Here is a 922,746-nt window from a genome sequence, read left to right on the forward strand (position 1 = left end):
GCTACGGCGCGCTCCGCGGAGCTGCTGCGCGGACAGCTCGACCGCTTCGAGTCGCTGCTCGCCGAGCTGCTGGAGATCAGCCGGTTCGACGCGGGCGCGGCGGCGCTGGAGGCCGAGCCGATAGACCTGCGCGATGTGGTGCATCGCGTCATCGAAGGCGCGGAGCCGCTGGCCGAGCGCAAGGGCAGTCGCATCGTGATGCGCGGCGCCGAGCAGCCGGTGATCGCCGAGGCCGATGCGCGACGAGTGGAGCGGGTGCTGCGCAATCTCGTCGTCAACGCCGTGGAGCACGGCGAGGGCCGGGATGTCGTGGTCCGGCTGGCGTCCGGGGGCGGCCGCAGCGGCGGCGCGGTGGCGGTCGCGGTGCGCGACTACGGCGTCGGCCTCAAGCCCGGCGAGGCCACCCGGGTCTTCAACCGCTTCTGGCGCGCGGACCCGGCGCGGGCCCGTACGACCGGCGGTACCGGACTCGGCCTGTCGATCGCCGTCGAGGACGCCCGGCTGCACGGCGGCTGGCTGCAGGCATGGGGCGAGCCGGGCGGCGGCTCGCAGTTCCGGCTGACGCTGCCGCGTACGTCCGGCGAGGCGCTGCGCGGCTCCCCGATACCGCTGGAACCGGAGGATTCGCGGCGCAACCGCGGGCTCGACGCGGCGGGGGCACCGGGCGGCGCGTCGAGCCGCAAGGCGTCCACGATCCCGGTCCAGCCGCGCACGTCGGAGCCGCGTCCCGAGACCAGGCCGTCGGCCGATCCGGCGGCGCTGCCCGGCAACGGCGCCCGGGTGGTGCCGCATTCCGGGGGCATACCCAGTGGGCCGGCAGTCGGCAAGGGCGCGCACGCCGAGAGGCCGGCCCCCAACGGGTCGGCCGATGGCGGTGCGGTCGTCGATGGTGCGGTCACCGACGGTGTGGTCGTCGATGGTGCGGAGCAGGAGGCCGGACGGGGTGTGGATCGGGAAGGCGGGCAGCAGCGTGGCCGCTGAGCGGGAAGAGGAGCGCGGCGTGAGGGCACCGGCCCGTGCGCATGGCCGCAGGACGGCCGACGGCGCCGCCCGAGGGCGCCGCAAGCCCCCGGGGGCGCCCCGTGCGGCGCGGAAGTCCGCACTGCTGGGCTGTGTGGCGCTGCTGCTGGCCGGATGCGCGTCGATGTCGATGCCGGACAACGGAGAAGTCAAGGACGTCGCTCAGTCGCCGCGCGCCGAGGGCGACTCGGAGGTCCGGGTCTACGGCGTGCCCCCGCAGGACGGAGCGCAGCCGACCAATATCGTCCGCAGCTTCCTCGACGCGACCACCAGTGACGAGGCGGATTTCCGGACCGCCGTCCAGTATTTGGCCAAATCGGCCAAGCGGACCTGGCGGCCGTTCCAGGTCACCCATGTGCTCCAGGAGCGCCCGAAGCCCGAGCCGGACATCCAGCCCGACCGGGAGGACGCCGACGGCTATACGGTCACGCTCTCCGGCAGCCAGGTGGCGACGGTGGACGCCAACCACGCCTACACCCCGCAGGAGAAGCCGTACCGCCAGACGATCCACCTCATCAAGGAGGACGGTCAGTGGCGGATCGACCGACTGCCCAACGGGCTGGTGCTCGGTCAGTCGGACTTCCAGCGCATCTATCACTCCGTCAACAAGTTCTACTTCGCTTCCTACAAGTCGGAGTCGCGCGAGCCCAAGGCGGGCCGCAACGTCCTCGTCGCGGATCCGGTCTATCTGCGCCAGCGGATAGAACCGATCACGGCCAGTGTGAAGGCGCTGCTGTCCGGACCCGCCAACTGGCTGAAACCGGTGACGTCTTCGGCGTTCCCGCCCGGCACCCGGCTCGCCACCCGTGATCTGTCGCTGGACGACTCCAACGCGCTGCGGGTGAGACTCAGTAGACAGGCGGTCAGTTCCGGCAAGAGTCAGTGCAAACGGATGGCGGCCCAACTGTTCCTCACCGTCCAGGACATGACCCGGGCATCGAAGATCAGCGAGGTGGAACTGCAGGACGCCGACGGGGAACCGCTGTGCGCGCTGACGCAGGATCAGGCCGATCGCGACTTCACTCCGTCCCGGCACGCCGTGCACTCCGCCAACGAGTACTTCATCGACGGCGACCACAAGGTCGTCACGATGCCCGACTCCGCCACGGAACCGACGCCGGTGCGCGGGCCGCTCGGCACCGGCAAGACCCCGCTGCGCTCGGTCGCCATCTCGCGCACCGAGGACACCGCGGCCGGTGTGTCCAGCGACGGGCGTGCGCTGTACGTCGCCGCCATGGAGGACGAGGCCGAACGCGGCGATCCGCTGCTGACCAGCACCGATTCCGCCAAGGGCGGGGAGGGCGGGCTGACCGCGCCCAGTTGGGACGGTCTGGGCGATCTGTGGATCGCGGACCGCGACGCGCACGGCTCGCGGCTGCTGCGGATGCGCGAGGGCAAGGGTGCCCCGGAAGAGGTCGCGGTGCCCGGCCTGGGCAAGCGGCGGATCAAGGCGATCCGGGTGGCCGCCGACGGTATCCGGATCGCGATGCTGGTGGAGGACAAGGGGCGTACCACGCTCCAGCTCGGCCGGGTCGAGCGCGGCGGCACGTACGGGCATCCGGTGCTGTCGGTGCAGGAACTGCGACCGATCGCACCGCAGTTGGAGGATGTGGTGGCCGCGTCCTGGGCGGGCGGCAGCCGGCTGGTGGTCGTCGGGCGGGAGTCCGGCGGGGTGCAGCAGATGCAGTTCATGGAGACCGACGGTTCGGCGTCCAACGCGCAGACACTGCCCGGCGTCAACGGCGTCAAGTCGGTGGCGGCCTCGGAGGACGAGACCAGACCGCTGATCGCGGACGCCACCGAGGGCATCGTGCGGCTGCCTCCGGACGCGAACTGGAAGACCGTGGCGAAGGAGGGATCGGCACCGGTCTATCCGGGGTGACGGCGGAGAGCCCCGCAGGGGGTGGCCATGTTGTCCACATCCGCGGGGTTGTCCACAGGGGTGGCGGCCGGACGCGGAACGACGGGACAGTTGAGCCATGCAGGGGGTGTGGCGGGAACTGGCGGGTCTGGTGCTGCCGGTCGATTGCGCCGGGTGCGGTCGGCCGCGTACGGAGTTGTGTGCGGAGTGTCGCCGGGCGCTGTCGCGGGGTGGTCGCGGTGCGCGGCGGGTGCGGCCGGAGCCGAGTCCCGCGGGGCTGCCCCGGGTGTGGGCGGGTGCGCCGTACGCGGAGGAGGTGCGGGCGGTACTGCTGGCCCACAAGGAGCGGGGTGCGCTGCGGTTGGCCCGGCCGTTGGGGGCGGTCCTGGCCGGGGCGGTGCGGGGGCTGCGGCCGGGCGGTGGGCCGTTGCTGCTGGTGCCGGTGCCGTCGGCCCGGAGAGCGGTGGCCTGCCGGGGCCATGATCCGGTACGCCGGATCGCGCTGGCGGCGGCCGCCGAGCTGCGGCGGGCGGGGGTGGGGGAGGGGGCGGGGGCCCGGGTCCTCGCCGTGCTGCGGCAGCGCCGTCCGGTGGCCGACCAGGCCGGGCTCAGCGCCCGGCAACGGCTGGCGAATGTGGCGGACGCACTGCATGTCCGGGGTGGCTCCGGGAGGCTGCTGGTGGGGGCTCCAGTGGTGCTGGTGGACGATCTGGTGACGACGGGGGCCACGCTCGCCGAGGCGGCGCGGGCTGTCGGGACGGCTGGAGGTCAGGTGACGGGCGCGGCGGTGGTGGCGGCGCGTGGTGCCGTCGAAATCAACCGGAACTGAAAAGGAAAATTCATCGCCGCAGGTAACGGAGGGAGAAATTTCATCCAAACGGAGCAGGAGGCGTCGAGGGGGTGCCGACACCCGTCCAGGAGAGCTATGTTCGGTTGTGAGGACTTGGCGGACGTTTTGCCTCGGATGTCCTGATGCATACGTTAAGGGGCTTTGCAATGGCCCGGAAAGCGTGAGCTTGGAGATCTTGTCCTTGGGGGAGGAGGAGGTGAAAGTCGCCAAGTCTGAGGCTTCGGCACCCACCGGAGCCTGGTGCAAGAAGGCATCACTCCGCCTGCTGAGCGGAGCGATCCGGGAACGGAGTTCTGCGTGGACATCGTCGTCAAGGGCCGCAAGACCGAGGTGCCCGACCGGTTCCGCAAGCACGTGGCCGAGAAGCTGAAGCTGGAGAAAGTCCAGAAGCTCGACGGCAAGGTGATCAGCCTGGACGTCGAGGTGTCCAAGGAGCCCAACCCGCGGCAGGCCGACCGTTCCGACCGAGTGGAGATCACCCTCCGCTCCCGCGGCCCGGTGGTTCGGGCCGAGGCGGCCGCAGCCGACGCGTATGCCGCGCTCGACCTGGCTACCGCAAAGCTGGAGGCGCGCCTGCGCAAGCAGCATGACAAGCGTTTCTCGCGCCGCGGCAACGGTCGCATTCCGGCGAGTGATGTCGCCGTCAGCGTCCCCGACGCCGCGCGCCTGAACACCAACGGCGAACTCGCCGCCGCGAGCCCCAGTGAGCCGGTGGTGCCGGCCACGAAGATGGGGTCGATCGACGTCCTGGGTGAAGGTCCACTCGTCGTCCGCGAGAAGACCCACTCGGCGCCGCCGATGACGCTCGACCAGGCGCTCTACGAGATGGAGTTGGTCGGACACGACTTCTATCTCTTCGTCGACGCCGAGACCAAGCAACCGAGTGTCGTCTACCGGCGGCACGCATACGACTACGGCGTCATCCACCTGAACCCCGACTCGTTCGGGGAGGAAGAGCCCGGCGGCGCAGGCGGCGCGCTCGGCGGCTGACCCCGTCCGCTCGGTGCCCCCGGCGTGCGCCGGGGGCACCATCATGCTTGAGAAGGTGACGAGTTGAAGCCGTATAGAGTTGTGCCAGCCAGGGAGTTTGTGGGCGCAAAACGGCGACATGCCGGGGAGACGGTCGTATGGCAGTGATGAGGCTGGTCGCGGGGGGCTGTCGTCAGCCAGCCTTATCTCCGGGCTCTGGCTCTTCGGCCGAGTAGTTGACGGGGAGGAACGATGGGGGACAGCTTCGGGCCCGTGCGTGACCACGCGGACGACGACGGCGGTGCGGAGGGCGGCGACGGAGCGGGCGCGCCCGCGAGCGTGCCGCGCAAGGAGCCGATCCGCGTCCTGGTCGTGGACGATCACGCACTGTTCCGACGGGGCCTGGAGATCGTTCTGGCCCAGGAGGAGGACATCCAGGTCGTCGGCGAAGCGGGGGACGGCGCGGAGGCGGTCGACAAGGCCGCGGATCTGCTGCCCGACATCGTGCTGATGGACGTCCGGATGCCCAAGCGAGGGGGCATCGAAGCCTGCACCTCCATCAAGGAGGTGGCCCCCAGCGCGAAGATCATCATGCTGACGATCAGTGACGAAGAGGCCGATCTCTACGACGCGATCAAGGCCGGGGCCACCGGCTATCTGCTCAAGGAGATCTCCACCGATGAGGTGGCGACCGCGATCCGTGCCGTCGCGGACGGCCAATCGCAGATCAGCCCGTCGATGGCGTCCAAGCTTCTGACGGAGTTCAAGTCGATGATCCAGCGCACGGACGAGCGCCGGCTGGTGCCCGCGCCCCGGCTTACCGACCGTGAGCTGGAGGTCCTCAAGCTCGTCGCCACCGGAATGAACAATCGCGATATCGCGAAAGAGCTGTTCATCTCCGAGAACACGGTGAAGAACCACGTCCGGAACATCCTGGAGAAGTTGCAGTTGCACTCTCGGATGGAGGCCGTGGTGTATGCGATGCGGGAGAAGATTCTCGAAATCCGGTGATCCGACCCGGTGCCGGAAGCTTGCAGCTGCTCCCGGCCCGGCTTCCGACTCTTCCGCGCCCCCGGCTCCCGCGCGCCCAGCCCCTACCCGCTCACCCTCACGAGCTCGGTGCGCAGCGCCGCGGCCAGCTCGGCGTCGTCACAGCGCTCCAGGCGTATGGAGCCGCAGCCGACCCAGGCGGCGGCCTCCCGGAGTGCCTCGGCCATGGGGCGGACGGCCTTGGGCCCGTTCATCGAGACCTGGCGGGCGACGAGGGTGGTGCCCTCGCGTGCCGGATCCACCCGGCCGACCAGCTTGCCGCCGGCCAGCAGGGGCATCGCGAAATAGCCGTGTATCCGCTTCGCGCGCGGGACGTACGCCTCCAGACGATGGGTGAAGCCGAAGATCCGCTCCGTGCGCGGACGGTCCCAGATGAGGGAGTCGAACGGCGAGAGCAGGGCCGTGCGGTGCCGGCCGCGCGGCGGCGTGGCCAGCGCAGCCGGATCGGCCCACGCGGGCCGTCCCCAGCCCTCGACCTCCACCGGCACCAGCCCCGAGTCCTCGATCACCGCGTCGACCTGCCCGGCCTTGAGGCGGTGGTAGTCCGCGAGGTCGGCGCGGGTGGCCACGCCCATCGCCGCCCCGGCCTGGGCGACCAGACGGCGGAGGCATTCGGTGTCGCCGAGATCGTCGTGCAGCAGGTCAGCGGGGACGGCGCGCTCGGCGAGGTCGTACACCCGTTTCCAGCCACGCCGCTCCGTGCAGACGACCTCGCCGGTGTCCAGCAGCCGCTCCACTGCGATCTTGGTCTCGGACCAGTCCCACCATTCCCCTCCCTTCCTGCCGCCGCCCAGCTCGGACGTGGTCAGCGGGCCGTCCGCCCTGAGGCGGTCCAGGACGGCGGCGCAGGAGCGCGCGGCGTCCTGCATAACGTGCCAGCGGTGGCCCCTGGCGCGGTAGGCGCGGCGGCGGAACGCGAAGTGCGGCCACTCCTCGATGGGCAGGATGCAGGCGGCGTGCGACCAGTATTCGAAGCTGTGGGGCGCGCCATGACCGTTCGCGCTCCAGTAGGCGGCCTCGATCCCTGGGCGGCCGACCGCGCCGAGGCGGGCGTACGGCACCAGCTCATGGGAGCGGGCCAGCACCGAGATGGTGTCCAGCTGCACCGCGCCCAGTCGCCGCAGCATCCCGCGCACGCCCGCCCGTCGCCCGCCATCACCCCGGGCGGAAACTCCCCCGGACTCCGTCCGGGGAGACCCCCACCGCGCTGCTGTGACATCCCGGCGGTCCGGGGCGCCCAGCAGGCCCTGCGCCCGCAGGGCGATGCGCCGCGCGTCGTCATGCGACAGCGTGGTCACGGGCTGCGGCTTCGGCTCAGGCTGCGGCTTCGGCTGAGGCGGGGGCGGCGTCAGGGCGGTCATGCGGAAAAGCGTAGGGGTGACCACTGACAATGGCCCTGACCTGGGCCGTTGCCCGGTGGGCGGACTCATCCGGGGTACGGCAGGTAGAGCGTGGCGTCCGAGACCGGCGCACCGGCGGAGCCCGACGGTTCGGGCGGCTCGGGCAGATCGGACGGGAGCAGGGCACCGGTCCAGACGTCCCGCCGGGCGCCTTCGTGGATCAGCTTGGCGCGCTGGGTCCCCTCCATCCGGAAGCCGACCTTCAGGGCAACCGCCCGGGAGCCGTGATTCCCGGCCTCCGCGTGCCACTCCATGCGCTCCACCCCGAGATCGCGGAACGCCCAGCGCACCACCGCGCGGGCCGCCTCGACGGTGTACCCCTTGCCGCGGTGCTCCTTGGCGGTCCAGTAGCCGAGCTCGGCCTGCCGCTCCGGGGTGCGCAGCTGTGCGAGGCGGACCAGGCCCATCGCGCCGACCAGCGATCCGTCCTCCTGGGAGAGCACCGCGAACGGGTAGGCGATGTCATCGCGCCAGCCCTCCGGCGCGGCCGTGCCGACGAACTGCTCGGCGTCCTGGAGGCGGTACGGCGAGGGGACGCTGGTCCACCTGGGGATGTCGGGTTCCTGACAGGCGGCGTGCACCGCGGCCGCGTCCCCCGGCTCGAAGGGGCGCAGCACGAGGCGCTCGGTGGTGAGGGTGACGTACTCCATGGGGCGAGTCTGCTGCGGGGCCGGAGAGCACCGCGACGGGTTTTCGTGGCCGTTTCCGGCACCTTCTCGAGGCCTCGCGCGTTCACGTGGAGGAAGGGGATACGAGCCGTCGCGGCGGCGGACCTCCCGGCTCGGGAGCGTCCTCCCTTACGATGGCCGTTGCGGCGGGGCCTGCCCCCTTGGAAAGATGCCGCGCCCGCGCACCCGACCGTGCCAGGCCCAACCGGCAAGGAGACCAGCCCAAGTGTCCGTCTTGACGAAGATCATGCGTGCAGGCGAAGGAAAGATCCTGCGCAAACTGCACCGCATCGCGGGCCAGGTCAACTCCATTGAGGAGGACTTCGCGGCCCTCTCCGACGCCGAGCTGCGGGCGCTGACCGATGAGTACAAAGAGCGGTACGCCGACGGCGAAAGCCTCGACGACCTGCTGCCCGAGGCGTTCGCCACGGTCCGCGAGGCGGCGAAGCGGGTGCTCGGTCAGCGTCACTACGACGTCCAGCTGATGGGCGGCGCGGCCCTGCACCTGGGGTACGTCGCCGAGATGAAGACCGGTGAGGGCAAGACCCTCGTCGGCACCCTGCCGGCGTATCTCAACGCGCTCTCCGGCAAGGGCGTCCATCTGATCACGGTCAACGACTACCTGGCCGAGCGCGACTCCGAGATGATGGGCCGGGTCCACAAGTTCCTGGGCCTCACGGTCGGTTGCATTCTGGCCGACATGACGCCGGCCCAGCGCCGTGAGCAGTACAACCGCGACATCACGTACGGTACGAACAACGAGTTCGGCTTCGACTACCTGCGTGACAACATGGCCTGGTCGAAGGACGAACTCGTCCAGCGCGGCCACAATTACGCGATCGTCGACGAGGTCGACTCGATTCTCGTCGACGAGGCCCGTACGCCGCTGATCATCTCCGGCCCGGCGGATTCCGCCACCAAGTGGTACGGCGATTTCGCCAAGTTGGTGCGCCGCCTGAAGAGGGGCGAGGCCGCCAATCCGCAGCGCGGCATCGAGGAGACCGGCGACTACGACGTCGACGAGAAGAAGCGCACCGTCGGCATCCATGAGTCCGGGGTCAGCAAGGTCGAGGACTGGCTGGGCATCGAGAACCTCTATGAGTCGGTGAACACCCCGCTCGTCGGGTACCTCAACAACGCGATCAAGGCCAAGGAGCTGTTCAAGAACGACAAGGACTATGTCGTCATCGACGGCGAAGTCATGATCGTCGACGAGCACACCGGCCGTATCCTCGCCGGCCGCCGCTACAACGAGGGCATGCACCAGGCCATCGAGGCGAAGGAAGGCGTGGAGATCAAGGACGAGAACCAGACGCTCGCCACGATCACCCTGCAGAACTTCTTCCGCCTCTACGACAAGCTCTCCGGCATGACCGGTACGGCCATGACCGAGGCCGCCGAGTTCCACCAGATCTACAAGCTCGGCGTGGTCCCGATCCCGACGAACCGCCCCATGGTCCGCATGGACCAGGCCGACCTGATCTACCGCACCGAGCCCGCGAAGTTCGACGCGGTCGTCGAGGACATCGTCGAGAAGCACGGGAAGGGCCAGCCGATCCTGGTCGGCACCACCTCGGTCGAGAAGTCCGAGTACCTCTCCCAGCAGCTCAACAAGCGCGGTGTGCCGCACGAGGTTCTCAACGCCAAGCAGCACGACCGGGAGGCGTCGATCGTCGCCCAGGCCGGCCGCAAGGGCGCCGTCACCGTCGCCACGAACATGGCCGGCCGGGGTACGGACATCAAGCTCGGCGGCAACCCCGACGACCTCGCCGAGGCTGAGCTGCGTCAGCGCGGCCTGGACCCGGTCGAGCACGCCGAGGAGTGGGCGGCCGCGCTGCCCGCCGCCCTGGAGCGCGCCGAGGCCGCGGTCAAGGCGGAGTTCGAGGAGGTCAAGTCGTTCGGCGGACTCTACGTCCTGGGGACCGAGCGGCATGAGTCGCGCCGTATCGACAACCAGCTGCGCGGTCGTTCCGGCCGTCAGGGCGACCCGGGCGAGTCGCGGTTCTACCTCTCCCTGGGTGACGATCTGATGCGGCTGTTCAAGGCCCAGATGGTCGAGCGCGTCATGGCGATGGCCAACGTTCCCGACGATGTCCCGATCGAGAACAAGATGGTGACGCGGGCGATCGCGTCCGCCCAGTCGCAGGTCGAGCAGCAGAACTTCGAGACGCGGAAGAACGTCCTCAAGTACGACGAGGTCCTCAATCGCCAGCGCGAGGTCATCTACGGCGAGCGGCGTCGCGTCCTCGAAGGCGAGGACCTGCACGACCAGGTCAAGCACTTCATGGACGACACCATCGACGCCTACATCCAGGCGGAGACGGTCGAGGGCTTCGCCGAGGAGTGGGACCTGGACCGCCTGTGGGGCGCGTTCAAGCAGCTCTACCCGGTGAGTGTGACCGTCGAGGAGCTGGAGGAGGAGGTCGGCGACCGGGCCGGTATCACCGCCGAGTTCATCGCGGACGCCATCAAGGACGACATCCACGAGCAGTACGCCGCCCGTGAGGAGCAGCTCGGCTCGGAGATCATGCGTGAGCTGGAGCGCCGGGTCGTGCTGTCCGTCCTGGACCGCAAGTGGCGTGAGCACCTCTACGAGATGGACTACCTCCAGGAGGGCATCGGCCTGCGGGCGATGGCCCAGAAGGACCCGCTGGTCGAGTACCAGCGCGAGGGCTTCGACATGTTCACCGCGATGATGGAGGGCATCAAGGAGGAGTCCGTCGGCTATCTGTTCAACCTGGAGGTCCAGGTGGAGCAGCACGTCGAGGAGGTCCCGGTGGCGGAGAAGACCACGCTGGAGAAGGACCTGCAGGAAGCGGTGCCCGCGGCCGCCGGCCGCCCGGAGATCCGTGCCAAGGGGCTGGAGGCGCCGCAGCGCCCCGACCGGCTGCACTTCACCGCGCCCAAGGTGGACGGTGAGGGCAGCGTCATCGAGGGCGACTTCGTGAGCGAGGAGGACGGGGTCCCGGCCCGCTCCGCGGCGGACGGCCTGACACGCGCGGAGCGCCGCAAGGCCCAGAAGGGCGGCGGCCGCCGCCGCAAGAAGTGAGCGTCGCCGCCAGGGAGCGGTGAGCGCCGAGTGGTGGCAGGGCGTCCCGGCCGGAGATCGGCCGGGGCGCCCTGCGGCGTTGCGGTGGGCCGCCCCGGGGGCGTGCCGGTTCAAGGGGTCGGCCCCCACACCGTCCGTGTCGGGCCGATGTCCAGGGCGGTGCAGCGCCAGCGGGAGTCGGCGCCGAGCTCCAGCCGGAACGCGAGGGCCCGGAGGCGTTCACCGGCCGCGATCCGGGCGAACGCCTCGATGACGCCGCTGCGCGGGCGGCACAGCCCGCAGTCGCGCACGGTCGGGACGGCCTGCCGGCGGTCCGGACCGAGCACCGGCCGCAGCGGGGCCTGCGGGGCGAGCTCCACCAGCCGGTCGTACGCCGGGCCCAGCGCGTGCCCCAGGAGGGCGTGCACCGGCCGCTGTCCGCTGAGGGTGAGCAGCAGCTGATGGGCGAACCAGTGGTGTGGCCGCTGCTCATGGGCCCGGCGCCGGGCGCCCACGGTCGGCAGCGGGGCGCCGGCCGCGTTGACGGGGGTGCGCGGGGCGGGCCGGGCCGGCGTCTGCCGTCCCGGAGGCGGGCTGCTGGGGAGGGGCCGCCCTGGGGTGGTGCGGGCGGTGATCGACGGTGTGGCGGGGCGGGTGCGTCCCGGACCGAGTCCCGGCCCGCGTCCAGGGCCGGTGCCGCGCCCGGGCCGGCGGCTCGTGTCGGATGCGGCGGGAGTGTCCGTCCGGCGTGCGCCGGGTGCCCGGCGCGGGCGGGGGACGGTGGGCGTGGGCTCCAGAGTCGTCTCCTCCTGGCCGCGAGGGCCTGCCGTCGCGCGGGAACCGTCTCCCGGGTCGGGCGTGCTGAGCGATGTGGTCGTGCCGGTCATGGTGATCGTCCCCGTCGTGCCGGGCCCGGTTTGATTACCCGGCGGTAGCTTCGGTGGAGATCTTCTATCGGCGGCGCGGACGCGGCGGCAAGGCGGGAAGAGGGGGACGCGCGGCCCCGGCAGAGTTCACCCGTCCGTGTCACCGGCCCGGAATCAGGCCGCGAAACGGGGTCCGGAGAAGGCTCCGACGCGGGCGGCGCGGGGGTCGTGGAGGCGCCACGATGGGGGACTCACGCCCGTATGCTGGCTGGGCATTCTTCTGAGTCGAGTGAATTGAGCGAAAGCGACTGCCATGCGCGTCTATGTCCCCCTGACCCTTCCCGCTCTCGCGGAGGCACACAAGAGCGGCGAGCTGGGCCCCGGACCCCTGGACGCGTATGCCGTCACGCCCGCGCTGCGCGAGTGGTACGTCTCGGACGACATCGAGGAGCTGGAGTACGCGGCGCTGAACCGCGCGGCCCAGGCGTCGCTGCGCCGGCTCGCCGGGGACCCGCAGGCCCCGCGGCGGCGGGTCGTGGTCGCGGTGGACGTGCCGGAGGGGGCGGCGGTCGCGGATCCGGACCGGGGGCTCTACCAGTCGGCGCTGGGTGAGGTGCGGCTCGCCGGGCCGGTGCCGCTGACGAAGGCCGCGGCGGTGCATGTGGACGCCGCCGACGCGGAGGCGGATGTCGCGGCGGCCGCGGCGGCGCTGGGTGCCGCGGACCAGGGCGACGAGGACGCGCGGTTCACGGTGGACGGTGCCGAGGACCACGATCTGATGTGGTTCGGCGTGCAGGAGATCCCCCTCCTGCTCGGCTGAGACGCGGCGCGCCGGCCGCCGCAGAAGGGGCCGGAAGCGGGATGTGCGGATGCGGGCGCGGTGCGTTGTCAGTGGCTGCGGGTATTTTTTCTTCATGGGGATTCGTACGGGGAACCGCATGGGGGAGCGCATGGAGAAGCACGCGGCACACATCGTGTGGGACTGGAACGGCACGCTGTTCCACGACATCGATGCCGTCATCGCGGCGACCAATTCCGCCTTCGCCGAGATCGGCCTGGAACCGATCACGCTGGAGCAGTATCGGGAGCTGTACTGCGTGCCCATCCCGCGGTTCTACGAACGGCTGATGGGGCGGCTGCCGACGGAGTCCGAGTGGCTGGTGATGGACGAGACGTTCCACCGGCACTACATCGAACACCGGGTGAGCTGCGGCCTGGCCGAAGGGGCGGACGTCCTGCTTGAGGGGTGGCAGGCGGCAGGGCGCAGCCAGTCGCTCCTGAGCATGTACGGGCACGACGACCTGATACCGCTCGTGCGCGGATTCGGCATCGAGTCGCGGTTCGTGCGGGTGGACGGCAGGACGGGGCCCTCCGGGGGCAGCAAGAGCGCGCACCTGGTGCGGCATCTTGAGGCGCTGCAGTGGGTGGATCCGGGGCGTACGGTCGTGATCGGCGACGCGGTGGACGACGCGATCGCCGCGCGGGACGCGGGTGCGTACGCGGTGCTCTATACCGGCGGATCGCACAGCCGTGGCAGCTTGGAAGGTGCCGGGGTGCCGGTGGTCGACAGCCTCGTCGAGGCCGTCGAGGCGGCGGGCGGGATCGCCGCCGAGTAGCCGCCGTCCCGGACACCGTCGCGGACCGACGTCGCGTTGTGTCATCGCACATCTGATCGGAAGAAGCGTTGTCCGGATGGGCTAAGTTCCATGGATCCTTTTGTACGTAGAAGGCCGATGACGCCACCCCTGCCGAGAGCGATAGCCTTGCAGCGTGATCAGCGCGATAACCCGCGGGGGCGCCGAAGCCTCCGCCGTGCGCCCGGGACACCACCGTGACCGGGCGGTCGCTGGTCTTCGCGGCCGGGACTCGATGTCGGTTTTGTCAAAAGGAGTCGAATCCGACTCGGCCCTCTCCCATCACGGCATAGCGTCGAAAGCGACGGGACACCCCGCGCCGCGGCGGCGTTGTGCAGCTTCCACCGAGTTCTTCCACAACGTCACGCAACGGCGCGCGACAGGAGCCAGAGGACATGCAGACCAAGCTGGACGAAGCCAAGAACGAGCTGCTCGCCAGGGCCGCCCGGGTCGTTGAAAGCAGCCCGGCAGGGGGGACCCCGCTCCCTGGGCTCGACTCGGAGACCCTCACGGGATACCTCCAGCGCTACTACCTGCACACCGCCCCCGAGGACCTCACCGACCGCGACCCGGTCGACATTTTCGGCGCCGCGCTCTCGCACTACCGCCTCGCGGAGACGCGCCCCCAGGGCACCGCGAATGTCCGGGTGCACACCCCGACCGTCGAGGAGAACGGCTGGACCTGCAGCCACTCCGTCGTGGAAGTCGTCACCGACGACATGCCCTTCCTGGTCGACTCGGTCACCAACGAGCTCTCCCGCCAGGGCCGCGGCATCCATCTCGTGATCCACCCGCAGGTCGTCGTCCGCCGCGACGTCACCGGCAAGCTGATCGAGATCTTCGACGCCGGCGACGCACACGGCACCGCCGCGGAGCGACCGCACGACGCGGTCACCGAGTCCTGGATCCACGTCGAGATGGACCGCGAGACCGACCGCGAGGACCTCAAGCAGATCACCGCCGATCTGCTGCGGGTGCTCTCCGACGTCCGCGAGGCCGTCGAGGACTGGGAGAAGATGCGCGGCGCCGCGCTGCACATCGCCGACGACCTGCCCACCGAGCCGACCGCCGACGACCTGCGCGATCAGGAGATCGAGGAGGCCCGGGAGCTGCTGCGCTGGCTGGCCGACGACCACTTCACCTTCCTCGGCTACCGCGAGTACCAGCTGGTCTCCGCGCCCGCCGAGGACGGCAGCGAGGAGGACGTGCTGGCCGCGGTCCCCGGCACCGGCCTCGGCATCCTGCGTGCCGACCCGTCGCACCACGCCGAGGACGGCCACCCCGTCTCCCCGTCCTTCAACCGGCTCCCCAAGGACGCCCGCAAGAAGGCCCGCGAGCACAGGCTGCTCATCCTCACCAAGGCCAACAGCCGGGCCACCGTCCACCGCCCGTCCTACCTGGACTACGTCGGCGTCAAGAAGTTCGACGCCCAGGGCAACGTCATCGGCGAGCGCCGCTTTCTGGGGCTGTTCTCCTCGGCCGCGTACACCGAGTCGGTGCGCCGGGTCCCGGTCATCCGCCGCAAGGTCGCCGAGGTCCTCGACGCGGCGGGCTTCAGCCCGAACAGCCACGACGGCCGCGACCTCCTGCAGATCCTGGAGACCTACCCGCGCGACGAGCTGTTCCAGACCCCGGTCGACCAGCTCCGTGCCATCGCCACCAGCGTCCTCTACCTCCAGGAACGCCGCCGCCTGCGGCTCTACCTCCGCCAGGACGAATACGGCCGCTACTACTCCGCGCTGGTCTACCTCCCGCGCGACCGCTACACCACCGGCGTCCGGCTGCGGCTGATCGACATCCTCAAGGAGGAACTGAACGGCACCAGCGTCGACTTCACCGCCTGGAACACCGAATCGGTCCTCTCCCGGCTGCACTTCGTCGTCCGCGTCGCCCCCGGGACATCCCTCCCGGACCTCACCGACCGGGACGTGGACCGTATCGAAGGCCGTTTGGTGGAGGCCGCCCGCTCCTGGGCCGACGGCTTCGCCGAGGCGCTGACCGCCGAGGTCGGTGAGGAGCGCGCCGCCGAGCTGCTGCGCCGTTACCACCGCGCCTTCCCCGAGGGCTACAAGGCCGACAACAACCCGCGCAGCGCCGTCGCCGACGTCCAGCACCTGGAGCAGCTCACCCCCGAGCCGGGCCGTGACTTCTCGGTCAGCCTCTACGAGCCGGTCGGCGCGGGCCCCGGTGAGCGCCGCTTCAAGATCTACCGCACGGGCGAACCGGTCTCGCTGTCCAAGGTGCTGCCGGGCCTGAACCGCCTGGGCGTCGAGGTCGTCGACGAGCGCCCGCACGAGCTGCGCCGCGCCGACGCCACCGTCGCCTGGGTCTACGACTTCGGGCTGCGGGTGCCCGAGCACGTCAAGGGCGACGACGCCCGCGAGCGTTTCCAGGAAGCGTTCGCGGCGGTGTGGACCGGCGCCGCGGAGAGCGACGACTTCAACACGCTGGTGCTGCAGGCGGGCCTCAACTGGCGCCAGGTGATGGTCCTCCGCGCGTACGCCAAGTACCTGCGGCAGGCCGGGTCGACCTTCAGCCAGACGTACATGGAGGACACCCTCGCCAACAACGTCCACACCACCCGGCTGCTGGTCTCGCTCTTCGAGGCGCGGATGTCCCCGGAGCGGCAGCGGGCCGGCACCGAGCTGACCGACGGTCTGCTGGAGGAGCTGGACGGCGCGCTCGACCAGGTCGCCTCCCTGGACGAGGACCGCATCCTGCGCTCCTTCCTCACCGTCATCAAGGCGACGCTGCGCACCAACCACTACCAGAGGGACAGCCAGGGCCGCCCGCACGCCTACCTGTCCATGAAGCTGGACCCGCAGGCCATCCCCGATCTGCCGGCGCCCCGCCCGGCGTACGAGATCTGGGTGTACTCCCCGAGGGTCGAGGGCGTCCATCTGCGGTTCGGCAAGGTCGCCCGCGGTGGTCTGCGCTGGTCGGACCGCCGGGAGGACTTCCGTACGGAGATCCTCGGCCTGGTCAAGGCGCAGATGGTCAAGAACACCGTCATCGTGCCGGTCGGCGCCAAGGGCGGCTTCGTCGGCAAGCAGCTGCCCGATCCGTCGCAGGACCGGGACGCCTGGCTGGCCGAGGGCATCGCCTGCTACAAGACCTTCATCTCCGGTCTGCTCGACATCACCGACAACCTCGTCGGCGGCGAGGCCGTCCCCCCGAAGGACGTCGTCCGCCACGACGAGGACGACACCTACCTGGTCGTCGCCGCCGACAAGGGCACCGCGACGTTCTCCGACATCGCCAACGAGGTCGCCGAGTCGTACGGCTTCTGGCTCGGTGACGCCTTCGCCTCCGGCGGCAGCGCCGGCTACGACCACAAGGGCATGGGCATCACCGCCCGCGGTGCCTGGGAGTCGGTCAAGCGGCACTTCCGCGAGCTGGGCCACGACACCCAGACCCAGGACTTCACCGCCGTCGGCGTCGGCGACATGTCCGGTGACGTCTTCGGCAACGGCATGCTGCTCAGCGAGCACATCCGGCTGGTCGCCGCCTTCGACCACCGGCATATCTTCCTCGACCCGAATCCGGACGCGGCGACCTCGTACGCCGAGCGCCGCCGGCTCTTCGAGCTGCCCCGCTCGTCCTGGGCGGACTACAACACCGAGCTGCTCTCCCCGGGCGGCGGCATCCACCCCCGCTCGGCCAAGTCCATCCCGATCAACGCGCAGGTGCGGGCCGCCCTCGGCATCGAGCCCGGCGTGAAGAAGATGACCCCGGCCGATCTGATGCGGGCCATCCTCAAGGCGCCCGTCGATCTGCTGTGGAACGGCGGCATCGGGACCTATGTGAAGTCCGCAGCGGAGTCCAACGCCGATGTCGGGGACAAGGCCAACGACCCGATCCGCGTCAACGGCGAGCATCTGCGCGTCAAGGTCGTCGGCGAGGGCGGCAACCTGGGCCTGACCCAGCTGGGGCGTATCGAGTTCGCCATGGCCGGCGGGAAGATCAACACCGATGCGATCGACAACAGCGCCGGTGTGGACACCTCCGACCACGAGGTGAACATCAAGATCCTGCTCAACGCCGTGGTCGCCGAAGGCGATATGACGACCAAGCAGCGCAACCAGCTGCTGGCTGAGATGACCGACGAGGTCGGCGCGCTGGTGCTGCGCAACAACTACGCGCAGAACACCGCGCTGGCGCTGGCGCTCGCCCAGTCGTCCAGCATGCTCCACGCCCAGCAGCGCTTCATGCGCCGTCTGGTGCGGGACGGCGACCTCGACCGGGCGCTGGAGTTCCTGCCCACCGACCGGCAGATCCGCGAGCGGCTGAACACCGGTGGCGGGCTCACCCAGCCCGAGACCGCGGTACTGCTCGCCTACACCAAGATCACGGTCTCCGAGGCGCTGATCCGGACGGGCCTGCCGGACGACCCGTACCTCCAGCGGCTGCTGCACGCCTACTTCCCGTCGGCGCTGTACGACCGCTTCCCCGGCCAGGTCGACGGGCACGCGCTGCGCCGCGAGATCATCACGACGGTGATGGTCAACGACACTGTCAACACCGGCGGTACGAGCTTCCTGCACCGGATGCGCGAGGAGACCGGCGCGTCCCTCGAAGAGGTCGTCCGGGCGCACACCGCGGCCCGCGCGATCTTCAAGCTCAACCAGGTCTGGGACGACGTCGAGGCGCTGGACAACGTCGTCGCCGCCGATGTCCAGACCCGGATCCGGCTGCACTCCCGGCGGCTGGTCGAGCGCGGCACCCGCTGGCTGCTCAACAACCGCCCGCAGCCACTGGACCTGTCCCCGACCATCGACTTCTTCTCGGAGCGGGTCGCCACGGTCTGGGGCCGGCTGCCCAACCTGCTGCAGGGCGGTGACCTGGAGTGGTACCAGGCGATCCTGCAGGAGCTGACCGGCGCGGGCGTGCCCGAGCCGCTGGCCGTCCAGGTGTCCGGCTTCTCGTCGATCTTCCCGGCGCTGGACATCGTCGCCGTCTCGGACCGCACCGGCAAGGAACCGCTGGAGGTCGCCGAGGTCTACTACGACCTGGCCGACCGGCTGCGGATCAACCAGCTCCTCGACCGTATCCTGGAGTTGCCGCGGGCCGACCGCTGGCAGTCGATGGCCCGCGCGTCGATCCGTGAGGACCTCTTCGCGGCCCATGCGGCGCTGACCGCGGATGTGCTGGCGGCCGGCAACGGCTCGGCGACGCCCGAGCAGCGGTTCAAGGCGTGGGAGGCGGCGAACGCGGCGATCCTCAACCGCGCCCGCGCGACGCTGGAGGAGATCCAAGGGTCGGAGAGCTTCGACCTGGCGAACCTGTCGGTGGCCATGCGGACCATGCGGACGCTGCTGCGGACGCACAGCTGAGAGGTGCGTGAGGGGCGCCTGGGGCTTGTGGGCTCCGGGCGCCCTCGGCGTTGCGGGAGGGGGCGGGGGACCCTTAAGGGTTGGTCGAACGGATCCCTTAGGGGGTGCGTGCGCCCCTTGCAGGCCACAACGTACGGGCCAGGGGCGGATATTCCCGCCGCGCACCAAGCGATCGGCCAGACGTGACCTCGACTCGGCGCGACGCGACCTGGACACGGCGCGACGGGACCAGCGCTCGGTGGGACGGGACCCGGGCTCCGGGCGACGTGGCCTAAGCGCGGGTGAACTTCTCGTACGCGGACAGGACTTCGTCCGTCGGGCCGTCCATCAGCAGCTCGCCCCGCTCCAGCCACAGCACCCGGTTGCAGGTGTCGCGGATCGAGTTGTTGTTGTGGCTGACGAGGAAGACCGTGCCGGCCTCCTTGCGCAGTTCGCGGATGCGTGCTTCGGAGCGTTTCTGGAAGCCGCGGTCGCCCGTGGCCAGCGCCTCGTCGATCATCAGGACGTCATGGTTCTTGGCGGCGGCGATGGAGAAGCGCAGGCGCGCGGCCATACCGGAGGAGTAGGTGCGCATCGGCAGGGAGATGCTGCTGCCTTCCACGCCGGCGCCCTGCTCGTTGATGCCGGAGAATTCCACGATGCCGTCGTAGCGTTCATGGATCTCCTCGCGGCTCATGCCCATCGCCAGGCCGCCGAGGATGACGTTCTTCGCGCCGGTCAGGTCGTTCATCATCGCGGCGTTGACACCGAGCAGCGAGGGCTGGCCGTGGGTGTAGACGCGGCCGCTCGCGGGCGGCAGCAGACCGGCGATGGCACGCAACAGGGTTGATTTCCCGGAGCCGTTGGAGCCGATCAGGCCGATCGCCTCGCCTTCGTGGGCGACGAAGGTGACGCCTCGGACGGCGTGTACCTCGCGGGTGCCGGCGGAGGTGGTGCGGCGGACAATGCGGCGCAGCGCGGAGACGGCGCTGCCCCGGCCGCCGCCCGCGCCGTGCACCTTGTAGACGATGTGCACGTTGTCGGCGATGACGGTGGGGACGCGTCCGTCGCCCTGGTCATGTCCGTCGCCTTGCGCCCATCCGTCATCCTGGTCATGTCCGTTGCCCTGGTCACGTCCGTCGCCTTGGTCACGTCCGTTCCCCGGGTTGCGTCCCGCTGCCAGGTCGTGCCGCTCCGTCAGGTCGTGCCGCTCTGCGAGGTCAGCCACGGCCGTACTCCTCCTCCGCCTTCCAGAAGTAGACATATCCGCCGACGCCGATCAGCACGGCCCAGGTCAGGGCCAGCGGCCAGACATGGGGCGGCAGCGAGCCGGCGCGCACGGTGTCGATCAGGGCGTAACGGATCAGATCGATGTAGATCAGGGTGGGGTTGCAGTCCAGGGTCACCGCGATCAGGTGTGGCGCGTCCTTGGTGAAGGCGGACAGGTTGTAGAAGACGCCCGAGGTATACATCCAGGTGCGCAGCACGAAGGGCATCAGCTGTGCGGTGTCGGTGGTCCGTGCGCCGATCCGGGCCATGATCAGGGCAAGTCCGGTGTTGAAGACGGACTGCAGCAGCAGCGCGGGGATCATCAGCAGCCAGTGCCAGGTCAGCGGTACGCCGCAGGCGAGCACGATGGCCGCCAACACCCCCATCGAGAGCAGCAGTTGCTGGAGCTGGATGAGCGTGAACGCGATGGGCAGGCAGGCGCGAGGGAAGTGCAGGGCGCGGACCAGGCCGAGGTTGCCGGATATGGCGCGGGTGCCGGCCATCACCGCGGACTGGGTGAACGTGAAGACGAAGATGCCGGTGCACAGGAACGGGATGAAGTCCGGGATGCCGCGGCTGGTGTGCAGCAGCACGCCGAAGATCAAGTAGTAGACGCCCGCGTTGAGGAGCGGGGTCGCGATCTGCCAGATCTGGCCGAGCTTGGCCGAGGCGTACTGCGCGGTCAACCGGGCGGTGGCGAACGAGGCGATGAAGTGTCGGCGGGCCCAGAGCTGCCGGGTGTACGCGGGCAGCGAGGGGCGGGCGCCGCTCACCGTCAGGCCGTGGCGCGCGGCGAGCGCGCGCAGCGTCGGATCGGGGGCGGTAACGGGTACAGGTACGGCCCTCGTGGCGGGCGCCGGGGCCGGGGCCGGGGGAGCGAGGGGCTGGGGCATGGGGCCGCTTTCGTTCGTAGCCAACGGGGCGCGAGTAGTGGTGCGACGGAACGCATCCGTATCGTCGCGACGTCGACAGTACGAGGGCCTCACGTCGAAACGCAACCGTACCGTCGCGACGGTAAGCTCAAGCCATGGCAAAGAACGGCAGCGAGACAGACCACACGGCGGCGCGCCGATCCCCGGCCGGCGCCGCCGTCCTACGGGAGGACAAGACCACCGCGATCCGCGCCGCGGTCTTCGAGGAACTGGCCGCGGTGGGCTTCGCCCGGATGTCGATCGAGGGCATCGCACGACGGGCGGGCGTCGGCAAGACCGCCGTCTACCGGCGGTGGCGCTCCAAGCTGCAGCTCGTCCTCGACGTGGTCTCCGCGGTGGCGACGGCGGGCCTGCCGACACCGGACACCGGGTCGCTGCGCGGTGATGTGCGGATGCTGCTGGAGGTCGCGGCCCGTGCGCTGCGCCACCCGATGGCGTCGCAGATCATCCCCGATCTCCTGGCCGAGGCGGCGCGCAGCCCTGAGCTGGCGGAGGCGCTCAAGACGGCCCTCCACGACAGTCAGGAGGGTGTCGCGGCCGCCGTGGTGGCGAAGGCGGTGGAGCGCGGCGAGCTGCCTCAGGACGCGGACGCGCGGCCGGCGCTCGACCTGATGGCCGGACCGTTGTACTGGCGGCTGCTGGTCGTCCGGGACGAGCTGCCGGCGGGGTACCTCGACGCGCTGGCGGGGTCGGTGGTGGCGGCGCTGGGGGCGGAGTGAGGCGGGGGCTGTTGCGGGGCCCGTAGGGGGGTGGCCCCGGAAACCCCAGGGGCGGTCGAACAGATCCCCTCGGGGGTGGACGGGCCCCTGCAGGCCACAATGTGGTGGGCTCGGACGGTATTCCCGCGGCTCACCCCGTCACCCCCGCCTATCCCGTCACCCTCGCCTACCCCGAAGCACACGCCGCCCCATCACCCCACCTATCCCGACACGCCTGCCGTTCCCGTCACCCCCGCTTCCGACACCCCGTCATCCCCTGCCGTGCGTGGAGTCGGCAGTTTCGTCAGTCCGGTCGTCGCCGCCGCGGTGCGGGGGGACGGGGCCACGGTGCGCTGGTTCTTGGGCAGGACCTCGGGGGTGGCCTCCTGGCCGAGGAAGACGCGGCGGACCACGCGTTCGGCGGCGTGTCCGTCGTCCCACTGGCAGAAGCGGTCCCGGAAGGCGGCGCGCAGCTCGGTGGCGCGCTCGTCGTCCCAGCGGCCGCTGCGGAACGCGTCGATCAGCTCGTCCTCGGTGGTGGCGATGACGCCGGGAGTGTCGCCCGGCTTGCCGGACAGGAGGTGGAAGGTGACGCCGCGGGAGCGGCGGTAGGTGTCCCAGTCGTCGGCGTAGTTGATGATCGGCCGGTCGAGGTTGGCGTAGTCGAACATGATGGAGGAGTAGTCGGTGATCAGGGCGTCGGCGGCCAGGCAGAGCTCCTCGACGACCGGGTGGCCGGAGACGTCGATCAGCGTGCCGCGCTCCTGGAGCTCCTGGAGGCGGGAGTTCTCGCCGTAGAAGTAGTGGGTGCGCACCAGCAGGACGAAGTCGTCGCCGAGCTCGCGGGAGATCTTCTCCAGGTCGAGGCGGGGGACATAGCCGACCTGGTAGTCGCGCATGGTCGGCGCGTAGAGGACCGCGGTCTTGCCGGGGGTGATGCCGAGGCGTTCGCGGATCTCCAGGATGTCCTGTGCGGTGGCCCGGTAGTAGACGTCGTTACGGGGATAACCGGCGTCCAGCGACGCGAAGTCGCAGGGGTAGACCCGCTCCCACTGCTCGGTGGCGTGCTGGTTGGAGGAGAGCGAGAAGTCCCAGCGGTCGGCGCGCGTGAGCAGCTTGCCGAAGCTCATGCCCTTGGCGGCGGCCGGGTAGCGCTTCTGGTCGGTGCCCATCGACTTGAGCGGGGTTCCGTGGTGGGTCTGGAGGTGGATCTGGCCTTCGCGCTTGACCACGGCGTCCGCGAAGTTGACGTTGTTGATGAAGTACTTGGCGCGGGCCACGACCTCCCAGTAGCGCGGCGAGTTCACCACGACGTGATCGATACCGGCCGGGACCTGGTCGGCCAGGCTCTGCTTGACGACCCATACGCCGTGCACGCCGGGGGCCAGTTCCTTGGCCTTCTCGTAGATCGCGAGGGGGTTGCAGGACGGCAGCCGGTCCCAGTACGCGGAGTAGACCGCGAGGTTCTCGTCCAGCGGCTGGCGCAGCAGGGCCTGGTAGCGCAGGTTCACGGCCTTCTTCTTGGCCTGCCTGACCCGCTTGCCGGCATGCTTGCGGACCCTGCGCTGCACCTTGCCGGCGATCTTGAGGCCGGCCAGCGCCGGGTAGGCGTCCTTGGCGAGCATCGTGTACTTGCCGCCCGTCACTCCGGTGGGGCGGACGAAGCCGGCCGGCACCCGCTCGCGGTAGTCGCGGGCGGCGCGGTGGAAGAACTCGGCCTTGGCGTTCTGCGGCAGTCGGCCGGGCTTGTCCAGGATCGTCAGATAGTGGTCGATCATCTTGCCGAACATGTGCGGGCGCCAGCGCGAGAGTTCGGGGTGCGCGTCGAGATAGTCGAAGACCCGGGCGTACTGGCCGAAGACGTCGAAGTGCTTACGGCTGGTGGTGCGCAGGATGTTGCCGCCCTGCCGGCGCTGGCGGTAGTGCAGGCAGACCCGGTCCAGGAGCGCGATCCGCTGGGCGGTGATCAGTGCGCAGAACGTCCAGGGGGCGTCCTCGTAGTAGCCGGACGGGAAGGCGAAGCCGTGCTTCTCGATGAAGTCGCGGCGGTAGGCCTTGTTGCACACGATCTGCAGCAGGTCGAGGAGCTGCGGGCGGTCGGCGAGCGGGAAGACGGGCTCGCCGGACTCGTCGAGCAGCCCGGAGAGCCGATTGCGCCGGACGGACCCGTCCCAGTAGGTGCGTGCGTAGTCGAAGATGAGGATCTCGGGGTCGGCGGTGGCGGCCAACCGCTCGGCGAGGGCGCCCAGGGCGCCGGGAACGAGGGTGTCGTCGCTGTCGAGAAAGAGGATGTACTCGCCGCGGACCTTCTCCAGGGCGGTGTTGCGGGCCCGGCCCAGACCGACGTTCTCCGGGAGGTGCAGCACTCGGACGCGGTCGTCGCGGGCTGCGTACTCGTCCAGGATGGCGCCGCTGCGGTCGGGCGAGCAGTCGTCGACGGCGATGACCTCGAAGTCCGTGTGGTCCTGCGTCAGCACCGAGTCCAGGCACTCGCGCAGGAAGCCCTGCACTTTGAACACCGGGACGATGATGCTGAAGCGGGGTACGGCGACGGCGTCGCGGCCTCTCTCTGACATGCGGTGCTTACTCCTAGTGACGATCGAGAGCGGAACGCGGGAGATGGCTCCACGGCTGTGCGTTCTTTATCCGCGTATCAGACAAGTGTTCACTCAAAATGGTTGCAGTGGTTAACTAAAATTTTGGGTGATGCTCCTCACTCATCGCTGTAAGTGGGGACTTTTCAGGCGTGTGGAAGCTTGGGTGCCGCCGCATACGGAGGGGCCGGCGGCTGCGGGCGCATGCCCCGGCGGCCCGGCAGGAGCGTCCGGCGGGAGACCGCGAAGGTCACCGGGATGGCGAGCAGCGCCGCCACCAGCGGTGCCACCGCGCTGTTCATGCCGAACCACCCGACCAGCGTCACCAGGCCCGCGCTCTGTACCACATAGTTGGTGACCTGGGTCAGCGGGAACAGCAGGAACTTCGTCCACGTCGGCCGGGTGCGGTAGGTGAAGTAGGTGTTCAGGAAGAACGAGCCGACCAGGCTCACCACGAAGCCGCCGGTGTACGCCGCGAAGTACGGCAGCAGGCGGTGCAGCGGCAGGTAGCAGAGATAGAACGTCAGGGTGTTGACTCCGCCGACGAGCGTGAAGCGGGCTATCTGGCCCCATGCGACGGCTCGCGGGCGGGCGGCCATCACGCGACCTGTGAGGAGCTGGAGGCGGGACTCGGGGTGCGGGACGGGTGGATCCGCTGCGCGGGTGTGCCGTGGGACTCCTTGACCAGGAAGTGCGGCCGCCGCTTGGACTCGTAGTAGATCCGTCCGATGTATTCGCCGATCAGTCCGAGCATCACCATCTGCAGCCCGCCCAGGCCCACGATGATGGCCACCAGCGTCACATAGCCGGGGGTGCTGATCCCCCCGGCGAGGGCGGCGCCGATGATCCAGAAGGTGTAGAGCGTGGCGAGCGAGGCCAGGCCCAGCCCGGCGTAGATCGCCAGCCGCAGCGGACGGCAGTTGAACGAGAGCATGCCGTCGATGCCGTAGTTGATCAGTGAGCCGAAGCGCCACTTCGTCTCGCCGGCCTCCCGGGCGGCGTTGCGGTAGTCGAAGGTGATGGTGTCGAAGCCGATCCAGGAGAACAGGCCCTTGGAGAAGCGGTTGTACTCCGGCAGCGAGGTCAGCGCGTCCACCGCGGTACGCGACAGCAGCCGGAAGTCGCCCACTCCGTCGGCGAGTTCCACGTCCACCCAGGAGTTGACGGCGCGGTAGTACATCCGGGTGAGGGCGGTGCGCAGCCGCCGGTCACCGTCCCGGCTACGCTTCGCGATGACCTGGTCATGGCCGAGCTGATAGAGGTCCAGTATTTTCTCGATCAGCTCGGGCGGATGCTGGAGATCGGCATCCATGATGATCACCGCGTCCCCGGTGGCCTCCTTGAGGCCGGCCAGTATCGCGGGCTCCTTGCCGAAGTTGCGGCTGAAGGAGACGTAGCGGGTGGTGTCGCGGTGCTGCTGGGCGAGGGCGCGCATCCGGGGCAGCGTGCCGTCGGTGCTGCCGTCGTCCACGTAGCACAGCTCGTACTCCATGGCGAGGGAACCGAGGACCGCGCGGATCCTTCCGTCGAAACGTCCTAAGACAGCTTCTTCGTTGTAGCAGGGGACGACGATGGAGAGCTTCATTCGCTGGCCTTTTCGCCGGGGACAGAGGACGGTTCGGACGCCGTCCGCTGATGCGCCATTCTATAAATGTAATGTTTTGTCACGGTTTGAGAGGTGCATTGAGGGGAACGGTTCCGCCGTCCGCGGACCGCCGCGACGACCGCCACCATGGCCACCGCCAGCCCCGCCCCGCCGCTCACCGCCAGCCCCGCCGCCAAACCGGGCGGGACATACGAACACGCCAGCCGTGACGCGCCGGTACCCAGCGGGACGGTCAGCAGACCGCCGTAGGAGCGCGGGGCGCGGGGCGGACCGCCGTCGACCGAACAGCTCCAGCCCGGGACGGCCGGGACCGCCAGCAGCGCGCTCCCCGAACTGCCCGCGGGCAGCGTGGCCGTCAGCCCGTGGCCGCTCGTGGTGAGCTCGTCCGGCCCTTTGGCGCGTAGCGCGGCCACCGCCGCGGCCAGTTTGCGCGGGGCGAGGCAGCCGACGGGGTGCGGGGGGAGGTGTTGCCGGCCGTCTCCGGTGAACCGCACCGACACCGTGCCGTCTGCGGGCACCTGGCCCAGCACCCGCACGGGGTTGGCGGTCATCGCGCGGCGGCCGACGGCCCGGCTGCTGCCGCCCGCCCCGCTGACCCGGCCGGAGAACCAGGGCGCGTACCAGACGACCGTACTGCCCGGGGTGCACCGGCCCGTGAAGGTCGTTCCCCCGGCCGCGTCCAGCGTCCAGCCCGCGCGGTCGGGAACCGGGGCGCGGCCCCCGAGGACGGCCGGGCCGCGGCGCCCAGGCCCCGCGGCCGGTGTCAGTGACGGCACCTCGTACACGCGGGCGCCCAGCACCCGTTCCTGACGGGCGAACACCGTGCCGCCACCGTCCCGTGGCAGCGCATCGCGCACGGTCAGCAGCGGGGCCGCGTCCGAGCGCTGGAAGGCGTACCGGCCCGGCCGCCCCGCCACCGGGACCAGCGAGCTGCTGACGCCCATGAGCGCGCGGCCCACCGGGTCCTCGAAGCTGAGTGTGTGACGGCCCTTCACGTACCAGCCGGCGCCCAGACCGTGCAGGGTGCGGGCGGTGGCCGCGGGCAGATAGCTGCTGTAGTACGAGCCGCCCTCGCCGCCCAGCAGCAGCGGATCGTTGTTGGCGAACTCGTGCGGGCCCGGATCGGTGCGCGAGCGGGGCCAGTCGGAGCGGGCGGCCAGCCCGGCGCGCACGGCCAGCGCCGGCTCGCTGAGGGTGGTCTTCGGCCGGAACCACGCGATGCTGTCCCGCCCGGCCGTCACGGAGAACGCCGCCAACGCCGAACCGGACAGGACGGTGCAGGTCAGCAGGGCCGTGACCCCGGTCCGTACGGCGGTGGAAGGACGGCGGCGGCACAGCACCAGCAGTGCCGCCAGGGTCGCCGTACCGCCGCCCACCACCAGCATCCGGGTGGCGTCGCCGACCGAGCTCTGCGCCCGGCAGAACCAGGCGAGAACGGCGACCAGCACCGCCCCGGCGGCCAGTTCACCCGCCTGCGGCCGGTGCGCCAGCGCCAGCCAGGCGATCATGGTGAGGAGCCCGCCGAGGACGAAAGCGGCCCGGTACGGACTGCCGTTGGGCAGCGCGAAACCGTGCCACAGCAGGATCGTCGGCTCCCACACGAACGACGCCGTGATCCCCGCCGCCAGACCGCACCAGCCGATGCGCGCCTTGAGCGGCACCGCGCGGACGAACGGGAAGGCGGCCACCAGCAGGAGCCCCAGCATTCCGACGTACACATGAGGAGCCTCGGGAGCGTGCACGCCCCCATGGCCGCCCGGCAGCAGCTGCGCCACCAGCTCGCCCGGCGACGGCGGGCCGTCATAGGACGCCTCGGGCGCGGGCTGGGCGGCCCGGCTGGCCCGGAGCGTCACGGTCAGGACGGGCGCCGCGAGCGCGATGCCCGCCGGCGTCATCGAGGCGACCCGCGCCAGCGCCCGCAGCCGGTCACCGCCCGGCATCCCGTCGGCCAGGGCCAGCCGCAGGCCCAGGACCAGCGTCATCGCGAGCGTGGCCATCGCCGCCGTATAGAAGTTGCCCGCCCAGGACAGGGCGATCAGCAGGGTCCCCGCCACCCAGCGCCGCCGCTGCAGACCCCAGTCGGCGGCGATACCGCACAGCGGCAGCGCGACCAGGCCCCACATCCACATCGGGTCCGCGGCACCGTCGTGCACCACCCAGCCGCACAGGCCGTAGCCCACCGAGAGCAGCGCGCGCAGCCAGGACGGCCCGGGCCGCAGCCGGCCGAGGAAGACGGTCATCAGGGCGGCGGCGAGGCCGATGCTGAACAGCGTGACCAGGAAGACCGGGAAGTCGGCCAGCGCGCGCGGGAAGAGTCCGACGAGCCAGGAGAACGGGTTCATCAGATAGCTGAAGAAGTCGGCCAGGAACGGGACGCCGTAGCCGCTGCTCCAGTTGAAGAACAGGTCGCCGGTGGTGGTGCCGTGCAGCAGGTCCCACAGCCGGGCGTGGAACGGGACGAACTGATTTCCCAGATCGTTGACGGCGCGGGAGCGGGCGCCGAACGGGTAGCTGCCGTGGACCGCCAGCGCCAGGCAGTACGCCGCCATGGACAGCAGCGCCGCACACCCCGGTGCGGCCAGGTGTCTGGTGGTCGGTCTCACTGGTGCCGCGTTCTCCCTGCTCATCACGACGGTGAACGAGTAGATGACGCTGCGGACCGGGCAACCGGGCGGCCCCGGACCGCCTCGCGCGGGGGTGGAAGTGGCGGCTCCACCGGCGCTACAACACGATCAGCGAGACCGTACTTTACGGTAATTGTCTCAATTGCCCGTTTTATTGGGTGGGCAGGCGACGTTATTTTCCCCGAAAACGAGCGGGCCCCAGGGGGCGTCGTCACGCTCCCTGGGGCCCGCCCCGGCTCTCTCAGCCCCGCCGTGCCTCCGGGTGGTGGTGCTGCCAGCCCGCCCACGCCGACGTGATCATGTCGCGGACGTCATGACGGGCCTTCCAGCCCAGTTCGGCGGCGATCCGGTCGGCGGCGGCGACCACCCGGGCCGGGTCGCCGGGACGGCGCGGCGTCACCACGGGGGTGACGCCCTGGTGGCCGGTGAGCTCGATGATCAGGTCGATCATCTCGCGCACCGAAACCCCTTCGCCACGGCCGATGTTGAGCGTCAGATCACGCACCGGACCCCGCTCGGCGAGCCTGCGGGCGGCCGCCACATGCGCGTCGGCCAGATCGGCGACGTGAATGTAGTCGCGGATGCAGGTGCCGTCGGGCGTGTCGTAGTCATCGCCGAAGATGCGCGGGGCGGCACCCTCGGTGAGCTTCTCGAAGACCATCGGGACGATATTGAAGACACCGGTGTCGGCCAGTTCGGGGGCGGCCGCGCCGGCCACGTTGAAGTAGCGCAGACAGGCGGTGCTGATGCCGTGCGCCTTGCCCGCCGCGCGCGCCATCCATTCGCCGACGAGCTTGGTCTCCCCGTACGGGTTGATCGGCACACAGGGCGTGTCCTCGGTGACCAGATCGACGTCCGGCATGCCGTAGACCGCGGCGGACGACGAGAAGACGAAGCGGCCCACCCCGCCCGCGGCCATCGCCTCCAGGAGGATCTGCAGACCGTGCACGTTCTCCCGGTAGTAGTGCAGCGGCAGGTCGACGGACTCGCCGACCTGCTTCTTGGCGGCCAGGTGCACCACATCGGTGACGCCGTGCCCGGCGATCGTCTCATCGAGCAGCGCGCGGTTGAGCGTGGAGCCGACGATCAGCGGGACGCCCTCGGGGACCCGGCCGGCCACCCCCGTCGTCAGGTCGTCCAGGACGACGACCCGCTCGCCCGCCTGCCGCAGGGCCCGTACGACATGGGAGCCGATGTATCCGGCACCACCGGTGATCAAGTAAGACATAGCGCCAATCCTAGGCTTCGGAGAACAAGGACGGTGGGAACGGTTCAGCGGCGCAGACGACGCACCGCGATGCGCCACACACTGCGCAGCCCGGACGCGATCCGCAGGGACAGCGCCCCGCCGGTCGTCGCATACGGCTGCACCAGCAGCAGGAGATACCGGGAGCTGGGCAGCATCCGGCGGCGCAGGCCCGGCCCCGTGGCACGTAGCGAGGCACGGAAACCGGCGCCGTCCGCGCAGCTCACCTGCGCCATCAGATCCCAGGGCTCGGGGTCGGCACGGCGCCGCCCGCCGCGTTCCAGCAGGGCCGGGAGATCCAGCACGACCTCGGCGGTCCAGGAGGTGACGGAGCCGTTCGCGGCGGACTGGGCCGTGAGCGCCGCGGTGTGCACCGGGCCGCGCCGGTCGTCCACCCGCCGCCACAGCTCGATGTCGATGCTCACCGGCTCGGCCGCCGCCAGCCGCCCGTACATGTCGTGCACCCGCAGCCGCAGCACACTGCGGGAGCCGATCACCGGCTCCGCGTCGACGGTCACCGGCAGCCGGCTTATCGGCTTCGTGCCGAGCGCGTCCAGCTCCACCTCCGGCAGGTCCTCGGACCACACCGCGCCGCCCCCGGCCTCCGCGTACGGCGGCAGCAGCCGGCCGGGACGCGCCGCGAGCTGCGTCAGCCGCTCCAGGTCCCGCGGCGCCGCCGACGCCAGCACCACCCGCGCCAGCCAGCGGGCCGGGGCGCGCGCCGCCCGCAGATCCGCCTCGTCGAAACCGGCCAGATAGTCACGGGTCAGCTGCCACCACTCCGCCCGGTAGTCCGCACCCCGGGTGTGCAGTTCGCGCACGTACATCCGCAGATCGTGGTCGAGGAACTTGGTGTTCGCGGCATGCGCCAGCGCCTTGCTCCCGGCGTCCTGGAAGATCCGCACGCTGGTGCGGTGCGCGTCGATCCGCGCCTGCCAGTTGGTGACGTGCTTGCGGTCGAGAGAGATGGACTGCCGGTCGGCCGTCCGGCGCACATGCCAGACATAGACGCTCTCGGGGATCGTCACGATCCGCGGGGACGCGGCCAGCACCCGCGCGGTGAACACGAAATCCTCGTACGTGAAGCGGCCCTCGGGGAAGACGATCCCGTGCTCGGCGAGGAACGCCCGCTCGTAGAGCTTGTTGACGCACAGCGTGTCGCGGACCAGCTGCGGGCTGGACTCCGGCGAGCCGTGCACCGCCGCCTCGCGGTACAGGGCCGGCTGCCACGGCACATCGCGGTGCGCGGGCAGTTCGCGGCGGATACAGGAGCCCGCCACCACGGGGGCGTCATGCCGGAGCGCGGCGGCCAGCAGCGCCTCGGCCGCGCCCGGCGGCAGGACGTCATCACTGTCCAGGAACATCACGAAGCGCCCGGTGGCGGCCCGCAGACCGTCATTGCGCGGGGTGCCGCAGCCACCGCTGTTCTCGGTGCGATGGATGACCCGCAGCCGCGGCTCGGTGCGGGCGAGGGCGTCCAGGGCGGCGCCGGTGCCGTCGGTGGAGGAGTCGTCCACCGCGATCACCTCGACGGCGGTGGACGAGCTGCCTCCGGTGTTTCCCGACGCGCCCTGGGCGAGTGCGGAACGCACCGCATCGGAGACGTGGACGGCATCGTTGAAGGCGATGACGACGATGCTGATCTGCGCGGCTGGCGTGATGGTGGGCCCAGGCCGTGGCTCAAGGGCTTCTTTCACAGTCACTACATCTACATTTCGTGTCGACAGCATCTCTTGGCGCGAGCGGGATGTGGCCCCCGTTTCCGATGGGTCAGAGGGGGATTCCCGCCAAGGGGTTGCGCCCTTCGCCACGGTTTTCCACGTCATTGCCGTTTCGTGACAGACCGGAATACCGGGTTCGGGGCAGGGCCCGTGAGGGCTCCTGTACATGCAGTAACGACGCGAACGCCGCGCGATGCCGATACCGATACGGCCGATATGCGTGCGCACGCCCGTGGCCGCTCGCCGTTAGCGCACGCATGTGCCGGTGGCCGCTTGCCGGTTATGCGCGCATGTGCCGGTGGCCGCTTGCCATCGCGCGCACGCGATCACGGGCATCTGTCGTCACGTACGCACGCGACCACGGCCGCCGGCTACGTGACCGGCATCTCCGCGTACTGTTCAGCGTCTACCCGATCTGCGTCTACCCGATCCGCGTCCACCTGATCCGCGTCTACCCGATCCATCTGTTCGGTCTCCGTCTCCTCTGCCTCCGTCTCCTCGGTCTCCGTCTGTTGGTCACCGTCTACTCGGTCAGCAGATCCGCGACCCGGGCCGCCGCACCACCGTCGTCCCGGTGGCAGAACGTCTCCCGGAAGTCGGCGTACGCGTCCGCCCCGGCTGCCGCGATCGCCTCCAAGTCGCCCAGCGCGTCGACCAGTTCACCGGTCGAGGCCAGCAGCGGACCCGGCACCCGGGCCTCGAAATCAAGGGTGAAGCCACGCAGGGTGTCGCGGTAGTGCGGCAGGTCGGGCGTCAGGAACAGCATCGGGCGGCCGGTGTTCGCGAAATCGGCAGCCAGCGACGAGTAGTCGGTGACCAGCACATCCGCCGCCAGCAGCAGCTCGGCGGCATCCGGATGGGCGGTGACATCGAGGGCGAACGGCGCGTGATGGGCCGGCAGCCGGTCGACGACCAGCGGATGGCCGCGGACCAGCAGCACATGATCGTCGGCCAGCGCCCGCCGGGCCGCATCGAGATCGAGCGGCAGATGCAGCCGGTGATGGCCCGCGTCGTAGGCCCGGTCGTCGCGCGGCGTCGGCGCGTACAGCACGATCTTCTTGCCGTACGGGATACCGAGCCGCGCCCGCAGCGCCGCCGTGGTCCGCTCGCGGTCGGCGGTGAACAGGGCGTCGGTGCGCGGTAGTCCGGTTTCCAGCAAGTCGCCGTCGTAGCCGAGCGCCGAGCGCAGCACCGGGGTGCTGTGCGCGTTGGGCGACAGCAGCACGCTCCACTGGCGGCCGAGCCGCGGCCGCGGCGCCAGATGGGCCAGCCCGGCACACAGCGTGCCCGCCAGATCGGCGCCGATCCGCTTGAGCGGCGTGCCGTGCCACGTCTGGACGACCGTCTGGCCCTCCCGCCGCGTGAACCAGTCCGGCAGATGGGTGTTGGTGACGACCCAACGGCTGTGCGCCAGGGCACCGTGCCACTCCGCGCTGCCCACCACCACGGCACGAGCCGTCCGCGGCACCGCGGCCTGCGCATCACGCACCGCCCATAGATGCTCCACATCCGGCCCCCGGCGCACCAGTTCCTCATGCACGGCCCGCGGCGAATCCCCGTACGCGCGTCCGCCGAAGCTGCTGTAGAGGACGGCGTCCCGCAACGGGCGGCCGCGGTGCAGCGGATAGTGCCGCTCCCGCAGCATCCGACGGCGATAGGGCCCACGGTCGGTGACCGGCACCGCGGGGCCGGCCGCCACGAACGCCTCGTCGTACCGGTGCCGGTCCAGGACGAGCGGCTTGCCGCGGACCGTACAGGCCGCGGGCAGCCCGTCGAAGACCGCGGGCGCGAAACGGACCGGGGCATCCAGCGGCGAGCCCGCCGCGCCACGCTCCCGCAGGTGCAACGTCCAGCGGCCCTCCCGCAACGGCACCGACCCGGCCAGCGAAGGGAGCCCACCCAGGGGCAGCGCACAGTGGAACCGGCTCCCGTCCTGCATGACGGCGAAGGCCGTTTCGGCGGCGTGCGCGGTGTGCTTCAGCACCAGCTCGGTGGCGTGCGGCGCGGCGTCCGGCAACGTCCCCACGACCAGCAGCGTGCCGTCCGCCCCCCAGATGACCCGGTCCAGAAACGGCTGCGGAGTACGGTCGTGCAGCACGACATTCCCGGCCGCCGAGGCCGCCACCACCAGCTCGCGGCCGTGCGACAGCGGATACGCGACGGGAGCGAGACCGGGCGCGCACGCGAGCACATCCGTACCGCCGTCGGGCAGGACCAGCTCCGCCGCCCAGGACTCCGTGTGCACCGGCGGAATCGCCCGCGGCGCGCCGTCACGTGTCGGCCGCGCGGCAACGAGCGCGTCGAGACGTACCCGGACGGTGACCCGGAGGTGCCCCGCATCCCGCACCACCTCCCGCCGCTCCACGGGGACCGACACCACCCCTCCTGTGCCCTGATGCGTCAGCCGTAGGGCAACGGGCGCGGGACCGGGCGCGGTGGCGGTCGGCAGCGCTTCGGGCGCTTGACCGGATGTCGTCATGGTCGGCAGCACATCGGGCACCTGTCCTGGCGCTGTGCCGGTCGGCAGCGCTTCGGGAGTCGCCGCCGGGCCGGGCGCCATGACGGTCAGCTCCAGGACACCGCCCGCCACCGAGCGATGACCGGCCAGCCTCCGCGTACGACGCCCGACCGAGAGCCGGAGACGGCCGTTGGCGTACCAGGGGGTGATGCGGACGGGGGCGTGGCCGCCGTCCGTGACCTCGTCACCGTCCCCGCGCCCGTCCGTCCCGTCGCCGTCCCCCTCCCCGTCGCCGCCCACCTCGTACGTGCTGGGAAAGGCCCCGGACCCGCTCTCCGACGCGCACAACGCCGCCGCCCGCACCACACCCGCCGACGCCAGGAGCACCCCGACCGTCCAGTCGCCCTCCACCCAGCGCCCGCCCCTGCGCAACCGGCCCGGATCGAGTGTCACCTCGAAGCCCGACCAGTCGTAACAGTGCTGCTCCTGACCGGACTCGGCGGTGGCCTCCGGCATCGCCACCGGCCGCAGCGGCAGCAGAATCCGGCGCCGCCCCTGGGCGACCACCGCCGTCCTGAGATAGCTGTGCCGGGTCGCGGCATCCAGATTGCGGATATACGCGTAGCCGCGCAGCAGCAGCGCCCCGTCCCGCCACACCGCCTCCCGGACCCGGGCCGTGACGGGGAAGTCGGAACGCTCCAGCCGGGTCACGCCCGGCGGCAGTTCGAGCGGCGGCGAGAGCGGCAGGACCGCTCGCTTGCGCAGCGGCGGCCCGGTGACCTCGAAACCGGCCGGATTGCGCGCCTCGTGCGCGAGCAGCGCGAGCAGGTCCGCGAGCCGCCCGGCGCGGACCAGATACCAGCGCATCCGCAGCTCCACAGGGAGCGCGGGGAACAGCCGCGGATCGACCTGGGCGAGGAAGCCGCGGGCGCACTCCAGGAACACGGTCCGGCACTCCGGCGTGGCCTCCGGCAACGCCTCGATGAGCTCCGGCAGCCCGTCGGTGAGCACCGACCGGTCGTAGTCGTCCAGATACGCGCTCCACGGGGGGCGGGCCGGATCGGCGAGGAAGCGGCGGACACCGGCGATCGTCGCGAACCGGTCCCGTACGCTCCGGACGTCGATCCGGCGGTGGCGGCCGGGCCCTTCCGGGAGGCGCCAGTAGCAGACGTGCTCGTGCAGGACATCGACCGCCTCGGCGAGGAAGTGCGCGGGCAGCGTCACCGCCGCGTCGCACAACCCACCCTCGGGGAAGGCGAGTTGATGCCGCTCCCAGAAGGCACGGCGGAACACCTTGTTCCGGGCGAAGTGGTCGGAGAGCAGGGTGAGGTCCTGGGTGATGTGGGTGCGCAGGGTGGTTTCGCGGTCGGCCGGGTGGTACGGGGACTGGCGCCGGCCACCCGGGCCCAGCCGGTAGACATTGCCGGTCGCGAAGTCCGCCCCGGACTTGTCCAGCAGCCCGGTCAGATCCTCGTACGCGCGCGGCAGCAGCACATCGTCGGGGTCGAGGAAGGCGAGGTAGTCGGTGCGCGGATAGGCGTGCCGGACACCGGCGTTGCGGACCGCGCCGACACCGGGAGCGGCGGCCTCGTGGGACGGGCCACCGGGATGCGAGCCGCGGCTGCGCGAGCCGCCGCTGTGTCGGCCACCGCTGTGCAGGCCGCCACTGCGTCGGCCACCGCTGTCCGAGCCGCCGGGATAGGAGCCGTCGCTGTGCGAGCCGTCTGGATACGAGTCGCCGCCGTGCCGAACGATCCGGAACCGCGGATCCCGCTCGGCGAACCGGCGCGCCAGCCCGCCGGGCACACCGTCGCCGGCCCCCGCCTCCTCCGCCTCCTCCTCGGACCCCGCCCAGGACCCGGCGTCCACCAGCACCACATCCAGCTCGGTCAGCGTCTGGGCCGCCACCGACTCCAGGCACTCCTCCGCATCCCGCTCGGACCCCTCGATGCGATGGACCGGGACGACAACCGTGAGCCGAGGCTTCATACGCGCGGGACCGAGCCTTTCCGGACAGCCGAAACACAGGACACGAGACGGGCCGTTCAACTCGCCCATCAGGGACCCGGTCACCGGATCTGCGCTGAAAGGGTGAGACCACGCGGCGGCCCGTACGACGACATGCCGAATGCCGGGGGAAAAGGGCCGCGGCCAGGGCCGGGCCAGAGGTGCGGCCGGGCGGGGATCGGCCGCGGCCGGCTCGGCGCGCCGTATGCGCGGGCCCGGCCCGATGCCGTAGACCGTGGGTCACCGTCAGTCCTCCGCAGGCAGTACCCGGTGATCGGGTTCAGACATCGTCGGCCGCCGCCGCATTGATCCGCGTCAGCGCAGCCGCATCCGTATCCGCACACCCACGTCAGCGCATCCGTATCTGCGTCTGTATCTGCACATCCGTATCTGCACGCCTGTGTCAGCACCCCCGTTCAGTAATCCGCGTCCCAGGGAAGGTGACCGCGACCCGATGCCCGGCCGTACCGAAAGCACCGCAGCCTCCCCCAACCCAGCAACGATTACGGAGAGTAGTGAGTTGCCGCAGTCGGTGAAATCCGCCGCCCTCGCGCCCCACGCCTCCTCCGCGCGGCTCCCGGACCCCGCGCGGCTCCCGGACCGGGAGCAAGCCGACATTGCCTGGCAGCCCCTGCCCGCCCCGCCCAAGCCGTCCTACCGCCGTCATCTACGACACTTCGGCCCACGGCGCGGACCCGCCCGTCTGCTGGAGATCGGCTGCGGCACCGGCGGCTCGCTCGCCGGGTGCGCACCCGGCAGCGTCGGTGTGGACCACGACCCGCGGTCGGTGGCGCTGTGCCGGGAACGTGGGCTGACCGCTTACACGGCCGACGACTTCCTCGCGAGCCCGCACGCCCGGCCCGGCACCTTCGACGCGCTGCTCACCGCGCATGTCCTCCAGCACCTGGGAGACGAGCAGGTCGAGAGCCTGCTACGGGCCTATCTCCGCTACGTTCGGCCGGGCGGCGGCGTCGTACTGATCACCCCGCAGGAGGCCGGGCACCGCGCCGACCAGGCGCCTGATGCGCTGCTGACCCCCACGGCGCCCGGACAGGCGCTCGATGCGCTCGGCACGCATACTTCGGACGTGCGCGGACAGGGGCCCGATGCGCTAGGCGCGCATACTTCGGACATGCACGAACAGGCGCCCGTCCGCTTTACCGACTTCACGCTGCTGCGCGCCTTCGCGGAGACCGCGGGCCTGGCCGTACGGCGTATCTACTCCCACCCACTGCCACGCCCGGCCGGAAAACTGCTGCGCCGTAATGTGTTTGTGCTGGTGGGGCAGGTGCCCCGCTAGGGGCTCCTGGGGCCTGTCCGATGGGGCAGGGGCGGAAAGACCCTGGGGCCTGGGCTCTGCCGGCAAGCGTGCCAGGTGCGCGGGCCGGGCGACAGGGCCGGCCCGCGCACCTGGTGGTGGATCGCTCAGCGCCGCCCCGACGTGCGGGACTTCTTACGGGCGGCCACGATCGCCTTGGTGATGATCGGCGGCAGGACGTTCAGCGCGACGGTGCGCAGCGCACCGCGGCGCGGGTGGGGCTCTGTGCGAGGCCCCGGGCGCGCCGGAGGCGCCGTCGGCGCCTGGGCCGCCGGACGCTTCGGGGCGGCCTGGTCCCGGTAGCGGGAAACCGGATGCGCGGGCTCCTTGGCACCCTTGGCGCTCAGCCGGATCAGCGGGGCGTCATGGACGTACTGGACCTCGTGCCAGATGTCCTTCCGGGGCCTCAGCCACTCCAGCAGCGCCTTCTGCAGGGGCTCCGGGTCGCCCCAGGTCCCGTAGAACTTGGTGCCGGTGATGCAGATGGGACGCAGTCCCTCGTCGGCCACCGCCTGCCAGGTCGCGGCGGCCACGCCCGGACAGTGCTCGGCGCGGTAGTCGTCCATGACGACGACGCCGGTCTCGGTGAGCAGCTCACGCACCGCCAGGATGTCGCCGTGGACATGCTCGTACAGATGTGAGGCATCGATATGGGCGAAACGCACCGTGCCGTCCTCGACATGATTGCGGACGATCGAGCTGAGACCCTGCACGATGGTGGGCAACTCCCCATGGAAAGCAAGGTAGTTGGCCTCGAAAGCGCGGCGGGTCAGTGTCGAGTAGGACCGCTTCATCTCCTTGGAGTTGGAGGCGTCCTCGGCGGGGGAGTCGAAGAGATCGCAGACCGTGAAGCGCTCGTCGGCACGCAGCCGCGCCCCGAGAAAGATCGCGCTCTTGCCCATGTACGCGCCCAGTTCGAGCAGGTCACCCGACTCCGACCGCTGCTCCTGGTGGGCCAGAAACCAGTCGAAGAGCAGCTGGTCAGCGGTGAGGAACCAGCCTTTGACGTCGGACAGCCGGGCGGGGCGCGGGAGTTGTTCGGCACTCTGGTCTGCGGTGAGGGCAGTCATGTGCGGTCCGTCTCCAGACGGTCGGGAACCTATGGCGATGTTGCGACGCGGGTCTTGTCCGCGGGGTCTTGTCCGCGGGGTGTCTGCCGATATTTCTGCAGTTGTGATGCGGCCGGCACCGTGACCGGTCGCGTACGGGCGCGGACCCCCACCGGGGTCAGGGCGCCACGGCTCGACACGCATCCGTTCGAGCGCGGTACGTCGAGTACCTCGTGCACCTCGTGCACTCGGGTACGTCGTTTACCTCGGATACCTCGTGTACGCAATTTCCACGACAAGCCTCTGCCGCACCATGCGTTTCGCGGTGTGACCGTCATCGAGCGTCATCGTAGGGGGAGGAAAATGAACGAGAGATGGCCCGGAGCCCGGGGGAACCGGATTTCACAGGTCTCTTACGCCGAGGACGCCAGCGCGACTCCTCGTCCGTTCCCGATCACGTCCTGTCGGCGTCCGCGCCAGTGGTCGCGCCACGCTCACACCACCGGTCACACCACTCACAGGCCGCTGGTCACACCACCGTGCGTGCCCCGCCTCCTGCCCCTCACTTCACCGCGCCCGCCATCACACCCGACACGAACTGCCGCTGGAAGGCGAAGAAGACGATCAGCGGCACCACCATCGACACAAACGCGCCGGGCGCCAGCACATCGATGTTGCTGCCGAACTGCCGCACCTCCTGCTGGAGGGCGACGGTGATCGGCGGATTGCCGCTGTCCGCGAAGATCAGCGCGATCAGCATGTCGTTCCACACCCACAGAAACTGGAAGATGCCCAGCGAGGCGAGGGCCGGCCCGCCCAGCGGCAGCACCACCCGCGTGAACAGCCGCAGCTCGCCCGCCCCGTCCAGCCGGGCCGCCTCAAGCAGCTCGCGCGGGATCTCCGCGAAGAAGTTCCGCAACAGGAACACCGCGAACGGCAGCCCGAAAGCCGTATGGAAGAGGACCACCCCGGCCGTCGTCTCGAAGAGCCCGACCGCACCGAACAGCTTGGCCACCGGAATCAGCGCCACCTGAACGGGCACCACCAGCAACCCGACGACGACCATGAACCAGACGTCGCGGCCGGGGAACTCCAGCCAGGCGAAGGCGTAGCCGGCCAGCGATCCGATGACGACGACCAGCACCGTTGACGGGACGGTGATCGCCGCGGTGGTCAGCAGCGAGCCCATCACCTTGTCGTTGGCGAGGAGTTGGCTGTAGTTGTCCCATGTGACCTGGGCCGGCGCGCTGAAGATCCGCCACCAGCCGGACTCGCCGATCTGCCGGGGGCTGCGGAGCGAGGACAGCAGCAGCCCGACGCTGGGCATCAGCCAGAACAGCGCGACGAGGACGAGGAAGACCCGCATCACCCCGCCGCCGGTCCGCGCCGCGATGCGGCTGACCAGCGGCCGCTTGGCCGGAACGCGGCCGGCACCGGCGAAGCGCTCTGCCGGGACGGCACCGTCCACGGTTGTCATCGGCGACGCTCCTTCCGTATGCGCCGGAGATTGACGTACATCACCGGCAGCACGAGCAGCAGCAGGAACACGGCGATAGCGCTGCCCAGGCCCTCGTCGACATCCGTACCGAACGACGACTGGAAGAGCTGGAGAGCCAGCACATTGGCGGACCTGATGCTGGAGCCGCGCGCGATGATGTAGACCAGATCGAAGATCTTCAGCACATTGATCATGAGCGTGACCAACACGACCACCAGGACCGGCGCCAGCAGCGGCACCGTGATCCGCCGGAAGACCTGCCACTCGCCCGCGCCGTCCACCCGCGCGGCCTCCAGCAGCTCACGCGGTACGCCCGCCAGACCGGCCGCGATCAGCACCATCGCGAAGCCGGTCCACATCCAGACGTAACTGCCGATGATGGCGGGGGTGACCAGGGCCGGGCCGAGCCAGTCGACGCCGTTGTAGAGCGCGGCGAAGTTCGCGGCGGGGAGCCTGAGCCGGGCGCCGTCGGCCTTGTCGGCGGGCAGCGTGTAGGTGCCGTCTTCCGCCGTCGTCGCCGAGGCGACCACCCGGCCGTCCTTGACCGCCTCGACCTTCACACCCGCAAGGGCCTTCTCGTTGGCGTCTATGACATTGGGGCGGCCGCCGCCACCACGGGTGAAATCCAGCCAGACGGTGCCGGTGATGCTGCCCGGCCGCGGCTGGGCGACGGCCGCCGACCGCGCGTCGCGTACGTCGTCCGGCTGGACGGCGACCAGGGGCAGGTCCGCGGGGGAGGCGGGAGTGACCGGCGAGGCGGGATCGGTGGGAGTAGCGGGAGAGGCAGGAAAAGCGGGATCGGTGGGAGCGACGACAGAGGCCGGGGAATCGGGAGCCGCCGGGGGCGCTGAGGGTGTGGCCGGGGGTATTGAGGGGGCGGCCCGTACGGCCGACTTCGTGGTGAACGCGCCGCCGCCGGACGGTTTGAGATCCGCGTTGGGCCGCGGTCCGGCGCCCGGGAACGGCGCCGGTTCGGCGAAGGTGTCGTGCACACTCACCCACACCGCGTTGGCGACACCGCGCTCCGGATCCTGGTCGTAGACCAGCCGGAAGATGATCCCGGCCGCCAGCATGGAGATCGCCATCGGCATGAAGACGACCAGCTTGAAGGCGGTGCCCCAGCGGATCCGCTCGGTCAGCACGGCGAAGATCAGCCCCAGGGCTGTTGACACGGTCGGTGCGACCACAACCCAGATGACGTTGTTCTTCAGAGCGGTACGGATGGCGTCGTCCGAGAACATCTCGCCGTAGTTGCCGAGCCCCACGAAGCCGTTGCCGGACACGTCGAAAAGGCTGCGGTAGACGGAGAACACGATGGGATAGCCGACCAGCGCGCCGAGCAGCACCAGGGCGGGCAGCAGGAAGGCCGCCGCGACCCAAGGGCGCGCACCCATGAGGCTCCTGGGACGCCGCCCGGCGAGGCTCTCCGCGCTGCCCGCGCCGCCTGCGTTGTCAGCGCTACCCGCACTGTGCGTACTGTCCGTGCTGTCCGGTGAGGCGCTCATCGTGACGGTCCCCCGGTCCCGGTCGAGGTGGTCGGAGTCGGTGCTGTCGACGTCGGTGCTGTCGATGTCAGCGCCGTCGGCGTGGATGCGGTGCCGCCGGCGTCCCTGCCTCGGCTCACTCCCCGGACGACGTGAACGACTTGGCGGCGTCCCGCTCCAGCCGCGCCTGGGTGCCCTCGATGTCCTTGGGGTTCTTCAGGAAGTCCTGCAGGTCCTTCCACTCACCCTGGCCCGGCTTGCCGCCGAACCCGGCGGGCGCCTGATCGGACATGTCGAAGCGGAAGTCGTCGCCCGCCGCGATCAGCGCCTTGGCGATCTTCCGCATCACATCATCGGCGTACGCGGCCTGGTCCAGCTCTTTGTTGGGCGAGATGAATCCGCCGGCCTGCGCCCAGATCTTGGCGGCGTCCGTCGACGCCAGAAACGTCAGCAGCGCCTGCGCGGCCTTGCCGTCCTTGAGCGCCACGGCCACATCACCCCCGGTCACCACGGGCGACTTGGCCCCCACCGCGGGGAACGGGAAGACCTTGGCGTCCGTACCGACCTTGGCCTTGGTCCGGGAGATGTTGGCAGCGGCGTAGTCAGCGGACGAGACCATCGCGGCCTCGGGGGTCTCGCCGCTGAACGTCCGGGTGACGGACGTCGGGAAATCCGTCTGGAGCGCGCCGGAATTGCCGCCCGCGAGCAGATCCTTACGGCCGAAGAGCTGGCCCAGGGTGGTCAGCGCCTCCTTGACGGTCGGATCGGTCCACTTGATCCTGTGCTGCGCCAGCTGGTCGTACTTCTCCGGGCCCGCCTGGGAGAGATAGACGTTCTCGAACCAGTCGGTCAGCGTCCAGCCGTCCGAGCCGCCGACCGACACCGGCTCGACGCCCGACTCGGAGATGATCTGTGCCGTCTTGAGGAAGTCCTGCCAGGTCTTCGGCTCCTGCGCACCGGCGTCGTCGAAGGCCTTGGCGTTGTACCAGACCAGCGACTTGTTGCTGGCCTTGAAGTAGACGCCGTACTGCGTGCCCTTGTGCGCGCCGAGGTCCTGCCAGCCCTTGGTGTAGTTCTTGGCAAGCTGTGCCTTCGCGGTCGCCGCGAGCGGCTTGAGCCAACCCTTCTGCGCGAACTCGCCCAGTACGCCGACCTGTTGCAGCATCGCGATGTCCGGCTGGCCGCCACCGGCGATCTTGGACCCTACAAATCCGGCCATGTCATCGCCGCTGGGTACGAAATCGACCTTGGCGCCCGTGCGCTGCTCGAACTCGTCCAGCACCTTGACGAAGTTCTCCCGCTCGGCGCCCGTCCAGACGGCGGTGACCTGGAGCTTCTGGCCGTTGAGCTGGGGGAGTCGGACGGTGGGGGCGGTGCTGCCGCCCTTGCGGCGGTCGTCGCCGTCGCCGCCCTTGGCGCCGCTGCCGCAGGCGGCCAGCGCGAGGGAGAGGGCGACGGTCGCCGCCAGGCAGGATGTGGCGCGTGCAGCCGCGCGGTGGTGTCGTGTGCGCATCCCCGTAGCCCCTTGTCGTAGCCCCTTGTCGCCGCGAGCCGTACCGGGTGCGGAGGGCGCCGTGCCGCATCGTGCCGCGACGTCCCCGCCATGCCGTTCGCGTCGTGCCGTGCCGTGGTCTGGTGGGTGGTGCCAGTGATGCGGGCGGTGCCACCGGTGCCACTGGCGCCGGTGGCGTTGTGGTGGTGTTGTGCCGCTTGTGCGTGTCGTGTCGCCCCGTGCCGTGGCCCGTTGGCGGTGCGGTGGTGCCGTGCGTGCGATAGGTCTACGCCTCGATTACCAGGGCCGCAATACCGCGTTCCGCGCCAACTGGACTTTTGTGATAGGGCTGTTACGGGCGACGGGCAGGCCGGACCCGGGCGAGCTGGCGAGGCCACGAGCCGACCCTTGGCGAGGCGAACAGCGACACATGCCGACATATGCGCCCACTTACGATATATCAGCCGATATATCCGCTAAATCAGCACGTGCGCAGCCCCGCCTTCGGCCGCCATCTCGGCCGCCGTGCCACCTCCCGCAGGGACACCAGGGACACCAAGGGCAGGACGTACGGCTCTCCTTCACACCAAGGGCGGGGCGGACGGCGCTCCCGAGGACTCGGCGGCCCGCTGTAGGGCACTGGCCAGCAGGGCCAGGTCCGTCGGGCCGTTGCCCAGCTCGCGCAGCGGGCGCCGGGCCGGCGGGTCCCCCATCCGCTGCCACTCCAGCGGTACGACCGTCGGCCGCAGGGTGGAGGTCCGGGGTATCCGGCCAGTCACCCGGCCCACCTGGAACGGGGTCGAGGAGCCGTCCTCCGCGCGGTGCAGCCGCCCGCGGCCCGGCGGTACCGGCTCCGACAGGTCGGTGGCGGGCCCCAACTGAACGCGCAGACCGGCCCGTTCGCTGGTCGCGGTGTCGGCCGTACGCTCCGGATGGCCGGTGGCGGCGATCAGATGGACGCCCAGCGTCGCGCCGTCCCGGGCGACCGCCTCCAGAGCGCGCACCACGGAACCGGCGGCGGGCCGGCCCGTGCTGCCCAGCGCCGGGGACACCAGGGCGTCGAAGTCGTCTACGAGGACGAAGAGGCGCGGCATCGGCGCCGCCGCCTCCGCGTCGTCGGCGGACGGCGCGGGGGCGGCGGTCGCCGACACGGCCCCGCCGGACGGCGCCCCGTAGGCCGGCGCTCCGCTGCGCGCCCGTAGGCGGAGCGTCCCGGTGGTCGAGGCGGACGCCGGGGAGCCGCTCGACGCCGTCCCGGGCGGGCCGGGTGACCGGTCGGATGCCGTTGACGCCGAGGGGCCGGCTGACGGCGAGGGGGGCGGCGTCGAGCTGGGTGTGGGGCCCGGGGAGAGCGGGGGCGTCGTCGCGGTGTCCGCCGATGTGCCTCCGCCGCCTCCCTTCTCCTTGTTTCGGCAACGATTACGGAGAGTGATGAGTTCCTGCTCTTCGCTGCCGCCGTCATGGTTACTGCTTTCGGATGAACGCCGCGGCGCGATGATGCGCGGGGCCGGCAGATGTTTGGTGCGCCACTCGGCGAACGGTGTCCCGGCCAGTATTTCGGCGCGCCGCTTCAGTTCGGAGGTCAGCGCCTGCGCGAACTCCCGCATCCGGACCGGGTCCGAGGCGGCGAGATACGTCGTGACATGCGGCAGGTCCGTACACACCCGCAGGCCCTCGCCGCGATCGCTGCCGCCGCCGTCCACCAGCACCATCGACAGCAGATCCGGGCGGTCCGCGGCGGCCAGCGAGGCGGCCAGCGAACGCAGCAACTCGGTCTTGCCGGTGGCCGCCGCGCCCTCCACGAGGAGATGCGAACCGTCGGCGGCGAGATCGGCGGCAAGCGGGCCGTGCGGACCCGCGCCGAGCACCGCGGCGACGCTCGGCCGGTCGCTGTCCAGGGCGGCGGCCCAACGGGCCATCAGGGACGCGGGGGTGGCGCGGGCCAGCCCCAACTCGTCCAGCAGCCGGGTGGATTCGGGCAGCGGTACGGCCGCGCGGTGCACCGTACGGCCGCCGACCATCGTCGTCGTATCGGCCTCGCGCAGGGGCGCCAGCGCACGGGCGAACCGCTCGGCCCAGGCGTCGGAGACCGCGTCCAGCGTCGCGACCGTGCCGTTCGGCCCCGAGCCGGGCTGGACGACGCGCAGCGCGGTGGCGACATCGCCGCTGAGCACCGCCACCGCGCCGCATTCCCCGAAGGCGGGCGATGCCTTCCGGGCCGCCTCGTACGTCGCCGACAGCGGGGAGGAGGGGGAGGCGGCCGGGGTCTCCGCCAGACAGATCAGGTGGATTCCGGCCGCCGCGCCGCCCGATGCCAGCCGGGCCGCCGTCTCGCGCAGCGCCGACGACCCGAGATCGCCGTCGACGATCACAAGGGTGTACGGGCCCTGGTGGCGGGCGGCGGCGGAGGCGATCCCGGCGCGGTCGGCGCTGGGCCAGCCGGGGCCCAGCGGGCCGTCGTCCAGCCGCCGCACCAGCTCGGCCGTACGGGCCGTGGCCTGCTCCTTGTCGTAGGCGAGCAGCAGCCGGCAGTCCTGGCCGTGCGCCGGGCGGACGTGTGGCAGCCAGCCGAGCCAGGACCAGTCGGCGATCCGCTCTTCGGTGCTGCGTGCGCGGTCCGTGCTGATCAGGACGATTTCGAGGGTTCCGGGGGAGTGCAGCGCGGCGAGCTGGGCGACGGCGGAGCGGGCCAGTCCGGTCAGCCGGGCGCGCGGCCCGGCGAGACCGAGCGAGCCCGCTCGGCGCAGTTCGACGGTGACCGGCACGGCGTCCCGGCCACCGGATTTGGCGGCGGTGCCGAGCCGGACGGTCAGTGCGTCGGGGTGGTCCTGGCCGCGCTCCCAGAGGCGGGGGCCGGGCCCCAGTGCCGTCAGCAGGATCGAGGCGGCATCCGGCCAGCGTTCCGGCGCGGCGGACCCGGGGGAGGGGACGGCCTCGGCCGCGGGCGACGGGGGCGGCTCGGATGCCGGGCCCGCCACCGGAGCCGGGACCGGCGCCGGGGCGGCGGCCGGCTCTGCCGCGGACCGGCCGCCGGTCAGCCGCCGGGCCCAGGCGCCGATGCCGCCACGCCGCGCGCCCTTACGGGACACCGCGTCGGCCGGGGCCAGTGCCTGCTGCCCGCCGTGTGTCAGATCCTGCGCGCCGGATGGGGGTCCCTCTTGCTCATGGGGGTCCCCCCTGTTCGAGCGGAGCCGAGAACTTGGGGGAGCAGCCGAGAGCTTGGGGGATCTGTCCTGAGTCCGCTCCCGGACGCCGGACCCGAAGTCCTGGACGCCGGGCCCGAATCCGTCCGTAGAGGCTTCGTGCTGGGGGGTGCCGTAGGGGGTGCCATGGTCGTGGCCGTAGTTGCGGTCGTGGCCGTGGCTCTGGTCGTGGTCCGGGAGTTCGGTGTGCTGAGGGGGGCCGGTGGGGGCGTCGCCCGGAGCGGTGCCGCGCAGCGGGGTGTCCCGGCGGGCCGGTCCGCTTCCCGGTGCGCAGGCGGGGGTGGGGGGCGTACCGGCGCTCCGCCCGTTTCCGGCTCCCCGCACCTCGGCGCCGTAGGGGTCGTACGGGCCATCCCAGGAGTCCGGGGCGGCCGGGTGGCCCGCAGGGGACGCGCCGTCGGCTTCACCGGTCCGCGAGTGCCGTGCGCCGCTCTCGGGGTGGCCGGATCCGTACGCCCCGGGCTCGTGGCCCTCCGGGGCGGGCCACTGCACCACGGCGCCGGAGGACTCACCGCCCCCGGACGGCACGGAGAACTGCGGCCCCGCCGGGCTACTCATCCCGGCGTCCGCCTCCTCGGAGCCGTACGACGGCTGCGCGCCCCGAGGGGCGTACGACGCCTGTGTCCTCCGGGGGCTGTGCGACGACAGCGAGCCCTCGGGGACGTGCGGCGGCTGCTTGCTCTCGGAGCCGTCGGAGAGGTATGTCGGCTGCGCGCCCTGGGGGACGTGCGATGCGTGGCCGCCCTCAGGGCCGTAAGACCACAGAGCCTCAGGGCCGTACGACGACGGGGAATCCTGTGACGACAGCGAGCCCCGCGACGCCTGCTGCCTGCCCGCCGCCCCGTGACCATCGGGCCCGTCCGTACGCCCCGCCGCGATCCGCGCTGCGGCGGCCGCATCGGAGCCTCCCCGGAAGCCGCCGGCCGCCGCACCATCCGCAGCTCCCGCCCCGAAGCCACCGGCCCCACGACCCCGGGTCGTCCCCGCCCCAGGCCCCCCGGCTCCAGAACCCCTCACCGCTCCCACGCCCGTCCCGCCCGTCGTGCCCGGAGCGATCCGCAGATGGCCCTCCCCATCGGGTGTGGCCTGCAGCGCAGGATCCGGGGAGCCGGGGGACGCCTGGAGCCGGAGCGCCGATTCGCCGACCCGGAGCAGGGCGCCGGGCCGCAGCGGGGTGGGCCGCTCGCCGAGGTCGGTGCCGTCGACGGAGGTGCCGTTCGTGGAGCGCAGATCGGCGACGAGTACGGAGCCGTCCGGCTCGACCGTCACGGCGCAGTGCAGCCGGGAGACATCCGGGTCGTCGAGGGGGACGTCCGCGTCGGCGGAGCGGCCGATGCGGATCTGGCCGCCGTGGAGCAGATGGACGCCGCCCGCGTCCGGGCCCGAGACGACGCGCAGCCGGGCCGGGCCGTGCGGCAGGCCGTGCGCCGGGCTGGGGCCGGGGCCGTGGAGGGAGAGCACCGCGCCGTCGATCAGCGGTGGCTCACCGATCACCGCGCGCTGCGGATCGAGCCGCTCGGTCCCCGCGTACAGGGCGACGGGGGAGCTGCCACCGCCGCCGGGGCCGCTGCTTCTGCTGCCGATGTCCGCGCCGGGGCCGGCCACGGACGCCGCGAGCGAGCCGGCCACCGACGCCAGCGCGGTCCCGGCAGGGGCCGTCACGAGCACGTCGCAGGCCCGTGTGGTGTGGCCGCTGCGCGGCCCGAGGACGGTCAGCCGGATCTGCATCGCCGTCAACGGTCCCTTCTGCCGGGGAATCCGGCCGGGGCCGCGCTTTCGCGCTTCCCCCCGCCGCACCCGAGCACGTCGGCACGTACAAGTCCCTGGTGCACGTCGCGACAAAGACCGCGCGCCCCCACCGCATGCGTGCTGGGTGCATCCTCGCACCTGCCACTGACAACACGCCCGTCGACCGTCACTCCGTGATCTTGATTGGTCTTCCAAGGGACAAAAAGTGCCTGCTTGCGCGAGCGGAACGGTCTGATTCCGAATCGTCGTGATCGACGGCGGGGGCGTACGCGGCCGGACGGCGCGGTAGCCGCGCTCCTCCGCCCGCCCCCGGGCAACCATCTGCCCGCCACACACGTCTTTCCGACAAGCCCCGCCCGTCCGGCAAGCCGAAAGGCTTGTTCGACGGCACTACAGTGGGGCGAACGGGCCGCGAGCTGACCCAGCGGGCCAGGCAAGAGAACCACCACGACCAGGGAGCGCATGACGTGCGGCCGGTAGGCAGCAAGTATCTGCTTGAGGAGCCGTTGGGCCGCGGCGCCACGGGCACCGTCTGGCGCGCGCGTCAGCGGGAGGCGGCCGGGTCCGAGGCCGCCGTGGCGGGGGAGCCCGGTGAGACGGTCGCGATCAAGGTCCTCAAGGAGGAGCTGGCGCACGACGCGGATGTGGTGATGCGCTTCCTCCGGGAGCGCTCCGTTCTGCTGCGGCTCACCCACTCGAACATCGTCCGTACCCGTGACCTCGTCGTCGAGGGCGATCTGCTGGCCCTGGTCATGGATCTGGTCGACGGCCCTGACCTGCACCGTTATCTGCGTGACAACGGTCCCTTCAGCCCCGTCGCCGCCTGTCTGCTCACCGCCCAGATCGCCGACGCCCTGGCGGCCAGCCACGCCGACGGTGTGGTGCACCGCGACCTCAAGCCCGCCAACGTCCTGCTCTCCGGGGCGGACGGCACCGGCGAGATGCACCCGATGCTGACCGACTTCGGCATCGCCCGGCTCGCCGACTCCCCGGGCCTGACCCGTACCCACGAATTCGTCGGCACCCCCGCCTATGTGGCGCCGGAGTCCGCCGAGGGTCGCCGGCAGACCTCCGCGGTGGACGTCTACGGTGCCGGCATTCTGCTGTACGAGCTGGTCACCGGCCGTCCGCCGTTCGCCGGGGCGACCGCCCTGGAGGTGCTGCACCGCCACCTCAGCGAGGAGCCGCAGCGCCCCAGCACGGTGCCCGAGCCGCTGTGGACGGTCATAGAGCGCTGCCTGAGCAAGCAGCCGGGGCGGCGCCCCAGTGCCGAGAACCTCGCCCGCGCGCTGCGTACCGTCGCGGCCGGCATCGGGGCGCACGCCACCCCGGACAAGGCGGAGGCCGCGCTCGGTGTCGCCGCGCTGCTCGCGCCCGACCCGGCGCCCGCGACCGTCCCCGGGACGGGCACCGACGCCGGTCAGGGCACCGGCGACGCCGACCCCACCCAGGCCCTCCCGTCCCACGCCGGCTCCTACGACCCGACCGCGGCGACCAGCGTGCTGCCGTCGTCCGGCGCCCCGGGGCGCGGCCAGGGCGACGCCGAGCCGACCCGCGCCATGCCGCCGATGCCCCCGGGGCCGCCCTCGGGCGGACCGCAGGAGCCCGAGGGGCCCCACCCGTGGGAGTCCCAGATGCGGGCCGCCCGCGACCGCAACGAGCAGACCCAGGTCCAGCAGTTCCTGAACCCCGAGGACGACCCGCTGCGCCGCGCTCCGCAGCGTCGTCCGGCCCCGCAGCAGCAGCCGCAGTACCGCCGGCAGCAGGCCCCGGCGCCGTACACCCAGCAGCCGCCGCAGGCCCCGCAGCGCCGTCAGGAGCCGCCGCCGCAGCGCTACGAACCGCAGCGCCCGCCCGCCCCGGAGCCCCGGCCCCGCCGCGAGCCCCGTCAGCGCAGCGCCAACCCGATGAAGATCCCCGGCCTGGGCTGCCTCAAGGGCTGTCTGTTCGTCGTGATCATCCTGTTCGTGGCGAGCTGGCTGATCTGGGAGCTGACCCCGCTCCAGGAGTGGGTCGGCACGACGAAGGGCTTCTTCGCCCAGATCGCGGGGATCTACAACAACGTGTCGGACTGGGTGCAGAGGCTGAATCAGTAGGCGTGTGTGCCGTCGGCCCGGTCCGTGCCCCTCGGGGTGTCCTTCGGACGTGCCCCGCAGACGTGTCCCACGGGCCGCGCCGGTCGCTCTGACGTGCAGCAACGTCGATTTATCGACTTCCAACGGGCGATTTCCCCCACAGAAGTGAAGGTTGCCGCCAACCAGGGCACCGAACCCCCCGGCACCCGCGTAGCTTTGACGCCAACCTCAGCCCCCGCGGGACGCCCGGGGGCCCGACACGTCGGAGCAGTCTTGGCACGGAAGATCGGCAGCCGGTACACCGCTCACCAGATCCTGGGGCGCGGCAGTGCCGGCACGGTATGGCTGGGCGAGGGTCCCGAAGGGGCCGTGGCCATCAAGCTGTTGCGTGAGGATCTCGCCTCCGACCAGGAGCTCGTCGGCCGCTTCGTGCAGGAGCGGGCGGCGCTGCTGAGCCTGGACCACCCGCACGTCGTCGGCGTCCGCGATCTCGTCGTCGACGGCAACGACCTGGCACTGGTCATGGACCTCGTACGGGGCACCGATCTGCGCACCCGGCTGGAGCGCGAGCGCCGGCTGGCCCCGGAGGCCGCCGTCGCCATCGCCGCCGACGTGGCCGACGCGCTCGCCGCCGCGCACGCCGCCAGGATCGTGCACCGGGACGTCAAGCCCGAGAACGTCCTCCTGGACATGCAGGGCCCCCTCGGCCCCGGTGGCGCGCACCCCGCGCTGCTCACCGACTTCGGCATCGCCCGCCTCGTCGACTCGCCCCGCACCACCCGCGCGACCAAGGTCATCGGCACCCCCGACTACCTCGCACCGGAGATCATCGAGGGCCTCCCGCCGCGCGCCTCCGTCGACGTCTACGCGCTGGCGACGGTCCTGTACGAGCTCCTCGCCGGCTTCACGCCCTTCGGGGGCGGCCACCCCGGGGCCGTACTGCGCCGCCATGTCACCGAGAGCGTCGCGCCGCTGCCCGGTATCCCCGACGAGCTCTGGCAGCTGCTGCTGCAGTGCCTGGCCAAGGCCCCCGCCTCCCGGCTGCGCGCGCCCGAGCTTGCCGCCCGGCTGCGTGAGCTGCTGCCCGGCCTGGCCGGCATCCCGCCGCTGGACATCGACGAGCCGGACGCCGAGCATCCCGGGAACGAGGCGGACGGCGCGGCGTCCCCCGGGGCGCGCGACGAAACGCTTTACCCCCCGGTGGCACCGGGCGAGGCCACCCCGCCGCGCGGCGCGGTGCCGCTCGTCCAGGGCGCCGTGCCGGACTCCAACCGGGAGACGCACACCAGCATGCGCGTCCCGGGCCCGGACGAGCTCGCGGGCGGCGCGCACGGCACCGCGCGGGCCCCGCGCGCCACCGGCGAGCGCCGGGCGGGCTCGGCCCGGCACCGCTCGGCCCCGGAGGCGGCGCGCCGCCGGCGGATCAAGCTCGGTGCGGCCGCCGCCGCGGTGGCGGTGGCCGCCGGCATCGCCGTCGTCGTCGCCTCCGGCGACGACGACCTGGGTGACGCCAAGCCGGGCGTCCACCAGCCGGGACCGGAGGTTCCCTGACCTCCGCTGCGCTGTGCCTGAGCCCCACGTTCTTGACTGTCCGGCCGTTGCACCTGCGGTGGGCTGTTGCCGCTGCGCGGGGCTGTTCGGCAGCGGCGCCGGACCTCCGGACTCCGTCCTGCGGTCCAGCACCTCCCGAGGGGGTGGAAAGAAGACTGGTGGGGTACACGTAGCCGGTCATGTGCCCCCCGTGGTCGCGATCACAGGCACCCGACAGACGACATGTGTCCCACCGGCCCCTACCACCCACCGTCGGGAGGATGGGGTACCTCCCCTGCCCTTCAGGCTATGGGGGAGGGCCGCAGGACGGAGTCCGGAGGCCCGTCACCGCACCCGAAAAACCCACGCCCGCCGCAGGCGAACCCCTCACGGCGGGAAAGCCGAAAACGGCGCACGCCCGCCGCAGGCGCAACCCCCACGGTGGGACAGCCGACGACGTGGGGCGCACGCCCGCCGCAGGCGAACCCCACGGCCGGACGGCCGACAACGGCGAGCACCAAGACGGCCCAGGCAAAGCGCAGCGGACACCCGTTAGGCTGGGTGCGTGGCAGTCGTCGATGTTTCCGAAGAGCTGAAGTCCCTCACCTCGACCATGGGGTCGATCGAGGCCGTCCTGGACCTCGACAAGATGAGGGCCGATATCGCCGTGCTTGAGGAGCAGGCCTCGGCGCCGTCCCTGTGGGACGAGCCGGAAGCGGCGCAGAAGATCACCAGCAAGCTCTCCCACCTCCAGTCCGAGGTGCGCAAGGCGGACTCCCTCCGCTCCCGGATCGAGGACCTTGAGGTGCTCTTCGAGCTGGCCGACGCGGAGGCCGACCCCGATGCCCGCGCCGAGGCGGAGGCCGAGCTGGCCGCCGTGCGCAAGGCGCTGGACGAGATGGAGGTCCGTACGCTCCTGTCCGGCGAGTACGACGAGCGTGAGGCGCTGGTCACGATCCGGGCCGAGGCGGGCGGCATCGACGCCGCCGACTTCGCCGAGCAGCTGCAGCGCATGTATCTGCGCTGGGCCGAGCGGCACGACTACAAGACCGAGATCTACGAGACGTCGTACGCGGAGGAGGCCGGCATCAAGTCGACGACCTTCGTCGTCCACGCCCCGTACGCATACGGCACGCTCTCCGTGGAGCAGGGCACCCACCGCCTGGTCCGCATCTCGCCGTTCGACAACCAGGGGCGTCGGCAGACGTCCTTCGCGGGCGTCGAGGTGCTCCCGGTCGTCGAGCAGACCGATGTGGTGGAGATCCCGGAGACCGAGATCCGGGTCGATGTCTACCGGTCGTCCGGCCCCGGCGGGCAGAGCGTCAACACCACGGACTCCGCGGTGCGCATCACGCACGTCCCCACCGGCATCGTCGTCTCGTGCCAGAACGAGAAGTCGCAGATCCAGAACCGCGCTTCCGCGATGCGCGTCCTCCAGGCCCGGTTGCTGGAGCGTCGCCGCCAGGAGGAGCAGGCCAAGATGGACGCGCTCAAGGGCGACGGCGGCAACTCCTGGGGCAACCAGATGCGTTCGTACGTCCTGCACCCCTATCAGATGGTCAAGGACCTGCGGACCGAGTTCGAGGTCGGCAACCCGACGGCCGTGCTGGACGGTGACATCGACGGCTTCCTGGAGGCCGGTATCCGCTGGCGCAAGCAGCAGGAGAAGTAGGAGAAGTAGGGGGATCAGGACCCCGGGCCCCTGCCGGGTCGCTGCCCTCCCCGGCCCTTCCGGGTGCTTCCGGTCCCTTCCGCCATTTCGGCAGGCGTAAACAGGAGACACAGGAGACAACTGCCCCTTTTGGGAGGGCGGTTGTTTTTTGTTGTGGCGGTTAGGTCACAGTCGTACGTCCATGTAACGCCCAACTCGCGTCAATTCGGACATCGAGCCTTTAATCGACCTTGACGATGTTGGGAGAACTGGGAAGGGTGGGCGCGGCATGCGTATGTCTGGGGCGCGTGCGTGAACGGGGAGATTGAGTGGCCTGCCTCCTGTGCGGCGCCGTGACTCGGGTACCCCGCGATCGGCCAGTCGCCCCGTACAACGATGCTCCATTGACGAGTTCAGCTACTGGGGGTAGCAGGCACATGACGAAGAAGACGCGGCTGCGCGTAGCGCGTATAGCGGCCGGTGCGGTGATCGCGGCCGGTGCGTCGCTCACCGCTGCTGGCGCCGCCTCGGCGGCCGGTCCGGGCGACAGCGGCCCGAGCCAGGATGGCGGTTTCATCGGCGGCATCATCGGCGGGCTCATCGGCGGCGGCGACTCCGGCGGTGACACGGGCGGTGACACCGGTGGCACGGACGGTGGCGTGACCGGTGGTGACACCGGCGGCACCGACGGTGGCGTGACCGGCGGCGACTCCGGCGGCGAGATCGGCGGCACGGACGGCGGCACCGACGGTGGCGTCATCGGCGGCACGGTCGGCGGCACCGACGGCGGTGTGACCGGTGGTGACTCCGGTGGCACCGATGGTGGCGTGACCGGTGGCGACACCGGCGGCACGGACGGTGGCGTGTCCGGCGGCGACTCCGGTGGCGACACCGGTGGTGACACGGGCGGCGACACCGGTGGCCAGAACAGCGGTGGCCAGTCCGGCGGCAACAACGGCGGCAACGTCAACGGCGGCCAGAACAGCGGCGGCCAGTCCGGCGGCAGCACCACCGGCGGCGACGACACCGCCGGCACCACCGGTGGCAGCGACACCACCGGCGGTGACAGCACCGGCACCGGCACCGACAACGAGAACACCCAGCCCGTCGAGCAGCCGGGCCAGGGCAAGGAGCAGATCTCCGACACGCCTGGCCCGGCCAAGCAGCAGGCGAAGGGCGGGGAGCTGGCCGAGACCGGTGCCTCCGGTACGACCTTCCTGCTTGTCGGCGCGGCGACGATGATCGCGGGCGGTGTGGGCTTCCGCGTCCTGCCCCGTCTGATCAACAAGAACGCCGGCGGCGCGGCTGCGGCCTGACGCCGATACGCGCACACACAAACGAAGGGCCCGGGACGCAGTGTCCCGGGCCCTTCGGGGTTCCTGGGGGCCGACCACCGGTTTCACGGGCCTCAACGGCCGCGCACCGGTCTCAGACGACTTGGTGGAGCAGCACACCGACCGCGACCAGCGCGATCAGCAGTGCCACCAGCATCACGGGGTTGAGCTGGGTGAAGAACCCGCCCACCTGGTGCTGAAGCTGTGCCCTGCTGGCCCGGCACACGGGGCAGCGGCCCTCGCTCACAGGGGCCGCGCAGTTGGCGCACACCAATCGGTCGTACGTCATGCCGACCTCCTTCTTCACTGCGCCAACGCACCGGAAGGCGCATTGGTTCCCTCTCCCACTGTGCCAGGTCCGCGGCGGAACGGCGCGTCCCCCGGAATCCCGCCCGGAATCCCGCCCGGATTCCACCCCGGATCCCCACGGAACCCGAACGGAAATGTGCTCCTTTTGTCTGGTAGATGCCATGAAGAATCGCACCAACCACCGGCCATGACTGCACCGGAACGCGAGGTTCGCGTAGGGTCACGCACACCGACGGGAGCCGCAACCCGGCAACCCGTGCCCCTACCCAGGTCGACCGTGGTGCATCAGTGATCCGATTCGACAACGTCTCCAAGACCTACCCGAAGCAGACTCGCCCCGCGCTCAGGGACGTCTCCCTGGAGATCGAGCGCGGCGAGTTCGTCTTCCTCGTGGGTTCCTCGGGCTCCGGTAAGTCCACCTTCCTGCGGCTGCTCCTGCGCGAGGAGCGGGCCAGCCATGGCGCCGTGCACGTACTGGGGAAGGACCTCGGCAAGCTGTCCAACTGGAAGGTGCCGCAGATGCGGCGCCAGGTCGGCACGGTCTTCCAGGACTTCCGGCTGCTCCCCAACAAGACGGTGGGGCAGAACGTCGCCTTCGCGCTCGAAGTCATCGGCAAGCCGCGGGGGCAGATCCGCAAGACGGTTCCCGAGGTCCTCGAACTCGTCGGCCTCGGCGGCAAGGAGGACCGTATGCCGGGTGAGCTCTCCGGTGGTGAACAGCAGCGCGTCGCCATCGCGCGGGCCTTCGTCAACCGCCCGATGCTGCTCATCGCGGACGAGCCCACCGGAAACCTCGACCCGCAGACCTCCGTCGGCATCATGAAGCTGCTGGACCGGATCAACCGGACCGGTACGACGGTGGTCATGGCCACCCACGACCAGCAGATCGTCGACCAGATGCGCAAGCGCGTCATGGAACTCGAAAAGGGCCGGCTCGTCCGCGACCAGTCGCGCGGCGTGTACGGCTACCAGCACTAAGCGTGTACGGCCCCCAGCACTGAAAGGACGCCATGCGCGCCCAGTTCGTCCTGTCGGAGATCGGCGTCGGTCTCCGCCGAAACCTCACGATGACCTTCGCCGTCATCGTCTCCGTCGCCCTGTCGCTGGGCCTGTTCGGCGCGTCGCTGCTGATGCGCGACCAGGTCAGCACGATGAAGGGCTATTGGTACGACAAGGTCAACGTCTCCATTTTCTTCTGCAACAAGAACGACGCGGCCGCGGGCACCAACTGCGACAAGGGCGCGGCCACCCAGCAGCAGAAGGACGACATCAAGGCCGAGCTGGAACGGCTGCCGATCGTGCAGAAGCCGGTGCAGTACGAGTCCAGCGACCAGGCGTACAAGCACTACAAGGAGCAGTTCGGCGATACGCCCGTCGCCGGACTGGTCACGCCCGACCAGCTTCCGGAGTCCTTCCGGGTCAAGCTCAAGGACCCGACCAAGTACGACGTGATCAAGTCGGCGTTCTCCGAACGGCCCGGTGTGCAGGAGGTGCAGGACCAACGGGACACCGTTGAGCCGCTCTTCAACCTCCTCAACGGTATGAATCTCGCCGCGCTGGTGGTGATGGCGCTGATGCTCATCGTCGCGCTGATGCTGATCGTCAACACCGTGCGGGTGTCGGCGTTCAGCCGAAGGCGGGAGACGGGAATCATGCGGCTGGTGGGGGCGTCCAGCTTCTACATCCAGATGCCGTTCATCCTGGAAGCCGCCATCGCGGGCCTGCTCGGCGCACTGTTCGCGTGTGTGCTGCTGGTCGGCGGCAAGTACATCCTCGTCAACAACTGGCTGGCCGATAAGATCCAGGTCATCAACTTCATCGGCTGGGATTCGGTGGCCGCGGTGCTGCCCCTGGTGCTGCTGATCGGCCTGCTGATGCCCGCGCTCGCCGCCTTTTTCGCGTTGCGCAAGTACCTCAAGGTGTGAGCTTTGCCAAGGGGCGCCGTACGGTCAACTCGCCGTACGGCGCCCTTTTCTCGCCTAGACTCACCGGCATGTCGGGCCCGTGTTCGTACGACCGGCCTCGCCGCATCCGCCGCGGGGCGGCCCTGACGTTGGTCTTCGCGAGCGTGCTCGCCACCGGCGCGGCGACCGGCACCTGGAGCGACAGCGCCGAGGGCGCCGCCGGGGCGCGGGGCCCCGGGCCGACCGCCGCCGGACTCGCCCCCACCGACCGGACCGCGGACCGTACGGACGTCGAGCGGGCCGCCTCCCAGGCCTTCGAGGACGGCAAATCCGGCTCGAAGGCCGCCGACGAGGTGGTCAGCCGCAGCGGCGACCGCTGGTCGGCGATCTACACACCCGGTGAGTTCGAGGACTTCCAGCGTCAGTTGGACGGCCGGTACATCGGTGTCGGCCTCTGGCTGCGGCAGGCGGCCGGTGGCCGGATAGTGGTGTCCAGGGTCCAGCCGGACAGCCCCGCCGCTCGGGCCGGGATCGCCGTCGGCGACCGGCTGCGCGCCGTCGACGGCCGGGCCTCCCAGGGGCGTCCGGTCACCGAGGTCGTCGGTCGGCTGCGCGGCGACGCGAAGGGCCCGCACGGCCCGTCCGCCGCGGCCGGCACCCCCGTCGAGCTGGACCTCCAGCGCGGCGACCGCCGCTGGCGCACCACCCTGTACCGCACCCGCCTCAGAACCCAGAACGTCACCACCGCCCGCCCGGCCGGCGCCGACGGCCCGACCCGCATCAAGATCACGGCGTTTGCGAAGGGCACCGGGGAGGAGGTGCGCAGGGCGGTACGCGGCGCCTCCCCGCACGGCGGGCTGCTCCTTGATCTGCGGGGCAACACCGGCGGGCTGGTCACCGAGGCCGTCGCCTCCGCCGCCGCCTTCCTGGACGGCGGCCTCGTCGCCACGTACGACGTCCGCGGCAGCCAGCGCGCGCTGTACGCCGAGCCTCCCGGAAATCCCCGGATCCCCCTGGTCGTGCTGGTGGACGGCGGCACGATGAGCGCGGGTGAGCTGCTGGCCGGCGCCCTCCAGGACCGCGGCCGGGCGGTCGTCGTCGGCTCGCCGACCTTCGGCAAGGGCTCGGTGCAGATGCCCCGCGAGCTGCCGGACGGCTCGGTCGCCGAGGTGACCGTCGGCCATTACCGCACCCCGTCCGGCCGGGCCGTCGACGGCCGGGGCATCACCCCCGACCTGATCGTCGGGGACGGGGCGGAGAAACGGGCCCGCACAGTATTGAGTGGCCTCGGCACCGGTGCGTAGTGCGAAAATGGCGACACGATGACTAAGCAGACCAAGGACACAGGCAAGGGCAAGGACAAGACCCCCGGGCGTCGGCTGATCGCACAGCACAAGAAGGCTCGGCACGACTACCACATTCTGGACACCTATGAGTGTGGCCTGGTACTGACCGGCACCGAAGTGAAGTCGCTGCGGCAGGGGCGGGCGTCGCTGGTCGACGGATTCATCCAGATCGACCGTGGCGAGGCATGGCTGCACAACGTGCACATCCCCGAATACGCGCAGGGCACGTGGACCAACCACAGCGCCCGACGGAAGCGGAAGCTGCTGATGCACCGCGTGGAGATCGACAAGCTGGACTCCAAGAGCCAGGAGACCGGCCACACGATCGTGCCGCTGTCGCTCTATTTCAAGGACGGACGGGCCAAGGTCGAGATCGCGCTGGCCAGGGGCAAGAAGGAGTACGACAAGCGGCAGACGCTGCGGGAGAAGCAGGACCGGCGCGAGGCGGAGCGGGCGATCTCGGCGGCGCGGCGGCGTCAGCGGGCCTGACAGGGCTTTCCGACGGGGCTTCCCGGCTACCGTCGGGGAATACGCTGGCACCGTCGTGCGTTGTTCACGTACGATGGCGGCGCACCCCAGGAGGGTGTGCGACACCTTGGGGTGAACTGGGCGACCGGCTTACCTCAGGGGTGCTTGATAAAAAAACATGGGGATGATCGGTTTCGACAGCGGATGTCGAAGCAGGGGAAGCGAGTCGAGGAAGCGGCAATGATCTCGTTAACCATATGTCGCAACCAATAATCGCCAACACCAAGCGCGATTCCTTCGCCCTCGCTGCCTAAGTAGCGACTTGCGAAGTGTCAGCCCGGGGCTGTTCCCGACCCGGATCCTGGCATCAGCTAGGGAACTAAACTTCTAGACCCGGTCACGGGGTGTAGAAGGAAATCAAACAGTGACTGAGCCCGTCGGAGACTTGTCCGCGTGATCTCCGGGGCCGAGAAAAGCGCAGCGGACTGCACTCGGAGAAGCCCTGATTCCGCACCGTTGGACGCGGGTTCGATTCCCGCCATCTCCACTTCGTCGACAGGCGACGTGTGCCCGCGAATAGCGCGGGCACACGTCGCCTTCGTCGTATCTGCACGGGCTGCGCCCGCGTGATGCGGGGTTCTGCCACCCGCATCCCCTGTACCGGGGCGGGCCGGGGGCAACTCAGCGTGCACGGGACCTGAGCCCTTTCCGCCGACTCATGGTGACGGCCAGGGCGAGGGCGGCGGCCGTCGCAGGCATGACGTACGCCGGCCCGGGGCCCGCCAGATGGTCCACCGCCCAGCCGCCCGCCGCCGAACCGGCCGCGATACCGGCCAGCAGGGCGGTGACGGCCAGGGTCATCCCCTCGTTCAACTGGGCCGCCGGGGTGCGGGATTGGAGCAGCCCCATCCCGGTGACCATGGTCGGCGCGGTGGCCATCCCCGCCAGGAGGAGAGCGACGGCCAGGGCCGGCAGACTCCCCGTTGAGGCGGCGGCGAGGGGCAGCGGCATCAGGGCGGACATGGCGGCCACACAGCCCAGGAAGCGGCTGCCCGCCGGGCCCGTCGGCCGCAGCAGCCCGTAGAGCAGGCCCGCCGCACAGGAACCGGCCGCCTGGAGCGCGAGCATCCCGCCGGCCGCGGGCCGTACGCCGTGGACGTCCGCGAAGGCGATCGTCACGACCTCCAGGGAGCCGAAGACCGCGCCGGTGGCGAGGAAGGTGAGGAGGAGGGGCGACAGGCCCGGAAGGCGGAGCGGAGAGCGCGGACGCCCCGTCGTCCTGGGGGCGACGGGCGGCTCGGTACCGCGCTGCGCCGCGAAGAGCAGTACTCCCGTCAACAGCAGGGCGGCCGCGACCGCCGTACCCGCCTCCGGCAAGAAGGCGGTGCAGAGCAGTGTCGCCAGCACCGGACCGAGCATGAAGCAGAGCTCGTCCGCCGCCTGCTCGAAGGAATTCGCGGTGTGCCGGGCGGCGGGGTCGCCCCGGAAGAGGTGGGCCCAGCGCGCGCGTGACATTCCGCCGGTGTTCGGGGTGGTGGCGGTGGCGATGTACGAAGCGAAGAGGGCCCAGGCGGGCGCGTCGTAATGGACGCACAGGAGGAGGGAGAGGGAGCCGAGGGCGGCGATGACGGTGGCCGGGACGGCGATCCGGGACTGGCCGTATCGGTCGATGAGGCGCGCGGTCAGCGGCCCGACCAGCGCCGTTGCCGTCAGCCCCGTCGCGACGACGGCACCGGCCAGCGCATACGAGCCGCGCGTCCCGGCGATCATCAGGACCGCGCTGACACTGAGCATGCCCATCGGCAGCCGGGCCAGCAGATTGGCGGCGGTGAACGCGCGGGTCCCGGGGACGGCGAAAATCCGGCGGTAGGGGGCGGTGAGGGTGACCCCTCGTCCATGGCGACGTACGCGGGGGGACGGCCGTACGGGCGGGGACGGTGGTACGGGCGGGGCGGTGACGGGACGCGGGACGACGGAACGCGGGGCGACGGGGCGCAGGACGGCGGGGCGCGGGACGACGGGACGGGCGCCGAGGAAGAGGATCATGCCTTCTACCGTCGCGGCAGCCCTCGTCGCCCGTCCAACACCTGATCAGCACCCATTCACGCACCCGTGTTGTCAATGGGGCCTGCCGCCTTCCGCCTGCCGCGAATGCCAGGATGGCCCGGTGCCGTACGACATAGCCCCCCGGCTGCTGCGCGCCTTCACCGCCGTCGCCGACGAGCTCCACTTCACCCGCGCCGCCGCCCGGCTGTACGTGGCCCAGCAGGCGTTGAGCCGCGACATCCGGCGGCTGGAGCGCGAGTTGGGCGCCGACTTGTTCGTACGGACCACGCGCCAGGTCGCCCTCACGGCGCACGGGGCACGTCTGGTCCCTTACGCACGGCGGGTGTTGGCGGCCCACGACGAGTTGGCCGCCGCGTTCCGCGCCACGCCCGAGCGCCCGCTGCTGGTCGATGTCGGGGTGCCGATCGGTACGGCCCACCGGGTGCTGGAGGAGGCCCGGCGCCGGGTGCCCGACAGCTGCGAGCTGGTCGCCCGCTTCCACAGCGGGCTCACGGGTGCGGCGGAAGAGCTGCGGGCCGTACGGCTGGACGTCTCCTTCGGCCGCTTCGCCGCACTGCCACCCGCCGTACGGGCCGGCCTCGACCATCAGCCGGTCCGTCTGGAGCCGATGGCGGTGCTGCTCCCCGAGGAACACCGGCTGGCCGCACGGCCCACCGTCCCACTCGCGGAACTGACCGGTGAGACCCTGTACGCCGCCGCCGGGAACCCGCAGGCCGTCGAGTGGACGGACCTGGCGGCGCGCCTCTTCGAGGGGCGGGGGATCGCGATGGCCGCACCGTTCCCGGAGATCGAGGGTTCGCAGGAATTCACGCGGGTGGTGCGCAAGCAGGGGTGGGCGGTGCTGGCGAGCGTGGAGTTCATCGACGTGCCGGGGATGGTGCTGCGGCCGGTGGTCGATCCCGTACCCCTGTCGCCGGTGGGGATGGTGTGGCGGCGCGGGCTGAGGCATCCGGGGCTGGACGCGCTGCGGGCGGCCGCGCGGGAACTCGGCGAACGGGACGCGTGGTTGGCGCCTCCCGGGGACGGCTGGTGGCTCCCGGAGGCGGACGCCACGGCGATGGGCCTGCGCTGATCCGTACGCGATAGCTGGGGGACGACTGCGGACGACCGCGGATGTCCGGGATGAAGGCGGGCGAATACGGGCGGTTATGGACGACTGCGGATGACTACGGACGCGGAGGCAACCCCGGGCACGCGAAATCCTTCCTTAACGGCGGGAAACTTTATGCGGAACGAACAGGGACAGGGGGAGCCGTGCGGCGGCGCTCACTTCTCGCGGCGACGGCGGCCGCGCTCATTTTGACCGTCTTCGGCCTGGGGCTGGTCGGCTGCGGCTCACCGCGGATGGCGGCCCTGCACGCCGACTGCACGACCAAAGACCTGAAGTGGAAGCTCGCCGTCCTGAAGAAGAAGCCGCACAGCACACATCGTGAGGCCCGGCTCACCGCCGTCAACGAGGGCCCGGGAGCGTGTGTCTTCCGCGGTTTCCCGGTCTTCGAGGTCCATGTCGGCAAGGGCCCGGAGTCGGACGGGAAGGGGCGCGGCCAGACCATGCCGATCGACCTGCGGCGCGGCGGCACGGTGACGACCAGCCTGCGCTACAAGGACTCCGACCGGGGTACGCCGTCCGCCGCCTGCATGGTCAGCAATGACACGGCCGTGGTCGCCGCACCGCGCGACACCACGGGCGGCCGGGCGATAGCGGCCCGGGACGAGACGGGCGGACGGGCTCGGATGACCATCTGCGAGGACACGGTCTGGATGAGCCCGCCCAAGGAAATCGCCGAGTAGCCCCGGTTGTTACGGGGCCGCCGTTGCCGCGAAGGCGGCGAACGACGCCGCGTTGATGGTCGGGGGTTTCCAGCAGCACGAACGGGCCGTCGAGCCTGGCGTGAGTCGGGCAGTTCAGAGGCAGGATCTGAATCTGGACGCCGGGGAGCTCCGCGCATGTGCGCAGGTGGGAGTTCTGGCCGCATTACCTCGGGTCCACCGAGCCCGCCCAACAGGATGGCTCTGCGATGACGAAACTGGCGCTGACAGGTTTCGGCTTGTGCACGATCTGCTGACGGTCCTGCCGGGTTGTGACGCGCTGCTCGATCTCCTCTTCGGTGAGGTGCGGGATAACGCCGCTGCGCAAGGTGGCCCGTGCGTAGTCCGAGGTCTGGAGCAGACCGGGGATGACCACGTTCTCGTACCAGCAAAGCGCGATGGCCTCCCGCTCGAAATCCATGAACTCCTCGGCCCACACCGGGAACTTCTCCCGCTTCGGCAGCTTCTCCACACCCACCTTGAGCGCGCCGCCTGTCTTCAGAATCCGGTCGATCTCCACTGCCGGGCGCGGCAACAACGCCCGCCTCCCCTGCTCGATGAAGGCGATGGTCTGCTCGGACACGCTCACGAGATTGCCGAGTTCGCGTTGGGTGAGGCCGGCGTTCGCGCGGAACAGCGCCATGATCGCGCCGAGGACTTCCATGTTCGAGGACTGCCTGTTTCTTTGGCTTCATGCCGACCCGCTCCCCTGTGACGCCCTTCGTGACCGCGCGTGCACCCGTACTCTCCGTGGGTACGGGTCGGCCTGGATCAGCGCGGGATGGACAGCAGCGGCTGGTAAAGGCGGGTGTCGTCGGGTTCGCCGATCGGGTGGCCGTCGACGGCGACCCAGGCGCGGGCGCGGAACGGCTCCGTGCGCACCCCCGTGCACCACTGGGGCCAGCGGCCGCGCGTACGGCACAACAGGGCGGTGGCGAGGGAGCGTTGGAGGCAGCCCTGGCCCGTGCAGCGGGCGTTGACCGTGACGACGGCGTGCCGGGCCCGTAGCGCGTCGGGCGCGGTGGCGGGGCGGGCGCCGCGGCGTACGCGGTCCAGGACGCGGCAGATGGTGCGCGGGGAGCGGCGCGCCAGGAGCCGCGCTGCGGCGACGCAGCAGCGGGCGGTGCAGCGTTCGGTGAGGGTGAGGTGTGCGCGCGGGTCGATGGAGAGGGGGACGCTCAAGAGGTCACCAGCTTCGCGGACTTGAGGGAGGAGAGCAGGGCCTTTGTGTCCGCTTCGACGCGGTCGGCGGCCTCGGGGTGGCGGATGCGCAGTTCGGCGACGGCTGATGTGCAACTCCCGCCGGCCAAAAGGTGTTCAAGAATCAGAGCGCCGGTTTCGTTGAGTTGCCAGTAGCGGCCCGTTCGGGTGTTGAGGAGGATCATGCCGCCGGGGGTGCGGGTGCTGGTGATGTCGGGGGCGAGGGAGACGGAGAGGGGCATCAGGCTCCTTCGGCGGGAGATGCGGGGGCATGCGGGAGATACGGGATGCGGGAGGTAAGGGGGCAGCAGTCGCAGCTACGGGGCGGCCGTGGCGGTTGCGGAGGCAGGAGTGACAGCGGCCGGGGGCGGGAGTTGGCCGTACGGGAGGGAGCGCAGCCAGTATTCGGCGGCGAGTGTGGGGTCGAGGGGGAGCAGGGTGTGGGTGTGCGGATGGAGGGAGGTGAGGACGTGACGTAGGGCGTCGGGGCGGATCAGGCCCAGGCGGGCCAGGAGTGAGTCGTCGCAGAGGGCGGAGAGTGCGCGACGGTGGCGGCGTAGGCCCGCGTAGACCTCGGCGCTGTGGTCGCCTTTGGTGCCGCGGCCGAGCACGGCGTCGGGGACGAGGCCGCGCATGGCGGTGGCGAGCAGGGGCTTGTATGCGCCGGTCTCGGTGTGGCCGGCGAGACGGACGGTGAGTGCCGCCTTGATGACGGCGTCGTCGAGAAAGGGGGCTTCGTAGGCGACACCTTGGGCCGAGGCCACCGCGTCGATGCCGCGGACGATCTCTCCGGCGCGTACGGCGGCGCGTACGGTCTCGTGCTGAGCGCGCAGCGCCGCGTACGGCTCGGGCGCTTCGGCGGCCGCTTCGCGCAGCAGGCGGCGGACGGTGGTGACCGCGTCCGGGTGTGCCCAGGGCGGCATGCTGGGGGCGATCTCCCAGGCGGCGCCGGTGGTGCCGTGCTGCTCGGTGCAGGTGGCCAGCCACTGGGGGTACGAGTCGCCGTTCCAGAGGGTGTGCAGGCTGTCCCGGAGGGGGCGCAGGGGGTCGGGGAGTGTCCAGCGGCCGAGGCGCCGGGCCCTGAGGGGCTGGCGGGCGGTGCGGAGGTCGCGGCGGGCGAGTGAGTGCAGCGCCACCGGGCGAGGGTTCAGTGCCGCCGGGCGGGGGTCAAGTGCCACCGGGCGGGGGCTGAAGAGTTCGTCGCCGCCGACACCGACCAGATGCAGCCGGGAGCCGCGTTCGGCGACGAGGCGGGCGTGGTGGGAGAGCCGGGCACTCTCCCTGATCGCGGCGAGCGGGCCGGCCGGGTCGGTGTGGCCGGGGTCGGAGGGCGGGGTGTACCAGGTGGGCACCTCGGCGTAAGGAAGGGAGAGATGTTCGCCGACGTTGCCGCCGCCGGTGTGGTCGCCGGTGCTGAGGTGGGCCGCGCTGCGGGCGCTCCAGAGGTTGTCGTCGTTGGCCGGATCGCGGCACTGCCATGCGGTGGTGATCAGGCGAGTGTGCGGGGCGCGGGCGGCCAGGAAGCACAGGCTGGTGGAGTCCATGCCTCCGGAGAGGTCGGCGCTGAGCGTCCCGTGGCGCGTACGGACCCGGACGGCCGCGCTGAGGGCGTCCCGTACGGCCTCGGCGGCGTCCGGCAGGGGCGTGTCCGGTGCGGGCGGCTGCCACCAACGCCGCACGACGTGGCGGCCGTTGGGGGCGAAGGTGAGGTAGTGGCCCGGTGGTACGGCGTGGACCGACCGCCAGGCCTGGCGCAGGGCGAGGGGGAGCGGGGCAAAGGGGGTGAGCAGACGGGCGGCCAGGGTCTCTTCGTCGACGGTTCCGAGGTGGGGTGCGCGGTCCAGGCCGGTTTTCGCGGCCTCGCACCCCAGGGCGGCCAGATTCTGGGGGCGGTTGCCGGCGACGGCGATGCCGCCGATGTCCGTGTGATGTAGCTGACGGTACGTCGAAAGACTTCCCTGGCAGCGGACTTCGGGACCGAAGGCCGCCATGAGAAAGAAGCTGCCGGGCAGGTCGCCTAGGTGTGCGCGGAGGTGGTCGCCGAGGTCGTCGAGGCTGGTCAGGCGGCGGAGCAGGCGGGTCAGCCCGTCCCGGGTGGCGGAGGTGGTACCGAGCAGTGCGATGCGGCGCGGGCCGATCCGTGCCGTGATGGTCTCGTCGCGGCTCCAGTGCCCGACGATCCAGGGGCGGCCGGAGGCGTACGGCACGATGCGGAGGGTTGGCCTCCGGTGCAGGCAGGCGATGAGCCGGTCGGCGGCGGGATGGTCGGGCAGGACGAGGAAATCCACGGCGCGGTACCGCTCCTTGGGCGCATTCCTTGGGTGCTGGGGGTGTGGGCCCGGAGGTCCTGCCGGGGCGGGGAGGCGCCTCCCGGCAGGACCGGTTCAGGACCGGTTACGGACGGCCGGTCGCTACTCCTGCCAGAAGTGCCCGCCGAAGGCATCGTGATGCCAGCCGACGAGTCCCGGTGTCAGCTCGGCGAAGTCGCCCACATCGGCCAGTTCCGGCACCTCGTACTCGACCTGCTCTACGTCCCCGCCGCACTCGGCATGCTCGACGTCCCCGCCGCACTCGGCCTGCTCGACCTGCTCGGTGTAACCGGCGTGCTCGCCGTACCCGACGTGCCCGCCGTACCCGGCGTGCTCCCGCGGCTGCTGAAGCTCCTGCAGCAGTTCCTGCATGAGATCCTGCATGAGTCGCACTTCCTTCCCTGGGGTGCTGCACAACCGCGCCGAGGACAGCGGAAAGTGTCGGCGTGACTACGTTCTGCTTCCGACGCAAAGGCTGGCAGCAGCCGCAGCCCGTTCCATTACCCCGAACGGGTGAACGCGGGGGCGCGCGAGGCGTGGCGGCGCGGAGCCTGCTCACCGCACGCCGTCGGGCCCCGTGAGAGCAAGGTTTCGCGGCGGTCACTTCCCGCCACGGGCCGGAAACGCGCCGTCCCTAGCTTCGAGGGAGATGGCTGGATCCCCCTGGGAGGCGCGATGACAACCGAGGCAGCACGTACCGGCGGCAGTAGTGGCAGGCGAGGAGGGCACTGGATCGAGCACTGGGATCCGGAGAACGAGACATTCTGGGCGGAGTCGGGCGAGCGGATCGCACGGCGGAATCTGTGGTTCTCCGTGATGTCCGAGCACATCGGGTTCTCCGTGTGGAGCCTGTGGTCGGTGATGGTGCTGTTCATGGGGCCGGAGTACGGGCTGGCCCCGGCCGACAAATTCTTCCTGGTCGCGGTGACGACACTGGTGGGCGCCGTGCTGCGGGTGCCGTACACCTTCGCCGTGGCGAAGTTCGGCGGGCGCAACTGGACCATCATCAGCGCGCTGATGCTGCTCGTGCCCACCACCGCCGCGTGGTTCGTGATGGAACCCGGCACCTCATACGGGACCTTCCTGCTGATCGCGTCGCTCACCGGTATCGGAGGCGCCAACTTCGCCTCGTCGATGACCAACATCAACTCCTTCTATCCGCTGCGGAAGAAGGGCTGGGCGCTGGGCATGAACGCCGGCGGCGGCAACATCGGCGTACCGGTCATCCAGCTGGTCGGCCTGCTGGTCATCGGTACCGCGGGCGCCGCGCATCCGCACATCGTGCTGGGTATCTACATTCCGCTGGTCGTCGTCTCGGCGGTGTGCGCCGCGCTGTTCATGGACAATCTCGCCCCGGTGAAGAACGACACCGGCGCGGCCAAGGACGCCGCCCGTGAACCGCACACGTGGATCATGTCGCTGCTGTACGTCGGCACCTTCGGGTCCTTCATCGGCTACAGCTTCGCCTTCGGCCTGGTCCTGACGACCCAGTTCGACCGCACGCCGCTGCAGGCCGCTTCCCTGACCTTCATCGGCCCGCTGCTGGGCTCCCTGGTCCGGCCGGTCGGCGGGCAGCTGGCCGACCGCTTCGGCGGGGCGCGCATCACCCTGTGGAACTTCGCCGCGATGGGCGCCGCGACCCTCGTCGTGATCTTCGCCGCTGTGCAGGAGTCGCTGCCGCTCTTCCTGGTCGGCTTTATCGCCCTCTTCGTGCTGACCGGTGTGGGCAACGGCTCGACGTACAAGATGATCCCGGGCATCTTCCAGAACAAGGCGCTGGAGCGCGGACTCACCGGCGAGGCCGCCGCGGCCTACGGCCGTCGGCTCTCCGGCGCCTCGATGGGCCTCATCGGCGCGGCCGGTGCGGTCGGCGGCCTGGGCATCAACCTCGCCTTCCGGCAGGCGTTCATGACGACGGGTTCCGGGACCCCGGCCTTCGTCTCCTTCCTGGCCTTCTACGCCCTGTGCCTGGTCGTGACCTGGGCCGTATACCTGCGGCGGCCGGCGGGCGCACGGTCCGCGGCGGAGCCGGGAACCGGCGAGGCGGACGAGGAGGCCCCGCGGCCCGTGTACGCCGAGGTCTGAGGCGCGCTTCCGTAACACGGGAGCGGGTTTCCGTAACAGTGGGGAAATGTCGAGGGACCGTGTCTGTCACGTGCTGTTGGCAGGCTCGGCTCCTTCATCAGGCCTTGTCCGGGGGCTTGGCAGTCGTGCCGGACGGGCGCGGCGGGCTCCGACCCGACGTGCTCCATGGGGCCGGACAGGGCCGCCCGTACCAGCCGGAGCCGCGGCGTTACGGGAGCACGAAATGCACCACACCACTCTGGGCGGAGCGGGACGACCATGCACCAACACCAGCAGGTTCAAAAGGAGCGGGATCACAGGGAGCAGCAGCCGGCGACGCCGGCGCCGGGCGTACGGCCGCTCGACGGGTTCACTGTCGGGGTGACCGCGGCCCGGCGGGCGGAGGAGCTGGGCACACTGCTGGAGCGGCGGGGCGCGCAGGTGCTGCACGCGCCGGCACTGCGCATCGTGCCGCTGCCGGACGATGACGGGCTGCTCGCGGTGACCAGATCGCTGATCGAGGACGCGCCGGACATCGTCGTGGCGACCACCGCCATCGGGTTCCGCGGGTGGATCGAGGCCGCCGAGGGGTGGGGGCTGGGCGAGGACCTGCTCGACCGGCTGGCCGGGGTGGAGCTGCTGGCGCGCGGCCCGAAGGTGCGGGGGGCGATCAGGGCCGCCGGGCTGACCGAGAAGTGGTCGCCGGCCTCGGAATCGATGGCGGAGGTGCTGGACCGGCTGCTGGCGGAGGGCGTCTCCGGGCGCCGGGTCGCCGTTCAGCTGCACGGGGAGCCGCTGCCCGGTTTCGTCGAGGCGCTGCGGGCGGACGGCGCGGAGGTCGTCGGCGTCCCCGTCTACCGCTGGATGCCGCCGGAGGACATCGGGCCGGTGGACCGGCTGCTGGACGCGGTGCTCGGCCGCGGGGTGGACGCGGTGACGTTCACCAGCGCCCCGGCCGCAGCGTCGCTGCTGCGGCGCGCGGAGGAGCGCGGCATACGGGACGAGGTGCTGGCGGCGCTGCGGCGGGAGGTGCTGCCGGTGTGCGTGGGGCCGGTGACCGCGCTGCCGCTGCAGGCGCACGACATCCCCACCCTCCAGCCGGAGCGCTTCCGGCTGGGGCCGCTGGTACAGCTGCTGTGCCGTGAACTCCCGGGCCGTGTACGACCGTTGCCGGTCGCCGGGCGGTGGCTGGAGGTCCGCGGGCACGCGGTCGTGGTGGGCGGAGAGCTGCGGCCGGTACCGCCGGCCGGCATGGCGCTGCTGCGCGCGCTGGCCCGCCGCCCCGGCTGGGTGGTCTCCCGCGCGGATCTGCTGCGGGCGCTGCCGGGGGCGGGGCGGGACGAGCATGCGGTGGAGACGGCGATGGCCCGGCTGCGGGTGGCGCTGGGCGCGCCGAAGCTGATCCAGACGGTCGTCAAGCGGGGGTACCGGCTGTCGCTGGACCCGCATGCGGACACCGACAAGTACGGGGGAGCGTGAGTTGTAGGGGCCCGGCCGGAGGTCCGCCGCTCTTCCGGTCGCTTCCGGGGCGCCTCGCCCCGGGGGCTGCCTCCTCTCACGCCACGTCCCCTCCTCGCCCCGGCTTGTTCCCTCCCTCACTCCGGATTGTCGACTCGGACCTCGCCCCGGCTTGGATTCGACTCGGGCCTCACTCCGGATTGTTGACGCGGATCTTGGACTGGCCGTGCGGGCGCTTCTCCCAGTCGTCCATGAAGCGGGCCTCCAGGCCGTGTTTGCGGGCCAGGTTCAGCAGCGTCTCGGTGCGGTAGTAGAAGTCCTCGCGCAGCACCTGGTGTTCGGTGCCCTCGGTGCGGTCGAAGGTGAAGTCGAAGAAGCCGCCGGGAGCCAGGACGCGGCCGACGTGTGCGAGACATTCGTCGATGACGGGGAGCGGTGAGTGCGAGAAGACGCTGTGCGCGTGGACGACGTCGAAGTGGGCGGCCGGGAGGAAGTCCAGCTTCAGATCCCTCGTGATGGTCAAGTGCGGGAGTTTGTGCTGGAGTTCGTAGGTCGTCAGGGTCTTCTTGGCGGATATCAGGATGTCCGGTGAGATGTCGACGCCGTAGTAGTTGCCCGTGTCCAGGTGGGCGATGAAGCGCCAGCCGGCCCGCAGATTGCCGCAGCCGATGTCGAGCATCCGGTGGCCGGGCTTCAGGCCGTGCTCCGCGAGATAGGCGAACTGCATCTCGCCCAGGGCCAGCCAGCGTTCATGGCTGCGGCTGCCGACCGCGGCCTCCGGGTTGCGGTCGGTGTCGGAGGCCATCACCGCGCGGTAGTAGTCGACGTGGTCGGGGTGTTTGAGGCGCAGCCAGGTGTCCCGTGCGGTGCGTTTCACGTACGGGGTGATGCGGGCCGGGTTGCGGACCGCGTAGCCGATCTTGTGGGTCAGGCTGGCGCGGTTTTTGAGCAGCGATTTGGGCGACATGGTGACCTTCGTCCTGGAGGGGGCGGAAGGGGTGGGGCGGAAGGGGCAAGGGGTGGTGGCCGCCGGGGGCGGTCCCCACGTCGGGACTATACGTTAAATGTATACGCGAGTTGTGTACTTGGGGTGTCTACCTGCGTGCCGGGATCGCGCCCGGGATTTTGACCTCCGTGTCCGGGGCTTCTGCCTCCGGTGTCCGGGGTGTCTGCCTTCCGTGCCCGGAGGCGTCCGCCTCCGGTGTCCACGCCGGGCGCGTGCCACGGAGGGTTCCGGCCGGCTTGCGCGCCGGGCACTCTGGGGGCACACGCGTTTGTTCGCTAAGGAGTGACAGGCACATGGCGGCGCCTCACGACCTGCGGTTCGACTGCGGGCGGATCTGCCTGGATCTGCTGGCCACCGGCGGCACCCCTGCCGAACGGCTCGCCGACCCGCAGCACTTGACGGCCTGGCTGGTCGGCGCGGGGGTGGTGCCGTACGGCGCCCCGCTGGACGGTGTCGACGGCGGTTGGGTCACCCGCTTCCGGGCGCTGCGCGACCTGCTGCGCCGTGTGGTGCACGACGAGCTACGGGGCCGGGCGGCCGACGCCGACCTGACGCAGCTCAACGCTACCGCCGAGGCCGGCCGGCCGCCCGCCGTGCGGGCCGTTCGGGCGGCCGACGGCACTCTGACCTGTGCTTTCGCCGGGACGCCGGACTGCGCCGGACTGCTGGCCGCGGTGGCGCGGGACGCCGTGGGACTGCTCACCGACCCGGAGGCGCGCGGCCAGCTGCGGCAGTGCGAGGGCGAGAGCTGCTCCCGGGTCTACCTGGACACCTCCCGCGGCCGGCGCCGCCGCTGGTGCTCCAGCGAAGTGTGCGGCAACCGGGAGCGGGTGGCGCGGCACCGGCGGCGGACGATGGGGCGGGACGCGGCGGAAGCGCCCCCGGCCGGCCCGGCCGCCCCGAACATCCCGGCCGCCCCGACGGTCTCCCGCGCACCCGTTTCCCCATCCACCGCCCCGCCCGCTTCCCCACCCACCTCACCTACTTCTGCCACCTCCCCACACACTTCCCAGTCCAATTCACCCACTTCCTCCCCCACCTCCCAGCGCGCCGCGAAAATTTCCGGCGGACCGTGAACGCACCGCCCGTCCCGTCCGTACTCCTCATCGCACGGACCCGCGGCGGTGCCCCCGGCTGCCGCCCCGACAGTCGCCGCCGCGGATCCGTACAAGTCCGATTCATAACAACAAGCCCGATCCGTGGCAAAGAGCACGATTCATGGCAACGAGTCCGATCCGTGGCATGATCCCGGCGCTGTTCCGGTGATCCGCGCTATCGACCCGGGAGTTGGAGTGCGCAAGGATGCCGGCGTGGCAGACAGGACGACACCTGACGAGGAGCTCATGCGAGCCCTCTACGACGACCACGCGGGCCCGCTCCTCGCCTTCGTCCTGCGGCTGGTGGCGGGCGACCGGCACCGTGCGGAGGACGTGGTGCAGGAAACGCTGGTGCGTGCCTGGCGCAACGCCGACCAGCTGAACCGCGCGACCGGCTCGATCCGGCCATGGCTGGTGACCGTCGCCCGACGGATCGTCATCGACGGCCACCGCAGCCGCCGGGCCCGGCCCCAAGAGGTCGACGCGACGCCCCTGGAGACGATGCCCGCCGCCGATGTGATCGACCGGGCGCTGCGCCTGATGACGCTTTCCGAGGCGCTGGGCGACCTGAGCCAGGCCCACCGGGAGGCCCTCGTCGAGACGTACTTCAAGGAGCGTACGGTCAGCGAGGCAGCGGCGGTGCTGCGCGTACCGGCCGGGACCGTGCGGTCCCGCGTCTTCTACGCGCTGCGCTCCCTGAGGCTCTCCCTTGAGGAACGAGGAGTGACGGAGTGATCCCGCCCACGCAGCCGGACCGGCACAGCGACGTCGGCGCCTATGCGCTGGGCGTCCTGGACGCCGCCGACACCGAACGGTTCGAGGCGCATCTCGCCGGGTGCGACCGGTGCGCCGCCGCACTCGAAGAGCTGATGGGCCTGCCGCCGCTGCTCGCCGAGTTCAAGGAGTCCGCGCCGACGCCGGAGACCGTGACCGCCGCCCCCGGGCGCGGTCTCCTGGACGGGCTGCTCGGCGAGGTCGCCGCCGCCCGCCGCGCCCGCGGCCGCCGTCGGCTGTCTCTGGTGGCCGCTGCCGCCGTACTGATCGTCGGCGGGCCGCTCGCCGCGGTCGCCCTGACGGCGGACCGGTCCGGGGACGACCGCCCGCCGCCGCTCGCGAACGCCGTCCGCGCCCAGTTCGACCAGGGGGAGAAGGCGGCGGCCGTCGACCCCGTCACCAAGGTCTCGGCGGGCGTCTCCATGGCGCCCAAGACCTGGGGCACCCAGGTCGTGCTCCAGCTCGCCAACGTCAAGGGTCCGCTCACCTGCGATCTGGTCGCCGTCGGCAAGGACGGCCGGCGGGAGACGGTCACCACCTGGGCGGTCCCCGAGGGCGGCTACGGCATCAAGGACAGCGACGTGAAGTGGAACCGGGAGCCGCTGTACGCCACGGGCGGGGCGGCCCTCAACCGCGGCGATATCGACCGCTTCGAGATCCGCACGCTGGAGGGCAAGCGGCTGGCCACCGTGGAGGTGTGAGGCGGGGGCGCCGGAGGCCGGGAGCGCCGGGCGGGTGATGTCCCCCTACGTCACCCTCGTACCGCCCCCATACCGCCCCTGATGCCACCCGTTGTCATGACCTTGGTCAGTTGTGACAGATGACCGGTCAAGGACGGAGTCACGTCCCCGTCAACATCCGACCGGACACGTCCGGTTTTGTGTATTTGGCCAGGTGCGCGCGGTGGCTGGTTCGCGTACGGTTGACGGCTGCCCTACGCACAGCAGAAGGGGGCCTGGGTGGCCGCGCAGAACGCCACGCACGCACCGGATCACGCTTCGGATTCCGTTCGCGACCGCGAGATCGAGGCCGAGCAGACGCACCTGGACCGCGTCTACCGGCGCCTTGAGGAGAAGATCCACGAGGCGGAGTTCCTGATGGACGACGCCGCCAAGCGCGGCCAGGTCGGCACACCCGGCGCGCTCGCCGAGCGCGACGCGCAGGTCTTCCAGGCCGGCGTCCATCTCCACCGCCTGAACTCCGAGTACGAGGACTTCCTCTTCGGCCGGATCGACCTGCTCCTCGGCAAGGACGGCAAGAAGGGCCCGGACGGCGCCTACACCTCCGTCGAGCCCGCCGACGGCGCGATCGAGGACAACCGCGCCGAGATCGCCGAGACGCTGCACATCGGCCGCCTCGGAGTCCTCGACGCGGACTACGCGCCGCTGGTCATCGACTGGCGCGCGCCGGCCGCCGCGCCCTTCTACCGCGCCACCCCGGTCGCCCCCGGCCGGGTCGTCCGCCGTCGCGTCATCCGCTCCAAGGGCCGCAAGGTCCTCGGCGTCGAGGACGATCTGATGCGCCCGGAGGTCACCGCCACGCTGGACGGCGCGGAGCTGCCGGCGATCGGCGACGGCGCGCTGATGGCCGCGCTGGGCCGGGCCCGCAGCCACACCATGCGCGACATCGTGGCCTCCATCCAGGCCGAGCAGGACATGGTGATCCGGGCCCCCGCCGCCTCCGTGACCGAGGTCGAGGGCGGCCCCGGCACCGGCAAGACCGCCGTCGCGCTGCACCGCGCCGCCTACCTCCTCTACCAGGACCGCCGTCGCTACGCGGGCGGCATCCTCGTGGTCTCCCCGACGCCGCTGCTGGTCGCGTACACCGAGGGCGTGCTGCCGTCGCTCGGCGAGGAGGGGCAGGTCGCCATCCGTGCCCTGGGCTCGCTGGTGGACGGCGCCGAGGCGACCGCTTACGACCCGCCCGAGGTGGCCCGGATCAAGGGCTCCAGCCGGATGCAGAAGCTGCTGCGCAAGGCGGCTCGCGGGGCGCTGGAACTGGCGGCCCCGGACGCGGCCGGGCCGGCGCGGGAAGCCGGGCCGGGCACCGGCCAGGACGCCCAGCTCTCCCTGGAGGACCTCATCACGGCGGCCGGGGACGGCACCGGCGACTGCACCGGGGGCGACGCGGCCGACAACGGTGCCAAGAACGGCGTCACGAACGGTGCCAAGAACGGCGTCACGAACAGCGCCAAGAACGGTGGCCAGGGCCGCCGGGCCCGCTCCGGGACCCCACGTCCCACGATGCCCACCCCACCCACCCCACCCACCCCACCCGCCGCGGGCCCGCCGACCCGCCTCCGCGTCGTCGCGTTCGGCGGCCGTATCGAGCTGGACGCCGACGAGCTGCACCGCGTCCGGCAGGCCGCGCTCGGCGGGACCGCGCCGGTCAACCTGCTGCGCCCGCGCGCCCGCCGGCTGCTCCTCGACGCCCTGTGGAACAAGTCGGGCGCCGGCCGCCGCTACACCGACCCCGAGCTGGCCGCCGAGGCCCGCCAGGGCTTCGACGAGGACATCACCACCGAGCCGGAGTTCCTGGAGTTCCTGGACGCCTGGTGGCCGGAGCTCACCCCGCGCGGAGTGCTGGCCGCGATGGCCGACGAGCGCCTGCTGGGCCGCTGGGCCCGGCGCATCCTCAACCCCCGCGAGGTGCGCCAACTGGCCCGCTCGCTGCGGCGGTTGGACGAGGGGGGCACCTCCCATGCCGTTAAGGCGATGGGGGACGGGCACGGCCCGCTGTCGGTGCACGATGTCGCGCTGCTGGACGAACTGCAGCTGATCCTCGGTGCCCCGATGCGGCCGGCGAAGCCGCGCGAGGTCGATCCGCTGGACCAACTCACCGGTCTGGAGGAGCTGTCGACCTTCGCGGACCGCACCTCCGCCGGCCGCGGCCGGCGCGAGCGGCTGGCCGAGGAACGCACCGACTACGCCCATGTCATCGTCGACGAGGCACAGGATCTGACGCCGATGCAGTGGCGGATGGTCGGCCGCCGCGGCCGGCACGCCACCTGGACCGTCGTCGGCGACCCGGCGCAGTCCTCGTGGTCCGACCCGGACGAGGCCGCGCTGGCCCGGGACGAGGCGCTCGGCGCCCGTCCGCGCCGCCGCTTCACGCTCACCGTGAACTACCGCAACCCCGCGGAGATCGCCGAGCTGGCGGCCAAGGTGCTGGCGCTGGCGATGCCCGGTATGGCCTCGCCGCAGGCGGTCCGCTCCACGGGCGTCGAGCCGCGGTTCACCGTCGCCGCATTGGACGGGGAGCGCGCTGCCGCCGCCGACGAGGCGCTGGCGCGGGCCACCGTCGACGAGGCCGGGCGGCTGCTGGACGAGGTCGACGGCACGGTCGGCGTCGTCGTGGCCATGAAGCGCCGCGAACAGGCCCGCCGTTGGCTGGCCGGGCTCGGGGACCGGGTGGTGGCCCTGGGCTCCCTGGAGGCCAAGGGTCTGGAGTACGACGCGACGCTGGTGGTCTCGCCGGCCGAGATCGCCGACGAGTCCCCGGCCGGGCTGCGGGTGCTCTATGTGGCACTGACCCGCGCCACCCAGCAGCTGACGGTGCTCTCCACCGGGAGCGACGAACCGGACCCGGACGGGGTGCCGGACCTGCTGCGCGACTAGGACCGGGCACGTATGGCCGCCGCATGCCGCCATTTGCCCTCGTACGCCGCCGTACGAGGGGTCTTGAAAAGCGGCCTCGAAGACGGGATTCCCTTCCGGGGATGGTTTGTTAGCCTTGGTGACGGCACCGGCTCGATCCAAGCCCCCGGGCCCAACCATCGTCGCTACGAGCGACCACTTGCCGCGAGGCGAGCATGGCGGGTCGGTGCCGCCAAACGTCAGCTGTGGGCGTCTCTCCTTCGGGAGAGACGCCCACAGCTGTTTTTTCGTGTGGCGGTGCTCACGCCGCACCCCCGGAAGAGGGGGTTCTACTTACCCGGCAATATCTCGTATGGTGGAATTTACCTTCCGAATGAGCTCCGCCGCATGACAAGAAAACGTTCGCAATACGGGGCGGCTACCACGTACTCCGCGGTAGGTGCGACGATCGGCAGGCAATCCAGCGACAGGTGAAAGCAGAGGAAGTCGGCCATGGCAACGGCGCCCAGCGTCTCGTACTCGATGACGGTTCGGCTGGAGGTCCCGGCCAGCGGGACCGCGGTCAGCCAGCTCACCACGGCCGTGGAGTCCTCCGGCGGGTCGGTCACCGGCCTCGACGTGACCGCGTCCGGCCACGAAAAACTCCGGATCGACGTCACCATCGCCGCCACCTCCACCGCGCACGCCGAGCAGATCGTCGAGCAGCTGCGCAACATCGAGGGCGTCTCGCTCGGCAAGGTCTCGGACCGTACCTTCCTGATGCACCTCGGCGGCAAGATCGAGATGGCGTCGAAGCACCCCATCCGCAACCGTGACGACCTGTCGATGCTCTACACCCCGGGTGTCGCCCGGGTCTGCCAGGCCATCGCCGACAACCCCGACGACGCCCGCAGCCTGACGATCAAGCGCAACAGCGTCGCGGTCGTCACGGACGGCTCCGCGGTGCTGGGACTGGGCAACATCGGCCCCAAGGCCGCCCTGCCCGTCATGGAGGGCAAGGCGGCCCTCTTCAAGCGCTTCGCCGGCATCGACGCCTGGCCGCTGTGCCTGGACACCCAGGACACCGACGCGATCGTGGAGATCGTCAAGGCCATCGCCCCCGGCTTCGCGGGCATCAACCTGGAGGACATCTCCGCGCCCCGCTGCTTCGAGATCGAGGCGCGGCTGCGGGAAGCCGTGGACATCCCGGTCTTCCACGACGACCAGCACGGCACCGCCATCGTGGTGCTCGCCGCCCTCACCAACGCGCTGCGCGTCGTCGGCAAGAAGACCGAGGACATCCGGGTCGTGATGTCCGGCGCCGGCGCGGCGGGCACCGCCATCCTCAAGCTGCTGATCGCGGCCGGCGTCCGGCACGCCGTCGTCGTCGACATCCTCGGTGTGGTGCACGCCGGCCGCACCGACCTGGTCGACGCCGACCCGGACTCGCCGCTGTGCTGGATCGCCGGCAACACCAACCCGGAGGGCGTCACCGGCACCCTCAAGGACGCCGTGGTCGGCGCGGACGTCTTCATCGGCGTCTCCGCGCCCAACGTCCTGGACGGCGACGACGTCGCGACGATGGCCGAAGGCGCGATCGTGTTCGCGCTCGCCAACCCCGATCCGGAGGTCGACCCGGCGATCGCCCGGCAGACCGCCGCCGTCGTGGCCACCGGCCGCTCCGACTTCCCGAACCAGATCAACAACGTCCTGGTGTTCCCCGGCGTCTTCCGCGGCCTCCTCGACGCGCAGTCCCGTACGGTGAACACCGAGATGATGCTGGCCGCGGCCGGTGCCCTCGCGGACGTCGTGCACGAGGACGAGCTCAACCCGAACTACATCATCCCCAGCGTCTTCAACGACAAGGTCGCGGGCGCGGTGGCCGGTGCGGTGCGGGACGCGGCGAAGGCGGCGGGCCCGGATGTGACGGCTGCCACGACGCTCTGATACGGCGCGTCGCGGGACACGCCGTCCTCAGGGCCCCCATAGGCTGGCGGGCAGCAATGGCCGCCGCCCTGTGGGTCCGGCCCGGAGCGGCATGGTGTGGAACGTCACCACCACGTGGCAGTGGCGCTTTTCGTGTGACCCTCCTGGGCGCCGGATTGGCTTTACCGCCGCAGGTAGGGGCAGGATGCGTATTCGGGCGCGAGGGTCTGACAGCAGACCCGGGTCCGGGGACTGTCCGAGGGCCCTGGCAGCATCGGCTTCGATCTCACGCCTCATTGGCAAGAAGAACACGGGAGTACAAACATGAACCGCAGTGAGCTGGTGGCCGCTCTGGCCGATCGCGCCGAGGTGACCCGCAAGGACGCCGACGCCGTTCTGGCCGCCTTCGCCGAGACCGTCGGCGAGATCGTCGCCAAGGGCGACGAGAAGGTGACCATCCCGGGCTTCCTGACCTTCGAGCGCACCCACCGTGCCGCTCGCACCGCGCGCAACCCGCAGACCGGCGACCCGATCCAGATCCCGGCCGGCTACAGCGTGAAGGTCTCCGCGGGCTCCAAGCTCAAGGAAGCCGCCAAGGGCAAGTAAGGCCCTCGGCGTGAGGGCCGGTGAGGCCCTCGGTAAGGCGTGATGGGGCGGCCATCCCTTTGGGGGGTGGCCGCCCTTTCGGCTGCTGGGGGATGGGGAATGGGGGATGGGGCGGATGTGGTGGCTGAGTGTGGCGGTCAATCCGCCAGGTCTACGTCCTCCAGGGAGGGCACGACGGCCGTACGGATACGGGGCACCCGAAGGGCGGGCCCCTCCCCAGTGCGAGACCCCAGGACGCCGTCCGAGGTCTCGCGTCGTCAGTGGGCTTTGAGGGATCAGACGGTTTCGGTCGCCGGCCTGCGCAGAGGGTGCTCGGTGCGCACGCGGGGCGCGGCGTGTGCCGGCATGGCCGGGCGCGGTCGAGGCCGAATGCGAGACGCGGTGCGGGCACACCCGTACCGCACTGCACCTCATCGGCCACGCCGAGGACATCCTCGCCGCGGGGTCCGAGCACCCCATCCCGTCATGGATGGACTGCTTCAGCCCGGCGCGGCTCGCCGTGTTCAAGGGCAACACCCAGTTGTGGGCCGGCCACTTGCCACAAGCGTGTACCACGCTCCTCGGCGTCCTGGAGGAGATGCCCGCCACCGAGGACGAACAACGCACCGTCGTCCACGGCGACTTGGCCGCTGTCGAAGCCGCGGTCGGCCGGCCCGAAGAAACCTGTCGGTACGCCTGCCCCGCCCCCACTCAAGCGGCTGTGGTGCGCCTTTGAAGGACACACGTCTTCTTCAAGGGCACACGCCGTCCTGGGGAGGCACGACATGGACCCGTCCATGTCGCAGCGTCCTGGACGCAGGGCCGTTCTCCGTCGCACTCACGGTGCCTGGCCGGCCGGATGGAAGCAGCGCAGAGCGGTCAGGTCCAGCGTGGTGGGGCTTTGGAATCGGCCGGGGCAGTCAGAGGATCACCTGACGTACTGCACGACGCTACGGGGTATGAGCGTTCAAGCGGTTGATCCAGGGCACGGCGCACGCGATGCGGCCGACCGACGCCGCTGCCGCCGTTTCTCCGCAAGCGGGGCCGCGCATGCGGGCGTTCCTTGCCGACGGCAGACACACACGCCGCCGCGAGCGGAATCGTCCGGCAGCAAGAGGCGGTGCGCACCCCAGAGGCGCGCACCGCTTCAGTCAAGCCAGATGCCGCTTGGCGCGGGCTCTCAGGAGCCCGCCGCCCCATTGGGCAGTTCCACTTGGGCGCCCAGGCTGACCAGCTTCTCCATGAAGTTCTCGTAGCCGCGGTTGATCAGTTCGATACCGTGGACGCGGGACGTGCCCTGGGCCGCCAGCGCCGCGATCAGGTACGAGAAGCCGCCGCGCAGGTCGGGGATGACCAGGTCGGAGCCCTGCAGCTTGGTGGGGCCGGAGACGACCGCGGAGTGCAGGAAGTTGCGCTGGCCGAAGCGGCAGGCGGAGCCGCCCAGGCACTCGCGGTAGAGCTGGATGTGGGCGCCCATCTGGTTGAGCGCGGAGGTGAAGCCGAGGCGGGACTCGTAGACCGTCTCGTGGACGATGGACAGGCCCGATGCCTGGGTCAGGGCGACCACCAGGGGCTGCTGCCAGTCGGTCTGGAAACCGGGGTGGACGTCGGTCTCCAGGGCGATGGCGTCGAGCGAGCCGCCCGGGTGCCAGAAGCGGATGCCCTCGTCGTCGATCTCGAAGGCGCCGCCGACCTTACGGAAGGTGTTGAGGAAGGTCATCATGGAGCGCTGCTGGGCGCCGCGCACGTAGATGTTGCCTTCGGTGGCCAGCGCCGCGGAGGCCCAGGAGGCGGCCTCCAGGCGGTCCGGGAGGGCGCGGTGGTTGTAGCCGTCGAGCTTGTCGACGCCGGTGATCCGGATCGTCCGGTCGGTGTCCATGGAGATGATCGCGCCCATTTTCTGCAGGACGCAGATGAGGTCCTCGATCTCCGGCTCCACGGCGGCGTTCGTCAACTCGGTGACGCCGTCCGCCAGGACGGCGGTCAGCAGCACCTGCTCGGTCGAGCCGACCGACGGGTACGGCAGTCGGATCTTGGTGCCGCGCAGCCGCTGCGGGGCCTCCAGGTACTGCCCGTCGGCGCGCTTCTCGATCGTCGCGCCGAACTGGCGCAGCACGTCGAAGTGGAAGTCCACCGGCCGGCCGCCGATGTCGCAGCCGCCCAGGCCCGGGATGAAGGCATGGCCGATGCGGTGCAGCAGCGGGCCGCAGAACAGGATGGGAATGCGGGAGGAGCCGGCGTGCGCGTCGATGTCGGCGACGTTGGCGCTCTCGACGTGCGACGGGTCGAGGATCAGCTCGCCGGGCTCGTCACCAGGACGCACCGTGACGCCGTGCAGCTGCAGCAGTCCGCGCACCACGCGCACATCGCGGATGTCGGGAACGTTGCGCAGCCGGCTCGGACCGCTGCCCAGGAGGGCGGCGACCATGGCCTTCGGCACTAGGTTCTTCGCACCGCGAACCCGGATCTCGCCGTCGAGCGGGGTGCCGCCGTGGACAAGCAGTACGTCGTCAGTAGAGACGGTCATGGATCTCGCGTTCCTGGAGACGGGCAGGGCCAAGGGGAAATGGTAAGGGCGTCGGAGGGGGTGTCCGTATGCCTGTGCAGGCTTCTTGCATGTAATGGCTTTGTCACAACACACTCGGCTACGATCCGCCTTTGATCTGTAATCGTTGTTTGGTCAAAAATTCACCAAAATGTCTTTAATGTGCGGTGAGGTCGGGGCTGATGCGGGCGTTCGGCCGTCCCGTGCGCCGGGGCTGCCGCCGTACGCCCTGAGCGCTCTCGCACCGGTCCGGCCGTTGACCCCCCGCATCGGGCCGAAGTGCGGGATCATGTGGCCATGACCGAGGTGTCCTCGCTCACAGGCCGGCTGCTCGTCGCGACGCCCGCGCTCGCCGATCCGAATTTCGACCGCGCGGTGGTGCTGCTGCTCGATCACGACGACGAGGGCTCCCTCGGCGTGGTCCTGAACCGTCCGACGCCGGTCGGGGTGGGCGACATCCTCGCGCCGTGGGCCGCGCTGGCCGGTGAGCCGGGGGTGGTCTTCCAGGGCGGGCCGGTGTCGCTGGACTCGGCACTCGGGGTGGCGGTGGTCCCCGGCAGCGCCTCCGGGGACGGTATGCCGTCCGTCGGGGGCGGGGCGCGGCCCGGTGGTGCCGACGCGGAGGTGGCGGGCGAACCGGCCGCGGACCGCGCCGGGGGCGCGCCGCCCGGGGATGAGCCGCTGGGCTGGCGCCGGGTGCACGGCGCGATCGGCCTGGTGGATCTGGAGGCCCCGCCGGAACTCCTCGCGACGGCGCTCGGCAGCCTGCGGATCTTCGCCGGTTACGCGGGCTGGGGGCCCGGCCAGCTGGAGGACGAGCTGGTCGAGGGCGCCTGGTACGTCGTGGAGTCCGAGCCGGGTGATGTCTCCTCGCCCGACCCGGAGCACCTGTGGCGGGCGGTGCTGCGGCGGCAGCGGAACGAGCTGGCGATGGTCGCGACGTATCCGGATGACCCGTCGCTGAACTGAACGCGTCGACTGAGCGTCTCGACTGAGCCTCGTTCGGCGGCGTCTCGACTGGGAGTTGTGCGGTGGTGGCTCGGCTGGGGCCTGTGCGGTGGTACCTCGACTGGCGCTTGTGCGGGGCGGTTGGACTGCTGCTCCTCCGGCTGTGTCCCCGGCCGGAATGTTGTTGATGGTTGGATTATTGTGACGGCTTCGTCATGGGGAATTGTTCAGTGGCTGTCGCTATGGTGCGAGGTGTTGGGGACGGCGCGCGGACGCGATGGCGGGTCCGCGCTGGACGAACGGGGAGAGCGCCATGCAGAGGCCCAGTGTGCCCGAGGACCTGGATCATCCGCAGCGGCTGTGGGCGCGTGCCGTGACGCTGGCGGTGGTGGCGGCAGCCGTGGACGACTGGGACGAATTCACCTGGGGTGAGCGGGGATTGGAGTGCTGGAACGGCGGCGGCTCCTACTGGTGGCGGCTGAAGCTGTTCGAGGACGGCCGCGCGCTGCTGTGCGGCCATGCGGACGGCAGCTATACGCACGACGGTGGCCGGCGGATCGACTTCCTGGCCGGCGGGCCCGAGTGGCTGCCCCGGGAGCGGCTGCGGGACGACGCCCGGGGGAACCTCCTCGGCTTCCTCTACTGGTGGCAGCAGGGCGCCTGAGCCCGCGCCCCGTATCCCGGGAAAATGCCGGACGACGGTCTGGAGATGGCGATGAGCTGGGCCGCGTCCGGTGACGCCGCGATCGGGAGGATCGTCGACGATCTCGTGGCCCGGGCGGAGAGCGAGGTGGATCTTGCGGCGGCGGTCCGCGCCTTCATCGCCGCCGCCGAGGCCCGTACGGTCGGTGCGGACGACATGGCCGCGCTGCTGGGCGCGGTCTGCGGTCAGGACGCCTGGTACGAGATCCGGCCGGCGGCCGCGCTGGCATTCGCCGGCCGGCTGGTGCTGACGAGCGGCGACCGTGGCGGGGTGCCGGTGACGTCTGCCTGAACGGCGTGGGAGGCGCCCCCACGCGCCGCTGCCGAACAGCCCCGCGCAGCGGACACAGCCCACCGCAGGCGCAACGGCGGGACAGCCAGAGACGTCGGCGCAGCACCGGCTGCTGGGGCCGTGCGCGGACCGGGGCACGGTGGCCCTCGCCCTGCACAATGCGGCCCTCTACCTGGGCAGCGCGGTCGGCTCGGCGCTCGGCGGGCCGGCGCTGGCGGCCGGACTGGCCCCGTACGCACTGCTCTGGGCGGCGGCCGTGGGACTCGCCGCGCACCTGGTGGCGGGCCGTCGCTCCCCGGTTGCGCTGCTCGTGAGTACCCTTGGCTCCTATGAGCACTCTTGAGCCCGAGCGCGGGGCAGGTACGGGGACCCTCGTAGAGCCGACGCCGCAGGTGTCGCACGGCGACGGCGACCACGAGCGCTTCGCCCACTACGTCCAGAAAGACAAGATCATGGCCAGCGCGCTGGACGGCACTCCCGTCGTCGCGCTGTGCGGCAAGGTGTGGGTCCCGGGTCGTGACCCGAAGAAGTACCCCGTCTGCCCCATGTGCAAGGAGATCTTCGAGTCCATGGGCGCCGGCGGCGACAAGGACAAGGGCGGCAAGGACGGCGGCAAGAAGTAGCCACCGGGCGTAGCCGGCGGTTTTCCGCGGTGAGCGGCGGGTCGTAGCCGCTCACCGCATGGCGGTGCTTCCGCCATGGGTGCGGGTCCGGGTCCCTCGGGGGCCTGGACCCGTCGTCGTTCTGGAAGCCGGACGCGAACGACCGGGGCGGGATCATGGCAGCATCGATCGTGATGACCATCCCCGTGCTGGTCTTCTTCGTACTCGTACAGCGCCGGCTGGTATCGGGCCTGGGCGGCGCGGTGAAGGGCTGACGGCATGCCACACACAGACCCCGGAACCGGCTCCGGAGCGGACACCGGCACGGCCGCCGGAATCGGCTCCGGAACGGACAGCGGTACGAACACCGGAGCGGAGAACGGGTCCGGCACCGGAAGTGACCTGATTCCGGCGCCGCTCCGCATCGACGGGCCGTACCGCAGCGCCGTACGGCTCGGCGAGTCCACCGCGCTCGCGGCCGCCCCGGGCACCGAGGACACCGCGTGCTGGTTGCGCGACACCCTCGGCGCGGCCTTCGGCCTGCCCCTGCCACCCGGCCCCGACGACGCCGCGGACACCCTCTCCCTCACCCTCGACGGGGACCTCCCGGCCGAGGGCTACCGGCTGGACGCCGACGCCGCCTGGGGCGTACGGATCGCCGGCGGCAGCCCGGCCGGAGTCTTCTGGGGCGCGCAGACGCTCCGTCAGCTCCTCGGCCCCCGCGCCTTCCGCCGGGCACCGATCGCACCGGACCGGCCCCTCGCCCTGCCGCAGCAGAGCATCGAAGACGCCCCCCGCTTCCCCTGGCGCGGCATGCTGCTCGACGTCGCACGGCACTTCCTGCCCAAGGACGACGTGCTGCGCTGTCTGGACCTGCTCGCGGCCCACAAGCTCAACGTCCTCCACCTCCATCTCACCGACGACCAGGGCTGGCGCATCCAGATCACGCGTTACCCGAAGCTGACCGGGACCGGCGCCTGGCGGGCGCGCACCAAGCTCGGGCACCGCGCCTCCCCCCTCTGGGACGAGCGCCCGCACGGCGGCTACTACACCCAGGACGACATCCGCGAGATCGTCGCCTACGCCGCCGCGCGGCATATCACCGTCGTCCCCGAGATCGATATTCCCGGGCACTCACAGGCCGCCATCGCCGCGTACCCGGAACTCGGCAACACCGACGTCATCGACACCACCTCCCTGCGGGTCTGGGACACCTGGGGCGTCAATCCGAACGTACTCGCACCCACTGACAACGTCCTGCGGTTCTACGAGCACGTGCTGACGGAGGTCCTGGAACTCTTCCCCTCGCCGTTCGTGCACATCGGCGGCGATGAGTGCCCCAAGGATCAGTGGCAGGCGTCGCCGACCGCCCAGGCCCGGATCGCCGAGCTGGGCCTGGCCGACGAGGACGCCCTGCAGAGCTGGTTCATCCGGCACTTCGACCGCTGGCTCGCCGACCGCGGACGGCGGCTGGTCGGCTGGGACGAGATCCTGGAGGGCGGGAGCCGGGCGCCGGAAGGTGAGACGACGGAAGGCGAGACGACGGAAGGCGAGACGACGGAGCTGGGGCTGGCGGAGGCCGCCGTCGTCTCGTCCTGGCGCGGCTACGCGGGCGGGATCGCCGCCGCCCGCACCGGTCACGACGTCGTCATGTGCCCCGAACAGCAGGTGTATCTGGACCACCGTCAGCACGCCTCCCCGGACGAGCCGGTACCGATCGGCTATGTCCGCACGCTGGAGGACGTCCACCGCTTTGAGCCGGTGCCACCGGAGCTGACGGAGGAACAGGCCGCGCACGTCCTCGGCACCCAGGCCAACGTCTGGACCGAGGTCATGGACAGCCGGCAGCGCGTCGACTACCAGGTCTTCCCCCGGCTCGCGGCGTTCGCCGAGGTCGCCTGGTCACGGCTGCCGCCGCCGGCCGACCGCGACCACCAGGACTTCACCCGCCGGATGACCGCCCACTACGCCCGGCTCGACGCCCTCGGCGTCGACTACCGCCCGCCCGGCGGCCCACACCCCTGGCAGCGACGTCCCGGCGTGCTCGGACGACCCATCGACGGGGTGCCCCCGAACGTGTGAGCGGCGCGCCGGACCGGCGCAGGTCCCCACGCCTCGGGCGCCGGGGACGAAACCGGACCAGCATCCCGTTCCCGGACGGAACATCGCTTCGCGGACCCTCTCGCCCCGGTACCGGGAAGATGTGCCAGAGTTGCCACGTCCGGGCCGTGAACACGTACCGTACGGCGGAGCGGAACAGCCGGGACGCCAGGGAAGGGGCAGCTGGCTTGACCACCCACGCACCGCACGCGTCACACAAGGTGACGTTGCCGGCCTCGCTCGACGAGGCGGTGGCGGCGCTCACCGCCATGCCCGCCGCCGTGCCCGTCGCGGGCGGCACCGACCTCATGGCGGCCGTCAACGCCGGACTCCTCAGACCCGCCGCCCTGGTGGGCCTCGGCCGGATCAGCGAGATCCGCGGCTGGCAGTACCAGGACGGTCACGCGCTGCTCGGTGCCGGCCTCACCCTCGCCCGTATGGGGCGCCCCGACTTCGCGGCCCTGATCCCCGGCCTGGCCGCCGCCGCGCGCGCGGCCGGACCCCCGCAGGTCCGCAACGCCGGGACCCTCGGCGGCAATATCGTCAGCTCCGCCCCCACCGGCGACACCCTTCCCGTGCTCGCCGCCCTCGAAGCGACGCTGATCATCGCCGGTCCCGGGGGCGCCCGCCGTGAGATCCCGGTGAGTCATCTGCTGGCCGGCCGGGAGATGCTGCGGCCCGGCGAAGTCGTCGGCTTCGTACGGGTGCCGCTGCTGCACGCCTCGCAGACGTTCCTCAAGGCCACCGGCCGCACCGGCCCCGGACGCGCCACCGCCTCGGTGTCGCTGGTCCTGGACCCGGCCCGGCGGGGTGTGCGCTGCGCCGTCGGCGCGGTCGCCGCGATGCCGCTGCGCCCGCTGGAAGCCGAGCAGTGGGTCGCCTCGCTCATCGACTGGGACGGCCAACGCGGCCTGGTACCCGAGGCGCTGACCGCCTTCGGGGATTATGTCGCCGCCGCCTGCATCCCCGATCCGGCGCCGCCCGAGGACGGTTCGGAACCGGCGACCCTGCCGCCCGCCGCGCTGCACCTGCGCCGTACGGTGGCAGCACTGGCCCGCCGCGCACTTGGGAGGGCGCTCTCGTGAGTGAAGACAACCGTCATCCGCAGCAGCCGCACCCCGAGCAGGGCTGGCAGCCGCTGCCGCAGGGCGGTGAGTACGAGTCGGAGGCCACCGCCTTCGTCCAGCTCCCGGAGGGCTTCACCACCGGGGCCTACGGAGCCGGGCTGCCCAACGGATACGGCACCTCCGATCCGCTCGCCGCGCCCGGCCACGGCTACACCCCGCCGTCGTCGTTCGGCCCTCCGGTGTCCTCGCCGCCGGTCCCCGGTGGCGAGGACACCGGCGACCCGTCGGCGACCGGCCAGTGGACGATGCCGTTCGCGGACCCGTCGGCCGGATACGCCGACCCGTCCGCCGCGTACCCCGCCCAGGCCGCCCCGGCGGGCTCTTCGGGACACCAGCACCCGTCCGCGGGCTACCAGGGCGGCAGCGCACCCGAGGCGGCGCAGCCGTGGGGCAGCGGCGACCGGGTGGACTGGCCGGTCGCGGGCAGCGCGCAGGCGGCCGGCGGCTCCGGCGCGTGGTCGGTCCCGGCGGCGGCCGACGAGGGGTTGGAGGAGTCGGGCGAGTACCTGGTCGGTGACAACGGTCTGACGGGCTATCCGGGCCAGACGGGTCAGTCGGGTCGGCCGGGGCAGTCGGGGCCTGGTGGCCACGAGGGTGGTCGTCCAGGACATCCGGAGCAGCCGGGACATCCGCAGCGCCCGGGACGTCCGGGGCATCCGGAACACCCGAGGCATCCGGGGCGCCCGGGCCATGAAGCTCACGAAGGGCACGAACGTCACCAAGGTCATGAGGGGCTTACCGGGGCGGGTGACACCGCCGGTTACCAGGGTCAGGGCGGTGACTACTCCGGCACGTACGGGGGAGCCGGGGGTGCCGCGGACCCCGAAGAGCCCGGCAGGACCGGCCAATGGAGCTTCGCCACCGGACTGAGCGCCACCACGGGCCCGAGCGGCGGCTCCACCGCTACGGACGGTGCCGCCGGCGGCGGCACGGGCGGTGTCGACGCAGCGCACGGCACCGGGGCGCGGGACGGTGCGCACGGCCGCCGCCCGGACGACGCGTACGGTCGGGACGGCGGTCTGGCGGGTCGCGGCACGGGGCAGGGCGGCGAGCTGCCCGGTGGCGGCTCGTACGGGACCGGCGCGGACGGCGCGGACGCGGCGGCGGGCGGTGCGGACGCCGGTGCCACCGGCCATTGGTCGCTGCCGGCCGACGCGCTGGCCCAGTGGCCGCCGGCCGGGGAAACGACGCCTCGGCACGAGGAGGCGGAGACGGCCGGCACCGCGGCGGATGCCCGTGCGGATTCCGGTGCGGACGCCGGTGCCGCTACGCGTGCCGGCATGGACGCGGCTTCCGGTCCCCGTGCGGGCCAGGTGGAGCAGCCGACCCGGGCGGATCGGCCCGCCGAGCCGGACCGGGTGGCGGAGGCCGAGCGGTGGACGGTCCCGGCGGCCGACGGTGAACAGCCCGAGGAGTCCGGGGGGTTCGCGGCCGGTGCCGACGCAGGTGTGGGCGTGGCTGCCGAGGCCGACGCCGTCGCCGATGCCGGAGGCGTGGCTGACGCCGCCCCGGCCACCGGGTCCGCCGAGACGAGCGGGACGGGCGAGACAGGCGGGACGGGCGAGCACGCAGACCTCCCCACCGGCCACGCCGACCCCGCGGACGCCACCAGTACCCACGCCCCCGAGGCCGACCCCGCGGCCCCCGGCTTCGACGCCTGCGACGAACACCCCACCGCCTCCTACGTCCTGCGCGTGAACGGCACCGACCGGCCGGTCACCGACGCCTGGATCGGTGAGTCGCTGCTCTATGTGCTGCGCGAGCGCCTCGGCCTCGCCGGGGCCAAGGACGGCTGCTCGCAGGGTGAGTGCGGGGCCTGCTCGGTCCAGGTGGACGGGCGGCTCGTCGCGTCCTGCCTGGTGCCCGCGGCCACCACGGCGGGCAGTGACGTCCGTACCGTCGAGGGGCTTGCGCAGGACGGCACGCCCTCCGATGTGCAGCGCGCCCTCGCCGCCTCCGGGGCGGTGCAGTGCGGCTTCTGCGTACCGGGCATGGCGATGACGGTCCACGACCTCCTGAAGGGCAACCACGCCCCCAGCCGGCTGGAGACCCGTAAGGCGCTGTGCGGCAATCTGTGCCGCTGCTCGGGCTACCGGGGGGTGCTGGACGCCGTGGAGAAGGTCGTCAAGGACCGTGCGGAAGCGGCGGAAGCCGAGGCGGAGCCGGTGGCGGACACCCCGCGCATCCCTCAGCAGGCGGGCCCCGCCGACCCCACGGCGGGCCCGGTCCCCCACGACCCGCTCTCGCACGGGCCGCACCACGAGGGGCCGGGCGCCGATCCCCGGGCGGGAGGCGCCGTATGAGCAGGCGTAGCGAGCACATCACTGACGAGGTCCTGACATGAGCGAGCGCAGCATGGGGGTCCCCCCGGTCGGAGACTGGCGGAGAGTCATTGAGAGGTGCGCGCCTCGCGAATGCGAGGCCGAGCGGAGCGAGGCTTCGGCATGAGCGAGCGCAGCGAGCGAGTCATTGAGAGGTGCGCGCCTCGCGAATGCGAGGCCGAGCGAAGCGAGGCTTCGGCATGAGCGGCACGACCGACGGCGCCGGTGCCGTCACCGCGACCCCCGCAGCGGGTGTCCCGATCCCGCCCGTCGAGCCGCCGCAGCTCGGGCTGGGCGTCTCCCTGGCGCCCGCCGATGCGGCCGCCAAGACCGAGGGCACCTTCCCGTACGCCGCCGACCTGTGGGCCGAGGGGCTGCTGTGGGCCGCGGTGCTGCGCTCACCGCATCCGCGCGCGCGGATCCTGTCCGTCGACACCAAGCACGCGACGGAGATGCCGGGCGTGCGCGTCGTCGTCACGCACGAGGACGTCCCCGGCGACGCCGGACACGGCCGGGGCACCGCCGACCGTCCGCTCTTCGCCAAGGACGAGGTCCGCCACCACGGCGAGCCGATCGCCGCGGTGGCCGCCGACCACCCGGACACGGCACGGCTGGCCGCCGCCGCCATCGCCGTCGAGTACGAGGTCCTGGACGCCGTCACCGACCCGCAGCTCGCCTTCGAGGCCGAGCCGTTGCACCCCGACGGCAACCTCATCCGGCACATCCCGCTCCGTTTCGGCGACGCCGACGCGGTCGGCGAGGTGATGGTCGAGGGGCTCTACCGGATCGGCCGCCAGGACCCGGCTCCCGTCGGGGCCGAGGCCGGACTCGCGGTGCCGCGTCCCGACGGCGGCGTGGAGATCTACACCGCCTCCACGGATCCGCACACCGACCGCGATCTGGCCGCCGCCTCCTTCGGGCTGGACCCGGAACGCGTCAAGGTCGTCGTCACCGGCGTCCCCGGGGCCACCGCGGACCGCGAGGACCCCGGCATCCAGCTCTCCCTCGGCCTGCTGGCGCTGCGTACCGGTTGCCCCGTGAAGCTCGCGGCCACCCGTGAGGAGTCCTTCCTCGCGCATGCGCACCGTCACCCCACGCTGCTGCGCTACCGCCACCACGCGGACGCCGACGGCAAGCTGGTCAAGGTGGAGGCGCAGATCCTGATGGACGCCGGTGCCTACGCGGACACCTCCGCCGACGCGCTGGCTGCCGCCGTCTCGTTCGCCTGCGGCCCGTACGTCGTCCCGCACGCCGTCATCGACGCCTGGGCGGTGCGCACCAACAACCCGCCGTCCGGCCATATGCGGGGCGAGGGGGCGCTGCAGGTCTGCGCCGCCCACGAGGGGCAGATGGACAAGCTCGCCGCCCGGCTGGGACTGGAGCCGGACGAGATCCGGATGCGCAATGTGATGGCCACCGGTGATCTGCTGCCCACGGGGCAGACGGTCACCTGCCCGGCCCCGGTGGCGGAGCTGCTGGACGCCGTCCGGGAGGCGCCGCTTCCTGAGCTGCCCAAGGACACCCCCGAAGCGGAGTGGTTGCTTCCGGGCGGCCCGGAGGGCGCGGGCGAACCGGGCGCGGTGCGCCGCGGTGTCGGCTACGCGCTGGGCATGGTGCACATGCTGGGCGCGGAGGGCTCGGACGAGGTGTCCACCGCGACGGTCAAGGTCAGCGGCTCGGTCGCCACCGTCATCTGCGCCGCCGTGGAGACCGGTTCGGGGTTCTCCACGCTGGCGCGGCAGATCGTGCAGGAGACGCTCGGCATCGAGGAGGTGCATGTCGCGGGCGTCGACACCGACCAGCCACCGGCCGGCCCGGCCTGCCACGGCCGCCACACCTGGGTCTCCGGCGGCGCCGTCGAACGGGCCGCCAAGATGGTGCGTACCCAGCTCCTGCAGCCCCTGGCGCACAAGTTCGGTATGTCCACCGAGCTGCTCCAGATCACCGACGGCAAGATCACGTCCTATGACGGGGTGCTCAGCACGACGGTCGCGGAGGCGCTGGACGGCAAGGAACTGTGGGCCACGGCCCAGTGCCGGCCGCACCCGACCGAGCCGCTGGACGAGACCGGGCAGGGGGACGCGTTCGTCGGCCTGGCCTTCTGCGCCATCCGCTGCGTCGCCGATGTCGACATCGAACTGGGCACCGTCCGGGTCGTGGAGATGTCCGTCGCGCAGGACGTGGGGCGAGTGCTCAACCCGCGCCAGCTGCGGGCCCGTATCGAGGCCGGCGTCACCCAGGGCGTCGGCGCGGCCCTGATGGAGAACCTGCGCACCACGCGCGGCCAGGTCCGCCATCCCGACTTCACCGGTTACGTGCTGCCGACGGCACTGGACGCCCCGGACATCCGGATCGTCAGACTCGTCGAGGAGCGGGACGTGGTGGCGCCGTTCGGCGCCAAGGCGGCCAGTGCCGTCCCGGTGGTCACGTCACCGGCCGCCGTCGCATCGGCGGTCCGCGCGGCGACGGGGCGGCCGATCGGGCGGCTGCCCATCCGCCCCCAAGCGGCCGTGGCGCAGGCGGTGCAGCCCTAGCGGGCGGGCCGGGCGCTGGTGGAGCCGGTCCGCCCGACGGAGACGAGTGGAGACCCGGGACACCCGGTGAACGCGTAGGAAGGCGGCCCCCACAGTGTGGGGGCCGCCTTCCTACGCGTACGCGCGGTGCGTATCGAGGCCGTGGCGGGAATCGAACCCGCGTAACTCGCTTTGCAGGCGAGCCCCTCAGCCACTCGGGCACACGGCCGGATGAGGTGATGTCCCGACTCTAGGCCGCCGGGCGGGGGCGTGGGCAAGGGTGCCGTACGGGCTGCCATGAGACTGCAATACGGGGTTCACGAACCGGCGTCGCTCGTCGGCCGGCCGCGCTGCATGACGCGGTGTGAGGCGATGTGACCTCGGTCCCACCCCCGGGTGACCCGGGGCGGTAACCCCCGAGTGCGAACGGGGGCACCGGTAGGCTGACGCGGTTGCCGATCGCCGACCCGCCCGACGGAGACCGTGACTACCACCAGCGCCACCAGTAACCACCACCTGTCCCCGGCCTTCCCGGGCCGGGCCCCCTGGGGTACCGCGAACAAGCTGCGTGCCTGGCAGCAGGCGGCCATGGACCGGTACATCCAGACCCAGCCCAGGGACTTCCTCGCCGTCGCGACGCCCGGCGCCGGTAAGACCACCTTCGCGCTCACGCTCGCCTCGTGGCTGCTGCATCACCACGTCGTGCAGCAGGTGACGGTCGTCGCACCGACCGAGCATCTGAAGAAGCAGTGGGCGGAGGCCGCGGCCCGGATCGGAATCAAGCTCGATCCGGAGTACAGCGCGGGCCCGTTGGGCCGCGAGTACCAGGGCGTGGCGGTGACGTACGCAGGCGTCGGCGTGCGCCCGATGCTGCACCGCAACCGGATCGAGCAGCGCAAGACGCTGGTCATCCTGGACGAGATCCACCACGCCGGTGACTCCAAGTCCTGGGGCGAGGCCTGCCTGGAGGCGTTCGAGCCGGCCACCCGGCGGCTGGCGCTCACCGGCACGCCGTTCCGGTCGGATACCAACCCGATCCCTTTCGTGCAGTACGAGGAGGGGAACGACGGGATCCGGCGGTCGTCCGCCGACTACACGTACGGATACGGGAACGCGCTCGCCGACGGCGTCGTCCGGCCGGTGATCTTCCTCTCCTACAGCGGCAATATGCGCTGGCGCACCAAGGCGGGCGACGAGATCGCGGCCCGGCTGGGCGAGCCGATGACCAAGGACGCGGTGTCGCAGGCGTGGCGCACCGCGCTGGATCCGCGCGGCGAGTGGATGCCGAATGTGCTGCGCGCCGCCGATCAGCGGCTGACGGAGGTCAGGAAGGCGATACCGGACGCGGGGGCGCTCGTCATCGCGTCGGACCAGGAGCAGGCCCGCGCGTACGCGAAGCTGATCCGGGAGATCACCGGGGAGGGCGCCACCCTCGTGCTCTCCGACGACAGCGGCGCCTCGCAGCGCATCGATGACTTCTCGCGGTCGCACGACCGCTGGATGGTCGCGGTGCGGATGGTGTCCGAGGGCGTGGACGTGCCGCGGCTCGCGGTCGGCGTCTACGCCACGACGATCTCGACGCCGCTGTTCTTCGCGCAGGCGGTGGGGCGGTTCGTACGGTCCCGGAAGCGCGGCGAGACGGCCTCGGTCTTCCTGCCGACCGTCCCCATGCTGCTCGGCTTCGCCAATGAAATGGAGGTCGAGCGCGATCACGTGCTCGACAAGCCGAAGAAGGAGGGGGACGAAGACCCCTACGCCGAGTCCGAGAAGGAGATGGACGAGGCCAGCAAGGCGCAGGACGAGGACACCGGGGAGCAGGAGCAGTTCTCGTTCGAGGCGCTGGAGTCGGAGGCGGTCTTCGACCGGGTGCTCTACGACGGTGCCGAATTCGGCATGCAGGCGCACGCGGGCAGCGAGGAGGAGCAGGACTACCTCGGCATTCCCGGGCTGCTGGAGCCCGACCAGGTGCAGATGCTGCTGCAGAAGCGGCAGGCCCGGCAGATCGCGCACAGCAGGAAGAAGCCGGACGCGGAGGCGGATCTGCTGGAGATTCCGGCCGAGCGGCGGCCGGTGGTCACGCACAAGGAGCTGCTGGAGTTGAGGAAGCAGCTCAATACGCTGGTGGGCGCCTACGTCCACCAGAGCGGTAAGCCGCACGGGGTGATCCATACCGAGCTGCGCCGGGTGTGCGGCGGGCCGCCGAGCGCGGAGGCCACCGCCGGGCAGCTGAACGAGCGGATCAAAAAGGTACGGGAGTGGGCCACCCGGATGCGGTGAGGGGCTGCCCCGGCCCTTTCTTGTCCGCTCCGGCGGCCCGCCTCCCCGTAACGCCCGGACAACGGTTCAGCCCTCGCTGAAGGACAAACGGCTCACCACCTAGGGATCAGTCGGGACATTCCGGGCGGGAAAGACCGGATTCTGGACGGACTCTTCCGCTGACCGGACCGGATCGCTACTGTCCCGGTCACGCATACGCCCCGTGGCAGCGCCGCCGCGGAGCGCAGCCGGTGCCAAGCGGCCGGCGGCCTCTTGCGCGCGCTGCTACGGGACTCGCAGCGCGCCATGCGAAGCCGCCACTCACCTGAGAAGGGGGCGTCGTGACCGCGGAGACCTCTCAGACGCTCGACCGAGGACTGCGTGTCCTCAAACTGCTCGCCGATACGGACCACGGACTGACCGTGACCGAGCTGTCCAACAAGCTCGGCGTCAACCGCACCGTGGTCTACCGCCTGCTCGCGACGCTGGAGCAGCACGCTCTGGTACGCCGTGACATCGGCGGCCGGGCCCGGGTCGGCCTCGGAGTGCTGCGCCTGGGCCGCCAGGTGCATCCGCTCGTCAGAGAGGCCGCGCTGCCCGCGCTGCGCTCGCTCGCCGAGGACATAGGCGCCACCGCGCATCTCACCCTGGTCGACGGCACCGAGGCGCTGGCCGTCGCCGTCGTGGAGCCGACCTGGACCGACTACCACGTCGCCTACCGTGCCGGGTTCCGTCATCCGCTGGACCGGGGGGCCGCCGGCCGGGCGATCCTCAAGGGGCGGCAGGGCCGGCCCCAGGACGGCGGACTCGCCCTGACCCACGGGGAGTTGGAGGCGGGTGCGAGCGGGGCGGCGGCGCCGCTGCTCGGGGTGAGCGGTATCGAGGGGAGTGTGGGTGTGGTGATGCTCGCGGACACCGTCTCCGAGCGGGTCGGGCCGCGGGTGATCGAGGCGGCCCGCGAGGTGTCCGAGGCGCTGCGCTGAGCCGGGGCGCCGTGCTGAGCCGGGGACGTGCCGCCGGGAGGCCGGCAGGGCGTATGCGTTCGGCACGTGGGTCGTGTGGTGAGCCTGTTGCGCTGTGGTGAGGCCGCAGCGCTGCCGGAGGCCGGTGGTGCGACGGTCGCTTATGGTGGCCGGGTGTCTGCACGCACCCGCACCCTGGCGCTCTGCACCGCCCTCGTCGTCGCCCTGCTCGCCACCGCCGCCTTCGCGCCGCTGCCGTTCTCGGTCGCCTATCCGGGCATGACGGCGAATGTCCTCGGCGACGCCAAGGGCAAGCCGGTCATCACCATCACCGGCGCCGACACCCGCCGGACCACTGGCCAGCTGCGGATGACCTCGATCGTCGCCACCGGTCCGGACGCCTCCGTCCATCTGCTGGACGTCATCAAGGGCTGGTCCCGTACGGACCAGGCGGTGATGCCGCGCGACGCCGTCTATCCCGTGGGCGACACCACCGAGGAGATCGCGAAGCACAACGCGGCGCAGATGAAGAAGTCCCAGGAGACCGCCACCGCCGCGGCGCTGGGCCGGCTGCACCGGTCCGGCAAGGACGTCGACAAGGACGTCGAGGTCAAGCTGAGCCTGCAGGACGTGGGCGGGCCCAGCGCCGGCCTGATGTTCGCCCTCGGCATCGTCAACAAGCTGGACGGCGACGGCACGGGGCACGATCTGACCGGCGGCAAGACCATCGCGGGGACCGGCACCATCACCGCGGGCGGCAAGGTCGGCGCGGTCGGCGGTGTGCCGCTCAAGACGCAGGCCGCGCACCGCGACGGCGCCACGGTCTTCCTGGTCCCCGAGAAGGAGTGCGCGGACGCCCGCGCGGAGCTTCCCCAGGGCATGCGGCTGATCCCCGTGCGCACCCTGGACGGCGCGGTGGACGCCCTCAGGGCCCTGCGGACCGGGGCCAAGGTCCCGGCCTGCTGAGCCGGCCCCGCACTCCGACGGCTGGGCCGGTCCTCAACCCCACGGCTGGGCCGGCCACCAACTCCCACGGCTGAGCGGGCCCCCAACCGCCCCGGCTGGGCCGGCCTGGTCAGCCCTTCTTCCGGCCCGGTCAGCCCTTCTTGACGAACATCAGCCTTCCCTGATGAACCCCTTCTCGATCAGCCACTCCTTGGCGACCTCGTGCGGATCCTCGCCGTCCACATCGACCTTGCGGTTGAGCTGCTGCGCGACGGTGTTGTCGAGGGCCTTGGTGACGGGCGCGAGCAGTCCGGCGATCTGCGGGTACTTCTTCATCGTCGCGGCGTTCATCTCGGGCGCCGCGTTGTAGTTCGGGAAGAAGTGCTTGTCGTCGGCCAGGACGGTCAGGCCCATCGCCTTGATGCGCCCGTCGGTGGTGTAGACCTCGCCGAAGGTGCAGGCCGTGCCCTTGACGGTCTGGGTGTAGATGACGCCGGCGGACATCTTTCTGATGTTGCCCGGCGGGATGCTCATCCCGTACGCCTTCGCCATGCCGGGCAGGCCGTCGTTGCGGGTGGCGAACTCGTTCTCCACACACAGGGTGACCGCGTCGGGGTCCTTCTTCAGCAGCGCGGCGAGGTCCGAGAGGGTCTTGACGCCGTACTTCTTCGCGTTGGCGGGGTTGAGCGCCAGCGCGTAGGTGTTGTTGAGGGTGGACTGCGGAAGCCAGACGAGGCCGTTCGCCCGGTCGGCGTCGCGGACCGCCTCCCACTGCTTCTGTTCGTCGGGGATCGGCTTCTCGTGGCCGAGGTGGGTGATCCAGCCGGTGCCGGTGTACTCGTACATCCCGTCCGCGGCGCCGGTCCGGACCGCCTCACGGGCGCCGATCGTGCCCTGGATGTTGGTCTTGTCGATGACCGTCGCGCCGGCCGCCTTGAAGATCAGGCCCATGATCTGCCCGAGGATGATGTTCTCGGTGAACTCCTTCGAGGTGACGGTGAGTTGGGCGCCCTTGAGGGGCTCGCCCCGGCCGACGGTGCCGGGCTTGACGTCGTCGGTCATCGGGCTGCCGCTGACCAGGCCGCAGCCGCTCAGGCCGACGGCGGCGAGCAGCGCGCCGGCCAGCGCGAGCACGACGGAGCGGCGTCGGACAGGGGCAGTCCCCCAGGTCCCTCCCTCAGCCACCGCTGGGAGGTTTCCCCAGGGGGCGCCCCCACCCATGCCCTTCGGGTCGTGGCGGAGGGCTCCGTAGGGCGCCATCAGGAACTCCCCTCCAGGCCGCGCGGCCGCAGCAGCAGTTCGGCGAGCGAGGCCAGCCATTCGACCAGCAGCGCCAGCGCCACCGTCAGCACCGAACCGAGGACGAGTACGGGCATCCGCTGGGTGATGATGCCCGCCGAGATCAGGTCACCGAGGCCGCCGCCACCGCCGAAGGTGGCCAGCGTCGCGGTGCCGACGTTCAGGACCAGCGCGGTGCGCACACCGGCCAGGATCAGCGGTACGGCCAGGGGGAGTTCGACCCTGGTCAGGACGCCCGTGGGGGACATGCCGATACCGCGGGCGGCCTCGGTCAGCGTCGGGTCGATTCCGCGCAGCCCGGCGATGGTGTTGGCCAGGACGGGCAGCGTGGCGTAGATGACCATGCCGATGATGGCGGACCGGGCGCCGATGCCGAGCCAGATGACCAGCAGGATCAGCAGACCCAGGGCCGGGACGGCCTGCCCGAGGTTGGCGACCGCCAGCGCGAACGGGCCGGCCGCGCGCAGCCGGCGGCGGGTGAGCGCGATGCCCAGCGGGATCGCGATGATCAGCACGAAGAAGGTGGAGTACGCGGTGAGCTGGATCTGCTGGCGTAGCGCGAGCCACACCTTGCCGTCGTCGACCGCCTGGCGGGCGATGGAGTCCAGGGTGGTGTGGGTGAACCACAGCCAGGTGACCAGCAGCGCGACGGTCAGGAAGGCCGGCATGAAGGTCCACTTCTGCCAGCTGATCCGGCGCGGGCCGCGGGAGGGCGGGGCGGGTGCCTCCCCGGCCGCGATCTCCCGTTCCTCGATCTCGGTGGTGTCCAGGAAGGCCATGTCCACCGTGCGCTCGCCCGCCGACTGCCCCTCCCCGCGCGGGCCGCTCGCGTCGTCCCCGACGTCGTCCGGGCTCATGCCGACACCTCGCTACGCTCGGCCTCGCATTCGCGAGGCGCGCACCTTCCGATGATTCGCTCGCTACGCTCGCTCATGCCTGGCCCCCCGGGAGCCGTCCTGCTCATCGGGCGCGTCCCGCTGTGCGGCGGCGTCCAGGCGGTCCGCCTCCAGCAGTTGGTGGACGTTGTTCATCAGCGTCTCCATGTCGACCACGCCGATGTACTCACCGCGCCGTCCGGTCACCGCGACCCGGCCGGCGCTGTCGGTGAGCACCGCCTCCAGGGCGTCGCGCAGCGTCGCGTCCCGGGTCACCGTGTCGTGCACGAGGGTGCCGGCCCGCGCCAGTGTCCCCTTGGCGCGCGCCAGATCGCCGCGGCGCAGCCATTTGTACGGGCGGCGGTTCGGGTCGAGCAGCAGCACCTCGTTGGTGGTGCCGGAGCGCAGCAGCGCGACGAGGGACTCCAGGGGGGCGTCCATCCGGGCGGTCGGGAAGTCGACGAAGCCGACGTCCCGTACGCGGGTGAGGTTGAGCCGCTTGAGGGCGGCGCCGGCGCCCACGAAGCCGGAGACGAAGTCGTCCGTGGGGTTGGTGAGGATGGCTTCGGGGGTGTCGAACTGGGCGATGTGGGAGCGCTCGCGGAGCACCGCGATCCGGTCGCCGAGCTTGATCGCCTCGTCGAAGTCGTGGGTGACGAAGCAGATGGTCTTGTGGAGTTCGTGCTGGAGCCGGATCAGCTCGTCCTGCAGGTGGTCGCGGGTGATCGGGTCGACGGCGCCGAACGGCTCGTCCATCAGCAGCACGGGCGGGTCGGCGGCGAGCGCGCGGGCGACGCCGACGCGCTGCTGCTGGCCGCCGGAGAGCTGGCGGGGGTAGCGGCCGTGGAACTCGCCCGGGTCCAGGCCGACGAGGTCGAGCATCTCCTCGACCCGGCTGGTGATCCTCGCCTTGGACCAGCCGGTCATCTTCGGGACCAGGGCGATGTTCTGGGCGACGGTCATATGGGGGAAGAGGCCGGACTGCTGGATGGCGTAGCCGACCTTGCGGCGCAGCTTTACCGGGTCGATGCCGGTGACGTCCTCGTCGCCGATCCGGATCCGTCCGGACGTCGGCTCGATCAGCCGGTTGATCATCTTGAGGGTGGTGGACTTGCCGCAGCCCGACGGCCCCACGAAGATCACCAGCTCACCGGCCCGGATCTCCATGGTGACGTTGTCCACCGCCGGGACCGGGCTGCCGGGATAGATCTTCGTCAGATTCTCCAGCCGGATGCCGGCGCCGGAGACGGGCGGCGTGCTGGACTGCGTGGCAGGCGTCCCGTTTCCGGTCCCGGATGTCTCAGGCACGGATCCCCCTGGGAATGGTCAGACGTCCGATGAGGACGTACGCGGCGTCGAAGAGAAGGGCGAGGACGACGATTCCGACGGTGCCGGAGAGCACCTGATTGAGCGCGTTCGCGCTGCCCAGCGAGGCGATCCCGCGGAAGATCTCATTGCCGAGGCCGGGGCCCGAGGCATACGCGGCGATGGCGGCGATACCCATCAGCATCTGGGTGGCGACGCGGATGCCGGTGAGGATCGGTGGCCAGGCCAGCGGCAGTTCGACCCGGAAGAGCCGGGCGGCGCGCGACATGCCGATGCCCTTGGCGGCGTCGACCAGGGCCGGGTCCACCCCGCGCAGTCCGACGATGGCGTTCCGGACGATCGGCAGCAGCCCGTAGAGGGTGAGCGCGATGACGGTGGGGGCCACACCGAGGCCGACGAGCGGGATCAGCAGCCCGATCAGGGCCAGTGAGGGGATGGTCAGGATGGTGGCGGTCGTGGTGGTGGCCAGGCCGCCCGCCCAGTCGCTGCGGTAGGTGAGCACACCGAGGGCGACCCCCAGGACGGTGGCGATCACCATGCACTGGAACACTGCGCTTGCATGCTGAAGCGTATCCGTCAGCAGCTGGGTGTGCCGGTTGCCGACGTACTCCCAGAAGCTCACTCGGCGCTCTCCTCGGGTCAGTCTCCCGCCGCCTGCTTCACCAGCGGGATGATGCGCAACGGAACCGCGTTTTCCATGACGATCGCCGTCGAGGCCCGCACGATGCCATCAAAACCCACAACGCGGTCGATCACACGTTGCAGATCGGCGTTGGACCTGGCGACCAGTCTGCAGAGCATGTCCCCATGTCCGGTCGTTGTATGCAGCTCCAGCACCTCCGGAACGGTCGCCAAGTGGGCGCGTACGTCGCTGCCCTGGCCCTGTTTGATCTCAAGTGTCGCGAACGCGGTCACCGGATAGCCCAGCGCGGCCGGGTCCACATCCGGCCCGAAACCCCGGATCACTCCGTTCGACTGAAGCCGGTCGAGCCGTGCCTGCACCGTCCCGCGCGCCACCCCGAGCCGCCGGGACGCCTCCAGGACACCGATCCGCGGCTCCCGGGCGAGCAGCTCCAGCAGGGCCCCGTCCAAATGATCGATCGCCATCGCCCGTGCCTCCGTTTTTGATGGTCATCCTGCACAGATAGCCCGGCAGAACCGCCGTACTGCTATGCATAATGTCCAGCGGATCCACAAACTATTGCGCATCTTGTGGAACGGAGAGACTCTGCGGCCATGGCAGACACCACGATGCACACCAATCCCAGCACCCCCGGTACGGCCCGGCAGGCGGACCCCTTCCCGGTCAAGGGGATGGACGCGGTCGTCTTCGCCGTCGGCAACGCCAAGCAGGCCGCGCACTACTACTCCACCGCCTTCGGTATGAAGCGCGTCGCCTACGCCGGACCGGAGAACGGCAGCCGTGAGACCGCGAGTTATGTACTCGAATCCGGCGGCGCCCGGTTCGTGTTCACCTCCGTCATCAAGCCCATGACGGACTGGGGCCGCTTCCTGGCCGACCATGTCGCCACGCACGGCGACGGCGTCATCGACCTCGCCATCGAGGTCCCCGACGCCCGCGCCGCGTACGCGTACGCCGTCGAGCACGGCGCGACCGGCCTCACCGAGCCCTACGACACCAAGGACGAGTACGGCACCGTCGTCCGGGCCGCCATCGCCACCTACGGCCGGACCCGGCACACGCTCGTCGAGCGCTCCGGCTACGACGGCCCGTACCTGCCCGGCTTCGCACCCGTCGCACCCGTCGTCGAGCCCCCGGAGAAGCGGTTCTTCCAGGCCGTCGACCACTGCGTCGGCAATGTCGAGCTGGGCAAGATGAACGAGTGGGTGGCCTTCTACAACAAGGTCATGGGCTTCACCAACATGAAGGAGTTCGTCGGCGACGACATCGCCACCGAGTACTCCGCCCTGATGTCCAAGGTCGTCGCGGACGGAACCAAGAAGGTGAAGTTCCCGATCAACGAACCGGCCATCGCCAAGAAGAAGTCGCAGATCGACGAATATCTGGAGTTCTACGGCGGCCCCGGCGTGCAGCACATCGCCCTCGCCACCAACGACATCGTGGCGACGGTCCGTCAGATGCGCGCTGCGGGCGTCGAGTTCCTCAACGTACCGGATACCTATTACGACACCCTCGGCGAGTGGGTCGGCGACACCCGCGTCCCCCTCGACGAACTGCGCGAACTGAAGATCCTCGCCGACCGCGACGAGGACGGCTATCTGCTGCAGATCTTCACCAAGCCGGTCCAGGACCGCCCGACCGTCTTCTTCGAGATGATCGAGCGGCATGGCTCCCTGGGCTTCGGCAAGGGCAACTTCAAGGCGCTGTTCGAGGCGATCGAGCGGGAACAGGAGCGGCGCGGGAATCTCTGACGCGGAGGACCCGTCCCACGGGCCGTACACGATCTTCCGTGTACGGCCCACGGATGTCACGCTGGGCGGCATGGACCTCATCACACGTCTGCGCGCCGGACTCCCGGGTGACGCCATACTCACCGACCCCGACATCACCGGCTCCTACGCCCACGACATGGCGAGTTTCTGCGCGGCCGGCACGCCCGCCGTCGTGGTGCTGCCGCGCACCGTCGAGCAGGTCCAGCACGTGATGCGTACCGCCACCGCACTGCGCGTCCCGGTCGTCCCACAGGGCGCGCGGACGGGGCTGTCGGGCGCCGCGAACGCCTCCGACGGCTGCCTCGTGCTCTCGCTGGTCAAGATGGACCGGATCATCGAGATCAACCCGGTCGACCGGATCGCGGTCGTCGAGCCCGGGGTCGTCAACGCCGCCCTCTCCCGGGCGGTCGGCGCACACGGCCTCTACTACCCGCCGGATCCCTCCAGCTGGGAGGAGTGCTCGATCGGCGGCAACATCGGCACCGCGTCCGGCGGCCTGTGCTGCGTCAAGTACGGCGTCACCGCCGAATACGTCCTCGGCCTGGACGTGGTCCTCGCCGACGGACGCCTGCTGACGACCGGCCGCCGCACCGCAAAAGGCGTCGCCGGCTATGACCTCACCCGCCTGTTCGTCGGCTCCGAGGGCAGCCTCGGCATCGTGGTCCGTGCCGTCCTCGCTCTCAAACCGGAGCCGCCCCAACAGCTCGCCCTGGCCGCCGAGTTCCCCTCCGTCGCGGCCGCCTGCGCAGCCGTCTGCGAGATCATGGCCCGTGGCCACGCCCCCTCGCTGCTGGAACTCATGGACCGTACGAGCATCCGCGCCGTCAACGCCATGGCGCGGATGGGCCTCCCGGACAGCACCGAGGCGCTGCTGCTCGCCGCCTTCGACCACCCGGAACCGGCCGGCGAACTCGCCGCCGTCGGCGCACTGTGCACCGCGGCCGGCGCCACCCAGGTCGTCCCGGCCGAGACCGCCGCCGAGTCGGACCTGCTGCTGCAGGCCCGGCGGCTGACGCTGACCGCCCTGGAGCAGATCAAGGGCACCACGATGATCGACGACGTCTGTGTACCGCGCTCCCGGCTGGCCGCCATGCTGGAGGGCACCGCCGCCATCGCCGAGAAGTACGGCCTCACCATCGGCGTCTGCGCGCACGCGGGCGACGGCAACACCCATCCGACCGTGTGCTTCGACGCCACCGACGCCGACGAGTCCCGCCGGGCCCGCGAGTCGTTCGACGCCATCATGGCGCTCGGCCTCGAACTGGGCGGCACGATCACCGGCGAACACGGCGTCGGCGTCCTGAAGAAGGAGTGGCTGGCACGCGAACTGGGCCCGGTGGGCATGGAGTTGCAGCGCGGCATCAAGCAGGTCTTCGATCCGCTGGGGCTGCTCAATCCGGGGAAGCTGTTCTGAACCGGTCCGGGGAGGTTGTTCTGGACCGGGGGAGCGACCGGGGGAACGTCTTCTGACTCGGCATCGTTGGGGCAAACACAGGGGGTGCAGGCCCCTGTCGTAGGGGGTGCAGGCCCCTGTCGTGCCCATGCCCCACCTCACCGTAGAGTTCCGGCCATGGATTTCCTGCTCCCCGCGCTGTTCCTCACCGTGATCGCCGTAGCCACGACCACCGACCACCGACCGCCGCGCCAAGCAGCTGGACCGCAGGATCCAGCTCCTGGAGCGCAAGGTCGATCTGCTGCTGGCGCACCTCGGCGCCGAGGAGCCCGAGGACCCGGGGATGGCCGAGATCGATGAGCTGCTGCGCCAGGGCAAGAGGATCCAGGCGATCAAGCTGCACCGTGAACTCACCGGCTCCGGCCTTTCGGAGGCCAAGGAAGCGGTGGAACGCCGGATGCGGTGAAGGCCGTGACGTCGCCGGCGTGGCGAGGCCGTGGCCACGTCACGCCGGCATGCACGGCTAACGCCCTTTCTCCGGATGCGGCCCAAGCGGCCACGCCGTTACGCCCCGGCTTCCGGGGTCTCGTCCGACGGCCAGGGGTCGGTGCGGTCGAGACCGTCGCGCGGTGTCATGGCGAGCAGTTCGCTCAGCCCTTCGTCGAGGCCCGGATGCCCCTGTTCGGACCCCGGCGGCACGATCCGCAGGGTGCGCTCCAGCCACGCCGAGACCGCCCCGGCCGGGGCCTGCAGCAGGGCGTCGCCGTCCGGCGAGCTCAGTGCCATGCAGACCAGGCTGCGGCCGTCCAGCTTCGTCGGCCAGACCCGGACGTCGCCCTGGCCGCACGGCCGGAACACGCCCTCGACGAGCAGTTCGCGGGCGAAAGTCCAGTTGACGGGGGAGTCCGAACCGATGTGAAAGGTGACATGGACGGCATACGGGTCATCCGTCCGGTAGGTCAGCCGGGCCGGCACCGGAATGCTGTGCTCCGGAGACAGCACCAGGCCCAGTTCGAGTTCTCGTTCCACCACGGTGTGCATTGCGTCCGCCTCTCTGAATCTCCCTGTGCGGGCGCCCGGAACGGGCCCGCACACGGAGAGAGGTGTCATCCGCCGGTCTCTTACACGACTTCGCACAACTTTTTTCGCGGACCTCTTCCAGGTGGTCGTCGCCGGGGGAGAACGCCGGGGCCACCGGGGGTCTGATAGATGTGGACGCCGCGTTGCGGCAGACTGCACCCCACACCCACCAGGCCGAGCACAGATACGGGACTTCGGACATGAGCGCCCCTACCTCAGGATCCGCCGGCGACAGCCCTACGCCAGGCTTCTACCCGGACCCGTCCATCCCCGGCTACATCCGGTACTGGAACGGCGCCGCGTGGGTGCCGGGCACCAGCCGGCCGGCGCCGGCCGAGGGCGAGGCGATGCCCGCCCCGCCGCCCGGCGTGGCCACCGCGGCGCCGTCGCCCGCCCCGGCCCCGTCCCCCGTCGAGGAGACCGGGCCGGTCTTCCTGGACGAGGAGGCGGGCGACGGCACCGGAGTGCCCGCCGGAGGCGAGAGCGGTGAGGACGGACCGGCCGACGACCGCGCCGCGGGGAGCTGGGACGACCCGGCCCGGCGGCCCGGCACCGGTCCGGAACCGGCCTCCTCCTGGCAGGCCGACGCCTCCCGGCAGAGCGGCTTCGGCGGTGAGGCGGACCGCCGGGTGTCCTGGGGCTCGGCCGAGCAGCCACAGTCCCAGGCGCAGTCCGGCGCGGCCTCGTGGGGCGCGGTGCCGGCGCAGCGCGACGAGCGGTCGGGCGGTCGGGCGGCCGGGCCCGGGTCCGGCGAGGCGCCCGCCACGTCGTCCACCACGACGCCCGGACCCCGTAAGCCCGAGGGTCCCGCCGACGGGACGGTCACCATCCGTGCCGTCAAGCCGGGCGGCCGCGGTGACGGCGACGCCGTGGACCAGGGCACCACGGCGATCCGGGCGGTACGGCCGAACCCCGGAGGGACGGCCGGAGCGTCGGGAGCCGACGGTGCGGCCGGCGCGGCGAAGGGCAACGAGACCATGGCGATCCGGGTCGCGCAGGGCGGCGCCACCGGGCAGTCCGCCCCGCCCGGCACCACCGACCCGCAGCCGCTGCCGTCCGTCGGCACACCGCAGGGCCGTCCCCAGCAGAACCCGGGGCAGCAGCAGGGCGGGCAGGCGCCCGCCGTGTCGTCGGCGTCGTCGGGTTTTCCGCCGCAAGGCGGTGCCGCGGCCGGGGCGCCGGGCGACGACGGCGTCATCCCCTGGAAGCCGCCGTCCGCCGATGTCTTCTTCGCGGCGGCGCAGGCCGCACAGGGCCACCCGGCGGGCCTCGGCCGCCGGTTCGCGGCCCGGCTGATCGACACGCTGGTGGTCGGCGCGGCCGCCGCCGCGGTCGCCGTACCCCTGTGGGGCACCGTCACGGACCACATCGACGCCAAGGTAGAGGCGGCCAAGCAGTCCGGCCGCGAGGTGACGGTCTATCTGCTCGACGGCACCACCCTCCCGATCCTGGGCGCCGTCCTGGCCGTCCTGCTCATCGGTGGTGGGCTCTACGAGGCGCTGCCGACCGTCAAGTGGGGCCGCACCCTGGGCAAGAAGCTGTGCAAGGTGCGGGTGCTGGACATCGAGAGCCATGACACCCCGGGATTCGGTGCGGCTATCAAGCGCTGGCTGGTGTACGGCGTGCTCGGTGTCCTGGCCGTCGGTGTGGTGAACGTCGTGTGGTGTCTGTTCGACCGCCCGTGGCGGCAGTGCTGGCACGACAAGGCCGCGCGGACGTTCGTCGCCGCCGACTGATCGCCGGGCCCCGCACAGGGGATGTCCGAGCCTGACCCATCGGACGGACCCCCGAGCCCCATCGGACGGACCCCCGCGCCTGGCCCGTCGGATAGCCCCCGGGCCGGTCCGACCCCGATCCACCGGACGGACCCCATGGCCCGGGTCCCCCGAACGGACTTCGCCGGATGCGGCGGGCCGTGACAAGCGGTCGACTCGGGCCATGAGTACCGACCAGCCGAGTCCCGGCTCCGGTGAACCGCCGGAGCACGACCCGTTCCTGAAGAAGCCGCAGGGGCCGCCCGAGGAGGGCGCGCCGTCCAGCAGTTCCCCTTCCGGGGGCGGCACGGGCGGCGGAGGCGGCGGCGCTCCTGGTGGAACGCCTGGAGGAGCTCAGCCTCCTGGCGGCGAGCCCCCTCCCGGTGGTGCACCTCCCCCGCGCTACGAGGGCGGCCCCTACGGCGGCAGCCCGTATGCCGACAATCCCTACGGCGGGGAGTACGGCGCGGCCGATCCGCTCGCCGGGATGCCGCCGCTCGCCAACCGCGGCCGTCGGCTCGTCGCGCGCATCATCGACATCATCATCATCGGTGTCCCGGTCACGCTGATCATGAACGTCATCGTGGGCGGGGCGGACTACACGAGCGGCAGCCCTACGGAGACCGGCAAACAGGCGACGGTGTCCGGCGTCACGATGCTGGTGTATCTGGTGTACGAGGGGCTGATGCTGACCAACCGCGGCCAGACCGTCGGCAAGATGGCGATGAAGATCCGGGTGGGGATGCTGGCGAACGGCGCGGTGCCGGCCGGCCAGGCGGGTTGGATCCGGGCCGCGGTCTACACACTGCCGGAGATCGTGCCGTGCTGCGGCCCCATCTTCTGGCTGGTCAACGTCCTGTGGTGCACCTGGGACAAGCCGTACCAGCAGTGCGTCCACGACAAGGCGGCCAAGACCGTGGTGGTTTCCACGGCCTGACGCGCCCGCGTCGGATCAGCGGGAGTGCTCACCGACCCGGGCCTCGACGGCGCCGGTCGGCCGGGAGATCCTGGGGCGCGGCAGCCGCCCGCCCGGCGCCGGCACGGCCGTCAACGCGGCAGGCGCGGCGGGCGACTTGGCCCGTACGGTGTGCCGGCGGACCACCCGTGAGCTCCGCGACGTCCGCCGCGCGGGGAACGTCAGGGCGGCCAGCAGGCCGAGCCCGAGCCCCGCGAGGGCGATGACCGCGACCCCGATGACGGTCTGTGTCCGCGAGAGCAGCAGCATCGCGAGGGTGGAGAGGAAGACGGTGGCCGAACCGTAGACGAGCTGGGTGGCGGTCGGACGAGGCATGGCGGGATCCGTCCTCGGGTGGTCGGCAGGGTGTGTCGGTCAACGGGTGCCGTCGAAGGCGCGCCATCGAACGACCCTACGGTCCTTACTGCCCGGGCGGAGCGACGGGTAAGCGTGACCTAACCCACGGTTCCGGGGTACAGGGGGCGCGCGGCTCCGCCCGTGTGCGAACGGGCATTGGCGGAACGCCTGTTGGGGGCAGGGGTGCATGCCTGAGGGGCATATCCGACCCGCCTGTGCGGCGGGCCTGGTCCCCCGTCGGGACGGTGCGTCCCCCTCCCGTCGGGGCGGTGCGTCCGTCTCGCCGTCGGGCCGGTGTGTCCGGCGTCCGACAGCCGTAACTCGTGAACCGGGCAACATACTTCGCTGACGTGCCCAAGTCAAGATCTGTCTTTTCTTCGACGCTTCCGGTCGAATGCCCCTCGAACAGTGACCGTGTTCGAAGGGGAGGACCGCGCCAAGTGAGAAATCAGAGAAGACTTTTCAGACCGGCCGCCCTGGCCACGGCGATCGCCGCGATCGGGGCGGCCGCTTTGTCTTCGGGAGTGGCCACGGCCGACGGGCAACCCCCGTCGCCCGTCGCGCAGCGCCAGGATCCGGCCCCCGAGCGGACCGTGGACCACGACCTCAAGGGTCCGTTCAGCGACCGGCAGGCCAGTCAGCGCAAGGAAGCGCTCCAGCAGGTCATATCGGGCGACGCCACGGCGACCGAGCGCGCGGGCTCCCAGGTCGTCAAGCTGGGCAAGGGCAAGTACGTCGAGCTGGCGCGGCAGAAGACCGACCGGATCTTCACGATCCTGGCGGACTTCGGTGACAAGGTCGACGACACCACGATGTTCGACCCGGACGGCGACGGCCCCGAGCCGCCGGTGAAGAAGTACGGCGGCAAGCCCGGCCCGGCGCACAACCAGATAGCCGAGCCGGACCGTACGACGGACAACAGCACCGCCTGGCAGAAGGACTACAACCGGCAGCACTTCCAGGACCTCTACTTCTCGCACGACAAGAAGAAGCAGTCGCTGGCCAAGTACTACGAGAAGCAGTCCTCGGGCCGCTACTCCGTCGAGGGCGAGGTCTCCGACTGGGTCAGGGTCGAGTGGAACGAGGCCCGTTACGGCTCCAACTACTGCGGTCAGACCAACTGTGCCAACGCCTGGGACCTGGTCCGCGACGGGGTCGACCAGTGGGCGGAGGACCAGAAGGCCAAGGGCCGTACCGACGAGCAGATCACGGCCGATCTCGCCAGGTACGACCAGTGGGACCGCTACGACCACGACGAGGACGGCGACTTCAACGAGCCGGACGGCTATATCGACCACTTCCAGATCGTGCACGCCGGTGAGGACGAGTCCGCGGGCGGCGGCGCCCAGAAGACCAACGCCCTCTGGGCGCACCGCTGGTACGCGTACGGCACCGACGCCGGCAAGACCGGCCCCGCCGACAACAAGGCGGGCGGCACGCAGATCGGCGACACCGGCATCTGGGTCGGCGACTACACCATGCAGCCGGAGAACGGCGGACTCGGCGTCTTCGCCCACGAATACGGCCATGACCTGGGGCTTCCGGACGAGTACGACACCAGCGGCACCGGTGAGTCGTCGGTGGACTACTGGTCGCTGATGTCGGCCGGCTCCTGGCTAGGCCGCGGCAAGGACTCCATCGGCGATCTGCCCGGCGATATGAGCGCCTGGGACAAGCTGCAGCTGGGATGGCTCAACTACGGCAAGGCGAAGGCCGCCACCAGGTCGACGCACAAGCTGGGCGTCGCTGAGTACAACACCAAGCACAAGCAGGCGGTGGTCGTCGAACTGCCCTCGAAGGAGGTGACGACGGAGATCGTCCAGCCCGCGGAAGGCTCCCGGCAGTGGTGGAGCGACATGGGCAACGACCTGAAGAACACCCTCTCCCGGCCGGTGGACCTCACCGGTAAGTCCAAGGCGTCGCTGACCCTCCAGGGCTGGTGGGACATCGAGAAGGACTACGACTACCTCTACGCCGAAATCTCCACCGACGGCGGCGAGAACTGGACGCCCGTCGACGGCACCGCGAACGGCGAGCCCATCCCGCGCGACGGCGGCGACAAGCCCGCGCTGACCGGGACGGTGGACGCCTACCAGGACCTCGTCTACCCGCTGGACGCCTACGCGGGCAAGAAGATCGACCTCCGCTTCCGCTACCACACCGACGGCGGCGCCGTCCAGAAGGGCTTCACGGCCGACGCCCTCGGCGTGGTCGCCGACGGCGAGCCGCTGTTCAGCGATGACGCGGAGGGCGGCGACAACGGCTGGACCAGCAAGGGCTTCACGCGGATCGGGGCGTCCTTCACCAAGGACTACCCGCAGTACTACCTGGCCGAGAACCGCCAGTACGTGTCATACGACAGGACCCTCAAGACCGGCCCGTACAACTTCGGTTGGGCCACCGACAAGCCCCACTGGGTCGAGCACTTCCCGTATCAGAACGGTGTGCTGATCTGGCTGTGGGACACCTCGCAGCCGGACAACAACGTCGGCCAGCACCCCGGCCGCGGGCAGATCCTGCCCGTCGACGCGCACCCGAAGGCCGAGCGGTGGGCCGACGGGAAGCTGATGCGCAACCGCTTCCAGTCCTACGACTCGACCTTCACGCGCCACCGCACCGACGCGCTGAAGCTCCACAAGGACGGCAAGCCCGTCACGATCAAGGCCAAGAAGGGCGTCACGCTCTTCGACGACCGGCACGGCGTCTACTACGACAAGGCGAACCCGACCGGCGGCGTGATCGTTCCTGACACCAACACCAGGATCAAGATTGTCAAGGAGGCCGCGAACGGCTCCACCGTGACCCTCAAGATCGGACCGGCTGGCAGGTAACTGTCAAAACCGCAGGTCAGAATCTTATCGGCCGTCGCCTCTAGCGGGCGGCGGCCGATTAGCGTTTAGATGCGCTCGACAGTTCCTTGTTGACGCTAAGTCTCACGGGGGAAGAATGACCATGACCAGTGGCGGCTTCATCAGACTTCCGGGCGGAAGCGTGGTGGTCGCCCTTTCGCTGCCCAGACCGAGCCACAGCCCGCTGACCGGACCGTACGACGGCGACCACCGCGTACGGGTCCTGGTCCACGCCGTGAACCGGCAGCGCGCCCTGACCAGGCTGCGCAACCACGGGCTGCGCTCCGTCTACCTGCGCGGCAATTCCAAGCCGCCGACGCCGGACGAGATCACGGCCGTGCTGCACCATCCCGACGGGCTGGTGTGGCGCGGGGCGCCGGATGACGACACCGAGTCCTGGCACCCGATACGGGCGCTGCTGCGGGCCCCGGCCCAGACGCCGGCCCAGGTCCCGGCCCAGGCCCCGGTCCAGGCCCAGGCCCCGGCCCCAGCCCCGGTCCAGGCCCCGGCCCCGGTCCAGGCGCCGCAGGCCGCCGGCGCCTGAGCGCGGGCAGAGCTTCCTGGTGTGGCGGGTCTCCGGACCCGCCACACCGGCTGTGGACGGGTCTCAGCCGCCGGCCAGCACCGGCTTGCCGGTCAGCTCCGCGCCGGCCTCCCGCAGCTCCTCCAGCGCCCGCTTCGTGGTGTCCGGGGAGACGGCCGCGGTGAGGTCCAGCAGTACCTGGGTGCAAAAGCCCTCGTCGACGGCGCTGAGGGCGGTGGCCCGTACGCAGTGGTCCGTGGCGATGCCGACCACGTCCACCTCCGTCACGTCACGGGCGCGCAGCCACTCCGCCAGGGGGGTGCCGTGCTCGTCCGTGCCCTCGAAGCCGCTGTACCCGTCGCTGTACTCGCCCTTGTCGAAGACCGCGTCGACCGCTCCCGAGGTGACGGCCGGCGCGAAATTGGGGTGGAAACCCACTCCCTCCGTGCCCGCGACGCAGTGCCGGGGCCAGGAGCGCACATAGTCGGGGTGCTCGGAGAAGTGGCCGCCCGGGTCGATGTGGTGATCGCGGGTGGCCACCACATGGCGGTAGCCGCTGCCGGCCGCCTGGCCCACCAGGTCGGTGATGGCCGCGGCGACATCCGCACCGCCGGCCACCGCGAGGCTGCCGCCCTCACAGAAGTCGTTCTGCACATCTACGACGATCAATGCCCGGTGCATGGCGCGTGCCTTCCGGCTGGGAATCGGTGGAGGGGCGCACAGTGGTGGTGTGACCGAGGGTAGCCACTGCGCGGGCGATGCGGGAGGGGGTGCCGTGCCGGGTCGTGCCCGTCACGCGTGCTCGGTCGGCAGGACCGGCTCGCCCCGGGAGAGCTGGGTCGCCGACAGCGGCAGTCCGGCGCGGGCGGCGATATGCCGGTCGCGGGCGTCCTCCAGCGGCTCCCGGGCCACCACCTCGCCGCCGCGCACCAGCGGCACCAGCAGCTGCCGGCCGGCCAGCTCCTCCGGCACCGGCCCGGTGCCGACGACCTCGGCCTCCGCGACCCCGTCCGCGTCGAGCCGCCGGGCCGCCCACTTACGGCCGCCCGCCGAGGACTTGGCGCCCATCGACTTCTTCGCGACCGGCCGCAGCGGGGCGCCCGGCGCATCGGAGTCGGCGCGCGCGACCAGCTTGTAGACCATCGAGCAGGTGGGGTGCCCGCTGCCGGTCACCAGCTGGGTGCCGACGCCGTACGCGTCCACCGGGGCGGCCGCGAGCGAGGCGATGGCGTACTCGTCCAGATCGCTGGTGACCACGATCTTGGTCTTCCCGGCGCCCAGATCGTCCAGCTGCTGGCGCACCCGGTGGGCGATCAGCAGCAGGTCGCCGGAGTCGATCCGCACCGCGCCCAGGCCGGGCCCGGCCACCTCCACGGCGGTCCGCACGGCGGTGGCGACGTCGAAGGTGTCCACGAGGAGGGTGGTGCCGCTGCCGAGGGTGTCGACCTGCGCGGTGAAGGCGTCCCGCTCGGTGTCGTGGAGCAGGGTGAAGGCGTGCGCGCTGGTGCCGACGGTGGGGATGTGGTAGCGGAAGCCGGCCGCCAGGTCGGAGGTGCAGTGGAAGCCGCCGACGTACGCGGCGCGGGCCGCGGCCACCGCGGAGAGCTCGTGGGTGCGCCGGGCGCCCATCTCCATCAGCGGGCGCTCGCCGGCCGCCACCGCCATCCGGGAGGCGGCCGCGGCCACCGCCGAGTCGTGGTTGAGAATCGAGAGGATCACCGTCTCCAGGAGGACCGCCTCGGCGAAGGTGCCCTCGACCCGCATCACCGGGGAACCGGGGAAGTAGACCTCGCCCTCCGGGTAGCCCCAGATGTCACCGCGGAAGCGGTAGTCGGACAGCCACTGGAGCGTCGGCTCGTCGAGGATGCCGCGCTCGCGCAGAAAGCCGAGGATCGTCTCGTCGAAGCGGAAGTTCTCCACCGCGTCCAGCACCCGGCCGGTACCGGCGACCACGCCGTAGCGGCGGCCCTCGGGCAGCCGCCGGGTGAAGACCTCGAAGACCGAGCGCCGGTCCGCGGTCCCGGACTGCAACGCGGCCTGCAGCATGGTGAGTTCGTACTGGTCGGTGAAGAGCGCAGTCGACGGCACGGCCACCGGCAGCCCCAGGTCTGCTGTGTTCATGAAAGGAGATGGTACTCCCCATACTCGTCACTCTGACGATAGTGGGTGCCGCCGCTCCCGGAGGCCCTCGCGAGGGGGCGCGCGGCTCGCCGACGCTCCCGTGCGAGGGGCGTTTGTGCACCGCCCGCCCCCGGGTGGCAGCATGGGGCGTGTGAGCGCCCATCCGTCACCCACGATCACTCTCCGGATGTACCGCGGCACCCTCAGTGTGCCGGTGGAGATCGAGCGTCCCGAGTCGAGCGAGGCACCGTTCGAGGTCCCCGAACCCGATGTCCCGTGGGTCACGATCGTCCACAACGACCCCGTCAACCTCATGAGCTATGTGTCGTATGTCTTCCAGACGTACTTCGGCTACTCCAAGGACAAGGCGCACCAGTTGATGCTCGACGTCCATCACAAAGGCCGCGCGGTCGTCTCCAGCGGCAGCCGCGAGGAAATGGAGCGCGACGTGCAGGCCATGCACGGCTACGGCCTCTGGGCCACCCTTCAGCAGGACCGCTGATGGCCGGCCACTTCGAGCCGCTGCCCGGTGGCGGCGCCGCCGTTCCCCTCGACGAGGTGGAGATCTCCATCCTGCGCAGCCTGGCCGTGCAGCTCCTGGAGCTGATCGGTCCGGGCGAGGAGCCCGCCGACAGCGGCGGCGAGGACGATCTGTTCGCCTCGGTCTTCAACGACGGGCCCAGCGAACCGCCCGCCGACCCGGTCCTGGCCCGCCTGTTCCCCGATGCGTACGGCGGCCCCGACCTTGTCCCCGACGACGGTGTACGGGCCGCGTCCGCCGAGTTCCGCCGCTACACCGAGAACGATCTGCGCGCCCGCAAGCGCGACGACGCCCTCGCGCTGATCCGCTCGCTGGACGCCCTGACGCCCGCCGGACAGGGCGGCGCGGTGCTGCGTCTGAAGCCCGACGAGTGCCGGCAGTGGCTCGGCGCCCTCAACGACCTCCGGCTCGCCATCGGCACCCGGCTGGAGGTCACCGACGAGGAGGACGGCGGCGAGCTGCTCCGACTGCCGGACACCGACCCGCGCAAGCCGATGGTGATGGCCTATCTCTGGCTGGGCGGTCTGCAGGAAACCCTCGTCGAATCAATGATGGACTGACGTCCACGGGACCGGGGGCGTCGTGCCCCCGCCACGTCACCCCCTGGCCCTCTCGCGCCCCGCCCCCGGAGCGGTCATATCGGGGCGTAACACCCGTGGTGTTCGCTCAGCGGACGCTCAAATCCGGATAACGATCGCATCACCAGGTCGGTCTGTTGCATTGCCGATTTCGCCTTTTGTCCTATTTTTTCAGTGATCCGGCTCACGGTGCCGACAGTGCGGTGTCCGTTGATCTCCGAACGATCGTGATAGATCTTCACCTCCTGCCGTGTGCGACGCCACCCTTGTCGCCGCGGGAGCGCTGAGCCGGCCGACCGTCGGCGTGCAGGAACTCCATCCGGGGGGTCGGGACCCGACCCGGGCAGGCCGGGTCGGAATGGAGAAAGGCGCACCACACATGACCTCAGTGCAGGTCGACAAGGAACACGACAGCAACGAGGCCACGGAAGAAGCTTCCGGAGAGGGCTATCAGCGGGGTCTGGGAAACCGCCAGATCCAGATGATCGCCATCGGCGGCGCCATCGGTACCGGTCTGTTCCTCGGCGCGGGCAAGGCCATCTCGATGGCCGGTCCGAGCATCGTCCTGGCCTACGCCATCGTCGGCCTGGTCATCTTCTTCATCATGCGGGCCCTGGGCGAACTGCTCATGTACCGGCCCGTGTCCGGCTCCTTCTCCGAGTACGGCCGGGAGTTCATCGGCCCCTTCATCGGCTTTGTGACCGGCTGGACGTACTGGCTGTTCTGGGTCGTCACCGGCATCACCGAAGTGACCGCCGCGGCCACCTACATCCAGTACTGGAACAAGGGCATACCGCAATGGGCCTCGGCGCTCGTCTTCACCTGCGCGCTCTTCGGCATCAACCTGATCTCCGTGAAGATCTTCGGTGAGCTGGAATTCTGGTTCTCGATGGTCAAGGTCACCGCCATCATCGGCATGATCCTCATCGGCCTCGGCGTGATCACCCTCGGCTTCTCCGACGCCGGTGACACCGCCTCCTTCACGCTCCTGTGGTCCGACGGCGGCTTCTTCCCCCAGGGCATCGGCGGAACGCTGATGACGCTGCAGATCGTGATGTTCGCCTTCCTCGCCGTCGAACTCGTCGGCGTCACCGCGGGCGAGGCGACCGACCCGAAGAAGGTCCTGCCCAAGGCCATCAACACCGTCCCGTGGCGGATCGGCCTCTTCTACATCGGCGCGCTCCTCATCATCCTCTCCGTCGTCAGCTGGACGGTCTTCGAGCCGGGCGTCAGCCCGTTCGTCGCCGCCTTCCAGCAGATCGGCCTGCCGGCCGGCGCCGGCATCGTCAACTTCGTCGTGCTGACCGCCGCGCTGTCCTCGGCCAACTCCGGTATGTACTCCACCGGCCGGATGCTGCGTGACCTCGCCCTCAACGGGCAGGGCCCGAAGTTCTTCACCAGGCTCAGCAGGAACGGCCTGCCCACCTGGGGCACCGGCGTCTCGGTCGCGATGATGCTGTTCGGCGTCTTCATCAACTACAAGTGGCCGGGCGAGGCGTTCAACTACGTCGTCTCCTTCGCGACCATCTCCGGTATGTGGGCCTGGATCGTCATCCTGCTCTCGCAGCTGCGCTACCGGTCCAAGTCGGACCGCGGGCTGCTGCCCAAGTCCGAGTTCCGCGCCCCGGGCAGCCCGTACACCTCGGTCTTCGCGCTGGCCTTCATCGGCATGGTGATCGTGATGATGGCCCTCGACCCGGCCGCCCGGATCTCGCTCTACGCCGCCCCCGTGTGGGCACTCGTCCTGGCCGCGGGCTACCTCTCCATCAAGCGGCGGGACGCCGCGGCCCTGAAGGACGTGCCCGTCGCGTCCAAGAAGGACTGAGCCGAGGCCGCCGCCGGGCGCGTCCACCGGTCCGATCCGGCCAACTGTCCAGCATCCGGGCCCGTATGTACCACTCTTCGGTACGTACGGGCCCCAGCGCCCATCCGTCGCCCGCCACCACCCCAACCGGGCGCTTCGCGCACACCTCTTATCCTTGGCCGCATGCTGACCCTCACCAAGGCCCTCCACGACCAGATCGTCGAGCACGCCCGCAAGGACCACCCCGACGAAGCCTGCGGCGTGGTCGCGGGCCCGGCCGGCAGCGGGCGTCCCGAGCGGTTCATCCCGATGCTGAACGCCGCCCGCTCGCCCACGTTCTACGAGTTCGACTCCGCCGACCTGCTCAAGCTCTACCGCGAGATGGACGACCGGGACGAGGAGCCGGTGATCATCTACCACTCGCACACCGCCACCGAGGCATACCCGTCCCGTACGGACATCTCCTACGCGAACGAGCCCGGCGCGCACTACGTCCTGGTGTCCACCGCCGACACCGACGATGCCGGACCCTTCCAGTTCCGCTCCTTCCGCATCGTCGACGGCGAGATCACCGAGGAAGAGGTCGAGATAGTCGCGGAGTACGCCTGATCACGGGCGTGACCTGCGGGATCCCTGTACGCGCAGCCCCCCGCGGAGCGGCTTCCCCGGGTCCGCGTCCCACTTGGCGTACACCAACCGTCCGCATGATGGGACAAGGTTCCAATACCCGGACCGGGAATCGATACGATGACCGCATGGTTGACCACGACGTGAGCGAGAAGAGGAGGGGCATGCCGACGCACGCTCCGCTCGCCACGCGTCGCTCCGCGTCCGCCCTGCTGGGCGCCTTCGGCTGCGGAACCGCACGGCTGCACATCGACCTGTGCCGCCTCTCCAGCGCCATCTGTCCGCGCCGCGCCGCCTGACCCGCCCCGCACGGAGCCTCCCCGGGGCCGGGGACCCGGCCGCGGCGCCCACCGGTCCGCACCTCCCGCACCACCGCGTCACCCGGCGCTCCCGCACGCCATGCCACCACGGCGACCGCTGCTTCCGCCACTTCCGCCACCGCACTCCCACAGGAGCCCTCACATGGCCATCGAGGTCCGAATCCCGACCATCCTGCGCACCTACACCGACGGCCAGAAGTCCGTCGAGGGCAGCGGCGAGACCCTCGCCGACCTCTTCACCGACCTGGAGAGCCGCCACGCCGGCATCCGCGAGCGCCTCGTCGACGGTGAGCAGCTGCGCCGCTTCGTGAACGTCTACCTCAACGACGAGGACGTGCGCTTCCTGGAAGGCATCTCCACCAAGCTCGCCGACGGCGACAACGTCACGATCCTGCCCGCCGTCGCGGGGGGTGCTGCCGGGGCGCAGCCCCGTCCTGCCGGGATGGCGGTCGGGCGACGGGCGGGCGTCTGACGTGCGGTACGACTCCCCGCTGGCGGCGGTCGGGAACACCCCTCTCGTCCGCCTCCCGCGCCTGTCACCCTCCGACGACGTCCGCATCTGGGCGAAGCTGGAGGACCGCAACCCCACGGGCTCGGTCAAGGACCGGCCCGCGCTCCACATGATCGAGCAGGCGGAGAAGGACGGCCGGCTCACCCCCGGCTGCACCATCCTCGAACCCACCAGCGGCAACACCGGCATCTCGCTCGCCATGGCGGCCAAGCTCAAGGGCTACCGCATCGTCTGCGTCATGCCGGAGAACACCTCGTCCGAACGGCGTGAACTCCTCGCGATGTGGGGCGCGGAGATCATCTCCTCACCCGCCGCCGGCGGCTCCAACACCGCCGTACGGGTCGCCAAGGACCTCGCCGCCGAACACCCCGACTGGGTGATGCTCTACCAGTACGGCAACCCGGACAACGCCGGTGCGCACTACGCCACCACCGGCCCCGAGATCCTCGCCGACATCCCCTCCGTCACCCACTTCGTGGCCGGCCTCGGCACCACGGGCACGCTGATGGGCGTCGGCCGCTATCTGCGCGAGCACGTCCCGGGCGTCCAGATCGTCGCCGCCGAACCGCGTTACGACGACGTCGTCTACGGCCTGCGCAACCTCGACGAGGGCTTCATCCCCGAGCTCTACGACGAGTCCGTGCTCACCACCCGCTTCTCGGTCGGTTCCGAGGACGCGGTCCGCCGCACCCGCGAACTCCTCGCCGAGGAAGGCATCTTCGCGGGCATCTCCACCGGCGCCGCCCTGCACGCGGCGATCGGCGTCGGCAGGAAGGCGGTCCGCGCCGGGCAGAGCGCCGACATCGTCTTCGTCGTCGCCGACGGCGGCTGGAAGTACCTCTCCACCGGCGTCTACACCGCACCGTCCACCGAAGCGGCCATCGAGACCCTGAACGGGCAGCTCTGGGCCTGAGCTGCGCAGCCGTCCCGCCGGACCGGCCGGACACCGAACCCGCCCGCCGCCGTGGTGCCACACCACGGCGGCGGGACTTTTTTCCCTTGCGCGGCGTCGCCGAAGGCACGGCGTACGGCCGTACGGCGCTTGCCCCCGGACTGGTGATTCCGCCCACAGCTCGCCCCGCTGGAGGAGCCACACGCCCCTTTGCGCCTTACGCTCGTGGGCACCGCACAGAGCGCCGAGGCCCCAACACACAGCACGAAGCAGGCAAGGACCCTTCCCCAAGCTCTCAACTGCTCCCCCACGTTCTCGGATCCTCCCCAAGTTCTCGGTTCCGCTCGAACAGCGGGACCCCCATGAACAGGGGGACCATGAGCAGGGAAGGCCCCTGTCCCGCCGCCCCCGCCCACGGAGGTTCACGCCCGCATGAAGCTCACTGTCGTCGGATGCTCCGGGTCATTCCCTTCCACGGAATCGGCCTGTTCGAGCTACCTCCTGGAGGCCGACGGCTTCAGGCTGCTCATCGATATGGGCAACGGCGCCCTCGGCGAGCTGCAGCGCCACTGCGGTCTCTACGACCTGGACGCCGTCCTCCTCTCGCATCTGCACGCCGATCACTGCATCGACCTGTGCGGCTACTTCGTGGTGCGCTACTACCCGCCGGACGGCGGCCGCCGCGGGCCGGTTCCGGTCTACGGGCCGGCCGGCACCGAGCGCCGGCTGACCTTCGCGCACGCGGATCTGCCGTACGACGGGGCGATGAGCGAGGTCTTCGACTTCCGCACGCTGACGCCCGGCACCCTCACCATCGGGCCGTTCACCATCCGTACCGAGCTGGTGAGCCACCCGGTGGAGGCGTACGGCTTCCGCATCGAGCACGGCGGCCGCTCCCTGACGTACTCCGGCGACACCGGCCCCTGTGAGGCGCTGGACAGCCTCGCCGCGGACACCGACCTCTTCCTGTGCGAGGCGTCCTTCACCCACGGCAAGGAGGACATCCCGGACCTGCACCTCAACGGCCGGGAGGCCGGCGAACACGCCCGCCGGGCCGGCGCGGGCCGCCTGGTGCTGACCCACATCCCGCCGTGGACCGACCCGGACATCAGCCTCCGGGACGCCCAGAAGGTGTACGACGGGCCGGTCGAGGTCGCCAAGGCGGGGGCGTCGTACGAGATCTGAGACCGGCGCACGAGATCTGAGACCGGCGCATGAGATCTGAGACCGGCATAACATGCGCGAAAAGGGCCCCGGAAGATGGTTTCCGGGGCCCTTTTCGCGCGGACGGGATCCGAGTGGCCTACGCCTTCGTCAGGTCCTCGACCTCTTCCTCGGGCTCACGGCCCGGGGTGGGCAGATTGAACTTGGTGATCGCGAAGCGGAAGAGCAGGTAGTAGACCACCGCGAAGGCCAGGCCGATCGGGATGATCATCCAGGGCTTGGTGGCCAGGCTCCAGTTCAGCGCGTAGTCGATGAAGCCCGCCGAGAACGTGAAGCCGTCGTGCACGCCCAGGGCCCAGGTGACGGCCATCGAGACGGCGGTCAGCACCGCATGGATCGCGTACAGCACCGGCGCGATGAACATGAACGCGAACTCGATCGGCTCGGTGATACCGCAGACGAACGAGGTCAGGGCGAGCGAGATCATCATGCCCAGGACGGCCTTGCGGCGCTCGGGGCGGGCGCAGTGCGCGATGGCGAGCGCCGCGGCCGGCAGGCCGAACATCATGATCGGGAAGAAACCGGACATGAACTGCCCGGCGGACGGGTCGCCGGCGAAGAAGCGGCCGATGTCGCCGTGCGCGACCTTGCCCGCGGCGTCGGTGAACTCACCCAGCTGGAACCAGGAGACGGTGTTGACGAACTGGTGCATACCGATCGGCAGCAGCGCGCGGTTGATCAGGCCGAAGAGGCCGGCACCGCCCGCGCCGAGACCGGTCATCCACTCGCCGAAGCTGGAGATGCCGTCACCGATGGGCTCCCAGATCAGTAGGAAGAGCACGCCGACTCCGGTGCCGACGAAGGCCATGATGATGGGGACGAGCCGGCGGCCGTTGAAGAAGCCCAGCCAGTCCACCAGCCTCTTGCGGTGGTAGCGCTGCCACAGGACCGCGGCCAGCAGGCCCATGATGATGCCGCCGAGGACACCGGGATTGTTGACGACCGGCTCGACCCACTCGCCGTCCTCGATGTGGCCTTCCTTGACGGGGAACGCCTTGAGCACATTGCTGTAGACCAGGAAGCCGACGAGGGCGGCGAGCGCCGTGGAGCCGTCGGCCTTCTTGGCGAAGCCGATGGCGACGCCGATGCAGAACAGCAGCGGCAGGTTGTCGAAGACCGCGCCACCGGCCGCGGCGAAGACCTTGCTGACATCGATCCAGCCCAGCCCGTCCTTGCCGAACACATCGGGCTGGCCGAGCCGGTTGAGGATGCCCGCGGCGGGCAGGACGGCGATCGGCAGCTGGAGGCTGCGGCCGATCTTCTGCAGGCCCTGGAACAGGCCGGAGCCCCGCTTCTTCGCGGGGGCCGCTTTGGTGGCGGCAGTGGCCGAACTCATCGGATTCCTCCTGGTGAGGCGGGCACTCGGAAGGGGGTACGGCCCGCTGCTGGTCTAAACCACTGGTGGTTTAGACCATTCTTAGCACGTGGTCAAGGCGCAAAGGAATCCATTGTTCCAAGTGGTTTGGACCACACGACGACCGGCCCCCGCGCCCGGCTCCACGACAGCCGCAGGCCAAGTGGCCAAAGCCCTGATGAGGGCCCTGCTACGCGATGTTCCCCGGCACTGCGCGATGCTCCCCCACTAGGTGATCTTCCCCCGCACTACTTGACGTTCTCCCGCTCCATCGCGTCCCCCACCTCGGCCGACTCGCGGCCCGGAGTCGCCAGATCGAACTTCGTGATCACGAAACGGAAGACGACGTAGTAGACCGCGGCGAAACACACACCGACGGGAATGATCAACCACGGTTTCGTCGCCAGCCCCCAGTTGATGACGTAATCGATCAGCCCCGCCGAGAAGCTGAAACCGTCATGCACCCCCAGCGCCCAGGTCACCGCCATCGACACACCCGTCAGCACCGCATGGATCACATAGAGCGCCGGCGCGATGAACAGAAACGAATACTCGATCGGCTCGGTCACACCCGTCACGAACGACGTCAGCCCGACCGACAGCATCATGCCCGACACCTCCTTACGGCGATGCCGCTTCGCACAGTGCGCGATCGCCAGCCCCGCCGCCGGCAGCGCGAACATCATGATCGGGAAAAACCCCGTCTCGAACTGGCCCGCCGCCGGATCACCCGCCAGGAACCGGTTGATATCACCGTGCACGACCGTGCCGTCCGGCTTGGTGTAATCACCGAACTGGAACCAGACGAAGGTGTTCAGGAACTGATGCAGCCCGACCACCAGCAGCGCACGGTTCGCGACACCGAAGATGCCCGAACCGATCCAGTCCATATCGCTCAGCCACTTGCCGAAACCCGTCAGCGCCTCACCGACCGGCGGCCAGACCCCCGTACACACCACGGCGAACGCCACCCCGACGAAGGCCATCACCATCGGCACCAGTCGACGCCCATTGAAGAAACCCAGCCAGTCGACCAGCTTCACCCGGTGCAGACGCTGCCAGAACCAGGCCGCCAGAAGACCCATCACAATGCCGCCGAAAACCCCCGGATTCTGGAACGTCGCCTGCGCCACCGTCCCGTCCCGGGCCCCGCACACCCCCGACCACGGCCCCGCCTGCGTGTACGTCTGGCCCGCGGCACAGTCCACCGGGAACTGATGCAGCACCGCGTAATACACAAGGAACCCCACCACCCCGGCCAGCGCCGTCGAACCATCCGACTTCCGCGCCATCCCGATCGCGACACCGATACAGAACAGCAGCGGCAGACCCAGCCCCGAATCCAGCAGCGCCCCGCCCGCCCCCGCGAACACCTTCGCGACGTTGTCCCACCCCAGCCCGTCCGCCCCGAACAGATCCGGCTGCCCCAGCCGGTTGAGAATGCCCGCGGCCGGCAGCACGGCGATCGGCAGCTGGAGACTGCGGCCCATCTTCTGCATGCCCTGGAAGGCGGCGGACGTCCACTTCTTCCTCGGCGCCGCCGACGCCGCATTCGCACTCATCCAAGCCCTCCAGGCGAATCCCGTCCCGCAGGCGGCCGGTCCGCCGACAACCGGCCCGTCGGCAATGCGGCCCGGCACTTACCGCATACTGGTGGTGTAGACCACTCGTGGTGCGGTTCTGGCCCCCGGCACGCACTCCGGGTGATCGCCATCCTTCGGTAGACAGCGGACCAACGCCCGCAAAGTTGGGCTGAACGTGCGTTACCGTGTGAAAACCGCACGGCGGAACCGCCGGCGGCCGAGACAAGCAGGAGTGGACATGGCCAGCAAGGCTGAGAAGATCGTCGCCGGGCTCGGCGGACTCGACAACATCGAAGAGGTCGAGGGCTGCATCACCCGCCTCCGCACCGAAGTCAACAACGCCGCCCTGGTCGACGAGGACGCCCTGAAGGCCGCCGGCGCCCACGGAGTCGTCAAGATGGGCACCGCCATCCAGGTCGTCATCGGCACCGACGCCGACCCCATCGCCGCCGAAATCGAAGACATGATGTGAGCTGACCACCCCACAGCCCCCCCAAGGGCCCCGCTCCGGACCGCACCACCCACACCGGAACGGGGCCCACACCATTGCCGATAGGGTCTACGCCATGTCTCGCATCGACGGCCGCACCCCCGACCAGCTCCGCCCCGTCACCATCGAACGCGGCTGGAGCAAGCACGCCGAAGGCTCCGTCCTCATCTCCTTCGGCGACACCAAAGTCTTCTGCACCGCTTCCGTCACCGAAGGCGTCCCCCGCTGGCGCAAGGGCAGCGGCGAAGGCTGGGTCACCGCCGAATACTCGATGCTCCCCCGCTCCACCAACACCCGCGGCGACCGCGAATCCGTACGGGGCAAAATCGGCGGCCGCACACACGAGATCTCCCGCCTCATCGGCCGCTCCCTCCGCGCCGTCATCGACTACAAAGCCCTCGGCGAAAACACCATCGTCCTCGACTGCGACGTCCTCCAGGCCGACGGCGGCACCCGCACCGCCGCCATCACCGGCGCCTACGTCGCCCTCGCCGACGCCGTCGGCTGGGCCCAGCGCAAAAAACTCATCAAGCACGGCCGCCAGCCCCTCACCGGCACCGTCAGCGCCGTCAGCGTCGGCATCGTCAACGGCGTACCGCTCCTCGACCTGTGCTACGAGGAAGACGTGAAGGCCGAAACCGACATGAACGTCGTCTGCACCGGCGACGGCCGCTTCGTCGAAGTCCAGGGCACCGCCGAAGCCGAACCCTTCACCCGCGCCGAACTCGGCTCCCTCCTCGACCTCGCCGCCGCCGGCTGCGCCGAACTCGACACCGCCCAGCGCGAGGCACTCGCCCGCACACTCTGACAGCGCGCACAGTCTGAGGGGACGGCGGTCCGACAGGGGAGGACAGGACAGGGCGCACAACACGGCACGACAGAACAGGCCGGGCCGGACCCCTGCCCCAACTGCACCCCCGCTGACTGCCGTTCACCCCCACTGACGCATCATCACCCCCGAACGCGGCGCCCTGGCAACCAATTCAGGGCGCCGCGCGTTTGTTCCTTTGCTCGTGCATGACCGAGCATGACCCGAGGAAGGAACCACTCCATGGCCCCGCGCACGCAACGTCAGCTTCCCCAGCACCGCCGCCACGCCACCACCGTCCTCGCCACACTGGCCGCCGCCGCGCTCGCCATACCGCTGCTCTCCGCCTGCGGAGCGGTCAACAAGGCCATGGACTGCGCCAACACCGCCAGCACCATCGTCGACAGCGTCGACAAACTCCAAAAGGCCGTCGGCAGCGCCATCGACGACCCCCAGGCAGCCAAAGAAGCCCTCGACACCATCGACAAGAACCTCGACAAGGTCAGCAAATCGTCCGACGACCCCGAGCTCTCCAAAGCCATCGACAAGATGAACGACGGCGTCAAGGACGCCCGCAAGGACCTCGACGCGGCCAAGGCCCCCGACCTCGCACCCATCTCCGACGCGGCCGGCGACATCACCAAGGTCTGCACCCCGGGATAATCACCCCATGCAGCCTCACACCGGCGGGCACCCCGCAACCCCGAACCGCCTCATTCTCGCCACCCGCAACACCGGCAAGATCGCCGAACTCCGGGCCATCCTGGAAGGCGCCGGCCTCGGCATCGAACTCATCGGAGCCGACACCTACCCCGACGTCCCGGACATCAAGGAAACCGGCGTCACCTTCGCCGAAAACGCCCTGCTCAAGGCCCACGCCCTCGCCAAGGCCACCGGCCACCCGGCCGTCGCCGACGACTCCGGCCTCTGCGTCGACGTCCTCGGCGGCGCCCCCGGCATCTTCTCCGCCCGCTGGGCCGGCAAGCACGGCGACGACCAGGCCAACCTGGAGCTGCTGCTGGCCCAGCTGGCCGACATCTCCGACGAACACCGCGGCGCGCATTTCGCCTGCGCCGCTGCCCTCGCCCTCCCCGACGGCACCGAACGCGTCGTCGAGGGCCGCCTGGAGGGCACCCTCCGCCACGTCCCCACGGGCACCGGCGGCTTCGGCTACGACCCGATCCTCCAGCCCGAGGGGGAGACCCGGACCTGCGCCGAGCTGACTCCTGACGAGAAGAACGCGATCAGCCATCGGGGGCGCGCTTTCCGGGCTCTGGTTCCGGTGGTGCGGGAGCTGGTGGGCTGACGACGGTGAAGGCCCGGCCCCACACGGGTGTGGGGCCGGGCCTTCGATTCCAAGGTCAGTACGGCCGGTGGGACTCGAACCCACACGCCTCAAGGGCACTGGTACCTAAAACCAGCCTGTCTTGCCAATTCCAGCACGGCCGCCAGCCACGGCCATACTACTCGTTGGTGGGCTTGCGGTGAGAGCTACCGTCGTCGGCGGCCACCTCGGCACCAAGTATCGGTCACTGCATGGCAGTTGGGGCACAGCAATCGCAGGTTCTCGACCCGGTTGTCCCGCCAATCGCCGTCGATGTGATCGACCTCAAGCGGCAGCGGCTCTCCCAGCCAGACCGCCTCAATGCCGCACAGAGCACATCGCTCCTCGATGCCGAGTTCGAGCATTGCCCTCTTGACCCGGTTGCTGGGAGTGCGCTTGGGGTGCGCTGACAGGTCCTCCACGAGGATCTCTCCGGGGGCGTGGCGACGTCGGCGGTCCCGCATGTTCTCCGCGCGGACCACGGTCGTGAAATGCGAGGTGTCGATCCCGTACGCCTTGATCCGGCGGCTGATGTGGGTGTGCTGGCCCCCGACGACCTCAAGCCCGAGATGCCGCAGCACCTCGCACATGTTCGTCGCGGCCGAGACCGCCGCCTGGAGGATCTCCCGCGTCCACTTGGCCCCCTCGCGCTCGAAGTGTGAGACGTCCACCCCCAGTTTCTTCATCCGGTCAAACACATACCGCCGCGTCGAACTCCGCGGATCCACCCCTAACTTCTCCAACGCCTCCGACAACGTCCGCGACGATCGGGCCGCCTCGGCGAGGCGCTCCCGGGTGTATGGGCTGACGGGCATGGCATCCCCCCCGTTGTGTTCGTTCGTTCCTCTCTCGAACTCCTCAACGAGTGAGTGACGCGATGGTTAGCCAAGTAGGGGAACGAACGTAAGGAAAAGGGAAGCGGGGGAGACGGAGCCGACGCGCCGGCGTCAGAAGCGGGGCTCCCTGGATTCGGAGCTGACGAGTTCGATGGCCTCCTCCTTGGTGGCTACCGAAGGAGGCGACCCTTCCAGCGGCAGCTGCGCCGTTTCCTTCATGCAGGCGACGGCGATCGCGCCCACGAGAGCGGCGCCCATTGTGTAGTAGGCGGGAACCATGATGTTGCCGCCGAATCCCTTCATCAGGGCCGTGATCACCAAAGGCGTGGTGCCGCCGAAAAGGGATACCGCGAGGTTGTAGCCGATGGAGAGGGAGCCGTAGCGGACGTCGGTGGGGAAGAGGGCGGGGAGGGCGGCGGACATGGTGCCGAGGAGGCAGACGAGGGAGAGGCCGAGGAGGGCCATGCCGGTGAGGACGGCGAGCATGCTGCCCTGCTTGACCAGGAGGAACGCGGGGATGGCCAGGAGGAAGAAGCCGAGCATGCCGGTCATGAGCAGCGGCTTGCGACCGTAGCGGTCGTTGAGTTTGCCGATGGTGGTGAGGACGCACATGAGGACGGCCATGGTGCCCAGGAGGATCAGGAGGCCGTGGGATTCCTGGTAGTCGAGGGTGTCCGTCAAATAGGTCGGCATGTAGGAGAGGAGCATGTAGTCGGTGATGTTGTAGGCGCCGACCAGGGCGACGCAGAGGATGAGGGTGGGCCACTGCTGGGCGAGGATTTCGCCGAGTTTTCTCCTGGGGGCGTTTTCGGAGAGGTGGGGGGAGTGGGGGAGGGGTGTCGTGGCGTGTGAGCCGGTGGCTTCCAGTTTTTGGAAGGCGGGGGTTTCGTCGAGTTTCACCCGGAGGTAGAGGCCGACGAGGCCGAGTGGGCCGGCGATGAGGAAGGGGATGCGCCAGCCCCAGTGGAGCATTGCTTCGTTGCCGAGGGCGGTGTCGAGGATGAGGACGATGCCGGCCGCTCCGGTGTAGCCGATGAGGGTGCCCATTTCCAGGAAGCTGCCGAAGTAGCCGCGTTTTTTGTCGGGGGCGTATTCGGCGATGAAGGTGGAGGCGCCGCCGTATTCGCCGCCGGTGGAGAAGCCCTGGACGAGGCGGAAGAGGATGAGGAGGACGGGGGACCAGAAGCCGATGGCGGCGTGGGAGGGGATCAGACCGATGGAGAGGGTGCCCAGCGCCATCATGATCATGGTGAGGGCGAGTACTTTCTTGCGGCCGATGCGGTCGCCCAGCGGGCCGAAGTAGGCGCCGCCGAGGGGGCGTACGAGGAAGGCGACGGCGAAGGTGGCGAAGGAGGACAGCAGGCTGGTGGTGTCGTTGCCGCCGGGGAAGAAGACCTTGCCGATGGTGACGGCGAGATAGCTGTAGATCCCGAAGTCGAACCATTCCATGGCGTTGCCGAGGGCGGCGGCTTTTACGGCGCGTTTGACGACTTTTTCGTCGGTGATGGTGATGTCGGTGCGTCGTAGTGGGGGATTTTTGCGGCGGGCGATGGCACGGAAGAGGGTCCGGTGGCGCTTGAGCGCTTCTTTGTCCGGGGCGTCCGGGGTGTGGGTCTGGACTGTGCGGACTGCTTCGGTGGTGCCGGTCGCCACAGGGCGTCCTCTCGGTCGGTCGGCGCGTGGTGCGCGGTGGGGGTACGACAGATGCGTCTGCGCAGTGGGGGCGTGGATCAAACCCCTTTGGCCGAATTTCGCTGTACGGGGCATGTATGGGGCAGGTGCGGGGCTTGTATGGGGCAGTGCGCGGCTTCTACGGGGCGGGGGGTGTGTTGGGGGTGCGCGGGTGGGGCGGTGGCGGGGGTGTGTCAGGGTTTTTCCCGGGTCCTGTTACAGGACTGGTACACAGCCGCGCGGTCACCGCAGTGTTCGGGCAACGAGGCTGTGTGCCGGGGAGGAGAGAGTGGCGCTGTCGAAACCTCTCTTTTCGTTCGAGTTTGCCGGTGGGGGTACTGGGGTGTGAGGGCCCCGGGAGGAGTACGTGATGACCGACCGCGCTGGGGCCCGCTGGGCTCGTGGGCGTACCGCTGTGACGGCCTTCGTCGTGGTGACGGCGCTGGCGGGCGGCGGGGTGTGGTTCAGCCAGGAGTCGAATCGCGCGTCGGCGGTGGATGTGGCGCCGAAGACCTCGGCGGCGCAGGGTGTGAAGTCGGCCGGCAAGCCCTCGGGGGGCCTGCCGGGCGTACGGGACTGCGGGTTCGGCACCCCGGAGATCAAGCCGGAGGTGATCACGTTGACCTGCGGGGACGCGGGGATGGTGGCGACGGCGATCAGGTGGGACCGGTATGGCTCTCGGGAGGCGGAAGGCAGGGGCGTGGTGCAGGTCGAGCAGACCGCCGCGGGGGCGGGGACGGGTGCCGTGTTCCCGGCGACGTTCCGGCTCTACGGCGCGAAGGACGTCGACGGTGCGCGGGCCTTCACCGGGCTTGAGGTGACGTATGAGGGGTCGACGCCGCTCGGGGACACGACGGAGATGTACAACCTCGCGTGATGGGCATTCGAGGCCGGATCGCCCTGGCCATTTCGGGAATGACGGCGCTGGCCGTGGTGGTGCTCGGGTTCTCCGTGCACCACATCGCCGATGCCGAGCGGGAGCGGTCGGCGCGGGCGTATCAGGACGACCGGCTGAGTTCGGCGCTGCAGATCTACGAGCGGGACGGGACGCTGGCGCTGGGGGCGCAGCTGAATGACGCGACGCTGCCGGTGCCGTTGCGGGAGGCGGTGTTCCGGGGCCGGTCGGGGACGTATCTCAGTGGCGGTGAGGATCCGCGGGTGTGGGCGGCGACGGGGGTCGGCGGTGGTGTGGACGGGGGCGCTCCGCAGCGGACGTTGTCGGTGTCGGCGGCGTTTCCGGATGACGATCCGGCGCGGGTGGCCCTGGACCGGGCGTTGTTGATCGCGGGGTGCGGCACGGTTGTGCTGATGGCGGTGGTGTCGTGGTTTGTGGCGCAGCGGCTGTCGCGGCGGCTGCGGTTGAGTGCGGCGGCGGCGCGGCGGATCGCGGCGGGTGCGGCGCCGGACGCGGATGCGCTGGCGAGCCATGGCCGGGACGAGGTGGCCGAGTTGGGCCGGAGTGTGCATCACATGGCGACGTCGCTGGCTGCCCGGGTGGAGGCGGAGCGGGAGTTCACCGCGGATGTGGCGCATGAGCTGCGGACGCCGGTCGCGGGGCTGGTGGCGGCGGCGGAGTTGTTGCCGCAGCCGCGTGCGGTGGAGATGGTGCGGGACCGGGCGCAGGTGATGCGGCGGCTGGTGGAGGACCTGCTGGAGGTGTCGCGGCTGGACGCGGGGGTGGAGCGGGCGGATCTGGATGCCTGTGAGCTGCCGTCGCTGGTGCGGGGGATCGTGCAGCGGGCGGCGCGTCAGCGGGGGGTGGACGAGGTGCCGGTGATGGTGGAGGGGGAGCCGCGGATCGTGGAGACGGACCGGCGCCGGGTGGAGCGGGTGCTGGTGAATCTGCTGGCGAACGCGGCGAAGCATGGGATGCCGCCGATAGAGGTGGTGGTGGCGGGTGCCCGGATCGTGGTGCGGGATCACGGTCCGGGGTATCCGGCGGAGTTGTGTGCGGAGGGGCCGCGGCGGTTCCGTACGGCGGCGCCGGAGCGGGGGACCGGGCATGGTCTGGGGCTGACGATCGCGGCGGGGCAGGCGGAGGTGCTGGGGGCGCGGCTGGATTTCGGCGCCGCCGCGGAGGGCGGCGCCGAAGCGGTGCTGGAGTTGCCGGACCGGACGGCGACAGCGCCGGGAATCGGTATGCCACTCACCGACAACGGCTCCTGCCCCGGGCCACCCTGACGCGGTGCGCCGGCCGTGCTGCAGTTGCCGGACCGGACGGTGGTGGTGGCGAGGTAGCCCCGGCTGCGTTGCCGCTCGTCGGGCCGCCCCGGTTTCGTGTCCCCGAGGCGGACCTGGTCTCCCCGCGTCGGGCCTTACAGCCCCAGATCCTTGATGATCTTGGCGACATGGCCGGTGGCCTTGACGTTGTAGAGGGCGCGCTCGACCTTGCCTTCCTCGTCGACGATGACGGTGGAGCGGATGACGCCGGTGACGGTCTTGCCGTAGAGCTTCTTCTCGCCGAACGCGCCGTATGCCGTGAGGACCTCCTTGCCGGGGTCGCCGAGCAGGGTGACCTTGAGGTCTTCCTTCTCGCGGAACGTGGCGAGCTTCTCCGGCTTGTCGGGGGAGACGCCGATGACGTCGTAGCCGTGGCCGGCCAGGAAGGCGAGGTTGTCGGTGAAGTCGCATGCCTGCTTGGTGCAACCCGGGGTCAGGGCGGCCGGGTAGAAGTAGACGATGACCTTGCGGCCCTTGTGGTCGGCCAGCGAGACCTGCTTGCCGTCGGCGTCGGGGAGGGTGAAGGCCGGGGCGGTGTCGCCGGTCTGCAGTCGCGCGGTCATGGCTCTCCTTAGGGTGGGTCCGTACGTCCCCGAGGTTAGCCAGCCGGGGCGCGCGGTGGGCCCCGGGGCGCCTCGGCGCACGAAACGGGGGTGCTGTGGGGCGCGTGGCGGGGTGAGCTGACAGACTGTCCCTCACGAGTGACGCGAGATGACGGAGGCAGCGCGGTGGCGGAGGCCAGGACCCCGGCGCAGATCGAGGCGGAGATCGCCCGCAGGCGGCAGGATCTCGCCGAGACGCTCGACGAGATCGGGGTGCGGCTGCACCCGCAGACGATCATCGGCGATGCGAAGGCGAAGGCCGCGGACGCGGTGGACCGTACGGCGGGGCGGGCGTATGTGGCTGCCAACCGTGCGGTGTCGCAGGTGCGTGGCCGGCTGGTGTCGGACGACGGGACGCCGCGGCTGGAGCGGATCATTCCGGTGGCCGTGGTCGGGGTGGCCGTGGTGGGGCTGCTGGCGCTGCGCGCCAAGCGGCGCCGTGGATAGGCCGGTCCGACGGGGCGGGGCCGGAGCCGGGGTCGGTGAGGCCCTGGGGTCTGGGGCGCCGTCGGGTGGCCGGTGAGGTGCCGTGACGGGTGACTTCGTGGTCCCGGTGGTGGCCCGCGGTGCGTAAGAGGTGTCGCCGGGCAGGTACGGTCATGCCGTGAGCCCGAATAACACCCACGACACCCATGACAAGCTGCCGATCCGGATGCTGCACGACCGTGTGCTGGTCCGGACGGACACCCCCGAAGGCGAGCGTCGCTCCAGTGGGGGCATCGTCATTCCGGCGACCGCCGCGGTCGGCCGCCGCCTGGCCTGGGCCGAGGTGGTCGCGGTCGGGCAGAACGTGCGGACCGTCGAGGTGGGCGACCGCGTGCTGTACGACCCGGAGGACCGTGGCGAGGTCGAGGTGCGCGGTGTGGCGTATGTGCTGATGCGGGAGCGCGATCTGCATGCCGTGGCCGCCGAGCGGCTGGAGGGGGCGGAGGACGCGACGGGGCTGTATCTGTAGCGGAGGACGCGACGGGGCTGCGTCTGGAGCAACATCTGGAGTGAACCCCGGATGACGGGCGGTGACCGAGGTCACCGCCCGTTTTGTCGGCGCTTTGCTAGCCTCGGAGATCCCGACGAGACGCGCCGTACCGGGTAAGGACAAGACGACGCACCCCTGGAGAAGACGTATTCCACGGAGGTGCCGTCATGGCATGGATCCTGCTCGCCGTCGCCGGTCTGCTGGAGGTCGGCTGGTCGATCGGTATGAAGTTCACGGATGGCTTCACCCGTTTGTGGCCCAGTGTGTTCACCGGTGCGGGCATCGTCGCCAGCATGCTGCTGCTGTCGTACGCGGCCAGGACCCTGCCGATCGGTACCGCCTATGGCGTGTGGGTCGGTATCGGGGCGGCCGGTGCGGCGGTGGTCGGGATGCTGGTGCTCGGTGAGCCGGCGACCGCGGCCCGGATCTTCTTCATCGTGCTGTTGCTGGTGGCGGTGGTGGGGCTGAAGGCGACGTCGGGGCACTGACCTCGGCCCCGGTACCAGCCCTGCCCATCAGCCACCCGGCCGTCCCGTCAGCCGCCCCGGCCCCGTCAGCCACCCGGCTGCCCCGCCTCGGACGCCCCGTCAGTCGTCCTCCTCCCACTCCCGCCACCGCTCCCCTCGCCCCTGGTACTCGCCCGGTCCCACGGTCGGGAAGTCCTCCGTGGGATAGGGCGGCGGCTCGTCGGTCGGGAAGGTGGGGGTGGGTGGTCCATCGGTCGGCTCGGTGGGGAAGTCGGTGGGCGGTCCGACGGTGGTGGGCGGCCCGGGGGTGGTCGGCGCGGTTTCGGTGGGCGGGGCCGGGGCGCTGGTGGTCGGCCGGGGCGAGGCCGACTCGGCGCTCGGGGCCAGCTCCAGGTCGAAGTGGCGGACCGGCTCGCCCGCCAGCGCGGCGGCGGTGTAGTCGGCCCAGATCTCGGCGGGGAAGCCGCCGCCGTTGATGCGCGGCAGGCCCGCCGCGCCGTACAGCGGCTCCTGGGCGGCGCTCTTCGGGTTCTGGCCCAGTACCGCGACCACGGTGGCGAGTTCGGGGGTGTAGCCCGCGAACCAGGCGGCCTTGTCCTCCTCCGCGGTGCCGGTCTTGCCCGCCGCGGGCCGGCCGGCGGCCTTGGCCGCGGTGGCGGTGCCGCCCTCGACGACGCTGCGCAGGATCGAGGTGGTGGTGTCGGCGGCGTCGCGCGAGATGGCGGTGCCTTCGGGGCGCTTGGGCAGTTCGAGGCGCTGGCCGCGCTTGGAGATCTTGTCGACCAGGGTGTACGGCCGTTGCTGGCCGTGGTTGGCGAAGGTCGCGTAGACCTGCGTCATGTCCAGGACGCTGGGGGTGGCGGTGCCCAGTGAGATCGCGCCCTGGGAGGTGCCCAGGCTCGGGGTGTCGGCGGGGATGCCCAGGTCGACGGCGGTGTTCTTGACCTGGGCGGGGCCGACGTCGATGCCCATCTGGGCGTAGACGGCGTTGACGGATTTGTCGGTGGCCTCGGTGACGGTGATCTGGCCGTAGGAGCGGTCGTCCTCGTTGGCGGGCGCGAAGCCGGTGGGGGAGCCGTCGCTGATGGTCATCCGCTTGTTGGTGCCGTCGTAGACGGTGTGGGGGGTGATCGGTACGCCGTCCTGGGTGGTGGAGTGGTTCTGGACGGCGGAGGCGAAGACGATCGGTTTGAAGGTGGAGCCGACCTGGTAGTCGCGGCGGGTGGCGCCGTTGACGTACTGCTTGGCGTAGTCGATGCCGCCGTAGAGGGCGACGACGCGGCCGGTGGCGGTGTCGATGGAGGCGCCGCCGGCCCGGACGTAGGTGTCGACCTTCCGTTTCTTGCTGAGCTTGTCCATCAGCCGGGTGTTGACCGCGTCGACGAGGGCGTTCTGGCGCTTCTTGCCGATGGTGGTGGTGATGCGGTAGCCGCCGGCCCGCAGGGTGTCCTCGTCGAGGATCTTGTTGGTGGTCAGATAGTCCTTGACCGCTTCGACGAGATAGCCGCGCTGGCCGGTGAGGCCGGCGGCCGCCTTGGCCGGTCCCGGTGCGGGGAACTCCATGGCGGAGCGCTTGGCCCGGGTGAGCCACTTCTTCGTCACCATGCCGTCCAGGACGTAGTTCCAACGCGCCAGCGCCCGCGGCTTGTTCTCGGGGTGGGCGGCGATGTCGTACGCGCTGGGAGCGTTGAGGAGGGTGGCGAGATAGGCGCCCTCGGCGGTGGTCAGATCCTCGCAGCTCTTGCCGTAGTACGCCTGGGCGGCGGCCTGGATGCCGTACGCGTTGCGGCCGTAGTAGCTGGAGTTGAGGTAGCCCTCCAGGATGTCGTTCTTGCTCACCTCGCGGTCCAGCTTGATCGCGATGAAGAACTCCTTGGCCTTGCGGGTGAGGGTCTGCTCCTGGCCCAGGTAGTAGTTCTTGACGTACTGCTGGGTGATGGTCGATCCGGACTGCTTGCCCTTGCCGGTGACGGTGTTCCAGGCGGCCCGGATCATCGCGGCAGGATCGACCGCGGACTCGGTGTAGAAGTCGCGGTCCTCGGCGGCCAGTACGGACTCCTGGACGGACTTGGGGATCTGGCTGAGGGTCACGTTCTCCCGGTTGACGTCGCCGTCGCGGGCCAGCTCCGACCCGTCGGAGTAGAGATAGACATTGCTCTGCGCCTTGGCCGCGACGTTGGCCGGCGGAATCTCGACCAGCAGATATCCGGCGATCATGCCGCCGACGATCAGCAGCAGGATGCCCAGCACCGTGCCGAGCACCACCCGCCAGGTGGGCACGAGCCGGCGCCAGCCGGTGCGCGGGGGCCGCGGCTTTCGGGGTTTCCCGCCGCCGTTCCCGCCCGCCGTCGACGCGTCGGGACGCGGCCCCCACTGCGGGGGGCCGGTGTGCTCCGGGCCGTTGTGCCGCGGATCCTCGCTCATGTCTGTATGGACTCCTCGGCCGCCGCCGATGGTTGTGCCGCCGGTGGTGGTGTCGCGGCGGACCGGTGTCATATCGGGAGGTCCCCTGAACGGAACACCCTGAACGGAAACTGTCGTCCAGTCAGAAACTGTCGCATCATACGGCCCGGTCAAGAAGGGTGCGCGCACCTGTGACCGCCCCGTGACCGGCCGAATGGCGCCCAGGACTCACCCGGAACGGTGAGAAAACCCGTGGTGCGGTCCACGCCCACGCGGCTAGGCTCCGGTGCTTTGCCGTCCCACGGCGGCGATCCACGAGGTGCTACGACGGCGGCTGGAGGGGCGCGGACGTGCTGTACGCGGCAGTGGCGGCCGGCAGCTTCCGGCGGTACGCGACGTATCGGACGGCCACCGTGGCGGGCGTCTTCACCAACACCGTCTTCGGCTTCATCCTCGCCTACACCTATATCGCCCTCTGGGACGAGCGGCCGCGTCTGGGCGGCTACGACCAGGCGCAGGCGGTGACGTATGTGTGGACCGGGCAGGCGCTGCTGGCGGCCGTGGCGCTGATGGTCGGCGGGGTGGACGAGCTGCAGGAGCGGATCCGGTCCGGTGACATTGCCGTGGACCTCTACCGGCCGGCCGACCTCCAGCTGTGGTGGCTGTCCGCGGATCTGGGCCGGGCGGCGCTGCAGCTGATCGGGCGCGGGGTGGTGCCGATGGCGGCGGGTGCCCTGTTCTTCCCACTGGCGCTCCCGTCGTCCACATTGACCTGGGGCTGCTTCCTCCTCTCCACGGCACTGGCGGTGGTGGTCAGCTTCGCGCTGCGCTATCTCGTCGCGCTGGCCTGCTTCTGGCTGCTCGACGGCGCGGGGCTGGCCCTGGTCAGCGGGCTGGCCTGCATGTTCTTCTCGGGGATGGTGCTGCCGCTGCGGGTGTTTCCCGGCGGCTTCGGGGAGCTGGCCCAGCTGCTGCCGTGGGCGGCGATGCTTCAGGTGCCCGCCGATGTGCTGCTCGGCGCGCGAACCGGCGGCTCGCTGCTGCGGGGGCTGGCGTTCCAGGCGGTGTGGGGTGTGGCGCTGCTGGCGCTGGGCCGGGTGGTGCAGTCGGCCGCCACGCGCAAGGTGGTGGTCCACGGTGGCTAGGGCCTTTCCGATGGGGCAGGGGCGGAGAGGCCCTCGGCGCGGGGCAGGCGGTCAGGGGCGGAAAGGCCCTGGGCGCGGAGCGGGCGGCGGTCGGTTGAGGACGGTCGCGCAGGGTGTGCGCGCGTACGGGCTGATCGTACGGATGTGGGTGCGCTCCACGCTGGCGTACCGGACGTCGTTCGTGATGATGACGGTCGGCAACTTCGCGGCCAGCGCACTGGATTTCGTCGCGATCATGCTGATGTTCTCGCAGATCGACGCCCTGGGCGGATTCTCGCTGCCCGAAGTCGCCTTCCTCTACGGCACGTCCAGCGTCTCCCTGGGCCTGGCGGACCTGCTGTTCGGCAGCATGGACCGGCTCGGCCGCCGGGTCCGCGACGGCACCCTCGACACCCTGCTGCTGCGCCCCGCACCGGTCTTCGCGCAGGTCGCCGCGGACCGCTTCGCGCTGCGCCGGCTGGGCCGGATCACCCAGGGCCTGCTGGTCCTCGGCTGGTCGGTGTCCCGGCTGGACGTGGACTGGACGGCGGGCCGGATGCTGATGGTGCCGCTGATGACGGTGTGCGGCGCGGCCATCTTCGCGGCGGTGTTCACCGCGGGCGCCGCCTTCCAGTTCTGGGCCCAGGACGCGGCCGAGGTGCAGAACTCCTTCACGTACGGCGGCAACACCATGCTCCAGTACCCGCCGACGGTGTTCGCCCAGGACCTGGTGCGCGGGGTCACCTTCCTCATCCCGCTGGCCTTTGTGAACTGGCTGCCCGCGCTGCGCCTGCTGGGCCGTCCGGACCCGCTGGGGCTGCCGGGCTGGGTGGACTTCGTGGGGCCCGCGGTGGCCGCGCTGATGTGCGCGGGCGCGGGACTGGCGTGGCGGTACGGCCTGCGGGCGTACCGCAGTACGGGGAGCTGAGGAGAGGCAGATGACCGAGCGGCTGACGACTGAGCGGCTGATCGAGGTGGACGCCGTCGAGAAGGTCTTCACCATACGGCGCAAGGCGGGCCGGCTGCGCCGCGTCAAGGACGAGGTGCGGGCCGTGGACGGCATCAGCTTCCAGGTGCCGCGCGGCGAGATGGTCGGCTATATCGGCCCGAACGGCGCCGGAAAGTCCACCACCATCAAAATGCTGACGGGCATTCTCGTTCCCAGCGGCGGCCGGCTACGGGTGGCCGGCATCGACCCGGCACGGGAGCGGACCCGGCTGGCCCGCCGGATCGGGGTGGTCTTCGGGCAGCGCACCACGCTGTGGTGGGACCTGCCGCTGAAGGACTCCTACGAGCTGGTGCGGCGGATGTACCGGGTCCCGGACGCCGCCTACCGCGCCAACCTGGACCGCTGCGTGGAACTCCTCGACCTGGCCCCGCTGCTGGACGTCCCCGTACGGCAACTCTCCCTCGGCCAACGGATGCGCGGCGATATCGCGGCGGCGCTGTTGCACGACCCGGAGGTGCTGTATCTGGACGAGCCGACCATCGGGCTGGACGTCATCAGCAAGGCGCGGGTCCGCGGGTTCCTCCGCGAAGTGAACTCCGAGCGCGGCACGACCGTCCTGCTCACCACCCACGACCTGACCGACATCGAGCAGCTGTGCCGCCGGGTGATGGTCATCGACCACGGGCGTGTGGTGTACGACGGCGGGCTGGACGGGCTGCGCGCGGCGGGGGACGGTGAGCGGACCCTCGTCGTGGACCTCGACCGGGAGCTGCCCCCGATCGAGGGGATCCCGGGCGCCCGCACGGTCCGGGTGGAGGGGCCGCGCCAGTGGCTGGCCTTCCCGGCGGCGCGGAGCGCGGCACCTGTGGTGGCGGCTGTCGCCGAGCGGTATCCGTTGGTGGATCTGTCGGTGCGGGAGCCGGACATTGAAGGGGTCATCGCTCGCATTTACGCGCAGCGCGATGAGTGAGGGGATGTGACGTTTCGCCTCGCCACGCTTTCGGCTCCCCGCCGCAGGGGGGCGTCTGCGGCGGGCGTGCGCCGACGTTTTGGCTCTCCCGCCGTGGGGGAGCAACGACAAACCCCCTGCGGCGGGAAGCCGACAACGGCGGGAACCGAGTCGGCGCCTAGGCCGTAGCCGGTTCCGACTGCTTGAGGTGCTCCAGGTTGACAGCGTCAGCCATCGCCTCGTTCCCCGCATCATTCGGATGCAGATGATCCCCGGAGTCATACGCCGGAAGCAACCGACCCGGCTCAGCCGGGTCGCGCAACGCCTTGTCGAAGTCCACGACTTCGTCGTAGACCGTGCCGGAGCGGATGATGCGGTTGACCTGCCGACGTACCGAGTCCAGCTGCGTGGAGTAGCCGCGGTGGCCGCCGAACGGGGTGAGCGTGCTGCCGGTGACGCGCAGGCCGCGGGCGTGTGCCTCGCGGACGATCTGCCGCATCCCGGCGACGAGTTTCTCCGGGTCGAGCTGGCGCGGGGACTTGAAGAGGTCGTTGAGGCCGATTTCGACTACCACGGCCTTCACGCCGGTACGGGAGAGCACGTCGCGGTCCAGCCGGGAGAGCACGCTGGGGCCGTTGTTGGGCGAGAAGCGGCTGCCGTTGACGAGCAGTCGGTTGCCGCTGATGCCCTGGTTGAGGACGCCGTAGCGGGGGGCGCCGGGTTCGTCGCGCAGCCGGGCGGCGAGGAAGTCCGTCCAGCGGTGGTTGGCGCCCGCGGTGGAGGTGATGCCGTCGGTGATCGAGTCGCCGATGACGACGACCGTGCCCTGTGCCGTGGTGCTCCACACGTCGACGCCGGTCAGATAGCGCCAGTACGGGCTCTGTTCGGTGTAGGCGGCGCCGGTGGTGTCCTCGGTGCGGTCGCCGCGCGCCAGGTAGGAGGTCTGACGGGCGTACGGGTGGTAGGTGGCGGGACCGGAGGGGGACGGGGAGTACGTGGTGACCAGGAGGTCGGCGTTGTGCGGGACGTTGAGGCGGACGGGGTCGCTGGTGACCGCGCCGCCGGCCGGGATGGTCACGGCGGGGCGGCCGCCGAAGTTCAGCCGGCGCATGGTGCCGGCCGCGGCGGTCGGGTTGCTGGGGGCGGCGGCCAGCGCCAGGGAGGCATGGCTGACGGACAGCGGGCGGGTGCCGTAGAGGTTGGAGAGCTGGATGCGGGCGGCCGAGCCACCGACGCTGGTGTGCACGACGTTCCGTATCGACATGCCCGCATAGCCGTCCAGGGTGCCCGGCTCGGCGGCCGCGGCGGCCGCGGACCAGGTGCCGACCCACTGGCCGGAGACCGCCGGGGCCGCGGGGTCGCGCGGCTTGTGCGGGGTGTTGCCCGGACCGCCGCCCGCGCCGCCGAAGCCGACGAATATCGCGGTCGAGATCAGCACCACCACGGCAGCCAGACCGGCGAGCACGGCGTAACCCACACTTTTGTTCATGCGGGAAAGGTCTCCTGGGGCAGGCGGAGCGCGACGCTCCGGACAGCGGGCAACGGCAGCGAGTGATCAGCGGCACCATTGCGGCCCGATCGGTGCTTCATGATTCCACGGGCCCTTCGGAGGCCACCCGGCGCCCTGGGCGATGCCTCCCTGACGTGGACGCGGGGAACTCGTGGTTCGTTCCGGGAGTAGGTCACAGTTGGACATACGGTCGGAACGGTCACCGGATGTGCGCCGGGACCGGGGCACGGACCGGTGGCCGGCCGTGCGGCCCCGGACCGGGCCGCACGGATGATGGGGCACGGTGGAAACGGTGGAGCGGATGGAACGCAGGAATGCGGCGGAAGCGCCGCCCGAAGGGGCCGCGGTGGCCGTGGGCCCGGCCACGCCGGTCGGCTTCGGCTACAGCGCCCTCGACGAGGCGAAGCGGCGTGCCGTACGGCGGATGAAGACGCTGGCCACCGGCCTGCTGCTGGCCGTCGCGGTGGTCTATGTGCTGGCGAAATGGGCGGCCTCCTCCGGAGCCGGCGGGTGGACGGGTTTTGTCGCGGCGGCCGCGGAGGCCGGCATGGTCGGTGCGCTGGCCGACTGGTTCGCCATCACCGCCCTGTTCAAGCGGCCGATGGGGCTGCCGATCCCGCACACTGCCATCATTCCTACCAAAAAGGATCAATTGGGACAGAGTTTGGGAGACTTCGTCGGGGAGAACTTCCTCTCCGGCGACGTCATCCGGCTCCGGCTGCGCTCCGTCGGCATCAGCGCCCGGCTCGGCGGCTGGCTCGCCGACCCGATGAACGCCGACCGGGTAACCGCCGAACTCTCCACCGCGCTGCGCGGCGCGCTGACCGTGCTGCGCGATACCGATGTGCAGGCCGTGGTCGGCGAGGCGATCACCCGGCGCGCGGACGCCCAGGAGATCGCGCCCGGCATCGGCGCACTGCTGGAGAAGGTCGTCTCCGAGGGTGGCCACAAGCGGGTGGTGGACCTGGTGTGCGGCCGCGCCCACGACTGGCTGATCGAGCACGGTGACTCCGTCACGGCGGCGGTCTCCGGCGGAGCCCCCGGATGGACCCCGCGGTTCGTCGACCGCAAGGTGGGCGACCGGGTCTACAAGGAACTGCTGCGGTTCGTCACCGAGATGCGGGACATGCCCGAGCATCCGGCGCGCGGTGCCGTCGACCGCTTCCTGAAGGACTTCGCGGGCGATATGCAGTCCGACCCGGACACCCGGGCCAAGGTCGAGCGGCTGAAGTCGGAGGTGCTGGGCCGCGGTGAGGTGCAGGATCTGATCGCCTCCGCCTGGGGCGCGGTCCGCGCGATGATCGTGGCCGCCGCCGAGGACGAGCGCAGCGAACTGCGACTGCGGGTGCGGTCCTCACTGCTGTCCCTGGGGCAGCGGATGTCCGTGGACGGGCGGCTGCAGGGCAAGGTGGACGGCTGGCTGGAGGGCGCGGCCGTCTATGTGGTGACGACCTATCAGGGGGAGATCACCGCCCTGATCACCGACACCATCGCCGGCTGGGACGCCGAGCACACCTCGAAGAAGATCGAGGCGCACATCGGCCGCGACCTGCAGTTCATCCGGATCAACGGCACGGTCGTCGGCGCGCTGGCGGGGTTGGCGATTTATACGGTGTCGCGTGCGGTCACCGGGTGACGCTGCGCTCGGCGTTCGCCGACTTGGTGCTCGCCTGCGGCGGGCTGCGCCTGCGGCGGGCGTGCGCCCCACGTTGTCGGCTGTCCCGCCGTGGGGTTCGCCTGCGGCCGGCCTGCGCCCCACGTTGTCGGTTGTCCCGCCGTGGGGTTCGCCTGCGGCGGGCCTGCGCCCGACGTTTTCGGTTTCCCGCCGTGAGGGGTTCGCCTGCGGCGGGCGTGGGTTTTCGGGTGCGGTGACGGGCCTCCGGACTCCGTCCTGCGGCCCGTCCCCTCCCGACGGTGGGTGGAGGGGGCCGGTGGGGCCCCATGTGGTCTGTCGGGTGTCTGTGTCCGGGGCCACAGGGTGCACATGACCGGCTACATGGCCCCCACCGGTCTTCTTCCCACCCCTTCGGGAGGTGCCGGTCCGCAGGACGGAGTCCGGAGGTCCGGCGCCGCTGCCGAACAGCCCCGCGCAGCGGCGACAGCTCACCGCAGGTGCAACGGCGGGACAGCCGACAACGTGGGGCGCAGGCCAAGCGCAGCGTAGGCTCTGATGGCGTGCAGAAACGTTGCGCCACGCTGCTGTGGCTCCTGGTCCCGTACGTGCTGTTCCTGGTGGCGCTGCCGCTGGCGAACCGCGTGACCCCGACCGTCCTCGGTCTCCCCTTTCTCTTTTTCTGGATGCTGCTGGCGACCTTGCTGACGCCGGTCGCGGTGTGGCTGGCCTGGCGCGGCGACAAGAAGCGGGGCCGGGTATGAACGCCACCGTCGCCACTGCCGTCTTCGGGGGCTTCATGGTGCTGACCGTGGCCCTCGGTCTGCTCGCGGTGCGCGGCCGGGGCTCCGGGGGCGGGCTTACGGAGTGGTCGGTGGGCGGCCGCAGTCTGGGCACCGCGTTCATCTGGGTGCTGATGGCCGGTGAGAGCTATACCAGCTTCAGCTATCTCGGGGCGGCCGGCTGGGGCTACAACGTCGGCGCCCCGGTGCTCTACGTCCTGGCCTACATGTCCTGCGGCTATGCGATCGGCTACGTCGTCGGCCCGATGCTGTGGGCGTACGCCCGCCGGCACGGCCTGGTCGGCATCACCGACATCGTCGCCCACCGCTACCGGCGGCCCTGGCTCGGCGCCGCCGTCGCCCTGCTCGCCACCGTCTGCCTGTTGCCGTACATCCAGCTGCAGATCACCGGCATGGGCACGGTCGTCTCCACCATCTCCTACGGTGCGATCAGCCTCAACTGGGCCTATTTCCTGGCCTTCGCGGTCGCCACCGGCTTCGTCGTGATCAGCGGGCTGCGCGGCAGCGCCTGGGTCTCGGTGCTCAAGGACGTCCTCGTCATCGTCACCCTCGCCTTCCTCGCGCTCTACGTACCGCTGCACTACTTCGGGGGCTACGGGCCCTTCCTGGACCGGATCGTCGCCGAGAAGTCGCAGTGGCTGACCTTCCCGGGGCACGCCTCGGGCGGCCTGGGCCAGGGCTGGTTCGTCACCACCACCCTCCTCAACTCCCTCACCGTGGTGATCTTTCCGACGACCGTGGCGGGCTATCTCGGCGCCCGCAATGCCGACGTACTGCGCCGTAACGCCATCTATCTCCCCTTCTACAACGTGCTGCTGTTCGTGCCGATGCTGCTGGGGCTCGCGGCGGTGTTCGTGGTGCCGGGGCTGACCGGCGCGGACTCCAATCTCGCCCTGTTCACGTTGGTGGTGGACGCTCTGCCGGCCTGGGCGGTGGGCCTGACCGGGGTGGCCGCCGCCCTCTCCTCCATCGTGCCGATGGCCGTGTTCATGCTGGTCATCGGCACGATGTGGGGGAGGAGCGTACTGGGTGCGATCCCCAAACTGGCGGACCGGCAGAAACTGTGGTCGCAGCTGGTCGTGGTGGCCGCGGGATCGCTCGCGCTGCTGTTGACCTACACCGCCCCCAACACCCTGGTCCGTCTGTCGCTGATTTCCTACGAGGGCATGGCGCAGCTCGTGCCGATGCTGCTGCTGGGGTTGGTGTGGCGGCGGCTGACGCTGCACGCCGCCGTGAGCGGCCTGGTTGTGGGCTTCGCGCTCGTCTGTGTGCTGGTGTTCAGCGGTCATGACCCGGTCTGGGGGATGAACGCGGGGATCGTCGGACTCGCGGTCAACGTGGTGGTGGCGCTGGCGGTCACCTGGCTGGGACCGCGCGCCGCGGACGACCGGCCGGACGACGAGGTGCTGGCGCTGGACGACGCGTTCCCCCAGGGGGACGCCGCACGGGAAGAGGAGCCCGCGCGGGATACGGCGCTCAGCCCTCCGGCGTCGTCGTGATCTTCTTGCCGTCCTTGGCGACCGCGAACCACAGTCCCTGCTTGCCCTGGCCGTTGATGTCACCGGGCTGCTTGTCTCCGGTGAACCAGTAGACCGGCCAGCAGTCGACGGCCAGCTGCCGGACGCCGTCCGGGCGGGTGACTGTGGTGATCAGCTTCTCGGGGATACCGCTGAGCTTGGAGCGGTCGGCGGGCTTGGCCGGCTTCCAGGTGTCCAGGCAGGCGTCGTTGCAGGCGAACTTCATCGGCCAGGCGCTGTCCTTGTTGAAGCGGTAGAGCGTCCGCCCCTTGCCGTCGACGAGCATCTCGCCGAGCTCGGGGTGGTTGAACAGCGAGACGTCGCCGGGCTTCTGGGCGCCCGCCTTCTTGCCGTCGGCGGCCAGCGCGTTCCAGGTGCCGCCGACGCCTTGGCCCTTGGTGTCGCCGGGCTGGGTGTCCTTGGCGTAGCGGTAGGCGGGCCAGCCGCCGATGGTGAGCTGCTTGATGCCGTCGGAGCGGGTGACCGAGCCGAGGTCGCTCTTGGCGATGCCCGCGGGGGCGGTGACGCCGTCGGCGGGGACCGGCGGCCAGGTGGTGGCGCAGGCGCCGGAGCAGTTGGACTTGGCCGGATCCGGGGTGTCCTTGTCGAAGCGGTACAGGGTCATCCCCTTGGCGTCCGTGACGACCGGCCCGAGCTCGGAGGACTGTGACAGCGCGAGCTTGCCCGCGGTGGGCCCGGCCTTCGCCGCCTTGCCGTCCCCGCCGCCCGCCTGGCCGCCGTATCCGCCGCCGTCGCCCCCGCCGGAGCCGGACGTCCCGTAGTCGTAGTCGCTGGTGCCCTGGCCGGCGGGCTGGACGGTGTCGGTGGTCGGGGTGCCGGCGCCCTGGTCGCCGCTGCTGCCGCAGGCGGCGGTCAGCGCCAGGGTGGCGACCGCCGCGGCCGCGAGTCCCGCACGACGTCGAGTGATCATGACTGCTCCTCTGTGGGTGGGGCTGTGGTGGCGTTGCCGAGTGGCTCGTGCTGTCGTGGGAGGAATACGCGGTGGGGGTGTGGCGCGTTCAGCCGCCGCGAAAGTTGTCATTCGGGCACGAAAAGACGGCCGCCGGACATCAGTTGGAGCCCTGAATGCGCAGCGCCAGCGCCGGGCAGCGGCGTACCGCGAGCTGTGCGCGGCGCCGCATCCGGGCCGGGAGCGCCATGTTGGCCTCCTCCGGATAGCCGTCCGGGCCGAGCCGTACGACACCGGGCACCACATCCGCACACAGGCCGTGGCCGCGGCACAGCGTCCAGTCGACCAGCAGCCGCTCCGGCTTGGGTGGCGGCGGGGGAGTGTCGGGCGGTGGTGGCGGCAGATGTCCGGGGACCGGCAGGGCCCCGGTCACCGGGCGGCCGCACCCGAACCCGCGCGCGTGGCGCTCGAACTCCTCGGGGAAGGCGGCCAGGGCCGAGGCGACGAAGCGCGCGGTGCCGTCCGGGTGGCTGCAGGCGCCGCGTCCGCGCACCGCGTCCATACGGGCGCGGACCTCGTCCAGCGCGGCGTCGCCCCCGCCCCGTACGGCCTCGTCGAGAACATCGGCCAGGGCCGGCAGGCCCAGGACACAGGGCCCGCACTGGCCGGCCGACTCGGCGGCCATCCAGCGCGCGACCCGTACGGTCTCGCCCGCGACGCAGGTGTCGTACGGCAGCGGTAGCACCGCGCCGGCGCCGAGGACCGCGCCGTAGGCGGCCAGCGCGTCACGGGACAGCCTCGCGGTCCCTGCGTCGTCCGGGGAGATGAACGTGCCGTGGTAGCCGCCGATCAGTACGCCCTGCCCGGGGTCGGTCCCGCACAGCGCGAGGATCTGGGTGAGCGGGACGCCGTACGGGGCCTCCACGACCCGGTTGCCGGCCACGGTCAGCAGCAGCGTACCGGGCTCGGCGGGCAGGCCCGCGGTGCGGTAGACGAGGGCGCCCATGCGTGCGGCGACGGAGAGTTGGGCGAAGGTCTCGGTGTTCGACAGCAGGGTCGGCACACCGTTCAGGCCGCGTTCGCTGGAGCGGACCTTGCGGCCGGAGGGGAGTCCCGGGCCGCCGCCCAGGCCGTTGGTGAGGGCGGTGCCCTCGCCGGTGACGAACCGCTCGGTCAGCAGGGTGACCCGCAACATCCGGCGCACCGGGCCGCGTTCGGCGATGGCCTCGCGCACCGAGTCCGCCACGTCCTCGCGGGTCACACCGATCGCGACCTCCTGCGCGCCGAGCGCCTCGGCGGCGAGCAGCGCGCCGTCCAGCACCAGATGCGGTACGTGCAGCAGCAGCGCGGTGTCCTTGAGGCAACTGGGCTCGCCCTCACTGCCGTTGACGACCACCGCCACCTTGCCGTCCGAGCGCTTCATGCCGTCCAGGACGGCGGACAGCTTGCGGGCGAACGGGAAGCCCGCGCCGCCGCGGCCGCGCAGATCGGTGTCCTCGGCGAGGGCGACCAGCTCCTGTGCGGTCAGCCGGGGCGGGGAGTCGTGCTGCGCCAGATGCGCGACCCGGTCCAGGCGCGGCATCGTGTCGAGACCGGCGAGCAGCCGCGGCGGACCCAGGGACGCCAGGGTCGGCACGGGGTCGGGCCCGGGGACGGCCGGCAGGGGGCGGGTGGGGGCCGGGGCGGTCACTGGTTCACTGTCCTTACTACGGGCTTCGGTTGGGTGGTGGTCGCCGCGGGCGTCGGCTCTGCGGGCGTCTGTTGGGTACTCGTCCCCACGGGGGCCGGCTCCGCGGGCGTCTGTTGGGCTCTGGTGTCCACGGTCTTCAGTTGGGCTCCCGCGTCCACGGTCTTCAGTTGGATTCTCACGTCCATGGACGTCGGTTGTGCGCTCGTCACCGCGGTCCTCGGTTGTGCGCTCGTCACCGGCGCACCCCCGGATCCCGGCGCACCCCCGAATCCCGGTGCTCCCCCGGCCCCCGGCGCACTCCCGAATCCCGGTGCTCCCCCGGATCCCGCCGTACCCCCGGATCCCGGCGCGCGCCGCGCGGCCACAGGGACTTGCCCGCCCCGCCCAGTCGCAGCGACCACCCCGGCATATGCAGCCGCAGCACCAGGCGTACGGCCACCGCGACCAGACAGATCACATATCCGGCAGTCGCCCAACCGGCCGCCTCCCGCCCGGCCTTGAGGCCGTGCACCAGGGCCATCGCCCAGGCGACGTACGCGCTCATGTGCAGCGCCCGCCACCAGCGGGAGGCGGTGTTGCCGGCGAACGCGCCGCGCACCGCGCCGGTCACCGCGACGGCGAGGAACACATACGCGGCGAGCGTGCCGAGGCCGATGAGGACCGGGCGGGCGCCGTCGGTGAACGGCACCGCGGCGGACAGGGCGCCGGTGTGCCCCTCGGCGACCTTCACCCAGATGTGCAGGCCGAGGAAGCCCAGCCCGGCGACGCCGGTGCCGCGGTGCACGGCCTGGGCGAGCAGCCGGTGGCCCGTGTGCAGCACCATCCGGTCGGTGGCGGCCAGGCCCCACAGCACCGTGACGGACAGCGAGACCAGCGCCAGCACGCCGGCGCCGAAGTCCAGGAAGACCATGGTGGTGTTCATCGCGCCGGAGTGCAGGGTGACGGCGAGGAAGAGCAGCAGCGCCGCCGGAAGCGCCGGGCGCAGCAACGGGGTTCGGGTGTAGCCGCCGCCCGGTGGTCGGTCCGGTACCCGCGGCGGCGGTCCGGGTTTCTCCCTCGGACGCCGGGGTCGGGGCCCGCTCGGCGAGGGCCGGGCGCGGTGCGCGTGCCGGCTCTGCAAACGGGGTGCGGACATCGAACCTCCCGGTGGGGGCAGCGGGATGTGAACCGAATTTCGGTGAAATCTCCCGGCGGCGGTATTTTTCGCCGCAGCTTTTGTTGGGGTGACCCCCGGTAACATTGAACATTCCGTGACCAGGCGGATACTCAGGGCCGTAATCAGGATGAGCAAAATCATCTCCGAACGCCCTCTAAATTTCCTAAGGTTTATCGCGCTGTGACAAATTCCTGCACCGGCGTCGCGGTCGCACACGGTGACTGTCGATGATGCCGACTCAGGCGCAGGGGCGGTGTCAAGCCCTGCCCCAGCCGCATCCCCGCCAGGATCGAGGTAGCGATGTGTGATCTCCTGAACCGCATCTGGTCGCGCCCCCGGGGCGAGTGGGCCCGGGAAGTGAGAAAGGAAATCCCGGGCCTCGCAGAGAAGGTGGTCGCGGAGTTGCAACGCGGATTTCCGCAATTGTCGGCACTTCTCGGAGATACCCCCGTGGAAGAGGCGCAATGGGCCCTGGAGCAGGCCCTGTTGACATGTCTGGGATACCAGAAGGCATCGGAGACCAAACGCCCGCAGGCGCCGTCCGTGGTCACTCCGATGCCCGTCGCACGTGCCCGCCAGGACCTGTTCGACGGTCTCTCCGGACGCCGGGAGGTCCCGGAGGGCGGCCTGCCCGAGCTGGCCCGCGCGGCCGGCTGGCCGGTCCCGGACACGCTCCAGGCCGTCGTCCTCGCCTCCCCTGCCGAGGCGCCCCAACTGGCCGCGGCGCTCGGCCATGCCCTGATCGGTGGCGTCGAGGGCGACACCTGTCTGTTCGTCCCCGACCCGGCCACCCAGACCAAGGGCCGCCTGGAAGCGGCGCTCAAGGGCCGGATGGCGGCCGTCGGCCATGTCGTCCCCGCCACCGAGGCCGCGTCCTCCCTCCGTTGGGCCCGCTACCTCCTCTCCCTCGGCCCCAGCAGGGTCGGCCCCGAAGCGCGCCCGGCCTTCGTCGACGACCACCTCTCCGCTCTTTTACTGCTCCAGGACGAGTCGCTGGCGGACGCGCTGACGTCGCGGTGGCTCGGCCCCCTGGAGGAGCTGACCCCGCGTCAGAGCGAGCGCCTCGAAGTGACACTCCTCGCCTGGCTGGAGGGTGGCGGCGCCCCCGAAGCCGCCAAACTCCTGCACGTCCACCCGCAGACCGTCCGCTACCGGCTGCGCCAGATCGAGAAGCTCTTCGGCCCCGCGCTTCGCGACCCCCGAACCCGCTTCGAACTGGAAATGGCACTCCGCAGCCGCCGCCTGATGGCCCACGTACGCAGTTACCGCGCCCGCGCCGGCCGCCGCGCACGGGCCGTCGCCTCCAGCATCCGACCATTGGGCATGGCGAGGGAGGCGCGGGTGAACGGGCTATGACGGACCGGAGGGAGTCCGGTGTCCTCCGGTGCCCTAGTGCCCCGTAGGGGCGGCCAATCGCCGCCGACTTCCCGACTGTGAACCGGGTTGCTGTACGTCCCGGGGTGCCGTGCTCCGCAGGGCATGGCACCCCGCCACCCGGCACGATCTCTGGAGCGAGGCCATGAAAGCACCCATGAAAGAGCCCGCGAACGGAACCACGATCGGAACCTCGAACGGCGTCGGCACCGTATCCAGGTACCCGACAGCGGGCCGGGGCCTAGGCCGCGGGTCGCAAGGACGCAAAGCCGGCGTACGTCAAGGCGCCACGCCGTATGGCGTGTGGGCCCCTGTAGGTTGACGCCGTGCGGATACCGGAATGCAGCGCCAGGCAGGTCATACGTGGCCTCGCGGCCGCGCTGTTGTTTCTGCTGCTCGGCTGTGTGAGCCATGTCTCGGCGGGTGGGCGGCTACCCGGGCCGGGGCGGCTCGCCGTCATGTTCGCGGTGCTCGCCGCGGTGGGCGTGGGGCTGACCCGCGCGCGTAGGGGCTTCGACGTCCAGGTGCTGGTCCTGGGTGTGGCCCAGCTGGTTCTGCACTTCGCGTTCCACACGGCCGGGACGGCGGCCGCCGAGGCCCCCGCCATGCCGTCCGGCCGGGCGCACCATCACGGCGGGATGGTGTCCGGCGTCGTCCCGGGCGCTGGCGGCCATCGCGAGATGTCGGTGGGCATGACGCTGGGGCACGGGGCGGCAGCCCTGGGGGTGGCGGTCTGCCTGGCTTACGGGGACCGGCTGGTACGGCGGCTGGCCGCGCTGGCAGCTCCCAGGATCCGCTTCCTCCGGCTGTCGCCGATCCCGCCCGCCCCGCCGCGGCTGCTGCCGCGCGGCCCGCGGGTTCTGGCCGCCAGGTACGGGGTGCTGCTCGCGCGCGGCCGGCACCGTCGAGGCCCTCCGCTGCCGCTGCCGGCCTGACGACAACGCACTCCCCCATGTTTCACCCTCTCCGCGTGGCCGTCGTTGCCCGTGGGGGGCGGCATGCGGCCATGCCTTGAGCGCGAAGTCAGACCGGCGTCGCGGCTTCTGCCGCGATATATGCCACATCACCCTGAAGCGGCGGTTACTTCACCCGACTTCATCCGGATTTCATCAGACTTCGCCCTGAGCGCCCGCGTCCATACCGACGGGCGCGTACCTGGAGTTCCGCATGTCCACTGTGCCCGAAGAGTCATCCAGAGCAACGTCCGCCGGACCTACCGACCAGCCGTCCGACACGGGCGCCTTTGCGGCGACGGCGACGGCACCGCACCGCCCATCCGCCGACGGCAGCTCCCGGCCGGACCGTTCCCGGCCGGACCGTTCCCGGCAGGGCGTGCGGGCGCTGCTCACACGCCTGCACTTCTACGCGGGCGTGTTCGTCGCACCGTTCCTGATCGTGGCCGCGCTGACCGGGCTCGCCTACGCCTTCGCCCCGCAGCTCGACCAACTGGTCTACGGAGACCAGCTGACCGTCGAGAAGCCCGAGGGCACCCCGCACCCGCTGGCGGACCAGGTCGCCGCCGCCCGCGCCGCTCACCCGGAGGGGACACTGGACTCGGTCATCACCCCCGCCGATCCGGAGGAGACCACCCGGGTCGTGCTGGCCGTCCCGGAGCTGGGCGAGAACCAGCGCACCGTGTTCGTCGACCCCTACACCAACGAGGTCAAGGGCGCGCTGACCACCTCGTTCAACTCCACGCCGGTCACCACCTGGCTCGGCGAGCTGCACCGCAACCTGCACCTGGGCGAGCCGGGCCGGCTGTACTCGGAGACGGCCGCCAGCTGGCTGTGGGTCATCGTCGCCGCCGGATTGGTGCTGTGGCTGGCGCGCCGTCGGTCCAGCCGGGGCCATCCGGTCCGGCGGGTGCTGATGCCCGACCGCGGCGCCCGCGGCGTGCGCCGCACCCGCGGCTGGCACGCCACCACGGGCCTCTGGCTGGCCGTGGGCCTGTTCTTCCTCAGCGCCACCGGTCTGACGTGGTCGAGCTACGCGGGAGCTCGCTTCGAGACCGTGCTGGACAAGGTCCACGCCCGCACTCCCGAGCTGAACACCTCCCTGCCGTCCGCTCCCGCCGGCTCCGGCGAGTCCGCCGGCCCGCACGGGCACCACGGCGGGTCGGCCTCGTCGAAGAAGACCGCCGACCCGATCGCCGACATCGGCCCGGTCCTGGCCACCGCGCGGGAGGCCGGGCTCACCGGAACCGTCAAGCTGACCCCGTCGGCGGACGAGCACAGTGCCTGGTCCGTCGCGCAGAACGACAAGGTGTGGCCGGTGCACCTGGACCAGGTGGCCGTCGACGCCGACAAGCGCGAGGTCACCGCCACCAACCGGTGGTCCGACTACCCGTTGCCGGCCAAGCTGACCAAGCTCGGCATCCAGGCCCACATGGGTGTGCTCTTCGGCCTGGCCAACCAGCTCCTGCTCGCCGCCACCGCCATCGGACTGCTCTTCGTCATCGCCTGGGGCTACCGGATGTGGTGGCAGCGCCGCCCCACCCGGGCCGACCGAAGCGCCCCACTGGGCAAGCCGCCCGTCCGGGGGGCCTGGCGCCGGCTGCCCCTGCCGGTGCTCCTGCTCGGCCTCCCGGTAGCGGCGACCATCGGTTGGGCCGTGCCGGTCCTCGGCGTCACTCTTCTCGGCTTCCTGGCCGTGGACATCGCCATCGGCCGCATCCGGCGCTACCGCCGGAGCCGTGACATCGCTGCCTCGACGAGCTGATCACGGGCGCGGGCCCGTGGCACCGGCACGTCCTGAGACCGTCGTGGGAGGGTGCGCTTACGGGTGCCCTCCCACGGGCGGCGCGGGGGCCACTGCGTCGTAGGGCTGTCCTGTTGTACGTCCCGGAGGTGCCTGCCCGTTGGCGCATGGCACCCCGCCACCAACGCGGGCCATGCAAGGGGCGCAGCCGCACGTTCATCCGCGTCGCGCCGCGCCCGTCGGCCACACCACATCGACCGGCAGACCGACCGCTCGCGCCTCGGAGACCACATCAGCGGTGCCCCCGCCCTTGCCCGACGGCGGCTCCCCGTTCCACACCGCAACGAGCCGGTCGGCCTGCTCCAAGAGCGCGCGGTTCGCCGCCTCGTACGCCTGTCGACTGGCGGTCGCGTGTTGCATCACCCGCACCTCGTCAGCCGCCTCGACCAGCCGGTCGAAGGTCTCGGCGTGATCGGGCTTGACCTTGGCCCGGCGATAGTCCCGGGAGGGCAGCACGACGACGAGCCGCCCGCCGACGGCGAGCACGGCCTCGGCGAACAGCGAGTCGGAGCCGGCCGCGATGCAAGAGACGCCGATCAGCTTCGTGCTGTCATAGGGCTTGAGGAGTCCGTCGAGCGCGGCACGCACAAGGGGCACGCTGTCCTGCGTCAGATCCATGTGCCCGTGACGGCGATGGTGGTCACGGTCATACCTCTCACTTTGACAGCTGGTCGCGGATTCTGGCCCGCACCTCGCCAACGGCCTGTGAGGCACTGTGCCCGACCGTGTACGGATACAGGCTGCTCAACTGAGTACGTACCCGGTTCGACCTCGTGCGGGTCGCGGCGTCCACGGCTCGGTGTGCCTGCTCCACTCCCCCTCTGATATCGCCAACGAGGAACTGACACGCTGCGAGTCCGATCATGTCCAGCGCGTGGCTGCGCCCAGCTTCCTGGCCACGCCGGGTGAGGGCGTCGCGAATCTCGTTCGCTGCGTCCTCGGCGTATGGGCGCGGGTCCTGGCGCGCAAGGTCGAGCAAGCGCCCACCTGTCACACCGGCGAGCTCAGCATCGTTGAAGTACGCGATCCAGTACGGCTCTTGTCCGCGCTCCGCTGCGCCGAGTGCGTCGGCCGCCTGCCCAGTGGCTCGACGAAAGGCTGACATACGTCCAAGGGCCGCATAGGCCCATGCCTCACGACTGTGGAGCATGGCCCGTACTCGGGGGTCGGCCACTCCGCGGGAACCATCCTGTGCGAGGCGTACCAGCTCCAGGGCGTCTTGCGGTCGGTCGCCGTAGAGCATTTGCCGAGCCATCCCCGCCAGTACATTGGCGCCGAAGGCCATGTCCTTGCCTGCGTGTGAGGAGCGCAGCGCAAGTCGGTAGTACTCCTGTGCCTGCCGTTGCAGTCCCGAATCCCAGGCCATCGTGGCTGCCGTACCGGCAAGTTGAGCCATGACCCGATGCAGGCGCTGTTCGATCTCGCGCGACTGATGTTCCTCCAGGTACCCCGCTACTTCGTTCAGTTGCCCGAGTACGGCCTTACGCCGCAGGCCGCCGCCGAATTTATGACCCGCCGTCGTGTCCGACCGGGGCGATCGGCCAGTGCCGTTCCGCCTCCGGGGGACGGCCGTCTACGCGCCTTCCACTGCGGCCGTGCCCGCATGCACGGAACCTTGCCAGCTTTGCCGCGAGAAAGGGCGCCAGTGATCGCCCGGTGCACTCACCGGTGACCTTTCCCACGGAGGGCCCACATTCCCCCGGCGGCTCCAGTCTCCGGATGGGAACGAAGACGGAGACGACAGGGGAGCACGAACCAGGGGCCGCCCGGCCCCCTCCCTGATCGGTCAGGCCCGGCCGCCCCGAACACCAAAGGCACCGTGCGCGGTACTCGGGGAGCACAGCCATTTGCGCTTCCGGGTACGACGTCGACGCGGAACTGTGGGACTCTCCCGTCGGCGGACAACGACGACCGCGACGCCCCGCCGGCTGGATCCCCCAGGTAAACGTCGGCGCTGTGCTCCGGACGTCCAAAGACCCCCAACGTCAGCAAGCCGCCGGAGTTGGGGGTCCTTGACTGCACGGCCCTGGGGAATCGCGTCTCAGGCGGCCATCAGCGGCAGTTCCGCCCGCTGTTGATGCAGGCGACCGCCCTGGCCATCAGATCCCGAGGCATCACATTGATGAAGTCGCCGTGGTCGGTCACCGGCTTGTGGAGTTGTTCGGGGAAGCTGTCCACGGCGAAGCCGACGCCGTCCGGGACGTCGTAGGTGATGCGCTGCACCAGCTGCGGTATGGCCGTGAAGCCGTTCGGGCACCGGCCGTTCTGGTCCGAGAACGCCACATGTGTACGGTGGTTGGCGCTGTCGATGTTCCGGCCGTCCCAGCAGTTCTGGAAGGCGAAGGTCCGTACGACGTCGGCGCCGTTGGGGCAGATCGGGTACTTGTCCTCCAGCTGGCGGTTCTCGAAGCCGACGCAGCTCCAGGAGGCGTTGGCGTTGGCCGTGCCGTTGGTGAACGCCTTGGCATCACCGGTGATGATTTTCAAAAAGCGCGGCATCTCCCGCACCTGCCCGGCCTGGTTGCCGCGGAACTGCAGGGTCACCGAGGACGGTCGCAGTATCGAGCCGACATTGCCGTCCTGACCGGCGCCCGGCACATTCACCGCGTTCCCGTCCAGTTTGCGCAGCACTGGCCAGTAGTGACTCGACTGGTCCCCGTTGTCGCAGGTGGTGCCGGACTGGGCGAGCTCGCGGTCGTTGGAGAAGGCGTCGGTGGCCTTGTTGCCGACGTAGTCGTGGAAGTGTTTGGCGCCGTTGTTGACGCCCGGGGTGACGATGACGTTGTCGGAGTTGAAGTGGCCGTTTTCATTGCGGCCGCACTCGGTGATGAAGGTGCCGGTGGAGGCGCCGCGCCCTTGGGGAGCGGCGAACGGCGGATCGCCGGCATTCGGCTCGACGGAGGTGATGTCGACGAAGTCGTCGGGGGAGGGGCCGCCCTGGATCTGTCCCTGCTGGCCGCCGACCTGGCCCTGTCGCCCGCCGTCCTGGTCCTGTCGCCCGCCGTTCTGGTTCCGCTCTCGTCGCTGCCAGAAGTACTGGCTCTGGCTCGTCGACTTGGTGGCGGCCTCTCCGTCCGAGCCCGTCCCCTCACCGGTGGGCTTGGTGGTGCAGGTGACCAGCTCCGTCAGGTAGTCGGGCTGCTCAGCAGCGTCCTTGGCGATCGCGTTCGCCATCGTCTCGATGGTCGACTCCCGCTGTTGCTTCAGTCGGCTGAGCACCTCCGTACCGCTGCTGCCGTCCATCATCTTCTCGTAGGCAGCGTGGACTTGATGGTCCAGGGCGACCAGCCCCTTGGAGACCTGAAGCCTGGCACCGCTCGGCACCTCCTGCAGCTTCTGGCCGACATCGGGGCAGGAGATGGTGGTCGCGGCCGCGGTGCGCTGCTCGCCGGCCGATGCGTCCGGCTCGGAGCCGCCGGCCAGGGCGGTGGTGGCCACCACCGCCAGACTGCCACCGCCCAGCAGGAGCGCGGCCGCGGCGACCAGCATTCTGTTCGTGAGGCGCGAGCGTTTGTGCGGGGAGGACGATTGCCCTCGCCCTCGCCCTCGTCCTTGCCGTTGTGGCTGTCGTTGGCTCATGAGATCACTTCGTTTCGTGAGGGTTGTGGGGGCGTGAGGGGTGTGAGGGTGTGGTGGATAGGTGTGGTTGGTGGGTTTTTTGTTGGGGGTGAGAGGGCGGGGGTGATTTCTCCTGAAACGGGAAAATCAGGAGGAGTTGAGCGTGCTGAAATCGACCATCCCGGTCTTCTCCAGCACGGTGATGTGATCCAGGACGATGTTGTTGGCACGGGTCGCCAGATTCCGCACCATCGTGTTCTCGCTCTGCGCCCGTACGAGCGCCACCAGCCCGAAGACCTTGCCGTGCGCCCGGCGCAACAACTGCGCGAACAGCGGGTCGAATTCGTCGCCCTGAGCGGCGCTGAGCTGGGCCAGCCAACCCTGCTGCTGGTCGGTCGGCTGATTGGCCAGCTGGATGCCCAGCGCGCGGCCCGCCTCGATGGCCCGCCGGTCCAACTCGGTGTGGCCCTCCACGAGATGGTCGCCCGCGGTCTTCACCGCGGGGCTTCTGCCGCGTTCCTGTGCCTGTCTGCCGGCCGGCAGCTCCCACAGGCCGGCGAGCCTGACCTTGCGTACGAAGTCCCGGTCCATCGCGGTCAGCGGGCCGTACCTGGTGTCCACCGTGCCACCGCCGTCGTCGTCCCACGACGGCGCGCTCTGGGCCACCGCCGAGCTCTCGCCGAACAGCTGCACCGGCAGCAGCAGCGCCGCGAGCGTGGCCACGAGCGCGCTGACCACCAGTCCGGTGGCGATGGTCCGTTCGGACATGGCGGAGTTGCTGACGATCGACCGCACACGGCCTCCCGGTTCGTCCCGACTGGAATGCCCCGGACGGTAGGCCGCGCGCGGGGCTTGTGGTCGCGGGTTCTCACGCCTGGACAAATAACGGCCGGGCCCGTCGTGGCACTGGTACGGTGCGCGATGCGGGGCCGGACGGAGGGGAGCGGGCCGGACGGAATCCGGCTGGACGGGTGGGATGGCGTGGTTCGGCGTGCGATCAGCCCCTCGGTGTGTGAACAGCTCCTCGGCATGCGAACCAACTCCGCGGCGTCCGAATACCCCTCAGCGCGCGAACAGACCGGCGGCCGCCGCCCGTCGGCGCTCCGCGCGCGTCTCGCGGATCTCGCGTTCCCCCTGCGCGTACATCGCGTCGATCTCCGCCGCGTACGCCCGGACGATCGCCGCCCGCCGCAGCTTCAGCGATGGCGTCATCAGCCCGGACTCCTGGCTGAGCTTCCCGGGCAGGATGCGGAACGCACGGATCGACTCGGCCCGCGACACCGCGCTGTTCGCGCGCGCCACCGCCCGCCGCACCTCCGCCCGGACCTGCTCCTCCGGCGACAGCTCCCGGTCGTTCCGGTCATCCCGGTCGTCCCGGCTGCCGGCCCGCGGCGCAGCCGACCCATCGCCCCGATGCCGCCCGGGGCCCTGAGCCGCCCCCTCACCCCGGCTCCAGCCGTACGCCCCCTCACCCCGGCCCCAACCGCCCCCGCCATGGCCCCGACTCCACCCATACGCGCCACCACCCCGGCCCCGGCCGTCCGCGCCCCGCGTGCCCTCCCAACCGTCCGCGTCCGCGCCCTCGTCCACGTCCTCCAGACCGTTCACCCACCGCCAGTGCGCCAGCGCCTCCGGATCCAGCGTGATCAGTGCGGTCACATACGGGCGATTGTCACCGATCACCACACACTGCGAGATCAGCGGATGTGCGTTCAGCCGCTGCTCCAGCGCCTGCGGTGCGACGCTCTTGCCGCTGCTGGTGATGATGATGTCCTTCTTGCGGCCGGTGATGACCAGGTAGCCCTCCTCGTCCAGATGCCCCAGATCACCGGTCGGCAGCCAGCCGCCGTACAGCCCGCTGCCCGGTCTGCCGCCCTCGTCGAGATACCCGGCGAACACCACCGCGCCTCGCACCCACACCTCACCGTCCAGCGCCAGATGCACCGCGCTGCCCGGCAGCGGACGGCCCACCGTCCCGAACCGCACCCGGCCCGGCGGCTGCACCGTGATCGCGCCGCTGGTCTCCGTCAGCCCGTAGCCGTCATAGACGGTGACCCCGGCGCCGGCGTAGAACAGCCCCAGCTCCCGGCGCAGCGGCGAACCGCCGGAGACCGCGGTATGCACCCGGCCGCCCAGCAGCGCCCGGATCCGGGAGTACACCAGCCGGTCGTAGACCGCGTGCCGGGCCCGCAGGAGCGGATCGGGGCCGCGCCCGGTGCCGTGCGCCTGTTCCGCGAGCGCCTCCGCGTACCGCACCGCCACCGTCATGGCCGCGTCGAACATCCGCCGCCGCCCGGCCTGTTCGGCCGCCCGGCGCGCGCGGTCGCAGAGCTTCTCGAAGAGATACGGCACCGCGAACACGACCGTCGGCCGGAACGACGCGAGGGCCGGCAGCAGCGCGTCCGGCGACAGATCCGGCTGATGCCCGAGCAGCACCCCGCCCCGTATGCAGGCCACTTGCAGCATCAGCCCGTAGATATGCGCCAGCGGCAGAAACGCCAGCAGCGACGGACGCTCCCCGGGAGGGGCGAGCAGATGGCCCCAGCCCGCGTGCAGGGTGTCGCACTCGGCGGCCAGATTGGCGTGCGTGATCATGCAACCGCGGGGGCGTCCGGTGGTCCCCGACGTATAGACGATCGCGGCGATCGAGCCCGGGGCGACCGCATGACGCAGCCGGTGCACATCGGCGTCGGCGAGCCGGGTGCCCTCCTCGGTCAGCCGGCGTACACAGTCCCGGTCCAGTTGCCAGATCCGCCGCAGCCCGGACCGCTCGTCGCAGGCCGCGGCGACGGTCATCGCCTGGGCCTCGCACTCGACCAGGATCGCCGCCACCCGCGCCCCGGAGAGGATGCTGCGCAGCTGCCCGGCGGAGGCGGTCGGGTAGACCGGCACCAGCTGCGCGCCGACCGCCCACAGGGCATAGCTGAACAGTGTCCACTCGTAGCGGGTACGGGACAGCAACGCGACCCGGGTGCCCGGCCGGACCCCGTCCGCCAACAGCCCTCTGGCCAGTCCCATGACCTCGTCGCGGAACTCCGCCGCGGACACCTCATGCCAGCCGGATTCGTCGGCACGACGGCGGGCGAGCTGGGCGAAGTCCGGGCGGTGTTCGGCGGTGTCGAAGACCGAGTCGGCGAGACCGCCGGTCCGCAGCGGAGCCGTCAGGGCCGGAACGCAGATGTCGCGCACAGCACCTCCTAGGTGATCCCCCTTCCCGCCGCCGTCCCAGCGGCAGGGACGGGCAAGCTACCGGCCGGTCTCGGGGCTGCCCAGGTCTCTGGCTACTCTTGAGCGGAAGCCGACAAGTCTTGGGTTATGGGTTGTGCGTGACGCACGACGCGTGACGGGTGGCATCACGCCTGAGTGACCGGTGACGCGATACGGGTTTCCGGGTACGGGGCACACGCCACCGGTTACGGGCACACGAGCCCACCGGTTACGGTTTATGTGCGTCCCACCGGCTTATGGGACGTGCGTTGTGCGGATGACACGACCGAGCATGGATGAGCGGAGCGGGAGGGAGCGCCGGATGCACCGCATCGCCGAAGCCTGGCGGCTCTACACCTCCGCGCTGTTCTTCCTCCTCGCCGGATTCCTCCTCGCCCAGACCGGTCTGACGACGGCTCTGACCGCCGCCGCGACCACCGCCGCGGTACTGCTGCTGTGCAGCGCCTTCCTCATCGCGGCCTTCGCCCGCCCGGTGCCGCCGGGCCGGATCCGTACGGCCATCCGCGACCGTGAGCGGCGTACCGCGTTCCTGCCGCAGCGCGATCCCGACGCGGCGGGCCGTCCCCGCCCCCGAGCACCGGGCCGTCCCCTCCCGACGGCCGCGTAGGCGCGAGGGCACAGCCGACTCCCTGGCCTCCTGGCACTGCCTGGACCCTGGCCCCTTCTCTCCTCCCCGAGTTGTGCTGCCCCGCGTCCGCGCGGCTCGTCACGCCGAATCCCCTGACGTCACCGTCACCCGGGGCGTCATTCCGGCACGACGAGACCCGTGGAGGGCTCACCCATGTCCGTTTTCGGCATTCTCGGCGATGCGCTGGCGCACGGCGCCGCGGCCATCGACCCGCTCTTCGGCGCCGCGGCCACGGCCGTCGCCATCGTCCTTCTCACGCTCGGCGTACGCGCCGCCCTGCACCCCTTGGCCCGCGCCGCGGCCCGCGGCGAGAAGGCCCGCGCCGCCCTCGCCCCGCAGATCGCCGAGCTGCAGCGCAAACACCAGGGCAACCCGGAACGCCTGCAGAAGGCGATGGCGGACCTGTACGCCAGGACCGGCTCCTCGCCGCTGGCCGGCTGTCTGCCGACGCTGCTCCAGCTGCCCGTCTTCTTCGTCATGTACCACCTCTTCTCCTCCGGAGGCGGCGGCGTCCTGGACCACACGCTGCTGGGCGCACCGCTCGGCGGCCACTGGACCGAGGCGCTCGCCCACGGTGGGGTCTTCGGGCCGCAGGGCCGGGTCTACCTCGGGCTGTTCGCCCTGATCGCGGTGGTGGCCACGTGGAACTTCCGGCGCGCACGGGCCGCGGTGGCCGCCGCTCCCGCACCGGCCGCGGGCGGCAATGGCGTGCTGCCCGGCACGGGCGCCATGGGGAAGCTGATGCCGCTGCTGTCGTTCGGGACGCTGATCACCGTTGCCGTGGTCCCGTTGGCGGCCGGGCTCTACGTGGTGACGTCGACGACCTGGACGGCCTGCGAACGGGCGATGCTGCACCGGGACCGGGAGGGGAAGAGCAAGAGCACGGACAGTGAGACGGGCAAGGCGGGCGAGTCGGACCTGGTGGCCAAGGCGGATGAGGCGGGCGCGGACGGCGCCAAGGTGTCGGCCGTCGACGCGTCCGCCACCGCTGCGTCCGCCACCGCCGCGTCCGACGGGACCCCCTCGCCCAACGCCTCGTCCTCGCGGCAGCGCTCACCGCGTCGCACACCGAAGAACCAGTCCCGCGCCGCGCGGCAGCGGGTCGCCAGGACAAGGGCGCGGTCAGCCTCATCCGGTACGTCCCGTTCTGCCCCTCGGTAACGGTCCCGACAACGCCGAGTCCCCTTGTCCACTCCGCGGACGGGGGTCTTGCGGACCGGACCCCGTTCTTGGAGGATCAGCCAAATCGCTCGATGGCCGTCCCCCATCGGCCGGCCCGGAAGACCCCTTCCGGGCCGACCCTTCGACCACGGGAGTGGAACCGATGAAGCTGATGCGTGTCGGAACGGTGGGGACGGAACGCCCGGCGCTGCTCGACCAGGCCGGTGTCCTCCGGGACCTGTCGGACCTCGTGCGGGACATCGACGGAACGCTGCTCGCGGACGACGAGGCGCTGGCGCGGATCCGTGCCGCCGCCGCGTCCGGCGAACTGCCGGAGCTCGACGCCGCCGGGCTGCGCACCGGCCCGCCGGTGGCCCGGATCGGCAAGGTCGTGTGCATCGGGCTGAACTACCACGACCACGCTCGGGAGACGGGGGCCGCGACCCCCCAGGAGCCGATCATCTTCATGAAGGCCCCGGACACGGTCGTCGGCCCGGACGACACGGTGCTGGTGCCGCGCGGCAGCGTGAAGACCGACTGGGAGGTGGAACTGGCGGTCGTCATCGGCCGTACGGCCCGCTACCTGGAGACCGACGAACAGGCCCTGGCCGCGGTCGCCGGCTACGCGGTGGCACACGACGTCTCCGAGCGCGCCTTCCAGATCGAGCGCGGCGGCCAATGGGACAAGGGCAAGAACTGCGAGACGTTCAACCCGCTCGGCCCCTGGCTGGTGACCGCCGACGAGGTGCCCGACCCGCAGGCCCTCGGCATCCGGCTGTGGGTCAACGGCGAGCTGAAACAGGACGGCACGACCGCCGACCAGATCTTCCCGGTGGCCGAAGTCGTCCGCTATGTCAGCCGGTTCATGACCCTGTACCCGGGCGATGTCATCAACACCGGCACCCCGGCCGGTGTCGCCATGGGCCAACCGGAGCCCAAACCGTATCTGCGGGCGGGGGATGTGGTGGAGTTGGAGGTCGACGGGCTGGGGCGTCAGCGCCAGGCGCTGCGCCCCGCTTAGGCGGGTTCGCCTGCGGCGTGCCTGCGCCCCACATTGCCGGCTGTCCCGCCGTGGGGGTTGTTCGCCGCGGCGCCTGCGGCGGGCGTGGGTTCTGTCGGGTGCGGTGCCGCTCCTCCGGACTCCGTCCTGCGGAGCGTCCCCTCCCGACGGTGGGTGGAATGAGGCCGGTGGGGGCACGTGTGGTCTGTCATGTGTCTGTGATCGCGATCACAAGGTGCACATGACCGACTACGTGTACCCCCACCGGTCTTCTTCCCACCCCCTCGGGAGGTGCCGGTCCGCAGGACGGAGTCCGGAGGTCCGGTGCCGCTGCCGAACAGCCCCGCGCAGCGGAACACAGCCCGCAGCGTGGGGGTACCTCCCACGCCCTTCAGACAGTGGGGGAGCAACGGCGGGACAGCCAGAGACGTGGGGCTCAGGCAAAGCGCAGCGAACCCCCTGTGGAGGCCGACAGTTTCGCGGCCTCCAGCACCCGCAGCGCCCCCGCGGCCTCGGTGCCAGTCACCGGGGCCGCGCCACCTTCGTGCAGGGCGTCGGCGATCGCCCTGTAGTACGCGGGGTAGTCCCCCGGCAGGGTCGGTACGGGTTCGCCGCCGCCGGTCCGTGGGCACTCCCCGGCGCCCAGCCGGCCCCAGCAGCTCTCCGGTTCCACGCCCCAGTTGGCACCCTGCGTGCCGGGCCGCAGTCCCTCGCGCAGTGCGGTCTCCTGTGGGTCGAGGCCGTACTTGACGTAACCCGCACGGCTGCCCAACACCCGGAAGCGCGGCCCCAGCTGGGCGGCGGTGGAGCTGACCCACAGATGGGAACGGACGCCGCTGGTGTGGGTGACGGCGATGAAGGTGTCATCGTCGGCCTCGGCTCCGGGGCGGCGGACATCCGACTCGGCGTAGACCGAGGCCGCCGGACCGAAGAGGGTCAGGGCCTGGTCGACGAGATGGCTGCCCAGGTCGTACAGCAGTCCGCCGATCTCGGCCGGGTCGCCGGATTCCCGCCAGCCGCCTTTGGGCTGCGGCCGCCACCGCTCGAAGCGGGACTCGAAGCGCTGGATCTCGCCCAGCGTGCCCTCGGCGACCAGTTTGTGGACGGTCAGGAAGTCGTTGTCCCAGCGGCGGTTCTGGAAGACCGAGAGCAGCAGGCCCTGTTCGTCGGCGAGCGCGGTGAGCAGCTCGGCCTCCGCGGCGGTCGCGGCGAGCGGCTTGTCGACGACCACCGGCAGCCCGGCCCGCAGTGCGGCGGTGGCGAGGGGCATATGAGTCTTGTTGGGGGACGCGAGCACGATCAGATCGAGGTCGGCGGCGCGGGACAGCAGGTCCTCGGCGGAGTCGACCGTACGGACCTGAGGGTGCTCGGCACGGGCCTGGGCCTGCCGCTCCGGGTTGGCGCTGGAGACGGTGTCCAGGACGAGGCCGTCGGTGGCGGCGATCAGCGGGGCGTGGAAGACCGATCCGGCCAGGCCGTAGCCGATGAGGCCGACCCGGAGCGGAGGGCGGGCGGAGACGGCGTCGGGGGAGCCGGAGGCGTCGCGGGGGTCGCTCATGCGCTCCACTTAAGCAACGCTGTTGCCAAAGTGCAAGCAGTGGCGACAATGGGGGAGTGAGCAGCAACATCCCCGACGATCCGATCGCCGGCCCGCCGTCTCCGGACGCCCCGGCCGACGTCCCGTCCAGCCCTCCGCTCGGCCTGCCGTCCGATGCCCCCGGTGCCAACCTCCCCGCCCTGCGCGGCCACAACGCCGCCCTGGTGCTCGGGCTGCTGCGCGCGGCGGGGGAGGAGGGCGTGAGCCGGCTGGAGCTCGCCGCGCACACGGGACTGACGCCGCAGGCCGTCAGCAAGATCACCGCACGGCTGCGGGCCGACGGGCTGGCGGCGGAGGCGGGCCGCCGCGCCTCGACGGGCGGCAAGCCCCGTACCGTACTGCGGCTGGTCCCCGGCGCCCGGCACGCCATTGGCCTCCACCTGGACCGTGATGAGCTCACCGTCGCGCTGGCCGATCTCGCGGGGGACGCGGTCGCGGTCCGCCGCGCCCCGCTCGCCTTCGAGGCGGACGCCACGCAGGTGCTGGCCACCACCGAACGGGAGGTCGCGGCGCTCCGCGCGGAGGCGGGCGGGCCCCCGGTGCTGGGCGCCGGCGTGGCCTGCCCGGGGCCGCTCGACCACTCGGCCGGCGTGCTGCACCGGGTGACCGGCGCGCCCCACTGGGACGGCTTCCCCCTGCGGGATGCGCTCGCCGAACGCCTCGGCCTGCCCGTGGTCCTCGACAAGGACACCAACGCGGCGGCGCTCGGCCTGGCGCAGGACCTACGGGACGGGGGCGGCTCCTTCGCGTATCTGCATCTGGGGACGGGGCTCGGCGCCGGACTCGTCCTCGGCGGCGGCCTCTACCGGGGGCGGCGGACCGGCGCGGGTGAATTCGGGCACCAGGTGGTGCAGTTGGACGGGCCGCGCTGTGGCTGTGGCGGGCGTGGCTGTGTGGAGGCGCTGTGCCTGGCGGCGGTGGCGCGCGACGATCTGCCGGGCGCGGCACGAGTGCTGGGCGTGGGCGCGGCCAATCTCGTGGAACTGCTGGACATCGACCGGGTGCTGCTCGGCGGGCGCACCGTACTGGAGAACCCCGACGGCTTCGTGAACGGCGTCGCGGAGGCACTCGCGGCACAGGCCCGTACGCGCGGGGCGGGGGCGGCAGTACCCGTGGAGCTGGCCGGGGGCGGGGCGCGGGTGGTGGCGGACGGGGCGGCGCAGCTGGTGCTGGCACCGCTGTTCGGGGCCGGCAATGCGGGGCTTGGGGGGTACCGGGGTGCCCCCCCATGAGGGTGCATCGGGTGCCCCGTAAGGGTGCACCGGAGTGTCCCTGAGGGCGTATCGGGGTGTCCCTTAGGGTCGTTCGAACAGATCCCCCAGGGAGTGCATGAGCCCCTTGCAGACCACAACGTGGCGGGGCGGTGTTCCCGAAGCGGCGGGGCTGCGGAGGGTGGACGGAGCGTGGCCGCACGCGGCAGGTGTCAGCCGCTCCGGCAGGCCCCGGCGGACCCCGGCCGGCCGCCGCAGGCCGCTCCTGCCGGGGTCGGCCGGCTTCGGTTGGCTTCGGCCGATCCCACTAACCAGAATTGACGGGAAGTCATCTGATAAGGCGGGATTCGGGGGCTGGTCGGGTGCATACGAAGCCGGGGCTTCCGGCGGCGCACGGCGCGCGTGGCAGGGTCCTGCACACGCCCTTCCCGCGAACCTGAGCTGCGGAGAACCGCAATGAACCCGTCCGGCGCACGCCTGCGCACCTTACGTACCGGCCGAGCCGCACACACCGGCCGGTCCGTCCGTTCGGCCCGCATGGACGACTCGGTCCGTACGGTCCGTACGGCCCGCTCGGCCCGTGCTGTGCACGCCGGGCTCGCCGTCGGGCTGCTGTCCGGCCTGCTCGGTGCGGACTTCACGTTCGGTACGGCGCACGCCTCGGCGCAGGGCCGGCTGCACGGCCCGGCCCCGGGCCGTGCTCCCGTTCCCTCCGCCGCCTGCGGCCGCCCGGACAGTCCGGACTTCCCCATCTCATCCCGGGTGCACGGCGGCCCGGCCACCTACTCCTCGGGCGGCGGCTGGCAGACCTGGCAGCTTCAGCTGCGCAACACCACTGCCGCCGCCTGCGAGGACGTGCATCCCATCGTCGTCCTCACGGACGCGCGCCGCGCCCTGCGGCCCGAACGGATCCGGCTGGAGTTCCGCGACCCGGCCGACGGGGGCTGGCGGCCGGTTCCCTTCGAGTCCACCGACCACGACGAACAGATCGGTGTGTTCGGGAAGGAGGGGAAGGACGAAGCGGAGGAGAAGGTCGAAGGGGAAGAGAAGGGCGGAGGGGCGGAGAAGGAGGGGCGTGCGCTGGGCACGGGTGGTCGTGCGGGCGGGGGGCTGACCGTTCCGGGGAAGGGGACCCTGTCCGTGCCGATGCGGATGAGGTTCGAGCAGGGCACCCCGGCGGACCGGGTCACCGCCAATGTCACCACCGTCCAGCGCCGGGGCAGCGACGGTGAATGGATCGGCCAGTCCGGCGACTACCGCTTTGACATCCGTCCGGGCGCGCCCGCTCCGGCGGCCCCGATGACGCCCGCCATGCCCGGACTGCCGTCCTTCCTCGGTACGCCCCCGGGCGAGCCGCACCCGTCGCAGGACCCCACCTCCTCGTCGGAGCTCGCGGCCACCGGGCGCGGCTCACTGTTCGGGCTCGGCGCCCTGTTCGCGGGCCTGCTGGCCGGCGGTGCCGTGCTCATCGCCACGGCCCGCCTGCTCCGCCACCGCCTCCGGCGCTGAACGCCCGGCCGGGTGCCGGGCGACGGGGCGAGCGCCGGGCGGGCGGGTGACGGGTCGAGCGCCGGTGGCCGGGTGGCGGCACCGCCGTCCTCGTCGAGGCCATGCACGACTTCGGCGGCCAGGGCCCGGCCATGGACTTCCTCGACGGCCCGCCCGCCGCCGATGCCAAGAAGTTCCTGGACTACCCGCTCCCCGAGCCGGTCCAGAGCTGACCCGGTGGGCGCCCGGAGTGCTGCGTAAACGTGACGACGAGCTGATCCGGTAGGCGCCCCCCTCGCTTAGGGTGGGCACGTCGGCCGCATGTACGAGACGTGGGTCACTTGAATGACCCACGTCCGCGCGGAGGCGGCCGCGATCCTGGTCAATACGCACGGCAGGAGTCCGGCAGTGGCAGAGCGCAAGCCGATCGAGTCATGGCTCACGGATATGGACGGCGTGCTGATGCACGAGGGCATCCCGGTCCCCGGGGCGGACGCTTTCATCAAGCGGCTGCGCGAATCGGGCAAGCCGTTCCTCGTGTTGACCAACAACTCCATCTACACCCCGCGTGACCTGCACGCCCGGCTGAACCGTATCGGGCTGGACGTGCCCTGGGAGTCCATCTGGACGTCCGCGCTGGCCACCGCCCAATTCCTGGACGACCAGCGGCCCCGCGGCACCGCCTACGTCATCGGGGAGGCGGGTCTGACCACGGCCCTGCACGACATCGGCTATGTGCTGACCGATCACGCGCCGGACTATGTAGTCCTCGGTGAGACCCGCACCTACAGCTTCGAGGCCCTGACGAAGGCCATCCGGCTGATCAATGACGGTGCCCGGTTCATCGCCACCAACCCCGACGAGACCGGACCGTCGGCGGAGGGCGCGCTGCCCGCCACCGGATCGGTGGCCGCGCTGATCACCAAGGCGACGGGCGTCGAGCCGTACTTCGTCGGCAAGCCCAACCCGCTGATGATGCGGGCCGGACTGAACGCCATCGGCGCCCACTCCGAGACCTCCGCCATGATCGGCGATCGGATGGACACCGATGTGCTGGCCGGACTGGAGGCGGGGATGGAGACCTTCCTCGTTCTGACCGGGCTGACCCGGCCCGAGGAGATCGAGCGGCATCCGTTCCGGCCGTCGCGCGTGGTCGACTCCATCGCGGATCTGGTGGACCTGGTCTGAGGCGGGCGGGGGGCCGGACGGCCGCGCTGTCTGCTGTATCCGCGCTGTCTGTGTTGTCTGTGTTGTCTGTGTGGTCTGTCGTGTGGCGGCAGGCGGTGATGTTCACCCGCAGGCCGTGACGCTCGTCGGCAGGCCGTGACGCTCCCCTGAACGGCGCACCGCCGGCCCGCAGCGGATGCGAGCGGCCCCGCGCGGGCGGAGCCTTCGAGATATTCGGAGGTTCGCCATGGAGATGAGCAGCACCTCGGCGGTCGGACTGGTGCTGGCCGGCGGCGCGGCCCTCGTCGTCACGGGGCAGTTGCTGCGGCTGCGCCTGCGGATGCGGCGCGAGCGGGAGGGCGGTGGCGATGACGGCTGAGGAGGGGAGGGCAAAGGCGCCTGGCCCAGGGGGCGGTCGTCGTCCCGGTCATGGCCACCACCGCCCCGGCCACGGGCAGCCGCTGATCGGTGTGGCCTGGGCGGTGCTGCTGCTCGGGCTGTGGCTGTGGGGGAGCGGGATGACCGGCGGGGGCGCGGCGACGGCTCCCACCACCGGTGACATTGCGGCGGCCGGACGCCCACCGGGCCAGAGACCCTCGCACCCCGGCCACCCACCGGGCCACGCGTCCCCACAGGTCCGTGCCACCCCCTCCGGCCGGGCCTCCCCGCATGCCCACCACGCCCCCCAGGCCCAGGCATCCACACGCGCCCACCACGCCGTCGTCGCCTCCAGCACCGTCAAGCCCAGCCGGCTCACCATCTCCGTACTCGGCGTACGGGCCGGCATCGTCGAGCGCGGCCGCGACGAACACCGCTCCGGCAAGATCCCGTCCGACGGGAACGCCTCCCAAGGGCGCGTCTCCGACACGAACGCCTCCGACGAGAGCACCTCCGACGGGAACGCCCCCCACGGGAACGGCCCGGTGGTCCCCTCGCCGCCCGGCGCACCCGACCTCGTCGGCTGGGACGCGGCCGGCCCGCAACCGGGTGCGGAGGGCGTGGCGGTGCTCGTCGGCCGGGCCGACGGTGGCCCCCGGAGGGCCGTCTTCCACCGGCTGTCCGCCGTCCGGCCGGGGGACCGGGTGGACGTACGGCGTACGGACGGCAGCACCGCCCGGTTCACCGTCGAGGACGTCCGCATCCACGCCCGTGAGCCCCTCGACGCCCGGCAGCTCCACGAAGCCCATGAGCCCGACCGGTCCGAACTCCGGCTGGTCGCCTGGGGCGGTGGCGTCGACCGTGCGCGGCGCGCACACCCGGCGCACGTCGTGGTCTCGGCGTATCTGACGGGCTTCCGGAGGGCGGACGCGGTAGACGCGGCGGACGGCTGAACAGCGCGGCGGGCCGGTCGGCGCCCCTGTGCGTAAGCGCCTCCCCGCGCTCCGTGCCCGCCTCTCAACAGCTTCGCTACAGGACGGCTTCGGCGCGCGGCCGTGTGCCAGGATGGGTGCGGCCGGTGGTCCCGTTCCGGCTGAATTGTGTGCTCCGAGGGGGGAGTGGATGTACGGCAGGCGCATAACGCTCGGCGTGGCATCGGCGCTGGGTGCGCTGGTGCTCGCCGGTTGCTCCTCATCCGACGCCGGGCAGGACGACGGTGACATACCGGGCAAGCCGTCCCAGCGTCCCAAGTCCGTCGCACCGTTCTGGGTCAACCCGGACGGCAAGGCGGCCCGCCAGGTCAGTACCTACGGCAAGGACGGCAAGGCCGCCGACGCCCGGCTGGTGCACAAGATCGCGGCACAGCCGGTCGCCGAGTGGATCGGCGTCGACGACCCGGAGGCGGAGGCACGCGGTTTCACCGAGGCGGCCGCCAAGGCCGACCGCGCGGCCCTGCTCGTCCTCTACAACATCCCGCACCGCGACTGCGGCAGGTACTCCCAGGGCGGCGCCGCCGACGGCAACGCCTACCGGGCGTGGCTGGACGGCGTCGTCAGGGGCATCGGCGACCGCGAGACCACCGTCGTCCTGGAGCCCGACGCGCTGCCGCACATCGTGGACACCTGCACCCCGCAGCAGTTCCACGAGGAGCGTTACGCGCTGCTGACGGAGGCGGTCGGCAAGCTCAAGGCGCTGCCGCACACCAAGGTCTACCTCGATGCCGGCAACCCGCACTGGATCAAGGACCCGGGCCGGATGGTCGAACCGCTCAAGCGCGCCGGCATCGACCAGGCCGACGGCTTCGCCCTCAACATCTCCAACTACCAGACCACCGTCGAGAACACCAAGTACGGCAAGAAGCTCTCCGCGATGGTCGGCGGCAAGCACTTCGTCATCGACACCAGCCGCAACGGCAACGGCCCGGCCCCCGGCGGCGACGACCCGGAGAACTGGTGCAACCCGCGCGGCCGGGCGCTGGGTACACCGCCCACGGTCAAGACCGGCGATCCGCAGGTGGACGCCTATCTGTGGATCAAGCGGCCCGGTGAGTCGGACGGCAGCTGCAAGGGCGGGCCCAAGGCCGGTGCCTGGTGGCCGGATTACGCCCTGGAGCTGGCCCGTAACGCGAAGCCGGAGCGGGAGCAGGAGTAGGAGCAGGAGCGGAGGGGGCGGCGTGGCCGGGCTCGGCCGCCACACCCAGCCCCTCACGCAAGAGGCGCCCCGGGTCACGCACCCGGGGCGCCCCTCTGCCGGTCAGCTTCTCAGCCCGCTTTCTTCGCCGGCGGCACCTTCACCCACACCGCCTTCGACGGCGTCCCCTTGCCGTCCACCGCGGTCAGCATGTACCAGCCGGGCGGCACCAGCGACGGATCGTCCGGCAGGGTGACCGTCACCCCGTCCTTCGTCGTCGTGAAGTTCAGCGCGATCGACCGCTGTTCGACGTTGGTGACATGGGTGAACGAGCCGGGTCGCATCAGCCGCATCTTCTTGATCGCCGAGGCGTCCGGGGAGCGGAAGGTCGCCTTGCCGCCGAGGGCGACCGTCTTCTTGGGGCCCGGGTCCGTCAGCTCGGGGCGCGAGCCGTGGAAGAGATACGGCGGCGTGTAGAGGTCGATCTGCTGCTGGAAGACACCGGGCTTGGTGTTGTCCTTGTCGGCGAAGAGGGAGTCGGAGCCGAAGGTCATCACCCGGCCGTCCGGGAGGAGCAGTGCCCCGGAGTGGTAGTTGCGGCCCACCAGCGGATCGGCCACCGGCCGGGAGGTGTTGGCCTTCGGGTCGTACAGCTCCGCCTTGAGGATGTTGGAGGCGCTGCGCCCCCGGTAGTCGCCGGACCCGTTGGTGGTCAGCACGGTGTCGTCCGGCAGGATCACACTGCTCGGGTAGCGGGCCTTGGCGTACAGCGGCGGCCCGTCCTTGAAGCGCGGGGAGGGAGCGTGCAGATCCACGAGCCGCCTCTTGTCGGTGGCGCTGGGGTCCTCGCCGACCCCGCCGCCGCCGAGCACCATGTAACGCTGTTCCTGAGCGGGCGGCAGCAGCACCGACATCGACGTTTCGAGGATCTTCGGGTCGCTCATCCCGGGTATGGCCTGGAACTTGTTGGTTTTCAGGTCCCAGAGGCCGGGGGTGCGGCCGACGTCGGCCGGGCCGTAGCCCGCGTTGGAGCCGGTGTAGAAGATCCGGCCCTGGTCGGTGAGGAAGAGCGCCGGGTAGGTCGGGAAGAAGCGCTGCTTGGGCAGGTAGGTCCACTTCTTCGTCTTCGGGTCGAAGATCTCCTGCTTGCCGGGGACGACCTGTCCGATCTCGTCCAGTCCGGAGGTGGACAGGACCTTGCCGTCCTGAAGGGCGGTCAGGGTCGGGTACCAGCGGGCCTCGTTCATCGGGTCGAGGCGGATGTAGCGTTCGGCCACCGGGTCGAACTCGAACGAGTCCTTGATCCCCTGGAAGTCCTTCTTGTCGAAGGACAGCTTCTGCGCGATGCCGTAGAAGTTACGGGCGTCCGCGCCGGTCAGGCCCTCGATGCGGTAGTTGTCCTGGGCGCCCGTGGAGTACTTGCGGCCGTCCTTGAGGGCTTCGACGTAGACCCGGGCCTCGCTGTGCGTCACGGTGACCTTGCCGGTCGCCGGATCCTTGGTCTTCTTCGCGCGCGGCACCACGATCGGGTCCTTGGACGCGAATGTCTTGCCGTTCTCCTTGCCGGTGAAGCGCGTGCCGGCCGGGAACGTCCGGGGCGCGTCCGGGTCCTCGTTGTAGACGATCATGAGGCCGCCGGCCTTCTTCACATCGCCCTTCAGCGTCTCGTACCGCTGGGTGCCGCCGGCCACCAGGAGCTTGCCGTCCGGCAGTTGGGTGTGCCCGGAGCAGAAGAGGTCCGTGGGGGTGGGGATGTTCTTGAAGGTGTTCTTCTCCGGGTCCCACAGCACCGTACGGAACGACTTGGCCTTGAAGTTGGCCGCGTCATTGCCCGAACCGGCGACCAGCAGGACTTTCCCGGTGTGCAGCAGAGCCGCGTGGATCGTGTTGATGCGGTACTTGTCGGGGACGTCGACGACATCCCAGTGCCCGTTCTCCGCCTTGTACTCGGGCTTGTTGATCTCGTAGTGGTGGTATTTCTCCGAGGCGAATTCGTAAAGCGCCGGGCCGTTCATCCCGGCGAGTGCGAGCACCACCACCGTCGCTATCGCGATTCTGCGCGCGCGACGGCTCGGACGGTATTTCATGTGCGACGTCCCCCAAGGGCGATCTGGATGGTCTGTTCGGTCGTGGCCGGGTCAGTGGCCGTGGTGGCCCGGGTGTCCGGGGCGGGCGGTCCGTCGGGCGCCTGGGCCGCCGTCGCGGCGGTCGTCGCCCGGCGCCGCTTCTCGCGGCGTAGGGACGCCCGCCAGGCCGCGATCGGCGCGGCGGTGACCAGCAGGGCCAGCGAGGCCCATGTGATCATCGCCGGATGACTGTGGCCGAGCCAGAACGAGGACGCAAGCGAACCGCCGAAGACCACGATGAAGAAGAGATGCACCCGGAACGTCCCGAAGAGCGTGTCCGGGCTGGACGAATCGCCCTTCGGCGTCACCACGAACTTGCTCTTGCGGCGCAGTACGGCATCGAACAGCGAACGGGCGTAAATCGGCGCGGAAAGCGCGGACATCACCATGCCGGCCACCCCGCCGGACCCCTCCGGCTCATGCGGCGAGACATTGTGCCGACGGTTCCAGATATACAGCCCGATCTGCAGTGCCGAGGCATTGCCGTACAGCATCATCCACACCGACGGATCGATCTGCACACCCGAGGCGCCCAGACCCAGGAACAGCGCACAGCTGAGCGCCGCCAGAATCCAGTTCAGCGCCGACATCGGGTAGAAGATCACCATCATGGTGTAGTTGAAGAGCCGGCCGGGGGGCAGCGTGAACGGCGCCTTCCAGAACTGCTTGAGGATCGTCTCGTACGTCCCGCGCGACCAGCGCAGTTGCTGGGTGAAGAAGTCCGTCCAGGCCGTCGGCCCCTCGCCGACCGCGAGTACGTCCGGGGTGTAGACCGACTTCCATTTCTTCCCGGTCGCCGGATTGCGGTGCCGGTGCATTTCGAATCCGGTCGCCATGTCCTCGGTGATCGAGTCGTACAGCCCGCCGATCTGCTTCAGTGCCGTGATGCGTACGGCATTGGACGTACCGACGAACATCGGTGCGCCATAGCGGTTTCCGGCCCGCTGGATCAGCGCGTGGAAGAGGAACTGCTGGGACTCGGCGGCCTTGGTGACGAAGGTGTCGTAATTCCCGTACACCTGCGGGCCGATGACGAATCCGACATCCGGGTCGCGGAAGAAACCCAGCATTCGCTCCAGGTAATTGGGCAGCGGAACGTGGTCGGTGTCGACGGATGCGAAGTAGTCGTAGGAGTCGCCGTGCGCCTGGAGCCAGGCGTTGTAGTTGCCGTGCTTGGTCCTGGCGCGGTGCGGGCCCTTGGGCCGGTTCCATTCCGGCACGCCCTTGCGGGTGAAGTGGTGCACACCGAGTCGCCGGCAGACCTCCTTGACCTCGGGGTCGTCGCCCTCGTCCAGCAGCCAGACGTGCAACAGCCCCCGGTGGCGCACCTTGACCGCCGCCTCCAGCGTCTTCGTCACCATCGCGAGCGGCTCCTTGCCGGGCACGAAGGAGGTGAGGAAGGCGACGCGGGTGCCGTGCTCCGGGACGACCGGGACGGGGTCGCGGGCGACGAGGGTGGCATGCGCGTTGGACAGAACGTTCATGCAGCGGAAGAACTCGATCAGACCGATCGAGACGAGCATGACGACGTCCAGCACCGGCAGGAAGTCGAAGTCGGGATAGTCGCGCCGGGTCCAGTGGGCGGGCTGCAGCAGCCAGGCGAGCAGGCCAAGCGAGACCAGCGGCGCGGCGCCGAGCAGCAGGGCCGCCCGGATGCGGTGCGGCTCGTCGGCCAGCAGGGAGCGGTAGCGGACCTTGTAGGGCCTGCTCGGGTCGGGCTGGGTGAGCGGCCCGGCGAGGCGGCTGTAGTGCTCGTAGTCGTAGCGCGGCAGCGGCTTTCGCCGGGTGTACCGCTGCCAGTGCTGGCGTGGCACGCGCAGGCGTGTCGTCGCGGACGGATCGTACGAATGCTGCTGGCGGGCGTCGTCAGGCGGCGACGTCATTGAGTCCATCCCCCCGCACGCAACACCGGCTGCGTGCCCTCGCTGATGGCCGTACCTCGGTCCCCCTCGACCGACTCGGGCTCACTGATGTCGGCCGCCCGCGGTCCAAGACGCTGACGGCCATCTTCCGGTTTCATGATGAACGCTTGGCCGGCTTTCCGGAACGCCGGGCTCCGCGCTCAGGTCATGACGGCCGGGGTGTCCACGACTCCGGATCCCCAACAACTCGGCGACCACGGCCCGTTCGGCGATCCAACGATCCGTCCATCACGATCCGTCGATCCGTCCGACGTCCGGCACGACATCCGACTCATCATCCGGTTTGCCGAGGTCCCAGGTCAGGTTCCCGGACCGCCTTCATGATCGCAAGACTGAAACGCGATGTTTACGGACAAGAGTGTGCATTGCAGGACGGTTTATGGCGCAGGCCACATCACTTCGTTCCGGAACTGTGCAACCTCTGGCGGATGTTGTCGAAATGCTGTCGCACCGCCCACTCCGCACCCACCGCGTCACCGGCCCGCACCGCCACCACGATCTCCCGGTGCTGATGCCAGGTGGCCCGCGGATCCACCGTCGCCTCCGCCACCAGGTCCATCTGCACCCGGTGAAACGCCTCCCAGAACGCATCCAGCACCTCGCTCAACAACGGAATCGCCAGCCCTCGGTAGAGCACGGCATGAAACGCCCGGTCCGTCTGCGCCGCCACCGCACCCGACGCGGCCTCCCGCGCCATCCGCGTCACCAGCCCGTCCAGCTCCGCGAGATCGGCAGCCGGCATCCGCCCGGCCAGCCGCGCGATCAACCCGGCCTCGACCGCCTCCCGCAGCGCCAGCAGCTGCCGCAGACTGTCCTCACCCCGCAGATGCCCGGCCACCGTCCGGAACGCCAGGCCCTCGCTCATCGGCGCCATCGACATCGGCCCGACATACGTCCCGAACCCGTGCCGGATCTCCACGATGCCCATCGCCTGCAGCCCCTTGAGCGCCTCCCGCACGGAATTCCGGCTCACCCCGAGCAGCGCCATCAGCTCCGGCTCCGTCGGCAGCGCGGCACCGGACGGCAGCCGCCGCTCGATGATCAGCTTCTTGATCCGGTCCCCGATGTCGCGCGCCATGCGGTGACTCTGCACCGGCGGCTCGCGTTTGACCAGAGAAATGCCGGCATTTCGTCGCGCCGTACAAAAACGCGGGGAAAGGGGGCCCGCAGGGGCTCTCCACTGCTAAAGGATTGTCCCGCCGGGGGTAAAGCCTGCCGTCGGTCGACCGTCCGTCTGCTGTCCGTCCGTTGTCTGCCTGTCGTCCGTCTGTCGTCAGTCCGGCGTCAACGACACCTGCCTCGCCGTAAGTCGTCTCCATCGCAGTAAGTGCATCTGTCTCGCCGTAAGTCGCGTCCACGGAATGAAGGACATTGGGGCGGGCGGGCGATACGCATAGCGACACATGCGCCCGATACGCATAGCGACACATGCGTCACCGGGCGCACCGATATGGCGCTCGATTTGCGCCGGGATTTGCGCGAACGCGGGGATCGATAGGGGCAGTGACGGGCGCTGGAGCGACGCGAGAGGAATGCCCGACGCGGGCGGCGCCGCCGAGGCCGCTGCGGCATCGGCGCAACGACTGAGGCCCCTCGCATGGCGAGGGGCCTCAGTACTACGTGCGCCGCCAGGGACTCGAACCCCGGACCCGCTGATTAAGAGTCAGCTGCTCTAACCAACTGAGCTAGCGGCGCGCGCTGACCTGAAGAACTTTACACGAACTTCGGACGTGCTCCGTACCCACGACCTCCCCGCCCACACAGTCAATACCTGTGACCCCCGCCACTCCGTGCCTCGTCGCTGGCGACCACTGCCGCCGCCCTTACCCCACGGGACCCGCTTTCCTCGCGGGCCGAAAGTCCCGTGATCTCGGGACCTTCGACTGGCCGGCCGCCCGAATTGGTCTGTGAAGATCGAGTTCGTGGCCGGAGATCAGCGTTCGTGACCACGGGGCGACAACCTCCGTAGCCGGAAGCGGCGACGCCCCTAGCCAGAAGCAGATCAAGACGGATCAAGACCCGCGGCCGCAAGAGCAAGAGGGCATGGCCCTGGATCACAGTTGCACCGGTGCCACCCGTTGCACCGGTGCCACCAGCTGCACCGTCAGCACGCGGTGTCCATCACCCATCGACGGGCTGACGCGAGCACCAAGGCAGTCGGGGCAGCCAACGCAGTCGAGGCGAGAGAGCCCACCGACCCCGGAAGGAGCCGGAATGCCACCGCCGGGCGCGTCGCGTACGGCCGCGGGAGCGGTGGCACCCGTCCAGCGCGGACGTAGGGCCTGTCCGGTGGGGCATCGCCGGGCCCGGGGCGCAGCCTCTCCGGCGCCGGGCGCACCACCCCACGGCACTCCCCGGACGGCCTCCGCCCCGGCTGCGCCTCAGGCCGGCCGGGACCGCCCGCGCACCCCTTCCGGCCATGGCGTCCGTCACTCCTCCGTCGCCTCGGGGCAACCCCGCCCCTCGCGACAGCGTCTGCTAGGACGCGCGCCCCGGATTCGGTCCACCGGGACTCGCCCCTCCATCGGAAAGGTTGATCGTCGTGGTGTCGACAGCCCAGCGCACCCTTGAGATGTGGCTCCTCCTCGGGCCGGACGCAGTGGTTCCGGTGGCCGGCCGGTGCAGCTACCGCAGCGACCGCCCGTACGAGGTGGAGGTCGCCTTCATCAGCCGTGGCCGCACCATCGCCACCTGGCAGTTCGCCCGCGATCTGCTGCTGGACGGACTGGACGGCGAAGCGGGGGAGGGGGACGTACGGGTGCGGCCCGTCCACGGGCCCTACGGGCAGCGCCATGTGCACATAGACCTGTCCACCGACGACACCGTCTGCGCGCTGTCCGTGCGCGCGACGGAACTCACCTCATGGCTGGAGCAGACCACGGCCATCGTGCCGCCCGGCCAGGAGTCTCGCCATGTCGACATGGACGTCCATCTGGCTCGGCTGCTCGCGGGGAAGTGCTGATGACGACGACTGCCACTACGGCTACCACCATGACCGATGCCGAACGCGGTGAGCAGAGCACGTCAGCCGCCAGAACCCGGCGTACCACGCCCCGCGCGGACGGCCGGCCGGCCCGTGAGGCGGGGGTGACCCGGCCCGACGCGGGCTTGGGCTCCCGCCGGGCCGGGAGCGCCTCGGAGGCCGGGCCTGCTTCCGTTGCCGGTTCTGCGTCTGCGGGCGGTTCTGCGCCTGTGGGCGGGTCTGTTTCCGTGGGCGGGGCGGCTCCCGAGCCGTCGCGTGCCCCGGAGGCGGGAGCCGCCTCCCAGGCTGGGCCCGCGTCCGCAGCCTGGACGGCTTCCGAGGCGGGGCCTGCAGCCGCGGCCATGCCTGGCTCCGAGGCCGGGGCGACCTGCGCAGATGGCTCCCCTTCCGTGGCCGGGGCCCACACCGCAGGGGCCGCCTCCGCGGGTGGATCCGTCCCCGCCGCTGGATCCGCTCCCGCCGCAGGACCGGTCCCCGACGCTGGATCCGTCCCCCCGGCCTGGGCCGCGCCGGCCTGTCCGGCGGCGCACGACCCGCGGGCGCACGGCTTTCTGCCGGAGCGGCCCCCCGTCCGCTCCATGATCGGAACCTGGACCCGGCTGGACGCCCTCGCCCGCGCGGCAGCGGTCGCCCCGTGCCGCGAGAACGCCATCGCCATCGTCGAACGCGCCCACCACGCCGATGAGTTGAGCGCCCTGCGGCAACGGGTCTCACGTCTGTCACCGCGCAACGCCGAGGCCGCCGCGATGCGGGTGGCGATGATCGCGGTGTCCTGCGGCTGGAGCGGACTCGACCCGCTCGCACCCGCCGCACGCCAGGTCGCCGACGAGGCGTTCCTCGACCTGTGGGCAGCCATCGCCCACCGCATCGACCACGACCAGTTCATAGCGCTGCCCACCCTGGCGCTGCACAACTGGGCACCCGAGCGCAAACCGCGACGCCACATACCCATCGACCAACTGGCCCGTACGGAACAGCTCGTACCCATCGTCCGCTGGGCCCCGGAGGACCAGCCCCTCAGCCGCCTGGACCGCTTGATGCTGGCCGCCACCCGGCTCGAAGCACACGGAATCTGGCTCTTCCGCCTCGCGGAAACCCTCGCGGGCCGTTCACCCGACGACTCGTCCACGCCGACGGCCCTGCGCCGCCTGGTCCGTGTCCAGCACGCCTTGCGCGCCCAACTCCACTCCGAGGCCGCGGAACTGGCGGCCGCCCCGGCGACTCCCCAACAGCGCGCCGTGCTGGCCGCACTTGCCGAACAGGGCGCCCTGGAACCGCCCGTACTGCAGGCCGCGGACGCGGTACTGGGCGTCGGCGGACGTCGCATGGGCGAGGGCAGGCGGCAACTCGTCCGCCGCCACCTCCCGGCACAGCACCGCGCCTGGCTCAGCGCAATGGACCGTCACTGCGCCCCGGTCCGCACCCTCGCCCACCGAGGCGGCCCCGACGCCGCCGTCTACCGGGAGGCCCAGGAATCCCTCATCGCCCTCCGCCGCTCCTACACGGCCCTGGTACAAACCGCCGGCCAGCCGACAACCACCTCCCTCACAGCAGCGGCCTGACCACTCAAGCGCTCCTCCGTCTGGCCCTGCCCAGCGTTCCGGGGGGCTCGCCCCCACCCCCTCCCCTCTCCCCGCATTGCTCCCCGCGACTGCCTCCTCCCTGCTGTGTCCGCTCCTTCACCGCCCGTGATTGACGTTGCGAGCGGCGCACGCCGCAGGCGTCAGACCACGGGTTGGTCATGAGGGGGCGGTAGTACTGGGGGTTGAGGGGAGTACTGGGGGGTTGACGGGCGCGTTTGAGGGCGGCGTCGATTCGATCACTTCCTCGCCCACCCGGGCGAGTATCTGCACACCCCGACAACGAAGTGGGCGTCCCCGGAGAACCGAGAACGCCCACTTCCTACGTGCGCCGCCAGGGACTCGAACCCCGGACCCGCTGATTAAGAGTCAGCTGCTCTAACCAACTGAGCTAGCGGCGCGCGCTGACGAAAGAAATACTACCTGGTCCGTAGGGGTGCCTGAGACCACGCCCACCGGGCGCTCACCGCGGCGCCCACCGCCCCGACGGCACAGCCCACCGGACGGCCCTGCCAAACGACCTTGGCGCCCCGCCGCAAGCCCGAGTTCGCGGACGGGGCGGCACCCCGGACCGTACGGACCGGCCGACCTGAACCCGGCCGACCCGAACGGACCGTGCGCCCCCGGAGCCGGACCAGCGTCCGCCCGTCCCTCCCGCCTCAGATCGCCAGCGACAGCAGCACCGGCGCGGCCCCGCGGTTCAGGGCATCGGCGGCCTGGCGCAGACGGTGGGCGTGCTCCAGCGGCATCGACAGGGCGAGGCAGCCGACCGTCGATCCGGCCGTGATCGGTACGGCGGCGCAGACCGTGCCGACGGCGTACTCCTGGAGATCCAGTACGGGCACCGTCGGCGGCTGGCTGTCGAGCTTGTGGAACAGCACCTTCTCGTTGGTGATCGTCCGGGACGTGAGCCGGTCCGGGACGTGAGCCGGGCGGTCTTGTGACGTGAGAGGTGGTCCATGCGGCCGTCGTGGTCCAGCTGGGCGAGCAGGCACTTGCCGACCGCGCTGGCGTGTGCCGTGCGGCGGAATTCGGCCCACTCGTTGACCTTGGGCGCGGTCGGTCCGTCGGCGTAGTGGAGGATTTTCACCTCGCCGTCGATGTACCGGCTGACGTAGACCGCCGCGCCGACCGAGTCCCGCAGGTCGTCCAGGGTGAGCTGGAGCTTGTCCCGCAGCGCGCGGTCGCGGTCGCCGCCGGAACCCAGCAGGAGCAGCGATTCACCGACGACATACGCGCCGTCGGCGAGCTGTTCCACATAGGCCTCGCGCCGCAGCATCGACAGCATGTGGGCGAGGTGGCCCGTGGGCAGTCCGGTTTCCCGGGCGATCTGCACATCGGTCACGCCGTCGGCGCGCTTGGAGATGGTTTCGAGTACGCGAAGGGCGTACTGCACCGAATGGAACGGCGCGGTCGGCTCGGGCTTCAGCGCCACGGTGTCCCCCTAGCAGGTTGTTACCGCTTGCGTCGTGACCGTTGTTGGCGGACACGGTCGATCGGCGCAGCGCGCGACCGCTCCCGCACAACGGGCTCGTATCACGATAGCGGTGAACGGCCCTCGATGGAGGGGGTCTTGACTGAAAAGAGTTGCGTGCCCCTTTGCTGTACTGCGGCTTATGGCGTTGGCATATGTCGAGGTCACGGGGTGCGGGAGACCTTGGAAGGGTGCGGAACCGGCCGTGTGCGCGGCCGGTTCCGCGAGGGGGATGTCAGGTAGTCGGACAGACGTCAGGCAGACGGCAGGCGGGGCGTCAGGTAGACCTTTGAACAAAGGATCAGACAGGGCATCAGGCAGGACATTGATGGTAGCGGGGCAGGGTGTCGGAACTCGTCTCCTCTCAAAACAGATTCCCTGAAAACAGATCGACGGACCCACCCCATTTTCTCGGCTTCTCAGGACGTCATGAGTATCTTTTCGCCGCTGGTCGCCTTGACCTTGCCGCCCTTCCACGTGCTGACGTACCACAGGAAGCCGTGATTCTCCGCCATCTGGCGGTCGAAGTCGCGGATCTGCCGGCCGCCCTTGGCGTTGCCGTAACAGCGGTAACCGTGTGGGCCGTTGGCGTTGACGACGCCGCGTACCTCGATACGCGGGCCGTCTTCGAGGGTGTCGTCGACCGTAGACGCTAGATCTGGTTTCGGCCATAGGCCATCGACTTGAGGAACAGGCGAGCAGGCATGGGGGTGACGGAACAGGGGCGCAGTGGCGCAGCAGAGCGGAATTCCGGAACCCGGACGTCGTGTTGTGGGTGCGGGGAAACGTGAAAGGGCGGTGCGCCCCGGGTGACGGGGCACACCACCCTGCGGTGGATCAGGACGGACCGCTCAGAGCACCGCGCTCAGGAATTCCCGGGTCCGCTCGTGCTCCGGCTCGGTGAAGATCTTCTCCGGGGAGCCGGACTCGATGACCCGGCCCTGGTCGAACATCAGCACATCGTCGGAGATGTCCCTCGCGAAGTTCATCTCGTGCGTCACACAGAGCATGGTGATGTCCGTCGTGTGGGCGATGTCGCGCAGCACGTCCAGCACACCGGCCACCAGCTCCGGGTCGAGCGCCGAGGTGACCTCGTCCAGCAGCAGTACCTGCGGCCGCATCGCCAGCGCCCGCGCGATGGCGACCCGCTGCTGCTGGCCGCCGGAGAGCTGGGTCGGGTACTTGTCGAGGTGCTCGGTCAGGCCGACCAGATCGAGCAGCCCGCGGGCGCGCTCCTCGGCCTCGTCCTTGCTCAGGCCCAGGACGTGCACCGGTGCCTCGGTGATGTTCCGCAGCACCTTCATGTTGGGGAACAGGTTGAACTGCTGGAACACCATGCCGATGTTCTTGCGCACCTCGCGGATGTGCTTCTCGCCGGCCGGGACGAGCTTGCCGGCCTTCTCCTCGTGGGTGAGGTAGGAGCCGCCGACCTTGATGGTCCCCTCGTCCGGCTTCAGCAGCGTCATCAGCAGCCGCAGAATCGTCGTCTTGCCGGAGCCGGACGGGCCGATCAGGGTGACGTGTTTGCCGGAGGAGACCGTGAAGTCCAGCGAATCCAGGACCGTGTTGGTCCCGAAGCGCTTGGTGACGCGGTCGAAGCGGATCAGCTCACTGCCGTCCACCGCGGGGTTCGTTTCCTTGGAAAGGTTGCTGTCAGCGGACAAGGCGACGCTCCAGGACTCGCAGGAGGAGGGAAGTGGGGTACGAGATCACGACGAAGAGGACACCGACGATCGTGATCGGTTCCATGTAGTCGAAGGTGGTGGCGCCGATGCTGTTCGCTTCGAAGAGCATGTCGGTCACCGTGATGGCCGACAGCATCGGGGTGTCCTTGAACATCGCGATCACATAATTGCCGAGCGCGGGGACCACCCGGCGGAACGCCTGCGGCAGGATCACCGCGGTCCAGGTGCGGCGGCGCGGCAGGCTCAGCGCGGTGGCCGCCTCCCACTGCCCGGCCGGCACCGCGTCGATGCCGGCGCGGTAGACCTCGGCGGTGTACGTCGAGTAGTGCAGACCCAGTCCGATGACCCCCGTGGTCAGCGGTCCGAAGGTCACGCCCCAGCTCGGCAGCACGAAGAACAGGAAGAACAGCTGCACCAGCAGCGGGGTGTTGCGGATGAACTCGACGACGACGCTCACCGGCCAGGTCACCCAGCGGTTCCCCGAACGCAGCGCGAGCGCCCAGACGAGCCCGAGGGCGAAGGACACCAGCGAACCGTAGATCGTCGCCTGCACGGTGATCCACAGCCCGTGGAGGAGCTGCGGCATGATCTCGCCGACGTAGTCCCAGGACCAGGTATTCATCGGTTACCCCCCGCTGCCGCGATCTGCGTCTCCAGTTCCTCGACCGGAAGCTTGCGGGAGAACCAGCCCGCCTTCTCCGGCTTCTGGCCGATGGACGCCTTGGCGCGGCGCTCCAGCAGGCGCATCACCCGTGTGACGACGAAGGCGATCACGAAGTACATCACCAGGATGATCCCGTAGACCTGCGCGCTCTCACCGGTGGAGAGCCGGGCGAGCTTGGCCTGGAAGGTGAGCTCGCCGATGGACAGCAGCGATGCCAGCGCGGTGCCCTTGAGCAGCTCGATCAGCAGGTTGTTGAACGGCGGCATCATCTCGGGGACGGCCTGCGGCAGGATCACCTTTCGCATCCGCTGCCACGGCGAGAAGCTCAGCGCGATGGCCGCCTCCCGCTGCGCCGGGGCCACCGACTGGATGGCCCCGCGGACGACTTCGGACCCGTACGCGCCGTAGGAGAGGCCCAGCGCGAGGGTGCCCGCCCACATGCCGGCCAGCTGCCAGCCGAGCAGCGGCAGCGCGAAGAACAGCCAGAACATCAGGACCAGGGCGGAGGTGCCGCGGAAGAACTCCACATAGACACCGGCCAGGAAACGGACGGGCTTGTGGCGGGAGGTGCGCGCCATGCCGATACCGAAGGCCACGGTGCCCGCGAGCAGGGCGCTGTAGATCATCAACTGGACGGTGACCCAGACGCCTTCGAAGAAGAGTTGCCAGAGAGGACCGGTCATTTCTTGCAGAGCTCCTCTGCTGTCAGGTCCGTCATGAACTCCTCGGTGAATCCGAACGGTTTGGCGATCCGCAGGAGTTCGCCGCTCTTCTTCATCTTGTGCAGCTCGGTGTTGAACGCGTCCCGGATTTTGGTCTCCCCCAGCCGGAATCCGTAACCGCCGCCGTCCCGCTGCGGTTCGCCGTCGACCATGGGGGTGAACGGGTCGGTCATCCCCACCTTGGGGTGCTCACCGGTCTTCAGTGCCTCGATCATCGTCAGGGCGGTCCCCGCGAAGCAGTCGATGCGCCCGGCCTCCAGGGCTTCCATACCGGCGATCTGGTCGGGGTAGAGGGAGATCTGGCTCTTCTTGACGCCGTTGGCCTTGGCGTACTCGATCTCCGCGTATCCGACGCCGGTGCCCATGCGGAGGCCCTGCGCGGCGACGTCCTTGTACCTCTTGATCTTCTTCGGGTTGCCCTTCGGGACGAGGAAGCCGTCCTTCGACTCATAGTCCGGGTCCGAGAAGAGGACCGCCGCACAGCGGGCCTTGTTGATGAACATGCCCGCGACGATCACATCGAACTGCATCGAGTGCAGCCCGGGGACCAGTCCGCCGAACTCGACCGGCACCGGTTCGAAGTTCTCGACCCCCAGTCGCTGGAAGATGGTCTTGGCGACGGCGGGCGCCTCGCCGGTGAGCTCTCCGCGGCTGTTGATCGACGCGTACGGCGGCTCGCTGGCGATGCCCATCCGTACGGTGCCCTTGTCCCGCAGATCGTCGAGCAGATGTCCCCCGTCCTTCGCTCCCGAGATGTCCACTCGTGCGCATCCGGCGGTCGCACCGATCGCGCCGGCCGCACCGAACGCCGCCGCACCGGCAAGTAGCGAGCGGCGGCTGATCCCTTTTTTGTTGATTCCTGAGGTGTTCCCCTGTGGTGGAGGCATGGGCGCGCGACTACCCGACCCGGCTGAACATATGCCGATAGTTTCCAGCCCTTGATGTAAGCGGAAGGAGCATGTGTCGAAAGTCGGTATTGCGCCTGTATGGTTCCCGTGCGTGGCCCGGAATGCGGAATGTCGACGGCCGGTTGAGGGTCTCGCACAAAGTGCCTTTCCGGCTCTTCCGGGCCGAAAGCACTGAAGGGCTCACCAGTTCCCCTTTGTTCTGTGAAGGACCGGGTAGGAGGCCACATGGCTGACCGCTTCATCGAAGTCTCCCTGGACAAGCGCGGCGTGACCTGTACCGCCAAACTCCTCGACGACCGCGCGCCCCTCACCTGCAATGCCGTATGGGACGCGCTGCCGCTCGGTGGCGATGTCTACCACGCCAAATACGCCCGCAACGAGATCTACGCGCTCATTCCGCCGTTCGCCCCGGAGGAACCGCCGCTGGAGAATCCGACGATCACCCCGATCCCCGGCGACCTGTGCTACTTCACCTTCAGCGGGACACAGTTGGCCACCAGGTCCTACGGCTACGACACCCAGGCCGCGCACCAGGGCCGCCCCACCGTCGTCGACCTCGCCCTCTTCTACGAGCGCAACAACCTGCTGATCAACGGGGACGCGGGCTGGGTGCCGGGGATCGTCTGGGGCGCCGTGGTCGACGGCCTGGACCGGATGGCCGACGCCTGCCAGGACCTGTGGCGGGCCGGCGCCCTGGGAGAGACCCTCAACTTCCGCCGCGCGTAGGCGGATCGGCCGGCGCGGGCGGGGCCGGGATCTCCGCCGCCCCCGCCTCGTAGAGCGCGTGCGCGGCGCGCAGCACCAGCGCGTCCGCGTGCCGCGCCCCCACCAGCTGCACCCCGATCGGCAGCCCGTCGCCGTCCATCCCGCAGGGCACGGTCGCGGCGGGCTGCTGGGTGAGGTTGAACGGATAGGTGAACGGCGTCCAGCCCGTCCAGCGGGTGTGCCCCGAGCCGGCCGGGACCTCGGCGCCCACCTCGAACGCGGTGATCGGCTCGGTCGGCGTCACCAGCAGGTCGTACGCGCTGTGGAAGCGGCCCATCGCCTGGCCCAGCGCCATCCGCGTGTCCACCGCCGCCAGATAGTCCAGCGCGCTGTAGCGCGCGCCCTGCTCGCAGATCTCCCGCAGCCCCGGGTCGAGCACCTCCCGCTCCGCGTCCCCCAGGTGCTGGACGACCCGGGCCGCACCGCTGAACCACAGCGTGTGGAACGCCTCCACCGGGTCCTCGATGCCCGGGTCGATCTCCTCGACGGACGCACCGAGCCCGGCGAGCGTGTCGACGGCCGCGCGGACCGCCGCGGCGACGTCGGGCGCCACCGGCACCGCCCAGCCGAGCGACGGGCTGTACGCCACCCGCAGCCCGGACACCGGACCGTCCAGCGCCTCCCGGAAGGAGCCGGCCGCCGGCCCGAGCTGCGACCAGTCCCGCCAGTCCGGACCGGTGATCACATCCATCATCAGCGCCGCGTCCGCCGCGTCCCGGGTCATCGGCCCGACATGCGCCAGCGTCCCGAACGGGCTCGCCGGATAGAGCGGCACCCGCCCGTACGTCGCCTTCAGCCCGAAGATCCCGCAGAACGACGCCGGGATACGGACCGACCCGCCGCCGTCCGTGCCCAGACTCAGCGGCCCCGCACCCAGCGCCACCGCCGCCGCGCTGCCGCCGCTGGAGCCGCCCGCGGTACGGCCCGCGTCGTACGGATTGCCCGTGATCCCGTGCCGCGGACTGTCGGTGACACCCTTCCAGCCGAACTCCGGTGTGGTCGTCTTGCCCACGAACACCGCACCGGACTCCCGCAGCCGGGCGACCGACGGCGCGTCCTCGTCCCACGCCCCGCCCTGCGCCCGGACCGTCAGCGAACCGCGCAGCGTCGGCACGCCACGGGTCAGCAGGATGTCCTTGACGGTGACCGGTACTCCGTCCACCGGCCCGGCCGGTTCCCCGGCCCGCCAGCGCTCCGCCGACTCCTTGGCGGCGGACAGCGCCTCGTCCGCGTCGATCCGGATGAAGCAGTTCGTACGGGCCTGGGCGGCCTCGGCGCGCTCCAGCACCGCCCGGGTCGCCTCAACGGGGGAGAACTCGCCGGCGGTGTATCCGGCCGTGAGCCGGGTGGCGGTGAGATCGGCGAGCGAGGTCGGTTCGGTCGTCATACGTCCTCCGGGCGTTGGCCGCCCCGGGCGGGGCGGCGGCGGGAGTGCAGGGCAGGGGCGGGAGAGGAGGCGCGGGGACAGCGGGAGAGGAGAAGAGAAGGGGAGGAGAGGGGAGGAGAAGAGAATGAGGAGAAGAGAAGGGCGGGCGGGGATCGCCCGGCGGTGTACGGGGCGGGCGCCGGCGGCCGTGCCGCCGGCCGGCGCCGTCGCCCCCGTCACCGCACCGGGACGTACCCGAGGCGCTTGTCGACGAGGTTGTTCAGCGGCTCGCCGGCCGACCACCGGTCGAAGTTGTCCTGGAACTGCTCGGCGAGGGCGTCCCGCCAGCCCAGCGTGTCGCCGCTCATATGGGGCGAGACGATCAGATGGGGGACGTCCCACAGCGGGCTGTCCGAGGTCAGCGGCTCCTGCTCGAAGACGTCCAGCGCGGCCGCGGCGATCCGCCAGCCGCGCAGCGCCGCCACCAGGTCCGCCTCGACGACCAGCGGCCCGCGCCCGATGTTGATGAACCGGGCCTGCGGCTTCATCCGGTCGAAGGCCGTCTTGTCGAAGAGGCCGCGGGTGGCGTCGGTCAGCGGCGCCGCGCAGACCACCCAATCGGCTGTCGGCAGCAGGTCGTTCAGCGCGTCACTCGCATGTACGAGGCCGAAGTCCGGATCCGGGCGCCCCCGGCGGCCGACAAGATCGACCTTGCTGCCGAGCGCCTGCAGGGTGCCGCCGATGGCCCGTCCGATCGGCCCGGAGCCCACCACGACCGCTCGGGTGCCGGCCACCCGCAGCGTCTCGCGGTGCTGCCACCGCCGCTGCCGCTGGAGCTCCCAACTTCCGTAGAAGTCCTTGGCCATGGCGATCACCAGCCCGGCGACGTACTCGGCGATCGGCTGCTCGAAGACCCCGCGCGCATTGGTCACCAGGGTCTCGTCGGCGATCAGCGCCGGGCACAGCACCCGGTCCACGCCCGCGCTGGCGGTGTGCACCCACGTCGGTCTGGGCCCGCGTTCCGGCCATGCCTCGCGGATCGCATCAGAGGTGAAATCCCAGGCCAACAGCACGTCGGCGGAGGGGAGTAGGCCGGCCAGGGAGGTGTCGTCGGCGTAGATCACCCGGGCGCGGCCGGTGAGCCGGTCCAGCTTCGGCGGCGGGTCGGATCCGAGGACGAGGACCGTGGTTCCGGTGCTTTCGGACATAGGCCAGAAACCGTTCTGAAATGTGTGCCCGTTATTACTAAGAGGGCGTCGGCGGGATGCCGGAGATGCGAGGATTGACCACGCTAAGAAGTCGTATCTACCGTGTCAACAACGGCTCTGTCCCGACGTCCCGGCAAGTACCGGCTGCACCACATCCACGGCCACTGGCCTGGCCAGTCAAGCCCTTCGTTTCTTTTAGGGGCCTCCATGGACGTCTCCTTCCTGGGGGGCCCACAGCCTCAGCTCGGCGTGGGCGTTGTCGCTCCCTTCGACTTCGCGCTCGACCGGGAACTGTGGCGCTGGGTTCCCGACGATGTGTCCCTCCACCTCACCCGGACTCCCTTCGTGCCCGTCGAGGTCAGCCTCGACCTGGCCCGTCTGGTCAGCGAGCACGAGACACTGGACGCTGCCGTCCAGGCGCTATGCGCGGTATCACCGCAGGTCATCACCTATGCATGCACCTCCGGCAGCTTCGTCGGAGGGTTGGCGGGCGAGCGGGCCATGTGCGCTGCCATGGTCCAGGCGGGGGATGTTCCCTCGCTCACCACCTCGGGCGCGCTCGTAGAGGCGCTGCGCGAGATCGGCGCACGGCGCATCGCGGTCGTGACGCCCTATACGAAGTCGGTCACCGACTCCCTGGAGGACTACCTCGGCGAGGCGGGCATCACGGTCACCGGCCGCGCCTACCTCGGACTGACCCGGCACATCTGGAAGGTCCCCTACCGCGATGTCGTCGACATGGCCCGCGCCGCCGTGGTCGGTGCCGCCGACGCGCTCTTCATCAGCTGCACCAACCTGCCTACCTACGACGTCATCCCGCAGCTGGAGGCCGAGCTGCGGATGCCCGTCCTGTCCGCCAACCAGGTCACGATGTGGTCCGCGCTGCGTGCCATCGGCGTGGCCGCGGTAGGCCCGTACCAGGCGCTGCTCGATCCGGTGGCGCGGCGCGGACCCGCCGCGATGTCCGGATCGGAGCCCGGGGTGCCGGAGGCACGGCCGCGGGCCACCCCCGAGGCCGCCTTCGCCGGTCCCCCGGCACCGCCCGAAGGGGAAGCGGTCGTCGACGGCGCCGACGCGCCGCCCCTCCCGCCCGAGGAGCCGGGTCCCTTACCCCCGATCTGACGCCGTCCCGAACTGACGGACCTCCATAACCGCCGAGGTTTCCGCACCATCGGGCCATCTCCATATCCCAGGCAGACCCTCGCGCTGCCGGCGGCGTCCCCACCGCCGGCAGCGCCCCCGCACACGGGTCCCCGCACCCGCCACAACCCGCACCCCAGCCGTACATAAGGAGAGCACATGGCATCGGTCGGCTTCCTCTACCCCGGCCACTCCGCCGAGGACGACTACCCGCGCCTCGAAGCGCTGCTGGGCGGCTCGGTCCGCCTGCCGCTCGTGCACACCGATATCGGCGAGGACGCCCACCGGGTCGACGCACTGCTGGAGATGGGCTCCGCCGCGCGGCTCGGCGCCGGCGTCGCCGAGCTCACGGCGCGCGGTGCCGAGGCGGTCGTGTGGGCCTGCACCAGCGCCAGCTTCGTCTTCGGCTGGGAGGGCGCCCACGAACAGGTCAGGGAGCTGTCCGTCGCCGCCGCGCTGCCCGCCTCCAGTACGTCCTTCGCCTTCGCGCACGCCATCCGGGCGCTCGGTGCGCGGCGGGTCGCGATCGCCGCCACCTACCCGGCCGATGTCGCCGAACACTTTCAGGCGTTCCTCAAGTCCGCCGGTACGGAGGTCGTCTCGACCCGTGGCAGCGGCATCATCACCGCCGCCGAGGTCGGCACCTGGGGCCGCGCGGAGGTGCTGGCGCTCGCGCGGGCCGGCGATCATCCGGACGCCGAGGTGGTGCTGCTGCCCGACACCGCCCTGCACACCGCCGCGCATCTGCCCGCCCTGGAAGCGGAGCTCGGCAAGCCCATGCTCACCGCCAATCAGGTCACGGTATGGGAAGGGCTGCGCCTGCTCGACCGGGAGATCGCCTGCCCCGAGCTCGGCGCCCTGTTCACCCGTACGGCGCGGGGCTGATGACGCCCCGCCGGGAAGAGGAAGCGGCCGGGAACGGGAACCCGGCGCCCGCCCGGGAATAACCGGAGAGGTTCTCCGGTTGAACCTTCTCGCAGACCAGCGACGCGAGGAGGACCCGCACCGTGAGCGGCGAAGACGAGTACAGGGACACCGGTGACGGCATCCGGGGCACGGCCAAGGGCACCGCACCGGTCCCCCTCTCCGTGCTCGACCTGGTGACGGTCGGCGCCGGCCACACCGCGTCCGGTGCCATACGCACGGCCGTTGACCTGGCCCGCACCGCCGAGCGCCGGGGCTTTCACCGCTACTGGGTGGCCGAGCACCACTCCATGCCCGGCGTCGCCTCCTCGTCCCCGGCGGTGCTGCTCGCCCACCTCGCCGCGCACACGACGTCCATCCGGCTCGGCTCCGGCGGCGTGATGCTGCCCAACCACGCGCCCCTGGTCATCGCCGAACAGTTCGGCACGCTGGAGGCGATGGCCCCCGGCCGCGTCGACCTGGGCCTGGGCCGCGCGCCGGGCACCGACGGCGCCACCGCCGCAGCGCTGCGGCGCACCAAGCTCCCCCATAGCCTCAAGGGCATGGGAGGTGCCCCCACGCACGAAGGCGCGGACGACTTCCCACAGCGGCTCGCCGAGTTGACCCGCTTCCTCGACGACTCGTTCCCCGAAGGCCACCCGTACGCCAGGATCCACGCGGTCCCCGGCCCGGTGCAGGCCACCTCGCCCGGCGGTGTGCAGTCGGCGCACCGGCCGCCCCTGTGGCTGCTGGGTTCCTCCGGCTTCAGCGCCCGGCTCGCCGGAACGCTCGGCCTGCCGTTCGCCTTCGCCCACCACTTCTCCGCGGCCAACACCCTTCCCGCGCTTGATCTCTACCGGTCGTCGTTCCGCCCCTCCGAGGGGCTGTCCGAGCCCTATGCCCTGATCGGGGTCGCGGCGCTGGCCACCGAGGACGAGGCGGAGGCCCGCCGCCAGGTCCGCACCGGCGCGCTGTCCATGATCCGGCTGCGCACCGGCCGCCCTGGTCTGATCCCCAGCCCGGAGGAGGCGGCCGCGTACGAGTTCGACGAACGGGAACGCGCCTTCGTCGACAGCTGGCTCGGCAATGTCATCCACGGCACCCCGGACGCCGTCCGCCAGGGCCTGGACGATCTCGCCAAGCGCACCGGCGCCGACGAACTGATGATCACCGCCAACGCCCATGGCGGCGCCGCCCGCCTGCGCTCTTACGAACTGATCGCGGACGCGTACGGGCTGCCGCGGGGGTAGGGGGCCGGACGGGGAGGCGGGGGCGATCGTCGCCAGGCCGTCGCGGCAATTCCGCTCCCGGCCCACCCCACGAATTCCGCTCCCGGCCCCCGCCGCGGGAAGACCGCCCCGGCCCGCCGCGTTGCGGCCTGCAAGGGGCACACGCGCCCCCAGGGGATCTGTTCGACTGTCCCCTACTAAGGGCCGACTCCCCCTCAGGACCCACCCGGCCGAACTCAGGACCCACCCAGCCGACCCAAGATCACCCCGGACCCTCAACCCCGTGTGTCGCCCCCTCAACCCCCCGTGTGCCGCCCCCCGTCAAGGAGCGCCTCCACGCGGTCGGGGGCGACCGGCCGGGAGTAGAGCCAGCCCTGGCCGGTGTCGCAGCCGATCCGGCGGAGGCGTTCGGCCTGCTCCGCGCTCTCCACGCACTCCGCGGTGACCGTGAGCCCGAGCCGGTGCGCGAGCGAGACCAGCGCCTCCACGATCATCTCGTCCGCCGGGTTGGGGTGCTCCTGGGAGCGGAAGCCGTGGACGAAGGAGCCGTCCAGCTTCAGTACGGACACCGGGAGCCGGCTGAGGTAGGCGAGGTTGGAGTAGCCGGTGCCGAAGTCGTCGATGGCGATACGGACACCCATGTCACTCAGGGCCTGCAGCGCCTGGAGCGGGCGGCCGGCCGAGCCCATCACCGCCGACTCGGTCAGCTCCAGCTGGAGCAGCCGCGGCGGCAGCCCCGTCTCGGCGAGGATGCCGGCCACATCCGCGACCAGGTCGGAGTCCCACACCTGACGTACGGCCACATTGACGCTGACGAACAGCGGATCGTCGCCGGGGTGCGCCAGCTGCCAGGCGCGCGTCTGATAGCAGGCCCGCTCCAGGACCCAGCGGCCCAGCTCGACGATCGCGCCGTTCTCCTCCGCCAGGGCGATGAACCGATTCGGCGACAGCGTGCCGAACTGCGGGTGGCGCCAGCGCACCAGCGCCTCCACGCCCTGCGCGCGGCCGTCGTCCAGCCCGACCAGCGGCTGGTACTCCAGGGTGAACTCACCGCGTTCCACGGCCGGCCGCAGTGTGCTGGACAGCGCCTGCCGGGTCATCCGGTGGGCGTTGCGCTCCGGGTCGAAGAGCGTCCAGCGGGCCTTGCCGTCCTCCTTGGCCCAGAACAGCGTGGTGTCCGCGGCCTGCATCAGACCGGTCGCGGTGGTGCCGTTGGCGGTCCGCTCGACGACGCCGATGCTGGCCGACACCGACAGCCGCTGCCCGGCCAGGTCGAACGGCCGCTGCAGCGCGTCCAGGACGCACTGGGCGAGCTCGGCCAGCTGGTCGGTGCCGGTGGAGTCCTCCACCAGGAGGGCGAACTCATCGCCGCCCAGGCGGGCCACCAGATGTCTGCCCCGGCCGGGCCCGCGGTCCGCGGCGCTCTCGGCGCAGCGCGTCAGCCGTTGTGCCACGGCGCTCAGCAGCCGGTCGCCGACGCGGTGCCCGAGGGTGTCGTTCACCGCCTTGAAGCCGTCCAGGTCGAGATAGCACAGCCCGATCCGGCCGGTGCCGGCCGGATCGAAGGCGGCGGTCTCCAGGGTCGTGGCGAGGCGCTCGAAGAACAGGGCGCGATTGGGCAGCCGGGTCACCGGATCGTGCATCTGCAGATGCCGCAGCCGGGCCAGGAGGTCATGACGGTCGCTGATGTCCGCCACCGTCAGCAGGATCCGCTCCTCGCCCGTCAGCGGTTCGACGGTCACTTCCACCCAGACGGAGTGCCCCTCGGGGTGTTTGAGGCGGCGGGTGCAGCGCAGCCGGTCGCTGCGGCCGCAGAGCACTTCCCGGTAGGCGGTCCACACCCGCGGGTCGGCGCCGAGGTCGGTGAGGTCCGCGGCGGTGGCGGCGACCAGCTCGTCCGGGGCGGTGCCGACGAGTTCGCCGAAGGCGGGGTTGGCGGCGAGGACCAGCCCGTCGCGGTTGAGGACGGCCATGGCGACGCGGCCGGCGTAGAAGGCGGCGCGGTAATCGCCCAGCGAGGCGGCGGTGCCGTCGCACGACACGGCGGTGTCACAGGGGGGCACGCCGTCGCAGGGGACCGCCGGGGCGTGGTGGCCGCAGCGGGAGTCTCTGGTCGTACTGTCACGCTCCGTCACTGAGGAAAGCGTCGCTCCGGGCGTGCGGCCCGTGCCGTCGGGTTGTCCGCTCACTGCTCGCTCCCGCATGGCGCTTGTCTCGTGTGGAGGGGGGACCTCGCGCTGGAAAGTGTGGCGATCATAGAGGCTGGCGCAACGGCCGAGCCAGCGACGCAGCCGTGATCATCGGCACGCATGACGGAACTTCAGCCATTTCTGTCCGACTGTGTTCGCGTGGATTGCCCCGATGGTCGTTTGTGACTTTCCGTTACGAACGGATGGTGGTGCGCCGGTCACTCGTCTGGGTCTTTGAAACAGGACGAACAGCATTCAATCGCCACAGGGTGGAGCAGGCGTCCCGAATCCGCCTCTGGAGGTCGATGTGCTGCGCGCTCAGACACCCGACAGAGTGGACCGCGGCCATCTGCGGCGCCTCGGAGCCGTCGCCACGTCACTGAGCGCGCTGATCGCCACCTCCGTCGTCGCCGGACCCGCCACCGCCTCCGAAGCCGCCCTCTCCTGCGCGCTCGGACGCACCGGGGCCCACCACTCCGAAGGCGTCGACACCTGGAACACCGCCTATCCGCGCCCCGACCGCCCCCTCGACGCGGTGATGGTCTTCCTGTCCTTCCCGGACTCCGCGCCGGTCACCGACCCCGACGCGCTGTCCCGGGACTACTTCCCCGCCACCGCCCGCTTCTTCGACCGCGCCTCGTACGGCAGGTTCCAGCTGCGGCCGCACATCCACCGGCGCTGGGTCCGGATGCCGCGTCCCTCCGCCGCATACGGGATACAGCGCGACTGGGACTCCGGCCGTCGTGCCGCCTATCTGCGCGACGCGGTCGCCGCCGCCGACACCTCGGTGGACTTCAGCCGCTACGACATGGTCTATTTCGTCGCCGACCCGGACGCACCCGGCGTCGATTCGGACGCCACCAAAGTCGTCAATCTCGACCATCCGATGCGCGCGGACAACGCCGACCTGCGCCGCTTCGTCACCGTCTTCGAGCAGAGCCCACCGGACCGCAATGTTCTCGCCCACGAGACCGGGCATGTCTTCGACCTGCCGGACCTGTACCACCGGCCGGACGACGGCAAGGGGGACTGGGACACCTATGTGGGGGACTGGGACCTCATGGGCAGCCAGTTCGGGCTGGCCCCGGACCCCTTCGCCTGGCACAAGTGGAAGCTCGGCTGGCTCCGCGACAACCAGGTCGACTGCGCCGGGACGACCCGCTCCTCCCTGCACACCCTGCGCCCGCTGTCCGCCCCCAGGGGGCCGGGCGACGAGCACCGCCCGCGGCTGGTGGTGGTCCGTACGGGTCCGGACAGCGCGCTCGCCATCGAGGCCCGCGGCGCCGCCGGCAACGACCGGTCGCTGTGCACGGAGGGCGTCCTGGTCTACCGCGTACACAGCGAGACGTCGTCGGGCTCCGGGCCGGTGCAGGTGCTGGACGGACACCCGCGCACCGCGGCGTGCTGGGGCAGCTCCGTCTACCCGCCGCTCGCCGACGCGCCGCTGGGCGTGGGGGAGAGCCTCACGGACCCCGAGAACCGGGTCCGTGTCGAGGTCGCGGGGCGGTCGGCGGACGGCGACTGGACGGTCAAGGTGGGGCGCGGCTGACCGGCCGGGCGCGATCGCCCGGGCGTGTACGGGCCCGCGCGCATCCGGGGCCCGCGCGCATACGACGAAGGCCCTCACCGAGGTGAAGGCCTTCGTCTGTCGGTGCGCCGCCAGGGACTCGAACCCCGGACCCGCTGATTAAGAGTCAGCTGCTCTAACCAACTGAGCTAGCGGCGCCTGCTGACGTGGAAAACATTAGCATCCTGCCCGGGGACGGCGAAAATCGATAGTTTCAGCGGGCGGCAAGGGCCGGAACGGGCTGTTCAGGGGCGGTCCCGCCGTGGTTCGCGGCCGCTGCCCCGGCCGCCGCGCGGGCGGCACGGGCGACCGCCCACAGGAGGACGTCCGGACCGGGCAGCCAGGGACTGCGGACGTCCGGCGCGACCAGCCACCGGGAGGCGGACGGGGCGTCGGCAGGGTCCGCTCCCCCCGCAGGGTCCGCTGCCCCCGGGGTCTTCGTGGTGGCGTCGGCGTCCGGGGTCCGGGAGGGGCACAGCGGCGGGACGGTCACCGCGTCGCCGCTGCCGTGGCAGAGCAGCGGCGGGACGGCGGTGGCCCACGCGCCGCCGGTGGACCTCGTCGGCGGCGCACCTATCCAGTCGAGCAGTGTGGGCAGTCGCTGGGCGGTCCCCAGGGCCGCGAACAGGAGGATCCGGCCGCGGTGCGTCGCCACCGGCCCCGAGCCCGGCCCGGCGGACCATAACCGGTCCACCACGCGGCGGCCGAAGAGCGCCGGGGCGTTGATCACGTCGAAGGCGGTGCCGCACGGCAGCACGCTCGGCGCGTCCGGCCGGGCCGCCCACAGGGTGTGCATGGCCAGCGGATCAGGGCTGGCGGAGGCGAGCCAGTCGGCTCCGGCGCGGGTGACAGACGCCGTGGTCGGGAAGGGGGAGGGGAAGGGGTGGGGTGTTCCGGGCAGCCAGCTCATGCTGAGCCCTCGCTTCGCTCGGCCTCGCATTCGCGAGGCACGCACCTCTTGATTGTTCGCTCGCTCCGCTCACTCATGGAACCGGTCTACCGAGGCGACGTTGCGCGGTTGCGCCGAATGACGGAAACCGGGACGTGGCGGGGCGGTGAGGAGTATCGTTCGCTCCTCGCATATGCCAGCGGCTCATGATCACCGATCATGAGCCGTCTGGGTGTGAGGGGCGGATGGTGCGTGCGGGGTCGGGCGGCCCCTTGCCGGCCGGTCCCTTCGCCGGCCGGTCAGTCCCCGTCGCTGATGCGCGTACCGCCGTCCCGCATCAGCCCCTGACCGAACTCGATCATCTTCTTGGCGTAATCCTCGGTCCACTCCGCCCGCTCGGCGAGCACGGCCAGCGGCAGCCGGTCGAACCGCCGGGGGTCGGTGAGCTGGGCCGCGGCCATCGCCTGGAACTCCGTCGCACGGTCGGCCGCCGCGCGGAAGGCGAGCGCCAGCTCCGTGGCGCGGCTGAGCAGCTCGCGCGGGTCGTCCAGCGACTCCAGGTCGAAGAAGTGCTCGGGATCGGAGGCTGCCTCCGGCGGCTCGAAGAGCAGCGGCGCGGGCCTTCGGGGCCGGTGTGCGGGCGGCGCACCACGGGGGTCGGGAGCCGGCTGCGGCTCGGACATGGACATACCTCCTGGTTCGTGTGCCGCAATCCATTGTCGCGCTTCGCGCAAGTAGGCCTGTCATCTCAGCCTGTCCGGCGCCTGAGGACGACGCGGCCGCAGGCCCGTGTGCCCCACCGGCGACGCGCGGCAGCGGCGCTACCGACGCCAGACGACGCGATGTTCGTTCAGGTGCGCCAACACGGAGTGATTCGCCTCCCAGCCCTGGGAAAACAAGATCACCAAAGTTGGAGGCCAGGGCAGATGTAACAGAAGGTGGGCCTATGTCCAGTGCACGACTCTTGCCCGGTATGCGAGTCCTCAAAGTGCGGCGCATCAGCCGCGACACCGAGGACAGCTCTGCCCTTGCCCGCCAAGGTGAGGAGCTGGACGCCGCGACCGAGGAAGGCCGGTACCTCGTAGCAGGCGAGGTCGAAGACTCGACCGTCTCGGGTGCCGTGAACCTCGACGAGCGCCCGAAGCTGGGCCGCTGGATGAAGGACCCGCTCTGGCACGAGTGGGATGCCCTCATGGTCACCTCCCTGGACCGCATCACCAGGGATCAGCACCACTGGGACCGGTTCGCGGAGCGGTGCCACAAGGGCGGCAAGGAGATCGTCTGCCTCGATGACCCTGCCCTGGACATCCACACTCCCACGGGCCGCATGATCGCCTACATCAAGGCGACTCAGGCTCAGGAGTACCGGGAAGCGATCGTCAAGAAGAGGAAGAACCAGACTCAGTATTACCGGGACGAGAACCTGTGGGGCGGCGGCACCTGGCCGTTCGGATACCGCCCCGTCCTGGCGGACCACAAGGGTAAGCAGCGCTACAAGCTCATCATCGACCCCGTGACGGGTCCCCTGATCAGGGAGGCGTACGAGCGAATAGCCGAACAGGGCTGGTCCATGGGTCAGGTCTGCAACGACTGGAACGCGCGTCCCCGGCACCTGCCCGAGTGCCACGCCATCGGTAAGGAAGCCACAGCCGTGTGTGTCTGCGCCCGTGGCGTCCTCACGTCCCAGGACCACCAGCGGAGCGTGAACGCCGAGGGCAACAAGCCCGGGGCGAAGACCCATATCAAGGGCACCAAGTGGACCACTTCCACACTCGGCAAGATGCTGAAGAAGCCGGTCCTCAAGGGCGTTGCCATGCACAAGGGGGAGCCCCTGCTGAAGGACGGCATGCCGGTCAGGTGGGCCGATCCGATCCTCACGGATGAAGAGTTCGCCAAACTCCAGGTGGCCGTGACGAATCTCGGGAAGTACCGCGCAGGGATCAAGCCCAACGCTTCGCCTATGACCGGGGTTCTGTACTGCCCGTGCGGACTGAAGATGTACGAGAACAGTTCCCCCGCGAAGCTGAACACGGGGGAAGTCAGGGAGCACAAGTACTTCCGCTGCTCCTCCTGGTCCAATGGGACGGCCTGCCGGTTCTCTGTGTCGTGGCCGCAGGAGGAGCTTTACGAGGCAGCCGAGGAGGCGTTTCTCTCCAAGCTGGGCGAGCAGGAAATCGTGGAGCGGACCTACGTCCCCGGCAAGGACAACCGGCAGCAGATCAAGGAACTTGAGGCTGCGATGGAGAACCTTTCGCAAGCCATCGCCCAGGCCACGTCGGCCGTCACAGTGACCGCACTCACGGGCACCATGGAGCGCCACGCGGCGAACCTGGAAGAACTGAAGGCTGAGCCGTTCGTACCCGGTCGTTGGGAAGAACGGAGCATCGGCCAGAGCTACCGGCAGAAGTGGGCGGCCATGGTCACCTGGAAGGAGCGAGGGCCGTTTCTTCGTAAAGCTGGGTTCCGCATGTTTCCGGTCGGCAGCCCCAAGGGGCCTTCCGCAGTTGGGCTCATCACGCCGAAGGACTTGCCCGAGCGTGCTGATGGGGCCTTGCAAGGACTGTGGGACCCCAGTGAGGGCGAGGAGTACGAGAGCGGAGCATTCGCAGCCTTCCAGGCGTTGCTGTCTTCCCTCCTGGAGGAAGCGGAGGAACGCCGGGAGCTGAAGGAAGAGAAGTATCGGAGCGACTTCTAGAGCTCCGGCGGCAGCACCAGACCGAGGCCCCTGGGAGTCGCCAGGGGCCTCGACGCATTCCAACCGAGAGGACACACCCATGCCCCGTACTGCGCAGCCGCGCCGCTTGCTCAAGGCGACGTACGACGTGAAAGAGGAGTGGAGCCGCGCCCTGTTCGACGCGTTCGGGCCGGGCGGGCTCCTCGCCCGTGAGGCCCCGGAGTTCGGACGTGAACACCTGCTGTGGGCGCTGGCGCAGCTCCGGGCTGTGAACGGGCGGACCGGGGCGATGTTCACTGGGGACACGGAGATAGCTCAACGGCTCGGCTACAACACCAAGGACCATCCGGGGAAGGTATGCCGGGACGTGCTGACGCGGTTCGGGTTCTTCACCCAGCAGGGGAAGAAGGGGCGGGCGGCGAATCTGCACCTGTCTGCTCCGGCGGCGCTGTTGGATGACTACGAGACGTTGGCCGGGGCTGCACAGGGCGAGGTCGTTGCCGTCACCGACACCAAACCGCCCAAGCCGCGCAGCAAGGCCGGGGTGGTCGACGCTGCGTCACGGCCGGCTCACACCACTGAGAACGGGACCGCAGAAGTCTGCCCCGCGCATCCGGAAGGGGATTGCCCAGACCCGAACAACCCATTCGGCGGGGCCATTCCGTGGGGTACGGAGGTCTGCATGCACCTCCGTGCTGCATAATCGGCCCATTTCCCCGCTGTACCGGGGACTTAGTTAGTAGTGAGTAGTTGGTAGTACGTAGCTCTTAGAGCGTAGTTGGTAGTGAGAAGAGGGCCCCCTTGCCGGGGCCCTCTCTCGTTCATGAACTCAGGTCCAGGACTTGAGGAGTCCTGAACCAGCCCAGGCCATCGAGTGAGGACCTGACGAGCGAACGACAGAAGGGCCCACGAGATACAGAAGCCCATCCGTCTCGGTTGTGATCTGCATCCCTTTTCGGGAGTTCACCGACAGCCTTAGTGAAAATCTCACCGACGCATAGGGTGTGAGAAAAGCTCTCCGGATGGTGTCCCCTCGCCTCTCGAAGGACACCGACGTTAATAGTGGAGAGAGTTCCGAGGCCCTGGCCCCTACATGGTGGCCGGGGCTTCTTCATTTTTGGCTTCCGATTCGCATGGGAGCCAGCAACCGCAAGGAGTTCCTTATGTTCGATCGTCACGCTTTCGCTGCCCGTCGTATCACCCTTGGCCTGTCCGTTGAGGAACTGGCCGACGAAATGCTGGTTGCCCCGTCCACCATCTACCGGTGGGAGAACGGGGAGACCTGCCCGAGCCTGCGGATGCTGGTGCAGGCGTCCCGGCACCTGTGCACGCCGCTGCTGTCCCTCATGAGCGACGCCGACACCGAGCAGTACCGCAAGGCCACCGCAGTGGACGCCCTGCTTCGCGAGGGCGCCTGATGCCCAACATCGAGAGTGAGGAGTTCGCGGAGGCTCAGGCCGTGGCCGCCGACTCCGAGAACGACGAAGCAATTGCCGATGGCGTGGAGAGGGCAGCGGAATCGGACCTCACTGAGAGGGAATCCGAGGATGCCATCAAGGCCAAGGAAAAGTACGTTGCCAAACTCATTGATGTGACCATGGATGACTTGATCGGGAAGCTGAAGCGTAAGCGACCCGATCCGGAGTTTCTTGGGTTCGTGGATTACGGGCAGTTTCTCGGGACGGATGGCCTTCCCGATGAGAGCCGCATCAAGGAGTTCGTGACCAACCTTGAGAAGGACCCTCAGAAGGTTGAGGAAGAGGCGCAGTACGCCCAGGGCATAGGCGTGGGCCGTCACGGGCCGCCCCAGGCCGGGTATGCCCGCAAGACGCTTTCCCTTGACGCCCGTTACCGATAGCCCGCAGGAGGACCTTTGACTACTCACGCATACCAGAACCCCGGCACCAAGACGTTCGTTCCCGAGGTGTGGGACTCCGAACTCCTCACGCAGTTTGACCCGTTGCTGGTGTGGGCGTCTCCGCTCGTCACCAACCGGAAGTACGAGGGGAACATCAGCAAGCAGGGCGACACGGTTCACGTGAACTCGCTCCTGCGGCCGACCGTGGGCGACTACACCCTTGCCGACGGCATGACCTCACAGCGTCCGGAGACGGTGGATCAGATCATCCACATCACGGAGGCGAAGTACCTTCAGGTACTCACCGAGGCCATCGAGCAGCTCCAGGCGGCCGGTTCGCTGTCGGAACCGATCAACCGGGAGATGATCCGGGGCCTTGCCCTAGAGGCCGACACGTTCATGGGCGCCATTGTGGCTGCCGGGGCCACCGCGGCCCCGAAGGTGACCACCACGGCAGGCCAGGAACCACAGGCCCTGTTCACGGCGATTCTGGACATGATGCTCGCCCTGGACGAGAACGACATTCCCAACGACGGCAGCCGCTATGTGGTCGTCTCCCCGAAGGCGAAGCGCCACCTGATCGAGCACCCGAGCATCGCCAACGCCGCCGCGTACGGGGCCGCTGGCGCCACCGCCAACGGACACGTGGCCACGCTGGCGAACTTCAAGGTCCTGTCCACCACGGCCATGCCCACCGGCGTGGACATCGTGGCCGGTCACCCGGACTTCGCCACCTTCGCCTCTCAGTTCTCCGGCTTCCGTCAAGGCCAAAGCGAGAAGTACCGGGGTGACTACCTCGACAACGTCCACTTCTACGGCGGGAAGATCGTCCGCTTCCCGGCACTGGACACCAAGAAGGCGGACAAGACCTTTGACGAGACCAAGCCCACCAAGGGCATCGTGAAGGCGGCCGTGGAGTGGGCTACTCCGGCCTGACGCCGCATCCCCTCCGGGGCCTCTGCCGAACTGGCAGGGGCCCCGCTTCCTTTGTTCCTTCGAGCTGGCCCCGGAGCGCCCTCCCGTTCGCGCTCCGGAAGGCTGGCCGTCACCCACCGCGACCATCCAGGAGGCTCCACCATGCCCAAGCCACGAAACCCCCAGTCTCCGCACTCCCGATACCGGGAGGCGCAGAGGATTACCGTCCTGCCGCTCGACCACGGATTGCCCGTCCCGGATATGCCAGAGGGGCGGGAATGGTCGGAACATGAACGGGTCTACTGGCGGGAATTGTGGGAGACGCCGCAAGCCTCACAGTGGGACGATTCCACGGCCGGAATCGTGTCTGCAGTTGTCGTTTATTGGTCCGCGATCCTGGCCGGTACAGCGTCGAACACCCAGCACATGGAGTACCGCCATCTGACGAAATCGCTCGGTCTCACTCCGGAGGGAATGCGGGCGCTCGGCTGGGTGACGGGAGATGAATAGCAAGCTCGCTCGACGGAGGGCTCAGCAGAACGTCAGCACGCCACCCGAGCCCACAGGGCAGCAGGAGCACAGGGCGGGGGTCGAGTGCCGTTACGCCTGCTCAGAATGCTGGCTGAGCTGGTGCCTGCACACGGCCTGGCTGGCCGCAGACGGGGCGGCGGAACCGTGGGGCGACGGACGCCGACATGCTCCGGAAGCGTGCTTCGAGTGCTGAAAATTGATTGGCAAACATTCGATGGAAGGAGGGCACCCCTGGTGGGTCCTACGGAGAATCAATAATCCATTACCCCCCGTATTCATGCAATTAGAGTTATGTGTTTGTGATCTTGTATTTATATGGGCGTGACCTTTGGTCGGCATTGTTGATCTCGTACCGCAGTGAATGCGGGGCCGTTGAGGAAACCTCCGGCCACTCACTGAGACTTCACCTGTCAGCCTGAATCAAAGGAATGCAGCGCCATGCGTAAGACCGTTCTTGTACCTGTGCTCAAAGCGGTGTGCGATGCCCACCTGTCGAAGGACGGCAGCGAGGAAGAGGCGACGGAGACGCTGACTCTGGGGCACCGCACGTGGGACCTGTGCCTGGAGCACCGGGCCGTGTTCGCCAGGTACCTCGTGGATGCCCTGGGAGCCGGTCTGCCGGAGGCTGACGAATCACAGGATGAGCCCGAGCCTGCACCCGTCACGATGGTTGCCGAGCCTGAGCCCGTGCCTGTGGCTGAGCCGTCGCCCGTCGTGGCGGAGTGCGATGCGGAGGACGTGAGCGAGTCAGCGTCGGAGGCTGGGCCTGTGCCGTCCGTGATGATCAGCGGAGAGATCGACGGGTACGACTGGGAGTCGGCCCGTCAGGCCGTGCGAAACCTGGGCTACGAGGTAGTTGGCCGTGCGGACGAGTCCACAGTCCTACTGATCGTGGGTGAGGGTGGCGACCGCAACGGTACGAAGCTGCGAGACGCTGCGGAACGCGGACTGCCCGTGATGGACGTACGGACCCCGGGCCGGTTCCGGGACGCGATTCGGGCCGGTGAGTTGGTGGGCGGTGATCCGCTTCCGGAGCCTGCCAAGGTCGATCGGTCGGGCATGAGTGAGCGTGAGCGCAACAAGGCCGTACGGCGATGGGCACGGGCCAACGGCTACACCGTGCCGGATCGCGGACGCATCCCGCTCCACGTCCGCCACGCATGGGAGCTGACGCACAGGGACGCGCCGGAGGGAAAAGCGGCTGCGGCCTGAACGCCGCGCCCACCGTGCCGGGCGCCGAGTGCGCCCGGCACCCCCGGCCAGAGGCCACCCAACTAACCCTTCTTGAGATAGAGGCAGCATGAGCACCCCCGTTCTGTACGGTCCCATCGGTCGCGCGGTCCGCAAGATCGCCCCGTTCCTCGAAGCGGACGCATTGGGGGTGTACGTGGCCGCCCTGTCGATGTGGTCGGCCGCCATCGGTGGAACGGTCAAGGTCTCTTCCCGTGGCAACGCCCGGCCCGTGCTTCTGTGGTCGGCTCTCGTGGCCGGAACGGGCAGGGGCAAGGGAACCGCGCTGCGGGCGGCGCTTCACGTCCTGGACAAGTCTCTGGGTCGGTTCCTGGCAACCCACACCACATCCGGGATCACGTCCGGAGCGAGTCTGGTCAACCACCTGTGGGAGCAGCAGGAAGCGACCACCGAAACTGAACGGGGCCGGGACGTCCGGGCCCTGGTGGTGGAGGAGGAATGGACGGAGGTATTGAAGCGGGTCAAGCGCGACCCATCGTTCACCACCAAACTCCGCGCTGCCTGGGACGGGGCAACTCTGCGCAACACCACCAAGGAGGAGGCGCAGGAAATCCGTGATCCCGCCATGGTCCTCCATTCCCACATCACTCCGTCCGACTGGGCCAGGTACGTAGGCGAGTCCGAAGCGGCCGGAGGCTCGTACAACCGCATCCTGCCGTTCCTGCTGGGCTCAGTGCCGATGCTGGATGACGACCGGGTGAGCCTGCCCAAGGTGGACGGGGGAGACCTGTCCGACGCCTACGCATGGGCCACCGCCCGCCCCCGCGTGCTCGCACTCGGAGAAGACGCCCGGCCGCTGTGGCGGATCGTAAGGCGCTATGCCCGCATCCTGGGCGAGACGCTGCCGGAAGCACAGGCGGTGTACGTCGAACGGACCGCAGAGCAGACGCTCAGGGTCGCGGCCTGCCTGGCCGCCTCCGAGTGCTCCGAGACCATCACGGACGAGATCCTGACGGCCGCCTTCACGCTGGTACGCCGCTCAGTCCGGGACGCGGTGAGTGTCACCAGAGGTCAGACCGCGATTCGGGAAGTCCCGCAGCGTGGGAAGCGGCAGCCGCTCAGCATCGCGGACAAGGTACGCGCTCGGATCGAACTGCACGGCGGTGCTGCCACGTCGTCTCAGGTCCTCCCGTACGTCGGGGCGACCGCAGCGGAGGTCAAGGCACTGCCCGAAATCGCGGTGACTGTGGAACGGTCAGGGATGACCGGTCGACCGAAGACGGTGTTCACACTCCGCGATGCCACTCCCGATCACGCAGAGCAGCCGAACGAGGTCCCCAAGCCGCAGCCGGCCAGCGCGGAGCGTGACGACGCGAACCGCGCCACGGTCGTGCAGATGGACGCTTACCGCCCGGCACCCAAGCAGGCCCCGGAGCCCGCGCCCAAACCGAAGCGGTCGAAACCGCTCACCGACGTGAACCCCTTCCTGGCTCTGCTCTGAACCACTCGAACAAACCCAAGAACGCCCCCGTCGAAACGGGGGCGTCTCTTTGCTTAGGGCCTACTGCTGGCCGACGACGTTATGCGGATCGTCCAGCCACACCCGCTGTCCGTCACGATCGACCGACAGGCCGAACCGGGACCGTTCCGGCTTCCCCAAGTCATGCCAACTAAGGAACGCCTTCCGCACCTCATCCCACAATGCACGGGGCCCGTACTGCTCCACCTCGTACGTCTCCGCGTCCGGGGCGTATTCCACGGTCGCCCACGACTTCCGATCGTCCGCGAAGAACCACAGAGTGGCTTCCCCACTGTCGTCGTCCGCGTCGCACCACCGGTACCACGTATCCGTGAGGCTCAGGCCGGTGAAGAACGCCGGATCGTCCTGGATGACGTTCTGCGGCGCGATGTCGGTACTGCCCTTCTCTCCCTCCTCCCCGTGGTAGATGTCCGGGATACGCCCCGCACCGCCTCGGTGGGTGCGGTCCCACATGAAAGCCGGGTGACCGGAGAACGACCCCTGAGCTTTCCCGTTCATCACGTCCAGCGTCGCGTACGAGCCGTTGAAGAAGCTGCTGCCCCATGGGGTGACGATCCGCCCGTTCGGGCACTGCTCCAACCACGCTGGCGGTACTTCGCGCATAGTGCAGGTGCAGATGATCCGGTCGTACGGCGCGCCCCAGTGATGCCCGTCACGGCCGTTCCCGAGAATCGTCGTCGGGTGGAATCCCGCCCGTTTCAGGTTCTCCGCAGCGGTGGACAACACTGCCTCGTCAACCTCCACCGAGGTCACGTTGTTCTCGCCCAAGCGGTGAGACAACCAGGCGGCGTTGTAACCGGTGCCCGTACCGACCTCCAGCACCCGTTGCCCCTCCCGTACATCGAGCAGGCCCAGCATTTCGAGCATGATCGACGGCATGGAAGAGGACGAGGTGAAGAGCCGGAACGAGCCTTCCGGTGTGCTCTCCCCGTCGTTCACCTGGGTGACCACGGGCGCATCCGAGTAGACCGCCTGCAACCAGTTCTCGGGATCGGTGGAGAAGTCCCCTTCTTCGATGACCTCGGGAATGAACAGCGCGCGATCCACAGAGGTCACGGCGTCTCGCCACTCAGGCGGCAACACGCCCTTGCTCTTGAGCGCCTCCACGAGCCGCTGTTGCGTCGTCATGCGGCCTCACTTCTTCGGCGGCTCGTACGGCTTGGTCGGGCCCGGCGGCTTGTCGCGGTGGCCGTCGCTGTCGGACGTGTCGGGCCTGCCGGAGTGGTCTCCGCCCTTCTTGCCCATCTCTGTCTCACTTCCCGTTGCTGACAATGACATGACGGATCAGAAGCCATACTGCATACGGGACTTCTCCCGCTCCCGCCGCTCCATACCAGGAAACGCACGGTGGTCGAGTGCTCGCGTGAGCTGCGCCTGAAGGACCGACGCGTCATCGACGCTCAGGAACACTTCCTCCGTCGCGATGTGCACGGGGCCACGGAAGACCATGGCCGAGACCGCGACGTGGTCGCCGACCATACGTGCACCACCAGTGAGCTTCAGTCTGCGAGGGGCTTCGTCGTCCGCCATGCCAATGACGCTACGAAGGGCGGTAGTTGCCGGTCCACGAAGTTGCACGTTGTTGCAGAGCAATCAGTCGAGAGCGTCAATCGCCCTGCTAATCAAGGTCCGGGCGCGCGGCCCGTACACGGCCATCTCGGCGAGGCGTGCAAAGGCCCGCTTGTACACGTCCACCTCCGTCGGTGTCGTCACGGTGACCTTCGCGGCCAGCAACTCAACGTGGACCCGCTTGTCATCGAACATCGTGAACGTCTCTGGCCCCCACATGACCCGGGACGCAGTGCGAGGAATGATGCCCAGTGAGACGGCGGGGTAGGCCATCGCCGTCAACAGGTAGCCGAGCTGGCCGGCCATCACGGAGTTACTGCCGATGCGGTGGGTGAGTACGTCTTCCTCGATGAGCAGAACAACGCGGTGGAGGCCGTCGCGGATGATGTGGGACCGGTCCACCCGTGCGGCTGCGGCCTCGTTAACGTCGTTGGGAAGCCCCCGAAACTCCGCAATGAGGGACAGAAGGGCTCGCGCGTAGCCCTCGGTCTGGAGGAAGCCGGGCATGACCCGAGCGGAGTAGGCGCGAAACAGCGTCGTGCGTTCGTACAGTGGGACGCTGGCCTGTTGCAGCCTACGTAGGCCGGTGCGCTGCATTCGCCGCCACTCGACATACATCGAATCGGCGGATCGGGACGAGGCGATGAGGTCTGCTGCCTGTTCCTCGGCGTCACACGCAGTGCACCAAGCCCTGATATCGGAATCTGCCGGTGCGGTCTTCGCGGCCTCGATGCGAGACGTCTTGGCTTTGTTCCAGCCGCACTGATCAGCCAGCCCTTGCATCGTCAGATTCGCATCAAGCCGTAGGTCCTTGAGCCGTGCCGAGACGGACTCACGAGCGGCCTGGGCGCCGGAGAACGGAGACGATGGCATGGGCTGGCTGACGGGATGCGAGGCGGATGATCAGACCGTGTACTCCTCGTGAGGGATACCGCGTTCCCATACGGCCTCAAATGATGCAGCGAATAGCTTGAGGACTGCCGGTTCCGTACTGAACTCGTCAGCGACCAGAGAGCCGTCCCCGGCGAAGTGGTGAATCCTGGCCAATCGATCATCAAACAACCAATAATCATTGCCAGGAAGGGCAAGATCCGACGCGAGGCGGCGGGGCAGCCATCGGACCTGTTCCCCAGCACTGACGTTGGCACGTGTGACGTAGTGCTCCCAGCGGATGTACTCCGAGACCGGCTCGCTCACGATGCGGGCTCGGCGGATCGACACGCCCCGCGCCGCTGCTTCGGCAATCTGGTCGTGGAATCCCCGCCACCACGTTGCCCGGTCGTCCCAGTTGATCCGCGCTCCGTGTCGCCACGCAGCGAACCGCTCGTTATCGCCGTAGGCGTCCCGCATCTCCAGGTGGACCGCTGAGCGGTCTGTGTCCCTGATGACCTCAGCGAAGCTCGGCTGAGTGTTCTGCGGCATCGCATGCCTTCCTAATCTGCGGCACCATTCGCGCCGGGATACGAATGACAGCCTCGGTGTCAGGGATCGAACCGACCTCCAGGCACTTCTGCTGTGTCGCGTCGTCGGCCTTCCACCCTTGCAAGACGAGATCAGCGTTCTCGTCGTCAACCCAGACCGTCGGGCAGTGGTCGTCGTCCGTGTTGGGGTCCTTGCCGAAGAACAGTAGAGACATGGCTACCTCTCCCGCGTCGAGCATGTTGCGACTTGTTGCATGACCCTCACCCTGCGGGGGCGGCTCGTCAAGGGTGAGTACGAGCCAGCGGCCCCATGAGAGAGGGGCGGTTAGGCCATGACCTTGTGGTCTATGCTGCTGTGCGATCTTGTTTTCGGAGGCATCCGAACCCATGACTCACGGGCGCCAGCTCACGCGGTGCTCTTGCCAGTGATCCCATGTGGTGAACATTGCCTCCCAGCCGTCCGGGAACTTGACCGTGACACCCAGCTGCACCGGCTCCGTCGCCGGGTGTTCGTCCAGCAGCTCCGCGACGCCCGCCCGGCACACCACGATGCAGGCGTGCCGGTGCCGGGAGGCGAGTACGCACAGGCGGCCGGTCTCCAGATGGAAGGCGGTGGCGTCGGGGCGGCCGGAGAGCGGGTGCAGGACGACCGTGACATCGAACTCGCGGCCCTGGAGACGGTTGGCGGTGTCCACCGCGACGCCCGTCACCCCCAGGGCGGCGAGCGCGGCGCGGACCGCCGCCGCCTGATCGCGATGGGCGGTGCCGACCGCGATCCGGGCAGCCGACAGCGGTGCCGGACCGTGGGTGTGCTCGCTGGTCGTGGTGCCGCCGCGGTCGAGCAGCCGGCGCACCACCAGGGCCACCGCGCGCACCGCCTCCGGATCCGTGCGCGGCGTGTGGCGGGCGGGGAGTTCCAGCAGGCCCCAGCCGGATTCGGCGGCCTCGTCCAGGACCCGGTCCACGCCCGAGCCGTCGGAGGGCACATCGAAGGCGAGGTGCCGGTCGCCGTGATCCGTGCCGCTGCGGAACGGCGTGTACGGATAGAACGCGTCGGATACGAGGGGCGCGGCGGAAGCGGGGAGGCGCCAGGAGACCGGCAGGCGGTGCTGCGGCAGGTCCGGGTTGTGGGCCAGCAGGGTGGACACCGCGCTCGACGACGGGTCGTACGCCAGCCCGGCCCACTGCTCGGCGCCGACCACGCTGAACGGATCCAGCTGCCCCGGATCGCCGACGAACAGCGCCCGCTCGAAGAGCCCGGCGACGGTCAGCAGCGCATCGGAGCGCATCTGGTACGCCTCGTCCACGATGGCGTGCCGCCACGGCTCGTCGACCTTGGTGTACGCCCACTTCGCGGCCGTCGAGACGACGATGTCCAGCCCGGTCAGATCGGCCGCCTTCGCGGACGTACGGACCGCGGGCAGCTCCGCCAGCGCCGGGTCGAACGCGCCGGGCTCGCTGCTGTGCAGCCGGCCGACCGGCAGCTCCCGGTCCTTCTCGGCCAGCCGCAGGACGAGGTCGTCGACCTGGGCGTTGGTCTGCGCCACGATCATCAACGGGCGTCCCGCGGCGGCCAGTTCGCGGGCCGCACGGACCACGAGGGTGGACTTGCCGGCGCCGGGCGGGGAGTCCACGACCACGCCGCGCCGGCCGCCGTGCAGCGTGTCGTGCAGGATCGCGGCGGTCGCGGCGGTGGCGGCGGCCGCGGGGTCGAAGGAGCCCGTGGGGTTCAAAGGAAGTCCTCCGGGGTCATGAGGTCGGGGGCCTCTGCGGGTGCCCCCGCAGCGCACGGCGGCGGGCCGCCGTGCGTCCAGGGCGTGTCCTGGGGGTCCGGCAGCTCGGGGCCGCCGCGCGGGGCGTGCTCGAAGAGCGTCCAGCACACCGTGTCGTCCGGCTCCGGCACCGAACCGGGCTCCGGCGTCCGGCCCCGCCCCATTCCGCCCGTCAGCCGCACCACCAGCGCCCCCGGCTCCTCCAGGACGTACGACACGAACTCGGCGGTCTGCGTGCGGCCGTCCGCCAACGGGCGGTACAGCTTGGCGCGTTCGGACAGCTGCGGGCGGTCGGCCGTCCGCAGGGTGACCAGGGGGCGCGGCATCGGCCGCCTGCCCTCGGAGAACGCCGTCTCGACGGCCGTGACGGTGCCCTGCAGCGCCTCGCCCGCCAGCCTGCGCCCGGCCATCACCAGCGGGTCGTCCAGGGCCTCCTGGGCGTCCAGCTGGGCCTGCGCGGTCTCCCGCGAGGCCAGCTTCTGCGCGGCGGTGACCGCGTCGTCCCGCTTGGGCTGCGGCGGCTCCCCGGCGCGCACCCGGTCGCGGTGCGCCGTGTACGACCAGCGGTCGCGTTTCCAGCGGTCGGCGACCCGCGCGCCCTCCGGGAGGGCGCGCAGCAGGTCGATGCCGCGCCAGACGGCGTCCCACGTCGGCCGCAGCTGCCCCTCGATGAGGCCGCGGACCTCCTCCTCGGCGCCCGGCAGCCCGGCGTCGAAGCGGGCCATCGCGGGAGCCAGCAGCCGGTTGTCGAACGCCGGGTCGGTGGCCGGGCCGGCAGGCGGGCACAGCAGCTGGCCGTCCGCGTCACGCGCCGACTCGGCGCGCTCGGCCGCCTCCCGGCCCGAAAGGCCCGAGGCGCCCGCCGGAGGGTCGATCCAGGCGAGGAGCGCGCCCAGGTGCTGGTCCTCCAGCGGGCTCTGGCCGGTCGCCCAATGGCGGGTGAGCAGCCCCGTCATGGACAGCAGCAGACACGCGCCCGGCACCCGGGCCCGCTCGCCGAAATGAGTGAACCAGCGGCCCAGGAGCGGGACATGCGGCGGCGCGGGATACGGCGTCTCCGGATCCTGCTCGGCCGTCCGCCGGAACCGCATCGACCGGCCCAGCAGCCGGACGAAGTCGACGCCCGCGGCGCTCGGCACGATCAACTGCGGGGCATCCGCGCACAGTTCGACCTGGACGGGGACCTTCTTGCCGGTCTCCGGGTCGGTCTCCTTGCGCTCCTGCCACTCGACGACCTCCGCGAAGCCGTCCACATACGGCAGCAGCAACTCCGCCAGCTCGGCGAGGAACGCGAACCGCAGATCGCGGTTGCGCGGCTGCGGTACGGCCAGCAGCGCCGGCTTCTCGCGGTCCGTGCCGACCAGTGCGCCCAGCGGGGCGCCGGCCTCGCCGGAGGTCGTCAACGGGACGAAGACCAGGGGCTGTTCGGACAGATGGCGGTGCCGGACCGTGGCCAGCGGCCGGGCGCGGCCGGCCGCCACCGCCTCCATCCGGGCCAGCGTCTCGATCAGCGGCATACCGGTTCCTCCCTGCGGCCGGCCGCCGCGCCGGCCAGGGCCTCGGCGCGGAGGGCGGCCGCCCGGCGGAGGGCCTCGACGGCGGGGTCGTCGGGGGTGGGGGCGTCGGGGGGAGTGGTTGCGGTGGGAGGTGTGTTGGCGGGGCCGGGGGCTGTGTCGTCGGGGGCCGGGGTGGCATCGCCGTGGAGCGTCGCTCCGCTGCCCGGTCGTTCCCGCGTCGTCCCGGTGGCCGCCGCGAGGACGTCCTCGACGGTGCGCAGGCCGCCCAACTCGCCCCGTACACCGCGGCCCAGGGGCTCCACCGCGCCGTCCTCGCGGGACCGCCTGCGGCAGTGGAACGCCAGCTCGCAGGCGGCCAGGCACTCGGGGGCGTAGGCCGCGGCGACCGCGTCGACGGCCGCGGCCAGCTCCTCGGGCGGGCGGGTCGGCACGCCGTCGTCCGTCAACCGCAGATCGAAGGTGGTCCCCGGGGGGAGCGCGGCGGTGATCTCCTCGATGCGGGTGAGACGGGCCAGCTGCCGCCGGGTCGTCGCGAGCTGCTTGCGGATGTCGAGGGCCGCGGCGGTGGGGAGGTTGGAGAAGTCCTTCGGGCAGACCAGCAGTACCCGCTCCCCGACCCGGACCGCGCGGCCGGTCCGGGCGGCGACATGCCCGGCGACCGTCTCCAGAGCCAGGACGTACACCGCCGCCTGCCGGGCCGCGGCGCCGACCTTCGCGGCGTCCGCCGCGCCGTCGATCATCGGGAAGGACTTGATCTCGACGACCGTCCAGCCGCCGTCCGGATGCACCACCACCGCGTCCGGCTCCACATAGGCCGGCGAGCCGGCCACCTCGACGGCCAGCATCGGATGGTCCAGCAGGGCCCAGCCGCCGGCCGCGGTCGCCTCGCGCAGCGCCAGCGCCGTACGCGCCGCACGGCCCTCCGGGCCGGCCGCGGACAGATCGGGCAGGGCGACCGCCGCGCTCTCGGACGCCGCGCTGCCCGGCCGCAGCCGTTCGTGGAGCAGCCGCAGCAGATCCGCGCCGCCGTCGGACTTCACCCGGGACTCGAAGGAGTTGCCGCGGATGAGCGCGAACTGGGACTGGCCGTACGTCGCGGGCGAGCCGAGCGCCTGGGCGAGCGCGCTCTTGTCGATGCCCGCGCCGTCCAGCAGCGCGCGCCGCCGGCAGCCGGGGTTGGCGGCCAGCGCGGCGAGCGCGCGGGCATCCAGCGAGCGCGGCCGTACGCCGGGGCCGCGCAGCTCGGTCAGGCTCCGCCGCACGCCGGGACTCGGCGTCGGCTGCTCCGCCGGCGGTGCGGCCGACGCGGGTCGACTGTCGCGGTAGACGTTCACCCGCGGAAGTCTCGCATCCGGCACCGACACGCGAGGCGGTCACCCGAGAAAGGGCCCGTTCGGGATGTGCGGAGGGCTGGATCGGGACGTGTCCGGCCGGTTCGTGACGGGGTGCGGCCCCCACCCGCGCTCCCGCCCCCGCCTCCGGGCAAAACCGACCGATGGGTCATGATGGGAGGTCCCGCGGTCCGCGTCGGCATCAGGCCCCGCGTGTACCGTCCGCACCGAGCAACGAGCAGCCGAGGAATCGGCGAGAGGTTACGACCATGGCAGCGCGCATATTCCTGGCCAGGCACGGGCACACGGAGTGGGCCCTTTCCGGCAGGCACACCGGGCGGACGGACATCCCGCTGCTGGACGAGGGCCGGCGGGGCGCCAAGCTGCTGGGCGAGCGGCTGCACCGCACCCCCTGGAACGGCCTGCCCGGCGTCGAGGTCCGTACCAGCCCCCTGGTCCGCGCCAAGGAGACCTGCGAACTGGCCGGTTTCGGTGACCGGGCGCAGGAGTGGGACGCGCTGATGGAGGTCGACTACGGCGCGTACGAGGGCCTGACACCGGCCGAGATCACGGCGATACGGCCGGACTGGCTCCTGTGGCGCGACGGGGTGCCGGAAGGGGAGACGCTCGCCGAGGCCGCCGCGCGGGCCGACGAGGTCGTGGCCTGGGCCCGCTCGGCCGACCGCGACGTGCTGGTCTTCGCGCACGGCCACATCCTGCGCACCCTGGGCGCCCGCTGGCTGGGCCTGGACATCTCCTTCGGGGCCCGCATCCGCCTCGACCCGACGTCGCTGTCGGTGCTGGGCTGGGCCTACGGGGAACCGGCGATCGAGCGCTGGAACGACACCGGCCACCTGGGCTGACCGCAGGACCGGGGACCGGAGGACCGGTCGTCGGGCGGCCGGGCGACGGAACCGGACGGCCACCTCGGACGACGACCGCCACGGCAACCGCATTCCCACGACACCGCCGGCCCCACGACGCCGGTCGCCTCGGCCGACCGGCCGGCCGACGACCGGATCCACGCGCGGCCCGGCCGCGCCCCCGCCCCGGCCGCCCTCCGCCTCACCCCGTCTGACGCCCCGTAGTCTCCGCCCCGTCCCGCACCCCCGTCGACGTCGCGTGCCGGTCCAGGAATTCGGCGACCGTGCCGCGGGCGCGGTGCGGCCGCAGGGCGCGGGCGGTGCCGTCGAGCATGGTGCGGATCCGTGCCGAGTGGACCTGTTCCAGCAGGGCCAGCGTCCGGACCCCGGCCGCGGCGGCCTCCTCGGGGACGCCGCTGACGGCGAGATTGGCCGCGAGTTCCGCGGTGAACAGGGCGATGTTGCGGGTGAAGTGGGGGTCTTGGAGAGCGACCGCGCGGCGTGCGTGTTCCACCGCGCGCCCCCGTTCGCCCAGGGCCGCCCAGCACTGTGCCTCCAGGCCCTCCAGCTCGGCCTCGCCGTAGAAGCTCATCCACTCCGGGTCGTTGTCGCACGGCCCGCCCGCGAACAGCCGTTGGGCCCGTGCCAGTGCCTGCTCGCAGCCCGTACGGTCGGCCAGGCCCGCCCAGCCGCCCGCCTCGCGCAGGGCCAGCAGCGACAGCAGCCGGGGCGAGGCCAGATGCTGGGCGGCCTGTTGTGCGGCCTGGGCGGCGCGTACCGCCTCGCGTGGCCGGCCGGCGTCGCGAGCGAGGAAGGCCGTGTTGCAGAAGGCGTGCGCCTCCAGGGCGGTGTCGCCGCAGACCCGGGCGGTGGCCAGCGCCTCGGCGTAGTGTGAGCGGGCGTCGCCGTGCCGGCCCGAGTCGTGCGCCAACCAGCCGACGGTGATGGCGAGTTCGCCCGCACCGGTGTGCAGCCGGTCGGCGATCGTACGGTGCTGGATGTGGGCGTCGAGCATGTCGTAGGCGGCCCGCAGCGGCTGCGTGGCACGGCGGTAGATGCCTTCGGCGCCGTGCCGGTCGTCCAGCAGCCGGATCCGCCGGACGGCTTCCTCGACGGCGGTGGCTTCGGCCGCGCCGGCCCGGCCGCCGGACGGTGTGCGGGGGGCCGGGATGCTGACGTTGGCAGCGGCGGCGGGGTCCAGCGGATGCAGGGCGGTGAGGCCGAGGGCGGCTGCCGGGCCGCCGGTGATGAACGCGCGACGCAGCACGTCGCTCTCCTCGCAGTTCTGGATACGGGTATCGCGGTGGTCGGGGTCGGTTGCCAGGGGCGCGGCGCTGACCGCAGCCGTACGCGCCCCCCGTCCGCGTACCGTCTCGCGCGGTGCGAAGCCCATGTCCGGCAGCGTCAGGCCGGGGAACATATGCCGGAACACTCGCTCGTAGGCGTAGTTCGGGCACCGGATCTCCCCGGCCTCGACGCGCCCCACATAGCGGGCGTCGCACGAGACCTGCTCGCCGATCTCACGGGCGGCCCGTCGGACCGCCGCCGCGAACTCGCCCGGGGACAGCCGGCCGCGCAGCTGTCGGAAGGCGGTGTTCGGGCGGGCGGGTACGGTGTGGGACGACGCTGATTCTGCTGGTGGCGACGCCATGGCGGACCCTCTCCGTGCCCTCTCCGTGCCATCTTCGTGGCGATGCCGCGTCCTGGCGGTGCGGCGGGACGACCGTACCGGCCGGGGCTGTTGCGCCACTCGGAGTTTGGCCTACAAACCGGATATCTCACCCGCGATCTGCCATGAAGTGCCATCCTTTGCAGCGTTACGCCGCCGTAGCTGTTGACGTGCCGGGCCGTTAAACCCGGTGTAAAGAGGTGCGACGCGTGCAGGAGGAGGGGTTTTCCGTGGGGGAGACCGGCGTGAGCAGGGGCGTCAACGGATCCGACCACGGCGTGCTGCCGGAACCGGCGCAGCCGTGTGACCTCGTCACGGTGCCCGCCCGGCAGGGCCTGGAGGCGGTCGACATCCTCCGCCTGCGGGACGGCGTCGGCCCCGTTCTGCACGACGGAGCCTGCCTCACCCTCGGTTTCCTGGTGCCCCCGGGCACGGCCGCCGGATGGGACGTCCCGGGGAGCGCGTGCACCCAGACCCACGGACGCGGGATCGCGCTGGACACGGCGTACGACGGGGCGAACACCACCGGGGGCGCCGGGGAGCAGCCCGTGACGGGCACCGGCTGGCTGGTGCCCCCGGAGGGCGCGTACGCGGCCGCCACGGATCCGGTGGTGCTGCGGGCGGCGCTCGGCGAGGCGGCCCGCACGATCGAGGCCGTGGACCGCTGTCAGTAGCCGTCAATGGCCGTCAATGGGGGCCGTGTAAGGGGAGTTGACGGGACGTGCGGTGGGAGGCGGTGCGTCCGGGGTGTGGTGGCGGGCCCGTCCGGCTGGTGCCGGCCGGGCCCTCGGTGTCCCGGTGCCCGTTTCAGCGGGCGGGTTCTCCGGACGGCGCGCTGGTGGCGGCCTGGGTGCCGGCGGTGGCCGGGCGGGGGACGGTGACGCCGCCGTGCCGGTTCTCCAGCCGGCTGCGTACGCCCAGCATCAGCCGGTGCGCGGTGAACGTCGCGCCGTAGACGAAGCGCATCGACGGGCCGAACGACGGCGCGGTCAGCAGTCCGGCGAAGAACAGGCCCGGCCAGGACGACTCGAAACCGGGGCTCAGTTCGGGTGCCCGGCTGCTGCCGACGGTCCGCAGGGTGCCGCGCAGCCGGGCGTCGAGCAGCCGCAGCCGGCCGAGATCGGGGCGGAAGCCGGTGGCGGCCACCACGTGGTGGGTGTCGAGAGCGGTGACGCGGCCATCCTTATGGGTGAGTTCGAGTCGGACCCCGTCGTCATGGGGAAGCGCGGCCCTGATGCGGTGTTCGAAGAGGACCGGTACGGCGCGCTCGAAGCGGGGCCGCAGCCACCAGGCACCGGCCGGGCCCAGCGCGGACTCGGCGATCCGCACCCGGGTGCGGGCGGGCAGTCCGTGCACCGCCCAGGGGAGCTCCGACCACACCCAGCTCGGCCAGCCGGTGCCCAGACCGCAGTGCGGGTCGCTCAGCGCGCGCAGCCGGCCACGCTCCAGCGGCTGCGGCGGGGCGTTCCAGCGCAGCCGGCCGGCGCGGGCCACGACGCGGGGCCGGGCGCCCTGTTCGGCCAGCAGTGTCGCGGTCTCCAGGGCGGCCTGCCCGGCGCCGATCACCGTGACGTCCTGGCCGGCGAAACCGGACAGATCGCGGTGGTCGCTGCTGTGCGAGGTGAGCGGGGCGGGCAGCCCGCGCAGCGGTTCGGGGCGGTGGGCGAACGGCATGACGCCGACGGCGAGGACCACGGTCCGGGCCGCGATGCTCTCACCGGCGTCCGTCTCGACCCGGAACCCGCCGTTGTCCGGGCGTACGGCGGTCACGGTGACCTGCTCGACCTGGGGGATGGTCCGCTCGCCGAACCATCTGCCGTACGCGGTGAAGACGTCCAGGGGCAGCGGGACGCCGTGGCGTGCGGTGATGCCGCGGGCGGCGCAGTAGTCCGCGAGGGTGTGGTCGCCCGCGGGGTCGGACAGGTTGGAGGACCAGGGTTCGGACTTGAGGAACATGCCGGTGGGCATGTGGTCGCGCCATGAGGCCATCGGGCGGCCCAGGACCCGCAGGCTCAGCCCGGCCGCGGACGCGTGCGCGGCGATCGAGAGTCCGTAGGGGCCGGCGCCCACCACCACGAGGTCGTACATGGAAGTTCCCTGCTCTTTCTGATCGTGCGGGTGCGGCCACCGGGGAGCGTCCACGGCCGCGCTGGTCAAGGCTGTTGGGGCGGGCCCAGGGGGTGCGCGGGCACCGGGCGGGTCAGATGCGGCGCGCCGGTGCGCATCCGGTGCGCGCCCTTGCGGACGCCGCTGCACAGCCACGAGCCGGACATGGCCAGGGACGGCAGCGGGTCGTCGACGGCGAACCTCACCCGTTCCACGCCGTGGCGCCCGCCCGGTACCGCGTCCGGGGGGATGCCCGGGGTCGCCCGGTGAAGGCCGTGGCCACCGTCGACACCAGGGCGTGGTTCTCGGCGCGGAAGAGCCGTCCGGGCGCCGCGTCGGCGGCCTGCTGCGCGCTGCCGGGGAGGGCGGTCGCCGGGTGCGGCAGCGCCGGCTCCCGGCACAACCGGGCGGGTTCGGCCTTGTCGGCGACACGTTCGCGCAGGCCGGCGGGCTGGCCGGGGAGCAGGAAGCGGCCCGGCTGTCGGCCGGTGAGGCGGGCCGCGGCGCTCGTGCCGTGGTGAAAGGGGTCGGGGTCGGGCCGGAGCAGAAGTACGGGCACATCGGTGTCGAACGATGGCATGTGCGGAGTCCTTCACGTCGATGGACCGTGCGGGCGACGGAACTCGCCAATGGGCTATCAGAAGGCTTTCCGGCAGCCCATATGGGGATCCGCTGATTACCGTCAGGGATCAGCACGCCCTATTGCGGGCGTCCCCAAAGGAGTCACTATGTCCCAGCGCAGCCGGAGGCTGGTGGGCGCCACTCTCGGGGCGGTCACCCTCTGCCTGCTTCTTTCCTGTGCTCCTGTCCCCGTGCCGGGCCGTGCCGCCGTGGCCGAGGACGGACGTCATCCCCGTGCGGGCAGCGGCCCTCCGGCATATCCGGTGTCTCCGGTGCCCGAGATGCCGCTGCTGCCCCTGGGCGCTTTTCTCGGCTCCGACGAGGAAGGCGTACGGCGGCTGTCCGCCATGGAGCGCTGGCTCGGCGGTACGGATATCCGGGTCGGCCACACGTATGTGCCGGGTGACCGCTGGTCGGACATCGAGGGACGGCCGGAATTCCTCCGGCCGTGGGCGGACTGGCGCCTCGGGGACGACGACCGGATGTTCGTGCTGAACGTGCCGATGATGGAGCGCGACGAGGCGCACCTCCCGGACTCCGAGGTGCGCGGGCTGCTGCAGCGCGCCGCGGCCGGCGCGTTCGACGGGCATTTCCGTACGCTGGCCCGGCATCTGGTGGACCTGGACGTCCCGGACACCGTGATCACCCTCGGCTGGGAAATGAACGGGACCACCTACACCCATCGCTGCGGGCCCGATCCGAGGGCCTGGAAGGCGTACTGGCGCCGTATCGTCACCGCGATGCGCTCGGTGCCGGGACAGGAATTCCGTTTTGATTTCGCACCGGCCCGCGGCGCGAATGCCATCGGCTGGACGAAGTGCTACCCGGGCGACGATGTCGTGGACATCATCGGAATGGAGACCTACGACCGGCCGGCCGGCGAGACCTTCGACGCGATGGTCCATCAGCCGTACGGGCTCCAGGCGCAGGTCGATTTCGCGGACGCGCACGGAAAGGAGATCTCGTACCCGGAATGGGGGCTGTTCGACAACGGCGACAACCCGGAATTCGTCACGCGCATGCTGGAGTGGATCGCCGAGCACAGACCGCTCTACCAGAGCATCACCGATTACTGCCCGCACGGCGTGTGGCGGTGCCAGGAGAATCCGCGGTCCACCAGAGCGTTCCGCGCCGCGCTCTACGGCCTGACGGAGGACACCCCGCCCCCGGAGCGGGACCGGTGGGACAGCTGCGGTCCGTCCGACTCCGGGAACGGCGTCATCCGCCGCGCCGGCCGCGTACCGGAGCTCCATCGTCACCTCGCGCCTCTCGCCTGCCAGGTGTTCAGCCGCGCCCGTACGCCGCGCAGCGACGTCAGCCGTTCCCGGGCCAGGCCGGCCGCCGGCGCGCGGCCGTGTGTCTGCGCCGCATACAGCCGGCACGCCGGGGCCGCGGCCCCGGTCCCGGCGCAGGAGCCGTCGAGCAGCACATCGCAGAAGTCCGGGACGCTGCCGCCGAGCGCCCTCAGTACCGGCAGCGGACGGTAGGTCGGCATCAGCGGCGCCGCCCCGACCAGCCGGTCCGCGCGGCGCCAGGACGACCCGCAGCCGTCCCGGTGTGCCGTACGACAGCCACCAGGGGCACCGAGGCCGGGGAGGAGACCTGGCAGCGGCCACCAGCGGGGCAGCCGGCGCAGCCAGGTCCGCGGCCGGCCGGCCGACGCGGTGGCCGCGGGCGCTTCCCGCACGGTCCCCTCCACGGCGCGGCTCACCTCTTCGACAGCGAGGAGTCGGCGGCGGAGCGCGACCGGGCCGGGTCCGGCAGGGACACGTGCGAGGGGGCCGCCCCCGGCGTGGGCGCGCGCGACGGGAACAGCCGGGCGCCCGTCGTGACGACGAGGGCATGCTGGTAGACGGCCATCAGGGACTCGGCGGTGTGGTCGATGTCGTAGTGCTCCACGAGGGGCGGGACCGGCAGCCGGGGCGGTCCGGTACGGCGCAGCGTGCGGATGGCGGTGGACAGTTCGTAGGGGTCCGGGGCGCAGCGGCGGGCGCCCGGGGCCTGGCTCGCGGGGAGCTCGTCGACGGCAGGGCAGCCGCCGTGCAGGACGTGCAGCCCGGAAGCGAGTGCCTCGACGACGGCCAGGCCGAACGCCTCCTCCGGGGACGGTGAGACGAAGACGTCCATCGCCGACAGCAGACCGGGGATGCCGGGCTCCGCGTCCGGCACATCGCCGGTCGCGGGGCCGACCACCCCGCCACGGGTGCCCAGCAGATGGATCCGGGAGCCCGCGCCGAACTGCCGCGCGATCCTCTCCAGCGCCGTCCGCTCCGGCCCTTCGCCCGCCAACAGCAGGTGGACGCCGGAGAGATGGGTCACCGCCCGCACCAGGACGTCGAACCGCTTGCCGGGCACCAGCCGGCCGACACCGCCGACCACGAAGGCGTCGGTCGGCAGGCCCAGCAGCTGGCGGACGGCGGCGCGGAAGGCCGAGCGGTACATGAAGCGGTGCGCCTCGATGCCGTTGGGCACCACATGGATCCGCTTCCCGGGCACGCCCCAGCGGCTCAGCCGGTCGGCGACGGTGTCCGAGACGGCGACGGTCGCGGACCCCAGCCGTTCGGTGGCCCGGTACAGTCCGCGGGCGCCCCGGCTGAGCCGCCGGCCCTCCATGACCGCTTCGCCCAGGGAGTGTTCGGTGGCGACCACCGTCCGTACGCCGGCCAGCCGGGCGGCGATCCGGCCGTAGACACAGGCCCGGTAGAGGTGGGTGTGCACCAGGTCGTAGCGGCCGCGACGGATGATCCGGGCCAGCCGGGGGATCGTGGTCAGGTCCTGGTTGCCGGCCATGCCGAGGTGGATGACGGGGGTGCCGTCGGCCTCGATGCCGTCGGCGACCGGGCCGGGGTTGGTCAGGGTGACGACCTCGCAGTCGGCCGGCAGCCGGCGCAGCAGCAGCCGCAGCTGCTGCTCGGCGCCGCCGATGCCGAGGCCGGTGATGATGTGCAGAACTCTCACAGGGTGCCTCCAGCGGCCGGGTCGGCAGTGCTCGTGGTGGGGGTGGACTCTTCGGGCAGCGGGCGGCGGCGCAGCGGATGCAGCAGCCGCTTGAGATGCAGCCGCCAGGAGGTGTCGGCGGCGCCGATGTGCACCCGGGGCAGGGCGAGCAGCCCGGTCAGCGGGCCGGGGTCGATGGCGCAGGCGTAGCCGTAACCGGCGCCGCGTACCGCCTCGACGGCCCGGGTGTCGACGGCGCCGTAGGGATAGCAGAAGCCTTCCGGGGCCCGCCCGGTCAGCTCGGTGAGCAGGGCGCGGCTGACGGCGGTCTCCCGTACCAGGGTCACGCCGTCGGCGGTGGTGAGGTCCTGGTGCAGCAGTCCGTGGGAGCCGATCTCCATGCCGGCGTCGGCGACGGCGCGGATGCCGTCCTCGGTCAGCAGCGGCTTGCGGGGCCCGAGCGGGTCCCAGGCGTTGTCGCCGCCCGCCCGGCCGGGCATCACGAACACCGTCGCGGTGCAGTCGTGGCGGCGCAGCAGCGGCAGCGCGTCGGAGAGGAAGTCGGCGTAGCCGTCGTCGAAGGTCAGCCCGACCAGCCCGGTGCCCCGGCCGGCGGCGCGGGAGCGCAGCAGCGCGTCGACGGAGACGCCGCGCAGTCCGCGGTCGCGCAGCCAGCGGAGCTGACGGTCCAGCCGGCCGGGGGAGACGGTGATGTGGTACGGGTCCTCGGCGACCGAGTGGTACAGCAGCACCCAGGGCGGGTTGCCGCGGGGGCGGCGCGCGGCGGGTACGGGCGCGGGTACCGGCGCGGCGACGGGCGGGGCGTCGACGAGCAGGTGGCCTGCGGGTTCGGGTGCGACGGACTTGGGCTCAACGGTCAGGGGTTCAACGGACATGGGCGAGCCTTCCTGTGACGGCGACGATCAGCTGACGGAACTCGGGGGTCCGCAGGGTGGGGGCGGTCGCGGCGTAGACGGCGGCACCAGCAGCGCCCCCGCGGCCGCACCGAGCAGCGGAGGCGGGGACTGCGCGGCGAGCGGGTCGCCCATGGCCGCGGCCGTGGCGGCGGCCGGTGGCGGCCGGCCGAGTCCGGCGGCGACCCGGCGCACCTCGACGGTGACGACCCGGGTGCCGAGGCCGCGCAGCATCAGCAGCGCGGTGGCGGTGATACCGGCGTCGTTGGCGGCGGCGATGCCGTGCGCGCCCCACCACCGGACCGTGCACAGCCCGGCCACGACGGTGAGCAGCAGCCCGGCCGCCATCGCGGCGGCCGGGTACCAGGTGGGCCGGGCGGCGGCGGAGAACGGCCGGATGAGGGCGCCGGCCGGACCGTGGCCGAGCAGCCAGAGCGCGTGGACCCGCATCACCGACGCGGTGGCGGCGGTCGCGGCGGTGAACACGCCCCGCCGGAAGAGGACTTCGGCCTGGGGAGCGCAGGCGATCACATACGCGGTGCCCGGCAGCACCACCAGCTCGGCCGGCGTCGGATCGCGCTCCCTCCGGCGCCGGGCCCGGTCCGCCGCACCGTCGGCAACCGCCCGCGCGACGACGGGAAAGGCGACGGTGCAGAGCATCAGCGACAGCACCATCGGCGACTGCGCCGCCTTCTGTGCGTAGTTCAGTTGCGAGATGGCACCGGCCGGCAGCGGTGAGGCGAGGAACCTGTGGACCAACGCCGTCGCGACGCCCCCGAGTGCGACCCCCGCCGCGGCGGCCCCCACCCCCCAGGCCGCGTGCGGCGCCGGCATCGTGCCGATGATGCAGAGGTTGTACGCGACATGGATCGCGGCCGGCGGGACAACGCTGCGGTGGGCGCGCAGCGCGGCGCTGAAGTAGCCGGTGACACCGAAGGCGAGGACGGTCAGCGCGGTCAGCCGGGAGCAGTGGACGGCCGGGCCCGGCCCGGCCGCCACGCACCGGCAGGCACGGCACGGTCGGGCCGAGCAGCGCCGGTACCGGCGCGGGGCCGTGCACGAGGAACGCCGTGCCGGTGGTGGCCGGACCGTTCGCGGCGATCAGCGGGACGAGGGCGGTCCGGTGCTGTACGGCGCGGCCGGGGCGGGGCGGTGCGGCGGTGTCATGTCCGGGCCGGCGCGGCCGATGGACCGTGACCGCCGCCGGCCGGGGCAGGAACGGGGCGGCATGGGGCGCGTCCGCGCTCTCCGTCGTCATCGCCTGATCCGTTCCCTGCTCTCGGGGCACGGCAGGCCGAGCAGTTCGTGGTAGAGATCCAGGACCGCCGCCGTCGTTCGCCGTACGTCGAATGTCGTCCGCACGTGCTTCCGGGCCCGGCGGCCCAGCGTCACACGCAGCTGAGGTGCGGTCAGCAGACCGCACAGGGCCCGTGCCAGGGCGGCCGGGTCGTCCGGCGGCACCAGACAGCCGGCCTCGGCACCGGGCGGCAGGCTCTCCCGGGCCCCGCCCACATCGGTGACCACCACCGGGCGGGCACACGCCATCGCCTCCAGCGGGGCCAGCGCCATCCCCTCCCAGCGCGACGGCAGGACGACCAGATCCGCCGCGCGGTACCAGGGGACGATCTCGTCGGCCGCGCCGGCGAACAGCACGCCGGGCGGCGCGGCGTCCTGGAGCAGCCGCCGGTCCGGCCCGTCACCGACCAGCACGAGACGGGCGTCCGGGACCGCCGCACGCACCTCGGGCCAGGCACGCAACAGCGTCAGCTGGCCCTTCTGCGGACACAGCCGCCCCACGCACACCACCAGGGGCGTATCGGCGGACAGCAGTTGCAGCAGGCCGAGCGAGGCGTGCAGCCACCGCCGCGCCGCGGCGTCGGCGGGCCCGGGAGAGAACCGCTCCGGGTCCACACCGTTGTGGATCACCGCCCACCGGGCCGACACCCCCGCCGCCGCGCCCCGCAGCCGCTCCGCCTCGCTCACACACAGCACCCGGTCCGACCAGCGCACCGCGAACCGCTCCCAGGCGAGCGCCAGTCGCCCGGTCGTCCCCCCGGCCGCCTCGAAGGACCAGGCGTGCGGCTGATGGACGGTGGGGATCCGGCCGCGTACGGCCAGCCGGGCGGCCAGTCCCGCCTTCGCGCTGTGCGCGTGGACGAGGTCGGGCCCCGTACGCCGGATCAGCCGGGCCAGCCGCCGGGTTTCGCCGGCCGGCCGCCGCCCGGGGGAGCGCTCCGCGAACCAGACCGCCACTTCGGCGCCCGCCATGGCGACGTCCCGGTGCAGCCCGCCACCGGGCGGCGCGGCCACCACGACCCGCAGCCCGGCCGCCACTTGGGCCCGCACCAGGTCCGCCACGACCCGGGCGACCCCGCCGTCCACGGGCTGGGATACGTGGAAAACGCAGGGAACGCCGGGAACGTGGGGAACGGTGGGCCGCTCTTCGGACGGTACCTCTTGCGGCAGCACGTGTACTGCTCCCTGATCGCCGGGCTGACAGAAATCTCCGGGGGAATTCCCGGTGCCCGCCGCTCAGCGTCCGACGTCGGCCTGGACGAAGAGCGCGCCGAGCAGATATCCCTCATTGCCGGCTCCGAACCGGAAAGTGAGACGGTCGCCGCCGGACTGGAGAGCGGGGGTGATGTCGAATACGTCGGAATCAATTCCGAGGGTGTTCCGATAGGCTGGCTGCCGGGCCGTCTCCCGGCCGAAATCGGTGATGCTCGAATTCATCACATCATTCGCCGGGTTGGCCGCATCGGTAAGGCCGCGGGGCGGGCTCTTCCCGGCCGCCACGGAGAGCGAGTCATTTCCGGTGCCACGGTCCCCGTTGTATGCCACCACGCCCGCGCTGCCGCGTGCCCCGGCCGGGATCCGCATTCTCGGCAGTTTCACCGAAAGCGCCTTGCCGTTCGCCTTGACCGGCTGGAATCCGTCCCACAACGCCAGCCTCCGCAGCGGCATCCGGGCATTCTCATAGGCGACGACCAGCGTCCAGCCGCCCCAGGCGCCCGCCGTGGAACGGCCGTTCGCCACATTGACCTGGGCCACGGTGTACGCGCCGGAACCGCCGGCGCGCACCAGCTTGGTGACATCCGCGGACGCCTGGAAGCCATCGGTCCGGGAGGTTGTGCGATGCCCGGTGACGGTGTCCGCCAGTACCTCTTTGTACTGCCCGCCGGGCCGGGCCAGCAGCACCCGGCCGTTGTCCTTGTCCGGCTTCTGCTCGCCGGCCCGCAGATTGCCGCCCCAGTACAGCCGCGCGTAGCTGACCCGGGAACCGGCCGGCAGCCGCAGATCGGCGCTGCTGGAGTTATCGGTGTCGGGGTCGGAATCGATATCGGTATACGTCATCCGGTAGTGCCCGTTGGCTCCGCCGTAGCCCTGCTGGGCGTACCCGCACGACGTGCCCGCGCCGGCCGCCGTGGCATCGCAGGTGACCGAGGAGTTGGCCGCGCGCGTGATACCGCCGCGCTGGGTCACGTGATAGCGCTCATGGAAAGGAATTCGCGAGGATTCCTTGGGCGCCGGTGCGGCCACTGCCGAAGACGGGGTGGCCGACAAAACCAAGGTCACGAGTGCGCATACGGCGCCGTGCCCGGTGCGGTCCATCGACTTCCGCATGTCTCCCTCTCCGACTTCAATCAGTCAAACAGGAGAGCACTCTGACAGAAAGCATGTTGGGAATCGCAGCAGGCACGCCGTTGTGCCGGTCGGGGATTCCGATCAGCGGAATACCGGACTTCGTGCCGGTGACATCATGTCTTCCGGTTGGACCAACTTCTTAGCGCCAGGATGAACGACCGCATCCCCATATGTTTTGGTTCGTTGAGTGCGGTGCCCCATTCGCGAACTGAAAGGAGAATGGTGATGAAGCGGTTCGTCAAGACGGTCACGGTGGCCGCGGCCAGCTGTGCCATGGTGCTCGGTGGTGCGGGCATCGCCGGCGCCAACTGCTCTGGCAGCCACCATGGCCATGGCAAGGCCCATGCCAAGTCCCACGCCAAGGCTCATGCCAAGTCCCACGGCAAGTCTCACGGCAAGTCCCACGGCAAGTCCCACGGCAAGACCCGCGCCAAGGACCACGACAAGCGCGACCACGGCAAGGCCCGCCAGCACGGCGGCGACGGCTCTGTCGGGTACGGCGACGACGGGTACGGCTACGGCCACGCAGTCGCGAAGGGCCAGGTCGCGCACTCGCCGGGCATCGTCAGCGGCAACCTCATCCAGGTTCCGGTCAGCATCCCGATCAACGCATGCGGCAACAGCATCAACTTCATCGGTCTGCTGAACCCGGCGTTCGGGAGCATCTGCATCAACAAGTGATCTGACCTCCGGTCCGGAGGGGCATCGGGCCGGCCCGGGTCGCGCTCTGCGGTGGCGGGTCACCCGTGACATCGGTCACGGGTGACCCGCCGCTCTGCCCAAGGCGCCGGGTGACCGGTCCGACCAGCGGCGGAGGCCCGGCGTACGCGCGTCATACTGACCGCATGGGGAAGAGCAGACGCGGGCGCGGCGGCCCCGAGTCCGTCGTGGAGACGGTGCACGGCGGGGTCGCCGAGCTGCGGCCCGACCGGGACCGGCCGCGCGGCTGGACGCTGCTGATCGACGGCGCCCCGCAGTCGTATGTGGACCTGGCCGACCCGACCCATCTGGACTTCGCCTACCAGCGGCGGCTCGGACATATCGCCGACCTGGCCGCACCGCCCGGCAGGCCGCTGCGGGTCCTGCACCTCGGCGGCGGCGCGTTGACCCTGGCGCGCTATATCGCCGCGACCCGGCCGCGCTCCACCCAGCAGGTGGTGGAGATCGACGGCCCGCTCGTCCAACTCGTCCGCCGCGAGCTGCCGTTGGAGAGCGGCTGGCGGATCAGGGTGCGCGGCGGGGACGCCCGCGAGGGACTCGCGAAGATCCCGGACGGCTGGGCTGACCTGATCATCGCGGATGTCTTCGCCGGTGCCCGTACGCCCGCGCACCTGACCAGCGCCGAATGCGTCGCGGACGTCCGGCGGGCGCTGCGGCCCGGCGGCTGCTATGCGGCGAATCTGACGGACGGGCCCGCGAGCGCCAGGGCGGCATGCGGGGAGGCGCCGCTGCGCTTCCTGCGCGGCCAGATCGCCACCGTCCGTACGGTCTTCCCCGAGTTGTGTCTGACCACCGACCCCGCCGTGCTTCGGGGCAAGCGGTTCGGCAACGCCGTGCTGCTGGCGGCCGACCGGGAACTGCCGATTGCCGAACTGACCCGGCGGGCGGCGACCGATCCGGAGACCGGACGGGTCGAGCACGGGCGGGCGCTGCTGGACTTCACCGGCGGCGCGACGCCGGTCACCGACGCCACCGCGGTCGCCTCACCGTCCCCGCCGCCACAGGTCTTCGCCTGACGCGGGGCGCGGAACGGGCCGCCAACGGTCACGTCCGCCCTCCCCAACACCCCCGCGACATAGGCGTCTTCCGCTACACCTGCGACATCCATGACATCCCCTAGATCCCCTGAATCTCCTAAATCCCGTGCATTTCCTACGTCGCGTGATTGTTGACATCCACCATCGGCGGATGACCGTTCCAGGCGCAGATCACGGACGTATGGCCGCTCTTGCCGGTGAAGTCGACCCGGAGCCACTTGTCCTGTGTCCAGACCTGCATCTCCCAGTCCGCGTTCGGCGTCGCGCTCACCAGCTCGGCGGAGTCGCGGCGCAGGTCCAGGACGACCCGGCCGCCCACCGTGGAGTAGCTCTTGACCTCGCCACCGGAAGCCGATCCCGTCGACGGGGCGGCGGCGGGACCGCCCGTACGTCTGCCGCCGGAGCCGGACGGCGTGGACGGTTTCTCGCTGGGAGAGGGGCTGCGACCGGCCGTGCCGGACGGCTTGGGGCGGTGCGTGGAGGAGGCGCGCGGTGCGATATCGCCGTCCGCCTGGCCCCCCGACGAGGGCACCTGCTCGGACAGCGGCAGCGCGCGCGGCGCGTCGTACGCCGTGCCGGCCAGCACGGTGTGCACACCGAACCACGACAGCGTGACCGCGGCGCCGGTCGCCAGCGTCCAGGCCGCCACATGAATCAGACCTCGTTGCATTCGGCTCATACTGCACCACTGGCCCGCCCAGTTGCAGCCCGTCCCAGGCGGCGGACAGACCTCACTGGGCCACCTCCCAGCACCGGCCGGGGATGTCAACCCCGGTAAGGAAAACCGCCCGAATGGCGTACGGTGCCGCCCATGGCACGTGTGCTCGTCGTCGAGGACGATCAGTTCGTCCGCTCGGCCCTCATCCGGCATCTGACCGAGGCTTCCCACGCGGTACGCAGCGTCGGCACCGCTCTGGAGGCGCTGCGCGAGGTGGCGCAGGTCGGCTTCGATGTGGTCATCCTGGACCTCGGCCTGCCCGACCTGGACGGCTCCGAGGCACTGAAGATGCTGCGCGGGATCACCGACGTTCCCGTGATCATCGCCACGGCCCGGGACGACGAGGCCGACATCGTACGGCTGCTGAACGACGGCGCCGACGACTACCTCACCAAGCCGTTCTCCGTCGAACACCTCTCGGCCCGGATGGCGGCCGTGCTGCGCCGCGCCCGCGCCACCGCACCCGGTGCGGAGCCACCCTCCCGACTGATCCAGGTCGGCGGCCTGTCCATCGACCCGCTGCGCCGGCAGGCGACTCTTGACGGCGCCGCACTCGACCTCACCCGCAGGGAATTCGACCTGCTGGCCTTCCTCGCCGAGCGCCCCGGCGTCGTCGTCCCCCGCAAGGAACTGCTCGCCGAGGTCTGGCAGCAGTCCTACGGCGACGACCAGACCATTGACGTCCATCTCTCCTGGCTCCGCCGCAAACTGGGCGAAACCGCGGCGAAGCCCCGGTATCTGCACACCCTGCGGGGCGTCGGCGTGAAACTGGAGCCACCACAGTGAGCTGGGGGCACGTCCTGGGTGCACCACCCGGACGAAGTCCGGGGGAGGCGGCTGGAGGAGCGCGCGAGGCCGCCGGGCCGCAGACTACGGAGAAACCCGCACCTCTGGGCCTCCTCGCGGGCGGAGCAGCGAAAGTTGAGACCCCGTGAGATGGGCCCTGGTCAAGGTGGCGCTGGCGGTGACCGCGATGGTGGTGGTCGCGTTCGCCGTGCCCCTCGGGCTCGTCGTCAAGGAGATGGCCCGCGACCGCGCGTTCTCCAACGCCGAGCGGCAGGCCGCCACCATCGGCCCGGTCCTCGCCATCACCACCGACCGCACCCAACTGGAACGGGCGGTGGCCAGCGCCGAGACCGGCCGCGGCGGGCGGATCGGCGTCCATGTCCCCGCGAGCGGCAGGGGCGGCAGCCCCACCGAGATCGGCACCCGGCGGGCCGCCCCCGAGGACGTCGCGGCCGCCGTCAAGCTCGGCCGGGCCTCCATGTCCCCGGTCCGCGGCGGCTCCTCGCTGCTCCAGCCCACCGCCGTCGCGTCCGGCATCGCGGTCGTCGAGGTCTTCGTCCCCGACGACGAGCTCACCAACGGCGTCACCACCTCATGGGTGGTGCTGGCCGTCGTCGGCCTCGCGCTCGTCGTCGGCTCGGTCGCGGTCGCCGACCGGCTCGGCACCCGCATGGTGCGCCCGGCCGAGCGGCTCGCGGGCGCCGCACACGACCTGGGCAAGGGCAAGCTCGGCGTCCGCGTCCCGGAGGACGGCCCCAAGGAACTGCGCTCCGCGGCCGCGGCCTTCAACGCCATGGCCGACCAGGTCGTCCAACTGCTCGCCAACGAACGCGAACTGGCCGCCGACCTCTCGCACCGGCTGCGTACCCCGCTGACCGTGCTGCGGCTGAACGCCGCCTCGCTCGGCGACGGGCCCGCCGCCGACCAGACCCGGTCCGCCGTCGAGCAGCTGGAGCGCGAGGTCGACCAGATCATCCGCACCGCCCGCGGGCAGAAGGCCTACACCCAGCAGGCCGTCGCCGGGGCCGGCTGCGACGCCGCCGAGGTGATCCGCGAGCGGATGGCCTTCTGGTCGGCGCTCGCCGAGGACGAGGGGCGCACCGTCCGGGTCGCCGGCGCGGACCGCCCCGTCCGTATCCCGGTCGCCCGCCCCGAACTCGCCGCCGCCCTCGACGCGATGCTCGGCAATGTCTTCCGGCACACTCCGGAGGGCACCGCCTTCGCGGTGGATGTCCACAACGCCGAAGAGGCGGTGATCGTGCTGGTCTCGGACGCCGGGCCGGGCATCGCCGACCCGGACGCGGCACTGCGCCGCGGTCACGGGGGCGGCGGGGCCGGCTCCACCGGCCTCGGCCTGGACATCGTGCGGCGCCTCGCCGAATCGACCGGCGGCGATGTACGCATCGGCCGCTCCGTACTGGGCGGCACCGAGGTACGCGTCTGGCTCGCCCTCACCGAAGGCCGCCCCCGCCCCGGCATCCGCCGCGGTCACCGCCTACGCCGCAAACTCCGCACTCGCGGCCGCCGAGCCGCACGAGCGTAGCCCCGTTCCCGGCGGGAGTTCCCCGTCCCGGCGGGACTTCCTCCGTCCCGGCGGATTTCCCCCGCCCCGCGGGACTTTCCTCCGCTCCGTCCCCGCGGGAATCCCCCCGCTCCAGCGGCACTTCCCCTACCCCGCCGGAATACCGCCCCACCCCACCGCGTTGTGGCCTGCAAGGGGCACACCCAACCCTTAAGGGTTTTGGTCGCACGCCCCCTAGGGGACAACCCTGACCCCCGTCAGGGACCCCGCCAGGCCCCTGACCACCCCTCTTAACCGCCCCCTTCCCCACCCTTAAGGCGGCCATAATTCCGCCAACTGCCTTACCGAACCGGCCTTTTGTCCTTTTCGGAGTCGCTAGCGTGCGGGACACGTCCCAGCCCCCCACGTGACGACAGGCAGGTACCAGATGACTTCCGCACACCGTCGGCGCATCAACCGTACGGCCAGGCTCACCGTGACGGCGGTGGCCGTCGCGGTCGCGGCCGGCGGCGCGTTCGCCATCGCCGGCTCGGCCATGGCCACCAAGGCGCCACAGCGGGAGACCGCCCCCACGAAGGCGGCCGCCGGCTTCGCCCCGTATGTCGACACCTCGCTCACTCCCGCCTACGACCTGGCCGATACCGCCGCCAAGACCGGCGTGAAGAACTTCAACCTCGCGTTCGTCACCTCCGGCGGCGGTTGCACGCCCAAGTGGGGCGGCTCCGTCGAGCTGGGCGACGACCCGGTGGCCCGGCAGATACCCGCGCTGCGCAAGGCCGGCGGCGACGTACGGGTCTCCTTCGGCGGCGCCAACGGCTCCGAACTCGGCCTGGCCTGCGGCTCCGCCGGCGAACTGGCCGCCGCCTACGGCAAGGTCGTCGACCAATTCGAGCTCACCAAGGTCGACTTCGACATCGAGGGCGGCGCGCTCCCCAACACCGAGGCCAACACCCGCCGCGCCCAGGCCATCGTCCAGCTCCAGAAGAAGCACCCGGACCTGGACGTCTCCTTCACCCTCCCCGTCATGCCGGAAGGGCTGACCCAGGACGGTGTGAACCTGGTCGCCGACGCCAAGAAGAACGGCGTCGAGATCTCCGCCGTCAACATCATGGCGATGGACTACGGCCCCTCCTACAACGGTGACATGGGCACCTACGCCACCCAGGCCGCCACCGCCACCCAGGGCCAACTCAAGAAGGCCCTCGGGCTGAGCGACGCGGACGCCTGGAAGACCGTCGCCGTGACGCCCATGATCGGCGTCAACGACGTCCAGAACGAGGTCTTCAAGGTCGAGGACGCCACCCAGCTGGTGAAGTTCGCCCAGGACAAGCACCTGGGCTGGCTGTCGATGTGGTCCTCGACCCGCGACAAGGCCTGCGCGGACGACGGCTCCAACTCCGCGCAGCCCACCTGCAGTTCGATCGAGCAGCGGCCGCTGGACTTCACCAAGGCGTTCGCCGCGTACACCGGCTGACCTGACCGGCGGTCCGGTCCCGTCCCCCCACCCGGACCGCCCCCGATGCGGGGCGCAGCGGCTTTCACCCCCACCCGCTGCGCCCCGCCCTACGTATCCGGACCTTCTCCGGCGACCGTCCCGCGCTGCCTTGTGTGTCCGGACCTCCCTCGGCGACCGCCCCGCCTTACGTATCCGGACCTCCCTCGGCGGCCGCCCCGCCCCGCCCCGCCTTACGTATCCGGACCTCCCTCGGCGGCCGCCCCGCCCCGTACGGCCGCGCGGAACGCGATCGGGGTGGTCCCCGCCCGCCGCTGGAAGAACTTGCTGAAATTGGTGGCGTCGGCGAAGCCCAGCCGGTCCGCGATCCGGGCCGCCGACTGGTCGCCGTGCGCCAGCAGCCGCTTGGCCTCCAGCACCACCCGGCGGTCGATGAACTCCTTCGCCCCGATCCCGGCGGCGGCCTCGGTGGCCCGGGAGAGGGTGCGGGGCGCATAGCCCAGCGACCGGGCGTAGTCCGCGACCTGCCGGCTATGGGTGAACTCCCGCTCCACCGCGTCCCGGAACCGCAGATAGGTCTCTCCGGCCTCGCAGGTGCCCTCCCTCTCGCCCCCACCGTCCGCCGCCCCGGTCTGATGCGCGGCCCGCAGCACCAGTACGGCCAGCAGATGCCGCAGTACCGCACGGTGCACCTCCAGCGGCAGCCCGCCCAGCGCGTCGAACTCGCGGTGCAGCTGCCGCAGCGCGTCGTCCACCGCCCGCGCCGCCGCCCCTTCGGGGTGCCGTACGGCCGGCCCGTACCAGTCCTCGACACGGGCGGCGGCCGCGGTGGCCGGGTCCAGGAAGCCGGACTCGAAGAGCACCAGCCGCCCCTCGGCCCCGGTCAGGTCGCCGAAGTGCTGGACCTGGCCGGGCCGTGACCACAACAGGTCGCCCGGGGTGAGGACGTGTTCCCGGAAATCGACGCTGTGCACCAGCCGGCCATGGTCCAGCCGCAGCAGATGGTGAAAGCCGGGCCGGTGCGGTGTGGACAGCCGACAGGCGGCCGCCCGGTCGCGCAGTTCGGCCAGCGTCATCACCTCCACCCCCGCGGGCCGCCCGGCGGGCGCGGAGAACGCCACCTCCCGGATCTCCGGGACCGGCTCGCTGCCAGGGCTCGCGTCCTGTCGCGTTTTCACCATGACCCGTCCCCTCGCTACCCCGAAATTCCCCGCTCATGCCCCTAGCGTAGAAGACGTCAGCGCGACTGCTGACGGAAAGCGGAAGTCCTGAAGACGTCAAGATCCTCAGGGGCACAGTCGCAGAAGTCCAGTCGCAGAAGTCCAGTCGCAGAAGTCCTCACGGACACAGAGACCAACCGGGAGACCCACCATGTCCACCATCGCTCTTTTCGGGGCCAACGGCACCATCGGCAGCCGCATCCTCAACGAGGCCCTGCAGCGCGGCCACCAGGTCACCGCGGTCGTCCGCGACCCCGCCAAGATCACCACCAGCCATCCGAACCTGACCGTGACCACCGGTGACGTGCTCGACCCGGCCTCGGTCGCGGCGGTGGCCAAGGGTCAGGACGTGCTGGTGAGCGCGGTCGGCGGCGGCGACGGACCGGGGCACATCGCCACCATCAAGCCCGCCGCCGAGTCCCTCGTCGCCGGTCTGCGCACCCTCGGCGACGCGGCCCCGCGCCTGATCACCGTCGGCGGCGCAGGCTCACTGCGCACCCCCGACGGCACGCAGGTCTGGGACGCGGACGGCCTCCCCGAGTTCCTGCTGCAGATCATGCACGCGCACGGCGACGCCCTGGACTTCTACCGCACCGTCTCCGACGTCCGCTGGACCAACCTCAGCCCGGCCGCCACCATCGCGCCCGGCGAGCGCACCGGCACCTACCGCACCGGCCTCGACGACCTGGTCACCGCGGCCGACGGCAGCAGCCGGATCTCCGCCGAGGACTACGCGGTGGCTCTTGTCGACGAGATCGAGCGGCCCGCCCACATCGGCGAGCGCTTCACCGTCGGCTACTGACGGCGGCGGATGAAAAGGCAGCCGCCGGACAGGGCGAGCGCGCCGGCCATCATCACGGCGCCGACGAGGGTCGCCGGACCGGGCGGGTCCTCGCGATAGGCGGTGCTCTCGTATGTGACGGCCACCCTCGGATGCGGTGGTTGCCACCGTTGCGGCTGATACGGGGGCGGCGTGTCGCGCCACACCAGCGTCGTCCCGACGGCCGCCAGCACCAGCGCCGCGAGCACAACAACCAGCCTGGCGCGCCAAGGACGGCGTAATCGCATCATCATGCGCCGACCCTATGCCGGGTCTACGAGAACCCTCTGCCCGGCGTACGAGGCGCACGGGCACAGGAAAAGGGCACACAAGGCAGAAAGAACGGCCCCGGACCGCTTTCACGGTCCGGGGCCGATCCCTTGGGGTGAGTAACGGGACTCGAACCCGCGACATCCTGGACCACAACCAGGTGCTCTACCAGCTGAGCTATACCCACCACGACCGGGGCTTTTGTGGTGTCTTCCGCACCGGCCGAGAAAAAGTGTACAGGGTCCGGAGGGGTGCTCGCTCCCAGGTTTTGCGGGCCCGGGAGCGAGCTGCGTCACTGCGGTGCGGACTGCGCTTCGTCAGGGAGAACGTACTTCGCCGCGATGGCCTTCGCGGTGTCCGAGTCGGGTCCGGGCTGCGGCACGAAGACCGCCTCCCGGTAGTAGCGCAATTCCGCGATGGATTCACGGATATCGGCCAGCGCCCGGTGGTTGCCGTTCTTGTCCGGACTGTTGAAGTAGGCCCGCGGGAACCAGCGCCGGGCGAGTTCCTTCACGGACGAGACATCGACGATCCGGTAGTGAAGATAGCTCTCCAGCATCGGCATGTCGCGCAGCAGGAAGCCGCGGTCCGTGCCGACGGAATTGCCGCACAGCGGTGCCCTGCCCGGCTCCGGCACATGCCGCCTGATGTACGCGAGCACCTGCGCCTCGGCGTCCTCCAGCGTCGTACCGTTGTCCAGCTCGTCGAGCAGGCCGGAAGCGGTGTGCATCTGGCGCACCACCTCCGGCATGGTGGTCAGTGCGTCGGCCGGGGGGCGGATCACCACATCCACCCCGTCGCCCAGCACATTCAGCTCGGAGTCGGTGACCAGCGCGGCCACCTCGATGAGTGCGTCATTCGCCAGCGAGAGTCCGGTCATCTCGCAGTCGATCCACACCATGCGATCGTTCATACGTCTCACCCTACGGGGCGCTCACGCTGACCGGGGAGCACGGGCCGTCCCGCACCACGGCCGACCGGGGCTTCCGGCAGCCGCGCGGCGAAGGCGTCCGCATGTGGTTTGCCCGCTTCGCCCGGATCGGCGGCCGCCAGGGCGGTCGCCGGACCATGGCCCACCACGGTCGCGGAGAACCGGTCCGGTCCGCCGGCGACCGGTGCCGGCCGGTCCCCGCGCTCCGGCCGCTCGGCCCGCTCCGGCCGCAGCGCCGGCTCGGGTGCACCGCCCTGCGGCCGGCGCGCGCGGTACGCCGCGCGGTAGGCCGCCGGCGAGGCGCCCAGCTGCCGCCGGAAGTGCCCCCGCAGCGCGACCGGCGAGCGGAATCCGCAGCGCCCCGCGACCTCGTCCACCGAATAGTCGGAAGTCTCCAGCAGCCGCTGGGCCTGCAGCACCCGCTGGGTGATCAGCCACTGCAGGGGAGCGCTCCCGGTCAGGGAACGGAACCGCCGGTCGAAGGTGCGACGGCTCATATAGGCGCGCGCCGCCAGCGTCTCCACGTCGAACTGCTCGTGGAGGTGCTCCAGCGCCCAGGCGACGACCTCGGCGAGCGGGTCGGCGCCGATCTCCTCTGGTAAAGACCTGTCCAGGTAGCGCTGGTGCCCCAGCTCGGAGGCGGTACGGCGCGGTGGTACGACCAGCCGGCGGGCCAGCGCGTTCGCGGCGTCGGCGCCGTGGTCGGTCCGCACGATGTGCAGACACAGATCGATACCGGCCGCGGTCCCCGCGGAGGTGAGCACATCGCCGTCGTCGACGAAGAGCTCGCGGGGGTCGACATGGACGGACGGATAACGCTTGGCGAGCGTCGGCGCGTACATCCAGTGGGTCGTGGCCGGCCGGCCGTCGAGCAGTCCGGCCGCGGCGAGGACGAACGCCCCCGTGCACAGCCCGACGATTCTGGCCCCTTCTTCATGCGCGCGGCGCAGCGCGTCGAGCGCGGCGGGCGGCGGGGCCTGGGTGATGGATCGCCAGGCCGGTACGACGACCGTCCCGGCGCGGGCGATCGCCTCCAGCCCGTAGGGGGCCGAAAGTTCGAGCCCCCCGGTCGTGCGCAAAGGCGCATCTTCGCCAGCGCAAACAAGTAGCCGGTACCTCGGAACGCCGGCGTCCTGTCGGTCGATGCCGAAGACCGAGAGCGGAATGGAGCTCTCGAAAATGGGGCCGCCACTGAAGAGGAGCACCGCGACTATTTCGCGGCGTCGTCGGGCGGCGAGCTTGCGTGCGGCATCTGGTACGGCAGCGGAGTCCTGGCTCATGGCACTTAAGCCCCCCTCGGTCGTCTCGCCCTCTTGGTCCTGCACAGTTCCCCCGCCATAACTACCAAGATCGAATCTACTGTGTCCCGTGAGGATGGAGTGCCAAGTTCACCACTCACTGGTATGTCGATATGGCAACGTGGCGCGAAGCATTCGATCACGAAGCGTTCCACTCGTCGGGCCTACATGGGAAGTACGCGTCTCGGCTCTGCCCGTTCGCAGTAGGACACAACCATGCCCAGCGGTCCTTTCCGCCCTGCTCACACCAGGGTTGGGGGGTGGTTCGGGCAAGGTGGGCAACCGGGCGGGAAGTTGGCTGAAAACGGTCGCGCGCAGACTTGTGGGCGCTTTATTCGCCCGGCGTACGCCCTTCGTAGTACCGACCGCCCCCATGCGCTCCGGTCCGGATACGTCCCCTTCTGTTCCGGTGCCTGCCGGGGTTCTCGGCCAGCAGCCGGGCGGCGGTCCGTTCGGATCGCCGACACAGTGCGCGGCACGCACAGGTCACCGCCGTCAGACCGGCGGCGGTGCCGGCCGCGCCGGCCAGGGAGGCACCGCTCACGAGGAGCACGACGGGCACCAGGGCGCAGCTGAACGCGCCCCAGCGCACGACATCGCTCACTGGGTCGGGTGATCTATCGGACCGTACGGGCACCGAGCGCTCCCTTCGGACGGGCAGCTACTACAACGCCGCCGGCGATCATGAGTCACCGTGATGGGTACGTACGGGGCAGGGCGGGGCATTGCCATCCGCGCCACGCTCCGGCATGCTCCGGGGAACGTTCGAGGCCCCGGCCCCCTCGCGCGGCGTCCCGCGTCCGCGGCGGGTTCTGGGCAGCGGAGGAGTGGCGCCGTACTCTGGGGGTATCGGCTTGGGAAGATGATTCCCGGTCGTATCGTTCCTCTTTGAACTATGGCTCCCGCTCCTCGTCGAGCCAGCTCAGTCAACTGCCGGATCAAGTCAATCGCCGTTCCCCGCCCGCCCCTCCGCAAGAGGATCTCCTCGCCGAGACAATCCCATGGCCGGTCACAAGAACCCCGAACCCGCGGACCGCAAGCAGGTCGCCGATCCGATGGCGGACCTGGAAGCGGCGGAAGAGACACGCCACTCCTGCGACCCGGCTTTCCGGCACGGCGTCGTGGTCGGCTTCGACGGCTCCACTTCGAGCGAACGAGCATTGGCGTATGCAATCGGTATGGCCCGGCGCTTCAGCTCCGGGTTGATCATCGTCCATGTGGCCAACCGGCTGCCGACGACCGTCTGGGCGGGTTGTGAACCCCCGGTCTTCGTGGACGTACCGGATCACCGCACCGAAGTGCTCGGCCTGGAGCTCGCCTGCGCCGATCATCTCAGCGAGGTCCCGTGGATTCTCGTCGAGCGCGGCGGGGACATCTGCCATGAGCTGGAGGAGGTCGGCCGGGAGTACGAGGCCGACGCGATCGTGGTCGGCTCCACGCAGGGCATCGTCGGCCGGATCTTCGGCACGGTCGCGGGGCGGCTGGCGCGCCGGGCGCAGCGTCCGGTGATCGTCATTCCTTGACGCGGCTCTGACGTATCCCTGACGGCGGATCGTTGTCCCGTTCACCGTGCGTGTGGTGAACGCCGACTGACGGGGCGTCATGGCGAGCCCCGCACGGAACCTCGCACAGCGCGTCGTGAAGAGTGCCGGCGGCGGTGTTTCCCTCGGTGCGCAGAGGTGCATTGTGTGCTTGTGACGGGTAGAAAACGGTCATGTGAGCGTGCCTCGCGAGGAGTCCGGCGGTCGCGCACACGGCAACCACGTGCTGCCGGCCGGGAGGTGACGGATCCTGGGGGCGGCATCCCGCCGGCGTATGGGCGACGTCGGCAACAGGGGAGGCGGGGGTTCTGCGCGATGGTGGCCGCGCAGAACCCCCGCCTCTGTTCTCGCGCCTGAGCCGGCGCCGCTCTCGCGGAGGTGGTTGCTCGCCGAGGGGGTTGCTCCATTACCGCTTCGGTGGCATGAGGGAGGCTTATTCCACCGTGACCGACTTGGCCAGGTTGCGCGGCTTGTCGATGTCGCGGCCCAGGGCCAACGCCGTGTGGTAGGCGAGGAGTTGGAGCGGGATGCCGATCAGGATCGGGTCCAGCTCCGGCTCGTTCTTCGGGACGACGATGGTGTGGTCGGCCTTCTCCTGCTCCTGGTGCGCGACCGCCAGGATGCGGCCGTTGCGGGCCTTGATCTCCTCCAGCGCGGCGCGGTTCTTCTCCAGCAGATCGTCGTCCGGGACGATCGCGACGGTCGGCATCGCGGGCTCGATGAGTGCCAGCGGGCCGTGCTTGAGCTCCGACGCCGGGTAGGCCTCGGCGTGGATGTAGGAGACCTCCTTGAGCTTCAGCGACGCCTCGCGCGCCACCGGGTAGCCCCGCACCCGGCCGATGAACATCATCGACTTGGCGTCCGCGTACTTCGCCGCCAGCTTCCTGACCTCTTCCTCGCCCTTGAGGATCTCGTCGATCTGGCCGGGCAGCCGGCGCAGGCCCTCGATGATCCGCTTGCCGTCGGCGACGGACAGATCGCGGATGCGGCCCAGGTGGAGCGCGAGCAGGGCGAAGGAGACCACCATGTTGGTGAAGCACTTGGTGGAGACGACGCAGACCTCGGGCCCGGCGTGGACGTAGATGCCGCCGTCGGTCTCGCGGGCGATCGCCGAGCCGACGACGTTCACCAGACCCAGGACCCGCGCGCCCTTGCGCTTGAGCTCCTGGACGGCCGCCAGCACGTCATAGGTCTCACCGGACTGGGAGACCGCGACGTAGAGGGTGTCGGGGTCCACCACCGGGTCGCGGTAGCGGAACTCGGAGGCCGGTTCGGCGTCCGAGGGGATGCGGGCCAGCTCCTCGATCATCTGGGCGCCGATCTGGCCCGCGTGGTACGAGGTGCCGCAGCCCAGGATCTTCACCCGGCGCACCCCGCGCGCCTCGCGGGCGTCCAGGTTCAGGCCGCCCAGGTGGACGGTGGAGAAGCGGTCGTCGATCCGGCCGCGCAGGGCGCGGTCCACCGCGTCCGCCTGCTCGGAGATCTCCTTGTGCATGTAGGTGTCGTGGCCGCCCATGTCGTACGACTCGGCCTCCCACTCCACGGTGGTCGGCTCGGCCGAGGTGCGGGAGCCCTCGGTGGTGTACGTCCGGTAGTCGTCGGCCTTGAGGGTGGCCATCTCGCCGTCGTCCAGGGTGACGACCTGGCGGGTGTGCGAGACCAGCGCGGCGACGTCGGAGGAGACGAACATCTCGTGCTCGCCGATGCCCAGCACGACGGGGGAGCCGTTGCGGGCGACGACGATGCGGTCGGTGAAGTCGGCGTGCAGTACGGCGATGCCGTAGGTGCCCTCGATGTGCCGCAGCGCCTCGCGGACCTTCTCCTCCAGCTTCTCGGCCTGGGAGCGGGCGATGAGGTGGGCCAGTACCTCGGTGTCGGTCTCGGAGGCGAACTCGACGCCGTCGGCGGTGAGCTTGGCGCGCAGCTCGGCGGCGTTGTCGATGATGCCGTTGTGCACGACCGCGACCTTGCCCCCGGCGTCGAGGTGCGGGTGGGCGTTCTCGTCGGTCGGCGCCCCGTGGGTGGCCCAGCGGGTGTGCGCGATGCCGGTGGTGCCGGCGAACCGCTTCGGCAGCCGGGACTCCAGCTCACGGACCCGGCCCTTGGCCTTGGCGGTCTTCAGACCCGCGGCCTTGCCGGTGCCGCTCGCGTGGATGGCGATACCCGCCGAGTCGTAGCCGCGGTACTCCAGGCGCTGCAGGCCCTCAAGGAGCAGCGGAGCGACATCGCGTTTGCCGATATAGCCGACGATTCCGCACATACAGACCCTCCGAGAAAAACGTTGTGGCGAATGCTCTTGCCGTGTTCGTTGTGTGCTGCGTTCGAGTGCTCGACGGCCGGTGCCGCCCGGCGCGTCAGCCGTAGACGAGGCGGCGCAGCTGGCGTATGGAGAGCGCCGGCGGGGTGACGGCGCGGTGCGGCAGCTCGTCGGAGATCCGCTCGAAGATCGCCTCGTTCCGCAGCCCCTGGGACTGCAGCTCACGGTGTCTGCGGCGGACGAACCCCTCGGTGGTCTCGTCGAAATACGCGAGCACGTCCAGGACCACCCGGGCCGCCTCGCCGCGCTGCAGCGGCGTACTGCGTACCAGGTGGTCGATGAGGTCCTCATGGGACGGACGATGATCGAGCACGCGTCGATACTGCGGGGCCGCGCCGAGTTTCGCAAGAAATCTGCCCGCTATCGGGCAGGTCCATCGGGTGGCGGCCGGAAAGTGGCCTCAACCTTGACCGGATCCGGGGCACACGGTACGCATGGTCACCGTTCGGTCGCTCCATGCCATGCAGGACATGCCAGGTAAGACGCGCCGGGTCAGCATGACGACAGACACGCGTGTCGTCAGACGTGCGCGCACGCTGCTCTCGCCGAAGGGACCGCCGATGAGACGACGCAGAATACTCTTCCCGCTGCTGCTGATCGCGGCGGCGGGGATGGGAACCGCCGCCGTACCGCCGCAGCCCGCAGCCGCCCGTGCTGCCACCCCCCTGGACCAGGTGGTCCCCGCGCCCGCGTCGGTACGCCCCGGCGGGGAGCCGTTCACTCTCGGCGACCGGACCCGGATCCGTGTCCCCGGCGGCTCCGGCGAGGCCAAGCGGGTGGCCGGCTATCTCGCGGAGCTGCTGCGGCCCGCCACGGGCTTCCGCCTCCCGGTGACCACCAAGGACGGACGGGACGGCATCGTGCTCCGGCTCGGCGGCCACGGGACCAAGGGCCTGGGGGCGGAGGGCTACCGGCTCCGCTCCGGCGCCCGCGCGGTGACCATCAGCGCCGGGAAGCCCGCCGGGCTCTTCCACGGCGTCCAGACGCTGCGGCAGCTGCTCCCGGCGGCCGTCGAGGAGCGCACCGAGCAGCCCGGACCGTGGCAGGTCGCGGGCGGTGAGATCGCCGATGCGCCGCGCTACGCCTACCGGGGCGCGATGCTCGACGTATCGCGGCACTTCTTCACCGTCGCGCAGGTCAAGCGCTATATCGACCAGCTCGCGCTCTACAAGGTCAACAAACTCCATCTGCATCTCTCGGACGACCAGGGCTGGCGGATCGCCATCACGTCCTGGCCGCGGCTGGCCACGTACGGCGGCAGCACCGAGGTCGGCGGCGGACCCGGCGGCTACTACACCAAGGACGACTACCGCGAGATCCTGCGGTACGCCGCGAGCCGGTATCTGACGGTGGTCCCGGAGATCGACATGCCGGGGCACACCAATGCCGCGCTGGCCTCGTACGCGAAGCTGAACTGCAATGGCGTGGCGCCGCCGCTCTACACCGGCACCGAAGTCGGCTTCAGCTCGCTGTGTGTGCCGAAGAAGGTGACATACGACTTCGTCGGCGATGTGATCCGGGAGATCGCCGCGCTGACCCCGGGGCCGTATCTCCACATCGGCGGCGACGAGGCACACTCCACCAGCCAGGAGGACTATGCGGCCTTCATGGACAAGGTGCAGCCGGTGGTCGCCAAGTACGGGAAGACGGTGATCGGCTGGCACCAGCTGACCGCCGCGCGCCCGGCGAACGGCGCCGTCGCCCAGTACTGGGGCTACGACAAGACGAGCGCGGAGGAACGCGCCCAGGTCGCGGCCGCCACGCAGAAGGGCACCCGGCTCGTTCTCTCGCCCGCCGACCGCGCGTACCTCGACATGAAGTACGACAAGGACACGCCGCTGGGGCTGAACTGGGCCGGCTACGTCGGCGTCGAGCGCTCCTACGACTGGGATCCGGGCCGGTACCTGGACGGCGTGCCCGCGGGGGCGGTGCTCGGTGTCGAGGCGCCGCTGTGGACCGAGACGATCAGGAATTCCGCGCATATCGAGTACATGACGTTCCCGCGGCTGCCGGGGATCGCGGAGCTGGGATGGTCGCCGGAGGACACGCACGACTGGCCGTCGTACCGGGAGCGGCTGGCGGCGCAGGGGCCCCGGTGGGATGCCCTGGGGATCGGCTACTACCGTTCTCCCGAAGTTCCTTGGCCCACGAGGTGAGTTCCAAGGCCACCGAAACGACAATTCAGCAACCTTCGAGGTGAGCCCGCGAGCCGGGGCGACTGCCGGGCGCAGACCCTCGCCTGGGTCCGTGACTGCAAGGACTACGGCAAGGGGAATTACCGGCTGGGGTTCACCGACGGCTCCTGGATGCCGGTGTTCTTCCCCTCGGTCGTCCGCGACCGCTTCGCCGCGCTCTTCCCGCATGCCCAGCACTGGAAGGCGCCGCTGCCGGACGTCCTGACCGGCCCCGGAATGACGCAGGGCCGACCGTGACGGGTACGCCTAGAACCCCAATTCCCTTGCGATCAGCATCCGCTGGACCTCGCTCGTGCCCTCGCCGATTTCCAGGATCTTGGCGTCGCGCCACATACGGGCGACCGGGTACTCGTTCATGAAGCCGTAGCCGCCGTGGATCTGGGTGGCCTCGCGGGCGTTGTCGACGGCGATCTCCGACGAGTAGAGCTTGGCGAGGGCCGCCTCCTTCTTGAACGGCTCGCCGTGCACCAGCCGGGAGGCGGCGTCGCGCCAGGCCAGCCGGGCGGTGTGGGCACGCATCTCCATGTCGGCGAGCTTGAACTGGATCGCCTGGTTGGCGCCGATCGGCCGGCCGAAGGCGTGCCGGGTCCTGGCGTAGGCCACCGACTCGTCGACGCAGCCCTGGGCGAGGCCGGTGGCCAGCGCCGCTATGGCGATCCGGCCCTCGTCGAGGATGCGCAGGAACTGGGCGTAGCCGCGGCCCTCCTCGCCCAGTAGGTTGGCGGCCGGGACCCGGACGTCGGAGAAGGACAGCTCGCGGGTGTCGGAGGCGTTCCAGCCGACCTTGGAGTACGGGGCGGCGACGGTGAAGCCGGGGGCGCCGGAGGGCACGATGATCGCGGAGATCTCCGGGGAGCCGTCCGGCTTTCTGGCGGTCACCGCCGTGACCGTCACCAGACCGGTGATGTCGGTACCGGAGTTGGTGATGAAGCACTTGCTGCCGTTGATCACCCAGAAGTCGCCGTCACGTACGGCCGTGGTCCGCGTCGCGCCCGCGTCGGAGCCGCCGTCCGGCTCGGTGAGGCCGAACGCGCCGAGCAGCTCACCGCTGCACAGCCGGGGCAGCCACGCGCGCTTCTGCTCCTCCGTGCCGAAGCGGAAGATCGGCATGGCGCCGAGGGAGACACCGGCCTCCAGGGTGATGGCCACCGAGGAGTCGACCCGCGCCAGCTCCTCCAGGGCGATGCCCAGCGCGAGATAGTCGCCGCCCATCCCGCCGTACTCCTCGGGGAACGGCAGGCCGAACAGGCCCATACGGCTCATCTCGCGGACGATCTCGTACGGGAATTCATGCCGCTCATAGAAGTCGCCGATCTTCGGGGCGACGACCTCGTGGGCGAACGCCTCGACCGTACGCCGGAGTTCTTCCAGCTCGGAGGGGAGACGGTGGTCCAGGGACATGGGAGTCACTCCTTGTGGGAGAGGGCTCGGACGGTGCGGGACGGGCTCGGCCGGCCCAGGACCTCGGCCATCCACACGCTGGTGGCGGTGAGCCGGTCCAGGTCGACGCCGGTCTCGATGCCGAGGCCGTGCAGCATCCATACGAGGTCTTCGGTGGCGAGGTTGCCGGTGGCGCTCTTGGCGTACGGGCAGCCGCCGAGGCCGCCCGCGGAGGCGTCGAGGGTGGTGACGCCGTGCTGGAGGGCCGCGAAGGTGTTGGCGAGGGCCTGCCCGTAGGTGTCGTGGAAGTGCACGCCGATACGGGAGGTGGACACGCCGGCCTCGTTGAGGGCGGCGAGCAGGTGGCGGACATGGCCGGGGGTGGCGACGCCGATGGTGTCGCCCAGGCTCAGTTCGTCACAGCCCAGGTCGATGAGGGCGCGGCAGACCCGGACGACCTGGGCGGGCGGGACCGGGCCCTCCCAGGGGTCGCCGAAGCACATGGAGAGATAGCCGCGGACGTGGCCCCCGGCGTCCTTGGCGCGGGCGACGACCGGGGCGAACATCGCCAGCGCCTCGTCGACGGTGCGGTTGAGGTTGGCCTTGGCGAACGACTCCGTGGCGCTGCCGAACACCGCGATGCGACGGGCGCCCAGCGCGAGCGCGCGGTCCAGGCCGCGTTCGTTCGGCACCAGGACCGGCAGCCGGTCCGGGCCGACATCGCTCACCATCGGGAACAGCCGCTCCGCGTCGGCGAGTTGGGGAACCCACTTGGGGTGGACGAAGCTGGTGGCCTCGACGGTCGGCAGCCCCGCGTCGGCGATCCGGTGGATGAACTCCGCCTTGACCCCGGTGGGGACGACGGTCTGTTCGTTCTGCAGGCCGTCGCGCGCGCCGACCTCATGGATCCGTACGCGGGTGGGCAGGCCCTCCGCGGGGACCTCCATGGGCAGTCCGGTGGTGGTCATGACGCACTCCCTTGCTCGCCGTCGGGTGCGGAGGCGGTGGGCCCGGCGGTGTCCCCGTCGGGTGGCGGGTCCTCGTGCGGGGTGACGGCGGCCAGGATCTGGTCCATGGCGACCGTCGCGCCCGCGGTGACGTCCAGTGCGGTGACGGTCCCGGCGTGCGGCGCGGCGACGACGTGCTCCATCTTCATCGCCTCCACCACCAACAGGCCCTGACCCGCGGCGACGTCATCGCCGACGGCCACCTTGACGACGGTGACGGTGCCCGGCATCGGGGCGGCGAGGGTGTCCACGCCGTGCGCCCCGGCTGCCCCGCGCAGCGTCGCCTCCACCGGGTCGTGGTCCTGGACGTGCCAGGAGTCGCCGTCCCGGCCGAGCCAGTCGCCGGCCCGGTGGAAGGTGTGCAGCACGCCGTCGACGGTGACCCGTACCCGGTCCGGGTCGACCTGCGCGCCCGGGGAGGCGGGTGGTACGTCGTAGGGGACCGGGTCGTGGCCGGGGACGCGCAGCCAGTGCCGGGTGGGGGCGGGCTCGCCGCCGAGCCGGAAGCCGGTCGGCGCGGCGAACGGATCGCGCCAGCCGCCGTCGGCCACGGCCGGCTCCAGGGCCGCCTGCCGGACCGCCGCGGCCGCCGCGTACACCTCGTCCGGCACCTCCGGGGAGACCAGCGCGGCCATGTCGCGCTCCACCAGCCCGGTGTCCAGCTCTCCGGAGACGACGTCCGGATGGGCCAGCAGCCGACGCAGAAAACCGGCGTTGGTGGGCACACCGAGGGTGACGGTCGAGGCCAGCGCCGCCCGCAGGGTGCGCAGCGCGGCCGCGCGGTTCTCGCCGTACGCGATGACCTTGGACAGCATCGGGTCGTACCGGCTGCCGACCTCCGTGCCCGGTGACAGGCCGGAGTCGGTGCGCACCCCGCCGCCGTGCGGTTCACGCAGCGCGAGGACGGTGCCGCCGGTCGGCAGGAAGTCGCGGGTGCCGCCGGTGACGGACACGGTCTCGGCGCAGATCCGGGCCTCGACGGCGTGCCCGGTGAGGGTGATGTCGGGCTGGCCGAACGGGAGCCGCTCGCCGGCCGCGATCCGCAGCTGCCACTCGACCAGGTCGATGCCGCGTTCTCCCGCGATGGTGGTGACCAGCTCGGTGACGGGGTGCTCGACCTGGAGCCGGGTGTTCATCTCCATGAAGAAGTACGAGGAAGGGTCTTTGCCGGGGACGATGAACTCGACGGTGCCGGCGCCCCGGTAGCCGCACGCGCGCGCCGTCTGCACGGCCGCCTCGCCCATGGCGGCACGCGTGGCGTCGTCCAGCAGGACCGAGGGCGCTTCCTCGATGAGCTTCTGATGGCGGCGCTGGAGGGAGCATTCGCGCTCGCCGAGGTGGACGACGTTGCCGTGGCCGTCGGCCAGGACCTGGATCTCGATGTGCCGGGGGCGGTCGATCCAGCGCTCCACCAGGAGGGTGTCGTCGCCGAACGCCCCGCGGGCGGCCCGGCGGGCGGCGGCGATCTCGTCGGCGAGCCGCGCCTCGTCCCGGACCAGCCGCATGCCCTTGCCGCCGCCGCCCGCGGACGGCTTGAGCAGCACCGGCATGCCGGTCTCCCGTGCGACGGCGGCCAGTTGACCGTCGTCGAGACCGCTGCCCGAAGAGCCGGGCACCACCGGGACACCGGCCGTCCGCACCGTCTCCTTGGCGCGGATCTTGTCGCCCATCAGCTCGATGGCCTCCGCGGACGGGCCGATGAAGGCGAGCCCCGCGGCCGTGCAGGCGCGGGCGAAGCGGGCGTTCTCGGCGAGGAAGCCGTAGCCGGGGTGGACCGCCTGCGCGCCGCTGCGGGCGGCGGCGTCCAGCAGCCGGTCGATCGCCAGGTAGCTCTCGGCGGCCGGGGCGGGCCCGATCCGTACGGCGGTATCGGCCTCGCGGACATGCCGCGCGTCCGCGTCCGCGTCGCTGAAGACGGCGACCGAGCGGATCCCGAGGGCGCGCAGCGTACGGATGACGCGGACGGCGATCTCGCCGCGGTTGGCGACCAGGACAGTGTCGAACATCGTCGTGGACATTCCCCTCATGAAGATCACATCCGGAAGACGCCGTAGCCGGGCGTGCCCAGGGGCGCGTTGGCACAGGCGGTCAGCGCCAGCCCCAGCACCTGCCGGGTCTCCAGCGGGTCGATCACACCGTCGTCCCACAGCCGGGCGGTCGCGTAGTAGGCGTTGCCCTGGGTCTCGTACTGCTCGCGGACCGGCGCCTTGAAGGCGTCCTCGTCCTCGGCGGTCCACTCCTGGCCGGCCGCCTCCAGCTGGTCGCGCTTGACGGTGGCGAGGACGGACGCGGCCTGTTCGCCGCCCATCACCGAGATCTTGGCGTTCGGCCACATCCACAGGAAGCGGGGGGAGTAGGCCCGGCCGCACATGGAGTAGTTGCCGGCGCCGTACGAGCCGCCGATGACGACCGTCAGCTTGGGGACGCGGGTGCAGGCCACCGCCGTCACCATCTTCGCACCGTGCTTGGCGATGCCGCCCGCTTCGTAGTCCCGTCCGACCATGAAGCCGGAGATGTTCTGCAGGAAGAGCAGCGGGATGCCGCGCTGGTCGCACAGCTCGATGAAGTGGGCGCCCTTCTGGGCGGATTCGGAGAACAGGATGCCGTTGTTGGCGACGATGCCGACCGGGTGGCCGTGCAGATGCGCGAAGCCGGTCACCAGGGTCGTGCCGTACTCGGCCTTGAACTCCGCGAAGCGGGAGCCGTCGACGATCCGGGCGATCACCTCGCGGACGTCGTAGGGCGTACGGGAGTCCGTGGGCACCACACCGTAGAGGCCGGCCGGATCGACCGCGGGCTCCGCCACGGGCCGCACCGGCCAGGGGAGCGGGGCGCGGTCGCCGAGGGTGGCGACGATGGTGCGCACGATCCGCAGAGCGTGCGCGTCGTCCTCCGCGAGGTGGTCGGTGACCCCGGAGGTCCTGGCGTGCACCTCGCCGCCGCCCAGCTCCTCGGCGGTGACGACCTCGCCGGTGGCGGCCTTCACCAGCGGCGGCCCGCCCAGGAAGATGGTGCCCTGCTCGCGGACGATCACGGCCTCGTCGCTCATCGCCGGGACATAGGCACCGCCCGCCGTGCAGGACCCGAGCACCGCCGCGATCTGCGGGATGCCGGCGCCGGACATCCGCGCCTGGTTGTAGAAGATCCGCCCGAAGTGTTCACGGTCCGGGAAGACCTCGTCCTGCATGGGCAGGAAGGCACCCCCCGAGTCCACGAGACAGAGACACGGCAGGCGGTTCTCCAGGGCGATCTCCTGTGCCCGCAGATGCTTCTTCACCGTCATCGGGTAGTACGTGCCGCCCTTGACCGTGGCGTCGTTGGCGACGATCACCGCCTCGCGGCCGGAGACCCGTCCGATGCCGGCGATCACCCCGGCCGCGGGGGCGGACCCGCCGTACATCCCCTCCGCGGCGAGCGGCGCCACCTCCAGGAACGGCGATCCGGGGTCCAGGAGGGTGTCCACCCGCTCCCGGGGCAGCAGTTTTCCGCGCGCGGTGTGCCGGGCCCTGGCCTTCTCACCGCCGCCCAGCCGCGCCGCCGCGAGCTTCTCGCGCAGCTCGGCGGCCAGCTCGCGGTGCGCGGCCTCGTTGGCCCGCCAGGAGTCGGACGCCGCGTCGGCGGTGCTCCCCAGCACCGGTGCCTGCTCCATCAGTACGCGCCCCCTCGCTCGGTCATCCAGGTTAGTGCTCGTTAACTCATTTCCTTCAGGTTAACGACCACTAACCCGGCTGTCTACAATTGGCCGCATGAGTAATGCGCACGTCCCTGCCCCGACCAGCCGCCGCGAGCAGATCCTCAAGGAAGCCGCCCGGCTGTTCGCGGAGCGCGGCTTCCACGGCGTCGGCGTGGACGAGATAGGGGCGGCCGTGGGCATCTCCGGTCCCGGCCTCTACCGCCACTTCGCCGGTAAGGACGCGATGCTCGCCGAGCTGCTGGTGGGGATCAGTGAACGGCTGCTGGCGGGCGGCCGGATGCGGATCGCCGAGAGTGGTGAGACCCCCGAGGCGGTGCTGGACGCGCTGATCGACGGCCATATCGACTTCGCGCTGGACGACCGCCCGCTGATCACCCTGCACGACCGGGAGCTGGACCGGCTCCGGGAGGCGGACCGCAAGCGGGTGCGGCAGCTGCAGCGGCAGTACGTCGAGCTGTGGGTGGAGGTCGTCCGCCGGGTCCACCCCGGGCCCTCCGAGGCGCAGGCCCGCGCCGCCGTGCATGCCGTCTTCGGCCTGCTGAACTCCACCCCGCACCTGGGCCGCCCGGGTGCGCTCCCGGGGCGTACGGAGGCGGCGGAACTGCTGCACCGGCTGGCGCTGGGGGCGTTCGGGGCGGTCGCGGACGGGCCGGTGGCGGAGCGGGGTGCGGAGTCGGAGGGGGAGCGGGGTGCGGAGCCGGTGGGAGCCGAGGCGGCGGGGGCCTGAGCGGCCGGCCGCCCGGGTGGTGCGGCTCGCAGCCGCAGCGGTAGTTCACCTCTGGACAGCTTTGATGACCGGCGGGTAGCTTTCGCTGAGCAAGCGCTTAGCCAGCGGCTTGGCCGGCGACCCGGAGGAGACGAGACACATGCGTCGCACTGTGTTCAACGAGGACCACGAGGCGTTCCGCGAGACCATCCGCGCCTTCATCGAGGGCGAGGTGGTCCCCGTATACGACGAGTGGTTCGCCGCGGGCCAGGTGCCGCGCGAGTTCTACTACAAGCTCGGTGAGCTGGGCATCTTCGGCATCGAGGTGGACGAGGAGTACGGCGGCGCCGGCATCGACTCGCACAAGTACGAGGCCGTGATGTACGAGGAGACCGCGCGCGCGGGCGTCAACTTCGGCGGCTCCGGCGTCCATGTGCTGCTCGGCCTGCCGTACATCAAGATGCTCGCCACCGACGAGCAGAAGAAGCGCTGGCTGCCGAAGTTCGTCACCGGCGAGGAGATGTGGGCCCTGGCGATGACCGAGCCGGGCACCGGCTCCGACGTCGCGGGCATGAAGACCACCGCGAAGCTCTCCGGCGACGGCACGCACTACATACTCAACGGCGCCAAGACCTTCATCACCGGCGGTGTGCACGCCGACCGCGTCATCGTCTGCGCCCGCACCTCCGGCCCGCGCGAGGACGACCGCCGCTTCGGCATCTCCCTGTTCGCCGTGGACACCGCGTCCGCGGGCTACTCCGTCGGCCGCAAGCTGGACAAGCTCGGCCTGCGGACCTCCGACACCGCCGAGCTCGCCTTCGTCGACGTCGAGGTCCCGGTCGAGGACCTGCTCGGCGAGGAGAACAAGGGCTTCTCCTACCTCGGCAAGAACCTGCCCTCCGAGCGCTGGGGCATCGCCTTCGGCGCGTACGCGCAGGCCGCCGCCGCCGTCCGGTTCGCCAAGCAGTACGTGCAGGAGCGCACCGTCTTCGGCAAGCCCGTCGCCGCCTTCCAGAACACCAAGTTCGAACTGGCCGCCTGCCAGGCCGAGGTGGACGCCGCGCAGGCCGTCGCCGACCGCGCCCTGGAGGCCCTCGACGCGGGCGAGCTGACGCCGGCCGAGGCCGCCGGCGCCAAGCTCTTCTGCACCGAGGTCGCGCACCGCGTCATCGACAAGTGCCTCCAGCTGCACGGCGGTTACGGCTATATGAACGAGTACCCCATCGCCCGCCTGTACGCCGACAACCGCGTCAACCGCATCTACGGCGGCACCAGCGAGGTCATGAAGTCGATCATCGCCAAGTCCATGGGCCTGTAGGCCCGGGGCCCGCCGAAGCGCACACACGTTGACCAGCGACACGCACATGACCAGCAATACGCACGTGACCAGCAATACCCACGTGACCGACGCACTCCAGTCGCTGCTCGATCTGCTCTCCCTGGAGCGGATCGAGCAGGACATCTTCCGCGGCCGGAGCACCGCCTCCATCGTGCCCCGGGTCTTCGGCGGCCAGGTCGCCGCCCAGGCCCTGGTCGCGGCCGGACGCACCGTCCCCGCCGACCGGCCGCCGCACTCCCTGCACGCCTACTTCCTGCGTCCGGGCGACCCCGGCGCGCCCATCGTCTACACCGTCGACCGCATCCGCGACGGCCGGTCCTTCACCACCCGCAGGGTCGTCGCCGTCCAGCACGGCCAGCCGATCTTCCACCTGTCCGCCTCCTTCCAGCTGCCCGAGGAGGGGCTGGAGCACCAGGAGCCGATGCCTCCGGCACCGGACCCGCTGGAGCTGCCCACCGCCGCCGAGATGCTGCCCCGCTACGCCGACCGGTTCACCGGCCCCGGCGTCGTCGAGCGGCTGCTGGAGTCCCGGGCGGCGATCGATCTGCGCTATGTCGACGAGCCGCCGTTCGCCACCGCGGGCGAGGCCCGCGACCCCAGGTCGCAGGTCTGGTTCCGCACCCAGGGCAAGCTCGACGACGACGGTGGGATCCCCCGCCCGCTGCTCGACATCTGCCTGGTCACCTATGTCTCCGACATGACCCTGCTGGACTCGATCCTGCTCGCGCACGGCCGGGGCGGCTGGGCCGTCGGCGACGTCGTCGGGGCATCGCTGGACCACGCCATGTGGTTCCACCGCCCGCTGCGCGCCGACGACTGGCTGCTGTACGACCAGGAGTCCCCCACCGCCCAGGGCGGCCGGGGGCTGGGCAAGGGGCGCATTTTCACGGCCGATGGGCAGCTGGCCGTGTCGGTGATCCAGGAGGGGGTCGTGCGGGTGCCGAGGGCGTAGCCGGGTGAGCGGCGCAGAGGTGCACGTCGGAGCCGCTGGTGCCATAGCCCGTGGGGCATGACACCCCCCCGCCACACCCCCCCGCTCGTCATCAGCCATCGTCCTCGTCCTCATGTCCCTCTCGGGACCAGGTGATGGTCTGGCCGTCGGGCGTGACCGTGACCTCGAAGTGATCGAGACCGGGGGCGCCATCGGACCGCCAGCGGGTGACGTACCGCTCGACGTCATCCCAGAGGCGACCCGGTCCGCCCTGCCGCACGGTCCATGTGCCGCCGGCCTCCTGGGTGAGGGCCGCCCATACGCCGGCGTCCACATCGATGAGGACATCTTCGGTCCGGCCGTCGCGCACCAGGCTGATGCGCTGGGCGCGGGGGGCGGCGAGTTGGGCGACGAAGCGCGTGTTCCAGTCGTCCAGGACATTGGCCGCGAGGCTCGCGGGGCGCTCCTCTCCGATGTCGAGGTCGGGGAGCATGCCGAGCGAGGGCGGGAGCTGGGGGCGGGCGAGCATGAAGGAGATCTGTCCGCCGAGGAAGCGGCCGCGGGCGGTCCCGTCCTCTCTGACGGTGAGCCGGGCGAGTTCGGAAGAGTAGAGCCACCCGCACAGAGTGGCCAGGATGAGGCCGCCCGGCTTGGTCTGCTCCACCCACGTGTAGGGCAGGTCGATCACGCCGCAGGTGGCGATGGTGCGGTCGCGTTTCCCGCCGTCTGCATGGCCCACGAGCCCGTCGCCGACCACCAGTTCGGGGAAGTATCCGCAGGCGCCAAGAGCCACGCTCGCGGAGGCGGACACGTCCGGGTCGACCTCCACGGAGGTCACGGCCTGGTCGCCAAGCCGGTGACAGAGCAGGCCCGTGGAATAGCCGCTGCCGATCTCCTGCACCGTGAGCCCGTCCTCGACGTGCAGCTCTTCGAGCATGCGTACCACCAGGGAGGGCATGGTGCGGGAGGAGGTCGGGGCGCGCAGGATCTCGCCCCGGATGTCGCGGGGGACGATCGTCCCGGCGATCTGCGTCACCAGGGACTCGTCGTCATAGCAGCGCTCCAGCCACTGCGGATCGTCCGGCAGTACCGGTCGCCACGCGGTCGGCCCGGGGCCATCGACCGGTTCGAAGAATCCGCCGCGCAGGAACTCATGCCGTGGGACCTCCTCTACGGCCGCCCGCCACGGCGCGGTGCGGAGGTATCCGCCGGCGGCAAGGTGTTCAGCGAGGCGGAGGCGTAGGGACTTGTCGTCGTGGGGCACGTGGGTTTCCTCTCCAGCAGATCAGCCATCGCGGCGACCATGGGCAGGCCGGTCTCCGGCTCCAGCCACGCCCACTGCCCGGACGGGTTGCACTCCAGGAACCACCATTGCCCTTCGCGGCCGATGGCGAAGTCGAAACAGCCGAAGACCAACCCGAAGCGGGCCAGGTAGCGGTAGAGGGCGGAGGTGAGGCCGGGCGGAGGCTGCACAGGGGTGTAGGTGAGCCGACCGTAGTCGGTACGCCAGTCCAACAGGTCCGAGTCGATGCGGACTGTGAACACATGGTCGCCGATGACGGTCACGCGAGCGTCCGCGACCTTGTCGACGCGCTGTTGGAACAGGTGGGCTGTGCCGGCAATCGCTTCGTCGATCTCCTTGGCGGCGACCTCGGCGACCTTCACCGTGCACGAGACACCGTCAGCGTTTCGGTACAGCGGGGCTGACAGCGGTTTGTAGATCACAGGCCCGTGAGTCTTGATGAAGGCGCGGGCCGCCTCCGGGGCGGACGTCAGGAGCGTTGGCGGGACCTGGAATCCGGCTGTGACAGCGGTGGCGAGGCCGGAGGGTTTGAACTCGGCGTCGCCAATGCGGTGGGGGTGGTTGACGTACAGGCAGCCCGGCAGGGACGCCATGACGCCGCCGAGACCATAGCGGGCCTGGGAGACGGCGAACCGGGCGGTCTGTTCGTCCAAATGCGGGAAGGTGAAGCCGGAGGGGCGCCGGTAGTACAGCGACCGCACACCGGCGAGGTCAGCCGTGCGAGTCGGCGTGGTGAGGGTGCCTGTGATGCCCTCGCTCGTGATCATGGCCGCAACCGACAAGGTGGCGGGGAAGTCCCCGGAGTCGAACCGCACGACCGGGACACCCCGGCCGTGCAGCTCATCAATCACCAGATCGGTTGTGGGGTCGTCCAAGTTGGTGACGACCAGAACCGGACCCGGATGTGTCACTGGTCGCTGTCGTTCCCGGTGTCCTGGTCCCCGCCACCGGAACCCCCGGGCCCGGCGCCGTCGGACGGGTTACCGGTGTTGGTAGGCGGGTTCGTGCCGGTGCTGGTGCCGTGCCCCGGCATCATCACAGGCTGTCCGTCCGCATCGAAGTAGCGCGCGGTCTGCGTCGCAGGGTCCAGCTCGGTACGGGCATAGCCGGGGGAGAACGCCGGGTAGGGGGCCATGCGCCGCAGGCCCCACGGTGCTGGGGTGTTGTGTCCGGATGGCAACGGTGTCCCGTTCGGGAGACGGTCGGAATGAACGAACACGGTGTTCCTCCTTCGTCGTGTACGGGCTTGTAGATCCCTGCCGGGGCTAGCTTCCTGTGAACGAGCCCGGCCTCAACAGGGGGCCTCGACGGCCCGGACGCCGACGCCGGGTGCGTCTGTGTCCGGGCCGGGCCCGCCGGCTGTCGAGGATTGGCGGGCGGCACGGGCCGGTCGGGGGAAGTTGTGCGGGCGGGGCGGCCGGAGACAGGCCACGGCGGCCCCGCCCTGGTCTACGCCAGGGGCGGCGCACCGCCCGCCGTCGGGTCGGTCGTGGACGTGTCCTCCGGACGGTCCGGGGCGTTGATGCCCGCCGCTTGCACGGCGTCGATGCACGCGGTGAGGCCGCGCAGCATCTCCGCCAGCTCCTCCTCGGTCAGCTCATCCATCCACGCGGTACGGGCCTTGAGGTCCGCACGCAAGAGATCAAGCTGCCGGTACAGCTCCCGTTGCCTGACGTGCCGGTTCCACATCTCCTCCGCCCAGTCGCGCAGCCGCGACCACGCGCCCGCGCGTGCCCTGGTCGTCATCGTCCCTCCCGCTTCGGGTGGGGGTGGTGGCGGATTTCGATGTTGCAGTCGATCGCCGTCGTCTTGTCTCCGGTGGTGTGCGCCTCTGTGCGCTGCCTGGCCAGGGCGGCGCACACGTCGCACCCGGCAACCGGCTCCGGCTCCGGCTCCGGTACCGGAGCCGGGTCCTTCAGGTGAACGGGGCGGCAGATACGGGGCATCAGCCCATCACCTCCACCCCGTGGATCCAGCGCGGCCCGGCCTCGACCCCGTGCACCGCGAGCCACAGCGCCCGTCGCCGTCGGCGTCGCAACCGCCGTTGCTTCCGTTCCTCGGGCGTGAGGACGTACGGGCGGACCAGGGCGGTGTCCTCGCCCCGCAGCAGCCCCGGCCTCCCGACGGGTACGGGGGGAACCACGAGCCTCGCCGCGTCCACGCTCCTCGTAGGGAGCGGTGAGCCGGCAGACCGGTGACGCCCTTGTGCGGGCAGTAACCGCCGCAGCAGCGTTTCGAAGATCGTGGCGATAGGCTTCGCCATTGTCATCAACCTCCCAGGGGTTGGTGGCCATGCCCCCGGACGTTCGCCGTGCCAGCAACGTCGCGGGGGTCTTTCGTGCCTTGCCCTGAACGACTTTCAGGGCTCAACCACCGTGGCCTGCTGCGTGGTTATGTGCAACAGAATCTGCTGGAGTTCAGCCTCAGCAGGAGAAGTGGCACATGCCAAGCTATGCGCATGGCTTCCGCTGCGCGCACAACGCATGCCAGCCTGCACGCAAGGCGGACGACGGCGCTCAAATGCGCCAGAATGGAGGGCACATGGCGGCGAAACCGCGGCCAACCGCCAGGCGCATCGGGCTCGGACAAGAACTGCGGCAGCTACGCAAGGAGGCCGGGCTCACCATCGCGGAGGCAGCAAGGGACATGCACTTCGACGAGACCACGCTTCAACGCGTCGAGACTGGTTGGAAGTCCTTCCGGCAGGCCGGTCATCTGCGGGAGCTGCTGGAGCGCTACGGCATCACCGACGAGGAGCAGGTGAACCGGCTCGTTGCCCTCCAGCGCGACGCATCCAGTCGTGAATGGTGGACCGGCACGGGAACCACCATGTTGTCGGGCATGCCGCGATTTCTCGGCGTTGAGTCCGCCGCCCGGGAGATCCGCGTCTTCCACCCGACCGTTATCCCTGGGCTCCTCCAAGCCAAGGGCTACGCGCGAGCCGTACACGAACTGCACAAGCCCATCGACGAGACGACAACGGAGTTCATGGAGCACAGCGTGCAGCTCCGCATGCGGCGAAAGGAGGCTCTGACACGCGATGACGAACCGATGAAGGTATGGGCGGTCCTGTATGAACCAGCGCTGCGTTACACCATCGGTGACGCAGACATCATGCAGGAACAGTACGCCGCTCTCGCCGAACTGGCCGCTCTGGAGAACGTGACCATACAGGTCCTCCCCCAGTCAGGAAGTGGCTACGTTGCCCTCCATGACGTCAACATCATGATTCTTGACGACGGCCTGCCCACAACGGTTCAGTCCGACACCCCGTGGAGCACCGTCGCGGTTACGGACAAGCCACGCGAGGTCAGGCGGTTCTCCCGCATGTTTGACGCCATGGTGGCAGACGCTCGGTCCCCCCAGGACACCCCCGAGTTCTTGCATCAACTATCGAGAGAGATCGCACGATGAACACCCAACCTGCCAAGGTGTCGGCACTCAACCTGGAGGACGCCGACTGGTTCAAGTCCTCCTACAGCAACAACGGGGGCAACTGCGTCGAGGTCGCCAACGGCCTCCCCGGCACCGTCCCGGTCCGGGACAGCAAGGACCCGCACAGCCCCGCGTTGGCCTTCTCGGCGAGCGGCTGGTCATCGTTCGTCGATGCCGTCAAGCGCGGTGAGTTCCGCGCCTGATCTACTCAGCAGGAGACCGAAGTGAACGGCCCCCGTGATCTTGGCGGGGGTCGTCGTCATGCCTGCGAACCGGGTGCGGGAGTTCGCAGCTTCGTGTACCCGGCTCGCCGGGTACAAAGGAATGCCGACGGCGTGGCCAAAACGAGGCGGTTGCGCCGTGGCCTGGGGGTGTCAGAGGCTCATCGGCGCACTCCGTTCATCTCGTGGCACGTTGTGACTGAAAGGTGGCGTGGATGTTCGCCTCCACAGACAGGCGCCCCGTGACAGACCCCGATCACCACGCGCGAGAAGCCGCCGTGTCCCTGTCCTCCTCGACAGCCGTGGTATCCCGGCAGGAGGTCCGGCACTCGTGAGCGACCGCGTCGCACAGCACTACGCCGATCTCGCCCACACCTACGACCAGACTTGGGGGCACCGCCCCGAATACCTGTCGTGGATGTGCGGACACATCGCCACCAGACTCCCGATCAGGCCCGGAACACGGATCGCCGACATCGGTGCCGGCACCGGACTGTTCCTCCAGCGTCTGATCGGCAACGCCTCAGCGCAAAGCCCGATCCTGTGCGTCGATCCCAGCGCCGCGATGCTCGCCCAACTACCGGACGACCCCCGGCTGCACCCCATCCACGCCGGCGCAGAAGAGGTGGCTATGGGACAGGCCACCCTTCCGTATGACCGGCTGCACGGCATCCTCATCAAGGAGACCATTCACCACATCAGCGAACTGGACACCACCCTCAAGGGCCTGGCCGAGCTGCTCGTGCCGGGCGGACGTATCCTCGTCGTCACGCTGCCACCGCGGCTGGAATATCCCCTGTTCCATTCCGCCCTGGACCGGTTCGCCGAACGACAACCGGATCCCCAGGACATCGCCGACCACATGCGGGAATCCGGACTCATCACCAGCTACGGGTGCGAGGAATATCAGGTACGCGTCGACCGGAACCACTGGATCGGACTGGTGGCCAACCGGTGGATGTCGGTGCTGTCGTCATTCACCGACGAGCAACTCACCGACGGCCTTGCGGAGATTCGGCGCCGGTACGCTCCCGGTGAGATCTGCTTCCCGGACCGGTTCGCCTTCGTGCTCGGCAAAAGGCCGTGACCTGTCGCGGGCTTCGGGCGAACCACCTGTTTCCGCCTAAGGGCCGGACCGGTGGGTTATAGGTGATTCACCGGACACGGCCCAGGTAGCTGGCCGGGGCATCGTGCCTGCCGGCTGGGGTGCGAGGGCGGCCCCTCCGGGAGGGACCCTTCAGACCAGCCCCGCCGCGTCCAGCAGGTAGGCGGTCAGCGGGTCGTAGTAGCGCGGGCTCAGGACGTGGTCGTCCAGCGGGATCGTCACCTGGAGTGTGCCCTCGGCCTCGCCCAGGAAGAGCGCCGGGTCGTTGCAGTCCGCGAAGCCCACCGCCTCGATGCCGCGCTGGCCCGCGCAGCCCGCCCAGCCGTGGTCGGCCATCACCAGGTCCGGCAGCGGGGCGCCCTCCCGCTCCAGCTGGTCGAGGATCGCCGCCATCGGGGCGGGGGAGTGGGTGTGCCAGAGCGTCGCGCCGCGCTCCAGCATCGCCACACCGGCGAACTGGACGACCAGGCCCTCGTCCACCGTCAGTACACCCGGTACGGTCACGATCTCGCAGCCCTTCGCCCGCAGTGCCTCGGCCGTGGCGCGGTGCACGTCCAGCAGCCCGCCCGGGTGACCGGTGGCGAACAGCACCCGCTGCCGGTCGGCCGCCGCCTTGCGCAGCACCGCGGCCGTGCGGTCCAGGGCGTCCACCGTCAGCTCGGGGTCGATGGTGTCCTGCCCGTGCCGGTGGTGCGGATCGTCGCTGACGCCGCAGCGCTCCGCCATCACCGCGAGGACGTCCTGTTCGTCCCTCCACCGGTCGCCGAGCTCCAGGCCGAGCCAGTAGTGGCGGTCGCCGTTGGCGAGTTTGCGGTAGTGGTCCAGGTTGTTCTCGCGGGGGGTGGCGACATCACCGGCGATCCGGGTCCGCACGAGATGATCGACAAGTTCGGCGCGCGTGGGGGCTGCGGCGGCAGCGGCTATCGGCATAGCGCCCATTGTGCCCGTACGGATCTGCCGGGGCGTGGGGGTTCCGCAGCGCGGACACCGGGCCGGGCACCGGGGGCGGGATACCGGAGGGTGCGCGGGGTCTGGATACCGGGTGTGCGGGGCCTTGCGCGGGGCCCGGATACTGGGGCGTGCGCGGGGTCCGGATACCGGGGTGTGCACAGGGCTTGCGCGAGGCCCGCAGTGCGCCCGGCGGCTACGATCGCCGGGGGATTTCCGGGTTTTCCCTTAGGCGTTTCCGGGCTGTGGGACCGGGTTTTCCCAGAGGTGGGCCGTACGGCGTAAAGGCACGGCGTAAGGGGGCGATCGGTGAAGGGTAAAGCAGAGAAGCCGCCGTGGCAGGTACGGGTACGCGCCGCCTCCGGCGGTGCGGTGGCCGGCGGGGGCACTCTCTGTGCCAACGGCACCGTCCTCACCTGCGCTCATGTCGTCCAGCAGGGTCGGGGACCGGACGGCCGGGGCGGCGTATGCGTCGACTTCCCGTTCCTGGAGCGGGGCAGCGGTATCCCGGCGCGGATCGTGCTCGCCGGCGAGCCGGACGTGATCGGCGGCCCGGACGATGTCGCCGTGCTGAGACCGGACCGCATCCCCTACGGGGCCGAGCCCGCCCCCATGGCGGAGAACACCGATCTGGCCGGGCACACGCTCGGCGCGTACGGATTTCCCGACGGCCATCCGGACGGCGTATGGGCGGGCTCGCGGGCCGGACCGCCGCCGGGCTGCTGCAGTTCGCCGCCGTCGGCGAACCGGGCCATCCGCCGGCCCGCGGGTTCAGCGGCTCGCCCGTATGGGACGAGGACCTTCAGGCGGTCATCGGCATGGTGACCGCCGTCGACCGGCTCGCCGCGCTGCGCACCGCCTACGCCGTCCCCGTGGAGGGCCTGCGGGCGCACTGGCCGGACCTGGCCGAGCCCAGTCCCGTACGGCTCTGGATCCACGATCCACACGGCGGGCCGCCGCGGATGGTGCCGCTGCGCACCACGGGCCCCAAGCGCCATGAGTTCTGGATCGGCCGCGGCGACGGCGGTCCGGACGAGCCGGACATCCTGCTGGCGTCCCGGCCGCCGCATGTCGTCAGCCGCTGGCACTGCCGGCTGGTCTGCACGTACGGCCAGTGGTCCGTGGAGAGCCCGATGGAGCGGGTGCGCACCTTTGTGCGGCACCCGGGGGACGGCCGTCCGCAGCCCGTACCGGAGCTGGGCCAACTGCGGCTGTACCACGGGGACACGGTGCTGATCCGTGCCGTCCTCTCCGCGTCCGATGAGCAAATGACGTCCGGCTTCTGGGAGTTGGAGTTCGTGGACGACCGCCACACCGTTCGGTAGCGTCGGATTCCCGCACCTCACCAGGCGCCAACGCCTCGTCTGTCTCAAGGTTTTGTGAAGTGAGCTCGTTCGAGTGACGGGGAACTACTCGTCATGATCGATTCGTCATCGACAGTGACGAAGGCATGGTGACGGCGACGAAGCACGACGCATGGCGAAGACGCTTGACGCATAACGAAGACGCGTAGCGCGTAGCGAAGACGCAACGGAGACGGAAGACAGGGCGAAGGACGAAGACAGCCGCCGCGTGTGGTCGCGGTACAGGGGAGGCTGGAGCATGACGAGACTGCGGACGACATTCATCTGGTGCGGGCTTCTGGGGGTCGGCTCCGCCCTGTTACTGAGCCTCACGGGAGCCACGGCGATAGTGCCGCCGCTCCACAGCCTCGTCGAACACGGCGGAGTGTCCCAGCTCCTCGCCACCTCCGTGCTCGCCCTCAATATCTGGGTGCTGTTGATGCTGCTCGCCCTGAGCGGCCGCAACAGCAGGGAGGCCGCATCGCTGGCCGCCGCGAAACCGAGGGGCCCAGGGCACGCGCGTACCGAGGTGCACGAGGCTCTGAAACAGGTCCGCCTGATGAGCGGCCGGGTCGAGCCGTCGCAGATCGAGTCCCTGGTCGGCGGCCGTTCCGCGGTCCGCGGGGCGCGCGCCGAGACGCCGTACGTCGTCATTCGCGCCCTGGTGTGGGCGCTGCCCGCGCTCGGCTTCATCGGCACCGCGGCGGAGATGTCGCGGTCGATCCGCGGGCTGAGCGGCGCCATGCGCGGCACCAGCAGCTACGCCGAGCTGAGCGGCGTGCTGGTGTCCGATGTGATCAGGCCGCTCGCCTCCGCCTTCGGCATCACGCTGTTCGCGCTCGGCAGCAGCGTCGTCTTCCATCTGCTGGTGTCGTTCGTGCACACCCGTGAGGAGCGGCTGCTGCTGGAGCTGGACGAACTGGTCCTTGAGCGGCTGTCCTCGGCTGCCGGAAGCGGGGCCGTCTCCGGCCGCGACCGGACCGCCGAGGCCGAGGCGGCGGCCGCCATGTCCCAGGCCATGCGCTCGGCCGCCGAGGAGATCCAGGGGCTGAACACCGAGGTGGGGCGGCTGGCGACGGAAGCCTCCCGAGTGCGGTTCGACGCGCGGGACGCCAAGCCCGACCGTGCCGAGGAGGTCATCCGGCAACTCGGTGCCATCGGTGCCCAACTGGCTGCCATCGGGGAGGGGCTGGACCGAGAGATGGTGCTGATGCCGGTGCGCGGTCAGGGCAGGGTTCCCGGCCAGGGCGGTTATCCCGGCGGTCATGGGCCGGCCGGCGGTCCCGGTGGGCCGGGCGGCCCGGGTGACGGAGTCCTGTGATGAGCGGCTTCGGCGGAGCCAGGGGTTTCGGCAGGCGGCGCGGCGGCGGGGACGGTGCGCCGGTGGAGCTGCGCTTCATCGACCTGCTGCTCATCATCATCGCCACCCTGATGTTCCTGGCCGTACTGCTCAGCCTGGTCAGTGCCAACACTCCGGCGGGCGAGCAGCAGGCCGTCAAACCGCCCAAGATCGAGGTCGCCACCACCAAGGCGCCGGACGCGCTGGCCGGCTCACCGTACGAACTCACCCTGGCGGCCGTCGGCGGCGTGGCCCCGTACCGCTGGGAGCGGACGGCCGGGCAGCTCCCCAAGGGGCTGCGACTCACCTCGAACGGCGTGCTCACCGGCCGCGCCGAACAGCCCGCCGATGGGCCCGGCCCGGTCCGCGCCACCGTCCGGGTGGAGGACTCCAAGGGCCAACGGGCCGAGCGCACCCTGTCGTTGACGGTGCGCCGGGCGGCCGAGGAGGGCGCCGAGCGGCCACGGCTGCGGGTCGTCTCCAAGACGGTCGCGGTGCCCGAGGGCAAGAAGGACGAGGCATATCCGGCACACCGCTTCGCAGCCGACGCGGGCAGCGGCCCCTACACCTGGGAGCCGGCCGGTGCCCTCCCCGGCGGTATGAGGCTCTCCCGCACGGGCGAACTGTCCGGCAAGCCCGCCGAGGAAGGCGTCTTCACCTTCGGCATACGCGTCAAGGACAGCACCGGCCTCCAGGCCGAGCAACAGGTGCGGCTCGTGGTCGGCGAGGTGCGCCCGGAGGAGGACGGCGATGTGTGGGACGCGCCGTGGTGGCTGCTCGCGCTGGGCGCGATCGGCGCGCTGGTGGTTCTGCAGATCCTGAAGATGATCTTCTTTGGCCGGCGGTCGATGGTGACGCCACCCGTGCAGGGGGTCTTCAGGCGCTGAACGGGGGTGCTGTGGAGGCGACGGTGGCACTGCTGACCGGTGGCGGCGGGCACCTGGAGCCGGGGTGCCGGAGGAGCGGCGGCATGTCGGCCGGTGGGCGGCGGGCCCCGGAACCGGACGGCTGGGGGGATGCGGAGAGCCTGCCGCCCGGCAACGGCGGCGGGTCGTGGGACAAACGGCCATGGGGATGCGGAGGGCCTGCCGCCCGGCAACGGCGGCGGCCGTGGAATCGATGTGCCGGCTCGCTGAAGCGCGGTGAACAATGGCCGCCGGTAAGGGTGTTGGGCAGGAAGGCCGGCGCGGTTACGGGCCGGGACGGGAGCGGACGATGGGATTCGAGTCGGATCCACGGGCGGGGCTGCGGCCCGGGGCCCGGCTGAGCACCGGCCATGAGGTGCGGGAGGTGCGCCGGGGCGGGTTCTCCGAGGTCGGTGTGGTCGAGGGCCGGCACGGCGAGCGGCTCGCGGTGAAGCGGATCCGGGGCGAGCTGCGGGCCCGCTTCGGCAGCGCGGCCGACCAGGCGTTTCTGCGCGAGTGCGAGGTCGCGGTGGCCCGGCTCGGGCAGGCGCCGTACACCGCCCGCCCGGTGCTGGCGATGCCCGCCCTGGAGCAGGTCGAGGACGGGCCGCGGGCGGGTGCCGCGGACGGCGAGGGGCGCGACACGGACGAGGGCCGGGTGGCGGAGGTCATCCGGGTGGCGCTCGGCCCGGCGCTCTTCATGGAGTACGTCGACGGGCCCGCGCTCGCCGAACTCCTGGCCGCCGGGCGGCTGTCGCTCAGCCAGTCGGCCCGGGTGTGCGGCGGAGTCGCCGGCGCGCTCGCGCACGCCCATGCCGCGGAGGTCTGCCACCGTGACCTCAAGCCCACCAACATCCTGCTGACCAGGGCGAACGAGGTGCGTCTCATCGACTGGGGGCTCAGCGGCGCCGGTGACCTCTCGGAGGTCACCACCCGGATCGAATACCTCTCCCCGCAGCGCGCCGAGCGGATGGATCTGGCGGCGCCCCCGGACGATGTCTACGCCCTCGGCATGATCTTCCACCAGTGCCTCACCGGACGTCTCACGGGCCACTGGCCGCTCGGCGACGCGGACGCGCTGCGCCGGGAGCCGGCCGCACGCTGTCCGGACGTACCGGAAGAGCTCGCGCACATCGTCGTGGCGATGCTCTCGCCACGCCCCGAGGACCGCCCCACCGCCCAGGCCATCGCGGACACTCTGCTGCACGGGGACCTGGCCGGCACCCTCGCGGAACGCGACCTCTACCGCCCGTTCTGCGGGGCCTGCGGATTCATCGGCGTGGAGGCGGCCGCGGGCTCGGGGCCGGGCAGGAGCACGGCCGGCGGGACGGTCTGCCCCATATGCGATGAGCGCCTCGTCCGGCGGGTGGACCGCGCGCCCGGCCCGGACATGGTGCGGATCCCGGCGGGCCCGTTCGTCCACGGACTCAGCGACTCCCAGGCCCGGCACGCCCTGATCACCGCGCGGATGGCGCCGGACGACGAGCAGGTCCGCCAGCTCACCGCCGACGGCCGCCCCCGCAAGGTGTTCTGCCGGAGCTTCGACATCGACCGCACCCCGGTCACCAACGCCCAGTACGCCGCCTTCGTCGACGACCTGAACTACCCGGAACCGCACGGCTTCAGGGAGGCGCTGGCCGAGGCCCCCGACCACCCGGTGACCTCCGTGAGCTGGCGCGACGCGGTCTGCTACGCCCTGTGGTGCGGTAAGCGGCTGCCCACCCCGCTCGAATGGGAGAAGGCAGCCCGTGGCGCGGAGGACGACCGGATGTACCCGTGGGGCAGCGCCTTCGACCGCGCCCGCTGCTCCGGCCCGCCCGGCGGCCCACCGCTGCGCACCACCCACACCTCCCCGGTCGGCGCCCTCCCCGCCGGACGGTCCCCTTGGGGCGTGCTCGATATGACCGGCAACGTCAACGAATGGGTCGCCGCGGGCAGCGCACGGGACTTCCGCGGGGTGCGCGGCGGCGCCGCGGGCGAGCTGCTGGAGGTGTACGGCCTGGTCTCGTACCAGTCGCAGGCCCGGGTGGACCACACCGACCCGGCCATCGGCTTCCGCTGCGCCTCCGACGTCGGCCATGAGCTGGTTCCGTACGAACCGGGGGAGTCGCCGCAGCCGTATACGCCGCCGGAGCCGCGCGGGCCTTGGGAGACGCCCGCACCCGCCCTTCGCGATATCCGTGACTTCCCCGAAAGGTTCCGATCCCCATGACCGATGGACTGCTCCGCTTCCCCCTGGACGGCGGCGGCGAGGTGACGGTGGAGGCCGGTCCCGACGCGTCGGGCATGGTGGGCGCCTCCCGTGGCGACGGTGCGATCACCACCGGCACCACCACCTTCAACCGTGCCCTGGACGGCGTACGGGACGCCGCCGACGCGGCGCTGCACAGCTTCGGCACGCTGGCGCAGCGTCCGGACGAGGTGCAGATCCAGTTCGGGGTCCGGCTGACCGCCGAGGCGGGTGCGGTGATCACCAAGACGGGGGTGGAGGGCCACCTCCAGGTCACCGTCACCTGGTCCGGCGGGGCCGGGCGGCGGCGTGAGCGGCCCGAGTGACCGCCCTGAGTGACCGGGCTGGGCACTCCGGCTGGTCGCTCGGTCGGCCCGAGTGACCAGCCCGTCAGCTGTCCCTGGCCGAACTGTCGAATCGGCCCCGCCCTCCCTCGCAGAAATGTCCATGTGCGGATTCCGAGGTCCTCCCTACCCTCCACCTCATGACCACCACATCCCCTGGGCCCGTGGGCCCCGTCGACTCCTCCCGTATCCCGCGCTACGCCGGTCCGGCGACCTTCGCCCGCCTGCCCCGCCTCGACGAGGTGTCCAGGGCCGATGTGGCCGTCGTCGGCGTCCCCTTCGACACCGGCGTCTCCTACCGCCCCGGCGCCCGCTTCGGCGGCAACGCCATCCGCGAGGCGTCCCGTCTGCTGCGCCCGTACAACCCGGCCCAGGACGCGTCGCCGTTCGCCCTCGCCCAGGTCGCGGACGCCGGCGATATCGCCGCCAACCCGTTCAACATCGACGAGGCCGTGGAGACCGTCGAGGCCGCGGCGGACGACCTCCTCGACACCGGCGCCCGCCTCATGACGCTCGGCGGGGACCACACCATCGCCCTCCCCCTCCTCCGCTCCATGGCGAAGAAGCACGGCCCGGTCGCCCTGCTCCACTTCGACGCCCACCTGGACACCTGGGACACCTACTTCGGCGCCGCCTACACCCACGGCACGCCCTTCCGCCGCGCCGTCGAGGAGGGCATCCTCGACACCTCCGCCCTCTCCCACGTCGGCACCCGGGGTCCGCTCTACGGCAAGAAGGACCTCGACGACGACGCGAAGATGGGCTTCGGCATCGTCACCTCAGCGGACGTCATGCGCCGCGGTGTCGACGAGGTCACCGACCAGCTCCGCCAGCGCATCGGCGACCGCCCCCTCTACATCTCCATCGACATCGACGTCCTGGACCCGGCCCACGCGCCCGGCACCGGCACGCCGGAGGCGGGCGGCCTCACCTCCCGCGAACTTCTGGAGATCCTCCGCGGGCTGGCGTCCTGCAATCTGATCTCCGCCGACCTGGTCGAGGTCGCGCCGGCCTACGACCACGCGGAGATCACCTCGGTGGCCGCCTCCCACGCGGCCTACGAGCTCACCACGATCATGTCCCGGCAGATCGCGGCGGCGCGGGGCTGACGGGACGGCCGAAATCGTGACGGCCCGCCACGGTTGCCGTGGGGGGCTGTCGGGATTGTGGACTTTCGGGCTGTCGGTCTGCCGGGCTGTTCGGTCGGCTTTCGGCTTCGTGTCTAGGAACGCAGCTGGTACATCCAGGCGGGCGATTCCGCGCCTCGGGCGTCGAGCGATTCAAGGCCCGTTTCGAGATGGACGCGCAGGTAAACACCCTCCATGCGGTTACGCGTCGCGGCGAGCATATGCACACCGGTGGTGAAGAAGTGAACCATCGTCAGGAATTTCTCCAGGTGCGACGCCACCACGAAGTCGTCGCTCCACGCAGGGGGTTCGTCCTCGGACGGCGTTCGGAGCACCTCACCGCTGCCACCGTCGATGACGACGGTTCCGCCCCACCACTTCCCGATACGGAAGAAGGGGCCCGTCCGGCCGGATTCCGGGGCGGCGGCCGGCCAGGCGACCTCCCTGAGCCCTGTCTCGGCAATGGGATCCAGCCCGAGCCCCACGACATCGACGGGCGGCAGGCCGATTTCGGTCAGAATGCGTTGTGCGGTTTCGTCCGTAAGCCCCGATGGCAGCGACCCGGCGGGGACGCGCTGGGTGAAATCGGATCCGAAGAGCTCGTCCAGCGCTTGGCGGGTCAGCGGCTCGGCCTCGGCCAGCACGGGGTCGTTCACCGGGCGATAGGGCCATACCAGCGCTTCATTCCGGAGCGGGGCGAGCTCGACGGGGTGAGCGGGACGGGTGGGATCATTTGAATGCGTCGGATCGGTTGGACGCGTCGGATCAGTCGAACGGGTTGGACCGGTTGAATGCGTTGCATCGGTGGAATGCGTTGAGCCGGTTGATTCCAGCGCGATGATCCCTCCGGAGCCCGCCAGGAGCCGTAGGCCGCCCAGCGTCAGGGAACACGACAGGAGATCCTCGTCGAGCCCCTGCAGCCCGGACGGAACGGCTGCCTTACGCAGCTGTTGGGCGGTGATGGGGGTGGTACGGGAACCCGGCCAGGAGAGCGACTCGGCGACTTCTTGGGGGAGTTCTTCCGCGAACGCGGGGAATTCCTGCTCACCGGTTTCCAGGTCCCAGATGCGGATGGCCCTGGTGAACTCACCGAAGCTCACGACGAGGTCCCGCTTGTCCTTGCGTACGGCGGTGAGGCTGACGATCGACCCCGGCTCGGTGAAACGGGCCTGCCAACCGCCCGGCGGCCGCCAGTGCGTCCACCGCACCTTCCACGGAAGCCGTACGCCGGAACTCTCGATTTCCCGTGCCCTGTTGGCGTCGCCGCGCGCCACGGCCATGAGGTGGAGCCAGGCCGCCCACTCGCGTTGGCTCGGGGGCGCAATGCCATTCAGGTGTGCGTAAAAGGCATCGGAGGCCCCGGAGTTTCCCGGTACGGGATCGGGCATACAGCTCAATGCGTCAAGGAGCGCATCCTGGGCGACGTTTGCTGCCAGTCGGCCATCGTTGATCAGCAGGTCCGATTCCCCGGCGTGCAGCGCATGCATCGGCAATGCCGTGGCGGCATACCCACCGATATCCCCGGACGCCTGCCACCCGTCGGCGTGGTACAGCCCGGCCGTATGGGCGCGAAGCCAGGCGCAGATACGGTGGTTGACCGCGCGGCGCAATGCGACGGGAGTACTGTCGCGCAGCCGGTCCGCGTCGTATTCATGGCAGAACCGAACCTGACCGGAATCGAGACGCAGCAGCGCGGGGTGTTCCTGTGCGAGCTGTGTGAGCCGCTCGGCCGTGGCGTGCTCGGCCCCGTGGGCCTGGGCCAACGCCTGCCATACCGGGATGGGGACGTGGCGTCCCTCCGCGAGGGCCAGGGCACGGATTTCCCGCACCACGGATTCGGATGCGATTGCCTCCGGCGTCCCGGCGTGGGGTACCAGGGTGAAGCGTCGCCGCTTCTCCCGATGGCCGTCGCGCCCGTCGCTGCCACGGATTTCATCGTTCTCGTGGCTTCCGTCGCTCACTTCGACGATGATGCCGAGCCCACCGCTCCGCGCCAGGTGATCGAGGTGAAAATCGGCGCATCGGCGCGGGTGTGACGAGTGCCTGGTGCGGCCTGCGCGCTGGGTGTTCGACAGCAGAACGAGCCGCCGCTCCTCGGCACGGTCCGACGGCGACCAGTCCGCGTCCGCCGCCCCGACCAGATCCACCTCGCAGATCTCGCAGATGGCGTCCTGGAGTTCCTCGACGGTCAGTCCCGTCGCGTCCAGCGATGCGGCGTCGGGAATCTCCTGGGACAGCCGTCGGAGAGTTTCCGTACGGCCCGACCGTGGCGGCCCGGCGATCTCGACCACTTCGGGGACCCATGCCGCGTCCTGCCACCATGAGGCGAGCTGCGGGAGGACGGCCTCTGGTGTCGTCCCTCGGTCGGACTCGTGGTGCATCAACTCTCCATGTGTCGTGCGGATGCCGGCGAGATCCCCCGAGGCAGGCTACTCCGGCTGCCACCACTACTCGGGCTGCACTCACAACTCCGGCTTCACCCACTACTCCGCCCTCGCTTACAGCAGTTGAGGAATGACCTTCACCCAGGTGTCGCCAATCCCTTTCATATATCCGTTGAATTCATTGGTGATGGACCTTTCCTTCGGAGTCCGGATCCTGTCCGTGCGCGCGTCCCGGGCGTCTCGCTGCTCCTTCAGCGCGGCTTCACGTTCTTCCGACGTCAGACTGGTGTCGTTCTTGATCCGCTGAATCTCCGGTTCGTACTCTCTCCGGAGGGCGTCGCGCTGCGCCACGCCCTCCGGGTCCGAGCGATACGTGGTGCTGTAATGCACCGGGACCCCATCCATCGCCGGATGGGTCCGCAGCCGATTCGAGCAGTTCGCGTGTCCTTCGCCCTTCCCGCAGGGCTCCCGCTCCGTATAGAGCCCCGTCACCTTGACATGCCGGCTCGGGTCGCTCGAACTCTTGCGCCGGTCAACCTCCGCGAGCAGCACCTTTTCGGAGTGCCCTGGCGCAAAGCCATGCTTACCGGCGGGGATCGAGGAGTCGACGATGTACTCGACGGAGCCATCAGGGCGTTGTACTTCCAGGACCGCGAAGTTCTTCCCGGTGAAATCAGGACGGTGATCGCCGGCCGCGTCCAGGAGCGCCTTGAGCCCCGGGCCCTTGTAATGGGTTTCCAGCCCCTTTTCCGCATTGCGCTGGTTGACCTCGTCGTAATCGATGCCCCTGGCCGCTTCCTTGATGTCGGGCATCATTCCGGGCCGGTGGGCGGGCGGCCACGCCGACCGTTCCCGAATGGCGGGGCCGGGACGATCCGTTTGGCCGGTGGGTTTTCCGTCCTCGTCCGTCCGGTCGACCGGGGCGGCGTGCTGCTCGTGGAAGGAAATGCTCATACGCGCGAGAGCCGCCACGACGGCGCCGCGTTGTCCCTGGCCCAGGTCGCTGAAATCGGGGTCCCGCAGCACCCTGTCCAGCTCGGCCTCGGTGAAGGTGGTGCGCCCCTCGGGACCGTGCTCCCTGGCCGTGCGGTCCAGCACCTGGGCCAGGGGGCTGCGACCGTGCTCATCCGTGCCGGGGTGATCGGGGCTGGCCCACGTCGAGAGGTTGTTGTGGGTCGTCTCGGTGTCGGTACGGAAGACGGGGTTCCGGCCGTCCGAACGCAGATCGTGCTGGGCCGGGTCCGGGGTGAGGCCCTGCGGGCTCTGCAGGTGCGGCCCTTCCGAACCGTCCTCGTTGGTGTTCAGCCGTACATGACGCTCCCGCTCGGTCTCCCCCTCCGGACCGTCGTTGTTGTTGTCCGTGCCGAGGTGGTTGTCCTGGTCGAGGTTGTTGTTCTGGTCGAGCCGTGGCCGTTTGCCGCCTCCCTCGTCGATGTCCATGTCGTCCGGGGGCCGGTCCCGTTTGTTCGGGTCGGAGCCTGCCGGTTCGGCGGCCGGGCGTCGATCGCTATTTGGGGTGCGGTTGTTGTCGGAGGTGCGGTCGTTGTCGGTGGGGTGGTCGTTGATGGGGCGGCGGCTGGTGTCGAGGGGGATGGCGTGGACGCCGTTGGTGCCGTCGTGGAGGGGTTTGTTGCTGCGTTGGCCGGTTTGGGCGTCGACGTAGGTGATGGTGCCGTTGTGGTTGACGACGTTCCAGGCGTGGGCGCGGCCGTTGTTGTCCTGGGTGACGATGACGGCTTGGGAGCCGTGGCCGTTGTTGCGGAGGGTGTTTTCGAGGCGGTTGAAGGCGTTGGGGCCGTTGCCGTAGTCGTTGAAGCGGGCGCCGAGGGTGTTTTCGATGCGGTTGCGGCCGTTGGTTTCGCCGTGGTCGGAGGGGGTGCCGTCGGGGTTGGTGTCGGGGGTGCGGTGGGCGGCGGCGGTGGGGTTGCCGGCGTAGGTGTCGGCGGCGGCGAGGGCGGCGTCGACGCAGTTGTTGTTGCGGCCGGGGGCGTCGGGGCCGGGGTTGTTGATGGTGTCGGCCCAGTGTGCGGGGTCCGGGGCGTGTTCGGGGGTGCCGTTGTCGTCTTTGGGGACGTTGTTTTCGACGTGTTGCTGGTGTTGGTCGGTGGGGCCTTCGAGGCCGCCGGGGCGCTCGCGGTTGCGGGTTTCGGAGGCCGGGGGATGCTCGGGCTGGTGCGCTTGGTTGTCTTGATCAGCTCGGTCGCCCTGGTCCGCTCGGTCGCCCTGATCTGTCCGGTCGGGCTGGTCGGGTTGGGTGGAGTGGTCGGGCTGGTCGGGCTGGGTGGGCTGTTCGGTACGGGAGTCGGGGCGCGGCTCTGGGCTCGACTGATCCTGGCGTGGGCCGTCGAGGCGCGGGTCGTAGGCCGGGCGGTCCGGGCGGCGCTGTTGGGTGACGTCCTGGATGGGCTGGGATCCGTCGGGGCGGCGGTGGGACGGGGCGGCAGGCGTGCCCGTCGATGGGGTGCCGGACGATGGCATGCCGGTCGTCGGGGTGCCGGTTGTTGGGGTGCCGCCGCGCGGTGGGGTGGCGTTCGGCGTCGTGGGGCCGCCCTGCGGCGGCATCACGGTGGGCGCGCCCGTCACCCCACCTGGGGCCGGCTGAGCACCCTGCGGGGACTGCTGCGGGGTGGAGGGGTTGCCCGGAGCGGACGGGGCGGACGAGGTGGAGGCACCGGGGTCTGCGGTCTGTTGGGTGGGCGGGGGCGCCGTCATGGTGTCCGCGGACTGGGTGGTGACCGTGGTGTCGTCGGGTGACGGATCGCGCTGCTGGACCGGCGGACCCGAGGACGGGGTGTGGTGCATGGGTGCGCCCTGGGAGGGAACGCCCAGGTGCGGCGTCGAGACACGGCTGCCGCCACCGCTGTTGGAGCTGTCCCCGTTGGTGGTGCTGTTGCTGCCGTCGGTGTGGCCGCTGCTGCTTCCGTAGCTGTCGCCGCTGGTGGGCGGGTTGCCGGCGATCGGGTCGGGGGACGCCGACGGCTGCGGTGACGGAGACGCCGCGTCCGGACGCGAAGGGCCGTCCGGGGAAGGTGTGGTGGGCTGACTCGGGGCGGACTGGTCCGGAGTGGGGGACGGGGACGAGGAACGGTCAGGGGCCGGTCCGGTGTCGGGTGCCGGGGACGCGTCCGGGTGCGTGGAGGAACCGGACACCGGCTGGGTGCTGGGGGAGTCCGGGGCGGGGCGGGCCGAGTCCGGGGTGTTGCCGGGCGTCGGCTGGGTGCCCGTCGTATCGGGCCCCGGGTGGGAGGCTTCCGGTGTGGGGCCCGTGTCGGGCGTCGCCCCGGAGTCAGGGGTGCTGCTGGTCTCGGGACTACGTCCGGAGTCGGTGTTGCCGCCGGAGTCGGGTGTGGTGGAAGACCCGTACGGGTTGTGGTCGTTGCCCCCGGTGTAGCCCTCGTCGAACGCGGTGCGCCGGTCCGGGGGCGGCAGGGGCTGGGCCTGCGGAACGCTGCGGTTGCCGTCCGTGCCCGGGGTGGCGCCGTCGGATCCGGAGGACGAACCGTCCGGCCCACTGGACGGCGATCCGCTGTCGGGAGTGCTGGAGGGACCGTTCCCGCCTCCGGTCCCTACGCCGGAATCGCCGGTGGAGCGAGGTGAGTTGACGACCCCACCGGCGCCGCTGGAGCTCGTATCGGTCCCGCTCCCGGAGCCCGTACCACTGCTGCTCCCGCTCCCGGAGCCTCCGGCGCTACCGCTGCCGCGGTCACCACCGCTCCCGGAACCACCGGAATTGCCCCCGGACCCGGACCCGGCACCACCATCGGACCCACTTCCCGACCCGCTGCCGGGCCCGCCCCCACCTCCCGTACTTTCACTCGCCCCGCCTCCGTCGCTCGCGTCCCCACCGCGCCCGGCAGCGTGATCCAGGCCGCCGCGGGCGTGCCCGCCCGCCCTGGAGCCCGCACCGTCACGCAGCGACTCGGCGAAGGTCTGGCCGGAGTTCTTGGCCGCCTCCACCCCCGCTTCCGTGCCGGTCTTCAGGCTGCGGCCGACATCGAAGCCCTTCTGGGCCCCGAAGTTCATGTTCACGCCCTGTGCGATGGCGTCGGAGATCATCGCCTCCAGCGCGGAGATGGCCGGCTCCTTGAGCGTCTCCATGATCGCCTCGACCAGCGCCTCGCGCGCCTCTTTCAGGATGCGGCGCACGATCATGCGGGTGGCCTGGGTGGCGCCTGCCGCGCCGATCTCGGAGAGCCCCAGCGTGAAGGGAGCGGCCGCCTGTGCCGCGATGATCTCCGCCGCGAGGATCGCCAACTGGGCGATCACCGCGACTTTCATCCCGATGATGATCCCGGCGCCCAGATCCAGTGCCACGGCGATCATCTCGGCGGCCGTACGGGCGTCATCGAAGTAGCCCGAGCCGTTGCCGGAGAACTTCTCCCAGGTCGTGCTGAAGCCGTCGATGCTGTCGCCGGAGTTCATCGACAGCACGTTGCCGGCGGCTGTGACGCCCTCCGACTGCAACTGCTCTACCGCCGCCGCGAATTCCCGCCACTGGTTGGCGGACTCCATCATCTTGTCCTCGTCACCCGTCGGCCAGTCGTAGCCGAGCATTTCGAGGACCCATTCGAGCCAGTCCGGAAGCATGAGTGACATGGCAGCAATCCCCCGTAGGACGGCGAAGCGACGATGAAGCGGGGGCGGGGCGTTGCCCCCTCGCCCCCTGGCGTGCCGGCGGGCGGTGTGCCTCAGGCGCCTACGGGGCCTCAGGCAAGGGCGCTGTTTCCTCGGGCCTGTTCGGCTGCTTCAGACGGTGCGGGGTAATGCTTCAGACGGTGCGGGGTAATGCTTCAGGCGTCTGGAGTGACGTTTCAGGCAGTGTGGGGTGACTTGAGACTGCTGATCATCTTGCTGTCGGCCTCGGCGTTGGCGACATGCCGCTTCATCAGCGAGTCATTGAAGTCCTCGCCGTCCTGGTGGTTGTCGGCCATGCTCTTCAGGGCGCCGCCGATCTCCTGGAGCCTGGCGGCCAGATGCCCCATCGATTCGTACATGCCGTCCCGCAGGCCCTCGTAGACCACACCGAACTTCTCGCCGATGTCGTCATCGCCCCACGGCGGGGTGCCGTCGCCCTCCAGGCCAATCAGCCCGTTCTGCAGCTTGTCCACCGCGGATTGATAGCGCCGGCCGACGCTGGTGAAGTCCTTGCCGCCGGCTTTCAGCGACGGGATGTCCGCTTGCAGTCCGTCCCCGGCCATAACTTCCCCCGATCGAGAGCTCGTCACGTACCGCACTGACATCACGAATTTTAGTCGCGGGCGCCCGTGGCGCCTCAAGGCCGCGACTGTCACAGGGATGTCACCGATGCCGACGGATCGGCCAGACGGCCCGTCAAGCCGTCGCAATGGAGGGGGGGTGGGGTGATGGCCGCGTGGCCGGCTCCTGGACAGGCAACTGCCTCAGGCAGCTAATGGCTTCGTCCGGACGGGATGGCTTCGTCGGGGCGCATCAGCAGCACATCATGCGTCCGTCAAGGTCCGCTCGCGCTTCCCCCGGCTCCGCCGGATTCCCGTAGCGCCGCGCGCGGTTGGCGCCCGGTGACATGCCCCGGCGTCAACCTCGTGCGTCCAGCGGGCCGCACGTCACCACCATGGCTGTCGTGACCGGCACATGCGTCGTGACGGGTGAGGAGGTGACGCGATCGCCCTCGGCCCCCGCCGACCGCCGTCAAGTCCGCTGCGCGCCCCCGCTCACCCGTCCCTGCAGCAGTCGCGACAGCGAGGCATGTACGTCCTCCACCGAGCGGTGCGGCTGGAAGGTCTGCCAGTCCAGGGCGGCCACCAGGACCATCCCGAACAGGGCCGAGGCGGTGAGCGGGATATCGAGTTCTTCGGTGAGTTCGCCGGTGGCGACGGCGTCCCGCAGGACGGATTCGACGACGGCGAGGGCCCGGCCGCGCACCAGCTTCACGGTGGCGCGCCAGGTGCGGTTGGTGCGCCAGAGTTCGGCGGCGTAGAGCTGGGTGAGGGCCGGGGAGCGGGCGCAGAAGTCCAGACCGGCCCGGATCATCGCGTCCAGGGCGTCGACCCGGCTGCCGCCCTCCGCCGCGGTGGTCTGCTCGGCCTGTCGCAGGGAGTCGGCCAGCAGGTCGATACCGTCCCGGAGGAGCTCCTCGTAGAGGACGTTCTTGCTGGTGAAGTTGTAGTAGACGGTGCCTTTCGCGACGCCCGCGCGGTCGGCGATCTCGTCCACGGTGGTGGCGGAGAAGCCCTGTTCGGCGATGAGGGCGACGGCGGCTTCGAAGAGCTTGCGCCGGGTGGCCTCGCGACGGGGGCCGGTGGCGGCGACGCGGCGAGGGGCTGCCGCGGCGCAGAGACGGGCCCCAGGGGCGGTGCCGTTGCCGGCACCGCCCCCACGGCCGGAGCGGATGCTCACAGGCTGAGTTCCGGATGCAGATCCTTCATCCGTACGACCTGCCGGCTGCGCGCCGCGAGAGCGGTGAGCGCCAGCGCGCCGAGGGTGAAGGCCGCCAGGACCACCGAGCCCTGCCAGACGATGGCGGTATCGCCGCCCGTGATGAGTCGGCGCAGACCGTCGACGACGTAACTCATCGGCAGGAACGGGTGGATGGCGGCGAAGAAACCGGGGCTGGTCTGCACCGGGTACGTACCGCCCGCCGAGGTCAGCTGGAGCATCAGAACGACCAGGGTGAGCACCCTGCCGGCCGGTCCGAAGTATGCGCTCAGCAGCTGGATGACCGCCGTGAAGCAGGCGGTGGCCAGCAGCAGGAAGCCGATCGTGCCGGCCGAGCGGGCCATCTCCAGGCCGAGGCCCCAGTGGAGTACGGCCATCAGGGCCAGCACCTGCGCCACTCCGATCGCGAACGCCGGCAGCCAGGAGCCGAGGGCTATGCGCCAGCCGGGCGCGCCGGCGGCCAGTGCGCGCTTGCCCAGCGGGGCGAAGAGCATGAACGCGACCATCGCGCCGACCCAGAGGGAGAGGGGTATGAAGTACGGCGCGAGTCCCGTGCCGTAGTTGGGCGCCTTGTGCATCGACTTGGCAGCCAGCTCGACCGGGTCGGCCATCACCTCGGTGCGGGCGTCGCGGTCCTTCTTGTCGTAGTCCGGGATCTTGTCGACGCCGCTCTCCAGCTCGTCGGCCAGCTGGTTGGTGCCGTCCTTGAGCTTGAACAGGCCACCGTTGAGCTTGTCCGCGCCGTCCTTGGCGTCGCCGACGCGGTTGTGGACCTGACCGGCTCCGTCGGCCACCTTGCCGGCACCGGTGGCGAGCGTGCCGAGGGTGTCGGCGAACCTGTCCGCGCCCTGGGCGACCTTGTGGGCACCGGCGTTGAGCTGGTTGATCTGACGGAGCGCGGTGTCCGCGTCCTCTGCGATGGTCGGGAACTGCTCGGCGACCAGCACAGCCCCGTCGTGGGCGGTGCGCAGCTCGTCGCGCAGCCGCTCGTCCAGCCCGGCCATGTCGCTGTGGACCTTCTCCGCCGAGTCGGCGGCCTCGGCGCCGTTCTCGGCTATCTCCTTCATCCTGGGGCAGCCGGGGTCGGTGGAGACAAGGCCGTCGCAGCGTTCCTGGTAGAGGGCCTTGGCGTCGTCGGCGTTCTTGCGGGCCTGCGTGGCGGCCTTGGCGACGGTGTCCGGATCCGGCAGCTTGTCGAGGATGTCGTCGAGCGCCTCGGTCACGCGGACGACGACCTTCGCCCTCTCGGCGAGCTCCTTGGCGTGCTTCTTGAGGTAGGGAAGATCCTTCTTGGCGAGGCCGCCGGCCTTCTCGACGAGTTCCTGCGTACCGTCCGCGACCCTGCCCGCGCCCTGGCTGAGCTCCCGGGCCTTGCTGACGGCCAGTGCCGTGCCCTTGCTGACATCGCCCGCACCCTTGCTGACATCGCCGGAGCCCTTGTTCAGCTTGCCGAGGCCGTCGGCGAGGTCGCCGGAGCCCTCCTTGGCGTTGCCCAGGTGCTCGTCGATCTCCCCGGCCCCGTCGGCCGCCTTCTCCGTCTCGTCGTGCAGATCGGAGAACGACACGAAGATCTTGTCGAGGAACGTCCGCGACGACTTCGCCGAGGTCTTGGCACGGATCTCGGAGAAGACGGTCTTCGATATCGAGCCGACGATGTAGTTGTTGGCGTCGTTCGTGCGGACCTGGAGCGCACCGGTCTGCGGATTGTCGCCGGAGCTGGAGGCGATGCGCTTGCTGAAGTTCTTCGGGACCGTCAGGGAGAGGTAGTACGTGCCGTTCTCGACGCCCTTCGCGGCGTCCTCGGCGCTGACTTCCTCCCAGTGGAAGGTGTTGCTGTCCTTGACGTTGTCGGCCAGTTCGGCGCCCGCGGTGATCTTCCTGCCGTCGGCGGTGGCGCCCCGGTCTTCGTTGACGAGGGCCACCGGGATCTTGTCCAGGCGGCTGTAGGGATCCCAGAAGGACCAGAGGTAGAGGGCTCCGTAGAGCAGGGGGATCAGCATCAGGGCGACAAGGCCCAGTCGGGGGAGCTTTCCCCTGCCGAAACGCCTGAGCTCAAGCGCGGCCAGTTTCGGCGAACGCATGCGCTGCTTCCTCCTCGTCGGTGTGGGCCGGGCCCTTCTGGCCGGGGGCGGTGGTGTTCTGGGCGTCCGGAGTCGTGGTGTCCTGGGCGCGGGAATCGGAGGTGTCCTGGGCGCCGGGAGCGGCGCTGTCCTGCGCGTCGCCGCTGCGGGCGTCGGCCGGGGTGGTACGGACGATCAGGGCGTCCGCCGGTGCGTCGCTGCCCACGGCCACGACGGTGGTGCCCGCCAGCGCGAGGTCCCGCAGCAGCCGCCAGGCCAGGGCGCGTTCGTCCGCGGAGAGCTTGAGATCCACGTCGTCGACGGCCAGCAGGCGCGGGCCGTGCATCACCGCGAGCGCGATCGAGAGCCGCAGCGCTTCGAGGCGCTCCAGATCACGGACGGCCGTGCGCAGGCCCTTCGGCAGGGTGGCGGGGTCCAGGCCGGCGGCCGCCAGCGCGGCGTCGATCCGCGCGCGGGTGGCGTCCTTGCGGCGGCGGCTCCATGGCAGGGAGCCGATCAGTGACCCGGTGAGCCGGCGGCCCAACAGGGCCTGTTCCTGGAGATGTTCGCCGGCTGTGAGAGCCGGTTCGAGGTCGGCGACGCCCGGTACGTGCGCGATCGCCGTACGGCCGCGCACCGTCCCCATCCTCTTGGGCAAGGGGAACCCGGCGACCGTCGCCGCGCCTTCGGTGATCCGCATCCGGCCCGTGAGCGCGAGCAGAAGGCAGGTGCGGCCGGAGCCCGAGGGGCCCTCCACGGCGATCAGTGAGCCCGGTTCCGCGGAGATGTCGACAGCTCTGAAAGCCCATCCGCGTGGGCCCTCGACCCCGATTCCCCTGGCGTTGACCGCCGCTCCCTGACGGGTGGTGTCCACAACACCCCTCCTTTGGTCTGACTAGTCAGTCTAAAAGTGTGCCGTACGCGTGGCCTTATTGGCCAATCGGGGCCATATGGCGAGCGAGCGCCGCCGCTCAGTGATCTGCCGAGCGCGGCGGCTCCCCGGCGGCCCGCTTGGCGTGTTTCTGTCGTGCCCCTGCGGCGGGCCGGGGCGTCGCCTTAAGGTGCCGTCACGGAGGACTCGATGGCGCACCCGAAGAATCGCTCGACGGATCACCCCACGGACCGCCCGGCAGACGGCCCGACCGGCCGCCCGGCGAGGCCGTCGGCTCGCCGTTCGCGCAGGCTGGTCGTCCCGCTCGTCGCCGGAGCCCTCGTCGCGACGCTCGCGCCCGCTTCGGCGCCGGGGACGATGCCCCGGCCGGCGGCGGCCGGGACCGTGGCGCCGCAGACCTCGCCCGGACCGTGCGCGAAAGGCACCGGCGGCCGCCAGGGCGGCCGGGACGACGGCTGGACGGCCACCGCCACCCGCATCGACCCCGAGGACCGTCACCACGCCTTCGTGGGCAACGGCTATCTCGGACAGCGGGTACCGCCCAACGGCGCCGGATACGCGGCCCCCGGCGGCACGACCGGCTGGCCGCTCAAGACCCCGGAATACGACGGGTCGTTCGTCTCCGGGCTGTATGCCAAGGGGCCCGAGAACGTCGAGGGCCGACAGGCCGTCGCGGCGATCCCCACCTGGACCACGCTCGACGTCACCACCGGCGGCCCGCGCTCGGAGACCTTCTCCTCCGCCACCGCACCCGGCCGGATCTCCCACTACCGCCAGACGCTCTTCCTGCGCTGCGGATTCCTCCGTACCTCGCTGACCTGGACGGCCGCCGACGGCCGCGCCACCGATCTGGTCTATGACGTCCTCGTGGACCGCAACGACGCCCACACCGGTGCCGTACGGCTGCGGATGACACCCCACTGGAGCGGCGCCGCGACCGTCACCGACACCCTCGACGGACGCGGCGCCCGCCGGATGTCGCAGGCTCCCGGCACCACCGGCTCCACCACCGGCTCCACCCACGGCGCCAAGAGGCCCGGCACGACGATGGACGTCGCGTTCCGGACGGACGGCACCCAGGTCGACGGTGCCGTCGCCTCCACTTTGCGCCCCGGCCCCGAGATCCACGCCAAGCTCACCCGACAGGAGCCTCGGCCGGCCGAGTTGAGCAATCGGCAGAAGGTGACCTTCCCCGTTCGCAGCGGGCGCTCGTACGAACTCACCAAGTACGTCGGCGTGGACACCGCACTCACCTCCCGCACCCCGCGCGCCGCCGCGACCGCCGCCTCGCGCCGGGCCGCGAGCCACGGGTGGGACGCGCTGTTCGCCCGGCACACGGCGGCCTGGCAGCGGCTGTGGCGCAGCGACATCGTGGTGAAGGGGCAGCGCGAGCTGCAGTCCTGGGTGCGGGCCGCGCAGTACGGTCTGCTGTCCAGCACCCGCGCCGGCAGCGCCAACAGCATTGCCCCCACCGGTCTGACCAGCGACAACTACGCCGGTGAGATCTTCTGGGACGCTGAGACCTGGATGTACCCGGGGCTGCTCGCGAGCCACCCCGAACTCGCCAGGTCGGTGATCGACTACCGCTACCGGACCCGGGACGGCGCCCGCGCCAACGCCAGGAAGCTCGGCCACGACGGGCTGTTCTACGCCTGGACCAGCGGCAGCAAGGGCGAGTTGCGCAACGAGTGCCACAGCTGGGACCCGCCGCACTGCCGGACCCAGAACCACCTCATGGGCGATATCGCCCTCGCCGCCTGGCAGTATTACCTGGCGACCAAGGACACCGGCTGGCTGAAGTCCCGCGGCTGGCCGGTTCTCAAGGGCATCGCCGCGTTCTGGGCCTCGCGGGCCACCCGTAACGCCGACGGCAGCTACTCCGTCAAGAACGTCGCCGGGCCCGACGAATACAGCAATGGTGTCGACGACGCGGTGTTCACCAACGCCGGCGCCGCCACCGCGCTGCGGCACGCCACCCGCGCCGCCGCCCTGCTCGGTGAGCCGGCCCCGGCCTCCTGGAAGACCATCGCCGACAATCTGCGGATCCCCTACGACGCGCGGCGCAAGGTCTTCGAGCAGTACGCCGGATACCGGGGCAGCACCATCAAGCAGGCGGACACGGTGCTGTTGATGTACCCGCTGGAGTGGCCGATGTCGCAGCGGCAGGCGGCCGCCACGCTGGACTACTACGCGGCGCGCACCGACCCGGACGGCCCCGCCATGACGGACTCGGTGCACGCCATCGACGCCGCGGGCATCGGCGAGCCCGGCTGCTCGACCTACACCTACCTGCTGCGCTCCATCAAGCCGTTCGTCCGCGGGCCGTTCGCGCAGTTCTCCGAGGCGCGCGGCGCGAAGGCGGGCGCCGGTGACCCGCTCGCCGGCAAACCCGCGCAGGACTTCCTCACCGGCAAGGGCGGCTTCCTGCAGACCTTCACCCACGGCCTGACGGGCCTGCGGCTGCGCGAGGACCGGGTGCGGCTCGACCCGATGCTGCCGCCGCAGCTCTCCGACGGCGTCACGCTGCGCGGACTGCGCTGGCAGGGGCGCACGTACGACATCGCGCTCGGCGCGCACCAGACCACCGTGCGGCTGACCGCCGGTGCCCCGATGCGGATCGACTCGCCGGAGGGCGAGAAGATCGTGAGCCGGGGTGTCCCCGCCGTCCTCAAGACCCGCCGCCCGGACCTCAACCCGACCACCAACGCCGCCCGTTGCAGGCCGGCCGGAGCGACCTCCGAGGAACCCGGCCTGTACGCGGCCGCGGCGGTCGACGGCAACACCACTACCGCCTGGGTACCGGACGCCGCAACCGGCACGCTCACCGTGGACCTGGGTCGGACCCGGCAGGTCGGGCAGATCACCCCGCACTGGAACGCGACCCGTCCGAAGTCCTACGTCGTGCAGGTCTCGCGCGACGGGAAGGAGTGGTACGGCACGGGCTACGGCGGCCGGACGCCGGCCCGCTACGTACGGGTCACGGTGCGCGGCGCCGCCGACGCGAAGACGCACCCCGGGATCACGGAGCTGACGGTGGCCCGTCCGGAAGCGCAATGAGCGTTCCGGTCTGGGCAGCGGCGGGTGTCCGTAAGGCGACACCCGGCCGTTACCGAGGGTGTGCACGCCGACGTCATGGGGAGTGTCCGCCTGGTTGTTTGCCGGCTGACGGGCGAGAGGTACAGCCATGCGCTTTTGTAGTGCCGGTGGCGTGGCTGCCGTGGCCGTACCTGAGATCAGCGTGGCGGCCGCGCCGCCTGCGAGTGCCACCGCGGCCCGGCGGCGATTCCGTTTCTTCATGTCACTCAGCGTGACCGTCACCCGGCCCCGGAACCATCAGGGACAACCCCCATACGCCCCTGACGCACCCCCGATGCCACGTCAGGGTCGAACCCTGATTTCGCCGCCCGACGCGGTCCGGATCGTTGCGGCGGGATGAAATCCGCCCGCGACAACGTTGGTGCCTTGCGTCAAGGTTGAGGTGTGGGAGGAAGCGCGTGGCGGGCACGGATGCGGAACGACAGGGCTGGGCGCGGCGGCTGGCCCGCGACTGCTGGCGGCACAAAAAGGATGTGCTGCTCGCGCTCGGCGCCTCGCTCGCCGGGATGGCCGTCATGGCGCTGGTCCCGCTCATCCCGAAGCTGATCATCGACGATGTCATCGTCACGCACCAACGGCCCCTCGCCCCCTGGGCCGGCCTGCTGGTCCTCGCCGCGATCGCCGTCTACGTCCTCACCTACATCCGCCGCTTCTACGGCGGCCGTCTCGCCCTCGACGCCCAGCACGACCTGCGGACCAGGATGTTCGCCTCGATCGCCCGGCTCGACGGCCGGAGGCAGGACGAGCTGAGCACCGGCCAGGTCGTCGGCCGCGCCACCAGCGATCTGCAGCTCATCCAGAGCCTGCTGTTCATGCTCCCGATGACGATCGGGAACGTCCTGCTCTTCGTGATCTCCCTGGTCGTGATGGCGGTCCTCTCGCCGCTGCTCACCGTCGTCGCCCTGGCCGTGGCCCCGGCCCTGTGGTTCATCGCCCGGCACAGCCGTGCCCGCCTCTTCCCGGCCACCTGGTACGCCCAGGGCCAGGCCGCCGCGGTGGCCGGCATCGTGGACGGCGCGGTCTCCGGCGTCCGTGTCGTCAAGGGCTTCGGCCAGGAGGAGCAGGAGACCGGCAAGCTGCGCGAGGCCAGCCGCCGGCTGTTCGCCGGGCGGCTGCGGACGGTCCGCCTCAACGCCCGCTACACCCCCGCCCTGCAGGCCGTGCCGGCGCTCGGCCAGGTCGCCATGCTGGCCGTCGGCGGCTGGATGGCCACCCAGGGACAGATCACCCTCGGCACCTTCGTCGCCTTCTCCACCTATCTCGCGCAGCTCGTCGGCCCGGTGCGGATGCTGGCGATGATCCTGACCGTCGGCCAGCAGGCACGGGCCGGTGTCGAGCGGGTCTACGAGCTGATCGACACCGAGCCGGTGATCGAGGAGCGCCCGGACGCGCATGAGCTGCCCGCCGATGCCCCGGCCACCGTCGCATTCGACGCGGTGACCTTCGCGTACGCACCGCTGCACACCAAGGACAGCGGGCCCGACGGGGGTGCCGCGGACGAGGAAGACGGCCGGCCCGGCTGGGGCGCCGCCCCCTCCGAGTACCCCGTTTCCGGCACCGCCCGCCCCGTCCTCGACGGCTTCTCGCTCCGTATGGAGCCGGGCGAGACCGTCGCCGTCGTCGGCACCTCCGGCAGCGGCAAATCCACCGTCTCCCTGTTGCTGCCCCGCTTCTACGACGTCTCCGCGGGCCGTGTCCTGGTCGGCGGCCACGACGTCCGCGATCTGACCCTGGAATCCCTTCGGGCCGCCATCGGGCTGGTCCCCGAAAGCAGCTTCCTGTTCTCCGAATCCATACGGGACAACATCGCCTACGGCCACCCGGACGCCACCGATGAGCAGGTGCGCACCGCGGCACGCGCCGCCCAGGCCGACGGCTTCATATCCGAGCTGCCCGAGGGCTATGACACCAAGGTCGGCGAGCAGGGACTCACCCTCTCCGGCGGCCAGCGCCAGCGCGTCGCCCTGGCCCGCGCCATCCTCACCGACCCCCGTCTGCTGGTCCTGGACGACGCCACCTCCGCGGTCGACGCCCGGGTGGAGCACGAGATCCATGAGGCGCTGCGCGGCGTCATGGCGGGCCGCACCACCCTGCTCATCGCGCACCGTGCCTCCACCCTGGCGCTCGCCGACCGGGTCGCCGTCCTCGACGGCGGGCGGCTGGTCGACATCGGCACCCAGGAGGAACTGGAGGGCCGCTGTGCCCTCTACCGCAGGCTGCTGACGGACCCGGAGGAGCTCGGCGCCGTCCAGCACGACCCGGCCGGCGCACTGGCCGGTGGCCCCTTCGACGGTGAGTACACGGCGGCGACCGGCGTGACCGATGGCGAGGCGGAGGCCGCCGAACCCGCCCGCACCGGATCGTCCGGCACCATCACCCCCGAGCTGTGGGTCCGCCGCGAGCAGGACGCCGAGGCGGGCGCGGCCGGTCCGGTCCCCGCGGCGGCCGTCGCGGCGGGTCCCGGCACCGCCGCCGCGATGGCCGGCCTGCCCCCGACCCCCGAGCTGCTCGCCCAGGTGGCCGCGCTGCCGCCGGCCACCGACACACCGGACATCGACGAGCACCAGGCCGTGCGCCCCGAGCGCTCCTACGGCCTGCGCAGACTGCTGCATGGCTTCGGCGGCCCGCTGGCCTTCGCCCTCGCGCTGGTCGCGGTCGACGCCATCGCCGCCCTGCTGGTGCCGGTCCTGATCCGGCAGGGCATCGACGAGGGCGTCCGACGCGGGGTGCTGGCCGGCGTCTGGACGGCCGCCGCGCTCGCCCTGGCCGTCGTGCTCGCCCAGTGGGCCGCGCAGGTCGGCGCCAACCGGGTGACCGGACGCACTGGCGAACGGATCCTCTACTCCCTCCGCCTCAAGATCTTCGCCCAGCTGCAGCGCCTCGGCCTCGACTACTACGAGCGCGAACTGACCGGCAAGATCATGACCCGGATGACGACGGACGTGGACGCGCTGTCCACCTTCCTCCAGACCGGCCTGGTCACCGCCGTCGTCTCGATACTGACCTTCTTCGGCATACTCGTCGCCCTCCTCGCCATCGACCTCCAGCTGGCCCTCGTCGTCTTCGCCACCCTCCCGCCGCTGATCATCGGCACGTACTTCTTCCGCAAGCAGAGCGTGCGGGCGTACGAGCTGGCCCGCGAGCGGATCAGCGTCGTCAACGGCGACCTCCAGGAGGCCGTGTCCGGCCTGCGGATCGTCCAGGCGTTCCGGGGCGAGGGGCGCGGCATGGAGCGGTTCGCCGCCCGCAGCGACGCCTACCGCCAGGCCCGGCTCCGCGGCCAGTTCCTGATATCCGTCTACTTCCCGTTCGTCCAGCTGCTGTCGTCCGTCGCGGCGGCGCTGGTCCTGACAGTCGGCGCCGGCCGGGTGGGCTCGAACACCCTCACCGCCGGTGCGCTGGTCGCCTATCTGCTCTACATCGACCTGTTCTTCGCGCCCGTCCAGCAGCTCTCCCAGGTCTTCGACGGCTACCAGCAGGCATCCGTCTCGCTCGGCCGCATCCAGGAGCTGCTGCGCGAGCCGAGCACCACCCCGCCCGCCGAGAAGCCGCGCGCCGTGCCCGCAGTGCGCGGTGACATCACCTTCGACAACGTGGACTTCCGCTATGGCGGCCAAGCGGGTGACGCACCGGCCGACCGGACGGACCAGGCCCTGGACGGCATAGACCTGACCATCCCCGCCGGCCAGACCGTGGCCTTCGTCGGGGAGACCGGCGCCGGCAAGTCCACCCTCGTCAAGCTGGTCGCCCGGTTCTACGACCCGACCTCGGGCGCCGTCCGCGTCGACGGCACCGACCTGCGCGAACTGGACCTGACCGACTACCGCCGCCGTCTCGGCGTGGTCCCCCAGGAGTCCTACCTCTTCGCCGGCACGGTCCGCGACGCCATCGCCTACGGCCGCCCGGACGCCACCGACGCCCAGGTGGAGGCGGCCGCGCGGGCCGTCGGCGCGCACGCCATGATCGCCACCCTGGAGGGCGGCTACCTCCATGAGGTCGCCGAACGGGGCCGCAACCTCTCCGCGGGCCAGCGCCAGCTGCTCGCCCTGGCCCGCGCGGAACTCGTCGAGCCGGACGTGCTGTTGCTGGACGAGGCCACCGCCGCCCTGGACCTGGCCTCCGAGGCCGTCGTCAACCAGGCCACCGACCGCCTCACCGGCCGCCGCACGACGCTTGTCGTCGCCCACCGTCTGACCACCGCCGCCCGCGCCGACCGCGTCGTCGTCATGGACCACGGCAGGGTCGTCGAGGACGGCACACACACCCAACTCCTCGCCCGCGACGGCCGCTACGCGGGGCTGTGGCGCACCTTCACCGGCGAGACGGAGTCGCTGGTGGCCTGACATCCGACACCGGTAAACCGGAGCGGTACCCCCCCTTTAGGGGGGTACCGCCATCCGCCTCACGGGGGCTGGTGGTGTCCGGGAGTCGCCGATAGGTTCGGCCCGACCTTTGCTATCCCAAAGGGAGGGTGCATGCGTAAGGCCATCAGATGGCTGCTCTCGCTCGTCGTGCTCATAGGCACGGTAGGCGCCGGCAGCACCGCGGCAGGGGCGGCCACCGCCGCCGGGCCGAAGAAGACCAAGGACATCAAGGACCGGATCCTCGCGATACCGGGAATGAGTCTCACCGAAGAGAAGCCGGTCGACGGCTATCGCTATTTTGTCCTGAATTACACCCAGCCGATTGACCACCGGCACCCCGAGAACGGGACGTTCCAGCAGCGGCTGACCCTGCTGCACAAGTCGGTGGACCGCCCGACGGTGTTCTTCACCTCCGGCTACAACGTCAGCACCAAACCGAGCCGCAGCGAGCCGACAAAGCTCATCGACGGCAATCAGGTCTCTCTCGAATACCGCTACTTCGTCCCGTCGCGGCCCGATCCCGCCGACTGGAAAAAGCTGGACATCGAGCAGGCGGCCAATGACCAGCACCGCCTTTTCAAAGCACTGCACCGCATCTACGGCAAGAACTGGATCGCCACCGGCGGCAGCAAGGGCGGTATGACCGCGACCTACTACCGCCGCTTCTTCCCGCACGACATGGACGGCACCGTCGCCTATGTCGCACCCAACGACGTGGACAACGACGAGGACGCGGCGTACGACCGGTTCTTCCGGACCGTCGGGACCGCCCGGTGCCGTGCCGACCTCGCCGCCATCGAGCGTGAGGCGCTGCTGCGCCGCGAGGAGATGGTCGACCGCTTCCAGAAGTGGGCGGACAAGGAGAAGCAGACCTTCCAGCAGATCGGCAACGCCGACCGGGCCTATGAAGTCATGGTCACGGACCTGGTGTTCGGCTTCTGGCAATACCAGCCGGCCGAAACGGCCTGTGCGAAGGTGCCCAAGCCGACCGTCTCCACCGACGGTCTGTGGAAATGGATGGACGAGGTCGGCGGCTTCGACAGCTACACCGACCAGGGAATGGAGCGGTACACGCCGTACTACTACCAGGCGGGCACCCAGCTCGGCGAGCCCGGATACCAGTACCCGAATGTGAAGGATCTGCTGAAGTACCCCGGCATCAACAACTCCCGGACATTCGTGCCGAAGGACATACCGATGGCCTTCGACAAGAGCGCGATGCCCGACATCGACAACTGGGTGCGGCACCACGCCCACCGCATGATGTTCGTCAACGGCCAGTACGACCCGTGGAGTTCGGAGCACTTCGAGCTCGGCGCGGGCGCCCGGGATTCCTATGTGTTCACGGTGCCCGGCGGCAACCACGGCGCGAACATCGAAAAGCTGAAGGGCGCCGACCGCGCCAAGGCCACCGCCGAACTCCTCGACTGGGCCGGCGTCAAGGCCCCCGGGGACAAGAAGGCAGCCCCGCACCTCCCGTACGACAAGAAGCTCGACAAGCGGGAGATCCGGCGGATGCCGATGCTCCGGCCGTAAGCGAGGCGGCGACCGCCGACGGGACAAGGGCGCGCTCCCTCCGGGTGGGGGGAGCGCGCCCTTGCGGTTAGGCGGGGGCGTGTCAGTACGTCAGGCCGTGGCCGATCGGGTAGAGAACGGTGGCCGGGGCGTCGGCGCGCATCACCGGGACCGGCAGTGTGCCGTGCGGCTTCCGCTGCCCGGCGATCACCCGTGCCGCGGCCCGCAGTTCCACATCCGTCCAGGAGTAGCTCGCCAGGCCCGCCCTGACACCGTCCAACTGCGCGATGTCGTAGGGGTTGCGGACCGCCAGCTGTACCACCGGCTTCCCGGTGGCGAGCAGCGCGGCGACCAGCTTCCGCTGTGCTGAATCCGCGGTCACGTTGTAGGTGGCGACCACCGCGGCGTCCCGCCTGCGCAGCTCCGCCACGGCCTGGTCGATCTGTGCCTGTGTCGGCGTCGGGCCGGTGGGCAGCGCGCTCGCGGTGAAGCCGAGACCGGCGAGGGTGTTCGCCAGGACCGCGGTGGGCGGGCCGCCGGTGCCGGACGGGGATGCCGCGTCGACGCCCGCCACCAGCACCTGGCGCTCCCGGCGCCGGGACAGCGGCAGCAGCCCGCCGTCGTTGCGCAGCAGGGTGGTGGTGCGGTCCGCGATCCGGTCCGCGGTGGCCAGATGACGACGGATGCCGACGACCCGGTCCACCGCCTGGTGCGTCGTGTACGGATCCGTGAACAGTCCGCGCCGCTCCTTCAGCAGCAGGATGCGCAGGAGTTTCTGGTCGATGTCGGGCCAGGCCAGCTCGCCGCTCTCCAGCGCGTTGAGGACGGCGCCGTGCGCGAGGGCGAGGTCCGGAGGGTTGAGCAGCTGGTCGACGCCCGCTTCGAGGGCGAGGACCGGCACCCGGTCGTCGCCGTACTTCGCCCGTACGCCTGCCATGCCGAGCGAATCCGTCACCACCACACCGTCGTATCCGAGGCGTTCGCGCAGGATGCCGGTGAGGATCGGCCGGGAGAGGGTGGCCGGGTCCTCGCTCGTGTCGAAGGCGGGAACGACGATATGCGCCGTCATGATCGAATCGATGCCGGCGGCGATCGCGGCCTGGAAGGGTGGTGCGTCCAGCCGCTCCCACTCCTCGGGGGTGTGGTGTATGTACGGCAGCCCGACATGGCTGTCGGTGTCGGTGTCACCATGCCCGGGGAAGTGCTTGGCGCAGGCCGCGACACCGGCGCCCTGGAAGCCCTTCACCTCGGCGGTCACCATACCGGCCACGGCCTGCGGTTCGGCGCCGAAGGAACGGACGCCGATGACCGGGTTGGCCGGGTTGACGTTGACATCCGCGTCCGGCGCGTAGTCCTGCCGGACGCCCATCGCGTACAGCTCCTCGCCGGCGATCCGGGCCACCGTACGGGCGTCGTCACGGGAGCCGGACGCGCCGAGCGCCATCGCCCCGGGGAAGAGCGTGGCGGGCGCGCCGATACGGGCGATGATGCCGTGTTCCTGGTCGACGGAGAGGAGCAGGGGGACGGGGACGCGCTGGACGGCGGCGGCCTTCTGGATGCCGTTGGAGAGGTCGGCGATCTGGTGCGGATCGCGGGTGTTGTGCGCCCAGCCGAAGTAGATGATGCCGCCGACGTGGTACCTGGCGATCAGCTCGGCGGCATGGGCGACCCCGATCTCCTTCTGGTTCGCCTCGACGTCGGCCGGGTCCGGGGCGGTCGCGGAATGCCCGTAGACCCGCATCACGAAGAGCTGGCCGACCTTCTCCTCCGGCGTCATACGGGAGATGAGGCCCCGCAGCCGGGTCAGGACGGCGGGGGAGGGCGATCGGCTTCCGAGGGCGGGCCCGTCGGCGTGCGCGGGGGCGGTGCCCGTGGCACAGGCGGCGGCCGCGGCGGCCGCGGTGGTCAGGACGGTACGTCTGGAGTGCATGTGCGCTCCTTCCGGAGGGCTTCCTCGGCGAAGTGAAGGAAACTTCCAAGGAGACACGGATAGCCGGAAAACTATTGCCGGTCAATGACTGTGCGGGTGGTGGCGCCCAGGTATTGCGGGGCGGGCGGCGCTGTGTGAGGGGGCGTCAGTGTGCCCGGGAGGCAGGGGGCGGGGCAGGGGCTAGCGGGCCGGCGGTGCCGGTGACCGTACGGGGACCGGCGTGTCGAGGAGGCGCCGCAGGTGCTCGCGGCCGGCGGCCAGGAGGCCGGGCAGCTCGGCCGCTTGGGGGTACCAGCGTTTCTCGTACTCCCAGCAGAGCCAGCCGGGCTCCCGGCCGACCGCGCCGCCGGGGCCGCTGGTGCCGCCGGGGCCCGTCCCGTGGCCGAGCGTGGCCAGGACGGCGGCGAGCGGCACGGCCCCGGCGCCGAGCGGGAGGGGAGTGGGGTCCTCGGCCGAGGCGACGTCCTTGACCTGGACATAGCCCAGATACGGGGCGAGCGCGGCATGGGTGTCGAGGGGTTCCTCGCCGGCGCGCCAGGCGTGCAGGACGTCCCAGAGCGCGCCGACGTTGCGGTGGCCCACGGCGCCCAGGATCCGGGCGGCGGCCGCGCCCGTACGGTGCGAGTCATGGGTCTCCAGCAGGACCCGGACGCCCCGGTCGGCGGCGAGCGGCGCCACCGCGGCGAGCCGGCGGGCGGCGTCCGCCTCGGCCTCGGCCGCCGGGCGGCTCCCGCCACCGGGGAAGACCCGTACGAACGGCGCCCCCAGATCGGCGGCGAGAAACACCAGCTCGTCCAGCTCCTGCGCCAGCTCCGCCTCGGCGGCCGCGTCCTCGGCGGCGACCCTGGCGTATCCGGCGACGGCCAGGATCTCCACCCCGGCGTCGGTGAACCGCCCGCGCACGGCGGCCCGCTCGCGCATCCCGATCAGCGGGTGCACGGGCTCCTCCGGATGGGCGCGCAGCTCGACCCCCTGATATCCGGCCCGGACAGCCAGCCGGACGACGTCCGCCATGGGCATCCCGGGCACCCCAAGGGTGGAGAACGCGAACCGCATTCCGTCGTCGGTGCCACCCGTACCGGATCCCATACCGGATCCCCTGTCGGTTTCCATGCCGCTCCCCGCGCCGTCGCTCAGGTCGTCCGAGTCGGTTACGTCGTCACAGGGCCAGACGCCAGTCCTGGCCGACCAGATCCTGCCCGAAGCTATGGTGCGCCGACTCGGCGGTCAGCTCGAACCCGGCGCGCTCATAGATCCTCCGGGCGGCGGTGAGCACGGATTTCGTCCACAGCACCAGCTCGGTGTATCCGGCCTCGCGGGCGAAGGTCACACAGGCGTCGACGAGCCGGCCGCCCACGCCGTGTCCCCGCGCGGCGGGCTCCACGAGCAGCAGCCGCAGCCGGGCGGTCCCGGGCCGGGCGTCCCGAACGCACATCACCGCGCCCGCGCGCTCGCCCCCGAGCTCCGCTATCCAGGTGCGGTCCCGCTCCGGGTCGAAGTTCTCGGCGTACTCCGCGACGATCCGGGCCACCAGCGCTTCATAGCTGAGGTCGAAGCCGTACTCGGCGGCGTAGAGCGCGGCGTTCCGCTCCACCATCCAGCCGAGGCCCCCGGGCCTGGTGGTCCGCAGGCTGACCTCGGGGGAGGGGGCGGCCTCGGCCCTCTCCCGGGGAGCGTCCGCGTCCAGCAGGGTGCGGATCGTCCGCATCGACGACACCAGACGGGCCCGGTCGGCCACCGGGAGCGGCTCCAGCAGCGAGCCCACGGCGTCCTGCGAGCGCTCCTCCAGCAGGCCCGCCGCCTCCCGGCCGCCCTTCGTCAGCGAGATGCGCTGCCGGTGGGGATCCTGCTCCGATCTGCCGCGGGTGATCAGCTCGCGGTCCTCGAACCTGCCGAGCAGCCGGCTGGGATAGAGACGGCGTCCGAGACCGCATCCGGCACCCCAGCCGGTACGACGGCCCGGGCGGCGGCCGAGGCCACGTCCGACATCCGCGAGCTGCGCAGATTCAACCGCTTCTACACGAACCTCGTCGGGGCGCTCGACTACGGCCGGCATCTCTACACCCCGTTCACCCTCACCGAGGCCCGGGTGCTCCACGAGGTCGCCCATCACGAACGGGTGGACGCCGCCGATCTGCGGGCTTCGCTGTCGCTCGACGCCGGCTGTCGTCGTCGACCCCCGCCACCTTTGACTGAGTCAAGGGTACGCGAGGGATATGGACAGGCACACGGCTTTTTCGCGGACACGCACCGCGCCGGAGTGTCCGTGTCCCGCCGCGCAGGCCGCCGCCCCTCGGGGTAGAAAGCGCTTACCGCACGACGCCCGAATCCGCTGTGAGAGGGGCCCGGCCGTGACGCGCACGACCGTACGCATCGCCATGAACGGCGTGACCGGACGCATGGGATACCACCAGCATCTGGTCCGCTCCCTCCTCGCCCTGCGCGAACAGGGCGGCCTCGACCTGGGCGACGGCACCGTGATCTGGCCGGAACCGGTGCTCGTCGGCCGCTCCGAGCACAAACTGCGGACGCTGGCCGCACGCCACGGCCTGGACCGCTGGAGCACCGACCTGGACGCCGTACTCGCCGACGACGGCATCGACATCTACTTCGACGCCCAAGTCACCGCCGCCCGGGAGGAAGCCGTACAGAAGGCGATCGCCGCCGGAAAGCACCTGTACGTCGAGAAGCCCACCGCCACCGGGCCGGCCGGTGCGCTGAAGCTGGCCCGGCTCGCCCAGGAGGCGGGTGTCAAACACGGCGTCGTCCAGGACAAGCTCTTTCTGCCCGGCCTGCGCAAGCTCCGCCGCCTCGTCGAGGGCGGCTTCTTCGGCCGCGTCCTGTCCGTACGGGGCGAGTTCGGCTACTGGGTCTTCGAGGGAGACTGGCAGCAGGCGCAGCGCCCCTCCTGGAACTACCGCGCCGAGGACAGCGGCGGCATCGCGGCCGATATGTTCCCGCACTGGGAGTATGTGCTGCACGAACTCTTCGGCCCGGTCAGAACCGTCCAGGCGCACCTCACCACACACATCCCGCGCCGCTGGGACGAGTCGGGCACGCCCTACGAGGCCACCGCCGACGACGCCGCCTACGGGATCTTCGAGCTGGCGGGCGGCATCGTCGCGCAGATCAACTCCTCCTGGGCGGTCCGGGTGCACCGCGACGAACTGGTGGAGTTCCAGGTGGACGGCACCGAGGGTTCGGCCGTCGCCGGGCTGCGCCGCTGCCGGATCCAGCACCGCGCCGGTACCCCCAGACCGGTGTGGAATCCGGACCTCCCGGTGACCGAACCGTTCCGCGAACAGTGGCAGGAAGTCCCCGACAACGCCGCGTTCGACAACGGGTTCAAGGCGCAGTGGGAGCTGTTCCTGCGCCATGTCGTCCGCGACGAACCCTGGCGCTGGGACCTGACGGCGGGCGCCCGCGGTGTCCAGCTCGCCGAACTGGGGCTGCGGTCGTCCCAAGAGGGCCGCCGCCTGGACGTACCGGAGCCGGGCCGGTGACCGCCGCCCCGGTGGCCGCCGCCGTGCCCGCGCGTCCCCCGCTGCGCTCCCGTACGGTCTTCGCCGCCGCCCATGTCGTCGCCGACCCGCTCGCCGACACCACCCCGGACGGCCCGGCCGCCCTCGACTGGGACGCCACCCTCGCCTTCCGCCACCACCTGTGGTCGCATGGCCTGGGGGTGGCCGAGGCGATGGACACCGCGCAGCGCGGGATGGGGCTGGACTGGCCGGCCGCCGCCGAACTGATCCGCCGCTCCGGCGCCGAGGCACGCGTCGTCGACGGCCTGCTGGCCTGCGGCGCCGGTACCGATCAACTGCCGCCTACGGGCGCGTCATTGGCAGATGTCCAGGCCGCCTACGAGGAGCAGCTCGGGATTGTCGAGGACGTCGGCGGCCGGCCGGTCCTGATGGCGTCCCGGCAGCTCGCCGCGGCCGCCACCGGGCCCGCGGACTACCAGGAGCTCTACGGCCGGCTCCTGCGCCAGGCCGTGGAACCGGTCATCCTGCACTGGCTCGGCCCGATGTTCGACCCGGCGCTGGAGGGCTACTGGGGCAGCACGGATCTCGACGCCGCCACGGACACCTTCCTGCAGATCATCGCCGCGAACCCGGGCAAGGTGGACGGCGTCAAGGTCTCCCTCCTGGACGCCGGCCGGGAGGTGGCGCTGCGCCGTCGGCTCCCGGACACCGTGCGCTGCTACACGGGCGACGACTTCCACTATCCCGAGCTGATCGCGGGCGACGACCACGGCTTCAGCCACGCGCTGCTGGGCGCCTTCGACCCGCTGGCACCACTGGCCGCCGACGCCGTACGCCTCCTGGACACCGAAGGCCCCCAGGGTGCCGCACGCTTCCGGGCCGCTCTGGACCCGACCGTCACACTCTCCCGGCACCTCTTCCGGGCGCCAACCCGCTACTACAAGACCGGCGTTGTGCTGCTGGCCTGGCTCGCCGGGCACCAGTCGCACTTCAGCATGGTCGGCGGCCTCCAGTCGGCCCGTTCACTGCCGCATCTGCGGCGCGCCCACGAACTGGCCGACGGGCTCGGTCTGTTCCCGGACCCGGAGCTAGCCGCCTCCCGGATGCGCACCCTGCTCGCGGTGTACGGGGCGGCGGGCACATGAGCGAGCGCAGCGAGCGAATCGACGAAGGGTGCGCGCCTCGCGAATGCAAGGCCGAGCGAAGCGAGGTTTCGGCATGAGCGCCGGCACCCCCACCCTTCTCGCCCGCCTGAGTCTCAATCAGCAGACCGTCAGACAGTGGTCGCTCCCGGAGCTGGCGGACGGGTGCGCACGGGCGGGCGTGCGGGGCGTGGGCCTGTGGCGCGCGCCGGTGCGGGATTACGGGGTGGCCGCGGCCGCCCGGCTCGTACGGGATGCCGGGCTGAGCGTCACCAGCCTCTGCCGCGGCGGCTTTTTCACCGCTCTGGAACCGGGCGAGCGGGCGGCCGCACTGGACGACAACCGGGCCGCGATCGACGAGGCCGCCGCCCTCGGGACGGACACCCTCGTCCTGGTCTCCGGCGGACTCCCGGACGGCAACCGCGATCTGCGCGGCGCCCGGGAGCGGATCGCGGACGCGCTGGCCGAGTTGGGGCCGTACGCGGCGGAGCGGGGCGTACGGCTGGCGATCGAACCGCTGCACCCGATGTACGCGGCGGACCGGTGTGTGGTCTCCACGCTCGCCCAGGCGCTCGACCTCGCCGAGCGGTTCCCCGTCGAGCAGGTGGGGGTGGTGGTGGACACGTACCACCTGTGGTGGGACGACACGATCGGTGCGCAGATTGCCCGCGCGGGCGGCATGGGGGGTGCTGCGGGGGAGTGGGGGCAGGGCGGAGTCCTGTCGGTGAGGGGTGGTGGTCGGGTGACGGGGGAGTGGGGGCAGGGCGGAGTCCTGTCGGTGAGGGGTGGTGGTCGGGTGACGGGGGAGTGGGGGCAGGGCGGAGTCCTGTCGGTGAGGGGTGGTGGTCGGGTGACGGGTGGGCGGATCGCCGCCTTCCAGCTCGCCGACTGGATCACCCCGCTGCCCGAGGGCGTCCTCCTGGGGCGCGGGCAGCTGGGCGACGGATCGGTGGATCTGCGGTGGTTCCGGGAACGGGTCGACGCCACCGGCTATCGAGGGCCCGTCGAGGTGGAGATCTTCAACCCGGGGCTGTGGGCACGGGACGGCGCGGAGGTGCTGGCCGAGGTCGTGGACCGCTTCACGGCGCATGTGGTGTGAGCGCCCAGTGCCTGCGCCTGGGGGCGTACGCCCCGGGTACAACCGGTGACCGGAAAATAACTCAGCGGATATGTGCAACCGTTGGCGGTCCAGCGGGGTCATAGCTGATGTCGGCCTCGACAGGGGCGGTCCGGGGGGATCCGGAGGCCGGCGGAGGGGGATTCGAGGGGCCCGGCCATCGGACGGGCCCCTCGATGACGTCCCTGACGCGGGGCCCGAGGCGCGGGTGTCCGGCGCGTTGTCAGACCTCGGCGGTACCGTCGGGTTCATGGTCAACGCAGCCGTGGTGGAAGGGGTCCTGGAGCGGATCACCTACGCGAATGAGGAGAACGGTTACACGGTCGCCCGTGTCGACACCGGCCGCGGTTCGGGCGATCTCCTCACCGTCGTCGGCGCGTTGCTCGGCGCGCAGCCGGGGGAGTCGCTGCGCATGGAGGGCCGCTGGGGCTCCCATCCGCAGTACGGCAAACAGTTCACCGTCGAGAACTACACCACCGTCCTGCCCGCCACGATCCAGGGCATCCGCCGCTATCTCGGCTCCGGCCTGATCAAGGGCATCGGCCCGCGCATCGCCGACCGCATCACCGAGCACTTCGGCACCGACACCCTCGACGTCATCGAGAAGGAGCCCGGGCGCCTCATCGAGGTCCCCGGCCTCGGCCCGAAGCGGACGCGGATGATCGGCGCGGCATGGGAGGAGCAGAAGGCCATCAAGGAGGTCATGGTCTTCCTCCAGGGCGTCGGCGTCTCCACCTCCATCGCCGTGCGCATCTACAAGAAATACGCCGACGCCGCCATCTCCGTCGTCCGCAACCAGCCCTACCGCCTCGCCGCGGACGTCTGGGGCATCGGCTTCCTGACCGCCGACCGCATCGCCCAGTCCGTCGGCATCCCGCACGACAGCCCGGACCGCGTCAAGGCCGGCCTGCAGTACGCCCTGTCGCAGTCCACCGACCAGGGCCACTGCTACCTCCCCGAGGAACAACTGATCACGGACGCGGTGAAGTTGCTCCAGGTGGACACCGGCCTGGTCATCGACTGCCTGAGCGAGCTGGCGGCCGACCCGGAGGGCGTGGTCCGCGAACAGCTGCCGTCCGGCGCGGACGGCGAGGCGGTCACCGCGGTCTATCTGGTGCCGTTCCACCGCGCCGAGATCTCCCTGGCCGGCCGGCTCACCCGGCTGCTGCGCACGGACGAGGACCGGATGCCGGCGTTCCGGGACGTCGCCTGGGACAAGGCGCTGGCCTGGCTCGCCCGGCGTACCGGCGCGGAGCTGGCCCCGGAGCAGCAGGCGGCGGTGCGGCTGGCGCTGACCCGCAAGGTGGCGGTGCTCACCGGCGGTCCCGGCTGCGGCAAGTCCTTCACGGTCCGTTCCGTGGTCGAGCTGGCCCACGCCAAGAAGGCCAAGGTGGTGCTGGCGGCGCCCACCGGCCGGGCCGCCAAGCGGCTTTCGGAGCTCACCGGGGCGGACGCCTCCACCGTCCACCGCCTCCTGGAGCTCAAGCCCGGCGGCGACGCCGCGTACGACGCCGACCGGCCGCTGGACGCCGATCTGGTGGTGGTCGACGAGGCGTCGATGCTGGATCTGCTGCTCGCCAACAAGCTGGTCAAGGCCGTGCCGCCCGGTGCGCATCTGCTGCTGGTCGGGGACGTCGACCAGCTGCCGTCGGTCGGCGCGGGCGAAGTGCTGCGCGACCTGCTCGCCGATCCCGGCCCGGTGCCGGCCGTCCGGTTGACCCGGATCTTCCGGCAGGCCCAGCAGTCCGGGGTGGTCACCAACGCCCACCGCATCAACTCCGGAGTGCCGCCGCTGACCACCGGCCTGCGGGACTTCTTCCTGTTCGCCGAGGAGGACGGCGAGGAGGCCGGGCGGCTGACGGTCGATGTGGCGGCCCGCCGGATCCCGGCGAAGTTCGGTCTCGACCCGCGCCGGGACGTCCAGGTGCTGGCCCCGATGCACCGCGGCCCGGCCGGCGCCGGCGCCCTGAACGGCCTGCTCCAGCAGGCCGTCACCCCGGCCCGCCCCGACCTGCCGGAGCGCCGCTTCGGCGGCCGGATCTTCCGTGTAGGTGACAAAGTCACCCAGATCAGGAACAACTATGAGAAAGGGCGTAATGGCGTCTTCAACGGCACGGTGGGTGTGGTCACCGCGCTGGACACCGACGAACAGCGGCTGACGGTGCTCACCGACGAGGACGAGGAGGTCCCCTACGACTTCGACGAACTGGACGAACTGGCCCACGCCTACGCCGTGACGATCCATCGCTCGCAGGGTAGTGAGTATCCAGCGGTGGTGATTCCGGTCACCACAAGTGCCTGGATGATGCTGCAGCGCAATTTGTTGTATACCGCCGTCACCCGGGCGAAACGTCTGGTGGTGCTGGTCGGCTCCCGGAAGGCTCTCGGACAGGCCGTCCGCACCGTATCCGCCGGTCGGCGGTACACGGCGCTGGATCACCGGCTCGGCGGCGCGTTGTGATGTGCCGCCTCTTTCTCAATCGGGGCGAAGGGGAGCAGGATGGGCGCTCAGGCGGCACTGAGTGTCGCGAGGTAGCCCTATGGCCGACCCCGAGTGCACATCCAAGGTCCAAATGGGGGAAGGTATAGGCAGTCAGGGCACCTCGAAGAAGAGGCACAACGTCGGTGAGGGATGACGTGAGCGACAACTCTGTAGTACTGCGTTACGGGGACGGCGAATACAGCTACCCGATCGTCGACAGCACCGTCGGCGACAAGGGCTTCGACATCTCGAAGCTGCGCGCCCAGACCGGTCTGGTGACCCTGGATTCCGGTTACGGCAACACCGCGGCATATAAATCCGCGATCACCTATCTCGACGGTGAACAGGGGATTCTTCGTTACCGCGGCTACTCGATCGAGCAGCTCGCAGAGCGCAGCACGTTCGTCGAGACCGCGTACCTCCTGATCAACGGTGAGCTCCCCACCGTCGACGAACTCTCGAATTTCAAGCAGGACATCACCTATCACACCCTGCTGCACGAGGACGTCAAGCGCTTCTACGACGGCTTCCCCCGGGACGCCCACCCGATGGCGATGCTGTCGTCGGTCGTCAGCGCGCTGTCGACCTTCTACCAGGACAGCCACAACCCGTTCGACGAGCGGCAGCGCCACCTCTCCATTGTCCGGCTGCTGGCCAAGCTCCCGACGATCGCGGCGTACGCCTACAAGAAGTCGGTCGGCCACCCGGTCGTCTACCCGAGCAACGACCTCGGGTACGTCGAGAACTTCCTGCGGATGACCTTCTCGGTGCCCGCCGCCGAGTACGAGCTCGACCCGGTCGTGGTCAGCGCCCTGGACAAGCTGCTGATCCTGCACGCGGACCACGAGCAGAACTGTTCGACCTCCACCGTGCGCCTGGTCGGCTCCTCGCAGGCGAACCTCTTCGCCTCGATCTCGGCCGGCATCAACGCCCTGTGGGGTCCCCTGCACGGCGGTGCCAACCAGTCCGTGCTGGAGATGCTGGAGGGCATCCAGCGCGACGGCGGCGACGTCGACGCCTTCATCCGCAAGGTGAAGAACAAGGAAGACGGTGTGAAGCTCATGGGCTTCGGGCACCGCGTCTACAAGAACTTCGACCCCCGGGCGAAGATCATCAAGGCGGCGGCGCACGACGTCCTCTCGGCGCTCGGCAAGTCCGACGAGCTGCTGGACATCGCCCTCAAGCTGGAGGAGCACGCGCTCTCCGACGACTACTTCGTCTCGCGCAAGCTCTACCCGAACGTCGACTTCTACACCGGCCTGATCTACCGGGCCATGGGCTTCCCGACCGAGATGTTCACCGTGCTCTTCGCGCTCGGCCGGCTGCCCGGCTGGATCGCCCAGTGGCACGAGATGATCACGGAGCCCGGCTCCCGCATCGGCCGCCCGCGGCAGATCTACACCGGCGTCATCGAGCGCGACTTCGTGCCGGTGGAGCAGCGCTGACAGCGGACCGCCGAAGGCCCTGACCGAGGTACACGGAAAGCCGAGACCGACCGAAGTACGCGGCAAGACCGACGCGGAAAAGGAAAGCCGACGCGGAGACACGGAAAAGAGGAAACGCCCCGCCTCCGGATCCCCCCACGGGTCCAGAGTGCGGGGCGCTTCCCGTATCCCGGGGCGGATTCCCCCCACGGGATCCGTCCGGGCGTTCTCGGGTCGCACCGCGCTCTGCCGGGACGCGCACATACGGGAGGGCCGCTCAAAGCTCCCCGGGCGCGTCGCCCCGGCCACGCGTAGCCGCGCACGATCCCCCAAGATCAGCACGGCTGGTGCAGTGCAAGCCCCGCCGGGGTGCCTGCACTGCCCGGTTAGACTCACGACCCCCCTCAATGGTTACGTTCCGATGAGTGTGATCTGAGTCTCTTGCCATATGAGGGCGAATGCGGTCAAGGGTCGCGATCTGGAGATCGAGGCCCTGGTGTATGGGTCCTGTGTCAGTTGTGACGGCAATGTGAATTTCCGGAGCCGCGGGCCGAGTATGGCGGCCTTTGCCCCGCCAGGTTGCTTACCGAGTCGGGTTGTTTACCAGGGCTGGGTGCTTGACGGTCCATGCTGCTTGCCGGTCCGGGTTGCTTATTGATCCGGATGTGCGTGAGGCGCAGGCCGTCACCCGCTGGCGGCGGGCTCGGTCTGCGCCTCTGAGCGCGGCTGGGCGGACGCCGGGGTGCGCCGTGGTCAGGCCCGGCCCACGAGCTCGTAGCCCGCCTCGTCGACGGCGGTGCGCACCGCCTCGTCGTCGAGCGGCGCCTTGGAGGTGACGGTCACCCGGCCGGTGGCCGCGGCCGCCTGCACCGAGCTGACGCCGGCGATCTCCGAGATCTCGTCCGACACGGCCTTCTCGCAGTGGCCACAGGTCATGCCGGTGACCTGGTACGTGGTGGTCACGGCGCCGACCTGGACATCCGTGCCGCCGCCGGAGTGGCAGGAGCCTTCAGGGGTGCAGCAGGAGCTGTTCTCGGCCATGGGGATTCTCCTTGTGGTGCGGTGTGCCGGTGCGTCGACGTACCGATGGGCGGTGCGGCGGAGCGGCGGGTGTCGGTACGTCGTTGTTTCTCTGTACGTGCGTGAGGGTGCGTGCGCGTGCGTGCCGTGCGGAAAGTCTGCCGTGGCGGGGCGGCTCGGCAGCACGAGGGGTTCCGGTGACGACCGGTACCTCCCGACCTTCTCCCACTCTATACCCCTAGGGGGTATCAATCCAGCTCGGCACGTTGTGCCGCCCGGAGAGTCCCGGAATGCACGCGTTGCCGCGTGACCCGCCGCGCGTCAGCCTTGGGGTACGGACTCGGGGCGGATCCGAGGAGGCGGCCGGATGGACGTACTCGCCTTCTACGGCCTGCTGGCCCTCACCACCCTGCCACCGCTGGTGCCCAATTCCGGTCTGCTCGTCACCGCGGGCGTGCTCGCCTCCCAGGGCGACGCCTTCCTCCCCCTGATCCTGCTGGTCGTCGCGGGCAGCGCCTTTCTGGGCGATCTCCTGATGTACCTCGTGGCACGCCGGTTCGGCGGACCCGTGCGGGACTGGATGCGGCGCCGGCCCCGCCGCCGGGCACTGCTGGAGTGGACCTCCCGGAGCATCCAGCGCTACGGCCTGCCGTTCGTCATCGGCGTACGGTTCCTGCCCAGCGGACGGATCGTCGGCGCGCTGGCGTCCGGAGTCCTGGGCTACCCGCTGCGCAACTTCGCGACCGGCGCCGGCGTCGCCGAGGCGATGTGGGCGACATACTCCGTCGGTCTCGGCTACATCGGCAGCGCCGCCGCGGGCGACCCGCTCTATGCCGCCGGCATCGGCATCGGCGTCTCCTGTGTGGTCGCCGCGGTCGGCAGCGCCGTCCAGCGGGCGGCGCGCCGCCGCTCGGTTCGAGTACCGCCCGGCGAAAGCGGCGAGAGCGAGAGCGGCGGTCCCCGGAACGGAGAGGAGGAGGCGGCACGCCACGCCAGACCGTCAGGACGGCGCTGACCGGGCCCTTTACCCAGCCGCGGGGTGATTGTCGGTGGTCGCCCCTACCGTGTCCTCATGACGCATCGGACAGCGCCTCAGGTGGGGATCGAGCCGTGGACGGCGGCCGACCTCGGGCTGCTGCGCAGGGCCAACACACCGGAAATGACCGAGCATGTCGGCGGCCCGGAGGCCGAGGAGCAGGTGCTCGCGCGTCACCGGAGATATCTCGAACTCGACGGGCCGGGGCGGATGTTCCGCATAGTGCTGCCGCCGGAGGACGGGCCGGAGGGGGCCGTCGTCGGGTCGATCGGCTTCTGGGAGCTGACCTGGAAGGGGGAGACGGTGTACGAGACGGGGTGGGGTGTGCTGCCGCAGTTCCAGGGCCGCGGCATAGCGGTGGCGGCGGCACGGAAAGTCATAGCGGCGGCCAGGGTCGAAGGGCGGCACGGCTCCCTGCACGCGTTCCCTTCGGTGGCGCATAACGCGTCGAACACCGTCTGCCGCAAGGCAGGATTCGTCCTCGTAGGAGAGTGCGCATTCGAGTACCCCAAGGGGCGGCTGATGCGGTCCAACGAATGGCGGGTGGATCTGGCTGCCCGGGCGCGGTCGTAGCGGGGCCGGGAGGTCGCGGCGGGGCCGGGAGCGCGCCCGGCGGTACGACCGGCGGTACCGGCGGTACGACCGGCGGTACGGGCGAGACCGGTCATGTGCCCAGGACCGCGCCGCCGTGGCCGGACCCGGGGCTGCCGGTGGCGCTGCCGGTGACGCGTACGTCGGCGACAGCGACCGGCTGACCGGTTCGCCGCGAGCGTTCGCATGCCTCGGCGACGTACAGCGCCTCCAGCGCCTCGGCGGGCGAACAGGGGCTCGGCGTACGGCCGGCGGCGACATCGACGAAGACGCCCAGCTCGGTGACGTACGCGTCATGGAAGCGCTCCATGAACGTGGCGTACGGGCTGGCCGACCTCTGCCACGACGGCTTCGGCTCCGCCGACGGCAGCGGCGCGCGGTCGTCCAGCCCCACGATGCGGGCACCCTCGGAGCCGCATACCTCCAGCCGGACGTCATGGCCCGCGCCGTTGTAGCGGGTCGCGGTGACGGTGGCCAGGGTGTCATCGTCGAAGCGCAGCAGCGCCGCACAGGTGTCGACGTCGCCCCCCTCGGAGAAGAACGACGCACCGCGGTTGGCGCCCTGGGCGTAGACCGAGACCACCTCACGGCCCGTGAGCCAGCGCAGGATGTCGAAGTCATGGATGCTGCAGTCCCGGAACAGCCCGCCGGAGGTGGGGATATAGCCGGCAGGCGGCGGGGTCTGGTCGCTGGTGCACGCGCGCAGGGTGTGCACCCAGCCCAGTTCGCCGGAGCGCAGCGCCTCGCGGGCGGCGCGGTAGCCCACGTCGAAGCGCCGCTGGAAGCCGATCTGTACGGGCACGGTGCCGGCCTGCGCGCGCTCCACGACGCCGATGGTGCCCGCGACGTCCAGCGCGACCGGCTTCTCGCAGAACACCGGGACCTCGGCGTCCAGGGCCTGGTGGATCAGCGTGGCGTGGGCGCTGGTGGCGGCGGTGATCACCACGCCGTCCAGGCCGTCCGCGTACATCTCCTCGATACCGGCCGCGGCTCGTACGCCGAGGGTGTCCGCCAGCGACGCGGCGCGCGCGGCGTCCACATCCGCGACCACGATGTCCGTGACGCCGGGGACGTTCCGGAGGGTCCCGGCGTGGAACGCGCCGATGCGCCCGGTGCCGATCAGACCGATCTTCATGCCTCGATCCTTCCAGGGAGAGGGGAGAGGGGAGAGGGGAGAGGGGAGAGGGGAGAGGGGAGAGGGGAGCGTTGGGGCGTTGGGGCGTTGGGGAGGGAGGGGCTTGGGGAGTGGCCCATGGGGGCATTGTTGGAACGGTCCAACAAGTGCGTCCCGGGAACCCTGCATGTCCGTATGTCCGCATGTCAACCCTTCTGCAGGGCGGTCGTTTCCCGGTGTCGCCCCCGCCGTTGCCGTGCGTTGACGCCGACCTGCCCCAGTGGAAGGATCTCCAGCCATGGAACGGTCCAACGAACGCCTCGACACGCGGCCCGATGAGCGGGCCCATGGGCGGCCGGACAATGGGCAGTCCCGTACGGAACGGCCGGGTGCCGGGCGGCCCCCGACGATCCGTGGTGTCGCCGAGCGCGCGGGCGTCTCCAAATCGCTGGTGTCACTGGTGCTGCAGGGCTCGCCACGAGTCAGCGACACCAAGCGGCAGGCCGTGCTGGACGCGATCGAGGAGCTGGACTACCGGCCGAACGCCGCAGCCCGCAGTCTCGTCGCGCGCCGTACGCACACCGTCGGTGTGCTCCTCAACGACATGCGCAACCCCTGGTTCGTCGAGGTTCTCGACGGCCTGAACTCGCTGCTGCACGCGCACGGTCTGCGGATGCTCATGGCCGACGGGCGGCTCGACCGGCGGGCCGGGCAGGACTTCGCCCGCACGTTCCAGGAGCTGCGGGTCGACGGCATCGTCGTCGTCGGCACCCTGCCGGACACCGCGGGACTCGCCGAGGTCGCCGAGCGGCTGCCGACCGTCATCGCCGGCAACCACGGACCCCGGCTGGCGCGGGCCGACATCGTCGCCAACGACGACGAGCGCGGCGCCCGGCTCGCCACCGAGCACCTCATCGGCCTCGGCCACCGCCGCATCGCCCATATCGCCGGACAGGGCCTGGTGGGCGAGCTGCGCCGGCGCGGCTTCGAGGCGGCCATGCGCGCCCATGGGCTGGCGGCGGGCGCCGTCGTGGAGTCCGGCGACGCCACCGAGGAAGGCGGCTACCGCGCCGCCGTCCGGCTGCTCGATCCGGCCCGCGGCGCCGAACGCCCCACCGCCGTCCTCGCGTTCAACGACATCTCCTGCGTCGGCGCGCTGTCCGCCGCCGAGGAGCTGGGCCTGGCCGTGCCCGCCGACCTCTCCCTCGTCGGCTACGACAACACCTACCTCTCCCGTATCCGGCACCTCTGGCTGAACTCGGTGAACAACGCCAGCCACGAGGTCGGCCGGCGGGCCGCGCGCTGTCTGCTGGACCGGATGGAGCACCCCGACGCGCCGGCCGGCCACCAACTCGTCGCCCCGGGACTGGAGATCAGGGGATCGACGGCCCCGCCTCGGCGGGCCCAGGAAGAGCAGCGCCCGTCCGTCTAAGAGATGCTCTCTGCCCTGGCCGTCCGCCTATAAAAGGCACCCTCTAGGAGGTGCCCTCTAAGAGGCGCTCTCCCGCAGTTCGCGGTCGATCGCGCGCAACAGGATCAGCAGCATCCGGTTCAACGGTGTGCCGATACCGTGCCGTTCGCCGGCCCTGACCACCGCACCGGTGATGTACTCATGCTCCAGCGGACGGCCCGCGAGCCGGTCGTAGAGCATCGAGGAACCACCGTCGGGCGGCGCCAGGGCATAGAGCTCCAGGGTCCCTTCGACGTCCCGCTCGCCGATGTCCGCGCCCTCGGCACGCGCTACGGCGGCGGCCTCGTGAAGCAGGTCGCGCGCCAGACCGGCCACCTCGGGGTCGGCGAAGACACCGATCCGCTGCTGGAGCAGGGCGGTGACGGGGTTGGCCGCGAGGTTGGTGAACAGCTTGCGCCACGCGGCGGTGACGAAGTCGGCGACCGGCCGCACCCGCAGCTCACTGCCGGCCAGCAGGGCGGCGAACCGGTCGGCCAACGGACCTTCGGGGACATGCAGTTCGCTGGCGACATGGTGCAGGATCCGGCCGGGCGCGAGGCGTTCGGCGGAGATATAGACGATGGTGGGCAGGATCGGGGTGCCCTCGGGGGCGTACGGGGCCACCCGCTCCTCCAGGCCGACGCCGTTCTGCAGGACGGCGACGGCGGTGCCGGGGCCGCACAGCCGCCGCAGCCAGCCCTCGGCACTCGGAGTGTCCTGCGCCTTGGTGGTCAGCAGCACCCAGTCGACGGGCCCCACCTGCGCGGGATCCGTGGCGACACGTACCGCCGCGGTCCGGACCGTATCGCCGCTCTCGATGGTGAGGCCGTCCAGGGGGCTGCGTACGCACAGGGTGACGTCGAGGCCCGCCCAGTGGGCGAGGGCTGCGGCGTAACCGCCGATCGCGCCGGCGCCGATCACGGCGATCCGGCCGGCCGCCGGGGCCTGGGATGTCTGGGGCGCCTGCGGCGTCTCGGGCACCTGCGGTATCTGAGGCATGCGACGAGAGTAGGCCCCGGGGCGGCGGTGCGCGCGGGGCAACGCGGCGGGAGGTCAGGCCGGACGACGGGGCAGGTCCCCGGACGGCGCGGCCCTGGGACGCGCGTCGGCCCCACGCCGGTCGGGCGCGGGGCCTACGTCTACGGCCCCGAGGGGAAGCGGATCCAGGGGCAGTGGTTTCAGGTGCAGTGGTTTCAGGGGCGGCGGACCGCCCTACCGGATCAGTTCACCGGTTCGGTCCACCGGCCCCGTTCACCGGTTCGGTTCACCGGTTCGGTTCACCGGTTCGGTTCACCGGTTCGGTTCACCGGTTCGGTTCACCGGTTCGGTTCACCGGTTCGGTTCACCGGTTCGGTCCACCGGTTCGGTCCACCGGTTCGGTTCAGAGGCTCAGTCCACCCCCTCACGCCGGCCGCGATGGCCGGGTCGGCGCGCCACCCAGGCTCTGACGGTGTCGGCGAACCAGTAGGGTTTGCCGCTCTCCACCAGGTCCGGTTCCGGCAGGTGCCCGTGCTTGCGGTACGAGCGCACGGTGTCCGGCTGCACCTGGATATGCGCGGCGATCTCCTTGTACGACCAGAGCCTCCGGTCGGTCATCTCTACGCACCTCCTGAGCGCCGTCCGCAGAGCCGGTCAGGGGAAGCCGGCGGGGGCTGCGTACGGCGTAATGATCACCCTGTGCCCGGACAACGACTCTCAGTGACCGGCGAGGAGGGGCTGTTGATCGCTTGTGACGGAAGGCGCGCGCAATGGTGACAGCCGTGACGACGGCAGGACGGCTGTGACAGACATGTGGCGAGCCGGTCCTCAGCCGAAGGCCGACCTCCGCGCAGGTGGTGCGGAGGCGAGGAGTGATGCGGCGGGCCGGGGGATGCGCCGATGCGGTGGTGCAGCGGTGCGGTGGTGCTGTGAGGTGGTGGTGCGCGATCGGTGGTGGTTGCCCGTCGAAGCGGCTCTTCAGCCGGACGCCGCCGTCCGCGCCTTGTCCGCCGTCCGCGCCTTGTCCGCCTTGCGCAGCTCGTCCTCCAGGTCCTCCAGGGCCAGCCCCCTCGTCTCCGGTGCGTAGCGCTTGCAGAACAGCAGCGACAGCACGCACATGGCCCCGAACAGCCAGAACGTGACGCCGGCGCCGAGCGCGTCCAGCAGCAGCGGGAAGGTCAGCGCCACGCCGAAGTTGACCAGCCACATCACGAACACCGCGGCACCCATGGCCAGTCCGCGGACCCTGAGCGGGAACATCTCGGCCAGCAGCAGCCAGACGCCGGTGTTGAGAGTGGCCTGCATAAAGGCCAGGTAGAGGACCATCAGGCCGAGCACGAGGTAGCTGACGGCCGTGGCGTGCGGCAACTGGAAGGACGCGCCGAGCAGGGCCAGCGAGACCGTCATCCCGGACAGGCCGGTGAGCAGCATCGGCCGTCGGCCCACCCGGTCGATCAGCGACATCCCGGCCGCCGTGGCGAGAACGGAGATGACGCCGACGGCGATGGTCGCGGTGATCGCGGCGTTGGTACCCAGACCCGTGGCGGAGAGGATCTTGGGTGCGAAGTAGATGACGGCGTTGACGCCGGTGATCTGCTGAACGGTCGCCAGACCCATGCCGACCAGCAGCAGTCGGCGTACCCAAGGGGTGCGCAGTTCCCGCCAGGCCCCGCGCCGCGCGTCGGCCTCCAGGCTGCGGGCGTGCTCGATACGGGCCAGCTCGGCGGCGACGTCCTCGGCGGGAAGGGTCCGACGGAGCACCCGGGCGGCTTCGTCCGGACGTCCCTTGCTGATGTACCAGCGCGGGGTGTCGGGCAGGAAGAAGAGACCGACGAACAGGGCCACGGCGGGCAGCGCGGCGAGCCCGAGCATCCACCGCCAGGCTTCCCAGTGGGCCAGGACGGCGTTGATGAGGTACGCCAGCAGCTGGCCACTGACGATCATCAGGGAGTTGAAGGAGACCAGTCGGCCGCGGATGTGGGGTGGTGCGATCTCCGACAGATACAGCGGGGTGATGACGGAAGCGCTGCCGACGGCCAGGCCGAGGACGAAGCGCGCGACGGCCATGAACGGGACGGTGGGCGCGAGCGCGACGGCCAGCGCGCCGCCGATGAACACCGCGCCCGCCCACAGCAGGGAGTTGCGCCGCCCCAGCGCGTCGGACATCCGGCCGCCGGCCAGCGAGCCGAAGGCCGCGCCGATCAGCAGCGCGCTGGTGATGATGCCCTCACCCAGAGAGGTCAGGCCGAAGTGGCTCTCCATGAAGGGGAGGGCGCCGGAGACCACTCCGGTGTCGTAGCCGAAGAGGGCGCCGCCCAGCGCGGCGATGGCGGCGATGGCGACGATGAAGCGCTTGGCGTGGCGTGCGGAGGGGCGGCGGGCCGGGATGTTCTCGGATATGGCGGAGGGCGTCCTCTGGCCGGTCGGGGCGGTCATCGTCAGCGCTCGTACAGCGCGGGCCGCTCGATCAGGTCGACCGTGACGCGCTCCCCGGTGGCCTGGGCCCGGACGCCCGCCTCACACACTGCGGCCGCCGCATAGCCGTCCCAGCAGCTCGGGCCCTCGACCTCGCCGCGGCGGGTGGCGTCCACCCAGCGCTGCACCTGCCGGTCGTACGCCTCCTCAAAGCGCTCGACGAAACCGGGGGTGATCGAGCCGCCCCAGTGGCCGGCCGTATTGACGAACACACCGCGGTCGTCGCCGATCCGGGCGGTGCCGCTCTCGCAGACCGCCTCGCAGCTGACCTGGTAGCCGAAGCCGCAGTTGACGAAGAGTTCGGTGTCGACGACCTGTCCCGCCGCGGTCTCGAAGAGGATCAGTTGCGGGTCGCTGAGCCCGTCCGGAGCGTTGCCGGTGGGTGCCGGGCGCAGCACGCGGACCGCCGCGATCTCCTCGTCCAGCAGCCAGCGGGTCACATCGATCTCATGCACCACAGAGTCGTGGATCATCATCGCGTTGGTGAAGCCGGGGGGTGTGTCGGCGTTGCGGTGCTTGTTGTGCAGCATCAGCGGGCGGCCGTAGGCACCCTTGTCCAGCAGGGATTTGAGGGTGAGGTAGTCGGCGTCGTAGCGGCGCATGAAGCCGACCTGGACGCGGCGGTGGCCCAGCTTCTGCTCGGCCTCCAGGACACGGAGCGCGGAGGCCGGATCCGGTGTCAGTGGCTTCTCGCACAGGACGGGGAGGTCACGGGCGAACGCGTCGAGCAGCGCGGCCTCGTGGGCGGGCCCGGGGGAGGCGATCAGGACGGCGTTCACGCCGGGGTCGTCCATGGCGGCAGTCGGGTCCGTGTACGGGGTACACCCCTCGATGCCGGCGGCGAGGTGGCCGATCCGGTCCGCGTCGATGTCGACGACCGCCGCGACCCGGGCGCCGCTGATCACGTCGTTGATCCGGCGTACGTGGTCGGCACCCATCCGGCCGGTGCCGATGACGGCCACACCGAGTGTCCCGTGCGCGGGCCCGGACCGTCCGTGCGAAGTCATGTCGTCCGAGGTCATCTAGTCCTCTTCACCCTTCTTTTCCTTCTTACGTGTACTGAGCGTGACGAGTGGCGAACTCCGGGAACGAATTACTCTCCGTAATCGTTGCCGGAGTACAAGGAGGCGGCGCAGGCACACCGGGGCGTCGCGAGGCACCGGGAAGGGGGCACCGAGAAGACAGGAGGGGGTATCGCGGAGCCGGGGGCGCGAAGGAAGGGAGTATCGCGAGGCGGGTGCGAGACGCGAGGCGGGTGTGTGGCGTGAGGCGGAGTGTGGCGCGAGGGAGGCGGGCCGCATGACGCGTAGTCAAGCCGATCCGCGGCGGCTCGGTCGGCTCACGCGCCGCAGGAGCTGAGCAAGCGGCGGGTGCGCTGGGCGATGGGGAAGGGCTGGTCGGGCGGGCAGGGGTACATGTCCTGCTCGACGATGGCGAAGAGGTCGACGTTCAGCGCCTGGGCGGCCTCCAGGACGGGCGGCAGCGCGGGCACGCCGAGCGGCGGCTCGCACATCACGCCCTGCTTGACGGCGGGCCCGAACGGCGTCCCCTTGGCGACGACCTCGGCGAGGATGTCCGGGTCGACCTGCTTGAGGTGCAGATAGCCGATCCGCTCGCCGTAGGTGCGGATCAGTTTGACGCTGTCGCCGCCGCAGTAGGCGTAATGGCCGGTGTCCAGGCAGAGGTTGACCAGGCGTGAGTCGGTCGCGTCGAGGAAGCGCCCGACGTGCTCCTCGGTGTCGATGTGGGTGTCGGCGTGCGGGTGCACGACGATCTCCAGCCCGAACTCGTCCTGCACGGTCTTGCCGAGCCGTTCCATGCCGGTGGTCAGGTGCTGCCACTGTTCGACGGTCAGCTCGCGCGGCTCGATCTCCTCGGCGGTCTTGTCGTCCCGCCAGAAGGACGGGATCACGACGAGGTGCTTGGCGCCCATCGCCTGGGTGAGCGTGGCGACTTCGGAGACGTGCGCCCAGGTTTTGTCCCAGGTGGCGGGGCCGTGATGCATCGAGGTGAAGATCGTGCCGGCCGAGACCTTCAGTTCCCGGGGGGCGAGCTCGTCGCGGAGCACGGCCGGGTCGGTCGGGAGGTAGCCGTACGGGCCGAGTTCGATCCACTCGTAGGCGGCCTCGGCGACCTCGTCGAGGAAGCGCTGCCACGGGACCTGCTGCTCGTCATCGGGAAACCAGACGCCCCAGGAGTCGGGGGCGGAACCGACGCGAATGTGGTCCAGAACGGGCGCAACGGCACGGGGTGCGGACATGCTGCGGCTCTCCTCTCGCGGTCGACGGTGACCGGGAAGGCGCGGGGGTCGAGTTGTGGGGCACAGCCTCTCTGTCACCCCGGGGAGTGTCAAGACTTCGTCCTGACATAAGGACAAGAGTTTGATGTGGATTGGTGGAGTTTGGTGGGCTTGGTGGATTTAAAGGCGGATGGGAATGGTGGGGATGTTGGAGGTATTGGGGTTGCTGGGGTAGTGGGGTAGTGGGGTGTGAGAGGGGTTGGATGGGTTTCGGGTGACCCTTGGGGCTCCTGGTGGTCGCGTACGTCATAATGTAAGGACAAACTGTTGACAGGGTCTGATCCGCCCGGTTAGACCTGTGCGCAGAGCCGAACCCGCCGGATCCGTACCCGCCGAATCGGAACCTGTCGAATCCGAACCTGCCGCGCCGGCCCGACCGAAGGGGCGCATATGACCGAGCCGTACGACCTCATCACGATGGGTCGCATCGGAGTGGACATCTACCCGCTGGACATCGGCGTGCCGCTGGCACGAGTGGAGACATTCGGGAAGTTCCTCGGCGGCTCCGCCACCAATGTCGCGGTCGCCGCCGCCCGGCTCGGCCGCCGCTGCGCCGTCATCAGCCGCACCGGGCGCGACCCGTTCGGCGACTACCTTCACCAGGCGCTGCGCGACTTCGGCGTGGACGACCGCTGGGTGACCCCGGTGGACGCCTACCCGACGCCGGTCACCTTCTGTGAGATCTTTCCGCCGGACGACTTCCCGCTCTACTTCTACCGCCGTCCCAAGGCCCCCGATCTGGTCATCCGCCCCGAGGAGCTGGACCAGGACGCCATCCGGGCGGCCCGTATCTTCTGGATCACCGGCACCGGGCTGTGCGAGGAGCCCAGCCGCAGTGCCACCCTCGCCGCGCTGGAGGCCCGTGCCAAGGCGGGCGTCACCGTCTTCGACCTCGACTGGCGGCCGATGTTCTGGGGCGGTGAGGGCGGTGCCTCCAAGGACGGCGGCACGTCCGGCGTCGCCGCGATGGCCGCCGCCCGCCCGTACTACGAAGCGGCCCTCCGGCATGCCACCGTCGCGGTCGGCAACGTCGACGAGGCCGAGGTCGCGACCGGAGTGCGGGACCCCGAGGCGTGCGCCCGGGCGCTGCTGGACATGGGCGTGGAGCTGGCCGTCATCAAGCAGGGACCCAAGGGGGTGCTCGCCGTCCACCGGGACGGCCGAACCGCCGAGGTCCCGCCCACCCCCGTCGAGGTCGTCAACGGCCTGGGCGCCGGCGACTCGTTCGGCGGCTCGCTCTGCCACGGCCTGCTCGGCGGCTGGGAACTGGAACCGATGATGCGTTACGCCAACGCCGCCGGAGCCATCGTCGCTTCCCGGCTCGCCTGTTCCTCCGCGATGCCGACGGCCGCCGAGGTCGACGCGTTCCTCGCGGAGTGGTGATTCCCGTGGATGTGCCTATGGGGGGCCTTGTGAATGTCCCTGCGGGGGCCTCGTGGGTGGCCCTACGGGCGTGCTCATGGGTGCGCTTATGAGGGCGAGGGCCGCCCTGGCCATGCCCGCATCGTCCGCCGCAGCTGTCGCGCCCGCCGCATCTGTGGCCTCAAGAAGGTGAGTTACGCCTTGACCCCTCGGATCAGTGACCTTGCGACGCTGCGGGCCCGGCACCCCGAAGCGATCGCGGAGGCCGCCGCCCGCCGCACCCGTCGCCCGCTCATCGGCGACAGCGGCCGGCTGATGATCGTCGCCGCCGACCACCCGGCTCGCGGCGCGCTCGCCGTCGGCGACCGGCGGCTCGCCATGGCCAACCGCCTCGACCTGCTCGAACGCCTGGTGCTCGCGCTGTCCCGGCCCGGCGTGGACGGCGTCCTCGCCACCGCCGACATCCTGGAGGACCTGCTGCTCCTCGGCGCCCTCGAAGGCAAGGTCGTCATGGGCTCGATGAACCGGGGCGGCCTCGCGGGCGCCGCCTTCGAGCTGGACGACCGGTTCACCGGCCATCGCCCCGAGGACCTCGCCCGGCTCCGCTTCGACGCCGGCAAGCTGCTGCTCCGTATCGACTACGACGACCCCGGTTCGCTGGCCACTCTGGAGGCCACCGCGCGCGCCATCGACGCGATGGCCGAGCGCGAACTTCCCGTCTTCGTCGAACCGTTCCTCTCCCGTCGCGTCAACGGCAAGGTCCGCAACGACCTCGGCGCGGAGGCCGTCCTCCGCTCGGTGGCCATCGCCTCCGGCCTCGGCGGCACCTCCGCGTACACCTGGCTGAAGCTGCCGGTCACCGACGACCCCGACGCGATGGCTCAAGTGTGCGACGCCTCGACACTTCCGACGGTGCTGCTCGGCGGCGACATCGGCACCACCGTCCAGGACCAGGAAGTCGCCTATGAGAAGTGGCGCAAGGCGCTGCGGCTGCCGACCGTGCAGGGACTGGTCGTCGGCCGCTCCCTGCTCTACCCGGCCGACGGAGACGTCGCGGCCGCCGTGGACACCGCCGTCGGGCTGCTCTGACCGGTCCGGCCCGTGCCGGCCGGTGCCGATCGGAGCCATGGCTGCCACGGCTGCCGTCGGTGCTGGGCGGGCCGGTCGCACCGGTTCCGATCCGCTTCGGCTCCGCTCAACCGGCCGGATTGCGTTTCAACCGGCCGGATTTCGTTGACTGTCAGTGGCGAGTAGGAGACTTGCAGTTATGAACGCTGAGACCTCGGAATTCCACATCAAGGCGGGGCGGGCGGTCGACGGACCGTACGCCCTCGACATCGATCCGAAGCGGGCCGGCTGGGGGTACTCCTCCCTCCGCGTCCTGGAGCTGCCGCCCGGCAGCCATCACTCCCTCGCCACCGGAGACAGCGAATGGATCGTGCTGCCCCTCTCCGGCGGCTGCACGGTCCTGACCGACAGCGGCGAGACGTTCGAACTGACCGGCCGGGAGAGCGTGTTCAGCGGGGTGACGGACTTCGCGTATGTGCCGCGGGACGCCCATGTGCAGATCGCCAGCGGGGCGGGCGGACGGTTCGCGCTGACCGGCGCCCGGTGCACCCGGCGGCTCCCGGCCCGCTACGGGCCGGCGTCCGCCGTCCCCGTGGAACTGCGCGGCACCGGCAACTGCTCCCGTCAGGTCAACAACTTCGCGGCGGCCCCCGCCGGCGGCGGTGCCGGCCAGGGATTCGAGTGCGACAAGCTCATCGCGGTCGAAGTGCTCACCCCCGGCGGCAACTGGTCCTCCTACCCGCCGCACAAGCACGACGAGTGCCGCCCCGGGGAGGAGGCCGAGCTCGAAGAGATCTACTACTTCGAGATCGCCGCCGCGGCCGCTCCCAGCGGGCGCGGCAAGCCGGGCCTGGGCTACCAGCGCGTCAGCCCCTCCGGGCACGGCCGCGGTACGGACGTTCTCGCCGAAGTCCACAGCGGTGACGCGGTGCTGATCCCCGACGGCTGGCACGGCCCGTCCATCGCCGCCCCGGGACACGACATGTACTACCTCAACGTCATGGCCGGCCCCGCCGCCACCCGGGAGTGGCTGATCTGCGACCACCCCGACCACGGCTGGATCCGCGCCACCTGGCCCGATCAGCCCGTCGACCCCCGACTCCCGCTCTACGACGCTCCCGCAGGAGACCCTCGATGACCGCCCCGAAGACCCGCCGTCTCACCGTCGCGCAGGCCCTGGTCGAGTTCCTCGCCCACCAGTACACCGAGCGGGACGGCCGCCGACACCGCCTGATCAACGCCTGCTGGGGCATCTTCGGCCATGGCAATGTGGCCGGGATCGGCCAGGCGCTCCTGGAATCCGGCGACGCGCTGCCCTACCTCCAGGGCCGCAACGAACAGGCCATGGTGCACGCCGCCGTCGGCTACGCCCGGCAGTCCGACCGGCTCTCCGCGCACGCCGTCACCACCTCCATCGGGCCGGGCGCCACCAACCTCGTCACCGGCGCCGCGCTCGCCACCGTCAACCGCCTCCCGGTGCTGCTACTGCCCGGCGACATCTTCGCCACCCGCCCCGCCGACCCGGTGCTCCAGCAGCTCGAAGTCCCCTATGCCGGCGACGTATCGGTCAATGACGCGCTGCGCCCGGTGTCCCGCTACTTCGACCGCGTCACCCGCCCCGAGGCGCTGATCCCCGCCGCCCTCCAGGCCATGCGGGTGCTCGCCGACCCCGTCGACACCGGTGCCGTCACCCTCGCCATGCCGCAGGACGTCCAGGCCGAGGCGTACGAATGGCCCGAGGAGTTCTTCACCGACCGCGTCTGGCGGGTGTCCCGCCCCGCCCCGGACGCCGCCGCTCTCGCCGACGCCGCACGGGCCGTCCGCGGCGCCCGCCGACCGCTTCTCATCGCGGGCGGCGGCGTCCACCACAGCGAGGCCGAGGACGCGCTGCGCGCCTTCGCCGACGCCACCGGCATCCCCGTCGCCTCCACCCAGGCCGGCAAGGGCTCGCTGCGCCACGACCACCCCGCAGACATCGGCGGCATCGGCCACACCGGCACCGCCACCGCCGACGCCCTCGCCCGCGAGGCCGACCTGATCATCGGCGTCGGCACCCGCTACACCGACTTCACCACCGCCTCCGCCACCCTCTTCGCCGCGCCCGAGGTGCGCTTCCTCAACCTCAACATCGCCGCCTTCGACTCCCACAAGCTCGGCGCGAGCGCCCTCGTCGCCGACGCGCGGGCCGGTCTCGAAGCGCTCACCGAGGCCCTGGCCGGCCACCGCGTCGACGCGGCGTACGAAGCGGGCTACCGCGCCGCCAAGGAAGAGTGGGAGCGCCGGGTGGATGCCGCCTACGGCGCCGCGGACGATTCCGTGCGCCCGTCCCAGACCCAGGTCCTCGGTGCCCTGGACGCCCTCGTCGACGACACCGACATCGTGCTCAACGCCGCCGGTTCCCTCCCCGGTGACCTGCACAAACTCTGGCGTGCCCGGTCCCGCAGGCAGTACCACCTCGAATACGGCTACTCCTGTATGGGCTATGAGATCCCGGCCGCCATCGGGGTCCGGATGGCGGCTCCCGGCCGGCCGGTGTGGGCGCTCGTCGGTGACGGTACATATCTGATGAACCCCACCGAGATCGTCACCGCGGTCCAGGAGGGCGTCAACATCAATCTCGTCCTCATCCAGAACCACGGCTACGCGTCCATCGGCGGGCTCTCCCAGGAGACCGGAGGTGAGCGCTTCGGCACCGACTACCGCTTCCGCGCCAAGGACGGGACGTATACGGGCGCGCCGCTGCCCGTCGATCTCGCCGCCAACGCCGCCTCGCTCGGTATGCGGGTGCTGCGCGCCGCCACGGTCGGTGAGCTGCGTGCCGCGCTGGCCGAGGCACGTTCCTCGGACCGCCCCACATGTGTCTATGTCGAGACCGAAACTGCTGACACTGTGCCGGGCGCGCCGGCCGCCCAAGCCTGGTGGGATGTCCCCGTCGCCGAGACCGCGACGCGACCTGCGGCGGTCGCCGCCCGTGAGACCTACGACCGTCACGCCGCCGGACGCCGCCGCCACCTCTGACCCCAGCCCGCTCGTCACCCAGAAAGGCCCCGCATGAAGACCATCAGCCACTGGATCGGCGGCAAGCCCGTCGAGGGCGTCTCCGGCAACTACGGGCCGGTCTACAACCCGGCCACCGGCGCCCAGGAGAAGCAGGTCGCCTTCGCCTCCGTGGGCGAGGTCGACGCCGCGGTCGCCGCCGCCAAGGAAGCCTTCCGCAGCTGGGGCACCAGCTCCCTGGCCAAGCGCACCTCGGTGCTGTTCCGGTACCGCGAGCTGATCGACGCGCACCGCGAGGAGATCGCCGCGCTGATCACCGCCGAGCACGGCAAGGTGCACTCCGACGCGCTCGGCGAGGTCGCCCGCGGTCTGGAGATCGTCGAGCTGGCCTGCGGTGTCCCCGAGAAGCTCAAGGGCGAGCTGTCCACCCAGGTGTCCACCCGGGTGGATGTCGCCGCGATCCGTCAGTCCCTGGGCGTCGTGGCCGGCATCACGCCGTTCAACTTCCCCGCCATGGTGCCGATGTGGATGTTCCCGCTGGCCGTCGCCTGCGGGAACACCTTCGTCCTCAAGCCGAGCGAGAAGGTGCCCAGCGCCGCCTTCCGGCTCGCCGAGCTGGCCGCCGAGGCGGGGCTGCCGGATGGCGTCCTCAACATCGTCAACGGCGACAAGGTGGCCGTCGACGCGATCCTGGAGCACCCGGATGTCGCCGCGGTCTCCTTCGTCGGCTCCACCCCCATCGCCCGGTACATCCACACCACCGGCACCGCCAACGGCAAGCGGGTGCAGGCGCTGGGCGGCGCCAAGAACCACATGCTGGTGCTGCCGGACGCCGATCTCGACCTGGCCGCCGACTCCGCGATCAACGCCGCGTACGGCTCGGCCGGCGAGCGCTGTATGGCGATCTCCGTCGTCGTCGCGGTGGGGGACACCGCCGACCCGCTGATCGGCAAGATCAAGGAGCGCGCCGACAAGCTGCGGATCGGTCCCGGCGACGACCCGGCCTCCGAGATGGGCCCGCTGATCACCAAGGCCCACCGTGACAAGGTCGCCTCGTATGTCGAGGGCGCCGCGGCCCAGGGCGCCGATGTCGTCATCGACGGCATCGGCTACACCGTCGAGGGCTATGAGGACGGCCACTGGATCGGCGTCTCGCTCCTCGACCACGTCACGCCCGAGATGGACGCCTACCGTGACGAGATCTTCGGCCCGGTGCTGTCCGTCGTCCGTGTGGAGACCTACGACGAGGCCATCGCCCTGATGAACGCCTCGCCCTGGGGCAACGGCACCGCGATCTTCACCCGCGACGGCGGCGCGGCCCGCCGCTTCCAGCTGGAGGCCGAGGCCGGCATGGTCGGCGTGAACGTCCCGATCCCGGTGCCCGTCGGCTACCACTCGTTCGGTGGCTGGAAGGACTCCCTCTTCGGCGACCACCACATCTACGGCAACGACGGTGTGCACTTCTACACCCGGGGCAAGGTCGTCACCACTCGCTGGCCCGACCCGGCGGACGGCGGCATCAACCTGGGCTTCCCCCGCAACCACTGACAGGGCTTGAGCCACTGACAGGGCTTGAGCCACCGGCAGGGCTTGAGCCACCGGCAGGGCCTCGCCAGGGGCCACGGTCCCGTCCCGCTGCCGGACCCCCGTCGGCAGCGGGACGGGACCCGCCCGCCGCACGGAGCCGGTTCGGCGGCGCCGTGCACGCGGGTGAGACCGTCGGCCGGAGCGTTGCTACCGTGCTCCCTCGCTGGCGTACCGAGAAGACCGGGGGACGAAATGCAGCAAAGTATGGCGCTGGCCAAGGGCGCGCGGATCACCGGTGGGGTGTTCTGCGCGTTGTTCTTCCTCAACTCCGCCTATTGGCTGGGCGTCGATCTCAGCACCTTCGGGATGGCGGGCGTCTGGGAGTCCTGGCTCGGGGACCGCAAGCCGGGCACCGACGCGGTCACCAACCCGCTGGTGCTCGGCATGGCCATCGTGCAGCTGAGCGCCACGATCGCCGCCTTCGCCGCGCGGCGCACGGCCGGCGGTCTGCTCGCCGTCGCCACCACGCTGACCTTCGCGACCGGCGTGCAGGTCATGATCAGCACCGGCAATTCCACCGACCTCACACGCTATTTCGTCTCGAACGTCGACCGGAACTCGGCGACTTTTCTCGCCGTCTTCCTGAACAGCCTGGCGCTGGCCTTCCTCGCCTTCTGCGCGGCCATCGTGCTGCTCGCCGGAATGCGCGCCTGGCCCCGGGCGACTCCCAGCGATCCGCCGATGCGGCCGGGCAAGGCGGCGGGCACGGTGTCCGGCCTGGTGCTCGGCGCGATGGCGCTGTGCTACCTGGCCTGGCACATTTACGTGCTGGTGCAGAACGGCGTCGACTCGTTCTCCGCGCTCTACCTCGGCAAGGGAACCCTCACGTTCCTGCTGGACCTGTCCCCCGGGTGGTACTCACTGGTCTTGCTCGCGTTGACCGCGATCGCCGGCCTGAACTGCCTGATGCGCGGCTGTGCGGCGCGCGGTCTGGCCATCGGCCTCGCGGCACTGCTGCTGCCGAAGGCTCTGGTGACCACGATCGTGCTGGCCGGTCACGACGTGCTGTTCCAACTGAGCGAGTACGCACCGGGCCTGAGCGTCATCAACCACATCCAGCTCTTCCTGGATCTGCTCGGCTCCCTGGCGATGCTCGCCCTGATGGGCAAGGGCGAGCCGGTCGCCCCCGCCTGGCAACCCCCGGCCCAGCTGCCGACGTTCCCCGCCCCTGGTTTCGTTCCCGGTCCCCAGGGCCCGCCGCCGGCCTCCTGGCAGCAGGGCCCGCCGATGCCCCAGCAGGGCCCGCCGATGGCCCCGCCCGTCGCCCCGCCGCCTCCGCAGGGGCCCCCGCAGGGCGGTGGTTTCGGGCCGCCGCAGTACTGAGGTCAGCCTTGTCGGCCCTGGTGCCGAGTGTCAGGCCTGCCCCGGTGGAGACCGTCGGGGCAGGGCCTGATTCCATTGGGACAATCACTCGATCACCGTTGAGACAAGGGAGGCTGATGCATATGGCCCGCCAGGCCCCTCGTCAGCATGCCCTTGTCCGGGCCGCCGCCTGAGCCGAGACGGGACAAGACAGGCTCGCGAGAGCGCGGCCCGGTCGTTCGGAAACGACCAGGAGTGTCGACGTGTCATCCGCCTTTTCCCCTTCCTCCTCTTCCCTTTCCTGTTCCCGGGCCGGTACGGATCTGCTGACCGCCCGTCTCGCGCTGGTGTCATGGTCCGGCGACGAGATCGCCGCGGTCCTCGCCGACGTACGACGGACGCACTGGGCCGACGGTTTCCCCGCCGAGGGCGACCGCGTCATCGCCGGTCTCCTCGCCGAACGGCCGGATGCGCTCGGCGAGTACGGCCAGCGGCGGATCGTCGAGCGGCGAGCGGCCTGGTGGTCGGCTCCATCGGGCTGTTCTGGCCGCCGAGTGACGGCTGCCTGGAGTTCGGCTATGGCATCGTGCCGTCCCGGCGGGGCCGCGGCTACGCCACCGAGGCGGTCCGGGCCCTCGTGGAGTTCGCCTTCACCGCGCCGGGTGTGCACACCGTGCACGCCGATGTGGAGCTGACGAACCCCGCGTCCTGCCGCGTCCTGGAGAAGGCCGGACTGGAGCGCCGGAGCAGCGACGGCAGGACCGCCCGGTACGGCGCCACGGCGCCGGAGCCGCACGACGGCTGATCCTGGGACTGTTCCCGGGCCTGTGCCGGGCGATTCCGGCCGGGGGCCGTACCACGGATGCGGTACGGGCCCCGCAGTCGGTACTTCGCTGGGAGGTCGTGCGGTTCAGCCCGGTGGACGGGGCGCCCGCCCCGGGCCGTACCTAGGATTCGCGTATGGATCTCCGACTGCGCGGGCGGAAGCTGTATGCGGCCGCGGGCGCCCTGGCCGTACTCATCGGAGGCGGCACCTGGGCTGCCGTCTCCTCGGACACCGCACCCGCGGTGCACCGCGAGGACCGGCGCCTCACGATGCCCGAGACGCCCGGCGGCAAGAAGGAGGTGCGGATCGACACCTCCTTCTTCACCGCGGATTCCGCCGGGGACACCGGGAAGGGCGGATCCGGTGCGCGTCGCCCCGCCGTGCTGCTCGGCCATGGCTTCGGCGGCAGCAAGAACGACGTCCGTGCGCAGGCCGAGCAACTGGCCCGGAACGGCTATGCGGTGCTGACGTGGTCGGCACGGGGCTTCGGGAAGTCGACCGGGAAGATCGGGCTCAACGCACCGGACGGCGAGGTGGCCGATGTCAGCCGGCTGATCGACTGGCTGGCGAAGCGTCCCGAGGTGCGGCTCGACAAGACCGGCGATCCCCGGGTGGGCGTCGCCGGCGCCTCGTACGGTGGCGCGATCTCGCTGCTGGCGGCCGGCTACGACAAGCGGGTCGACGCCATCGCCCCGCAGATCACCTACTGGAATCTGGCCGACGCACTGTTCCCCAACGGTGTGTTCAAGAAGCTGTGGGCAGGGATCTTCTTCACCACGGGTGCGGCGGGCGCTCCCACGGGTGCGGCGGGGGCTCCCTCGGACGCTCCCACGGGTGCTTCCGGCAGTACCGAGGCTCCCACCGGCACAGCCCCTGCTGGCCCCACCGGCCCCGCCGACCCCACGTCCTCCGGCGGCTGCGGAAGGTTCCAGACCGATCTGTGCACGATGTACGAGCGGGTCGCCGTCTCCGGCAAGCCGGACGCCGCGGCCCGTGAACTCCTTGAGGCCCGCAGCCCGTCCGCCGTCGGCGACCGCATCAAGGTGCCGACCCTGATCACGCAGGGCCAGTCCGACTCGCTGTTCCCCCTCGGCCAGGCCGACGCCATGCAACGGGCGATCAGCAAGAACGGCGCCCCCGTTGACGTCGACTGGATCGCCGGCGGACACGACGGCGGGGACCGCGAGACCGCACGGGTCCAGGCGCGTACCACCGCATGGTTCGACCGGTATCTGAAGGGCGACAAGAGCGCGGACACCGGGCCCGCGTTCCGGGTCAGCCGCAGCGGGGGAGTGGACTCCACCGACGGCACGGTGCGGCTGCGCGGTGCGAGCGCGGACCGCTACACCGGACTGGACAACGCGCCGCGGCGGGTGCGGCTCACCGGCCGCGCGCAGAAGTTCGCCAATCCGGCCGGCGCGGGACCGCCCGCCATCTCCGCGGTGCCCGGTACGGGCGCGCTCGGCAATCTCTCCGCCCTGGGCGCAGGTGGTCTCTCCCTCGACTTCCCGGGCCAGTACGCCCACTTCGACTCGGCACCGCTGCGCACCCCGGTGCGTCTCACCGGCAGCCCCGCCGTCACCGTACGGGTGGCCGCCAGTTCGCCGGACGCGGTGTTCTTCGCCAAGCTCTACGACGTCGGCCCGGACGGCCGCCGCCAGGTGCTGCCGTCCCAGCTCGTCACCCCGTACCGGGTCGAAAACGCCGGGCAAACCAAGGACGCTGAGGCGGGCAAGGGCGGCGGCCGGCGCATCCGCCTCCACCTTCCCGCCGTCGACCATGGCTTCGCGGCCGGCCACCGTATGCGGCTGGTGCTCTCCGCGACCGACCTCGGCTACGCCTCGCCCACCGAACCCGCCACCTACACCGTCTCCCTGGAGGACGGCGCTCCGCCGGCCACCACCGCGGACACCCCCGCCCCCGCCCGTAGGACCGCCGGGGAACTCGCCGTGCCCACCGCACCCCAGGTGCGCAACGCGGCCGCTCCGCTGCCCGCCTGGACCTGGGGCCTGCCCGCCGTGGCCGTCCTGATCGCCGCGCTGCTCCTGTTCACCGCCCGGCGCCGGACCGCGACGCCCGCCCCCGACCCGGCGCTCGCCGACGTTCCGCTGCAGATCACCGGTCTGAGCAAGCGGTACGCCAGGTCCGCCGACAGGTATGCCGTCCGGGAGCTGTCGTTCCGGGTGGAGAAGGGGCAGGTACTGGGGCTGCTGGGGCCCAACGGCGCCGGCAAGACCACCACGCTGCGGATGCTGATGGGCCTGATCCGGCCCGACGACGGTGAGATCCGGATTTTCGGGCAGGCGATCCGGCCCGGTGCGCCGGTGCTCTCCCGGGTCGGCGCGTTCGTCGAGGGTGCCGGCTTCCTGCCGCATCTGTCCGGCCGGGCCAACCTCGACCTGTACTGGCAGGCCACCGGACGGCCCGCCGCCGACGCCCACATCGACGAGGCGCTGGAGATCGCCGGCCTCGGTGACGCCCTGCAACGCGCCGTCCGTACCTACTCCCAGGGCATGCGGCAGCGCCTCGCCATCGCCCAGGCCATGCTCGGCCTCCCGGATCTGCTGATCCTCGACGAGCCCACCAACGGGCTGGACCCGCCGCAGATCCGCGAAATGCGCGACGTGATGATCCGTTACGCCGCCGCCGGACGCACCGTCATCGTCTCCAGCCACCTCCTCTCCGAGGTCGAGCAGAGCTGTACGCACCTGGTCGTCATGGACCGCGGACGGCTCGTCCAGGCGGGCCCGGTCGCCGAGATAGTCGGCTCCGGCGACACCGTGCTGGTCGGTGTCGCGGGAGCGGAGCCGCTGTCCGACACGCTGTGGGAGAAAGTCGGCGCGCTGCCCGGCGTCGTCTCCGCCGTCCGCGCCGAAGAGGGCCTGCTGGTACGCCTCGCCGAACCGGGCGGCACGCCCCGACTGCTCGCCGACCTCATCCGGATGGAGATCCCCGTGGACCGTGTCGGCCCGCACCGCCGCCTGGAGGACGCGTTCCTCACCCTGATCGGCGGTGACGCCCGATGAGCCCCACGGAGACAGCCGCCCCGGGGCCGGCGTCCTCGCCGTCCCGGCCGCCGGTATCCGCCGCGTCCGGCTACCGGGCGCGACGCACCCTCCCGCTGCGCGTCGAAGCGCTGCGCCAGTTCAGGCGGCGCCGCACGCTGGTGATCGCGGCGATCCTGACGCTGCTGCCGTTCGTGCTGGTCACGGCGTTCGCGATGGGCGGCGACCCGAGCAGCCGCGGCAACGGCCGGGTCACGTTGATGGACACCGCCACCGCCTCCGGCGCCAACTTCGCCGCCACCGCGCTGTTCGTCTCCGCGGGCTTTCTGCTGGTCGTCCCGGTGGCGCTGTTCTGCGGCGACACGGTCGCCTCGGAGGCCGGCTGGTCCTCGCTGCGCTATCTGCTCGCCGCGCCGGTCCCACGCGCCCGGCTGTTGCTGAGCAAGCTCACCGTCGGGCTGCTGTTCAGCGCCGCCGCAATGGTGCTGCTGCCGCTGGTGGCGCTGGGTGTGGGCACCGCCGCGTACGGCTGGGGCCCGCTCCAACTGCCCACCGGGGGTGCGCTGTCCGCGGGCGACGCGGTGCCGCGGCTGGCCCTGGTCGTCGGCTATATCTTCATCAGCCAGTTGGTCACCGCGGCCCTGGCGTTCTGGCTGTCGACGGTGACCGACGCACCCCTCGGCGCGGTGGGCGGCGCCGTCGGCCTGACCATCGTCGGCAATGTCCTCGACCAGGTCACGGCCCTCGAAGACGCGCGCGACTTCCTGCCCGCCCACTGGCAGTACGCATGGGCGGACGCGCTGCAGCCCCAGATGGAGTGGTCCGGCATGCTCCAGGGCTCGGCGGTCTCGGTGGCCTACGCGGTGGTGCTGGTCGCGATGGCCTTCCGGGGGTTCGCGAAGAAGGACGTGGTGTCGTAGCGGGGCGCCGGGGGCGGACTGTAACGGCGTCATGGCCCGCTCTCACACGCCGGTCGGCCCCCGCATGTGCGCGCTGACCCACCGCATCGTCCCCTCGCCCAGCCCCCGCACATACGTGTCACCGCTGTGCGTGCCGCCCGGAACGATCTGCAGCCGCGCCTTCACCGGCCCGTGGCCGTACCGGGCGATGAACTTCCGGACCTTCGGCAGCACCGTGGCCTCCTTGGAGCCGCCCTGGAACGCCACACAGACGGGCGGTCCGCCGCGCGCGATCAGCCGGCCGGCGAGCACCTCCGGATTGTTCGCGCGCTCGGCTTCGGCGTGCCCCTTCCACAGCGGGGAGTCGGGCACGATGTCCGGCCCGTTGGCGATCGCCACTTTGAAGGTGTCGGGGTTCTGCAGCACATTCTTCAGCGCCGCGAACCCGCCCGACGAGGAGCCCATGATCGTCCAGGCGTCGCGGGTCTTGAGGGTGCGGAAGTTCTGCCGTACGAGATCGGGTACGTCCTGGGTGAGCCAGGTGCCGATCTTCGGCTGCCCCGGTATGTCGCTGCCGTCGTAGTACCGCTCGTCATTGGGGTTGAGCACCGGCATGACGACGATGAACGGCAGGCTGGTGCCGTCCTTGGTCCACTGGGCGAGGTGCTCCTGCAGCGCGAAGTCGGGGCCGGCCCAGTAGTTGCGGGGATAGCCGTACGAGCCGGGCAGCGCCACCATCACCGGAAAGCCCTTGTCCGCGTTCCGCTTCTCGTAGTACTCCGGCGGCGCCCACACCCACACCTTCCCGGTGACCCCCGATTTCGGGCCGTGCAGGGTGGTCACGCCGATCGGGGTGTCCTCGCCCGCCCCGCCGACCCGGCGCTCCTCCTCGAAGGTGATCGGGTGCGTGGGCAGCTGTACCAGTGAGTGCGTGCCCGGTGGCGCGGCGTGCAGCGCGGCGCCCCCCTGGAGATCGCCGAAGTGGAGGGGGGAGGCGTGGGAGGTGCCCGTGCCGCAGCCGGCCGTGCAGGCGAGAACGGTCAGGGTGATCAGTGCGGTCACCGGGGTGAACAGGGCTCTGCGCACGGGTCCTTCTCCTTGCCGGACGGGCCGGGAGAGGTCCCGGCCGGCAAGCAAGAGGGGGCCGTGGCGGGCCCGGGTTTCGCCCGGGCGGTGTCGGGTTGGTCGCATCGACCGCACCGAAGACGGGCAAACCGTGCTGACCTGCCGCGTTTACGTGCCTCAGAAGGCGTGTTTACCGGGATTTTCCCGGCGGGGGAGAGGCGGAAGTGCGGGAGGTCCGGCGCGGCACGGAGCAGATCCCGCCACCGGTCGTTCCGGCCCCGTCCCCCACGGCACCCGCCCGCATTCCCACCCGCATTCCCACCCGTATTCTCTCGATATGACCTGGTCGCGCGCGCTGAAGGAGACCGCCCGCTCCGGGCTGAGCATCGAGCGGGCCAAGCTCACCCCGCTGATCGCCGTCCGCGGCTCGGCGGGCGTCGCCCTCGTCATCGGGCTGTGTCTGTGGCTGGGCGACCCGCGCCTCGCGGTCTCCTCCGCCTTCGGGGCGTTCGCGTCCGGCCTGGTCACGTTCCAGCGCAGCATGCGCCCCCGGCCGGTCCTGGCGCTCGCCGTCGCCGGCCCGCTGGCCGTCGCCACCTTCCTCGGCTATCTGGCCGCCCCGCACCTCCTCGTCTTCGTCCCGCTGCTCGCCGTCTCGGCCTGCCTCGCCGGGATGGCCTGGGCGATCGGCCCGGTCTCCGGGCTCGTCGGCACCCTGACCGTCGCGATCATGGTGGTCACCGTCACGCTGCCGACGACCGTCCTGGGCGCCCTGGCGCACGCCGCCCTGATCGCCTTCGGCGGCGTCGTCCAGGCCGTCCTGATCGTGCTCTTCCCGGTGCGCCCCTGGGGCGTGCAGCGCGACGCGCTCGCCGACGCGCTGGCCGCCGAGGCCGATTACGCCCGACGGCTGCGGCAGAACCCGGTCGCCCCGTTCGACCCTGCCCCCCTGATGGACGCCCGCCTCGCGTCCACGGTCACCCCGCGTCAGGCCAGACGCCGTCCCGTCCAGCTGCACGGCCCCCGCGGCCTCGCCGAGCAGCTCGGACCCGTCCTCGCCTCACTCGCCGACCCGGTCGTCGGCGCTCCGGCACAGGGCCCGGAACGCGACCGCGCCCGCGATCTGCTCGACGCCGCGGCCACCGTCCTGGACGCCGTCGCGCACGCCGTCCGGTACGCCCGCCCCGTCCGGCTGCCTCCCGAGGCGATGGCCACCCTCGAAGTCCCCGCCTCCGGCCCGATGCTCAGGGGCGCCGCCCGCCGCTCCGCCTACCGTCTGATCTCGCTGCTCGCCGACGCCGTCGAACTCACCGACGAGCCGGTCCAGGCCACCCGCCCCACCACCGGGGCCGAACGCGCCCATCTGCTGCGCCCCAGCGTCCCCCGGCTCGTCCCGGTGGCGCTGCGCGCCGTGCGCCGCGAGGCGCGCTGGTCCTCGCACATCTTCCGGCACGCCCTCCGCGTCAGCGCGGTCTGCTCCGCCGGCTATCTGCTGGGCACCGGCCTCCCGTTCGGTCACGGCTACTGGGTGCCGCTCACCTCCGTCATGGTGATGCGCCCCGACTTCGGCCAGACCTACTCCCGGGGAGTCGCCCGCTTCAGCGGCACCCTCGTCGGGGTCGCCGTGGCCGGCGCCCTGATGGCCCTCGCCCGCCCGGGCGCGTACGTCAGCGCCGGGGCGGCCGTCGTCTGCGTGTTCCTCATGTACCTGCTGATGCGTACCGGCGTGTCCGTGACCTCGGCATGTGTCACCGCCTACGTCGTCTTCCTGCTCGGCATCGCCGGCGAGGGCTGGGCACAGACCGTCCAGGAACGCAGCGTGCTCACCCTCTTCGGCGGACTTCTCGCGATGCTGTCCTACGCGCTGTTCCCCGCCTGGGAGACGCCCAAGCTGCGCGACCGCCTCGCCGCATGGCTGGCGGCCAACGGACGGTACGCGCTGGCCGTGTACGACCGTTACGCACGGCCCGCCGAAGGCCGTCCCCGGCAGGTCCGCGAGGCCCTGCTGGACGCCCGCGCGGCCCGCGCCGCCTGGGAGGAGAGCGAGGCCCGCGCCGAGAAGGAACCCGTACGCCACCGCGGCCTCTCGCGCACCTCGGCGCACGCCGCCGGCTCCGCGCTCGCCACGATGGGCCGGGTCACGATGATCCTGGAGGCGCACCTCCCCGACAAGGACGCAGAACCGTCGCCCGGTGCCGCCGCGTTCGCCGCCGAACTGCGCCCCTCACTGGAGCGGGCGGCGCACGCCGTACGCGAACGGCGCGCGCCGGACTGGAGCGCGCTGCGCACCGTATGGGAGCGGTGGGACACCGAGAGCGCGGGCCAGGGCATCGCGCTGCGTGCCTCGGATCTGCTGCTGGACGCGCTTGACGACCTCGCCGAGGCGCTGTCCCGGAGGCCGGGCGGGCACGGCCGGGCGGCACGGGACGTGCGGGACGACGAAAGCCCCTGAGGCGGACGGCGGTTGCCCGTCGGCGAGCCCGGAGGAAAGGGTTCCGGACGGGCGAAGCCGGACTCGACGGGCTCCGCACCTGCAGGCAAGAGCTCGACACTCGGGAGAAAACGCCACCTTCAGGAACCTTTCCGCCCTCCCAGTAGTCTAGATAATTGCCCCGCAATTGATGCCTTTGGCCAGTAGGTAAGCCATTGGTGCAGTCTGGGTGATGATGTCCGAGGAACCCCGGACTCGGGGCCGAGGCCCCCTGTTGGGGAGCCTGTCATCCGTCGAGAGAGAGCAAGCGAACTCCCCATGGCGTCCAGCACTTCGTCCGGTACGTACGACATCGGCATCGACCTCGGCACCGCCAACACCCTGGTGTACGCGCGCGGCAAGGGCGTGGTGCTGAACGAGCCGTCGGTCGTCGCCGTCAACGCTTCCGGTGCGATCATCGCCGTAGGGTCCGAGGCCAAGCGGACGATCGGCCGGACCCCGTCCGGGATCACCGCGATGCGTCCCCTGCAGGAGGGCGTCATCGCCGACTTCGACGCCGCCGAGCAGATGCTGCGCGCCCTCATGAAGAAGGCGCTGCCCACCAGCCGTCGCTTCTCCAGACCGCGGGTCGTCATCTGCGTCCCCTCCGGGGTCACCGGCGTCGAACAGCGCGCGGTCATCGACTCCGCCAAGGCCGCCGGTGCCCGCGAGGTGCATCTCATCGAGGAGCCGATGGCCGCGGCGATCGGCGCCGGGCTCCCGGTGGACGAACCGGTCGGCTGCATGGTGGTGGACATCGGCGGCGGCACCACCGAGGTCGCCGTCGTCTCCATGGGCGGCATCGTCACCGCCCAGTCCGTACGGGTCGCGGGCGACGCCCTGGACGCCGCGATCGTCAGCTACGTCAAGAAGAAGCACGCGCTGGCCATCGGGGAGCGCACCGCCGAAGAGATCAAGATCGCCATCGGCTCGGCGTTCTGGACACCGGCCGGGCTGACCGGGACCGACGACGGCGAACCCGGCGGACGCCGCACGTCCTTCACCGTCCGCGGCCGGGACCACGTCAGGGGACTGCCCCGGATCCAGGAGATCGAGGAGGAGGAAATCCGCAACGCGCTGGCCGAACCGGTCGACGCGATCGTCCGCGCCGTGCACCGCACCCTCGACGAATGCCCGCCCGAGCTCTCCGGCGACATCATCGAACAGGGCATCGCCCTCACCGGCGGCGGCGCCCTGCTGCACGGCCTGGACCAGCGCTTGCGGCAGGACACGGGGGTGCCGGTGATGGTGGCCGATCAGCCCCTGGACTGCGTCGTCAACGGCACCGCCAAGTGCGTCGACGAATTCGCCGCACTGCACGGCATGCTGACGGGCGCGAAGGAACAGCAGCGGAGGTCGGTGCGGTTGTGAGGTGCGGGGTGAGGGGCGGAGCAGGGCTCCCGTGCCGCCTCACCTACCCCTACCCCTACCCCCACCCCCTCCCCCAACCTGGCCGGATGTCGCCGCATGGCGACAGGCATGGCGACAGCCACCGTCCGCCGCACGCCCGATAGCGTCGACGGTGAACGCCGAGGGGTAGTGGCGGGGCAGTGGCGCGGCCGGTCGGAGCGCCGGTCCAGGGGAGTATGCAGGGGGAGTTGCGGCATGGTGGATCCCATATCCATCGGGGCGGTCACGGGGATTCTGCGCGCGGCGACCGGGTCCATGGCCAATGAGGCCGGGAAGCGGGCCTGGGAGTCGCTGGGCGGACTGGTCCGGCGGATCGCGGGACGCGAGGTGCCCGCACCGGCCGGCAGCGCCGAGCGCGAGGTGGTGGCGAGGCTGCTGGTCGACGGTGCGCGACAGGACCCGGCGCACGCCAGGGCGCTGGCCGCCTGGGTCCGCGGCGCGCCCCGGCCCGGGATCGCCGACGCGGCCGCCGTGCCGCGCCGGCTGCCCGGTTCCGTACGGTTCTTCACCGACCGTCAGCAACTGATGAAGCGCCTGAACCGCGAGGCCCGGCGCAAGGCCGACGGGCGTCCCAAGCTCGCGCTGGTCCATGGACCGGAAGGCATCGGCCAGCGCGCTGGCCATCCACTGGGGAAGCGCCCACGCCCGGCTCTTCCCCGAGGGGCAGTTGTACGTGGACCTCCGCGGGGGCGCGACGGCCGGCACCCTGGACCAGGCCACCATGCTGCGCCGCCTCCTACGGCAGTTGGGCCTCGCGGACGACGAGGTTCCGCCGGTCGTCGAGGACCGCGCGGATCTGTATCGCGCGACCGTCGCGGACCGCAGGCTCCTCGTCGTCCTCGACCATGCCCGGTCCGCCGCCCAGATACGGCCCGTGCTGACATCGGCGCCCGGGGTGTTCACGATCGTGGTCGCCCGACGCCCGCTGAGCGGCCTGGACGCCGTACCGGTCCCCGTCGGCCCGCTCACCGAGGGAGACGCCCGCGACCTGCTCGGCCAACTCACCGGGAAAGAGGCCATCGCCGCCGCGGAGGCCGCCCTGCCGGAAGTGCTCACCCGGTGTGCCGGTTCGCCGTTCGCCCTGCGCGCCGCCGCCGTACGACTGATGGAGCCGCCCCGCCGGAACCGGGAACCCGCCGTGCGCGACGACGACCCCGTACACATTGCCGCCGAGGACGCCTACCGCGACCTGCCCCCGGACGCCGCACGGCTCTACCGGCTGCTGGCGCTGCGCCCATGGCCCGTCCTCGGGCCGGCCGTCGCCGGCGCCACCGCGAAGATCAGCGAACCGGAAGCCGAGGCACTGCTCGCCGAACTGGCCGCCCGCCGGCTGCTGGAGACCACCCCCGACGGCCGCTACCGCTACCGCCCCTCCGTACGGCGCCATGCCGAGGCCGCCGCCGCTCGCGAGGACGGTATCGCCGGCTGCTCGGCCGCCGTCTCCCGTGGGGTGGCCTGGTCCCTGGAGTTCGCGGTACGCGCCGACCGCGCCGTGCTCCCGCAGCGCTGGCACCTCGGGCCGTTGTACGCGCGGCTGGAGCCCGGCCACCCGTACGCCGATCAGAGCGAGGCGCTGACCGCACTCGTCGGCGAGCTCGGACAGCTCCTCGAAGCCGTCCGCGCCGCCGAGGAGTTAGGCGACCGCGACTCCGTCTGCCAGCTGTGCGAGGCCCTGTGGTCGGTGCAGCTCAAGGCGGGCCGCCACGACGAACTGCTGCCCGCGCTCCGGGCCGGCACCCGCGCCGCCGACGCCCTCGAAGCCGACGCACGGGCCGCGGACGGCGCGTCCGAAGGGGCCCTGGCCGCGTCCCGGACGTCCGGACGGACACACACCCAACTGGCCCTGGCCCTGGTCGAAGTGGGCCGCTACGAGGAGGCCGAATCCGAACTCCGCGCCGCCGCCGACGCGGAACAGCGCGCCGGCCACTCCCGGGGCCGGGCCACCGCCGTCGAATCCCTGGGCCTGCAGCGGCTGCGGCAGTGGCGCTTCCACGAGGCGTACGACTGCTTCGACACGGCCGACGGCCTGTTGGCGGCCATTCCCCAGGACGGCGAGGGCGCCGCCGACGTGCCGCGCGCCCGTGCCCTCCTGGAACGCCACCGGGGCCGGGCGCTGCGGGGCCTCGCCCGCTGGGACGAGGCCGAGCAGCGGCTGCGGCGCGCCCTGCGCTTCTTCCGCGAGACCGCGGAGCCGTACAACACTGCCCGCACGCTCACCGACCTCGCCGAGACCCACCTCGACGCCGGCGCCCCGGCCGCCGCGCGCCCCTTGATCGACGAGGCAACCCGCCTGCTCCAGGGGGAGCGGGCAACCTTCCCCCTCATCCACCTCCGGGCGCTGGGCGAGCGTTGCCAGGGCGAGGTGGGGTGACGGCGGTAACGGGGGGCGAGGACGGCTGAGGAGGGCCCGGATCGGGGCGTCGGCAGTGACCGGGAGGGGTGGACGGCCGGGGTCGGGCCGGCCGGCAGCCGCCAGTGGGAGGCGTGGACGGCCTGGGCAGGGCGTCGGACAGGCACCAGGGTGGTCGAGGAGTCAGCCGACCGACGTGACCGTCACCCTGTGGGGAACGCCGCCCGTCCATACGGTCAGGCCGTCGGCCACCAGGTCCTTCAGCAGCGTGCCCCCCGGCCAGTGCGGCATGCAGCGCGGAGGCGTACGCGGCCGGATCGGCCCCTGACGGCGCCGCGGTGAGCCGTACGACCTCGCCCGTACGGGTACGCACGGTGCACGCGCCGGGCTCCGTGATGTAGGCCGCGAGCGCGCAGTTCTGCCACCGTGCCAGGACCTCCGCGCCCCAGCTCTCCGGTGGCCCCAGCCGGGGATCGTCCGCGTTCCCGTACCGGAAGATCACATCGGCCAACGCCGTCACCTCGGGGTCAAGACCGTCTTCGTGGACGGCCAGATGCGCCTCCACCTGCGCTTTCCCCTGTGCGTCCGGCTGCACGGCCCTCGCCACGACGTCGGACTCCTCACCCGGGGCCGTCTCCCAGTCCGTTTCCCGCGCCGCCTCCTGCGCCGATTCGGCGAACCGGCGCACCGTGACCTCACCCGTCCCCAGCAGCCGGGTCAGCACCTGCAGCGGTGCGGTGCGCAGCGGCGGCTCGTACGGCGGCAGGGGCAGCGGGTCGAGCAGTGCGGGCTCCGGCGGTTCGGGTATCCCGATCAGGCGGTAGAAGGTTTCCCGCAGGAGCGGCGCGGACTTGCCCGGTACGGACGTGGTCAGTTCGGCGGGGCCGGAGAGCGCACGGTGCCGGCCGATCAGCGTCTCGATCTGCCGCCGCAGCGGCTCATGCGGAGCGAGCCGGGGCGCGGTGCGGACGAACTCCGCCACCGGGGAGAGCGGGTCCAGCCCGTCGAGCGGTGCCGCGCCCAGGAGGACGGGGGTGCCGAGCGCGGCCGCGTAATACGTCACGGAACCGTGGTCCCCGATCACGGCGTCCGCGGCGATCAGCGCCTGCCGCCAGCCCTCCAGAGGGTCGAGCAGGGTCAGACCGCCGCGGCGCGCCCGGTTCAGCCAGGCTCTGATCTGGCCGGGGCCGTGGCCGTGCCAGATGTTGGGGTGGAGGACCGCCGCGAGCCGGTATCCGTCGGCCGGGAGTTCGCCGGTCAGCCGGGGGAGCAGGGAGGGCAGCGGGTCCGCCGCGCCGCCGTCCCCGAAGAGGGATTCCGGATTCCAGGTGGAGTTGAGGAGGAGCAGCCGCTGTCCGTCCCGTATGCCGAGCGCGCGACGGAACCGGTGGCGGTGCCGACGGGCCGCCAGCATCCGGTCGAAGCACGGATCCCCGGCGAGTACGGCGGTGGGGGCCGCCTGCGGACACGCGGCCCGGAGCCGTTCCAGCTGCTCGGGGTGCGAGAGCACCATCGCCTCCGCGACGGGGGTGCCGTCCGCGAGCAGCCACTCCGGCGACAACCCGAAAACCGGAGCACCGACACCCCGGCTCCCGGCTCCCGGCTCCCGGCAATTCCGCCACACCCGCCTGGAACGGCGACGACCCCGTACAGATTGCCAGCATCTGCACCCGCAGGTCGTCACGGAACAGCGGCAGCACATCCAACAGCCGGGTCGCAGAGGTCACGTTGTGCACCACGAACAGCACCGTTCGGCACCGTCCCCGCGTGCTCCACCGCCGGGCATCGCCCCCCACGGGAACCTGTATCCACCCACCCTGCTCCGTGCTCACCCGGCCCCCTGGTCGCCCCGAACCGCCTGTCACTTCACCACCACACGTACGGCCCGTCACGATAACCACGAGGCGGCACCGACCGCCCCGGCAGGCTCTCGATCTCGATACGTACGAGCCGACACCTACGAGACGATCGTCCGCGGCCTGCCGTTGCGGCCAGCCGTTCGCGAACTCCGACGCCCCTACGCCAGCCCAAATCCACGACATCACGACATGACTGGCCTTGATCAGTGGGGAACCCGTTCACGGCACGGCGGATTACCGGGCCGCCCCGATCCAGATACCGTCCTCGTGCTCGTTGTCGGGGCCGACCTCCAGCTGCAACTCCTTGGCCCCGTCAGGGGAGACGGAATGGGCGAACTGGCTCACCGCTTTCTTTCCGGGCAGCAGCTTCCCCGAGAACGGCTTCGTCGCGCTGTCGCCGTCGAAGATGTTTCCGGCCGACGCGCCATTGGCGTCCCGCACGGTCGGCAATGCGCTGGTGATGTCGATCGTCTTCTTGCTCCCGTTGACGATCGTGACCTTCACCTGAATCGCCAGATTGCCCTCTTCATGGCCGACAGCGACGCTGCCCGGCTGGTACGGAACGGGCTTGGCGACGGTGACCGTGACCCCGTCCGCGTATTTCCGCGTCTCACCGAAACGCAGCGGCTTTTCGGCGACCGGCTCCGAAGGGGCCGGGGACGCGATGGTCCGCTCGCGGTCGGCTTCCTTTTCCTTCACCTTGTCGGCGGCGTGCTTCACGAACACCACGGTGAGGATCAAGCCGATGATCGCGAGTACCACGGTGAGGCCGCCCAGAACGGTGCCGACGAGAGGCATCGCCTTGTTCGTGGCCAGCCCTTTACGAGCCCGGCTGTGGCCGACCAGGCCGAAGATCAGGGCAAGCAGGCCGAGAACGCCCGACAGCCAGAACAGAAACGGGATAAAGCCCAGGACCACGCCGACGATGCCGGTGACCAGCGACGCGATACCGAGGCCATTACTCGCCTGCTGGGGAGCCGGGGGAAACGGCGCCGGAAAGCCGGGCGCCGGGACATCGGCCGGAGGGGCCCATGGGTCCGGGCCGGGAGTGTGCTCAAGCCTGGCCATACACAGTCCTTTAAGGGGAATCAGAAAAAGATCACCCTAACAACTGCGTTGTCCGCCATTTACCGAGCCGGGAGGCCGTCGACGGATGCGGCAGGTGGTGTTACGACCAGATGCGGCCGGCGGCGCTACGGCCCGGATGCGGCCGGGGCGAGGGGCAGGGAGGCGAAGCCAGGTGTTACTGACGGCCGCAGACGTGGTCCGCCGGCTCGTCCTCCGTGACGATGCGGAGCCCGGAGCACCGCCGCGCAGCTTCCGTGGACTTGCAGTCCGGCATGGCGGTGATGCCCCCCGGAGCCCGGTGACAGGTAGTCACAGCCCGTCGGCCCGCAAGGCGGCCGGGAAGCCCGACCGCTCCCGCAAAACCCCTGCGCCGGCCCGCTGAAACGCCCCTGACCAGCAAAAAGACCCTCCCCGGAGGGGAGGGTTCAGGTAGGCGCCCCCGGCAGGACTCGAACCTGCGGCCAAGTGCTTAGAAGGCACCTGCTCTATCCGCTGAGCTACGGGGGCCGGGCGGTGGACGTGGATCACGGACCGCGGACAAGGATAGAGGTCCGGGTGCCTCGTCCCGGTTGCTTCACCTGCGTGGCACGTTGTGGAGGTTCGGTGAAGCGATCCCGATAATCGCAGGCAGGTACGAATTCTGCATCGCTTTTGGCGTCTCACGCCCACGGTGTTGTGCACTCGTTATGCCTGCGTCTTACGTGTCGCGATGGTCTTATGGGTCATCAATCCCGGTCTGTGGGGGTTTCTGCTGCGCACACGAGGGGTTATACGCTTCAAAAACACATCGAAATTGGGCATTCTGCACATGTGGCGACCTTGGACGTACGACCCCGGCTCATCGATGCACTGTCCGTACTGCGCGATCGCGTGGACGCCGTACGCTTTCCGCTGCCGCTTCGGGGCGCCGCCCGCGCCCGGCGGAACCGGGCCGAGCTGCTCGCCCAGCTTGACGACTATGTGATGCCCCGCCTGTGCGCACCTCAGGCCCCTTTGCTCGCCGTCATCGGCGGATCCACCGGAGCGGGCAAGTCCACGCTGGTCAATTCGCTGGTCGGGCGGCGGGTATCGGAGGCGGGGGTGCTGCGGCCGACGACCCGTACGCCGGTGCTGGTCTGCCATCCCGACGATCACCACTGGTTCGCCGGACCGCGGGTGCTGCCGCAGCTCACGCGGGTGTGGGTGCCCGGCCAGGACGGCGGCGACGGCGCTTGTGGGGAGAGCGGCTGGGGGGAGAGCCCGGCCGACGGGCGCCGGGGCGGCGACGGATTCGGGGATTCCGGGTGGGCCGGTGACACGGGCATGCCCACGGTGCGGATCGAGACGGAGGCGGCGCTGCCGAGCGGACTGGCGCTGCTCGACGCCCCTGACATCGACTCGCTGGTCGCCGGCAACCGGGAGCTGGCCGCCGAGCTGATCTGCGCGGCGGATGTCTGGGTGCTGGTCACCACCGCCGCCCGGTACGCGGACGCGGTGCCCTGGCATCTGCTGCGGACGGCCAAGGAGTACGACGTCACGCTGGTGACCGTGCTGGACCGGGTGCCGCACCAGATCGTCACCGATATCTCCGGGCGGTACGCGGAGCTCCTCCAACGCGCCGGCCTCGGCCATGTCCCGCGGTTCACCATCCCGGAGCTGCCCGAATCGGCCGGCGGCGGCTCCGGTCTGCTGCCCGCCACCGCCGTCGCCGCGCTGCGCGCCTGGCTGGAGCGCCACGCCCAGGACCCGGCCGCCCGCGCCGCCGCCGCGGACCGTACCGCCGCCGGCGTCCTCGCCTCGCTGCGCAGCCGCCTGCCCGCGCTGGCCGGGGCCGCCGCCGCCCAGCACGCCGCGGCGCTGCGGCTGGCCGGCCGGGTCGAGGAGGCGTACGAGGGCGCCGCGGAGCGGGTGCGGAGGGAGGTCGCGGCGGGCGAGGTGCTCTCCGGCGACGCGCGCACCCACTGGCGTGACCACGCACGAGGCGGCCGGCCGGACGAACTGCTGGACGCGCTGACGCAGGGGCTCACGGCTCTGCTGGCCTCCGCGGTCGAGGAGGCCGACGAGCGGGCCGGCGACGCCTGGCGGCGGGATCCCGCGGCGGCGGACGTGTCGCTGACGGCGGCCGGGGGCGCCACCGGGGCGGCCGGGCGGCTGGGCGTGGTCGTCCGGCGCTGGCGGCGCTGTCTGGAGGAACTGGCCGAGGAAGAGACCCGCGAGGCGCGCGGCGGACGGGCCGCCGAGCGCGCCGGCTCCGTGGCCCCGGAGGAGTCGGCGGCGTTGCTGGCCACCGCTCTGCTCGGCGGCCGCCGGGCACGAACCGCGGGTGAGAACCTCGCCGACCTGTTGGGGGCCCAGAGCGCGCTGCGGCTGTGTGACCGGGGCGGCCGGCTGCTGACGACATACCTGGAGCGCGCGCTGGACGGGGAGCGCGAGCGGCGGCTGGCCCCGCTGGACCAACTGTCCGTGCCACCGGAGCAGCAGGCCGAGTTGATCGCCGCGCTGTCCGTACTGCAGAAGGAGAAGGTGCTGGGGTGACCGCTTCCACGGAGGACACGGAGTCCGCTGAGCGGGCTGTGGGCGATCAGGCGGCGCCGGGCGGCCGGGCGGCCGGGGCGTGGGACGACGGGTTGATCGCACGGCGGGCACGGGACGGGGCGGACTCCCGGCCGGGGGTGCGGCATCGGCGTGGGGCACCCGTCGAGGGGGCAGTTGCCAGGTCGGTCGGAGGGCGTGGCGAGAGGCCGGGGGAGTCGTCCGTCGCCTCCCCTGATGCGTCGTATGACCTCGCGTCCCCTGATGCCTCCCATGGTGAGCCGATGTCCCCCAGTGAGCCGATCATTCCGGCGGACCTTGAAGCCGACCTGGTCGGGGATCTCAGAAGGGATCTCGGCGGGGGCTTCGGGGACGTGCGCGTGGGCGTCGACCTACGGATGGGCCTGCTTGAGGACGCCCGTGCCGGGGGGCCGGACGAGTTCCTCGCGTACGACCGGGCGCCCGGCGGGCGGCGGCGCGGTATGGGCGACGTGCTGCGGCCACGGCTGGACGCGTTGCGCGAGCTGACCGCGCTGTCCCGGAGCCGGCTGGCCGGCGAGACGCTCGACGAGGCGGGCCGGGTGCTGAATGCGGCGGACGAGCGATTCCGGCTCTCCGGTGAGCACACCGTCGTCGCCATCGCCGGTGCGACCGGAAGCGGCAAGTCGTCGCTGTTCAACGCGCTGGCGGGAGCCAGCCGTTCGCAGGTCGGCGCGCGGCGGCCGACGACCTGCGAACCGGCGGCCTGCGTGTGGTCGGACGACAGGCCGGGTGCGGAAGGGCTGCTGAACCGGCTCGGGGTACCGGCGCGGCGCCGTCACGTCCCGGTGGACGGCGCCCCGGACCTGCGCGGACTCATTCTGCTCGACCTGCCCGACCACGACTCGGCGGCCACCGGGAACCGTGCGCAGGTGGACCGGATGCTGGCCCTTGTGGACGCCGTGATCTGGGTGGTCGACCCGGAGAAGTACGCGGACGCGGTGCTGCACGAGCGGTATCTCCGCCCGTTGGCGGGCTACGCCGAGATCATGTTCGTGGTGCTCAACCAGGTGGACCGGCTGCCCGGGGACGCCGCGGACCAGGTGGTGGACGATCTGCGCCGGCTGCTGGACGAGGACGGGCTGGCACTGGGCGAGCACGGTGAGCCGGGTGCGGCGGTGCTCGCGCTGTCCGCCGCGACGGGGCAGGGCGTCGGGGAACTCCGCGAGACACTGGGCCAGTTCGTCGCCGAGCGGGGCGCGGCGGCCCGGCGGCTGGCGGCGGATGTGGACACGGTGGCCGAGCGGCTGCGGTCGGCATATGTGGCGGAGAGCCGGGTCGGGCTGACGGAACGGGCCCGCGCGGACTTCGACGCCCGGCTGGCCGAGGCGGTGGGCGCGGCGGCCACCGGGCGCGCGGCGGAACGCGACTGGCTGCGGCATGCCGAACGGGCCTGCGGCTCCCCGTGGGCGCGGCTGAGGGGGCGGCGCAAGGGGCGGCGGGCAGCGGAAGCGGAAGACGCCCCGAGGGGAAGCCGTTCCAAGCCAGGCCGCACCGATGGAGGCCGCGCCGGACGGGACCGCGGGTGTGCGGGCGGCGGGCCCGGAGGAACGGCCGGCGGTGTGGCGACCGAGACCGGCGTGGATGCCCGGCCGGCGGCGCGGCCCGTAGTGGAGCAGGCCGTACGGGCCGTTGCGGGTGAAGCCGCGTGCGGGCTGCCGACGCCCTGGGCGCAGGCGGTGCGCGAGGCGGCGGGCCGGGGCGCGGACGGGCTGCCGGCGGCGCTGGACCGGGTGGCGGCCGAAGCCGAGGCGTCCCTGCGGGGCGGGCCGGCCGCGAAGCCGCGGTGGTGGACGGTGGCTGCCGCACTTCAGGGGCTGCTGTTCGGGCTCCAAGTGGCCGGTGTGCTGTGGCTGCTGGGCGCGGTGATGGGGGTGGCCGACGGGACGGCATGGGCGTCCGCGCTGCTGCTGGGGGTCGTCGCCTCGGTGAGCGGTCCGGCGCTGACGTGGATGTGCGGAGTGGCGGCGCGCGCTCCGGCCCGGCGGTACGGGCAGGAGGCCGAACGGCGGCTGCGGAGCGCGGCGGCGGGCTGCGGACGGGCCAGGGTCCTGGAGCCGGTGGCCGCCGAGCTGCTGCGCTACCGCGAGGTGCGTGAGCGGTATGCGGTGGCTTCGGGCGTATGACCTGCGGTGAGTCGGGTGACATGCGGTGATTCGGGCGTCTGACGTGAGGTGAGGGCGCTGGACGGGCAGTCCATCCCTTCCGCGGGTGACGGAGTTATCCACACCCGGCCCGTCGTCCACAGCCCGCCGCGACGTTCGCCGAATCCGTGCAGCATGGCATCAACGCACAGCGAGAGCGAACGGGGGCGGGTCCGATGAACGACACGATGGTGACACTGGTGGGGAACGCCGCGACGGCGGTGGAGCACCGGCAGACGACGGCGGGTGTGCCGGTGGCGAGGTTCCGGATGGCGGCGACGTCCCGGCGCTTCGACCGGACGCGGGAGTGCTGGACCGACGCGGAGACGAGTTTCTACACGGTCCGGTCATGGCGCGCGCTCGCCGACAACGTCGCCGCGTCGGTGGCGGTGGGCGAACCCCTGGTGGTTCACGGGCGGTTGCGGGTGCGGGAAGGGGAGCAGTCTCCCGAGCGGGGCGGGCAGCGCTGGTTCGCGGCGGAAGTGGACGCCGTCGCGATCGGGCACGATCTCTCGCGCGGCACCGCGGCGTTCCGCAGGGTCACCTGGGCACGTTCGGTTCCCCTTCCGCCGCAATCGGCGGCGGCCACCGATACGCCGACCCCTGCGTCGACCCCGCCCCCGTCGGTCACAGAGTCGGCCGCAGCCACGAAGACGGAGAGAGCCGCGGCCGCGTCCGCCGTCGGTTCCGTGACGGCCTGAGAAGGCGGCCGTGCCCCCAAAGTCCCGGCGATTTATCGATAATGCCAGGTCAGGGTGGTCGAGGTCGGTAACGATTGCGATTCGGATCGCTTATGGAATGCCATTCCTGGGGACCTTGATGCGCCTGCTCCTTAAGATCCCACGAGTAGCTACGGGGGCTGACGAGTACTCACGGGGGCTGACCAGTTCTGCCGTTGAGTTCTTTGGGATCTTCCGGCGAGGCCCCCTCCCCACTCGACGGCCTCGCCCAGAGGGGAATTTCATGCTTGCGATGAAGAGGCGGGGCGCAGCCCGCCTTGCCGCCGCGGTCCTGGCCTCCGGCCTGGTCGCGGCGGGTGCGATAGCCACCGCGGGACCCGCGGCGGCGGACGACACGACCCCCGCGCACGGGGGCGCCACGGCCACGCTCGGCGGTCTGAAGACCTTCGACCAGGCGATCGTGCACGCGGACGGGCAGGACCAGCGCATCGGCGCCGGGCTCTTCGAGATGGCGGTCGACAACGGCGGCACGCTTCAGACATACTGCATCGACATCCACAACCCGACGCAGCAGCAGGCGAAGTACCAGGAAGTGCCCTGGAGCGCCTCGTCGCTGCACAGCAACGGTGACGCGGGCAAGATCCGCTGGATTCTGCAGAACTCCTACCCCCAGGTGAACGACCTGGCCGCGCTCGCCGCCAAGTCAGGCGCCGGGAACCTCACCGAGCGCACCGCCGCGGCCGGCACCCAGGTCGCGATCTGGCGCTTCTCCGACCACGTCAAGGTGGACGCGGCCGACCCCGCGGCCGAGAAGCTCGCCGACTACCTGGAGAAGAGCGCGCGAAACGTCGCCGAGCCCAAGGCGTCGCTGACGCTGGACCCGCCGGCCGTCTCCGGCAAGTCCGGCAGCCGTCTCGGCCCGGTCACCGTGCACACCAACGCCGACAGCGTCACGCTCTCCCCGGCCGCCGGCATACCGGCCGGCGTCAAGGTCGTCGGCAAGGACGGCACACCGCTCACCAGCGCTGCCGACGGCACCCAGCTGTTCTTCGACGTGCCCAAGGGCGCCGCCGACGGCAGCACCTCGCTGACCGCCCAGGCCGCCACCAAGGTCCCGGTCGGCCGCGCCTTCACCGGCATCGGCCGGCACGCCAAGAGCCAGACCCAGATCCTGGCCGGCTCCAGCGAGTCCACCGTCTCCGCGGCCACCACGGTCTCCTGGAAGAAGCAGGGCGCCATCCCGGCGATCACCGCCGAGAAGAACTGCGCCAAGGGCGGTGTGGACGTCACGGCGAGCAACAAGGGCGATGAGGCGTTCCGCTTCCAGCTCTCCGGCAAGGACTACGAGATCGCCCCCGGCAGGTCGCAGACCGTGACCGTGCCGGTGGCAGAGGACCAGTCCTACGAGATCACGATCAAGGGTGCGGGCGGCTTCAAGAAGACCTTCTCCGGGGTCCTTGACTGCAAGACCGCCGGCAGCGGCGGCGGCAAGCCCTCCTCACAGCCCAGCCCCGCCTCGGCGGGCGGCACCACCGGCGGCAACGGCGCCGACCTCGCCGAGACCGGCTCCAGCAGTGCCACACCGGTGATCGCCGGCGTCGCGGTCGTCCTCGTCCTGGTCGGCGGCAGCGCGGTGTTCTTCCTCCGCAAGAAGAAGACCGGCGCCAACGGAAAGTGACCGAGCGGTAACAGCACGATAGTCGACCGGTTCACCGGTCGGCAGTCGACGGGGAACTTGTGGCCCCGGAGCACAGCAGTCGCTCCGGGGCCACGGGCATCCGCCCGGCCCACGCCACACTGCTCCGCCGCCGTCGGCCCCCGTCCACCCCCTGGCACCCGTTTCCGTCGGGGGATGGACGTACGGCAAGATGGGTGTTACTGCCCTCGCGCGGCCACGCCGCACCACGGCCCAGGCGGCGGAGCCGCACACAGACCTGACAGATCCAAACTGCCGGACGGTTTCTCTTGGCTGAGTACATCTACACGATGCGCAAGACGCGCAAGGCGCACGGCGACAAGGTCATCCTCGATGACGTGACGCTGAGCTTCCTGCCGGGCGCGAAGATCGGCGTCGTGGGTCCCAACGGCGCCGGCAAGTCCACGGTGCTGAAGATCATGGCCGGTCTTGAGCAGCCGTCGAACGGCGATGCCTTCCTCTCCCCGGGCTACACCGTCGGCATGCTCCTCCAGGAGCCGCCGCTGGACGAGTCCAAGACGGTTCTGGAGAACGTCCAGGACGGCGCCAAGGAGCTCATGGGCAAGCTCAAGCGCTTCAACGAAGTCGCCGAGCTCATGGCCACCGACTACTCCGACGAACTCATGGAGGAGATGGGCAAGCTCCAGGAAGACCTCGACCACGCCAACGCGTGGGACCTGGACACCCAGCTCGAACAGGCCATGGACGCGCTCGGCTGCCCGCCCGGCGACTGGCCCGTCACCACCCTCTCCGGTGGTGAGCGCCGCCGCGTCGCACTGTGCAAGCTGCTGCTGGAGGCCCCCGACCTGCTGCTCCTCGACGAGCCCACCAACCACCTGGACGCCGAGTCCGTGCAGTGGCTGGAGCAGCACCTCGCCAAGTACCCCGGCACCGTCGTCGCCGTCACCCACGACCGCTACTTCCTCGACAACGTCGCCGGCTGGATCCTGGAGCTCGACCGCGGCCGTGCGTACGTCTACGAGGGCAACTACTCCAAGTACCTGGAGACCAAGCAGACCCGTCTGAAGGTCGAGGGCCAGAAGGACGCCAAGCGCGCCAAGCGCCTCAAGGAAGAACTGGAGTGGGTCCGCTCCAACGCCAAGGGGCGGCAGGCCAAGTCCAAGGCCCGCCTGGCGCGTTACGAGGAGATGGCCGCCGAGGCCGACAAGATGCGGAAGCTGGACTTCGAGGAGATCCAGATCCCGCCGGGCCCGCGCCTGGGCAACGTCGTCGTCGAGGTCGACAAGCTCAACAAGGCATTCGGCGAGAAGGTCCTCATCGACGACCTGAGCTTCACGCTGCCGCGCAACGGCATCGTGGGCGTCATCGGCCCGAACGGCGCCGGCAAGACCACGCTGTTCAAGATGCTCCAGGGCCTGGAGACCCCGGACTCCGGCGACATCAAGGTCGGCGACACCGTCAAGATCTCCTACGTCGACCAGAGCCGCGAGAACATCGACCCCGACAAGACCTTGTGGGCCGTCGTCTCCGACGAACTGGACTACATCAACGTCGGCCAGGTCGAGATGCCCTCCCGGGCGTATGTCTCCGCCTTCGGCTTCAAGGGCCCCGACCAGCAGAAGCCGGCCGGAGTGCTCTCCGGCGGTGAGCGCAACCGCCTGAACCTCGCGCTCACCCTCAAGCAGGGCGGCAACCTGCTGCTCCTCGACGAACCGACCAACGACCTCGACGTCGAGACCCTCTCCTCCCTGGAGAACGCGCTGCTGGAGTTCCCGGGCTGCGCCGTGGTCGTCTCCCACGACCGCTGGTTCCTGGACCGCGTCGCCACGCACATCCTGGCGTACGAGGGCGATTCCAAGTGGTTCTGGTTCGAGGGCAACTTCGAGTCCTACGAGAAGAACAAGATCGAGCGCCTCGGAGCGGAAGCGGCCCGTCCGCACCGCGCCACGTACAAGAAGCTCACCCGAGGCTGACCGACGTGCGCCACCTCTACTCCTGCCCCCTGCGCTGGTCGGACATGGACGCGTTCGGCCATGTCAACAACGCGGTGTTCGTCCGCTACCTCGAAGAGGCGCGGATCGACTTCATACGCCGGCTGGCGCCGGGGGGCGGCAGCACATCGTTCACGGGCGGCTCGGTCGTCGCCCGGCACGAAATCGACTATGTGCGGCCGCTGGTGCACCGGCCCTCCCCGGTGACCATCGAGCTGTGGGTGACGAAGATCAGCGCCGCGTCGATGACCGTCGCATACGAGGTCAAGGACGAGCCGGAGGAGGGGGCCACCATCTACCTCCGGGCCTCCACCGTCGTCGTCCCCTACGACTTCGCCGAGGCGCGTCCCCGCCGCATCACCGCGGAGGAGAAGGCCGTCCTCAAGGAATTCATGGACGACGCCTCACATCAGGAGGGGACCGTCGCCGTATGACGGCGCTGCGCCTGGCCGATGCCGGGGAGGCGGTGGATCTCGCCGCCTTCCTGGCCCGGCTGATCCACTACGACCGCGCCGCCGCGGTACGTCTCCAGGCCCGCGACGGCGTGCTCGCCGTCTTCGGCCGCCCACCGTCCTTCGAAGTACTGGCCATCCGCACCGCCCGGCTCGCCGACGACACCACCCTGGACGTCACCGTCTCCGCGGGTGAACTCCTCGAAGGTGTCCGGGAGTCGGCGGACACCGTGACCGTACCCGCCGCGGTCACCGGCCCGCCCTGGGCCGGAGTGCTGCCCCCGCGAGGCGGCTGGCGACGGGTACCGGGACTGCCCGCGCCCGACGCGCTGCTCCGCGCGGTGGCCGCCGCGGTCGCCGAATTCCGCGCCCGCGACGAGGCGCTCCCGCCACCGCACCGCACCCGCGCCGAACGGGACCGCATCGGCCGGGAGATCTGGTCGCGCACCCTCGGCGACACCCACCTCCCGCTCCGCGCCGTGCACGCCGCCCAGTCGCTGGGCTTCCTGCGGGCCGCCCGCACGGGCGCCCTGGCCGGCAGCGGTACGCCGCCCGGCACCGGCCAGGCCCCGCAACCGCCGACGCTTCTCGAAGCGGGCGGCTGGCTGCGCCTGAGCACCGCCTACGGCTCGATCGCGGTACGGACGGGCGGACCGGCGGGGCTGAAGGGGCTGTCGGGGCTGACGGTTACGCCTATGTGAGCGGGTCCGGGCCGCTGATATCTGCGTGAGCGGTTACGTCGGCCTGTGCGGTCCGGCCTCTGGCATCTGCCTGTGCGGTTATGTCGACCTGAGTGGTGCGCTGACCTGTACGGCGGCGCCGATGTGTGCGTGTCGCTGCCCGCAGGGTCACACGGTCTGGATGGTGCGTGTGCGGTCACACGGCCTGCACGGTGCCGTGGCCCTGACCATGAGGGGCCCGCACCTCCCCGGCGTGTGCCACGTCCGTATCGCCGGTGTATGCCACGTCCGCCTGGGCTGAGTGGCCGTCGCGCCCCGGCGCGCTGGTCCTCGACCCTTCGGCACCCGGCCCGTCAGTCCGGGGCGCCGGTCAGTCTGTGTCGGTCAGTCCGGGGTGTCGGTCAGTCCGGGGTGTTGATCATCGAAGCGGCCGCGTAGGTGAGGTAGTTCCACAGCTGTGTCTCGTGTTCCTCGGACAGTTCGAGGGAGTCCACGGCGTCCCGCATGTGCCGCAGCCACGCGTCGTGCGCGGCGCGGTCGACGGTGAACGGGGCATGCCGCATCCGCAGCCGGGGATGGCCGCGGCCGTCGCTGTACGTACGAGGGCCACCCCAGTACTGCATCAAGAAGAGCGCGAGTCGCTCCTCGGCCGGGCCCAGGTCCTCCTCCGGGTACATCGGCCGCAGCAGCGGGTCCTCGGCGACTCCCTGGTAGAAGCGGTGCACCAGACGACGGAAGGTCGGTTCGCCACCGACCTGTTCGTAGAAGGTCTGCTCCTGAAGCGTGCCGTGCGGAATCTTGTTCACGCGTCCATGGTGTCAGACGCGGCGGCCGAGGACTTCAGACGTAGGACGGGAGATGAGGCGGAGGACAGGAGACCAGACGGCGGACAGGAGATCACGAGACAGCCCGGGGAGTGATCTCCTCGATCGCTCCCCGGGCGCTCGTGCCGGCTTGTCGCTGTTAACTGTCGCTCGGCCCGCTGGTCAGTCCTGCGAATCAGTCCTGCAGATCAACTCTGCGGATCAGCTCTGCGGATGGGGCCTGCGATGCGTCCTGCGGATCAGCCGCGCCGGACGGTCAGTGTCGTCCAGGCACCGACATGCACCCGGTCGCCCTCATGGAGCGGCACCGGCACATACGGCTGGATCGGATCCTCGGCGAGGTTGATCGTCGTGCCGTTGGTCGAGTTCTGGTCGACGACCGCCCAGCTGCCGTCCTGCTGCTGCACCAGCAGTGCGTGCTGGTGCGAGACGCCCGGGTCCTCCGGCGGGCGGCCCAGGTCGATGTCCGGAGCCTCGCCGGTGCTGGGCCGGCGGCGGCCGACCGAGATCTGGCCGTTGGCGAGCGGGAGCACCTGCTCGGGGGAGTACGCGGGGAGGTTGAGCCCCGCCGCCTCCGGGCCGCTGCGGCCCATCATCGCCATGAAGTACTCGCGGTCCGGCGCTACGGCCACCACCCAGCCGTCACCGACGACCGCCGCCGCACCCTGCGGCGGCGCCCCGGGATCCTGGCCGGGGCCGGGCCCGTCGTTCCACTGCTGTTGATCGGGCTGTCGTTGCTGCGGAGGCGCCTGGTGCTGTTGGGGCGGCACCTGCTGCTCGAACGGAGCCTGCGGTGGCTGCTGCTCGAAAGGTCCGGGCTGCTGCGGCGGGAACGGCGCGGGCCGCTGCTGCTCGAACGGTGCCTGCGGGCCTGGCTGCTGCGGCGCCGGTGCCATCGGCGGGGCCGCGGTCTGCGCGCTCGGCGGGTTCAGCGTCCAGTCGTCGCTCTGCTGCTGCGGTGGCGGGCCGGGCTGACCGGCGGGGCCGGGGCCGGGCATGCCGGGCGGCGGGCCGGGCTGGCCTGGGTAACCACCGGGGCCGGGTTGGCCGGGCGGCGGGCCCTGCTGGGGCTGTTGAGGTGCCTGATGCTGTTGGGGCGGGAAGCCGTAACCACCCTGGCCCCCTTGAGCGCTGGGGCCGGGCGCCGGCGGCGGGAAGCCGTATCCGCCCTGCCCGCCCTGGGTGCCGGGACCGCCGGGCGGCGGTCCCGGCTGCTGACCGGTCGGCTGGCCGGCAGGCGGGGCGTAGGACGTCGCGGAATGCGTGAGGAAGTTGTAGTGGCAGCTCTCGCAGAACGGCGCCATCGCCTCACGCGGCGTACCGCACTGCGGACACAGCTCGGGCGGCGCGGACTGACCGGGTCCGGGACCACCGGGAGCGGGCGGCGGGAAGCCGTAACCACCCTGGCCGCCCTGGGGGGCGGGACCGGGGCCGGGTGCGCCAGGACCGGGCGCGGGCGGGGGGAATCCATAGCCACCCTGGCCGTCCTGAGGACCGGGACCGGGCCCCGGGCCGGGCGGAGGCGGCGGTCCGGGCTGGCCCGGAGGCGGGCCGGGCTGAGCGGCCGGCTGACCGGGCGGCGTGTTCAGGAACCCTGCGGGCAGAGAGGGCGGCGGGGCGCCAGCGCCCGCCATCCGGTGGCCGCACACCTCGCACCAGTCTTCGGCCACCGACTGGTGGCCGTTCGGGCAGGTCGGCATGTCGGTTCTTCCCCCTCCGTACCGTTGGTTCCGGCGGTACTGATCGGTTTGATCGTCGTTGTTTCTTTACGCGAACGGTTTACGTCGAGCGCGTCTTGAGTGCCATCTCGTTCGCCTCGGCCACCTTCGCCTTCAGTCGCACAGTACCCGTCGCCGCATCGACGACGTCCACCACCTTCGCAAGCAGTTTCGCAGTGTCCTCGTTCCCGGAGGCGAAAGCCAACTGCACAGTCCGGCCAGTTTCGCGGTGACGCCATCCATGCCGCCCGACTTGCGGGCATCCAGCCCCTGTTGGATGGCCTGCGCCCATTCATCCTGCCCCGTGTAGTGCGCGACTTGTGGGTCGGTTGATGTCGAAGCGGCTATGCGGGAACTGTGCCGGAAAAGGCCATGTCCTCCGTCGCGTCGCCCGTATCCGTCCGCACCGCCTGTACGGGCCCTGCGACAGCCCGTACGAGGACCGTATGCGGCGGTGGTGATCGCGTATGCGGCGGTGGTGGGCGCGTACGCGGCGGTGGTGGGCGCGGGACTCGTCGCCCCAGGGGGCGTCGGATGGTCCCCCGGGCGGGGGAGAGGGGCGACTGGGTGCGGCGGGTTGGTCAAGGCCTCGATCGTGGGCGCGACTTGCTTGATCATGGCGATCATGGCGGTCTCGGCCTTCTTGGGGCCTCCTGGCGGGCGTCCTGTCGCATGTGCTCGTCGGTCCTCCTGTTGTATGTGGTGCGCTTGCCGTACGCCTCGTGTGCCTTGCCCTGCGACGCCTTTTTCTTTCGGCAACGATTACGCAGAGTGATTGGTTCCCGACAGTGCCGGAAGCGCGACTCTCCGTAAGGTCGGCGGTTGCGTGTGGCAGATCGGTCATGCGCGTCCTGGTCCTGATGGCGCGGGGAACGGCAGCAGTGCCACCGTTACGTTGTCGTGGCCCCCGCCGTCGAGGGCGTGGGCGACCAATGTCCGGGCGGCGCCCAGCGGCCGGGCCGGCGCGTCGTACGGCAGCACCGCGGCCATCTGCGCCGCGGACTCGGCGTAGTTCCACAGCCCGTCCGTGCACACCACCACGACGCCTGGTCCGTCCGGTTTGAAGGACGCGGTGTGCGGTTCGACCTCGTACGCGTCCGCGCCGAGCCAGCCCGTGATGGCGTGGGCCCGCTCATCGGCGAGCGCCTCGGCCTCGGACATCAGATTGTTGGCGACCATCTGGGCCGCCCATGAGTCGTCCTCGGTGAGCCGGGCGGGGGGCGCCGTGCGGTCGTTCGGGATCCAGTACGCGCGGCTGTCGCCGACCCACCCGACGGTCAGCAGCCCGCCGCCGACCGCCGCGCCGACGAGGGTGCAGGCCGGGGCGTTCTCCTGGTGGTACTCGTCGGGCGCCGCGGCGGGGGCGTCGGCCAGTGCGTTGACGGCCGACGCGGCCGCCAGGATCGCGTCATGCATGGCCTGCTGGGGATGGGTGCCGCGGGGCAGCGATGCCCGGAGTGCCTCGGCCGCGGTTTCGGAGGCGGCCTGGGATGCCTTGTCCGGACGGGTCGCCGAGGAGACGCCGTCACAGACCACCGCGACGACCGCGGGGGTGCCGTCCGGCAGAGGTGCCGTGGCGAGTGCGAAGAAGTCCTCGTTGCGGTGGTGGCGGTGGCCGCGGTCGCTGACCGCCGCGACGGCCGGGGGCGTACCGCCCGCCAACTCCCGCTCCATATGGTCGCGTTCGCGTGACTGGGCGTGGCCGCAGTGCTCGCAGTGTCCGTCGGTGCCGACGGCAGTGCCCGTACGGCAGGCGGCGCAGATCCGGGTGCCTTGGGGTGGGGTGGCGGGTTGGGGTGACGGGGGTCGGAGCCCGGTGGGGTGAGGCGTGGTGGGCTCGCTCGGGGCGGTGGTGGCCTTGGGGTTCGCGGGGGCCTGGGGTGAGGTTGGGGGCTCGACGGGTTCTTTGGCTTCGGCGACGGCGTCTGCGATGGCCTCGTAGCCGGCGACGCGGGGGTCGGCGGGGCGAGGGCCGACGGCTGGAGCTGAAGGGGCTGCGGGTGGTGCCGGGGTGTTGCCGGCTTCGGTCGGCGGGTGGCCGGGCACCGGTGGAGCGCTGATTTCCGCGTACGGGAGGCGGGTCTGCGGGTCGGGCGGGGGCGGCCCGACCGGGGTGGCGGGGACTGGGGATGTGGACGGTGAGTGCGGTGGGAAGGGTGGGGCGGAGGTGGCGGGGACGGTGGGGATGGCGGGTGCGGATGGTGCGACAGGTGCGAATGGTGAGGGTGTTGGGGCGGGTGCGGGTGGTGGGGCCGCAGCGGGCGCCGGGGCGGGAGTGGGCACTGCGGCAGGGGGCGGAGCGGCGGCAGGAGACGGAGCCGCGCCTACGCCCTGGGGCGGCACGGACTGCGATGGCGCAGAGTGCGGAGGTACGGGGTGTGGCTGTACGGCCTGCGGTGGTACGGACTGCGCCGCCGTACCTCCCACCGACGGTGCGTACGCAGGCTGGGGTGGTGGCCCGTATGGCGGCGGGTGGCCCGCGCCGGTCAGGGCGATGGGCGGCTGTTCCTCCGGTGGCGCGGTGGGTGCCGTGCGGTCGGCGCCGCACCGCCCGCAGAAGTCGATTCCCGCGTTCCCCGCATCCCCCGCGTCCAGCGGCTCATCGCAGCTCGCGCACCGGGCCGGCCCAGTCACACTCATGTCACACCCACGTCCTGGGGCGGAAGCGGTTGGCCCGTTCCACCAGCTCGATCCTTTCGTCACCACGCTCCGCCAGCCGCGCGAGCAGGCGGTACGACCGCTCCAGCCCGAACCGCAGGCCGCGTTCGTCCAGCGTGCTGCCGAGCAGCGCCGGGCGCCCCTGGGGGGCGTGCCCGCCGTCCGGCCGGGCACCGTGGCAACCGGAGAGTACCCAGTCCAGGGCGCTGCCCAGTACCTCGGTGGTGAGGTGTTCGCGGCGCTCGGCGTCCAGCCCGAAGTCCGCGAGGGCTTCGACCTCTTCGGCGGCGGCCCGCAGGTCGGGCAGCAGCGGATCGTGGGGGGAGCGCCGGCGCAACCGGGCGCGGACCGCCGCGATCCGTGCCGCGGTGTAGTGGATGGACGACTCCGGGACGGACTCCAGCGCCTCGACGGCGCCCGGCCGGTCGCCCGTGGCCAGCCGCACCCGGGCCAGTCCGAACGCGGCGCTGACATAGCTGTGATCGGTCGCCCACACCAGGCGGTAGTACTCGGTGGCGTTGTCCAACTGACCCAGCAGTTCCGCGCAGACGGCCAGTGCCAGCTTCGGCGCGGCCTCTCCGGGGAAGGCGTCGTAGACCGCGTCGAAGGACAGCGCGGCGCTTTCGTGGTCGCCGGCCGTCAATGACACCAGGCCGTGGTTCCACACCACCCGCCAGTCGGCGCCCCATTCCTCGCCGGGCTGCGACTCGATGGCCTGCAGCGCCTCCCGCGCCGCCCCGGCCTCCCCCGTCTCCAGGTGGGCGCGCAGTGCCCGCAGCCGGGTCTCCAGGGAGTCGGCGGGCGCGGAGCGCAGCGCGGCGATCACCTCTCCGGGGCCGGCGGACATCAGCCCGGCCAGGAAACCGGCGTTGGGGTCGGCCGGGTCCACCCGTGGCGCCGGCAGCGTGAGCGCGGCGGCACCGGTGTCGAGGGGGCGCAGCGCGGGGCCACCGGGGGCGGCGGCAGCCCGACCAGGTCCGTCCGGCCCGCCCGCCGCCTCGCTCTCGTACGCGGCCCGCCCCGGCAGCGCAGCCGCAGCGGCAGTCGGCTCCAGAGCCACCGACCGCCCCGTCACGCCACCGGAGCCCGCCCGCGCTCTCTGGCCCGTCACCCCACCGGAGCCCGCCCGCGCTCTCTGGCCCGTCACCCCACCGGAGCCTGCCCGCGCCCTCCGCCCGCGGTGCACCGTCCGGGCGCCCAGCAGCGAACCGTCCCCCTGCTCCGCCGCCACCAATTCCGTGTCGACCACACGGAGTTCAGGACCGAACAGCACGGACAGCGACGGCCGCTGCTCACCCGTCTGCAGTGCCACGACCTCCCGCAGCACGCCCGTCAGCTGCTCGGCCATCTCCTCCGCGGACGCGAATCTGCGGGCCCGGTCCGGGTCCGTGGCGCGCACCAGCAGCCGGTAGAAGGACTCGTACGTACGGAAGACCTCGATGTTGTCCGGGTCCGGAAGGGAGTCCGCGAAGACGTTCGTATAGCCCTGGAAGTCGAAGGTGAGGACGGCGAGGGTGCGCGCGACCGTATAGAGGTCGGAGGCGACCGACGGGCCCAGCTCGGCGACCTCGGGCGCCTGATAGCCGATCGTGCCGTAGATCGGGCTCTCGTGGTCGTCCCTCCGGCGCACCGCACCCATGTCGATCAGCTTGAGCCGGTCATCCTGCTGGATGGCGTTGTCGACCTTGAAGTCGCAGTACAGGAGGTTGCGGCTGTGCAGATGGCCGAGCGCCTCCAGCGCCTCGATGCCGTAGGCGCAGGCTTGCTCGACCGGCAGCGGATCGCGCCGCCCCTGGGGCGTGCGCCGTCCGTTGGCGATGTCCTTGAGCGAGGTGCCGCCGACGTACTCCATGACGATGTAGCCGTCCAGGCTGCCCGTCGACGGGTCGAGATGCTCCACGAAGTTATAGATCCGCACGATGTTGGAGTGCTCGATCTCGGCGAGGAACCGCCGCTCGGACACCGCCGCCGCCAGCGCTTCCTCGTCGCCGGTGTCCAGCAGGCCCTTGAGCACCACCCAGCGGTCGGACACCGCGCGGTCCGTCGCGAGATAGATCCAGCCGAGCCCGCCGTGCGCCAGGCAGCCCACGACCTCGTACTGGCCGTGCACGAGGTCACCGGGCCGCAGCTTGGGCACAAAGCTGTACGGATGGCCGCACTTGGCGCAGAACCCTTCGGTGCGGCCGGGGCGTTCACCGCGCGACCGCCCCACCGGTGCCCCGCATTCCCCACGGCTGCAGAACCGCTTCCGTTCCGGGACCTCCGGATTCTCCAGCACCGCCGTGCGCGGATCGGGGCGCGGCACCTCCGGCACCGTCACCAGGCCCGCGCCCAGTCGCCCCCGGCCCGACCCCGCACCCGAGCCGCTGCCCGCGCTGCGCACGGAGACCGGCACCGATGCCATCCCGCGCGTCGGTTCGCCGCCGGACAGCGAGCGCGACAGTCGCCCGGACACCGAACGCCGGGACGGCGAAGAGCGGGATGCGCTGGAAGAACGGGGGGAGGGGTGGGAGGAGCGTGGAGGGCGGGAGGAGTTGGAGGAATGGGGGGAGGGAGGGCAGTGGGAAGAGGGGGATGAGGGGGAGGAAAGGGGCGACGCCGACCGCTCCGTGGGGGGCGAACCGGCGGCGTGGGTGGCGGCCGTGAGCGGAGACCAGGCCGGGCCGCCGGGCATCACGCTCGCGCACGTCCGGTTCGTCACCGCCGTGGGCGGCGCGGAGAGCAGGCCGTCCGGTGAGACGACCGGAGGCAGACCGCAGATGTCGCAGTAGAGCTCGCCACCGCCCACGTCCTCATAGCGGCCGGCGCACTCCCGCCGCTGGCATGCGGTCCCCGCCCCTTCCGTCACGATTCCCCCTTGTGCTCCGCCTCGTACGGAACAAACGCTTCCGCAGCCGCTTGCTGATAGCGCCACACCGCCTGCTCCGCCACCCGCAGATCACACGGCGCGCTCCACAGCATCCGGCGGGCCGCGTCATACCGCTCCATCAGCAGCGGATCCTCGGCCAGGCCGTACCGGACGACCTTCGCCCGGTACGCGTCCAGCCGGCCGCGCAGCTCAGCGCGCACCGCCAGCGGGGCCGTCACCGCGGTGAGCGACTCCCGGGCGCGGTGCAGTTCGTCCTCCGCCTGCTGCTCCAGGCTGTCCAGCAGCGGCGACAGACGGTGCCACTGCGCACGTCTGCGGTAGTCGGCGGCTGCCGCCAACTGCTCGTGCAGCGCCGTCGACGGGCCGCTGACCGCCGGCACCTCGGAGGCGGCGATCTTCGCCAGCACCTCACCGCGGGCCTGCCGCGCCTCGGTCAGCGTGCGGTCCGCCCGGGAGAGGATGTCGCGCAGCTGCATCAGCCGCCGCTCCGCGTCCTGCCGGACGTCCAGTACCGCCTCCACCTCACGCCGGATGTCCTCCAGCCCGCGGGCCGCACGGTCGTAGCGCGCGGTGTCCGGCCGTCCGCCACCGGGCGCGGAACTCCCCGTCGACGACGACACCCAGAACGCCAGCGGATCCGAGATCACCTGGCCGCGCAGCCGCGCCAGCTCGTCCGTGATCCGCTCCAGGTCGTCGCCCGCCGGATGCTCCCCGGGGCGTACCCCCACCGAATGCGCCAGCGAACGCACCCGCTGCAACTCGGCGGACAGCAGGTCTATCCGGGCCGGCAGCGCCGACCAGACGGTGTCGGCGGCGACGATGACATCGAGCGACCGCGCGTACAGCCCGTTGATCCGCTCGACGAGGCCCTCCAGGCTGAACTGCTCGCTCAGCGGGGTCGGCCCGCTCTCCGGGCCGCCGTCCGCCGCGGTCGCGCCCGGGACGGTCAGGGCGTTGCCGTGCAGCATGGCCGTCAGCTCCGCGAGGTCGTCGGGGGACGGCCAGCGGCGCCGCGCACGCAGTTCCCGTGCCGCCGTCAGCGCGGCCGTATAGATGTCGAAGAGCGACCAGAGGACGGTGATGGACCGCTCGGTGGCGGCCCAGCGCTCCTTGGTGATGCCGGACAGGTCGGCGCCCTCCAGCAGCCTGCGGCCCGCGTGGTCCTGCAACGCGAGCAGTGACGTCTCGATCGCCTCGTACTCGGCGCCGAGCCGCGCCAGGGCACGATCCACCTCCTCCCGGTCCAGCACCGGGGCACAGTGCCTCCCCGCGGAACCGGGGAGGGGGTCGGGGACCCCCATCGATCACCTCTCCAATACGCGTACGGTGCACGGCGGTTGGTGCGCCTGGGTCGCTGCTGCGGTGTGCTGTTCCCTCACTTCCCCATAGTGACGGCATCTTCGCGTGGTGACTGCTCCGGTACCGACGGCGGCGACGCTTTCGCCGCCTGCCCGTCTCGCACCGGCCCCGTCCCGACCGTCCCCGCCTTCCCCCTCCTTCCCCCTTCCTTCTCCCTCCTTCTCTTTCTGTCTCCATAGTGACGGCATCGGCCACCCTGCGGGGCGATCGGTCACTGTCGGTCGCCGTTGGCCGCAAGAAGCCGCCGTTGGCTGCCAGAAGCCGTCGTCAGCTGCTATAAGCCGCCTCAGTCGCGGTACTCCGGCGACGGCGGCCCCGATATCCCGGGCAGATCGGCCCGCAGCCAGGTGCGGTACGCCCGCATCCAGGGGCTGTCGGCCCCGCCGCTCCGGTAGTCCTCCAGGACCTTGTTGACCCGCCGGACCAGATCCGTGTCGTCCCGGTTCATCGCCACGCCGTACGGCTCGTCGGTGAACGGCTCACCCTTCAGCTCGACCGTCGGATCCTGCGCCGCCTGCGCCGCGGCCAGCGCGTTGTCCGTCACCACCGCGTCCGCCGCACCGAGCTGCAGCCTTACCAGACAGTCGAGTTGGTTGGGCACCGTCAGCACCTTCGCGCCGTGCGGCCGCGCCGCCAGCTCCGACTCGCCCGTCGAACCCGCCGCCGTGCACACCCGCTTCCCGCGCAGCGAACCGTCGAACGCCTTGATCTTCGACTTCTTCGGGGCGAGCACCTGCTGCCCGCCCTGGAAGTACGCGGTCGAGAACGCCACCCGCTTCTTGCGGGCGCAGTTGATCGTCATCGTCCGCACCACCATGTCGACGGTGCGCCGCTGGAGCGCGGGTATCCGCCGGTTGGTCGGCACGGCCTGAAAGACGACCTTGGCGTCCGGGCCGAGGATGTCCTTGGCGATCGCCCGCGCCAGATCGATGTCAAAGCCCTCCAGCTTGCCGGTGCCGGGGTTGCGATACCCCCACCGGTAGGTGTTCTGGTCGACGCCTACGACCAGTTGGCCCTTCTTCTTGATCCGCTCCACCGCCGCGCCGTCATCCGAGGACGGCCGCAGACTCTCCGCGGCGTTCCGCGACGTGCAGGTCGTCGCGGCGGGGTGGGGGGCTCCCCTGTGCATGGGGGTCCCCCCTGTTCGAGCGGAGTCGAGAACTTGGGGGAGCAGTCGAGAGCTTGGGGAAGCATGCGCCGTCCCCGGATCGTACGGACGAGGCACCGCCGGCCCGGACGAGCCACGCCCGCCTTCCGCGACCTCACCGCCCAGCGTGGGCACCAGCACGGCCGCGGCCGCCGTCATCACACACATGCCCGCCACGACGGGCGCCAGAGCGGCACGCAGATTCCGCAACCCTCGCGCGCACCCCCTCATGTCCCCCTCACCAGGCCCCCTCACCGGTACTCCGACAGCCTGCGCGCGATGCCCAGCACCGCACCCGCCGCCCCGACCACGGCCAGCACCGCGGCACCCACCGCCAGCCCGCCCAGCGCCTCCCGCCCGCCGTCCGCCGCCGACCGGAACTCGTCCTGCTCGTGCGCCAGCGCCTTCCGCAGCGCCGCATCCACCCGGTCGAAGGACTCACGGGTGGGCCGGTCCGTACCGATCACCTTGGCCAGCGCCTGGTCGTAATCGCCCTTGTCGTCCGCCGCCCGCGCCTCGGCATGCCGCGCCTGCCACTGCCGTACCTGCGCCAGCGCGTCCCGCACCGGGCGCCGCCCCGCGTCATCGTCCGCCAGTTCCAGCGCCGCCCCCAGCCGGCCGCCCGCCGCCGCGTCACCTCCCGCCAGGGACTTCATTCCGGAGCGGAAGCCGGTCTCATAGAAATCCTTCTGGTCCTTGGTCAGCACCGCCCCGCGCGCCACCAGCGTCAGATTCTCGTCCCCGCGCGCCTGCAGCGCATCGATCCGCGCCTCATTGAGCACCCGCAACGATCGGGCACCGTGCTCATACGCGTCACTCAGCCCCGCACGCGCCACCGAATGCCCGACCACCAGCCACACCAGGACGGCGACGGACGCCGCCGTCGCGGCCAACAGCCCCTGATTGAACACCCGGTGGGTACGCCGGTAATGACGGCGCTGCGCCCACCCCAGGGCGCCGATGGCCACCGCCCCGGCCGCCAGCGCCCACCACGGCCACGCCTTCGCCGAGGCGTAGTCCTCCGCCAGGCGGTCCGTCTCCGTGTCGTACAACGCCCGTGCCGCCGGGAGGAGTTCCGTGCGCATCCGGTCATTCGCATACCGCAGATACGCGCCACCCAACGGCAGCCCCTGCCGGTTGTTCGTCCGCGCCGTCTCGACCAGTCCCGCATACCGCGGCAGCAGTCTGCTGAGCTTCGCTATCTGCCGGTCCGCCGCATCCGAACCCCGGGTGTTCGCCGATGCCTTGACCAGCAGCTGGGATGCCGTCGCGATATCCGCGGCATAGCGGTCGCGGGTGGCCTCGCTCTCCTCGGCACCGGCCAGAAAGCCCCCGGCGGCCGTCGTATCGGCGTCCGCCAGCGAACGGTGGATACGCGCCGCGTCCGCGCTCAACGGCTGGCTGCGCCTGACGACGTCGTCCGCGGTCGCCGCGCGGTCCGCCACCTGCCAGGCCGTGACCGCGCCGAACACCAGCACCAGCAGGGCGAGTACCGCACCGATCACCCGCAGTCTGCCGGGCTCGGTCGTCACCGCGGCACGCACCTCGTCCAGCCCGTCGGCCCACGCGGTACGGCGCCCCGACGCGGACGCCGACTCGCTGCTGGTCGACACGGACGACACGGAACCTCCCCCTCGGTCGCTGACGGCCGGCCCGGCTCCCGCGCGGCACTCCCATCGAGCGCTCACGAGAACAGGTGCACGGTCAGCAGTATGTCCGCAGCCACTGACAACCACACGGCACTTGACCCGATCTTGTGCGGATCGCGAGGCGCGAAGCGCCCCCTCCGTGCCGGACATGTCTGCTCATGGGATGCCATTCCGCGAGGTCGGGCCCGACGCCTCTCGCCGGGGAGCAGTGGAGTCCAGGGGAGGGGCCCGGGGAGGGGCCCGGTGTGACGGCCGGCGCGCGATACCAACGACCTACGCCAAATACCCGCCGTCAATAGTCAGCACGCTCCCCGTGACGAACGACGCCTCCGGGCCGGCAAGGAAGACGATGCCTGCCGCGACCTCCTCCGGGCGTCCGTAGCGGCCCAATGCGTTGACCGAGCGCTGGACGTCCGCCGTTTCTCCGTCCGGTGAGTTCATGTCGGTGGCGACGGATCCGACCTGCAGGACGTTGACGGTGATGCCGCGGGGGCCCAGGTCGCGCGCCGCGCCCTTGGTGTAGCCGATGACGGCGGATTTGGCCGCCGCGTAGTCGGCTATGCCCTGGAAGATGGCGTGCTCCGCCAGGGCCGATCCGACGGTGATGATCCGGCCGCCGTCGCCCATGACGGGGCCCGCGGCCCGGATCGCCGCCACCACGCCGCCGACGTTGATGTCGAACTGGCGGTCAAGGGCCGGGGTGTCGCTGTCGGGTGCGTCGACGCGGCCGGTCACGAAGACCCCGGCGTTGTTCACGAGGATGTCGAGCGTGCCGAACGTCTCGACGACCTCGGCGACGAGCCCGGCGACCTGGCCGGGGTCGGCCTGGTCGGCCTGGAACGCGGCGGCACGGGCCCCGATGGCTTCGAGGCCGGCGACGACCTCCCGGGCCTTGCCGTGGGAGGCGGCGTAGCCGATCGCCACATCGGCGCCTTCCGCGGCCAGCGCACGGGCGGTCGCCGCACCGATGCCGCGCGAACCACCGGTTACCAGGGCCACTTTGCCGTTGAGCTTCTTCGACATGGGACGGTCAGCTCCGTTCGGAGTGCTGTAGCCAGTGGCTACTGGCCATCTGACGCCTGGCTCTCTGATCACCGAGCACGTGGTCGTCCGGCTCTTGGCCAACTGACTCTTGGTCATCGGTTACGCAGTTATGTACTAGTCGATCTAAAATGAACCATACAGGAGACGCCCGCGCCTCTCCAGCAGGAAGCCCCGGGGAGTTGGGAGGGAGGGGCCGGCTACGGAGCGCTACCCCCACGCCCCCCGGAGCCGCTCGTAAGCCCCGGTCCCCGCCCCCGCCCGGTCCAGGGCGTACAGCGCCGCGCCCAGAACCGGTGGCGCCGTCACCACCTGCGGTACGGCCTTGGGGGCGCGTTCGGCGAGGAGGTGGGACACCTGGTCGTGGAGGAGGGGATGGCGGGCGGCGAGGACGCCGCCGCCGAGGACGACCGGGACCGGTTCGAAGAGCAGATCCAGCCGTCGCAGGGCGACGGAGGCCATCAGGGCGATTTCCGCCGCCTGCTGGGACACGATCGCGCGGGCCACCGCGTCGCCGTCCGCCGCCACATCGAAGAGGCGCGGGGCCAGTTCATGGCGGCGCTGGTCGGGGACGTCCCGTAGATGGAGCGCTTCGATCAGTTCCAGCATGGTGGTCAGACCGAAGTGGGCGGGCAGGGCGCGGGACAGGACGGTGGGGGCGCCGCGGCCGTCCTCGGCGCGGGCCGCGTGCCACAGGGCCTCGTCGGCGAGGAAGGAGCCGCCGCCCCAGTCACCGGAGATCCGGCCGACGGAGGGGAAGCGGGCGGTGGCCCCGTGGCGGCCGAGCCCCGCGCAGTTGATGCCCGCGCCGCACACCACGGCGACGCCCACCCGGTCCCCGGCGTCCGGCAGCCCGGCCCGCAGCAGCGCGAAGGTGTCATTGCCGACGGTCACCGTCCGCGCCCATCCCCGGCCGGCGATCTCGGCCGTCAGCCCGGCCTCCTCGGCGGGCAGGTCGGCGTTGGCGAGATAGGCCGAGAGATGGGCGACCGGGCCTTCGAACCCGGCTTGTGCCAGGGCCGTTGACACCAGTGGCGCCAGGACGTCGACCGCGCGCCCGGGGCCCACCAGCGGCGGCTGGAAACCGCCGCCGCGGGCGGTGCCGAGCACCGTTCCGTCCGCGCTCACCAGGGCCACGTCCGTCTTGCTGTTGCCCGCGTCGATGGCGAGCGCCGTGCCGGTCAGGCCCACGTGAGGTGCTCCCGGTTGTGCGCGATCAGCTCGTCGGTGAGCCGGTCCGCGGCGTCGGTCTGGCCGATGAGCGGGTGGGCGAGGAGGGCGGTGAAGACGGCGCTTCTCCCGCCCTCCCGCGCGGCGCTTCTCCCGCCCTCCGCCCCGGCGTTTCTCCCGTTCCGCCGCCCGCCGCCCCGGCCGCCCGCCAACGCCGCCTCCAGCGCCAGGTGTTCGTAGGCCGTGACGTTCGCCATGAGCCCGGCGAACAGCGGCTCCACCGGGCGTACGGGCAGCGGTACGGCACCCCCGGCGCCCACCGTCGCGGGCACCTCGATCACCGCGTCGTCGGGAAGGAAGGGCAGGGTGCCGTTGTTGAGCGCGTTGACGATCTGGACGTCACCCGTGTCGCCCAACAGGGAGGACGTCAGCGCCACCGCCGCCTCCGAGTAGAACGCCCCGCCGCGCCGGCCCAGGAGCTCCGGCTTCTCGTCCAGGGCCGGATCGCCGTACGTGTCCAGCAGTTGCCGCTCGATGGCGGCGACCTCCGCCGCCCGGGACGGCTTGCTGCGCAGCTCCCGTACCACCTCGTCGTGCTGGTAGAAGTAGCGCAGGTAGTAGGAGGGGACGACGCCCAGGCGGTCGAGCAGCGAGCGGGGCATGCGCAAGTCGTCGGCGATGGCGTCGCCGTGTTCGGCCAGCAGCTTGGGGAGGACGTCCTCGCCTCCGACGCGTACCGCCCGCTCCCAGGTGAGGTGGTTGAGGCCGACGTGTTCCAGTGTGACCGCCTCCGGGCCGACCCCCAGCAAGTTGGCGAATTTGCGCTGGAAGCCGATGGCGACGTTGCACAGGCCAACGGCCTTGTGGCCGTGGCTGAGCAGTGCCCGGGTGACGATGCCCACCGGGTTGGTGAAGTCGACGATCCAGGCGTCGGGGCTGCGGCGGCGTACCCGCTCCGCGATGTCCAGGACGACGGGCACGGTGCGCAGCGCCTTCGCCAGACCGCCCGCGCCGGTGGTCTCCTGCCCGACGCAGCCGCACTCCAGCGGCCAGGTCTCGTCCTGATGGCGCGCGGCCTGCCCGCCGACGCGCAGCTGCAGGAGTACGGCGTCGGCGCCGTCGACACCGGCGTCCAGGTCATCGGTCCAGGTGACCCGCCCGGGGTGGCCCTGTTTGGCGAAGATCCTCCGGGCGAGCCGGCCGATCAGCTCCAGCCGGTCGGTGGCCGGGTCGATGAGGACGAGTTCCGCCAGCGGCAGCACATCACGCAACCGCGCGAAGCCGTCGATGAGTTCGGGGGTGTAGGTCGAGCCTCCGCCGACGACGGCGAGTGTGATCCGCGGGGACGGGGGGCGTCCCCCGGGGGACTGCGGCATGGTGGATCAGCCCTTCACTCCGGTGAGTGTGACGCCTTCGACGAAGGCTTTCTGTGCGAAGAAGAAGACGACGATGACCGGGGCCATGACCGGCGGCGTCGCGGCCATCGCCAGGTTCTTCCAGTTGACGCTGTGGGCGGTTGTGAAGGACTCCAGCCCGTAGGAGAGCGTCCAGGAGGCGGGGTTCTGCGCGGCGTGGATCTGTGGCCCGAAGTAGTCGTTCCAGCAGGAGAGGAACTGGAAGAGGGCGACGGCCGCGATGCAGCCTCTCGAAACGGGCGACGCTGTCGTCGAGGGCCTTCACCTCCCCCGGGTTGGACCAGCCGTGCCGGAACGTGGGCGTCACCGGCCTGGTCGGATCGTCACGATCACTGCCGACGCCCGGATTGGCGCAGCCCGACACCGGCAGCCCGGCGCCGGGCAGCGCCGCGGTGAGACAGCTGCCCATGCGCGTGAACGGCATGGCGGACTCCCTTGAGGACAGGGGAAGTGAGGGGATGGAACGGAGTTCGTTCGAACCGTTCACGCGATGTTTCACGCGGTCTTGAACACGGCATCGCGCGCCTCGGCCAGTGCCGTTTGCAGCGCGCCGATGAGAATCGGATTTTCCCCGATATCGCTGATCCGCAGCTCCGGCCGCGGCAGCGCGAGACCGGTGAACTCCTCTGCGACCAGGACCCGCAGCGGCTCCCCGCCGGCCTGGGCCACCTCACCGGACAGCACCACCAGCCGAGGGTCGACGACCGCGACCACGGCGGCGAGGCCCGTCGCGAGCCGGCGCGCCACCTCCGCCCGCACGTCGTCGCGGGCCAGCGCCTGCTCGACCGTACGGACCTCCGGGGCGCCGTACGTGTGCGCCAGCTCGACCACGCTCGGCGACCCGACGAGACGCTGGAACCCGCCGCCGGCATCCGGCCGCGCCGCGCTGCGATCGCCGCCCCGCGACAGGGGTGCGCCGGGCAGCGGCATATACCCGATCTCGCCGGCGCCGCCGGTGGCTCCGCGCAGCAACCGCCCGCCCAGCACGATCGCGGCGCCGACCCCTTCATCGGCCCACACCAGCACGAAGTCGTCGAAGTCCTGCGCGGCCCCGTCATGCTGCTCGGCGACGGCCGCCAGATTCACATCGTTCTCGATGACGATCGGCGTGCCCAGCACCTCGGCCAGCTCCTCCTTCAGGCGCCGCGAGTGCCAGCCCGGCAGGTGCGGCGCGTACCGCAGCGCGCCGGTCCGCGGGTCCAGCGCGCCGGGCGTGCCGATCACCGCCCCGTGCAGCTGCTCGCGCCCCAGCCCGGCCTTGGCCAGCGCTCCGTCCACGGCTGTCGCCACCAGCCGCGCGGTCCCGTTCGGCACTGCCTCGTCCGCCGCGTCTGTGCCGACGCGTTCCTCCCCGAGCACCTGCCCGGTGATGTCGGCGACGGCCGCGGTGATCCCCAGCTGGTCCACGGCCAGCGCGGCGATATGCGCCGCGACCGGATTGACCTCGTACAGCCGCGCGTTCGGCCCCGGCCGTCCGGTGACATTCCCGGTCGTCCGCACCAGCCCCGCGGCCTCCAGCCGGGCCAGCAGCTGCGAGGCGGTCGGCTTCGACAGCCCGGTCAGCTCGCCGATCTGCGTACGGGTCAGCGGCCCCTGCGACACCAGCAGATCGAGCGCGGCCCGGTCGTTCATGGCCCGCAACACCCGGGGCGTCCCGGGTGTCCCCCGCGTACCGTGCCCACCGGCCATGACCGCCACCCCGTTCCGCCGCGTCGACGGCCGCCGTCCTCGCGTCGGCGGGCCGGGCGGCATCTGTTAGGAAACCTTCCAGTTGATGGGAAGGTAGGTCGCGGGTCAGGGCCGCGTCAATGGTTCCTACGCGGCGAGTTGGCGGGAGCCGTAGTTCGCGGGCGAGGGGTATGGCTCCCGCATGATCCGCGGCGGGGCAGACAGCCCCACCAGGAGTCCGTGCGGGAGTCATGCCCTCAATTCCCCCTGAGTTCGGCGCAGATGACGAGGGGGGGGCTGCCCCGGCTGTCCGCCGGGGCTCCCCCCTTCATGCCGAAGTCCGGCCCGGCAGCGCCTACTTCCCCAGACGCGGCTTGGAGATCGGCTGCGACGCCGGCGACCGCGGGGAGGTCCGGGTGTCGAGGGCCGAGGGGGCGGCCAGGGCGGCGGACGGGTCGGTGGGCCGTTCCCCGGCTTCCTCCGGGGCGGGGCGCGGGGCCAACCGGATGTCGGCGGCGTCCAGAGCCCGCTTGATGCGCCAGCGCAGTTCGCGTTCGATGCCGAGGGCCTTGCCGGGCATGGCCTTGGCCGAGACGCTGAGGGTGACCGCGTCGAGGTACACCTCGCTCAGGCCGAGCACCTCCACCGGCTCCCACAGCTGCTCGTTCCAGGGCTCGGCCTTGGACATCTCCTCGCCGACGGTGGTGATGATCTCCCGGGCGCGGTCCAGGTCCTGGTCGGCGGCTATCAGGACGTCGACGTTCGCCGTCGACCAGCCCTGGCTGAGGTTGCCGATCCGTTTCACCTCGCCGTTGCGGATGTACCAGATGGCGCCGTTGGGGCCGCGCAGCTTGGTGACGCGCAGGCCGACCTCGATGACCGTACCGGTGGCCACACCCGCGTCGATCTCGTCGCCGACGCCGTACTGGTCCTCCAGGATCATGAAGACGCCGGAGAGGAAGTCGGTGACCAGGTTGCGGGCGCCGAAGCCGATCGCGACACCCGCCACGCCCGCGCTGGCGAGCAGCGGCGCCAGATTGATCTTCAGCACGGACAGCACCGTGAGGGACGCCGTGCCCATGATCAGGAAGGAGGCGGCGCTGCGCAGCACCGAGCCGATGGCCTCGGAGCGCTGCCGGCGGCGCTCGGCGACGGGGGAACCTCCCTCCCGGGCGGAGCCGGAGCCGGGGGAGAGGAGGCCGCCCAGCGCCGTGCCCTGGGCGGACGCGGTGCGGTTCATCCGCTCGATCAACTTGGTGATGGTGCGGCGTATCACATGGCGCAGCACCACCGCGATCACGATGATCAGCAGGATCCGCAGGCCGGACTCGACCCACGTCCCCCAGTTCTCCTCCACCCAGCCGGCGGCGTTGGTGGCCTTCTCCGTGGCCTCGTCGAGCGAGGTCGGGCCGGTGGAAACCGGTGCGGCGGCGCCCAGTGGTGCGGCGGCCGGAGAAGCGGACCAGTACACAGCAGAACCTTCCGTGTGGGACAGCGCACCCGGACCGCGGCGCCCCCCTGAAGGACCGCGGTGTCCCCCGGAGCCGGGCGGACGAACGGGGTGGACCAACCACACTAACGGGGCAACCGGGGCGGTCCGCGCCCGTGTTCGAGCCGGATGGCCACCTCGCAGGAGGGACGTGCGGCGGTGTGGTGGAAAACACCTCCGACCCGTTACGCGGTCATGGTGGCGCTCCGACCAGGCACCGGGGGACACTGTGGGGAGATCGTCCCGGCGCGAGCCACGCGCCGCCGGCGTACAAGGAGGCACCCGTGCCGCATGTCCTGGTCCTCAACGCGTCGTACGAGCCGCTCGGCGTCGTACCGCTCCGCCGTGCGCTCATCCTCGTACTCAATGAGAAGGCTGTGAGTCTTGAGGAGTCCGGCGCCCTGATGCACAGTGCGACCCGTGTCATCCCCGCTCCGAGCGTGGTCCGCTTGAAGCGGTTCGTGCGGGTGCCCTTTCGCGGCCCCGTTCCACTGACCCGCCGGGCGCTGTTCGCACGTGACGGCGGGCGCTGTATGTACTGCGGTGGCGTCGCAACCAGCGTCGACCACGTCATCCCGCGCAGTCGCGGCGGTCAGCACACCTGGGAGAACGTCGTCGCCGCCTGCCGGCGGTGCAATCACGTCAAGGCCGACCGCCATGTCGCCGAGATCGGCTGGCGGCTGCGTCATCAGCCCGCCCCGCCGTCCGGACTCGCCTGGCGGATCATCGGCACCGGGCATAGGGATCCGCGCTGGCTGCCGTACTTGCAGCCGTATGGCGCGGATGACGCCCTAGCCCGGATCGACGCCGTGTCGGCATAGGTCCGGGTTTCTGCGTCACAGCTCCGGGTTCCTGCGTCCTGGGGCCGGACGGGAGCCGCGCGTACGCAGCTCCCGTCCGGCCCCAGGACGGGAGCTCATCCGTCCCCGTGCGGGCCCTTCCCGCCGCCCCGGCCGCCCGGCTCCTCGCCCGCCCGGCCGGGGCCCGCCGCGCCCTGCTGCCCCACCACGGCGTATGCCTCCACCGACCAGAGCGAGTACCCGAACCGGGTGGCCCGCTTGTCGCCCTGCACCCGGACGAAGCGGACATTCTCGGCGTCCATCCGCACCGCCTCCCGGCCCCCCTTGCCGTCCCGTACGGTGGCCGCGGTCCGCCAGCTCCGGCCGTCCGGTGAGACCTGGACGCGGTAGCCGGCGGCATAGGCGTCCTGCCAGTTCAGGACGACCAGGCCGAGGCGGGTCGGGCGGGGCAGCGCGAACTGCAGCCAGGCGCTGTCCTCGGCACGCGAGGACCAGCGGGTCTTCGGGTTGCCGTCGGTGGCCGCGGACGCCGGGAACGCCCTGGTCTCGTCACCGGACGAGGTGGCCGCGGCGCCCCGTGCCAGGTCCTTGCCGCCGGTCCGCGGATAGACCCGTACGGTCAGCGTCCGCTCCTCGCCCCCGAAGGCGACCGGAATCTCATATGTCCCGGAGCGCGCGCCCTCGGGAACCCCGACCGCGATACGGACCGTGGCGGTGCCCCCGCGCGGCGCCGTGACCTGCTCCGGGGCGTGCACCGTGAAGCCCTTGGGCGCCTTGACCGTCAGCTTCTCCCGGACGTCACCGGGACGGCGGGAGAAGACCCGGGCGTCCACCGTCGCCCGGCCGCCGGTCTCCGCGTCCGCCTCCTTGCGGGACAGCTCCAGACCGGCCGGCGGGGTGTCGTCGAACCACGGGGTGAGCGCGTGGACGGACGGGGCCGCCGTGCCCTTCGCCCACGACAGCCGGACCGCGTCGGCCCGCAGGCCGTGCGTGTGCGACTCGGTCCAGCCGGTCGCGGAGAGCGGGCCCAGGCGCCGCCAGCCCGCGCCGGGGACCCGTGCCTCCAGGGAGACGGCGGTCGCGTCGGCGCCCGGTTCGGTCAGCGCGGTGATCGCGCTCAGCGGGCGGGGCCGCTCGAAGGGCACGGTCAGCGAGGTGGGATCGGCGCCCTCGGTGGGCCGCGGGGAGTCGCGGCGCGCACCCGTCCAGGCGTCGGCCTCGGTCATCGACCGCTCCAGGAACGGCGCGAGCACCCCCTTGCCGACCGTCACCGGGCTCCGCTTGATCTCCTGGCGCAGGCGCCGCGCGGTGCGCTGGGCGGACCAGGCGGTGTCGCCGTCGCCGTGGGCCTGCGCCATCAGCGTGTCCACGGCACGCTCACCGGCCCGGCCGTAACGGGCCAACTGCTCGGCCCACGGCCGCACTTCGGCCGCCAGATCCGAGTTCAGGTTCTTCGGCGCGGTGCTCATGGTGCGGAACGCGGCCCGCAGTGCCTTCGCCGCCTTCGCGAAGTCCGTGTCCCGGCCGGGCCTGCCCCGGTTGGTCGCGGCCTCCCGGGCCTTCCAGAAGCGGTCGATCAGCGGCCGCAGATACGCCGACTCGTCCCAGGCCAGGACGGACGACGCGGCGTTGCCGGCGAGGGCGCGCAGTGCGGCACGGGCCCGCGGATCGCCGCCCGCCAGATCGTCGATGGCCGCGTCCCAGGACTCCGACGGGTCGTAGGCGCGCGGATTCCAGGCGAAGTCCGCGGCCGTGAACAGCGGGACGCGGGAGGCCACCGGCTGCTCCATGGCGTTGGCGAGCAGCACCGCCGAGCCGGTGGCGACGGCCGGCTCGCGCCCCGTGTACGGGCCGAGGAAGATCCGGTCCCGGGCGTAGTCGTTGACCGGGTAGTTGTCCATGGTGACCAGCGGATGGCGGAACGCCGCGCGGGTGGCGGACAGTTCACCGCCGGTGATGGTCCGCGGCACCACACCGATGCCGGTCCAGGCCACCTCGACCCGGTCGTCGAGCACCTCGGACAGCGCGTCCCGGTACGCCGTCGCGCCGTCCTGGTAGTACTCGGTCGGCATCAGCGACAGCGGCGCCGACGCCGGGTGCCGCTCCCTGAGGTGCTCGGCGAGCGTGTTGGCCACCTTCGCCTGCGCCGCGGCGGCGGCCTGCGGGCCCGAGCCGAAGGTCTCCTCGTCGGCGCCGCAGTGCCATTCGCGGTAGCTGACGTCCTGGAACTGCAGCTGGAAGGAGCGCACCCCCAGCGCCCACATCGCGTCCACCTTGCGCCGCAGCGCCCGCATGTCCTCCTCGGACGACAGACACATCGCCTGGCCGGGGGCGATCGCCCAGCCCAGGGTGACGTGGTTGGCGCGGGCCCGCTCGGCCAGCGCCCGGAAGCCGGCACGTTCCCGGGCCGGGTACGGCTCGCGCCACCGGGCCTGCCGGAACGGGTCGTCGCCCGGCGCGTACAGATAGCGGTTCTGCTTGGTGCGCCCCATGAAGTCCAGCTGGGCGAGCCGCTGCGCCAGGCTCCACGGCCGGCCGAAGAACCCCTCGGTGGTGCCGCGCACCCCGGTGCCGGGCCAGTCCCGTACGACCACCGAGGCCAGCTGCCGACCACCGCCCTGATCACTGTCCGTGACCAGCTGCCGCAGCGTCTGCGCGGCGTGGAACAGCCCGTCCGGACCGACGCCGTCCAGCGCGACCGTGTCACGGCCCGCGACCTGGCCGACGGCGAGGCGGTAGCCGCCGGACGGCAGATCCCCGCGGGCGGGCGCGCTGAGCGCCCTCAGCGCGTCATCGGCCTGCTTCCCGCCGACCCGGATCACCGGCCCGGCAGCGGGCACCGGCTCGCCAGGAACCACCTGCCGGACCGTGTGCACCCCGGCGTCCCGCAGCAGCCCGCGCAGCACGTCCAGGGTGTACGGATCGGTCTCCACCGGGGCCACCAGCGCGACCTCGCCACCGAGCGGCACGGCGGCGCCGAGCTCCTTCATCGACTGGGGGCGCGGCCAGACGGCGGGCGGCCGCGCCGCACCGGCCGGCCGGTCGGGCCGGTCGGGGGTTCCGATGGAGGGATCCGCGGGCTGCGCCGCCTGCGCGCCGGGCGTACCGCCCAGCAGCCCCCCTATGACCGCGGCGGCCAGCGCGGTGGTCCCCGCCACCCGCGCGCGCGTGCGCCCGCTGCCCGCCTCGCTGCTCCTGCCGCCCCTGCCCCTACCGATTCTTCCGACGCTCCACACGCCCCGGACTCGCACGGCTGCTCCTCGTCCCCACTCACTGTGCGTGCCGACTCCCGCCGGCGCCCCCCGCCGATGCCCGTTCGGACAGACCTTCGGCTGTGAGCCCACCATTGTGGCGGTGAGGGTGTCAACCGCGAGATGGGGGGTCCCGGAGGCCGGTTCCGCCCGGCCGGGCGTGGTGCCAGTGCCAACGGGGCCCAGTGATCCGTAGCGCTGGGGAGGGGAGAGGGCCGCCGCGCAACAACCGGCGCCCGTAGCGCTGGGAAGCGGGGCGCCGCGCAGCAGCCGGAGCCCGCAGAACTTCCTTCCGGATGCCCGTTTCCTCCATACTCTCTGCGCCCTGCGGCGTCCGCCGCCGTGAAATCGCCTGCGACGGTACGATGTGAGGTGGCCCACGTTTGCTGTGTGGTGACGTCTGCGATCGTGTCCAGTGGGTAGGGCAGCCATGTCCTACTACCGATGAACGGGAGGCCCTGGTGGCCGCATCCGCTCAGCTGCTCCTCGATGCCCTGTCCTCCAAACCGGGAGGTGCGCAGATGGAGCCCGATCTGTTCGACGGAGTCTCCGACCCCGATTCCGGCCTCGACGGCTCCGGATCCCTCAGCTTCACCGAGCCGCCGCTCACCAGCGAGCCGCCGCTCGCCGACGCCGCCCCGCTGACCAGCGAGGTCCCCATCGCCGCGGAACTGCCACTGACCAGCGAGCCCACGGCCGCCGGCCTGGGCACGGAGTCCATGGAGGTCTGACGCCCCATGGGCCGCGCTCGGCTCGCCCGGTTGCACGGCATCATCACGTCCTACGCCCCCTCGCCGGGCAGGACCGTCCACACCGGTGACGACACCCTCGTCGCCGTGCTCGCCGCCCTCGGCGTCGACGCCTCGACCCCGGACGCCGTACGCGCCGCCCTCGACGCACACCGGGACGACGGGCGCACCCCCGACGCCCCTGAGGCCATGAGGGAGTGCCGCACCCTCCTCCCCCGTACCGTCGTCGTGCGCCCGCACCGGCCGCCCGACCTCACCGGGCTCCCCGAAGGCACCGCCCTGCGGGTGGAGACCGAGGACGGGCAGAGCCGCGAGACGGTGACGGAGGCCGGGCCCGCCCGCCCACCGGCCGCGCCCGGTCGGCGCCCCGCCGGGTCCCCGGACGCCGGCCCACGGGACCCCTCGGCCCGGCAGGTCCTCGCCGGGCTGCCCCTGGGCGTCCACGTACTCCACGCCCGCACCCCCGACGGCCGCTCCGCCCGCGCCCACCTCATCGTCGCGCCCGACCGGGTCCCCGCCCCGCCCGCCCGCAGCCACGGCTTCATGGTGCAGCTCTACTCGCTGCTCTCCCGGCACTCCTGGGGCATGGGCGACCTCGGGGACCTCGCCGACCTCGCCGCCTGGTCCGGCCGCGCCCTGGGCACCGGCTTCGTCCAGCTCAACCCGCTGCACGCGGCCGTCCCCGGCCCGCCCACCGACCCGTCCCCGTACCGCCCCTCCTCGCGCCGCTTCCCCGACCCCGTCCATCTGCGGATCGAGCACATCCCGGAGTACGCCCAGCTGACCGGCGCGGCCCTGTTACGCGCCGCCGAGCTGGCCGGCCGTGCCGAGACGCTGCGTACCGACGTCCTCGAACGGGGCGCGCTGATCGACCGGGACGCGGTCTGGGGCCTGAAGAAACAAGCCCTGGAGCTGCTCTGCGCGGTCCCGCTCACCCCGGGCCGGCGCGCCGCCTACTGCGACTTCCTCGCCGAACAGGGCCAGGCCCTGGACGACCACGCCACCTGGTGCGCCATCGCCGAGCGGCACGGGCCCGACTGGCGCGGCTGGCCCGCCGAGCTACGCGATCCACGGTCACCGGGGACGGCCCGGCTGCGCACCCGGCTGCTGGACCGGATCGACTTCCACTGCCGCCTCGCCTGGCTCACCGACCAGCAGCTCGGCGCCGCGCAGCAGGCCGCGCGGGACGCCGGCATGAATATGGGTCTGGTGCACGACCTCGCCGTCGGCGTCCATCCCTCCGGCGCCGACACCTGGGCGCAGCAGGACGCCTTCGCCGAAGGCATCTCCATCGGGGCACCGCCCGACGCCTTCAATCCCCGCGGTCAGGACTGGGGCCTGCCGCCCTGGCGGCCCGACGCACTGGCCGCCGCGGGCTACGCCCCCTACCGGGAGCTGCTGCGCGGGCTGCTGCGGCATGCCGGGGCGCTGCGTATCGACCATGTGATGGGGCTGTTCCGGCTGTGGTGGATCCCGGAGGGCCGTCCGCCGACGGAGGGCACCTACGTCCGCTACGACGGCGAGGCGATGCTGTCGGTGCTGGCCCTGGAGGCGCACCGGACCGGCGCGGCGGTGATCGGCGAGGACTTGGGGACCGTGGAGCCCGGTGTACGGGGCGCGCTCGCCGAGCGGGGGGTGCTGGGGACGTCGGTCCTGTGGTTCGAGCGGGATTACGGGGCGGGCGGGACGGTGGACGGGGGCGGCCCGGGGGCCGCCGAGGGCTCTGGGGAAGGTGGGACTGCCGAGCGCGCCGGGGAAGGCCGGGGGGCCGCCGGGAGCTCCGGGGGCGGTCCGGGGGCCGTTCACGGCTCCAAGGACGGCGAAGGACCGGGAGGCGCCGAGGACTTCGAGGGTGTCGAGGACTCCGGGTCCGTCGTGCCCGAGGCCCGGATCCTGGCCCCCGACGAGTGGCGCAGCGACTGCCTGGCCACCGTCACCACCCACGATCTGCCGACCACCGCCGCCCGGCTGTCCGGCGAGGATCTCGCGCTGCGTGAGCGGCTGGGGCTGCTGGCCGGCCCGCCGCAGCGGGAGCGGGCCCGTGCGGCGTACGAACTCGCCGAGTGGCTGGGTGAGTTGGCGCGCCAGGGGCTGCTGCCCGAGGGCGCGGGCGACGAGGAGGCGGCGGTCCGGGCCGTGCACCGTTTTCTGCTGCGGACCCCGGCGCGGATGGTCGGGGTGTGGCTGCCGGACGCGGTGGGGGACCGCCGGCCGCAGAACCTCCCCGGTACATGGGATGAATACCCGAACTGGCGGCTGCCGATCGCCGGTCCCGACGGGCGCCCGCAGACCCTCGAAGAGCTGGCGGCCTCGCCCCGACTGCACGCCCTGATGCGGGAGTTGTCCGACGGAAGCCGGTAGTGCGCCGGGCGTTGGCGCCCGCCGCCGCACCACCCTTCCGGTCCGTCGTGCCGTCCGGCACCATGCCCTGGACGCAGCCAGACAACCGACCGTTCGCCGGCTGATCATTCGACATGCGCCGCTCGTCCCCGTCAGGCCGAGGTGACCGTTGCGCCACCCCGGACGCGCGGGCCGCACGGGCGTCCGATACGTTGACTTCGTGAGCAACAAGGTCAACAAGAATGTCCTGCGCGCCGGAACCATCACCGCCGGCACCGCGCTGATGCTGCTGATGTCGTCCCCCGCGTTCGCGCTCACCCGCGACGATGGTGACGACCCCGGTCCGGGTCTGAGCGTGATCGAGACGCTCGGCCTCTATGTCGCTGCCCCCATCGTGCTCTTCCTGATCATCGCCGGACTGGTCATGGCGGGCGACAAGTCCCGCAAACAGGCCGGCTCCAAGGACTGACACCAGGCACGTGTGACGCCTCCGAGGGCGCCCACCGGTTCCTACGAACCGGTGGGCGCCCTTTTGTGTGCCCTGTGACAACGGGAGGTGTTTCCGCAGGTGAAATAGGGGTTATGGAGCGGCTATCGGGCGGTTTTATGCCGGTTTGGGAGGGGGGAGGTCTTTAACCGGGCCCAACCTACGATGACGTAACCTACGGCCCCGTAGGTCCCCGCCTACGGTCCCGTAGGTTTCGTCGTCCCCCGGAGTTCCCCCCGTGACCATCGCCCCCGCCCGCCACAACGGAACACGCGGCCAGGCCGCCTGGACCGACGCCCAACTGCTCTACGCGCTCGAAGAGGTCGTCGAGAAGGAACTCAACCGGCATCTGAAGGTCGCCAAGGAGTGGATGCCCCACGAGTACGTGCCCTGGAGCGACGGGCGGAACTTCGACGGGGTGCTCGGCGGCGAGGCCTGGGCCCCGGAGCAGTCCAAGGTCACCGACATCGGCCGGATCGCCCTGGTCGTCAACCTCCTCACCGAGGACAACCTCCCCAGCTACCACCACGAGATCGCCACCCTCTTCGGGCGGGACGGTGCCTGGGGCACCTGGGTGCACCGCTGGACGGCGGAGGAGGGCCGGCACGGCATCGTGATGCGCGACTATCTGCTCACCAGCCGCGCTGTCGACCCGGTCGAGCTGGAGCGGTTCCGGATGGCCCATATGTCGGAGGGCTTCGAGTCCGACAACGCGCACAGCATGCTGCACTCCGTGGCGTATGTGGCCTTCCAGGAACTGGCCACCCGGATCTCGCACCGCAACACCGGCCACCACTCCGGCGACCCCGTCTGCGACCGGATGCTGGCCCGGATCGCCACCGACGAGAACCTCCACATGGTCTTCTACCGCAATCTGCTCTCCGCGGCCTTCGAGCTGGCGCCGGACCAGACCATGTGTGCCGTCCGCGATGTCGTCACCGGCTTCCGGATGCCCGGCCACGGCATTCCCGGCTTCGAGCGGTCCGCCGCCCGGATGGCCATCGGCGGGATCTACAACCTGCGCATCCACCACGACGATGTGCTGCAGCCGGTGCTGCGCTATCTGAAGGTGCTGGACATCTCCGGACTCGGCCCGGCCGGGCTGGCGGCGCAGGAGGAGCTGGGGCTCTTCCTGGGCGGCCTCGACGGTCAGGCGCGGAAGTTCGACGAGCGCCAGGCGGCCATCCGGGCCCGCCGTGCGGCCCGCGGCGCATAGGCCGGTCCGGCGTACGCGCGATGCGTCAATCCTCCATTTTCTTAAGCTCCAATGAAAGAAAAAGCCAAAACACTTCGATAGACCTGATGAGTTATGGACTGCCACGGTGGACGCGCACCCACCACCGAGGGAGAGGAAACCGTGGCAGTCCTGGAGAGAGTCCGCACACACCGCATTCCGTCAGCGCCGGGACTGCAGGGGGTGGGCCTGGCGCTCGCCCTGACGGCGACCGTCGTCTGGTCCGGGAGCTTCGCCATGCGCCCGGGCGCTTGGACTTCTCCCCGGTACGGCGCTGACCAGCACCGTGACCGCCTACGCTGCCCGCATGGCCGACTGGGACATCAAGAAGCTGCGCATCCTGCGCACACTCCACGAGCTGGGCACGGTCACCGCGACCGCCGAGGCGCTGCATATGACGCCCTCGGCGGTCTCGCAGCAGTTGACCGGGCTCGCCAAACAGCTCGGAGTCACCCTCCTGGAGGCCCACGGGCGACGGGTGCGGCTGACCGACGCCGCGCATCTGGTGCTGCGGCACGCCGAGACGGTCTTCGCCCAGCTGGAGCGCGCCGATGCCGAACTCCTCGGCTACCTCCAGGGCGAGGCCGGCGAGGTGCGGGTCGGCGCGTTCTCCACCGCCGTCCCCGCGCTGGTCGTGCCCGCCGTCCAGGAACTGCGCCGTACCCACCCGGGCCTGGCCGTGGCCGTACGGGAGGCGGAGGCGGAGGCCGCGTACGAACTGCTGGCGGAGGGCAGCGTCGACCTCGCGCTGTCGCTCGCCGCGCACGCGCCGACCCCGCGCGACCCCAAGTTCAGCCGAGTCGCGCTGCTCGCCGACCCGCTGGACGTGGCGCTGCCGGCCGGTCATCCGCTGGCCGCCGAGCCGGGGCTGCGGCTGGCCGATCTGGCGGGGGAGCCGTGGATCTTCGGCGCCAGCGGCCCCTGGTCGCAGATCACCACCACGGCCTGTGAGAACGCCGGCTTTGTGCCCGAGCGGGCGCACGCCGCCGCCGACTGGAGCGCGATCTGGGCGATGGTCGCGGCGGGGATGGGGGTGGCGCTGGTGCCGCGGATGGCGATGGCGGGCGGTATCGGGGCGCTACGGGACGGCGACCGGGGCGCCGGGGTCGCACTGCGGGTGCTGCACGCCGACCAGCCGCGCCGTCATGTCGTCGCGGCCGTCCGGCGGGGCTCCGAAGGGGCGCCGGGGCTGTCCCGGGTGCTGGCCGCGCTCCAGCAGGCGGCGGAGGACTTCCGGTCGGCCTGACCATCAGTCGGCCTGGCCTTCAGGCAGCCACACCTGGCCAGACAGCAACCTTTCAATTTAACTGAACATAATGTCCAAAAACTTTCGATGGACCTGTGGGGTAGTCCGCGCGACTGTGGAACCGTCCACCACACCGGCCACACGAGGGGCAGAGATGACCACCCCAGCCGCCCACTCCACCGACCCGCACGCCAACGACGCCAACCCGTACGGCGGCGGCGACCCCTACGCGGACTACCGCGGCGGAGACTTCCCCTTCACCTCGCTCGTCGATCTCGCCGACCGCCGCTTCGGCGCCGGTGTCATCGCCGCGAACGACGAGTTCTTCGCCGAGCGTGAGAACCTGCTGAAGCCCGGCCCGGCGGTCTTCGACCCCGAGCACTTCGGCCACAAGGGCAAGATCATGGACGGTTGGGAGACCCGCCGCCGCCGCGGCACCGACGGCGACCACCCCTTCCCGGCCGACGACGAGCACGACTGGGCGCTGATCCGCCTCGCCGCTCCCGGTGTGATCCGCGGCGTCACCGTCGACACCGCCCACTTCCGGGGCAACTACCCGCAGCAGATCAGCGTCGAGGGCACCTCGCTGCCCGGCAGCCCCGGGCCCGAGGACCTGCTGGCCCCGGACGTGAAGTGGGAGGAGCTCATCCCGCGCACCCCCGTCCGCGGCCATGCCGCCAACGGCTTCGAGGTCACCGTCGAGCGCCGCTTCACCCACCTCCGCCTCAAGCAGTACCCCGACGGCGGCATAGCCCGGCTGCGGGTCCACGGCGAGGCCGTCCCCGACCCCGAGTGGCTGGACGTCCTCGGCACCCTGGACCTGGCCTCCGTGATGCACGGCGGCACCGTCGAGGACGCCTCCGACCGCTTCTACTCCTCCCCGACCCAGATCATCCAGCCCGATCTGTCCCGCAAGATGGACGACGGCTGGGAGAACCGCCGCCGCCGCGTCCGGGGCACCCACGACTGGGTCCGCTTCCGCCTCGCCGCACAGGGCGAGATCCGTGCCGTCGAGATCGACACCGCATACCTCAAGGGCAACTCCGCGGGCTGGGCGGCGCTTTACGGCTGCGACGGCGATCCGGCCGATGAGGCGTCCTGGTTCGAGATCCTGCCGAAGACCAAGCTGCAGCCCGACACCCCGCACCGCTTCACGCTGCCCCGGGCCGTCACCGCCACCCACGTACGGCTGGACGTCTTCCCCGACGGCGGCCTCGCCCGGATGCGGGTGCACGGCAGCCTCACCGAGGCCGGGCGGGCGGCCCTCGGCCGGCGCTTCGAGGCGCTCGACGGCTGATCCGCTCGACGGCTGATGCGCGCGATGGCCGGCCCAAGGGGCGGACCCTCAAGGGAGTTCGGATAAGGGAGTTCGAACAGATCCCCCAGGGGTTGTGCGCGCCCCTCGCAGGCCACAACGCGGCGGGCCTGGCGGTATTCCCGCCCTACGTTCCCGCGTCACGCGGCGGATGCAGGCGCGGTATGCCCGCAGCCTGGGCGGTATTCCCGCGGGGCGGGCGGGTAATTCCCGATTTCCGCCGGGCCCCGTAGGAGGGGGACAGGGCCCGGCGGAGACCGGTTCGCCCGGCGGACGGCAGCGCATGTCCGCGCCGCCGCCGGGCGGTACCACTTCCGTTCGCCCGCACCCTGCACCCGGGCGAGCGGGGAGGAACGGGAAGTATCGGGAAGAAAGACCGAGGGGGAAGGAAGACCGAGGGCGCCCCGGAACCACCGAGGTTCCGGGGCGCCCCTGCCCATCGGCTCAGCGCAGCCGTCAGCCGCCGGCGTCAGTCAGCGGTCAGCCGGCCGCCGCGTCCGCCGCCTGCGCCTTGAGTGCCCGTTCGATGCCCGCGCGTGCCTCCGTCACCAGTCGGCGCAGCGCCGCGCTCGGCTCGGCTGAGGCCAGCCAGGCGTCCGTCGCGTCCAGGGTCTCCTGCGAGACCTGCAGTGCCGGGTAGAGCCCTACCGCGATCTGCTGCGCCATCTCGTGGCTGCGGGACTCCCAGACGTCCTTGACCGCGTCGAAGTACCGCGCGGTGTACGGCGCCAGCAGCTCGCGCTGATCGGCCTGCACAAAGCCGCTGATCACGGCCTCCTGCACGGCGTTCGGAAGCGTGTCGGAGGCCACGACGGAAGCCCAGGCCTCCGCCTTCGCCTCGGCCGTGGGCCGTGCCGCGCGCGCCGTCGCCGCGTGCCGCTCGCCCGCCGAGGTCTTGTCGCGCTCCAGCTCCGCCGCGATGGCCTTCTCGTCGGCCCGCCCGGTGGCGGCCAGCCGCTCCAGCAGCGACCAGCGCAGCTCGGTGTCCACCACCAGCCCCTCGACGACCTCCGTACCGTCCAGCAGGCCCTGTAGCAGGTCCAGTTGAGCGTCGGTACGGGCGGTGGCGGCGAACGCGCGGGCCCACGCCAGCTGGTGGTCACTGCCCGGCGCGGCGGCCCGCAGCCGTTCCAGTGCCGCCTCCGTCCAGGTCGTCAGGCCGGTCCGACGCCACTGCGGGGCCGCGTACAGATCCAGCGCCAGCTTCACCTGACGGTGCAGCGACTGGACGACGCCGATGTCCGACTCCTTGCCGATGCCGGACAGCACCAGCGACAGATAGTCGCGGGTGGCCAGTTCGGCGTCCCGCGTCATGTCCCACGCCGACGCCCACGACAGGGCGCGCGGCAGCGACTCGGTGAAGTCGCCGAGGTGCGCGGTGACGGCCTTCAGCGACTCCTCGTCCAGGCGCACCTTCGCGTAGGAGAGGTCGTCGTCGTTGAGCAGGACGACGGCCGGCCGCAGCGTGCCCGCCAGCTGTGGGACCTCGGTCAGCTCACCGTCGACGTCCAGCTCGATCCGCTTCTTGCGGACCAGCTTGCCGTCCTCGTGGTCGTACAGGCCGATCGCGATCCGGTGCGGGCGCAGGATCGGCTCGCCCGTGGCGCCGGCGGGCAGCGCGGGGGCCTCCTGCCTGACGGCGAAGGAGGTGATGGTGCCGTCGTCGTCGGTGGCGATCTCCGGCCGCAGGATGTTGATGCCCGCGGTCTCCAGCCACTTCTTCGACCAGTTCTTCAGATCGCGCCCGCTGGTCTCCTCCAGCGCGCCCAGCAGATCACTCAGCCGCGTGTTCTTGTACTCGTGCGCCTTGAAATAAGCCTGGACGCCCTTGAAGAACTCCTCCATCCCGACGTAGGCCACGAGCTGCTTGAGCACCGAGGCGCCCTTCGCGTACGTGATTCCGTCGAAATTGACCAGCACATCGTCCAGATCCCGGATCTCCGCCATGATCGGGTGGGTGCTGGGCAGCTGGTCCTGCCGGTAGGCCCAGGTCTTCATGGAGTTGGCGAACGTGGTCCAGGAGTGCGGCCACCTGCTCCCGGGCGCATACGCCTGGCAGGCGATCGACGTGTAGGTGGCGAACGACTCGTTCAGCCACAGGTCGTTCCACCACTCCATGGTGACCAGATCGCCGAACCACATGTGCGCCAGCTCGTGCAGGATCGTCTCCGCCCGCACCTCGTACGCCGCGTCCGTCACCTTCGACCGGAACACGTACTGGTCGCGGATGGTCACCGCACCGGCGTTCTCCATCGCCCCGGCGTTGAACTCCGGCACGAACAGCTGGTCGTACTTCGCGAACGGATAGGGGTAGTCGAACTTCTCCTGGAACCAGTCGAAGCCCTGCCGGGTGACGGCGAAGATCTCGTCCGCGTCGAGGTGCTCGGCGAGCGAGGGCCGGCAGTAGATCCCCAGCGGCACGGTCCGCCCCTCGCCCTCCCAGGTGCTGTGCACGCTGTGGTACGGGCCGACGATCAGGGCCGTGACATACGTCGAGATCCGCGGCGTGGGCGCGAACCGCCAGACGTTCCCGCTCGGCTCCGGCGTCGGAGAGTTCGAGATCACCGTCCAGCCCTCGGGCGCCTTCACGGTGAACCGGAAGGTCGCCTTGAGGTCCGGCTGCTCGAAGGAGGCGAACACCCGCCGCGCGTCCGGCACCTCGAACTGCGTGTAGAGATAGGCCTGCTGGTCCACGGGGTCGATGAACCGGTGCAGGCCCTCACCGGTGTTCGTGTACGCGCAGTCCGCGACCACCCGCAGCTCGTTGCGGCCGGCCGGCAGCCCCGCGAGCGCGATCCGCGAGTCCCGGAACACCTCGGCCACATCCAGCGCTTCGCCGTTGAGCACGACCTCGTGCACGGTCGGCGCGACCAGGTCGATGAACGAGTCCGCGCCCGCCTCGGCGACGTCGAAACGCACCGCGGTCACGGACCGGTACGTCCCTCCTTCCTGCGCCCCGGAGAGGTCGAGATCGATCTCGTACGCGTCCACGGTCAGCAGCCGCGCCCGCTGCTGCGCCTCGTCGCGGGTCAGATTCGTGCCAGGCACCCGGTCATCTCCTTCGCCTCTTCATCGGAATCGGGCTCTTCGGCCATCCTTCCACGGTGCGGGTTCACCCGATCGGGGGCAGTGCCGGTTATCGCGATACGGAGGGGCCGCCGTCCAGCAGGCCGGCGCTGTGAACGATCACGATCTTGAGGCCGAGTACGAGGCGGCCTTTCGGGAGTGGGAGGCAGAGCGAGGACGCCGAGCTCTGGGACCTGACCACGGGGGACGGCGTCGTCTTTCCGCCAGCGTTCCGCCGGCCGAACGACCACGCTGGAGGCATGATCAAGTACCTCCCCCGCCCCATCCCCGCCGCCACCGCCGACGAACTCCGCACCGCCGACGACGCCGGACGCCCGGCCACGCCCATCATCGCCCGTGAGGACGGCGTGCCCATGGACTGCGTCGGCAGTCCGCTGCGCTGCTGTCTGCGGGCCATCGAGCCCGGTGAGGAGGTGGCGCTGGTCTCGTACGCGCCACTGCGCCGCTGGGCGGCCGCGACCGGGGCCGATCCCGGGGCGTACGACGAGCAGGGCCCGGTCTTCATCCACGCCGGGGCATGTGACGGTCCGGACGACACCGTCACCGTCTCCGGGTATCCGTTCGCACGGCCGGGCGCGCTGCGGACGATCCGCCGCTACAACGCCGCAGGGCAGATCGTCGGCGGGCGGTTCTTCAAGATCCCCCTGGACGCAGGGGCCGGTTTCGACGCGGTCCTCGACGAGGCGTTCGCCGCCGCCGACGTGGCTCTGGTGCACGTACGCGCCCTGGAGTACGGCTGCTTCCACTTCGAGGTGCGCAGGACATAGGTTCGAGGCGCGCAGAGCATAGCGCCGGAACGACAGCGCGGGGCGGGCCGGTACGTACCGGCCCGCCCCGCGCTGTCGCGTCTCAGCCGCGCAGCTCCGCCGCGACCAGCTCCGCGATCTGGACGGCGTTCAGCGCCGCCCCCTTGCGGAGGTTGTCGTTGGAGACGAACAGCGCCAGGCCGTTCTCGACGGTCTCGTCCTCGCGGATACGGCCCACGAAGGACGCGTCCTGGCCGGCGGCCTGGAGCGGGGTCGGGACGTCGGAGAGGGCGACGCCGGGGGCGCCGGCCAGCAGCTGCTGGGCGCGGGCGGCGCTGACCGGGCGCGCGAAGCGGGCGTTGACCTGCAGGGAGTGGCCGGTGAAGACCGGGACCCGGACGCAGGTGCCGGATACCTTCAGGTCCGGGATCTCCAGGATCTTGCGGCTCTCGTTGCGGAGCTTCTGCTCCTCGTCGGTCTCGCCCAGACCGTCGTCGACGATCGATCCGGCCATCGGCAGGACGTTGAAGGCGATCGGGCGGACGTACTTGTCCGGGGCGGGGAACTCCACCGCCGAGCCGTCGTGCGTCAGCTGGGTGGCGTCCTGTTCGACCGCCTTGCGGACCTGGCCGTCGAGCTCCTCCACACCGGCCAGCCCGCTGCCGGACACCGCCTGGTAGGTGGAGACGACCAGCGATACCAGGCCGGCCTCCTCGTGCAGCGGACGCAGCACCGGCATCGCGGCCATGGTCGTGCAGTTCGGGTTGGCGATGATGCCCTTGGGCCGGTCCGCGATGGCGTGCGGGTTGACCTCGGAGACGACCAGCGGGACCTCCGGGTGCCGGCGCCAGGCCGAGGAGTTGTCGATCACGACGGGACCGGCGTCGGCGACCTTCTCCGCCAGCGCCTTGGACGTCGCGCCGCCGGCCGAGAACAGGACGATGTCCAGCCCCGAGTAGTCCGCCGTGGCCGCGTCCTCGACGGTGACCTCGGTGTCGCGCCAGGGCAGCGTGCGGCCGGCGGACCGCGCCGAAGCGAACAGCCGCAGCTGCTCCACCGGGAAGTTCCGCTCGGCGAGAATGCCCCGCATCACGCCGCCGACCTGTCCGGTGGCTCCGACGATTCCGATCCTCATGGGACTCCTTCTTTCTGACCTGACTGAGGCGTCTGCCTTACTGAGGCATCTGCACGGAACACCTGCTCAGTAGTGGCTCCATCATGTGTGTGAGACACATCGCCTTGTCCAATCCGTTCCATTCCGTGGCGGAACCGCGGCGCGATGGCGACGGAACGGCGGACGATGGTCACTCTCCGTGTGGGGCGGTCGCTCGGAGTGGTGTGGTTATCCCGTTGGGTGAACACCTGGTGACGGCGACGCGCCCCCGGGGGCAGGGGGCGGTGACCGGCCGGTGACGCGCAGATCCCTGTGCGGAGATGGGCAGGCGGCGTTGCGGCGGCGTTCACCCGGAGGTCAATTCCGCTGCCAACGATCCTCCATGACAGGGCAGTTGAGCTGCGGAGGGGCGACGAGAAGCCCCGTCCCGCCGCCACTGCTCCCGGCCGCCTTCGCGTTCGCACTCGGGGAGTTCGCGTATGTCCCGTATCCGGTCCGCCGCTGCTCTCGACCGCCGTACCTTCCTCGCCGCGACCGGCGTCGTGGGCGCCGCCACGGGGCTCGGGCTCACCCTCGGTATCGGCGGGGACCGGCCCGCCTCGGCCGCCACCGTCACCCCGGGCCCGCCGCCCGCCGCGCCGGTGCCGGTCCAGCCCCCGGCCGTCCCGGGCGTCCCCTACGAGCGCGGCACCACCCTCGCCTCCGTCGCCACCCCGCGCGGCACCTCCGGCTACCGCCGGCTCGCCGACGGCCCCGCCTGGGACCGGGTCGTCCGTGCCGATCTCGCGTCCGCCCGCCCCGGGCGTGATCAGCGGCGCACCGCGCTCGCGTCGTTCGTCCAGTTCACCGATCTGCACCTGGTCGATGTGCAGAGTCCGCTGCGCTACGAGTATCTGCGCGCCGAGACCGCGAGCGCCTGGCGGCCGCAGGAGGCGCTCTCCGTCGCCGGGGTGATCTCGCTGATCGAGCGGGTCAACGCGCTGCCGGGCGGGCCCGCCACCGGCGCCCCGCTGTCCTTCGTGATGACCACGGGCGACAACACCGACAACAACTCCCGGCTCGAACTGGACTGGTTCCTGACCGCGATGAGCGGCGGCCGGATCACCCCCAACTCCGGTGCCCCGCACCGCTACGAAGGCGTCCAGGACAGCGGGCTGACCCTGTACTGGCAGCCGGACAGCGCCCTGCGCGACGCCGACAAGCAGCTCGGCTTCCCACGGCTGGACGGATTCCTCGACGCGGCGATCCGGACCGTGCACAGCCCGGGGCTGCGGCTGCCCTGGTACTCCACGGTCGGTAACCACGACTCGCTGCCGGGCGGCTGCTACGCGCCCGGCGACCCCGACTTCGCCGAGATCGCCACCGGCGGCCGCAAGCTGGAGACGCTGCCCGCCGACGAGGCAGCGCAGGTGTGGAAGGCGGTCAAGAAGGGCCTCGACCCCAAGGGGGAGGACTTCAAGCGGCTGCTGAAGGCGCACGCCCAGCAGGCGCGGACGGTCACCCCCGACGAGCGGCGCGCGCCCTTCACCCGCGCCGAGTACCTCAAGGCCCATCTGGACCCGGCCCGCACCGGCCCCGGCCCGCACGGCCACGGGTACACCGCGGACAGCCTCGCCGAGGACCGGCTCTACTACACGTTCGCGATCTCCGACGATGTCCTCGGCGTCAGTCTGGACACCACCGACCCCGGCGGTCACTACACCGGCTCCATAGGCGACGGCCAGCTGGAATGGCTCATGCGGGTGCTGAAGAAGAACGAGCGGGGCGACAAGGCGCATGTCCTGGTCTTCAGCCACCACACCAGCAGGACCATGAACAACACCCGCCCCGACCCGGCGCGCCCCGACGAGCGGCGGCACGGCGGCGCCGAACTGGTGGAGCTGCTGTCCGCCCATCCCGCCGTCGTGGGCTGGATCAACGGTCACAGCCACCGGAACGCCATCAGCCCGCACGGCACCTTCTGGGAGGTCTCCACCGCCTCACACATCGACTTCCCGCAGCTCGCCCGGGTCATCGAGCTGGTGGACAACCACGACGGCACCCTGTCGCTGTTCACCACCCTGGTGGAATCCGCCGCCCCGCACCGTACGGACTTCACCGATCTGTCCCAGACCGGCCTGGCCGCCCTCTACCGCGAACTGTCCTTCAACGCCCCCGAGGCCCGCTCGGACCTGGCGGGCACGGCACAGGACCGCAATGTGGAACTGGTGCTGAAGCGGGGGTGACGGGGGCCGGGGCTAGCGAGGCAGCACCACCACATACGAGCTCGGCTCCCGGTCCGCCGCTGCCATCAGGGCCGTACGGATCACCGCGGCCTGCTGCTCGGGGGCCTCGCGCAGCGTGCGCGGGAGGCAGCGGATCAGGGTGATGCCCAGCCGCTCCAGATACTCCCGTTTGCGATCGCACGAGGAGTGCCGCGGGCCGTCCTCCGGGCGCGATGCCCTGGTGTCGATCTCCACGGCCACCGACTGCTCCGGCCAGAACGCGTCCACCCCGCCCAGGTGCGGCCCGCCCGGCAGTCGCAGATCGACGTTCCACAGCGGGTCGGGCAGGTCGCACTGGCGCACCGTCGCGTACAGCCGCTGCTCGGCCAGCGCCCGGCCCTCGGCCACCAGGGCGTCCACCGCGTCCACCATGTGCGGCCGGGTCAGCAGCCGGGCCCGGCTCAGCTCCCGTACCACCGAGGCGGCCTCGCAGTGCCCGCCGCGGACCGCCTCGGTCAGCAGCCGGCGCACCGTCGACACGTCGGCGAGCCGGGCCACCGCGTCCGCCAGCGCCCGGGCGACCGGAGCGGTGGGCACCCCGGTGATCCGCCGTGGGGCCGGCAGCTCCGGCGCCCGGATGATCTGCGCGAAACCGGTCGAACGCAGCCGCCTGCCCCGGCTGACCAGGACCTCGATCCGGTCCAGGGAGAGCAGCGGGGGAGCGGCGGCGAAGCCGTGCAGGGCGAGCGCCGCCAGACCGGTGATCATCGCCTCCGGTGCGGCGGGCCGCTCACCGCCCTGGCCGGGTACGCCGGTGCCGCGGGCGGTGGCGTACAGCAGGACGGCATGCAGCCGTTCCTCGCTGGTGGGCGGCCCCGGGTGCAGCACATAGACGCCGGGCAGCACCTGCTGCCAGGGGCCGCCGGGCCGGCACCGCTCGGCGGTCTCCGTCGCCGGGACGCCGTGATCGCGCAGCTGTCGCGCGGTCAGGACCCGGCGCTGGGCGTCGAAGAGGTGGCGGAGGGGGAGGGGGGAGAGAGGGGTGTCGTGGTTCATGACCCGGCCTTTCCCGCGCCCGCTCCGCCCCCTAACCGCTGTTACACGCCTGTATCGCAAACCGGACAACTCCGTACTAAAGTACGGGCGTTCGACTGCCGAAAAAGGCTGGTCGGGACCGGGGTTACGGCCTCGGCGCGGCGGCCTCGTCACAAGCCTGTGCCCGCAGCGCCCGCGCGAGATCGTCCCGCTCCTCCGACACCAGCCGGCGCAGCGCGGGCGCCGCGTCGGGATGCCCGGCCAGCCAGGCGTCCGCCGCGTCCAGCGTCCCCTGCTCCACCTGCCAGGCCGGGAACAGCCCGCGCACCACCACCATGCCGATCTCGATGGACCGCTCCTGCCAGACCCGCTCGATCATCTCGAAGTAGCGCGGCGCGTACGGGGCCAGCAGCTCCCGCTGCCGGAGCTGCGCGAACCCGCTGATCGTCGCCTCCACCAGCGCGTTCGACAGCGCGTCGGACTCCACGACATCGGCCCACGCCCGCGCCTTGACCTCCGCCGACGGACGGGCCGCCAGGCACCGCACCTGGTAGCGCTTGCCGGACGCGGTGTCGTCCCGGGCCAGCTCGTCGGCGACGGCGGTCTCGTCCAGCACGCCGTGCGAGACCAGCGGCTTCAGGAACGTCCAGCGCAGCTCCTGGTCCACCTCCAGCCCGTCGATCTTCGCGGTGCCCTCCAGCAGGCCCCGCAGCAGCTGGAGATCGGCGGTGGCCGAGGCGACCGAGGCGAAGTGCCGGGCCCACGCGAGCTGGTGGTCGCTGCCCGGGGCCGCGGTCCGCAGCTCCCGCAGCGCGCCCTCGGCCAGCTCCCGGGCGGCGTCCTCGCGGCGGTGCGGCGCGGAGTAGTGCTCCAGCGCCGTACGGGCCTGGCCGTGCAGCGACTGCAGCACACCGATGTCGGTCTCCCGGCCGGCGAACCGCAGCACCAGGTCCAGATAGTCGCGGGCCGGCATCAGCCCGTCGCGGGTCAGCCCCCACAGCGCGGCCCAGCACAGCGCACGCGCCAGGGGGTCGACGAGTTCGCCGAGCCGGGCCCGCAGGGTGGCCAGCGACCCCTCGTCGAACCGGATCTTGCAATAGGTCAGATCCCGGTCGTTGACCAGCACCAGCTCCGGCCGTTCGACCCCGGCCAGCTCCGTCACGACGGTGTGCGGCCCGGAGACGTCCACCTCCGCGCCGGCGTAACGCACCAGCGCGTTGTCGGCGTCCTGGCGTCGGTAGAGGCCCACCGCGACCCGGTGCGGCCGCAGATCCGACCCCTGTTGGACATGTGGCTCCGCCGCGTGGTCGGGCGCCGCCGCCTCCTGGAGGATGCCGAGCTCCGTGATCCGGTCCTGCGCGTCGTAAGTAACCTTCGGCGTCAGGGTGTTGACCCCCGCAGTCTGCAGCCAGGCGCGCGACCAGGCCGCCATGTCCCGCCCGGACGTCTCCTCCAGCACCGACAGCAGATCCGTCAGCCGCGTATTGCCGTACGCGTGCCGCTTGAAATAGCGCCGCGCGCCCTCCAGGAACGCGTCCTGCCCCGCGTAGGCCACCAGCTGCTTGAGCACCGAGGCGCCCTTGGCGTAGGTGATGCCGTCGAAGTTGAGCTTGGCGTCCTCCAGGTCATGGATGTCGGCGGTGATCGGATGGGTGGACGGCAGCTGATCGGCGCGGTAGGCCCACGACTTGCGCCGATTGGCGAAGGTGATCCAGCCGTCACGGAAGCGCGTCGCCTCCACCAGTGAGAACGCGCCCATGAAGTCCGCGAACGACTCCTTGAGCCAGAGATCGTCCCACCACTGCATGGTGACCAGATCCCCGAACCACATATGCGCCATCTCATGCAGAATGACGTTGGCCCGGCCCTCGTACGACGCGTCGGTCACCTTCCCCCGGAAGACGAACTCCTCACGGAAGGTGACGCACCCCGGGTTCTCCATCGCGCCGAGGTTGTACTCCGGCACGAACGCCTGGTCGTACTTCCCGAACGGGTACGGGTAGTCGAAGTGGTCATGGAAGAAATCCAGGCCCTGCTTGGTGACCGTGAAGATGTCGTCCGCGTCGAAGTGCCTGGCCAGCCCCTTGCGGCACAGCGCGCCCAGCGGGATCTCCAGCTCGGTACCGTCCTCGAAGGCGCGCCGGTAGGTGTCCGAGACGTAGTGGTACGGACCGGCTACCACCGCCGTGATGTACGTGGAGATCGGCTTCGTGGTCGCGAACCGGTGCCGCCCCTCCTCGACTTCCCCCTCCTGCGCCCCGTTGCTGAGCACCCGCCACCCCTCGGGTGCGGTCACCTCGAAGCTGAACGGGGCCTTCAGATCGGGCTGTTCGAAGTTGGCGAAGACCCGGCGGGCGTCGGCCGGTTCGTACTGCGTGTAGAGGTAGACCTCACCGTCCTCCGGGTCCACGAACCGGTGCAGACCCTCGCCGGTACGGCTGTAGGCGCACTGCGCGTCGACGACGAGGACGTTCTCCGCGGCCAGCCCGTCGAGCGTGATCCGGGTGCCGTCGAAGACCACGGCCGGGTCCAGGGCACGGCCGTTGAGGGTGACCGAGGTCACCGACGGCGCGAGCAGATCGGCGAAGGTCGAGGCGCCCGGCTCGGCGCAGCGGAAGCGGATCGTCGTCAGGGAGCGGAAGGTGGCCGCGGCCCCGTCGTGCCGCACCGCTGACCGGACATCGAGTGCCACGTCGTACCGGTCGACACTCAGCAGCCGGCCCCGCTCGTGGGCCTCGTCCCGGGACAGATTCTCACCTGGCACGCCGTGACTCCCTCGTCGTAGTCGTCGTTCTCGTCTCGCATATCGAACACTGGGAATCATGGCACGGGGGTCGGCTGTTGAACCGTCCACCAGCCGCTCTCACGAGGAGACCTAGTGTCCGAAACCGCCAAGACGCCGGCAGACTTCTGGTTCGACCCGCTGTGCCCCTGGGCCTGGATGACCTCCCGCTGGATGCTGGAGGTGGAAAAGGTCCGCCCGGTGGAGGTGCGGTGGCACGTCATGAGCCTGGCGGTCCTCAACGAGGACAAACTGGACGAGATCCCCGAGGAGTACCGCGAGGGCATGCTCCCCGGCGGCAAGTCCTGGGCCCCGGTACGGGTGTGCGTCGCCGCCGAGCAGCAGCACGGCAGCGAGGTGCTCGGCCCGCTCTACACCGCGCTCGGCACCCGGCTGCACAACCGGGGCGAGCGCAACACCCGCGAGACGATCGTCGCCGCCCTCGAAGACGCCGGGCTCCCCGTCGGCCTGGTCGACGCGGCCGGCTCCGACGCCTACGACGCCCAGCTGCGCGCCTCCCACAAGCAGGGCATCGATCTGGTCGGCCAGGAGGTCGGCACCCCGGTCATCGCCGTCCCCGGCTCCGACGGCGAGCAGATAGCGTTCTTCGGCCCGGTCGTCACCCCGGCCCCCAAGGGCGAGGAAGCCGCGAAGCTGTGGGACGGCACGCTGATGGTCGCCTCCATCCCGGGGTTCTACGAGATCAAGCGGACGCGGACGAAGGGGCCGCGGTTCGACTGACGCTCATGGGAGCGCCCCCGTACGTATCCGACGCACGGGGGCGCTCCGCCATTCCGCCCGCCCGCGTGAAGGGTGAGAAGACGATCACGAGGCGGGACGCATGGGGCCGCTACGGCCTCACGGCACCAGCAGCAGGTTGTTCGCCCGCTCCTTGGCCGACGTGTACCGCTTTGCCACGTCCTGCCAGTTGACGACCTGCCACATCGCCTCGATGAAGTCCACCTTCTGGTTCTTGTACTGCAGGTAGAACGCGTGCTCCCAGGCGTCGAAGACCAGGATCGGCACCGATCCCTGACCGACGTTGCCCTGGTGGTCATAGATCTGCTCGACGATCAGCCGGCCGCTGACCGGCTCGTACGCCAGCACGCCCCAGCCGGATCCCTGTGTGGTCGCCGCCGCCTTCGTCAGCTGCGCCTTGAACGCGGCGTACGAGCCGAAGCTCTCCGCGATGGCGTCCGCGAGCTCCCCGACCCCGTCGGCGGCCAGCGGCTCACCGCCGCCGTCCTTCGGGCCGGTCATGTTGTGCCAGTAGATGCTGTGCAGGATGTGGCCGGAGAGGTGGAACGCGAGGTTCTTCTCCAGCCCGTTGATGCTGCCCCACTGGTCCTTGTCGCGCGCCTCGGCGAGCTGCTCCAGCGTGTCGTTGGCGCCCTTCACATACGCCGCGTGGTGCTTGTCGTGGTGCAGCTCGATGATCTCGGGGCTGATGACCGGCGCCAGCGCCGAGTAGTCGTAGGGGAGTTCCGGAAGTGTGTAGGTCGCCATGCCGATCCCGCCTCCAAGCTGCGTATTCGCAGTAGTTGCAATCAATGTGCAAGAGCACGCTACCAGCAGGAGTGATCTTTGACCGGTTGTGGGGACCGTCCTGGTCCCAAAGACGTAAGGCGGGGCGGGACCTCGGACCGAGGTCCCGCCCCGCCTTGTGCCGGGGAGGCGTTGCGGTGTGCGCGCCCTGCTTCTCGTGCGGGGTCTCGCGCCCTACTTCTCGGGCGTCTCCGCACCCTTGGGCAGCGCCCGCTGCCGTATCAGCGCGATCGCGGTCAGCACCACCGCGAAGCCGCCGGTGAACAGCAGCTGTATGCGCTGGCTCTCATCACGCAGCATCAGCAGCAGCACCACGACGACACCGGCCAGCGCCACCCACGTCAGGAACGGGAAGGCCCACATCTTCACCACGAGCCGCTCGGGCGCCTCGCGCTCCAGCTGCCGTCGCATCCGCAGCTGGGCCACCGCGATGAAGCCCCACACCACCAGGACGGCCGCGCCGACCATGTTGAGCAGCCACTGGAAGACCGTCGTCGGCCACCAGAAGCTGAAGAGGACCGCGAGAAAGCCGAACGAGGAGCAGAGGATCACCGCGCGGCGCGGCACCCCGCCGCTCACCGTGGCCAGCAGCTTCGGGCCTTGGCCACGGGCCGTCAGCGAGAACGCCATCCGGGACGAACCGTAGATATTGGCGTTCATCGCGGACAGCAGGGCCACCAGGATGACCACGTTCATGATCTGGCCGGCCGCCGGGATGTGCAGATAGTCCAGCACCGCGACGTACGGGCCGTACTCGGCGATCGAGGCGTGGTTCCACGGGATGACGGTGACGATGATCGCCATCGAGCCGACGTAGAAGAGGGCGATCCGCCACATCGCGGTGCGCACCGCGCGGGCGACACCGCGGACCGGGTCCTTGGACTCGGCGGCCGCGATGGTCACCGTCTCCAGCCCGCCGTAGGCGAACACCGAGGCCAGCAGGCCGATCATCAGGCCGTCGACGCCCCGGGGCAGGAAGCCGCCGTCGCCGGTGAGGTGCGTGGTGCCCGGCGCGTCGGTGCCGGGAAGCACACCGAAGATGGCGAGCAGGCCCAGGACCAGGAAGAGGGCGATCGCCGCGACCTTCAGGGCGGCGAACCAGAACTCGAACTCGCCGAAGTTGCTCACCGCCGCCAGGTTCGTACCGGTGAAGATCACCATGAACAGCAGGACCCACATCCAGGGATCGGTGCCCGGGAACCAGCGGGTCATGATGTCCGCGGCGCCGAGCGCTTCGGCGGCGACCGCCACACACAGCAGCGTGGTGAACATCCAGCCGACGGTGAAGCCGGCCCAGGAGCCGATCGAGCGCTCGGCGTGCACGGAGAAGGAGCCGGAGGCCGGATTGGCCGCGGCCATCTCGCCGAGCATCCGCATCACGAGCATGACCAGGGCGCCGGATATCGCGAAGGCCAGCACGATCGAGGGGCCGGCGGCCGCGATGCCCTCGCGGGAGCCGACGAACAGGCCCGCGCCGATCACCCCGCCCAGGGCGATCATCGAGAGATGGCGCTGCTTGAGGCCGTTGGACAGCGAGGAGCCGCGGTCCTGGCCGGCGCCCGGGTCCGCGTCGGTCTGCTCGCGCGCGGGCGCGGCGGACGAGGGTGTCCGATTCATGTCGTACCTGTCCCAGTAGGTGAGGCGGAGCGGGGCGATACTGCGTTCTCCGGGGCTGCGGCCTGCGCGACGGTGGCGGCCTGGCCCATGGACCCCCGCCGGGACAGCGGGGTCACGCAGGGCTGTCGACGGCTCGGTTCCGGGGTCCTCGGTAAAACGCGCTAAGTCTGAGTGCCGGTGTCCGCTCAGGGCAACATCCGTGCAACGAATGTTCGGTATTCAGACGAGATCGTTACTGTCCGTGCCTGACAACGTGTCGATTGCGGCGCGGTGTGCGGCCGATACGGCACGGTGCGAGGTCCGGCTCGGGCGGCGCCGCCGGGTCCGGCGTCAGCTCGGGGGCGCCGCCGGGTTGCCTGCGCGGCGCGCCCGCAGTTCGCGTACGCCCGCGACGGCCAGCACCGCGGCGGTCGCCCCGGCCGACCACAGCAGCTGCGGCCGGGCCGCGTCATCGATCAGCATCAGTACCAGGACGCCGGCCATTCCCAGCAGCGCCGCCCAGGTCAGATACGGGAAGGCCCACATGCGGAGTGTCAACGTCCGCGGCGCCTCGCGTTCGATACGCGGACGCAGCCGCAGTTGGGAGACGGCGATCAGCCCCCAGACGAACAGCAGCACCGCGCCAACGGCGTTGAGCATGTAGAGGAAGACCGAATCCGGCCACTTCAGATTCAGCAGCACGGAGACGAACCCGAAGGCCACCGAGGCCAGTACGGCCCGGCGCGGCACCCCGCCGTCCGACACCTTCAGCAGCGCGCGCGGCGCCTCGCCCCGTTCGGCCAGGGAGAAGACCATCCGTGACGAGCCGTAGAGATTGGCGTTCAGCGCCGAGAGCAGCGCCACGAAGACCACGATGTTCATGATCTGGCCGGCGCCCGGCACCCCGATGCCGTCCAGCACCGCCACATACGGGCTCTCGCCCGGCCGCATCGACGACCACGGCAGCAGCGTCACGATGACCAGCATCGACCCCACGTAGAAGAACAGAATCCGCCACACCGCGCTGCGCACCGCCCGGCCGACCGCGCGCGCCGGATCGTCCGACTCGGCGGCGGCGATGGTCACCACCTCCAGCCCGCCGAAGGCGAACACCACGGCCAGCACCCCGGAGACCACCCCGGCCCAGCCGTTGGGCAGCAGTCCGCCCTGCCCGGTGAGGTTCGTCAGGCCGACCGGATGAGTATCCGGCAGCACCCCGAAGACGGCCAACAGGCTCAGCGCGAGGAACAGCACGATCGCGGCGACCTTGAGCGCCGCGAACCAGAACTCGAACTCGCCGAAGTTCTTCACCGCCGCCAGGTTGGCGACGGTGAAGACGATCATAAAGACCAGCACCCAGCCCCATTGCGGCACCGCGGGCACCCACCCGTTGGCGATCCGCGCCGCTCCGGTCGCCTCCACCGCCAGCACCACCACCAGCAGGAACCAGTACAGCCAGCCGACGCTGAAACCTGCCCAGCGGCCCAGCGCCCGCTCCGCGTGCACCGAGAACGCGCCCGAGGACGGCAGCGCCGCCGACATCTCGCCGAGCATCCGCATGATCAGCATGGCCAGTGCGCCCGCGATCAGATACGACAGCACGATGCCGGGCCCGGCCACCGCGATCCCCGCGCCGGAGCCCACGAACAGGCCCGCCCCGATCACCCCGCCCAGCCCGAGCATCGTCAGATGGCGCTGCTTGAGCCCGGCGGACAGCGGCTCTCGCTCGCCGGCGCCCTCACCGAGAGCGGTCTTCCCGGCGGTGGTCGGTGCGTCGTGCATGGGCTCGTACTCTCGCAAGCTGTTTGGGGGAACCCCACAGGTGTCCTCGGGGCGCCCCCAGTTTCACCGCACCCCGCGCGCTACCACAAAACCCGCGCCATGACGGGGCATCGGCCGTGATGAGCATCACGTGACCTGCGACGACATCCGCCCCACCACCATGGCCCGGCATTCCGGCGGTTGTTCGGAACTCTCCAAGCGGGCCGGTGCGGCTTTGTGACAGCCACACGATGATCGCCGGTGGCCCGCTGGACTAACGTCGACGCGTCCGTCCTGTCCCGGATCCCTCTCACACCTCGCGGAGTCCCGATGAGCACTGCCGTCCGCACCCGCCCCGGCACCTTCCCCCATGCTTCGCACGGGGGGACCCCCATGGGCGCGGTCCTCGCCGATCTGCTGCCGGCCGCCACCGCCTCCCGTGCCCGTGTGCGTGACGCGGCACTGGTGCTCGGCGGCGCCGCGCTCACCGGCATCGCGGCCCAGATCGCCGTCCCGGTCCCCGGCTCCCCGGTCCTGGTCACCGGTCAGACCTTCGCCGCCCTGCTGGTCGGCGCCTCGCTCGGCGCGGGCCGCGGTCTGCTCTCCCTCGCGCTGTACGCCCTTGTCGGCCTGGTGGGCCTGCCGTGGTTCGCGGGCGGCACCTCCGGCGCGGGCGCCACGTTCGGCTACATCGTGGGCATGTTCCTCGCCGCCACCGCCGTGGGCGCGCTGGCCCGCCGGGGCGGTGACCGCGGCGTGCTCCGCACCGCCGCCACGATGGCCGTCGGCACCGCGATCATCTACGCAGTCGGCGTCCCCTACCTCGCCCTGAGCACGGGCATGCCGCTCGGCCAGGCGGTCGCGGTCGGCCTGGTCCCGTTCCTGATCGGCGACGCGTTGAAGGCGGCGCTGGCCATGGGCGCGCTGCCGACGGCCTGGAAGCTCGGCAGCTCTCGCGGCTGAACCTCCCCCACGCTCAAGGCGCGGGGGACCCCATCGCTTTCGCGGAGGTGGTCGCTCGCCGTGGGGGCCTCAATTAATGGCCGAGGTGCTCAATGCCAGGGGGCGGGCCCGCGCTTGAATGGTGCGGGCCCGTCCTCGTCTGCGTGTGGCTGCCCGGATGGACGTCTTCATGCGCTGCCTGGTGGACGTCTTCGTATGCCGCCTGGGAGACGCCTTCGTACGCCGTCTGGTGGACGTCTTCGTATGCCGCCCGGTTGGACACAACCGCCCCACCGGGCCGGGCGGACACAACCGACCCAGCGGACACAACCGACCCATCAGCCCGAGGGGAACAACCGCCCCACCAGCCCGCCTCATTGGGAATGCCGCCCAGGAAAAGCCGCCCGGACAATCCCGCCCGCTCACGGGGAATACCGCCCCGCCCCACCACGTTGTGGCCCTGCAGGGGGCCCACGCGACCCTTAAGGGATTTCCCCCACGGCACAGCCCCCTCCCCCTAAGGGACCCGCTCAACTCCCCCTGAGTCCCGTCCCCCTGACTCCCGCGGCCGCCGTCGCTCCAGCACCAGCCCGACCGCCAGCACCACCACGGCCGCGACCACCGACAGCACCATCTGCTCGCGCCCGTCCGGGTCGTAGAACATATAGCCGATGACGAAGACGATCAGCCCGATCGTCGCGTACGTCAGCCACGGGTACAGCCACATCCGCACCGTCAGCCGCTCCGGCGTCTCCCGTTCGAGCACCCGGCGCATCCGCAGTTGCGAGAAGCAGATGACCAGCCACACGAAAAGTGCCACCGCGCCCGACGAATTCAGCAGGAACTGGAAGACCGTGTCCTTCGACGTATAGCTGAAGATGGTCGCGATAAAGCCGAAGGCGACCGAAGCCCAGATCGCGACCGCCGGCACACCGCCCTTGTTGACCGTCTTGAACGACTTGGGCGCATCGCCGCGCTCACCGAGCGAGAACGCCATCCGCGAGGCCGTGTAAAGCCCGGAATTCAGACACGACAACACCGCGGTCAGCACGACAATGTCCATCACGGTGCCCGCGTACGGAATGTCCAGCGACTCCAGCACCGCCACATACGGACTCTTGAGCACCGCCGGGTCGTTCCACGGAAGCAGCGTCACAATCACCGCGATCGAGCCGATGTAGAAGATCGCGATGCGCCAGATCACGCTGTTCACGGCCTTACGGACGGCCTGCACCGGATTCGGCGACTCGCTCGCCGCCAGCGTGACGATCTCGCTGCCCATGAACGAGAAGACCACCAGCAGCATGCCGGACAGAATCGCGCCGGGACCGTTGGGCAGGAATCCGCCGTGCCCGGTCAGATTCGCCATGCCGACCGCGTGATCACCCGGCGGCAGCCCGAATATCGCCAATGCGCCGACCACGATGAACACCACGATCGCGACGACCTTGATTCCGGCGAACCAGAACTCGAACTCGCCGAACGAGCCCACCGAAATCAAATTGGTGCCGGTCAGCACGATCATCACGATCAGCGCCCAGGCCCACTGCGGGACGGCCGGGACCCAGCCGGTGAGAATCGCGCCGCGGCGGCGGTCGCCTCGACGGCCAGCACCACCGACCAGAAGAACCAGTACAGCCAGCCGATCGTGAAGCCCGCCCAGCGGCCCAGCGCCCGGTCCGCGTACGCGGAGAACGACCCGGAGGCGGGGGAGGCCGCGGCCATCTCGCCCAGCATGCGCATCACCAGCACGACCAGCAGCCCGGTCAGCGCGTACGAGAACAGAACGCCGGGCCCGGCGGCCGCGATGCCGGCCCCGGAGCCCACGAACAGACCGGCGCCGATGACCCCACCGATGGCGATCATCGACAGATGGCGGTTCTTCAGTCCTGCCTGCAGCCCGTCCTGCGACTGCCCCCCGTCGGGTCCGGCACCGGGTTCTCCGGCGGCGGGGGCCGCTTTGGTGGTGGGGTGCGCGCCCATGTGCACCGTCCTTGTGTGGTTCACGGATTGGAACCCCAGCATTAGATCTTCGTCAACCCATGGATTGGAAGGACTGAAGCCAGATCGTTGCATGACACACTGAAAGGTCGCCCGCAACGCATACGTACGCAAGGTCCACTCGCGATTCCGTACGCAAAACCGCAAGCGCACCCGGAGGCGTCCGCCTCGCGCCGCCCGTGCCACACTCATCGCATGCGCGTGTACCTCGGCTCCGACCATGCAGGTTTCGAACTCAAGAACCACCTCGTCGAATGGCTCAAGGCCCATGGCCATGAGCCCGTCGACTGCGGCCCGCACATCTACGACGCACAGGACGACTACCCCCCGTTCTGCCTGCGCGCCGCGGAGCAGACCGCGGCCGACCCGGACAGCCTCGGCATCGTGATCGGCGGCTCCGGCAACGGCGAGCAGATCGCCGCCAACAAGGTCAAGGGCGTGCGGGCCGCGCTGGCCTGGAGCGAGGAGACCGCCAGGCTCGGCCGCGAGCACAACAACGCGAACGTCATCTCGGTCGGCGGCCGGATGCACACCCAGGACGAGGCGACGAAGTTCATCGAGGTCTTCCTCAGTACCCCCTACTCGGGCGAGGAACGCCACACCCGCCGTATCGACATGCTCTCGGCGTACGAGACCAACGGCGAACTCCCGCCCATCCCGGCCCACCACCCGCAGGGCTGACCGCCGCACACCGCCGTCGCCCGCCCGCCCCGGCCACCGGGACGGGCGGGCGCGCCCACTGGAGAGCACCGATGCCCGAGGGCCACACCATCCACCGCTCGGCAGCGGACTACGCCGACCGCTTCCTCGGGCGGAGCATCCGGGCGACCAGCCCGCAAGGCAAGTTCTCCGACGGCGCGGCCCTCGTCGACAACCAGGTGCTGGCGAGCACGGACGCCCACGGCAAGCACCTCTTCCTCGGCTTCGGTCCGGACGGGGCGGACCGCTGGGTCCACATCCACCTCGGCCTCTTCGGCAAACTCGGCTTCGGCGGCGCCCCCGCACCACCGCCCACCGACACGGTGCGCCTGCGTATCGCCGGCCCGTCCGGATACGCCGACCTCCGCGGGCCGACCACCTGCGCCCTGATCACCGACGCCGAGAAGCAGGCGATACACGACCGGCTCGGCCCCGACCCGCTGCGCCCCGCGGACGACGACGAGCGCGCCTGGCGGCGGATCGCCCGCAGCCGTACCACCATCGCGGCGCTGCTGATGGACCAGAAGGTCATCGCGGGCGTCGGCAACGTCTACCGCGCCGAGGTCCTCTTCCGGCACGGCATCGACCCGTACCTCCCCGGCCGCGACCTCACCCGCGCCGAATGGGACGCCATCTGGGCCGACTTGGTGTTCCTGATGCGCGAGGGCGTCCGGCACAATCGGATCGACACCGTCCGCCCCGAGCACATGCCCGAGGCCATGGGCCGCCCGCCGCGGGTCGACGACCACGGCGGCGAGGTGTATGTGTACCGCCGCGCCAACGGGCACTGCCATATCTGTGGCGGCGAGATCCGCACCGCCGGTCTCGCCGCCCGCAATCTCTTCTGGTGCCCGACCTGCCAGCCGGCGAGGGGCGCCGGCCGGGGCTGACCGGCCGGGCGCCCACCGTCAGCAGAATCAGAGACCATCCGACATGCCCCATTCATCCGACTCGCCGTACGTCCCCCGGGCTCGGTGCACGTCCGGCCCACCCCGGCCCCGCCGTACGCCCAACTCCCCGTACCACATGCCCCATTCGGTACCGTGCGGCACCGATGAAGCAGCAGTAATTCTGACGTCCCACGCCACTCCCGGCCGGATGATCTCCGGCAGCGCGACCGCATGTCGAACGCGATTTCCCGGCAATTCAATGGAGCGACGTGCGGCGAATCGACGCACCGCCGAACGGGTGGATAGGGTCCCAGAGCAATGGCAAGCGGCCCGGGAACGGAACCTCTGACGGCACGGATGCACAAAGGTCTGCACCGGGCCCGCATCGGCGTGCGCAAAGCCGGCGTCGACTACTTCCGCGGTGACGGCTCCGACTGGCCGGCGCTGGTGGCACTGCTCATCGCCATCGCCACCATCGCCACCGGCACCCTGTGGCACTCCGACTGGTTCGCCCCGACCGCCCTGGTCCTCCCGGTGATCGCCGGTGGACTGCTGCTGCGCCCCGCCAACCTCCTGGTGCTGTACGGGGCTTCCGCCTGTGCGCTGATCGTCGAGGCCGCGCTGTTCGGGCCGTACGACGAAGGACCGGACCGGATCACACCCGGCACGGTCCTGGTCGTCGCCGCGGTCGGGCTGTTCGGGCTGCTGATCGCGCAGTTCCGCAGCCGGGTCGGGGTCCCCTGGCGGCGGGGCGGCACCATGCTCTTCGACCTGCGCGAGCGGATCCGGGTACAGAGCAAACTGCCCAAACTGCCGCAGGGCTGGCACAGCGAGATGGCGCTGCGCCCGGCCGGCGGCCAGTCCTTCTCCGGCGACTTCGTCGTGGCCTCCCGCACCCAGGGCGGCAACATCCTCGAAGTCGTCCTGACCGATGTCTCCGGCAAGGGCATGGACGCGGCCTCCCGCGCCCTGCTGCTGTCCGGCGCGTTCGGCGGACTGCTCGGCTCGTTGCCGCCGCACGGCTTTCTCCCCGCCGCCAACGGCTATCTGCTGCGCCAGGATTGGCAAGAGGGGTTCGCGACCTCCATCCATCTCGTCCTCGACCTGGAATCCGGCGACTACGAACTCCTCTCCGCGGGCCATGTGCCGGCCCTCCAGCTCAGCGCGGGCACCGGCCGTTGGGAGGAGAAGACGGGGGAGGGCCCGCTCCTCGGGGTCTACGACGGGGCCCAGTTCGACTCGGTGAAGGGGACGCTGCGGCCGGGTGACGTCCTGATGATGTTCACCGACGGCCTGGTCGAGTCCGCCGACCGCGATCTCGCGGAGGGCATGGACCGGCTGACCGGCGAGGCGGAACGCTATGTCCACGGCGGTTTCGCGGGCGCCGCCTGGCATCTGATCGAGGCGGTCGCCAAGGACGTCAACGACGACCGGGCGCTGCTGTTGATCTGCCGGGACGGGTAGCCGCGCAGCGCCGTACGGGAATTCACCCGGATGAGTGAAAGCCGGCCTCGCCGCCCCGCACCGCGGCCGCCTCGGCATGACATCACGCCACGCCACCACGGCGTCACGCCACCACGACGTCATACAGTCGTGACGTCACGCCACCATGACGTCACGCCGTCACCCGCCGGCACGCTCCCGTGTCCGTGCCGTGTCCGCCGGGTCCTTCCGGAACGCCCAGTCCATCGTCGGCTCCATCGCGAAGCGGAACACCTTACGGACCGGCGGTGTGCACAGGGCCGTCACGATGACCGCCGCGATCAGCGTGACCGCGATCTCACCGAGCGGCGTGTGCAGCCATGCGTTGTCGTCGAACCAGCCCCAGAACCGTGATCCCTTGGCCAGGAAGCCGTGCAGCAGATAGCCGTAGAGCGTCCCCGCGCCCAGCGCGGTGCACCACATCCGCCGCCTGGGCACCCAGGAGAGGAAGCACGCCACCATCACGAGCGAGCAGCCCAAGAGGGCCGGCGTCATCACCAGACCGATCCACCAGGTGGTGCCCAACTCCTGTGCGCTGTCCCGGTGGTAGAACCACGCCGAGCTCATCCGGGGCGCCGCCCAGTACGCCGTCACCAGCGCGGCGGCGAAGATCGGCAGCGACGCGATCCGCACCGCACGCCGCTGCACCAGCCTGAAGTGCTCCGGCCGCAGTACCAGCCCCAGCACGAAGAACGGCAGGAACTGCAGCACCCGTTGGAGGTCCAGATCGTCTCCGATGTCCGGTGATACGGACGCCAGCACGGCGATGCACAGCGCGAGCGGAAGCGGCCACCGCACGATCTTCCACAGCGGGGTGGTCAGCCGCCAGACGAACAGGGCCACCAGGAACCAGGTCAGATACCACGGATCGAGCAGGCTGATCGGGTGCCCGGGATCGTCGTCCGCCCAGCGCTTGAAGAAGGCGTACGCCGTCTCGAAGAGGATGTACGGGACCGCGACGCCGGTGACCAGCCGCTGCAGCCGGTCCTTCCGCATGTCGAAACTGCGGGAGAAATAGCCGGAGATGACGATGAACGCCGGCATGTGGAAGGTGTAGACGAGCATGTAGAGCGCTTCGGCGGCGCGACTGCCCCCGGTCAGCGGCTCCCAGGCGTGCCCCATCGCCACCAGGACGATGGCCAGGTATTTCGCGTTGTCGAAGAACGCGTCCCGGCCGGGCCTCGGCGCGGCGGCCGACGCCTCCTCCGGCCCGGCCGACTGCTCGGCGGCGCGCGCCGTCCGGTCGGCACCCGCTGCCTCCTTGGCGGGCGGAAGCTCTCGTCGAGGTGTCGGCGCAGGGGGAAACATCTGACGCACCATAGCGGGGCGCGGCGAATGCGTAAAACCGTTGCCACAACATTCTCTATTTCGCCAGATGCCGCCGCTCATACCGGGCACATAAAGGCCGCGAAGAATGGAAAGAGTTTCCCGCGCGAACCCCCTCGGTCCCGCGCCGCGGGACCGAGGGACGCCACTCAGCTGCCCGGCTTTGTGCTCGTAAGTCCCCTTGAGTCAGGCGGTATCCCCCGCGGACGGCTCGGCAGGAATGTCCATTTCCTTAATGTTATGTCCGTATGGATCCGGTGGGGCCTCAACAGCCTCCGAATGCGTGACGCACGCCATGGAAAAGGAATTCACCGGTACGCGGACCGGCTGCACGGATACGCGATCCCTATCGCCCGCCGCCCCGGAGATAAATGATCAGGCCGGAATATTGGTGTGACGTCGGTCTCGGAATTCCCCCGGCCGAGCGCCCGGCCCGCTCCCGCTCGCCGCCTCCCGCCCGGTCACACGGCCGCCGGCGGCGGAAACCGGGCAAAGCGTTGGCCGATGATTCGTCACCCGCCTGCAGCGGGAAGAAGGTTGGTGGCACGATGGGGCCACGGGGGTGTGAGCGGCATGCCCCCAGGGGCCGGTGAGGCGTTCCGACCGAGGGTGTGATCAGTTGTGGCTCTATCGCTGTCCGTGGTGCTGCTGTTGGGGATCGTGCTGGTCGTACTGATCCGCGGAAACTCGATCAAGCCGGGCCCGGCGATCGTCGCGGTCCTCTTCGGCTTCTTCCTCGCGTCCACGGGCATGGCGCCGTCGATCCAACGGTTCTTCAACTCCGTGGCGGACACGATCAATCACATCAGCTTCTAGGCGCCGACCCCGCGGGCCGTCCCGCCCCCGGTCCGCCCCAGTGCGTCCCGGACGGCCCCCTCGCTCCGGCCCACCAGCGCCGATCCGTCGTCCGCGGTGATGATCGGCCGCTGGATCAGCCGGGGATGCGCCGCCAGCGCCGCGATCCACCGCTCGCGTCCGGCCTCCGTGCGCTCCCACGCCCCGAGCCCCAGCTCCTTCGCCTCGGCCTCCTGGGTCCGGGTGATCTCCCATGGCTCCAGGCCCAGCCGCTCCAGGACGTCGCGCAGCTCGTCCGCCGTCGGCGGCTCCTCCAGGTACCTGCGCACGGTGTACGCCGCGCCCTCCTCGTCGAGGATCCGCACGGCGGAACGGCACTTGGAACACGCGGGATTGAGCCAGATCTCCATGCCGCCACCTTATTGACCCGCACCACGGGTGCGAAGGGCCGGCGCGCGGTCCTCCCGGGGCGCCCGGCGTATGTCGCATGTCACCGGGGCCGGCGCCAGACTGGAAGCGGCGGCCCTGCCGGGCTCCGGCAGCGGCCGGGCCATGGAGGAGTCATGACGGCAACGGCGTGGGTCGACACTCCGGTCGCGATCGAGGGGGAGAGCGTGGACGTACGCGTCCAGGAGATCGGGGGCGGCATGTCCGCCGCCTTCGTGCGGCTCGCCAAGGGCACGGACCTGGCGCCGGCCTTCAAGGGCCTCCCGGACGGCCGGTGTCCGTGCCCCCACTGGGGATATCTGTTCAAGGGGCGGCTCAGGATGCGGACCGCGAGCGGCGAGGAGGTCTACCAGCCGAGGCAGGCGTTCTACTGGCCGCCCGGTCATGCCCCGGAAGCGCTGGAGGACTGCGAGTATCTGCACTTCTCACCGACGACGGAGTGCGACGCGGTGATCGAGCACCTCAAGTCACAGCTCGCGTGACGTACGGACAGCACGGCGCGCGACAGCGACAGCAAGAGGGATCGCGGCGAGGAAACAGCCGCCACACCAACGAGAAAGCAGTCACCACAACAACAAGGGCCGGGTCGAGGAAGTCCGGAAACCTCCTCTGACCTGGCCCTTTGCCATACGGAGCGGGCGACGGGAATCGAACCCGCGTAGCCAGTTTGGAAGACTGGGGCTCTACCATTGAGCTACGCCCGCGAGCGCCGCAGGTCGCAGGACCTCGGCACGCAGTGCATCCTAGCGGGTCGCGGCCGTGCGCCGCACACCGCATCCCCCGCGGCACCCCCCTCGGAACGGTGTCCCGGACAACTGGCAGCCGTACTGCCTGCGGCCATGTACCCTACGTGTCGCACCGACGGGGTGTGGCGCAGCTTGGTAGCGCGTCCGCTTTGGGAGCGGAAGGTCGTCGGTTCGAATCCGGCCACCCCGACCAGCGTTTTCACGCCAGAGGCACAGTCCCGCCGTGAGCCACGGCAGCCGGGCCGCTGACTGTTCAAGATCGCGTTGTGGGCGTCATCCTCCTTGCGGTTACTATGCAAGCTGCGTGCCCGTATGTCTCTGTATAGCGGGTGCGGTCGGCCGGGCCCGCATCGCCGGGTGCCGGAAGATCTCAGGCAAAACCCCAGAAGTCAGCCCCAAGGAGACCGAACCGTGAAGAGCGCCGTGGAGACCCTGAACCCGACCCGGGTTCGGCTCACTGTCGAGGTGCCCTTCGAGGAGCTCAAGGCCAGCCTCGACGCGGCGTACAAGAAGATCAACCAGCAGGTCACGGTGAAGGGCTTCCGTCGGGGCAAGATCCCGGCCCGCGTCATCGACCAGCGGTTCGGCCGTGGTGCCGTGCTGGAGGAGGCCGTCAACGACGCGCTCCCGAAGTTCTACACCGAAGCGGTCAACGAGGGTGAGCTGAACGTCCTCGGCCAGCCCGACGTCGACATCACCGAGCTGAAGGACGGCGAGCTGCTGGCCTTCACCGCCGAGGTCGACATCCGTCCCACTCTGGAGATCCCGGACTACTCCGGCATCGAGGTCGAGGTCGACGCCGTCGAGGTGTCGGACGAGGACATCGACAAGTCCGTCGAGCAGCTCCGCGAGCGCTTCGCCTCGACCAGCCCGGTCGAGCGCGCCGCCCAGGACGGCGACGTCGTGACGATCGACCTGGAGGCCAAGGTCGACGGCAAGGTGCTGGAGGACGGCGTCGCCCACGGCGTCTCCTACACCATCGGCTCCGGTGAGCTGCTGGAAGGCATCGACGACGCCGTGAAGGGCCTGGAGGCCGGCGGCAGCGCCTCCTTCACCTCCGAGCTCAAGGGCGGCTCCGCCGAGGGCGAGGAGGCCGAGGTCACCGTCAAGGTCTCCGAGGTCAAGGCCCGTGAACTGCCCGCGCTGGACGACGACTTCGCACAGCTGGCGAGCGAGTTCGACACGCTTGAGGAGCTCCGCGCCGACAGCGCCAAGCGCCTCGCCCAGATGAAGAAGTACGACCAGGCCACCCAGGCCCAGGAGAAGGTCCTGGACGCGCTCCTGGAGCTCGTCGAGGTGCCGATCCCCGAGAAGCTGCTCGCGGACGAGGTCGAGACCCGCAAGCACAACCTGGTGAACCACCAGCTCGGCCAGATGGGCCTCGACCTCGCGAAGTACCTGGAGATCCAGGGCAAGACCGAGGAAGAGTTCGACGCCGAGACCAAGGCGCAGGCGGAGAAGGGCATCAAGACCCAGTTCATCCTGGACGAGCTGGTCAACAAGGAGAAGCTGAACGTCAGCCAGGAGGAGCTCACCGAGCACCTCATGCGCCGCGCGCAGTCCTCCGGCATGTCTCCCGACCAGTTCGCCCAGGCCGTCGTCGAGGGCGGTCAGGTGCCGATGCTCGTCGGCGAGGTCGCCCGCGGCAAGGCGCTCGCGGTGGTCGTCGAGGCCGCCACGGTCAAGGACACCAACGGCGAGGCCGTCGACCTCGACGAGGAGGACGAGACCGTCGAGGCCGTCGCCGAGGAGGGCGTCGCCACCGCCGAGGGCGCCGACGAGACCCCGGCCGAGGAGAAGCCCGAGGCCTGAGCCTCCGCGGCCGCACCCGTTTCCTACCGTACGGGCCCGAACACGCACGCCCGCGTGTTCGGGCCCGTATGTCATACCGGACCGGTGAGCCTGCGCTCACAGCGAACAGTTCTCAATGCGGGATGGCGTTGTCCGACCTGCGCGTTAGGGTCCGTAGATACGAGGGCAGGGGAGTCCCTGAAACCGCGCCGGCGCACCACCGGGCGCAGGTCCCCGCGCCCCAGAAGACGACGCTGAGACGGCCGCCCCGGCCGTCCGACAACGAGCAGGTGGACACGTGACGATCCCGATGCCTTCCGCCGCCACTGAGCCGACCATCGGTGGCCTCGGCGACCAGGTCTACAACCGGCTGCTCGGCGAGCGGATCATCTTCCTCGGCCAGCAGGTCGACGACGACATCGCCAACAAGATCACCGCGCAGCTGCTTCTCCTCGCCGCGGACCCGGACAAGGACATCTACCTCTACATCAACTCCCCGGGCGGCTCGATCTCGGCCGGCTTGGCGATCTACGACACGATGCAGTACATCAAGAACGACATCGTGACCATCGCCATGGGCCTCGCCGCCTCGATGGGGCAGTTCCTGCTGAGCGCGGGCACCCCGGGCAAGCGCTTCGCGCTGCCGAACGCGGAGATCCTGATCCACCAGCCCTCCGCTGGTCTGGCCGGCTCCGCGTCGGACATCAAGATTCACGCCGAGCGGCTGCTGCACACCAAGAAGCGGATGGCGGAGCTCACCGCCTTCCACACCGGTCAGACCGTCGAGCGGATCATCCACGACTCCGACCGTGACCGCTGGTTCTCCGCCGATGAGGCCAAGGAGTACGGCCTCATCGATGACGTGATGGCCGCCGCCGCAGGCGTTCCGGGCGGGGGCGGCACCGGGGCCTGAGCCCGGTACCACTCGCCCCACAGCCACCCCAGCCCACTTGATCGCCACCAGGACGGTGAACACCACGATGAACAACTTCCCCGGCAGCGGCCCGTACGAGCGCACCAGGTCCGAGTACACGGGCCCCACGGCCGAGTCGCGTTACATCGTTCCGCGCTTCGTCGAGCGCACCTCACAGGGCGTGCGCGAGTACGACCCGTATGCGAAGCTCTTCGAGGAGCGCGTGATCTTCCTCGGCGTGCAGATCGACGACGCCTCGGCCAATGACGTCATGGCCCAGCTGCTGTGCCTGGAGTCGATGGACCCGGACCGCGACATCTCGGTCTACATCAACAGCCCCGGCGGCTCCTTCACCGCCCTGACGGCCATCTACGACACGATGCAGTTCGTCAAGCCCGACATCCAGACGGTGTGCATGGGCCAGGCGGCCTCCGCCGCGGCCGTGCTGCTCGCCGCCGGCACCCCGGGCAAGCGGATGGCGCTGCCCAACGCCCGTGTGCTGATCCACCAGCCGTACAGCGAGACCGGCCGCGGCCAGGTCTCCGACCTGGAGATCGCCGCCAACGAGATCCTGCGGATGCGCTCCCAGCTGGAGGACCTGCTGGCCAAGCACTCCTCCACGTCGGTCGACAAGATCCGCGAGGACATCGAGCGCGACAAGATCCTCACCGCCGAGGAGGCCCTGGCGTACGGCCTCATCGACCAGATCGTCTCCACCCGGAAGTCGTCCGTCTCCATCGGATAGCGGATTCGCCCGAACAGCGATCTTCGCGAAGTGAGCCGGAGCGTCGCTCCCTTGGATCGGCCGGACCGGCCGATGAACGACTGAACCGAGTCGGTCCAAGGGGGGCCCGTACGGGGGGCCCGGCAAGGTACCGTCGATAGGCAAGCACCCGGGTCCGCGGAGCAATGCGGATCCCAGGCGAAGGGGAAGCACCTCGTGGCACGCATCGGTGACGGCGGCGACCTGCTCAAGTGCTCATTCTGCGGGAAGAGCCAGAAGCAGGTGAAGAAGCTCATCGCGGGACCTGGTGTGTATATCTGCGACGAGTGCATCGACCTCTGCAACGAAATCATCGAGGAGGAACTCGCCGAGACCTCCGAGGTGCGCTGGGAGGAACTCCCCAAACCGCGGGAGATCTACGAGTTCCTCAACGGCTATGTCGTCGGCCAGGAGGCCGCGAAGAAGGCGCTCTCGGTCGCCGTCTACAACCACTACAAGCGGGTGCAGGCCGGCGAGAACGGCACCGGCCGCGGCGACGACGGCATCGAGCTCGCCAAGTCCAACATCCTGCTGCTCGGCCCCACCGGCTCCGGCAAGACCCTGCTCGCGCAGACGCTCGCCCGCATGCTGAACGTCCCCTTCGCCTTCGCCGACGCCACCGCCCTGACGGAGGCCGGCTATGTGGGCGAGGACGTCGAGAACATCCTGCTCAAGCTGATCCAGGCCGCGGACTTCGACATCAAGAAGGCCGAGACCGGCATCATCTACATCGATGAGATCGACAAGGTCGCCCGCAAGAGCGAGAACCCGTCGATCACCCGGGACGTCTCCGGCGAAGGCGTCCAGCAGGCGCTCCTCAAAATCCTGGAGGGCACCACCGCCTCCGTACCGCCCCAGGGCGGCCGCAAGCACCCCCACCAGGAATTCATCCAGATCGACACCACCAACGTCCTCTTCATCGTCGGCGGCGCGTTCGCCGGCCTGGAGAAGATCATCGAGGCCCGGTCCGGCGCCAAGGGCATCGGCTTCGGCGCCACCATCCGCTCCAAGCGCGAGATCGAGGCCAAGGACCAGCTCCAGGACGTCATGCCGGAGGACCTGGTGAAGTTCGGGATGATCCCGGAGTTCATCGGCCGCCTCCCGGTCCTCACCTCCGTCCACAACCTCGACCGCGAGGCCCTGCTGCAGATCCTCGTCGAGCCGCGCAACGCCCTCGTCAAGCAGTACCAGCGACTCTTCGAACTCGACGGCGTGGAGCTGGACTTCGACCGCCCGGCCCTGGAGGCCATCGCCGACCAGGCCATCCTGCGCGGCACCGGCGCCCGCGGCCTGCGCGCCATCATGGAAGAAGTCCTGATGTCGGTCATGTACGAGGTCCCGTCCCGCAAGGACGTCGCCCGCGTCGTCATCACCGAGGACGTCGTTCACTCGAATGTGAACCCGACACTCGTTCCGCGGAATCGGGGGGACTCGGGGGAGCCGCAGGAGAAGAGCGCGTAACGCGCGTCCCTGATATACGGAGCCACAGACATGCGGAGCCGCCCGGCAGCGAGAGCGCTGCCGGGCGGCTCCGTCATGACGTGCGGCGGCTCAGCTGGGCCGCCGCGCCTTACTTCTCCTTGCGGACCTCGTCGCGGATCTTGGCGGTCTTCTCCGCCAGCTGCTCGGCACCGGGGGCGTGTGCCTCGATCTGGCCGGGGTTGGTCCGCGACGGGACGTCAGTCGTCGAGACCATCGCGACCGCGCTGTTGTCGCCCCAGATGCAGGTGGTGGCATTGAAGGAGAGGGTCACTCCGCCTCCCCCAGCGGTGATCTTGTGCACCTTGCACTTCAGGACCGCGCCGTCGAAGCCGTCCGGCGAGTAGTCGGTGGGCCCCGTGGCGGTCTCCAGCTTCATGTTGTTCTCGCTGGAGTCCCTGCCCTTGAGGCTCTTCTCCATCCCCTCCTCCATCTTGGCGAACATCTGGTCCACCGCGGCCTCCGGGTCGGCGACCTTGCCGTAGGCGCCGATCACCTTCAACTGGAGCTTGCTGCTGTTCGTGTACGCGGCAGCAACACCCTTGCTCTCCGTGATCCCCATCGCCTTGGCCTGCTTGTCGTCCGTGAGGTCCTCGGGATCGTCGCCAGAGCCGGACGCCTTCTTGAACTCCCCGCCGAGCAGCGAGTCCTTCAGCTCGATCGTGTACGGCTTCACATCGTCACCCGACCCGAACACGAAGTACGCGCCCACGCCGATGGCCGCGACGGCCGCGATCGCGCCGATGATGAGGCCGATCTTCTTGCCGTTGCCGCCGCTCTCCGGCGGGCCCTGCGGGATGGTGCCGTACGGCGTCTGCTGGCCGCCCTGCTGGGGGAAGCCGTACCCGGGCTGCGGAGGCACCGGGCCGCCCTGCTGCGGCTGCTGGCCGTAGGGGCCGGGCTGCTGAGGCTGCTGGGGGTAGCCGTAACCCTGCTGCGGGGGCACCGGTCCGCCCTGCTGCGGGTAGCCGTACCCGGGCTGCGGAGCCGGCGGCTGCGGCTGGCCGTACGGGCCGGGCTGCTGCGGCTGCTGGCCGTACGGGCCGGGCGGCGGCTGGTTGTAGCTCATGGAGCGGTTCCCCTCGTGACAACTGACGGCAGCTGATGTTTATACGTTGCCGACATCTTCCCCGACGCCCCCGACAGCCGGTGCCCCGGGGGCGAAACCGATTCGAAGCTCCGACACTCGCGCCCGTACACTGTGCGTCGTGACCGAGAACACTCAGCAGAGCAGCCACAGCACCCCCGAACTGCCGACTCAGTACACGCCGGCCGATGTAGAGGGGCCGCTGTACGAGCGCTGGGTGGAGCGGGGCTACTTCGAGGCGGACGAGAAGAGCGAGAAGCCGCCGTACACGATCGTGATCCCCCCGCCGAACGTCACGGGCTCCCTGCACCTGGGCCACGCCTTCGAGCACACCCTCATCGACGCCCTGACCCGCCGTAAGCGGATGCAGGGCTTCGAGACGCTGTGGCAGCCGGGTATGGACCACGCCGGCATCGCCACGCAGAACGTTGTGGAGAGGGAGCTCGCCAAGGAGGGCGTTTCGCGCCACGACCTGGGGCGGGAAGCGTTCGTCGAGCGGGTCTGGCGGTGGAAGGCCGAGTCCGGGGGCCAGATCTCCGGCCAGATGCGGCGCCTGGGCGACGGCGTCGCCTGGTCGCGTGAGCGGTTCACCATGGACGAGGGCCTCTCCAAGGCCGTCCAGACCATCTTCAAGCGGCTCCACGACGACGAGCTGATCTACCGCGCCGAGCGGATCATCAACTGGTGCCCGCGCTGTCTGACCGCCATCTCGGACATCGAGGTGGAGTATCAGGACGACGAGGGCGAGCTGGTCTCGATCCGGTACGGGGAGGGGGACGAGTCCGTCGTCGTCGCGACCACCCGTGCCGAGACGATGCTCGGTGACACCGCGGTCGCGGTCCACCCGGAGGACGAGCGGTACGCCCATCTCGTCGGCACCGAGATCGAGTTGCCGCTCACCGGCCGCCGGATCCCGGTCGTCGCGGACGAGCATGTCGATCCGGAGTTCGGCACCGGAGCCGTCAAGGTCACCCCGGCGCACGACCCGAACGACTTCGAGATCGGTCAGCGGCACGGTCTGCCGAGTCTGGCCGTCATGGACGAGCACGCGGTCATCACCGCGCACGGCCCGTTCCAGGGCCTGGACCGCCTGGAGGCCCGCAGCACCATCGTCGGCGCGCTGCGCGCCGAGGGCCGGATCGTCGCCGAGAAGCGCCCGTACACACACTCCGTCGGGCACTGCTCACGCTGCAAGACCACCATCGAGCCGCGGCTGTCGATGCAGTGGTGGGTCAGGGTCGGCCCGCTGGCGAAGGCCGCGGGGGACGCGGTCCGTGAGGGCAAGGTCGCGATCCATCCCAAGGAGATGGAGTCGCGCTACTTCGGCTGGGTCGACAATCTCCACGACTGGTGCATTTCGCGGCAGTTGTGGTGGGGTCACCGTATTCCTGTCTGGTACGGCCCCGACGGGGAAGTCGTCTGCGTCGGTCCGGACGAGGAGCCGCCGAGCGGAGAGGGCTGGCACCAGGACACGGACGTCCTGGACACCTGGTTCTCGTCCGGTCTCTGGCCGTTCTCCACGCTCGGCTGGCCCGAGCAGACGCCGAGCGTCGAGAAGTTCTATCCGAACGCGGTGCTGGTCACCGGGTACGACATCCTCTTCTTCTGGGTCGCCCGGATGATGATGTTCGGGCTGTACGCGATGGACGGCACCCCGCCGTTCCACACCATCGCGCTGCACGGCATGGTCCGCGACCAGTTCGGCAAGAAGATGTCCAAGTCCTTCGGGAACGCGGTCGATCCGCTGGACTGGATGGACAAGTACGGGTCGGACGCGGTCCGGTTCACGCTGGCCCGTGGCGCCAACCCAGGAGTCGACGTCCCGATCGGCGAGGACTGGGTCCAGGGGTCCCGCAACTTCGCCAACAAGATCTGGAACGCCACGCGGTTCGCGCTGATGAACGGTGCGACGGTGGAGGGCGAGCTGCCGCCCGCCGAGCGGCTGTCGGCGACCGACCGGTGGATCCTCTCCCGGCTCAACTCGGTCGTCGCCGAGGTCGACGCGTACTACGACGACTACCAGTTCGCGAAGCTGTCGGACACCCTCTTCCACTTCGCGTGGGACGAGGTCTTCGACTGGTACGTCGAGCTGTCGAAGACCACGTTCATGGCGGGCGGCCCGGCCGCCGACGCCTCGCGCCGGGTGCTGGGCGAGGTCCTGGACGTCACGCTGCGGCTGCTGCACCCGATCGTGCCCTTTGTGACGGAGACCCTGTGGACGGCGCTGACCGGCGGCGAGTCGGTGGTCATCGCCCAGTGGCCGGCCGCTGTGTCTGTTCCTGGGGCTGACGCCCCGGGTGGCTTCCGGGACGCGGCCGCGGAGGAGGAGATCGAGACCCTTCAGCAGGTCGTCACCGAGGTCCGCCGGTTCCGCTCCGACCAGGGGCTGCAGCCGGGCCAGAAGGTCCCGGCCCGGGTGGACCTGTCCGGTACGGCGCTGGCGGCGCACGAGGCCGCGATGCGTTCGCTGCTGCGGCTCCAGCCGGCGGGCGAGGGCTTCAGTGCCACCGCGTCGCTGCCGGTCGCGGGCGCCACGGTCGCGCTGGACCTGTCGGGGGCGATCGACGTCGAGGCGGAGCGCAAGCGGCTGACGAAGGATCTGACCACGGCCGAAAAGGAGCTGTCGCAGGCCACGGCCAAGCTGGGCAATGAGGCGTTCCTGGCCAAGGCGCCGGAGAAGGTCGTGGAGAAGATCCGCCAGCGTCGGTCTGCCGCCGAGGCGGACATCGAGCGGATCTCCGCGCAGCTGGCGGCGCTGCCCCAGGGGTGACGCCGCGCTTCGCCTGCGCCCCACGTCGTCGGCCGTCCCGCCGTTGCACCTGCGGTGAGCTGTTACCGCTGCGCGGGGCTGTTCGGCAGCGGCGCCGGACCTCCGGACTCCGTCCTGCGGACCGGCACCTCCCGAGGGGGTGGGCAAAAGGACGGTGAGGGTGCACGTAGTCGGTCGTGTTCACCTTGTGGAAGCGATCACAGGTACCCGACAGATCACATGTGCCCCCACCGGCCCTTTCCCCCCACCGTCGGGAGGATGGGGGCGCCTCCCATGCCCTTCAGGCTATGGGGGAGGGCCGCAGGACGGAGTCCGGAGGCCCGTCACCGCACCCGAAAAACCCACGCCCGGCGCGTGCGGGTACCGCCCACGCCGTTCAGGCAGTGGGGGAGCAACGGCGAACAATCCCCACGGCCGGACGGCCGAAAACGACGAGCAATCCAGCCGGCCCAGGCAAAGCGCAGCGGGAGACCTATGTCGGCCCAGGCAAAGCGCGGCGAACACCCTCGTAGACTTGTCGTCGTGAGCGAGCGCCCCGAAAACGACGACCCCGGCCCGACCGACCCCTTCGACGAATTGGTCCAGGCCGAGACGAACCGTGACCCCGATCTCGCGGTGATCGAGGCCGGCAGCCGGACCCTGCGCGCGCAGGCCGGACCGCCGCAGGGGGACGCTGTGCCCGCCCGGCCCAGCGACCCCGAGGTCGACCGTGCGCTGCGCGCGGTCGAGGAGGAGCTGGCCGGCCGCTGGGGCGAGACCAAGCTCGACCCGTCGGTCCAGCGCATCGAGGCGCTGCTGGACATCCTGGGCTCGCCGCAGCGCGCCTACCCGTCCATCCACATCACCGGCACCAACGGCAAGACCAGCACGGCCCGCATGATCGAGGCCCTGCTGACCTCCTTCGACCTGCGCACCGGCCGCTACACGAGCCCGCATGTCCAGTCCGTCACCGAGCGGATCAGCCTGGACGGCAGCCCGATCTCCGCCGAGCGCTTCATCGAGACGTACCGCGACATCGCCCCGTATGTGGAGATGGTCGACACCCAGCAGCAGTACCGGCTGTCGTTCTTCGAGGTGCTGACCGCGATGGCGTTCGCCGCCTTCGCCGACGCGCCGGTGGACATCGCCGTGGTCGAGGTCGGCATGGGCGGCACCTGGGACGCGACGAACGTCATCGACGGCGATGTCGCCGTCATCACGCCGATCGCGCTGGACCACACCGACCGGCTGGGGGAGACCCCCGAGCAGATCGCCGGCGAGAAGTCCGGAATCATCAAGAAGGACGCCACGGTCGTACTGGCCCAGCAGCCGGTGGACGCGGCGTCCGTGATGCTCAAGCGTGCCGTCGAGGTGGACGCCACGGTCGCCCGTGAGGGCATGGAGTTCGGCGTGCTCTCCCGGGAGGTCGCGGTCGGCGGGCAGATGCTGACGCTGCGCGGTCTGGGCGGGGAGTACCCGGAGATCTTCCTGCCGCTGTACGGCGCCCATCAGGCGCACAACGCCGCGGTGGCGCTGGCCGCGGTCGAGGCGTTCTTCGGTGTCGGCTCGGAGCACGCCCGTCCGCTGGACATCGAGACCATCCGCGGCGCGTTCGCCTCGGTGGCCTCGCCGGGCCGGATGGAGGTCGTCCGGCGCAGTCCGACCGTCGTGCTGGACGCCGCGCACAACCCGGCGGGCGCGCGCGCCGCGGCCGAGGCGGTGACCGAGGCGTTCGGTTTCAGCCGCCTGGTCGGTGTCGTCGGCGCCAGCGACGGCAAGGACGTCCGGGGCCTCCTGGAGGCGTTCGAGCCGATCTTCGCCGAGGTGGTGGTGACGCGTAACTCCAGCCATCGCGCGATGGACGCCGATGAGCTGGCGGCGGTCGCAGTCGAGGTGTTCGGCGCCGAGCGGGTGCAGGTCGAGCCGCGGCTGGACGACGCCCTGGAGGCGGCGATCACCCTGGCCGAGGAAGAGGGCGAGTTCTCCGGAGCGGGTGTGCTGGTGACCGGCTCCGTGATCACGGTCGGCGAGGCCCGGCTGCTCATGAGGAGGAGCTGAGCATGCGCACCCTGTGTGCGAGCACCCTGATAGGCGAGTTCTTTGTGATCGGCTTCGCCGGGCTGGTCGCGATGCAGCTCAGCGATCTGCCGACGGCCACGGTCTGGGCGGTCAGCGGGACCGCGATGCTGCTGAGCGTCCTGCTGTGCGGGATGCTCGGCCGCCCCGGGGGCGTCCAGCTCGGCTGGGTGCTGCAGATCGCGCTGATCGCGAGTGGCTTCGTCGTGCCGACGATGTTCTTCCTCGGAGCGGTGTTCGCGGCGCTGTGGTGGGCGTCGGTGCATTACGGGCGGAAGGTCGACGAGGCCAGGGCGAAGGCGGCTGCGGCGGGTTGATCCGCGCCGCGCTCGGCGGTGGCCCGGTGGCGCCGTTGCCGCTCGCCGTCGTCAGGTGTGTGGCTCGGCACGGAGCCCGGGCCGCTTCCCCGCCGTTGCCGGGGGGTGTTCCGCCCGACGCCCTACGCCGTGGTCTGATCGGCGAGTGCGGTCCGGGCGCCGTCGCTCCGAAGGCGCCCTGTAGCCTCGGCTCACCGCAGTCGAAGTTTGCAAGGAGCCGAATCCATGAGCCAGCGCACTCTCGTCCTTCTCAAGCCTGACGCGGTCAGGCGAGGCCTGGTCGGCGAGATCCTCGGCCGTATCGAGAAGAAGGCCGGCTGGACGATCACGGCGCTGGAGATGCGCAGCCTCGACCGTGCCCTTCTTGAGCAGCACTACGCCGAGCACGTCGGCCGCGACTTCTACGAGCCCCTGGTGGAGTTCATGTCCTCCGGTCCGGTGGTTTCGCTGGTCGTCGAGGGTGAGCGGGTGATCGAGGGCGTGCGGGCGCTGGCCGGTCCGACTGACCCGATTGCCGCACCGAGTGGGTCCATTCGTGGGGACTTCGGCACGATCACGCGGGAGAATCTGATCCACGCCTCGGATTCCGAAGAGTCCGCCGAGCGTGAGATCAAGATTTTCTTCCCGGGTATTTCCTGACTATTCATCAGCTGTATACCCCTCGTGACCAGGGGCGACCGAAGAAAACATCGGTCGCCCTTTGGCATATGAGCCACGAAAGGGGGAACGCATCTTCACGACACGTCGTCACCATTAAGGGTGGCGGGTGTGTGTACGGCTGACAATGGCGGAACACCCTCCCACCGTGTTCGAGTGCACGCGACTACGAACTACGATGGGGGCTTCCGCGCCTCACAGCGCATCACCTCCTGCCGACCTCAAGTAAGCATTCGCTACCAGTTGGGAAGGCCAGACGTATCCTCATGGGGAACAACATGTCGTTCATCGGCCGTGACATGGCTGTCGACCTCGGGACCGCCAACACGCTGGTGTACGTCAGGGGCCGCGGCATCGTTCTCAACGAGCCGTCGGTCGTGGCCATCAACACCAACACCGGCGGCATCCTGGCGGTGGGCGCCGAGGCGAAGAAGATGATCGGGCGGACGCCCGGCAACATCGTCGCGGTGCGGCCCCTGAAGGACGGCGTGATCGCCGACTTCGAGATCACCGAGCGGATGCTCCGCTACTTCATCCTGAAGATCCACAAGCGCCGCTATCTGGCCCGCCCCCGGGTGGTCGTCTGCGTTCCCTCCGGTATCACCGGAGTTGAGCGCCGCGCCGTCATCGAGGCGTCGACCCAGGCCGGCGCGCGGCAGGTGCACATCATCGAGGAGCCGATGGCCGCCGCGATCGGGTCCGGTCTGCCGGTCCACGAGGCCACCGGCAACATGGTCGTGGACATCGGCGGCGGTACGACCGAGGTCGCGGTCATCTCGCTCGGCGGAATCGTCACCGCCCAGTCCATCAGGGTGGCCGGCGACGAGCTGGACAACGCGATCATCCAGCACATCAAGAAGGAGTACAGCCTGCTGCTGGGCGAGCGCACCGCCGAGAGCATCAAGATCACCATTGGCTCGGCCCACGACTTCGACCAGGACGAGCACACCGAGATCCGCGGCCGCGATCTGGTCTCCGGCCTGCCGAAGACCGTCGTCATCTCGGCCGCCGAGGTCCGCAAGGCCATCGAGGAGCCGGTGAACTCCATCGTCGACGCGGTCAAGACGACCCTCGACAAGTGCCCGCCGGAGCTGTCCGGTGACGTCATGGACCGCGGCATCGTGCTCACCGGAGGCGGCGCCCTGCTCCGCGGCCTCGACGAGCGGCTGCGCCGTGAGACCGGCATGCCCATCCACATCGCCGAGGACCCGCTCGACTCCGTCGCGCTCGGTTCCGGCAAGTGCGTCGAGGAGTTCGAGGCCCTCCAGCAGGTCCTCGACTCCCAGCCACGCAGGTAGCACGACCTTCGCCCGACCGGCCCGCAGGCGCCGTGCGGCGTCCGCGGGGGTCGGGCAGCATGGCAGACAACGGCCGGTCCGTATGTCGTGTCCGGCTGATATACAGGCACAGACACGCCGCAGGCAAAACACCGACAATCCCGGTGCACTGACGCTTCGCCACCAGGCACCGCACACACAGGCACAACGCTCAACTCCCGAACGAGACCGGCGGGGCCCGCAGCCGGCCGGTCCTACGAGGAAGGACACGGCCGCCGCACGTGAGGGACACACGAGAGAGCCGGCTGCTGCTGGTGCTGCTGATCGCGATCGCGTTCGCGCTGATCACGGTCGATATCCGCGGCGGTGAACAGTCCCCGCTCGACGGTGCCCGGCAAGCCGCCGCCTCCGTCTTCGGCCCGGTCGAGGGCGGCGTCGCCCAGATCGTCGACCCGGTGGGCAACGCCGTCGGTGCGGTGCGGGACTCCGGTGAACGGCACACCCGGATCAGCCGGCTGGAGCACGAGAACGCCGCCCTCAAGGCCAAGCTCGGCTCCTCCGACCGGCACCGCAGCCGCGCCGCCCAGCTCGACAAGTTGCTCAAGACCGCCGGCACCGGCCAGTACGGCATCAAGGGCGCCCAAGTCATCGCCATCGGCGCGGCCCAGGGCTTCTCCTGGACCGTCACCATCGACGCCGGGTCCCGCGACGGCATCGCCCGCGATATGACCGTCCTCAACGGTGACGGGCTGGTCGGCCGGGTGACCACCGTCAGCGCCGACACCGCCACGGTCCTGCTGGCCAACGACCCGGACTTCGCCGTCGGCACCCGGATGGAGAAGACCAACGAGATCGGCTTCGGCAACGGCCAGGGCGGCCGCTCGCTGCGCGTCCAACTCCTCAACGGCAGGGCCGCGGTCAAGCGCGGCGACCGTCTGGTCACCTTCGGCTCCAGCGCCGACAAACCGTTCGTGCCCGGCGTGCCGGTCGGCGAGGTCGTCAAGGTCGAGCCGTCCAACGGCGATCTGACCCGCACCCTCCAGGTCCGGCCGTTCGTCGCCTTCTCCCAGCTCGACATCGTCGGCGTCGTCGTCGTGCCGCCCCGCCAGGACCCGCGCGACACCGTCCTGCCGCCCAAACCGGCCAAGCCCAAGCCGACGCCGACGGTCACCGTCACGGCCACCCCCACCCCCACCGCGAGCGCGCCTCCCAGGAGCTGACCGATGCGCATCAACCGGATCCTGCTCGCCACCCCGCTGGTGGTCGTCGCCCTGATCGTCCAGGTCAGCATCCTCGCCCGGCTTCAACTCCCCGGCGCCGTCCCCGACCTGATGCTGCTGGTCGTGGTCGGCCTGTCCCTGGTCTACGGCCATGTCGGCGGCGCCCTGACCGGCTTCGGCGCCGGCCTGCTCGCCGATCTCGCACCGCCCTCCGACCACGCCATCGGCAGCTACGCCCTGGTGCTCTGCGTCATCGGCTACGCCGCCGGCCTGACCCGGCCCGAGTCCGGGCGGCACCGCTCGGCGACGATCCCGCTCGTGGTCGTCGTCGGCGCCGCCGTCGGCTCGACCCTGCTCTATGCCGCCGTCGGCTCGCTGGTCGGTGACACCGCCGCCCGGCACGTCGGCATCGGCGGTCTGGTGCTCAGCGCCACCGTCTACGACCTGCTGCTCGCCCCCTTCACCGTCCCGCTGGTGATGGCGCTGGCCCGCAGGACCGAGAACGACGCGCTGACCGACGGCGTCGGCAGCCAGGGCGGCGCGGCCGGCACCCGCGAGTCGGGGTACGGCTGGCTCAGCCCCGGCACCGGCCTCCAGAGCGGCCGCGGTCTGCTGAAGCCGGGGCGGGTGGGCCGGCCGACCCGGGTGCCCCGGATCGGCAGCCAGCGCGGCGGACTGCTCACCAGGTCGGCCCGCAGCAAGGCCACCCGTATCAAGGGGGTCAAGCGGCTGTGAGGGAGCGGAGCGAGGGAATCATCGAAAGGTGCGCTCCCCGTGAATGGGGGGCGGGGCGTAGCGAGGTACCGGCTGTGAGGGAGCGGAGCGAGGGAATCATCGAAAGGTGCGCTTCCCGTGAATGGGAGGCGGGGCGTAGCGAGGTACCGGCTGTGAGGGAGCGGAGCGAGGGAACCGTCGAAAGGTGCGCGCTCCGCGAATGCGAGGCCGAGCGTAGCGAGGTACCGGCATGAGCGGTGCACTGTCCACGGGGGCGGCGCGGTCTGTGACCGCGGTGCGAGCCGGGCACGGGGCCATCGGACACGCAGTGGGGGCGCCATGACGAACATTCCGGGGAACGGCCGGACCAACCGGGTCACCGTCCGTCTCATCGCGATCCAGATCCTGGTCGTCTCCCTTCTCCTCACCCTCGGCGGCCGACTCTGGTATCTGCAGATCCGCGACGGCAAGGAGTACGCCGACGAGGCGAGGAGCAACCACGTCCAGCAGGTCATCGTGCCCGCCACCCGCGGCTCCATCCTCGACGCGCGCGGGGTGCCGCTGGCCGACAACGAGACCCGTCTGGTCGTCTCCGCCAGCCGTACCGAGCTGCTGAAGATGAAGGACGACGGCAAGGCCGTGCTCGGCCGGCTCGCCAAGGTGCTGAGCATGTCCGAGCAGGAGATCCGCAACAAGGTCCGGCTCTGCGACGCCGAGACCCCGCAACCCTGCTGGAACGGCTCCCCCTTCCAGCCGATCCCGATCACCGACGAGGCCACCACCCAGCAGGCCCTCCAGATCCGTGAGCGCTCCGAGGACTTCCCCGGCATCAGCGCCGAGCCCACCGCCGTCCGCCGCTACCCCGCCCCCGGCAAGGCCAACACCGGCCAGGTCCTGGGCTATCTCTCGCCGGTCACCGACGAGGAGATCAACGAGGCCAAGGACAGCAGTTCGCCGCTGCTGCGCTCCGACCAGATCGGCCGGTCCGGGCTGGAGCGGACGTACGACAGCGATCTGCGCGGCAAGGCCCATGTGAACCGCTACGAGGTCGACAACCTCGGCCGGGTCATCCGCGAGTCCAAGAGCGAGAAGGGCGAGGCCGGTTCCAGCCTCGTCACCAGCATCGACGCCCGCGTGCAGGCGGTGGCGGAAAAAGAGCTGGACCAGGCCATGAAGGACGCCCGCAAGCAGCACGACCGGAACACCGGCACCAACTACAAGGCCGACGCGGGCGCCGTGGTCGTCCTGGAGTCGAAGACCGGCCGGGTGGTGGCGATGGCCTCCAACCCCACCTACGACCCCAACGCCTGGGTCGGCGGCATCGACGCCAAGGACTACGCCAAGCTCACCGGCAAGAAGTCCAACTACCCGCTGCTGAACCGCGCCATCCAGGGGCAGGCGGCCCCCGGCTCGATCTTCAAGGTCATCTCGACCGCCGCCGCGGTCAACGCCGGCCACAAGTTCAACGGCAGCTACCCCTGCGGCAGCTCGTACACCGCCGATGGCCAGACGTACAAGAACTACGAGTCGCGGAGCTATGGCTCGATCAACCTGGGCCGGGCGCTGGAGGTCTCCTGCGACACCGTCTTCTACAAGCTCTCGCACGACGAGTGGAAGCGGGACGGCGGGGACAAGCCGAGGCCGGACGCCAAGGACTGGTTCTACAAGACCGCCCACCAGTTCGGCCTCGGCGCGAAGACCGGCATCGACCTCCCCAACGAGGTCACCGGCCGGGTCCCCGACCGCCAGTGGAAGAAGGACTTCTGGAAGGCCAACAAGGCCGGCTGGTGCGAGCAGGCCAAGGCATGGCCGAAGAAGAAGGACTTCGGTACGAAGCTCGCCCGGGAGAACTGCCTTGAGGGCATGAAGCTGCACGCCTACGACTCGATCAACTACGCCATCGGCCAGGGCGACACCCTCGTCACCCCGATCCAGATGGCGACCATCTACGCCGCGATCAGCAACGGCGGCACGCTCTACGACCCGACCGTCGGCAAGGCCGTCGTCAGCCCCGACGGCAAGCACATCCGGCACATCGAGCCGCAGGCGCACGGCAAGCTGCCGGTCGCCAAGAAGACCCTGGCGCAGATGGACAACGCCCTGGCCGGCGTCGCCGAGCGCGGTACCGCCGCCTGGCGCTTCCAGGGCTGGCCCCAGGAGAAGATCCCGATGCACGCCAAGACCGGTACGGCCGAGGTCTACGGCAAGCAGACGACGTCCTGGTTCGCCACGTACACCAAGGACTACACGATCGTCATGACCATCTCCCAGGGCGGTACGGGCTCCGGCGCCTCCGGTCCGGCCGTCCGCCACATCTATGACGCGATCTACGGGCTCAATGAGAAGGGCGAGATCGACCCGAAGGCCGCCCTGCTCCCGAAGCCGCAGACGACGCTGCCCAAGATCGAGGACGACGGCACGATCGTGGCCCAGCCCATCAAGCCCTATGTCCGGCCGAAGCCGTCGCCGTCCGCATCGGGGAGCCCCGAATGACGACCAGCCGCATCGTGCCCAAGGCGTTCTCCGTCCGCCGTTACAGCCCCGAACCCGGCACGTGGGGCAAGCTCACCGCACGCGACTCCGTCCTGCGCAAGCTGGACTGGATACTGATCCTGTGCTGTGTGGTGCTGTCCCTCATCGGCTCGCTGCTGGTCTTCTCCGCCACCCGCAACCGCATCGAGCTCAACCACGGCGACCAGTACCAGTACTTCCTGCACCATCTGCTGAACACCGGCATCGGACTGGCGCTGGCCGGCTGCACGATCTGGCTAGGCCACCGCACCCTGCGCGGTGCGGTCCCGATCCTCTACGGCCTGTCGGTGGTGCTCGCACTGCTGGTGCTGACCCCGCTGGGCGCCACCATCAACGGTTCGCGGTCCTGGCTGGCGATCCCGGGCGGATTCTCCCTGCAGCCCGCAGAGTTCGCGAAGATCACCATCACGCTCGGCATGGCGATGCTGTTGGCGGCCAGGGTCGACGCGGGCGACCGGGCATACCCCGGCCACCGCACCGTCGTCCAGGCCCTGGCGCTGGCCGCCGTCCCGGTGGCCGTCATCATGCTCATGCCCGACCTGGGCTCGGTCATGGTGCTGGGCGCCATCATTCTCGGCGTCCTGCTCGCCTCCGGCGCCTCCAACCGCTGGATCCTCGGCCTGCTGGGCGCGGGCGTCATCGGCTGCCTCACCGTCTGGCAGCTCGGTCTGCTCGACGACTACCAGATCGCCCGGTTCGCCGCGTTCGCCAACCCGAGTCTCGACCCGGCCGGTGTCGGCTACAACACCAACCAGGCACGCATCGCGATCGGCGGCGGCGGACTGACCGGCTCGGGCCTCTTCAAGGGCAGCCAGACCACCGGCCAGTTCGTCCCCGAGCAGCAGACGGACTTCATCTTCACCGTCGCCGGAGAGGAACTGGGCTTCCTCGGCGCGGGGTTCATCATCTTCCTGCTCGGCGTGGTGATGTGGCGCGCCTGCCGCATCGCCCGCGAGACGACCGAACTCTACGGCACCATCGTCGCCGCCGGCATCATCGCCTGGTTCGCCTTCCAGTCCTTCGAGAACATCGGCATGACCCTGGGCATCATGCCCGTCACCGGCCTCCCGCTCCCGTTCGTCTCCTACGGCGGCACCTCGATGTTCGCCGTCTGGATCGCGATCGGGCTGCTCCAGTCGATCAGGGTGCAGCGGCCGCTGTCGGCGGGCCGCTGAGGGCTCTCCCGGGAACTATGCCGTGGTGTCGTCCGCGTACAGCTCGAACCACAGGGACGTCGAACGGGTCGGCCCCTCGAAGGGGGTGGTGCCCCAGCGGTCGGCGAGATGGGCGAGGAGCAGCAGACAGTGGCCCGGCTCGGGGGCGGGCGCCGGGATCCGGGACGTCCCCTCGTCGTGGACGCTGATCCGGAGGCCGTCGTCGGTGGTCAGGATGCGCAGCAGGATGTCCGTGGACTCCGGGGCGCGCAGATGGGAGTGGGTCACCGCTTCCGAGGTGAGCAGCACCGCGGTGTCCAGGAGGGGGGAGAGGCCGGTCCGGCTCAGCACCGCACGGACGAAGTCTCGGGCGGCTTTCGGGGCGGTCGGCTGGTTCGGTGCCGTCAGGAGGTACGGGCGGGCGCCCGTCGAGACGCGGATGGGGGGCCGGGCGACGGTTGCGGTGGATGGGTGCACGGGTTTCTCCCTCCCCGAAGGGGTCGAGTGAGCGCCGGAGCGGATGTCACCCTGTGTGGATGGCTGTGACACACCGTAATCCACCGCCTGTCCTCCGGGCTACTCGCCCGCCTGGGTGTCCGGGCCTCCCGCGTTGACAGTCGGGAGTGGTGGAACGGGTGCGCCAGGAGGGTGGTCGACCGTCGGACGGATGGCTAGATTCGACACATGGCGGACACCGTGCGCGAAGTCGAGCGGAAGTACGAGGCCACCGACGACACCCGGCTGCCCGACCTGACCGAGGTGGACCGGGTCGCGGCAGTGGTGGAGCAGGGCGTCTCGACCCTGGACGCCACCTACTACGACACCGCCGACCAGTGCCTCGCCGCCGACGGCATCACCCTGCGGCGCCGCACCGGCGGAGCGGACGCGGGCTGGCATCTGAAGCTGCCGGTCGCGCCCGGGGTGCGGGACGAGGTGCGGGCGCCGCTCTCCGATGCGCCGCCCCGCGAACTGACCGCGCTCGTACGGTCCCGGGTGCTCGGCCGCCCGCTGGCACCCGTCGTACGGCTGCGGACCCGGCGCACGGTCCGGGTGCTCCAGGACGCCGCGGGCACGCCGCTCGCCGAGGTGGCGGAGGACGCGGTGTGGGCGCGGCGGGCCCGGCCGTCGGGTGCGGAGACGGGGGAGCCGGGCCCGGCCGAGGAGGCGGGGCAGGCAGGGCAGGTCGGCGAGGCCCGCTGGCACGAGATCGAGGTGGAGCTCACCGGAGGCGAGAACGGGGGCGACGGCGCCGAGCTGCTGGACGAGGTCGGCCGGATGCTTCTGGCCGCCGGGGCGCGCCCCGCCAAGGCGCCGTCCAAGCTGGCGCGGGCGCTGGACGAGACGGGGGCCGGTGAGCCGGCCGGCAGTCCGGCCGAGCACCGCGCCCCCTTCGCCGAGCCGCCCGCCGAAGGCGCCAAGGGGGCAAGGGGAGCCGGCAGGGCCGACAAGACCGGTAAGGCGGGCAAGACCGGTAAGGCCGGTAAGGCCGGTAAGGCCGGTAGAACCGGTAAGGCCGGTACGTCGCCCCCCACCGCCGGTGACATCGTCCTGCGTTATGTCCGCGAGCAGATCCGGGCGATCGTCGCACTGGACCCGGCGGTACGTCGCGAAGTGCCCGATTCCGTGCACCAGATGCGGGTCGCCACCCGTCGGCTGCGCAGCACGTTCCGGTCCTACGCGAAGGTGCTCGACCGTACCGTCACCGATCCCATCGGAGCCGAACTCAGGTGGCTGGCCGCCGAGTTGGGTGTGGACCGGGACCGTGAGGTGCTGACCGAACGGCTGCGCGCGGGACTGGCCGAGCTGCCCCGCTCGCTGCGCCTCGGACCGGTGGCCGCCAGGCTGCGGATCTGGTCGGTGCGCAGCCATCGCGGATCGCGGCGGGACCTGCTCGCCGTCCTGGACGGGGAGCGGTACCTCGCGCTGCTGAAGACGCTGCACGCCCTCCTGGAGGAGCCGCCGCTGCGGAAGGCCGCCGCGCGGCCCGCGCCGGAGGTGATGTCGGCGGCCGTGCTGAAGGACTACGGGCGGCTGGCCGGTCGCGTGGCGGCCGCGCTGGACGCGCCGCCCGGGGGCGAGCGGGACACGGCGCTGCACAACGCCCGTAAGGCCGCCAAGCGGACCCGTTACGCGGCGGAGGCGGCCACCCCGGCACTCGGCGGACCGGCGAAGAAGTTCACCGGGCGCACGAAGCGGGTACAGCAGCTGCTGGGCGACCACCAGGACAGCGTGGTGGCCCGCGCGACCCTCCGCGACCTGGCGGTCCAAGCCCACCGCGCCGGCGAGAGCGGCTTCACGTTCGGGCTGCTCTACGGCCGGGAGGAGGCTCTGGCGGCGGACCGGGAGCGGGAGCTGCCGGGGGTGTGGAAGAAGGTCTCGCGCCTGCGGCTGACCATATGAGTGGTCGATTCGTTGCACAAATGCACGGCCGCTCCGCCGGCGCGGAGGTGATCCGGTTTCGAGCCGCAGGCACCGGGACGCGCTGCGGTGCTCCCCGCCGCTGCGGGGCTACTTCAAGATCGTCGTGCCGAGGGGCGACTCCGGGCGGGTTACGCTTGACAGTCGCCCCTTGTCAGCCCACGAAGGTTCGAGATGTCCGAGTCGGTTTTCCCGCAGCTCGAAGCTCTGCTCTCGCATGTGCAGAAGCCCATCCAGTACGTCGGCGGTGAGCTGAACTCCACCGTCAAGGAGTGGTCTGACTGCGACGTCAGGTGGGCGCTCATGTACCCCGACGCGTACGAGGTCGGTCTGCCCAACCAGGGCGTCATGATCCTCTACGAGGTCCTCAACGAGCAGGAGGGCGTGCTCGCCGAGCGCACCTACAGCGTGTGGCCGGACCTCGAAGCGCTGATGCGTGAGCACGGGGTTCCGCAGTTCACCGTCGACGCCCACCGCCCGGTCAGCGCCTTCGACGTCCTCGGCGTCTCCTTCTCCACCGAGCTCGGCTACACCAACCTCCTGACGGCCCTGGACCTCTCCGGCATCCCCCTGGAGTCCAAGGACCGCACCGACGAGCACCCGCTGATCCTCGCGGGCGGCCACGCCGCCTTCAACCCCGAGCCGATCGCGGACTTCCTGGACTGCGCGGTGGTCGGCGACGGCGAGCAGGCGGTCCTGGAGATCACCGAGATCATCCGCACCTGGAAGAACGAGGGCCGCCCGGGTGGGCGCGATGAGCTCCTCTTCCGCCTCGCTCGGACGGGCAGCGTCTACGTCCCCAAGTTCTACGACGTCGAGTACCTGGCCGACGGCCGCATCTCCCGCGTCGTGCCCAACCGCTCCGGCGTCCCGTGGCGGGTCTCCAAGCACACCGTCATGGACCTGGACGAGTGGCCCTACCCCAAGCAGCCGCTCGTCCCCCTGGCCGAGACCGTCCACGAGCGGATGTCTGTCGAGATCTTCCGTGGCTGCACCCGCGGCTGCCGTTTCTGCCAGGCCGGCATGATCACGCGTCCCGTACGGGAGCGAAGCATCACCGGCATCGGGGAGATGGTGGACAAGGGGTTGAAAGCGACCGGCTTCGAGGAGGTCGGCCTGCTCTCCCTCTCCTCCGCCGACCACACCGAGATCGGCGATGTCGCCAAGGGCCTGGCCGACCGGTACGAGGACGACAAGATCGGTCTGTCGCTGCCGTCGACCCGTGTCGACGCCTTCAACATCGATCTCGCCAACGAGCTGACCCGCAACGGCCGCCGCTCGGGACTGACCTTCGCCCCCGAGGGCGGCTCGGAGCGCATCCGCAAGGTCATCAACAAGATGGTCTCCGAAGAGGACCTGATCCGGACCGTCGCGACGGCGTACGGGAACGGCTGGCGGCAGGTGAAGCTGTACTTCATGTGCGGTCTGCCGACCGAGACCGACGAGGATGTGCTGCAGATCGGCGACATGGCGGTCAATGTCATCGCCAAGGGCCGCGAGGTCTCCGGCAAGAACGACATCCGCTGCACGGTCTCCATCGGCGGCTTCGTGCCCAAGCCGCACACCCCGTTCCAGTGGGCGCCGCAGCTGTCCGCGGAGGAGACGGACGCCCGGCTCGAAAAGCTCCGGGACAAGATCCGCGGCGACAAGAAGTACGGCCGCTCCATCGGCTTCCGCTACCACGACGGCAAGCCCGGCATCGTCGAGGGCCTGCTCTCCCGCGGCGACCGCCGCATCGGCGCGGTCATCCGCGCCGTCTACGAGGACGGCGGCCGCTTCGACGGCTGGCGCGAGCACTTCAGCTACGACCGCTGGATGCAGGCCGCGGAGAAGACCCTCCCGGACTTCGGTGTGGACGTCGCCTGGTACACCACGCGTGAGCGCACGTACGAGGAGGTGCTGCCCTGGGACCACCTGGACTCCGGCCTGGACAAGGACTGGCTCTGGGAGGACTGGCAGGACGCCCTCGACGAGACCGAGGTCGACGACTGCCGCTGGACCCCGTGCTTCGACTGCGGCGTCTGCCCGCAGATGGACACGGAGATCCAGATCGGCCCGACGGGCAAGAAGTTGCTGCCGCTGACGGTCGTCAAGTAGCCCTGCTGGTACGTGTCTTCGGCCCGGCCACCGGAAAGTGAGTGGCCGGGCCGAAGCATGCCCGCCCACACTGGCGCGATGCCGCAGCTCATCGCGCCCACCACCGGCGTCCGCGCCTCCTTCCTCGCCGCCATGGAAGAATTCCGGGCCGAGTGATGAAACGCCGGTCTCCACCGGCCTCCTTCCCCCCCCACTCACGGGAGGGGAGCCCGCAGGACGGAGTCCGGAGGGCCGTCACCGCACCCGACGTGCCCACGCCCGCCGCGTGGGGGTACCTCCCACGCCGTTCAGGCAGTGGGGGAGCAACGGCGAGACGACAGGGGTTCTCCGAGGACCAGCGGGGCGGGAAGCTGCGCTTCTGGGTCGACACACGACGGCAGTCGGCGTAGAAGCATGCAGAGGTACCGGAATTCAGGGGGCGCGGCATGGAGCGGGGTCGGCATGAGCACGACGAACCGGGCGAAGGCTGTCTGACGCGGCTGGTCCGCGTCCCCGTACGTGTCGTGGTGCTGGTCGTGGTGGTGCCGCTGCGCATGATCTGGGACGTGCTGACGGCCTGCGGGCGAGCGCTGAACCGTACGGTGCTGTCGCCGGTCGGGCGGGCGATCGCCTGGCCGGCGGTCCGGGTGGCCGAGGGCGCGCTCTGGCTGGGCAAGGCGTTCTTCGTCTGGCCGTGGGTGGCGCTGTGGCGGTACGTCCTGGCGCCGGCCGGACGGGGCATCGCGGTGGCCGCGGTGTTCCTGGCCCGCTATCTCGTGGTCGTCCCGGTGACCTTCCTGGTGCGTTACCTGGTGATCGTGCCCGTGACATTTCTGGTGCGGTATCTGGTGGTCGTTCCGGCGGTGTGGCTGTACCGCACGGTGCTGACGCCGCTCGGCCACGGGCTCGTCCTGCTGGTGCGCGGTATCGGCATGGTCGTCACCACGCTCGTTCGGTGGATCGTGGTCGTGCCGGCCGTCGCGCTGTGGAGGTATGTGCTGCTGCCGGCCGGACGGGCGCTGGCCGCCGCGGTGACCGTGGTCGTCCGTGAGGTCGGGGACGCGCTCGGGCACTGCTGGCGGGCCGCCGGGTTCCTCTCCCGGGCGGTCGGGCGGTTCCTCGGACGGCTGCTGCGGTGGATCGTCGTCGAGCCGTGCCGCTGGGTGTACCGGAGCGTGCTGACCCCCTTCGGGCACGGCATCCGGGACGGCATCTGGCGGCCGGTGCGCCATGTCCTGCGGGAGGCCGGCCGGGCCACCTCGCGGGCGCTGAGCGCCGCCCGCGAGTCCGCCCGGCAGGCCCGCAAGGAGATCCGGCGCGCCCTGTTCGGCGCCCCCAGGGAGCCGGTGCGGGCCAAGGCCGCGCAGCCCCGGCGGGAACTGGGCGACTCAGCGGCACGTACTCTAGGTAAGACGTCCGGGCGCGACCTTTCCCCGCCGACGCGGGGGTGAACCCCGGAGGTGGTGTCTGGTAGCGCCCTCACACCAAGGAGAAGAACCACTGGGCAAGCGACAGCCCGAAGGCCCGCCGCCCGCTCCGGCGGTGCAGCGCATCCGACTGCGCTACACCAAGCGCGGCCGCCTCCGGTTCACCAGCCACCGCGACTTCCAGCGCGCATTCGAGCGGGCGCTGCGCCGCGCCGAGGTCCCCATGGCCTATTCGGCGGGCTTCACCCCGCACCCCAAGGTGTCGTACGCCAACGCCGCCCCGACGGGCACCGGCAGCGAGGCCGAGTATCTGGAGATCCAGCTCGTCGAGCGGCGCGATCCGGAGCGGCTCCGCAAGCTGCTGGACGAGTCGCTGCCGGCGGGGCTCGATGTGGTCGACGCCGTCGAGGCGCGCACCAGCGGGCTCGCCGACCGGCTGCAGGCTTCCGTGTGGGAGATCCGGCTCGACGGGGTCGGGGCCGAGGCCTCGGCGCACGCCGTCGAGGCCTTCCTCGCCGCCGCGGAGGTGCAGGTCGAGCGCCGTACCAAGAACGGCATGCGGGCCTTTGACGCCCGTGCGGCGGTGGCCCGCCTCGAAGCCGACGGGTGCGAGGGCGATAGGCCCGACGGCAAAGCCTGTGCGATACTGCGGCTGGTTGTTCGGCATCTGACACCTGCCGTACGACCCGACGACGTCCTGTCCGGTCTCCGCGCTACGGCCGACCTGGCGCCGCCGGTCCCCGCTGCGGTGACCAGGCTGGCGCAGGGGCTGCTCGATGAGGAGACCGGCACGGTGACCGACCCGCTGGCGCCCGACCGCGACGCTGCCACGGCCGCCCCATCCACGGCCGCCGGGCTGAGTGCCGCGAAGGCACCGAGTGGGGTCTCCCCGGCAGTTTCCGGGGAAGGTACCGCGTAGGACCGCCGTCGATGCGTCGCCGATCAGCCAGGGCGCCACCCCGGCCCGGCAGACGCACTGACCAGAAGACTTTCGCCGGTACCCGGCCCACGGGCCCGGCGAGCGAGACGACAGCTCCCGTGCGGCGCCCACGCCCCGGACGGCGGAACCGCGCTCATCACGCGGACCGCGGACGGAATCAGGCGCGGCGCCCGGGAGCGTGACGGGAGAACCGCCCGCATGCTCGAACCAATTGAGCCCACCGAACCCACACAGTCCCAAGACCGTGGGTCCGACGACAACAATTCACCCAGTGACACGCTGCCGCCGCGCCGCAGGCGCCGCGCGGCCTCCCGGCCGGCCGGTCCGCCGGCGGCCGGTGGCGCCGCGTCGACGGTGGTGAGCACGGAGCCCGGGGGAGGGGCCGCGCTCGCGGACCCGGCCCCCGACCCGGCGGGAGCGGGGGAGCCCCCGTCCGCCGAGGAGAGCACCGCGTCCGCGGTGACCTCGGGGGACGAGGCCAAGCCCGCCCGTCCCCGGCGCCGGGCGACCCGCAAGGTCAGCGCCCCGGCCGGGACCCCGCAGGTGAGGGGGACCGAGCCGGCCGAGACGCCGGCCGCCGCGCCCGCTCCTGTCGCCGAGGCGTCGGCCGCCGCGACGGCCGAGGGGGAGGCACCGCGCGCCCGTACCCGCCGGCGTGCGACCCGTAAGGTGACCGCCCCCGCCGTGGCCCCGTCCGCGAGCGCTGCCGAGCCGGTAGTGGCCGAGGCCCCGGAACCGGTCGCCGTCGAGGAGACGGCCCCGGTCGGCGCCCAGGAAGAGGAGGCCCGGCCCGCCCGTACGCGGCGCCGTGCCACCCGAAAGGTCACCGCTCCGGCCGGGTCCCCGCAGGGCGCCGCCGTGGTGACGGCCGAGGCCGCCGCCCCGGTTGCCGAGGAGGAGCCGGCCGCGCCCGTGGAGGAGGCCAAGCCGGCCCGTACGCGGCGCCGCGCCACCCGTAAGGCGGCCGTCGCCGAGGAAGCCGTCGAGGCGTCGGCGGCCGAGGCCCACGCCGTTGCGGCCGAGGCCGCCGAGACCCCCAAGCGCCGTACGCGCCGCCGCGCCGAGCGGGCCCCGGAGCCCGTCGAGCCGGTCGCCGAGGCGCCGCGTGCCGAGGAGGAGCCCGCGCCGGAGGCGCCGGCGCGTGGCCGCCGCCGGGCGCAGCGTCCGCCGACCGCCGTCTTCCAGGCGCCGGTCTTCACCGAGCCGATGTTCCAGACCCCGGAAAGCGCGGCCGCCGCCGCGGCCGCCGCCGCCCATCGGGACGAGGAGGCCGGGCCGGAGCCGGTCCAGGAGGAGGAGCCGGTCCAGGAGGAGCAGCCCACGGGCGGCTCGCGCCGTCGCCGCCGCCGTGGCGAGCGGGTCGCCGAACCGGTGCCCGTCGCGCCTGCCGAGCCGGATCTCGAAGAGGCGCCGGAGGCCGAGGAGGAAGCCGAGGCCGGGCGCGGCGCGGAGGAGACCGGCGAGCGCCCCTCGCGCCGCCGTCGTCGCGGCGGCCGTCGCCGTCGTCGTGGTGAGTCCGCCGAGGGCGCCGAGGAACTGTCCGCCGAGGGCAGGGAAGCCGCCGTGGCGGCCGAGGCCGAGCCCGAGGAGGGCGAGGAGCCGGCCGCGGAGCAGGGGGAAGCGGCCGAGGAACCCGTCGGTGGCGGCACCAGCAGCAGCCGTCGCCGTCGTCGCCGCCGCCGTCGCACCGGTGAGGCGGTCGAGACCGAGCCGAACGTCGACGAGCCGGAGCGCACGGTCGTCAAGGTCCGTGAGCCCCGCAAGAAGGAAGAGGCCGGCACCGGCTCCGACGAGGTGCAGTCGATCAAGGGGTCGACGCGCCTGGAGGCGAAGAAGCAGCGCCGTCGTGAGGGCCGCGAGCAGGGCCGTCGCCGGGTGCCGATCATCACCGAGGCGGAGTTCCTCGCGCGCCGTGAGGCCGTCGAGCGGGTGATGGTCGTGCGCCAGAACGGCGAGCGCACCCAGATCGGCGTCCTTGAGGACAACGTGCTCGTCGAGCACTACGTCAACAAGGAACAGTCGACCTCGTACGTCGGCAATGTCTACCTCGGCAAGGTGCAGAACGTCCTGCCGTCGATGGAGGCCGCCTTCGTCGACATCGGCAAGGGCCGCAACGCCGTGCTGTACGCCGGCGAGGTCAACTTCGAGGCGCTGGGCATGGCCAACGGCCCGCGGCGCATCGAGACCGCGCTGAAGTCCGGGCAGTCCGTGCTGGTGCAGGTCACCAAGGACCCGATCGGCCACAAGGGCGCCCGGCTCACCAGCCAGGTCTCGCTCCCCGGCCGCTACCTGGTGTATGTGCCCGAGGGCTCGATGACCGGTATCAGCCGCAAGCTCCCGGACACCGAGCGGACCCGGCTGAAGCAGATCCTCAAGAAGATCGTCCCCGAGGACGCGGGTGTCATCGTGCGCACCGCCGCCGAGGGCGCGAGCGAGGACGAGCTGCGCCGGGACGTCGAGCGGCTCCAGGCGCAGTGGGAGGACATCCAGAAGAAGGCGAAGGCGTCGTCCACCAGCTCGCCGAGCCTGCTCTACGGCGAGCCGGACATGACCGTCCGGGTCGTCCGCGACATCTTCAACGAGGACTTCTCCAAGGTCATCATCAGCGGTGACGGCGCCTGGGAGACCATTCACGGCTATGTCGCCCATGTCGCGCCGGACCTCACCGACCGTCTGCAGAAGTGGACTTCGGAGGTCGACGTCTTCGCGACGTACCGCATCGACGAGCAGCTGAGCAAGGCGCTGGACCGCAAGGTCTGGCTGCCCAGCGGCGGTTCGCTGGTGATCGACAAGACCGAAGCGATGGTCGTGATCGACGTCAACACCGGGAAGTTCACCGGTCAGGGCGGCAATCTCGAGGAGACCGTCACCCGGAACAACCTGGAGGCGGCCGAGGAGATCGTGCGCCAGCTGCGGCTGCGTGACCTCGGCGGCATCGTCGTCATCGACTTCATCGACATGGTGCTGGAGTCCAACCGGGATCTGGTGCTGCGGCGGATGCTGGAGTGCCTGGGCCGGGACCGTACGAAGCACCAGGTGGCCGAGGTGACCTCGCTGGGGCTGGTGCAGATGACCCGTAAGCGGGTCGGCCAGGGTCTGCTGGAGTCCTTCTCCGAGCCTTGTGTGCACTGCAACGGCCGCGGCCTCATCGTCCACATGGACCAGCCGACGGCGGCCGGCAACGGAGGCAAGCGCAAGAAGAAGGCCAAGGAGATCAAGGAGGTCAAGGCGGCCGGGGAGCGGCCCGAGCCGCCGGCCGAGGCCGAGCCTGTGGAGGCCGCGGAGCCCGTCGGGACGGTCGCGGCGGCCGAGGCCGCGGCAGAGCTGGAGCCCGCCCCGGTGACGGAGGCCGAGCTGCAGCCCGTGGTGGCCGGCGCCGACGAGTGGTTCGGCAGCCCGGCGGAGGCCGAGGCCGCCGCCGGACGCCGTGGCCGCCGCCGGGCGAGCCGGAAGGTGACCGCTCCGGCGGGCGCCCCCAAGGCCGCGGAGGCCGCCGCGATCGTGGTGCCGGCCGAGCCGGTGCCGGCACCGGCCCCCGAGCCGGAGCCCGTCGAGGGGGTGCCGGCCGCGGAGCCCGCACCGGCCCGTCCGCGCCGCCGGGCGACCCGTAAGGTGACCGCTCCGGCGGGCTCGCCCCAGGGGGCCGAGAAGGCCGCGACGATCGTCACGGTGGTCGAGTCGGCCGCCGAGACGCCGGAACCGGCCCCGGCCACGGAGTCGGTCGAGGCCCCGGAGCAGGCCGCCGAGGCGGAGCCGGCCAAGAAGACGGCGAAGAAGGCGACCCGTAAGACGGCCGCCAAGAAGACCGCCGCCAAGACGGCCACGGCGAAGAAGACGGCGGCGAAGAAGACCGCCGCCACGACCACGACCAAGAAGACGGCGGCGAAGAAGACGGCGACCAAGAAGACCGCGGCCAAGACGGCCACCACGAAGAAGGCCGCCGCCAAGAAGAGCACCACCAAGAAGACCGCCGCGGCCAAGAAGACCGCCGCCGCCGAGCAGCCCGGGCTGCCGTCGGTGTCGGCTTCCGCGGAGGACTGAGCACCATCCGGCCGGGGCCGTCGGCGGCAGCGTCCGTCGGCGGCCCGGGGCCGGTTTGACCCCCTGGTCAAGGCCCCGTAACCTTGACCGTCGGTGTCAATGGCACCAAGCCCCTGAGCAAACACCTCTCGGTCCGCCGAGAGAGGCCGCTCGTCCACTCGGATTCCACGGGTCAATCCCCACCCGTGTGAGCGGCTGGCGTCAGAGGATCGAAACCTAGCGAAAGAGAGTTCCGCGTGTACGCGATCGTGCGCACCGGCGGGCGCCAGCAGAAGGTTGCTGTTGGCGACGTCATCGAGGTTGACCGCATTTCCACCAGCAAGGTCGGCGACACCGTCGAGCTCTCCACGCTGCTGGTCGTCGACGGTGACTCGGTCACCAGCGACCCGTGGGTCCTGGCCGGCGTGAAGGTCCAGACCGAGGTCGTGGACCACCACAAGGGTGACAAGATCCGGATCCAGAAGTACAAGAACAAGACCGGTTACAAGAAGCGGATCGGCCACCGCCAGCTCCACACGGCGCTGAAGATCACCGGCATCGACGCTCCGGCGAAGTAAGGGACTGAGAAGACATGGCACACAAGAAGGGCGCATCGTCCACCCGGAACGGTCGCGATTCCAACGCCCAGCGGCTCGGTGTGAAGCGCTTCGGCGGTCAGACCGTCCTCGCCGGTGAGATCCTGGTCCGCCAGCGTGGCACCCACTTCCACCCGGGCACCGGCGTCGGCCGTGGCGGCGACGACACGCTGTTCGCCCTGCAGCCGGGTGCGGTGAGGTTCGGTACCCACCGTGGCCGCAAGGTCGTGAACATCGTCCCGGTCGCTGAGTAATCAGCCCCGGACGCACGCAGCAACGGGCTGCGGCCCGGGGGCGTCCCCCGGGCCGCACAGCCTCCGAGGGCGGACCGCCTTTTCCCGTGGACGCGGGAAGGCCGGTCCGCCTTCGGCGTGTTACCACTGAGACATCCGCTTGCCGCTGGGACAACCGCTGACCACGGGGAGACCGGCGGAGCAGTCACCCGCGGAGCACCGCGACATTCCCGCATGACCTGGAGGCACCCACCATGACCACCTTCGTGGACCGCGTCGAGCTGCACGTCGCCGCGGGTAACGGAGGCCACGGCTGTGCCTCCGTTCACCGTGAGAAGTTCAAGCCGCTCGGCGGACCGGACGGCGGCAACGGCGGCCGCGGCGGCGATGTGATCCTGGTCGTCGACCAGGACGTCACCACGCTCCTCGACTATCACCACCACCCGCACCGCAAGGCCACCAACGGCCAGCCGGGCGCGGGCGACAACCGCGAGGGCAAGAACGGCAAGGACCTGGTCCTGCCGGTGCCGGACGGCACGGTCGTGCTCGACAGGAACGGCGAGGTCCTCGCCGACCTGATCGGTCAGGGCACCACGTTCGTGGCGGGCCAGGGCGGCCGCGGCGGCCTCGGCAACGCCGCGCTGGCCTCCGCCCGCCGCAAGGCCCCCGGTTTCGCGCTGCTCGGCGAGCCCGGAGAGACCCGCGACATCGTGCTGGAGCTGAAGACCGTCGCGGATGTCGCGCTGGTCGGCTACCCCAGCGCCGGGAAGTCGTCGCTGATCTCGGTGCTCTCCGCCGCCAAGCCGAAGATCGCGGACTACCCCTTCACGACTCTGGTGCCCAACCTCGGCGTGGTGACCGCCGGTTCGACGGTCTACACCATCGCGGACGTGCCGGGCCTGATCCCGGGCGCCAGCCAGGGCAAGGGGCTGGGCCTGGAGTTCCTGCGCCATGTGGAGCGCTGCGAGGTGCTGGTGCACGTCCTGGACACCGCGACCCTGGAGTCCGACCGCGACCCGGTCTCCGACCTCGACAGGATCGAGGCGGAGCTGGCCGAGTACGGCGGTTTGGACAACCGGCCGCGGGTGGTCGTCCTCAACAAGATCGACATCCCGGACGGCAAGGATCTCGCCGACATGATCCGCCCCGACCTGGAGGAGCGCGGCTACCGCGTCTTCGAGGTCTCGGCAGTCGCCCACCTGGGCCTGAAGGAGCTGTCCTTCGCGCTCGCCGACATCGTGGCCACGGCCCGCGCCGCCAAGCCCGTCCAGGAGGCCACCCGGATCGTGATCCGGCCCAAGGCCGTGGACGACGCCGGCTTCACGGTCACGCGGGAGGGCGACGGCTTCTTCCGCGTACGGGGCGAGAAGCCCGAACGCTGGGTCCGCCAGACCGACTTCAACAACGACGAGGCGGTCGGGTACCTCGCCGACCGGCTCAACCGGCTCGGCGTCGAGGACGCGCTCCTCAAGGCCGGCGCGCGCGCCATGGACGGTGTGGCGATCGGCCCCGAGGACAACGCCGTGGTCTTCGACTGGGAGCCGACGATGGCGGCCGGCGCGGAGATGCTGGGCCGGCGCGGTGAGGACCACCGCATGGAGGCCCCCCGACCGGCCGCCCAGCGCCGCCGCGACCGCGACGCGGCGCGGGACGATGCGACCCAGGAGTACGAGGAGTTCCGGCCGTTCTGAAGGGCGTCCGGGGTCTGGCGGTTCCGGCCGTTCCGGCCTGCGGAGGCACCGCGGTCGACCTGCGCCTGCACGGAGGCTGACCTACGTGGTGACCTACGTGCTGACCTGCGTATCGGGCCCACCGGCAGGCGCACCCTCCGCAGGAGACCAGCCCGCGTAGTGAAGCCGGCCCCGGCACGAAGAGCCCTCCGCGGCGAGCCGCTCCCCACAACCCCAACAGGCCCCCGGGAGGAACCCTCCCGGGGGCCTGGCGTTCGTTCGGGGCCGGCCGTGCGCGGCCCTGAGCGCCCGTCTGCGGGCTAGACGGCGGCCGGTGCGTCCGAGGCGCCGTTGGACTCGCGTTCGGCCGCCTGAGGGGCTTTCACGTCCTCCTGAGAGCGCTGTCCGGGGATGCCGGCCAGTCGGCTCTCCATGCGCAGGCGGCGTTCGTCGGCCTTGGCGCACAGGTTCAGCGCGGCCTGGTTGAAGCGCACCAGGGACGGCGGGTCCGAGGGGCCGAGCAGATGTTCCTTGAGCTCCGCGCGCGCCTCGGCGAGGGTGTCCAGCTCCGGGTCGCGGACCGCGTCGAGGAGACCGGCCACACCGTCCGCCTCGGGGGTGAGGATGGTCGCCGCCCGCACGGTCGGGAAGTTCGCCCGGAACTCGTCCTCACTCATCCCGGAGGTGTTGGCGACCGCGTACGGCTTCTCGCTGCTCAGGTAGTCGGAGACGACGCTGGAGACATCGCTGATCAGCACGTCCGCCTGGTTGAAGCAGGAGAAGATGCCGGGGCGGGCGTCGGTGACGATGTGGTGCTCCCACTCGGGGAACGCGTTCCAGTACGCCTCCTCCCAGGCGGCCACGGCGGCGTCCACGGCGGCGGAGCGGCCCTCGGGCGGGGTGCTCTGCAGCCGCATCCGCTCCAGCTCGTCCGCGCTCTTGCGGAAGGCGGAGGTGGTCAGCGCCTGGAGTTCCTCGGTGCGGCGGGCCAGTTCGGCGGCGGCCTCGGGGCCGGGCCGCGTGCCGTCGCGTCGCTCGTCGGCTTCCGCGATCATCGCCTGGATACGGGCGTTGGCGGCGCCCGCCCGGGGATCGACGGAGCCGGTCATCGGGTGCGGCTTGTAGAGCAGCCGCACGTTCTCGTCGGCGAGCAGTTCCCGGACGATGTTCTCGCCGGCCAGGATCACCGAGGTGTTGCCCGGGTTGCCGTCCCAGCCCTCCCAGGTCGGGGCGTACAGCACGGTGGTGAAGCGGCCGGCCGGGGCGCCCTGGTAGGGCTGGATCGGCGCCAGCTGCGGGCGGCCGACCTCGACGACGTCCTTGTCCTCGACACCGATGTCGGCGAGCTGGTAGCGGTCGCGGGCCGCGGGGCCGGCCACCCACACCTCGTCGTACGCCTTCGCGTACGGGTTGCAGGAGGACAGCTTGTCGCTCTCGCCGTGGTTGGTGAAGGCGTGCTTGATGGAGGGGATGCGCAGGATCTGCGAGGTCTTGCCGGAGTTCGCCGGGTGCAGCAGCACCTTGAGCGTGGAGTGCTCCAGGCGCATCAGGTTGGCGACCTTGGGGATGCAGACGATCGGGATGTCCGTGGCCTCGATCTTCTGCACCATGAAGCGCTCGCGGAGCACGATGATCGGGTTGCCGTCCAGGTCGGCGAGGGTGCTCAGCCACATGTTGGCCTGGTAGGCGGACGAGGAGCCGCCGGAGAAGTACATGCCGACGGTCGGCCGGTACTCGGCCAGCCAGTTGTCCAGCCACTCCAGCGCGCGCTGCTCACCGACCGCACGCTTCTTCGGCAGCAGCCAGGTGCCCAGGTAGACCGTGCCGCTCGTGGAGAGTGCCAGGGAGACGGCCAGGCCGATGCCGCCCCAGTACGCGTCCGTGGTGATCGTGGTGAGCATCATGCCGGTCGTGGTCGGTACCGAGAAGCGCAGCAGCCGTCGGCCCGTCTGGCGGGAGAGGATGCGCGGCGGGGCGTCGGACAGGCCCAGCGCCGAGGCGTCGATGTTCCGCGTCACGAACGGCAGGGCGCGGGTCCTGCGGACCAGCACCGCGACCGCCTGGCACACGAAGTGCGTGCCGTAGAACAGCAGCAGGGTGATGGTCAGCGGCGCCTGCTCGTTGAGCGGGTTGATGCCGTCGATGTGCAGCAGGCCGACCAGTATCAGCATGTCGCGCAGCAGCTGGCGCACGGTGACGTCGAAGCGGATCCGCCCGAGCACGGAGAGCAGGCCGGGTTGCGTGTGCTGGAGGATCAGGTCGAGACCGAGGTTCACCACCGAGGCGGCGATGAACAGCGGAATGACGGGAAGCAGCGCACCGAGCAGCTGGGCGATGAACGCGACCATCATCGCGAAGAGTGCCGCGAGCTGAACGACTCGGCGTGGGGCGATTCCGGCGGAAGGCACGGGGGAGGGCTCCTGGCAGCAAGAAGGTCAGGGGGTGGCCGTGGGGGGCGGCCGGGTCCCGCGCTGCGACGCCGCCGGAGCGGCGATACGGGACCGATGGACACCCGACCGTATGACCTTGTTGGCCTTGGTGACAATCTGCTGTGGCTCTCATCACCGCGAAGCGGACCAATCGAACGCAACCCTTTGGCTGCTTCGTCCGTCTTAGGGGAATTCAAGGCGTCGGACATACCCCGGTAAGGGCCCCGCAGGCCGCCGACGGTACCCGGCGGAGGCGGCCGGGAGACGCCCCGCGGCGTCCAGCAGGGCGTCCGCCAGGCGAAACCGCGGCGCGGTTGTCGGCGGGCTGCCGTAGATTGCGGCCGTAGGGCAGCTGTACGGACTCCCGTGGACTTCCGTACAGGGGCGGATTCGCGAGCACAGGGGTATGCAGGTGGCAGGCGCGGCAGAAGGCGCACGTATGAGTGAGGGGGCGGCCCGGAGGGCCTCGGCCGAGGGCGGCGGGCGACGGGAGGACGTCGCGGACGCCCGCAGGATCGTGGTGAAGGTCGGTTCGTCCTCACTGACCACGGCCGCCGGAGGGCTGGACGCGGACCGCGTCGACGCGCTGGTGGATGTGCTGTCCAAGCACCAGGACAAGGAGATCGTGCTGGTCTCCTCCGGTGCCATCGCGGCCGGCCTGGCCCCCCTGGGGCTGGACCGGCGCCCCCGGGACCTGGCCCGGCAGCAGGCCGCCGCCAGCGTCGGCCAGGGCCTGCTGGTCGCCCGCTACACCGCGTCCTTCGCGCGCTACGGCCGCCGGGTCGGCCAGGTCCTGCTGACCTCCGACGACACCAGCCGCCGGGCCCACTACCGCAACGCCTGCCGGACGCTGGACCAGCTGCTGGCCATGGGCGCGGTGCCGGTCGTGAACGAGAACGACACCGTCGCCACCGACGAGATCCGGTTCGGCGACAACGACCGGCTGGCGGCGCTGGTCGCCCATCTCGTCCGCGCCGACCTGCTGATCCTGCTCTCCGACGTGGACGGCCTCTACGACGGCGACCCGTCCACCCCGGGCACCTCGCGGATAGCCGAGGTGCGCAGCCCGAAGGACCTGGAGGGTATCTCCATCGGCAGCGCCGGCAAGGCCGGGGTCGGCACCGGCGGCATGGTCACCAAGGTCGAGGCGGCCCGGATCGCGGCCGCGGCCGGCATCCCCGTGATCCTCACCTCCACGGTGCACGCCGCGGACGCGCTGGCCGGCGGGCGCACCGGCACCCACTTCCTGCGCACCGGCCGGCGCTCCGCCGACCGGTTGCTGTGGCTCGCGCACGCCTCCACACCGCGCGGTGCGCTCGTCCTGGACGACGGGGCGGTGCACGCCGTCCTGGAGCGGAAGTCCTCGCTGCTGCCCGCCGGTATCGCCTCGGTCGAGGGGGAGTTCTCGGCCGGGGATCCGGTGGAGCTGCGGGACGGCAGCGGCCGCGCGGTGGCCCGTGGGGTGGTCAATTTCGACGCCCGGGAAATCCCTCGTTTGATGGGTCGCTCGACCCGCGATCTGGCCCGTGAGCTGGGGCCGGCGTATGAGCGGGAGGTCGTGCACCGGGACGATCTGGTCCTGCTGCACCACTGAGGCCGGACGGCCGGCCTGCCGCGCCACTGACGGCCGTCACAGCGGGAAAACACCCGGGGCGCCGTCCGGACCGCGCGGCGAAGTCCAGCCTTTCCTTGGGGACCTTCGCGAAAACGCCCCCGCGACGGCCCGCGGGCTGGTCAACTTTGTTGCGGGGCGCCGTAGGGGAGCGGCGCCCGTGGCGCGACAGCGCACACGCCGAGGAACGACCGCACCATTCGGCTCCGCACCCCCGAGGGCGGAGCGCACCGCATCACAGGAGGCCGCCGGTGAGACGAGGGCGCCCAGGGGCACCGCCCCGAGGGACGGCGGAGCGCACGCTGACCAGCGTCGGAACCGGGGAGGACGCCGGTCGGACGGATGACGACGAGCGCGCGGAGCGGAACGGCACGGCACAGCCGGCACCGGAGGGGGAGCTCCGGGACGCGTCCCGGCTGTGGCACATCACCCTCAGCGTCTCGGGGGCCGAGGCCCCCTTGAAGGAGGTGCGGCGGTCGCTCGAACAGCTCGCCCACGACCATCCTTTCCTGCTGACCAGCCGCTACGCCAACGACCATGCGGAGATCCGCTACTGGGAGGAGGCGCGGGACCTGCACGATGCCGCGGCGGTGGCCCTGCGCCTGTGGGGCGAACACCGCTCGACGGCCAAGCTGCCCCCGTGGGAGATCGTCGGCCTGGAGGTCATCGACCGCGAGACCTACCACCAGCGCATCGCGGAGGGCTACGGCCCGCCGCCGGCCGCACGGGTCGGGGTACACCCGTATTAGCGCACCCTACGGGCGCACTGGTAGCGCACTGGTACGGGCGCACTGGTGCGGGCACTCGTCCGGGCGCACTCGGCGGCCCACGGGAATTCCGCCCGCCCCCGCCGCGTTGTGGCCGCGCAGGGGGCGTTCACGTCCCCTGAGGGAAACCCCTTAGGGGGCCCCTACAGGACATCCCGTAGGGGTCCCGTCCACCGGACACCCCCCGACGTCCCGCACTGTGAAATGCCGCATGGCCACGCCCCCGACCGGGCTAGGCTGCCGCCATGACCAGCAGCGCATCCCACACCTCACCCGTCCTCGACACCGCCCGTCGTGCCAAGGAGGCAGCCGCCGTGCTGGCGCCGCTGCCGCGTACGGCCCGGGACGGAGCGCTGCTCGCCATCGCCGACGCCCTGGTGGAGCGCACCGACGCGATCGTGGCGGCCAACGCCGAGGACGTCGTCAAGGCCCGGGAGGCCGGCACCGCCGCATCGATCGTGGACCGGCTCACCCTCACCCCCGAGCGGATCGCGGCGATCGCCGCGGACGTCCGCCAGGTCGTGGCGCTGCCCGACCCGGTGGGCGAGGTGGTGCGCGGCTCGACCCTGCCCAACGGTCTCGACCTGCGCCAGGTCCGGGTCCCCCTGGGCGTGATCGGGATCATCTACGAGGCCCGGCCGAATGTGACGGTGGACGCCGCGGCCCTGTGCCTGAAGTCCGGCAACGCCGTGCTGCTGCGCGGCTCGTCCTCCGCGTACGCCTCCAACAGCGCTCTGGTGGAGGTGTTGCGGGACGCCGTCGTGAGCGCCGGGCTGCAGGCCGACGCGGTGCAACTGGTGCCCGGCGAGAGCCGTGACGCGGTGCGCGAGCTGATGCGGGCCCGCGGCCTGGTCGATGTGCTGATCCCGCGCGGCGGCGCCTCGCTGATCCGTACGGTCGTCGAGGAGTCCACCGTCCCGGTGATCGAGACCGGCACCGGCAACTGCCATGTCTACATCGACGAGGCCGCCGACCCCGACATGGCGATCGACATCCTCATCAACTCCAAGGCACAGCGGCCCAGTGTCTGCAACGCCGCGGAAACGGTGCTGGTGCACGCCGGGATCGCGGAGAAGTTCCTGCCGCGCGCCCTGGAGGCGCTGACCCAGGCCGGCGTGGTCGTGCACGGCGACGCCGCCTGGCAGCAGGCGGGCCCCGGGCTGGTCGCTCCCGCCACCGACGAGGACTGGGCCACCGAGTACCTCTCGTATGACATCGCCGCCGCCGTGGTGCCCGACCTGGACGCGGCGGTGGCGCATATCCGCCGCTGGACCTCCGGCCACACCGAGGCCATCGTCACCACCTCGCAGGCCGCCGCCCGCCGGTTCACCCAGTTGGTGGATTCCACGACCGTCGCGGTCAACGCCTCCACCCGCTTCACCGACGGCGGCCAGTTCGGCTTCGGCGCGGAGATCGGCATCTCGACGCAGAAGCTGCACGCCCGTGGCCCCATGGGGCTTTTGGAGCTCACGTCCACGAAGTACATCGTCACGGGGGACGGACACACGCGTTAGCACCGTACGTCGTGGTGGACGGGGCAGGAGCCGTTGTGGGGTGCGGTTGGTGGTTCTCCCCGGCCGGATCCCTGCCCAAATCCACGGCCCGGGGCTAACCTGGACGGGTGCCGGACGACGTGGGGGGCCAGCCGTTCCCGGACGGTGAGGAGCCCGAAGAGCACCGCCACGGGAGCCACGGAAACGCGGACGAAGAATTCGCCTCCGTGGTCTTCGACGAGGATTTCGTACGGTCCGCGCGGTTTCGTGAGCCGTCCGCGGTCGAGCGGCTGCTGGCCGCCGCGGAGGCGCGCGCCGAGGCCGAGGCGTCCCGCTCGGGGTCCGGTGTCGGCCGCGACGGAACGAAGGGCCGGGAGGACCAGGACGGTCCGGATCCGGACGCCGACTACGACGCGTACGGCGAATACGGCCACGGGGACTACGACGACTACGGCCCGCGCACTCCGTACGGGCCCTACGGCGGGGCGCTGCGCCCGTATCGGGGCAGCGCGCGCTGGCACCGTCCGATCGCCTGGGTGCTGGCTGTGGTGATGGGCGTCGGGCTGGTCGCGCTGGCCTTCGTCGCCGTCTACCGCGGGGCTTCCGGCAGGAACCAGAACCCGGCGCCGCCGCCCGCCTCCAGCGGTGTGGACACGCCGTCCTCCGCCGGTGCGGACCCGCCCTCCGCCGGCGGGGGAGAGGGCGTGCAGAAAGTCCGTCCAGGGCTGTTGCCGTCCGCGTCGGCCGGATCCGGGCGGCCGACCGCCTCCGCGGTGCCGCGGGCCCACTGACGCCCGCTTGGGCTCCTCCTGGCGCGGCGCGTGGAAACGTACGGCGCCTCGTAGGGAAACGTGGAAACGTACGGCGCCTCGTAGGGAAAACCGTGGGTAACCGGAGCCGACACTGAAGTTGGGCCGCACCGGGGCGTTTACCGAGCCCCTGGCAGACCTACCCTAGTGGTATGAGCGGGCGTGGTGACCCTCCCGAAGGGACGCCCAACGGCGCCTCGGGAGGCGGTGAGGACGAATTCCGATCCGTTGTTTTCGACGAATCGTTCGTGCGAGCTGCACGGCTGCAGGAATTCTCCGCCGACGAGCGGCTCGGCGAGCACCATGCCCCGGCCGTCAAGACCCGGCACAGCTGGCTGCGGGCCGGCGGCTCCCGGCAGGCGATCCTGCTGGTGCTGCTGATCGTGCTCGCCTTCGGCACCGCCGTCTACATGGGCATACGCCACCCCTACCAGTCCCCGGACACCGTCCGGGCGCAGCCGCTGCGGTCCACGGTCGTGCCGCTCGCGCCGACCGGTACGGTGCCGGGCGCGACGCCCGCCGACCTCTTCGCGCACAGCCCCGCGGCCGACTTCCGTATCGGTGCCGCGGGCGTCAACTTGCCCGACGTACAACGCACCGAGCACTTCTCCGACGGCCAGATCGTCTCCGCCCTGAGCATCGCGAAGGACTACATCGTCCGCTCCTCGCTGGACCCGGCCACCCTGACCCGCGGTTCGGTGCGGCCGGTCCGGCTGCTGCTCGACACCGGCCAACTCGACCAGTTCGACCGGAGCTTGGCGCATCCCGACGACGACGGGCGGTATGCGGCGACCGGCTGGCTGGTCCGTTTCGACCCCAAGCGGACCGAGCTCGCCGACCGTGACATACGGGTCGACGGCACGCTGTCCGCCAGGGAGTTGAGCCCGGACGCCCTCGGCATCACCGCCGACTACACCTTCGTCTACGCCGTCCGGCCCACCAAGGACGCGCTGCGGAACGGCCCCACGGACAAGACCACCGGCAAGGTCACACCGGGCGCCGCCTCACTCTTCACCGTCCGCCGCGAACTGCACTTCCGCCTCAGCCGGGACGACCTCAACGACCACCGCCTGGAGGTGCTGCAGAGCAGGCTTCAGGCAGGACCGCTCGCCTGCTCCTCCAAGCCGGCCGACGCGCTGCGTCCACTGCTCGCGGGACAGCGCGCCGGCGTTGAGCGGCCGTCGGGCACCGACCCCTACTCCAGGAGCCGGGCCAACCCCTCGCTCTGCGGTGAGCTGGCGCCTACTTCCCAGCCGAACCCGAGTCACCCGATCCGGTAGCGCCGTCCGCGCCGCCGGAACCCCCGTCGGAACGCTGGCCGCCACGGAACACCGTGTCCCGCAGCTTGCCGCCCAAGTCGCCCGCGCCGCCCGCGATATCGCGGACCAGGCCCATCAGCGGGTCCTTGCTGTGGCGCACCGAGTCGGCGTAGTGCGAGGCGGAGTCCCTGAAGGAGTCGGACACCGAGGTGTCCTTGTCCTCGGAGCGCCGCGCGTAGTGGCCGTCCATGATCCGCTGGTAGTCGCGGCTGGCCGCCCACTTCTTCAGCTCGGCCGCCCGGACGGTGGTGAACGGGTGGCTGCGCGGCAGGATGTTGAGGATCTTCAGCACGGAGTCGCGCAGATCGCCGCCCGCCTCGTATTCGTCCGCCTGCGCCAGGAAGGAGTCCACATTCATCTCGTGCAGGTGGTTGCCGCCGGCCAGCTTCATCAGCCCGCGCATCGACGCCTGCAGATCCTGCCCGACCAGCAGCCCGGCGCGGTCCGCGGACAGCTCCGACTTGCGGAACCACTCACGCAGCGCGGTCACGATCGCCATGATCGCGACATTGCCCAGCGGGATCCAGGCGACCTTCAGGGCGAGATTCGTCAGGAAGAGCAGGATCGTGCGGTACACGGCGTGACCGGACAGCGCGTGCCCGGCCTCATGGCCGATGACCGCCCGCATCTCCTCCTCGTCCAGGAGCTCGACGAGGCCGGTCGTCACCACGATGATCGGCTCGTCCAGGCCGATACACATGGCATTGGGCTGCGGGTCCTGATTCACATACATCGGCGGGACCTTCTCCAGGTCCAGGATGTAGCAGGCGTCGCGCAGCATGTCGTTGAGATGGGCGAACTGCTGCTCGCTGACGCGGACCGAATCCGACAGGAAGAGCAGCCGCAGGCTGCGCTCGGGCAGCAGACCGCTCAGCGTCTTGAATACGGTGTCGAATCCGCTCAGCTTGCGCAGCGCCACCAGCGCCGAGCGGTCCGCCGGGTGCTCGTAGGAGCGGGACGAGATTCCGGGGAAACGCCTGCGGTCCCGGCTCGGTACGCTCTCGCTGCCGCCTGGGCTCTCCGTCATTGGGGCCTCCCCCTGTTCGACTGCGTGTGTTCAGACTAGAGGACGCCACTGACAGGCGAATGGATGCTCGGGCGTACGCTGGCGATCGCACCGAATGACCGCAGATGCCCGCACAAAAGGGAGCGCCTCGTCATGCCGAATCCGAGCCTGCTGCTGGCCGCGGCACAGGAAACCGCCAGGGCCGACGGCCCCGGCTGGCTGCTGCGCACGGTGATCATCGTCGGTTTCGTCGGCGTTCCCCTCCTCGCCTGGTTCCTGCTGCGCGGCTACGGCGGCCGGGACTGACGCCGAGGGCTCCGGGGGGCCGGGGGCGCCCCGGGGGCGGAGTCGCCGTGAGCCCGGGGTGAGCCGATGCTTACGATGTGGCGGAAGTCTCTGCCCGATCCCAGCCTGGATAGGTCCCGCTGACGATGAGCCTGCACACCACCGCACAGTCCCTGGTCTCCCTCGCCGCCGACGGACACGGGGGCGAGCACGAGAGCATCAACCCCTACCTGACCGGCGGCGGAGCCCTTTTTGTCCTGCTCCTCCTGCTGTGGATCACCACCCGCTTCAACCGGGACCGCTGAGCCTGAACACCCGGCCCCCGGTATCGCTCCCCGCCAAGTAGGGTCTGCACGCATGGGAGAGCACACAGGGCCCGTGAAGCGGCGACTCGGAGTGATGGGCGGCACGTTCGACCCGATCCATCACGGTCACCTGGTCGCCGCCAGCGAGGTGGCCAGCCAGTTCCACCTCGACGAGGTCATTTTCGTGCCCACGGGGCAGCCGTGGCAGAAGAGCCACAAGAAGGTGTCCCCGGCCGAGGACCGGTACCTGATGACGGTCATCGCGACCGCCTCGAACCCGCAGTTCTCCGTCAGCCGTATCGACATCGACCGCGGCGGCAAGACGTACACCATCGACACGCTGCGTGATCTGCGTGCCGAGCACGTCGACGCGGATCTCTTCTTCATCACCGGCGCCGACGCGCTCGGCCAGATCCTGACCTGGCACGACGCCGACGAGCTGGTCTCGCTCGCCCATTTCATCGGGGTCACCAGGCCCGGCCATGTGCTGGCGGACCCCGGCCTGCCCAAGGGCGCGGTGTCCCTGATCGAGGTACCCGCGCTGGCCATCTCCTCGTCCGACTGCCGGGCGCGGGTCGCCCAGGGCGAGCCGGTCTGGTACCTGGTTCCGGACGGTGTGGTGCGCTACATCGACAAAAAGCAGCTGTACCGCGACGACCGCTGACGGGGCTGACGGAAAGGGGCACCGGTGAGCGACCGACAGGATCCGTACGGGCCGCAGGACCCGTATGCCCACGACCCGTATGCCCGGGACCCGTATGCCCAGGAGCAACAGGGGCAGCCGGGCTACACCTATGACGCCTACGGGCAGCCGGTGTACCGCGACGCCTCGCAGCAGCCGTACCAGCAGTACGACCCGTACGGGCAGCAGTCCGCGCCCGCTCCGCCCGCCCCGTCTCCGTACGACGGCTACGACCCGTACCAGGGACAGCAGGAATACGGCTACGACGCGTCATACGGAGGCGGACAGCAACCCACCGGCTACTCACAGCAGTACGATCCGTACGCCCAGCCTCAGCAGCAGGAGTGGATCCCGCAGCAGGCCCCGCGGACGCCGTACGAGCAGGTTCCGTACGACGAGTCCCGCTACGGCCAGGGCGGGCCGCAGCAGTACGAGGAGCCGCGGCCGGCGCAGCGCCGCGCCCCGTCGGCGGGCGGCGCGGCGGAGAGCGGCGCCACGTCCCGTGCGTCCGGTGGCGCCGGCGCGTCGTCGGCCGCCCCGGAGTACCGCACCGAGCAGTTCTCCTTCATCGAGGAACCGGACGAGGACTCCGAAGACGTCATCGACTGGCTGAAGTTCACCGAGAGCCGCACCGAGCGGCGCGAGGAGGCCAAGCGCCGGGGCCGCAGCCGGATCGTCGCCCTGACCGTCGTGCTGGCCCTGGTGGTCGCCGGCGGCGTCGGCTATCTGTGGTGGGCGGGCAAGCTCCCCGGGCTGTCCGGCCAGGCCACCGGCCAGCAGGTCGCCGGAAAGGGCGAGAAGCGCGACGTCCTCGTGGTGCACCTGCGGGACACCAAGACCGGGAACAGTTCCACGGCGCTGCTCGTGGACAACGAGACCACCCACAAGGGCACCACCGTCCTCCTGCCCAACAATCTCGTCCTCGCCAAGGAGGACGGGACCCCCACCACCCTCGGCAAGTCCGTCAAGGACGAGGGCTCCGACGCGACCCGGGAGTCCCTCAACACCCTCCTCGGCGCCGGTCTCAAGGCCAGCTGGCGGCTGGACACCCCGTATCTGGAGAACCTCGTCGAGACGGTCGGCGGTATCTCCCTCGACACCGATGCCACCGTGCCCGGCGCCAAGAAGGGCGACTCCCCGCTGGTCAAGCAGGGCCGCGCACGGGACCTCAACGGGCAGGCGGCCGTCGCGTACGCCACCTACCAGGCGCGGGGCGAGTCCCAGGTCAAGCAGCTGGCCCGGTTCGGGCAGGTCATGCAGGCCACGCTGAAGAAGGTCTCCAGCGACGCGGACGGCGCCACCGCCATCGTGAAGGCGCTGCTGCAGGTGCTCGACCCGCCGCTCACCGAGGCCGAGCTGGGCAGCTCCCTGGCGCAGCGGGCCGAACTGGCGAAGACCGGCGCCTACCGCACCACCCTGCTGCCGGTGCAGGCGGACGGCACGCTCAGCCAGACGGCCTCGGACAGCGTCGTCAAGGACGTGCTCGGCGGCACCGTCAAGAACACCGACCCCGAGGCGACCGCCCGGGTCGCGGTCCGTAACGCCAGCGGCGCCCGGGACGCCACCGGAAAGGCGCAGGTCGCACTGGTCAACGGTGGCTACACCTTCGTCGACGACGGATCCGCGACGGCCGCCCGGACCACGTCCCAGGTGACCTACGCGGACGCCGGCCGGAAAGCGCGGGCCGAGGAGGTCGCCAAGACGCTGGGCCTGCCCGTGAGCGTGGTCAAGCAGGGCAAGGGCGCCTCGAACGCCGATGTCACCGTCGTCCTGGGGCAGGACTACAAGGGCTGAGCAAAGGTCCGGACGCGGGCCTGCCACCCGCCCCACCTGGGGTTCGGCCGGGACGGTCGGGCCCGGCCGGTGGGGCGGGCCCGATCGCGGACCGACGGGTGTGTTCGAAAAGCCATCCGGGGCTGTCGGTGGTCCGTGAGACCCTTGAGGGGTACCTGACCGCCGATCCGGCCACCCATGGCGGCGGTGGCGCGCCGCGACGCCGCCGCGAGCCGCCGCCCCGGCCGGAGACGCCGCCCCCGACCCGGAAAGCCGCTTGTGACCGCCACGGACCGTTCCATCGAGCTCATCAACGCCGCCGCCCAGGCAGCGGCCGACAAGCTCGCGCACGACATCATCGCCTACGACGTCAGCGACGTCCTCTCGATCACCGACGCCTTCCTGCTGGCCTCGGCCCCCAGTGACCGCCAGGTCAAGTCGATCGTCGACGAGATCGAGGAACGGCTCAACAAGGACCTCGGCGCCAAGCCGGTCCGCCGCGAAGGCGACCGCGAGGCCCGCTGGGTGCTGCTCGACTACGTCGACATCGTGGTGCACGTCCAGCACAGCGAGGAGCGCGTCTTCTACGCGCTGGAGCGCCTCTGGAAGGACTGCCCCGAGATCGACCTCCCCGAGGAGGCCAGGGCCACCCGGGGCAAGGCCGCTGAGTACGCCGAGGCCACCGCGGGTGAGCAGGACGGAGACCTGCGCTGAACGGCACCAAGCGCGACCGTGGTCGCCGCGTCGTCCTGTGGCGCCATGGCCAGACGGCCTGGAATCTGGAGCGCCGCTTCCAGGGATCCACGGACATCGAGCTGACGGAGGCGGGCCTCGGGCAGGCGCGCCGCTCGGCCCGGCTGCTCGCGGCCCTCAAGCCGGACGCCATCATCGCCTCCGACCTGCGGCGCGCCAGGGCGACGGCGCGCGAGCTGGCCGCCCTGACGCACCTCGACGTGACGTACGACGCCGCCCTGCGCGAGACGTACGCGGGCGCCTGGCAGGGGCTGACGCACGACGAGATCCTCGTGCGGTACGGCGAGCAGTACACCGCCTGGAAGCGCGGTGAGCCGGTGCGTCGCGGCGGCGGTGAGCTGGAGACCGAGGTCGCCGACCGGGCCGCCCCGTGTGTGCTCAACCACGCCGAGAAGCTGCCCGGGAACGGCACCCTGGTCGTCGTCAGCCACGGCGGCACGATACGCACCACCATCGGGCGGCTGCTCGGCCTGGACCCGCACCACTGGGAGGGTCTGGGCGGGCTGTCCAACTGCTGCTGGTCCGTGCTGGGCGAGGGCGCGCGCGGCTGGCGCCTGCTGGAGCACAACGCCGGCACCCTGCCGGAGCCGGTGCTCGGGGACGACGTCTGATCCCCGTATCCGGTCCCCGCGGCGGGAGCCCGGCCGACCGGATTTCACATCTGGGCAGGTCGCAGGCTAAAGTTCATCTTGTTCGCGGCGCCGCCGGGGGAAACCCGGAGGGCCCGGAACAAGACCCGGGGCTATAGCTCAGTTGGTAGAGCGCCTGCATGGCATGCAGGAGGTCAGGAGTTCAATTCTCCTTAGCTCCACAGCCCGGAAGATCCCGTCCCCGCCGTAGGGGGCGGGATCTCTGCGTTGGGCGACCGCTATGGCGGTGCCGGGCCTGGGCCTTCCGACCGCCCGCCTCTCCCCGGGGTGTTGGAGTTCGTACCCGCCGGCCTGGGTGGCGCGAAGGCGGGCCTGCCCCCTGCCGGTGGTCCGTGGCAGAATCGGACGGCGCTGCCAGGGGAGGAGATATCGCGATGCCCACGAGCATCCTTGAGGGGGTCAATGACCTGCTCGAAGTGGCCGAGGCGCAGGGGTACGACTGGCTGCCGGAATACGCGCTCCGCTTCACCTGTCCGCTCGACGGCCCCGGGGCCGTGTGCAGTGGAGGCAGTGATTCCGTCCTGCAGTGCCCCTCCTGTGGTTCCTCGCATGTCGCGCAGATGCTCGGCGACAACGGGGGGATTTCTTTTGTCTGTACGGCCTGCGGCCACAGTTGGAGCTGACTGATGGGCGCTCACAGCAGGAAATGCGACTGGTGCGGCAGCGGAACGCCGATCGTCCGTGACATGGAACCGGTCAACGCCGACTACCAGTACTGGTGCGAGGAATGCGCCAGAGCCCTGGTCATAAAGGGCGACCCCATCGAGACCTACCGGGAGCTCGACGGGGAACCGATCTACGGCCGGCTGCTGGACGAGCACTGCACGCTGAAGCGGTTCTATTCGTTCGCGACGGCGTGAGCCGGGTGTCCCGGGTGCGCCCGGTCCGGGATGGCGAGGACGAGCGGCGAGCAGTAGCGGTGAGGGGGAGCAGCGAGAGGTAGCGCCTGCCGCGCGCCCCGCTAACGCCCGTACACAGGTCGGGAGATGCCGCTCATCGTCGTCCGAGACCACGGCGACCGCAGGCAGGGAAGGGCGGCTGACGGCCTGTCATGCCACCGGAGGAGCGTGCGTACGGCCTTCGTCGGCCGAGCCGCCGGGGCTCCGGTCACGGCGCTCTCCGAGCCGCCACAGGCGGGCCGCGGTCAGTGCGAGCAGGGCCAGGCCGGCGAGCGGATAGCTGCCGGAGAGCAGCATCTGGGCGCCGTTCTGGTGGAGTTCCTCGTGCTGGTGCCAGCGGTGTGGCACCCACCACAGCGCGAACGAGCAGAACAGCAGGCCCATCGTGACGGTCGTCGTCCACCAGTGGCGGGCGGCGCTCCCGGTGTGGCGCAGCGCCTCGGAGCCGAGCAGGATCAGCATCGGTACGCTCCACACCCAGTGGTGCGACCAGGAGACCGGGCTGACCAGCAGCGCGGTCGCGGCGCAGGCGACGGCGGCCCAGGCGCGCCCTGGGCCTTCGGCCGGGGGCGCCCCCACCCCGCGCAACAGGGACCGTACGGCCAGGGTCAGCCCGAGCACCGCGGTCGGACCGGCCACCACGAGCCAGGCCGTGCCCGGGTCGTGGGTGTGCAGCAGCCGGGCGAGCGCGCCGCGCAGCGACTGGTTCGCGGTGATCTCCACCTCACCGACCCGGTCGGCGGCGAACACGATCTCCGTCCAGAAGCGGTGTGCGTCACGCGGCAGCACGAGCGCGGAGAGGGCGGCGGTGCCGAGGAAGGCCGCGATGGCGACGGCGGCCTGCCGCAGCCAGGGGTTCCAGGAGGCGCGTACCCCTGCGCCGGCGCGTATCCGCTGCCCGGCGCGGACGGCTCCGGCCAGCGCGAGAAAGACGGCGAACAGCGCGGGCGTGAGCTTTATGCCGGCCGCGATGCCGATGCCGATGCCCGCCCAGCGGTTGGTGTCCTTGCGGGTCAGATCCCACAGGACCAGCACCGCCAGGAGGAGGTTGATCTGGCCGTAGCGCAGCGTCGTCCACACCGGCTCGCACCACACCAGCAGGGCGGAGAGCGCGAGCGCCGCCGCAGGGCGGGGCAGCCGCCGGGGACGGCCCACCAGCCGCAGTGAGAGATGGACGAGGGTGACCAGCAGCAGGAGGTTGCCGGCGGTGGCCAGGGTCCGCATCGTCGGCACGCCGACCAACGTGAGCGGCGTGAACAGCAGCGCGGCGAAGGGCGGATAGGTGTTGGGCAGATGCGCCGAGGTCGCGACCATGTCGTAGAGGTCCTCGCCATTGCGGGCGGTCCAGCCCTCGGCGCGGTAGACCATGAGGTCGATCATCGTCACGTGGGCGAGGCGCTGGGCGGCCCAGAAGGCGGCGAAGGAGACGGCGCAGGCCACGGCCGCCGCCACGGTCGGGTGCCGGCGGACGAGGCCCCTGAGGGGGGCGGGGCCGCGGGGGGCGGCGGACTGTTCCAGCTCCAGCGCGGTCACGGCGTACGGCTCCCCAGGACGAATCGGGCACAGATCGCCGACAGTACCGCGCGTCGTGCCGGCGGGCCCCCGGGAGAACGATTTGGCGAAAGCCCCGGAGGGCCGTGTAATGTAGGCGATGCCGCAGCGGGGAGCCGCGGCGGAGCAGGACAAGGGGCTATAGCTCAGTTGGTAGAGCGCCTGCATGGCATGCAGGAGGTCAGGAGTTCAATTCTCCTTAGCTCCACAATATTCAGAGCGGGTCGTCCGAAGCGGGCGGCCCGCTCTGTTGTGCGCTGCGACAGATCCGGGCATACGGGCGCGGAGTTCCTCCCCGGGCGAGCTGATATCCGGTCAACGGGAGATCGCGGATGATGAGTTGCCGTTCCCGTACAGGCGCAGGGCCGGCGACGCCGTCAGGCCCGGACAGGGGCGCGTCCGCGTGGCGGAATCCTCGGCGCGGCCCCGTGGCACCCTGCGGTACCCTGACGCCATGCGTGCCGTACGCCTTCTGCTTAGCGGGCCGCGCTGATCAGTTCCGACCGGGCCATCCGCTGTGGCCGCCCGGGTCGGCATCGGCGCGGCGTCCCCTCCTGTGCGAGGGGCATTTTTGTTTCGGCGGGAACCGTGTCGCAGCAGCCGCAGGCAGAGACGATCGATGGAGCTTTAGGACGATGAGCGAGACGACTACCTCCCCCGCTGCCCATGGCGCGGGCGGTGCCCCCGCCGAGGTGGCTCCGCACCGCTATACGGCCGCGCTGGCCGCCGACATCGAGGCACGCTGGCAGGACTTCTGGGATGCGCAGGGGACCTACGAGGCCCCGAATCCAGGGGGAGGTGACCTGGCGGGCGACGCCGCGCTGGTCGCCCGCCCCAAGAAGTTCATCATGGACATGTTCCCCTACCCGTCGGGCGCCGGTCTGCACGTCGGCCACCCCCTGGGGTTCATCGCCACCGACGTCTACGCCCGCTACCAGCGGATGACCGGCCACAACGTCCTGCACACCCTGGGCTTCGACGCCTTCGGACTGCCCGCCGAGCAGTACGCCGTACAGACCGGCACCCACCCGCGGGTCTCCACCGAGGCCAACATCGTCAATATGCGGCGCCAGCTGCGCCGCCTGGGGCTGGGCCACGACCAGCGCCGTTCGGTCGAGACGATCGACCCCGCGTACTACAAGTGGACGCAGTGGATCTTCCTGCAGATCTTCAACTCCTGGTACGACCCGGAGGCGGACGCGGCGCGGCCGATCGACACTCTGGTCGCGCAGTTCGAGGCCGGCACCCGGCGGACCCCCGACGGCCGTCCCTGGGCGGAGCTGAGCAATGCCGAGCGGGCCGGCGTCCTGGGCGAGTACCGCCTGGCGTACGCCTCGGACGCGCCGGTGAACTGGTGCCCCGGGCTGGGCACCGTACTGGCCAATGAGGAGGTCACCGCCGACGGCCGGTCCGAGCGCGGCAACTTCCCGGTCTTCAAGGCCAAGCTGCGCCAGTGGAACATGCGCATCACCGCCTACGCCGACCGGCTGCTGAACGACCTGGACGCGCTGGACTGGCCGGAGGCCATCAAGCTGCAGCAGCGCAACTGGATCGGCCGCTCCGAGGGTGCGCGCGTCGACTTCCCGGTGGGCGACGAAAAGATCATCGTGTTCACCACTCGCCAGGACACCCTGTTCGGCGCGACGTACATGGTGCTGGCCCCGGAGCACCCGCTGGTCGCGGGCGAGAACGGCAACGGCTCCCTGGTGCCGGACGCCTGGCCCGAGGGCACCCACGAGGTGTGGACCGGCGGTCATGCCACCCCGGCCCAGGCGGTCGACGCGTACCGCAAGCAGGCCGCCGCCAAGTCGGACATCGAGCGGCAGGCCGAGGCCAAGGACAAGACCGGCGTCTTCACCGGCGTGTACGCCACCAACCCGGTCAGCGGCGAGCCGGTGCCGGTCTTCATCGCGGACTACGTCCTGATGGGCTACGGCACCGGCGCGATCATGGCGGTGCCCGCCCACGACAGCCGTGACTTCGCCTTCGCCCGGGCCTTCGAGCTGCCGATGCGCTGCGTCGTGGAGCCGTCCGATGGTCGTGGCACCGACCCGTCGACCTGGGACGACGCCTTCTCCTCGTACGACGCGAAGATCGTCAATTCGTCCGACACGGAGATCACGCTCGACGGCCTGGGCGTGGCCGAGGCCAAGGCGAAGATCACCGACTGGCTGGCCGCCAAGGGCATCGGCGAGGGCACCGTCAACTTTCGGCTGCGCGACTGGCTGTTCAGCCGGCAGCGCTACTGGGGCGAGCCGTTCCCGATCGTCTACGACGAGGACGGCGTGGCGCACGCGCTGCCCGAGTCGATGCTGCCGCTGGAGCTGCCGGAGGTCGAGGACTACTCGCCGCGCACCTTCGACCCGGACGACGCCGACACCCAGCCGGAGACGCCGCTGTCCCGCAACGAGGGCTGGGTCAACGTCGAGCTGGACCTGGGCGACGGCGTCAAGCGCTACCGCCGGGAGACCAACACCATGCCCAACTGGGCGGGTTCGTGCTGGTACGAGATGCGCTACCTGGACCCGAACAACGCCGACGCGATGGTCGAGCCGGGTGTCGAGCAGTACTGGATGGGGCCGCGCGAGGGGCAGCCGCTCGGCGGTGTCGACCTGTACGTGGGCGGCGCGGAGCACGCCGTACTGCACCTGCTGTACGCCCGTTTCTGGTCCAAGGTGCTGCACGACCTGGGCCACATCTCGTCGTGCGAGCCGTTCCACAAGCTCTACAACCAGGGCATGATCCAGGCGTTCGTGTACCGGGACAGCCGTGGTATCGCCGTCCCCGCCGCCGAGGTCGAGGAGCGCGACGGCGCGTACTACTACAAGGGCGACAAGGTCAGCCGTGTCCTGGGCAAGATGGGCAAGTCCCTGAAGAACGCCGTCACCCCGGACGAGATCTGCGCCGAATTCGGCGCGGACACACTGCGGCTGTACGAAATGGCGATGGGCCCGCTGGATGTGTCCCGTCCGTGGGACACCCGCGCGGTCGTCGGCCAGTACCGCCTGCTGCAGCGTCTGTGGCGCAACATCGTGGACGAGGCGACCGGCGAGGTCACCGTCGTCGACACGGAGCCGGACGAGGCCACTCTGCGCGCGCTGCACAAGGCGATCGACGGCGTCACCCAGGACATGGCGAACCTGCGCTTCAACACCGCCATCGCCAAGGTGACCGAGCTGAACAACCACCTGACCAAGGCGGGCAACCCGGTGCCGCGCACCGTCGCCGAGCGGCTGGTGCTGCTGATCGCCCCGCTGGCGCCGCATATCGCCGAGGAACTGTGGCGCAAGCTGGGCCACACCGAGACGATCGTGCACGCGGACTTTCCGGTGGCCGACCCGGCGTACGTCGTGGACGAGGCGGTGACCTGTGTCGTGCAGGTCAAGGGCAAGGTCAAGGCCCGCCTGGAGGTCGCGCCGTCGATCTCCGACGCGGACCTGGAGACGGCCGCGCTGGCGGAGCCGGCCGTGGTCGCCGCGCTCGGCGGCGCAGGCATCCGGAAGGTGATCGTCCGGGCGCCGAAGCTGGTCAATATCGTCCCGGCATAGCGGCCGGGCCGTGCCACGGCGGCGCTTCGGGCGCAGTACACCCGCGGTATAGGTGCTTTCCCCTACGGGCAGGTTAGGGGTTCGAAGGGAACCCCCGACCTGCCCGAGCCGTTACCGTGGAGACACAGGGCGCGGGCGTACGAACCGGCGCCGCCGAGACGTCTGGGGGACACCCATGGAAGTCGCTGTCGCGATCTTCGCGCTGCTCTTCGTGCTGTTCGTGGCGGCGGGGGTGTTCGTCGCCGTCAAGGCCGTCCAGGCGGCCAAGCGCGGCGTGGACCGCACGGTCGCCCAGGCCCGCAGAACCGTCGAGGACACCAGCCTGCGGGCCCGGCAGTACACCCAGCCCGGCGTGACCGGCGAGCTGGCGCAGCTGCGGCTGTCGCTGCGTACGTCCATGCGGGCCACCCAGGAGGCGCTGCGCACCGGTGCCCAGGAGGATGCCTCGCTCAGCGAGTCCCTGCGCCTCTTCGAGCAGCTCAGCGCCCATGGCCATGAGCTGGACGACGAGCTGAGGCGGCTGGAGCGGGAGCCCGACAAGGCCACCATCGCCGCCCGGCTGCCGGGCCTGAGGGAGCGCATGGAGCGGATCACGCACTCCGCGGAGTCGCTGCGCTGGGCGGCGCGCGACCGGGCCCGGAAGTTCGCGGACGACGGTCTGGCCGCGCTGAGCGACCAGATCGACATGGAGGCGGGGGCGCTGCGGCACTGGACGCGGGAGCCGTCGGTGGACGGAACCGCAGGGGTCGGCGACGGTACGGCAGGAGCTTCCGGGGGCGGTGCGCGGCCCGGTGCGGCTGACGGCTCGTACTCCTGGGGGCCTGCGGGCGAGGAGCCGTCGGATGCGGAAGCACCGCCGGCGATCACGGCCAAGGACCCGCGGACCCAACCGTCCTACCCGTGGCAGAAGGCCCCGAGGACGGAGGGCACTTCCCCCTGAGGGGGCGTACCCGAAGGGGCGACATCGGGGGTGGGGCGGGGTGGGGCTGGGCCTTCGGGGGCGAAGTCTTGGTGGGGGCGGGGTCTTCGGGGGGCGAAGTCTTGACGGCACCGCCCGGGGGCACTTGGCATAGCCTTGACGCGCCTTGGAAGATCTTGGGGTGGGCCCGCACTGTCGGGCTTCGGGATGGCCGGATAATCTCCCAGTCATGTCCCGCCATGTCGCGATCGTCACCGATTCCACGGCCTACCTGCCGCGGGCGGCAATTGAGCGTCACCGCATCACGGTTGTGCCGCTGACCGTCGTCCTGGGGGACCAGGCACTCGAAGAGGGCACCGAGATCTCCGCGAGATCCCTCGCCGAGGCGCTCCAGAAGCACCGGCCGGTGACGACCTCACGTCCCAGCCGCGCGACCTTCGAGGAGACCTATCGCGCGGTCGCCGCGGACGGCGCGCGCAGCATCATCTCCCTCCACCTCACCTCGGAGTTCTCCGGCACCTACGACGCGGCGGTGCTCGCGGCCAAGGACGCCCCGGTTCCGGTACGCGTCGTGGACACCGGAATGGTCGCGATGGCCCTCGGCTTCTGCGCCCTCGCCGCCGCGGAGACGGCGGAGGCCGGCGGGGACGTGGACGAGGCGGTGGCGGCCGCGGAGAAGCGTGCCTCCGGGACCTCCGCCTATTTCTACGTCGACACTCTGGACTATCTGCGGCGCGGTGGCCGGATAGGCGCTGCCCAGGCACTGCTGGGCTCGGCGCTCGCCGTCAAGCCGATCCTCCAACTGGCCGACGGGCGGATCGAATTGCGGGAGAAGGTCCGTACCGCGTCCAAGGCCATCGCGCGGCTGGAGGAGATCGCCGCGGAACGGGCCGGGGAGGGGCAGGTCGATATCGCGGTGCACCATCTCGCGGCGGCGGAACGGGCGGACGCGCTGGCGCAGCGGTTGCGCGACCGGGTGCCGGGGCTGAACGAGCTGCATGTGAGCGAGGTGGGCGCGGTCATCGGCGCGCACACGGGGCCGGGGCTGCTGGGGGCCGTGGTGTCGCCGCGGTGAGAGGGCATGGCCGGCTGCCCCGTGGGTGAGGGAGTTATCCACAACTGGCGGGTTATCCACGGGAATTGACGCTGATCGGCGGGATCGGCGTGCGGTGTTTAGCGTCGAGTGCATGACTTCTCGATCAGGTTCTGTGGGGTCGCCGGGGGCGTTCGTCGCGTCGGGTTCGGTCGGTTCGTTGGCTTCGCCGGCTCCGTCTGCATCATCCGTCTCATCCGCGCTATCCGCCCTGTCCACTTCTTCCACCTCGTCTGCCTCATCCGCCTCGTTTCCTCCGTCCGCTGCGTCTCGCTCCTCGGCTCGGTCAGGTGGCGCGAGTGCCGGGCCTGGCCGGGCCGTCGGCTCCGACCCGCGCGTTCGGCATCGTCAGCGGGAGCGGGCGCGCCGGCTCCGGCTTGGGACGGGGCGTGCCGAGCGGCGCCGAGATGCCACGGAGGCGGTGCGGGCGCGGGCCGCCGCGCTCTTCGCGGAGGGGAGTGGCGGTGGGGAGGGGAGCGGCGGTCTCGGTGTCGGACCTGCCGTCCATGCCTCACCCGCCGCCTCCGCCGGCCCCGTCGGCCCTGTGGAGCCGCCCGATGTGCCCGAGCCACCGGAGCGGTCGCACAACCCGTCGGGTGCGCGGCGCTGGCGGCGAGCGCGGCTTGCGGTACGCGAACGGCTCCCGCTGTGGGTGCAGTTACGGTGCGGAACGGATCCCAAGGCGGTCGCCGCTCTGGTCGTGGTGCTCGTGGTGGCCGTGGGCTTCGCCGTCCACCACTTCTGGGCCGCGCGCCCCGAGCAGGTACGCGCCCCCGCGGCCGACCGCGGTGTGACGGCGCCTGGCCCCGACTCCCGGCAGCCCCCGCGGCTGTCGCCGTCACCGGTGTCGTCACCGGCCTCGGTGGCGAACGGTCCGCCGGGCGGCGCGGATCGGCGGCTGGTCGTCGATGTCACCGGCAAGGTCCGCAGGCCCGGCATTCACCGGCTGCCTCCGGGGTCCCGGGTCACCGATGCGCTACGGGCCGCGGGCGGTGTGCTGCGCGGTGCGAGCCTGCGGGGGCTGAACCGGGCGCGGCTGCTCGCCGACGGTGAGCAGATCGTGGTCGGGGCCGAAGGGGCGGTGGGGGCCGGTGCAAGTGGTGGTCAGGCCGCTGCCGGGAGCTCGGTCAACGGTGCGCCAGGCACCGGAGCCGGGCCGAGAGGTCCGGTGAGCCTCAGCACGGCGACCGAGCAGCAGCTGGACACCCTGCCCGGAGTGGGGCCCGTCCTCGCCCGGCACATCATCGAATTCCGCAGCCGGCACGGCGGGTTCACATCCGTGGACCAGCTTCGTCAGGTGACCGGAATCGGTGATCGCCGGTTCGCCGAGCTGCGTCCCCTGGTGCAGCCATGACCGCCACCCGCGCCACGGTGCACGCCTCGGCGACATCGCCTTACGGTGCCTCGGATCCGCGCCAGGAGGGCCCCGTCGATCTGCGGCTGATCGCGCCCGCGCTGGCGGCCTGGGCAGCCGCGGCGATCGCCCTGGGCGCCCCGGGCGGCGGGATTGCGGTGGCCTGTGCCGTAGCGGTCGTCCTGGCGGCCGTGGCGTGGCGCGTGGCTCGGCGCAGAGCGGAGTGTGCGGCGGTGCCCGAGGCGGCAGGCGTCGGGCAGGCGTCCGGGCCGCGGCGGCCCGCTGCTCCCCGCCTCTGGTCGGCCGGCGCGTTGGCCGCGATCGCGGCGGTGCTGCTCTGTGCCGCTGCGGGGGCCGCTTCCGCGGCGCTGCATGCGGCGGATCTGCGACGTGGACCGCTGCCCGCTTGGGCACAGCGGTACGCCCGGCTCACGGTCGAGCTGGAGGTGACCGGCGACCCACGGCTGACCCGGCCCAAGGTACGCGGGTCCCACCGGACGCCCCCGGCACTGGTGTTCACCGCCGACGCCGTGCGCGTCACCGCTCCGGACGGCGTGGTGACGGCCGCTCGCACACCGGCCCTGGTCGTCGTACAGCAACGTGGAGGGAACGGCGGGGGCACGCCGTCGAAGCCGGAGGCCGCGCCACAGGACCCGGGCCCCCGTGGCGAGGAGCGTGGCGGGCCTTCCCGGGGATGGCGCGGGTTGCTGCCGTCGACCCGCATCCGTGTGGTGGCCCGCGCCGCCCCGCCGATGTCGCCGGGCGACCAGGTGGCCGCGGTGCTCCGTGTCAGCGCCGACACGCCGCCGCTCACGGTCAGCCCGCCGTCCGTCCTGCAGCGGCTGGCCGGGAGTCTGCGCGCCGGGCTCCGGGAGGCCACCGAGGAGCTGAGCCCCGATGCCCGTGCGCTGCTGCCCGGACTCGTCGTCGGGGACACCTCCCGGGTGCCGCCGGACCTCGACGACGCCTTCCGCGCCACGGACCTGACGCATCTGCTGGCCGTCTCCGGCAGCAATCTGACCATTGTGCTCGCCCTGCTGATCGGCCCGCCCCATCTCGCGGTACGTTCCGAACGCCGCGGGCTGGCACCGCGCCTGGGCCTGTCGCTGCGCGGCACCGCCATGATCGGCGGTGCGCTCGCGCTCGTCTTCGTGGTGGTGTGCCGCCCGGACCCGAGCGTGCTGCGGGCCGCCGCCTGCGGGCTGATCACGCTGCTCGCGATCGGCTCCGGCCGCCGCCGCTCGCTGCTTCCCGCGCTCGCCGCCGCCGTTCTGCTCCTCGTCCTGTACGATCCCTGGCTCGCGCGCAGTTATGGCTTCCTGCTCTCCGTACTGGCCACGGGCGCGCTGCTGCTGCTCGCCCCGCGCTGGAGTGCCGCTCTCCAGCGCCGCCGTATGCCGCCCCGTCTCGCCGAGGTGATCGCCGCTGCGGCCGCCGCGCAGGCGGTCTGCGCACCCGTTGGCGCGGTGATCGCCGCCCGGGTCGGGCTGGTCGCGGTGCCCTGCAACCTGCTGGCCGAGCTGGCCGTGGTCCCCGCGACCGTCCTCGGCTTCGCGGCCCTCGCCGTGGCCCCGGTTGCGCCACCGGTCGCCGAGGCGCTGGCTTGGTGCGCGGGCTGGCCCGCCGAGTGGATCGCCGGAATCGCCCGCACGGGGGCGGCGCTGCCGGGCGCGGAGTTGGGATGGCCGGGCGGCTGGGCGGGCGGGCTGCTGCTGGCGGCCGTCACCGTCGCCCTGGTGCTGGTGGGCCGAAGGCTGTTGCGCCGCCGGTGGTTGTGTGTGGTCTGTGTGCTGGCCCTGGTGGTGGCGATCTGGCGCCCGCCCCCGGTTACCCGGGTTCTCACGGGATGGCCGCCGCCCGGGTGGCGGGCCGTGGTCTGCGATGTCGGGCAGGGGGACGGCCTGGTCCTGGCGGCCGGGGACGGTACGGCGCTGGTTGTCGACACCGGACCCGAGCCGCGCGCCATCGACCGCTGCCTCACCGATCTGGGCATCCGCCGTATCCCGCTCCTCGTCCTGACGCATTTTCACGCCGACCATGTGGACGGGCTTCCCGGCGCGCTCCGCGGCCGTTCGGTCGGTGCGATCGAGACCACGACCCTGCAAGAGCCCCCAGGACAGGTTGCGTTCGTACGCGCCACGGCCGCGGCCGCCCGGGTGCCGGTGATCCGCGCCGTATCGGGGGAACGGCGCCGTCTGGGACCGCTCACCTGGGAAGTCCTCTGGCCGCCGCGCCCCCGCACGTCCGAGGTGTCGACGCCGTCCCCTCCCTCACCGGCCGACCACGGGCCCAACGACGCCAGCGTCACCCTGCTCGTCCGTACCGGTGGGCTCACCCTCCTGTTGCTCGGCGACCTTGAACCACCCGCCCAGCAAGCCCTGTTGGACACTCATCCGGAGCTGCCCGCCGTCGACGTCCTCAAGGTGGCGCACCACGGCTCCGCGTATCAGGACCCGGAGCTGATCCGCAGGCTGGCCCCGCGTCTGGCGCTGGTCTCGGCCGGTTCCGGTAACCCGTACGGTCATCCGGCGCCGCGCACCATCGGAGCGCTGCGCGCGCAGGGCGCCGGGGTGCTGCGCACCGACACCGATGGTGCCATCGCGGTGCTCGGCACCCGGGAGCGGCTCTCCGTGACGGTCAGCGGACGCCGGCGAGCCACCTGCCGCCGCGCCCGGGACCGCTGTGCGGCATCCCGTCGCCGCTCCCGGGCCCCGCCCCTTGGGCCCGGGGCCCGGCCGCCCGGAGTCCTGCCTCGGCGCTCCGCCCGGACCTGCCCCGGTGCCTCGCCCCGGTACTCCGCCCGGTGTCCGCCCGCGCCCCGTGAACCCGTCCCCGTACATCAGGGTCCGTAGACTCCAGGTGATGAGCATCAGTGATGAGGCCGAGTGGGGCCTGCGCTGAAGAACGGCCCCCACTGCACCCGATGCACCTGATGGACGCACACCTGAGAAAGGGCATGTGATGGATGACACCGCCATCGATGCCTACCTGCACCGCATCGGCGCCGACCGCCCGGCGTCCCCCGATGCCGAGGCGCTGCGCATGCTGCACCTGTGCCATCTGCGCAGCGTCCCCTTCGAGAACCTCTCCATCCACCTCGGTGAGGAGATCGTGCTCGCGGAGCAGCCGCTGCTGGACAAGATCGTCGGCGCCCTGCGCGGTGGCTTCTGCTACGAGCTCAACGGCGCTTTCGCCGTCCTGCTCGGCGGCCTGGGCCATGCCGTCGAGCTGCTGTCCGCCAGGGTCTTCGGACCGGACGGCTGGGGCATCCCGTACGACCACCTCGCGCTGCGCGTGCACACGCCCGGTGGGCCGTGGCTCGCGGACGTCGGCTTCGGCAAGCACAGCCACTATCCGTTGCGCTTGGACAGCCGGGTCGATCAGCCCGATCCCGGCGGCGTCTTCCGCATCGAGGAGACGCCCGACGGCGACCTCGACGTCCTCCGGGACGGCGCCCCGCAGTACCGCCTCGAACAACGGCCGCGCGCACTGGCCGACTTCGAGGCCGGCTGCTGGTGGCACCGCACCTCGCCCAGATCCCACTTCACCCGGTCCCTGATCTGCTCACGGCTGACGGAGACCGGCCGGATCACCCTCTCCGGCCGTAAGCTCGTGATCACCGGGGCGGACGGCGCGCGTGACGAACGGGAGCTGGACGAGCCGGAGCTCCTCCCCGCCTACCGGACCCATTTCGGCATCGCCGTGGACCGGATTCCGAGGCTGGGCCGGGCATCGGTGCCGGGCCGGACTCCGGTGCCGGGCCGGACTCCGGTGCCGGGCCGGTCACCGGCGTCGGGCGCACCCGGCCAACGGCCACCGGCCGACCGCTAGTCACCAGCCGCCGACCCCCGGCCGTTGGTCCCTGGCCGCCAGTAAGCAGCCCCCAGCCCCCAGTCATTGCTCGCCAGTCGCCGGCGGATGACCCTCGGCCGTTCACTCGGCTTCCCGCCACCCCTCGTGCTCCGCCGCGAGCTCGTCCAGCCGGCCCGGGTCGTAGGCGGCGTCCGAGTCCTCGAACACCACCAGCCACTGTGCGTCCTCAGCGTCGTCCTCGCCGGCCAGCGCGTCCCGTACCAACTGGGGTTCCTCGGCGAGGCCGAGCCGTTCCGTCAGTGTCTCGGACAGTTCCTCGGCCGCGTCGCGGTCGGGCAGCACCAGGACATGGCGCCGGTGTCGTACGTGTTGTGCATCGCTCACCGGACCATTGTCCGACAGCGGGACGGCGGCCCTGGTGCGGGCCCCGAGCCGCGTCCCGACCGGGTCCCGGTGGCAGACCCGGACGGCGCTGTCGGTGGGGCGTGGGATGCTGGACCGCGATGGCCAGGAAGACAGCTCACGACGACCCCCTTGCCCCCGTCACGATCGCGGTGGGTCAGGAAGACCTGCTGCTGGAGCGCGCCGTGCAGCAGGTGGTGGCGGCCGCCCGCGCGGCCGACGCGGACACCGACGTACGCGACCTCGCCTCCGACCAGCTGCAGCCCGGCACCCTCGCCGAGCTGACCAGCCCCTCGCTCTTCGCCGAGCGCAAGGTCGTGGTGGTGCGCGGCGCCCAGGACCTCTCCGCGGACACCATCAAGGACGTCAAGGCCTACCTCGGCTCGCCCGCCGAGGAGATCACCCTGGTACTGCTGCACGCCGGCGGCGCCAAGGGGAAGGGCCTGCTGGACGCAGCCCGTAAGGCCGGTGCGCGCGAGGTGGCCTGCCCCAAGATGACGAAGCCGGCCGATCGACTGTCCTTTGTGCGGGGCGAGTTCCGCTCGCTGGGGCGCTCCGCGACGCCGGAGGCATGCCAGTCCCTGGTCGACGCGATCGGCAGCGATCTGCGCGAGCTGGCCTCGGCGTGTGCGCAGCTGGTCGCCGATATCGAGGGCACCATCGACGAGGCCATGGTCGGGCGCTACTACACCGGCCGCGCCGAGGCGTCGAGCTTCACCGTCGCGGACCGCGCCGTGGAGGGCCGCGCCGCCGAGGCGCTGGAGGCGCTGCGCTGGGCGCTGTCCACCGGCGTCGCCCCCGTCATGATCACCAGCGCGCTCGCCCAGGGCGTCCGCGCCATCGGCAAGCTGGCCTCCGCCCCGCGCGGCGCCCGCCCCGGCGACCTCGCCCGCGATCTGGGGATGCCGCCCTGGAAGATCGACCGGGTACGGCAGCAGATGCGCGGCTGGACGGCGGACGGTGTCGCGTCGGCGCTGATCGCGGTGGCCGAGGCCGACGCGGGCGTCAAGGGCGGCGGTGACGACCCCGAATACGCACTGGAGAAGGCCGTCGTGGCGATCGCCCGCGCGGCACGGTCCCGCTCCCGCTGAGGCTGCCCGACGGGTCGGGTCCCGCCGCCCGCAGCCGGTGGACCACGCATCCGTACGGCACGCACCCGAGGGGCCGCACCCGTGCGGTACGTGCCCGTACGGAGTGAACCGCCACGCATCCGTGCGCCGCGTGCCCGTACGGATTTGCCCGCAGAGCAGCGGAAACGGGCAGAGCCAGCCCTACGGAAACCGGACTCCCCCAAGGGCTTTGCACGGAACCACCTCGGGTCGTTCCCCGCAGATCCCGAACGCCCCCACGGACCCTCGACACTCCCCGCGAACACCCACCCCAACCCGGCCCACGAAGAACCCCGCCCAACGAAGAACCTTGCCCAACGAAAAAACCCCGCCCGCCCCCGGGGGCATGGGGGCGAAGGCGGGGCCTTCGTACAACGTATGCGGCTCCTGCGGCGGAATCCGCCGGCCGGGCCGAGTGCGCCGCACCCGCGTGGCGAACGCAGGCCGCGTGCGGCGCGGTGGTGCATCGATCGGGGAGCGGAGAGAGGGGCCGCTGGGTCCCCGACCGCGGAGGGTGGACCGGTAACGGTCCGGGCAATGCGGTCGGACGAAGGTTCAGCCCTTGAGGGAGGAGACCTTCTTGGCCAGCGCCGACTTCTTGTTGGCGGCGGCGTTCTTGTGAAGGACACCCTTGCTGACGGCCTTGTCGAGCTTCTTGGCGGCCTCGGCCTGGGCGGTGGTGGCCTTCTGCAGGTCGCCGGCCTCGACGGCCTCACGGGTGCGACGGATCGCGGTCTTCAGAGAGGACTTGACAGCCTTGTTGCGCTGACGAGCCTTCTCGTTGGTCTTGATCCGCTTCATCTGGGACTTGATGTTCGCCACGAAAGAGCCTTTTCAGGTTCGTTGGAGTTTCGAGTCGCGCCCCGTACCGGTCCTTTCCTTGAAGAACCGGTTCCTTGAAGAACCGGCCCCTTCGTCGGAGACCGGTCATTCGGAGACCGGTCCCTATTGAGAGAGGGCACGAAGCGCAGTGGTCCAGGCTACCAGCAGGGCTTACGGCCGCCCAAACCGGTCCGGAGCCGCCGTCCGGGCCCCACCCGAACCGGGCTGGAGCCGCCGTCCGGGTCCGCCCCAACCGGGCTGGAGTCGCCGTCCGGCCCCACCCGAACCAGCCCGGAATCGCCGTCCGGGTCCGTCCGAACCGACCCGGAATCGCCATCCGCCCCCGCCCGAACCGACCCGCAGCCGCCGTCCCGGCCCGCCCGAACCGGACCGTGCGCGCCGCTCATGGGACGATGGGGGAGACATCACAACCGAGTCCCGCCTACATGCGTTCACTGAATGGAACCTGCGTGCCCGCGACCCCTACGAACGTGCCGGAGCCGAGCCGTACCGAGCCGGCTCTCCTCCGTAACTTCTGCATCATCGCGCACATCGACCACGGCAAGTCGACGCTCGCCGACCGGATGCTCCAGCTGACCGGTGTCGTCGACCAGCGGCAGATGCGCGCGCAGTACCTCGACCGCATGGACATCGAGCGCGAGCGCGGCATCACGATCAAGTCCCAGGCGGTCCGGCTGCCCTGGAGCCCCAGTGAGGGCGAAGAGGGCAGTGGTACCACCCACATCCTCAACATGATCGACACCCCGGGCCACGTCGACTTCACCTACGAGGTGTCCCGGTCGCTCGCCGCGTGCGAGGGCTGCATCCTCCTCGTCGACGCGGCTCAGGGCATCGAGGCGCAGACCCTCGCCAACCTCTATCTGGCGATGGAGCACGACCTCGCGATCATTCCCGTCCTCAACAAGATCGATCTGCCGGCCGCCCAGCCCGAGAAGTTCGCCGCCGAGCTGGCGAACCTCGTCGGCTGCGACCCCGAGGACGTCCTGAGGGTCTCCGCCAAGACCGGCATCGGCGTTCCCGAGCTGCTGAACAAGGTCGTCCGGGAGGTGCCGCCCCCGGTCGGCGTCAAGGACAGCCCCGCCCGCGCGATGATCTTCGACTCCGTCTACGACGCCTACCGCGGCGTGGTGACGTATGTGAAGGTCGTCGACGGCACGCTGAACAAGCGTGAGCGGATCAGGATGATGTCCACCGGCGCCGCGCACGAGCTGCTGGAGATCGGCACCAACTCGCCGGAGATGAAGGCCGCCGACGGGCTGTCCGTCGGTGAGGTCGGCTATCTGATCACCGGCGTGAAGGACGTCCGCCAGTCCAAGGTCGGTGACACCATCACCCAGCTCACCAAGGGGGCCGAGGAGCCGCTGGGCGGCTACAAGGACCCCAAGCCGATGGTGTTCTCCGGCCTGTATCCGCTGGACGGCTCGGACTACCCGGAGCTGCGTGAGGCGCTGGACAAGCTCCAGCTCAACGACGCCGCGCTGGTCTACGAGCCGGAGACCTCCGCGGCCCTCGGCTTCGGTTTCCGCGTCGGCTTCCTCGGCCTGCTGCACCTGGAGGTCATCCGGGAGCGCCTGGAGCGCGAGTTCGGCCTCGAACTGATCGCCACCGCGCCGAACGTGGTCTACCAGGTGGACATGGAGGACGGGACCGAGTACACGGTCACCAACCCCAGCGAGTTCCCGGTCGGCAAGATCGACACGGTGCACGAGCCGGTCGTACGGGCCACCATCCTGGCGCCGAGCGAGTTCATCGGCGCGATCATGGAGCTGTGCCAGAACCGCCGCGGCACGTTGCTCGGTATGGACTACCTCTCCGAGGACCGCGTCGAGATCCGCTACACCCTGCCGCTCGCCGAGGTCGTCTTCGACTTCTTCGACCAGCTCAAGTCCAAGACCCGCGGCTATGCCTCGCTGGACTACGAGCCCACCGGCGAGCAGACCTCCGACCTCGTCAAGGTCGACATCCTGCTGCACGGCGACAAGGTCGACGCCTTCTCCGCGATCACCCACAAGGACAAGGCGTACGCCTACGGTGTGCGGCTGGTCGCCAAGCTGCGGGAGCTGATCCCGCGGCAGAACTTCGAGGTGCCGATCCAGGCCGCCATCGGCAGCCGGGTCATCGCCCGTGAGACGGTCCGTGCCATCCGCAAGGACGTCCTCGCCAAGTGCTACGGCGGTGACATCTCCCGTAAGCGGAAGCTGCTGGAGAAGCAGAAGGAAGGCAAGAAGCGGATGAAGATGGTCGGCAGCGTGGAGGTCCCGCAGGAAGCCTTCATCGCGGTGCTGTCCTCGGACTCCTCGGGCGACGGGAAACCGAAGAAGTAGCACAGCCGAAGAAGTGGCGAAGTCGAAGGCGTAGCGAAGTCGACGAAAGAGCGCAGCCGAACGAGAAGCGCAGTCGGAGAAAAGCGAAGCCGAAGAAGAAGCAGCGGCGCCGAAGTCGCGGCACAAGTCGCAAGGGCGAGATTCCTCGCCAATCGGCATGTGTCACCACGTGTCACCGCAGAGCAGGGCGCCGGTCCCCGGAGGACCGGCGCCCTGTCGGCTGTCCGGGTGCGCGCCGTGGGCGGACACGGAGCGTGGCGCGGTGGTTCCCGTACAGTTCGAGTTGCGGGCGTGAGCTGCGGTTTTATGCTCAGTGCCGGGGAGTTTCGGGAGACGCGAGTGTCACGTGCGCCTTTCGCAGCGGTCACATCGTGAACGAGTCGGCCACAGACTCTTACGCACCGGCGAAACGCGCTCTACTCTGATCACTGCTCAAAGGTTACTCGCGAGTCACCAGCAACGAAGCGGGCCCCGGAGGATGCCGTGACGGACACCCACACGCTGATCGAAAGCCGGCCGCCCTCGGTGGCGAACCTCTTCCTGGAGCGGGTCGCGGCCACTCCCGATACCGAGGCGTACCGCTATCCCGTCCCACCTGCCTCGGGCACCGGCCCGGACGACTGGAAGGCGCTCTCCTGGGCCGAGGCCGCGGAGCGGGTCTACGCCGTCGCGGCCGGCCTGATCGCGCTCGGCGTCGAGCCCGAGGAGCGGGTGGCGCTGGCCGCCAACACCCGCGTCGACTGGATCCTCGCCGACCTCGGTGTGCTGTGCTCCGGCGCGGCCACGACCACGGTCTACCCGAGCACCAACGCCGAGGAGACGGCCTACATCCTGGCCGACTCCGGCAGCAGGGTGCTGATCGCGGAGGACGCCGGGCAGCTCGCCAAGGCCCGGGAGAAACGTGCCGAGCTGCCCGACCTGGCGCATGTCATCGTCATCGAGGAGGCGGACGCGGCGGCGGCCGAGGGCGACCCGGAGGGCTGGGTGCTCTCGCTCGCCGAGCTGGAGCGGCGCGGCGCCGAATACCTGGAGAAGCACCCCGGCTGCGTCAAGGAACGGGTCGCGGCACTGCGCGCCGACCAGCTCGCCACGCTGATCTACACCTCCGGGACCACCGGCAAGCCCAAGGGCGTCCGGCTGCTGCACGACTGCTGGTCGTACATGGCGCGGGCGATCCAGGCGACCGGGCTGGTCACCGAGGACGATGTGCAGTATCTGTGGCTCCCGCTGGCGCATGTCTTCGGAAAGGTGCTCACCGCGGGGCAGATCTCGGTCGGGCATGTGATCGCCGTGGACGGCCGGGTCGACAAGATCATCGAGAATCTGCCGGTGGTGCGGCCGACGTATATGGCGGCGGTGCCGCGGATCTTCGAGAAGGTCTACAACGGTGTCGCGGCCAAGGCGCGGGCCGGCGGCGGCGCCAAGTACAAGATCTTCCAGTGGGCGGCCGGGGTGGCCCGCGAGTACGCCAAGGTCTCGCAGGAGAACTTCCGGCGCACCGGCAACTCCTCGGTGCCGTTCGCACTCGGCGCCAAGCACAAGGTCGCCGACGCGCTCGTCTACGGCAAGCTGCGGGAGGCGTTCGGCGGCCGGCTGCGCGCGGCGGTCTCCGGCTCGGCCGCGCTCGCTCCGGAGATCGGCTACTTCTTCTCCGGCGCCGGAATCCACATCCTGGAGGGCTACGGCCTGACGGAGTCCAGCGCCGCCAGCTTCGTCAACCCCGGCGAGGCGTACCGCACCGGGACGGTCGGCAAGCCGCTGCCCGGCACCGAGGTGCGGATCGCCGAGGACGGCGAGATCCTGCTGCGCGGCCCCGGCATCATGCAGGGCTACCACGGCCTGCCGGAGAAGACCGACGAGGTCCTGGAGCCGGACGGCTGGTTCCACACCGGCGACATCGGCGAGCTGTCCCCGGACGGCTATCTGCGGATCACCGACCGCAAGAAGGACCTGATCAAGACCTCGGGCGGCAAGTACATCGCGCCGGCCGAGGTGGAGGGCCAGTTCAAGGCGGTCTGTCCGTTCGTCTCCAATGTGCTGGTGCACGGCTCCAACCGGAACTTCTGCACCGCGCTGATCGCGCTCGACGAGCCGACGATCATGGACTGGGCGAAGGAACACGGCGTGGCCGGCACGACCTACGCCGAGGTCGTCGCCACCGACCAGGTGCGCGAGCTGATCGAGGGCTATGTCAAGCGGGTCAACGAGGGCCTGCAGCGCTGGCAGCAGATCCGTAAGTTCCGGCTGCTGCCGCGCGACCTGGACATCGAGCACGGTGAGGTGACGCCGAGCCTGAAGGTCAAGCGGCCGGTGGTGGAGCGGGCGTTCAAGGATCTGCTGGACGAGATGTACGCGGGGGCGCGCGAGGAGTAGCGCACGCCCGCCCGGCGCCTTACGAGCCTGAGCAGGCCCTATGGGCGGAGCCGTTGCCACGGGGTGGTGCGGAGTGGTGAGAGCCGCTTCCGTGCCGCCCCGTAGGTGCGTGGCTCGGTACCCGTACCACCCAGTGACGTTACTGGGCGGCTGCCCGTCCGGGCGCACCGCGCGTCGGCCAACTCCCGTGGCGCGTCAGCCGAATCGTCCGTCGCGGCCACCCACTTCGGTGACTCGACGCTTATGGCTGCCCTCTGTCTGTCACCCTGTCGGTGGCGCATCCGGCGCTGTAGCGGAGCTGCTCGGGAGTTGGTCAATGAGGACGACAACTTCGGTTCATCGGGACGACGTCGCGAGGGCGACGGCCGGCGGGCGCTGTTGCGGCGGCTGCGGTGCGGGCACCCCGGGCGGCCCGGTCCGCTCCCTGCGGGTCAGCCTGCCCGGGGACCCGCGGGCCGCCTCCGCCGCCCGGCAGTTCGTCCGGGCCGCGTTCGCCGACTGGTCCGCTCAGGGGCTACCCGGCGCCGAGGGCCTCACCGACCGGCTCGCGGACGAAGCGGTGCTGCTGGTCAGCGAGTTGGTCACCAACGCCGTGGTGCACGCCGGCACCGCCGTCGAACTGCGCTGCCGGCTGGAGGAGGCGGGGCACCGGCCGGAGCAGGTGGCGTACCCGGAGGACTCCGCGGAGCCGGACGCGTCCCCCGGCTTCGTACCGGGCGCGGACGACCCGGACGACACTCTCCCGGACTCTGTCCGGGGGGACCTCCATCGCGCGGGCGTCGTCATCGAGGTCTCCGATCACCACTCCGCACGCCCGGTGCGCGGACACGAGGCCGGCGAGGGCGGCGCAGCCTCCGAAAGCGGCGGCCACGGCCTGCAGTTGGTCGGCGCGGTCGCCGAGTCCTGGGGCATCACCTACCGCCACGCCATGAAGACCGTCTGGTTCCGGCTGCCCGCGGGCGCCCCCGAGGGCGGCGTTCGGCCCGAGCTGGAGGCCGACTTCGACAGCCAGCTGCTGCAGCACGGCCTGCGCGCCGCCGAGCTCCTCGCCCCGGCACCGCGCCGCGCCACCCGCGGGAACCGCGACGCCGGCTGGATCGACCAGGGGGCCCTCTCCTTCCTCGCCGAGGCGTCCGACCTGCTCTCCGGCCAGCTCGACGCCGATCAGGTGGCCTCCCTCGCCGCCCAGTTGACCGTGCCGCGGCTCGCCGACTGGTGCGCGGTATGGCTCTATGACGACGGCGACGGCGGCGCGCCCGGACGTGGTATAGCCGGGGACGCCGGGACGCAGCGGCTCGCTCGCGTCTGGCACTCCCACGAGAGCCTGATCGATTCGCTGCGGACGGCCCTGGAGAAGCAGCCGCCGGTGACGGCGGACAGCGGTACCGGCGGCCTCGGCAGCACACCGACCGCGACCGCTTGGCCCTGGCCGCACGATCCGGGCGGTTACGAGCCCGGCGGCGCGGCCCTGGCCTGCCCCCTGGAGGCCGGCGGCCGCCGGCTCGGCACCCTGCTGCTCGGCCGGTCCGGTCTGCCGCGCTTCCCCGACGAGGTCCTCGGCCTGGTCGAGGACCTGTGCCGCCGGGTCGCCCGCGCCGTCGCCACCGCCCGCGCCTACCGCCACCAGGAGCGCATCAGCCAGGTCCTGCAGCGCCGCCTGCTGCCCCCGGGCCGCGCGCTGGTGCCCGGCGTGGCGTCGGCGGTCGTCTACGAGCCGCGCGAGGGCGCCTGGGCGGGCGGCGACTTCTGGGATCTCTTCGAGGCCGGTGACGGCCGCTGGTGCTTCGCGCTCGGTGATGTCTGCGGCAGCGGCCCCGAGGCGGCCGCGGTGACCGGCCTGGCCCGGCCCGTACTGCGGATGCTGGCCCGCGACGGTTTCAACGTCTCCGAGGTGCTGGACCGGCTCAACAGGACCATGGCGCGGGAGGCCGCGGACTCCGTCGCGGCCGTCGCGGCGGCGGTGGCGGCGGCCGGGGCCGGCGCGGAGGCGCCCGTCGAACTCCGTGACGAGGGTGAACAGGCCCGCTTCCTGTCCCTCCTCTACGGTGAGATCGTCCCGTACCAGGGCGGCTCCGGCGGCGCCCGCTGCACCCTCGCCAGCGCCGGCCACCCGCTGCCGCTGGTACTGGGCGTGGACGGCGCGGTCCGGGTCGCCGCGGCGCCGCAGATGCTGCTGGGAGTGGTCGAGGACGCCTCGTACGTCAGCGAGTCGTTCGACCTCTGCCCCGGCGAGACGCTGCTGTGCGTGACGGACGGGGTGACCGAGCGCCGCTCGGGACGGCACCAGTTCGACGACGAGGACGGCCTGGCCAAGGCCCTCGCCGCCACCGCCGGCCGGGGCGCCACCGCCATCGCGGAACATCTCCGCAACGCCGTCCACGCCTTCGCCCCGAATCCGCCCGACGACGACCTGGCCCTGCTGGTCCTCCAGGCGGCGGCGAAGGAGACGGCGAACAGGGCACCGTAGGGCGCCGTAGGGCGCCGTCAGCGGGCGGAACGATTCCGCCCCCGCATGACGGACAATGGACCCCATGCCTTCCGCACTGCCTGATGGTGAGCCGATGCCCGAGGACGGGGCGCTGCCCGGTCCTGCGCTGACGGGGGCGGCCGAGCGGCCCCTCGGCTTCTATCTGCACGTGCCGTACTGCGCGACCCGCTGCGGCTACTGCGATTTCAACACCTACACCGCGAGCGAGCTGCGCGGTTCCGGCGGCGCCCTGGCCTCCCGCGACAACTATGCCGGGACGCTCGTCGAGGAGATCCGCCTGGCCCGCAAGGTACTCGGCGACGACCCCCGCCCCGTCGAGACGGTCTTCGTCGGCGGCGGCACCCCTACGCTCCTCCCCGCCGCCGACCTCGCCCGGATGCTGGCCGCCCTGCGCGACGAATTCGGCCTCGCCCCGGACGCCGAGATCACCACCGAGGCCAATCCCGAGTCCGTCGACCCGCGCTACCTGGAGGAGCTGCTCGCGGGCGGTTTCAACCGCGTCTCCTTCGGCATGCAGAGCGCACGGCAGCACGTCCTCAAGATCCTCGACCGTACGCACACCCCGGGCCGCCCCGAGGCATGCGTCGCCGAGGCCCGCACCGCCGGTTTCGACCACATCAACCTCGACCTGATCTACGGCACCCCCGGCGAGACCGACGACGACTGGCGCGCCTCCCTGGACGCCGCCCTCGACGCCGGCCCCGACCACATCTCCGCCTACGCCCTGATCGTCGAGGAGGGCACCCAGCTCGCCCGCCGGATCCGCCGTGGCGAGGTCCCGATGACCGACGACGATGTGCACGCCGACCGCTACCTGATCGCCGAGGAGGCCCTGTCGGGGGCCGGTTTCCGCTGGTACGAGGTCTCCAACTGGGCCACCAGCGAGGCCGCCCGCTGCCGCCACAACGAGCTGTACTGGACCGGCGCGGACTGGTGGGGCGCGGGCCCCGGCGCGCACAGCCATCTCGGCGGCGTGCGCTGGTGGAACGTGAAGCACCCCGGCGCGTACGCCCAGGCCCTGGAGGACGGCCGCTCCCCGGGCGCGGGCCGCGAAATCCTGACGGCCGAGGACCGCCGCGTGGAACGCATCCTGCTGGAGCTCCGCCTGGCGGACGGCTGCCCGCTGTCCCTCCTCGCCCCCGCGGGGGCGCGCGCGGCGGAGCGTGCGCTGGCCGACGGGCTGCTGGACGCGGGGCCGTACGAGGCCGGGCGGGCGGTTCTGACGCTGCGGGGGCGGTTGTTGGCTGACGCGGTGGTGCGGGATCTGGTGGACTGATGCTCGAACGAGTGAACCGATGCGAGGGGCCTGTGGCCCCTCCTAGGGTGCTCCCAGCCTGTGCCGCTGGAACTCCTCGGCCTTGAGCTGGACACCAGCAAGTTCGGCACACTTCCCGGCGTCAGGCCGCACTCCCGACCGTAACAAAATCAATCAACTCCTCCACCCGCCCGAGGAGTTGCGGCTCTAGATCCCGGTACGACCGCACACCCGACAGAATCCGCTGCCACGCCGCCCCCGTGTTCTCCGGCCAGCCCAGCGCCCGGCACACCCCCGTCTTCCAGTCCTGCCCGTGCGGGACGGACGGCCAGGCCGGAATGCCGACCGAAGACGGCTTCACCGCCTCCCACACATCGATGTACGGGTGCCCGACGACCAGCACATGCGCGTCCGTGACCGACGCCGCGATCCGCGACTCCTTCGAGCCGGGTACGAGGTGGTCCACCAGCACCCCCAGCCGGGCATCAGGACCCGGGGAGAAGGACCGGACGATCGCCGGGAGGTCGTCGATGCCCTCCAGGTACTCCACGACGACGCCCTCGACGCGCAGGTCGTCGCCCCAGACGCGCTCGACCAGGTCCGCGTCGTGCCGCCCCTCGACGTAGATGCGGCCGGCCCGCGCGACCCGGGCGCGGGCGCCGGGGACGGCCACCGAGCCGGAGGCGGTGCGCCGCGGGCGGTGCTGTCGTGGCGGGGCCGAGGGCCGCACGAGGGTGACGACCCGGCCCTCCAGGAGGAAGCCGCGCGGTTCCATGGGGAAGGTCCGGTGTTTGCCGAAGCGGTCCTCAAGCGTCACGGTCGGGCCCTGCGCGGTCTTCTCGCAGCGGATCACCGCCCCGCAGAAGCCCGAGGTCACCTCCTCGACCACGAGATCAGGCTCGGCCGCCACCTCCGGCGCCGGCCGCTGCTTCTTCCAGGGCGGGGTGAGGTCGGGGCTGTATCGGTTGGTGTGCATGGGGACCTGCTTCTCGGGGCCGGGTGGCTGGGTCGGGACCTGAAGGAAGGTATCGGGGACCTGAGGAACGTAAGAGGAAACGGCTCCTCAGGCGCGGGACACGCCGAAGCGTTCGGCCAGCGCGTCGCGTTGCTCACGGACGAAACGGGCATTCACCACGGCGCCGTGCCCCGGCACATACACCGCGTCCTCGCCACCGAGCGCCAGCAGCCGGTCCAGCGCCCCGGGCCACTGGTGGGGCAGCGCGTCGAGCCCCACGTCCGGCTCGCCGGACTCCTCGACCAGGTCGCCGCAGAAGACGATCTCCCGGTCGCCGCCCCGGCCCGGCACCAGCACCGCCAGATCGTGCGCCGTGTGACCGGGGCCGACATTGGCGAGCAGCACCTGCCGGCCGCCGAGATCGACGGTCAGCTGGCCATGGACATGATGGTGCGGGCGGACCACCAGATCGGCGGCCTCCGTCGCGGCGTCCCGGTCGACGCCATGGCGCATGGCGTCATATCGCAGCTCCTCCCGGTGGCGCCGCAGCAGATCGGCCAGGCCGGCCGCGCCGAACACCTCCACGCCCGCGAACGCGGCGGTACCCAGCACATGATCGAAATGCGGGTGGGTGAGCGCGACATGCGTCACATCCCGGCCCAGCACCCCGCGGATAGCGCGCCGCAGATCCGCGCCGTCGCGGACGGTCGCGCCGGTGTCGACGATCATGACACCGGCCGCTCCGGCGATCACCCCGACCGTCTCGTCCCAGCCGGGCATCCGGCGCCGGGCCACACCGTCACCGAGCTGTTCCCAGCCGGCCTCTTCCCAACCGGTCGTTTCCCCAGCAGTGTGCATACCGAGACGCTAGCTCTCTCGCGATAGCGTTGCCTGATGGCTGCCGCGCGGACCGGTGTTTCCCGGCCCGTCACACGTAGTCGGCCGGTTCCGGGGCAAGTACTGGGTACGGCCGGCCTTGCCGTTGCCGTGCTACCCGGCCGTACACTGGCTCCGGGCCTGGCACTCGGCCCGTGTGAGTGCCAGGCGGGACACTATCGGCGGACGACCGGACTGGAGGTGCGCAGGATGCTCAGTGAACGCAGGCTGGAGGTGCTGCGTGCCATCGTCCAGGACTATGTCGGGACGGAGGAGCCGGTCGGCTCCAAGGCCCTCACCGAGCGCCACCGGCTCGGGGTGTCCCCGGCCACGGTCCGCAACGACATGGCGGCCCTGGAGGACGAGGGATTCATCGCCCAGCCGCACACCAGCGCCGGGCGGATCCCGACCGACAAGGGCTACCGCCTGTTCGTCGACAGGCTCGCCGGCGTCAAGCCGCTGTCCGCCCCGGAGCGGCGGGCCATCCAGAACTTCCTGGACGGCGCCGTCGATCTCGACGATGTCGTGGGCCGTACGGTCCGGCTGCTGGCGCAGCTGACCCGGCAGGTCGCGGTGGTGCAGTACCCCTCCCTGACCCGGTCGACGGTGCGGCATGTGGAGCTGCTGGCGCTGGCCCCGGCCCGGCTGATGCTCGTACTGATCACGGACACCGGACGGGTCGAGCAGCGGCTGGTCGACTGCGAGACGCCGTTCGCCGAAACGTCCCTGGCGGATCTGCGGGCGCGGCTCAACAGCCGTGTCGTGGGGCGCAAGTTCGCGGATGTGCCGCGGCTGGTGCAGGATTTGCCGGAATCCTTCGAGCAGGAGGACCGCAGCACGGTCTCGACAGTGCTGTCGGTGTTGCTGGAGACTCTGGTGGAGGAGACCGAGGAGCGGCTGATGATCGGCGGTACCGCCAATCTCACGCGCTTCGGGCACGATTTCCCCCTGACCATCCGGCCGGTGCTGGAGGCCCTGGAGGAGCATGTGGTGCTGCTCAAGCTGCTCGGGGAAGCCAAGGACTCGGACATGACCGTACGCATCGGGCATGAGAATGCCCATGAGGGCCTGGCGTCCACCTCGGTCGTCACGGTCGGCTACGGTTCGGGCGACGAGGCAGTCGCCAAACTCGGCGTGGTCGGACCGACCCGCATGGACTACCCCGGAACGATGGGAGCGGTACGCGCAGTGGCACGTTACGTCGGACAGATCCTGGCGGAGTCGTAAGTGGCCACGGATTACTACGCGGTCCTGGGCGTTCGGCGCGATGCATCCCAGGACGAGATCAAGAAAGCTTTCCGGCGGCTGGCGCGCGAGCTGCACCCGGACGTGAACCCGGATCCCAAGACCCAGGAGCGGTTCAAGGAGATCAACGCCGCTTACGAGGTGCTGTCGGACCCGCAGAAGAAGCAGGTCTACGACCTCGGCGGCGACCCGCTGACGCAGGCGGGCGGGGCCGGTGGCGGCGCCGGCGGCTTCGGCGCGGGCTTCGGCAACTTCTCCGACATCATGGACGCGTTCTTCGGCACGGCCTCGCAGCGCGGACCGCGCTCGCGCACCCGCCGCGGCCAGGACGCCATGATCCGGCTCGACATCGAGCTGACCGAGGCCGCCTTCGGCACGACCAAGGACATCCAGGTCGACACCGCCGTCGTGTGTACGACCTGCTCCGGCGAGGGCGCGGCGCCGGGGACCTCGGCGCAGACCTGTGACATGTGCCGCGGCCGCGGTGAGGTCTCGCAGGTCACCCGGTCCTTCCTCGGCCAGGTCATGACGTCCCGGCCGTGCCCCCAGTGCCAGGGCTTCGGGACGGTCGTGCCGACGCCGTGCCCGGAGTGCGCGGGCGACGGACGGATCCGCTCCCGCCGCACCCTCACCGTCAAGATCCCGGCCGGTGTCGACAACGGCACCCGGATCCAGCTCGCGGGCGAGGGCGAGATCGGCCCCGGCGGCGGCCCCGCCGGCGACCTCTACGTCGAGATCCACGAGCTGTCGCATCCGGTCTTCCAGCGGCGCGGCGACGATCTGCACTGCACGGTCACCATCCCGATGACGGCGGCGGCGCTGGGCACGAAGTGCCCCCTGGAGACGCTGGACGGGATGGAGGAGGTCGACGTCCGTCCCGGCACACAGTCGGGGCAGTCGATTCCGCTGCACCAGCGGGGTGTGACGCATCTGCGCGGTGGCGGCCGGGGCGATCTGATCGTCCATGTCGAGGTGCAGACGCCGGGCAAGCTGGACCCGGAGCAGGAGGAGCTGCTGCGGCGGCTGGCCAAGCTCCGTGGTGAAGAACGCCCCACGGGCCAGTTTCAGCCGGGGCAGCAGGGGCTCTTCTCGCGGCTGAAGGACGCGTTCAACGGGCGGTAGGCGGTCGGCCGGGGGCCCGGGGTTGGCTCTCGGCGGGCCCCGGACTCGGTTCCGCGAGTGGGTTCGCGGGTACGCGTAGGTCTGGGGCGTTGTGGACCCTTAGGGGATTTCCCCTAAGGGTCCACAACGCCCCAGCCTGTCTCTACCCCGCCCTCCCCCCGAATCCCCCTCCCCCCGAATCCCCCTCCCGCCGAAGCCCCCGGGAGCACCTCCCCACGAACCGGTCCCGGCCCCGCCCGCGTTCGGGACGGCGCGCCGGTCGTGACACGATGTGGCCATGCCCACCGCGCTGACCGATCTCTGCCGCTACCCGATCGTGCAGGCCCCGATGGCGGGCGGCACCGCCCGCCCGGAGCTCGCCGCCGCCGTCAGTGAGGCCGGCGGTCTCGGCTTCCTCGCCGCCGGGTACAAGACCGCCGACGGGATGTACCAGGAGATCAAGCAGCTGCGCCGGCTGACCGGGCGGCCCTTCGGCGTCAACGTCTTCATGCCGCAGCCCACGCTCGCCGATGTCACGGCCGTCGAGGTCTACCGCGAGCAGCTGGCCGGCGAATCGGCCTGGTACGAGACCCCGCTCGGCGAGATCGACCCGTGCGGCGGCGTCGACGACGGCTACGACGCCAAGCTGGCGATCCTCCGTGAGGATCCGGTGCCGGTGGTCTCCTTCGCGTTCGGCTGCCCGCCCCGCGCGGTGCTCGACTCGCTCGCCCAGGTCGGTACGTACACCGTCGTGACCGTCACCACCGTCGCCGAGGCGCAGGCCGCGCAGTGGTCCGGCGCGGACGCCGTCTGTGTCCAGGGCATCGAGGCCGGCGGCCACCAGAGCACCCACCGCGACGATCCGCAGGCCGACGGCACCGGCGCCGGCATCGGGCTGCTCTCCCTGGTCGCGCAGGTCCACGAGGCGGTGCGGATCCCGGTCATCGCCGCGGGCGGGCTGATGCGCGGCGCGCAGATCGCCGCCGTGCAGGCCGCGGGTGCCGCCATGGCGCAGCTCGGCACGGCCTTTCTGATCACCCCGGAGTCGGGCGCGAACATCCTGCACAAGCAGGCGCTGACCAACCCGCTGTTCACCCGCACCGAGCTGACCCGGGCGTTCTCCGGGCGCCCGGCCCGCGGCCTGGTGAACCGTTTCCTGCGCGAGCACGGCCGGTACGCCCCGGCCGCCTACCCCGCCGTCCACCACCTCACCTCGGGCCTGCGCAAGGCCGCGGCCAAGGCGGGCGACGCGCAGGGCATGGCGCTGTGGGCCGGGCAGGGCCACCGGATGGCGCGCGAGCTGCCCGCCGGGCAACTGGTGGAGGTGCTGGTCGCCGAACTGGACGCGGCGCGCGCCGGGTTGACGCGCGGCGGCGCCGGAGCCGTGTCATGACGGCGCCGGTCTTTCTCGTCGAGTCGCTCACGGGCGTACGGGCCGGCGGCACGCTGACCCTGGACGGGCCGGAGGGCCGGCATGCGGTGTCGGTGCGCCGGCTGCGGGTCGGTGAGGAGATCGTGCTGACGGACGGTGGCGGTACCGGCGCGGAGGGCACCGTCGCGGCCGTCGAGGGCAAGGACCGGCTCACCGTCGCGGTCACCGGGATCCGTACCGAGGCCACTCCGACGCCGCTGATCACCGTGGTCCAGGCGCTGCCCAAGGGCGACCGCGGTGAAGTGGCCGTCGAGACGATGACGGAGACCGGTGTCGATGTCATCGTCCCCTGGGCGGCGGCGCGTTGTGTCACCCAGTGGAGGGGGGAGCGGGCCGCCAAGTCGCTGGCGAAATGGCGTGCCACGGCCCGGGAGGCGGGTAAGCAGTCGCGCCGGCTGACCTTTCCCGAGGTCGCGGACCCGATGACGACCAAGCAGGTGGCGGCGCTGCTCGCCGGCGCCGACTTCGCCGCCGTCCTCCACGAGGAGGGCAGCAGCCCGCTCGCCACCGCCGAACTCCCCGCCACCGGCCGTATCGTGCTCGTCGTCGGCCCCGAGGGTGGGGTGTCCCCGGAGGAGCTCGGCGCCTTCGCCGAGGCCGGCGCCAAGCCCTACCGCCTCGGCACGGCCGTGCTGCGTACCTCCACCGCCGGCACCGCCGCCACGGCACTGCTGCTGGGCCGCACGGGGCGCTGGAGCTGAACGCCCGCGGGCGGGAGGCTCACCATCGTCACACACCCCACCGACAACGCGACGGTGCGCCGACCGGCCCTCAGGAGCCCGTCGGCGCACCGCCGTTATGCCGTGCCGGAAAACCGCGGCCGTGCCCGGAATCCCGCGGCCGCGCCCAGGAGCGCCGGCCGGGGCGTCAGGCCAGCAGCTCGGCCTGGAGAGTGATGTTCTTCACGCCGGCCAGCGCCTGGCTCACCGGGCAGTTCGCCTTGGCGTCCGCGGCCGCGGTCTGGAAGTCCGCCTCGGACAGGCCGGGGACGCGGGCCTTGACGGTCAGCGCGATGCCGGTGATGCCCTCACCCGGCTGGAAGGTGACCTCGGCCCGGGTGTCCAGGGAGGCGACGGTGTACCCCTTGCCCGCCAGGCCGTGCGAGAAGGCCATCGAGTAGCAGGAGGAGTGTGCCGCGGCGATGAGCTCCTCGGGGCTGGTGGTGCCGTTCGGCTGCTCCGCGCGGGCGGGCCAGTTCACGTCGTATGTACCGATGTTGGAGGAGGACAGGGCGACCTGGCCCTTGCCCTCCATGAGGTTGCCTTCCCAGTGGGTGGTGGCGGTGCGTGTGGTTGCCATGGTGCATAACTCCCGGTTGTGGGCGAAAAGAGGTCTGCGGGCCCAGCTTAGTGATCGCGGGAGCCCGCGCCCGAGGCACGCCCACGCCGTGTGGGGGCGCGATGGCGCCCGCGTACGGCGCTCCGGGTAGCATCCGAGGCCGTGCGCACCGTGCGTACGCCCGATGATCTGGAGGAGCCACCGGTGGCGGGAGAACCGCAGGCCGATTGCCTGTTCTGCAAGATCGTGGCGGGGGAGGTGCCGGCGACCATCGTCCGGGAGACCGAGACCACCGTCGCGTTCCGCGACATCAACCCCCAGGCCCCGACGCATGTTCTGGTCATCCCCAAGTCGCACCACCCGGACGCCGCGAGCCTCGCGGACGCCGATCCGCAGGTGATCGCCGACATAATGCGTGAGGCCCGTAAGGTCGCCGTCCAGGACAAGGTCGAGGACCGGGGCTACCGGGTCGTCTTCAACACCGGCTCCGGCGCCGGTCAGACGGTCTTCCACGCGCATCTGCACGTCCTGGGCGGCCGCGGCCTCCAGTGGCCCCCCGGTTAGCCGGCCGTGTCCGTACGCGAGCTGGTCGTCCTCGGCACCGCGAGCCAGGTCCCCACGCGGCACCGCAACCACAACGGCTATCTGCTGCGGTGGGACGGCCAGGGGCTGCTGTTCGACCCGGGTGAGGGTACACAGCGTCAGATGCTGCGGGCCGGGGTCGCCGCCCACGACCTCGACCGGATCTGCGTCACCCACTTCCACGGCGACCACTCGCTCGGCCTGGCCGGGGTGATCCAACGGATCAACCTGGACCAGGTGCCGCACCCCGTCACCGCCCACTACCCGGCCAGCGGGCAGCGTTTCTTCGACCGGCTGCGCCATGCCACCGCCTACCGCGAGACGGTCTCCCTCACCCAGCAGCCGGTCAGCGCGGACGGCGAGCTGGACCGCTGCGCGTCCTACACCCTGGAGGCGCGGAAGCTGTCGCATCCCGTCGAGTCGTACGGCTACCGCCTCGTGGAGCCGGACGCCCGGCGGATGCTGCCCGACCGGCTGGCCGCGCACGGCATCACCGGACCGGACGTCGGTCGGCTGCTGCGCGCCGGAGAGCTGAACGGCGTCGCCCTCGACGAGGTGAGCGAGACCCGGCCCGGCCAGCGGTTCGCGTTCGTGATGGACACCCGGCTGTGCTCGGGGGCGTACGCGCTCGCGGAGGGCGCGGACCTGCTCGTCATCGAGTCGACGTTCCTGGACGAGGACATCCAACTGGCCGTCGATCACGGCCATCTGACGGCCGGGCAGGCCGCCGGCGTGGCCATGGACGCGGGCGTCCGGCATCTTGTGCTGACACATTTCTCGCAGCGCTACTCCGACCCCTCGGAGTTCGAGCGGCAGGCACGCGCAACGGGCTTCACCGGCGAACTCACCATCGCCCAGGACCTGATGCGCGTGCCGCTCCCCAAGAGGCGCTGACCGCGAGAGGCGGTTACGGGAGGTAGTACATCGGGTTCGGCATCTTGAAGGTCCGGTCCCCGTAGCCGCCGTTCAGATCGCTGTACTGGTCACCGAAGTTGGCGACGATGTCGTAGCCGAGGGACTCGATGTGCTTACGGGTGCCCGACTTGAACTCGGTGGTCGTGCAGCCGGCGCCGCAGGGCAGGTACGGCGGCGGGTTCTCCTTGTTCTTCAGGTAGACGTGCGTGCGGTCCAGCGGCACCCCGTAGCCGACGTTCTTGAGGTTGCGTACGCTCCACTCGCGCTGCTTCTCCTTGCGGCCGGTCAGGAAGAAGACCTCGGCGCCCTTGTCGTGCGCCCAGTTGACGAGCCGGTTCATGCCGAAGACCGGGTCCATGTCGGTGGACTCCAGGTACGTGTCCTGGCTCTCCGGGGTGTAGGCGAAGCCGACCTGGAGCTCGTAGTTGTAGGTGAGCAGGGTGGTGTCGTCCATGTCGAGGACGATCGCGGGCTTGGCGTCCCCGGCCCTGCGCTTCTCGGCGAGCGCCTTGCCCAGGTAGGCGCGGGCCTTGGCCTCGATGCCGCGGACCTGGCGGGCGTAGTTGCTGTCCGGGGAGGCGTAGTGCTGGCCGTCGGCCGTGACGGTGTCCCCGTAGTACGCCTTGATCTTGTCCTGCACCTGGGTGAGGTTGGGGATCTCCTTGTCGGTGCGCGGCACGGAGTGCTCGGCGGTGGCCTGGCCGATGCCGAACACGGCGGTGCCGGTTATCAGGGCGGCGACCGCGGCGCCGCCGAGGCGGAGGCGGCGGGAGAGGGCGGGGCGCGGCATGCGCGGCTCCTAAGGGAGGTGTGGGGGGCCTGGGTTGGTCGACCGGGGACCCAGGGGGCTGAAGGACCCAGGTAGATCTAACAGAGGCTGGCCTCCGTATCTACGCGCGAAGATTCAATGATTGGTAAAGACTGGCAGGACGCTCCGCTGCGGGCTCCCTACGCCCCATCTCCCGCGTGGATGTCATCTCCATACAGAGACGGGTGCCGTGATGGCCGACCCCGCCGCCTCCCCAGGGACCCGGGGCGGCGTTCTGTGCACCCGCCCAGGAGATCGCGGCCGTCCGGGCACTGGCCGCCGCCTTCCCGGGCCGGGCGCTCAACTCGACCGCGACCGGCTGAACGCGCTGCACCGCCGATGGCCGGCCGACGACGGCACGCTGCGTTCGCGTGACGACGCGGCCGCCATGCACCTGGCCGACCCCGACCGGGTCACCCCGCCGTCCCGCGCTGGTGACCTGGGAGGCTGTACCCAGGCGCATGGCCGCGGCCGTATCGCGGCGTCGGCCGTGATCCTGTGCGCCGGCGCCCCGCGCGCGTACGGTATGGCACGGCTCGGTGGCTGTGCGCCACAGTGGTCCCCTACCTGATCTTTGAGAGGGGCTGACCGAATTGGCACAGGAAGTGCGCGGCGTCATCGCGCCGGGGAAGAACGAACCGGTCCGGCTGGAGACGATCCTGGTGCCGGATCCGGGCCCCGGCGAGGCCGTGGTCAAGATCCAGGCGTGCGGGGTGTGCCACACCGATCTGCACTACAAGCAGGGCGGCATCAGCGACGACTTCCCGTTCCTGCTCGGGCACGAGGCGGCCGGGGTCGTGGAGGCGGTCGGTGACGGGGCGACGGATGTCGCGCCCGGGGACTTCGTCATCCTCAACTGGCGTGCGGTGTGCGGCGCGTGCCGGGCCTGTCTGCGCGGCCGCCCCCAGTACTGCTTCGACACGCACAACGCGCGGCAGAGGATGACGCTGAAGGACGGTACGGAGCTCAGCCCGGCCCTCGGCATCGGCGCGTTCGCCGACAAGACGCTGGTCGCCGCCGGGCAGTGCACCAAGGTCGACCCGGAGGTCTCGCCGGCCGTCGCCGGGCTGCTGGGCTGCGGGGTGATGGCGGGCATCGGTGCCGCCATCAACACCGGCGGGGTCGGCCGCGGCGACTCGGTCGCGGTCATCGGATGCGGCGGCGTGGGCGACGCGGCCGTCGTCGGCGCACGGCTGGCCGGGGCGGCCCGGATCATCGCGGTGGACATCGACGACCGCAAGCTGACGCTCGCCCGGTCCATGGGCGCCACCCACACCGTCAACTCCCGTGCCACCGACCCGGTCGCCGCGATCCGCGAACTGACCGGCGGCTTCGGCGCGGATGTCGTCATCGAGGCGGTCGGCCGCCCGGAGACGTACCAGCAGGCGTTCTACGCCCGCGACCTGGCCGGCACCGTCGTCCTCGTGGGCGTCCCCACCCCGGACATGACCCTGGAACTTCCCCTCCTGGACGTCTTCGGCCGCGGCGGCGCCCTCAAGTCCTCCTGGTACGGCGACTGTCTGCCCTCCCGTGACTTCCCGATGCTCATCGACCTGCACCAGCAGGGCCGGATCGACCTCGGCGCGTTCGTCACCGAGACCATCGGCATCGAGGACGTCGAGGGGGCCTTCGCGCGGATGCACGCGGGCGATGTGCTGCGTTCGGTGGTGACGCTCTGATGGCGGCCGGCATCGATCACCTCGTCACCTCCGGCACCTTCTCGCTCGACGGCGGCACCTGGGACGTCGACAACAACGTGTGGATCGTGGGCGATGACGACGAGGCGATCGTCATCGACGCGGCGCACGACGCCGAGGCCATCCTGAAGGCGCTCGGCGGCCGGACGTTGCGCGCGATCATCTGCACCCACGCGCACAACGACCACATCGACGCCGCTCCGGCGCTGGCCACCCGTACCGGCGCGCGCATCCATCTGCACCCGGACGACCTGCCGCTGTGGAAGCGGACCCACCCCGACAACGCCCCGGACGCGGAGCTGGCGGACGGTCAGGTGCTCACCATCGCGGGGACCGACCTGACGGTGCTGCACACCCCGGGGCATGCGCCCGGCGCGGTCTGCCTCTACGCCCGCGACCTGGGCACCGTGTTCACCGGTGACACCCTCTTCCGGGGCGGCCCCGGTGCCACCGGCCGGTCCTTCTCGGACTTCCCGACGATCATCGAGTCGATCCGGAACCGGCTGCTGACCCTGCCGCCGGAGACGGCGGTACGGACCGGCCACGGCGAGGGGACGACCATCGGCGACGAGGCGCCGCATCTGGAGGAGTGGGTCCAACGGGGGCATTGAGCCCAGGCCCCGGCCCGTCACTCCTCCCCGGCCGCCCGCTCCAGGATGCGGGCGGCCACCGCCGGGGAGTCCACCAGCGGATGCAGGGCCAGTGCCCGCAGTGCCGCGTCCCGGTCCTTGAACGTCGCGGCCTCCACCGCCGCCCGTTCGACCGCCTTGACCTGCAGCATCAGCCCCAGCTGGTCCTCGCGCAGCGGCCCGCAGGGCAGGGGACGGGCGCCCGTCGAGCCGACCTCGCACACCGTCTCCACGATCGCGTCCGGCGCCAGCTGCGGCACCGTCGTCCCGTTGCGGACGTTGAGGATCAGCCGGGCCCCGGTGTTGCCCGCGATGGCGTGCATCAGGGCCAGCGCGACCCGGTCGTAACCGCCGCCCTCCAGATCATGGCTGTCGCGCTGCCAGCCGCCGCCGGCCTCGCGGCTGTGTGCCATGTACGTCTCCTCGCGCTCCAGCCGGGTCCGCTCCCACAGCGTGTACGCCGCCTCCGGGCCGTCCGCCGCCGCGGCCCGCTCGAAGAAGCGGCCCTGCTGCTGGTCGAGGAATTCACCACGGGTCTCGTCGGTGTCCCGCAGGGAGTGCAAGGTCTCCCGGCGGAAGTAGTAGTAGTGCAGATATTCGTTCGGCAGTGCGCCCAGGGCGCGCAGCCAGTCGGCGCCGAAGAGCCGGCCCTCCTCGAACGAGCCCAGCGCGGTGTCGTCGGCGAGCAGCCCCGGCAGCAGCTCGACGCCGTCGACGCTCAACGCACGCAGCCAGCCGAGGTGGTTGAGCCCCACATAGTCGTACGAGACCCGGCCCGGGTCCTGGCCCGCCGCCGGGTCCGCGCCGGCCGCCCGGGCCGCCCGGCGCACCAGCCCTACGGGTGAGTCACAGATCCCGATCACCCGGTCACCCAGCACCTGGGACATCGCCTCGGTGACCATGCCCGCCGGGTTGGTGAAGTTGATGACCCACGCCTCCGGCGCGAGCGCGGCGACCCGCTCCGCGATCCGCAGCGCCACCGGGATGGTCCGCAGCCCGTACAGCACGCCCCCCGCGCCGACCGTCTCCTGGCCGAGCACGCCCTCGGACAGCGGGATCCGCTCGTCCCGGATACGCCCCGCCGTGCCGCCCACCCGTATCGCGGAGAAGACGAAATCGGCGCCCGTCAACGCGTCCTCCAGATCCCGCGCCACCCGTACCGCGACCGGTTCGGGACGCCCCTCCGCGAGCCGGGCCAGAATGCCGGCGATCACCCGCACCCGCACCGGATCGGTGTCGTACAGCGTCACCTCGGAGACCGGGCGTGCCGGGTCGTCCAGGAGCGCGCGGTAGACCAGCGGCACCCGGAAACCGCCACCGCCGAGAATCGTGAGCCTCATGGGGCGGAACGTACCTCAGCATCGGGCACACTGGCGGCACCCGCCGGAATGAGAGGGGCGAGCACGGTGAGCACTGGTCCACGCGGTGTCCCGACGGAGGTTCCCGAACCCGCGCACACGGGTGCCGTGCCGGCGGTGCTCGATCCGCTGGCCGCGGTGCGCGCCGAGGGCGATCCGCGCACCGACGTCTATCTCACCGGCACGGTCTTCCTGGACATCATCTTCACCGGCCTGGACTCCGCCCCGGTACGCGGTACCGAGTCCTGGGCCCGGGGCATGGGCTCCAGCCCCGGCGGCGTCGCCAACATGGCCACCGCGCTGGCCCGCCTCGGGCTGCGCACCTCGCTGGCCGCGGCCTTCGGCGACGACAAGTACGGCGAGTACTGCTGGGAGGCGCTGGAGCAGGGCGAGGGCATCGACCTGGCGCTGTCCCGTATGGTGCCCGGCTGGCACTCCCCGGTCACCGTCTCCATGGCGTACGAGGGCGAACGCACCATGGTCTCCCACGGCCATGAGGCACCGCCCCCGGAATCCGCCTTCGACGGCAAGCACGCGCCGGGCTGCCCCCCGGCGTCCCGCGCCTGCGTCGCCTCGCTGGTACCGGGCCGGCGGGAGGGCTGGCCGGGCTGCGCGGCCGGCCGCGGCAGCCGCATCTTCGCGGACGTGGGCTGGGACGACAGCGGCCGCTGGGACCCGGCCGACCTCGCCGATCTCGAACACTGCGAGGCGTTCCTGCCCAACGCCGAGGAGGCGATGCGCTACACCCGCACCGACTGCCCGCGCGCGGCCGCCCGCAAGCTCGCCGAACGGGTCCCTCTCGCGGTGGTCACCATGGGCGCGGACGGCGCCTGCGCGGTGGACGCGCGGACCGGGGAGACGGCCGAGGTGCCCGCCATCGCCGTCGAGGCCCTGGACCCGACCGGCGCCGGCGATGTCTTCGTCGCCGGATTCGTCACCGGCACCCTGGCCGGCTGGCCGCTCGCCGACCGGCTGTCCTTCGCGGGGCTGAGCGCCGCCCTGTCGGTGCAGGAATTCGGCGGCTCGCTCTCCGCACCCGGCTGGGCGGAGATCGCCGCGTGGTGGCAGCGGGTCCGGATGTGCGGGGCGGGGGCGCCGGAGGAGCTGCGCCGCCGCTACGGGTTCCTGGACGCGGTGCTGCCCGCGGCGTACCGGCCCGCGCCGCGGGCCCGCGCCGTCCCCACGATCGGCTTCCGCCGGCCCGCCTGAGGCCGGGTGACGGGGGCCGGCGGCCGCCCTCGGCAGGTGGCCGGGGAAAAGCCTCGGGTGTTGTCGGTGCACCGTCGTACTCTGGTATCACCCAAAGGAGTCGAGTGCAGAGAGAGGGATGAGCAGGCCAAGAGCCGGCCCATGACTCAGACACCCACGCAACCGCAGGCGCACGCCCAGTTCACGGTCCCGCCGAAGCACCCGATGGTCACGGTCCTGGGATCAGGAGACGCGCTACTGCGCGTGATCGAGAAGTCCTTCCCCGCGACCGACATCCATGTCCGGGGCAACGAAGTCAGCGCTGTCGGCGACGCCCATGAAGTCGCGCTCATCCAGCGCCTGTTCGACGAGATGATGCTGGTGCTCCGCACCGGGCAACCGATGACGGAGGACGCAGTGGTACGCTCCATCGCCATGCTGCGCGCGGCGGAGAACGGCGAAGGAGCAGCGGAGACACCCGCCGAGGTGCTCACCCAGAACATCCTCTCCAACCGCGGCCGCACGATCCGTCCCAAGACCCTCAACCAGAAGCGCTATGTCGACGCCATCGACAAGCACACGGTCGTCTTCGGCATCGGCCCGGCCGGCACCGGCAAGACGTATCTCGCGATGGCCAAGGCCGTGCAGGCGCTGCAGGCCAAGCAGGTCAACCGGATCATCCTGACCCGCCCCGCGGTCGAGGCCGGCGAGCGGCTGGGCTTCCTGCCCGGCACCCTCTACGAGAAGATCGACCCGTATCTGCGCCCGCTCTACGACGCGCTGCACGACATGCTCGACCCCGATTCGATCCCGCGGCTGATGGCGGCGGGGACGATCGAGGTGGCGCCGCTGGCCTATATGCGCGGCCGGACGCTCAATGACGCGTTCATCATTCTCGACGAGGCGCAGAACACCAACCCCGAGCAGATGAAGATGTTCCTCACCCGCCTCGGCTTCGACTCGAAGATCGTGATCACGGGTGATGTCACCCAGGTCGACCTCCCCGGGGGTACCAAGAGCGGTCTGCGCCAGGTCCGGGAGATCCTGGACGGTGTGGACGATGTCCACTTCTCCCTGCTGACCAGCCAGGATGTCGTCCGGCACAAGCTCGTCGGCCGTATCGTCGACGCGTACGAGCAGTACGACAACCGCAACGGAAAGTAAGAACCCCCTTCATGTCGATCGACGTCAACAACGAGTCCGGCACGGACATCGACGAGCAGGCCGTCCTGGACGTCGCCCGCTACGCCGTTGCCCGGATGCGTATCCACCCGCTGTCCGAGCTGTCCGTCATCGTCGTGGACGCCGAGGCCATGGAGCAGCTCCACATGCAGTGGATGGACCTCCCCGGGCCGACCGATGTCATGTCCTTCCCGATGGACGAGCTGCGTCCGCCGGCCAAGGACGACGAGGAGCCCCCGCAGGGGCTCCTCGGCGACATCGTGCTCTGCCCCGAGGTCGCCAGGAAGCAGGGCGAGGAAGCGCCGACGGCGCACTCCATGGACGAGGAGCTGCAGCTGCTGACCGTCCACGGCGTGCTGCACCTGCTCGGTTACGACCACGAAGAGCCCGACGAGAAGGCCGAGATGTTCGGCCTGCAAGCGGCGATCATCGACGGCTGGCGGGCGGAGCGGGGCCTGGCCGGCCCCTCGCCGGCCCCCACCGTGACCTGACCGGGCGCCCCGATGACCACCCAGCTGATCGCGGTCGCGGTGCTGCTCGTCGTGATCGCCTGGCTCGCCGCCTGCGCGGAGACCGGTCTGGCGCGTACGACGAGCTTCCGTGCCGAGGAGGCCGTCCGGTCCGGCCGCCGTGGCAGCGCCAAGCTCGCCGCCGTCGCCGCCGACCCCACCCGCTATCTCAATGTCGCGCTGCTGGTGCGCGTCGGCTGCGAGATGGCCGCCGGCGTCCTGGTCACCTACGCCTGTCTGCGCTCCTTCGACGAGACCTGGCACGCGCTGACCGTCGCCATCGGCGTGATGGTGCTGGTCTCCTATGTCGCCGTCGGCGTCTCACCGCGCACGATCGGCCGCCAGCATCCGCTGAACACCGCCACGGCCGCCGCGTACGTCCTGCTGCCGCTGGCCCGGATCATGGGTCCGGTGCCACAGCTGCTGATCCTGATCGGCAATGCCCTCACGCCCGGAAAGGGCTTCCGCAAGGGCCCGTTCGCCTCCGAGGCGGAGCTGCGGTCGCTGGTCGACCTCGCCGAGCAGGAATCGCTGATCGAGGACGAGGAGCGCCGGATGGTGCACTCCGTCTTCGAGCTCGGTGACACCCTCGTCCGTGAGGTGATGGTGCCGCGTACGGATCTGGTGGCCGTCGAGCGCTACAAGACCATCCGCCAGGCGCTGACCCTGGCGCTGCGCTCCGGTTTCTCCCGTATCCCGGTGACCGGGGACAACGAGGACGACATCGTCGGCGTGGTCTATCTCAAGGACCTCGCCCGCAAGGTGCACATCAGCCGGGACGCCGAGACCGAGCTGGTCTCCTCGGCGATGCGCCCGGCGGTCTTCGTCCCGGACACCAAGAACGCGGGTGATCTGCTGCGCGAGATGCAGCAGGACCGCAACCATGTCGCGGTGGTCATCGACGAGTACGGCGGCACCGCCGGCATCGTCACCATCGAGGACATCCTGGAGGAGATCGTCGGCGAGATCACCGACGAGTACGACCGGGAGCTGCCGTCCGTCGAGGACCTCGGCGACGGCCGCTACCGGGTCACCGCCCGGCTCGACATCGGCGATCTCGGCGAGCTCTACGGCCTGGCCGGGCTGGACGACGAGGACGTCGAGACGGTCGGCGGACTGCTCGCCAAGCTCCTGGGGCGGGTGCCGATCGCGGGTGCCAAGGCCGAGGTCGACTTCTCCGATCACGCCTTTGACCCGGATCTGAAGGCGCTGCGGCTGACCGCCGAATCTCCGGCCGGTCGCCGCAACAAGATCATCACGGTGCTGTGCGAGCCGATCCGCGCGGAGGGCGGGAGCGGGGCCGAGGAGCAGCGGACCGGCGGCCGGGCGGATGGCTGAGCCGGCGGCGGCCGGCCCTCGGATGTGGGGCGGTGGCCGCCGGCCGGGCCGGTGCCCTCCGGGAATTCCTCCCGTAATTCGTCAACGGCTAACTTTTCTCGCGCTTTCCTCCTGATCCCGAGTGCACTGGAAATGTTCTGAATTCCATGTTTCGGGAAGCTGGATTCCGTCGATCGGGCCATGGAAAGATCTCTCGTGAGGTTGCCTAAAAAGCGTCAACCGTTTTGCGTGAGAGGGATGTTGAAGCAGAATGCGTGCACTCGATGCCGCGGCCGGCCTGGTCGTGGTGGCGGCCCTGCTGACCGGCTGCTCCAGTGGTTCCGGCGACTCGGGCGGCGCCGAGCGCGTCAAGAGCTCCGGGAGTTCGGAGAGCAAGGGCGGCGGAGGGGATTCCGCGGCGAGCGACGGCAAGCGCTCGGTCGAGTTCAAGGTGGCCTCGGACCAGCCGGTGGACCTGGCCCTGGGCGGCGTCACGGAGAACAGCGGCGAATCCGTGGACATCAAGAACGTCAAGGCACCGTGGTCCAAGACGTACCAGGTGGACCCGGACCGTTACCCGAGTATCGCGGCGGCGCCGGTGGACGCCGGCAAGAAGGGGAAGATCAGCTGCGAAATGCTGGTCGACGGAAAGTCCGTCGACACGGATTCCGGTCAGGGCACCGGCAGTTCCCTCGCGGTGAGCTGCAGCGGCAGTACGTGACGCGTACGTGCGGGACAGCACGTGAGAGACAGCGGAGCTGACGGGCGGGTTGCCCCGGCGCCGGGGAGCGGGGCAGCCCGCCGTCTTCAGCCTCCGCACGACGACGTCCGCCGAGGTCCGCCGGGCCGGATCTCAGCGGCGGCGCGGCTTCGGGCCGGACCTCAGCCGCGGCGCGGCTGACGGACCCGCCGCAAACCCGCCGTGACCAGCACCGCGACCACCGCGACCAGGGCCGCGTCCAGGCCCAGGCCCAGCTTGATGCCCCCGAGGGTGGCATCCGCGAAGCCGCTGCCTCCCCCGTTGGCCCCATGGGAGGTGCCCCCATCCTGAAGGGCCGCGATCCGGGCCGAGGCGGCCGCGCTCAGCAGCGGGATGCCGATGGTGATGCCCACCTGCTGCGAGCTGGTGACCAGACCGGTCGCCAGCCCCTGCTCCGCGTCCGGTACGCCGGAGGTGGCGATCACGCCGTACGAGATGATCGCCCACAGGTGGCCCAGGCTGGCGAGGCTCACCCCGGTCAGGGCCAGCCACATCCCGGAGCCGGTGCCCAGGCCCAGCAGCGCGGCGGTGCAGCCGGCCTGCAGCAGCAGCCCGGCCAGCAGGGTGCGGTGGGCGCCGAGCCGGCCGATGACCTTCGGGGCGACGGCGCCCGCGGCCGCCGAGACCACCCCCTGGACACCGAAGATCAGGCCGGTCTGGAAGGCGGACAGCCGCAGCACCTCCTGCAGGTACAGCGTCAGCAGGAAGACGACGGCGCTCATCATCGAGAACGTGGTCAGGCCCGCCAGATTGCCCCAGGCGACGGTACGGCGGCGCAGCATCGGCAGCGACACCAGCGGCTGCGCGGCCCGCGACTCCACGAGGACGAACGCGGCCAGCAGCACCAGGCCCGCGACCAGCGACACGATGACGTCGGGGCGGCCGAGGCCCTCCTCGGCGGCGGTCGACAGGGCGTAGATCAGGGACAGCAGACCGCTGGTGACGGTGACCGCGCCCGGGACGTCGATCCGCGGGCGCTCCGGATGCCGCGACTCGGTCAACAACGCCGGGGCCACGGCCAGGACGGCCAGCCCGGACACCGCCAGCAGGCCCATGGTGGAGCGCCAGCCCAGCCCGTCGGTCATCACCCCGCCCAGCACCATGCCGATGGTGAAGCCCAGCGAGAGCACGGTGCCGCTGATGCCCAGGGCGCGTTCGCGCTGCGGGCCCTCCGCGAAGGTGGTGGTCAGCAGGGACATACCGGTGGGCACGATGACCGCCGCGCCCAGCCCCTGGAGTGCCCGCCCGGTCAGGAAGGACGCCGGGGACCAGGCCAGCGCGGCCAGCACGGAGGCCGCGGTGAACAGCGCCAGCCCGACGAGGAACAGCCTGCGCCGCCCGAAGAGATCGGCGATCCGGCCGAAGAGCAGCAGGAAACCGCCGGAGGGCAGCGCGAACGCGGTGACCGCCCACTGCAGATCGGCCTGGCCCATGCCCAGGTCCTTGCCGAGCACGGGCAGCGCCACGTTCAGGATGGAGAAGTCCAGCGCGATGATGAACTGCGCCGCGCAGAGCAGCAGCAGGATCAGCTTGGTGCGGGTGGTCATCCGCGCGGCGGCCGGATCGGCGGCGGGTGCGGCGGCCTGAGCAGCCGTCACCCCGGAGGAGGCCGGTGCGGCCGGCCGGTCGTCGGGACGGAGGGTTGTGTCGATTGGCATGCAAGGAGCGTGCGGGCCCGGAATACGGAGTGGGGAGCGGGAACTTATCGTGGTGTCCGCACCACCAGCCACGCCGACAGGGGGAGGAACGTGGCCGACGCAGCCCCGACCCACACCGCCCGCGACACCTCGCGCCGCCGCCAGGAGCTCCGGGAGTTCCTGACGAGCCGCCGGGCACGGGTGACGCCGGCCGAAGCGGGGCTGCCCGACGGCGGCCGCCGCCGTACGCCCGGCCTGCGCCGCGAGGAGGTCGCCGTCCTCGCCGGTGTCGGCGCGTCCTGGTACCAGTGGCTGGAGCAGGGGCGCGATATCACCGTCTCATCGCAGGTGCTGGACTCGGTCGCCCGAGTGCTGCGGCTCAGCGGCGCCGAGCGCCGGCATCTGTACGTGCTGGCGGGGCTGAATCCGCCACTGCCGCGATCGGAGCACGACGCGCAGTATCTCTGCGACGGGATGCAGCGGCTGATCGACGGCTGGATGCCCTACCCGGCGCACATCATGGACGCCTACTGGAACAACATCGCCTTCAACGAAGCGGCGAAGCTGGTCCTGGGCCACGGCCGCCCCGGCATCTCGTCCAACTGCCTGATCGCCTTCTTCACCGACCCGGTCTACCGGGCCCGTGCCAAGAGCTGGGAGCGCAACGCCCCGATGGTCGTCGCCCAGTTCCGCGCGGCGTGCTCGGAGCGTCCCGACGACGAGGGCTTTGAGGCGCTGATCAGTGAACTGTCCGCGGTGAGCGTGGACTTCGTACGGCTGTGGGCGCTGCGCGACATCCAGGACAGCGGCCAGATCCACAAGGAACTCGAGCACCCGCTGGTCGGCACTCTCCGGTTCGAAACCACCAAACTCCGGGTTCCCGCCCGCCCCGACCTGTCCGTGGTGATGCACAACCCACTGCCGGACTCGGATACGGCGGCGAAGCTGGCCCGGCTCGTATCACCGGAAGGGCGCGGACGGGACCCCCGCGCGACCGGGGCCGAGCGTGGGGGAGGGCTGTACCCGGTCGCCAGTTGATCCCCGTGCGGCCGGTCGCCGGGTGATCCCCGTACGGACGTCATGGGAGTGGCGCATATGCTCGCCCGTATGACCGAAGCCACACCGCTGGACCCCGAAGACCGCAAGATCATCACGCTCGCGCGCTCGGCGCGGGCCCGTAACGGCGTGCCCGAGGGCGCCGCCGTACGCGACGAGACCGGACGCACCTATGTCGCCGGCACCGTAGCCCTGGACTCGCTGCGGCTCAGCGCGCTGCAGACGGCGGTGGCGATGGCCGTCGCCAGCGGAGCCACGTCCCTGGAGGCCGCCGCGGTGGTCACCGAGGCCGAGCGCGCCGCCGACGCCGACCGCGCGGCCGTCCGCGACCTGGGCGGCCCGGAGACCCCCGTCCTGGTCGCGGGCCTCGACGGGGTCCTGCGCACCACGGTGCCGGCGGGCGACGCGTAAGCCCGGACGGGCCGCGCCCCGTCCGGCGCGGCCCCAGTACCCCTCGCCCGCGTGGTCGGCGACGCGTAAACGATCGGGGAGAATGGTCGCCATGAGCGTTCGTACAGACTCCCCCGCCCCGCACCGCGCCGGCTTCGCGTGCTTCGTCGGCCGCCCCAACGCGGGCAAGTCCACCCTCACGAACGCTCTCGTCGGCACGAAGGTGGCCATCACGTCCACGCGGCCGCAGACCACCCGCCACACGGTGCGCGGGATCGTGCACCGTCCCGAGGCACAGCTGGTCCTCGTCGACACCCCGGGGCTGCACAAACCGCGCACGCTGCTCGGCGAGCGGCTCAACGATGTGGTGCGCACCACCTGGGCCGAGGTCGATGTCATCGGTTTCTGTCTGCCGGCCGACCAGAAGATCGGCCCCGGCGACCGCTATATCGCCACCGAACTCGCGGGCATCAAGAAGACCCCCAAGGTGGCCATCGTCACCAAGACCGACCTGGTCGACTCCAAGACCCTGGCCGCGCAGCTGATCGCCATCGACCGGCTCGGCAAGGAGCTCGGCATCGAATGGGCCGAGATCATTCCGGTCTCGGCGGTGGCGGCGGAGGTCGCCGAAGAGGAGCTGGGAGGCGGCACCTCCGGCAAGGGTGCCGGCGGGCGCGAGGCCGGCCAGGTCTCCCTTCTCGCGGACCTCCTCGTCCCCCTCCTCCCGGAGAGCCCGGCGCTCTACCCGGAGGGCGATCTCACGGACGAGCCCGAGCAGGTCATGGTGGCCGAGCTGATCCGCGAGGCAGCGCTGGAGGGCGTACGCGACGAGCTCCCGCACTCCATCGCGGTGGTCGTCGAGGAGATGCTCCCGCGCGAGGACCGCCCCGCCGACAAACCGCTCGTCGACATCCACGCGAATGTCTACATCGAGCGCCCCAGCCAGAAGGGCATCGTCATCGGCCCGAAGGGCAAGCGCTTGAAGGAGGTCGGCGTCAAGTCCCGCAAGCATATCGAGGCACTGCTGGGCACGCCCGTCTTCCTCGATCTGCACGTCAAGGTGGCCAAGGACTGGCAGCGGGACCCGAAGCAGCTGCGGAGGCTGGGGTTCTGAGTCGTTCTGTTGGCACGCCTGCCGCGCGGCGGTAGCCGCATGTCGTGTGCAGCCTCGATCTGCACGTCAAGGTGGCCAAGGACTGGCAGCGGGACCCGAAGCAGCTGCGGAAGCTGGGGTTCTGGCGCGGGGTGCCCCTCGGGGGACGAGTCGGCGTCGGACCTTACCCGGACCTGACTCACCCCTGGAAGTCCGATGAAGTTCTTGAAAACGCGGCCGACTTGCGGTGGATTGTCCCGGTTGGCTTTTGCGGGCAAAGCGGGGCGACTCGGGTGGCCCGAGCAAGATCTTCATCGGCCCTTCCAGGTTGGTCGAACAGAACCCCCAAGGGTTGCTTGCGCCCCTTGCAGGCCACGACGCGACGGGCCCGGCGTGGCATTCCCGTTGCGTCCCCCTCACGCCACCCCCCGCACCCGCCGCACCAGCACCGCTCCCAGGAGCCCCGTCCCGGCGGCGACCAGGTACAGGACCCGGTAGCCGCCGAGGTGGTTCACCAGGGGGGCGGCCAGGACCGGGGCGGCTACTTGGGGCAGGGAGTTGGCGATGTTGATGAGGCCGAGGTCCTTGCCGCGGTGGGCGGCGGCCGGCAGGACGTCCGTCATCAGGGCGAAGTCGACGGACGTGAAGACGCCGAAGCCGATGCCCAGCAGCGCCGCCGCGCACAGCGCCCCCGGCCAGGTCTGCCAGACCGCCAGCAGCACGGCGGCCGCCGCCATCAGCACACCCGCCCACCGCACGAACGGCTGCCGGCGGCCGATCCGGTCGGACCAGATGCCGCCGATGACGACGGTGCCGAGCAGCGTCGTGCCGTTGACCGCCGTCAGGACGAGCACGCCGCCGTCCGGGTCGGGACGGTGCAGGGCGTCCCGGAGGTAGTAGAGGAGGTAGAGCAGTGTCAGCGCGTTGCCGAGGTTGATCAGAAAGCGGGTCAGCCAGGCCCAGCCGAGGTCCGGGTGGCGGCGCGGGCTGATCCAGAACCCGGCGAGGAAGCCCCGCCAGGTGAGGGGCGGGCGCCGGCCGGCGGGCAGGACCAGGTCCCTGTGCAGGAGGACGTAGGGGAGGGCGGCCAGGAGCGTAAAGGCCGCGCAGGCCAGATAGCCCGCGGCCAGTCCGCCTGCGAGGGTGGCGAGGGCGGTGCCGGCGAGGACGCCCAGGATCTGGGCGGCGCCCAGCCAGCCGCCCACCGTGCCCCGCTGGCGGTGCGGCACCCGGTCCGGGACGGCTGCGGTGACCGCCGCGAAGGCCGCGTTCAGGGTGAGCTGCACCAGGCACCAGCCCAGCACCATCAAGGGGACGGTCCGCGCCGACGCCAGCAGGGTCAGGGCGGCCGCCCCGCCCAGTACACCGGCGAGGATCCACGGGGTGCGGCGCCCGTAGCGGGACGTCGTACGGTCCGACAGGGCACCGAAGAGGGGGTTGGTGAGGAGGGAGATCGCGGCGCCGCAGCCCGTGACCCAGGCCAGTACGGTCTCCTTGGCGGTGCCGGGCGGCGCGACCTCGGCGGCCTGCAGAGCGAGCAGGATCTGGATCGGGCCGTACCAGCCGGCCCAGATCGCGCCGTTGGCCAGCGAGAGGGCGGCGGTCCAGCCGCGGCCGACGCGCGCGGACGGCTCCGCCAGCGCGGACGGAACCGCTGTCGCCGATGGTCCGGCGGTCGGTGCCGCTCCGCCTGCTGCCGCCGATGGTCCTGCGGCCGCTCCCGCCCCGCCTGCTGCCGCCGGCGGCTCCGCGTCCGCTCCCGTCCCGCCCGATCCTGCCCGGCGCCGCCTGCCCCCGCCCGCCACGGACCGCTCGCCCGCGCCCGGCCGGCTCATCCCCGGGCCTGGTCGCGCAGCGTGTCCCGTAGCCAGTGGTAGGAGGATTTCGGCGTACGGGTCAGCGTCCGGTAGTCGATGTGCACCAGGCCGAACCGCCGTGCGTACCCTTCCGCCCACTCGAAGTTGTCCATCAGGGACCACACGAAGTAGCCACGCACGTCGACCCCGGCGGACAGCGCATCGTGGAGGGCCCGCAGATGGGCGTCGAGGAACGTGATGCGGTCGGGGTCCTCGACGCCGTCGTACGCGCAGCCGTTCTCGGTGATCAGGACCGGCGGCAGGCTCGCCCCGTACCGCTCGCGGAAGGACAGCAGCAGCTCGGTGAGCGCCTCGGGGACCACCGGCCAGCCGAAGTCGGTACGTGGACGGTCCTCGATCTCCCTTGGGGCGAAGGGGAGTTCGGGGGGAAGGGAGATTCCGCCGAACTCGGCGGGGCCGGCCGCCGCCGGGTCCGGGGCGCCGACCAGCGTCGGCTGGTAGTAGTTGATCCCGTACCAGTCCAGCGGCTGCGAGATGATCTTGAGGTCGTCCGCGACGGGGCCCGGCAGCAGTGCCGCCAGCTCCTCGTCCGGGTAGCGGCCGAGCAGGAGCGGGTCCGCGAAGAGGCGGTTGAGCAGGACGTCGTAGAGAGCGGCGGCCGCACTGTCGGCCTCGGTCCGCGAGGCCGGCCAGGTCGGGCCGTGGGAGTTGGCGATGCCGATGTTCGTCGCGCCCCGGGCGCGGAGCGCCTGGACGGCCAGGCCGTGGCCCAGCAGCTGGTGGTGGGCGGCCGGCAGGGCGTCGAAGACCAGCCGGCGGCCGGGGGCGTGCTGCCCCAGGCCATAGCCCAGCAGGGTCAGTTCGGCGGGCTCGTTGAGTGTGATCCACCGGTCGACGCGGTCCCCGAGGCGGGCCGCGACGGTATCGGCGTATGCGGCGAAGTGCTCGGAGGTTTCCCGTGCGAGCCAGCCTCCGCCCGCGACGGAGCCCCTGCCCGCGACGGAGCCCCCGCCCGCGATGGAGCCGCCGATGTCGCCGGTCTCCAGCGCCTGTGGAGTGTCCCAGTGGAACAGCGTCGGCACCGGCTCGACCCCCGCCGCCAGCAGCTCGTCCACCAGCCGGTCGTAGAAGTCGAGCCCGGCCGGGTTCACCGCCCCGCGGCCGTCCGGGACGATGCGGGGCCAGGACACCGAGAAGCGGTAGGCCCCGACTCCGAGCCCCCTGAGCAGGGCGACGTCCTCGCGGTAGCGGTGATAGTGATCGGTCGCGACCCGGGCGTCGGACCCGTCCTTGATCCGCCCCGGCCCGTCCGCGAACGCGTCCCAGGCCGAGCGCCCCCGCCCGTCCTCGTCCACCGCCCCCTCGATCTGCTGGGCCGAGGTGGACACTCCCCACAGGAAGTCCCGGGGGAAGCGGGGGAGCGGGGTGAGGGAGGTGAGAGGGGCTAGCGGGACGGGGGAAGGATCCGGCGCCGTGGTCATGCACGGATAGTCGTAACCGTCGGTAACAGTGTCAAGGGGTCGCAGTGCCAAGACGTCTGCGAGGAGGGGGAGTTGGCGTGCGCGACCGGGCGGTGGAAGTCGACCGGGTGGGGAAGTCGACCGGGCGGCCGAGGTCCCGCACGCCGTCCGTCGCCCGTCAGTCCCCCTCCTTCAGCACCCGCGTGATCAGCTTCCGCTGTGCGTCCGTCAGCCGCGGATCGGAGCAGTACGTCGTCCGCTCATCGACGGTGATCTGATAGCTGAAGCCGTCCGGCACCCCGACGGGGGGCTCTTCATGGCCGGCGGCGAGGGATGCTTCGGCCAGGGACTGCCACTCGTCGGCGTCGGACCGCTTCGAGGCGTCGACCTCGCCGCGGCGCTCGGTGCCCGCGAAACCACCGGTACGTCGGATCTGAATACGCATAGTGCCCTCCTACCCGGTACGGCGGCGGGGTGCTGCCGGGATGCCGGGGATTCCGCTATTTGCCGCCCCCCGTTCCGGTGTCCTTGCCGGTCACCCCGACCTGCGACCACGCCTTGAGCAGTGCCCGGTGCTCGTCGCTTTCGCCGAAGCGGGCGCGGGCGGCGTCGAGGGTGAGCCGCGCGAAGTCGGCGAACCGGGCGTTCTTGGCGAGCTTGCCGCCGGTCAGCACGTCGTACCAGATCTGCCCGGCCCGCTCCCAGGCGTTGCCGCCGAGATCGGTGGCGGCCAGGTAGAAGGCGTGGTTGGGGATGCCGGAGTTGATGTGCACCCCACCGTTGTCCTTGTCCGTGTGGACGTACTTGTCCATTGTCGCGGGCTGTGGGTCCTTGCCCAGGACATCGTCCTCGTACGCGGTACCGGGCGCCTTCATGGAGCGCAGCGCCTTACCGCTGTCGACTCCCGGGCCGAGGAGCCCGGCGCCGATCAGCCAGTCGGCCTCGGCGGCGCTCTGGCCGAGGGTGTACTGCTTGATCAGGGCGCCGAAGACGTCGGAAATGTGCTCATTCAGCGCGCCGGACTGGCCCTCGTAGTCAAGATTGGCGGTGTACTGGATGACGCCGTGCGTCAGCTCGTGGCCGATGACGTCCACGGGGATGGTGAAGTCCAGGAACAGGTCGTTGTCCCCGTCGCCGAAGACCATCCGCTCGCCGTCCCAGAAGGCGTTGTCGTACTTCTCGCCGTAGTGGACGGTCGCGTCGAGCGGCAGGCCGGCGCCGTCGATGGACTTCCGGCCGTAGACCTTCAGATAGAGGTCGAAGGTGGCGCCGAGGCCGGCGTGCGCGCGGTTGACGGAGCCGTCCTGGGAGGGCCCGTCGGACTCCTCGTGCACTTTGGTGCCGGGCAGTTCCTCCCGGTGCTCGGCGTCGTAGATGGTGCGGTTGGGTTTGTCGGCGGCGGCGCCCGGCTCGCCGGGGGTGCGGCCCTCGGCGGCGATCTCGCGGCGGTGGGTGCGCCGCAGGTGGTCGTGCTCCAGGGTGCGGCGGGCGGGCTCGTGCCGAGCGGGGTCCTCGTGCTGCGCCAGGGTGTCGAGGACGTGCGGCGGGATGATGGTGCAGAAAACGGGAGCGGCCGGGTGGTGAGGGGTCACAGTGGAGTCCATACGCAAAACGGTGGCATTGCGTGACGCGGCTGTCACTGCCTGCCGCCGAGATTCCTGAATACGTGTGGTCCGTCGCACTTGCGGCGTTACGTCCGTCCGGTCCCGCATACTGATACGCGACCGCCGATGACGGCGTACCTCAGCTAGGGTGCTGTGCATCATGCGTTTCGGGCTGCTTCTCCTTAGCTGCCGCGGCGAGGGCCTGTAGTCGTAGGCCGACCCCCTCCCCGCGGAGTTCGGTGTTGCGATCTTTCGCCCCCGTCGGCCTCCCCTTGAGGACATACGAGGAGCCCTACGCACCATGACGAATCCGTCGAGCCCCGCAGCCAGCGCCGTCGGCCGCCGTACCCCGGTCACCAACGCGACGCGGCTCCAGCGGCCCTCCGGAATGCCGGTCCACAAGTACCGCCCCTACGAGGCCGTGGACATCCCCGACCGCACCTGGCCGGACAACCGCATCACCCAGGCCCCCCGCTGGCTGTCGACCGATCTGCGCGACGGCAACCAGGCCCTGATCGACCCGATGTCGCCGGCCCGCAAGCGCGAGATGTTCGATCTGCTGGTGCGCATGGGCTACAAGGAGATCGAGGTCGGCTTCCCGTCCTCCGGCGAGACCGACTTCGCGTTCGTCCGCTCCATCATCGAAGAGGGTGCGATCCCCGAGGATGTGACGATCTCCGTCCTGACGCAGGCCCGCGAGGAGCTGATCGAGCGGACCGTCGAGTCGCTGCGCGGCGCCCACCGCGCCACCGTGCACCTCTACAACGCCACCGCCCCCACCTTCCGCCGGGTCGTCTTCCGCGGCTCGAAGGAGCAGGTCAAGCAGATCGCGGTGGACGGCACCCGGCTGGTCATGGAGTACGCCGACAAGATCCTCGGTGAGGAGACGGTCTTCGGCTACCAGTACAGCCCGGAGATCTTCACCGACACCGAGCTGGACTTCGCGCTGGAGGTCTGCGAGGGGGTGATGGACGTCTGGCAGCCCGAGGACGGCCGCGAGATCATCCTGAACCTGCCCGCCACCGTCGAGCGCTCGACGCCCTCCACCCACGCCGACCGCTTCGAGTGGATGAGCCGGAACCTGTCCCGGCGCGAGCACATCTGTCTGTCCGTCCACCCGCACAACGACCGCGGCACCGCCGTCGCCGCCGCCGAACTGGCGATCATGGCCGGTGCGGACCGCATCGAGGGCTGTCTGTTCGGGCAGGGGGAGCGCACCGGCAATGTCGACCTGGTCACCCTGGGCATGAACCTGTTCAGCCAGGGCGTCGACCCGCAGATCGACTTCTCCCAGATCGACGAGGTCCGCCGCGCCTCCGAGTACTGCAACCAGATGGAGATCCACCCGCGCCACCCCTACGCGGGCGATCTGGTCTACACCGCCTTCTCCGGCTCCCACCAGGACGCCATCAAGAAGGGCTTCGACGCCATGGAGGCCGACGCGGCCGCCCGGGGCAGGGGCGTCGACGAGATCGAGTGGGCGGTCCCGTACCTGCCGATCGACCCCAAGGACGTCGGCCGCTCCTACGAGGCCGTCATCCGTGTCAACTCGCAGTCCGGCAAGGGCGGTGTGGCCTACGTCCTGAAGAACGACCACAAGCTGGAGCTGCCGCGCCGGATGCAGATCGAGTTCTCCCGGACGATCCAGGAGAAGACCGACTCCGAGGGCGGCGAGGTCACCCCGAAGGACATCTGGGCCGTCTTCCAGGACGAGTACCTGCCCACGCCGGGCAACTCCTGGGGCCGTATCCAGCTCAAGAACGGCCAGACCACCACCGACAAGGACGGCGTGGACACGCTGACCGTGCAGGCGGAGGTGGACGGCGTCGAGACCACGCTGGTCGGCACCGGCAACGGCCCGATCTCCGCGTTCTTCCACGCGCTGCAGGGCATCGGCATCGACGTCCGTCTGCTGGACTACCAGGAGCACACGATGAGCGAGGGCGCCTCCGCGCAGGCGGCCTCGTACATCGAGTGCGCGATCGGCGACAAGGTGCTGTGGGGCATCGGCATCGACGCGAACACCACCCGTGCCTCGCTCAAGGCGGTGGTCTCGGCGGTCAACCGCGCGGGCCGCTGACCCTCCCCCACGCCTGAACGGCGCGGGGGCCCATCCGTCCGGGGGGGCTGCCGGCCGCACCCGGCAGCCCCGCCAACCCCTGGTTCCGGCCAAGTCCGGTACGGCCGACGGGAGGCCCGTACGGGTGTTCCCTTGTTCGGGGGGTGCGTCCTGACGGCGCCCTGACCGGCGTCAACCGGAATCGGCGTCTCCCCTGGAAGGGTTGCGGGCCTTCGTCATCCGGCCAGTAGTCCGGTACGAGGTGCTGACGCCACATCATGGATGTGGCTAACATCACGCCCACATGGCGATGGGGCGGTGGGGCACCACCCGTGCCTGCAGGCCACGGGGGAGTTAGGGAGGAGTGGCGTGATGCACAAGGTGTGTGTGATGGGCGTGCGCACGTCCTGGCGTACCGTTGCCGACGGTGAGTTCTTCTGCCCGGACTGCGGCGGCGACCGCAACTACCTCCGCCAGACGGGCCGCCGCCGGTTCACCGTCCTCGGCGTCCCCGTCCTCTCCCGTGGCGCCGCGGGCCCGGTCCTCGAATGCTCCGCCTGCCGCGGCCGCTTCGGCCTGGACGCCCTGGACCACCCCACCACCGTCCGCTTCTCCGCGATGCTCCGGGACGCCGTCCACACCCTCACGCTCGCCCTGCTGGCCGCCGGCGGCACTTCGTCCGGCGCCGTGCGCGACACCGCCGTCTGTACGGTCCGCGCGGCGGGTTTCGCCGACTGCTCCGAGGACCAGCTGCTCACCCTCCTCGCCGCCCTCGCCGCCGACACCGGCCGCCTCACCGGCACCTACGACGCGGTCACCGGCGGCGACTGCGGCCACAACGGCCTCGACCCGTGCGGCACCGCACTGGCCATAGAGCTCCATGAGTCGCTGGATCCCCTGGCGCCCCATCTCGCCCCGGCCGGCCGTGAGTCCCTCCTCCTCCAGGGCGCCCGCATCGCCCTCGCCGACGGCTCCTACACCCCCGCCGAACGCGAGGTCCTCAGCACCGTCGGCGCGGCCCTGCAGCTGGCCCCGGCCGATACGGACCGCTTGCTGAGGGCGGCGCGTACGCCGTCCTGACGCCGGCATACGACGACCCCGCCACCAGAGAGGTGGCGGGGTCGCGCGCGTGCGAGAGCCGGTCGGCCCCGCGTCACCGGTCAGCCCCGTGTCAGCCGCACCGGCACCGCTGCGTAGCCGCCCGCGATGAAACCGCCGGCCGGTTTCAACGCTTCAGCGGAGACGGCCAGTTGGAGGTCCGGGAACCGCGAGAAGAGGGCCGGGAGGGCGGTGCGGGCTTCCAGGCGGGCCAGCGGTGCGCCCAGGCAGCGGTGGACGCCGTGGCCGAAGGCCAGATGCTCGGTGACCTGCCGCTGGACGTCGAACCGCGCGGCCGTGTCGCCGTGGAAGCCGGGGTCGCGGCCGGCCGCCGCATACGCCGGGAGGATCGCCTCGCCCTTGCGGATGGCGGTGCCGTCCGCAAGGGCGATGTCCTCGACGGCGAAGCGGAGCGGGAGGCTGGCGATGCTGGGGGCCCAGCGCAGCGTCTCCTCGATGACGTCGTCCCAGGAGGACCGGCCCGTCAGGACCAGCGTGAGCTGGTCGGGGTGGGTCAGCAGCGCGGTGACGGCGTTGCCGAGGAGGTCGACGGTGGTCTCGTGGCCGGCGCCGATGACGAGGAGCAGGGTGTCGAGGAGCTCCTGTTCGGTCATCCGCTGTCCGTCGTCGTCCCGGGCCGAGACCAGCAGGCTGGTCAGGTCGTCGGCGGGGGCCTTCCGCTTGCCGGCGACCAGGTCGCCGAGCAGGGCGCCGACGGCCGCCGCGGTGGCGCCGGCCTCTTCCGGGGTGGCCGTGGTGTCCATGATGGCCTGGACGAGGCGGGCCAGTTCGGCGCGCGGCTCGCCCTCCGGGAAGCCGAACAGCTCGCAGATGACCTGCATGGGGAGGGGATGGGTGAATTCCTCGCGCAGATCGACGACCGCGCCGGCGGGGACCGCGTCGAGGCGGTCCAGGAGTTCCGTGGTGATGCGCTCCACGCACGGGAGCATGGCCTCGGTGCGGCGGGCGGTGAACGCCGGGGCGATCAGCTTGCGCAGCCGCCGGTGGTCGGCGCCGTACGCGGTGAACATGTTGGTGACGCCGATCCAGGACTGCAGCCAGCTGCCGCGGATCTCCTCGCGCTGCCAGGCGGGCCAGTGCGCGCGCGGGTTCTTGGAGACGCGGGGGTCGGTCAGCAGCTCCTTGAGCAGGGTGTGGCTGGTGACGGCCCAGGCGGGGATGCCGCCGGGGAGTTCGACCCGGGCGGCCGGGCCTAGCTCGCGGAGGCGGGCCGCCTCTCCGTGGATATCTGTTCCGACCGGGTCGATGACGACGGGCTGCTGTCCCTGTTGTGCCATGGGGTGGCTCCTGCCTGGTCGGGGGTGATCGGGGTGAAGCGGGCGGGGAGAGCGGCCAGGGCCCGGTGGAAGGCGCCGTTGCGCCACACCAACTCGCTGTGGTCCACGGCGAGTTCGATGTCGGAGAGCCAGGCGGTGAGCCGTTCGATCGCGGTGGTGGCGATCAGGAGTGCGTGCCGCTTCACGGGGCAGGCGTGCGGGCCCGCCGCCCACGCGAGATGGGAACCGCCGCCCGAGCCGGGCCGGTCGAGCGTCGTGGTGCCGAACTGGCTGTTGGCGGCCGCGTAGGACACCATCACCAGCTGCCCCGCGCGGAGCCAGGTGCCGTGGAAGAAGACGTCGCGCAGCGGGAAGTGGGCGGAGTAGTTGGTGAGCGGCGGGTCGTGCCACAGCACCTCGTTGATGGCGTCGTGCGCGGTCAGCGCGCCGCCCGACAGGGTGTTGTAGTAGCGGTCGTCGGACAGCATCCGGGCGAGCGCGTTGCCGATGAGGTTGGCCAGCGGTTCGTTGCCCGCGCCCATCGTCAGGATGATCTGGTGGACGAGTTCCTCGTCGGACAGCTCGTTGGGGTGGTCCATGAACCAGGAGGTCAGGTCCGGCCCGCGCGCTGCCTTCTTGGCGCCGACGAGCTCCATGATGCACGTCGTGAACTCCTCGTTGGCGGCGGCGGCTTCCTCGGGGGAGTTGCCTTCCAGCATCCCGGCGATGGCCGCGATGAGCCGCTCGCTGTAGGAATCGGGCATGCCGAAGAGGCCGTTGAACATCAGCAGCGGGATCAGCCGGGCGTAGTCGGCGATCAGATCGACCCGGCCGTCCTTGCCGAACCGCTGGATGAGGGTGTCCGCGGCCTGGTGGGTGCGGGCACGCAGCTCATGCGGTTCGACGAGCCGGAAGCTGTCGGTGATCACCTCGCGATAGCGGGCGTGCGCCGCGCCGTCGCTGAAGAAGACGTTGGGGCGCCAGCCGATCATCGGCATGATCGGCGAGTCGGCCGGGACGGTCTGCATCCAGGCCCGGGAGTCCTTGGACCAGGTGCTGTCGTCGTGCAGCAGGTCCAGCGCGGCCCGGTAGTCGGTGACCAGCATCGCGGTCACGTCCGGCGCGATCTCGACCGGCGCCAGCGCGCCGTACTGCCGCAGATGCCGGTAGAAGCGGTGCGGGTCGGCGGCGAAGTCCGGTCCGTAGAGCTTCAGGGGCGCGTGCGGGTCGGGCTGGGCCGGAGTCTGCGGGGCCTCCGGCGGCGGTACGGCGTGTGCCGGGCAGCCCGGTGGCGGTGTGGCACCCGGCTGGTGCGGGGAAGTCACGGGTTCTGGTTCTCCTGGGGCGTGTGGTCCAGGACATGGCCGACGAGCGCGATCAGCGCGTCGACGGACTGGTCCCGGTCGCGGGCGTCGCACAGCACGAGCGGCGTCTCGGGGTGCAGGTCGAGGGCGTCACGGAGCTTCTCGACGCTGTGCTGCGGCGCGTCGGGGAAGGTGTTGACGGCGACGGCGTAGCGCAGCCCGGCCTCCTCGACGATGTCCATCACCTCGAAGGAGTCCGCCAGCCGGCGGGTGTCCGCGAGGACGAGGGCGCCCAGCGCGCCGCGGGCGATGTCCTGCCAGAGGGGACGGAAGCGCTTCTGTCCGGGCGTGCCGAACAGATAGAGCACCAGGTCCCCGGGCAGGGTCAGCCGCCCGAAGTCGATGGCGACGGTGGTGGTGGTCTTGTCCCGGACACCGGCGAGATCGTCGACGATCGCGCCGGTCTGCGTCATGACCTCTTCGGTGTGCAGCGGCGGGGTTTCGGACAGGGCACGGATGAGCGTGGTCTTGCCGACTCCGAACGGCCCCGCGACCAGGAGCTTGACCAGGGTCTGGTCGTCGCCGGAGAGATACATGCCGCCATTGGCCGCGCCGGTGACAGCGCCGGTGACCGCACCGGCGCCGGTGCTAGGACTTGAGAGAGCGGAGTCCATCGAGAACCCTCTCCAGGATCTGCCGGTCGAATTGCTCGGCTTCGGGGATGGGGACACGGGCGTGCAGGCGGCCGGCATCGACAAGATCGGCCACCAGCACCTTCACCACGCTGACGGGCAGGTGGAGGTGGGCTGCGACCTCGGCCAGAGACAGGGCCCCGGGCTGGAGCAGCTCCAGGATCCGGCGCTCTTCCGGGCGTACGTCACTGGTGACCGGCATCCCCGCGGTGTGCAGCAGGGAGAGCCGGTCCAACGTGTTGCGGCTGGGTCGGGCGCGTCCGCCGGTCGCCAGATAGGCCGGTACGAGGCGCCTGGTGCTCTGGCGCGGGGTCATGCCGGATTACCGAGGTCCCGCGCCGGGCTGTTCATGACCTTGTTGCCCAGAGTCGTCACCTGGATCTGCATATGGTGCGCGACGACGCCCATGTTGACCTCGGGAGCGGCGAAGACGGCCAGACAGGTGTTCTCGCCGGCCGGTATCGCGAAGACCCAGCCCTCCTCGGACTCGATGACAGTCTGCCGCAGCCGGGCGTCGTCCTGGCCGGCGAACGCCGCGGTCACGGCGCGTCCGGCGCCCTGGAGAGCGGACATCATCGCCGCGACGCCCTCGGCGGCGTCGCGCTGCAGGCCGGGCGAGGAGCCCTCGATGAATCCGTCGCCGGAGATGACGGCTGCGTGGATAACATGCGGCAGCTCCAAGAGGGGGGCCAGCACCCAGGACTTGTCCTCGGTGACACGGCGGCGAGTGGGGCTGTTCATCAGTGGGCGTTCCCTTCGGGACTGCGAGGGGGTTCTGACTGGGCCGCGGCCCGGCCGGATTCGGTGCCTTGCTGGAGTGCGGCCCAGCGGGAGGCGGTCTCTTCCGGAGAGCGCGAAGGAATCGATTCGGCGCGGGGGGCGCTCTGTTCGAGCTCGGATGCCGGCTTACGGCGGCGCCGGCGCGGGAGTTCGCCGTCGGCGGGGGCGGCGGGCGCGGCAGGACCGGCAGCGGCAGTGTCGATCCGGGCCGCCGGGTCCGGCGCGGCGGCGTGCCGCGCGGTGGACGGCGCGGGCGCGGCGGGCGCGGCGGTCGAGGGGGGCGTCGCGGCGCCCGTGGGCAGCACGGACGAGGACCGGTCCGGCACGCCCGGACGGTGCGGCAGCGGAGCCATCACGGACATGGGCTGGGTGCTCTCGTCGAGGACGGTGAGAAGGGGATCGCCGGGGATGTAGACGACCGCGCGCACCCCGCCGTACGGGGACGGCTCCACGTGCACGCCGAAGCCGTACTGCCGCACCAGCTGGCCCGCGGCCGCGAAACCGGACCGCGGCGGGTCGCCGAGCTGGGTGAGCAGCAGGCCGTCGGCACCGGACAGCAGCTCCATCGCCAGCTTGATCTCGTCGTCGTGCATGCCCACGCCGTAGTCGTCGATGATGACCGACGCGCCCTTGTTGCCCTGCTGGAGGGTGACGGTGACGGGCAGTTCCTGGTGCGAGTGGTGCAGCGCGTTGGCCAGCAGCTCGGTGATGGTGATCGCGACCGGCTCGACGGCACGGGCGACCACCGCGACCGGATCCCGCAGCTGGTTGCTGACCTGGACGCGCTCGTAGCCGCGCAGCCGGGAGGTGGCGCCGACGACCAGCTCGGCGAGGTAGGAGTCCTCGCGGGTCAGTCCCGGCCAGGCGCCGCACACCACGGCGGTGGCCTGAATCCGGCGCAGCGCCTGCTCGTTGAGGAAGTCCGCGTCCAGCAGGTCCTGGGCGATCTGCGGGTCGTCGTAGCGGTGCTGCATGTCCTGAAGGGCCGTCTGGAGCCGGTAGAGCAGCGCCTGGATGGTGGTGGTCGCGCCCCGGAGGGTGGACTGCGCGGCCGCGTCGACGCGTTGCCGCTCACCGGCCACCGCCTCGCCGACCTGGTCCAGTACGGCGGTCAGCGCGTGATCCGTCTCCGACCCGGCGAACCGGGAGTCCAGCAGCCCGCGTACCGGGACGTGCGGATGGGCGAGGGCCATGGTGAGGTCGGGGAGCCGCGTTCCGGCCAGATGCCGGATCTCGGCCTCGGTGGCCCGCAGCCGGGCCGACAGCTCCGTATTGCTCTGGAGCGTGGCGCTGTTGTGTTCCTCAGCGGCGGCGAGGCGCTGTCTCAGATCGGCGCGCTGCTTGTGTGCGCGGACCATGAGCGCCGCCAAGACCACGGCGGCGGCCGTACCTGCGCTGAGGCACCACAACAGCGCCTCCGGTATGGATGTCATCGAGATCCTCGTGTGGGTCTGGGTCGGCCTGCCGTCACGGCTGAGAACTGCCGATCATCCCCGGATGCTACCGGGGAGTTGACGCGCCGTGAGCTGGATCGACGGCGCGGACTGACAAGTACGGTAGGTCACGTTCCCCCCGCGATGCCCCGGACAATGGCGTGATGTGGCCCTGTCATCCCGGCCGGTGGGGCCAGGGGCGCCCCTGGCCGCCCGCGTGATGCGCGAGAATGGCCGCATGCTGCTGTGTCCCGCGGGCCCCTGTGCCCGAGCGCGGCCGCGCCGCGGACCGTACCCCCGGCGCCCGAGAACCCGAGGAGGTGCGCGATGAGCCTGTTCCGCGACGACGGCATCGTGCTGCGCACCCAGAAGCTGGGAGAAGCGGACCGGATCATCACGCTGCTCACCCGGGGCCATGGCCGGGTGCGGGCGGTGGCCCGTGGCGTACGCCGGACGAAATCGAAGTTCGGGGCGCGGCTGGAGCCCTTCTCCCATGTGGATGTGCAGTTCTTCGCCCGGGGCGGCGAGCTGGTCGGGCGCGGTCTGCCGCTGTGCACCCAGAGCGAGACGATCGCGGCGTACGGCGGCGGGATCGTCACCGACTACGCCCGTTACACCGCCGGCACCGCGATGCTGGAGACCGCCGAGCGGTTCACCGACCACGAGGGCGAGCCGGCCGTCCAGCAGTATCTGCTGCTGGTCGGCGGGCTGCGGACGCTGGCCCGCGGCGAGCACGCACCGCATCTGGTACTGGACGCCTTCCTGCTGCGCTCGCTCGCCGTGAACGGCTACGCACCCAGTTTCGACAGCTGTGCCAAGTGCGGGCTGCCCGGTCCCCACCGGTTCTTCTCGGTGTCGTCGGGCGGTGTCGTCTGCGGGGACTGCCGGGTGCCGGGAAGCGTCGTACCCTCCTGTGAGGCCATCGGACTCCTGGGCGCGCTGCTCACCGGCGACTGGGAGACGGCGGACGCCTGCGAGGCGCGGCATGTCCGGGAGGGCAGCGGGCTCGTCGCGGCGTATCTGCAGTGGCATCTGGAGCGGGGCCTGCGCTCCCTCCGCTACGTGGAGCAGTAGCCGGTCCGCCACAACCGGTGCACCCGAGACATACGACGCATACGACACATAGGAGACGTGGGCCGCATGGCACGACGCGGGATTCTGGGCCGTAACCGGCGGGAGTACGAGACGCCCGAGCCGCACTCTTCCGGTGCGCGGCCGCCGAAGATCCCCGGAGAGCTCGTCCCGAACCATGTGGCGGTCGTCATGGACGGCAACGGCCGGTGGGCCAAGCAGCGCGGGCTGCCGCGTACCGAGGGCCACAAGGTCGGCGAGGGCGTCGTCCTGGACGTGCTCAAGGGCTGCATCGAGATGGGTGTGAAGAACCTCTCGCTCTACGCCTTCTCGACCGAGAACTGGAAGCGGTCGCCCGACGAGGTGCGCTTCCTGATGAACTTCAACCGCGATGTGATCCGGCGGCGCCGGGACGAGATGGACGCGCTGGGCATCCGGATCCGCTGGGTCGGGCGGATGCCGAAGCTGTGGAAGTCCGTGGTGCAGGAGCTCCAGGTGGCGCAGGAGCAGACCAAGAACAATGACGCGATGACGCTGTACTTCTGCGTCAACTACGGAGGCCGGGCGGAGATCGCGGACGCCGCGGCGGCGATCGCGGCGGATGTGCGGGCCGGCAAGCTGGATCCGGCCAAGGTCACCGAGAAGACCGTCGCGAAGTACCTGTACTACCCGGACATGCCGGATGTGGATCTCTTCGTCCGGCCGTCGGGCGAGCAGCGGACGTCGAACTATCTGATCTGGCAGAGCGCGTACGCCGAGATGGTCTTCCAGGACATCCTCTGGCCGGACTTCGACCGCCGGAACCTGTGGGACGCCTGCCTGGAGTACGCCAAGCGCGACCGCCGGTTCGGGGCCGCTCCGGAGACGGACGGGCAGCCGGCCACCTGAGCCGGACGGTCATGCACGACGGGCCGCCTCCCTCGGGGAGACGGCCCGTTCGTGCTGATCGTGTGGTGTTACTGCCCCTCCGGGGCCCGCTGCGCGCACTCTCCGCAGGTACCGAAGATCTCGATGGTGTGCGCGACATCACGGAAGCCGTGCTCGGCGGCGATCTGGTCGGCCCACTTCTCGACCGCGGGTCCCTCGACCTCGACGGCCTTGCCGCAAGTCCGGCACACCAGGTGGTGGTGATGGTCGTCGGTGCTGCACCGGCGGTAGACGGCCTCGCCGTCGCTGGTGCGCAGCACATCGACCTCGCCCGCGTCCGCCAGGGACTGCAGCGTCCGGTAGACGGTGGTCAGCCCGACCGAGTCGCCCCGGTGCTTGAGCATGTCGTGGAGTTCCTGCGCGCTGCGGAACTCGTCCACCTCGTCGAGTGCGGCCGAAACCGCGGTCCGCTGCCGCGTCGACCGGCCGCGTACCGGAGAACCCGCGCTCGTCGCCACCGTTGCCTCCCTAGGACGTCAGGTCTTCCCCCCGCACTTGGGGCCCTTCCCGCGCCCTGGAGCGTGGGGGACTCCGCGGCCATTGTGCCAGGCGGTGATCGGAACCCTGGCTGGACGCTCTCACACCTGCGGCGCTGTGTGTGCCGCGCCGCCGCGCAGGACCGTCACGCTCGTGGTCACACGCTGACGTCGTCCGCCGGGGTCCGGTCGCCCGGTATCTCCAGAGTGCACCCCTTGGCCGTTTGCGCGGCAGCCTTGGCGCGTTTTTTGGCCAGTGGCGCGGCCAGGGCCGTGAAGATCACGAACAGTCCGATGGCGAGGAGCACGATCGTCGCGCCGGACGGTACGTCCACGTAGTACGAGGCGGCGGTACCCGTGAGGGTGACCGTGACGCCGATCCCGATGGCCAGGCCGAAGGTCAGCGCGAAGCTGCGGCTGAGCTGCTGGGCGGCCGCGACGGGGATCACCATCAGCGCGCTGACCAGCAGCAGGCCGACGACCCGCATGGCGACGGTGACGGTGACCGCGGCGGTGACCGCGATCAGCAGGTTCAGCAGTCGCACCGGGAGCCCGGTCACCCGGGCGAACTCCTCGTCCTGGCAGACCGCGAACAGCTGGCGGCGCAGACCGACCGTGATCAGCAGCACCAGGGCGGCCAGCACACAGATCGTCGTCATGTCCTGAGGCGAGACGGTGGTGATCGACCCGAAGAGATAGGTGCCGAGGTTGGCGTTGGAGCCGGCGTCGGAGAGGCTCATCAGCATCACACCGCCCGCCATACCGCCGTAGAACAGCATGGCCAGCGCGAGATCGCCACGGGTCCTGCCGTACCAGCGGATCAGCTCCATGACGACGGAGCCGAGGACGGCGACGGCGGTGGCGACCCAGACCGGGCTGGTGTTGAGCAGAAAGCCCAGACCGACGCCGGTGAGGGCGACATGGCCGATACCGTCGCCCATCAGGGCCTGACGGCGCTGGACGAGGTAGATGCCGATGGCCGGCGCGGTGACACCGACGATCAGGGCGGCGAGCAGGGCCCGCTGCATGAAGGCGTAGTTCAGGATTTCCATCGGATGTGCGGCCCCCTAGCTCAGCAGTCCCGTACGGACCGGCTCCGCGGCCGCGTCGGCGTGCGGATGGACATGGTCGTGGCCGGGCAGGGCGTGCTGGCCGACGGCCTCGGGCGGCGGGCCGTCGTGCACCACACAGCCGTCCCGCAGTACCACCGCACGGTCTATCAGCGGCTCCAGCGGACCCAGCTCATGCAGCACCAGCAGCACCGTGGTGCCCACGCCGACCTGCTCGCGCAGCGCCGTGGCCAGCACCTCCTGGCTGGCCAGGTCGACGCCCGCCATCGGCTCGTCCATGATCAGCAGTTCCGGTTCGCCGGCCAGCGCGCGGGCGATCAGCACCCGCTGGTGCTGGCCGCCGGAGAGCGCGTTGACGGAGTCCTTGGCGCGGTCCGCCATGCCCACCAGCTCCAGTGCGCGGTGCACGGCGGCCCGGTCGGCCCTGCGCAGGACACCCAGCTTGGTACGGGCCAGCCGCCCGGCGGTGACGACCTCGCGGACGGTGGCGGGGACGCCGCTGGAGGCGGTGGTGCGCTGCGGGACATAGCCGACCCGGGCCCAGTCCGTGAAGCGCCGGAACTCCGTGCCGAAGAGCGACAGCTCGCCGCCGGAGAGCGGGACCTGGCCGATCACCGACCGTATGGCCGTGGACTTGCCGGAGCCGTTGGCGCCGAGCAGGGCGACGACCTCGCCGGCCCGCACCGTGAGGTCGACACCGCGCAGCACCGGGCGCGCGCCCAGCGACGCGGTGGCCCCGCGCAGGTCTACGACCGGTTCGGACAGCGTCTTGTTCACGGGGCCTCCGTCACATGCGGGGTGGCTGGGGTGCTCACTTGCTGCCGAGCGCCTTCTGCAGCGCGGCGAGGTTGGCCCGCATCACGCCGAAGTAGTCCTTGCCGCGCGACTTGGCCGTGATCCCCTCGATCGGGTCGAGGACATCGGTCTTCAGGCGCAGATCGCCGGCCAGGGCCTTCGCGGTGGCGGGGTTGGCGATCGTCTCGAAGAAGACCGTGGAGACGTGGTGCTTCTCGGCGAGGCTGTGCAGTTCCTTGACGCGGTTGGCGCTGGTCTCCGACTCGGGGTCGAGGCCGCTGATGGCCTCCTGGGTGAGGCCGTAGCGCTCGGCGAGGTAGCCGAAGGCCGCGTGGGTGGAGATGAAGACGTCCGAGTCCCGGTTCCTCAGGCCGTTCTTGAAGTCCGCGTCCAGCGCTTCCAGCTTCTTCACCAGGGTGTCGGTGTTCTTCTGGTAGTCGGCCTTGTGGTCCGGGTCGGCCTTGGCGAGGGTCTTGTTCACACCCTTGGCGACCTCGGCGTACTTCACCGGGTCGAGCCAGATGTGCGGGTCCTTGCCGCCCTCTTCCTCGTGGCCGTGCTCGTCCTCGTGCGCGCCCTCGCCCTCGTGGCCGTGGCTGTCGACCTCGGTGCCGTGCTCCTCCAGTGTGGTCAGCGAGCCCGCCTCGGCGACGTTTTCGACGCCGGACTGCTCGACGGCCTCGTCGACGGCGGGCTGCAGGCCCTTGAGGTAGACGATCGCGTCGGACTCGCCCAGCTGGGCGGTCTGCTTCGGGGTGAGCTCCAGGTCGTGCGGCTCCATCCCCGGCTTGGTGAGGTCGGACACCTCGACGTGCCTCCCGCCGATCTGTGCGGCGAGGAACTCCATGGGATAGAAGTTCGCCGTCACCTTCACCTTGTCGTCGCTGCCCGCGGCGTCGGACGTGGAGCAGGCCGAGAGGGCCAGGAGGCCGAGCACCGAGGCTCCGGCGACGGCAACGGATATGCGGCGGCGTATGTTCATGACTGTCATTTTCAACAAAGTTGGAAACGATTGTCAACAAAGGTGATGGTGACGCCGGACGGGCGCGGACGGATCATGATCTGGAGCGATAACGGCCCGGAACCGATTTGATCCGGGGGGTACGGCCGCCGGTACCCTGAACTATTCGCGCAACCGTCTCCCGACCGCCACCCCTCATCGAGACGCTACGCGCCGCCCCTGTCCATCGTTCGTCGTCGTAATGAAGAGAGCACCGTGGCCGCCGACAAGATCGATACCATCGTCAGCCTGAGCAAGCGCCGTGGCTTCGTTTACCCCTCCAGCGAGATCTACGGCGGCTCCCGCGCTGCCTGGGACTACGGTCCCCTCGGCGTTGAACTCAAGGAGAACATCAAGCGTCAGTGGTGGCGCACCATGGTCACCTCGCGCGAGGACGTCGTCGGTATCGACTCGTCGGTGATCCTGGCCTCCGAGGTGTGGCAGGCGTCCGGTCACGTCGCCACCTTCACCGACCCGCTCACCGAGTGCACCTCCTGTCACAAGCGCTTCCGCGCGGACCACTTGGAGGAGGCGTACGAGGCCAAGCACAACCGGTTCCCCGCGAACGGCCTCGCCGACATCAACTGCCCGCACTGCGGCAACAAGGGCGGCTTCACCGAGCCCAAGCAGTTCTCCGGCCTGCTCTCCACCCACCTCGGCCCGTCCCAGGACACCGCCTCGGTGGCGTATCTGCGCCCCGAGACCGCGCAGGGCATCTTCACCAACTTCGCGCAGGTGCAGCAGACTTCGCGCAAGAAGCCGCCGTTCGGTATCGCGCAGATGGGCAAGTCCTTCCGGAACGAGATCACGCCGGGCAACTTCATCTTCCGCACCCGTGAGTTCGAGCAGATGGAGATGGAGTTCTTCGTCAAGCCGGGCGAGGACGAGCAGTGGCAGGAGTACTGGATGCAGCAGCGCTGGAACTGGTACGTCGACCTGGGCCTCCGCGAGGAGAACATCCGGTGGTTCGAGCACCCGGAGGAGAAGCTCTCGCACTACTCCAAGCGCACCGCTGACATCGAGTACCGCTTCCAGTTCGGCGGCTCGGAGTGGGGCGAGCTGGAGGGCATCGCCAACCGCACCGACTACGACCTCTCCTCGCACTCCAAGGCGTCGGGCCAGGATCTCTCCTACTTCGACCAGGAGGCCGGCGAGCGCTACACCCCGTTCGTCATCGAGCCCGCGGCCGGTGTCGGCCGGGCGATGCTCGCCTTCATGCTCGACGCGTACACCGAGGACGAGGCGCCCAACGCCAAGGGCAAGATGGAGAAGCGCACGGTCATGCGCCTCGACCCGCGCCTGGCGCCGGTCAAGGTCGCGGTGCTGCCGCTGTCCCGCAACCCGCAGCTGTCGCCGAAGGCGAAGGGTCTCGCCGCGGACCTGCGCAAGAACTGGAACATCGAGTTCGACGACGCGGGCGCCATCGGCCGCCGCTACCGCCGCCAGGACGAGATCGGCACCCCGTTCTGCGTCACGGTCGACTTCGACACCCTGGACGACAACGCCGTCACGGTGCGCGAACGCGACACGATGAAGCAGGAGCGGATCAGCCTGGACCAGATCCAGTCGTACCTGGGGGCACGGCTGCTGGGCTGCTAGGTCCTTGCGGGGCGGGGGCGTATGGCCCGCGGGGTGGCTCCCGCTTCGCTGGCCTCAGGCGCCGGTCGGGCCCGGATCATCCGGGCTTGGCCGGCGCTTTTGCGTGCGGGGATCAGGAGCGGGGGCGGCATGGCCCTGGACCGTGGGTCCTCGCCCAACTCGTCGCGAGGGGAAGCCGCCCGACTCCTGGGAGCTGGCTGCGCGTTTGGGCCGACCCCATTGGCCGACCCATTTGGCCGGCCCGGCTAGCCGGTCAGCCCTCGCAGGAGCAGCTCCCGGACCGCCTCGAAGTCGTCGCTGATCGTGGGGCTGGACCACTCCGGGGCGTAACAGGGGTCGTGGAAGCGGCCGGTGGCGTTGAAGACGGCGCGGGCGGCGGTCGGGGGGGAGGGGGTGTGGAAGGCTCCCTCGGTGACACCGGCCTCGATGATCGCGGTGAGCTGGGCTTCGAGATCGGTGACATGGCGGTCCACCACCCCGCCGCTCTCGCCGATCAGGGTCATATACGTGGCGAAGAGCTCGGGGTCGTCGCCCGCCTTGTGCCGCTTCGCCTCGAAGAGGGCGGTGAGCCAGCGGTCGAGCCGGTCCGGGGCCGGGCCCTCCGCCGCGACAATGGCCGAGAGCTGCTCGCTCGTACGGTTCAGCCACCGCTCCGTGACCGCCTCCCGCAGCGCCGCCTTGGTGCGGAAATGGCGGTAGACGCTGCCGTGGCTGACACCCAGGGCACGCGCCACATCGACGACCGTGGCCTTGGCGGGGCCATAGCGGCGCAGCACCTCCTCGGTGGCTTCGAGGATGCGCTCGGGGGTCAGTGTCTCGGGGGGCATGGGGCGGGCCGGCCTTTCGGGGTGAGCGGGACAGGAGGCGGCGTGCGGGCACACCCGGTGGGTGTGTGCGCCGGGTACCTACGGACGGTACCCGGCGCCCCCGGCACACGCCCTGGCGGTCAGCGCTCGCTGTCCAGGTGGGCCATCTGGTCGGCGGGGTAACGCTCGCCCGCGGCGGCGCCGGCCGGCACCGCACGCTCTATCGCAGCCAGGTCCTCGGCGTCCAGCGTGAACTCCGTGGCACCCAGCGCCTCGGCCAGCCGGTCCCGGCGACGGGCGCCGACCAGCGGGACGATGTCCTCGCCACGGGAGAGCACCCAGGCGATGGCGGTCTGGGCGACCGTCACGCCCTTCTGCTCGGCGATCTTGCGCAGCGCGTCCACCAGATCGAGGTTGCGGTCGAGATTCTCGCCCTGGAAGCGCGGGCTCATGCCACGGAAGTCGTTCGCCGCCAGCTTGCGGTCACGGGTGAAGTGGCCGCTGATCAGGCCGCGGGACAGCACGCCGTACGCGGTGATGCCGATGCCCAGCTCGCGGGCGGTGGGCAGGATCTCGTCCTCGATGCCGCGGGAGATCAGCGAGTACTCGATCTGGAGGTCGGAGATCGGGGCGACGGCGGCGGCCCGGCGGAGGGTCTGTGCGCCCACCTCGGACAGACCGATGTGGCGGACGTGTCCGGCCTCGACCAGCTCGGCGATGGCGCCGACGGTCTCCTCGACCGGGACGGCCGGGTCGACACGGGCGATCCGGTAGATGTCGATGTGGTCCGTGCCGAGGCGCTGCAGGGAGTAGGCGGCGAAGTTCCTGACCGCCTGGGGGCGGCCGTCGTAGCCGGTGAAGGCGCCTTCGATGGTGCGCAGGGCGCCGAACTTGACGCTGGTCAGCGCCTTCTCGCGGGCGGCCGCGGGGGCCGTGCGCAGGGCTTCGTTGATGAGCAGTTCGTTGTGGCCCATGCCGTAGAAGTCGCCGGTGTCGAGCAGGGTGATGCCGGCGTCGAGGGCGGCGTGGAGGGTGGCGATGGACTCGGTGCGGTCGGCGTCGCCGTAGAGGGCGGACATGCCCATGCAGCCGAGGCCGAGGGCGGAGGTCTGCGGGCCGGTGGTGCCGAGGGTGCGGGTCTGCACTGTGCGCTCCTGAAGGGGTGGGGACGGCGTGCGAGCCGGGGTGTGAGTGGGTCGCGCTGAGGCGGCTCGTGCCTCGACTATGGCATGTCGACTGACAGATATCAATAGCTGTCAGTCGAATTTTGTTGAGCGGGAGGGTCGAGGGCCGTCAGCGCACCGCACGCGGCAACCGCAGCGCCAGCGCCGTCGTGACCAGCACGATCGCCAGCTGTGCCAGCAGCGCGGCGACGAGCGCGTCGCGGATGCCGAGCGACGGGAGGAGCGAGAGAAAGAGCGTGCCGAGCGTGGCGACGCCGAGCGCGAGGCCCGACTGCTGGGTGGTGACCATGACGCCGCCGCCCACCCCGGCCTGCGCCACCGGCAGCTCGCTCAGCACGATGCGCATCAGCACCGGCAGGACCATCCCCTGACCGATGCCCAGCACGGCCATGCTCGGCGCGAGGCCGGCCACCGACACATCGGGCCAGCCGGCACGCATGGTCAGCGCCAGCGCGATCAGCCCGGTGGCCTGGATCAGCGAGCCGGTGAGCACCACCCGCCGCCCGAAGCGCCGCACCAGCCGCGGACCGGCCAGCGAGGCCAGGAAGAACGTGACGCACAGCGGCGCCAGCGACAGGCCGGCGGCGAACGCCCCGTAACGCAGGCCGGTTTGGAGGGCGACGGCCACCACGAACATAAAGCCGCCGAAGCCCACCGAGAACGGGACCATCATGGAAAGGCCACTGTTCATGGAGGGGATGCGGAACAGGGACGGCGGAATCAGCGGCGTACGGCCCGCGCGTTCGGCGCGGCGCTCGACGACGACGAACGCGGCGGCGGCGAACGGGAAGACGGCGAGGAGCAGCCAGGACCACAGGGGCCAGCCGGCCGTCCGGCCCTCGGTCAGCGGCAGCAGCAGGGCGATCAGCGTGGCGGCGAGCAGCGCCGTACCGGGGCCGTCCACCCGGGTCGGCCGCGGGGAGCGGGTCTCGGGCACCGTACGGACGGCAAGCAGCCAGGCCGCGGCCGCGATCGGGACGTTCACCAGGAAGACCGCGCGCCATCCGGAGCCCGCCAGGTCGGCGGAGACCAGCAGCCCGCCGAGCACCTGGCCGACGGCGCTGGAGACGCCCGCCGTGCCGCCGTACAGGCTGACCGCCTTGGCACGCCGTGCGCCGGTGGTCGTGGCCTGGATGGTGGCCAGCACCTGCGGCAGCAGCAGGGCGGCCGTGGCGCCCTGGGCGACCCGGGCGGCCACCAACGTCCAGGCGTCCGGGGCCAGTCCGCAGGCGAGCGAGGTCAGGCCGAAGGCGGCCAGGCCCCAGAGGAACAGCCGGCGGCGCCCGGCCATGTCGCCGAGCCGTCCGCCGAGGACGAGCAGCGTGGCGTAGGCGACGCCATAGCCCGCCACCACCATCTCCAGGACCGCGGGGCCCGCGTGCAGATCACGGTCGATGGTCGGCAGCGCGACATTGACGATAAAGAAGTCGATCATGGGGAGGGCAGCGCCGAGCAGGACGGTCAGCAGCCCCAGCGGGGTCAGGACGCGCGGGGCCGCGACCGGCCCGGGTGAGGTGACGAGGGTCTCTGGGGCGGCGGCCCGTGCGCGGGCAGCGGCGGCGATGTCGGTATCGGTATCGGAGTGGCTCACGGGACACGACGATCGTCCGCCGCCCAAAGGGGTACCAGAGTCTTCTCATCCTGGTATCGGCGCTACCTGGCAACCGGATGGCGCCTCCGGCACCCTGGGAGCATGACCGTGGAGCTGACCATGCCGCAGGCCACCGCGACCCGCGAACGAACCGGCGAACCGTCCGTCAACCGGACCGTCAACCGGACCGGCGAACGGACCGTCAACAAAACCGTTTTCGGGGCCGGAGAAGGCAACCGGACCGGCGAAGGGACCGCCGCCCCACGTGCCGGCGACGCCGTCCGCCGCGCCGAACTCGCCGCGTTCCTGCGCAGCCGGCGGGAGCGGATCACTCCCGAACAGGTCGGCCTGCCGCGCGGCAGCCGCCGTCGTACCCCGGGGCTGCGCCGTGAGGAGGTCGCGCATCTCGCCGCGGTCGGCGTGACTTGGTACACCTGGATCGAGCAGGCCCGCGACATCCAGGTCTCACCGCAGGTCCTGGACGCGGTCGCCCGCGCGCTGCTGCTGGACCGCGCCGAGCGCCGTCATCTGTTCGCGCTGGCCGGGGCGGTCGATCCGCTGCCGGGCACCGAATGCACCGGCGTCCCCCGTGAGCTGCTGCAGATCCTGCACCAGCTCGCGCCGTTCCCCGCCGTCGTACAGAACAGCCGGTTCGACATCCTCGCCTACAACAGCACCTACGGGCAGCTGCATTGCGGCCTCGACGCGCTGCCCGAAGAGGACCGCAACTGCATGTGGCTGGCGTTCACCCACCCCGAGTACCGGGCGAGCATGGGCGATCCGGACAGCACGGTGCGTTTGATGGCCGCCAAGTTCCGGGCGTCGATGGCCGAGCATGTCGCGGAGCCGGCCTGGAAGGCGCTGGTCGCGCGGCTGTCGGAGGCGTCGCCCGAGTTCCGCGGGATCTGGGCGCGGCATGAGGTCGTGCGCCCGGTCATCGGCACCAAGGTCGTCCGGAACGCGAAGGTGGGCACCCTGGAGCTCTCCGCCACGAGTTTGTGGACGGGCCCCAACCCGGGCCCCAAGCTGCTGTCTTACACGCCCGTGGACGAGACGTCCCGGGAGCGCCTGGAGCGGCTGCAGGAACTGGCCAACGCCCAGGGGTGATCCGGAACCGGGCCGCCCGGTCACTTGGACACCCGGCTCCCGGCTCCCGGCCCTCTGCGAACTCGCCTCGGCCGCCCTACGAACCAGCCTCGGCCGCCCGCTGCCCCCGCAGCAGCTCCTCCTCGAACAGCTCCGGCGTACGGCGGGCCGTGGCGCGCGCCCAGCGGCCGGTGGTCAGGGCGCCCAGCAGCAGGATCGCCGCACCGCAGCCGCTGATGATCCACCACGCCGTCCGGCCGGCCGCGATGAAGTCGCCGTCACCCCTCGCCGCATGCGTCCCGCTCGCGATCACCGCACCGATCACCGCGACGCCGAGCGACTGCCCGACCTGCCTGCTGGTGGAGGCGACGGCGGCCGCCACACCGGCCTGCGCGCGCGGCATCCCCGACACCGCCGTATTCGTGATGGGGGCGTTGACCAGCCCGAAGCCGATGCCGAACAGCACATAGCCGGTGAACAGCGGCGCCGTCGTCGACTGGGCGTCGAACCCCGCGAAGAGCACCCCGCTCAAGCCCATTCCCGTACCCGCCAGCAGCAGCGGCAGCCGGGGCCCGCGGCCGCCGACCAGCCGTCCGGACAGCGGCGCGAAGATCAGCGTCATACCGGCCATGGGGAGCATGAAAAGACCGGCGCCAAGCGCGGACAGGCCACGGACGTTCTGCAGGTAGAGCGTATTGACGAAGAGGAAGCCGCCGAGCGCCGCGAAGGCGCAGACCGCGATGACCGTCGCCCCGCTGAACGGCGCGCTGTGGAAGAAGCGCAGGTCGATCAGTGGCTCTGCGCGGCGCCGCTCATATGCGATCAAGGCGCCGAGTGCGATGAGTGCCAGCAGCGCGAATGCCAGGATCCGCGCCGACGTCCAGTCCTCCTCCGGGGCCTCGATGATCGCGTACGTCAGCGAGCCGAGCAGCGCGATCACCAGCAGCTGGCCCACCGGGTCCACCCGGCGCGGCCTGGGGGCGCGCGATTCGGGGACGTAGCGCAGGGTGAGGAGGAGCGCGAGGGCGGCGATCGGGACGTTGATCCAGAAGATCGAGCGCCAGCCGACGCTCTGCACCAGCAGCCCGCCGATGACCGGCCCGGACGCCATGCTGATGCCGACGGTCCCGCCCCACACCCCGATGGCACGGGCCCGCTCCCGGGGTTCGGTGAAGGTGTTGGTGATGATCGACATCGCGACCGGGTTGAGCATCGAGCCACCGGCCGCCTGCACCATGCGGAAGATCACCAGCCAACCCAGTCCGGGTGCGAGGCTGCACAGCAGCGAGCCGGTCGCGAAGACGACCAGGCCGGTCCCGAAGATCCGGCGTCGGCCGAGCCGGTCGGCGGTCGAACCGGACAGCATCAGCAGCGACGCCAGGACGAGGGTGTACGCGTCGATGGTCCATTGCATGCCGGATACCGAGGCGTGCAGTTCGCGCTGGAGGGACGGCAGCGCGACGTTCAGGACGGTGGCGTCGAGACTGACGATCAGCAGGCTCAGACAGCAGATCGCCAGCACGAGGAGGCGCCTCGGCCGGCTGAGCTCAGGCATGGTTGAACGCTACGACGATCCGCCGGCCGACGGCCCCGGCGAGGCCGCCCGCGCGGTGCGGGACAATGGGAGGCCGCGGCGGCCGGAACGCCCGTCGGCCGCTGCCGTGACCACCTCCCGCCGAGGACGCCGAAGGACTCCGCTTTCCATGACTCTGCTGCAGATCGGACCGCACGCGGTGCAGCCGCCGGTGGTGCTCGCACCGATGGCCGGGATCACCAACGCCCCCTTCCGGACGCTGTGCCGGGAGTTCAGCGGCGGCAAGGGCCTGTTCGTCAGCGAGATGATCACGACGCGGGCGCTGGTCGAGCGCAATGAGAAGACCATGCAGCTGATCCACTTCGACGCAACCGAGAGGCCGCGCTCGATCCAGCTGTACGGCGTCGACCCGGACACCGTCGGCAAGGCCGTCCGCATGATCGCCGAGGAGGATCTCGCCGATCACATCGATCTGAACTTCGGCTGCCCGGTCCCCAAGGTGACCCGCAAGGGCGGCGGCTCCGCGCTCCCGTACAAGCGGAATCTGCTGCGCTCGATCCTGCACGACGCGGTGGCGAACGCGGGCGGGCTGCCGGTGACCATGAAGATGCGCAAGGGCATCGACGACGGCCACCTCACCTACCTCGACGCGGGGCGGATCGCGGCCGAGGAGGGCGTCACGGCGATGGCGCTGCACGGGCGGACGGCGGCCCAGCACTACGGGGGCACCGCGGACTGGGACGCCATCGCGCGCCTCAAGGAGCACGTCCCGGAGATTCCGGTGCTCGGCAACGGCGACATCTGGTCGGCGGACGACGCGGTACGGATGATGCGGGAGACCGGCTGCGACGGGGTGGTCGTGGGGCGCGGCTGCCTGGGGCGGCCGTGGCTGTTCGGCGATCTGGTGGCGGCGTTCGAGGGCACCGGAACGTATGCGGAGCCGACCCTCAAGGAGGTCGCGGCCGTGATGCTGCGGCACGCCACGCTGCTCGGCGAGTGGCTCGGCGACGAGATGCGCGGCGTCATCGACTTCCGCAAGCATGTCGCCTGGTACACCAAGGGCTTCTCGATCGGCTCCGAGATGCGCCGGAGCCTCGCGGTCACCTCGTCCCTCGACGAGCTGGACGCGCTGCTGTCGGAGCTGGACCTGGACCAGCCGTGGCCGGTGGGCGCCGACGGCCCGCGCGGCCGTACGTCGGGCCGCAACCGGGTGGTCCTCCCCGACGGCTGGCTGGACGACCCGTACGACTGCACGGGCGTGGATGCGGACGCGGAGCTGGACACGTCGGGCGGATGACGCCGCCGGGCGCCCGGCCCGCGCTACCGTTCCAGCCCTTACGGGGTACGGAGCGAGGAGACACCGTGGTGAGCGGGTACCGGACCATCGGGGACACGGAGAAGGCGGTACGGGCCAGGATCGGCGACACGCCCGTCCGGCACGAACGGATGGCGGCGGTCGCCGGTATCCACCGCGCCGCGGCCGCCGTACGGCAGCACTTCGAGAACTCGGTGCTGCGCGCGGCCGAGCTGACCTGGACCGGCTTCGTGGTGCTGTGGGTGGTGTGGATCCGGGGCGAGACGGAGACCCGCCGGGTCGCCGAGGAAGCCGGGATCTCCAAGGGGACGCTCACCGGCGTCGCCCGTACGCTCCAGGGCCGCGGCCTGCTGGAACGCCACGGCCACCCCACCGACGGCCGGCTCGCGCTGCTCTCGCTGACGCCCGAGGGAGAGCGGCTGATGGCCACTACCTTCCCGCTGTTCCACGCCGAAGAGGTCTTCGTCACCGAGGAGTTGAGCGACGACGAGGCGCTGACGCTGGCGGATCTGCTGCGCCGGATCGTGGTCCGGGTCGAGACGCACGGGGCGGACCGCCGGCGGGAACTGCTGGACGGCGAGGACCCGCGGCCACGGCGCAGCGGACGGCGGGCCAGGGGCGTAGCCGGGGCGGCGGGGAGCGGGGGAGTACTGGGTGCGGCGGGGAGCGGGGCGGGCTCGCCGCCGGTGTAGCCCCGGCCGGTTTCGGTATACGACCCCGCACGTTCAGGCGCCGTTCCCGCCGCCGCACGAACTATGGCTTGATCCCGACGTTCAGGGTCCCGTGCTGGGTGGCTCGTTTGCATGCCTGGATCGACCCGGAATGCGGGGTGCGGCACCCGGCGAACGGGTGGGCGAGGGAGGCGATCCCTGGTCCGGGCGCTGCTTGACGGGGTCTCGGAAGGGGTCCGGATGATGGGATCGAGGATCGCCTGAGCGCGTGATTCTCGCCACCCTTGATAGGTGCTGCGCTCAGATGAGCGCTCATTGGAGTGTTCCACCTCTCCAATGGTGGCACCGGGTGCCACGCCGCATCTGTTCGAGTGATCGAGACATGCATTGCGCTGAGTAGTTCATAGCGCTCCTTCGACTCCGTTGCGGAGTGTTGCGTTCAGCTAGTGAAGGCACTTGCCGGGCGGGGATCACTTTCGATCTGCTGGCTGACGGCGGGTTACGCACGCATGTCGACCAAGTGGACGTACCCATGAGCCTTCGATCTGGGTATGTTCCTGGCCGTCAGGGCAGCCGTCCGCGAGGAGTCCAGTCCCGTGTCGGAAACACAAGATCCCCACGTAACCCAGCCTGTGTCCACGAAGTTCGTCTACGACTTCACCGAGGGCAACAAGGACCTCAAGGATCTGCTCGGCGGCAAAGGTGCCAACCTCGCCGAGATGACCAACCTGGGACTTCCCGTCCCTCCAGGCTTCACGATCACCACTGAAGCCTGCAAGGTCTATCTGGAGAGCGGCAGCGAGCCCGCGGCACTGCGTGCCGAGGTCTCCGAGCACCTCACCGCCCTGGAGCGGAAGATGGGCAAGAAGCTCGGCCAGGCCGACGACCCGCTGCTCGTATCGGTGCGTTCCGGTGCGAAGTTCTCGATGCCCGGCATGATGGACACCGTCCTCAACATCGGCCTGTCGGATGCGTCGGTTTCCGGCCTCGCGGCGCAGGCCGGCGACGAGCGGTTCGCCTGGGACTCCTACCGCCGCCTCATCCAGATGTTCGGCAAGACCGTGCTGGACGTCGACGGCGATCTCTTCGAGGAAGCGCTGGAGGACGCCAAGCAGGCCAAGGGCGTCACCGTCGACATCGACCTGGACGCCGTCGATCTGCGCGCGCTGGTCGGCCGGTTCAAGGACATCGTGGCCAAGGAGACCGGCCGGGAGTTCCCTCAGGACCCGCGCGAGCAGATGGACCTCGCCGTCCGCGCGGTCTTCGACTCCTGGAACACCGACCGCGCCAAGCTCTACCGCCGCCAGGAGCGCATCCCCGGCGACCTCGGCACCGCGGTCAACGTCTGCTCCATGGTCTTCGGCAACCTCGGCCCCGACTCGGGCACCGGCGTCGCCTTCACCCGCGACCCGGCCAGCGGCCACCAGGGTGTCTACGGCGACTACCTGCAGAACGCCCAGGGCGAGGACGTCGTCGCCGGTATCCGCAACACGATCCCGCTCGCGGACCTGGAGGCGATCGACAAGGCGTCGTACGGCGAGCTGATGCAGATCATGGAGACGCTCGAAACGCACTACAAGGACCTGTGCGACATCGAGTTCACCATCGAGCGCGGCAAGCTGTGGATGCTGCAGACCCGGGTCGGCAAGCGCACCGCCGGTGCCGCCTTCCGGATCGCCACCCAGCTCGTCGACCAGGGCCTGATCGACGAGGCCGAGGCCCTCCAGCGGGTCAACGGCGCACAGCTCGCGCAGCTGATGTTCCCCCGCTTCGACGAGAGCGCCGACGGCAAGGGGGGGACCGCCACGATCGGCCGGGGCATCGCCGCCTCGCCGGGCGCGGCCGTCGGCAGGGCCGTCTTCGACTCGTACACCGCCGTCAAGTGGTCGCGCTCCGGCGAGAAGGTCATCCTCATCCGCAGGGAGACCAACCCCGACGACCTCAACGGCATGATCGCCGCCGAGGGCATCCTCACCTCCCGCGGCGGCAAGACCTCGCACGCCGCCGTCGTCGCCCGCGGCATGGGCAAGACCTGTGTCTGCGGCGCCGAGGAGCTGGAGGTCGACACCAAGTCCCGCCGCATGACGACCCAGGACGGGACCGTCATCGAGGAGGGCGACACCGTCTCCATCGACGGCTCCACCGGCAAGGTCTACGCCGGCGAGGTACCGGTCGTGCCGTCCCCGGTCGTGGAGTACTTCGAGGGCCGGATGCACGCCGGCGCCGAGGACGCGGACGAGCTGGTCAAGGCCGTCCATCGGATCATGGCGTACGCGGACCGGGTGCGCCGGCTGCGCGTACGGGCCAACGCCGACAACGCCGAGGACGCCGCCCGCGCCCGCCGGTTCGGCGCCCAGGGCATCGGCCTGTGCCGCACCGAGCACATGTTCCTCGGCGAGCGGCGCGAGATGGTCGAGCGCCTCATCCTCGCCCACACCGACGCCGACCGGGATGCCGCGCTCGCCGAGCTGCTGCCGCTCCAGCAGGCCGACTTCACCGAGCTGTTCGAGGCGATGGACGGGCTGCCGGTGACCGTACGGCTGCTGGACCCGCCGCTGCACGAGTTCCTGCCCGACATCACCGACCTGTCGGTACGCGTCGCGCTGGCCGAGGCCCGCCACGAGAAGCACGAGAACGACCTGCGCCTCCTGCAGGCCGTGCACAAGCTGCACGAGCAGAACCCGATGCTGGGTCTGCGCGGTGTCCGTCTCGGCCTGGTCATTCCCGGTCTGTTCGCCATGCAGGTACGGGCGATCGCCGAGGCGGCCGCCGAGCGCAAGAACGCCAAGGGTGACCCGCGCGCCGAGATCATGATCCCCCTGGTCGGCACCGTCCAGGAGCTGGAGATCGTCCGGGAGGAGGCGGAGCAGGTCATCGCCGAGGTGGAGCAGGCGCGCGGGGTCAGTCTCAAGCTCACCCTCGGCACCATGATCGAGCTGCCCCGCGCCGCGCTGACGGCCGGTCAGATCGCCGAGTCCGCCGACTTCTTCTCCTTCGGTACGAACGACCTCACGCAAACCGTCTGGGGCTTCTCCCGCGACGACGTCGAGGCCAGCTTCTTCACCGCCTACCTGGAGAAGGGCATCTTCGGCGTCAGCCCGTTCGAGACCATCGACAAGGACGGCGTGGGCTCGCTGGTTCGCAGCGCCGCCGCGGCCGGCCGGGTCACCCGCCCGGACCTCAAGCTCGGGGTCTGCGGTGAGCACGGCGGCGACCCGGAGTCCGTCCACTTCTTCCACGAGGTGGGCCTGGACTACGTCTCCTGCTCCCCGTTCCGCATCCCGGTCGCACGACTGGAGGCGGGCCGCGCGGCCGCGGAGGCGAAGGGCAGCGACAGCCGCTGACCCGTAGGGGCCGCCACGTGCGCCGTGGCACCCCGGCAAGACCACCGGAGCCGGCACTGTATGGCACCCGACCCTCAGCCTCGCTGTCGGCTCCGGTACCTCAACGAGGGCGGGACCTGTGCGGAGGTCCCGCCCTCGCTTTTTCTCCGGACTCCCCCCTCGGGAGCTGCCGCCATCCCAGTCGGCGGGGGAAGGCGGCCTTCAACGGATCTGCTGAGCGGTCGGTTATTTGCCCATCACCCCCCACGGGATCGAGCAAGCCGTTCCGTTCGCACCGCCGTTGAATTGAGTACAGCATTCCTGCCACCCGCCCGGTGGCGCGACCCGTTTCAACTCTGGCCAAAAGGGCATGGTGACCGCGCGTGTTGGCGTGCATACTCAGGCGTGCCGGGGGCCGAGTAGGAAAACCTAGTGTGGGGGTTCGGTGTTACGCGTCCATTTCAGTGGACTCGATCTGGCACGCGTGCGGATTGCCGCACGCCCTGACGCGCTGTGGGAGACCGTCTTAAGTTTTCACCGACTACGCGACCGACGTGACGATTCGGCGTTCGGGAAATGGCGCGCGGAAACCCGCGGAAGGTTGAATGGCGAAGCTCGTCTGCTGGCTCCGCTCGTTCCCACCCGCGGCTATTTTCCCGATTTCCTGACGCCCGCCGAAGGGCTCCTCGGCATGGACGAGGCGCTGTCCGCGCTGCGCGAGACACCCGCCGCCCGCCTGCACGACGAGCTCTCCCGCCTCTCCACCGCCCGCCCGCTGCCGTCCTGGATACGGGCCATGGCCGAGGGGGAGACGCGTCCGCTGGGCCGGCTCGCAGGAACGCTTCAGCGCTACTACGAGGCGGCCGTCGCCCCGTACTGGCCACGCGTACAGGGCCGTATCGAGGCCGACCGGGCCACCCGGGGCAGGGCGCTCCTCGACGGCGGCGCGGACCGGCTGCTGGCCTCGCTTCCGCCGATGCTGCGCTGGCGCGCGCCCGTCCTGGAGGCGGACTACCCCGTGGACCGCGACCTGCATCTCAACGGCCGCGGCCTGCTCCTGCTGCCCTCCTACTTCTGCCGCCGCACCCCGGTCACCTACCACAACCCGGAGCTGACGCCTGTCCTCGTCTACCCCGTCGAGCATCAGGCGCCCCGGCTGACACCACCGCCCCCGCCCGAACGCTCCCTGGGGCGGCTGGTCGGCCAGACCCGCTCCGCGATCCTCCAGGGCATCGGCGTCGGCTGCACCACCAGCGAACTCGCCCGCCGCGTCGACGTCTCCCTGGCCTCTGCCAGCCAGCACGCGACGGTCCTGCGAGAGGCCGGCCTCCTGGTCACTCTGCGCCAGGGCAACGCGGTGCTGCACACCCTCACCCCACTGGGCGCGGCCCTGCTACGCGGGGCGAGGCCGCCGGAGGGGGCGGCATTGGAGAGGTTGGGGTGAGGGGGCGTGGGGGAGGCGGTTTTGACGCGGGCGTGGGCGGGGGGCGGTTGGTCGTACGGGCGGTGCGGCCGTACGGCGGCCGCCCGGCGGGTGGCGGATACGGCCGCCGGGGCGCTTAATTCGGCCGGTCGCCGGCGATTGCGACGCGTTCCGCGAGCCGGGCGGTGCGGGGCGTAGTCATTGACCGCGTAATGCTGAGTGGCGCGGTTGTCCCGGAACGCAACATCTCCCGCCCGCCAGCGGAACCGAATCTGAAATTCCGGAACGTGCGCCCGCTGGAACAACAGCCGTAACAGCCGATCGCTCTCGGCTTCCTCACGTACCAGGATCTCGCGTACCAGGATCTCAAGTCCCAGCATCCCAAGTCCCACGATCCGAGTTGTGAACGAAACATTGACGAATAGCATCCGCCGCCCCGTCTCCGGAAGACGGCATACCACTCTCCGGATGACGGCCGTACCACCGCATGGTCAACGGGTGGAACTCGCCCTGAAATAGCGAGAGTTGAGCCGACGGGCAGAAGCGGCAGAAGCCCGGCGGACAGTCGTGCACGGCGGTTGCCCTGTCGATCGCCCCGTCGGTCCACTCCTTGCTGTCCGGCGCGAGATTGACATACGCCGCCGCCGTATCGGCCCACATCGTGTCGCCGCCCGTCGGCGGCACCTCGCGCCGGGCAGGCGCCGGGCCCTACCGCCCGGAACCGGCCTTCCACGAGGGCGCATCGGAACAACCCCCATGAGGCCGGGCCGAGCCGAAGTGTCGGACCGTCGGGATCTTTGGAGTCGCGTACGGCGACGGTATGGGGGATGTTGGTGGCGACCTCGACGCACACGTCTTCGTGATCGCTATGGCTGGACTTCCGGAAGGTCGAACTCCGACATGGCTCAGAGTCCTTGGCTGAGATGTCTGATGAACGCTCGCGAATCGCTCTCGCTGCGGGCTTGCTGTGCGATTCCTTCGAACAGCTCATCATGCTCGGCAGCTCCCTCTCCGTCTTCCAGCCACGGAGGACGGCGAGGGACCTGGATGTAGGCCACGTCCATCGCTCCGGGTCCGGCGAACGAGAGGACGCTGAAGCCGCAGCAAACGGACCGCCCGCCTGATCGCCGAATGGAGCAAGCGGCCAACCGGCCGACAACTCCCGCCTGTTGCTGTCCGAACTGGCCACCAACGCCGTCCTCACTGCGGCGTACGCGGTTGCCTCTTCCGCATACGCCTCCCCCTCACCGACTCCGTACTCCGCATCGCCGTCACCGACGCCCGCGGCGAACTCCTCCTGGCCCCGCGCGAGTCCGCACCCGACGCCCCGCACGGCAGGGGCTTACATCTGGTCCGTACGCTAGCCGCCCACGTGGGCATTCATGTGCTCGACATCGGCAAGATGGCCTGGTGCGAACTGGACCTCAAGCAGAGCCGGATCACATAAGTTCGGCCGCGAAACGCGATAGCGCCTCTACGAGGCCGCTTGGTGTTGCCGACTGTGCCGACCTTGCGGACGCTGCTGGCGGTAGAGGGCGATGGCGCTCTCGGTGGGCAAGTTGGGGACGGTGACCGTTTCACCGGTGCCCTCGGCCACACGAACTTCGCGCCACCCGGCGGGGTTGGGCTGAGGCCGGCCTGTCGCGTGGTCACCCGCTCCGGCGACTGCGGCGGTGCGCCCGTGGGCATCCACGAGAACACTGCAGTGTGCCTGTGCACCTCACGCAGAATCGACGCACCGGCCGTCCCGGACGGATCAAGCAGGTAGGCCGACCGGCCTCCAGGGCGATGGGAATGCCACCAGTCGCTGACGGCGGTGATGGCCTCAGAGGCTGAGGTGCTTTCTGAAGCACTTTCGTGGTTCGTCATTGCGTTCCCACTGTCGCGTCGATCCGCCACTGCGCCACCTGATTTCCCGTCAAGGCCCGGCTCGCCTACGTCGTATGACCCGTAACGGCGGAATCGCTGTTCATCGGTGGACGTGCCGGCGTCGGCAAACAACGGTCATCGACATCATCCGCACGGCAATGTGACATGGCCACAGGCTTGGCGGCGAGGCCGGACGCGCGTTGGTTCGATGGCTGATTCACGAGCCGCTGATGGATTCTGCTCGCGGATGAACTGAGGTGAGGACGGGGCGCAGCCCGGCCCTCACCTGAGGTAGGAGTACCGCCTCCGTCAGTAGGATCCGAGATCGTCCAGGTCGCCTTCGAAAACCTCGTCCCAGTGATCACCGGTTTCTGTTGCGGGGTCGATATCCTCGGCCCATTCCCGGAGACTCCACCGGGCGTCCAGGGCTTCGGCGAGAGTGGGCAACCAGCTCATGCGGTACTCGCAGTACAGTCCCAGCACCGTGAGGAATTGAGGAATACTGCTGGCCAAGAGAACTGTGGAATAACCGCTCTCCGTGTCCTGGAGGACTGACCCGCTCGATCCGTCCAGCACCACGGCTCCACCCATCCATGACCCGAGTCGGTAGAACGGACCGTCGGCCTCTGGTTCCGTGGCGTCGTCGGGCCAGACGAATTCCAGCAGTCCCTGCTCGTCTAGAGGGAGGGTGGAGAGAAACGGGATCTGTCCGGTCAGGTAAGGCATGCCGACCGTGGTCAAGAACTCTCGGGCCGCAGTATTACGCAGCCCGTCGGGCAGGGCGGCGTCACCGATGGTTCGGCAACTTCCGGTACCGAATACCTTTTCCAGCCACGACTGCGATGGGGCATTTTCGGCGAGTGCCTCATCGGGGCACTGCCAGGTGGCGGCACTCGTGACCGGTCCGAGGTATGGGCCGGTACCCCATCTGCCGGTCTCAGAGTCGGCCGTGTGCAGCACGTCAACGGCGTAAAGTCCGCCTTGCCCACCCACCACCCAGCGCCCTCGTCCCGCAGGTTTGGTGCGCCTGTTTATATCCGGCGTTCTGGGTGCCGGCCGGGCCGCGTCCTCCTGAAACTCCGTCGGTGGGCTCGTCGTGTCCTGGGTATGCGGAACTCGCACCACCGTCTCGGTGCCTACTTCGATGCCGTCGTCGAGAGTGAAGGCCCGTTCCACATACTGCTCATTCAACGGTCCGCCCATGTCGTCGTACTGGACGACCCTCCGCATGACGGCGACCGGAACCTCACCCCTGCGTTGAATTCGCACCTGGTCCACGCGGCCTACTTCGCCTTCGATCGTGCCGAAGACACCGTACGGTCGGTGATGGGACCAAAGTGTCCGCCAAGGCATTTCGACTCCGGTGCGGGCGAGTCCATCCGCGACGTCATGCAGCCCACGGTTCACTGCTGCCCAGTGCAACCAGGAAACCCATTCGCCATGCGAGAGGGGATCAACTCGCTGCGTTTCCAGGTAATGGATATCCGCTGCGAGAGTTCCCTGTGGTACGCCCATCGGCCAGCCCGCCGCGAGCCCTTGCAGCAGCCCGTAGCGTTCGACACCGGCAAGCTTTTCGCCATCGGACAGCAATTCATCAAGGGCGCCACCGAGCGCGGCGTGCAGAGGCAATGCCTGAGCGGCGTACCGAGCCAGCGGGGAAGCAGGGGTGGTATGCAGGGAGAGATAGCGGAAAACGCGTCGCTGATCCGTGGCGGAGATGGCGCTTTCCTCCCGAGCCATCAATCGCACCGCTGGGTCAATGAAACCAACGTTTTCGATGCCCTCTTCGTCGACTTCTACGGAGAGGTGGTCCGGGTACTGGGCGATGAGTTCGCGCAGCTCGCCCTCATTTTCGTCGGGCTGGTACTCCAGGGCATTGCACAGCGCTGCCCATACAGGGAAGGAAACCCTGGGCGTCTCGGCTGTTGCGAGGAGCTGAGCGGCGCGCTGTTGCCATATCGCACCTGTCTCACGGTTGCGCTCGACCTCGTGGTCGCGCCCGGGCCCATTCGTCCTGGCGCCGTCACCAGTGAGTACTTCCGGCAGGTGTCGACGATGGGGGACGCGAGTGCGCTCGATGTCGCCTTCCACTACGGCCCGCAGGCACCGGCGATCGTCGCTGCCGAAGCGCTCCGCAACCATACGCAGCACACGCCGGGGCTCCGTCGATGTGATAGTGCGGCCGGCCCATTGGGCGTTGGCCAGCAACACGACCGCATCGCGGCTGATGAGCCCTTGTGCATCCCAGAGACTTGATCGTCGCTCACTGGCATCTTCTGGAGACACCCCCAGCCCCAGCAGTACCTGCCGTACGACTTCCTCGGCGCTCAGGTGGAGGCAGTCGACGAACACAGCATCGGTCATGTGTCGACGGACGTTGTCCAGCACCGGACCCGCACCCGAACCGGTCACTTCCCGCAATACGAGCACGCCGCCCTTGCGTCGCGGCTCGCTGAGCCAAGCATCCAGCTCCGGAAGAGCTGTTGGAGGTGAGCCCACGTTCTTGCTCTCCGATCGACGTCATGGGGTTGTCTGGGGCGGCACTACACCGGCGTCCTTGGCCCGTGCCGCAGCCATCCAGATGCGCAGCAACTCACCACGGTACTGGCTCATGTCTCGGTCGAACTCCTCCTTCACGCGGGCACGGTCCGGGTTTCCGGCGGCTCGCGCAGCGGCTTCCATCTGTTTGGCCTCCTTGAGTTCCTCCCGTGCCTCCCTGAGTCGGGCGCGGTCCTCCTTCAGGGTGTCGCTGCCCTCCTGCTTGGATTTCTCCACAGCCGACTTGGCTTCGTTAACCTTTTGCTCCGCCTCGGCCAGATTTGCTCGTGGACCAACTTCTCCGTCGGTCGGTCCCTTCCGGTAGCCGATTCCGTAGTCGACAATCAGAGGATTCTTCGGCTGGCCTTCGGGGACCGCGAGGCCCCGTTTGATGCGGGCCCTATTGCTACGGGCCCGCCCGTCGGTGTCCCGGTCCATTTCGTGCGTCAGGTAGTCGGAGCAGTTTGCTCCGCCGGTGCCGGTTTTATCTCCGCAGGGCTCGAATTCGGTATACATCCGTACGGCCTTGAAGCGATCGCCATGCTTCTCCTCGACCTGCCGTGCCCACTCGCCCAGATGGGGCTCGGAGTGATCGTGGTGATGCTCCGAACTACCAGGAATGGACGAGTCGATGACGTAGTGGATGTCGACCAAATTCCCATCCTTGTCACGCTCCTCCATCATCAGAACGGCATAATTCTTTCCGGACATATCAGGCTGGAGTACGCCCTGTCCGTGCCTGCTGCGCAGGTCGAGAAAATCATTGTCGATCTTCTCGACAGCGCTGTCCGTCGCGTTCTTGCCCCCCGCTTCCTGGCGCACTGCATATGCGCGAGCGTCCGCAGAGGGGCCCTGGCCGCCTACCACATGGCTCTCGTGCAGGGCGTGTCCCGGCTTCGACGAGGTGCCTTCAGGGGCGGCGGCCTTGGTCCTTCCCGGGTCCATGGAGACAGGGCTTTCTCCGACCGCGTGTGCCCCGTGGTACGCCGAACTCAAACGTCCGATCCCACCGATAACGGCGAGCTGAGTGCCCTCGTCGAGTTCATCGAAGCCCTTGAGGAGCTGGCGTAGCCTATTGAACGTGATCTTGCCGTTGGCATGAGCTTCTTCGGCGGCGCGATAGAGGGAACCGTCGTTGGCCCAAGCGCGTAGTGGCGTGAGGGCTCCCTCAAGGCCCACCTGGCGTACATCGTGCGATTCGCGGAGCCGACGTTGTGAGTCTTCGCCAAGTTGGCCGTAATGACGTTGGTCGCCATCTTGCGTCTCGCCGAATTGAGCAGATCCGCGCGTACGCTCCTGGTCGAACTTGGAACCATCTCCTGTGGCGCCGGCAGGTTCGGCGGCCGGGCGGCGGTTGTTCTCGGTGGCGTGGTCGTCGGTGCTTTTGCCGCCGGTGGGGTGGTCGTTGAGGGGGTGGCGGTTGGCGTCGAGGGGGATGGCGTGGACGCCGTTGGTGCCGTCGTGGAGGGGTTTGTTGCTGCGTTGGCCGGTTTGGGCGTCGACGTAGGTGATGGTGCCGTTGTGGTTGACGACGTTCCAGGCGTGGGCGCGGCCGTTGTTGTCCTGGGTGACGATGACGGCTTGGGAGCCGTGGCCGTTGTTGCGGAGGGTGTTTTCGAGGCGGTTGAAGGCGTTGGGGCCGTTGCCGTAGTCGTTGAAGCGGGCGCCGAGGGTGTTTTCGATGCGGTTGCGGCCGTTGGTTTCGCCGTGGTCGGAGGGGGTGCCGTCGGGGTTGGTGTCGGGGGTGCGGTGGGCGGCGGCGGTGGGGTTGCCGGCGTAGGTGTCGGCGGCGGCGAGGGCGGCGTCGACGCAGTTGTTGTTGCGGCCGGGGGCGTCGGGGCCGGGGTTGTTGATGGTGTCGGCCCAGTGTGCGGGGGCCGGGGCGTGTTCGGGGGTGCCGTTGTCGTCTTTGGGGACGTTGTTTTCGACGTGTTGCTGGTGTTGGTCGGTGGGGCCTTCGAGGCCGCCGGGGCGCTCGCGGTTGCGGGTTTCGGAGGCCGGGGGATGCTCGGCCTTGTCCCGTTGGTCGTCCTGATCCGTCCGGTTGGAATGGTCGGCGTGGTCGGACCGGTCCTTGTTGTCGGACTCGTCGTGGTTGGCCCCGGGACCGTCCTTGTGCGCCGACGGGGCCTCGTTGCCTTCCGCGCTTTCCTCGGGGCGAGGAGCACGGTTGGCGTCGTCGGGGCGCGGGGTGGTGTCGGTTGCGTCCGGCTCGATGTGGTCGTCGGGCCGCTCGGCGTCCAGGGTTGGTGAGCTGTCGCCGGTCTCGGGTGCTGCTGCCGGATGCTGAGGGTTTTGAGGGTGGTGCGGGGCCTGCTGCTGGTGCGGGTTGCGGGTCTGGGGCTGCTGGTGAGGCTGCTGGGTGTACGGCCCTGGCTGTTGCTGATGGGGCTGTTGTGCGTATGGGCCGGGCTGCTGGGGATGTGGCTGCTGATAGGGGCCCGGTTGTTGCTGTTGCTGTTGTTGCTGGGTGTAGGGGCTCGGCTGCTGTTGTTGTTGCGGGTGAGGCTGGGCGTGCTGGGCCTGGGCTTGCGCCTGCTGCTGGGCCTGGGCCTGCGCTTGCTGCTGGTTTTGCTGGGTGTTGGCCTGCTGCTGATTCTGGGGAGTCTGTTGTTGGGGAGTTTGGTTCTGGGCCGTGGTCGGGTCGAAGGGCTTGCGGTCAGCGTCGAGGACCAGGTGCCAGACGTTCTTGGCGGCGGTGTTGATGGGCTGTTCGCTGACCTTGCCGGTCTGGCTGTCGACCCAGACGACCTTGCCGTTGTGGTTGACGGCGTTGAACACATGCGCGCCGCCGGGGTCACCGTTGGGCTTGTCCGGCCAGGTCACAAGGACAGCTGCCGCTGCGCCGGGGCCGGCCTTGCGGAGGTCATCGGCTATCTGGTGGTAGCCGTCCTTGGAATTCGGGCCGGAATTACGGAACTTCGCTCCCGTGTACTCCTCGATATTGCGGGTGCCTTCACGCTCGCCGGAAGCACGGTCGATGCCGCCCTTGCCGTCCGGGTCGTAGGTGCGGACCGCGGACACCTGCGGGTTGCCGTACCAGGACTCCATGAAGGACCGGGTGCAGTCGGCGCAGTTGTTGGAGCGCCCGAGGACGGTATGGCCGCCGTCGTTCTGGAGCTGGGCCCACGGCTGGAACGGGTCGTTGAACGCCCGCGGAGTGCCGTCCGGGTACCGCGGGAAGCTCGCTTCCAGTGCCTGCTGGTCGTGTGGGAAGGGTGAATACAGGCCGTTCGGCTGGACGTTGAGGCCGATTCGCACGTCGGTGTGGCTCCGCAGGTTGGAAGGCTGCGGGACCGGCGCCTGCTGCTGTTGCTGCTGGTGCGGGAGGGGCTGGGTTTGGTTGGCGTCCGGGTGGTGCGGGGCGGGCTGCTGGTGGGGAACCGGCTGCTGCTGAATAGGCTGTTGTTGAGACTGGTGTTGGGGGTGCTGCTGGGGGGTCTGCTGCGGGGTTTGTTGCTGAGTGGGGGTGTGGCTTTGCAGCGTGGGCTGTGAATGGTGTTGCGGTTGCTGCTGCGGCCGCTGTGACTGCTGGTGCTGGTGCTGGTTGGACTGCTGGTGCGGGTGGGGGGAGTTGGGGTTCGGCGCGGCGGGGGCTTGGGTGCCGGGGTCCGACGGGGCCTGGTTGGTGGCGTCGCTCTGGAGGCGGTCCGCACGGGTGGGGGCAGGCTGTTGCGGCGCGTCCGGGCGGGTGGGGGAGTCGGAGCGGGCCGCGTCTGGGCGGGTGGGGTTGTGCTGTGTCGCCTCGGGGCGGGTGGTGTCGGGACGGTCGCCGTCAGGGCGGTTCGTGTCCGGGTGAGTGGTGTCGCTGCTCGGGTGCGCGGGGGGCTGCGGGGGCCGGTTGCTGTCGGCCTGGCGGGGTGAGTCCGGGCGCGGGGTGTCGGGGGTCTCGGGCTGGGAGTTGTCGCTGCGGGCTGGGCCGTCGAGGCGGGGGTTGTGCGGGGGGCTATGGGGGCTGGTCCGCTGGGTGTGGTCTTGGACTGTTTGTGAGCCGTCGGGGCGGCGGTCGTTGCCCGGTGGGGAGGTAGGCGCATCGCGGCGGGGGCCGTCGAGGCGGGGATTGTAGGCGGGGCGTTCCGGCGTGGGCTGCTGGGTGACGTCGCGGACTGCCTGGGAGCCGTCGGGGCGGCGGTTGGGGCGTGCGGAAGGGTTGCCGCTTCCGTTGGCGGGGGTGCCGCCGGGTGTGGTGGTGCCGGGGCCGCCGCCCTGGGGCGGCATGGCGCCCGTCATCGGGCCGTTGGCCTGCGGGGTGTTGGACGGCTGTGCCTGTTGGGGGGCGGGTGAGGGGGTGCTGGTGGGGTCGGCGGCGCGCTGGGTGGGTGGGGGCGCGGTCATGGTGTCCGCGGACTGGGTGGTGACGGTGGTGTCGTTCTCGTCGCGGACGGTGGGCATGGGATCGCCGGGGGCCGGGTCCCGTTGCCCGATGGGCTGGTTGGCGGACGGGGTGTGGTGGACGGGGGCGCCCTGGGGTGCGGTGCCACCGACGTGCGGCATCGAGGTGCGTCCGCCGCTGCCGGTGGCCGAGTTGTCCCCGTTGCCCGTGCCGTCGTGGGGAGCGTTGGAGGGGGTGGGGTCGCCGTAGGAGGGCGGGTTGCCGGCGACCGGGTCGGTGAGGGCGGAGGGGGTCGGCTCGGGTGCCGGTGCAGGCGCCGGTTCTGGAGCAGGTGCAGGTGTTGGTGTTGGTGACTGGGGCGTGTCTGGGTGTGAGGTTCCGCCTTGGTGGGGGGACTGGTCCGGCGTGGGCTGGGTGCTGATGGGCTCCGGGGCGGGGCGGGCACCGGGTGTGTTGTCCGGGGCCGGCTGGGTGCTGATGGTGTCCGGGTTGGGGCGTGCGGAGTCGGGTGTGTTGTCCGGGGCCGGCTGCGTGCTGATGGTGTCCGGGGCGGGGCGGGCTGCGTCCGGGGTGGTGTCCGGAGCGGGCTGGGTACTGATCGAGTCCGGGTCCGGGCGGGAGGTGTCCGGGCTGGGGCTCCCGTCCGGGGTGCCTCCGGACTCAGGGGTGCTGCCGGAGTCGGGGGTGTTGGGCGTCCCGTAGGGGCTGTCGTTGCCGCCCTGGTAGCCCTCGTCGAACGGGGAGCGCTGCTCCGGAGGCGGCAGCGGCTCTGCCCTGGGGGTGTCGGGCGTGGAGTCCGGGCTGTTGGCGGGACTGTCGGGGGACGGTTTGCTGCTTGTACCCGTCGGGTTGGTGCTCGTACCCGCGTTGTCCGAAGCGCGAGGGGTGTGGCTGGTGGAGCCGCCGCTGTCCGAGCCGCTGCGGCCGCCACCGCTGCTGGAGTTGCTGCTGCTGGAGTCGTTGGACGTGCTGCCGGAACCACCACCGTCTGAACTGCTGCCCGAGTCATTGCTTGAGCTGCTGCCCGAGCCACTGCTGGAACCGCCGTCCCCCGCCGACGAGCCCCCGCCGGACGTGGACGAGCCGCCATTGGACGAGCCGCCATTGGACGACGAAGAACCCCCGTCGGACGACGATGTGTTGCTTCCGGAGCCCCCGCTGTCGCCGGAGCCTGCGCCGTCTGCGCCGTCACCGCCGTCTGCTCCGTCGCTGCCATGCCCCGCAGCGGATTCCAGGCCGCCGCGAGCACGCCGGCCTGCCCGGCTGCCGGCCCCGTCGCGCAGGCTCTCGCCCAGCGTCTCGCCGGTGTTCTTGATGGCGTCCGTGGCGGCTTTCTGGCCCTCCTTGGCGGTGCGGCCAAGGTCGTAGCCGTTCTGGGCGCCGAAGTTCTGATTGACGGTCTGCGCGATGAGGTCGGAGGCCATCGCCTCCAGCGCGGATATGACCGGTTCCTTGGCCGCCTCCATAATCGCGTCGAGGAGCTGCTTGGCGACTTCCTTGAGGATGCGGCGGACGACCTCGCGGGTGGCCAGTGTCGCGGCCGCGCCGCCTATCTCTGAGAGGCCGAGGGTGAAGGGGGCCGCGGCCTGGGCCGCGATGATTTCGGCGGCCAGGATCACCAACTGGGTGATGACGGCGATTTTCATGCCGATGACCAGGGCGGCAGCGGCCTCGAAGGTGAAGGCGATGACTTCGGCGGCTTGGGCGGCGTCGTCGAAGTAGCCCGAACCACCGGAGAACTTCTCCCAGGCTTTGCTGAACCCTTCGACGGAATCGCCGGCGTTGGCGCCGAGTACGTTGGCCGCGTAGGTGGCGCCGCGGGACTGGTGCCCCTCCACCTCTGCTGCGAACTGACGCCACACCTGGGCGCATTCGATGAGTTTGTCCTCGTCCGCGGTCGGCCAGTTGAAGCCGAGCATCTCCAGGACCCACTCGACAGAGTTCGGCAGCATGATGGACAAGGTGGAACTCCCCCGTGAATGTTGTGTGTGGCATATGGGGCGGGCAGGAAGCAGCGAATCCTGGCCGCCTCTCAACCAAGGACCGGCGAACCGAAGGCTTTACAAGAATTCCGCACGGCGCGTAACCGTGTCCGGGGGCGGCTGCTTCGTCGGGTCCTGCCACGCCTGCTTGTTCTCGACGTGCTGCTTCATCAGCGACTCGCTGAAGTCCTCGCCCTCCGCGTAATTCGTGGACATCGACGTCAGGGCCTTGCCGATTTCCTGGAGTTTGGAGGAGAGGTGGCCCATGGATTCGTTCATGCCGTCGCGGACGCCCTCATAGACGACGCCGAACTTCTCGCCGATCTCGTCATCGCCCCACGGCGGCGCACCGTCCTTGCTGGCGAACGACGTCAGACCGCCCCAGAACTGCTCGCCGAACGACTTCTCCTCCGGCGCCTTCTCGTTGCTGGGGTCGGCGGGCGGCCCCGCGCCCAACGCGTGCAGCCCGTTCATCAGCCGCACCACCGACTGGTAGAAGTCGTCGCCCAGCTTCACGAAGTTGGTGCCCTCGGCCTTGAGGGACTCGACATCGGTCTGGAACCCGCCTGCGCCGCCCACAACATCCCCCATGTTGGTAATGGTTACTCCATGAAATCGTCAAGCCAAAGCTTAACGGGCGCCACTGACACACCACCAGGACTCTCCTGGTGAGCAGCTGTCGAGCTCAGGCGCCGTTCGGACGGTAGGTCCCGTGGTAGAGCTCCACCGCGGCCTCCGGTGGGAAGTTGGGCAGGAACGACACCTCGCCGTCGGCCTTGGCGATGACGACGTTGCTTCCCCCGAGCTCCATGGGAGGGGCGGTGGGGTCCTCGGGGCGCGGCCAGCTCGCGTGGATCAGGTAACCGATGTCGAATTCGTGCACGAACAGGCCGGACGGCCCGCCGGGTGAGCCGACCTCGCGGAAGTGATTCCGGCCGATCTCCAGTGCCTCGTCAGCGTTCGCCGGTACGGGCTGCGGTCCGGTCGGTTCGGCCTGCGGGGGAAGCGGGGGAGGTGTGGGGGGCAGGCCGGGAGTGCTGCCCGTCCGTTCGGAATCGGTCATGTGCTGTCTCCTTCGGCGCTGAATTCGTCGATGGTCAACCTAACTCACGCCGTGGCTGCCCAATTGGTTCACTGGCCCTGCCTGCAGAGGGCAGCCGATGCGCCCAGCGTGGCTACCGTCGGAGCATCCATATGCTCAGCGTCGGCAAGGGAACGTCGGCAAGGCGACGTCGGTAAGACGGCGCAGGCAGGACAGCGTTGACAAGGCGGCGTCGGCAGGCCGGTGCGGTGCGGAGTGGAGCGGCGAGATGAACAGGGACAAAGGACAAGGGACATGAGCAGCTGCTGGGAGCTGCACGGAGCTGCGGTCCTCCTGCGGCCTGTGGTGAAGGAGGACATCGCGACGCTCGACCGGATCGTCCGCGAACCGGAGGTCGCCGCCTGGTGGTCCGTTCCCGATGACTACGACGACATGCTGGCCATCGTCTTGGACGGGCAGGTCATCGGTGCCATCCAGTACGACGAGGAGACCGACCCCGAATTCCGCCACGCGAGCATCGACATCTTCCTCACGACAGGCCGCCATGGCCAGGGCCTCGGCACGGACGCCGTACGCACGCTCGCGCGCTGGCTGATCCACGAGCGCGGCCATCACCGCCTGACCATCGACCCCGCCGTCGCCAACACCGCGGCGGTCAACAGCTATCGCAAGGTCGGCTTCAAACCGGTCGGCATCATGCGCGCATACGGGCGTGACTACCGCACGGGCGGCTGGGCGGACGGTCTGCTGATGGATCTGCTGGCGGATGAGCTCACCTGACGGCGTGGTCGCCCACCGGTCCTCCGGGGGTCGTCGGGGGTCCTGCCACGCCCGTTCGCCCACCGGGCTTCCGGGGGCCGTCGGGCCCTGCCACGCTCGTTCGTCCTTCACGAGACGCCCCGCGCGGCGCACTCGAACCCGTGCAGCTCAGCCGAAGGCAACCCGTTCCAGCCAGAAGTGGAGCAGACGATCGTCGCCGAAGATTTTCAGGCTTGCGCTGTTGGCGGGGCGTCGGCGGTACACGAGCAGCAGGAGGTCGGTCAGCGGACCGCGCACGGCGACGGTGGCCTTTCCGTGGGCACGGCGCCAGGCGAGGGTGTCGCCGGTGAGGTCGACCAGCCATTCCGCCGCGGCCTCGGGCGGGGTGTCGGTGGCGTGGAAGTGGAGGGTGCGGTCGGGGCCGAGCAGTTCGCGTCTGTCGGGATGGAAGTCGAAGATCTGCGGCAGCGAGCCGAGCTCCATCCATTCGTCGAGGGCGTCGAGGGCGACATCGACGTCGACGTCGACGGTGAAGTCGGCACCGACGGCCAGGGCAGCGTCGGCCCGGTGAATGAGCGTCTCATGGGCCATCCGACGGGCGAAGAAGCTCGTCTTTCCCGCATGGCCGGGCATCGGGTCCACACCTCGGCGTCCGGACCGGCGGCGCGCAGCGTATCGGCCAGTTGCGCGGCGCCCTCGGCGAGCCAGGGGTCGAGTACGGCGGGGTCCTCGTCCGTGTACGGGGACAGGTCGCGGAAGTGGTCGTCGGACGGGGACCGGGACGCTCGGGTGCGGACGATGGTCTCGACCCAGCGGTGTGAGCCGCCGAGATGGCGTGCGAGCTGGCCCACATTCCAGCCGGGGCAGGAGGGCACGGGCGTCGTCAGATCCGCGCCCTCCGCGCCCCCGGCGTCGTTGATGAGGGTTCTCAACCGGTCGGACTGGCTGATGATTTCGGCACAGTGGTCGTCGTAGGTCACATGACGTTTCATGACGTCACGGTACGGCCCACCACTGAAAATCAGCCGCTACAACGTGCGGGCCGCCTCCAGGCGGAAGCGCAGCCGGCAGATGACCGCGTCCGTGTCGCGGCGCACCGCGTGGGCGACGACCGCGCCGCGCTGGTTCTGGAGCAGCCGCTGCCAGAGGCGGGCGGGTTCCACCTCCGGGATCAGGACGGTGACCCGGGTGCCGGATCCGGCACCCGCGCTCCCGGCCCCGGGCCGGTGTGCGGTCAGGTCCTGGATGTACGCGGCTATCGGCGGTCCCACGGAGCGTGTGATGGCGGGGAGTTCGAGAAGTTCCACACCCGGGTTCCAGAGTTCCCAGTCGCGGCGCAGCGCCTCTGTGGCCTGGCGGTCCTCGGGGCTGTCGAAGGTGACGGTGACCGCGACCACCTCATTGCCCAGGGACACCGCCGCATTGAGGGCCTCGCAGGTCAGACGGGAGAGGTGGGAGACGGGAACGAGGACGAGGGAGCGGTCGCGGCGCGGCGGTTCGGGGACGCGGCCCAGGCCCAGTCGTTCACCGATCCGGGTGTAGGCGCGGTGCACCGCCTCGAAGGCCAGGATGAGGAGGGGGAGGGCGATGGCGATCAGCCAGGCGCCTTCGGTGAACTTGATGGCCGTGACGACGATGGTCGAGATGCCCGTGAGCAGGGCGCCGAAACCGTTCAGCAGCGTCTTGCCGCGCCAGCCCGGGGAGCGCTCGGCGCACCAGTGCCGGACCATGCCGACCTGGCAGATGGTGAAGCCGACGAAGACGCCGATGGCATAGAGAGGGACGAGGGCGTTGACGTCGCCGCCGGAGAACAGGAGCAGGGCCGCGGCGGCTCCCGCCAGAGCGAGTACCCCGTGGCGGTGCACTTGGCGGTCCGCCTTCAGGGAGAAGACATGCGGCAGGTAGTTGTCCCGGGCGAGCAGGCTCATCAGGACCGGCAAGCCGCCGAAGGACGTGTTCGCGGCGAGGGCCAGCAGCAGCACGGTCGCGAACTGGATGACGTAGAAACCCCAGTTATGGCCGAGCGCCGCGTCCGCCAGCTGGGCGAGGACGGTGACGCCCTCGACCGGCTGGAGGTGGAAGCGGCCGATGAGGACGGCGAGGCCGACGAGCATGATGCCGAGGAGCGCGCCCAGTGCGACTTCGGTGCGCTGTGCGCGCTTGGCGGCCGGCGCGCGGAAGGCAGGTACCGCGTTGGCGACGGCCTCCACACCGGTCAGCGCGGAACAGCCGGACGCGAACGCCTTGAGGAGGAGCAGGGCGCCGACAGCGGTCGCGTTGTGGGAGAGAACGGAGGCATGGCCGTCGGCGGTGACGGTGGAGGCCGGCGCGTCCCGGAACAGGCCGACGACGATCACCGTAAGGACCGCGCCGACGAAGACAGCCGTGGGCAGGATGAACGCCTTCGCCGAGTCGGCGATGCCGCGCAGATTGACGGCGGTGACGAGGACCAGCACCGCCAGGCAGATCCACCGCCGGTCGCCGTAGAGGGAGGGCAGAGCGCTGGTCAGCGCCGCCACTCCGGCCGTCACGGAGACCGCGACGTTCAGGACGTAGTCGAGGATGAGGGAGGCGGCGGCAACCAGGGCGGTGCGGCGGCCCAGACGGGTTTTGGCCACCGTGTAGGAACCTCCCCCGTCGGGGAAGGCGGCGATCACCTGGCGGTAGGACGCGACCAGTACGGCGAGCAGCGCGACGATGGCGAGGGTGATGGGCAGGGTGAAGCCGAGCCCGCGGGCACCCGCGGCGGCCAGGACCAGCACGATCGCCTCGGGGCCGTACGCGACGGAGGCCATCGTGTCGAGGGAGAGGGCGGCCAGGCCCTGGAGCGCGGTGAGGCGGTGACGGGCGTCGGCTTCGGGAGCCGTCCCGTGGGCCGTGGCGGTGTCGGGAGCCGTCCCGGTGGCGCTGGCAGTAGCGGTATCCGGAGTCGTCCCGGAGGCCTCGGGCGCGACCGGCTCTGCGGCCACGGCGTGGGTGGCCGGATCCGGGGGCTCCTCGGGCCGGTGTGCGGGTCGGGACACCATCGACATCTTTCGTCGTACCTCCGTGCGGCATCGTGCGGGACCAGCTCAGCGTGCGGGGCGTGCACGGCGGCGGCTTCCGGCCTTGGCGGTCCCCTGGCGGGCGCCGGGGTGTTCTTCACGGGGCCTTGGCGGGGGTGGCGTGACCCGGCTCGGGACCCGGGAGCGGGCGTTGTCGCCGCCTGCCGCTGCCTGCCGTCGTGGTATGTCCTTGCCGCATCAGTGGTACGCCTTGTGATACAGCCCATCGAGGTACGCCCCGCGCTATGCCCCGTAGAGGTCCACCTCGTGATACGCCCCATCGGCGCATCAGCGGTACGTCAAGTTTTCCCGTCGCTGTGTCAGCGCCGTATCAACGCTTTCGGCGCCCCGGCTCCGCCGCCCTAGCGTCGGCTGTATGGGACGACGACGTGGCCTGGGGCCCGAATTCACGACAGACGACGGGGATGACGGGGATGAGGCGGGCGCCGGGGGCGTTGCGGGAGCGACGAGAGGGACCGGATATGGGCGCGCGGCAGACAGCCGATCGGCGGTACCCCCACCGCCTTTGTGCGACCGCGGGACGGCTCATGACCGGACCTGGGCGTCCGAGTTGCGCGCCGCGCTCTGGTGTACAGCCGGACTGCTTGCCCTCTTGCTTGTGGCCGACCTCGCCAACCGGACTCTCGTCCCGTGGCGTTTTCTCTGCTGGACGGCACTCGCGCTGGTGCTCTTCGCGGTCCTCTACCCGTCACGGGTGACGGCCGACGAGCACTGGCTGGCCTCCCGTGGCCTGCTGCGTACTCGCCGGGTCCGTACGGATCTGCTGGTTCTCGTCCGCCGCGGGGACGGGGTGGCCCCGAGGCTGGTGCTCCGTGACGCGGTGGGCGGCCGCGTCGAGCTGGACCCCAAGGTCCTCACCGCCAACCCGGTGCTGTGGCACCGCCTGGACCAGGGCGTACGCCGGTCTCGCGGCCGTGGCCTGCTCCGCTGCGGAGCGGCCCCGCTGCAGGCGCTGGCCGATCGTATCGATCATGACGGCGCGCGGGCGGTGTTCGAGGCGTCGGGACTGGAACCGGGGACCGGGCGGGAACCGGGTGCGGAGTGGGGCTGATTCCGGGAGGCTTCGGGGCCGCAACGGGCTGCATCGGCCCGCATCGGCCTCATCGGGCTGCATCGGCGAGGGCGTGGGCCCTGGGTGATGACGGCCCGGTGACCTTGCCGGCCCGGACCTGTCGGCCCAGTGGCCGTTACCTGCCCTGCATTTCGGCGGCCGCCCGCAGGTCGCGGTAACGGATCAGGCGGATGCCGCAGAAGTCGTCCGGCCCGTCCGCCGAGTCCATCAGCGCGGCGATGGCCCACAGGACGATGAAGAGGTAGCCACCCAGCCAGCGGCGGAACAGCCGGGCCAGGCGGGGGCGTGCGCCGGTCTTCTCGTAGATCACCCGGGTGCGGGCGGCGAACTTGCCGATGCTGGCGCCGGCTGTCCGGGCCAGGACCACATGGTTGAGGAAGCCGAAGCCGAAGCCGCTGCCGAGGGTGATGAGCAGGGCTTTCGCGAAGGGCAGATCGGATTCCGAGGAGACGAGGAAGCCGATGAAGAAGGCGGTGAGGGCCAGCAAACCGTCGAGGGTGACCGCCCCGATGCGGCGCATGTCGCCGGCGGCTTTGGGGATATGCGGGGCCGCCGCCCGGGAGACGGGTCCCTGCGGGTGAGGAACGGGCGGTTGCTGCTGGTACGGATACTGCTGTGCCTGCTGCTGGCTGTGTGACGGCTGGCCATACGGCTGCTGGCCGTGCTGCTGCTGTGGGTGCTGTTGGCCGTACGGCTGCTGGGACGGCGGGCCTTGCCGATGCTGCTGCTGAGACGGCGGGCCTTGCTGGTGCTGCTGGGGCGGTGGACCCGGCTGATACGGCTGCTGATATGGGTTCTGCTGCCCCTGCCCCTGCCCCTGCCCCTGCCCCTGCCCCTGCCCCTTCCGATGATGTGGCTGCTGAGGCTGCTGCTGCGGAAAGGATCGGTCGTACATGGTCACGGATCCTTCCATGGCTGGTATGGATCGTTCCATGGCGCAGACCGGGCGTCAGCCGCAGGTCAGGACGTAGCGGGCGGGGGGAAGTCGTAACGGACGTCCGTGAGTTGTTCCGAGGCGGTCCACAGCCGCTCGGAGATCGAGTCGTTCTTCGTCCACGGCGCGCGGAAGGACGAGGCGGGGGCGCCGCGCAGGCCGTTGCGCGGGCCGATGAAGGAGTCCGGTTTCATGTGCGGGGCGGTGGCCGCGCAGAGGGTGCCCAGCGCGCCGGCCTCCGGGGACTGGGCGATGAGGCGGTTGCCGAGCTCCATGACCCGTTCGGCGGACCGGCGGCCCTCCATCCGGGGGCCTGTGGCCTGCAGATTCGTGGCGGCGTAGCCGGGGTGTGAGGCGGCCGCGATGACGTGCGAACCGGCCGCTGCCAGTCGCCGGGTCAATTCATGAACAAAGAGCAGATTTGCGCTTTTCGACCGCCCGTAGGCGGTCCAACGCCCGTATTTGCGCACGCTGTTGAGGTCTTCGAGAGCAACGTTGGCGATGGCGTGCATCATGCTGGAGACGGTGACGACACGCGCTCCGGGGGTGGCCAGAAGCCTGGGCAACAGCAGCCCGGTCAGCGCGAAGTGTCCGAGGTGGTTGGTGCCGAACTGCATCTCGAAGCCGTCGGCGGTGGTGCGGTACGGCAGCGCCATCACGCCCGCGTTGTTGACGAGCAGGTCGAGGCGGTCACCGTCGAAGTCGTCGAGGGCGGCGGCGAAGTCCCGTACGGACGACAGGTCGGCCAGGTCGAGCGGCCGCACCTCGGCCTCGGCGGTGGGGACTTCGGAACGCAGCCGCTCCAAGGCGGCGGCACCGCGCGTCTCATTGCGGCAGGCCAGCAGCACGCGGGCGCCGCGCCGCGCCAGTTCGCGCGCGGTGACATAGCCGATGCCGCTGTTGGCGCCCGTGACGACTGCCGAGCGGCCGGTCTGGTCGGGAATGTGGCTGGTGTTCCACCGGGTCACGCCTGCACTCCTCCGTGGGGGGAGTGCCAGGGTATCCCCGAGGGGAGGGCGAGTCGGCGGTGGTCGGCTCTTCGGGGTGCCGGTCAGCGGGGCGGCAACCCTTAGGGGGGCCGTCAGGGGGATCCCTTAGGGGCGGGCGGTCGGATCCCCTAAGGGTTGCAAGGGCCCCTTGCAGGCCCCAACGCGGCCGGGCGGGACGGTATTCCCCGATTTCCCGGCCACCCCCTTCCCTGCCACCACCCCTCCCGGCCGCCCCCGGCCGCCCCCGGCCGTTACGCCTCCCAGCCGTTACGCCTCCCGGCCGTCATCCCGCCCGGCCGTCATCCCGCCCGGCCGTCATCCCGCCCGGCGTCCCCCCCCGGCCGTCACACTCAACGAACCCGCACCTGATACGCCCGGACCGAGACCGACGGGTCGTCCAGGCACTCCCCGGTCGCCAGGTCGAAACGCTGCTTGAGCAGCGGTGATGCCACGAACGGGCGGTCGGCGGCGGATCCCGTCAGGCCGCGGGAGAGGACATACGCGCCGGTGAACGGATCGCGGTTGGCGATCGCGTACGCACGGCCGGCGCGGTCGACGAACAGCGCGATCTGTTCACCGTCCGGGAGCAGGGCGGCGACGCCGCGCCCCGGCGTGAGGTCGTCCAGCGCGCAGACCGCGAACCAGCCCTCGGGGCCGAAGACCTCGACCGTGGAGGTGGCGTCCGGGGCAAGCGGGGCGTGGGCGCCCGTAGCGGATCCCGTAGCGGCATGAGAAGACCCCTTCGCGGCATCAGGGGCCGCTGCGTCAGAGGTCAGTGCGTCAGAGGTCGGTGCGGTGGTCATCAGGCGGAGGTCCCTTCCAGGGTGCGAACGGGCAGGGTCGGGCCGGCCAGCACCGTCAGGTCCGGCTTGACCTGGTCGCGCTCCGGCACGAACCGGACCGACGGGTCCGGGGCGTCGGGCGCGTTGACGAAGGAGACGAAGCGGGCCAGCCGGTCGGGATCGGCGAGCGTTTCGGCCCATTCGTCGCGGTAGTTGGTGACATGCGCGGCCATCAGGGACTCCAGCTCGTCGCACAGTCCCAGCGAGTCGTGGACGACGACGTCCCGTACGTGGTCGAGGCCGCCCTCGATCCGCTCCAGCCAGGCGGAGGTGCGCTCCAGCCGGTCGGCGGTACGGATGTAGAACATCAGGAACCGGTCGATGAGGCGGATCAGCTCGCCGTCGGAGAGGTCCTGGGCGAGCAGGTCGGCGTGGCGTGGATCGGCGCCGCCGTTGCCGCCGACGTACAGGTTCCAGCCGTTCGACGTGGCGATGACGCCGAAGTCCTTGCCGCGCGCCTCCGCGCATTCGCGGGCGCAGCCGGAGACCGCGGACTTCAGCTTGTGCGGCGAGCGCAGGCCCCGGTAGCGCAGCTCCAGGTCGATGGCCATCCGGACGGAGTCCTGGACGCCGTAGCGGCACCAGGTCTGCCCGACGCAGGACTTCACCGTGCGCAGTGCCTTGCCGTAGGCGTGTCCCGACTCGAAGCCGGCGTCCACCAGGCGGGTCCAGATCCGCGGGAGCTGGTCGACCCGGGCGCCGAACAGGTCGATCCGCTGACCTCCGGTGATCTTGGTGTAGAGGCCGAAGTCACGGGCCACCTCACCGATGACGATCAGCTTCTCCGGGGTGATCTCACCGCCGGGGATCCGCGGCACGATCGAGTACGAGCCGTTCTTCTGCAGGTTGGCGAGGAAGTGGTCGTTGGTGTCCTGGAGGGCGGCCTGCTCCCCGTGGAGGACATAGCCGTCGGCGCCGACGGTGGGCGCGAGGGAGGCGATGATCGAGCCGACGGTGGGCTTGCAGATCTCGCAGCCGTCGCCGTCCCTGGCCTCCGGGCGGCCGTGCGAGTCCAGCAGCTCGGCGAAGGTGGTCAGCCGCAGGGTACGGACGACCTCGTAGAGCTCGGCGCGGGTGTGCGGGAAGCAGCCGCACAGGCCCTTGTCGACGGTGACACCGCTGGCCTCCAGCTCGTCGTTGACCAGGGTGGTGAGCGCCTTGACGCAGGAGCCGCATCCGGTGCCGGCCTTGGTGCACTTCTTGACCTCGGGCACGGTGCCGCAGGAGTGCTCGGTGACCGCGGAGCGGATCGCGCCCTTGGTGACGTTGTGGCAGTTGCAGATCACGGCGTCGTCCGGGAGGGCGGACGGGCCGAGGGCGACGGGCCCGCCGGTCCCGGCGGGGAGTACCAGCTGTTCCGGGGCGAGCGGGGGCACGCTGCCGGTCAGCGGGCGCAGCATGCCGTACGCCTCGGCGTCGCCGACCAGCACACCGCCGAGCAGCTCGCCCTCGGAGCCGATGACCAGCTTCTTGTAGACGCCGCTGCGGGAGTCCGCGTAGACGACGTCGAGGCACCCTTCGGTGGTGCCGTGCGCGTCGCCGAAGGAGGCGACGTCCACGCCGAGCAGCTTGAGCTTGGTGGAGAGGTCGGCGCCGGTGAAGTCGCTCTCCTGCCCGGCGATGGTGTCGGCGGCCGTGCGGGCCATGTCGTAGCCCGGTGCGACCAGGCCGTAGACCCGGCCGTCGACCGCCAGCGCGCATTCGCCGATCGCGTAGACGGCGGGGTCGCTGGTGCGGCACTGCTCGTCGATGGTGATACCGCCCCGCTCGCCGACCGTGAGGCCGCAGTCCCGGGCGAGCTGGTCGCGGGGGCGGACACCGGCGGAGAAGATCACGAGGTCGGTGTCGACCCGAGAGCCGTCGGAGAGTTCCATGGCGGTGACCGCGCCGCCGTCGCCCGCGACGATCTCCTTGCCGCCGACGCCGGTGTGCACCTCAAGGCCCATGTCCTCGACGGTGCGGCGCAGCGCGGCGCCGCCGCCCTCGTCGACCTGGAGGGCCATCAGCCGCGGGTTGAACTCCACGATGTGGGTCCGCAGCCCGAGTCCCTTGAGCGCGCCGGCCGCCTCCAGGCCGAGCAGTCCGCCGCCGACGACGACACCGGTGCCGGAGTTCTTGGCGTACTCCTCGATGGCGAGCAGGTCCTCGATGGTGCGGTAGACGAAGCAGCCCGTGCTGTCCTTGCCGGGCACCGGCGGAACGAACGGGTAGGAGCCGGTGGCCAGCACCAGGGTGTCGTAGCGGACGGTCAGGCCGGAGCGCGCGGTCACCGTGCGGGTGTCGCGGTCGATCGTGGTGGCCGGGTCGCCCAGGTGCAGTTCGATGCCGTGCCGGGCCATGAAGCCGGACTCGGTGAGGCTCAGTTCGTCCGGGGTGCGGCCGGCGAAGTACGACGTCAGCTGGACGCGGTCGTAGGCCGGACGGGGCTCCTCGCAGAGCACGACCACCCGCGCGCGCTCGGTGACGCCGCGGTCGGTGAGCTCCTCAAGGAAGCGCTGGCCGACCATGCCGTGTCCGACGAGCACGATGGTGGGGCGGGCGGGGGTGGCGCCCGGGGTGGTGTTCTGGTGCGGGGTGGCGGCTGCGGCCATGATCAGAAGCCTCCATCGGTGGTGAGCAGGTGGAGCAGGGGGGCTGTGGGGAGCGGCTCATCGCCCTCCCAGGTGCGGGCGAGCGCGCCGACAGTGCCGAGATCGCCGAGGAGGATGCCGCCGACCAGCCGGTCTCCGCGCACGACGACCTTGCGATAGGACGTCCGGGTGGCATCGGAGAGGCGGACGACGTCGTCGCCGGGGAGCGGGGTGGTCTCGCCGAAGGCGGCGAGGTCGAAGGGAAACGAGGGGTGGTTGGTGGGGGATGTTGACGCGGGGGCCTCCTGGGAGGCCAGGGTCAGCCGGGTCAGGGCGCGGGTGCCGGTGTACGGGGCGGTGCCGGACGTCACGGGTGTGTTCGGCCCGGACGGCGCTTCGGTCAGTGCGTGGGGCAGTACGCGGGCGAGCGCGTCGGCCTGTTCCTGGGCGGCGCCCGCCAGCCCGTAGACGGTCCCGTTGTGCTCGGCGCAGTCACCGATGGCGAAGATACGCGGATCGCTGGTGCGCAGGGTGTCGTCCACGCGGACGCCGCGGCCGACGTCCAGACCGGCGGCCTGGGCGAGCCCGGTGCGCGGCCGGACACCGCAGGCGAGGACCACCAGCTCGGCGTCCAGGCGGAAGCCGTCGGCGAGCTCCACGGCGCGTACGGCGCGGGGCGCGGGGGCGGCGGACGACGCTTTCGCCGACTCCGACCTCGACTCCGGTGTCGATGCCGAAGCCGGCTCCGACGCCGATTCCCACTCCGGCGCCTGCTGCCGCGGACCGGTCCCGATCCCTCGTACGCGGCACTCGGTGTGCACCTCGATGCCGAGCGCGGCCATGTGCTTTCCGAGCAGCTCCGCGGCATCCGCATCCAGGTGACGCTCCATCAGGTGTTCGCCCTGGTGCGCCAGGACGACCTGGGCGCCGCGCCCGGCCAGCGCGCGGGCCGCGGAGACCCCGAGCAGCCCGCCGCCGATCACCACGACCGGTGCGCCGGGACGTACCGCGGCGGCCAGTGCCTGGCAGTCGTCCATGGTGCGGAAGGGGTGCACACCGTCCGGGAGATCACCACCGCCGGCGGTGAAGAGCCCACGGAGCGGGGGCAGCACCGGGTTGGCCCCGGTGGCCAGCACGAGGAGGTCGTACGGAATGTCCTGACCGTCGTCGCACAGCACCCGCCGGGTGTCCCGGTCGATACGGACCGCCCGGACACCGCTCATCCGGCGCGCTCCGCTGCCGGGCGCGGGCAGCTCGATGACCTCCGGCGCGTAGCGGCCCGCGAGGACCTCGGCGAGCAGCACACGGTTGTACGGCGGGTGCGGCTCCTCGCCGATGACGGTGACGGAGAGGGGGGCGGTGACCGCGTTGGCCACGGCGGCGCCGGAGCCTGCCGGGGCGGCGGGCGCGGCGGTCAGCTGGCGGGCGAGCCGGGCACCGGCCATCCCGCCGCCGATCACCACCACTCGCGTTGTCGGAGTCATGCTCGTCAGCCTGCGTCGCGGCTGTTACCCGCCCGCATCCCCCCTGTTTCCCCCGCGGAACGCTGCGCTCAGCGAGGCGGTGACCGGTGTGTGAGGGCGGGGCGCGAGTGCGCACCGAGGAGCATGAGCACGGATGAGTACGCGTACTCCTGCGGCTGGTGACCTGCACGGCCACCATAGGCCCATGCGCAGACGTACGCACAGAGCCCCATGGCGGCCGCCGCCGTCCTGGCCGCCGCCGTACCGGTCGCGACGTGGGGACTGGTCGGGCAGAACGACGACCGGGGCCTGCCCTCGTACCGGCTGGACCATGCCGTTGCGCCCCTGGACATCCCGGCCGGTCCGGACATCAAGATCGGTGTGGCCGCTCTGCTGCTCGCCGGTGCCGCCGGGGTCCTGCTGGCTCGTGCCTCGCACCGCGGGACCTTCGCACCCCGGGGGTGGCAGGTCCTGGGGCCGCTGATCATGGCGGGGCTGATGATCGGCTTCGGATGGCGGGTGCTGACCGCCGGGGTGGTGGGCGCCGACATCGGGGCCGGCCTGGTGATCATGTTCGGTGGCCCGGTGGTGGCCGGGCTGCTGCTGTGGGCGGTGGGCCGCGGGGTCTGGCTGGCGCGGCATCGCGACGGAGACGGTGGCGACCGCGGCCCGCGGACCAGGGTCGCTCCCGGGGGCGCATAGGGCTCTGGGGCCTGAAGGAGTCACGGGGGCTGAGGGAGTCACGGGGTCTGAAGGAGTTACGGGGCATCGCCGAGGGCCGGCGAGGGGCTGCGGGCCGGAGATGCCCCGTATACGGTCCGTTGGCCCTGGCCCTGGCCCTGGCCCTGAACTTGGCCTTGGGGGTGGCCCCTGCCTTGGCCTTGGCCCCTGCCTTGGGTTCGCCCTTGCCCGCCCGGTGCGGGGTCGCTGGGGACCACGCACGTCCCGCCGCCGGAAGGTGTCGGTGCCGCCGTGGAGTCAGGGCGGTGCGCCGGGCGGGCGCACCGCCCCGATGCCGGCGAGGCGTCAGCCGGCCGCCTCCGTCGGGCACAGCCGCCGCGGCTGTGCGTCCGTACGCAGCTTCGCGTCGACGCAGCCGCCCGGCAGCCCGTGGTACGCCGTCCCGCCGAAGTTGGCGGTGACGGTCAGCGCGCCGTCGCCGAAGGCCGTGCGCTGCACGGTGCGGTCGACGGTCAGCCAGCGGAAGGACGTCATCCGCTCGGTGCCCGCGACGCGGTGCAGCGGTGCGAAGTACTTCTGCAGCGCAGCGAGTTCGGGTCCGTTCCTCGTCAGCGTCGGGCCGTCGAGGACGTAGTTGAGAGGCGTGTTGTAGAGCATCGCGAGCAGCGCGCGGGTGGTCTTCTGGGCGGGCAGCTTCTCGTACGACAGCTCCCAGCGCTCCGCGTTGACCAGTGAACTGTGCAGCGCCGTCTCGTAGAGCGGGATGCGGTACTTCGGGTCGTACATGGCCGTGACCAGCTCGTCGGGCAGCCGCACCGGCTTGAAGAAGGTCTTCGGGGCGTTCTGCGGGTAGTAGCCGCCCCACTTCTGCTTGTCGCGCTCCAGCTCCCACAGGCCGTCGGCGACCGGGGTGCCCGCCCCGTGGTCAAAGGCCAGCACCTGGTTGGCCCAGGGCTGGGCGGTCTCGGATCCGAGGACGAGGTGCCGCGACAGCCGCCGCATCCGGGCGAGCCGGTTCTCGCGGTCGCCCGCCTTTGTCATCTCATGACCGGCGCCGTGGTCGCGGAACAGCTCACCGGTCGCGTCGACGTCGAGGAAGTAACTGTCCGCCCCGTTGGCGACCATCGAGCGGGTGTGCTCGGCCAGATAGTGCTTGGCCGGCTCGGCCTTCTCGAAGGCGCGCGAGCTGAGATAGCAGCCGCGCCCGCCGAAGCCGGTCTGCGGTGTGCCGTCCGTCTTCCGTACGCAGAAGTCGGGATAGACCCGGTCCGGCCAGGCGGAGTTGGGGCTGTCGGCCGTCTTCGGGTCCTGGCCGTTGGCGAACGAGTCGTACGGCCCTACGAGGTAGCCCGCCTTCTTGGCGGCCCGTACCGCGGAGGCGTCCATCCCATCGGGACCGGAGTCGTAACCGAGCCACATACGGTCCACCCCCAGTCGCTGCAGTTCGCGGACACCGGACGCGGAGCGCGCGTCGCCCCAGAGGTAGGCGTGGAAGGCGCCGAGCAGCTTTCCGTCGGCCGGGTTCTTCTTGATCTTCTCGCGGAGGCTGCCCAGTTGGCCCGTCTGGGAGAGGTAGGAGCGGTAGTCGGCGGCGGCGGCGACCGGATTGCCGTCGGTGAGGGAGAAGGAGACGGAGTACGTACGGGTGCCCTCGCCGGCGTCGAAGGCGTGGGCGGCCGTGGTGCGCAGCCGCCCGCCGGTGGAGGTGAAGCGCAGGGATGTGCCGAGGTCGGTGGGGGTGAGATAGCTGACGCCGTGCCCGCGGCCGGACACGCCTTCGCCGCTCAGGGAGTAGCCCCACAGGGGCAGGGACAGTTCGGCTCCCACATCGACCGTGCGGCCGGCCAGGCCACCCCTCTTCGAGTTCCAGAAGGCGTCCCGTACGGGGATGTCCAGGCCCTGGCCGCGCGGGAGCTGGACGGCGGAGGCGGCGGGATCGGTGCCGGTCACCGGCCAGCTGAGGGAGCCGTCACGGTCCGACCGCAGCGCGATCCGCAGCCGTCCGTGGTCCGAACTCGCCGTCACACTCAACCCCTTGACGGGATAGCTCCAGCGCGCCCCGTTGGCCGTACCGGTCACCGGCCCCGGCTCGCCGAGCTCACCGGCGGCGGGATCGGACAGCACCAGCCGCCGCCCGTCGTCCGTGTGCGCGGTCACCGCCAGCGAGGTGGTGTCGACGACGGCCGTGCCTCCGGTCACGGGCAGTTCGAGGCGGTGCCCCTGGAGCGTGGCGGCGGACGCGCCGTCACATCCGGCGACGCCGAGCGCGGTAGCGGTGAACGCGAGGGAAGCGGCCAGCACCCGTGTGCCACGGCGTCGCCGCACGCGGCCGGCCGATGAACCTGAACTGTCCCCGGAGACATCCCTGCTTGTGATGGATTCCATGGTGAATGTGGATACGGGGCATGCCTAAGAACGTTCTAAGAGAGGCCCTGAGAGGAGGGATCGGGGGCCGCCCCCTTCTCTCCCCTCTCTCCCCCTCCCCCCGGGCCGCCCCTCCCCACCTCTCCTCTCCTCTCCTCTCCTCTCCCAAGACGTCACTTCACTTAAGACGTCACGTCACTTCACTCCCTCCAGTAGTGCCATGTCCTCCTCCGTGAGCGTGATGCGTGCCGCGTCGAGGTTCTCGTCCAGGTGAGCGGGCGAGCTCGTACCCGCAACCTGCGCAGACTCGCCTCGCACATCGCCCGAAGCCGCTGCGGCCGCCCCGCGATATGCCAGACGTCCGGCCCTGTCCGGACCACCCCTCCCTTCGTCGCGATCACCAGCCCTTCCGGATACGGATGCAGGGCACGCGCCACCAACTCCTCGGCCACATCGGGGCCGTAGTTGTCGGCGGTTTCGATCAGCGTGACCCCGCGCTCCACAGCGCGGCGGAGCAGCGCGACGGAGCGCTGCGGGTCGTCGTGCCGAGGACCCCAGTAACCGGCGCCGACGAGCCCGCCGGTCCCGAACCCCAGCCGCCGTACCGGCAAGTTTTCACCGAACGGAAAGTGCGTTTCAGCGTCCATAAACCGGGAGCCTAGGCCGCACGCCCCTTCATAAGATCACTCAGTGCCCCCTCACATAGATCTCTTCACGTTGACCCTCCTCTGCTTGGCCGCCCTCGCGGCAGGCTGGATCGATGCCGTGGTGGGCGGCGGCGGCCTCCTGCTGCTCCCCGCCCTGCTGGTCGGACTCCCGCACACACCCCCCGCCTTTGTCCTGGGCACCAACAAGTCCACCGCCATCGTGGGCACCGCCGCGGCCGCCGTCACCTACGTCCGCAAAGCCCCCATCGATCTATGGACTGCACTGCGCATCGGCCTTGCCGCGCTCGCCGGATCACTGGCCGGTGCGTTCTTCGCGGCCGGCATCAACAGCGAGGTGCTACGCCCGCTGATCATGGCCGTTCTCGTGGCGGTGCTCGCCTTTGTCCTCTTCCGCCCCGCCTTCGGAGCCGCCCCCGCGCCCTCGGGCCCGGTCACCCGGCAGCGGGTGCTGGCGGCGATCCTCATCGCGGGCCTGGGCATCGGCTTCTACGACGGCCTGATCGGCCCGGGGACCGGCGCCTTCCTCGTCATCGCGCTCGCCGCCGTACTGCATATGGACCTGGTCACGTCCTCCGCCACCGCCAAGGTGATCAATGTCTGTACCAACGTCGGCGCCCTGACGATGTTCGCGATCCAGGGCACTGTGCTGTGGCAACTCGGCGCACTGCTCGCACTGTTCAATCTCGTCGGTGGCATGGTCGGCGCCAAAATGGCCCTGAAACGCGGCGCCGGCTTCGTCCGGGGCGTACTGGTCGTCGTGGTCGTCTCCCTTCTGTGCAAACTGGCCTACGACCAGTGGCTGGCGGTCTGACCCGGCCACGGTTCGTATTCGATCCCTTACTCACCCCTCAGAACCGGCAGTGGTACATCCGCGCCATATCCCGCACCCTCGGCACCAGCGCCATCAACCGAGCCGGCACCCGGTAGGCCGCCGGAAGTAGGTTGCTGCGGCGATGGCGCGGGCGGCCCGCGATGTCGAACCACCGCACCCCTGGCCCCGGATCCAGGCGGTGGACGCGGGCGTCGAGGCCGCAGCCCAGATGCACACCACCGCGTCCTCGTTCGAGCGACTGTTCATCGCGCGGCCGTAGAGCCTGGCGAGGAGGTTTTCCTCCTCCTCGGTCAGATGCGCCTTGCCTTCGGACTCGTCATGCTTCAAGAGTACAGAACATTCAGAATGATATGAAGATTCGAGAGGAAGAAAAATGAGGAAGATGGAGGGCAATGGTGGGTGACGTGCGGGGCGGGGTTGGGCTTGAGGCTGGGATGACGGCCGTCTCCGGTCGTCCCGCCAACTGTCCCCGGCTACCCGCCCGTTGACCGCGGCGAGCCCCGCCCCGCCGCGGCGACCGGCGGTTTCGGCACCTCTGTGACGGCCGTCAGCAGTACCGCCGAGTCCTCGACCGCCAGCAGCCCATGCCGCTCGTGCGGGAGCCCGGTGACCTGACCGGCGGCCAGCTCCTCCTGCCCGGCGGCCCTGGTCAGCCGGACCCGCCCGCGCAGCACCTGCAGGCTCCCTGCCGGGGGCGAATTGTGCTCGTCCAGCGCGGAACCCGCGGTCAGCGCGATCACGGTCTGTCGCAGCGGCCCGTCGTGCAGAAAGAGATGGGCGCTGCGGCCGTGGGCGGAGGCCCTGGCGTCGTCGATCTCCATACGGGTGAGGGTGTTCAGGTTCTCCATGGTGCGGGCCTTTCGGGTGCGGACCGCCGGCGGGGCTCCTCCTCACCTCCGTCGGTGTTCCTCTCCATCCTTGCCGGTGCCCGAGCGGGCGCAACCGGGGCGTTCGGGGCGGGGCGGGGCGTATGTACACCTACCGGGGCGTCCGGGTGCTTGACCATGACGGGGCGGGCCCGCCGCTACCGGGGTGATCATCGTCATCCGTACGATGCGACGCGAGGTGATCAGTGCCGATCGAACGTCCGCCGTGCCGAGCCCTTCCGCCATGCCTCCGTGCCGGTCCCGGCCTCAGCCCGTCCTGGTCTTCGTTCCGGCTCTTGTCCCTCGTTCCCTCGTTTCCTTGTCCCGCGTTCCTTCCCCGTTCCCGTCCCCGGACTTTCCACCTCCGTCCTCGTCTCGAAGGGTGCACCACCGTGGCCGACCCGACAGCCCTGAACGAACCGCCCGAGCCGTCCGCCCCGCCGCGCGACGTGGGGGAGCCGGCCCGTTTTCTGACCGTCATGACGACGATCGACAGCGAGCAGAAGGCCGAGCGGCTGGCGCGTGGTGCGATCGAGGGGCGGCTCGCGGCCTGTGCGCAGGTCAGTGCGCCGGTGACCTCGGTGTACCGCTGGGAGGGCGCCGTCGAGACCGGCCGGGAGTGGCAGGTGCTGTTCAAGACGGTGGTCGCGCGTTACGAGGCGCTGGCGGCCTACCTCCATGAAGCGCACGACTATGACACCCCCGAGATCATCGCCACCCCGATCACCCACGGTGGCTCCGGTTATCTGTCCTGGGTCGCAGAGGAGACGAGCTGACGTGCGGAGGCGCCCCGAGGCGGCCGAGCGAATCGAAACGGCCGAGGGAGTCGGAGTAGTCGGGGGAGTCGGAGTGGCTGGTGGGGCTGATGTGGCCGAGGCGTCTGGAGCGGCTCGTTCCCGGCGTCCCTGGAGGAGGACGGCGGCGGCCGCGCTCGGCGTGACACTGTGCCTGGGCACGGCGTCGGTGAGCGTCGCGTCCGTCTCCGGTGCCGACACCGGAAAACCGTCGGACCCCAACAGCTCCACTAGCCCCACCAGCGCCGCCAGTCAGGCCGAGACCGGCAGCCCCACCACGCATGGCGGCCCCGTCGAGCACGACAGTCGCAGTAACCATGACGGCCCCGCCGAGCACGACGGTCGCAGTGACCAAGACAGCCCCGCCGAGCGTGGCGACGGCCGCGACAGTCCCGGCAGCGGCGACAATCCCGGTGGCCAGAACAAGCCCCGTATACAGGCCAGCACCATCAACCCCGGCGCCGACTGGACCAGCCGTGACGCCGCCGCGTACTGGACACCCCGGCGCATGGCCGACGCCGCCCCGGCCGAGGACGCCACCCAGCCCACGGGCGAGGACCCGACGCGCACCACCTCCCGGCCCGCGCCCGCCGCCGGCCCCGGTGACGCCCAACCCACCCCCACCGCACGCCACTTCGACGGCATCCCGACCGTCGGCGTGCTGTTCTCCCTCGACGGGGACGCGCGGGCGCACCACTGCACCGCCAGTGTGGTGCACAGCCCGCGGCGTGATCTGATCCTCACCGCCGGGCACTGCGAACCGGGTACCAACGCCGCCTTCGTCCCGCAGTACCAGTCGGGCGCGGACACCCAGCCGTACGGGGTGTGGGCGATCAGCGAGACCTTCGCTTACCCCGGCCGCGGTACCACCGGATCCGCTTCCGATCTCGACTTCGCCTTCGCCACCGTCGAGCCGGACGAACTCGGCCGCCCGATCGAGTCGGTCACCGGGGCCAACGTCCTTGCCGCCACACCCGGTTACCACAACAAGGTCACCGTCACCGGCTACCCCAACGTCCGCAACGACCCGGAGGACCGGGCCGTGAGCTGTGACACCCGCACTTCCCGGCTGGCCGGAACCCGTCAGCTGCGCATGGAATGCGGGGGGTTCTACGGCGGCACCTCGGGCAGCCCCTGGCTGACCGACGTCAGCGAGCAGACCAAGACCGGCCGGATCATCGGCCTCATCGGCGGTCTCAACGGCGGAGGCCCCAAAGGTCCGGACAACCACCGGATCTCCTACAGCCCCTACTTCGGGACGGCGATCTTCACGCTCTACGCCCGCGCGACACAGGAGTGAGCACGCCAGGAACCGGCGGAGGCGCTACCGCAGCGCCTCCGCCAGCCCGTTCTCCGGTGGCCCGAGGAAGTGCGGATCCGTCCGCAGCAGCGCCTCCGCGGCCGCCTTCCCCGCCGCGAAGATCTCCCGTACGCCGCCGGCCCAGGTCAGATCGTGCCGGGCGGCGACTCCTACGCCGTACGACTCGATGCCGGCCGCCTGGCACAGCGCCACCGCACGCCGGATGTGAAAGCCCTGGCTGACCAGCACCGCCCGGTCCTCCGGTGCGCACGGCTGCGGGAGTCCCAGGTGTCGAAGCCCGCGTAATCGCTGACGATCTTCCGGGCCGGGACGCCGTGCCGCAGCAGATAGCCGCGCATCGCGTCCGGTTCGTCGTAGTCGCGGCGGCTGTTGTCGCCGGTGACCAGGATCGCGCGGACCGTGCCCCGGTCGTACAGCTCGGCGGCCGCGTCCAGCCGGTGCGCGAGATACGGCGACGGCTCGCCGTTCCACAGGCCCGCGCCGAAGACCACGGCGACCGGCGCGGCGGGCGCGTCCGCGACGGTGCCGACGCGTGGGCCGCCCGTCGCGTTCATCCAGGTCGCGGGGGCCAGCGCGAGCACTGTCAGCACCACGACGGCCTGGTACATGCGGCGCCACCCTCGCCGGGTCCGCGGCAGCCGTATTCGCCGTCGAACCAGCCCCACGCCTCGCATGCGTACTCCCTCTCCCGCCCGCCTACGGGTGCGCAGGCCCGTACGCGGACCCGCGCTCGTGCCCGTACGCGCACCTGCACTCGTGCCCGTACGCACCTGCGCTCGTACCCGTGATCGATCTCGACAGCTGCGACGCCCGCCGACCTGGCATGGTTGCAGTGGGGCCGCCGATCCCGACGACGGCGGCAGCGCACGGCCGGCCCGTCCGAGCGGGTTGCCGCCCCCCCCCGCGAAGTGCCAGCCCGGAACGGATGAGAGGATCCCCCGCACATGAGCACCGAGCACGGGCGCCTGCCGTTCTTCGTGTACGGGACGCTGCGCCCCGGGGAGGCCAACTACGGCTGGGCGCTGCGCGGCAGGACCGCGTCCGAGGAGCCGGCCCGGATCGGCGGCGCGCTGCTCTACGACGGCCCCGGGTACCCGTATGCCGTCGCCGGGCCCGAGGACGCGGTGGTCCACGGGGACCTCGTCCGGCCCCGGGACGCCGACTACGACGAGGTGCGCACGGTGCTGGACCGGCTGGAGGGCTACGCCCCCGGCGACCCCGGGAACCTCTACGAGCGGGTGGTCACCGAAGCCGTGTGCCCGGACGGCAGGACCGTACCGGCCTGGGTCTACCTGGCGGCCGAGCCGCTCGCCGCCCGGTTGCGCGCCGTCGGCGTCCCCATCGAGAGCGGCGACTGGCTGAACGCCACCGGGGTCGCGCGGGCCCGGCGGCCGCTCGGACCCGGTGCCCCGACCACCCGGGACCACACCGCCGGTTAACCTGGACGATCGCTCCCGTACGGAGGGCCACCCGTGAACGAGGCCCTTTCCCGTACCGGGAGAGCCATGACGTGCCCTACCCGTACCGCAGAACAGGTGTCACCCGCGTGCCTTCCCTCACTTCCACCACCTCCCCCTCGGCCCCCAAGCCCCCGCTGCCCAAGGCCGAACTGCATCTCCACATCGAGGGCACCCTGGAACCCGGGCTGGTGTTCGCGCTCGCCGAGCGCAATGGCATATCCCTCCCGTACGCCACCGAGGATGCGCTGCGCCGGGCCTACTCCTTCACCGACCTGCAGTCCTTCCTGGACCTCTACTACGCGCTGATGGATGTGCTGCGCACCGAGGACGACTTCGCCGACCTCGCGAACGCCTACCTCGCCCGCGCGCGGGAACAGGGCGTACGGCACGCCGAGATCTTCTTCGACCCGCAGGCGCACACCGCGCGCGGCGTCCCGATGGGCACGGTCATACGGGGCCTGGCCCGCGCGCTCGACGGCGCCCAGGAGACGTACGGCATCAGCACCCGCCTGATCATGTGCTTCCTGCGTGACGAGAGCGCCGCATCGGCCCTGGAGACCTTCGAGGCGGCCCGCCCGTATCTGGACAGGATCACGGCCGTGGGCCTGGACTCGGCGGAGGTCGGGCACCCGCCGTCGAAGTTCGCGGAGGTCTACGCGCTGGCCCGGGAGGCCGGGCTCAAGTGCGTGGCGCACGCGGGGGAGGAGGGCCCCGCCGCCTATGTGTGGGAGGCACTGGACGTCCTCGGGGTGGACCGGATCGACCACGGGGTGCGCTGTATGGACGACGAGCGGCTGGTGGCCCGGCTGGTGGCGGACCAGGTGCCGCTCACGGTCTGCCCGTTGTCGAACGTCCGCCTCCGGGTCATCGACGATCTCGCCGACCACCCGCTGCCCGCGATGCTGGACGCCGGGCTGCTGATCACCGTCAACTCCGACGATCCCGCCTACTTCGGCGGCTACGCGGACGACAACTTCACCGCCGTACGCGAGGCGCTCGGCCTCGACGAGGAGGCGCTGCGCAGGCTGGCGCGCAACTCGTTCCGGGCGGCGTTTCTTGACGAGGAGACGCGTGCGACGTATGTGAAGGAGGTTGACGCGTACTAGTCGGCGGGTGTCGGTTGACGCGTGTCGGTCGGCGAGTGCTGGTTCGACGTGCACCAGTCGACGTGCACCAATTGGTGCGTACTGGCTGAACGCTTCGGGAATACCGGCTGGGCGTCGGTGCGTTGTGGCCCGCAAGGGGCCTTCGCGACCCTTAAGAGTTCCGTCCCCCAACCCCTAAGGGGCGCCCCGCGGCGCCGCGCTACCCCCGCCCCGACCCGCTCCTACGCCCCCACCCGCTCCACCCGTACCGCGCATACCTTGAACTCAGGCATCCGGGATGTCGGGTCCAGCGCCGGGTTGGTCAGGCTGTTGGCTCGTCCCTCGCCCGGCCAGTGGAACGGCATGAAGACCGTGTCCGGGCGGATCGCACCGCTCACCCGGGCCGGGGCGACCGCGCGCCCCCTCCGGGAGACCACCGCGACCGGCTCCCCGTCGGTGATGCCGAGCCGCTCCGCGAGCCGCGGATGGAGCTGTACGAACGGGCCCGGCTCGGCGCTGTTCAGCTCGGCGACCCGGCGGGTCTGCGCGCCCGACTGGTACTGGGCCAGCACCCGGCCCGTCGTCAGCACCACCGGGTACGCCTCGTCCGTGTCCTCGGCCGCCGGGCGGTGGGTGACCGGGACGAACCGGGCCCGGCCGTCCGGCGTCGCGAAGCGGTCCAGGAACAGGCGCGGCGTACCGGGATGCACGGCCGGGGAGCCCCCCTCCGGGTCCCCCGCCGTGCGTCCCTCCGGAGTCCCCGCCGTTCCTCCCTCCGGGATCTCCGGGGCTCCCGCCGAGCCCACCCCCGAGGTCTCCGGGGCCCTCGCCGAGCCTTCCCCCGGGATCTCCGGACACGGCCAGAACACCCCGTCCTCCTCCGCGATCCGCCGGTAGGTGATGCCCGAGTAGTCCGCCGGTCCGCCCGCCGATGCCCGCCGCAGCTCGTCGAAGACCTCCTCCGGTGCGGTCGGGAAGCCCTTCTCCCGGCCCAGCCGCGCCGCGAGTCCGCTGAGTACCTCCAGGTCCGTACGGACACCGGGCGGCGGGTCCAGCGCGCGGCGCCGCAGCAGCACCCGGCCCTCCAGGTTCGTCATGGTCCCGGTCTCCTCCGCCCACTGGGCGACCGGCAGCACCACGTCCGCAAGCGCGGCGGTCTCCGACAGCACCACATCCGCCACCGCCAGGAACTGCAACGACCGGATACGCTCCTCCACATGGGCGGCCCGTGGCGCCGAGACGACCGGGTTGGAACCCATCAGCAGCAGCGCACGGATATCGCCGCCCAGCGCTTCCAGCAGCTCGTACGCGCTGCGGCCGGGCCCCGGCAGCGAGTCCGGGTCGACGCCCCACACTTCCGCGACATGCCGGCGCGCCTCCGGGTCGTCCAGCTTGCGGTAGCCGGGCAACTGGTCGGCTTTCTGGCCGTGTTCGCGGCCGCCCTGGCCGTTGCCCTGGCCGGTCAGGCAGCCATAGCCGGACAGTTCCCGGCCCGCCCGTCCGGTCGCCAGACACAGGTTGATCCACGCACCCACCGTGTCGGTGCCCTTGGCCTGCTGTTCCGGTCCGCGCGCCGTCAGCACCATCGAGGATTCCGCGTCGCAGAACAGCCGTACGGCTTCGCGGAGTTGGGGGACCGGCACGCCCGTGATGCGCTCGACCAGTTCCGGCCAGTGCGCCATCGCGGCGGCCCGCGCCTCCGCCCAGCCGCTGGTCCGCTCCGCGATGAACGCCTCGTCCGTCCGGCCCTGCGCCACCACCAGGTGCAGCAGGCCGAGTGCCAGCGCCAGATCCGTGCCGGGCCGAGGCGCGATATGCAGATCGGCCTGTTCGGCGGTGCGGGTGCGGCGCGGATCGACGACGATCAGCTTGCCGCCGTTCTCCCGCAGCTCCGTGAGGTAGCGCAGCGCGGGCGGCATGGTCTCGGCCAGGTTGGAGCCGACCAGGATGACGCAACCGGTCCTGGCCACATCGGTCAGCGGGAACGGCAGCCCGCGGTCCACGCCGAACGCCCGGCCGTGCGCCGCCGCCGCCGAGGACATGCAGAAGCGGCCGTTGTAGTCGATCTGCGAGGTGCCGAGCACGACCCGGGCGAACTTGCCCAGGGTGTACGCCTTCTCGTTGGTGAGTCCGCCGCCGCCGAACACGCCCACCGCGTCCCGGCCGTGCGCCGCGCGGGTCTGCCGCAGGCCGTCCGCGACCCGGTCCAGGGCCGTGTCCCAGGTGGCAGGTTCGAGTGCCCCGGTGGCGGGGTCGCGCACCAGGGGGGTCGTCAGCCTGGCCCCTGGGGCCAGCAGCTCGGGGGCGGTACGGCCCTTGCCGCACAGCGCGCCCCGGTTCACGGGAAACGCGGTCCGCTCGACGACCTCCACCCCCGGCCCCGAGGGCCGCAGCCCCATGCCGCATTGGAGAGCGCAGTAGGGGCAGTGGGTGTCGACTGTCGCGGCGTTCATGTGCGTCAGCGTGGTACGCGCGTGTTACATGCGCGGAACACCGCTGTTTCCGGCGCGCACCAGGCGCCTCCCAGCGGGCCGGCGGCCGGCGGAGGCCGGACGGCACATGGATGTCGCAACGGGGAAACGGAACTGCAACGTCCGGCTGCCAGGCTCACGCCATGACGGAGTCGATACCGCACCAGCCGGCCCCGGCCGCCCCGATCGACCTCGCACCGAGCGACGACCGGGCACCTGGCAACGACCCGGCGGCCGGCAACGACCCGACCGTTGGCAATGCCTTGGCGCCGAGCGGCGACCCAGTGGCTAGCAATGACAGCCACCGTGGCGACGGCAGCGAGCATCGCCGAGCGGACCTGGCCTCCGCCGCCCCGCCCGTGGGGACGGCGGAGCTCGCCATCGAGATCACCGACCGACTCAGCAGTCAGCTCAGCAGGGTCCGCCTGTACGGCTTCCGGCGGCCGGCCGCGCCCCGTCCCGACGCCCGTCCGGCCGTTCCCGACGTCGTACGGCAGCGCGCCCGGAAGCCCCCGCGCCCCGCCCCCGCGCCCACCCTCGTCGCGGTGGCGCACGGCAGCCGCGATCCGCGCGCCGTGCACACCGTCCACGCACTGCTCGACCGGGTCCGCGCGCTCCGTCCCGGCCTGCCCGTACGCCTCGGCCACATCGAGCTGAACCGGCCACTGCTCGCCGACACCCTCGCCGGGCTGCGCGGCGAGGCGGTTCTCGTACCGCTGCTTTTCGGCCGCGGCTACCACGTCACCCACGACCTGCCCGCCGCGCTCGCCGCCGCGCCCCACCTGACCGGCCGGATCGCCACCCCGCTCGGTCCGCACGCCCTCCTGGCGGAAGCACTGCACGGCCGGCTCCTGGAGGCCGGGTTCGGCGACGCGCACCTGGAAACCGGGTCCGGCGACGCGCTCCGGGAGTCGGGGTTCAGCGATGCGCTCCTGGAGGCGGGGTTCGGCGACGCGCTCATGGAGGCGGGGTCCGGCAACGCGTCCGCAGCGCCCGCGCCCGCCGAGTGCGCCGCGCCAGCCTGCTGCCGCTCCCGATCTCGCTCCGGCGCCGGACGCACCGCGGTGGTGCTGGCCGCCGCCGGCTCCCGGGCGGCGCGCTCCGCCGACGACACCGCGCGCACCGCCCGGCTGCTCTCGGCCCGCCTCGGCGGCATCCCCGTCCTGCCCGCCTACGCCTCCGCGGCCACCCCGACCGTCGCCGAGGCCGTCCGTATCCTGACCGCCCGCGGCCACGACCGGATCGCCGTCGCCTCCTGCTTCACCGCCCCCGGACGGTTCGCCGCCCAGTGCGCGGCCGCCGCCCCCGGAACCGCCGCCGCGCCCCTCGGCGACCACCCCGCACTCGCCCGTCTCGTACTGCACCGCTACGACCAGGCGCTCCTCGCGCGTACCGCATCCGACCCGGACGGCATCAGGGCGGCTACCGTCACTGTATGACGGGCACACCTTCGACCACCGGCCAGGACACGGACGGCCCCGGAGCGGGCCACGACGCCACCTCCGGCCGGACCCCCGACGGCCCCGGCGCGCACGCCCACGCCACCGTCGCCTCCCTGGCCGACGACACCCGCGCCCCCGACACCGCCGGCTACACCGACGCCGACGCCGAGCGTTGGGTCCCCGAGCCCGACAAGCGCCCCGGGCGGACCGCTTTCCAGCGCGACCGGGCCCGAGTCCTGCATTCCGCCGCGCTGCGCCGACTCGCCGGCAAGACCCAGGTCGTCACCCCGGGCACGCTCACCCACGCCTGGGACGCCAGCCCGCGCACCCGGCTGACCCACTCGCTGGAGTGCGCCCAGGTCGGCCGCGAGCTCGGGGCCGCCCTCGGCTGCGACCCGGACCTCGTAGAGACCGCCTGTCTGGCGCACGATCTCGGCCACCCTCCCTTCGGGCACAACGGTGAGCAGGCGCTCAACGAGGTCGCCGCGCCCTGCGGCGGTTTCGAGGGGAACGCCCAGTCGCTGCGGCTGCTGGCCCGTCTGGAGCCGAAGCGGTTCATCCCGGCTCCGGACGGCGGGGCGGTCAGCGTCGGCCTGAACCTGACCCGCGCCGCCCTCGACGCCGCCACCAAGTACCCGTGGCCACGGGGCGCGCACCCGACCGACCCGGAGTCCTCGAAGTTCGGCGTATACGAGGACGACCTGCCGGTCTTCGCGTGGTTCCGGCATGGCGCGCCTGTCGCGGCGCGCAGCTTCGAGGCGCAGGTCATGGACTGGTCCGACGATGTGGCCTACTCGGTGCACGACGTCGAGGACGGGCTGCACGCCGGACACCTCGACCCCAATCTGCTGCTCGCCGACGGCGAGCGCGCCGAGATCTTCGCGGTCGCCGGTGAGCGCTATGCGCCGGGCGCGGACCCGGAGGCGCTGGCCGAGGCGCTGGACCGCCTCCTGGAGCAGGAGTGGTGGCCGCACGGCTACGATGGCACCGCGCTCGCCCAGGCCCGCCTGAAGGACGCCACCAGCCAGCTGATCGGCCGTTTCTGTCTGGCCGCCGAGACCGCGACCCGGGCCGCCTACGGGACCGGTCGGCTGACCCGCTACCGGGCGGAGCTGATGGTTCCGGCCGAAACACGGCTGGAATGCGCCGTTTTGAAAGCCGTCGCCGACCGGTACGTCATGCAGCGGCCCGACCAGGCGGCACTCCGCGCCGACCAGCGTGTGGTGATCGCCGAACTGGCCGAGGCGTTGCTCGCCCGCGCCCCCGACGGCCTCGATCCGCAGTTCCGTTCGCTTTTCGACGCGGCCGCCGACGACACCGCCCGTATGCGGGCCGTCATCGACCAGATCGCCGCTCTCACGGATATCTCGGCCCGCTCCCTGCACGCCCGCCTCACCCGCCCCCCTGGTCACGCATGGGGCAACCGCGGGTGACCCTGGAGGGGAATCCCCTTCCCCCATCACGCTCCCTGCGGGACGCTCGAACAGGACGGTTTCGAACGGGGAACGACAGAAACACCAGGGGAACGACAGAAACACCAACGGAAGAACACCAACGGGGGCATGGCGCACGAGTGGCACCGAGCGGGGGACCAACCGGGGGCGTTCACGGACGCGGAAGCGGACGTACGGCACCGCAACGAGGAGGAAGCACGTGGTCGACGCACACCAGACGTTCGTCATCGTCGGGGGTGGCCTGGCCGGGGCGAAGGCAGCCGAGACACTCCGCTCGGAAGGCTTCACCGGCCGGGTGATCCTCATCTGCGACGAGCGCGACCACCCGTACGAACGTCCCCCGTTGTCCAAGGGGTACCTGCTCGGCAAGGAGGAGCGGGACAGCGTCTTCGTCCACGAGCCGTCCTGGTACGCGAGGGAGGACATCGAGCTCCATCTCGGCCAGCCCGCCGTCCACTTGGACCGGGCGGCCCGCACGGTCCGCCTCGGCGACGGCACCCTCGTCGCCTACGACAAGCTGCTGCTGGCCACCGGTGCCGAGCCGCGCCGCCTGGACATCCCCGGTACGGGCCTGGCGGGCGTCCACCACCTGCGCCGCCTCGCGCACGCCGAGCGGCTGCGCGGCGTCCTGGCCTCGCTGGGCCGGGACAACGGCCATCTGGTCATCGCGGGCGCGGGCTGGATCGGCCTCGAAGTCGCCGCCGCCGCACGCTCGTACGGTGCCGAGGTGACCGTCGTCGAGGCCGCGCCGACGCCGTTGCACCATGTTCTGGGCCCCGAACTGGGCGGCCTGTTCACCGATCTGCACCGCGAACACGGCGTCCGCTTCCACTTCGGTGCCCGCTTCACCGAAATCATCGGGCAGGACGGCATGGTGCTCGCGGTGCGCACCGACGACGACGAGGAACACCCCGCCCACGACGTCCTCGCCGCCATCGGCGCGGCCCCCCGCACCGCTCTCGCCGAACAGGCCGGACTGGCCCTGGTCGACCGCGCCGACGGCGGGGGAGTGGCCGTCGACGCGTCGTTGCGCACCTCCGACCCGCACATCTACGCCGCGGGCGACGTGGCCGCCGCCGACCACCCCCACCTCGGCACCCGCCTCCGCGTCGAGCACTGGGCGAACGCCCTCAACGGCGGCCCGGCCGCCGCCCGCGCCATGCTCGGCCAGGACGTCGGCCACGACCGCGTCCCGTACTTCTTCTCCGACCAGTACGACGTCGGCATGGAGTACTCCGGCTACGCCCCGCCCGGCAGCTACGACCAGGTCGTCTGCCGCGGTGACGTCGGCAAGCGGGAGTTCATCGCCTTCTGGCTCCGCGAGGGCCGGCTGCTCGCCGGGATGAACGTCAACGTCTGGGACGTCGCCGGGCCGGTCCAGCAACTGATCCGCGCCGGGCACCCGCTGGACGCCGACGCCCTGGCCGATCCGACGGTACCGCTGGAGTCGATGCTCCCGTAGCGTGCGGGTATGACGCAGAGTCCCGCCCGTCCCACTGGCCCCGGATCGGGCGTCCCGGTCACCGTCACCCTCGACGATGTCCGGGACGCCGCCGGGCGGCTGGCCGGCGTGGCACACCGCACGCCCGTACTGCGCTCCCGCACCCTCGACGCGCTGGTGGGCGCCGAGGTCTTCGTCAAGTGCGAGAACTTCCAGCGGGCCGGGGCGTTCAAGTTCCGCGGCGCCTACAACGCCCTCTCGCGGCTGTCACCGGAGCAGCTGGCCCGTGGCGTCGTCGCCCACTCCTCCGGCAACCACGCCCAGGCGCTCGCCCTCGCCGCCCGGGAGCTCGGCAGCAACGCCGTCATCGTGATGCCCGAGGACTCCCCGCGGTCCAAGCGCGACGCCACCACCGGGTACGGCGCCGAGATCGTCGCCTACGACCGCTACACGGAGGACCGCGCCGCCCTCAGCCGACGGCTGGCCGAGGAACGCGGGCTGGCCCTGATCCCGCCCTACGACCATCCGCACATCATCGCCGGACAGGGCACCGCCGCCCTGGAGCTGATCGAGGAGACCGGTCCGCTGGACGCGCTGGTCGTACCGGTCGGTGGGGGCGGGCTGATGGCGGGCGCGGCCACCGCCGCCACCGCTCTGGTCCCCGGCATCCGCATGATCGGTGTGGAGCCGGAGGCGGGCGACGACACCAGGCGCTCCCTGGAGGCCGGGCACCGGGTCGCCATCCCCGTACCGCGTACCCTCGCGGACGGCCAGGCCGTCGAGACACCCGGCGAGCTGACCTTCCCGGTCGTCCAGCGGCTGGTCGAGCGCATCGTGCTGGTCGGCGACGACGAGATCCGCGCCGCCATGAAGCTGCTCTTCGAACGACTGAAGATCGTCAGCGAGCCGAGCGGTGCCAGCGCCCCGGCGGCCCTCCTGGCCGGGCGCATCGGCCCTCCCCCAGTGCCCGGACGGTCCGGGCGGTGCCCCCATCCGCCCCGTATCGGCGTGCTGGTCTCCGGCGGCAACATCGGCCTGGACCGCTTCCTGGAAGTGATGGGCTGACCCCGGCGGGGTCCCGCCGACGGCTCCGCGGCCGGGACTGTCCGACCCCGGCCGTAGAATTCACGCGTGGCAGGACGGATCAACGATGACGATGTGAAGGCGGTGCGGGACGCGGTCCCGATCGACGCCGTCGTATCCGAGTACCTCCAGCTCCGCAACGCCGGCGGCGGCAACCTCAAGGGCCTGTGCCCCTTCCACGACGAGAAGTCCCCGTCGTTCCATGTGAGCCCCGCCAAGGGGCTCTACCACTGCTTCGGCTGCCAGGAGGGCGGCGACACCGTCGACTTCATCATGAAGATCGACCACCTCTCCTTCGCCGAGACCATCGAGCGCCTCGCCTCCCAGGCCGGCGTCACCCTGCGCTACGAGGAGGGCGGCTACACCCCCGGCCGCCAGCAGGGCGAGCGCACCCGCCTGGTGGAGGCCCACAAGGCCGCCGCCCAGTTCTACGTCGAGCAGCTCGACGCGCCCGAGGCCGAGATCGCCCGGAAGTTCCTCGCCGAGCGCGGCTTCGACCAGGCCGCCGCCCAGCACTTCGGCGTCGGCTACAGCCCGGCCGGCTGGGACCACCTCACCCGCTTCCTGCGCGGCCGCGGTTTCAGCGACAAGGAGCTGATCCTCTCCGGCCTCGCCCAGGACAGCCGCAGCGGCAAGCCCATCGACCGCTTCCGCGGCCGGCTGATGTGGCCGATCCGCGATATCGCCGGCGAGGTCGTCGGCTTCGGCGCCCGCAAGCTCCGCGACGACGACAACGGCCCCAAGTACCTCAACACCCCAGAGACCCCCATCTACCGCAAGTCCCAGGTCCTGTACGGCATCGACCTCGCCAAGAAGGAGATCGCCAGGACCAGCCGCGCCGTGGTCGTCGAGGGCTATACGGACGTCATGGCCTGCCATCTGGCCGGCGTCACCACCGCCATCGCCACCTCCGGCACGGCGTTCGGCGAGGGCCACATCAAGATCCTCCGGCGGCTCCTGATGGACAACGCCCGCGCCGAGGTCGTCTTCACCTTCGACGGCGACGCGGCAGGCCAGAAGGCCGCCCTGCGCGCCTTCGAGGACGACCAGAAGTTCGCCGCCGAGACCTCCATCGCCATCACCCCCGGCGGCATGGACCCCTGTGACCTGCGGCTCGTCAAGGGGGACGAGGCGGTCGCCGGCCTTGTCGAGTCCCGCACCCCGCTCTTCGAGTTCGCGCTGCGCCATGTCGTCTCCCAGCACAACCTCGACACCACCGTCGGCCGCGCCGCCGCCCTCGACGAGGCGGCGCCCATCGTCGCCCGCATCAAGAACAGCTCCATCCAGCACGAATCCGCCGTCCAGCTGGCCGGCATGCTCGGCATCCTGGACACCCAGTTCGTGGTCAAACGCGTCGCCCAGCTCGCCCGCTGGGCCCGCGAGCGCGGCCGTGACGGCGGCCCCGGGCCGGGCCGTCAGCAGCACCGCGCCCCGGCCCCCGCCCCCGAGGAGGCCCGCCCCGCGCCTCCCCGCGGCCCCGCCCTCAACCTCCGCAGCCCCGCCCACCGCGTCGAGCGGGAGCTGCTGAAGCTCGCCCTCCAGCGCCCCGACCTGGTCTCCCCGGCTTTCGACGCCTACGGGGCCGATGAGTTCACCGCCCCGCCCTACGCCACCGTCCGCCAGTGCATCGAGGACGCCGGCGGCACCACGGCCGGCGCCGCCGACACCGGATACGTCGCCCGGGTCCGCGACGCCGCCCCCGACGACACCGTCCGCGCCATGGTCACCGAGCTCACCGTCGAACCGCTGCACACCCGCCGCGAGCCCGACGAGGCATACGCCGGCGTCCAGTTGGTCGCGGTCCGCCTCGCCGCCGTCAACCAGCGGGTATCCGAAATCCGCGGCACCCTCCAGCGCCTCGGCCCGCACGCCGACCCCCAGCACCTCGCCGCCGTCCAGAACGAACTGTGGGTGCTCCAGCAGTACGGCCAGTCCCTGCGCGAACGGGGCTACGCGGCGCTCTAGAGCGCCGCGTGGGACACGGCGCACCACCCCTCCCCACGCCCCGCCGTAGCCGCCCGGTCACGGACCGGACTCAAAAAGTGGTCGCACGCCCCTCGTGGCGGGAGTGTGTCGTACCCCACACTGAGGAGCGGTGCCTGAGTCCTCGGAGCGCGGCGGATCCGGTCACACCGACCGTGGATCCGCCGCGGAACCGCTCGCGACGTACGGGACGGTCAGCGGCTCGGCCGCGGCCGTTCCCGACCTTTCTGCCGCCCCAGCTGCGATCACCCTGGAGGTCGCCCCCGTGCAGACCCAGACCCTCCCCGATGCGTCGGCCCTCTCAGAGACGGCCGTGTCCGAGCCCGTCATCCGCGACCATCCCCTGGCCCGTGCCGTACCGCCGGAGCCGATCGTGGAGCCGGTCACCGTGCCGCAGCAGGCCGGACCGCCCGCCGTCGAGACGCTCACCGAGGAGGTCACGGTCCAGCCGTCGCCTCGCCCCGAAACGGGCGGACCGTCCGCCGATCTCTTCCGCCAGTACCTCCGCGAGATCGGCCGGATCCCGCTGCTGTCCGCCGCCGAGGAAGTCGAGCTCGCGCGCCGCGTCGAGGCCGGCCTGTTCGCCGAGGTGAAGCTCACCGACACCCCCGACCTATCCTCCCAACTCGCCTTCGACCTGGACAAGTTGGTGGTCCTCGGGCGGATGGCCAAACGCCGCCTCATCGAGGCCAACCTGCGTCTGGTGGTCTCCGTCGCCAAGCGCTACGTCGGCCGCGGGCTGACCATGCTCGACCTCGTCCAGGAGGGAAACCTCGGACTGATCCGCGCCGTCGAGAAATTCGACTACGCCCGCGGCTACAAGTTCTCCACCTATGCCACCTGGTGGATCCGTCAGGCCATGTCCCGCGCCCTCGCCGACCAGGCCCGCACCATCCGCGTCCCGGTCCATGTCGTCGAACTGATCAACCGCGTGGTGCGCGTCCAGCGCCGGATGCTGCAGGAGCGGGGCTACGAACCGACTCCCCAGGAGGTCGCCGCCCATCTCGACCTCACCGAGGAACGCGTCAGCGAGGTCCTGCGGCTCGCCCAGGAGCCGGTATCCCTGCACGCTCCCGTGGGCGAGGAGGAAGACGTCGCGCTCGGCGATCTCATCGAGGACGGCGACGCCACCTCACCCGCCGAGTCCGCCGCGTTCCTGCTGCTCCGCGAACACCTCGACGCGGTGCTGTCCACCCTCGGCGAACGCGAACGCAAGGTCGTCCAGCTCCGCTACGGCCTGGCCGACGGCCGCCCCCGCACCCTTGAGGAGATCGGCCGCATCTTCGGCGTCACCCGCGAACGCATCCGCCAGATCGAGTCCAAGACCCTCAACAAACTCCGCGATCACGCTTTCGCGGACCAGCTCCGGGGGTATCTGGACTACTAGGCCCCGGGCTTGGCGTCCGGCCAGGCCGGACCCGCCCCGCCCGTTTACGGCTCCCGCTGGAACGCCCCCGGGTAGGCGTCGTCGCGCACCGCCAGATACTGCTGCCGTACGGCCTGCCCGACCGGCAGTTCCTCGCCCGGCTCGAAGATCTGGCTCGCGGCCGCCGGCCACTCCGGTGGGTCGACCCACGCGGATGCGCCGCCCGGCCCGGGTTCCGCGCCGGCGGCCGGGAGGAGCGTGCCGTGCGCGACACCCAGCGCCCATGCGGCCTGCCGGGCCGCGCCCAGGGCCGCGTACTCCGCGGGCTGCGGCACCACGACCTGCACCCCGAACAGCCCCGGCGCCGCCGCCTGCACCGCGCCCAGCTCCGCGGCCGGGCCCAGCAGGAACACCCGGCGCACCACCACACCCCGCCCGCGCAGCACATCCAGGGCGTCCGCGAGCCCGCAGAGCATGCCCTCCACGGCCGCCCGCGCCACGTGCTCCGGCTTCATGCTCTCCCGGCGCATCCCGTGCAACGATCCGGCGGTGTGCGGCAGATGCGGCGTTCGCTCACCCTCCAGATACGGCAGCAGCACCATGCCGCGCGCACCGGGCGACGACTTCAGCGCCAGCGCGGACAGCCCCTCCAGATCCGTCCCCAGCATCTCGGCCGTACCGCGCAGCACCCGCACCGCGTTGGTGGTGTGCACCACCGGCAGATGCCGGCCCGTCGCGTCCGCGAACGAGGTGATGGTGCCCGTCGGGTCGGCCAGCGCCTCGTGATGGATCCCGAAGACGGACCCCGAGGCGCCCAGCGACACCACGGCGTCGCCCTCCCCGACGCCCAGCCCGAAGGCGGCCGCCATCGTCTCGCCCGTACCCGCGGAGATCAGCAGCCCCTCGGGGGTGAAGCCGGCCGTCCCCGACGGCCCCAGCACCTCCGGCAGCCGCACCTGATGGCCCAGCGCCAGCTCCACCAGATCCGGCCGGTACGACTCGGTCGCCGCCGACCAGAATCCGGTCGCCGAGGCGCCGCCACGGTCCGTCGTACGCCGCGCCGGCCGCCCCAGCAGCTGCCACGCCAGCCAGTCGTGCGGCTGCATGACCTCCGCGATCCGGGCCGCGTTCGCCGGCTCGGTACGCGCCAGCCAGCGCAGCTTCGTCACCAGATGCGCCGCCTGCGGCACCGCCCCGACGGCCTGCGCCCACGCGGACCGCCCGCCCAGCGAGTCGATCAGATCCGCGGCCGCGCCCTGCGCCCGCTTGTCATTGCCGAGCAGCGCCGGCCGTACGAGATTGCCGTCGGCGTCCAGCGGCACCAGCCCGTGCTGCTGCGCCGAGACGCCGATGGCCTGCACCCCTTCGAGCAGCCCGCCGCCGGCGGCCTCGCCGAGCGACATCAGCCAGGCTTGTGGGTCGGCCTCCGGCCCCTTCTCGACGGGGTGTGGCGCGTACCCCTGCCTGATGACGGCACCCGTGTCCGCATCGCAGACGACGATTCGTGTGCTCTCGGACGAACTGTCCAACCCGGCGACTTTCCCCATGGACCCAGATGATGCCCCATGGGACGCATAAGGAGAGAGTCAGGGTTTGCCCGGACACGCCGTGTCGACGGTCCGGGGCGGTGCAGGCGGGGGCGGAGCGGCCGGTCGCTCAGGTGTTGCTGGTGCCCCAGTCGTCCTCATCGTTGGCCCGCTGCTCCCGCAGCGAGCGGACCCGGTCGCTGACGGGGCCGGGCAGCCGGTCGCCGACCTTGGCCGAAACTTTGTCAAAGGCCCTGGCCGCGGCCTCGCGCCCGGTCAGCGAGACGGTCTCGACACTGTTGCGGACCGTGGGGTTCTGCGCGACCCGCTGTGCGCTCTTGCGCAGCTGCTCATACCGCTCCCGGCCGGCCCGCGTACCCAGCACGTAGCCGATGCCCAGTCCCGCGATGAACGTGAGCCGGTAGCGCATGGCTCCACCCTTCCCTGTCGTCGGTCTCGCTCGGTGCCGTGCGCCTACCCTCCGGCGCCCGAGATCACCTGAGGTGACCTGAGGCGATACCGATTGGCGGAGCACCCCCCTGCTTGCGCTAATGTATGTGTCGCAGCGAGCGCGTGCCGTCCGGAAGACCGGACAGCAGTGCATTCGAGGCACAGAGCAATCCCCTGTAGCTCAATTGGCAGAGCAGCCGGCTGTTAACCGGCAGGTTACTGGTTCGAGTCCAGTCGGGGGAGCTCAATCCCCTGTAGCTCAATTGGCAGAGCATTCGGCTGTTAACCGGAGGGTTACTGGTTCGAGTCCAGTCGGGGGAGCAGAGGAACGAGGACCCCGGGAAGGGGTCCTTTTTCTTGTGCCGTGGAACCGAACCGCCGGTGATCCAAGTCCTCTTGGGCGTGCCTCGTCGCGCGACGAGGCCCCTCACGGGCAGCAGATCGTATGAGCGGCTATGCTGCGGCACACGGCGCGCACATTTGTGCGCGACGCGCCGTGGAGGGGCGGTAGCTCAGCCGGTTAGAGCAGCGGACTCATAATCCGTCGGCCGTGGGTTCGAGTCCCACCCGCCCCACCACTCGGCCCAGGTGCAGAACCGATCTGACCTGGGCATACGGTGCCCCGGCTGGTCTGGCCCGGCCGGGGCTTCGTGCCGTCCAGGGCCGGCTGCGTGAGCAGCGGCGGTGCCGGAGGGTGTTGCCCGGCGGGCCCGGGGGACCAGCTTGGCGGCCCTGTCGGCGACCTCACGGTCGACCTGCGGCAAGAGGCTCGTGTAGGTGTCCGAGGTCAGCGTGACCTGGGAGTGCCGCAGCGTTTCCTTGATCGTATGGAGATCGCCGCCGGCACGTGGATGAGAGCCGCCGCCACGTGGCGCAGATCCCGCAGACTGATCGGCGGCAGGTGGGTCGTGGCGCAGATGCGACGGAAGGTGTTTGAAAACGGTCTCAGGGTGCAGCCACGAGTCATCCTCCTGCGTGAAGATCTTGCTGCGTGAAGATCTTGCCGGTGTCCTTCCACGCCGCGCCCCACTTGAGCCGCTTCTTGTTCTGCCGCGCCCGGTGCGCCCGCAGGGCCTCCACCGTCTCGCCGTCGAGCGAGATCGTGCCCCGCTCCCGACCGTCTTCGGCTCCGACTCGTACGACTCCCGGTTGTCCACGACGATCGCCTTGGAGGGGTCAGCAGACCGCGGTCGAGGTCGGTGTCCGTCCAGCCCTGCCCCACGCCCTCACCGCGCCGCAGACCGCGATGCGCTATCAGATGGAAGAAGGCGTGGAGCCGGTCCTCCACAGCGGCGTCCAGAAAGACACCGAGCTGCTCCGGGGGCCACACCATGACCGGACTCGGCTTCACTCCCGTCGCCCGCCACCGCTCCACCCGCTCGTCGGTCCACAGCAGCGCCTTGGGCCGCTTGCCCGACGCTCGACGTGGGAGGCGGGGTTGAACGTGATGAGCTGCTGAGTGATGGCGGCGTTCAGAGCGGCCCGCAGCGTCCGCCGGATACTCTGCCGTGTCGCCGGACCGGTGATCTTGCGGAACGGCTTCATCTGAACGCCAGCCGGGCCCGCTCCTCGGCCAGCCTCGCGCGCTCAGCGGCAGGCGGTCGACTGCGCTTGCCCCACTTGCAGCGGGCGGCCTGCTCGCGGCGAGCATCGTTCTCCGCCGTGATGACCTCGTAGTCGTCCGCGATCCCGTCGAACATCTCCACCAAGTGGTTGATGTTGAGGCGTTCGAGCCGATGGTCCCCGATGCGCGGCTCGAGGCGGACGCGGATGTGCGACTCATAGCCACTGGTCGTCGTTCTGCGGGTCTTTTTCGACGCGAGCCACATATCCAGCCACTCGCCGACGGTAAGGCGCGAGGTGAGCGTCTGGCCCGTGACGAACCGTCGGCGGGTCTCCTCCCTGTCCGGGAGCGGGGCCTTGTCCGCGGCCATGGTCTCCAGAAGGTCGGCTATGCGCCTGCGCCCCTCGTCGTCGCTGTCCGGCAGCGCGAGGAGCCCTCGCACATGGTCGAGGTCGTCCTGGGCCTCGGTCTCAACGACGATGTGGTGCACCCTCGCGTTTTCCCGCCGCGGCGAGGAGGTGCCGCTGACCACGACTGAGCTCACGGCGGCAGCACCGCCGGGGCGCCTCCCACGCCTCGGAGCGCCGCATGCCCTTCAACCAGCCGACGTAGGAAACTTGTTCTCGTGCCGTCAGCCCTGGGACGCATTCGACGTGCTGTGGGAGCCAGGACACGTGCCGCCTGTAGGTCTTCACATCGGTTCGCCGAGTGGTGGCCTGGTTCCCGTAGCTGACGATGCCCTCGTCAGGGCGCTGCATGGAGGCCGTGAGGCTGAGCACCGTGCTCTTGCCCGTGCGATCGGGGGCTACCGGTGATTGGCCATCCTTTCGAATGCCGCTCCGGGCGGGGCTGGGTGGCGAGTGTCAGCTTCTAGCCGTCAGCCGTGCTCCGGGACTGCCGAGCCGTCGGCGGTACTCGGTAAATTCTGGCTCCGGGCGACCGAACGTGAGTTGGTGGAGACACCGTTGAAGTCGGCGTGCACCTTGCGGGCGATGTCGTCGATCATCTTCACGCTGGTGGGCATGCTGTCAGTGGTCGGCGGTGAGGACGGAAAGCCCGTAGTCGTGTCCCCCTCCGGTGAACGCGCCGACGCTGTGCACTCGCCACCCGCCACCGGTGCGTTGCAGCCACCCGTTCTTGACATGGACCGTCGCCTCGCTCGGCGCGTCGGCGGGCACACCCCATCGCTGGGGTTCACATCGTGGCGTGGCTGGCTCAGCAGCCAGCAGCCGGTGTCTGGAAGGTTCCTTGGCCCTTCACCCACATCACCCTGATAGCGGGAGCGCACCGCTGAGCGTCGTCCCATTTCGTCCAGGTCTTCGACTTGGTGGTGCCGGATTTCTGTGTGAACTGTCCGCCCCAGGAGGTGTTTCCCTTGTAGGTGTAGCCGAGCTTCGCGGTGATCTGGCATCACCCTCCTCCGGATCGTCCAGCTTCTCCTTCTGGCTGGCACGGGAGTCGACCTTGCCGGTCGTGGCGTCCACATAGACGGGCGGTATTTCCACCGAGGGGTCGTCTGCGGCGAAGGTCGTAAGCCATTGGATCCGCCACTTGCCGTCACGTTGAACTGCCAGCAGTTCACTGCCGGCGGGGTGGATGCCCTCTGCCCGTCCGGGACGCTTCACGTCGCCGAGTGCGGTCTGCTCGGCTTGTTCCTTCTTCACCTTCAAGGGAGGGAGTCCACTGGGATCTTCTGCGGTGCGAGCGAGAAGTTGGGACACCCAGCCGGCGGTATTGATCTGAACGTCCAGCCGTATGGGCATCAAGACCCCTGAGTCGGCGCGCCGCCGCCAGCTCACCATCCATCCGAGTTCGGCCTTGTCACCGACGGGGTAGACCTGCGGCGTAGCTGCGTGCAGTTCTTTGGCGAAGTGGGCCTCGGCGTAGGTTCGGGCGATGCGCAGGGCGTCTTGTTCACCCGTAGGCGCGTTGCTGACTCCGGAAACCGGGTAGCTTGCCGACGTGGTCTCACTGGAGTTCTCCAGGCTGACCGTGAGCTGGTCGGTGTCAGGCCAGGAGAGTTCGGCAAACCCCTGGTCCAGGGCGATGAGCAACTTGTCAGGAACGTCCTCCACGCCGGACTGAAGTTGCACATTACTGATGACATATCGGTCACCGAACGCCTTGTGTATGGCCTTCTTCGCCGCCGCCTTCTCCTTGCTTCCGGTGAATTGCAAACTGGTGGCATCGACCGAAATCAAGGTCACCCATGCCGTGCAGACAACACCGGCAACGAGCAACGCCACACCAGCAGCGATTGCGCTCCCCCGCGCATGTGTCCGCGCTGGGGCGACCCGGCACTTGGTCAAGTGCAAGATTCCCCACGAGGCCAAGGCGCCGACGATCCCGCCAAGGGAGTTCATCTGGAGGTCGCTGCTGTCGCACCCCCGGCTGACACCGGGCAGCAGCGTCTGCAGCAACTCGGTTGCCAGGGACAGCAGCACGCTGCCGACCAGCACAGGCAGAAGCGCCCGCAGAGCCATCAGCCCAAAGAAGCCGATCGGGAGAAAGAGCAGAAGGTTCAGCAACCCCTGCTGCGTGGCAAACGGTTCGGCGATATCACGGTTGATGATGCAAATGCTCGATGGGCCTGAGAATTCTCCCCCGCTCGGCAGAAGGAGAGTCAAAGCAAATTCGGCTCCGACGGATGCTCCGAGGGCCGCGAAGGGCCACGGTCGTCCAATCGTGCGTTTTGTGAGAAGGAAGCAGATCGCAGCCACGACGAGCACAGCTGTGGACGCGATGACTATGAAGTCAGTCTGACCTTTGAATATGGCAGTGAACACGAAGTGCAGCGTCCCAATACTCAAGAGAACAAAAGAAGTTGAAGCACTGACCTCCCTGGACTGCATCCTGGAGGCAAGGGCACGAGTCTCAGTGGGTGCAGTCGGCAGGCGGCGTCTGGAATGTCTGCCGCCCGCTTACCTGCAGCATCCCGACCGTGGCGGAACAGTACGAAACACCGCTTCAGCTGCTGGTCTTGGTTGTTCCGCTGCTCTGGCTGAACCAGCCACCCCGGTGAGGTGACGTCTGCGACACGACACATGTGCACGCTCATTGACAGACCGTCCCTCGGCAGGCGCGCCCGGACCGCGATCGCACCCCGCAGCGCGCGCCGGATAAACCTCGCGGTACGTGGGCGGCGAAGTGGAGCCGTGATCGGTACGCGTACGTCACCACCACCGGGCAGTGCGTCACTGTGAGTTGATCGTGGCCGAGCAGGGTCAGGTGCCGGACTGTTCCGGACGGCTACGGAGTGCGAATCGGTCTGATGCCGTGCGAGCAGCACGAGCAGTAGGACCGCGGTGACGGTTGGGGCGTCGCCGGTAAGGGGCAGGGTGCGGGGAGTTACAGGATGCGCCAGCAGAGACATCCGCCAGCAGGACTCTGGTCACGTGCTTGGGTATCAAGGATCGTGCTCCGGAGTGGTGTCGTAGTTGTGCAGGCGGGTTCCGTCGGGGCCGTACACGTTGAGTACATAGCCCTGATCGAGGCGGATGCCTTGCCGGGTCAGGAAGGAAGCCAGGTTGGTGGCGAAGTCGTCGAAGTTCTTGTAGCCGGCCTTCTTGTGGGTCCACACGCTCAGCATGAGCACGCCCTTGCGGTTCTTCGTGTGGTCGATGCCGTAGACGTCGGCGTCTCCTCCGGTCTCGCGGTAGCGGTCGGCCAGTTCCGTGCCGGCCTGCGAGGAGGTTGCGGTGGTGGTCGGCGGGCCCGATGGACGAGCTTCGCCGGAGAAGTCACACCCTGTGAGAAGAACGGCAGCAGTCAGAAAGAGAACAGGCAGAATTCGTCTCATCGCGCGAGTGTCCTCGAAGCTACGGCTTCACGGTGACAGTGAGGGGTGGAGTGCAATCCACCCGCATTACTGGCGAGACCCCGTGTCGACGCGATGATTGTGCTCCAAACAGCAAGGCGCAGCCTCGGCCTTGAGCTCTTGGTCATTAGCTGTCCCCCTTGAATCAACGCAGTGATCGTGAGCCGGGATGGCTGTCCGGCTCCCATCGCTGAAGCTGGCCCCTGCCTGGAGCTGGAAGGTTGTTTGTCGGGTCACCGCTCGCAGGGAGCCCGAACTGTGCCCCTCAAACGCATCCCGGAGGTCTTTGGTCGGCGGCCCGATGGTCAGTCGAGCCAACATGACCGTAGGTAGTTGATGCGCCTTAAACAACTGAACAAGCGTCACCTAAGTGGCCAAACGGGGTAAGTTGTAGCTATCGCTCTATATGCCGCTCATCACGGTTGCATCATCCAGAGCTACGAAATCGCAACGAGGTGGGAACAAATCGACTAACAATCCTGCGTGGTGACAGGGCGTTGGCAGAGGCCGTGGCCGCAACATCGCTGGAATGCGTAACCTGATGGCCGGGCACGTCGCCTGGCGCACGTTCGTGCGCTCGTTGCCCACGGGAGTGTCACGAAGGTGGCACGGGAGTTGGACAAGTCACGGACGCTTATGGGCCCGGTGGTCGAGGGAGTACGCCTGGGTGATGCGGGCGATGGCGTACGACCGTGAGCAGGACCGTGTGTTCCTCGCGGAGCAGCGGCAGGCCCGGCGGGATATCACCCGTCGGCACGCCAAGCTGGCGCAGGCGTTCTTGAGGAAGGCCGTGGCGCGCTCTGGGCCCTTGATCTGGGCGTGCTGTCGCCGGGCGAGCTGCTGCGGTGCTTTTAAAGGTCGCGGCCGCGCCACGCTGCCCGTGACGCCCGGGGAGGCATCACGGGCAGGCGGGTCAAGCATCGGGGCATCGGGGCGATGAGTGCCAAGTTCGGGTGGGCTTCGGAGTGCCGGGAAGAAGCCCCGGCACTCCGCGCGAGTAGTCGCCACACACATGTTTCGACGCAGATCAGAAGCGATATGTGGCACTCCTCATGCGTGAGCGATGCGTGAGCGGACGCCCCCGGACCGCCTCCGTGAAGCCTGCTCAGAGACTGTCCGAGCTGGACATCATCACCCATCTGACCTGCGACAATGTCCGCGATCTAGATAGGGCCGCCATGGACGACATGGCGGCCCTTTTCCCGGTTCCGGGGCAGCGGACGGTGGCGGCTCTAGACCACCGGTGGGCGGCCCAGCCTCGTCATACGCCACACCGTGCGCCAGCGCATCGGCTTGCGGCGGCCGCACGGGGTCCGGACTCCTTCGGCGAAACCGCCGGCCCAGGCCCGCAGCCCCGCCGCCGACCGGCTCCGGGCAGCGGTCAGCAGCGCCCACACCCCCAGGTAGACCGGCACCAGGACCGCCGGGAGATGCCGCTTGGCCAGCCACACCCGGTTTCTGGCCACCATGCGGTGATAGACGGCGTGCCGGGTGGGCGACGTCCAAGGGTGCTGCAGCACGATCTCCGGCTCGTAGCGGATCCGCCAGCCGTCGTCCAGGGCCCGCCACGCGAGGTCGGTCTCCTCGTGCGCGTAGAAGAAGTCGTCCGGCCAGCCGCCGATTCCGTCCAGCATCGGCATGGACAGCGCGTGACCGCCGCCGAGGAACGTCGTGACGAGGCCGCCGCGCGCCGGGTCTCCGACGCGGAGGCGGGGGACGTGCCGTCGCTGGGTGCGTCCCCGTTCGTCGGCGATCCGAAAGCTCACGATCCCCAAGGCGGGGTCGCGCGCGTACAGCTCTTCCAGCCGGCTGAAGACGTCCGCGCTGATCAGCAGTCCGTCGTCGTCGAGGTCGACCACCACGTCCACGTCTCCGGACGTGCGCAGCTCCTCCAGCGCCGCGTTCCGGCCGCCGGAGACCCCCAGATTCTCGCTCAGCTCGATGCCCGTCGTGCCGTCGGGCAAGGGGGGCAGCGGGGAGCCGTTTCCGACGACCACGATCCGGGTCGCCGGGAGGTCCTGCTTGGCGACCGAGTCGAGCAGCGCCTGCAGCTCGGCGGGGCGGTTCCCCATGGTCAGGATGGCGACGCCTACGCGCAGATGAGGCACATGAATGCTCCGTTCTGGTGACTGGCGGAGGATGCTAGCCGTCATGGCGTGGTGAGGGCGGATATGTGTCGTACGGGGGTGCGAGTGCCGCCCGACCTGGCCTTCTCTATGGAGCTGCGGCCGATCTCCGAAGACTTCGTGCCCCAGGCGCCGGCTGTTTCCGGTCTCGATCGCGATCGACTGCCGGGTGAGGCGCCGTCCGCCGAGAGCGCGATGGCGGCTGCCGCAAGTTGGGCAACGGCTGAGGACGCCGCCGAGCCGGCCCACGTCTTCGAGGCCGTGGTGCGCAGCCGCGGCGGTGGCTGATGGCAGCGGCCAGGGCGTCAGGACTCGGCGGCCTCCCCGTCGGCCAGGATGCTCGGGCGGGCGACGAACTCCCTCTCCGGGCTGAAGCGCACCGCGAGGCCGTCGGCCAGGGAGCGCAGCGCGCCGGCGCAGTCACCGCGGAACGAGGAGCCGTGCATGACGGCCAGCGTCCGCGGCTTCAGCTTGGCGAGGGAGCGCAGCGTCTCGACCGCCGCGGTCAGGCAGGAGGTCTGACGGAGCATCTCCTCGGCTTCCAGAGCGACCTCGACCAGATCGTCCTCGGTGACCGCGGGGCCGTTGCCGACGTGGGTGAAGAGGTCACCGCACAGCAGCGTGCGGGTGGTCTCCTCGTACAGCACCCGTGACTCCCAATTATGCGGCACATGCGGGGTGTTGAGGTTCCGGACACGGCGGCGGCGCACCTTCTTGCCGCCCAGGTCGAGCGTCTCCTCGTGGGCCATCGGGCGCGGCGGACGGTCGGCCAGGTCGTTGAGGGAGACCAGACAGCCGAGCAGGCCGTGGGCCACCTCGGCGTGCGGGGCCGCGGCCAGGAACTGGTTCATGGCGCCGCACTCGTCCGCCTCGACATGCCCGAAGGTCAGCCAGCGCAGCCGGTCCAGGGGCACCACCCGGCCGACGGCTTCCGAGACGGCGGGGAACAGCGACCGCATGCCCGTGTGGAAGAGCAGCGGTTCCTCCGCGTCGACCAGGAATTGGTTGAAGGTGAACCCCGCGGGCGGCGCGATCTCGGGTACGAAGGTGGATACCCGGTAGATGCCCTCGGCTATCTCATCGACGGATGTCTCCATGAGCAGCACGTCCTTCCAGCACCACCCCCTGCCCATGGTAGATCCGGGAAACGGGTCGTGCCGGGCGAGGTGGCCGCCCGCTTCCCCGCGGCGCGGAGTCCGAAGTGGGGCCCGGCGATGTGTTCGTCGTCTCTCCCGGGCATGACGCCTGGGTCGTCGGGGACGAACAGTGCGTGGTGAACGACTTCGCCGGCGGTATGGCGGCCGAGTACGGCAAGGCGAACGGGGAGTGACAGGCCGGGTCTTCCGGAATGACGAGGTTCTTCCGTATGTCGGAATGCGGAATGCGGAATGCGGCATGCGGGCTGTCGGGTATCGGCGTGTGGTCGCCCACGCCGATTCGTCTGTCTTCAGGTGTCTAGGACGGCGTCCCGTGGGCAGGGGAGCGGGACGGTCCGGCACGCGCGGCGGAACAGGGCGCACGGTGTGCTTGTTACCCCAGCTGGACACTTACGGGACACCCACGACAGATCGGAAGCAGGCAGGCATGGCCACCATTGAGCTCACCAAGGACAACTTCGACGAGATCGTCTCCGGCGGCGATTTCGTCCTGATCGACTTCTGGGCCGAGTGGTGCGGCCCCTGCAAACAGTTCGGCCCGGTCTTCGAGCGGTCGTCCGAGAAGCACGACGACCTGGTCTTCGCCAAGGTCGACACGGAGGCACAGCCCGAGCTGGCCGCCGCCTTCGAGATCCAGTCCATCCCCACGCTGATGATCGTCCGCGACAACATCGCGGTGTTCGCCCAGGCGGGCGCGCTGCCGGAGGCCGTCCTGGAGGACGTCATCGGGCAGGCCCGCGGACTGGACATGGACGAGGTACGGGCCTCGGTCGCGGAGGCCCAGCAGGGTGGGCAGGCAGCGGGCGCGTGAGTGAGCTGCTGCTGATCCGGCACGGCGAAACCGAGTGGAGCCGCGCGGGGCGGCACACCGGCTGGACCGATCTGCCGCTCACCACCGCAGGTGAGGAGCAGGCCCGCGCACTGCGGCCGCTGCTGTCCGGCCGCAGGATCGGGCGGGTCCGCGCCAGCCCGATGGCGCGGGCGCTGCGCACCGCCGAGCTGGCGGGTCTCGCGCGGCCGGAGACCGATGCCGAGCTGCGGGAATGGGATTACGGCGGCTACGAGGGCGTCACCACGGCCGAGATCCACCGCGGCAGGCCCGGCTGGTATCTGTTCACCGACGGTGTCGCCCCCGGGCCCGAGGAGCATCCCGGGGAGTCGCCCGAGCAGGTCGGGGCGCGGGCCGACCGGGTGCTGGCGCGGATCGCGCCCTGGCTCGATGCCGATGAGGGCGATGTGGTGCTGGTGGCGCATGCGCACTTTCTGCGGGTGCTGACCGCCCGCAGGCTCGGGTTGCCGGCCGCGGCGGGCGGACTGTTCACGTTCGAGACCGGGACGGTCGGGGTGCTGGGGAGTGAGCACGGTCGGCCGGCGGTGGTCGCGTGGAACGCCCGGAGCCTTTGACGCGAGCGGGGGGCTGTGAAGACTCCGGGTCGTGAGGTGGTCTGCGCCTGTGAGGTGGCCTGGGCCTGTGAGGGGCTGCGCGGGTTACCGGGCTACGGGGCCATCGGGCCGCCGCGGGGCTACCGGGCCATCGGCCGACGGCTCACCGGGCCATCGGGTCGAGGTGCAGGGGTTCCACCTTGCCCTCGATCATGGCGCCCAGTCCCTGTACGGCGCAGGTGCTGGGGAAGTCCGCGATATGCACCGGCATGGTGGTGGCCTGATGGATCATCGACTCCAGGCCGGGGATCAGCGCGCTGCCGCCCGCGAGCATCAGACCGCGCTCCCCGAGGTCGGCGACCAGGTCCGGCGGGCAGCGGCGGAGGACCGCCCCGATGCCGTCGAGAATCGCGGTCAGAGGGGTGGCGACGGCATGCCGGATCCGCTCGGGGTCGACGAACACGGAGCGGGCCTGGCCGCTGTGTACGTCCCGGCCGTGCACTTCGTTCGCACCCGAGGCGGCTCCGTCGCCGTTCGAGAGCAGCAGGTGCATCGGGCGTACGCCCCGGCCCCGCAGCATCAGCTGGTGGTGCAGCCGCAGATGCTGGATGACCGCGTGATCGATGGCATTGCCGCCCACGGGGACGGTCTCGGCGGCCACGATCGAACCGAGTGAGAGCACCGCGACCTGTGTGGTTCCGGCACCGCACACCACGATCATGGTCGCTTCGGGGTGCTCCACCGGGAGTCCGCAGCCGACGGCCGCGGCGATCAGCGTGTCGACCAGCTCCACCTGGCGGGCGCCGACGCCGGTGAGCGTCTCCACGGCGGCCCGCTGGGTGAGCGGATGGCTGCCGTGCGGGAGGCAGACCGCGGCCCGCAGCACGCGCCGACGCCACCAGCCCCTGCGCAGCTTTTCGCTGATCAGGCTGCGCAGCAGCCGCTGGGCCATGTCGATGTCCACCACGGTGCCGCCGGTGACCGGGCGGAACACCCGAATGTGGTCGGGGGTGCGGCCGTCCATCTTCTCGGCCTGGGTGCCGACGGCCAGCATCGCGCCGGTGCGGACATTGACCGCGGCGGCGGTCGGTTCATCGATGAGCAGGCCCTGGTTCTTGACATACACCCTGGTCCGGGCCGCGCCCATGTCGACGGCGGTCGAGCAGCGCCGCAGCTGGGCCAGGCTGATGGTCATGGGTGATTCCTCCCCAAGGGGACTGGTATGGATGGAGTACTCGCACGTGACCATGCGCACCTGATCACTCGTACGCCATCCTCCGGTCGTGGCACGTCAGCTGCCTGCTGGGGAGGGCCAGTCGGGGGACGGGAGAAGCGGCGTGGCGCCGGGGCCCGCCCCCTGGCTCGGGGGCGGAACGGCTCTAGTCCACGCGCCGCTGGAACAGGCCCCAGGTGAACTCCGCGACGAGGGCGTGGGGCGTGCCGTCGGGGCCGGGGGCCGTGCAGGCCAGTTTCCATCGGGTGGGCGCGCTGCCCTCCATCGGGCGGGCCGGGGCGAAGGCGCGGGCGACCTCGTCGACGGTGCAGGACCAGGGGGTGAGGTCCGCGGTGGTCCGGAGCTCGGGGGCGGCGGCGCCGGGCGCCCGCACCAGCCAGGCGTTCCAGACGGTGCCGCGGGCGGCGGCGAGCACCTCGAACCGCAGATCGGGCCAGAGGGGGACGGGCCAGGTCAGTGCCTGGCAGGTCAGGTCGCCGAGGGGCCGGGTGGTGACGGTTTCGGGGGTTCCGAGCAGCGCGCGGTAGGGCTGCACTCCGCCCGCCCGCGGTGTGTGCATCCGGGCCTGCCAGCGGCGGTTGGCCTCGCGCATCTCCGCGCGGGAGACGCCCAGTTCGCGCAGCGCGTCCTCGACGAGGCCGGGCTGGTGGTCGGCCATGCGGCGCAGCAGGACGAGTTGGAAGGCGAGCGGTCCGGGCAGGTGGGGCGGGGCGGGGGAGCCGGCGGGCGGGTCGTTGTCAGTGGTGCGGTTCATGATGGACATGGTCGTGGACGGTGCGGGTCGCGGGGGAGCCGGGACGGTCGCCGTCGGGGAGGAAGAGGACGGAATTGACGTAGCGGCGGTGCGGCGCGAGGGAGCGGCGCAGCAGCCCGTGTTCGGCGACGTGGGAGGTGCGGGACTGGTGAGCGGACAGATCGAAGTCGGCCAGTGGTGTCCAGTGGGCGTGCGGCAGGACCCAGCCGCGATAGCCGCGGGCGGCCGTCCAGTCCAGTACCGGCCCGAGCGGCTGGATGCGGGTCTCCAACTCGACGAAGAGCGACGGGTGTTCGCGCTCGATGAGGTCGGCGGCGCCGCGCAGCACCGCCAGCTCTCCGCCGTCCACGTCGATCTTGATGAGGGTGACCGCGGCCAGCCCGAGGGCGTCCAGGGGGAGGCAGGGCACGTCCAGGGCGGTGCCGTGCAGTCCGCGGCGGACGAGCGAGGAGACCCCGCGGTCGCCGCGGCCGTCCGGGGGCAGCCAGAGGGTGGCGCAGCCCGCGCGGTCGGTGGCCGCGGCGGAGACCACCTGGACATGCGCCGGGGAGACGGAGGCGAGCAGCCGGGCGAGGTGGGGGACCGGCTCGATGGTGACGACACGATCCGCGCGCCGGGCCAGCCGCCGGGTCCAGGGGCCGTACCACCCGCCGACGTCCACGGCCGTGCCGCCCGGCGGGCAGAAGTCGGCCAGCCGCCGCAGCTCCGGTTCGAACCGCGGATAGAGCCCGGCCGCCAGGGCCGACACCAGCCGGCCGGGGAGCCGCGGGCCGAGCCGGGCGGCGAGCGTCACGACCGTGTCTCCTGGTCGGCGGTGTGGTGCGTGGCCTCGGGTGCCGGGGCGGAGGTGGCCGAGCCGATGGTGGCCGATCCGGTGCTGGCCGGGCCGGTGGTGGCCGGGGCCGAGGGGGATGGTGCGATGTTGGCGTCGGCTTCGGTGTCACATGTCAGGGATCCGGTGTCCGCGAGGTGGCGGAGGATGCGGACGTGTTCGGCGTCGGTGACCTGCTCGCCCGAGGAGGGGAGGAGCTGGGGGATGCCGTCGGCGATCGGATAGCGGCGCCGCAGCCGGGGGTTGTAGAGGGCGTCGTCGGGGGTGAGGAGGGACAGCGGGCCCTTGTCGAGCGGGCAGGCGAGGATCTTCAGCAGTGGGTCATCTGGCTTCATGGCTCAACTCCGTTAGGGGGGAGGGTGGTTCACCGGCAGGGGATTCACCGGCAGAGAGTTCAGAGGCAGAGGGGTCACGGGCAGCGGAAGAGGTGGTGGCCGGGGCGGGGTCGGGGGCTCGGGCCGGGGCGCCGCGGTCGTGGCGGGGAAGTGCGAGCAGGACGGACAGGGCGACGGCCGTGCCGCCCAGCCGGAGCGCCAGCCGTACCGGCTCGGCGGGTAGCGGTTCCCCGAAGGCGACGGTGCCGCAGGCGACGGTGAAGACACAGGTGACGGTCGAGCAGACGGGGACGATGACGGAGGCGCGGCAGCGTTGCAGCGCGGTCTGGGACAGCACCAGGCCGGTGGCTCCGGTGAAGACAAGGAGGTACGGGTAGGGCGAGCGGAAGAGTTCCGCGGCGGCGCCCGGGATGTCGCGGGTGGTGAGCAGTCCGGAGACGCCCTTGATGGCGAGTGAGCTGACGCCGTAGAGCAGGCCGACGGCCACTCCGTAAGGGACGCCGGCGGTCGGCAGACGGTGGCGGCGCCTGGCGCGGCGTTCCGCCGAGGCGTACAGCAGCAGCCCGGCGGCCAGCGACGGCACGGCGATGGCGAGCAGCCGCGCGGGCGGCGCGGTACGGGCGATGGCCCGCGCGTCATCGCCCTGGAGGGAGGCGACGACCAGCACCAGCGCGACGAGGATCGCCACGATGCCCTGCCGCTCGCGGCCGCTGGTCCGCTCGCCGAGCACCACCGAGGAGAGGAGCAGCAGCAGGACCAGACCCGAGACGAAAATGCCCTGAGCGGCGGCGAGGGGGAGGGTGCGATAGACGGCGAGTTGGGCGGCGAAGCCGGCGGCCAGGGCGAGCGAGCCGCCGAGCCACAGCGGGCTGCCGACGAGATGGCGCACGACCCGGGCGGGCTGCCGGGTACAGAGCGCGGGCAGCGCGGACAGCGCGCGCTTCTCCAGCACAAAGCCGGTGCTGTAAAGGACGTTGGCGAGCAGCGCGGCCGCCACGCCCCACCACAGCATCGCCCTACTCCCTTCTCCGGCGGGCATGCGCGAGCAGGATGGAGGCCAGCGACGGGACATGGCACGCGGCGCGGTCGAGGGGCCGCAGCGGGCGCGGCACATCGTGATACGGCGCGCCGGCGATCCGTACGACATCGAAGCCGGACGCGGTGAGAAAGCCACGGAGCGCCCGGGCGGTGTAGAGGCGCAGATGGCCGACGACCTGGGTGCCGGGCCGGCCGTGGACATGTCGCATGCTCACCTCCGAGAAGACGGGCTGGACCCCGGCGAGCAGGAGTCCGCGGTTGTACCAGGCGGCGAGATTGGGGGTGGAGAGCATCAGATGACCGCCGGGGCGCAGCACCCGGCGCAGTTCGTCCAGGGCCGCGTCGGGGTCGACGAGATGCTCGACGACCTCGCCGAAGAGGACGGCGTCGGCGGAGCCGGTCGCGAACGGCAGCCCGCCGTCCGTCAGTTCACCGCGTACCGCATACGGGACACGGGTCGCGGCGCGGCGCAGCGCGTCCTGCGACCAGTCGACGCCGACCAGCCGGTGACCGGCGAGGACGCCCGCGGCGGTGGCGGCCGCGGTGCCGTCGCCGCAGCCGATGTCCAGGATGGTCGCGGCCGGCGTCCCGGTGCGTACCGGGCCCAGGGCGCGGGCCAGCAGCAGGGCCTGCCGTCGGCTGCGGGCATCACCGGAGGCGACCGGCACGGCGGGGTTCTCGTAGAAGTCGCGCAGTCCGGCGGGGGTCGGCGCGGGGCCGGGGGAAGGAGGAGCGGTCGGGGGACGGGTCATCGGGCGCCTCCTTCGGCCCGGGGCGCGGGCGGAGTCGGGGGTGGGGCCCAGGCGGTGGCGGCGAGCGAGCTCTCGAAGAGCTCGCCCAGCCGGGCGCCGGCCGCGTCGTCCAGGAGGGCGTGCGACCAGCGCAGCGCGAGCTGGACGCGGCCGCCGACGGAGACGGTGGTGACGGTCAGCCCGCGCGGCATCCGGGCCGGGGCGGAGAACCACACCGCGGTCGGGCGGCCCGCGTCACCGAAATCCAGCGGGTAGGGGATACGGCCGATGTTGGAGAGGAGCGTGGTGGACGTCCAGGGGGCGGCGACGGTACGCAGCGCGCGGGTGACCGCCCCGCGCAGTCCGACGGGCAGTACGGGAGCGGTCAACAGCGCTCCGGCGAGCCCGAGTTGGGATCCGGTCGTGGACTTGAGGGCGCGGGTGCGGGCGGCCGTACGACGCAGCAGCCGGGCCACCGCGCCGGGGTCGGGCGGGTCGGCGGTGAGCAGCTCGGCGTCCCGGCGTTCCTCGGGGCCGAAGCCCACCGAGACCAGCCGGGTGCCGTTGCCGATGGGCATGTCCGCCCCGCGCGGGCGGTCGTCCACGGGCATGGTGACGACGACGGGGGAGGCGGGGACATCGTGCAGCCGGTTCCAGCGGGCCGCCATCAGACAGGTGGCGACGAGAAGTTGATCGTTGACGGTGTAGCGCGCCCGGCCGTCGACGCGCGGCGGCCGGGCGGGAACGGGGAGCTCGGTGATGAGCATGCCGTTGTCGGTGAGGGGGTTGGTGCCGGTCTTGGTGCCGGTGTTGATGGCGGTGTTGGTGGGGGGCTGGATGAGGTCGCTGTGCTCCTGCCACCGGCTGCGCTCCCGGTCGTGGCCGACGCCCTGCGCGTGGCTGTGCTCCTGCCGCTGGCTGGGGTCCTGTTCGTGGTCCTGGTTCTGCTCGCGGCGGTCGTTCGGCGTGTGGTCGGGGGCGAGGCGGGCCGGGCGGGCGAGGCCGTGTCCGGGGCCCGCGGCGTCTCCGGGGCGGTTCCGGTCCCCGGCGGGTCCGGTGGCGCGTACGGGCGGCGGGGCCGGGGAGTTGTCCGCGCCCCCGTACAGCTCGGCGGCGGTGGCCAGCACACGGAGGCAGGCCGGGCCGTCCAGCGCGGTGTGGTTGATGGCGAGGAACAGTACGGTGCCGTCGGCCGCCCCCGGGCGTTCGATCACCTCCAGCCGCACGGGCGGCGACGCGTCCAGGGGCGGGCAGCCCGCGAGCGCGCGTTCCCGGGCCCGTACCAGCGCGTCCGGGCCGGGTGGCGGGAAGACGACCGGGTCCACATCCGGGGCGGCGGTGAGCTCCCACTCGTAGCGGCGGCACCACCGGCGGACGGGGGCCTGGCGCATCAGGACGCGGGGGTGCCGGGTGAGCGCCTGGTGGAACGCGGCGCGCAGGCGCGCAGGGTCGACCCGCCCCGGGAGGTGCACCTCGATGTGGACGGTCTCCGGCTCGTCGTCCTGGAGGCAGTGCCGCGCGATCTCGTCGACGACGGGGAAGGGGACGCGGGCGAGGACGGGTTGGCGGGCCGTGGCCGTCGGCGGGCCGCCGGACGGTTCGTGCCGGGCCGGTTGCAGTGCGGTCATCAGCTGGTCTCCTCCCCGCTGCCGCCGGGGCGGACGGGGCCGTCGGGGCCGTCGTCCCGAGCCCGGTCGGCACCGCCCGGCCGCCTCCGGTCGGCCCAGTCCGGCCCGCCGGACCGCGTCCGCCCCTGGGCCACGATCGGCCGCCCGGCCTCGGCCGGCACACCCGCCCTGGACGGGCCGCGCCGCGCCGGTCCGCCCCGCGTCCCGGCGCTCCCGGTTGACCGCCCGGCGTCTTCGTCCCGGCCGCCCGGCTCCCCGTGCCCCGTCCCGCCGTCCCGCCGCCGACGGGGCAACGGTGGTGCGGGTGGAGGCGACGGCGGCGCGTATGGACCGGACGACGGGGGTGACGGGGACGAGGTCGGCGCGTACGGACCGGATGACGGGCGCGACGGGAACGACGGAGACGCATACGGACCGGACGACGCCGGCGAGAGGCCCGGATCAGGCATCTCCGCCGGGCCGTCCGCGACCGCGCCCCGTCCCGTCGGCCGGTGCCGCACCGGTACGGTCACCACTGCCGCCGCGAGCGCCAGCAGGGCCAGCGCCTGGGCGGTCCCGCTGAACGCGCCCTCGCCGGCGGCGGCCGGCCCGCCCGCGCCGAGGGCCGCCGTAGCGCCCGCGCCCAGCATGGCGAGGAAGGCGAGCGGCAGCAGCAGGTCCGGCCGGAAGCGGGCGAGCAGCGCCAGCAGCGGCACGATCAGGGCGTACGGCCCCGCTGCCATCGCCACCACCACGGTGAGCGCCAGCGTGCCCAGCACCCAGGACGGCGCGGGCGGGGCCTGCGCGTCCGGTGGCGGGGTGCGCGGGGTGCGCCGGACGAGGGCGGAGACGATCAGCAGTGCGATGCCCAGGGCGCCGCCGATCAGGCCGAGGTGGTAGGCGGTGGCCGGTTCGTAGAACAGCTCGACGGTGCCGCCCGCGCCCGCCGGGACGAGGAAGCCCTGCTGCCAGCCGTCCAGGCGGAGGGGCGTCAGTTCCCGGCCGTTGAGGGTGGCGCGCCAGCCGTCGTTGGCGTTCTCGTACATCTGGAGATAGGCGGCCCTGCCCGCTCCGACGGCGACGGTGCGGCGATCGCCCGCCCAGTCCCGGGCGGTGACGTCACGTACCGGAGACGCAACCGTGGAAGCAGCCGAGGACGCCCCGGGTGCCCCGGCCCCCTCCCCCCTCCGCAGCGTCACATCCGTCAGGGCCAGTGGGCCCTGGTCACCGGCCTCCACCCGGTGCTGCCCGGACGGCAGTTCCAGGTGGCCGTCGCGGGCCTCGCCGGCACACAACTCCACCTCGACCGGGCGGCGTTCGGTGAGATCGCGGACGTGTCCGGAGGCGCGCGTGGCGTGCAGTACGCCGTCGACGGCGAGCATCGGGCCCTGGCCGCAGCCGACCGAGAAGCGTTCGTCGGCCGGCGGCCGCGGGGTGCGGTAGGCGTCCAGCGCCGGGAGATGGACCTCGCTGAGGCCCACCGGCAGCTGGAGGGCCTGCCCGGCGACGGGGTTGTGCAGGGTCAGCGGCTTGACCTTGCTGATGGTGATGTCGAGGCGGTCGGTGGTGATCGGGTCGAAGCGGGCCTGGCCGTTCTCGTCGACGCCCGCGGTGGCCGCGCCGTCGGGCGAGTTGATCAGTATCTGCTCGGGCCGGGTGGAGATCCCGCCGGCCGCGGCCAGCACGATCTGGTCGATCTTCTTCTTGCCGGGCCAGCGCAGATGGAGCGTGGGCCGGTCGCCCGCGATCCAGGCGGTGGTCAGATCGCCGTCGACGAGGTTGCGGGGGCTGAGCGACGGGCCGAAGCCGAAGCCGGTGGAGTCGGCGGTGGCGGTGATCCGGTCCTTCTGCCCGGGTGCGATCCGGTCCAGCAGCCGGTCGAGTTCGGGTCCGGGGACGGCCACCGCCTTGCCGGAGATCTCGTAGGACGCGCCGGTGCGCGTACGGAACTGGCGGTGCAGCCCGTTCTCGGCGGAGACCGGGGAGAGTCCGCCGGGATCGCTGCCCCGGTGGAGGGAGACGGTCTCGGCGGGGGCGCCGGAATCCTGTGCGTCGGCGGGGAGTTGGAGGAGACGGGTGACCTGCACGCCGGGGACGGAGACCTCCGCGAAGCCGGCGCCGGAGAGGCCGGCGCGCGGGGTCTGCGAACCGAGGATGGTGACCTTCAGCCAACGCGCCTTCCCGGCCGGGGCCTTGACCTGCTGCGGGGACCCGTCGGGCCGCAGCGGGCTCTCGGCGCTGCCGCGGTCGGTCTGGACGCGTACGGAGGTCGGGGCGGCGCGCAGACCGTCGCCGGGCAGCGGAGTGAGCGAGATCGACGACGGGACGGTCGTCGGCCGGGTGAAGGCGATCTGCACCCACTGGCCCACGGGGTCGCCCGCGCTGCCCTCCGCCCAGGCGGTGTCCGGGTTGCCGTCGAAGGCGTTCACCGGGTCGTACTGCGGCAGGTGGAAGAGCCAGTTGCCGCTGGTGGAGGCGGTGACGGAGCGGGCGCCGCGGAGTACCGCGGTGGTCTGGTGCGCGATGCCGGAGGTGGGCAGGATCTGCCGGGGCGGCCGGCCGGGGTCCTGGACGCTGTCGGGATGGTTGGTCTCGTCGGCCGTGTACGTGTACGACGTATTGCTGTTGACCAGGCCGAAGCGGGTGTCGGCGCGGCGCAGGCCGTCGGCGGTGAGCTGGAGCGACGGGGTGCCGATGCCGGGGTGATGGTCGCCGGCCAGGATGGTGGGGCGGGAGCGCAGGGCGGGGTCGGCGGACAGCTGGAGGAGGGCCTCCGGGCCGCCGCTGAGCCGTGCGGTGTCCGCGACGGACTTGGCGGTGACCGGGCCGGGCTCCGGAGTGTCGCGGGGCTCGTAGATCTCGACGGAGCGCTGGCGCGGGTAGAGGCCCTGGATCTGCGGCGGTGTCCCGGCGGGGATCCTCCCCCCGGTGGTCAGCGGGCCGAAGGCGGCCACCTTGCGGTAGCCGGATGCCTCCAGGGTGCGTGCGACGGTCTGCGGTGGGACGTAGCCGATCTGGTCCGGATCGAGATCGTTGCGTACGACCACGTCGTGGATCCCGGCACGGCCCAAGTGGTCGCGCAGGCCGGGGACGTGGGCGCCGGTCAGCAGGGCCTGTTCGACGGCGTCCAGGGCGCGGCGGGAGCCCGGGGTGCCGAACGGGACGAAGTCACGCTGCGCCCAGGGGGACCGGGCGAGGACGTCCAGGGGCTGGTCGATCGGCGAGCCCCAGGTGTAGATGCCGTGTGCGGTGGCGGGGACGACCAGGGCCCGGTTGTCGGGGGTGTGGGTCCTGAGCCAGTCGGCGGTCCGCTCCCAGTAGCCGGGGAGTTTGGTGAAGGCGCCGGGCTGGAGGACGCTGCCGGTCAGGAAGGGGAGGGCGAGGGCGGGCAGGACGAGGAAGGCGGTGAGGAGCGGGAGCCGGCGGCGGGCGGGAACGCGGCGGGTGCCCCGGCGTTCCGCGACGACCTGGAGCAGATGCGCCAGCCCGAGGGTGAGCGCCAGGGCGAGGCCGGGGGCGAATTTGTAGATGTTGCGGAACGGGCGCAGCCAGCCGTTCAGCCAGTCCTGCCACAGGCCGTGTGCGGGGCCGCCCAGCGCACCGCCGTATCCGGCCAGCGTGATGAGCGCCACGGCCAGCACGGTCAGCAGCAGCCAGCGCCGCTCGGGCAGATCGCGGCGGGCCAGTCCGGCCAGGCCGAGCGCGGCGGCCAGCGCGGAGCCGAGCACCGCGAACGCGTTGGCCGTCATGGTCAGACCGGCCGGCAGCCAGGGTTCGCCGAAGTTGAGATAGCCGACCCAGTTGCCCGCGCCGCGCAGCAGCTCGGTGGCGGACATGGTGCCGGTGGTGGTGTCGGCCTGCTCGATGAACGGCATGAAGTCCTCGCCGTGGATGCCCAGCAGGAGCAGCGGTACCACCCACCAGGCGGTGGCCAGCAGCACACCGGGGATCCACCAGGCCAGCAGCTTCGGGCGGCGCGGCCCCGTACGGGAGAGCAGATACAGGCCGACGGGTAACAGCGAGGCCAGCGTCGAGGCCGCGTTGACACCTCCCATGAAGGGGATCAGCAGTGCCGAGCGGGTGGCCGCGATTCGGGCGCTGACCTGTGCGTTCGTCAGTGGCAGCAGCACCCAGGGCAGCAGCGCGCCGGGCAGCGCGGCCGCGGAGGTGGAGCCGATGACGATGGTGAACGTCGGCCACAGGGCGTAGCAGGCGGCGGCCATCGTCCGGGACGGCGCGGTGCCGAAGCTCAGCCGTTCGGCCAGTCGCAGCGCGCCCCAGAACGCGGCGGTCACGATCAGCGACATCCACAGCCGCTCGGCCAGCCAGACGGGGAGGTGCGCCAGATCCGTCAGGCCGTAATACGGGAGGGTCGGGAAGGCATAGCCGACGTACTGGTCCGCGATACCGCCGAAGCCCGCCCGGTCGTGCCACAACTGCCCGAGGTCGCCAAGGAACCGCCAGGGGTCCGTCGTCACGCCCAGCTTGGTCTCGAAGGTCATCTTCCCTGGTGAGGGGGCCAGAAAGCCGACCAGGGTGAGCGCCCAGAACCCGAACAGCCAGCGCCTGCCACGAGGTTGGCCGGACGGCGGGGCGGACGTGGACGTGTCCCCGGTGTCGGGCGATCCCGGGGACATGGACGGTTCGAGGGTCTGGGTCATGACAACCGCCGGGGGACGAGGGGCGGCCGGCCGGGGAAGCGGAGCAAGGTCATGCCAGCCGCCGGAGGATGAGGAGGAGGTTCCAGGTGGCGAACTCGCGGACGCCGGGGAGGCGGGGAATGGTCTCGGCGAGGAACGGTGCATAGCGCGAGCGGGCCGACACGACGGCGATGTCGTCGCGGGCGCGCACCTGACGCAGGGTGGGGCCGATGTGCACGGTGAAGAGGTTCTCGCCCAGGGTGTGCTTGGCCGGCCGGCCGGTGCGCCGCCGGTAGCGGGCACGGGCCCGCTCGGCCCCCAAGTAGTGCCAGGGCGCGGTCTCATGGCCGCCCCAGGGGGACAGCCAGTTGGTGAAGGACACATAGATCAGCCCGCCGGGGCGGGTGACCCGGACCAGTTCGCTCAGGAAGGTCCGTGGGTCGGCGACGTGCTCCAGCACGTTGGACGAGAAGCAGACATCGGCGGCGCCGTCGGCCAGCGGCAGCAGATAGCCGTCCGCGACCACCGCCCCCTCGGGGACCCGGCCGCGGGCGGTCAGCTCCGCCGTATCGGGCTCGAAGAGATAGCCGTGCGCGCCGCGGCGCCGGAACTCCTCGGTGAAGTGCCCGCTGCCGCCGCCGATGTCGGCGACCACCGCGCCCTTCAGCGGGATATGGCGTTCGACCTGGTCGGCGGCGTCGCGGGCGAGCAGCCGGTAGCACTGTTCCGGTTCGGCCTGTTCCCGGAGGAAGGCCCGGAAGAGGGCGTAGGACCTGCGGAGCGAGGGGTCGCGCACCGGTGCCTCACCGCCTGCGGAGCGTGTTGACGAACGCCTCCGCGGCGACCGCCCGGAAGCTGCGGACCGTATGGCTCCATCGGAAGCGGGCGGCGCGCTCCGCGGCGGCCGCGGCCAGGGCGTCCCGGCGGCGGCCGCTGAGGGCGAGGGTGCACCAGTGCGCGGCGAACGCGCTCTCGCCACGGGCCAGCAGACCGGTGACGCCGTCCTCCACGGAGTCGCGCAGGCCGGGGATGTCGAAGCCGACAGCGGGGGTCCGGCGCGCGGCGGCCTCCATGACCACCAGGCCCCAGCCCTCGACGAGCGAGGGGTGCAGCAATACCCACGCAGAACAGAGAAGTTGGTGTTTACGCTGCTCGGATATGTGGCCGGTGAAGGTGACATCGGGGCCGGCCATCGCCGTCAGCCGCGCCCGCTCCGGCCCGTCGCCGACGATCACGATCCGGCCGCCGGTCACCGGGCGCACCCGCTCCCACAGACGCAGCAGCAGATCGATGCGCTTGTACTCGACGAGCCGCCCCATGGCCAGGAAAAGCGGTTCCGGCGCCTTCGGCACGAGCGGTCCGGGCTCTTCGACACCGTTGTGGACCAGGCGGATACGGTCCGGATCCACGCCGAGGCCGTGCAGCGCGGACGCCGTCGAATCCGAGACGGCGACCATCAGGTTGCGGCGGTGGGTACCGGCCAGCGCCCAGTGCTCCAGACGGCGGCCGAGCCGGGCGGCGGGCCCCGGATAGCGCATCCGCCACAGGTCCGTATGGACGTGGTTGACCAGGCACAGTGTCGGGCCACGGTGCCACAGCGGCGCCAGATACGGCATCCCGTTGCACACCTCGACCAGCAGATCGCAGGCGCCGACCCGGCGGGCCAACTGGCGGGGCGCACGCAGGAAATGACCGGCGTCGCCGCCCGCGGACACCACGCGGTAGTTGCGGATGGGGGCACCTCCCTGCTCGAGCGGAGCCGAGAGCTTGGGGGAGGCCGGTCCGCCGCACAGCAGGGTGACCTCGTGGCCGTGTGCGGTGAGCCCTTCGGCGATCCGGTCCACCAGGAGCTCGGAACCGCCGGCGGCGGCGTTCCCGAGGTCGCGGCGGGCCAGGAAGACGATACGGCGGGGAAGCGGGGGCGGCCCGGACGAGGGGGGTGCGGGCAGGGGGGACGGCGGGGGTGGTGCGAGGGGCGGTGACGGTGGTACGTGCTGGGGCATGTGCGCTCCAACTCGTCTCAGGGTGCGGTACCAGCGGTGGGGGACGTACTGCGCTGAGTCGTTCGGGGCTGTGCTGCATCATGCTGCGGTGCTGGACGTGCTACCGGGCCGGCGTCCGGAGGTACTGCGGTGCCGACGCGCGGAACCTACTGGTGCTCGGGTGTTGCCGAACTGCCGTATTGCTCGGGTGTTGCCGTGGTGGCGCTGAAGGTATGTCCGTGTTGCCGAGGTATTGACGTTCTGCTGCGGTGCCGTTGCCGTGGTGTTTCGGAATTCTGCCGACTGGAAGCACGGTCGTCTGCGTGTGGGGTGGATAGTTTTCGCCGCCGTGTTCGATACGGCTACTCACCGGGATGACAAGTCCGGGGTCCGTCCTCGCTGACGGATCCGCACTTCGCTCAGGGCCTGCCGATCCGCCTCCCCCACGTTCTCGGCCGCTCCCCCACGTTCTCGGCTCCGCTCGAACAGGGGCGACCCCCATGACCAGGGAGGTGCCCCCATCCGCGCACCACCAACACCACGCCCACCAGCGCAAGCACGCCGCCCGCCGCCGCGGCGCCCACCGGGAGCCTCTCCCCGACCAGCGCCAGCTTGTCGCTGTCGGCCTTCGCCAGCGCCACCTGGGCCCGCTGCGTCGCGGGCGTGAACTGGAGGTGCTCGCCGTCCAGCAGCGTCACCGCGTCGCGCCGGGCACCCGGCGCCCGCAGCGTCTTGCGCGGCGAGATCGAGGCATGGATGATCCGGCCGGTGCGCCGCTCGACGACCAGCTCGATCCCGGAGTTCGCATACCACTCCTCGGCCTGGATCTGGCCCTGCGTCGGCCGCCCGACCAGCCGGCCGGGAACCTGCCGGCTGCCGGTCCGGGTGGGCCGTACGGTCCCGGTGAAGCGATAGCCCCGGTACCCCTGGATCGTCTTCGTCCCGGCGAAGCGGAGCGGCACTGCGGCGCCCAGTGTGTTGTCCCACCAGCGGTAGCTCTTCTTCTGCACATCAAAGGGGAATTTGAGGTACGCATCCCCGTCGAAGCGGGTCGGGGCCTCCTCGCAGCAGTGCACCGGGGCATTGCTGCGCCGGTCGACGACCCAGCGTTCGGTGGTCCACTGGAACGCCTTCCGCGGATCCTTCAGGGCCAGCGTCTTCGGGGTGTCGACCGTCGTGGAGACATCCCACACGGCCCGCCCGCTCGCCAGGCTCGCCGGGACGTCGCCCAGCACATGGCGGGTGATGGTGATCTTCTGCCGCTCCCTGGTCTTGAGTGACGTGGTGTCGAAGTAGGCGCCGCGTCCGGTGAAGACCGTGGTGACATCGACATCGACCGGGGTGACCTTGGCCCGCGGCTCGACGTACCAGGCCAGCATGGGCGCGAGGACCAGCAGGAAGACGCCGAGACCCAGCAGGACCAGCGACAGGGGCGAGGCGGTGACCGGGACTCCGGCCCGCTCGGACCGGGCCGAACGGTCGGGGCTCGTACCGGAATTACGCATAACGAGCACTCCTGGAAGCGGTGGGGGACACGCCCTGGTGCACGTGCGGCGTCGACTGACGCGCCATGGGCCGGGAAGGTAAGCGAACACTTGACAGGGCGTCAATGCCCTTCCAGACTCGGCAAGCACCACGACTGACGTGGTGCCGCGCTGTGGGAACGCGGCATCGAGCCGGACCCGTGGGCGCAATCCGCCCCGGGCCGGACCGTGTGCCGTACCAACTCGACGGAGGCCGACAAACGGCCTCCGCCATCGACGAAGGGGCTCGCCGCGCCATGCACCGAATGCTCGCCGCCGTCCTGACCGCGCTGGCCGCCGCCGCCCTCGCCGTGGGCGCCGGGTGCGGCATCGTCGCCGCCCTGGAAGTGCCTCCCGAACAGCCCAATGTGCCGCTGGTGACCTTCGACCGGACCGGCGAGTAGGGGGCCGGGCGTGACGAGACCGGGTATGACGAGGCGGGTCTCGGGCAGTGCGTCACCGGCCGGGCGTGGTGACGGGGGACGGGGTGTGGTGACCGCCGTCCGCTCGGCCTGGCGGGAGGTCCCGCCCTACCAGGTGCGGCGGTTCGCCGCCCTGGCCATGGACGAGGTGCCCACCCTGGCGCAGGACATCCTGCGGGAGATCCGTCACGAGTACCCCCAACTGCCCCTCATCCCGGATGAGTTCGGAGAGCCGCAGGCGCTGGTCGGCATCCGGCAGTCGCTGGAGCACTTCGTGGAGCACATGACGGCCGGGCTGGACCGCCCGCATGTCCACCCGCGTGTCTTCCAGGACTTCGGCCGCGGCGAGGGCATACAGGGCCGCAGCCTGGACGCCCTCCAGGCCATCTACCGGCTCGGCGTACGGCTGGCCTGGCGGCGGCTCGCCGAGATCGGCCAGCAGGTCGCCATCCCGGCCCCGGCGATGTACGAACTCGCCGAGTCCGGCTTCGAGTACCTCGACGGACTGGTCGCCGAATCCGTACGCGGCTACGCCGAGGCCGCCGCCCGGCAGGCGGGCGAGCGGCTGAGGCTGCAACGCCGCCTGATGGAGCAGCTGTTCGCGGGCGATTCGGAGGTGGCTGCGCGCGGCGAGGGGTGCGGGGTGCGGCGGCAGCGACGGGACAGCGGCGGACCGGCGAGCGTCGCCGACGACGCGGGTGATCCGGTGCCCGCGCTCGCCGAGGTCGCCGCCCGGGTCGGCTGGCCGCTGCCCGAGCGGGTGGCGGTCGCGGTGCTGATGCGCCCGGCCCGGGAGGCGGTGGCGCCCGCCGTCGCCTCGGACGTCCTGCTGGACATGGAGTGCGAACGGCCGCGGATGGTGGTGCCGGAACCGGACGCCCCGGGGCGGAGGGAACTGCTGGCGCGCGCGGCGGCCGGCTGGTCGGGCGCGATCGGGCCCGTCGTACCGCTGCCGGACGCCGCGAAGTCGCTGCGCTGGGCCGGGTCCGCGGTCGGCCTGATAGAGCGCGGAATGCTGCCCGCGGGCGAGCTGCTGCAGTGCACCGAGCACACCGAGGCACTGGTCCTGCTGCCGCCCGAGGAACTGATCGACGACCTCACCCGCCGCCGTCTCGCGCCGCTGACCCGCTGCGGCCCCACCCACGCCCGCCGGCTCGCGGAAACCCTGCTCGCCTGGCTGGAAACCCGCGGCGGCGCCCCCGAGGTCGCCGCCCGGCTCGGCGTCCATCCCCAGACCGTGCGCTACCGGCTGCGCCAGATACGGGAGTTGTGGGGCTGCGAGATGGACGACCCGGACCGCCGCTTCGAACTGGAACTGGTGTTACGGGCACGGAGGTTACGGGGGGAGTTGGGGTAGGGGGCGGCGGCCCGTCCCACGCCCCGCCCGCGGCAGCGTCAGCTGAAATCGAGGTCGCCGGTACGCGTCCGCTTCAGCTCGAAGAACGTGTCGTATCCGGCGAGGAGCCGGGCGCCGTCGAAGGCCCGTGCCGCCTCCTCGCCGCGCGGGATGGCCGTCAGGAGCGGGACCCAGCCCTCGTCCAGCAGTGCGCGGTACTTCGAGGGGAGGTCCTCACGGCCCTCGTTGAGCACCGAGAGGCTCATCACCCGGAAGCGCAGATCCAGCTCCCGGTGCCGCTCACCGGCTCGGGCCGACGCGCCTCCTCGGGGCGGCGCACCCACTCGGGCCGACGCATCTGCCCGGCTGACGCGCCTACTCGGGCGCGATGCCCAGCATCCGCTGGAGCAGCTCCTTGAGCAGCGTCCGCTCGGCGACGGTCAGCTGGCCGAGGGGCTCTCGCGCGAAGTCCAGCGAGGTGCGCAGCCGCTCGGCGGTGCGCTCGCCCTCGGCGGTCGGGGCGGCCAGTTTGACGCGGCGGTCGGCCGGGTCGGGGCGGCGCTCCACCAGACCGCGGGACTCCAGACGGTCCACGATGCCGGTGATGTTCGACGGCTCGCACCTCAGGCGCTGCGCGACCCTGCGCATCGGCAGCGGCTCGACGCAGAGCAGGCTCAGCACCCGCGCCTGGGCCCCGGTGAGGGAGTGCTCGGCCGCGGCGTGCTCGTACTCCTCGTAGTAACGGGCGACGACGGTGCCGATGAGGTCGACGACCTCGACGGTCAAGGGGTCTGCGCGCGGAGTCATACACAGGAGGATACCCACATGCTTGACAACATGAAATATCGGGAGCATGATTGTTTCAGAACCTGAAACATTAGGAGGATGGCGCTATGCCCGCACTGCCCACGACCAGCCGCGAATGGCACCTCGTCGCCCGCCCGCACGGCTGGCCCACCCCGGAGGACTTCGCGCTGCGCGAGGCCGCGGTGCCCGAGATCGGAGAAGGCCAGATCCTCGTCCGCAACCAGCACTTCTCCGTAGACCCGTACATGCGCGGCCGGATGAACGATGTGCAGTCGTATGTCCCGCCGTTCCAGCTGGACCAGCCGATGGACGGCGGCGCGGTCGGCGAGGTCATCGCCTCGCGCGACGATTCCTACGCCGTCGGCGACCACGTCCTGCACGGCCTGGGCTGGCGCGAGTACGCGGTGCTGGACGCCGAGCGCGCCGCGAAGGCGGATCCCTCGCTGGCTCCGCTCACCGCCTACCTCGGTGTGCTGGGCATGCCCGGCCTGACCGCCTACGCGGGCCTGCTGGAGGTCGCCTCCTTCAAGGAGGGCGACGCCGTCTTCGTGTCCGGCGCGGCCGGCGCGGTGGGCAGTGAGGTCGGCCAGATCGCCAAGCTCAAGGGCGCTTCCCGGGTCATCGGCTCCGCCGGCTCCGACGAAAAGGTCAGGCTCCTGGTGGAGGAGTACGGCTTCGACGCCGCCTTCAACTACAAGAACGGCGATGTCACCAAGCAGCTCAAGGAGGCCGCGCCGGACGGCATCGACGTCTACTTCGACAACGTCGGCGGCGACCACCTCGAAGCGGCCATCAGCGCGCTCAACGTCCACGGCCGCGTGGCGATCTGCGGCATGATCTCGATGTATAACGCCACCGAGCCGTCCCCGGCACCGCGCAACCTCGCGTTGGTGATCGGCAAGCGACTGCGCCTGCAGGGTCTGCTGGTGGCCGACCACGCCGACCTGCAGCCGCAGTTCGTCAAGGAGGTCTCCGCCTGGATCCGCTCCGGCGAGCTGAAGTACGACGAGACCAAGATGCAGGGCATCGAGAACGGCGTCGAGGCGTTCCTGGGCATGCTGCGCGGCGAGAACACCGGAAAGATGATCGTGAGCCTGGACGGCTGATGGTTCACGGCTGACAGGCGACGGCGGCAAGGCCGACGGCTGTCGGTCGGCCTGCCGGCCGGCGGGGGAGGAGAGGCAACGCCCCTCGGCCTCACCTCCACCCCCTTGCGCCCGCCCGCTAGGCTCGGCCGCAAGCCGTCGCGATACGTGGGCGCGAGTCGCGGCGAACCACAGGAGGATCTCGTATGTCCATCCAGACCGTCGACGTCGTCTACACCGCCGTCGCCACCGCCGAGAACGGCCGGGACGGCCGCGTCGCCAGCGACGACGGCAGGCTCGACGTGGTCGTCAACCCGCCCAAGGAGCAGGGCGGCAGCGGCGCCGGCACCAACCCCGAGCAGCTCTTCGCGGCCGGGTACAGCGCCTGCTTCCAGGGCGCGCTCAGCGTCGTCGCCCGCCGGGAGAACGTGGATGTCTCCGGCTCCCGGGTGACCGCCAAGGTCGGCATCGGCAAGACCCCGGCCGGCGGCTTCGGCCTCACGGTCGAGATCGCCGCCTCGATCCCGAAGGTCGACGCGGCCACCGCCAAGGACCTCGTGGAGAAGGCGCACCAGGTGTGCCCGTACTCCCACGCCACCCGCGGCAACATCGAGGTCAGGCTGACCGTCGACTGAGACGGCTCCGCCGGAGGCCCGTCCTCAGCACAGTCCGAAGCCGAGGGCCGTACCCCAGCGGGGTGCGGCCCTCGGCCGTTCGTGGGGGACGACACCCCGACGCCTCTTCCGTGACATGGGACACATTGCCGATGTCTTGACGCATCCACCGTGTAATCGATTTCGTGAAGGCTTGCAGGAACTCGCGAAATCGATTACACGGAGCGGCGACGGCGCCATGGCGAACATCAAAGACGTGGCGGAGCGGGCGGGGGTCTCCGTCGCCACCGTCTCCCGGGTGCTCAACGGCCGCAGCCCCGTCGCCGAGACCCGTGAGCGGGTGCTCGCCGCCGTCCAGGACCTGGGCTACCGCCCCAACAACGTCGCCCGCGCACTGCGCACCGCACGCACCGGCACGCTCGGCCTGATCATCAGCGACCTCACCAACCCCTTCTTCACCGAGCTGGCGGACGCCGTCGAGGACGAGGCCCGCAGCCTCGGCTACAGCCTCGTCATCGGCAACGCCGGCGAACGCCCCGACCAGCAGGACGACTACATCCGGACCCTGCTGGACCGACGGATCGACGGCCTGCTGGTCAGCTCGGCCGGCACCGGCTCGCCGATGCTCAGCGAGGCCGTCGCCTCCGGTACCCCGCTGGTCCTGCTGGACCGCGCGGTGCCCGGCGTCGACGCCCCCTGCGTACGCGCCGACGGCCGCGCCGCGCTCACCGAGCTCGCCGCCCACCTCGCCGCCCTCGGCCGCCGCCGCCCTGCGATCATCGTCGCCCCGGCCGGCACCCCCACCGGCGACGAGCGCCTGGACCTCTTCCGTACAGCGCTGGCCGCGCACGGCATCGCGCTGCCGGACGAGCGTGTGGGCGCCACCCTCGATCTCCAGCACACCGGCGGCCGCCGGGTGATGAGCGACTTCCTGGACCTGGCCGAGCCGCCGGACGCGGTGCTCGCCACCGACAACCTGATGGCGCTGGGCGCGATGGACGAACTCCGCGCGCGCGGCCTGCGGGTCCCCGACGATGTAGCGCTGGTGGTCTATGACGACGTGCCGTGGTTCGCGCACACCGATCCGCCGCTGACCGCCATCACCCAGCCCACCCGCGAACTGGGCCGGGCCGCCGTGCACACCCTGCTGGAGTGTGTGGAAGACCGCCGTCCCGACTCGGTGCTGCTGCCCGCTCGCCTCGTAGTGCGCCGTTCCTGTGGCGAACCCGGCACCACCGACGGGCGGACCTCCGACTGACGCGTCTCCGAGAACGGACTCCAGACCCACGCGACAACAGAACCCAGAGGCAGACACCCGACAGAGAGGGGCAGCGCATGACCGGCGTCAAAGATGACGTACCGGGCGGCCGCGAACTGCTGCGTGTGGAGGGGGTGACCAAGTCGTTTCCGGGGGTGCGCGCGCTGGACGGGGTGGATCTCAGCCTGCGCACCGGTGAAGTTCACGCCCTCCTCGGCGAGAACGGGGCCGGCAAGAGCACACTCATCAAGATGCTGTCCGGCGCCCACCGTCCCGACGGGGGCCGGATCGTGGTGGCCGGTCAGGAGGTGCACATCCGCTCCGCGCAGGACGCGGCGCGGCTCGGCATCGCCACCATCTACCAGGAGTTCACTCTCGTCCCCGGTCTGACCGTGGCCGAGAACATCTTCCTCGGGCGCCGGCCGCGCACCGCGCTCGGCCTCGTCGACAAGAAGACGATGCGGGCGCGGGCCGCCGAGCTGCTCCAGCGCGTACGGCTGGACGTCTCCTCGGACACCCCGGTCGCCGAACTCGGCATCGCCCGGCTGCAGATGGTGGAGATAGCCAAGGCGCTCAGCCTGGACGCCCGCGTCCTGATCATGGATGAACCGACCGCGGTACTCAGCTCCGAGGAGGTGCAGACCCTCTTCGGCATCGTCCGCGAACTGCGCGCATCCGGCGTCGGCATCATCTTCATCACCCACCACCTCGATGAGATCGGCGCACTCGGCGACCGGGTCACGGTCCTCCGCGACGGCCGCTCGGTCGGTGAGGTACCCGCCACCACCGACGAGGACCGGCTGATCCGGCTGATGGTCGGCCGGGACATCGCCGAGCAGTACCCGCGCCGCCGCCCCGACGAGCCGGGCGCACCCCTGTTGCGGGTGCGCGGTCTGACCCGGCATGGGGCCAAGGGCGCGCGGGGCGCACCGGCCGGACCGGTCTTCGAGGGCGTCGACTTCGAGGTGCGGGCCGGTGAAGTGGTCGGCCTCGCCGGGCTGGTGGGCGCGGGCCGTACGGAGTTGGCGCGGGCGGTCTTCGGCGCGGACCGCTATGACGCCGGGACGGTCGAGGTGGACGGCAAGCAGCTGGCCCGTGGGGACGTACGGGCCGCGATGCGCGCCGGGCTCGGCCTCGTACCGGAGGACCGCAAGGGCCAGGGCCTGGTCCTGGACGCCTCGCTGCAGGACAATCTGACGCTGGCCCGGCTGGACCGCGACGCCCGTGGCGGGTGGGTGGACCGGCGCCGCCAGCGGCGCCAGGCGGCCGCCGTCGCCGGGCAGTTGAAGGTCCGGATGAGCGGCCTCGGCCAGTCCGCCCGCACTCTCTCCGGCGGCAACCAGCAGAAGATCGTCATCGGTAAGTGGCTGCTGGCCGAGGCCCGGCTGCTGATCCTCGACGAGCCGACCCGGGGTATCGACGTCGGGGCGAAGGTCGAGATCTACCAGCTGATCAACGAGCTGACGGCGGCCGGTTGCGCGGTGCTGATGATCTCCAGCGATCTTCCGGAGGTGCTCGGGATGAGCGACCGGGTGCTGGTGATGGCGCAGGGCCGGCTGGCCGGGGAACTCCCGGCCGGGCGGGCCACCCAGGACGCGGTGATGGAACTGGCCGTCCGGGCCCCGAAGTTGGCGGCATCGGTCGGTGCCCCGCAGTCGGCGGCCCCGGGCCCGGCTGCCTCGGCGAACGCCGCCACCGGGACCGTACACACCATGAACAGTCCAGGTCAGAGCGCGATGGAGGGCTCGGATGACTGAGCTGCTGAAAGCCCCTGCGGACATGCCACCGGCCGCCGGCCGGGAGCACGGCCCTGGGCAGTGGTTCATCCGAGCGGTCCTCAGGAACGGCCCGCTCGGCGGACTGATAGCCCTTGTCGTCGTGATGGCGGCGCTGTCCGAGGACTTCCTCAACGGACAGAATCTCCTCAACGTCGGTGTCCAGGCGTCGGTCACCGCGATCCTCGCCTTCGGCGTCACCTTCGTGATCGTCTCGGCCGGTATCGATCTGTCGGTCGGCTCGGTCGCGGCACTGTCCGCCACCGTCGTCGCCTGGGCCGCCACCGTCGAGGGGCTGCCCGTCTGGCTCGCGGTGCTGCTCGGCCTCGCGGTCGGCGGGGCGGCCGGACTGCTCTCCGGCGCCCTGGTCGCCTACGGCAGACTGCCCGCCTTCATCGCCACGTTGGCGATGCTCTCGATCGGCCGCGGCCTGGCCCTGGTCCTCTCCGGCGGCTCACCGATCGCCTTCCCCGGCGGGGTCAGCAGGCTCGGCGACACCCTCGGCGGCTGGCTCCCCGTTCCCGTGCTCGTCATGATCGCCATGGGGCTGGCCGCCGCACTGATCCTGGCCCGTACGTACACGGGGCGCGCGATGTTCGCGATCGGCGGCAACGAGGAGGCGGCCCGCCTCTCCGGCATCGACGTCAAGCGCCGCAAACTGGCTGTCTACGCGTTGTCCGGCCTGTTCGCCGCGGTCGCCGGCATCGTGCTCGCGGCCCGGCTCACCTCCGCGCAGCCGCAGGCCGCCGTCGGCTACGAGCTCGACGCCATCGCCGCCGTCGTGATCGGCGGGGCCAGCCTCTCCGGCGGCTCCGGGAAGGCGTCCGGCACGCTCATCGGCGCCCTCATCCTCGCCGTACTGCGCAACGGTCTCAATCTGCTGAGCGTGTCCGCCTTCTGGCAGCAGGTCGCCACGGGTCTGGTCATCGCGCTCGCCGTCCTGTTGGACACCCTGCGCCGCCGGAGCGCGCGATGAGGGCCGGGACGAAGAGGCTGCCCAGGCCTATGGCGCAGGCGCCGGCCGGGCGTACGACGGAGACGCTGCCCAGGCGTATGAGCAAGGCGCTGCCCAGACGTATGAGGAAGGCGCCGGCCGTGCGGACGAGGACGGCCGCCCGGATCAGGGCATCGCTCGCGGCGGGGCTGGCCGCGACCCTCGCCCTCGGCGTGGCCGGCTGCGACCGCGGCGGCGACACCGACCTCGGCCTCGCCCTCTCCACGCTGAACAACCCGTTCTTCATCGGCATCAAGGAAGGGGCGCAGGCCGAGGCGGACGCCCGCGGTCTGCACATCAACATCACCGACGCCCAGAACGACCCCACCCAGCAGATCAACCAGATGGAGACGTTCACCAGCCAGGACGTCCGGGCGGCGATCATCAACCCGGTCGACTCCGACGCCGCCGTCCCCGCCGTCGGTGTCGCCAACCGGGCCAAGGTGCCCGTCATCTCCCTCGACCGCGGTGTCAACGGCGGCGATATCGGCTCGACCATCGCCTCCGACAATGTGGAGGGCGGCCGTCTCGCCGCCCGGACGCTGGCCGAAGCGCTGGGCGGCAAGGGCAAGGTGGCCTTCCTGGAGGGTCGGCCCGGCACCTCCGCCGCCCGCGAACGCGGCCAGGGCTTCGAGGAAGGCATCAAGGAGTACCCCGGTATCCAGGTCGTCGCCCGGCAGCCCGCCGACTTCGACCGCACCAAGGGCATGGATGTGATGTCCAATATGCTCCAGGCGCACCGCGATATCGGCGGGGTGTTCGCTGCCAACGACGAGATGGCGCTCGGCGCGTCCAAGGCGCTGGGCGGCAGGTCCGGCGCGGAGGTGAAGGTGGTGGCGTTCGACGGCACCCCGGACGGCGTCCGCGCGGTCCGCGACGGCAGCCTCACCGCGACCGTCGCCCAGCAGCCGAAACTCCTCGGCAAGCGGGCGGTGGACTGGGCCCTGAAGGCCGCCCGCGGTGAGAAGCTGCCGAAAACGGTCAAGGTGCCGGTGGTACTGGTGACGGCGGAGAACGCCGCACGGTTCGATGGCTGACGCGACACAGCGCGAAGGCTGACGCCGCGGAATCCGACGGCGAGGACGGCGGTCCGGCCCGGGTGGGCCGGACCGCCCGGAGACACATGGGTGAGAGGGAAAGGGAGAGCGGCGGATGTACGACGTCCTGGTGGTCGGCTCGGCCAACGCGGATCTGACGGTACGGGTGGAACGGCGGCCCGGCGCGGGCGAGACCGTACTCGGCACGGACCTGGTCGAAACGGCCGGCGGCAAGGGCGCCAACCAGGCGGCCGCCGCGGCCCGGCTCGGCGGGCGCACCGCGTTGCTGGCACGGGTCGGCGGCGACGCCTTCGGCGAGCTGCTGCTGGCTGCCCAGCGCGAGGCGGGCACCGATGTCGCGCCGGTGATCGTGGACGCCGCGGCCCGGACCGGCACCGCGATGATCATCGTCAGCCCGGACGGCGACAACAGCATCGTTGTCTCACCCGGCGCCAACGCCGCGCTCAGCCCGCGGGATGTGGCCGCGGCGAAGGACATCATCGCCGCTTCCTCCGTGGTCTCCCTCCAGCTGGAGATCCCGATGGAGAGCGTACGGGCCGCCGCTGCGACCGCCGAGGACGCCTGCACCCGTGTGGTCCTCAACCCCTCCCCGGCGCCCGAGGCCCTGGCGCCCGAACTCCTGGCCTCGGCCGACCCGTTGGTGGTCAACGAACACGAGGCCCGGCAGCTGTCCGGTCTCACCGACGGCAAGCCCGCGGAGTGGGCGTACGCGCTGCGGGAGAAGGGGGCCCGCTCGGTCGTCGTCACTCTCGGCGGGGACGGCGCCCTGGTCCTGGACGCCTCGGGAGCGCAGGACGTCCCGGGTGTGCGGGTCAAGGCCGTGGACACCACGGGCGCGGGCGACGCCTTCACCGGTGCCCTCGTCACCCGCCTGGCCCGCGGCGACGCTCTCCCCGACGCCGCCCGCTTCGCCGTACGCGTCGGCGCCGCCGCGGTCACCAGGCCGGGCGCCCAGCCCTCGTACCCGAGCCTTGCGGAGCTGGACGAGCTGCCGGAACTGCCGGGGGACTGAGCGCTCCTGTTGGCACCCGTCGGTCCCGTCGGCCCGCACCTTCCGGTCGGCCTGTGTGGCTCCTCACCATGCCCCGTCGCCCCCGTTCGCCGTCATCAGCCGCTGTGCCGCTGTCCCCCGTCGCGTCCTCATCGGCCGGTCACTTCCCTGCAACCGTCAGGCCCGTCAGGCCCCTGCGGACCGAGCTCCTTCGGTCCGTACAGGGCGTGCTCCGCACCCGGGGGGCGAGCCGGGCGTCCTCGGGCGTGACCGCCATTTCCTGCGGATCGGCCGCTATCGCCGCCACGTCGTAGCGCGACAGCGCCAGTTCGGCGAAGACCACCGGACCCGCGCCGCGGCCGGCCGCCTCGGTGACGAGCGCGGCCATCCGCGCGGCATTGGCGTCGATATCGCGCGGGACCGGCGTGAACTGTGCGGCAGCAATGATCACGCGCCCATGATGCCCGCCGCGCCCGCCACGCGTGTGAGCCTGTGGATAACTTCCTCGCGCCCAGGTGGCGGGTGTGGCCGGCGGGGCGCCGCTCGGGTGGCGGGGGCGGGGCCGGAAAATGGGGACCGCGCGTCGCCCCGCCCCGACTACCCCCGCGCCACCTCCCCCGCCGCCACTGTCACGATCGCCCGCACCTGCCCGGTGATCGCGACCCGGTTCCGTACGAAGACGGGATCGCTGACCTTGCCGCTCGCCGGGTCCGTGTTGCCGGGCCCGAACGTCAGCACCGGCGTGTGCAGATGCCCGCCCGCGAGCCCCGGCCGCACCGCGTCCCGCAGCAGTGTCGCCCGATAGGCGATCTCGTTGGAGAGGTAGTCGCCGCCGCCCCCGGCACGGGCCGTCGACCCCGGAGTCGGACCGTCCGGCCGCTCGACCGGCTCCGTGCCGCCCGCCGGGATCTCCGTGACGGCGGTGTTGTCGCGGACCGGATACGGCCCGGTGCCGGCCGCGACGATCCGCTCGTACGGCAGCGTGGTGGTCGTCCACTGCGGCTGCGGGTGCACCGTCGGCACCCTGTCCGGAATCGGTACCGTCCCGGTCGCGGACTCCCGGGCGTTGTCCGGAGAACCGCCCCGCCAGGCCCCGTTGGTCCGCTCCAGATCGAACTGCCCCGGTCGCCCCTGGCTGACGGTGGTGAACAGATCCACCTGCCGCGCCCCGCGCCGGACATGCGGAAGCAGCGTCCGCTCCACCGTCCCCTCCGCGAAGTCCGCCCACCGCACCGGGAAGACCGCCGTCTCGATCCGGGCCGGCCGCCCCGACGCGGTACGCACCGTCGTCCCGTCCAGCGCCAGCGCCGCCGCCCCCGACGGATTGCTGCGCCGCACATCGTCGTCCAGCTGGAACGGATCAAAACCGGTCACGACGACCCGTAGTACGTGTTTCCCGGCAGGCAGGTCGATCGAGTCCTGGCCTCGCGAAGTCCGCTCCAACAGGCCGACAAGTGCCTCCCGTTGGGACGCCGACGGCGTGAAACCAGGCTGCCATTCCCTCAGTTCCCTGGTCATTCCGAGCCGCGCCCAATACAGCGGCCGATCGTCGTCCCGGCTCAGTCCCGCCCGTCGCCCGCCACCGCCCTTCGCAGGAGCTTCGCGCCCCTCATATTCCGCGGGCCCGCGCCCCTGCGCCCGGTCCACGGCCCGCCGCCACAGCGCGCGCCCTTCGCGTGCGACATACCGCTTCGCCTCCGGGTACGTCGTCACCCGCGCCAACCCGCGTGCGAACTCCCGCTCCCACCGGGCGAATCCGCTGCGCCGCAGGATCTCCTGGGGCGCGGCCTGAGTCAGCCGTTTCTCCTCGACGGTGGCGGCCGACGTGTCACCGGAGGCCGCCGTGGCCGCTTCCGGAGCCGTCAATGACAGGGGGACCGCGGCGATCACCGCGAGACCGAGTGCGCCCAGCTTGGTACGTATGTGTCTCATGGGGTGAGTAAAGCGGGTACGCGCACCGGAACGATAGAGCTACCGCTGCCGGACCGATCACGCAAACCCTCACCGCTCACGGAAAATCCCCCGGGGCCCGGCTGTCTCAGCCCTTCACCCCTTCACCCCCGCCCCGCCCCAGCAGCGCGAGGAAATCCCGGAACGACGCCGGCATATCGACGTTCTCCGGATCCAGCAGCCACTGGAGCTGGAGCCCGTCCATGACGGCGACCATGAGGGGAGCCGCCTGCTCCGGCGTCAGGCCGCCGGGCAGCGAATCGCCGAACTCGGTCCGGAGGAGGACGGCCAGCCCTTCCCGTACGGCGCGGAAACGGGACTCGAAGAAGTCCCGGGCGGGGTGGTCCTCGGTGACACTGTCCGCGGACAGGACCGTGTAGGTCTGGACGATCCCGGGGCGGGTGGCGTTGTAGTCGACGAGTTGGGCGAGGGTCTCGGTGCGCCAGGCCCCGGAAGACGCCGCGGCGGAGGCGAAATCCCAGCGGTCACGCTCCTCCAGGACACCGACCAGCAGCTGTTCCTTCGTGGGGAAGTGGTGCAGCAGCCCCTGCTGGGTCAGTCCGGCGCGCTCGGCGACGGCGGCCAGGGACGTACGGCGGTAGCCACGCTCGGAGATCAGCTCCATGGCGGCCTGCAGTATCGCCGCACGCCGCTCCGCACGCTGGGCTGCCCGCCCGCCGCCACCGCGCCGCGAACCCGGCCGGGTCCCGGCACCGGACGTGTCCTGATCTCGTGCGGCCAACGGGTCTCTCGCGTTCACCGGGCGAGCGTAACCCGCGGGGAATTCCCCGCCATCCCCTGCGCCGAAATATAACGGAACGATAACTTCCCCTACTAGGTGCACGGTGGGAGGGTATGAATTCAGGCCATGGCCCCGGACGCCCGCCCAGGGAGCGCCGTATGACCACCCACCGCACCGAATACGCACCCGCCGTGACGAAGGCGCTCGCCGGGCTCGATCTCGACACCAAGGTCCGGCTGTTGTCCGGCCAGGACATGTGGACGCTGCCGGCCGTGCCCGGCATCGGGCTGCGGTCGCTGGTGATGTCGGACGGCCCGATCGGGGTGCGGGGCCGGAAGTGGGGCGGCGGGGATCCCTCGGTCGCGCTGCCCAGTCCTACGGCGCTGGCCGCCACCTGGGACCCGGAGCTGGCCCGTCGCGCCGGTCATCTCCTCGCCCAGGAGGCCCGCCACAAGGGCGTCCATGTACTCCTGGCACCGACCGTCAATCTGCACCGCAGTCCTCTGGGGGGCCGCCACTTCGAGTGCTACGCGGAGGATCCGCTGCTGACCGGCGCGATCGGCGCCGGGTATGTGCGAGGTGTGCAGGAGGGCGGGGTCGGTGCCACGGTCAAGCACTTCGTCGGCAACGACGCCGAGACGGACCGGCTCACCGTCGACAACCGTATCGCCCCGCGCCCGCTGCGCGAGCTCTACCTCGCGCCCTTTGAGTACATCGTCAAAGACGCCCGCCCCTGGGGCATCATGACCGCCTACAACCAGGTCAACGGCACGACGATGACCGAGCACCGCTCTCTCGTCAATGAAGTCCTCCGTGGTGAATGGGGATTCGACGGCTGCAACGTCTCCGACTGGACGGCGGCCCGCGACACAGTGCGCGCGCTCCGGGGCGGCCTGGACGTGGCGATGCCGGGGCCCCGTACGGTCTTCGGCGCGCCGCTCGGCGCCGCCGTACGCGCGGGCGAGGTCGCCGAATCGGAGGTGGACGACGCGGTGCGCCGAGTGCTGCTGCTCGCTGCCCGTACGGGATGCCTGGAAGGGGTGCCGCCCGCCGTCGACCCGGCGGACGTCCCCCAGGGGATCGACGGCCGGGCGCTGGCCCGGGAGATCGCCCGGCGGGCGTTCGTACTGCTGAGGAACGAGCCGGGGTGGGACCGGGCCGGCGACGGGGCCCGGCGGGCGCTGCCGATCGACGCGGCCGCGGTGCGCAAGGTCGCCGTCATCGGGGCGGCCGCCCGGGATGCCCGGGTGCTGGGCGGCGGCTCCGCGACCGTCTTCCCCGAGTGGATCGTCTCCCCGCTGGAGGGCCTGCGCGCCGCGCTGCCCGACGATGTCGAGGTCACCTTCGAGATCGGCGCCGATCCCCGCACCAGGGTCCCGCACGCCCGCGCCGGTTTTTCCCTGCGCGCCCGCTATCTCGCCTCCGACGGGCAGCTCCTCGCCGAAACACCCCAGTTCGACGGACAGGTACTGACCGTAGGAGACCTCCCCGACGGTGTCACCCGGCAGAACCTCGACGCCGTCGAGCTGACCGGCAGCTTCACCCCGCAGCGCACCGGCAGCCACACCCTCGCGGTCTCCGGCACCGGCGATCTGCGGCTCACCGTGGATGGCGCGGTGCTCTTCGACGAACGCTGCGTCCCGGAGGGCGGCGACCCGTTCGAGGCGTTCATGAACCCCGTGGAGCGGCGGGTGACGACGCAGCTGACGGCCGGCGAGGAGGTCGCGGTGACACTGCGGTTCGTGCCGCTCGACCTGGGCCTGGGCGACGGAACCTACGCGATGGGCTTCGCCCTTGGGCACAGCGAACCGCGGTGCGACCCGGACGCCGAGATCGAGGAGGCGGTCCGGGCGGCCGCGGCCGCCGATGTGGCGATCGTGGTCGTCGCCACCACGGAGGAAGTCGAGTCGGAGGGCTTCGACCGTACGGACCTGAGGCTGCCGGGCCGCCAGGACGAGCTGGTCACCCGGGTCGCCGCCGCCAACCCGCACACCGTTGTGGTCGTGAACTCCGGCTCCCCGGTGGAGCTCCCGTGGCGCCACCAGGTGCCGGCGGTGCTGCTGAGCTGGTTCGCCGGTCAGGAGGCCGGCGCGGCGCTGGCCGACGTCCTGCTCGGCACGCATGAACCGGGCGGCCGGCTGCCCACCACCTGGCCCGCCCGCCTCACGGACGCACCAGTCACCTGCGTAACCCCCACCAATGGCCAACTCGCCTATTCCGAGGGACTGTTCATCGGTTACCGCGCCTGGCAGCGACCCGGCACCCCGGCTCCCGCATTCCCCTTCGGCCACGGCCTGGGCTACACCGACTGGGCCTACGAATCGCTGGACGCCACCCCCGATGCGGTCCGGGTCCGGCTCCGCAACACGGGGAAGCGGCCGGGGCGGGAGGTCGTACAGATCTACCTGGCGCCCCGGCAGGACCGTGCCGGGGAAGCGGTCGAGCGTCCGGCCCGCTGGCTGGCCGGCTTCGCCGTCGTGGAGGCCGGCCCGGACGAGGCCGCGGAGGTGGAGATTCCGCTGCCGGACCACGCCTTCGAGGTCTGGGACGAGGCGACGGCCCGCCGACGCCGGATCAATGGCGTCTACACCGTCGAGGCGGCCCACAGCGTCGACGACCGCCGCCTGACCACAGAGATCACCGCCAGCTGACTTCCACGGTGGCCCTTCAGGAGTTCACCACCGACACGTCACCGCCACTCGTCTCCGCCGTCACCTTGTGCGCGGAGCGGTCGTCCGTCGGCACCGACACCGTGCGGTCGCCACCGCTCGTCGAGGCATCCACCGCGTACGAGCCCTTGGGGAGGCGGATGGTGACATCGCCGCCGCTGGTCTGCCCCGACACCTCGTCAGGCACCCGGGTCAGGGCGACGTCCACATCCCCGCCACTCGTCTCCACCTCCGCCTTCCGGGCGGCGGAGTCCTCGACGGTGATGTCTCCGCCGCTGGTCTCCGCGGCGATCGCGCCGGACGTGCCGCGGATCGTGATGTCCGCGCCGCTGGTGTGCAGATCGACGGAGGCGCTACGCGGCAACAGCACCTTGTAGTTCACCAAGCAGCTGCTCCTGGTGAAGCCCTCGCACTCCTCGGCCTTGAGGGTGAGCCGGCCGTCCTTGACCGAGTGGTCGGGGCTCGGTTTGTTGTCGTCGCTGTACGCGTACTTCTCCGTCACCTTGACCGAGCCGCCGTCGGCTATCGGCACGATCTCGATGTTCCCGCCCTGCGTGGTCGCCGACAGGGCCGTGACCTTCCCGTCCACGGTGTACGTACGCTGCCCCTTCTTGGTCGGGCCGAACCCGGAACAGCCGGTGAGCAGTACGGTCAACGCCCCGCAGGACAGGACGAGGTGAGTGGCGCGGAGCCGGGCCATGGTGTGGTGTCTCCCGAAGCGGTCGAAGGTTACTGATCGTCAGTAGTCAGTAGTCGGTCATAAGCCATCAGGCGGTCAGGACGTCATCCATCCTTCAGCCCCAGGCCCCGCTCGGTCGTCACCAAAGGGGATGAATTTCCCTCTCCGATCCCCTAAGGGTTTCCCTGAGACCAACCCTGACAGCGGCCGCCCCGCCGCCTCGCCGCCCCATCAACCACCGTCCACCGGCCACCACCAGCCCCAGCGCTATCGCGTCGTGATCGTCCGAAACGCCAGCGCCGCCAGCTCCCGCTGCCCCCGGACGCTCGGGTGGAACCAGTCCCAGGTGCTCAACTGCCGATCGGTGAAGGGGTAGTCGAAGACGGCCCCGTCGAATCGGCAGAGGGCGTCCTTGCGGCATACGTTCTTGAGCGCCGCGTTGTACGCCATCACCCGCTTGCGTACCCGCTCGCGCCGCTGTTCCGCCTTCTCCGTCAGATCGTCCGGGGCGCGCAGCATCGACCCGCAGATCCCCAGCTTCCACACCTGCTTGCCGAGCGGGTTCTTGCGCCCCTCCGACCACAGCCGCCGCAGATCGGGCACCGCGGCCACATACACCTGGGTGCGCGGCAGGGTGCGCCGCAGTTTCTTCATGGCCGCCTCGAACTGGGCGCGGAAGACGGCCTGCGGGGTCATCGCCCGTACGTTGCCGCGGCAGGCGTCATTGGCCCCGATCAGGACCGTGACCAGCTCGGGTTTCCGGACGGCGGCCGCCGCCACCTGGTCCGGCAGATCGCTCATCAGGGCGCCGGTCCTGGCGTAGTTCCAGCTGTGGGTGGCGGGGTTCGCGACCAGCCGCCGGGCCAGGCTGTCGACCTTGGGGTCGGTGCCGGTGGCCCACGAGACCTGGGGGCAGTCGGAGAGCACCGTGCAGGCGTCGAAGCCGACGGTGATGGAGTCGCCGAGCGCCGCGATCGAGGCGGGGTCGGTGCGCCAGGTGGGCGCCGGTTTCGCGGCCGGGCGCTTGGCGGACGAGCTGCTGTGCGGGGCGGCGGAGTTACCGTCGGAACCGCAACCGGCGACGGCGAGCAGGAGGGTGGAGGCTGCGGTGAGCGAGGACAGGACGCGGGCCCGTCGGCGCCGGGGGCGGACGGGTCGATTGATCTGCGTCATCCCCTGTCCCCTCCGGCGTGCGAGTGATATCTCTTCGGTACCGACGGTACGTCACCCCCACACCGCCACCGCGCGGTAGCTTTGGCCGTGCCTGCCCGGCGGTGACGCAAAGTGGCACGTGCAGTCGGCACAGACAAATTACATCACGTCATTTCCTGTCCCTTTTGTGGCAAATTGCGCCTAATGGTGTTTACTGTAGGTCACCTCGCATGCTGGTGCCGAAGTGATCAATGGGGCAGAATGTCAGCTGTCCCGGCCGCAACCGGAACGGGCACGAGGCCGCTGGGGAAGGCGAACCTCGAACCGCACTGGAGGTCCCGGTGACGACACGTGGAGTTCTGTACGTCCACTCCGCTCCGCGCGCGCTGTGCCCGCACGTCGAATGGGCCGTGGCGGGCGTCCTCGGTGTGCGCGTCAATCTCGACTGGATCCGCCAGCCGGCGGCCCCGGGGACGTGGAGAGCCGAGTTCTCCTGGCAGGGCCAGGCCGGCACCGCCTCCAAGCTCGCCTCCGCGCTGCGCGGCTGGCATCTGCTGCGCTTCGAGGTGACCGCGGAACCCTGCGCCACCGCCGAGGGCGAGCGCTACAGCTCCACCCCCGAACTGGGCATCTTCCACGCCGTCACGGGCCTGCACGGCGACATCCTCATCCCCGAGGACCGGCTGCGCGCCGCCGTCGCCCGCGCGGCACGCGGCGAGACCGAACTGGCCGCCGAGGTCTCCAAGCTGCTCGGCAAGCCCTGGGACGACGAACTGGAGCCCTTCCGGTATGCGGGCGAGGGCGCCCCGGTGCGCTGGCTGCACCAGGTCGTCTGAGGAGCCAGGCACCGGCCCGGTGGCTCCACCAGGTCGTCTGAGCCCCCGTAGGGCGCCCTGCCGCTGCCCGGAGTTGCTTCGCGCGAAGGCCCGCCCGGTCGATGACCGGGCGGGCCTTCCTCTTACGCGACGACTGCCGCAACCATCAATGGAGCAACCCCTGCGGCGAGCAACCAGCGCCGCGAAAGCGGAGCCGGTTCAGGCGCAAAGGGGCGGCCGCGTCAGACCGACCGGAACGCCAGCACCACATTGTGGCCGCCGAACCCGAACGAGTCGTTCAGCGCCGCGATCCTGCCCTCGGCGGGCAGCTTGCGGGCCTCGCCCACCACGATGTCCGCGTCGGCCTCGGGGTCGAGCGTGTCCACGTTGATCGTCGGCGGCGCCGTCCGATGGTGCAGCGCCAGGATCGAGGCGACCGTCTCGACGCCGCCCGCGCCACCCAGGAGGTGGCCGGTCATGGACTTGGTGGCGGAGACCGCCATGTGGTCGACGTCGTCGCCGAAGACCTTGCGCAGCGCCTTCAGCTCGGCCAGGTCGCCCTGCGGGGTCGACGTGGCGTGCGCGTTGACGTGCATGATTTCGGCCGGGTCGAGGTCACTGTTGTCGAGCAGGTTCTGCAGCGCGTGCGCGATGCCGTTGCCGGACGGCTCGGGCTGCACGATGTCGTGGCTGTCGGCGGAGATGCCCTGGCCGACGGCCTCGGCGTACACCGTGGCGCCGCGCTTGGCGGCGTGCTCGGCGGACTCCAGGACGATCACGCCGGCGCCCTCACCGAGGACGAAGCCGTTGCGCTCGGTGTCGAAGGGGCGGGAGGCGCCCTGCGGGTCGTCGTTGTTCTTCGACATCGCCATCATGTTGCCGAACGCGGCGATCGGCAGCGGGTGGATGGCCGCCTCCGTACCGCCCGCGACGACGATGTCCGCACGGCCCGTACGGATCATCTCGACGGCGTAGCCGATCGCCTCGGAGCCGGACGCACAGGCGCTGACCGGGGTGTGCACACCGGCGCGGGCGTTCACGTCCAGGCCGACGTTGGCGGACGGGCCGTTGGGCATCAGCATCGGCACCGTGTGCGGGGAGACGCGGCGGACGCCCTTCTCCTTGAGGATGTCGTACTGGCCCAGCAGGGTGGTCACCCCGCCGATGCCCGAGGCGATGACCGCGCCCAGCCGGTCCGGGTCGACCGTGGTGTCCTCGCCGGCCTTGGCGGTGAAACCGGCGTCCGCCCATGCCTCGCGGGCCGCGATCAGCGCGAACTGCGCCGAGCGGTCCAGCTTGCGGGCCAGCGGCCGGGGGAGGACCTCCGCCGGGTCGACGGCCGCCTCGGCGGCGATGCGGACGGGCATGTCGGCGGCCCAGTCCTGCTGGAGGGTGCCGACGCCGGAGTGACCGGCGAGCATGGCCTCCCAGGTCGAAGCGCTGTCGCCACCCAGCGGTGTGGTTGCGCCGATACCGGTGACGACCACGGTGCGATTGGTCGCGTTCACGGGAATTCTTACTCCACGGGTAGAGGGGTCTGAATCGACGGCGCCACCGCGGGGTGGCGACATGCGCGGAAGAGCTGGATCAGCTCTGGTTCTTGATGATGTAGTCGGTCGCGTCGCCGACGGTCTTGAGGTTCTTGACGTCGTCGTCCGGGATCTTGACGTCGAAGCGCTCCTCGGCCGCGACGACGACCTCGACCATGGACAGTGAGTCGACGTCCAGGTCATCGGTGAAGGACTTGTCCGCCTGGACGTCCTCGGTGGGGATCCCGGCGATCTCGTTCACGATCTCGGCGAGACCGGCGACGATCTCTTCCTGGGTGGCGGCCATTGTGGCGCTCCTTCGGTCTTCATAGGGGGAACTGCGTCTTTTTACAGTGAAGCTCTGTGCAGTGGCCGACACGTACGAAGACGTACGGCACTGCGCAGATCTTGCCTAGGGGAGGGTAACGACCGTCGCGGCGTACACGAGACCCGCCCCGAAGCCGATGACCAGCGCGGTGTCCCCGCTCTTGGCCTGCCCGGTCGCCAGCAGCCGCTCCATGGCGAGCGGAATCGAGGCGGCCGAGGTGTTGCCGGTGGTCTCCACGTCACGGGCGACCGTCACGCTCTCCGGCAGTTTCAGGGTCTTCACCATCGAATCGATGATCCGCATATTGGCCTGGTGCGGAATGAAGACGTCCAGGTCCTCCGGGCTGACGCCGGCCTCGTCCAGCGCCTGCTGGGCGACCTTCGCCATCTCGAACACCGCCCAGCGGAAGACCGCTTGGCCCTCCTGCGTGATGGCGGGGAACTTGATGTTCCCCTGGCTGTCGAGGGGCAGCCGCGACACATCGCCGATGCGGAGGTCGTCCCACGGCACGGTCTGCTTGATGGTGTCGGCCTTGTCGCCCTCCGAGCCCCAGACCGTCGGGCCGATCGCGGGCTCGCGAGCGGGGCCGATCACCACCGCGCCCGCGCCGTCACCGAACAGGAAGGCCGTCGCACGGTCCTCCTTGTCGGTCAGGTCGCTGAGCCGCTCCACGCCGATGACCAGGACGTACTCCGCGGAGCCCTCGGTGACCATGCCCTTGGCCAGGGTCAGTCCGTAGCCGAAGCCCGCACAGCCCGCCGAGATGTCGAACGCGGCCGGCTTGCCCGCGCCGATCAGATGGGCGATCTCGGTCGCGATGGCCGGGGTCTGCTTGAAGTGCGAAACGGTCGAGACGACCACCGCGCCGATCTGCTCGGGCGTGATGCCGGCGTCGGCGATCGCCTTGCCGGCCGCCTCCACCGACATGGTGGCGACGGTCTCGTCCGGGCCCGCCCAGTGGCGCGTGGCGATGCCCGACCGCGAGCGGATCCACTCGTCCGACGAGTCGATGTGCTTGAGGATCTCCTCGTTGGGCACCACACGGGTCGGGCGGTAGCCGCCGACGCCCATGATCCGCGCGTACGGGGCGCCCTTCGAGGGCTTGATCTTCGAGGTCATGCGCTTCGGGCTCCTCTTCAGGCCATGGCGGCGGAGTGCTCGGCGATCAGCGTGCGGGCCACGTCGAGGTCGTCCGGGGACTTCAGCGCCAGGGTCCTGACGCCGGGCAGTGCGCGCTTGGCGAGACCGACGAGGGTGCCGCCGGGGGCCGCCTCGATGATCGCGGTGACGCCCAGCTCCTTGAAGGTCTCCATGCACCGGTCCCAGCGCACCGGGTTGGCCATCTGGCCCACCAGCCGCTCTATGACCTCGGTGCCGGAGCTGACGACCTGGCCGTCCTTGTTGGAGACGTAACGGGTGTGCGGTTCGGCGGGGGCGAGCTCCTGTACCGCCGCTTCCAGGGACGCGACGGCCGGGGCCATGTGGTGCGTGTGAAAGGCGCCGGCGACCTTGAGCGGCATGACCTTCCGCGTGCCCTCGGGCTTGTCCTCGGCCAGCGCCGCGAGCTGTTCGGCGGTGCCCGCGGCCACGATCTGCCCGGCGCCGTTGACGTTCGCCGGGGTCAGGCCCAGCTTCTCCAGGTGCGGCAGCACGGCCTCCGGCTCGCCGCCGAGCAGGGCGGACATGCCCGTCTCGGTGACGGCCGCGGCCTCGGCCATGGCCAGGCCTCGCTTCCGTACGAGCGTCATGGCCTCGGCGTCGGAGAGGACGCCGGTCAGCGCGGAGGCGGCCAACTCGCCCACGCTGTGCCCGGCGGTGGCGCCGACCAGGCGGGAGAAGTCCTCGGCCGTGGCGAACAGCTGCCGTGCGGAGACCAACGCGGAGGCCACCAGCAGCGGCTGCGCCACCGCCGTGTCACGGATCTCGTCCGCGTCGGCCTTTGTGCCGTAGTGGACCAGGTCGAGGTCGATGGCGGCGGACCATTCACGGAGCCGGTCTTCGACACCGGGAAGGTCGAGCCAGGGAGTCAGGAAGCCGGGCGTCTGAGCGCCTTGGCCGGGAGCGACGAGTACGAGCACCCTCACACTCTCTCTTGTGGGAGGTTCTGGTCGCCCGTGGGGACAGGGACGAAGAACCATCGGGGTAATTGTTGATGTTCGACAAAAGTCTAGAGTTGCGCCTCACCGTCAGCCAGACGCCCCAGGATCAGCGCGATCCGCAAGGTGAACGCGGAGCGCACATCGGACGGCGACCAGCCGGTGACGTCTGTCACACGTCGCAGCCGATAGCGCACGGTGTTGGGGTGCACGAACAACATCCGGGCCGCGCCCTCAAGGCTGCTCGCCTGTTCCAGATAGACGCTCAGCGTCTCCAGGAGCGCCGACCCCGCTTCCTCCAGCGGTCTGTAGATCTCCTCCACCAACTGCTCCCGCGCGACCGGGTCGGAAGCCATCGCGCGCTCCGGCAGGAGATCGTCCGCGAGGACCGGCCGCGGGGCGTCCGGCCAGGCGGCGCACGCCCGTAGTCCGGCGGCCGCGGCCTGCGCGGACCGGGTCGCGGCGAGCAGGTCGGAGACCACCGGGCCGGCCACCACGGGACCCGCCGCATACGGGCCGATCAGCGCCTTCGCGGCCTTGAGCGGATTGTCCGAGCCACCCGCGATCACCACCAGACGGCTGCCCAGGACACCCGTCAGCACCTGGAGCTTGGCGTGCCGGGCGGCCCGCCGGATCGCCTCGACGGTCAGCTCGCTGTCCCCGTCCGGGGCGGTGCCCAGTACCACACAGACATGTTCCGGAGAGTTCCAGCCCAGCGCCGCGGCCCGGGAGACGGCGCCCTCATCGGCCTCTCCCGACAGCACCGCGTTGACCACCAGCGACTCCAGCCGGGCGTCCCACGCGCCCCGCGCCTCGGCGGCCTGTGCGTAGACCTGCGCGGTGGCGAAGGCGATCTCCCGGGCGTAGACCAGCAGCGCCTCCCGCAGGACGGACTCATCGCCGGGCGCCGCGACATCGTCGATCGCGGACTCCATGACCTCGATGGTCGTCCGGACCATCTCCACGGTCTGCCGCAGGGTGATCGCCCGGGTCAGCTCGCGCGGTGCGGTCCCGAAGACATCGGTGCTGATGGCCTGCGGCGTCTCGGGATGCCGGAACCATTCGGTGAACGCGGCGATACCGGCCTGCGCCACCAGGCCGATCCAGGAACGGTTCTCCGGTGGCATCGCGCGGTACCACGGCAGTGTGGCGTCCATGCGGGCGATGGCCGCGGCCGCCAGTTTGCCGGCCGACTGCTCCAGGCGGCGGAGAGTAGCCGAATGCGGGTGCGCGTCGCGCGATGCGGGTTCAGACACGGGGACAAGCCTGCCCTATCGGGATGAGGAGGTGAGGTGGCGGGGCTACCGTGGCGCCATGATTGACGTGTGCAGGGGCGCGGAACGCTATCGGGGCGGCGATGCGGAGGCCGGGATCGAGACACTTCACGCGTTCTCCTTCGGGCCGCACTTCGACCCGGACAACCTGCGCTTCGGCGCGCTGATCGCCTGCAACGAGGAGCACCTCGCGGTCGGTGCCGGCTTCGACGAGCATCCGCACCGCGACACGGAGATCGTCACCTGGGTCGTCGAGGGCGAGCTGACGCACCGCGACTCGACGGGCCACGAGACCACCGTACGACCCGGCGATCTTCAGCGGCTCAGCTCGGCAGGCGGGGTGCGGCACATCGAGCGCAACGACGGCGCGCTGCCGCTGCGTTTCGTACAGATGTGGCTGACCTCGGCCGGCCATGTCGGCGGCGAGCCGGAGTACGACGTGGTCCGCGGCATCGCCGACGGCACCCCGTACGCGGTCCCACGGGCCGGCGCGATGCTGCATCTGCGCCGCCTCGCCGACGGGGAACGCACCGCGGTCCCGGACGTGGCGCGGGTGTATGTGCACGTGGTGCGGGGCGCGGTCCGGATCGGCGAGTGGCGCCTCGACGCGGGCGACGCAGCGCGGATCGCCGACGCGGAGGGGCTGGAGCTGACGGCGGCGGGGCGGGCGGAGTGCCTGGTGTGGGAGATGGGGCCGGAGGAGACGTCTGTGTAGTTCAGCTCAGCTCGGCGAGGACCGCGTCGGTGAGGACCGGCCAGGCTTCGATGGCCCACGGCCCGAAGGCCCGGTCGGTCAGCGCCACACACGCCGCTCCGGTGCGCTTCCCGTCCGCCCGCCCGGCGTCCGGGTCCACCCACAGAAATGTCCCCGACTGCCCGAAATGCCCGAACGTGCGGGGTGAGGACGACGCGCCGGTCCAGTGCGGCGACTTGGTGTCACGGATCTCGAAGCCCAGTCCCCAGTCGTTGGGCTTCTGGTGCCCGTAGCCGGGCAGGACACCCGTCACGCCGGGGTAGGCCACCGAGGTCGCCTCCGCCAGCGTCTCCGGCGCGAGCAGCCGCGGCGCCTGCAGCTCGGCGGCGAACCGGATCAGATCCGCGACGGTCGAGACGCCGTCCTTCGCGGGCGAGCCGGGCAGCTCGGTCGCGGTCATACCGAGCGGCTCCAGCACCGCCTCGTACAGATACTGCGGGAAGGGGATGTCGGTCGCCTTGGCGATATGGTCGCCGAGCACCTCGAAGCCGGTGTTGGAATAGAGCCGGCGGGTGCCCGGCTCGGCCATCGTGCGCTGCTCGTCGAAGGCCAGGCCCGAGGTGTGCGCGAGGAGATGACGGACCGTGGACCCCTCCGGGCCGGCCGGTTCGTCCAGCTCGATGGCACCCTCCTCGACGGCCAGCAGCGCGGCGTACGCGGCGAGTGGCTTGGTCACCGACGCCAGCGCGAAACGGTGCGCCAGCGGTCCGTACGTCCCGGCCACCGTGCCGTCGGCGCGTACGACGGCGGCGGCAGCGGTGGGCACCGGCCAGTTCTCGATCATCCGCAGGCTCTGCATGTCCCCGAGCCTAAAGGGTGCCCCGACGCCCTCAAATTCCGGTCAAGTCTTCCCCGCATCGGCGCTTGCCTGGAGTGCACTCGAAGTCTCTAGCGTTGGAGAAGTCGAGAGATCCGGGGAACGGAACCGGGGAATTCCCAGGAACGTTCCACGGGCACTATGGGCACGCTACCGGCACGTTCGGAACACGTCCGGGGGGCGGGTCCGGGGCCGGAGTCCGGGGGAGAAGCTTCCGGGGAGATGGGGAGACGCGGCATGACGGTGACGCAGAGCGAACCGCTGACGGACGGCGAGATCGCGACCGACGAGCGGCCGGGCGGACTGCGCGAGCGCCCCGACACCCTGCCGGTCGCGGTCCGCGCCTGCGCGGCGACGCCCGTCCACCCGCGGCCGACCGGCCGGGACCGGTACACGATCAGCGAAGTGGCCGAGCACACCGGCCTCAGCGCCCACACCCTGCGCTGGTACGAGCGCATAGGTCTGATGCCGCATGTGGACCGTACGCACACCGGGCAGCGCCGTTTCACCAACCGTGACCTGGACTGGCTGAGCCTGGTGACCAAGCTGCGGCTCACCGGCATGCCGGTCGCGGACATGGTCCGCTACGCCGAGCTGGTCCGGGCCGGCGAGGCCACCTTCACCGAGCGCCGGGAACTGCTGACCGCGCACCGTGAGGACGTACGGCAGCGCATCGCGGAGCTGCACAGCACGCTGGACATACTCGACTACAAGATCGGCATCTATGCCGACACCGGGCTCAGCGTCGGATAGACGCTCGGCCCGGAGGGGTGCTGAGCACAGAGGGGTGCTGGGCCCGGGGGTGCTGAGTTCGGAGAGGCGCCGAGCTCCCCAGGCCATGCCCCCGCCCCGGCTCACGCCAATCCCAGCGCGAAGACCGCGAACCCCATGGCCAGGACGGCCGCGACGGCGCGGCGCAGGCGGGTGACGTCGGTCCAGGGTGCCTCGAAGCGGTGCGTGGTGCGGCCGATGAGGATCAGGGCCACGGCGAAGACGGGCAGCCAGGCGAGCCGGGCGAGGATCCAGCCGAGGGTGTCGGGCGCGAGGGTCAGACCGGGGACCGCGTCCGGACCGAAGAAGGACGCGGGCACGGCGGCCGAGAGCATCGCCGTCTGGTGCCAGCACAGGATCGTCATCGCGGAGAGATTGATGACGACGACCGGCGCCCAGAGGGCGGGTCGGCGCAGCAGCTCCGCGATGCGGTCGCGGAGCAGGATCGCCGCGCCGGACTGCGCCGCCGCCAGGGCCAGGACCAGCAGCGACGGCGGGTGCGAGTTCGTACGGTCCTGGCCGGGGACGCCGACCATGCTCGCCGGGTAGTGAAAGAACAGCAGCAGCGCGGCGAACAGGGCGGCGCCCCCGAACAGCAGTGACCAGGCGGCGCGCCTGCCGAGCCGCTTCTCGCCCCAGGAGACGCCGAGTTGATAGGCGAACATCCAGCCGGGGAGGAGATTGAGCAGGCTCAGCCAGGAGGGCAGGGAGTCCGCGAGCGGTCCGTAACGCAGGAAGTCCACCACGGCCACCGCGGCGAGCAGGGGTGCCGCGGCCCACGAGCCCATCCGCCGCGCCGCATGTACGCAGTACGGCGTCAGTGCGGTGATCGCGGCATAGACGCCGACGAACCACAGCGGCTGGACCACCAGCGTCGCCCCGGTCCGCAGGGTCGCCTCCGGCACCCCCGTCACGTACAGCAGCGGGAGCAGCAGCGCCCATACGGCCGTCACCCCGAGCACCGGGCGGCCCAGCCGTACCAGGCGGCCGCGCAGCCAGCCGCCGGTGGACCCGCCCTGTTCGATGGCCCGCCGGTAGGACAGCACCGAGGCATGGCCGCCGACCAGGAAGAAGATGCCGAGCATCTGCAGCACCCAACTGGTGGGCGAGAGAAGGCCGAAGGCGGACAGCGGGCTGGCGTTGTGCAGCGCCCCGTCGGCGTCGAGGGTGAATCCACCGAGCAGCCAGTGACCGGTGGGCACGGCGAGCAGCGCCAGGGCCCGCAGGCCGTCGATGGCGCGGTCACGGTGGGCGGGGGTGCGCTGCTCGATCGAGCGGACTGCTTTCCGGACTGCTTGCCAGGTTGCTTTTGGTGCGGTTTCCGGGGCTGCTCTCCGGCCCGTACGGCCGGCGGGTGCGAGGAGTGCGATGGCCATGAGGTGTCCTTGAGGCGAGGAGTGACGAGGAGGCCGGGGGCGGCGGGCCCGAAGTGGGCGCTCACCGCACCTCGGCGTAGCGGCCGAGCACGATGGCGGCGAAGTTGCGCAGGGAATCCGTACCGGGGGCCAGATATCCGGTGTGTCCCTCGGCCCGCTCTGCGGAGACATGACGAGCGCCGAAGGCGGGGCCGGCGGGGTCCTCGCCATGGCCGAGGCCCAGCAGTTCGACGTTCGGGATGTCGCCGATCCAGTCGGACGCGTCGCGGGCCGCCCAGACCCGTGCCGAGGTACGCAGGTCCGCCACGCTGTCCCGGCGCATACCGGGCGAGCCGAAGACGACCAGGTCGGCGATCTCGCCCTGGCCCACCTCCGGTGCGGCCAGTCCGCAGACGACGGACCCGTAGCTGTGGCAGAGCACGGTGGGGGCCGGGGCGCCGGTGGCGGCGAGACCGGACAACAGACGGGCCAGCCGCGGCGCACCGGCCTCCGCGAGCCGGCCGGTGGCGGCGTCAGGACCGAGCCCCACCGGGGTGGTGTACCCGGCCCAGGCGATGACGGCCGTACGGGTGCCGGGCGCGTCGGCGGTCATCCGGACACGCAGCGAGGTGGCCATGCCGGTCGGAGTGCCGTACGGATCCTTCGCGCGGTCGAAGGAGGCCAGATCGATGTCCGAGCCGGGCACGATCACCGCAGTGCGTTCGGCGGTGGTCAAGTCGCCGTGGACTTCCGCGACGTGACCGCGTCCACGCGGATCGAAGGCGAGGATGTGACGGCCGGGTGTGAGCAGGTCGGCGCAGCGGCCGGCCGCCTTCCTGGCCTGCTGGTGATCCTGGAGGGTGCCGGCCGGGTCGGTGGCACGGGCCAGCTGACGGTCCCGCTCGGCCTTCAGGGCGAGGGCGTTGGCCTCGTACCGCAGGGTGACCGGCGCACCGTCGAGATTGCCCACGGTCAACGGATGCCGGGCCGCGAGGGTGTGCCGCTGGGTGTCGGTCAGCGAGGCGAAGAAGCGGGCGACGTCGGAGGGGGCCGCGGTCGCGGGGTCCGGCAGCCGGACGCCGAGGGAGTGGTCGGCGCGCCAGGCGGCGGCGCCGGGCGGCGGGCCGGTGACGGCGGTCTGTGCGGAACCGGCCGCCCACCCGCCGGTTCCGGCGGCGATGGTCACCGCGAGTGCGGCGGCGACGAGCGTGCGCTTGCCGCGCCGAGTGGCGCTTCGCAGCACGGACATGGTGGCGTCTCCCTCTCCCGTTGGTATGGCAGAGGGAAACGTAGGAAGAGGGTGTATGACGCGGCGTCACACCGCGGAGCCAACTCCCAGGTGATACTGGGGTATGGGGTGCCGGTCCCGCTCGTCCTCAGGACGGAAGTGCTGTCCCCACCCCCTTACTGGGGCCGGCCCCACCCTCCTTCAGGGGGTCGGCCCCACTCGGTCACCGGTCTCCGGGTGTGACCAGGCCGGACTCATACGCGAAGATCACGGCCTGGGCGCGGTCGCGCAGCTCCAACTTGGCGAGGACGCGGCCGATATGGGTCTTCACCGTCTGCTCGGCGAGTACCAGCGCATCGGCGATCTCCTGGTTCGACAGACCACGGGCGATCAGCTCCAGGACCTCCGTTTCGCGCGGGGTGAGGCCGTTGAGCCGGAGGGAGGTGCGGTCCTTGCGGAGGGCCGGGCGCCGGCGCGCGAAGTCGGCGATCAGCCGCCGTGTCACCGACGGCGCGAGCAGCGCCTCACCGGCCGCCACGACGCGGACGGCGGAGATCAGATCGGCCGGCGGCGCGTCCTTCAGCAGAAATCCGGACGCACCCGCGCGCAACGCTTCGTATACGTAGTCATCGACATCGAAGGTGGTCAGCATCAGCACCTTCGGGCGGTGGGTGACGCCGATGGGCGGATCGAGCAGCTGACGGGCCGCCTCCAGCCCGTCCATCTCGGGCATCCGCACATCCATCAGCACCACATCCGGATGCACCCGGCGGCTCAGCTCCACGCCCTGCACGCCGTCCGGTGCGTCGCCCACCACATCGATATCGCTCTGTGCGGCGAGCAGTGCGGCGAACCCCGCCCGCACCATGGCCTGGTCGTCGACGATGATCACCCGAGTGGTCATGCGGAGGGAAAGTCCTTTGCGGAGTCGGGAGCCGAGGAGGCGGAACCTGTGCGGGCGGCGTTCCCGGGCCGTGTGTCCCGAGACTGTGTGTCCTCGGACCGTGCGTCTCCGGACTGTGCGTCCCCGGACGACGGCGCCCCGGTCAGCGGGAGCTGGGCCGCGACCCGGAAGCCGCCGTCCGGCAGCGGCCCGGTGTCCAGTGAACCCGCCACCAGACGCACCCGCTCCCGCATCCCGATCAGGCCATGCCCGGTCCCGGTGGTCTCCAGCGGCGCGGACGGCGCGGGCGGCGCGGAGTTGACGACCAGGACCGTCAGCCGCGAGCCGTCCGCCGTCGTCTTCACCGACACCCGGGTCCGCGCTCCCGGCGCATGCCGTACCACATTGGCCAGCGCCTCCTGCACGATCCGGTACGCCGACAGATCCACCGCCGGTTCCAGCGCCACCGGCTCCTCGGGCAGCGTCAACTCGACCGGCACACCGCCTCGGACGGTCCCTTCGACCAGCTTCGGCAGTTGTCCGATCCCCGGCTGCGGGGTCTTCTCCGGATCGCCGTGCCGCTCCGAATCCTCGCTGCGCAGCACCCCCAGCAACCGCCGCATCTCCGCCAGCGATTCGCGCGCGGTCGCGGCGATCGCCCCGAACTCCTCCTGGGCCTCCTTGGGTATCCCGCTGATGCGGTACGGGGCGCTGTCGGCCTGGACCGTGATCACCGACATGTGGTGGGCGACGACGTCATGCAGCTCGCGGGCGATGCGGGTGCGTTCCTCCAGCAGCGTCCGGCGGGCGCGCTCCGCCTCGCTGATGGTCTCCTGCTCCAGCAACTTCCGCTGGGTGTCGCCCCGTTCCCGCAGGGCGGCGCCGATCAGCAGCATCACGCCGGAGAGGACGAACAGCAGTACCGAGGTGCCTTCGCTGTGCTCGGGGGTCAGCGGCTCGGCGAGTATGCCGGCCGCTCCGGTCGTCAGCCATACGGCGACGAGGGTGCGGCGGTGCTCACGCAGTGACAGCGCCAGCATCAGGACGAGGTAGCCGACGATCACCGTCGGCGGCCAGGGCCAGGCGCGGCCCGCGACGCCGTCGGTCCCGATGAGGGCCAGTGCGCACCCCACATCCGCCGCGAAGATCACCCACCACGCCTGGAGCGGCCGGGCCACCGCGAGCAGCAGCGGAGCGGTCTGCGCGGTGGCGAGCCCGCCGGCCAGCCCGCCGTTCATGCCGTAGTCGTTGGCCAGGACGTTGATACTCGACGGCAGCAGCGAGACCGCGAACACGAACGCGACGAAATAGGGCAGCCAGCGCAGCCAGCGGTTCTGGACCGTCCCGAACAGCGGGGTGCCGGGCCCGGCCGGGGTGCCGAGCTCGACGACGAGGACACGCAGCGCCTGCCGCGCGGCGCGCATCGCCCGGCTGCGGGCCGACTCGCGCCCGGCGCTGCGGGTCGGCTCGCGTTCTGTGGTGAGAGATCGTCTGGACATCGCGAAATCAATGTAAGCGGCCACCGCTCGCCCAGGCGTCATACCAGGGTCCGGCCTTTCGATCCGTACCACGGTACGACCCGCACCCGGCGGCCCGACGGCCCGGCGGCACTCGCGCCCGGCCACGACGATCCCGCACCACGCCACAGCCACATCGGCCCCGGCGCACGCGAAGCTCCCAGCAAACGCCGAGCCCAACTCCCCGCCCCTACGCGGATTCCCCTCAAGCCCCCAAAGAGCCCTGAGGTTGGGCGGGCAGATCCCCTAAGGGTCGCAAGCGCCCCCTGCGGCCCCCAACGCAACCGACTGGGCGGGTATTCCCACGGCGACAGAAACCTCAACACGCCCCCACCACGACCCCCTCAACACGATCCCCCCAACACGACTCCCCCAACAGGCCCCGCAACACGAACCCCAAACGAACTCTCAAGCCGCCCCCGAGCGCAGCCTCGCCCCCTAAAGCTCCGCCAACAACTCCGCCTTCTTCGCGCTGAACTCGTCGTCCGTCAGCAGTCCCGCCTTGTGCAGCTCACCGAGGTGCCGGATCCGGTCCGCGATGTCCGCCGGGTCCCGGCGCGCGTCCCCGGCACGGCGTACCGGCTCGCGGGACGCGGTGTCCTGTGCCGGCTCGGCGGCCCGTACGGCCTGCAGCACCGAGGCCGCGAACGGCAGCGACTCGTGGACCGGGCCGTAGCCGAGGCCGAAGACCACCGCCGCCGGGTCCTGGTCGGCCTCGTCGGCCGCCGCGTCCCGGCCCCCGCGCTCCAGCAGCCGCAGATAGCCGTTGAAGATCTCCGGCGAGCGCCACTCCACCCCGGCCAGCTCGCCGACCGTGAAGGTCTGGTCGCCCCGCTTCCACTTCGCGGACGACGCGCCCGTCCAGAACCACCGGAAGGCGACCGACCGCCCGTCGAAGGACGCCTTGCCGTCGTACGCCTTGAAGTGCAGCGGCGGTTCCGGAGCGGCCACCAGATGGCGCTCGGCGGGCTCCTTGGAGGCGGGCCCCAGCGCGGTGCGCAGCTCGTCGGCGTAGTACTCGGCCAGTGTCCCGTGCTCGGCCGGCAGCACCAGCCGGTACGGGTCGGCGTCCTCCTTGAGCTGTCCGTCCGCCGCCTCCATCAGAGGGTCGGCGCCGTGCCGTGGCACGGCGTGCAGCACCACCGTGCCCCGTCTGCCCTCGGACAGCTCGACGGACCTCAACGCCTCGTACGGAATGCGTCGCTCGCCGAGCGCCTGGAACAGCTTCGGCCTGCGGATCCCCCGTTCGAAGCGGATGAGTACGGAGTCCGTATCAAACTCCCAGACGGCGTGAAAACCGGCCAGCACATCACCCATGCGGCTCATCGTATGCGCGGGGTCGCCCGCCCGTCCCCCTTCCGGACACCTTGCGCTACGCGCGTCATAGGGCTCCCGGCCCCTCGCCCCGGCTCCTGTTCCGCCCGGGTCATCCCGGTTTCCGCGGGTCCGGCCCGTCCCCGGGCGCGGGGCGGGACTGCGGAAGGCCGTACGGCGTCCCGCCCTCAGACGAGACCCGAGTTGCACTGGGGGTCATCGGTCGCGCACTTCAGGGAGCCGGTCGCACCGACCCCGAGGAGCGCGAAGTTGCGCAGACTGCGGGTGCCGGGCGCGAAGTATCCGGCGTGTCCGACGGCGCCGTCGGCCGACAGGATCCGCGCGCCGAAGGACGGATCGACCGGGTCCGCGCCGTGGCCGAGCCCGCCGACCTCCAGGTACGGCACGTCCTGGATCCAGTCGTCGGCGTCCCGCATCGCCCACACCCGGGCGTGCGTGCCCAGCCCGGAGCGGCTCTCCGCGCGCATGCCGGGGCTGCCGGCCACCGCGATGTTCTCGACGTTCTCCGGCAGCTCGTGGGCGGCGACACCGCACACCACGGACCCGTAGCTGTGGCAGAACAGCGAGACGGGCCCGGAGGTGGGCAGCGACTTCACGAGCGCGCGCAGCCGGACCGCGCCGTCCTCGGCGAGCTGCCCGGTGGCGGCCTCGACCCCCAGGCCGGACGGCGCGGTGTAGTCGGCCCAGGCGATCACCGCCGTACGGGTGTGCGGCCGGGCGTCCCGCTGGGCCGCGTACAGGGACTTCGCCATGCCGACGGGGGCGGTGGTCGCCCGCGCGGTGCGCTCGAAGGTCGACAGATCGGTGTCCACCCCGGGTACCACGACCGAGACCCGGCGGGCCTTCGTGAGGTTGCCGAAGACCTCCGCGGCCCGGCCGCCGCCGGCCGGATCGAAGGCCAGGATCTGCCGGTCGCCGCTCATCATCGACTCGAAGCGGTGCACCAGCCGCCCGGCCTCCTGGCGGCCGACCGGCGTCAGCCGTTTGTCGCCCATGCGCTGCTTCTCGATGGCGTGGGCGTCGTCGAGCGCCATCCGGTTGGCGCGGTAACGCAGTTGTACGGGGGCGCCGCCCATATTGCCGACGGCCAGCGGGTACCGGTGCGCGAGCTCCCGGCGTTCGGCGCGGTCGAGCGTGGCGAAGAAGGCCCGGATCGCGGCCGGGGCGCCATCGGGGTCGGGCAGCGGACGCCCCTGGAACGTGGCGCGCTTCCACGCCTCTCTGGCGGTGGCCAGGGGATTGGCGTCCACCTTGGTTTCTCTGATGGCCGTCCATCCGGTCATGGCAAGCATCACGAACACCACCACCAGGGCGAGAGCGGCGCGCCAGGCGGTGGACTGCAGGAAACCGGAAGAGGGGCCGAGCCCTGGGAAGGAAGTCACCGCGAGCCACCCTAGGAGACGCGGCAGGGCGCCTGCCGAGGCCGTGAGTCATATCACGCAACGCGGCTGACATTTCCAGCAAAACGGACATCGTTGGGGTGTTTCCGGTGCTCAGCCGTGCAGAGGTGGTCTCAAGGGGGGTGGTTAAATGATCACGCAGGGGTGGGCTCCTCTTACCGCGTGTCGGCCCCGCTCGGCGCGTGCCTCCCGCTCATTGCCGTGTCCCGCTCACCGCGTCCCCCAGTCGTCGTCCATCGCCGGCGACAGGTGATCGAGGTAGGACTTGGTCAGTTCGCGGATGGACGCCACGCTGCAGTCCTGTCCCTCACCCCACACCTTCCCGGCCACCCGCATCACCCCGCTGAACGCCGCGACCAGCACCCGTGGCCGCGGATCGGTGTCCACGTCCAGCCCCTCACGCCGGGCGATCAACTGGGCGATCTCCTCCTCCAGTTCGGACGAGCGTCGCAGATGGACGGCGACCAGCGCGGGCGTCGACTCGATCATCCGGTAGGTGCGCATGTGCAGCTCCACCGGGATCACCGATTCGATCGCACTGCCGATGTCGTCCCAGGCGACCATGACGGCGCTGCGCAGCGCCGTCAGCGGGGCCTCGCTCGCCGGCCGCGCCCTCAATTCCTCCAGGAAGCGCGCCTCCACCATCTTCTGGACGGCGAACGCGACCTCTTCCTTGTTGGCGAAGTACCGGAAGTATGTGCGCTGGGAGACGTCCACCGCCTCGGCGATCTCGTCGATCGTCGTCGCGTCGTACCCCTGCTCCGTGAACAGCTCCAGCGCCGCGCGGATCAGGGCGTCGCGGGTGCGCTGCTTCTTACGTTCGCGCAGCCCGCCGGTGGGTGCCGTCTGCGGCGTCGGGGTCGCCATCCTGCGCCGCCTTTCCAGAGGGTTATCGCTGATCAGGATACCTGTGAGGTAAATGACAGTTACCGACTCATGAATTACTTTGTCAACTGTCAGTGGCTGACATTAGCCTCGCTGTATGACCTCTCAGACCCCGGTTGCCGAGCGCGCACCGGACCTTCCCGTACCGGAGCCCCGCAAGGGGCTGCGTGGCCATCCGTGGCTGACCCTCTTCTCCGTCGCCATCGGCGTCATGATGGTCGCCCTCGACGGCACGATCGTCGCCATCGCCAACCCGGCCATCAAGCAGGATCTGGGCGCCTCGCTCGCCGACGTCCAGTGGATAACCAACGGCTACATGCTCGCCCTGGCCGTCTCGCTGATCACGGCCGGCAAGCTCGGTGACCGCTTCGGCCACCGCCAGACCTTCCTCATAGGCGTCCTCGGTTTCGCGGCCGCCTCCTGTGCCATCGGGTTCTCCGGCGAGGTCGCGCTGGTGATCACCTTCCGTGTGCTGCAGGGCCTCTTCGGCGCGCTGCTGATGCCCGCCGCGCTCGGCCTGCTGCGCGCGACCTTCCCGGCCGAGAAGCTCAACATGGCGATCGGCATCTGGGGCATGGTCATCGGCGCCTCCACCGCCGGCGGCCCGATCGTCGGCGGACTGCTCGTCGAGCACGTCAACTGGCAGTCGGTCTTCTTCATCAACGTGCCGGTGGGCATCCTGGCCCTGGCCCTCGGCCTGGTGATCCTCAAGGACCACCGCGCCGAGAAGGCGCCCCGCTCCTTCGACATCCCGGGCATCGTGCTGCTCTCCGGCGCCATGTTCTGCCTCATCTGGCCGCTGATCAAGGCGACGGAATGGGGCTGGGGCGACATGAAGACCCTGGGCTTCCTGATCGGCGCGGTCGTTCTCTTCGCACTCTTCGCCGTCCTGGAGACCAAGGTCCGCGAGCCGCTCATCCCGCTGCGGCTGTTCCGCTCGGTGCCGCTGACCGCCGGCACCGTCCTCATGGTGCTGATGGCCTTCGCCTTCCTGGGCGGCCTGTTCTTCGTGACGTTCTACCTCCAGAACGTGCACGGCATGAGCCCCGTCGACAGCGGACTGCACCTCCTCCCGCTCACCGGCATGATGATCGTCGGCTCGCCGCTCGCAGGCGCCCTGATCACCAAGTTCGGCCCGCGGATTCCGCTGGTCGGCGGCATGATCCTGACCGCCGTCGCGATGTACGGGATGTCCGGTCTGGACACCGGCAGCGGCACCGGCCCGATGTCCGTCTGGTTCGCGCTGCTGGGCATGGGCCTCGCACCGGTCATGGTCGGCGCCACCGAAGTCATCGTCGGCAACGCCCCGTTGGAGCTCTCCGGTGTCGCCGGCGGGCTGCAGCAGGCCGCGATGCAGGTCGGCGGCAGCCTCGGTACGGCCGTGCTCGGCGCGGTGATGGCCTCCCGTGTCGACGACCGGCTCCCGGGCAACTGGCAGTCGGCCGGGCTCCCGCCGGTCCCGCCCGAGAAGATGTCCCAGGCGGCCGACGCCGTCTCGGCCGGCATCGCACCGGTGCCGAAGGGCACCCCGCCGGAGATCGCCCAGAAGATCACCTCGGTGGCCCACGACACCTTTGTCTCGGGCATGGGCCTGGCCTTCACGGTCGCCTGCGGGGTGGCGATCGTCGCGGCCGTCGTCGCCACGCTCACCAAGCGCGGTGCCAACGCGGAGGCGGGCGCCGGCGCCGGCCACGTCTGACCGGCGCGGCTCCGCACCACCGGCGGCAGCGCGCAAACGGCGCGCGGCGGGCCGTGGGACACCTCCCAGCGGTAGCTGGAGGCGTGCCCACGGCCCGCCGCGCGCCGTTTGCGCGCTGGGGCGCGTCAACCCCCGTTCCGGGCCGCCGGACGGCCCGTCCGCCGACTGCCCGGCGCTGATGGGCAGCCCGCCGGACCGCCGAATCCCTCATCCGGATGAACGGTCCCGGGAACCGGCCACCGCACCTTGGAGGACCGCGTGCGGGGTGCATCGAGCGCCCTGCGGCGCGGGCCCCGGAGAACGGTTTCCGCGGGTCGCCCCATCGCCGAGGCGCACGTCAACATGGCGCACCACCACCCCGCCCCGATCCGTTCCGCCTGTCCACATACCTGATCCGGGTGGCCTCTCCGCCACGGCCTTGGCAACCGCGCCGCGCACTCGCCAAGCTCGATTCCGAACCCGCGGCGGGCGACCGGCCCGCCGCGGCACGCCAACGCCGTACGGCACCACCACATACGCGGCCGAACGCCACGTCGTACTCCACGGGGGAGAGATCCAATGCGTATCCGCACGTTCCGCACCACCGCGCTCGTCACCGGCCTCGCCGCACTGGCCGCCGCGCTCGCCGCCCCGTCCGCTCTCGGGGCTCCGGCCCCGCACGCCGCCTCGGGTGGCCACACCGCCGCCTCGGGCGACTGCTCGGCCGGCCAGCTGTGCCTCTGGCCGAAGGCGGACTTCGGCGGCCGACGGCACACCTACGACCTGTCCGGCACCGGCATCGAGAGCTGCGTCCCGCTGCCCGAGGGAGTCAGTGCCGCCTCGCTCGCCAACCGCACCGGCCGGCCGGTCACCACCTACCAGAGCGCGGAATGCGCCGAGACCGGCGAGTTCGACACCTACCCGGGCGGTGGCAGCTGGGTGCCCCAATCCCCTTACCAGGTACGTGCGTTCAAGATCTGGGAGCGCTGAGCGGGGAACCGGACGCCGGGGCCGGCGCCGCCTGGGTGTCGGCCCCGGACAGCCGGTCGACCTGCTCCCGCAGGGCCTGCACCTCGGAGGTCAGCGCCTCGATCGCCGCCGTCTGGCGACGGCCCTCGGCGTCGTCGTGTTCGAAGCGGGAGATGAACCACGCCGCGATGTTCGCGGTGACCACACCGAGCAGGGCGATACCCGACAGCATCAGTCCCACGGCGAGCGCCCGCCCCAGGCCGGTGGTCGGCGCGAGGTCGCCGTAGCCGACCGTGGTCATGGTGGTGAAGGACCACCACACGGCGTCGCCCAGGGTCTTGATGCTGGAGCCCGGCGCGTCCCGCTCGGCCTTCAGTACGGCCAGCGATCCGAACATCAGGAGGCCGACCACCGATCCGCCGACGTAGGTCGTCAGCCGCACCTGAACGGCCATCCGGGCGCGCTGGCCGACAAGCAGCAGCGCGGACACCAGACGCAGCAGCCGCAGCGGTTGGACCATGGGCAGAAGCACCGCGAGCAGGGACAGCGGCTGGCTGCGCACAAAGTGCCAACGGTCCGGCGTCAGCCACAGGCGTACGGCGTAGTCGAGGGCGAAGGCGGCCCACACCACCCACTCCACGATCTGGCACGCCTTGTGCAGCCAGGGATCGGCGTCGGGCGACACGATGGGCACGGCGTAGGCGAGGGCGAAGAGCACCGCGAGCCACAGCAGCGGCCGCTGAGTGCGATGTTCCCAGTGTTGTTCCGCTTCGGCTCCGCGCATGCGGCCCATCGTAAGGAATCGGTTCCCGGCCGGCGCGGAAGGGTACCTCGGATCCCGAGACCTGTGGGGCCCCCGGCCGGAATCACCGGCCAGGGGCCCCACAGATCAGCACGAGTCGGCCAGGGCTACGCGTCGCCGCCGGCCTCGCCCGCCTCGGCGGCGGTGACATCCAGCAGCTGGTACCGGTCGATCGCCTGCTTCAGCAGCGAGCGGTCCACCTTGCCCTCCTTGGCGAGCTCGGTGAGCACGGCCAGGACGATCGACTGCGCGTCGATGTGGAAGAAGCGGCGGGCCGCACCACGGGTGTCCGCGAAGCCGAAGCCGTCGGCGCCCAGCGACTGGTACGTGCCCGGGACCCAGCGCGCGATCTGGTCCGGCACGGAACGCATCCAGTCCGAGACCGCGACCTTCGGGCCCTCGGCGCTCTGGAGCTTCCGCGTCACATACGGGACGCGCTGCTCCTCCTCCGGGTGCAGCAGGTTGTGCTCCTCGGCCGCCACCGCGTCGCGGCGCAGCTCGTTCCAGGAGGTGGCCGACCAGACGTCCGCCTTGACGTTCCACTCGTCCGCGAGGATCCGCTGCGCCTCGACGGCCCACGGCACCGCCACGCCCGACGCGAGGATCTGGGCAGCGTGCCGGCCCTTCTCGGCGGGCCGCACGCGGTGCAGACCCTTGAGGATGCCCTCGACGTCCACATCGGCGGGCTCCGCCGGGTGCAGGATCGGCTCGTTGTAGACGGTCAGGTAGTAGAAGATGTCCTCGCCATGGGGGAATTCGGCGCTCGCGCCGTACATCCTCCGCAGACCGTCCTTGACGATGTGCGCGATCTCGTAGCCGTAGGCCGGGTCGTACGCGACACAGGCCGGGTTGGTCGACGCCAGCAGCTGCGAGTGGCCGTCCGCGTGCTGCAGGCCCTCACCGGTCAGCGTCGTACGGCCGGCGGTCGCGCCGAGCACAAAGCCGCGCGCGAGCTGGTCCGCCATCTGCCAGAACTGGTCACCGGTGCGCTGGAACCCGAACATCGAGTAGAAGACGTAGATCGGGATCAGCGGCTCGCCGTGCGTGGCGTAGGCGGAGCCCGCCGCGATCAGCGACGCGGTGCAGCCCGCCTCGGAGATGCCGTCGTGCAGCATCTGGCCGGTCGGCGACTCCTTGTAGGCGAGCAGCAGTTCACGGTCCACCGACTCGTACTGCTGGCCCAGCGGGTTGTAGATCTTCGCCGACGGGAAGAACGCGTCCATGCCGAAGGTGCGGTACTCGTCGGGCGCGATCGGCACGAAGCGCTTGCCGATCTCCTTGTCCCGCATCAGGTCCTTGAGCACCCGGACGAACGCCATGGTCGTGGCGATCTTCTGCTGGCCCGAGCCCTTCTTGGCGCCCGCGTAGACCTTGTCGCCCGGCAGCTGCAGCGGCTTGCTGCGCACGACACGGGTCGGGACGTAACCGCCGAGCGCCTTGCGGCGGTCGTGCATGTACTGGATCTCTTCGGAGTCCCGGCCCGGGTGGTAGTAGGGCGGGGCGCCGTGCTCCAGGTCCTTGTCCGGAATCGGCAGGTGCAGCCGGTCACGGAAGCGCTTGAGGTCGTCGACCGTCAGCTTCTTCATCTGGTGGGTCGCGTTGCGGCCCTCGAAGTTCGGGCCGAGGGTCCAGCCCTTGACGGTCTGCGCGAGGATCACCGTCGGCTGGCCCTTGTGCGCCTTGGCCGCCGCGTACGCCGCGTAGATCTTCTTGTGGTCGTGACCGCCGCGCCCCAGGTGCAGGATCTGGTCGTCGGTCATGTTCTCGACCATGGCGCGCAGCCGGTGGTCGTCACCGAAGAAGTGCTGGCGGATGTACGCACCGGTCTCGGTGGCGTACGTCTGGAACTGGCCGTCCGGCGTGCTGTTGAGCTTGTTGACCAGGATGCCGTCGCGGTCCTGCGCGAGCAGCGGGTCCCAGCTGCGGTCCCACACCAGCTTGATGACGTTCCAGCCGGCGCCGCGGAACTGCGACTCCAGCTCCTGCATGATCTTGCCGTTGCCGCGGACCGGGCCGTCCAGACGCTGCAGGTTGCAGTTGACGACGAAGGTCAGGTTGTCCAGGCCCTCACGGGCGGCGAGGGACAGCTGGCCGAGCGACTCCGGCTCGTCCATCTCACCGTCGCCGAGGTAGGCCCACACGTGCGACGGGGAGGTGTCGGCGATGCCGCGGGCCTCCATGTAGCGGTTCATCCGGGCCTGGTAGATCGCGCCGAGGGGGCCGAGGCCCATCGAGACGGTCGGGAACTCCCAGAAGTCCGGCATCAGGCGCGGGTGCGGGTAGCTCGACAGACCGTTCGGGGCCTTGGACTTCTCCTGGCGGAAGGCGTCGAGCTGGGGCTCGGACAGCCGGTCCAGAAGGAACGCGCGGGCGTAGACGCCGGGGGAGGCGTGGCCCTGGAAGAAGATCTGGTCGCCGCCGTCGCCCTCGTCCTTGCCCCGGAAGAAGTGGTTGAAGCCCACGTCGTAGAGGGAGGCGGAGGAGGCGAAGGTGGCGATGTGGCCGCCGACGCCGATGCCGGGGCGCTGGGCGCGGGACACCATGACGGCCGCGTTCCACCGGGTCGCGTTCAGGATCTTGCGCTCGATCTCCTCGTTGCCGGGGAAGAACGGCTCGTCCTTGGTCGCGATGGTGTTGATGTAGTCCGTGCTGCGCATCTCGGGCACGGCCACACGCTTCTCGCGGGCCCGCTCGATCAGGCGAAGCATGAGGTAGCGGGCACGTTCCCGGCCTCGCTCATCGACGGCAGCGTCGAGCGAGTCGAGCCATTCCTGGGTCTCTTCGGGATCGAAGTCCGGGACCTGGCTGGGAAGGCCGCCAATGATGATCGGGTTTCGATCGGATCCGGAAGCCACGCTGTTCCTTCGTGTTCGGGTCGTGTCGTGCTCGGCACGCCGTTGCTGCTGCGCACGGGGACGAATGCGGTCTGTACTGTCTGTGGTGTCGGTGTCGCGCCGTCTTCCATCGTGTACCGAGCCACACGGCTACGTCATCTCTACCGCCGGGTAACCGACGGCCGGGAGAGGGGCACGGAAAGGCCGGTTTCTCGGGTCGGCCAAATCGCAACCATACGCCCATGTCGAAAGTCCCTCGCGTACGGCCGTGCGCCTCCCGAAAACGGACCCGGCGCGCGGCCGGCACCCCCCAAAGGGCCCAGCCGCGCGCGTATACCCCACAAACCCGGCAGAACGCTGTGGTGTGAATCACTTCGCCGTGTCCCGGTGGGGTCGTGGTTGAGGCGAGACGCGTTCAATCGTCACCGTTTCGGCGGTCTCGACCTCCGGGTACTTGCGCGATCCGCCCGGCCCGTGTGGACTACGCCCAATGCTCCGCGCACGCGCGGGGCCCAAAAGCGTTTTCCGAAACATGACAGGAGGCAATCCGTGAGCGCGACCGCGGACCACGCGGAGACGAACCTTGCCGTAAGGCTGGGTTTCAAGCCCGACCAGGTGGTCCAGGAGATCGGCTACGACGATGACGTCGACCAGGAGCTCCGTGAGACCATCAAAGCGGTCACCGGCACCGAGCTGGTCGACGAGGAATACGACGACGTGGCCGATGCCGTGGTGCTCTGGTTCCGCGAGGACGACGGGGACCTGACCGATGCGCTGGTGGATGCCATCGCCTACATGGAAGAGGGAGGTTCCATCCTCCTGCTGACGCCGAAGACCGGCCGCGACGGCTACGTCGAGGCGAGCGAGATCAGCGAGGCCGCGAGGACCGCGGGCCTGTCCGCGAGCAAGAGCGTCAGCGCGGGCAAGGACTGGACCGGCAGTCGCCTTGTGACCCCGAAGGCAGCGGCGAAGAGGCGCTGAGCCCGGCCCGCCCCGGCGTTCGTCACCGAGCCCCCTCCGTCCTGTTCCGGAGGGGGCTCGGCCCTGTTCAGGAGGGGTTTCTCGGGGCGTTTGGCCCGGCGCGTAGGGTTGGGCGCGTCCAGTTGAGAGAGCGAAAGGGAAGCAACCCCATGGCGATCGAGGTCGGCACCAAGGCTCCGGATTTTGAGCTGAAGAACCAGCACGGCGAGCTGGTCAAACTCTCCGACTTCCGCGGTGAGAAGGCCGTCGTCCTGCTCTTCTACCCCTTCGCGTTCACCGGTGTGTGCACCGGCGAGCTGTGCGCGCTCCGTGACGAGCTGCCGAAGTTCGTCAACGACGACGTCCAGCTGCTGGCCGTCTCCAACGACTCCCCGTTCTCGCTGCGCGTCTTCTCGGAGCAGGAGGGACTGGAGTACCCGCTGCTGTCGGACTTCTGGCCGCACGGCGAGGCGTCGCGGGCGTACGGCGTCTTCGACGAGGAGAAGGGCTGCGCGGTCCGCGGCACGTTCGTCATCGACAAGGAGGGCGTGGTGCGCTGGACCGTCGTCAACGGCCTGCCCGACGCCCGCGACCTCAACGACTACGTCGAGGCGCTGGAAAACCTCTGACCCTGGCCGCGTCCCGACGGACGCTCCCGGAGCCGTCGTCCCCGACATCGGTGTCCCTCGGCGTGCGATATCTGTAACTCGTCGGGAACCCGTCACTAGGATCGATTCGTTGATCTGATGCCATGCACGTTGGGGGCGCAAATCTTTACGTACCCCTCGAATCTAAGGGAGGACTCGTGGGAGTCAGCCTCAGCAAGGGCGGCAACGTCTCGCTGACGAAGGAAGCCCCCAATCTGACCGCCGTCCTCGTCGGTCTGGGCTGGGACGCGCGTACCACCACCGGTACGGATTTCGACCTGGACGCCAGCGCCCTGCTGACCAACGACCAGGGCAAGGTCGCCAACGACCAGAACTTCGTCTTTTTCAACAACCTGAAGAGCCCGGACGGTTCGGTCGAGCACACCGGCGACAACACCACCGGTGAGGGCGAGGGCGACGACGAGGCCATCAAGGTGAACCTCGCCGGAGTGCCCGCCGATGTCCAGAAGGTCGTGTTCCCGGTGTCGATCTACGACGCCGAGACCCGTCAGCAGAGCTTCGGCCAGGTCCGCAACGCCTACATCCGCGTCGTCAACCAGGCCGACGGCAATGAGCTGGCCCGCTACGACCTGAGCGAGGACGCCTCGACCGAGACCGCCATGGTCTTCGGCGAGCTGTACCGCAACGGCGCGGAGTGGAAGTTCCGTGCCATCGGCCAGGGCTACGCCTCCGGCCTGCGCGGCATCGCGCAGGACTTCGGCGTCAACGTCTGACCGAGCTCAGCCATCTCGTCCGGCGCCGTACGTCCCCACGGGGCGTACGGCGCCGGGCGTGCTTGACAGCGACACGGGCCGCGCCGGAGTGCGGCCCGCACCGAACCGGGGAGGAAGCGAACACTATGGGCGTCACGCTCGCCAAGGGGGGCAACGTCTCCCTGTCCAAGGCCGCTCCGAATCTCACTCAGATCATGGTCGGCCTCGGCTGGGACGCGCGCTCCACCACTGGAGCGCCGTTCGACCTCGACGCCAGCGCGCTGCTGTGCGAGTCGGGCCGGGTGCTGGGGGACGAGTACTTCGTCTTCTACAACAACCTCAAGAGCCCCGAGGGCTCCGTCGAGCACACCGGCGACAACCTCACCGGTGAAGGCGAGGGCGACGACGAGTCGATCCTGGTGGACCTCTCCCAGGTGCCGCAGCAGGTCGACAAGATTGTCTTTCCGGTCTCGATCCATGAGGCCGATGTGCGCGGCCAGAGCTTCGGCCAGGTCAGCAATGCTTTCATCCGCGTCGTCAATCAGGCCGACGGCTCCGAGCTCGCACGCTACGACCTGAGTGAGGACGCCTCCAGCGAGACCGCGATGATCTTCGGCGAGGTGTACCGGCACAGCGGTGAGTGGAAGTTCCGCGCGGTAGGCCAGGGGTACGCGTCGGGCCTCAGAGGCATCGCTCTAGACTTCGGGGTCAACGTTTCGTAAAGGCGCCGCGCCGCGCGCGCGGAGACCCCCACACAGCAAGGGATTGGGTAGGCAGTGCTCCTGAAAACCTTTGGCTGGTCGTTTGCCGTCACGGCGCTCGGCCTGGCCTTCGCCGGCGTGCTCTGGGGGTGGCAGGGGCTCGCGATCGTCGGAATCCTGTCCATCCTGGAGATCTCGCTCTCGTTCGACAACGCCGTCATCAACGCGGGCATCCTGCGCAAGATGAACGCGTTCTGGCAGAAGATCTTCCTCACCATCGGCATCCTCATCGCGGTGTTCGGCATGCGGCTGGTCTTCCCGGTCGCCATCGTCTCGATCACCGCGAAGCTCGGGCCGATCGAGGCGGTCAACCTCGCCATCCACGACCAGGCGAAGTACGAGGAACTGGTCACCGGCGCCCACCCGTCCATCGCGGCATTCGGCGGTATCTTCCTGCTGATGATCTTCCTCGACTTCATCTTCGAGGAGCGCGACTACAAGTGGCTGGCCTGGATCGAGAGACCGCTGGCCAGGATCGGCAAGCTCGACACGCTGTCCATCATCATCGCGCTGGTCGTCCTGCTGGTGACCGCGATGACGGTGGCCACCGATGTCTCGCACGGCGGTGGTGACAAGAGCGTCACGGTGCTGCTGTCCGGCGTCGCCGGCCTCCTCACCTATCTCGTCGTCGGCGGAATCTCCGGCTTCTTCGAGGCCAAGCTGGAGGAGGACGTGGACGAGGTCGACGAGGAGGGTGAGGGTGCCGCGGCGCCCGCGAAGAAGAACGGGACCGGTGCGGCCGTGGGCCTGGCCGGCAAGGCCGCGTTCTTCATGTTCCTCTACCTGGAGGTCATCGACGCGTCCTTCTCCTTCGACGGCGTCATCGGCGCGTTCGCCATCACCAACGACATCTTCATGATGGCGCTGGGTCTGGGCATCGGCGCGATGTACATCCGTTCGCTGACGGTCTTCCTCGTCCGCAGGGGGACCCTGGACGAGTACGTCTATCTGGAGCACGGCGCGCACTACGCGATCGGCGCGCTGGGCCTCATCCTGCTCATCACTATCAAGTACGAGATCAACGAGGTCATCACCGGCCTGATCGGCCTCGTGTTGATCGCCCTCTCGTTCTGGTCGTCGGTGCTGAAGATCCGGCGCGACAGCAAGTCCGAGAGCGGATCCGGGACCAAGCCGGAAGTCCCGTCCGGAGTGTGACGCGGCGCTGATTGAGGAACGCTCTCTGCGGGGCGGCCATGGGGTGCGGACCTCACGGCCGCCCCGCGGCATTCGGGGCTGAACAATGGGGTGGGCAAGGTGTCTTTCCTGGAGAAATGGTGGCGTGGTGGTGCACCGAAGTACGACAACGGCGGGGCGTCGTACGTCGTCGAGCTGACGAAGCGGAATCCGGTCATCTCGCTGACGAAGCAGGGGGCGGCCACCGGGCATCTGAGGGTCAATCTGCACTGGCAGATGCGCACCTCGGACCTCGGTGAGCAGCGCCGGGGCAGCCTGCTGCGGCACCCGGGCAAATTGTTCAAGCCCGAGGTGGTGCAGGCGCAGGGGCCGGCCGTGGTCAAGATCGACCTTGATCTGGCCTGTATGTACGAGCTCGAGGACGGCACCAAGGGTGTGGTGCAGCCGCTGGGCAATTTCCTCGGCGACCTCAACTCCCCGCCGTTCGTGAAGCTCAGCGGCGACGACCGGTTCGGCTCACCGTCCGGCGAGACGCTCTACCTCAACATGGACCACCGCGACGAGATCAAGCGGATGCTGGTCTTCGTCTATATCTACGACGGGACGCCGGCGTTCGACCGTACGCATGCGGTGGTGACGCTCTATCCCAGCAATGGGCCGCGGCTGGAGATCAAGCTCGATGAGCGGGCGCCACAGGCCCGTTCCTGCGCCATATTCATGCTGGAGAACACCAAGGGCGAGCTGACGGTGCGTCGCGAGGTGAAGTACGTCTACGGCTTCCAGGCGGAGCTCGACCGGCTGTACGGCTGGGGGCTGCAGTGGGGCCGGGGGTACAAGTCGAAGGTGTGAGAGCGGGACCGGGGCGTGGCGTCCGCGGGCGCGCTGCCCGGGGCCGGTGGGCGGCCCCGGGGGGACCGGTGGGTGCCGGTTGCCGCTAGCGGCGCTGGAACTGCGGGCCCTGGGGCGGCAGTACGAACGACGGGTCCGGCACGAAGGGCTGTTGCTGCGTCGGGTAGCCGTAGGCCGAGGGAAGGTGCGGCTGCTGCTGGGGCGGCTGTGGATAGCCGTATGCGGACGGCGGTTGCTGCGGGGGCTGGTACTGGGGCGGCGGGCCCGGATAACCGTACGTGGGCGGTGACGTCGGCTGGCCGGGCGGCTGGGCCGGTGGTGGCGGAACGTTCTGCGGATAGCCGTAGCCGCCGCCGGCGGCGGGCTGTGGCGGGGGCGGCGGGGACGCGGCGGCCCCCGAGGGCAGCGGGGCGGCGGAGAACGGCTCCGGCATCGGGTCCGGCACATGCTGGGTGACGGCTTCGGGGTCGGCCCCCGGATACGTCTGCGGGGCCGCCGCGGACGGTGCTCCGACGGCCTCTTCCGGCCAGGCACTGGGCGGCGGGGACGCCGGGGCGGGGGGCTGGTCGGTGGTGCTCGGCTTCGGGGTGTTCGGGCCGGCGGTCTGCGGTTCGGCGGTGCCCGATTCGGCCGAGCCGGGTTCGGTGGTGGTCGGGGCGCTGGCGGCTTGCTCTCCTGTGGTCGGTCCGTCGGCGGCCGGCCGGCCTGCGGTCGGTTCGCCTATGGGCGACGGATCGTCGGCGGGGGCTGTGGGGGCCGCGGCGGTCGGGGCCTCCTGGGTGGGCGCTTCCGGTGCGAGCGGGGGCGCTTGCCCGGCGGCCGGGGAGTCGTCCTCCTCCACCGAGATGCCGAACTCGGTTGCCAGACCGACCAGACCGCTCGCGTACCCCTGCCCCAGCGCGCGGAACTTCCAGGTCTCGGCGCGCCGGTACAGCTCCCCGCAGATCAGCGCCGTCTCATCGCCCGTCTCGGGCACGACGTCGAACACCGCGATCGGATCGTCATCGCCGTCTCCGGCCGCGTCGAAGAGGAGCATGCGCAGATCGGATACCAGCCCGAAGGCGCCGCCGTCCGACGACGCGGTCAGGACGACCCGGTCCACGGACGGATCCAGAGCGGACAGATCCGCCTCGATGGTGTCCGTCAGGCCGTCGGCGAGGCGGGTCTTGGGCAGATGCCGGACCAGGCCGCTGGGGTGCCGCGGCTGGTTGTAGAAGACGAAGTCCTCATCGGAGCGCACGCGTCCCTCGGCTCCGACCAGCAGCGCCGAGGCATCGACATCGGGGACACCGGCGCCGGGCGTCCAGCGCAGCACGGCCCGTACGGCCGTGGCGTCGAGGGGTACGTTCGACCCTTTCAGCATCGCGTGCGTCATGCGGTAATCCTGCCTTCCCGGAGGTCGCAGCGACAACGCGGGGGCCTGTGCGAACGTGCACGGGGTGTGCTCGTGGATATCGAAGCGTCTCGCCCGGGTTACGAGATTTTCACGCACCGGGGAACCAACCCTTCTCCCGCACACGTACGATTACCGGCTGGATCCAGACAGCGAGACGCAGCGGGTGTGCCCGGGTCCCGCCTGTATACGGGGAGTTGTATGCGTCATTTTGGGCACCTTGCGCCCGACATCCGGAAGAGCTTGTTCCACCAGGAGCCCGCGGAGTTCACCGCTGACTCCCCGGCCCGCATGCTCGCGGTAGCCCTGGGTGCCACGCTCTACAGCCCTGCCACCCGGCCGAAACTCGCCGCCGACATCATCAAACAGGCGGGTCTCGGCGTGGTGTCCATGGTGCTGTGTCTGGAGGACTCCATAGGGGACGGGGATGTCGCGGCCGGCGAGGAGAATCTCGTCCGGCAGTTCGCACTGCTCGACGAGGCGGCAGCGGGGGGCACCGACCTTCCGCTGCTGTTCATCCGCGTCCGTGAGCCCGGTCAAATACCGGATCTGATACGCCGGATGGGGGCCACCGCGCGCAGACTGTCCGGATTCGTACTGCCGAAGTTCACCGCGGAACGCGGAGCCCCGTTCCTGGAGGCGCTCGTCAAGGCCGAGTCCGCCTGCGGACGGCGGCTGTTCGCGATGCCGGTGCTGGAATCTCCGCAGCTGCTGCATCTGGAGAGCCGCACCGAAACCCTGCAGGGGATCGCCAGGACCGTTGACGCATACCGGGAACGGGTGCTCGCCCTGAGGCTCGGCGTCACGGACTTCTGCTCGGCCTACGGGCTCCGCCGGGCACCCGACATGACGGCGTATGACGTCCATATCGTGGCCTCCGTGATCGCCGACGTGGTGAATGTGCTGGGCCGGGCGGACGGTACGGGCTTCACGGTGACCGGCCCGGTGTGGGAGTACTTCCGGCTGCACGAGCGGATGTTCAAGCCCCAGCTGCGACGCAGCCCCTTCCTGGGGCGGGCCGAGGAACTGCGCACGGCACTGATCGAGCACGACATGGACGGTCTGCTGCGTGAGATCGAGCTGGACCGCGCGAACGGACTGCAGGGCAAGACCTGTATCCATCCCTCGCATGTCGCGCCGGTGCACGCGCTGTCGGTCGTCAGTCACGAGGAGTTCAGCGACGCCGCGGACATCCTGCGGCCCGAGCGGTGCGACGGCGGGGTCATGCGCTCCGCCTATACGAACAAGATGAACGAGGTGAAGCCGCATCGCGCCTGGGCGGAGCGCACGCTGCTGCGCGCCGAGGCGTTCGGCGTCGCGCACGAGGGCGTCGGTTTCGTGGAACTGCTGGAGGCGAGCCTTCCGCAGGCGTAGCACGGGCCGGACCGGCTCCGGAAGGATCCGGACGGCGGAGCGGCCGGGCAGGAGGCACCGGACGATGACGATGACCAGGTCTGCGAAGAACGCGACGAACGACGTGACGAGCGGTGCGATGAACGACGTGATCAACAACGTGCGGAACGACGCGCCGAACGACGCGACGAGGTCCGTGGCCAACGGCCGGGCGGAGAGCGTCCCGGGGAACGCGGCGAACGATGTGATGGAGGAGACGGAACGCGTGGTGTGGACCGGAGAGTGGGTCGCCGAGCGGCTCGGTGTCTCGCTGAGCGGCGGGGACGAACTGCCCAAGCTGCTGGGTCTGGCACTGCGACGCAACCCCAAGCGGGCCCATCTGCTCGTGTCGAACGTGCTGGGCAAGCATGTACCGCAGCGGCCCGGAGTGGTCCATGGCGCCGGCGTCGGACTGGGGCGGAGGGTGCGGGAGCTGCTGGGGGACGAGGCCGCCGCCCGGTCCGTTGTCCTGGGCTACGCCGAGACCGCCACCGGACTGGGGCATTCCGTGGCCGACGGGCTGGCGCTCGCGCCGTATCTGCACTCCACCCGTCGGCCGGTGGCGGGCGTCCCGCAGGTGGGCGGCTTCGAGGAGGAGCACAGCCACGCGACCTCGCATCTGCTGCTTCCGGAGGACCGCGACCTCCTTGCCGGGGACGGCCCGCTGGTGCTCGTCGACGATGAGTTCTCCACCGGCAGGACCGTCCTGAACACCATCAAGGCGCTGCACACGCAGTTCCCGCGCGAGCGGTACGTGGTCGTCGCCCTCGTCGACATGCGCTCCGACGCGGACCGCACCCACCTGGAGGAGTTCGCCGCGGAACTGGGCGCCCGCGTCGACCTCGTGGCCCTGGCCGCGGGCGGCGTACGCCTCCCGGCGCATGTCCTGGAGCGTGGCCGGGAACTCGTCGCCGCCCATGAGTCCCGCACGGTGGCCTCGGCGAACGCACCGGCCACGGACGTGGTACGGGTTGCCCTCGACTGGCCCGCCGGACTGCCCGACGGCGGACGGCACGGCTTCACCCCCGCGCACCGCGAGCGGCTGGAGGCCGGGCTGCCGGCCATGGCGGCCCGCATCGCGGAGCACGTGGACGGCGCACGCCGCATTCTCGTCCTCGGCAACGAGGAGCTGATGTATACGCCGCTGCGGCTCGCCGAGGCCCTGGACAACCAGCTCGCCGACACCACGGCCGGCGCCGGTGCGGCGCAGGCCGGCGAGCCGGGCCCGCCGGCCGACGGCGCCGGGGTCTATTTCTCGACAACCACCCGGTCGCCCGTGCTCGCCGTGGACGACCCCGGCTATGCGATACGGACCCGGCTCGCCTTCCCCGCCCACGACCGGCCCGCCGACGGACCGGGGGAGCGGTACGCGTACAACGTCGCGGCCGGCGCCGACCCGGCGCGCCGCTTCGACGCCGTCGTGGCCGTCGTGGACTCGTACGGCGACCTCCCCGAACTGCACGCCGCCGGCGGTCTGCTGGACCGTCTCGCCGAGCACACCGACCGGCTGCTGCTCGCCGTCATCCCCGCGTACGTCCCGCGGTCCGGGGCCTCTTCCGAGGCGTCGCCCCCTGCGCCGTCCGAGCACCGCGGTCGGGCGGCGGACGAGACCGCCTCCTCGCACACTCCGCAACGACAGGTCCGTTCCATGCACCTCCCCGAGCCGCTGCGCGGCCCCGCCTTCTCCTCCTACGCCCCCGAGGAGGTCGGCTGGCTTCTGCAGGACCTGTCCGACGTCACTCTGGAAGCGCCCACCGAGGAACGTGAGGAGGCGATTCAGCGCGGCGGAGCCCACTACGCCGAGTCGCTGCCCGTGGAGTACCAGCCGAGCGACCAGTACCAAGCGCTCTTCCACAGCGCGCTGCAGACGTCCGCGAGCCGGATCGCGCGGGCCGTCGGGGCCGTCACCGAGACCGTGCTCGCCGAGCGCACGAAGAACCCGGTGCTGGTGTCGCTGGCGCGGGCCGGCACACCGGTCGGTGTGCTGATGCGCCGCTGGGCGCGGCACGCCCACGGCCTGGAACTGCCGCACTACGCCGTCTCCATCGTGCGTGGCCGGGGCATCGACACCACCGCACTGCGCTGGCTGGCCGCCCACCATGACCCGGCGGATGTCGTCTTCGTGGACGGCTGGACCGGAAAGGGCGCCATCACCCGCGAACTCGCCGAGGCGCTGGCGGACTTCCCGGGATTCGACCCCCGGATCGCCGTACTCGCCGACCCCGGCAGCTGCGTCGAGACCTATGGCACCCGCGATGACTTCCTCATCCCGTCCGCCTGCCTCAACTCCACTGTCTCCGGGCTCATATCGCGCACCGTCCTGCGCGATGACCTGGTGGGCCCGGACGACTTCCACGGCGCCAAGTTCTACCGTGAACTGGTCGGCAGCGATGTGTCACGGGCCTTCCTGGACGCGGTCGGCGCGCGGTTCGCCGACGTCTCCGAGGCGGTTGCCGCGGACGTGAAGGAGCTGGCCGCCGCCGACCGCACTCCCACCTGGGAGGGCTGGGCGGCCGTCGAGCGGATCAGTGGGGAGTACGGCATCCACGATGTGAACCTCGTGAAGCCCGGTGTCGGCGAGACCACCCGGGTACTGCTGCGCAGGGTCCCCTGGAAGGTCCTCGCCCAGCGGGGTGCCGGGGCCGATCTCGATCATGTGCGCCTCCTGGCCGAACAACGGGGCGTGCCCGTCGAAGAGGTCGACGAACTGCCCTATACCTGTGTCGGGTTGATCCACCCCCGCTTCACCCGCGGGGCCACGGGTGCTGACGGCAAGGCGGTGGCCTCCTGATGAGCGAGCGCAGCGTGGGGGTCCCCCCGGCCGAAGGCTGGGGAAGTGTCGGCATGAGCGCTATCGTCGCCAGCGACCTCGACCGCACCCTGATCTATTCGGCCGCCGCGCTGAATCTCGCCATGCCCGACGCCGAGGCGCCGCGGCTGCTGTGTGTCGAGACATACCAGCGCAAGCCGCTGTCCTATATGACGGAGACGGCGGCCGGACTGCTGGCCGAACTGGCCCGCGCCACCACCTTCGTGCCGACCACCACCCGCACCCGCGAGCAATACGGACGCATCCATCTCCCCGGCCCTGCACCGGAGTTCGCCATCTGCGCCAATGGCGGTCACCTGCTCGTACGGGGTGAGTCGGACCAGGACTGGCAGCGCACCGTCGCCGCGCGGCTCGCCTCGCAGTGCGCGCCCCTCGACGAGATCCGCGCGCACCTCATCCGCACCGCCGACCCGGCCTGGCTGCTGAAGGAACGCGTCGCCGAGGACCTCTTCGCCTACCTCGTCGTGGAGCGTCCGCTGCTGCCGGAAACCTGGGTGAAGGATCTCACCGACTGGGCGGAAGAACGCGGTTGGACCGTTTCTCTGCAGGGCCGCAAGATCTACGCCGTACCGAAGCCGCTCACCAAGAGCGCTGCTGTCGAAGAGGTGGCCCGCCGCACCGGGGCGTCGGAGGTCCTCGCGGCCGGCGACTCCCTGCTCGACGCCGATCTGCTGCTGGCGGCGGACCGCGGCTGGCGGCCCGGACACGGTGAGCTGGCGGACTCGGGCTGGCAGGCCCCGCACGTCACGGCGCTCGACGAGCGTGGTGTCGCGGCGGGTGAGGAAATCGTCCGGGCCTTCATCCGCGGCGTCGCCACCCCGGGCCGCGCCCGCTGACACGTACGGTGACACAGGCCGCCACCGCGAGCGCCCCTGCCACGAGCACCGACTTCGCACAGACATCCACATCAGCGGCTTCGACGCGAGCGTGACCGTGCGCTCGCGCCCGGGCAGCGCGCCCACGCCGTGCAGCGCCATCGCGCCGGTCACCGGCGTCGTCCACGCGGGCGCGGAGAACAGCTGCACCGCCGCGGTCGGTTGCGGGGCCCGCCGGCGGCGGGATCACCTCGCTGGGCAGCGGCGGGAAGAGAAAGGGAAAGTTGAGAGGTATGGGTTATGGGTGGCCGTGCTCGGTTAGTCTCGCCGAGCGGTTGGCTGCGCGCCTGCGGAAGCCGGCCGTGACCATCGGCCGGGATCAGGAGGAGACCGAGTGACCGAGTCCAAGAGCACGCCGATCACGGCGGAGATGTACGACTACGTTCTCGCCCACAATCCCCCATTGGACTCCGTGCAGCGGGGGCTCGTGGAGACCACGCACCGGCAGTTCCCCGAATCCGCGATCATGCAGTCGGCGGCGGAGCAGGGTGCCTTGCTGGCGTTCCTGCTGCGGCTGATCGGGGCGCGGCATGTGGCCGAGGTGGGCACGTTCACCGGGTTCTCCGCCTTGTGCATGGCCCAGGCGCTGCCCGCGGACGGCACGCTGATCACCTGCGATGTTTCCGAGGAGTGGACGGCGTACGGCCGTGAGGCATGGGCGAAGGCCGGTGTCGCGGACCGTGTCCAGCTGCGGCTCGCACCCGCATTGGACACCCTGCGGGCCATGCCGGCCGAGCCGCATATCGACTTCGCGTATATCGATGCGGACAAGGCGGGCTATATCGGCTACTGGGAGGAACTGGTGCCGCGGCTGCGGCCCGGGGGCCTGATCGTCGCGGACAACGTGCTGTTCCACGGCGAGGTCGTCAACACGGAGGCCACCGGACCGGCCCGAGCGATCAGGGAGTTCAACGACCATGTGCGGGCGGACGACCGGATGGAGGCGGTGATGCTCACCGTGGCGGACGGCGTGACGGTGGCGCGTCGGCGGTAGGGCCCGGGCTGCGGGGAGGGGGCTCGAGGCGCCCGGCCGAGCGCCCGGGGTCTCCCGGCCTGCCGGCGGCGCCCCATGGGATCACCCTGCCAGGGCGGCCCCATGGGATCACCAGGGCGCCCGTTGAGCGCCCCTACCCGCAGCAGCCGCCCCCGCAGCAGCCGCCGCCCCCGCCCCCGCCGCTGGGGGCGGGGGCGGTCGCGGAGCCGCCGACGGCGACGGTGGAGAGCAGCTTCACGGTGTCCTCGTGGCCCTCGGGGCAGACGGCCGGCGCGGAGGACTCGGCCATCGGCCGGTTCACTTCGAAGGTGGTGCCACAGGGGCGGCACCGGTATTCGTAACGAGGCATGGCCACAGATTAGCTGTGGCGCAGGTCAGCGCACGACGGTGCCGGGCGGTGCGCTCAGCATGCCGAGTTCGGCGCGGGTCGGCGCGCCTTCCCAGTCGCCCGGGGAGGCGACCGCGAACGCGCCGGTGGTCACGGCTCGCTCAAGGCGTCCGGCCAGGTCTTCGCCGTCCAGCAACGCCGAGAGATAGCCCGCTACGAAGGCATCGCCCGCTCCTACGGGATCCACCGCCCGTACCGGCTCGGCGGGCCGGTGCAGTGAGCCGTCGTGGGTGAAGGCCGTCGCCCCGTCGGCGCCGAGTGTGACGATGACCTCACCGACGCCCAGCTGCCGCAGCAGCCTGGCCTGGTCCGCGGTGGTGGCTGCCGGGTCGCGGGCGAGGGACGGGGCGCCCTCGTCCGCGGCCTCATGCCCGCCCGTCGCCCTGTCGCGGATATCGTCCCCGCCCGTGGCCCTGCCGGGGATCTCGTCCTCGTTCGTCGCCTTGTCGGAGGTCGCCTCCGTGTTCGTCGCCGTGCGGGGGATCCCGTCCCCGCTCGTCGGCAGGCACAGGGGCAGCTCGTCGTCCGAGGCGATCAGGGTGTCCACGTACGGAATCCACTCACGCAGGACCGCGGCGGCTTCTTGCGCGGTCCAGAGTCGTGCACGGAAGTTGACGTCGAGGCAGATCAATGAGCCGTTTTGGCAGGCGAGTCGGAGGGCGAGGCGTGCCGCCGAACGAGCCGTGGGGCTCAGGGCGGGGGTGATGCCCGTCAGGTGCAGTACGCGAGGTGGGGCGGCGGCGAAGACCCGCTCGATGGCGTGGGGCTCGATCCGCGAACCGGCCGATCCCGCACGGTAGTAGTGGGCCCGGGTGACCTCCGGCAGCCGTGGCTCGAAGAGGATCAGCCCGGTCGGGGCATCCGGGTCGGTCGCGGCGCCGGAGATCTCGACGCCTTCGGCCCGCAGTGTACGCAGGACCAGTTCTCCGGCCTCGTCCTCGCCGACCGTGCCCGACCAGTGGACGAGGTGGCCGAGCCGGGCCAGGCCGATCGCGACATTGCTCTCCGCGCCGGCGATGGAGACGTTCATCGTGCCGCCGAGCTTCAGCGGGCCGCTGCCCTGCAGGGCGACCATCGTCTCGCCGAAGGTGAAGACGTCCGGCCTCGGGCGGGTCTCCGGGGCCGGATGCCCCGTATGACCTCGCTGCCCCTCTTCCGTAGCCTGATCCCGCTGCCCGCTCATCCCGCTCATCCCGCTCCCACCGCCTTCAACTCCGCCGCGCGCCGGCGCAGGCCGTGCAGGTCGGGTCGGCAGGGCCCCCTTGACCACTCCACGAGCCTCTTGACCACTCCGCGAACCCCTCACCACTCCGCGAACCCCTCACCACTCCGCGAACCCCTCACCACTCCGCGAACCCCCCATCCGCATGACGCCAGACCGGGTTCCGCCAGGCATGACCTCTCTCGTCGGCCTTTCGCACGGCGGTCTCGTCCACCTCCACACCGAGCCCGGGGTGGTCGGTCCGCAGCAGCGAGCCCTCGTGGAAGCGGAACGGCTCCGGGTCCACGACGTAGTCCAGCAGTCCGGCGCCCTGGTGGTAATGGATACCGATGGACTGCTCCTGGACGAGGAAGTTCGGGGTGGTGAAGGCGACTTGGAGGCTGGCCGCCAGCGCGACCGGCCCGAGCGGGCAGTGCGGGGCGAGCTGAGCGCCGTACGTCTCCGCGAGTGCGGCGATCCGGCGTACTTCGGAGATGCCGCCCGCATGCGAGACATCGGGCTGCAGGATCGCGACCCCGGCCTGCAGCGGCACCAGGAAATCCGGCCGGGTGAAAAGGCGTTCACCGAGTGCGAGCGGGATGTTGGAGGCGTTGACCAGGTCCGGGAGGGCCGCCATGTAGTCGGGCAGGACGGGCTCCTCGACGAACATCGGCGCGTACTCGGCCAGCAGGGGGAGGAGACGGCGGGCATTGGCGGGGGAGACCCGGCCATGGAAGTCGAGCCCGAAGTCCCTTCCGTCACCGAGGACTTCACGTGCGGTCTCGGCGCGCAGCAGGCACTCCCGTACCTCGGCGCGGCCTGCCACGGGCGTCATCCGGCCGCAGCCGTTCATCTTGACGGCGGTGAAGCCCGCTTCGATCTGCGCGGTCAGCGCGTCCCGGATCGCGTGCGGTTCGTCGCCGCCGACCCATGCGTAGGCCCGGATCCTCTCGCGGACCGGCCCGCCCAGCAGCTGGTACACCGGCAGGCCGTGCCGCTTCCCCTTGATGTCCCACAGCGCCTGGTCCAGCCCGGCGACGGCGGACGACAGTACGGGGCCGCCCCGATAGAAGCTCCCCTTGGTCATGACCTGCCAGTGGTCCTCGATACGCGAGGGATCCTGGCCGAGGAGATACTCGGCCAGCACTTCCACGGCCGCCCGCACCGGCTCGGCGCGCCCTTCGACCACCGGCTCGCCCCAGCCGACGACGCCCTCATCGGTCTCCACCCGTACGAACAGCCAGCGTGGCGGGGCGAGAAACGTCTCGATGCGGCTGATCTCCATGCACCGGACCGTCCTTTCGGCAGCGGGCTCGTACGCGTCCTCCTACCCGCCCGGCGCTCACCCGCCCACCCCAGCACCCGACCGGATATCGTCCCCGAACCCCGAACACCCCCCGCCGGATGCCGTCCCCCAACCCCTCCGGAGCACTGCTCGTCCCTACGCGTCCTCAGGCATTCTCAGGCCACCTCAAGCATCCTCACTGGCCGGCAGATCCAGCAGTTCGAGCATCGAGACGTAGGCCCCGTCGGCGTCCCGGTCGCGCACCGCCTCGACGACCTTGGCATGCGCGGCATGCGGATACGCGAACGCGCCGCCCGCGCGCGCCGCACGGTCGCGCCGCACGATGACGGGCACGATCACTCGGTGCATCTGCGTGTAAAAGCGGTTGTTCGACGCGTTCAGCATCGCCGTGTGGAAGAACGCGTCCGCGCGGACGCGCATCACGGGATCAGTGTCGGTGGCGGCCATCACCTTCAGCGCGGCGTCGAGCGCCGCGAGATCGTCGTCGGTGCGGCGCTCCGCGGCGAGCGCTGCCGCCGCGGGCTCGATGGAACGGCGGAGTTCGAGCACGTCGGCGAAGAAGTCCGAGGAGGCGCCGACCGTGAGCTTCCAGCGCAGCACATCGGCGTCCAGGAGGTTCCACTCCTCCTCGGGGCGCACGAAGGTACCGCGCTTCTGGCGGGCGTCGAGCAGGCCCTTGGTGGACAGTACCTTGATCGCCTCACGCAGCACTGTCTGGCTGACCTGCAGTTCTGTCATCAGGTCCGGCAGGGCGAGAGTGTCGCCCACACCATAGGTGCCGTCGAAGATCCGCTTCGCGAGCGCTTCGACCGTCACCTTGTGGATCCCGCGTCCCGCGTATGAGTACGAGGCTGTGTTCCCCAACTGCCTCATGGTGATGCTCCCTGCTCATGGGCGGCGTCGCTGTGCACGCCCTCGTGTCGCCATGCACGCCCTGCGTCAAGATCCGGTAAATGCGCATAGGCCCGCGACAATTCGTAATTAACGGTCTGCTCATGAGTGAGGGCGTACCGGGTACATCGCACCCAGGCACGCCCTGGCGTCACGTTTTTCACGACCTCACGAGCCCACGACGGGACTCTCGATCCGATGGCCCCCTCAGTCGGTCTCCCTCTCCTGCTTGCTGCCGCGAGCCCGGCCGGCGCCGCTTCCGCTGTCGACATCGGTCCTGCCGTCGGCGAGCATGCCGAGCTGTCTGTGCTCGGGCCACTGCCGAGCCCGCAATGCCTGCCGCCCGGCCGTCATACCTGGTATGGGGTGCATCTGCCCGCGGTCGAACTGCTCCGCTTCCGCGGGATGCCGGGCTCGCCAGTACGGGTTGTCGTGCGACAGCCCGCCGCTGACCCGCCCGTACATCCCGAAGACCAGCAGCATCAGCCCGACGACGAAGCTGAACAGCACGTTCTGGATCTTGAAGGCGAGGAAGTTCAGTCCGGTCTGCAGGAGCGCCAGGTTCACGAAGCCGCTCAGCAGGAAGAGCAGGCCGAACACCATGTTGAAGGTCGAGGCGAAATTGCCGCCGATCACCATGGCGCCGAAGAGCAGCACTCCGACGACGATCGAGAGCACGCTGAGGGCGCCGTTGGTGTTCAGGCCCGCCACGGTGTCGCCGCCGGTGTCGAAGAATCCGATGTTGTGGGTGAGGCCCAGGATGCCGAACGCCACAAGCACCAGACCCATCAAACCCGCGCCGACGCGGTAGACCTTGCTGAGCCGGTGATCCACCGGCAGATGCTCATCGAGCCGGGGGTGAACCCTGAACCACCGGAGGAGTCTCCAGGGCCTGAACAGGTATTCTTCGGGAGCCCCAGTAGCCATGTCCGGCCTCCTTCGCGAAGGTGTGCCGCCTGGGCCGTACTCCCCTCCAGGATCCGCCCAGCCGTCGCTTCACGCCATCGCGACCGGCCCCGCCGCCCCGCTCAGCCGCCCGCGCCGCCCCGGGCCTCCCGGATCTCCTGTACCACCCGGGCCGCCGTCCGCCGTACGGCCTCGGTCTCGGTCAGGAAGTGCCACCAGTCCGGATGCCGCCCCTCCAGGCTCGCGACCGCGCGGTCCAGCCGCGCCACCGCGTCGTCCAGCGGGCCGGCGTGCCGCGGATCGGGGGTGCTGCGCCCCGCCATGGCCAGCCGCTGCGCATCCCTGATCGCGAAGCGGGTCCGCTCGATCTCCTGCTGCCGGTCGAACGACACCGCGTCCAGCCGCTGGAGCCGGTCGCCGGCCGCCGACACCGCCTCGTCGGTGGTGTTCAGCAGCGCGCGTACGGTCGCCAGCAGGCTCGTGGCATCCGCCCAGCGCTGCTCGTCCCGCGCTTGCTGCGCCTCCCGCAGCTTGACCTCGGCCTGCCGGACGGACTGTGCCGCCTGCTCCGGTACCCGCTGCAGGTCCTGCCAGCACGCCGCGCTGTACCGCCGGCGCAGCTCGCTGAGGACGGGATCGACCTTCCCGGCCCGTGTCGTGATCGCCTGTGCGCGCGTCCGCAGCGAGACCAGCCGTTTGTCGATCTCCGCTGCCTTCTCCGGCAGCCGCTCGGCCTCGCTCCGTACGTCATCGGCCTTGCGCCGTACGTCGTCCGCGCGCCGGATCGTGTCCTGTACGCCGTGCTTCCCGGCGCCCTGATTGAGCTTGGTCAGCTCCGGGCCGAGCGCCGCCAGCCGTGCCGCCAGATCATCGGCCTTGAGGCCCTGCGCACGGACCGTGTCCAGAGCGTTACTCGCCGCCAGCAGTGTCTGGCGGGCCCGCTCCACCGCCGGGGCCAGCCGCGCCAGCTGCGTCTCGGCGGTCTGCAGCAGCGGCGCCAGCCCGTGCGCGAACCGGTCGAGGTCACTCTTGACGCGCTCCAGCTCCTCCTTGGCCCGCGTCAGATCGGCCCGTGCCCGCGCCGCGGCGGCGCCGTCCAGGTCGTCGCGGTCCAGATCGTGGGAGTCGACGGCGGTGATGTAGTGGTGGCTCACCTCGTCGATCCGCTTGCCGAAGGCGTGATATTCCTCGGCGGCCCGGCGTGCCGGCGGCGAGTCGTCGACCGCGGTGATCGTCTCTATCGTGATCCGCAGATCCCGCTGGGCGGTGTCCAGCTCGTAGAACGCCGCCGCCGCGGCATCCTTGGCGGCCTGCGCATCGGCCCGCTGGCTCTCTCCGCGCCCGAACCAGCGGCGCGTACCCCCGCCGGCGAACGCGGCCGGTGCCATCGCGGCCAACAACGGCAACGGCAGCAACACGAGCGCCACCGCATCCCGGACCGGGCCCCTCCGGGGGCGACGGCGTGCTCGCTGCTCGTGTGGCTGCGTGTGTGTCGCCGTCACTTACCTCTCCCGCTCAGATCGTCCAGGGCCGTCATTCTCCCACTCACGGAAACGAATGTGCTGACCGGTAAGTTCGCAATTCGTGCACGGGTTTGCCGTGCGGCCCCGTCGGCAAGGTACTCTGTCGGCTCGGCCAGGGCGCATAGCTCAGCGGTAGAGCGCTGCTCTTACAAAGCAGATGTCACAGGTTCGATCCCTGTTGTGCCCACTGCAGGTCAGAGGCCCCCTGGAGTGATTTTCCAGGGGGCCTTTCATGATCGGAATCCACACCGAGTCCACATCCCCAGATGATCATGAGTTTGTGGATCCTTCCAGGTCGGTGATGAGGCGCCACGGATGGTGAGCGCCTCGGGGGGCCTGTGTCGCCCTGCGTGGCTGACCATGGGCCGCGGTCGGCATCGGAGCCGCCCCCCGTGTAGGAACGCGACGCCTGATGCTCGCGTGATCGTTGTGGCGGAGGGCCCGCGCGTGCCCTGGGAGCACTGGACGGCAAGGCCATGAGTGGCCTGGTCGAGGACTGCGAGGAACGGGCGGGGCGCCGTCGTCCACCCCGAGCTCAGCCAACAGCTTGGTGGATGGGACGTCGGAGCTCGACACCGCATGGGGAGGCCCCGTCGACCAGGGGGAGGAGGTCGACGGGGCCCGGTGGGAAGCCCGCCCCGGAGTCGGTGGGGCAGGCTTCCTGTCATGAGGCCGACGGCGGCGTCGCCGGGTCGGGTGGCTCGGGCAGGTCGGGTGTGCCGCACTCGTCCGGCTCCGGGCAGAGTCGGGCGAGGCGTTGGTTCGCAAGGTCGACGGCGTCTCGCAAGGAGCCGCCGCTGTTCGGGTAGAGCTCGTCCTCGACGCGCCTGAGACGGTCTTCGATGGCGCTCACGCGTGCCATGACTCCGGGGCGGCCTGGCACCCCCGGGCGCTCCTCCTCGCCGGCCCAGTCGTCCATGAACTCCTCGACTCGGCGAGCGAGGCGTAGCGTCCCTCGCAGGCCCCGCCAGACGACGGCGGTGACGCTGGCAAGGACGGTGATCACGCCGCCCCAGACCAGCGCCACGTCGACAGCCGGGATGCCAGTCGCCCCCACGCTCAGCCTTCGGTCGGTTCGACGCCGTCCGAAGTGCGTGGGGTGTGCTTCGCCTGCCAGCCGGTCGCGAAGGTGATGAGCGTCGGGACGATTGCGAGGATGAACGGGCTCAGGGTGTCCGGCATCCACTCCAGCAGCCGGGCGTTGTCCTGTACCGCGGCGAGGATGCCGAGGAGGCCGGTCGATCCGAGGTAGGCGGCGGCAGAGGCCGCGGTGACTTTCTTCTCTACAGGTGCGTTTGCCATGTCAGGTCCTTCCTGGTCAGTCGATGACGTCGAAGCCGTGCTTGTCGCCGAGGGAGGTGAGGGAGTCCCAGCCGGGGATGCCGTCCGCGGGCTGGCCCGGTTTCCGGCCGCGGAAGCCGCACCGCTCCTGCCACTGGGTCGTCGCCGTGAGGGTCGTCGTGCCGAAGTGGCCGTCGAGGTACGTCTTGGCCAGCAGGCCCTCGTCGACGAGGGCGGCCTCATACGTCTTGACGCCGCTGTAGGTGACGGGCTGGCCCTTCGCCGGCGGATTGCTCCGCGCTGCGGCGATGAGCCGGGACAGGGAGACCTTCGGCCGGGACGGGCTCGGGAGTGCGCGGGGCTTGCTCTGGCCGAGGCGGGAGGCGATCCGGTCCCTCATGTCCGGCATCGTGAAGCCCTTGGGGTCGATCTTCCCGGGCTTCCACTCCAGGTGTCCGATGACGGAGCGGGCGCCCCAGTGGTGGACGCGGCAGATCGCCGCACTCACGCGCTCGATCGCGTCCAACTGGGCTTTTGGCCAGGGGTCGTTCCCGTCGCCGAGGTTCTCGCACTCGAACCCGTAGAACGCCCGGTTGCCGTCCGTCGTCCGCTCGTTGTCGGCGGGTAGGGCGCGCTCCGCGATGACCGCGGACAGGACGTCCGGGTCGCCGAGCCCGGCGTGGTTGGCCCGGCCGTACCCGGTGAGGTGGACCCGCCCGTCCTTGGTGATCACTCCGTGTGCGAGCGGGCCCGGGAGGGTGCGGTAGCCGTCCCGCACGATCCGCACCGTGTCCCTGGTGCCCTTGGTTACGGTGTGATGGATCATCACGCCATGCACGCCGCCCCACGGGCCTTTGCGGTTCCGGTTGCGCCTACGCCAGTTGCCGACCTCGACGACCTCCACGCCCTCGTCGCGAAGGGCCTTCAGGAAGCGGGCGGCACTCATCGGATCCGACATCACACGGCCTCCGGCGGGTGGATGCAGAGCTTGAACTCCGCGAGGACGACGTTGCGCGGCGCGCAGTCGTTGTGCGCGACGCGGAGCGCGAGCGGGGTATCCGGGTTCACGTAGATGCCGTGGCTCTTGGCGTAGAACTGCCCGCCCGGGGTCGGCACTCTGTGCTCGGTCGCCGTGGTGTCGTTCGGCGACGAGGTCAGGCCCAGCGGGTCCCGGACATATTGGTCGCGCAGCTCGGTGTAGCCGCCGGTGGCGCTGGCCGGCTCCCAATGGATCATGGCGTAGAGGTGGCCCCACCCAGACTGGGACGGCCAGATCAGGCCGCTGCGGTCATCGGTCGCCCAGTCGGCGACCACGTACTCGTCGGGCTGGTCGACCTGGTGCATTCCGAACACGTCGGTGCACTCCGCCGACCCGTAGGGGAACCGGAGGATTTGATAGCAACCGGGCTGGATGAGCTGAGGTGTGTCGGCTTTGAGGGAACACACCTGTACGCCGGGAGAGGTGAGGCCACGGGCAGGCACGGCGATCAGCTCCAGTGAGGAGGACTCGGCCCGGCCCACAACCAGCGGCAGCGCAAGGGAGTGTAGCTCCCCACCGTCAGGACTCGTCGGGCCCGCCAGCCGAGTGGATGGCGAGCTTGAACTGCGCGAGGATGAGGGTCTTCGCGCTGCTGGCGTTGTGACCGACGCGCAGGGCGAGGGGCACGCCCGGATGGACGAAGATCTCGTGGTGCTTGGTGAAGACCTGGACCCCCGGGCTCGGTGGCCGGTGGTCGGTACCCGTCGTATCGACCGGGTCGGAGGTCAGGCCGAGCGGGTCACGCACGAACTGATCGCGCAGCTCCGTGTAGTCGCCGGCCTCCCACTGGATGGCCGCGGTCAAGTGCCCCCAGCCGTCTTTCGACGGCCAGATGAGCCCTGAGCGGTCCTCGGTCTTCCAGTCGACGACCTGATAGCCGTCGGGCTGTACCGCTTCGTGCATGCCGTGCGGGTCGTACGGCTCAACGTCGTACGGAAACCTGACCACGTGGTACTGACCGTCAGTGGGAATCGTCTGCGGCTGGCTGGTGCTGCGCATCAGGGAGACGACCTGGACGGCCGCGGGCGCTTCCGGCGGCGGAGGCTGTTCGGCCTGCGCCACGCTGATCGTGTAGGGGTCCGTCGCGGAACCGTTGCCGACGACGATGACACCGTCGCCGGCCACGAGGGCGCAGGCGCAGGAATCGGTGCCACATCCGCAGCGAGCCATGACAGGGCCTTCCCGTAAGGGGGAGTCGGCCCGGCCCACAACCAGCGGCGCATGTCATACAGATGGTACGTCCTGCTGGTCTGGCCCTTCGCGTTCGGGCGGGCGCGGTCGGACTCGCGCTTGGGTGCGAGTCCGGGCATAGCTCACCTCCACCGGCCGATCGGGAGGCTTGAAATTGTCGGTACGGGCACCTGATTAATTCTTCTTCCCATTATCTAAGCGGAGAAATACCGGAAATGCCGTCATGCGGTGGTTCTTGCCCACCCATCGCAGTACGGCACGCCCGCGCCGCTGCGACTTCTCCAGGGCGTCGGGGAGCTCGGAGCGGCGAAGAGGACAGCTGTATAATCAAACTTTTCTCTGCGGAGGGGGGCCATCCGTAGAGAGCATCGGTATGAAGGGGGATCGTGAAATGGCATGGGGGACCACACCCACACCGCCCGCTTCGGGGGCAGGGAACAACATCACCCAGATCCAGAACCCGGCCAAGCTGCGCCAGTGCGGGCACCGCTCCATGGAACTCGGGGGTGAGCTGCACACCAAGGGGCACAGCGCCAAGGACGAGACTGCAGGGGCCGCTGCGGCCCTCAAGGGTGCTTCCTGGGACGGCGATCTGGGCAGGGCCATGGACAAGACGACGGAGACCTGGGGCGATCAGGTCGAAAGCCTCGTACGGACGATGCGCGAGATACACGCCAAGTGCACCGCTACCGCTGACAACTACGAGCAGACCGAGCACGAGAACGAAACGGCCTTCAGGGTTGTTCCGCAGTCCCCCACGCCGTTTGGATGAGGTGAGAGACCATGGTGACGTACGAACAGCTCTACCACCTCGATCTGAAGAAGCTGAACGCCGCTGTCGAGGCGTGGGACACCCAGATACGCCAACTCCAGTCCCTGGATGACGCGTTCACCTCCGACGTGTCAAAAACATTCCAGCAGGCCGGTTGGCGGAGCGGCGACTTCACCTCCGTGATGGCGGCCGAGAAGGTCAAGGAAGCCGACAGGGAGCTGACTGAAGCCGTCGCGGAAGCCAAGGGCATACGGGGCATCTTGCGCGACGCCCACGATCGACTGAAGAAGCACAAAGCGGACCTCGTTGAACTCGCCGATGTCGAGGCACCGAGCCGGGGCCTGGTAGTCAGTAGCACCGGGCGTGTTCATGTCCGGAACGACCCTGCAAAAGATCTAACGGGCCTGGATGACGCCGAGAAAAAGGCGGTTCTTGCCGCTCAGAAGGAGAAGGTCGACGACGTCACCGGCAAGATCGAAGACATTCTCTTGCGCGCAGGAGCGACGGATGAACTTTGCGCAGAGGCCCTCCGGCGCAACGTAGACGGAAAAGCAGAGAGCGGCTTCAACTCAACGGTCTACACCACGGTAAACTCCTACAAGAAGTCGATGAAGGAGACCCCGGAACGGGTGAGCACGCAAGGAGCGCCTTTCGGGAGTAGTACGATTAAGCCCGTCGCGGAGTTTTTGAGCTACAAATCTTGGATAAACGGCCTGGGTGCGGCCGTCCACGGAAAGGGGAGTGAGGCGTGGAATTATTTCCTAGGAGGGACTGGCTCGGCTGCCGTATCGGCAATGAGCACAGACGCAGGAAAGTCCCTGACGGGATGGAACCGTGCCGGTAGCGTCCTGAACAAGGCTGGAAGCGGAATACTGAAGTTCGGCTCAAAGGTGTTCGGATTCCCTGTTTGCCTAGCCGCCACAGGGATCGACTACGCCTACACCCCAGAAGCCGATTCAGCGAAGCTAGAAAAACACACCAGGACAGTGGCCCCGGGAAAGGTCAACGCAAAATACTGACCCAGGATGATTGGCATCTCAGATGAATGAAGAACCCGAGGGTAGCGAAAAAACCAAGAAAACACCCTTCCTCAACCGCGTCATCAGCAAGTCCGGGAAACGTCACCCTTTCCTGATGCTCGCCCTTTCCCTCTTCGCTATAGTTATCGGGATAGGCGGAGTGCAGAGCATGTTCACTCCTGAGATGAATCACGCCAAGTCCGCTCTCAATATACTAGTGGGACTGGGTGGCGTCATTTATCTGGCAGCTCTTATCGCAGATCGAAAGAAGAAGTGATTCTTCCGTGTCGGTTTGGCGCGTTCAAGCGGGGGTGAATCTCCGTCCTGCAGAACCTGCGGTCATGCCAGCGTCCGCTCGCAGCCTTCGGCGCGGACAGCGTCCGGACAGTTCCGGGGACTGCTGTCCGGACGGTGTCCTCATCCGTAGAGTTCGATGATGACGATGCCGTTCCCGCCCTCGGTTCCGGGAGTACTGGAGTCGTCCCGGGCGTAGCCTCCGGCCGCGCCACCGCCGTAGCCTCGGGGGGCGCCGCCACCGTTGGATGCCCGCTGGAAGCCTCCATGGCCCAGGTGGGATTCACCGCCCTCGCCCGCCAGGCCGTCAGTCCCGCTAAGGCGGATGCATCCGCCTCCGGCGCCGCCGCCGCTCGCCCAGTCGCCGCTTCCGGCGAGCGGGGCGGGGATACCGGAGTAGCACTGCAAAGACGTCCCGGACGTCATGACCGCGGTCCCACCCGCGCCGCCGTTCGCGACGACGAATCCACCGAAGGAACTGTTCCCACCGGCGCCGCCGTCGGACGACGTCCCACCGGCCTCACCGCCCGCGCCGACGACGACGGACTCCACCGCACCGAGCGTGGCCGCGTCGATCAGAGCCTCGCTGTAGCCACCGCCCGCTCCGCCCGGCCGCGTCACCAGCTGGCCGGCAGCGGCTGTCGCACCGGCCGCGCCACCCCCGGCCGCCTGCACGCGCACCTTGATGCGCGCCAGCCAGGGGTAGTCGTCTTTGACGAACTGGTGGTTCCCGGGCTCTTTGACGTACACGATGTCGCGCAGCCCTTGAACGCCCGGCTTGAGGCAGAGTTCACCGTCGTTGTTGACCTCGAAGTAATCGCCGCATGCGCAGACAGACGCCATACCAGGCCCCTTTGTGGGATGTCAGTTCAGCGCCCGGCCCACAACCAGCGGCCCCACCAATCTACTGCCGCGGTGCGGCAGTCAGGTGGACGGCGATGCCCGGCCCGGCCGGGGCCCGGCGCGGCACGAGCGTCCACACCCGCACCGTCACCGCCTGCGGAGTCGCGTCCTCAAGTACCGCCAGCAGCAGCCCGTCCCCCTCAACGAGCGCGGTGACAACGGGCGGTGCGTCCAGCGGGGCCGGGAGCGTCCACGTGGCGCGACTGTCCTCGCCGGTGACGACCACGGCGGCCGGCACCCGGCCCGGCGGCCCGGGGAGTGCCTTGACAGCGGGCTCAGCCTCGGGTGTGGGACGCCGGCGGCGCCGGTTCGGCATGGTGCGCGTCCGGCGGTCCAACTCTTTGAGCACGTCGACCAGGGGGTTGTCGACGCTGCGCCGGGCGGCGGATCCTCGACGGGCCACGGTCACACTCCTGACGGGAACAGCTGCACGGCCACGCTCTCGCCGTCGCCGTCTTCGGCGACTTTGAGGCCCTGGATCTTGAGGGACTGGGCGATGGTGCGGCATGTCGTGGTCGTGGTGACGTCCACGCACCAGCCGGGCACCAGTGAGGCGATGTCGACCGCGGCGTCCGGGGCGAGGGTCGTTTCCTGGCTGGTGTCGATGACCACCGGAGTCGGCACGCTGCCGCGGAGCTTGGACCGGGCGGCCGCAAACGCCGACGGGTTGTCGAGGATGGACGTCTCCTCGGTGGCCCGCTCCAACAGCCCGTAGTAGTCGTGTCGTCCGCCGGCCACGCCTTTGATGTCCGGGTCGCTGTCGTCCTCGGGTTGCTTGCCGTGGACGACCCACCGGGTCGCGAGGTTGGTGCCGTCGCCGATGACCTGGAGCCCGGCCGGGAAGTCGGCGTCGGTCAGCGAACCGACCCGCGCGCAGTGGTCTTCCGGCATGAGCAGGATTGTGGAGCCGACGGCGGTGAAGTCCAGGCCGGTCTCCGCCAGGTCGCGCAAGTGATCACCAATCTGCCCGACGTCCTGCTGGTACTCGCGGTCGCCGCGGATACGGGTCGGGGCGACGACTTCGACCGTGTGGCCGGGGTCGTCGGGCTCGAAGCCGTCAGCGATGAGCCATGTCGCGATCTGGGTGAGGTCGGTTGCCCGGAAGCGGATGTCCTCGTGCGGGAGGCGCCGGTCGAGCCAGCCCAGGACGTCGATAGCCGCCAGCTCGACGGTGTCGCGTCTCCACGTCGGCGTGACGATGGGCCCCTCCCACACGGGAACGCTGCCACGGAGCGGGTCGCTGCGGTAGATCACGAGTTTGTGTCGCCACTCGCGGACCCGGCCGAGCGCGGCGCAGCAGTCCCCCTCGGGTTGAATGACCACCTTGGCCGTGCTGACGTCGTCGAGGGCCCTGGTCCACTCCACACTGAGCAGCGTGTCCGCCTCGGTGACGACCGCCCCGCCGCGGTCGACGATCCGCACGGTGTGGCTGCCGCACCCCATTCGTGACATGGCCGGGCCCGCCTTCCTGTCGGCTTCGGCCCGGCCCAAAACCAGCGGCGTCCCAGTCGAGACTACCGAGACTGGCCGACAGAGTTCCTTACTGATCACAGTCCCTGAAACCGAGTCGCACCCAATTGAGAATGGGAGGTGTGCAAGCTGAGGTTGCTGGTCACAGGGCTGGTGTGCGTGGGCATCGGGATGCTCGTGCTGGTCGCTGGCAGGTGACTTTGGTGAAGATCGTCGGTCATCGGGCGACTTCGCGGTTCGTGAGGACCAGCAAGGCCCTGACCAGGGCGGTCACCCAGGCGGGGTCGGTGCGCACCTTGCCGAGGACGCGCCAGTTCTTGAGGTGGGCAAAGCCGTGCTCGACGGGTGCCCGGACGGCCGCCAGTGCCGTGTTGGACAGCTTCTGGCCTCGCGTCAGGGGCCGGTTCCGGGCGGCCTTGTAATCGCAGGCGTGACGCCCCGGAATCGGACCAGGTCGGCGACACAGCAGCCGTGACACAGGGATACCTTGCCCCTCCCGCCAAGATCCTTAACAGCAGCCCTAGCCCGAAAACGCCAGCGGGGCTCCCCGCCCACAAGAACGGGAAGCCCCACCTGCCTGCCTGCGCCGGTCAACCGGCCATGGCCGCCACGACCAGCGCAACAGCCGCACCGCACAGCAGCACCACAAGCGGCCATGCCAGCCAGCCGCGCCCGGTACGCCTGCGCCACAGCACCAGCCACAGCGCACACGCCGCCACGAACACGACCGTCACACCGCTCAGCTCGCCCTCCCGCCACGCCACCCGCACGGCGCCAGGGTTAGCACCCCATACAAGGAGCGCAACGAGGACGCCCACGGTCAGCGCACACACCGCTTCCAGCAGCCTGCTCATACGGTGCCCTTCTTCTCCGGCGTCTCCGTCAGGTCAGTGCGCGGGCGGAACGGACGGCTTGACCTCGACGGTCTCCGTCTTGCGGCCTTCTGCGTCCGTGCTGGTGGACTGCTTCTCCCCGGCCCGGGGACCGGCCACGGACGCCTGGGGCGCACGGCGGGACGTGATCCACTGCCGCTCCTGCATCCCCCGCGCCCTCCCGCGTTCTCACCTCGACCTGTTGACGGATCGTAGGCGGGGGCCGGTCGTAGGCGCAGCCGAACCCGGCCGGCCCCGCCCGATGATCTACGCCATGGTCATCGGCCGCCGAACGGCACGAGTATCCAACTCGCTATTCACACCAGACCTGTGACCTGCGACTTCACGATGCACACCGCTCAATTAGGTAAGCGCCGGGACGAAGCGCGGACTGTCCGCGGCCTGCCCGAGGGTGAGGATGATGGACAGCGGGCGGCAGCGCCGGTCGGTCGCGAGGTGCATCTTGCTGGTCAGCCCGCCCCGGGCACTGATGCGACCCGCAGGCAGGTCGCATCAGTGGGGCTCGGAGCCATGCCGCATCACAGAGCCTCGGCTCCACTTGCCATTCAAAATGGCCCCACAGCCACCTCAACACACATATGGGCCAAGGGTTTTCATCGAGGCTTCCAAGCCTGGGCGGCCTGGCAACCCGACCGCACTACGGGCTTCACACCACGGGCCTTCATCGGCAAGGGGATTGGGCACCCACACCTCACCCCGCAAAGGTAAATCGAGCAACTTTCCTTTACTCAATCAAAATGAAGTCTATATTTGTGCTTTGCGTCACATCTTTCCCGGTCTGGGTCTGGTGGGATGATTCCCGACCACGGCACGCATAGCCGCCTCCGTCGCCACAGATGGGGGCTCTTTGCTGTGCCGAAAACACTCATAAAAAGAGGTACGGGGCGTGCAGACCAGCACCACCATCCGCCGCATGTCCAGCCGACTCACGACCGCCACAGTGGCCGTCACTGCTGGCGCGGCACTCTTGGCCTCTGCCCTACCGGCCAATGCCCAGGCGAACACCAGCCAACCGGGGAATGCGGAACAGGCTGCTGCGGTCGTGGAAAAGGCGACCGGGACCGCAGATATCGCCTCCTCGGCGGCGGCCCCGGGCGCGCCGCTGACCAGGACCGTCACCACCACCGAGGGCAGCGCCGTCACGGTCACCACGCCGGACACGGCCACCGGCACCCTCAAGGCCACCACCGACAAAGGCTCTTCGCTCGGCCTGACCCTGCCCGGTGCCAAGGCCGTGGCAGGCGTCAAGGCTGGCGTGGGCACCGTCGTCTATCCCGACGCCGCACCCCACACCGACCTCGCCGTCCAGCCCACCACCGATGGCGGCGCCCGCACCCTGGTCACCCTCAAGGACGCCAAGGCGTCCACCAGTCAGCGCTTCAAGCTCGATCTGCCGGAGGGCACCAAGGCCGTCAGCAACGGTGAAGGCGGATACGACCTCATCCGCAAGACTCAGGGGGGCGAACCCGTCCTGGTGGTCGGCGCCATTGACGCGCCCTGGGCCAAGGACGCTGATGGCAAGAAGGTCCCCACTGCCTACAAGCTCGACGGCAACTCGCTGATACAGACCATCGAGACGAATGAGACCACCGCGTTCCCCGTGGTCGCCGACCCCGAAGTCAGTTTCGGCTGGAACGTCTACTACAGGTTCAGCAAGGCCGAAGTTAAGAAGTATGCGAGCAAGGTGAAGTACGCATCAGGCGGCGCGGCCCTGTGCGGATTTCTCGGCGTACCCGCGGCCGCGGTGGCCTGTGGTGTCGTCGCAGGGGGGATCCTGACGCACTTCCAAGGGGTATGGTCCTCGGCCGCCAGGTACAACAAGTGCGTGGAGGTTAAGGTCGGTTACACAGGTATTTACGGCGGAGCAAAGAACTACAAGTGCTGAAGGAGAGGTGGACCATCGTGCGCCGATTCCTCACGGCCGAGCCGTCCAACCCGTATGTGGCCAGTGCGCTGGTCACCGTCCTGCTCTACGCGTGCATGCTGATCGTGCGCCTCGTGCTCTCAGCTTCACTGTTCCAGGCCATGGACATCGCCTTCGTACCCGCGGTATTCGTCCTGGCACTCGCAGTGCGACTCCTCACCGCACGACGGAAGGGCAGAGTCTGACCCTACGCCGCTGACACAGCCTGCGCCTGTTGCCCATAGGGTGGCAGGCGCAAGTCAGTTGGGGCTCGGCTTGCCGACTGGTGCCATGCCATTGGGCGACTCTGTCAGTACCCCCGGCCCGATAGCGACAGCACGACCCGGGCGTCCTCGGCGGCCGGGAGGATCGCGTCGGCCTCCAGCAGCACGCAGTAGGAGTCGCAGTCGAGGAGGGGGAACTGGAGCGGGCCGCCGCCTGGGCCGTACACGTCCGGGGCGCTCTCGCAGCCACCCAGGCACGCCACGTTCGCCCTGCCGATCTGCCCGTCGAGGGTCACCACGCCCCCGGCCGGCACGAACCCGACCTCGAACACGGCGGTGGGATTGCAGCGTTCGACGACAGCGACCTCCTCGCACGTCATGCCTGTGTGGACGGCCGTGCGCTCGTAGATGCTGATCGTCGCGTGCCGCAGGTCCTGGCTTCCGGCGTGTACCTCGATGATCGGCACCGAACCGAACCAGCGAGGGAACGCGCTGAGGTCGAGTTCGTATGCCTCACTGTTCACTGCAATGGCTTTGCAATAACAGGTCTGTGGCGGGGGTGGGAGTGGAGGGGCGGGTGTGCGGCAGCGGGGGTTGTTGCAGAGGTCGTCGGGGTCCGGGCACTTCGCGAGGCGGCAGGTGTCGCACGGGCGCTGTGCGGTGTCCTGGTCCGGCCACACGAGTTTGCAGTCCGCGCCTGTCTGAGTGAACTCGACGAGGACGCCGTCCGTGCATGCCGGGGATTCCTCAAGTTCCAGGCAGACGGGCGGAGGCTTGGGCGGGGCTGTGGGGTCGTGTACGCACCAGGTGATGCACTGGGTGCCGTCGTCCGTGGGCACGGGGACGTCGAGGAGCGGTGTGGGCGTCGTCCACGTCCACGGGGTGCCGGCGGTCAGGACGAATTCCACGGTGATCACGTCTGCGCCGACGGAGCACTGGCCGGCGGTGCAGCCGCTGCCGTTGCGGGCGGTGGGGGTCGGCCCGCTGGTCAGAGCGACCCGCCGCAGGGTGCGCGCGTGCCGGTCGGTGAACTCCTGCGGAGTCATGTCCGCGTTCGGGCAGCAGTTGAAGAAGGTCAGGCAGTCGCCGCCGCACCCGTCCCCGGTGCAGCCGGTCAGGGCCTCGGCGAGCCAGTGGAGCCCGTATTCGACGCCGCAGCATGTGGCGCCCAGCAGGATGCCGGTCACGGTGAGGGTGCGCGGCTGTACGCGGGCCGGGCCGAGCGCAGCCCCGCCGGCCACCGAGGGGGACGGCGTACGGGTCACCGGGTTGTCGTCCAGGCCGTCGACGGACAGCACCATCAGCCCCGCGAACTGGGCGGATTCGGGGAGGTCCGGGTCGTACCACGGCGCACCGTCGGAGGCCGGGTCGGTGTACTCCTCGTCGCCCACCAGGTCCGCGGTGAACGTGTCGCACCGGCAGGCGTCGATGCTGTCGAGTGGGCTGCCGACGGTCTCCAGGTACGCCGCCAGGCGGGCGTGGTTGGCGATCTCCAGCCCACCCAGTTTCAGGTAGTGCTCCAGCACGACAGCTCCTTAGATGCCGACCGACACGGCGAGCCGGTTGACGACGCGGTGAGCGGTCACGTTCGCGTCCCCCACCTCGTACAGGTTCCAGGTGTGGTGATGGACCGCCCGCGGCCCCGAGGCCGCCCCCTCACCGCCGCTCTTGGCGGCACCGATGATGTCCAACAAGCCGGACTCCTGGGCGAGTTGGCGGGCGCGCTGCGGCCTGGTGAGCGGGATGATGACTTCCGGCCCGGCCTCGCCGACGAGACCGACGACCGGGGAGTTGACGATCCCGCCGTTCGCGAACGGCAGCAGGGACCGCACAGGCCCCGGAAGCCCGCTCTTGATCTTCGACACGATCCGCGAGCCGATGTTCCCCAGGCTGTTCACGATCCGGCCCGGGAGGCCGGAGAAAAACGACACGATGCTGTCGATCAGCGAGCCCACCGCGCGCCTGGCGGCGCCGACCGCGTTCGAGAACGCGTTGGCGATCCGGGATCCGATGGAGGAGAGCGCGGATCCGATCCGGCCCGGGAGGTTGGAGAAGAACGATACGACGGAGGAGCCGAGGTTCCGGGCCGCGGAGAGCGCGGCGGAGCCGGCGGACCGGAAGAGGCTCATGACCTTGCCCGGGAGGGCGGCGAGCGCGGAGCCGATCCGTCCTGGCAGCGCGGCGAAGAACGACACCGAGGAGGAGACGAACGATGAGATCGCCGAACCGGCCGCGGACGCCGCACGGGAGAACGCGCCGGCGATGGTGGAGCCCAGCGACGCGAGCGCGGAGAGGATTTTGCCGGGCAGCTCAGTGAAGATCCAGATCACCCCGGCCAGCGCGGTCAGCAGCGCAATACCGATCGCCGCGACCGCGTTGACGAACAGGTCCACCAGGAGGCCCGGGAGCGCCGCCAGCGCGGAGCCGATCCGCCCCGGCAGCGCGGCGAAGAAGTTCACCACCGACGTGAACGCCGTACTGATCCAGGTTCCGATCGATGTCACGAGGTTCGTGAAGAACGTGGAAACCGTCGTCCCGAGCGATGAGAGCACGCCCGTGATCACGCTCGGCAGGTTGCTGATGAACGTGACCGCTGACGACAAGCCGTTGACCAGCCCGGACAGGACCGTGACCACGCCCTGGATGATCGGGACAACCGCGTTGATGATCACCCAAGAGGCGAATCCGGCCGCGATCTCCAGGATCGGGGCGAGTAGCCCGATCACGCGGGCGTTCAGCGGTGCCAACGCGGCGAGGAGCCCGGCGAGCGGCGGCAGGATCGGAAGCAGCGCCTGCACGAGCGCGGCGAACGCCTCGATGATCGGCGGCAGTACCGGCAGCAGCGCGTCCGAGAGAGCAGTGATGACCGGGGCCATCGCCGTCGCAAGCGTCACGAGGACCCCGGCCACGGTCGACAGAACCGGGGCGAGCGCCTGGATGAGCGAGGCGACCTGCTGACCGATGCCAGCCGCGAGCGGCTTGATAGCTGTCACCAGCGTCGTGAACGCCTGTGAGATTTTCGGGAGGACCGGCATCAAGGCGTCGGCGAGCGCCTTGATGATCGGTGCGAACAGCGCCGCGAGGGTCCGGAGCGCTGGCGCGAGCATCTGGGCGATGGTCGCGACGAGTTGACCGGCGAGCGGAAGAATCGGGGCGAGTGCGGACAGCACGGCCCCGATGGCTGCCCCGACCGGGGCCAGCGCCGGACCGATCGTGGCGAAAGCCTGGCTGAGCGCCTGCGCGACGACCTGGAGGGACGGGGCGAGTGCTGCGATCGCAGGCCCGAGCGCATTGATCAGACTCGTCAGCGCGGGGCCGAGGGTGGAGAAGACCGGGGCGAGTGCGGCCGCGATGGCGCCGATCTGCGTGACGACCGCGGACAGGATCGGGCCGAGCTGGGCCGCGATGGTCCCGACGGTCCGGAAGATGTTGCCGAGAGCCTCTTGCCCCTGCGTCGAGTTGACGAACTCGCGGAAGGATCCGGTGATCTGCTGGAGGTTGTTGAGGAATCCGCTGCCGGCATCCCCGGCGGCCTTGAACGCGCCGGAGATGATGTGCCCGACGTTCGAGACGATCCCGCCGAGCTGCTGGAAGACGGCGCGGGCGGTCTCCACCCACGCGACCGCCTGACCGCTGCGGGCGGCCTGCTGGAGGAACGTCGCGAACCGGGCGGCGGCACCGGACAGCGCGCTGCCGAGTCGCGCGCCGAAAGCCTCCGAGATGGCGCCGCCCATCTCCAGGAAGCCCTTGACGACTTCCCCGATCTGCGCGCCGAGCCCGGCGAGTACGGAAGACGTGCCGGCGAAGATGGAGTTGATCGCCGCGATGGAGCGCTGTGCCTGGATCGCCTCCAGCGCGTTGCCGGCGATGACGCCCCACTGGGCGGCGACCGAGGTGAGGCCCTTCGTCAGGGGTCCGCTCAGCGCCTCGGCGGCCTGGGTGATCTCCCTTTCGAAGACGCCGAAGAAGGAGTCCTGTACGGCGTTGCGCAGCGACTCGAACGCGGGCTTGAGGGCGCGGACCTCCAGCGCGGCGGCGCGGGCCTTCGGCGAGAGCTGTTCCAACGACTCCTGGAACTGCTCCGCATCCGCTGTCAGGGCCGCTTGGAAGGCGTCCGAGACGCCCATGAGGGCGAGGCGGAGCCCGCCGAGGGCGGCCTGAGCGCCGAGGATCGCCGCCGGGGCCGCAGCGATGATCCCGACCGCAGGGGCGAGCGCGGCGACGAGGCCGCCGACGGCGGACGCAGCGCTGGCGGCAGCGATGCCAACAGCGCCGAAGACGAGGAGGCCGCGCAGCGCACCGGCGACTCGGCCGGCGATGCCGCCGAGGCCGGAGAGTGCGCGGCTGAGCCGGTCGTTGTCGACGTTCGCGTTGACCGGGACGTTGATGCCCGGCGGCCGGTGCGCGCGGATACGGGCGTCGAAGCCGTCGAGGTCCGGGACGACCGGCACGCGGATCTCCAGCCCGCGAAGGACGGCCAGGAGTTGCGCCTCGAACCGCTGGAGGTCCGGCTCGATGGGGATGCGGATCGCGTCGAGCTGGGAGCGGAGCCCGGTGAGCAACGCGCGGTTGAAGCCGCTCAGGTCCGGCTCGACCCTGGCCTGGACGGCCCCGGCCGCGGTGATGCCGCGCTGGATGTTCCGCCGGATCTGCGCGCCGACGGTGCGTGTACCGCGGTCCAGCGCACGCTCGATGCGGTCCGCGAGGTCGAGCGCATCGGCGACGACCCCGGAGTCATCCAGGGTGATCGTGATCCGGGCTGAGCCGTAGTCTTCCTCGCCGGCCACCGGGCAACCTCACGGGGTGTGTGGTTGCCCGGCCCAAAACCAGCGGCGTACGGCGGGGCACGCGGGCCCTGCCGTGATTCCAGACTAGCCGGTGTGCCTCCGGGTGAGCTTGGTGTCCTCCGCCGCCAGCTGGGCCGCGAGGGCCTGTGCCTGGGCGCGGTCCATGCGCATGCCGGGCGGGCGGACGCGCCGACTGCCGCGTCGGCCGCCATCAGGTGGGGCGTACAACTTCGCCCGGTTCCGCGCCCGTTCGGCGTCGTCCTCCGCCGCCTGGTCCATCGCGACCTCAGCGGCGTTGAGCATGCGCCTCAGCGGCCACGCGTGCGGGGAGATGCCTTGGAGGGCGAGACTCCCGTCCCACGCCTCCCAGCCGGCGGCGAGGCTTGCGCAGAGCCGCCAGACGACGTAGGAGGGCGCTGGCCGCCACCGTAGAGCTCAACAACCCACTCCAAGAGCTCGACCAGAACACGGTCAGGCAGACGCAGCGCGTCCACAACGCGGGCGCCGCCCCGCACCTTTGCCGCGTATGCCTCCGCCTCTGCGAGGTCGCTGAACGACTCCAGCCTCTCGCCGGCCTTCACGACGTCGAGCCGGGTGAACAGCCTGGCCGACTCTCCCAGCATCAGGCGCGCCAGGAACGCACGCAGCGCCCGGGACACTGCCCGCAGTTGGCCCGAGTCGACATTGGCAAGATCGTTGATGTCGACACCGATCGGCTGCTGTGCCTCACGCAGCTCGGCATAGGCGTCCATGAAGTCGTCGCCCATGACCTCGGGTTGGAACTCCAAGGCAGTGTCTCCGACCTGGGCGACGTGCGGCTCGGTATTGAGTGCGAAAGTCCTCGTGGCCACGGGTGGCTCCTTGATCTGCCCGCACGGACGCCCGGCCCACAACCAGCGACGCAGCAGGAAGGGTAGCCGTTGGCCGGAACTCACGCGGGCGCCGGTAGCCAGCGCTCTGCAGTGCACTCACGTGTGCCCTCCAGGCAAGGCCTACGATGTTGTGCGCATGGCGCGTTAAACCGCGGTCACGGTCCGGAGGCGGCTGGCTATGAGCCCCTATGTCGCATACCTCAGATGTCCTGCGCTGGAGGTTCTTCGGTGCCGGAACCGCCTTGCTGGTCGCCTTCGCTGTCGCCGCCATACGCCGCCATCGTGACGGAGATCGCTTCGGGGAGCTGGCCGAGCTGATGGAGCGCGAGTGGTTCAGCGCGGGAAAGATGTTCTTCACCGTACTGGTCGGGCTCGTGGGTTCGTGGGCGGCGGCCTATATGGGCGGGACCCGCAGCGGGCTACCGGAATCCGTTCCGATCCTGTTTCCGCTGGGCATTGTCGCAGCCTTCGCCGTCTGCCGCCTGACCGCCAAGGGCGACGGCAATCCGCTGCGGGTGAAGGCGCTAGTTCTGTTGGCCGCGCCGCTGCCGCTCGGTGCGATGATGACAGGCTGGTGACCTTTCCCCGCCCATGCTTCGCTCCCATGCTCCCGGGCGGGGGCGAAGCATGAGCGAGCATTCCCTTGCCGATGCAGATAGCAGTACTGTTCTTTAAGCACTCTCATTAGCGCATAGAGTACTTGCCTTCAGCCGGTGCACCTGAATCGTGTAAAGCGCAGCCGACCACCAGTACAACGCTGCCCCCCAGATTGCTAGTGCCCAACCAACAATCTGGGCGACTTCCGCATAGAATCCCTGCCCGTCCGCCAACAAGAGGAGAGGGAAAGCGTACATTAGATTGAAAGTCGCCGCTTTTCCAATGAAATTCACCTGCAACGACCCATAGCCACTCCTCCGCAAGCGGACTACGTTATACGCCATGAAGGCATCGCGCAGCAGGAGCAATACCACCAGCCACCATGGAATAATTTCGCGAGCTAGGAGTGCGGTTAGTGTGGCGAGCGTATAGAGGCGATCAGCAGCAGGGTCCAGGGCCTGACCAAGCCGACTGATTTGGTTCCAGCGCCTTGCCAGCTTTCCGTCAAGATAGTCAGTTGCCCCACTAAGCGCCAAGAGCGCAATAGCCCAGCCATCAAGGCTTGGGTTACCGAAGCATGGCTGCAATACCATCCAAAGGAATGCGGGAACCCCTGCAACGCGTAGAGCGCTCAGCAAGTTTGGAACAGTCAAGACGCGATCAATAGGCACCTGACCCTTCTCGCATACACTCAACCGAACACACCCCAGCTTCTCGTCTCTCCACGTGAACTCCGCAGATCTTACCAGACACTCACTCTCTGCCACTTGCACATAATTTTCCACCTCGGCGGAAACGGTACGGCCGCCAAAATCCTCCGATGAACTTCCACGAAGAGTTTTCCATGGCAATCGCGAATTGCCACAGCCAAAAAAGACCGCCGGAAACGCTCCCGGCATGCGGGCGCGTACACCTCTCGCCGTCCAGATCTGCTCTGCGCGCCTGCTCAACATCTGGTTAGAGATTCAACTACTTGCGGTGCGCTCTTGAAGACACGGAGGAGAGAGCGGCTCTGGAGAGAGCTGGCGGGATCTACTACACCAAATCAACCATAGAGGCCAAAAGGTACAAGGTGACCACGACATCGGAACGCATTGTTCAACTTGCGCGGTATTTCATCTCTTGTTACTTTTCTCCGGTTGTGAGACCGCGACCACAGTTATTTGCCGCCCACTTCAGGGGCTGCAAATAAGCTACCTAAACCGTCGCCCAAAGGGGCGTCCTTGATTCAAGCAATAGGGGCAGGTAATGCAGAAAAGGCAAGTAGCAAAAGCTCTGGGGGCTGCTGCGATAGTTCCCTCTATTCTGCTGGCAACCGCGGGCAACGCTTCTGCGTGGGACCGGAGGGTGGACTGGAAGAATGTAGCCACCGGTGCCTACCTTACCGAAAGCGGAACTTCGTTGCGAAAGGTTGGCGGCTGGTGGGAAACCAAGAATTCCGACGGCACATTCAAGCTCAGGTGGGCCGGCTTCGGCTCGGGGTATGAATGCCTGGACAGCAACTCCAAAGGCAGCGTCTACGTGATTCAGTGCAACGGCGGGAATAACCAGAAGTGGTACGAGATTAAGACCTCTACCGGATGGAAGCTCAAGAATAAGGCCACTGGCCGCGTTCTTGACACCGCACATGGTAAGGCTTACACGAAGCCTGACAATGGCAGCAAGTACCAGAGGTGGCGCTAATTCATCAGGCGTCGCGGCAGAATAGGGAAGGGTTCAAACTGCGCGGTGCGATGAAAGCCTGCTAACTGTATTTGGTAGTGAGTTTGAGGCACTCAAGGTGGGCTGGACCCTTGGACGGCTTATCCCGGGGTACGGTCCACCCGTGCTTTGTCGTTGCGTGCACGGAGGACGCTTCATCTTGCCAGCCTGCTCGTGGCCTGGCCGACAACTCCCAGCGGCCCGCGCGCAGCGCCCGCCCGAGGAAGTCTTTCGGGCGGATACCAGGGTGGTGGACGACGGCAGCGAACACCGTCCAGCCACCCACGTCGTAGTTGCCCACCCGGCCCGGTGCTTCGCGGCGGGCGATGCCCGCGACCCATTCCGTACGGCGGCACAGGCCGCGCCCGGCGATGCTGCCCCCGGGCGCGGCGCAAAGGGCCGGGCACGTGTAGAGGCACAGAAGTTGGGACTTCTGCGTCTCTAGGACAGGCGGTAGCGGGCTACCGCGAACGACAGGCCCTGAGTGCCGTCCGGCTTGGTCACTGTTGCTCCACCGGCAACAACCAGTCTGGAGCCGACGATCTCAGAGCCGCGCCACACGTCCGGGCCGCCGCTGAACGACGTGGTCACCATCCCACCGGTTCCGAAGCCGGTGTCCAGACTGCCGTCCTTGGTGTACCGGGCCACCAGCGTGTTGCCGTCCACTGGGTCAGCAGGGAACGCCGAGGTGGCGCCCCGCATACCGGAGACCACAACCTTGCCCGTGGACTGCACCTGCACGTCGCGGGCCTGGTCCACCTTCGCCGTCACATCGGTAACGACCTTGCCGTCACCGCCGAAGCTGGTGTCCAGGCTGCCGTCCGAGTTCAGGCGCACTACGCCGATCTTCCCGTTGCCCTCGATGTTGAACGGGTCGTTGACGTTCGCCACCCCAGCCAGGACGATCTTGCTGTGGTCCAGGTCCACGCCGAACGCCAGGTCGTTCAGGGGCGTCAGGGGCACCGCTGTGAAACCGACTCCGTTGAAGCTGGTGTCGAGCCGGCCACTGGTGGTGAAGCGGGCGGCGAGGACGGCGTTGGTGTTGTCCGCGGTGGTCTGGAACCCTGCGACCACCGCGCGGCCCGAGGAGTCGAGCCGCAGATCGAAGAAGTGGCTGGCGGCCAGCACGGTCGGCTTCTCCCAGCCGGTACCCGAGCTGCCGTAGGTGGTGTCCAGGCTGCCGTCGGGATTGAAGCGGGCGATGAACGCGTCCGTGTTCGCAGCACCGACAGCGACGATCTTCCCGTCCGACTGCTGGGCGATGCCCCGGAAGCCGCTGCCGACTCCGATGTTCAGCGTGACCTTGCCGTCACCTCCGCCGAACGTGGTGTCCAGCGACCCGTCCGGGTTCAGGCGGGCGACCGCAGCGCTGGCCGTCTGCTCGTTCGGGCCGGCGAGACCGGAGACAAGGACCTTCCCGTCCGACTGGACGAACACATTGCGGGCGAATTGGGTGTTCGGCGCGTCGAAGAACCTGAACTGCACCTTGCCGCCATTGCCGAAGGTGGCGTCCAGCGACCCGTCGGGGTTGTAGCGGGCCAAGGCGAACTGGGCCGTGCCGCCCACGACCGGCAGGTTCAGGCCGCCCCTGCCAGCGGCGATGATCTTCCCATCCGGCTGCACTGCCACATCGTTGGCGATGTCCGGCTGTGCGGGGGTCCCGCTGAAGTCGGTGGTGGTCTTGCCGTCGCTGCTGAATCTGGTGTCCAGGTCACCGGGCGCGGCCACCGCCGTAGGCGCGAAGGCCACCATCACGCCCAGTACCAGTGCACAGATGGCTGCGGTGCGCGCCCTCGGTGCCGAACAGCCCTTGAAGAGCCATTTTGTGGTCATGACGACACTCCTCACATTCGACGGGTAGTACGGCTAGTGCCCTGCTCGCAGGGCCTCGCCCATGAAGTCGTTCGCCGAAGTCCCTGGGTGGTGCACGACCTTGGCGAACGCGGTCCGGCCGCCGCTGTCGAAGCGGAGCGCTTTCGCTCGGCGGGGGCGGATGACGTGCGGACGGGTGCCGTTGAGGACGTAGTGCACTGCCGGGTGATCGCACACGATCACGCCCTGGAGGCCGCGTGGCCCGCTCTGGATCTTCCAGCTGAGGTAGGCGCCCATCGTGCCGGGCGCCTTCCGCTGCGCGATCCGCGCGACCTTCTCCGTGCGCTTGCGCAGGCCACGCTCGGCGAGGCCGCCGCGGAGCCGGAGGAGCCGCGAGATGCGGCCCGGATCGATCCTCACCTCAACGCTCATCACGCCCCCTCTGGGCACTTCACGCAGCCCGGCAGGGCCACGGTGACGCGCTGCTCCACCCCGACGCAGCCGCCTTCGGGGCCGAGGGTCCGCTGCTGGCCCATCACGAACTTCCGGCCGCGTCGGCCGCCTCCGGTGCCTGGCAGGCAGCAGTACAGGGCGTTGAAGACGGTGACCGCGTCGACGTGCACGATCCGCGCGGCCTGCTCCAGCTCCTGACAGGTTGGTGGGCAGCCCTGTTCGTCGACGGTCGGGGCGCACCGCAGCAGGGTGACGGCGATCTCCACGGCGGTCGTCGTCGGCGGCTGGCAGTTCCGTGCTCCCTGCACGGTGCGGTCCTCGTTCGGGAACGGGTTCGTCGGGTTCAACCGCACGACGTTGACGGAAAGCTGCCCGCCGTCGCCGCTCCCGCTGCACGGGTCGCCGCACGAGTCCCACGCCACGGCGCCCGGCACCACGCAGGCGCGGCACGGGCAGGCGGGCTGACCGTCGACCTCCTCGGCCGTGGCCTGGAGAGCGGCGCACACGCAGCCGAGCACGGCCTCGGTGAGGTCGTGGAGGGCAAGCGGGGTCAGCGGCATCGTCTCGGCTCCTTCACGGCCAGGTCGTGACGCGGGGGCGGCGGAAGTCCGGGCTGTACGCCTTGCTCGCGGAGCCGAGGCGGTGCGGGTTGACTGTCGCCAGCCAGGCGTCGCAGATCGGCAGCCCAGTCCGGCCCTCGCTGTAGATGACCGTGGGGTCGGCCATCTCCATCTCCAAGCCCTGCCTGGTGACGCGGGTCGCGTTGCGGTTGACCTTGCAGCCGCAGGAGGAGCCGCCGCCGCAGCCCTTGATGAAGTGACAGGTCAGCTCCGACACGGCGGCGATTGCCACCTCATCAAGGGGCAGCCCGGTGCGGTAGGTGACTGCGAAGGTCCCTGGGGTGCCGGGCGGGGCGGCCATGTCCTGGCACTCGGGCCAGCATCCACCGTCGGTGCGCACCAGCCGACCGGGCGCGTCCACCCGGTAATCACCGATCACATTGGCGTCTGGGTCCGGGCGGGCCAAGGTCTCGGCGTCCACGTCGACGGACACGATGTCGTAGACCGGTCCGGGCAGGTACACCTCGCACAGCTCACCGCACGAGCAGTCCGAACGACACCCGCAGACCGAGGCATTGCGCCACTGGCCGTCGATGCCGATGTACGGAATCCAGGGGCCTACGCTGCCCCACCGCACCGTCAGCGGGTAGGCATCCAGGCAGGCACGGCGGCACGGCCGCACCGTGACCGGGCACGACGGCCCCCACCGCATTCCCGACAGCCGCCACAGCATGATCGAGGCGACCCGACTCCACCGCTCGATCGTCTCCGCGCTGGTGTCCTCGGGCAGGCCGCAGCAGGAGAGATCGACCGGCCACGGATCGCACGGCGCCGTCGTGATCACGAGCGCCCCCCGGCCTCGTACGGGCACGCTCGGGGGAAGGAGCGGCGGATGAACTGGCCGACCTGCCCGTGCGCGAAGCTGTCCGGCATCGTCGACAGGAACACCGAGTCCTGGTCGAACTTCGGGGACCGGTTGAGGACCTTCACGTCCCGGATCTCCGCACCGCCGATGTTGTTCAGCACGCCGTAGGCGGTCCGCTTGTGCACGACGTCGAGGCGCCGGCACACGTCGAGCGCTTTGAGCATCCCTGTCTTCTCGACGGGGAGCGGGACGTGCAGCTCGTACGACAGCGGGTTCTCGTGCCCGAGAGAGACGAGGAGATCCCGCGTCGCGCGCAGGCCGCGCAGGTACCGTCCCGGCCGCTGCACGCGGCCCGCGTAGTACGCCTCCACCCGGGAGACCGGGCCGCGGTGCAGCACGGGCACCCCGTCGGGCTGCGGCGCCATGACGAAGAAGTCGTCATTGCACAGCAGGAACGTCTCCGACACGCCCTGGTTCAAGCACGCGGCCCGCACGCCGAGGGTCGTGTTCTGGTACTTCGTGCCGTCCTGGTCTGTTGGGATATGCCGCACATCACGGACCCATGTCGGCAGGTGGCCAACGATCCATACGTGCCGGTGCGGGACGTTCGCCGCCCACGACCGCAGCGCATAGCGCAGCTGCTCGTTCGTGGCACCGACCCGCACGGGCACGACGATGTCGACCTCGGATGCCGTCATCATGGCCGGCCGTCAGGAGGAGGAGTCACACAGGACCGGGGTGTACGCGCACACCGGCTCCGGCGGCGCGACGGTCGTCACGAAGGTGCGCCGGTGGCAGTTCTTCCCGACCGGGGTGAGCATCGGGCCCGGAGTGCCGGCCGCGTCGACCGGCATCACGTCGTACGGTCCGGATCCCCAGCCGCCGCCGGCCCGGGTCGCCCCGTTCAGGACGAGCGAGACAGCCTCGGAGCCGACTTCGAGGTCACCGAGCTGGCCGTTCGTCACCCAGGGCAGCAGGAAGTAGATCCACGCCCCGTCGCCGCTGGCGTCGGCGTCGCACACGTCCTCGCCCAAGACCTCGGCCCACAGCTCAATCGCGAAGCCGCTGTTGCACTGGATGGAGCAGTCGTCGTAGCCGATCGGCGTGCCGTCAAACCCGTACATGACGGGGTTGCCGGTCGTGATCTCGATGAACTCGGGGCTGACGGTGAAGAAGTTCAGCTCCAGGTCGTAGCCGTTGAACGTCGGACAGCCCCTCTTGAACCCGCACTGGCGGCCGTTCGCGGCGGTGTAGGTGACGTCTTGGCCTTCCTCGACGTTCGCGTTCATCGCCAAGGTCGCGAAGCAGTCGAAGGTGAAGCCGTTGTCCTCGCCGCAGACAGGGCGGCCGCAGCCGTCCAGCCGCGTGACTCGGATGACGTCGGCGTTTGCGATCAGCGGGCACGGCATGCCGGGAACCTCCAACCCTCCTGGAGGCCCGGCCCAAAACCAGCGGCGCAGTCACCAGCATAGCTAGTGGCACTTCCGATCCGTCTCACAGCGACGATCGGGGCATGGCGGCTAGACAGCCAGCCGAATGTCCTGATGTGACCATAGGTGCGAAGGATGCATATGATCTTGCTAAGGCGTGGTTCGCGACGTCTTCGGCCGGTACGGGGGATTACTCCCAGCTCTTCTACGCCATCGCTAAGCGGTCTGACCACCTGGTGGCGTGAGGGAGAGGAGCGGGCTGGTGACGCTGAGCTGCGCCGCCCTGCTGTCTATGCTGCCAAGGAACAATGAAAAATCAGTGGAAAATCCGAATGACAGCGTTTATGGTGACGCTGTCAATTTTCTTCACCGGGGGAATGGGGGCGGCGGCTGCCGCTGAGTCGCAGCAAGCCACTTCAGCGCTTACGAAGTGCAGCACACTACCCCTCAAAGAAAAGCTCTCATGCCTCAAGAAACTCCTTCATGACGCGAAGATTAGCGCCAGATTGGTAGTTCTATTCATCGCTGAGCATGAATGGCATAAAGAGACGAAGAGTCGCTTGCCCGAGCTGTATAAGAAATCGCAGAAGCTGAAGAAGCTCGCTCAAGCTGCTGTCGACCATAAAATCACGGCGGAGGACCTGAAGGACCCGCATATCGCTAAGGCGGTTGCCGGGGAAAAGGCAGCGATCAAGGCTCTCGATTCGTACTTCAATGTTTTCTATGAAGCGGCACCTCTCATGGTCCAGCTCGTAAAGGCCGAAGTCGATCTCATGGTCGGGCTTGCTCCAATTGTGGATTCTACTGCCAAGACCCTCAAGGATCCTGAATTGAAGCATGCGTTCGACGAGATGAACGCAGGCTTCGGTCAAATGAATCATGCCCTCACGGGTCTGAACGTCGCCTCGGCTCAGATAAACCGCGGTTTGAATCAAATGAACCATGGCTTGAACGAGATGAACCACGGTCTTGGCCAGATGAATGAGGGTCTTGATCTGATAAACGAGGCTGTTGACGGGGCCAACCGGGGCATTTCTAAGGCCAATAGCGGCGTCGCCGGGATGAACAGGGCTATCGATGACCTGAACAAGTCACTCAAGAGTGGTGCCCTCTCGAAGGACGGCAGCCCCTTCAAGGATCTCGACCTTTCTGGCATCGACGAGTATATCCACGGTGGCCCCTTGCCGGTGGAGAGCAAGGCGAAGCAGGCCATCACTTCCGCAATAGTGAACTTTGTCCCTGTAGTGGGGGATGCGAAGGGGATTGTGGAAGCCCTCACCGGTGAGGACTCGGTAACCGGAGAAAAGCTCTCCCCTGTCGATCGTGCTCTCGGTGCCGTCATCTTCCTGCGCTGGGTGAAGGCGGGTAAGTCGGTTATCACGGCCGGCGATCTGGCCAAGGCCGTAAAGAACGAAAAGGCATTCAACAGGGTCGGCAGTGTCCGCTGGGGAGCAGGAGGCGGAGGCAAGACTGCGCTCGGAGACTCATACAAGACGCCTATCACTGAAGATCTGCGGAAAATAGTCAACCCTGGAAACGGAAAGACTAACTGCCGCGCGTGCGTCCTGGGAGTCGAAAGAACTCTGGACGGCACCCCAGCGTCAGCACTCCCCAAACTGCGTGGCGGGAATTACAAAGTTCTAGAGAAATACTTTCCTGGCAAGAAGTTCGTGAAGAGGTCGTTGTCCAATATCGTCAAGGACGTCAAGAAGGCAGGAGACGGCGCGCGGGGTATCGTGTACGGGGGGAACCCAGATCTGGCTCACGTGTTTAACGTGATCAATCGTGACGGCGATGTAATATTTTTGGATGCTCAGGTGGGGCGTGCATCACCCAAGGGATATAAAATCTATCGGTTCATGAGGACGAAATGACGCTAAGTCAATCTGAAGCCTTGAAGGTCGCGGAGGAGCTGCTTGCGCGAGAAACAGGCCCCTACGACCCCGTACTCAAAATCGATTACGAACGAGTGAGGGAAAAGGGCGGGATTCTCATTGCCCCCTACAACGGCGAAGAATACCTGAGGACCCGAAACTGGGATGACATGTTGGTCGGTCTCTGCCCAATTCTCGTGGACCTCACCACCGGACACGCACGCCTAGGTACAGTCGAAGAAAGACCTTTGTGGGAGGAATAAATCTCACTATGCCCCCGTCCAAGGATTTTTTGGACGGGGGCGCTTCCCGTCGCAGAGGCGCTGGCCATCTCCTTCAGGGAGAGTGTCACGATGAGAATCGTGAAACACTAGGGAAAGCGCGGTAACCGAGGCGCGCTTTCCCTAGTTATCGCACCCGGCGTCGGCGGAATCGTTCTGGGCCGCGTGCCAGCGTGGTGTGGAACCATCGGGTCAGTTCCTCCCGGTTCTGTCCGCACTCTGCGACGAGGAGTTCGTCAGGGACGCGGAAGTGGTAGGGGCGGGTCGGCCGGGGGACGATGTCGCCGACGGGGACCGGAGCGAGGCGCATGCCACGGGTGTCGGCCAGGTAGGCATATCCGTAGGCGCGGATGTAACGGCCAGTCGGGTCGTGCCGGCGCCAGAACGCGGAGCGTGCGGCGCGCTGCTGGGAGCCGGGCGACAGGGCCTCGTAGACGATCGCGCGCTCGATGCGTGAGGCCGGGGCGATGTTCTCCAGGTGGTAGATCGGCACGTGGGGGACGCGAACGCGCTCGTAGCCTCCCTCGACCGGCGAGGGCGGGGTCTGGATGCTCCCCTTGGTGAATTCTTGGTCAGGGAGGAACGGGAACAGCCTGGGGCGCCACTTGTCGCCCCAAATGCCATCGGTGCGGTAGCTGGTGAGCGTGAACATCTCGCGGAGCGGAAACTGGAAGATGCGACGGTGGCGCTTGGTGATGAGGCCGCGCACGACGCGCTTGGCGCGGCTGCCCCACCGCTCGTCGGGTGAGGTGACCAGGACCCAGTCCCACGGGCGGATACCGGCGTCGATGAGGGCCTGGCGCTGCATCAGCCGGTAGTCGCCCTCATGGACCCACAGCTCCCCTGTGCGGGCGCGGTCGTCGACGATGACCAGCTCATCAACCCATGCCAGATTCTCCCGGAACTCGTCCACGAGCCACTCGGGCTCGTAACGCCAGCCGCCTACCGCGAAGATGCGTGGCCTGTGGGCGGTCATTTGGCCGCCCCGGTCTGGTCGTCGCTGCTCTGGCCTTCCTCGTCCTGTCGTGTGCTGCGGCGGCCCTCTTCTCCTGGTGGTGCTGTTGATCCGGGCTGCCCGGTACGGGGTGGCCGATGGCGATGGCGCCGCAGAAGATCCCCTCGCCGAAGATCCGCCGGAAGTGGTCACGGTTGAACTGGCGGATGTTGGGGTTGACGTATGTCGTGGCCAGGCCCAGGTCTGTCGCGCGGAGCATCACCTGCTGGATGACCGCTCCGGCGTCCAGGAAGGGCATGAACTCCACCTCACCGGGAGCCTTGTACGTCTCCTCCCTGGCCATGAGCAGCAGCACCCAGGGGGCACGGTGGATCCAGCCGACCCCGCCGACGAGGAGCCCGCTGAGAAGGGCGAGTTCGTCTCGTGAGTCGACCTCGACGGTGGACACGCCGCGCCGGTCGCAACTGGAAGGGCACAGGCCGATGGCTTCCCGCACCTGGCCGCGAAGGTCTTCCTGAACGGGCCTGGCGTCGTACATGCGGTCGCTGTGCCGCTGCCGCATGATCTCGATCAGGGTTTCCTTCTTGCGGGCCTGGTGTGCCAGATAGCGGGCTTGGGACTCGTCGACGACGTCGCTCATCGTTCTCCTGGGGACAGCCGGCGTGGTGGCGCGGGGTGGGACAGCCGTTGGGTCATTCAGTTGGCGAACTTCCAGGCGCGTGCATGCCTACGTATGGCAGTTCGCGGTCTCTTCGCCCGGGTCGGCTGATAGCCGACAGGAATCCGTCACACCGGCTCCCCCAGATACGGAAAGTCGTCGCGCAGCGTGCCAGCGTCCGATGCATCCAGCCCCATGTCCACGGGCCGGGCCAGCACCAGGTGGAACATCGCCTCCGCGGCGTCCTCGACGAGGTTACGGCCGTTGTACTTACCGTCGGTGAACTTCGCGTCGCTGCCCACGCGGTAGTGCAGGATGTCCGGGACGATGCGCTTGCGTACCTCGATGGCGTACGCCTGCGCGTCGCCGTCGTAGCCGTTGGCCGCGACGGCACGAGCAACCATGTTCTGGATCTGGTCTCCCCAGGTCGCAGCGTCGTCCGCGGGTTCAGCGGACCCGAAATCGTCGGCCTCGTTGAAGCCAAACAGTGTGCTGGTGAGGGGAATTGCTGCGCGGTCCGTTTGCCGCCAGTCATCACCAGCGTCAGTCGGAACGGCAATGGCGCCCCATACACCGATGGTTGGAGCCCTCTTCAGAAGAAGATTGGGGACCTCAACCACAATGGCCTGGACATTCGTGCCGGCGAACAGATTCGTCGCCTGTTCCGGATCGAAGTCGCCGAGGTCAAGTTCGCTTCCGCCTACGACGGCTGTGCGGACGGCAGTGACAACGGGCCCCGCGATGTAGAAGGGATCTCTCGCGGCACCTGCCCAGAGTCGGACGCCGCTCAGCCCGGTAACCGCCTCGCCGGTAGTCGTGCGTGCGAGGACGAGCTGTTGGTCACACGCGGCCGGGCCGGCCACCAGAGTCAGCGTGGCTGCCTGTCGCCCGCCTGCGTCCAGATCACCGAAATTGACGCGGAGCGTCAGGTCCTCACGGGCGTCCCCGGTGATGTCAATTTTGAATTCGTAGACAGCCTCATGATGAAAACCTCCCGTCCCAGATAGGGGGTTGGTGTTCATCACGAAGACGGTGCCGGTGGCTCCCTGAAACGCGTAGACGTCGCTGATGTCGAGACGCGGGTCGTTCTTCGCGGTCAGGCCATCGAGGTGGTCAGACATGAGGCTCCTTAATGGGGAGAGGGACGGCACGAGATCCCGAATTGGCCTACGTACCTGCCAAGTTGGTGCCAGTGCCTCGGTTTCGGGTATGGATCTGGCGTCGGTGGGTGTCACGGCCGCGTGCCGTGGTGAACTCGCGGTCGCAGAGGTCGCATCCATACGGGCCTGCCTCCGCGTCGGTGCGGTTGTCGACGGCACGGTTGCTCCGGTCCATGCCTCCGGCGGCGTCCTCCTGGTCCCGGCCGCCGGTGTCCAGGGGGATGGCGTGTTGTCCGTACGTCCGTTCCGGGACGGGCGGGGGCGGCCCGGCCTCCACCTCCAGCTCGGGAGGGGCCCAGGCGGATTCGGAGCCCCCGCCAGGGACGCTAAACACCGGATCGTCCGGCGCTGGCACGGTGAGTGCGTCGGGCGTGGCCACGCCGAGGAGTTCGGTAAGCCTGGACGTGTCGGCGGCCTGGCGCGCCTGCTTCGGCCGCGTGAGCGGGATGGTGACCTCGGGGCCTCTCGTACCCGTCAGGGCCTGGCGGTGCTGCTCCTGGTCCTCGTCGGGCGAGACGTAACGGTGGCCGTCGACGTGGGAGCCGATGAGCAGTCTCTCGGGTACCTCCGTGAACAGGGCGGCTGGCACGGCGAAGGCGTTCGGTCCGACAGTGCGGATCTTCGGCGTCTGGGCGACCGCCCACGCGGCGAACTGCTGGCGCTGCTCGGCGGTGGGCACGACATGGATGAGGTCGGACACGACGGGGCTCCTCAGAAGGTCGTCTGCACGGTGACCGCGCACACGGTGCACGTCGTGCCGACCACGTACGTCCGCTCGACCAGCACCCGACGGTCGTTGTTACGTGTGTTGACGGACGCTCCGGGCCGGTCAGGGATGGTGACCGACGGGCCGCGGCGGATGACGAGGGGCCCGGTGATGTACATCCAGGCGGTACCCGGGTCCGCTGGGACGCCGCCGGGACCGGTGTTCTCCGCGCTGTATCCCGCGCCGATGACCACGCAGTTCCCGGCGAGAGTGCGCAGCCCGCCGGTCGTCGGGTCCTCGCGGACGAGGTCGCAACAGCCCAACAGAGCGGCGACGCCCGCTGGGACGTGGAGGGTGCCGACGCCGCCGTACGACTCGGCGAGACAGCCCTCCAGCACGGCGACGCCCTGTGCAACGCTCAACGGCCCCTCGACGGGGGTGAGGTCGACAGCGTCCTGGATGAGCTTGGACCGCCAGAACGCGGCCTCCAGCCCTTGCTGCTCGCCGAGGGACAGCGTCGCCTCGGCGTGCTCGCGGGCCTCGTTGTACGACCAGCCGATCGTGGAGCACTCGGATCCGGCGTACAGGGTGATGGGCTCGGCGTGCTCGGTCTCCGGTCGGCAGAACTCCTTGGTGCCGGGGGCGTCTCCCAAAGACTCCTCACCTGGCGACTCGTCGCTCGGGGACTCGTCCAGGCACGGGTCGGTCCAGGACTGGACGGGGCAGCAGCCACGGGCCAGCCATTCGACGCCCAGCAGCTCGTGCTCATCGGATACGTCCCGCACGTCGGTGCACGGCGTGTTGAGGATGCCGTGCGGGAGGGGGGTGCCGTCGATCGCCTCGACGTATTTCCGCAGACCTGCGGCCATCGAGTCTCAGCTCCTTCTCTCGGGGCGGCTGGCGCCACACGAAGCACCGCCCGCCACAGTCACGGTGCGGACGCGGTCAGGACTCGCCGATGGTGATGAGGGTCTGCCCGCCGGTCTCGCCGCTCGGGAAGACCGGGACGGTGACGTAGCGGGTGTCCACGGAGCGGTCGACGAGGGTCACGCACTCCTCCGCGAACAGCGCGGTGTAGTCGTTCGTCGAGAACTTCGTGCTGTCGTGGATGACGCCGAGGTTGACCTCTTCACCGCGACCGAGCTGGAGCTGCCCGGCCGGATACATCAGGAACGACACCTCATCCGGCCACACGGTCGCGGCGGTCGCGCCGCCGATGTCGGCGGGCACGGCGGGGGCGAGGTTGCGCGCCCACTGGATGCCGACACCGAGGGGGGTGAACACCTGCTGCACATCTGCGGTGCTGACCTCTTCGATACTGACGCCATTGCGGCGGGCGACGTCGGCGAGGAACAGGTTCCGCGACCACCAGGGGAACACGACTTCCAGGCTGATCGATTCACACAGACTGTGACGCTCGATCATGTCGGCGGCCTGGAGAGCGACTGCCGAGAACACCGCCGAAACCGCGCCGAAGCTGTCGCCCATCTGGACCGGGGTCGCCGATTCGACGGCCTGCTGGAACAGCACGCTGCGGATGCGGATCTCGTGGGCGACCATGGCGTTGCGCAGGTACCAGGACACCAGCTCTGGGAAATGCCGCTGGGTGAGAATGCCCGCTTCGAGGCACACCCCGACCGCGTCGCAGCGGGCCTCGATCGGGTCCGGGCAAGGGATCTTGAAACAGGGCTTGGTCGCGCCCGAGATGTCGTCGGCTTCGGTGTGCACCCACGTCATCGCGGAGACGTCCAGGCTGGGGGTCTTGTAGTAGCGCAGACCACCGCGGGCGAGCTGGATCTCGGGGGCGTCCCACAGCATGTCGGCACACGCGACATCGGTCAGGTCGTAGACGGTCTCCGAGGGCGCGCACCAGCCTCCGGACGCGACCAGGTCGCCCTGGGGCAGGCGCCGTTGATCGGCAGCACGCAGCGCGACTTCGGTGCCTTCCGGTGCCGAGCTGGAGTCCGTGACGATCAGCTCCGGCGGGTACGGGTGCCGGTAGGAGATGACCTGGCCGACGCCGCCGCCCGCCGTCTTCAGGGCGTTGGCGCGGGAGATGATCCCGGCGGTGATGTCGGAGAAGCTGAGCGGCGCGCCGGGGGTGTAGCCGGGGACGTCGACGGCTGCGGTGATGCTGGTGGTCGGCGCGGGCGGCTCGGGCAGGACGCGGGGCTGGCGGCGGCGCACGTGGGAGAGGTCGAGCGCGGGACGATGCACGACCGCAGCGGTAGCGGTCTTCGGCTCGGACTCCGGCTCCGGCTCCGGCTCGGCGGCGGGCTCGGGCTCGGCCGCTGCGGTGGTGTCCTCGCCCGCCGGGGTGTCGTCGGCTGGCTCAGGGTCGGCGTCGCCGCCACGGACCTGCGCGGCCAGAGAGTCGATCTCCGCGGCGGCCTGTTCGGCGGCCTCGGTGCGCGCGGCCTGTTCGGCGCGGATGTCGTTGACGGCGGTCGCGAGCGTGCGGAGCTGTTCGAGGTCCTTCGGCGTGACGGTGGAGGATGAGGACTTGGCATCGAAGGCGGCGACCGCACCCTCCAGGAGCTCGGAGAGCTCGGTGTCGTCGAGTGCGGTGATGTCCTCGGGGAGTTCGAACTCGGCCATGGGACGGATCTCCAGTGATCGCTCTTGGAGACCCGGCCCAAAACCAGCAGTCGTCGTGAGGGAATCTTAGCGGCCCGCCGTGCGGTGCGGGCCGGTCATGTCAAGGGGCGCTGCTACTTCGCCGTGGTCGTCGTGCCGGGCTTCGCCTTTTCCCGGATGCTGCTCTGCGGGTAGCGCTTCGACACGGTCTCGGCCGTCGGCTTCGAGGCGGAGGTGAACACGACCTTTCCGGTGGCGGTCACGACCTCCCACTGCTGGCGCTTCGACTGGCAGGAGCAGGGCATCAGGCGTCTCCGTCTCGTGTGGTGCCGGCCATGCTGGCGGCGATCTCTTCCCGGGCCGGGGCGACGGCGGCGGCCAGCCGCTGTACCTCCGCGCGGGCTGCTTCGGCTCGCTCGGCCTCGCGCCGGTCGAGGGCGGTGAGGAGGCCGTCGAGGAACGTGGGGCTGGCGACGAGGGCTGCGGCGAGGGCGCTGGCGTCACTGGCCGCGGCGGGCTGTCCGGACGTGTCCGCGGCCTGTCCGGACACCGGCTGTCCGGAGACGTCCGTCGCGTGTCCGGGCGTCGTGTCCGGGCTGGTGAGGAGGCCGGACGCCGACGCGGCGAGCGCGAGGTTTGAGCGCTCGGCAACGGCGGAGGCGAGGAGCGGGGAGGAGTGTCCGGGCACGGGGACGGACAGCACGGCGCGGAGCTGCCAGCGTCCGGCCGGGCCTTGTTTCATGTGGTAGCTCGGCTGGCACGCTGCGAAGACGTTGCGGTCCCATTCGGACAGCCAGGGCGCGGCTGCGCCGGAGAACCACAGGCCCCGGGAGTTCATGCCGACGGTGACGATGCCGGCGACGGTGCGGGTGTCGTCGAACTGGCACGCCGCGCTCTCGCACTCGGCCCCGTCCCGGTGGTGCGGGGCGTTCATCGTGAAGGCCCCGGCGCGCACCAGGGATCCGTCATCGAGACGGAACTTCGCGCGGAGGAAGTGCGTGAGGTCGATGTCCCCCAGCGACTCGACGGTGAGGTTGCGGCCCGGGTATCCGGCGTGGGGCTCCCCGGCCTGCGCGACCCATCCGTAGATCCGGCCGTCGGCGTAGTGCACTCCGCCGCTCCCGGGCGGCAGCTCCTCCTCCGTCGGCTCGCGGAACCATGCGGCGGGCATCGGGTCCGTGTCGCGCATCGCGGTCCAGGCGGATGCCTCCAGGTCCCCCATGGGCTCCTCCTCGTCCTCCCACGGCGGCCGAAGGGCCGGGTCGTCGTAGGCGTCGGCCAGCCGGGCGTACAGGTCCTCGGCACGGTCCCGGAGCGTGTCCCGGTCCCACTCGGCGTCACGGTTGTCGTGCACCGGGAGGCTGGTGTCCCCGGAGAGGGCGGCGGCAACGTCCATCCCCTCGGGGAGCGTTGAGGCGCCGACGTACTGGCCGCGGGCCAGCCGCACGATCCTGCCGGCGTTCGTGGCGCGGGTGAGGTGCCCACGCGCCACCACCATGCTCATGCCGAGGGCCTGCGCGACCTCCCGCGCGCCGACGGGCACCGGGGAGGCCGAGACGTAGGAGACGACGCGGTGATGGTCCGGGCCCGGGGCGGCGGCCGCCACCGGGGCGGCGTCCTCCTCCGGCTCCTCCGGGGCGTCGTCAAGGACGATGCGGGCTCGGTCGTAGGCGGGCATCGACACCAGCGTCGCGCCCCGTACGCGGGCGCGGGTGATGCGCAAGAGGAGGTCCCCGGAGCTCTCGGAGTGCACGACGACGCCGGTCTCCGGATCGTCCGTGTCGCCGGCCGCTGCGGTGAGGACGCCGGTACCGGCGAACGCGGTCCGCACGGCGGCGGCGCAGATCGCGCCGCCCGGGCCGGTGATGAACTGCACGCTGTGCCGGGAGCGGGACAACGCCACGCCGGAGGCGGACCACTCCGGGAGGGTGTTCGCGGTGACGAAGAGGGAGCCATCTTCGAGACGGAGGACGCTCACGGAAGGCAGGGACGCGGCGAGCGCGAGGATCCCGTCCTTATCCTCGCTCGTCGTGCGGTCGACGAATTCCACGTCTACGTCGTCGAGGTCGACCGAGATGCCGAGGGGTGCGCCCTCCTCCAGGAGCATGACGGCATCGGCGCCGGCGGGGCGGCCGGGGTAGAGGACGCCGCTCGCGGTGATGCGGTCGCCGTCCCGGCCGATGCGCTGGATCGCCCCGGCGAGCTCCGCGCCCTCATGCCCCATCAGCATCTCGTCGGCGTACTGAAGCGGCCACGGGCCGCCGTCCCAGTAGAGGGAGCCGGGTGAGAACACGCGGCCGTCGCCGGTCTCCTGGTTCTCGAACGCGATCGCCGTGTCACCGGGGGTGGACCAGGTGCGGGCGGGCATCGCGGCCGCGGTCATGTCGCCGGGCTGGTCTTCCATGGGGGCCTCCTCCTGGGGGCCGAGCGGGATGTCCGTGTACTCACCGGCGAACGCGACGCGGAGTCGGTTGAACGCGACCTTCCCCAGGCGGTCTTGCAGTTCGGGGAGGAGGCCGGGGTCGTCGGAGTAGGCCGCGGCGATGTGCGGCGCCCAAGGGGTGTACTGGACGGGCAGGTTCTCGGTGTCGATGCCCTCGGCGTTGCGGATGGTGTAGACGGCCTGCTCGTGCGCGTGGTGGAGGAGCGCGGCGTCCGCGGTGCGATCCTCCGGGGACTCGTCGCCGACGGCCCACACCCAGCACGGGGAGTTGCCGTTCCCGTTCCAGTGGTTGGCGCCGAACAGCCGGGCGCGGATGGGGCCGGTGAGGTTGTCCCGGGCAGCCTCGGTGAGCGTGTCGATGATGCTCGCGCGGGCGGTATCGTCGAAGTCCTCTCCCTCCCCGAGGTAGTACAGGGTGAGGTGGAGCTGGCCCGCGGGCTGGCCGCTGTCGAGGGCGAGCCGGGCCGCGTCCTCCTCGGCGGGCATGAGCGCGATCATCGCGCCTGTGTGGGGGCCGCTGGCAGCGGTCACCGTAGGCGGGGAGGGGTCCATCCCGGTCTCCTCGGCATCGAAGGCGTCGCCCCGCTGAGGGGCCTTTGATTCGTAGGCGGCGGTCCGTTCGGCGCGTGCGAGAGCCAGAACGCACCGGCAGTTGATGACGAGCTCCGGCGGGGCAGTCGGATCTGAGGGGGCGGACATGCGGACCCCACCGAGGTTGAACGGCTCGTCCAGGAGGCGGAGCTGACCGTTCATCGTGGCGTGGGCGTCGCGGACGCGGGTGTCCCGGCGGGTAAGCCACTGCTTGACGAGCGGCCGGTCCGGGGCGGCAAGGTCCCGGCCGGCGGCGAGCGTGGCGGTGTTCCAGGCGCGGGCGGCCTCGGTACGGGCGATGCGCTCCTCCCGCGCGTCCCCAAGCTGCGCCCCCTCCCGGGCGAACACGGCGCGGAGCCTGGCACGTAGCTGCTCCATGTCCTCCCCCGCGTCGAGACCTGCCGCGAGCTCCCGTGCAGCGACGTCGGAGAGCCGGTCACCGATGGCGCGCAGGAGGTGCTCGGTCCTCTCGGCGTAGTCGCCAAGGGAGGCGGGAAGGTTCCGGCCATCCTCATGACGTCCGGGGAGGTTGTCCCAGTCGTCCGGGAGGGGCGCGTCGACGTCCTCCGCGCTACGGTTCGCGGCGGTCTCGGCGACGCCCAGGAGGCGCCGCACGAGGCGCGGCACACGCTGGCTCCACATACGGGAGATGCGGGCGACAGAGAACCGGGCGGCCACCAGCTCATCGGCCGCATTGAGGGCGGCGGTGAACTCGGCGGCGACTTCGGTCAGGGCCTCGCTCACCGCGGCGGCGATGTCTTCCTCCGCCGCGGTGAGCGCGTCCTCAAGGCGGTCAGGCACGGGGCGCCTCCTCGGGGTCATCGCAGATCTCGCACCACGCCCAGGCGCCGACCGTGGCGACGCCGTCCGGGGTGAGGAGCAGCACCGTGCCGGTGAGGCGGGTGTACGCCTTGCAGGCCGGGCACCAGTCCTCGCCGACGTCCGTCCCGGGCGTGAGGGTCACGGATGCGCCGGGCGCTGGCGCGGCGGCCGGGCCCGGGAGGCGGTGCTGCTCCTGGCCGGTCATGAGGCAAGCGCCAGGCACGGCGTGCGCAGGACGCCCGTCGTCTGCTCGAAGCTGTGCGGGATGCCGGCAGCGATGAGCTCCCGGCAGTAGTCATCGAGGGCAGCGGTCAGGCATTCGGGGTCGAGACCGTAGCGCGTCGCGATCTCCGGGACGCGGGCCCAGGCGCCGTCGAGCAACTTCCACTGCTCGACCTGTCCGGCCTCTACGGGGAGGAGGGTGTGGAGGCAGGCCGGCGCGATCTCGCGGGCGCGGGCGCGCTCGGACCGGGGGCAAGCGGGGGTGCGTTCGAGCTTGCGGCCGGCAGCAGAGAGGGCGGCCCAGATGAGGCCGTCGGCGGCGGCGAGGACGCCCTCATGGCGCGGATCGCCGGCCGATGCCGGGAGGGTGTCCGGCTCGCTGGTCGACTCATCCACCGGGAGGTCGGCGCTGTTGGTGCTGTCGGGGACCGGGCGCTGCTCCTCGGTGCTGGGGGCGTCGGACTCGTCGAAGCCGGTTTCGCGGCGCAGCGCTCTGGCCCCGATGACGCCGCGATCGAACACTTCGAGGGCGGTCTGGGAGCGGTTGGCGCGCACGCGCAGCTGCGATGAGTCCACGCCAACGAGCCATTCGGTCGCGTCGGTCTCGCCTTCGCTTTCGAGCAGGGGGCGGAGCCAGTGCTCTGTGTATGCGTGGGCGACGACGGCGAGCCGCGGCTCGATGCCGAGCTGGATCGCTTCCTGGGTGAGCGTCCAGGCGCCCCAGTGGTTGACGTCGCCGAGGCCGAGGAGGAACTCGGCGGGGATGTCCGCGGCCGTGGCGAAGCGCCGGATGTTCTCCTCGCGGAGCTTGATCGCCAGCTCGTCGAAGTCCGATTCGAAGGTGAGCCTCTGGATGGAGCCGACCATCTCGGCGGGAACTTCGAGGAGGATCGGCACGGTCGCGGCGGCGGAGTCGGGCTCTCGGATGGCTGTCTCAGCGACCTGCATGAACACGTCGATCAGGTCGTCTTCTGCATCACCCTGGGCCGGGCTGGTCGGGAACCGGGTGCCCTTGGGCACGACGAGGACTCCGCGGCCGGTGAGGCGCGAGAGGGTGACCGCGCGGACGGCCGCGCCCAACAGTCGTAGTTCCTCCAGCTCGTTGAGGCTGCCCAGGACGGGTGAGTCGGCCTCCATGTGCTTCTCGGGGCTGGGGTCCCACACGCGGATCGCAACAGGGTCGAGGTCCGAGGGCGGGCCGTCGTCGTCCACGGCCGGGATCGCCAGCTGCTTCCCGTCGACCGTCGCTTCGAGTCCGGCGCCCCTGCTGCTGATCTCCAGGACTGACACGACGTGCCAGTCCGCACCGCCGTCCTCACGGGGCCGGATGACTGTCCAGCCTTCGCCGGCGACGGCGAGGTGACGGCCGTACTCGCGCAGGAGTTGAGCCTGCCCGTCCTGTCCGCCGGCGATCTCGGCGACGATCCGGGCGGCCGGATGTCCGGCGGGGGCGGGTTCGATCACACCGTCCGGTCGTCGCCGTCCCGCGTAGAGGCGGGCGCCACTCATGGCGTTCGCGACCCAGTTCGCGAAGGAGCGCACCTCGGGGGTGCGGTAGAAGCTCCATGCCTTGGTCTGGTCGCTGCGCGACTGGGTCTTGGCCGAGGTCTTCGCGGTGCGCGCGGTGTACCGGGCCGCTGTGGAAACGAGTTCGCGGGTCATGCGGCGGAAGCCTCCCGGGTGTCGTCCCAGCGGTTGAGGAAGACGGCAACGCCGGCGACGGCGAACCATTCGAGGCCGTGGAGGAGGAGGGGCGTACCGGTCCACTGGTCGGTGGTGAGGAGGTACGCGGCGAGGAGGGCGCCGGAGATCCACCAGCCGAGGCAGTAGACGCAGGAGATGAGCGTCACGACGAAGGTGCGCGTCGCCGACTCCGGGCGGCGCTCGTGCCAGGCGTGGATACGGTCGCGTACGGGGTCGAGGATGGTGTCGTGCACGGCGAGCTGTGTCGCGCGGTACCCGGCGAAGCCGAGTAGGGCGAGTTCGGTGAGTTCGATCAATGGTCGCCCCTTGCGGATGTGATCCTCCGGTTATCGGCGGAGCATCATAGGCCACCTGTCGAACTCACCCCTGGGGCCAAGTGCCCAGGTCAGCAGGTCAATTCAGATCATGGCCGTAGGCGGGGGCACGGGTACGCTGGTCTCCGGGGCGTCGGCGGCTGAACCGGTGAAGTGCCTGGGCGGCGTGAGATCGATGCCCTGCAGCGGCTGGCGCCCCTATCTTTGCTCTATGGCTGATCACCAGGACGAGGGGCCGGACACCGGGCCACCGTTGCGGCTGGTGTTGTTGGAGACCTACGAGGGCCGGGAGGCCGTGATCTACGGTCCTGGCCCGGAGTACGCCGAGGTGGGCATTCTGTTCGCGCCGGCGGAGCTTCTGGCCGAGGAGTCCTAACGACGGCCGCCCGTACGGGCCGTGCCCCCTCCGCCGATGGTGCGCCCGTAGCGGGACGCGGCGGCGCTGGAACGCCCGGCCGTGTGCGCTGGCGAGTGCACCGTGGAGGCGGCGAGGCTCTCGGCCCAGAAGGCCATCGCGACGGAGTCCCCCCGGTCCGGGGAGCGGCCGAGCCGTGCGACGAGGTCCTCTTTGCGCTCCACCTGGATCCGGGGCGGCACGCCCGTGGTCACGTCCCATGTCGGGGCGGTGAGGTCCGAGAGCAGCAGGTCATCCGGCGGCAGCATCAACTCGGCGCCGAACGCGGGGTCGAGCAGCTCCCGCATCCGCCAGTACGCGGCGCTGCGCACGTTGGTGAAGCCCCATTCCCCGTCCCTGGTGCGCACTTTGGTCCTCGCGGCACCTGTGTAGGGCAGGACGGGCACGCCGAGCTCGCGGAGCCGGTCCACCACGCCACCACCGACACCCATGGAGTCCACGACGGGCACCAGGCCAGTGTCCTCGTCGCCGACAGCGGCCTGGACGCGGGCGGTGGTCTGCATCGTGTCCTCCCGCTCATGGACGACCAGTTCCACGATGAGGTGGCCGTGACGGTGGGCGAGGACGGTTGCGTCTCCGCCAGAGCGGGCGACGTCCACGCCCAGCACGCGCCGCCCTTCCACCGGGGGCCGGCCGTCGGCGTCCCACGCAAGCCACCGTTCCACAGCAGCCTCCACCCAGGCGAGCGGGATGACGCCGTCCTCGTCCGCAGCCCGGAACTCACCCAGCACACGGTTCGCGTACAGGGCGGAGTCCTCGCCCCACTGCCGGGCGCGCTGCTGCGCCCAGTCCGGGCTGATACGGCCGGCAGCGACGGCCTCCGCGAGGGTGACGTGCCGGGTATACCAGTCCTCAAGTCCCGGGGCGCGGCGGTGGATGTCGTAGAACCGGCCCGAGGTCGGCCCCGGCGTACTGATGGCGAGGGCGAATGCCTCCGGCAGCCCGTCCATCCGTCCGCCGGAGAACGCGCCCTCGATGGCGTCCCACGTGGCGTCCGGCACAACCTTGGCCTCGTCCACGAGGTACAGCAGGGAGTCCGCGTGGGCGCCCTCGATCAACTCGGCTTTGCTGGACGCGACCGCCGAGGCGGCGCCGTGCACCAACTTGAGGTTGAGGGAAAGTAGTTCGGACAGCTCGCTGAACGGCTCCCGTCCGAGCACGTCCCAGCGGATGCGCCGTGCCCACTTGTGGATCTCCGGCCACAGGTAGACGGACAGGTGGCGCCACGCGCTCGCCGTGGTGAGCACCTTCCAGTCCACCCCGGCCGCATCCCGGGTGGTGGCGAACCACAGCACCACCCAGGCGGCCGTGCCGGTCTTGCCCAGACCATGAGGCCCGCGTACCGCGACGCGGCGCCGGGGCGGCAGGGCGTCCAGCACGTCTCCCTGGTACGGGGTGACGCCCTGACCCTCCGGCCAGTCCAGGACCTCCCGCGCCCAGGCGGCCGGCCGGTACATGTACCGCTCCTGGGCCTGCAACCGGCGCTCCAGGCCGGCGAGATGGGGGCGCAGCTCGGCCGGAGCCCCCCGGGCGAGGCGCAGCCGGTCCGCGCGGGGCATCTGCCGGTAGGCGGCCTCCGCGTCACGCGTCAGCATCGTCGGCCGGCGCGTTGCGGATGATCTCCATCAGGTCCTCGGCGGTGATCTGCCCAGTGACGTCAAGATCCAGCTTGTCCGGCTCTGCCAGCCCGTACAGCTTGACCACACGGTCCGTGAGCCGCGCGGCAGTCTCCACGGCTTTGAGATCGCCCTTGAGCGCCTTGGGCCACACGGCGGCCAGGAGCCGGTGGTACCGGCGGGCCTGGATATCCCGCAGCGTCCCGGCCTCCTTCTTCACGTCGGACAGGTTGGCGTGGAGCGCACGGTCCACGTCGGTGTGGGCCGCGCCTCTGGAGGCGTAGCCGAGGCGTTCGGCGATCGTCTCGTAGTCCAGGCCGGCGAGCACCATCTGAATCGCGTTCTTGCGGCGCTCAGCGACCTCGGCCCTCTTGGCTTTACTGGCGCTCATCCGTCACCGCCTCCGTTCGCATGTCTCCGTTCGCATGTCCCTATTGGTTCGCACATCCGGCCTGGTTAGGACATGAGGCGGTGGAGCTCGGCGCGCGCCTCGGGGTCCTGTTGGAAGCGGCCGGTGTAGGAGGCGGTGACCATGACGGAGCCGGGCTTACGGGCGCCTCGGTGGGCCAGGCAGCCGTGTTCGGAGCGGATGATGCACGCGGATCCGAGAGGCGACAGGTGGGCGTCGAGGGCGGCCGTGACCTGGCGGGTGAGCTGTTCCTGTGTCTGGAGGCGCCGGGCGTACACGTCCAGGACGCGGGGGAGCTTGGACAGGCCGGCGACGGGGGCACCCGGGGCGGGCTGGTAGGCGATGTCCGCGTGGCCGGTGAAGGGCAGCATGTGGTGCTCACACAGGGCCGTGAACGGTACGCCGGTGACGACGATGGGCCCGCCGTCGTGGTCCACGGGGAAGGTGCGGGCGAGGTGAACGGCCGGGTCCTCGTCGTATCCGGCAGTCATCTCCGTGAGGGCGCGCAGCACGCGGGCCGGGGTGTCGACCAGGGCGGGGCTGTCCGGGTCCAGTCCTCGGGCGGTGAGCCAGGCGCGCAGGCCGTCCGCGTAGGCGCCGGCGGCGGCCGTGGCCAGGTCGGCGGGGGCGGTCGGGGTGCGGGTGGGTGCGGTGCTCATCAGCGTGCCCTTTCGTCGCCCCACGCGTGGACGTGGAGCCGGGTGGTCAGGTTGAAGCCCGCGCGGATGGCAGGGTCCGCGAGGAGGCGCAGCCGCTCGTCCAGTTCCCCGGTGGTGGTGCCCTCGGGCATGACCCACACCTCGTGCGGGGGGATGCCGTACGCGGCGGTGTGGGCCGCGGCCTCCTGGATGTCGGCGGGGGTGCGGCACACGAACTTGAAGGCGGCCCGGCCCGTGTGGTGGAGCGCGGTGAGGGCGTCCGGGCGGATCCGCTTGTCCGTCGGGTCGTTGGAGTGGGTGAGCTTTGGGGAGACGTTGAAGCGGGTGACGGCCGCGGCCGTGGCCGGTGTGGGGGCGAGGGTGCCGTTTGTCTCGACCTCCACCTCCACGCCGGCGACGTTGAGCGTGGCCAGCAGTGCGGCCCATCCGGGCTGTTGCTGGTGCAGCAGTGGTTCCCCGCCCGTGATGACCACGATGCCGGGGCTACCTTCCAGGACGCGGGCGACGAGCTCCGGTACGGGGGTGCGGGTGAGCTCGGCGCGCAGGTCGAAGCGGGTGGCGTCCCACGTGAACGGGGTGTCGCACCATGAGCAGGCGAGGTTGCAGCCGCCCAGGCGGAGGAAAGAGGCTCGGCGCCCCATGCTTGGGCCTTCGCCCTGAACGGTGGGCCCGAACACCTCCGCGACGACCAGCGTGTCAGCCGTGGTGTCGGGGGCCGGGGCGGTCACGGTGCGGTCCAGGTGGCGGCGTTGACGTGCGTCTCGCTCACGCGGACCTGGGTGACCCGGGCGCCGGGCGCGCGCACCAGCTCCGTCAGGGCCTCACCGGCGACTCGGGCCAGCAGGCCGGCGACGTTCTCCACGGTGGGCCACCCGGGCACCTGGTGGACCTTGCAGCCGTGGGCGGCCAGCAGTGGGACGAGCGGGTCATCCGGGCCGAGCATGACGCCGTGGTCCAGGTGCTCGTCGATCCACCGGCGCAACTGCTTCTTGAAGGGGCTGAATTCCACGACCAGGCCTTGCGCGAGTTCCGGGGACTCGGCAGTGACCTCGGCCCACCAGGAGTGGCCGTGGAGGCTCTGGCACTTGCCGGGCAGGTGCGGCAGGCGGTGCCCGGTCTCGAAGTTGTGGCGAACCGTTACGGCGTGCGACATCACTGGGCTCCCTGCTCGTAGGGGCGGGCGACGGTGTAGCGGGTGGTGGAGTTGTCGTGGCCGATGGCGTCGTGGACGCCGACGACGTCCAGGTGGAGGGCGCGCAATGCGTACTGGCCGCCCCACTCCTCCCACTCCGGCGCGATGTAGCCGTCCAGATGGGCCCAGAGCCGGTCCGCGACGTCCTCGTTCGTGGCGTCCTTGAAGGGGCGGCGGGTCAGCTCGTGGATACGGGTCTCCAGGGCGGCGTTCGTGTCCGCGAAGGAGGGGTATCCGTGCCGGCCGATCGTGTCGTAGACGACGGTGACGGCCCCGGTGTGGGAGTGGGCGCGCAGTCCCATGGGCCGGTTGACGTTGGTGAAGAAGATCGCGAAGGGGCCGACCTCGACGGTACGGATCAGCGGCTCGGGCTCGGGGTTGGTGGTCATGGGGTGGGTGCCTCCTGTCGGGCTGCCTGGATACCGGCCGCGGCGTGGTAGAGGTTGGTGGAGTTGGCTTCAGCCAGGTACAGGTGGAGACCCGGGGTGGCAGGGCGTGCCCCGCCCCGGGTGACGGGGTTGTGGGGGCCGGGCGGGATGGTGATGGGGCCGTGACGGGCGCGGAGGTATTCCTCCGCGCGGCGCCACGCGACGGCCGCGAGGGCAATGGCGTCCGTGCGGCTGTAGGTCTTGCGAGTGGCAAGGGACAGCGGGCTGATGTGGTGGGCGCGCACCAACTCCCGGTGCCGTAGCAGGGCGTCGCGATCGCGCATCATGAAGTTCGTCCAAGTGCCGTTACTGGGGTCGAACATCTGGATCACCCCGAAGCGGAACCCCTGGCCCCAGGAGGATGAGTCCACGCTGTAGAACGGGAACTCCCGCAACGCGCGCCACACAGTCATGCCGAACCCGTGGAAGACGGCCCGGCCGTCAGCGAGCCTGAAGGCCTTAGCGAGCCACGGCAGTACCTCGCTGACCGGGTTGCCCAGCAGCTTGCCGAGGGCGATGTACGTGTAGCCCTCGTCCAGGTAGCGCTCCAGGTACTCCCATGGGTCGCCGGTGTGGAAGACGGGGATCGGCTCCAAGCCGTAGAGCTCCAGTTCCTTCTGGTTGCGCCACGTGGCCTCCGGGCCGCCGATGACGTCCAGGTTGGCGTACAGGGTCAGTTCCCGGTCCCACTTCTGGCACCAGGAGGCGTAGTCCTCCAGGGTCAGGTGGATGCCCATGGTGCGCGCGGAGTGGGCGCCGGAGTCCCCGAAGATCATGTTCACCGGGGTGGCGAGCTTGCCGGTGAACTTCCGCATGTCCTTCGGGCGCCAGAACGCGAACGAGCACAGGGCCTTGAACGGCTGGTCGGTGCCGCCGAGAGTGTTCATGCCGCGGCCTCGGCGCGGTGCTTCTCCACCTCGTCCAGCAGGTGGTGGAGCTTGGCCTCGTCGTCCTTGCCGAGGTGGGCGTCCAGGGCCAGGCGCCACCGGTCGAACGTCTCGGAGTCCACGGTCAGTTTGATCTGCGGGCGGAACACGTCCTCGTTCGGCTCGCCGTGGTGCTCGGCGAGCTGCTGTACTTCGTCCGGCGGGGCGGCGAGCAGGGCGGTGATGTCCTCGACATCCTGGGGTGTGTAGCCGGTGCCGTCCAGGTCTTCCAGGGAGCCCAGCAGTTCCGACAGGGCTTCGAAGTCGTACGTGCCGAGGTCTGCGGCCCGGTTGTCCACGATGTTGATGCGGCGTGCGGTGTCCTCGTCGCACGTGACGAGCTCGCAGCGGGCGCCGGGCTCCCATGCCGGGTCGTTCTGGCAGATGCCGCACGGCTTGGTGCCGCCGCTGGTCTTGACGGTCTGGCCGCAGTCGCCGGAGCCGTGGGCGTCGAGGGCCTGCATGGTGTGGTTGCCGGCGAGGACGATCAGCGGCCCGTCGGTGATCTGCCGGACGACGAGGGAGCGGTACTGCCCGTTGCGGCGGAGGCTCTGGAGGATGGTGTCGACGTTGCCGCGCTTGGCATTGCCGGGGAACGGGGTGAGCTCATCGAGCGGGAGGTGCGCGGTGCGGACGTAGGTGGCCTGTTCGGTCATGCGGGGCACTCCCCTGTTGGTGGTGGGCGGACTCGAGGACGCGGGTGCTGTACGGGGTCACTGGGGTGCGGCGCGGGCGCGGTCCAGCAGGTAGTGGAACCGGGCGGCGTCGTCCCCGGGGTTGGGGCAGGAGGCGGTGAGGTCGTAGAAGTCGTCCCGGGCCTCCGGGGGGACGGTGAACCGCAGCACGGGCCAGAGGCCGTCGTCCTCCGGGTGCCGGTAGGTGTCGGCCAGTTCCTCGATCGTCGGCGGCGGGGCCAGGAGGCGCAGGACGTCGCTCTCCGTGTAGCCGGTGGCCTCGTAGTCCTCGTCCATGAAGCTGAGGAGGTCGGCCAAGGCGTCAGGGTCGTAGCTGCCGAGGTCCGCGGCCCGGTTGTCGACCAGGTTGATCCGGCGCGCGGTGTCCTCATCGCACGTGACGAGCTCGCAGCGCGCGGCCGGCTCCCATGCGGGATCGTTCTGGCATACCCCGCATAGGCGTTGTTCGCCATCCACGGTGAAGGACTGGCCGCAGTCCCCGGAGCCGTGGGCGGTGAAGGCGGCCATCGTGTGGTTCCCCGCGAGGACGATGAGCCGGGGGGAGGGCCTCCGGAGCTCGCCGGTCGCGGCTAGGTCCGGCTCCGGGGCGGGGATGTGCTGGACGACGAGGGAACGGTACTGACCGTGTCGGCGCAGGCTCGCGAGGATGGTGTCGGTGTCCCCGCGTTTGGCGTTGCCGGGGAACGGGGTCAACTCCCGGAGCGGCACGAGTGCGGTGCCCTGGTAGGTCGCCTGTGTCATGGCCTGGTCCCCTTATCGCGTGGTGGCAGCGGAAGAGGATAAGCGGAGGGCGCGCCTTGCTCCCGTGGATGGTCTCTATGCCTGATCAGAAACGGAGTTGATGTGGGCGAGGCCCGTATGCGGATGTGGCCCGCCGGGCCGGTAGCGGGCGTCGTCGCGGGCCGGGTCAGGGGGCGGTGCGGCGGGCGGCGCGTTTGGTGTCCCGCTCGGCCTGCCACTGCCGGAACGAGCGGCCGGCCATGCGGCGTTTGAACTGCGGGATGTTGTTCGCGGGGATGCCGACCGGGGCCGGGCCGAGGACGGCCAGGAGATCGCTCGCGTCCTGAGAGTGGTATCCGGCCGAACGGATGGCGGCTTCGTCCGGGAAGACGTCCGCGACGCGGTCACCGGGCCGGATGAGGTGGTCCTGTTTGCCGCCGTAGGAGAACACCCACCGGAGGTTCCGGGGCGGCGCGGGCTCCACCAGGCGCCTGAACCTGCTGATCTCCTTCGTGTAGCAGTAGAAGTTCACCGAGGGGCGGAACGCGACCAGGCGCAGCCAGGCGGCCAGGTAGTGGTCGCTGAAGAAGTCGCCGGCATCGTGGATGCGGATCCAGCCGCCGCGGTGGCGGGGGTGCGCGAGCTCGGCGGCCATCTGCCGTTGCCAGCCCGGGAGGTCGTCCAGCACGTACTGGAGGTTTTGTTGGTGGCGCTCAACCACCCCGGGGAAGTTGTACGTTCCGTTCCTGGCGTAGCAAGCCTGGGCGCAGACCCCGGCGGCCGGGCAGGTCTTGATGACCCGTCCGTCCCGGAGCCTGGTCGCAAGGGCTGGGATGGTCCAGTTCCACACGCCGTCCGCGCGCAGTTCGCTGTTCTGGGTCAAGAGTTGGTCCGGGCGCCTTGGGCGTCGGCGCCGGGGTGCCGGGAGGCGGACGGTGCTCATGACGGCTGGATTCCGGCGGCCTTGAGCAGCGCGGGGGCGGTGACCACCCCGTCATGGGAGTGGCGGGAGTCCAGTACGGCCGTGAGGGCCCGCAGCGCGCGGAGCACGATGGCCGGCGCCGCCTCGCCGGGGAACACCTCCCGTGCAGCCGACACCAGGCGGGCGGCCTCGTCGCGATCGGCGGGGAGGTAGGTCAGGGTCATGATCACGTGTCCCGGCGGCGGGGGTGCCGGCGGGGCGGAGTCGGCGGCCGCGGCTGGGCTGCTGACGGTGTCCGGGGCGCCGGGTGTCGCGGCGGGGCCGGTGCCGGCGGGCGCGGGCGGCTCCTCCTCGTCGGCAGCCTCCTCGATGGCGGTCAGCAGGTCGGCCAGGTCCTCGTCGGTGTAGCCGGTGCCGCCGAGGTCATCGTCCAGGCCGGCGATCAGCTCCGCGAGGGCCTGTTCGTCGTAGGTGCCCAGGTCCGCGGCCCGGTTGTCCACGAGATTGATTCGGCGCGCGGTGCCCTCGTCGCATTGGACGACCTCGCACCGGGCCACCGGGTCCCAGGGCTGGTTCCCGCACACCCCGCACGGCCGTTCCTCCTCCCCGACCTTGACGGTCAGACCGCAGTCGCCGGGGCCGTGGGCGGCGAGCGCCTGGGTGGTGTGGTTGCCCGTGAGAATGACGTACCGGTCCGGCTCGACCGAGCGGACCACGAGTGAGCGGTACTGCCCGTTGCGGCACAGGCTGTTGAGGATGGCCCCGACGTCCCCGCGCTTCGCGTTGCCGGGGAACGGGGTGAGTTGGGTGAGCGGGATAGTGTCCGTGCGGACGTAAGTGGCCTGGCTCATCGGCTTATCCCCTGGTCGCGTCGGAGAGGGCGAAGAAGGATAAGCGCAGGCGCGCGCCTGCCCGTTCGGGAGCGGCCGGGTGGTCTGTAGCCGGAGGGGGCAGCGAAGGGCCCGCACGCAGGTGCCTGGGCGCTGTGCGGGGCGGGTCAGGTGAGCTGCGCGCGGAGATCGGCGGTGCGACGCTGCCCGGGGGATGCGCGGCACGCCCCGACTGCCCGGCCAGCCGCGGGCGGTACAAGCCGGCCGCCGTCGAGCTGAAGTCGGCCCCGAGAATCGAGGAGGATGCTCCCATGAGCGAGCAAGTGAATGTGCGCGTACTGCTGTTGTTCGGCGATCAGGCCGAGATCGTGGCGGACGTTCCGCCGGAGGAGCGCGCCGAGCCTGTGCGATACCCGGCAGCGGAAATCGCGGAGGCGATCGGCCTGCCGGCGGCCGAGCTGCCCGGTAAGCGGCTAACGGCTGACGTCGGCCCGGATGACCGCCTGGCCGGGTGGCGGCTGGCGTAGCCGCTGATCAACAGCCCCCAGCCGTAGGCAGTCGCCCCGGGTGTTGCGATTCGCTAATTCAATGTTGTAAGTTACTAATCAAGCGGAAGGGGCCGCAAACCCCAACCGACCACCAACAGGAAGGACGGACACCATGTCCGATGAACGAGAGCAAACCCTCAGGGAGTTGATGGAGGAGCTCAGCGGCTACAGCGGGGCCGTCGCCGTCACCCTCGAAGCCCTGCCGGTCCCGATCAAACTCCCTGGAAGCGAGAGCGAGGACACCGACCTCGCCCGCGAAATGCTGCCCGCAGTCATCCGCGCGTTCGAGATCTTGAACGAGCAGCCGCTCCCCAAGGAGCAGCAGACTTGGGCAGCCGCCGCACTGCTCCACTGGATCACGGCCGCCGAGTCGGTTCTCATCTACGCCCTGCGTGGTACGAGGTACAAGGCCGAAGCTGCCGTGTTGAACATCGTCCTCGGCGAGGCAGTCCTCGCCGACCTGTTCGAGTGGCTCGACAAGCAGGATGGCACCGCCTGATCCACTAACCGCCCCCGGCAGCCAGCCGGGGGCGGCCCCATAGGGGGATCCGTTGACTCACCCCGCCCCGCTGGGCCTTGGCCTAGCGGGGCGGGGTGCTGCAAAGGGCGGGGTTTGAACCCGCAACCGACTCCCCAGGATGTTGCATTTAGCTAATCGAGTGCTGTAATCTACTAATTAAATGGAAGGGGCCGCAAACCCCAACCGACCGCCAACAGGAAGGACGGACACCATGTCCGATGAGCGAGAGCAAATCCTCCAGGAGCTAATGAAGGAGCTTGGGCTCTACACCGCGGGGCTCACAATCACCCTCGTAGCCCTGCCGATCCCGATCAAGCTCCCCGGGAATGAGGGGGGAGGCGTCAACCTCGCCCGCGAACTGCTGCCCGCAGTCATCCGCGCGTACGAGATCGTGAATGAGCAGCCACTCCCCGAGGAGCAGCAGGCGTGGGCTTGCGCGGCGCTGCTCCACTGGATCCTGGCCACCGAGTCGATTCTGGTCTACCCGGTCAACGCCAGGGAGTACCGCGCCGACGCCGCCGTGCTGAACATGAGGCTCGGCAAGGCAGTCCTCGCGGACCTGCTCGAATGGCTCAACAAGCAGGACGACATCGCCTAATCCACTAATCGCCCCCGGCAGCCAGCCGGGGGCGACCTCACATGGAGACCACTTGCGGCACCCCGCTCCACTGACCCTTGATCCGGTGGAGCGGGGTGCCGCAAGTGGCAGAGGTCGAGCTCCCAGCTGTTGCGTTTGACTAACTGAATGCTGTAAACTGCTAATCAAGCGGGAGGGGCCGCAAACCCCGACCGACCACCAACAGAAAGGACGGACACCGTGTCCGACCGACAAGACATGGAACTCGGCGAATTCGCCGAACAACTCACCGACACCTACCGGGATCTGGTCACCACCTGCCTGAACCTGCCGGTCCCGATCACCCTGCACGCTGGCGTGGTTCGTCCCGCCGAGGCGTACCCAGCGGTCACCCGGGTGATCGACCTCATCGAGGACCAGCCGTTGCCGGAAGAGCAGCAGATGAACCTGCAGGTCGCCTGCTGCATGTGGATGGCGGCCCTGGACCTGTACAAGCTCCAGGCCGGGGAGGCGCGCAAGTACCGGCTCGAAGGTGCTGCAATGGCACTCGCCCAAGCCGATATCGCCCTGGCCGACCTGGGGTCCTGGCTGCTGGAGCAGCAGGAACAGCAGGACTGATCAAAACTCAACCCGCTGCCCCCGGCACCCAGCCGGGGGCAGCCCCACGACCAGCGAAAATAAGAGAGACCGGCGGGGCCGAGCCGAAGCCCACAGGCGCCACAACGCCTGTCGCAAAACCCCACCGGTCACCACCCCAGAAAGGGGACGCACCCATGGTAGACCCAGCCCCCGAGGGCGAAACACTGGCCGAGATCGCCCGCCGCACCGGCCGCCCGCTCACGACCGTCCGCAACACCTGGACGCGCCACCCGCACTTCCCGGACCCAATCGACAAGCGCGGCCGCTGGAACGTCTACGAACCGATCGCCATCGACGGCTTCATCCGTGACCACATCGACCGCCAGGCCGTCCAGCTGGAGCCTGATCGGCTCTACACCGCTCAGCACCTAGAGGCGGCCGGCATCGGCATTCGCGCAGGCACCATCCGAGCCGACCTCACACGCGGGCGCTGGCCCCAGCCCGACGACACCACCGACGGCGTCAACCGCTGGTACGGCCGCACCGCCGCGAAGGCCCTCGAGAAGCGCCGCGGATACCGCCGCAGCCGCGAGAGGTAGAGGCAAAGGGGCTGTAGAGGCAAAGGGGCTCTGCGCCTGAGACGGTCAGCGGGGCCGTGGCATGCATGAGGACCCCTGAAGGACCTATCCGCAGCGGCTGCCGGTCGGGTCCTAACGGAGGTGGCCTACAGCTGCTCCGTGAGCTGCGCCCGGAGGTCGTCGACGTCCTCGTATGCGACCTCGGTCATGACGTTGGTGTCGTCGCCCTGCTCGTCATCCCAACGCTGGTCGTACACCGGGGCGCCGGGGCGGATGAGGAGGCTGTCCCCGTCCCTGGTGACGGCGACGGTGCCGGTGCGGGGCGCACCCGTCCACTCTCGCCAGGCGAGGTGTCCGGTGACCTGGTCGAGGGCGGCGAGGATGCATGGGACGTCGGCCACCGGTACGCGCATCGTGTCGCGGTCGACGCGCTCCGCGCGGAGTTCTGCGGTCGGGCCGGTGACGGTGAGGTAGAACGACTCCCGTCGGATCTCCGTCTTGTACGGCCCCATCGCCGTCGTGGGCTGCTGGATGGCTCCCATATGTTGGCTCCCTCGGTGCTGGTGACGGTGTCAGGCTATCGGCGGGTGTACGGCGGGAGATCACGTTCCGCTGGGTCAGGCGTCGGCCGGCTCGGGCCGGTAGACGTCGTGGACGGCTTCGGCGATCTGCTCGGCGCACCGCTCGCCGGTGATGTTCTGGGTCTTGCAGACGCGCCAGGTGAGCGCGACCGTACCGGCCAGCGACACCTCCACAGGGGCGCCGTCGGCCCCCGTGGTGGCGATCCAGCCGCGCTCAATCAGCTTCTCGGTGGCGGCCGGGGGAATCGTGCCGTGCAGGCCGCAGGCGATGACCGTGCCCCTCTTGGACAGGTTCTGGAGCTTGGCGTGCCCCGAGGTGGAGATGATCAGCAGATCGCTGGCCTGCCGGGCGGTGAGGTACTTGGGGCGGGCGTGGAAGCCGGGTTCCAGCCGGATACGGCTGCTGCCCAGGGAGAGCGTGACCGCGCCGTACGCCTCGGCCTTGACGCTGCTCAGGCTGTCGCGCCGGGCGAAGTGGTCGCGTACGAGCGCGGTGGCTTCCAACACTGTGACGGGGGTGGTGATGCCCTCCACCATCGGGTCGGCGTCGTAGTGGTACGCGCGGTGGGAGGTGAACTTGGCGGCTCGGGCAACCAGGGCGGTGAGGTCGTTCTTGATCATGGCGGCTGGTCTCCAGTCCGTTCAGCGTCGTGTCCGGACAACCTGCCGAGGCTGTCCGGGCGGTGTCGGGCGGATCGGTGTCCGCGCTGGTCGAGGCGTGTCCGGCGCGGGTCCGGACACGCCTCGGGCTGTCAGATCTCGGCGTCTTCGGCGGCCGGGGTAGTCCCCTCGGCGGGGTCCTCGACGTGGTCACACCGGAGCCCGCGGACCTCTTCCCAGCCGTAGCGGTCGGTCCAGGAGTAGCCGGTCGTGACGCTCACGCTCTTGGGGTTGGAGCGGGCGACCTGGCGCCACCGGCCGCGGATGAGGATCCGGTCGCCCTTATGGACGTTGGTCTTGGAGTACTGCCCGTACAGGCCGGCGGCCGTCGCCTCCTCCAGGACCTTCCGGTCCCTGGCGATGCGCTCGACGAGGACGGCGCGCTCCCCCTCGTACTGCTTGCGCAGCGTCTCCGATCCGGTCTCCGGGTGCATGCTCAGCCGGGCCATGCGGCGGTCGAGGGAGCGGAGTTCGGCTTCCAGTCGCTCAACGCGACGAGCGGTGACGTCCGGGCGCTCCTTGTACGCCTCCGCGCGGCGGGAGCCCTCGATCCGGGCCGGCATGCGCTTCGCCTCCTGGGCGGTGAGCGCGCCGTTAATGGCGGTGTCCACGGAGCGCTCCAGCAGGCGTCGGTGCGCCTGGCCGCGCTTGCCCGGCATGACGGGCTGGCCGAGCGGGAGGTGTTCCACCATCGCGTCGGAGGCGCGGTGCAGGGCCTCCGACTTGGCGGCCAGCTTCTCGCCCTTGGCCTTTAGTGCGGCGCGGCGGTCCTCCAGGCGCTCGTGCTGGGCCTCGCGCACGGTGGCGTTGTCCCGGACCGTGTCGTCGATCTCGACTGTCACGGTGTGGCCGGCGGCCTCCAGTTCCTTGGCTGCGGTCTCGATCGCGACGAGGCGGGCGGCGCGGTCCCGGGTGTTCTTGATGTATAGGAACCCTGCGGGGCCCTTGGTGAACCACCAGTTGTCGCGCAGGCCGCGGAGGATTTCCCAGACGCCGTCGCCCCTGCTGGAGCCTTCCAGAATGGTTCCGTCCGCGTGGGTGTGGCTGATGGTGATTTCGGACATGGCTGTGCCTTCCGTGTTGTGCGTGGGGAGGGGCCAGGGGTCGGTGTCCGGACGCGTCCGCGGAGGTGGGGCGGATACGTCCGGACACCGACCCGGAGCGGGTCAGGGGCGGAGGTCTGCGACGAGGGCGGTGGCGTTGTCCGCGTGGGTCGGGTCGTTGGCGAGGGCCAGCGCGACGGCGGTCTCGGTGAAGTGCGCGGCGGCCTCGGCCGGGTCGCCGGTCAGGTAGTCGGAGAGGTGGTGTCCGGCGTCGTGGTGTGGCTCGTATGCGCCGTCCGAGGCGAGGAGCAGTCGGCAGTTCTCGGCGGGGACGGTGACGGCCTCGATCGCGGGGTGTTGCACCTCAGCCTGGACCTCCTCGTCCGTGTCTGCGGAGCCGAGGCATGAGGTGAGCTGGTTCCGGCTGCCGCCCTTCGACCAGAGGAAGCACGGCGGGTAGACGCGGCGGCGGTTGTGGTCCGCGGTGAGGCAGCGGAGGCTGCCACGGACGAGGACGTACGCCCGGGAGTCGCCGCACCAGGCGACGGTGAGCGGGCGGCCGGGGGCACTCACGGCGACGATCGCGGCGGCCTTCGGCATGTGCTCGCGCAGGTAGGAGTCCTGGCGGTCCCGCTCGGCGGCATACGCGGCATACACGGCGCGGAGACCGGCCTCGGCGTCGCCACGGCGGGCGGCAGTCCTGGCGAGGCGGGCGGCGGCGGCGCGAACCCAGTTCCGGACGTTCTCGGTCTCGCCGATGCCGTCAAGGAGGACGAAGGCGCGGGCGCCGTTCACGGTGCGGACGGCGGTCGCATCGCACTGGGCCTTACGGGTGCCGATGAGCTGAGCGGCGGCGTAGGTGTGCATGGTCGGGTTGCTCCGTTCAGTGCGGTGAGGCGGGAGGACCGGGGCCGCCCCGGGCGGGGCGGCCGGGTGGCGGAGGCAGCTCATTCGGCGGCGAGCGGCGAGATCCGCTTCTGCGGGGTCTGCGGCTCCTCCTCCTTCGCAGCGGCACCGTCCTCGTGGAGCAATTCGAGGGCGTACTCGGTGTAGGAGAGGAAGGAGCGCAGGCCCTCGCGCTTGACGCGGTCGATCTCGTTGGTGATGGCGCTGGTGCTCACGGACTCGCGGTACTCGACGAGGACCCGGAATGCCTGCATACGGACCTTCTCGACGGCATCCCGCACGCTGCCCTTCCGCTCGGCGATGGCGAGGAGGTTCTTCCAGGGGGCGGCGTTCGCAGCGGCTTCCATGACCGCGGCGTAGTCGAAGCTCGTGATCTCTGCGGTGCCGGCGAGGCGGTCCGCGAGGCGGGCGCGGGCGGCGCCCTCGACGGCAATGACGCTCTTGGCGTGCTCCGTGATGGCGGCGGCGATGCTCATGACGTTCCCTCCCGGTCGGGCCCTGCGCCCTCCCTGACACTTCAATATTTGCGCTCTCATGTTGCAATGTCAAGTTGCAACATGAGGATAATCGTTCCTGATCTCGCGAGCCGGGGGTCTACGCGGTGAGCTCAGCGGCAACGAACGCGGCAGTGGTTTACCGCCGGGGGGCGGCCTCCTGGGCCCGGACCTCCTCGCGGCTGTCCCCGTACACGGCGAAGTCGACACAGGAGCGGCGGCGCCAGCGCGGGAGCAGAGGAGGCCGGCGCGGCCCGGTTCGGCGTGCGGGGGCCGGGCGGTGCGCCCGGCCGGGGAGGGTCAGGAGGTGGCGGCGCGAGTGAGACGGTAGGTCTGGCGCTCCCACCAGCCGTCAGCGCAGAGGGGGCAGTCCTCCGGGCAGGCGCCGACCCAGCAGTTTGGCACGTACCGGGGCTCGTCGAGGTCGAAGCCCTCGCCGGAGGGGACGGGCCGGACATGGCGGCCGTACTGATCGAAGACGCGGTGGACGCCCTGCGTAAGGACCGCATCCGTCTCGCCGGCCACGTAGAACTCCTCCGTGGCGGGGTCGTACCACTCGACGTGAAGGTGCCGGGCCATGTGCCCGAGCGGGAGGATGGCGCCGAGGAGAGCCCCCGTGGTGTCGCGCACCTCGTACCCCGTGACGGGGTTTGTGCCGTCCACATGTCGCCGACCCACGTCCAGGCGCGCACCTGGGCGCCGGCCGTGCGGACGAGGAGGACGGTGACCTCCTCGACGGTCCAAATGCCCCGGGAGACGGTGAGGGTGCGGACGGTGCGGCGCATGGGGTTCCTCCTGGGTGGGGTGCTGCCCGGGGCGGGGGCCAGGCGCGGTGCGCCCGGCCGGGGGGAGTCGTGGGTAGGGATGCCGGCGCTGTTGCAGTAGTGGGCGACGAGGCTCTGCCCGACGGCAATGACGGCCTCTTTGGGCGTGGCGCTGTCGGTGTCAGGCTCGGCCACGGCGAGGAATCCGGCGGCGGTGAGCGAAGCGAGGAGGGCGGCGGCACGGCGTCCGGCGGCGCGGTCAGTTCGCGGCGGGGCGGGGCGCGGTCTCGCCCATCCAGACGGTGCGACCTTCCTTGTCGAGGCGGCGGCGCTTCTCGCGGGCAAGTGGGATGCCCCGGTCGGCCGCGCGCCAGAACTCCGGGCCGTGCGGGGCACCTCCGGGGCGGGTGGCGTGCGCGAGCTCGTGGACGATGACGTACCGGGCGAGGGAAGGCGGGAGCTGGAGCGACTGCCAGGCGAGGGTCACCCGGTGGCGGGCGGGCTCGTACTTGCCCCAGCGTTTGCGGCCGATGTTGGCGACGCGTAGTTCCGGGAGTGGCGCACCAGAGGCCGCCATACGGCACCAGAATCTGGGCGCTTCCTGCCGGAGCCATGCGGTGCCCTGCTCGCAGTACCAACGCACGATGGGGCGGGCGCCCTCGCGGGCGAGGAGGTCCCGTCCGGCGTGGAGCCAGTAGCCGGTGTCGGTGTGGACCCGCTCGACTGGCGCTGTGCCGTCGACCAGACGCAGTCGGGCCGACCGGCCGAGCCACATGAACCCTTCTCCATCGACCAGTTCCGGCGTGGGACCCGCCGGGGCGTTCTCGCGGGCGCGGAGGACGTGGCCGGCGATGCGGGGCCGCATGCGGCGGAGGATCTGGACGGTCTCGTCGGATTCAATGGTTGCCGGGACGGCGACGGTGAGGGCAGTTCCGCCAGGCTCGACGGTGACGCCGAGGGCGCGGCGGCGGGCACTGACGCGGACGGTCACGGTGAAGCCGTCGAGGACGCCGGAGGCGGTAATGGCGGCGGCGATGCGGTCGGTCTGGGTCGGCACGGATGATCTCCGTTCTGTGCGGGCTGAGGGCAGGTCAGGAGGCGGAGTCGGCGCTGCGGACGCCGAGGCGCCAGCCGTCAGCGAGTGGGGAGCGCCAGTTCTCCCGCACGAGGGCGGGCACTGGGACGCCGGCGTAGGTGCGGGGCACGTGCGCGGTCGCCTTCGGGAGGGGGATCTCCGGGGCGGCGGGCTCCGGTTCGGGCTCGGGGGCCGGGGCGGTGATGTAGTCGGCGACTTCGTTCGTGGTGGCACCGGGGCCCCACTCGCGGCCAGGGCCGACGACCCTCCACAGATCCCCGTGGCCGATGTAGGTGATCTCCCAACAAGTGCCGGCGTGCTCGGCGAGGAGGGTGACGCGGGAGAAGGGCTTGATGTCGCCGAGGTAGACACCGGCGGCGGTGAGGGCCTCGGCGAGTTGCTGGCGGGCGGTGGCGGGGATCGTGCGGGGCAGGAGCGACACAGCGGTTCTCCGTCCGGGGGCGTCGGGGCCGGGCGCAACGGGCGCCCGGCCGGGGCGGCGTGGGGTCAGGCGGCCAGGAGGATGTGGGCGGCGATCCGGTGCTTGCACGGGTGGAGGCCCTTGATCCCGGCCGGGCAGGTGCAGGCGGCGCGGTGGGTCTTGTAAGTGGCGGAGCCGTCGGAGGAAACGGCGAGGAACACGCGGTTGGCGCGCAGTGGGATGAGTCCGCCCTGCTCCAGCAGCTCCTGCGCCTTGGCGACCTGGTGGGGCTTGTACTGGGCGACGACCTCCGCGCGGGCGGCGGCGCGGACCTTCTTGCGGCACTTCGGGCCGTAGCCGTCGGGGCTGGCGTTGCGGAGTACGCGGCGGCACTTGAGGCAGCGGGTGACGTTCTCGGCGGTCTTCGTGGTCTTGGCGTTCATCGCTGCTTCCCTCCGTTTCGTCCGGGCCCCTCGCCCGTCCTCACACCCATAGTGTTGCAACATGAAGATGCAACGTCAAGTTGCAAATAGGGGGTGCGAGGGCCTTTCACCCGGGCGGGTCATGAGGGCCGGCCGCGTGACGGCCGAACGCCCCAGACCTCCATGGAGGCGGGGCGTTCCGGGGGTGAGGCTCGGTCAGGCGGTGGGGGCCACCCAGAACTTCGAGGCCACGCCCCCCAGGTAGACCTCCCGGCCGGTCACGTCCTCGGCGCGGCGGGTGCCGTCGATCCAGGTGCGGGCGATCGTCAGCGGCTGGCCGGTGCACTGCTTGCGGTCGCCGGCCGGGCGGAACCCGTGCTCGCCCTCCTGGCCGTACAGGAGGAACGGGGCCTCCATGCCCTTGAGGGTGCGCCACTGCGGGGCGGCGGCCAGCGCCTCGGGCTCCTGGACCGCCGGGGCCGAGGCCTCCCCGGGGGCCGGGGTGGGCCCGTCGGCCACCGGGGCCGAGGCGCGCGCGGCTTCGCGGTTGTCGATGACCCGCTGGACCTCCCGGCGGCGGCGCAGCATCCGGGTCGCGGCCAGGACGGCGGTCATGTCCACCGGGCCGGGCTCGGCGGGGGCGTCGGCGTCCACGGGGGTGCCAGTGGCGTCCACGCGGATCGGGTCGGCCTCGCCGCGCACCCACACCCGCTCCCCCTGGGCGTCCCGGACGAGGATCAGCGCCACCTTGTTGACCGTGAACCGCTCCTCGACCGCGTTCCAGCGGGGCATCCGGCGCAGGGTCGCGATGGTCTCCAGGACTGCGTCGCCATCCACGTGCAGGGCGCGGTCCTCGGCGTCCCGGCCGTTGAGGTAGAGCTGCTCCACGGCGGCGGTGTAGGCGGTCACCTCGACCCGTCCGACGGCGGGGGCCTCTTCGGCGGCCGGCGCCTCGACCTCCGCGACGACCGGGGCCTCCTCGACGGCCGGCTCCTCGACCTCCGCGACAGCCGGGGCCTCCTCGACGGCCGGCGCCTCAGCGGCCGCGGCCTCCTCCAGGACCTTGACGCAGGAGGTGCACTGCTTCCGCATCTTCGCGGCCTCCTGCTCGGTCAGGACGCGGCCCACGGTGCGGTCGCACAGAGTGTCGAGGCTGAACTTGGCGGTGGTGAAGTGAACCTTCCGGCCGTTACCCACCTGGGCCGGGCGGACGTTCGCGGCCTGCTGCATCTCGGCGGTGATCTGGTTCATGACGTCCTCCATGCGGTCCGGGGGGCTTCCCGCCCCTCTCGATACCCACAGTGTTGCAACATGAGGTTGCAATGTCAAGTTGCATGAGATGAGGGAGGCCGGCCCTCGTACTGAGGGGCCGGCCTTCCTGCTACCTGGGGGTGTCACCCCTGGCGCTGGTCCTGCGGTACGTGGGCGAACAGGCAGTGCGAGGAGCGGAGCATCTTCTCCGTGGACCAGCCCCGGCGGCGCATCCGGTCCTCCAGGCAGTCCAGGGCGGCGCCGTAAGCCGGGTCGTCGTGGCGCACGATCCTGCCTCCCTCCAGCCAGTACAGGGCCACCCGCCCGTGGCCGCGCGGGTCGATCACGTACCCGCGCACGTCCTGCTCCTCCTCGGTCGGCTCGCTGATGTCGTGCCGGTCAGTGAGAGCGGCGTGCTTGAGGCCGTCCAGAGCCTTCCGGGCCGCGGCCACGTCGGGGTGGTCCACGTGGCGGGGGGCGCATCCCTTCGTCGTGCCGTCGTGCTGGACGATCACGCCCTCCAGGGCGGGGCGGGCCGGGGCGGCCTCGGCCGGCGCCTCGTCCCCGCGCAGGGCTTCCAGTCCGAGGCGTACCTCTGCGAGCGGGCGGGCGGCGAGCAAGGCCACCGGGTCGTGGCCTGTGGGGGCCAGGGTGCCGGCCTCGTGGTGGGCCTCGACGGCGCGGTCGGCCTGCCACCGGTGCTCCGTGCCCACCTGGGGGATCAGTCGGCCGAGGCAGGTCACCCACCCGTACCTGGCCTGAGCGCCGTACCCGGTGCGGAAGGTCCACCCGATCCGGCGGGCCCGGTTCTCGGGCGCGGCGACGGACTGGAAGGCGTGGGCGGTGGAGTAGACGGCGCGGGCGGTGAGGCGGGCGGCGGCCTCCTCCAGGACGGCGGTGCGGTGCTCCGGGTCGGTGGCGTCTGGGTGGTCGCACACCCCGCACAGGCGGTGGGTGGGGGTGCCGTCGACGGCCTCGTCGGCGGTCTCGACGGCGGTCACCCCGCACGCGTGGCAGCGCACGTCGTGGCGTCGGATGCGGCGCCGGTAGGTGAGGCGGTCGTCCAGGGTGAAGGGGGCGGCGGTGTCGTCGGTGAAGGTCACCAGGACGTGGCGGGTGTCGCTGGGGTGGCAGTCGTGGACGGTGCGCTCCTGCTCGTCCCACACCACCACGTCGCCGGTCTGGGCCGTGCAGGCGAGGAACGTCGGGCGCGGCGGGGCGTAGGAGTAGGCAGTGGTGTGGCGGCGGGTCAGCTCCTCGCGGTGGGCGCGGGGGGACTTGAGGCTGCCGGGGCAGGGGCCCATGGTGCCGGGGTTGCGCTCGTGGACCGCGAGGTTGCCGGACTGGTCGGCGGGGGCGGTGTGGTCGGCGTAGCCGCACAGGGCGCGGGGGCCGGTGTAGCCCTGGGGTCCGTGGAACGTCAGCTCCTCGGCGTGGTGGCAGTTGTGGGCGATCCACTGGGCGCCGCCGTCCACGATCACGTGGGCCGGTTCGCCGGCGACCGTGGCGGCCATGGCCTGGACGGTGCGGGTGATGCCGTCCGCGCACACGATGAGGTCGCCGGGCTTGAAGGGGCCGGGCTGGTTGCGCTCGGCGATGCGGTCGGCGGTCGGCTGCGGCAGGAAGGAGCCGTAGCGGCGGGCTTGGGCGGCGATACGGTTGTCCGTCTCCGCGCGGTGCCGGGCGGTGTCCTGGGCGGCCTTGGTCTTGTGGGCGGCCAGGGCGGCGGCGCGCTGGGCGGCCGGGTCGGGGCGCTGCGCGCGGCGCTCGTCGTCCAGGACGGCCATGGGCAGCATCGCCTCCGCGCCGGAGCGGTAGGGCTCCAGGCTCTTGGCGTAGGTGCCCGTGCTGGTGATCCAGCCGTACCGGGAGGAGGTGGTGCGGGTGGCCTGGAAGGTGTACCCGAGGAACTGGCCGTTCTCATCGTGGCAGGACTGGAAGTCGTGGGCGTCCGGCCACGTCGTGGTGACGATGCCGCGCGCATGGTCGGGCATGAGCTGCGGCGCGGCCGGCGCCTCGGCGGGGGTGGCGGGCCGGACGATGGCGCGGAAGAGGGCCGGTCCTGCGTAGGAGTCCATGCCGGCGATGGTCCAGCCGAGGGCGGCCAGGGCCTCGCCCGCGTTGCGCTGCGGGTCGTACGGGAGTTCCGCGGTGAACACCGGCTCCGCGCTGCCGTCGCGTGTCACGGTGATCCGGTCCGTGCCCTGGATGGTCTCGTAATCCGCGAAGTACCGGTCCCCTTCGACACGACGGTGGAGGACGTGGGGGGCCACGTTGCTGGTGGTGCCGTCCTCGAAGCGGACGGCCTGGTACTGGTACGGGCTGCGGTCCACCGTCATGCCGATCGTCGTGCCGGCCTTCTCCCCGCCCTCCCAGCGCATGACCACGGCGGTGCCGTCCGCGTAGTAGGTCAGCTCCGGGTCGAACATCGTGGCCGGGGCGGTGAAGTCCTCGGCGAGCGGCTTGACCGTGGCCGGGGCGGACTCGGGGGCCGCGGCCGGGGTCTCCCCTGCGGCTGGGGCGTTGTCGGCGGCGCGCTGCTCGGCGACCTTGACGCAGCGCTTGCAGTGGTCGCCCATCTTGGCGGCCTCCGCGTCGGTGAGCGCGCGGCTGATCCGGCGGCTGCACAGGGTGTCCGTCTGGACGCTGCTGGCGGCCATGTAGTGCGGGGTCTTGCCGTTGCCGACCTGGGCGGAGGTGACGTTGGCGCGCTCCTGGAGCGGGGCGGTGGGCTGGGCCATGGAGTCCTCCATGCGGTACGGGGGCGGGCTGTTCACCCGTCCAGTACGCATAATGTTGCATCCTTGTCTTGCAATGTCAAGTTGCAACTCAATGCGTAATTCGACGCGCGGCAGCGCTACTGCGTTGCAACCTCACGTGTCTAGACTGTGCTCCATGGCGACCCGCGACCCCGCACAGAAGGCGACGGCAGACCTCGACCGGCTGACCTCGGCATTCACCCAGGCCAAGGAGGAGCTGGAGTCTGCCCGCGCCCCGCTCCACGAGGCGATCGTCCGGCACCTCAAGGCGCGTAGCGCTCCACCGGGCAAGATCGCGGAGCACACCCCCTACGACCGCAACCACGTTGGGCGGATCGCCAAAGCTGCCGGAGTGCCTCCGCTGCGCGGCCCGGACGCCGGCCCCGCCCCGGTCTACGACGACAAGACGGAGGCCAAGGCCCTCGCGGAGCTGGACCGCCTGACGGCCGAGTACGAGCAGGCGGACGAGGGCGTCGAGGAGGCGCGCAAGCCCCTCCAGGTCGCCATCGTCAAGTACTACGCGGACCGCACGCTGACGCCCGGGGTGATCACCCAACACTCCCCGTACGACCGCAACCACGTTGGGCGGATCGTCAAGGCTGCCGGCGCCCCGTCCATCCGCGGCTAGGCGGTGTCTCTTCGATCACGTAGCTCGTTGTTCTGGTCATGCTGAGCAGGGGGGACCTGACGGACGGCGAGTGGGCTGTGCTGAAGCCGCTGCTGCCTGTGAGCAACAACCGGTGCGGCCGCTGGCGGGATCACCGCCAGGTGATCAACGGGATCATTCACCGTCTCAGCACCGGCGTGCAGTGGCGTGAACTGCCTGAACGCTTCGGCCCCTGGAAGACGGTCCATAAGCGGCACGCGCTGTGGTCGGCCGACGGCACCTGGGAGAGGCTCCTCCAGCACGTCCAAGCTGTTGCCGACGCCGCGGGCGACATCGACTGGGACGTGAACGTCGACTCCACCTCCGTACGGGCCCACCAGCACGCCGCCGGAGCGCCCAAGAACCCACCGCCCGTCCCACCCGGATCCTCAAAAGGGGCGCCACGAAGATCAGTTCACGTGCACGCGCACATCACCCTGCGGCTCTTCCTGGAGGAGGCGGTGCGGCAGGCGAAGCCCTCGGCCGCTCCCGCGGGGGACTGACTACCAAGATCCATGTTGTTGCGGAGGGCCGCTGCCGCCCGTTGTCCTTGCTAATCACGCCGGGGCAGCGGGCGGACTGCACCCAGTTCGAGCCGGTCATGGACCAGATCCGCGTTGCCCGCGCGGGGCTCGGGCGTCCCCGCCGCACCCCGGACAGCGTCGGTGCCGATAAGGCGTACAGCAACCGCAAGATCCGCACCTACCTCCGCAAACGCGGCATCCGGCACGTCATCCCGGAGAAGAAGGACCACAAGGCCGCCCGTTTGCGTCGGGGTTCACGCGGTGGCCGCCCTCCAGGCTACGACAAAGAGCGGTACAAAGCTCGCAATACGGTGGAGCGGGCCATCGGAAAGCTGAAGCAGTTCAGAGCCGTGGCAACGCGCTATGACCAGCGAGGATACGTCTACCTCGGTACCGTCACCGCGGCCGCACTCCTCATCTGGCTCCGGTCCTAACCGGGAGGGACTCGGGGTCGGGCATGCACCCGCGACCGGGCCCGCCGCCCAAGCGACGTGGGATCATGCGGCCGGGTGGTACTCCATCTCGTACTCATCGCCCACGAGGCTGGTGCGCTCGAACCCGGCCTTGCGATAGAACGCCTCAGCACGGCTGTTGTCCTCGTGCACGAACAACCGGACCCGACTCAGACCCTTCCGTGCCAGCGACCAGCCGACGGCGGTGCGAAGCAGGGCTGGCGCCACGGTGCCACCCCGGTGTTCCTCCCGCACGAATACCGCGACAACATGAGCTTGCTGCTGCTCAACGAGCTCGCCAGTGAAGTCCTGCGCTCCGGGCTCTTCAACCAGCACCGTCATCGTGCCCGCCCAGTCGCCCTTGGGTCCCTCGGCCACGAACTGACATCGGTGCGGCTCTCCTTCAGCGCCCCTGGCGGTGCGGTCCTTCCAGAACTTCTCGGATTGGGCCTGGGCTTGTTCATAGGTCTCCAGAAACGCGATAGGGGCTACCGGATCTCTCAGCGCGGCCAGTCGAAGCTCCTTAACAACAGGCCATTCATCTACCCGCACTTGCCTGATCACGTAGTCACCACTCATGCCGCCCATGGTTCGATCGGCCACAGCACGCCTGCAACTGATTTGAGCTCAGCAGAGCCTGCACCACCTAGATCGGGGAGACACCGCCTAGAGAGGCCGAAAGTCCGGGGGCGGCGAGGGGTCTATTTCTTCCACGAGATGGTGGTGGATGGTTCTCCGTCCGTCTCGGCGGTAACGAGTACACGTTCCACGGAGTGGGTGACGTAAGCGCGTCGGATCTCTACGGGTAGGTCGTGGTCCCACTGGTGGCGGGCGTGGCGTGGTGAGACAGGAAAAGGCTGGTGGATCTCGCCGCCTTCCGCGAGCAGGATTTCCTGTGCGAGGGCGAGTTTGCGCAGGGATTCGGCAGTGAAGACGCGGTCGATGATGGCTTCAGCGACGCGACTTTCCAGAAGTTCCATCCCGATCGTCACGCAGTTGTCAGGGCACTGATAGTGATCAACGTTGGTGGTGAGGTTGAGGTTGCAGGCACCGCACCGAGCGATGCCGGCCAGGAGTGCTTCGTCACCGGTGGAAGCCGGTTGCTGTAGCGCAGCGGTCGGCTCTGGGGTAGAGCGGCGCGGCAGGGTTTGGGGGATGAAGTCCACGGTGAGCAGATCTGGTCGGCTGGCGGGGACCATGAGCACGCATTCCCAGATGACGTAGGGCCCCTGTGCCGTGCGCCAGACGAGACACTGTCCGTCGGGTTGGCCGGCATCGGGGCAGGCTGTCTCCCACAGCCCTGAGGGAAGGCCCGCGCGAAGAGACTGCAGTTCTGGGGCGTCGGGGTCGGCGGTCAGCGCGTCTCGCAGTGCAGTGGTGTAGGCGGCTGCGGCGTCCTCCCAGTTCGCCAGACGGTGCCGAGCCTCTTCCTGGAGCAAGACCCATCGCAGCAGGCTCGCCCCGGGAGCGGTGCATTCCGGCAGTTGGTCGGCGAAGAACCGGTTGCAGTCCACTACGCGCCAGGTGTGGTCGACGACGAGCGCGGGATAGGGCTTCGCGTGCAGGAGGGCACGCTCACCGTCGGACAGAGGGGTTCCCGGGAAAGCGAAACAAGAGCGTTGGTCCTTCGGGATATTCAAGGCGTCGAGAACGGTGGAGAGTGCGCGACTTCCTGGCCAACCGCGGCTCGATTCCAGCATGGTGTAACGAAGTTCAGAGATTCCCGCGGCCTGGGCGACCTGCGCAGCGGACAGCCCCTCTTGCATGCGGTAAGAGAGGAGAACTTCTTGGATGCTGGTGGAGATCACGTCATTTCCTTCAGGTGGTGGCGGAGGAGACACCCGGCGTCCAGGCCGCGGCCCCCGTGCAGGGGAAGTCGTGGCAAGGCTCAGTCGGCCGGGCTGTGCGTGTCGGTGTAGCGGCGAAAGGCGAGGACGGCATTGTGGCCGCCGAATCCGTAGGAGTTGCTCAGCACCAGATCCCCCCTCTTTGGCAGGGGCCGTGGTGCGCCGGCGACGATGTCGAGGTCAATACCGTCGTCCGGGTTGTCGCAGCCGATCGTCGGCGGGATCAACCGGTGGTGCAATGTCAGGATGGTGGCGACCGCCTCCACCCCGCCGGCAGCACCTTGGAGGTGGCCCAGAGCGCCCTTGGGCGCCGTGACGGGTATGTTCGCGCCGACTCCGAACACCTCCCGCAGGGCGAGGGCTTCGGCGGCGTCGCCGGCCGGGGTCGCGGTGGCGTGTGCGTTGATGTGAGCCACCTCGTGCGGGCGCGTCCTGGCATCAGCCAGGGCCTTGCGCAGGGCATCGACGATGCCCGCTCCGTCGGGCCGTGGGGCGACCATGTGGTGGGCGTCGGCTGACAGGCCCCAGCCGGCGGCCTCGCCGTAGATCCGGGCACCGCGGGCGCGGGCGTGTTCCTCCGCCTCCAGGATCAGAACGCCGGCTCCTTCGCCGAGCACGAACCCGTCGCGTGCCTTGTCGAACGGCCTTGATGCCGCCTGCGGCCCCTCCGTGCCGGGGGACAGGGCCCGCATGGCCGTGAAGGACGCCATCACCGACGGCGTGATCACCGCTTCCGTGCCGCCCGCGACCACGATGTCCACGTGGCCGTCCCGGATCCGGTCGATGGCCTGACCGATCGCCTCCGTCCCCGAGGCGCACGCGGACACGACGGTTCGCGCCTCCCCGCGCGCACCGAGGTCGACAGCCACCTGGGCCGCCGCGCTGTTCGGCACCACCATGGGCGCAGTGTGCGGGGAGACGAACCGCGCGCCACGTGCGCAGAGGGTGTGATCGGCAGCGACGAGCACCGGAGCTCCGCCGATGATCGTGCCCATGGACACCCCAACGCGCCCGGCCTCCAGTGCCGCGTCCGGGATGTCCTCGAAACCGAATCCGGCATCTGCCCACGCCTCGCGGGCGGCGAGTACAGCGAACTGGGCACAGCGGTTCATGGTCCGCATCTCGCGGCGTGACAGCAGTTCCGTCGGCTCGACGGCGGCGGGAGCGGCGATACGCACCGGGAGCTCGGCGAACTCCTCGTCGTGAAGCTGCTGAACTCCGCACCGGCCCTCCAGCAGCCCCTGCCACGTGGCGGCCGCATCCCCGCCCAGCGGCGTGATGGCCCCCACACCCGTGACGACCACACGGCGCCGGCCTCCCAGCGGAGGCTCTGCACTGGCAGACGAAGGGGGAATTGCAAGGTTTGTGATGTCTGCCACTGCTTATCTTTCGAATTTCTGCGTTCGTGTTGCCTGCGAATCATAGGCCAACTAGTCCTTGATCGTAAATTCGCCCGTTTTTGCGGAGAGTGTGCCGATCGCGGTGGAGGCCGTCACGGAGAAGCCGGCCTACCGATGTGCCACCTGGCCCTCGGGTGGCGGTCGTAGCTCTGCCGGGGGCTGGGAAGCCGTCGACGGAGGTGGAACAGAAGACACTGGCTGTCGTGGCAGGCCAGACTGTGAGTAGGTGATGGAGGTGAAGGGATGAGCGTTGCCAGCTTTACGCACCACGGGCCCTGGACCGTCGAGGACGTCTTGGGCCTGCCCGAAGACCGGACCGTCCGCTACGAGCTGCTGGGGGAGTCGCTCGTGATGTCCCCCGCCCCAGGCCTGCGCCATCAGCGCGCAAGCTTCCGGCTCCACGTCGCCCTGGACGCGGCCGCCCGTGCTGCCCGCGCTCCGGTGGAAGTGCTGGAGGCCATCAACGTCATCCTGCCGTCCGGCCTGGTCGTGCCGGACATCGTCGTCGCCGACGTGGGCGCGACCGCCGAGGACGGCGTCAGCATCGACGCCGACGCGGTGCAGTTGGTCGTCGAGCTCGTCTCACCCGGCAACAAGATCATGGACCGCAAGCTCAAGCCCCTGCTGTACGCGGAGGCCGCGGTCCCGCACTACTGGCGCTTGGAGTTCGACCCGGCCCCGCGCCTGATCGTCAGCGAGCTGGACGGCGGCCGGTACGTCGAAACGGCGACCGCCCTGCCGGGCACCGTGACCCGCATCAAGGAGCCGTTCCTCTTCGAGATCGACCCGGCCGGGCTTGCCCAGCCGCAGCACAGAGGCTGAGCCCCAACCCCCTGCTGGCCTGCTGGGCCGAACGGGGGAGTCCGGCTGTCAGCTGGCGCGATATCGTGGAGCGCCTGATGACCGCTGACTTTCATGATCTGGCAGGAGTGCCCCGCGTGGCCGAGGACCCCATCGCGCACACGAGCTCGATGCACTGGCCCGCCGTGTCGAGGCGGTCGAAGACCGCGTCGAAGCGCTGCAGGTGCAGTCGGGCGGCAACTTCGCGGCCGTGATCGAGGGACAGGCCGCGCTCCGACGTGAGGTCCGGGACGGCTTCACCAAGGTCAGCGCTCGCTTCGACGCCCTTGAAACGAAGTTCGACGCTCTTGAGACGAAGATGGACCGCAATCAGGCGCAGATCGTCGAGCTGCTGACCGCGTTGGTCGGCAAGAACCCGAACGAGAACTGATCATCCTGCTCGTGGTCGGTACGGCCGTCACCACATGCCGGATGACGAGCTGAGCCGACGGATACAGAAAGCTGCCCGGACCTGAGGTCAGGTCCGGGCAGCTTTTCGTTGTCGGCTCAAGCGGCAGACACCGGCCGCGGTGGAGGCGCTGGTGCGGGAGAGGGGAGGGCTTGGAGTGCGGCGAAGTGCCGGCCGGCGACGGATCCGGGGCCGAGGAGCAGGCTGCCCGGCGTGAAGTGCGGTTCGCCCAGGTGCCGTTCAAGGGCCGGCAGGTAGGACCAGCGCACGCTCGGGTGGGCCGAGTGGGCGTAGTGGTGCAGGTCTCCGTATGGGAGCCAGGTCACTGCGGCGATACAGGCCAGGAGCCGGTTGCGTGGGTACAGGCGCAGGCAGCGGCCGGCCTCCCCCCAGGCCGGGGCACCGGTGCGGGGCTCGGGGTTGAACCAGGTGTGCTCGGCGAGCAGGCTCATCCAGGCGAGCTGCGGATACAGGAGCAGGCGCAGGACGAGGCGCCTGCGACCAGGCCTGGCCAGTCGCCGATCAGGTAGCTGGTGGCTGCGGGTACGGCGGCGAAGGCGGCCAGGTGGCCTGTGGTGGGGGAGTGTGGCTTCGTCGGTGTAACGCGAGAACGGTTGATGCCGAGTTCGGGCAACAGATGTTGATCAAGCGGGTCCAAGATGTTGTCGAGTCCGAGAACGCCTCGTCGGCGTGTCGGCCGAACCCGGTGCTTGCCCCGCGGTCGGTCTATGAGGCCAAGGCGGCGCGGTGACAGAAGCAGTGGCCTGAGCTGACCGTGCCGGACTGGCCATCCGCAGACATCACGGCGCCTTCAGACCTCGACCGCGTTCATGACCGGATCTCACCTCGCGTGCCGGGCCGATGAGGTCATCGGGGTAGCTTGCGAAGTCTCCCGGAGGCGCCGAGCGGAGGTCTTCGATGCCGTAGCGCATGACTTGGGAGTGCCAGGCGATCTGCCGCTGCCACCCTTGAACCGGCCGTTTTGGGCGCCCTGCTTGGCGCGGCCGAACTCCCACTTGTGGGTGGAGTCGATGTCGATGAAGGTCACCTGGACGGCGCCGGGGAGCAGCCTGGCCTATGTCACCATCTGGGGCATGAACCAGCGGTGAATTGGGGGAAGTTGGAGAGCAGGCCCGTGGGCGAACGAGCGCAGTAGCGTGCGCCAGGCGACGCGCCCGGCCATCTGGTCACGCACTTCCAGCGACGTTGCGGCCGGGCCTCTTCCTACCCTCTGTCGCCATGCCTGCCGAGTAGTCGTTTTGTTCCCACTTCGTTACGTTTTCGTAACCCCAGATAACACAACCGTGATCCGACGGTCAATGGTCTGATCTTCGCCCGCCCGCATCTTCGGGATCTCTCGCGGAAGATGCGGGCGGGCCCCCGCTCATATCGATCCACAGAACTCAGTAAAATCATCAGGAGAAGAAGTGCTGCTGACCATCGCCGCATTGCTCGGCTTGGGGGGCGCTATCACGGCTATGGGAGCCCAGGGCCCCTTGAAGAGACTCAGCTGGGCCATTGCTGCTATTTCCCTGGGCGCTCTCTTGCTCACCTTCCTGCTGGGCCCGGTGGCGATTTTGGTCGCCGTCAGTGCCTATGGTGTCGCACTGGCCGTCTTTCCCCCCTTCGCACGCTCATCACACACGGCCCTGGTGCGGTGGTTGCTCACTGTCCTGCTGGCAGAGGTGAGCCTGACCACGTACTTCATCGCCACAGAGACCGACATGATCGCCCTGTGGCTCATGCTCTTCGGACCCGGCACGCTCGCTTCGGCGGCCCGGCTGACAACAGAGGCGCGCCAGCACAGCGGTACGGCACCGCGGGACTAGAGCGTGTCTCTTTGATGGGCTGGTTGGTTGATCGGATGTGTCTCTCCGGCTGCTGATCACTGATGCGATGTGGGACCGGATCGAGCCGTTGATGCCGGCTCATCCGGCCCGTGGACGACGCTGGGCAGACCATCGCCGGACTCTCGAAGCCATCGCGTGGAAATACCGCACCGGCTCACCATGGTGATGTCCCACAAACCGGAGCCGGTGGCGGTCTACCGGCCTGGTTCGCGGCCCGGAATCGCGGTTGCTGACCAGATCACTCCGTTACGGGCAGGCACTCGGTGAGCAGGTCGATGACGTCGTGCCAGGCTCGCTGCGCGTGCTGTGGGTGGTAGCCGACGCCGGGACGCACGGTGTGGTCGACCGGTGGATGGTGGAAGGCGTGAAGGGCTCCCCCGTAAACCACGAGGCGCCAGTCGACGCCCGCGGCCTGCATCTCTGCGGTGAACGCGTCCCGTTGGGCGGGCGGCATGATCGGGTCTTCCGACCCGACCCCGGCCCACACCGGGCAGCGGATGCGCGCCGTCTCGCCCCGTCGGCCTGTGGTCAGTGCGTTGACTGTGCCGATCGCGCGTAGGTTGACGCCGTCGCGCCAGTCTCCGCCCCGGCCAACTGCGACAACGTCACCTGAGACCAGCCGCGAATCCAACAAGGTCACGTGAGACAGCGAGAACGTTGCGAGAGACGGGACAGGGGAAGACAACCGTCCTCTGGACTGATCTGTCAGCAGGCATGAAGTCGGCGCGCGCCTGTGTCACCCTCAGCTCAGAGCATCATTGTCATGAATGCGCTATTTGGGTCAGGTCGGTAGCCCGTAAATGGCGCACAGTAGGAAAACCCGAATTTCTCGTACAGTTTCCGGGCGGGCAAGAAGAACTCTCCGGCGCCGGTCTCCAAACTTAGCCGAGTGAACCCCATGCGCCGGGCCTCTGCGATGATGTGCTCCAGCAGCAGGGATGCGATCCCGCTCCGCTTGTGTGTCGGCGTGGTGCGCATCGACTTCAGCTCCGCGTGCCCCGCGTCCAGCCCCTTGATCGCGCCGCAGCCCACCAGGGTGTCGCCGTCCAGGACGGACCAGAACGTCATCTCCGGCCTGCGGAGCTCGTCGAGATCGAGGGCGTGCTTGCTCTCCAGCGGCGTGACGGACCGCATCTGCTGGACGTGCTCGTCGAGGAACCGGGCGATCTCCGGGCCGGACAAGTCGTCTACCACGATCTTCACTTCGTTTGCCCTTCCTTGGGACTCTCGGTGCCGCGGGTGCTCCGTCGTGTTGCCCATCCTGCCTGAGGTCGGGGGTGCTCTTCGGGGCGTTCGGCGAGTTCGACCCGTCACCCGGCACCCGTCACCCGGCGCTGGACAGCAGCGTGTGGAAGCAATCCGCCCCGAACTCGAGCGCCGAGACAGCGATGCGTTCGTCAGGGCAGTGCAGCCGGTCGCGGTAGACCGTCTCCGGTTCGTGCAGCAAGGGCATCCATCCGAAGCACTGGATGCCGAGTCGGCTGCTGAAGAGACGGGCGTCGGTGGAGGCGGTGGTCACGATCGGCAGCGGCACGCCGTCCGGGTCCTTGGCCTTGAGCACGTTGGCGAGCCTGTCGTAGAAAGTGTCGAGTCGCGGCGGCGGGCTGAGCTCACCCTCCACGAACAGTTCCAGTTCCAGCTCCGGTCCGACCCGTTCCCGCAGCAGCCCAATGAACTCCTCGGTGGTGAAGTCGCCGGGCAGCACACGGCCGTCGAGTTCGACCGTGATCTCCGTCGGGTGCACATTCGTGCCTGTGCCGCCCCGCAGCACGGTGACACTGACGGTGTGTTGGACGATCGAGCGGAGGTATCGGACGGTGGACTCGTCCAACCCGTCGAGGACGCTCGGGTCCCTGGGGTCGATCCGGAAAGCATCGACCCGTTCGCTGATGTCCGGCGGCAAAGCGTTCGCCAGCTCTTTCAGCATGCGGTCCACGACCGGCGTGTGCTCGACGCCCAGCCCGCCGTCGGCGAGCGATTCGAGCAGCCTACGGAGCTTGTTGACGGCTCCGCTGCCGGAGGCCACACGGGAGGCGTGCCCGCCCAGCCCGCGCAGCGTCACCCGCACCCAGCACGTGCGCTTTTCGGCGACCACGATGGGGTGCAGGCGCGCGTACCGGCCGAGCCCGAGTTCGGCCCCGCCGTCCTCGCCGATCGCATACCGCACCCCGGCGAACAGCTCCGGATGTCGCTCGACGAGGAAGCGGGCACCAACCGTACTGCCGGTCTCCTCGTCGGGCATGACGGCTAGGACGACGTCCCCGGCCGGCACGTCGCCGCAGGCCCGCATCCGGAGTAGGGCCGCCATCATCATGGCGAGATGCCCCTTCATGTCGACGGCCCCGCGCCCCCAGAGCTCTCCGTCGACGATCTCGCCCCCGAAGGGCGGCCGGGTCCATGCCTGACCCTCGACGGGGACAACGTCGACGTGCGCATGGAGCAGCAGCGGCGGCTCAAGCCCGCGGCCGGGCAACCGGGCGACGAGATTGGGGCGGCGGGGGTCGGACGCCAGGGTCCGGGTCTCGATACCGGCGCCGTCGAGCACACCGCGTATCCACTGGACGCACTCGGCCTCGTCACCGGGCGGATTCACCGTGTTGAACCGGATGAGCCGCTGCGCGATCCACACCGGTGACGTCCCCGGCACCGCCGAGGATCCGGTCGCCCCGGGAGGCGGAGAGGCCGGTGAGTGTTGTGGTTCCGTTGTGCTCACGATCATTGCTCCTTGGCCGGGGCGGGCCCGGCGGTCGCGGCAGATGCCTGGGCGTCCTGTAGCCGGGTCAGCGCCTCGCGCATCAGCGGTTCTCTGTGGACGAGCGCGATCCGTACATGCCCCGCACCGGGATTTGTCCCGTCCGCCCCCTCGTCGGCGAGATACCGGCCGGGCATGACGGTGAGGGCCTGTTCCCGCCAGAGCCGACGAGCGGTCTCCTCGTCGTCCGCCACGGGAAGCCAGAGGAAGAATCCGGCGTCCGCCCGGCGGTAGCCGGAGACGTCGCGCAGTAGCTCGTCCGCCAGCGCCCAGTTGGCCGCCAGGCCGGACCGCGCTGCGGACACATGCCCGTCGTCCGTCCAGAGGGCAGCGGCAACGGCGTTGACGGGCGCGGGTGTCGATACACCGCACGCCCGGTTGTAGGCGGCGTACGCCGCCACGCTCGCGGGGTCGCCCGCGGCGAACCCGCTGCGCAGCCCTGGTGCTCCCGACCGCTTGGAGAGGCTGTGCAGCACGAGGTGCGGGACGGGCTCGACGCTGTCGTCGGCGACCAGGGACAGATATCCGGGTGGCAGCCGCCCGTACGACACGTCTGTGTAGCACTCGTCGACGATGAGCCACGCCCCCGCCATCGCGGCGGTCTTGGCGAGCGCGCGCAGCGCGTCGGGCGGGAGGATCTCTCCGCGCGGATTGCCCGGGTTGCACACGACGATCGCCGTCGCGCGTCCGCCGGCCGCGCGTACGGACGCCTCAACGGGTGAAATGTCTCCCGGCCGGTCCAGCGTGTAGAAGACCGGGCGCGCACCCACCGCTTCCGAGGCCGCGGGATAGGTCGGGTAGTAGGGGTTCGGCATGACGACGGAGGGGACGCCCGCCCCCCAGTGCCGCGCCGCAGCCAATGCGATCGCCACGGCCACCGCCTGCTTCGTGCCGGGGGTCGGTTCGACCGCGGTCCTGCCGTCGCCCAGGCTCTCCCGTACCCCGAACCGGCGCTGAAGCCAGCCGGTGTACGCGGCCCGCAGCTCGGCGGAGCCGCCGAGCTGCGGGTACCGGGTCCAGCCCGCTGGCTCCGCCAGGAGCGCCGGCTCGATCGCCGGTGCCGCCAGCCGGGACTCCCCGAGATGCAACAGGACGGAGTCGAGCCCGTCGGGCGGGGAAACGCCATCAAGCAGTTCCCGCAGACGGGCGAAGGCGCTGCGGACAGGGCTGCTCATCGCTCAGTCTCGCACCAGGTCGTTCAGCGCCGTCTTGCCGCGTGTCCGCTCGTCCGCGTACTTGACGATCACCGCCGAGTAGACGGAGATGTTCGGCCGGTCGCGGTCGGCGCGGGCGCCAGCGACGACCACGGCGTTCTCCGGCACCTCCCCGTAGCACACCTCGCCGGTCGCCCGGTCCATGATCGGCGTCGAGCGGCCCAGGAAGACGCCCATGCCGATCACCGCGCCGCGCCGTACCCGGACGCCCTCGGCGATCTCGCTGCGGGCCCCGACGAAGACCTCGTCCTCGATCACGACGGGATCGTCGCCGATCGGCTCTAGTACGCCGCCCAGACCGGCACCGCCCGAGATATGGCAGCGCTCGCCGACCTGTGCGCAGGAGCCGACGGTGGCCCATGTGTCGATCATGGTCCCCGCGCCGACGTAGGCGCCGATGTTCACGAACGACGGCATGAGTACGGCACCCGGCGCGACATGGGCGCCGTGCCGGACCACCGCGCCTGGTACGACGCGGACCCGGGACTTCTGGAAGTCGCTCTCGTCCCAGTCCTCGAACTTGAGCGGAACCTTGTCGAAGGTCCGGGGCTGTCCCGGGCCGCCCTTCACCACCGTGTTGCGGTGCGTCAGAAACGATAGGAGGATCAGCTTCTTGACGAAGGTGTCCACCACCCAGGAGCCATCCACGGGACTGGCCGCCCGCAGCTCACCGCGGTCAAGCGCCGCCAGACCGGACTCGATGTGCGGGGTGAGGGCGAGGAGCTCCGCCTCGGTCAGGTCGGAACGCCGCTTGAAGGCGTCCTCGATCGGTGTCCTGATGTTCGCACTGCTCACTTCGGTTCTCTTGCTTCCTGTGTGGGAGCCGGCCCGCCGCGCGACAGCACGGGCTGCGGCTGCCAGCGGGCGGTGGCGAGGTAGTCGTCGAAGGTCTCTGCCCGTCGGATCTCGACGATGTCCCCATCGTCGGTCAGCAGCAGTTCGGCCGGCCGCAGCCGCCCGTTGTAGGTGAAACCCATGGAGTGCCCGTGGGCGCCGGTGTCGTGGATGAGGGCGAGGTCTCCGACCGCTGGGTCGGGCATGGGCCGGTCCACGGCGAACTTGTCCATGTTCTCGCAGAGCGCGCCCACCACGTCGACGCGCACCTCGGGTCGCCCTGAAACAAAGGGCAGGCTCAGGTGGTGGTAGGCGCCGTAGTATCCCGGTCGCATGAGCGCGGACATCGACGCGTCCAGTCCGACGATCTCCCGTGCCTTACGGGAGCGGTTGATGACGCGCGTCACGAGGATTCCATGGGGTCCTGTGACATAGCGTCCGCACTCCATCAGGATCCGGGGCCCGCTTCCGGGAAAGCAGCGCCGCCGTGCCTGGATGACGGCGTCCGCATAGGCGGTGAAGTCGAACGGCTTGTCCTCGGGCCGGTACGGGATGCCCAGGCCGCCGCCGATGTTGACATAGTCGAGTGTGATGTCTGCCGCGGCGGCCACCCGGGCGCCCAGTTCGATCACGTCGACCGCGGCCCGCGCGGCCCGGTCGACGTCCAACTCGTTGGCGCTGATCATGCCGTGAATGCCGAAGCGGGTTGCTCCTCTACGACGGGCCTCCCGGTAGACGTCGACGAGTTCCCCGGCGGGAACGCCGAACTTCGTGTGGGCGGCGTCCCCCATGAGGGCCGAACCGGCCGCCAGGCCGTGGGGTGAGACCCGGAAGGCCACGGTCTCAGGCAGGGTGCGCACTCTTTTGAAGAAGGCCCGGTCATCGAATGTGATCAGGGCCCCGGCCTCGAGTGCCTGCTCGTACTCCGCAAGCGAGGTGTTGTTAGACGTGAACACCACGTCGTCCCCGACCGCGCCGACCCGACGGGCCAGTTCGAGCTCGACAGGCGAAGCGCAGTCGAGGCCGCTTCCCTCGGCCAGGAGAAGGGACAGTACGGCAGGGTTCGGCAGGGCCTTGACGGCGAAGTACTGCTGCATCGGTACGCTCGCGTAGGCTTCCACCATGCCTCGGTAGGTGTGGGTGATGCCACGAGCGTCGTAGATGTGGAACGGAGTGCCGTACGCGGCGACAATCTCCTTGAGTATCGGCAGAAGCCTTCGGGCGAACCCATCCGAAATGGGCAATGTTCCCCCTCCTTCCTTCCGGACCTGGACGCGTCGTCTACGGGACGCGCACGACGCAGATGGTGCGATTCCGCATTCCGCTGATGGGGCGCAGGTACGGGAAGTAATAGCTCTCCACGGAGGAGAACCCAAAGGACGCCAGGCTCTCCTGGAGGTAGTCCTTGGACAGGAACCAGAAGTCCTGGACACGTTGGTGCGGCTCGAAGGCAGCATCACGGTCGAACGGGGCGTCGTTGGAGAACACCAGGTGGGCGCCCGACTTGAGGTTGAGGCTCACCAACTTGCGCAGCGCGGGCCGAATCTCGTCCCCCGCGTCGAAGAGGTGACCGAGGAACCCGTCCGCGTAGACCGCGTCGGCCCCGGCGACGTCCTCCGGCCGCAGCGCGTAGTAGTCGGCGACGAAGGCGTCGACGCCCTTCTTCCGGGTGAGTTCGACCGCTTCCTCGTTGACGTCGATCGCACGCACCGAGCGCTCCTGAGCGGCCAGGTCGCCCTCGACGAAGCCGTTGCCGCACCCGAGAGAGAGGACGCTCGCGCCCTTCTCGGTCAGCGACATCAGCTTGAGCAGTATGTGAGACCGGTACTCGGGGACATACGTGGAGGGGGTGACGGAGTCGTTGAAGGCCCCGCCGCGCTCCCAGATGGCGTAGATGGTCTCGTCGGCCTGGTAGGCAGGTCGCAGGTCGGTGTAGTACTCGCGGACCACATCGAGATTCTGTTTTTCCTCGATCATCATCGTCCTCCTAGGCGGCGGAGCCGTCGGTCGTGTGGATGTGCTCCTGCGTGTATTCGACCGACCTGGCGGGCAGTCGGCGCAGCTCGGCGACGAGCGCCCGCAGCGGGGCGTCTGCGGCTGGACCGAAGTTCCGGTGCACTGAGACCGCCGCGTCGGCCCGGTCGGCGAGCAGCGTGTCGGCTAGGACCCGGGCCAGCGAGCGCAGGCCGGCCAGGACGGCCTCGGAATCACCGGTCAGGCGGGGCCCGTTCTCCTCGTCGAGGAAGAGGGCGCCCAACTGGACGAAGTACGACAGCTGCAGCAGCATGCCGTCGCTGTCGGGGAAGTGGCCGAGGCCACGGTCGACGTAGCGCAGGCACTCCGCCAGGTAGTAGGCGATGACGTCGGCCGGCGCCAGACCGAACTTCGGTGCCCATACATCGGCGAGGATCACGATGCCGAAGACATCGGCGGCGACCTCCTGGAGGACGACGGAGGCCCAGCGGTCGGCCGCGTTCAGGCCCTTGTAGTCGGTGGCCGGACGGTGCACGCAGTGGCCCAGCTCGTGGCTGAGCACGCCCAGCACCGGGATGGCGTCGAAGAGTTTGTCGCTCGGGTTGAACTTCGTAGTGGTGTCCACGTAACGGGCCGCCAACGGCGCCGAGATGTTCTTCAGCAGCGCACGGTGCGTGTTGCCGAAGTAGAACGTCTTCTTGAAGGGCGAGTACTTGACGCCTTCGTCCTCGGGTAGGAAGTAGGCGATGTGCTTGGGGTGCAGGTTCCCCTCGCCCGCCATGTGGAAGAGGTGGGTCGCGCCGAACGCCGGCACGTCGCCGAGGCGGAGATCGGCATGGAGGCCCCGCAGGTACCCCTCAACCTCGCCCCGGTCCTCCAGGGCCCGCTCCACGAGGGCCTGGCCGCTCGCGTCTCGACGGCAGGCGAATGCCGTCGGGAGGCCCTTGACCTCCTTGCCGTACCAGGTGGAAATCTGGCCGGATACGACGGTGAACTCCTCCTCAAGAGTGGCGAGTTGCCTGAGAGTCTCGTCGTTGTAGCCGTCCTGGACGGCGGCGGCGCGGAGGGTGACGGCTCGGCGGTCGTCTTCACCCGGCAGGTGTGCGCCGACGGCGCGCATGGCGTCCGCGATGGGCTGCGGGTCGTTGAAGCGGCGGCGAGCGGGAATACCGATCTCCTTGACCTTCTGCCACTCCGCCTCCACCGCGGACTTCAGCACGGTGAGGCTGCGCAGGAAGTCAGGTCCGAAATCCGGGGTGTGCTCCGCGAAATTCAGGCACGATATCTCGTAGCTGGAGGAGGGCGGCCAGAAGGGGCTGCGGTGCTTGTGATAGGTGCCCGCCTTGTCGAGGTTGTGCGCGTAATCGAAGCGATCGACTGCGAATTCTTCAGACATTGGGTTTCCCGTTCTGGGGAAGCATGTTCCGGTCACCGTCGGCTACTTGAGCGTGAAGAGTCTGTTCTCGCATTCCCATTCACGAATGGTCGCGTGGTCGTCCTGGAGGACTGCGACGTCGGCATGAGTCATGAAGACGATGCCGGGACTGGAGAAGAGATCGGTGGTGACGTCCACGCGGTCGCCGGGGGCGGGGGCCTTCTGGAGCCAGGTCCGGCTGCTGAGCGTCGCGAGCAGTTCGGTGTAGAAGGACTCCTTCACCACGCCCGTCCGGCCGGAGATGAACTGGACCTGCCACAGCGGGTACCGGTGGTTCCGCTGCATTCCGGCGAATCGCCCGGCGTACGCCTCGCCCTCGACGACCAGGTTCGCGACCAGGTCGAGCATGCTGATGCCGACCGTGTAGTTCGCGGCGGGGCGGTTGAGCCCGCCGGACAGGCGCGTGGCGCATTCGATGAGCGTCGGGCCCTCGTTGCCGACCATCAGTTCCGTGTGGTGGGCACCCCAACGGATGCCGAGCGCGTCGAGCACTCCGTGGACGTACTCGACGATCGGCCGCGTCTCGGACGTGGTGGGGTCCAGCAGGACACTGCGGTCGTAGATCAGTCCCGCGCCCGGCACCTGGATCTTGTCCGTGCGCCAGATCTCCGTGATGACATGTCTACCGTTCCCGCTGATTCCGTTGACGAAGTACTCCTGCCCAGTGAGAAAGCGCTGGGCGAGCACCGCATCGTTGCGCTCACCTATCTGATTGATGGCTCCGTAGAGACGACGGAACGCCGTTTCCAGTTCGGCCTCACCCTTGCAGACGGTCACGGAATCCGTACCCGCGCTCGCCTGGGGCTTGAGAACCACCGGCCAGTTCCCGGTCCGTGCCCAGTCGAGGAGCCCCTCGAAGTCCCGGCCCAGGAAGTGGTCCATGCTGCGCAGTCCCGCCTTCTTGAGGCGGTTGTGCATTTCGTACTTGTCCCGGTGGGAATTGCTGTCCGCCGGGTCGTTCCCTGGAAGTCCGAGCTCGTCGGCCAGCAGGTCGGCGACGATGACCCCGCTCTCCGTGCCGGGCAGGACAGCCGAAGGGCCGTAACTTTCCAGCGCCCGAGCGAGACCGGCGACGTCGCCCTCGTAGGCGAACTGATCGATGTACGCATCCGGGTCGAAGGTGGCCTGATAGTAAGGAGGAACATTGCTCAGGGCGGATACGTGGATACACCTCCAGCCGTGCTCGGCCATGACGGCCGGCATCTGCGATCCGGAAGAATATCCGTCGACCACTACCAGTACCTTCTGCTTTGTCGCGCTCACTCCAGCTTCCCCTTGTGGATCATTCGCGTGCCGTAGACGGTGAATACCGCGACCACGGCACATCCGGCGGCGGATGCGACGGACCAGTCCATCCGGTCGTCGAATCCCTGGAACAGATAGGTCAGGATCGGGGCCAGCGAAAGTAGCGCGGCCACCGTGAACGGCTCGGAAAGGATGATTCCGCGCTGGAGCGGCCAGAGGGGCGCGATGACTCCAAGTACGGTGGCAATCGCGAGCAGACCGGCCTGCGAGGTACCCCCGACCGAAAGACCGGGCCCGGCCAGGGCGAGCCCCGCCGCCACGAGGAGCAGCAGATGGAAACGGTGCGTCATGATTCGCGTGGCGCTCCACGCCCGCTCCGCCAGTTGCTTCGTGGCCACGGTGTTCAGCGCCTGGGAAACACCGCCGACCACCGCGGCCAGCAGTCCGACCACGGAGGCCGCGACGCTGACGTCCTTGAGCCCTGACTGCCCGGTGAACGAGGCCCAGGCCAGCAGCCCGGCGCCCAGCAGGACGCCGGTGGCCGGCACATAAATCCAGCCGGAGAACCGCCGCTTGCGCAGAAAACGCTCCAAAACGATAGTGCACAGCGGACCCAGTCCACCCATAATTGCGCTCACGATGGCCGGCTCGATGAAATGCAGTGCATAAAAGTAGCCGATCCAGTTGAAGGCGCTGGTCGTATTCAGGATCAGCAGCGGTACGACCGACCGTCTGTCGATTTTCAGTGCGCGCAGCCCGTTCCGTGCCACCAGCAGAATTCCGAAGAACACGCTGCTGACGAAGAAGCTCCAGAATAGGAACGTGAACGGATGCATGCTCTGCAGCAGATTCCCGGAGAACACCGCATTGGCGTTCGCTAGGACGAGGAAGGTCGAGACATAGGCGATTCCCAGTGTCGACGAGCCCTTTTTGGGCGGAACCCCGGGAGCGTGTTCCGACTCCGCGCGGGTCTTCGTCTCAGTCATCCAGGTGCCTCTCCATGAAGATGCTGAGAGGGTCGTCACGGTAGGAGCCGAAGGGTCCGCGCTCGGCGTACCCGAAGGTGCGGTACAGGGCGATGGCCTCGGGCTGGGCGACGCCCGTCTCCAGTCGCATGGTGCGGACGCCCTCGACGCGAGCTGCCGACTCAAGGGCGGCGAGCACTTGGGCGCCTACGCCCTGCCGACGGGCACCAGTGTCGACACACATCCGCTTGATCTCGCCGGTACGGTCCGGATACAGCACCACGGCCCCGCACGCGAGCGGGGCGCCCGACGCCTTGGCACGGGCCACCAGGAACCGTACGGACGGCGAGCGCAGTTCCTCGACGTGCAGCATGTGGACGCTCTCCACCGGGTACAGCTCGTGCGCGTACTCCTCCGACCGGCGCAGCATCCGGGCCACTGTCGGCTCTTCCGGGTCACCGGGGGTGACAGTGAACGACCGGTCGGCTACCCCTGCTCCGGTGACGTCCCCCGTCATGCGGCCCCCTTCCGGTGGTCCTCCAGCACCAAGGCCGCGCCCTTCTCGCCGATCATGAGGCTGGCGGCGTTGGTGTTGCCCGAGACGATGGTGGGCATGACGGACGCGTCGATCACGCGCAGTCCAGCCACGCCGTGCACACGCAGCCGCTGGTCAACCACGGCGTCGGCGTCGCTGCCCATACGGCAGGTGCCGACGGGGTGGTACGAGGTGTCGCCGTGGTCGCGCGCGTACGCCAGCAGTTCCTCGTCCGTCCGGACCCCGCGGCCCGGCGTCAGCTCGTACTCGCGGTAGGGGGCGAGACTGGGCCCCTCGACGATTCGCCGGGCGATCCGCATGCCGGCCACGAGCGTGGTCCGGTCGAGTTCCGTGTCGAGGAAGCGCGGCCGGATCGCGGGCGGCGTCAGCGGGACGCGGGAGCGGATGTGGATGGAACCCTTCGACTCGGGACGCAGCTGGTACACGCCCACGGTCATGCCGGGGGAGGTGTCGAGACGCCGGGTCGATCCGGCGCCGTAGCTGGCCGGGGCGAAGTGGAACTGGATATCGGGGCGGGTCTCCTCCTCCGCGGACCTGACGAAGCCGTAACCCAGGGCGATGGGCAGGCTCAGCAGCCCGCGCCGGTTGCGTACGTACTCGGCGACCTCCCGGACCAGGCCGAGTCCACGGGACCGCTCGTTGAAGGTGATCGGCTGCCGCACCCGCCAGCGCAGCCGGGCGGCGAAGTGGTCCCGGAAGTTCTCGCCGACACCGGGGAGGTGGTGGACGACGGGCACTCCCACGGCGGCGAGGGTCTCCGCCGAACCGATACCGGAGAGTTCCAGCAGCTGCGGCGACTGCACCGTACCCGCGCTGACGATCACTTCACGGCGGCAGACGGCCCGATGGACCTCGCCCTTATGCCGGAACTCCACACCGGTGCAGCGCTTGCTGGCGAACTGGAGTCCGCCGACGTGCGCCTCCGTCAGGAGGGTCAGGTTCGGGCGCTGCCGGGCCTGCTCCAGATAGGTGCCGGCCGCGGAGGAGCGGCGCCCCTCCGCGTGGTTGACCTGGTAGTAGCCGAAGCCTTCCTGGTCACCGGAGTTGTAGTCCGGGTTCTCCGGATAGCCGGCCTTGACGGCCGATTCGAGGAAGGCGTTACACAGTTCGTCTCGTTCACGCGGGAGACCGACCGAGATCAGGCCGGTCCGGCCGCGGTTCTCGCCGCCGATCTCGGGCGCGCGCTCAAGGCTCTTGAAGTAGGGAAGCACATCCGCCCAGGACCAGCCGGGGTTGTCGAGCGCCGCCCAGTCGTCGTAGTCCTCCTTCTGGCCGCGGACGTAGATCATGCCGTTGATGGCGTTCGACCCGCCGAGGAGCCGGCCTCGGGGAATCCGCACGCTGCGTCCTGCGATGGTCGGATCGGCGTCCGTCTCGAAACACCAGTCATACTTCGGATTGCCCATCAGCACCGTCTCGGCCGCCGGGATGGAGAGGAGCGGGCTGTGCCGCTCGCTGCCCGACTCAAGCAGCAGCACACTGATCGACGGGTCCTCGGTGAGCCGCCCTGCTAGCACACAGCCCGCGGCGCCCCCACCGACGATGATGTAGTCGTGCGTCTTCATGACCGACCCGCTCACGCCGCGACGGAGGCCGACCGACGGCCCGAGATGGTGGTGCGGTGCATCAGGCGTGTGTGCGCGACATCGTCGTAGTAGGTCGCCCGGTGCATCGCGCTGCGGTTGTCCCACAGGACGATGTCGCCCGGCTGCCACTTGTGGCAGTAGGTGAACTGGGGCTGGACAGCGAACTCCTGGAGGAATGTGACCAGGGGGAGGCTCTCCTCCTCGGACATCCCCTCGATCCGCCACGGTACGTTGCCGCCGACCATGAGGGCCTTGCGGCCAGTCTCCTCGTGGACACGGACGACGGGGTGGGGCACGTCGCCCCACTCGGCACGTTCCTCGGCGGTGGGCGCCGGGCGGTCGGGGTAGTTGTACGGACGGGACTGGACCCGGCTGATGATGACCTTGAGGTTCTCGACGCGGTTCTTGACGGACTCGGGCAGGGCGTCGTAGGCGGCGTACATGTTGGCGTACCAGGTGTCGCCTCCGACCGGCGGCACCACACGGGCGTGCAGCATCGAGCCGACCGGCGGATCGGTGAGGAAGTGGCCGTCGCTGTGCCAGACACGGCCGCTGTACGCCGAGCCCACCGGCTTCCCGTCCTTCTTGAGATTCGACAGGATCAGGATCTCGGGGTGCTCGCCGTCGCCGAACCGCGAGCGGGTGTACATGTATATCTCGCCAAACCGCTTGGTGAACGCGATGTGCTGCGCGGGGGTCATGGTCTGGCCCCGGAACAGAAGAATCGTCGTGTCGAGCCATGCCTTGTAGACACGCTCGAAATCGCGGTCGGAGATGTCGCCCGCGACGTCGATTCCGCGTACTTCAGTGCCGATACCGTCGGTGATGGGTACGAGCTCAAGCATGAAGGATCTCCCTTGGGTTTCCTACGGGGGATGAGGTGCTCACGAGGTGCTCCGGCGAGCGTCAGCCGAGCGACACCCCGTATTCGTCGACCCAGTTGTGCAGCTCTACCAGTTGGATCAGCAGTGCGGCCTGGTTCGATCCGCCCGGCAGCTCCGAACGGATCGCGTTGGCGCTGATCTGCTGGATGAGCCCGTTCATCCTCGCGGTATCGAATATTCCGGCCAGGGGAGATGCCTCGTCGTTGACGATCCACGACGCCTCGCGGACGAGTGTCCGGTCGTAGGACGGATTCTGGACGTGCGGGTAGGCGCTCTTCTTCCGACTGGCGGTGCTCGGCGGAAGAACATCCGCCATGGCCGCCTTGAGCAGGCCCTTCACGCCGCCCCGCGACTTCATGGCCCACGGTACGTTCCACACGTACTCGATCAGCCGGTGGTCGCAGAACGGCACCCGTACATCCAGGCCGAGCGAGGCGCTCATGCGCTCCTTGCGGTCGAGGATGACAGCGAGCGGCCCGGAGAGGCCGAGGTAGAAGATCTCCCGCATCCGCGCGTTCTCGGCGTCCTCGCCGGGCAGCCGGGGGACGTCCGACATCAGCTGGGAGTACCGCGCGAGTTCGTCCTCCTCCGGCTTGATCAGTGCGGTCAGTTCCGGGGAGAGATGGCGCGAGAGCCTGGGGCCGTCTCCGAGCCAGGGAAAGTGGCCGTGCTCGAACACGTCCTTTTTGAAGAAGTACGGGTAGCCGCCGAAGACTTCGTCCGCGGCCTCACCGGTCAGCGCGACGGTGGAGTTGTTGCGGATCTGACGGAAGAGCAGGTACATCGATGCGTCGAACTGGCCCCATCCCGGGAGGTCACGGGCCTTGCGGGTGGCTGGGATAACGTCCAGCAGGTCCTGCACCGTGGCGGTGAGGGTGTGGTGGCGGCTGCCCATGTACTCGGCGGCGGCTGCCGCGTAGGGAGCATCGATGTCCGGGCGCAGCTCGGTCGCCACGAAGTGCGCCAGGTCGCTCTCGAACTGCACGCAGTAGGTGTCGAGGGTCCGGTCGGCGCCGTCCTGGCGTAGTCGGCGGACGGCGAGCGCCGCTATCGACGTCGAGTCGACTCCGCCTGAGAGCATGCTGCTGAGTGGCCCGGCCGAGATCAGTTGGCGGCCGACGATGTCGTCCAGCAGATCCCGGACATGGCGTGCGGTGTCGTCGAAGGAGTCGCGGTGGGGTTCGCTGGTCAGCTGCCAGTAGCGGCGTCGCGTCAGACCGGACTCCGTGTATGTCAGCACATGTCCGGGTTGTACCTCGCGGAGCCCGGTCAGTGGTGTCTCGCCGGGCAGGGCCAGTCGAGGCTGGAGGGCGACCGGGAGCATATGGAGGTCGAGCCGCGCTTCGAAGCGCGGATTGGCCATGATGCCCTTCGGAACGGATGCGAAGAGAATGCCGCCAGGGTATTCGTAGTAGTAGAGCGGCTTGACACCCAGACGGTCGCGGCCGAGCAGGAGCTTTCGAGTTCGTCCGTCCCAGATCGCGAATCCGAAGGCGCCGTTGACACGGTCCACGCATCGGTCACCCCAGAGCAGGTATGCCTGGAGGAGAACTTCCGGGCAGGCGCCGGTCTTGAGGACCCCACCGGCGCCTTCGATTTCACGGGCGAGTTCCGGCAGATTGTAGATTTCTCCCGCGACGGCGACGGCCACCGTCTCCGCTCCGATTCGCTCCTGAAGGGGCTGCTCGGCCGGGACTTCGGAGGCGATAAGGGCTTGGTGGCCGAGTGCGGCATTCTGGGAAATCCAGGTTCCCTTGGCGTCAGGGCCACGGGTCTGCATCGCGTCCGTCATCGCATGGATGACACTTTCCTGCATGCTCAGATCATGACGAAAATCAATCCAGCCCACCAAGCCACTCACTAGATCATCTCCTGGGGCACGCTGTCCACCTCCGCCGAAAATGAGCAGGGTGGAGCGCAACGAGAAAGCGGAATCGGTAAGAGAGAAAAGGTAGGAAAGACGCCCGAGCGGCTTTCCCGGGGCAGCCTCCCCCTGATGACTACTGAACTTCGCCACGTGATGTCGCTGGCACGGCGGCCCCGGCCTGCGGCAATCAGCTACCGAGGTGCGACATCACGCGAAGATCATCAGTAACCCCAGCCGGTGTCGTTGATGTCGGCGGCGGTCGCCCGGCCCCAGCCCCTGTCATTCGAACCCGTTCCGGCCAGTGGGGCTGTGAGGCCAGCCACCACGGCCAGCGCCCCTCGAACAACAAGAATCTTACAAAAAAGCCTCATAACGCCCCCTGGCTGTTTCGGGACTTGACGATGCCCACTGCCGGTGCGCCGTTGCACCCCCCAGGGCCTGACACTGAACACCATGGCATGTCGCACATGTTTACGGACTGACAGGACTGATCATGATGCTGCATGGCACCTTGCTGACAGGCTCGCGAAACAGACTTAATTGAGGATACTGATACATATGGGTGAGTTAGTTGCTCGAGAAGCGCTGGAGCGCGTGTATGGGTATGCACTGAGCAGAGGGATAGGCCAGGGCAACTGTGTCGCCGAACTCACCAAGGTGCTCGGGCTGCACGCAGCCGACATCGAGTCCACGATCCAACAACTCTTAAAGATGGGACTGTTGCGCGAACTGCCCAACCAGGAGATAGCCGCAGTGCCCCCCGAGGAAGCGGTGAGCCGGCTGGTCGGCCCGCTTGAGCGCGAGGTGCGTGCGCGACGCACCCGGATCGAGGAGACGCGGAGCCTGTTGATGTCCTTCCTCCCTGTCTTCGAGGTCAGCCTTGCCGCACGCCAACAGCCCAGGCCATTCGAGTTGCTGGAGGAATTGTCCGTCGTCCGGGCGGCGATCGCTGAGCTGGCTGCCGCAGCCCAGGAGGAAATCCTCACGGCCCAGCCTGGCGGCGCCCGCCAGGAGAGCATCCTCGAAGAGGCTGCACCGCGCGATGAGGCCGCCCTCGCGAGAGGGGTGCGGATGCGCATCCTCTACCAGCACACGGCGCGCTTCAGTCTGGGGACCACGGCCTACGTAGAACGCGCACAGAACGGCGGCGCCCAGGTCCGCACCCTGGACGACTACTTCCCCCGCTTTCTGATCTTCGATCGGAAAACCGCCGTGCTCACCGTCCTCGGCCACCCTCAGGCGGCGTTGCTCGTCCGCGAACCCAACGTCGTGGCATTCATGATTGAGATGTACGAGCGGATGTGGCTCACCGGCGACCCCTACACCGCCGATCACGGCAGGCGCAGCGAGATCTCCGATGACCTCAAGCAGGCCATCGTCCGGCTCCTGGTCAAAGGTATGACCGATGCCTCCATCGCGACCCGACTCGGTATGTCCGTACGTACCTGCCGACGCCATATTGCCGACCTCATGACCGAACTGGGCGCGCAGAGCCGATTCCAGGCCGGTCATCTGCTCGCCGCCCGTGAGACCAATCCCGAGTCGCGGGTGGAGTGCGATCTCTGATCGGTTCGACCCCTCGAGGCCAGTTCCCCAGGGGTCCGCACGTCACGGCACCGCAACCGAGTCATCCCCGGTCCCGCCTACAGCCGTGTCCGCGTTGCACACCCTCTCCGAACAGCACAGTTAGAGCGAACGGGTGAATGCCGAGTCGCCCGCCGGACGGGCCAGCCAAGTGGAGAAAGGCGCCCCGGGATGGGACGGTGTCTTGGGTCCGGCCTCCAGTTAGCGGTTGCGCGCCGTCGCCGCCTCCAGCCAAGCAGGGAGGCACCCGACGCGCGCTGTTGTGCGGGGACTTGGGGTGTGACGTTGGTCCGTGTCGCTCGCGCAGCCCCTTCGCTGTGGGCGGCCTACCTCCAAGCCAGCGCGTAGACCAGGCAGACGAGGCTCGCTCGCTCCGGCCCCAGAAGTTGCCCTCGGTGCCGTCCAGACGCTGGTGATCGCGTTACACCGCGGCCCGCCCGACGCCGCCGAGACCGCATCCGAGCACACCTGTGAATCCTGCGGAGCCCCGGCCGCATCCGCTTGCGCGGCGACGATCACCGCACCTGGATGCAGGCTAGCTGCGACACCTGCCGTACGCGCCCACCGCACCGGGCCGAGCCGACGGACGGCAAAGCAATCACCTCTTAGCAGCCACCGGCGGGACGCCGACAACACCGATCTTCTCGACGTCATAGGCAACCCCGCCCGGGTCACACAGAACCCGTTCCGGTAAGTCGCGGGCGGCTTTATACCCGGCGATCCCCGGTTAAGGAAACCGGGGATTCTCCGCACCATTGATCCTCCCACTGTCCGCTCCGTGGAAGGACCTTTGTGCCCGAAGCCCTACGTTCACCTATCGTTCCAGCTGGCACACTCACCTCACACAGGCATGATCTCAGTCACACAATCGTGCAGGAAAAGGGACACGATGAATCGTCGCAACGCGACACGCACGCAGGGCGCCGGCCTCGTGTAAAGCGACACGACCTGCGTGGGACACGGTGTCTGCCGACACAAAGCGGAACGGCCTGGTGCCGCTCGGCTACGACACCGCCCTGGCCCTGGAGATCATCCCGTTCAAGGGCGGCACCAAGGGCTACCTGGCCAGTCCCGAGCAGCGGCGCCGGTACCTGGAGGCGCTGAACCCGGCGGCCCGCGCCACCACCGGACAGCCCATCAGCCAGCATCTGGGCCCTTACCTCCTGGTCAAGGGCTTGTTTTTCCTCGCGCTGATGAAGCCCACCGACCCCGCGCGCATCGACAAGCACCTCAAGTGGCAATACCGCCGGCACCTATTCATGGAGGTCCTGGAGCAGTATGAGCGCACCGGAGCAATCGACCCCGCCCGCTTCCCCACCCTCGACGACTTCGCCGCTCGGCACAGCGCTCCCGGCCATCCGTGACCGCGACTACCTCCTCGACCGCGCGGGCGTCATCTTCAAGGTGATCGGCGATGTCCACCCGGGCACGCACTGGTTGGGGTATGTGAAGTACCCCCCGACTCGCGCGGCGACCGGACGCTGTTCGGCCGCACGTACCGGCAAAACACCGTCGTATCCAAAGCCTTCGGCCTCTTAGTCGACCGGCCCGAGTGCTACGTCTACTCGCCCGCCGTCGGCTGCGTCATCACCGGCGTGCCCCGCGAACTGCTGGACGGCTCGGCGGTCAGCAAAGACCTGCTGGCCATCATCGACTGGGTCGTGGACGCCGGCGCCGCCGACGTTATCGGCGTCACCGGCTCGTTCCTGGTCGGGGCGTGCAACGCCCGCTCCGACATCGACCTGGTCTGCTACGGACCCCGCGGATACGAAGCCGCCCAGGCCCTGTTCGCCGAGCGGGCGCTGATCCAGCCGTACGAGGGTGACGCCCAGACTCGGCTGTACATCCGACGGGCGAAGTACATGACAGGCAGCTCGTTCGACGCCCTGATGCGGCAGGAAGCGCGCAAACTGCAGGGACTGACCACCGGCGCCGGCGCACACATCAACTGCGAGCCCCTGCGCGCCGACGGCGACCGAACCCTCGCCGGGGTGGTCGCCCAGGAAGTCGGCGCGATCAGCGTGCTGGCCCGCGTGACCGACCACACCGAGGGCCTCGCAACGCCCGCCGTCTACGGCATCGCGGTGGACACCGTCATCGGGTCAGCGGCCCGGAAAGGAGTTGTCCAGGCTGAGGAGCGGTTGTTACCGTCACGCCAGCGCGAGAGACGCGTGCTCAGCGGGACAGGGAGGTTGATGAATATGGCTGCCGTCGGCCCTCATCAGCATGCCCTCGTCCGGCCCGCGCGATAACAGAGCGCGGCCGGGTCGTTCCAACGACCAGGAGAGACACGTGTCTTCCTCTTCTTCGGGTCTGTACGGTCTCCGGTGTAATTGATGATCAAGGAAGAGACATCAAGTGACTGACACCGTGACCGAGTCCGTGGCCGACGATGACCAGGCGGAACCGTCGCTGGAGAGTGCGGCGGTCGAGCAGAAGCTGATCGACCAGCTCGTCGAGCAGGCCCGGAGCAAGGGGCTGCAGCTGACCGGCGACGGTGGGCTGCTGCAGCAGCTGACCAAGACGGTTCTGGAGTCCGCCCTGGAGGGCGAGATCACCGACCATCTCGGCTATGACAAGCACGACCCGGCGGGCAAGGACGGCGGCAACTCCCGCAACGGAACCCGGTCGAAGAAGGTACTGACCGACATCGGCCCGGTCGAGATCGACGTGCCCCGCGACCGCGAGGGCTCCTTCGAGCCGGCCATCGTCAAGAAGCGGCAGCGGCGCCTGACCGGCGTGGACGAGATGGTCCTCTCGCTGTCCGCGAAGGGCCTCACGCATGGCGAGATCTCCTCGCACCTGGCCGAGGTCTACGGCGCCGACGTGTCCAAGACGACCATCACCGCGATCACCGACAAGGTGATGGACGGCATGACGGAATGGCAGAACCGCCCGCTCGACCGCGTCTATCCGGTCGTCTTCATTGACGCCATCAACGTCAAGATTCGCGATGGCCAAGTGGCGAACAGGCCGATCTACGTGGCGTTGGCGGTCACCGCCGAGGGGCACCGCGACATCCTCGGCCTGTGGGCCGGCGACGGCGGCGAGGGTGCGAAGCACTGGCTGCGGGTGCTCTCCGAGCTCAAGAACAGGGGCGTCGAGGATGTCCTCATGCTGGTCTGCGACGGGCTGAAGGGGCTGCCCGACGCGGTCGGCGAGGTCTGGCCCCGAACTGTGGTGCAAACGTGTGTGGTTCACCTCCTGCGGGCGTCGTTCCGCTACGCGGCCCGCCAGGACTGGGGCAAGATCGCGAAGGCGCTCAAGCCCGTCTACACCGCGCCGAGCGAGGACGCGGCGACGACACGGTTCCTGGAATTCGCCGAGGTCTGGGGAAAGAAGTATCCGGCGATCGTCCGTCTCTGGGAGTCCAGCTGGGCGGAGTTCACGCCTTTCCTGCAGTTTGATGCGGAAATACGCCGGATTGTGTGCACGACCAACAGCATCGAGAGCGTCAACGCCCGCATCCGCAAGGCCGTTCGCGCACGCGGGCACTTCCCCACGGAACAGGCCGCTCTCAAGTGCGTCTACATGGCCGTCATGAGCCTCGACCCGACCGGCTCCGGCCGCAAACGCTGGACCATGCGCTGGAAGGGCGCGATGAACGCCTTCGACCTGGCCTTCGACGGCCGCCTCACCGCAGGCCAACTCTAGCCACACCAACCCCAGTTACACCGCTAGCTTTACAGACCCTCCACTCCCGACGCCGTCATCGCGGGCATCCTCAACCGCCAACAACGCCGCACAGCACGGGGATTGTCATACACCGCCAGTAGAGTCCAGTCCCTGCGACACCACTGGAACATTGACTGCCACCAGAAGAACCCGCAACAGCAGGAAGGAGAGCTGGTCACCGTGGCCCAAGCCGCCGCCGACCTCGGCCTGGCCCCCTCCACCCTGCACCGCTGGCTCAACGACGGCTTCATCGCAGGCGAGCAGATCACCCCAGGCGCCCCCTGGCGCATCCGCCTCACCGACGAACTCCGGGCCCTGTTCGTCGATACCGCCCCCGCGGGATGGCTCGCCATGCTCGAGGCCACCCTCGCCCACGGTGTCTCCCGCCAGACCCTGTTGCAGCGTGTCAAGCGCGGCGAGCTCCGCGCCGTCCACGTCCGCACCGGCCGCAGAAAGGGCCTGCGCATCGAACCGCCAGCCCCTCAGAACAGCCTCTTCTGACATCCACAATCAGCGAAAGGAGCAGTGTGACGATGCTTCCAAGCAAGCCTTGATGTCGCCCTCGATGTCCCACTCGTAGTTTGACGGCTTGCTGGTGCAGTGGTGGATTTCGGCGATGGCATCCTGAGCCCGCCGGCCAGGCCGATACCCGTAACTGGACGGGTAGAAATCGACCTCGAAGATCGGCTCCAGAACCAGCTTGAGGGCCATCTGCGCCACCCGGTCACGCAGAGTCGGGATACCCAGGTAACGGACCTTGCCGTTCTTCTTCGGGATCACCGCCTGCTTGACCGGAAGCGCCGTGAAGGACCCGTCTTTGAGGGAGGAGCGCAGCTCCTCCAGAAACGGAATCACTCCGTGACGTTCCTCGACGTGATAACGGGTTAACCCGTCCACGCCTGCTGTCCTGGCACCCCGGTTGCCGGACACCCGTTCCCAGGCCACCAGCAATGTGGCCCGGTCACAGACCAAGTTGAATACATCCTTGAACCGTCGATGCGGCTCATTCCTTGCCCATCGGTGCAGCTTGAGCTGATGATCGAGTACCCGCCGCTCGGCCGCCATACTGCCCGGCCAAGATATCGGCGGTGCGTCGTTGTTCAACAACGTTCCTCCCCGACAGCAGCTCTGCTGCTATCACGCTGTCGCCCTTTCCCGTGTGACCGGCTTTCCCGGACTCTGAGTACTACGGCGACTCCGCCACGATCTGGCATCATCAGCGGGCGTTGCGCCTGCCCGCCGTCCGACCGGCTGCCGGACGGGAAGGGCGATGCCAGATCGCTTCCCACGTTCACTGAGAATCTCTGCGACGGCTTCGGTGCCCGGCTTTACCCCGGCAGCATCGCCACGGACCGCATATCGCAGTCTTGGTCCGGGCCTCCCGGCGCCCACAGGCTAAAGACGCCGGAAGAGGAGAGGCCACCGGATAGAGCACTCTCCAGCACTGCGGCGCGGCCCATCCACCAGATTCGGCAGACCGCTGACGACTCACGGGGCTTCAACCACCGATTCAGTTTCCTTACACCCATTCCGTCTTCGCTTGCGGGCACGAACCGCCTGGTGGTGTCGATTCGCCCCTACGTTGTCGAGGCCGCTTCCGGCGTCACCCCCAACCCGGGGATCCACCTGCCTCCAGCTTCAACCAGTCACTGCGATGACCAGCGGCGGGTTCCTCCTCCCGCTCGATTCCTCAGCGCCTCGTGGCGCACAGCCCGTCTCATCGATGATCAGAACACCGCCAGGCTCGCCGAGGCGTTCGGCGGTATATGCCTGCACATCGTCGCGGATCTCGTCCGCGTTCCAGCGGGCCCGGTTGAGGAGGTTCTGGAGCCCATGAGGTGTGCCGTGACCTGCATGTTCAGCCAGCTGCCAGCTGTTCTTCCGCCCCACCGGACCGAGCAGGGCCCGCACGTAGTCCCGCATCCGCCGCCGCAGATCAGCCCGGCCGAACCGGTGACCAACCCGCAGCAGCACCTCCTCAAGCTCCCCGGCCCACACCTCGGGCTGCATATCATCTTGCACGATCAGCACAACAGCGATCACACTCAGCCGGTCACGAACTCCCGCCACCTGACTGCCAGTCAGCTCGCTACACTCAGAAACAGATCCCTGACCAGCAGGAATAGCAAACTGCAACTGGAGTAATAGAACGCGGCCAGGTTGAACGCGGTGCGCAAGAGGTTTACTCCGTGTAGGTGGTGACGTCGTTGATGAAAACTTTAGGCTCGCCAACGGTTCGCGTATATCCTGAAATGTCTATTTCACTGGACTCCTTCTTTGTTAGTCCAGGCTCAATGTTCCGGATATCGAAGGTCTGCGCAAATACCGGAGTTTCGCCATTGCTGATAGCGACATCGATGCTGTAGCTCAGTTCCTTCTCAGTTGCGTTGCTCGCGGTGACGACGAGGTTGATCACCGACACTTCCACCGTCGCCGCGACCTTGACATCGCCGAGCGTGACCGTCTTGGTCTTCCCGTCATAGTTGACGACCGGAGTCGGCTCCTCATCCGGCGTCACGGTCTGCACCGGAGGTTTAGTTGTGGCACCTGGTGATTCTTCGGAGGTGATCACACATCCGGAAGCCAACATCAGTGCAGGCAGTACGACATAGAGGGTCCATTTGATTCGCACACAAGCCTCCCACTGGGGGGATGACATTATCATCATGATTCTGCCACCCATCGATCAGCAGCGCAGTAGAGACGTGAAAGGTATTAAGTCGTGACATGTGAACTTTCGGCATGGAGTCAGATCACTGAGTGGATTCGCGAGAACGCACCGCGCTCCTACGCACAGCTCCAGGAAGGTGCGACATCGGATGCCTTGGCGCACACTAGAGCGCGACTGGGAACACCGCTGCCTGAAGAGCTGTCATCCATGCTGCACATGAACAACGGCGTGCAGGTCGACCCCAATGATCCGGACGGCATGCGTCCTCGCCGGTCCGGTGAATTTGTCTCTGACTTCTACAGCATCCTCTCGACGCATTTGATCACCCGTGTCAATGAGCACATGAATGCTGTCTACAACGGCGGGGAACAAGACGGCGAGTGGAAGCACCATTGGGTTCCCTTCGCCGTCGAGAGCGACTGGCTATACGGCCTGTTCATCGACGGCACCACCGGGGCCGTCGGCGAATGGTCCGACGGCGGACCCATCGAAGAGAACGTCTACCCGTCGCTGTCAGCCTTTCTGGAAGAGTCGTTCCAGCTGATACAGAGCCGTGCCGGTATCTATAACGAGATGATCGTCTGGGACATCGACGACCTCGACCAGGAGGATCTTGACCAACTCACCTGACCGCAAACACACTGTGGTCCCACCAATTCCCTTGGTGGGGCCACAGTTTTATGCTCTGTTACAGGGTGAATCCGTCGAGGTCGACCCAGTACTGGTCGTCCTGCATAAGACGCTGCTCCTTGATGAAGTCACCGAACGGACGCATGGACTGAGTGTTTTGCCAGTTCGACATCGAGGACCGGCCACATGGCTCGCTCCAGTTCGGCGCCGGGTAGTCGGGGCGCAGGTGGATGGAGATCGTGTCGTCGCTGTTGCGCTTGATGTAGGTCTGCACGCACTCGGCGCCGCTGTAGTCGACGGGGTTGGTGCCGCCGTTGGAGTTCGGGTTGCCGCCGCTCTGGTAGGCGTTGGCGAAGGCGAACTCGTCACAGCTGATGGAGTCGGTTGTTCCCCACAGGTCGGTGAACAGGCCGGTTCCCGCGTACGTGCGCCACTTCCGCTTGCAGATCTTCTGACGGTTGCGCTTGTGCTGGGTCTTGCCGCTGCCGTCGTCGGACATCTTGTCGGCGAGGTACTTCAGCGGCTTTCCGCTGCTGCGCTTTCCGTAGACGATTTTCGTCTTGTCCCACATCAGGGCGATGTGTGCCGCTGCGCCGCGGAACTTCTTGGAGTTCATGACGTAGGTCGGCTTGTAGCCGGAGAAGACACAGCCGGTTCCGGCGTTGATGACCTGGTTGTCACAGCGGATGTCCAGTTGGGACTTCTCGACTTCGAGTGGGTTCCTAATCGGGTCACCGTTGGTCGAGCCGGCGAAGGTCCAGTACGGGGTGATTGTGTTCGTGGTGTCCTGGCTCGGCGTCCACTTCATGCGTGTGGTGATGGTCCTGCGGAGTGTGTCTCCCTTCTTCCACGTCTTGGATCCGTCCCAGTTCGTGCTGGTGATGGCGCAGTAGCCACGGCATTTGGCCCGGTAGTCCAGGTTGACCGTGTTCATCGCGCCGTTCATCGACTTCAAGGAGAGCGTGGTGACCTGCGAGAACTCGGCGCTCTTGGGGTCGAGGTAGATCGTGTTGTAGTAGTCGAAGCTCGCTGTGCCGTCTGGTTTCCCGTTCTCGAAGTGCGTGACGTACAGAGTGTCGTGGATGCAGGCGTTGGCGCGCTTGCGTTCGATCGACACCGAGGCGATCGAGCACGAGGTCGGACTGCTCAGCGACATCGTGCTGGCGCTGGTGGTGGATCTGGTTCCGGGGAGTGCAGGGAAGAAGCCTCCGGAGATTTCCTCTGACGGCTCGATGGGTTCCGGGTCCGCCGCGCTCGGGTTGGGCAGCGGGTAGGTGCCGAACTTCGTGCCGTTGTAGGTGCCGGGCACGAAGGCGATGGCGTCGAAGGCGATGTCCGCGTCTCCAGTGCCGCCGTTGAAGTTGTCCAGCCGGACCTCGGGCGTGGTGTTCTTGAAGTAGTAGGCGCCCAGGTCGACCCACTTGTTCGACTGGTTGGCCTTCTGTGAGATCGTCGCGTCGATCTCACCCTCGTCGGTTTTGATCCAGTAGGTGGCCTTCTTGGTCTGTGCCCCGTGGTCGGGGATGTGCGCGAAGACCTTGGCCTGGCCGGAGGTGTTGTTGATCGGACCGTTCAGCTTCCACGTGCCGGTGACCTTCAGCCGGTTGGCGTTGGCCGGGTAGCTCTCGGGTGTACGGGTGTGCGTGAACCAGAAGTGATTGCCGTAGCCGGCGCCGATCTGGTGGGTGTCGATCTTGCCCGGGTAGGTGTTCATCGTCAGCGTCGACTCATCCGGGCGTTCCATGGTGGTCTGCCAGGGGGTGAAGTCGAAGGTGAAGGTGCCGTCGGACTTGATCGCTCCGCAGCCGCGGTTTGCGTCTACGCCTGCCGGTGTGACGCCGTTTTGGACGTCGTCGACGATCAGGGCGTTCGTGGGAAGGCCGGTGTCGCAGCGGGGCGGGTAGGAGTTGGCATCCGGCTGCTCACCGTAGCTGGTGGTGAAGCGGTGCACGGCGTTGCCGCAGGTGCTGTCGCTGTTGCAGTCCTTCCACTCATCCGGGCTGATGGGCTTGTCCCACCAGCAGTGCAGCCAGTGAGGATCGTCCCGGTTGGCGTCCAGGTTGCAGGCGCCTTGGCCGGGGTCGTTGGAGTCGTTCTCTCCGATCTTGGCCGGGTCACAGTTGTTGGAGGCGTCGCAGAACAGGTCAACCGGCGGCTTGGCCCGGGCCCGGTTGTACTTCGCGCTGCCGGGGGTCAGGGCGTCGCCCGCGGCGCCGCCCCACCATGCGTAGCGGTATCCGGCCTGGAAGTCGCCGGGGGCGAACATGGCCTCGATGGGGTGCCCGGCCCAGCCGATGACCTTCTCCTCGTACGGCCAGTCCTGCGGGTGCGCGGCGTGGCTGTAGTCGTCGTTACCGAAGACGTTCTCCAGGAACGGGGTGCGGTTGGACTTCCACAGCGGGTTGGCCGGGTTATTGGTCCAGCCGACGCCCTTGTGTCCGGCCGCGTCGGCGCTGGGGTAGAAGCCGGAGTTGTAGGCCCACAGAGCGAAGAACCAGTTCTCGATCCAGCGGGGGTGACCGCCGTTGATCTTCATCCCGGCGTTGTAGGTCTCGTTCCACTTCTCAGAGAGGATCTGCGCACCGGCGGCGATATTCGCGGTGTAGTCCACGGCGACGGCCTTCTGAGCGAGCGGGGACAGCGTGGACTGGCCCTTGTTCGGCAGGCGCATGCCGTCGGTGGCCTGGGTGATGCCGTAGCCGCAGTCGGCGTCGAACCAGTTGATCCGCCACGGGTCGAGCTGTTCGCCGGAGGCGGCATAGTCGACGCCGTAGTAGTTGCCGATCAGGGGGTTCGCGGTGACGCCGGGCACGGCGAAGCGGGTGGCCTGCCACATGTTGGATTCCTGCGCGGTGATGCCGAGCATCACCTGTGCCGGGATGTGCCACTTGTCGGTGACGTCGGGGTCCTCGTTGTCGAGGGTGCCGTTGGGGTCACCGGCGAGGGGCTTGGCGGGGAAGAGGCCCTGGGGCTGGTAGCCGCCGACCCCGGTGTTCTTCCAGTTCGCTGCCCGGTAGAAGTTCAGCTCACCGACGATGGCCTGGTCCACGGCCCATTCGATCTGGCGTGGGGTGGGCTGGAACGCCTGGAGCTTGACGCTGTTGCGCTGCACAGCGCAGGTACGCTCGTCGGCCTTCTCGCTCGGGTTGTTCGGGTCGCCGACAACGGGATCGGTGAAGCCGGTGAGGACCTGCGTGCGGAATGTCTGGGTGGACATGCCGCCCTCGTCGATCTCGCCGTTGGTGCCGCCCTGGGGCTTGGGGCCCGACAGGGTGGGCGAGGTCTTCCCGGAAGACTGTGTGCTGGGGGTGATGTCCAGCTCGGTTGTCTTCTTCGTGGCCAAAGCGGTGAGCTTCAGGCGGGCCGGGCGCGGCTTGGAGGCGTCCTTGGGGTTGATGAGGGTGGTCTTGCCGTCAGCCCAGTGCGAGGTGTGCGCGGTCTTGCCTGTGGTGGAGATCAGGGCGCCCTTGGTGAGACCGCCCGGTTTCTTCACCGCCTTCGGCAGGCCGGTCTTGGTGGTCGCCTTGCCGGTGATGAAGGCGGTTCCGTCAGCCGAGCGGGTCAGGTCCCAGTCGGTGAGCTTGCCTTCAGCCAGGGTGGTCGGCTTGGACGTCCCTGTGACGCGCTTGGCCCGGGAAAGAGGCTTCTTGCCTGTCTTGTCGTCCAACTCCCGGTCGATGAAGGTCACGCCGCCGTCGGCGTCGGCGGTGAGCTGGAACGGCACGGTCTTGGTGCGTACCAGCACTTTCTCCTTGGTGCCGTTGATACGCACGAGCTTGTTGCCGTGTGCGGCGACGATGCCGTCCTTGGTGGGGATGGCTGAGGTGACCTGGCCGGGGAAGGCGACCGGCTGTGCGGCCTTGCCCGTCTTGGCGTCCACGCTGATGAGCCGGGTCTGCTGCTTGGTGTCGCCGTCCCACGTCATCTGGGAGAAGACGGCCGTATCACCGTTGCCGCAGCCGGGGCTGAAGTAGGCCAGCGTCGCGGTGTGCGGCAGCTTGGTGACCTTGCCCGTGTCCAGGTTGACGATGGTGGTGAACGCGCCGCGCACCATCAGTTCCGGCTTGTTGGTGAACATGCGCGGGGCGTAGGCGACGGCGGCGTACTTACCCGACTCGGTGACGCAGTGGTTGCCGATCCAGGTGTCGGAGGCGAAGCCGTCCTCGAAGAGGGTTGCTGCGGTCTTCAGCGCGTAGCCGTCCTTGGCCTTGCCGGTCAGCACGTGCAGGCCGGTGCCGTCACCGGAGAGGGTGACGATCCGGTCGGACGACTTGGTGTAGTCGGCGCCGAGGAGACCCTTGCGGTCCTCGACGGGGATCGCCGACGGCTTCGGCTGGCCCTGGGGCGCGGGAGCGTCCGAGGCCAGAGCGTCGGCGGCGCTTTTGGGTACGGTGCGTTCTCCGGCACTGGCGGTACTGACCAGTGAGGTGGTCATCGCCATGGCCGCCACGATGGCGGTTATGACAGTGATGGGTTTTTGTCTCAACAGTCCTCTTCCTGAATCTCGACAAAGCGGAGGCCGCCCCCGCCACACCTGTCCCCAAGGTGACGGGGGCGGCCTCCACGGCCATGCGGCAAACAGTCAGCCCGTGATCACGGCCTTGGCAGCCTTGGCATCCTTGGTCCGGTCCTGCTTGATCTCGTGGAGCTTGGTCTGGTTGTCCTTGATCTGCTGCCGCTGGATCTTCGCCTCAGCATCGGACCAGACCTTGACCAGGCCGGTCTTCTCTTTGCAGTCGATGTCGTCGACCGCGAGGGCGATGTTCTCCTTGCTGGCTGTGTCCCCGGCCGGAGCGCCCTGCTCCATCGCCGCATAGGGGTCAGCGAGCCCGGCGTGGCCCTTGCTCTTCATGCAGGAGGACCAGTCGGCGATCACGTTCTTGACCGCTGTGGTCTCCTGGGACTTCAGCAGCGACTCGCCCAGCAAGTTCGCCACGGTGAAGTGGTCCGGCTCCGGGGCGTCCAGCTTGGTCTTCGCCCAGCCGATGCAGCCGCCCTTGTGGGTCTTCTTGCCGTTGATCTCCGCACGGGCAGGCTTGGTCTTCGGGGGCGCGGCGAAGTAGCCGCCGTCGCCCTTGACTTCGCCGACCGGCTTCGGGTTGCCGGGCTTGGTGTGGCCGGTCAGCGCCTCGACCTGGACGCCGGGAAGGTCGGCGAGCGGCTGCTCGGTGTGCCCCCTCAGCTCCGGCGGCAGGTCGTAGCCGTACTTGGCGGCCTCGGCGCGGTCGGTGATGCCGTAGCGGCGCTCGATGTTCGCTTCGTTGTTGTTCGGCGGCGGGTTCACACCCGGCCGGGGAAGGTCGACGGTGAAGCCGTAGCCCTTCATGCACTGCTGCTGAAGTATTCGGTTCGCCTCGTCCCAGTCGACGCGCTCGGCGTAGGGGGTGGCGTACTCCTCCAGCGGCAGGGACAGGCCCTTGGCCAGGCCGGTTTCCGGAACCGGCTTCGGCCAGTTCTTTTTCTCCACCAGCGGGCGGTCCTCGCCGACTGGCTTGGAAGCGTCCGAGGTGCCGGCGGAGCAGGCGCTGAGCGCCAGGGCGGAGGAGAGGGCCAGCACACCGGTAGCCATCATCTTCGTGCGCATGGATCCTTCTTTCTCAGGCGAAGTGCGACGACGCATTGTTGTTCTTCAGCGCCGATATCAGGTTGGTGTGATTACAGTCCCCCCATCCGCCGTTCGGCTTGAAGTATTGCGCTGTGCCGCCGTAGCCGGAGTTGTAGTACACGGCGTAGCCGTCATCCCGGGCGCAGTTCTGCACGGAGGCCGAGTTGTTTTTCATGTACTGGCCGTCTCCGTTGCTGCCGCTATCGAAGACGTAGCGGTATGTGTCCAGGGTGGAGCCCTGGTACCTGGCGGTTCCCCGGTGGTCGTACACGTTGCCGTAGAACGTGGCGTAGGCGGATACGTACCTTCCGTCCTTCACCGCGTACTGCTTGGAGTTGTAGAACAGCCAGAGGTCGCCGTAGGAGCAGCTGATCCACGGGACATCGCAGTTGTCGGAAACCTTCCAGGTCCCCGCCTGCGCCGGAGCGGCAGTCATCACCACGCCACCGACGGCGACAGCGGATGCCAGAAGGGCGCCGATCTTATGTCGAACCTTCATGCGTCACTTTCTCTATTGCCGCGTCAGCAATGACCACAGGCAGACGATCTGATGGCACATTGGCCGTGTCTCGGAAGGTCAGTCCCGGCAGCTGTAGTTGATCCACGGAACCTCGCAGTTGCTCGTCGTCGTATACGTGGCCGCCTGCGTTGGGCCTGAGTCGACCATGACGAGCGCGGCTCCGGCCGCGATGCTGGTCACTGCTGCTCCTGTTCGGGAACGTGTTATCACGTTGTCCGTACCCCCCTCTTATGCCCGCGTGTCGGCGAACCGGACATGCCAAAGTGATCAATGTCGAGCTCACTGTCGGGGGAGCGACATGCCGCACTCCAGTGCCCCCACTCCCAGCGGCGTCGCCACACTGCGCAAGCAGTGTTGACATGGTCCTGTCATGCAGATGCGCGCCCGCGCGTCTTTCGCCCCGCCCGGAACCCCCATAGGAATTCCCTCGCCGACAAAGCCAGTCGAGAGAGGACCCTATGTAGGGGCTACGTGAAGAACCAGTGGAGGAAATCCGGGCATTCAAGGCATCACGCCGCGGGCCCCTGTGATCTCGGACACGGTTGCACTTGATTTGGCATCGGTCTGGCAACGTCCATCCGCGTACGCGCACCGGGGACGAGGCGGGGGCGCAAGCACACCACCTGGCGCAACGGCCACCCGGAGAGGCGCTACCCCCAGGTCGGCGACCTCGATCTGAAGATCCCCGAGGTGCGGACCGGGTCGTTCTTTCCCTCCCTGCTGGAGCGCCGCCAGCGCTTCAACCGGGCACTGTTCGCTGTGGCGATGGAGCGTATGTGCACGAGGTGTCCACCCACTCGGTGGACACCCCCAACCCAGATGCCAATCGCTGATGGCCGCGACGCGAGCCGACACAATCCATGGACCGGCTGCGAACTCACTTGCTGGCCCTCATAATTGGGCCACGTGGCCTGTGGGTTCCTTCACCAACCCCTGCGAGTTTCCACGAACCTGTCGGCTTCTAATTGTGGTGGCGCCTGCGTGAGGGCCGGCCAGCGCCAGTGGAAGCACCTGCTGACCGCCTTCCCCGAGCGGTACGCCCACGCCGAGCAGCAGGAGCAGGGCATCCGCGCCTTCCTCGACAAGGACGTGTCGATCCTCAAGCGCGTACGCGGCGGCGTCACCCACCGCCTCACCCTGGCCCAGCTGCGCAGCGAGCAGGAAGGGAGCGACGCCGCGTGAGCGCCTGCACCTGCCCCTACTGCCGCAAGCCCGCGGCCCTGGAACCGGAGGCGCAGCCGGTACCCGAGCCGGTCGAACTCCCCAGCGCGCCATGGGCGTTCCGGGTCCACTCGCCGGACCGAGCCCCGCAGGGCTGCACCCTTCACCCGGATGGCACCATCACGTCCGTCATGGGCGGCCAGTTGTGGCGGTGCGGGCAGAGCTTCGACGAGATGCGCGCGATGGGCTGGGGCGACTCCCACATCGAGTGGGATCCCGGGCCGCTCGACGAGACCGAGCAGTAGCGCGAGGCGGCGGAGGCGTTCAGGAAGAGATCGCCCTGTGACAGGCGCGGGAACGCAGACGCTCGCCGTAGAGCGGGCGACGGCGCCACCCTGGCTGACCGGGCCGCGGTGAAACCCTGGAAACCCTTGGACTCCATATAACGACCCGTTGTAATGTCTTGGTGCTGCCCCGGGCAGCGCAGCGGCTCATCGAGAGCCGGTCCGCCTCGCCCTCCGGATGGAGGGGGTCGGGGCTGGAGGCCGGGTAGGAGTCCCAGACCGCTCCATGAAGGGCTCACCGCTCGCGAGGTGGGCCCTTCCGCGTTTCCCGCGTCGGCCGCACGCCGGTGGCATCCGCCGCCGGCCCGCAGGCTGTCGGTTTCGGGGTCACGCTGCCCGGGCGGAGGGGACCCTGTGGTCATACGGCTCCCAGCCGCGCAGGTGGAGCTCCTCGGCGGCCTGGGCGTCGAGCCGCGCCATCACCCAGAGATGGGTGTCTGGCAGGAGATCGCGGGGGATGCCGACTGCGTCCACGATGGCCGCAGTTCTGGCCTGGGCGAGTATCTGCCCCCCGAACCAGCTCTCGAGGGAGACGAGCGTGGTGGATCTTCCGGCTCGGACCACTGTGGCGCGGGTCGGTACGTGCCGCTTCATGCCGCCCCCTTTTGCGTGCGTTGTGCTGCGTGGGGGTGAAGGGATCATGCACCCGTTTTGGCTGAACCGGTAGTGGGGTGGCTGAAATATTTCCGAACGTGTGCGCGCCCCATGGGGGGGGCTTCAGTCGGGCAGTCGCCTGGAGCCGGGCACGGCCGCGCCCGCCCGGGCGGTGATTGCCGCGCAATCACCCCCGACCGCCTACACGCGATGGTGCACGACCAGCGGCCCGGCCTCCACGCGGGCCCTGCGCTCGAGCTCCTTCTCCCACACCTCGTCGGTGCAGCGGCGCGCCACCTCGGCGGCGATCGCCTCCTGCAGCGCGGCCTCGGCGGCCTGGTCGCGACGGACGGTCGCGGCGTCGGCCAGCTCCTGGAGCCGGGCCGCGGACGCTGGCAGCGCCTCCGGCGGCGTGACGGCGGAGGAGCGCAGGAGCCGCTGCAGCTCGTCGAGGACGGCGCCCAGGTGCTCCTCGCGGGCGGCACGGGCCAGCCGCGTACGGGACGACTCCAGGGCGGCCAGCTCCTCCGCCACCGCCTCGCGGTCCGCGTCCAGCGCGAGGAACCAGGCGACGCGGGCGCGGCCTGCGGCAGGCCGGTCGGGCAGCCGGGCGCGCAGCGCCGTGATGGCGGCCGTCAGCGCCGGGCGGGCCTGCCCTGCGGCGGCCCGGGCGAGCATGCGGGCCTCGGCGGCTTCCTCCGGCGTGTGGAACACGGCGTCGGCCGGCAGGCGGTCGACGGCAGGGCACCGAGTGCGGACCGCGTACTCGGCGCTCGCCTGCCATTCGGCCCGGGTGGGCCACTGGCGCGTGGCGGACATGCTCACTCTCCCTGCATGGCAGCGGCTTTGGAGCGTAGCGGGGCCGGGCGGGCCGGCGGCGCACCCGGCCGTGGCGGGTCAGCGGGCGCTGGCGGTCCGCGGCGCCTGGTGGGCGGACTCGAAGACCTGGTGGAAGGTGCGCAGCTTCGCGTCCTCGCCCACCGCGGCGGCGCGCACTGGACGGGCCTGCTCCCAGTAGCGGCGCCTCTCCTCAGCGGCCAGCAGGGCTGCGGCGTGCGCGCGGAGCTGCTGTTCGGAGAGGGCGCCGATGCGCCACTGCAGTTCCCAGGTCGCCCGCCGCTTGAAGCGGTACCGCCCGCGTGCTTCCGGAGGCAACCCGCCCCGGAGGAACGCTCGTTGACGGTCGGCTACTTCACCGGCTTCCACGACCCGCAGCGCCGGGTGGTGAACTGCCCGTCCCTGGCCCGCACCGTTACCCGCACCTCCTGCGCCGAGGTGGCGAACTGGTTGTCCAGGATCTCCCCGGAGCGCGACGTCCGCTCCCAGTAGCAGTCCCGCAGGGCCCCCGTCGTGCGGTACGACCCGGGTGGCATCTTGTCCGGCCCGCTGCCGACCTCGTACGTCCCGTCGGTGAACCACCGCTCGTACGAACCGTCCACGGCTGCCTTCAGCGTCTTGGCGTGCGCCGGGCAGAACCTGGCGATGCCGTCCTCGAGCACCGCTTCCCCGTCCTCCTTGACCAGCTCTTTCTCCGCCAGCCATTGCGCCCGCGATTCCAGCTCGTCCTCGCCCAGCAGCTCGCAGTACCGCTTCATCGCGTCCGCAGCCGAGGCGGTGCCCTGTCCGTCGAAGTAGAAGCTGGAGCCCAGCACGATCGCGTTGAAGTCCTCCTCCGGCGACGCAGTCGGGGACTCGTTCCCTTCCACCGCGGCCGCGCTGACCGTCGGTGACGGCTTCGCAGACTTCTTCGCGACAGCCCCGCGCGAACAGCCCGACAACACCACCATCGCCGCCGCGGCCGCGACGATCCCCACCCCAGGTACACGTCTCTTCCGCGCAGAATCGCACCAGGAGACGGCCAGAGAGGCCGGAACCGCCAAACTCGGGCGGTGGACGGCCAGCACCCCGAGCTCGGGGTACCTGCGGGGTGCCGGCCACTCCCAGTCTCCAGCGAACCGTCGTCGCGAACACGGCGGGACGGCCTCATCGGGTGACGGCAGCACAACGCCCTCTCTGGTGGCACCGGGGAGGGCGGACGTCGGCGATCGCGCCCGCAGTGGCCATCACCCCTGTGCGGAGGAAGCCACCGCGACAGCAGGCCAAGCGACCGTAGCAGCAACTTCGGCGCCGTTTAAGGGGCTTTCTGCTCGTCACGCCGGTGCTGCCGGGCGACAAGGTGCACCGCCCGGTTCCCGTACGGGCCACCGCGGCCCCGCGGCCGCATCCCAGCACCACACGAACTGATGGCCTGGCTCGACGGTCATGCCGAAGTCGTACACACCAGGCCGACCGATCCCCAACCACGCGTCCCACGCCTGCTCCACCTTGTCCGCCAGGCGCCGCGGCCCTCCCTGATACGCGATGGTCGTCCCGTCGCCCTGGGCGGAGAGCGTCGCCCACGACGCGGCGCCGTCGTGGAGCCAGGCGTTCACGCCGTCGTCGTCCACCGCCGTGGCGATCTGTACCTCGGGCAGCGCGACGCGCAGCGCGAACAGCAGGTTCCAGTCGGCACGCAACGGCGCCAGGTCCCGTACGACCGGCCGCTCGTTCGTGGCAGGGCCTTCTCCGCGAACCTGGCGGAAGTCTCGGCCGGCCTCCGCCGTGCCGCGGGCGGGCATGAACTGCGCCAGACCCTGCATCCAGCCGCTGGCCGATCGACAGTCCTCGGCGACAGTGAGCGCGACGTGGCCCAACCGGCCCCATGGTGTGACGATCCGCCCGCCAGGCCGGGTCTGGGCCACCCAGGCCCATGGGACCCAGTCGACGGCGTACGTCGCGATCACGCGGTCGTACGGCGCGCTCTTGGGCCAACCCTCGGCGCCGTCGCCGACCTCGACGGTCACCTCGATGCCCAGCGTCTCCAGACGCTCCCGCGCCCGTGCGGCGAGCGCTGCGTCGGCCTCCACGGTGGTCACCCTGCCCGGGCCGGCCAGCCAGGCGGCCAGGGCAGCGTTGCGGCCGGTGCCGGCACCCAGCTCCAGCACGTGATGGCCGGGCTCCAGCAGCAACGAGTCGAGCATGTCCACCACGACCGCCTCGCATGACAGGCTCGACGACGGCAGGCCGTCGGTGACCTGGATGACGGCGGCCTCGTCCGGCCCGGCGTACACCTCGGCCGCCCATCCCTTGGGGGCGTGACCCCGGTCCACCGGGGCGTAGGCGTGCCGGTCCCAGCGCCACAGCCGGTCCGGAGCGAACCAGTGTCGGGGCAGGGCGTCGACGGCCTGGCGGATCCACGGCGACCGCGCGGGCCAGCCGCCACGCTGTTCCATGTCGGCCGCCAGACGCCGACGCTCCTCGATGAACTCGGACACGGGCCCCTATTTCTTGTGCTTGCCGTCGGACGGGGGTGGCTGCGGTACCTGCCCGTCACTATTGCCGGGCGGCGGCGTCCCCTGCCCAGGATCCGGCGGCGGCTTCTCGTGCTTCCCCATAGCGCCCCTCTCGACAGAACCGATCCCAGCATGGTGACGCAGAATCAGCTCCCTGCGGTAGAGGGCTTGTACGGGGCGGGTGCGACCGGTAGAGCTGTGCCGCACACCGCGCGGGCGGCGTGCGGCACAGTCAGCCGGGGTTCAAGGGCGTGATTCCGGTGCCCGCGTACAGCTCCGGGGCCAGGGACAGCACGGTGACGGGCTCACCCGGACGGGAGATCCGCAAGGCGGTCAACGGGCCCGACCTGCCCGCGTGCTGGCTGCTGGCCGAATGGCCTGCCGACCAGGAAGGACCAGTGCAGTTCTGGCTCTCCAACCTGCCCTCCGATACCCCGCTCACCACACTCGTGCGGCTGGCGAAGCTGCGGTGGCGCATCGAGCATGACTACCGCGAGATGAAACAGGCCCTGGGCCTGGCCCACTTCGAGGGCCGCACCTGGAACGGCTGGCACCACCACGTCACCCTCGTCTCCGCCGCCCACGCCTTCTGCACCCTCCAGCGACTGGCCCGAGCCCCAAAAGAAACGGCGCCGGCCTGAGCCTCTACCAGGTAGTCCGCGAGTTACAGACGCTCCTCGCGGTCTGGGCCGGCGCCTGCCCCACCTGTCACCGCGACATACCCACACCCACACCAACCTGACCAAGCCCTACTAGTGCTCGATTCCTCTTTCGCTGGGTATATGTGCTGGTGGCGGGGTGGTTGCGAGTGCTCGGGGGCGGGTGCTGGTCGATGGTGTTACGGGCACGGCCGGGCCGTGATGATGATGAGCTTGCGGTGATCCGGCGGCTGGCACGGGCGCGGAAGGCTCCGCGAGATCTGGTGATGCGGGCGCGAATGGTGGATCTGAGCTGGGCCGGATTGCGGGTGCCAGCAATCGCGGATGAGGTCGGATGCGGGCAGAAGACTGTGCGCCGCTGGCTGCACCGCTTCAACCGTTGTGGCCTGGAAGGTTTGGAGGATCTCGGTGGCCAGGGGCGTAAACGGCGGATCACCGAGACGGAGCGGTCACGGATCATCGCTCTGGTCAGAATGCCGCCTCCGGGCCGTCTGACGGTGCAGGCAGGCGGGGACCTGGCGGCAGCGGACGAGTCGGGCCCGCCGGAGTGGACGCTTGATGCGCTGGCCACTGTCGCCCGCCAGGACGGGATCGAGGTGGGACGGTCTCAGGTGCGCAGGATCCTGCTGGCCGAGGGTGTGCGCTGGCGCCGTACTCGGTCCTGGACCCGTTCGAAGGACCCGGATTTCGAGGGAAAAGGACGAGGATCGTCGGCCTGTACACCAGCCCGCCCGACGGTGCGACGGTCGTCTGTGCCGACGAGCTCGGGCCGGTGATTCCGCGAGCCTTCCCGCCGGCGCCGGGCTGGTCGCCGGACGGTCACCGCATCAAATCCGAAGTCGACTACAGCCGCGGACCGGAGAAGACCTGGGTCTACGGTGCCCTGCGGATACGGGACGGCCACGAAATCACGATGACCGCCTCTTCCCGCAATAGCGTCTTCTACCAGCAGTTTCTGCAGAAGGTCGAGAACGCCAACCCGGTCGGTGACATCTACGTGGTCACGGACAACCTGTCTTCGCACAACAGCAAGTCCACCCGCGAGTGGCTGGAGGACCATCCCCGTATCCACCACGTCTTCATCCCCGTCGGCGCCTGCTGGCTCAACCTCCAGGAAGGCTGGTGGCGCATCTTCCGCAAGACCGCACTCGCCGGACAGTCGTTCGCCGGACCACCCGATATCGAGCAGGCCACCCGCCTCGCAACCACACAGCTCAACAGCCGAGCCCGGCCATGGGTCTGGGGCAGACCCGCACCGCCAACCCGCCCTCTACGGCGCCGATATATGTACACCGTTTGAGGAATCGAGCACTAGGGCCTGTGTCGGGTGGGTGGTGAGGTGACGGGGGGTTCACGTCGCTTTTATATGACTTGACTCTTTTTCAGAAAATCTTGAGACTTCGGAGTGTCCGCCCTGTACACATCAGATGCGCCGACCTCCAGTGGGCGGCGCAGGGCGGCACCAAGTCTGCGCTGTACACGTCAGATCGCCCCTGTTGGGGGTAGAGGGGTTGTTGAAGGCACGATGTCGACCAGTTACACCACTTCCGCACGTGTGCGGAGGGTCCTCACGCGCGGGGTCGTTGCCGCTACCGCGCTGGCCGCGGTCACGGGTATAGCCGCGCCGGCCACTGCTGCCGCCGCACCGTCGGCAGCGGCGAGCCAGGGCGCTGATGTCGGGACCGGTGAGATGGAGCGGGTCAAGGCGGCGGCCGTGGTTGGCCTCGACCCGACCCCGGACGTGATGCTGCTCAGTGACCGGGACTTCATCTTCGCGCTGTGGGAGAAGGTCAAGGACGCTGGAGAGAGCAAGATGGCGGTGCGCCTGGCCGCCGAGGAAGCCCTGGCCAGCATGGTGGCCGAGGACCATGTGCGGTTTATCACCACCGGCATCCACGAGGCGTACAAGGTCGACAAGCAGCGTGAGCAGGAGAGGGCGGACGACGAGCGAGAGGCCCGGCAGGCCAAGGCCCAGGCGCTGATCGCGGTGGGCATCCCGGTCACCCCGGAGCTGCTGGGGCTCAGCGACGACAATTTCATCCGCAGGGTCATGAAGCATCCGGATGCTGGGCCGGAGGTGAAAGTGGCAGCGGCGCGTGCTCTGGCCGGCGGGCCGGTGCAGTGGCGGGAGTTCATCACCGACGGCGCACGCCAGGCGAACGCTCGGGATGTGGAAAACGAGATCAAGGAGTTGGAGAAGAAGAGCAGCAAGGAGGCGCAGCGTCGCAAGGAGCTGGCAGCCCGCACGGACACTGCGGCGCTGTTCGGCATCGCACCCTCCCAGGCGATGCTTCGCCTGGGGGATGACAACTTTATCCGCGAACTGCTGCGTCTTGCTCCCGCTCATCTCAAGGGCTCCGAGCTCGTCGCCGCGGCCCAGCATGCGCTGCTCAGCTCCGATCCGGCGGATTGGAAGCAGTTCCTGCACACCAGTGCCGAGCAGGCCTACAAGCGTGACGCCGAGGCCCGCCGCAAGAAGGTCGCCGACGCCAACCGCAAGATGGTGCTGAAGGTCCAGGCGGCGGCCGAGAAGACCGGGATGTACCCCAACCTGGTCGCAGCGGCTAAGAAAGCACTGGCCGGCAGTGACGAGGACGTCGCCGAATTCCTCAAGGAGGACAACCTCTACCGGGCGGCGCGGCAGTCGTTTGTGTCGGGCGACCCCAAACTGGCCGCCGACCCCGGCGGCAGGTCCAGCTGGTATATCCGCCAGTCCAGTGCCGATGGAGGCGCGGCCTTTGTCGCCCCTGTCGACGACGCGAGCAAACAGTCCGTTCGTGAGGACGCCACCTGGGTGGTCAAGGACGCGCTGAACGGCCAGCGCGGCTGCTACTCCTTTGAGTCGGTGAGCAAGCGTCATTACTACCTGGCGGCCCAGTCCAACCTCCGGGTGAGGATTTCCCCCGACGACGGCAGTGCGACGTTCCGTAAGGACGCCACCTGGTGTGCCCGCAAGGGCGTGAACGGCTATTGGACGTCGTTCGAGTTGGCCGGCAAGCCGGGGTACTGGCTGCGCGCGCATCAGGGGGGCCTTTCCGTGAGCCGCGCGAACGCCAAGGACAAGGCCTTCAAGGCAGAAGCCACCTGGGCGGTCTTCCCCCCGCTTGCCCGCTGACCGGCCGTCAACCGAATCCCCCTTTTTTGAGCAGAACGGAAGATCCTCTATGCCTTGGACCCTGCGGGCGGCATTCGCCGCCGGTGCCAGTGCCGCCGCACTGATCGGCAGCGCGAGTAGCGCCCAGGCCGCCCAGCCCACGCCCCGCGCCTCTACTGCCGCGCCGTCGGTCGTGCAGTTTCAGAACGAGCACAGCGGCAAATGCCTGACCATCGCGGGCGGCCGCCTTGCCAACGGCGCCAACGCCGTCCAGGAGACCTGCGCCGACGGCGCGGACAACCAGGCCTTCGAGCTGATCCACGCTGGCAAGGCGACCTTCATGGTGCGGGCCAGGCACAGCGGCAAGTGCCTCGAAGTGGAGAACGGTGGCAAAGGCCCCGGCGCGAACGTTCAGCAGTGGTGGTGCGTCAATGTTCCCCATCAGCGCTGGCAGCTGATCATGGTCGACGTCGCCAACAAGCTCTACGAGCTGCGCCCCGCGCACGTAGACAACCGCTGTGCGGGCATCGCCATGTCCAGCAAGGACGACGGTGCGAACACGCTGCAGTGGACCTGCAACCAGACCACGCCTGAGCACTGGCGCCTCAAGCCGGTCACGGCCTGACGATTCGGCAAGCCGCAGAGCGCCCGCACCACAGGACCGGGCGGCGTTGAGCCGTATGTATCTACACGACAGAAACGGAATTTCACGATGACACGGAGCATCCGAGCCGCGCTGGCCGTAGCCGGCAGCCTCGCCGCCCTGGCCGGCGGTGCGTCCACCGCGCACGCAGCAGGGGCTTCCCCTTCGGCTGACAGGGTCCAGACCGCCGCCAAGGACGCTGCTTCAGGGAAGGGCGACATCGTCCAGCTTCAGGTCGCTCACAGTGGCAAGTGCCTGGCCATCGGGGGCGCCAGGACCAACAACGGCGCGAATGCACTGCAGTGGCACTGCAATGGGGGCAAGGAACAGCAGTGGCGCGCCATACCCGCCGCAGGCTCCTCCTACGTGCTGCGTAACGTACACAGCGGCAAGTGCCTTGAGGTGAGGCGGGAGGACACCAAGGCCGGCGCGAACGTCCAGCAGTGGCAGTGCATCGACGCCCCCCATCAGCGTTGGCAGTTGATTCTGACCGACCCCGCCGGCAAGCTCTTCGAGCTGCGTCCCACGCATGCCGACAACCAGTGCCTGGGCATCGGCAAGTCCAGCAAGGCTGACGGTGCCAACGCACTGCAGTGGAACTGCAAGAACATCGCCGACCAGCACTGGCGGATTCAGCTGGTCAAGTGACCACCGGTCCACACCACGCGGGCGCGATGGTGAGTGTCCGAATGCTGCGCAGGGACGGATCGGTAAAGACGTATCCGTCCCTTGCGTAGGAGTGGTGAAACCGATTTCGGTAAGACAGGCCTGGCGCATCGTATGCGTCTTTCCCTTCCTGCTGTGCATGGCCTGTCGGGTGTTTCTTTAGGGGTTTTGAGTGAGTCGTAAGTGGTGGGCTGCGCAGGCGTTGACGGTCGGTGTGCTGGCTGGTGCGGGTGGTGTCGCATCCGTCGTACCGGCATGGGCACAGGCCCCGCCTCCTGCTGCCGTGGCTGACAGGTCGTCCGGGCAGCGGTCCGAGAACCCCGCGAGCATCGCGGCTGCTGCGGCCGTGCAGGCGCGTGCGCGCGTTCGGGCGACAGCGCTGTCGTACCTGCCGGCCGAGATACGGGTATCGGCGTGGAACGCGTTGCGCAGTTCGCGGGGTGATGAGGCGATCGCGGAGTGGCTCGCTCCTGGCGGCGGCTATGACTTCGCCAAGCAGTGGGCCGGCAGTACCCGGGCGAGGAACAAGGCCTTTTGCCAGCGGGTGGTGCGCACGCACACCCAGCAGTTCTCGCCTGCGGTGCGTCAGGCGGCGGAGCGTGCGCTGAAGGGCTCGGCGGCCGATCAGGCTGCGTTTGTGAAGACCGGGTACGCCCAGGCCAAGGAACGGGACCGGGCGACGCGGGAGGCCGACGCCGCCCACCGGCAACAGGTCGCCGACAGGGACCGGGACTTCGTACGGGGGCGTGCTGAGCATGACCCGGGTGAGCAGGTGCGGGTGGCGGCGCGGTGGGCGCTGCGGGACGGCGCCGGTGACGAGGATGTCGCGGAGTTTCTCGGCTACGGCTGGATGAGCGGTGCGGCGTTGGACCTGGAGGCCTATCGGATGCGGACCGCGGACGCCGATGTGCTGCGCCACCGTGTCCTGTCCCGTCTGGTCAAGAAGGCCGAGGCGGCCGAGGACGCGGTGCAGGCCTCGGCCGATACCGCCAAGGCCCGGGCCGAGGCCGGACGTGCCTGGAAGGCGGTGGCTGGGCACGCCGGTGCCGCGTACCAGGCGTGGCTGGCCGAGCGGGACGCCGCTAGGGCACAGGCGGAGAACTGGAAGAAGATCGCCCAAGCCGCCCAGGAGACCACGGACGGGCTGTGGAAGAACATCGCCGGCCAGGCTGAGGCGAACCAGGACGCCTGGGCCAGGGAACAACAACAGGCGGACCAACAAGCGGCTTTCTGGAAGGACATGTCCGACCAGATCCAGGACGGCGAGAGCCGCGTCAAGGACTGATCTTGTCAAGGCCCGGACACACGGAACCTATCGGCGCTCCTGCCGTTTCCTAGCGCTTCTGTTGTGGTGTCAATCATCCCTGCCTTGCAGGCATATGCAGGGCAGGGTGCTTTTTTATATTTCTATTCACTAAAAAGTGAGGTTATTACCCTTGATAGGTAGATTCCGGTCTGATCCTGGCCGGTCACGCGGTCGTGTGGCCCAGGCAGCGGCAAAGGCCGTGTCCACGGCCGTGGTCGCGGCCATGCTGGGCGGCATTTCGACCCAGGCCGCTGCCGCCACACTCGCTGCCGCGCCGCCTGCCCGCCAGGGCTCATTCACCCAGGCTCTGTCCACCCTGGACCGTGCGGCCGCTTCGCTGCCGAACACGGCCCCGGCGCCGGCTGACGCTCCGCCGTCGAAGCTGGAGAGGATGAGCCGGGACTGGGACCGGGAGATGGTGGAGAGCTACGCGGAGTTCGACGAGTTCGAGGAAGTCCGCGAGGCCGCCAAGAAGGCCCTAGAAAGCAGCGATCCGAACGCGATCCGGGAGTTCCTGGAGCACGGTATGGCCGAAGCCCGCAAGCGGGCCCAGGAAAAGAAGGACGACACCGACGCCAGCAACCGCAAGAAGATCGAGGCGATGCGCGGCACGGGTGGGCCGCACTTCAACGCCGAGGTCGAACGCGTTCTGGGACCTAAGGCCACGGCCAGGGACCGGGCCGACTTCCTGGCCTTCGGTGCCAAGATCGCCCGAGAGCGGGATGAGAAGGACGAGAAGACCGCCAAAGAGCGTGCGGCCGAACTCCGCCGCCGGGTAGAGATGCTGGCCGGCGTCGGCGGGCCGGAGGTGAAGAAGGCCGCGCAGGCCGCGCTGGATGCCGGCAATGACAAGGCGATCGCCGAGTTCTTGGACAAGGGCTATCAGATCGCCGCGCAGAAGGACGCCGACGACCGGGCGGCGCATGAGAAGGCGCAGAAGGAGGCCTTGGAGGCGGCGGAGAAGCTGCAGGATCTGGCGGAGCGGACCGCCCGCGCGGCCACGGCGCGTACCAAGCTGATCGACGTTCATGGGGATGCGGTCAGGGCGCTGAAGGACGCGTCCAATGCGATGATGCAGGCGGCTTCGGCCTCGCGTGAGGCTGACCGGATGCTGTCGGCCGACCGGGCGGGCAAGCGCCTGTCCGACTACGGCAACGTCAAGGCTGAGGTCGCCCGGCAGGTCAAGTACGCCATCGAGGCGGCAAGGGCGGCCAAGGTGGCGGCCCTGCGGGCCAAGGTGCAGGCCGACATCTTGGTGGAGAGCGGGCTGACCCACGGCGTCCAGTGGGCCGAGGTCGCCTATGGCATCGAGGCCGCAGCTGACGCGGCGGCCAAGGCGGCCCAGACCGCCCAGCACGCCGTGGACGCCACCGAGGCTGATGCCAAGGGGCTTCACGCCAAGAACCGGGCCGAGCTGCATGAGCAGCAGGCCAAGAAGTGGCGGGCCAACGCCGAGCAGCAGGCCAAGGCCGCAGCGCACATGGCTGCTGCCGCCCAGAAGCAGGCGAAGATCGCCGCCGATGCCGCTGCCCGGGCCAAGCGGGCCCGCTTTGATGCGGAAAAGGCTCAGCGGGCGGCGTGGGAGCACGCTAAGAAGACCCGCCAGGCCCGCCTCGAAGCCGAACGGCAGGCCAAGATAGCCGCCGAACAGCGCAAGGTCGCCGAACGCGAACGCAAGCTGGCCGCCCAGGCACGAGCCCGCGCCGAACGCGAACGCAACGCCGCCGCGGCCGCGCGGGCACGCGCGCAGGCCGAGGCGCGTACCGCGGCAGCACTGCGGGCTCAGGCCCAGGCCGCGGCGGCGCAGGCGGCTTCGGCCCGGGCGAGCGCCGCGGAGAAGGAAGGCATCTCCGCCAAGGCCGACCAGAAGGCCCGCAGCGAGGAGAGCAAGGCCCGCGAGGCGCGGAACAAGGCGTTTAAGGCTGAGCAGGACCACCAGGCCAAGGAAGCACGGGCCAGGGCGATTGAGGCGATGGCCGCCTCGGGCCGCGGCACCGCGGCCGCAGGCGAGGCGAAAGCCGCGGCGAAGGCAGCACGGGCGGACGCCAACGCCGCCGGAGCAGCAGCCAACCAGGCCCGCAGCGCGGCCGATGGGGCCAGTGGGGCGGCCATACGCTCCCGTGCCGCGGCGACCGAAGCCGCCGGGCACGCCGCCCGAGCACGGGCCGCGGCAGCCCAGGCCACCGCACACGCCGCCAAGGCCAACGCCGCCGCCAACAACGCCGAGGCCGCCGCCGCCAAGGCGAACGCCGCGGCGAACAAGGCCGAGGCCCAGGCCGCCGCCACCCACGCCGCAGCCCAGCGCGCCAATGCCAAGGCCGCCCAGGCCACCGCGCAGCAGGCCCGCGCCGGCATCGCCGCCCACGAGTCCGCCCGCCTGGCCGGGCTCACCGCGATGCACGCCAGCAACGCCTTGCAGGCGGCTAACCTCACCAGGGATGAGGCCGACGGCGCGGCCCGTGAGGCCGCGATGGCCCGCATCCAGGCCACCATCGCGGTCCAAGCGGCCGGCGCCGCCCGGACCACCGCGGCAGGTATCGCCGACCCGGCTAACACCGCCATCACCCTGACCGCGCCGTTCTCCGGCAAGGACATCGACGCCGACTTCGCAGCGCTGGTCGCCAAGGCCGCCCTCGAGACGGGCAAGGAGCAGGTCGACGCGGCCGAGGCCAAGGCCACCGAAGCGCTCAAAGCCGCCGAGGCCGCCGAGGCCGCGGCCAAGCGGGCCGGCGCGCAGGTAGCACCGGCGTTCAAGGCCGCCGCCGACGCAGCCCGCTCCACCGCGAACGCGGCACGCTCGACCGCGAACGCGCTGAAGTCCGCCGCCCAGGCGGCCCAAGATGCAGCCAAGGCCAGGGCAGCAGCAGCATCCGCTAACAAGGCCGACACCCAGGCCCAGGCCGACGCCAAACAAGCTCGCCAAGCAGCCAACCAGGCCTACAAGGACGCGGCAGCGGCACGCAACGCAGCCACCCAGGCAGAGGCCGAAGCAGCCCGCGCCCGCGGCGTTGCCGCCGACGCGCAGAAGCAGGCCAACGCCGCCAACAGCGCCGCCAGTCAGGCCGAGCACGAAGCCAGCGTCGCCCAAGGCGCCGCAGCCCAGGCAGAAAAGGACGCCGCCGACGCCAACAGCTTGGCCGCTTCCGCAGAGAAGCACGCCAAATCTGCGGAAGAAGCAGCCAAGAACGCCAACAAATACGCCAAGGAAGCCGACCAAGCGGCCAAGAAGGCCGAGGAATACCAGCGCGAACAGGAACGCAAGCGCCGCGCAGAAGCCGCCAAACAAATGGGCAAGAGCGGCGGCCCCGGGCTGAGCAATCTAGATAAATGGGCCCTCAAAAAGGCCGGGATGACACCAGAGGAGTACGAGAAGGCCCGACAACTCGCGGACAAGGGAATCACCGATTTCTTGAAGGAAAACGGCGGCAAGATCCTTGAAGAGCTCCTCGGCCTTGACGACATAAAGAAATGCTTCACTGAAGGCAACGTCGAAAGCTGTTTCTGGACGCTCATCGGTGCCCTCCCCTGGGGCAAGGCCCTCCAGGCCATCAAGGAGCTTCCGGCGATCTCCAAGGCTGTCGTCCGCATTGTCGGCGGATTCAACAAGTTCCTTGAAGAGTCTGCTACAGCAAAGAAGCTGATGAGCAAGGGCCAGGAGACCCTGAACAAGTTCCGCCGGTCTCCTTCATGTGCGGTGAATTTGAGCCAAGCAGCGGAATACAATAGCTTCGCGCCTGAAACCTTGGTGCTGATGGGCGACGGTACTCGTCAGGCGATCAAGGAAGTCCGGGCGGGACAGCAGGTTCTCGCTACTGACCCTGGTACCGGTGAGACCAGCGCACGGGCGGTCACCAAGGTGATCAGCGGCGAAGGTCGAAAGAACCTTGTCGAGATCACTGTCGACGCCGACGGCGAAGCTGGAAGTGCCACCGGTACGGTCACCGCCACTGACGGGCATCCGTTCTGGGTGGACAGTCGGGGGCGTTGGCTGGATGCCGCGGAACTCAAGGCGGGTGACTGGCTTCGCGCCCCGAACGGTGAACTGCGTGAGGTCGTTGGCACCCGTGCCTGGACCGAGGTCCGCAAGGTTTACAACCTCACTGTCGAAGGCATCCACACCTATTACGTTACTGCGGGCGATGTTCCCATCCTCGTCCACAACGTTGGAGGTATGGACGGCTGCGGTGACGCCGCCTACAACGGTACGCTCCACATCCGTGATGAGGCCGAAGCGGAACTGAAGAAGACTGGTAAGCCTGGCAGCCATCATTTCGACATGACGGATGACCAGCTGGCCGATTATCTCGACGGCTTTGCTGGCCGGGGTGACGGAGCTCCGATGAAGAGCGGTGGAAAGGGCTGGTACGACCAGGAGCGCGGCGTCGTCGTCATTCAGAGGAATGAATACTCGATGACGGCGTACAAGGATACGGTCGAGGCGTTCAAAAATCGCCTGTCGAAGAGTTAGGGTGACGAATGCGTGTCAATGCAAGCGCTGGGCAGATCATCATTACGGTCGACAGTGAAGAGCTCATGCGGGTGGCCTGCGTCATGGCTGAGTCCTTGAGTATGCTCTCGCGACCCGAATTCTACATCCGGACGGGGTGCGCAAAGCCGAACGTCGAAGAACTGGTGCAGTGCCTGCAGGACGTTGCCGATGGTACGGCGACCGGGTTCGAACTGGATGTTCCCGCTGGCGTTGAGGTGGTAGAGAATCCGCCTCGCCCAAGGCGCTAGCACTACAGCCGACGTTCCGGGTCAGCACGCTGGGGTTCTTCCTGGTGAGCATGACGAGAGCGGACCCGCAGCTGACCGATGGTCAGTCCTGAATGCCTTCGGCGACGCCGTTGGCCTGCGAAAACGCGGAAGTTCCGTGGCAGCGGCGGTAACCCGTGGGGTGTGGACGCCCCGGTTCCGTTCATCGGTGACGGGCCCGGGAACCGGCCGAACAGTGTGGTGCACTGTGACGAGCCAGCGAACGAATTCACCGTCAGCCTCACCCGGTAACCGGGTCGGGCACCAGGTGATCTAATACAACGAGAAAGGGAGGGGCCGGCCCTTACTGGCCGGCCTCCTCCCCTCTTCACGCATCAAGGGAGAATTCCTCATGGGCTACCTGTACATAGCCTTCTTCGCTGCCTTCCTCTACCTGGCGCCCGTGATCCTGCTATGCGTAAAGGTCGCGAACAAGACAACGGCGAAGACAGGCTGGGCCATCGCCTTCGGCCTACTCATTTTCCCGGTCATCCTGCTGGTCATCGGCGGGGTGATCGACGCGAACGGGGCCGCGTCATGACCATCATCGCCACAGGCATAGCCGCCTTGTTCATGGCCGTCGGGTTCGCCTGGCCGTTTCTTCCCCTCGTGGTGTATCCATTCAACCGCTGGCGCGGCATGTGGGCCGCTGTCTACTGCGGTATCACTGGCTTCATCGCCGGCTACGTCATCTTCCGCTACTCCCACCACATGACGGGCACGTTCTTCCAAGCCTCGGTCTACACGTCGGCTGCACGGATCGCCGTTGAGCTGACAGGAGCCATGGAAAGGTTCCGCCGCCGGCGGCCAGCACGCGTCCGCAAGTAGAGAGAAGCGGGCGTCTACCCTCCTCATCGGTGCCCCGATTCGTCACGCCGGTGCTGCCGGGCGACAAGGTGCACCGCCCGGTTCCCGTACGGGCCACCGCGGCCCCGCGGCCGCATCCCAGCACCACACGAACTGATGGCCTGGCTCGACGGTCATGCCGAAGTCGTACACACCACTCCGACGCGGGCTCGCAGTACACATCGTTCACGCTCGCCGAGCACCTGGACGCGGCCGGCATCGCAGCCTCGATCGGCTCAGTCGGGGACGCGTATGACAACGCGCTCATGGAGTCCACGATCGGCCTGTTCAAGACCGAGGTGATCAAGCCCCGGCGGCCGTGGAAGACGCTGTCGCAGGTCGAGCTGGCCACCGCCGAGTGGGTCGACTGGTACAACCACAGCCGCCTCCACGGTGAGCTCGGCCACATCCCGCCCGCCGAATACGAAGCCAGCCACTACCAAGCAACCACGAAACCCCAGGTCACAACCACCATCTGAGCTCTCTACCGAACCCGGGGCGGTTCAGACATCGACGCAGCCTCATCTCAAATGATCGAGTGGCGGGGCGGCGGACCGGATGTATGGGCCTCCGACACTGCCTGAAGCCTGGGGGCTTGGGGGACCAGTGAAGCTCACCTGGTCCCCTGTGCGAGCATCCCCGAGCACCAGCCAGCCGCGGGCCCAGGACCCAGCCGACGACGGCCGTACGCGGCCGCTCGACTAGCGCCCTCGTCCAGAGTCACCGCCCCGAGGCGTCTCGCCGGTGTGTCCCCAGCACGGGTGCTGCAGTGGTGCTGCTGGTTAGGCTGGCAGGCCGTGGAGCATGACCGCGAAGTTCGGGGAGTCCGGGAACGGCTGACGGTTCCCGACTTTCCGGTACCCCCATGCCTCGTATAGCGTCTGCACCTTCGGATGGTTGGGGTCGACCAGGAGCACAGCCAGGGCTTCGGGCCTGTCCTCCAAGAGTGCGGCGTGTAGCCGCTCAGCTGTGCCGGTTTTGCGCCACTTCGGCCGTACCATCAGCTCAGACAAGGAGAATGTCGAGTCATCGGCCGGCGGATCATTCACGTGCTCGCGCCACCACTCACGGCCCGGCGTGGCCGGGGCCCCGTACGCGAATCCGACCGGTTCGCCTCCGTCGTAGCCGATCACGCACGCGAACCCGGCATTGCCGCCCCAGTGGTCGACAAACCAGGGGAACCGCTCATCGAATTCGGTCATGTCGTTCGCGTAGGCGTCGGCGTGAACGTCGAGGAGGGTTTGCCTGATCTGCGGTAGGTCATCGTGCACGAAGTGGCGGAGTTCGACGGTTGCCGTGGTCACGGGATGCTCCATTCGTTCCGGTAGCGGTCGGTCCACTCGTGCGCGACATGCGCGGACGGGGCCAGGGTGAACAGGTCGCGTTGGAAGTCGCCGAGGAGCTGACGCATGCGGCCGGGGAGCGGGTCCCCGTCCATGATCGTGAAGATGTCCGCGCTGGTGGCGCATGCCTGTTCAGCATCGCCTTGATGCAGCTGGGCGAGCGCAAGGCGCGCGGTGGTGTGCGCGCGGTTGCGCCGGTACGTCTCGGGGAGGGCGGACAACGCCCGGTACGCGGCGGCCTCAGCCTCCGTCGGATGGCCGACGACGTCGCGCACGATCGCGGTCAGCGAGTACAGCTCTGCAGGACCGTAGAAGGCGATCCAGGGCGCCCGCGGATCCGCTAAATCAGCCTTTTCAAGGGCGTCTTCGGCGCGGCCAAGTGAACGCAGGGCTGCGCGATGATCCCCGGCGTGCGCGAGCCCAATAGCGGTCCGCGCACAGACGAGTGAGGCATGCAGCGGGGAGCGGCGGGCTACGGTCGTTGCCTGCGCGGCCTGGGCAGCGGCAATGGCCTCGCCGTAGTCCTTCCGCTGCCGGGCGAGCATGGCGCGGAGGTTCCACACTTGCATGGTCATGTCGGGGTCCTGGGCCATGCCTGCGAGGGTCAGCGCACGGTCAAGGTGTTTGCCGGCGGCGTCGAGCTGTCCGGCGTCGATCAGAGACCATGCAGCGGTTGCGACGAAGTCGGAGGAGACGGCGAACAGGCGTTGGCGTACGCGTTGTGTGGTGGACCGGCGTTGGAGTCCTAGGGCCTCGTCGGCTCCGGCGAGGGCGGCGCGTTCGAGGGCGGTGTGTCCGCCGCGCTCGGCGTCAAGTGCGACGAGGTTCTCGACGCTGTCACGGAGTCGGATCACGTCGGAGGTTCCAACGCGTGGCGGGCGGGTTATGCGGGGTACGGCGACGGCGGCGGCGGTGCTGGTGGCCGCGCCGACGAACCGGCGGCGGTGCACGGGGTCCTCCGGTGGTGCAGTTGGGGGTACGGGGTTGGTGGTGCCTTTCCCCCGAGGCACGAAGCCTAGGTCTGCGACGGTTCGACCAGTGATGGCCTCTAAAGCGCGGCGTTGGCGCGCTTGGGGCCACCGGTTCTCTCCGGACTTCCATCGGAACACTGTGCGTTCCGACGTGACGCCAGGGCGGCCGGTGAGGTCGCGGATGGCTTCGTTGACCGCGTCGGCCAGCTCAGCGGCCGACATGCCAGCGTCCTTCATCCAGGCGGTGAGGTGTTCGTTTCTGGTCTCCGCCATGAGGACACGTGACCCATCGCATCGAAGGTTGAGCGGTTTCAGCGAAGGCTGGGCACAGAATCGCGAGGCCGGACCGGGTGAGGCCCTCGTGCCGCACGCTGTGCCCGTTGTGCGAGCCTTGTCGGCCCTGCCTCGGCCAGCCCACTCAACCTTCACGGAACATCACGGTAGGTGGATAGGCTCGCCACGGATAGTAAAGAGCGGGTCAATTCGTCAGCTTCCACGCGAGCCACCCGCGCAATTTCGTCATGCACAACGAGCGGTGACGGTCGGTTAGCTGGTGTGTACGGCCCCGTCGCGCCCGGGTCCCCCGAGGGCACGGCGGGGCGCCGAACCCGACCGCGAGCGCGAGGCGATCGATATGACGACGCGCGGCACGACCCCCCTTCCACCGACCGGCGGACTCGTGGACGCCCCAGTGCTCCACTGCGAGGCGTTGACGGACCGGCAACGCCAGGGCTCCTCGTGTTGCTGGTGCAGCGGCACCCCCGACCGCCGATTCCCTGTCCCAGCACTTCGTACGGTCGGCGTCCGCCTGTACGCCTGCGTCCTGTGCGCTGGCATGTACGGCGTTTCTGAGGTGTCCCGGTGAGCGCCGCATCGTGGGCAGTACCACCGTCCAGCACGCCGGCCGCGCTCTACATCTGTGCCCGACGCCCCGGGACCATGTCGACCCAGCCGGAGGACAAAGCACTCGCGGAGGGCCAGGCGCACGCCGAGCGGCACGGCTGGCCGATCCTGCACACCATCACCGACCCCTACGACGAGGCGAACCCCCAGCAGCGCCCCGGATGGCTCCGGGTACGCACACTGGCCGCCGCCAATCGGATCGGCGTCGTCATCACCCGCTGGCCTGCTTCCATCGCTCCCGAATCGCTCCACGAACTGCGGCACGAGGAGATCGGGAAGTTGGCCGCGGACGGCTGCACGGTGGACTACTCCTGGTCGTCGCCGATCTCGACGGAGAGGGCGTGAGCGGCGCGCATGCGGCGCCGGCGCCGCGACCGTCGGAGCACGGACGAGACGGGTTAGCAGGCGCGTTGACGGTGCTTGGTCTCATCGGCGCGGCCCCGCCGGCCCTGGTCGCCGGTCCGCGCCTCGCTGACGCCGTCGCCATCGCCGTCGAGCGCGCGGACGCCGAGCCCGGTGGCGGGCCCTTCCCGCACGGCGGTCGGCCACCGTACACACCCTCTACCGCCGTCGAGGAGGCATCTTGACCCGCACACCCGTACCCACATCCGCGGACCTGTTCGCGCTCAGCACCGACCGGATGCGCCGCGCCGCGCACGACCTGTGGCCCGACGGGACGCTGTCCTTCGTTGATCACGTGCCCTCGGTCACCGGCTACGTCCACCGCGTCCGCATCGACGGCCGGGACCTGTACGCGAAGGATTCCATCCTTGGCCTGTCCCTCGTTTCGGTCCTGCGGGGCCTGGCCGGCGACTGGGACGCCGTCTGTGCCGCACAGCTCGCCTACGCCACCTCTCCCGCCTCGCTGTTGGCGCGGGAAGCCGCACAGCTCCGTGCCCTGAACGCGGCCGGGATCCGCGTGGGCCGCTGCGCCGGATATGCGGGCGGGGTGCTGTTCACCGAGCCCGTGACCGGTCCGACCCTGCTGGACCTGATTGCCAAGGAGCCGTACCGCACGCGGGATCTACTCGGGCGGGCCGTGGCCGGACTCGTACCGCTCCAGCACCCGCTCGTGATCGCCCAGGTTGATGCCGCGCCGATCCAAGAGCGCAGTATCGATGGGACGTTCCGCCGGAAGTTCAACGGCATTTCCGGCCGCCACTACATCAGCGCCCTCGGTGCTGACCGGCTCGGCGAACATACCCGCCGCGGCGCGGTCGTCGTGCTCGGCGTTGTGGTGGACCGGCTGCTGCGCCTCAGTCTCACCCCTGCCCCGGGTCCGCGCGACATTGTGTACGGGGACCTGAAGCCCGAACACGTGCTGTTCCCGGACGGTGCGGACGAAGAGCCGGTGTTCATCGACCCCGCCCTAACCCGCAGTCCGATCTGCGCGGATGTGGGGAAACTCGTCTCGCGTACAGTCCTTGCCGTGATCGCGGCGCCGCCGGTCGACGGCCCGGCCGCGGTGGTGGACGGCATCGCCGCCTTCACCCACGACCAGTCCCGTGAACTGCGCGGCACGGCCCGGGGACTGTGGTGGCGCCGGCTGATGGTGACGTGGCTGATGGACACGGTCAACATCCTGTCCACCTACCTCACCGCCCCGGCGGCCCTGCCGCTGCCCGAGCACGCCCGCGCGGTACTGGACCAGACAGAGGCACTGTGCACCCTGCTGGACCGCATCAGCGCCGCTCTTGTGGCCGGGACAGCCGCGGATGCCGCCTGGCAACTCGGCGTGCAGGCAATCGTCGAGGCAGCGGACCGGTGACCGGCCAGACGATCGGCATCATCGGTGCCGGCGCGATCGGACAGACCGTCGCCGCTCTCCTGACCCATGAGCCGTGGTGCACGCAGGTGTTAGTCACCACGCGCACCACCGAGCGCGCCCGCGGCCTGGTCACCGATCTGGAGGACATGCGACAGGTCGCCGCATCCCCCGCCCGAGTACAGGCAGCCACAGCGGCAGACCTGTTCGGCAGTGACGCGCTGGTGATCTGCCCGCGCGCCACCTTCACCAACACCGCGAACCGGGATGTGCGCATGGCCGGCCTCGCCGCAAATGCCCCGCTGATCGCCGGCCTCGCCCGCACCCTCACCGGATACGCCGGTGTTGCGGTCATGGTCACCAACCCTGTGGATGTCCTCGCCCGCCTCTTCGCCCGTATCAGCGGCGCCGCCACCTACGGGGTCGGCTCCGCAACCGACACCGCCCGCTACCGCCTCACCCTCGCCGGCCACTACCGCGTGCCGGTCGAAACCGTGGACGGCTACGTGATCGGCGAGCACGGCGACCACGCCGTCATCTGCGCCTCATCCACCACCGTGGCCGGCGAGACGGCTCCGGTGCCGCTCGACCTGGTACGGACCGAACTCACCGCCCGGCCACGCCGCATCAACCAAGGGATCGGCCGCACCCGGTGCGGCCCGGCCGCCGCCGTCCCGTCCGCACTGCGGCACCTGACGGGCTACCGGGACGGGACCGACGTCCTGTCAGTCAACCGCGAAGGCGTATGGATCGGAATTCGGTTGCGCATCCGTTCCGGTCAACCAACCGTGCACCCCTTGGTCCTGGACGAACGTGAGACCGCCCAGTTCCTCGCCGCCCGGACCAAGCTCAACGCCGCCTATCAGCAGATCCAACACCACGAGCAAGGAGAGGCCCTGTGCCGCTGACCGCAACTCGCATCCAGGCCGACACCGCCACGGTCACCGTCGCCAGCCAGACCGCGGCCGTCACCGACTGGTCGCGTCGCTACTTCGGTCCCTGGTGGAACGCCGCGGCCATCGACGCGCCGGGCCCCGGCGGCATCGCCGAGGGCGGCGGCCTGGTCCTCGCCGATGTCGACCCGGCCCGCGTGGACGACATCATTGCCCTCACCCGTGAGCACGGCCGCCAGCAGACCACCTACGCGAACGCCCGTACCGTGGTCACCTGCGTGGGCGAAGTCACGTACGCGGTGCAGCCCGAGGAGCGGCTCGGCTACCAGGCCGACGGCCGCCGCTTGGTCATCGTCGGCGACCAGTCGGAGCCGGTTGCCGTCGCCGCGGCCCGGCTGGCGCGCGAACTCGTCCGCGGTCAGCTCCTGGCCGACGGCTGGACCGTGCTCCACGCCTCCGCCGCCACGCAGAATGAGGATACGGTCCTGACCCTGGGCGGCAAGGGCGCCGGCAAGACCACCACTGCCCTCCTCCTGGCCCGCGCCGGATGGGGCATGCTCGCCAATGATCGCGTCTTCGCCCGTCCCACCCCAGATGGCCTCGTGAAGGTGCTGCCGTGGCCGTCGGCCGCCGCCATCGGCCTTGGGCTCCTGGACGCGATCGGTCTGTACGACCAGGTGCGGGAAAGGGTTCTCGCTGGCGGGCAGCTCCACCCCACCCAGCACCCCAAGGTGACCCAGGCCCTCATCGATGGCAGCCGCGAGCCGCTGTGGCGCGAGGACGGCAAGGAGCTGAAGCCGCAGTTCTTCCCCGACCAGCTCTCCACTTGGCTCGGCCTGAGCCTGGCCACCAGCACGACCGCGGCCGGGCTCCTCTTCCCAACCATGAATCCTGAGGCGATCCCCGCACTCGTCGAAGACGACCGCGCCCTGACCGACGCGGACCTGTTCACCGCCAAGACCGAAGACCGCTACCCCGACATCTTCAACCTGACCCCCACCGCCGCGGCCGGCGCCCAAGCGCTGACCGAGCACCTTGCCCGCCTCCCCCGCCGGTCGGTGCTCCTCAGCCACGACACCGACGCGAACACGGCGCTTCTGGTCAAAACCGCCGAGGAGATCACGGCCGACCTGGAGGCACAGTGACGAAAGGGAGCGTTGTGCGACGACAACGACCAGGCGCCACATGAGCGACCGTAACGCCCAACTCCTCTACGTGGCCTTGCTGGTCGCGGTGATGGTCATGCTCGCGTTCGCCATCACGCACTGCTGAAGCCCCCGCCCCGTCCGGAACGCCTCCCCGTGGTGGCCGGCCGGGGTGGGACCGGGCTCCGGTCGCCGCCCATCCCACCAGGTGGCGGCCGGAGCCACCACCAATGACAAAGAGGGGAGGCCGCCCCGTGCAGCATCGGACATGGGTCGTCGGCGAGTGCTGGAGGTGCGACCGCATCGGCGTGCCGGTGCTCTGGCTCGGCCCGGTACAGACCGACCTCGGGACCGGCCCCTTCCAAGCCTGCGAGCCGTGCATTCTCCGCCTGGAGGCGAAGGTCTACGCCTATGCCGAGCAGCGCGACACGGCCTGAAAGTCCCCGCCCCCGGCCGTGCAGTGCGACGACGTATGGCCGGGGCGCGGGTCACCACACACCGACCTGGCCCGGGGCGCCGATGCGGCGCTGGCTTTGTTCTGACCGAGGAGCACCATGGAATTCAACTACCTCTACGAGACCGGCGACGCACCCGGCCGGCCCGCCCGGCACACGTCGGTGAGCATCAGCGCGTTCGGCGTGCGGATGCAGGCTGACGGCCGTACCAGGTGGCAGGCATGGAAGGTCATCCGCCGCGAGCATCCGGTGCTGGCATGGGCGGCGCCGCTGTACGTCGGCCTGCTCCTGGGCCTGGCGGTCGCGGTTGCCCTAGCTGTGACGTGACGGTGGCGCTGCCCGCGCGGCCCTTCGTGGACCTCCTGCCGCCCGCCAAGGCTGAGGACGAAGAAGTGGAGTACTACCGGGAACGGTTGGAGGACCCCGCGCTCATCGAAGCGGGTGCGGCGGTCCTCATCGACCGATACGCGCTGCTCGCCGTCCCGGCGGCCGGCCAGCGCCGCGGCGGCTGCCTGCCCATGCCGGACGTCGTGACCGCGCTCGCCGTGCGCGCGGTGCTCGCTGGCCGACCGGGCTTCCCTGATGTCCGGCTGCGCTGGTCCCCGTACCTCGACGCCTGCCACGTCGTCGAGTGGGGCGAGCGTCCCCCGGTTCATGAGGACGACGCGGCACACGGGCGGTTCTACGGCTACAGCGCCGAAGCCATCGCACGATTCGAGGCCGGCCATGTAAGACCTCAAGGCGGAGGTTTCTCAACCGCCCGCCTGTCGGCATCGGCGCAACTCATGGCCGGATCGGCGAGCAAGGTCGAGAAGGAGGAGCCCAGTGACTAACGTCCCTGAAGTGACTACAGATCAGCCTCAAAACCCCACCGTCGAACAGCAGTTGCGCGATGAGATGGTCAGGCAGCTCGTCGACCTAGGCGCCGCCCGGAGCCCGCACGTCCTGACCGCGTTTCGCAAGATCCCCCGGCACCTGGCGGCACCCGAGGAGGACATGGCCAAGACGTACCGGGCGGAGCAAGCCACGATCACGAAAAGGGACGCCAATGGCGTGGACATCAGCTCGGTGTCCGCTGCCCGCGTGCAGGCCATGCAGATCGAGCAGGCGGACATCCGGCCTGGGATGCGCGTGCTGGAGATCGGCTCTGGTGGCGTCAACGCCGCGTACGTCGCTGAGATCGTCGGTGCGGGTGGCCTGGTCGTCACCCTGGACATCGATAGCGAGGTCACCGGGCGGGCCGAGAAGTTCCTGGCTGAGACCGGCTACGACCGGCAGGTGCGGGTCGTCACCGCCGACGGTGAGTACGGCCTTGCTGAGTTCGCTCCGTACGACCGCATCATCGTCACGGTGCAGGCCGCAGACATCCCACCGGCGTGGATCGACCAACTCGTGGAAGGGGGGAGGCTCGTCGTCCCGCTGCGGATGCGCGGCATGACGCGCACGGTGGCCTTCGTCCGCGATGAGGCACGCCTGGTCAGCGACGGGATCGAATTGTGCGGCTTCGTGCCGATGCAGGGCGCCGGCGAGAACAGGGTGCATCTGGCCATGCTCCACGACGCCGAGGGTGAAGAGGTCGCCCTACGCTTGGACAGCCATCCCGAGCCCGATGTCCAGGCCCTGCGCGCCGCCCTTCACGAGCCCAGCATCAAGGTGTGGTCCGGGGTGACGATCGGCGGCATGGAGTCGAAGGACCACCTGGACCTGTGGCTGACGACCGCCCTGGACAACCTGCCTCTCATGGCGGCGAAACCCGCGGCCCGGCAGCGCGGCATCGTGGCCGGGGTCTCCCCGATGGGCATCCCGACCCTCGTAGACGGGGTCAGCTTCGCCTACCGCACATCGCGCCGGACCGACGACCCTGACAGGTGGGAGCTGGGCGCGGTCGGCCACGGGCCGGAGGGTCAGAAGACCGCCGAGCGCCTGGTCAAGGAGATCCAGGTGTGGGACCGCGAGCACCGCGGCCACCAGGCGCACATCGAGGTCTACTCGGCGGGCACGCCGGACGATCAGCTTCCCGCGGGCCGGCTCATCGACCGGCCGCACACGCGGGTCACGATCTCCTGGCCGTGACGCCCCGGCGTTGCGCTCAGGAGGCACCACCAGCACGACCGAGCACATCCACAAACCCCTCTATCCGAGGAGACGAGATGTCATCGCGTACGACGCTGAAGACAGGTACGGAGTTCACTGCTGACGGTGAGTCGTCGGACTTCGACCTGAAGATCGAGACCGTGGCCTCCGCGCCTGTGGTCGGGGCCCTGCTGAACGACACCGGCGACGGCTGTGGCCAGACCTGCGAGTCCGCCTGCTCCAACAGCACCTGCGGGTGACCCCACAGCCCGGGGCGGGCCGGGCAGCCAACCCACCCGCCCCGGGCGCTGCATCCCCCTACGGAGGCACAGCCATGTACCACGCAGCTGACGCGAGCATGATCAGGGCGTCCGTGTTTCCACTGACGGCCACGCTGCCCTCCTGCCCCTCTCCCGTCGATGACGCTGCCGACGACGCCGACAACTGCCGCCAGTGGATCGCCAAGGTCTGGGCCGACGATGCCCGTGCTGGTGCCATCGAACTCGCCGCGCCCGTCCTCGCCTCCGGGATCCGCAAGGTGATCGACGGAACTGCCCGCCGTTCCCGCATCCGCCGTACAGCGCTTTCCCTGACCCGCTACCTGCTGCGGATGCAGTACCGCGCCACCCCGTTCGGGCTGTTCGCCGGCCCCGCACCTGCGCGCGTCGGCCGCGCGGCACACGTCCGCTGGGGCACACAGCGCAAGGCGTTCGCCAGGGCCGACGCGACATGGCTGCACGACATCATCACAGCCTTGGAACAGGACCCGGACGTGCTGCGGCACCTGCCTGTAGTGGCCGATCCCACCTGCACCGTGCGGGGTGCCCGGATCGCCGTCCCACACCAGCCGGGAGCCAAGGGGCCCACCGAGACGACGCTTCGGCGCACTCGCGCCGCGGAGATGGTCCTCGCCCTGGCCCAGTCACCCACCACCGTCAGCGCCATCGTGGCCAAACTCCACGCCGAATACCCCGACACTCCTACCCAGACGATCGAGGCCATGGTGTGCGACCTGATCGCCCACCGTGTCCTACTGACCAGCCTTTATGCCCCGATGACCTGTGACGACGCGCTTGGCCACCTGGTCGCGCAGCTCGACACGTTGGCCCTGGCGGCCACCCCGGTCGCGCCGACGGTCGGGAAGCTGCGTCACGTCTACCGGCTTCTCTCCCGACACGACCGCGCCCACCCGGTCGAACAACGGGTGCTCCGCGCGCAGGCCACCGCCGCAATGGGCGGCCTCACCGGCACCGCCGACCGCAGCCTTGCGGTGAACTTACGTCCAGACTGCGACATCGTCCTGCCCGAGGCAGTCACGCAGGAGGCCCAGCGGGCCCTGGAGGTCATCGCCCGCATCTCGCCGTACCCAAACGGCACCCCAGCCTGGCGGGACTACCGCGTCCGGTTCCTGGAGCGCTACAGCATGGGCACCGTCGTGCCGGTACGCGACCTCACCGACCCCGACACGGGCCTCGGCTTCCCTGCCGGCTACCGCGGCACGATCCTGAAGCGTCCCATCCTGGCCACAACGCCCCGCGACGAACACCTCCTCGCCCTCGCCCAGGACTCCGCTGTATCCGATCAGCGCGAGATTGTCCTCACTGAGGACGACATCGAGGCCCTGTCCAATGGCACACCCACACAGGTCCCCGCACACATACAGTTCAGCTTCAGCGTGCTTGCGCAGTCCACGCGCGCCCTGGACGAGGGCCGTTTCCTACTGTCCACCGTGGGGCTGTCCCTCGCGGCTGGCATCACCACCGGCCGCTTCCTGACAATGCTGGAACGGGCGGACCTCGACCGAGTGGCCGCCATCCACGCCTCCCTGCCCACGCTGACTTCGGGCGCCGTCCGCGGACAGGTCTCCGGCCCTCCGCTGAAAGTGCCGATCAACAACGTCAGCCGGACCCCGCTCGTCGCCTCCGAGCTACTGGCCGTCGGCGAGCACAACCCGGACGTCACCCGAGACCTCGATGACCTGGGCGTCATCGCCGACGCCACGCGCCTCTATCTGGTGTCCCTCTCCACCGGTCGGCTGATCGAACCGTCGGTCATGAACGCCGTGGAGCTGAGCAACAGCACCCACCCGCTGATCCGCTTCCTGTGCGAAGTGCACCGCTCCCACACCACCGTCCTCGTGCCGTTCGCCTGGGGAGCTGCGGCCCGGCTTCCGTTCCTCCCAGAGGTCCGCGTCGGCCGCACCATCCTGTCCGCAGCTCGCTGGCGACTGCGTGCCGGCGACCTGGGGGAGGGGGACGATTGGATGCGTCGCTTCACCAACTGGCGCATCCGCTACGGCCTGCCACGCACCGTCTACCTCGGCGGCAGCGACCAACGCCTAAGACTCGACGTCGATGTTCCCGCCCATCAGCAACTATTGCGCGCCGAACTCCGCCGCCACAACACCGCCGTGCTACACGAGGCGCCGGAAGAGAGCGCCTTCGGCTGGATCGACCGCGCCCACGAGGTGACCATGTCCTTCACCTCCGACCAGCAGCCCGCCCCGGCGCCCGCGTCCCGCACAGCCACCGCAGCGGACCGGAACTCTGGCCGCTTCCCCGGGACATCGGAGTGGGCGTACGTGAAACTCTACGGCAGCGCCGCGCGGGCACCGGAGGTGCTGACCGCACACCTTCCGCGCCTCCTGGGTGACTGGGGTGCCGTCCCGCCGGCAGCGTGGTTCATCCGATACGCGGACCCCGAGCCGCATGTGCGGCTTCGGCTGCGGCTTCCCTGTCCAGAGGCGTTCGGCACGGCCGTGCAAACGGTGACTGCGTGGGCGGCAGAGCTGCGCGATGAGGGCTTGATCCAGCGTGTTCAGTGGGACACCGACCAGCCGGAGACCGGCCGCTACGGAACCGGCGCCGCGCTGGAAGCTGCGGAAGCGTACTTCGTGGCCGATTCGACGGCCGCCCTCGCACAGATGTCCCTGGCCCTGCCCACTGACCTCCAGCCGGCCATCACCTCGGCGTCGTACGTCGACGTCGCAACCGGCTTCCTCGGCTCCCGCTCGGCCGGGCACGAGTGGCTGATCCGCCACCTGCTCCGCAGCGACGGCGAGATGGTCCCCCGCAACATCCAGTCCCTTGCCCTACGCCTGTCGGAGGGCAACGGCCGGGCCGTGCTCGCCGACCTCGACGGAGGTGACGCCGTAGCCAAGGCGTGGCAGCTGCGACGCACAGCGCTCGACCACTACCGCCAGTCGCTCGACGCTGACGGAATCTCCCCGGCCAGGGTGCTTCCGTCCCTGCTGCACATGCACCACAACCGGGTCGCAGGCATCGACCGCGACGCCGAATCCGCCTGCCGCCGCATTGCCCGCGCCGCGGCCCTGTCCTGCACTATCCGCCCCGAAGGAGCACAGCGGTGACCACCGCCCTGCACACCACCGACACGTCCCTACCCTCCCGGCAGTCCCTCGCGCACGGCCCTCTCGGGGCAGCCCTGCTGCACGTAGAGCGGGCACGCCGCCGCACCGGAGACTGGCAGGACGTGCACCGTGCCCTGTCCGAGATCGGGCCCTTGATCGACGGCGAGGACTCCAACCTCTACCTCGGTGCACCTGCGATGGCCTTCGTCTTGCACCTGGCTGCCGACGGCACCGACCGGTACGCAGGGGCGCTGCACACCCTCGACAACATCGTGGCCACCCACACCCGGCGCCGTCTGACCGCCGCGCACGCCCGCATCGACGCGGGCCGCCGCACCGCGTTCGCCGAATACGACGTGTTCCGCGGCTTGACCGGCATCGGGGCACTGCTGCTGCGCCGCCAGCCACAAGGACCGGAAATGAAGGGCGTGTTGGAGTACCTGGTCCGCCTAACAAAACTGGTGACTGACCCTGCGGGTGAGAAACGGCCCGGCTGGTGGGTGGGGCATGCGCCGGCCAGCGACACGGCGGCTACGCCGGGCGGGCACGCGAACGCCGGTATCGCGCACGGCATCACCGGCCCGCTCGCCCTCCTGGCCCTGGCCATGCGCGCCGGGGTCACCGTGGACGGCCATGAGGAGGCCATACGCCGTATCTGCCGGTGGCTTGACCAGATCCGCCAGAGCGACCATCGCGGAACCCGATGGCCCCGGTGGAGCAGCAACCGCGGCCCCGCCCTCGCACTGCCAGCCACGCCGTCCTGGTGCTACGGAACGCCCAGCCTGGCCCGCGCACAGCAGCTCGCCGCGATTGTCCTGCGCGACGACGAGCGCAAGCGGATGGCCGAACGGGCACTGCTGCACTGCCTGAGCGATCCGCACCAACTCGACCAGATTGCAGACCGGGGCCTCTGCCACGGGTTTGGCGGCCTCCTGCGTACCGTGCAGCGTGTCGCCGAAGACGCGGATGTGCCAGCTCTGTTCACCAACCGACTCGGCCGGATCACGGACCGGTTCCTCACCGCCGAGGCACCCGAGAAGACCGGGTTCCTCGTGGGGAAGACCGGTGCGGCCCTAGCCCTTCTCGACGCCGAAACCCAACCCCAAGGGCAATGGGACGTCTGCCTTCTGCTGACGTGAGAGAGACACGCATGCTGCACAACATGAGCCAGGTCGAAGACGCTGTTCTGGCCGTCCTCAGCGGGACACCGATCGAAGACGCGGCCCGGTCCGCGAGCACCTCCCCCGAACGGCTGGCCGATGCCATCGAGCGCTACCGAACCGCCGGCCGGGCCGCGCTCGAAACCCGCCCCTCCGGATGGCACCAGGTGAACATCCGCTTCGCCGACTACCCCACCGCAGAGCGCGCCTTCCGCGCCTACCTGTTGCCCGCCCTCCGCGACGAGCCCATCGGCGCATGGTGGTTCGTGCGGAAGTACCCGCACTGGAGACTGCGCGTATACCCGGCACCGGGCGCCACCGCAGAGGAGGCGGTCGCGCACCTCACCGAAGCGCTCGACGACTCTGTCTCCTGGGGCGTGGCCAAGGACTGGCGGCCCTCCCCTTACGAACCGGAAGTCGTCGCCTTCGGGGGCACGGACGGGATGGCCCTTGCGCACGAACTGTTCCACACGGACAGCGTCGGCGTCCTGGAATACCTACGCCTCGCCACCGATGGCCACGACGGAATGTTCGACGCCAAGGCCACCTCACTGCTCGCCATGACACTACTGATGCGGGCTGCCGGCCTGGAGTTCGGCGAACAGGGCGACGTGTGGGGACAGGTCGAAGAACGTCGCCCCCTAGCGGACGACGTGTCCCCGAACCAGGTCAGCGGCATGGTGAACACCCTGCGTCGCCTGCTCCTGATCGACGCTTCACCCCTGCTCGCCGACGGCCCCCTCACACCCGTGAAGAACTGGATCCAAACGCTGGAGCGGAACGGCCAAGCCCTCGCGGACGCCGCAGACGACGGGCGACTCAACCTCGGTCTGCGCGGCATCCTCGCGCGCCACGTGTTCTTCCACTGGAACCGCATGGGGTTTACGATCCGGCAGCAATCTATCTGGTCACGCGCCGCCCGGGAGGCCGTTCTCGGACGTTGACCGAGGGACGCCTGACAATCGTATCCAAGCACCAGGCCGCACTCCCCGCCCCACCGGAGCGGCGGCGCCGGCGTGTGGCGCCGGGGCATGGCCAGGGGCGCGGCAGCGGCCGGGAACGGGGCCTGGCAGCGGCCGGGAACGGGGCCTGGCAAATCGTGCACCAGGCGACGGCCGCCGTCGGCGAGAAGCCGATCAGAACGCTGTGAGCGCGTCAGCGACTTGCTGACGGTTGCGGCACCACCAGCCGATCAGCGTGGAGGCGGCGGTGAACAGGTGGTCGCAGGATTCATCGCCCTTGTCGTAGTGCATCTTGAGCTGCCACACGTCACAGATGCGCTCCCAGCGCTGCCGCTCGGCGGCCTCCGCCAGCACTGCGGCTGGCAGTTCGCTGGCCTTCCGGTATCCGCCGACGAACGCCGCCACCAGCTCCAGGTCCAGGCCGTGCTCATCCCCTGAGCCGAACATCACCGGCAGCGTCGCCGTGCGCACGACTTCGTCCGCGTATGGGCGGACCGCGAGCCGGTCCCAATCCAGCACCGCACTGACCGATCCCTGCTCCCAAAGGAGGTTCAGATCATGGAAGTCCCCATGAGTCCATCCGGCCGGGCCCCGCTCACCGTCCTGGGGCCGCTGGTCGGCCCACCGCTCCAGCAGCTCCGTGCGCTCGACGAGCGCCCGCTCCACCGTCGCATCGAATCCGCTCTCTCCCGCCGCAGCTTGGCGGCCATAGTGGGCGAAGCGATCGGCTGCCTTCTTCGGCGCGGTGATGATCACGGGCACGGTGGCCGGGGCCTCGGGCATCGCGACTGCCAGCTCGGAGTGCAGCTCGCCGAGCAGCGCCCCGACAGCGGCGGCGCGGTCGGGACGCCACGAGCGGGCAGGAACCATCTCCCCCGCCGCCCACGGAGTGAGCGCGTACAGACGTCCGCGCACGGCGGCGAGGGTGTCTCCGTCCGTAGTGGTCACCGGAGCCGGCACCAGCAGCCCGGCCCTGGCCAGAGCCCGGGTCGCGGTGTGCTGGCGGCGTGCCTGGTCGGGGCCGACGTCGACGACCTCTTTGAGGGCGTACCGGCCGGCGGCGCAGCGCACGGACCAGTTGCGGTTCATCAGCCCCTCAGGGATCAGTCGCACTTCCTCCGGGGCGGGCAAACCGAACGCCGACAGCGCCTCGGTGCAGACCTCCTCATCCGTACGGTCTGCCGTCTCCATGCCCGCGCTCCTCATCCGTCCCGCTCGCCCCCGGCCTGCTCCAGGGTGCCCGAGCCTACGGAGCACCAGCGTGATCACGGGGAGGCTCCCGTGAAGCGCTCCTCGAACGTGCGACCCGGCGGCAACCGGCCAGTGCGGGTGGTGGTGGAGGGGCTGTGCCTGGCCGGGAAATCCACGATCGTCGCCGCCCCTCGCCCCACTTCTGGGCGCGCACGCGGTGCCCGAGTACGGTGACCTGGCACCGCTGCCACCGTGGCCACCCGCCGACACCGGCGCCGCGCGAGCCGGCCTGGACCACCTCGCCAGCGTCGAACGGGCACGTCAGCCGCAGCCGCCCGCCGCCTGACCACAGCGGGCGCGCTTCTGCTCCCTCTTACACACCTCGCAGTACGCGGTGCCGTCCGGCTCGTACCGGCCATGCTCGGCCTGATCGTGGCCGTGCCGGCAGTACGGGCGCCGTTCCGTGCCCCCGGTGAGGTAGCGCAGTTGCTTGCGGGTACGGATGCGGCCGGGCTCGTCGTCGACGTGGGCCGGTGCAATGCAGTGCTTGAACTCGCACTCCGCCCGCACCTGGCCGACTGGGTCGCGACCGGTGCGCTGCCGGAAGGCGATCGCCGCGGGACTGTAGGACTTCTCCCGGAACCGCATGACCGGTGTTCCACTCGGCGATCCGCGCTCGCCAGTCCACTCCAGGTGTCCGCCGTCGACGGGCCGGACGCGGGCCTCCCACTTCTCCTCAGCGGTGGTGAAGGTCGGCGGGACGTACATGATGCCGGCTTGGCGGCGGATGCGGCGCACCGCGACGCGGTCCACGCGGAGCTTCCGGGCGATGGCCTCGCTGCTCATCTGTCCCAGGAGCGCGCGGATTTCGGCGTCCTTCGGGTGCTTGCGGGGTGGCCGGGTCCTGATGGTCGCCGGGCCGAACCCGCCCTCCCGGCGGATGCGGGCGATGGTGCTGACGTCAGCATTCACCCGGCGGCCAATCTCCGCGTCGGTGTGCCCCTCGTCGAGGAGCACGCGGATCGCCCGCTCATCCGGGTGCGGACGGCGGCGCCAGGCGCTCCGAGGCGCTGGGGGAATGCCGGCCGCCTTGCGGATGGTGGCCACGGCTTTCTCGCCGACGTACAGCCGTCGGCGAACCTCACTGTTCGTCAGGCCCTCTTCCAGGAGCGCGCGGATCTGGGCCTCCTGCGGGTGCGGCTGGCGGGCGTAGGGGCCGCGCTTGCGGGTCTCGGTCACTGGGCGGTCGTCTCCGTGGTTTCAGGCCCGGCGGCGGCCGGGTGCATGTGGGGCGGGTAGCGGTGGGTGCCGCGGCCGGCGGCGGCGAGGGCGCGAGTGACCGCGCGGGCGCCGTAGCGGCGCGCGGCCTCCTCCTCACCGAGCTCGGCGACGGCGCCGTGGACACCTCAAGGTCCGCCGTGCTGGCGGCCGTCTGCGTCCGGCGGGTGCGGATGCGACACAGGAGGCAGGCGCCGCCGCTGTCCGGCTCGACCGGGCCGTGCGGGTGCTCCGGGCACGTCGTGCCCGTCCGGCCCGCGGCTGTGAGGAGGCGCCGGACGCGGTCGAGGCCGGCGCCGATGGCGTGCAGGACTTCGGGGGTGATGTCCTGCGGGGCGGTCCGGGCTGCGTTCTCGCCGATGGTGCGGAGTGCGGTGAGGAGTTCCGGCAGGACGGTGCGGTTCACGCGCCGCTCACCTCCCGGGCCTCCTCCTGCTGGGCGTAGTGGCAATCCGGGCACCGGCCGCCGGGTTTGCGGTGCCGGTACTCCCGGCCGCACCCGCAGATGCGCAGCGGGGCCAACGGGTCCTCCTGGATCACAGGAACATGCATGGGAACGATCGGGAGGGGCTCGGTCCGGGACGGCACCGGGGTGAGGAACGCGCCTTGAACAGGCCGTTGTGTTGTCTCCGGGGTGCCCTCGGGGCGGATCTTGCATCCGTGGCAGAGCGTGCGGCTGAAGCGAACCAGCGGGATTCCGCATCCGGTGCACCGCCGGGACAGCTCGCCGTCGTCCGTCGGCTGGGGGGATTGATCTTCTTCATCTCGCGCGCCTGCGCGGACCGGTGGCTGAGGTACTACATCAACCCTCTCCTGGGATACCTCGTGGGTACTACCTGGGTTGTTCGGGCCACAGCGGCCCGAACCGTTCGGGCCACTGTGGCCGGAACCCATTCGGGCCGCAGCGGCCCGTTCTCCCTCCTTGGCACTCTCGGGAAGTTCGGGCCGCTGTGGCCCGTTCTCCTCTGCCTTCGAGTTCAGGCCGCTGTGGCCCGAACTTCCACCGGTGCTCTTCTCGTCTGCGGAGTCCTTCCGAGGCCGGGCGGTCGCCTTGAGGTGGTCGTCGGCGGCCTTCCAGTCCGGCCAGGGGGTGATGACGAGGAAGTAGAGAGCCGACCGGCCCCGGCGGCGCTCACCTTCAAGGCCGACGACTCCTGCCCGGATCGCAGCGTCGATGTAGCGGCGGCCGTCCTTCTCCCGGCATCCGGCCGCCTTGGCGAGGTCCTGGATCCGGATCGGCTTCCGGTCGCCGCTGAACCGGAGCTCCCCGGAGGCGTTCGCCATCGTGCGCAAGGCATAGAGCATCGTGAGGAAGCCGCCCTTGAGGGAGGGCGGCATATCGCGCGTCCAGCGCCAGGCGAGCGCGTTGCCGAAGGTGTGCGGCACGCTGCCGGGCCGTGGGACCTGCTCGTCGTCGCTCACGAGCACCCTCTCTCGTCAGTCCTGGTCTGGGGCGGTCCTGGTGGCGTTGCGTCCCGTAAGTCCGCCCCCGGGGGGTGTCGGCCCCGGGCCGCGGTCGCCGTCACGGCGCCTCACCCAGCAAGCCGCCCAAGCTGTACGCCCGGGCCTGCGTCCAGTCGACGGCATGGCCGGCATCCTCGGTGAGCGTCGCGGCGGAGTAGCACGGGGTGCACAGCAGCCTCACGAGCCCATCCCGGCGTGACCGGTGACGGCACAAGTGCCGGGGCAGACGGCATAGCGCGCATCGGCCCAGGGGCGGCAGACGCCCCGTCACCGGCTCCACTCCGCCTCGGTAGCCCCCCGAGCAGCGGTGAGGTCCGCGGCCTCCCAGCAGCGCAGCAGCGACCGGCGCTGGCGCGGCGCGAGGAGAACGTACCGGTCGTACACCGACCGCACCCGGGCGGCTGGCACCGTCCAGCTTGGGAACCGGTCTTCCGTGGACGCTTCCAACTCGCCGACGGGCTCGACCGTGTAGAGGTCACCGCGCGGGAACTTCGACGCGTAGAACCTCGCGTACTCCCGATCGCTGGTGATGTAGACGCGGTCAGGCCGGGCGGTGATCGGGTCGACGGTGCCAAGTCCGGGAACGTGCGGCTGCTGGCCGGCCGCCTTCGCGGCGCAGACCGCACAGCCGTCGACGATGTTCGGCAGGTGCGGGGTGATGAGGTCCCCAGGACGGAGGCCGGGCACGCCGCCGTGGAAGAACCGGACGGCACGGCGTGGCTCGGGGGCTGAGGTCATGGAAAGGCTCCGGCGGTGATGCGGTGAAGGGGGGCAGACAAGCACCGGGCGCAGTGACACCGGGGGCTCGGGGCGGCATACCCCCGCAGGTGTCCGGACCTGTCCGGACACCCGGACGGGCGGGGTATCCGTGCTGGTCAATGCATCGGGGCATGTCCGCCGCGCGGGCGGAGCTCGACGCCCTCCTCCCGAAGCAGGGTTCGGACCGTGCCATATGAGAGGCCAGCGGAGAGGGCGAGGCCGCGAATCGTCGACCCACCCTTGTAGTCCCGGGCGAGTTCGCGGGCCTTCGCGCGGCGTGCCTCCCCAGTGAGCCGGGGCCGGTAGGTGCGCGGGCCGAACGGGGCGGTAATGCTCATGTGCGGGGGCCTTCCTGAGATGAGAGGGCAGCGCGGCGGTAGAAGGAGGAGACAAGTGCAAGGAGGGCGCACACCGACTCCGTCCGGGCCCGGTCGCCGGCCGTGTGGGCAACGGCGTAAAGGGCGGAGGCCATCGGCACGTCACCGTGGTCGTAGGCGGTGAGGAACCGGGCGGCGAACAGCCGGTGGGCGTCGTCGGCCGGGACGTCTACGACGAGGCCCGGCCCGTACCCGTGCGGGTAGAGGACCGGCAGCACCGCACGGCCGGTGTCGGCCACGGCGCAGCACAGGCCAAAGACGTCGGCAGCGTCACCGCGGCAGGTGATGTCATCCAGCACGACCGCGGCCCGGCCGAGGTCACCGTCTAGCAGGTGCCGGAGAACGTCCTCTATGAGCGGCGCGAGGGCCGCCGGGCCGATCACAGCGCCGCCGGCCGAGCCGCGATGTCCGCCTCGGCGACGGCGGACAGGCATGCGGCCTCCGCGTCCTCCGGGTCGATGAGGACCGGCGCCAGTGCCTTGCGCTCACCGCGGGCGACGTACCGGCGGTCAATGCCGGCGTGCGCCCACTGCACCGTGATCTCGCATGCCTTGATCGCCTGAGACTCCTCCCTGGAGCCAGGGACCAACTCATGAATGAGCAACGCCAGTTCACGGGCCGCCTCGCAGATACGGGCCTTTATGGCGATGCGGTCCCCGTCGGTCTTCGGCGGGGCGAATCTGATCTCGATCTCACGCGGGCTGATCGCCATCACAGGGTTCCTTTCTGGTAGGCATCGACCGCCTCGGCGGCCTGTTGGGTCAGGGCGTTTTCGGCGCACGTCTTGTGTGCCGCCTTCCGGCTGGAGTCGCGGAGGTTCGTCGTCTCGCCGCAGTAGCGGCACGGGAGTTGGTGCTTCGACCAGTGCACGGACGACGTCCAGTTGAGGAGCCCGCTCGGCGGGATCTTCACGCGCCGGGGGCTACGCCGCGGACGCGCGGGCATCGGCCTGCTCCTCCTCTCGCTCTGCCGCTTCGGCGCGCTCGCGAGCCAGGCGCACCAGGGCACGCCGCTCGTCCGTGTCGAGGCCGCCCCAGATCCCCAAGGGCTCCCTGCGATTGAGGGCGGTGGTCAGGCAGTTCGAGCGCACAGGGCAGCGCCGGCAGTAGGCCTTGGCTTCCTCGGTGAGGAGGAGGACCAGGCCCACGTCGCCGTCCGGGAAGAAGACGTCAGGCTCCTCCGCGCCGCGGCATGCGGCGTGCCGGGCCCAGTGCTCGGGCCGCGGGAGATTGTCGGGTGCGTATCGGCTCGGACGAGGCATCAGAGTGCTCCTGCTCCGTCGTGTCCGGGGGGGTCCGGACGGTTGTCCGTGGTCATGTCCGGAGACGTGTCCGCGCAGTTCAGGGCCGTCTCACCGGAAGGCGCCGGGGGGTTATCCGGGGTTGTCCGGACGCCGGCCCGGACGACTTTCCAGAGTGGCTTCCGTCGTCCCCGGTGGCGGCCGGACGGCCGGAGCTCCCACCACGCGAGGAACGCAAGCACGGCGAGAACCACCGGCGCCCACACGGGGAAGGTCTCGATCACGGGGAAGGCGAGAGAGCCAAAGACGAGGAATGCCTCAAGGACGTCCATCAGCCACCCCGCCCTCTTGCCGCCAGCGGACGACGGTGCGTGCCGCGATGAGCCGGTCAGCGATGACCGCGACTGAGAGGCCGGTCGCGGTCCTCTCCAGGGCGGCGTGCCGCTGTTCCTCCTCTGTGAGCTCCGGCAGTGGCGGGGCACCGTGGATGACCCGCTCAACGGCAACCAGGTCGATTCCGCGGTACCACGTTGCTCCCACAGGGATCACCGGGCTACCTCCGGCCACGTCACCTTGGCGAGCCGGTCCCGCTGAACCTTGGGGAGATCGACGGGCGGTGCGCCGAGCTGGTCCAGCCCGGCGCACCAGAGCCACCAGGCATCGCACTGGTTGTCATCAGGGAACTCCCGGCCCGCGCGCTTGTACGCGGCCATCGCCATAGGGACCTTGTCGCCGGATCCCTTGCCGGTCGCATACGCCTTGAGCGTCGCGGCCGTCACGAGGGCGTACGGGACGCCGACCTCGATCAGCACGGCGCGGACGACCCCGTGCACCATGCTGACTGCCTTCGCTGCAAAGCTGTTCTGCGGGATGTCCTCCAGGACCACGAGGTCCGGCGCCGGGCCGAGCCCGAGGTGTTCACCACCGACCGCGAGGCGGGCGGCCTCAGCGATCTGCAGGAGGCGGCGGTCTCCGTCCTTCGCCTGCGTCTTCACCGTGGCCGTAGAGCCGTCCCGGTAGGCGATCCCGGTCCCAGCAAGGGACAGGTCGAAGGCGACCACGCACGGGCCGTTAGCAGTCCGGACGCACTTCGGGCCGAAAGTCTCGGTGGTCACTGGTCACCTGCCGTTTCGTGACCGCATTCCCAGCAGCGCCGTGACCCGTCCGCACGAATGGCGTGCGGACGGATGCGCTGCTCGCGCGGACAGAGGTCGAAGTCGGTGGCGTCGATCTCCCCGGCCGCAAAGAGGGTGGTGAGGTCGGCGTCCAGGGTGAGCTCCGTTTCCGGGTTCTCGTCGACGGCAGTCGGCACGGTCACCGCGACGAGACCGGCGGGGAGCGAGTCGGCTGCCGGGGCGAGTGCTGGACCGGTCGCGGGGTGCCAGCCCCGCGACGGCCACAGGCAGGCCGCCGACACGAGCCCGGCACCGCACGCCAGCACCGAGCCCATGACGAACGGGGCGTTCACTGCGGCTCACCCGCCTTCGGAACCGGGGCGAGCGTCCCAGCCCGGTCGACGGCCTCCCGACACATGAAGTCGTGGGAGCGCTGCAACTGCCTGATCTGGATATCGAGGCTTGCGCGTGCCCGCTCGGACAGCTCCAGGCGACGCCGCAACTCCGAGTTCTCCCGCTGTAGTCCGGCGGTGTCCACGCTCTGGCCGGCGACGGTGTCCACGTGCTGGCCGACGGCCAGCTCCTCCCGGGCGCCGTCGAGCTCGGCGCGCAGGCGCGTCAACTCCACGCGGGCGGCGGCGAGATCAGCGGCCTTCTGGCGTTCAGCAGCGCGACGCGATCTACGGCTCATCACGGGGTACCGTCCTCTCGCTGGGCGGGAATCAGAGGCCACTCGGTGCGCACCCCGGAGGCCAGCGCCTCCTTGCCAGGCGTCCGAGCGAAGTAGTCGCGCAGCCCGGCCTGCTGCTCAGCCGCCCAACACACCTGCTGCTCGTGCAGCTCATCGAGCGGCGTCTGCGCCAGCCACCGGTGCCGGTTCGCGATCTTCCAGACGACACCGCAGGCGGCGACCGCGTCCGCGCCACAGTCGTGTGCCGCGCCCAGCGGCACCACGTAGTGGCCGCACAGGTCTTCAAGGCGCCGGCCGCCCCTCCGGTACCGGTCGACGTGCTTGTCCAGCACGCGCGGGTCCAGCACCCTTGGCACCGACGCGGCGAACAGCGACTTCACCCCGTACCGGGCGGCCTCGGCCTCCAGCATCGTCAGGTCGAACGCCGCGTTCATCACGACCAGCGGCAGGCCCTCGTCGACCAGCTCAACAAGCGCCGACATGATCTCGGCGACCACGGCCCCGGCCGGGCGGCCCGCAGCGCGGGCCGCCTCGGTCGTGTAACCGTGCACCGCCATCGCAGCCGCGGGGATGTCCACCCCGGGATCCGCGATCCAGGTACGCATCTCGTTGGGCCGGCCGCCGCCGTAGCGGACGACGGCGGCCGTCACGATCCGGTCCGACTCGGGATCCACCCCAGTCGTCTCCAGGTCGAACCCCACCAGGGAGCGGCGATGCCAGGTCACCGGCGGCGCCCCTTCCCCCCTCGACGGGACTTGCGACTGGCGCGCTTGGGCTGCATCCGCTTCCTCGGCAGCGTGGCGACCTGCCGGGACTCCTGAGAGCCCTCAGCCGCCTTGTGCGCCGCGGTGGCGTCGGCGAGGAGCCTCGCGTCCTCGTCCGGTGTGTGGAGGACCTGCGTCTGCCCGGCGTCACCGGCATCGTCGGCCTTCCCGAGCTGCACCAGCTCGGCCGACATGGGCACCACCTTGTGCAGCCGCCGCAGCGCCGACTTCTTCCACATGTCGTCGAAGTGGGTGTGCCAGAAGGTGTCCTCCCGGCCTTCGGCCTTGGCCCGCTGGTACGCCTGGCTGTACTCGTCGCGGATCTCCTCGGCGTCCTGGCGCGTCAGGATGACGACCTGGGAGCGGGCGCCGCCGGTCATCCAGCAGAACGCGTACGCGAGGATCGGCTTCCCGCGCTGCTCGCGGGTCAGCTCCAGCGCGGGCTTGTGCGTGAAGTCGAGCGGGGGAGGGGCGGTGGGCTCGTAGTTCCACTCGTCTCCGGCATGGATCATCCCGACGTGCACGCTGCCGACCCGCCCGGAGCGGTACATCAGCTCGACGTAGCCCTGGTACATCGGCACGAACACCGCGAGCTTGCCCTCGCGTCGGATGACCGCGTGGCGTCCGTCCGGCACGAGTCCGAACCGGGCGCACGTCAGCAGCGCCTGGAGCAGGCTCGCGGGGGTGCAGCGGACCAGGCCGGGCAGGACCGCCCGCACGGCCGCGAAGAACGCGCCCTGATCGACGTGGGAAGGCAGGGCCTTCGTGAAGTGCTCGCCGTACCGCTCCAGCCAGGACAGGACGGCGTCGGTGGTCTCGCCGCCGTCCTGCCGCTCAGCGGCGTGCAGTTCCTCGGCTGTGCTGCCGTCGACGGTCTCGGCGGGGCGTGCCGTCGGGAGCTTCGCCGGGTGCCGGGCCTCTTCGGTGGCCGCGCGGACGCGGTCTTTCAACGTGCTCGTCACGGTCACACTCCCTTCTCGGGCACGTTCAGCACACGGGCGCGGTAAGCGGCGTACGTCTCGGGGTGGTCGGCCTTGAGCCGGTCGGTGTCGATCGCGGGGACCAGGTGCGTGTACGCGGCGGCCAGCTCCGGCTCCGCCTCACGGAACCTCTTCGCCGCGAAGACGCCGTTGGCCTTCCAGGTCCACGCCGGCCTGCCGTCGGCCCTGGCGATCTCGTTCTTGCCGGTCAAGGCCCGCATCTCGTTCTCGACGGTCCGCAGCTCGTCGGCGAGGGCCTTCACCTGGGCCTTGAGGTCCGCGCGGCGGGCGCGCAACGCCTTCGCCGTCGCGAGGTCGATCTCGGCGATGGCCTCGGGCTTGACCGACCACAGCTTGGCCAGCAGCTCGGTGGTGGCCTCCAGACCGTCGGCGGCCGGGGGCAGGCCCTCAACGATGTGCCGCTGGTACCACCGGCCGCACGTCTCGACGAGCCAGCCGATCATCTCCTCGTCCCGCTCGATGCGGTGCCAGCGCAGCTTGTTGCCGCCGACGAGCGCAGCAACGTAGCCGACGTCCCAGCCGCCGACGGCCATGTACCAGTGGCACTGGATCGCCGGGGAGTCCGGGACGCCGTCCTCCCAGTCCGACGCCTGGTACTCGCTGCGGTTCTTGCACTCCACCGGCCCGGTGACCGCACCAGCGTCGTCGAGCGCGTACCGGTCGACGTTGGCGAGCATCCACGAGCGCTCGTTGTGCACGAGGGTGCCGGGCGATGCCGCGATCGGGACGCCCGACCTCTTCGAGAACATGCGCGCGATGAAGTCCTCGATCTCCGTACCGATCTCGGCGGCCTCGCTCGTCACGTCGTCCTGGCGGCCGTGCTTGGCCTCGAAGACGTGACGGGGCCCGCGGTACTTGTCCAGACCGAGAATCGCCGCGACGTCCGAGCCGCCGACCCCGGCCCGGCGGATCGCAGACCACTCCTCGCGGGTGGCGGAGGAGGGCAGCAGCAGGCGGGCGGTCGGCGCCCCCGACTGCTCAACACAATAGGTTGCAGTGGTCACTTGGGGTCCTTCCGGAAGGTGTTGAGGCGGCGGGCGCCAGCCAGGGCTTCGATCTCGGCAGCGAGGCGGACGGGGTCGGCGGCCGACCAGGGCGCGGTGGCGAGGTCGGCGCCGTCGTCGATGTCGGCCATGGCCTGATTGAGCACGGCGCAGTACCGGTCCGACTCTTCGTTGGAGGCGACGCGGAGCCATGCCACGTCGTCGATGGGCCGCTGATCGCGCGGGAGGTCACGCAAGGGAGACCACATCCCGGCGGCAGTTGGGGCACCGGAGGCTGACATACTCGCCGTCACGGGCCTGGTAGTTGATCCGGCCGTCCTCGCATGCGGCGCAGGCGGCTCGGTCGGCGGCCAGCTCGGTCAGGAACACTGCCGCCTGCCGCGCGGACATGTGGCCATGGCGGGCGGTCAGCTCCTCCTGGATGCGGCGCGCGGCCTCCTCATGTCCGTTGCGAGCGAGCCATGTCACGGCCTGCTTGGCGTGCAGCCCACGCACGTTGGCGGCGCCTTCGTTCAGCAGCCGCACGGTGTCGGTGTACTCGCCGGCATCTGCCGGGCCAGTGACGGCCCGAGTGGCGTCCTCTTGGTCCTTCTCCTCGATGTCCTGCTGCCGGGCGCGGTGCTCGGCCAGGACGGCGGCGTACGTGTCGACGTGGCCGCAGGGGTTGCTCCAGCGGTCGACGCTGTACCACTCACCGTCTTCGCAGAACCGGTACGGCACCGCCTCACCGCGCGGTCCACCACAGACCGGGCAGACCGCCGCGATCATCACGGTCGTGACCCACACCCCGACGTAGTCCCCGCCCGACCCGCGGTTCGCCACCCGGTAGCTGACCGTTTCCGGCATCGGGGCCGGGGCGGGCCCGTCGCCACCGACGTAGCGCACCCAGACGGCCGTGCCATCCTCGTGCTGCGCCTCGTACGCCTCGAACGACCCGGCAGGCTCATAGGAGGGGATACGGTCCGCGTGCGGAATGCGGCGCACAGCGCTCTGCGCGCTGGCCCGGTTCGGGTAGACCACGGCGAGCACCCACTGGCCGCGCCGGGCGCGGGCCGCGGTCGCGGCGGCAGGGTGGTTGGGCCGGGCTCTGAAGGTGGAACGGCTCTTCACCGGGCACCTCCCTGGCGGGGGAAGCGCGCGAGCATGGAACGGGCCTCGCGATGCGAGGGATGCCGCAGGGCCGCACAGTGGCGGCAGTCGGCGGGGTCGTGCTTCTCCTCGGGGGAGACAGTCGCGTTGCGGTAGGCGACGAGGGACGCGGGCAGCAGCGTGAAGCACGCGATCATGGCGGCCAGGAGGACGGCGCTCATCGGGCGCCTCCTACGGGGACCGGCAGCGCCGTACTGGTGGTGGACTGGGGGCTAAAGTTGCGTGGCAAGGCGGGCCTCGATTCGCAGTGGTTGAGGTGTTGCCTGGTGAGTGGGGCTGTTCGGACCCGGCACGGTCCGGGCAGCCCCGAATTCGGTGTTCAGGCCGTAGCGGCGGTGCGCTCGGCGTCCTCGATGACCCACTCCTTCACGCGGGCCAGGTCGAAGCGGCGCCCGCGGAACGGCGTCTTCTCGACAGGGCAGCCGCGGAGCACCCACTGGTTCACCGTCCAGTCGGAGACGCCGTAGAACGCCTCCAACTGGGCCTGGGTCAGGAGTGGTTCGAGGCCGAGCGGGGCAAGGACCGTGGCGCGCTCAGTAAGAGTCTTCGTCGCCATAGGATTCACACCTTTCTACCGTGTCAGTTGAAACCGAAGGCGCGCCGAGGCCGAAGAGGCGATGAATGGGCCAGTCGAGCGCTTCAGCGACGAGCCACGCCGTCGCGAGTCGGCAGGCATCTCGCGCCGTCCCCCCTCGGCCGGCGAGACGACCGATCGTCGCCGGGCTAACCCCGCGCCCTACCGAGTCGAGCCGCTTGGTCCGCTCGGCAAGCTCGGGGCCGGACACCCCGTTGGCTCGCATCGCATCCCTGAGCGGCTGGCCATTGCCCTTGCGATACAGCTTGGTCATATGGACCTCGCGCCGAGTGATGTCTGGATCGGCTAGTGGTTCCGCCGTTGACACATTTCTACAGTGTCAGTGTCAGCGAGGTCAACACAGGCTGGCTGAGTTTTAGCGTGCCCGCCGCAGCACACCCCGACACACAGGCGCACCAAGGATCACAGGGGGCGCACCGCCTCCGCGCCATGCTTCTACTTTCGCTTGTAAAAGTAGAAGACCACCGGGCATCCTTGCCAACGTGACGAACGAGGAGCGCCCCGAAGACCTCGCGCAGCTGCTCGCTCACCTGAAGTCGGAATACGACGTCAACGAGAGCGAGATCGCGCGCGCCATCGGCGTCGCCCCAGCCACGGTGAACGCCTGGACGAACCGCAAGCGCGGGACCAGCCGCGGCCCCAACCCGGACAAGCTCCGCGCCCTCGCGGCAGCCTTTCCCAAGTTCACCGAACAAAGGATCTTCGCCGCCGCCGGCCGCAAGGCTCCAGGCCCCCTCAGCCCGGACGCCGAACAGCGAATCCTTGAGCTGTACCGCGGCCTCACGCGAGAGCAGCAGGAGATCACCGAGACCCAGATGCGCGCCCTGAACGAGGCGAACCGCAACTAGTGCTGCGACCGCATGGGTTCGCCCCCGTGGGGCGTCAACCGCCGCAAGGAGAGTGCCGGGAAGTGAACTTCCACAGCCTGTCGGCCGGGTTGCCAGGAACGACGGACTTGGGCATCCAGCATCCTTCCTCAGAGCCGGTCAACTGGAAGCGAGACTCCTCAGCCCCCTCCGGCCAGCATCACGAGCCTGCCGCGTTCGGACTCCGCCGGTCTTGTACGTTCCTGACATGACCGGAGACCAATCCCGCACGTCCATCAGCGCCTGGAGGCCATCAGTCCCAGGGATCGCCGAGGTCTTCCACGCACGCTTCACCGATCACGCGTATCCGGCCCACACCCACGACACGTGGGACCTGATGATCCTCGACGACGGATCGGTCGACTTCGCACTCGACCGCCGCCGCCATCAGGCGACGGGCACCGCCAGCGTCCTCCTACTACCTCCCGGCGTCCCCCACGACGGTCGAACCGTCACAGTGTCAGGCTTCCGCAAACGCGTCCTCTACCTCGACGACTCCGTACTACCCGAGCGCTTGGCCGGCCGTGCAGTGGACTCTCCGGTTGTCACCGACGGGCTGCTGCGCCATCGGATCCACCAACTGCACGCCGCTCTCGTACACGCCGAAGACGGATTCGAAGCCGAGTCCCGCCTCTCGTTCATCCGTGAACGGCTCCACTCCCACCTCGACGCGCTCCAGCCCCGCGCACCGGGACGCGAGGCAAGCCGGCTCGCCACCGAACTGCGGGAACTACTGGACTCACGGATACACGCGGGTATATCCCTGCGCGAGGCCGCTGCCATCCTGCACGCCCACCCCACACACCTGATCCGCTGCTTCAAGCAGACACACGGCCTGCCGCCACACAGCTACCTCACGGGCAAGCGCATCGATCGGGCACGTCGACTTCTTCTCGACGGCCACCGGCCCTCCGAGGTCGCTGCAATCGTGGGATTCCACGACCAAGCCCACCTAAACCGACACTTCACACGCCACGTGGGCACCACACCCGCGCGGTACCAGCGCACGCGCACCGGTTCTGCCCAAACTTCTTCCTTACGCTGCCGCGGATGCTCACATCCCGCCTCCGTGGTCCCTGCCTCGACCATCACCCTGGCGAACCCATGCGGTCCGCGCTCTAGGCACCGTGTGACCGGCGGGCGGCGCAAACCTTTGCGGTCCGCAGCGCGAAGCTGCGACCTGCGAAGATCGTCTCAGTCCGGCTGGCGGCCAGCTGCCCGATACATTGAATCGCAGCAGGTCAGGGCCACCTAACTTAGATCGTTTCACTTCACATTCCGTGCTCCGGAAGTTACGGTCAGGGGCTGTCGGCCCGGTCAGCTGTTCGCCGCTGCCCTCCCCCACGGCTGCACTCGAACCTGTTCTCTGCTGCCACGGGGGAGTTCAGCATGTGCATACGCGTCCGGTACGCGTCCGTCCGCTCGCGCGAGACTCCGTGGGATGCTGATAACGGCGTGATCACGGTCCCGGACGGGCTCTCTGAACCCCTCGTTCTCCGAGCTGTACGGGCCGTCCTCACGGAACTCGCCATCCCTCAGCCAGACTTCGGTGCACTCTGCTGGTGTGGGGCTCCCGTTGTGCTGGTGCCCCCTGCACCCGAGCAGCGAGGAGGAGACGAGGTGATCATCCTTGACGCGTAGAGCGATCAACTCACGGCAGATCCGCGGCAAGAGCTGCGGGCGCAGCCTGTACATGGAGGAGTACCCGCCACTCAAGTACCCCGAGCGCAAGCGCCGGCGCGACTGCATCGGCTCATGGCAGGCCCGATACCGCGACCCGTCCAGCAAGCAGGCGGCGAAGGGCGAAGCCGAAGACATCCTGGACTCCGCACCCGCGTCCGCCAGAGGATGACGACCGAAGCGCGGAGAGATCGCCCTCGCCGCGTGGAGGGAGAAGCAACCGCGCCAGTCAAAACGACGCACCACGGCGATCATGGGATCCAGCCTGCGACGCAATCACTCTCCAGGACACTCTCCCGCCCGCCTTCGCGCTCCGACACCACGAAGGCCGTCCTGCCTCAAACTCGCCACCCCTAGACCCGAATTCGGGCACGATGCCGCTGCGGGACACCGATACGAACGCTGCCCCGCGTACCCAACCATCGAAGAGACGGAGAAGTGATCCGCCTTGGCGGCTAAGAACACCCCCGTACAGATCCCCAGCCGAGCCTGCGGCTGCTGGGACTGCCTCATCGACTACCCCCCATCCCTCTACGGCCCCCGGCCGCCTCATGACGAGTGCCAGGGCATGTGGCGCGTGCGCTACCGCAGCACTGACGGCAGGCAGCGCAGGAAGAGCCTCCCGTCGTACAAGGACGCCGTGCAGTTCCTCGCGCAGCCCACGGAGGAGGCAGGGCACCATGGGGCGTAGAGCGACCAACAACCCCCGGCAGATCCGCAGCAAGAGCTGCGGGTGCAGCCTGTGCATGGAGGAGTACCCGCCACCCAAGTACCCCGAGCGCAAGCGCCGGCGCGACTGCATCGGCTCGTGGCAGGCCCGATACCGCGACCCGGCTGGCCGGCAGACGGCGAAGAACTTCGACAAGAAGGGCGAAGCCGAGGACTTCCTCGACGAGGTCCGCACCCGCGTGCGGCGCCGCACGTACAACGACCCGAAACGCGGCGAGATCACCCTTGAAGCATGGTGGGCTCTATGGTGGCCCGCCCACGAGCCTCAGCGCATCACTACGAGGAACCGCAAGCTCAGCTCGTGGACCGTCCACATCCAGCCCAAGTGGGGGCAGTACAAGCTCAACGCCCTCACCTACCTCGACATCCAGGCATGGGTATCCCGGGACCTCAAGGGCTACGCCACGCAGACGAAGGTACTCGAGCTGCTCAACATGATGCTCCGGGACGCCGTCCGAGACCAGCGCATCCCGTTCAACCCGGCCGACAACGTCACCAAGACCGCGAGCCCGCCGGTGAAGCACCCGGACGACCTGAGGCCGCCCACCACGGAGCAGTACGAGCTGGTGCGCGCGGCTCTGCCGGTCTGGTACCAGCCCATTGCCGACTTCGCCGAGGAAACCGGCCTGAGGTGGGGGGAGTTCACCGGCCTTCGCCGGCTCTACCTCGACCTGGAGGAGGACGTCATCAAGGTCAGGGAAGTGGTCATTGACGACCGCGGCACCCTCCGACGCCAGGGAGTTCCGAAGACGTCGGCCGGCTTCCGTACAGTGCCCCTCACCCCCAAGGCGAAGAACGCGGCTCTAACCATGATCGAACGGCTTAACCCGGCGGAGACCCAGACAGCCGTCGACTCCGGTATGCACCCAGAGGAACTGATCCTTCGTGGGCCGCGCGCTGCCACCACCAAGATGATCAACGGCAAGAAGGTGACCGTAGACGGGGTCCTGAGCAGGAACAACTTTCGCCGGGTCTGGATTACCGCCATTCAGCAGGCCGGGATCGCGCGCATGGTCAAAAACCCGGAGACCGGACGCAAGGAGTGGTGGCCCAGGGTCTCCGACTACCGCGACCGATACGCCTCGCGACTCCACGAGGCAGGCATGTCCGAGGTCGATGTGCAGTACGTCCTCGGCCACGAGCGCGGAGGCAAAGTGACGTGGCTATACACGCACCGCGGCGAGAAGGCGGTGCAGAACGCGCGCGAGGCACTGAGTAACGGCCGTCACCTGAGGGCAGTCTCGTGACCTGGGGCGGGGCTGGAGTCCACATCGAGTCCACAAAACCCCCTCGGTGGCTCTCACCGAGGCTCGGTGAAACCGCGATTCGCTGACTCGCGCCCGTCCTAACCTGCACTCGGGGCACCTCGGTAGGACTCTGCAAGACTCACATGGCAGCTCATGTGATCTTACAAAGCAGATGTCGGCGGTTCAAATCCGTCTGTGCCCACCAGCCAAAAGACCCCCTATCGATCATGGTAGGGGGTCTTTGACATCCGGAAATGACATCAACGACAGTGATCAGCCGGAGGCGGGTCGCCGCTTCAGGAGCCGATCCATGTGGCTCACGGCCTCACGCTGTGTGTCCTGAACGACGTGAGTGTACGTGTTCATCGTGATCGCGATCTGGCTGTGTCCCAAGATCTCCATGACGACGCGGGGAGCCACTCCCGCCGCGGTGAGCAGGGTGGCGCAGCCATGGCGCATCGTGCAAGCGGATCACCCGCAGATCCGCGTTCTTCGCGACGCGAGTGAACGACCGGTACAGGTTCCGCGGCTCGATCGGCCGGCCCGTGCGAGTCGTGAAAACGTACCCCGTCTCTGCCCAGTCCTCCCCGGCACGCTCCCGCATGCTGGCCTGCCTCATGCGCTGCCACCGGAGAGGCGCGAGGCAGATGGCCGGCAGCGGCAGAGTCTGACGACGCCGACGGCCCTTGGGATCATCGTCGTACGCTTCGCCGCCAACCCGCTGCCGCTGTTTCCGTACCCGGATCTCCCGCCTATCAAGATCCACGTCTGCCCAGTGGAGACCGACGATCTCACCCCGGCGGAAGCCGAGCGCGATGGCTAGCACGAAGGCCGCATACAGCGGATCGCGTCGGGAGGCCGAGAGGAACGTCAGCGTCTCGTCCAGCGACCAGGGGGAGAGATCGCGGGACTCCGGCGACGGTGGCTCGACGAGCGTGGCGACGTTCCGAGTGATCAGCTCTTCCCGGCAGGCTGCCATGAGTGCAGTGCGGAGCACCCGGTGAGACTCCTTGGCAGTGGCGGCCGACTTCTTCTGTTCCATCTGCCGTAGGAATCGCCGCACGTCGCCGACAGTGAGCGATTCGAGACGTTTCGTCCCGAGCATTGGCACCAGGTAGAGCCGCACATGGATCTCGTATTTCGCGTACGTCGTGCGCTTGCGACGCGGCCAGATGATGTTCTCCAGCCAGTACGGCAGCCACTCGGAGAGCTTGGCAGAGCGGGTGGGGACGGGGACGCCGCTGTCGACCTTGGCGAGGAGTTCACGGCGCTTGGTGTCGCACTCGGCCCAGGTCTTGCCGTAGGCGAACTTGCGGGCGCGGGTGCCGTCGGGCTGGAGGACGTAGACGGCGGCCTGGTAGCGGCCGTCTTTGCGCTTGGTGATAGTGCCGGCCCCGTTGGGGTTGCGCTTGCGCTGCTGTGTCATCAGGCGGCCTCCTCGATCCGGTTGCGGATGTAGTCATGCAGCGCGTTTTCCGGGATGCGCCGGGAGCGGCCCTCGGTGATGGAGACGAGGCGCTTGGAGCGGATCAGGTCGTAGACCTTGGAGCGGCCGAACTTGATCTCGCAGCCGCCATGGGCCGCTCTGAAAGTTGGGTGTCCCAGGTGGAACGCGGCGTCCAACCGGTTGAGCGACTGTCTGTTCTGCAAGCACTGGCCGACGCACTCGGTGTAGCTGTGCGCGATGTACGCCCGGATGCCGCAGAGCCAGAGGAGCCGGAGCAGCCGCACCAAGTCGAGAGCAACGACCTCGACGGGCTGCGAGTAGCGCTCACGGGGCACCCTGCACTTGGGGCCCTTTTCGATGCGCGCGAGGTCACGACAGATATCGAGTTGAGTGCTTTGCAAGCGCAAGTGGATGAGGCATGGGAGCTCGCACACGCATCGAGTTACGCAGCGCTGAGTGATCGTCTGGCTGCCTTGTTGCCCCAGATCGAGACTGCTGTGCGACGTGTTCCCGCAGCTGACCGCACCGTGCTCCACGCGCTAAGGGCACGCGCCTACCAGGTGGCAGCGGCAAGCTTTGTACGCCAAGGCGAACCTGATGCAGCATGGGTCGCAGCAGATCGAGCACTCCAAGCAGCGGAGTTGGCCGGCCAGCCGCTCGAAGTTGTTGCGAGTCTCTTCCGGATGGCTCATGCATTCCTTCGGCAGCAGCACACAGAGCAGGCCGAACAAGCGGCAAAGTCGGCCGTCGATGTACTGACTCCACGCGCCGAATCGCCCGACTGCCCTCCAGAGGAGCTCTCCCTGCTGGGGGCGATGAACCTGGTTCTGGCTGTGATCAATGCTCGTGAGGGGAAGCGAGCGGAGACCCATCAGCACATCGATCGAGCAAGAACCCTTGCTGCACGTCTCGGGGAAGATCGAAATGACTTTGATACGGAATTCGGCCCGACGAACGTGGAGATTCACGCGGTGAGCACCGCTGTGGATCTTGGCGATGCAGGGATGGCGTTGGATGTAGCGAGTGACGTCGACGCGGGTCGACTGTCCTCGGAGCGTCAAGCGCGTTTTCTGCTTGACGTGGCGCGAGCTCACGCGCAGCGGCGACACGTCGGTGAAGCTGTAGCCGCTCTCCTCGAAGCTGAACAGCTGACACCGGAGCAGATCCATTCCCGCCACCTCGCCCGAGATGTGATTCGGGAGTTGGTTCAGCTCTCCAGCCCCCGAGTTCCCAAGGCATTGGCCGAGTTGGCGGAGCGTACGGCGATCGCGTAGCGGAAGCTCATCGCATAGGGGACCTGTTACGGGTTTCTCTACCTCATCAAGCACCCGGCTGCGCTCCGCTCCGCCGGGCGGGCTTCCGGCTTCGGCTCGCGCGACGCTCCTGCCTGCGGCCCGCTCCGCGCGGCCTACGCCGACGCCCGCCCACAGGTAGGCACGAGTGCATGAGAGAGAACCGGCCGGCACCCGGGGCGGTCGGCTCCACGGCTTTACCCACCTCCCCGGTTCGGGTCCCGCGTCGAGCAAGACCAGGGGGCCACTCGGACACATTGCGGGCAGGGGACAAGCCTGCCCGAGTTGCTGGCAAGCGTACGGCCCCCTGATCATGCTCGACCCCAAACCGGGCAGGACACCGGCCAAACCCGCGGAGCCGACCTCACAACGTCGCGTCAGCTTGCCGTTAGCTCCATAAATGCGAGGATTGTTAGGGCTCCATCTTCAGCTGTTCTCAGCGACCTTGTGGCCGGTAGTTCGCATTGAGGGGGTTGTGGTGCCTACGCGGGCCATCGTGGCCAACCTCTGGGCAGAAAGGCCGGTGATGAGGGTGACGCGGCTCGTCTGCCGAGTTCAGGGCGCGCTAGGACCGTAGGCAGACCGGTCTTGAAAACCGGCAAGCTTGATACGCCGTCGCAGCATCGGTCCTCGAACAGGAGTGGCCGGCAGCCAACTCATAGCGTCAGTCGCGTGCGTGTGGGGCGTACCCGCCCCACACGCATGACGTCTTAGGGCCTTGCTCATGGGGTCGCCCTGCCGCCGGTGACGGGCCCTTCCGGCTCGGGTGCCTGCGGCCCCTGTACGTACGCGTCGAAGAATTGGTCCACCCGCGGGTCGTCGGCAGAGGTGACGGCCAGCTGGTGGCCCCAGGCGGTCAGCTTGACCGGCGCGCCCTGGCCGGGGACCGGACTCATCATCCGATAGGGCACGCCCTCGACCTTTTTCCTGAACGCGTTCACGACACTCCGCGGTGCGTTCTCCGCGTATGTCACCCACACGACGCCGTGCTCCAGGGAGTGCACCGCGTGTTCGTTGCGCAGCGGCCGGTCGTAGACGTCGCCGTTGGCGTTCTGCCAGGTCGGATGATGCGGGCCGCCCACGGGCGGGGTCGGGCCGCCGGAGTAATCGACCGGACCAAGCACATGGTGGCGCTGCAGGTTGCCGTAGACCTGCTCACCGGGGACGTTGGCCTTGTCAGAGTCGACGCTCCTCGCGGCCACGCGGGCGGTGGGGGACCCGTCGTGAGCCGAGGCGATCGCCGTGACGCCGACGACCACGGCGCCGGCGACCACCACGGCCGTGGTCACCGCCCACAGCCGCCGCTTGAGCCGGGCGTACCGGGCCTCACAGTCCCCCGGCCTACCGCTCGAAGACTCGTACTGCTGCTGATCCTGTGTCATAGCCGGAATGTATGGGGGAGAAAAGAGCGGTATTGGGCATTGTGGGTCCGATGCGCGTGTCCGAGGGGACCGGGAAGTCGCCGCGAGACGCCACACGGCCCGGAATGACACCTAGGGCGGTACCCAGCGGTCAACGACGGGCACAGTGGCAAGCCGACCTGCACGGCCACGGAGAACTCCTCGAATGAGCCGTGACTCCAGCCGGACCTGGATGGACGGAGGTGACGTGCATTGGAGCGCCCTCCGGGCCGTCTCTGGGCCGTGAAAGGACGCTCAACGTCGTTCGTACAGTGGCGCGCTCCACCTGGACACCAGGGGGCAAGCCCGCTCCACTGGCGTGTGGGTCGAAGGCAGACGGGATGGGAGCTGGGGTAGGGGTGGGTGGCGAGGTGGAGGCTGGAGGGGAGGGCAGAACGACTGCGGTACAGCAGCGAAGTACAGCAACCACAGCAACCGCCCCTGTCCAGCAGCGCCCCTTCCGGACCACTCGACAGCCGGTGTGACCGTCAACGACCGATCTCTGTAGAGCTACGGATCAGAAGCTGTCTGACATCCATCGCTGACATCAACGGCGGCGGATGCCAGCAACCAGCGGAGGACCGGCCCGACCGCATCGTCCTGAGGCTGGTTCTCCGTCCCGGGCATCCGATCGAACTTACAAAGCAGATGTCGGCGGTTCAAATCCGTCTGTGCCCACTGCGAAGTCGCAGCTCAGAGGCCCTTTCGTGCAATGGCGCGGAAGGGCCTTCGCTGTTGCCGTACACGCCTCGTACACATCACGCGGCCAGTACCTGGTCGTGACGTCGCCGAGACAGCGGCGAGCGGAGGTCGCCGGCAAGCCTCTGACACGTAAGCGTGCGTAGGCGCCGGTCGGCCGACCAGCAACGGTACGGACTCGATGAGCGCTTCCCCCTCCACAACGCCGGATACCGAACGGTAATGTCGCGTTCTCGCCGGTGGAACAGGACCGACGGGTGAGCGCGAAGGAGCCCTCATGGCGACGGACATGCACCCTGCGCATTCGGGTGGGAGGGCCGACAGGGCGGACCTCGACTGGTGGCAGCGCGCGTGGAGTCACCGCGAGGAACTGCTGCGGGTGGCCCGCCGCAGGTCCATGAGCGCCGAGGACGCCGAGGACGCCGTACACGAGGCGATGCTGCGCGCCGCCGAGCATCCGCAGCTCGACGACGAGCGGCTCGGCGCCTGGCTGACGACCGTGACCATACGGCTGTGTGTCGACCGGTACCGGCAGGTCAGCCGCGAGGCCGAGGTGCGCAGCAGCCCCAAACTGGTTGCGCCGTGCCCGATGCCGGTCGACGAGACGGTGTGCGACCAGGCGGAGGCGCGGTGGCTGGCCGCGCGGAGCGGGGAGCTGCCCGCGCGGCAGGCGGAGGCGATCCGGCTCAAGTCCGAGGACCTGGACGTCGGTCAGGTCGCCAAGGAGATGGGCCTGAGCTACCGGACGGCCGAGTCGCTGCTCGCCAGGGCCCGGCGCACGCTGCGCACAGCGCTTGCCGCCACCCTTGGTCTCGCCCTGTGGCTGTGCGGGCGCGGAGGGCCGCGTACGGGCGGGAACGCGCAGCTGGTGACCGTGGCCGCGACGGCGGCGACCCTTGCCGTGGCGGGACTCGTCCTGCCGTACGTCCACGACGGGGACCGGCCTGGCCCGGCCCGGCCCGCACCCTCCGTCTCCGATGGAGCCGGGGACGCGCGGAACCCGGGGAGCGGGGCGCCGCCCTCGGCCCGCTCCCGCCCGGCCGCGTCGACGACCAACCCCGGCACGGCGCCGGCCGACGGCCCGCTTCCCGTGGTGCCGTCCCTGCCCGAGGTGCCGCTCCCGATCCTGGAAACACTGACCGCGGTGCCCGACCCGGACGTCCCCGAGATACCGCTCAAGCCGCCAGAGGTGTCCGTCCCCCCGGCCCCGTCCGCCCCCGCCGCCCCCTCCCCCTCCGCGACGGCCCCTTCCGTACGTTCACCGGAGAGCTCCAAAACGGCCCCGAAGCTGCCCGGCGACGGCATCGTGCCCTGATGTCGCGCCTGTGGCGACCTGCGGTTCCGTCGACGTACGCCCTTCCCGCACCCTTCCCGCACCGGACTCGCCGGACGTCCGGGGACGGCGTCACACATGTCCCGTAGACACCCCGATAAACACCCTGATGAACACCCCCGGTACACACCCCGATGACGCCCCGGTAAAAAACTTCGGTCTCTCCGCGACGGACGGGGCGCCCTTCCCCGTAGAGCAGATGACGGAGCTGCTCACGGCGAAGGGTGAACCGGATGGGTGTCGAGATCTGCGTGGAAGGGCTGACCAAGTCCTTCGGCGACCAGGTCATCTGGCAGAACGTCTCGCTGGAACTGCCCGCCGGAGAGGTCTCGGTCATGCTGGGCCCCTCGGGCACGGGCAAGTCGGTCTTCCTCAAGAGCCTCGTCGGACTGCTCAAGCCGGAGCGCGGGTCGATCCGCATCGCGGGCACGGACATCACCAAGCTCCGCGAGCACGACCTGTACGAGGTACGGAAGCTGTTCGGCGTGCTGTTCCAGGACGGCGCCCTGTTCGGGTCGATGAATCTCTACGACAACATCGCCTTCCCGCTGCGCGAGCACACCCGTAAGCAGGAGAGCGCGATCAGGAAGATCGTGCTCGAGAAGATGGACATGGTCGGTCTGATCGGCGCCGAGGACAAGCTGCCCGGCGAGATATCCGGCGGGATGCGCAAACGGGCCGGTCTGGCGCGGGCACTGGTGCTCGATCCGGAGATCATTCTCTTCGACGAGCCCGACTCGGGCCTCGATCCGGTACGTGTGGCCTATCTCAACCAGCTGATCGTCGACCTCAACGCGCAGATCGACGCGACCTTCCTGATCGTCACGCACGACATCGCCTCGGCCCGTCAGGTCCCCGACAACATCGGGCTGCTCTTCCGCCGAGAACTGGTGATGTTCGGCCCCCGCGAGAAGCTCCTGACCAGCAACGAGCCGGTCGTACGGCAGTTCCTGAACGGCCGGATGCGGGGGCCGATCGGCATGGCCGAGGAGAAGGACGCCGCCACGATGGCGCGCGAGGCCGTGCACTTCGGCAACGACGGCGCGGTCGACAGCGTGGGCGTCGCCGAGATGACCCCACGGCTCCTACCGGGGCCCGGAATCAACCGCCCGCCCCGCTGGCAGGCGATCGCCGAGTACGAGGAGGGTGAGAGGTGAGCGGCGCATGAGTCTGTCACCCAAGGGGGCGCTGCGGCACTCGGGCAGCCTCTTCGCGATGAGCCTGGATGTGCTGCGGACGCTGCCGCGACGCCCGTTCCAGGTACGGGAGTTCATCCAGCAGTCCTGGTTCATTGCGAGCGTCACGATCCTGCCCACCGCGCTTGTCTCCATCCCGTTCGGGGCGGTGATCGCATTGCAGATCGGCAGTCTGACCCGGCAGCTGGGCGCGCAGTCGTTCTCGGGCGCCGCCTCGGTGCTCGCGGTGCTTCGGGAGGCCTCGCCGATCGTCACCGCGCTCCTTATCGCGGGGGCGGGCGGCACCGCGATCTGCGCGGATCTCGGGGCGCGCAAGATCCGCGAGGAAATCGACGCGATGCAGGTCCTCGGCATCGACCCGATCCACCGCCTTGTCGTGCCCAGGGTCCTGGCGTCGATGGTCGTCGCGGTGCTGCTCAACGGCCTGGTCTCGGTGGTCGGGGTGGCCGGCGGCTACTTCTTCAACGTGGTCCTGCAGAACGGCACTCCCGGCGCCTATCTGGCCTCATTCACCACCCTCGCCCAGCTGTCCGACCTCTGGGCGGCGGAGCTCAAGGCCCTGGTCTTCGGAGCCATCGCCGCGATCGTCGCCTCGTACAAGGGGCTCACCGCCAAGGGCGGTCCCAAGGGCGTCGGTGACGCGGTGAACCAGGCCGTGGTCATCACCTTCATGTTGCTGTTCGTGACGAACTTCGTGATGACCGCCGTGTACTTCCAAATCGTCCCGCAGAGAGGGTAGTTGATGCGGCTTCGCGACCGCCCGCTCCGCTCGCTCGAAGAGCTGGGCAGCCAACTGGCCTTCTACGGCCGATCCCTGGCCTGGACAGGCCGCACCCTGCGCCGCTACAAGAAGGAGATCCTTCGCCTGCTCGCCGAGGTGAGCTTCGGCCGTGGCGCCCTCGCCGTCATCGGCGGCACGGTCGGCGTGATCGCCTTCCTGTCCTTCTTCACCGGCACCGAGGTCGGACTGCAGGGCTACACCGCCCTCAACCAGTTGGGCACCTCCAACTTCGTGGCGTTCCTGTCGGCGTACTTCAACACCCGGGAGATCGCTCCCCTGGTGGCGGGCCTCGCCCTGTCCGCGACGGTCGGGGCCGGGTTCACCGCGCAGCTGGGCGCGATGCGGATCAGCGAGGAGACCGACGCGCTTGAAGTGATGGGCGTCCCCTCGCTGCCGTTCCTGGTGACCACCCGGATGATCGCCGGTTTCGTTGCGGTGATCCCGCTGTATGTGGTCGGCCTGCTGTCCTCGTACTTCGCCGCGCGCACCATCACCACCGGCTACTACGGGCAGTCCGCGGGCACCTACGACCACTACTTCCAGCAGTACCTGCCACCGGTGGACGTGCTCTGGTCCTTCGGCAAGGTGATCGTCTTCGCCGTCGTGATCATCCTGGTGCACTGCTACTACGGCTACTACGCGAGCGGCGGTCCGGCCGGGGTCGGTGTCGCGGTCGGCCGTGCGGTGCGTACCTCCATCGTCGCCATCAACGTCCTGGACTTCTTCCTCAGCCTCGCGATCTGGGGCGCCGTCACGACCGTACGAATAGCGGGGTAGGACAGATGAGGATTCCGATCTCTCCTGCTTCGCGCGGCGCCAAGCTGCGGCTGTACGGCATCGTGTTCATCGCGGTCATCGCGCTGCTGCTCTCCCTTTCCGTCGCCGTGTACCAGCAGGTGTTCACCTCCGTCGTACGGATCACGCTGCAGGCCGACACCCTGGGCAACCAGCTGGAGCCGCGGGCCGACGTCAAGCTGCGCGGCCTCCTGGTCGGCGAGGTCCGCGAGGTGCGGGCCGACGGTGAGAAGGCGACCCTCGGCATCGCCCTGAAGCCGGAGCACATCGCCCGGATCCCGTCCGATGTCCACGCGCGGCTGCTGCCCAAGACGCTGTTCGGCGAGAAGTACGTCGAGCTGGTGGAGCCCCGTAAGCCGTCGGGCCGGCACATCCGCGCGGGTGACGTCGTCACGCAGGACCGCACCACGGTCGGCATCGAGGTGCAGCAGCTGATGAACGATCTGCTGCCGCTCCTTCGCACCGTGCGGCCCGCCGATCTCAACGCGACGCTCTCCGCGTTCGCCACCGCGCTCGACGGACGCGGCGACCGGATCGGCGCCAACCTCACCCGCGTCGAGCGCTATCTGCGTCGCCTCAACCCGCATCTGCCGTCTCTGAAGGAGGACATCGCGCGCTTCGCCGACGTCGCCGAGGTGTACGCCGACGCGGCGCCCGACCTGATGAGGATCCTGCGGAACTCCGTCACCACCAGCCGCACCCTCGTGGAGAAGCAGGACCAACTGGCCGCCGCCCTCACCGCGACCGCCACCGCGGCCGGCACCGGCGAGGAGTTCCTCGACGACAACGGCGAGCGCCTGATCACTCTCGGCCGGGTCTCCCGCCCGACGCTGGCGCTGTTCGCCCGCTATGCGCCCGAGTATCCCTGCCTGCTTGAGGGCCTGGTGCGGCAGGACAAGGCGTCCGAAGAGACCTATCGAGGCGGAAAGATGCGTATCACCCTCGAATTCGTCCACCCGCAGCCCGCGTACGAGCCCGGCGAGGAACCGCGCTACGCGGACCGCTCGGGCCCCAACTGCCGCGGGCTGCCCCATCCCCGGGTGCCCGCCGGGGACGACCAGCTCAACGACGGTACGAAGCCCAACAAGGTCGGTGGGCGGTCCGGCGCGGCCACGATGTCCTCGACCGAGGCCGAACAGCGGGCCGTCGGCTCCCTCGTGGCCCCGGTGATGGGGGTGCCGGCGGACCAGGTGCCCCCAGTCGCGACGCTCCTCTTCGGCCCGATGGCGCGCGGAACGGCGGTGAGCGTCGCATGAAGGTGGGACGAGCCACGGAAACCGCGGTGCCTTTGGTGAAGTTCCTGCTGTTCGCGGTGGCGACGGTGGTGGCGACGGCGCTGCTCGCGGCCACCATCGTCAATATCTCCTTCACCCCGCAGCACACCTACCGCGCGGTGTTCAGCGATGTCACCAGCCTGGAGGAGGGCGACGACATCAGGGTCGCCGGGGTGCGGGTCGGCGAGGTCGAGGGCATCCGGATCAAGGACCGGACCCGAGCCGAGGTCACCTTCACCGTCACCCAGGACCGGCCGCTGTTCACCAGCACCGGCGCCGTCATCCGCTACCGGAGCCTGGTCGGGCAGCGCTACATCGCGCTGACCGAGGGCGCGGGCGGCAGCACACCGCTGCGGCCCGGGGGCCGGATCCCGCTGTCCCGGACCCAGCCCGCGCTCGATCTGAACGCGCTGCTCGCCGGGTTCAAGCCGCTGTTCGCCGCGCTGAGCCCCAAGGACGTGAACCAGCTCGCCGCCGAGATCATCAAGACCCTGCAGGGCGAGGGCGGCACGGTCAACAGCCTCCTGGCCCACACGGCGTCGCTCACCACCACCCTGGCCGACCGCGACAAGCTCATCGGCTCCGTGATCGACAACCTCAACGAGGTGCTCACGACCCTGGACAAGCGCGGCGCCCGCTTCTCCTCGCTGCTCAAGCAGTTGCAGCGGCTTGTCTCCGGACTGTCCGCGGACCGTAAGCCGATCGGCGACTCGCTGGTGAACATCGGGCGCCTGACCGAGGCCGCCTCGGGCCTGATCGAGGAGGCACGGCCCCCGCTGCGGGACGACATCAAGGAGCTGGGCGAGCTCACCGGAACGCTGAACGACAACGAGAAGACCGTGGAGGGCGTGCTGAAGCGGCTGCCGAACAAGCTCAACAAGTTGACCCGGACCGCGTCCTACGGCTCCTGGTTCAACTTCTACCTCTGTGACTTCGACGGCCGGGTCGTGCTGCCGAAGACCAAGGAGGTGCTCACTCCCGAGCTGCATGTGGCACGGGCGAGGTGTGGCGGATGAGGCTGCGTGTGCCGCGCATACCGCGGCTGTCCCCGCAACGGCTGTCCCCGAGCCGGATACGGCTGTCCCCGCAACGGCCACGGAGGCGTGGGCGGATGACCCCGTTCCGTGAGCGGAACCCGGTGGTGATCGGTGTCGTGGGTCTCACCACCCTCGGCCTCATGACCGCCGCCGCGTTCAACGCCGACAGCCTGCCGCTGATCGGCAACGGCGAGACGTACAGCGCGGCCTTCTCGGAGGCGGGCGGGCTCAAGCCGGGCGACGAGGTACGGATCGCCGGGGTGAAGGTCGGCAAGATCGACGAGGTCGACCTGGACGGCGACCATGTGAAGGTCACCTTCAAGGTCAAGGGCGAGCCGGAGTTCGGCACCAGGACCGGCGCGTCCATCCGGATCAAGACGATTCTGGGCTCGAAGTACATGGCACTGGAGCCCAGGGGACCCGGGCAGTTGAAGCCGGGCACCGAGATCCCGGTGGACCGGACGACACCCGCGTACGACGTCGTGACCGCGTTCAGTGATCTGACCACCACCACGGAGAAGGTCGACACCGACCAGCTCGCCAAGGCCATGGACACCATCTCCACCACCTTCGAGGACTCCCCCGCCGAAGTGAAGGCGTCCATCGAGGGTCTGTCGAAGATCTCCCGCACGGTCGCATCGCGCGACAAGGAGCTGCGCGAACTCCTCGACCATGCCAACGGGGTCACCGAGGTGCTCGCCGACCGCTCCGGCGAGTTCTCCACCCTGGTCAAGGACGCCGACAAACTGCTCACCGAGATCGCCAAGCGCCGGGCGGCGATCCGCACCCTCCTCAAGAGCTCGGCCACGCTCGGCGTCGAGCTCTCGGGCCTGGTGGCGGACAACCGCAAGGAGATCGGCCCGGCGCTCAAGGGCCTGGACTCAGTGGTCTCGATGCTGGAGCGCAACCACTCCAGCCTCGAACGCAGCGTCCAGCTGCTCGCACCCTATGTACGGCTCTTCACCAACACCCTCGGCAACGGCCGCTGGTTCGACAGCTATATCCAGAACCTGGTCGCCGCCCCGGTGGTCCCGCGGACGGGAGACTCGCGATGAGCAAGCACGCACGACTCCTGCGGCGGACGGCTCTGGTGACCGCTCTGGTCCTGGTGGCCACGCTCACCGTGGTGCTCTGGCCGCGCAGTGAACCGGTGCGCGTCACCGCGTACTTCCCGCGCACCGTCGGCATCTATCCCGGTTCGGACGTCCGGGTGCTCGGTGTCCGGATCGGCGAGGTCAAGGAGATCGCCGCGGAGGGCGAGCGGGTGCGGGTGACCCTTGAGTACGAGGACGAGCGCAAGGTCCCCGCCGACGCCAAGGCCGCGATCATCAACTCCTCGGTGGTCAGCGACCGTTATCTCCAGCTTCTTCCGGTGTACCGCAAGGGCCCGGTGATGCGGACCGGCGATGTCATTCCGCAGAGCCGTACCGCCGTACCGGTCGAGCTGGACCGCGTCTTCGACAGTCTGCACACCACGTCGGAGGCGCTCGGCCCGCGCGGCGCCAACAAGAAGGGCTCGCTGTCCCGGCTGCTCGGGGTGAGCGCGGACATCCTCGGAGGTCAGGGCGAGAACCTGCACCAAACCGTGGAGGACCTCTCCTTGGCCGTCACCACCCTCTCCGACGGCAGGGGCGACCTGTTCGGCACCGTACGGAACCTGCAGCTGTTCACGGCCATGCTCGCCAAGGACGACAAGAGCGTGCGGTCGTTCAACGCCAGCCTGGCGCAGGTGGCCGACCAGCTCGCCGGAGAGCGCGAGGACCTCGGGGCCGCGCTGAAGCACCTGGGCGTCGCACTCGCCGATGTGCAGGAGTTCGTCAAGAAGAACAAGAAGTCGCTGACCTCCAATGTGAAGGGGCTCAGCAAGGTCACCAAGGTGCTTGTCACCCAGCGGGCCGCGCTCGCCGAGATCCTGGAGACCGCGCCGGCCGGCCTGTCGAATCTGCAGAACGCCTACAACCCGAGCTCGGGCACCCTCGACACCCGTAACAACGCCGAACAGGCACAGGACCCGGCCGCGCTGCTCTGCTCGCTGCTCGGCACCACCGGTGAGAAGCAGGCCGCGGAATGCAAGGACCTGAGGAAACTCTTCGACTCGCTGCCCAAGGTGCCGCAGGCACAAGGGGTTTCGGGCGCGGAGCCGAGCGACAGGACCCTCGGCGGAATCCTGGAGGTCGGGGTATGAGCGCGCTGCGCAAGGGCGGGACGGCCGCCTGGGCCGCGATCGGTTCGCTGCTGTTGGCCGGCTGCGAGTTCAATGGTCTGTACGACGTCGAGCTGCCCGGCGGTGCGGCCAAGGACGCGGGCGCCTACCGGGTCACGGTCGAGTTCCGGGACGTACTCGACCTGGTGCCGCAGTCGACGGTGAAGGTCAACAACGTCACCGTGGGCTCGGTCGAGAAGGTGGAGCTCGACGGCTGGCACGCCAAGGTACGGCTGCGGGTTGCCGGTTCGGTGAAGCTGCCCGACAACGCGGTCGCCGATCTGCGGCAGACCAGCATGCTCGGCGAGAAATACGTGGCCCTGTCCGCCCCGCCGGACAGCGCCCCCGCCGGCAAGCTCAAGGACGGCGCGCGGATTCCGCTGTCCCGCAGCGGCCGCAACCCGGAGATCGAAGAAGTGCTCTCCGCGCTGTCGGCGCTGCTCAACGGCGGTGGTGTGGCCCAGCTCAAGACGATCACCACGGAGCTCAACAAGGCCCTGGACGGCCGCGAGAACCGGGTCAAGTCGTTGCTGAAAGAGCTGGACACGTTCGTCGGCGGTCTCGACGGCCAGCGCCAGGAGATCGTGCGGGCGCTCAAGGGCATCGACCGCCTTGCCAAGCGCCTCAAGAGCGAGAAGAAGACGATCGGCGATGCCGTCGACACCGTGCCGCCCGCCCTCAAGGTGCTCGCCGACCAGCGCCGCGATCTGACGAAAATGCTCACGTCGCTGTCGAAGCTCGGTCAGACGGGCACCAGGGTGATCGACGCCTCGCGCTCCGACGTGATCGCCAATCTGAAGCAACTGCGGCCGATCCTGGAGCAGTTGAACAAGGCGGGCGACGATCTGCCGAACTCCCTGGAGCTGCTGACGACCTACCCCTTCCCGCGCGGCGTCACCGACGCCATCAAGGGCGACTACGTCAACCTCAAGATCACCGCCGATCTTGATCTGGCGAGCATCTACGGCAATCTCGCCGACGACCCCAAGAAGAAGCCGGACGGTTCGGACAAGCCCGGGCTTCCCGAGGTGCCGGAGACGCCGAAGCTGCCGGACGTCCCCGGCGTTTCGGACGCCCCCGAGATCCCTGAGCTGCCCGACGACCCGAAGCTGCCGGCCACCCCCGACGACCCGGCGGACCCGGGTGGCGGCGGTGAGCAGCTGTGCCCGCCGGTGTGCGCAGGCCGGTACGCCGCGTACGGGAACGGGGGCGCCGAGGGCTCTCCGCCCGGGATCAACCTGGCTCTGGCCGAGCTCCTGCTGAGGGGGATCTACTCGTGATCACACGTATGGTCAAGATCCAACTGCTCGCGTTCGCCACCGTCACCGCCGTGGGCGTGAGTTACGTCGGCGCGCGGTACACCGGCATCGGCGACGCCCTCCTCGACCGCGGTTACACCGTGCGCGCCGAGTTCGCCGAATCCGGGGGCATCTTCCAGGGGGCCGAGGTCACCTATCGCGGGGTGCCCGTGGGCCGGGTCGGGCAGCTCGAACTCGCCGGCTCCGGCGGGGTGTCGGTGGCGCTCGACATCGAGGACGGGGCGCGGATTCCGGCGGACACGCTTGCGGTGGTGGCGCACCGTTCGGCGATCGGTGAGCAGTACGTCGATCTGCAGCCGCGCACCGACTCCGGGCCGCTCCTCAAGGACGGCGGCACGATCGCCCGCGGTGACACCCGGGTGCCGCTGGCCACCACGGAGCTCGTCCTCAGCGTGGACCGCCTGGTCAACTCCGTCGGCAAGGAGGATCTACGGGTCACGGTCGACGAACTGGGCAAGGCCTTCAAGGGGACGGGGCCGCACCTCAGCCGTCTGGTGGACTCGGGCAATGAGCTGGTCGAGTCGGCCTCCGGCTCGCTCCCCGAGACGATCAGGCTGATCGAGGACTCGCGCAAGGTCCTCAAGACCCAGTCGGAGCAGGGCTCGGCGATCAGGTCGTTCTCCAGTGACCTGGCCGATCTGACCGATGAACTCAAGTCCCGTGACGGGGACATCCGCAGGCTGATCGGGTCGAGCGCGCCCGCCGCGCACGAGGTGGACTCGCTGCTCAAGGCGAACCGGACCCAGCTGCCGGTACTCCTCGGGAATCTGATCAGCGGCGGCCAGATCACCGTGGCACGGCTGCCCGGGGTGGAACAGGCCCTGGTCACCTTCCCCGTGACCGTCGCGGGCAGCTACACGGTGGTGCCGGGCGACGGCACCACGCACTTCGGCATGGTCGCGGGCAAGGACGAACCGGCGCCCTGCCGTCAGGGGTACGGCACCCAGCGGCGCGACCCCGCGGACACCAGCGATCGCCCGGCCAACACCGGCGCACGCTGCACGGCACCACGCGGCGGCGACACCTCGGTGCGCGGCGCGCAGAACGCCCCCGGCGCCTCGGCCCGCTCCGGCGGGGCGGACCGGGCGGCGTACGTCACCCCGTACGACCCGGACACCGGCACCGCCGTCGGACCGGACGGAACGCCCGTCGAGATCGGTTCGACGGGCGGCGAACAGAACGCGTTCGGAAAGGACTCATGGCAATGGCTGCTCGTAGGACCGATGGCATGAGCGGGGGGCTGATCTCCCGCCCGGTCGGGGGCCTGAGCTCCCGCCCCGTACGGGCGCTGCGCCGCCTCGGCGCCAGGCTCGCGGGCGCCGCCCGCGGCGGCCGCGCCATGGCCGCGGGACTCGCCGTGGCCACCGCCGTGACGACGGCGCTTGCCGTCTGGCTCGGCGTCCAGGTGTACGAGCAGCGCGCGGCGGAGCAGCGGCACCAGGACATCCTGGCCGCGGCCAGGCAGTCGGCCCTGAACTTCACCTCGCTCGACTACCGGCACTACGAGCGGGACAGCAAGAACGTGCTCAAGGGCGCGACCGGTGACTTCAAGAAGCAGTTCGCGGCGCAGACCGCGCAGCTGACGAAGCTGGTCGCCAAGAACAAGTCGGTCTCCAAGGGGCAGGTCCTCGAAGCGGGCATCACCCGGGCCGACGAGGACTCCGCCCGTGTTCTCGTGGTCGCCGACAGCAAGGTGACCAACACCGCCGCCCCCGATGGCCAGGCCCGTACCTACCGGCTGCAGCTGGACCTCGAGCTCAAGAACGGCAGCTGGCTGACGTCCGGCGTCGAGTTCGTCGGCTGACCGCGGCAGCCCGTAAAGCGCATGACCCCGTAAGACGCATCACCCCGCCGTGAGGAGAGACACCGTGGCGAACATCAGCACCCGAGGCCGCGGCACCGGACCCGGCTCACCGGGCCGGCGCTCCTTGACCGCGGCCGCCCGCGCCGCAGCCAAGCGGGCCGACGGCAGCCGCTCCGGGGCGCAGGACGTGCTCGACGGCGTACCCGAGGATCTGGTCAACGACCTGACGGGGCTGCCGCCCGTCGAGAAGGTGGTCGGGAAGGTCCTGCTCGCGAAGGCGGAGTCCGATCCCGGGCCGGACCCGGAGAACCCGGACAACGAGTCCCGGGACCCTCGGACGCCGGACCCTCAGACGCCGGACCCGGAGGCCCCGGACCAAGAGCCCCCGCCCCGCGGGCGCCGGCGCGCACGGCTGAGCGCCGTCCTTGCCCTCCTGACCGTGGCGGGCCTCGTCGCGGTCGCGGTGCTCGGGTGGCGGTACTGGGAAGGCCGCCAGGTCGAGGAGGCGCGGGCGCAGGCCCTCGCGGCCGCGCAGAAGGCGGCGCCCGTCGTCCTGTCGTACGACTACCGGCACCTGGACCGGGATTTCGCCGCGGCGCGCGGCCATCTCACGGGCTCCTTCCGCGATGAGTACGGCAGGACGACCAAGGCGGTGGTCGCGCCGACCGCGAAGAAGTACAAGGGGGTGGTGAAGGCCTCCGTGGTCGCGCCGCCCGACGGCGGTGCCCCGGCGGCCTCGGTGGCGTCGGCGTCGGCGGGCAGCGCCGTTGTGCTGCTCTTCGTCAACCAGGTCACCAAGAGCACTCAGGTCTCCGGCTCGCGCATGGATCTGAACCGGGTCCGGATGACCCTCACGCGTACGACGGACGGCTGGAAGGTGAGCGCCGTCGACGCGCTGTAACCGGGCCTGCCACCGACCTGTCACCAGTGACGATCCACTTCGAGAGCGCCTCGGTGACGGCAGTGGGCCTGCGTTCGCCACGCGGGTGCGGCGCACCCGCCTCGCGAACCTCGGTTCCGCCCCGGGCGGTGAGTTCCTGCCGCGTTTCAAGAATGGCCGGCTGCCGCGGGAGCCCGACGGCTGGCGGGTGCACAGCGTCGGGGCCTTCACCGGCGGCGGCCACGATTACGGCATGGCCGTCCTCTCCCACGGAAACCACACCATGGCCTACGAGGTCGGCACGGTCGAGGCGGCGGCCCGGGCCTTTGAAGGCGACGGTGAGCGGGGGCTGAGCACCCCGGATTCCGCCGCGGCGGCATCAACCGGCGACTCGGCATGCGGAGTTGGACGCTCGCGGCCGGCCGTCCGGCGTCGCGGGAAGGCTGACGCCTTCGGCGTGGTTGTTCACGATGAGGGGCTGTGTACGGCCGTGAGCAGTGACTTGAATATTCAAGTAATTGCGAATTACTCCACGACTCCTGTTCCGCGGCCTGCCGGCCTACTCCTCGACACGGGAAGGAGCGCTCGCCATGATGTCCCCTCTCGACACATCGGCGCGGCATGAGTCCTCTCTGCATGGCTTTGACGTGGGATTGCTCGTACTGCGGCTCGCGGTCGGGCTGACCATGGCGGTCCATGGCACCCAGAAGCTGTTCGGCTGGTTCGGGGGGCCCGGGCTGGACGCCTCCGGGAAGTTCTTCGAGATGAGTGGCTACTCGCCGGGCAGGACGATGGTCGCCATAGCCAGCCTGAGCGAGCTGCTCGGCGGGCTCGGGCTGGTGCTCGGTCTGCTGACCCCGCTCGCCGGCGCGGCGATCTTCGGCACGATGATCAACGCGCTCGCCGTCAAGTGGGACGGCGGCTTCTTCGCGCCCGAGGGCGTGGAGTACGAGATGGTGCTGGCCACTGCCGCGGCCGCCCTGGCGCTGACCGGTCCCGGCCGCTACGCCATCGACCACTTCCTGCCCGTCCTGCGCGCGCACCGGCTCGTCTACGGCGTCATTGCGTTGGTGATCGGCGCGGTGGCTGCCGCCGTGCTGCTGCTGATTCGGAATTAGCGGACGGCTGACATCGAAGCGCGGCTTCGCCGCGGGAGCGGTGCGGAGGAAGTAGAGGTAGTAGAGGTAGTAGAGGTAGGCGGACGCAGAGGTTCAGGAGCAGGGCCGTGACGCGGTGCCGTTTCAGGCGTCATGGCAGGAGATCGGAGGTCCCATGTCCGTACGACGTCTCAACCACGCGGTTCTCTACATCCGCGATCTGGCGCGGTCCGTCGCCTTCTACACCGATGCCCTTGGACTCACAGTGGACGCCGAGATCCCTGGACGGGCCGCCTTCCTCAGCGCCCCGGGCTCGCTCAACGATCATGACCTGGGACTGTTCGCGGTGGGACCGGACGCGCCGGGACCGGAGGAGGGCCGGGTAGGACTCTATCACCTGGCGTGGGAGGTCGGCACGCTCGGCGAACTCGTCGCGACCCAGGCACAGCTCAGCGCCAACGGCGCGCTGGTCGGCGCCAGCGATCACCTCGTCTCCAAGTCCCTGTACGCCAAGGATCCGGACGGCAACGAGTTCGAGGTGATGTGGCGGGTCCCGCGGGAGGACTGGCCGGACGCGGACGAGCCGAACCGTGTGCGGCCGCTCGATCTTCCGGCGGCACTGGCGCGCTGGGGTCCGGATCTGATGACGGGCGCGGCGGCCGGCTCGGTCACCTGAGGGACCGCGCGCCCGAGCGGCCGCGGCTGCGCGGCGGGTCATGGCGGCGGGGGCCACCGCCATGGGGCACGTCAGTCGGTCGGGCCATGCCAGTCAGCCGGGTCACGTCATCAGTACGGCAGCGACGACAGGAAGGCATGCAGCTCCTGGTCGAAGAGCGCGGTGTTCTCCAGGTTGACCATATGGGCCGCGCCCGGTATTCGGATCCGCCGGGCGCCGGGAACGGCGAGCGTGATGGCATGGGCGTTGGCGGAGATGTCTCTGCTGTCGAGGTCGCCGTCGAACACCACCGTCGGTACCCGGATCTCCGGCAGCCGGTCGGCGGCGCCGACCTCGATGGGCAGGCCGGCACCCAGGCCATCGGCGTGCACCTCGGCATTGGCCTCGGCCGAGGCCCGCATCCGCTCGCGCATTCCGGGGTGTACGGCGGACGGTTCGCGATGCGGCCCGTCCACCCACATCCGCAGGAAGTGCTCCACATACCGCTCCGCGCCGTCCGGTTCGCCGATTGCCGTGACCTGCGCCTTGATGTGCTCCAGGACGAACGGGTCGGTGAAGGCGCGACCGCTGACGCCGGGTGAGGCGAGCGCGAGGGCCGTCACCCGCTCCGGGTGCGCGAGGGCGGTGTCGAGCGCGATCCGGGCGCCGTGCGAGAGCCCGACCAGCACCGCGCTCGGGACGTCCAGCGCGTCGAGGAGCGCCCGCAGATCGTCGTGGTTGGCGTAGTCGCCGGTCACGGAGGAGGAGAGGCCGTGGCCGCGGGCGTCGTAGCGGATCGCGCGGAGGCCGGAGTTGACGAGCCAGGCGAACTGCTCGTCCCACATGTGCTGGTCGAGCATGCCGCCGTGCAGGAGCACCACCGCGGGACCCGAGCCGGCCGTCTCGTAGAACAGCTCGCCGTCGTCGATCGGCACGATGCCGTTGTCGATCTCGGACCAGTCGCTGATTACGTGGGTCATTCTCCGTGCTGTCCTTTGTGTGGCGAAGGCGGTGGGGTGTCCTGGCTGTTGTCGGCACCGGAACGGCGGATGCCGGAACTATCGGGATCGCCGTTGGTGCCGGAACTGCCCGGAACACCCGGTTCCTTCGATGCAACGCCTGAGCCGCTCGCCAGGTGCCGGAATTCCTCACCGAGTCGGTCCAGGACGCGCAACGCGGTGGCCACCTCGGCGGCGGACAGGTCGGCCAGCCCGCGCCGCAGCTCGGTCGTCTCGAATTCCTGGACCCCGCGTATCAGCTCATCCCCCTCGGCGGTGAGCTTGATCAGGGACGAACGGCGGTGCGCGGGATTCGTGGCCGCCACCACCAGACCCAGCTCCGCCGCATGGTTCACCCAGCGCTGCACCGGCTGCCGGTCGAGTTCCAGGATGCGGGCCAACTGCGGGACCGTGCGCGGGCCTTCGGTGCGCAGCGCGTCCAGCAGGGCGTGTTCGCCGGCGGTCATGCCCGTGCCGGCCAGCTCGCGCTCGACCGCGCGCACGATTGTGCGGTGCAAGGGCCACAGGCGCCGGATGACGCTGTAGAGGAGTTCTTCGGTAGGGGCCGGGCCGGCGGCCCCGTCGGCACAGGGATCCACCGGAGAGGCCGCCCCGGCGTCCCTCTCGGTGTCTGCCGCAGCCTCTGTCGCAGTGACTGTCGCAGCGTCTGTCTGAACGTCCACCTCGTCGACACTCATGATGTCATGATGACATCGTTGATGTCTTTTGGGAAGGGTTTTGAGGAGCGTCTCGACGACCAGCGGCAATCCCGCGACCGGGGCCGCTTCCGCCGGGGCTTACCCGCCCGGCGGTGGCGGAGCCTGTTCCGGCGTGAAGGTGATGACGAGATCGGCACGGTCGCGAGTCGCCGCCACGAGGCGGGCATTGGCCTCGTCCGAGGCATGCACGAACCGCTCCGCGTCGGCGCGGGGCCGGCCGAACCGCTCATGACGGCCGATCAGCCGCCGGACCCGCTCCCGGCCGTCCAGCTCCACGTACCAGACCTCGTCGAGCAGGTCCCGGACACGCGCCCAGGGGGCGGAGTCGAGCAGAAGGTAGTTGCCCTCGGTGACGACGAGGGGAACGCCGGGCGCTACGGGGATGCTCCCGGCCACCGGCTCCTCGACGCGGCGGTCGAAGGCCGGCGCGTAGACGGCGGTGTCCGGATCCGGAGAGCGCAGACGTGTCAGCAGCGCCGCGTATCCGGCGGGATCGAAGGTGTCCGGTGCGCCCTTGCGGTCGGTGCGGCCGAGCCGGTGCAGCTCGGCCTCGGCGAGATGGAAGCCGTCCATCGGGACGAGCGCCGCCTGTCCGGCCAGTTCCGCCACGATGTGGGCGGCCAGGGTGGACTTGCCGGCGCCGGGCGGGCCGGTGATGCCGAGCAGGCGGCGTCGCGTGGGAGCGGCGGAGGCGGCGAGCCGGCGGGCGCGGGACAGCAGGTGCTGGGGATCCATGGTGCGTCCATCGTGCCTGAAGCGGCCTGCGGCGGCCCGAGGCGCCCTTGCCCCTCGGCCGGTGGGCTCACCGGGGGCTCAGGCCCGACCGGCCGGACGCGCCCTGGTTTCCGTCCCCGGTGGAGGTGCTCGCCTGCCCGGTCGCGGCGCCCAGCCGCCACAGGGACGTGACCTCGGCCGCGCGGGCCACATGGAGCGGATCGGAGGTGTCACGGGCGCGCGGATGGCGCGGAGTGACGTCGAGCCGGTCCAGGACCGTGAGCCCGGACTTCGTGAAGCCGTCGAGCAATTCGGCGTGCGGGCGCAGCCCGAGGTGTTCGGCCAGGTCGGAGAGGATCAGCCAGCCCTCGCCGCCCGGTGTCAGATGGTCTGCCAGGCCGTTCAGGAAGCCGTGCAGCATCCGGTTGCCCGGGTCGTACACCGCGCGTTCCACGGGCGAGGTGGGCTTCGCCGGGACCCATGGGGGATTGCAGACGATCAGAGGGGCGCGGCCGGGCGGGAACAGATCCGCCTCGACCACCTCCACCTGTCCTGCCACGCCCAGCCGTTCGGTGTTCTCACGGGCGCACGCCAGCGCGCGCGGGTCCTGGTCGGTGGCCACGATCCGCCGTACGCCGCGCCGTGCGAGCACCGAGGCCAGTACGCCGGTCCCGGTACCGATATCGAACGCCAGCTCCTGGGTGGGCAGCGGGGCCTCCGCCACCAGGTCGACGTATTCGCCACGGGCCGGCGAGAAGACGCCGTAGTGCGGATGGATGCGGTCACCGCCGAGCGCCGGGATCTCGACGCCCTTCCTGCGCCATTCGTTGGCGCCGATGAGGCCGAGCAGTTCCCGCAGGGACACGAGCGAGGCGGCGGGGGCGGGGGGCGCGGCGGCCTCCGGGGCGTCGGCGGCGCCTGTGGTCCCCCCGGTCTCCGGGGCCTTTGCGGCCCCGGAGGGCTCCTCCGACGGCGACGGCCCGTAGGCCCGTGCGCAGGCTTCACGTACATCGGGAGCGCGGTGCAGCGGGATCCCGTACCCCGCGTCGAGGGGGATCAGCAGCATGCCCAGGATGCGGGCGCGCTGGTTCTGTGCGGCACGGTGCAGATGGAACGCCTGGGTGACATCGGCCGGGGGCGCCTTGCGCGGGCGGCGGTCGATACGGCGGGCCAGCGCGTTCAGCAGCTGGCGGGCGTTGTGGAAATCGCCGCGCCACAGCAGCGCGGTGCCCTCGCAGGCGAGTTTGTACGCGTCGTCGGCCTTCATCCGGTCGTCGGCGATGACGATCCGGCGGGGCGGCGGCGCGTCGTTCTCGGAGCGCCAACGGGCGGAACGGGCCTCGTCGGCCTCGGTCCATTCGACGACCGGCGGAGAGTTCACCGAATTGTGCCTCGCGTTAGTGGTTCGTAACCCCTCCTCCTGGGAGCCGCGGTGGTGCGACGCCGGGCCGGGGCCCGGGAGCGCGGCGGCAGCCCGCGGGGGCGGCCGGGGGTGGGGTGGTGACGGTCGACTCTACTCCGTGACGGGCCGTCCGTAACGGGACGGGACCGCCGTCCGCGAACGGGACGGGAGCCATCGGCCACCGACCGCCCACCTCGCTCACGTCCCTCATCGTCGCACCGGGGTCCGACGACCGGCCACGGAATTTCAGTGGGCGGTGCCCCGGTCCGGACGGCGCATCAGGAACGCCGCGGCGGATCCGGCGGCGAAGAGGGCGGCGACGGAGATGCCGGTGCTCACCCAGGAAGCGCCGAGCCACTGGCCGCCGAAGTAGCCGAGGCTGACGCTGTACGCGGCCCAGGCCAGACCGGCCAGCGCGGACCAGGGGAGGAACTCGCGCACCGTACGGTGCGCCACACCGGCGCCCAGGCTGACCACCGAGCGCCCGGCAGGCGCGAAGCGGGCGAGTACGACGAGGCCGCCGCCCCCGCGGGTGAGCGCCGCGCCGAGTCGTTTCTGCGCCGCGGTCAGCCGGCGGGAGCGGCCGATGGCCCGGTCGAACCGGTTGCCGCCGCGCCAGGCCAGCCGGTAGGCGACCATGTCGCCGAGCACCGAGGCGCCGGCGGCGCACAGCACCAGGGAGAGCATCTCGGTCAGGTGGGCCCCGCCGCGTACGGAGGCGCCGACGCTGACGACCGCGTCGGCGGTCCTGGTGCCGGCGGCCGTGGTGGCCGCGGTGATCACCAGCACCCCGCTGGGCAGGATCGGGACGAACACATCGAGGACGACGGAGAGACTGACGATCACATACACCCACGGGGTGCCGCTGAGGGACCCCAGGTTCTCCAACAACGTCCTTCTCCCGTCCGGCACCCGCCGCGATGTCGCGTGGGGCGGCAGGGGCGGCTTTACAGCCGTACAGCGTACGCCGGGCGTCGACGGGCTCGTGACCTGGGGTGGGATGTGTCGCCCGGGTCACGGATCCGCTGGTCGCGGGCGCTTCCCCGGCCCTGGCCGGCGCCGCCCCCAGCTGTCCCCGCCCCGATCACCCGACTGCGCCGCGCGTCGCTGGGCGCGAACGGGAACGGTAGGAGCGCTGCGCCTGTGCGCTGGGCACAGGGCGGCTCGGAACGGAGGACCGGACGATGGTGGCAGGACGCAGGGTGCGGGCGGTGGGACTGGCGGCGGGAGTGTTCGCCGCGGCCTCGATGACATTGACGACGGCGATGACCACGACGGAGGCGAGGGCCGAACCCAGGCCGCTCGTGCCCCCGAAGGCCGCACCGGCGGCCGGGCCCGCTTCCCCGGCGGGCGCCACGGTGCTGCCCGCCCCGGCCGTACCCGTGCCGGACAAGAGCTTTGTGCGGCCCGTCTGGCTGCAGGCCCACGGCTGGTTCGCGCCGCCCAAGAAGTTCAAGCGGTCCAGAGCCGTGACATACGACCTGAAACGGGTTCCGGCCGGCGCCCGCGTCAAGGTCGGGGAGTTCGCCAGGCGCCACTCCACGCTGATCGCGCTGAAGGTGTGGGGACTGCAGCCGGGCCGCACATACGGCGCGCATGTGCACACCAAGCCGTGCGGGGCGAAGCCCGACGACTCCGGGCCGCACTACCAGCACCGCAAGGACCCGCACCAGCCGTCCACCGACCCCACGTACGCCAACCCGAAGAACGAGGTGTGGCTGGATTTCACCACCGACCGCAAGGGGTACGGTGCGGCGCTGGCCCGGAATGACTGGCGTCTCCGGCCGGCCGGAGCACGGTCCGTCGTCATCCATGAGCACCGGACCGCGAGGACTCCGGGCAAGGCGGGCACCGCGGGCGACCGGCTCGGTTGCTTCACCGTGCCGTTCGAACGGTCGGGCCTGCACGGGCCGTTCAGCAGGCGCTGACGACACGGCCCGTACGGCGACAAGGACTCAGCCGTACGGGCCGTGCGTGCGCCGGGAACCCAAGGGCACCCGGCGGCGAGAGACCACGGGTTGTGGCAAGCGAGAGTTCACGGCCCGTCAGGCGACGCTCGGCTCGCGCTCTGCCGTGGTGACCTTTTCCTGCTGCCGCGCTCCGAAGAAGAAGCGGTCCAGCGACCAGGCGCCGGGGCCCATGAAGACGATCAGCAGGAAGGCCCAGCAGAACATCGCGGACGGTTCGCCGCCGTTCTGGATCGGCCACAGCGCGGAGCCCTGGTGGGCGGAGAAGTACGCGTAGGCCATCGAGCCGGAGCTGATGAACGCCGCCGAGCGGGTGCCGAGGCCGAGGAGCACGAGGGCGCCGCCGGCCAACTGGATGACGGCCGCGTACCAGCCGGGCCAGCTGCCGGCCGGGACGGTGGCGCCGGTGCCCATCGCGCCGCCGAGGACACCGAAGAGCGAAGCTGCGCCGTGGCAGGCGAAAAGCAGCCCGACGACGACGCGGAAGAGTGCCAGGACGTGCGGTGCGGATCTCTGTGTGAACGCGTTCAGGGATGAGGACGCGGGAGCGGACATGGAGGGACTCTCCTCGGTATATGGGGACGGTACAGGGGGACGTCGGCAATCAATTGAGCTCTAGATTAGGGACGCCTTACCTTTGCTTGCAAGTTCAAGTTCTGGCGTGTTCGTATCTTTTTCTGGACCGTTATCGGACACGCGCCCCGGAGACGGGACCGGACCGGCACCCCGGCCCCGCTCATCGGCCCCGGCACCCGCCGGCCCAGCGGCCTCGACCGCCACCCGCAGCGCCGCCCGCGCCACCGCGTCCGTGTCGGCCAGCGTCACCGACCCCACACCGGGGCGCGCGCCCGCCGCCGTCACCCAGTGCACGCCCTCCGTCGGCACCCCCACCGCGAATCGCCCCGGATGGTGCCCGCCGTCGGCCTCCACCAGGTGGTACGGGCTCGCCGACACATCCAGCCCGCCCGTCTCGTAACCGTCCACGGTGTGCGGCCGGCACTTGCCGTCGGCCAGCAACCGGGACAGCAGCACGTCCCCGGTGCGCCGCAGATCCGGCTCCGGCAGCCGCGCCTCGATCAGCGCCCCTGCCGTCACCCGCGCCCCCGGAACGTCCGGCGAATGCGCCGTGAAACCGGGCCCGCCCCCGGGAGCACCGAGGGAGATCTCCATCCGGGGGCCGAGCACATCCAGCACCCCCGCCTCGATCAGCGCCGCCATCTCCTCTATGCGGCGCCGCGGCGGCCCGATGGACAGGAATGCGTTGAGCGGCGTGTACCAGCGGTCCAGGTGGTCGCGCCGGGACGCGCCGGCCAGCCCGCCGTGGTCGACGATCCGGCGCAGCTCGTTGCGCAGGTCCCGCAGCACGTCCAACGCCGCCTTGACCGGCCCCGCGACGTTGTCCTGCCGGGCGTGTGCGACGTCCTCCCGCAGATAGGCCAGCAGCCAGGCCCGGAACGCGGCGGGGCCGTCGAACCGCTGGTCGGTGTGCGGCCGGGAGACCCGCTCCCAGTCCCAGCGCTCCGCCGCCGCGATACCGAACGCGTCCAAGGCGGCGGCCTCTTCGGGACTGCCGTGCGCACTGCCGAGGAATCGCTCCCGGAACCGCTCCCGGAGCGCGGCTGTGCCAGTGCCGGACTCCGCCGGGCCCCCGCCCACCGCCCCGCGCCGCCGCAGCAGCGCTTCGTAGTAGACGGTCTCCACCTCCTTGGCCACCAGGGGCCAGACCTCCGCCAGGAAGTCGGGAAGATCACCTGCATCGGCGCGCTTACGGAAGGCGGCTATCACATCCGGCGTCAGCAGCAGCGGCAGGTGACGGCCGTGCGCGCCCTTCGCGTTGTCGCCGCGCGCCTGGTACGGGACGCCGCGCCGGGAGCCCGCGTACAGCCGCGGCTCGCGCCCGGACGGCACATACGTCAGGGTGCCGTCCGCACCGCGTACGAACCGGCCGCCGCGGCCCGTCGTCAGCAGCGCCATGTGATCGAAGAAGTTCAGGCCGAGGCCACGCAGAAGAACCGGGCGGCCCGGGGCCAGCGCCGGCAGCTCGGCAGCGAGATCGGCGGGATTCGCGGGCGGCAGATAGCGCAGACCGCGCCCGGCGGCGTAGTCGGCGCATCGTCGCTGCTCCGCGTCGGGGGCGGTCGGCACATGGCCCTGGGCGAGGACCACCGCCCCCAGGCCGCGCAGCGTACGGCCGTCGTCGAGGGTGAGCGACTGCCCGTCGGGGGCCTCGTGCAGCCGCACCGCGCGGGCGGTGTGCGGCACGACCGTCACGCCTTCCGGGGCGGTGCGCACCGTGCGGCGGAAGACCCATTCCAGATAGCGGCCGTACAGCGCCCGCCCCGGATAGTCGTCCGGGCCGACGTCACACCCCTCCCAGGCGTACAGACTCGGCCCGGTACGTATCGGGCCCGCGCACTCCACGCTGTCATCGGTGAACAGCGTGACCTGCGACGCCACCGTGTTCATCAGCAGCTCGGACGACTGGTCGGTGCGCCACACCTGACCCGCACCGGGCGGAGCGGGGTCGATGACATGCACGGTCAGGCGGGCGCCCGGGGCCAGTTCGGCGGCCGAGGCGCAGATCCGCTCCAGAACACTCGTTCCGCGAGGCCCCGCGCCGACGATGGCGAGGGCGGGCCGGGCGCGGCGGTCGGCGGTGTGGTCGGCCAAGAGGGGCTCTCCCAGGGGCAGGCGGATGGCCGGCGGGCAGGGCACGGTCATCAGGGGCGGGCGACGAGTCAAGGGGGCGACGAGCGAAACGTGCGCCCCATCATCACCGCCCGACCCGCCGGCACAGCACCCGGGGCGCCCCAAGAAGTCAGCCGGATCCGCAGGTGAACTGCCCTTCGCTCAGTGCCCGGTGGGGACCGAACCACCCTCATCGCCGCTTTCGTCGGCAACCGGCTCACCGGCCGCCGAATCCCGCCATACCGTCACCAGGCGGACGCCGCCCTGCCGTCCCCTATGGGCCCGGTCCAGCCGCAGTCGCGCGCTACGGCCGCGCAGCGTCAGCGTCATCAGCTGATTGCCGAACCACGGGCCGTCCGTACGCCGCCACTTCAGCGGCGGCCGTCGCAAGCGCCCGTGCCGGGCCAGCACCTTGCCCAGCCACCGCCCGGACCGGCTCCATCCGAAACGGAAACCGGCCCGCAACGAGGCGGGGACGCTGTTGTGCACGGGGGAGCAGGTCAGTTGCAGCACCCGGCTCGTGGGCCGGTGGCCGCTCGGCGTACGGACCTCCGCGGCGTGCGCCCGGTCGCCGACGCCCTGCCAGTGCGGCTCCGCCACGTACGCGTGGTGGACGTCCCCGGACAGCACACACACGGTGGCCGGCGCGTCCTCACCGGAACCGGCCACCGCGATCAGATCGGTGAGCGCGGCGAACGACTCCGGGAACGCCGCCCAGTGCTCCAAATCGGCCCGTTGGCGCAGGAATTCGCCGGCACGGGCCCAGCGGGCGCCGCGCTCCCCGGCGCACAGCGCGGCGTTCCACCCCTCCGCGGCATGGATGAGATGCGGCAGCAGCCAGGGCAGCGAACTGCCGATCAGCAGGTGGTCGTAGGAACCGCGGCCGTCCATGACCGCCTCGCGCAGCCATCCGGCCTCGCTCTCGCCGAGCATCGCCCGGTTGCCCTCGTCCAGGACCCGGTCGGCCCGGGTGTCGACCATGACGAGGCGTACCCGGCCCAGGTCGCGTCGGTAGCTCCAGCGGGCACACGCCGGATCGGCGTCCGCGCGGGCCGCGAACTCCCGTACGCGCTCGCTCCCGTCGGGTGCCTCCCGCACCTGGTTGTAGAGCTTGTCGGCGGCCAGCTCGGCGGGCGAGAGATTCCCCAGGTGCTGATACACCCAGTACGACATCAGGCCGCCCAGGACGCGCTCGTGCCACCAGGAGGTCGCGCGCATCCGGGCCAGCCAGGCGGCGGAGGTGTTCCAGTCGTCGATCACATCGTGGTCGTCGAAGATCATGCAGCTGGGGACCGTGGACAGCAGCCAGCGCACCTCCGGGTCGAGCCAGGACTCGTAGTAGAGGTGGGTGTACTCCTCGTAGTCGGCGACCTGCTTCCAGGGCGGCTCGGTGATGTCCCGGCGCTCGGCCAGAAACCGGGCGGTCGCCTCGGACGTCTGGTCGGCGTAGACCTGGTCACCCAACAGCAGCAGGACGTCCGGGCGTTGGTGACCGGGGTCGGTGTGCAGAGTGGCGGCGAGGGTGTCCAGCGCGTCCGGGCCGATGGGGTCGTGCGCGGCCTTCGAGGGCGTCGCCGACCAGCGGCAGGAACCGAAGACGATGCTCAACGGGTCCGTGGCGGAGGCCGGGAGGGTACGGATGGTGCTCTCCGGAAACCGGCCGCCGGGCAGCGGCCAGACCAGCCGGCCGTCCAGCAGCACCTGGTAGGGCGTCTCACCGCCCGGTGTCAGGCCGGTCACCGGCACCAGCGCGTAGTGGTGTCCGGCCACCTGCCAGGTGCGCTCCGCGCCGCCCGCGCCGTCGTCGCAGCGGATCCGCACCTCGCACGGCCGGTCGGTCTCCACCCACACGGTCGCGCTGTCCGCGTCGACGTACCGCAGCAGCGGCCCCAGGCGCAGTCCGGGCATCGGTGCCCCTCCCGTCATCGGCGGCTACGCCAGTCGTGGCGTGGTCAGAGGATAGGAGCATGGGCGCCGGAGGGGGGCGGAAGGGGCGCGGCGGGGCGTTGCGGGGGTGTGCGCTCGGGCCGTTCCGGGGTGCCGCAGGGGCCGCGGGGGCGTGCTGGGGGTGTCGAGGTTTTCCGGGCGCGGACGGTGACGCGGTGCGGCCGCCGGCCGGTGGGCCCGGTCGGCGGCCGCGTGGTCGCCGCTCAGTCGCGTGGTCGTCCCTCAGCGGTGCCCGGTCGCCCGGTCGCTCAGCAACCGTCGAGGATCTTCGTCAGCGCGGCCTTCTCCGCGGAGTCCGCCGTCATGCCGTACGCGTGCTTCACCCACACCCACATCCGGGCGTACTCGCAGTGGTACGACGCCTGCGGCGGCAGCCACTCCGCCGGGTCCTGGTCGCCCTTCTCCTGGTTGACGTTGTCGGTGACGGCGATCAGCTGGGAGTGGGCGAGGTCGTTGGCGAGCTGCTGACGGCGCTCGGTGGTCCAGTCCGCGGCGCCCGACTTCCATGCCTCGGACAGCGGGATGACGTGGTCGATGTCCAGGTCGGAGGCTTGGGTCCAGGTCGCGCCGTCGTACGCCGAGACCCATGTGCCGCTCGTCGCGGCGCAGCTGCCGTCCTGCTCGACGTCCGTGCCGTCGCGCTTGAGCACCACCTCACGGGTGTTGCAGCTGCCGCCCTGGTCGATCCAGTGGGGGAACTTGTCGCGGCTGTAGCCGTCCTGCGGGCCCTCGGCCTGCTTCTTGATCTCGGCGAGGTAGGTGCGGGCGGTGGCCGCGTCGGGCGGACTGGGCGGCGCCGCCTGGGCGGTCTGCCCGCTCAGTATCAGCGCGCAGACCAAGGCCGCTGCCGAACCCGCGGCGAGTGATATATGACGCGCGTAGAACTTTGCCATCGAAACTCCCGTGATGTGGGGGGATGTTGATGTGAGGGAATCCGAAGTCGGGGTGAGGGAGTTGGGGTGGGGGAGTCGGGGAGTCGGGGAGTCGGGGTGGGGGAATCCGAAGTGGGGGAAGTCGAGGTGGGGTAGCCGGAGAGGGGAAGTCGGCGTGCGGTGCGCGCCCATGGTGGCTGCGCGGGGTTTCCAGCGGATGGGCCGCAGGTAACAGAGTGACGACATGTTCACGTCAATTCAAGCGGATTGGCGGAGCGCCGTACGACGGTCGGGACGCGTTCGGTTGGGGCGCGGGCGTGCGCTCCGGCCGGTACGCAGGCGCGCGTTCCGGTCCGGATGAACCCGCACATCCGCACGTAACGGTGATGACGCCCCTACAGTGAGCGCGTGCTGCTGCCGGTCAACGCCACCCTCGGGGTCATTCTCGCCGTCCTGCTGGTCGCCGCCGTGGCCGTCGCCGCCCTTGCGCACCTCGGCCACTCCCGCGGCATCGCCGTCGCCGGTCTGCGTGCCGCTGCCCAACTCACCGCCGTCTCCTATCTCATCGGCTGGGTCGTCGGTGCGGTCCCCTGGCTGTTGTGTTTCCTCGCCCTGATGTACGCGGTGGCGGTACGCACCGCCGGACGCCGGATCACCCATAACCGCACCTGGTGGTGGGCCGCCGTGCCGATCGCCGCCGGCGTAGCGCCCGTCGTCGGTCTCCTGCTGCTGACCGGACTGGTGCCGCCGCGTGGCATCACCCTCATCCCCGTCGTCGGCATCCTCATCGGGGGTGCGTTGACCGCCACCGTCCTCGGCGGGCGGCGCGCGCTGGACGAACTGGAGAGCCGTCGCGGAGAGGTGGAGGCGGGCCTTGCGCTCGGGCTGCTGGAGCGCGACGCGCGGATGGAGATCGCCCGTCCCGCCGCGTCGGACGCGCTGCTGCCGGGCCTCGACCAGACTCGGACGGTGGGGTTGGTCACACTTCCCGGCGCCTTCGTCGGGATGCTGCTGGGCGGCGCCTCGCCCGTACAGGCCGGTGCGGTCCAGCTGTTCGTGCTGGTCGCCCTCATAGCGGTGCAGGCGGCGGCGTGCGCGGTGGTGCTGGAGCTGGTCGCCCGTGGCCGGATCCACCGCGTACCCTTGGCGGAAGCAGAAGGGGAGTAGCTCTTCGCCGGACCGTCGACATACTGCGGGCCCTTGCGGCTCGCCGGCGCCCGGAGGCCGGTATACGGACCGAGACGTGTCCGCGCGGGTCACCACGTATCCGTGTGAATCACACGTGTCCGTCCGGTCACATGTGTCCGTGCGGATCACTTGTGATCGTGCGGACCACACGTGTCCGTACCGCGCCAGCGAGACCTTCGGCCGCAGTGTTTGACGCTGCCGTGCCGAAGCGACCCCTTTTCCCGGGCTTTTCGGCGCGGCCCGACCGAACGAGGTGCCCAGCCCGTGTTCAGCTCCACCGTCGCAGTCGTCGCCTTCGGCGTCGTCTTTCTCGCCGAGCTGCCCGACAAGACCGCCCTCGCAGGCCTGATGCTCGGTACCCGCTACCGCGCCTCCTACGTCTTCGCGGGCGTCGCCGCCGCCTTCCTGGTCCATGTCGCGCTCGCCGTCGCCGCGGGCAGCGTGCTCACGCTGCTCCCGCACCGCCTCGTCCAGGCGGTGGTCGGCGCCCTCTTCCTGGCCGGCGCGGCCGTCCTGCTGTTCCGGAAGGACGGGGGCGAGGAAGAGGTGACGAAGCCCGCCGACCAAAGCTTCTGGAAGGTCTCCGGGGCGGGCTTCATGATGATCCTGGTCGCCGAGTTCGGCGATCTGACCCAGATCATGACCGCCAACCTCGCGGCCCGTTACGAGAATCCGCTCTCCGTCGGCCTCGGCGCGGTCCTGGCCCTGTGGGCCGTGGCGGGCCTGGGCATCCTGGGCGGCCGTACGCTCATGAAGTACGTGCCGCTCAGGCTCATCACCAAGGTCGCGGCCTGCGCGATGCTGCTGCTGGCGGGGCTGAGTGTGTGGGAGGCCGTGGCGGGGTGAGGGGGCGGCGGGGGCCTGGGGGCGCGGCCTGGGAGCGGTTGGGGCCCTGGGGGTGCCGGTGGGTGGTTCCAGGGGGCGTAGCGGGCGGCCCCGGGGGGCTTTTCCCGCCGTCTTTGGTTTTCCCCGCCGCCCACCCCCCTTCGGGGGGTGGGCGGGTGTAGTGGTGAGGTTTTGGCCGGCTCACACCCGCGTGATGCGTGCGCCGCCCCCCGCCTCACCTCGTCACATGTACGGCGATCCCGCCGTCCCCCAGTGCCTCGACGCTGATCTGGGTGAGGTCGCGTACGTGGACGGTGGGTGCGAACTCGACGGCGCGGTCGCCGACGCCGACGACGCGCATTCCCGCGGCCCGGCCCGCCGTGATGCCCGCCTCGGAGTCCTCGAAGACCAGGCAGTCCTCCGGGGCGAAGCCCAACTCGGCGGCGCCCTTGAGGAAGCCCTCCGGGTCGGGCTTGCTGGCGCTCACGTCCTCCGCGGTGATCCGCACGGGCGGCATGGCCAGCCCCGCCGCGCCCATCCGGGCCTCGGACAGGGAACGATCGGCAGAGGTGACCAGGGCGTGCGGGAGGCCGGCTATCGCGTCCATGAAGGCCGGCGCGCCCGGGACCGGCACCACGCCGTCCACGTCGGCGGTCTCCTGCGCCAGCATCCGGTGGTTGTCCGCCATGTTGAGCTCCAGCGGACGGTCCGGGAGCAGCGCCGCCATGGTGGCCCAGGCCTGCCGACCGTGGACGACCTTGAGGACATCGTCCGCCGGCAGCCCCTGCTCAGCCGCCCAGTGGCGCCAGCAGCGCTCGACGACGGCCTCCGAGTTCACAATCGTGCTGTCCATGTCCAACAGCAGGGCGCGGGCGGTGAGCGTGGTGGTTGCCGTCATCGGCGGGCTCCTGAGCGCTACGAGTGGAGAGTGTCCGTACGGAGAGGGCCGCAAGGAGTGCCGTACGGAGATGGCTGTAGGAAGTGGCCGTACGGAGTGGTCGTACGTGGAGGAGAGGCGAGTGCTGCGAGGCGAAGAGGGCGAGGGGCGAAACGGGCTGGCGGCGATGAACACAAGCGGTCCCGCCCGCCGGTCAGGGAGTGCGGGCGGAACCACTTTGTTCCTACACGATACAAAACGGTCCGGGGTGCCGACAACCGGCCCCGGCAGCACCTCTCCCGTGCCCCCGTCAGAGCGTCAGAGCACCGGCAGTGCCTCTTGCGGTGCCCCGGCCGTCGCCTCCGCCCGTGCGCCGCTCAACGCTCCCTCACGGCCCGCTCACGGCCCGCTCACGGCTCGCTGGTGTGCGACTCCAGGGACGCTCGTGTCGCCGCGCCATAGACGCCCTCCGGGTCCCCCTGCACCCCGTACACCCACTGATACCGCGCCACCGCAGCCCGTACGTCCGCGTCGAACCGGCCGTCCGCGTACCCCGGATAGAGCGCCAGCTGTTGCAGCCGGTTCTGCAGCTCCACGACCTCCGGGCCGCTGGACCCCTCACGCAGCACGACCGGCCCGGTGGGCGGGGCGCTGTCGCCTGGGTCGCCAGGGGAGTGCGTCACGCGTCCGACGGCGTGTGTGGGGGCGGGAAGGGGCGGCGCCAGGGGCCGGGACGGCCGCACCGTGGTCCCGGCGGGCCCGACGCCGCTCGCGGCCGACGACGGCGAGTGTGTAGCGGCGGGGGAGGGCGGCCCGCTCCGGCCCTCGTCGTCGGTCGGGATGGCCGCGGTGGGCCTACCGCGGTCGGGGAGCGCCGTGCGGTCCTGCTCCCTGCCGGACAGCACCTCACTGCTGATCAGCACCGCCGTGGCGGCCACCGCGGCCCCGGCGGCCGCCAGTACGGCCGGGAACGCACGCTTGCCGTGGGCGGGCGGCGGGGGAGGGGAGGAGCCGGGCGGGCTGGGCGGGATCGGCGTCGTGGAAGACGAGATCGCCCTGAAGGTCGCCCCCGAGCGGCGATATACCCGGTGCACGAGCGCCGCCGGGATGGGGGACGGGCCGGGGCACGCGGCGACGACCCTGCCCACGGCACGTCCGGCCGTACCGCCCTCGGCGCCGATCTCGGTATCTAACCAGGCCCCGCCGTCGACCCCGGCCCCCATCCCGACACCGGCCTCGGCAGCGGCCGCGACATCAACGGGGACCCCCGCCACGACCGAGCCGCCCGAGCCGGCACCCCTGTCCCAGCCGCCCTCGTTCCAGCCCCGGATCCCGTACTCGTCACGGCTCCCGCCCCGGTTCGGCAGCGACACATAGGGCCTGACGCGCAACGGATCAAAGTCCTCCGCTTCGGCCGCCGCACACAGACACATCGGCCGGCCGTCGCCACGTACGGGCGCTGAGCAGTGCGGGCACACTTCTGGCGTCACGGTGGTCGCCTCCCGGGTTGAGCCCTTGAGCCGGCAGCGATTATCCAGAGGCCGCCCCGGTCGGCACAGGCGCTCCCGGGCATCCAGCAGGCATCCGCCAGGTGTCTCCCGGGCAACCGCCGGAACGCGAGCGCACAAGCCGTACGAAGCGGCGACAGGTGCACACGACCGCCCTCAAGCCCGGACAACCACCACCCCGCCGGTGCGGCACCCCAACCCCGTGGAACGTCCTCTCAGCGGGCCATATCCGCCAGAACCGCCCACGATGGAAGAAGCCTGGACGACGGCCGGAACCGGCCACGTCCCGAAGCCGGCACAGCGGCCACGGGGAAGCCCGAAGCGACCAGTCCGGCACACCCGGGCCGACCGCGAGGAAGCCCGGAACACCCAAGCCGGACATGAGGAACCCCGAAGCAACGAACCCCGATGCAACCAATCCCGAACCCCCACCCCCCCCAAAAAAAGACCACCCCCAAACCCCCACCCACAAACCCCCAAGCCCAGAACAGACAAAGGGAGACGCACATGGCCCAGCACACCAGCGCTCCCACCGTCCCCGGCGAGCCCCGGTCTCCGCGGACCATCATGGTCGCCATCGGTGCGCTGTTGCTCGGCATGCTCGTCGCGGCGCTCGACCAGACCATCGTCGCCACCGCGCTGCCCACCATCGTCAGCGACCTCGGCGGCCTCGACCACCTCTCCTGGGTGGTCACCGCCTATCTGCTCGCCTCGACGGCCGCGACCCCGCTGTGGGGCAAACTCGGCGACCAGTACGGCCGCAAGAGGCTGTTCCAGACGGCCATCGTGATCTTCCTGATCGGCTCGGTGCTGTGCGGTATCGCTCAGAACATGGGGCAGCTCATCGCGTACCGGGCGATCCAGGGCCTGGGCGGTGGTGGCCTGATCGTGCTGTCGATGTCGATCGTGGGCGACATCGTCCCGCCCCGCGAACGCGGCAAGTACCAGGGCCTGTTCGGCGCCGTCTTCGGCGCTACGAGCGTCCTGGGGCCGCTGCTCGGCGGGCTGTTCGTCGACCACCTCAGCTGGCGCTGGGTCTTCTACATCAACGTCCCCGTCGGGGTGATCGCGCTCGCCGTCATCGCCGCCGTGCTGCACATCCCGGTCCACCGGACCCCCCACCGGATCGACTACCTGGGCACCGGCCTGATCGCCGGCGTCGCCGCGTGCTTCGTCCTGATGGCCTCGCTCGGCGGCGTCAGTTACCCCTGGGACTCCTGGCAGATCGTGGGGTTCGGTGTACTAGGCGTCGTCCTGCTCATCGCGTTCGTCCTCGTCGAACGCCGGGCCGCGGAGCCCGTACTGCCGCTGCGCCTGTTCACCCTCCGCACCTTCACCCTCACCGCGGTCATCGGCTTCGTCATCGGCTTCGCGATGTTCGGCTCGATGACCTACCTGCCGACCTTCCTCCAGGTCGTCCAGGGGGTCTCGCCGACCATGTCCGGTGTGCACATGCTGCCGATGGTGCTCGGCATGCTGCTCTCCTCCACCGGCTCCGGGCAGATCGTCAGCCGCACCGGCCGCTACAAGGTCTTCCCGATCGCCGGCACCGGCGTCACGGCCATCGGGCTGCTGCTCCTGCACCAGCTCGCCCCGGACAGCAGCGACGCCGCGATCAGCGCCTACTTCTTCGTCTTCGGCCTCGGGCTCGGTCTGGTCATGCAGGTCCTGGTGCTCATCGTGCAGAACGCGGTGGCCTACCAGGACCTGGGCGTCGCCACCTCCGGCGCCACGTTCTTCCGCTCCATCGGCGCCTCGTTCGGCGTCTCCATCTTCGGCACGATCTTCGCCAACAAGCTCGGACCCCGGATCGCGGACGCCCTCGCCGGGCAGCAACTGCCGCCCGGTGTCGACCCGTCGAGGATCGCCGAGGACCCGCGTACGGTCGCGCAGCTGCCCCCCGGCCAGGCGGCCGGCGTCCTCAACGCCTACTCGCTCTCCATCACCGATGTCTTCCTCTACGCCGTCCCCGTGGTCCTCGTGGCCTTCGTCCTGGCCTGGTTCCTCCGGGAGGAGCCGTTGCGCAGCAGCGTCACCGCCCCCGAAACCAGCGAGGTGGTCTCCACCAACCCGGTCGAGCGCTCGTCCCGCGACGAATGCGCCCGCGCGCTGTCCAAACTCGGCAGCCTGGAGGGCCGCAAGCACATCTACGAGAAGATCACCGCACGGGCCGGGCTCGATCTCAAACCGGCCGCCAGCTGGCTGGTGCTGCGCATGCACCGCTATGGCTCGGTGGAACCGGGACTGCTCGTCGAACGCAGCAAGGTGCCGCTCGGCGTGATCTCCGAGGGCGTACGGCAGATCGAGGAGCGCCATCTCGCCGTACGGGAAGGGCTGATGCTGCTGCTCACCGACCGCGGACGGGAGACGGCGGACCGGCTCTCGGCGGCCCGGCAGGAGTCGCTCGCGGAGATGCTGGGCGACTGGTGGACCAAGGACCGGCCCACCGATCTCACCGAACTCGTCCAGCAGTTGACGGCGGAACTCTGCGGCTCGGACGCGGAGGAACCCCAGAATGGCGACGCCCGGCCGCACCTGGGGACGCCCCGGCCGCCGGACCTCGCGAAGTGAGGCCCGAGCCGGGGCCTGGGCCCCGGCCCGTGCCAGAGGCCGAGCCGGGGCCCGTGCCCGGGACCGAGCCAGGGGCCGAGCTAAGGCCCGATCTGGGGAGCAGCGCTCAATCCCCGCTCATTCCAGCGGGAGCACCACTGCTCACCTCTCAACGGAGTCGCTGACGGAGCCGCTTCTCGAAGAAGATCTCCGTGTACGGGTCGTCGTGGTACGGAGCGATCTCGCCGAAACCGTGCCGTCGGTAGAGCGCGACGGCCTCCACCAGATCCCGCCGGGTGTCCAGCCGGACCCGCTCGGCGCCCATCCGGGCCGCGGCCGTGTCGGCGGCCGTGAGCAGCTCGTCCGCGCAGCCCAGGCCGCGCTTCGCGGGCCGTACGAACATCTGCTTCAGCTCCGCGGTCCGCGCGTCCAGCATGCGTACGCCCACGCAGCCGGCCGCGATGCCGCCGTCCCGGGCGACCAGCAGCAGGCCGTTCGGCGGCCGCAGATCGCCGCTCGGATACTCCGTCACCCCCTCGTCGATCTCCGCGGCCGTCGAGCGACGCCCCTCATGCAGCGCGAAGTACCGGTCGGCGACCTCGGTGTAGTACTCGCGGAGCAGGGTCCTCGCGTCCGGTGAGTCGACCGGCTCGGCGCGGACGGCCCAGGGGAGACGAAGGGTGGCGGCGTCGCTCATGGCGTCATTCTGGCCGCGGGGGCGGGACGGAACGCAACGGATTTGAGCGACACCACCGGTCGGGATCGAGCGCCGCCACCAGTTGGGATGCGAGTGACGTCACCGGTCGGGATGTGCGCGACGCCACCGGTCGTCACAAGCGGTGCTCAGGCCCCCTTGGGGCCCGCCTGCTGCACCACCTCGAAGGACCACAGCGTGGACCCGGACGCGGCGGGCTTGGGCCGCTCGCCGCCCTCGCCACCCGGGGCGCCGCCCTGGTGTGCGGCCTTCATCGGGCCCTCCATCCACGCCTGGAAGGACTCCTCGTCCCGCCAACGGGTGTAGACGAGGTACTGGTCGGTGCCCTCCACCGGCCGCAGCAGCTCGAACCACTCGAAACCGTCCGAGGAGTCCACCGTGCCGGCGCGGGACGCGAAGCGCTTTTCGAGGGTCTCGCGCTGTTCGGCGGGGACGGTCAGAACGTTGATCTTCACGATGCTCATGCCGACCATCGTGCCGCATGGTGCAAAAGGGGTGTGGACCAGGGCTGGGACGCCCTGGTGCCTCACCCGGGCAGCCGCAGCCCCTATGGCGCACTGTGGGCGGGGCGCCCAGCGGTCACCCCCCCGGGCGCGTCACCGTGCCGTGCCGGCGCAGCCGGACCATCGCCACGGCCGCGACCCCCGCCACCGCGAACAGCCCGCCGGTCGCGAGAATCCGGGCCGGTATTCCGCCCACCCTCAGGAGCGAGTACCGATAAGTCGGGGCGGAGAAGCGAGCGGAGGACCGGCCGAACCGACCTCAGGCAGTGGCCGTGGCGCCGCCCCGAGCCGCACCGCGCACCATCTCCCGGGCCTCGGCCTCCGTCTCCACCGCAGGCGGCGACCCGGGCAGCGGCTTCCGCGCGCTCTCCGGTATCAGCAGTACGGCGATCCCCCCGACGACGGCCGCCGCCATCATGTAGTACGCGGGCGTCATCCGGTCACCGGTGGCGCCGATAAGGGCCGTCACCACCAGCGGAGTCGTACCGCCGAAGAGCGAAACCGAGATATTGAAGCCGATCGACAGCGAGCCGTAGCGCACCTTCGTCGGGAAGAGCGCGGGCAGCGTCGACGGCATGGACGATGTGAAGCACACCAGCAGCAGCCCCAGCGCGCCCATGCCCAGCGCGATGGCGATCAGCGATCCCTGCCGGATCAGCAGCAGCGCGGGCACGGACAGAACCAGGAAGCCCACACACCCCGCAGCGATAACGGGCCGGCGTCCGAACCGGTCGCTGAGCCGCCCCGCGAACGGCTGGACGCACATCATCAGGACCATCACCGCGAGCACGACCCTCAGCGAGTGCGCCTCGTCGTACTTCAGTTCCGAGGTCAGATAGCTCGGCATGTACGACAGCAGCATGTAGTCGGTGACGTTGAAGACCAGCACGAGCCCGACGCACAGCAGCATGGCCCGCCACTGGCCGAAGACCATCTCGCCCAGACCGATCCGCTTCTCGGCCTCGCGGCGCGCTTTCTCCTTCGCCCGCGCCTCCTTCTCCAACTGCGTGAACGCCGGCGTCTCTTCGAGCCGCATGCGCAGATAGAGACCGATGATGCCCATCGGTCCCGCGATCAGGAACGGAAGGCGCCAGCCCCAGGAGTGGAGATCGTCCGTCGTGAGCAGCGCGGTCATCACAGCGACCAGTCCGGCACCGCCCACATAACCGGCCAGTGTGCCGAACTCCAGCCAGCTGCCGAGGAATCCACGCCTTTTGTCAGGCGCGTACTCGGCGATGAAGGTGGACGCCCCGCCGTATTCCCCGCCGGTGGAGAAGCCCTGCACGAGCCGGGCGACGAGCAGCAGAATCGGCGCCCAGACACCGATGGCGGCGTAGGACGGGATCAGGCCGATCGCGAAAGTCCCCGCCGCCATCATGATCATGGTGATCGCCAGGACCTTCTGCCGGCCGATCCGGTCACCGAGCGGCCCGAAGACCATTCCGCCGATGGGCCGTACGAGAAATGCCGCGGCAAACGCCCCGAACGTCGACAGCAACTGCGCGGTCGGATTCCCGGACGGGAAGAAAACATGCCCGAGAGTGACCGCGAGGTAGCTGTAGACGCCGAAGTCGAACCACTCCATCGCATTGCCGAGCGCGGCCGCCGACACCGCACGCTTGACCATCGCCGGATCGACGACGGTCACCTCACCGGCTCCGCCGACCTCGCGGGCCTCAGGAGCCCCATCGGCCGTCCGCTTCTCCAGATCGGCCGGGTCGGATGCTGCGGGGGACTGCGTCGGCACGTGCTCGCTCGCCTGCGCTCTCTTGGACGACTGCATGACATCGCCCGCCGACGCCAGGACGGACACGGGGGCAAAGGTTGACCATAGGGGCAGAACGGATCATCACGGACAGTACGCAGGTGATCGCGCAGGCAGCCCCATACCTGCTCCCAGCAGCGAAAACGCCCCCTGAGGGGGCGTTGCGCAGGACTTCGGCATGTGATCCATCTCGCGGCGATCAACCGCAACCGTCGCGCCCTGTGACGCACCGCACGCAGGAAGACGGCGCGGCGGCACACCCCGCCGCCGCGCCGATGGATCGTCGCGTTCCTCAAGGATCCGGCATCCCGGCATGTCCCGCCACTCGGGGCTTGGTGCATTTGTGCCTGCGAGTGCAACGGGGTGGCTACTCGGGCTACGGGTGGAATTCAGCGTGCCGCGGGTGGAATTCAACGTCCGCGATGTTGCGTGAGTTGGGTGAAGCGCAGGGCAGGCAGGCTCACCGCACGGTATTCACGCCTCGTAGAACGGTGCCTCCCCCCGGCTCGATCTCGAAGTCGGGGGCAGGGGAGACCGCTCAACCGTACCGAACCGGGAGCTCCTTGACACCGTTGAGCCAGGCGGAGCGGAGCCGGCGCGGGTCACCCGCCAGGGAAATTCCGGGCATGGCATCCGCAATGGCGTTGAAGATCAGGTTGATTTCCAGAACCGCAAGGGATTTGCCGAGACAGAAGTGCGGTCCGCCGCCACCGAACCCCAGATGGGGATTGGGGTCGCGGGTGATGTCGAAGACCTCGGGGCGGTCGAAGACGTCGGGGTCGTTGTTGGCCGAGGAGTAGAAGATCCCGACGCGCTGCCCCTGCTTGATCTTCGCGCCGCCCAGCTCGGTGTCCTGGGTGGCGGTGCGCTGGAACGAGATCACCGGCGTGGCCCACCGCACTATCTCCTCGGCCGCCGTCTCGGGGCGTTCGCTCTTGTAGAGCTCCCACTGCTCGGGATGTGTCAGAAACGCATGCATTCCATGCGTGATGGCGTTACGCGTCGTCTCGTTTCCGGCCACCGCCAACAACAGTACAAAGAAACCGAATTCGTCGGAGCCGAGATTTCCCTCGTCCTCCGCCGCCACCAACTGGCTCACGATGTCCTTGGCCGGGCACTGCTTTCGCGCTGCCGCGAGATTCATCGCATACGAGATCAGCTCCATGGCCGCATTGGCGCCGACCTCCTCGGTGATGGCCAGTTCGGGATCGTCGTACGCGACCATCTTGTTCGACCAGTCGAATATGCGGGCCCGGTCGTCCTGAGGGATGCCGATGAGCTCGGCGATCGCCTGGAGGGGCAGCTCGCAGGCGATGTCCGTGACGAAATCGCCGGAGTCCCTCTGCCGCACCCCGGCGACGATCCGCGCCGCCCGGTGGCGCAGTGCGTCCTCCAGCGCCCGGATGGCGCGCGGGGTGAAACCGCGCTGCACGATCTGGCGGACCCGGGTGTGCTCCGGCGGGTCCATGTTCAGCATGATCAGTTTCTGTGCGTCGATCTGGTCGCGGGTCATGGACGCGTGGAAGCGGATGATCGAGGTGTTGAGGTTCGCGGAGAAGACGTCCGGCTTGGTGGACACCTCCTTGACGTCCTCATGGCGGGTGACGGCCCAGTAGCCGTCGTCGTCGAAGCCGGCGACGCCGTGCGGCTGGGCGTTCCACCAGACGGGCGCGGTCTGTCGCAGCTGCGCGAACTCCGGGAGCGGGACGCGGGTTTGATAGACGTCGGGGTCGGTGAAGTCGAACCCTTCGGGCAACGCGGGGCATGGCATCGGCGACTCCCGGTCCGATCCGGTCGGACAGTCGGCGGCGGTGTGCGATCAGGCCGCCCAACTGATACTGACGGCGCATCAGTTCTCAATGGCCGCGGTGAAGGTAGTAACGAGTTCTATAAGTGGCAAGGGTCATGGCGGCACTTGTTGCGGGCGAGGGAGGTGCCGTGCCGCCACGATCTCTGTCGCTGGCCGAACTCCGGTTACACGATGGGGGGCTGACGTCCAGCCAAGTTGCAGACGTATGCCGGACAAGGGTGCTGCACGCCTCTTGCGCCCCCAGGGCGCGGCTCATCAGACTGTTTCGATAACTAGAACGCGTACTAGTTCTTCTTTCCGTGGGCGCCGGGACGCCCACGGTCGCGAGGAGAGGACGAGTCAGGCATGGCCGCGGAACCCGTCATCGTCGAAGCCGTACGCACCCCCATCGGCAAGCGCGGAGGCGCGCTCGCCAACCTTCACCCCGCCTACCTCCTGGGCGAAACGTACCGCGAACTCCTCGCCCGTACGGGCATCCAGCCCGACTGTGTGGAACAGATCGTCGGCGGCACCGTCACCCATGCCGGCGAACAGTCCATGAACCCCGCACGCAACGCCTGGCTCACCATGGGCCTCCCCTACGAGACCGCGGCGACCACCGTGGACTGCCAGTGCGGATCCTCCCAGCAGGCCAACCACATGGTCGCCAACCTGATCGCGGCCGGCGTCATCGACATCGGCATCGGCTGCGGCGTCGAGGCGATGTCCCGGGTGCCGCTGGGCAGCGGCTCCAAGCACGGCCCCGGCAAGCCCTGGCCCGACGAGTGGAACGTCGACCTCCCCAACCAGTTCGAGGCAGCCGAGCGCATCGCCCGCAACCGGGGCCTGACCCGCGAGAACGTCGACTCGCTCGGCCTGATCTCCCAGGAGCGGGCAGCCGCCGCCTGGGCCGAGGAACGCTTCAAACGGGAGACGTTCGCCGTACAGGTCCCCACCACCGAGGAAGAACAGGCCGCCGGCCAGGGCATGTGGCGGCTGGTCGACCGTGACGAGGGGCTGCGCGACACCTCCATGGAGGCACTCGGCGGCCTCAAACCCATCATGCCGACCGCCGTCCACACCGCGGGCAACTCCTCACAGATCTCCGACGGCGCCAGCGCACTGATGTGGGCCTCCAAACGGATGGCGCGCGCTCTCAAACTCAAGCCGAGGGCCCGCATCGTCGCCCAGGCGCTGGTCGGCGCCGATCCGCACTTCCACCTGGACGGACCGATCGACGCGACCCGCGCCGTGCTGGGCAAGGCCGGTATGTCCTTGAAGGACATCGACCTCGTCGAAATCAACGAAGCCTTCGCCTCCGTCGTCCTCTCCTGGGCGCAGGTCTTCGTACAGGACCTGGAGAAGGTGAATGTGAACGGCGGCGCCATCGCCCTGGGGCACCCGGTCGGAGCCACCGGGGGCCGTCTGATCGCCACCGCACTGCATGAACTTGAGTGCAGGGACAAGGAGTTCGCCCTGATCACGATGTGCGCGGGCGGGGCACTGGCAACGGGCACCATCATCCAGCGGCTGTAGCGCGGACGTGGGGGGAGGTCCCTAGAGGGGGCGCCGCTTTCTCTGCATTTCTCCAACCTGAGGATGAGGAAAACCATGGCAAAGTTGGGTGGAAACCCTCATGTCGCATCGCGCAAGATCCACGTAGCGTCGACGACATGACCAGAACTCAGCGGGTCAAGACCGCATCGGGGAGTAACCGACGCTCATTACGTGCCTTGGCCGCCGGCACCGCCATCCTGCTCGCGGCCCTTGCACCGGCCCCGGCGCTGGCCGCCGACCAGCACACCATCGCGAGCACGAACGCGGCAACCGCCGACACCGCGCGGACCGAGCACGGGCGGGGCGCTCTGCTCTCCATCACTCCCCTCGGCAGACAGAGCCGTGCCGAGGTCATCGCCCAGGCCAAGAAGACGGGCCTGGAGGCCGATACCGCCCGGCACGGCGTCGCGGCCTACCGCCTCACCTACCGCACCCTCACCCCCGACGGCCACCCCACAACCGCATCGGGCCTGCTGGCACTTCCCATGAGCAAGAGCCACCACCTGCCACCCGTCGTGCACACCCACGGCACCCTCGCCTCCCGCGCGAATGCGCCCTCGGTCGCGGAACGCCTCGACCGGTCCGTCTCGACGCTGTACGCCTCCGCCGGACGTGCCGCCATCGCCCCCGACTACCTCGGCCTGGGCACCGGCCCCGGCCATCACCCCTACATGGACGCCCGCTCCGAGGCATCCGCTTCGCTGGACATGCTCCGCGCCGCCCGCTCCGCGGCCCCGAAGCTCGGCGCCGCCCTCGACCGCAAGGTCTCCGTCACCGGCTTCTCGCAGGGCGGGCATGCCGCCATGGCGCTCGCCCGTGAGCTGGATCGTGGCGCCGATCCCCGTTTCCGGCTCGGCATGCTCGCGCCCGTAGCGGGCCCGTTCGACCTCGACGGCAGTGAGCTCTCCGGCATGTTCGACGGCAGGGTGGACCCCCAATCCGCCGTCTTTTACCTCTCGTACTTCCTGACCGCCCAAAACCGCCTCCAGCTCCACCCGCTCTACAACCACCCGAGCGAGGTGTTCCGCGCCCCCTACTCCGATCGCGTGGAAGACCTCTTCGATGGCACTCACTCGGAAGACATGGTCAGCAAGCTGCCCAAGCGACTGGAAGACCTGCTGACCGACGCCTGGTACAAGAAACTCCAGCACCCCTCCGGCGCCCTGCTGGAGGCACTCCGCGTCAATGACCGCACCTGCGACTGGACCCCGCGCCGAGGTCTGCCGATCACCCTCTACACCGCCGCCGGCGACCGGGACGTCCCCATAGCCAACGCCCGGAGCTGCGCCCGGGAGCTGGCGGACCATGGCGCCGACCCCAAGATCGTCGACCAGGGAGCCGACGCCGACCACCACACCTCATTCCTCCGCTCGGCACCCTCCATAGCCCGCACCCTCCCGGTCGCCGACTGAGCGGGTCTGACAGCGCAGCCATGGGCGGGCCGATCCGTCGGGGGCATGAAGCCCAGGGGGCGGCGCCTGCAAGCCCGGGGCCCGCCCCGGACGGGCACGGTCATGAGGCCAGGACGCGTCCGCAGTCCAGAGACGCACGGCGAGTTCGACGCGCGGCGAGCGCACGGTGCCCGCCCACAGTGATCCGGAGACGCGCCCTATGGCCGCTTCTGGGCCCGGTGTTCAGGGGTGGAGGAGGCGGGAGCACTGGAGGAGGAGGCGGGGGTGGGGGAGAGGGAGAGGGAGGGGGAGGGGTCGAAGGAGACAGGGGCCGCGAAGGCGGCCCGGCGCGTGGCGCGGCGTAGGGCCTTGAGGATGGTGCCGCCCAGGGTGAAGGTGAGGATCACGGTGACGACGGCTCGGGGGAGGTCCCAACCGAGGGAGGTGGCGAGGCAGTAGGCGATATAGCGTGCGAGGTTTTCGTTGAGCGGGTCGCCGGGGACGAAGGAGACGCCCGACGCCATACCGGCGATGTAGGGCCAGCCCTGGAGGTTCATGATGAGTCCGTAGACGACGGCCGCGACGGCTCCGTAGACGGCGAGCAGGGCCAGTTCGCGGCGGCCGCGCAGCCGGTCGGGGCCCGGGAGCAGGCCCGCCCCCATCGACACCCAGCCCATCGTCAGCATCTGGAACGGCATCCAGGGTCCGACCCCGCCGGTCAGCAGCGCCGAGGCGAACATCGCCACGGACCCCAGGACAAAGCCGAAGCCGGGCCCCAGCACCCGGCCCGCCAGCACCATCAGGAAGAACATCGGCTCGATCCCGGCGGTGCCCGCGCCGAGCGGGCGCATGGCGGCGCCCGCCGCGGCGAGTACGCCGAGCATGGCGATGGCCTTCGCGTCCAGGCCGGTGTCCGCGATCGTCGCCACGACCACGGCAAGCAGCAGCGGCAGCAGAGCGGCGAAGAGCCACGGCGCGTCTTTGGAGTGCGCCAGCCCGGAGGCGGAGTCGGCGAGTAGCGGCCAGCCGAACGCCATGACGCCGATGGCCGAGACGAGCGCCAGAGCGGCGATGGAGCGCGGCCCGAGCCGTACGGCGCGAAGAGAGGAGGGGGGAGAAGAGGAAGGAGGGGAGGGGCGGGGCGACAGGGGATCGGTGTCCGGACGGTGCAGCGTCATGCCGTCGGCTCCAGGGCGCGGGCGACCTGGGGGACGGTCAGCCAGGGCAGCGGGGCGAGGACCTTGGCGACCTGGGGCGCGAAGGAGGGGGAGGAGACGACGACCTCGTTGGTGGGCCCGTCGGCGACGATCTCGCCGTCCGCGAGGATGACGACGCGATGGGCCAGTTCGGCGGCCAGTTCCACATCGTGCGTGGCCAGGATGATGGCGTGGCCGTCGGCGGCCAGCCCCCGCAGCACCTCGATCAGGCGGGCCTTGGCGGCGTAGTCGAGGCCGCGGGTGGGCTCGTCGAGAAGGAGCAGCGGCGGACAGGCGGTCAGGACGACCGCCAGGGCGAGGGCGAGGCGTTGGCCCTCGGACAGATCGCGGGGGTGGACGGAGTCCGGGACATCGGGCAGCAGCCGTGTGACGAGTTCGCGGCAGCTCCCGGCGGGGGCGTCCGCGTCGTGGTCGGCGGCGGTGCATTCGGCCGCGACGGTGTCCGCGTAGAGGAGGTCGCGGGGTTCCTGGGGGACGAGGCCCACGTGCCGCAGGAGGGTGCGGGGGCTGGTGCGGTGCGGGGTGACGTCGCCGACGCGTACCGCCCCGGAGGACGGCGTGTGCATGCCGACGAGGGTGGTGAGGAGGGTGGACTTGCCCGCCCCGTTGCGGCCCATCAGCGCGAGGGTCTCGCCCGGGCGGACGGTGAGGTTCACCCCGTGGAGAGCCTCGGTGAGGCCCCGGCGGACGCCGAGCCCCGACACCGCCGCACAGGGCGAATCGGCAGGGGCCAAGGCACCGTTGACCGGCGAGGCGGGGGCGAGTCCCCGCAGGCGGGTGCGGAGCGGCGCGGCCTTGCGGCGCGCGTCGCGTACGGAGAGGGGGAGGGGAGACCATCGGGCGAGCCGACCGAGGGCGACGACCGGCGGGTGCACCGGGGAGACGGCCATGATCTCGGCGGGGTCGCCCATGAGCGGGGCCGCACCGGGAGACGGCAGCAGAAGCACCTGGTCCGCGTACTGGACCACCCGCTCCAGCCGGTGTTCGGCCATCAGGACCGTCGTCCCGAGGTCGTGCACCAGCCGCTGCAGCACCGCCAGCACCTCCTCGGCGGCGGCCGGGTCCAGCGCCGACGTCGGCTCGTCCAGGACCAGTACCTTGGGGTGTGTGGTGAGGACCGAGCCGATCGCCACCCGCTGCATCTGGCCGCCGGAGAGCGTGGTGATGGCGCGGTCGCGCAGGTCGGCCAGGCCCAGCAGATCCAGGGTCTCCTCGACGCGGCGGCGCATCACGTCCGGGGCGAGGCCCAGCGACTCCATCCCGTAGGCGAGTTCGTCCTCGACGGTGTCGGTGACGAAGTGGGCCAGCGGGTCCTGGCCGACGGTGCCGACGACATCGACCAGTTCGCGCGGCTTGTGGGTGCGGGTGTCGCGGCCGTCGACGGTGACCCGGCCGTGCAGGGTGCCCCCGGTGAAATGCGGTACGAGCCCGCAGACGGCGTTGAGGACGGTCGACTTGCCGACGCCGGACGGGCCGACGAGGAGACACAACTCCCCTTCGGGAACGGTCAGGTCGATGCCCTGTACGGCGGGCGTCGGTGCGTCCCCGTAGGTGACCGAGACCTGCTCGAACCGGATCACGGGTGGGGCTCCTTCTTGGACGGATCTACGGACGAGGGGCGGGGAGACGAGGGCGTCGGCGGATGGTCGAGGGGAGTGACGGGACGGGCGGGACCGGACGGGCGACGGTTACGGCTGGGGCGCGCCCCGCCTGCCTCGCCCGGCGGGCGCGGCGCGATGAACCCCGGCAACAGGCCCAGGAGGACGCAGGCGGCCGGCCAGATCGGGAGGACCGGGGTGGTGAGAGGAACCGCGGGCGGGTGCAGGGCCACGGCCGCGTAGTCGTTCGCCCAGATCATCAGGGCGGCGACGGTGACGCCGGAAGCGGAGACCAGCCAGGCACGCACACCCCACCGTTCGGGCCGGTAACGGGTGCGTACGGAGCGGCGGCCGCCGAGCCACAACCCGGCCAGCGCTGCCCCCAGCCCGGCGAGCAGCAGCGGCAGCCCGTAGCCGCCTCCGGCGTCGCCCAGCAGCCCGTACGTCCCGGCGCAGACGCCGAGCAGCCCGCCGAGGGTGAGCACGGAGGTGGTGTGCCGTACGGCACGCGGCACTTGGGCGGTTCGGCCGTAGCCGCGCGTGTCCATCGCCGCCGCCAGCGCGACCGAACGTTCCAGCGCGCCCTCCAGCACCGGCAGTCCCACCTGGAGGAGTGCCCTGAACCCACGGTCGGGGCGGCCGCGCAATCGCCGGGCGGCGCGCAGCCGCTGTACGTCGGCGACCAGGTTCGGTGCGAAGGTCATGGCGACGACGACTGCCACGCCCGCCTCGTAGAGCGCGCCGGGCAGTGACTTCAGCAACCGGGCGGGGTTGGCGAGTGCGTTGGCGGAACCGACGCAGATGAGCAGGGTGGCCAGTTTCAGACCGTCGTAGAGCGCGAAGACCATGCCCTCCGCGGTGACCCGGCCGCCGATCCGGACACCCTTCGCCCACTCGGGAACCGGGACTTCGGGGAGGGTGAGGAGCGTGTGCGTACCGGGAATCGGCGAGCCGAGGAGGAACGCGAAGACGAGGCGGATGGCGATCACGACCAGTCCGAGCTTGACGAACGCGCCGTACGAGCGGGCCCATGGGGCGTCCGTACGGCGAGCCGCGACGACATAACCGGCGACGCCGATCAGCAGCCCCAGCAGCAGCGGATTGGTGGTACGGGAGGCCGCGGTCGCCAGCCCGAGAGCCCACAGCCACCAGGCGCCGGCGTGCAGTGCGTTGCTGCGGGTTGTCTGCAGGGCGCGTGGGGCCAGCTGGGCGCGCGGGGACCGTGGGGCGCGCGGGGTGTGGGGGGCGCTCATCCGCGTCGGCGGCGTGCCTGCCACACGGCGGCCGCGCCCAGCACGACAACGGCCGCGATGCCGCCGAACACCCCGGCGGACGGGCCGCCATCGGCTCCGTCGGCCCGGTCATCGGAGCCGCCGTCGCCCCTGGCCTCGGCCGTCGGCTTCCCGGAGCGCGGCGACGCGTCCGACGACGAGGACGCGCCCCCGGTCCCGCTCACCTCATCCGCACACCCCGCCTTCGGATAGCCCGCGATACCGCACAGCAGCGCGTTGGAGCCGTAGCGCAGCGGGCGGGCGACCTGGGCCAGCGCTTCGCCCGCCGATGCGTCCTCGGGCACCTGGGCACATGCCGTCCGGGCCTTCGGCGGAGTCTCGCCGCCGGGAGCGTCCGCCGCGGTGCCGAAGTCGATGACGACGCCGAGCCGCTTGGTGCCGTCCGTGGCGGGCGTGTCATGGCAGATCGCGTCGAAGTCGGCGGTGGCGCGCGGTCTGCCGTCCGACGCGGAGTCCGCGCTGACGGCGAACCGGAAGCCCTCGACGGTGCCGTCGGCCGGACGCAGCGTGCCCGGCCCCTCGGCGGCGTACGCCCAGGAGCCGGCGCCCTTACCGCCACCGCTGTCGCCGCTCTTACCGGTCCAGAAGGACCAGTAACGGTACTTCTGCGCCTGGGCCCGGTCCGGTGCCTGGGCTTGTGCCTGGGCTTGGTTCGGTGCTTGTGCCTCTGCCCGGGCGGGCGCGGCGGCCGGACCCGTGACCGTACCGACGACGACCATGCCGACCAACAGCAGTGCGCCAATGATCCGGCCGCCCCGCCCAGGCCTCTGCGCCGGTCGCGCCATCAGCCCTGCGACCGGCTCCGCTATCGGTCCCGCCACCGTCATCCCCGAACGCCGCATCAGCGCCCGTTCTTCTTATTGCGGCCGCTCAGCAGGAAGCCGATACCCGCGCCGATCGCGAGCCCGATCCCGATGACCCACCACAGCCCGATGCCGCCTTCCCCGTCCTCGGTGTCCTTCTCCGGCGTCGCCGACGGCTCGGCGCTGCCGGCCGGCTCGGGGCCGGTGCCGTTGAGCGCGGCCACCAGATCCGTGCCCCCGAAGGAGCGCGGGTCGGCACCGGTCGCATGCGCGACGAGCACCAACTGGGCATACGCGGCCGGGCCGTTCCGCTCGGCCCAGTCCGCGGCGTTCTTCTCCAGCCACTCCAGGGGCTGCTGCGCGGCGGCGCCGTGCCCGCCGGCGGCCAGCGCGAGGACGGCGTCCGCCGTGTTGCCCACGTCGGGCTGCTTCTCCGCACCCGGCATCGCGGACAGCAGATGCTGCCCGTTCTTGTCGAGCTGCGCGACGAGGTAGGCGTCCGCGCCCTCCGCGGCCTGCCCGGGATCCCCCTTGCCGTCGTCGCTGCCCTGGCCGTCCTTGCAGGTCAGAGGCTTGACCTTGGCGTCGGCGTGCTTGTTGGCGGGCTCGACGACAAACCCCTTGCCCAGCGCCCCCAGCGCGGCGGCCGCGGTGGCGTCGGCGTTGGGGGGGAGCGCGCCCTTCTGCGGCTGGAAGGCGAACGCCCCACGCTCCTCCTCCTTCGCGTCACACCCCAGCCGGAACGCCAGCAGCCCCTCGTACGGCGTCCTGCCGCCCTTCTCCGACGTCACCGTCTCGGGCTTCCCGCCCGCCGAGGCGAGCGCTCCGATCACCACCGCGGTGGAGTTGGCGTCGCTCGGCGAGCCGGGCATCGAGCTCCAGCCGCCGTCGCCGTTCTGTACGGACTTCAGCCAGGCCACGGCCTTCTTCACGGCGTCGCCGTGCCCACCGAGCGCGGCCAGCGCCTGCACCGCGGCGCCCGTCTGGTTCGTGTCCCGCATCGTCTTGGCGTCGCAGGCCGTGGCCGGATCGGCCCGGAAGGCGGCGAACGCGCCGTCGGCGCACTGCTGCCCGGTGAGCCAGTCGACGGCAGACGTCGCGGGCCGCACCCCCACCGTGTCCTGCGCGAGCAGCGCGAGCGACTGCCGCCATACGCCGTCGTACTGCGGGTCCTTGGTGCCGTAGAGACCGCCGGGCAGCTTCTTCGATGCGGTGGCGGGCGCGGAGCCGGCGGCGGGCGTGGCGAACGCGGCGGGGGCGGCGGCCGCACCCAGCACGGCCGCGACGGCGCATGCTGTGACCGTCCGGCGTGCCAGGACGGCGAAGGGGGTGGCGGCCTGGGGAGCCACAGGAGCCAGGGAAGCCATGGGGGCCATCGGGTCGGTGCCTCTCGGGTCGGTTCGCAGCGGTGATGCGGGGGTGTCGCGGCGCTGATACAGCGGGGTACGCGGCTTCAGCGAATACGCAGCCGCGCTCGGCCGACCCCCGCGCGGCGGTCGCCGGACCGTACGCGGTGGCACCGGGCTCTGCTCCGTATACCTCGACGGTGCCGTCCGCCGGCCGTCCACGGAAGCGGGCGGTCCGGCGGCGGGAGCCTTGGTCGTGCCCCACCGGGTGCTCCGGCTCGTACGGCCGCGTGCGCCGCTGAGCGGTCGCGGTGCGCGGACGGTCGTCCTCACGGTTGCGGGTCAGCGCCGGATTTCCACCGGCTTCCCCCGATCGGGCACACATGAAGTTGTCCCGCACACCTTAACCGGCGCCCGGCCGCGCCTCGCTCTCGCGTACGGCGCTGGCGGCGCAGCCGCTCACACCGCCCGGTACGTCGCCGGGTCGGAGCCCGGTACCAGCTCGGCGTGGCCCAGCTTCACCAGGCGGCGGAGATGAGCCTCGGCCTCCGAGACGGCGATGTTCCGGGACCCGTAGGGGATCTGTTCCCAGGGGCGGTTCCACTCCATGGAGACGGCGAGCTGCCATGGGGTGAGCGGAACGCGGAGCAGCGCCCTCAGCCCGGCGAGCCGCTCTTCGTGGTGCGCGATGAGCTCCCGTACGCGTCCCTCCGCACCGGTGAACGCGTGCTGATGGGCGGGCAGCACCTCAGCGGGCGCGATCCTTCCGACCCGCTCCAGGGAGTCGAGGTAATCGCCCAGGGGGTCGGTGACCTCTCCCACGCTCTCCGGGTCCTCGTACAGCCCGATGTGCGGGGTGATCCCGGGCAGCAGATGATCACCGGAGAAGAGCCGGCCGAAGCCGGGGCGCCTGCTCCCGTCGCCGTGGGCGTCCTTCCCCGGATGCTCCTCCTCCAGATGCAGGCACACATGCCCCGGCGTGTGCCCCGGCGTCCAGATGGCGCGCAGCCGCCGCCCCGGCAGGTCGAGCAGCTCGCCGGGCGCGATCTCCCGGTCCGGCAGCGCGGCCCGCAGTCCGGGCAGCGACCGGCCGCCCCCTTTGGCGCGGGCCTCTCGCAGTGGCGCCAGGTGGTCGTCCGGAGCTCCGGACGTCGCCAGCCTGGCGATCAGGAAGTCCAGCCACTGCCGAGGTTCCGCCTCGCGGGTGCGGCGGACCACGTCCGTGTCGGCGGCGTGCATCGCGATCCAGGCGCCGGACGCCTCCCGGACCTTGGCCGAGAGGCCGTGATGGTCCGGGTGGTGGTGGGTGATCAGTACACCGTGCAGGTCGGTGAGGGTGAAGCCGCACGCGCCGACGCCCGCGACGAGGGTGTCCCAGGCGTCCGGATCGTCCCAGCCGGTGTCGATGAGCACCGGCCCGCGGTCGGTCTCCACGAGGTGGACGAGGGTGTGCCCGAGGGGGTTGTCCGGGATCGGGACGGCGATGCTCCACACTCCGCCCCTGTGGTCGATCACCTGTGGTGCCCCGGCCTCCGACATCCCGTCCCCTCTCGACGCGGCATCCGTCAGCCCACTATAACGAGAACGTGTTTCAATCCGGCCTGAGGAGACCCCATGGGGAGGGGGTGGCGTTCGGCCGCACCGTGGACTCCTCCGTCTGGAACTGGTATCAGTCCCTGTGGGTCGTAATCCTGACGTGGCGTCAGGAGGAGGGGGCGTCATCCGGCCCCATCGCCCACCAGATCCATGCCCCCAACTCCCACCCCCATCGCCCCACCACCCCACCCACCCATCACCCCGAACCCCACCAACCGTCGGACCGTCGGGAGGCGGCAGCCATGAGCGACCTCGACCTCGTCGAGCACGAGAAGCTCTACATAGGCGGTGAGTTGGTCGACCCGGCCGGCAGCGACACGATCGAGGTCGTCTCACCTCACACCGAGCAGGTCATCGGCCGTGTCCCGCACGCCTCGCGGGCCGACGTCGACCGTGCGGTGGCCGCCGCCCGTACGTCCTTCGACTCCGGGGTCTGGGCGAACGCCCCGTTGGCGGACCGGATCACGGTGGTGACCCGTATCAAGGACGCCTTCGCGGCACGCGGCGAGGAGATCGCCAAGGTGATCAGCTCCGAGAACGGCACCCCGTACACGGCCGGCGTGATGGTGCAGTCGCTGGCCGCGACGCTGGTGTGGGACGCCGCGCTCACCGTCGCCCGCGATGCCGCCTTTGAAGAGCGGCGGACCGGAATCCTGGGGCCGCTGATGGTCCGGCGCGAACCGGTCGGAGTGGTCGCGGCCGTCGTGCCGTGGAACGTCCCGCAGTTCACCGCCGCCGCCAAACTCGCGCCGGCGCTGCTGGCCGGCTGTTCGGTGGTGCTGAAGGTATCGCCGGAGACCCCGCTGGACGCGTATCTGCTCGCCGAGATCGCGACCGGGGCCGGGCTGCCGGAAGGGGTGCTGTCGATCCTGCCCGCGGACCGGGAGGTGAGTGAGTACCTGGTCGGCCACCCGGGCGTGGACAAGGTGTCGTTCACCGGCTCGGTGGCGGCGGGCAAACGCGTCATGGAGGTCGCGGCCCGCCATCTCAGCCGCGTCACCCTCGAACTCGGCGGCAAGTCCGCGGCGGTGATCCTGCCGGACGCGGACCTGGACGCGGCGGTGGCCGGCATCGTCCCGTTCGCCTGGATGATCAACGGCCAGGCATGTGTGGCCCAGACGCGGATCCTCGCGCCGCGCGCCCGTTACGACGAGATCGCCGAACGGTTCGCCGCGGCCGCTGACACGCTCACCATGGGCGACCCGCTGGATCCGGCCACCGAGCTGGGCCCGCTCGTCGCCCGACGTCAGCAGCAGCGGGCGCTCGACTACATCGCGCTGGGTCGGCGGGAAGGCGCCAAGGTGCTGGCCGGCGGCGGCAGGCCGAAGGGGCAGCCGACGGGCTGGTACGTCGAGCCGACCCTCTTCGGCGAGGTCGCCAACTCCATGCGGATCGCCCGCGAGGAGATCTTCGGCCCGGTCATCTGTCTGCTGCCGTACGACGACGAGGCGGAGGCGGTACGGATCGCCAACGACTCCGAGTACGGGCTCTCCGGTTCGGTGTGGACGGCCGACGTCGATCACGGCGTCGACATCGCACGGCGGGTGCGTACCGGTACGTACTCGGTGAACACCTTCAGCATCGACATGCTCGGCCCGTTCGGCGGCTACAAGAACTCCGGGATCGGGCGGGAGTTCGGGCCCGAGGGCTTCGCCGAGTATCTGGAGCACAAGACGATCCATCTGCCGGCGGGTGCCTGATGGGGGACCGCTGGCGGGTGGCGGTGGACCGGAGCGTGTGCGTCGGGTCGGGGATGTGCGTCGGCGCGGCGCCGGACGGCTTCCGGCTCGACTCGGCACGGCGGTCGCACCCCGTGGAGCCGGAGGCGGACGCGGCGGAGAGCACGCTGGCGGCGGCGGAGGGGTGTCCCGTGGAGGCGATCAGTATCACCGCCGTCGGCAGCGGTGAGGTGGTGTTCCCACCGGAGGAGTGAGGGGCGGGGGCTGCGGTCCTCTCAGGGTTTTCCCCTAAGGGTTCGGTCGGCCCCCGGTTGACCAACTACCCGAGCTGGCGGGAGGGTTAACGTGCCCTGGCTCCCGGATTCCCTGCTCCGGGCCCCGCATCCGCCCCAGGCGCTCAGTCCCCCGACCCGGTGCTCAGTTCCCCGACCCCGGTGCCGTCACCTCGATCAACCGGCACACCGTCTCGATGTCGATCTTCACCTGGGCGATCGAGGCCCGCCCCGACAGCCAGGTGATCAGTGCCGAGTGCCAGGTGTGCTCGATGACCCGGACCGCGGACAGCTGCTCCGGGGTCGGGGGCCCGTCCAGCCCCATCGCGTCCAGGATGATCGCGGTCGTCAGCCGGGAGACGGTGTCCACCTCCGGGCTGACCGACCGGTCGGCGAAGGTCAGCGCGCGCACCATCGCGTCCGCCAGATGCGGCTCGCGCTGCAGCGCGCGGAACGCCCGCATCAGGGTCTGGGCGACGCGTGCGCCCGGGGCCTCCTCCGTCGGCGGCCGCTTCCGCAGCGTCTCGTGCATGTGCTGCAGCTGGTCCTGCATGGTCGCGACCAGCAGGTGCACCTTGGAGGGGAAGTAGCGGTAGAGGGTGCCGAGCGCGACGCCCGAGGACTCGGCGACCTCTCGCATCTGTACGGCGTCGAAGCCGCCACGGCTGGCCAGTTTGGCGCTGGTGTGCAGGATGCGGCGACGCCGGGCCTCCTGACGCTCGGTCAGGGGAGGACTCGCGGGAAGCGTCGGCCTGGCCGCCTTGGATTCCGTGGTCATGTGTCCCATTCCGTGGCATTCGGTCCGCGATGGGGTGAGTGCCGGTCGTGTGATCGGCACAGCATGGCAGGGGGTCGGGTCGTGGCGCGAATCACCTGGTGCGCCTCTGTTCGCCTCGTTCTCGGCCGGTAGATTCGGAGCTTCCGAACTGGTCGGTAGCCGACCGCCGGGCGATCACCGACCGATCGGTTCTGAAACTTGTTCTAGATTACCGCCAGCGGTTACGCTCCGGCGAAAGTCCAGTGAGAAGGGGGCCGAGCGTGACCGCAGAGGCCGTCCAGGCAGCCGCGCCTCGCCCCGCAGAGGCCCCTTCGGGCGCCGCCCCGGCACACGGCGGCCGGCCGGTGCGCGCCGAGGCCACCGCCGCGAGGGACCACGGGCGTCCGGTGCGCGCCGAAGCCACCACCTCGCAGAACCACGGGCGTCCGGTGCGCGCCGAAGCCACCACCTCGCAGGACCACGGGCGCCCCCTGCGCATCGCGATGCTCACGTATAAGGGGAACCCGTTCTGCGGCGGTCAGGGCGTCTACGTACGCCATCTCTCCCGCGAACTGGCCCGCCTCGGCCACACCGTCGAGGTGATCGGCGCCCAGCCCTACCCCGTCCTCGACGACGGGGTGACGCTGACCGAGCTGCCCAGCCTCGACCTCTATCGCCAGCCCGACCCGTTCCGCACGCCCAAGCGCGGCGAGTACCGCGACTGGATCGACCTCCTCGAAGTCGGCACGATGTGGACCGGAGGCTTCCCCGAGCCGCTGACCTTCTCCCTGCGGGCCCGGCGTCATCTGGCCGCCCGCCGGGGCGAGTTCGATGTCGTGCACGACAACCAGACCCTCGGCTACGGCCTGCTCGGCGGCCCCGGCGCGCTCGGCGCCCCGCTGGTCACCACCATCCACCACCCCATCACCGTCGACCGGCGGCTCGACCTGGACGCCGCCGACGGCTGGAGGAGCCGTGCCTCCGTCCGCCGCTGGTACGGCTTCACCCGGATGCAGAAGCGCGTCGCCCGCCGGCTGCCGTCCGTCCTCACCGTCTCCGGCTCCTCCCGCCAGGAGATCGTCGACGACCTCGGCGTAGGCGAGAGCCGCATCCATGTCGTGCCCATCGGCGCCGACACCGACCTCTTCTCGCCCGACCCGTCCGTCGCCGAGGTGCCCGGCCGGATCGTCACCACCTCCAGCGCCGATGTGCCCCTCAAGGGCCTGATCCACCTCGTCGAGGCGCTCGCCAAGGTCCGCACCGAAAACCCGGACGCGCATCTGGTGGTCGTCGGCAAGCGCGCCGACGACGGGCCGGTCGCCGCCGCCATCGAGCGGCTCGGGCTCTCCGGCGCCATCGAATTCGTCAAGGGCATCAGTGACGCCGAACTCGTCGACCTGGTGCGCGGCGCCGAGATCGCCTGCGTCCCCTCCCTCTACGAGGGCTTCTCGCTTCCCGCCGCCGAGGCGATGGCCACCGGCACTCCGCTCCTCGCCACCACCGGCGGCGCCATCCCCGAAGTCGCGGGCCCTGATGGCGAGACCTGTCTCGCGGTGTCCCCGGGTGACGCGGGCGCGCTCGCGGCCGGACTGCTGCGCCTCCTGGGCGACGCCACGCTGCGCCGCCGTCTCGGCGAGGCCGGCCGGGAACGGGTGCTCGCCCGCTTCACCTGGCGGCAGGCCGCCATCGGCACCGCCGAGCGCTACCGCGAGGCCATCGCCCGCCAGCCGGACCCGGCCGCCGTCGCGCGCACCCGGGGCAGAGCGCCCGCGCCGAGCACCGCCGAACCCGTCTAGTGCGCGGCCCGGCCCCGACCGAGGCCCCGGCACCGACTGCGGCCCAAGTCCCCATCACACACGCCACATACATCACACACGCCACATACATCGCATACGCCGCCGTCCACCCCTTAAGTCCTTCCCGCCGTCCTTCTCCCAGCCACCACCGCCCTGAACCGCCGGACGAAAGCAGAACGCCGTGCTGACCGTCGACTTTTCCCGTTTCCCGCTCGCCCCGGGCGATCGCGTACTCGACCTGGGCTGTGGCGCGGGCCGGCACGCCTTCGAGTGCTACCGGCGCGGCGCGCAGGTCGTCGCCCTCGACCAGAACGGCGACGAGATCCGCGAGGTCGCCAAGTGGTTCGCCGCGATGGAGGAGGCCGGCGAGGCCCCCGCCGGGGCGTCCGCCACCGCCATGGAGGGCGATGCGCTGGCCCTGCCGTTCCCCGATGAGAGCTTCGACGTCGTGATCATCTCCGAGGTCATGGAGCACATTCCGGACGACAAGGGCGTCCTGGCTGAAATGGTAAGGGTGTTGCGGCCCGGCGGCCGGATCGCCGTCACCGTCCCGCGCTACGGCCCGGAGAAGGTCTGCTGGGCGCTGAGTGACGCCTACCACGAGGTCGAGGGCGGCCATATCCGCATCTACCGCGCCGACGAGCTGCTCGCCAGGATGCGTGAGGCAGGACTGGAGCCGTACGGCACCCACCACGCGCACGCGCTGCACAGCCCCTACTGGTGGCTGAAATGTGCCTTCGGGGTGGACAACGAGAAGGCCCTGCCGGTGAAGGCGTACCACAAGCTGCTGGTCTGGGACATCATGAAGAAGCCGGTGGCCACCCGGCTCGCCGAGCAGGCGCTCAACCCCGTCATCGGCAAGAGCTTCGTCGCCTACGCCACCAAGCCGCACCTCCCGGAGACGGCGGCCACCACGGAAGCCACGACGCCGGCCACGGAAGCCACGGCGGCAACCACCGCCAAGACCACCACGGCCACCCAGGGCACGAAGTCCGCCAAGAACACCACGGCCACCAAGGGCACGAAGGCCACGAAGTCCACCAAGGGCGCCAAGGCCGCGAAGTCCACCTCCCGGGCCACCGAGAACGCCAACACCCCCGCCTCGGGGGCCGCCAAGTGACGACTCCCGGGCGTACCGAACGGCTGGTCCTGCCAGGGGTGCTCACCGCCGAAGACGCGGTCCGCACCGTCGCCGGCATCGTGGCGACCCAGCGCGAGGACGGCGCGATCCCGTGGTTCCGCGGCCACCACCTCGACCCGTGGGACCACACCGAGGCCGCCATGGCCCTGGACGCGGCCGGCGAACACGAGCGCGCCGAGGCCGCGTACGACTGGCTGGTGCGGCATCAGAACCCGGACGGGTCCTGGTATGCGGCCTACGCGGACGGGGACGGCCAGGCCCCCACCGACCGGGGCCGCGAAACCAACTTCTGCGCCTACATCGCCGTCGGCGTCTGGCACCACTACCTCTCCACGAGCGACGAAACCTTCCTCGACCGCATGTGGCCCGCCGTGTACGCGGCGATCGAATACGTCCTGGAGCTCCAGCAGCCCGGCGGTGAGATCGGCTGGAAACGCGAGGACGACGGCACCCCTGTCAACGACGCGCTGCTGACCGGCTCGTCATCCGTCTACCAGGCGCTGCGCTGCGCCCTCGCGCTCGCCGAACAGCGCGAGGAGCCGCAACCCGACTGGGAACTGGCCCTCGGCCGCCTCGGCCACGCCCTACGCCGGCACCCCGAACGGTTCCTGGACAAGTCCCGATATTCCATGGACTGGTACTACCCGGTCCTGGGCGGCGCGCTACGGGGACCGGAGGCCACCGCCCGCATCGACGCCGACTGGGAGCGCTTCGTCGTACCCGGCCTCGGCGTGCGCTGTGTGGTGCCCAACCCGTGGGTGACCGGCGGGGAGAGCGCTGAACTGGCCCTCGCGCTCTGGGCGATGGGGGAGTCCGAACGCGCCGTGCAGATCCTCAAGTGGATCCAGCATCTCCGCGCCGAGGACGGCATGTACTGGACCGGCTATGTCTTCGACGACGAGGCGATCTGGCCACGCGAACTGACGTCCTGGACGGCCGGCTCACTGCTCCTCGCCGTGGCCGCGCTGGGCGGCGACGAGGCCACCACCTCGGTCTTCGGCGGTGAGGGGCTACCAACGGGCCTGGACCCGGACTGCTGCAGGTAAGGGGACGGCCGGTGGGCAAAGGGATGTCCTGTTACGGGTAGGTACGGCAGCGCCGCCCCGACAATGCGCCGCCGGCCCGTAATAGAGAAGGCTGAACCATGGGGCCGCGCGTTATCGTGCGGCCCCATGACACTTCAGGGCTCGCTTACCCATGAGCGCTACTGCTCCGAACTTCTCGCCGAGGTCCCGCACGAGGTCGCCGCCGACTGTCTGGAGGAATGGCTCCAGTTGTGTGCCCTGCCCATGGTCGCGGAGCGGTGGGCGGCCGGCGGAAAGAAGCTCTTCGGGCCCGGCCGCAGCATCGGGCTGCACGCCACCGACAGCCCGCCCGGACTGCACGCCGAGTGGTTCCTCGACCTGACGGGCGAGCGGCTCACCCACCGCCGCACCCACGAGAAGGCGGCGGTCACGCTGCGCGGCCGGCTCACCGACGTCCTGCGCGTCTTCTACCGGAGGCTGCCCGCCGACAGTGACCGGGTCGAGGTCCTGGGCGACCGCGCGCTCCTCGACCGGTGGCTGGAGGCGGCATCCTTCGCATGATCCATGCCCTCGCATGATCCATGCCCTCGCATGACCCGTGTTTTCGCATGAAACCGCGTCTTCGCCAGAGCCGCGTCGGTCCCGCGTCAGGAGTTCAGCTCCGCCAGCACCCGCAACGTGTCCCGGTCCGGGGCGGTGACCAGCAGATCGGTCACCGGTCCGGCACGCCACAACTCCAGCCGTTCCGCGATCCGTTCGCGCGGGCCGACGAGCGAGATCTCATCGGCGAAGGCGTCCGGGACGGCGTGTACGGCCTCGTCCCTGCGGCCCTGGAGGAAGAGGTCCTGGACGCGTCTCGCCTCCTCCTCGAAGCCCATGCGGGCCATCAGGTCGGCGTGGAAATTCCTGGCCGCGTGCCCCATGCCGCCGATGTAGAAGCCCAGCATCGCCTTCACCGGCAGCAGGCCCTCGGTGACGTCGTCACAGACCACGGCGCGTGCCATCGGAGCGATACGGAAACCCTCCGAAGCGTCTGCCAGCGATGCCCGGTAGACATCGGTACGCATCGGTGACCAGTACAGCGGCAGCCAGCCGTCCGCGATCCGGGTCGTCTGGGCGATGTTCTTGGGGCCTTCCGCGCCCAGCAGGATGGGCAGTTCTGCGCGCAGCGGGTGGGTGATGGGCTTGAGGGGCTTGCCGAGGCCGGTGCCGTCCGTGCCGCGGTAGGGGTGCGGGTGGAAGAGGCCGTCCACTTCCACCGGCCCTTCCCTGCGCAGCACTTGGCGGATGACGTCGACGTACTCGCGGGTCGCGGTCAGCGGGCTCTGGGGGAACGGCCGCCCGTACCATCCCTCGACGACCTGCGGACCGGACAGCCCGAGGCCGAGCATCATCCGTCCGCCGGAGAGATGGTCGAGGGTGAGCGCGTGCATCGCGGTGGCGGTGGGGGTGCGGGCGGCCATCTGCGCGATGCCGGTGCCCAGGGCGATCCGGGAGGTGTGGGCGGCGATCCAGGTGAGCGCGGTGAAGGCGTCCGAGCCCCAGGCTTCCGCGGTCCATACCGAGTCGTAGCCCAGGCGCTCGGCCTCTTGGGCGAGTTCGAGGTGCCGGGGGTCGGGGTCGCGGCCCCAGTAGCCCAGTGCCAGACCGAGTCGCATACGGCTCGCCTCTCCACGGGAGCACACTTGAGTCTCCTGACGCGCCGTCAGTCTGCTGTGTGTGGGCGCACTGTACGACCCGCCCGCGGGCAACGCAACGGCCCCCCGCCCGCGAGGGGCGAGGGGCCGTGAAAGGACCGCTGTGCGTCCGGGGTCAGCCGCGCTGAATACCGGTGGTGTCCTGCAGGACGCCGCGCCGGCCGTCCTGGGTCTGCGCGATCAGGGCCTGGCCGCGCTGCTCCACCGCGAGGTACCAGGTGCCGGGCGCCAGTTCGGCGATCGGCGACGGCGAACCGTCCTCGCCGTAGAGCGGGCGCGCGACGGGCACCGCGAACCAGAACGGCGCGAAGTCCGAGGGGGCACCGCCCGCCGGGGTGGCAGCCGCCGGGGCCGCGGCCTGCGCGGCGTCGGCCACGCCGCCGGCCGGAGCCGGCTGGCCGCCGTAACCCGGCTGACCCGGCTGGCCGGGCTGAGGCTGACCGGCCTGGGGCTGCTGACCGCCCGGGTAGCCGTACCCCTGCGACGGCTGCTGGACACCGGGGTAGCCGTAACCCTGGCCGGGGACCGCGCCGTACGGAGAAGGGGCCGGCTTCGGGGCGCCGACCAGGGCGACCTTCAGCGCGGGCACCAGCGGGGTGGCCACCGCGCCGCCGGCCAGGATCAGGGCGGCGATCAGGCCGACGATCAGGCCGGCACCGGCGTTGTTGGCGTCGATGATGGTCCAGAACGCCGTCCACGCGGAGAAGATGGTGAGGCCGACACCGAGCTGGGAGAGGTCGAGACCGGCGACCTTGCGCGGCTGCGACAGTGCCCGACCGAGGACGATGAGCCCCATACCGATCACGCCGGCGAGGTACATGCTCATGACGATGGGCAGTACGTCCCAGGCGTTCCCGCTGTCGTAGTTCGCCGCTTGCTGTTCGCAGTACTTGGCATACGGACCGGAGCAGTCCGGACCGCCGGAGAAATCGAGGAACGAGGCGATGAACAGCAACACCGCTGCTCCGATCACCACGCCGTCGCCTCTAGTGAGGGAGCGGATGTTCACGTAAGGGTCCTTTGTCGGTTTCGAGGAACTGGTCGTCGCTGTCGCTGGCGCGCGGTGCGGGGCACGGCGGAGGCCCTCCATCGTAAAGGGGAACCTATCGCCGAGTCCGCCGGGCCGTCTTCTTGATATCGACGGGTTACGGGGGCCGGGCGGGTGAGCGGGCCGGAGCGGTATCGGCGGTTGTGCCGGGGCCGGCCGGTGTCCGCGGTCACCGCGTCAAGAAGTCCGTAATGCCCTCGGTGATCCCACGCGCTGCCTTTTGCCGCCACTGTGCGTCCGTCAGCTGTGCCGCGTCCTTCGGGTCTCGCATATTGCCGCACTCGATGAACACCTTCGGCACGGTGGAGAGGTTGAGGCCGCCGAGGTCGGACCGTATGTCCAGCCCCGTGCTGCCGCCCACGTAGTTGGACGGTGCGCTGCCGGTCACCGCCACGAACCGGCCGGCCACCCGCTCGCCCAACTCGCGTGAGGGCGCCACGATCGGCGAGGTGTCGGCCGCGCCGGCCTTGACGCGCGCGGGGAGGATGACATGGAAGCCACGGTTTCCGGTGCCCGAACCGTCGGCGTGGATGGAGATCGCGGCGTCTGCGTGCGCCTTGTTCCCGGCGGCGGCGCGCTCGTTCACACACGGCCCGTACGGGCGGTCGCCGTCCTGGGTGAACACGACCTCGGCGCCCTGCTCCTGCAGGAGGGTACGGGCGCGGCGCGCGACGTCCAGGGTGAAGGCCGCCTCGGCATAGCCGTCGTTGGTGGAGGTGCCGGTGGTGTCGCACTCCTTGCGCCCGGTGCCGATGTCCACCAGGCGGGCGATCTCCCGGCTGTGATCGCGGTTGCGCGGATTGTGACCGGGGTCGATCAGTACGACCTTGCCCTTGAGGCTGCCGCGCGGGCTCCCCTGAGGCGTGCCGCCGCCCCCCGGGTCCTCGTGCCCCTTGGAGTGCCCGGGGGCCTCTGGATCCTCCGGACCCGGGGAACGCGTACCGCCGGTACCGCCGTGACCGGCCTTCCCGCCGGCGCCGTCCGCGCTGCCGCTCGCCGCCGCGCCCGGCCCGTCCGGCGCGGCGCGTGGCGGCTCGCCGCCGCTCAGCGGCCGCCAGATCAGCCAGCCCGTGACACCGGCGACCACGAGGGCGGCCAGCGCGATGACGAGGGCGCCGCGCGGGCGGCGGTGCGGAGGGAAGGTGCTGCCGTTCGACACGTCGCGATCCTAGGGGGTGTCGTCGGACTCCGGTGGTGGCCTGCCCGGACACCTCCGGGTGTTGCCTGTTCGGATGCCTCCGGCCTGGCCCGTTCGATGCCTCCGGGCGTTGCCTGGTCGGATCTTCCGGCGGTGGCCTGTTCGGATGCCTCCGGCCGTGGCCCGCTCAGATGCCCGGGCCGGTGCGCCGCAGTACGTGCAGCGAGCGGTGCGCCGAGATCTCGGTGAAGGCGCCGGACTCCAGGGCCCTGCGGTACACCCGGTACGGGGCTTGGCCGCCGTCCGCCGGATCCGCGAACACATCGTGGATGACCAGCAGGCCGTCGGGCGCGAGACGCGGTGCCCAGCCCTCGTAGTCGGCGGTGGCGTGCTCATCGGTGTGCCCGCCGTCGATGAAGACCAGGCCCGCCGGCGCCCGCCAGAGCGCCGCGGCCTGCGGCGACCGCCCCACCAGGGCGATCACATGCTCCTCCAGCCCGGCGGCGTGCAGGGTGCGGCGGAACGTGGGCAGGGTGTCCATCCGGCCGACCTCCGGGTCGACGACCGTCGGATCGTGGTACTCCCAGCCCGGTTGCTGCTCCTCGCTGCCCCGGTGGTGGTCGACGGTGACCGCCGTCACGCCCGCCTCGCGCGCGGCGTCGGCCAGCAGGATCGTGGAGCGCCCGCAGTATGTGCCGACCTCGATCAGCGGCAGCCCGAGCGCGCCCGCCTCGGCGGCCGCCGCGTAGAGGGCGAGGCCCTCGTCGACGGGCATAAAGCCCTTGGCCGCCTCGAAGGCGGCCAGAATCTCCGGCTTGGGAGCGTCGGTCATGGGCTACCTCCTGTGGACGGGCGCCGCGAAGCGGGCGCCTGGGGCCGGTTGTCCGAGGTGTACGTCTTCGTCTTACCGGGGCGTACGTCCTGGTCATCGTGCCGTACGGAGGGGTGGGGGACGCGGGCGGGGCGGGATCACGGGGACGGCGGGGTCGTGGCCCCTCAGCAGCGTACGACGGCCGGCCGGCGGCAGCACCGGACGGAGCTCATGGGCGCCGGAGGAAGCTCATAGGGGCGGTCGTGGCACGGGGCTGGGCGCGACCGTCGCCGTGCTGTGGGCTTGCCGCGCTGCGCATAGGGCGCGCATCGGCGCCGGGGAGACGTGCGCGTTGCTGTCCCACCGTCATTTCGTCGCGGCTTCCCTCGTTTCCGTCGGAATGAAACGTGTTCTAGTCTGCCCGCATGGGGATCGGAATCACGCAGGAGCAACGTGACCTGGCCGGGGCGGCGCGGGGCTGGGCGGCGCGGGCCGTGCCGCCCGAAGAGGTGCGCAAGCTGCTCGACGCCGGGCCGGGGCGCCGCGGCCGGCCCGCGTACTGGGGCCGGCTCGCCGAGCAGGGCCTGCTCGGCCTCCACCTCCCCGAGGCCGACGGCGGGGGCGGCGGTGCACTGCTGGACCTCGCCGTCGTCCTGGAAGAGCTGGGCCGCGCCGCGCTTCCCGGCCCGTACCTGCCGACCGCCCTCGCCGCCGAGCTGCTGCACCGCGGCGGCGGCCCCCGTCCGCTCGTCCGGGCGCTGGCGGACGGTGAGCGGATCGCCGCGGTCGCCCTCGGCGCCGGCTCCCTCACCGCCGTAGCGGGACCGGACGGCTATGTCCTGGACGGCACCGCGCCGCCCGTCCTCGCCGGTGGTGACGCGGATCTGATCGTGCTGGCGGCGCGAACGACCACGGAGGCGGGGGTGGCTGCGGAGGCGGACGCGGAGGGAGACACGGGGGCGGCGGGGGCAGCCGCGGAGCCGTACGTGAAGGAGTCCGCGGGGGCAGAAGCGGAGGCGCCCCGTGCGGCTTCCGTCGGCCCCGTCCGCTGGCTGGCCGTCGACGCCGCGGCGCTCTCCGTACGCGTCCAGGAGAGCACCGATCCGACCCGGCCGACCGCCGAGGTGCGCGCGGACGGTGTGCCGGTGCCCGCCGAGCGGCTGCTGGCCCTCGACAGCGACCTCGTCCGCGATGTCGCCGGGGTGCTGTTCGCCGCCGAGGGCTGCGGGACCGCGGCCCGGGCGCTGCACACCGCAGCCGAATACGCCGCCGTACGCGAACAGTTCGGCCGCCCGATCGGCCGGTTCCAGGCGGTCAAACACCTCTGCGCCGACATGCTCGTACGCTGTGAACAGGCCCGCGCCCTGGTCTGGGACGCGGCGCGGGCGCTGCGCGAGCCGCCCGAGACGCGCGGTCCGGTCGCCTCGCTGGCCACCGCGACCGCCCTGGACGCCGCGTTCACCTGCGCCAAGGACTGCCTCCAGATCCTCGGCGGCATCGGCTTCACCTGGGAGCACGACGCCCATCTCCACCTGCGCCGCGCGACCGTGGCCCGCCAGCTGCTAGGCGGCGGCGACACCCATCGGCTGCGCGCCGCCCGGCACTGCGCCGAGGGCGCCCGCCGCGCGCTGCGGCTCGAACTTCCCGCCGAGGCGGACGGTTACCGCGCACAGGCCCGTACCGTCATCGACGGCGTACGCGGCCTCGACCCGGCGGCCGTACGCCGCGTGCTGGCCCCCACCGGCTATGCGGCCCCGCATCTGCCGAAGCCCTACGGACTCGGCGCGGGCCCCGTACAACAGCTCGCGATCCAGGAGGAGTTGGCGGCCGCCGACGTGGACATCAGTGATCTGGGCATCGCCACCTGGGTCGTCCCGCCGCTCCTCGCGTACGGCACCGAGGCGCAGCGGGAGCGCTATCTGCCGCCGTCGCTGCGCGGTGATCTGCTGTGGTGTCAGCTGTTCTCGGAGCCGGAGGCCGGGTCGGACCTGGCGTCGCTGCGGACCCGCGCCGAGCGGGTCGACGGTGCGGACGGCGGTGGCTGGCGCATCAACGGGCAGAAGGTGTGGACGTCGGCCGCCCGGGAGGCGAGCCATGGCATCCTGCTCGCCCGCACCGACCCGGACGCGCCCGAGCGCCAGGGGCTGACCCTCTTCCTCGTCGACATGGAGACCTCGGGGATCGACGTCCGCCCGCTGCGGGAGATCACCGGCGACGCACTCTTCAGCGAGGTCTACTTCGACGATCTGCTGTTGCCGTCCGACGCGGTCGTGGGCGAGGTCGGCGGCGGATGGCAGGTCGCCCATGCCGCCCTCGACAACGAACCCGTCCACCTGGTCGACCAGGTGACCTTCGACGCCGGGCTGCGGGAGCTCATCGACCGCTCGGCGGAGCTGGACGGATCGGTACGGGCGAGGGTGGGGGCGCTGGCCGCCGAGGCGCACGCCCTGGCCTGCATCGGGCTGCGTACCACGCTTCAGCGGGTCTCCGGCCTGGAGCCGGGTGCCGGCGCCGCCGTCCGCAAGCTCGTGCAGAGTGCGCACCGGCAGAAGGTCGCCGAGCTGGCGCTGGAACTGCTCGGCCCGGCCGGGGCGGTACGCGAGGGCGCCGGTGAGCGGGCCCTGCACGACTTCCTGACGTCGCGCTCTCTGACCATCTCCGGTGGGACCGCTCAGCTGCGGCTGAACGTCATCGCGGAACAACTGCTGGGCCTGCCGCGCGACCCGGATCCCCGCCCTCTGATCTGAGCCCCGGCTCCTGTCCCCGCCCCCATCCCCATCCCCGTCTCCGGTCTTCGACTCCCGTCCCAGTCTCCGGTCTTCGGCTCCCGTCTCCGTCTCCCGGCTTAGGACTCCCGTCAGGTGGTGGCTACACCGATATTCCGATGCGGGGTGTCAGTGGCGAATGCGAGCATGGCCCGCATGCCCCCGATACCCGCCCCTGCCACGCCCTCGGCACACTCCCGACGGACCTCCGCACCGGCCTGGCTGGTGATGCTGCTGGTCTGCTCCGGCCAGTTCCTCGTCATTCTGGACGTCTCCGTCGTGAACGTGGCACTGCCCGCCATGCGGTCCGGCCTCGGCCTCAGCGAACTGGGCCTGCAATGGATCGTCAACGCGTATGTCATCACCTTCGCGGGCTTCATGCTGCTCGGTGGCCGGGCCGCCGACCTCTTCGGCCGTAAGCGGGTCTTCGTCCTCGGGCTGGCGCTCTTCACGGTCGCGAGCCTGGGCGGCGGGCTGGCACAGGAGCCTTGGCAGCTGATCGTGGCCCGCACGGTCCAGGGCGTCGGCGCGGCGGTGCTCTCCCCGGCCACCCTCACGATCCTGACGACGTCGTTTCCGGCGGGCCCGGCGCGCACCCGCGCCATCGCCACATGGACGGCGGTCGGCGCGGGCGGCGGCGCGGTGGGCGGTCTGGTCGGCGGGGTGCTCACGCAGTATCTGTCGTGGCGCTGGGTGCTGCTGATCAACGTGCCGGTCGGCGCGCTCGTCCTGGTGGGCGCGGTGCTGTGGCTCACCGAGAGCCGGCAGGGCACGGGTCGCCGGCTGGACGTCCCCGGCGCGTTGCTGGTGACCGCCGGTCTCGGCCTGGTGGCGTACGGCATCGTGCAAACCGAGACACACGGCTGGACGTCGGCGTCCGCGCTGCTGCCTCTGGCCGCCGGGCTCGTCGTGGTCGCGGCCTTCATCGCCGTCGAGGCGCGCGCCAAAGCCCCGTTGATGCCGCTGGGGCTCCTCCGGATGCGCTCGGTGTCGTCGGCGAACGCGGCGATGATGCTGGCCGGCGCCGCGATGTTCTCCATGTGGTACTTCCTGTCCCTCTACATGCAGAACGTCCTGTCCTACTCACCGCTGCAGGCCGGGCTCGCCTTCATCCCGCACTCCCTCAGCATCGTCCTGGGCTCGAAGATCGCGCCCAAGCTGATGACGCGGCTGGGGGCCAAGGCCCTGGCCATCACGGGCGCCGTGGTCTCCGCCTGCGGCATGGTCTGGCAGGGGGCGCTGGGCGCCGACGGGACCTACCTCGGCACGCTCCTCGGTCCCGGCATCCTGATGGCGCTGGGCGCGGGACTGACCGCGACGCCGGTCGCCGCCATCGCCACGTCCGGCGCCGATCCCGCCGATCAGGGCCTGGTCTCGGGACTGATCAACACCTCGCGCCAGATGGGCGGCGCCCTGGGCCTGTCGGTCCTCTCCACGGTCGCCGCGGCCCGTATCGAGAGCGGCCATGGCCCGGCGGCCCTGGCCGGCGGCTACGGCCTGGCGTTCCAGGTCGGCTCGGCGGTGCTGCTGGCCGGCATCCTGCTGATGGTCGTCGCACTGCCCCGGAGGCGGACGGAGACGAGCGGGGAGCGGACGGAGACGGCCGGGGAGCGGTCGGAGGTCGGCAATGAGCGGGTGGAGACCTCCGTCGAGCGGGCGGGGATCGGCAACGAGGGGGCGGGGATCGGCGACGAGGAGGCGAAGGCCGGCGACGAGAGGGACGCGACCCGCGACGAACGGGTGGCGGCGGTCAGCGAGGGGGCCAAGGCCGTCAACGACTGAGGCACCCGTATCTGACGTATCTGACGCATGGGGGCACCCGTAACTGACATGGCGTCAGGGCATGGTGTCGGGGCACTTCCCGCCCCCGCCCGAATCGGCTATACATGAGCCATCGGCTAGAACGCGTTCTAGAAGAGTCTCGCGGGTACCGCAAGGGCGCGGCCGGCCGACCGGAAACGACCCCGGCACGGCCGACGGTGCGGACGGCCGGGCCGGGGTCTTCACACCGTGGTGAAGGAGCCGACCGCCCCATGCCCATCGACGCCGCCAAGGCCACCTCCGCCGAGCCGCGGACCACCGACCTGTCCTGGGACCACAAGGACGTCCAGCTCTACCACCTCGGCATCGGAGCCGGCGCCGCCACCCCCGAGAAGCCGCACGCCGCGACCGACCCCGACGAGCTGCGCTACACCCTGGAGAGCGCGCTGCACGTCCTGCCCAGCTTCGCGACCGTCGCGGGCGGCGGGATGGCGGTCGTCGGCGGGCTGTCCGCCCCCGGCATCGACGTAGATCTCGCCGCTGTCCTGCACGGCGGCCAGACCGTCACCGTCCACCGCGCCCTCCCGGTACGCGGCCGTGCCACCCAGACCTCCACCGTCCCCGCCGTCTACGACAAGGGCAAGGCGGCGGTCATCGTGCTGCGCTCCGAAGTCGGTGACGACGACGGGCCGTTGTGGACCTGCGACACCCAGATCTTTGTCCGCGGAGAGGGCGACTTCGGCGGCGACCGCGGCCCCGCCACCCGCCTCGAACTCCCCGACCGCGCCCCGGACCTCACCACCGAACGCCGCATCCGCGAGGATCAGGCGCTGCTCTACCGCCTCTCCGGCGACTGGAACCCGTTGCACGCCGACCCGGAATTCGCCAAGCTCGCCGGCTTCGACCGGCCGATCCTGCACGGTCTGTGCTCGTACGGCGTCACGCTCAAGGCCGTCGTCGACACGGCGCTCGGCGGCGATGTCACCCGCGTCCGTTCCTACCGCACCCGGTTCGCCGGGGTCGTCTTTCCCGGCGAGACGCTACGGATCCGGGCGTGGCGCGAGGTGCCCGAGCCGGGCCGCATTCAGGTCTCGGTCACCGCGGTGGACCGGGACGACGCGCCCGTCCTCGCCGACACCGTCGTCGAGCACGGCTGACCCACGGGAGCCGCTCGGGGATCCGCGTGACGGTCCCGCACGACGGTCCTGCGCGGCGCCCTCGCGCGACAGCACACAGCCACGAAGGCCACGACATCGCACGGCCTCGACAGCACACAGCCACGAAGGCCACGACAGCACACGGCCACGACAGCACACCGCACGCGTCCGTACGTACGAGAGGAGCCGCACCGTGCGCGCAGCCGTACAGCACGAGACCGGGCAGGACAAGCTCGAAGTCCTCGACGACGTCGAGGCGGTGGGCTTCGGCCCCGGCAAAGTCAGGATGCGGGTACGGGCCACCGGGCTGTGCCACTCCGACCTCTCCGCGATGAGCGGGGTGCTGCCGCAGCCCGCGCCGTTCGTCCCGGGGCACGAGGGCGCCGGCGAGATCCTCGACGTGGGTGACGGCGTCACCGGGCTGAAGCAGGGCGACCGGGTGCTGATGTGCTGGCTGCCCGCCTGCGGCGGCTGTCCGTCCTGCAAGCGCGGCCAGGCCCATCTCTGCCTGAGCGGCTTCCTGAACGCCGGCACACCGAACTTCAAGCGCCCCGGCGGTGACGTCTTCGGCTTCGCCGGGACCGGCACCTTCGCCGAGGAGGTCGTTGTCACCGCCAACTGCGCGGTGCCGATCCCGGACGACGTGCCCTTCGAGATCGCGGCACTCATCGGCTGCGGGGTCACCACCGGACTCGGCGCGGCCCTCAACACCGCCCAGGTGGTACCCGGTTCCTCGGTCGCGGTGATCGGCTGCGGCGGCGTCGGCATCTCCGTCATCCAGGGCGCCCGGGCCTGCGGCGCGGCCCAGATCGTCGCCGTCGACCTGGTGGCCGCCCGTCGCGAGGCCGCGCTCCGGTTCGGCGCCACCGAAGCGGTCGACCCGGAGGGGCTCGCCGACGCCACGGCCCGGATCACCGCGGGGGAGGGCTTCGACTACGTCTTCGAGGTCGTGGGCACGTCTGCCACCGCCCGTGTCGCCTACGAGACGACCCGGCGCGGCGGCACGCTCTGCGTGGTCGGCGCGGGCGCGCTGGACGACCACTTCCAGGTCAATATGTTCGAGCTGTTCTTCGACGAGAAGCGCATTCTGCCGTCCCTGTACGGCGGCGGGGACGTGCTGCGCTCCTACGAGCGGACCATCACCCTGTGGCGGGCCGGCCGGATCGACCTCGAAGGGCTGATCACCCACCGCGTGCGGCTCGCCGAGATCAACGAGGCACTCGACCAGATGCGCACCGGCACCGCGCTGCGTACCTGTATCGAGACCTGACGGAGCGTCTGTTACGTCCGCGTCTCCGTTACGTCCACGTCCGCAGTATGGGGAAGGGCGCCGCACCGTGTGTCACCCATCCCCCCACCCCCATCGCGATCGGAGAGGACAGAAATGGCACAGGCAACGCCACTTGAGGGGCTGACCGCGATCGTCACCGGTGCCGGGCGTGGCCTGGGCCGCGCCGAGGCGGTGGAACTGGCCCGGCTGGGCGCGGCCGTGGTCGTCAACGACCTCGGGCAGCCGGGCCGGGACGGGACCGGCGACGCGTCCGCCGCGCCCGCCGAGGAGGTCGCCGCCGAGATCCGCGCGGCGGGCGGCCGGGCCGTCGCCCATCTCGGGGACGTCGCCGACTTCGCTCAGGCCCGTGCCCTGGTCCAACGGGCCGTCGAGACCTACGGACAGCTCGACATCCTGGTCAACAACGCGGGCATCCTGCGCGACCGGATGGTCTTCTCCATGAGCGAGGACGAGTGGGACTCGGTGATCCGCGTCCACCTCAAGGGCCACTTCAACACCACCCACTTCGCCGCGGCCCACTGGCGCGCCCGCGCCAAAGCCGCCGGCGGCCCGGTCCACGGCCGGATCGTCAACACCTCCTCCGAGGCGTTCCTCGCGGGCTCGGCGGGTCAGCCCAACTACGCGGCGGCCAAGGGCGGCATCGTCGGTCTCACCACCTCCACGGCACTGGCACTGGCCAAATACGGTGTGACCGCCAACGTGATCTGCCCGCGCGCCCGCACCCGTATGACCGAGGACGTCTTCGCCGGCGTCCCCGCACACGGAGAGGGCGGGGCCCCGGGGGAGGGGAAGGTCGACCCGCTCGCGCCCGAACATGTCTCGCCGCTCGTCGGCTATCTGGCCTCACCGGCCGCGGCGCAGGTCAACGGCCAGCTGCTGGTCGTGCACGGCGGGATGGTCGCCATTGTCGAACGTCCCCGGATCGCCGCCAAGTTCGACACCGTGAAGGAGTCGTTCAGTTACGAGGAACTGGACGGTCTGCTGACGCCGTACTACGCGGAGCGGCCGCCGGACGAGACCTTCGCGGCGGCCGAGGTGCTGAGCCTCGGGCGCGGCTGACAGCGACCGGCGGAGGTGGTGGAGAGCGACCGGCGGAGGCGTATGGCCGTGGCCGCCCCCGCGGTGAGCGGTGCGGCGGCCACGGCCGTACGCATGGGGGCGGCGGAGAACCGCCGGACCCGCCGAGGGCTTGCCCTGCGACGGTCCTCAGGCGTTCTGGGCCTGCTTCTCCCGGCGGTGCCGCCCGTTGACGGTGACCGCGGCCTCTTCCGTGGCGGCCGGGCCGCGGTGCCTGCCGGAGCTTGCCGCCTCGGCGGCCTGGGCGGATGCCTCCTGGAGGCTCGCTTCGGTCGTGTCGGTTCGGGCTTCGGACATGGAAAGAGTCACTCCGTCGGATCGCTTACACCTATACGCGACGGGACCTCCCCCAGCTGCCGCCCGGAAAACCCGGGCAGTGCTGTCGGCGGCCGGTCAACCGGCTGCGCAGCCCCCCGCCTGAAAATTCTAACGGGGCGGGACGGTGTGCCCGATGGTGCCTACCGGGCCGCCAGAGGCGCCTGTTGCAAGGGTACTGGCCTGCATGATTGCGGATCCGCGGGCCTGTTGTGCGGTGTCCTGACGGCGGCCTTCGAATGTGCGGATGGTGTGGAGCGCTTGTCGGGATCCTCGAAAGCCGGGACCATCCCGCCGCTCACCCGGGGCGGAAGACCGCCGCTCACCCGGGGACGGAGTTCATCACTCAGCCGAGGCCGGATCCCGCCGCCCGCCCGGGGGCCCTCGTCCGCCCCGGTACCTGCCTCATCGCTCCCTCCGGGACGCCCCTGATCGCCCACCCCGGGACGGGAACCGCCCCCGGCGTTCCCCGTAACTCCCGTAGCCCCTGTCTCCGTCACCTTCAGCGGTATGGCCATCCGCGCCACCCCGCACGGCACCGCGTCCGTCGCGTACGGCAGCAGCAGTTCGCCGTCCGCCGTCCACAGCCCGGCCCCCGCCAGCCACCCCACCGGCGCCGGCAGTTGCCGCAACTGCCGTCCCGAGGGCCGCCATACGCCCAGCCAGGTGCCGCTCGCCGCATCGATCCGGAACGCCACCGCACACCTCTCCGGCATCAGCGTCTGCCCCGGCTGCACCGCGAACGGCGTCACCACCGGGTCCACGGTGTGGGCCGGGTTCGCCGCGTCCGCCGCGTAGGCCGGCCGCAGACACTCCGGGAAGCGCACCGGTCGGCTGCTGCCGAGTACGCCCCAGCCCAGCCGGTCGTGCCCGGGGGCGTCGGACCGCACGATCAGCAGCCCGCTGTCCGGATCGGCCAGCAGCAGACGGTCGTTGCTGTCCTCCGTGATCTGTAGCAGCGGGCTGGTCTCGCCGCCCCGCTCCAGATCGACCACCACGGTCTTCGTCCGCCCGTCCAACTCCCGGTCCAGGGCCAGCAGTCGGCCCCCGCGGTCCAGCCAGGCGCCGCCGGTACAGCGTCCCGGCACCGTGGCGACCCGCTCCGGTCCGCGGGCGCCGCCGTGCACCAGCCACAGCGCGGTGCCGTGCCCGCCGCGCGCCAGGGCGTAGCAGAGCACCCCGCCCGGGGCGGGCGGCAGCAGGGTCAGCTCGGGCGCCGCCACGGTGCCGAGCGGGAGTTCGCCGGTCCCCGGGCCCGTCGGGTAGAGCAGCGACAGCGCGAAGTTGTCGGCGACCCGGCGCAGGATCAGTACCCGGCCGTCCGCGAGCGGCAGCAGTTCACTGTCCGGCTCCTCGGGCTGGCTGCCGGGCAGCGGTACGGCGTACGGCTCGGGGCCGCCGACCGTCCAGCGCTCCGGGAACCAGCTGTCCCCGCCTTCGTCGTCACGGGTGAGCCGGGCGGCGTACGAGCCGTCGGCGGCGATCGTCAGCGCCGGTCGGCGGGGCCCGTCGAGCGCCCGCTCCTCCTGAGTGGCACAGATCGTCATCGCATGACCACCTCCAGTCAGGGACCGAAGCTAGGTTTCGCACTTCCGGCCGAACAACGCGTGCTGCCGCACTTCACGCATAAGGGTGGCGGTTGTTCCGTTCGCCGGTGCCGGACGGTGTGAGTGTGCTGGCGCCACCCGGCCGCCGGGTCCGCCGGGTCCGTGTGATCCCTCGTGGACCGGCGGCCGGTGCCTCCGGCGACCGTGACGGGGCGTCGGGGCACTCGTGAGAGGTAACCTTCCCCCCGTGCCCGCACTGTCTGAAGTCCTCGCCGCGCTCGACGCTCTCTGGCCCCCCGAGCGGGCCGAACAGTGGGACGCCGTCGGCTCGGTCTGCGGAGACCCCGAAGCCGGGGTCCGCCGTGTGCTGTTCGCCGTCGATCCGGTCCAGGAGATCGTCGACGAGGCCGTCACGCTCGGCGCCGACCTGCTCGTCACCCACCATCCGCTCTATCTGCGCGGAACGACGACGGTCGCCGCCTCGACCTTCAAGGGCAAGGTCGTCCACACGCTGATCAAGCACGACATCGCACTGCATGTCGCGCACACCAACGCCGACACCGCCGACCCCGGCGTCTCGGACGCCCTGGCCGGTGCCCTGGACCTGCGGATCCTCCGGCCCCTGGTGCCGGACCCGGGCGACCCGGCGGGCCGTCGGGGCCTGGGCCGGGTGTGTGAGCTGGCACACCCCATGAGCCTCGCCGACTTCGTCCGGTACGCCGCCGCGCGGCTGCCGGCCACCGCCCAGGGCATCCGGGCGGCCGGCGACCCGGAGCGGGAGATCCGTACCATCGCCGTCTCCGGCGGCTCCGGGGACAGCCTCTTCGATGACGTACGGGCGGCCGGCGTGGACGCGTTCCTCACCGCCGACCTGCGCCATCACCCGGCCTCCGAGGCCACCCAGAACACCCGCAACGGCCCGTCGGCGCTGCTCGACGCCGCCCACTGGGCCACCGAATGGCCGTGGTGCGAGCAGGCCGCGGCCCAGCTCGACGCGGTCTCCGACCGGCACGGCTGGGGACTGCGCACGCATGTCTCCCGTACGGTCACCGACCCCTGGACCGCCCACGCGGCGTCCGCCCCGCTCGCCACCCCGACGCACACCACAGGAGCCCCACGCTGAACGCCGCGCCCGCCGACCAGATCCGCCTCCTCGAAGTCCAGGCCTTGGACGTCCGGCTCACCCAGCTCGCGCACAAGCGCAAGAACCTGCCCGAGCTCGCCGAGCTGCAGACCCTGGAGGCCGACCTCACCCAGCAGCGCGACCTGCTCGTGGCCGCGCAGACCGAGGAGAGCGACACCAGCCGCGAGCAGACCAAGGCGGAGCAGGACGTGGACCAGGTGCGCCAGCGCGCCGCCCGCGACCAGCAGCGCCTGGACTCCGGCGCCGTCACCTCGCCCAAGGACCTGGAGAACCTCCAGCACGAACTGACCTCCCTCGCCAAGCGCCAGGGCGACCTGGAGGAGGTCGTCCTGGAGATCATGGAGCGCCGCGAGGCCGCCCAGGAGCGGGTCGCCGAGCTCACCGACCGGGTCGACTCCATCCAGGCCAAGGTCGATGACGCCGTCGCCCGCCGGAACGCCGCGAGCCAGGAGATCGACGCCGAGGCCGCCACGGTCACCAAGGAGCGCGCGCTGACCGTCGCCGACATCCCGGCCGACCTCGTCCGGCTCTACGACCGGATCCGGGCCAAGGAGGGCGGCGTCGGCGCGGCCCGCCTCTACCAGCGCCGCTGCGAGGGCTGCCGGCTGGAGCTGAACATCACCGAGCTCAACGACGTGCGGGCGGCCGCCCCCGACACCGTCCTCCGGTGCGAGAGCTGCGGCCGCATCCTGGTCCGTACGCCCGACTCGGGTCTGTAGGCCATGGCACGTACGTTCATCGTCGAGGCGGACGGCGGTTCCCGGGGCAACCCGGGCCCGGCCGGCTACGGCGCGGTCGTCCTCGACCCGGCGACGGGGGAGGCGCTGGCCGAGGCCGCCGAGTACATCGGCACCGCCACCAACAACGTCGCCGAGTACAAGGGTCTGCTGGCCGGGCTGCGGGCCGCGTACGCGCTGGACCCGGAGGCGCGCGTCCGGGTGCGGATGGACTCCAAGCTCGTCGTCGAGCAGATGACGGGCCGCTGGAAGATCAAACACCCGGACATGAAACCGCTGGCCGCCGAGGCCAGGACGGTGTTCCCGCCCGACCGGGTCAGCTACGAGTGGATCCCCCGGGAGAAGAACAAGCACGCCGACCGGCTCGCCAACGAGGCGATGGACGCCGGCAAGATCGGCAAGCAGTGGGAGCCGGGCGCCTCGCGCGCGGCACTCGCCACCGCCACTGCTGCCGCTCCTGCCCGCAGCGCCGCCGCACGGGCCGCGGACGAGGCCGCCGAGACGGCCGCCGCCCCGAAGGTGGGCTGGGGCGCTCCCGACCTCGGTGTGCCCGCGACCTTTGTCCTGCTGCGGCACGGCGAGACCGCGCTGACGCCCGAGAAGCGCTTCTCCGGCAGCGGCGGCGATGACCCCGAACTCTCCGCCGCCGGCCGCCGGCAGGCCGAGGCGGTCGCCGCCGCGCTGGCCGCCCGCGGCACTGTCCAGGCCATCGTCAGCTCACCGCTGCGGCGCTGCCGCCAGACCGCCGAGACCGTCGCGGCCCGGCTCGGCCTGGGGGTCCGGACCGACGACGGGCTGTGCGAGGCCGACTTCGGCGCCTGGGAGGGGCTGACCTTCGCCGAGGTGCGCGAGCGGTTCCCCGACGACCTCGACGCCTGGCTCGGCTCCGCGAAGGCGGCGCCGACCGGCGGCGGCGAGTCGTTCGCGACGGTCGCCCGCCGGGTCGCGGTCGCCCGCGACAAGCTCATCGCCCGGTACGCGGGCAAGACCGTGCTGATCGTCACCCATGTGACGCCGATCAAGACGCTGGTCCGGCTGGCGCTGGGTGCCCCGCCGGAGTCGCTGTTCCGTATGGAGCTCTCCGCGGCGTCCCTGTCGGCGGTCGCGTACTACGCCGACGGCAATGCGTCGCTGCGGCTGCTGAACGACACCTCGCACCTGCGGTAGCGGGGAGTTCTCCGCGTACGAAGGGGCCCGGCACATGGAGAGATGTGCCGGGCCCCTTCGTGTCGCGGGGATACGCGCGGCGGGGCTACGGGTTGTGGGGACACGCGCTGCGGGGATACGCCTTGCGACGGCACGCGTTGCGGTCAGGCCCCCGACTTCGCTGCCTCCTGGGCGAGTTGGCGTACGCGGTCCCAGTCCTTCGCGGCCAGCGCGTCGGCCGGGAGCATCCATGTACCGCCGACGCAGGGCACGTTCGGCAGCGCCAGATACGACGGTGCGGACGCCGGGCCGATGCCGCCGGTCGGGCAGAACCGGGCCCGGGGGAGGGGCGACGCGAGGGACTTCAGGTAGGCGGCGCCGCCCGCCGCCTCGGCGGGGAAGAACTTCATCTCGGTGAGGCCCTCGTCCAGCAGTGTCACCACCTCCGAGGCCGTCGAGACACCCGGCAGGAACGGCCCGCCGGAGTCCCGCATCGCGCCCAGCAGCCGCGGCGACCAGCCGGGGCTCACCAGGAACCGGGAGCCGGCCGCACCGGCCGCGGCGACCTGGTCGGGGGTGAGCACGGTGCCGGCGCCGACGACCGCGTCCGGGACCTCGTCGGCGATCGCCCGGATCGCGTCGAGCGCGGCCGGCGTCCGCAGGGTCACCTCGATCGCGGGCAGCCCGCCCGCGACGAGCGCACGGGCGAGCGGCACGGCATCCGCGGCGTCGTGCAGCACGACGACCGGGATGACGGGCGCGAGCCCGAGCAGGGAGGGGAAGGGGGAGGCGGCGGCGCTGGTCACGCGCTCCATGGTGCGCCGATTCGTCCACTCTTCGCAACGGCCGTTGTGCATACTGCAACGACTGCGACGAGGGGCATGCGTATGCTCGGCGGTCCTACAACTCCGTCACGATCACATCGAGCGCCCACGCCTTGCCGGCCTTCGCCGGGGCCTGCGCCTCCACCACGTAACCCAGCCCGCGCAGCGCCTCCACCAGCTCCGCCGGACCGGCCGGTGAGAGCCCCGCGGTCAGCAGATCCCGGACCAGCCGGCCCTTGGTCGCCTTGTTGAAGTGGCTGACCACGGACCGTTTCTCCACACCGTCCACGATCTTCGACTGCAGCACCCGCACCGTGGCCGTACGCCCCGCGACCTCGCCCTCGGGCTTCCACGCCGTCGCATACGCCGCCGACCGCAGATCCAGCACCAGCCCGCCCGTCGCCCGACCACCGCCCCTGCCGGAGGCTCCCCCGGACTTCGTCCGGGGGGACCCCCATCGTGCCACCTCTCCTGATGCGGCGGTCTCGGGCATCACCTCGGCCATCGGCTTGCGCCAGTACGCGCCCAGGGCACCCAGCCCCGGCAGCTTCACGCCCATCGAGCAGCGGTAGGACGGAATCCGGTCGCCGATCCGTACGGCGCCCCACAGCCCCGAGAACACCAGCAGCGACTCCTCCGCCAGTCGCCGCGCCGCCGCGTCCAGGGACGCGAGCCCGAGGGCGTCGTAGAGCACCCCGGTGTAGATCTCCCCGGCCGGACGCGTACCGGCGGTGCGCAGCCCCGCGTTCTTGGCGATCTCGCCCTTGAGGCCGTCGCTGAGCCCCAGCACCTCCTGCGCCTTGGTCTCGTCCGCCGCGCACAGCTCGACGAGTTCCTCCAGGACGGCCGCGCGTGCGGCGGCCAGCCCCGGCAGCGACAGCGAGTCCGCGTCCAGCGGCGCCCCGGCCTCTCCCGCGGCCTTCCCTTCGGACGGCGGCAACAGCACGAGCACGGTGTTCTCCTTCACGGCGGTACGAGCGGGGTGCGGCCCCGGAAAAGCGTATGGCCTGCGGCGGGCTGCAAGCACCCGCCGCTTGCCGAGGGGTTGTCGTCGGACTCCTGTCGACCGCGCACCCTTCTTGATCAACCCGGAGCCGTACACCGCGCCGGGAGCGCCCGCCCGCCATACGCTCGGTTTCATGCCCCGTCGCCATATGCATGTGATCGACGCAGCCGAGGCCCCGCTGCACGCCGCCCTGCGTGAGCTGCGTGGACAACTGGAGATCCCGGACCACTTCCCGCCCTCCGTGCAGGCCGAGGCGGACAGCGCGGCCCGCGCCCCCCGGATCCCCGCCGGCGACGGAGAGGTGGCGACCGAGCACACCCTGGACGACGCCACCGACCTTCCCCTCTTCACCATCGACCCACCCGGCGTGCTCGACCTCGACCAGGCGATGTTCCTGTCCCGGCGGGCCGGCGGCGGATTCCGCGTGCACTACGCCATCGCCGATGTCGCCTCCTTCGTGACACCGGGCGGCGCCCTGGACGCCGAGGCACACCACCGTGTGACCACCCTCTACTTCCCCGACGAGCGGGTACCGCTGCATCCGCCGGTGCTGAGCGAGGGCGCCGCCGCCCTGCTGCCCGACCAGGACCGCCCGGCCGTGCTCTGGCAGCTCGACCTCGACGCGTACGGCGCCCTGGCCGGCACCTCCGTACGCCGGGCCCTGGTCCGCTCCCGCGCCCGGCTCGACCACACGGGCGTCCAGCGGGTCCTCGACGACAAGACGGCCGAGGAACCGCTCGTCCTGCTCGGCGAGATCGGCCGGCTCCGTGAGGAACTGGAGGCGGCCCGGGGCGCGGTCTCCCTCACCGTCCCCGAGCAGGAGATCACCGAGCACGACGGCCGCTACACCGCCGACTACCGCGCCCCGCTCCCCGTCGACGGCTGGAGCGCCCAGATCTCCCTGCTCACCGGCATGGCCGCGGCCAACCTGATGCTCGCCGCCGGCACCGGCATCCTCCGTACGCTGCCCTCCGGCCGGGACGGCTCGGTCGCCCGGCTGAAGCTGACCGCCCGCGCGCTCGGCGTCGACTGGCCGCACCACACCTCATACGACAAGATCATCCGCGACCTCGATCCGCGGCGTCCCGGTCACGCCGCCTTCCTCCAGGAGTGCACCACCCTGCTGCGCGGCGCCGGCTACACCGTCTTCGACGGCACCGCACCGGCCGCCTCCAAAGCGCGGCACGCCGCCGTAGCCGCCCCGTACGCGCATGCCACCGCCCCGCTGCGGCGGCTGGTCGATCGCTACAGCTCCGAGCTGTGCCTGGCCGCCTCGGCCGACACCGCGCCGCCCGAGTGGGTCCGCACCGCGCTGCCCGGCCTCCCCGCCGAGATGGAGGCCGGCACCCGGCGCGCCAACGAGGTCGAGGCGGCCTGCGTCGAGCTGGTGGAGGCGGCCCTGCTGCGCGACCGGGTCGGCACGGTCTTCGACCACGCCCTGGTCGTCGACCTCGATGCGGACGACCCCACCCGGGGCACGGTCCAGCTCTACGACCCGGTCGTGATCGGCCATATCGAGACCACCCCGCAGGGTCCGCCGCTGCCGCTCGGGCACTACCTGCGGGTCCGCCTCATGGCGGCGGACCCGGGCCGGGCGGCGGTCCGTTTCACTCCGGTGTGAAGCCCGCCTGGTTCTCTCCGGCATGGCGCCTGCCTTCTTCACCCGGCGTGGCGCCCGCCTGCCCAACGGCATCCGGAGCCGCGGCCGCTCCCGGTGCGCTTGCCGGCTTCACCGCCTCCCGCAGGGCCGCCACCGCGCCCCGGGCGTCATCGGCATGGAACCGCACCGTACGCACCGCCGTCCGCCGCCCCGACAGCCGTACAGCCGTGACCGGTTCGGTCAGTTCGACGGTGACGGAGGTCTGCCCGCCCACCGCCATCTCCAGCAGCCCGTCCCCCTCCTCCCCGTGCTTCCCCTTCTCCCCCTTCGCCCTCTTCTCTCCCTGCTTCTCCCTTGCGAAGCGCAGGTCGTGGCGGACCGAGGCGATCCGCTCCAGCGGTATCCGCAGATCGAGCTGGGCGCCGTTGCGCAGCCGCAGTTCGTCGGAGCCCAGGACATGCGGCCGGGTGACGGCGGCGGCGTGCAGCTCGAACACCATCAGCACGGTATAGACGTCCAGGACGAGCATGATCGCGTGCGCCACCGGGAGGTCGGCCAGCATGACGGACACCCCCACCGTCTCGACCACGCACACGAAGCCCCAGCCGAACAGCAGCGCGGCCTGCGCCCGTGCGTAGCCGTGGGCTTGCGCGTCCGCGCTCACCCCGTCCCTGCGCCGCGCCACCCACAGCCCCAGGCTCACCATCCACCGAGCCTCATACGCGGCCAACAGCCGCAGCTTCCCGCCCCGCCCCGTCCCGCTCGTGCTGGTCCCGCGCTGGCTCGTCGCGCTCTGGCTGTTCCCGCGCCGGCCTGTCTCACCCCGGCTCATCGCGTCCGCTCCGCGATCAGGCGCATCGCCTCGCGCACGGCCGCCGCCTGCGCGGGCGCGAAGTCCGCGAAGAACGCCTTCAGGAACCCGTCCGCTCCTTCCGCCGCCTCCCTCGCCACCGCTTCCCCCGCCCCTTCGCCGATCTCGGCGACCACCGAGTCCGGCAGCCAGTCGCTGATGGCGCGCGCGGCCCGGGCCACCCGTGGATCGTCGGGCCCGGCCTGGGCCAGCTCATCGAGCAGCGCATAGACCTCGTACATCCGGTCCATCGCGCCCGGCGCCGCCGCCGACTCCTTGAGCAGGGCCGACAGCCGACCCCGCGCCTGCTCGCCGCCCGCCACCGCTCCGAGTGGAGGCTCACCCGGACTCCGCCCGGAGTCACCCCCATCGCACCTCGGCCTCCGGCGCGCGCCCGCCACCGACTCGATCAACGCCAAGACCTCCCGCTCCTTCACGGCCATCGCGGGCTCCGGGCCGAGCAACCGCGCCGAGACCTTGGCCATCTCCCCGAAGAGCGCGGCCAGTTCCTCCGACACCGGGCCCTCCGGGGGCAGCCCGCCGTCCTCCACCGCCCGCTGCAGCAGCGTGGCGATCCGGGCCCGCCGCGCCCGGATCGCCTCCTCCTGCCGCGCCAGATCCGCGTCCAGTTCGCTCAGCACCTCGCACAGCTCCCGCCCGGCGTCGTCGGCGGTCACATCCCGGACCTCCTCCAGCCCCAGCCCCAGCTCCGTCAGCCGCCGCACCCGCGCGAGCGCCACCGCGTCGCGCAGCCCGTATTCCCGGTAGCCGTTGGGCCGCCGCTCCGGCTCGGGCAGCAGCCCGAGGTGGTGGTAGTGGCGTACGGTCCGCGTGCTGACCCCGGCCAGTGCCGCAAGCTCTCCGATCCTCATACCGCCCAGGAGAAACGTTGACGTCGCGACAAGGTCAAGCACGCGCCCCGCGAAGGTCAAGCACGCGCCCCTCGTACGTACGGGTAGCATGGTCCACACGGCGGACGAGCCGGCCGGACGGCCGCGTGGAGATCCTTCTGGTCTCCCCGAGGAACGTCCGGGCTCCACAGGGCAGGGTGGTGGGTAACGCCCACCCGGGGTGACCCGCGGGACAGTGCCACAGAAAACAGACCGCCGGGGCCGCAAGGCGCCCGGTAAGGGTGAAACGGTGGTGTAAGAGACCACCAGCCTCCGAGGTGACTCGGAGGGCTCGGTAAACCCCACCCGGAGCAAGGTCAAGAGGGGGCATCGGCTGATGCCCCTGCGCGGACGACCGAGGGCGGCCCGCCCGAGTCCGCGGGTAGACCGCACGAGGCTGTCGGCAACGGCAGCCCTAGATGGATGGCCGTCTCCCCCCGGCCCGCAAGGGCCGGGGGCGACAGAACCCGGCGTACAGGCCGACTCGTCCGCCACTCCGCCCTTGAGCAGGGAAAACACCCTGCTCAAGGGCGTTCGGAGCCCGGTCGGGCTGCCCGTTCGTACCTGCGGTCTCTTGCGAGTGCACGCGCGAATGTGCACCCGTTGTGCATCGGTTGTGGGCGCGTGTGCCGGGGTCCAGGGGCAGCGCGTCGAAAGGGTCACCGCACGGTCATCAACGGCATTCTCTTTCCGCCAGCGGACTGGCATCCCATGGCGAGACCCGCCGACACGGTTCGGGAAAGGGAAGACCGTGCATGACCGTCATTGACGACGGTCGGCGGACCGCACCTGGGGCCGGGTCCTGTGGGCCGGGCCGTTGTCCAGGCCGACGGCGATGTGGGAGGACTCCCAAATCCTCGACAACTGACGTACCACTGCCCGATAAACCCACACCGCCCTCGACGAGGCACGCTCCCACAGCTTTGAACTGCGCGACGAGCAAGGGAAGTCAACTACGTAGAAAGGAGGAACACATGCAACATACCGTCTTCCGTCGCCCCCGTGATCACCGATGTGATCACGGGGGCGCTCCCGGTCCCAGGAACGGAGTTCTCCGGATTTCCCTGTTTTCCTGAGTTCGACCCGGGTCAGGCTGGGGTCGTTTGCATGGAGCCCGTGGCGGCGAACGACTTCAGGCCGTTCGGCTTGGTGCATTCGGTCGGATTGCTTCCGCCTACGGCCTCCACGCGGAATTTCTCTCCCTTGAATTCACCGGATTTTACGGTTCCTTGGATGAGGTTCCCGCCCGTCACGTTCGTCAAGGTCCATTCCACAGTGGAATTCAGTCCATTGCTGGAACCGTCGTTCCAGAAGATGGTGCCCTTGCCTTTGATCTCGCCGGTGGTACAGCTGAAGGGGCCTGATCCGTGGCCCTCCATCCGGGCGGAGGTGATGTCCGGGTTGGAGGTGGTGCAGACGGCGCTGGTGACGGCGACCTCGAACGCCTGGTTGTCCATGTCCAGGGCGTCGATACCCGGCGTGAACTTGCCGCTGACCGTCGAACCGTTGCAGGTGCTCGCGGCGTGGGCGGGTGCGGCGGTCCCCAGCATCGAAAGGGTGCCGAGCAGCAGGGTGAGAATGGTCAGGAACGTCGTGCGGCGGCGTGGCCGCGATCGTTTCATCTTGACCTCCTTACAGGGGCTGAGTGCAGGAATCGGCTATGCCTGTCAACCCGTCACTTTATGAAGTCATATTGTCCGGCATTCCGTCAATGGGGTGGCCGGGCCCAAGTGAAGCTTGTTCAAAACTCGGGTACCAATGACCTTTTCGTGCGGTTCGGTGTCCGATTGAATGAACGTGCTGCGGCTATTTATTCGAACACGCCCAAAGGGCGTGTGATCTGTGTGGCGGGTGTTTGGTCGGGTGGTGACTGTGGTGTGGGTGCGTCGTCGTGGGGCTTGTGAGTTCTCGGCGCCCGTATCGCAGTGATGTGTCCGATGCCCGACGGGCTCTGATGGAGCCGGTTTTCACGGCGTGCCGGGCCAGGAGGGCCGGGCCGGGTACAGCGGCCCGGGTGCACGATCTGCGGGAGATCGCCGACGCGATCCTGTACCGCCGCCTGACCCGCGACTGCGAAGCCCTGCCCCAACGATCCCGGGCGATGGCCCACCGGGGGCATGTCGAACACGGTGGCTTGCGTCTTTCCGCCGGGCCCAGCTGGTCGGCACAGGCGCTGCCCGCCCGGATGGCGGGCGCGAGCAACGCCCAGGAAGCGAGGGAATGCCCCGTTTCACAGCAAATCTTCCGGGTGGCCTATCATCGACGAATGATCTTCATCGTCGTCAAGTTTCCCGTAAAGCCCGAGCACGCCGAAGAGTGGCCGAACCACGTCGAATCCTTCACCCGGGCCACCCGCGCCGAACCCGGCAACCTGTGGTTCGAGTGGTCCCGCAGCATCGAGGACCCCCACACCTACGTTCTCGTCGAGGCCTTCAAGGACGACGCCGGCGAGGCGCACGTCAACTCCGACCACTTCCGCGCCGGCCTCGAAACCATGCGCCCCCTGCTGCGCCGCACCCCCGACATCGTGAGCACCACCATCGAGGGAGCGGACGGCTGGAGCGCGATGGGCGAGATCACCATCGACTGACGAGCCGACCGTCATGTTCGGTGCCTCGGTCTGTGACGATGCCGGTCTCATGCCACCCAGCGCGTACGGTCCGTGTCGCCGACCCGGACCGCGAGTTCGCCGTCGACGGCCGCCGCGATGCGCTGCACCGCCTCCGTGCACACCTCTTCGGGCAGGGTGTACGGGATCCGGAGCCGGTGCTCGAACGTTCCCGGGTCCGCGCCGAAGCGCGCCCCGCCCTCGATCCGTACACCGTGGTCGAGCGCGGCCGCGGCCAGCGCCGACGCCACCGGGCGCCCCAGGTCGACCCAGAGGGAGAGGCCGCCGGGCGGCAACCGCCAGCGCCAGTCGGGTAGTTGGTCGGCCAGGGCGGCCGCGAGGGCGTCGCGCTGGGCGCGCAGCCGTGGCAGTCGTTGGGCCAGTACGGCATCGGTGCGTTCGAGCAGGCCGATCGCGACCAGCTGGTCGAGGGCGGACGTCGCGATGTCCGTCGGCACCCGGTGCGTAGCCAGTTCCGTGACCAGCTGGGAGCTCGCGCGTGCCCAGCCGATGCGCAGACCGCCCCAGTGGGTCTTGCTCAACGAGCCCACGGTGACCAGCTGTTCGGCCGCGCGGTGGGTCGCGAGTGCGGCGAAGGGGGCGGGCGCCGGGACGTCGAGCGCGATATCGGTGAGGGTTTCGTCGACGATCATCCAGGTGCCGGTGCGGCGGGCCGCGTCGAGGAGGCGCAGGCGCTGCTCGGCCGGCATCAGGTTGCCCGTCGGATTGTGGAAGTCCGGTACCAGATAGGCGAGTCGGGGCGCCGCCTGGCGCAGCGCGGACTCGGCCAGATCGCTGTCCCAGCCGTCCTCGGTCACCGGCACCGGAGTGGTGCGCAGTCCGGAGCGGCGGAGGGCGTCGAGGACCACGGCGTACGAGGGGTTCTCGACCAGGACGCGGTCGCCGGGGCGGCCGAGCAGCCCGAGCGTGAGGGAGACCGCCTGCTGTGCACCGGAGGTGATCAGGATCTGGTCGGGCAGCGTCGGCAGTCCGCGGCGGGTGAACCGGTCCGCGACTGCGGCCCTCAACTCCGGGAGCCCGTAGGGGTGGTAGCCGGCGGTTGCCGCGAGACGGGGCAGCTGGGCACTTGCCGCGCCGAGCGCCTCGGCGAGCTCGGACTGGGGCGCGAAGGGCGCGGCGAGGGCGAGATCGATGAGGTCGTCCTTGGGCGTGAAGGCGGCCACATTGGACGGCCGCCGCCCCTCGGGCAGCACGGTCCAGGTGCCGGAGCCGCGCCTGCTGTGCGCATAGCCGCCCTCGCGCAGCAGGTCGTACGCCGCCGTCACGGTGGCCCGGCTGACGCCGAGTGCGGAGGCCAGCTCGCGTTCGGCCGGCAGACGGGTGTGCAGGGCGATGCGTCCGTCGAGCAGCAGGGTGCGTACGCCCTGCGCGAGGGCGCGGTAGCCGGGGCGGTCGCCGGCCGTGGCGCTGAGCAGTCCGGCGAGACGGTGGCTGCCGAGCGTCCTGTCCACGGAATGGTCCACGTGAATGTCAGCCATGCCAACTTCCCTTGATTGGCCCTGCTCTTCAGGCCAATGACTGTACAGACTCGCAGTCAGGCGGCCGAGGTGGCCTGGACGCCGCGGAACCGCCGCGGCTGCCGGGGCACGCGGGACAGGAGGAACCGATGATGAGCGGGGACGGCGTGAGCGGGGACGACAAGCGGGTCGTGGTCGGAGTGAACGGCTCGCCGGCGAGCCTGGCGGCGCTGCGTGCGGCCGCCGCCGAGGCCAGGAGCGGTGGACGGCGCCTTGTCGCGGTGTATGTCTGGGAGCCACCGGAGGGCGAGGTGCTCTATCTGCGCAATCCGGAGCGCATCTGGGCCAGTTACTGGAAGGAGCAGGCCCGTGGCCGCCTCGACCGCGCCTTCAACGATGCCTTCGGCGGTACGCCGCCGGGACTCGACGTCGAGCGCAAGGTGGTCCGGGACCGGCCGGACCGTGCGCTGCTCGCCCTTGCGGACGGCCCGGACGATCTGCTGGTCATCGGTGCCGGGGGGCATCGGGGGCGGGTGCGGCGGCGGATCCAGAACCGGGCGGAGAGTGCCGTGCTCACGGTTCCGGCGCCGTCGCTCCCGAAGGGGATGCGGCGCCGCCTGCGCCGGGTGAGCCCGGCGGACTTCGCGGAGGTGTCCTGACCTGACCTGTGGTGTCCGTGGTGTCTGTTGCGCCTGTCGGTCGCGTTCCGTCCCGGGGCGGTCGGCGCCGGGGCATCCCGCGGGCGACGAGTACCGGGCGGGTCTCGAACAGGCCGTCGACGCCAAGTGGCCGGCATCGAACCGCCCCACGCGGCCGACGCTGAGGTCATGCCCGGACGACCATTGTGCGGACGCTGCTGGTAACGACCTTGGGAGCGACTGATTTCGGGACATGGGGGCTTGGGGGCTTGGGGCACGAGGCCGACAGCCGCTGCAGCCCGTCCGGTGTCCCGTGACCTGCGTACTCCGTGAGCTGCCAGCCGTTCTTCCTGCCGACCGGCCCCGGCAGGCCCCGCACGTAGTCCCGCATCCGCCGTCGCGGCTCCGCGCGGCAGAACCGTCCACCCACCCGCACCAGCAATGACTCCAGCTCAGCTGACCACGATCCGATCTCCATACGATCCGCACCGGACCGACGTCGCACCGCGACGACACGTCACGAACCATCGGCGGCGATGGTGGTCAGTCGGCGGAGTCCATGTCGATGGTGGTCAGTCGACGGAGTTTATGAAGGTGAGCATCCGGTTGTTGATCTGCTCCGCGTGGTCGATCTGCGGTCCGTGGCCGGTGTTCGAGACGATCTCGGCGCGGGCGCCCGGTATCAGACGTGGGACGCGCTCGGCCTGGCGTTGCGGGTGCACGAGGAGGCTTCGCTTGCCGAGCAGGAGGAACAGGGGGGTGTGGATGGTGCGCAGCTCGTCCGCGCCGAGGGGGAGTGGGGCCGGTCGCCGTATGCGATAGGCGCGGACGCCGGACCTGATCATCGTGCGCAGCTCGGGCACGACGAGGACCGGCTGCTCCAGCCAGGCTGCCAGGCGCGGGCGTAGCGCCTTGGGTACGAAGGTCGCAAGGAGGCTGGCGAAGATCCAGACGAAGAAGCGCAGGCCCACCTTCTCCAGTCCGCCGGGGTCGAGCAGCGTCACGGAGGCGAGGCGGCCGGGCTTGCGGTGCGCCTGGTTCAGTACGAGCCAGCCGCCGTAGGAGGAGCCGATGAGGTGGACGCGGTCGAGGCCGAGGCCGGCGAGTGCCTCGTCCAGCCACTGGGCGGCGCGTTCGGGCTGGTGGAGGGGTTCGCGCTGGACGCTGCGGCCCGGGTCGCCGGGGGTGTCGAGTGCGTAGACGGGCCGGTCGGCGCTGAGCGCGGCGGTGTTCGGGTACCACATGGCAGAGCAGCTGCCCGCACCGTGCACCAGCACGACCGGGGTGCGGGACTCGGCCGCGGGGTCGGTGGGGCCGTACCGGTAGACGTGGGTCGTCCCGAAGCTGGTCTCCACGTCGAGTTCCGCACGGATGCGCGCGCCCATCGCGTAGACCGCGTCGCAGGCCGTGAAGTACCGGTCGCGCAAGGCGTCGTTGACGTAGCGGCCGACATCGGCGCGGGCCGCGGTCCTGGTCTCGGACACGGTGAGTCACCTCCGGAAGCGGTTCACTTTTCGTGGTACGACCGTACCACATTGGTGGTACGGCTGTATCATCAAGGTGCCCCCTGGCGGGCCCGGAGCCAGGAATCGACGAGCGGAGACGCGGCTGATGCCGAAGCGTGTGGACCACGAGGAGCGGCGCACCGAGATCGCCCAGGCGCTGGTCCGGGTCGCCGGACGGCGCGGACTGCACGCGGTGGGAATGCGCGATGTGGCGGCGGAGGCAGGGGTGTCGCTGCGGCTGGTGCAGTACTACTTCGAGACCAAGGAGAAGTTGCTGCTCTACGGACTACAACACCTGGCCGCCGGATTCGGTGAGCGGGTCGCCGCCCGGATCCGGGCCGCCGGGGAGAACCCGGGGCCGCGCGCGATGATCGAGGCCATGCTCTTGGCGTCGTTGCCGGCCGACGAAGAGAGCCGCGCCTTCCACCTCGTCTACACCTCGTACGCCGTTCTGGCAGCGACCGATGCCGCGCTTGCCGCTCAGCCCTACATGAAGGGCCCCGACGCCGCGGAGGACACTGTGACCGGACTGCTCCAGCAGGCGCAGGACGCGCGTCTGACGCGGCCCGGTATCGAGGCACGTGTGGAGGCGATCAGCCTGCTTGCCATGGCGGCGGGGCTCGGGACCAGCGTCCTCGTCGGCCAGCGCAGCCCGGATGCCGCCGCCGCCGTCCTGGACCACCACCTGGACCGGATCTTCCGAGACGGCGGACGCAGCGACTGATCGCCATCGGCTACGAGGCGGGTCAAAGTTTCAGCGTCACCGTGCGCGACATCAGCAAGGCGAACTGCGTCGTTCAGTCCGCGAAGGACGCGGCAGGCGATGCAGTCCGGATCAACGGTGTGATCTATGTCGACGGCGAAGGAATGCCAACGCCTGTGCCCCTTCCATCCGGTAGGCCGAAGCCGGCCGCCACCGGGCCCACCGCCACACCCCCTGTCGCCGACCACTGACACTGTCGTGTCGTCCGACGATGGATTGAAGATACAAGGTAGTTCTCCACAACCGCAGTGCCGGTGAACCGCGGTGCTGGTGTCCGGGGCTCTTCGCAGCTCCATCGCCCGATGGAGTGACGGACCCGAATGGGCACCACCGCGACCGCTCCGTGATTCCGGGCGCTGCCGAGGGCAACGCCCCTGGTAGGGCCGCCTTCTCAGGGTCTCGGGCCCATCTCCGGGATGAGTGTCGCCCATGGGCATCCGATGCAAGGGGCGCCGGTACCGGAGTACGGGGAAACGTGCCGTAGGCCCGAAATCGGCGCAGGCGGAGCGCGCACGGCGAGGCCGACACCTCACCGGACAGCGACGACACCGCCGAGCCCGGTGCCTGAGCGTCACGCTCAGCTACCCGTCGGTTGGCTCGCCGCTCGTCAACGGCACCCCAGGCAGGAGAGTTCAGCAGGCGGGAGAGTTCAGCGCCGATGCTCTCGCCCGGGAAGAACCGATCGCGGCAGGGCACGCGTACCGGGTCCCGGCGACGAGGAGCGCCGGGACCGCGATCGCTGCAGACCGCGTCCACGGACATGACTCACGGAACCCGCCCGTGTGCCGTTGTATTGAGCAGTCACGCGTGACCGTGCACGCGGTGTGCATCGTGGTGATCCCGGCGCGGCGTATGCGCAGGTCGCAACACCTTCGAGCGGAAGCGCCGATCATCCCCGGCGGCTCCACCCCACCCTGGCCGTGGTGGACGGGCCGTACGGCTGCTGGCCCGGAACTGCTCGGCGGTCATGACTCATGCCGAGCCGAGGGGGCGCCGGTCGTCTGTGCCCCGTCCACCTGAACGGGGGGCGGTGGCATCCCACGTCAGTCACGCTGTAGGTACGTTGGGTGAGGCGCCAGTCGGGCAGGCCGCGGCGCGATACCCAGGACGTGCAGATGAGCAGATCACGAATGCCCACCACCGCTCGCCTGACGCTGGCCGGGGCTGCCGCCCTTGCCATGGCGGGCGCCGCCCTCGCCCCTCCGTCGCCCGCCCGGGCCGATCCCGCGGGCCGTCCCGAATACGTCGCGCTCGGCGACTCCTACAGCGCCGGGGTATTCGTCCGCCGCTGGGACGAGCAGGACGGCTGCGGCCGCTCCTACCGCAACTACCCTCACCAGGTCGCCGAACGGCTCGGATACGCACTGAAGGACGTGACCTGCGGGGGCGCCGAGGTCGGCGACGGCGTCTTACAGCGGCAGCCGGCGTCCAAGGTTTACGGACCGCCGACGACCCCGCCGAAAGGGGGCTGGTCCGCACGGCCCGCGCAGGTGGACGCGCTGTCCTCCGGCACCAGGGTGGTGACCGTGAGTGTCGGGGGCAACTCCATCGGATTCGGGTCGATCCTGGCCAAGTGCGTGGCGGAGGGGAGTAGTTCATCGCAGCCCGCGCCCTGCCAGGACTACTTCACCAGCGGTGACGGTGCGCAGTGGCTGAAGAAGCGGCGCGATCAACTCGACCGCGACCTCGGTCACATGATGGACGTGATCCGCGGCCGCGCGCCGAACGCCAAGGTCGCCGTCGTCGGTTACCCGGCCATCGCCGCGAAAAGCGCCGGCTGCGACTTCCTGAACTGGAAGCAGCTCGGCACGATCAAGAAGGCCGATATCTCCTGGATCGACAGGTTCGAACGGGACGTCAACGCCCTGCTCGAAAAGCACGCCACCGACCATGACGCGGACTATGTCGACACCTACGGCCCCAGCGCGGCGCACGGGGTATGCGAGAGCGGCGGCGCGAAGTGGATGTACGGGATCCGGGACGACCTCACCGGTGACGGAGACCAGGCCGACAAGCCATCGGAGAAGTGTCGCAAGATCCCCGGCACCGCTGAAGCCTGCACCCTCGTCCACCCCAACGCACGGGGGCTGGACAATCAGGCGCGCCAGGTGATCCGGGCGCTGGCCTCGGGAGGTTGACCGGACACGCGTCCGCCGCACCGGGAGGCATGGAACGGGTCGCGGCGTTTCCCCTCCTGGCGTGGACGCCGGCTGTCGGCGTCCACGGACTGATCCGCCAACGAACGCGCATGCAGGATGCGGTGAACTGAAAGCGGTGGTGATGCCCCGGATGCCCCTGCCCGGTCCTCGCGGATCACCTTCGGACAGGCTGCGGCGGCGGGGAGCGCATGACCGCGATCACCAGGTTCCGGCCGCTGCTTTGCGGCTGGCGTGTGAGCTAAGGACTCCGGAACCGTGTACTCCAGGTCGGAGCCGTGTACTTGAGGTGTGGTTTCCGAGCCGGAGCCTCAGCTGTTGGCCAGGGTGCGGTCGAGGAGGGGGAGCAGGCGGTCCCAGTGGCGCTGCAGTGCGGAGGGGGCGATGCTCTACGAGCACCGGGCCAACCGGCACGAACCGTAGCAGTGACGATCAAAAACCCGACCGATGCCTGGAGGTTGACCAGTGCGTCCGGGATGCCTTCGGCGTTGAAGGCGTCGATCCGGCGGGTGAGGTCCTGCTGGGAGGTGCTGACGCGGGCGCATCTGACCGGCTGGACCTGACCCGTGCGGACAACCCGCACATCTCCTTCAGCGCGGGCATCCACTACTGCAGCAACGCCCCGAGCGGAGGCCGAATTTGCGATCCGGGGCTGCGGGAGCTGATCGTGGAGGTGTGAGCACGGCCGTCCGGCCGTGCTGCTGACACGAGGCAGGCCACCCTGACGCCCTCGCGTGGGCGGGTGGGTGGCCTGCCGAGTCGTGTCAGACACCCCATGTCGTTGAAGGTCAAGCGGCATGGGGTTGGGCGTGGTGCGACCATGCGGTCGCTTCGTCGTAGCGGGTTCGTGTTTTGAGGCAGCCGTGGAGGATGCCGACGAGGCGGTTGCCGACCTGTCGCAGGGCCGGGTTGTAGTCGATGTCACGGGCGCGTTGTTTGTCGTAGTAGCGGCGGGCGCCGGGGGACGCCCGCAGGGCGCAGAACGCCTGGCGCTGGAGGGCATCGGCGAGACGGTTGTTGCGGACGTATCGGGCCTGGACGGTGCGGCTCTTGCCAGAGGCCCGGGTGACGGGGCTGGTCCCGGCATAGTTCTTGCGTGCCTTCGCGGAGGCGTAACGGGTGGGATCATCTCCGAACTCGGCGAGCACCCGGGCCCCGGTGATCTCCCCGATGCCGGGCATCGAGAGGTAGATCTCAGCGTCCGGGTGCGCGAGAAAATGCGCCTTCACCTGCTCTTCCATCCCGGTGATCTGCTCGTTCAGCGCGATGATCAGCCGCGCGTGAGCGGTCACGGCTGCCGCGTAGGCTGCGGTGACCTGCCCGGGCAGGGCGAGCTGTCGCTCGCGGAGCGCGGCCTGGATGGTGGCCGCCTTCGCGTCGCGGTTGCGTCGGCGATGCCGGGCCAGGACGGCCGTGACCTGAGTGCGGGTCAGCTTCGCCGCCGTGGCCGACGTGGGCGCCTTGATCAGCAGTTCCATGGCGTCGGAGCTGGTCAGAGTCAGGTCGGCGTAGGCGGTCAGGGCGGCGGGAAAGTACTCGCGCAGCGTGCTGCGTAGCCGCTGGAAGGTGCGGGTTCGTTCCCAGATCAGGGTCTGGTGGGCGCGGGCGACGACCTTGACGGCCTGGGCCTGGCCGCTGTCTCCGGCCACCGGCCGCAGCTGGTCGCGGTCGATGCGGACCATGTCGGCGAGCGCGTGCGCGTCACCCTTGTCGCTCTTGGCCCCCGAGGAGGCGTACCGCTCCTTGAACCGGGCCACCTGCCGGGGATTGATCGCGTAGACCTGGTAGCCGGAGGCAACCAGGGCCTGGACCCACGAGCCCCGGTCGGTCTCGATCCCGACGACCACCTCCCCAGGATCCAGCTCACCGCCGTGACGGGCGATGAGTTCGTGGAGCCTGGCGATGCCGGCGACTCCTTCGGGCAGGTTCGCGGTGGCCAGCTTGCGGCCGGCCTCGTCCTGGAGCTCGACGTCGTGGTGGTCTTCGGCCCAGTCGTCACCGATCAGCAGCAACAAACCCTCCCCAAGTGTGTTCTCGTTGCGCGTCGTAGCCTGCGGAAGGCACGGCGCGCGGCCTAATGGACCCAGTGCTCACGCCCCGCGGGGCGGGCACGCCACCCCATCAGCGGTCTGGCCTCCCGGCCACCAGCAGGGGCACGGTCTGACACCAGAACTCGACTGCTTCCGGCGGCGATAGTGCTCACCTGCTGGCGGCTACGGAACCGAGCATTCCCCGGCCCCGTAGCTCCCATTAGGCGGACTGTGCCTTGTCGTAGAGGTCCTTGGCGTCATCGCCGAAGTAGGGGCCGAACATGGTGTCGGGGAGGAACTGGTATCCGAAGCTGTTCACGGAGGACTGCAGGCCGGTACCGGTGGATTCGTCGAACGAGGTGAACCACGGGCCGCCGCTGGAGCCACCGGTCATGTTGCAGCTCAGGCCGTGGTCGTCGGAGAGCAGCGGGTCCTTGATCGTGGTGCCGCTGCAGTAGATCAGTTTGCTGCCGTCGTACGGGTCGGCGGCGGGGTAACCGAAGGCGTACATCTCTTTTCTGTAGCCGGTGTTGAAGGCCAGTCCCTGCCCGCCGACGACGTCGGTGAGCTTCTTGCCGTCGAGCGGCCCCACGACCGCGGCACCGACGTCGAAGTTGATGTCCTCGCTCGCCGTCCACTGCGGAGTGGCGAGCGTCGTGGTGGCCGCCCACTTGCCGTACGGGGCCTGGCCGTCGTGGTAGCCGGGCACGAACACCCAGTCCTTGTGCCAGGCGCCGTCCATCTTCACGCAGTGGCCGGCGGTGATGACCGTGCTCTTGTTTTCGCTGGTCACCGCGTTGCCGGAGCAGGATGCCTGACGGCCCTGGTAGGTGAAGAACACCCGTCCCGCGGTCTTGACCACCGCGCCGCCCCCGGTCCACGGCCCGCCGGCCTCGGGGATCGTGGACGGCGTCTGCGGCAGCTTGGGGAGGGTGGGCTTCACCAGTCGCTCGGCACCGCGCCGTACGGCCTTACTGAGCGCGCCCGGGGATGGGGGAGAAGTTGAGAGCTCGGGGGAGGGCAGCAGGTCCAACGGGGGCGCCGAGCGCATCCGTTCCGCCGTCCAGAACGACACGAGACGGGACTGTGAGCCGGCCGCTGATGGCTCGGCGGCGCCCGCCGCTCCGGTCTGGAGGAGCGAGGCGAGCAGCGTTCCTACGGCTATCAGGGCGCCCATGGCGGCGCGGGGGACACGAGGGGGTCGGCTCACGCATGACTCCTTCTGCAAGGGCCCGCGCGGCATGGAGCGCGGGCCGAGTGGGGGCCGGACGGCGTGTGTGGTGCCGTCCGGGCAGACGAGCGGTGCGGATGTGAATCGGAGGACCGGTGTGTGAGGAAAAGGGTCCCACTGGAAGCGGCCTGCTGTAAGGGGTCGCGCAGTAGCCGATGGTGAAGTGACCGAACCCGGTACCGCCGTCAAGGGCGTGATGACCGGCGGAACTTGAGGAGATTCACGGCGGGAAGTTCCCGGAAGCGCCGTGATGCCTCATGCGTCAGACATCGTATGCGTCGGACATTGCGTGTGCGTCAGGCATCGTGTGTGTCAGGAATCGTGGGCGGCAGGCATCGCTCTCGCCGATGACCTCGCCGTACCCGTCACGTGCGACCGGGGACACCCCGTGCGCAGTTCGACCGTCAACTCGACCGTCAACGGGCCGGGACGCCCCGGGTCGTGGCCCTGGTGGAGGGTGAGCGTGGCCGGGTCGGCGACCAGCGCGGTCAGGAACGCCGTCTCCGAGTAGCCGAGTTCGGCGGCGATGGCGGGTTGTGCGGCGTCGTCCAGGTCGGCCGCGTCCAGCACGACGCCGGCCGGGTTGCCGCCCTTCGGGTCGTTCGAGAAGGCGGTGTAGCGCAGGACCTCGGGGGCCTTGCCGGTCTCGGCGGCCTCGGAGGTCTCGGGGCGTCCTGGGCGGTCTCGTTCGCTGTCATGGCCGGGGAACCAGCCGGTCGCCCGTCCTGTTCCCCATCGCGGGCCCGCCGCCTCAGCCCCGGCCGATATACGGCATGTTCGTCGCCAGCACCGTCGCGAACTGCACATTGGCCTCCAGTGGCAGCGACGCCATGTGGACGACGGTACGGGCCGCATCCGCCGCGTCCATCACCGGCTCGACGGCCATCCGGCCGTTCGCCTGGAGGATGCCGGTCTGCATCCGGCCGGTCATCTCGGTCGCCGCGTTGCCGATGTCGATCTGGCCGCAGGCGATGCGGTACGGCCGGCCGTCCAGGGAGAGGGACTTGGTGAGGCCGGTCGTCGCGTGTTTGGTGGCGGTGTACGCGATCGAGTGCGGGCGGGGGACCTGGGCGGAGACGGAGCCGTTGTTGATGATCCGGCCGCCCTGCGGGTCCTGCGCCTTCATGGCGCGGAAGGCGGCCTGTGCGCAGAGGAAGGAGCCGGTCAGATTGACGTCGACGACCGTGCGCCAGTCGTCGTACGACAGCTCGTCCACGGGGGCGGGCCGGCCGAAGGTGCCCGCGTTGTTGAAGAGCAGGTCCAGCCGTCCGAAGCGATCGTGGACGGCGGCGAAGAGGGCGTCGACGTCTTCGGGGCGGGTGACGTCGGTCGGTACCGGCAGGATCGTGACGCTGTTGCCGCGCTCACCGGCGTCGGCGTGAGTGGTGCTGCCGGCCTGGCCGTACAGCCGGGACGTCTCCTCCAGGGCCTCCGCGCGGCGGCCGGCCAGGACCACCTGCCAGCCGGCGTCGAGCAGGGCGTGGGCGACCGCCCGTCCGATGCCGGAGCCGGCGCCGGTGACCACGGCGACCTTCCTGGGCTGAGTGTTCTGTGCCATGGCGGCAGCGTAAGGGGCCTACGGGGAGATGCGGGGGCGGCCCGCTCAGTCGCCGTGGCAGCGCTGGAGCACCGCCGCTTTCGTCGCGGCGAACTCGTCCTCCGCGAGGCCCCCGTCCCGGCACGATCCGTACGGCGTCGCCGTCGAAGGTCCATGGGCCGTTCCGCACCATCGGTTCCGCCATGCCCGAATCCTGCGGAGCGGGCATGGCGGCCCGTCGGGGTCGTGCCACGGGATGCGCCGATTGTCCGGGGGCGTCCGTTGCGGGTCCAGTCCTCATCCTCCTGTCATGCATGCGTCGTACACGGGACAGCGGCACGCCGTCCCCCGCCCCTCCAATCACGGGTGTCAACCACCGTCAGGGGAGGGGCAGATGACACACCACGCAGCCCACGAGCAGGCGAACGCAGACCACGGCCCCGAGATCCGGGCCGCAGGTGCGCTCCTCGCGTCCGCAACCCGACCCGCAACGGCAGGCGCAGGTGCGCTCCCCGCGCCCGCATCTCGACCCGCACCGGCGGGCGCCGCCGCGAATCTCGGCCGCCGTCGCTTTCTGACCGTCACCGGCGCCGCCGCCGCGCTCGCCTTCGCCACCAACCTGCCGGCCACGGGCGCGTACGCGACCGAGGCCGACGCGCGGAAGATCACCGAGAACCCCTTCACCCTCGGTGTGGCCTCCGGCGACCCCCTGCCCGGCTCCGTGGTGCTGTGGACGCGCCTCGCCCCGCGCCCGTACGAGCCGGGCAACGGGATGCCGGACGCCAGGGTCGCCGTCCGCTGGGAGGTGGCCTACGACGAGAAGTTCAGCCGGCTCGCGGGCCATGGACGGGCCGACGCACACCCGGAGTTCAACCACTCCGTGCACATAGAGCCCACCGGCCTCGCCCCGGACCGCGTCTACTACTACCGCTTCCGCGCCGGCGACTGGATCAGCCCCGTCGGGCGCACCCGCACCGCGCCCGCCCGCGGCGCACAGATCTCCGGGCTGAAGCTCGGCGCCGTTTCCTGCCAGGCGTACCACGACGGCTACTTCACGGCGTACCGGCACCTCGCGCAGGAGGACCTCGATGTGGTCTTCCACCTCGGCGACTATCTCTACGAATACCCGGTGACGGCGGTGGGCGGCGCCCGCAACTACACCGACCGCACCCTGCCGGACCTCTTCAACCGCGAGACGGTCACCCTGGACGACTACCGGCTGCGGTACGCCCTCTACAAGTCCGACCCCGACCTGCAGGCCGCACACGCCGCGCACCCCTTCGTCGTCACCTGGGACGACCACGAGGTGGAGAACAACTACGCCGCCGACATCAGCGAAAACCGACTCCCGCCCGCCGAATTCCTGGCCCGCCGGGCCGCCGCCTACCGCGCGTACTGGGAGAACCAGCCACTGCGCCGCCCGCAGCGGCCCGACGGCCCGGACGCCCGGCTCTACCGCCGTGTCCACTACGGACAGCTCGCCCAGTTCGACATCCTCGACACCCGCCAGTACCGCTCCGACCAGGCGTACGGCGACGGCTGGCAGACGCCGGGCCCCGCTTCGCAGGACCCCGCGCGCACCCTGACCGGCGCGGCGCAAGAGCGCTGGCTGATCGACGGCTGGCGTGCGTCCTCGGCGCGCTGGAACGTGCTGCCGCAGCAGGTCACCTTCTCCGAGCGGCGCAATGCCACCGGCGCCGACTACAAGGTCAGCATGGACGCCTGGGACGGCTATCCGGCCTCCCGCGAGCGGCTGCTGACGGGCGCCGCAGCGGCCGGGGCGGACAACCTCGTCGTGCTCACCGGCGATGTGCACGTCCACTACGCCTTCGACATCAAGCGGGACTTCGGCGACCCGGAATCGCCCACCGCGGGTGTGGAGTTCGTCACCACCTCGATCTCCAGCGGCGAGGACGGCGCGGACAGGCCCGCCAACTGGGACACGTACCTGGCGGCCAACCCGCACCTGAAGTTCTACAACGGCCGGCGCGGCTATCTGACGGTCACGCTCGACCAGCACACCGCCCGCGCCGACTACCGCACCGTGACCGCCGTCACCACTCCAGGGGCGCCGGTCGGCACGGCCGCGTCCTTCGTCTCGGAGGCGGGCGACCCGGGGCTGAAGTCCGCCTGAACGACGGGTCTCGGGCCTTTGGTCGTAGGTCCGACGAACCAGGCCGAAGCGGGCCGGGACCCGTCCCGTGCATGCCACCATGGTGCATCGCTCGATGACCATGGAGACACTCATGACGGACCCCGGCCACGGTACGGCCGAGAGCAAGGACCTGCCCGCCATACCCGGGCGGGACGCACCGGCGGCACCGGTCGCGTCCCGCCGCACCAGCCTGCTCGTCACCCTCGTCCTCGGCGGCCTCACGGCGGTCCCGCCGCTCTCCATGGATATGTACCTCCCGGCCCTGCCGCAGGTCACCGCCGTTCTGCACAGCCCGGCCGCCACCGTGCAGCTGACCCTCACCACCTGCCTCGCGGGCATGGCCCTGGGGCAGATGATCGTCGGCCCGATGAGCGACAAGTGGGGGCGCCGCCGTCCGCTGCTCGCCGGCATGGTGATCTACATCCTGGCCACCGCGCTGTGCGCGGTCGCCACCAGCGCCGAACTCCTCATCGCCTTCCGCCTGTTGCAGGGCCTGGCGGGCGCGGCCGGCATCGTGATCGCGCGGGCGGTGGTGCGCGATCTCTACGACGGTGTGGCGATGGCCCGGTTCTTCTCCACCCTGATGCTGATCTCCGGGGTGGCGCCGGTCGTCGCCCCGCTGATCGGCGGCCAGATCCTGCGCCTCACCGACTGGCGCGGTGTCTTCGTCGTCCTGACCGTCGTCGGCGTGCTGCTCACCCTTCTGGTCTGGCGCACGCTGCACGAGACGCTGCCGCCCGCACGCCGGCACTCCGGCGGTCTCGGGCAGACGCTGCGCACCATGCGCGATCTCCTCGCCGACCGTCACTTCTCCGGCTATCTCCTCGTCGGCGCCTTCGCGTTCGCTGCGCTCTTCGCCTATATCGCCGCTTCGCCGTTCGTCGTCCAGGAGATCTACGGCGCCTCCCCGCAGACCTTCAGCCTGCTGTTCGGCGTCAACTCCGTCGGTCTGGTGCTGGTCGGCCAGCTCAACGGAAAGGTGCTGGTCGGCCGGGTCGGCATGGACATCGTGCTGGGCATCGGGCTGGCGCTGATCACGGCCGCCGCGACCGGTCTGCTGCTGATGGCGTCCGGAGTGTTCGGCAGGGTCGGCCTGGCGCCGATGGCCGCCGGTCTCTTCCTCCTGATGGCCCCCATGGGCCTGGTCCTGCCGAGCGCCAACGCCCGCGCCCTGATGCGCACCCGGCACGCGGCCGGCTCCGCCTCCGCCCTGCTGGGCACCTCGACGTTCCTTCTCGGCTCGGTGGCCTCCCCGCTGGTGGGCATCGCGGGGGAGCGGACCGCCGTGCCGATGGCCGTCGTGCAGCTTTCCTGCGCCGTTTTGGCGCTGTTGAGCTTCCTGGGGATGTGCCGGCCATGGCAGCGTAGTGGGGAGACCACCGAGCGTACGTCCGGCGAGGGGACCAGGCTCTGAACACACCGCGGCTCGGACACGGCACGCCCGCTCAGGCGGGACTCGACCCCGCGTGGCTGGAGCGGCTGGTGCGGGGTGTGCGGGAGCTGCCCGAGGGGCGGCCGGCCTGGTGCGCGGGCGCCGTCGTCCTGGCCGGCCGCGGCCCGGTCGTCGCCGCCGAGGCCGCCGCGGGCTGGGCGCTGCGCTATCGCTGCTACGACCCCGAGCGGGACCGCGGCATCGAGCTGCCCCGGGAGCGCTGGGAGCCGATGAGGGTGGGTACGGTCTTCGATCTCGCCTCGGTCAGCAAGATCTTCACCGCCATCGCGGCCATTCAGCAGGCCGAGCGGCGCGGCCTGGACCTCGACGAGGAGGTCCGCGCCCATCTGCCCCGCTTCGCCCCCGGTATCACCGTCCGCCAGCTGCTCACCCACACCTCGGGGCTCCTCCCCGAGCTGCCGTTCCACGACCGCCGGGGGCGGGCCGGGCAGCTGGCGCCGCTCTGGGAGGAGGCGGCCGCGCCGTCGGGCCCGCACGGCACCTACCGCTACTCCGACCTCAATCTCATCGCGCTCCAGCTGGTGCTGGAGCAGGTCACCGGACGCCGCCTGGACACCCTCGTACAGGAGGGCATCACGGGCCCGCTGGGCATGTCCAGCACCTCCTACGGCCCGCTGGCGCCGCTGGGGGTGGCGGCGACCGAGGACCAGCGGCGGCCCTGGGCCAAGGCGGAGCGCGGCATGGTGCGCGGGGAGGTGCACGACGAGAACGCCTGGGCGCTGGGCGGCGTCGCCGGGCACGCCGGCCTCTTCTCCACCGCTCAGGACCTGGCCGTGCTCTGCCGGGCGCTGCTCAACGGCGGCGCGTACGGCACCGCACGGATCCTCGGACCGGACGCCGTGCGCGCCCTGCTGGACCCGCCCGGCCTGGGCTTCGCCGTCGACCAGCGGTATTTCATGGGCGAGTTGGCGGGCCGGGGCGCGGCCGGTCACTGCGGTTTCACGGGCACCAGCCTGGTCCTGGACCGCGCCACCGACACCTTTCTGATCCTGCTCGCCACCACCGTCCACCCGGTCCGCCGGAACGGCGGCAGCGGCCCCCGCGCGGCGGCCGCGACCCGGCTGGCCCGTGCGGTCGCCTGCTCCGGCCGGGCAGGCGGCGCACCCGTGCGGGACCCGTAGAATTCGTCCAATGCACGACGAACTGCGCGCCGCACTGGCCGGCCTGCTCGACGGCCTGCCGCCCACGCACGCCGCGCAGGCCGTCGACCGGCTGATCGCCAACTACCGGGGCCGTACCCCCACCGACGCGCCGGTCCTCCGGGACCGCGCGGATGTCGCCGCGTACGCCGCCTACCGGATGCCCGCGACCTTCGAAGCGGCGCGGGCCGCGCTGTCCGCCGTCGCCCTACGGGTGCCGGACTGGTCGCCGGCCACCCATGTCGACATCGGCGGCGGCACCGGCGCCGCCACCTGGGCCACCGCGGACCTCTGGCAGGGACGGCGCAGCACCGTACTGGACTGGGCGCAGCCCGCGCTCGACCTGGGCCGTGAGCTGGCGGCCGGGAGGCTGCCGGACACCGACTGGCGGCGGCGGGTCATCGGCGACGGACTGGCCGTCCCGCCCGGCACGGATCTGGTGACGGTCTCCTACGTCCTCGGTGAGCTGCGGCCGGAGGCCCGGCGCGCGGTGGTCGCCGCGGCGGCCACCGCGCAGGCCGTGGTCCTGATCGAGCCGGGCACCCCCGACGGCTACCTCCGTATCCGCGAGGCCCGCGACCAGCTGATCGCCGCCGGACTGCGGATCGTCGCGCCCTGCCCGCACGGCGACGGCTGCCCGATCGTCCCCGGGGCGGACTGGTGCCACTTCGCCGCCCGGGTCAGCCGCTCCTCGCTGCACCGCCAGGTCAAGGGCGGCTCCCTCCCGTACGAGGACGAGAAGTTCAGCTATGTCGCGGCCACCGCCTTCGAGGCCCCCGCGGGGGAGCCGGCGGCGCGTATCGTCCGCAGGCCCCAACTCCGCAAGGGGCAGGCCCTGTTGGACCTCTGCACGGCCGATGAGGGCCTGCGGCGGGTCACCGTCACCAAGCGGCACGGCGACGGGTACCGCGCGGCCCGCGACGCGTCGTGGGGCGACGACTGGCCGCGTTCCTGACGCGCCTCCGTGTGGGCGGTTCACCTGCGCCGTTTGTTCTCTTGAAGCCTGCGCAGCAGTTCACGGCGCTGCGCCTGCGGATCGGGGCGGCCGCCGCCGTTCCGTCCGCCGCGCAGCGCTCCGCGGGAGAGCTTGTTGCGGGTGCCTCCGACTCCCAGCATTCCGCCGGCATGTCCCTTGCCCATGTCTGATCCCTTCGTCGATCGACCGGCCGATTTCGCGTGATGCGCAGTGGGCGAGACGGAACGTCTCGATCACTGTTCAGGATGAGGCGAGACGCACCGTCTTGTCAAGACGATACGTCTCGCCTCTTTCTCGGTAGAATCCCCCCATGGCCAACAAGACCGCCCCCGACTCCTCCCGCCGCAGCGAACGCTCGCGCCGCGCGATCCTCGACGCCTCCCTCGCCCTCGTCGGCGAGGTCGGCTACGACAAGCTCACGATCGAAGGCATCGCCTCCCGGGCCGGCGTCGGCAAGCAGACGATCTACCGCTGGTGGCCGTCGAAGGCCGCCGTCCTGCTGGACGCCTTCACCGCCGGCGTGGACGAGGACTACGCCCAGGGGCTGCCCGACACCGGCGATCTCACGGCGGACCTCAAGTCCGTACTGCACGCCACCGTCGACGAATTCAACGACCCGGCGTTCCAGGCCCCCTACCGCGCCCTCGCGGTGGCCGGCGCGAACGACGAAGAACTGTCCCGTACCTTCGTCTCCCGGCTCATCGAACCCGGCATCCGCGTCTATGCCGACCGGCTGCGCGCCGCCCAGGAGTCCGGCGAGGTGGCCGCCGACGCCGATCTGCGGGTGGCCGCCGAAATGCTGCTGAGTCCCTTCTCACAACGCTGGCTGATGCGTACCGGCGAACTGACCTACGACTTCGTCGACACCCTCGTCGACCTGGTCATGCGTGCGCTGCGCCCCGGTTCCGAGTCCGTCTGAGACCATCCGGCAACCTGCCGACCATGGCTTGAATTGCCCCTATTCGCCCGCCCTTCGTTCACCGCGGATCTCCACACCGGTCACCTGAGAGGCGCGAAGGTGGCAGCATTGATCCCACACCACCGCTCGAAGTGAGGGGATAGATGGAACGCAAGAGCAGGTTCTCCCAGTGGCTGCGCCGGCCGAAGAGCGGGTCGGACGGCGGCGATACGGACACGGGATCAGCGGTCGCGCCCGGCCGTGCGGACCTGCTGCTGGCCGCGTCCGCCGCGGGTTTCCCCATCGCACCGGCGGCGCACCCGTCCGGCTACGGCTGTTCCTGTGAGCGCATCGGCTGTCCCACCCCCGGCCGGCACCCCGTCTCCTTCGGCTGGCAGACCGTCGCCACCACCGACCACGACAAGGTCGCCCGCTGGGTCCGCACCCTCCCGCAGGCCAACTTCATCACCGCCACCGGTATCGCCCACGACGTCCTGGACGTCCCCGTCGAAGCGGGCCGCAGCGCCCTGGGCCGGTTGGACGCGGCGGGCATCGAGGTCGGGCCCATCACCCTCAGCGGCGCCGGCTTCGGCGACGGCCGGATGCTGTTCTTCACCGCCACCCGCGGCACCCCGGACGACGAGGACGAGTGGTGGCCCTGCGAACTGGACTGCCATCCCGAGACCCTGGACGACCACCCCGGTCTCCGCTGGCACTGCCGCGGCAGCTATGTCCTCCTGCCACCCTCGTTCCTGCCCGGCGAACAGCCCCCGGTGACCTGGCTGCGCGGCCCCGAACTGCCGCTCCCCGACCCGCTGACGCTGCTGGAGACCCTCACCGACGCCTGCGCGGAGTACATCGACCGCCGCCCCGACCACGAGACGGCGGCCTGGTCCCCTTTTTGCGCCTGAACCGGCGCCGTCCCCCAGCCAACGCGGGGAGGTGCCCCCACTCGCGGAGGTGGTAACTCGCCGTGGGGGATGCTCAATCGATGGTTGCGCGACAGGGGCCGCCGATCCGGGGCCCTTGCCCGTTGTTCGTGCGGCGATTACAGCGCCTTCGCCGACGTTATCCGCTCGACCCGGTTCAGGATCCGGATCTTGCCGTCGGCCCCCTTGGCCGGGACCTTCACCGCCTGCCCCGAGACCCAGGTGAAGGTCATCCGGTTGCTGTTCTTCCATGACCCCTCGACGAGGCCCTGGAGCTCCTTCGTCACGGAGATCTTCGCGCCCTTGTACCACGTCTTCTGCATATGGGAGACGGTGGAGAAGAACACCAGCGCACCGCCGTCCTTCGTCCGCAGCGCGACCGGCGGGTAGCTCGCGGGCTGGTCCTCCCACTGGAGGCGGGCACCGATCGGATGGGACTGCTTGACGCGGTTCGCCCGCAATGTATCGGTGTACCTGCCGGGCGCGAACTCGTCACCCTTGCCGGTGTTGAGGTAGTCCGCGTATGTCTTGCCCAGTTTGCCCGGGTCCACCTTCAGGCCCGACGTGCTGTCGGCGGGCACCGCCTCGGCGTAGCCGCCCTCCGTCTTCAGCTCCGGCGCCCTGTTGTTGGGGAACGTGGCGAAATACACCGCGCGCCATTGCTCTTCGATGCTGTCGCGGCTGAACACCAGGAACCACCGCATGGCGTTGCCCTTGGCGTCCGTACGGTTGGTGAGGGCGTCCGCGAGGAAGTACTTCGGCCAGCCCGCTTGCTTGGGCACCGCGACGTGCTCGTCGTGGAACTTCAACGGCCGGAAGTTCGGGTAGCCCTGCGGCCGGACACCACGCGCCGCCTTCAGCCCCGCCTGGTCGATCGCGTGCAGCGCGCCCGCCTCGTAGGAGGCGTTGAGCTTCGGGTCGAGCTTGCGGTTGGCCTCGGTGTAGCGCTCCGCGAAGTACTTGAGCGCCTTGACGCCGTCAGCCTCGGACACCGCCGGCAGCATCTCCTTCTCGCCGTGCACCGTCATGCAGCCGCTCAATATCACCAGCGCCGCCGCTGCCGACGTCAGTGTTGCGGGCACCCGGAACGGCGACCTGCGTGTCATGGGGCTCGGGCTCCTTCGGGGCGACCGGGGCGGACTGGGTGGCCGCCGGGGTGGCACGATTCGGCGCAACCCTACCGGGGGCCAGGAAGAACACGAGCGTCGGGATCAGATACAGAGCCCACACCGTGACCTGAAGGACGGTCGGGTCCGGCTGGAAGTTGAAGACGCCCTTCAGCAGGGTCCCGTACCAGCTGTCGGCCGGGATCTGCTCGCTGATGTCGAACGCCCTGCTGCCCAGCCCCGGCAGGAAATCCGCCTCCTGGAGGTCATGGAAGCCGTACGCCAGCACGCCCGCCGCGACCACCACCAGCATGCCGCCGGTCCAGGTGAAGAACCGCGCCAGGTTGATCCGCACCGCACCCCGGTAGAACAGCCGGCCCAGCACCACGGACGTCAGCAGCCCCAGCAGCGCCCCGGCCAGCGGCCGTACGCCGTCGTTCGCGGACTGCGCGGCGGTCCACACGAACAGCGCGGTCTCCAGGCCCTCCCGGCCCACCGACAGAAACGCGGTCACCACCAGCGCCGTGGTGCCCATCGCCAGCGCCGCGTCCAGCTTGCCGTGCAGCTCCCGCTTCAGATGCCGTGCGGTGCGCCGCATCCAGAAGACCATCCAGGTCACCAGGGCCACCGCGATGATCGACAGCAAGCCGCCGAGCGCCTCCTGCGCGGTGAACGTCAGCGTCCGCGAACCGAACTGGAGCGCCGCGCCGAATCCGAACGACAGCGCCACGGCGAGCGCGACACCGCTCCAGACCGGCCGCAGCGCCTCCCACCGGCCGGTCTTGACCAGATAGGCGATGAGGATGCACACGACGAGGCCGGCTTCCAGCCCTTCACGCAGCCCGATCAGATAGTTGCCGAACACGTCGGTTCCTCCCCTTCCTTCGCGACTTGCGTGATGAATTCGACAACATCAGGCAGAACGGCCGAAAAGCTCCCGGCCCCACCAGTCGTTCTTGTCGCGGACGCCCGGCGGGACGGCGAAGATGCCCGAACCGACGTGCTGGATGTATTCGTTGAGCACATCGTCGCGCGCCAGGCTCTGCTGGATCGGGATGAACCCGTTCCGCACGTCCCGCTGGTACGCGAGGAAGAACAGCCCGGCGTCCAGCCTGCCCAGCCCGTCCGTCCCGTCCGTGAAGGAGTAGCCGCGGCGCAGGATCCTCGCCCCGCCGTTGGTGTCCGGGTGCGCGAGCCGTACGTGCGCGGTGGGCAGCATCGCCTTGAGATTCGGCTCGTCCCGCTCGCGCTTCTCGCCGACCGGAGCGCCCTCACCCTTGTCCCGGCCGAAGATGTCCTCCTGCTCCTTGAGCGAGGTGCGGTCCCAGGTCTCGATATGCATCCGGATCCGCCGGGCGACGAGATACGAGCCACCCGCCATCCAGTCCGGGCCGTCCCTCCCGCCCACCCACACATGCTTGTCGAGGGCGGCGGTGTCGGTGCCCGAGATGTTCCGGGTGCCGTCCTTGAAACCCATCATGTTGCGCGGGGTCTGGGCCTCCGGCGTTGTCGAGGAGGTCTTGCCGAAGCCCAGCTGCGACCAGCGGATGGCGATCCTGCCGAAACCGATCCGGGCCAGATTGCGGATCGCGTGCACCGCGACCTGCGGATCGTCCGCGCATGCCTGGACACACAGATCGCCGCCGCTGCGCTTCCTGTCGAGATTGTCCCCGGGAAACCGCGGCAGATCGATCAGTGCTTCGGGCCGCCGGCCCTTGAGGCCGAACCGGTCCGTGCCGTCCTTCTCGAAGAGCGTCGGACCGACGCCGAAGGTCAGGGTGAGCCGGGACGGCGGCAGGCCCAGCGCCTCACCGGTGTCGTCCGGCGGCGCCTCGGCGAGCCCGCCGACCGCGCCCTCCCCGACCGCAGCGCCCGCCGTCATCCGCGCCGCCGCCTTCGTCCACGCCTTGAGCAGCGCGATCAGCTCGGCGCGGTCGTCGGTGGTGACATCGAACGCGGCGAAGTGCAGCCGGTCCTGGACGGCGGTGGCGATACCGGCCTGGTGCGTGCCGTGGAAGGGGACCGCGGCGCCGAGGGTGTCGTCCGGGACGGCAGGCCGGCCGTCGCTGCCGGGGCGCAGCGCCACGGCCGTGCCGCCGGCCGCCACCGCGCCGAGGGCCAGCCCCGCGCCGCCCCAGCCCAGCAGCGAACGCCGGGAAGGCGCCCGGCCGTTGGCGTCCCCGGTGGCCGGCTCGTCCCCAACGGCCGTGCTCTCGACGGACGTACCGTCGTCGTCCCGCGTCATCATGACCCCCTGCCTCGCGGCGGACTACTTGGTGGTGACCACGGCCGCGGCCAGCTTGGACAGCGGCTCGGCCAGCGCGTTGACACCGTCGGACAGCTCCTTGCGCGCACCCTTGCCGACCGTGTCGTACGAGACGAAGCCGTCGGCGGAGTCGCTGTCGCGGTGCTTGTCCAGGCGCTTCTCGATCGCCGCGAACTGCTTGTCCAGCTCCTTGGCCAGCTCCGGATCGTTCTTCGAGGCGACCGGCCTCAGCAGCTCGTACGCCTTCTTCGCACCCTCGACATTCGCCTGGAAGTCGAGCAGATCGGTGTGGCTGTAGCGTTCTTCCTCGCCGGTGACCTTGCCGGTGGCCACCTCGTCGAGCAGCTCCTTGGCGCCGTTGGCCATGCTGGTCGGGGTGATCTCCGCGGTGCCGACCCGCTTCTGCCAGTCCTTCAGGTCGGCGATCAGCCGGTCGGCGAGCGCGGCGTCCTCGTCGGAGATCTTCTCCGACTCCCACAGGGCCTTCTCCAGCTTGTGCCAGCCGGTCCACTTCTGGCCGTCCGACAGGCCGTCCTCGCGCACGTCCACCTTCGGGTCGATGTCACCGAACGACTCGGCCACCGGCTCGGTGCGCTCCCAGCCGACACGGGAGACGGCGTACGCCTGCTTCGCCGCCTCGACGTCGCCCGCCTTGACGGCCCGGGCGAACTTCTCCGCCCTGGGCAGCGTCTCGTCGGCCTGCCGCTGTACGTACTTGCGGTACGCGGCGACCGCGGCATCCAGCTTCGGGTCGCGCTCGGCGGTGGCGCCCTTGCCGGTCGCGGTCACCTTCTGCCGGATGCCGTCGCCCTTCATGCCCGGCTTGCAGGCGATTTCGTACGCACCGGGCTTGATCTCGGCGGTGATCTCCACGCTGGTGCCGGGGCCGATGTTCTCCCGCTCGGTGACGATCCGGTCGCCGGGCGCGTAGACATACACCTCGGTGACCTTGGAGCCCTTGTTCTCCACCGCGAGCCGGACATGCCCGGCGGGGAACTCCTTCGTGGACAGCTCACAGGCGGTGTCGGACGCGGTCACCTCGATGGCGCCCTTGCCGCCCCCCTTGCTGTCGTTCTTCTCGGCACAGCCGGCGACGGCGGTGAGGCTCGCGGCCACCGCGATGGCGGTGACGACGGAAGAACGAAGGGCTCGCATACGGGCTCCAGGCGGCGTCGTCGGTCCGGGCGGTACGGGGCGGCGCAAAATAAGGCTGGCCTAACTTAACCGAGGCTTACCTGGATTCCGCCCGCTCTGTCCAATGATTCGGCTCTCACGGACCACGCCCCGGTCGCGGAGCAAAGGGGCATAAGGCCGTGGAACGGATCGGCCCCGCATCCCGAACACCCCCACTGACCAGTGCTGTTGAATGGCCGTATGACCGAACTCGATGTGCTCCGGGTGTTTTGCGGCCCCGACGGGGCGGGCGGGAACCCGCTGGGTGTCATCCGCGACGGCTCGGCCCTCCCCGGTACGGCCGAGCGGGCCGCGCTCGCCGCCGAACTCGGCTTCAGCGAGACCGTATTCCTCGACGACGTCACACGCGGCACCGTCGATATCCGCACCCCCGGCGTCCGGCTTCCGTTCGCCGGGCACCCGCTCGTCGGCCTGGCCTGGCTGCTGCGGAGCCTGGGCCGGCCGCCACGGACCCTGCGCCCACCGGCCGGCGAGGTCGCGGTCCGCTACGACGGGGATCTCACCTGGGTGCACGGGCGCATCGAGTGGGTCCCCGGGCGCCGGACCGAGCGGTACGCCTCGGCTGCCGAGGTCGACCGGCTGCCCTCGCCGCCGCCGGGGGAGGGCTGGCTCTATGCGTGGGCCTGGCAGGACGAGGCCGCCGGTGTGGTCAGGGCGCGGGCCTTCCCGCGGAGGGGCGACAACGTCGTGGAGGACGAGGCCACCGGCGCCGCCGCGCTGCTGTTGACTCATGAGCTGGGCCGCCCCCTCGACATCCGTCAGGGCGTCGGCTCGCAGATCCTGACCCGCCCGCGGGCGGACGGGACGATCGCGGTGGGCGGACGGTGCGTATTGCTGCGCCGTAGTGGCTGATCCGGCACTACGGGTGCGTGTCGGTACGCCGTAGCGGGCGATGCGGCAGAGCGGTCGAAACGCCCGCCCGGATCCCCCCGTTACGCGGTCAGCGGGAACTGTTCGCCCAACTCCCGGAAGACCGCGGTGTTCAGTGCGAACGCGCGCTTGCACTCATCGACCATCCGCTGCTTCTCCAGGTCGTCGACCGGCAGCGCGTCCAGCAGCTCGCGGTACTCGCGCTTGAAGGCGGCGGGGTTGGCTATGTCCTCGAAGACGTAGAACCGTACGCCGTCGCCCTTGCGCGCGAAGCCCCAGGTCTTCTCGGCCGTACCGCGGATGATCTGGCCACCGGAGAGATCACCGAGATAGCGGGTGTAGTGGTGGGCGACATAGCCGGCCGGCCATTCGCGGGCGCAGACCGTCACCCGGTCCGCGTACGCGGCGGTGGCCGGCAGCGGCTCCAGGCCCGCCCGCCAGGCCGCTCCGCCCAGATGTGCCAGATCGCGCTCCAGCTCGGCGGTGCGGGCCAGCTCGGGACGGATGAAGGGGCCCGCGACGGGGTCGTGGGCGAGCGCCTCGGAGGCATCCTCCAGCGCGCGGTAGACGAACCACAGCTGCTCGGTGTAGCGCCGGTAGGCCGAGACACCGAGTCTGCCGCCGAGGAGGTCGCTCATGAACGAGGAGTTCTCGGCCTCCGTGTGCTGCTCGTGGGAGGCGGTGCGGATGACCGTCGAGAAGGGTGGGGACGACGGGGGCGGGGTCGGGCTGGGCGCTTCCAAGGCGGACCTCCGGGGCCGAGGGGGAGCGGACGGGAACGGGCTGGACTCCACCGAGCACTCGAACTTAGGGTTACCTAACTACTTTGGGTCCCATGAGTCAACCTTGTTCCCGACGCCCTGTCGGTAAAAGTCTACCGAAGTCCCCCGCCCCCGTCAGGACGTCGAGTCCCCCGCCCCCGTCTGGAAGTCCTTTCCGGCAGTTCTGCCAGGCGGTCCGGGCGGAGCGGCCCGTCAGGGGAGCGTGAGGATCTCCGCCCCGGTGTCCGTCACCACCAGCGTGTGCTCGAACTGCGCGGTCCGCTTGCGGTCCTTGGTCACGACCGTCCAGCCGTCGTCCCACATGTCGTAGTCGTAGGTGCCCAGCGTCAGCATCGGCTCGATGGTGAAGGTCATGCCGGGCTTGATGTCGGTGGTGTGGTGCGGGCTGTCGTAGTGCGGAACGATCAGGCCGGAGTGGAACGACGCGTTGATGCCGTGGCCGGTGAAGTCACGGACCACGCCATAGCCGAACCGCTTGGCGTACGACTCGATGACCCGGCCGATGATGTTGATCTGTCGGCCCGGCTTGACGGACTTGATCGCGCGGTTGAGCGCCTCACGGGTGCGCTCGACGAGCAGCCTGGACTCGTCGTCCACCTCGCCGCACAGATAGGTGGCGTTGTTGTCGCCGTGCACACCGTTGATGTACGCGGTGACGTCCAGGTTCACGATGTCGCCGTCCTTGAGGACGGTCGAGTCCGGGATGCCGTGGCAGATGACCTCGTTCACCGACGAGCACAGCGACTTCGGGAAGCCGCGGTAGCCGAGCGTGGAGGGGTAGGCGCCGTGATCACACATGAACTCATGGGCCACCCGGTCCAGTTCGTCCGTCGTCACACCCGGCGCGATCAGCTTGGCGGCCTCGGCCATCGCCTGGGCGGCGATCCGGCCGGCGATCCGCATCCGCTCGATCGTTTCGGCGTCCTGCACCTCCGGCCCCGTGTACGGGGTGGGCGCGTCCTTCCCGACGTACTCGGGTCGCGGGATGGAGGCGGGGACGGGACGGGTGGGGGAGATGATCCCCGGGGCGAGAAGCGACTGACCAGACATATCAGCGAGTGTATCCGCGGGCCGTCGGGCAGGATGGCGGCACGGGAGCCAACCACAGGAGGCGGCAATGGCGCTGTTCAAGAGGCGTACGGTCGGCAGGCCCGGCGAGTGGTTCTACTGCCTCAAGCACGCGACGGTCGAGGAGGGGCCGCAGTGCCGGGCCGCCGACCGGTTCGGCCCGTACGCGACCCGTGAGGAGGCGACGCACGCCATGGAGACGGCGCGCGAACGCAATCTGGAGTGGGAGACCGACCCCAGATGGCATGACAAGGGCCGGGGCGACGAGCAGAACGACGGCGGCTGACCGGGCGTGACCCCAGTGGTCGGGCGTGGCCGGCTCAGGTCGCGGCCGGGTCGGAGTCCGGGGCCCGGCCGGTGCCGGTGGCCCGGTCAAGGACCCCCGTGCCGGTCCCGTCCCCGGTCGTTCGCCGCTCCCGCGTCCGCCGGGCGTGCTCGTCCGTGCGCGCGTCGTACGCCAGCAGCTTCGGCAGGGTCAGCGCCAGCAGCCCGACCGCGCCGACGCACAGCACACCGCCCGCCCAGACCGAGGTCCGTACGCTCGTCAGCGCGGCCATCCCGCCGATCCGGACCTGGCCCAGCTGCGGGCCCACCGAGTACGACAGCAGCTCGATACCGGCCAGCCGGCCGCGCAGCTCGTCGGGGATGGTCTGGTTCCACATCGCCGAGCGGAAGATGCCGCTGATCATGTCGCAGCAGCCGGCCAGCGTCAGCAACAGCAGCACCAGCCAGACGTTGGGCATCCGCCCGGCGGCGATGATCGCCAGCCCCCAGGCGGCGGCCGCCAGCACGACCGCACGGCCCTGCCGGTGGACCCGTGACGTCCAGCCGCTGGTCAGGCTCACCAGCGCGGACCCGGCGGGGAGTGCCGCGTACATCAGACCCAGCGCCCACGGGGCGTCCAGCTCATCGGCGAGGAACGGAAAGATCGCCAACGGGAAGGCGAACAACATCGCGGTGAGGTCGATGGCGTACGTGCCCAGCAGCTCCTTGCGGCTCCAGGCGTAGCGCGCGCCCTCGGCGATACCGCGCAGCGACGGCTTCTCGGCGTCGTGCGACGCGGGCGACGGCGCCAGCTTCCGTGCGAGCAGCACCGAGACCGCGAAGGTGGCGGCATCGGCCGCGTAGGCCCAGCGCAGCCCGGCGTACGCCAGCAGCCAGCCGGCCACCGAGGGGCCCGCGATGGTGCCGATCTGCCAGCGCAGCGAGTTCAGGGCGGCGGCCGCGGCAAGCTGCTCGTGCGGGACGATCCGCGGCACGATCGCGTCCAGCGCCGGGCGCTGCAGACCGGTCAGCGCGCTGGCCGCCGCGGCGATCGCGTACAGCGGCCACACCAGCGGATCCGGTCGCAGACTGTTGAGCAGCAGAAGGACGGACAGCAGGCCGAGCGCGACCTCGGTCCAGACGATGAGCCGACGGCGGTCCAGGGCGTCGGCGAGCGCACCGCCGTAGAGACCGAAGACGATCAGCGGGACGATCTCGACGGCGCCCAGCGAACCGACCACCAGGGTCGAGCCGGTCAGCTCCTTGAGCTGGAGCGGCAGCGCGACAAAGGTCAGCGCGCTGCCGAAGACGGTGATCGCGCCCGCGCACCACATCAGCCGGAAATCGCGCGAGGAGCGCCACGGCGCCAGGTCGGGCAGCAGGGCGGCCGCGCGACGGGGCGGGGGAGCGGGCGAGGGTGAGGGGCCGTCGGAGGTCACGACGCACCATCGTGCGCGGGCGGCACGGCGAGGTGCAAAGGATTTACCGGGGGTGAAAGGGCCTACCGGGGTGGTGCGGGAGGGTTACCGGGGTGGGGGAGACATCGGTGGGGGCACCAGCGCTCGGCTCCTCACCAGCGGGGCGGCGGCGGAGCGGTCAGCCCGTCGGCCAGCCGGGCCAGCCGGTCGCGGAAGCGCCGGTGCGGGCGGGGCGCGGGCCCGCCGTTCTCCCCGGCGGCTGCGCTGACCAGATGCTGGAGGGTGTCGAGGCCGAGGTCCGGCGCACCGTCGGCGGGGGATCCGGCAGCGGGCTCGGCGGCGTCGACGGGCGTGGGCGGGGGCGCGGCGAGCGCGTCGTGGGCGAGGGCGTGCAGATCGCGGTCGCCGCCGTCCAGCGCCAGCACCGTCGCGCCGTTGCGGCGGGCGTCGTGCACCCGCTCCAGCAGTCCGGCGCCCGGCTGCTCCGGCGTGACGACCAGCAGCGTCTCGCCGCGCCCGGCGGCCTCCAGCCTGCCGAGCCCCACCGACAGATGGGCCGGCGCCCCGCCGGGCACCCGGTGCCGGACGAGCGTCGGCGACAGCTCCGGCAGCCCCGACCAGGCGGCCTCGTCATCGAGATGGGCGGCCAGATGCCAGGGTTCGTACACGGCGCTGCCGACCAGCAGCAGCCCGCCGCCGTGCGGGACGACGGAAGCGCGCAGCGACCCGGCGAAGCGGCGGGTGGCCTGCACCCACTCGGTTCCGGCGAGGACCTCGCGCAGCAGCGCGACCCGTACGGCATCCATGGCCCGGCATCCTGCCGCAGTGGGGAGCGGTTCGGGGGCGGCTTCAAACCCTGTCACCCGTACGGGAGTTTGATCAGTCCCGCCGCAGTGAGCCGACGTCCTACCTCCCGCACGGACTCCTCGCCCAGCGGGACTTGCGGGATCGCGGTGGTCCCGCACTCGATCACGCCGAGGAGCCGGAGGGCCGCCTTGAACGCGCCCAGCGCCGAGGAGCTGCGGCCCATCTCGCTCTCCGGGCCGACGTCGGTGATCGAGAACAGGGTGACCAGGCGCTCCTGTTCGGCGGCCGCCCGCTCCCAGTGACCGGCCCGCGCGGCGTCGTAGAGCCGGACATAGCCCGCCGGGTCGACATTGCCGAGGCCCGGGACGACGCCGTCGGCCCCCGCCAGCAGCGCGGCGTCCACGGTCAGTTCGGAGCCGGTGAGGAGGGTGAAACCGGGCGCGGGGCCGGTGCGCCGGGCGGTGCGGCCGCCGAGTCCGACGAGCAGCCGGCGCAGTGCGCCGTCGTCGCCGCTGCTGTCCTTGAGCCCGGCGAGCGTGCCGTCCGCCGCCAGCTCACGGACCAGTGCCGGGGGCAGCTTGCCGTGGACGGCCATGGGAATGTCGTACGCGAAGAGCGGCAGGCCGACGGCCGTACGGATCCGGCGGAAGTGGTCGGCGATTTCCCGGGGGTGGGTGCGGGTGTAGAACGGCGCGGTGGCGACCAGAGCGTCGGCGCCCAGGCCGGCGGCTTTCCCGGCGTGGTCCAGCACCCGAGCGGTGGTGGTGTCGATGACCCCGGCGAGCACCGGAACCCGTCCGTTCACGGCCTTGACGACGACTTCCAGGGCAGTGCCGCGTTGTGCGTCGGTGAGGTAGGCGGCCTCGCCGGTGGAGCCCAGCGCGAACAGTCCGTGCACGCCGGCGTCGAGGAGGTGGGTCACGAGACGGGCGAGGGAGGAGGTGTCGACCTCGCCCCGCGCGTCGAGCGGGGTGCAGACCGGCGGGATGACGCCGTGCAGTGGTGCGGGCAGTGCCATGGGGGCTCCGGCGTGGGGGAGGTGTGGAGGAGCTGCGCAGTCCTCCGGGGAGAGGACATGGGATGTTCTGTGTCTCCGTCACCATAGGGCAGATGCATCGGCGTTCGGTGTATCCGCGGGCCCGGAGCAGGGGGCCCCGTCCGGAACCGGTTTCTCCGGACGTGGGCAGGTCGCCCCGGCCGCACCGCACGATCTCGGTGCTCCGGCAGCGGGCCGTCGTCGTCCCCCGGCTCGATGCGCGGCAACCCTGCGCCGGAGTGCCCACGGCGTCCGGTTCACCAGGATTTCACCCGGCGTCGAGTGTCCCTTTGCCGACGCAAAACGTGGCATGTCCGGTGCCTTGACGGTCAGTTGGGCGCTCCTTATGGTCGCCGCAGGACAGCGGACATCCGCTGTCCGGCCGTTGGGGGTGACCCGTGGCGTACGAGGGCTCAGTGCCGTACCGGGCCGGGACGGAGGGCTACGCGAGCTTCCGGATCCCGGCGGTCGTACGGGCGCGCTCCGGGGCCGTCCTCGCCTTCGCCGAGGGCCGGGTCACCTCGGCCGCCGACCACGGTGACATCGACCTCGTCCTCAAACGCTCCCACGACGGCGGCCGCACCTGGGACCCGCTCCAGGTCGTCGCCCGCAACGGCACCGGCACCGCCGGCAACCCGGCCCCTGTCGTCCTGGCCGGCGGACGGGTGCTGCTGCTCCAGGTCCACAGCGCCGCCGACGCCACCGAGGACCGCATCCGCCGCGGCGAGGTTCCCGCCGCCGACGGCCGTCGGGTCTGGATCCAGCACAGCGACGACGACGGCGCCACCTGGAGCCCGCCGCGCGAGATCACCGGCCAGGCCAAGCGGCCGGAGTGGCGGTGGTACGCCACCGGGCCCGGCCATGCGCTGCGGCTGCGCCACGGCCCGTACGCCGGACGGCTGGTCGTTCCCGCCAACCACTCCACGCCGCCGAGCGACCCCTCCGACGCCGGGACCGAAGCCCGCTACAACGGCGGCCACGCACTGCTCAGCGACGACGACGGCACCACCTGGCGGATCGGCTACACCGACAGTGACACCGACCGCTCCGTCGCCCCCAACGAGACCACCGCCGCCGAACTCCCCGACGGCAGCCTCTACGTGAACACCCGCACCGAGTCCGCCGCGCCCTGGCACCGCGCCGACGCCGTCTCGATGTACGGAGGTGCGCACCTCGCCGCCCCCTTCCGGCCGCAGGCGGGCCTGGCCGGACCGGTCTGCCAGGGCAGCGTGCTGCACCTCGGCGATCCCGACGCGCTGCTGTTCTCCGGGCCCGCCCACCCGGCCGCGCGTGCCCTGATGGCCCTGCGCGTCAGCCGCGACGGCGGCCGGACCTGGCGGACCGCGCACACCGTCTCCGGGCTCCCCGCCGCCTACTCCGACCTCGTACGCCTCGACGACGCGAGCGTCGGACTGCTCTACGAGACGGGCGACTTCAGCGCCTACTCGACCCTTACGTTCCGCCGCATCCCCGTGGAGGAGCCGGATGACCAGCAACGACACGCACCGTAGAGCGGTCTTGGGCACGGCGGCGGCGGTCGCCGCGGGGTGGGCGCTCACCGGCTGCGGCGACGGCGGGCGCGACGCGCCCCGCGAACGCGAGAAGGGACAGCGGATCAATCTGACGTTCTGGTCCTGGGTGCCGGGCATCGACAAGCCCGTCGGCCTGTGGAACCGCACGCACCCGGAGGTCCAGGTCACGGTCGAGAAGGTGTCGGCGGTCAACGGCCAGCAGTACGCGAAGATGCACGCCGCCATCAAGGCCGGCAACCCGCCGGACCTGGGCCAGATCGAATTCCCCGTCGTCCCCGGCTTCCTGCTGGACAACGGACTGCTGGACCTCGCCCCGCTCGGCGCCGCCCGCCACAAGAACAAGTTCTCCGGCTGGCAGTGGCAGCAGTCCGTGTTCGGCAAGGGCATCTACGCCATTCCGCAGGCATCCGGGCCGATGGGCCTGTTCGTCCGCCAGGACCTCTTCGACAGATGGGACGTCGGGATCCCCCGGACCTGGGACGACTACGAGGCCGCCGCCGAAGCCGTCCGCAAGAAGGGCGCCTGGATCGAGACCTTCGCGCCCACCAACGGCAACCGCTTCGCCGGACTCTGCTGGCAGGCCGGCGCCGAGTGGTACGCCCACGACGGCGACACCTGGATCGTGCACATCGACGACGAACCCAGCCGCAAGGTCGCCGACTACTGGGAATCCCTGGTCAGGCGGAAACTGGTCAAGACCATCCCGGACCGGCAGAACGCCTGGTACAAGGACCTGCAGACCGGTGCCATCGCGGCCTGGGTGGGCGCCAGTTGGGGCGATGCGCTGCTGATCGGCAACGCCCCCGGCACCAAGGGCGGATGGCGGGCCGCGCCGCTGCCGCAGTGGCAGGCCGGCGGCCAGGCGTACGCCAACTGGGGCGGCTCGACCACCGCCGTCTTCGCCAAGGCGAGCTACCCCAAGGACGCCCTGGACTTCGCCGTCTGGCTCAACACCGACCCCGAGTCCATCGCCCTGCTGATCGACGGCGGCTATGGCTTCCCCAGCGCCAAGAAGGGCTATGCCACCGGCGACCTCGACCTCGACAAGGACTTCTTCGGCGGCCAGGCGTACAGCAAGGTCTTCGCGGACGCCGGGGCACATGTCGACACCAGCTGGCGGTGGGGACCCGGTGTCGACACCCTCTACCAGCGGCTCGGCGACGCCTTCACCGAGGCGCTCGGCGACGGCGGTTCCTTCCGCTCCGTCCTGAAGAAGGTGCAGGGCCAGACGGTCTCCGACCTCAAGGGCAAGGGCCTGAAGGTGGAGAGCGGCGGGTGAGCCGGGACACCCTGAGCCGGCCCGCACCGGCCGCCCGTCAGCGGCCGCGCCGCGCCTCCCGTACCGAGGCGCGTAACGCCCGCGCCGCGGCCTGCTTCGTCCTGCCTTTCTTCGCGCTCTTCGGCCTCTGCTTCCTCGCCCCGATCGGCTACGCCGTCCACCAGAGCCTGCGCAGAACCGAACGCACCGGCCCGCTCGGCCTCGGCGGCCAGGAACACGACGTCTTCGCCGGACTCGCCAACTACGCGCACGCCCTCGCCGACGACCGCTTTCTGACCGGCTTCGGCCGGGTCCTGCTGTTCGGTGCCGTCCAGATCCCGCTGATGATCGTGCTCGCGACGGCGCTGGCGCTGCTCCTGGAGAGCGCGAGCGCCCGCGGCGTCACCTTCTTCCGCAGCGCCTTCTTCCTCCCCTACGGCGTGCCCGGCGTCATCGCCTCGATTCTGTGGGGCTTCCTGTACGTCCCCGGCATCAGCCCCCTGGTGAAGATCGCCGACGTGGCCGGCTGGGACGTCGACTTCCTCGCCCGCGGCACCGTCCTGTGGTCCATCGCCAACATCGTCACCTGGCAGTTCACCGGCTACACCATGCTGGTGCTGATCGCCCAGCTCAAGTCCGTGCCGGAGGAGCTCTACGAGGCCGCGCGGATCGACGGCGCCAACGCCTGGCAGGTCGCCCGGCATGTCAAACTCCCGCTCATCCGGCCCGCCCTCGTCCTCACCACCGTCTTCAGCATCATCGGCACCCTCCAGCTGTTCGCGGAACCGATGGTGCTGCGGCCGCTCGCCTCCTCCATCGACTCCGGCTTCACCCCCAATCTGCACGCCTACAGCGAGGCGTTCGTCGGCAACAACCAGCATGTGGCGGCGGCGGAGGCGGTCCTGCTCGCGCTGGTGGCGTGCGTCCTGTCCTTCGGCTTCCTGCGGCTGGTGGGCCGCCGGGGTGAGGATCGGGGATGACCCGGTTACCGCCCCGAGCGTGCAGGCCGCGGCCATCGGTCCCCGTACGGACGACGCGGCCACCGGTCCGAGGGCGTACGACCCGGCCACCGGTCCGCTACCGGATCATCACCGCCTCGCTGCTGACCATCGCCGCGCTCTACTTCCTGGTGCCGGTCTACTGGCTGACCGTCTCGGCCACCAAGAACAGCGCCGATCTCTTCGGCACCTTCGGCTTCTGGTTCTCCGACGACCCGCGGCCCGTCGGCCACCTCGTCGACGTCCTCACCTACGACCACGGCGTCTACGTCCGCTGGTTCGGCAACTCCCTGCTCTACGCGGGGATCGGTGCGGTCTGCGCCACCCTGCTGTCCGCCGCGGCGGGCTACGCCCTGGCCAAATTCCCGTTCCGCGGCCGGGAGGCGGTCTTCAACGTGGTACTCGCCGGGGTCCTCATCCCGGGGACCGCGCTCGCCCTCCCCCTCTACTTCCTGTTCAGCGCGATGGGCCTGGCCAACACCTACTGGGCGGTGCTGATCCCCAGCGTGGTCAGCCCGTTCGGCGTCTATCTGTGCCGGATCTACGCGGCCGCGGCCGTCCCCGACTCCCTCCTGGAAGCGGCCAGGATCGACGGCGCGGGCGAGGCGAGAATCTTCGGCGGGCTCGGGCTGCGGCTGATGACGCCCGCACTGGTCACCGTCTTCCTGTTCCAGTTCGTGCACATCTGGAACAACTACTTCCTGCCGCTGGTGATGCTGTCCGATTCGTCGCTGTACCCGATACAGCTGGGACTGACGTCATGGACGGGCTACGCGGACCGGCAGCCGGTGCTCTACCAGTTCACGGTGGGTGGCGCGTTTCTGTCGGTGGTGCCGCTGATGGTGCTGATGACGGGGCTTCAGCGGTATTGGCGGACGGGGCTCACGGAGGGGAGCGTCAAGGCGTGAGGGCGGCGTCGTCAGGGGGCGGGCTGCTTGCCGTGGGGGTGTTGGCGGGTTTGCTGTGATGGTGCGGTCCGTGTGCCGTGGGGGTGTCGGCGGGTTCGCCGTGACGGCGGGACCTGCCGGGCGCCCGTCCTGCCGAGGCGTGACAGTATCGCTGTCATGACTACTTCTGACGATGCCCAGCCCGTGAACGCCGCGACCGCGGCGAAGGCCGCCCTCAAACGTGACCCCTGGGACCTCCCGGACGTCTCCGGCCTGGTGGTCGGCGTCCTCGGCGGCACCGGCGACCAGGGACGCGGCCTGGCCTACCGGTTCGCCGTGGCCGGCCAGAAGGTGATCATCGGCTCCCGGGCCGCCGAGCGCGCGCAGGCCGCGGCGGACGACCCCCAGCTGAGCGGCCTGGGTGTGGAGGGCGCGGACAACGCCGAGTGCGCGCGGCGTAGCGATGTCGTGATCGTCGCGGTGCCCTGGGAAGGCCACGCCAAGACGCTGGAGGCGCTCCGCGAGGAGCTGGCCGGCAAGCTCGTCATCGACTGCGTCAACCCGCTCGGCTTCGACAAGAAGGGCGCGTACGCGCTCAAGCCGGAGGAGGGCAGCGCGGCCGAGCAGGCCGCCGCGCTGCTTCCCGAGTCGCGGGTCACCGCCGCCTTCCACCACCTCTCGGCGGTGCTGCTGCAGGACCCGGAGACCGCGGAGATCGACACCGATGTGATGGTGCTCGGCGAGGCCCGCGCCGACACGGACCTGGTCCAGGCGCTGGCCGCCCGTATCCCCGGCATGCGCGGCGTCTTCGCCGGCCGGCTGCGCAACGCCCACCAGGTCGAGTCGCTGGTCGCCAATCTGATCTCGGTCAACCGCCGCTACAAGGCGCATGCGGGGCTGCGGGTGACGGATGTGTGAGGCCGGTTGCCGGTGAGGGGCTGAGGCCGGTTGCGGCGGCTGACGGGGAGGGCCGAGGCCGGTGGTCCGCACCGCTGACGGGCGCGCGTCGGGCATGGGGGACACTGGGGAGGACCGCACCACTCCCGACAGGAGCCGACTCGCATGCCCTCCGCCACCTCCCGCCCGGTCCCGCGCCTCGCCCTCTGGGCAGGCGTGGTGTGCGTCCTCGCCGTCGCCGCGGCCGTCGTCTCGTTCGTACGGGGCAGCTGGCTCGGCGTGGTCTGGATCCTGATGGCCGGTGTGTCCAGCAATATGGCGTGGTTCTATCTGCGCAAGGCGAAGGCGGAGCGGGCGGCGCGCGGGGAGGACGCGGCGGCGGGCTGAGGGGACCGCCGAGGCCGGGGCCGCGCGATTCGGCGCGGTTCACCGCGGACCGGCGCGCCTCACACCAGCCCGCCCAGCGGCGGCACCTCCGGTCCGCCCTGCCAGAAGCGGAAGTACTCCTGGCCCCAGTACGTGTCCCATGGGGAGATGCCCATGGCGCGCAGGATCGCGTCCACCGCGCTGAAGAAGACGTGGTTGATCTCCGGCACCCACAGCAGCCCGAAGACCGCCAGCAGCCCGAACGGTGCGAACGGCTCCACCTGGCGCCGGAAGCCGTGCGACAGCCAGGGCTCGATCACGCCGTAGCCGTCCAGCCCCGGCACCGGCAGGAAGTTCAGGATCGCGGCGGTGACCTGCAGCAGCGCCAGGAACGCCAGCGCGTACCGGAACGGGTCCGGCACCCCGGACATCTGCTTCAGCCAGAACGGCGCCGTCATCACCAGGGCGAACAGCACATTCGTCAGCGGCCCGGCCGCCGAGATCAGGCTGTGCCGCCAGCGCCCCTTGATCCGGCTGCGCTCGATGAACACCGCGCCGCCCGGCAGCCCGATCCCGCCCATGATCACGAAGAGCACCGGCAGCACGATGCTGAGCAGTGCGTGGGTGTATTTGAGGGGGTTCAGGGTGAGATACCCTTTCTCGCCGACCGAGAGGTCGCCGCTGTGCAGCGCGGTGCGCGCGTGGGCGTACTCATGCAGGCACAGCGACACCACCCAGCCGGACACCACGAACAGAAAGACCGCGAAGCCGGTGCTCGCGGCCGGCTGCCCGCTCCAGACGGCCCATGCGGACACCCCCATGACGGCGACGAGCGCGAGGAAGACCGGGCTGACCCGGCGGTCGGCGCGCGGGAATGCTGTGGTCATGGTGCGGGGCTCCCGGGGATGTCGTGGTGGGCAGCCATGACGGTATCCGTGGTGCGGCGGCCTGCGCACGGGCCCCGTCGGGTAATCCCGGCCACGGGACATGGCGAAGGGTCCGCGCAAGGGACCTGCCGAACGGGTCCGAGCCAAGGGCGGCGGCCGAAAGGTCAGCGCGCGAGGTCGGCCTGCCGAAAGGTCCGCGCGAGGGGGCCCGCTCGCCCCGCTCGGCTGCATCCGGTCATCGGACGGCGTCAGATCAGCGGCATCTGGTCATCGGACGGCGTCGGAGGGCCACCGGAGCAGCCGGCCGATGGCCTCGGGACAGCCGTCCGACGGCCATCGTGCCTGGTCATCGGCGTCTCTCGGCCTCCGGCCGCGGAAAACGACGCGCGGCACCGGGCGACTTCCGGGCAAGCTGGACCGGGGCGGTGCCCCCAAGGGGGGCGACAGGGACCCGGCGCCCGCCCCCAGGCGGGGCCCGGGGTGCCCGGCCCCGGCATCGGGTCTTTCCGGGGGCCGCATCGGGGTCTTTTCCGGGACCACATCGGGGCTTGTCCAGGGATACGAGGAGTGTGAGCGGAGCGTGGGCAGCACGGCCGTGACCGACAATGGCTCAGTGCGCTACGGAATTCTCGGCACGACCAGGGCCGACCGGGCCGACGGCACCCCCGTCGCCCTCGGTGGTGCACGCCTGCGTGCCCTGCTCACCGCCCTCGCCCTGCGGCCTGGGCGGGCGCTGACCTCGGACGCGCTGATCGCCGACATCTGGGGCATGGACCCGCCCGCCGACGCCGCCGGGGCCCTCCAGGCGCTTGTCGGCAGGCTCCGCCGCGCCCTGGGGCACGCCGCGGTCGCCTCCGTCGACGGCGGCTACCGGCTGTGCGCCGAGCCCGACGCCGTCGACCTGCACCGCTTCGAGCGGCTCACGGCGGAGGGCGGTCGGGCGCTCGCCGACGCGGACCCGGCCCGCGCCGCCGCCCTCCTCGACGACGCGCTGGCGCTCTGGCGCGGCCCGGCCCTGGCCGATCTGCCCGACGCGGGCGTGTCCGCCGCCCGCGCCGAGAGCCACCGGCTGGACGCCCGGCGCACCCGCCTCGCCGCCGAACTCGCCCTCGGCCGGGCCGGGCAGGCGCTGCCCACCCTCACCGCCCTGTGCCAGGACCACCCCCTCGACGAGCCGCTCCAGGCGCTGCGCCTGCGCGCCCTGCGCGACGCGGGCCGCAGCGCCGAGGCACTCGCCGCCTACGAGGAGATACGCACCGACCTCGCCGACCGCCTCGGCGCCGACCCCGGCCCGGAGCTGCGCGCCCTGCACACCGAGCTGCTGCGGCACACCACCATCGGCGCCACGGGTACCCCCGCCGAGCGTCCTGCCCCGCCGCCTCCCGTCCCGCTCCCCGCCGCCCGCCCCGGCAACCTCCGGGCCCGCCTCACCTCGTTCGTCGGACGGGACACCGACCTGGCAGCGCTCCGCGCCGACCTCGCCGCGCACCGCCTGGTGACGCTGCTGGGGCCCGGCGGCGCCGGCAAGACCCGGCTGTCGCAGGAGGGTGCCGAGGTCGCCGCGGCCGCCCTCCCGGACGCCTGGCCGCACGGCGTATGGCTGGCGGAGCTGGCCCCGCTGGACGATCCGCAGACCGTGCCCGAGGCGGTGCTCACCACGCTCGGCGCCCGCGAGACCGTCGTCCGCGGCACCACCGCCGAGGGCCTGCGCGCCGCCACCGACCCCACCGCCCTGGACCCGCTCGCCAGGCTCGCCGAGCTGTGCGCCGGCCGCCGGATGCTGCTGGTCCTCGACAACTGCGAGCATCTGATCGGCGCCGCCGCCGAGCTCGCGGAGCGGCTGCTCGCCGAATGCCCCGGCGTCACGGTGCTGGCGACGAGCCGCGAACCGCTGGCCGTACCGGGCGAGGTGCTGCGCCCCGTCGAGCCGCTGCCCGACCCGGTCGCGCTGCGGCTGCTCGCCGACCGCGGCGGCGCCGCCCGCCCCGGCTTCCGCGTCGAGGACGACCCGACCGCCTGCGCCGAGATCTGCCGCCGCCTGGACGGTCTGCCGCTCGCCATCGAACTCGCGGCCGCCCGGCTGCGGTTGATGACGCCACGTCAGCTCGCCGACCGCCTCGACGACCGCTTCCGGCTGCTGACCAGCGGCAGCCGCACCCTGCTGCCCCGGCAGCAGACCCTTCGCGCGGTCGTCGACTGGTCATGGGACCTGACGGACGAGCCCGAGCGCGCCGTGCTGCGCCGGCTGTCCGTGTTCGCCGGCGGCTGCGACCTGGGCGCGGCCGAGGACGTGTGCGCGGGTGACGGCGTCGACCGGCGCGAAGTGGCCGCGCTGCTCGGCTCGCTGATCGACAAGTCGCTGGTGGTGGCGGCCCCGGCGCCCGGGGGGCAGATGCGTTACCGGCTGCTG

779 protein-coding genes, 15 tRNA genes, 2 other RNA genes, 36 pseudogenes and 2 riboswitches (2 of these 834 only partly in view) are annotated in these 922,746 nt (G+C 70.5%); of the genes and pseudogenes, 412 read left to right on the plus strand and 420 right to left on the minus strand.

Annotated features, from left to right (window positions below):
* From mtrB to K9S39_RS27505, 5 genes are all read left to right on the plus strand, one after another.
* Window positions 1-981 carry the 3' portion of an MtrAB system histidine kinase MtrB gene (gene mtrB / locus K9S39_RS27485; RefSeq protein WP_406708024.1) on the plus strand. The gene continues 1,167 nt to the left of window position 1, outside the view, so only the last 981 of its 2,148 coding nucleotides appear in the window; the start codon falls outside the window, past its left edge; the stop codon is at window positions 979-981.
* A gap of 19 nt (window positions 982-1,000) precedes the next feature.
* Window positions 1,001-2,902 carry an LpqB family beta-propeller domain-containing protein gene (locus tag K9S39_RS27490; protein ID WP_406708025.1) on the plus strand — a complete coding sequence of 634 codons (1,902 nt, stop codon included), beginning with the start codon at window positions 1,001-1,003 and terminating at the stop codon, window positions 2,900-2,902.
* A 97-nt stretch (window positions 2,903-2,999) separates the two neighbouring features.
* Entirely contained in the window at window positions 3,000-3,710 is a 711-nt protein-coding gene (locus K9S39_RS27495) for a ComF family protein (protein WP_248865981.1), read from the plus strand.
* Window positions 3,711-4,028: 318 nt separating this feature from the next.
* Window positions 4,029-4,721 carry a ribosome hibernation-promoting factor, HPF/YfiA family gene (gene hpf, locus K9S39_RS27500; RefSeq protein ID WP_248865982.1) on the plus strand — a complete coding sequence of 231 codons (693 nt, stop codon included), beginning with the start codon at window positions 4,029-4,031 and terminating at the stop codon, window positions 4,719-4,721.
* A gap of 231 nt (window positions 4,722-4,952) precedes the next feature.
* Window positions 4,953-5,711 (plus strand): response regulator, encoded by a 759-nt coding sequence (locus K9S39_RS27505; RefSeq protein ID WP_248865983.1) that lies wholly within the window; start codon window positions 4,953-4,955, stop codon window positions 5,709-5,711.
* Between the two features lie 83 nt (window positions 5,712-5,794).
* Here K9S39_RS27505 and K9S39_RS27510 read toward each other — a convergent pair whose 3' ends face one another.
* Both K9S39_RS27510 and K9S39_RS27515 read right to left on the minus strand, forming a co-directional pair.
* Window positions 5,795-7,048: a winged helix-turn-helix domain-containing protein gene (locus tag K9S39_RS27510; RefSeq protein ID WP_248868990.1), complete on the minus strand. Its 1,254-nt coding sequence runs from the start codon at window positions 7,046-7,048 to the stop codon at window positions 5,795-5,797.
* Between the two features lie 128 nt (window positions 7,049-7,176).
* On the minus strand, window positions 7,177-7,800 hold the full coding sequence (locus tag K9S39_RS27515) for a GNAT family N-acetyltransferase (RefSeq protein ID WP_248865984.1): 624 nt from the start codon (window positions 7,798-7,800) through the stop codon (window positions 7,177-7,179).
* Between the two features lie 244 nt (window positions 7,801-8,044).
* Here K9S39_RS27515 and secA point away from each other — a divergent pair, with 244 nt between their 5' ends.
* Complete coding sequence (gene secA / locus K9S39_RS27520; RefSeq protein WP_248865986.1) at window positions 8,045-10,867, plus strand: preprotein translocase subunit SecA; 2,823 nt, start codon at window positions 8,045-8,047, stop codon at window positions 10,865-10,867.
* Window positions 10,868-10,977: 110 nt separating this feature from the next.
* Here the strand turns inward: secA and K9S39_RS27525 are convergent, their stop codons facing one another.
* Window positions 10,978-11,733, minus strand: a complete 756-nt coding sequence (locus K9S39_RS27525) for an Rv3235 family protein (protein ID WP_248865987.1) — start codon at window positions 11,731-11,733, stop codon at window positions 10,978-10,980.
* Window positions 11,734-12,025: 292 nt separating this feature from the next.
* On the opposite strand from K9S39_RS27525, the gene K9S39_RS27530 reads away from it, so the two are divergent.
* The 3 genes from K9S39_RS27530 to K9S39_RS27540 all read left to right on the plus strand — a co-directional run bounded on the left by K9S39_RS27530 (window position 12,026) and on the right by K9S39_RS27540 (window position 18,679).
* Window positions 12,026-12,532 (plus strand): DUF6912 family protein, encoded by a 507-nt coding sequence (locus K9S39_RS27530; RefSeq protein WP_248865988.1) that lies wholly within the window; start codon window positions 12,026-12,028, stop codon window positions 12,530-12,532.
* A gap of 94 nt (window positions 12,533-12,626) precedes the next feature.
* On the plus strand, window positions 12,627-13,328 hold the full coding sequence (locus tag K9S39_RS27535; protein ID WP_248865990.1) for an HAD family hydrolase: 702 nt from the start codon (window positions 12,627-12,629) through the stop codon (window positions 13,326-13,328).
* Window positions 13,329-13,741: 413 nt separating this feature from the next.
* On the plus strand, window positions 13,742-18,679 hold the full coding sequence (locus K9S39_RS27540) for an NAD-glutamate dehydrogenase (protein WP_248865992.1): 4,938 nt from the start codon (window positions 13,742-13,744) through the stop codon (window positions 18,677-18,679).
* 271 nt (window positions 18,680-18,950) lie between these two features.
* On the opposite strand, the gene K9S39_RS27545 is transcribed toward K9S39_RS27540, so the two are convergent.
* Complete coding sequence (locus K9S39_RS27545) at window positions 18,951-19,706, minus strand: ABC transporter ATP-binding protein (RefSeq protein WP_248868991.1); 756 nt, start codon at window positions 19,704-19,706, stop codon at window positions 18,951-18,953.
* 172 nt (window positions 19,707-19,878) lie between these two features.
* The gene (locus tag K9S39_RS27550) at window positions 19,879-20,820 is read right to left on the minus strand and encodes an ABC transporter permease (RefSeq protein ID WP_248865993.1); all 942 of its coding nucleotides are present in this window, start codon (window positions 20,818-20,820) and stop codon (window positions 19,879-19,881) included.
* 134 nt (window positions 20,821-20,954) lie between these two features.
* Here K9S39_RS27550 and K9S39_RS27555 point away from each other — a divergent pair, with 134 nt between their 5' ends.
* On the plus strand, window positions 20,955-21,578 hold the full coding sequence (locus K9S39_RS27555; RefSeq protein WP_248865994.1) for a TetR/AcrR family transcriptional regulator: 624 nt from the start codon (window positions 20,955-20,957) through the stop codon (window positions 21,576-21,578).
* Window positions 21,579-21,778: 200 nt separating this feature from the next.
* Here K9S39_RS27555 and K9S39_RS27560 read toward each other — a convergent pair whose 3' ends face one another.
* The 7 genes from K9S39_RS27560 to K9S39_RS27590 form a co-directional block, all read right to left on the minus strand.
* On the minus strand, window positions 21,779-24,133 hold the full coding sequence (locus K9S39_RS27560; protein ID WP_248865996.1) for a bifunctional glycosyltransferase/CDP-glycerol:glycerophosphate glycerophosphotransferase: 2,355 nt from the start codon (window positions 24,131-24,133) through the stop codon (window positions 21,779-21,781).
* 164 nt (window positions 24,134-24,297) lie between these two features.
* Window positions 24,298-24,750 (minus strand): GtrA family protein, encoded by a 453-nt coding sequence (locus tag K9S39_RS27565; protein WP_248865997.1) that lies wholly within the window; start codon window positions 24,748-24,750, stop codon window positions 24,298-24,300.
* Window positions 24,750-25,736: a glycosyltransferase family 2 protein gene (locus K9S39_RS27570; RefSeq protein WP_248865999.1), complete on the minus strand. Its 987-nt coding sequence runs from the start codon at window positions 25,734-25,736 to the stop codon at window positions 24,750-24,752. The genes K9S39_RS27565 and K9S39_RS27570 overlap by 1 nt, the downstream gene beginning before the upstream one ends.
* Window positions 25,733-28,360 (minus strand): YfhO family protein, encoded by a 2,628-nt coding sequence (locus K9S39_RS27575; RefSeq protein ID WP_248866000.1) that lies wholly within the window; start codon window positions 28,358-28,360, stop codon window positions 25,733-25,735. The genes K9S39_RS27570 and K9S39_RS27575 overlap by 4 nt, the downstream gene beginning before the upstream one ends.
* A 262-nt stretch (window positions 28,361-28,622) precedes the next feature.
* Window positions 28,623-29,609, minus strand: coding sequence for a UDP-glucose 4-epimerase GalE (gene galE, locus K9S39_RS27580; protein WP_248866001.1), 987 nt, complete (start codon window positions 29,607-29,609; stop codon window positions 28,623-28,625).
* A gap of 44 nt (window positions 29,610-29,653) precedes the next feature.
* Window positions 29,654-31,324, minus strand: a complete 1,671-nt coding sequence (locus K9S39_RS27585) for a glycosyltransferase (RefSeq protein WP_248868992.1) — start codon at window positions 31,322-31,324, stop codon at window positions 29,654-29,656.
* Between the two features lie 547 nt (window positions 31,325-31,871).
* Window positions 31,872-35,795, minus strand: coding sequence for a CDP-glycerol glycerophosphotransferase family protein (locus tag K9S39_RS27590; RefSeq protein ID WP_248866002.1), 3,924 nt, complete (start codon window positions 35,793-35,795; stop codon window positions 31,872-31,874).
* Window positions 35,796-36,333: 538 nt separating this feature from the next.
* Here K9S39_RS27590 and K9S39_RS27595 point away from each other — a divergent pair.
* Window positions 36,334-37,113: a class I SAM-dependent methyltransferase gene (locus K9S39_RS27595; protein ID WP_248866003.1), complete on the plus strand. Its 780-nt coding sequence runs from the start codon at window positions 36,334-36,336 to the stop codon at window positions 37,111-37,113.
* Between the two features lie 125 nt (window positions 37,114-37,238).
* Here K9S39_RS27595 and K9S39_RS27600 read toward each other — a convergent pair whose 3' ends face one another.
* From K9S39_RS27600 to K9S39_RS27620, 5 genes are all read right to left on the minus strand, one after another.
* The gene (locus K9S39_RS27600; protein ID WP_248866004.1) at window positions 37,239-38,201 is read right to left on the minus strand and encodes a class I SAM-dependent methyltransferase; all 963 of its coding nucleotides are present in this window, start codon (window positions 38,199-38,201) and stop codon (window positions 37,239-37,241) included.
* 541 nt (window positions 38,202-38,742) lie between these two features.
* A complete protein-coding gene (locus tag K9S39_RS27605; RefSeq protein ID WP_248866005.1) occupies window positions 38,743-39,657 on the minus strand; it encodes a carbohydrate ABC transporter permease in 915 nt (304 codons plus the stop codon).
* Window positions 39,654-41,072: a carbohydrate ABC transporter permease gene (locus tag K9S39_RS27610; RefSeq protein WP_248866006.1), complete on the minus strand. Its 1,419-nt coding sequence runs from the start codon at window positions 41,070-41,072 to the stop codon at window positions 39,654-39,656. Before K9S39_RS27610 ends, K9S39_RS27605 begins: the two co-directional genes overlap by 4 nt.
* Window positions 41,073-41,298: 226 nt before the next feature.
* Entirely contained in the window at window positions 41,299-42,675 is a 1,377-nt protein-coding gene (locus tag K9S39_RS27615) for an ABC transporter substrate-binding protein (protein ID WP_248866007.1), read from the minus strand.
* 560 nt (window positions 42,676-43,235) lie between these two features.
* On the minus strand, window positions 43,236-47,585 hold the full coding sequence (locus tag K9S39_RS27620; RefSeq protein ID WP_248868993.1) for an FtsK/SpoIIIE domain-containing protein: 4,350 nt from the start codon (window positions 47,583-47,585) through the stop codon (window positions 43,236-43,238).
* A gap of 488 nt (window positions 47,586-48,073) precedes the next feature.
* Between K9S39_RS27620 and K9S39_RS27625 the strand changes: the two genes are divergently transcribed.
* From K9S39_RS27625 to K9S39_RS27640, 4 genes are all read left to right on the plus strand, one after another.
* A complete protein-coding gene (locus tag K9S39_RS27625; protein ID WP_248866008.1) occupies window positions 48,074-49,702 on the plus strand; it encodes a serine/threonine-protein kinase in 1,629 nt (542 codons plus the stop codon).
* A 252-nt stretch (window positions 49,703-49,954) separates the two neighbouring features.
* Window positions 49,955-51,232, plus strand: coding sequence for a serine/threonine protein kinase (locus K9S39_RS27630; protein ID WP_248866010.1), 1,278 nt, complete (start codon window positions 49,955-49,957; stop codon window positions 51,230-51,232).
* Between the two features lie 544 nt (window positions 51,233-51,776).
* On the plus strand, window positions 51,777-52,883 hold the full coding sequence (prfB, locus tag K9S39_RS27635; RefSeq protein ID WP_248866011.1) for a peptide chain release factor 2: 1,107 nt from the start codon (window positions 51,777-51,779) through the stop codon (window positions 52,881-52,883).
* A 416-nt stretch (window positions 52,884-53,299) separates the two neighbouring features.
* Entirely contained in the window at window positions 53,300-54,178 is an 879-nt protein-coding gene (locus tag K9S39_RS27640; RefSeq protein WP_248866013.1) for an LPXTG cell wall anchor domain-containing protein, read from the plus strand.
* Window positions 54,179-54,290: 112 nt separating this feature from the next.
* Here K9S39_RS27640 and K9S39_RS27645 read toward each other — a convergent pair whose 3' ends face one another.
* Window positions 54,291-54,485 (minus strand): hypothetical protein, encoded by a 195-nt coding sequence (locus K9S39_RS27645; RefSeq protein ID WP_248866015.1) that lies wholly within the window; start codon window positions 54,483-54,485, stop codon window positions 54,291-54,293.
* Between the two features lie 308 nt (window positions 54,486-54,793).
* Here K9S39_RS27645 and ftsE point away from each other — a divergent pair, with 308 nt between their 5' ends.
* The 5 genes from ftsE to ssrA all read left to right on the plus strand — a co-directional run bounded on the left by ftsE (window position 54,794) and on the right by ssrA (window position 58,773).
* Window positions 54,794-55,483 (plus strand): cell division ATP-binding protein FtsE, encoded by a 690-nt coding sequence (ftsE, locus tag K9S39_RS27650; protein ID WP_248866017.1) that lies wholly within the window; start codon window positions 54,794-54,796, stop codon window positions 55,481-55,483.
* A 32-nt stretch (window positions 55,484-55,515) separates the two neighbouring features.
* Window positions 55,516-56,430, plus strand: a complete 915-nt coding sequence (gene ftsX, locus K9S39_RS27655) for a permease-like cell division protein FtsX (protein ID WP_248866019.1) — start codon at window positions 55,516-55,518, stop codon at window positions 56,428-56,430.
* Between the two features lie 68 nt (window positions 56,431-56,498).
* The gene (locus K9S39_RS27660; protein ID WP_248866021.1) at window positions 56,499-57,713 is read left to right on the plus strand and encodes a S41 family peptidase; all 1,215 of its coding nucleotides are present in this window, start codon (window positions 56,499-56,501) and stop codon (window positions 57,711-57,713) included.
* A gap of 18 nt (window positions 57,714-57,731) precedes the next feature.
* The gene (smpB, locus tag K9S39_RS27665) at window positions 57,732-58,244 is read left to right on the plus strand and encodes an SsrA-binding protein SmpB (RefSeq protein WP_248866022.1); all 513 of its coding nucleotides are present in this window, start codon (window positions 57,732-57,734) and stop codon (window positions 58,242-58,244) included.
* A 159-nt stretch (window positions 58,245-58,403) separates the two neighbouring features.
* Window positions 58,404-58,773, plus strand: a transfer-messenger RNA (tmRNA) gene (gene ssrA, locus K9S39_RS27670).
* A 131-nt stretch (window positions 58,774-58,904) separates the two neighbouring features.
* Here ssrA and K9S39_RS27675 read toward each other — a convergent pair.
* Window positions 58,905-60,269, minus strand: a complete 1,365-nt coding sequence (locus K9S39_RS27675; RefSeq protein ID WP_248866023.1) for an MFS transporter — start codon at window positions 60,267-60,269, stop codon at window positions 58,905-58,907.
* Between the two features lie 121 nt (window positions 60,270-60,390).
* Here K9S39_RS27675 and K9S39_RS27680 point away from each other — a divergent pair, with 121 nt between their 5' ends.
* Both K9S39_RS27680 and K9S39_RS27685 read left to right on the plus strand, forming a co-directional pair.
* On the plus strand, window positions 60,391-61,362 hold the full coding sequence (locus K9S39_RS27680; RefSeq protein ID WP_248866024.1) for a LysR family transcriptional regulator: 972 nt from the start codon (window positions 60,391-60,393) through the stop codon (window positions 61,360-61,362).
* A 182-nt stretch (window positions 61,363-61,544) separates the two neighbouring features.
* Window positions 61,545-62,081, plus strand: a complete 537-nt coding sequence (locus K9S39_RS27685) for a DUF4232 domain-containing protein (protein ID WP_248866025.1) — start codon at window positions 61,545-61,547, stop codon at window positions 62,079-62,081.
* Between the two features lie 49 nt (window positions 62,082-62,130).
* On the opposite strand, the pseudogene K9S39_RS43110 reads toward K9S39_RS27685, so the two are convergent.
* The 6 genes and pseudogenes from K9S39_RS43110 to K9S39_RS27710 all read right to left on the minus strand — a co-directional run.
* Window positions 62,131-62,247, minus strand: a pseudogene (locus tag K9S39_RS43110) (Scr1 family TA system antitoxin-like transcriptional regulator); the annotation flags it as partial.
* Between the two features lie 18 nt (window positions 62,248-62,265).
* Entirely contained in the window at window positions 62,266-62,763 is a 498-nt protein-coding gene (locus K9S39_RS27690; protein ID WP_248866026.1) for a Scr1 family TA system antitoxin-like transcriptional regulator, read from the minus strand.
* A 107-nt stretch (window positions 62,764-62,870) separates the two neighbouring features.
* A complete protein-coding gene (locus tag K9S39_RS27695; protein ID WP_248866027.1) occupies window positions 62,871-63,281 on the minus strand; it encodes a lasso peptide biosynthesis B2 protein in 411 nt (136 codons plus the stop codon).
* Complete coding sequence (locus tag K9S39_RS27700) at window positions 63,278-63,541, minus strand: lasso peptide biosynthesis PqqD family chaperone (protein WP_248866028.1); 264 nt, start codon at window positions 63,539-63,541, stop codon at window positions 63,278-63,280. The genes K9S39_RS27695 and K9S39_RS27700 overlap by 4 nt, the downstream gene beginning before the upstream one ends.
* Before the next feature lie 75 nt (window positions 63,542-63,616).
* Entirely contained in the window at window positions 63,617-65,587 is a 1,971-nt protein-coding gene (locus tag K9S39_RS27705) for an asparagine synthase-related protein (RefSeq protein WP_248866030.1), read from the minus strand.
* Between the two features lie 123 nt (window positions 65,588-65,710).
* A complete protein-coding gene (locus K9S39_RS27710; RefSeq protein WP_248866032.1) occupies window positions 65,711-65,992 on the minus strand; it encodes a lasso RiPP family leader peptide-containing protein in 282 nt (93 codons plus the stop codon).
* Window positions 65,993-66,283: 291 nt separating this feature from the next.
* On the opposite strand from K9S39_RS27710, the gene K9S39_RS27715 reads away from it, so the two are divergent.
* Window positions 66,284-67,693 (plus strand): nitrate/nitrite transporter, encoded by a 1,410-nt coding sequence (locus K9S39_RS27715; RefSeq protein WP_248866034.1) that lies wholly within the window; start codon window positions 66,284-66,286, stop codon window positions 67,691-67,693.
* Window positions 67,694-67,951: 258 nt separating this feature from the next.
* Window positions 67,952-69,151, plus strand: a complete 1,200-nt coding sequence (locus K9S39_RS27720) for a uroporphyrinogen-III synthase (protein WP_248866036.1) — start codon at window positions 67,952-67,954, stop codon at window positions 69,149-69,151.
* Window positions 69,152-69,320: 169 nt separating this feature from the next.
* Here K9S39_RS27720 and K9S39_RS27725 read toward each other — a convergent pair whose 3' ends face one another.
* Window positions 69,321-70,097 carry a class I SAM-dependent methyltransferase gene (locus K9S39_RS27725; protein WP_248866038.1) on the minus strand — a complete coding sequence of 259 codons (777 nt, stop codon included), beginning with the start codon at window positions 70,095-70,097 and terminating at the stop codon, window positions 69,321-69,323.
* Window positions 70,098-70,429: 332 nt separating this feature from the next.
* On the opposite strand from K9S39_RS27725, the pseudogene K9S39_RS27730 reads away from it, so the two are divergent.
* The 8 genes and pseudogenes from K9S39_RS27730 to K9S39_RS27765 all read left to right on the plus strand — a co-directional run.
* Window positions 70,430-70,999: pseudogene (locus tag K9S39_RS27730) on the plus strand (CGNR zinc finger domain-containing protein); the annotation flags it as partial.
* A 429-nt stretch (window positions 71,000-71,428) separates the two neighbouring features.
* Window positions 71,429-71,968, plus strand: a complete 540-nt coding sequence (locus K9S39_RS27735) for a sigma-70 family RNA polymerase sigma factor (protein ID WP_406708027.1) — start codon at window positions 71,429-71,431, stop codon at window positions 71,966-71,968.
* The gene (locus K9S39_RS27740; protein WP_248866040.1) at window positions 71,965-72,708 is read left to right on the plus strand and encodes an anti-sigma factor family protein; all 744 of its coding nucleotides are present in this window, start codon (window positions 71,965-71,967) and stop codon (window positions 72,706-72,708) included. Before K9S39_RS27735 ends, K9S39_RS27740 begins: the two co-directional genes overlap by 4 nt.
* Before the next feature lie 258 nt (window positions 72,709-72,966).
* Entirely contained in the window at window positions 72,967-75,624 is a 2,658-nt protein-coding gene (locus tag K9S39_RS27745; RefSeq protein WP_248866042.1) for a HelD family protein, read from the plus strand.
* 471 nt (window positions 75,625-76,095) lie between these two features.
* Window positions 76,096-77,529: an NAD-dependent malic enzyme gene (locus K9S39_RS27750; protein WP_248866044.1), complete on the plus strand. Its 1,434-nt coding sequence runs from the start codon at window positions 76,096-76,098 to the stop codon at window positions 77,527-77,529.
* Window positions 77,530-77,832: 303 nt separating this feature from the next.
* The gene (locus K9S39_RS27755) at window positions 77,833-78,114 is read left to right on the plus strand and encodes an HU family DNA-binding protein (RefSeq protein ID WP_007382399.1); all 282 of its coding nucleotides are present in this window, start codon (window positions 77,833-77,835) and stop codon (window positions 78,112-78,114) included.
* 337 nt (window positions 78,115-78,451) lie between these two features.
* Complete coding sequence (locus K9S39_RS27760; protein WP_319949584.1) at window positions 78,452-78,829, plus strand: hypothetical protein; 378 nt, start codon at window positions 78,452-78,454, stop codon at window positions 78,827-78,829.
* A gap of 178 nt (window positions 78,830-79,007) precedes the next feature.
* Window positions 79,008-79,164 (plus strand): annotated as a pseudogene (locus tag K9S39_RS27765) (tetratricopeptide repeat protein); the annotation flags it as partial.
* A 109-nt stretch (window positions 79,165-79,273) separates the two neighbouring features.
* Here the strand turns inward: K9S39_RS27765 and murA are convergent.
* Complete coding sequence (murA, locus tag K9S39_RS27770) at window positions 79,274-80,620, minus strand: UDP-N-acetylglucosamine 1-carboxyvinyltransferase (protein WP_248866046.1); 1,347 nt, start codon at window positions 80,618-80,620, stop codon at window positions 79,274-79,276.
* A gap of 315 nt (window positions 80,621-80,935) precedes the next feature.
* On the opposite strand from murA, the gene K9S39_RS27775 reads away from it, so the two are divergent.
* The 10 genes and pseudogenes from K9S39_RS27775 (at window position 80,936) to K9S39_RS27820 (ending at window position 91,264) form a co-directional block, all read left to right on the plus strand.
* On the plus strand, window positions 80,936-81,607 hold the full coding sequence (locus tag K9S39_RS27775; protein WP_248866047.1) for a YqgE/AlgH family protein: 672 nt from the start codon (window positions 80,936-80,938) through the stop codon (window positions 81,605-81,607).
* 292 nt (window positions 81,608-81,899) lie between these two features.
* The gene (locus K9S39_RS27780; RefSeq protein ID WP_248866048.1) at window positions 81,900-82,250 is read left to right on the plus strand and encodes a hypothetical protein; all 351 of its coding nucleotides are present in this window, start codon (window positions 81,900-81,902) and stop codon (window positions 82,248-82,250) included.
* Window positions 82,251-82,274: 24 nt separating this feature from the next.
* On the plus strand, window positions 82,275-82,580 hold the full coding sequence (locus K9S39_RS27785; protein WP_248866049.1) for a hypothetical protein: 306 nt from the start codon (window positions 82,275-82,277) through the stop codon (window positions 82,578-82,580).
* A gap of 139 nt (window positions 82,581-82,719) precedes the next feature.
* Entirely contained in the window at window positions 82,720-82,923 is a 204-nt protein-coding gene (locus K9S39_RS27790) for a hypothetical protein (protein WP_248866050.1), read from the plus strand.
* Window positions 82,910-83,203: a DUF3039 domain-containing protein gene (locus tag K9S39_RS27795; protein WP_026169910.1), complete on the plus strand. Its 294-nt coding sequence runs from the start codon at window positions 82,910-82,912 to the stop codon at window positions 83,201-83,203. Before K9S39_RS27790 ends, K9S39_RS27795 begins: the two co-directional genes overlap by 14 nt.
* Window positions 83,204-83,322: 119 nt before the next feature.
* Window positions 83,323-83,457: pseudogene (locus tag K9S39_RS27800) on the plus strand (carbohydrate ABC transporter permease); the annotation flags it as partial.
* Between the two features lie 4 nt (window positions 83,458-83,461).
* Complete coding sequence (locus K9S39_RS27805; RefSeq protein WP_248866051.1) at window positions 83,462-85,264, plus strand: beta-N-acetylhexosaminidase; 1,803 nt, start codon at window positions 83,462-83,464, stop codon at window positions 85,262-85,264.
* A gap of 206 nt (window positions 85,265-85,470) precedes the next feature.
* Window positions 85,471-86,367: an FAD binding domain-containing protein gene (locus tag K9S39_RS27810; RefSeq protein WP_248866052.1), complete on the plus strand. Its 897-nt coding sequence runs from the start codon at window positions 85,471-85,473 to the stop codon at window positions 86,365-86,367.
* A complete protein-coding gene (locus tag K9S39_RS42170) occupies window positions 86,364-88,712 on the plus strand; it encodes a (2Fe-2S)-binding protein (protein ID WP_283112930.1) in 2,349 nt (782 codons plus the stop codon). Before K9S39_RS27810 ends, K9S39_RS42170 begins: the two co-directional genes overlap by 4 nt.
* A gap of 218 nt (window positions 88,713-88,930) precedes the next feature.
* A complete protein-coding gene (locus K9S39_RS27820) occupies window positions 88,931-91,264 on the plus strand; it encodes a xanthine dehydrogenase family protein molybdopterin-binding subunit (protein ID WP_248866053.1) in 2,334 nt (777 codons plus the stop codon).
* Between the two features lie 136 nt (window positions 91,265-91,400).
* Here K9S39_RS27820 and K9S39_RS27825 read toward each other — a convergent pair.
* Window positions 91,401-91,472, minus strand: a tRNA-Cys gene (locus K9S39_RS27825).
* Between the two features lie 254 nt (window positions 91,473-91,726).
* Between K9S39_RS27825 and K9S39_RS27830 the strand changes: the two genes are divergently transcribed.
* The 3 genes from K9S39_RS27830 to K9S39_RS27840 all read left to right on the plus strand — a co-directional run bounded on the left by K9S39_RS27830 (window position 91,727) and on the right by K9S39_RS27840 (window position 95,427).
* Window positions 91,727-93,520, plus strand: coding sequence for a DEAD/DEAH box helicase (locus K9S39_RS27830; RefSeq protein ID WP_248866054.1), 1,794 nt, complete (start codon window positions 91,727-91,729; stop codon window positions 93,518-93,520).
* Between the two features lie 320 nt (window positions 93,521-93,840).
* Window positions 93,841-94,482 (plus strand): IclR family transcriptional regulator, encoded by a 642-nt coding sequence (locus tag K9S39_RS27835; protein WP_248866055.1) that lies wholly within the window; start codon window positions 93,841-93,843, stop codon window positions 94,480-94,482.
* Between the two features lie 153 nt (window positions 94,483-94,635).
* On the plus strand, window positions 94,636-95,427 hold the full coding sequence (locus K9S39_RS27840) for a S16 family serine protease (RefSeq protein WP_248866056.1): 792 nt from the start codon (window positions 94,636-94,638) through the stop codon (window positions 95,425-95,427).
* A 150-nt stretch (window positions 95,428-95,577) separates the two neighbouring features.
* On the opposite strand, the gene K9S39_RS27845 is transcribed toward K9S39_RS27840, so the two are convergent.
* The 5 genes from K9S39_RS27845 to K9S39_RS27865 form a co-directional block, all read right to left on the minus strand.
* Complete coding sequence (locus tag K9S39_RS27845; RefSeq protein ID WP_248866057.1) at window positions 95,578-96,666, minus strand: glycine betaine ABC transporter substrate-binding protein; 1,089 nt, start codon at window positions 96,664-96,666, stop codon at window positions 95,578-95,580.
* Entirely contained in the window at window positions 96,666-97,562 is an 897-nt protein-coding gene (locus K9S39_RS27850) for an ABC transporter permease (protein ID WP_406708028.1), read from the minus strand. The genes K9S39_RS27845 and K9S39_RS27850 overlap by 1 nt, the downstream gene beginning before the upstream one ends.
* A 63-nt stretch (window positions 97,563-97,625) precedes the next feature.
* Window positions 97,626-98,888: a betaine/proline/choline family ABC transporter ATP-binding protein gene (locus tag K9S39_RS27855; RefSeq protein ID WP_406708029.1), complete on the minus strand. Its 1,263-nt coding sequence runs from the start codon at window positions 98,886-98,888 to the stop codon at window positions 97,626-97,628.
* Window positions 98,881-99,528 (minus strand): ABC transporter permease, encoded by a 648-nt coding sequence (locus K9S39_RS27860; RefSeq protein WP_248866058.1) that lies wholly within the window; start codon window positions 99,526-99,528, stop codon window positions 98,881-98,883. Before K9S39_RS27860 ends, K9S39_RS27855 begins: the two co-directional genes overlap by 8 nt.
* 17 nt (window positions 99,529-99,545) lie before the next feature.
* Window positions 99,546-100,013: an Lrp/AsnC family transcriptional regulator gene (locus K9S39_RS27865; protein ID WP_248866059.1), complete on the minus strand. Its 468-nt coding sequence runs from the start codon at window positions 100,011-100,013 to the stop codon at window positions 99,546-99,548.
* 129 nt (window positions 100,014-100,142) lie between these two features.
* Between K9S39_RS27865 and hppD the strand changes: the two genes are divergently transcribed.
* The 3 genes from hppD (at window position 100,143) to K9S39_RS27880 (ending at window position 103,180) form a co-directional block, all read left to right on the plus strand.
* Complete coding sequence (hppD, locus tag K9S39_RS27870) at window positions 100,143-101,300, plus strand: 4-hydroxyphenylpyruvate dioxygenase (RefSeq protein ID WP_248866060.1); 1,158 nt, start codon at window positions 100,143-100,145, stop codon at window positions 101,298-101,300.
* A 70-nt stretch (window positions 101,301-101,370) separates the two neighbouring features.
* Complete coding sequence (locus K9S39_RS27875; protein ID WP_248866062.1) at window positions 101,371-102,735, plus strand: FAD-binding oxidoreductase; 1,365 nt, start codon at window positions 101,371-101,373, stop codon at window positions 102,733-102,735.
* 322 nt (window positions 102,736-103,057) lie between these two features.
* On the plus strand, window positions 103,058-103,180 hold the full coding sequence (locus K9S39_RS27880; RefSeq protein WP_248866063.1) for a ribosomal protein L7/L12: 123 nt from the start codon (window positions 103,058-103,060) through the stop codon (window positions 103,178-103,180).
* Window positions 103,181-103,278: 98 nt separating this feature from the next.
* On the opposite strand, the gene K9S39_RS27885 is transcribed toward K9S39_RS27880, so the two are convergent.
* Window positions 103,279-103,755 carry an SsgA family sporulation/cell division regulator gene (locus tag K9S39_RS27885; protein WP_248866064.1) on the minus strand — a complete coding sequence of 159 codons (477 nt, stop codon included), beginning with the start codon at window positions 103,753-103,755 and terminating at the stop codon, window positions 103,279-103,281.
* A 239-nt stretch (window positions 103,756-103,994) separates the two neighbouring features.
* Between K9S39_RS27885 and K9S39_RS27890 the strand changes: the two genes are divergently transcribed.
* Both K9S39_RS27890 and K9S39_RS27895 read left to right on the plus strand, forming a co-directional pair.
* Window positions 103,995-105,530 carry an RDD family protein gene (locus K9S39_RS27890; RefSeq protein ID WP_248866065.1) on the plus strand — a complete coding sequence of 512 codons (1,536 nt, stop codon included), beginning with the start codon at window positions 103,995-103,997 and terminating at the stop codon, window positions 105,528-105,530.
* 202 nt (window positions 105,531-105,732) lie between these two features.
* Window positions 105,733-106,485, plus strand: coding sequence for an RDD family protein (locus tag K9S39_RS27895; protein ID WP_248866066.1), 753 nt, complete (start codon window positions 105,733-105,735; stop codon window positions 106,483-106,485).
* Between the two features lie 15 nt (window positions 106,486-106,500).
* On the opposite strand, the gene K9S39_RS27900 is transcribed toward K9S39_RS27895, so the two are convergent.
* Window positions 106,501-106,839 (minus strand): hypothetical protein, encoded by a 339-nt coding sequence (locus K9S39_RS27900; RefSeq protein WP_248866067.1) that lies wholly within the window; start codon window positions 106,837-106,839, stop codon window positions 106,501-106,503.
* A 461-nt stretch (window positions 106,840-107,300) separates the two neighbouring features.
* Here K9S39_RS27900 and K9S39_RS27905 point away from each other — a divergent pair, with 461 nt between their 5' ends.
* The gene (locus K9S39_RS27905) at window positions 107,301-109,691 is read left to right on the plus strand and encodes an immune inhibitor A domain-containing protein (protein WP_248866068.1); all 2,391 of its coding nucleotides are present in this window, start codon (window positions 107,301-107,303) and stop codon (window positions 109,689-109,691) included.
* Between the two features lie 115 nt (window positions 109,692-109,806).
* Window positions 109,807-110,142: pseudogene (locus tag K9S39_RS27910) on the plus strand (hypothetical protein); the annotation flags it as partial.
* 174 nt (window positions 110,143-110,316) lie between these two features.
* Here the strand turns inward: K9S39_RS27910 and K9S39_RS27915 are convergent.
* Entirely contained in the window at window positions 110,317-110,913 is a 597-nt protein-coding gene (locus K9S39_RS27915) for an isochorismatase family protein (RefSeq protein ID WP_248866070.1), read from the minus strand.
* Between the two features lie 111 nt (window positions 110,914-111,024).
* A complete protein-coding gene (locus K9S39_RS27920) occupies window positions 111,025-112,353 on the minus strand; it encodes a nicotinate phosphoribosyltransferase (protein WP_248866072.1) in 1,329 nt (442 codons plus the stop codon).
* Window positions 112,354-112,540: 187 nt separating this feature from the next.
* On the opposite strand from K9S39_RS27920, the gene clpS reads away from it, so the two are divergent.
* The 8 genes from clpS (at window position 112,541) to K9S39_RS27960 (ending at window position 118,811) form a co-directional block, all read left to right on the plus strand.
* Entirely contained in the window at window positions 112,541-112,855 is a 315-nt protein-coding gene (gene clpS, locus K9S39_RS27925) for an ATP-dependent Clp protease adapter ClpS (RefSeq protein WP_248868998.1), read from the plus strand.
* Complete coding sequence (locus K9S39_RS27930) at window positions 112,855-113,454, plus strand: DUF2017 domain-containing protein (RefSeq protein ID WP_248866074.1); 600 nt, start codon at window positions 112,855-112,857, stop codon at window positions 113,452-113,454. Before clpS ends, K9S39_RS27930 begins: the two co-directional genes overlap by 1 nt.
* A 397-nt stretch (window positions 113,455-113,851) precedes the next feature.
* The gene (locus tag K9S39_RS27935) at window positions 113,852-115,297 is read left to right on the plus strand and encodes an amino acid permease (protein ID WP_248866076.1); all 1,446 of its coding nucleotides are present in this window, start codon (window positions 113,852-113,854) and stop codon (window positions 115,295-115,297) included.
* A 162-nt stretch (window positions 115,298-115,459) separates the two neighbouring features.
* Window positions 115,460-115,885 carry a Mov34/MPN/PAD-1 family protein gene (locus K9S39_RS27940; RefSeq protein WP_248866077.1) on the plus strand — a complete coding sequence of 142 codons (426 nt, stop codon included), beginning with the start codon at window positions 115,460-115,462 and terminating at the stop codon, window positions 115,883-115,885.
* A 146-nt stretch (window positions 115,886-116,031) separates the two neighbouring features.
* Window positions 116,032-116,202 (plus strand): putative leader peptide, encoded by a 171-nt coding sequence (locus K9S39_RS27945; protein WP_319949585.1) that lies wholly within the window; start codon window positions 116,032-116,034, stop codon window positions 116,200-116,202.
* A 163-nt stretch (window positions 116,203-116,365) separates the two neighbouring features.
* Window positions 116,366-116,695: a MoaD/ThiS family protein gene (locus K9S39_RS27950; protein WP_248866078.1), complete on the plus strand. Its 330-nt coding sequence runs from the start codon at window positions 116,366-116,368 to the stop codon at window positions 116,693-116,695.
* Between the two features lies 1 nt (window position 116,696).
* Window positions 116,697-117,647: a PLP-dependent cysteine synthase family protein gene (locus K9S39_RS27955; RefSeq protein WP_248866079.1), complete on the plus strand. Its 951-nt coding sequence runs from the start codon at window positions 116,697-116,699 to the stop codon at window positions 117,645-117,647.
* Between the two features lie 411 nt (window positions 117,648-118,058).
* Complete coding sequence (locus tag K9S39_RS27960) at window positions 118,059-118,811, plus strand: MBL fold metallo-hydrolase (protein WP_248866080.1); 753 nt, start codon at window positions 118,059-118,061, stop codon at window positions 118,809-118,811.
* Window positions 118,812-118,929: 118 nt separating this feature from the next.
* Here the strand turns inward: K9S39_RS27960 and K9S39_RS27965 are convergent, their stop codons facing one another.
* Window positions 118,930-120,186 carry a PTS transporter subunit EIIC gene (locus K9S39_RS27965; protein WP_248866081.1) on the minus strand — a complete coding sequence of 419 codons (1,257 nt, stop codon included), beginning with the start codon at window positions 120,184-120,186 and terminating at the stop codon, window positions 118,930-118,932.
* Window positions 120,187-120,452: 266 nt separating this feature from the next.
* Entirely contained in the window at window positions 120,453-121,766 is a 1,314-nt protein-coding gene (locus tag K9S39_RS27970) for a PTS transporter subunit EIIC (RefSeq protein WP_248866082.1), read from the minus strand.
* Here K9S39_RS27970 and K9S39_RS27975 point away from each other — a divergent pair.
* The 5 genes from K9S39_RS27975 (at window position 121,702) to rdgB (ending at window position 124,391) form a co-directional block, all read left to right on the plus strand.
* A complete protein-coding gene (locus K9S39_RS27975) occupies window positions 121,702-121,866 on the plus strand; it encodes a hypothetical protein (protein ID WP_248869246.1) in 165 nt (54 codons plus the stop codon). The two genes, K9S39_RS27970 and K9S39_RS27975, sit on opposite strands and share 65 nt — an antisense overlap.
* Before the next feature lie 153 nt (window positions 121,867-122,019).
* Window positions 122,020-122,259, plus strand: coding sequence for a PTS glucose/sucrose transporter subunit IIB (locus K9S39_RS27980; protein ID WP_283112937.1), 240 nt, complete (start codon window positions 122,020-122,022; stop codon window positions 122,257-122,259).
* Between the two features lie 94 nt (window positions 122,260-122,353).
* A complete protein-coding gene (rph, locus tag K9S39_RS27985; protein ID WP_248866085.1) occupies window positions 122,354-123,085 on the plus strand; it encodes a ribonuclease PH in 732 nt (243 codons plus the stop codon).
* Window positions 123,086-123,328: 243 nt separating this feature from the next.
* Window positions 123,329-123,748 (plus strand): hypothetical protein, encoded by a 420-nt coding sequence (locus K9S39_RS27990; protein WP_248866087.1) that lies wholly within the window; start codon window positions 123,329-123,331, stop codon window positions 123,746-123,748.
* Between the two features lie 7 nt (window positions 123,749-123,755).
* Window positions 123,756-124,391, plus strand: a complete 636-nt coding sequence (gene rdgB, locus K9S39_RS27995) for an RdgB/HAM1 family non-canonical purine NTP pyrophosphatase (RefSeq protein WP_248866089.1) — start codon at window positions 123,756-123,758, stop codon at window positions 124,389-124,391.
* 59 nt (window positions 124,392-124,450) lie between these two features.
* Here rdgB and K9S39_RS28000 read toward each other — a convergent pair.
* The 3 genes from K9S39_RS28000 to K9S39_RS28010 form a co-directional block, all read right to left on the minus strand.
* Window positions 124,451-124,534: transfer RNA gene (locus K9S39_RS28000), tRNA-Leu, on the minus strand.
* Between the two features lie 42 nt (window positions 124,535-124,576).
* On the minus strand, window positions 124,577-125,224 hold the full coding sequence (locus tag K9S39_RS28005; RefSeq protein WP_248866091.1) for an HNH endonuclease signature motif containing protein: 648 nt from the start codon (window positions 125,222-125,224) through the stop codon (window positions 124,577-124,579).
* Between the two features lie 132 nt (window positions 125,225-125,356).
* Window positions 125,357-126,898: an MFS transporter gene (locus K9S39_RS28010; RefSeq protein WP_406708030.1), complete on the minus strand. Its 1,542-nt coding sequence runs from the start codon at window positions 126,896-126,898 to the stop codon at window positions 125,357-125,359.
* A gap of 388 nt (window positions 126,899-127,286) precedes the next feature.
* Here K9S39_RS28010 and K9S39_RS28015 point away from each other — a divergent pair, with 388 nt between their 5' ends.
* Entirely contained in the window at window positions 127,287-127,793 is a 507-nt protein-coding gene (locus tag K9S39_RS28015; RefSeq protein WP_248866093.1) for a hypothetical protein, read from the plus strand.
* A complete protein-coding gene (locus tag K9S39_RS28020; RefSeq protein ID WP_248866095.1) occupies window positions 127,793-129,097 on the plus strand; it encodes a sensor histidine kinase in 1,305 nt (434 codons plus the stop codon). Before K9S39_RS28015 ends, K9S39_RS28020 begins: the two co-directional genes overlap by 1 nt.
* A 134-nt stretch (window positions 129,098-129,231) precedes the next feature.
* Here K9S39_RS28020 and bcp read toward each other — a convergent pair whose 3' ends face one another.
* A complete protein-coding gene (gene bcp / locus K9S39_RS28025; RefSeq protein ID WP_248866097.1) occupies window positions 129,232-129,699 on the minus strand; it encodes a thioredoxin-dependent thiol peroxidase in 468 nt (155 codons plus the stop codon).
* A 165-nt stretch (window positions 129,700-129,864) separates the two neighbouring features.
* On the opposite strand from bcp, the gene K9S39_RS28030 reads away from it, so the two are divergent.
* The 3 genes from K9S39_RS28030 to K9S39_RS28040 all read left to right on the plus strand — a co-directional run bounded on the left by K9S39_RS28030 (window position 129,865) and on the right by K9S39_RS28040 (window position 131,202).
* Window positions 129,865-130,185, plus strand: a complete 321-nt coding sequence (locus tag K9S39_RS28030) for a DUF3618 domain-containing protein (protein WP_248866099.1) — start codon at window positions 129,865-129,867, stop codon at window positions 130,183-130,185.
* 205 nt (window positions 130,186-130,390) lie between these two features.
* Window positions 130,391-130,693: a GroES family chaperonin gene (locus K9S39_RS28035; protein ID WP_248869001.1), complete on the plus strand. Its 303-nt coding sequence runs from the start codon at window positions 130,391-130,393 to the stop codon at window positions 130,691-130,693.
* 87 nt (window positions 130,694-130,780) lie between these two features.
* A riboswitch (guanidine-III (ykkC-III) riboswitch) is annotated at window positions 130,781-130,848 on the plus strand.
* Window positions 130,849-130,881: 33 nt separating this feature from the next.
* The gene (locus tag K9S39_RS28040) at window positions 130,882-131,202 is read left to right on the plus strand and encodes a DMT family transporter (protein WP_248866100.1); all 321 of its coding nucleotides are present in this window, start codon (window positions 130,882-130,884) and stop codon (window positions 131,200-131,202) included.
* A 99-nt stretch (window positions 131,203-131,301) separates the two neighbouring features.
* Here K9S39_RS28040 and K9S39_RS28045 read toward each other — a convergent pair whose 3' ends face one another.
* Window positions 131,302-133,605, minus strand: a complete 2,304-nt coding sequence (locus K9S39_RS28045) for a transglycosylase domain-containing protein (protein WP_248866102.1) — start codon at window positions 133,603-133,605, stop codon at window positions 131,302-131,304.
* A 329-nt stretch (window positions 133,606-133,934) separates the two neighbouring features.
* Between K9S39_RS28045 and K9S39_RS28050 the strand changes: the two genes are divergently transcribed.
* The 3 genes from K9S39_RS28050 to K9S39_RS28060 all read left to right on the plus strand — a co-directional run bounded on the left by K9S39_RS28050 (window position 133,935) and on the right by K9S39_RS28060 (window position 136,627).
* A complete protein-coding gene (locus K9S39_RS28050) occupies window positions 133,935-134,729 on the plus strand; it encodes an ABC transporter permease (RefSeq protein ID WP_248866104.1) in 795 nt (264 codons plus the stop codon).
* 142 nt (window positions 134,730-134,871) lie between these two features.
* A complete protein-coding gene (locus tag K9S39_RS28055; RefSeq protein ID WP_406708166.1) occupies window positions 134,872-135,636 on the plus strand; it encodes an ABC transporter permease in 765 nt (254 codons plus the stop codon).
* Between the two features lie 10 nt (window positions 135,637-135,646).
* Entirely contained in the window at window positions 135,647-136,627 is a 981-nt protein-coding gene (locus tag K9S39_RS28060; protein WP_248866105.1) for an ABC transporter ATP-binding protein, read from the plus strand.
* Between the two features lie 157 nt (window positions 136,628-136,784).
* On the opposite strand, the gene K9S39_RS28065 is transcribed toward K9S39_RS28060, so the two are convergent.
* Window positions 136,785-138,095 carry an SGNH/GDSL hydrolase family protein gene (locus K9S39_RS28065; protein WP_248866106.1) on the minus strand — a complete coding sequence of 437 codons (1,311 nt, stop codon included), beginning with the start codon at window positions 138,093-138,095 and terminating at the stop codon, window positions 136,785-136,787.
* Between the two features lie 322 nt (window positions 138,096-138,417).
* Here K9S39_RS28065 and K9S39_RS28070 point away from each other — a divergent pair, with 322 nt between their 5' ends.
* From K9S39_RS28070 to K9S39_RS28080, 3 genes are all read left to right on the plus strand, one after another.
* The gene (locus K9S39_RS28070; protein ID WP_248866107.1) at window positions 138,418-139,752 is read left to right on the plus strand and encodes a DUF445 domain-containing protein; all 1,335 of its coding nucleotides are present in this window, start codon (window positions 138,418-138,420) and stop codon (window positions 139,750-139,752) included.
* A 539-nt stretch (window positions 139,753-140,291) separates the two neighbouring features.
* Window positions 140,292-140,492: a DUF3311 domain-containing protein gene (locus K9S39_RS28075; RefSeq protein ID WP_248866108.1), complete on the plus strand. Its 201-nt coding sequence runs from the start codon at window positions 140,292-140,294 to the stop codon at window positions 140,490-140,492.
* Entirely contained in the window at window positions 140,489-142,030 is a 1,542-nt protein-coding gene (locus K9S39_RS28080) for a sodium:solute symporter family protein (RefSeq protein WP_248866109.1), read from the plus strand. Before K9S39_RS28075 ends, K9S39_RS28080 begins: the two co-directional genes overlap by 4 nt.
* Here K9S39_RS28080 and K9S39_RS28085 read toward each other — a convergent pair.
* From K9S39_RS28085 to K9S39_RS28095, 3 genes are all read right to left on the minus strand, one after another.
* Window positions 142,008-142,979, minus strand: coding sequence for an SCO0930 family lipoprotein (locus K9S39_RS28085; RefSeq protein ID WP_248866110.1), 972 nt, complete (start codon window positions 142,977-142,979; stop codon window positions 142,008-142,010). The genes K9S39_RS28080 and K9S39_RS28085 overlap by 23 nt on opposite strands.
* A gap of 139 nt (window positions 142,980-143,118) precedes the next feature.
* On the minus strand, window positions 143,119-144,648 hold the full coding sequence (locus K9S39_RS28090) for an NADH-quinone oxidoreductase subunit NuoF family protein (protein WP_248866111.1): 1,530 nt from the start codon (window positions 144,646-144,648) through the stop codon (window positions 143,119-143,121).
* Between the two features lie 232 nt (window positions 144,649-144,880).
* Complete coding sequence (locus K9S39_RS28095) at window positions 144,881-145,636, minus strand: hypothetical protein (RefSeq protein ID WP_248866112.1); 756 nt, start codon at window positions 145,634-145,636, stop codon at window positions 144,881-144,883.
* A 618-nt stretch (window positions 145,637-146,254) separates the two neighbouring features.
* Here K9S39_RS28095 and K9S39_RS28100 point away from each other — a divergent pair.
* The 3 genes from K9S39_RS28100 (at window position 146,255) to K9S39_RS28110 (ending at window position 149,896) form a co-directional block, all read left to right on the plus strand.
* On the plus strand, window positions 146,255-147,160 hold the full coding sequence (locus tag K9S39_RS28100; RefSeq protein ID WP_319949586.1) for a PucR family transcriptional regulator: 906 nt from the start codon (window positions 146,255-146,257) through the stop codon (window positions 147,158-147,160).
* 344 nt (window positions 147,161-147,504) lie between these two features.
* A complete protein-coding gene (locus K9S39_RS28105) occupies window positions 147,505-148,113 on the plus strand; it encodes a hypothetical protein (RefSeq protein ID WP_248866115.1) in 609 nt (202 codons plus the stop codon).
* Between the two features lie 232 nt (window positions 148,114-148,345).
* A complete protein-coding gene (locus K9S39_RS28110) occupies window positions 148,346-149,896 on the plus strand; it encodes a PepSY-associated TM helix domain-containing protein (protein ID WP_248866116.1) in 1,551 nt (516 codons plus the stop codon).
* A 195-nt stretch (window positions 149,897-150,091) separates the two neighbouring features.
* On the opposite strand, the pseudogene K9S39_RS28115 reads toward K9S39_RS28110, so the two are convergent.
* The 5 genes and pseudogenes from K9S39_RS28115 to K9S39_RS28135 form a co-directional block, all read right to left on the minus strand.
* Window positions 150,092-150,579, minus strand: a pseudogene (locus K9S39_RS28115) (hypothetical protein).
* Between the two features lie 11 nt (window positions 150,580-150,590).
* A complete protein-coding gene (locus tag K9S39_RS28120) occupies window positions 150,591-151,331 on the minus strand; it encodes a hypothetical protein (RefSeq protein ID WP_319949587.1) in 741 nt (246 codons plus the stop codon).
* A gap of 656 nt (window positions 151,332-151,987) precedes the next feature.
* The gene (locus K9S39_RS28125; RefSeq protein WP_248866117.1) at window positions 151,988-153,424 is read right to left on the minus strand and encodes a DUF1996 domain-containing protein; all 1,437 of its coding nucleotides are present in this window, start codon (window positions 153,422-153,424) and stop codon (window positions 151,988-151,990) included.
* 216 nt (window positions 153,425-153,640) lie between these two features.
* Window positions 153,641-154,261, minus strand: coding sequence for a DUF4142 domain-containing protein (locus K9S39_RS28130; RefSeq protein ID WP_248866118.1), 621 nt, complete (start codon window positions 154,259-154,261; stop codon window positions 153,641-153,643).
* Window positions 154,262-154,555: 294 nt separating this feature from the next.
* Window positions 154,556-156,682, minus strand: coding sequence for an AMP-dependent synthetase/ligase (locus tag K9S39_RS28135; protein WP_248866119.1), 2,127 nt, complete (start codon window positions 156,680-156,682; stop codon window positions 154,556-154,558).
* A 340-nt stretch (window positions 156,683-157,022) separates the two neighbouring features.
* On the opposite strand from K9S39_RS28135, the gene K9S39_RS28140 reads away from it, so the two are divergent.
* From K9S39_RS28140 to K9S39_RS28150, 3 genes are all read left to right on the plus strand, one after another.
* A complete protein-coding gene (locus K9S39_RS28140; protein WP_248866120.1) occupies window positions 157,023-157,328 on the plus strand; it encodes a DUF6412 domain-containing protein in 306 nt (101 codons plus the stop codon).
* Window positions 157,329-157,502: 174 nt separating this feature from the next.
* Window positions 157,503-158,510: a YidC/Oxa1 family membrane protein insertase gene (locus K9S39_RS28145; protein ID WP_248866121.1), complete on the plus strand. Its 1,008-nt coding sequence runs from the start codon at window positions 157,503-157,505 to the stop codon at window positions 158,508-158,510.
* Between the two features lie 163 nt (window positions 158,511-158,673).
* A complete protein-coding gene (locus K9S39_RS28150) occupies window positions 158,674-159,531 on the plus strand; it encodes a fumarylacetoacetate hydrolase family protein (protein WP_248866122.1) in 858 nt (285 codons plus the stop codon).
* A 415-nt stretch (window positions 159,532-159,946) separates the two neighbouring features.
* Here the strand turns inward: K9S39_RS28150 and K9S39_RS28155 are convergent, their stop codons facing one another.
* On the minus strand, window positions 159,947-161,068 hold the full coding sequence (locus tag K9S39_RS28155; RefSeq protein ID WP_248866124.1) for a Gfo/Idh/MocA family oxidoreductase: 1,122 nt from the start codon (window positions 161,066-161,068) through the stop codon (window positions 159,947-159,949).
* 143 nt (window positions 161,069-161,211) lie between these two features.
* Here K9S39_RS28155 and K9S39_RS28160 point away from each other — a divergent pair, with 143 nt between their 5' ends.
* From K9S39_RS28160 to K9S39_RS28180, 6 genes are all read left to right on the plus strand, one after another.
* Window positions 161,212-162,339, plus strand: a complete 1,128-nt coding sequence (locus K9S39_RS28160; RefSeq protein ID WP_248869003.1) for an ROK family transcriptional regulator — start codon at window positions 161,212-161,214, stop codon at window positions 162,337-162,339.
* Window positions 162,340-162,774: 435 nt separating this feature from the next.
* Window positions 162,775-163,827: a hypothetical protein gene (locus K9S39_RS28165; protein ID WP_248866126.1), complete on the plus strand. Its 1,053-nt coding sequence runs from the start codon at window positions 162,775-162,777 to the stop codon at window positions 163,825-163,827.
* A gap of 387 nt (window positions 163,828-164,214) precedes the next feature.
* The gene (locus tag K9S39_RS28170; protein WP_248866129.1) at window positions 164,215-164,994 is read left to right on the plus strand and encodes an HAD-IIA family hydrolase; all 780 of its coding nucleotides are present in this window, start codon (window positions 164,215-164,217) and stop codon (window positions 164,992-164,994) included.
* 232 nt (window positions 164,995-165,226) lie between these two features.
* Window positions 165,227-165,352 (plus strand): hypothetical protein, encoded by a 126-nt coding sequence (locus K9S39_RS42175; protein ID WP_283112950.1) that lies wholly within the window; start codon window positions 165,227-165,229, stop codon window positions 165,350-165,352.
* Window positions 165,342-166,304, plus strand: coding sequence for a sortase domain-containing protein (locus K9S39_RS28175; protein ID WP_248866131.1), 963 nt, complete (start codon window positions 165,342-165,344; stop codon window positions 166,302-166,304). The genes K9S39_RS42175 and K9S39_RS28175 overlap by 11 nt, the downstream gene beginning before the upstream one ends.
* A gap of 169 nt (window positions 166,305-166,473) precedes the next feature.
* A complete protein-coding gene (locus tag K9S39_RS28180) occupies window positions 166,474-167,502 on the plus strand; it encodes a glycoside hydrolase family 6 protein (protein ID WP_248866133.1) in 1,029 nt (342 codons plus the stop codon).
* A 110-nt stretch (window positions 167,503-167,612) separates the two neighbouring features.
* Here the strand turns inward: K9S39_RS28180 and K9S39_RS28185 are convergent, their stop codons facing one another.
* From K9S39_RS28185 to K9S39_RS28200, 4 genes are all read right to left on the minus strand, one after another.
* On the minus strand, window positions 167,613-169,568 hold the full coding sequence (locus K9S39_RS28185) for a radical copper oxidase GlxA (protein WP_248866135.1): 1,956 nt from the start codon (window positions 169,566-169,568) through the stop codon (window positions 167,613-167,615).
* The gene (locus tag K9S39_RS28190) at window positions 169,565-171,490 is read right to left on the minus strand and encodes a glycosyltransferase family 2 protein (RefSeq protein WP_248866137.1); all 1,926 of its coding nucleotides are present in this window, start codon (window positions 171,488-171,490) and stop codon (window positions 169,565-169,567) included. The genes K9S39_RS28185 and K9S39_RS28190 overlap by 4 nt, the downstream gene beginning before the upstream one ends.
* A 433-nt stretch (window positions 171,491-171,923) precedes the next feature.
* Window positions 171,924-172,607, minus strand: a complete 684-nt coding sequence (locus K9S39_RS28195; RefSeq protein ID WP_248866139.1) for a FadR/GntR family transcriptional regulator — start codon at window positions 172,605-172,607, stop codon at window positions 171,924-171,926.
* Window positions 172,608-173,150: 543 nt separating this feature from the next.
* Window positions 173,151-173,224: transfer RNA gene (locus K9S39_RS28200), tRNA-Lys, on the minus strand.
* Window positions 173,225-174,071: 847 nt separating this feature from the next.
* Between K9S39_RS28200 and K9S39_RS28205 the strand changes: the two genes are divergently transcribed.
* Together K9S39_RS28205 and K9S39_RS28210 are read left to right on the plus strand one after the other, a co-directional pair.
* Complete coding sequence (locus tag K9S39_RS28205) at window positions 174,072-174,491, plus strand: SsgA family sporulation/cell division regulator (RefSeq protein ID WP_248866141.1); 420 nt, start codon at window positions 174,072-174,074, stop codon at window positions 174,489-174,491.
* A gap of 599 nt (window positions 174,492-175,090) precedes the next feature.
* Window positions 175,091-176,074 (plus strand): hypothetical protein, encoded by a 984-nt coding sequence (locus K9S39_RS28210; protein WP_248866142.1) that lies wholly within the window; start codon window positions 175,091-175,093, stop codon window positions 176,072-176,074.
* 345 nt (window positions 176,075-176,419) lie between these two features.
* Here the strand turns inward: K9S39_RS28210 and K9S39_RS28215 are convergent.
* The 6 genes and pseudogenes from K9S39_RS28215 to ehuB form a co-directional block, all read right to left on the minus strand.
* A tRNA-Lys gene (locus K9S39_RS28215) sits at window positions 176,420-176,493 on the minus strand.
* A gap of 258 nt (window positions 176,494-176,751) precedes the next feature.
* A pseudogene (locus K9S39_RS28220) lies at window positions 176,752-177,527 on the minus strand (IclR family transcriptional regulator).
* Between the two features lie 890 nt (window positions 177,528-178,417).
* Entirely contained in the window at window positions 178,418-179,230 is an 813-nt protein-coding gene (ehuA, locus tag K9S39_RS28225) for an ectoine/hydroxyectoine ABC transporter ATP-binding protein EhuA (RefSeq protein WP_283112952.1), read from the minus strand.
* A complete protein-coding gene (ehuD, locus tag K9S39_RS28230; protein WP_248866145.1) occupies window positions 179,220-179,873 on the minus strand; it encodes an ectoine/hydroxyectoine ABC transporter permease subunit EhuD in 654 nt (217 codons plus the stop codon). Before ehuD ends, ehuA begins: the two co-directional genes overlap by 11 nt.
* Window positions 179,870-180,598 carry an ectoine/hydroxyectoine ABC transporter permease subunit EhuC gene (ehuC, locus tag K9S39_RS28235; RefSeq protein WP_248866147.1) on the minus strand — a complete coding sequence of 243 codons (729 nt, stop codon included), beginning with the start codon at window positions 180,596-180,598 and terminating at the stop codon, window positions 179,870-179,872. The genes ehuD and ehuC overlap by 4 nt, the downstream gene beginning before the upstream one ends.
* Window positions 180,595-181,524: an ectoine/hydroxyectoine ABC transporter substrate-binding protein EhuB gene (ehuB, locus tag K9S39_RS28240; RefSeq protein ID WP_248866148.1), complete on the minus strand. Its 930-nt coding sequence runs from the start codon at window positions 181,522-181,524 to the stop codon at window positions 180,595-180,597. Before ehuB ends, ehuC begins: the two co-directional genes overlap by 4 nt.
* 246 nt (window positions 181,525-181,770) lie before the next feature.
* Here ehuB and K9S39_RS28245 point away from each other — a divergent pair, with 246 nt between their 5' ends.
* Window positions 181,771-182,271, plus strand: coding sequence for a DUF3830 family protein (locus K9S39_RS28245; protein ID WP_248866149.1), 501 nt, complete (start codon window positions 181,771-181,773; stop codon window positions 182,269-182,271).
* On the opposite strand, the gene K9S39_RS28250 is transcribed toward K9S39_RS28245, so the two are convergent.
* Both K9S39_RS28250 and K9S39_RS28255 read right to left on the minus strand, forming a co-directional pair.
* A complete protein-coding gene (locus K9S39_RS28250; protein WP_248866150.1) occupies window positions 182,252-183,697 on the minus strand; it encodes an amidase in 1,446 nt (481 codons plus the stop codon). The genes K9S39_RS28245 and K9S39_RS28250 overlap by 20 nt on opposite strands.
* A 215-nt stretch (window positions 183,698-183,912) precedes the next feature.
* A complete protein-coding gene (locus tag K9S39_RS28255; RefSeq protein WP_248866151.1) occupies window positions 183,913-184,884 on the minus strand; it encodes a D-2-hydroxyacid dehydrogenase in 972 nt (323 codons plus the stop codon).
* Window positions 184,885-185,091: 207 nt separating this feature from the next.
* On the opposite strand from K9S39_RS28255, the gene K9S39_RS28260 reads away from it, so the two are divergent.
* From K9S39_RS28260 to K9S39_RS28270, 3 genes are all read left to right on the plus strand, one after another.
* Window positions 185,092-186,006: a maleate cis-trans isomerase family protein gene (locus K9S39_RS28260; RefSeq protein ID WP_248866152.1), complete on the plus strand. Its 915-nt coding sequence runs from the start codon at window positions 185,092-185,094 to the stop codon at window positions 186,004-186,006.
* Between the two features lie 177 nt (window positions 186,007-186,183).
* Entirely contained in the window at window positions 186,184-186,909 is a 726-nt protein-coding gene (locus K9S39_RS28265) for a maleate cis-trans isomerase family protein (RefSeq protein WP_248866153.1), read from the plus strand.
* 122 nt (window positions 186,910-187,031) lie between these two features.
* Window positions 187,032-188,177, plus strand: a complete 1,146-nt coding sequence (locus K9S39_RS28270; protein WP_248866154.1) for an LLM class flavin-dependent oxidoreductase — start codon at window positions 187,032-187,034, stop codon at window positions 188,175-188,177.
* 275 nt (window positions 188,178-188,452) lie between these two features.
* On the opposite strand, the gene K9S39_RS28275 is transcribed toward K9S39_RS28270, so the two are convergent.
* Window positions 188,453-190,291: a putative bifunctional diguanylate cyclase/phosphodiesterase gene (locus K9S39_RS28275; protein WP_406708031.1), complete on the minus strand. Its 1,839-nt coding sequence runs from the start codon at window positions 190,289-190,291 to the stop codon at window positions 188,453-188,455.
* Window positions 190,292-190,652: 361 nt separating this feature from the next.
* Here K9S39_RS28275 and K9S39_RS28280 point away from each other — a divergent pair, with 361 nt between their 5' ends.
* On the plus strand, window positions 190,653-191,894 hold the full coding sequence (locus K9S39_RS28280; RefSeq protein WP_248866157.1) for a M6 family metalloprotease domain-containing protein: 1,242 nt from the start codon (window positions 190,653-190,655) through the stop codon (window positions 191,892-191,894).
* A 103-nt stretch (window positions 191,895-191,997) separates the two neighbouring features.
* On the opposite strand, the gene K9S39_RS28285 is transcribed toward K9S39_RS28280, so the two are convergent.
* From K9S39_RS28285 to K9S39_RS28295, 3 genes are all read right to left on the minus strand, one after another.
* Window positions 191,998-192,071: transfer RNA gene (locus tag K9S39_RS28285), tRNA-Lys, on the minus strand.
* Between the two features lie 55 nt (window positions 192,072-192,126).
* Window positions 192,127-192,822, minus strand: a complete 696-nt coding sequence (locus K9S39_RS28290) for a bifunctional DNA primase/polymerase (RefSeq protein ID WP_248866158.1) — start codon at window positions 192,820-192,822, stop codon at window positions 192,127-192,129.
* A 278-nt stretch (window positions 192,823-193,100) separates the two neighbouring features.
* Complete coding sequence (locus tag K9S39_RS28295) at window positions 193,101-193,484, minus strand: hypothetical protein (RefSeq protein ID WP_248866159.1); 384 nt, start codon at window positions 193,482-193,484, stop codon at window positions 193,101-193,103.
* A 263-nt stretch (window positions 193,485-193,747) separates the two neighbouring features.
* On the opposite strand from K9S39_RS28295, the gene K9S39_RS28300 reads away from it, so the two are divergent.
* The 8 genes from K9S39_RS28300 to K9S39_RS28335 all read left to right on the plus strand — a co-directional run bounded on the left by K9S39_RS28300 (window position 193,748) and on the right by K9S39_RS28335 (window position 201,471).
* The gene (locus K9S39_RS28300) at window positions 193,748-195,496 is read left to right on the plus strand and encodes a recombinase family protein (protein WP_248866160.1); all 1,749 of its coding nucleotides are present in this window, start codon (window positions 193,748-193,750) and stop codon (window positions 195,494-195,496) included.
* Window positions 195,497-195,575: 79 nt separating this feature from the next.
* Window positions 195,576-196,178, plus strand: a complete 603-nt coding sequence (locus K9S39_RS28305; protein ID WP_248866161.1) for a hypothetical protein — start codon at window positions 195,576-195,578, stop codon at window positions 196,176-196,178.
* Window positions 196,179-196,638: 460 nt separating this feature from the next.
* Entirely contained in the window at window positions 196,639-196,893 is a 255-nt protein-coding gene (locus K9S39_RS28310) for a helix-turn-helix domain-containing protein (protein ID WP_248866162.1), read from the plus strand.
* Window positions 196,893-197,333, plus strand: coding sequence for a hypothetical protein (locus K9S39_RS28315; protein WP_248866163.1), 441 nt, complete (start codon window positions 196,893-196,895; stop codon window positions 197,331-197,333). The genes K9S39_RS28310 and K9S39_RS28315 overlap by 1 nt, the downstream gene beginning before the upstream one ends.
* A 15-nt stretch (window positions 197,334-197,348) precedes the next feature.
* The gene (locus tag K9S39_RS28320) at window positions 197,349-198,269 is read left to right on the plus strand and encodes a hypothetical protein (RefSeq protein ID WP_248866164.1); all 921 of its coding nucleotides are present in this window, start codon (window positions 197,349-197,351) and stop codon (window positions 198,267-198,269) included.
* A gap of 141 nt (window positions 198,270-198,410) precedes the next feature.
* Window positions 198,411-198,758: a hypothetical protein gene (locus K9S39_RS28325; protein ID WP_248866165.1), complete on the plus strand. Its 348-nt coding sequence runs from the start codon at window positions 198,411-198,413 to the stop codon at window positions 198,756-198,758.
* Window positions 198,759-199,217: 459 nt separating this feature from the next.
* Window positions 199,218-199,991, plus strand: a complete 774-nt coding sequence (locus tag K9S39_RS28330) for an Lsr2 family DNA-binding protein (RefSeq protein WP_248866166.1) — start codon at window positions 199,218-199,220, stop codon at window positions 199,989-199,991.
* A gap of 88 nt (window positions 199,992-200,079) precedes the next feature.
* A complete protein-coding gene (locus K9S39_RS28335; RefSeq protein WP_248866167.1) occupies window positions 200,080-201,471 on the plus strand; it encodes a DUF3987 domain-containing protein in 1,392 nt (463 codons plus the stop codon).
* A 60-nt stretch (window positions 201,472-201,531) separates the two neighbouring features.
* On the opposite strand, the gene K9S39_RS28340 is transcribed toward K9S39_RS28335, so the two are convergent.
* From K9S39_RS28340 to K9S39_RS28375, 8 genes are all read right to left on the minus strand, one after another.
* Window positions 201,532-202,638 carry a methyltransferase domain-containing protein gene (locus K9S39_RS28340; protein WP_248866168.1) on the minus strand — a complete coding sequence of 369 codons (1,107 nt, stop codon included), beginning with the start codon at window positions 202,636-202,638 and terminating at the stop codon, window positions 201,532-201,534.
* Window positions 202,639-202,794: 156 nt separating this feature from the next.
* The gene (locus tag K9S39_RS28345) at window positions 202,795-203,040 is read right to left on the minus strand and encodes a hypothetical protein (RefSeq protein WP_248866169.1); all 246 of its coding nucleotides are present in this window, start codon (window positions 203,038-203,040) and stop codon (window positions 202,795-202,797) included.
* A 63-nt stretch (window positions 203,041-203,103) separates the two neighbouring features.
* Entirely contained in the window at window positions 203,104-203,952 is an 849-nt protein-coding gene (locus K9S39_RS28350) for a helix-turn-helix domain-containing protein (protein ID WP_248866170.1), read from the minus strand.
* 30 nt (window positions 203,953-203,982) lie between these two features.
* Window positions 203,983-204,501, minus strand: a complete 519-nt coding sequence (locus tag K9S39_RS28355) for a DUF6879 family protein (RefSeq protein ID WP_248866172.1) — start codon at window positions 204,499-204,501, stop codon at window positions 203,983-203,985.
* Window positions 204,470-204,739, minus strand: a complete 270-nt coding sequence (locus tag K9S39_RS28360; protein ID WP_406708032.1) for a hypothetical protein — start codon at window positions 204,737-204,739, stop codon at window positions 204,470-204,472. The genes K9S39_RS28355 and K9S39_RS28360 overlap by 32 nt, the downstream gene beginning before the upstream one ends.
* A gap of 153 nt (window positions 204,740-204,892) precedes the next feature.
* Entirely contained in the window at window positions 204,893-206,233 is a 1,341-nt protein-coding gene (locus K9S39_RS28365; protein ID WP_248866174.1) for an AAA domain-containing protein, read from the minus strand.
* Window positions 206,230-207,789, minus strand: coding sequence for a hypothetical protein (locus K9S39_RS28370; RefSeq protein WP_248866176.1), 1,560 nt, complete (start codon window positions 207,787-207,789; stop codon window positions 206,230-206,232). Before K9S39_RS28370 ends, K9S39_RS28365 begins: the two co-directional genes overlap by 4 nt.
* On the minus strand, window positions 207,780-209,123 hold the full coding sequence (locus K9S39_RS28375; protein WP_248866177.1) for a hypothetical protein: 1,344 nt from the start codon (window positions 209,121-209,123) through the stop codon (window positions 207,780-207,782). Before K9S39_RS28375 ends, K9S39_RS28370 begins: the two co-directional genes overlap by 10 nt.
* A 266-nt stretch (window positions 209,124-209,389) precedes the next feature.
* Here K9S39_RS28375 and K9S39_RS28380 point away from each other — a divergent pair, with 266 nt between their 5' ends.
* Window positions 209,390-209,983 carry a histidine phosphatase family protein gene (locus tag K9S39_RS28380; RefSeq protein WP_248866178.1) on the plus strand — a complete coding sequence of 198 codons (594 nt, stop codon included), beginning with the start codon at window positions 209,390-209,392 and terminating at the stop codon, window positions 209,981-209,983.
* Window positions 209,984-210,185: 202 nt separating this feature from the next.
* On the opposite strand, the gene K9S39_RS28385 is transcribed toward K9S39_RS28380, so the two are convergent.
* Window positions 210,186-211,634 carry an ATP-binding protein gene (locus K9S39_RS28385; RefSeq protein WP_248866179.1) on the minus strand — a complete coding sequence of 483 codons (1,449 nt, stop codon included), beginning with the start codon at window positions 211,632-211,634 and terminating at the stop codon, window positions 210,186-210,188.
* Between the two features lie 248 nt (window positions 211,635-211,882).
* Here K9S39_RS28385 and K9S39_RS28390 point away from each other — a divergent pair, with 248 nt between their 5' ends.
* Window positions 211,883-212,326 carry a hypothetical protein gene (locus K9S39_RS28390; protein ID WP_248866180.1) on the plus strand — a complete coding sequence of 148 codons (444 nt, stop codon included), beginning with the start codon at window positions 211,883-211,885 and terminating at the stop codon, window positions 212,324-212,326.
* 133 nt (window positions 212,327-212,459) lie between these two features.
* Here K9S39_RS28390 and K9S39_RS28395 read toward each other — a convergent pair whose 3' ends face one another.
* The 3 genes from K9S39_RS28395 to K9S39_RS28405 all read right to left on the minus strand — a co-directional run bounded on the left by K9S39_RS28395 (window position 212,460) and on the right by K9S39_RS28405 (window position 214,338).
* The gene (locus K9S39_RS28395; protein ID WP_248866181.1) at window positions 212,460-213,740 is read right to left on the minus strand and encodes an NAD(P)-binding domain-containing protein; all 1,281 of its coding nucleotides are present in this window, start codon (window positions 213,738-213,740) and stop codon (window positions 212,460-212,462) included.
* Between the two features lie 65 nt (window positions 213,741-213,805).
* Window positions 213,806-213,973, minus strand: coding sequence for a hypothetical protein (locus K9S39_RS28400; protein WP_248866182.1), 168 nt, complete (start codon window positions 213,971-213,973; stop codon window positions 213,806-213,808).
* On the minus strand, window positions 213,961-214,338 hold the full coding sequence (locus K9S39_RS28405) for a hypothetical protein (protein WP_248866183.1): 378 nt from the start codon (window positions 214,336-214,338) through the stop codon (window positions 213,961-213,963). The genes K9S39_RS28400 and K9S39_RS28405 overlap by 13 nt, the downstream gene beginning before the upstream one ends.
* A 148-nt stretch (window positions 214,339-214,486) precedes the next feature.
* Between K9S39_RS28405 and K9S39_RS28410 the strand changes: the two genes are divergently transcribed.
* Window positions 214,487-215,866: a glycoside hydrolase family 26 protein gene (locus K9S39_RS28410; RefSeq protein ID WP_248866185.1), complete on the plus strand. Its 1,380-nt coding sequence runs from the start codon at window positions 214,487-214,489 to the stop codon at window positions 215,864-215,866.
* Window positions 215,867-216,086: 220 nt separating this feature from the next.
* Here the strand turns inward: K9S39_RS28410 and K9S39_RS28415 are convergent, their stop codons facing one another.
* From K9S39_RS28415 to K9S39_RS28435, 5 genes are all read right to left on the minus strand, one after another.
* The gene (locus K9S39_RS28415; RefSeq protein WP_248866187.1) at window positions 216,087-217,337 is read right to left on the minus strand and encodes a glycosyltransferase; all 1,251 of its coding nucleotides are present in this window, start codon (window positions 217,335-217,337) and stop codon (window positions 216,087-216,089) included.
* Window positions 217,334-218,062: a polysaccharide deacetylase family protein gene (locus K9S39_RS28420; RefSeq protein WP_406708167.1), complete on the minus strand. Its 729-nt coding sequence runs from the start codon at window positions 218,060-218,062 to the stop codon at window positions 217,334-217,336. Before K9S39_RS28420 ends, K9S39_RS28415 begins: the two co-directional genes overlap by 4 nt.
* A 177-nt stretch (window positions 218,063-218,239) precedes the next feature.
* A complete protein-coding gene (locus tag K9S39_RS28425) occupies window positions 218,240-219,229 on the minus strand; it encodes a lipid II flippase MurJ (protein WP_319949588.1) in 990 nt (329 codons plus the stop codon).
* 255 nt (window positions 219,230-219,484) lie between these two features.
* Window positions 219,485-220,699: a glycosyltransferase family 4 protein gene (locus K9S39_RS28430; RefSeq protein WP_248866191.1), complete on the minus strand. Its 1,215-nt coding sequence runs from the start codon at window positions 220,697-220,699 to the stop codon at window positions 219,485-219,487.
* A 63-nt stretch (window positions 220,700-220,762) separates the two neighbouring features.
* A complete protein-coding gene (locus K9S39_RS28435) occupies window positions 220,763-221,854 on the minus strand; it encodes a hypothetical protein (protein ID WP_248866192.1) in 1,092 nt (363 codons plus the stop codon).
* 246 nt (window positions 221,855-222,100) lie between these two features.
* On the opposite strand from K9S39_RS28435, the gene K9S39_RS28440 reads away from it, so the two are divergent.
* Entirely contained in the window at window positions 222,101-222,556 is a 456-nt protein-coding gene (locus K9S39_RS28440) for a chaplin (protein ID WP_248866193.1), read from the plus strand.
* A gap of 164 nt (window positions 222,557-222,720) precedes the next feature.
* Window positions 222,721-223,611 carry a spermidine synthase gene (locus K9S39_RS28445; protein WP_248866194.1) on the plus strand — a complete coding sequence of 297 codons (891 nt, stop codon included), beginning with the start codon at window positions 222,721-222,723 and terminating at the stop codon, window positions 223,609-223,611.
* A gap of 136 nt (window positions 223,612-223,747) precedes the next feature.
* On the opposite strand, the gene K9S39_RS28450 is transcribed toward K9S39_RS28445, so the two are convergent.
* Window positions 223,748-224,302 (minus strand): hypothetical protein, encoded by a 555-nt coding sequence (locus tag K9S39_RS28450; protein ID WP_248866195.1) that lies wholly within the window; start codon window positions 224,300-224,302, stop codon window positions 223,748-223,750.
* Between the two features lie 141 nt (window positions 224,303-224,443).
* On the opposite strand from K9S39_RS28450, the gene K9S39_RS28455 reads away from it, so the two are divergent.
* From K9S39_RS28455 to K9S39_RS28465, 3 genes and pseudogenes are all read left to right on the plus strand, one after another.
* Window positions 224,444-225,136 (plus strand): response regulator transcription factor, encoded by a 693-nt coding sequence (locus tag K9S39_RS28455; RefSeq protein WP_248866196.1) that lies wholly within the window; start codon window positions 224,444-224,446, stop codon window positions 225,134-225,136.
* 145 nt (window positions 225,137-225,281) lie between these two features.
* Window positions 225,282-226,679, plus strand: a complete 1,398-nt coding sequence (locus K9S39_RS28460; RefSeq protein WP_248866197.1) for a sensor histidine kinase — start codon at window positions 225,282-225,284, stop codon at window positions 226,677-226,679.
* Between the two features lie 550 nt (window positions 226,680-227,229).
* Window positions 227,230-228,132: pseudogene (locus K9S39_RS28465) on the plus strand (chitinase); the annotation flags it as partial.
* Between the two features lie 212 nt (window positions 228,133-228,344).
* On the opposite strand, the gene K9S39_RS28470 reads toward K9S39_RS28465, so the two are convergent.
* Entirely contained in the window at window positions 228,345-229,292 is a 948-nt protein-coding gene (locus K9S39_RS28470; protein ID WP_248866198.1) for a helix-turn-helix domain-containing protein, read from the minus strand.
* Window positions 229,293-229,482: 190 nt separating this feature from the next.
* Here K9S39_RS28470 and K9S39_RS28475 point away from each other — a divergent pair, with 190 nt between their 5' ends.
* Window positions 229,483-230,133 carry an NAD(P)-dependent oxidoreductase gene (locus K9S39_RS28475; RefSeq protein ID WP_248866200.1) on the plus strand — a complete coding sequence of 217 codons (651 nt, stop codon included), beginning with the start codon at window positions 229,483-229,485 and terminating at the stop codon, window positions 230,131-230,133.
* Here the strand turns inward: K9S39_RS28475 and K9S39_RS28480 are convergent.
* From K9S39_RS28480 to K9S39_RS28495, 4 genes are all read right to left on the minus strand, one after another.
* Window positions 230,127-230,405, minus strand: a complete 279-nt coding sequence (locus K9S39_RS28480) for a hypothetical protein (protein WP_248866202.1) — start codon at window positions 230,403-230,405, stop codon at window positions 230,127-230,129. The two genes, K9S39_RS28475 and K9S39_RS28480, sit on opposite strands and share 7 nt — an antisense overlap.
* A 127-nt stretch (window positions 230,406-230,532) precedes the next feature.
* Window positions 230,533-230,608 (minus strand) — tRNA-His (locus tag K9S39_RS28485).
* A gap of 105 nt (window positions 230,609-230,713) precedes the next feature.
* Entirely contained in the window at window positions 230,714-231,334 is a 621-nt protein-coding gene (gene orn / locus K9S39_RS28490) for an oligoribonuclease (protein ID WP_248866204.1), read from the minus strand.
* Between the two features lie 5 nt (window positions 231,335-231,339).
* Window positions 231,340-232,632, minus strand: a complete 1,293-nt coding sequence (locus K9S39_RS28495; protein WP_248866205.1) for a GlxA family transcriptional regulator — start codon at window positions 232,630-232,632, stop codon at window positions 231,340-231,342.
* 1,019 nt (window positions 232,633-233,651) lie between these two features.
* On the opposite strand from K9S39_RS28495, the gene K9S39_RS28505 reads away from it, so the two are divergent.
* Entirely contained in the window at window positions 233,652-234,173 is a 522-nt protein-coding gene (locus tag K9S39_RS28505) for a universal stress protein (RefSeq protein ID WP_248866207.1), read from the plus strand.
* A 451-nt stretch (window positions 234,174-234,624) separates the two neighbouring features.
* On the opposite strand, the gene glmS is transcribed toward K9S39_RS28505, so the two are convergent.
* Together glmS and K9S39_RS28515 are read right to left on the minus strand one after the other, a co-directional pair.
* Window positions 234,625-236,451, minus strand: a complete 1,827-nt coding sequence (gene glmS / locus K9S39_RS28510) for a glutamine--fructose-6-phosphate transaminase (isomerizing) (RefSeq protein ID WP_248866208.1) — start codon at window positions 236,449-236,451, stop codon at window positions 234,625-234,627.
* Between the two features lie 94 nt (window positions 236,452-236,545).
* Window positions 236,546-236,821 carry a hypothetical protein gene (locus tag K9S39_RS28515; protein WP_248866209.1) on the minus strand — a complete coding sequence of 92 codons (276 nt, stop codon included), beginning with the start codon at window positions 236,819-236,821 and terminating at the stop codon, window positions 236,546-236,548.
* Window positions 236,822-237,068: 247 nt separating this feature from the next.
* Here K9S39_RS28515 and K9S39_RS28520 point away from each other — a divergent pair, with 247 nt between their 5' ends.
* A complete protein-coding gene (locus K9S39_RS28520; RefSeq protein WP_283112966.1) occupies window positions 237,069-238,664 on the plus strand; it encodes a beta-N-acetylhexosaminidase in 1,596 nt (531 codons plus the stop codon).
* Window positions 238,665-238,814: 150 nt separating this feature from the next.
* Window positions 238,815-238,940: a hypothetical protein gene (locus K9S39_RS42180; protein ID WP_283112967.1), complete on the plus strand. Its 126-nt coding sequence runs from the start codon at window positions 238,815-238,817 to the stop codon at window positions 238,938-238,940.
* Between the two features lie 9 nt (window positions 238,941-238,949).
* Here the strand turns inward: K9S39_RS42180 and K9S39_RS28525 are convergent, their stop codons facing one another.
* From K9S39_RS28525 to K9S39_RS28540, 4 genes are read right to left on the minus strand one after another with little or no spacing between them, the layout of a single operon-like run.
* Window positions 238,950-240,104 (minus strand): acyl-CoA dehydrogenase family protein, encoded by a 1,155-nt coding sequence (locus K9S39_RS28525; protein ID WP_248866210.1) that lies wholly within the window; start codon window positions 240,102-240,104, stop codon window positions 238,950-238,952.
* Between the two features lie 5 nt (window positions 240,105-240,109).
* Window positions 240,110-241,051, minus strand: a complete 942-nt coding sequence (locus K9S39_RS28530) for a hydroxymethylglutaryl-CoA lyase (protein ID WP_248866212.1) — start codon at window positions 241,049-241,051, stop codon at window positions 240,110-240,112.
* On the minus strand, window positions 241,048-243,117 hold the full coding sequence (locus K9S39_RS28535) for an ATP-binding protein (protein ID WP_248866213.1): 2,070 nt from the start codon (window positions 243,115-243,117) through the stop codon (window positions 241,048-241,050). The genes K9S39_RS28530 and K9S39_RS28535 overlap by 4 nt, the downstream gene beginning before the upstream one ends.
* Before the next feature lie 5 nt (window positions 243,118-243,122).
* Window positions 243,123-244,739, minus strand: a complete 1,617-nt coding sequence (locus tag K9S39_RS28540; RefSeq protein ID WP_248866214.1) for a carboxyl transferase domain-containing protein — start codon at window positions 244,737-244,739, stop codon at window positions 243,123-243,125.
* Window positions 244,740-244,836: 97 nt separating this feature from the next.
* Between K9S39_RS28540 and K9S39_RS28545 the strand changes: the two genes are divergently transcribed.
* The 3 genes from K9S39_RS28545 (at window position 244,837) to K9S39_RS28555 (ending at window position 247,781) form a co-directional block, all read left to right on the plus strand.
* On the plus strand, window positions 244,837-245,511 hold the full coding sequence (locus K9S39_RS28545; protein ID WP_248866215.1) for an SACE_7040 family transcriptional regulator: 675 nt from the start codon (window positions 244,837-244,839) through the stop codon (window positions 245,509-245,511).
* A 139-nt stretch (window positions 245,512-245,650) separates the two neighbouring features.
* The gene (locus tag K9S39_RS28550; RefSeq protein WP_248866216.1) at window positions 245,651-246,808 is read left to right on the plus strand and encodes an acyl-CoA dehydrogenase family protein; all 1,158 of its coding nucleotides are present in this window, start codon (window positions 245,651-245,653) and stop codon (window positions 246,806-246,808) included.
* Window positions 246,809-246,890: 82 nt separating this feature from the next.
* The gene (locus K9S39_RS28555; RefSeq protein WP_248866217.1) at window positions 246,891-247,781 is read left to right on the plus strand and encodes an acyl-CoA thioesterase; all 891 of its coding nucleotides are present in this window, start codon (window positions 246,891-246,893) and stop codon (window positions 247,779-247,781) included.
* 91 nt (window positions 247,782-247,872) lie between these two features.
* Here K9S39_RS28555 and tgmC read toward each other — a convergent pair whose 3' ends face one another.
* From tgmC to K9S39_RS28585, 6 genes are all read right to left on the minus strand, one after another.
* Window positions 247,873-249,024, minus strand: coding sequence for an ATP-grasp peptide maturase system methyltransferase (tgmC, locus tag K9S39_RS28560; protein ID WP_248866218.1), 1,152 nt, complete (start codon window positions 249,022-249,024; stop codon window positions 247,873-247,875).
* On the minus strand, window positions 248,931-249,974 hold the full coding sequence (gene tgmB / locus K9S39_RS28565) for an ATP-grasp ribosomal peptide maturase (RefSeq protein ID WP_248866220.1): 1,044 nt from the start codon (window positions 249,972-249,974) through the stop codon (window positions 248,931-248,933). The genes tgmC and tgmB overlap by 94 nt, the downstream gene beginning before the upstream one ends.
* On the minus strand, window positions 249,971-250,282 hold the full coding sequence (gene tgmA, locus K9S39_RS28570; RefSeq protein ID WP_248866221.1) for a putative ATP-grasp-modified RiPP: 312 nt from the start codon (window positions 250,280-250,282) through the stop codon (window positions 249,971-249,973). The genes tgmB and tgmA overlap by 4 nt, the downstream gene beginning before the upstream one ends.
* A 230-nt stretch (window positions 250,283-250,512) precedes the next feature.
* Complete coding sequence (locus tag K9S39_RS28575) at window positions 250,513-250,809, minus strand: hypothetical protein (RefSeq protein ID WP_248866223.1); 297 nt, start codon at window positions 250,807-250,809, stop codon at window positions 250,513-250,515.
* A complete protein-coding gene (locus K9S39_RS28580) occupies window positions 250,806-251,009 on the minus strand; it encodes a hypothetical protein (RefSeq protein WP_248866224.1) in 204 nt (67 codons plus the stop codon). Before K9S39_RS28580 ends, K9S39_RS28575 begins: the two co-directional genes overlap by 4 nt.
* Window positions 251,009-251,224 carry a hypothetical protein gene (locus K9S39_RS28585; protein ID WP_248866225.1) on the minus strand — a complete coding sequence of 72 codons (216 nt, stop codon included), beginning with the start codon at window positions 251,222-251,224 and terminating at the stop codon, window positions 251,009-251,011. Before K9S39_RS28585 ends, K9S39_RS28580 begins: the two co-directional genes overlap by 1 nt.
* Window positions 251,225-251,505: 281 nt before the next feature.
* Here K9S39_RS28585 and K9S39_RS28590 point away from each other — a divergent pair, with 281 nt between their 5' ends.
* The 3 genes from K9S39_RS28590 (at window position 251,506) to K9S39_RS28600 (ending at window position 253,806) form a co-directional block, all read left to right on the plus strand.
* Window positions 251,506-252,477 carry a helix-turn-helix domain-containing protein gene (locus K9S39_RS28590; protein WP_319949589.1) on the plus strand — a complete coding sequence of 324 codons (972 nt, stop codon included), beginning with the start codon at window positions 251,506-251,508 and terminating at the stop codon, window positions 252,475-252,477.
* Window positions 252,474-252,701 carry a DUF397 domain-containing protein gene (locus K9S39_RS28595; protein ID WP_248866226.1) on the plus strand — a complete coding sequence of 76 codons (228 nt, stop codon included), beginning with the start codon at window positions 252,474-252,476 and terminating at the stop codon, window positions 252,699-252,701. Before K9S39_RS28590 ends, K9S39_RS28595 begins: the two co-directional genes overlap by 4 nt.
* A 349-nt stretch (window positions 252,702-253,050) precedes the next feature.
* Window positions 253,051-253,806, plus strand: coding sequence for a class I SAM-dependent DNA methyltransferase (locus K9S39_RS28600; protein ID WP_248866227.1), 756 nt, complete (start codon window positions 253,051-253,053; stop codon window positions 253,804-253,806).
* A 150-nt stretch (window positions 253,807-253,956) separates the two neighbouring features.
* Here K9S39_RS28600 and K9S39_RS28605 read toward each other — a convergent pair whose 3' ends face one another.
* Window positions 253,957-254,754, minus strand: a complete 798-nt coding sequence (locus tag K9S39_RS28605) for a phosphatase (protein WP_248866228.1) — start codon at window positions 254,752-254,754, stop codon at window positions 253,957-253,959.
* Between the two features lie 327 nt (window positions 254,755-255,081).
* On the opposite strand from K9S39_RS28605, the gene K9S39_RS28610 reads away from it, so the two are divergent.
* The 6 genes from K9S39_RS28610 (at window position 255,082) to speB (ending at window position 262,042) form a co-directional block, all read left to right on the plus strand.
* Window positions 255,082-255,597 carry a trypsin-like peptidase domain-containing protein gene (locus K9S39_RS28610; protein WP_248866229.1) on the plus strand — a complete coding sequence of 172 codons (516 nt, stop codon included), beginning with the start codon at window positions 255,082-255,084 and terminating at the stop codon, window positions 255,595-255,597.
* Between the two features lie 777 nt (window positions 255,598-256,374).
* A complete protein-coding gene (locus K9S39_RS28615; protein ID WP_248866230.1) occupies window positions 256,375-257,436 on the plus strand; it encodes a MotA/TolQ/ExbB proton channel family protein in 1,062 nt (353 codons plus the stop codon).
* A complete protein-coding gene (locus K9S39_RS28620; protein ID WP_248866231.1) occupies window positions 257,436-258,341 on the plus strand; it encodes a putative Ig domain-containing protein in 906 nt (301 codons plus the stop codon). Before K9S39_RS28615 ends, K9S39_RS28620 begins: the two co-directional genes overlap by 1 nt.
* 328 nt (window positions 258,342-258,669) lie before the next feature.
* Window positions 258,670-260,571, plus strand: a complete 1,902-nt coding sequence (locus tag K9S39_RS28625; RefSeq protein WP_248866232.1) for an SUMF1/EgtB/PvdO family nonheme iron enzyme — start codon at window positions 258,670-258,672, stop codon at window positions 260,569-260,571.
* Complete coding sequence (locus tag K9S39_RS28630) at window positions 260,568-260,915, plus strand: CU044_2847 family protein (RefSeq protein WP_248866233.1); 348 nt, start codon at window positions 260,568-260,570, stop codon at window positions 260,913-260,915. The genes K9S39_RS28625 and K9S39_RS28630 overlap by 4 nt, the downstream gene beginning before the upstream one ends.
* Window positions 260,916-261,073: 158 nt before the next feature.
* The gene (gene speB, locus K9S39_RS28635) at window positions 261,074-262,042 is read left to right on the plus strand and encodes an agmatinase (RefSeq protein ID WP_248866234.1); all 969 of its coding nucleotides are present in this window, start codon (window positions 261,074-261,076) and stop codon (window positions 262,040-262,042) included.
* A gap of 113 nt (window positions 262,043-262,155) precedes the next feature.
* Here speB and K9S39_RS28640 read toward each other — a convergent pair whose 3' ends face one another.
* From K9S39_RS28640 to K9S39_RS28665, 6 genes are all read right to left on the minus strand, one after another.
* Window positions 262,156-264,441: an SUKH-4 family immunity protein gene (locus K9S39_RS28640; RefSeq protein ID WP_248866235.1), complete on the minus strand. Its 2,286-nt coding sequence runs from the start codon at window positions 264,439-264,441 to the stop codon at window positions 262,156-262,158.
* A 117-nt stretch (window positions 264,442-264,558) separates the two neighbouring features.
* Window positions 264,559-269,040: a toxin glutamine deamidase domain-containing protein gene (locus K9S39_RS28645; RefSeq protein WP_248866236.1), complete on the minus strand. Its 4,482-nt coding sequence runs from the start codon at window positions 269,038-269,040 to the stop codon at window positions 264,559-264,561.
* A 215-nt stretch (window positions 269,041-269,255) separates the two neighbouring features.
* Complete coding sequence (locus tag K9S39_RS28650; protein ID WP_248866237.1) at window positions 269,256-269,642, minus strand: WXG100 family type VII secretion target; 387 nt, start codon at window positions 269,640-269,642, stop codon at window positions 269,256-269,258.
* A gap of 469 nt (window positions 269,643-270,111) precedes the next feature.
* The gene (locus K9S39_RS28655) at window positions 270,112-270,819 is read right to left on the minus strand and encodes a TetR/AcrR family transcriptional regulator (RefSeq protein ID WP_248866238.1); all 708 of its coding nucleotides are present in this window, start codon (window positions 270,817-270,819) and stop codon (window positions 270,112-270,114) included.
* Window positions 270,816-272,939 carry a YhgE/Pip domain-containing protein gene (locus K9S39_RS28660; RefSeq protein WP_248866239.1) on the minus strand — a complete coding sequence of 708 codons (2,124 nt, stop codon included), beginning with the start codon at window positions 272,937-272,939 and terminating at the stop codon, window positions 270,816-270,818. Before K9S39_RS28660 ends, K9S39_RS28655 begins: the two co-directional genes overlap by 4 nt.
* The gene (locus K9S39_RS28665; protein ID WP_248866240.1) at window positions 272,911-273,792 is read right to left on the minus strand and encodes an ATP-binding cassette domain-containing protein; all 882 of its coding nucleotides are present in this window, start codon (window positions 273,790-273,792) and stop codon (window positions 272,911-272,913) included. Before K9S39_RS28665 ends, K9S39_RS28660 begins: the two co-directional genes overlap by 29 nt.
* Window positions 273,793-273,999: 207 nt before the next feature.
* On the opposite strand from K9S39_RS28665, the gene K9S39_RS28670 reads away from it, so the two are divergent.
* The 3 genes from K9S39_RS28670 to K9S39_RS28680 all read left to right on the plus strand — a co-directional run bounded on the left by K9S39_RS28670 (window position 274,000) and on the right by K9S39_RS28680 (window position 282,806).
* Window positions 274,000-276,867: a discoidin domain-containing protein gene (locus K9S39_RS28670; RefSeq protein ID WP_248866241.1), complete on the plus strand. Its 2,868-nt coding sequence runs from the start codon at window positions 274,000-274,002 to the stop codon at window positions 276,865-276,867.
* Window positions 276,868-277,304: 437 nt separating this feature from the next.
* Complete coding sequence (locus K9S39_RS28675) at window positions 277,305-281,249, plus strand: ABC transporter ATP-binding protein (RefSeq protein WP_248866242.1); 3,945 nt, start codon at window positions 277,305-277,307, stop codon at window positions 281,247-281,249.
* Window positions 281,250-281,381: 132 nt separating this feature from the next.
* Window positions 281,382-282,806, plus strand: a complete 1,425-nt coding sequence (locus tag K9S39_RS28680; protein ID WP_248866243.1) for a S28 family serine protease — start codon at window positions 281,382-281,384, stop codon at window positions 282,804-282,806.
* 82 nt (window positions 282,807-282,888) lie between these two features.
* On the opposite strand, the gene K9S39_RS28685 is transcribed toward K9S39_RS28680, so the two are convergent.
* From K9S39_RS28685 to K9S39_RS28695, 3 genes are all read right to left on the minus strand, one after another.
* Window positions 282,889-284,715, minus strand: a complete 1,827-nt coding sequence (locus K9S39_RS28685) for a glycoside hydrolase family 3 protein (RefSeq protein ID WP_248866244.1) — start codon at window positions 284,713-284,715, stop codon at window positions 282,889-282,891.
* A gap of 180 nt (window positions 284,716-284,895) precedes the next feature.
* Window positions 284,896-285,771, minus strand: a complete 876-nt coding sequence (locus K9S39_RS28690; protein WP_248869008.1) for a sugar phosphate isomerase/epimerase family protein — start codon at window positions 285,769-285,771, stop codon at window positions 284,896-284,898.
* 103 nt (window positions 285,772-285,874) lie between these two features.
* Complete coding sequence (locus K9S39_RS28695) at window positions 285,875-286,771, minus strand: helix-turn-helix domain-containing GNAT family N-acetyltransferase (protein WP_248866245.1); 897 nt, start codon at window positions 286,769-286,771, stop codon at window positions 285,875-285,877.
* Here K9S39_RS28695 and K9S39_RS28700 point away from each other — a divergent pair.
* From K9S39_RS28700 to K9S39_RS28725, 6 genes and pseudogenes are all read left to right on the plus strand, one after another.
* Window positions 286,703-286,879: pseudogene (locus K9S39_RS28700) on the plus strand (MarR family transcriptional regulator); the annotation flags it as partial. The gene K9S39_RS28695 and the pseudogene K9S39_RS28700 overlap by 69 nt on opposite strands.
* Before the next feature lie 187 nt (window positions 286,880-287,066).
* On the plus strand, window positions 287,067-288,218 hold the full coding sequence (locus K9S39_RS28705) for a Gfo/Idh/MocA family protein (protein ID WP_248866246.1): 1,152 nt from the start codon (window positions 287,067-287,069) through the stop codon (window positions 288,216-288,218).
* A complete protein-coding gene (locus tag K9S39_RS28710; RefSeq protein WP_248866247.1) occupies window positions 288,215-289,342 on the plus strand; it encodes a dihydrodipicolinate synthase family protein in 1,128 nt (375 codons plus the stop codon). Before K9S39_RS28705 ends, K9S39_RS28710 begins: the two co-directional genes overlap by 4 nt.
* Window positions 289,343-289,415: 73 nt before the next feature.
* The gene (locus K9S39_RS28715) at window positions 289,416-290,438 is read left to right on the plus strand and encodes a sugar phosphate isomerase/epimerase family protein (protein ID WP_248866248.1); all 1,023 of its coding nucleotides are present in this window, start codon (window positions 289,416-289,418) and stop codon (window positions 290,436-290,438) included.
* A 268-nt stretch (window positions 290,439-290,706) separates the two neighbouring features.
* The gene (gene recD2, locus K9S39_RS28720) at window positions 290,707-292,917 is read left to right on the plus strand and encodes an SF1B family DNA helicase RecD2 (protein WP_248866249.1); all 2,211 of its coding nucleotides are present in this window, start codon (window positions 290,707-290,709) and stop codon (window positions 292,915-292,917) included.
* A 176-nt stretch (window positions 292,918-293,093) separates the two neighbouring features.
* Entirely contained in the window at window positions 293,094-294,383 is a 1,290-nt protein-coding gene (locus K9S39_RS28725) for a citrate synthase (protein ID WP_248866250.1), read from the plus strand.
* 732 nt (window positions 294,384-295,115) lie between these two features.
* Here the strand turns inward: K9S39_RS28725 and K9S39_RS28730 are convergent.
* A complete protein-coding gene (locus tag K9S39_RS28730; RefSeq protein WP_248866251.1) occupies window positions 295,116-295,403 on the minus strand; it encodes a heavy-metal-associated domain-containing protein in 288 nt (95 codons plus the stop codon).
* A 346-nt stretch (window positions 295,404-295,749) separates the two neighbouring features.
* Between K9S39_RS28730 and K9S39_RS28735 the strand changes: the two genes are divergently transcribed.
* The gene (locus K9S39_RS28735) at window positions 295,750-296,397 is read left to right on the plus strand and encodes a DedA family protein (protein WP_248866252.1); all 648 of its coding nucleotides are present in this window, start codon (window positions 295,750-295,752) and stop codon (window positions 296,395-296,397) included.
* Window positions 296,398-296,454: 57 nt separating this feature from the next.
* Window positions 296,455-296,991 carry a GNAT family N-acetyltransferase gene (locus K9S39_RS28740; RefSeq protein ID WP_248866253.1) on the plus strand — a complete coding sequence of 179 codons (537 nt, stop codon included), beginning with the start codon at window positions 296,455-296,457 and terminating at the stop codon, window positions 296,989-296,991.
* A gap of 91 nt (window positions 296,992-297,082) precedes the next feature.
* Here K9S39_RS28740 and K9S39_RS28745 read toward each other — a convergent pair whose 3' ends face one another.
* A complete protein-coding gene (locus K9S39_RS28745) occupies window positions 297,083-298,144 on the minus strand; it encodes a Gfo/Idh/MocA family protein (RefSeq protein WP_248866254.1) in 1,062 nt (353 codons plus the stop codon).
* A gap of 277 nt (window positions 298,145-298,421) precedes the next feature.
* On the opposite strand from K9S39_RS28745, the gene K9S39_RS28750 reads away from it, so the two are divergent.
* Window positions 298,422-299,555 (plus strand): LacI family DNA-binding transcriptional regulator, encoded by a 1,134-nt coding sequence (locus K9S39_RS28750; RefSeq protein ID WP_248866255.1) that lies wholly within the window; start codon window positions 298,422-298,424, stop codon window positions 299,553-299,555.
* A 57-nt stretch (window positions 299,556-299,612) separates the two neighbouring features.
* On the opposite strand, the gene K9S39_RS28755 is transcribed toward K9S39_RS28750, so the two are convergent.
* From K9S39_RS28755 to K9S39_RS28775, 5 genes are all read right to left on the minus strand, one after another.
* The gene (locus K9S39_RS28755) at window positions 299,613-300,572 is read right to left on the minus strand and encodes a 2-dehydropantoate 2-reductase (RefSeq protein ID WP_248866256.1); all 960 of its coding nucleotides are present in this window, start codon (window positions 300,570-300,572) and stop codon (window positions 299,613-299,615) included.
* A 390-nt stretch (window positions 300,573-300,962) separates the two neighbouring features.
* Entirely contained in the window at window positions 300,963-301,169 is a 207-nt protein-coding gene (locus K9S39_RS28760) for a helix-turn-helix transcriptional regulator (protein ID WP_248866257.1), read from the minus strand.
* A gap of 360 nt (window positions 301,170-301,529) precedes the next feature.
* Entirely contained in the window at window positions 301,530-302,987 is a 1,458-nt protein-coding gene (locus K9S39_RS28765) for a sugar porter family MFS transporter (protein ID WP_248866258.1), read from the minus strand.
* A gap of 2 nt (window positions 302,988-302,989) precedes the next feature.
* On the minus strand, window positions 302,990-304,048 hold the full coding sequence (locus K9S39_RS28770; protein WP_248866259.1) for a Gfo/Idh/MocA family protein: 1,059 nt from the start codon (window positions 304,046-304,048) through the stop codon (window positions 302,990-302,992).
* Between the two features lie 317 nt (window positions 304,049-304,365).
* Window positions 304,366-305,286 (minus strand): sugar phosphate isomerase/epimerase family protein, encoded by a 921-nt coding sequence (locus K9S39_RS28775; protein WP_248866260.1) that lies wholly within the window; start codon window positions 305,284-305,286, stop codon window positions 304,366-304,368.
* Between the two features lie 429 nt (window positions 305,287-305,715).
* On the opposite strand from K9S39_RS28775, the gene iolC reads away from it, so the two are divergent.
* From iolC to K9S39_RS28820, 9 genes and pseudogenes are all read left to right on the plus strand, one after another.
* On the plus strand, window positions 305,716-306,708 hold the full coding sequence (gene iolC / locus K9S39_RS28780) for a 5-dehydro-2-deoxygluconokinase (RefSeq protein ID WP_248866261.1): 993 nt from the start codon (window positions 305,716-305,718) through the stop codon (window positions 306,706-306,708).
* A 180-nt stretch (window positions 306,709-306,888) separates the two neighbouring features.
* Complete coding sequence (locus tag K9S39_RS28785) at window positions 306,889-307,776, plus strand: Cgl0159 family (beta/alpha)8-fold protein (protein WP_248866262.1); 888 nt, start codon at window positions 306,889-306,891, stop codon at window positions 307,774-307,776.
* 178 nt (window positions 307,777-307,954) lie between these two features.
* Window positions 307,955-308,893: a 5-deoxy-glucuronate isomerase gene (iolB, locus tag K9S39_RS28790; protein ID WP_248866263.1), complete on the plus strand. Its 939-nt coding sequence runs from the start codon at window positions 307,955-307,957 to the stop codon at window positions 308,891-308,893.
* Entirely contained in the window at window positions 308,890-310,773 is a 1,884-nt protein-coding gene (gene iolD, locus K9S39_RS28795; RefSeq protein ID WP_248866264.1) for a 3D-(3,5/4)-trihydroxycyclohexane-1,2-dione acylhydrolase (decyclizing), read from the plus strand. The genes iolB and iolD overlap by 4 nt, the downstream gene beginning before the upstream one ends.
* A 33-nt stretch (window positions 310,774-310,806) precedes the next feature.
* A complete protein-coding gene (locus K9S39_RS28800; RefSeq protein ID WP_248866265.1) occupies window positions 310,807-312,300 on the plus strand; it encodes a CoA-acylating methylmalonate-semialdehyde dehydrogenase in 1,494 nt (497 codons plus the stop codon).
* Between the two features lie 231 nt (window positions 312,301-312,531).
* Window positions 312,532-313,662 (plus strand): hypothetical protein, encoded by a 1,131-nt coding sequence (locus K9S39_RS28805; RefSeq protein WP_248866266.1) that lies wholly within the window; start codon window positions 312,532-312,534, stop codon window positions 313,660-313,662.
* A 242-nt stretch (window positions 313,663-313,904) separates the two neighbouring features.
* Window positions 313,905-314,446 (plus strand): annotated as a pseudogene (locus tag K9S39_RS28810) (GNAT family N-acetyltransferase).
* Window positions 314,447-314,601: 155 nt separating this feature from the next.
* The gene (locus tag K9S39_RS28815; RefSeq protein WP_248866267.1) at window positions 314,602-317,493 is read left to right on the plus strand and encodes an alpha/beta fold hydrolase; all 2,892 of its coding nucleotides are present in this window, start codon (window positions 314,602-314,604) and stop codon (window positions 317,491-317,493) included.
* Window positions 317,490-318,392, plus strand: coding sequence for an ABC transporter permease (locus K9S39_RS28820; protein WP_248866268.1), 903 nt, complete (start codon window positions 317,490-317,492; stop codon window positions 318,390-318,392). The genes K9S39_RS28815 and K9S39_RS28820 overlap by 4 nt, the downstream gene beginning before the upstream one ends.
* Window positions 318,393-318,434: 42 nt before the next feature.
* Here K9S39_RS28820 and K9S39_RS28825 read toward each other — a convergent pair whose 3' ends face one another.
* Window positions 318,435-319,457, minus strand: coding sequence for an alpha/beta hydrolase (locus K9S39_RS28825; RefSeq protein WP_248866269.1), 1,023 nt, complete (start codon window positions 319,455-319,457; stop codon window positions 318,435-318,437).
* A 316-nt stretch (window positions 319,458-319,773) separates the two neighbouring features.
* On the opposite strand from K9S39_RS28825, the gene K9S39_RS28830 reads away from it, so the two are divergent.
* The 3 genes from K9S39_RS28830 (at window position 319,774) to K9S39_RS28840 (ending at window position 325,687) form a co-directional block, all read left to right on the plus strand.
* Window positions 319,774-321,888: an FUSC family protein gene (locus tag K9S39_RS28830; RefSeq protein WP_248866270.1), complete on the plus strand. Its 2,115-nt coding sequence runs from the start codon at window positions 319,774-319,776 to the stop codon at window positions 321,886-321,888.
* Window positions 321,889-322,185: 297 nt separating this feature from the next.
* Window positions 322,186-323,277, plus strand: coding sequence for a rod shape-determining protein (gene mreB / locus K9S39_RS28835; RefSeq protein WP_248866271.1), 1,092 nt, complete (start codon window positions 322,186-322,188; stop codon window positions 323,275-323,277).
* 628 nt (window positions 323,278-323,905) lie between these two features.
* The gene (locus K9S39_RS28840; RefSeq protein ID WP_248866272.1) at window positions 323,906-325,687 is read left to right on the plus strand and encodes a tetratricopeptide repeat protein; all 1,782 of its coding nucleotides are present in this window, start codon (window positions 323,906-323,908) and stop codon (window positions 325,685-325,687) included.
* Here the strand turns inward: K9S39_RS28840 and K9S39_RS28845 are convergent.
* The 3 genes from K9S39_RS28845 to K9S39_RS28855 all read right to left on the minus strand — a co-directional run bounded on the left by K9S39_RS28845 (window position 325,638) and on the right by K9S39_RS28855 (window position 329,100).
* Complete coding sequence (locus K9S39_RS28845) at window positions 325,638-327,227, minus strand: hypothetical protein (protein ID WP_248866273.1); 1,590 nt, start codon at window positions 327,225-327,227, stop codon at window positions 325,638-325,640. The genes K9S39_RS28840 and K9S39_RS28845 overlap by 50 nt on opposite strands.
* Window positions 327,228-327,759: 532 nt before the next feature.
* Window positions 327,760-328,593: a DUF4190 domain-containing protein gene (locus K9S39_RS28850; RefSeq protein WP_248866274.1), complete on the minus strand. Its 834-nt coding sequence runs from the start codon at window positions 328,591-328,593 to the stop codon at window positions 327,760-327,762.
* Between the two features lie 434 nt (window positions 328,594-329,027).
* Window positions 329,028-329,100, minus strand: a tRNA-Arg gene (locus K9S39_RS28855).
* Between the two features lie 312 nt (window positions 329,101-329,412).
* Between K9S39_RS28855 and K9S39_RS28860 the strand changes: the two genes are divergently transcribed.
* The 7 genes from K9S39_RS28860 (at window position 329,413) to K9S39_RS28890 (ending at window position 338,768) form a co-directional block, all read left to right on the plus strand.
* A complete protein-coding gene (locus K9S39_RS28860; RefSeq protein WP_248869009.1) occupies window positions 329,413-331,107 on the plus strand; it encodes a dynamin family protein in 1,695 nt (564 codons plus the stop codon).
* A gap of 38 nt (window positions 331,108-331,145) precedes the next feature.
* A complete protein-coding gene (locus K9S39_RS28865; protein WP_248869010.1) occupies window positions 331,146-333,269 on the plus strand; it encodes a YfjP family GTPase in 2,124 nt (707 codons plus the stop codon).
* A 194-nt stretch (window positions 333,270-333,463) separates the two neighbouring features.
* Complete coding sequence (locus tag K9S39_RS28870; protein ID WP_248866275.1) at window positions 333,464-333,988, plus strand: single-stranded DNA-binding protein; 525 nt, start codon at window positions 333,464-333,466, stop codon at window positions 333,986-333,988.
* Between the two features lie 262 nt (window positions 333,989-334,250).
* Entirely contained in the window at window positions 334,251-335,645 is a 1,395-nt protein-coding gene (locus K9S39_RS28875; RefSeq protein WP_248866276.1) for an LAETG motif-containing sortase-dependent surface protein, read from the plus strand.
* Window positions 335,646-335,932: 287 nt separating this feature from the next.
* The gene (gene ettA / locus K9S39_RS28880; protein WP_248866277.1) at window positions 335,933-337,597 is read left to right on the plus strand and encodes an energy-dependent translational throttle protein EttA; all 1,665 of its coding nucleotides are present in this window, start codon (window positions 335,933-335,935) and stop codon (window positions 337,595-337,597) included.
* A 5-nt stretch (window positions 337,598-337,602) separates the two neighbouring features.
* Window positions 337,603-338,049, plus strand: a complete 447-nt coding sequence (locus K9S39_RS28885) for an acyl-CoA thioesterase (RefSeq protein ID WP_248866278.1) — start codon at window positions 337,603-337,605, stop codon at window positions 338,047-338,049.
* Window positions 338,046-338,768: a hypothetical protein gene (locus tag K9S39_RS28890; protein WP_248866279.1), complete on the plus strand. Its 723-nt coding sequence runs from the start codon at window positions 338,046-338,048 to the stop codon at window positions 338,766-338,768. Before K9S39_RS28885 ends, K9S39_RS28890 begins: the two co-directional genes overlap by 4 nt.
* 380 nt (window positions 338,769-339,148) lie before the next feature.
* Here the strand turns inward: K9S39_RS28890 and K9S39_RS28895 are convergent, their stop codons facing one another.
* The 14 genes and pseudogenes from K9S39_RS28895 to K9S39_RS28965 all read right to left on the minus strand — a co-directional run bounded on the left by K9S39_RS28895 (window position 339,149) and on the right by K9S39_RS28965 (window position 357,736).
* Window positions 339,149-339,553 carry a globin gene (locus K9S39_RS28895; RefSeq protein WP_248866280.1) on the minus strand — a complete coding sequence of 135 codons (405 nt, stop codon included), beginning with the start codon at window positions 339,551-339,553 and terminating at the stop codon, window positions 339,149-339,151.
* A 257-nt stretch (window positions 339,554-339,810) separates the two neighbouring features.
* Entirely contained in the window at window positions 339,811-341,271 is a 1,461-nt protein-coding gene (locus tag K9S39_RS28900; protein WP_248866281.1) for an FHA domain-containing protein, read from the minus strand.
* Between the two features lie 79 nt (window positions 341,272-341,350).
* Window positions 341,351-341,913, minus strand: a pseudogene (locus K9S39_RS28905) (hypothetical protein); the annotation flags it as partial.
* A gap of 216 nt (window positions 341,914-342,129) precedes the next feature.
* Entirely contained in the window at window positions 342,130-343,929 is a 1,800-nt protein-coding gene (locus tag K9S39_RS28910; protein WP_248866282.1) for a PP2C family protein-serine/threonine phosphatase, read from the minus strand.
* Between the two features lies 1 nt (window position 343,930).
* A complete protein-coding gene (locus K9S39_RS28915) occupies window positions 343,931-346,795 on the minus strand; it encodes a serine/threonine-protein kinase (protein WP_406708033.1) in 2,865 nt (954 codons plus the stop codon).
* Window positions 346,792-348,117 (minus strand): hypothetical protein, encoded by a 1,326-nt coding sequence (locus tag K9S39_RS28920; protein ID WP_248866283.1) that lies wholly within the window; start codon window positions 348,115-348,117, stop codon window positions 346,792-346,794. The genes K9S39_RS28915 and K9S39_RS28920 overlap by 4 nt, the downstream gene beginning before the upstream one ends.
* 344 nt (window positions 348,118-348,461) lie before the next feature.
* On the minus strand, window positions 348,462-349,553 hold the full coding sequence (locus K9S39_RS28925) for a glutamate ABC transporter substrate-binding protein (RefSeq protein ID WP_248866284.1): 1,092 nt from the start codon (window positions 349,551-349,553) through the stop codon (window positions 348,462-348,464).
* Window positions 349,554-349,573: 20 nt separating this feature from the next.
* Entirely contained in the window at window positions 349,574-350,935 is a 1,362-nt protein-coding gene (locus K9S39_RS28930; RefSeq protein WP_248869012.1) for a hypothetical protein, read from the minus strand.
* A gap of 309 nt (window positions 350,936-351,244) precedes the next feature.
* On the minus strand, window positions 351,245-351,994 hold the full coding sequence (locus K9S39_RS28935; protein ID WP_248866285.1) for an SDR family NAD(P)-dependent oxidoreductase: 750 nt from the start codon (window positions 351,992-351,994) through the stop codon (window positions 351,245-351,247).
* A gap of 228 nt (window positions 351,995-352,222) precedes the next feature.
* A complete protein-coding gene (locus K9S39_RS28940) occupies window positions 352,223-353,203 on the minus strand; it encodes an N-acetylglucosamine kinase (protein WP_248866286.1) in 981 nt (326 codons plus the stop codon).
* Window positions 353,194-354,519: a 6-phospho-beta-glucosidase gene (locus K9S39_RS28945; RefSeq protein WP_248869013.1), complete on the minus strand. Its 1,326-nt coding sequence runs from the start codon at window positions 354,517-354,519 to the stop codon at window positions 353,194-353,196. Before K9S39_RS28945 ends, K9S39_RS28940 begins: the two co-directional genes overlap by 10 nt.
* A gap of 45 nt (window positions 354,520-354,564) precedes the next feature.
* Window positions 354,565-354,822, minus strand: a pseudogene (locus K9S39_RS28950) (carbohydrate ABC transporter permease); the annotation flags it as partial.
* 270 nt (window positions 354,823-355,092) lie between these two features.
* Window positions 355,093-356,229, minus strand: coding sequence for an ROK family transcriptional regulator (locus K9S39_RS28960; RefSeq protein ID WP_248866287.1), 1,137 nt, complete (start codon window positions 356,227-356,229; stop codon window positions 355,093-355,095).
* A gap of 391 nt (window positions 356,230-356,620) precedes the next feature.
* Entirely contained in the window at window positions 356,621-357,736 is a 1,116-nt protein-coding gene (locus tag K9S39_RS28965; RefSeq protein ID WP_248866288.1) for a mechanosensitive ion channel family protein, read from the minus strand.
* 302 nt (window positions 357,737-358,038) lie between these two features.
* Here K9S39_RS28965 and K9S39_RS28970 point away from each other — a divergent pair, with 302 nt between their 5' ends.
* Complete coding sequence (locus K9S39_RS28970; protein WP_018088296.1) at window positions 358,039-358,575, plus strand: HNH endonuclease; 537 nt, start codon at window positions 358,039-358,041, stop codon at window positions 358,573-358,575.
* A gap of 95 nt (window positions 358,576-358,670) precedes the next feature.
* On the opposite strand, the gene K9S39_RS28975 is transcribed toward K9S39_RS28970, so the two are convergent.
* Window positions 358,671-361,712 carry a beta-N-acetylglucosaminidase domain-containing protein gene (locus tag K9S39_RS28975; protein ID WP_248866289.1) on the minus strand — a complete coding sequence of 1,014 codons (3,042 nt, stop codon included), beginning with the start codon at window positions 361,710-361,712 and terminating at the stop codon, window positions 358,671-358,673.
* A gap of 554 nt (window positions 361,713-362,266) precedes the next feature.
* Here K9S39_RS28975 and K9S39_RS28980 point away from each other — a divergent pair.
* From K9S39_RS28980 to alc, 6 genes are all read left to right on the plus strand, one after another.
* The gene (locus K9S39_RS28980; protein WP_248866290.1) at window positions 362,267-362,536 is read left to right on the plus strand and encodes a hypothetical protein; all 270 of its coding nucleotides are present in this window, start codon (window positions 362,267-362,269) and stop codon (window positions 362,534-362,536) included.
* A 6-nt stretch (window positions 362,537-362,542) separates the two neighbouring features.
* Complete coding sequence (gene malQ / locus K9S39_RS28985) at window positions 362,543-364,915, plus strand: 4-alpha-glucanotransferase (RefSeq protein WP_248866291.1); 2,373 nt, start codon at window positions 362,543-362,545, stop codon at window positions 364,913-364,915.
* Between the two features lie 199 nt (window positions 364,916-365,114).
* Entirely contained in the window at window positions 365,115-365,363 is a 249-nt protein-coding gene (locus K9S39_RS28990; protein ID WP_248866292.1) for a hypothetical protein, read from the plus strand.
* Between the two features lie 256 nt (window positions 365,364-365,619).
* Entirely contained in the window at window positions 365,620-366,597 is a 978-nt protein-coding gene (locus K9S39_RS28995) for an acyl-ACP desaturase (protein WP_248866293.1), read from the plus strand.
* Window positions 366,598-366,922: 325 nt separating this feature from the next.
* Window positions 366,923-367,861, plus strand: a complete 939-nt coding sequence (locus K9S39_RS29000) for a LysR family transcriptional regulator (protein ID WP_248866294.1) — start codon at window positions 366,923-366,925, stop codon at window positions 367,859-367,861.
* Window positions 367,862-368,015: 154 nt separating this feature from the next.
* Window positions 368,016-369,158 (plus strand): allantoicase, encoded by a 1,143-nt coding sequence (gene alc / locus K9S39_RS29005; RefSeq protein ID WP_248866295.1) that lies wholly within the window; start codon window positions 368,016-368,018, stop codon window positions 369,156-369,158.
* 498 nt (window positions 369,159-369,656) lie between these two features.
* Here alc and pepN (K9S39_RS29010) read toward each other — a convergent pair whose 3' ends face one another.
* Window positions 369,657-372,224: an aminopeptidase N gene (pepN, locus tag K9S39_RS29010; protein WP_248866296.1), complete on the minus strand. Its 2,568-nt coding sequence runs from the start codon at window positions 372,222-372,224 to the stop codon at window positions 369,657-369,659.
* 278 nt (window positions 372,225-372,502) lie between these two features.
* Between pepN (K9S39_RS29010) and K9S39_RS29015 the strand changes: the two genes are divergently transcribed.
* Complete coding sequence (locus tag K9S39_RS29015) at window positions 372,503-373,030, plus strand: DUF1203 domain-containing protein (protein ID WP_248866297.1); 528 nt, start codon at window positions 372,503-372,505, stop codon at window positions 373,028-373,030.
* An 82-nt stretch (window positions 373,031-373,112) separates the two neighbouring features.
* On the opposite strand, the gene K9S39_RS29020 is transcribed toward K9S39_RS29015, so the two are convergent.
* Window positions 373,113-374,144, minus strand: coding sequence for an aspartate-semialdehyde dehydrogenase (locus K9S39_RS29020; RefSeq protein WP_248866298.1), 1,032 nt, complete (start codon window positions 374,142-374,144; stop codon window positions 373,113-373,115).
* Window positions 374,145-374,602: 458 nt separating this feature from the next.
* Here K9S39_RS29020 and K9S39_RS29025 point away from each other — a divergent pair, with 458 nt between their 5' ends.
* The gene (locus tag K9S39_RS29025; protein WP_248866299.1) at window positions 374,603-376,348 is read left to right on the plus strand and encodes a TIGR03767 family metallophosphoesterase; all 1,746 of its coding nucleotides are present in this window, start codon (window positions 374,603-374,605) and stop codon (window positions 376,346-376,348) included.
* Between the two features lie 12 nt (window positions 376,349-376,360).
* Here the strand turns inward: K9S39_RS29025 and K9S39_RS29030 are convergent, their stop codons facing one another.
* Both K9S39_RS29030 and pepN (K9S39_RS29035) read right to left on the minus strand, forming a co-directional pair.
* Window positions 376,361-377,383, minus strand: a complete 1,023-nt coding sequence (locus K9S39_RS29030; protein ID WP_248866300.1) for a hypothetical protein — start codon at window positions 377,381-377,383, stop codon at window positions 376,361-376,363.
* Window positions 377,384-377,507: 124 nt separating this feature from the next.
* A complete protein-coding gene (gene pepN, locus K9S39_RS29035) occupies window positions 377,508-380,126 on the minus strand; it encodes an aminopeptidase N (protein ID WP_248866301.1) in 2,619 nt (872 codons plus the stop codon).
* A 114-nt stretch (window positions 380,127-380,240) separates the two neighbouring features.
* Here pepN (K9S39_RS29035) and K9S39_RS29040 point away from each other — a divergent pair, with 114 nt between their 5' ends.
* Entirely contained in the window at window positions 380,241-380,885 is a 645-nt protein-coding gene (locus tag K9S39_RS29040) for a mycothiol-dependent nitroreductase Rv2466c family protein (protein ID WP_248866302.1), read from the plus strand.
* Window positions 380,886-381,002: 117 nt separating this feature from the next.
* On the opposite strand, the gene K9S39_RS29045 is transcribed toward K9S39_RS29040, so the two are convergent.
* From K9S39_RS29045 to K9S39_RS29055, 3 genes are all read right to left on the minus strand, one after another.
* Complete coding sequence (locus K9S39_RS29045; protein ID WP_248866303.1) at window positions 381,003-381,650, minus strand: superoxide dismutase; 648 nt, start codon at window positions 381,648-381,650, stop codon at window positions 381,003-381,005.
* A gap of 213 nt (window positions 381,651-381,863) precedes the next feature.
* Window positions 381,864-383,306, minus strand: a complete 1,443-nt coding sequence (locus tag K9S39_RS29050; protein ID WP_248866304.1) for an amino acid permease — start codon at window positions 383,304-383,306, stop codon at window positions 381,864-381,866.
* A gap of 330 nt (window positions 383,307-383,636) precedes the next feature.
* Window positions 383,637-385,067: an amino acid permease gene (locus K9S39_RS29055; protein WP_248866305.1), complete on the minus strand. Its 1,431-nt coding sequence runs from the start codon at window positions 385,065-385,067 to the stop codon at window positions 383,637-383,639.
* A gap of 309 nt (window positions 385,068-385,376) precedes the next feature.
* Between K9S39_RS29055 and K9S39_RS29060 the strand changes: the two genes are divergently transcribed.
* Entirely contained in the window at window positions 385,377-386,009 is a 633-nt protein-coding gene (locus tag K9S39_RS29060) for a biotin transporter BioY (protein WP_406708034.1), read from the plus strand.
* A 496-nt stretch (window positions 386,010-386,505) separates the two neighbouring features.
* Here K9S39_RS29060 and K9S39_RS29065 read toward each other — a convergent pair.
* Window positions 386,506-387,971, minus strand: a pseudogene (locus K9S39_RS29065) (amino acid permease).
* Window positions 387,972-388,184: 213 nt separating this feature from the next.
* Here K9S39_RS29065 and K9S39_RS29070 point away from each other — a divergent pair.
* The 3 genes from K9S39_RS29070 (at window position 388,185) to K9S39_RS29080 (ending at window position 391,042) form a co-directional block, all read left to right on the plus strand.
* Complete coding sequence (locus tag K9S39_RS29070; protein ID WP_248866306.1) at window positions 388,185-388,670, plus strand: ribose-5-phosphate isomerase; 486 nt, start codon at window positions 388,185-388,187, stop codon at window positions 388,668-388,670.
* A gap of 71 nt (window positions 388,671-388,741) precedes the next feature.
* Window positions 388,742-389,578: an Fpg/Nei family DNA glycosylase gene (locus K9S39_RS29075; RefSeq protein ID WP_248866307.1), complete on the plus strand. Its 837-nt coding sequence runs from the start codon at window positions 388,742-388,744 to the stop codon at window positions 389,576-389,578.
* A gap of 357 nt (window positions 389,579-389,935) precedes the next feature.
* Window positions 389,936-391,042 (plus strand): PP2C family protein-serine/threonine phosphatase, encoded by a 1,107-nt coding sequence (locus tag K9S39_RS29080; protein WP_248866308.1) that lies wholly within the window; start codon window positions 389,936-389,938, stop codon window positions 391,040-391,042.
* 159 nt (window positions 391,043-391,201) lie between these two features.
* On the opposite strand, the gene K9S39_RS29085 is transcribed toward K9S39_RS29080, so the two are convergent.
* On the minus strand, window positions 391,202-392,368 hold the full coding sequence (locus K9S39_RS29085) for an acyltransferase family protein (RefSeq protein WP_248866309.1): 1,167 nt from the start codon (window positions 392,366-392,368) through the stop codon (window positions 391,202-391,204).
* Window positions 392,369-393,007: 639 nt separating this feature from the next.
* On the opposite strand from K9S39_RS29085, the gene K9S39_RS29090 reads away from it, so the two are divergent.
* On the plus strand, window positions 393,008-393,202 hold the full coding sequence (locus K9S39_RS29090; RefSeq protein ID WP_248866310.1) for a hypothetical protein: 195 nt from the start codon (window positions 393,008-393,010) through the stop codon (window positions 393,200-393,202).
* On the opposite strand, the gene K9S39_RS29095 is transcribed toward K9S39_RS29090, so the two are convergent.
* Window positions 393,199-393,591 (minus strand): arsenate reductase family protein, encoded by a 393-nt coding sequence (locus tag K9S39_RS29095; protein WP_248866311.1) that lies wholly within the window; start codon window positions 393,589-393,591, stop codon window positions 393,199-393,201. The two genes, K9S39_RS29090 and K9S39_RS29095, sit on opposite strands and share 4 nt — an antisense overlap.
* A gap of 153 nt (window positions 393,592-393,744) precedes the next feature.
* Between K9S39_RS29095 and K9S39_RS29100 the strand changes: the two genes are divergently transcribed.
* A complete protein-coding gene (locus K9S39_RS29100) occupies window positions 393,745-394,110 on the plus strand; it encodes a cupin domain-containing protein (protein ID WP_248866312.1) in 366 nt (121 codons plus the stop codon).
* Window positions 394,111-394,261: 151 nt separating this feature from the next.
* On the opposite strand, the gene K9S39_RS29105 is transcribed toward K9S39_RS29100, so the two are convergent.
* Window positions 394,262-394,332 (minus strand) — tRNA-Gly (locus K9S39_RS29105).
* 158 nt (window positions 394,333-394,490) lie between these two features.
* On the opposite strand from K9S39_RS29105, the gene K9S39_RS29110 reads away from it, so the two are divergent.
* From K9S39_RS29110 to clpX, 5 genes are all read left to right on the plus strand, one after another.
* A tRNA-Pro gene (locus tag K9S39_RS29110) sits at window positions 394,491-394,567 on the plus strand.
* A 218-nt stretch (window positions 394,568-394,785) separates the two neighbouring features.
* Complete coding sequence (gene tig / locus K9S39_RS29115; RefSeq protein WP_248866313.1) at window positions 394,786-396,186, plus strand: trigger factor; 1,401 nt, start codon at window positions 394,786-394,788, stop codon at window positions 396,184-396,186.
* Window positions 396,187-396,475: 289 nt separating this feature from the next.
* Window positions 396,476-397,078: an ATP-dependent Clp protease proteolytic subunit gene (locus K9S39_RS29120; protein WP_248869015.1), complete on the plus strand. Its 603-nt coding sequence runs from the start codon at window positions 396,476-396,478 to the stop codon at window positions 397,076-397,078.
* A 67-nt stretch (window positions 397,079-397,145) separates the two neighbouring features.
* Window positions 397,146-397,823, plus strand: coding sequence for an ATP-dependent Clp protease proteolytic subunit (locus tag K9S39_RS29125; protein ID WP_248869016.1), 678 nt, complete (start codon window positions 397,146-397,148; stop codon window positions 397,821-397,823).
* A 195-nt stretch (window positions 397,824-398,018) separates the two neighbouring features.
* Window positions 398,019-399,302, plus strand: coding sequence for an ATP-dependent Clp protease ATP-binding subunit ClpX (gene clpX, locus K9S39_RS29130; RefSeq protein WP_248866314.1), 1,284 nt, complete (start codon window positions 398,019-398,021; stop codon window positions 399,300-399,302).
* 109 nt (window positions 399,303-399,411) lie between these two features.
* Here clpX and K9S39_RS29135 read toward each other — a convergent pair whose 3' ends face one another.
* Window positions 399,412-400,389, minus strand: coding sequence for a hypothetical protein (locus tag K9S39_RS29135; protein WP_248866315.1), 978 nt, complete (start codon window positions 400,387-400,389; stop codon window positions 399,412-399,414).
* 139 nt (window positions 400,390-400,528) lie between these two features.
* Here K9S39_RS29135 and K9S39_RS29140 point away from each other — a divergent pair, with 139 nt between their 5' ends.
* The 9 genes from K9S39_RS29140 to rodA all read left to right on the plus strand — a co-directional run bounded on the left by K9S39_RS29140 (window position 400,529) and on the right by rodA (window position 413,124).
* A complete protein-coding gene (locus tag K9S39_RS29140) occupies window positions 400,529-403,177 on the plus strand; it encodes a valine--tRNA ligase (protein ID WP_248866316.1) in 2,649 nt (882 codons plus the stop codon).
* Window positions 403,178-403,699: 522 nt separating this feature from the next.
* Window positions 403,700-405,214 carry a bifunctional tetrahydrofolate synthase/dihydrofolate synthase gene (gene folC, locus K9S39_RS29145; RefSeq protein ID WP_248866317.1) on the plus strand — a complete coding sequence of 505 codons (1,515 nt, stop codon included), beginning with the start codon at window positions 403,700-403,702 and terminating at the stop codon, window positions 405,212-405,214.
* 2 nt (window positions 405,215-405,216) lie between these two features.
* Complete coding sequence (locus K9S39_RS29150; protein ID WP_248866318.1) at window positions 405,217-405,549, plus strand: DUF4233 domain-containing protein; 333 nt, start codon at window positions 405,217-405,219, stop codon at window positions 405,547-405,549.
* Window positions 405,550-405,774: 225 nt separating this feature from the next.
* Entirely contained in the window at window positions 405,775-406,188 is a 414-nt protein-coding gene (gene ndk / locus K9S39_RS29155; RefSeq protein ID WP_248866319.1) for a nucleoside-diphosphate kinase, read from the plus strand.
* Window positions 406,189-406,484: 296 nt separating this feature from the next.
* On the plus strand, window positions 406,485-407,504 hold the full coding sequence (locus K9S39_RS29160) for a rod shape-determining protein (protein WP_248869017.1): 1,020 nt from the start codon (window positions 406,485-406,487) through the stop codon (window positions 407,502-407,504).
* A 260-nt stretch (window positions 407,505-407,764) separates the two neighbouring features.
* A complete protein-coding gene (gene mreC, locus K9S39_RS29165; RefSeq protein ID WP_248866320.1) occupies window positions 407,765-408,703 on the plus strand; it encodes a rod shape-determining protein MreC in 939 nt (312 codons plus the stop codon).
* Window positions 408,704-408,706: 3 nt separating this feature from the next.
* Window positions 408,707-409,438 (plus strand): rod shape-determining protein MreD, encoded by a 732-nt coding sequence (mreD, locus tag K9S39_RS29170; RefSeq protein ID WP_248866321.1) that lies wholly within the window; start codon window positions 408,707-408,709, stop codon window positions 409,436-409,438.
* A 318-nt stretch (window positions 409,439-409,756) separates the two neighbouring features.
* On the plus strand, window positions 409,757-411,910 hold the full coding sequence (mrdA, locus tag K9S39_RS29175; RefSeq protein ID WP_248866322.1) for a penicillin-binding protein 2: 2,154 nt from the start codon (window positions 409,757-409,759) through the stop codon (window positions 411,908-411,910).
* Complete coding sequence (gene rodA / locus K9S39_RS29180) at window positions 411,907-413,124, plus strand: rod shape-determining protein RodA (protein ID WP_248866323.1); 1,218 nt, start codon at window positions 411,907-411,909, stop codon at window positions 413,122-413,124. Before mrdA ends, rodA begins: the two co-directional genes overlap by 4 nt.
* 15 nt (window positions 413,125-413,139) lie before the next feature.
* Here rodA and K9S39_RS29185 read toward each other — a convergent pair whose 3' ends face one another.
* Window positions 413,140-413,580, minus strand: a complete 441-nt coding sequence (locus K9S39_RS29185) for an ATP-binding protein (protein ID WP_248866324.1) — start codon at window positions 413,578-413,580, stop codon at window positions 413,140-413,142.
* A gap of 207 nt (window positions 413,581-413,787) precedes the next feature.
* Between K9S39_RS29185 and K9S39_RS29190 the strand changes: the two genes are divergently transcribed.
* The 8 genes from K9S39_RS29190 to obgE all read left to right on the plus strand — a co-directional run bounded on the left by K9S39_RS29190 (window position 413,788) and on the right by obgE (window position 426,504).
* Window positions 413,788-415,503 carry a CYTH and CHAD domain-containing protein gene (locus K9S39_RS29190; protein ID WP_248866325.1) on the plus strand — a complete coding sequence of 572 codons (1,716 nt, stop codon included), beginning with the start codon at window positions 413,788-413,790 and terminating at the stop codon, window positions 415,501-415,503.
* 192 nt (window positions 415,504-415,695) lie between these two features.
* Entirely contained in the window at window positions 415,696-417,618 is a 1,923-nt protein-coding gene (locus K9S39_RS29195; RefSeq protein ID WP_248866326.1) for a TIGR03960 family B12-binding radical SAM protein, read from the plus strand.
* Between the two features lie 425 nt (window positions 417,619-418,043).
* On the plus strand, window positions 418,044-419,048 hold the full coding sequence (locus K9S39_RS29200) for a hypothetical protein (RefSeq protein WP_248866327.1): 1,005 nt from the start codon (window positions 418,044-418,046) through the stop codon (window positions 419,046-419,048).
* Between the two features lie 91 nt (window positions 419,049-419,139).
* Window positions 419,140-419,943, plus strand: a complete 804-nt coding sequence (locus tag K9S39_RS29205; RefSeq protein WP_248866328.1) for a TIGR03936 family radical SAM-associated protein — start codon at window positions 419,140-419,142, stop codon at window positions 419,941-419,943.
* Window positions 419,944-420,162: 219 nt separating this feature from the next.
* Complete coding sequence (locus K9S39_RS29210) at window positions 420,163-424,005, plus strand: Rne/Rng family ribonuclease (protein ID WP_248866329.1); 3,843 nt, start codon at window positions 420,163-420,165, stop codon at window positions 424,003-424,005.
* Between the two features lie 236 nt (window positions 424,006-424,241).
* Complete coding sequence (rplU, locus tag K9S39_RS29215; protein ID WP_052855736.1) at window positions 424,242-424,562, plus strand: 50S ribosomal protein L21; 321 nt, start codon at window positions 424,242-424,244, stop codon at window positions 424,560-424,562.
* Between the two features lie 14 nt (window positions 424,563-424,576).
* A complete protein-coding gene (gene rpmA / locus K9S39_RS29220) occupies window positions 424,577-424,834 on the plus strand; it encodes a 50S ribosomal protein L27 (RefSeq protein WP_248866330.1) in 258 nt (85 codons plus the stop codon).
* A gap of 233 nt (window positions 424,835-425,067) precedes the next feature.
* Window positions 425,068-426,504: a GTPase ObgE gene (gene obgE, locus K9S39_RS29225; RefSeq protein ID WP_248866331.1), complete on the plus strand. Its 1,437-nt coding sequence runs from the start codon at window positions 425,068-425,070 to the stop codon at window positions 426,502-426,504.
* A gap of 299 nt (window positions 426,505-426,803) precedes the next feature.
* On the opposite strand, the gene K9S39_RS29230 is transcribed toward obgE, so the two are convergent.
* Window positions 426,804-428,891 carry a HupE/UreJ family protein gene (locus tag K9S39_RS29230; protein ID WP_248866332.1) on the minus strand — a complete coding sequence of 696 codons (2,088 nt, stop codon included), beginning with the start codon at window positions 428,889-428,891 and terminating at the stop codon, window positions 426,804-426,806.
* A gap of 460 nt (window positions 428,892-429,351) precedes the next feature.
* On the opposite strand from K9S39_RS29230, the gene proB reads away from it, so the two are divergent.
* The 5 genes from proB (at window position 429,352) to K9S39_RS29255 (ending at window position 434,873) form a co-directional block, all read left to right on the plus strand.
* On the plus strand, window positions 429,352-430,506 hold the full coding sequence (gene proB / locus K9S39_RS29235) for a glutamate 5-kinase (protein WP_248866333.1): 1,155 nt from the start codon (window positions 429,352-429,354) through the stop codon (window positions 430,504-430,506).
* Between the two features lie 269 nt (window positions 430,507-430,775).
* Window positions 430,776-431,273 (plus strand): hypothetical protein, encoded by a 498-nt coding sequence (locus tag K9S39_RS29240; RefSeq protein ID WP_248866334.1) that lies wholly within the window; start codon window positions 430,776-430,778, stop codon window positions 431,271-431,273.
* 263 nt (window positions 431,274-431,536) lie between these two features.
* Window positions 431,537-432,805: a glutamate-5-semialdehyde dehydrogenase gene (locus K9S39_RS29245; RefSeq protein ID WP_248866335.1), complete on the plus strand. Its 1,269-nt coding sequence runs from the start codon at window positions 431,537-431,539 to the stop codon at window positions 432,803-432,805.
* 107 nt (window positions 432,806-432,912) lie between these two features.
* A complete protein-coding gene (locus tag K9S39_RS29250; RefSeq protein ID WP_248866336.1) occupies window positions 432,913-433,575 on the plus strand; it encodes an SCO2584 family spore wall biosynthesis protein in 663 nt (220 codons plus the stop codon).
* 170 nt (window positions 433,576-433,745) lie between these two features.
* Complete coding sequence (locus K9S39_RS29255; RefSeq protein WP_248866337.1) at window positions 433,746-434,873, plus strand: SCO2583 family membrane protein; 1,128 nt, start codon at window positions 433,746-433,748, stop codon at window positions 434,871-434,873.
* Here K9S39_RS29255 and K9S39_RS29260 read toward each other — a convergent pair.
* Window positions 434,836-435,939 (minus strand): M48 family metallopeptidase, encoded by a 1,104-nt coding sequence (locus K9S39_RS29260; protein WP_248866338.1) that lies wholly within the window; start codon window positions 435,937-435,939, stop codon window positions 434,836-434,838. The two genes, K9S39_RS29255 and K9S39_RS29260, sit on opposite strands and share 38 nt — an antisense overlap.
* Window positions 435,940-436,071: 132 nt before the next feature.
* On the opposite strand from K9S39_RS29260, the gene K9S39_RS29265 reads away from it, so the two are divergent.
* The 9 genes from K9S39_RS29265 to K9S39_RS29305 all read left to right on the plus strand — a co-directional run bounded on the left by K9S39_RS29265 (window position 436,072) and on the right by K9S39_RS29305 (window position 441,226).
* Window positions 436,072-436,224 (plus strand): hypothetical protein, encoded by a 153-nt coding sequence (locus tag K9S39_RS29265; RefSeq protein WP_248866339.1) that lies wholly within the window; start codon window positions 436,072-436,074, stop codon window positions 436,222-436,224.
* A 125-nt stretch (window positions 436,225-436,349) separates the two neighbouring features.
* Window positions 436,350-436,508, plus strand: coding sequence for a hypothetical protein (locus K9S39_RS29270; RefSeq protein WP_248866340.1), 159 nt, complete (start codon window positions 436,350-436,352; stop codon window positions 436,506-436,508).
* Window positions 436,509-436,560: 52 nt separating this feature from the next.
* Window positions 436,561-437,172 carry a nicotinate-nucleotide adenylyltransferase gene (nadD, locus tag K9S39_RS29275; RefSeq protein ID WP_248866341.1) on the plus strand — a complete coding sequence of 204 codons (612 nt, stop codon included), beginning with the start codon at window positions 436,561-436,563 and terminating at the stop codon, window positions 437,170-437,172.
* A 24-nt stretch (window positions 437,173-437,196) separates the two neighbouring features.
* Window positions 437,197-438,984, plus strand: a complete 1,788-nt coding sequence (locus K9S39_RS29280) for an LCP family protein (protein ID WP_248866342.1) — start codon at window positions 437,197-437,199, stop codon at window positions 438,982-438,984.
* A gap of 258 nt (window positions 438,985-439,242) precedes the next feature.
* Complete coding sequence (gene rsfS / locus K9S39_RS29285) at window positions 439,243-439,677, plus strand: ribosome silencing factor (RefSeq protein ID WP_248866343.1); 435 nt, start codon at window positions 439,243-439,245, stop codon at window positions 439,675-439,677.
* Window positions 439,674-440,327: a histidine phosphatase family protein gene (locus tag K9S39_RS29290; protein ID WP_248869018.1), complete on the plus strand. Its 654-nt coding sequence runs from the start codon at window positions 439,674-439,676 to the stop codon at window positions 440,325-440,327. Before rsfS ends, K9S39_RS29290 begins: the two co-directional genes overlap by 4 nt.
* A 127-nt stretch (window positions 440,328-440,454) precedes the next feature.
* Window positions 440,455-440,527 (plus strand) — tRNA-Ala (locus K9S39_RS29295).
* A gap of 213 nt (window positions 440,528-440,740) precedes the next feature.
* Window positions 440,741-440,989, plus strand: a complete 249-nt coding sequence (locus K9S39_RS29300) for a hypothetical protein (RefSeq protein ID WP_248866344.1) — start codon at window positions 440,741-440,743, stop codon at window positions 440,987-440,989.
* Window positions 440,990-440,992: 3 nt separating this feature from the next.
* Window positions 440,993-441,226: a hypothetical protein gene (locus K9S39_RS29305; RefSeq protein ID WP_004571982.1), complete on the plus strand. Its 234-nt coding sequence runs from the start codon at window positions 440,993-440,995 to the stop codon at window positions 441,224-441,226.
* A gap of 189 nt (window positions 441,227-441,415) precedes the next feature.
* On the opposite strand, the gene K9S39_RS29310 is transcribed toward K9S39_RS29305, so the two are convergent.
* Window positions 441,416-442,798, minus strand: a complete 1,383-nt coding sequence (locus K9S39_RS29310; RefSeq protein WP_248866345.1) for a glycosyltransferase 87 family protein — start codon at window positions 442,796-442,798, stop codon at window positions 441,416-441,418.
* A 153-nt stretch (window positions 442,799-442,951) separates the two neighbouring features.
* Between K9S39_RS29310 and K9S39_RS29315 the strand changes: the two genes are divergently transcribed.
* The 4 genes from K9S39_RS29315 (at window position 442,952) to K9S39_RS29330 (ending at window position 448,358) form a co-directional block, all read left to right on the plus strand.
* A tRNA-Ala gene (locus K9S39_RS29315) sits at window positions 442,952-443,024 on the plus strand.
* 427 nt (window positions 443,025-443,451) lie between these two features.
* Window positions 443,452-446,364, plus strand: coding sequence for a leucine--tRNA ligase (locus K9S39_RS29320; protein ID WP_248866346.1), 2,913 nt, complete (start codon window positions 443,452-443,454; stop codon window positions 446,362-446,364).
* A 175-nt stretch (window positions 446,365-446,539) separates the two neighbouring features.
* The gene (locus K9S39_RS29325; RefSeq protein ID WP_248866347.1) at window positions 446,540-447,304 is read left to right on the plus strand and encodes a hypothetical protein; all 765 of its coding nucleotides are present in this window, start codon (window positions 446,540-446,542) and stop codon (window positions 447,302-447,304) included.
* Between the two features lie 208 nt (window positions 447,305-447,512).
* The gene (locus K9S39_RS29330) at window positions 447,513-448,358 is read left to right on the plus strand and encodes a DegV family protein (RefSeq protein ID WP_248866348.1); all 846 of its coding nucleotides are present in this window, start codon (window positions 447,513-447,515) and stop codon (window positions 448,356-448,358) included.
* 304 nt (window positions 448,359-448,662) lie between these two features.
* On the opposite strand, the gene K9S39_RS42490 is transcribed toward K9S39_RS29330, so the two are convergent.
* A complete protein-coding gene (locus tag K9S39_RS42490) occupies window positions 448,663-448,884 on the minus strand; it encodes a hypothetical protein (protein WP_319949591.1) in 222 nt (73 codons plus the stop codon).
* Window positions 448,885-448,935: 51 nt separating this feature from the next.
* On the opposite strand from K9S39_RS42490, the gene K9S39_RS29335 reads away from it, so the two are divergent.
* From K9S39_RS29335 to K9S39_RS29345, 3 genes are all read left to right on the plus strand, one after another.
* A complete protein-coding gene (locus K9S39_RS29335) occupies window positions 448,936-449,730 on the plus strand; it encodes a ComEA family DNA-binding protein (protein WP_319949592.1) in 795 nt (264 codons plus the stop codon).
* A complete protein-coding gene (locus tag K9S39_RS29340) occupies window positions 449,727-452,582 on the plus strand; it encodes a ComEC/Rec2 family competence protein (protein ID WP_248866349.1) in 2,856 nt (951 codons plus the stop codon). Before K9S39_RS29335 ends, K9S39_RS29340 begins: the two co-directional genes overlap by 4 nt.
* A gap of 109 nt (window positions 452,583-452,691) precedes the next feature.
* The gene (locus K9S39_RS29345) at window positions 452,692-453,561 is read left to right on the plus strand and encodes an arylamine N-acetyltransferase family protein (protein ID WP_248866350.1); all 870 of its coding nucleotides are present in this window, start codon (window positions 452,692-452,694) and stop codon (window positions 453,559-453,561) included.
* Between the two features lie 102 nt (window positions 453,562-453,663).
* Here the strand turns inward: K9S39_RS29345 and K9S39_RS29350 are convergent, their stop codons facing one another.
* Window positions 453,664-453,927, minus strand: coding sequence for a hypothetical protein (locus tag K9S39_RS29350; RefSeq protein ID WP_248866351.1), 264 nt, complete (start codon window positions 453,925-453,927; stop codon window positions 453,664-453,666).
* Between the two features lie 119 nt (window positions 453,928-454,046).
* Here K9S39_RS29350 and holA point away from each other — a divergent pair, with 119 nt between their 5' ends.
* Window positions 454,047-455,036: a DNA polymerase III subunit delta gene (gene holA, locus K9S39_RS29355; protein ID WP_248866352.1), complete on the plus strand. Its 990-nt coding sequence runs from the start codon at window positions 454,047-454,049 to the stop codon at window positions 455,034-455,036.
* A 573-nt stretch (window positions 455,037-455,609) separates the two neighbouring features.
* Here holA and rpsT read toward each other — a convergent pair.
* Window positions 455,610-455,876 (minus strand): 30S ribosomal protein S20, encoded by a 267-nt coding sequence (rpsT, locus tag K9S39_RS29360; protein WP_248866353.1) that lies wholly within the window; start codon window positions 455,874-455,876, stop codon window positions 455,610-455,612.
* 470 nt (window positions 455,877-456,346) lie between these two features.
* Between rpsT and lepA the strand changes: the two genes are divergently transcribed.
* From lepA to hemW, 4 genes are all read left to right on the plus strand, one after another.
* Window positions 456,347-458,221 (plus strand): translation elongation factor 4, encoded by a 1,875-nt coding sequence (gene lepA, locus K9S39_RS29365; RefSeq protein ID WP_283113029.1) that lies wholly within the window; start codon window positions 456,347-456,349, stop codon window positions 458,219-458,221.
* Window positions 458,222-458,704: 483 nt separating this feature from the next.
* A complete protein-coding gene (locus K9S39_RS29370) occupies window positions 458,705-460,594 on the plus strand; it encodes an AMP-dependent synthetase/ligase (RefSeq protein ID WP_248866355.1) in 1,890 nt (629 codons plus the stop codon).
* A 316-nt stretch (window positions 460,595-460,910) separates the two neighbouring features.
* On the plus strand, window positions 460,911-463,061 hold the full coding sequence (locus tag K9S39_RS29375; RefSeq protein ID WP_248866356.1) for a SpoIIE family protein phosphatase: 2,151 nt from the start codon (window positions 460,911-460,913) through the stop codon (window positions 463,059-463,061).
* Window positions 463,062-463,125: 64 nt separating this feature from the next.
* Window positions 463,126-464,358, plus strand: a complete 1,233-nt coding sequence (gene hemW / locus K9S39_RS29380; protein ID WP_248866357.1) for a radical SAM family heme chaperone HemW — start codon at window positions 463,126-463,128, stop codon at window positions 464,356-464,358.
* A gap of 121 nt (window positions 464,359-464,479) precedes the next feature.
* On the opposite strand, the gene K9S39_RS29385 is transcribed toward hemW, so the two are convergent.
* Together K9S39_RS29385 and K9S39_RS29390 are read right to left on the minus strand one after the other, a co-directional pair.
* Window positions 464,480-465,313, minus strand: a complete 834-nt coding sequence (locus K9S39_RS29385) for a DUF3097 domain-containing protein (protein ID WP_248866358.1) — start codon at window positions 465,311-465,313, stop codon at window positions 464,480-464,482.
* A gap of 87 nt (window positions 465,314-465,400) precedes the next feature.
* Entirely contained in the window at window positions 465,401-466,150 is a 750-nt protein-coding gene (locus K9S39_RS29390) for an MBL fold metallo-hydrolase (protein WP_248866359.1), read from the minus strand.
* A 228-nt stretch (window positions 466,151-466,378) separates the two neighbouring features.
* On the opposite strand from K9S39_RS29390, the gene hrcA reads away from it, so the two are divergent.
* The 4 genes from hrcA to K9S39_RS29410 all read left to right on the plus strand — a co-directional run bounded on the left by hrcA (window position 466,379) and on the right by K9S39_RS29410 (window position 470,647).
* Entirely contained in the window at window positions 466,379-467,395 is a 1,017-nt protein-coding gene (gene hrcA, locus K9S39_RS29395) for a heat-inducible transcriptional repressor HrcA (RefSeq protein WP_248866360.1), read from the plus strand.
* Window positions 467,396-468,535 (plus strand): molecular chaperone DnaJ, encoded by a 1,140-nt coding sequence (gene dnaJ / locus K9S39_RS29400; protein WP_248866361.1) that lies wholly within the window; start codon window positions 467,396-467,398, stop codon window positions 468,533-468,535.
* Between the two features lie 277 nt (window positions 468,536-468,812).
* Entirely contained in the window at window positions 468,813-469,907 is a 1,095-nt protein-coding gene (locus K9S39_RS29405) for a nitronate monooxygenase (RefSeq protein WP_248866362.1), read from the plus strand.
* Window positions 469,904-470,647, plus strand: a complete 744-nt coding sequence (locus K9S39_RS29410; RefSeq protein ID WP_248866363.1) for a 16S rRNA (uracil(1498)-N(3))-methyltransferase — start codon at window positions 469,904-469,906, stop codon at window positions 470,645-470,647. The genes K9S39_RS29405 and K9S39_RS29410 overlap by 4 nt, the downstream gene beginning before the upstream one ends.
* Before the next feature lie 166 nt (window positions 470,648-470,813).
* Here the strand turns inward: K9S39_RS29410 and K9S39_RS29415 are convergent, their stop codons facing one another.
* Window positions 470,814-471,245, minus strand: a complete 432-nt coding sequence (locus tag K9S39_RS29415) for an OsmC family protein (protein ID WP_248866364.1) — start codon at window positions 471,243-471,245, stop codon at window positions 470,814-470,816.
* Window positions 471,246-471,428: 183 nt separating this feature from the next.
* Between K9S39_RS29415 and K9S39_RS29420 the strand changes: the two genes are divergently transcribed.
* Together K9S39_RS29420 and K9S39_RS29425 are read left to right on the plus strand one after the other, a co-directional pair.
* A complete protein-coding gene (locus K9S39_RS29420) occupies window positions 471,429-471,788 on the plus strand; it encodes a histidine triad nucleotide-binding protein (protein ID WP_248869020.1) in 360 nt (119 codons plus the stop codon).
* A gap of 6 nt (window positions 471,789-471,794) precedes the next feature.
* Window positions 471,795-472,700 carry a ribonuclease Z gene (locus K9S39_RS29425; protein WP_248866365.1) on the plus strand — a complete coding sequence of 302 codons (906 nt, stop codon included), beginning with the start codon at window positions 471,795-471,797 and terminating at the stop codon, window positions 472,698-472,700.
* 13 nt (window positions 472,701-472,713) lie between these two features.
* Here K9S39_RS29425 and K9S39_RS29430 read toward each other — a convergent pair whose 3' ends face one another.
* Window positions 472,714-473,511 carry an HAD family acid phosphatase gene (locus K9S39_RS29430; protein WP_248866366.1) on the minus strand — a complete coding sequence of 266 codons (798 nt, stop codon included), beginning with the start codon at window positions 473,509-473,511 and terminating at the stop codon, window positions 472,714-472,716.
* A 304-nt stretch (window positions 473,512-473,815) separates the two neighbouring features.
* Between K9S39_RS29430 and K9S39_RS29435 the strand changes: the two are divergent.
* The 3 genes and pseudogenes from K9S39_RS29435 to K9S39_RS29445 all read left to right on the plus strand — a co-directional run.
* Window positions 473,816-473,967, plus strand: a pseudogene (locus K9S39_RS29435) (glucarate dehydratase); the annotation flags it as partial.
* A 155-nt stretch (window positions 473,968-474,122) separates the two neighbouring features.
* A complete protein-coding gene (locus tag K9S39_RS29440) occupies window positions 474,123-475,208 on the plus strand; it encodes an S-(hydroxymethyl)mycothiol dehydrogenase (protein ID WP_248866367.1) in 1,086 nt (361 codons plus the stop codon).
* On the plus strand, window positions 475,208-475,837 hold the full coding sequence (locus K9S39_RS29445) for an MBL fold metallo-hydrolase (RefSeq protein WP_248866368.1): 630 nt from the start codon (window positions 475,208-475,210) through the stop codon (window positions 475,835-475,837). Before K9S39_RS29440 ends, K9S39_RS29445 begins: the two co-directional genes overlap by 1 nt.
* Before the next feature lie 17 nt (window positions 475,838-475,854).
* On the opposite strand, the gene K9S39_RS29450 is transcribed toward K9S39_RS29445, so the two are convergent.
* On the minus strand, window positions 475,855-477,195 hold the full coding sequence (locus K9S39_RS29450; RefSeq protein WP_248866369.1) for a family 4 glycosyl hydrolase: 1,341 nt from the start codon (window positions 477,193-477,195) through the stop codon (window positions 475,855-475,857).
* Between the two features lie 66 nt (window positions 477,196-477,261).
* On the opposite strand from K9S39_RS29450, the gene K9S39_RS29455 reads away from it, so the two are divergent.
* The 5 genes from K9S39_RS29455 to K9S39_RS29475 all read left to right on the plus strand — a co-directional run bounded on the left by K9S39_RS29455 (window position 477,262) and on the right by K9S39_RS29475 (window position 482,130).
* Window positions 477,262-478,422, plus strand: coding sequence for a carbohydrate kinase family protein (locus tag K9S39_RS29455; protein ID WP_406708035.1), 1,161 nt, complete (start codon window positions 477,262-477,264; stop codon window positions 478,420-478,422).
* A gap of 141 nt (window positions 478,423-478,563) precedes the next feature.
* Window positions 478,564-479,565 (plus strand): PhoH family protein, encoded by a 1,002-nt coding sequence (locus K9S39_RS29460; RefSeq protein ID WP_248866370.1) that lies wholly within the window; start codon window positions 478,564-478,566, stop codon window positions 479,563-479,565.
* An 11-nt stretch (window positions 479,566-479,576) separates the two neighbouring features.
* Window positions 479,577-480,074 (plus strand): rRNA maturation RNase YbeY, encoded by a 498-nt coding sequence (ybeY, locus tag K9S39_RS29465; protein WP_248866371.1) that lies wholly within the window; start codon window positions 479,577-479,579, stop codon window positions 480,072-480,074.
* 12 nt (window positions 480,075-480,086) lie between these two features.
* On the plus strand, window positions 480,087-481,430 hold the full coding sequence (locus K9S39_RS29470; protein WP_248866372.1) for a hemolysin family protein: 1,344 nt from the start codon (window positions 480,087-480,089) through the stop codon (window positions 481,428-481,430).
* A gap of 250 nt (window positions 481,431-481,680) precedes the next feature.
* A complete protein-coding gene (locus K9S39_RS29475) occupies window positions 481,681-482,130 on the plus strand; it encodes a hypothetical protein (RefSeq protein WP_248866373.1) in 450 nt (149 codons plus the stop codon).
* A gap of 161 nt (window positions 482,131-482,291) precedes the next feature.
* On the opposite strand, the gene K9S39_RS29480 is transcribed toward K9S39_RS29475, so the two are convergent.
* Window positions 482,292-483,827 carry an MFS transporter gene (locus K9S39_RS29480; RefSeq protein WP_406708036.1) on the minus strand — a complete coding sequence of 512 codons (1,536 nt, stop codon included), beginning with the start codon at window positions 483,825-483,827 and terminating at the stop codon, window positions 482,292-482,294.
* Window positions 483,828-483,917: 90 nt separating this feature from the next.
* Between K9S39_RS29480 and K9S39_RS29485 the strand changes: the two genes are divergently transcribed.
* The 3 genes from K9S39_RS29485 to K9S39_RS29495 all read left to right on the plus strand — a co-directional run bounded on the left by K9S39_RS29485 (window position 483,918) and on the right by K9S39_RS29495 (window position 486,366).
* Window positions 483,918-484,844, plus strand: coding sequence for a helix-turn-helix transcriptional regulator (locus K9S39_RS29485; protein WP_248866374.1), 927 nt, complete (start codon window positions 483,918-483,920; stop codon window positions 484,842-484,844).
* 69 nt (window positions 484,845-484,913) lie between these two features.
* Window positions 484,914-485,273, plus strand: coding sequence for a cytidine deaminase (locus tag K9S39_RS29490; protein ID WP_248866375.1), 360 nt, complete (start codon window positions 484,914-484,916; stop codon window positions 485,271-485,273).
* A 91-nt stretch (window positions 485,274-485,364) separates the two neighbouring features.
* Window positions 485,365-486,366 (plus strand): GTPase Era, encoded by a 1,002-nt coding sequence (locus tag K9S39_RS29495; protein WP_248866376.1) that lies wholly within the window; start codon window positions 485,365-485,367, stop codon window positions 486,364-486,366.
* A 395-nt stretch (window positions 486,367-486,761) separates the two neighbouring features.
* Here K9S39_RS29495 and K9S39_RS29500 read toward each other — a convergent pair whose 3' ends face one another.
* The 4 genes from K9S39_RS29500 to K9S39_RS29515 all read right to left on the minus strand — a co-directional run bounded on the left by K9S39_RS29500 (window position 486,762) and on the right by K9S39_RS29515 (window position 491,226).
* Entirely contained in the window at window positions 486,762-488,180 is a 1,419-nt protein-coding gene (locus tag K9S39_RS29500) for an MFS transporter (RefSeq protein ID WP_248866377.1), read from the minus strand.
* Complete coding sequence (locus K9S39_RS29505; protein WP_248866378.1) at window positions 488,177-489,643, minus strand: glycoside hydrolase family 1 protein; 1,467 nt, start codon at window positions 489,641-489,643, stop codon at window positions 488,177-488,179. The genes K9S39_RS29500 and K9S39_RS29505 overlap by 4 nt, the downstream gene beginning before the upstream one ends.
* A gap of 157 nt (window positions 489,644-489,800) precedes the next feature.
* On the minus strand, window positions 489,801-490,067 hold the full coding sequence (locus K9S39_RS29510) for a protealysin inhibitor emfourin (protein WP_248866379.1): 267 nt from the start codon (window positions 490,065-490,067) through the stop codon (window positions 489,801-489,803).
* A 55-nt stretch (window positions 490,068-490,122) separates the two neighbouring features.
* A complete protein-coding gene (locus K9S39_RS29515) occupies window positions 490,123-491,226 on the minus strand; it encodes a M4 family metallopeptidase (RefSeq protein ID WP_248866380.1) in 1,104 nt (367 codons plus the stop codon).
* 301 nt (window positions 491,227-491,527) lie between these two features.
* Between K9S39_RS29515 and leuA the strand changes: the two genes are divergently transcribed.
* Both leuA and K9S39_RS29525 read left to right on the plus strand, forming a co-directional pair.
* On the plus strand, window positions 491,528-493,306 hold the full coding sequence (leuA, locus tag K9S39_RS29520; RefSeq protein ID WP_248866381.1) for a 2-isopropylmalate synthase: 1,779 nt from the start codon (window positions 491,528-491,530) through the stop codon (window positions 493,304-493,306).
* A 351-nt stretch (window positions 493,307-493,657) separates the two neighbouring features.
* Entirely contained in the window at window positions 493,658-494,365 is a 708-nt protein-coding gene (locus tag K9S39_RS29525) for a TerB family tellurite resistance protein (RefSeq protein WP_248866382.1), read from the plus strand.
* Window positions 494,366-494,445: 80 nt separating this feature from the next.
* Here the strand turns inward: K9S39_RS29525 and K9S39_RS29530 are convergent, their stop codons facing one another.
* Genes K9S39_RS29530 through K9S39_RS29555 form a run of 6 tightly spaced genes read right to left on the minus strand, consistent with a single transcriptional unit; the run spans window position 494,446 to window position 499,869 of the window.
* Window positions 494,446-495,681, minus strand: coding sequence for a cytochrome P450 family protein (locus K9S39_RS29530; protein WP_248866383.1), 1,236 nt, complete (start codon window positions 495,679-495,681; stop codon window positions 494,446-494,448).
* Window positions 495,597-496,985: a cytochrome P450 gene (locus K9S39_RS29535; RefSeq protein ID WP_248866384.1), complete on the minus strand. Its 1,389-nt coding sequence runs from the start codon at window positions 496,983-496,985 to the stop codon at window positions 495,597-495,599. The genes K9S39_RS29530 and K9S39_RS29535 overlap by 85 nt, the downstream gene beginning before the upstream one ends.
* Window positions 496,982-497,638, minus strand: coding sequence for a GTP-binding protein (locus tag K9S39_RS29540; RefSeq protein WP_406708037.1), 657 nt, complete (start codon window positions 497,636-497,638; stop codon window positions 496,982-496,984). Before K9S39_RS29540 ends, K9S39_RS29535 begins: the two co-directional genes overlap by 4 nt.
* Window positions 497,613-497,972, minus strand: coding sequence for a DUF742 domain-containing protein (locus K9S39_RS29545; RefSeq protein ID WP_248866385.1), 360 nt, complete (start codon window positions 497,970-497,972; stop codon window positions 497,613-497,615). Before K9S39_RS29545 ends, K9S39_RS29540 begins: the two co-directional genes overlap by 26 nt.
* A complete protein-coding gene (locus K9S39_RS29550) occupies window positions 497,969-498,397 on the minus strand; it encodes a roadblock/LC7 domain-containing protein (RefSeq protein ID WP_248866386.1) in 429 nt (142 codons plus the stop codon). Before K9S39_RS29550 ends, K9S39_RS29545 begins: the two co-directional genes overlap by 4 nt.
* On the minus strand, window positions 498,397-499,869 hold the full coding sequence (locus K9S39_RS29555; protein WP_248866387.1) for an ATP-binding protein: 1,473 nt from the start codon (window positions 499,867-499,869) through the stop codon (window positions 498,397-498,399). Before K9S39_RS29555 ends, K9S39_RS29550 begins: the two co-directional genes overlap by 1 nt.
* A gap of 327 nt (window positions 499,870-500,196) precedes the next feature.
* Here K9S39_RS29555 and recO point away from each other — a divergent pair, with 327 nt between their 5' ends.
* Both recO and K9S39_RS29565 read left to right on the plus strand, forming a co-directional pair.
* On the plus strand, window positions 500,197-500,943 hold the full coding sequence (recO, locus tag K9S39_RS29560) for a DNA repair protein RecO (protein WP_248866388.1): 747 nt from the start codon (window positions 500,197-500,199) through the stop codon (window positions 500,941-500,943).
* Between the two features lie 66 nt (window positions 500,944-501,009).
* Window positions 501,010-501,828, plus strand: a complete 819-nt coding sequence (locus K9S39_RS29565; RefSeq protein WP_248866389.1) for an isoprenyl transferase — start codon at window positions 501,010-501,012, stop codon at window positions 501,826-501,828.
* A gap of 68 nt (window positions 501,829-501,896) precedes the next feature.
* Here K9S39_RS29565 and K9S39_RS29570 read toward each other — a convergent pair whose 3' ends face one another.
* From K9S39_RS29570 to K9S39_RS29585, 4 genes are all read right to left on the minus strand, one after another.
* Window positions 501,897-502,325, minus strand: coding sequence for a Fur family transcriptional regulator (locus tag K9S39_RS29570; RefSeq protein WP_248866390.1), 429 nt, complete (start codon window positions 502,323-502,325; stop codon window positions 501,897-501,899).
* Between the two features lie 176 nt (window positions 502,326-502,501).
* Window positions 502,502-503,395 (minus strand): metal ABC transporter permease, encoded by an 894-nt coding sequence (locus K9S39_RS29575; RefSeq protein ID WP_248866391.1) that lies wholly within the window; start codon window positions 503,393-503,395, stop codon window positions 502,502-502,504.
* Between the two features lie 15 nt (window positions 503,396-503,410).
* Window positions 503,411-504,190, minus strand: a complete 780-nt coding sequence (locus K9S39_RS29580; protein ID WP_248866392.1) for a metal ABC transporter ATP-binding protein — start codon at window positions 504,188-504,190, stop codon at window positions 503,411-503,413.
* 34 nt (window positions 504,191-504,224) lie between these two features.
* A complete protein-coding gene (locus K9S39_RS29585; protein WP_248866393.1) occupies window positions 504,225-505,190 on the minus strand; it encodes a metal ABC transporter substrate-binding protein in 966 nt (321 codons plus the stop codon).
* A gap of 234 nt (window positions 505,191-505,424) precedes the next feature.
* Here K9S39_RS29585 and K9S39_RS29590 point away from each other — a divergent pair, with 234 nt between their 5' ends.
* Window positions 505,425-506,807, plus strand: a complete 1,383-nt coding sequence (locus K9S39_RS29590; RefSeq protein ID WP_248866394.1) for a glycine--tRNA ligase — start codon at window positions 505,425-505,427, stop codon at window positions 506,805-506,807.
* A 245-nt stretch (window positions 506,808-507,052) separates the two neighbouring features.
* Here K9S39_RS29590 and K9S39_RS29595 read toward each other — a convergent pair whose 3' ends face one another.
* The 3 genes from K9S39_RS29595 to K9S39_RS29605 form a co-directional block, all read right to left on the minus strand.
* Window positions 507,053-507,634 carry a TetR family transcriptional regulator gene (locus K9S39_RS29595; protein ID WP_248866395.1) on the minus strand — a complete coding sequence of 194 codons (582 nt, stop codon included), beginning with the start codon at window positions 507,632-507,634 and terminating at the stop codon, window positions 507,053-507,055.
* A 119-nt stretch (window positions 507,635-507,753) separates the two neighbouring features.
* Window positions 507,754-508,758: an aldo/keto reductase gene (locus K9S39_RS29600; RefSeq protein WP_248866396.1), complete on the minus strand. Its 1,005-nt coding sequence runs from the start codon at window positions 508,756-508,758 to the stop codon at window positions 507,754-507,756.
* Between the two features lie 148 nt (window positions 508,759-508,906).
* A complete protein-coding gene (locus tag K9S39_RS29605; protein ID WP_406708168.1) occupies window positions 508,907-510,361 on the minus strand; it encodes an MFS transporter in 1,455 nt (484 codons plus the stop codon).
* 129 nt (window positions 510,362-510,490) lie between these two features.
* Here K9S39_RS29605 and K9S39_RS29610 point away from each other — a divergent pair, with 129 nt between their 5' ends.
* Window positions 510,491-511,495, plus strand: a complete 1,005-nt coding sequence (locus K9S39_RS29610; RefSeq protein ID WP_248866397.1) for a helix-turn-helix transcriptional regulator — start codon at window positions 510,491-510,493, stop codon at window positions 511,493-511,495.
* Between the two features lie 76 nt (window positions 511,496-511,571).
* Here K9S39_RS29610 and K9S39_RS29615 read toward each other — a convergent pair whose 3' ends face one another.
* Entirely contained in the window at window positions 511,572-513,029 is a 1,458-nt protein-coding gene (locus K9S39_RS29615; protein ID WP_248866398.1) for an MFS transporter, read from the minus strand.
* Window positions 513,030-513,177: 148 nt separating this feature from the next.
* On the opposite strand from K9S39_RS29615, the gene dusB reads away from it, so the two are divergent.
* The 4 genes from dusB (at window position 513,178) to K9S39_RS29635 (ending at window position 519,761) form a co-directional block, all read left to right on the plus strand.
* Entirely contained in the window at window positions 513,178-514,305 is a 1,128-nt protein-coding gene (gene dusB, locus K9S39_RS29620; protein WP_248866399.1) for a tRNA dihydrouridine synthase DusB, read from the plus strand.
* Window positions 514,306-514,373: 68 nt separating this feature from the next.
* Complete coding sequence (locus tag K9S39_RS29625) at window positions 514,374-515,015, plus strand: MarR family winged helix-turn-helix transcriptional regulator (protein WP_248866400.1); 642 nt, start codon at window positions 514,374-514,376, stop codon at window positions 515,013-515,015.
* Between the two features lie 575 nt (window positions 515,016-515,590).
* The gene (gene ppdK / locus K9S39_RS29630; RefSeq protein WP_248866401.1) at window positions 515,591-518,338 is read left to right on the plus strand and encodes a pyruvate, phosphate dikinase; all 2,748 of its coding nucleotides are present in this window, start codon (window positions 515,591-515,593) and stop codon (window positions 518,336-518,338) included.
* Between the two features lie 580 nt (window positions 518,339-518,918).
* Window positions 518,919-519,761: an ArsR/SmtB family transcription factor gene (locus K9S39_RS29635; protein ID WP_248866402.1), complete on the plus strand. Its 843-nt coding sequence runs from the start codon at window positions 518,919-518,921 to the stop codon at window positions 519,759-519,761.
* Between the two features lie 221 nt (window positions 519,762-519,982).
* Here the strand turns inward: K9S39_RS29635 and K9S39_RS43115 are convergent.
* From K9S39_RS43115 to K9S39_RS29665, 7 genes and pseudogenes are all read right to left on the minus strand, one after another.
* Window positions 519,983-520,168 (minus strand): annotated as a pseudogene (locus tag K9S39_RS43115) (TauD/TfdA family dioxygenase); the annotation flags it as partial.
* A 329-nt stretch (window positions 520,169-520,497) separates the two neighbouring features.
* Window positions 520,498-520,734, minus strand: a pseudogene (locus tag K9S39_RS29645) (DUF397 domain-containing protein); the annotation flags it as partial.
* Window positions 520,646-520,888, minus strand: coding sequence for a Scr1 family TA system antitoxin-like transcriptional regulator (locus tag K9S39_RS43120; RefSeq protein WP_406708038.1), 243 nt, complete (start codon window positions 520,886-520,888; stop codon window positions 520,646-520,648). The pseudogene K9S39_RS29645 and the gene K9S39_RS43120, both read right to left, overlap by 89 nt.
* A gap of 1,030 nt (window positions 520,889-521,918) precedes the next feature.
* Window positions 521,919-523,997 carry an SUKH-4 family immunity protein gene (locus K9S39_RS29650; protein WP_248866403.1) on the minus strand — a complete coding sequence of 693 codons (2,079 nt, stop codon included), beginning with the start codon at window positions 523,995-523,997 and terminating at the stop codon, window positions 521,919-521,921.
* A gap of 132 nt (window positions 523,998-524,129) precedes the next feature.
* The gene (locus K9S39_RS29655; protein WP_248866404.1) at window positions 524,130-530,432 is read right to left on the minus strand and encodes a toxin glutamine deamidase domain-containing protein; all 6,303 of its coding nucleotides are present in this window, start codon (window positions 530,430-530,432) and stop codon (window positions 524,130-524,132) included.
* Between the two features lie 108 nt (window positions 530,433-530,540).
* Window positions 530,541-531,053, minus strand: coding sequence for a hypothetical protein (locus tag K9S39_RS29660; RefSeq protein WP_248866405.1), 513 nt, complete (start codon window positions 531,051-531,053; stop codon window positions 530,541-530,543).
* A 94-nt stretch (window positions 531,054-531,147) separates the two neighbouring features.
* Window positions 531,148-531,525 carry a hypothetical protein gene (locus K9S39_RS29665; RefSeq protein WP_248866406.1) on the minus strand — a complete coding sequence of 126 codons (378 nt, stop codon included), beginning with the start codon at window positions 531,523-531,525 and terminating at the stop codon, window positions 531,148-531,150.
* Between the two features lie 273 nt (window positions 531,526-531,798).
* Here K9S39_RS29665 and aac(6') point away from each other — a divergent pair, with 273 nt between their 5' ends.
* Complete coding sequence (gene aac(6') / locus K9S39_RS29670) at window positions 531,799-532,284, plus strand: aminoglycoside 6'-N-acetyltransferase (RefSeq protein ID WP_248866407.1); 486 nt, start codon at window positions 531,799-531,801, stop codon at window positions 532,282-532,284.
* Window positions 532,285-532,431: 147 nt separating this feature from the next.
* Here aac(6') and K9S39_RS29675 read toward each other — a convergent pair whose 3' ends face one another.
* The 3 genes and pseudogenes from K9S39_RS29675 to K9S39_RS29685 all read right to left on the minus strand — a co-directional run bounded on the left by K9S39_RS29675 (window position 532,432) and on the right by K9S39_RS29685 (window position 535,295).
* Window positions 532,432-532,896 (minus strand): hypothetical protein, encoded by a 465-nt coding sequence (locus K9S39_RS29675; protein WP_248866408.1) that lies wholly within the window; start codon window positions 532,894-532,896, stop codon window positions 532,432-532,434.
* A gap of 2 nt (window positions 532,897-532,898) precedes the next feature.
* A pseudogene (locus K9S39_RS29680) lies at window positions 532,899-533,255 on the minus strand (maleylpyruvate isomerase N-terminal domain-containing protein); the annotation flags it as partial.
* A 36-nt stretch (window positions 533,256-533,291) separates the two neighbouring features.
* On the minus strand, window positions 533,292-535,295 hold the full coding sequence (locus tag K9S39_RS29685; RefSeq protein ID WP_248866409.1) for an APC family permease: 2,004 nt from the start codon (window positions 535,293-535,295) through the stop codon (window positions 533,292-533,294).
* 631 nt (window positions 535,296-535,926) lie between these two features.
* Here K9S39_RS29685 and K9S39_RS29690 point away from each other — a divergent pair.
* A complete protein-coding gene (locus K9S39_RS29690; protein ID WP_248866410.1) occupies window positions 535,927-536,379 on the plus strand; it encodes a hypothetical protein in 453 nt (150 codons plus the stop codon).
* A gap of 136 nt (window positions 536,380-536,515) precedes the next feature.
* Here the strand turns inward: K9S39_RS29690 and K9S39_RS29695 are convergent, their stop codons facing one another.
* The 5 genes from K9S39_RS29695 to K9S39_RS29715 all read right to left on the minus strand — a co-directional run bounded on the left by K9S39_RS29695 (window position 536,516) and on the right by K9S39_RS29715 (window position 543,219).
* Complete coding sequence (locus K9S39_RS29695; RefSeq protein WP_248866411.1) at window positions 536,516-537,295, minus strand: RDD family protein; 780 nt, start codon at window positions 537,293-537,295, stop codon at window positions 536,516-536,518.
* 65 nt (window positions 537,296-537,360) lie between these two features.
* Entirely contained in the window at window positions 537,361-538,302 is a 942-nt protein-coding gene (locus tag K9S39_RS29700) for an oxidoreductase (protein WP_248866412.1), read from the minus strand.
* A gap of 371 nt (window positions 538,303-538,673) precedes the next feature.
* Window positions 538,674-539,126 (minus strand): nitrite reductase small subunit NirD, encoded by a 453-nt coding sequence (gene nirD, locus K9S39_RS29705; RefSeq protein ID WP_248866413.1) that lies wholly within the window; start codon window positions 539,124-539,126, stop codon window positions 538,674-538,676.
* Window positions 539,126-541,756, minus strand: a complete 2,631-nt coding sequence (nirB, locus tag K9S39_RS29710) for a nitrite reductase large subunit NirB (protein WP_248866414.1) — start codon at window positions 541,754-541,756, stop codon at window positions 539,126-539,128. The genes nirD and nirB overlap by 1 nt, the downstream gene beginning before the upstream one ends.
* A gap of 2 nt (window positions 541,757-541,758) precedes the next feature.
* Window positions 541,759-543,219 (minus strand): NAD(P)/FAD-dependent oxidoreductase, encoded by a 1,461-nt coding sequence (locus tag K9S39_RS29715; RefSeq protein WP_248866415.1) that lies wholly within the window; start codon window positions 543,217-543,219, stop codon window positions 541,759-541,761.
* Between the two features lie 210 nt (window positions 543,220-543,429).
* On the opposite strand from K9S39_RS29715, the gene K9S39_RS29720 reads away from it, so the two are divergent.
* Complete coding sequence (locus K9S39_RS29720) at window positions 543,430-543,900, plus strand: hypothetical protein (protein WP_248866416.1); 471 nt, start codon at window positions 543,430-543,432, stop codon at window positions 543,898-543,900.
* A 324-nt stretch (window positions 543,901-544,224) separates the two neighbouring features.
* On the opposite strand, the gene K9S39_RS29725 is transcribed toward K9S39_RS29720, so the two are convergent.
* Together K9S39_RS29725 and K9S39_RS29730 are read right to left on the minus strand one after the other, a co-directional pair.
* On the minus strand, window positions 544,225-546,264 hold the full coding sequence (locus K9S39_RS29725; protein WP_248866417.1) for a glycoside hydrolase: 2,040 nt from the start codon (window positions 546,262-546,264) through the stop codon (window positions 544,225-544,227).
* 179 nt (window positions 546,265-546,443) lie between these two features.
* The gene (locus K9S39_RS29730; protein ID WP_406708039.1) at window positions 546,444-546,890 is read right to left on the minus strand and encodes an aldo/keto reductase; all 447 of its coding nucleotides are present in this window, start codon (window positions 546,888-546,890) and stop codon (window positions 546,444-546,446) included.
* Between the two features lie 43 nt (window positions 546,891-546,933).
* Here K9S39_RS29730 and K9S39_RS29735 point away from each other — a divergent pair, with 43 nt between their 5' ends.
* Window positions 546,934-547,722, plus strand: coding sequence for a sulfite exporter TauE/SafE family protein (locus K9S39_RS29735; protein ID WP_248866418.1), 789 nt, complete (start codon window positions 546,934-546,936; stop codon window positions 547,720-547,722).
* Window positions 547,723-547,815: 93 nt separating this feature from the next.
* Here K9S39_RS29735 and K9S39_RS29740 read toward each other — a convergent pair whose 3' ends face one another.
* The gene (locus K9S39_RS29740) at window positions 547,816-548,070 is read right to left on the minus strand and encodes a hypothetical protein (protein WP_248866419.1); all 255 of its coding nucleotides are present in this window, start codon (window positions 548,068-548,070) and stop codon (window positions 547,816-547,818) included.
* A 146-nt stretch (window positions 548,071-548,216) separates the two neighbouring features.
* On the minus strand, window positions 548,217-548,591 hold the full coding sequence (locus K9S39_RS29745; RefSeq protein WP_248866420.1) for a cupin domain-containing protein: 375 nt from the start codon (window positions 548,589-548,591) through the stop codon (window positions 548,217-548,219).
* A 410-nt stretch (window positions 548,592-549,001) separates the two neighbouring features.
* Here K9S39_RS29745 and cutA point away from each other — a divergent pair, with 410 nt between their 5' ends.
* Complete coding sequence (gene cutA, locus K9S39_RS29750; RefSeq protein ID WP_248866421.1) at window positions 549,002-549,385, plus strand: divalent-cation tolerance protein CutA; 384 nt, start codon at window positions 549,002-549,004, stop codon at window positions 549,383-549,385.
* Window positions 549,386-549,458: 73 nt separating this feature from the next.
* Window positions 549,459-550,703 carry a hypothetical protein gene (locus tag K9S39_RS29755; RefSeq protein ID WP_248866422.1) on the plus strand — a complete coding sequence of 415 codons (1,245 nt, stop codon included), beginning with the start codon at window positions 549,459-549,461 and terminating at the stop codon, window positions 550,701-550,703.
* A 24-nt stretch (window positions 550,704-550,727) separates the two neighbouring features.
* Here the strand turns inward: K9S39_RS29755 and K9S39_RS29760 are convergent.
* A pseudogene (locus tag K9S39_RS29760) lies at window positions 550,728-551,398 on the minus strand (SanA/YdcF family protein).
* A 270-nt stretch (window positions 551,399-551,668) separates the two neighbouring features.
* Between K9S39_RS29760 and K9S39_RS29765 the strand changes: the two are divergent.
* Both K9S39_RS29765 and K9S39_RS29770 read left to right on the plus strand, forming a co-directional pair.
* Entirely contained in the window at window positions 551,669-552,163 is a 495-nt protein-coding gene (locus K9S39_RS29765) for a gamma-glutamylcyclotransferase family protein (protein WP_248866423.1), read from the plus strand.
* A gap of 107 nt (window positions 552,164-552,270) precedes the next feature.
* The gene (locus K9S39_RS29770; RefSeq protein ID WP_248866424.1) at window positions 552,271-553,290 is read left to right on the plus strand and encodes an adenosine deaminase; all 1,020 of its coding nucleotides are present in this window, start codon (window positions 552,271-552,273) and stop codon (window positions 553,288-553,290) included.
* Between the two features lie 221 nt (window positions 553,291-553,511).
* Here the strand turns inward: K9S39_RS29770 and K9S39_RS29775 are convergent, their stop codons facing one another.
* Entirely contained in the window at window positions 553,512-555,722 is a 2,211-nt protein-coding gene (locus K9S39_RS29775) for a molybdopterin oxidoreductase family protein (RefSeq protein ID WP_248866425.1), read from the minus strand.
* Between the two features lie 356 nt (window positions 555,723-556,078).
* On the opposite strand from K9S39_RS29775, the gene K9S39_RS29780 reads away from it, so the two are divergent.
* The 6 genes from K9S39_RS29780 to K9S39_RS29805 all read left to right on the plus strand — a co-directional run bounded on the left by K9S39_RS29780 (window position 556,079) and on the right by K9S39_RS29805 (window position 564,530).
* The gene (locus tag K9S39_RS29780; RefSeq protein ID WP_406708169.1) at window positions 556,079-557,179 is read left to right on the plus strand and encodes a sirohydrochlorin chelatase; all 1,101 of its coding nucleotides are present in this window, start codon (window positions 556,079-556,081) and stop codon (window positions 557,177-557,179) included.
* Complete coding sequence (locus tag K9S39_RS29785; RefSeq protein ID WP_248866427.1) at window positions 557,176-558,615, plus strand: deoxyguanosinetriphosphate triphosphohydrolase; 1,440 nt, start codon at window positions 557,176-557,178, stop codon at window positions 558,613-558,615. Before K9S39_RS29780 ends, K9S39_RS29785 begins: the two co-directional genes overlap by 4 nt.
* A gap of 220 nt (window positions 558,616-558,835) precedes the next feature.
* Window positions 558,836-560,098, plus strand: coding sequence for an NAD(P)/FAD-dependent oxidoreductase (locus K9S39_RS29790; protein ID WP_248866428.1), 1,263 nt, complete (start codon window positions 558,836-558,838; stop codon window positions 560,096-560,098).
* 9 nt (window positions 560,099-560,107) lie between these two features.
* Window positions 560,108-561,142 carry a pyridoxal-phosphate dependent enzyme gene (locus K9S39_RS29795; protein ID WP_248866429.1) on the plus strand — a complete coding sequence of 345 codons (1,035 nt, stop codon included), beginning with the start codon at window positions 560,108-560,110 and terminating at the stop codon, window positions 561,140-561,142.
* 66 nt (window positions 561,143-561,208) lie between these two features.
* Complete coding sequence (gene dnaG, locus K9S39_RS29800) at window positions 561,209-563,125, plus strand: DNA primase (protein WP_248866430.1); 1,917 nt, start codon at window positions 561,209-561,211, stop codon at window positions 563,123-563,125.
* 130 nt (window positions 563,126-563,255) lie between these two features.
* A complete protein-coding gene (locus K9S39_RS29805; RefSeq protein ID WP_248866431.1) occupies window positions 563,256-564,530 on the plus strand; it encodes an RNA polymerase sigma factor in 1,275 nt (424 codons plus the stop codon).
* Window positions 564,531-564,574: 44 nt separating this feature from the next.
* Here the strand turns inward: K9S39_RS29805 and K9S39_RS29810 are convergent, their stop codons facing one another.
* Window positions 564,575-566,056: an FGGY family carbohydrate kinase gene (locus tag K9S39_RS29810; RefSeq protein ID WP_248866432.1), complete on the minus strand. Its 1,482-nt coding sequence runs from the start codon at window positions 566,054-566,056 to the stop codon at window positions 564,575-564,577.
* Window positions 566,057-566,165: 109 nt separating this feature from the next.
* A complete protein-coding gene (locus K9S39_RS29815; protein WP_248866433.1) occupies window positions 566,166-566,465 on the minus strand; it encodes a YtxH domain-containing protein in 300 nt (99 codons plus the stop codon).
* 190 nt (window positions 566,466-566,655) lie between these two features.
* Here K9S39_RS29815 and K9S39_RS29820 point away from each other — a divergent pair.
* The 3 genes from K9S39_RS29820 (at window position 566,656) to K9S39_RS29830 (ending at window position 567,063) form a co-directional block, all read left to right on the plus strand.
* A tRNA-Asn gene (locus K9S39_RS29820) sits at window positions 566,656-566,728 on the plus strand.
* A 5-nt stretch (window positions 566,729-566,733) separates the two neighbouring features.
* Window positions 566,734-566,806, plus strand: a tRNA-Asn gene (locus K9S39_RS29825).
* 180 nt (window positions 566,807-566,986) lie between these two features.
* Window positions 566,987-567,063 (plus strand) — tRNA-Ile (locus tag K9S39_RS29830).
* A 123-nt stretch (window positions 567,064-567,186) separates the two neighbouring features.
* Here K9S39_RS29830 and K9S39_RS43380 read toward each other — a convergent pair.
* From K9S39_RS43380 to K9S39_RS29865, 7 genes and pseudogenes are all read right to left on the minus strand, one after another.
* A pseudogene (locus tag K9S39_RS43380) lies at window positions 567,187-568,629 on the minus strand (site-specific integrase); the annotation flags it as partial.
* Window positions 568,520-568,807, minus strand: a complete 288-nt coding sequence (locus tag K9S39_RS29840; RefSeq protein WP_248866434.1) for a P-loop NTPase family protein — start codon at window positions 568,805-568,807, stop codon at window positions 568,520-568,522. The pseudogene K9S39_RS43380 and the gene K9S39_RS29840, both read right to left, overlap by 110 nt.
* Before the next feature lie 119 nt (window positions 568,808-568,926).
* Complete coding sequence (locus K9S39_RS29845) at window positions 568,927-569,073, minus strand: hypothetical protein (protein ID WP_248866435.1); 147 nt, start codon at window positions 569,071-569,073, stop codon at window positions 568,927-568,929.
* A gap of 4 nt (window positions 569,074-569,077) precedes the next feature.
* Window positions 569,078-569,227, minus strand: a complete 150-nt coding sequence (locus K9S39_RS29850; protein WP_248866436.1) for a hypothetical protein — start codon at window positions 569,225-569,227, stop codon at window positions 569,078-569,080.
* Window positions 569,228-569,314: 87 nt separating this feature from the next.
* The gene (locus K9S39_RS29855; RefSeq protein WP_248866437.1) at window positions 569,315-570,901 is read right to left on the minus strand and encodes a VanZ family protein; all 1,587 of its coding nucleotides are present in this window, start codon (window positions 570,899-570,901) and stop codon (window positions 569,315-569,317) included.
* 554 nt (window positions 570,902-571,455) lie between these two features.
* Window positions 571,456-571,848 (minus strand): hypothetical protein, encoded by a 393-nt coding sequence (locus tag K9S39_RS29860; RefSeq protein ID WP_248866438.1) that lies wholly within the window; start codon window positions 571,846-571,848, stop codon window positions 571,456-571,458.
* Between the two features lie 1,250 nt (window positions 571,849-573,098).
* Entirely contained in the window at window positions 573,099-573,974 is an 876-nt protein-coding gene (locus tag K9S39_RS29865; protein WP_248866439.1) for a glycosyltransferase family 2 protein, read from the minus strand.
* A gap of 84 nt (window positions 573,975-574,058) precedes the next feature.
* Here K9S39_RS29865 and K9S39_RS29870 point away from each other — a divergent pair, with 84 nt between their 5' ends.
* Entirely contained in the window at window positions 574,059-574,280 is a 222-nt protein-coding gene (locus K9S39_RS29870) for a hypothetical protein (protein ID WP_248866440.1), read from the plus strand.
* Window positions 574,281-574,297: 17 nt separating this feature from the next.
* On the opposite strand, the gene K9S39_RS29875 is transcribed toward K9S39_RS29870, so the two are convergent.
* Window positions 574,298-575,089 (minus strand): oxygen-binding di-iron domain-containing protein, encoded by a 792-nt coding sequence (locus tag K9S39_RS29875; protein ID WP_248866441.1) that lies wholly within the window; start codon window positions 575,087-575,089, stop codon window positions 574,298-574,300.
* A gap of 89 nt (window positions 575,090-575,178) precedes the next feature.
* Between K9S39_RS29875 and K9S39_RS29880 the strand changes: the two are divergent.
* The 3 genes and pseudogenes from K9S39_RS29880 to K9S39_RS29890 all read left to right on the plus strand — a co-directional run.
* Window positions 575,179-575,322, plus strand: a pseudogene (locus K9S39_RS29880) (cupin); the annotation flags it as partial.
* Between the two features lie 254 nt (window positions 575,323-575,576).
* Window positions 575,577-575,960, plus strand: coding sequence for a thioredoxin (gene trxA / locus K9S39_RS29885; protein WP_248866442.1), 384 nt, complete (start codon window positions 575,577-575,579; stop codon window positions 575,958-575,960).
* The gene (locus K9S39_RS29890; protein ID WP_248866443.1) at window positions 575,957-576,553 is read left to right on the plus strand and encodes a histidine phosphatase family protein; all 597 of its coding nucleotides are present in this window, start codon (window positions 575,957-575,959) and stop codon (window positions 576,551-576,553) included. The genes trxA and K9S39_RS29890 overlap by 4 nt, the downstream gene beginning before the upstream one ends.
* A 142-nt stretch (window positions 576,554-576,695) precedes the next feature.
* Here the strand turns inward: K9S39_RS29890 and K9S39_RS29895 are convergent, their stop codons facing one another.
* The 11 genes and pseudogenes from K9S39_RS29895 to K9S39_RS29945 all read right to left on the minus strand — a co-directional run bounded on the left by K9S39_RS29895 (window position 576,696) and on the right by K9S39_RS29945 (window position 591,190).
* A complete protein-coding gene (locus K9S39_RS29895) occupies window positions 576,696-577,727 on the minus strand; it encodes a rod shape-determining protein (RefSeq protein WP_248866444.1) in 1,032 nt (343 codons plus the stop codon).
* A 184-nt stretch (window positions 577,728-577,911) separates the two neighbouring features.
* On the minus strand, window positions 577,912-578,520 hold the full coding sequence (locus tag K9S39_RS29900) for a hypothetical protein (RefSeq protein ID WP_248866445.1): 609 nt from the start codon (window positions 578,518-578,520) through the stop codon (window positions 577,912-577,914).
* Complete coding sequence (locus tag K9S39_RS29905) at window positions 578,504-579,313, minus strand: FkbM family methyltransferase (RefSeq protein WP_248866446.1); 810 nt, start codon at window positions 579,311-579,313, stop codon at window positions 578,504-578,506. Before K9S39_RS29905 ends, K9S39_RS29900 begins: the two co-directional genes overlap by 17 nt.
* A 170-nt stretch (window positions 579,314-579,483) precedes the next feature.
* Window positions 579,484-579,687, minus strand: a pseudogene (locus tag K9S39_RS29910) (Trm112 family protein); the annotation flags it as partial.
* Complete coding sequence (locus K9S39_RS29915) at window positions 579,674-580,699, minus strand: DMT family transporter (RefSeq protein ID WP_248866447.1); 1,026 nt, start codon at window positions 580,697-580,699, stop codon at window positions 579,674-579,676. The gene K9S39_RS29915 and the pseudogene K9S39_RS29910, both read right to left, overlap by 14 nt.
* A 4-nt stretch (window positions 580,700-580,703) precedes the next feature.
* On the minus strand, window positions 580,704-581,477 hold the full coding sequence (locus K9S39_RS29920; RefSeq protein ID WP_248866448.1) for a class I SAM-dependent methyltransferase: 774 nt from the start codon (window positions 581,475-581,477) through the stop codon (window positions 580,704-580,706).
* A complete protein-coding gene (locus tag K9S39_RS29925; RefSeq protein ID WP_248866449.1) occupies window positions 581,474-583,084 on the minus strand; it encodes a condensation protein in 1,611 nt (536 codons plus the stop codon). Before K9S39_RS29925 ends, K9S39_RS29920 begins: the two co-directional genes overlap by 4 nt.
* Complete coding sequence (locus K9S39_RS29930) at window positions 583,084-587,724, minus strand: alpha-(1->3)-arabinofuranosyltransferase domain-containing protein (RefSeq protein WP_248866450.1); 4,641 nt, start codon at window positions 587,722-587,724, stop codon at window positions 583,084-583,086. Before K9S39_RS29930 ends, K9S39_RS29925 begins: the two co-directional genes overlap by 1 nt.
* Before the next feature lie 49 nt (window positions 587,725-587,773).
* Window positions 587,774-588,499, minus strand: coding sequence for a class I SAM-dependent methyltransferase (locus tag K9S39_RS29935; protein ID WP_248866451.1), 726 nt, complete (start codon window positions 588,497-588,499; stop codon window positions 587,774-587,776).
* A 7-nt stretch (window positions 588,500-588,506) separates the two neighbouring features.
* On the minus strand, window positions 588,507-589,706 hold the full coding sequence (locus K9S39_RS29940) for a glycosyltransferase family 4 protein (protein ID WP_248866452.1): 1,200 nt from the start codon (window positions 589,704-589,706) through the stop codon (window positions 588,507-588,509).
* Window positions 589,707-590,104: 398 nt separating this feature from the next.
* Window positions 590,105-591,190: a DUF3068 domain-containing protein gene (locus K9S39_RS29945; RefSeq protein ID WP_248866453.1), complete on the minus strand. Its 1,086-nt coding sequence runs from the start codon at window positions 591,188-591,190 to the stop codon at window positions 590,105-590,107.
* 275 nt (window positions 591,191-591,465) lie between these two features.
* On the opposite strand from K9S39_RS29945, the gene K9S39_RS29950 reads away from it, so the two are divergent.
* Together K9S39_RS29950 and K9S39_RS29955 are read left to right on the plus strand one after the other, a co-directional pair.
* A complete protein-coding gene (locus tag K9S39_RS29950) occupies window positions 591,466-591,612 on the plus strand; it encodes a hypothetical protein (RefSeq protein ID WP_248866454.1) in 147 nt (48 codons plus the stop codon).
* An 85-nt stretch (window positions 591,613-591,697) separates the two neighbouring features.
* Complete coding sequence (locus tag K9S39_RS29955; protein ID WP_248866455.1) at window positions 591,698-592,987, plus strand: helix-turn-helix domain-containing protein; 1,290 nt, start codon at window positions 591,698-591,700, stop codon at window positions 592,985-592,987.
* A gap of 38 nt (window positions 592,988-593,025) precedes the next feature.
* On the opposite strand, the gene K9S39_RS29960 is transcribed toward K9S39_RS29955, so the two are convergent.
* Together K9S39_RS29960 and K9S39_RS29965 are read right to left on the minus strand one after the other, a co-directional pair.
* Window positions 593,026-593,310: a mycothiol-dependent nitroreductase Rv2466c family protein gene (locus K9S39_RS29960; protein WP_248866456.1), complete on the minus strand. Its 285-nt coding sequence runs from the start codon at window positions 593,308-593,310 to the stop codon at window positions 593,026-593,028.
* 31 nt (window positions 593,311-593,341) lie between these two features.
* A complete protein-coding gene (locus K9S39_RS29965; RefSeq protein ID WP_248866457.1) occupies window positions 593,342-593,773 on the minus strand; it encodes a MarR family winged helix-turn-helix transcriptional regulator in 432 nt (143 codons plus the stop codon).
* 86 nt (window positions 593,774-593,859) lie between these two features.
* Here K9S39_RS29965 and K9S39_RS29970 point away from each other — a divergent pair, with 86 nt between their 5' ends.
* The 6 genes and pseudogenes from K9S39_RS29970 (at window position 593,860) to K9S39_RS29995 (ending at window position 601,569) form a co-directional block, all read left to right on the plus strand.
* Window positions 593,860-594,879: an NADP-dependent oxidoreductase gene (locus tag K9S39_RS29970; protein ID WP_248866458.1), complete on the plus strand. Its 1,020-nt coding sequence runs from the start codon at window positions 593,860-593,862 to the stop codon at window positions 594,877-594,879.
* Between the two features lie 185 nt (window positions 594,880-595,064).
* Window positions 595,065-595,493 (plus strand): organic hydroperoxide resistance protein, encoded by a 429-nt coding sequence (locus K9S39_RS29975; RefSeq protein ID WP_248866459.1) that lies wholly within the window; start codon window positions 595,065-595,067, stop codon window positions 595,491-595,493.
* 217 nt (window positions 595,494-595,710) lie between these two features.
* Window positions 595,711-596,730, plus strand: coding sequence for a LacI family DNA-binding transcriptional regulator (locus tag K9S39_RS29980; protein ID WP_248866460.1), 1,020 nt, complete (start codon window positions 595,711-595,713; stop codon window positions 596,728-596,730).
* A gap of 77 nt (window positions 596,731-596,807) precedes the next feature.
* The gene (locus K9S39_RS29985; protein ID WP_248866461.1) at window positions 596,808-598,487 is read left to right on the plus strand and encodes a sugar ABC transporter ATP-binding protein; all 1,680 of its coding nucleotides are present in this window, start codon (window positions 596,808-596,810) and stop codon (window positions 598,485-598,487) included.
* A gap of 22 nt (window positions 598,488-598,509) precedes the next feature.
* Window positions 598,510-600,536: pseudogene (locus K9S39_RS29990) on the plus strand (ABC transporter permease/substrate-binding protein).
* Window positions 600,537-600,651: 115 nt separating this feature from the next.
* Window positions 600,652-601,569, plus strand: coding sequence for a ribokinase (locus K9S39_RS29995; protein WP_248866462.1), 918 nt, complete (start codon window positions 600,652-600,654; stop codon window positions 601,567-601,569).
* A gap of 139 nt (window positions 601,570-601,708) precedes the next feature.
* Here the strand turns inward: K9S39_RS29995 and K9S39_RS30000 are convergent, their stop codons facing one another.
* The 3 genes from K9S39_RS30000 to K9S39_RS30010 all read right to left on the minus strand — a co-directional run bounded on the left by K9S39_RS30000 (window position 601,709) and on the right by K9S39_RS30010 (window position 604,123).
* Window positions 601,709-601,999, minus strand: a complete 291-nt coding sequence (locus K9S39_RS30000) for a carbon-nitrogen hydrolase family protein (RefSeq protein WP_248866463.1) — start codon at window positions 601,997-601,999, stop codon at window positions 601,709-601,711.
* A gap of 146 nt (window positions 602,000-602,145) precedes the next feature.
* Window positions 602,146-603,480 (minus strand): pyroglutamyl peptidase, encoded by a 1,335-nt coding sequence (locus tag K9S39_RS30005; RefSeq protein ID WP_248866464.1) that lies wholly within the window; start codon window positions 603,478-603,480, stop codon window positions 602,146-602,148.
* Between the two features lie 106 nt (window positions 603,481-603,586).
* The gene (locus K9S39_RS30010; RefSeq protein WP_406708170.1) at window positions 603,587-604,123 is read right to left on the minus strand and encodes a TetR/AcrR family transcriptional regulator; all 537 of its coding nucleotides are present in this window, start codon (window positions 604,121-604,123) and stop codon (window positions 603,587-603,589) included.
* A gap of 275 nt (window positions 604,124-604,398) precedes the next feature.
* Between K9S39_RS30010 and K9S39_RS30015 the strand changes: the two genes are divergently transcribed.
* Window positions 604,399-606,891, plus strand: coding sequence for a beta-glucosidase (locus K9S39_RS30015; RefSeq protein ID WP_248866465.1), 2,493 nt, complete (start codon window positions 604,399-604,401; stop codon window positions 606,889-606,891).
* Between the two features lie 16 nt (window positions 606,892-606,907).
* On the opposite strand, the gene K9S39_RS30020 is transcribed toward K9S39_RS30015, so the two are convergent.
* Complete coding sequence (locus tag K9S39_RS30020; protein ID WP_248866466.1) at window positions 606,908-607,609, minus strand: DUF4097 family beta strand repeat-containing protein; 702 nt, start codon at window positions 607,607-607,609, stop codon at window positions 606,908-606,910.
* 246 nt (window positions 607,610-607,855) lie between these two features.
* Window positions 607,856-608,761, minus strand: a complete 906-nt coding sequence (locus tag K9S39_RS30025; RefSeq protein ID WP_248866467.1) for an SGNH/GDSL hydrolase family protein — start codon at window positions 608,759-608,761, stop codon at window positions 607,856-607,858.
* Between the two features lie 320 nt (window positions 608,762-609,081).
* On the opposite strand from K9S39_RS30025, the gene K9S39_RS30030 reads away from it, so the two are divergent.
* Window positions 609,082-609,576: a DUF3145 domain-containing protein gene (locus tag K9S39_RS30030; RefSeq protein ID WP_248866468.1), complete on the plus strand. Its 495-nt coding sequence runs from the start codon at window positions 609,082-609,084 to the stop codon at window positions 609,574-609,576.
* A gap of 221 nt (window positions 609,577-609,797) precedes the next feature.
* Here K9S39_RS30030 and K9S39_RS30035 read toward each other — a convergent pair whose 3' ends face one another.
* The 5 genes from K9S39_RS30035 to K9S39_RS30055 all read right to left on the minus strand — a co-directional run bounded on the left by K9S39_RS30035 (window position 609,798) and on the right by K9S39_RS30055 (window position 614,764).
* The gene (locus tag K9S39_RS30035) at window positions 609,798-611,063 is read right to left on the minus strand and encodes a beta-ketoacyl-[acyl-carrier-protein] synthase family protein (protein ID WP_248866469.1); all 1,266 of its coding nucleotides are present in this window, start codon (window positions 611,061-611,063) and stop codon (window positions 609,798-609,800) included.
* A gap of 79 nt (window positions 611,064-611,142) precedes the next feature.
* Window positions 611,143-611,391 carry an acyl carrier protein gene (locus K9S39_RS30040; RefSeq protein ID WP_248866470.1) on the minus strand — a complete coding sequence of 83 codons (249 nt, stop codon included), beginning with the start codon at window positions 611,389-611,391 and terminating at the stop codon, window positions 611,143-611,145.
* Between the two features lie 105 nt (window positions 611,392-611,496).
* Window positions 611,497-612,531, minus strand: a complete 1,035-nt coding sequence (locus K9S39_RS30045) for a ketoacyl-ACP synthase III (RefSeq protein ID WP_248866471.1) — start codon at window positions 612,529-612,531, stop codon at window positions 611,497-611,499.
* Between the two features lie 17 nt (window positions 612,532-612,548).
* Window positions 612,549-613,490: an ACP S-malonyltransferase gene (locus K9S39_RS30050; protein ID WP_248866472.1), complete on the minus strand. Its 942-nt coding sequence runs from the start codon at window positions 613,488-613,490 to the stop codon at window positions 612,549-612,551.
* An 89-nt stretch (window positions 613,491-613,579) separates the two neighbouring features.
* Window positions 613,580-614,764: a PucR family transcriptional regulator gene (locus tag K9S39_RS30055; RefSeq protein WP_248866473.1), complete on the minus strand. Its 1,185-nt coding sequence runs from the start codon at window positions 614,762-614,764 to the stop codon at window positions 613,580-613,582.
* A 58-nt stretch (window positions 614,765-614,822) separates the two neighbouring features.
* On the opposite strand from K9S39_RS30055, the gene K9S39_RS30060 reads away from it, so the two are divergent.
* Window positions 614,823-615,497 (plus strand): pirin family protein, encoded by a 675-nt coding sequence (locus tag K9S39_RS30060; RefSeq protein WP_248866474.1) that lies wholly within the window; start codon window positions 614,823-614,825, stop codon window positions 615,495-615,497.
* Between the two features lies 1 nt (window position 615,498).
* On the opposite strand, the gene K9S39_RS30065 is transcribed toward K9S39_RS30060, so the two are convergent.
* Window positions 615,499-616,335 carry a serine hydrolase domain-containing protein gene (locus K9S39_RS30065; protein WP_248866475.1) on the minus strand — a complete coding sequence of 279 codons (837 nt, stop codon included), beginning with the start codon at window positions 616,333-616,335 and terminating at the stop codon, window positions 615,499-615,501.
* Window positions 616,336-616,590: 255 nt separating this feature from the next.
* Between K9S39_RS30065 and K9S39_RS30070 the strand changes: the two genes are divergently transcribed.
* Entirely contained in the window at window positions 616,591-617,106 is a 516-nt protein-coding gene (locus tag K9S39_RS30070) for a MerR family transcriptional regulator (RefSeq protein WP_248866476.1), read from the plus strand.
* A gap of 101 nt (window positions 617,107-617,207) precedes the next feature.
* Here K9S39_RS30070 and K9S39_RS30075 read toward each other — a convergent pair whose 3' ends face one another.
* The 7 genes from K9S39_RS30075 to K9S39_RS30105 all read right to left on the minus strand — a co-directional run bounded on the left by K9S39_RS30075 (window position 617,208) and on the right by K9S39_RS30105 (window position 625,709).
* On the minus strand, window positions 617,208-618,500 hold the full coding sequence (locus tag K9S39_RS30075) for an acyltransferase family protein (protein ID WP_248866477.1): 1,293 nt from the start codon (window positions 618,498-618,500) through the stop codon (window positions 617,208-617,210).
* Window positions 618,501-618,561: 61 nt separating this feature from the next.
* On the minus strand, window positions 618,562-619,728 hold the full coding sequence (locus K9S39_RS30080) for an alpha/beta hydrolase (protein ID WP_248866478.1): 1,167 nt from the start codon (window positions 619,726-619,728) through the stop codon (window positions 618,562-618,564).
* A 202-nt stretch (window positions 619,729-619,930) separates the two neighbouring features.
* On the minus strand, window positions 619,931-620,611 hold the full coding sequence (locus K9S39_RS30085; protein ID WP_248866479.1) for a response regulator: 681 nt from the start codon (window positions 620,609-620,611) through the stop codon (window positions 619,931-619,933).
* A complete protein-coding gene (locus tag K9S39_RS30090) occupies window positions 620,608-622,089 on the minus strand; it encodes a sensor histidine kinase (protein ID WP_248866480.1) in 1,482 nt (493 codons plus the stop codon). Before K9S39_RS30090 ends, K9S39_RS30085 begins: the two co-directional genes overlap by 4 nt.
* Window positions 622,090-622,545: 456 nt before the next feature.
* Window positions 622,546-623,424, minus strand: a complete 879-nt coding sequence (locus K9S39_RS30095) for a DUF4429 domain-containing protein (protein WP_248866481.1) — start codon at window positions 623,422-623,424, stop codon at window positions 622,546-622,548.
* Between the two features lie 185 nt (window positions 623,425-623,609).
* On the minus strand, window positions 623,610-624,824 hold the full coding sequence (locus K9S39_RS30100) for an alpha/beta hydrolase (protein WP_248866482.1): 1,215 nt from the start codon (window positions 624,822-624,824) through the stop codon (window positions 623,610-623,612).
* Window positions 624,825-625,052: 228 nt separating this feature from the next.
* Window positions 625,053-625,709 carry a TetR/AcrR family transcriptional regulator gene (locus K9S39_RS30105; RefSeq protein WP_248866483.1) on the minus strand — a complete coding sequence of 219 codons (657 nt, stop codon included), beginning with the start codon at window positions 625,707-625,709 and terminating at the stop codon, window positions 625,053-625,055.
* Window positions 625,710-625,824: 115 nt separating this feature from the next.
* Between K9S39_RS30105 and K9S39_RS30110 the strand changes: the two are divergent.
* Both K9S39_RS30110 and K9S39_RS30115 read left to right on the plus strand, forming a co-directional pair.
* Window positions 625,825-627,436 (plus strand): annotated as a pseudogene (locus K9S39_RS30110) (MFS transporter); the annotation flags it as partial.
* A 548-nt stretch (window positions 627,437-627,984) separates the two neighbouring features.
* Window positions 627,985-628,395, plus strand: coding sequence for a peptidase inhibitor family I36 protein (locus K9S39_RS30115; protein WP_248866485.1), 411 nt, complete (start codon window positions 627,985-627,987; stop codon window positions 628,393-628,395).
* Here K9S39_RS30115 and K9S39_RS30120 read toward each other — a convergent pair.
* Window positions 628,376-629,158, minus strand: coding sequence for a potassium channel family protein (locus K9S39_RS30120; RefSeq protein WP_406708040.1), 783 nt, complete (start codon window positions 629,156-629,158; stop codon window positions 628,376-628,378). The genes K9S39_RS30115 and K9S39_RS30120 overlap by 20 nt on opposite strands.
* Window positions 629,159-629,283: 125 nt before the next feature.
* Window positions 629,284-632,031, minus strand: a complete 2,748-nt coding sequence (aceE, locus tag K9S39_RS30125; protein ID WP_248866487.1) for a pyruvate dehydrogenase (acetyl-transferring), homodimeric type — start codon at window positions 632,029-632,031, stop codon at window positions 629,284-629,286.
* Window positions 632,032-632,559: 528 nt separating this feature from the next.
* Between aceE and K9S39_RS30130 the strand changes: the two genes are divergently transcribed.
* From K9S39_RS30130 to K9S39_RS30155, 6 genes are all read left to right on the plus strand, one after another.
* Complete coding sequence (locus tag K9S39_RS30130; RefSeq protein ID WP_248866488.1) at window positions 632,560-632,991, plus strand: DUF3052 domain-containing protein; 432 nt, start codon at window positions 632,560-632,562, stop codon at window positions 632,989-632,991.
* Window positions 632,992-633,140: 149 nt separating this feature from the next.
* On the plus strand, window positions 633,141-633,599 hold the full coding sequence (locus K9S39_RS30135) for a peroxiredoxin (protein WP_248866489.1): 459 nt from the start codon (window positions 633,141-633,143) through the stop codon (window positions 633,597-633,599).
* A 176-nt stretch (window positions 633,600-633,775) separates the two neighbouring features.
* Window positions 633,776-634,351, plus strand: a complete 576-nt coding sequence (locus tag K9S39_RS30140; protein WP_248866490.1) for a TerD family protein — start codon at window positions 633,776-633,778, stop codon at window positions 634,349-634,351.
* A gap of 125 nt (window positions 634,352-634,476) precedes the next feature.
* Entirely contained in the window at window positions 634,477-635,052 is a 576-nt protein-coding gene (locus K9S39_RS30145; protein ID WP_248866491.1) for a TerD family protein, read from the plus strand.
* A gap of 54 nt (window positions 635,053-635,106) precedes the next feature.
* Window positions 635,107-636,246 carry a DUF475 domain-containing protein gene (locus K9S39_RS30150; RefSeq protein ID WP_248866492.1) on the plus strand — a complete coding sequence of 380 codons (1,140 nt, stop codon included), beginning with the start codon at window positions 635,107-635,109 and terminating at the stop codon, window positions 636,244-636,246.
* A gap of 99 nt (window positions 636,247-636,345) precedes the next feature.
* Window positions 636,346-637,074, plus strand: a complete 729-nt coding sequence (locus K9S39_RS30155; protein ID WP_248866493.1) for a TerD family protein — start codon at window positions 636,346-636,348, stop codon at window positions 637,072-637,074.
* Window positions 637,075-637,159: 85 nt separating this feature from the next.
* On the opposite strand, the gene K9S39_RS30160 is transcribed toward K9S39_RS30155, so the two are convergent.
* Complete coding sequence (locus K9S39_RS30160) at window positions 637,160-638,449, minus strand: TerD family protein (RefSeq protein WP_248866494.1); 1,290 nt, start codon at window positions 638,447-638,449, stop codon at window positions 637,160-637,162.
* A 219-nt stretch (window positions 638,450-638,668) separates the two neighbouring features.
* Here K9S39_RS30160 and K9S39_RS30165 point away from each other — a divergent pair, with 219 nt between their 5' ends.
* From K9S39_RS30165 to K9S39_RS30180, 4 genes are all read left to right on the plus strand, one after another.
* Window positions 638,669-639,841 (plus strand): HpcH/HpaI aldolase/citrate lyase family protein, encoded by a 1,173-nt coding sequence (locus tag K9S39_RS30165; RefSeq protein ID WP_248866495.1) that lies wholly within the window; start codon window positions 638,669-638,671, stop codon window positions 639,839-639,841.
* Between the two features lie 226 nt (window positions 639,842-640,067).
* Window positions 640,068-642,650 (plus strand): phosphoribosyltransferase, encoded by a 2,583-nt coding sequence (locus K9S39_RS30170; protein ID WP_248869026.1) that lies wholly within the window; start codon window positions 640,068-640,070, stop codon window positions 642,648-642,650.
* A 53-nt stretch (window positions 642,651-642,703) separates the two neighbouring features.
* Window positions 642,704-643,525 carry an HAD family hydrolase gene (locus K9S39_RS30175; RefSeq protein ID WP_248866496.1) on the plus strand — a complete coding sequence of 274 codons (822 nt, stop codon included), beginning with the start codon at window positions 642,704-642,706 and terminating at the stop codon, window positions 643,523-643,525.
* A 409-nt stretch (window positions 643,526-643,934) separates the two neighbouring features.
* Window positions 643,935-644,558, plus strand: coding sequence for an O-methyltransferase (locus tag K9S39_RS30180; RefSeq protein WP_406708171.1), 624 nt, complete (start codon window positions 643,935-643,937; stop codon window positions 644,556-644,558).
* A 133-nt stretch (window positions 644,559-644,691) separates the two neighbouring features.
* Here the strand turns inward: K9S39_RS30180 and K9S39_RS30185 are convergent, their stop codons facing one another.
* The 6 genes from K9S39_RS30185 to K9S39_RS30210 all read right to left on the minus strand — a co-directional run bounded on the left by K9S39_RS30185 (window position 644,692) and on the right by K9S39_RS30210 (window position 650,752).
* Window positions 644,692-644,907, minus strand: a complete 216-nt coding sequence (locus tag K9S39_RS30185) for an FmdB family zinc ribbon protein (RefSeq protein WP_248866498.1) — start codon at window positions 644,905-644,907, stop codon at window positions 644,692-644,694.
* 25 nt (window positions 644,908-644,932) lie between these two features.
* Entirely contained in the window at window positions 644,933-646,138 is a 1,206-nt protein-coding gene (locus K9S39_RS30190; protein ID WP_406708041.1) for a sugar kinase, read from the minus strand.
* A gap of 148 nt (window positions 646,139-646,286) precedes the next feature.
* Window positions 646,287-647,432 (minus strand): galactonate dehydratase, encoded by a 1,146-nt coding sequence (gene dgoD / locus K9S39_RS30195; RefSeq protein ID WP_248866499.1) that lies wholly within the window; start codon window positions 647,430-647,432, stop codon window positions 646,287-646,289.
* Window positions 647,433-647,618: 186 nt separating this feature from the next.
* Window positions 647,619-648,326, minus strand: a complete 708-nt coding sequence (locus tag K9S39_RS30200; protein ID WP_248866500.1) for a FadR/GntR family transcriptional regulator — start codon at window positions 648,324-648,326, stop codon at window positions 647,619-647,621.
* Window positions 648,327-648,551: 225 nt separating this feature from the next.
* A complete protein-coding gene (locus K9S39_RS30205) occupies window positions 648,552-649,271 on the minus strand; it encodes a DUF4383 domain-containing protein (RefSeq protein WP_248866501.1) in 720 nt (239 codons plus the stop codon).
* Window positions 649,272-649,372: 101 nt separating this feature from the next.
* On the minus strand, window positions 649,373-650,752 hold the full coding sequence (locus K9S39_RS30210; RefSeq protein ID WP_319949593.1) for a hypothetical protein: 1,380 nt from the start codon (window positions 650,750-650,752) through the stop codon (window positions 649,373-649,375).
* 136 nt (window positions 650,753-650,888) lie between these two features.
* Here K9S39_RS30210 and K9S39_RS30215 point away from each other — a divergent pair.
* Window positions 650,889-650,960 (plus strand) — tRNA-Val (locus K9S39_RS30215).
* A 477-nt stretch (window positions 650,961-651,437) separates the two neighbouring features.
* Here K9S39_RS30215 and K9S39_RS30220 read toward each other — a convergent pair.
* The 5 genes from K9S39_RS30220 to K9S39_RS30240 all read right to left on the minus strand — a co-directional run bounded on the left by K9S39_RS30220 (window position 651,438) and on the right by K9S39_RS30240 (window position 654,092).
* Entirely contained in the window at window positions 651,438-651,830 is a 393-nt protein-coding gene (locus tag K9S39_RS30220) for a hypothetical protein (protein ID WP_248866502.1), read from the minus strand.
* Window positions 651,831-651,832: 2 nt separating this feature from the next.
* On the minus strand, window positions 651,833-652,075 hold the full coding sequence (locus K9S39_RS30225; RefSeq protein ID WP_248866503.1) for a holin: 243 nt from the start codon (window positions 652,073-652,075) through the stop codon (window positions 651,833-651,835).
* 16 nt (window positions 652,076-652,091) lie between these two features.
* Window positions 652,092-653,012, minus strand: coding sequence for an N-acetylmuramoyl-L-alanine amidase (locus tag K9S39_RS30230; RefSeq protein ID WP_248866504.1), 921 nt, complete (start codon window positions 653,010-653,012; stop codon window positions 652,092-652,094).
* Window positions 653,012-653,536, minus strand: coding sequence for a hypothetical protein (locus K9S39_RS30235; protein ID WP_248866505.1), 525 nt, complete (start codon window positions 653,534-653,536; stop codon window positions 653,012-653,014). The genes K9S39_RS30230 and K9S39_RS30235 overlap by 1 nt, the downstream gene beginning before the upstream one ends.
* Window positions 653,537-653,612: 76 nt before the next feature.
* Window positions 653,613-654,092 carry a hypothetical protein gene (locus tag K9S39_RS30240; RefSeq protein WP_248869029.1) on the minus strand — a complete coding sequence of 160 codons (480 nt, stop codon included), beginning with the start codon at window positions 654,090-654,092 and terminating at the stop codon, window positions 653,613-653,615.
* A gap of 583 nt (window positions 654,093-654,675) precedes the next feature.
* Between K9S39_RS30240 and K9S39_RS30245 the strand changes: the two genes are divergently transcribed.
* The 3 genes from K9S39_RS30245 to K9S39_RS30255 are packed head-to-tail and all read left to right on the plus strand — an operon-like array spanning window position 654,676 to window position 656,352.
* Entirely contained in the window at window positions 654,676-655,056 is a 381-nt protein-coding gene (locus K9S39_RS30245; RefSeq protein WP_248866506.1) for a WXG100 family type VII secretion target, read from the plus strand.
* Between the two features lie 11 nt (window positions 655,057-655,067).
* Entirely contained in the window at window positions 655,068-656,075 is a 1,008-nt protein-coding gene (locus K9S39_RS30250) for a hypothetical protein (RefSeq protein WP_248866507.1), read from the plus strand.
* 22 nt (window positions 656,076-656,097) lie between these two features.
* Window positions 656,098-656,352 (plus strand): hypothetical protein, encoded by a 255-nt coding sequence (locus K9S39_RS30255; RefSeq protein ID WP_248866508.1) that lies wholly within the window; start codon window positions 656,098-656,100, stop codon window positions 656,350-656,352.
* A 140-nt stretch (window positions 656,353-656,492) separates the two neighbouring features.
* Here the strand turns inward: K9S39_RS30255 and K9S39_RS30260 are convergent, their stop codons facing one another.
* From K9S39_RS30260 to K9S39_RS30285, 6 genes and pseudogenes are all read right to left on the minus strand, one after another.
* Complete coding sequence (locus K9S39_RS30260) at window positions 656,493-657,212, minus strand: hypothetical protein (protein WP_248866509.1); 720 nt, start codon at window positions 657,210-657,212, stop codon at window positions 656,493-656,495.
* Window positions 657,213-657,273: 61 nt separating this feature from the next.
* Window positions 657,274-657,675: a hypothetical protein gene (locus K9S39_RS30265; protein ID WP_248866510.1), complete on the minus strand. Its 402-nt coding sequence runs from the start codon at window positions 657,673-657,675 to the stop codon at window positions 657,274-657,276.
* Between the two features lie 2 nt (window positions 657,676-657,677).
* Window positions 657,678-658,724 (minus strand): hypothetical protein, encoded by a 1,047-nt coding sequence (locus K9S39_RS30270; protein WP_248866511.1) that lies wholly within the window; start codon window positions 658,722-658,724, stop codon window positions 657,678-657,680.
* A 235-nt stretch (window positions 658,725-658,959) separates the two neighbouring features.
* Window positions 658,960-659,163, minus strand: a pseudogene (locus tag K9S39_RS30275) (transposase family protein); the annotation flags it as partial.
* Window positions 659,164-659,332: 169 nt separating this feature from the next.
* Window positions 659,333-659,596, minus strand: a complete 264-nt coding sequence (locus K9S39_RS30280; protein WP_248866513.1) for a hypothetical protein — start codon at window positions 659,594-659,596, stop codon at window positions 659,333-659,335.
* A 33-nt stretch (window positions 659,597-659,629) separates the two neighbouring features.
* Entirely contained in the window at window positions 659,630-659,782 is a 153-nt protein-coding gene (locus K9S39_RS30285; RefSeq protein ID WP_248866514.1) for a hypothetical protein, read from the minus strand.
* A 766-nt stretch (window positions 659,783-660,548) separates the two neighbouring features.
* On the opposite strand from K9S39_RS30285, the gene K9S39_RS30295 reads away from it, so the two are divergent.
* A complete protein-coding gene (locus tag K9S39_RS30295; RefSeq protein WP_248866515.1) occupies window positions 660,549-661,520 on the plus strand; it encodes a hypothetical protein in 972 nt (323 codons plus the stop codon).
* 17 nt (window positions 661,521-661,537) lie between these two features.
* On the plus strand, window positions 661,538-661,744 hold the full coding sequence (locus tag K9S39_RS30300; protein WP_248866516.1) for a hypothetical protein: 207 nt from the start codon (window positions 661,538-661,540) through the stop codon (window positions 661,742-661,744).
* A gap of 104 nt (window positions 661,745-661,848) precedes the next feature.
* On the opposite strand, the gene K9S39_RS30305 is transcribed toward K9S39_RS30300, so the two are convergent.
* The 4 genes from K9S39_RS30305 to K9S39_RS30320 all read right to left on the minus strand — a co-directional run bounded on the left by K9S39_RS30305 (window position 661,849) and on the right by K9S39_RS30320 (window position 667,400).
* Window positions 661,849-663,288, minus strand: a complete 1,440-nt coding sequence (locus K9S39_RS30305) for a hypothetical protein (RefSeq protein WP_248866517.1) — start codon at window positions 663,286-663,288, stop codon at window positions 661,849-661,851.
* A gap of 9 nt (window positions 663,289-663,297) precedes the next feature.
* Window positions 663,298-666,549 carry a hypothetical protein gene (locus K9S39_RS30310; protein ID WP_248866518.1) on the minus strand — a complete coding sequence of 1,084 codons (3,252 nt, stop codon included), beginning with the start codon at window positions 666,547-666,549 and terminating at the stop codon, window positions 663,298-663,300.
* 84 nt (window positions 666,550-666,633) lie between these two features.
* The gene (locus K9S39_RS30315; RefSeq protein WP_248866519.1) at window positions 666,634-666,852 is read right to left on the minus strand and encodes a hypothetical protein; all 219 of its coding nucleotides are present in this window, start codon (window positions 666,850-666,852) and stop codon (window positions 666,634-666,636) included.
* A 5-nt stretch (window positions 666,853-666,857) separates the two neighbouring features.
* Window positions 666,858-667,400, minus strand: a complete 543-nt coding sequence (locus tag K9S39_RS30320) for a hypothetical protein (protein ID WP_248866520.1) — start codon at window positions 667,398-667,400, stop codon at window positions 666,858-666,860.
* A gap of 263 nt (window positions 667,401-667,663) precedes the next feature.
* Between K9S39_RS30320 and K9S39_RS30325 the strand changes: the two genes are divergently transcribed.
* A complete protein-coding gene (locus K9S39_RS30325; RefSeq protein WP_248866521.1) occupies window positions 667,664-667,999 on the plus strand; it encodes a hypothetical protein in 336 nt (111 codons plus the stop codon).
* A gap of 93 nt (window positions 668,000-668,092) precedes the next feature.
* Here K9S39_RS30325 and K9S39_RS30330 read toward each other — a convergent pair whose 3' ends face one another.
* Complete coding sequence (locus tag K9S39_RS30330; RefSeq protein ID WP_248869030.1) at window positions 668,093-668,713, minus strand: CDP-alcohol phosphatidyltransferase family protein; 621 nt, start codon at window positions 668,711-668,713, stop codon at window positions 668,093-668,095.
* Window positions 668,714-669,266: 553 nt separating this feature from the next.
* Here K9S39_RS30330 and K9S39_RS30335 point away from each other — a divergent pair.
* The gene (locus tag K9S39_RS30335; RefSeq protein ID WP_248866522.1) at window positions 669,267-669,701 is read left to right on the plus strand and encodes an RICIN domain-containing protein; all 435 of its coding nucleotides are present in this window, start codon (window positions 669,267-669,269) and stop codon (window positions 669,699-669,701) included.
* A 459-nt stretch (window positions 669,702-670,160) separates the two neighbouring features.
* Here K9S39_RS30335 and K9S39_RS30340 read toward each other — a convergent pair whose 3' ends face one another.
* From K9S39_RS30340 to K9S39_RS30365, 6 genes are read right to left on the minus strand one after another with little or no spacing between them, the layout of a single operon-like run.
* The gene (locus K9S39_RS30340; protein ID WP_248866523.1) at window positions 670,161-671,552 is read right to left on the minus strand and encodes an NHL repeat-containing protein; all 1,392 of its coding nucleotides are present in this window, start codon (window positions 671,550-671,552) and stop codon (window positions 670,161-670,163) included.
* Between the two features lie 33 nt (window positions 671,553-671,585).
* Window positions 671,586-671,963 (minus strand): hypothetical protein, encoded by a 378-nt coding sequence (locus K9S39_RS30345; protein WP_248866524.1) that lies wholly within the window; start codon window positions 671,961-671,963, stop codon window positions 671,586-671,588.
* Window positions 671,963-672,544 carry a hypothetical protein gene (locus tag K9S39_RS30350; RefSeq protein ID WP_248866525.1) on the minus strand — a complete coding sequence of 194 codons (582 nt, stop codon included), beginning with the start codon at window positions 672,542-672,544 and terminating at the stop codon, window positions 671,963-671,965. Before K9S39_RS30350 ends, K9S39_RS30345 begins: the two co-directional genes overlap by 1 nt.
* 13 nt (window positions 672,545-672,557) lie before the next feature.
* On the minus strand, window positions 672,558-673,388 hold the full coding sequence (locus K9S39_RS30355; RefSeq protein ID WP_248866526.1) for a hypothetical protein: 831 nt from the start codon (window positions 673,386-673,388) through the stop codon (window positions 672,558-672,560).
* A complete protein-coding gene (locus K9S39_RS30360; protein WP_248866527.1) occupies window positions 673,385-674,110 on the minus strand; it encodes a hypothetical protein in 726 nt (241 codons plus the stop codon). The genes K9S39_RS30355 and K9S39_RS30360 overlap by 4 nt, the downstream gene beginning before the upstream one ends.
* 9 nt (window positions 674,111-674,119) lie before the next feature.
* Complete coding sequence (locus K9S39_RS30365; RefSeq protein WP_248866528.1) at window positions 674,120-674,818, minus strand: hypothetical protein; 699 nt, start codon at window positions 674,816-674,818, stop codon at window positions 674,120-674,122.
* A gap of 353 nt (window positions 674,819-675,171) precedes the next feature.
* On the opposite strand from K9S39_RS30365, the gene K9S39_RS30370 reads away from it, so the two are divergent.
* Window positions 675,172-676,713, plus strand: coding sequence for a pre-toxin TG domain-containing protein (locus K9S39_RS30370; RefSeq protein WP_248866529.1), 1,542 nt, complete (start codon window positions 675,172-675,174; stop codon window positions 676,711-676,713).
* A 20-nt stretch (window positions 676,714-676,733) separates the two neighbouring features.
* Window positions 676,734-676,976: a YrhB domain-containing protein gene (locus K9S39_RS30375; protein WP_248866530.1), complete on the plus strand. Its 243-nt coding sequence runs from the start codon at window positions 676,734-676,736 to the stop codon at window positions 676,974-676,976.
* Between the two features lie 145 nt (window positions 676,977-677,121).
* On the opposite strand, the gene K9S39_RS30380 is transcribed toward K9S39_RS30375, so the two are convergent.
* From K9S39_RS30380 to K9S39_RS30430, 11 genes are all read right to left on the minus strand, one after another.
* Window positions 677,122-677,970: a glycosyltransferase family protein gene (locus K9S39_RS30380; RefSeq protein ID WP_248866531.1), complete on the minus strand. Its 849-nt coding sequence runs from the start codon at window positions 677,968-677,970 to the stop codon at window positions 677,122-677,124.
* The gene (locus K9S39_RS30385) at window positions 677,873-678,589 is read right to left on the minus strand and encodes a nitroreductase family protein (protein WP_248866532.1); all 717 of its coding nucleotides are present in this window, start codon (window positions 678,587-678,589) and stop codon (window positions 677,873-677,875) included. The genes K9S39_RS30380 and K9S39_RS30385 overlap by 98 nt, the downstream gene beginning before the upstream one ends.
* A gap of 146 nt (window positions 678,590-678,735) precedes the next feature.
* Entirely contained in the window at window positions 678,736-679,728 is a 993-nt protein-coding gene (locus tag K9S39_RS30390) for a DUF4331 family protein (RefSeq protein WP_248866533.1), read from the minus strand.
* A gap of 46 nt (window positions 679,729-679,774) precedes the next feature.
* A complete protein-coding gene (locus K9S39_RS30395) occupies window positions 679,775-680,467 on the minus strand; it encodes a hypothetical protein (RefSeq protein WP_248866534.1) in 693 nt (230 codons plus the stop codon).
* 11 nt (window positions 680,468-680,478) lie between these two features.
* Window positions 680,479-681,342: a cupin gene (locus K9S39_RS30400; protein ID WP_248866535.1), complete on the minus strand. Its 864-nt coding sequence runs from the start codon at window positions 681,340-681,342 to the stop codon at window positions 680,479-680,481.
* A 76-nt stretch (window positions 681,343-681,418) separates the two neighbouring features.
* Entirely contained in the window at window positions 681,419-683,071 is a 1,653-nt protein-coding gene (locus tag K9S39_RS30405) for a major capsid protein (RefSeq protein ID WP_248866536.1), read from the minus strand.
* Between the two features lie 113 nt (window positions 683,072-683,184).
* Entirely contained in the window at window positions 683,185-683,355 is a 171-nt protein-coding gene (locus K9S39_RS30410; RefSeq protein WP_248866537.1) for a hypothetical protein, read from the minus strand.
* Window positions 683,355-686,885: a phage minor head protein gene (locus K9S39_RS30415; protein ID WP_248866538.1), complete on the minus strand. Its 3,531-nt coding sequence runs from the start codon at window positions 686,883-686,885 to the stop codon at window positions 683,355-683,357. The genes K9S39_RS30410 and K9S39_RS30415 overlap by 1 nt, the downstream gene beginning before the upstream one ends.
* Window positions 686,878-687,111 (minus strand): hypothetical protein, encoded by a 234-nt coding sequence (locus K9S39_RS30420; RefSeq protein WP_248866539.1) that lies wholly within the window; start codon window positions 687,109-687,111, stop codon window positions 686,878-686,880. The genes K9S39_RS30415 and K9S39_RS30420 overlap by 8 nt, the downstream gene beginning before the upstream one ends.
* The gene (locus tag K9S39_RS30425) at window positions 687,108-688,790 is read right to left on the minus strand and encodes a hypothetical protein (RefSeq protein ID WP_248866540.1); all 1,683 of its coding nucleotides are present in this window, start codon (window positions 688,788-688,790) and stop codon (window positions 687,108-687,110) included. Before K9S39_RS30425 ends, K9S39_RS30420 begins: the two co-directional genes overlap by 4 nt.
* Window positions 688,787-689,128, minus strand: a complete 342-nt coding sequence (locus K9S39_RS30430; protein WP_248866541.1) for a DUF1360 domain-containing protein — start codon at window positions 689,126-689,128, stop codon at window positions 688,787-688,789. Before K9S39_RS30430 ends, K9S39_RS30425 begins: the two co-directional genes overlap by 4 nt.
* A 229-nt stretch (window positions 689,129-689,357) precedes the next feature.
* On the opposite strand from K9S39_RS30430, the gene K9S39_RS30435 reads away from it, so the two are divergent.
* On the plus strand, window positions 689,358-689,522 hold the full coding sequence (locus tag K9S39_RS30435) for a hypothetical protein (RefSeq protein ID WP_248866542.1): 165 nt from the start codon (window positions 689,358-689,360) through the stop codon (window positions 689,520-689,522).
* Here K9S39_RS30435 and K9S39_RS30440 read toward each other — a convergent pair.
* The 11 genes from K9S39_RS30440 to K9S39_RS30490 all read right to left on the minus strand — a co-directional run bounded on the left by K9S39_RS30440 (window position 689,519) and on the right by K9S39_RS30490 (window position 697,979).
* Entirely contained in the window at window positions 689,519-691,156 is a 1,638-nt protein-coding gene (locus K9S39_RS30440) for a hypothetical protein (RefSeq protein ID WP_248866543.1), read from the minus strand. The genes K9S39_RS30435 and K9S39_RS30440 overlap by 4 nt on opposite strands.
* Entirely contained in the window at window positions 691,143-691,568 is a 426-nt protein-coding gene (locus tag K9S39_RS30445; protein WP_248866544.1) for a hypothetical protein, read from the minus strand. The genes K9S39_RS30440 and K9S39_RS30445 overlap by 14 nt, the downstream gene beginning before the upstream one ends.
* A gap of 65 nt (window positions 691,569-691,633) precedes the next feature.
* Entirely contained in the window at window positions 691,634-692,245 is a 612-nt protein-coding gene (gene folE, locus K9S39_RS30450; RefSeq protein WP_248866545.1) for a GTP cyclohydrolase I, read from the minus strand.
* The gene (locus tag K9S39_RS30455; RefSeq protein WP_248866546.1) at window positions 692,245-692,973 is read right to left on the minus strand and encodes a 7-carboxy-7-deazaguanine synthase QueE; all 729 of its coding nucleotides are present in this window, start codon (window positions 692,971-692,973) and stop codon (window positions 692,245-692,247) included. The genes folE and K9S39_RS30455 overlap by 1 nt, the downstream gene beginning before the upstream one ends.
* Window positions 692,970-693,398 (minus strand): 6-pyruvoyl trahydropterin synthase family protein, encoded by a 429-nt coding sequence (locus tag K9S39_RS30460; protein ID WP_248866547.1) that lies wholly within the window; start codon window positions 693,396-693,398, stop codon window positions 692,970-692,972. The genes K9S39_RS30455 and K9S39_RS30460 overlap by 4 nt, the downstream gene beginning before the upstream one ends.
* Entirely contained in the window at window positions 693,398-693,826 is a 429-nt protein-coding gene (locus tag K9S39_RS30465; RefSeq protein WP_248866548.1) for a hypothetical protein, read from the minus strand. Before K9S39_RS30465 ends, K9S39_RS30460 begins: the two co-directional genes overlap by 1 nt.
* Window positions 693,823-694,752, minus strand: a complete 930-nt coding sequence (locus tag K9S39_RS30470) for a hypothetical protein (protein ID WP_248866549.1) — start codon at window positions 694,750-694,752, stop codon at window positions 693,823-693,825. The genes K9S39_RS30465 and K9S39_RS30470 overlap by 4 nt, the downstream gene beginning before the upstream one ends.
* A complete protein-coding gene (locus tag K9S39_RS30475; RefSeq protein WP_248866550.1) occupies window positions 694,749-695,447 on the minus strand; it encodes a hypothetical protein in 699 nt (232 codons plus the stop codon). Before K9S39_RS30475 ends, K9S39_RS30470 begins: the two co-directional genes overlap by 4 nt.
* A gap of 57 nt (window positions 695,448-695,504) precedes the next feature.
* A complete protein-coding gene (locus K9S39_RS30480) occupies window positions 695,505-696,227 on the minus strand; it encodes a hypothetical protein (RefSeq protein WP_248866551.1) in 723 nt (240 codons plus the stop codon).
* Between the two features lie 166 nt (window positions 696,228-696,393).
* Entirely contained in the window at window positions 696,394-697,149 is a 756-nt protein-coding gene (locus K9S39_RS30485; RefSeq protein ID WP_406708042.1) for a GP88 family protein, read from the minus strand.
* The gene (locus K9S39_RS30490; protein WP_248866553.1) at window positions 697,146-697,979 is read right to left on the minus strand and encodes a hypothetical protein; all 834 of its coding nucleotides are present in this window, start codon (window positions 697,977-697,979) and stop codon (window positions 697,146-697,148) included. Before K9S39_RS30490 ends, K9S39_RS30485 begins: the two co-directional genes overlap by 4 nt.
* A 290-nt stretch (window positions 697,980-698,269) precedes the next feature.
* Between K9S39_RS30490 and K9S39_RS30495 the strand changes: the two genes are divergently transcribed.
* The 5 genes from K9S39_RS30495 (at window position 698,270) to K9S39_RS30515 (ending at window position 700,781) form a co-directional block, all read left to right on the plus strand.
* Entirely contained in the window at window positions 698,270-698,485 is a 216-nt protein-coding gene (locus K9S39_RS30495; RefSeq protein ID WP_248866554.1) for a hypothetical protein, read from the plus strand.
* A 133-nt stretch (window positions 698,486-698,618) separates the two neighbouring features.
* Window positions 698,619-699,005, plus strand: coding sequence for a hypothetical protein (locus tag K9S39_RS30500; RefSeq protein ID WP_248866555.1), 387 nt, complete (start codon window positions 698,619-698,621; stop codon window positions 699,003-699,005).
* Between the two features lie 232 nt (window positions 699,006-699,237).
* Window positions 699,238-699,624, plus strand: a complete 387-nt coding sequence (locus K9S39_RS30505; protein WP_248866556.1) for a hypothetical protein — start codon at window positions 699,238-699,240, stop codon at window positions 699,622-699,624.
* A gap of 219 nt (window positions 699,625-699,843) precedes the next feature.
* The gene (locus K9S39_RS30510; protein ID WP_248866557.1) at window positions 699,844-700,221 is read left to right on the plus strand and encodes a hypothetical protein; all 378 of its coding nucleotides are present in this window, start codon (window positions 699,844-699,846) and stop codon (window positions 700,219-700,221) included.
* Between the two features lie 155 nt (window positions 700,222-700,376).
* The gene (locus K9S39_RS30515; protein ID WP_248866558.1) at window positions 700,377-700,781 is read left to right on the plus strand and encodes a hypothetical protein; all 405 of its coding nucleotides are present in this window, start codon (window positions 700,377-700,379) and stop codon (window positions 700,779-700,781) included.
* Between the two features lie 125 nt (window positions 700,782-700,906).
* Here K9S39_RS30515 and K9S39_RS30520 read toward each other — a convergent pair whose 3' ends face one another.
* From K9S39_RS30520 to K9S39_RS30570, 11 genes are all read right to left on the minus strand, one after another.
* Entirely contained in the window at window positions 700,907-701,302 is a 396-nt protein-coding gene (locus tag K9S39_RS30520) for a hypothetical protein (RefSeq protein WP_248866559.1), read from the minus strand.
* A gap of 75 nt (window positions 701,303-701,377) precedes the next feature.
* Window positions 701,378-701,962 (minus strand): hypothetical protein, encoded by a 585-nt coding sequence (locus K9S39_RS30525; protein WP_248866560.1) that lies wholly within the window; start codon window positions 701,960-701,962, stop codon window positions 701,378-701,380.
* Between the two features lie 131 nt (window positions 701,963-702,093).
* Window positions 702,094-703,065 (minus strand): DUF3560 domain-containing protein, encoded by a 972-nt coding sequence (locus K9S39_RS30530; protein ID WP_248866561.1) that lies wholly within the window; start codon window positions 703,063-703,065, stop codon window positions 702,094-702,096.
* A gap of 102 nt (window positions 703,066-703,167) precedes the next feature.
* Complete coding sequence (locus K9S39_RS30535; protein WP_248866562.1) at window positions 703,168-703,911, minus strand: PP2C family protein-serine/threonine phosphatase; 744 nt, start codon at window positions 703,909-703,911, stop codon at window positions 703,168-703,170.
* 80 nt (window positions 703,912-703,991) lie between these two features.
* Entirely contained in the window at window positions 703,992-704,426 is a 435-nt protein-coding gene (locus K9S39_RS30540) for a hypothetical protein (protein ID WP_248866563.1), read from the minus strand.
* 318 nt (window positions 704,427-704,744) lie between these two features.
* Window positions 704,745-705,122, minus strand: a complete 378-nt coding sequence (locus K9S39_RS30545) for a hypothetical protein (RefSeq protein WP_248866564.1) — start codon at window positions 705,120-705,122, stop codon at window positions 704,745-704,747.
* Window positions 705,123-705,467: 345 nt separating this feature from the next.
* Window positions 705,468-706,265 (minus strand): M48 family metallopeptidase, encoded by a 798-nt coding sequence (locus tag K9S39_RS30550; protein WP_248866565.1) that lies wholly within the window; start codon window positions 706,263-706,265, stop codon window positions 705,468-705,470.
* 34 nt (window positions 706,266-706,299) lie between these two features.
* Window positions 706,300-706,725, minus strand: coding sequence for a hypothetical protein (locus tag K9S39_RS30555; RefSeq protein WP_248866566.1), 426 nt, complete (start codon window positions 706,723-706,725; stop codon window positions 706,300-706,302).
* A 65-nt stretch (window positions 706,726-706,790) separates the two neighbouring features.
* The gene (locus K9S39_RS30560; RefSeq protein ID WP_248866567.1) at window positions 706,791-707,147 is read right to left on the minus strand and encodes an SWIM zinc finger family protein; all 357 of its coding nucleotides are present in this window, start codon (window positions 707,145-707,147) and stop codon (window positions 706,791-706,793) included.
* Window positions 707,148-707,342: 195 nt separating this feature from the next.
* Complete coding sequence (locus K9S39_RS30565) at window positions 707,343-708,377, minus strand: hypothetical protein (protein ID WP_248866568.1); 1,035 nt, start codon at window positions 708,375-708,377, stop codon at window positions 707,343-707,345.
* A 143-nt stretch (window positions 708,378-708,520) separates the two neighbouring features.
* The gene (locus tag K9S39_RS30570) at window positions 708,521-711,169 is read right to left on the minus strand and encodes a hypothetical protein (protein ID WP_248866569.1); all 2,649 of its coding nucleotides are present in this window, start codon (window positions 711,167-711,169) and stop codon (window positions 708,521-708,523) included.
* Between the two features lie 103 nt (window positions 711,170-711,272).
* Between K9S39_RS30570 and K9S39_RS30575 the strand changes: the two genes are divergently transcribed.
* Together K9S39_RS30575 and K9S39_RS30580 are read left to right on the plus strand one after the other, a co-directional pair.
* Window positions 711,273-711,764, plus strand: coding sequence for a hypothetical protein (locus tag K9S39_RS30575; RefSeq protein WP_248866570.1), 492 nt, complete (start codon window positions 711,273-711,275; stop codon window positions 711,762-711,764).
* A gap of 41 nt (window positions 711,765-711,805) precedes the next feature.
* Window positions 711,806-712,740 (plus strand): IS5 family transposase gene (locus K9S39_RS30580; RefSeq protein WP_406708172.1). Its coding sequence is split into 2 segments (ribosomal slippage): window positions 711,806-712,181 and window positions 712,181-712,740, totalling 936 coding nucleotides; the frame shifts between segments, so codons are not numbered across the junction.
* A 63-nt stretch (window positions 712,741-712,803) separates the two neighbouring features.
* Here the strand turns inward: K9S39_RS30580 and K9S39_RS30585 are convergent.
* The 3 genes from K9S39_RS30585 to K9S39_RS30595 all read right to left on the minus strand — a co-directional run bounded on the left by K9S39_RS30585 (window position 712,804) and on the right by K9S39_RS30595 (window position 715,909).
* Window positions 712,804-713,337 carry a GNAT family N-acetyltransferase gene (locus tag K9S39_RS30585; protein ID WP_319949594.1) on the minus strand — a complete coding sequence of 178 codons (534 nt, stop codon included), beginning with the start codon at window positions 713,335-713,337 and terminating at the stop codon, window positions 712,804-712,806.
* Window positions 713,338-713,459: 122 nt separating this feature from the next.
* The gene (locus K9S39_RS30590) at window positions 713,460-714,566 is read right to left on the minus strand and encodes an MmyB family transcriptional regulator (RefSeq protein WP_248866571.1); all 1,107 of its coding nucleotides are present in this window, start codon (window positions 714,564-714,566) and stop codon (window positions 713,460-713,462) included.
* 80 nt (window positions 714,567-714,646) lie between these two features.
* On the minus strand, window positions 714,647-715,909 hold the full coding sequence (locus K9S39_RS30595) for a beta-ketoacyl-[acyl-carrier-protein] synthase family protein (RefSeq protein WP_283113083.1): 1,263 nt from the start codon (window positions 715,907-715,909) through the stop codon (window positions 714,647-714,649).
* Window positions 715,910-716,248: 339 nt separating this feature from the next.
* Here K9S39_RS30595 and K9S39_RS30600 point away from each other — a divergent pair, with 339 nt between their 5' ends.
* Together K9S39_RS30600 and K9S39_RS30605 are read left to right on the plus strand one after the other, a co-directional pair.
* Complete coding sequence (locus K9S39_RS30600) at window positions 716,249-716,827, plus strand: Uma2 family endonuclease (protein ID WP_248866573.1); 579 nt, start codon at window positions 716,249-716,251, stop codon at window positions 716,825-716,827.
* 229 nt (window positions 716,828-717,056) lie between these two features.
* Window positions 717,057-717,236 carry a hypothetical protein gene (locus tag K9S39_RS30605; protein ID WP_248866574.1) on the plus strand — a complete coding sequence of 60 codons (180 nt, stop codon included), beginning with the start codon at window positions 717,057-717,059 and terminating at the stop codon, window positions 717,234-717,236.
* Between the two features lie 116 nt (window positions 717,237-717,352).
* Here the strand turns inward: K9S39_RS30605 and K9S39_RS30610 are convergent, their stop codons facing one another.
* Window positions 717,353-717,706, minus strand: a complete 354-nt coding sequence (locus K9S39_RS30610; protein WP_248866575.1) for a hypothetical protein — start codon at window positions 717,704-717,706, stop codon at window positions 717,353-717,355.
* 975 nt (window positions 717,707-718,681) lie between these two features.
* On the opposite strand from K9S39_RS30610, the gene K9S39_RS30615 reads away from it, so the two are divergent.
* On the plus strand, window positions 718,682-719,083 hold the full coding sequence (locus tag K9S39_RS30615; protein WP_248866576.1) for a hypothetical protein: 402 nt from the start codon (window positions 718,682-718,684) through the stop codon (window positions 719,081-719,083).
* 37 nt (window positions 719,084-719,120) lie between these two features.
* A pseudogene (locus K9S39_RS30620) lies at window positions 719,121-719,267 on the plus strand (transposase); the annotation flags it as partial.
* A gap of 75 nt (window positions 719,268-719,342) precedes the next feature.
* On the opposite strand, the pseudogene K9S39_RS30625 reads toward K9S39_RS30620, so the two are convergent.
* From K9S39_RS30625 to asnB, 14 genes and pseudogenes are all read right to left on the minus strand, one after another.
* Window positions 719,343-719,678, minus strand: a pseudogene (locus K9S39_RS30625) (dienelactone hydrolase family protein); the annotation flags it as partial.
* Between the two features lie 173 nt (window positions 719,679-719,851).
* On the minus strand, window positions 719,852-720,307 hold the full coding sequence (locus tag K9S39_RS30630) for a GNAT family N-acetyltransferase (protein WP_248866577.1): 456 nt from the start codon (window positions 720,305-720,307) through the stop codon (window positions 719,852-719,854).
* 121 nt (window positions 720,308-720,428) lie between these two features.
* A complete protein-coding gene (locus tag K9S39_RS30635) occupies window positions 720,429-721,817 on the minus strand; it encodes a M20/M25/M40 family metallo-hydrolase (RefSeq protein ID WP_248866578.1) in 1,389 nt (462 codons plus the stop codon).
* A 2-nt stretch (window positions 721,818-721,819) separates the two neighbouring features.
* The gene (locus K9S39_RS30640; protein WP_248866579.1) at window positions 721,820-723,031 is read right to left on the minus strand and encodes an aminotransferase class I/II-fold pyridoxal phosphate-dependent enzyme; all 1,212 of its coding nucleotides are present in this window, start codon (window positions 723,029-723,031) and stop codon (window positions 721,820-721,822) included.
* A 3-nt stretch (window positions 723,032-723,034) separates the two neighbouring features.
* Entirely contained in the window at window positions 723,035-723,865 is an 831-nt protein-coding gene (locus K9S39_RS30645; protein WP_248866580.1) for a 2,3,4,5-tetrahydropyridine-2,6-dicarboxylate N-succinyltransferase, read from the minus strand.
* Window positions 723,862-725,148: a diaminopimelate decarboxylase gene (locus tag K9S39_RS30650; protein ID WP_248866581.1), complete on the minus strand. Its 1,287-nt coding sequence runs from the start codon at window positions 725,146-725,148 to the stop codon at window positions 723,862-723,864. Before K9S39_RS30650 ends, K9S39_RS30645 begins: the two co-directional genes overlap by 4 nt.
* A gap of 37 nt (window positions 725,149-725,185) precedes the next feature.
* Window positions 725,186-725,884 (minus strand): class I SAM-dependent methyltransferase, encoded by a 699-nt coding sequence (locus K9S39_RS30655; RefSeq protein ID WP_248866582.1) that lies wholly within the window; start codon window positions 725,882-725,884, stop codon window positions 725,186-725,188.
* A gap of 7 nt (window positions 725,885-725,891) precedes the next feature.
* Entirely contained in the window at window positions 725,892-727,274 is a 1,383-nt protein-coding gene (locus K9S39_RS30660; RefSeq protein WP_248866583.1) for a hypothetical protein, read from the minus strand.
* Window positions 727,275-727,316: 42 nt separating this feature from the next.
* Window positions 727,317-728,576 carry an ATP-grasp domain-containing protein gene (locus tag K9S39_RS30665; RefSeq protein WP_248866584.1) on the minus strand — a complete coding sequence of 420 codons (1,260 nt, stop codon included), beginning with the start codon at window positions 728,574-728,576 and terminating at the stop codon, window positions 727,317-727,319.
* Entirely contained in the window at window positions 728,573-729,544 is a 972-nt protein-coding gene (locus tag K9S39_RS30670) for a DMT family transporter (RefSeq protein ID WP_248866585.1), read from the minus strand. Before K9S39_RS30670 ends, K9S39_RS30665 begins: the two co-directional genes overlap by 4 nt.
* Window positions 729,537-730,040 carry a GNAT family N-acetyltransferase gene (locus K9S39_RS30675; RefSeq protein ID WP_248866586.1) on the minus strand — a complete coding sequence of 168 codons (504 nt, stop codon included), beginning with the start codon at window positions 730,038-730,040 and terminating at the stop codon, window positions 729,537-729,539. Before K9S39_RS30675 ends, K9S39_RS30670 begins: the two co-directional genes overlap by 8 nt.
* The gene (locus K9S39_RS30680; protein ID WP_248866587.1) at window positions 730,037-731,659 is read right to left on the minus strand and encodes a GMC family oxidoreductase; all 1,623 of its coding nucleotides are present in this window, start codon (window positions 731,657-731,659) and stop codon (window positions 730,037-730,039) included. The genes K9S39_RS30675 and K9S39_RS30680 overlap by 4 nt, the downstream gene beginning before the upstream one ends.
* On the minus strand, window positions 731,656-732,510 hold the full coding sequence (locus tag K9S39_RS30685; RefSeq protein ID WP_248866588.1) for a TauD/TfdA dioxygenase family protein: 855 nt from the start codon (window positions 732,508-732,510) through the stop codon (window positions 731,656-731,658). The genes K9S39_RS30680 and K9S39_RS30685 overlap by 4 nt, the downstream gene beginning before the upstream one ends.
* Before the next feature lie 61 nt (window positions 732,511-732,571).
* Window positions 732,572-734,566, minus strand: a complete 1,995-nt coding sequence (gene asnB / locus K9S39_RS30690; protein ID WP_319949595.1) for an asparagine synthase (glutamine-hydrolyzing) — start codon at window positions 734,564-734,566, stop codon at window positions 732,572-732,574.
* 444 nt (window positions 734,567-735,010) lie between these two features.
* Here asnB and K9S39_RS30695 point away from each other — a divergent pair, with 444 nt between their 5' ends.
* From K9S39_RS30695 to K9S39_RS30715, 5 genes are all read left to right on the plus strand, one after another.
* A complete protein-coding gene (locus K9S39_RS30695) occupies window positions 735,011-735,982 on the plus strand; it encodes a helix-turn-helix transcriptional regulator (RefSeq protein WP_248866590.1) in 972 nt (323 codons plus the stop codon).
* A 980-nt stretch (window positions 735,983-736,962) separates the two neighbouring features.
* Complete coding sequence (locus tag K9S39_RS30700) at window positions 736,963-737,364, plus strand: hypothetical protein (RefSeq protein ID WP_248866591.1); 402 nt, start codon at window positions 736,963-736,965, stop codon at window positions 737,362-737,364.
* A gap of 231 nt (window positions 737,365-737,595) precedes the next feature.
* Window positions 737,596-738,252 carry a hypothetical protein gene (locus tag K9S39_RS30705; RefSeq protein WP_248866592.1) on the plus strand — a complete coding sequence of 219 codons (657 nt, stop codon included), beginning with the start codon at window positions 737,596-737,598 and terminating at the stop codon, window positions 738,250-738,252.
* Between the two features lie 130 nt (window positions 738,253-738,382).
* The gene (locus K9S39_RS30710) at window positions 738,383-739,654 is read left to right on the plus strand and encodes an IS256 family transposase (protein WP_248869033.1); all 1,272 of its coding nucleotides are present in this window, start codon (window positions 738,383-738,385) and stop codon (window positions 739,652-739,654) included.
* Between the two features lie 201 nt (window positions 739,655-739,855).
* Window positions 739,856-740,176 (plus strand): hypothetical protein, encoded by a 321-nt coding sequence (locus K9S39_RS30715; RefSeq protein ID WP_248866593.1) that lies wholly within the window; start codon window positions 739,856-739,858, stop codon window positions 740,174-740,176.
* 9 nt (window positions 740,177-740,185) lie between these two features.
* Here K9S39_RS30715 and K9S39_RS30720 read toward each other — a convergent pair whose 3' ends face one another.
* The 3 genes and pseudogenes from K9S39_RS30720 to K9S39_RS30730 all read right to left on the minus strand — a co-directional run bounded on the left by K9S39_RS30720 (window position 740,186) and on the right by K9S39_RS30730 (window position 742,307).
* A complete protein-coding gene (locus K9S39_RS30720; protein WP_319949596.1) occupies window positions 740,186-740,779 on the minus strand; it encodes a reverse transcriptase domain-containing protein in 594 nt (197 codons plus the stop codon).
* Window positions 740,780-741,346: 567 nt separating this feature from the next.
* Window positions 741,347-741,685, minus strand: a pseudogene (locus K9S39_RS30725) (transposase); the annotation flags it as partial.
* 172 nt (window positions 741,686-741,857) lie between these two features.
* On the minus strand, window positions 741,858-742,307 hold the full coding sequence (locus tag K9S39_RS30730) for a hypothetical protein (RefSeq protein ID WP_248866594.1): 450 nt from the start codon (window positions 742,305-742,307) through the stop codon (window positions 741,858-741,860).
* A 90-nt stretch (window positions 742,308-742,397) separates the two neighbouring features.
* Between K9S39_RS30730 and K9S39_RS30735 the strand changes: the two genes are divergently transcribed.
* Window positions 742,398-742,976, plus strand: a complete 579-nt coding sequence (locus tag K9S39_RS30735; protein WP_248866595.1) for an SMI1/KNR4 family protein — start codon at window positions 742,398-742,400, stop codon at window positions 742,974-742,976.
* A 58-nt stretch (window positions 742,977-743,034) separates the two neighbouring features.
* Here K9S39_RS30735 and K9S39_RS30740 read toward each other — a convergent pair whose 3' ends face one another.
* The 4 genes from K9S39_RS30740 to K9S39_RS42185 all read right to left on the minus strand — a co-directional run bounded on the left by K9S39_RS30740 (window position 743,035) and on the right by K9S39_RS42185 (window position 749,281).
* A complete protein-coding gene (locus K9S39_RS30740; RefSeq protein ID WP_248866596.1) occupies window positions 743,035-747,417 on the minus strand; it encodes a golvesin C-terminal-like domain-containing protein in 4,383 nt (1,460 codons plus the stop codon).
* Between the two features lie 141 nt (window positions 747,418-747,558).
* Window positions 747,559-748,560 (minus strand): hypothetical protein, encoded by a 1,002-nt coding sequence (locus K9S39_RS30745; RefSeq protein WP_248866597.1) that lies wholly within the window; start codon window positions 748,558-748,560, stop codon window positions 747,559-747,561.
* A 13-nt stretch (window positions 748,561-748,573) separates the two neighbouring features.
* Window positions 748,574-749,080 (minus strand): hypothetical protein, encoded by a 507-nt coding sequence (locus K9S39_RS30750; RefSeq protein WP_248866598.1) that lies wholly within the window; start codon window positions 749,078-749,080, stop codon window positions 748,574-748,576.
* Between the two features lie 78 nt (window positions 749,081-749,158).
* Window positions 749,159-749,281 (minus strand): hypothetical protein, encoded by a 123-nt coding sequence (locus tag K9S39_RS42185; RefSeq protein WP_283113091.1) that lies wholly within the window; start codon window positions 749,279-749,281, stop codon window positions 749,159-749,161.
* Between the two features lie 438 nt (window positions 749,282-749,719).
* On the opposite strand from K9S39_RS42185, the pseudogene K9S39_RS43385 reads away from it, so the two are divergent.
* The 3 genes and pseudogenes from K9S39_RS43385 to K9S39_RS30765 all read left to right on the plus strand — a co-directional run.
* A pseudogene (locus K9S39_RS43385) lies at window positions 749,720-749,907 on the plus strand (transposase); the annotation flags it as partial.
* Window positions 749,908-750,082: 175 nt separating this feature from the next.
* Entirely contained in the window at window positions 750,083-750,283 is a 201-nt protein-coding gene (locus tag K9S39_RS30760) for a hypothetical protein (RefSeq protein ID WP_248866599.1), read from the plus strand.
* Window positions 750,280-750,567 carry a hypothetical protein gene (locus tag K9S39_RS30765; RefSeq protein ID WP_248866600.1) on the plus strand — a complete coding sequence of 96 codons (288 nt, stop codon included), beginning with the start codon at window positions 750,280-750,282 and terminating at the stop codon, window positions 750,565-750,567. Before K9S39_RS30760 ends, K9S39_RS30765 begins: the two co-directional genes overlap by 4 nt.
* Before the next feature lie 366 nt (window positions 750,568-750,933).
* On the opposite strand, the gene K9S39_RS30770 is transcribed toward K9S39_RS30765, so the two are convergent.
* The 5 genes from K9S39_RS30770 to K9S39_RS30790 form a co-directional block, all read right to left on the minus strand.
* Window positions 750,934-751,200 carry a hypothetical protein gene (locus K9S39_RS30770; protein WP_248866601.1) on the minus strand — a complete coding sequence of 89 codons (267 nt, stop codon included), beginning with the start codon at window positions 751,198-751,200 and terminating at the stop codon, window positions 750,934-750,936.
* A gap of 201 nt (window positions 751,201-751,401) precedes the next feature.
* Window positions 751,402-752,019 carry a hypothetical protein gene (locus tag K9S39_RS30775; protein WP_248866602.1) on the minus strand — a complete coding sequence of 206 codons (618 nt, stop codon included), beginning with the start codon at window positions 752,017-752,019 and terminating at the stop codon, window positions 751,402-751,404.
* A gap of 78 nt (window positions 752,020-752,097) precedes the next feature.
* Complete coding sequence (locus K9S39_RS30780) at window positions 752,098-752,355, minus strand: DUF6082 family protein (RefSeq protein WP_248866603.1); 258 nt, start codon at window positions 752,353-752,355, stop codon at window positions 752,098-752,100.
* 32 nt (window positions 752,356-752,387) lie between these two features.
* Complete coding sequence (locus tag K9S39_RS30785) at window positions 752,388-753,014, minus strand: hypothetical protein (RefSeq protein WP_248866604.1); 627 nt, start codon at window positions 753,012-753,014, stop codon at window positions 752,388-752,390.
* 336 nt (window positions 753,015-753,350) lie between these two features.
* Window positions 753,351-754,514 (minus strand): methyltransferase domain-containing protein, encoded by a 1,164-nt coding sequence (locus K9S39_RS30790; protein ID WP_248866605.1) that lies wholly within the window; start codon window positions 754,512-754,514, stop codon window positions 753,351-753,353.
* 365 nt (window positions 754,515-754,879) lie between these two features.
* On the opposite strand from K9S39_RS30790, the pseudogene K9S39_RS30795 reads away from it, so the two are divergent.
* The 11 genes and pseudogenes from K9S39_RS30795 to K9S39_RS30845 form a co-directional block, all read left to right on the plus strand.
* A pseudogene (locus tag K9S39_RS30795) lies at window positions 754,880-755,173 on the plus strand (transposase); the annotation flags it as partial.
* A gap of 284 nt (window positions 755,174-755,457) precedes the next feature.
* Window positions 755,458-755,967 (plus strand): helix-turn-helix domain-containing protein, encoded by a 510-nt coding sequence (locus tag K9S39_RS30800; RefSeq protein WP_283112282.1) that lies wholly within the window; start codon window positions 755,458-755,460, stop codon window positions 755,965-755,967.
* Window positions 755,907-756,491 carry an IS630 family transposase gene (locus K9S39_RS30805; protein WP_248869034.1) on the plus strand — a complete coding sequence of 195 codons (585 nt, stop codon included), beginning with the start codon at window positions 755,907-755,909 and terminating at the stop codon, window positions 756,489-756,491. Before K9S39_RS30800 ends, K9S39_RS30805 begins: the two co-directional genes overlap by 61 nt.
* 390 nt (window positions 756,492-756,881) lie before the next feature.
* Window positions 756,882-758,306 (plus strand): AbfB domain-containing protein, encoded by a 1,425-nt coding sequence (locus tag K9S39_RS30810; RefSeq protein ID WP_248866606.1) that lies wholly within the window; start codon window positions 756,882-756,884, stop codon window positions 758,304-758,306.
* A gap of 49 nt (window positions 758,307-758,355) precedes the next feature.
* Entirely contained in the window at window positions 758,356-758,910 is a 555-nt protein-coding gene (locus K9S39_RS30815) for an RICIN domain-containing protein (RefSeq protein ID WP_248866607.1), read from the plus strand.
* 87 nt (window positions 758,911-758,997) lie between these two features.
* Window positions 758,998-759,576: an RICIN domain-containing protein gene (locus K9S39_RS30820; RefSeq protein ID WP_248866608.1), complete on the plus strand. Its 579-nt coding sequence runs from the start codon at window positions 758,998-759,000 to the stop codon at window positions 759,574-759,576.
* 301 nt (window positions 759,577-759,877) lie between these two features.
* Entirely contained in the window at window positions 759,878-760,879 is a 1,002-nt protein-coding gene (locus K9S39_RS30825; RefSeq protein ID WP_248866609.1) for a hypothetical protein, read from the plus strand.
* 196 nt (window positions 760,880-761,075) lie between these two features.
* Complete coding sequence (locus K9S39_RS30830) at window positions 761,076-765,368, plus strand: polymorphic toxin-type HINT domain-containing protein (RefSeq protein WP_248866610.1); 4,293 nt, start codon at window positions 761,076-761,078, stop codon at window positions 765,366-765,368.
* Window positions 765,369-766,007: 639 nt separating this feature from the next.
* Window positions 766,008-766,196, plus strand: a complete 189-nt coding sequence (locus tag K9S39_RS30835; protein ID WP_248866611.1) for a hypothetical protein — start codon at window positions 766,008-766,010, stop codon at window positions 766,194-766,196.
* Window positions 766,193-766,483 (plus strand): hypothetical protein, encoded by a 291-nt coding sequence (locus tag K9S39_RS30840; RefSeq protein ID WP_248866612.1) that lies wholly within the window; start codon window positions 766,193-766,195, stop codon window positions 766,481-766,483. Before K9S39_RS30835 ends, K9S39_RS30840 begins: the two co-directional genes overlap by 4 nt.
* A gap of 170 nt (window positions 766,484-766,653) precedes the next feature.
* Window positions 766,654-766,980 (plus strand): annotated as a pseudogene (locus tag K9S39_RS30845) (integrase core domain-containing protein); the annotation flags it as partial.
* A 303-nt stretch (window positions 766,981-767,283) separates the two neighbouring features.
* On the opposite strand, the gene K9S39_RS30850 reads toward K9S39_RS30845, so the two are convergent.
* The gene (locus K9S39_RS30850) at window positions 767,284-767,817 is read right to left on the minus strand and encodes a GNAT family N-acetyltransferase (RefSeq protein ID WP_248866613.1); all 534 of its coding nucleotides are present in this window, start codon (window positions 767,815-767,817) and stop codon (window positions 767,284-767,286) included.
* Window positions 767,802-769,088, minus strand: coding sequence for an XRE family transcriptional regulator (locus K9S39_RS30855; RefSeq protein ID WP_248866614.1), 1,287 nt, complete (start codon window positions 769,086-769,088; stop codon window positions 767,802-767,804). The genes K9S39_RS30850 and K9S39_RS30855 overlap by 16 nt, the downstream gene beginning before the upstream one ends.
* 588 nt (window positions 769,089-769,676) lie before the next feature.
* Here K9S39_RS30855 and K9S39_RS30860 point away from each other — a divergent pair.
* From K9S39_RS30860 to K9S39_RS30920, 13 genes are all read left to right on the plus strand, one after another.
* Window positions 769,677-770,063: a hypothetical protein gene (locus tag K9S39_RS30860; RefSeq protein ID WP_248866615.1), complete on the plus strand. Its 387-nt coding sequence runs from the start codon at window positions 769,677-769,679 to the stop codon at window positions 770,061-770,063.
* A 65-nt stretch (window positions 770,064-770,128) separates the two neighbouring features.
* The gene (locus K9S39_RS30865; protein WP_248866616.1) at window positions 770,129-770,305 is read left to right on the plus strand and encodes a hypothetical protein; all 177 of its coding nucleotides are present in this window, start codon (window positions 770,129-770,131) and stop codon (window positions 770,303-770,305) included.
* A complete protein-coding gene (locus tag K9S39_RS30870; RefSeq protein WP_248866617.1) occupies window positions 770,302-771,486 on the plus strand; it encodes a phosphotransferase in 1,185 nt (394 codons plus the stop codon). Before K9S39_RS30865 ends, K9S39_RS30870 begins: the two co-directional genes overlap by 4 nt.
* Window positions 771,483-772,391: a lactate/malate family dehydrogenase gene (locus K9S39_RS30875; protein WP_248866618.1), complete on the plus strand. Its 909-nt coding sequence runs from the start codon at window positions 771,483-771,485 to the stop codon at window positions 772,389-772,391. The genes K9S39_RS30870 and K9S39_RS30875 overlap by 4 nt, the downstream gene beginning before the upstream one ends.
* Window positions 772,382-773,521 carry a phosphoenolpyruvate carboxykinase (ATP) gene (locus K9S39_RS30880; protein WP_248866619.1) on the plus strand — a complete coding sequence of 380 codons (1,140 nt, stop codon included), beginning with the start codon at window positions 772,382-772,384 and terminating at the stop codon, window positions 773,519-773,521. Before K9S39_RS30875 ends, K9S39_RS30880 begins: the two co-directional genes overlap by 10 nt.
* A 254-nt stretch (window positions 773,522-773,775) precedes the next feature.
* Window positions 773,776-773,958, plus strand: coding sequence for a hypothetical protein (locus tag K9S39_RS30885; RefSeq protein ID WP_406708044.1), 183 nt, complete (start codon window positions 773,776-773,778; stop codon window positions 773,956-773,958).
* A 117-nt stretch (window positions 773,959-774,075) separates the two neighbouring features.
* Window positions 774,076-774,303 carry a hypothetical protein gene (locus tag K9S39_RS30890; protein WP_248866621.1) on the plus strand — a complete coding sequence of 76 codons (228 nt, stop codon included), beginning with the start codon at window positions 774,076-774,078 and terminating at the stop codon, window positions 774,301-774,303.
* A 2-nt stretch (window positions 774,304-774,305) separates the two neighbouring features.
* Window positions 774,306-774,809 carry a DUF6302 family protein gene (locus K9S39_RS30895; RefSeq protein ID WP_248866622.1) on the plus strand — a complete coding sequence of 168 codons (504 nt, stop codon included), beginning with the start codon at window positions 774,306-774,308 and terminating at the stop codon, window positions 774,807-774,809.
* 10 nt (window positions 774,810-774,819) lie between these two features.
* Window positions 774,820-776,049, plus strand: coding sequence for a methyltransferase, FxLD system (gene fxlM, locus K9S39_RS30900; RefSeq protein ID WP_248866623.1), 1,230 nt, complete (start codon window positions 774,820-774,822; stop codon window positions 776,047-776,049).
* 77 nt (window positions 776,050-776,126) lie between these two features.
* A complete protein-coding gene (locus K9S39_RS30905; RefSeq protein WP_248866624.1) occupies window positions 776,127-776,309 on the plus strand; it encodes an FxLD family lanthipeptide in 183 nt (60 codons plus the stop codon).
* 74 nt (window positions 776,310-776,383) lie between these two features.
* The gene (locus K9S39_RS30910; protein WP_248866625.1) at window positions 776,384-779,419 is read left to right on the plus strand and encodes a lantibiotic dehydratase; all 3,036 of its coding nucleotides are present in this window, start codon (window positions 776,384-776,386) and stop codon (window positions 779,417-779,419) included.
* Window positions 779,416-780,558 carry a lanthionine synthetase C family protein gene (locus tag K9S39_RS30915; RefSeq protein ID WP_248866626.1) on the plus strand — a complete coding sequence of 381 codons (1,143 nt, stop codon included), beginning with the start codon at window positions 779,416-779,418 and terminating at the stop codon, window positions 780,556-780,558. Before K9S39_RS30910 ends, K9S39_RS30915 begins: the two co-directional genes overlap by 4 nt.
* Window positions 780,559-780,581: 23 nt before the next feature.
* On the plus strand, window positions 780,582-781,523 hold the full coding sequence (locus K9S39_RS30920; protein ID WP_248866627.1) for a thiopeptide-type bacteriocin biosynthesis protein: 942 nt from the start codon (window positions 780,582-780,584) through the stop codon (window positions 781,521-781,523).
* Window positions 781,524-781,715: 192 nt separating this feature from the next.
* Here the strand turns inward: K9S39_RS30920 and K9S39_RS30925 are convergent, their stop codons facing one another.
* The 21 genes from K9S39_RS30925 to K9S39_RS31020 all read right to left on the minus strand — a co-directional run bounded on the left by K9S39_RS30925 (window position 781,716) and on the right by K9S39_RS31020 (window position 794,422).
* Window positions 781,716-782,732, minus strand: coding sequence for a phosphotransferase (locus K9S39_RS30925; protein WP_248866628.1), 1,017 nt, complete (start codon window positions 782,730-782,732; stop codon window positions 781,716-781,718).
* A gap of 321 nt (window positions 782,733-783,053) precedes the next feature.
* Window positions 783,054-783,971: a hypothetical protein gene (locus K9S39_RS30930; protein WP_248866629.1), complete on the minus strand. Its 918-nt coding sequence runs from the start codon at window positions 783,969-783,971 to the stop codon at window positions 783,054-783,056.
* 441 nt (window positions 783,972-784,412) lie between these two features.
* On the minus strand, window positions 784,413-785,432 hold the full coding sequence (locus tag K9S39_RS30935; protein ID WP_248866630.1) for a hypothetical protein: 1,020 nt from the start codon (window positions 785,430-785,432) through the stop codon (window positions 784,413-784,415).
* 100 nt (window positions 785,433-785,532) lie between these two features.
* Window positions 785,533-785,655 carry a hypothetical protein gene (locus K9S39_RS42190; RefSeq protein ID WP_283113116.1) on the minus strand — a complete coding sequence of 41 codons (123 nt, stop codon included), beginning with the start codon at window positions 785,653-785,655 and terminating at the stop codon, window positions 785,533-785,535.
* Window positions 785,656-785,741: 86 nt separating this feature from the next.
* Window positions 785,742-786,212, minus strand: coding sequence for a hypothetical protein (locus K9S39_RS30940; RefSeq protein ID WP_248866631.1), 471 nt, complete (start codon window positions 786,210-786,212; stop codon window positions 785,742-785,744).
* 137 nt (window positions 786,213-786,349) lie between these two features.
* Window positions 786,350-786,571: a helix-turn-helix domain-containing protein gene (locus K9S39_RS30945; protein WP_248866632.1), complete on the minus strand. Its 222-nt coding sequence runs from the start codon at window positions 786,569-786,571 to the stop codon at window positions 786,350-786,352.
* Window positions 786,568-787,044, minus strand: coding sequence for a hypothetical protein (locus K9S39_RS30950; protein ID WP_248866633.1), 477 nt, complete (start codon window positions 787,042-787,044; stop codon window positions 786,568-786,570). The genes K9S39_RS30945 and K9S39_RS30950 overlap by 4 nt, the downstream gene beginning before the upstream one ends.
* Window positions 786,990-787,322 (minus strand): Acb2/Tad1 domain-containing protein, encoded by a 333-nt coding sequence (locus K9S39_RS30955; RefSeq protein WP_248866634.1) that lies wholly within the window; start codon window positions 787,320-787,322, stop codon window positions 786,990-786,992. Before K9S39_RS30955 ends, K9S39_RS30950 begins: the two co-directional genes overlap by 55 nt.
* Complete coding sequence (locus K9S39_RS30960; protein ID WP_248866635.1) at window positions 787,322-787,522, minus strand: hypothetical protein; 201 nt, start codon at window positions 787,520-787,522, stop codon at window positions 787,322-787,324. The genes K9S39_RS30955 and K9S39_RS30960 overlap by 1 nt, the downstream gene beginning before the upstream one ends.
* 10 nt (window positions 787,523-787,532) lie before the next feature.
* Entirely contained in the window at window positions 787,533-787,871 is a 339-nt protein-coding gene (locus K9S39_RS30965; protein WP_248866636.1) for a WhiB family transcriptional regulator, read from the minus strand.
* 524 nt (window positions 787,872-788,395) lie between these two features.
* Complete coding sequence (locus tag K9S39_RS30970; RefSeq protein ID WP_248866637.1) at window positions 788,396-788,965, minus strand: Holliday junction endonuclease; 570 nt, start codon at window positions 788,963-788,965, stop codon at window positions 788,396-788,398.
* Window positions 788,962-789,318 (minus strand): hypothetical protein, encoded by a 357-nt coding sequence (locus K9S39_RS30975; protein WP_248866638.1) that lies wholly within the window; start codon window positions 789,316-789,318, stop codon window positions 788,962-788,964. The genes K9S39_RS30970 and K9S39_RS30975 overlap by 4 nt, the downstream gene beginning before the upstream one ends.
* Window positions 789,315-789,656: a hypothetical protein gene (locus K9S39_RS30980; protein ID WP_248866639.1), complete on the minus strand. Its 342-nt coding sequence runs from the start codon at window positions 789,654-789,656 to the stop codon at window positions 789,315-789,317. Before K9S39_RS30980 ends, K9S39_RS30975 begins: the two co-directional genes overlap by 4 nt.
* Window positions 789,656-790,381: an exonuclease domain-containing protein gene (locus K9S39_RS30985; protein WP_248866640.1), complete on the minus strand. Its 726-nt coding sequence runs from the start codon at window positions 790,379-790,381 to the stop codon at window positions 789,656-789,658. The genes K9S39_RS30980 and K9S39_RS30985 overlap by 1 nt, the downstream gene beginning before the upstream one ends.
* Window positions 790,378-791,382, minus strand: a complete 1,005-nt coding sequence (locus K9S39_RS30990) for a recombinase RecT (RefSeq protein WP_248866641.1) — start codon at window positions 791,380-791,382, stop codon at window positions 790,378-790,380. Before K9S39_RS30990 ends, K9S39_RS30985 begins: the two co-directional genes overlap by 4 nt.
* A 2-nt stretch (window positions 791,383-791,384) precedes the next feature.
* The gene (locus K9S39_RS30995) at window positions 791,385-792,425 is read right to left on the minus strand and encodes a YqaJ viral recombinase family nuclease (protein WP_248866642.1); all 1,041 of its coding nucleotides are present in this window, start codon (window positions 792,423-792,425) and stop codon (window positions 791,385-791,387) included.
* Window positions 792,422-792,661 (minus strand): hypothetical protein, encoded by a 240-nt coding sequence (locus K9S39_RS31000; protein WP_248866643.1) that lies wholly within the window; start codon window positions 792,659-792,661, stop codon window positions 792,422-792,424. Before K9S39_RS31000 ends, K9S39_RS30995 begins: the two co-directional genes overlap by 4 nt.
* Window positions 792,654-793,535: a hypothetical protein gene (locus tag K9S39_RS31005; RefSeq protein WP_248866644.1), complete on the minus strand. Its 882-nt coding sequence runs from the start codon at window positions 793,533-793,535 to the stop codon at window positions 792,654-792,656. The genes K9S39_RS31000 and K9S39_RS31005 overlap by 8 nt, the downstream gene beginning before the upstream one ends.
* Window positions 793,532-793,735: a hypothetical protein gene (locus K9S39_RS31010; RefSeq protein WP_248866645.1), complete on the minus strand. Its 204-nt coding sequence runs from the start codon at window positions 793,733-793,735 to the stop codon at window positions 793,532-793,534. Before K9S39_RS31010 ends, K9S39_RS31005 begins: the two co-directional genes overlap by 4 nt.
* A 158-nt stretch (window positions 793,736-793,893) precedes the next feature.
* On the minus strand, window positions 793,894-794,130 hold the full coding sequence (locus K9S39_RS31015) for a terminase small subunit (protein ID WP_248866646.1): 237 nt from the start codon (window positions 794,128-794,130) through the stop codon (window positions 793,894-793,896).
* Entirely contained in the window at window positions 794,108-794,422 is a 315-nt protein-coding gene (locus K9S39_RS31020) for an XRE family transcriptional regulator (RefSeq protein ID WP_248866647.1), read from the minus strand. The genes K9S39_RS31015 and K9S39_RS31020 overlap by 23 nt, the downstream gene beginning before the upstream one ends.
* 229 nt (window positions 794,423-794,651) lie before the next feature.
* Here K9S39_RS31020 and K9S39_RS31025 point away from each other — a divergent pair, with 229 nt between their 5' ends.
* Together K9S39_RS31025 and K9S39_RS42500 are read left to right on the plus strand one after the other, a co-directional pair.
* Window positions 794,652-795,017, plus strand: a complete 366-nt coding sequence (locus K9S39_RS31025) for a helix-turn-helix domain-containing protein (RefSeq protein ID WP_248866648.1) — start codon at window positions 794,652-794,654, stop codon at window positions 795,015-795,017.
* A gap of 226 nt (window positions 795,018-795,243) precedes the next feature.
* Window positions 795,244-795,609, plus strand: a pseudogene (locus K9S39_RS42500) (AraC family ligand binding domain-containing protein); the annotation flags it as partial.
* On the opposite strand, the gene K9S39_RS42505 reads toward K9S39_RS42500, so the two are convergent.
* The gene (locus tag K9S39_RS42505; protein WP_319949655.1) at window positions 795,538-795,693 is read right to left on the minus strand and encodes a hypothetical protein; all 156 of its coding nucleotides are present in this window, start codon (window positions 795,691-795,693) and stop codon (window positions 795,538-795,540) included. The pseudogene K9S39_RS42500 and the gene K9S39_RS42505 sit on opposite strands and share 72 nt — an antisense overlap.
* Before the next feature lie 81 nt (window positions 795,694-795,774).
* On the minus strand, window positions 795,775-795,939 hold the full coding sequence (locus K9S39_RS42510; RefSeq protein ID WP_319949656.1) for a hypothetical protein: 165 nt from the start codon (window positions 795,937-795,939) through the stop codon (window positions 795,775-795,777).
* On the opposite strand from K9S39_RS42510, the gene K9S39_RS42515 reads away from it, so the two are divergent.
* The 4 genes from K9S39_RS42515 (at window position 795,871) to K9S39_RS31045 (ending at window position 798,691) form a co-directional block, all read left to right on the plus strand.
* Window positions 795,871-796,290: a helix-turn-helix domain-containing protein gene (locus K9S39_RS42515; protein ID WP_319949650.1), complete on the plus strand. Its 420-nt coding sequence runs from the start codon at window positions 795,871-795,873 to the stop codon at window positions 796,288-796,290. The two genes, K9S39_RS42510 and K9S39_RS42515, sit on opposite strands and share 69 nt — an antisense overlap.
* A 375-nt stretch (window positions 796,291-796,665) precedes the next feature.
* A complete protein-coding gene (locus tag K9S39_RS31035) occupies window positions 796,666-796,887 on the plus strand; it encodes a hypothetical protein (protein ID WP_248866649.1) in 222 nt (73 codons plus the stop codon).
* Between the two features lie 276 nt (window positions 796,888-797,163).
* Window positions 797,164-797,406 (plus strand): hypothetical protein, encoded by a 243-nt coding sequence (locus K9S39_RS31040; RefSeq protein WP_248866650.1) that lies wholly within the window; start codon window positions 797,164-797,166, stop codon window positions 797,404-797,406.
* A complete protein-coding gene (locus tag K9S39_RS31045; RefSeq protein ID WP_248866651.1) occupies window positions 797,396-798,691 on the plus strand; it encodes a tyrosine-type recombinase/integrase in 1,296 nt (431 codons plus the stop codon). Before K9S39_RS31040 ends, K9S39_RS31045 begins: the two co-directional genes overlap by 11 nt.
* Window positions 798,692-798,964: 273 nt before the next feature.
* Here K9S39_RS31045 and K9S39_RS31050 read toward each other — a convergent pair.
* Window positions 798,965-800,117 (minus strand): annotated as a pseudogene (locus tag K9S39_RS31050) (tyrosine-type recombinase/integrase).
* The gene (locus K9S39_RS31055) at window positions 800,117-800,254 is read right to left on the minus strand and encodes a helix-turn-helix domain-containing protein (RefSeq protein WP_248869035.1); all 138 of its coding nucleotides are present in this window, start codon (window positions 800,252-800,254) and stop codon (window positions 800,117-800,119) included. Before K9S39_RS31055 ends, K9S39_RS31050 begins: the two are co-directional and overlap by 1 nt.
* Before the next feature lie 12 nt (window positions 800,255-800,266).
* Here K9S39_RS31055 and K9S39_RS31060 point away from each other — a divergent pair.
* Window positions 800,267-800,317: pseudogene (locus tag K9S39_RS31060) on the plus strand (hypothetical protein); the annotation flags it as partial.
* Between the two features lie 360 nt (window positions 800,318-800,677).
* On the opposite strand, the gene K9S39_RS31065 reads toward K9S39_RS31060, so the two are convergent.
* Window positions 800,678-801,307: a hypothetical protein gene (locus K9S39_RS31065; protein ID WP_248869247.1), complete on the minus strand. Its 630-nt coding sequence runs from the start codon at window positions 801,305-801,307 to the stop codon at window positions 800,678-800,680.
* An 845-nt stretch (window positions 801,308-802,152) separates the two neighbouring features.
* Window positions 802,153-802,812, minus strand: coding sequence for a DUF3105 domain-containing protein (locus K9S39_RS31070; protein WP_248866652.1), 660 nt, complete (start codon window positions 802,810-802,812; stop codon window positions 802,153-802,155).
* A gap of 994 nt (window positions 802,813-803,806) precedes the next feature.
* On the opposite strand from K9S39_RS31070, the gene K9S39_RS31075 reads away from it, so the two are divergent.
* The 14 genes from K9S39_RS31075 (at window position 803,807) to K9S39_RS31140 (ending at window position 817,924) form a co-directional block, all read left to right on the plus strand.
* A complete protein-coding gene (locus K9S39_RS31075) occupies window positions 803,807-804,844 on the plus strand; it encodes a sigma-70 family RNA polymerase sigma factor (RefSeq protein ID WP_248866653.1) in 1,038 nt (345 codons plus the stop codon).
* 251 nt (window positions 804,845-805,095) lie between these two features.
* A complete protein-coding gene (locus tag K9S39_RS31080; RefSeq protein WP_248866654.1) occupies window positions 805,096-806,019 on the plus strand; it encodes an ABC transporter ATP-binding protein in 924 nt (307 codons plus the stop codon).
* A 7-nt stretch (window positions 806,020-806,026) separates the two neighbouring features.
* Complete coding sequence (locus K9S39_RS31085; protein ID WP_248866655.1) at window positions 806,027-806,797, plus strand: MlaE family ABC transporter permease; 771 nt, start codon at window positions 806,027-806,029, stop codon at window positions 806,795-806,797.
* A 3-nt stretch (window positions 806,798-806,800) separates the two neighbouring features.
* Window positions 806,801-807,616: an MlaE family ABC transporter permease gene (locus K9S39_RS31090; RefSeq protein WP_248866656.1), complete on the plus strand. Its 816-nt coding sequence runs from the start codon at window positions 806,801-806,803 to the stop codon at window positions 807,614-807,616.
* A 5-nt stretch (window positions 807,617-807,621) separates the two neighbouring features.
* Window positions 807,622-808,890 carry an MCE family protein gene (locus K9S39_RS31095; RefSeq protein WP_248866657.1) on the plus strand — a complete coding sequence of 423 codons (1,269 nt, stop codon included), beginning with the start codon at window positions 807,622-807,624 and terminating at the stop codon, window positions 808,888-808,890.
* Window positions 808,887-809,924: an MCE family protein gene (locus tag K9S39_RS31100; protein ID WP_248866658.1), complete on the plus strand. Its 1,038-nt coding sequence runs from the start codon at window positions 808,887-808,889 to the stop codon at window positions 809,922-809,924. The genes K9S39_RS31095 and K9S39_RS31100 overlap by 4 nt, the downstream gene beginning before the upstream one ends.
* A gap of 95 nt (window positions 809,925-810,019) precedes the next feature.
* Entirely contained in the window at window positions 810,020-811,000 is a 981-nt protein-coding gene (locus tag K9S39_RS31105) for an MCE family protein (protein WP_248866659.1), read from the plus strand.
* A complete protein-coding gene (locus K9S39_RS31110) occupies window positions 810,997-812,130 on the plus strand; it encodes an MCE family protein (RefSeq protein ID WP_248866660.1) in 1,134 nt (377 codons plus the stop codon). The genes K9S39_RS31105 and K9S39_RS31110 overlap by 4 nt, the downstream gene beginning before the upstream one ends.
* The gene (locus K9S39_RS31115) at window positions 812,127-813,428 is read left to right on the plus strand and encodes an MCE family protein (protein WP_248866661.1); all 1,302 of its coding nucleotides are present in this window, start codon (window positions 812,127-812,129) and stop codon (window positions 813,426-813,428) included. The genes K9S39_RS31110 and K9S39_RS31115 overlap by 4 nt, the downstream gene beginning before the upstream one ends.
* Window positions 813,425-814,699 (plus strand): MCE family protein, encoded by a 1,275-nt coding sequence (locus K9S39_RS31120; RefSeq protein ID WP_248866662.1) that lies wholly within the window; start codon window positions 813,425-813,427, stop codon window positions 814,697-814,699. The genes K9S39_RS31115 and K9S39_RS31120 overlap by 4 nt, the downstream gene beginning before the upstream one ends.
* The gene (locus K9S39_RS31125) at window positions 814,696-815,271 is read left to right on the plus strand and encodes a hypothetical protein (RefSeq protein ID WP_248866663.1); all 576 of its coding nucleotides are present in this window, start codon (window positions 814,696-814,698) and stop codon (window positions 815,269-815,271) included. The genes K9S39_RS31120 and K9S39_RS31125 overlap by 4 nt, the downstream gene beginning before the upstream one ends.
* Window positions 815,272-815,335: 64 nt before the next feature.
* The gene (locus K9S39_RS31130) at window positions 815,336-816,172 is read left to right on the plus strand and encodes a hypothetical protein (protein WP_248866664.1); all 837 of its coding nucleotides are present in this window, start codon (window positions 815,336-815,338) and stop codon (window positions 816,170-816,172) included.
* Window positions 816,173-816,741: 569 nt separating this feature from the next.
* Complete coding sequence (locus tag K9S39_RS31135) at window positions 816,742-817,269, plus strand: DoxX family protein (RefSeq protein WP_248866665.1); 528 nt, start codon at window positions 816,742-816,744, stop codon at window positions 817,267-817,269.
* A gap of 154 nt (window positions 817,270-817,423) precedes the next feature.
* The gene (locus K9S39_RS31140; RefSeq protein ID WP_248866666.1) at window positions 817,424-817,924 is read left to right on the plus strand and encodes a VOC family protein; all 501 of its coding nucleotides are present in this window, start codon (window positions 817,424-817,426) and stop codon (window positions 817,922-817,924) included.
* A 110-nt stretch (window positions 817,925-818,034) separates the two neighbouring features.
* On the opposite strand, the gene K9S39_RS31145 is transcribed toward K9S39_RS31140, so the two are convergent.
* The 5 genes from K9S39_RS31145 to K9S39_RS31165 form a co-directional block, all read right to left on the minus strand.
* The gene (locus tag K9S39_RS31145; protein ID WP_248866667.1) at window positions 818,035-818,883 is read right to left on the minus strand and encodes an alpha/beta fold hydrolase; all 849 of its coding nucleotides are present in this window, start codon (window positions 818,881-818,883) and stop codon (window positions 818,035-818,037) included.
* Window positions 818,880-819,599, minus strand: a complete 720-nt coding sequence (locus K9S39_RS31150; RefSeq protein WP_248866668.1) for a MarR family winged helix-turn-helix transcriptional regulator — start codon at window positions 819,597-819,599, stop codon at window positions 818,880-818,882. Before K9S39_RS31150 ends, K9S39_RS31145 begins: the two co-directional genes overlap by 4 nt.
* 99 nt (window positions 819,600-819,698) lie before the next feature.
* Window positions 819,699-820,355: a nucleoside/nucleotide kinase family protein gene (locus K9S39_RS31155; RefSeq protein WP_248866669.1), complete on the minus strand. Its 657-nt coding sequence runs from the start codon at window positions 820,353-820,355 to the stop codon at window positions 819,699-819,701.
* A 67-nt stretch (window positions 820,356-820,422) separates the two neighbouring features.
* Window positions 820,423-821,715 carry a methyltransferase gene (locus K9S39_RS31160; RefSeq protein ID WP_248866670.1) on the minus strand — a complete coding sequence of 431 codons (1,293 nt, stop codon included), beginning with the start codon at window positions 821,713-821,715 and terminating at the stop codon, window positions 820,423-820,425.
* 267 nt (window positions 821,716-821,982) lie between these two features.
* Complete coding sequence (locus K9S39_RS31165; RefSeq protein WP_248866671.1) at window positions 821,983-822,627, minus strand: DedA family protein; 645 nt, start codon at window positions 822,625-822,627, stop codon at window positions 821,983-821,985.
* A 293-nt stretch (window positions 822,628-822,920) separates the two neighbouring features.
* Between K9S39_RS31165 and K9S39_RS31170 the strand changes: the two genes are divergently transcribed.
* Window positions 822,921-823,664 carry a superoxide dismutase family protein gene (locus K9S39_RS31170; RefSeq protein ID WP_248866672.1) on the plus strand — a complete coding sequence of 248 codons (744 nt, stop codon included), beginning with the start codon at window positions 822,921-822,923 and terminating at the stop codon, window positions 823,662-823,664.
* A 117-nt stretch (window positions 823,665-823,781) separates the two neighbouring features.
* Here K9S39_RS31170 and K9S39_RS31175 read toward each other — a convergent pair whose 3' ends face one another.
* The 4 genes from K9S39_RS31175 to K9S39_RS31190 form a co-directional block, all read right to left on the minus strand.
* Entirely contained in the window at window positions 823,782-824,258 is a 477-nt protein-coding gene (locus K9S39_RS31175; RefSeq protein ID WP_248866673.1) for a DoxX family protein, read from the minus strand.
* A gap of 60 nt (window positions 824,259-824,318) precedes the next feature.
* Window positions 824,319-826,424, minus strand: coding sequence for an FAD/NAD(P)-binding protein (locus K9S39_RS31180; protein ID WP_248866674.1), 2,106 nt, complete (start codon window positions 826,422-826,424; stop codon window positions 824,319-824,321).
* A gap of 129 nt (window positions 826,425-826,553) precedes the next feature.
* Complete coding sequence (locus K9S39_RS31185) at window positions 826,554-828,299, minus strand: alkaline phosphatase D family protein (RefSeq protein WP_248866675.1); 1,746 nt, start codon at window positions 828,297-828,299, stop codon at window positions 826,554-826,556.
* Window positions 828,300-828,586: 287 nt separating this feature from the next.
* Window positions 828,587-829,231 carry an HNH endonuclease family protein gene (locus K9S39_RS31190; protein WP_248866676.1) on the minus strand — a complete coding sequence of 215 codons (645 nt, stop codon included), beginning with the start codon at window positions 829,229-829,231 and terminating at the stop codon, window positions 828,587-828,589.
* Window positions 829,232-829,618: 387 nt separating this feature from the next.
* Here K9S39_RS31190 and K9S39_RS31195 point away from each other — a divergent pair, with 387 nt between their 5' ends.
* A complete protein-coding gene (locus tag K9S39_RS31195; protein WP_248866677.1) occupies window positions 829,619-830,377 on the plus strand; it encodes an ABC transporter permease in 759 nt (252 codons plus the stop codon).
* A gap of 285 nt (window positions 830,378-830,662) precedes the next feature.
* On the plus strand, window positions 830,663-831,244 hold the full coding sequence (locus K9S39_RS31200; RefSeq protein WP_248866678.1) for a TMEM165/GDT1 family protein: 582 nt from the start codon (window positions 830,663-830,665) through the stop codon (window positions 831,242-831,244).
* Window positions 831,245-831,458: 214 nt separating this feature from the next.
* On the opposite strand, the gene K9S39_RS31205 is transcribed toward K9S39_RS31200, so the two are convergent.
* Complete coding sequence (locus K9S39_RS31205; protein ID WP_248866679.1) at window positions 831,459-832,121, minus strand: HAD-IA family hydrolase; 663 nt, start codon at window positions 832,119-832,121, stop codon at window positions 831,459-831,461.
* A gap of 389 nt (window positions 832,122-832,510) precedes the next feature.
* Window positions 832,511-833,491: a peptidoglycan-binding domain-containing protein gene (locus tag K9S39_RS31210; RefSeq protein WP_248866680.1), complete on the minus strand. Its 981-nt coding sequence runs from the start codon at window positions 833,489-833,491 to the stop codon at window positions 832,511-832,513.
* A gap of 525 nt (window positions 833,492-834,016) precedes the next feature.
* Here K9S39_RS31210 and K9S39_RS31215 point away from each other — a divergent pair.
* Entirely contained in the window at window positions 834,017-836,179 is a 2,163-nt protein-coding gene (locus tag K9S39_RS31215; RefSeq protein WP_283113135.1) for an MFS transporter, read from the plus strand.
* Window positions 836,180-836,327: 148 nt separating this feature from the next.
* Here the strand turns inward: K9S39_RS31215 and K9S39_RS31220 are convergent, their stop codons facing one another.
* From K9S39_RS31220 to K9S39_RS31235, 4 genes are all read right to left on the minus strand, one after another.
* On the minus strand, window positions 836,328-836,855 hold the full coding sequence (locus K9S39_RS31220) for a GNAT family N-acetyltransferase (RefSeq protein WP_248866682.1): 528 nt from the start codon (window positions 836,853-836,855) through the stop codon (window positions 836,328-836,330).
* Between the two features lie 146 nt (window positions 836,856-837,001).
* Window positions 837,002-837,337, minus strand: coding sequence for an antibiotic biosynthesis monooxygenase family protein (locus tag K9S39_RS31225; RefSeq protein WP_248866683.1), 336 nt, complete (start codon window positions 837,335-837,337; stop codon window positions 837,002-837,004).
* A gap of 298 nt (window positions 837,338-837,635) precedes the next feature.
* Complete coding sequence (gene proP / locus K9S39_RS31230) at window positions 837,636-839,159, minus strand: glycine betaine/L-proline transporter ProP (RefSeq protein ID WP_406708174.1); 1,524 nt, start codon at window positions 839,157-839,159, stop codon at window positions 837,636-837,638.
* Window positions 839,160-839,679: 520 nt separating this feature from the next.
* Window positions 839,680-840,912 carry a cytochrome P450 gene (locus tag K9S39_RS31235; protein ID WP_248866685.1) on the minus strand — a complete coding sequence of 411 codons (1,233 nt, stop codon included), beginning with the start codon at window positions 840,910-840,912 and terminating at the stop codon, window positions 839,680-839,682.
* Between the two features lie 384 nt (window positions 840,913-841,296).
* On the opposite strand from K9S39_RS31235, the gene K9S39_RS31240 reads away from it, so the two are divergent.
* Complete coding sequence (locus K9S39_RS31240; RefSeq protein WP_248866686.1) at window positions 841,297-842,466, plus strand: steroid 3-ketoacyl-CoA thiolase; 1,170 nt, start codon at window positions 841,297-841,299, stop codon at window positions 842,464-842,466.
* A gap of 137 nt (window positions 842,467-842,603) precedes the next feature.
* Entirely contained in the window at window positions 842,604-843,899 is a 1,296-nt protein-coding gene (locus K9S39_RS31245) for a dienelactone hydrolase family protein (RefSeq protein ID WP_248866687.1), read from the plus strand.
* 197 nt (window positions 843,900-844,096) lie between these two features.
* Here the strand turns inward: K9S39_RS31245 and K9S39_RS31250 are convergent, their stop codons facing one another.
* From K9S39_RS31250 to K9S39_RS31275, 6 genes are all read right to left on the minus strand, one after another.
* A complete protein-coding gene (locus tag K9S39_RS31250) occupies window positions 844,097-845,056 on the minus strand; it encodes an ECF transporter S component (protein ID WP_248866688.1) in 960 nt (319 codons plus the stop codon).
* On the minus strand, window positions 845,053-846,675 hold the full coding sequence (locus K9S39_RS31255; protein ID WP_248866689.1) for an ABC transporter ATP-binding protein: 1,623 nt from the start codon (window positions 846,673-846,675) through the stop codon (window positions 845,053-845,055). The genes K9S39_RS31250 and K9S39_RS31255 overlap by 4 nt, the downstream gene beginning before the upstream one ends.
* Window positions 846,672-847,946: an energy-coupling factor transporter transmembrane component T gene (locus K9S39_RS31260; RefSeq protein ID WP_248866690.1), complete on the minus strand. Its 1,275-nt coding sequence runs from the start codon at window positions 847,944-847,946 to the stop codon at window positions 846,672-846,674. Before K9S39_RS31260 ends, K9S39_RS31255 begins: the two co-directional genes overlap by 4 nt.
* Window positions 847,943-848,704, minus strand: a complete 762-nt coding sequence (locus tag K9S39_RS31265) for an SCO2322 family protein (RefSeq protein WP_248869036.1) — start codon at window positions 848,702-848,704, stop codon at window positions 847,943-847,945. The genes K9S39_RS31260 and K9S39_RS31265 overlap by 4 nt, the downstream gene beginning before the upstream one ends.
* 122 nt (window positions 848,705-848,826) lie before the next feature.
* Window positions 848,827-850,164, minus strand: coding sequence for a prenyltransferase/squalene oxidase repeat-containing protein (locus K9S39_RS31270; RefSeq protein ID WP_248866691.1), 1,338 nt, complete (start codon window positions 850,162-850,164; stop codon window positions 848,827-848,829).
* A 270-nt stretch (window positions 850,165-850,434) separates the two neighbouring features.
* Window positions 850,435-850,548: riboswitch (cobalamin riboswitch) on the minus strand.
* Window positions 850,549-850,593: 45 nt separating this feature from the next.
* Window positions 850,594-851,673, minus strand: coding sequence for an MBL fold metallo-hydrolase (locus tag K9S39_RS31275; protein ID WP_248866692.1), 1,080 nt, complete (start codon window positions 851,671-851,673; stop codon window positions 850,594-850,596).
* A 299-nt stretch (window positions 851,674-851,972) separates the two neighbouring features.
* Here K9S39_RS31275 and K9S39_RS31280 point away from each other — a divergent pair, with 299 nt between their 5' ends.
* Window positions 851,973-853,430 carry an aldehyde dehydrogenase gene (locus K9S39_RS31280; RefSeq protein ID WP_248866693.1) on the plus strand — a complete coding sequence of 486 codons (1,458 nt, stop codon included), beginning with the start codon at window positions 851,973-851,975 and terminating at the stop codon, window positions 853,428-853,430.
* Window positions 853,430-853,663, plus strand: coding sequence for a ferredoxin (locus tag K9S39_RS31285; protein ID WP_248866694.1), 234 nt, complete (start codon window positions 853,430-853,432; stop codon window positions 853,661-853,663). The genes K9S39_RS31280 and K9S39_RS31285 overlap by 1 nt, the downstream gene beginning before the upstream one ends.
* Window positions 853,664-853,826: 163 nt before the next feature.
* Here the strand turns inward: K9S39_RS31285 and K9S39_RS31290 are convergent, their stop codons facing one another.
* Window positions 853,827-854,459, minus strand: coding sequence for a TetR family transcriptional regulator (locus K9S39_RS31290; RefSeq protein WP_248866695.1), 633 nt, complete (start codon window positions 854,457-854,459; stop codon window positions 853,827-853,829).
* Window positions 854,460-854,803: 344 nt separating this feature from the next.
* Here K9S39_RS31290 and K9S39_RS31295 point away from each other — a divergent pair, with 344 nt between their 5' ends.
* From K9S39_RS31295 to K9S39_RS31310, 4 genes are all read left to right on the plus strand, one after another.
* Complete coding sequence (locus tag K9S39_RS31295; protein ID WP_406708175.1) at window positions 854,804-856,234, plus strand: glycosyltransferase family 4 protein; 1,431 nt, start codon at window positions 854,804-854,806, stop codon at window positions 856,232-856,234.
* A gap of 181 nt (window positions 856,235-856,415) precedes the next feature.
* A complete protein-coding gene (locus K9S39_RS31300) occupies window positions 856,416-857,354 on the plus strand; it encodes a class I SAM-dependent methyltransferase (RefSeq protein WP_248866696.1) in 939 nt (312 codons plus the stop codon).
* Entirely contained in the window at window positions 857,351-858,421 is a 1,071-nt protein-coding gene (locus tag K9S39_RS31305; RefSeq protein ID WP_248866697.1) for a prenyltransferase/squalene oxidase repeat-containing protein, read from the plus strand. The genes K9S39_RS31300 and K9S39_RS31305 overlap by 4 nt, the downstream gene beginning before the upstream one ends.
* A gap of 126 nt (window positions 858,422-858,547) precedes the next feature.
* Window positions 858,548-858,961, plus strand: a complete 414-nt coding sequence (locus K9S39_RS31310; protein ID WP_248866698.1) for a hypothetical protein — start codon at window positions 858,548-858,550, stop codon at window positions 858,959-858,961.
* Between the two features lie 86 nt (window positions 858,962-859,047).
* Here K9S39_RS31310 and K9S39_RS31315 read toward each other — a convergent pair whose 3' ends face one another.
* The 4 genes from K9S39_RS31315 to K9S39_RS31330 all read right to left on the minus strand — a co-directional run bounded on the left by K9S39_RS31315 (window position 859,048) and on the right by K9S39_RS31330 (window position 863,115).
* Window positions 859,048-860,058: an LLM class F420-dependent oxidoreductase gene (locus K9S39_RS31315; RefSeq protein ID WP_248866699.1), complete on the minus strand. Its 1,011-nt coding sequence runs from the start codon at window positions 860,056-860,058 to the stop codon at window positions 859,048-859,050.
* A 154-nt stretch (window positions 860,059-860,212) separates the two neighbouring features.
* A complete protein-coding gene (locus K9S39_RS31320; protein ID WP_248866700.1) occupies window positions 860,213-861,106 on the minus strand; it encodes a hypothetical protein in 894 nt (297 codons plus the stop codon).
* A gap of 208 nt (window positions 861,107-861,314) precedes the next feature.
* Window positions 861,315-862,304 (minus strand): N-acetylmuramoyl-L-alanine amidase, encoded by a 990-nt coding sequence (locus K9S39_RS31325; RefSeq protein WP_248866701.1) that lies wholly within the window; start codon window positions 862,302-862,304, stop codon window positions 861,315-861,317.
* A gap of 166 nt (window positions 862,305-862,470) precedes the next feature.
* On the minus strand, window positions 862,471-863,115 hold the full coding sequence (locus tag K9S39_RS31330) for a class I SAM-dependent methyltransferase (protein WP_248866702.1): 645 nt from the start codon (window positions 863,113-863,115) through the stop codon (window positions 862,471-862,473).
* Window positions 863,116-863,519: 404 nt separating this feature from the next.
* Here K9S39_RS31330 and K9S39_RS31335 point away from each other — a divergent pair, with 404 nt between their 5' ends.
* From K9S39_RS31335 to K9S39_RS31355, 5 genes are all read left to right on the plus strand, one after another.
* Entirely contained in the window at window positions 863,520-865,841 is a 2,322-nt protein-coding gene (locus K9S39_RS31335) for an acyl-CoA dehydrogenase (RefSeq protein WP_248866703.1), read from the plus strand.
* A 165-nt stretch (window positions 865,842-866,006) separates the two neighbouring features.
* The gene (locus tag K9S39_RS31340) at window positions 866,007-867,641 is read left to right on the plus strand and encodes an MFS transporter (protein ID WP_248866704.1); all 1,635 of its coding nucleotides are present in this window, start codon (window positions 866,007-866,009) and stop codon (window positions 867,639-867,641) included.
* Window positions 867,642-867,892: 251 nt separating this feature from the next.
* Window positions 867,893-868,777: a MaoC/PaaZ C-terminal domain-containing protein gene (locus K9S39_RS31345; protein ID WP_248866705.1), complete on the plus strand. Its 885-nt coding sequence runs from the start codon at window positions 867,893-867,895 to the stop codon at window positions 868,775-868,777.
* A gap of 193 nt (window positions 868,778-868,970) precedes the next feature.
* Window positions 868,971-870,047, plus strand: a complete 1,077-nt coding sequence (locus tag K9S39_RS31350) for a Zn-dependent alcohol dehydrogenase (RefSeq protein WP_248866706.1) — start codon at window positions 868,971-868,973, stop codon at window positions 870,045-870,047.
* A gap of 114 nt (window positions 870,048-870,161) precedes the next feature.
* Window positions 870,162-871,127 (plus strand): 3-oxoacyl-ACP reductase, encoded by a 966-nt coding sequence (locus K9S39_RS31355; protein WP_248866707.1) that lies wholly within the window; start codon window positions 870,162-870,164, stop codon window positions 871,125-871,127.
* A 147-nt stretch (window positions 871,128-871,274) separates the two neighbouring features.
* Here K9S39_RS31355 and K9S39_RS31360 read toward each other — a convergent pair whose 3' ends face one another.
* Both K9S39_RS31360 and K9S39_RS31365 read right to left on the minus strand, forming a co-directional pair.
* Window positions 871,275-871,442, minus strand: coding sequence for a hypothetical protein (locus K9S39_RS31360; RefSeq protein ID WP_248866708.1), 168 nt, complete (start codon window positions 871,440-871,442; stop codon window positions 871,275-871,277).
* 161 nt (window positions 871,443-871,603) lie between these two features.
* The gene (locus K9S39_RS31365; RefSeq protein WP_248866709.1) at window positions 871,604-873,007 is read right to left on the minus strand and encodes a hypothetical protein; all 1,404 of its coding nucleotides are present in this window, start codon (window positions 873,005-873,007) and stop codon (window positions 871,604-871,606) included.
* A 247-nt stretch (window positions 873,008-873,254) separates the two neighbouring features.
* Between K9S39_RS31365 and K9S39_RS31370 the strand changes: the two genes are divergently transcribed.
* The 3 genes from K9S39_RS31370 to K9S39_RS31380 are packed head-to-tail and all read left to right on the plus strand — an operon-like array spanning window position 873,255 to window position 876,055.
* Window positions 873,255-874,130: a Nif3-like dinuclear metal center hexameric protein gene (locus tag K9S39_RS31370; protein ID WP_248866710.1), complete on the plus strand. Its 876-nt coding sequence runs from the start codon at window positions 873,255-873,257 to the stop codon at window positions 874,128-874,130.
* Window positions 874,127-874,870, plus strand: coding sequence for a zinc ribbon domain-containing protein (locus K9S39_RS31375; protein WP_248869038.1), 744 nt, complete (start codon window positions 874,127-874,129; stop codon window positions 874,868-874,870). The genes K9S39_RS31370 and K9S39_RS31375 overlap by 4 nt, the downstream gene beginning before the upstream one ends.
* A 3-nt stretch (window positions 874,871-874,873) precedes the next feature.
* Window positions 874,874-876,055 carry a bifunctional RNase H/acid phosphatase gene (locus tag K9S39_RS31380; RefSeq protein ID WP_248866711.1) on the plus strand — a complete coding sequence of 394 codons (1,182 nt, stop codon included), beginning with the start codon at window positions 874,874-874,876 and terminating at the stop codon, window positions 876,053-876,055.
* Window positions 876,056-876,198: 143 nt separating this feature from the next.
* Here K9S39_RS31380 and K9S39_RS31385 read toward each other — a convergent pair whose 3' ends face one another.
* Window positions 876,199-876,849 (minus strand): bifunctional 4-hydroxy-2-oxoglutarate aldolase/2-dehydro-3-deoxy-phosphogluconate aldolase, encoded by a 651-nt coding sequence (locus K9S39_RS31385; protein ID WP_248866712.1) that lies wholly within the window; start codon window positions 876,847-876,849, stop codon window positions 876,199-876,201.
* Between the two features lie 85 nt (window positions 876,850-876,934).
* Window positions 876,935-877,810: a YaaA family protein gene (locus K9S39_RS31390; protein ID WP_248866713.1), complete on the minus strand. Its 876-nt coding sequence runs from the start codon at window positions 877,808-877,810 to the stop codon at window positions 876,935-876,937.
* 187 nt (window positions 877,811-877,997) lie between these two features.
* Here K9S39_RS31390 and K9S39_RS31395 point away from each other — a divergent pair, with 187 nt between their 5' ends.
* Window positions 877,998-879,485, plus strand: coding sequence for an RNB domain-containing ribonuclease (locus K9S39_RS31395; protein WP_248866714.1), 1,488 nt, complete (start codon window positions 877,998-878,000; stop codon window positions 879,483-879,485).
* Here K9S39_RS31395 and K9S39_RS31400 read toward each other — a convergent pair.
* Together K9S39_RS31400 and K9S39_RS31405 are read right to left on the minus strand one after the other, a co-directional pair.
* Window positions 879,472-880,170, minus strand: coding sequence for a hypothetical protein (locus tag K9S39_RS31400; protein ID WP_248866715.1), 699 nt, complete (start codon window positions 880,168-880,170; stop codon window positions 879,472-879,474). The two genes, K9S39_RS31395 and K9S39_RS31400, sit on opposite strands and share 14 nt — an antisense overlap.
* 122 nt (window positions 880,171-880,292) lie before the next feature.
* Window positions 880,293-881,186 (minus strand): MerR family transcriptional regulator, encoded by an 894-nt coding sequence (locus K9S39_RS31405; RefSeq protein ID WP_248866716.1) that lies wholly within the window; start codon window positions 881,184-881,186, stop codon window positions 880,293-880,295.
* A 105-nt stretch (window positions 881,187-881,291) separates the two neighbouring features.
* Between K9S39_RS31405 and rnpB the strand changes: the two genes are divergently transcribed.
* Both rnpB and K9S39_RS43130 read left to right on the plus strand, forming a co-directional pair.
* Window positions 881,292-881,695, plus strand: an RNA gene (rnpB, locus tag K9S39_RS31410) — RNase P RNA component class A.
* 112 nt (window positions 881,696-881,807) lie between these two features.
* A pseudogene (locus K9S39_RS43130) lies at window positions 881,808-881,970 on the plus strand (transposase); the annotation flags it as partial.
* A gap of 322 nt (window positions 881,971-882,292) precedes the next feature.
* Here K9S39_RS43130 and K9S39_RS31420 read toward each other — a convergent pair.
* A complete protein-coding gene (locus K9S39_RS31420) occupies window positions 882,293-882,826 on the minus strand; it encodes a hypothetical protein (protein ID WP_248866717.1) in 534 nt (177 codons plus the stop codon).
* A gap of 644 nt (window positions 882,827-883,470) precedes the next feature.
* Between K9S39_RS31420 and K9S39_RS31425 the strand changes: the two genes are divergently transcribed.
* Window positions 883,471-883,794 (plus strand): putative quinol monooxygenase, encoded by a 324-nt coding sequence (locus K9S39_RS31425; RefSeq protein WP_248869039.1) that lies wholly within the window; start codon window positions 883,471-883,473, stop codon window positions 883,792-883,794.
* A 47-nt stretch (window positions 883,795-883,841) separates the two neighbouring features.
* On the opposite strand, the gene yczR is transcribed toward K9S39_RS31425, so the two are convergent.
* Window positions 883,842-885,311, minus strand: a complete 1,470-nt coding sequence (yczR, locus tag K9S39_RS31430) for a MocR-like transcription factor YczR (RefSeq protein WP_248866718.1) — start codon at window positions 885,309-885,311, stop codon at window positions 883,842-883,844.
* 128 nt (window positions 885,312-885,439) lie between these two features.
* On the opposite strand from yczR, the gene K9S39_RS31435 reads away from it, so the two are divergent.
* The gene (locus K9S39_RS31435; RefSeq protein ID WP_248866719.1) at window positions 885,440-885,949 is read left to right on the plus strand and encodes a universal stress protein; all 510 of its coding nucleotides are present in this window, start codon (window positions 885,440-885,442) and stop codon (window positions 885,947-885,949) included.
* Between the two features lie 265 nt (window positions 885,950-886,214).
* On the opposite strand, the pseudogene K9S39_RS43390 reads toward K9S39_RS31435, so the two are convergent.
* Window positions 886,215-886,406 (minus strand): annotated as a pseudogene (locus K9S39_RS43390) (IS701 family transposase); the annotation flags it as partial.
* A 94-nt stretch (window positions 886,407-886,500) separates the two neighbouring features.
* A complete protein-coding gene (locus tag K9S39_RS31445) occupies window positions 886,501-887,412 on the minus strand; it encodes an alpha/beta fold hydrolase (RefSeq protein WP_248866720.1) in 912 nt (303 codons plus the stop codon).
* Between the two features lie 127 nt (window positions 887,413-887,539).
* Between K9S39_RS31445 and K9S39_RS31450 the strand changes: the two genes are divergently transcribed.
* Together K9S39_RS31450 and K9S39_RS31455 are read left to right on the plus strand one after the other, a co-directional pair.
* Window positions 887,540-888,157: a TetR/AcrR family transcriptional regulator gene (locus K9S39_RS31450; RefSeq protein WP_248866721.1), complete on the plus strand. Its 618-nt coding sequence runs from the start codon at window positions 887,540-887,542 to the stop codon at window positions 888,155-888,157.
* Window positions 888,158-889,311: 1,154 nt separating this feature from the next.
* Window positions 889,312-890,334: an SGNH/GDSL hydrolase family protein gene (locus K9S39_RS31455; RefSeq protein ID WP_248866722.1), complete on the plus strand. Its 1,023-nt coding sequence runs from the start codon at window positions 889,312-889,314 to the stop codon at window positions 890,332-890,334.
* Between the two features lie 806 nt (window positions 890,335-891,140).
* On the opposite strand, the gene K9S39_RS31465 is transcribed toward K9S39_RS31455, so the two are convergent.
* From K9S39_RS31465 to K9S39_RS31480, 4 genes and pseudogenes are all read right to left on the minus strand, one after another.
* Complete coding sequence (locus tag K9S39_RS31465; protein ID WP_248861321.1) at window positions 891,141-892,364, minus strand: IS110 family RNA-guided transposase; 1,224 nt, start codon at window positions 892,362-892,364, stop codon at window positions 891,141-891,143.
* A gap of 238 nt (window positions 892,365-892,602) precedes the next feature.
* On the minus strand, window positions 892,603-893,625 hold the full coding sequence (locus tag K9S39_RS31470; protein WP_406708045.1) for a trypsin-like serine peptidase: 1,023 nt from the start codon (window positions 893,623-893,625) through the stop codon (window positions 892,603-892,605).
* 471 nt (window positions 893,626-894,096) lie between these two features.
* Window positions 894,097-894,237, minus strand: a pseudogene (locus K9S39_RS31475) (PhzF family phenazine biosynthesis protein); the annotation flags it as partial.
* A gap of 127 nt (window positions 894,238-894,364) precedes the next feature.
* On the minus strand, window positions 894,365-895,171 hold the full coding sequence (locus tag K9S39_RS31480; protein ID WP_248866723.1) for an SDR family oxidoreductase: 807 nt from the start codon (window positions 895,169-895,171) through the stop codon (window positions 894,365-894,367).
* 373 nt (window positions 895,172-895,544) lie between these two features.
* On the opposite strand from K9S39_RS31480, the gene K9S39_RS31485 reads away from it, so the two are divergent.
* The 4 genes from K9S39_RS31485 to K9S39_RS31500 all read left to right on the plus strand — a co-directional run bounded on the left by K9S39_RS31485 (window position 895,545) and on the right by K9S39_RS31500 (window position 900,852).
* The gene (locus K9S39_RS31485) at window positions 895,545-897,284 is read left to right on the plus strand and encodes an alkaline phosphatase D family protein (protein WP_248866724.1); all 1,740 of its coding nucleotides are present in this window, start codon (window positions 895,545-895,547) and stop codon (window positions 897,282-897,284) included.
* A 112-nt stretch (window positions 897,285-897,396) separates the two neighbouring features.
* A complete protein-coding gene (locus K9S39_RS31490; protein ID WP_248866725.1) occupies window positions 897,397-898,719 on the plus strand; it encodes a multidrug effflux MFS transporter in 1,323 nt (440 codons plus the stop codon).
* Between the two features lie 77 nt (window positions 898,720-898,796).
* Window positions 898,797-899,879: a serine hydrolase domain-containing protein gene (locus K9S39_RS31495; RefSeq protein WP_406708176.1), complete on the plus strand. Its 1,083-nt coding sequence runs from the start codon at window positions 898,797-898,799 to the stop codon at window positions 899,877-899,879.
* 10 nt (window positions 899,880-899,889) lie between these two features.
* A complete protein-coding gene (locus K9S39_RS31500) occupies window positions 899,890-900,852 on the plus strand; it encodes a small ribosomal subunit Rsm22 family protein (protein ID WP_248866726.1) in 963 nt (320 codons plus the stop codon).
* Window positions 900,853-900,872: 20 nt separating this feature from the next.
* On the opposite strand, the gene K9S39_RS31505 is transcribed toward K9S39_RS31500, so the two are convergent.
* The gene (locus K9S39_RS31505) at window positions 900,873-901,037 is read right to left on the minus strand and encodes a DUF6243 family protein (protein ID WP_248866727.1); all 165 of its coding nucleotides are present in this window, start codon (window positions 901,035-901,037) and stop codon (window positions 900,873-900,875) included.
* 146 nt (window positions 901,038-901,183) lie between these two features.
* Here K9S39_RS31505 and K9S39_RS31510 point away from each other — a divergent pair, with 146 nt between their 5' ends.
* Window positions 901,184-901,792 (plus strand): TetR/AcrR family transcriptional regulator, encoded by a 609-nt coding sequence (locus K9S39_RS31510; protein ID WP_248866728.1) that lies wholly within the window; start codon window positions 901,184-901,186, stop codon window positions 901,790-901,792.
* A gap of 143 nt (window positions 901,793-901,935) precedes the next feature.
* On the plus strand, window positions 901,936-902,682 hold the full coding sequence (locus tag K9S39_RS31515) for a bifunctional DNA primase/polymerase (protein WP_248866729.1): 747 nt from the start codon (window positions 901,936-901,938) through the stop codon (window positions 902,680-902,682).
* Between the two features lie 137 nt (window positions 902,683-902,819).
* On the opposite strand, the gene K9S39_RS31520 is transcribed toward K9S39_RS31515, so the two are convergent.
* The 4 genes from K9S39_RS31520 to efeO are packed head-to-tail and all read right to left on the minus strand — an operon-like array spanning window position 902,820 to window position 907,227.
* Window positions 902,820-903,728: a hypothetical protein gene (locus K9S39_RS31520; RefSeq protein ID WP_248866730.1), complete on the minus strand. Its 909-nt coding sequence runs from the start codon at window positions 903,726-903,728 to the stop codon at window positions 902,820-902,822.
* Window positions 903,679-904,671, minus strand: a complete 993-nt coding sequence (gene efeU / locus K9S39_RS31525) for an iron uptake transporter permease EfeU (RefSeq protein ID WP_248866731.1) — start codon at window positions 904,669-904,671, stop codon at window positions 903,679-903,681. The genes K9S39_RS31520 and efeU overlap by 50 nt, the downstream gene beginning before the upstream one ends.
* A 48-nt stretch (window positions 904,672-904,719) precedes the next feature.
* Window positions 904,720-906,051 (minus strand): iron uptake transporter deferrochelatase/peroxidase subunit, encoded by a 1,332-nt coding sequence (gene efeB, locus K9S39_RS31530; RefSeq protein WP_248869042.1) that lies wholly within the window; start codon window positions 906,049-906,051, stop codon window positions 904,720-904,722.
* 24 nt (window positions 906,052-906,075) lie between these two features.
* Window positions 906,076-907,227: an iron uptake system protein EfeO gene (efeO, locus tag K9S39_RS31535; RefSeq protein ID WP_248866732.1), complete on the minus strand. Its 1,152-nt coding sequence runs from the start codon at window positions 907,225-907,227 to the stop codon at window positions 906,076-906,078.
* A 219-nt stretch (window positions 907,228-907,446) separates the two neighbouring features.
* Between efeO and K9S39_RS31540 the strand changes: the two genes are divergently transcribed.
* Window positions 907,447-908,118, plus strand: coding sequence for a PhzF family phenazine biosynthesis protein (locus tag K9S39_RS31540; protein WP_248866733.1), 672 nt, complete (start codon window positions 907,447-907,449; stop codon window positions 908,116-908,118).
* Between the two features lie 80 nt (window positions 908,119-908,198).
* Here the strand turns inward: K9S39_RS31540 and K9S39_RS31545 are convergent, their stop codons facing one another.
* Together K9S39_RS31545 and map are read right to left on the minus strand one after the other, a co-directional pair.
* On the minus strand, window positions 908,199-908,879 hold the full coding sequence (locus K9S39_RS31545; RefSeq protein WP_248866734.1) for a biliverdin-producing heme oxygenase: 681 nt from the start codon (window positions 908,877-908,879) through the stop codon (window positions 908,199-908,201).
* A gap of 231 nt (window positions 908,880-909,110) precedes the next feature.
* Window positions 909,111-909,968, minus strand: coding sequence for a type I methionyl aminopeptidase (gene map / locus K9S39_RS31550; protein ID WP_248866735.1), 858 nt, complete (start codon window positions 909,966-909,968; stop codon window positions 909,111-909,113).
* A 67-nt stretch (window positions 909,969-910,035) separates the two neighbouring features.
* On the opposite strand from map, the gene K9S39_RS31555 reads away from it, so the two are divergent.
* Window positions 910,036-910,272, plus strand: coding sequence for a hypothetical protein (locus tag K9S39_RS31555; RefSeq protein ID WP_248866736.1), 237 nt, complete (start codon window positions 910,036-910,038; stop codon window positions 910,270-910,272).
* 34 nt (window positions 910,273-910,306) lie between these two features.
* On the opposite strand, the gene K9S39_RS31560 is transcribed toward K9S39_RS31555, so the two are convergent.
* The 3 genes from K9S39_RS31560 to K9S39_RS31570 form a co-directional block, all read right to left on the minus strand.
* Complete coding sequence (locus tag K9S39_RS31560; protein ID WP_283113136.1) at window positions 910,307-911,689, minus strand: MFS transporter; 1,383 nt, start codon at window positions 911,687-911,689, stop codon at window positions 910,307-910,309.
* A gap of 131 nt (window positions 911,690-911,820) precedes the next feature.
* The gene (locus K9S39_RS31565) at window positions 911,821-912,474 is read right to left on the minus strand and encodes a hypothetical protein (protein ID WP_248866737.1); all 654 of its coding nucleotides are present in this window, start codon (window positions 912,472-912,474) and stop codon (window positions 911,821-911,823) included.
* Window positions 912,475-912,527: 53 nt separating this feature from the next.
* Window positions 912,528-913,493 (minus strand): dihydrodipicolinate synthase family protein, encoded by a 966-nt coding sequence (locus K9S39_RS31570; RefSeq protein WP_248866738.1) that lies wholly within the window; start codon window positions 913,491-913,493, stop codon window positions 912,528-912,530.
* 416 nt (window positions 913,494-913,909) lie between these two features.
* Between K9S39_RS31570 and K9S39_RS31575 the strand changes: the two genes are divergently transcribed.
* The 6 genes from K9S39_RS31575 (at window position 913,910) to K9S39_RS31600 (ending at window position 919,470) form a co-directional block, all read left to right on the plus strand.
* Window positions 913,910-915,022, plus strand: coding sequence for a sialidase family protein (locus K9S39_RS31575; RefSeq protein ID WP_248866739.1), 1,113 nt, complete (start codon window positions 913,910-913,912; stop codon window positions 915,020-915,022).
* Window positions 914,997-916,322, plus strand: a complete 1,326-nt coding sequence (locus K9S39_RS31580) for an ABC transporter substrate-binding protein (protein WP_248866740.1) — start codon at window positions 914,997-914,999, stop codon at window positions 916,320-916,322. The genes K9S39_RS31575 and K9S39_RS31580 overlap by 26 nt, the downstream gene beginning before the upstream one ends.
* Entirely contained in the window at window positions 916,319-917,281 is a 963-nt protein-coding gene (locus K9S39_RS31585) for a carbohydrate ABC transporter permease (protein WP_248866741.1), read from the plus strand. The genes K9S39_RS31580 and K9S39_RS31585 overlap by 4 nt, the downstream gene beginning before the upstream one ends.
* On the plus strand, window positions 917,278-918,207 hold the full coding sequence (locus tag K9S39_RS31590; RefSeq protein ID WP_248866742.1) for a carbohydrate ABC transporter permease: 930 nt from the start codon (window positions 917,278-917,280) through the stop codon (window positions 918,205-918,207). The genes K9S39_RS31585 and K9S39_RS31590 overlap by 4 nt, the downstream gene beginning before the upstream one ends.
* A 156-nt stretch (window positions 918,208-918,363) precedes the next feature.
* The gene (gene npdG / locus K9S39_RS31595) at window positions 918,364-919,104 is read left to right on the plus strand and encodes an NADPH-dependent F420 reductase (RefSeq protein WP_248866743.1); all 741 of its coding nucleotides are present in this window, start codon (window positions 918,364-918,366) and stop codon (window positions 919,102-919,104) included.
* 144 nt (window positions 919,105-919,248) lie between these two features.
* Window positions 919,249-919,470, plus strand: a complete 222-nt coding sequence (locus tag K9S39_RS31600) for a hypothetical protein (protein WP_248866744.1) — start codon at window positions 919,249-919,251, stop codon at window positions 919,468-919,470.
* 59 nt (window positions 919,471-919,529) lie between these two features.
* Here the strand turns inward: K9S39_RS31600 and K9S39_RS31605 are convergent, their stop codons facing one another.
* Window positions 919,530-920,336 carry a site-2 protease family protein gene (locus K9S39_RS31605; protein WP_248866745.1) on the minus strand — a complete coding sequence of 269 codons (807 nt, stop codon included), beginning with the start codon at window positions 920,334-920,336 and terminating at the stop codon, window positions 919,530-919,532.
* 613 nt (window positions 920,337-920,949) lie between these two features.
* Between K9S39_RS31605 and K9S39_RS31610 the strand changes: the two genes are divergently transcribed.
* A protein-coding gene (locus tag K9S39_RS31610) for an AfsR/SARP family transcriptional regulator (RefSeq protein ID WP_248869044.1) crosses the window boundary here: on the plus strand, window positions 920,950-922,746 show its 5' portion. 1,536 nt of this gene lie beyond the right edge of the window; only the first 1,797 of its 3,333 coding nucleotides appear in the window; its start codon is at window positions 920,950-920,952; the stop codon falls past the right edge of the window.

Origin of the sequence: Streptomyces halobius, assembly GCF_023277745.1 — a bacterium.
Classification (GTDB): Bacteria; Actinomycetota; Actinomycetes; order Streptomycetales; family Streptomycetaceae; genus Streptomyces; species Streptomyces halobius.

Excerpts from the sequence above, each read along its gene's own strand:
- K9S39_RS31245 (WP_248866687.1), top strand. The coding sequence starts at position 842,604 with ATGACCAGAACTCAGCGGGTCAAGACCGCATCGGGGAGTAACCGACGC.
- K9S39_RS30435 (WP_248866542.1), top strand. The coding sequence starts at position 689,358 with ATGGCTGATCACCAGGACGAGGGGCCGGACACCGGGCCACCGTTGCGG.
- K9S39_RS28145 (WP_248866121.1), top strand. The coding sequence starts at position 157,503 with ATGTCCGTTTTCGGCATTCTCGGCGATGCGCTGGCGCACGGCGCCGCG.
- K9S39_RS28870 (WP_248866275.1), top strand. The coding sequence starts at position 333,464 with ATGAACGACACGATGGTGACACTGGTGGGGAACGCCGCGACGGCGGTG.
- recO (WP_248866388.1), top strand. The coding sequence starts at position 500,197 with ATGAGCCTGTTCCGCGACGACGGCATCGTGCTGCGCACCCAGAAGCTG.
- K9S39_RS29245 (WP_248866335.1), top strand. The coding sequence starts at position 431,537 with ATGACCAGCAGCGCATCCCACACCTCACCCGTCCTCGACACCGCCCGT.
- K9S39_RS31310 (WP_248866698.1), top strand. The coding sequence starts at position 858,548 with ATGACACTTCAGGGCTCGCTTACCCATGAGCGCTACTGCTCCGAACTT.
- hemW (WP_248866357.1), top strand. The coding sequence starts at position 463,126 with ATGCCTTCCGCACTGCCTGATGGTGAGCCGATGCCCGAGGACGGGGCG.
- K9S39_RS29970 (WP_248866458.1), top strand. The coding sequence starts at position 593,860 with ATGCCCGCACTGCCCACGACCAGCCGCGAATGGCACCTCGTCGCCCGC.
- K9S39_RS31455 (WP_248866722.1), top strand. The coding sequence starts at position 889,312 with ATGAGCAGATCACGAATGCCCACCACCGCTCGCCTGACGCTGGCCGGG.
- K9S39_RS29210 (WP_248866329.1), top strand. The coding sequence starts at position 420,163 with ATGCTCGAACCAATTGAGCCCACCGAACCCACACAGTCCCAAGACCGT.
- K9S39_RS29100 (WP_248866312.1), top strand. The coding sequence starts at position 393,745 with ATGACGGCAACGGCGTGGGTCGACACTCCGGTCGCGATCGAGGGGGAG.
- nadD (WP_248866341.1), top strand. The coding sequence starts at position 436,561 with ATGGGAGAGCACACAGGGCCCGTGAAGCGGCGACTCGGAGTGATGGGC.
- K9S39_RS30170 (WP_248869026.1), top strand. The coding sequence starts at position 640,068 with ATGGAGGAGACGGAACGCGTGGTGTGGACCGGAGAGTGGGTCGCCGAG.
- K9S39_RS31365 (WP_248866709.1), bottom strand. The coding sequence starts at position 873,007 with ATGACGATCTGTGCCACTCAGGAGGAGCGGGCGCTCGACGGGCCCCGC.
- K9S39_RS28265 (WP_248866153.1), top strand. The coding sequence starts at position 186,184 with ATGGCATCGGTCGGCTTCCTCTACCCCGGCCACTCCGCCGAGGACGAC.
- K9S39_RS30910 (WP_248866625.1), top strand. The coding sequence starts at position 776,384 with ATGTACCACGCAGCTGACGCGAGCATGATCAGGGCGTCCGTGTTTCCA.
- K9S39_RS30385 (WP_248866532.1), bottom strand. The coding sequence starts at position 678,589 with ATGAGCGACGTCGTCGACGAGTCCCAAGCCCGCTATCTGGCACACCAG.
- K9S39_RS29045 (WP_248866303.1), bottom strand. The coding sequence starts at position 381,650 with ATGGCGACCTACACACTTCCGGAACTCCCCTACGACTACTCGGCGCTG.
- K9S39_RS31315 (WP_248866699.1), bottom strand. The coding sequence starts at position 860,058 with ATGCGACTCGGTCTGGCACTGGGCTACTGGGGCCGCGACCCCGACCCC.
- K9S39_RS30005 (WP_248866464.1), bottom strand. The coding sequence starts at position 603,480 with ATGAGACACATACGTACCAAGCTGGGCGCACTCGGTCTCGCGGTGATC.
- K9S39_RS29470 (WP_248866372.1), top strand. The coding sequence starts at position 480,087 with ATGACCACCCAGCTGATCGCGGTCGCGGTGCTGCTCGTCGTGATCGCC.
- K9S39_RS27535 (WP_248865990.1), top strand. The coding sequence starts at position 12,627 with ATGGGGATTCGTACGGGGAACCGCATGGGGGAGCGCATGGAGAAGCAC.
- K9S39_RS31510 (WP_248866728.1), top strand. The coding sequence starts at position 901,184 with ATGGCCAACAAGACCGCCCCCGACTCCTCCCGCCGCAGCGAACGCTCG.
- K9S39_RS31280 (WP_248866693.1), top strand. The coding sequence starts at position 851,973 with ATGAGCGACCTCGACCTCGTCGAGCACGAGAAGCTCTACATAGGCGGT.
- K9S39_RS31250 (WP_248866688.1), bottom strand. The coding sequence starts at position 845,056 with ATGACGCTGCACCGTCCGGACACCGATCCCCTGTCGCCCCGCCCCTCC.
- K9S39_RS28815 (WP_248866267.1), top strand. The coding sequence starts at position 314,602 with ATGGATCTCCGACTGCGCGGGCGGAAGCTGTATGCGGCCGCGGGCGCC.
- K9S39_RS28800 (WP_248866265.1), top strand. The coding sequence starts at position 310,807 with ATGAAGACCATCAGCCACTGGATCGGCGGCAAGCCCGTCGAGGGCGTC.
- K9S39_RS27530 (WP_248865988.1), top strand. The coding sequence starts at position 12,026 with ATGCGCGTCTATGTCCCCCTGACCCTTCCCGCTCTCGCGGAGGCACAC.
- K9S39_RS28540 (WP_248866214.1), bottom strand. The coding sequence starts at position 244,739 with ATGGAGCAGGCACCGGTGCTGGGGAGCACCGCCGACGCGGCGTCCGAC.
- K9S39_RS28255 (WP_248866151.1), bottom strand. The coding sequence starts at position 184,884 with ATGTCCGAAAGCACCGGAACCACGGTCCTCGTCCTCGGATCCGACCCG.
- K9S39_RS29375 (WP_248866356.1), top strand. The coding sequence starts at position 460,911 with ATGAGGACGACAACTTCGGTTCATCGGGACGACGTCGCGAGGGCGACG.
- K9S39_RS27975 (WP_248869246.1), top strand. The coding sequence starts at position 121,702 with ATGCCCTGGAAGGCGGCGGACGTCCACTTCTTCCTCGGCGCCGCCGAC.
- K9S39_RS27915 (WP_248866070.1), bottom strand. The coding sequence starts at position 110,913 with ATGCACCGGGCATTGATCGTCGTAGATGTGCAGAACGACTTCTGTGAG.
- K9S39_RS28360 (WP_406708032.1), bottom strand. The coding sequence starts at position 204,739 with ATGCTCGACGCGGGAGAGGTAGCCATGTCTCTACTGTTCTTCGGCAAG.
- K9S39_RS28580 (WP_248866224.1), bottom strand. The coding sequence starts at position 251,009 with ATGCCCCGTATCTGCCGCCCCGTTCACCTGAAGGACCCGGCTCCGGTA.
- K9S39_RS30070 (WP_248866476.1), top strand. The coding sequence starts at position 616,591 with ATGACGGTGACGCAGAGCGAACCGCTGACGGACGGCGAGATCGCGACC.
- K9S39_RS29450 (WP_248866369.1), bottom strand. The coding sequence starts at position 477,195 with ATGAGGCTCACGATTCTCGGCGGTGGCGGTTTCCGGGTGCCGCTGGTC.
- K9S39_RS31110 (WP_248866660.1), top strand. The coding sequence starts at position 810,997 with ATGAGCAAGCACGCACGACTCCTGCGGCGGACGGCTCTGGTGACCGCT.
- K9S39_RS28750 (WP_248866255.1), top strand. The coding sequence starts at position 298,422 with ATGGAACGGTCCAACGAACGCCTCGACACGCGGCCCGATGAGCGGGCC.
- K9S39_RS29085 (WP_248866309.1), bottom strand. The coding sequence starts at position 392,368 with ATGTTTCCCCCTGCGCCGACACCTCGACGAGAGCTTCCGCCCGCCAAG.
- K9S39_RS28685 (WP_248866244.1), bottom strand. The coding sequence starts at position 284,715 with ATGCACTCCAGACGTACCGTCCTGACCACCGCGGCCGCCGCGGCCGCC.
- K9S39_RS28850 (WP_248866274.1), bottom strand. The coding sequence starts at position 328,593 with ATGGCCAGGCTTGAGCACACTCCCGGCCCGGACCCATGGGCCCCTCCG.
- K9S39_RS30045 (WP_248866471.1), bottom strand. The coding sequence starts at position 612,531 with ATGACCTCGAAGATCAAGCCCTCGAAGGGCGCCCCGTACGCGCGGATC.
- K9S39_RS28575 (WP_248866223.1), bottom strand. The coding sequence starts at position 250,809 with ATGACGACCAGGGCACGCGCGGGCGCGTGGTCGCGGCTGCGCGACTGG.
- K9S39_RS28620 (WP_248866231.1), top strand. The coding sequence starts at position 257,436 with ATGAGCGGCTTCGGCGGAGCCAGGGGTTTCGGCAGGCGGCGCGGCGGC.
- K9S39_RS29515 (WP_248866380.1), bottom strand. The coding sequence starts at position 491,226 with ATGGACTCCACTGTGACCCCTCACCACCCGGCCGCTCCCGTTTTCTGC.
- K9S39_RS30575 (WP_248866570.1), top strand. The coding sequence starts at position 711,273 with ATGGCGACCCGCGACCCCGCACAGAAGGCGACGGCAGACCTCGACCGG.
- K9S39_RS30180 (WP_406708171.1), top strand. The coding sequence starts at position 643,935 with ATGTACGACTACGTTCTCGCCCACAATCCCCCATTGGACTCCGTGCAG.
- K9S39_RS31405 (WP_248866716.1), bottom strand. The coding sequence starts at position 881,186 with ATGAGGATCGGAGAGCTTGCGGCACTGGCCGGGGTCAGCACGCGGACC.
- K9S39_RS30315 (WP_248866519.1), bottom strand. The coding sequence starts at position 666,852 with ATGCTCAACGCCGCTGAGGTCGCGATGGACCAGGCGGCGGAGGACGAC.
- K9S39_RS27605 (WP_248866005.1), bottom strand. The coding sequence starts at position 39,657 with ATGACAACCGTGGACGGTGCCGTCCCGGCAGAGCGCTTCGCCGGTGCC.
- K9S39_RS27960 (WP_248866080.1), top strand. The coding sequence starts at position 118,059 with ATGAAGCTCACTGTCGTCGGATGCTCCGGGTCATTCCCTTCCACGGAA.
- K9S39_RS30160 (WP_248866494.1), bottom strand. The coding sequence starts at position 638,449 with ATGACGCACGCGATGCTGAAAGGGTCGAACGTACCCCTCGACGCCACG.
- K9S39_RS29080 (WP_248866308.1), top strand. The coding sequence starts at position 389,936 with ATGCACAAAGGTCTGCACCGGGCCCGCATCGGCGTGCGCAAAGCCGGC.
- K9S39_RS27715 (WP_248866034.1), top strand. The coding sequence starts at position 66,284 with ATGACAACCGAGGCAGCACGTACCGGCGGCAGTAGTGGCAGGCGAGGA.
- K9S39_RS31330 (WP_248866702.1), bottom strand. The coding sequence starts at position 863,115 with ATGACCGACGCTCCCAAGCCGGAGATTCTGGCCGCCTTCGAGGCGGCC.
- K9S39_RS28775 (WP_248866260.1), bottom strand. The coding sequence starts at position 305,286 with ATGTCCGCACCCCGTGCCGTTGCGCCCGTTCTGGACCACATTCGCGTC.
- K9S39_RS31515 (WP_248866729.1), top strand. The coding sequence starts at position 901,936 with ATGGAACGCAAGAGCAGGTTCTCCCAGTGGCTGCGCCGGCCGAAGAGC.
- K9S39_RS28680 (WP_248866243.1), top strand. The coding sequence starts at position 281,382 with ATGCGTAAGGCCATCAGATGGCTGCTCTCGCTCGTCGTGCTCATAGGC.
- K9S39_RS29340 (WP_248866349.1), top strand. The coding sequence starts at position 449,727 with ATGACCGCCACCCGCGCCACGGTGCACGCCTCGGCGACATCGCCTTAC.
- K9S39_RS28505 (WP_248866207.1), top strand. The coding sequence starts at position 233,652 with ATGGCCGGTCACAAGAACCCCGAACCCGCGGACCGCAAGCAGGTCGCC.
- K9S39_RS29015 (WP_248866297.1), top strand. The coding sequence starts at position 372,503 with ATGATCAAGTACCTCCCCCGCCCCATCCCCGCCGCCACCGCCGACGAA.
- K9S39_RS28525 (WP_248866210.1), bottom strand. The coding sequence starts at position 240,104 with ATGTCCCTGGACCACCGTCTCCCCTCCGAGCTGGAAGAACTCCGGCGT.
- K9S39_RS27495 (WP_248865981.1), top strand. The coding sequence starts at position 3,000 with ATGCAGGGGGTGTGGCGGGAACTGGCGGGTCTGGTGCTGCCGGTCGAT.
- K9S39_RS28470 (WP_248866198.1), bottom strand. The coding sequence starts at position 229,292 with ATGGTGAAAACGCGACAGGACGCGAGCCCTGGCAGCGAGCCGGTCCCG.
- K9S39_RS31080 (WP_248866654.1), top strand. The coding sequence starts at position 805,096 with ATGGGTGTCGAGATCTGCGTGGAAGGGCTGACCAAGTCCTTCGGCGAC.
- K9S39_RS30810 (WP_248866606.1), top strand. The coding sequence starts at position 756,882 with ATGGAGCGGGTCAAGGCGGCGGCCGTGGTTGGCCTCGACCCGACCCCG.
- K9S39_RS27865 (WP_248866059.1), bottom strand. The coding sequence starts at position 100,013 with ATGGCGATCGATCATTTGGACGGGGCCCTGCTGGAGCTGCTCGCCCGG.
- K9S39_RS27920 (WP_248866072.1), bottom strand. The coding sequence starts at position 112,353 with ATGAACACAGCAGACCTGGGGCTGCCGGTGGCCGTGCCGTCGACTGCG.
- K9S39_RS27640 (WP_248866013.1), top strand. The coding sequence starts at position 53,300 with ATGACGAAGAAGACGCGGCTGCGCGTAGCGCGTATAGCGGCCGGTGCG.
- K9S39_RS30640 (WP_248866579.1), bottom strand. The coding sequence starts at position 723,031 with ATGAGCAGCCCTGTCCGCAGCGCCTTCGCCCGTCTGCGGGAACTGCTT.
- K9S39_RS29385 (WP_248866358.1), bottom strand. The coding sequence starts at position 465,313 with ATGCACACCAACCGATACAGCCCCGACCTCACCCCGCCCTGGAAGAAG.
- K9S39_RS30010 (WP_406708170.1), bottom strand. The coding sequence starts at position 604,123 with ATGGAGCTGATCTCCGAGCGTGGCTACCGCCGTACGTCCCTGGCCGCC.
- hrcA (WP_248866360.1), top strand. The coding sequence starts at position 466,379 with ATGCTCAGTGAACGCAGGCTGGAGGTGCTGCGTGCCATCGTCCAGGAC.
- ehuD (WP_248866145.1), bottom strand. The coding sequence starts at position 179,873 with ATGAATACCTGGTCCTGGGACTACGTCGGCGAGATCATGCCGCAGCTC.
- K9S39_RS30090 (WP_248866480.1), bottom strand. The coding sequence starts at position 622,089 with ATGTCCAGACGATCTCTCACCACAGAACGCGAGCCGACCCGCAGCGCC.
- K9S39_RS30540 (WP_248866563.1), bottom strand. The coding sequence starts at position 704,426 with ATGAGCATCGCCGCCGCCATCACGGAGCACGCCAAGAGCGTCATTGCC.
- K9S39_RS28125 (WP_248866117.1), bottom strand. The coding sequence starts at position 153,424 with ATGCTGGTCGCCGCGGCCGCGCTCCTGCTGGGCGGTGGCAGTCTGGCG.
- K9S39_RS30945 (WP_248866632.1), bottom strand. The coding sequence starts at position 786,571 with ATGAGCATTACCGCCCCGTTCGGCCCGCGCACCTACCGGCCCCGGCTC.
- K9S39_RS29265 (WP_248866339.1), top strand. The coding sequence starts at position 436,072 with ATGCCGAATCCGAGCCTGCTGCTGGCCGCGGCACAGGAAACCGCCAGG.
- K9S39_RS28295 (WP_248866159.1), bottom strand. The coding sequence starts at position 193,484 with ATGTCCGAGCCGCAGCCGGCTCCCGACCCCCGTGGTGCGCCGCCCGCA.
- K9S39_RS30060 (WP_248866474.1), top strand. The coding sequence starts at position 614,823 with ATGATTGACGTGTGCAGGGGCGCGGAACGCTATCGGGGCGGCGATGCG.
- K9S39_RS30350 (WP_248866525.1), bottom strand. The coding sequence starts at position 672,544 with ATGCCGCTGACCCCGCTTGCCCTCCACGACCTCACCGAGGCCGTGCTC.
- K9S39_RS29405 (WP_248866362.1), top strand. The coding sequence starts at position 468,813 with ATGCCCACCGCGCTGACCGATCTCTGCCGCTACCCGATCGTGCAGGCC.
- K9S39_RS28380 (WP_248866178.1), top strand. The coding sequence starts at position 209,390 with ATGGCAGCGCGCATATTCCTGGCCAGGCACGGGCACACGGAGTGGGCC.
- K9S39_RS28355 (WP_248866172.1), bottom strand. The coding sequence starts at position 204,501 with ATGCCGCAGAACACTCAGCCGAGCTTCGCTGAGGTCATCAGGGACACA.
- K9S39_RS29665 (WP_248866406.1), bottom strand. The coding sequence starts at position 531,525 with ATGACCGATTCCGAACGGACGGGCAGCACTCCCGGCCTGCCCCCCACA.
- K9S39_RS31335 (WP_248866703.1), top strand. The coding sequence starts at position 863,520 with ATGGGGATCGGAATCACGCAGGAGCAACGTGACCTGGCCGGGGCGGCG.
- K9S39_RS28260 (WP_248866152.1), top strand. The coding sequence starts at position 185,092 with ATGGACGTCTCCTTCCTGGGGGGCCCACAGCCTCAGCTCGGCGTGGGC.
- holA (WP_248866352.1), top strand. The coding sequence starts at position 454,047 with ATGGCCAGGAAGACAGCTCACGACGACCCCCTTGCCCCCGTCACGATC.
- K9S39_RS29915 (WP_248866447.1), bottom strand. The coding sequence starts at position 580,699 with ATGCTGTGGTGGGGCGTGGCGGCCGCGCTGCTCGCCAACGTCCTTTAC.
- K9S39_RS28165 (WP_248866126.1), top strand. The coding sequence starts at position 162,775 with ATGAACCCGTCCGGCGCACGCCTGCGCACCTTACGTACCGGCCGAGCC.
- K9S39_RS29305 (WP_004571982.1), top strand. The coding sequence starts at position 440,993 with ATGGGCGCTCACAGCAGGAAATGCGACTGGTGCGGCAGCGGAACGCCG.
- K9S39_RS29530 (WP_248866383.1), bottom strand. The coding sequence starts at position 495,681 with ATGGCACAACAGGGACAGCAGCCCGTCGTCATCGACCCGGTCGGAACA.
- K9S39_RS29195 (WP_248866326.1), top strand. The coding sequence starts at position 415,696 with ATGTCCGAGTCGGTTTTCCCGCAGCTCGAAGCTCTGCTCTCGCATGTG.
- K9S39_RS31185 (WP_248866675.1), bottom strand. The coding sequence starts at position 828,299 with ATGCCCGGACTGCGCCTGGGGCCGCTGCTGCGGTACGTCGACGCGGAC.
- K9S39_RS29855 (WP_248866437.1), bottom strand. The coding sequence starts at position 570,901 with ATGCAGTCCAGGGAGGTCAGTGCTTCAACTTCTTTTGTTCTCTTGAGT.
- K9S39_RS28035 (WP_248869001.1), top strand. The coding sequence starts at position 130,391 with ATGCTGCACGACCGTGTGCTGGTCCGGACGGACACCCCCGAAGGCGAG.
- K9S39_RS28935 (WP_248866285.1), bottom strand. The coding sequence starts at position 351,994 with ATGTCGAAGAAGCTCAACGGCAAAGTGGCCCTGGTAACCGGTGGTTCG.
- K9S39_RS27525 (WP_248865987.1), bottom strand. The coding sequence starts at position 11,733 with ATGACCGGCACGACCACATCGCTCAGCACGCCCGACCCGGGAGACGGT.
- K9S39_RS30285 (WP_248866514.1), bottom strand. The coding sequence starts at position 659,782 with ATGCAGGAGCGGCAGTGGATCACGTCCCGCCGTGCGCCCCAGGCGTCC.
- K9S39_RS31285 (WP_248866694.1), top strand. The coding sequence starts at position 853,430 with ATGGGGGACCGCTGGCGGGTGGCGGTGGACCGGAGCGTGTGCGTCGGG.
- K9S39_RS28925 (WP_248866284.1), bottom strand. The coding sequence starts at position 349,553 with ATGAGGGGGTGCGCGCGAGGGTTGCGGAATCTGCGTGCCGCTCTGGCG.
- K9S39_RS30425 (WP_248866540.1), bottom strand. The coding sequence starts at position 688,790 with ATGACCCGCGAACTCGTTTCCACAGCGGCCCGGTACACCGCGCGCACC.
- K9S39_RS31435 (WP_248866719.1), top strand. The coding sequence starts at position 885,440 with ATGATGAGCGGGGACGGCGTGAGCGGGGACGACAAGCGGGTCGTGGTC.
- K9S39_RS28715 (WP_248866248.1), top strand. The coding sequence starts at position 289,416 with ATGAGCGCCGGCACCCCCACCCTTCTCGCCCGCCTGAGTCTCAATCAG.
- K9S39_RS31540 (WP_248866733.1), top strand. The coding sequence starts at position 907,447 with ATGACCGAACTCGATGTGCTCCGGGTGTTTTGCGGCCCCGACGGGGCG.
- malQ (WP_248866291.1), top strand. The coding sequence starts at position 362,543 with ATGGGCCGCGCTCGGCTCGCCCGGTTGCACGGCATCATCACGTCCTAC.
- K9S39_RS30335 (WP_248866522.1), top strand. The coding sequence starts at position 669,267 with ATGCAGAAAAGGCAAGTAGCAAAAGCTCTGGGGGCTGCTGCGATAGTT.
- K9S39_RS30940 (WP_248866631.1), bottom strand. The coding sequence starts at position 786,212 with ATGACCTCAGCCCCCGAGCCACGCCGTGCCGTCCGGTTCTTCCACGGC.
- K9S39_RS28290 (WP_248866158.1), bottom strand. The coding sequence starts at position 192,822 with ATGAGCTGGCTGCCCGGAACACCCCACCCCTTCCCCTCCCCCTTCCCG.
- K9S39_RS31345 (WP_248866705.1), top strand. The coding sequence starts at position 867,893 with ATGCCCATCGACGCCGCCAAGGCCACCTCCGCCGAGCCGCGGACCACC.
- K9S39_RS30655 (WP_248866582.1), bottom strand. The coding sequence starts at position 725,884 with ATGATGATCGAGGAAAAACAGAATCTCGATGTGGTCCGCGAGTACTAC.
- K9S39_RS28670 (WP_248866241.1), top strand. The coding sequence starts at position 274,000 with ATGGCGCACCCGAAGAATCGCTCGACGGATCACCCCACGGACCGCCCG.
- K9S39_RS29495 (WP_248866376.1), top strand. The coding sequence starts at position 485,365 with ATGAGCGTTCGTACAGACTCCCCCGCCCCGCACCGCGCCGGCTTCGCG.
- K9S39_RS30685 (WP_248866588.1), bottom strand. The coding sequence starts at position 732,510 with ATGCTTGAGCTCGTACCCATCACCGACGGTATCGGCACTGAAGTACGC.
- K9S39_RS29390 (WP_248866359.1), bottom strand. The coding sequence starts at position 466,150 with ATGCACACTGCTGGGGAAACGACCGGTTGGGAAGAGGCCGGCTGGGAA.
- glmS (WP_248866208.1), bottom strand. The coding sequence starts at position 236,451 with ATGTGCGGAATCGTCGGCTATATCGGCAAACGCGATGTCGCTCCGCTG.
- K9S39_RS28440 (WP_248866193.1), top strand. The coding sequence starts at position 222,101 with ATGAAGCGGTTCGTCAAGACGGTCACGGTGGCCGCGGCCAGCTGTGCC.
- K9S39_RS30135 (WP_248866489.1), top strand. The coding sequence starts at position 633,141 with ATGGCGATCGAGGTCGGCACCAAGGCTCCGGATTTTGAGCTGAAGAAC.
- K9S39_RS30240 (WP_248869029.1), bottom strand. The coding sequence starts at position 654,092 with ATGCGCAGCACCAGCCAGCCGCAGACGATTCCCACTGACGGTCAGTAC.
- recD2 (WP_248866249.1), top strand. The coding sequence starts at position 290,707 with ATGGTCAACGCAGCCGTGGTGGAAGGGGTCCTGGAGCGGATCACCTAC.
- K9S39_RS30750 (WP_248866598.1), bottom strand. The coding sequence starts at position 749,080 with ATGAAGGTTCGACATAAGATCGGCGCCCTTCTGGCATCCGCTGTCGCC.
- K9S39_RS31590 (WP_248866742.1), top strand. The coding sequence starts at position 917,278 with ATGACCCGGTTACCGCCCCGAGCGTGCAGGCCGCGGCCATCGGTCCCC.
- K9S39_RS28455 (WP_248866196.1), top strand. The coding sequence starts at position 224,444 with ATGGCACGTGTGCTCGTCGTCGAGGACGATCAGTTCGTCCGCTCGGCC.
- K9S39_RS27850 (WP_406708028.1), bottom strand. The coding sequence starts at position 97,562 with ATGAGCCCGGACGACGTCGGGGACGACGCGAGCGGCCCGCGCGGGGAG.
- K9S39_RS27515 (WP_248865984.1), bottom strand. The coding sequence starts at position 7,800 with ATGGAGTACGTCACCCTCACCACCGAGCGCCTCGTGCTGCGCCCCTTC.
- K9S39_RS30515 (WP_248866558.1), top strand. The coding sequence starts at position 700,377 with ATGGTAGACCCAGCCCCCGAGGGCGAAACACTGGCCGAGATCGCCCGC.
- K9S39_RS30085 (WP_248866479.1), bottom strand. The coding sequence starts at position 620,611 with ATGACCACTCGGGTGATCATCGTCGACGACCAGGCCATGGTGCGGGCG.
- K9S39_RS30260 (WP_248866509.1), bottom strand. The coding sequence starts at position 657,212 with ATGGCGTCTGTCTGCGCATGCGGCGATTACTTCGAGGTCAACAACGAC.
- K9S39_RS30440 (WP_248866543.1), bottom strand. The coding sequence starts at position 691,156 with ATGCTGACGCGTGACGCGGAGGCCGCCTACCGGCAGATGCCCCGCGCG.
- K9S39_RS30025 (WP_248866467.1), bottom strand. The coding sequence starts at position 608,761 with ATGACGCAGATCAATCGACCCGTCCGCCCCCGGCGCCGACGGGCCCGC.
- K9S39_RS28660 (WP_248866239.1), bottom strand. The coding sequence starts at position 272,939 with ATGCGTTCGCCGAAACTGGCCGCGCTTGAGCTCAGGCGTTTCGGCAGG.
- K9S39_RS29550 (WP_248866386.1), bottom strand. The coding sequence starts at position 498,397 with ATGAACAGCCCCACTCGCCGCCGTGTCACCGAGGACAAGTCCTGGGTG.
- K9S39_RS29980 (WP_248866460.1), top strand. The coding sequence starts at position 595,711 with ATGGCGAACATCAAAGACGTGGCGGAGCGGGCGGGGGTCTCCGTCGCC.
- K9S39_RS30660 (WP_248866583.1), bottom strand. The coding sequence starts at position 727,274 with ATGTCTGAAGAATTCGCAGTCGATCGCTTCGATTACGCGCACAACCTC.
- K9S39_RS29840 (WP_248866434.1), bottom strand. The coding sequence starts at position 568,807 with ATGCAGCGCCCTGACGAGGGCATCGTCAGCTACGGGAACCAGGCCACC.
- K9S39_RS28805 (WP_248866266.1), top strand. The coding sequence starts at position 312,532 with ATGCAGCAAAGTATGGCGCTGGCCAAGGGCGCGCGGATCACCGGTGGG.
- K9S39_RS27720 (WP_248866036.1), top strand. The coding sequence starts at position 67,952 with ATGCACCAACACCAGCAGGTTCAAAAGGAGCGGGATCACAGGGAGCAG.
- K9S39_RS30365 (WP_248866528.1), bottom strand. The coding sequence starts at position 674,818 with ATGCCGTGCCCGCTGATCGCAAACGCCGACGTCATCCGAGTCACGCGG.
- folE (WP_248866545.1), bottom strand. The coding sequence starts at position 692,245 with ATGAGCACCGCACCCACCCGCACCCCGACCGCCCCCGCCGACCTGGCC.
- K9S39_RS31070 (WP_248866652.1), bottom strand. The coding sequence starts at position 802,812 with ATGACACAGGATCAGCAGCAGTACGAGTCTTCGAGCGGTAGGCCGGGG.
- K9S39_RS31215 (WP_283113135.1), top strand. The coding sequence starts at position 834,017 with ATGCAACCAATCCCGAACCCCCACCCCCCCCAAAAAAAGACCACCCCC.
- K9S39_RS29745 (WP_248866420.1), bottom strand. The coding sequence starts at position 548,591 with ATGGAGAACCTGAACACCCTCACCCGTATGGAGATCGACGACGCCAGG.
- K9S39_RS30835 (WP_248866611.1), top strand. The coding sequence starts at position 766,008 with ATGGGCTACCTGTACATAGCCTTCTTCGCTGCCTTCCTCTACCTGGCG.
- K9S39_RS30230 (WP_248866504.1), bottom strand. The coding sequence starts at position 653,012 with ATGTCGGATCCGATGAGTGCCGCCCGCTTCCTGAAGGCCCTTCGCGAC.
- K9S39_RS28005 (WP_248866091.1), bottom strand. The coding sequence starts at position 125,224 with ATGCCCGTCAGCCCATACACCCGGGAGCGCCTCGCCGAGGCGGCCCGA.
- K9S39_RS29565 (WP_248866389.1), top strand. The coding sequence starts at position 501,010 with ATGGCACGACGCGGGATTCTGGGCCGTAACCGGCGGGAGTACGAGACG.
- K9S39_RS28130 (WP_248866118.1), bottom strand. The coding sequence starts at position 154,261 with ATGTCCGAACGGACCATCGCCACCGGACTGGTGGTCAGCGCGCTCGTG.
- K9S39_RS31090 (WP_248866656.1), top strand. The coding sequence starts at position 806,801 with ATGCGGCTTCGCGACCGCCCGCTCCGCTCGCTCGAAGAGCTGGGCAGC.
- mreB (WP_248866271.1), top strand. The coding sequence starts at position 322,186 with ATGGCGTCCAGCACTTCGTCCGGTACGTACGACATCGGCATCGACCTC.
- K9S39_RS28445 (WP_248866194.1), top strand. The coding sequence starts at position 222,721 with ATGGGGAAGAGCAGACGCGGGCGCGGCGGCCCCGAGTCCGTCGTGGAG.
- rodA (WP_248866323.1), top strand. The coding sequence starts at position 411,907 with ATGACGACCAGCCGCATCGTGCCCAAGGCGTTCTCCGTCCGCCGTTAC.
- K9S39_RS30815 (WP_248866607.1), top strand. The coding sequence starts at position 758,356 with ATGCCTTGGACCCTGCGGGCGGCATTCGCCGCCGGTGCCAGTGCCGCC.
- K9S39_RS31565 (WP_248866737.1), bottom strand. The coding sequence starts at position 912,474 with ATGGATGCCGTACGGGTCGCGCTGCTGCGCGAGGTCCTCGCCGGAACC.
- K9S39_RS29430 (WP_248866366.1), bottom strand. The coding sequence starts at position 473,511 with ATGCCGCGCCCCGCCCTCTCCCGCCGCCTCCGCCTCGGCGGCGCCGCG.
- K9S39_RS30165 (WP_248866495.1), top strand. The coding sequence starts at position 638,669 with ATGCGTCATTTTGGGCACCTTGCGCCCGACATCCGGAAGAGCTTGTTC.
- K9S39_RS28840 (WP_248866272.1), top strand. The coding sequence starts at position 323,906 with ATGGACCGGAAGGCATCGGCCAGCGCGCTGGCCATCCACTGGGGAAGC.
- K9S39_RS29120 (WP_248869015.1), top strand. The coding sequence starts at position 396,476 with ATGCCTTCCGCCGCCACTGAGCCGACCATCGGTGGCCTCGGCGACCAG.
- K9S39_RS30610 (WP_248866575.1), bottom strand. The coding sequence starts at position 717,706 with ATGAGCCTGCTCGCCGAGCACACCTGGTTCAACCCCGAGCCCCGCACC.
- K9S39_RS30745 (WP_248866597.1), bottom strand. The coding sequence starts at position 748,560 with ATGCGCACGAAGATGATGGCTACCGGTGTGCTGGCCCTCTCCTCCGCC.
- K9S39_RS27795 (WP_026169910.1), top strand. The coding sequence starts at position 82,910 with ATGAGCACTCTTGAGCCCGAGCGCGGGGCAGGTACGGGGACCCTCGTA.
- K9S39_RS28695 (WP_248866245.1), bottom strand. The coding sequence starts at position 286,771 with ATGCCGGCCGTAGTCGAGCGCCCCGACGAGGTTCGTGTAGAAGCGGTT.
- rdgB (WP_248866089.1), top strand. The coding sequence starts at position 123,756 with ATGCAGCCTCACACCGGCGGGCACCCCGCAACCCCGAACCGCCTCATT.
- K9S39_RS29860 (WP_248866438.1), bottom strand. The coding sequence starts at position 571,848 with ATGAGACGAATTCTGCCTGTTCTCTTTCTGACTGCTGCCGTTCTTCTC.
- K9S39_RS27620 (WP_248868993.1), bottom strand. The coding sequence starts at position 47,585 with ATGCAGATCCGGCTGACCGTCCTCGGGCCGCGCAGCGGCCACACCACA.
- iolD (WP_248866264.1), top strand. The coding sequence starts at position 308,890 with ATGACCGCCCCGAAGACCCGCCGTCTCACCGTCGCGCAGGCCCTGGTC.
- K9S39_RS28730 (WP_248866251.1), bottom strand. The coding sequence starts at position 295,403 with ATGGCCGAGAACAGCTCCTGCTGCACCCCTGAAGGCTCCTGCCACTCC.
- K9S39_RS30670 (WP_248866585.1), bottom strand. The coding sequence starts at position 729,544 with ATGACTGAGACGAAGACCCGCGCGGAGTCGGAACACGCTCCCGGGGTT.
- K9S39_RS28330 (WP_248866166.1), top strand. The coding sequence starts at position 199,218 with ATGCGTAAGACCGTTCTTGTACCTGTGCTCAAAGCGGTGTGCGATGCC.
- K9S39_RS30015 (WP_248866465.1), top strand. The coding sequence starts at position 604,399 with ATGACCACCCACCGCACCGAATACGCACCCGCCGTGACGAAGGCGCTC.
- bcp (WP_248866097.1), bottom strand. The coding sequence starts at position 129,699 with ATGACCGCGCGACTGCAGACCGGCGACACCGCCCCGGCCTTCACCCTC.
- K9S39_RS28335 (WP_248866167.1), top strand. The coding sequence starts at position 200,080 with ATGAGCACCCCCGTTCTGTACGGTCCCATCGGTCGCGCGGTCCGCAAG.
- K9S39_RS28450 (WP_248866195.1), bottom strand. The coding sequence starts at position 224,302 with ATGCAACGAGGTCTGATTCATGTGGCGGCCTGGACGCTGGCGACCGGC.
- K9S39_RS29545 (WP_248866385.1), bottom strand. The coding sequence starts at position 497,972 with ATGACCCCGCGCCAGAGCACCAGGCGCCTCGTACCGGCCTATCTGGCG.
- K9S39_RS31385 (WP_248866712.1), bottom strand. The coding sequence starts at position 876,849 with ATGGAGCGCGTGACCAGCGCCGCCGCCTCCCCCTTCCCCTCCCTGCTC.
- K9S39_RS30560 (WP_248866567.1), bottom strand. The coding sequence starts at position 707,147 with ATGAACGCCAAGACCACGAAGACCGCCGAGAACGTCACCCGCTGCCTC.
- K9S39_RS29765 (WP_248866423.1), top strand. The coding sequence starts at position 551,669 with ATGAGCACCGAGCACGGGCGCCTGCCGTTCTTCGTGTACGGGACGCTG.
- K9S39_RS28110 (WP_248866116.1), top strand. The coding sequence starts at position 148,346 with ATGTCCACTGTGCCCGAAGAGTCATCCAGAGCAACGTCCGCCGGACCT.
- K9S39_RS30460 (WP_248866547.1), bottom strand. The coding sequence starts at position 693,398 with ATGTCGCACGCCGTAACGGTTCGCCACAACTTCGAGACCGGGCACCGC.
- K9S39_RS27875 (WP_248866062.1), top strand. The coding sequence starts at position 101,371 with ATGGACCTCATCACACGTCTGCGCGCCGGACTCCCGGGTGACGCCATA.
- K9S39_RS27755 (WP_007382399.1), top strand. The coding sequence starts at position 77,833 with ATGAACCGCAGTGAGCTGGTGGCCGCTCTGGCCGATCGCGCCGAGGTG.
- K9S39_RS29490 (WP_248866375.1), top strand. The coding sequence starts at position 484,914 with ATGACCGAAGCCACACCGCTGGACCCCGAAGACCGCAAGATCATCACG.
- K9S39_RS30475 (WP_248866550.1), bottom strand. The coding sequence starts at position 695,447 with ATGACCGAACAGGCCACCTACGTCCGCACCGCGCACCTCCCGCTCGAT.
- K9S39_RS28040 (WP_248866100.1), top strand. The coding sequence starts at position 130,882 with ATGGCATGGATCCTGCTCGCCGTCGCCGGTCTGCTGGAGGTCGGCTGG.
- K9S39_RS30570 (WP_248866569.1), bottom strand. The coding sequence starts at position 711,169 with ATGCGTACTGGACGGGTGAACAGCCCGCCCCCGTACCGCATGGAGGAC.
- K9S39_RS29845 (WP_248866435.1), bottom strand. The coding sequence starts at position 569,073 with ATGCCCACCAGCGTGAAGATGATCGACGACATCGCCCGCAAGGTGCAC.
- K9S39_RS31235 (WP_248866685.1), bottom strand. The coding sequence starts at position 840,912 with ATGCCATGCCCCGCGTTGCCCGAAGGGTTCGACTTCACCGACCCCGAC.
- K9S39_RS29050 (WP_248866304.1), bottom strand. The coding sequence starts at position 383,306 with ATGAATCGGACACCCTCGTCCGCCGCGCCCGCGCGCGAGCAGACCGAC.
- K9S39_RS31155 (WP_248866669.1), bottom strand. The coding sequence starts at position 820,355 with ATGGATCCCCAGCACCTGCTGTCCCGCGCCCGCCGGCTCGCCGCCTCC.
- K9S39_RS30250 (WP_248866507.1), top strand. The coding sequence starts at position 655,068 with ATGGTGACGTACGAACAGCTCTACCACCTCGATCTGAAGAAGCTGAAC.
- K9S39_RS31140 (WP_248866666.1), top strand. The coding sequence starts at position 817,424 with ATGTCCGTACGACGTCTCAACCACGCGGTTCTCTACATCCGCGATCTG.
- K9S39_RS29055 (WP_248866305.1), bottom strand. The coding sequence starts at position 385,067 with ATGCACGACGCACCGACCACCGCCGGGAAGACCGCTCTCGGTGAGGGC.
- K9S39_RS28595 (WP_248866226.1), top strand. The coding sequence starts at position 252,474 with ATGAACACCCAACCTGCCAAGGTGTCGGCACTCAACCTGGAGGACGCC.
- K9S39_RS30820 (WP_248866608.1), top strand. The coding sequence starts at position 758,998 with ATGACACGGAGCATCCGAGCCGCGCTGGCCGTAGCCGGCAGCCTCGCC.
- K9S39_RS28650 (WP_248866237.1), bottom strand. The coding sequence starts at position 269,642 with ATGGCCGGGGACGGACTGCAAGCGGACATCCCGTCGCTGAAAGCCGGC.
- K9S39_RS29445 (WP_248866368.1), top strand. The coding sequence starts at position 475,208 with ATGGCGGCCGGCATCGATCACCTCGTCACCTCCGGCACCTTCTCGCTC.
- K9S39_RS27540 (WP_248865992.1), top strand. The coding sequence starts at position 13,742 with ATGCAGACCAAGCTGGACGAAGCCAAGAACGAGCTGCTCGCCAGGGCC.
- alc (WP_248866295.1), top strand. The coding sequence starts at position 368,016 with ATGACCACCCCAGCCGCCCACTCCACCGACCCGCACGCCAACGACGCC.
- K9S39_RS29940 (WP_248866452.1), bottom strand. The coding sequence starts at position 589,706 with ATGCCCCAGCACGTACCACCGTCACCGCCCCTCGCACCACCCCCGCCG.
- K9S39_RS30225 (WP_248866503.1), bottom strand. The coding sequence starts at position 652,075 with ATGGCAAACGCACCTGTAGAGAAGAAAGTCACCGCGGCCTCTGCCGCC.
- K9S39_RS29325 (WP_248866347.1), top strand. The coding sequence starts at position 446,540 with ATGGAAGTCGCTGTCGCGATCTTCGCGCTGCTCTTCGTGCTGTTCGTG.
- K9S39_RS27930 (WP_248866074.1), top strand. The coding sequence starts at position 112,855 with ATGGCCGGCCACTTCGAGCCGCTGCCCGGTGGCGGCGCCGCCGTTCCC.
- K9S39_RS30485 (WP_406708042.1), bottom strand. The coding sequence starts at position 697,149 with ATGAGCACCGTCCGCCTCCCGGCACCCCGGCGCCGACGCCCAAGGCGC.
- K9S39_RS29985 (WP_248866461.1), top strand. The coding sequence starts at position 596,808 with ATGACCGGCGTCAAAGATGACGTACCGGGCGGCCGCGAACTGCTGCGT.
- K9S39_RS31020 (WP_248866647.1), bottom strand. The coding sequence starts at position 794,422 with ATGACCAAGCTGTATCGCAAGGGCAATGGCCAGCCGCTCAGGGATGCG.
- K9S39_RS30205 (WP_248866501.1), bottom strand. The coding sequence starts at position 649,271 with ATGGCTACTGGGGCTCCCGAAGAATACCTGTTCAGGCCCTGGAGACTC.
- K9S39_RS29260 (WP_248866338.1), bottom strand. The coding sequence starts at position 435,939 with ATGACGGAGAGCCCAGGCGGCAGCGAGAGCGTACCGAGCCGGGACCGC.
- K9S39_RS29875 (WP_248866441.1), bottom strand. The coding sequence starts at position 575,089 with ATGGAGACATCCGTCGATGAGATAGCCGAGGGCATCTACCGGGTATCC.
- K9S39_RS28830 (WP_248866270.1), top strand. The coding sequence starts at position 319,774 with ATGACCTGGTCGCGCGCGCTGAAGGAGACCGCCCGCTCCGGGCTGAGC.
- K9S39_RS27845 (WP_248866057.1), bottom strand. The coding sequence starts at position 96,666 with ATGGCGCCCTACGGAGCCCTCCGCCACGACCCGAAGGGCATGGGTGGG.
- proP (WP_406708174.1), bottom strand. The coding sequence starts at position 839,159 with ATGCAGTCGTCCAAGAGAGCGCAGGCGAGCGAGCACGTGCCGACGCAG.
- K9S39_RS28350 (WP_248866170.1), bottom strand. The coding sequence starts at position 203,952 with ATGCCATCGTCTCCGTTCTCCGGCGCCCAGGCCGCTCGTGAGTCCGTC.
- K9S39_RS29615 (WP_248866398.1), bottom strand. The coding sequence starts at position 513,029 with ATGCCTGAGCTCAGCCGGCCGAGGCGCCTCCTCGTGCTGGCGATCTGC.
- iolC (WP_248866261.1), top strand. The coding sequence starts at position 305,716 with ATGACCGAGCCGTACGACCTCATCACGATGGGTCGCATCGGAGTGGAC.
- K9S39_RS29675 (WP_248866408.1), bottom strand. The coding sequence starts at position 532,896 with ATGCCCGGCCATGCGGGAAAGACGAGCTTCTTCGCCCGTCGGATGGCC.
- K9S39_RS29785 (WP_248866427.1), top strand. The coding sequence starts at position 557,176 with ATGACGGGCACACCTTCGACCACCGGCCAGGACACGGACGGCCCCGGA.
- K9S39_RS30530 (WP_248866561.1), bottom strand. The coding sequence starts at position 703,065 with ATGTCCGAAATCACCATCAGCCACACCCACGCGGACGGAACCATTCTG.
- K9S39_RS27505 (WP_248865983.1), top strand. The coding sequence starts at position 4,953 with ATGGGGGACAGCTTCGGGCCCGTGCGTGACCACGCGGACGACGACGGC.
- proB (WP_248866333.1), top strand. The coding sequence starts at position 429,352 with ATGAGTGAGGGGGCGGCCCGGAGGGCCTCGGCCGAGGGCGGCGGGCGA.
- K9S39_RS27690 (WP_248866026.1), bottom strand. The coding sequence starts at position 62,763 with ATGGAAGTCCTCGGCGCGATCATGGCGCTGTTCCGCGCGAACGCCGGC.
- K9S39_RS28300 (WP_248866160.1), top strand. The coding sequence starts at position 193,748 with ATGTCCAGTGCACGACTCTTGCCCGGTATGCGAGTCCTCAAAGTGCGG.
- K9S39_RS30770 (WP_248866601.1), bottom strand. The coding sequence starts at position 751,200 with ATGAAGCGGCACGTACCGACCCGCGCCACAGTGGTCCGAGCCGGAAGA.
- K9S39_RS29000 (WP_248866294.1), top strand. The coding sequence starts at position 366,923 with ATGGCCGACTGGGACATCAAGAAGCTGCGCATCCTGCGCACACTCCAC.
- K9S39_RS31115 (WP_248866661.1), top strand. The coding sequence starts at position 812,127 with ATGAGCGCGCTGCGCAAGGGCGGGACGGCCGCCTGGGCCGCGATCGGT.
- K9S39_RS30105 (WP_248866483.1), bottom strand. The coding sequence starts at position 625,709 with ATGGCGACCCCGACGCCGCAGACGGCACCCACCGGCGGGCTGCGCGAA.
- K9S39_RS27820 (WP_248866053.1), top strand. The coding sequence starts at position 88,931 with ATGAGCGGCACGACCGACGGCGCCGGTGCCGTCACCGCGACCCCCGCA.
- ybeY (WP_248866371.1), top strand. The coding sequence starts at position 479,577 with ATGTCGATCGACGTCAACAACGAGTCCGGCACGGACATCGACGAGCAG.
- K9S39_RS28535 (WP_248866213.1), bottom strand. The coding sequence starts at position 243,117 with ATGAGGGGAATGTCCACGACGATGTTCGACACTGTCCTGGTCGCCAAC.
- mrdA (WP_248866322.1), top strand. The coding sequence starts at position 409,757 with ATGACGAACATTCCGGGGAACGGCCGGACCAACCGGGTCACCGTCCGT.
- K9S39_RS29030 (WP_248866300.1), bottom strand. The coding sequence starts at position 377,383 with ATGAACCACGACACCCCTCTCTCCCCCCTCCCCCTCCGCCACCTCTTC.
- K9S39_RS31175 (WP_248866673.1), bottom strand. The coding sequence starts at position 824,258 with ATGTCCGCTCCCGCGTCCTCATCCCTGAACGCGTTCACACAGAGATCC.
- K9S39_RS30200 (WP_248866500.1), bottom strand. The coding sequence starts at position 648,326 with ATGAGGCAGTTGGGGAACACAGCCTCGTACTCATACGCGGGACGCGGG.
- K9S39_RS31015 (WP_248866646.1), bottom strand. The coding sequence starts at position 794,130 with ATGGCGACGAAGACTCTTACTGAGCGCGCCACGGTCCTTGCCCCGCTC.
- K9S39_RS31220 (WP_248866682.1), bottom strand. The coding sequence starts at position 836,855 with ATGAGCGACGCCGCCACCCTTCGTCTCCCCTGGGCCGTCCGCGCCGAG.
- K9S39_RS28625 (WP_248866232.1), top strand. The coding sequence starts at position 258,670 with ATGGGATTCGAGTCGGATCCACGGGCGGGGCTGCGGCCCGGGGCCCGG.
- K9S39_RS27805 (WP_248866051.1), top strand. The coding sequence starts at position 83,462 with ATGCCACACACAGACCCCGGAACCGGCTCCGGAGCGGACACCGGCACG.
- K9S39_RS31485 (WP_248866724.1), top strand. The coding sequence starts at position 895,545 with ATGACACACCACGCAGCCCACGAGCAGGCGAACGCAGACCACGGCCCC.
- K9S39_RS28545 (WP_248866215.1), top strand. The coding sequence starts at position 244,837 with ATGAGTAATGCGCACGTCCCTGCCCCGACCAGCCGCCGCGAGCAGATC.
- ftsX (WP_248866019.1), top strand. The coding sequence starts at position 55,516 with ATGCGCGCCCAGTTCGTCCTGTCGGAGATCGGCGTCGGTCTCCGCCGA.
- K9S39_RS27550 (WP_248865993.1), bottom strand. The coding sequence starts at position 20,820 with ATGCCCCAGCCCCTCGCTCCCCCGGCCCCGGCCCCGGCGCCCGCCACG.
- K9S39_RS28325 (WP_248866165.1), top strand. The coding sequence starts at position 198,411 with ATGCCCAAGCCACGAAACCCCCAGTCTCCGCACTCCCGATACCGGGAG.
- K9S39_RS27645 (WP_248866015.1), bottom strand. The coding sequence starts at position 54,485 with ATGACGTACGACCGATTGGTGTGCGCCAACTGCGCGGCCCCTGTGAGC.
- K9S39_RS29965 (WP_248866457.1), bottom strand. The coding sequence starts at position 593,773 with ATGACTCCGCGCGCAGACCCCTTGACCGTCGAGGTCGTCGACCTCATC.
- K9S39_RS28910 (WP_248866282.1), bottom strand. The coding sequence starts at position 343,929 with ATGAGTGTGACTGGGCCGGCCCGGTGCGCGAGCTGCGATGAGCCGCTG.
- K9S39_RS30490 (WP_248866553.1), bottom strand. The coding sequence starts at position 697,979 with ATGAGCCAGGCCACTTACGTCCGCACGGACACTATCCCGCTCACCCAA.
- K9S39_RS31260 (WP_248866690.1), bottom strand. The coding sequence starts at position 847,946 with ATGAGCGCCCCCCACACCCCGCGCGCCCCACGGTCCCCGCGCGCCCAG.
- K9S39_RS28345 (WP_248866169.1), bottom strand. The coding sequence starts at position 203,040 with ATGGCGGACGACGAAGCCCCTCGCAGACTGAAGCTCACTGGTGGTGCA.
- K9S39_RS28250 (WP_248866150.1), bottom strand. The coding sequence starts at position 183,697 with ATGACGACCGAACCGACCTCGCTCGCCGATCTCACCGCCACCCGGCTC.
- K9S39_RS28020 (WP_248866095.1), top strand. The coding sequence starts at position 127,793 with ATGGGCATTCGAGGCCGGATCGCCCTGGCCATTTCGGGAATGACGGCG.
- K9S39_RS31150 (WP_248866668.1), bottom strand. The coding sequence starts at position 819,599 with ATGAGTGTCGACGAGGTGGACGTTCAGACAGACGCTGCGACAGTCACT.
- K9S39_RS28155 (WP_248866124.1), bottom strand. The coding sequence starts at position 161,068 with ATGAGCGACCCCCGCGACGCCTCCGGCTCCCCCGACGCCGTCTCCGCC.
- K9S39_RS29900 (WP_248866445.1), bottom strand. The coding sequence starts at position 578,520 with ATGAACCGCACCACTGACAACGACCCGCCCGCCGGCTCCCCCGCCCCG.
- K9S39_RS30905 (WP_248866624.1), top strand. The coding sequence starts at position 776,127 with ATGTCATCGCGTACGACGCTGAAGACAGGTACGGAGTTCACTGCTGAC.
- ehuB (WP_248866148.1), bottom strand. The coding sequence starts at position 181,524 with ATGCCTCCACCACAGGGGAACACCTCAGGAATCAACAAAAAAGGGATC.
- K9S39_RS30270 (WP_248866511.1), bottom strand. The coding sequence starts at position 658,724 with ATGTCACGAATGGGGTGCGGCAGCCACACCGTGCGGATCGTCGACCGC.
- K9S39_RS29685 (WP_248866409.1), bottom strand. The coding sequence starts at position 535,295 with ATGTCGATGGTGTCCCGACCCGCACACCGGCCCGAGGAGCCCCCGGAT.
- K9S39_RS29025 (WP_248866299.1), top strand. The coding sequence starts at position 374,603 with ATGTCCCGTATCCGGTCCGCCGCTGCTCTCGACCGCCGTACCTTCCTC.
- K9S39_RS30095 (WP_248866481.1), bottom strand. The coding sequence starts at position 623,424 with ATGGGTGATGTGCTGGCCGGTTTTCACGCCGTCTGGGAGTTTGATACG.
- K9S39_RS29075 (WP_248866307.1), top strand. The coding sequence starts at position 388,742 with ATGCCCGAGGGCCACACCATCCACCGCTCGGCAGCGGACTACGCCGAC.
- K9S39_RS31450 (WP_248866721.1), top strand. The coding sequence starts at position 887,540 with ATGCCGAAGCGTGTGGACCACGAGGAGCGGCGCACCGAGATCGCCCAG.
- K9S39_RS28645 (WP_248866236.1), bottom strand. The coding sequence starts at position 269,040 with ATGTCACTCATGCTTCCGGACTGGCTCGAATGGGTCCTCGAAATGCTC.
- K9S39_RS30020 (WP_248866466.1), bottom strand. The coding sequence starts at position 607,609 with ATGGCCCGGCTCCGCGCCACTCACCTCGTCCTGTCCTGCGGGGCGTTG.
- K9S39_RS31180 (WP_248866674.1), bottom strand. The coding sequence starts at position 826,424 with ATGACCGTGCCCTGCCCGCCGGCCATCCGCCTGCCCCTGGGAGAGCCC.
- K9S39_RS31600 (WP_248866744.1), top strand. The coding sequence starts at position 919,249 with ATGCCCTCCGCCACCTCCCGCCCGGTCCCGCGCCTCGCCCTCTGGGCA.
- K9S39_RS31360 (WP_248866708.1), bottom strand. The coding sequence starts at position 871,442 with ATGTCCGAAGCCCGAACCGACACGACCGAAGCGAGCCTCCAGGAGGCA.
- K9S39_RS30925 (WP_248866628.1), bottom strand. The coding sequence starts at position 782,732 with ATGGAGACGGCAGACCGTACGGATGAGGAGGTCTGCACCGAGGCGCTG.
- map (WP_248866735.1), bottom strand. The coding sequence starts at position 909,968 with ATGTCTGGTCAGTCGCTTCTCGCCCCGGGGATCATCTCCCCCACCCGT.
- K9S39_RS27935 (WP_248866076.1), top strand. The coding sequence starts at position 113,852 with ATGACCTCAGTGCAGGTCGACAAGGAACACGACAGCAACGAGGCCACG.
- K9S39_RS29415 (WP_248866364.1), bottom strand. The coding sequence starts at position 471,245 with ATGGCAACCACACGCACCGCCACCACCCACTGGGAAGGCAACCTCATG.
- K9S39_RS29695 (WP_248866411.1), bottom strand. The coding sequence starts at position 537,295 with ATGTACGACCGATCCTTTCCGCAGCAGCAGCCTCAGCAGCCACATCAT.
- K9S39_RS29070 (WP_248866306.1), top strand. The coding sequence starts at position 388,185 with ATGCGCGTGTACCTCGGCTCCGACCATGCAGGTTTCGAACTCAAGAAC.
- K9S39_RS28475 (WP_248866200.1), top strand. The coding sequence starts at position 229,483 with ATGTCCACCATCGCTCTTTTCGGGGCCAACGGCACCATCGGCAGCCGC.
- K9S39_RS27565 (WP_248865997.1), bottom strand. The coding sequence starts at position 24,750 with ATGGCCGCCCGCCCGCGAGCCGTCGCATGGGGCCAGATAGCCCGCTTC.
- K9S39_RS28920 (WP_248866283.1), bottom strand. The coding sequence starts at position 348,117 with ATGGGGGTCCCCGACCCCCTCCCCGGTTCCGCGGGGAGGCACTGTGCC.
- K9S39_RS30675 (WP_248866586.1), bottom strand. The coding sequence starts at position 730,040 with ATGACGGGGGACGTCACCGGAGCAGGGGTAGCCGACCGGTCGTTCACT.
- K9S39_RS42175 (WP_283112950.1), top strand. The coding sequence starts at position 165,227 with ATGAGCAGCACCTCGGCGGTCGGACTGGTGCTGGCCGGCGGCGCGGCC.
- K9S39_RS28080 (WP_248866109.1), top strand. The coding sequence starts at position 140,489 with ATGAACGCCACCGTCGCCACTGCCGTCTTCGGGGGCTTCATGGTGCTG.
- rpmA (WP_248866330.1), top strand. The coding sequence starts at position 424,577 with ATGGCACACAAGAAGGGCGCATCGTCCACCCGGAACGGTCGCGATTCC.
- K9S39_RS31555 (WP_248866736.1), top strand. The coding sequence starts at position 910,036 with ATGGCGCTGTTCAAGAGGCGTACGGTCGGCAGGCCCGGCGAGTGGTTC.
- K9S39_RS27780 (WP_248866048.1), top strand. The coding sequence starts at position 81,900 with ATGCAGAGGCCCAGTGTGCCCGAGGACCTGGATCATCCGCAGCGGCTG.
- K9S39_RS29330 (WP_248866348.1), top strand. The coding sequence starts at position 447,513 with ATGTCCCGCCATGTCGCGATCGTCACCGATTCCACGGCCTACCTGCCG.
- K9S39_RS31425 (WP_248869039.1), top strand. The coding sequence starts at position 883,471 with ATGATCTTCATCGTCGTCAAGTTTCCCGTAAAGCCCGAGCACGCCGAA.
- K9S39_RS28690 (WP_248869008.1), bottom strand. The coding sequence starts at position 285,771 with ATGCGGTTCGCGTTCTCCACCCTTGGGGTGCCCGGGATGCCCATGGCG.
- K9S39_RS30955 (WP_248866634.1), bottom strand. The coding sequence starts at position 787,322 with ATGGCGATCAGCCCGCGTGAGATCGAGATCAGATTCGCCCCGCCGAAG.
- K9S39_RS30535 (WP_248866562.1), bottom strand. The coding sequence starts at position 703,911 with ATGCACACCTACGCCGCCGCTCAGCTCATCGGCACCCGTAAGGCCCAG.
- K9S39_RS30445 (WP_248866544.1), bottom strand. The coding sequence starts at position 691,568 with ATGAGCGCCAGTAAAGCCAAGAGGGCCGAGGTCGCTGAGCGCCGCAAG.
- K9S39_RS31505 (WP_248866727.1), bottom strand. The coding sequence starts at position 901,037 with ATGGGCAAGGGACATGCCGGCGGAATGCTGGGAGTCGGAGGCACCCGC.
- K9S39_RS31170 (WP_248866672.1), top strand. The coding sequence starts at position 822,921 with ATGGTGGCAGGACGCAGGGTGCGGGCGGTGGGACTGGCGGCGGGAGTG.
- K9S39_RS30525 (WP_248866560.1), bottom strand. The coding sequence starts at position 701,962 with ATGATCAAGAACGACCTCACCGCCCTGGTTGCCCGAGCCGCCAAGTTC.
- ndk (WP_248866319.1), top strand. The coding sequence starts at position 405,775 with ATGAGCCAGCGCACTCTCGTCCTTCTCAAGCCTGACGCGGTCAGGCGA.
- K9S39_RS27885 (WP_248866064.1), bottom strand. The coding sequence starts at position 103,755 with ATGCACACCGTGGTGGAACGAGAACTCGAACTGGGCCTGGTGCTGTCT.
- K9S39_RS29525 (WP_248866382.1), top strand. The coding sequence starts at position 493,658 with ATGCACAAGGTGTGTGTGATGGGCGTGCGCACGTCCTGGCGTACCGTT.
- K9S39_RS29925 (WP_248866449.1), bottom strand. The coding sequence starts at position 583,084 with ATGACCGCACTGCAACCGGCCCGGCACGAACCGTCCGGCGGCCCGCCG.
- K9S39_RS30075 (WP_248866477.1), bottom strand. The coding sequence starts at position 618,500 with ATGGCCATCGCACTCCTCGCACCCGCCGGCCGTACGGGCCGGAGAGCA.
- K9S39_RS29715 (WP_248866415.1), bottom strand. The coding sequence starts at position 543,219 with ATGACTCCGACAACGCGAGTGGTGGTGATCGGCGGCGGGATGGCCGGT.
- K9S39_RS29135 (WP_248866315.1), bottom strand. The coding sequence starts at position 400,389 with ATGAGCTACAACCAGCCGCCGCCCGGCCCGTACGGCCAGCAGCCGCAG.
- K9S39_RS31095 (WP_248866657.1), top strand. The coding sequence starts at position 807,622 with ATGAGGATTCCGATCTCTCCTGCTTCGCGCGGCGCCAAGCTGCGGCTG.
- K9S39_RS29795 (WP_248866429.1), top strand. The coding sequence starts at position 560,108 with ATGACGCAGAGTCCCGCCCGTCCCACTGGCCCCGGATCGGGCGTCCCG.
- K9S39_RS30360 (WP_248866527.1), bottom strand. The coding sequence starts at position 674,110 with ATGATGACGGCATCCGAGGTCGACATCGTCGTGCCCGTGCGGGTCGGT.
- ehuC (WP_248866147.1), bottom strand. The coding sequence starts at position 180,598 with ATGACCGGTCCTCTCTGGCAACTCTTCTTCGAAGGCGTCTGGGTCACC.
- K9S39_RS28605 (WP_248866228.1), bottom strand. The coding sequence starts at position 254,754 with ATGCCGATAGCCGCTGCCGCCGCAGCCCCCACGCGCGCCGAACTTGTC.
- K9S39_RS30505 (WP_248866556.1), top strand. The coding sequence starts at position 699,238 with ATGTCCGATGAGCGAGAGCAAATCCTCCAGGAGCTAATGAAGGAGCTT.
- K9S39_RS29720 (WP_248866416.1), top strand. The coding sequence starts at position 543,430 with ATGGCGGCCGCCGCCGTCCTGGCCGCCGCCGTACCGGTCGCGACGTGG.
- K9S39_RS28120 (WP_319949587.1), bottom strand. The coding sequence starts at position 151,331 with ATGGCTCAACTTGCCGGTACGGCAGCCACGATGGCCTGGGATTCGGGA.
- K9S39_RS28740 (WP_248866253.1), top strand. The coding sequence starts at position 296,455 with ATGACGCATCGGACAGCGCCTCAGGTGGGGATCGAGCCGTGGACGGCG.
- K9S39_RS28770 (WP_248866259.1), bottom strand. The coding sequence starts at position 304,048 with ATGACCTCGGACGACATGACTTCGCACGGACGGTCCGGGCCCGCGCAC.
- K9S39_RS29060 (WP_406708034.1), top strand. The coding sequence starts at position 385,377 with ATGAGCACTGCCGTCCGCACCCGCCCCGGCACCTTCCCCCATGCTTCG.
- K9S39_RS30185 (WP_248866498.1), bottom strand. The coding sequence starts at position 644,907 with ATGCCTCGTTACGAATACCGGTGCCGCCCCTGTGGCACCACCTTCGAA.
- mreD (WP_248866321.1), top strand. The coding sequence starts at position 408,707 with ATGCGCATCAACCGGATCCTGCTCGCCACCCCGCTGGTGGTCGTCGCC.
- K9S39_RS31105 (WP_248866659.1), top strand. The coding sequence starts at position 810,020 with ATGACCCCGTTCCGTGAGCGGAACCCGGTGGTGATCGGTGTCGTGGGT.
- K9S39_RS31075 (WP_248866653.1), top strand. The coding sequence starts at position 803,807 with ATGGCGACGGACATGCACCCTGCGCATTCGGGTGGGAGGGCCGACAGG.
- K9S39_RS29125 (WP_248869016.1), top strand. The coding sequence starts at position 397,146 with ATGAACAACTTCCCCGGCAGCGGCCCGTACGAGCGCACCAGGTCCGAG.
- K9S39_RS42180 (WP_283112967.1), top strand. The coding sequence starts at position 238,815 with ATGCCGGTGTTCTTCCCCTCGGTCGTCCGCGACCGCTTCGCCGCGCTC.
- K9S39_RS28070 (WP_248866107.1), top strand. The coding sequence starts at position 138,418 with ATGGAACGCAGGAATGCGGCGGAAGCGCCGCCCGAAGGGGCCGCGGTG.
- K9S39_RS27940 (WP_248866077.1), top strand. The coding sequence starts at position 115,460 with ATGCTGACCCTCACCAAGGCCCTCCACGACCAGATCGTCGAGCACGCC.
- K9S39_RS28900 (WP_248866281.1), bottom strand. The coding sequence starts at position 341,271 with ATGCCGACCTGCCCGAACGGCCACCAGTCGGTGGCCGAAGACTGGTGC.
- K9S39_RS30410 (WP_248866537.1), bottom strand. The coding sequence starts at position 683,355 with ATGCCCTGCTCCTGCCAGTCGAAGCGCCAGCAGTGGGAGGTCGTGACC.
- K9S39_RS28340 (WP_248866168.1), bottom strand. The coding sequence starts at position 202,638 with ATGACGACGCAACAGCGGCTCGTGGAGGCGCTCAAGAGCAAGGGCGTG.
- K9S39_RS28520 (WP_283112966.1), top strand. The coding sequence starts at position 237,069 with ATGAGACGACGCAGAATACTCTTCCCGCTGCTGCTGATCGCGGCGGCG.
- K9S39_RS29480 (WP_406708036.1), bottom strand. The coding sequence starts at position 483,827 with ATGCCAATCGACACAACCCTCCGTCCCGACGACCGGCCGGCCGCACCG.
- K9S39_RS30500 (WP_248866555.1), top strand. The coding sequence starts at position 698,619 with ATGTCCGATGAACGAGAGCAAACCCTCAGGGAGTTGATGGAGGAGCTC.
- K9S39_RS27950 (WP_248866078.1), top strand. The coding sequence starts at position 116,366 with ATGGCCATCGAGGTCCGAATCCCGACCATCCTGCGCACCTACACCGAC.
- K9S39_RS27895 (WP_248866066.1), top strand. The coding sequence starts at position 105,733 with ATGAGTACCGACCAGCCGAGTCCCGGCTCCGGTGAACCGCCGGAGCAC.
- K9S39_RS31275 (WP_248866692.1), bottom strand. The coding sequence starts at position 851,673 with ATGTCGGAGGCCGGGGCACCACAGGTGATCGACCACAGGGGCGGAGTG.
- K9S39_RS28195 (WP_248866139.1), bottom strand. The coding sequence starts at position 172,607 with ATGGCGCGCGACATCGGGGACCGGATCAAGAAGCTGATCATCGAGCGG.
- leuA (WP_248866381.1), top strand. The coding sequence starts at position 491,528 with ATGACGAATCCGTCGAGCCCCGCAGCCAGCGCCGTCGGCCGCCGTACC.
- K9S39_RS29730 (WP_406708039.1), bottom strand. The coding sequence starts at position 546,890 with ATGGACGCTGAAACGCACTTTCCGTTCGGTGAAAACTTGCCGGTACGG.
- K9S39_RS30345 (WP_248866524.1), bottom strand. The coding sequence starts at position 671,963 with ATGAGCGTTGAGGTGAGGATCGATCCGGGCCGCATCTCGCGGCTCCTC.
- K9S39_RS29460 (WP_248866370.1), top strand. The coding sequence starts at position 478,564 with ATGACTCAGACACCCACGCAACCGCAGGCGCACGCCCAGTTCACGGTC.
- K9S39_RS30740 (WP_248866596.1), bottom strand. The coding sequence starts at position 747,417 with ATGGCGATGACCACCTCACTGGTCAGTACCGCCAGTGCCGGAGAACGC.
- K9S39_RS29995 (WP_248866462.1), top strand. The coding sequence starts at position 600,652 with ATGTACGACGTCCTGGTGGTCGGCTCGGCCAACGCGGATCTGACGGTA.
- K9S39_RS28530 (WP_248866212.1), bottom strand. The coding sequence starts at position 241,051 with ATGACCACCACCGGACTGCCCATGGAGGTCCCCGCGGAGGGCCTGCCC.
- K9S39_RS31205 (WP_248866679.1), bottom strand. The coding sequence starts at position 832,121 with ATGACGGCAACCACCACGCTCACCGCCCGCGCCCTGCTGTTGGACATG.
- K9S39_RS28875 (WP_248866276.1), top strand. The coding sequence starts at position 334,251 with ATGCTTGCGATGAAGAGGCGGGGCGCAGCCCGCCTTGCCGCCGCGGTC.
- K9S39_RS27945 (WP_319949585.1), top strand. The coding sequence starts at position 116,032 with ATGGTTGACCACGACGTGAGCGAGAAGAGGAGGGGCATGCCGACGCAC.
- K9S39_RS29810 (WP_248866432.1), bottom strand. The coding sequence starts at position 566,056 with ATGGGGAAAGTCGCCGGGTTGGACAGTTCGTCCGAGAGCACACGAATC.
- K9S39_RS27675 (WP_248866023.1), bottom strand. The coding sequence starts at position 60,269 with ATGATCCTCTTCCTCGGCGCCCGTCCCGTCGTCCCGCGCCCCGCCGTC.
- K9S39_RS28755 (WP_248866256.1), bottom strand. The coding sequence starts at position 300,572 with ATGCCTCAGATACCGCAGGTGCCCGAGACGCCGCAGGCGCCCCAGACA.
- K9S39_RS27970 (WP_248866082.1), bottom strand. The coding sequence starts at position 121,766 with ATGAGTGCGAATGCGGCGTCGGCGGCGCCGAGGAAGAAGTGGACGTCC.
- K9S39_RS27750 (WP_248866044.1), top strand. The coding sequence starts at position 76,096 with ATGGCAACGGCGCCCAGCGTCTCGTACTCGATGACGGTTCGGCTGGAG.
- K9S39_RS29345 (WP_248866350.1), top strand. The coding sequence starts at position 452,692 with ATGGATGACACCGCCATCGATGCCTACCTGCACCGCATCGGCGCCGAC.
- K9S39_RS28385 (WP_248866179.1), bottom strand. The coding sequence starts at position 211,634 with ATGGCGTCGCCACCAGCAGAATCAGCGTCGTCCCACACCGTACCCGCC.
- K9S39_RS28435 (WP_248866192.1), bottom strand. The coding sequence starts at position 221,854 with ATGCGGAAGTCGATGGACCGCACCGGGCACGGCGCCGTATGCGCACTC.
- K9S39_RS31225 (WP_248866683.1), bottom strand. The coding sequence starts at position 837,337 with ATGAGCATCGTGAAGATCAACGTTCTGACCGTCCCCGCCGAACAGCGC.
- K9S39_RS31480 (WP_248866723.1), bottom strand. The coding sequence starts at position 895,171 with ATGGCACAGAACACTCAGCCCAGGAAGGTCGCCGTGGTCACCGGCGCC.
- K9S39_RS30370 (WP_248866529.1), top strand. The coding sequence starts at position 675,172 with ATGACAGCGTTTATGGTGACGCTGTCAATTTTCTTCACCGGGGGAATG.
- K9S39_RS30920 (WP_248866627.1), top strand. The coding sequence starts at position 780,582 with ATGAGCCAGGTCGAAGACGCTGTTCTGGCCGTCCTCAGCGGGACACCG.
- K9S39_RS30600 (WP_248866573.1), top strand. The coding sequence starts at position 716,249 with ATGAGCGTTGCCAGCTTTACGCACCACGGGCCCTGGACCGTCGAGGAC.
- iolB (WP_248866263.1), top strand. The coding sequence starts at position 307,955 with ATGAACGCTGAGACCTCGGAATTCCACATCAAGGCGGGGCGGGCGGTC.
- K9S39_RS28065 (WP_248866106.1), bottom strand. The coding sequence starts at position 138,095 with ATGAACAAAAGTGTGGGTTACGCCGTGCTCGCCGGTCTGGCTGCCGTG.
- npdG (WP_248866743.1), top strand. The coding sequence starts at position 918,364 with ATGACTACTTCTGACGATGCCCAGCCCGTGAACGCCGCGACCGCGGCG.
- K9S39_RS27775 (WP_248866047.1), top strand. The coding sequence starts at position 80,936 with ATGACCGAGGTGTCCTCGCTCACAGGCCGGCTGCTCGTCGCGACGCCC.
- K9S39_RS31400 (WP_248866715.1), bottom strand. The coding sequence starts at position 880,170 with ATGGTGAGCCTGGGGCTGTGGGTGGCGCGGCGCAGGGACGGGGTGAGC.
- K9S39_RS30950 (WP_248866633.1), bottom strand. The coding sequence starts at position 787,044 with ATGCCTGTCCGCCGTCGCCGAGGCGGACATCGCGGCTCGGCCGGCGGC.
- K9S39_RS31270 (WP_248866691.1), bottom strand. The coding sequence starts at position 850,164 with ATGGCCCCCATGGCTTCCCTGGCTCCTGTGGCTCCCCAGGCCGCCACC.
- K9S39_RS29945 (WP_248866453.1), bottom strand. The coding sequence starts at position 591,190 with ATGCGTAATTCCGGTACGAGCCCCGACCGTTCGGCCCGGTCCGAGCGG.
- murA (WP_248866046.1), bottom strand. The coding sequence starts at position 80,620 with ATGACCGTCTCTACTGACGACGTACTGCTTGTCCACGGCGGCACCCCG.
- K9S39_RS28140 (WP_248866120.1), top strand. The coding sequence starts at position 157,023 with ATGCACCGCATCGCCGAAGCCTGGCGGCTCTACACCTCCGCGCTGTTC.
- clpS (WP_248868998.1), top strand. The coding sequence starts at position 112,541 with ATGTACCGCGGCACCCTCAGTGTGCCGGTGGAGATCGAGCGTCCCGAG.
- K9S39_RS28495 (WP_248866205.1), bottom strand. The coding sequence starts at position 232,632 with ATGAGCCAGGACTCCGCTGCCGTACCAGATGCCGCACGCAAGCTCGCC.
- K9S39_RS29255 (WP_248866337.1), top strand. The coding sequence starts at position 433,746 with ATGAGCGGGCGTGGTGACCCTCCCGAAGGGACGCCCAACGGCGCCTCG.
- K9S39_RS30470 (WP_248866549.1), bottom strand. The coding sequence starts at position 694,752 with ATGAACACTCTCGGCGGCACCGACCAGCCGTTCAAGGCCCTGTGCTCG.
- K9S39_RS27610 (WP_248866006.1), bottom strand. The coding sequence starts at position 41,072 with ATGGGTGCGCGCCCTTGGGTCGCGGCGGCCTTCCTGCTGCCCGCCCTG.
- K9S39_RS28180 (WP_248866133.1), top strand. The coding sequence starts at position 166,474 with ATGTACGGCAGGCGCATAACGCTCGGCGTGGCATCGGCGCTGGGTGCG.
- K9S39_RS28480 (WP_248866202.1), bottom strand. The coding sequence starts at position 230,405 with ATGATGATGCGATTACGCCGTCCTTGGCGCGCCAGGCTGGTTGTTGTG.
- K9S39_RS29270 (WP_248866340.1), top strand. The coding sequence starts at position 436,350 with ATGAGCCTGCACACCACCGCACAGTCCCTGGTCTCCCTCGCCGCCGAC.
- K9S39_RS31605 (WP_248866745.1), bottom strand. The coding sequence starts at position 920,336 with ATGACCACAGCATTCCCGCGCGCCGACCGCCGGGTCAGCCCGGTCTTC.
- K9S39_RS28315 (WP_248866163.1), top strand. The coding sequence starts at position 196,893 with ATGCCCAACATCGAGAGTGAGGAGTTCGCGGAGGCTCAGGCCGTGGCC.
- K9S39_RS30495 (WP_248866554.1), top strand. The coding sequence starts at position 698,270 with ATGAGCGAGCAAGTGAATGTGCGCGTACTGCTGTTGTTCGGCGATCAG.
- K9S39_RS28045 (WP_248866102.1), bottom strand. The coding sequence starts at position 133,605 with ATGAGCGAGGATCCGCGGCACAACGGCCCGGAGCACACCGGCCCCCCG.
- nirB (WP_248866414.1), bottom strand. The coding sequence starts at position 541,756 with ATGGCCGCAGCCGCCACCCCGCACCAGAACACCACCCCGGGCGCCACC.
- K9S39_RS30480 (WP_248866551.1), bottom strand. The coding sequence starts at position 696,227 with ATGACACAGGCGACCTACCAGGGCACCGCACTCGTGCCGCTCCGGGAG.
- K9S39_RS42490 (WP_319949591.1), bottom strand. The coding sequence starts at position 448,884 with ATGGACGGCAGGTCCGACACCGAGACCGCCGCTCCCCTCCCCACCGCC.
- orn (WP_248866204.1), bottom strand. The coding sequence starts at position 231,334 with ATGAACGATCGCATGGTGTGGATCGACTGCGAGATGACCGGACTCTCG.
- K9S39_RS29410 (WP_248866363.1), top strand. The coding sequence starts at position 469,904 with ATGACGGCGCCGGTCTTTCTCGTCGAGTCGCTCACGGGCGTACGGGCC.
- K9S39_RS31045 (WP_248866651.1), top strand. The coding sequence starts at position 797,396 with ATGGGGCGTAGAGCGACCAACAACCCCCGGCAGATCCGCAGCAAGAGC.
- K9S39_RS27590 (WP_248866002.1), bottom strand. The coding sequence starts at position 35,795 with ATGAAGCCTCGGCTCACGGTTGTCGTCCCGGTCCATCGCATCGAGGGG.
- K9S39_RS31065 (WP_248869247.1), bottom strand. The coding sequence starts at position 801,307 with ATGGATCTGCTCCGGTGTCAGCTGTTCAGCTTCGAGGAGAGCGGCTAC.
- K9S39_RS31500 (WP_248866726.1), top strand. The coding sequence starts at position 899,890 with ATGCACGACGAACTGCGCGCCGCACTGGCCGGCCTGCTCGACGGCCTG.
- K9S39_RS30065 (WP_248866475.1), bottom strand. The coding sequence starts at position 616,335 with ATGCAGAGCCTGCGGATGATCGAGAACTGGCCGGTGCCCACCGCTGCC.
- K9S39_RS28245 (WP_248866149.1), top strand. The coding sequence starts at position 181,771 with ATGGCTGACCGCTTCATCGAAGTCTCCCTGGACAAGCGCGGCGTGACC.
- K9S39_RS27600 (WP_248866004.1), bottom strand. The coding sequence starts at position 38,201 with ATGACTGCCCTCACCGCAGACCAGAGTGCCGAACAACTCCCGCGCCCC.
- K9S39_RS30800 (WP_283112282.1), top strand. The coding sequence starts at position 755,458 with ATGCGGGCGCGAATGGTGGATCTGAGCTGGGCCGGATTGCGGGTGCCA.
- K9S39_RS27560 (WP_248865996.1), bottom strand. The coding sequence starts at position 24,133 with ATGTCAGAGAGAGGCCGCGACGCCGTCGCCGTACCCCGCTTCAGCATC.
- dusB (WP_248866399.1), top strand. The coding sequence starts at position 513,178 with ATGACTCTGCTGCAGATCGGACCGCACGCGGTGCAGCCGCCGGTGGTG.
- K9S39_RS30145 (WP_248866491.1), top strand. The coding sequence starts at position 634,477 with ATGGGCGTCACGCTCGCCAAGGGGGGCAACGTCTCCCTGTCCAAGGCC.
- K9S39_RS31135 (WP_248866665.1), top strand. The coding sequence starts at position 816,742 with ATGATGTCCCCTCTCGACACATCGGCGCGGCATGAGTCCTCTCTGCAT.
- K9S39_RS29895 (WP_248866444.1), bottom strand. The coding sequence starts at position 577,727 with ATGACCATCAGCCTGGCCCAGCTGCGGCGCTGCTCGACCGCCGTCGAC.
- K9S39_RS30855 (WP_248866614.1), bottom strand. The coding sequence starts at position 769,088 with ATGGCGGAGACCAGAAACGAACACCTCACCGCCTGGATGAAGGACGCT.
- K9S39_RS31340 (WP_248866704.1), top strand. The coding sequence starts at position 866,007 with ATGGCCCGCATGCCCCCGATACCCGCCCCTGCCACGCCCTCGGCACAC.
- K9S39_RS30340 (WP_248866523.1), bottom strand. The coding sequence starts at position 671,552 with ATGACCACAAAATGGCTCTTCAAGGGCTGTTCGGCACCGAGGGCGCGC.
- K9S39_RS28210 (WP_248866142.1), top strand. The coding sequence starts at position 175,091 with ATGATCGGAACCTGGACCCGGCTGGACGCCCTCGCCCGCGCGGCAGCG.
- K9S39_RS28060 (WP_248866105.1), top strand. The coding sequence starts at position 135,647 with ATGACCGAGCGGCTGACGACTGAGCGGCTGATCGAGGTGGACGCCGTC.
- K9S39_RS27725 (WP_248866038.1), bottom strand. The coding sequence starts at position 70,097 with ATGTCGCCCAAATCGCTGCTCAAAAACCGCGCCAGCCTGACCCACAAG.
- K9S39_RS27785 (WP_248866049.1), top strand. The coding sequence starts at position 82,275 with ATGCCGGACGACGGTCTGGAGATGGCGATGAGCTGGGCCGCGTCCGGT.
- nirD (WP_248866413.1), bottom strand. The coding sequence starts at position 539,126 with ATGACCACCGCACCGACCTCTGACGCACTGACCTCTGACGCAGCGGCC.
- K9S39_RS28085 (WP_248866110.1), bottom strand. The coding sequence starts at position 142,979 with ATGATCACTCGACGTCGTGCGGGACTCGCGGCCGCGGCGGTCGCCACC.
- K9S39_RS28590 (WP_319949589.1), top strand. The coding sequence starts at position 251,506 with ATGCCAAGCTATGCGCATGGCTTCCGCTGCGCGCACAACGCATGCCAG.
- K9S39_RS28550 (WP_248866216.1), top strand. The coding sequence starts at position 245,651 with ATGCGTCGCACTGTGTTCAACGAGGACCACGAGGCGTTCCGCGAGACC.
- K9S39_RS29540 (WP_406708037.1), bottom strand. The coding sequence starts at position 497,638 with ATGGACTCCGCTCTCTCAAGTCCTAGCACCGGCGCCGGTGCGGTCACC.
- K9S39_RS27880 (WP_248866063.1), top strand. The coding sequence starts at position 103,058 with ATGGCCGAGATCGATGAGCTGCTGCGCCAGGGCAAGAGGATCCAGGCG.
- K9S39_RS31490 (WP_248866725.1), top strand. The coding sequence starts at position 897,397 with ATGACGGACCCCGGCCACGGTACGGCCGAGAGCAAGGACCTGCCCGCC.
- K9S39_RS28760 (WP_248866257.1), bottom strand. The coding sequence starts at position 301,169 with ATGACCGACCGGAGGCTCTGGTCGTACAAGGAGATCGCCGCGCATATC.
- K9S39_RS30850 (WP_248866613.1), bottom strand. The coding sequence starts at position 767,817 with ATGGAGCATCCCGTGACCACGGCAACCGTCGAACTCCGCCACTTCGTG.
- K9S39_RS30520 (WP_248866559.1), bottom strand. The coding sequence starts at position 701,302 with ATGGGAGCCATCCAGCAGCCCACGACGGCGATGGGGCCGTACAAGACG.
- K9S39_RS30775 (WP_248866602.1), bottom strand. The coding sequence starts at position 752,019 with ATGTCCGCCACGCGCCAGTGGCCCACCCGGGCCGAATGGCAGGCGAGC.
- K9S39_RS29510 (WP_248866379.1), bottom strand. The coding sequence starts at position 490,067 with ATGCGTATTCAGATCCGACGTACCGGTGGTTTCGCGGGCACCGAGCGC.
- K9S39_RS30255 (WP_248866508.1), top strand. The coding sequence starts at position 656,098 with ATGAATGAAGAACCCGAGGGTAGCGAAAAAACCAAGAAAACACCCTTC.
- K9S39_RS28745 (WP_248866254.1), bottom strand. The coding sequence starts at position 298,144 with ATGAAGATCGGTCTGATCGGCACCGGGCGCATCGGCGCGTTCCACGCC.
- K9S39_RS29150 (WP_248866318.1), top strand. The coding sequence starts at position 405,217 with ATGCGCACCCTGTGTGCGAGCACCCTGATAGGCGAGTTCTTTGTGATC.
- K9S39_RS30115 (WP_248866485.1), top strand. The coding sequence starts at position 627,985 with ATGCGTATCCGCACGTTCCGCACCACCGCGCTCGTCACCGGCCTCGCC.
- K9S39_RS31085 (WP_248866655.1), top strand. The coding sequence starts at position 806,027 with ATGAGTCTGTCACCCAAGGGGGCGCTGCGGCACTCGGGCAGCCTCTTC.
- K9S39_RS30120 (WP_406708040.1), bottom strand. The coding sequence starts at position 629,158 with ATGCGCGGAGCCGAAGCGGAACAACACTGGGAACATCGCACTCAGCGG.
- K9S39_RS29095 (WP_248866311.1), bottom strand. The coding sequence starts at position 393,591 with ATGGAGATCTGGCTCAATCCCGCGTGTTCCAAGTGCCGTTCCGCCGTG.
- K9S39_RS28185 (WP_248866135.1), bottom strand. The coding sequence starts at position 169,568 with ATGAAATACCGTCCGAGCCGTCGCGCGCGCAGAATCGCGATAGCGACG.
- yczR (WP_248866718.1), bottom strand. The coding sequence starts at position 885,311 with ATGGCTGACATTCACGTGGACCATTCCGTGGACAGGACGCTCGGCAGC.
- K9S39_RS30190 (WP_406708041.1), bottom strand. The coding sequence starts at position 646,138 with ATGAGCGGGATGAGCGGGCAGCGGGATCAGGCTACGGAAGAGGGGCAG.
- K9S39_RS31100 (WP_248866658.1), top strand. The coding sequence starts at position 808,887 with ATGAAGGTGGGACGAGCCACGGAAACCGCGGTGCCTTTGGTGAAGTTC.
- K9S39_RS29815 (WP_248866433.1), bottom strand. The coding sequence starts at position 566,465 with ATGCGCTACCGGCTCACGTTCATCGCGGGACTGGGCATCGGCTACGTG.
- K9S39_RS28405 (WP_248866183.1), bottom strand. The coding sequence starts at position 214,338 with ATGCCATCGTTCGACACCGATGTGCCCGTACTTCTGCTCCGGCCCGAC.
- K9S39_RS28305 (WP_248866161.1), top strand. The coding sequence starts at position 195,576 with ATGCCCCGTACTGCGCAGCCGCGCCGCTTGCTCAAGGCGACGTACGAC.
- K9S39_RS30565 (WP_248866568.1), bottom strand. The coding sequence starts at position 708,377 with ATGAACCAGATCACCGCCGAGATGCAGCAGGCCGCGAACGTCCGCCCG.
- K9S39_RS29660 (WP_248866405.1), bottom strand. The coding sequence starts at position 531,053 with ATGGGGGATGTTGTGGGCGGCGCAGGCGGGTTCCAGACCGATGTCGAG.
- K9S39_RS31520 (WP_248866730.1), bottom strand. The coding sequence starts at position 903,728 with ATGACGGTGCACGGCGAGAAGGAGATGCTGCCGGCGGTGTCCGAGGCT.
- K9S39_RS27900 (WP_248866067.1), bottom strand. The coding sequence starts at position 106,839 with ATGCCTCGTCCGACCGCCACCCAGCTCGTCTACGGTTCGGCCACCGTC.
- K9S39_RS29585 (WP_248866393.1), bottom strand. The coding sequence starts at position 505,190 with ATGAACATACGCCGCCGCATATCCGTTGCCGTCGCCGGAGCCTCGGTG.
- K9S39_RS29610 (WP_248866397.1), top strand. The coding sequence starts at position 510,491 with ATGACCGTGGAGCTGACCATGCCGCAGGCCACCGCGACCCGCGAACGA.
- K9S39_RS28410 (WP_248866185.1), top strand. The coding sequence starts at position 214,487 with ATGTCCCAGCGCAGCCGGAGGCTGGTGGGCGCCACTCTCGGGGCGGTC.
- K9S39_RS28150 (WP_248866122.1), top strand. The coding sequence starts at position 158,674 with ATGAAGCTGATGCGTGTCGGAACGGTGGGGACGGAACGCCCGGCGCTG.
- K9S39_RS29575 (WP_248866391.1), bottom strand. The coding sequence starts at position 503,395 with ATGGAAATCCTGAACTACGCCTTCATGCAGCGGGCCCTGCTCGCCGCC.
- K9S39_RS29920 (WP_248866448.1), bottom strand. The coding sequence starts at position 581,477 with ATGACCCGTCCCCCGACCGCTCCTCCTTCCCCCGGCCCCGCGCCGACC.
- K9S39_RS28190 (WP_248866137.1), bottom strand. The coding sequence starts at position 171,490 with ATGACGTCGCCGCCTGACGACGCCCGCCAGCAGCATTCGTACGATCCG.
- rph (WP_248866085.1), top strand. The coding sequence starts at position 122,354 with ATGTCTCGCATCGACGGCCGCACCCCCGACCAGCTCCGCCCCGTCACC.
- K9S39_RS27660 (WP_248866021.1), top strand. The coding sequence starts at position 56,499 with ATGTCGGGCCCGTGTTCGTACGACCGGCCTCGCCGCATCCGCCGCGGG.
- K9S39_RS30040 (WP_248866470.1), bottom strand. The coding sequence starts at position 611,391 with ATGGCCGCCACCCAGGAAGAGATCGTCGCCGGTCTCGCCGAGATCGTG.
- K9S39_RS31240 (WP_248866686.1), top strand. The coding sequence starts at position 841,297 with ATGGCCGCGGAACCCGTCATCGTCGAAGCCGTACGCACCCCCATCGGC.
- K9S39_RS28055 (WP_406708166.1), top strand. The coding sequence starts at position 134,872 with ATGTGGGTGCGCTCCACGCTGGCGTACCGGACGTCGTTCGTGATGATG.
- K9S39_RS27570 (WP_248865999.1), bottom strand. The coding sequence starts at position 25,736 with ATGAAGCTCTCCATCGTCGTCCCCTGCTACAACGAAGAAGCTGTCTTA.
- K9S39_RS29475 (WP_248866373.1), top strand. The coding sequence starts at position 481,681 with ATGCGTGCACTCGATGCCGCGGCCGGCCTGGTCGTGGTGGCGGCCCTG.
- K9S39_RS31580 (WP_248866740.1), top strand. The coding sequence starts at position 914,997 with ATGACCAGCAACGACACGCACCGTAGAGCGGTCTTGGGCACGGCGGCG.
- K9S39_RS29655 (WP_248866404.1), bottom strand. The coding sequence starts at position 530,432 with ATGCTGCCGAACTCTGTCGAGTGGGTCCTGGAGATGCTCGGCTTCAAC.
- K9S39_RS28630 (WP_248866233.1), top strand. The coding sequence starts at position 260,568 with ATGACCGATGGACTGCTCCGCTTCCCCCTGGACGGCGGCGGCGAGGTG.
- K9S39_RS28765 (WP_248866258.1), bottom strand. The coding sequence starts at position 302,987 with ATGACCGCCCCGACCGGCCAGAGGACGCCCTCCGCCATATCCGAGAAC.
- K9S39_RS30390 (WP_248866533.1), bottom strand. The coding sequence starts at position 679,728 with ATGTCTGACCACCTCGATGGCCTGACCGCGAAGAACGACCCGCGTCTC.
- K9S39_RS27615 (WP_248866007.1), bottom strand. The coding sequence starts at position 42,675 with ATGCGCACACGACACCACCGCGCGGCTGCACGCGCCACATCCTGCCTG.
- K9S39_RS31145 (WP_248866667.1), bottom strand. The coding sequence starts at position 818,883 with ATGACCCACGTAATCAGCGACTGGTCCGAGATCGACAACGGCATCGTG.
- K9S39_RS29975 (WP_248866459.1), top strand. The coding sequence starts at position 595,065 with ATGTCCATCCAGACCGTCGACGTCGTCTACACCGCCGTCGCCACCGCC.
- galE (WP_248866001.1), bottom strand. The coding sequence starts at position 29,609 with ATGTCTTACTTGATCACCGGTGGTGCCGGATACATCGGCTCCCATGTC.
- K9S39_RS29775 (WP_248866425.1), bottom strand. The coding sequence starts at position 555,722 with ATGAACGCCGCGACAGTCGACACCCACTGCCCCTACTGCGCTCTCCAA.
- K9S39_RS30980 (WP_248866639.1), bottom strand. The coding sequence starts at position 789,656 with ATGAGCCGTAGATCGCGTCGCGCTGCTGAACGCCAGAAGGCCGCTGAT.
- K9S39_RS31290 (WP_248866695.1), bottom strand. The coding sequence starts at position 854,459 with ATGACCACGGAATCCAAGGCGGCCAGGCCGACGCTTCCCGCGAGTCCT.
- K9S39_RS31125 (WP_248866663.1), top strand. The coding sequence starts at position 814,696 with ATGAGCGGGGGGCTGATCTCCCGCCCGGTCGGGGGCCTGAGCTCCCGC.
- K9S39_RS28370 (WP_248866176.1), bottom strand. The coding sequence starts at position 207,789 with ATGCCGCTGATCGAGACGCTGGCCCGGATGGAGGCGGTGGCGGCCGGC.
- K9S39_RS28615 (WP_248866230.1), top strand. The coding sequence starts at position 256,375 with ATGACGAGACTGCGGACGACATTCATCTGGTGCGGGCTTCTGGGGGTC.
- K9S39_RS28015 (WP_248866093.1), top strand. The coding sequence starts at position 127,287 with ATGACCGACCGCGCTGGGGCCCGCTGGGCTCGTGGGCGTACCGCTGTG.
- K9S39_RS30280 (WP_248866513.1), bottom strand. The coding sequence starts at position 659,596 with ATGAGCAGGCTGCTGGAAGCGGTGTGTGCGCTGACCGTGGGCGTCCTC.
- trxA (WP_248866442.1), top strand. The coding sequence starts at position 575,577 with ATGGCCACCATTGAGCTCACCAAGGACAACTTCGACGAGATCGTCTCC.
- K9S39_RS29725 (WP_248866417.1), bottom strand. The coding sequence starts at position 546,264 with ATGGAATCCATCACAAGCAGGGATGTCTCCGGGGACAGTTCAGGTTCA.
- K9S39_RS29555 (WP_248866387.1), bottom strand. The coding sequence starts at position 499,869 with ATGACATCCATACCGGAGGCGCTGTTGTGGTGCCTCAGCGCAGGTACG.
- K9S39_RS28175 (WP_248866131.1), top strand. The coding sequence starts at position 165,342 with ATGACGGCTGAGGAGGGGAGGGCAAAGGCGCCTGGCCCAGGGGGCGGT.
- K9S39_RS28820 (WP_248866268.1), top strand. The coding sequence starts at position 317,490 with ATGAGCCCCACGGAGACAGCCGCCCCGGGGCCGGCGTCCTCGCCGTCC.
- K9S39_RS31570 (WP_248866738.1), bottom strand. The coding sequence starts at position 913,493 with ATGGCACTGCCCGCACCACTGCACGGCGTCATCCCGCCGGTCTGCACC.
- K9S39_RS29020 (WP_248866298.1), bottom strand. The coding sequence starts at position 374,144 with ATGAGGATCGGAATCGTCGGAGCCACCGGACAGGTCGGCGGCGTGATG.
- dgoD (WP_248866499.1), bottom strand. The coding sequence starts at position 647,432 with ATGGAGATCAGCCGCATCGAGACGTTTCTCGCCCCGCCACGCTGGCTG.
- hppD (WP_248866060.1), top strand. The coding sequence starts at position 100,143 with ATGGCAGACACCACGATGCACACCAATCCCAGCACCCCCGGTACGGCC.
- speB (WP_248866234.1), top strand. The coding sequence starts at position 261,074 with ATGACCACCACATCCCCTGGGCCCGTGGGCCCCGTCGACTCCTCCCGT.
- K9S39_RS31420 (WP_248866717.1), bottom strand. The coding sequence starts at position 882,826 with ATGAAACGATCGCGGCCACGCCGCCGCACGACGTTCCTGACCATTCTC.
- K9S39_RS31380 (WP_248866711.1), top strand. The coding sequence starts at position 874,874 with ATGGCACGTACGTTCATCGTCGAGGCGGACGGCGGTTCCCGGGGCAAC.
- K9S39_RS29300 (WP_248866344.1), top strand. The coding sequence starts at position 440,741 with ATGCCCACGAGCATCCTTGAGGGGGTCAATGACCTGCTCGAAGTGGCC.
- K9S39_RS30405 (WP_248866536.1), bottom strand. The coding sequence starts at position 683,071 with ATGGCCGAGTTCGAACTCCCCGAGGACATCACCGCACTCGACGACACC.
- K9S39_RS27710 (WP_248866032.1), bottom strand. The coding sequence starts at position 65,992 with ATGCAGGATCTCATGCAGGAACTGCTGCAGGAGCTTCAGCAGCCGCGG.
- efeB (WP_248869042.1), bottom strand. The coding sequence starts at position 906,051 with ATGACGCGGGACGACGACGGTACGTCCGTCGAGAGCACGGCCGTTGGG.
- K9S39_RS28395 (WP_248866181.1), bottom strand. The coding sequence starts at position 213,740 with ATGTACGACCTCGTGGTGGTGGGCGCCGGCCCCTACGGACTCTCGATC.
- K9S39_RS28735 (WP_248866252.1), top strand. The coding sequence starts at position 295,750 with ATGGACGTACTCGCCTTCTACGGCCTGCTGGCCCTCACCACCCTGCCA.
- K9S39_RS29930 (WP_248866450.1), bottom strand. The coding sequence starts at position 587,724 with ATGACCCAGACCCTCGAACCGTCCATGTCCCCGGGATCGCCCGACACC.
- K9S39_RS29950 (WP_248866454.1), top strand. The coding sequence starts at position 591,466 with ATGCACCGAATGCTCGCCGCCGTCCTGACCGCGCTGGCCGCCGCCGCC.
- K9S39_RS27555 (WP_248865994.1), top strand. The coding sequence starts at position 20,955 with ATGGCAAAGAACGGCAGCGAGACAGACCACACGGCGGCGCGCCGATCC.
- K9S39_RS29500 (WP_248866377.1), bottom strand. The coding sequence starts at position 488,180 with ATGAGCCGGCCGGGCGCGGGCGAGCGGTCCGTGGCGGGCGGGGGCAGG.
- K9S39_RS30965 (WP_248866636.1), bottom strand. The coding sequence starts at position 787,871 with ATGCCTCGTCCGAGCCGATACGCACCCGACAATCTCCCGCGGCCCGAG.
- K9S39_RS27890 (WP_248866065.1), top strand. The coding sequence starts at position 103,995 with ATGAGCGCCCCTACCTCAGGATCCGCCGGCGACAGCCCTACGCCAGGC.
- K9S39_RS31395 (WP_248866714.1), top strand. The coding sequence starts at position 877,998 with ATGCCCCGTCGCCATATGCATGTGATCGACGCAGCCGAGGCCCCGCTG.
- K9S39_RS29190 (WP_248866325.1), top strand. The coding sequence starts at position 413,788 with ATGGCGGACACCGTGCGCGAAGTCGAGCGGAAGTACGAGGCCACCGAC.
- K9S39_RS30380 (WP_248866531.1), bottom strand. The coding sequence starts at position 677,970 with ATGACCGCCCACAGGCCACGCATCTTCGCGGTAGGCGGCTGGCGTTAC.
- K9S39_RS31265 (WP_248869036.1), bottom strand. The coding sequence starts at position 848,704 with ATGGTCGTCGTCGGTACGGTCACGGGTCCGGCCGCCGCGCCCGCCCGG.
- K9S39_RS30465 (WP_248866548.1), bottom strand. The coding sequence starts at position 693,826 with ATGACCACCAACCCCGAGCCCGAGCCGCTGATCCGTACCGTCGAGGTC.
- K9S39_RS31355 (WP_248866707.1), top strand. The coding sequence starts at position 870,162 with ATGGCACAGGCAACGCCACTTGAGGGGCTGACCGCGATCGTCACCGGT.
- K9S39_RS30840 (WP_248866612.1), top strand. The coding sequence starts at position 766,193 with ATGACCATCATCGCCACAGGCATAGCCGCCTTGTTCATGGCCGTCGGG.
- K9S39_RS31190 (WP_248866676.1), bottom strand. The coding sequence starts at position 829,231 with ATGGCAAAGTTCTACGCGCGTCATATATCACTCGCCGCGGGTTCGGCA.
- K9S39_RS30245 (WP_248866506.1), top strand. The coding sequence starts at position 654,676 with ATGGCATGGGGGACCACACCCACACCGCCCGCTTCGGGGGCAGGGAAC.
- K9S39_RS28310 (WP_248866162.1), top strand. The coding sequence starts at position 196,639 with ATGTTCGATCGTCACGCTTTCGCTGCCCGTCGTATCACCCTTGGCCTG.
- K9S39_RS29595 (WP_248866395.1), bottom strand. The coding sequence starts at position 507,634 with ATGCCCCCCGAGACACTGACCCCCGAGCGCATCCTCGAAGCCACCGAG.
- K9S39_RS28890 (WP_248866279.1), top strand. The coding sequence starts at position 338,046 with ATGACGGCGCTGCGCCTGGCCGATGCCGGGGAGGCGGTGGATCTCGCC.
- K9S39_RS29505 (WP_248866378.1), bottom strand. The coding sequence starts at position 489,643 with ATGACCACGGCGCCGGATCCTTCCCCCGTCCCGCTAGCCCCTCTCACC.
- K9S39_RS31010 (WP_248866645.1), bottom strand. The coding sequence starts at position 793,735 with ATGAGCGCCGTCCTCCTGGCCGCCATGATCGCGTGCTTCACGCTGCTG.
- K9S39_RS27965 (WP_248866081.1), bottom strand. The coding sequence starts at position 120,186 with ATGAGTTCGGCCACTGCCGCCACCAAAGCGGCCCCCGCGAAGAAGCGG.
- K9S39_RS30295 (WP_248866515.1), top strand. The coding sequence starts at position 660,549 with ATGTCCAGCCGACTCACGACCGCCACAGTGGCCGTCACTGCTGGCGCG.
- K9S39_RS28640 (WP_248866235.1), bottom strand. The coding sequence starts at position 264,441 with ATGCACCACGAGTCCGACCGAGGGACGACACCAGAGGCCGTCCTCCCG.
- K9S39_RS30175 (WP_248866496.1), top strand. The coding sequence starts at position 642,704 with ATGAGCGCTATCGTCGCCAGCGACCTCGACCGCACCCTGATCTATTCG.
- smpB (WP_248866022.1), top strand. The coding sequence starts at position 57,732 with ATGACTAAGCAGACCAAGGACACAGGCAAGGGCAAGGACAAGACCCCC.
- K9S39_RS30585 (WP_319949594.1), bottom strand. The coding sequence starts at position 713,337 with ATGAGTGGTGACTACGTGATCAGGCAAGTGCGGGTAGATGAATGGCCT.
- K9S39_RS30080 (WP_248866478.1), bottom strand. The coding sequence starts at position 619,728 with ATGTCCGTGCTGCGAAGCGCCACTCGGCGCGGCAAGCGCACGCTCGTC.
- K9S39_RS28960 (WP_248866287.1), bottom strand. The coding sequence starts at position 356,229 with ATGAACGACCGGGCCGCGCTCGATCTGCTGGTGTCGCAGGGGCCGCTG.
- K9S39_RS27990 (WP_248866087.1), top strand. The coding sequence starts at position 123,329 with ATGGCCCCGCGCACGCAACGTCAGCTTCCCCAGCACCGCCGCCACGCC.
- obgE (WP_248866331.1), top strand. The coding sequence starts at position 425,068 with ATGACCACCTTCGTGGACCGCGTCGAGCTGCACGTCGCCGCGGGTAAC.
- K9S39_RS31470 (WP_406708045.1), bottom strand. The coding sequence starts at position 893,625 with ATGCCGCGCGGGCCCTTGCAGAAGGAGTCATGCGTGAGCCGACCCCCT.
- K9S39_RS30400 (WP_248866535.1), bottom strand. The coding sequence starts at position 681,342 with ATGGCCGCAGGTCTGCGGAAATACGTCGAGGCGATCGACGGCACCCCC.
- K9S39_RS29160 (WP_248869017.1), top strand. The coding sequence starts at position 406,485 with ATGTCGTTCATCGGCCGTGACATGGCTGTCGACCTCGGGACCGCCAAC.
- K9S39_RS30890 (WP_248866621.1), top strand. The coding sequence starts at position 774,076 with ATGGAATTCAACTACCTCTACGAGACCGGCGACGCACCCGGCCGGCCC.
- K9S39_RS27700 (WP_248866028.1), bottom strand. The coding sequence starts at position 63,541 with ATGCCCCTCTCCGTCTCCCTCGCCCCCGACATCACCAGCACCCGCACC.
- K9S39_RS29320 (WP_248866346.1), top strand. The coding sequence starts at position 443,452 with ATGAGCGAGACGACTACCTCCCCCGCTGCCCATGGCGCGGGCGGTGCC.
- K9S39_RS29200 (WP_248866327.1), top strand. The coding sequence starts at position 418,044 with ATGGAGCGGGGTCGGCATGAGCACGACGAACCGGGCGAAGGCTGTCTG.
- K9S39_RS30420 (WP_248866539.1), bottom strand. The coding sequence starts at position 687,111 with ATGACCGGCCAGGAGCAGCACCGCCTCCCGGGCCCGGCCGCCGCGCCA.
- efeO (WP_248866732.1), bottom strand. The coding sequence starts at position 907,227 with ATGCGAGCCCTTCGTTCTTCCGTCGTCACCGCCATCGCGGTGGCCGCG.